This is a genomic window from Janthinobacterium sp. Mn2066 (genome assembly GCF_049319705.1).
In the GTDB taxonomy this organism is placed as follows: Bacteria; Pseudomonadota; Gammaproteobacteria; order Burkholderiales; family Burkholderiaceae_D; genus Janthinobacterium.
In genome coordinates this window covers 57,672-745,896 of record NZ_JBMOUF010000001.1, presented here as the reverse complement: position 1 = coordinate 745,896, position 688,225 = coordinate 57,672, and the positions used below count along the sequence as shown (strand labels likewise).

General features: G+C 61.6%; 604 protein-coding genes, 6 tRNA genes, 1 other RNA gene and 6 pseudogenes (1 of these 617 running past the window's edge). 292 read left to right on the top strand and 325 right to left on the bottom strand.

Going from position 1 to position 688,225, the window contains the following annotated elements; translation table 11 throughout:
* The first annotated feature begins 163 nt into the window (after positions 1–163).
* Positions 164–565, top strand: a complete 402-nt coding sequence (locus ACL9RI_RS03295) for a 3'-5' exonuclease (RefSeq protein WP_422725167.1) — start codon at positions 164–166, stop codon at positions 563–565.
* Between the two features lie 44 nt (positions 566–609).
* On the opposite strand, the gene ACL9RI_RS03290 is transcribed toward ACL9RI_RS03295, so the two are convergent.
* Both ACL9RI_RS03290 and ACL9RI_RS03285 read right to left on the bottom strand, forming a co-directional pair.
* Positions 610–1,125 carry a GNAT family N-acetyltransferase gene (locus ACL9RI_RS03290; protein ID WP_422725148.1) on the bottom strand — a complete coding sequence of 172 codons (516 nt, stop codon included), beginning with the start codon at positions 1,123–1,125 and terminating at the stop codon, positions 610–612.
* 434 nt (positions 1,126–1,559) lie between these two features.
* The gene (locus ACL9RI_RS03285; RefSeq protein WP_422725147.1) at positions 1,560–4,697 is read right to left on the bottom strand and encodes an error-prone DNA polymerase; all 3,138 of its coding nucleotides are present in this window, start codon (positions 4,695–4,697) and stop codon (positions 1,560–1,562) included.
* Between the two features lie 108 nt (positions 4,698–4,805).
* Between ACL9RI_RS03285 and ACL9RI_RS03280 the strand changes: the two genes are divergently transcribed.
* Both ACL9RI_RS03280 and ACL9RI_RS03275 read left to right on the top strand, forming a co-directional pair.
* A complete protein-coding gene (locus ACL9RI_RS03280) occupies positions 4,806–5,591 on the top strand; it encodes a PhzF family phenazine biosynthesis protein (protein WP_422725146.1) in 786 nt (261 codons plus the stop codon).
* A 166-nt stretch (positions 5,592–5,757) separates the two neighbouring features.
* Positions 5,758–8,166: a TonB-dependent receptor plug domain-containing protein gene (locus ACL9RI_RS03275; RefSeq protein ID WP_422725145.1), complete on the top strand. Its 2,409-nt coding sequence runs from the start codon at positions 5,758–5,760 to the stop codon at positions 8,164–8,166.
* Positions 8,167–8,331: 165 nt separating this feature from the next.
* Here the strand turns inward: ACL9RI_RS03275 and ACL9RI_RS03270 are convergent, their stop codons facing one another.
* The 3 genes from ACL9RI_RS03270 to ACL9RI_RS03260 form a co-directional block, all read right to left on the bottom strand.
* Positions 8,332–8,508, bottom strand: a complete 177-nt coding sequence (locus tag ACL9RI_RS03270; protein ID WP_422725144.1) for a hypothetical protein — start codon at positions 8,506–8,508, stop codon at positions 8,332–8,334.
* 126 nt (positions 8,509–8,634) lie between these two features.
* Entirely contained in the window at positions 8,635–9,003 is a 369-nt protein-coding gene (locus ACL9RI_RS03265) for a hypothetical protein (protein WP_422725143.1), read from the bottom strand.
* Positions 9,004–9,212: 209 nt separating this feature from the next.
* On the bottom strand, positions 9,213–10,058 hold the full coding sequence (locus tag ACL9RI_RS03260; RefSeq protein ID WP_422725142.1) for an SDR family oxidoreductase: 846 nt from the start codon (positions 10,056–10,058) through the stop codon (positions 9,213–9,215).
* Positions 10,059–10,184: 126 nt separating this feature from the next.
* On the opposite strand from ACL9RI_RS03260, the gene ACL9RI_RS03255 reads away from it, so the two are divergent.
* Together ACL9RI_RS03255 and ACL9RI_RS03250 are read left to right on the top strand one after the other, a co-directional pair.
* Positions 10,185–11,087, top strand: a complete 903-nt coding sequence (locus ACL9RI_RS03255; protein ID WP_422725141.1) for a LysR substrate-binding domain-containing protein — start codon at positions 10,185–10,187, stop codon at positions 11,085–11,087.
* Between the two features lie 20 nt (positions 11,088–11,107).
* Entirely contained in the window at positions 11,108–11,716 is a 609-nt protein-coding gene (locus ACL9RI_RS03250; RefSeq protein WP_422725140.1) for a 2-hydroxychromene-2-carboxylate isomerase, read from the top strand.
* A 96-nt stretch (positions 11,717–11,812) separates the two neighbouring features.
* Here the strand turns inward: ACL9RI_RS03250 and coaD are convergent, their stop codons facing one another.
* The 8 genes from coaD to ACL9RI_RS03210 all read right to left on the bottom strand — a co-directional run bounded on the left by coaD (position 11,813) and on the right by ACL9RI_RS03210 (position 20,185).
* The gene (coaD, locus tag ACL9RI_RS03245) at positions 11,813–12,955 is read right to left on the bottom strand and encodes a pantetheine-phosphate adenylyltransferase (RefSeq protein ID WP_422725139.1); all 1,143 of its coding nucleotides are present in this window, start codon (positions 12,953–12,955) and stop codon (positions 11,813–11,815) included.
* Between the two features lie 119 nt (positions 12,956–13,074).
* On the bottom strand, positions 13,075–14,343 hold the full coding sequence (locus ACL9RI_RS03240; protein WP_422725166.1) for an ATP-binding protein: 1,269 nt from the start codon (positions 14,341–14,343) through the stop codon (positions 13,075–13,077).
* A gap of 68 nt (positions 14,344–14,411) precedes the next feature.
* The gene (locus ACL9RI_RS03235) at positions 14,412–15,071 is read right to left on the bottom strand and encodes a response regulator (RefSeq protein ID WP_422725138.1); all 660 of its coding nucleotides are present in this window, start codon (positions 15,069–15,071) and stop codon (positions 14,412–14,414) included.
* Positions 15,072–15,173: 102 nt separating this feature from the next.
* On the bottom strand, positions 15,174–16,673 hold the full coding sequence (locus ACL9RI_RS03230; protein WP_422725137.1) for a Do family serine endopeptidase: 1,500 nt from the start codon (positions 16,671–16,673) through the stop codon (positions 15,174–15,176).
* A 250-nt stretch (positions 16,674–16,923) separates the two neighbouring features.
* A complete protein-coding gene (locus ACL9RI_RS03225) occupies positions 16,924–17,385 on the bottom strand; it encodes an Hsp20 family protein (protein ID WP_422725136.1) in 462 nt (153 codons plus the stop codon).
* A gap of 141 nt (positions 17,386–17,526) precedes the next feature.
* Complete coding sequence (locus tag ACL9RI_RS03220; RefSeq protein WP_422725135.1) at positions 17,527–18,495, bottom strand: IS1595 family transposase; 969 nt, start codon at positions 18,493–18,495, stop codon at positions 17,527–17,529.
* A gap of 130 nt (positions 18,496–18,625) precedes the next feature.
* Entirely contained in the window at positions 18,626–19,357 is a 732-nt protein-coding gene (locus ACL9RI_RS03215; RefSeq protein WP_422725134.1) for a hypothetical protein, read from the bottom strand.
* 24 nt (positions 19,358–19,381) lie between these two features.
* Positions 19,382–20,185 (bottom strand): hypothetical protein, encoded by an 804-nt coding sequence (locus tag ACL9RI_RS03210; protein ID WP_422725133.1) that lies wholly within the window; start codon positions 20,183–20,185, stop codon positions 19,382–19,384.
* A 184-nt stretch (positions 20,186–20,369) separates the two neighbouring features.
* On the opposite strand from ACL9RI_RS03210, the gene ACL9RI_RS03205 reads away from it, so the two are divergent.
* The 6 genes from ACL9RI_RS03205 (at position 20,370) to ACL9RI_RS03180 (ending at position 28,844) form a co-directional block, all read left to right on the top strand.
* A complete protein-coding gene (locus ACL9RI_RS03205; protein ID WP_422725132.1) occupies positions 20,370–20,987 on the top strand; it encodes an RNA polymerase sigma factor in 618 nt (205 codons plus the stop codon).
* Positions 20,980–21,609 carry an anti-sigma factor family protein gene (locus ACL9RI_RS03200; RefSeq protein ID WP_422725131.1) on the top strand — a complete coding sequence of 210 codons (630 nt, stop codon included), beginning with the start codon at positions 20,980–20,982 and terminating at the stop codon, positions 21,607–21,609. The genes ACL9RI_RS03205 and ACL9RI_RS03200 overlap by 8 nt, the downstream gene beginning before the upstream one ends.
* The gene (locus tag ACL9RI_RS03195; protein WP_422725130.1) at positions 21,606–23,219 is read left to right on the top strand and encodes a caspase family protein; all 1,614 of its coding nucleotides are present in this window, start codon (positions 21,606–21,608) and stop codon (positions 23,217–23,219) included. The genes ACL9RI_RS03200 and ACL9RI_RS03195 overlap by 4 nt, the downstream gene beginning before the upstream one ends.
* Positions 23,216–26,428, top strand: coding sequence for a CHAT domain-containing tetratricopeptide repeat protein (locus ACL9RI_RS03190; RefSeq protein WP_422725129.1), 3,213 nt, complete (start codon positions 23,216–23,218; stop codon positions 26,426–26,428). The genes ACL9RI_RS03195 and ACL9RI_RS03190 overlap by 4 nt, the downstream gene beginning before the upstream one ends.
* 87 nt (positions 26,429–26,515) lie before the next feature.
* A complete protein-coding gene (locus tag ACL9RI_RS03185) occupies positions 26,516–28,429 on the top strand; it encodes a M61 family metallopeptidase (protein ID WP_422725128.1) in 1,914 nt (637 codons plus the stop codon).
* Between the two features lie 70 nt (positions 28,430–28,499).
* Positions 28,500–28,844: a hypothetical protein gene (locus tag ACL9RI_RS03180; RefSeq protein WP_422725127.1), complete on the top strand. Its 345-nt coding sequence runs from the start codon at positions 28,500–28,502 to the stop codon at positions 28,842–28,844.
* Between the two features lie 65 nt (positions 28,845–28,909).
* Here ACL9RI_RS03180 and ACL9RI_RS03175 read toward each other — a convergent pair whose 3' ends face one another.
* The 4 genes from ACL9RI_RS03175 to imuA form a co-directional block, all read right to left on the bottom strand.
* The gene (locus ACL9RI_RS03175; protein ID WP_422725165.1) at positions 28,910–29,749 is read right to left on the bottom strand and encodes an alpha/beta hydrolase family protein; all 840 of its coding nucleotides are present in this window, start codon (positions 29,747–29,749) and stop codon (positions 28,910–28,912) included.
* A gap of 16 nt (positions 29,750–29,765) precedes the next feature.
* Positions 29,766–30,470 carry a glutathione binding-like protein gene (locus tag ACL9RI_RS03170; RefSeq protein WP_422725126.1) on the bottom strand — a complete coding sequence of 235 codons (705 nt, stop codon included), beginning with the start codon at positions 30,468–30,470 and terminating at the stop codon, positions 29,766–29,768.
* Between the two features lie 144 nt (positions 30,471–30,614).
* Positions 30,615–32,096, bottom strand: a complete 1,482-nt coding sequence (locus tag ACL9RI_RS03165) for a Y-family DNA polymerase (protein ID WP_422725125.1) — start codon at positions 32,094–32,096, stop codon at positions 30,615–30,617.
* Positions 32,026–32,736, bottom strand: coding sequence for a translesion DNA synthesis-associated protein ImuA (gene imuA, locus ACL9RI_RS03160; protein ID WP_422725124.1), 711 nt, complete (start codon positions 32,734–32,736; stop codon positions 32,026–32,028). Before imuA ends, ACL9RI_RS03165 begins: the two co-directional genes overlap by 71 nt.
* 206 nt (positions 32,737–32,942) lie before the next feature.
* Here imuA and ACL9RI_RS03155 point away from each other — a divergent pair, with 206 nt between their 5' ends.
* Both ACL9RI_RS03155 and ACL9RI_RS03150 read left to right on the top strand, forming a co-directional pair.
* On the top strand, positions 32,943–34,208 hold the full coding sequence (locus ACL9RI_RS03155; protein ID WP_422725123.1) for a putative Na+/H+ antiporter: 1,266 nt from the start codon (positions 32,943–32,945) through the stop codon (positions 34,206–34,208).
* A gap of 2 nt (positions 34,209–34,210) precedes the next feature.
* Positions 34,211–35,143, top strand: coding sequence for a glycoside hydrolase family 6 protein (locus ACL9RI_RS03150; protein WP_422725122.1), 933 nt, complete (start codon positions 34,211–34,213; stop codon positions 35,141–35,143).
* 1 nt (position 35,144) lies between these two features.
* Here ACL9RI_RS03150 and ACL9RI_RS03145 read toward each other — a convergent pair whose 3' ends face one another.
* A complete protein-coding gene (locus ACL9RI_RS03145; protein WP_422725164.1) occupies positions 35,145–36,287 on the bottom strand; it encodes an alpha/beta hydrolase family esterase in 1,143 nt (380 codons plus the stop codon).
* A 216-nt stretch (positions 36,288–36,503) separates the two neighbouring features.
* Between ACL9RI_RS03145 and ACL9RI_RS03140 the strand changes: the two genes are divergently transcribed.
* The gene (locus tag ACL9RI_RS03140; protein WP_422725121.1) at positions 36,504–37,109 is read left to right on the top strand and encodes a PRC-barrel domain-containing protein; all 606 of its coding nucleotides are present in this window, start codon (positions 36,504–36,506) and stop codon (positions 37,107–37,109) included.
* An 87-nt stretch (positions 37,110–37,196) separates the two neighbouring features.
* On the opposite strand, the gene hrpA is transcribed toward ACL9RI_RS03140, so the two are convergent.
* On the bottom strand, positions 37,197–41,297 hold the full coding sequence (gene hrpA / locus ACL9RI_RS03135) for an ATP-dependent RNA helicase HrpA (protein ID WP_422725120.1): 4,101 nt from the start codon (positions 41,295–41,297) through the stop codon (positions 37,197–37,199).
* Between the two features lie 56 nt (positions 41,298–41,353).
* Between hrpA and argA the strand changes: the two genes are divergently transcribed.
* On the top strand, positions 41,354–42,664 hold the full coding sequence (argA, locus tag ACL9RI_RS03130; protein WP_422725119.1) for an amino-acid N-acetyltransferase: 1,311 nt from the start codon (positions 41,354–41,356) through the stop codon (positions 42,662–42,664).
* A gap of 45 nt (positions 42,665–42,709) precedes the next feature.
* On the opposite strand, the gene kdsA is transcribed toward argA, so the two are convergent.
* Entirely contained in the window at positions 42,710–43,555 is an 846-nt protein-coding gene (kdsA, locus tag ACL9RI_RS03125; protein WP_422725118.1) for a 3-deoxy-8-phosphooctulonate synthase, read from the bottom strand.
* Between the two features lie 220 nt (positions 43,556–43,775).
* Between kdsA and ACL9RI_RS03120 the strand changes: the two genes are divergently transcribed.
* Both ACL9RI_RS03120 and ACL9RI_RS03115 read left to right on the top strand, forming a co-directional pair.
* Complete coding sequence (locus ACL9RI_RS03120; protein WP_034750797.1) at positions 43,776–44,048, top strand: oxidative damage protection protein; 273 nt, start codon at positions 43,776–43,778, stop codon at positions 44,046–44,048.
* A 184-nt stretch (positions 44,049–44,232) separates the two neighbouring features.
* The gene (locus ACL9RI_RS03115; RefSeq protein WP_422725117.1) at positions 44,233–44,772 is read left to right on the top strand and encodes a DUF6622 family protein; all 540 of its coding nucleotides are present in this window, start codon (positions 44,233–44,235) and stop codon (positions 44,770–44,772) included.
* Between the two features lie 53 nt (positions 44,773–44,825).
* Here ACL9RI_RS03115 and ACL9RI_RS03110 read toward each other — a convergent pair whose 3' ends face one another.
* From ACL9RI_RS03110 to ACL9RI_RS03055, 12 genes are all read right to left on the bottom strand, one after another.
* The gene (locus tag ACL9RI_RS03110) at positions 44,826–45,413 is read right to left on the bottom strand and encodes a TetR/AcrR family transcriptional regulator (RefSeq protein ID WP_422725116.1); all 588 of its coding nucleotides are present in this window, start codon (positions 45,411–45,413) and stop codon (positions 44,826–44,828) included.
* Position 45,414: 1 nt separating this feature from the next.
* A complete protein-coding gene (locus tag ACL9RI_RS03105) occupies positions 45,415–46,299 on the bottom strand; it encodes an MBL fold metallo-hydrolase (RefSeq protein WP_422725115.1) in 885 nt (294 codons plus the stop codon).
* Between the two features lie 9 nt (positions 46,300–46,308).
* Positions 46,309–47,064 (bottom strand): SDR family NAD(P)-dependent oxidoreductase, encoded by a 756-nt coding sequence (locus tag ACL9RI_RS03100; protein WP_422725114.1) that lies wholly within the window; start codon positions 47,062–47,064, stop codon positions 46,309–46,311.
* A 12-nt stretch (positions 47,065–47,076) separates the two neighbouring features.
* Entirely contained in the window at positions 47,077–48,162 is a 1,086-nt protein-coding gene (locus ACL9RI_RS03095; protein WP_422725113.1) for a glycerol dehydrogenase, read from the bottom strand.
* 25 nt (positions 48,163–48,187) lie between these two features.
* Entirely contained in the window at positions 48,188–48,964 is a 777-nt protein-coding gene (locus ACL9RI_RS03090; protein ID WP_422725112.1) for an SDR family NAD(P)-dependent oxidoreductase, read from the bottom strand.
* Positions 48,965–48,984: 20 nt separating this feature from the next.
* A complete protein-coding gene (locus ACL9RI_RS03085) occupies positions 48,985–49,641 on the bottom strand; it encodes an HAD family hydrolase (protein ID WP_422725111.1) in 657 nt (218 codons plus the stop codon).
* Positions 49,638–51,140, bottom strand: coding sequence for a xylulokinase (locus tag ACL9RI_RS03080; RefSeq protein WP_422725110.1), 1,503 nt, complete (start codon positions 51,138–51,140; stop codon positions 49,638–49,640). The genes ACL9RI_RS03085 and ACL9RI_RS03080 overlap by 4 nt, the downstream gene beginning before the upstream one ends.
* A gap of 10 nt (positions 51,141–51,150) precedes the next feature.
* Positions 51,151–52,155, bottom strand: a complete 1,005-nt coding sequence (locus ACL9RI_RS03075; protein ID WP_422725109.1) for an ABC transporter permease — start codon at positions 52,153–52,155, stop codon at positions 51,151–51,153.
* 12 nt (positions 52,156–52,167) lie between these two features.
* The gene (locus tag ACL9RI_RS03070) at positions 52,168–53,709 is read right to left on the bottom strand and encodes a sugar ABC transporter ATP-binding protein (RefSeq protein WP_422725108.1); all 1,542 of its coding nucleotides are present in this window, start codon (positions 53,707–53,709) and stop codon (positions 52,168–52,170) included.
* A 75-nt stretch (positions 53,710–53,784) separates the two neighbouring features.
* Complete coding sequence (locus ACL9RI_RS03065) at positions 53,785–54,813, bottom strand: substrate-binding domain-containing protein (protein ID WP_422725107.1); 1,029 nt, start codon at positions 54,811–54,813, stop codon at positions 53,785–53,787.
* Positions 54,814–54,895: 82 nt separating this feature from the next.
* Positions 54,896–55,867 carry a shikimate dehydrogenase family protein gene (locus ACL9RI_RS03060; RefSeq protein ID WP_422725106.1) on the bottom strand — a complete coding sequence of 324 codons (972 nt, stop codon included), beginning with the start codon at positions 55,865–55,867 and terminating at the stop codon, positions 54,896–54,898.
* Complete coding sequence (locus tag ACL9RI_RS03055; protein ID WP_422725105.1) at positions 55,864–56,511, bottom strand: glucose-6-phosphate isomerase; 648 nt, start codon at positions 56,509–56,511, stop codon at positions 55,864–55,866. Before ACL9RI_RS03055 ends, ACL9RI_RS03060 begins: the two co-directional genes overlap by 4 nt.
* 221 nt (positions 56,512–56,732) lie before the next feature.
* Here ACL9RI_RS03055 and ACL9RI_RS03050 point away from each other — a divergent pair, with 221 nt between their 5' ends.
* Positions 56,733–58,154 carry an FAD-binding oxidoreductase gene (locus tag ACL9RI_RS03050; protein ID WP_422725104.1) on the top strand — a complete coding sequence of 474 codons (1,422 nt, stop codon included), beginning with the start codon at positions 56,733–56,735 and terminating at the stop codon, positions 58,152–58,154.
* A gap of 58 nt (positions 58,155–58,212) precedes the next feature.
* Positions 58,213–59,139 (top strand): SIS domain-containing protein, encoded by a 927-nt coding sequence (locus ACL9RI_RS03045; protein ID WP_422725103.1) that lies wholly within the window; start codon positions 58,213–58,215, stop codon positions 59,137–59,139.
* Between the two features lie 13 nt (positions 59,140–59,152).
* Here ACL9RI_RS03045 and rpiA read toward each other — a convergent pair whose 3' ends face one another.
* Positions 59,153–59,830, bottom strand: coding sequence for a ribose-5-phosphate isomerase RpiA (rpiA, locus tag ACL9RI_RS03040; protein WP_422725102.1), 678 nt, complete (start codon positions 59,828–59,830; stop codon positions 59,153–59,155).
* 219 nt (positions 59,831–60,049) lie between these two features.
* On the opposite strand from rpiA, the gene ACL9RI_RS03035 reads away from it, so the two are divergent.
* The 20 genes and pseudogenes from ACL9RI_RS03035 to ACL9RI_RS02940 all read left to right on the top strand — a co-directional run bounded on the left by ACL9RI_RS03035 (position 60,050) and on the right by ACL9RI_RS02940 (position 77,425).
* Complete coding sequence (locus tag ACL9RI_RS03035) at positions 60,050–60,418, top strand: response regulator (RefSeq protein ID WP_422725101.1); 369 nt, start codon at positions 60,050–60,052, stop codon at positions 60,416–60,418.
* A gap of 1 nt (position 60,419) precedes the next feature.
* Positions 60,420–61,043, top strand: a complete 624-nt coding sequence (locus tag ACL9RI_RS03030) for a chemotaxis protein CheC (protein WP_422725100.1) — start codon at positions 60,420–60,422, stop codon at positions 61,041–61,043.
* 14 nt (positions 61,044–61,057) lie between these two features.
* Positions 61,058–62,017 carry a diguanylate cyclase gene (locus tag ACL9RI_RS03025; protein ID WP_422725099.1) on the top strand — a complete coding sequence of 320 codons (960 nt, stop codon included), beginning with the start codon at positions 61,058–61,060 and terminating at the stop codon, positions 62,015–62,017.
* Between the two features lie 179 nt (positions 62,018–62,196).
* Complete coding sequence (locus ACL9RI_RS03020) at positions 62,197–63,864, top strand: sensor histidine kinase (RefSeq protein WP_422725098.1); 1,668 nt, start codon at positions 62,197–62,199, stop codon at positions 63,862–63,864.
* Positions 63,865–63,878: 14 nt separating this feature from the next.
* Entirely contained in the window at positions 63,879–64,562 is a 684-nt protein-coding gene (locus ACL9RI_RS03015; protein ID WP_422725097.1) for a response regulator, read from the top strand.
* A 194-nt stretch (positions 64,563–64,756) separates the two neighbouring features.
* On the top strand, positions 64,757–64,903 hold the full coding sequence (locus ACL9RI_RS03010) for a hypothetical protein (RefSeq protein ID WP_422725096.1): 147 nt from the start codon (positions 64,757–64,759) through the stop codon (positions 64,901–64,903).
* 58 nt (positions 64,904–64,961) lie between these two features.
* A complete protein-coding gene (locus ACL9RI_RS03005; protein WP_422725095.1) occupies positions 64,962–65,135 on the top strand; it encodes a Flp family type IVb pilin in 174 nt (57 codons plus the stop codon).
* Positions 65,136–65,212: 77 nt separating this feature from the next.
* The gene (locus tag ACL9RI_RS03000) at positions 65,213–65,386 is read left to right on the top strand and encodes a Flp family type IVb pilin (protein WP_422725094.1); all 174 of its coding nucleotides are present in this window, start codon (positions 65,213–65,215) and stop codon (positions 65,384–65,386) included.
* Complete coding sequence (locus ACL9RI_RS02995) at positions 65,383–66,444, top strand: phosphatase PAP2 family protein (protein WP_422725093.1); 1,062 nt, start codon at positions 65,383–65,385, stop codon at positions 66,442–66,444. The genes ACL9RI_RS03000 and ACL9RI_RS02995 overlap by 4 nt, the downstream gene beginning before the upstream one ends.
* 4 nt (positions 66,445–66,448) lie before the next feature.
* A complete protein-coding gene (locus ACL9RI_RS02990) occupies positions 66,449–67,036 on the top strand; it encodes an A24 family peptidase (protein ID WP_422725092.1) in 588 nt (195 codons plus the stop codon).
* A gap of 28 nt (positions 67,037–67,064) precedes the next feature.
* Positions 67,065–67,685, top strand: a complete 621-nt coding sequence (locus ACL9RI_RS02985; RefSeq protein ID WP_422725091.1) for a methyltransferase family protein — start codon at positions 67,065–67,067, stop codon at positions 67,683–67,685.
* Between the two features lie 34 nt (positions 67,686–67,719).
* Positions 67,720–69,066: an ATP-binding protein gene (locus tag ACL9RI_RS02980; RefSeq protein WP_422725090.1), complete on the top strand. Its 1,347-nt coding sequence runs from the start codon at positions 67,720–67,722 to the stop codon at positions 69,064–69,066.
* Complete coding sequence (gene cpaB / locus ACL9RI_RS02975; protein ID WP_422725089.1) at positions 69,063–69,890, top strand: Flp pilus assembly protein CpaB; 828 nt, start codon at positions 69,063–69,065, stop codon at positions 69,888–69,890. The genes ACL9RI_RS02980 and cpaB overlap by 4 nt, the downstream gene beginning before the upstream one ends.
* A 31-nt stretch (positions 69,891–69,921) precedes the next feature.
* On the top strand, positions 69,922–71,712 hold the full coding sequence (locus ACL9RI_RS02970) for a type II and III secretion system protein family protein (RefSeq protein ID WP_422725088.1): 1,791 nt from the start codon (positions 69,922–69,924) through the stop codon (positions 71,710–71,712).
* A 10-nt stretch (positions 71,713–71,722) separates the two neighbouring features.
* Positions 71,723–72,013, top strand: coding sequence for a pilus assembly protein (locus tag ACL9RI_RS02965; RefSeq protein ID WP_422725087.1), 291 nt, complete (start codon positions 71,723–71,725; stop codon positions 72,011–72,013).
* Between the two features lie 36 nt (positions 72,014–72,049).
* Positions 72,050–73,240, top strand: a complete 1,191-nt coding sequence (locus ACL9RI_RS02960; protein ID WP_422725086.1) for an AAA family ATPase — start codon at positions 72,050–72,052, stop codon at positions 73,238–73,240.
* A complete protein-coding gene (locus tag ACL9RI_RS02955; RefSeq protein ID WP_422725085.1) occupies positions 73,237–74,631 on the top strand; it encodes a CpaF family protein in 1,395 nt (464 codons plus the stop codon). The genes ACL9RI_RS02960 and ACL9RI_RS02955 overlap by 4 nt, the downstream gene beginning before the upstream one ends.
* An 11-nt stretch (positions 74,632–74,642) precedes the next feature.
* Positions 74,643–75,620, top strand: a complete 978-nt coding sequence (locus ACL9RI_RS02950; RefSeq protein WP_422725084.1) for a type II secretion system F family protein — start codon at positions 74,643–74,645, stop codon at positions 75,618–75,620.
* A gap of 31 nt (positions 75,621–75,651) precedes the next feature.
* Positions 75,652–76,584, top strand: coding sequence for a type II secretion system F family protein (locus tag ACL9RI_RS02945; RefSeq protein ID WP_422725083.1), 933 nt, complete (start codon positions 75,652–75,654; stop codon positions 76,582–76,584).
* A 134-nt stretch (positions 76,585–76,718) separates the two neighbouring features.
* Positions 76,719–77,425 (top strand): annotated as a pseudogene (locus ACL9RI_RS02940) (IS1/IS1595 family N-terminal zinc-binding domain-containing protein).
* A 20-nt stretch (positions 77,426–77,445) separates the two neighbouring features.
* Here the strand turns inward: ACL9RI_RS02940 and ACL9RI_RS02935 are convergent.
* From ACL9RI_RS02935 to edd, 6 genes are all read right to left on the bottom strand, one after another.
* Positions 77,446–78,828 (bottom strand): TadE/TadG family type IV pilus assembly protein, encoded by a 1,383-nt coding sequence (locus ACL9RI_RS02935; protein ID WP_422725082.1) that lies wholly within the window; start codon positions 78,826–78,828, stop codon positions 77,446–77,448.
* A gap of 36 nt (positions 78,829–78,864) precedes the next feature.
* Positions 78,865–79,452: a TadE/TadG family type IV pilus assembly protein gene (locus ACL9RI_RS02930; RefSeq protein WP_422725081.1), complete on the bottom strand. Its 588-nt coding sequence runs from the start codon at positions 79,450–79,452 to the stop codon at positions 78,865–78,867.
* Entirely contained in the window at positions 79,452–80,045 is a 594-nt protein-coding gene (locus ACL9RI_RS02925) for a TadE/TadG family type IV pilus assembly protein (protein WP_422725080.1), read from the bottom strand. Before ACL9RI_RS02925 ends, ACL9RI_RS02930 begins: the two co-directional genes overlap by 1 nt.
* Positions 80,046–80,128: 83 nt before the next feature.
* The gene (locus tag ACL9RI_RS02920) at positions 80,129–80,650 is read right to left on the bottom strand and encodes a Rhs element Vgr protein (protein WP_422725079.1); all 522 of its coding nucleotides are present in this window, start codon (positions 80,648–80,650) and stop codon (positions 80,129–80,131) included.
* Positions 80,651–80,832: 182 nt separating this feature from the next.
* Entirely contained in the window at positions 80,833–81,462 is a 630-nt protein-coding gene (locus ACL9RI_RS02915) for a bifunctional 4-hydroxy-2-oxoglutarate aldolase/2-dehydro-3-deoxy-phosphogluconate aldolase (protein ID WP_422725078.1), read from the bottom strand.
* A 2-nt stretch (positions 81,463–81,464) separates the two neighbouring features.
* Positions 81,465–83,378: a phosphogluconate dehydratase gene (gene edd / locus ACL9RI_RS02910; RefSeq protein WP_422725077.1), complete on the bottom strand. Its 1,914-nt coding sequence runs from the start codon at positions 83,376–83,378 to the stop codon at positions 81,465–81,467.
* Between the two features lie 346 nt (positions 83,379–83,724).
* Between edd and pgi the strand changes: the two genes are divergently transcribed.
* Entirely contained in the window at positions 83,725–85,389 is a 1,665-nt protein-coding gene (gene pgi / locus ACL9RI_RS02905) for a glucose-6-phosphate isomerase (RefSeq protein ID WP_422725076.1), read from the top strand.
* Between the two features lie 25 nt (positions 85,390–85,414).
* Complete coding sequence (locus ACL9RI_RS02900) at positions 85,415–86,311, top strand: SMP-30/gluconolactonase/LRE family protein (RefSeq protein WP_422725075.1); 897 nt, start codon at positions 85,415–85,417, stop codon at positions 86,309–86,311.
* A 113-nt stretch (positions 86,312–86,424) separates the two neighbouring features.
* Here the strand turns inward: ACL9RI_RS02900 and ACL9RI_RS02895 are convergent, their stop codons facing one another.
* Positions 86,425–87,378, bottom strand: coding sequence for a chemotaxis protein (locus ACL9RI_RS02895; RefSeq protein ID WP_422725074.1), 954 nt, complete (start codon positions 87,376–87,378; stop codon positions 86,425–86,427).
* 550 nt (positions 87,379–87,928) lie between these two features.
* Here ACL9RI_RS02895 and zwf point away from each other — a divergent pair.
* From zwf to tal, 3 genes are all read left to right on the top strand, one after another.
* Positions 87,929–89,401, top strand: coding sequence for a glucose-6-phosphate dehydrogenase (gene zwf / locus ACL9RI_RS02890; RefSeq protein WP_183675724.1), 1,473 nt, complete (start codon positions 87,929–87,931; stop codon positions 89,399–89,401).
* An 89-nt stretch (positions 89,402–89,490) separates the two neighbouring features.
* Entirely contained in the window at positions 89,491–90,345 is an 855-nt protein-coding gene (locus ACL9RI_RS02885; RefSeq protein WP_183675723.1) for an SIS domain-containing protein, read from the top strand.
* A 92-nt stretch (positions 90,346–90,437) separates the two neighbouring features.
* The gene (gene tal, locus ACL9RI_RS02880) at positions 90,438–91,373 is read left to right on the top strand and encodes a transaldolase (RefSeq protein ID WP_422725073.1); all 936 of its coding nucleotides are present in this window, start codon (positions 90,438–90,440) and stop codon (positions 91,371–91,373) included.
* Between the two features lie 66 nt (positions 91,374–91,439).
* Here the strand turns inward: tal and ACL9RI_RS02875 are convergent, their stop codons facing one another.
* Entirely contained in the window at positions 91,440–92,276 is an 837-nt protein-coding gene (locus tag ACL9RI_RS02875; protein WP_422725072.1) for a hypothetical protein, read from the bottom strand.
* A gap of 219 nt (positions 92,277–92,495) precedes the next feature.
* Between ACL9RI_RS02875 and ACL9RI_RS02870 the strand changes: the two genes are divergently transcribed.
* A complete protein-coding gene (locus ACL9RI_RS02870; RefSeq protein WP_422725071.1) occupies positions 92,496–93,542 on the top strand; it encodes a D-cysteine desulfhydrase family protein in 1,047 nt (348 codons plus the stop codon).
* A gap of 35 nt (positions 93,543–93,577) precedes the next feature.
* Entirely contained in the window at positions 93,578–94,645 is a 1,068-nt protein-coding gene (locus ACL9RI_RS02865; RefSeq protein ID WP_422725070.1) for a patatin-like phospholipase family protein, read from the top strand.
* Positions 94,646–94,656: 11 nt separating this feature from the next.
* Here ACL9RI_RS02865 and ACL9RI_RS02860 read toward each other — a convergent pair whose 3' ends face one another.
* Positions 94,657–95,424 (bottom strand): polysaccharide lyase family 7 protein, encoded by a 768-nt coding sequence (locus ACL9RI_RS02860; RefSeq protein ID WP_422725069.1) that lies wholly within the window; start codon positions 95,422–95,424, stop codon positions 94,657–94,659.
* A gap of 165 nt (positions 95,425–95,589) precedes the next feature.
* A complete protein-coding gene (locus ACL9RI_RS02855) occupies positions 95,590–96,393 on the bottom strand; it encodes a polysaccharide lyase family 7 protein (protein ID WP_422725068.1) in 804 nt (267 codons plus the stop codon).
* Between the two features lie 207 nt (positions 96,394–96,600).
* Here ACL9RI_RS02855 and ACL9RI_RS02850 point away from each other — a divergent pair, with 207 nt between their 5' ends.
* From ACL9RI_RS02850 to ACL9RI_RS02840, 3 genes are all read left to right on the top strand, one after another.
* Positions 96,601–97,938, top strand: a complete 1,338-nt coding sequence (locus ACL9RI_RS02850) for a glycerophosphodiester phosphodiesterase family protein (RefSeq protein ID WP_422725067.1) — start codon at positions 96,601–96,603, stop codon at positions 97,936–97,938.
* Positions 97,939–98,061: 123 nt separating this feature from the next.
* On the top strand, positions 98,062–99,780 hold the full coding sequence (locus ACL9RI_RS02845) for a methyl-accepting chemotaxis protein (protein WP_422725066.1): 1,719 nt from the start codon (positions 98,062–98,064) through the stop codon (positions 99,778–99,780).
* Positions 99,781–99,901: 121 nt separating this feature from the next.
* Complete coding sequence (locus tag ACL9RI_RS02840) at positions 99,902–101,068, top strand: tetratricopeptide repeat protein (protein WP_422725065.1); 1,167 nt, start codon at positions 99,902–99,904, stop codon at positions 101,066–101,068.
* Here the strand turns inward: ACL9RI_RS02840 and hemW are convergent.
* From hemW to rph, 3 genes are all read right to left on the bottom strand, one after another.
* Positions 101,065–102,339: a radical SAM family heme chaperone HemW gene (gene hemW / locus ACL9RI_RS02835; protein WP_422725064.1), complete on the bottom strand. Its 1,275-nt coding sequence runs from the start codon at positions 102,337–102,339 to the stop codon at positions 101,065–101,067. The two genes, ACL9RI_RS02840 and hemW, sit on opposite strands and share 4 nt — an antisense overlap.
* Positions 102,336–102,920: an RdgB/HAM1 family non-canonical purine NTP pyrophosphatase gene (rdgB, locus tag ACL9RI_RS02830; RefSeq protein WP_422725063.1), complete on the bottom strand. Its 585-nt coding sequence runs from the start codon at positions 102,918–102,920 to the stop codon at positions 102,336–102,338. Before rdgB ends, hemW begins: the two co-directional genes overlap by 4 nt.
* 137 nt (positions 102,921–103,057) lie before the next feature.
* Entirely contained in the window at positions 103,058–103,786 is a 729-nt protein-coding gene (gene rph, locus ACL9RI_RS02825; protein ID WP_422725062.1) for a ribonuclease PH, read from the bottom strand.
* 323 nt (positions 103,787–104,109) lie between these two features.
* Between rph and ACL9RI_RS02820 the strand changes: the two genes are divergently transcribed.
* The 4 genes from ACL9RI_RS02820 (at position 104,110) to ACL9RI_RS02805 (ending at position 108,438) form a co-directional block, all read left to right on the top strand.
* Entirely contained in the window at positions 104,110–105,000 is an 891-nt protein-coding gene (locus ACL9RI_RS02820; RefSeq protein WP_422725061.1) for a YicC/YloC family endoribonuclease, read from the top strand.
* Positions 105,001–105,146: 146 nt separating this feature from the next.
* Positions 105,147–105,785: a guanylate kinase gene (gene gmk / locus ACL9RI_RS02815; protein WP_422725060.1), complete on the top strand. Its 639-nt coding sequence runs from the start codon at positions 105,147–105,149 to the stop codon at positions 105,783–105,785.
* A gap of 82 nt (positions 105,786–105,867) precedes the next feature.
* Positions 105,868–106,071: a DNA-directed RNA polymerase subunit omega gene (gene rpoZ, locus ACL9RI_RS02810; protein WP_010400723.1), complete on the top strand. Its 204-nt coding sequence runs from the start codon at positions 105,868–105,870 to the stop codon at positions 106,069–106,071.
* A gap of 84 nt (positions 106,072–106,155) precedes the next feature.
* Positions 106,156–108,438 (top strand): RelA/SpoT family protein, encoded by a 2,283-nt coding sequence (locus ACL9RI_RS02805; protein ID WP_422725059.1) that lies wholly within the window; start codon positions 106,156–106,158, stop codon positions 108,436–108,438.
* Positions 108,439–108,500: 62 nt separating this feature from the next.
* Here the strand turns inward: ACL9RI_RS02805 and ACL9RI_RS02800 are convergent, their stop codons facing one another.
* Entirely contained in the window at positions 108,501–109,145 is a 645-nt protein-coding gene (locus tag ACL9RI_RS02800; RefSeq protein ID WP_422725058.1) for a transposase, read from the bottom strand.
* A gap of 69 nt (positions 109,146–109,214) precedes the next feature.
* The gene (gene greB, locus ACL9RI_RS02795) at positions 109,215–109,781 is read right to left on the bottom strand and encodes a transcription elongation factor GreB (protein WP_422725057.1); all 567 of its coding nucleotides are present in this window, start codon (positions 109,779–109,781) and stop codon (positions 109,215–109,217) included.
* A gap of 106 nt (positions 109,782–109,887) precedes the next feature.
* Between greB and ACL9RI_RS02790 the strand changes: the two genes are divergently transcribed.
* The 4 genes from ACL9RI_RS02790 to ACL9RI_RS02775 all read left to right on the top strand — a co-directional run bounded on the left by ACL9RI_RS02790 (position 109,888) and on the right by ACL9RI_RS02775 (position 114,446).
* The gene (locus ACL9RI_RS02790) at positions 109,888–110,475 is read left to right on the top strand and encodes a hypothetical protein (RefSeq protein WP_422725056.1); all 588 of its coding nucleotides are present in this window, start codon (positions 109,888–109,890) and stop codon (positions 110,473–110,475) included.
* Positions 110,475–112,004 carry a histidine kinase gene (locus ACL9RI_RS02785; RefSeq protein WP_422725055.1) on the top strand — a complete coding sequence of 510 codons (1,530 nt, stop codon included), beginning with the start codon at positions 110,475–110,477 and terminating at the stop codon, positions 112,002–112,004. The genes ACL9RI_RS02790 and ACL9RI_RS02785 overlap by 1 nt, the downstream gene beginning before the upstream one ends.
* Positions 112,005–112,031: 27 nt before the next feature.
* Positions 112,032–112,679 carry a response regulator gene (locus tag ACL9RI_RS02780; protein WP_422725054.1) on the top strand — a complete coding sequence of 216 codons (648 nt, stop codon included), beginning with the start codon at positions 112,032–112,034 and terminating at the stop codon, positions 112,677–112,679.
* Between the two features lie 201 nt (positions 112,680–112,880).
* The gene (locus tag ACL9RI_RS02775; protein WP_422725053.1) at positions 112,881–114,446 is read left to right on the top strand and encodes a GGDEF domain-containing protein; all 1,566 of its coding nucleotides are present in this window, start codon (positions 112,881–112,883) and stop codon (positions 114,444–114,446) included.
* A 120-nt stretch (positions 114,447–114,566) separates the two neighbouring features.
* On the opposite strand, the gene ACL9RI_RS02770 is transcribed toward ACL9RI_RS02775, so the two are convergent.
* Positions 114,567–115,220, bottom strand: a complete 654-nt coding sequence (locus tag ACL9RI_RS02770; RefSeq protein WP_422725052.1) for a PEP-CTERM sorting domain-containing protein — start codon at positions 115,218–115,220, stop codon at positions 114,567–114,569.
* Positions 115,221–116,132: 912 nt separating this feature from the next.
* Between ACL9RI_RS02770 and ACL9RI_RS02765 the strand changes: the two genes are divergently transcribed.
* The 9 genes from ACL9RI_RS02765 to ACL9RI_RS02725 all read left to right on the top strand — a co-directional run bounded on the left by ACL9RI_RS02765 (position 116,133) and on the right by ACL9RI_RS02725 (position 125,259).
* Positions 116,133–117,020, top strand: a complete 888-nt coding sequence (locus tag ACL9RI_RS02765) for an MBL fold metallo-hydrolase (RefSeq protein WP_422725051.1) — start codon at positions 116,133–116,135, stop codon at positions 117,018–117,020.
* Positions 117,021–117,312: 292 nt separating this feature from the next.
* Entirely contained in the window at positions 117,313–118,797 is a 1,485-nt protein-coding gene (locus ACL9RI_RS02760) for a flagellin (protein ID WP_422725050.1), read from the top strand.
* A gap of 94 nt (positions 118,798–118,891) precedes the next feature.
* Entirely contained in the window at positions 118,892–119,257 is a 366-nt protein-coding gene (locus tag ACL9RI_RS02755; protein WP_422725049.1) for a flagellar protein FlaG, read from the top strand.
* Between the two features lie 224 nt (positions 119,258–119,481).
* Positions 119,482–122,157 carry a flagellar filament capping protein FliD gene (fliD, locus tag ACL9RI_RS02750; protein WP_422725048.1) on the top strand — a complete coding sequence of 892 codons (2,676 nt, stop codon included), beginning with the start codon at positions 119,482–119,484 and terminating at the stop codon, positions 122,155–122,157.
* Positions 122,158–122,178: 21 nt separating this feature from the next.
* Positions 122,179–122,625, top strand: coding sequence for a flagellar export chaperone FliS (gene fliS, locus ACL9RI_RS02745; RefSeq protein WP_183675698.1), 447 nt, complete (start codon positions 122,179–122,181; stop codon positions 122,623–122,625).
* A gap of 3 nt (positions 122,626–122,628) precedes the next feature.
* Positions 122,629–122,955, top strand: coding sequence for a flagellar protein FliT (locus ACL9RI_RS02740; protein WP_422725047.1), 327 nt, complete (start codon positions 122,629–122,631; stop codon positions 122,953–122,955).
* A 17-nt stretch (positions 122,956–122,972) separates the two neighbouring features.
* Positions 122,973–124,151 (top strand): flagellar hook-length control protein FliK, encoded by a 1,179-nt coding sequence (locus ACL9RI_RS02735; RefSeq protein WP_422725046.1) that lies wholly within the window; start codon positions 122,973–122,975, stop codon positions 124,149–124,151.
* Positions 124,141–124,479, top strand: a complete 339-nt coding sequence (locus tag ACL9RI_RS02730) for an EscU/YscU/HrcU family type III secretion system export apparatus switch protein (RefSeq protein ID WP_422725045.1) — start codon at positions 124,141–124,143, stop codon at positions 124,477–124,479. Before ACL9RI_RS02735 ends, ACL9RI_RS02730 begins: the two co-directional genes overlap by 11 nt.
* 18 nt (positions 124,480–124,497) lie before the next feature.
* Positions 124,498–125,259, top strand: coding sequence for a flagellar brake protein (locus tag ACL9RI_RS02725; RefSeq protein ID WP_422725044.1), 762 nt, complete (start codon positions 124,498–124,500; stop codon positions 125,257–125,259).
* Here the strand turns inward: ACL9RI_RS02725 and fliE are convergent, their stop codons facing one another.
* Positions 125,260–125,601 carry a flagellar hook-basal body complex protein FliE gene (fliE, locus tag ACL9RI_RS02720; protein WP_422725043.1) on the bottom strand — a complete coding sequence of 114 codons (342 nt, stop codon included), beginning with the start codon at positions 125,599–125,601 and terminating at the stop codon, positions 125,260–125,262.
* Positions 125,602–125,888: 287 nt separating this feature from the next.
* Here fliE and fliF point away from each other — a divergent pair, with 287 nt between their 5' ends.
* The 13 genes from fliF to fliR all read left to right on the top strand — a co-directional run bounded on the left by fliF (position 125,889) and on the right by fliR (position 137,253).
* Positions 125,889–127,604, top strand: a complete 1,716-nt coding sequence (gene fliF, locus ACL9RI_RS02715; protein WP_422725042.1) for a flagellar basal-body MS-ring/collar protein FliF — start codon at positions 125,889–125,891, stop codon at positions 127,602–127,604.
* Positions 127,597–128,595 carry a flagellar motor switch protein FliG gene (gene fliG, locus ACL9RI_RS02710; RefSeq protein WP_422725041.1) on the top strand — a complete coding sequence of 333 codons (999 nt, stop codon included), beginning with the start codon at positions 127,597–127,599 and terminating at the stop codon, positions 128,593–128,595. The genes fliF and fliG overlap by 8 nt, the downstream gene beginning before the upstream one ends.
* Positions 128,596–128,638: 43 nt before the next feature.
* Positions 128,639–129,337 (top strand): flagellar assembly protein FliH, encoded by a 699-nt coding sequence (locus ACL9RI_RS02705; RefSeq protein ID WP_422725163.1) that lies wholly within the window; start codon positions 128,639–128,641, stop codon positions 129,335–129,337.
* A gap of 92 nt (positions 129,338–129,429) precedes the next feature.
* A complete protein-coding gene (gene fliI, locus ACL9RI_RS02700) occupies positions 129,430–130,746 on the top strand; it encodes a flagellar protein export ATPase FliI (RefSeq protein WP_260173904.1) in 1,317 nt (438 codons plus the stop codon).
* Between the two features lie 32 nt (positions 130,747–130,778).
* Positions 130,779–131,219: a flagellar export protein FliJ gene (gene fliJ / locus ACL9RI_RS02695; protein ID WP_422725040.1), complete on the top strand. Its 441-nt coding sequence runs from the start codon at positions 130,779–130,781 to the stop codon at positions 131,217–131,219.
* A gap of 39 nt (positions 131,220–131,258) precedes the next feature.
* Positions 131,259–132,584, top strand: coding sequence for a flagellar hook-length control protein FliK (locus ACL9RI_RS02690; RefSeq protein ID WP_422725039.1), 1,326 nt, complete (start codon positions 131,259–131,261; stop codon positions 132,582–132,584).
* Between the two features lie 186 nt (positions 132,585–132,770).
* The gene (gene fliL / locus ACL9RI_RS02685) at positions 132,771–133,277 is read left to right on the top strand and encodes a flagellar basal body-associated protein FliL (protein WP_422725038.1); all 507 of its coding nucleotides are present in this window, start codon (positions 132,771–132,773) and stop codon (positions 133,275–133,277) included.
* Between the two features lie 6 nt (positions 133,278–133,283).
* On the top strand, positions 133,284–134,264 hold the full coding sequence (gene fliM, locus ACL9RI_RS02680; protein WP_152248580.1) for a flagellar motor switch protein FliM: 981 nt from the start codon (positions 133,284–133,286) through the stop codon (positions 134,262–134,264).
* 28 nt (positions 134,265–134,292) lie between these two features.
* A complete protein-coding gene (gene fliN, locus ACL9RI_RS02675; protein ID WP_183675686.1) occupies positions 134,293–134,727 on the top strand; it encodes a flagellar motor switch protein FliN in 435 nt (144 codons plus the stop codon).
* Positions 134,724–135,332 (top strand): flagellar biosynthetic protein FliO, encoded by a 609-nt coding sequence (gene fliO, locus ACL9RI_RS02670; protein ID WP_422725037.1) that lies wholly within the window; start codon positions 134,724–134,726, stop codon positions 135,330–135,332. Before fliN ends, fliO begins: the two co-directional genes overlap by 4 nt.
* A gap of 40 nt (positions 135,333–135,372) precedes the next feature.
* Positions 135,373–136,104 carry a flagellar type III secretion system pore protein FliP gene (gene fliP, locus ACL9RI_RS02665; RefSeq protein WP_422725162.1) on the top strand — a complete coding sequence of 244 codons (732 nt, stop codon included), beginning with the start codon at positions 135,373–135,375 and terminating at the stop codon, positions 136,102–136,104.
* Between the two features lie 9 nt (positions 136,105–136,113).
* Positions 136,114–136,383 (top strand): flagellar biosynthesis protein FliQ, encoded by a 270-nt coding sequence (gene fliQ, locus ACL9RI_RS02660; protein WP_422725036.1) that lies wholly within the window; start codon positions 136,114–136,116, stop codon positions 136,381–136,383.
* A gap of 21 nt (positions 136,384–136,404) precedes the next feature.
* Positions 136,405–137,253: a flagellar biosynthetic protein FliR gene (fliR, locus tag ACL9RI_RS02655; protein WP_422725035.1), complete on the top strand. Its 849-nt coding sequence runs from the start codon at positions 136,405–136,407 to the stop codon at positions 137,251–137,253.
* A 2-nt stretch (positions 137,254–137,255) separates the two neighbouring features.
* Here the strand turns inward: fliR and ACL9RI_RS02650 are convergent, their stop codons facing one another.
* Entirely contained in the window at positions 137,256–137,912 is a 657-nt protein-coding gene (locus ACL9RI_RS02650; RefSeq protein ID WP_422725034.1) for a LysE/ArgO family amino acid transporter, read from the bottom strand.
* Between the two features lie 74 nt (positions 137,913–137,986).
* Between ACL9RI_RS02650 and ACL9RI_RS02645 the strand changes: the two genes are divergently transcribed.
* Positions 137,987–138,883: a LysR family transcriptional regulator ArgP gene (locus ACL9RI_RS02645; protein ID WP_422725033.1), complete on the top strand. Its 897-nt coding sequence runs from the start codon at positions 137,987–137,989 to the stop codon at positions 138,881–138,883.
* Here ACL9RI_RS02645 and ACL9RI_RS02640 read toward each other — a convergent pair.
* The 13 genes from ACL9RI_RS02640 to flgB form a co-directional block, all read right to left on the bottom strand.
* Positions 138,869–140,116 carry an MFS transporter gene (locus tag ACL9RI_RS02640; RefSeq protein ID WP_422725032.1) on the bottom strand — a complete coding sequence of 416 codons (1,248 nt, stop codon included), beginning with the start codon at positions 140,114–140,116 and terminating at the stop codon, positions 138,869–138,871. The two genes, ACL9RI_RS02645 and ACL9RI_RS02640, sit on opposite strands and share 15 nt — an antisense overlap.
* Before the next feature lie 43 nt (positions 140,117–140,159).
* A complete protein-coding gene (locus ACL9RI_RS02635) occupies positions 140,160–140,609 on the bottom strand; it encodes a MarR family winged helix-turn-helix transcriptional regulator (RefSeq protein ID WP_422725031.1) in 450 nt (149 codons plus the stop codon).
* Between the two features lie 168 nt (positions 140,610–140,777).
* Complete coding sequence (gene flgL, locus ACL9RI_RS02630; RefSeq protein WP_422725030.1) at positions 140,778–142,019, bottom strand: flagellar hook-associated protein FlgL; 1,242 nt, start codon at positions 142,017–142,019, stop codon at positions 140,778–140,780.
* 47 nt (positions 142,020–142,066) lie between these two features.
* Positions 142,067–144,034 carry a flagellar hook-associated protein FlgK gene (flgK, locus tag ACL9RI_RS02625; RefSeq protein ID WP_422725029.1) on the bottom strand — a complete coding sequence of 656 codons (1,968 nt, stop codon included), beginning with the start codon at positions 144,032–144,034 and terminating at the stop codon, positions 142,067–142,069.
* A 98-nt stretch (positions 144,035–144,132) separates the two neighbouring features.
* Complete coding sequence (flgJ, locus tag ACL9RI_RS02620; protein ID WP_422725028.1) at positions 144,133–145,047, bottom strand: flagellar assembly peptidoglycan hydrolase FlgJ; 915 nt, start codon at positions 145,045–145,047, stop codon at positions 144,133–144,135.
* A 10-nt stretch (positions 145,048–145,057) separates the two neighbouring features.
* Positions 145,058–146,173: a flagellar basal body P-ring protein FlgI gene (locus ACL9RI_RS02615; protein ID WP_422725027.1), complete on the bottom strand. Its 1,116-nt coding sequence runs from the start codon at positions 146,171–146,173 to the stop codon at positions 145,058–145,060.
* Between the two features lie 2 nt (positions 146,174–146,175).
* Positions 146,176–146,826, bottom strand: a complete 651-nt coding sequence (locus ACL9RI_RS02610; RefSeq protein ID WP_422725026.1) for a flagellar basal body L-ring protein FlgH — start codon at positions 146,824–146,826, stop codon at positions 146,176–146,178.
* Positions 146,827–146,876: 50 nt separating this feature from the next.
* On the bottom strand, positions 146,877–147,659 hold the full coding sequence (flgG, locus tag ACL9RI_RS02605) for a flagellar basal-body rod protein FlgG (protein WP_422725025.1): 783 nt from the start codon (positions 147,657–147,659) through the stop codon (positions 146,877–146,879).
* 71 nt (positions 147,660–147,730) lie between these two features.
* Entirely contained in the window at positions 147,731–148,474 is a 744-nt protein-coding gene (locus ACL9RI_RS02600; RefSeq protein WP_422725024.1) for a flagellar basal body rod protein FlgF, read from the bottom strand.
* Between the two features lie 173 nt (positions 148,475–148,647).
* A complete protein-coding gene (locus ACL9RI_RS02595; protein ID WP_422725023.1) occupies positions 148,648–150,195 on the bottom strand; it encodes a flagellar hook protein FlgE in 1,548 nt (515 codons plus the stop codon).
* A gap of 45 nt (positions 150,196–150,240) precedes the next feature.
* The gene (locus ACL9RI_RS02590) at positions 150,241–150,939 is read right to left on the bottom strand and encodes a flagellar hook assembly protein FlgD (RefSeq protein WP_422725022.1); all 699 of its coding nucleotides are present in this window, start codon (positions 150,937–150,939) and stop codon (positions 150,241–150,243) included.
* 14 nt (positions 150,940–150,953) lie between these two features.
* On the bottom strand, positions 150,954–151,355 hold the full coding sequence (gene flgC, locus ACL9RI_RS02585) for a flagellar basal body rod protein FlgC (protein WP_183675666.1): 402 nt from the start codon (positions 151,353–151,355) through the stop codon (positions 150,954–150,956).
* A 2-nt stretch (positions 151,356–151,357) separates the two neighbouring features.
* The gene (gene flgB / locus ACL9RI_RS02580; protein WP_422725021.1) at positions 151,358–151,801 is read right to left on the bottom strand and encodes a flagellar basal body rod protein FlgB; all 444 of its coding nucleotides are present in this window, start codon (positions 151,799–151,801) and stop codon (positions 151,358–151,360) included.
* 191 nt (positions 151,802–151,992) lie between these two features.
* Here flgB and flgA point away from each other — a divergent pair, with 191 nt between their 5' ends.
* From flgA to ACL9RI_RS02565, 3 genes are all read left to right on the top strand, one after another.
* Positions 151,993–152,715: a flagellar basal body P-ring formation chaperone FlgA gene (gene flgA / locus ACL9RI_RS02575; protein WP_422725020.1), complete on the top strand. Its 723-nt coding sequence runs from the start codon at positions 151,993–151,995 to the stop codon at positions 152,713–152,715.
* Between the two features lie 111 nt (positions 152,716–152,826).
* The gene (flgM, locus tag ACL9RI_RS02570) at positions 152,827–153,132 is read left to right on the top strand and encodes a flagellar biosynthesis anti-sigma factor FlgM (RefSeq protein ID WP_183675663.1); all 306 of its coding nucleotides are present in this window, start codon (positions 152,827–152,829) and stop codon (positions 153,130–153,132) included.
* An 8-nt stretch (positions 153,133–153,140) separates the two neighbouring features.
* Positions 153,141–153,608, top strand: a complete 468-nt coding sequence (locus tag ACL9RI_RS02565) for a flagella synthesis protein FlgN (RefSeq protein ID WP_422725019.1) — start codon at positions 153,141–153,143, stop codon at positions 153,606–153,608.
* A gap of 19 nt (positions 153,609–153,627) precedes the next feature.
* On the opposite strand, the gene ACL9RI_RS02560 is transcribed toward ACL9RI_RS02565, so the two are convergent.
* The 11 genes from ACL9RI_RS02560 to ACL9RI_RS02510 form a co-directional block, all read right to left on the bottom strand.
* Positions 153,628–154,431, bottom strand: a complete 804-nt coding sequence (locus ACL9RI_RS02560; protein ID WP_422725018.1) for a hypothetical protein — start codon at positions 154,429–154,431, stop codon at positions 153,628–153,630.
* A gap of 107 nt (positions 154,432–154,538) precedes the next feature.
* Positions 154,539–154,901, bottom strand: coding sequence for a translation initiation factor Sui1 (locus ACL9RI_RS02555; RefSeq protein WP_422725017.1), 363 nt, complete (start codon positions 154,899–154,901; stop codon positions 154,539–154,541).
* Between the two features lie 40 nt (positions 154,902–154,941).
* Positions 154,942–155,733, bottom strand: a complete 792-nt coding sequence (gene motD / locus ACL9RI_RS02550) for a flagellar motor protein MotD (protein ID WP_422725161.1) — start codon at positions 155,731–155,733, stop codon at positions 154,942–154,944.
* Positions 155,734–155,738: 5 nt separating this feature from the next.
* Entirely contained in the window at positions 155,739–156,485 is a 747-nt protein-coding gene (locus tag ACL9RI_RS02545; RefSeq protein ID WP_422725016.1) for a flagellar motor protein, read from the bottom strand.
* Positions 156,467–157,198 (bottom strand): RNA polymerase sigma factor FliA, encoded by a 732-nt coding sequence (locus ACL9RI_RS02540; protein WP_422725015.1) that lies wholly within the window; start codon positions 157,196–157,198, stop codon positions 156,467–156,469. The genes ACL9RI_RS02545 and ACL9RI_RS02540 overlap by 19 nt, the downstream gene beginning before the upstream one ends.
* Before the next feature lie 38 nt (positions 157,199–157,236).
* Positions 157,237–158,100, bottom strand: a complete 864-nt coding sequence (locus ACL9RI_RS02535) for a MinD/ParA family ATP-binding protein (protein ID WP_422725014.1) — start codon at positions 158,098–158,100, stop codon at positions 157,237–157,239.
* On the bottom strand, positions 158,093–159,412 hold the full coding sequence (gene flhF, locus ACL9RI_RS02530) for a flagellar biosynthesis protein FlhF (RefSeq protein WP_422725013.1): 1,320 nt from the start codon (positions 159,410–159,412) through the stop codon (positions 158,093–158,095). The genes ACL9RI_RS02535 and flhF overlap by 8 nt, the downstream gene beginning before the upstream one ends.
* A 202-nt stretch (positions 159,413–159,614) precedes the next feature.
* Entirely contained in the window at positions 159,615–161,711 is a 2,097-nt protein-coding gene (flhA, locus tag ACL9RI_RS02525; protein ID WP_422725012.1) for a flagellar biosynthesis protein FlhA, read from the bottom strand.
* Complete coding sequence (gene flhB, locus ACL9RI_RS02520) at positions 161,708–162,913, bottom strand: flagellar biosynthesis protein FlhB (protein WP_422725011.1); 1,206 nt, start codon at positions 162,911–162,913, stop codon at positions 161,708–161,710. The genes flhA and flhB overlap by 4 nt, the downstream gene beginning before the upstream one ends.
* Positions 162,914–163,169: 256 nt before the next feature.
* Complete coding sequence (locus ACL9RI_RS02515; RefSeq protein ID WP_422725010.1) at positions 163,170–164,168, bottom strand: fumarylacetoacetate hydrolase family protein; 999 nt, start codon at positions 164,166–164,168, stop codon at positions 163,170–163,172.
* An 86-nt stretch (positions 164,169–164,254) separates the two neighbouring features.
* Positions 164,255–164,965, bottom strand: coding sequence for a pseudouridine synthase (locus ACL9RI_RS02510; RefSeq protein ID WP_422725009.1), 711 nt, complete (start codon positions 164,963–164,965; stop codon positions 164,255–164,257).
* A gap of 250 nt (positions 164,966–165,215) precedes the next feature.
* On the opposite strand from ACL9RI_RS02510, the gene ACL9RI_RS02505 reads away from it, so the two are divergent.
* Positions 165,216–165,563 (top strand): hypothetical protein, encoded by a 348-nt coding sequence (locus tag ACL9RI_RS02505; RefSeq protein WP_422725008.1) that lies wholly within the window; start codon positions 165,216–165,218, stop codon positions 165,561–165,563.
* Positions 165,564–165,906: 343 nt separating this feature from the next.
* Here ACL9RI_RS02505 and ACL9RI_RS02500 read toward each other — a convergent pair whose 3' ends face one another.
* The 4 genes from ACL9RI_RS02500 to ACL9RI_RS02485 all read right to left on the bottom strand — a co-directional run bounded on the left by ACL9RI_RS02500 (position 165,907) and on the right by ACL9RI_RS02485 (position 169,096).
* Entirely contained in the window at positions 165,907–166,908 is a 1,002-nt protein-coding gene (locus ACL9RI_RS02500) for a S49 family peptidase (RefSeq protein WP_422725007.1), read from the bottom strand.
* A 47-nt stretch (positions 166,909–166,955) separates the two neighbouring features.
* Positions 166,956–167,333, bottom strand: a complete 378-nt coding sequence (locus ACL9RI_RS02495; RefSeq protein ID WP_422725006.1) for a Rieske (2Fe-2S) protein — start codon at positions 167,331–167,333, stop codon at positions 166,956–166,958.
* A complete protein-coding gene (locus tag ACL9RI_RS02490) occupies positions 167,330–167,989 on the bottom strand; it encodes an HAD-IIIA family hydrolase (protein ID WP_422725005.1) in 660 nt (219 codons plus the stop codon). Before ACL9RI_RS02490 ends, ACL9RI_RS02495 begins: the two co-directional genes overlap by 4 nt.
* 111 nt (positions 167,990–168,100) lie before the next feature.
* Positions 168,101–169,096: an RluA family pseudouridine synthase gene (locus tag ACL9RI_RS02485; protein ID WP_422725004.1), complete on the bottom strand. Its 996-nt coding sequence runs from the start codon at positions 169,094–169,096 to the stop codon at positions 168,101–168,103.
* Between the two features lie 696 nt (positions 169,097–169,792).
* Here ACL9RI_RS02485 and ACL9RI_RS02480 point away from each other — a divergent pair.
* The 5 genes from ACL9RI_RS02480 (at position 169,793) to ACL9RI_RS02460 (ending at position 178,659) form a co-directional block, all read left to right on the top strand.
* Positions 169,793–173,002: an Rne/Rng family ribonuclease gene (locus ACL9RI_RS02480; RefSeq protein WP_422725003.1), complete on the top strand. Its 3,210-nt coding sequence runs from the start codon at positions 169,793–169,795 to the stop codon at positions 173,000–173,002.
* A gap of 88 nt (positions 173,003–173,090) precedes the next feature.
* Positions 173,091–174,425, top strand: a complete 1,335-nt coding sequence (gene chrA, locus ACL9RI_RS02475; protein WP_422725002.1) for a chromate efflux transporter — start codon at positions 173,091–173,093, stop codon at positions 174,423–174,425.
* Positions 174,426–174,455: 30 nt separating this feature from the next.
* Positions 174,456–175,577, top strand: a complete 1,122-nt coding sequence (gene moaA, locus ACL9RI_RS02470; protein WP_422725001.1) for a GTP 3',8-cyclase MoaA — start codon at positions 174,456–174,458, stop codon at positions 175,575–175,577.
* 62 nt (positions 175,578–175,639) lie between these two features.
* Complete coding sequence (glp, locus tag ACL9RI_RS02465; RefSeq protein ID WP_422725000.1) at positions 175,640–177,487, top strand: gephyrin-like molybdotransferase Glp; 1,848 nt, start codon at positions 175,640–175,642, stop codon at positions 177,485–177,487.
* Between the two features lie 218 nt (positions 177,488–177,705).
* On the top strand, positions 177,706–178,659 hold the full coding sequence (locus ACL9RI_RS02460; RefSeq protein ID WP_422724999.1) for an MHFG family PEP-CTERM protein: 954 nt from the start codon (positions 177,706–177,708) through the stop codon (positions 178,657–178,659).
* 8 nt (positions 178,660–178,667) lie between these two features.
* Here the strand turns inward: ACL9RI_RS02460 and rmuC are convergent, their stop codons facing one another.
* Positions 178,668–180,050, bottom strand: a complete 1,383-nt coding sequence (gene rmuC / locus ACL9RI_RS02455; RefSeq protein ID WP_422724998.1) for a DNA recombination protein RmuC — start codon at positions 180,048–180,050, stop codon at positions 178,668–178,670.
* A gap of 27 nt (positions 180,051–180,077) precedes the next feature.
* Complete coding sequence (locus tag ACL9RI_RS02450) at positions 180,078–180,476, bottom strand: group II truncated hemoglobin (RefSeq protein ID WP_300759507.1); 399 nt, start codon at positions 180,474–180,476, stop codon at positions 180,078–180,080.
* 106 nt (positions 180,477–180,582) lie between these two features.
* On the opposite strand from ACL9RI_RS02450, the gene ACL9RI_RS02445 reads away from it, so the two are divergent.
* The 3 genes from ACL9RI_RS02445 to ACL9RI_RS02435 are packed head-to-tail and all read left to right on the top strand — an operon-like array spanning position 180,583 to position 182,721.
* Positions 180,583–181,854 (top strand): MFS transporter, encoded by a 1,272-nt coding sequence (locus tag ACL9RI_RS02445; protein WP_422724997.1) that lies wholly within the window; start codon positions 180,583–180,585, stop codon positions 181,852–181,854.
* Positions 181,855–181,866: 12 nt separating this feature from the next.
* On the top strand, positions 181,867–182,214 hold the full coding sequence (locus tag ACL9RI_RS02440; RefSeq protein ID WP_422724996.1) for a GIY-YIG nuclease family protein: 348 nt from the start codon (positions 181,867–181,869) through the stop codon (positions 182,212–182,214).
* 54 nt (positions 182,215–182,268) lie between these two features.
* The gene (locus ACL9RI_RS02435; RefSeq protein ID WP_422724995.1) at positions 182,269–182,721 is read left to right on the top strand and encodes a MarR family winged helix-turn-helix transcriptional regulator; all 453 of its coding nucleotides are present in this window, start codon (positions 182,269–182,271) and stop codon (positions 182,719–182,721) included.
* 4 nt (positions 182,722–182,725) lie between these two features.
* Here ACL9RI_RS02435 and cqsA read toward each other — a convergent pair whose 3' ends face one another.
* Positions 182,726–183,961, bottom strand: a complete 1,236-nt coding sequence (gene cqsA, locus ACL9RI_RS02430) for an alpha-hydroxyketone-type quorum-sensing autoinducer synthase (protein WP_422724994.1) — start codon at positions 183,959–183,961, stop codon at positions 182,726–182,728.
* A 166-nt stretch (positions 183,962–184,127) separates the two neighbouring features.
* On the opposite strand from cqsA, the gene ACL9RI_RS02425 reads away from it, so the two are divergent.
* Positions 184,128–185,426, top strand: a complete 1,299-nt coding sequence (locus ACL9RI_RS02425) for a sensor histidine kinase (protein WP_422724993.1) — start codon at positions 184,128–184,130, stop codon at positions 185,424–185,426.
* Between the two features lie 3 nt (positions 185,427–185,429).
* A complete protein-coding gene (locus ACL9RI_RS02420; protein WP_422724992.1) occupies positions 185,430–186,443 on the top strand; it encodes a response regulator in 1,014 nt (337 codons plus the stop codon).
* A 1-nt stretch (position 186,444) separates the two neighbouring features.
* Here the strand turns inward: ACL9RI_RS02420 and ACL9RI_RS02415 are convergent, their stop codons facing one another.
* Both ACL9RI_RS02415 and ACL9RI_RS02410 read right to left on the bottom strand, forming a co-directional pair.
* Positions 186,445–188,976 (bottom strand): ABC transporter permease, encoded by a 2,532-nt coding sequence (locus tag ACL9RI_RS02415; RefSeq protein WP_422724991.1) that lies wholly within the window; start codon positions 188,974–188,976, stop codon positions 186,445–186,447.
* Between the two features lie 15 nt (positions 188,977–188,991).
* The gene (locus ACL9RI_RS02410) at positions 188,992–190,023 is read right to left on the bottom strand and encodes an adenosine deaminase (protein ID WP_422724990.1); all 1,032 of its coding nucleotides are present in this window, start codon (positions 190,021–190,023) and stop codon (positions 188,992–188,994) included.
* A gap of 506 nt (positions 190,024–190,529) precedes the next feature.
* Here ACL9RI_RS02410 and ACL9RI_RS02405 point away from each other — a divergent pair.
* The 14 genes from ACL9RI_RS02405 (at position 190,530) to ACL9RI_RS02340 (ending at position 207,505) form a co-directional block, all read left to right on the top strand.
* Positions 190,530–192,452, top strand: a complete 1,923-nt coding sequence (locus ACL9RI_RS02405; RefSeq protein ID WP_183675627.1) for a PrkA family serine protein kinase — start codon at positions 190,530–190,532, stop codon at positions 192,450–192,452.
* Between the two features lie 64 nt (positions 192,453–192,516).
* Positions 192,517–193,788, top strand: coding sequence for a YeaH/YhbH family protein (locus ACL9RI_RS02400; protein WP_422724989.1), 1,272 nt, complete (start codon positions 192,517–192,519; stop codon positions 193,786–193,788).
* A complete protein-coding gene (locus ACL9RI_RS02395; protein WP_422724988.1) occupies positions 193,785–195,389 on the top strand; it encodes a SpoVR family protein in 1,605 nt (534 codons plus the stop codon). The genes ACL9RI_RS02400 and ACL9RI_RS02395 overlap by 4 nt, the downstream gene beginning before the upstream one ends.
* 537 nt (positions 195,390–195,926) lie before the next feature.
* Complete coding sequence (locus ACL9RI_RS02390) at positions 195,927–196,583, top strand: energy transducer TonB (protein WP_422724987.1); 657 nt, start codon at positions 195,927–195,929, stop codon at positions 196,581–196,583.
* An 86-nt stretch (positions 196,584–196,669) separates the two neighbouring features.
* Entirely contained in the window at positions 196,670–197,584 is a 915-nt protein-coding gene (locus ACL9RI_RS02385) for a MotA/TolQ/ExbB proton channel family protein (protein WP_183742745.1), read from the top strand.
* Positions 197,585–197,589: 5 nt separating this feature from the next.
* Positions 197,590–198,015, top strand: coding sequence for an ExbD/TolR family protein (locus ACL9RI_RS02380; protein WP_422724986.1), 426 nt, complete (start codon positions 197,590–197,592; stop codon positions 198,013–198,015).
* 105 nt (positions 198,016–198,120) lie between these two features.
* Complete coding sequence (locus ACL9RI_RS02375; protein WP_183675622.1) at positions 198,121–198,552, top strand: ExbD/TolR family protein; 432 nt, start codon at positions 198,121–198,123, stop codon at positions 198,550–198,552.
* 78 nt (positions 198,553–198,630) lie between these two features.
* Positions 198,631–199,842 carry a tetratricopeptide repeat protein gene (locus tag ACL9RI_RS02370; RefSeq protein WP_422724985.1) on the top strand — a complete coding sequence of 404 codons (1,212 nt, stop codon included), beginning with the start codon at positions 198,631–198,633 and terminating at the stop codon, positions 199,840–199,842.
* A 174-nt stretch (positions 199,843–200,016) separates the two neighbouring features.
* On the top strand, positions 200,017–200,988 hold the full coding sequence (locus tag ACL9RI_RS02365) for a bifunctional riboflavin kinase/FAD synthetase (RefSeq protein WP_422724984.1): 972 nt from the start codon (positions 200,017–200,019) through the stop codon (positions 200,986–200,988).
* A gap of 72 nt (positions 200,989–201,060) precedes the next feature.
* Complete coding sequence (gene ileS / locus ACL9RI_RS02360; protein WP_422724983.1) at positions 201,061–203,961, top strand: isoleucine--tRNA ligase; 2,901 nt, start codon at positions 201,061–201,063, stop codon at positions 203,959–203,961.
* 85 nt (positions 203,962–204,046) lie between these two features.
* A complete protein-coding gene (lspA, locus tag ACL9RI_RS02355) occupies positions 204,047–204,550 on the top strand; it encodes a signal peptidase II (RefSeq protein ID WP_422724982.1) in 504 nt (167 codons plus the stop codon).
* A gap of 16 nt (positions 204,551–204,566) precedes the next feature.
* A complete protein-coding gene (coaBC, locus tag ACL9RI_RS02350) occupies positions 204,567–205,787 on the top strand; it encodes a bifunctional phosphopantothenoylcysteine decarboxylase/phosphopantothenate--cysteine ligase CoaBC (protein WP_422724981.1) in 1,221 nt (406 codons plus the stop codon).
* Between the two features lie 34 nt (positions 205,788–205,821).
* Positions 205,822–206,271 (top strand): dUTP diphosphatase, encoded by a 450-nt coding sequence (dut, locus tag ACL9RI_RS02345; RefSeq protein WP_183675616.1) that lies wholly within the window; start codon positions 205,822–205,824, stop codon positions 206,269–206,271.
* A 136-nt stretch (positions 206,272–206,407) separates the two neighbouring features.
* A complete protein-coding gene (locus ACL9RI_RS02340; protein ID WP_422724980.1) occupies positions 206,408–207,505 on the top strand; it encodes a M48 family metalloprotease in 1,098 nt (365 codons plus the stop codon).
* A 114-nt stretch (positions 207,506–207,619) separates the two neighbouring features.
* On the opposite strand, the gene ACL9RI_RS02335 is transcribed toward ACL9RI_RS02340, so the two are convergent.
* Positions 207,620–207,760 carry a hypothetical protein gene (locus ACL9RI_RS02335; RefSeq protein ID WP_422724979.1) on the bottom strand — a complete coding sequence of 47 codons (141 nt, stop codon included), beginning with the start codon at positions 207,758–207,760 and terminating at the stop codon, positions 207,620–207,622.
* 133 nt (positions 207,761–207,893) lie between these two features.
* Here ACL9RI_RS02335 and ACL9RI_RS02330 point away from each other — a divergent pair, with 133 nt between their 5' ends.
* Genes ACL9RI_RS02330 through ACL9RI_RS02315 form a run of 4 tightly spaced genes read left to right on the top strand, consistent with a single transcriptional unit; the run spans position 207,894 to position 210,566 of the window.
* Complete coding sequence (locus ACL9RI_RS02330) at positions 207,894–208,811, top strand: DNA-3-methyladenine glycosylase family protein (RefSeq protein ID WP_422724978.1); 918 nt, start codon at positions 207,894–207,896, stop codon at positions 208,809–208,811.
* Positions 208,812–208,869: 58 nt separating this feature from the next.
* On the top strand, positions 208,870–209,238 hold the full coding sequence (locus ACL9RI_RS02325) for a hypothetical protein (RefSeq protein ID WP_422724977.1): 369 nt from the start codon (positions 208,870–208,872) through the stop codon (positions 209,236–209,238).
* A gap of 18 nt (positions 209,239–209,256) precedes the next feature.
* Complete coding sequence (locus ACL9RI_RS02320) at positions 209,257–209,772, top strand: RNA polymerase sigma factor (RefSeq protein ID WP_422724976.1); 516 nt, start codon at positions 209,257–209,259, stop codon at positions 209,770–209,772.
* Complete coding sequence (locus ACL9RI_RS02315) at positions 209,769–210,566, top strand: anti-sigma factor family protein (RefSeq protein WP_422724975.1); 798 nt, start codon at positions 209,769–209,771, stop codon at positions 210,564–210,566. The genes ACL9RI_RS02320 and ACL9RI_RS02315 overlap by 4 nt, the downstream gene beginning before the upstream one ends.
* Positions 210,567–210,575: 9 nt before the next feature.
* On the opposite strand, the gene ACL9RI_RS02310 is transcribed toward ACL9RI_RS02315, so the two are convergent.
* Together ACL9RI_RS02310 and ACL9RI_RS02305 are read right to left on the bottom strand one after the other, a co-directional pair.
* Positions 210,576–210,803, bottom strand: a complete 228-nt coding sequence (locus ACL9RI_RS02310; RefSeq protein ID WP_422724974.1) for a DUF2783 domain-containing protein — start codon at positions 210,801–210,803, stop codon at positions 210,576–210,578.
* Entirely contained in the window at positions 210,800–212,044 is a 1,245-nt protein-coding gene (locus tag ACL9RI_RS02305) for an MFS transporter (protein WP_422724973.1), read from the bottom strand. The genes ACL9RI_RS02310 and ACL9RI_RS02305 overlap by 4 nt, the downstream gene beginning before the upstream one ends.
* Positions 212,045–212,182: 138 nt before the next feature.
* Between ACL9RI_RS02305 and ACL9RI_RS02300 the strand changes: the two genes are divergently transcribed.
* Positions 212,183–213,085 (top strand): LysR family transcriptional regulator, encoded by a 903-nt coding sequence (locus tag ACL9RI_RS02300; protein WP_422724972.1) that lies wholly within the window; start codon positions 212,183–212,185, stop codon positions 213,083–213,085.
* On the opposite strand, the gene mug is transcribed toward ACL9RI_RS02300, so the two are convergent.
* Positions 213,082–213,603 carry a G/U mismatch-specific DNA glycosylase gene (gene mug / locus ACL9RI_RS02295; RefSeq protein WP_422724971.1) on the bottom strand — a complete coding sequence of 174 codons (522 nt, stop codon included), beginning with the start codon at positions 213,601–213,603 and terminating at the stop codon, positions 213,082–213,084. The two genes, ACL9RI_RS02300 and mug, sit on opposite strands and share 4 nt — an antisense overlap.
* A 47-nt stretch (positions 213,604–213,650) precedes the next feature.
* Positions 213,651–214,823 (bottom strand): MFS transporter, encoded by a 1,173-nt coding sequence (locus ACL9RI_RS02290; RefSeq protein WP_422724970.1) that lies wholly within the window; start codon positions 214,821–214,823, stop codon positions 213,651–213,653.
* Positions 214,824–214,921: 98 nt separating this feature from the next.
* On the opposite strand from ACL9RI_RS02290, the gene ACL9RI_RS02285 reads away from it, so the two are divergent.
* Positions 214,922–215,713, top strand: a complete 792-nt coding sequence (locus tag ACL9RI_RS02285; RefSeq protein WP_422724969.1) for a helix-turn-helix transcriptional regulator — start codon at positions 214,922–214,924, stop codon at positions 215,711–215,713.
* Positions 215,714–215,770: 57 nt separating this feature from the next.
* Here ACL9RI_RS02285 and ACL9RI_RS02280 read toward each other — a convergent pair.
* Together ACL9RI_RS02280 and ACL9RI_RS02275 are read right to left on the bottom strand one after the other, a co-directional pair.
* Positions 215,771–215,847, bottom strand: a tRNA-Met gene (locus tag ACL9RI_RS02280).
* Between the two features lie 160 nt (positions 215,848–216,007).
* A tRNA-Met gene (locus ACL9RI_RS02275) sits at positions 216,008–216,084 on the bottom strand.
* A 230-nt stretch (positions 216,085–216,314) separates the two neighbouring features.
* Between ACL9RI_RS02275 and ACL9RI_RS02270 the strand changes: the two genes are divergently transcribed.
* From ACL9RI_RS02270 to ACL9RI_RS02260, 3 genes are read left to right on the top strand one after another with little or no spacing between them, the layout of a single operon-like run.
* Complete coding sequence (locus ACL9RI_RS02270) at positions 216,315–216,887, top strand: NUDIX hydrolase (RefSeq protein ID WP_422724968.1); 573 nt, start codon at positions 216,315–216,317, stop codon at positions 216,885–216,887.
* Positions 216,888–216,897: 10 nt separating this feature from the next.
* Positions 216,898–217,614 carry a leucyl/phenylalanyl-tRNA--protein transferase gene (gene aat / locus ACL9RI_RS02265; protein WP_422724967.1) on the top strand — a complete coding sequence of 239 codons (717 nt, stop codon included), beginning with the start codon at positions 216,898–216,900 and terminating at the stop codon, positions 217,612–217,614.
* Between the two features lie 45 nt (positions 217,615–217,659).
* Positions 217,660–218,382 carry an arginyltransferase gene (locus ACL9RI_RS02260; protein WP_422724966.1) on the top strand — a complete coding sequence of 241 codons (723 nt, stop codon included), beginning with the start codon at positions 217,660–217,662 and terminating at the stop codon, positions 218,380–218,382.
* 89 nt (positions 218,383–218,471) lie between these two features.
* On the opposite strand, the gene ACL9RI_RS02255 is transcribed toward ACL9RI_RS02260, so the two are convergent.
* Positions 218,472–221,783, bottom strand: coding sequence for a S41 family peptidase (locus ACL9RI_RS02255; RefSeq protein WP_422724965.1), 3,312 nt, complete (start codon positions 221,781–221,783; stop codon positions 218,472–218,474).
* Positions 221,784–221,965: 182 nt separating this feature from the next.
* Here ACL9RI_RS02255 and ACL9RI_RS02250 point away from each other — a divergent pair, with 182 nt between their 5' ends.
* The 3 genes from ACL9RI_RS02250 (at position 221,966) to ACL9RI_RS02240 (ending at position 226,820) form a co-directional block, all read left to right on the top strand.
* Complete coding sequence (locus ACL9RI_RS02250; RefSeq protein WP_183675603.1) at positions 221,966–223,015, top strand: quinone-dependent dihydroorotate dehydrogenase; 1,050 nt, start codon at positions 221,966–221,968, stop codon at positions 223,013–223,015.
* A 9-nt stretch (positions 223,016–223,024) separates the two neighbouring features.
* Complete coding sequence (locus tag ACL9RI_RS02245) at positions 223,025–224,071, top strand: aldo/keto reductase (protein WP_422724964.1); 1,047 nt, start codon at positions 223,025–223,027, stop codon at positions 224,069–224,071.
* A gap of 307 nt (positions 224,072–224,378) precedes the next feature.
* Positions 224,379–226,820, top strand: coding sequence for a TonB-dependent receptor plug domain-containing protein (locus tag ACL9RI_RS02240; RefSeq protein ID WP_422724963.1), 2,442 nt, complete (start codon positions 224,379–224,381; stop codon positions 226,818–226,820).
* A gap of 65 nt (positions 226,821–226,885) precedes the next feature.
* Here the strand turns inward: ACL9RI_RS02240 and ACL9RI_RS02235 are convergent, their stop codons facing one another.
* The gene (locus ACL9RI_RS02235; protein ID WP_422724962.1) at positions 226,886–228,526 is read right to left on the bottom strand and encodes a methyl-accepting chemotaxis protein; all 1,641 of its coding nucleotides are present in this window, start codon (positions 228,524–228,526) and stop codon (positions 226,886–226,888) included.
* Between the two features lie 371 nt (positions 228,527–228,897).
* On the opposite strand from ACL9RI_RS02235, the gene ACL9RI_RS02230 reads away from it, so the two are divergent.
* Entirely contained in the window at positions 228,898–229,287 is a 390-nt protein-coding gene (locus tag ACL9RI_RS02230) for an acyl-CoA thioesterase (protein ID WP_422724961.1), read from the top strand.
* Positions 229,288–229,437: 150 nt separating this feature from the next.
* Positions 229,438–229,794 (top strand): MmcQ/YjbR family DNA-binding protein, encoded by a 357-nt coding sequence (locus ACL9RI_RS02225; protein ID WP_422724960.1) that lies wholly within the window; start codon positions 229,438–229,440, stop codon positions 229,792–229,794.
* Position 229,795: 1 nt separating this feature from the next.
* Here ACL9RI_RS02225 and ACL9RI_RS02220 read toward each other — a convergent pair whose 3' ends face one another.
* The 8 genes from ACL9RI_RS02220 to ACL9RI_RS02185 all read right to left on the bottom strand — a co-directional run bounded on the left by ACL9RI_RS02220 (position 229,796) and on the right by ACL9RI_RS02185 (position 236,654).
* Positions 229,796–230,728 (bottom strand): CysB family HTH-type transcriptional regulator, encoded by a 933-nt coding sequence (locus tag ACL9RI_RS02220; protein ID WP_422724959.1) that lies wholly within the window; start codon positions 230,726–230,728, stop codon positions 229,796–229,798.
* A gap of 28 nt (positions 230,729–230,756) precedes the next feature.
* Positions 230,757–231,830 carry a sulfate/molybdate ABC transporter ATP-binding protein gene (locus tag ACL9RI_RS02215; RefSeq protein ID WP_422724958.1) on the bottom strand — a complete coding sequence of 358 codons (1,074 nt, stop codon included), beginning with the start codon at positions 231,828–231,830 and terminating at the stop codon, positions 230,757–230,759.
* Between the two features lie 2 nt (positions 231,831–231,832).
* Positions 231,833–232,759: a sulfate ABC transporter permease subunit CysW gene (gene cysW, locus ACL9RI_RS02210; protein WP_422724957.1), complete on the bottom strand. Its 927-nt coding sequence runs from the start codon at positions 232,757–232,759 to the stop codon at positions 231,833–231,835.
* Complete coding sequence (gene cysT, locus ACL9RI_RS02205; protein WP_422724956.1) at positions 232,756–233,610, bottom strand: sulfate ABC transporter permease subunit CysT; 855 nt, start codon at positions 233,608–233,610, stop codon at positions 232,756–232,758. The genes cysW and cysT overlap by 4 nt, the downstream gene beginning before the upstream one ends.
* A gap of 195 nt (positions 233,611–233,805) precedes the next feature.
* Positions 233,806–234,444: a peroxiredoxin gene (locus tag ACL9RI_RS02200; protein ID WP_422724955.1), complete on the bottom strand. Its 639-nt coding sequence runs from the start codon at positions 234,442–234,444 to the stop codon at positions 233,806–233,808.
* 44 nt (positions 234,445–234,488) lie between these two features.
* Entirely contained in the window at positions 234,489–235,055 is a 567-nt protein-coding gene (locus tag ACL9RI_RS02195) for an RBBP9/YdeN family alpha/beta hydrolase (RefSeq protein WP_422724954.1), read from the bottom strand.
* Between the two features lie 64 nt (positions 235,056–235,119).
* Complete coding sequence (locus tag ACL9RI_RS02190; protein WP_422724953.1) at positions 235,120–236,124, bottom strand: sulfate ABC transporter substrate-binding protein; 1,005 nt, start codon at positions 236,122–236,124, stop codon at positions 235,120–235,122.
* A gap of 146 nt (positions 236,125–236,270) precedes the next feature.
* Positions 236,271–236,654, bottom strand: coding sequence for a diacylglycerol kinase (locus ACL9RI_RS02185; RefSeq protein ID WP_422724952.1), 384 nt, complete (start codon positions 236,652–236,654; stop codon positions 236,271–236,273).
* A gap of 153 nt (positions 236,655–236,807) precedes the next feature.
* On the opposite strand from ACL9RI_RS02185, the gene ACL9RI_RS02180 reads away from it, so the two are divergent.
* On the top strand, positions 236,808–237,587 hold the full coding sequence (locus ACL9RI_RS02180; RefSeq protein ID WP_422724951.1) for an IclR family transcriptional regulator: 780 nt from the start codon (positions 236,808–236,810) through the stop codon (positions 237,585–237,587).
* Positions 237,588–237,621: 34 nt separating this feature from the next.
* Here ACL9RI_RS02180 and pbpG read toward each other — a convergent pair whose 3' ends face one another.
* The 3 genes from pbpG to ACL9RI_RS02165 all read right to left on the bottom strand — a co-directional run bounded on the left by pbpG (position 237,622) and on the right by ACL9RI_RS02165 (position 240,544).
* Positions 237,622–238,701 (bottom strand): D-alanyl-D-alanine endopeptidase, encoded by a 1,080-nt coding sequence (gene pbpG, locus ACL9RI_RS02175; RefSeq protein ID WP_422724950.1) that lies wholly within the window; start codon positions 238,699–238,701, stop codon positions 237,622–237,624.
* Positions 238,702–238,886: 185 nt separating this feature from the next.
* Positions 238,887–239,600, bottom strand: a complete 714-nt coding sequence (locus tag ACL9RI_RS02170) for a nitroreductase (RefSeq protein WP_422724949.1) — start codon at positions 239,598–239,600, stop codon at positions 238,887–238,889.
* A 26-nt stretch (positions 239,601–239,626) separates the two neighbouring features.
* Positions 239,627–240,544, bottom strand: a complete 918-nt coding sequence (locus ACL9RI_RS02165; protein ID WP_422724948.1) for a DMT family transporter — start codon at positions 240,542–240,544, stop codon at positions 239,627–239,629.
* Between the two features lie 355 nt (positions 240,545–240,899).
* Between ACL9RI_RS02165 and ACL9RI_RS02160 the strand changes: the two genes are divergently transcribed.
* Positions 240,900–241,466 (top strand): phasin family protein, encoded by a 567-nt coding sequence (locus ACL9RI_RS02160; RefSeq protein ID WP_183675588.1) that lies wholly within the window; start codon positions 240,900–240,902, stop codon positions 241,464–241,466.
* 149 nt (positions 241,467–241,615) lie between these two features.
* Here ACL9RI_RS02160 and ACL9RI_RS02155 read toward each other — a convergent pair whose 3' ends face one another.
* The 6 genes from ACL9RI_RS02155 to ACL9RI_RS02130 all read right to left on the bottom strand — a co-directional run bounded on the left by ACL9RI_RS02155 (position 241,616) and on the right by ACL9RI_RS02130 (position 246,994).
* Complete coding sequence (locus tag ACL9RI_RS02155) at positions 241,616–242,338, bottom strand: ABC transporter ATP-binding protein (protein WP_422724947.1); 723 nt, start codon at positions 242,336–242,338, stop codon at positions 241,616–241,618.
* Complete coding sequence (locus ACL9RI_RS02150) at positions 242,335–243,108, bottom strand: ABC transporter ATP-binding protein (RefSeq protein WP_422724946.1); 774 nt, start codon at positions 243,106–243,108, stop codon at positions 242,335–242,337. The genes ACL9RI_RS02155 and ACL9RI_RS02150 overlap by 4 nt, the downstream gene beginning before the upstream one ends.
* 17 nt (positions 243,109–243,125) lie before the next feature.
* A complete protein-coding gene (locus ACL9RI_RS02145) occupies positions 243,126–244,343 on the bottom strand; it encodes an ABC transporter permease subunit (RefSeq protein WP_422724945.1) in 1,218 nt (405 codons plus the stop codon).
* 20 nt (positions 244,344–244,363) lie between these two features.
* Entirely contained in the window at positions 244,364–245,293 is a 930-nt protein-coding gene (locus ACL9RI_RS02140; protein WP_422724944.1) for a branched-chain amino acid ABC transporter permease, read from the bottom strand.
* A 286-nt stretch (positions 245,294–245,579) separates the two neighbouring features.
* Positions 245,580–246,527 (bottom strand): 4-hydroxy-3-methylbut-2-enyl diphosphate reductase, encoded by a 948-nt coding sequence (gene ispH / locus ACL9RI_RS02135; RefSeq protein ID WP_183675583.1) that lies wholly within the window; start codon positions 246,525–246,527, stop codon positions 245,580–245,582.
* An 11-nt stretch (positions 246,528–246,538) separates the two neighbouring features.
* Positions 246,539–246,994, bottom strand: a complete 456-nt coding sequence (locus tag ACL9RI_RS02130; RefSeq protein ID WP_422724943.1) for an FKBP-type peptidyl-prolyl cis-trans isomerase — start codon at positions 246,992–246,994, stop codon at positions 246,539–246,541.
* A 109-nt stretch (positions 246,995–247,103) separates the two neighbouring features.
* On the opposite strand from ACL9RI_RS02130, the gene radC reads away from it, so the two are divergent.
* The 3 genes from radC (at position 247,104) to rpmG (ending at position 248,452) form a co-directional block, all read left to right on the top strand.
* Positions 247,104–247,778 carry a RadC family protein gene (gene radC / locus ACL9RI_RS02125; protein ID WP_422724942.1) on the top strand — a complete coding sequence of 225 codons (675 nt, stop codon included), beginning with the start codon at positions 247,104–247,106 and terminating at the stop codon, positions 247,776–247,778.
* Between the two features lie 247 nt (positions 247,779–248,025).
* Positions 248,026–248,262, top strand: a complete 237-nt coding sequence (gene rpmB, locus ACL9RI_RS02120) for a 50S ribosomal protein L28 (RefSeq protein WP_008451488.1) — start codon at positions 248,026–248,028, stop codon at positions 248,260–248,262.
* A 22-nt stretch (positions 248,263–248,284) separates the two neighbouring features.
* Positions 248,285–248,452, top strand: coding sequence for a 50S ribosomal protein L33 (rpmG, locus tag ACL9RI_RS02115; protein WP_183675580.1), 168 nt, complete (start codon positions 248,285–248,287; stop codon positions 248,450–248,452).
* Between the two features lie 99 nt (positions 248,453–248,551).
* Here rpmG and ACL9RI_RS02110 read toward each other — a convergent pair whose 3' ends face one another.
* The 6 genes from ACL9RI_RS02110 to ACL9RI_RS02085 form a co-directional block, all read right to left on the bottom strand.
* On the bottom strand, positions 248,552–249,520 hold the full coding sequence (locus tag ACL9RI_RS02110) for an IS1595 family transposase (RefSeq protein WP_422724941.1): 969 nt from the start codon (positions 249,518–249,520) through the stop codon (positions 248,552–248,554).
* Positions 249,521–249,650: 130 nt separating this feature from the next.
* Positions 249,651–250,859 carry a DesA family fatty acid desaturase gene (locus ACL9RI_RS02105; protein WP_422724940.1) on the bottom strand — a complete coding sequence of 403 codons (1,209 nt, stop codon included), beginning with the start codon at positions 250,857–250,859 and terminating at the stop codon, positions 249,651–249,653.
* Positions 250,860–251,114: 255 nt separating this feature from the next.
* Positions 251,115–252,482, bottom strand: a complete 1,368-nt coding sequence (locus ACL9RI_RS02100) for a mechanosensitive ion channel family protein (RefSeq protein WP_422724939.1) — start codon at positions 252,480–252,482, stop codon at positions 251,115–251,117.
* Positions 252,483–252,607: 125 nt separating this feature from the next.
* On the bottom strand, positions 252,608–253,918 hold the full coding sequence (locus ACL9RI_RS02095) for an RsmB/NOP family class I SAM-dependent RNA methyltransferase (protein ID WP_422724938.1): 1,311 nt from the start codon (positions 253,916–253,918) through the stop codon (positions 252,608–252,610).
* 21 nt (positions 253,919–253,939) lie between these two features.
* The gene (gene purN, locus ACL9RI_RS02090; RefSeq protein WP_422724937.1) at positions 253,940–254,548 is read right to left on the bottom strand and encodes a phosphoribosylglycinamide formyltransferase; all 609 of its coding nucleotides are present in this window, start codon (positions 254,546–254,548) and stop codon (positions 253,940–253,942) included.
* A gap of 156 nt (positions 254,549–254,704) precedes the next feature.
* Entirely contained in the window at positions 254,705–255,103 is a 399-nt protein-coding gene (locus ACL9RI_RS02085; RefSeq protein WP_300756248.1) for a barstar family protein, read from the bottom strand.
* Positions 255,104–255,516: 413 nt separating this feature from the next.
* On the opposite strand from ACL9RI_RS02085, the gene ACL9RI_RS02080 reads away from it, so the two are divergent.
* From ACL9RI_RS02080 to ACL9RI_RS02065, 4 genes are all read left to right on the top strand, one after another.
* Positions 255,517–256,029 (top strand): glycine zipper 2TM domain-containing protein, encoded by a 513-nt coding sequence (locus tag ACL9RI_RS02080; protein WP_422724936.1) that lies wholly within the window; start codon positions 255,517–255,519, stop codon positions 256,027–256,029.
* Positions 256,030–256,134: 105 nt separating this feature from the next.
* Entirely contained in the window at positions 256,135–256,926 is a 792-nt protein-coding gene (locus ACL9RI_RS02075; protein WP_422724935.1) for a spermidine synthase, read from the top strand.
* Between the two features lie 42 nt (positions 256,927–256,968).
* On the top strand, positions 256,969–258,720 hold the full coding sequence (locus tag ACL9RI_RS02070) for a GspE/PulE family protein (protein ID WP_422724934.1): 1,752 nt from the start codon (positions 256,969–256,971) through the stop codon (positions 258,718–258,720).
* A gap of 62 nt (positions 258,721–258,782) precedes the next feature.
* Positions 258,783–258,858, top strand: a tRNA-Lys gene (locus ACL9RI_RS02065).
* 102 nt (positions 258,859–258,960) lie between these two features.
* Here the strand turns inward: ACL9RI_RS02065 and ACL9RI_RS02060 are convergent.
* The 3 genes from ACL9RI_RS02060 to ACL9RI_RS02050 all read right to left on the bottom strand — a co-directional run bounded on the left by ACL9RI_RS02060 (position 258,961) and on the right by ACL9RI_RS02050 (position 264,487).
* Positions 258,961–260,946 (bottom strand): c-type cytochrome, encoded by a 1,986-nt coding sequence (locus ACL9RI_RS02060; protein WP_422725160.1) that lies wholly within the window; start codon positions 260,944–260,946, stop codon positions 258,961–258,963.
* 229 nt (positions 260,947–261,175) lie between these two features.
* Entirely contained in the window at positions 261,176–263,335 is a 2,160-nt protein-coding gene (locus ACL9RI_RS02055; RefSeq protein ID WP_422724933.1) for a metallophosphoesterase, read from the bottom strand.
* A gap of 138 nt (positions 263,336–263,473) precedes the next feature.
* Positions 263,474–264,487 carry a lysozyme inhibitor LprI family protein gene (locus ACL9RI_RS02050; protein ID WP_422724932.1) on the bottom strand — a complete coding sequence of 338 codons (1,014 nt, stop codon included), beginning with the start codon at positions 264,485–264,487 and terminating at the stop codon, positions 263,474–263,476.
* Positions 264,488–264,704: 217 nt separating this feature from the next.
* On the opposite strand from ACL9RI_RS02050, the gene ACL9RI_RS02045 reads away from it, so the two are divergent.
* Positions 264,705–266,858, top strand: a complete 2,154-nt coding sequence (locus ACL9RI_RS02045) for a prolyl oligopeptidase family serine peptidase (RefSeq protein WP_422724931.1) — start codon at positions 264,705–264,707, stop codon at positions 266,856–266,858.
* Between the two features lie 55 nt (positions 266,859–266,913).
* On the opposite strand, the gene ACL9RI_RS02040 is transcribed toward ACL9RI_RS02045, so the two are convergent.
* The 8 genes from ACL9RI_RS02040 to ACL9RI_RS02005 form a co-directional block, all read right to left on the bottom strand.
* Positions 266,914–268,197: an MFS transporter gene (locus tag ACL9RI_RS02040; protein WP_422724930.1), complete on the bottom strand. Its 1,284-nt coding sequence runs from the start codon at positions 268,195–268,197 to the stop codon at positions 266,914–266,916.
* Positions 268,198–268,381: 184 nt separating this feature from the next.
* Positions 268,382–269,113 carry a BON domain-containing protein gene (locus ACL9RI_RS02035; protein ID WP_422724929.1) on the bottom strand — a complete coding sequence of 244 codons (732 nt, stop codon included), beginning with the start codon at positions 269,111–269,113 and terminating at the stop codon, positions 268,382–268,384.
* A 104-nt stretch (positions 269,114–269,217) separates the two neighbouring features.
* Entirely contained in the window at positions 269,218–269,850 is a 633-nt protein-coding gene (locus tag ACL9RI_RS02030; RefSeq protein WP_422724928.1) for a hypothetical protein, read from the bottom strand.
* Between the two features lie 207 nt (positions 269,851–270,057).
* Entirely contained in the window at positions 270,058–270,633 is a 576-nt protein-coding gene (locus ACL9RI_RS02025; RefSeq protein ID WP_422724927.1) for a YceI family protein, read from the bottom strand.
* A gap of 109 nt (positions 270,634–270,742) precedes the next feature.
* Complete coding sequence (locus ACL9RI_RS02020; protein ID WP_422724926.1) at positions 270,743–271,630, bottom strand: LysR family transcriptional regulator; 888 nt, start codon at positions 271,628–271,630, stop codon at positions 270,743–270,745.
* A gap of 21 nt (positions 271,631–271,651) precedes the next feature.
* Positions 271,652–273,370 (bottom strand): dipeptidyl-peptidase 3 family protein, encoded by a 1,719-nt coding sequence (locus tag ACL9RI_RS02015; RefSeq protein ID WP_422724925.1) that lies wholly within the window; start codon positions 273,368–273,370, stop codon positions 271,652–271,654.
* Positions 273,371–273,440: 70 nt separating this feature from the next.
* A complete protein-coding gene (locus ACL9RI_RS02010; RefSeq protein ID WP_422724924.1) occupies positions 273,441–275,129 on the bottom strand; it encodes a methyl-accepting chemotaxis protein in 1,689 nt (562 codons plus the stop codon).
* A 118-nt stretch (positions 275,130–275,247) separates the two neighbouring features.
* The gene (locus tag ACL9RI_RS02005; RefSeq protein ID WP_422724923.1) at positions 275,248–275,847 is read right to left on the bottom strand and encodes a short chain dehydrogenase; all 600 of its coding nucleotides are present in this window, start codon (positions 275,845–275,847) and stop codon (positions 275,248–275,250) included.
* 113 nt (positions 275,848–275,960) lie between these two features.
* Here ACL9RI_RS02005 and ACL9RI_RS02000 point away from each other — a divergent pair, with 113 nt between their 5' ends.
* On the top strand, positions 275,961–276,878 hold the full coding sequence (locus tag ACL9RI_RS02000; RefSeq protein ID WP_422724922.1) for a LysR family transcriptional regulator: 918 nt from the start codon (positions 275,961–275,963) through the stop codon (positions 276,876–276,878).
* A gap of 10 nt (positions 276,879–276,888) precedes the next feature.
* Here the strand turns inward: ACL9RI_RS02000 and ACL9RI_RS01995 are convergent, their stop codons facing one another.
* From ACL9RI_RS01995 to ACL9RI_RS01985, 3 genes are read right to left on the bottom strand one after another with little or no spacing between them, the layout of a single operon-like run.
* Positions 276,889–278,352, bottom strand: coding sequence for an efflux transporter outer membrane subunit (locus ACL9RI_RS01995; RefSeq protein WP_422724921.1), 1,464 nt, complete (start codon positions 278,350–278,352; stop codon positions 276,889–276,891).
* A 31-nt stretch (positions 278,353–278,383) separates the two neighbouring features.
* Entirely contained in the window at positions 278,384–279,982 is a 1,599-nt protein-coding gene (locus tag ACL9RI_RS01990; protein ID WP_422724920.1) for a DHA2 family efflux MFS transporter permease subunit, read from the bottom strand.
* 6 nt (positions 279,983–279,988) lie between these two features.
* Positions 279,989–281,185, bottom strand: a complete 1,197-nt coding sequence (locus ACL9RI_RS01985) for an HlyD family secretion protein (RefSeq protein WP_422724919.1) — start codon at positions 281,183–281,185, stop codon at positions 279,989–279,991.
* 212 nt (positions 281,186–281,397) lie between these two features.
* Here ACL9RI_RS01985 and ACL9RI_RS01980 point away from each other — a divergent pair, with 212 nt between their 5' ends.
* Positions 281,398–282,057, top strand: coding sequence for a TetR/AcrR family transcriptional regulator (locus ACL9RI_RS01980; RefSeq protein ID WP_422724918.1), 660 nt, complete (start codon positions 281,398–281,400; stop codon positions 282,055–282,057).
* A 4-nt stretch (positions 282,058–282,061) separates the two neighbouring features.
* Here ACL9RI_RS01980 and ACL9RI_RS01975 read toward each other — a convergent pair whose 3' ends face one another.
* The 8 genes and pseudogenes from ACL9RI_RS01975 to aceE form a co-directional block, all read right to left on the bottom strand.
* The gene (locus tag ACL9RI_RS01975) at positions 282,062–282,604 is read right to left on the bottom strand and encodes a hypothetical protein (RefSeq protein WP_422724917.1); all 543 of its coding nucleotides are present in this window, start codon (positions 282,602–282,604) and stop codon (positions 282,062–282,064) included.
* An 8-nt stretch (positions 282,605–282,612) separates the two neighbouring features.
* Complete coding sequence (locus ACL9RI_RS01970) at positions 282,613–282,816, bottom strand: hypothetical protein (RefSeq protein ID WP_422724916.1); 204 nt, start codon at positions 282,814–282,816, stop codon at positions 282,613–282,615.
* Between the two features lie 80 nt (positions 282,817–282,896).
* Positions 282,897–284,051, bottom strand: coding sequence for a hypothetical protein (locus ACL9RI_RS01965; protein ID WP_422724915.1), 1,155 nt, complete (start codon positions 284,049–284,051; stop codon positions 282,897–282,899).
* Positions 284,052–284,303: 252 nt separating this feature from the next.
* Positions 284,304–284,493: pseudogene (locus ACL9RI_RS01960) on the bottom strand (hypothetical protein); the annotation flags it as partial.
* Between the two features lie 77 nt (positions 284,494–284,570).
* Positions 284,571–284,760, bottom strand: a pseudogene (locus ACL9RI_RS01955) (hypothetical protein); the annotation flags it as partial.
* Between the two features lie 77 nt (positions 284,761–284,837).
* Positions 284,838–286,625 carry a dihydrolipoyl dehydrogenase gene (gene lpdA / locus ACL9RI_RS01950; RefSeq protein ID WP_422724914.1) on the bottom strand — a complete coding sequence of 596 codons (1,788 nt, stop codon included), beginning with the start codon at positions 286,623–286,625 and terminating at the stop codon, positions 284,838–284,840.
* Positions 286,626–286,635: 10 nt separating this feature from the next.
* Entirely contained in the window at positions 286,636–288,306 is a 1,671-nt protein-coding gene (gene aceF, locus ACL9RI_RS01945; protein WP_422724913.1) for a dihydrolipoyllysine-residue acetyltransferase, read from the bottom strand.
* Between the two features lie 94 nt (positions 288,307–288,400).
* Complete coding sequence (gene aceE / locus ACL9RI_RS01940) at positions 288,401–291,097, bottom strand: pyruvate dehydrogenase (acetyl-transferring), homodimeric type (RefSeq protein WP_422724912.1); 2,697 nt, start codon at positions 291,095–291,097, stop codon at positions 288,401–288,403.
* Positions 291,098–291,393: 296 nt separating this feature from the next.
* On the opposite strand from aceE, the gene folD reads away from it, so the two are divergent.
* Genes folD through ACL9RI_RS01920 form a run of 4 tightly spaced genes read left to right on the top strand, consistent with a single transcriptional unit; the run spans position 291,394 to position 295,175 of the window.
* Complete coding sequence (gene folD / locus ACL9RI_RS01935) at positions 291,394–292,239, top strand: bifunctional methylenetetrahydrofolate dehydrogenase/methenyltetrahydrofolate cyclohydrolase FolD (protein WP_183675553.1); 846 nt, start codon at positions 291,394–291,396, stop codon at positions 292,237–292,239.
* A gap of 55 nt (positions 292,240–292,294) precedes the next feature.
* Positions 292,295–294,370, top strand: coding sequence for a M3 family metallopeptidase (locus tag ACL9RI_RS01930; RefSeq protein ID WP_422724911.1), 2,076 nt, complete (start codon positions 292,295–292,297; stop codon positions 294,368–294,370).
* A gap of 5 nt (positions 294,371–294,375) precedes the next feature.
* Entirely contained in the window at positions 294,376–294,801 is a 426-nt protein-coding gene (locus ACL9RI_RS01925) for a DNA polymerase III subunit chi (RefSeq protein WP_422724910.1), read from the top strand.
* On the top strand, positions 294,798–295,175 hold the full coding sequence (locus ACL9RI_RS01920) for a hypothetical protein (RefSeq protein WP_422724909.1): 378 nt from the start codon (positions 294,798–294,800) through the stop codon (positions 295,173–295,175). Before ACL9RI_RS01925 ends, ACL9RI_RS01920 begins: the two co-directional genes overlap by 4 nt.
* A gap of 79 nt (positions 295,176–295,254) precedes the next feature.
* Here the strand turns inward: ACL9RI_RS01920 and ACL9RI_RS01915 are convergent, their stop codons facing one another.
* Positions 295,255–295,458, bottom strand: coding sequence for a hypothetical protein (locus tag ACL9RI_RS01915; RefSeq protein WP_422724908.1), 204 nt, complete (start codon positions 295,456–295,458; stop codon positions 295,255–295,257).
* A 12-nt stretch (positions 295,459–295,470) separates the two neighbouring features.
* On the opposite strand from ACL9RI_RS01915, the gene ACL9RI_RS01910 reads away from it, so the two are divergent.
* On the top strand, positions 295,471–296,613 hold the full coding sequence (locus ACL9RI_RS01910; protein ID WP_422724907.1) for a branched-chain amino acid ABC transporter substrate-binding protein: 1,143 nt from the start codon (positions 295,471–295,473) through the stop codon (positions 296,611–296,613).
* Positions 296,614–296,725: 112 nt separating this feature from the next.
* On the top strand, positions 296,726–297,703 hold the full coding sequence (locus ACL9RI_RS01905; RefSeq protein WP_422724906.1) for an NAD-dependent epimerase/dehydratase family protein: 978 nt from the start codon (positions 296,726–296,728) through the stop codon (positions 297,701–297,703).
* 47 nt (positions 297,704–297,750) lie between these two features.
* Here ACL9RI_RS01905 and ACL9RI_RS01900 read toward each other — a convergent pair whose 3' ends face one another.
* The 3 genes from ACL9RI_RS01900 to ilvD all read right to left on the bottom strand — a co-directional run bounded on the left by ACL9RI_RS01900 (position 297,751) and on the right by ilvD (position 301,558).
* Positions 297,751–299,007: a glycoside hydrolase family 71/99-like protein gene (locus ACL9RI_RS01900; protein ID WP_422724905.1), complete on the bottom strand. Its 1,257-nt coding sequence runs from the start codon at positions 299,005–299,007 to the stop codon at positions 297,751–297,753.
* A 183-nt stretch (positions 299,008–299,190) separates the two neighbouring features.
* On the bottom strand, positions 299,191–299,502 hold the full coding sequence (locus ACL9RI_RS01895) for a c-type cytochrome (RefSeq protein WP_183741000.1): 312 nt from the start codon (positions 299,500–299,502) through the stop codon (positions 299,191–299,193).
* 190 nt (positions 299,503–299,692) lie between these two features.
* A complete protein-coding gene (gene ilvD / locus ACL9RI_RS01890; protein ID WP_422724904.1) occupies positions 299,693–301,558 on the bottom strand; it encodes a dihydroxy-acid dehydratase in 1,866 nt (621 codons plus the stop codon).
* A gap of 172 nt (positions 301,559–301,730) precedes the next feature.
* On the opposite strand from ilvD, the gene ACL9RI_RS01885 reads away from it, so the two are divergent.
* The 5 genes from ACL9RI_RS01885 to ACL9RI_RS01865 all read left to right on the top strand — a co-directional run bounded on the left by ACL9RI_RS01885 (position 301,731) and on the right by ACL9RI_RS01865 (position 306,914).
* A complete protein-coding gene (locus ACL9RI_RS01885; RefSeq protein ID WP_422724903.1) occupies positions 301,731–302,648 on the top strand; it encodes a LysR family transcriptional regulator in 918 nt (305 codons plus the stop codon).
* Between the two features lie 62 nt (positions 302,649–302,710).
* Entirely contained in the window at positions 302,711–303,538 is an 828-nt protein-coding gene (gene lgt, locus ACL9RI_RS01880) for a prolipoprotein diacylglyceryl transferase (RefSeq protein ID WP_422724902.1), read from the top strand.
* Between the two features lie 331 nt (positions 303,539–303,869).
* Positions 303,870–304,646: an SDR family NAD(P)-dependent oxidoreductase gene (locus ACL9RI_RS01875; RefSeq protein ID WP_422724901.1), complete on the top strand. Its 777-nt coding sequence runs from the start codon at positions 303,870–303,872 to the stop codon at positions 304,644–304,646.
* A 91-nt stretch (positions 304,647–304,737) separates the two neighbouring features.
* Positions 304,738–305,949 carry an MFS transporter gene (locus ACL9RI_RS01870; RefSeq protein WP_422724900.1) on the top strand — a complete coding sequence of 404 codons (1,212 nt, stop codon included), beginning with the start codon at positions 304,738–304,740 and terminating at the stop codon, positions 305,947–305,949.
* 83 nt (positions 305,950–306,032) lie between these two features.
* On the top strand, positions 306,033–306,914 hold the full coding sequence (locus ACL9RI_RS01865; RefSeq protein ID WP_422724899.1) for an NAD(P)-dependent oxidoreductase: 882 nt from the start codon (positions 306,033–306,035) through the stop codon (positions 306,912–306,914).
* Here ACL9RI_RS01865 and ACL9RI_RS01860 read toward each other — a convergent pair.
* The 5 genes from ACL9RI_RS01860 to ACL9RI_RS01840 form a co-directional block, all read right to left on the bottom strand.
* The gene (locus ACL9RI_RS01860) at positions 306,911–307,375 is read right to left on the bottom strand and encodes an EVE domain-containing protein (RefSeq protein WP_422724898.1); all 465 of its coding nucleotides are present in this window, start codon (positions 307,373–307,375) and stop codon (positions 306,911–306,913) included. The two genes, ACL9RI_RS01865 and ACL9RI_RS01860, sit on opposite strands and share 4 nt — an antisense overlap.
* Positions 307,376–307,465: 90 nt before the next feature.
* A non-coding RNA gene (gene ssrS / locus ACL9RI_RS01855) (6S RNA) lies at positions 307,466–307,643 on the bottom strand.
* Between the two features lie 64 nt (positions 307,644–307,707).
* Entirely contained in the window at positions 307,708–308,019 is a 312-nt protein-coding gene (locus tag ACL9RI_RS01850; protein ID WP_183741032.1) for a cell division protein ZapA, read from the bottom strand.
* On the bottom strand, positions 308,019–308,309 hold the full coding sequence (locus tag ACL9RI_RS01845; protein ID WP_422724897.1) for a DUF904 domain-containing protein: 291 nt from the start codon (positions 308,307–308,309) through the stop codon (positions 308,019–308,021). The genes ACL9RI_RS01850 and ACL9RI_RS01845 overlap by 1 nt, the downstream gene beginning before the upstream one ends.
* A 147-nt stretch (positions 308,310–308,456) precedes the next feature.
* A complete protein-coding gene (locus ACL9RI_RS01840) occupies positions 308,457–309,218 on the bottom strand; it encodes a hypothetical protein (protein WP_422724896.1) in 762 nt (253 codons plus the stop codon).
* A gap of 517 nt (positions 309,219–309,735) precedes the next feature.
* On the opposite strand from ACL9RI_RS01840, the gene groES reads away from it, so the two are divergent.
* The 3 genes from groES (at position 309,736) to ACL9RI_RS01825 (ending at position 312,406) form a co-directional block, all read left to right on the top strand.
* Positions 309,736–310,026 (top strand): co-chaperone GroES, encoded by a 291-nt coding sequence (groES, locus tag ACL9RI_RS01835; protein ID WP_010400979.1) that lies wholly within the window; start codon positions 309,736–309,738, stop codon positions 310,024–310,026.
* A 50-nt stretch (positions 310,027–310,076) separates the two neighbouring features.
* The gene (gene groL / locus ACL9RI_RS01830) at positions 310,077–311,726 is read left to right on the top strand and encodes a chaperonin GroEL (protein ID WP_422724895.1); all 1,650 of its coding nucleotides are present in this window, start codon (positions 310,077–310,079) and stop codon (positions 311,724–311,726) included.
* Positions 311,727–311,926: 200 nt separating this feature from the next.
* On the top strand, positions 311,927–312,406 hold the full coding sequence (locus tag ACL9RI_RS01825) for a hypothetical protein (RefSeq protein WP_422724894.1): 480 nt from the start codon (positions 311,927–311,929) through the stop codon (positions 312,404–312,406).
* On the opposite strand, the gene ACL9RI_RS01820 is transcribed toward ACL9RI_RS01825, so the two are convergent.
* Positions 312,396–313,628 (bottom strand): MFS transporter, encoded by a 1,233-nt coding sequence (locus ACL9RI_RS01820; protein WP_422724893.1) that lies wholly within the window; start codon positions 313,626–313,628, stop codon positions 312,396–312,398. The two genes, ACL9RI_RS01825 and ACL9RI_RS01820, sit on opposite strands and share 11 nt — an antisense overlap.
* Positions 313,625–314,146: a PadR family transcriptional regulator gene (locus tag ACL9RI_RS01815; protein WP_422724892.1), complete on the bottom strand. Its 522-nt coding sequence runs from the start codon at positions 314,144–314,146 to the stop codon at positions 313,625–313,627. Before ACL9RI_RS01815 ends, ACL9RI_RS01820 begins: the two co-directional genes overlap by 4 nt.
* 74 nt (positions 314,147–314,220) lie before the next feature.
* On the opposite strand from ACL9RI_RS01815, the gene ACL9RI_RS01810 reads away from it, so the two are divergent.
* Both ACL9RI_RS01810 and ACL9RI_RS01805 read left to right on the top strand, forming a co-directional pair.
* Entirely contained in the window at positions 314,221–314,808 is a 588-nt protein-coding gene (locus ACL9RI_RS01810; RefSeq protein WP_422724891.1) for a GNAT family N-acetyltransferase, read from the top strand.
* 80 nt (positions 314,809–314,888) lie between these two features.
* Positions 314,889–316,445, top strand: a complete 1,557-nt coding sequence (locus ACL9RI_RS01805) for an oligopeptide:H+ symporter (RefSeq protein ID WP_422724890.1) — start codon at positions 314,889–314,891, stop codon at positions 316,443–316,445.
* On the opposite strand, the gene ACL9RI_RS01800 is transcribed toward ACL9RI_RS01805, so the two are convergent.
* Entirely contained in the window at positions 316,442–317,452 is a 1,011-nt protein-coding gene (locus tag ACL9RI_RS01800) for a zinc-dependent alcohol dehydrogenase family protein (protein ID WP_422724889.1), read from the bottom strand. The two genes, ACL9RI_RS01805 and ACL9RI_RS01800, sit on opposite strands and share 4 nt — an antisense overlap.
* A 112-nt stretch (positions 317,453–317,564) precedes the next feature.
* Between ACL9RI_RS01800 and ACL9RI_RS01795 the strand changes: the two genes are divergently transcribed.
* Positions 317,565–318,449, top strand: a complete 885-nt coding sequence (locus tag ACL9RI_RS01795) for a LysR family transcriptional regulator (RefSeq protein ID WP_422724888.1) — start codon at positions 317,565–317,567, stop codon at positions 318,447–318,449.
* Here the strand turns inward: ACL9RI_RS01795 and ACL9RI_RS01790 are convergent.
* A complete protein-coding gene (locus tag ACL9RI_RS01790; protein WP_422724887.1) occupies positions 318,446–320,077 on the bottom strand; it encodes an alpha-D-glucose phosphate-specific phosphoglucomutase in 1,632 nt (543 codons plus the stop codon). The two genes, ACL9RI_RS01795 and ACL9RI_RS01790, sit on opposite strands and share 4 nt — an antisense overlap.
* Before the next feature lie 140 nt (positions 320,078–320,217).
* Between ACL9RI_RS01790 and ACL9RI_RS01785 the strand changes: the two genes are divergently transcribed.
* The 10 genes from ACL9RI_RS01785 to ACL9RI_RS01740 all read left to right on the top strand — a co-directional run bounded on the left by ACL9RI_RS01785 (position 320,218) and on the right by ACL9RI_RS01740 (position 331,859).
* Positions 320,218–320,766 (top strand): sigma-70 family RNA polymerase sigma factor, encoded by a 549-nt coding sequence (locus tag ACL9RI_RS01785; RefSeq protein ID WP_422724886.1) that lies wholly within the window; start codon positions 320,218–320,220, stop codon positions 320,764–320,766.
* An 8-nt stretch (positions 320,767–320,774) separates the two neighbouring features.
* Entirely contained in the window at positions 320,775–321,884 is a 1,110-nt protein-coding gene (locus ACL9RI_RS01780; protein WP_422724885.1) for a FecR family protein, read from the top strand.
* A gap of 107 nt (positions 321,885–321,991) precedes the next feature.
* Positions 321,992–324,421 carry a TonB-dependent siderophore receptor gene (locus ACL9RI_RS01775; RefSeq protein ID WP_422724884.1) on the top strand — a complete coding sequence of 810 codons (2,430 nt, stop codon included), beginning with the start codon at positions 321,992–321,994 and terminating at the stop codon, positions 324,419–324,421.
* A gap of 355 nt (positions 324,422–324,776) precedes the next feature.
* A complete protein-coding gene (locus tag ACL9RI_RS01770) occupies positions 324,777–325,523 on the top strand; it encodes a DUF4198 domain-containing protein (RefSeq protein ID WP_422724883.1) in 747 nt (248 codons plus the stop codon).
* Positions 325,524–325,525: 2 nt separating this feature from the next.
* Positions 325,526–325,864, top strand: coding sequence for a DUF3649 domain-containing protein (locus ACL9RI_RS01765; protein ID WP_422724882.1), 339 nt, complete (start codon positions 325,526–325,528; stop codon positions 325,862–325,864).
* Positions 325,861–327,486, top strand: a complete 1,626-nt coding sequence (locus ACL9RI_RS01760) for a PepSY-associated TM helix domain-containing protein (protein ID WP_422724881.1) — start codon at positions 325,861–325,863, stop codon at positions 327,484–327,486. Before ACL9RI_RS01765 ends, ACL9RI_RS01760 begins: the two co-directional genes overlap by 4 nt.
* Entirely contained in the window at positions 327,483–327,839 is a 357-nt protein-coding gene (locus tag ACL9RI_RS01755; protein ID WP_422724880.1) for a DUF3325 domain-containing protein, read from the top strand. Before ACL9RI_RS01760 ends, ACL9RI_RS01755 begins: the two co-directional genes overlap by 4 nt.
* A gap of 9 nt (positions 327,840–327,848) precedes the next feature.
* Entirely contained in the window at positions 327,849–328,376 is a 528-nt protein-coding gene (locus ACL9RI_RS01750; protein WP_422724879.1) for a sigma-70 family RNA polymerase sigma factor, read from the top strand.
* On the top strand, positions 328,373–329,323 hold the full coding sequence (locus ACL9RI_RS01745) for a FecR domain-containing protein (RefSeq protein ID WP_422724878.1): 951 nt from the start codon (positions 328,373–328,375) through the stop codon (positions 329,321–329,323). Before ACL9RI_RS01750 ends, ACL9RI_RS01745 begins: the two co-directional genes overlap by 4 nt.
* A gap of 79 nt (positions 329,324–329,402) precedes the next feature.
* A complete protein-coding gene (locus ACL9RI_RS01740) occupies positions 329,403–331,859 on the top strand; it encodes a TonB-dependent siderophore receptor (RefSeq protein WP_422724877.1) in 2,457 nt (818 codons plus the stop codon).
* A gap of 6 nt (positions 331,860–331,865) precedes the next feature.
* Here ACL9RI_RS01740 and ACL9RI_RS01735 read toward each other — a convergent pair whose 3' ends face one another.
* The 6 genes from ACL9RI_RS01735 to ACL9RI_RS01710 form a co-directional block, all read right to left on the bottom strand.
* Complete coding sequence (locus ACL9RI_RS01735) at positions 331,866–333,677, bottom strand: putative bifunctional diguanylate cyclase/phosphodiesterase (protein WP_422724876.1); 1,812 nt, start codon at positions 333,675–333,677, stop codon at positions 331,866–331,868.
* Between the two features lie 149 nt (positions 333,678–333,826).
* Complete coding sequence (gene xylB / locus ACL9RI_RS01730; RefSeq protein ID WP_422724875.1) at positions 333,827–335,299, bottom strand: xylulokinase; 1,473 nt, start codon at positions 335,297–335,299, stop codon at positions 333,827–333,829.
* A gap of 150 nt (positions 335,300–335,449) precedes the next feature.
* A complete protein-coding gene (locus ACL9RI_RS01725; RefSeq protein ID WP_422724874.1) occupies positions 335,450–335,980 on the bottom strand; it encodes a GNAT family N-acetyltransferase in 531 nt (176 codons plus the stop codon).
* Entirely contained in the window at positions 335,977–336,495 is a 519-nt protein-coding gene (locus tag ACL9RI_RS01720) for a GNAT family N-acetyltransferase (protein ID WP_422724873.1), read from the bottom strand. The genes ACL9RI_RS01725 and ACL9RI_RS01720 overlap by 4 nt, the downstream gene beginning before the upstream one ends.
* Positions 336,496–336,585: 90 nt before the next feature.
* The gene (locus ACL9RI_RS01715) at positions 336,586–337,860 is read right to left on the bottom strand and encodes an amidohydrolase family protein (RefSeq protein WP_422724872.1); all 1,275 of its coding nucleotides are present in this window, start codon (positions 337,858–337,860) and stop codon (positions 336,586–336,588) included.
* A gap of 33 nt (positions 337,861–337,893) precedes the next feature.
* Complete coding sequence (locus ACL9RI_RS01710) at positions 337,894–338,145, bottom strand: DUF2164 domain-containing protein (protein ID WP_422724871.1); 252 nt, start codon at positions 338,143–338,145, stop codon at positions 337,894–337,896.
* Between the two features lie 340 nt (positions 338,146–338,485).
* Between ACL9RI_RS01710 and ACL9RI_RS01705 the strand changes: the two genes are divergently transcribed.
* The 4 genes from ACL9RI_RS01705 to ACL9RI_RS01690 all read left to right on the top strand — a co-directional run bounded on the left by ACL9RI_RS01705 (position 338,486) and on the right by ACL9RI_RS01690 (position 345,286).
* Entirely contained in the window at positions 338,486–339,271 is a 786-nt protein-coding gene (locus tag ACL9RI_RS01705; protein ID WP_422724870.1) for a phasin family protein, read from the top strand.
* Positions 339,272–339,448: 177 nt separating this feature from the next.
* The gene (locus tag ACL9RI_RS01700) at positions 339,449–341,200 is read left to right on the top strand and encodes an ABC transporter transmembrane domain-containing protein (RefSeq protein WP_422724869.1); all 1,752 of its coding nucleotides are present in this window, start codon (positions 339,449–339,451) and stop codon (positions 341,198–341,200) included.
* A gap of 34 nt (positions 341,201–341,234) precedes the next feature.
* Positions 341,235–343,028 carry an ABC transporter ATP-binding protein gene (locus ACL9RI_RS01695; RefSeq protein WP_422724868.1) on the top strand — a complete coding sequence of 598 codons (1,794 nt, stop codon included), beginning with the start codon at positions 341,235–341,237 and terminating at the stop codon, positions 343,026–343,028.
* Positions 343,029–343,165: 137 nt separating this feature from the next.
* On the top strand, positions 343,166–345,286 hold the full coding sequence (locus ACL9RI_RS01690; protein ID WP_422724867.1) for a tetratricopeptide repeat-containing diguanylate cyclase: 2,121 nt from the start codon (positions 343,166–343,168) through the stop codon (positions 345,284–345,286).
* Positions 345,287–345,331: 45 nt separating this feature from the next.
* Here the strand turns inward: ACL9RI_RS01690 and ACL9RI_RS01685 are convergent, their stop codons facing one another.
* From ACL9RI_RS01685 to ACL9RI_RS01670, 4 genes are all read right to left on the bottom strand, one after another.
* A complete protein-coding gene (locus tag ACL9RI_RS01685; RefSeq protein WP_422724866.1) occupies positions 345,332–345,664 on the bottom strand; it encodes a hypothetical protein in 333 nt (110 codons plus the stop codon).
* A gap of 110 nt (positions 345,665–345,774) precedes the next feature.
* Entirely contained in the window at positions 345,775–346,701 is a 927-nt protein-coding gene (locus tag ACL9RI_RS01680; RefSeq protein WP_422724865.1) for a hypothetical protein, read from the bottom strand.
* Positions 346,702–346,785: 84 nt separating this feature from the next.
* Positions 346,786–347,673, bottom strand: coding sequence for a hypothetical protein (locus ACL9RI_RS01675; protein ID WP_422724864.1), 888 nt, complete (start codon positions 347,671–347,673; stop codon positions 346,786–346,788).
* Positions 347,674–347,746: 73 nt separating this feature from the next.
* Entirely contained in the window at positions 347,747–348,280 is a 534-nt protein-coding gene (locus tag ACL9RI_RS01670; RefSeq protein ID WP_422724863.1) for a hypothetical protein, read from the bottom strand.
* 403 nt (positions 348,281–348,683) lie between these two features.
* Here ACL9RI_RS01670 and ACL9RI_RS01665 point away from each other — a divergent pair, with 403 nt between their 5' ends.
* Together ACL9RI_RS01665 and ACL9RI_RS01660 are read left to right on the top strand one after the other, a co-directional pair.
* Positions 348,684–349,538, top strand: a complete 855-nt coding sequence (locus ACL9RI_RS01665; protein WP_422724862.1) for a hypothetical protein — start codon at positions 348,684–348,686, stop codon at positions 349,536–349,538.
* On the top strand, positions 349,535–351,043 hold the full coding sequence (locus tag ACL9RI_RS01660; protein WP_422724861.1) for a hypothetical protein: 1,509 nt from the start codon (positions 349,535–349,537) through the stop codon (positions 351,041–351,043). The genes ACL9RI_RS01665 and ACL9RI_RS01660 overlap by 4 nt, the downstream gene beginning before the upstream one ends.
* Positions 351,044–351,061: 18 nt before the next feature.
* On the opposite strand, the gene ACL9RI_RS01655 is transcribed toward ACL9RI_RS01660, so the two are convergent.
* Complete coding sequence (locus ACL9RI_RS01655; protein ID WP_422724860.1) at positions 351,062–351,481, bottom strand: hypothetical protein; 420 nt, start codon at positions 351,479–351,481, stop codon at positions 351,062–351,064.
* Positions 351,482–351,675: 194 nt separating this feature from the next.
* Here ACL9RI_RS01655 and ACL9RI_RS01650 point away from each other — a divergent pair, with 194 nt between their 5' ends.
* Together ACL9RI_RS01650 and ACL9RI_RS01645 are read left to right on the top strand one after the other, a co-directional pair.
* Positions 351,676–352,764 carry a hypothetical protein gene (locus ACL9RI_RS01650; protein ID WP_422724859.1) on the top strand — a complete coding sequence of 363 codons (1,089 nt, stop codon included), beginning with the start codon at positions 351,676–351,678 and terminating at the stop codon, positions 352,762–352,764.
* A 272-nt stretch (positions 352,765–353,036) separates the two neighbouring features.
* Positions 353,037–354,650 (top strand): methyl-accepting chemotaxis protein, encoded by a 1,614-nt coding sequence (locus ACL9RI_RS01645; protein ID WP_422724858.1) that lies wholly within the window; start codon positions 353,037–353,039, stop codon positions 354,648–354,650.
* A 36-nt stretch (positions 354,651–354,686) separates the two neighbouring features.
* Here ACL9RI_RS01645 and poxB read toward each other — a convergent pair whose 3' ends face one another.
* Together poxB and ACL9RI_RS01635 are read right to left on the bottom strand one after the other, a co-directional pair.
* Positions 354,687–356,417, bottom strand: coding sequence for a ubiquinone-dependent pyruvate dehydrogenase (gene poxB, locus ACL9RI_RS01640; RefSeq protein WP_422724857.1), 1,731 nt, complete (start codon positions 356,415–356,417; stop codon positions 354,687–354,689).
* A gap of 82 nt (positions 356,418–356,499) precedes the next feature.
* Positions 356,500–357,459 (bottom strand): LysR family transcriptional regulator, encoded by a 960-nt coding sequence (locus ACL9RI_RS01635; protein ID WP_422724856.1) that lies wholly within the window; start codon positions 357,457–357,459, stop codon positions 356,500–356,502.
* A 110-nt stretch (positions 357,460–357,569) separates the two neighbouring features.
* Between ACL9RI_RS01635 and ACL9RI_RS01630 the strand changes: the two genes are divergently transcribed.
* From ACL9RI_RS01630 to ACL9RI_RS01570, 13 genes are all read left to right on the top strand, one after another.
* Positions 357,570–358,409, top strand: a complete 840-nt coding sequence (locus ACL9RI_RS01630; protein ID WP_422724855.1) for a phytanoyl-CoA dioxygenase family protein — start codon at positions 357,570–357,572, stop codon at positions 358,407–358,409.
* Entirely contained in the window at positions 358,409–359,224 is an 816-nt protein-coding gene (locus ACL9RI_RS01625; RefSeq protein ID WP_422724854.1) for a sugar phosphate isomerase/epimerase, read from the top strand. Before ACL9RI_RS01630 ends, ACL9RI_RS01625 begins: the two co-directional genes overlap by 1 nt.
* Positions 359,225–359,316: 92 nt before the next feature.
* The gene (locus tag ACL9RI_RS01620; protein WP_422724853.1) at positions 359,317–359,784 is read left to right on the top strand and encodes a MarR family winged helix-turn-helix transcriptional regulator; all 468 of its coding nucleotides are present in this window, start codon (positions 359,317–359,319) and stop codon (positions 359,782–359,784) included.
* A 166-nt stretch (positions 359,785–359,950) separates the two neighbouring features.
* On the top strand, positions 359,951–362,323 hold the full coding sequence (locus ACL9RI_RS01615) for a M1 family metallopeptidase (protein ID WP_422724852.1): 2,373 nt from the start codon (positions 359,951–359,953) through the stop codon (positions 362,321–362,323).
* Entirely contained in the window at positions 362,320–362,808 is a 489-nt protein-coding gene (locus tag ACL9RI_RS01610) for a DUF6702 family protein (RefSeq protein WP_422724851.1), read from the top strand. Before ACL9RI_RS01615 ends, ACL9RI_RS01610 begins: the two co-directional genes overlap by 4 nt.
* 104 nt (positions 362,809–362,912) lie before the next feature.
* A complete protein-coding gene (locus tag ACL9RI_RS01605) occupies positions 362,913–364,958 on the top strand; it encodes a TonB-dependent receptor (protein WP_422724850.1) in 2,046 nt (681 codons plus the stop codon).
* Positions 364,959–365,062: 104 nt separating this feature from the next.
* A complete protein-coding gene (locus ACL9RI_RS01600) occupies positions 365,063–365,800 on the top strand; it encodes a 2OG-Fe dioxygenase family protein (protein WP_422724849.1) in 738 nt (245 codons plus the stop codon).
* 140 nt (positions 365,801–365,940) lie between these two features.
* Complete coding sequence (locus ACL9RI_RS01595) at positions 365,941–367,293, top strand: hybrid sensor histidine kinase/response regulator (protein WP_422724848.1); 1,353 nt, start codon at positions 365,941–365,943, stop codon at positions 367,291–367,293.
* Positions 367,294–367,583: 290 nt separating this feature from the next.
* Entirely contained in the window at positions 367,584–368,309 is a 726-nt protein-coding gene (locus ACL9RI_RS01590; protein WP_422724847.1) for a CerR family C-terminal domain-containing protein, read from the top strand.
* Positions 368,306–369,706: an efflux transporter outer membrane subunit gene (locus tag ACL9RI_RS01585; protein ID WP_422724846.1), complete on the top strand. Its 1,401-nt coding sequence runs from the start codon at positions 368,306–368,308 to the stop codon at positions 369,704–369,706. The genes ACL9RI_RS01590 and ACL9RI_RS01585 overlap by 4 nt, the downstream gene beginning before the upstream one ends.
* A 29-nt stretch (positions 369,707–369,735) precedes the next feature.
* Complete coding sequence (locus tag ACL9RI_RS01580; RefSeq protein ID WP_422724845.1) at positions 369,736–370,869, top strand: efflux RND transporter periplasmic adaptor subunit; 1,134 nt, start codon at positions 369,736–369,738, stop codon at positions 370,867–370,869.
* A gap of 9 nt (positions 370,870–370,878) precedes the next feature.
* Complete coding sequence (locus ACL9RI_RS01575) at positions 370,879–373,989, top strand: efflux RND transporter permease subunit (protein ID WP_422724844.1); 3,111 nt, start codon at positions 370,879–370,881, stop codon at positions 373,987–373,989.
* 99 nt (positions 373,990–374,088) lie between these two features.
* A complete protein-coding gene (locus tag ACL9RI_RS01570; protein WP_422724843.1) occupies positions 374,089–375,069 on the top strand; it encodes a hypothetical protein in 981 nt (326 codons plus the stop codon).
* Between the two features lie 26 nt (positions 375,070–375,095).
* On the opposite strand, the gene ACL9RI_RS01565 is transcribed toward ACL9RI_RS01570, so the two are convergent.
* The 3 genes from ACL9RI_RS01565 to ACL9RI_RS01555 all read right to left on the bottom strand — a co-directional run bounded on the left by ACL9RI_RS01565 (position 375,096) and on the right by ACL9RI_RS01555 (position 392,302).
* Positions 375,096–375,830, bottom strand: a complete 735-nt coding sequence (locus ACL9RI_RS01565; RefSeq protein ID WP_422724842.1) for a hypothetical protein — start codon at positions 375,828–375,830, stop codon at positions 375,096–375,098.
* A gap of 189 nt (positions 375,831–376,019) precedes the next feature.
* The gene (locus ACL9RI_RS01560) at positions 376,020–380,522 is read right to left on the bottom strand and encodes an OmpA family protein (protein WP_422724841.1); all 4,503 of its coding nucleotides are present in this window, start codon (positions 380,520–380,522) and stop codon (positions 376,020–376,022) included.
* 14 nt (positions 380,523–380,536) lie between these two features.
* Positions 380,537–392,302: an SdrD B-like domain-containing protein gene (locus ACL9RI_RS01555; RefSeq protein ID WP_422724840.1), complete on the bottom strand. Its 11,766-nt coding sequence runs from the start codon at positions 392,300–392,302 to the stop codon at positions 380,537–380,539.
* A gap of 16 nt (positions 392,303–392,318) precedes the next feature.
* On the opposite strand from ACL9RI_RS01555, the gene ACL9RI_RS01550 reads away from it, so the two are divergent.
* Complete coding sequence (locus ACL9RI_RS01550; protein ID WP_422724839.1) at positions 392,319–392,609, top strand: hypothetical protein; 291 nt, start codon at positions 392,319–392,321, stop codon at positions 392,607–392,609.
* Positions 392,610–393,039: 430 nt separating this feature from the next.
* Here ACL9RI_RS01550 and ACL9RI_RS01545 read toward each other — a convergent pair whose 3' ends face one another.
* The 9 genes from ACL9RI_RS01545 to pepN form a co-directional block, all read right to left on the bottom strand.
* The gene (locus ACL9RI_RS01545; RefSeq protein ID WP_422724838.1) at positions 393,040–394,008 is read right to left on the bottom strand and encodes an IS1595 family transposase; all 969 of its coding nucleotides are present in this window, start codon (positions 394,006–394,008) and stop codon (positions 393,040–393,042) included.
* Between the two features lie 88 nt (positions 394,009–394,096).
* Positions 394,097–395,506, bottom strand: coding sequence for an efflux transporter outer membrane subunit (locus tag ACL9RI_RS01540; protein ID WP_422724837.1), 1,410 nt, complete (start codon positions 395,504–395,506; stop codon positions 394,097–394,099).
* Positions 395,503–396,705: an HlyD family secretion protein gene (locus ACL9RI_RS01535; RefSeq protein WP_422724836.1), complete on the bottom strand. Its 1,203-nt coding sequence runs from the start codon at positions 396,703–396,705 to the stop codon at positions 395,503–395,505. The genes ACL9RI_RS01540 and ACL9RI_RS01535 overlap by 4 nt, the downstream gene beginning before the upstream one ends.
* Positions 396,692–398,392, bottom strand: coding sequence for an MFS transporter (locus tag ACL9RI_RS01530; RefSeq protein ID WP_422724835.1), 1,701 nt, complete (start codon positions 398,390–398,392; stop codon positions 396,692–396,694). Before ACL9RI_RS01530 ends, ACL9RI_RS01535 begins: the two co-directional genes overlap by 14 nt.
* A 109-nt stretch (positions 398,393–398,501) precedes the next feature.
* Positions 398,502–400,913, bottom strand: a complete 2,412-nt coding sequence (locus ACL9RI_RS01525) for a catalase (RefSeq protein WP_422724834.1) — start codon at positions 400,911–400,913, stop codon at positions 398,502–398,504.
* Between the two features lie 240 nt (positions 400,914–401,153).
* Positions 401,154–401,507 (bottom strand): hypothetical protein, encoded by a 354-nt coding sequence (locus ACL9RI_RS01520; RefSeq protein ID WP_422724833.1) that lies wholly within the window; start codon positions 401,505–401,507, stop codon positions 401,154–401,156.
* A gap of 319 nt (positions 401,508–401,826) precedes the next feature.
* A tRNA-Thr gene (locus tag ACL9RI_RS01515) sits at positions 401,827–401,902 on the bottom strand.
* A gap of 112 nt (positions 401,903–402,014) precedes the next feature.
* Positions 402,015–403,016: a class 1 fructose-bisphosphatase gene (locus ACL9RI_RS01510; protein ID WP_183675450.1), complete on the bottom strand. Its 1,002-nt coding sequence runs from the start codon at positions 403,014–403,016 to the stop codon at positions 402,015–402,017.
* A 62-nt stretch (positions 403,017–403,078) separates the two neighbouring features.
* Positions 403,079–405,733 carry an aminopeptidase N gene (gene pepN, locus ACL9RI_RS01505; protein ID WP_422724832.1) on the bottom strand — a complete coding sequence of 885 codons (2,655 nt, stop codon included), beginning with the start codon at positions 405,731–405,733 and terminating at the stop codon, positions 403,079–403,081.
* Between the two features lie 247 nt (positions 405,734–405,980).
* Between pepN and ACL9RI_RS01500 the strand changes: the two genes are divergently transcribed.
* Positions 405,981–406,583 (top strand): DUF4136 domain-containing protein, encoded by a 603-nt coding sequence (locus ACL9RI_RS01500; protein ID WP_422724831.1) that lies wholly within the window; start codon positions 405,981–405,983, stop codon positions 406,581–406,583.
* A 54-nt stretch (positions 406,584–406,637) separates the two neighbouring features.
* On the opposite strand, the gene ACL9RI_RS01495 is transcribed toward ACL9RI_RS01500, so the two are convergent.
* From ACL9RI_RS01495 to ACL9RI_RS01475, 5 genes are all read right to left on the bottom strand, one after another.
* Positions 406,638–406,763, bottom strand: a complete 126-nt coding sequence (locus tag ACL9RI_RS01495; RefSeq protein ID WP_422724830.1) for a hypothetical protein — start codon at positions 406,761–406,763, stop codon at positions 406,638–406,640.
* The gene (locus ACL9RI_RS01490) at positions 406,760–407,749 is read right to left on the bottom strand and encodes a quinone oxidoreductase family protein (RefSeq protein ID WP_422724829.1); all 990 of its coding nucleotides are present in this window, start codon (positions 407,747–407,749) and stop codon (positions 406,760–406,762) included. Before ACL9RI_RS01490 ends, ACL9RI_RS01495 begins: the two co-directional genes overlap by 4 nt.
* 17 nt (positions 407,750–407,766) lie before the next feature.
* Entirely contained in the window at positions 407,767–408,156 is a 390-nt protein-coding gene (locus ACL9RI_RS01485; RefSeq protein ID WP_422724828.1) for a methylglyoxal synthase, read from the bottom strand.
* Positions 408,157–408,198: 42 nt separating this feature from the next.
* The gene (locus ACL9RI_RS01480; protein ID WP_422724827.1) at positions 408,199–409,119 is read right to left on the bottom strand and encodes a DMT family transporter; all 921 of its coding nucleotides are present in this window, start codon (positions 409,117–409,119) and stop codon (positions 408,199–408,201) included.
* Positions 409,120–409,192: 73 nt separating this feature from the next.
* A complete protein-coding gene (locus ACL9RI_RS01475; RefSeq protein ID WP_422724826.1) occupies positions 409,193–411,676 on the bottom strand; it encodes an alkaline phosphatase D family protein in 2,484 nt (827 codons plus the stop codon).
* Between the two features lie 157 nt (positions 411,677–411,833).
* Between ACL9RI_RS01475 and ACL9RI_RS01470 the strand changes: the two genes are divergently transcribed.
* The 8 genes from ACL9RI_RS01470 (at position 411,834) to rng (ending at position 419,000) form a co-directional block, all read left to right on the top strand.
* Positions 411,834–412,559 carry a YebC/PmpR family DNA-binding transcriptional regulator gene (locus ACL9RI_RS01470; RefSeq protein WP_071322199.1) on the top strand — a complete coding sequence of 242 codons (726 nt, stop codon included), beginning with the start codon at positions 411,834–411,836 and terminating at the stop codon, positions 412,557–412,559.
* A 57-nt stretch (positions 412,560–412,616) separates the two neighbouring features.
* Positions 412,617–413,885 (top strand): phosphoribosylamine--glycine ligase, encoded by a 1,269-nt coding sequence (purD, locus tag ACL9RI_RS01465; protein WP_422724825.1) that lies wholly within the window; start codon positions 412,617–412,619, stop codon positions 413,883–413,885.
* 237 nt (positions 413,886–414,122) lie between these two features.
* Positions 414,123–415,037, top strand: coding sequence for an oxygen-dependent coproporphyrinogen oxidase (gene hemF, locus ACL9RI_RS01460; protein ID WP_422724824.1), 915 nt, complete (start codon positions 414,123–414,125; stop codon positions 415,035–415,037).
* Positions 415,034–415,702 carry a nicotinate (nicotinamide) nucleotide adenylyltransferase gene (nadD, locus tag ACL9RI_RS01455; RefSeq protein ID WP_422724823.1) on the top strand — a complete coding sequence of 223 codons (669 nt, stop codon included), beginning with the start codon at positions 415,034–415,036 and terminating at the stop codon, positions 415,700–415,702. The genes hemF and nadD overlap by 4 nt, the downstream gene beginning before the upstream one ends.
* Positions 415,703–416,389 carry a ribosome silencing factor gene (gene rsfS / locus ACL9RI_RS01450; RefSeq protein ID WP_422724822.1) on the top strand — a complete coding sequence of 229 codons (687 nt, stop codon included), beginning with the start codon at positions 415,703–415,705 and terminating at the stop codon, positions 416,387–416,389.
* 6 nt (positions 416,390–416,395) lie between these two features.
* A complete protein-coding gene (gene rlmH / locus ACL9RI_RS01445) occupies positions 416,396–416,866 on the top strand; it encodes a 23S rRNA (pseudouridine(1915)-N(3))-methyltransferase RlmH (RefSeq protein ID WP_183675424.1) in 471 nt (156 codons plus the stop codon).
* 7 nt (positions 416,867–416,873) lie between these two features.
* Complete coding sequence (locus ACL9RI_RS01440; protein WP_422724821.1) at positions 416,874–417,494, top strand: Maf family protein; 621 nt, start codon at positions 416,874–416,876, stop codon at positions 417,492–417,494.
* A 42-nt stretch (positions 417,495–417,536) separates the two neighbouring features.
* Positions 417,537–419,000, top strand: coding sequence for a ribonuclease G (rng, locus tag ACL9RI_RS01435; RefSeq protein WP_422724820.1), 1,464 nt, complete (start codon positions 417,537–417,539; stop codon positions 418,998–419,000).
* Between the two features lie 43 nt (positions 419,001–419,043).
* Here rng and ACL9RI_RS01430 read toward each other — a convergent pair whose 3' ends face one another.
* Positions 419,044–419,466, bottom strand: coding sequence for a DoxX family protein (locus ACL9RI_RS01430; RefSeq protein ID WP_422724819.1), 423 nt, complete (start codon positions 419,464–419,466; stop codon positions 419,044–419,046).
* A gap of 52 nt (positions 419,467–419,518) precedes the next feature.
* Positions 419,519–420,217, bottom strand: coding sequence for a pirin family protein (locus tag ACL9RI_RS01425; protein ID WP_422724818.1), 699 nt, complete (start codon positions 420,215–420,217; stop codon positions 419,519–419,521).
* 137 nt (positions 420,218–420,354) lie between these two features.
* Here ACL9RI_RS01425 and ACL9RI_RS01420 point away from each other — a divergent pair, with 137 nt between their 5' ends.
* Positions 420,355–421,272 (top strand): LysR substrate-binding domain-containing protein, encoded by a 918-nt coding sequence (locus ACL9RI_RS01420; protein ID WP_422724817.1) that lies wholly within the window; start codon positions 420,355–420,357, stop codon positions 421,270–421,272.
* 10 nt (positions 421,273–421,282) lie between these two features.
* On the opposite strand, the gene ACL9RI_RS01415 is transcribed toward ACL9RI_RS01420, so the two are convergent.
* Positions 421,283–422,185 carry a LysR family transcriptional regulator gene (locus tag ACL9RI_RS01415; RefSeq protein ID WP_422724816.1) on the bottom strand — a complete coding sequence of 301 codons (903 nt, stop codon included), beginning with the start codon at positions 422,183–422,185 and terminating at the stop codon, positions 421,283–421,285.
* Between the two features lie 196 nt (positions 422,186–422,381).
* Between ACL9RI_RS01415 and ACL9RI_RS01410 the strand changes: the two genes are divergently transcribed.
* Both ACL9RI_RS01410 and ACL9RI_RS01405 read left to right on the top strand, forming a co-directional pair.
* A complete protein-coding gene (locus ACL9RI_RS01410; RefSeq protein WP_422724815.1) occupies positions 422,382–423,158 on the top strand; it encodes an SDR family oxidoreductase in 777 nt (258 codons plus the stop codon).
* Positions 423,151–423,549 (top strand): GlcG/HbpS family heme-binding protein, encoded by a 399-nt coding sequence (locus ACL9RI_RS01405; protein WP_422724814.1) that lies wholly within the window; start codon positions 423,151–423,153, stop codon positions 423,547–423,549. Before ACL9RI_RS01410 ends, ACL9RI_RS01405 begins: the two co-directional genes overlap by 8 nt.
* A gap of 7 nt (positions 423,550–423,556) precedes the next feature.
* Here the strand turns inward: ACL9RI_RS01405 and ACL9RI_RS01400 are convergent, their stop codons facing one another.
* The 3 genes from ACL9RI_RS01400 to ACL9RI_RS01390 form a co-directional block, all read right to left on the bottom strand.
* Complete coding sequence (locus ACL9RI_RS01400) at positions 423,557–424,309, bottom strand: lysostaphin resistance A-like protein (RefSeq protein ID WP_422724813.1); 753 nt, start codon at positions 424,307–424,309, stop codon at positions 423,557–423,559.
* Between the two features lie 288 nt (positions 424,310–424,597).
* Positions 424,598–425,137: a hypothetical protein gene (locus ACL9RI_RS01395; RefSeq protein WP_422724812.1), complete on the bottom strand. Its 540-nt coding sequence runs from the start codon at positions 425,135–425,137 to the stop codon at positions 424,598–424,600.
* A 62-nt stretch (positions 425,138–425,199) separates the two neighbouring features.
* Entirely contained in the window at positions 425,200–426,237 is a 1,038-nt protein-coding gene (locus ACL9RI_RS01390) for a LacI family DNA-binding transcriptional regulator (protein WP_422724811.1), read from the bottom strand.
* Positions 426,238–426,445: 208 nt separating this feature from the next.
* Between ACL9RI_RS01390 and ACL9RI_RS01385 the strand changes: the two are divergent.
* The 4 genes and pseudogenes from ACL9RI_RS01385 to ACL9RI_RS01370 all read left to right on the top strand — a co-directional run.
* Positions 426,446–427,678: pseudogene (locus tag ACL9RI_RS01385) on the top strand (malic enzyme-like NAD(P)-binding protein); the annotation flags it as partial.
* A 256-nt stretch (positions 427,679–427,934) separates the two neighbouring features.
* On the top strand, positions 427,935–429,149 hold the full coding sequence (locus ACL9RI_RS01380; RefSeq protein ID WP_422724810.1) for an O-antigen ligase family protein: 1,215 nt from the start codon (positions 427,935–427,937) through the stop codon (positions 429,147–429,149).
* Positions 429,150–429,200: 51 nt separating this feature from the next.
* A complete protein-coding gene (gene msbA, locus ACL9RI_RS01375) occupies positions 429,201–430,934 on the top strand; it encodes a lipid A export permease/ATP-binding protein MsbA (protein WP_422724809.1) in 1,734 nt (577 codons plus the stop codon).
* A 46-nt stretch (positions 430,935–430,980) separates the two neighbouring features.
* A complete protein-coding gene (locus tag ACL9RI_RS01370) occupies positions 430,981–432,081 on the top strand; it encodes a glycosyltransferase family 9 protein (RefSeq protein ID WP_422724808.1) in 1,101 nt (366 codons plus the stop codon).
* A gap of 21 nt (positions 432,082–432,102) precedes the next feature.
* Here ACL9RI_RS01370 and ACL9RI_RS01365 read toward each other — a convergent pair whose 3' ends face one another.
* From ACL9RI_RS01365 to ACL9RI_RS01350, 4 genes are all read right to left on the bottom strand, one after another.
* A complete protein-coding gene (locus tag ACL9RI_RS01365; protein WP_422724807.1) occupies positions 432,103–432,708 on the bottom strand; it encodes a response regulator transcription factor in 606 nt (201 codons plus the stop codon).
* Complete coding sequence (locus ACL9RI_RS01360; RefSeq protein ID WP_422724806.1) at positions 432,698–434,290, bottom strand: ATP-binding protein; 1,593 nt, start codon at positions 434,288–434,290, stop codon at positions 432,698–432,700. The genes ACL9RI_RS01365 and ACL9RI_RS01360 overlap by 11 nt, the downstream gene beginning before the upstream one ends.
* Before the next feature lie 114 nt (positions 434,291–434,404).
* Positions 434,405–435,799: a sensor histidine kinase gene (locus ACL9RI_RS01355; RefSeq protein WP_422724805.1), complete on the bottom strand. Its 1,395-nt coding sequence runs from the start codon at positions 435,797–435,799 to the stop codon at positions 434,405–434,407.
* On the bottom strand, positions 435,796–436,482 hold the full coding sequence (locus tag ACL9RI_RS01350; protein WP_422724804.1) for a response regulator: 687 nt from the start codon (positions 436,480–436,482) through the stop codon (positions 435,796–435,798). Before ACL9RI_RS01350 ends, ACL9RI_RS01355 begins: the two co-directional genes overlap by 4 nt.
* Before the next feature lie 190 nt (positions 436,483–436,672).
* Here ACL9RI_RS01350 and ACL9RI_RS01345 point away from each other — a divergent pair, with 190 nt between their 5' ends.
* The 4 genes from ACL9RI_RS01345 (at position 436,673) to ACL9RI_RS01330 (ending at position 439,523) form a co-directional block, all read left to right on the top strand.
* Complete coding sequence (locus tag ACL9RI_RS01345) at positions 436,673–437,491, top strand: MipA/OmpV family protein (protein ID WP_422724803.1); 819 nt, start codon at positions 436,673–436,675, stop codon at positions 437,489–437,491.
* 102 nt (positions 437,492–437,593) lie between these two features.
* A complete protein-coding gene (locus tag ACL9RI_RS01340; protein WP_422724802.1) occupies positions 437,594–438,121 on the top strand; it encodes a universal stress protein in 528 nt (175 codons plus the stop codon).
* Between the two features lie 53 nt (positions 438,122–438,174).
* Positions 438,175–439,167: a VirK/YbjX family protein gene (locus ACL9RI_RS01335; RefSeq protein WP_422724801.1), complete on the top strand. Its 993-nt coding sequence runs from the start codon at positions 438,175–438,177 to the stop codon at positions 439,165–439,167.
* 125 nt (positions 439,168–439,292) lie between these two features.
* The gene (locus tag ACL9RI_RS01330; RefSeq protein ID WP_422724800.1) at positions 439,293–439,523 is read left to right on the top strand and encodes a DUF6139 family protein; all 231 of its coding nucleotides are present in this window, start codon (positions 439,293–439,295) and stop codon (positions 439,521–439,523) included.
* 63 nt (positions 439,524–439,586) lie between these two features.
* On the opposite strand, the gene dnaE is transcribed toward ACL9RI_RS01330, so the two are convergent.
* Complete coding sequence (gene dnaE, locus ACL9RI_RS01325) at positions 439,587–443,147, bottom strand: DNA polymerase III subunit alpha (protein WP_422724799.1); 3,561 nt, start codon at positions 443,145–443,147, stop codon at positions 439,587–439,589.
* 237 nt (positions 443,148–443,384) lie between these two features.
* On the opposite strand from dnaE, the gene ACL9RI_RS01320 reads away from it, so the two are divergent.
* Positions 443,385–444,260, top strand: a complete 876-nt coding sequence (locus ACL9RI_RS01320) for a sulfurtransferase (protein WP_422724798.1) — start codon at positions 443,385–443,387, stop codon at positions 444,258–444,260.
* A 317-nt stretch (positions 444,261–444,577) separates the two neighbouring features.
* A complete protein-coding gene (locus ACL9RI_RS01315; protein WP_422724797.1) occupies positions 444,578–445,528 on the top strand; it encodes an acyltransferase family protein in 951 nt (316 codons plus the stop codon).
* 15 nt (positions 445,529–445,543) lie between these two features.
* Here the strand turns inward: ACL9RI_RS01315 and ACL9RI_RS01310 are convergent, their stop codons facing one another.
* The 17 genes from ACL9RI_RS01310 to ACL9RI_RS01230 all read right to left on the bottom strand — a co-directional run bounded on the left by ACL9RI_RS01310 (position 445,544) and on the right by ACL9RI_RS01230 (position 465,339).
* Positions 445,544–446,659 carry a glycosyl transferase gene (locus ACL9RI_RS01310; RefSeq protein WP_422724796.1) on the bottom strand — a complete coding sequence of 372 codons (1,116 nt, stop codon included), beginning with the start codon at positions 446,657–446,659 and terminating at the stop codon, positions 445,544–445,546.
* A complete protein-coding gene (wecB, locus tag ACL9RI_RS01305) occupies positions 446,656–447,759 on the bottom strand; it encodes a non-hydrolyzing UDP-N-acetylglucosamine 2-epimerase (RefSeq protein ID WP_422724795.1) in 1,104 nt (367 codons plus the stop codon). The genes ACL9RI_RS01310 and wecB overlap by 4 nt, the downstream gene beginning before the upstream one ends.
* Before the next feature lie 44 nt (positions 447,760–447,803).
* Positions 447,804–448,196 (bottom strand): GtrA family protein, encoded by a 393-nt coding sequence (locus ACL9RI_RS01300; protein ID WP_422724794.1) that lies wholly within the window; start codon positions 448,194–448,196, stop codon positions 447,804–447,806.
* Positions 448,197–448,198: 2 nt separating this feature from the next.
* Positions 448,199–449,143, bottom strand: a complete 945-nt coding sequence (locus ACL9RI_RS01295; RefSeq protein WP_422725159.1) for a WxcM-like domain-containing protein — start codon at positions 449,141–449,143, stop codon at positions 448,199–448,201.
* 22 nt (positions 449,144–449,165) lie between these two features.
* Positions 449,166–450,095 (bottom strand): glycosyltransferase family 2 protein, encoded by a 930-nt coding sequence (locus ACL9RI_RS01290; RefSeq protein WP_422724793.1) that lies wholly within the window; start codon positions 450,093–450,095, stop codon positions 449,166–449,168.
* Positions 450,096–450,106: 11 nt separating this feature from the next.
* Complete coding sequence (locus ACL9RI_RS01285) at positions 450,107–451,198, bottom strand: DegT/DnrJ/EryC1/StrS family aminotransferase (protein WP_422724792.1); 1,092 nt, start codon at positions 451,196–451,198, stop codon at positions 450,107–450,109.
* Between the two features lie 13 nt (positions 451,199–451,211).
* On the bottom strand, positions 451,212–452,276 hold the full coding sequence (locus ACL9RI_RS01280) for an acyltransferase family protein (protein ID WP_422724791.1): 1,065 nt from the start codon (positions 452,274–452,276) through the stop codon (positions 451,212–451,214).
* A complete protein-coding gene (locus tag ACL9RI_RS01275; protein ID WP_422724790.1) occupies positions 452,273–453,760 on the bottom strand; it encodes a hypothetical protein in 1,488 nt (495 codons plus the stop codon). Before ACL9RI_RS01275 ends, ACL9RI_RS01280 begins: the two co-directional genes overlap by 4 nt.
* Positions 453,760–456,846, bottom strand: a complete 3,087-nt coding sequence (locus tag ACL9RI_RS01270) for a glycosyltransferase (protein WP_422724789.1) — start codon at positions 456,844–456,846, stop codon at positions 453,760–453,762. Before ACL9RI_RS01270 ends, ACL9RI_RS01275 begins: the two co-directional genes overlap by 1 nt.
* Positions 456,847–458,151 (bottom strand): ABC transporter ATP-binding protein, encoded by a 1,305-nt coding sequence (locus ACL9RI_RS01265; protein ID WP_422724788.1) that lies wholly within the window; start codon positions 458,149–458,151, stop codon positions 456,847–456,849.
* A complete protein-coding gene (locus tag ACL9RI_RS01260; protein ID WP_422724787.1) occupies positions 458,141–458,959 on the bottom strand; it encodes an ABC transporter permease in 819 nt (272 codons plus the stop codon). The genes ACL9RI_RS01265 and ACL9RI_RS01260 overlap by 11 nt, the downstream gene beginning before the upstream one ends.
* On the bottom strand, positions 458,959–459,504 hold the full coding sequence (rfbC, locus tag ACL9RI_RS01255; RefSeq protein ID WP_422724786.1) for a dTDP-4-dehydrorhamnose 3,5-epimerase: 546 nt from the start codon (positions 459,502–459,504) through the stop codon (positions 458,959–458,961). The genes ACL9RI_RS01260 and rfbC overlap by 1 nt, the downstream gene beginning before the upstream one ends.
* Positions 459,501–460,388 carry a glucose-1-phosphate thymidylyltransferase RfbA gene (gene rfbA, locus ACL9RI_RS01250; protein ID WP_422724785.1) on the bottom strand — a complete coding sequence of 296 codons (888 nt, stop codon included), beginning with the start codon at positions 460,386–460,388 and terminating at the stop codon, positions 459,501–459,503. The genes rfbC and rfbA overlap by 4 nt, the downstream gene beginning before the upstream one ends.
* A gap of 2 nt (positions 460,389–460,390) precedes the next feature.
* Positions 460,391–461,287, bottom strand: a complete 897-nt coding sequence (rfbD, locus tag ACL9RI_RS01245; protein WP_422724784.1) for a dTDP-4-dehydrorhamnose reductase — start codon at positions 461,285–461,287, stop codon at positions 460,391–460,393.
* Positions 461,284–462,354: a dTDP-glucose 4,6-dehydratase gene (gene rfbB / locus ACL9RI_RS01240; protein ID WP_422724783.1), complete on the bottom strand. Its 1,071-nt coding sequence runs from the start codon at positions 462,352–462,354 to the stop codon at positions 461,284–461,286. The genes rfbD and rfbB overlap by 4 nt, the downstream gene beginning before the upstream one ends.
* A gap of 4 nt (positions 462,355–462,358) precedes the next feature.
* Positions 462,359–463,417, bottom strand: a complete 1,059-nt coding sequence (locus tag ACL9RI_RS01235; protein ID WP_422724782.1) for a glycosyltransferase family 2 protein — start codon at positions 463,415–463,417, stop codon at positions 462,359–462,361.
* 395 nt (positions 463,418–463,812) lie between these two features.
* Positions 463,813–465,339, bottom strand: coding sequence for a DEAD/DEAH box helicase (locus ACL9RI_RS01230; RefSeq protein ID WP_422724781.1), 1,527 nt, complete (start codon positions 465,337–465,339; stop codon positions 463,813–463,815).
* A 341-nt stretch (positions 465,340–465,680) separates the two neighbouring features.
* Here ACL9RI_RS01230 and ACL9RI_RS01225 point away from each other — a divergent pair, with 341 nt between their 5' ends.
* Positions 465,681–465,881: an oxidoreductase-like domain-containing protein gene (locus ACL9RI_RS01225; protein WP_422724780.1), complete on the top strand. Its 201-nt coding sequence runs from the start codon at positions 465,681–465,683 to the stop codon at positions 465,879–465,881.
* On the opposite strand, the gene ACL9RI_RS01220 is transcribed toward ACL9RI_RS01225, so the two are convergent.
* On the bottom strand, positions 465,878–467,581 hold the full coding sequence (locus ACL9RI_RS01220) for a methyl-accepting chemotaxis protein (RefSeq protein ID WP_422724779.1): 1,704 nt from the start codon (positions 467,579–467,581) through the stop codon (positions 465,878–465,880). The two genes, ACL9RI_RS01225 and ACL9RI_RS01220, sit on opposite strands and share 4 nt — an antisense overlap.
* A gap of 470 nt (positions 467,582–468,051) precedes the next feature.
* Here ACL9RI_RS01220 and ACL9RI_RS01215 point away from each other — a divergent pair, with 470 nt between their 5' ends.
* Positions 468,052–468,867: a Crp/Fnr family transcriptional regulator gene (locus ACL9RI_RS01215; RefSeq protein ID WP_422724778.1), complete on the top strand. Its 816-nt coding sequence runs from the start codon at positions 468,052–468,054 to the stop codon at positions 468,865–468,867.
* A 66-nt stretch (positions 468,868–468,933) separates the two neighbouring features.
* Here the strand turns inward: ACL9RI_RS01215 and ACL9RI_RS01210 are convergent, their stop codons facing one another.
* Entirely contained in the window at positions 468,934–469,830 is an 897-nt protein-coding gene (locus ACL9RI_RS01210) for a LysR family transcriptional regulator (protein ID WP_422724777.1), read from the bottom strand.
* Between the two features lie 171 nt (positions 469,831–470,001).
* On the opposite strand from ACL9RI_RS01210, the gene hglS reads away from it, so the two are divergent.
* The 4 genes from hglS to ACL9RI_RS01190 all read left to right on the top strand — a co-directional run bounded on the left by hglS (position 470,002) and on the right by ACL9RI_RS01190 (position 476,417).
* Complete coding sequence (hglS, locus tag ACL9RI_RS01205) at positions 470,002–471,417, top strand: 2-oxoadipate dioxygenase/decarboxylase HglS (RefSeq protein ID WP_422724776.1); 1,416 nt, start codon at positions 470,002–470,004, stop codon at positions 471,415–471,417.
* A 3-nt stretch (positions 471,418–471,420) separates the two neighbouring features.
* Positions 471,421–474,414, top strand: a complete 2,994-nt coding sequence (locus ACL9RI_RS01200; protein WP_422724775.1) for an FAD-binding and (Fe-S)-binding domain-containing protein — start codon at positions 471,421–471,423, stop codon at positions 474,412–474,414.
* A 67-nt stretch (positions 474,415–474,481) separates the two neighbouring features.
* Positions 474,482–475,807, top strand: a complete 1,326-nt coding sequence (locus tag ACL9RI_RS01195) for an MFS transporter (protein ID WP_422724774.1) — start codon at positions 474,482–474,484, stop codon at positions 475,805–475,807.
* Between the two features lie 112 nt (positions 475,808–475,919).
* Positions 475,920–476,417 carry a DUF4265 domain-containing protein gene (locus tag ACL9RI_RS01190; protein WP_422724773.1) on the top strand — a complete coding sequence of 166 codons (498 nt, stop codon included), beginning with the start codon at positions 475,920–475,922 and terminating at the stop codon, positions 476,415–476,417.
* Positions 476,418–476,609: 192 nt separating this feature from the next.
* Here the strand turns inward: ACL9RI_RS01190 and ACL9RI_RS01185 are convergent, their stop codons facing one another.
* Complete coding sequence (locus tag ACL9RI_RS01185) at positions 476,610–478,439, bottom strand: glycoside hydrolase family 9 protein (protein WP_422724772.1); 1,830 nt, start codon at positions 478,437–478,439, stop codon at positions 476,610–476,612.
* A gap of 197 nt (positions 478,440–478,636) precedes the next feature.
* Here ACL9RI_RS01185 and ACL9RI_RS01180 point away from each other — a divergent pair, with 197 nt between their 5' ends.
* The 8 genes from ACL9RI_RS01180 to ACL9RI_RS01145 all read left to right on the top strand — a co-directional run bounded on the left by ACL9RI_RS01180 (position 478,637) and on the right by ACL9RI_RS01145 (position 488,576).
* Positions 478,637–479,893: an ROK family transcriptional regulator gene (locus ACL9RI_RS01180; RefSeq protein WP_422724771.1), complete on the top strand. Its 1,257-nt coding sequence runs from the start codon at positions 478,637–478,639 to the stop codon at positions 479,891–479,893.
* A 123-nt stretch (positions 479,894–480,016) separates the two neighbouring features.
* Positions 480,017–480,904: a carbohydrate kinase family protein gene (locus ACL9RI_RS01175; protein ID WP_422724770.1), complete on the top strand. Its 888-nt coding sequence runs from the start codon at positions 480,017–480,019 to the stop codon at positions 480,902–480,904.
* A 35-nt stretch (positions 480,905–480,939) separates the two neighbouring features.
* A complete protein-coding gene (locus ACL9RI_RS01170) occupies positions 480,940–482,178 on the top strand; it encodes an MFS transporter (RefSeq protein WP_422724769.1) in 1,239 nt (412 codons plus the stop codon).
* Positions 482,179–482,287: 109 nt separating this feature from the next.
* Positions 482,288–485,011, top strand: a complete 2,724-nt coding sequence (locus ACL9RI_RS01165) for a TonB-dependent receptor (RefSeq protein WP_422724768.1) — start codon at positions 482,288–482,290, stop codon at positions 485,009–485,011.
* A 233-nt stretch (positions 485,012–485,244) separates the two neighbouring features.
* Positions 485,245–486,120: a chitosanase gene (locus ACL9RI_RS01160; RefSeq protein WP_422724767.1), complete on the top strand. Its 876-nt coding sequence runs from the start codon at positions 485,245–485,247 to the stop codon at positions 486,118–486,120.
* Positions 486,121–486,346: 226 nt separating this feature from the next.
* Positions 486,347–487,810, top strand: a complete 1,464-nt coding sequence (locus ACL9RI_RS01155; RefSeq protein ID WP_422724766.1) for a DUF5010 domain-containing protein — start codon at positions 486,347–486,349, stop codon at positions 487,808–487,810.
* Between the two features lie 152 nt (positions 487,811–487,962).
* Positions 487,963–488,190, top strand: a complete 228-nt coding sequence (locus tag ACL9RI_RS01150; RefSeq protein WP_300755609.1) for a transcriptional regulator — start codon at positions 487,963–487,965, stop codon at positions 488,188–488,190.
* The gene (locus tag ACL9RI_RS01145; RefSeq protein WP_422724765.1) at positions 488,187–488,576 is read left to right on the top strand and encodes a type II toxin-antitoxin system death-on-curing family toxin; all 390 of its coding nucleotides are present in this window, start codon (positions 488,187–488,189) and stop codon (positions 488,574–488,576) included. The genes ACL9RI_RS01150 and ACL9RI_RS01145 overlap by 4 nt, the downstream gene beginning before the upstream one ends.
* A gap of 128 nt (positions 488,577–488,704) precedes the next feature.
* Here ACL9RI_RS01145 and ACL9RI_RS01140 read toward each other — a convergent pair whose 3' ends face one another.
* The 8 genes from ACL9RI_RS01140 to ybiB form a co-directional block, all read right to left on the bottom strand.
* Positions 488,705–489,040 carry an FKBP-type peptidyl-prolyl cis-trans isomerase gene (locus tag ACL9RI_RS01140; protein WP_422724764.1) on the bottom strand — a complete coding sequence of 112 codons (336 nt, stop codon included), beginning with the start codon at positions 489,038–489,040 and terminating at the stop codon, positions 488,705–488,707.
* Between the two features lie 103 nt (positions 489,041–489,143).
* Positions 489,144–489,222 (bottom strand) — tRNA-Ile (locus ACL9RI_RS01135).
* 107 nt (positions 489,223–489,329) lie between these two features.
* Positions 489,330–491,570 (bottom strand): RNA polymerase sigma factor RpoD, encoded by a 2,241-nt coding sequence (gene rpoD, locus ACL9RI_RS01130; protein ID WP_422724763.1) that lies wholly within the window; start codon positions 491,568–491,570, stop codon positions 489,330–489,332.
* A gap of 462 nt (positions 491,571–492,032) precedes the next feature.
* Entirely contained in the window at positions 492,033–493,829 is a 1,797-nt protein-coding gene (dnaG, locus tag ACL9RI_RS01125) for a DNA primase (protein WP_422724762.1), read from the bottom strand.
* A 131-nt stretch (positions 493,830–493,960) separates the two neighbouring features.
* Positions 493,961–494,413 (bottom strand): GatB/YqeY domain-containing protein, encoded by a 453-nt coding sequence (locus ACL9RI_RS01120; RefSeq protein ID WP_300755594.1) that lies wholly within the window; start codon positions 494,411–494,413, stop codon positions 493,961–493,963.
* 186 nt (positions 494,414–494,599) lie between these two features.
* On the bottom strand, positions 494,600–494,812 hold the full coding sequence (gene rpsU / locus ACL9RI_RS01115; protein WP_008451879.1) for a 30S ribosomal protein S21: 213 nt from the start codon (positions 494,810–494,812) through the stop codon (positions 494,600–494,602).
* A gap of 207 nt (positions 494,813–495,019) precedes the next feature.
* Positions 495,020–496,234: an NAD(P)/FAD-dependent oxidoreductase gene (locus tag ACL9RI_RS01110; RefSeq protein ID WP_422724761.1), complete on the bottom strand. Its 1,215-nt coding sequence runs from the start codon at positions 496,232–496,234 to the stop codon at positions 495,020–495,022.
* A gap of 54 nt (positions 496,235–496,288) precedes the next feature.
* Positions 496,289–497,269: a DNA-binding protein YbiB gene (ybiB, locus tag ACL9RI_RS01105; protein WP_422724760.1), complete on the bottom strand. Its 981-nt coding sequence runs from the start codon at positions 497,267–497,269 to the stop codon at positions 496,289–496,291.
* Between the two features lie 160 nt (positions 497,270–497,429).
* Between ybiB and ACL9RI_RS01100 the strand changes: the two genes are divergently transcribed.
* Both ACL9RI_RS01100 and ACL9RI_RS01095 read left to right on the top strand, forming a co-directional pair.
* Positions 497,430–498,107 (top strand): hypothetical protein, encoded by a 678-nt coding sequence (locus tag ACL9RI_RS01100; protein WP_422724759.1) that lies wholly within the window; start codon positions 497,430–497,432, stop codon positions 498,105–498,107.
* Between the two features lie 161 nt (positions 498,108–498,268).
* Positions 498,269–499,330 (top strand): 3-deoxy-7-phosphoheptulonate synthase, encoded by a 1,062-nt coding sequence (locus tag ACL9RI_RS01095; protein WP_183675306.1) that lies wholly within the window; start codon positions 498,269–498,271, stop codon positions 499,328–499,330.
* A 57-nt stretch (positions 499,331–499,387) separates the two neighbouring features.
* Here the strand turns inward: ACL9RI_RS01095 and ACL9RI_RS01090 are convergent, their stop codons facing one another.
* Entirely contained in the window at positions 499,388–499,798 is a 411-nt protein-coding gene (locus ACL9RI_RS01090; RefSeq protein ID WP_183675304.1) for a nitrite reductase (NAD(P)H) small subunit, read from the bottom strand.
* Positions 499,799–500,010: 212 nt separating this feature from the next.
* Here ACL9RI_RS01090 and tsaD point away from each other — a divergent pair, with 212 nt between their 5' ends.
* On the top strand, positions 500,011–501,051 hold the full coding sequence (tsaD, locus tag ACL9RI_RS01085) for a tRNA (adenosine(37)-N6)-threonylcarbamoyltransferase complex transferase subunit TsaD (protein ID WP_183675302.1): 1,041 nt from the start codon (positions 500,011–500,013) through the stop codon (positions 501,049–501,051).
* On the opposite strand, the gene eutC is transcribed toward tsaD, so the two are convergent.
* The 21 genes from eutC to ybaK form a co-directional block, all read right to left on the bottom strand.
* Positions 501,052–501,825: an ethanolamine ammonia-lyase subunit EutC gene (eutC, locus tag ACL9RI_RS01080; protein ID WP_422724758.1), complete on the bottom strand. Its 774-nt coding sequence runs from the start codon at positions 501,823–501,825 to the stop codon at positions 501,052–501,054. It abuts the gene before it with no gap.
* Positions 501,822–503,222 carry an ethanolamine ammonia-lyase subunit EutB gene (locus tag ACL9RI_RS01075; protein ID WP_422724757.1) on the bottom strand — a complete coding sequence of 467 codons (1,401 nt, stop codon included), beginning with the start codon at positions 503,220–503,222 and terminating at the stop codon, positions 501,822–501,824. Before ACL9RI_RS01075 ends, eutC begins: the two co-directional genes overlap by 4 nt.
* Before the next feature lie 32 nt (positions 503,223–503,254).
* A complete protein-coding gene (locus ACL9RI_RS01070; RefSeq protein ID WP_422724756.1) occupies positions 503,255–504,706 on the bottom strand; it encodes a TIGR01777 family oxidoreductase in 1,452 nt (483 codons plus the stop codon).
* Positions 504,703–505,347, bottom strand: coding sequence for a DUF4166 domain-containing protein (locus tag ACL9RI_RS01065; protein WP_422724755.1), 645 nt, complete (start codon positions 505,345–505,347; stop codon positions 504,703–504,705). Before ACL9RI_RS01065 ends, ACL9RI_RS01070 begins: the two co-directional genes overlap by 4 nt.
* Positions 505,344–505,907 carry a GbsR/MarR family transcriptional regulator gene (locus tag ACL9RI_RS01060; protein ID WP_422724754.1) on the bottom strand — a complete coding sequence of 188 codons (564 nt, stop codon included), beginning with the start codon at positions 505,905–505,907 and terminating at the stop codon, positions 505,344–505,346. The genes ACL9RI_RS01065 and ACL9RI_RS01060 overlap by 4 nt, the downstream gene beginning before the upstream one ends.
* Positions 505,908–505,974: 67 nt before the next feature.
* Positions 505,975–507,078, bottom strand: a complete 1,104-nt coding sequence (locus ACL9RI_RS01055) for an acyl-CoA desaturase (protein ID WP_422724753.1) — start codon at positions 507,076–507,078, stop codon at positions 505,975–505,977.
* Entirely contained in the window at positions 507,075–508,187 is a 1,113-nt protein-coding gene (locus ACL9RI_RS01050) for a sterol desaturase family protein (RefSeq protein ID WP_422724752.1), read from the bottom strand. The genes ACL9RI_RS01055 and ACL9RI_RS01050 overlap by 4 nt, the downstream gene beginning before the upstream one ends.
* On the bottom strand, positions 508,184–508,807 hold the full coding sequence (locus ACL9RI_RS01045) for a phosphatase PAP2 family protein (RefSeq protein WP_422724751.1): 624 nt from the start codon (positions 508,805–508,807) through the stop codon (positions 508,184–508,186). Before ACL9RI_RS01045 ends, ACL9RI_RS01050 begins: the two co-directional genes overlap by 4 nt.
* Complete coding sequence (locus ACL9RI_RS01040) at positions 508,804–510,099, bottom strand: F390 synthetase-related protein (RefSeq protein WP_422724750.1); 1,296 nt, start codon at positions 510,097–510,099, stop codon at positions 508,804–508,806. Before ACL9RI_RS01040 ends, ACL9RI_RS01045 begins: the two co-directional genes overlap by 4 nt.
* On the bottom strand, positions 510,096–510,926 hold the full coding sequence (locus tag ACL9RI_RS01035) for an MBL fold metallo-hydrolase (protein WP_422724749.1): 831 nt from the start codon (positions 510,924–510,926) through the stop codon (positions 510,096–510,098). The genes ACL9RI_RS01040 and ACL9RI_RS01035 overlap by 4 nt, the downstream gene beginning before the upstream one ends.
* Entirely contained in the window at positions 510,919–511,956 is a 1,038-nt protein-coding gene (locus ACL9RI_RS01030) for an NAD-dependent epimerase/dehydratase family protein (RefSeq protein ID WP_422724748.1), read from the bottom strand. The genes ACL9RI_RS01035 and ACL9RI_RS01030 overlap by 8 nt, the downstream gene beginning before the upstream one ends.
* Before the next feature lie 10 nt (positions 511,957–511,966).
* The gene (locus ACL9RI_RS01025) at positions 511,967–512,947 is read right to left on the bottom strand and encodes a 3-oxoacyl-[acyl-carrier-protein] synthase III C-terminal domain-containing protein (RefSeq protein WP_422724747.1); all 981 of its coding nucleotides are present in this window, start codon (positions 512,945–512,947) and stop codon (positions 511,967–511,969) included.
* Between the two features lie 37 nt (positions 512,948–512,984).
* Complete coding sequence (locus ACL9RI_RS01020) at positions 512,985–513,887, bottom strand: ion transporter (protein ID WP_422724746.1); 903 nt, start codon at positions 513,885–513,887, stop codon at positions 512,985–512,987.
* A gap of 85 nt (positions 513,888–513,972) precedes the next feature.
* Positions 513,973–515,685 carry a cation:proton antiporter gene (locus ACL9RI_RS01015; RefSeq protein WP_422724745.1) on the bottom strand — a complete coding sequence of 571 codons (1,713 nt, stop codon included), beginning with the start codon at positions 515,683–515,685 and terminating at the stop codon, positions 513,973–513,975.
* A gap of 80 nt (positions 515,686–515,765) precedes the next feature.
* Positions 515,766–516,992 carry a metal-dependent hydrolase gene (locus ACL9RI_RS01010; RefSeq protein ID WP_422724744.1) on the bottom strand — a complete coding sequence of 409 codons (1,227 nt, stop codon included), beginning with the start codon at positions 516,990–516,992 and terminating at the stop codon, positions 515,766–515,768.
* A 33-nt stretch (positions 516,993–517,025) separates the two neighbouring features.
* Entirely contained in the window at positions 517,026–518,678 is a 1,653-nt protein-coding gene (locus tag ACL9RI_RS01005) for a GDYXXLXY domain-containing protein (RefSeq protein WP_422724743.1), read from the bottom strand.
* Positions 518,675–519,634 (bottom strand): DUF2157 domain-containing protein, encoded by a 960-nt coding sequence (locus ACL9RI_RS01000; protein ID WP_422724742.1) that lies wholly within the window; start codon positions 519,632–519,634, stop codon positions 518,675–518,677. The genes ACL9RI_RS01005 and ACL9RI_RS01000 overlap by 4 nt, the downstream gene beginning before the upstream one ends.
* Positions 519,635–519,674: 40 nt before the next feature.
* On the bottom strand, positions 519,675–519,965 hold the full coding sequence (locus ACL9RI_RS00995) for a DUF427 domain-containing protein (protein ID WP_422724741.1): 291 nt from the start codon (positions 519,963–519,965) through the stop codon (positions 519,675–519,677).
* 67 nt (positions 519,966–520,032) lie between these two features.
* On the bottom strand, positions 520,033–520,686 hold the full coding sequence (locus ACL9RI_RS00990; RefSeq protein ID WP_422724740.1) for a DsbA family oxidoreductase: 654 nt from the start codon (positions 520,684–520,686) through the stop codon (positions 520,033–520,035).
* 88 nt (positions 520,687–520,774) lie between these two features.
* Entirely contained in the window at positions 520,775–521,419 is a 645-nt protein-coding gene (gene plsY / locus ACL9RI_RS00985) for a glycerol-3-phosphate 1-O-acyltransferase PlsY (protein ID WP_422724739.1), read from the bottom strand.
* Between the two features lie 75 nt (positions 521,420–521,494).
* Positions 521,495–521,986 (bottom strand): Cys-tRNA(Pro) deacylase, encoded by a 492-nt coding sequence (gene ybaK, locus ACL9RI_RS00980; RefSeq protein ID WP_422724738.1) that lies wholly within the window; start codon positions 521,984–521,986, stop codon positions 521,495–521,497.
* Between the two features lie 37 nt (positions 521,987–522,023).
* Here ybaK and ACL9RI_RS00975 point away from each other — a divergent pair, with 37 nt between their 5' ends.
* A complete protein-coding gene (locus ACL9RI_RS00975) occupies positions 522,024–523,019 on the top strand; it encodes an endonuclease/exonuclease/phosphatase family protein (protein ID WP_422724737.1) in 996 nt (331 codons plus the stop codon).
* On the opposite strand, the gene ACL9RI_RS00970 is transcribed toward ACL9RI_RS00975, so the two are convergent.
* Positions 523,016–525,550: an EAL domain-containing protein gene (locus tag ACL9RI_RS00970; RefSeq protein WP_422724736.1), complete on the bottom strand. Its 2,535-nt coding sequence runs from the start codon at positions 525,548–525,550 to the stop codon at positions 523,016–523,018. The genes ACL9RI_RS00975 and ACL9RI_RS00970 overlap by 4 nt on opposite strands.
* A gap of 383 nt (positions 525,551–525,933) precedes the next feature.
* Between ACL9RI_RS00970 and ACL9RI_RS00965 the strand changes: the two genes are divergently transcribed.
* From ACL9RI_RS00965 to ACL9RI_RS00950, 4 genes are all read left to right on the top strand, one after another.
* Positions 525,934–527,172, top strand: a complete 1,239-nt coding sequence (locus tag ACL9RI_RS00965; protein WP_422724735.1) for an efflux RND transporter periplasmic adaptor subunit — start codon at positions 525,934–525,936, stop codon at positions 527,170–527,172.
* Between the two features lie 3 nt (positions 527,173–527,175).
* Positions 527,176–530,286: an efflux RND transporter permease subunit gene (locus ACL9RI_RS00960; protein WP_422724734.1), complete on the top strand. Its 3,111-nt coding sequence runs from the start codon at positions 527,176–527,178 to the stop codon at positions 530,284–530,286.
* A gap of 359 nt (positions 530,287–530,645) precedes the next feature.
* Positions 530,646–531,368 (top strand): MgtC/SapB family protein, encoded by a 723-nt coding sequence (locus ACL9RI_RS00955; RefSeq protein ID WP_422724733.1) that lies wholly within the window; start codon positions 530,646–530,648, stop codon positions 531,366–531,368.
* Positions 531,368–531,685 (top strand): hypothetical protein, encoded by a 318-nt coding sequence (locus tag ACL9RI_RS00950; RefSeq protein WP_422724732.1) that lies wholly within the window; start codon positions 531,368–531,370, stop codon positions 531,683–531,685. The genes ACL9RI_RS00955 and ACL9RI_RS00950 overlap by 1 nt, the downstream gene beginning before the upstream one ends.
* A gap of 8 nt (positions 531,686–531,693) precedes the next feature.
* Here the strand turns inward: ACL9RI_RS00950 and ACL9RI_RS00945 are convergent, their stop codons facing one another.
* From ACL9RI_RS00945 to ACL9RI_RS00935, 3 genes are all read right to left on the bottom strand, one after another.
* Positions 531,694–532,851 (bottom strand): acyltransferase family protein, encoded by a 1,158-nt coding sequence (locus ACL9RI_RS00945; RefSeq protein WP_422724731.1) that lies wholly within the window; start codon positions 532,849–532,851, stop codon positions 531,694–531,696.
* 108 nt (positions 532,852–532,959) lie between these two features.
* The gene (locus ACL9RI_RS00940) at positions 532,960–534,378 is read right to left on the bottom strand and encodes a HAMP domain-containing sensor histidine kinase (RefSeq protein WP_422724730.1); all 1,419 of its coding nucleotides are present in this window, start codon (positions 534,376–534,378) and stop codon (positions 532,960–532,962) included.
* On the bottom strand, positions 534,371–535,051 hold the full coding sequence (locus ACL9RI_RS00935) for a response regulator transcription factor (RefSeq protein WP_422724729.1): 681 nt from the start codon (positions 535,049–535,051) through the stop codon (positions 534,371–534,373). The genes ACL9RI_RS00940 and ACL9RI_RS00935 overlap by 8 nt, the downstream gene beginning before the upstream one ends.
* Before the next feature lie 437 nt (positions 535,052–535,488).
* Between ACL9RI_RS00935 and ACL9RI_RS00930 the strand changes: the two genes are divergently transcribed.
* From ACL9RI_RS00930 to mgtA, 4 genes are read left to right on the top strand one after another with little or no spacing between them, the layout of a single operon-like run.
* Positions 535,489–536,625: an efflux RND transporter periplasmic adaptor subunit gene (locus tag ACL9RI_RS00930; RefSeq protein WP_422724728.1), complete on the top strand. Its 1,137-nt coding sequence runs from the start codon at positions 535,489–535,491 to the stop codon at positions 536,623–536,625.
* The gene (locus ACL9RI_RS00925) at positions 536,618–539,725 is read left to right on the top strand and encodes an efflux RND transporter permease subunit (protein ID WP_422724727.1); all 3,108 of its coding nucleotides are present in this window, start codon (positions 536,618–536,620) and stop codon (positions 539,723–539,725) included. Before ACL9RI_RS00930 ends, ACL9RI_RS00925 begins: the two co-directional genes overlap by 8 nt.
* Positions 539,709–541,025: a TolC family protein gene (locus ACL9RI_RS00920; RefSeq protein WP_422724726.1), complete on the top strand. Its 1,317-nt coding sequence runs from the start codon at positions 539,709–539,711 to the stop codon at positions 541,023–541,025. Before ACL9RI_RS00925 ends, ACL9RI_RS00920 begins: the two co-directional genes overlap by 17 nt.
* A gap of 12 nt (positions 541,026–541,037) precedes the next feature.
* A complete protein-coding gene (mgtA, locus tag ACL9RI_RS00915; protein ID WP_422724725.1) occupies positions 541,038–543,731 on the top strand; it encodes a magnesium-translocating P-type ATPase in 2,694 nt (897 codons plus the stop codon).
* A gap of 25 nt (positions 543,732–543,756) precedes the next feature.
* Here mgtA and ACL9RI_RS00910 read toward each other — a convergent pair whose 3' ends face one another.
* The 6 genes from ACL9RI_RS00910 to ACL9RI_RS00885 form a co-directional block, all read right to left on the bottom strand.
* The gene (locus tag ACL9RI_RS00910; RefSeq protein WP_422724724.1) at positions 543,757–543,972 is read right to left on the bottom strand and encodes a hypothetical protein; all 216 of its coding nucleotides are present in this window, start codon (positions 543,970–543,972) and stop codon (positions 543,757–543,759) included.
* A gap of 92 nt (positions 543,973–544,064) precedes the next feature.
* Positions 544,065–544,982: a site-specific tyrosine recombinase XerD gene (gene xerD / locus ACL9RI_RS00905; protein WP_422724723.1), complete on the bottom strand. Its 918-nt coding sequence runs from the start codon at positions 544,980–544,982 to the stop codon at positions 544,065–544,067.
* Positions 544,979–545,479: a methylated-DNA--[protein]-cysteine S-methyltransferase gene (locus ACL9RI_RS00900; RefSeq protein WP_422724722.1), complete on the bottom strand. Its 501-nt coding sequence runs from the start codon at positions 545,477–545,479 to the stop codon at positions 544,979–544,981. The genes xerD and ACL9RI_RS00900 overlap by 4 nt, the downstream gene beginning before the upstream one ends.
* Before the next feature lie 436 nt (positions 545,480–545,915).
* The gene (locus ACL9RI_RS00895; RefSeq protein ID WP_422724721.1) at positions 545,916–547,196 is read right to left on the bottom strand and encodes a TRAP transporter large permease; all 1,281 of its coding nucleotides are present in this window, start codon (positions 547,194–547,196) and stop codon (positions 545,916–545,918) included.
* Complete coding sequence (locus tag ACL9RI_RS00890) at positions 547,193–547,765, bottom strand: TRAP transporter small permease (RefSeq protein ID WP_183675223.1); 573 nt, start codon at positions 547,763–547,765, stop codon at positions 547,193–547,195. The genes ACL9RI_RS00895 and ACL9RI_RS00890 overlap by 4 nt, the downstream gene beginning before the upstream one ends.
* A gap of 116 nt (positions 547,766–547,881) precedes the next feature.
* Entirely contained in the window at positions 547,882–548,874 is a 993-nt protein-coding gene (locus tag ACL9RI_RS00885) for a TRAP transporter substrate-binding protein (RefSeq protein WP_422725158.1), read from the bottom strand.
* Positions 548,875–549,015: 141 nt separating this feature from the next.
* Between ACL9RI_RS00885 and ACL9RI_RS00880 the strand changes: the two genes are divergently transcribed.
* Positions 549,016–551,055, top strand: a complete 2,040-nt coding sequence (locus ACL9RI_RS00880; protein WP_422724720.1) for a PAS domain S-box protein — start codon at positions 549,016–549,018, stop codon at positions 551,053–551,055.
* 11 nt (positions 551,056–551,066) lie between these two features.
* The gene (locus ACL9RI_RS00875; RefSeq protein ID WP_183675217.1) at positions 551,067–551,651 is read left to right on the top strand and encodes a response regulator transcription factor; all 585 of its coding nucleotides are present in this window, start codon (positions 551,067–551,069) and stop codon (positions 551,649–551,651) included.
* Positions 551,652–551,745: 94 nt separating this feature from the next.
* On the opposite strand, the gene ACL9RI_RS00870 is transcribed toward ACL9RI_RS00875, so the two are convergent.
* Positions 551,746–552,570: a siderophore-interacting protein gene (locus ACL9RI_RS00870; protein ID WP_422724719.1), complete on the bottom strand. Its 825-nt coding sequence runs from the start codon at positions 552,568–552,570 to the stop codon at positions 551,746–551,748.
* A 28-nt stretch (positions 552,571–552,598) separates the two neighbouring features.
* Positions 552,599–553,237: a helix-turn-helix transcriptional regulator gene (locus ACL9RI_RS00865; protein ID WP_422724718.1), complete on the bottom strand. Its 639-nt coding sequence runs from the start codon at positions 553,235–553,237 to the stop codon at positions 552,599–552,601.
* A 170-nt stretch (positions 553,238–553,407) separates the two neighbouring features.
* On the opposite strand from ACL9RI_RS00865, the gene ACL9RI_RS00860 reads away from it, so the two are divergent.
* Positions 553,408–553,752: a DUF3052 family protein gene (locus ACL9RI_RS00860; protein ID WP_422724717.1), complete on the top strand. Its 345-nt coding sequence runs from the start codon at positions 553,408–553,410 to the stop codon at positions 553,750–553,752.
* A gap of 3 nt (positions 553,753–553,755) precedes the next feature.
* Here the strand turns inward: ACL9RI_RS00860 and queG are convergent, their stop codons facing one another.
* Positions 553,756–554,847: a tRNA epoxyqueuosine(34) reductase QueG gene (gene queG / locus ACL9RI_RS00855; RefSeq protein ID WP_422724716.1), complete on the bottom strand. Its 1,092-nt coding sequence runs from the start codon at positions 554,845–554,847 to the stop codon at positions 553,756–553,758.
* 96 nt (positions 554,848–554,943) lie between these two features.
* On the opposite strand from queG, the gene tsaE reads away from it, so the two are divergent.
* From tsaE to ACL9RI_RS00840, 3 genes are read left to right on the top strand one after another with little or no spacing between them, the layout of a single operon-like run.
* Positions 554,944–555,432 (top strand): tRNA (adenosine(37)-N6)-threonylcarbamoyltransferase complex ATPase subunit type 1 TsaE, encoded by a 489-nt coding sequence (gene tsaE, locus ACL9RI_RS00850; protein ID WP_422724715.1) that lies wholly within the window; start codon positions 554,944–554,946, stop codon positions 555,430–555,432.
* Positions 555,396–556,805 carry an N-acetylmuramoyl-L-alanine amidase gene (locus ACL9RI_RS00845; protein WP_422724714.1) on the top strand — a complete coding sequence of 470 codons (1,410 nt, stop codon included), beginning with the start codon at positions 555,396–555,398 and terminating at the stop codon, positions 556,803–556,805. The genes tsaE and ACL9RI_RS00845 overlap by 37 nt, the downstream gene beginning before the upstream one ends.
* A gap of 14 nt (positions 556,806–556,819) precedes the next feature.
* Positions 556,820–557,659 carry a D-hexose-6-phosphate mutarotase gene (locus ACL9RI_RS00840; RefSeq protein ID WP_422724713.1) on the top strand — a complete coding sequence of 280 codons (840 nt, stop codon included), beginning with the start codon at positions 556,820–556,822 and terminating at the stop codon, positions 557,657–557,659.
* Between the two features lie 53 nt (positions 557,660–557,712).
* On the opposite strand, the gene ACL9RI_RS00835 is transcribed toward ACL9RI_RS00840, so the two are convergent.
* Both ACL9RI_RS00835 and ACL9RI_RS00830 read right to left on the bottom strand, forming a co-directional pair.
* Entirely contained in the window at positions 557,713–558,768 is a 1,056-nt protein-coding gene (locus ACL9RI_RS00835; RefSeq protein WP_422724712.1) for a carbonic anhydrase, read from the bottom strand.
* 179 nt (positions 558,769–558,947) lie between these two features.
* Positions 558,948–559,598, bottom strand: coding sequence for a VTT domain-containing protein (locus tag ACL9RI_RS00830; RefSeq protein WP_183675189.1), 651 nt, complete (start codon positions 559,596–559,598; stop codon positions 558,948–558,950).
* 245 nt (positions 559,599–559,843) lie between these two features.
* Here ACL9RI_RS00830 and ACL9RI_RS00825 point away from each other — a divergent pair, with 245 nt between their 5' ends.
* The 7 genes from ACL9RI_RS00825 (at position 559,844) to ACL9RI_RS00795 (ending at position 568,135) form a co-directional block, all read left to right on the top strand.
* Complete coding sequence (locus tag ACL9RI_RS00825; protein WP_422724711.1) at positions 559,844–560,803, top strand: peptidylprolyl isomerase; 960 nt, start codon at positions 559,844–559,846, stop codon at positions 560,801–560,803.
* Between the two features lie 59 nt (positions 560,804–560,862).
* The gene (gene mutL / locus ACL9RI_RS00820; RefSeq protein ID WP_422724710.1) at positions 560,863–562,773 is read left to right on the top strand and encodes a DNA mismatch repair endonuclease MutL; all 1,911 of its coding nucleotides are present in this window, start codon (positions 560,863–560,865) and stop codon (positions 562,771–562,773) included.
* Between the two features lie 57 nt (positions 562,774–562,830).
* The gene (gene miaA, locus ACL9RI_RS00815) at positions 562,831–563,787 is read left to right on the top strand and encodes a tRNA (adenosine(37)-N6)-dimethylallyltransferase MiaA (protein ID WP_422724709.1); all 957 of its coding nucleotides are present in this window, start codon (positions 562,831–562,833) and stop codon (positions 563,785–563,787) included.
* 75 nt (positions 563,788–563,862) lie between these two features.
* Positions 563,863–563,939 (top strand) — tRNA-Met (locus ACL9RI_RS00810).
* Positions 563,940–564,116: 177 nt separating this feature from the next.
* Positions 564,117–564,644 carry a sigma-70 family RNA polymerase sigma factor gene (locus tag ACL9RI_RS00805; RefSeq protein ID WP_422724708.1) on the top strand — a complete coding sequence of 176 codons (528 nt, stop codon included), beginning with the start codon at positions 564,117–564,119 and terminating at the stop codon, positions 564,642–564,644.
* Positions 564,641–565,624, top strand: coding sequence for a FecR family protein (locus ACL9RI_RS00800; protein WP_422724707.1), 984 nt, complete (start codon positions 564,641–564,643; stop codon positions 565,622–565,624). Before ACL9RI_RS00805 ends, ACL9RI_RS00800 begins: the two co-directional genes overlap by 4 nt.
* Before the next feature lie 72 nt (positions 565,625–565,696).
* On the top strand, positions 565,697–568,135 hold the full coding sequence (locus ACL9RI_RS00795) for a TonB-dependent siderophore receptor (protein ID WP_422724706.1): 2,439 nt from the start codon (positions 565,697–565,699) through the stop codon (positions 568,133–568,135).
* Positions 568,136–568,190: 55 nt separating this feature from the next.
* Here the strand turns inward: ACL9RI_RS00795 and ACL9RI_RS00790 are convergent, their stop codons facing one another.
* The 7 genes from ACL9RI_RS00790 to ACL9RI_RS00760 all read right to left on the bottom strand — a co-directional run bounded on the left by ACL9RI_RS00790 (position 568,191) and on the right by ACL9RI_RS00760 (position 574,989).
* A complete protein-coding gene (locus ACL9RI_RS00790) occupies positions 568,191–569,465 on the bottom strand; it encodes an MFS transporter (protein ID WP_422724705.1) in 1,275 nt (424 codons plus the stop codon).
* Positions 569,466–569,943: 478 nt separating this feature from the next.
* The gene (locus ACL9RI_RS00785; RefSeq protein WP_422724704.1) at positions 569,944–570,273 is read right to left on the bottom strand and encodes a thioredoxin family protein; all 330 of its coding nucleotides are present in this window, start codon (positions 570,271–570,273) and stop codon (positions 569,944–569,946) included.
* Positions 570,274–570,276: 3 nt separating this feature from the next.
* The gene (locus ACL9RI_RS00780) at positions 570,277–570,972 is read right to left on the bottom strand and encodes a fumarylacetoacetate hydrolase family protein (RefSeq protein WP_422724703.1); all 696 of its coding nucleotides are present in this window, start codon (positions 570,970–570,972) and stop codon (positions 570,277–570,279) included.
* Between the two features lie 87 nt (positions 570,973–571,059).
* Positions 571,060–572,349 (bottom strand): MFS family transporter, encoded by a 1,290-nt coding sequence (locus ACL9RI_RS00775; RefSeq protein WP_422724702.1) that lies wholly within the window; start codon positions 572,347–572,349, stop codon positions 571,060–571,062.
* Between the two features lie 52 nt (positions 572,350–572,401).
* Positions 572,402–573,604: a 3-oxoadipyl-CoA thiolase gene (gene pcaF, locus ACL9RI_RS00770; RefSeq protein ID WP_422724701.1), complete on the bottom strand. Its 1,203-nt coding sequence runs from the start codon at positions 573,602–573,604 to the stop codon at positions 572,402–572,404.
* Positions 573,605–573,631: 27 nt separating this feature from the next.
* Positions 573,632–574,276 (bottom strand): 3-oxoacid CoA-transferase subunit B, encoded by a 645-nt coding sequence (locus ACL9RI_RS00765; protein ID WP_422724700.1) that lies wholly within the window; start codon positions 574,274–574,276, stop codon positions 573,632–573,634.
* Positions 574,277–574,287: 11 nt separating this feature from the next.
* Positions 574,288–574,989, bottom strand: a complete 702-nt coding sequence (locus tag ACL9RI_RS00760; RefSeq protein ID WP_422724699.1) for a 3-oxoacid CoA-transferase subunit A — start codon at positions 574,987–574,989, stop codon at positions 574,288–574,290.
* A gap of 164 nt (positions 574,990–575,153) precedes the next feature.
* On the opposite strand from ACL9RI_RS00760, the gene ACL9RI_RS00755 reads away from it, so the two are divergent.
* Positions 575,154–575,975, top strand: a complete 822-nt coding sequence (locus ACL9RI_RS00755; protein WP_422724698.1) for an IclR family transcriptional regulator domain-containing protein — start codon at positions 575,154–575,156, stop codon at positions 575,973–575,975.
* A gap of 3 nt (positions 575,976–575,978) precedes the next feature.
* On the opposite strand, the pseudogene ACL9RI_RS00750 reads toward ACL9RI_RS00755, so the two are convergent.
* The 10 genes and pseudogenes from ACL9RI_RS00750 to ACL9RI_RS00705 all read right to left on the bottom strand — a co-directional run.
* A pseudogene (locus ACL9RI_RS00750) lies at positions 575,979–576,587 on the bottom strand (IS1595 family transposase); the annotation flags it as partial.
* A 98-nt stretch (positions 576,588–576,685) separates the two neighbouring features.
* Positions 576,686–578,914, bottom strand: coding sequence for a CehA/McbA family metallohydrolase (locus ACL9RI_RS00745; protein WP_422724697.1), 2,229 nt, complete (start codon positions 578,912–578,914; stop codon positions 576,686–576,688).
* 77 nt (positions 578,915–578,991) lie between these two features.
* A complete protein-coding gene (locus ACL9RI_RS00740; protein WP_422724696.1) occupies positions 578,992–581,223 on the bottom strand; it encodes a TonB-dependent receptor in 2,232 nt (743 codons plus the stop codon).
* Positions 581,224–581,429: 206 nt separating this feature from the next.
* Positions 581,430–582,272, bottom strand: coding sequence for a ChaN family lipoprotein (locus ACL9RI_RS00735; protein WP_422724695.1), 843 nt, complete (start codon positions 582,270–582,272; stop codon positions 581,430–581,432).
* Positions 582,273–582,326: 54 nt separating this feature from the next.
* Positions 582,327–582,770 carry a DUF6691 family protein gene (locus ACL9RI_RS00730; RefSeq protein WP_422725157.1) on the bottom strand — a complete coding sequence of 148 codons (444 nt, stop codon included), beginning with the start codon at positions 582,768–582,770 and terminating at the stop codon, positions 582,327–582,329.
* Entirely contained in the window at positions 582,770–583,207 is a 438-nt protein-coding gene (locus tag ACL9RI_RS00725; RefSeq protein WP_422724694.1) for a YeeE/YedE family protein, read from the bottom strand. The genes ACL9RI_RS00730 and ACL9RI_RS00725 overlap by 1 nt, the downstream gene beginning before the upstream one ends.
* Positions 583,208–583,216: 9 nt before the next feature.
* The gene (locus ACL9RI_RS00720) at positions 583,217–583,567 is read right to left on the bottom strand and encodes an ArsR/SmtB family transcription factor (protein ID WP_183675135.1); all 351 of its coding nucleotides are present in this window, start codon (positions 583,565–583,567) and stop codon (positions 583,217–583,219) included.
* Between the two features lie 147 nt (positions 583,568–583,714).
* Positions 583,715–583,894 (bottom strand): hypothetical protein, encoded by a 180-nt coding sequence (locus ACL9RI_RS00715; RefSeq protein ID WP_422724693.1) that lies wholly within the window; start codon positions 583,892–583,894, stop codon positions 583,715–583,717.
* A 3-nt stretch (positions 583,895–583,897) separates the two neighbouring features.
* Positions 583,898–584,449, bottom strand: coding sequence for a DUF1697 domain-containing protein (locus tag ACL9RI_RS00710; RefSeq protein ID WP_422724692.1), 552 nt, complete (start codon positions 584,447–584,449; stop codon positions 583,898–583,900).
* A complete protein-coding gene (locus ACL9RI_RS00705) occupies positions 584,430–586,043 on the bottom strand; it encodes a sensor histidine kinase (RefSeq protein WP_422724691.1) in 1,614 nt (537 codons plus the stop codon). The genes ACL9RI_RS00710 and ACL9RI_RS00705 overlap by 20 nt, the downstream gene beginning before the upstream one ends.
* A 209-nt stretch (positions 586,044–586,252) precedes the next feature.
* Here ACL9RI_RS00705 and ACL9RI_RS00700 point away from each other — a divergent pair, with 209 nt between their 5' ends.
* Entirely contained in the window at positions 586,253–586,594 is a 342-nt protein-coding gene (locus tag ACL9RI_RS00700) for a hypothetical protein (RefSeq protein ID WP_422724690.1), read from the top strand.
* Positions 586,591–587,445: an HDOD domain-containing protein gene (locus ACL9RI_RS00695; protein WP_422724689.1), complete on the top strand. Its 855-nt coding sequence runs from the start codon at positions 586,591–586,593 to the stop codon at positions 587,443–587,445. The genes ACL9RI_RS00700 and ACL9RI_RS00695 overlap by 4 nt, the downstream gene beginning before the upstream one ends.
* A 153-nt stretch (positions 587,446–587,598) precedes the next feature.
* On the opposite strand, the gene ACL9RI_RS00690 is transcribed toward ACL9RI_RS00695, so the two are convergent.
* Positions 587,599–587,925 (bottom strand): hypothetical protein, encoded by a 327-nt coding sequence (locus ACL9RI_RS00690; protein ID WP_422724688.1) that lies wholly within the window; start codon positions 587,923–587,925, stop codon positions 587,599–587,601.
* A 636-nt stretch (positions 587,926–588,561) separates the two neighbouring features.
* Here ACL9RI_RS00690 and miaB point away from each other — a divergent pair.
* The 11 genes from miaB to ACL9RI_RS00635 all read left to right on the top strand — a co-directional run bounded on the left by miaB (position 588,562) and on the right by ACL9RI_RS00635 (position 599,968).
* Positions 588,562–589,929 carry a tRNA (N6-isopentenyl adenosine(37)-C2)-methylthiotransferase MiaB gene (gene miaB / locus ACL9RI_RS00685; RefSeq protein WP_422725156.1) on the top strand — a complete coding sequence of 456 codons (1,368 nt, stop codon included), beginning with the start codon at positions 588,562–588,564 and terminating at the stop codon, positions 589,927–589,929.
* Positions 589,926–590,990, top strand: coding sequence for a PhoH family protein (locus tag ACL9RI_RS00680; RefSeq protein WP_422724687.1), 1,065 nt, complete (start codon positions 589,926–589,928; stop codon positions 590,988–590,990). Before miaB ends, ACL9RI_RS00680 begins: the two co-directional genes overlap by 4 nt.
* Positions 590,974–591,441, top strand: coding sequence for an rRNA maturation RNase YbeY (gene ybeY, locus ACL9RI_RS00675; RefSeq protein WP_422724686.1), 468 nt, complete (start codon positions 590,974–590,976; stop codon positions 591,439–591,441). Before ACL9RI_RS00680 ends, ybeY begins: the two co-directional genes overlap by 17 nt.
* Before the next feature lie 13 nt (positions 591,442–591,454).
* Positions 591,455–591,892 (top strand): DUF4259 domain-containing protein, encoded by a 438-nt coding sequence (locus tag ACL9RI_RS00670; RefSeq protein ID WP_422724685.1) that lies wholly within the window; start codon positions 591,455–591,457, stop codon positions 591,890–591,892.
* Positions 591,893–591,985: 93 nt separating this feature from the next.
* Positions 591,986–592,864, top strand: a complete 879-nt coding sequence (locus tag ACL9RI_RS00665) for an HlyC/CorC family transporter (RefSeq protein ID WP_183675106.1) — start codon at positions 591,986–591,988, stop codon at positions 592,862–592,864.
* Between the two features lie 16 nt (positions 592,865–592,880).
* Complete coding sequence (lnt, locus tag ACL9RI_RS00660; RefSeq protein ID WP_422724684.1) at positions 592,881–594,437, top strand: apolipoprotein N-acyltransferase; 1,557 nt, start codon at positions 592,881–592,883, stop codon at positions 594,435–594,437.
* A 175-nt stretch (positions 594,438–594,612) separates the two neighbouring features.
* Complete coding sequence (glyQ, locus tag ACL9RI_RS00655; RefSeq protein WP_422724683.1) at positions 594,613–595,530, top strand: glycine--tRNA ligase subunit alpha; 918 nt, start codon at positions 594,613–594,615, stop codon at positions 595,528–595,530.
* 35 nt (positions 595,531–595,565) lie between these two features.
* Positions 595,566–597,668: a glycine--tRNA ligase subunit beta gene (glyS, locus tag ACL9RI_RS00650; RefSeq protein WP_422724682.1), complete on the top strand. Its 2,103-nt coding sequence runs from the start codon at positions 595,566–595,568 to the stop codon at positions 597,666–597,668.
* A 14-nt stretch (positions 597,669–597,682) separates the two neighbouring features.
* The gene (gene gmhB / locus ACL9RI_RS00645) at positions 597,683–598,255 is read left to right on the top strand and encodes a D-glycero-beta-D-manno-heptose 1,7-bisphosphate 7-phosphatase (protein WP_422724681.1); all 573 of its coding nucleotides are present in this window, start codon (positions 597,683–597,685) and stop codon (positions 598,253–598,255) included.
* 16 nt (positions 598,256–598,271) lie between these two features.
* Entirely contained in the window at positions 598,272–599,012 is a 741-nt protein-coding gene (locus ACL9RI_RS00640) for a lysophospholipid acyltransferase family protein (RefSeq protein WP_183675056.1), read from the top strand.
* Positions 599,013–599,065: 53 nt separating this feature from the next.
* Positions 599,066–599,968, top strand: a complete 903-nt coding sequence (locus ACL9RI_RS00635; RefSeq protein ID WP_422725155.1) for a M48 family metallopeptidase — start codon at positions 599,066–599,068, stop codon at positions 599,966–599,968.
* A 36-nt stretch (positions 599,969–600,004) separates the two neighbouring features.
* Here the strand turns inward: ACL9RI_RS00635 and waaA are convergent, their stop codons facing one another.
* The 6 genes from waaA to ACL9RI_RS00605 all read right to left on the bottom strand — a co-directional run bounded on the left by waaA (position 600,005) and on the right by ACL9RI_RS00605 (position 607,620).
* Positions 600,005–601,282, bottom strand: a complete 1,278-nt coding sequence (gene waaA / locus ACL9RI_RS00630) for a lipid IV(A) 3-deoxy-D-manno-octulosonic acid transferase (RefSeq protein ID WP_422724680.1) — start codon at positions 601,280–601,282, stop codon at positions 600,005–600,007.
* Positions 601,283–601,304: 22 nt separating this feature from the next.
* The gene (gene waaC / locus ACL9RI_RS00625) at positions 601,305–602,327 is read right to left on the bottom strand and encodes a lipopolysaccharide heptosyltransferase I (RefSeq protein ID WP_422724679.1); all 1,023 of its coding nucleotides are present in this window, start codon (positions 602,325–602,327) and stop codon (positions 601,305–601,307) included.
* A gap of 4 nt (positions 602,328–602,331) precedes the next feature.
* Positions 602,332–603,714: a phosphomannomutase/phosphoglucomutase gene (locus ACL9RI_RS00620; protein WP_422724678.1), complete on the bottom strand. Its 1,383-nt coding sequence runs from the start codon at positions 603,712–603,714 to the stop codon at positions 602,332–602,334.
* A gap of 103 nt (positions 603,715–603,817) precedes the next feature.
* Positions 603,818–604,126 (bottom strand): H-NS family nucleoid-associated regulatory protein, encoded by a 309-nt coding sequence (locus ACL9RI_RS00615; RefSeq protein ID WP_422724677.1) that lies wholly within the window; start codon positions 604,124–604,126, stop codon positions 603,818–603,820.
* Positions 604,127–604,271: 145 nt separating this feature from the next.
* On the bottom strand, positions 604,272–605,366 hold the full coding sequence (locus ACL9RI_RS00610; RefSeq protein ID WP_422724676.1) for an MraY family glycosyltransferase: 1,095 nt from the start codon (positions 605,364–605,366) through the stop codon (positions 604,272–604,274).
* Positions 605,367–606,426: 1,060 nt separating this feature from the next.
* Positions 606,427–607,620: an aminotransferase class I/II-fold pyridoxal phosphate-dependent enzyme gene (locus ACL9RI_RS00605; RefSeq protein ID WP_422724675.1), complete on the bottom strand. Its 1,194-nt coding sequence runs from the start codon at positions 607,618–607,620 to the stop codon at positions 606,427–606,429.
* A gap of 521 nt (positions 607,621–608,141) precedes the next feature.
* Here ACL9RI_RS00605 and ACL9RI_RS00600 point away from each other — a divergent pair.
* The 7 genes from ACL9RI_RS00600 to ACL9RI_RS00570 all read left to right on the top strand — a co-directional run bounded on the left by ACL9RI_RS00600 (position 608,142) and on the right by ACL9RI_RS00570 (position 614,677).
* Positions 608,142–609,005 (top strand): symmetrical bis(5'-nucleosyl)-tetraphosphatase, encoded by an 864-nt coding sequence (locus tag ACL9RI_RS00600; RefSeq protein ID WP_422724674.1) that lies wholly within the window; start codon positions 608,142–608,144, stop codon positions 609,003–609,005.
* A gap of 71 nt (positions 609,006–609,076) precedes the next feature.
* Positions 609,077–609,997, top strand: coding sequence for an AraC family transcriptional regulator (locus ACL9RI_RS00595; RefSeq protein WP_422724673.1), 921 nt, complete (start codon positions 609,077–609,079; stop codon positions 609,995–609,997).
* A 237-nt stretch (positions 609,998–610,234) separates the two neighbouring features.
* Positions 610,235–610,789: a carboxymuconolactone decarboxylase family protein gene (locus ACL9RI_RS00590; RefSeq protein WP_422724672.1), complete on the top strand. Its 555-nt coding sequence runs from the start codon at positions 610,235–610,237 to the stop codon at positions 610,787–610,789.
* A 1-nt stretch (position 610,790) separates the two neighbouring features.
* On the top strand, positions 610,791–611,861 hold the full coding sequence (locus ACL9RI_RS00585) for an acyl-CoA dehydrogenase family protein (protein WP_422724671.1): 1,071 nt from the start codon (positions 610,791–610,793) through the stop codon (positions 611,859–611,861).
* Positions 611,858–612,649 carry an ABC transporter ATP-binding protein gene (locus ACL9RI_RS00580; protein WP_422724670.1) on the top strand — a complete coding sequence of 264 codons (792 nt, stop codon included), beginning with the start codon at positions 611,858–611,860 and terminating at the stop codon, positions 612,647–612,649. Before ACL9RI_RS00585 ends, ACL9RI_RS00580 begins: the two co-directional genes overlap by 4 nt.
* Positions 612,650–612,665: 16 nt before the next feature.
* Positions 612,666–613,910: an ABC transporter substrate-binding protein gene (locus ACL9RI_RS00575; protein ID WP_422724669.1), complete on the top strand. Its 1,245-nt coding sequence runs from the start codon at positions 612,666–612,668 to the stop codon at positions 613,908–613,910.
* 14 nt (positions 613,911–613,924) lie between these two features.
* Positions 613,925–614,677 (top strand): ABC transporter permease, encoded by a 753-nt coding sequence (locus ACL9RI_RS00570; protein ID WP_300751465.1) that lies wholly within the window; start codon positions 613,925–613,927, stop codon positions 614,675–614,677.
* Here ACL9RI_RS00570 and ACL9RI_RS00565 read toward each other — a convergent pair.
* From ACL9RI_RS00565 to ACL9RI_RS00540, 6 genes are all read right to left on the bottom strand, one after another.
* A complete protein-coding gene (locus ACL9RI_RS00565) occupies positions 614,674–615,417 on the bottom strand; it encodes a lysophospholipid acyltransferase family protein (protein ID WP_422724668.1) in 744 nt (247 codons plus the stop codon). The genes ACL9RI_RS00570 and ACL9RI_RS00565 overlap by 4 nt on opposite strands.
* Before the next feature lie 99 nt (positions 615,418–615,516).
* The gene (locus ACL9RI_RS00560; protein ID WP_422724667.1) at positions 615,517–616,818 is read right to left on the bottom strand and encodes a dihydroorotase; all 1,302 of its coding nucleotides are present in this window, start codon (positions 616,816–616,818) and stop codon (positions 615,517–615,519) included.
* Positions 616,819–616,842: 24 nt separating this feature from the next.
* Positions 616,843–617,808: an aspartate carbamoyltransferase catalytic subunit gene (locus ACL9RI_RS00555; protein WP_300751459.1), complete on the bottom strand. Its 966-nt coding sequence runs from the start codon at positions 617,806–617,808 to the stop codon at positions 616,843–616,845.
* Entirely contained in the window at positions 617,801–618,325 is a 525-nt protein-coding gene (pyrR, locus tag ACL9RI_RS00550; RefSeq protein WP_183675008.1) for a bifunctional pyr operon transcriptional regulator/uracil phosphoribosyltransferase PyrR, read from the bottom strand. Before pyrR ends, ACL9RI_RS00555 begins: the two co-directional genes overlap by 8 nt.
* Before the next feature lie 38 nt (positions 618,326–618,363).
* Complete coding sequence (ruvX, locus tag ACL9RI_RS00545; protein WP_422725154.1) at positions 618,364–618,747, bottom strand: Holliday junction resolvase RuvX; 384 nt, start codon at positions 618,745–618,747, stop codon at positions 618,364–618,366.
* 162 nt (positions 618,748–618,909) lie between these two features.
* Entirely contained in the window at positions 618,910–619,512 is a 603-nt protein-coding gene (locus tag ACL9RI_RS00540) for a YqgE/AlgH family protein (protein WP_422724666.1), read from the bottom strand.
* Positions 619,513–619,890: 378 nt separating this feature from the next.
* Between ACL9RI_RS00540 and ACL9RI_RS00535 the strand changes: the two genes are divergently transcribed.
* Positions 619,891–621,351: a cryptochrome/photolyase family protein gene (locus ACL9RI_RS00535; RefSeq protein WP_422724665.1), complete on the top strand. Its 1,461-nt coding sequence runs from the start codon at positions 619,891–619,893 to the stop codon at positions 621,349–621,351.
* Positions 621,352–621,402: 51 nt separating this feature from the next.
* Here the strand turns inward: ACL9RI_RS00535 and ACL9RI_RS00530 are convergent, their stop codons facing one another.
* The 6 genes from ACL9RI_RS00530 to ACL9RI_RS00505 all read right to left on the bottom strand — a co-directional run bounded on the left by ACL9RI_RS00530 (position 621,403) and on the right by ACL9RI_RS00505 (position 630,633).
* The gene (locus tag ACL9RI_RS00530; protein WP_422724664.1) at positions 621,403–626,625 is read right to left on the bottom strand and encodes an Hpt domain-containing protein; all 5,223 of its coding nucleotides are present in this window, start codon (positions 626,623–626,625) and stop codon (positions 621,403–621,405) included.
* Positions 626,626–626,691: 66 nt separating this feature from the next.
* Entirely contained in the window at positions 626,692–628,920 is a 2,229-nt protein-coding gene (locus ACL9RI_RS00525; protein ID WP_422724663.1) for a methyl-accepting chemotaxis protein, read from the bottom strand.
* Positions 628,920–629,549, bottom strand: a complete 630-nt coding sequence (locus ACL9RI_RS00520; protein WP_422724662.1) for a chemotaxis protein CheW — start codon at positions 629,547–629,549, stop codon at positions 628,920–628,922. Before ACL9RI_RS00520 ends, ACL9RI_RS00525 begins: the two co-directional genes overlap by 1 nt.
* Positions 629,550–629,552: 3 nt before the next feature.
* Entirely contained in the window at positions 629,553–629,918 is a 366-nt protein-coding gene (locus ACL9RI_RS00515; RefSeq protein WP_183674991.1) for a response regulator transcription factor, read from the bottom strand.
* Positions 629,919–629,971: 53 nt separating this feature from the next.
* Entirely contained in the window at positions 629,972–630,382 is a 411-nt protein-coding gene (locus tag ACL9RI_RS00510; RefSeq protein WP_422724661.1) for a response regulator, read from the bottom strand.
* Between the two features lie 98 nt (positions 630,383–630,480).
* Complete coding sequence (locus tag ACL9RI_RS00505) at positions 630,481–630,633, bottom strand: rubredoxin (protein ID WP_131373729.1); 153 nt, start codon at positions 630,631–630,633, stop codon at positions 630,481–630,483.
* Between the two features lie 96 nt (positions 630,634–630,729).
* Between ACL9RI_RS00505 and thiD the strand changes: the two genes are divergently transcribed.
* Together thiD and hemL are read left to right on the top strand one after the other, a co-directional pair.
* Positions 630,730–631,572, top strand: a complete 843-nt coding sequence (gene thiD / locus ACL9RI_RS00500) for a bifunctional hydroxymethylpyrimidine kinase/phosphomethylpyrimidine kinase (protein WP_422724660.1) — start codon at positions 630,730–630,732, stop codon at positions 631,570–631,572.
* A 49-nt stretch (positions 631,573–631,621) separates the two neighbouring features.
* Positions 631,622–632,911: a glutamate-1-semialdehyde 2,1-aminomutase gene (gene hemL / locus ACL9RI_RS00495; RefSeq protein ID WP_422724659.1), complete on the top strand. Its 1,290-nt coding sequence runs from the start codon at positions 631,622–631,624 to the stop codon at positions 632,909–632,911.
* A gap of 4 nt (positions 632,912–632,915) precedes the next feature.
* Here hemL and ACL9RI_RS00490 read toward each other — a convergent pair whose 3' ends face one another.
* A complete protein-coding gene (locus ACL9RI_RS00490; RefSeq protein WP_422724658.1) occupies positions 632,916–633,632 on the bottom strand; it encodes an HAD-IA family hydrolase in 717 nt (238 codons plus the stop codon).
* A gap of 187 nt (positions 633,633–633,819) precedes the next feature.
* On the opposite strand from ACL9RI_RS00490, the gene ACL9RI_RS00485 reads away from it, so the two are divergent.
* Positions 633,820–634,305: a nuclear transport factor 2 family protein gene (locus ACL9RI_RS00485; RefSeq protein ID WP_422724657.1), complete on the top strand. Its 486-nt coding sequence runs from the start codon at positions 633,820–633,822 to the stop codon at positions 634,303–634,305.
* A 42-nt stretch (positions 634,306–634,347) separates the two neighbouring features.
* Here ACL9RI_RS00485 and corA read toward each other — a convergent pair whose 3' ends face one another.
* The 8 genes from corA to mpl form a co-directional block, all read right to left on the bottom strand.
* On the bottom strand, positions 634,348–635,313 hold the full coding sequence (corA, locus tag ACL9RI_RS00480; protein WP_183674976.1) for a magnesium/cobalt transporter CorA: 966 nt from the start codon (positions 635,311–635,313) through the stop codon (positions 634,348–634,350).
* A gap of 214 nt (positions 635,314–635,527) precedes the next feature.
* The gene (mtgA, locus tag ACL9RI_RS00475; protein WP_422724656.1) at positions 635,528–636,253 is read right to left on the bottom strand and encodes a monofunctional biosynthetic peptidoglycan transglycosylase; all 726 of its coding nucleotides are present in this window, start codon (positions 636,251–636,253) and stop codon (positions 635,528–635,530) included.
* The gene (gene aroE / locus ACL9RI_RS00470) at positions 636,250–637,095 is read right to left on the bottom strand and encodes a shikimate dehydrogenase (RefSeq protein ID WP_422724655.1); all 846 of its coding nucleotides are present in this window, start codon (positions 637,093–637,095) and stop codon (positions 636,250–636,252) included. The genes mtgA and aroE overlap by 4 nt, the downstream gene beginning before the upstream one ends.
* Before the next feature lie 11 nt (positions 637,096–637,106).
* Positions 637,107–637,991, bottom strand: coding sequence for an energy transducer TonB family protein (locus tag ACL9RI_RS00465; protein WP_422724654.1), 885 nt, complete (start codon positions 637,989–637,991; stop codon positions 637,107–637,109).
* A gap of 97 nt (positions 637,992–638,088) precedes the next feature.
* Complete coding sequence (locus tag ACL9RI_RS00460) at positions 638,089–640,140, bottom strand: ribonuclease catalytic domain-containing protein (RefSeq protein ID WP_422724653.1); 2,052 nt, start codon at positions 640,138–640,140, stop codon at positions 638,089–638,091.
* A 2-nt stretch (positions 640,141–640,142) separates the two neighbouring features.
* The gene (locus ACL9RI_RS00455) at positions 640,143–640,748 is read right to left on the bottom strand and encodes a chorismate--pyruvate lyase family protein (RefSeq protein ID WP_422724652.1); all 606 of its coding nucleotides are present in this window, start codon (positions 640,746–640,748) and stop codon (positions 640,143–640,145) included.
* The gene (locus ACL9RI_RS00450; RefSeq protein ID WP_422724651.1) at positions 640,745–641,338 is read right to left on the bottom strand and encodes a YqiA/YcfP family alpha/beta fold hydrolase; all 594 of its coding nucleotides are present in this window, start codon (positions 641,336–641,338) and stop codon (positions 640,745–640,747) included. The genes ACL9RI_RS00455 and ACL9RI_RS00450 overlap by 4 nt, the downstream gene beginning before the upstream one ends.
* Positions 641,335–642,711: a UDP-N-acetylmuramate:L-alanyl-gamma-D-glutamyl-meso-diaminopimelate ligase gene (gene mpl, locus ACL9RI_RS00445; RefSeq protein WP_422724650.1), complete on the bottom strand. Its 1,377-nt coding sequence runs from the start codon at positions 642,709–642,711 to the stop codon at positions 641,335–641,337. Before mpl ends, ACL9RI_RS00450 begins: the two co-directional genes overlap by 4 nt.
* Positions 642,712–642,827: 116 nt before the next feature.
* On the opposite strand from mpl, the gene ACL9RI_RS00440 reads away from it, so the two are divergent.
* From ACL9RI_RS00440 to ACL9RI_RS00405, 8 genes are all read left to right on the top strand, one after another.
* Positions 642,828–643,454: a hypothetical protein gene (locus ACL9RI_RS00440; protein WP_422724649.1), complete on the top strand. Its 627-nt coding sequence runs from the start codon at positions 642,828–642,830 to the stop codon at positions 643,452–643,454.
* A gap of 23 nt (positions 643,455–643,477) precedes the next feature.
* Complete coding sequence (locus tag ACL9RI_RS00435) at positions 643,478–644,041, top strand: TlpA family protein disulfide reductase (RefSeq protein ID WP_422724648.1); 564 nt, start codon at positions 643,478–643,480, stop codon at positions 644,039–644,041.
* Positions 644,042–644,123: 82 nt separating this feature from the next.
* Positions 644,124–644,561: a type II 3-dehydroquinate dehydratase gene (gene aroQ / locus ACL9RI_RS00430; RefSeq protein ID WP_183674949.1), complete on the top strand. Its 438-nt coding sequence runs from the start codon at positions 644,124–644,126 to the stop codon at positions 644,559–644,561.
* A 90-nt stretch (positions 644,562–644,651) separates the two neighbouring features.
* Positions 644,652–645,116, top strand: a complete 465-nt coding sequence (gene accB, locus ACL9RI_RS00425) for an acetyl-CoA carboxylase biotin carboxyl carrier protein (protein ID WP_300752730.1) — start codon at positions 644,652–644,654, stop codon at positions 645,114–645,116.
* Between the two features lie 104 nt (positions 645,117–645,220).
* Positions 645,221–646,636, top strand: coding sequence for an acetyl-CoA carboxylase biotin carboxylase subunit (gene accC, locus ACL9RI_RS00420; protein ID WP_183674943.1), 1,416 nt, complete (start codon positions 645,221–645,223; stop codon positions 646,634–646,636).
* Positions 646,633–647,574, top strand: coding sequence for a 50S ribosomal protein L11 methyltransferase (gene prmA / locus ACL9RI_RS00415; protein WP_422724647.1), 942 nt, complete (start codon positions 646,633–646,635; stop codon positions 647,572–647,574). The genes accC and prmA overlap by 4 nt, the downstream gene beginning before the upstream one ends.
* A gap of 17 nt (positions 647,575–647,591) precedes the next feature.
* A complete protein-coding gene (locus ACL9RI_RS00410) occupies positions 647,592–648,809 on the top strand; it encodes a DUF3426 domain-containing protein (protein ID WP_422724646.1) in 1,218 nt (405 codons plus the stop codon).
* Between the two features lie 11 nt (positions 648,810–648,820).
* On the top strand, positions 648,821–649,759 hold the full coding sequence (locus tag ACL9RI_RS00405) for a carbohydrate kinase family protein (RefSeq protein ID WP_422724645.1): 939 nt from the start codon (positions 648,821–648,823) through the stop codon (positions 649,757–649,759).
* A gap of 69 nt (positions 649,760–649,828) precedes the next feature.
* Here the strand turns inward: ACL9RI_RS00405 and ACL9RI_RS00400 are convergent, their stop codons facing one another.
* The gene (locus ACL9RI_RS00400; protein WP_422725153.1) at positions 649,829–650,341 is read right to left on the bottom strand and encodes a YggT family protein; all 513 of its coding nucleotides are present in this window, start codon (positions 650,339–650,341) and stop codon (positions 649,829–649,831) included.
* A gap of 101 nt (positions 650,342–650,442) precedes the next feature.
* Positions 650,443–651,534: a transcriptional regulator gene (locus ACL9RI_RS00395; protein ID WP_422724644.1), complete on the bottom strand. Its 1,092-nt coding sequence runs from the start codon at positions 651,532–651,534 to the stop codon at positions 650,443–650,445.
* On the opposite strand from ACL9RI_RS00395, the gene ACL9RI_RS00390 reads away from it, so the two are divergent.
* Positions 651,515–651,718: a hypothetical protein gene (locus ACL9RI_RS00390; RefSeq protein WP_422724643.1), complete on the top strand. Its 204-nt coding sequence runs from the start codon at positions 651,515–651,517 to the stop codon at positions 651,716–651,718. The genes ACL9RI_RS00395 and ACL9RI_RS00390 overlap by 20 nt on opposite strands.
* Before the next feature lie 967 nt (positions 651,719–652,685).
* Here ACL9RI_RS00390 and ACL9RI_RS00385 read toward each other — a convergent pair.
* Complete coding sequence (locus tag ACL9RI_RS00385) at positions 652,686–653,606, bottom strand: LysR family transcriptional regulator (RefSeq protein ID WP_422724642.1); 921 nt, start codon at positions 653,604–653,606, stop codon at positions 652,686–652,688.
* 217 nt (positions 653,607–653,823) lie between these two features.
* Between ACL9RI_RS00385 and ACL9RI_RS00380 the strand changes: the two genes are divergently transcribed.
* Positions 653,824–654,600, top strand: coding sequence for an SDR family oxidoreductase (locus tag ACL9RI_RS00380; RefSeq protein ID WP_422724641.1), 777 nt, complete (start codon positions 653,824–653,826; stop codon positions 654,598–654,600).
* Between the two features lie 98 nt (positions 654,601–654,698).
* Here ACL9RI_RS00380 and ACL9RI_RS00375 read toward each other — a convergent pair whose 3' ends face one another.
* From ACL9RI_RS00375 to ACL9RI_RS00350, 6 genes are all read right to left on the bottom strand, one after another.
* Positions 654,699–655,850, bottom strand: a complete 1,152-nt coding sequence (locus ACL9RI_RS00375; protein ID WP_422724640.1) for a ribonucleotide-diphosphate reductase subunit beta — start codon at positions 655,848–655,850, stop codon at positions 654,699–654,701.
* Between the two features lie 100 nt (positions 655,851–655,950).
* Positions 655,951–658,908, bottom strand: coding sequence for a ribonucleoside-diphosphate reductase subunit alpha (locus ACL9RI_RS00370; protein ID WP_422724639.1), 2,958 nt, complete (start codon positions 658,906–658,908; stop codon positions 655,951–655,953).
* A gap of 394 nt (positions 658,909–659,302) precedes the next feature.
* Positions 659,303–659,914 (bottom strand): 1,6-anhydro-N-acetylmuramyl-L-alanine amidase AmpD, encoded by a 612-nt coding sequence (ampD, locus tag ACL9RI_RS00365; protein ID WP_422725152.1) that lies wholly within the window; start codon positions 659,912–659,914, stop codon positions 659,303–659,305.
* Positions 659,915–659,919: 5 nt separating this feature from the next.
* Positions 659,920–660,945: a sigma-54 interaction domain-containing protein gene (locus ACL9RI_RS00360; RefSeq protein ID WP_422724638.1), complete on the bottom strand. Its 1,026-nt coding sequence runs from the start codon at positions 660,943–660,945 to the stop codon at positions 659,920–659,922.
* Between the two features lie 116 nt (positions 660,946–661,061).
* The gene (locus tag ACL9RI_RS00355) at positions 661,062–661,331 is read right to left on the bottom strand and encodes a PP0621 family protein (protein WP_422724637.1); all 270 of its coding nucleotides are present in this window, start codon (positions 661,329–661,331) and stop codon (positions 661,062–661,064) included.
* Positions 661,328–662,131 carry a cytochrome C assembly family protein gene (locus tag ACL9RI_RS00350; protein ID WP_422724636.1) on the bottom strand — a complete coding sequence of 268 codons (804 nt, stop codon included), beginning with the start codon at positions 662,129–662,131 and terminating at the stop codon, positions 661,328–661,330. The genes ACL9RI_RS00355 and ACL9RI_RS00350 overlap by 4 nt, the downstream gene beginning before the upstream one ends.
* Before the next feature lie 257 nt (positions 662,132–662,388).
* Here ACL9RI_RS00350 and ACL9RI_RS00345 point away from each other — a divergent pair, with 257 nt between their 5' ends.
* Both ACL9RI_RS00345 and ACL9RI_RS00340 read left to right on the top strand, forming a co-directional pair.
* Positions 662,389–662,844, top strand: a complete 456-nt coding sequence (locus tag ACL9RI_RS00345) for a MarR family winged helix-turn-helix transcriptional regulator (protein ID WP_422724635.1) — start codon at positions 662,389–662,391, stop codon at positions 662,842–662,844.
* Between the two features lie 301 nt (positions 662,845–663,145).
* Positions 663,146–663,922, top strand: coding sequence for an alpha/beta fold hydrolase (locus tag ACL9RI_RS00340; RefSeq protein WP_422724634.1), 777 nt, complete (start codon positions 663,146–663,148; stop codon positions 663,920–663,922).
* A 67-nt stretch (positions 663,923–663,989) separates the two neighbouring features.
* Here the strand turns inward: ACL9RI_RS00340 and ACL9RI_RS00335 are convergent, their stop codons facing one another.
* From ACL9RI_RS00335 to ACL9RI_RS00295, 9 genes are all read right to left on the bottom strand, one after another.
* Complete coding sequence (locus ACL9RI_RS00335; protein WP_422725151.1) at positions 663,990–664,961, bottom strand: ABC transporter substrate-binding protein; 972 nt, start codon at positions 664,959–664,961, stop codon at positions 663,990–663,992.
* A gap of 143 nt (positions 664,962–665,104) precedes the next feature.
* A complete protein-coding gene (locus tag ACL9RI_RS00330) occupies positions 665,105–667,081 on the bottom strand; it encodes a MacB family efflux pump subunit (protein WP_422724633.1) in 1,977 nt (658 codons plus the stop codon).
* Complete coding sequence (locus ACL9RI_RS00325; RefSeq protein WP_422724632.1) at positions 667,078–668,265, bottom strand: efflux RND transporter periplasmic adaptor subunit; 1,188 nt, start codon at positions 668,263–668,265, stop codon at positions 667,078–667,080. Before ACL9RI_RS00325 ends, ACL9RI_RS00330 begins: the two co-directional genes overlap by 4 nt.
* Positions 668,266–668,350: 85 nt before the next feature.
* Positions 668,351–668,689, bottom strand: a complete 339-nt coding sequence (locus tag ACL9RI_RS00320; protein WP_422724631.1) for a DUF3325 domain-containing protein — start codon at positions 668,687–668,689, stop codon at positions 668,351–668,353.
* 3 nt (positions 668,690–668,692) lie between these two features.
* Positions 668,693–670,387 carry a PepSY-associated TM helix domain-containing protein gene (locus ACL9RI_RS00315; protein ID WP_422724630.1) on the bottom strand — a complete coding sequence of 565 codons (1,695 nt, stop codon included), beginning with the start codon at positions 670,385–670,387 and terminating at the stop codon, positions 668,693–668,695.
* Complete coding sequence (locus tag ACL9RI_RS00310; RefSeq protein ID WP_422724629.1) at positions 670,384–670,662, bottom strand: hypothetical protein; 279 nt, start codon at positions 670,660–670,662, stop codon at positions 670,384–670,386. The genes ACL9RI_RS00315 and ACL9RI_RS00310 overlap by 4 nt, the downstream gene beginning before the upstream one ends.
* Positions 670,663–670,830: 168 nt before the next feature.
* Positions 670,831–671,814, bottom strand: coding sequence for a FecR domain-containing protein (locus tag ACL9RI_RS00305; protein WP_422724628.1), 984 nt, complete (start codon positions 671,812–671,814; stop codon positions 670,831–670,833).
* 2 nt (positions 671,815–671,816) lie between these two features.
* Positions 671,817–672,326, bottom strand: a complete 510-nt coding sequence (locus ACL9RI_RS00300) for a sigma-70 family RNA polymerase sigma factor (protein ID WP_422724627.1) — start codon at positions 672,324–672,326, stop codon at positions 671,817–671,819.
* An 84-nt stretch (positions 672,327–672,410) separates the two neighbouring features.
* A complete protein-coding gene (locus ACL9RI_RS00295; protein ID WP_422724626.1) occupies positions 672,411–672,572 on the bottom strand; it encodes a hypothetical protein in 162 nt (53 codons plus the stop codon).
* Here ACL9RI_RS00295 and ffh point away from each other — a divergent pair.
* Both ffh and ACL9RI_RS00285 read left to right on the top strand, forming a co-directional pair.
* Positions 672,571–673,938, top strand: a complete 1,368-nt coding sequence (ffh, locus tag ACL9RI_RS00290; protein WP_422724625.1) for a signal recognition particle protein — start codon at positions 672,571–672,573, stop codon at positions 673,936–673,938. The genes ACL9RI_RS00295 and ffh overlap by 2 nt on opposite strands.
* A gap of 444 nt (positions 673,939–674,382) precedes the next feature.
* Positions 674,383–674,778 carry an SWIB/MDM2 domain-containing protein gene (locus ACL9RI_RS00285; protein WP_183674888.1) on the top strand — a complete coding sequence of 132 codons (396 nt, stop codon included), beginning with the start codon at positions 674,383–674,385 and terminating at the stop codon, positions 674,776–674,778.
* 74 nt (positions 674,779–674,852) lie between these two features.
* On the opposite strand, the gene ACL9RI_RS00280 is transcribed toward ACL9RI_RS00285, so the two are convergent.
* The gene (locus ACL9RI_RS00280; protein ID WP_422724624.1) at positions 674,853–675,497 is read right to left on the bottom strand and encodes a lytic transglycosylase domain-containing protein; all 645 of its coding nucleotides are present in this window, start codon (positions 675,495–675,497) and stop codon (positions 674,853–674,855) included.
* Between the two features lie 5 nt (positions 675,498–675,502).
* Positions 675,503–677,239 carry a proline--tRNA ligase gene (locus ACL9RI_RS00275; RefSeq protein ID WP_422724623.1) on the bottom strand — a complete coding sequence of 579 codons (1,737 nt, stop codon included), beginning with the start codon at positions 677,237–677,239 and terminating at the stop codon, positions 675,503–675,505.
* A gap of 204 nt (positions 677,240–677,443) precedes the next feature.
* Between ACL9RI_RS00275 and ACL9RI_RS00270 the strand changes: the two genes are divergently transcribed.
* Positions 677,444–678,055 (top strand): RNA pyrophosphohydrolase, encoded by a 612-nt coding sequence (locus ACL9RI_RS00270; RefSeq protein WP_422724622.1) that lies wholly within the window; start codon positions 677,444–677,446, stop codon positions 678,053–678,055.
* A gap of 133 nt (positions 678,056–678,188) precedes the next feature.
* On the opposite strand, the gene mqo is transcribed toward ACL9RI_RS00270, so the two are convergent.
* The gene (gene mqo, locus ACL9RI_RS00265) at positions 678,189–679,829 is read right to left on the bottom strand and encodes a malate dehydrogenase (quinone) (RefSeq protein WP_422724621.1); all 1,641 of its coding nucleotides are present in this window, start codon (positions 679,827–679,829) and stop codon (positions 678,189–678,191) included.
* 486 nt (positions 679,830–680,315) lie between these two features.
* On the opposite strand from mqo, the gene ACL9RI_RS00260 reads away from it, so the two are divergent.
* Entirely contained in the window at positions 680,316–680,738 is a 423-nt protein-coding gene (locus tag ACL9RI_RS00260) for a DUF1841 family protein (protein WP_422724620.1), read from the top strand.
* Positions 680,739–680,817: 79 nt separating this feature from the next.
* On the opposite strand, the gene ACL9RI_RS00255 is transcribed toward ACL9RI_RS00260, so the two are convergent.
* Positions 680,818–681,159: a c-type cytochrome gene (locus ACL9RI_RS00255; RefSeq protein ID WP_422724619.1), complete on the bottom strand. Its 342-nt coding sequence runs from the start codon at positions 681,157–681,159 to the stop codon at positions 680,818–680,820.
* Positions 681,160–681,170: 11 nt separating this feature from the next.
* Entirely contained in the window at positions 681,171–681,500 is a 330-nt protein-coding gene (locus ACL9RI_RS00250; protein ID WP_422724618.1) for a c-type cytochrome, read from the bottom strand.
* A 220-nt stretch (positions 681,501–681,720) separates the two neighbouring features.
* Here ACL9RI_RS00250 and ACL9RI_RS00245 point away from each other — a divergent pair, with 220 nt between their 5' ends.
* The 7 genes and pseudogenes from ACL9RI_RS00245 to ACL9RI_RS00215 form a co-directional block, all read left to right on the top strand.
* Positions 681,721–682,590, top strand: a complete 870-nt coding sequence (locus ACL9RI_RS00245) for an AAA family ATPase (RefSeq protein WP_422724617.1) — start codon at positions 681,721–681,723, stop codon at positions 682,588–682,590.
* A gap of 9 nt (positions 682,591–682,599) precedes the next feature.
* On the top strand, positions 682,600–683,226 hold the full coding sequence (locus ACL9RI_RS00240; protein ID WP_422724616.1) for a GNAT family N-acetyltransferase: 627 nt from the start codon (positions 682,600–682,602) through the stop codon (positions 683,224–683,226).
* Positions 683,220–684,389 carry a vWA domain-containing protein gene (locus ACL9RI_RS00235; RefSeq protein WP_422724615.1) on the top strand — a complete coding sequence of 390 codons (1,170 nt, stop codon included), beginning with the start codon at positions 683,220–683,222 and terminating at the stop codon, positions 684,387–684,389. Before ACL9RI_RS00240 ends, ACL9RI_RS00235 begins: the two co-directional genes overlap by 7 nt.
* 258 nt (positions 684,390–684,647) lie before the next feature.
* Positions 684,648–685,835 (top strand): cation:proton antiporter, encoded by a 1,188-nt coding sequence (locus ACL9RI_RS00230; RefSeq protein WP_422724614.1) that lies wholly within the window; start codon positions 684,648–684,650, stop codon positions 685,833–685,835.
* Entirely contained in the window at positions 685,836–686,966 is a 1,131-nt protein-coding gene (locus ACL9RI_RS00225; RefSeq protein WP_422724613.1) for a YbdK family carboxylate-amine ligase, read from the top strand.
* Positions 686,967–687,238: 272 nt separating this feature from the next.
* A pseudogene (locus ACL9RI_RS00220) lies at positions 687,239–687,730 on the top strand (sigma-70 family RNA polymerase sigma factor); the annotation flags it as partial.
* Positions 687,731–687,790: 60 nt separating this feature from the next.
* Positions 687,791–688,225 carry the 5' portion of a FecR family protein gene (locus tag ACL9RI_RS00215; RefSeq protein WP_422725150.1) on the top strand. It continues 345 nt past the right edge of the window, so 435 of the gene's 780 nt are visible here — the first part of the coding sequence; it begins with the start codon at positions 687,791–687,793; the stop codon falls past the right edge of the window.

Sequence of the window (688,225 nt, the reverse complement as noted above, 5' to 3'; positions counted from 1 at the left end):
ACGGTGTCACGCTATCGATTTCGGCCAGGAAGCGGTCGCGCCGCGTCAGTTTTTTCTTGGCGGCGTATTCGAGGTCGAGAAGCTCTTTTGCATGATGGGGCGCGGACGGTGAACGTAGCGTGATTGTCTCAGGTCGCGGCACCGACGGGAACGGGGCGGCTGAATTAATCAGCGCTTCCTTAAGTCATACGAAAAACTGAGCGACAAAAAACTCACTAAAACCACTTTCCATCAAAGCAAGGGACTGGAGACTGACTTTGTTATTCTTGTTAGTGCGCCAAAGTTCTTCGGTTCGAATAATCTTAAGAACAATCTTTACCGACTCGCCCGACTCCCACAAACATTTGATCAGGCCCAGCAAAATGAGGCATTCCGCGTGGCTTACGTAGCGGCAACCCGCGCCAAAAAGTTGTGCATCTGGTTTGCGGAACCGGGAAACGGCAGTGTGATGAGCAAGGTGATAGCGGATGGAAAGTACCGTCAATCGATGGAAGCGCAGGCTGTGGTGCATTATATTAAAGAGTGCTTTAATAAGCCGCGGGCTGACAATCTGATTGAAAGCTAAGCATTGTCACCTTGCCTGACATTCCTACCGATGCCGCAAGCCTACTACAGCGCCATACGCATCGGCACGAACGCAATCCCATCCATCTCCACCTTCGGCCCTGTGGCGATAAAGCCCAGGCTTTGATACAGCGGCAAGGCATACACCGATGAGTTCACGGTAAAGCCGGTTGTATTGCCACCAGCCAGCGAGGTATCGCGGGCGGCTTGCCACAAACGGCGCGCCATGCCGCGCCGGTGCAGCGCGCGCGGCACGAACAGATGGAACAGATGCGTGTTGTCGCGCAGGGCCACCACGCCCGCCAGCTCGCCATCGATATGGGCCAGTTGGTAATCATATCTGGCTTGCGACAGATAATTTTCAATCGCCGCCAGCTTGCAGTTCTCGATAAACTTTTCCGCCCCCTCCCCGTTCGGGTGCAGGGTCAGGAAAGGCATCAAATCATCGATCAGGGCGGCGATGGCGGGGGCGTCGGCGATGGTGGCGGGACGGATAAGGCAAGAGGAAATAAGCTGGTTCATCTGGCAAGTTTGCCATAGCAGCGGCCAGGTAGAGAGCATTTAAAGTTGCGAGATTTCGGATATTTTTGGGTGAGGAAGATGTTACGCTCCATGATCACCAGCCGAGTTCGGCCAATGGCGTACGTTGGATAGTCCAGCCGACTTATAGCGCTCCAATACTCTAATGCCGTTCAGTTAGCGTCATTTTTACCCCAAAAGCAAACCCTGGGGTCGGACCCTGCAGGGTCCGACCCCGGCACTTTCGACGTTGGGGTAAGTAAAAAGTGTGCAGGACTAGCTAACTGAACAGCATTACTCCAATGCTGCCCGGTTGTCATTTCCAACAACAGAGACCAGGCTTGCTGCGCCTGCGGCTTGGCGGCCGGAGCGACAGTCAAGTTACCAGCACAATTTTTCGCCACATCTTCCACATTGCTGAAATCGGGTGCGGCCCCCAGCCAAGCACGCGCTGATAATTATCCATCATCAATGCCTCAGCAAAAATCGCGGCTACTGGTCCGTAAGCGTCCCAGCAAATGCGACATGTCGACCAGGCGCTTGGCGATCAGGTTGCGCACGATGCCTTCCCGTTGCCATACGCCGTACACGCCCAGCAAGGGCGCGCTCAATACTTCGCGGCGCTGTTCTTCCACCAGATTGGGCCAGACGATCACGTTGACGGTGCCCGTTTCGTCTTCCAGTGTCATGAAGATGACGCCCTTGGCCGTGCCCGGACGCTGGCGCACGGTGACGATGCCGCAGGCGCGCGCCAGTTGGCCATCCGTATAGGTCATCAAGGTAGCGGCCGGCATAAAGCGCTGATCCAGCAATTTCGCGCGCAGCAGCGCCAGCGGATGGCGGCCCAAGGTCAGGCCTTGCGCGCGGTAATCGCCGACGATGGTTTCGCCTTCGGTGGGCGCGGCCAGCACGGGCAAGTCTTCCTGCACGCTGGTGGGGCGCAGCAAATCGCGCTCCGGCACGGCGCCCACCGCCTGCCACATCGCGTCCCTGCGATTGCCGGCCAGCGCCTGCAAGGTATTTCCTGCCGCCAGGATCTGCAAGTCGTGGCGGTCCAGGCTGGCGCGTCGCGCCAGGTCGGCCACATCAAGAAAGGGAGACATGGCGCGCGCGTCTTCGATACGCAAAGCCGCTTCCATCCGCATGCCATATAACATGCTTAACCCCAGGCGCACCATGGGCGCAGCCATATCGCCTTCCAGGCTTGATTCCCAACCGCTAAGCATCACATTGACCGGCAACACCTGCACGCCATGGCGGCGCGCATCTTGCACCAATTGCGAGGGGCTATAAAAGCCCATGGGCTGGCTATTGAGCAAGGCACATAAAAAGGCGGCCGGCTCGTGACATTTCAGCCAAGAACTGGCGTAAGTGAGCAGCGCGAAACTGGCCGCATGCGATTCCGGGAATCCGTATTCGCCAAAGCCTTCGATCTGGCTGAAGATATCTTCCGCAAACTGCCGCTCATAACCATTGTTGACCATCTGCTCGACGATACGTTCATGGTAATTATTCAGCCCACCTTTGCGTTTCCAGGCGGCCATGGCGCGCCGCAATTCGTCCGCCTCGCCGGCGCTGAAACCGGCCGCGATCATGGCCACCTGCATCACTTGCTCCTGAAAAATCGGGATGCCCAGGGTGCGGCCCAGCGCCTTTTCCAGCCCTTTCGGGTACACCACCGCCTCCTTTTTCTGGCGCCGCTGCAAATACGGGTGGACCATGCCGCCCTGGATGGGGCCGGGGCGCACCAGCGCCACTTCGATCACCAGATCGTAAAACTCGCGGGGCCGCAAACGCGGCAGCATGCTCATCTGCGCGCGCGATTCGATCTGGAACACGCCGATGGTATCGGCCAAACACATCATGTCGTAAGTAGCAGGGTCTTCAGATGGAATATCCTGCAAACGGACGACCTCACCACGCCGCAGGCTAACCAGCTCCAAAGCGCGGCGCAAGGCCGACAACATGCCCAGCGCCAGCACATCGACCTTCATCAAGCCCAGTTCTTCCAGGTCATCCTTGTCCCACTCGATCACGCTGCGCCCTGCCATGGTGGCGTTTTCGATAGGCACCAGGCGCGACAGCTTGCCTTGCGCAATCACAAAGCCTCCCGGATGCTGGGACAGATGACGGGGGAAACCCAGCAACTGCTGCGCCAGGCTGGCCCATTGCTGCGACAGCGCCGCTTCCGGGTCCAGACCGCATTCAGCCAGGCGGTTCAACAAATCGCGCTTGCCATCGAACCAGTGATGCGCCTTGGCCACTTTTTCCACGATGGCCAGGTCGATCCCCAGCGCCCGGCCGCTATCGCGCAAGGCGCTTTTCGGCCGGTAGCTGATCACCACGGCCGCCAGCGCGGCACGCCCTCGGCCATATTTGGTATAAATATATTGAATCACTTCCTCGCGCCGCTGGTGTTCGAAATCGACGTCGATATCGGGCGGCTCATTGCGCTCGCGCGACATGAAACGCCCGACCAGGGAATTGCCGCGCGCCGGATCCACTTCCGTGATGTGCAGGCAATAACAGACGGCCGAGTTGGCGGCCGATCCCCGCCCCTGGCACAAGATGTCTTGCGAGCGGGCAAAGCGCACGATGTCGTACACCGTCAAAAAATACGCTTCGTAGCCAAGGTCGGCGATCAGTTCCAGTTCCTGCTCGATCTGCTCCTGCACCAGCGCTGGTATGCCCAAGGGAAAGCGGCCGCGCGCACCCGCATACGTTTCTTGACGCAAATAACTGGCTGGCGTGTGGCCGGCAGGCACCAGTTCATCGGGATATTCATACTTCAGGCTATCGAGCGAAAAGCTACATAGCCTGGCGATGCGCAAGGTTTCCGCCAGCGCCTGCGGCGGGTAGAGATTGGCCAGGCGCACGCGCGCACGCAAATGCTGCTCGGCATTTTGCGCCAGCGCATAACCGCACTCGCCCACCGGCTTGCCCACCCGGATCGCGCACAAGGTGTCGAGCAAAGGCTTGCGCGAGCGCACATGCATGCATACATGGCCGACAGCGACCACCGGCAAACCCAGCGCCTGACCAGCATCGAGCACGCTCATGCGGTGCGCATCGTCCTGTGCCCGCTGCAACAGATTCAAGCCTATCCAGCAACGCCCTGGGCCAAAGGTGGCAGCCATCCACGCTGCCTGTGCAGACACGGTTTCCGGCTGTGCCGGATAGCTGGGCAGCAAGATCATCAAACAGCCAGGCAAACCTTGCAAATGAGAAAACCCGGGCGACGGCGCGGCAAAATCGTCAGCCGTCAGCAGATAACGTCCCTTGGCCGCGCGCGTGCGCGCCATGGTGATCAGCTCGGATAAATTGCCATAGCCCTCGCGGTCTTGCACCAGCGCCAGCAAGGACAGACCCGGGCTGCCGTCAGCCTGCGTCAAATGAAAGTGCGCACCGATAATCAAAGGCAAGCCGGCCCGCTTGGCCGTTGCATGGGCCCGTACCACGCCGGCCAAGGAGCATTCGTCTGTAATGGCCAGCGCCTGGTAGCCCAGTTGCACGGCACGCGCCACCAGCTCATGCGCATGCGAAGCCCCATGCAGGAAGCTGAAATTGGTCAAGCAGAATAACTCAGCATAATCCGGTAAGCCTGCGCCCGACATGATGCACCTCAATACTGTATATAAACACAGTATATTATACGCATCCGAAAAGCGACTTTTCGTTTATGCTGAGACCCTACCCCTTAACGCCACCGACCATCATCCACCATGACTGTCCATCTCCTGAAATGTTTCGGCGCCGAAGCTGGCGGCGGCAATCCTGCGCTGGTGGTTGAAAACGACCACAGCAATGAAACGGCGCGCCAGGCCTATGCACTCGAACGCAATGTCAGCGCCTGCGTCTACATCGACCGCCAGCCCGACGGCGCCATCGTGCTCGATTATTTTTATCCGCACACGCGCAGCCCCTTGTGCCTGCATGCGACCCTGGCGGCCACGCATATCTTGCTGGGTGCAGCGGACGCGCCAGAGACCATGACGGTGACGACGGCCATGCGCGGCCAGGCGCTGCGGCTGGTACGCAGCGCCGACGGCTATCTGATCGGCCTGGCGCCGCAGCAGTCGCCCACCGTGAATCTGGAGCGGCATATCCCGTCGGAACTGATGGGCCAGCATATGCACCTGGTGTCGCCGCCCGCCATCGTCTCGGTGGGCAGTCCCAAGCTGCTGCTGGAAGTGGCCGACCGCACCACCCTGCGCGCACTGCGGCCGAACCTGGAATTGATTGCCGACTGGGGAGGCTTAAACAAGGTCAGCGGCTGCTATGTGTATTGCCATATTGGCGATAATCAATACGAAGGGCGCAACTTCAACCATCTCGATCCCGCGCTGGAAGACAGCGCTACCGGCGTGGCGGCGGGCGCACTGGCACTGCATCTGCAACAGTCGCTGAGCCTGTCGCAAGGCCATGTGACGCAGCAACCCTGTTTGATCCAGGCACAATACAAGCCCGGCGAAATCTGGGTAGGCGGCATGGTGCAAACAAGCACTTAAATAGTGATTAAGTCGCAATAACGCACCACGCTGATGCAGATAAAAAAACGGGGCAACAAAGAAACAACAGTCGCACTTAATTTGTGACAACAAAACAAATTATTGCTGGTGAGACATGAAATATTGGCACTAGAATCAAGTGGCCTATACCACTTGGAGATACTGCGTGCCGACTCTCACCACCTTGCGTAAAGCCGTCCTTATCAGCCTGTATGGCAGCGCCGCCCTGGCCCTGTCCAGTCCCGCCGCGCAGGCACAGAACCAGGGCGGCGAAGCCGCCGCCACGCAAAGCGAGCTGCAAACGGTCAGCGTGGTCGGTTCGCGCCGCGTGGCCAGCTCCGCCACCGATACCATGGTGCCGGTCGATATCATTCCCATCTCCAAGGTGTCTGAACAAGGCGGCCAGTTTGACCTGGCGCAAACGCTGCAATACATCTCGCCCTCCTTCAATTCCACGCGCCAGACGGGCGCGGATGGGGCCGACCTGATCGACTCGGCAGCCCTGCGCGGACTCGGTTCCGACCAGACTTTGGTGCTGGTGAATGGCAAGCGGCGCCACACGACGGCGCTGGTCAATCTGTTCGGCGCGCGCAACCGCGGCAACACGGGCACCGACATGAATGCGATTCCCTTGCTGGCGATTAAAAACGTGCAAGTGCTGCGCGACGGCGCCGCCGCCCAGTATGGTTCGGATGCGATTGCCGGCGTGATCGATATCGAACTGAAAAAAAGCCTGGGTTGCGAAGCGGTGGCCGGCTACAGCCAGTATGGCGTGGGCGACGGCAAGAATTACCTGACCTCCGCCTATTGCGGCATCGCATTGGGCGACAAAGGCACGCTCGCCATCACGGGCGAATACCTGGACCGTGGCCGCTCGAACCGGGCCGACGCAGACAGCCTGCGCATCATCGGCGATACTAAAACGCAAAACCAGACGCTGTACCTGAATGGCGATTACGCCACCAGCGGCACGGGCAAGCTGTACTTCACGGCCGGCGCCCAGACGCGCGATGCATCGAGCGCCGCCTTTGGCCGGGGCGGCATCGGCAGCGACGACATTCCATCACGCAACTCGGCCGCCATGTACCCCGATGGTTTCGTGCCTTTTATTAACGGCAAGATCGACGACCGCTACGCCATCCTGGGTCACCGTAGCCAGATCGGCGACTGGCATGCCGATTTTTCGCAAACCTATGGCTACAACCGGATGCGCTACGACATCAGCCATACCCTGAATGCCTCGATTGCCAACCTCGACCTGTTAAAAGGCGGCAAGGGAGTCAGCGCCAGCAACTTCGACGCGGGCGGCTTTTCGTTCCAGCAACTGACCAGCAATGCCGATTTCAGCCGTTATTACGACGACATCCTCAAAGGCTTGAACCTCGCTTTCGGCGCCGAATACCGCAGCGAGGAATACCGCATCATGGCCGGCGAACCCAATTCCTACATCGATGCCGACGGCGTGGGCGTGGGCGGCAATGCGGGCAGCCAGGGCTTTCCCGGCTTCCAGCCCAGCGACGCCACCAAGGCCAAACGCCACAGCATCGCCGCTTATGTTGATGTGGAACTGGATCTGACGGAGCGCCTGAAAACGCAGGCAGCCGTGCGCTATGAAAAGTTCAGCGATTTCGGCTCGACCGTGACAGGCAAGCTGGCCGGCAGCTACAAGCTCACACCCGACGTGCTGCTGCGCGGCTCGGCCAGCACGGGTTTCCGCGCGCCATCGTTGCAGCAAGTGTATTTCTCCTCGACCTTTACCGACTTTATCGGCGGCGTCCCCACCGACGTGGTGCTGGCGCCCAACGGCGGCGCCGTCGCCAACGCGGCCGGCATCCCGAAACTGAAAGAAGAAAAATCCACCAGCTTTACCCTGGGTGCCACCTGGACACCCACGCAAGCGATTTCCGTGACGGCCGACCTGTACAACATCAAGATCAAGGACCGCATCGTATTGTCGGGCCGCTTCAATGCGGACAATTACCCGGACCTGGCGGCGCGCCTGGCCTTGCTGGGCGTGGGCGAAGCACAATTCTTCGTCAACTCGATCGACACGCGCACGCGCGGGCTGGACCTGACAGCCTCGCACAAGGGCGAATTCATCGGCAACAAACTGACCACCTTCCTGGCCCTGAACCTGAGCCAGACGGAAGTGACGAAAGTCAAGACCCCGCCGTCGCTGGCAGGCTACGCCGACGTGCTGCTATCCGAACGCGAACGCCTGTTCATCGAACAGGGCGGCCCGCGCGCCAAGTCCACGCTGGGCTTCGACTACGTCACCGGCAAGCTGGAGTCCGACCTGCGCCTGATTTATTTCGGCCCGCAAACCCTGGGCACCTTCAGCGGCACGGCCGCCGGCGTGCCCAACGCCCACTATTCGGCCAAGGCCTCGGCCGACCTCAGCTTCACCTACAGCATCAACACAAACACCAAGCTGACCTTTGGCGGCAACAACATCTTCAACGTCAAGCCCAGCACGCAAAATCCGGACGAAACCGATAACGGCTTCAAATCCGACAGCGTGCAATTCGGCCTGAACGGCGCCTCGTATTTTGGACGGTTGTGGGTGAAGTTCTGAGCCTGCAGTGCATATGACAACAGCGGCTGCGCCGGCATGGGCAGCCGCTGTTGTTCAAGGCGGGATCAACAGGATTGGATCGCCAGCTCAGGCGTCTATCTCGGCTGCAAGCGACTCAAGCCCACTGCATCATATTCATCAATCGAACCAATTGATCGCACGAAGTCAGACTCGCGCCAATTTCTGTGGTTTTGCAGCCAGCACCAAAGGAATGGCAAATGGCCCCAGCAATACGGCCGACATGGTCCTGAGCGTGGTATTTTTTACGCCACGGCGCTTGGCAATCATGAGGCAAGCCATGTGGGAAAGCAGCCAAATAAACGCTGGCATATAAGCAGACATCATTACCTCCGGGTACTGTTTATGGCAGAAAAATCATGGTGACACGGAAAAGTTGCCCGCGCAATATCAAAGTATCCATACCCCGCACAGCCCGCTGCAGGCGCCAGGCATCCAACGCGTGACACTTCAATCATTGGCCGCAGGACCGGCTGCTTCTGCCGGCTTGGCGCCGTTGCACTTCGATTCTATTTCATCTTTTGTCGGCCGCAGCACATAGGCCAGCGCACCCACGGCGCACCCCGTCAACAAGCCTCCGAGCGTGATTCTCATCGGCGCGCTATCGAAAAAGATCAGGAACCCGACCAGACCTCCGACGGCGCACGCGCTCCATAAGCGCAGAACATTAAATCTCAACAACAAAAAATACATGGGAAAGCCAACAATGGCGATGCCGAAAAATGCAGCGGGAACGCCCATCAGCAGACCAAATAAAAGCCCCATGAAAACGTCACTGAGCATGCCTGCGTCCGAGGTCCCCAGTCCGGAGAGTGTCATGACAGGGATGCTCACAAAGGGTGCAAGCAGCAAGGAGCGCCATGGCATTGCATATCTTTTAAAGCTCCTGAGCATCCATTATCTCCTGTCTCGCAGCGTCCGCGTTTAGCGGCACGCGGCTCCACGCACAGGATACTATATTGCCTAAATGAAAAGCGCAGAGATTTGCATAGCAAGCAAGTTGCAGCGCAGCAGTGCCGATGCTGCAGTTATGCCTGGGCCGGCGCAAAATAACCGCGCATGTAATCGATATACGCCTCCTCGCTCAAGGTACGCCGCGCCTTGACGAAGCCGCGCGCATCGTCGCCGATCAGGTAGCGCAGCCGGTCGCTGCCATCGGTCAGCGCCGAGTGGATCAACTGGGCCACATCCTGCGCCGACATGGAACTGGCGGCGGCCATCTTCGCGTACGCCGCTTGCGTATCGGCGATAAACGCATCGTAGCTTGCCAGTTCCGGCGTGGGCAGCGCCGTGGCCTGCGCCGAGGTGGCGTTAAAGGCGGTGCCCGTCACGCCGCCATGGGGCGTCACCAGCTTGACGACGATATGCTGCGACGCCAGTTCATACGACAACGCCTCCGTAAAACCTTCCAGCGCGAACTTGCTGGCGCAATACAGGGAAGCGAGCGGCAAGGTAAACATGCCCGCACCCGAACTGACGTTGAGCACGGCGCCGCCACCCTGCGCGCGGAAATGCGGCAGGATGGCGCGGATGGTATCCATCACGCCAAACACGTTCACGTCGAACTGGCGCTGCACGGTGTCGGCGGGCACCGGCTCGAACAGGCCGATCTGGCCATAACCGGCATTATTGACCAGCGCGTCGATGCGGCCGAAACGCGCGATACCGGCCTCGATGGCAGCGGCGATGCTGGCCTTGTCTTCCACGTCGAGGCGCGTTACCAGCACGCCGGGCAAGGCAGCCAGCGCCTGGCCTGCGGCACTGCCGGGTGTGCGCATGGTGGCCACCACATTCCAGCCTTGGGCGGCAAAAAGTTGAGCAGTTGCCTGGCCGATGCCTTGCGAAGCGCCCGTGATCAAGATGGTCTTGTGCATGATGTTCTTTCAATGAAGGGGGAAGTGTGTGGAACACAGACAAGATAGCCCTCTTGCATTGAACTAACAATCCGCATAATCTTGCATGAGTTGCTGCATAAAACAGGATAATCAGAAGGTCTCAAAATGAAGCGGACAGGTTTGATCGAACTCAATGCCGTCGTCGCGGTGGCAAGCCAGCGCAGCTTCCGCAAGGCGGCGGCAGAACTGGGCATGTCATCCTCGGCGCTGAGCCACGCGATTGCCAGCCTGGAAGCGCGGCTGGGCGTGCGCCTGTTTCACCGCACCACGCGCAGCGTGGCCCTGTCCGAGGCGGGCCAGCAATTCCTGGCCCGCGTGCAGCCGGCGCTGGGGCAGATCGCCGAAGCCATGGATGGCGTGAATGCCTTTCGCGACACGCCGTCCGGCACCTTGCGCATCAATACCTCGGAAGGCGCTGCGAAGATGATCCTGGCGCCGCTGGTGCTGGCCTTTCTGGCGCGCTATCCCGACATGCAGGTCGATATCGTCACCGAAGGCCGGCTGGTCGATATCGTTGCCGAAGGCTTCGACGCCGGCATCCGCGCGATGGAAAACGTGCCACTCGATATGATCGCCGTCCCCTGCACGCCACCGCTGCGTTTTGCCGTGGTGGGCTCGCCCGCCTATTTTGCGCGCCACGCGCCACCGCTTGCGCCCGACGACCTGCGCCAGCACCGCTGCGTGCGCAGCCGCCTGCCGGGTGGCGCACTGTACAAGTGGGAATTCGAACGGGGCGGCGAACGCTTCGAAATCGATCCGCAAGGCCCATTGACCCTGGACAACCATCACCTGATGATTGCTGCCGCGCTGCATGGCGAAGACTTGATCTGGACCAATGAATGGGCCGTGGCCAGCCTGCTGGAAGAAGGCCGGCTGGTGCGCGTACTGGAAGACTGGTCGCCACCGCTGCCGGGTCTGCGCCTGTATTATCCAGGTCATCGGCACGTATCGGCCGGCATGAAGGCTTTCCTGTCCATGCTGCGCGAGACCTGGACTGAATCTGCCTGACTTTACAGAAAGAAGCACACGTGAATACGACAAGCACACTCGAATTCTGGTTTGATTTCGGCAGCAACTACAGCTACCTGAGCGCCATGCGCATCGAAGCGCTGGCGCGTGAAAAGAAGGTCGAAATCGTCTGGAAACCCTTCCTGCTCGGCGTGGTCTTCCAGTCGCTGGGCTGGCCAACTTCACCGTTCGTGCTGCAAAAGCTCAAGGGTGACTATGCCTGGCGCGACATGGCCCGCCTGTGCGAAAAGTATGGCTTACCATGGCAGCAGCCGACCAGCTTTCCCCGCACCGCCCTGCTGCCGATGCGCGTGGCGCTGATCGCTGCCGACCAGGGCTGGATCGCAGCATTTGTCCGCCGCATGATGACCATGAATTTTGCCGAAGACCGCGATATTGACAATGTGGCAGCGGTCACAGAGGCACTGACGGAATTGGGCCTCGATGCGCCGGCCATCCTGGCGCTGGCCTTGAGCGACGAGAACAAACTGCGCCTGCGCCGCCAGACGGAACAGGCGCAAACACGGGGCCTGTTCGGCGCACCCAATTTCATCAGTGGCGAAGAACTATTTTGGGGGAATGATCGGCTGGAAGATGCGCTGGCGTGGGCTGCAGATTCCAGCCACTAAGCTAAAACTGGGGTCAGACCCGCCGGGTCTGACCCCGGCTCTTTGCCGCTGGGCTTAATCAATCTGCCTACATTCATCAGTCGCCAAAAACGAAATTTACGCTCCCGACAAACCAGCTATCTCGCGCTGCATATTCTCCACCGCCCGCTGGTTGTACTGCCCCGAGAAATAGTCATCGCCAAACAGCTGGCCCGCCTGTGCCTTGGCGCACAGGTGCTGCAAGGCCAGGCTGCGCTGCTCCTTGAAGCGTGCGGGGTCCACGTGGCCGTATTCGCGCGCGATGGCGGCCGTGTAGGCATCGTAGACATCGTCGTCCTGGCCCAGGATGGTGAGATCGGCGCCCAGGATGGCGTCTTTCAGCGGATGTTGAATCGCCGGTCCCTGGAAGTGGTCGGTGGCCCGTATCAGCTGCGCCACATCCAGATTGTCACCCGCATCGAGGCCGCTGCCCAGCCACAGCTGGGCACTGGCCTCTTCGCTGGAAAACAGCGCGTCGTCATCGTGGCCGTAGACGGCATCGTGGAACCAGAAGGCTTTCCTGGCAATCGCGCTGTCGCGTTTCGAGGCGCCCGTATTGTCGGCCCACACGCGCAGCTCGGACAAGCCGTGCACCAGGTGGTCGAGGTTGTGATAATGGCGCCCGGCGCCGCCGTACGCCTGCGGCCCCGTCAGGCGGGTGAACCAGTCTGCGGCCAGCGCCAGTTCGGCTTCGCCGGAGCCGGTCCACAGGGTGTCCCACTCCTTGTGCAGCCAGTCGAGTATCCAGGCCTGGTAGGCGGCGGCAGGCACGAATTTCTTCATGGTCCAGTTCCAGCCGACCGGGCCTTCCAGCGCTTTCACGAAGCTGGAACTGACGGAACCGAGGTCGCGCGGCGGCATCACGAAGATGGTTTTTGCCCCCGCAAGCACGTCCACATTGGTTTGCTGGATCAGGTTTTCATAGTCGAAATCGGCGGTGGTGCGGATGCCGCGTATCAGGTAGTCGCAACCGTATTTTTTCGCTGCGCGGGCCGTGTAGTCGCCCTTGACGATCACCACCTGCACATTGTCCCAGCCGCAGGCGCGCGCGCTTTGCTCGATGATGCGCTTGCGGTCTTCGGCGGGAAACTGCGGTTTCTTGGCCGGGTTCTGCGACAGGAAAACGATCACCTCGTCGGCCAGCGAACGCGCCTCGCCGATCACCCACATATGGCCGTTGGTGATGGGGTCCAGGGTTCCTGAAAATCCGATCTTCTTCATGCTGCTTGCTCCCTACACTGGCTGCTCTTATTGCGCAGACAATATAGGGATGGCGTTGCCGCGTCAATGCGCGCAGGCAAAGATCACGCAAGATCAGCCCGTTTCAACCCAAAAACGCCTTATTTCTTGGGCGGCGCAGGAAACTCCAGCCGTACGCACAAGCCGCCCAGGCGTTCGGATTTGTCCAGCACCAGGCGCGCGCCGTGGCGCTCGGCGATGGCCTTGATGATGGCCAGGCCCAGGCCGCTGCCATTCGCATCCGTGCCGGGCACGCGGTAAAAGCGGCTGAAGACGCGCTCGCGCTCTTCGGGCGGGATGCCGGGGCCGCTGTCTTCCACCGACAAGGTCACGCCAGCCGGCGTGGAACGCAGGTCGATGTCGACCGTGCCGCCCTGCGGCGTGTACTTGATGGCGTTGTCGACCAGGTTGCGCAGCAGGATATTCAAGGCATCGGCCTGGCCGGCAGCCGTGGCCGGATCCATATGGTGCAGGCCCAGGTCGATCTTGCGCGCCTGCGCCACGCCGGCCATGTCGCCCAGCGCGCGCTTGACGACATCGTTCAGGTCCACCTGCTGCAGCTGGTCGCCGCTGGCCGCGCTGGCTTCCTGGCGGGCCAGCACCAGCAACTGCTCGACCAGGCGCGTGGCCCGCTCGATGCCGCCGCTGACCCGCGAAATGGCCAGGCTGCGTTTTTCTTCGGATTCGGCGCGCTCCAGGCTCAATACCTGCAGCTTCAGGGCCGCCAGCGGCGTGCGCAATTCATGCGCGGCATCGGCCACGAAATGCTGCTGCGCGTCGAACGCCGTTTTCACGCGCCCGAACAGCAGGTTCAATTCATGCACCAGCGGGCGCACTTCGTCAGGCAAGCCCGCTTCCGAGACGGGCGACAAGTCATCTGCCTGGCGCGCCGCCACCTGCTTGCGCACGCGCGACACGGGCGCCAGCGAACCGCTGACCACCCACCACACCACCAGCATCAGGATCGGCGCCATCAGCGCAATCGGTCCCACCGTGCGCAGCGCCAGGCTGCCCGCCATGCGCTTGCGCACGGCCATGTCCTGCGCAATCTGCACGGTCTGGGAACTGGTTTGCACGGAAAAGATGCGGTAGGTCGTGCCGTTGGCCTTCACATTGGAAAAGCCCAGCACGGCGCGCTGCGGCAGTTCGGCGCGCGTGATCGAACGGAACACCTGCACGCCGTCCGGCGTCCACACCTGCACCACCATGTCGTTGTTGACAGGGTCGGCCGGCAAGGCTTCGGCGTGATTGGCCAGCGGCGCGCCGGAGCGCAGCGACAGCGCCATCTGCTGCATGTGGTAGTCGAAAATCTGGTCGGCGTCGTACAGCGCGCTGCGGTAGGCGATCGAGGCTTGCGCCAGGGCCGCCATGATGATGGCCGCCAGCAGGAACCACAGCAGGCGGCCGCGCAGCGAGTGGGTGACCTTCACCGTAACCTTCACGCCTTCGGTACCATATAGCCGAGGCCGCGCACGTTCTGTATCAATTCGCTGCCCAGTTTCTTGCGCAAGCCGTGGATATACACTTCGACCGCGTTGCTGTTGACTTCATCCTTCCAGCTGTACAGCTTTTCTTCCAGCTGGGCGCGCGACAGCACGATGCCCGGGCGCGCAATCAAGGCTTCCAGCACCGCCCATTCGCGGGCCGACAGGTTGACCGGATGGCCGTCGGCGATCACTTCGCGCGTCAAGGGATTGATGGAGACGCCCTGATGTTCGAATACGGGCTCCGGACGGCCGGAGGCGCGCCGCAGCAGCGCGCGGATGCGCGCCAGCAGCTCGTCGAGATCATACGGCTTGAGCACATAATCGTCGGCGCCCGCGTCCAGCCCGGCGATGCGCTGTTCGACGGCGTCGCGCGCCGTGGCGACCAGCACTGGCGTATCGAGCTTGCGCAAGCGCATCGAGCGCAGCACGTCGAGGCCATCCTTGCGCGGCAAGCCCAGGTCCAGCAGCACCAGGTCATAGGTCTGCGTCTGCAGGGCCGTATCGGCCATGTCGCCATCCTTGACCCAGTCCACCGCGTAGTGCTCGGCCCGCAGCAGATCGAGCACCACCTCGCCGATCATCGTGTCATCTTCTACCAGCAATAAGCGCATGTGTGCCTCTCGTGTTGTTATTTACTTTTTCTGCATTCACCTCAAAGGCGAAAGGCTGGAGTCAGACGGGGACGCCGAGTCCCGACGGGTCTGACCCCGGTATCAACCCAGCCGTACCGGAATAAATATCTTATCCGGGCCGCGCTGTATCAGCAAGGCCACCGACTTGGCGGACTTGTCGACGACGTCGCGCACCTGCTCGACCGTATTGACAGGGTGACCATTGACCGACAGTAACACGTCGCCTGGCTGCACCCCCGCATTTGCCGCCGCGCCGCCGGCGTCTTCCACCAGCAAGCCGGCGCTGATACCCGCCTCGCGCTTTTCATCCGCCTGCAGGGGCCGCAGGGCCAGGCCCAGGCGTACCTTGCCGGCAATGCCATTGTTTTGCGCCACGTCGGCCACCTTGTCGGCGGCATTGCCCAAGGTCGCGGACAAGGTGACGATCTTGCCGTCGCGCCAGACATCGAGGTTGATTTTATCGCCAGGCAGGGCGACACCCACCATGGCCGGCAAGTCGCCCGAGGCGATGATGCGCTGGCCATTCATCTTGCGGATCACGTCGCCCGATTTCAAGCCGGCCTTGTCGGCCGGGCTGCCCCGCTCCACATTGGCCACCAGCGCGCCTTCCGGCGTGGCCAGCTTGAACGAGTCGGCAAAGCCCTGGTTCACTTCCTGCACCGTCACGCCCAGTTTCGCGTGGCTGGCCTTGCCGGTAGCGACGATCTGGTCCTTGATGCGGCCGGCCAGGTCGATCGGGATGGCAAACGAGAGCCCCTGGAAGCCGCCCGTCTGGCTGTAGATTTGCGAATTGATGCCGACCACCTCGCCACGCGTATTGAACAGCGGGCCGCCCGAGTTGCCGGGATTGACGGCCACATCGGTCTGGATGAAGGGCACGTTACTATCATCTGGCAAGGAACGGCCCTTGGCGCTGACCACGCCAGCCGTCACCGTGCTGTCGAAGCCGTAGGGCGAGCCGATGGCCAGCACCCATTCACCCACTTTCAAGTCGTTCGAGTGGCCCAGCGGCACCACGGGCAAGTTGCTGGCGTCGATTTTCAGCACGGCAATATCGGTTTTCAAGTCAGTACCGAGCACCTTGGCACGGAATTCGCGGCGGTCGTTCAGCTTGACGGTCACTTCACGCGCATCGCGCACCACGTGGGCGTTGGTCATGATGACGCCGTCCGGGCTGACGATAAAGCCGGAACCGAGGCCATGCGTCGGCACGTCGCGGCTGCGCTGTCCGCCTTGCGGCCCCTGGAAGCGGCGGAAAAATTCAAAGAAAGGATCGGTACCATAATCGTCGGTGCCGGCCTGGCTGTTGTCGGCGCTGACCTTGGTGCTGCCCGTGACGCTGATATTGACCACCGCAGGGCTGTTGCGGGCGGCAATTTCGCTAAAATCGGGCAGGGTCATTTGCGGCGCTGCGGTAGCCGGGACCGGGGCGACGGCAGCAGGAATGACCGGCGCACTGTTGGCGCCAGCGTAATTTTGATGCACGATCATCGCGCCTCCTGCGCCCAGCACACCCATCGCGACCAGCGCGGCTGCAGTGCGTTTGATGCTGAGAGATGGCGTCGTTGACTGATTGTCCATGAATTGCTCCTCATTTAATGAGACTTTGATGTGTGCAATATTGGGCCAGCAGACTTAGACCGTGCTTAACATTTTGTGTGCGCTTTTGTGTGCGCATCACGGCGGCTTTTGCCTTTAAGCATGGTCTAATATTGCCAACATCAGAGATAAAATGTGGGGCCGAATGTAAAACTGGCCGGATAAACCGGCCAGTATTCTACTGCACGCCCATGTCGCGTTGATGACAGGGCCTAGCTGCTACAGGGAATGATTACGCTGCCTGGCGCTGTTCCAGCACGCTGACATGGGCGTCGGCGCCGTCGGCGATCTCGATCTTGCGCGGTTTCAGCGCTTCCGGCACTTCGCGCACCAGGTCGATGGTCAGCATGCCGTTTTCAAACGTGGCGCCCGTGACCTTCACGTGGTTGGCCAGCTGGAAGCGTTGTTCGAAATCGCGGGCAGCGATGCCACGGTGCAAGAAAGTGCGTTCCACGCCATCTTTCTGCTTGCGGCCCGTGACGTGCAGGGAATCGCGTTCGGTGATGATATCGATCTCCGCGCGGCTGAAACCTGCCAGCGCCATCACGATACGGTATTTATCTTCCGACACCAGTTCGATGTTGTATGGTGGGTAGCTCGGTTGCGCATCGGCGCGTTGTTCGTTGAGCAGTTGTGCCAGGCGATCAAAGCCGATGGCGGAACGATACAGGGGAGCAAGGTCAAAAGTACGCATGGTCAATATCCTTTAAAAAGTAAGCGATAAGTATCGCGGACCTCACCGTGAGCATCCGCGTGTTACCAATCTAAGGACGATGGCCATGCGTTCAAGGCCTTGAAAAATGCGATTTTTGCCCCAGTGGCGAAAATATTTAGGCTATGTCACCGTCAGATGTGGGAATTCTCCCAAGGTTGCTTTCAATAATGTTTCAGCCGACAGGATGCGCCTGGCATCGAGTATCCAGCGCCAGCCCAGGTAGTTGGACAGATAGCGTGTCGCCACGCCGTGAAAGATGCTGAGCCATCCGCGCAAGCGGCTGTGATATGCGTTGACGTTCTGCACGTGGACTGCGCCGCGTACGCGGATGCCGGCACGCAAGTTGACGGCTTGATGGCTGATGCCCGTTTCCCGGGCAAACGCGGCATACGCCGCATGACCATCGGTCACCAGCAAAATATCCTTGTCGATCACGGGCGGCAAGCAATGCAGGAGTTGCTGCTTCGTGATGGGCCCCTTGCCAGTGACGAAGTCGATGGTTTGCCCGGTGCGGTCGCGCGCTACCAGGATGCAGACCTGTTCGCTGGAAATCCCGCGTTGGCGGGCATGGCCACCACGCCGGCGTGCCGGACGCCGCAAATGCCGCGCCCCTTTTTCCGATTCCAGCAGATACAGCGCATCGGCCTCGGTGATGCCATGCAGGCAGCGCGGGCGGTCGGTTTTTGCCAATGCTAAAAAACGGTGGCGCCAGCGAAAGCTGGTATTGCGGTGAATGCCCAGTTGCTGCGCAGCCTTGCGCACAGAATCCGAGTTCAACAGGCAATCGGCATACTGCAGCCACAAGGCTTTGTGACGCAGATGCGCCAGGGGCGTGCCCGTCAGCGCATTGAATGTTTTGCCGCAAGGCACACAACGATAACGCTGCAGATCGTTGGCGCGGCCGTGCCGGTGCAGATGCCGCGAGTGGCACGCCGGGCAACATAGCCGCGCCTGGGCCGTGCGTTCGATCAGCGCGACAGCCGCTCGCTCGGGCGGCGTGCCGCTCAGCATTTCTACGCTGCCCAGGCGCTGGCGCCGAGACAATGCCACGAACTGCGCGATGAATGCCTGCCACTGCGCTTGCAACATGATGGCCTCCCTGTTTGGCTGGTCTGATCAGTCAGACCTCAGCTTTGCAGGCAGGTTCCCCTATTTAATGAGGACAGAGCCAATATTTTTTGCCTCCTCCGCCAGACCCATCCGGCAGGGGCTGCCATGCTTACTGGCTGGCCAGGACATTGCCCTTTTTATCCACCAGCTCGACCTTGACGATTTCGGCGCGCACCAGGTTCTGGCTGATATCGGCATCTTGCGCAAACGCATACACCACCAGCTGCAAAGCCTGGTATTTGCTGCGCAAGCCTTCGATGGTCCGCGCCGTCTCTTCGGCCGGCACGTTCAGGTAGCGGAAACCATCGCCATTGCTGAAGCTGAGCTTGTAGGTGGAATTATCAAAGAAGTAGCGCGTCGCGCCCGATTCCCACAGCGAACTATCGAGCGGAAAGCCTTTCTGCTCGAAGTCATATTTATTGACCGGGTTATCGATCTTCAGGCGCACATAGCGCTGCGCGCCGGCCTGCGCCACGGCAGCGTCGATCTTCGGCTGCAGCGCCTTCAACAGATCGTTCTTGTGGAATTCATCGCTGGAGCGCGCATAGTCGGACGACACCACCCCGGCGATTCTGGCATAGTCGATGGGCATGGCTGCCAGCGACAGGTAGGAATACATCAGTTGGTTGCCGCTGGTCAACTCCTGGTAGCTGGCGGCGGGGGTGGACTTGTCCGCCTTCGGCAAGGCGGCGCGCACCACTTCCTGCTTGATGGCGGCGACGGTTTTCGGCGCCGTCGCATCGGCCAGGGTCGGCGCTGGCGTAGCGGCCTTGTCGCCGCAGGCGGCCAGGCTGGCCATCAGCAAGGCCAGCAATAATGGTTTCTTGTATGCGTTCAACATGATTTCTTTCAATAAAAGTGAAGATCAAACGGCCTTGGCGGCCAGGAATGTGATGCAGCCCCGGGCTGCAAGGTAGAGGCTGACGGCCAGCGACAGGTAGGCGCCCGGGCCGATGCTGATGGCGCGCAGTGCTTCGCGCGCCATGCTCGAACTCATCTCGGCCATCATGCGCGCCGCCTCGGCGCCACCGAACTGGCTGGCCGCGCCTTGCGCTTCGCTGATGCCGTTGCTGATGCCGCTATACATCAAGCCGGCGACCAGCAGCATGAACAGCAGCGGCAACAGGCCGCCCAGGTGTGCGCGCTTATCCTTCCAGGCATGGGGCAGCAAGGGTCCGGCCAGGCACACGATGGCCAGGAAACCATATATGCCGCTGCTGCCCGAGGTATTGCCGAACGATTGCAGCAAGCCCGACGGCGCATTGAGCAAGGCCAGCAGTTTCCAGAAACTCAGGCCCGGATTGAAATTGGAAGACACCCGTACCGAGATGGTATTGAGGAAAAACCAGGCGATCACCAGCAGGCCCAGCGACACCAGCATGGGCACGCCCAGGCGCGCCACCACACCGCTGGCCACTTCCGCGCCCTTGGCCCTGGCGGCGGACATGGCCAGTTCAGCTTGCTCCTTGGCCAGCTGGGTGTCGGCCACCGGGTAAATCGCGCTGACCGCCTGCGATGCATCCAGTTCCACTTCGACCACCATATTCACCCTGGGCGCCGTGTCCGATTTCCACATGCCTTCCAGCTGAAATGGGTATTGCTCCAGGCCAATGGCAAGCAGGCCGGGGCCGATGCTGGTATCGCGTAAAATCTTGCCGCGCTGTTTCATCTGAACATCCTTTCTTGTGAGGGAAGATGAGCCGCTGGCATGCGGCCCTTTGCCCTCTTATTCGCAAGAAAGTTCAATCCGGTTCAATCTTTTATGAAGAAAAGTTAATGCCCCTGATGACGGCTGCAACTATTTCCACAATGCTATAATCGGCGCTTTCCGCGACCCGCCACCCACCCGCAAGATGAGCGCATTGCCTGTCAATCCTGCCGAACTGCTGGCTGCCATGGCATCGGGCGACCAGCGCGCACTCGATGCCCTGTACCGGACGTGGTCGCCGCGTGTGCGCGTCTTCGCGCGGCTCCAGCTCAGCGGTTGCGGGCTTGACACACACGCCATTGCCGACGAAGTGACGATCGACGTCTTCCACGATATATGGCGCGCGCCCATGCGCTACGATGGCCGCGTGGCCTTCGGCACCTGGCTGCTGACCCTGGCACGCAACAAGGCCATCGACCAGATCCGCCGCCATGGCAAACGCGTGGCGCGCGAGGAATCGATCGACAGCGATGGCTACGACCAGTCCCGGCTGGAACTGGCGGAACACGATCCGGGGCCGCAAGCGGCAAGGGAAAGCCTGCAGCGGCGCCACGCCGTACTCGATTGCCTGCGGCGCCTGCGCAATCCCCTGCAGCGCGAAAGCCTGACCTTGTGGGCCATCGATGATTTGTCGGTGGCCGATATCGCCCACATCCAGCAGGCGCCGGAAGGCACTGTCAAGACGCGTTTGTTTCATGGCCGTCTCAACCTACGCCAGTGCATCGAGCGCTGGTTTGTCCAGGAGGGCGGCCGCCATGACTGATCCCGTCGATACAGAGAAAAAGCTGCATGAAGCGTTGCCCGACTATCTGAACGGCCACGCCTCTGCCGATGAGGCCAGCCGCATTGCCGCCAGGCTGGAACACGATCCCGATTGGGTAGCCGACGCGGCCTGGCTGCGCGAGATTCGCGCCGCCATCGAACAGGAAGCGGCCAGCCTGGACGCCAGCGCCGGCCTGGCGGAACTGCACCACAGGCTGGCACAGGAAAAGCCTGCCCGGTGGCGCCGCCTGCTGGCGCGCTTTCCCCTGCCATCGCTACCACGCATGGCGCCTATTGCGATCACGGCGCTGGCCAGCATCTGCATCATCCAGGCCTGGCTGCTGTGGCAAGTGCAAGGCACGGCTAACGAACAAGTGCAATGGCGCAGCGTGCCTGGCACGGAAGCGCCGGTGGCGAACCTGCGCGTGCAATTCAAGCCTGATGCATCGATCAGCCAGATGGAAACTGCGCTGGAACAGGCGCATGCGGGCATCGTCACCGGTCCCCTGCCCGGCCACATTTATCTGCTCGATGGACTCGATGCAGCTGCTGCGCTGCAAAGCCTGAAAAACAGCAGCGTGGTCGATGAAGCGGCCCTCATCGAGGCGCCAGAGGCGCAATGACCTTGCGGTGGCTGCGCGGCTGGTGGCTGGCGTGCCTGCTCGGCGGCACGGCGCTGGCGGGCGAGCGCCACGCGCTGCTGGTCGGCGTGGCGGAATTGCCCGCCATGCCGCGCAGTACCTGGCTGGCCGGCCCCACCAGCGACGTGGCCGCGATGCGCGCGGCCCTGCTGCGCCACGGTTTTGCGGCGGACCATATCGACAGTTTTTCCGATGCTGGCGGCGCTGTCCCTACGCGCGCGGCCATCCTGGCCCGCCTGGCCCAACTGGAAAACACACTGGGCAAGGACGACGTGCTGCTGTTGTACTGGTCCGGCCACAGCGTGCTGCTGCCTACCCATCCTGGACTAGCGCCTGCGCCTGCCGGACGGCACACCATGCTGCTGACACGCGACAGCAAGGTCCAGGGCCGGCGGCTGGATGGCGGCATCGGCAGCAGCGAACTGGGGCGCGCAATCGACGCCCTCTCCGCACGCCAGGCGCGCGTGGTCGCCATCTTCGACACCTGCCATGCAGCGGCCGGCACGCGTGGCGGCGACGGCCTGGTGTGGCGCGGCTTGTCAACGACCGACATCGGCTGGCGCGCGCCGGCCAGCGCAGCAGATGCTGGCCCGCGCGCGCGTCCCCACTTCATCGGCTTCTTTGCCGCCGAAGCGCAGCAGCGGACCCCGGAATCGGCTGTGCAGGCCACCGGCCAGGCAGCCGGCCTGTTTACCCGCGCCGTGATCAGCGGCCTTGATGCACAGCCGCGCACCTATGCCATCTGGGCCGACAACGCCACGCAGCAATACAGGGCGGCGCTGGACAGTTACCACCTGCCCCGTTCCGCCTGGCCCTCGCCCGTTTATACCGGCACGCTCGACACCCCGCTGTGGGCAGGCGGCAGCGCAAGCGCGTCGCCACGGTGGCCGGTACGGCGCGATGGTCAGGGCTGGTATCTGCCGTTCGGGCTGCTCGATGGCCTGCGCGATGGCGACGTATTCCAGAACGATGGCGCCCGCTGGCGCGCCGTCGCTACCGGCTGGGGCGAGAGCCGGCTGTCGCTGATCGCCGGCAGCGACGCCACCACGCCGGGCTGGGCCAGCCGCACGGCGCAATCACCAGCGCGCCTGGCGCAATTGCTGGCCCTGCCCGCCACGCCCGGCACGCCGCTGCTCGATGCGCGCATCGAACTGAGCCTGCCGGGCCAGCCGCCGCGCCAGCTACCCTTCGCCGATGCCGACCTGGGCCTGCTGCCGGCCGGCACGCGCATCCGCTTGAGCGTGGAAAACCGCAGCACCGCTTCCGTCGACCTGGCGCTGGCGCATTTACCGCTGGATGGCCCCGCCATGCGCATCTATCCGGCGCTGGAAGGCGACAGCAACCGCATGCCACCCGCCATCGGCAATGGCATCAGCCGCTTCGAACGCAGCTTTGTCGTCAGCGGCCCCCGCTTTGGCAAGGAATGGCTGGCCCTGATAGCGGCGCCGGCCGGCAATGGCACGCTGCCGCGCCGTTTCTTTTTGCTCGATACGCCAGCGCCGGCCACGCGCGGCGCACGGACTGACCTGGACGACGCACACAATCCCGACCAGGCGCAGGTCGCCCGTCTTTCCTGGACCTCAACGAAATGAAACGCCTTGCACTCTGCTTTGCGCGTTTTTTACTGCTGGCAGGACCCGCCTTGCTGAACACGGCGGCGGCCGCCACCTGCCTGCCCGCCGTCACGCCCTGGCTCGATGAAGCCAACGACGCCATCAAGGATGAGCAGCCGGCGCGCGCCCTGCCCCTGTTCGAGCGCAGCGTGCAGGCCTGCCGTGCAGCGAACGACCCGGCCGGCATCGCCAGCGGCTTGCTGGGCCTGGGCCAGAGCCTGCAGCTGCTGGACCGCTACCCGGAAAGCGAACAGGCCTTGCTGGAAGGCTGGGCCATCCGCCAGGCCTTGCACGATGGCGACCCTGGCCGCGAAAACATGTACTACCCGGCCGAGTTGATGTATCTGTACCGCCAGTGGAGCCGCTTCGAACTGGCGTGGCACTGGGGCGATATTGCGCTGGCAGCGAAGGCAAACATCGTCGGCAAGGATACGGTCTCGTATGGCACCAGCCTGTCGAACCTGTCCGGCGTGGCGCTGCAAACCAAGGAATACGCACGCGGCCTGCCGTATGCGCGGTTGGCGATGGAGACCTGGGCCCGCACCTCGGGCGAAAACAGCACCGACCACGCCTGGGGCATGCGCGACGTGGGCGTGCTGCTGCTGCGCATGGGGCGCATGGAAGAAGCCTACGGCTACCTGGAACACGCCTACCGCATCCGCCTGGCGGCCTTCGGCGAAAACCGCACCGAGACGCAAACGAGCATCGCGGACATGGCTACCTGGTACACCCTGAGCGGCAACGACCGGCAGGCGCTGTCGTTTGCGCAGCGTTTATTGGCGATGGCCGTGCAGCGCTCGGGCGCCGATTCGATGCAGGCCAGCATAGCCCTGAACCGCCTGAGCGGCATCCATGCGCGCCTGGGCGAAAGCGGCAAGGCCTGGCAGGAAGCCGAACAGGGCTTGCGCATCCGCCAGACCCTGTTCGGCGACCAGCACGCCAATACGGTGAGCGCCTGGCAAGACGTGGCGCTCACCGCGCTGGCCGACAATCAGCTGGGCCGCGCAGAAGAGGCGGCCGGCGCCGCGCTGCGCCACTGCCGCGAGGTGTATGGCGATACGTCCCCCGCCTGCTCCACCCACCAATACGCGCATGGCAGCACCTTGATGGCGCTGGGGCAGTACCAGCAAGCGCTGGACGCTGCCCAGGCGGCGGCGCAACTGGCCGTCTCCGGCGGCCAGCCGTTACCGGACGATGAAATCAACGCGCTGCTGCTGGCGGCCCAGGCGCAGGCGGCGCTGGGCCAGCAGGCGCAGGCAGAGACGGCCCTGGCCAGCCTGGTGGCGCGCCTGGAACACATGGCTTCTGCACCGGCCGGCTTGCTCGACACCGTGCGCCAGGCCCGCTTGCAGGTGCGGGCGGGGCGGCCCGGCATTACAGATGCCGATCTGCGCGCACTGGCGCAGGAAGCGGCCACGCTGGCGCAGCAACTGGCGGCCGCGCGCGGCGTATCGCACCCCGCCTACGGCCTGGCCTTGCTGAATGCCGCCGAACTGCAGGCACGCACCGGCGACACCATCCGCGCACGCACGCAGGCGGCGCGCGCGCTGGCCATTGCGATGGCCAATCAACAGGCCTTGCTCGAAGCGCGGGCGGCGGCGCAACTGGGTGCGCTGGAACCTGACGCAACCGCCATCTTCCTGGGCAAGCAGGCGGTCAATGCGCTGCAGGCGACGCGCGCCGGCACGGCCAGCTTGCCCGTGCCGCTGCGGCAAGGTTTTATTCGCCAGAAGCGCGCCGCCTATGGCCAGCTGGCGGACCGCTTGCTCGACCAGCGCCGCATCCAGGAGGCGGAAACCGTGCTGGCCATGGTGCGCGAAGACGACTTTCATGACCTGGTGCGCAGCGGCCCCGATCCGCGCACCACGCGCCTGGTCTACACGGGAGCGGAAAGTGCCTGGCAGCGGCAGTTCGATACGCGCGCGTCGGCACTGCGCGCCGGCGCCCAGGCCTTGGCCCTGGCGCGCGAACACCAGGCGCAAGGTGCGGCACAGGCCGAGGCAGAATGGCAGCGCGCAAATGCCGCCATGACGGCGCTCGTCGATGAGACCACCGTGGCGCTGGTCACGCTGCCGGCAAGCCCCGTCGCCCAACCATCGCCAGCCATCAGCAGGGCCACGCCGCTCAAGCCAGGCGTGCTGCACCTGACGTATCTGGTGACGGACAAGCGCCTGCGCATCGTCGCACAAACCGGCGGAAAACCCGGCAGCAGCATCCATGACGTGGCCATCGATGAACGCACGCTGGCGCAGCGCATCGCCAGCCTGCGCCGCAGCGCGCAAGATCCGGGCATGGATGCGCGCGCCGATGCGCAAGCGCTGTATGCGCTATTGATCGCGCCCGTCAGCACGCAGCTCAAGGGCGCCAGGTCGCTATCGCTGTCGCTCGATGGCGTCTTGCGCTACCTGCCCTTCGCCATGCTGCATGACGGCCGCCATTGGCTGGTCGAACGGCTGCCGATTGCGCTCGATGCGCGTGGCGCCGAGGGCAAGACCGCAGACCCGGCACGCGCGCCGTCGATGGCCTTGCTGGGGCAGACCAGTGCCAGCGGCGAGCTGCCGGCGCTACCCTTCGTGCAGTCGGAATTGCGCGCCGTCGCCAACATCGAACAGGCGGCGCATGTGCCCAGCCAGGTGTATCTCGATGCCGACTTCACGGCAGCCGCGCTGCAGCAGGCACTGCCCGCCAACCGCAGCGTGCATATCGCCAGCCACTTCGTGCTGCGTTCGGGCATGGGCAAGGATTCCTATCTGCTGCTGGGCGATGGACAAAAACTCAGCCTGGCCGAACTGGCGCAAGAACGCTACCGCTTTGCCGGCCTGGACTTGCTGACACTATCGGCTTGCGAAACGGCCGTGCCGGCCGGCACCGACGATACGGGCCGCGAACTGGAAGGCCTGGCCTGGCTGGCCCGCCAGCGCGGTGCGCGCAATGTGCTGGCCAGCCTGTGGCGCGTCTCGGATCAATCGACCGCCACCCTGATGAGCGATTTTTACAATGCGCTGGCCCACGGCAAGAGCAAGCCGCAAGCCTTGCGCCAGGCGCAATTGCAGCAAATCCGCGCCGGCCGCACGGGCAGCAGCAAGGTCGCGGCCACGCGCGGCCTGACCATGCTGGACGCCGCCAGCACCGGCAACCCGCACAGCCACCCGTTTTTCTGGGCCGGCTTTATCCTGCTCGGCTCCTGAGGATGTCCATGGCTGTGCTACAGTTACCGTTGCTGCCAGACCATAGTTGCCGACAATACCACTTTCCACCCATCAATCTTTTCATTCATGTCCCTTAAAACATTTTCACGCCCGCTGCTCGCCGTCCTGTTGAGCGCAGCCTTCGGCGCGCACGCCGCCGCTCCTGTTACTTCTACTGCTGCTGAAACAGCATCCGCGCCCATCGTGCTGCATGTGGACGCCAGCAATGTGGCCCAGCAGATTTTCAATATCCGCGAGATTATCCCCGCCACGCCGGGCAAGATGACCTTGCTGTATCCGCAATGGGTGCCTGGCAACCACGGCCCCAGCGGCCCCTTGAACCAGCTGGCCGGCCTGCGCCTGTTTGCCAATGGCAAGCCGCTGGAATGGCAGCGCGATCCCGTCAACATGTTCGCCTTCCATATCGAGGTGCCGGCTGGCGCAACGGCGGTGGAAGCGCAATACCAGTTCCTCTCGCCCGTCGAAGGCAACCAGGGACGCATCACCATGACGGCCGACATTCTCGGCGTGCAATGGCATGCCATGACCTTGTACCCGGAAGGCCGTCCTGCACGCGAGATCCAGGTGCAGCCCAGCCTGACCCTGCCGGCCGGCTGGCAGTTCGGCAGCGCGCTGGAAGTGCGCGCCGAATCGTCCACGCCGGCCGGCAAGCAGGTGGACTTCCAGACCATCGATCTCGATAACCTGGTCGATTCGCCCCTGTTCGCGGGCCGCTATTTCAAGCGCTTCGACCTCGATCCGGGCGCCAAGGTGCCGGTGCACCTGAACGTGGTGGCCGACAGCCCGGACAGCCTGGAAGCGACGCCGGAACAAATCGAAAAACACCGCGTGCTGATGCAGCAAGTCTATAAACTGTTCGGCTCGCGCCATTTCAAGCACTATGATTTCCTGCTGGCCCTGAGCGATGATTTTGGCGGCATCGGCCGCGAGCACATGCAGTCGAGCGAGAACGGCGTCAAGCCCGGCTACTTCAGCGAATGGGACAAGACCGAAGCGGGCCGCGCGCTGCTGCCGCATGAATTGACGCACTCGTGGAATGGCAAGTTCCGCCGCCCGGCCGGCCAGGCCACGCCCGACTTCAACACGCCGCTGCAAAACAGCCTGCTGTGGGTCTACGAAGGCCAGACCCAATACTGGGGCAATGTGCTGGCCTCGCGTTCCGGCCTGATCACGCCAGCGAACATGCGCGACCTGTTCGCTTCCACGGCTGCCTATTACGATGCGGTACCGGGCCGCAGCTGGCGCGCCATGCAGGATACGACCAACGACCCGATCATCAATGGCCGCCGCCCGATCGGCTGGAGCAGCTGGCAGCGTAGCGAAGATTATTATTCGGAAGGCTCGCTGATCTGGCTCGATGTCGACACCACCATCCGCGAACTGTCCGGTGAGCGCCGCTCGCTCGACGACTTTGCGCGCGCCTTCTTTGGCGTGCAGGATGGCAGCACCACGCCGCTGCCCTACACCTTCGAGGATGTGGTGGCGGGCCTGAACGCCGTGCAACCATACAACTGGGCCACCTTCCTGCGCAGCCGCCTCGATGGCCACGGCCCGGGCGCGCCGCTGGACGGCCTGGCCCGCGCCGGCTGGAAACTGGTCTACCGCGACAAGCAGACGCCGTTCATGCAGGCAACGGAAGAGCGCAGCAAGAGCACCGACCTCAGTTACTCGCTGGGCTTGACCGTCGACAAGGACGGCAAGCTGGGCAAGCTGCTGTGGGACGGTCCCGCCTTCAAGGCTGGCTTGTCGGGCAACACGACCTTGCTGGCCGTGAATGGCATGGCGTACACGCCCAAGCTGCTGAAAAAAGCCATCCAGGCAGCCAAGGACAGCACGCAGCCGATCAACTTGCTGGTGAAAAAAGGCAAGCAGTACCAGACCGTGGCGCTGGATTACCACGGCGGCCTGAAGTATCCGCAACTGGAACGCATCGCCGGCACGCGCGACCGCCTGACAACCATCCTGCAAGCGCTGAAATAAGCAAGTGCAGGGGCTGCTGAATCGGGGCGGCCCCTCTCTCCCCAGCCACGTTTTGGTGTATGCTGACAATATGAACAATGACACCGACATCCAGCTCAGCGGCCCATTCAAGGCCACCGACGGCTCCGGCCGTGCCCACGACATCAAGGCGATCCGTATCTTCGACGAAGGTTACGGCATCATCGACGTGTATGTGGATTTTTCCGCCCCGCTCGAAAGCGGCCTGTACAAAGATAAAACCCTGGTCGGCCAGATTCTCACGCGCTTGCGCAGCCTCGGCTACGTAGGCCCCGACTTCGGCCATGGCGACCTCGGTTTGCAAGACAAAAAACTGATCGTGCTGGAAGCGCCGGAAGAATTCTCGGTTTTTGCCGCCAGCAAGGGCTGGAAGGATTTGTCGGCCGAGTTTGACTGATCCCAGGCTGCCTCCGACGACGCCGTACCCGCTCATGCCGGTACGGCTTTTTTTATGGCTATCGTTCAAGTATTCAGATAGCGCGCGCTCCAGGCAGCAATCACATTGGCCACATACGCCGCATCGTCGCGGCCCGTCAATAAATGATCGGCGTCGTCGAGCGAGACGAAACTTTTCGGGTGCTTGGCGGTCGTCAGGATTTCCATCGCGTTCGACACATCGACCGTGGTGTCGTTAGGCGCATGCATCACCAGCAGGGCGCGGCGCAGGCCGGCGATCTGCTCCTTCAGGCTGGGGCGGCTGGCGACATCATCGACAAATTGCTGGCGGATACGGAATGGCCGCCCTTCCAGCTGCACCAGCGCTTCGCCTTCGCTGGCGATCTGTGCCAGGTGGTCGCTGAACATGCGCGTCACGTAGGCGGGCGAACTGGGCGCGGCCAGGGTCACCACGGCGGTGGCTTCCGGCACTTGTCCGGCGGCGGCCAGCACGGCCGCGCCGCCCAGGCTATGGCCGATCAGCAATTGCGGCGCAGCATGTTTGGCGCGCAGGAAATCGGCGGCGGCGATCAGGTCGGCCACGTTCGATGAAAAATTGGTGGCGGCAAACTCGCCCTCGCTGGCGCCCAGGCCCGTAAAATCGAAACGCAATACAGCGATCCCATGTTCCGTCAAGCCTTGCGCGATGCGCCGTGCCGCCAGCACATCCTTGCCGCAGGTAAAACAATGGGCGAACAGCGCATAGGCGCGGATAGCGCCATCGGGCGCATCGAGACGGGCCGCCAGCACGTGGCCGTGGGCGCCGGGAAAGTCTTGCCGGGTTGATTTCATACGATGGACAGTCAAGCTGCCGCGCAGCGCGGCCGAGGGCGCATTGTAGCGCCGCGCGGCCATCGCTGCAGGCAGTTGCGTTATTGCGTTATTAATTACGTTTGGGGATGTCTACGCCTTTGACGACGGCGGGACGCGCTTCGAACGCTTTCAATGCGCGCGCGACATTGGGGAAGTTGTCAAAACCAACCAGCTCGCTGGCGCCATAGAAGCCGACCAGGCAGCGTACCCATGGGAAAATGGCAATATCAGCAATCGTATAGTGCTCGCCCATGATCCAGTCACGGCCTTGCAGGCGCTGTTCCAGCACGCCCAGCAAACGCTTGGTTTCGCCCACATAACGTTCGAGCGGACGCTTGTCTTCGAATTCCTTGCCAGCAAACTTATGGAAAAAGCCCAGCTGGCCAAACATGGGACCCACGCCGCCCATCTGGAACATTACCCACTGGATGGTTTCATAGCGCAGGGCCGCATCCTGCGGGATGAACTTGCCGGTTTTCTCGGCCAGGTAAATCAGGATGGCGCCCGATTCAAACAGCGCCAGCGGTTTGCCGCCCGGGCCATGCGGATCGAGGATGGCGGGAATCTTGTTGTTCGGATTGAGGGACAGGAATTCCGGCGCCATCTGGTCGTTGCGCTCGAAGCTGACCAGATGCGGCTCGTACTCCAGGCCGATTTCTTCCAGCAAGATCGACACCTTGATGCCGTTCGGCGTCGGCAGCGAATACAACTGCAGGCGCTCAGGATGCTGGGCAGGCCATTTCTGGGTGATGGGGAAGTTCGATAGCTGAGACATGGGTATCCTTTAGAGATAGTTCAAGGCGTGAAGCGACACAGGCAGCATGGATATAAGGCCATGCCGGCTGACAGGTGGACCAGTATAGCCAAGCCTTGAAATTTCAGCAGAGCAGCGCCCGATTTGGCCCTGGCCAGTCAGCCTTCAGGCAAACAGCCCATGCAAAAACCAGCGCGGCGCGGCCTCTTCGCCGCTGCCGGCGATGCGTTCGCGGTAGACCCAGTAATGGGCGTGGTCGCGTCCTTCGGCAATAAAATAATCGCGCGCCTGCGACTGGCCCCACCAGCCCGCCTCGATGCGCTCGGCCACCGACACCATTTTCAGGGGCGAGCCATAAAACGGCCGGTGCTCGCGCATCAGCAAGGCGATAGGTTGCGCCAGCAGCCAGCCGGGACGGGGCATGCCTGGCAGGCCGGGCGGCAAAGCGGCCGCGCCGCCCCTGGCCGCCAATGTGTCACTCACCGGCAGCCAGCGGTTCGCCGCTTCGGGCCGGTAATCGGCCAGGGGCGCCGCCTGCAAGACATTGCTGCTGCCCAGCCGCGCCACCAGCAATTCCATCAGGCGCTGGCGGTCTGCGGGGCTGCCGCCCGGCTCGGGAAACAGGGTCTCGCTGGGCGGCGCCATCGGCAAGACCTGCAGCGCTTCCAGGTGCAAGCCGATCACGGGCGCTTCCAGCACCAGCTGCGCCAGCCGTTCCTTTAATAAACGCAGCAAGTGTTCGTCGCGCCACACGGCTTCGCCCAGGGCCAGTTCCACCACCGTGGGGGCACGCGCCTGCCGGCCCCGCTCATGCGTGAGCAGCAAGGCGATGCGTTCGACCGCCAGTTGCCGCGCGCACAGCCAGCCCGTCATTTGCTGCAGCAAACGGCGCGCGCCAAACAGCAGCGCCTCGGCGTTTTCCACCCGGTCGAACAATTCCAGGCTGGCGCGAAACGTGGGCGGCGCGACGATCCATACATGCAGTTCCGTGCCATGGCCACAAGCATCGTCCAGCATGGCCAGCAAGGCCGCGCCACAGCGGCGCTGCAGGCCGGGCCGGGGCAAACGGCGCAGTTGCCCCAGGGTACGGCAACCGATGCCCTCGAACCAGTCCAGGTACGGCCGCGCAGGCGGCAGCAAGCCGACCGGCAGCCGGTCGAGCCGGCGCGCCAGGCTCGCCATGCCCAGCACCCGGCCAGCGTCCGCGTTCGCCAGTAGCCAGGCGCCCCTTGCCGTCGGCGCGCACGACAGCGTCGCCGTGTAGCCCAACGCGTGCAGGCTGGCCGCGATCTGCCGGCACAAGGCGCGCACGCCGCCGAACAGACGCAGGCTGGCCCCCGCATCGACCAATAAGGTGGCCTCTTCGCCGTGTGCCACCAGCGGCGAAAACTGCAGCAGCGCCAGCGCCACTTCCTGCAAGGCCTGCGCCTCCAGCGCGGGCGAACGCTCGAACAAACGTGCCTGCGGCGCCAGCATCAGCACGCCGCCGCGCCGCATGCCAGGCTTGATCCCCGCCTGGCGGGCCTGCGGCGACAGGGCCATGACTTGCTCCTGCTCCAACACCACGCCGAGCGTGTCAGCCGACCAGTTCGGGCAAAAGACTTCGAGCGGGAGCCGGGGCAGGCAAAGGCCGATCCAGAGACGCATGGCGCTGCAGTAAAGAAGGAGGTTGCAAAGGCAGGAACAGCGGCGCATCGCGCTGCGGTCCCCGGCGTTTGATAAAGCCAATCTCGATGCCGCCGGCTGCCGGGCGCAGCGACAGGCGCAGCGGCGCCGGCGAGGCATCCTGGGCGCCATGCAGTGGGCGCAACATGCAGAACAGGGTATTGCCGCCCTGCGCCGCCAGGTGCAAGCGGCGCAAGCTGTCGCTGCGCACATGTTGCTGCCAGAACAGCAAAGCGCCACAACTGCCGCTGCGCAAGATATTTTCCGCCGCCCACAAGGCATCCTTGCTGCCGCTACTGCGCAGCCACAGCAGTTGCGATGGCGCCAGCCCCAGCGCCGCCAGGGCCAGCGCCTGCGGCGGATGGGGTGGCTGCAACAGTACAATCGGCAAACCATGCAGCTGGGCCAGCGCCGGCGCCAGCAGGCGCAGCTCGCCACACCCCGCTTGCTGCAGCAGCAAGTCGATCAGGCAGCCACCGGGCCAGCCGCCGCCAGGCAGTTGCGCGGACAGCGCGGCAAAGCCCGTGTCCAGGCAGCGCGTGGCCGCGTGGCCCAGTTGCGAGGCACGCCACAGCGATGGGTGCAAGGCTTCCGGCGCGGCCATCAAGGCGGAATGTTGCATAAAAGAATCCAAACAAAATACTGTATGCATATACAGTACTATCCAGTTCCGCTTTTGGCAAGGCTTATCTGCAATCGTACTCGCGCCAGCCCACCCCATAGCGCCGAAAAACGCCGTTTTATGTGGCGTTTGCTGTAACATGGGTGTTCTCCTTACCGCCTGGAAATGCACCGGACGGCTCCCATTTTTCCATAAGGAAAACGCATTTGACTACCATACAATTGATCAGCGCCATCATCTTCGGCCTGGCCCTGCTGCACACCTTCGCCGCCAAATCGTTTGAAGTGCTGGCCCACCGCCACCCCCGCCATGCGGGCTTGCTGCATTTGCTGGGCGAGGTGGAAGTGGTGTTCGGCTTCTGGGCGTTTATCCTGATCATCGTGATGGCCTTCGTGTCGGGCGGCGCGGCCGCCGTCGACTATGCCGAATCGCGCCACTACACGGAACCGCTGTTCGTCTTCGTGGTGATGGTGGTGGCGGCCTCGCGCCCCGTGCTGGACGCCGTGCAGCGCTTGCTCAAGGGCGTGGCGCGCGTGATGCCGCTGCGCACGGAACTGGCCCTGGTCTGGCTGGGCCTGGCGCTGGTGCCGCTGACCGGTTCCCTGATCACGGAACCAGCCGCCATGACCCTGGCAGCGCTGATGCTGGCGCCGCAAATCTTTCGCCCCGGCATCCCTGAATGGCTGAAATACGGCGCCTTGGGCGTGCTGTTCGTCAACGTGTCCATCGGCGGCACGCTCACCTCCTATGCCGCGCCGCCCGTGCTGATGGTGGCCACCACCTGGAACTGGGACAGCGCCTACATGGCGGCCCACTTCGGCTGGAAGGCGGCCGTCGCCGTGCTGGTCAACGCGACCGGCGTGAGCTTGTTGCTGCGCAAATATCTGCACAGCAATACCTCCGACATCAAGCCGAAGGCGGGCGATGTCGAACTGCCGAAAGTGCCGCTGATCATCAGCGTCGTGCACCTGGCCGTGCTGGCTGCCGTGGTGGCGCTGGCCCACCACCCGGTGCTGTTCATCGGCCTGTTCCTGTTCTTCCTCGGCTTCGTGCAAGCGTATGAACGCTATCAAAGCCCGCTGATCCTCAAGGAAGGCTTGCTGGTCGGCTTTTTCCTGGGCGGCCTGGTGGTGCTGGGCGGCATGCAGCAATGGTGGTTGCAACCGATCGTGTCCAGTCTGAAACCGCTGGCCCTGTTTTTCGGCGCGCTGGGCTTGACGGCGATTACCGACAATGCCGCCCTGACCTATCTCGGTTCCCTGATCGCCGGCATGACGGACGAGTCCAAATACATGCTGGTGGCAGGCGCCGTGGCCGGTGGTGGCTTGACCGTGATCGCCAATGCGCCCAATCCGGCTGGCGTGGCGCTGCTGCGCCGCGGCTTCAAGGATGAATCGATCGGCGCCATCGGCTTGCTGGCGGGAGCACTGCTGCCGACTGCCGTGGCGGCTGCCGCCTTCCTGGCGCTGTAGCCATGCCAGGGAAGCTGCTGGCCCTGCTGCTATTAGCCTTGCCTGGCGCGGCTGGCGCCGTGACTCCGCTGGCGCCGACCAGCTTGTATGTCGATCCGCAATCGACGGCAGCCATCTGGGTCAACCAGCACCCTGACGATCCTCGGGTCGATCTCATCCGCAGCAAGCTGGCCGAACAGGCGCAAGCCAGGTGGTTCGGCAACTGGAGCGGCGAGATAGGCAAAGCCGTCGGTGACTATGTCGATGCGGCAGCTGCACTCAAGCAGACGCCGATCCTGGTGGCCTACAATATTCCCGGCCGCGATTGCGGCCAGTACAGCGCGGGCGGCGCCAATTCCCTCTCTGGCTACCAGCAGTGGATTGCCAGCTTTGCCGCAGCCGTTGGCCAGCACAAGGCGGTGGTCATCCTGGAACCCGATGCGCTAGGGCAATTGACCTGTTTATCCGCCGCCGGCCAGCAAGGCCGGCTCGAAACCTTGCGTTATGCGGTGGCCCAATTCCACCAGGCGGCGCCGCAAGCCTATGTCTATCTCGATGCGGGCAATAGCGCCTGGATGCCGGCCGAAGTGGCCGCCAGCCGGCTGGTCCAGGCCGGCATCGCCGATGCGCGCGGCTTTGCGCTGAATGTGTCCAATTACAAGACGGATGCATCGAGCAAGGCGTATGGCGACGCCGTCAACGCGGCGCTGCAAAAACAGCAGGGCTATACCCGCGCCTACGTGGTCGATACCAGCCGCAATGGCAACGGTCCGCTGGGAGCAGCATGGTGCGACCCGCCGGGGCGCAAGACCGGCGTGCCGTCGGTGGTCCACCTGGGCGGCGTACAGCCCGAAATGCAGTTGTGGATCAAGGCGCCCGGCAATGCCGATGGCTGCCGCGGCAAGGCCGGCATCTTTATACCGGAACTGGCCACGCAGCTGATCGAGGGCAAATAAGCTAGCGCCGCTGGCCCGCAAAAAAGTCCAGCAGCAGCTTGCTGGCGTCGGGCCTGGCCTTGTCATTGAAAGGCAGGCTGGGGTCGCCGCCGCTCCAGGCATGGCCCAGATGTTCGATCTGCGCCACCCGCAACAATAACGCTTTGCCTACCTGATAATCCTGCACGGCATACGCATGCGCCGGCGTACGGCTGCCCGCTGCGCTGGCCGGCACGCCTTGCACCGTGACCCGCGTGTCAGCTGGCATGCGGTTCAGACGCAAGGCCTGACGCACCAGCTGGTCCTGGTTCACGGGCCGCACCACCTGGTCCGCCTGGCCTTGCAGCAGCATCATGGGCAGGCGGGGAAAGCCAGGCTGGCGGCCCAGCACTTCATCGATGGCCGCATCGGCCCTGGTGGCCGCGCCGTGCTGCATCACATTAAGCGCGCCGATCAGGTTATGGCCGCCGCCAAACATGGGACCAGAATGCAGGCCCACGGCGGCAAACAGCTGCGGATGGTTCAGGGCCACGATATGCGCCATGCCGGCACCGGCGGAAATGCCGCAGATATAAATGCGCGCGCGGTCGATCGCATAGCGCGCCGCCACCTGTTCGATGGCGCCGATAATCAGGCGCACGTCGCCGCCGCCTTCCTGCGTCAGCTTGTCGTACCATTTCCAGCAGCGCCGCGCCTGCGCCCGCAGCGACTGCTGCGGGTACAGCACCGCATAACCCTTGCGCTCGGCCAGCTTGTTCATGCGCGTGCCCTCGGCGAACTGCGTGGCGCTTTGTTCGCAGCCATGCAGCATCACCAGCAGCGGACGCCCCCGGGCCAGCATGGCGGCGCTTGGCTCCCGCTGGGGGATATACAGAAAATACGGCAGGCGCCGGCCCGGCAAGGTCCCCAGTTCCGGCAAGGGCATATAGTGGGACGCGAGCCACTTGCCCGGCGCGGGTGGTGCTTTCCTGCGTGCGCGTGGCGCGGACGTGCTGCGCGACTTGAGTGTGGATTGGGTGGCTGTGGTCGATGCTGGCTTGCGCTTGGTCTTGGGCTGGGCTGGCACGGGTGCAAACAGCACCTTGGCCAGTTTCCTGGCCGTGCGCTGCTGCGCCTTGCCAGCGCGCAACAAGCCGCGCAACCAGGTGGTAGCGGGCTTCACCATGGCCCCTCCATCAAACTGCATCCTTGCGTCATCAGCGACAGTATCAGCATAAGCAGCGGCCTCCTGTTGGAAACCATAGAGTACCGCATTGCCCGTGCGCACCATAGGTTTGCACGCCAGAAAAGTGCCCCGGACACAATTGAGACACATCAAGCCTACGAATATGCCAGTGCTTATCTTGAACATTCACGACAGACCACCAACGGAGGAGACACCATGAGCTATCTGGACCGCGACATCCTGGGCATGTACCGCAATAACGACACGGGCCCTGGGCCAGCATTGATGGGGGCCGACACCTTGCTGGGCGACGATGTCTACAACCACAGCGACGAGCAGCTGGGCGACATCAAGGAAATCATGCTCGACATGCGCAGCGGCCAGATCGCCTATGCGGTGCTGTCCTTTGGCGGCATGCTGGGCATGGGTGAAAAACTGTTCGCCGTCCCCTGGGAACGCCTGAGCCTGGACACCATCAACAAGCGCTTCGTGCTCGACGTCGACAAGGAGCAACTAAAAAATGCGCCCGGCTTCGACAAGAACAACTGGCCCGACATGGCCAGCGACGCCTGGAACCAGCAGCTGGAAGACTTTTATGGCAACGGCGCACGCTACGGCAGCGGTGCAGGGGCGCGGCGCATGCAGCAAGGCGGCGACCTGCGCAGCGGCGGCAGCCTGCAATCGGGCAGCGGCGGCAGTCGCTCGGGTAGTGAGTCAGCCACCTCGATGAGCGGCAGCCGGGCAGGTACGAGCACAGGCGCGGGCAACTTGCAGGGGCATTCATCGCTCAGCGATGAGGATGACCTGGATAAGCGCAGTTGATGAGGCATGCAACCCCACGGCAAAACACTGGGGTCGGACCTGAAGGTCCGACCCCAGTCTTCGCTTGGGGTAGCGATGACGAAAATACTACCTTAACATCGACTCCCAGACCTTCTGAAGTCGCTTCGCCGACACCGGCATCGGCGTGCGCAATTCCTGCGCAAACAGCGATACGCGCAGCTCTTCCAGCATCCAGCGGAAATCGACCAGTTTCGGGTCGGTATTCTTGCCCGCCTGGCGATCTTTCGCCTGGCGCTGGTAAGGGGCGGCGGCCGATTGCCACTCGGCCATCAACCTGGTGTCGCGGGCTGGATCGGCGCGCAGTTTTTCCAGCCGCACATTGATCGCCTTTAAATAACGGGGGAAATGCGACAGTTGCGTGTACTCGTTTTCCGTCAGGAAGCGTTTATGCACGAGACCCTGCAACTGCGCCTGGATATCGCTGGACGCAGCTGCCGGGATGTTTTGCAGGCGCTTGGGCAAGCCGTGGAATTCCGTCAGCACTTGCGACAGCAGCCGGGCGATTTCATTGACCAGCAAGACCAGCCTCGACTTGCCTTCCGCCTGGCGCTTGGCGAACGAGGCCGCGTCCAGCGGCAGCGGATCTTGCAGGCAAGCGATGTCGATCGCCTTGTTGATGATTTGCTCGCGCAACTCCTCCTGCGATCCCAGCGCCATGAATTGCATGCCCATCTGCTGCAAACCGGGGATGCTTTTCTCGACGTACTTGATCTGCTCCTTCATTTGCAGCGCAAACAGACGGCGCAAGCCCACCTTGTGCGTACGGGCCGCTACCGTCGGATCATCGAACACTTCCAGGTCGCAGTGCGTGCCCTTGTCGACCAGGGCCGGGAAACCGATCAAGGTCAGCTTGCCCTGCACGATTTCCAGCAATTCCGGCAGCTCGCCGAAGGTCCAGTTGGTCAGTCCCATATGCTGGGAGACGGTATTGTTCGAGGCCGGAGCCGCTGCCTTGGCGGGTGCCGCACCTTTGACATTCGAGGCGGCACTGTGCGCCTGCAGCCGCGAGGCCACTTGCGCACCAGCCACCTTGGCACCTGGCGTGCCGGTGCCGGACACGCCCGACACTTCGGCCAGTTTCTGGAAACTCTGGCGCGCCTGGCCGCCGAATTCCGCCTGCAGGGTGGCCAGGTTGCGGCCCATGTCGAGCTGGCGGCCATGCTCGTCGATCACCTTGAAATTCATGAAGTGATGGGCAGGCAGGGTTTCCGGCTTGAAGTCCGTGGTCAGCACATTGATGGTGATTTGCGTGCGGATGTCCGCAATGATGGCGTCGACCAGATCGCCGCGGCCAAACATGCCGGCCGCGTGCACGCGCTCGCAGAATTTGGCCGCGTAGTCAGGCAGCGGCACGCAGTGGCGGCGCAGCTTTTGCGGCAGGGATTTGAGCAGCAGATGGACTTTTTCCTTCAGCATGCCCGGCACCAGCCATTCGCAGCGCTCGCGCGGCAACTGGTTCAGCGCATACAAGGGCACGGCCAGGGTCACGCCATCGCGCACGCTGCCCGGCTCGAAGTGATAGGTCAGCGCCATTTCCAGGCCCGTCACCGACATGGTTTTCGGGAACAGGTCGGTCGTCACGCCGGCCGCTTCATGGCGCATCAATTCATCGCGGTTCAGGTACAGCAGCTTGCTGTTGTCGCGCGTGGCTTCCTTGTGCCATTTTTCGAAACCGGCGCCATTGCAGACATCGGCCGGCAGCAGCTTGTCATAAAACGCGGCGATCAGTTCATCGTCCACCAGCACATCCAGGCGGCGTGACTTGTGTTCCAGGTTTTCGATTTCCCTGATCAGCTTATGGTTGTGCGCAAAGAAGGGCGCGCGCGTATCGAACTCGCCGCCCACCAGCGCATCGCGGATGAAAATCTCGCGCGCTTCCGGCAAATTGAAATTGCCGTAGTTGATGCGGCGCTGGCTGTACACCACCAGGCCATACAAAGTCGCCCGCTCGGAGGCCGTCACCTGCGCCGAGCGTTTTTCCCAGCGCGGCTCGCCCCACGATTTTTTCAGCAAATGGCCGCCGACTTTTTCCAGCCACTCGGGCTGGATCTGCGCCACGCAGCGCGCATACAAACGCGTGGTGTCGACCAGTTCGGCCGCCATGATCCATTTGCCCGGCTTTTTCAGCAGCGAGGAACCGGGCCAGATATGGAACTTGATGCCGCGCGCGCCCAGGTAGCCCGCGCCCGGCTCGTCTTCGCCCTTGAAGCCGATATTGCCCAGCAAGCCAGTCAGCAAAGCCATATGCAGGTTGTCGTAGGTGGCTGGTGCTTCATTCAAACGCCAGCCCTGTTCCTTGACGATGGTCAGCAGCTGCGAATGCACGTCGCGCCATTCGCGCAGGCGCATCTGCGACAGGAAGTTGGTGCGGCAATTGTCCTGCAGCTGGCGGTTGGTTTTCTTGTGCTCGATGGCGGACTCGAACCAGCGCCAGATTTTCAGGTAGCTGATAAATTCCGACTTTTCATCGGCAAATTTCTTGTGCGCCTCGTCGGCTGCCTGCTGGTGCTCCATCGGCCGGTCGCGCGGGTCTTGCACCGACAGGGCGGCGGCCACGATCAGCACTTCCGTCAAACTGGCGTTATCCAGCGCGGCCAGGATCATGCGGCCCACGCGCGGGTCTAGCGGCAGCTTGGCCAGCTTGTTGCCGAGCGGCGTGAGCTTGTTGAATTCATCGACGGCGCCCAGTTCCTGCAGCAGCTGGTAGCCGTCCGCGATCGCGCGCGCCAGCGGCGGCTCGATAAACGGAAAGGTTTCCACGTCCGTCAGGTGCAGGGACTTCATGCGCAGGATGACGGCCGCCAGTGACGAGCGCAGGATTTCCGGCTCCGTGAATTTCGGACGCAGCAAATAATCCTGCTCTTCGTACAGGCGGATACACACGCCATCGGCCACGCGGCCGCAACGGCCCGCGCGCTGATTGGCCGCCGACTGCGCAATCGGCTCGACCTGCAGCTGCTCCACTTTATTGCGGTAGCTATAGCGCTTGACACGCGCCAGGCCCGCATCGACCACGTAGCGGATGCCGGGCACCGTCAGCGAAGTTTCCGCCACGTTGGTGGCCAGCACGATGCGGCGCGCATTGCTGGTTTTAAAAACGCGTTCCTGCTCTTCGGCCGACAGGCGGGCGAACAGGGGCAATATCTCGACATGCGGCGGATGGTGCTTGCGCAGCGCCTCGGCGCAATCGCGGATTTCGCGTTCGCCCGGCAAAAATACCAGCACGTCGCCCGAACCGATGCGGCACAGCTCTTCCACGCCGTCGACCACGGCGTCCATCAGGTCGCGCTTTTCACGGGCGGCGGCCGTGCGCTGGCCCGGTTTGTCTGCGCCGTTGCTACCTGTGCCGGCGCCCGGCATGGCGACCTGCTCGCGCTCCACGGGGCGGTAGCGCACTTCCACCTGGTACAAACGGCCCGATACTTCGATCACGGGCGCCGGTTTTTCCGGCGTGCCGAAATGGCGCGCAAAGCGCTCGGCATCGATGGTGGCCGAAGTGATAATGATTTTCAGATCCGGCCGGCGCGGCAGCAGCTGTTTCAGATAGCCGAGCAGGAAATCGATATTCAGGCTGCGTTCGTGCGCTTCATCGATGATGATGGTGTCGTAGTTTTTCAGCAACGGATCGGTCTGCGTTTCGGCCAGCAAAATCCCGTCCGTCATCAGCTTGACCGAAGCGCCCTTCGTCAAGGTGTCGGCAAAGCGGACTTTAAAACCCACCGTCTCGCCCAGTGGCGTGCCCAGTTCCTGCGCAATGCGCTTGGCCGTCGACGAGGCTGCGATACGGCGCGGCTGCGTGTGGCCGATCAGGCCCTTCTGTCCCCGTCCCAGTTCCAGACAGATCTTCGGCAACTGGGTGGTCTTGCCGGAGCCGGTCTCGCCCGAGACGATGATGACCTGGTTTTCCGTCAAGGCCCTGGCGATTTCCTCGCGGCGGCCCGAGACGGGCAAGTCTTCCGGATAGCTAATCGGCGGCAGCGGATTGCGGAAGGCCTTTTCGGCTTCGCGCGCGGCACGGGCAGCATCGCGTGATTCACGGGCTGCACGCGCTTCGGGGCTCTCCTGCCCTGCCCGTGGTTTCGGTGATTCAGGGCGCGAACGGTCGCCGCGTTTAGGCACATTCGCAACGTTAGACGGGGAAGAAGACTTATTACTGGCTGAAGACATTATTTTTTACAGGTATTTTAAGCGCGCACATCGCGCAGCGAATTATAATGCGCTTAATGGAAAACCCTACCCAATTCGTCCAATGGCTGCGCTCAGTCGCGCCTTATATACACGCCTTTCGCGGCAAGACCTTCGTGGTCGCCTTTCCCGGTGAGCTGGTCAGCGCCGGTGCACTGCAAGTGCTGGCCCACGATCTGTCGCTGCTGCATGCGCTCGATATCAATGTCACCGTGGTCTATGGCTCACGACCGCAGGTGGCCGAACAACTGGCCTTGCGTAACGTCGAAGGCCGCTTCCACAATGGCGTGCGCATCACCGACATCGCCGCCATGGAATGCGCCAAGGAAGCTGCCGGTGAATTGCGTCTCGATATCGAGGCTGCCTTCAGCCAGGGCTTGCCGAACACGCCGATGTCGCATGCGGCGATCCGTATCATTTCTGGCAACTTCATCACGGCGCGCCCGCTGGGCGTGATCGATGGCGTGGACCTGGAACTGACGGGCATTACGCGCAAGGTCGACGCCGAAACCATCCATTCCATCCTCGGTTCGGACGGCCTGGTGCTGCTGTCGCCGCTGGGCTTTTCGCCGACCGGCGAAGCGTTCAACCTGACCATGGAAGACGTGGCCTGCAGCGCCGCCATCGCCCTGCATGCCGATAAATTGATCTTCATTACGGAAACGCCGATGATGGTTGACGCCACCGGCGTGGAAATCCGCGAACTGTCGTCGCACCAGGCCGAAGCCGTGCTGATGGCCGGCTTCCTGCCGGACGCCACCTCGTTCTACCTGCGCCACTGCATCAAGGCTTGCCACAATGGCGTGGACCGTTCGCACATCGTGCCATTCTCGATGGATGGCTCTGCCCTGCTGGAATTGTTTACCCACGATGGCGTGGGCACCATGATCAGCCACGAAAACCTGGAAAGCCTGCGCCAGGCCACCATCGAAGACGTGGGCGGCATCATCAAGCTGATCGAGCCGCTGGAAGCGGACGGCACCCTGGTCAAGCGGGGCCGCGAGCTGATCGAACGCGAAATCGATTATTTCTCTGTCATCGAGCATGACGGCGTGATCTTCGGCTGCGCCGCCTTGTACCCGTTCCCGGCGCAAAAAATGGCCGAAATGGCATGCTTGACCGTCAACCCGGAAGCGCAAGCCCAAGGCGATGGCGAACGCATCCTGAAACACATGGAAAACCGCGCCCGCGCCGCCGGCCTGCACAAGCTGTTCGTGCTGACCACCCGCACCTCGCACTGGTTCAAGAAACGCGGCTTCGTGCCGGCCACGGTGGATGACCTGCCGAAAGACCGCCAGCATATGTACAACTGGCAGCGTAAATCGCAGGTACTCATTAAAACCCTGTAACACTGAAAAAGCCCGGCATGCCGGGCTTTTTTTTCGTAAAGATAATTATTTGATATTCAATGGCGCAAACGACTTGACCAGGTCATCGAGCGCCTTCAGCTGCGTCAGGAACGGCTCCAGCTGGTCCAAAGGCAAGGCGCTCGGGCCGTCGCAGCGGGCGTTGTCCGGGTCAGGGTGGGCTTCCAGGAACAGGCCGGCGATGCCGACGGCCAGGCCGGCGCGGGCCAGGTCGGCCACTTGCTGGCGACGGCCGCCCGAAGCGGCGCCGCCCGGGTCGCGCTGCTGCAGGGCGTGCGTGACGTCGAAAATGATCGGCAAGTTGTCGCAGGTTTGCTTCATCACGCCAAAGCCCAGCATGTCGACCACCAGGTTGTCGTAACCGAGGCAAGTGCCGCGGTCGCACAGGATCAGCTGGTCATTGCCCGCCTCCTTGAACTTTTCGACAATATTGGCCATCTGGCCAGGGCTGAGGAATTGCGGCTTCTTGATATTGATCACTTTACCGGTCTTGGCCAGGGCCACTACCAGGTCCGTCTGGCGCGCCAGAAAGGCCGGCAGTTGTAGTACGTCAACAACTTCCGCCACCTGGGCTGCCTGCCACGGCTCATGCACGTCGGTGATGATGGGCACGCCGAAGGCTGCCTTCACATCCTGGAAGATCCGCAAGCCTTCTTCCAGGCCAGGGCCACGGTAGGAATGGATGGAGGAGCGGTTGGCCTTGTCGAAACTGGCCTTGAAGACATACGGAATGCCCAGTTTTTGCGTCACGCGCACATATTCTTCGCAGCTGCGCAGGGCGAGATCGCGCGATTCAAGCACGTTGATGCCGCCAAACAGCGCAAAACTGCCTTCATTGCTGACATTGATGCCATTGACTTTGACTGAGGCCATAGGGGATTCCATATTGGTTAATTACGACGGTTGACTGTGCAGAGAGGGAGGAAGCTGCCTGCGTGATAAGGCATCTTACTAGCTAGCACAGCGCAGATCAAATTTGATCCTGCGCAAGAGCTTACTCGAAGGCCGCCGGCCATCTGCTGCCGCCCCCGCAGGTCGACACGCAAAGTGCCTTATAATCACGTTTTATCTCTACACCGATTCAGGAGCACAGATGGCCCGCACGATCCATTGCATCAAACTCAACAAGGAAGCCGAAGGACTGGACTTCCCGCCGTACCCAGGCGAACTGGGCAAGAAAATCTATGAATCGGTGTCGAAAGAAGCCTGGGCGGCCTGGCTCAAGCACCAAACCATGCTGGTCAATGAAAACCGTTTGAACCTGGCCGATGCGCGCGCCCGCAAATACCTGGCCACGCAAATGGAAAAACATTTCTTCGGCGATGGCGCCGACGCCGCCATGGGCTATGTGCCACCGACGGAATAAGTTTTTTGCTTTCCCGCCCGTGGCCGCCGCGTCACGGGTGATTTTCTCCTAGCTTCCTCCCCGTTTCACGCCGCCCTTCGCTGTTTCACGGCACCGCTTCCCCGTTTCGTCGCAGCCGGCTCGCACCGATAGCCGCTTGCAGGCACAGTACGTCCATCGACAACCACATCACACGGCGGACACCATGTTGCAGCAAATCTTCAGCCACACTCCCCTCTACGTCTGGGCCATCCTGGGCTTTCTTGTCTACCGTGGCGTGCTGGCCAGCCGCACGCGCGAAGTCACCTTGCGCAAGCTGTCCATCGTTCCGCTGGTGATGCTGGCCCTGTCCCTGAGCGGCGTGATCGGCAGTTTCGGCTTGAACGGCGCCGCACCGGTCGCCTGGCTGGTGGGCGCCGTCGCTGGCGGCTCACTGGCCTGGTCGCTGACCGATACCCGCAAGCTGATCGCCTGCACTGAACGGAGCAGCGTGCAGCGTCCCGGCAGCTGGCTGCCCTTGATCTTGATGATGGCGATTTTTTGCATGAAATACGCGGTGGCCGTCAGCCTGGCCATCGTTCCTGCCTACACCCATGCGAGCAGCTTCGTGCTGCCCGTCTGCGCCGCATACGGCCTGTTCAGCGGCATCTTCATCGGCGGCCTGCTGCGCACCGTGGCCTTTTATCGCCAGGCGCAGGGGCAAGGCATGCTGCAAGCCAATCCAATAAAAGTATCGAACACCTGACAAAAGCGTCGCCAGCGGCAGTGATTTGTGGCCAAGAAGCACGGCAGGTTCTGTCAGGTGTGGCGCTGCAAAATGTGTTCAAACGCCTGCTGCGCCTGCGCCGCGCTGCCGCTGCGCTCCAGCAGGCGCGTGTCGTGCTGCACCGCCAGTAGTAAAGCGTAGATTTCAAATACCATCTGTTCCGTATTCGCGCTGGCCGCCAGCTGACCCAGTTCCACCGCCTGCCGCACGCTTTGCTCGAACAGCGCGCGCCAGGCCAGCACGCCGCTGGTCAGCTCATGGCGCAGTGGACCGGGCCTGTCGTCGTATTCGGCGGCGCAGCTGAAATAAAAGCAGCCCGCCAGTTGCGGCGAACCGATATGCTCCAGGCTGGACGCAAACAAGGCCCGCAAGCGGGGCAGCCCCTGGCGCGCGGCCAGCGCCGGCTGCAGCACGCGCCGCTGGAACTGGCCATGGTAGGTTTTCAGCACCGCCATCTGCAGGGTGCTGCGCGAACCGAAACGCGTGAAGACGCCGCTTTTGCTCATCTTCATGGCGTCGGCCAGCGGCCCCAGCGACAACGCTTCCAGCCCCTCCTGGCTGGCCAACGCCAGCGCCCGTTCGACGATGGCGGCGCGCGTAGTGTCCGATTTTCTTTCCATATCAGGCCGTCAAACGCATCGCCCAGGCTTGCTGCGCGCGGTGCAGGGTAAATTGGCCGGTGGCGTCCAGCGCCGCCCGCGCATCGATCACATGCGGTTCGACCGTGTTGAAGTCGAACATGCCATAGTGATGCGCCACCATCACGGGCACCTGCGCTTCGCGGCACAGGGCGATGGCTTCGTCCAGCGTGAAATTGCCGGGCACGCCATTGCCGCTGCGGCCGATATCGCGCCCGTTCACCGGCAGCAGCGCCACCTGCGGCGCCACGCCAGCCAGGGTGCCCGCCAGCTCCGGATACGGAATACAGTCGCCCGAGTGGTACAGGCGCACGCCCGCAAACTCGATCACATATCCCAGCCACTCATGCTGGTCCAGCGCATTGATGGTCAGGGTTTCATGCGCCGATGGCAGCGGCCGCACCCGCAAACCGGGCAAGGGCTCGACACCGTCGCCCGCGTTGACGGGGATCAATCGCCAGTCCGGCACGCCGCAGCGCTTGCGCGCCTCGTCGATCGAAGCGGCCGGCACCACGAAGGGGATGCGCGGAAAACGCACCGCCAGCGCCTGCAGGGTGTCCGGATCCATATGGTCCGTGTGCCGATGCGTGCACATGACCAGATCGAGCCGCAGCAACTGCTCGGGCAGCACGGGCGCGGCCATCATGCGCCGGTGCGGGAACGCCGTGCCCGCGTACTTGCGCGCCAGCGAATCGGACAAATACGGGTCGAGCAGCACCCGGTAGCCGGGCAGGTCGATGATGAAACCGGCCTGTCCCAGCCAGTACAGCACCACTTCGCCCGGCCTGGGCGCCGCCGCCGGGTTTTCCAGCCGCTCGGCCAGCGGTTCGCTATAGCGCTCGATCTCAATATGCGGTCGACGTGTCATGGCCGCTCCTTAGCCGCTGTGATAGCCGCCGTCGACGGGCAAGGTCACGCCCGTGATGAAGGCCGCCGCCGGCGAGCACAGGAAAATCACGGCGCCGACGATATCGTCCGTCGTGCCCCAGCGCTTGAGCGCCGAGCGCTCGGCGATGCGCGCCTCGGCCACCGGATCTTCCCACAATTCGCGCGTCATGTCGGTGCGGTGGTAGCCGGGCGCCACCGCGTTGATGCGCACGCCCGAGGCGCCATAGCGGTGCGCCAGCGCGCGCGTCAGGCCGACGATGCCCGTCTTGCTGGCCGTGTACGACGGCACGGCGGCATCGGCCAGATAGCTCAGCATCGACGCCACGTTGACCACGGCGCCCTGCGCCGCCACCAGTTGCGGCATGGCGGCCATGGCCAGGCGGAACGGGCTGTTCAGGTTCACATCCATCACGTCGAGGAAAGTCTCTTCTTCCCATTCGGCGCCGGGACGGGCCACGCCCTGCGCGTTGACCAGCACGTCGATGGCGGGCAGCGCCGCCATGAAGGCCTTGCCAGCCTCGTTGTCGCGGCTGTCCAATAGCGCGAAGCGGATGCCCGCATTGGCCGGATCGTCCTGCGCCGCCGCGTTCTTGGCGGCCGACGTGCCGGTGCCGATCACGTTGGCGCCCAGTTGCGCAAAGCCACGCGCCATCGCCATGCCCAGGCCGCCGGACGCGCCGACGACGATCACGGTCTTGCCTGCGAACAGGTGCTTGTCGAAACTGGTGTTGATTTCCTTGATCATGGTTTTTCCTTTTCAGACAGGGAGCGCGCGCAGGGCGTCGACCAGCATGGCGCTGGTGACCGCGAGCGGTTCGTTATGGGTGATTTCGCCGGGACGGCAGGCGCGTTCGGCAACGATGCGCAGTTTTTCCGGCGTCACCTCGGTGATGCCGATATCGGCCAGGCGCGTCGGCAGGCGCACCGACTGGCAAAAGGCCAGCACGCGCTGGAATTCGTCTTCCTTGCCGCGCAGCTTCAGGCCGGCCAGCACGCCGATCGCCACTTTTTCACCATGCAGGTGATGGTGCACGTCGGGCAGTTCGCACAGGCCGTGATGGATGCCGTGGGCCGAAGCCACGCCGCCCGATTCAAAGCCGATGCCGGACAACAGGATATTGGCTTCGACCACGCGTTCGAGCGCGGGGCCGGCCGTCTTTGCATCGCATTCGGCCACGGCGGCCGCACCGAATGCAAAGATCGTGTCGCGGCAGGCGCGGGCAATCGCGTGCGCCACTTCCAGGCCCGGCATGCCCAGGCAGTTGAAGGCGCCGCTGTCGCGGCAGGAATCTGCTTCGTAATAGGTGGCCAGCGCATCGCCGATGCCGGCGATCAGGAAGCGCGATGGCGCCTGGCTGATGATCGCGGTGTCGACCAGCACCAGGTCCGGGTTACGGGGCAGGAATTTGTCGTAGGCGACGCCGCCATCTTCGTTGTAGACCACCGCCAGCGCGCTGCAGGGTGCATCGGACGACGCGATGGTGGGCACGATGATGGCGGGCACGCCCAGGCCGTGGGCTGCCGCCTTGGCCGTGTCGAGCGCCTTGCCGCCGCCGATGCCGACGATGGCGCCGGCGCCGGCAGCGCGGCCCAGTCCGACGATGCGGGCGATTTCAGCGTCCGAGCATTCGCCGCCATGGCGCACCAGTTCCGCCTTCACCTTGCCATCGAGCGCAGCGGCGATCGCGCCCTGCAAAATAGCGAATACGCCGCCGTCCAGCACTACCACGGCGCGCGCCGCAAAGGCGGCCACTTCGGTCCCCAGTCGTGCCATCACGCCCTGGCCCTGGATATAACGGCCAGGGAAGCGTGCGCCGCGTACAGAAATTGTTTTTTCATTCATGATGGTTCCTTGGATATGAGCAGACTTACCAGCATGCGTAGCCGCCATCGGCCAGCACGATGGACCCCGTCATCAGGCTGGCCGCTTCGCTGGCCAGGAACAGGATCACGGACGCGACTTCATCGACCTTGCCCATGCGGTTCATCGGCGTGCCGCCCACCCAGTGGCGGTACATTTCCGCATCGTCGTAGACGTAGGCATTCATTTCAGTCTCGATATAGGTCGGCGCCACGGCATTGACGCGCACCCCGCGCGCGCCCCATTCGGCCGCCAGCGAGCGGGTCAGGTGGTGCACGGCCGCTTTCGAGGCGTTGTAGTTGGCCTGCTCCTGCGGGCGGTTGACGATGAAGCCCGACATCGAGCCCACGTTGACGATGGCGCCAGCGCCGCGCTCCAGCATGCCCTTGCCGAACGTGCGGCAGCACCAGAACAGGCCATTCAGGTTGACGTCGATGACCTTGTTCCACACCTCGTCGACCATGGTTTCGGCCGGGTGGTTGGAAATGGCGATGCCGGCGTTATTGACCAGCACGTCGACCCGGCCATGGCGTTCGACGATGGCGTCGTGCACGCGCTGCACGGCCTTCGCATCGGTCACGTCGAGCAGTTCGCCTTCGACCCGGTAGCCTTTCGCCGTCATCGCACCCACGGCGCCGCGCAGCAGGTCGGCGTTCATGTCGGTGATGACGACGATGGCGGCGCCCGCTTCGGCCAGCGCTTCGACGGTGGCCAGGCCGATGCCGCGCGCGGCGCCCGTGACGACGGCGACCTTGCCCGTCAGTTTGAATTTATCCAGGTACATCTGTGTCTCCAAAGGTTTATTTATGAATGATGATGCCGGACCAGCTGCCGCAGGAAACCGGCCAGCTCGGCCGTCTCCAGGCGCTGTACGCCAGCGGGAAAAACAAGATCGTGGCGGTGCGGCTCGGGCCAGCCGACCACCGCCATGCCGGCAGCCAGGCCCGCTTGCGCGCCTGGTGCGCTGTCTTCGACGACGATGCATTCCTGCGGCGCCAGATCCAGCAGCCAGGCGGCGCGCAGGTACGGTTCCGGGTCCGGCTTGCCCTTGCGTACGTCATTGCGGGTGACGGTCACCATGTCGGGCCGGGCGATGCCGGCCACGCTTAGGCTGGCGTCGACCAGCATGCGGTCCGAGTTGGACACCACCGCCACCTGCAAGCCCAGTGCGCGCGCCGCCTCGATGGCTTGCTGCGCGCCGGGGCGCATGGCGATCTCGCCGGCGCGGCGCAGGAAAGCGGCATACTTGGCCGCCACCAGTTCCGCATAGGGCATCTGCAGCATGGTCGTGGCCCGCAGCAGCGCGTACACGTCCGGCATCGCCATGCCGGTGGTATCCTGGTCAAAGCTGGCGGGCAGGGTCACGCCCACCTGGTCCAGCACTTCCAGCATGGCGCGGTGATGCAGCGGTTCGCTGTCGACCAGGGTGCCGTCCATATCAAACAGGATGGCGCGCATCATGGCGCCAGCCCGTCAAGGTCGTCATACATGGCTTGCGAATGGGCGTACAGCTTTTCAAACACCGGCTGCATGCGGGCGTAGGTTTGCGCCCAGTGCGGATCGGGCAGCACTTCCTTTTCATAGCTGACCAGCGCTGCGGCTGCGGCCTGCAAGCTGGCATGACGGCCCGTCGCCACGGCCGCCATCACGGCGCAGCCGATGATGCCGCACTCGGCCTCCTTGGGCACCAGGATGGGGATGCCATACACGCTGGCCTTGATGCGCAGCCACAGTTCGGTGCGCGCGCCGCCGCCGGAAGCGACCAGGCGTTCGAGCTTGCGCCCGGCGATGCCTTCCATGATATTGATGTGGCGCTTGACGCCGAAGGCCACGCCTTCGAGCACGGCGCGGTGCAAGTGCTCCAGGCCGTGCGCGGCGCCGATGCCGAAGAACTGGGCGCGTGCATTGCGGTGGCGGCCAAAGCGTTCGCCCGACAGATAAGGCATGAAGAACAGGCGGTCAGAGCCTGCCGGCGCCAGTGCCGCCTTGGCCACGATGTCTTCATACGACAGGGATTTTTCATGCAAGGCGCGGCGCGCCCAGCGCATCGCGTCGCCGCCCGTTTCCAGCAGCATGAAGGCACCCCAGCCTCCTTCGACCGTGCCCACGTTGGAAATCGCCGGGTCCAGCAATGGCTGCCCGGTAACGACTGTGACGATGCACGAGGTGCCCAGCATTTCCGATCCCATGCCGGGGCTGCACACACCCGAACCGAGCAGGCCGACCGGATAATCTCCGGCGCCGACCAGCACCGGCGTGCCGGCCCGCAAACCGGTCTGCAGCGCGGCCTGTTCGGTGACGTGGCCGACGATGGCCAGCGGATCGCGGATGGTGGCCAGCTTGGCAATGTCCAGCCCCAGTTCGTCGCAGGTCTGCGGCGACCAGTCGCCAGTGCGCGGGTCCATCAGGAAGCTGCAGGCCGCCTCGGTGCGGTCCATGCCCGTGACGCCCGTCAGGCGCAGGTTCAGATAATCCTTGGGCATCAGCACGGCCCGCGCGCGGCGGTAGGCGTCCGGATCGTTATCGCGCAGCCATTGCAGCTTGAACGCGGGCCAGGCCGGCGTGGGCGGATTGCCCGTGCGGGCCAGGTAATCGCTGCCGGGATGGGCCGCCTCGTAGGCGGTCACCAGCGGCACGGTGCGCTTGTCGTTCCACAGCGGCGCCGTATCGCGCGTCAATGCGCCGTCTGCATCGACCAGCACGGTGGCGTGCATCTGGCCGCAGGCGGCCACCATGGCGATGCGTTCGCGCGCACCGGGCACCGCTTGCAGCACCGTCTGCACGGCCGCGACCATGCCGCTCCACCAATCCTGCGGACGCTGCTCGGACCAGCCGAAGGCCGGCACGATCTGGTCATGTTCGCGCGCCGCGATGGCCAGCACGCTGCCCTTGGCATCGACCAGCGCGGCACGCACGCTGCCCGTGCCCACATCGATCGCCAGTGTCAATTCCTGATGCATGTCATGGTCCTTATTTGCTGCGCAGGGCGCCGGTGCCCCGCTGTGCCAGGATGGCGACGATGATGATAATCCCCATCACCACCTGCTGGTGATAACCGGGCACGCTGGCCAGGTTCATGATATTGCCGATCACGCCCAGCGTAATCACGCCGACCAGGGTATTCAAGACGGTGCCGCGTCCGCCGGCCAGGCTGGCGCCGCCGATCACCACGGCGGCGATCACGGTCAGTTCGTCGCCAGTGCCGATGGTCGGCGCGCCGACGCCGGCGCGGGCCGTCGAGATGATGCCGGCGGTGGCCGCCAGCAGGCCGGACACCACATAGGCCAGCATCACATGGCGGCCGACGGGCACGCCCGACAGGCGCACCGCTTCTTCATTCGAGCCGATGGCGCGCACGATGCGCCCGGCACGCGTCAGCGCCAGGAACAGGCCGCCGGCAGCGAAAATAAGCAGCATCAGCACGGTCGGCTGCGGGAAGATCCACCAGGTATCGCGGCCGAAATCGAGCAGCGCCTGGCCCGCATCATCGACCATCGCCGGCGCGCCCTTGGAGACGATCAGCGCCATGCCGCGCGCCACCGTCATCATCGCCAAGGTCACCACGAAGGAGCTCAGGCGGTACTTGGAAATCAGGGTGCCGCAGATGGCGCCGCAGACCACGCCCGTCAGCAGGCCGCAGGCAATCGCGCCGCTCAAGCCGTACTCGGGGATCAGCAGCGCCGTGGTGACGCTGGCCAGCGCGGCGACGGAACCGACCGACAGGTCGATGCCGCCGGTCAGCACCACCAGCAGCATGCCCATCGACATGATGCCGACGCTGACGATCTGGCGCGCCACGTTGGACATGTTCGGGCCCGTCATGAAGTCGGGCGAGACGAAGGAGGCGGCAACCAGCAGCACCACCAGGATCAATACGGTGTTATAGCGTACGGCTGCGCTCCAGACAGTCTTGCCTGGCGAGGATGCGGCGGGCGTCTGCTGGCCGGCCAGGGGAGGAACGATAGTTTTGCTCATGATATGGATTCTTTAAATGGTGGACGGCAGCGGGTGATTGGCGGCGGCATGATGGGCTGGCGCCGCCTGCCCGATACCCAGGCCCAGCGACATGGAGACGATGTTTTCTTCGCTGAAGTCGGCGCCCTGCAGCTCGCCGCGCAAATGGCCGGAACCCATCACCAGGATACGGTCGCACAGGCCGATCAGTTCATTGTGGTCCGACGACACCACCAGCACGGCCATGCCCTGCGCGGCCAGGTCGTTGATCAGGGTGTAGATTTCCACCTTGGCGCCCACGTCCACGCCGCGCGTCGGTTCGTCGAGGATGATGACCTTGCCCTGCGCGTGGAACCACTTGGCCAGCACCACTTTCTGCTGGTTGCCGCCCGAGAGGGTGGAAACGTCGGCATGCATGTCGCGCGCCTTGATGCGCAGCCGCGCCATCAGGTCGGCCACCGTGCGTTTTTCATGCGCCAGGCGCAGGCCGCCAAACCAGTGCGACACGTCGGACAGGCGCGCCATGGTCGAATTGATGCGGATCGACATGGACAAGACGGCGCCCTGCCCCTTGCGGTCTTCCGGCACCAGGCCGATGCCGGCGCGCACGGCTTGCCCGCTGTTTTTCGGCGTGACGTTCTTGCCGTCGATGCGCACCTTGCCCGTGTCGGCGCGGTCGGCGCCAAAGATCAGCCGTACCAGTTCGCTGCGTCCGGAGCCGATCAAGCCGCCCAGGCCCACCACTTCGCCGGCCTTCACCTGCAAGCTGGCGCCATGCACGGCGCCGCGCCGGCCCAGGCCTTCCACGTCGAGCACCACCGGGCCGATGGCCACGTTTTCGCGGCGCGGGAACAGGGCGTCGAGCGGACGGCCCACCATCAGGCGTATCAGGCCATCCATGCTGATGGCATCGGGAGTGACGGTATCGACCACGGAGCCGTCCTTCAGCACGGTGATGCGGTCGGCGATATTGAACACTTCATCGAGGCGGTGCGAAATATAGACGATGCCCACGCCGCGTTCGCGCAGCGCCCGCACGATGCCCAGCAGGCGCTCGGCGTCGCTGGGCGCGAGCGACGCCGTCGGCTCGTCGAGCACCAGCAGTTTCACGTCCAGGCTCAGGGCCTTGGCGATTTCCACCACCTGGCGCTGCGCGGCCGACAAGCTCGACACCAGCGCCGTCGGATCGATCTCGAAGCCCAGGCTCTGGATCAGGCCACGCGCGCGCTCGAACATGCCGGCCCAGCGTATCAGTCCCGGCAACTGGCACAGCATGACGTTTTCGGCCACCGTCAGGTCCGGCACCAGCGCCGTCTCCTGGTGGATCAGGGCGACACCCTGGCCCAGCGCCTCGCGCGGGCTGCGAAAGCGCACCACCTCGCCGTTCTGGCGCAGCCTGCCTGCATCCGGCTGGTGGTTGCCGGCGATGATTTTCATCAAGGTGGACTTGCCTGCGCCATTTTCCCCGACCAGCGCATGTACTTCGCCGGCGCGCACCTCGAAATTGACGGCATGCAGGGCATACACGCCGCCGAAATGCTTGCCGACGCCTTCCAGCGATAAGAATGCTGTCAAGGTTGCCTCCATTTATAATGATTGGAACTGCACGCCGCAGCCTCGCGGCGCGCAGGTACTGCCAACAACGCGAACTCAGAACACCGATTTCGGGTTGTAGAACTTGTCGACGTTTTCCTTGGTGATCGCAGCCGGCGCCGTATAGGTATTCTTCGGCACATCCTTCACTTCGCCGCGCACTACCTTGATACCCAGGTCGACCGCCGTTTTCGCCACCAGCGCAGGATCATTCAAGCCCGTGACGCCATACTTGCCCGCCTTGATCAAAGCCAGCGCTTCCTTCTGGCCATCGGCCGCAGCGACCAGCAGGATGCCCTGGCGTTTCGCGCTTTCGATGGCGCGGCGCGCACCGAGCAGCATGCTGTCATTTTCGGACAGGACGACATTAAAATCCTTGTTCGCCACCAGCAGGTCTTCCATCGCCTTCAGGCCGCCCTCATCGTTCCAGTTACCCCAGCCCTGGCCCACCACGGTGACATCGGCCTTGCCGAACTTGCGCAGCTGCGCTTCGAGCATGCCGGCCATCACGCCCATGCGGCGGTCCTGGCCGACCGGATTGCCCTTTTCGCCCGAGATCAGCGCGATCTTCAATGGCTTGTTGCCGGTCTGGTCGATCACCCAGTTGCCGACCAGCGCGCCGTTGGCGCTGTTCGACGACGTCACCTGCGTGACGTAATTGGCTTTCGGGCTCAGCGCGCTGTCGATCACGATCACCTTCACGCCGCGCGCGGTAGCGTTGTTGACGGCGTTGACCATGCCTTCCGGATCGGCCGGATTGATGATCAGCAGCTTGACGCCGCGCGTGACCAGGTCTTCCACGTCGGAGATCTGCTTTTGCAGCTTGCCCTGGCCATCGGTGCTGATGACTTCATAACCGAGTTCCTTGCCGCGCGCCTTGACCGCTTCCATCTGCGCCGCGAAATACGGCGCCGAGATGGTCTTCATCGACACGCCGATCTTGAATTTGGCCGGTGCGTCGGCCAGCGCCGAGCCGGACGTGACGAGGACGACCGCCGTGGCGGCCATGCCGAGCCAGCGGCGGGCGCCGGCGGCGGCAACGGTGGTGAGCGCGATGCGGCCCAGGGTGCGTTTTTGGTGGTTCATGCGTAGTCTCCGTTATTTGTTATAAAAGTCGTTGGGGGAATTAGCTACTCTCTCTGCTCACTGCTCACTGCTTGCTTCATTTTCAGGCGGGCTTGCCCGCCTCTGCCGCGATCCGGCAGATGGTGTCGAATGCCGGCCCGCCGGTCGGGATGCCGATATCAAACACTTCGGCAATCACGCGCGTCCAGCCGTAGATGAAATACGTCCAGCCGTCCTCGACCTGCATGGCGCGCTCCTGCTGCTGGCGGCGCGCCTGGTCCAGGAACACCAGCTTGCCGCGATAGTTCAAGTCCCAGGCGATGGCTTGCGGCGGGAAGATGGCCGCATCGCTGAGCGGCGAGCCCGGCGCATCCTTGCCCAGGCCCGTGGCGTTGATCACCAGTGCGCCCGGCGACAGGCGCCGCAAGACGGCGTCATTCTGTTCCGGCGTTTCCGTGACCACGTATTCGCAATCGATGCCCAGGTCCAGCTCGCGGTGGATACGTTCGATTTCATCGAGGCGGTGCTGCGAGCGGTTCGAGACGATCACTTTCGATGGGCGGTTATTACCGCGTTCGCGCTGCATCAGGTGCAGGGTCAGCGCAATGGTCGAACCGCCCGCGCCCATGGAAAATACTTCGGCGCCGGTGGTGGCGAAATGCTGCGGCGGCAAGAAGCCATCGAGCGCCAGGCCCGACGTAATCTGGTCCTTGGCGTGGCAAATGAATTTGCCGCCGCGCTTGGACAGGCAGCTGGTCTCGCCCATCAGCAGGGCAAAGTCGTCGATCTCGTCGAACAGGTCGCGGCAGGCCGCATACAGGTCGATCTTGTGGGTGGTGACCAGCGCGCCGACCGACAGCGGATCGTGCTTCAGGAAGTGCACCGTCTCGCGGTAGGCTGCGGCCGGCGCATGCGGAGGAAAATCGATGCCCTTGATATCCACGTCGCCCAGGCCCAGGTGCCTGGCCCATTGCGGGAAGACCTTCATGATCGAGCTTTGCGCGGTGGTCACGCCGATAAAGTAAAACGTGGGGCGCAGGGCCGGCGTCAGCGTGCTGTTGGCAAACGTCGTCATGCCGCCACCTCGCTGCCAATGCCGCCGCGCGCCAGCAGCGCCAGCACGTCCGCTTCGGAGCGGCCCGTATAAGCAGGGTTTTCCACGCTGCGCCAGCCGCCGGCGCCGTCGTCGACGATGCGCAGCTTCATGCCTTGCGAACGCTCGATGATGCCGTAGTCCTGGCCCGAATCGGCTGGATAGCAAAACAGCATGACGAAGTCTTCATCGCCCACGTTGACCGAGCGGTGTATCCAGTGCGGCGCCACGTAGCAAGCCGTGTTGGGGCCAATTTCAATGATGCGCGTTTCGCCGTCGGGCGACTCCATCAGCATCAGGCCCTTGCCCTTCAGGCCGTAATACAGTTCCGGGCGGTCGATGATGGCGTGCACATGGCCGCGCGTCAGGTAGAACTCGTCGCCGATCTTGCCCGGGCTCATGCGGGTAACGCCCGTGATCAGGTCGCCCGGCGAACTGCTGGGACGGAAATCCGTGACGTCGTACACCACCTCCTGGCCCTGGCTGGCCAGCCGCGCGTCAAAGGCCGCGCCATCGGCGTACAGGCCATGCAGGTCTTGCAGGCGTTTCTGGTAGCGCGTGCCGCTGCCTTGCATCAGGCCGGCATCGACGTCGACCTCGAAACGGCGAGGTTCAGACCACATCATCATTATTCATTCTCCCCGTAAGTGTTGAACATTGCCTCAAACAACGTTAGCGAGACTAATGTTATGACTCAAATAAACCACTGTCAAGCAAGTTTTCGGATTTAATTCTTATTGCGATGCACAATAAAGATAGCTGGACTAACGTTGTTGTATGTACTAATCTGGCGCTATTCCGCCCCTGCCCGCCAGGCATTCCGGCGCAACACATCCAAGGAATCCCGATGACGACACACACTGTTTCCCCCGCTCCTGTTGGCGATGGCGCCGCCGTAACTGCCCTGCGCGCCGCGCTGGGCCCCGAGGTGATCCTGCTGCCGCAGGAATTTTCCGGCCGCAAGCACGCCGACTGGAGCCGCATGCCGTGCGCCGAACCGCTGGCGCTGGCGCGTCCGCGCACTACCGAACAGGTGGCGCAGATCATGCGCATCTGCCACGAACATCGCCAGCCGGTGGTGACGCAAGGCGGCTTGACGGGCTTGACGGGCGGCGCCTGCCTGCACGGCGGCGAAATCGCCCTGAGCCTGGAACTGATGCAGGGCATCGAGTCCATCGATACCATCTCCGGCACCATGACGGTGCTGGCCGGCACGCCGCTGCAAACCGTGCAGACGGCGGCCGACGACGCGGGTTTCCTGTTCCCGCTCGACCTGGGCGCGCGCGGCAGTTGCACCATCGGCGGCAACCTGGCGACGAATGCGGGCGGCAACCGCGTCATCAAATACGGCATGATGCGCGAGCAGGTACTCGACATCGAGGCCGTGCTGGCCGACGGCAGCGTGATCGGCGGCCAGCACCGCATGATCAAGAACAATACCGGCTACGACTTGCGCAACCTGCTGATCGGCAGCGAAGGCACGCTGGGCGTCATCACGCGCGCGGTGCTGCGCCTGCGCCCGAAACCGCAAGCCGTGTCCACCGCCTTTTGCGGCTTGCCCAGCTACCAGGCCGTGACCACCCTGCTGTCGCGCGCGCAGGCCAGCCTGCCGGCCGGCGTGTCCGCCTTCGAGGTGATGTGGCCCGGCTATCACGACTTCGTCACCTCGCGCATGCCGGAACTGCGCGCGCCGCTGGCCGGCCGCCACGCCTATTACGTGCTGCTGGAAAGCAGCGGCGCCGATCCCGTGCGCCAGGCCGAAGCGTTCGAGGCTTTTCTTGGCCAGCAGCTGGAAGACGGCATCCTCGACGACGCCGCGCTGGCCGCCACGGAGTCCGACGCACTGGCGTTCTGGGCCATCCGCGACGCGCCCGGCGAATATCCGCGCTTCATCCCCGGACGCGTCTCGTTCGATGTCAGCTTTGCCATCGCCGACGTGGGCCTGGCGGCCGAACGCTGCGAGGCGGCCTTGCGCGCCAGGTGGCCGCATGCGACCATCCTGATTTACGGCCATCTGGGCGATGGCAACCTGCATATCGTCGTGCATGAACCGGACTGGCCGGCCAGTGCCGCGCGCGAAGTACAGGATGTGGTGTATGGGATTACGGGAGAAATGGACGGTTCCGTGTCGGCCGAACACGGCATCGGCAGCAAGAAGCTGCGCGTGCTGGGCCTGACGCGCTCGCCGGCCGACCTGGCGACCATGCGGGCCATCAAACTGGCGCTCGATCCCTTATGGCTGCTCAACCCGGGCAAGCTGCTGGTTTAATTCGACTGCCAGCACTTACAATAGCAGTTCAACAATACTCAGTACTGGAAAGATCCCGATGTCCACAGCAGACGCCGACAGCGGCCGCACGCCAGCGGAAACGGCGCCACACAAAGGCGCTGCGACCGACGCTACCCGCAACATCCTTGACGTCATTACGCGGGCCTTGCCCAACCTGCGCCGGGGCAGCCGCCAGCTGGCCGAATTCATCCTGGCCCAGCCGCGCTTCGTGGTCGACGCCAACCTGGCCGACCTGGCGCGCCAGGCCGAACTGAGCGAACCGACCGTGCTGCGTTTTTGCACCACGGTCGGCTGCAGCGGTTTTCGCGACCTGAAGATCCGCCTGGCGCAAAGCCTGGTGCTGGGCATGCCGGCCACGCACGCGGCGCTGTCGTTCGACGACACGCCGCGCAGCATCACGGGAAAGCTGTTTGATTTTACGGTGACGAGCCTGGACCGCACCCGCAACAGCCTCGATCCCGACGCCATCGACAGGGCCGTGGGATTGCTGGCGACGGCGGCGCGCATCGAGTTCTTCGGCTTTGGCGCCTCGGGCATCGTGGCGCTCGACGCGCAGCAGAAGTTTCCCCTGTTTGGCGTGCCCTGCGGGGCCAGCCAGGATTCGCACCAGCAGTTGATCACCGCTTCGATGCTGCGCGCGGGCGATGTGATGTTCGCCATCTCGAACACGGGCACCACTGCCTCGCTGATCGAGATGACGCGCATTGCCAAAGAGAGGGGTGCGAAGGTGATCGTGCTGACAGGCTCGCTCAGCCCGATCTGCCAGCATGCCGACGTGGCGCTGATTGCCGAGTCGCTCGACAACACGGATTTATATACGCCGACGATTTCACGCCTGTCGGCGCTGGTGGTGATCGATATTTTATCGGTCAGCGTGGCGCTGCGCCGCGGCGATGGGCACGCGCGCGACATCAGCGAGATGAAAAAACAGCTGGCCGATATCCGCTCGCACGCAGCGCTGTGATGCTGACCTGATGTTAGTAAGCCAGCGTGCGCACGCCTTCTGCGGTGCCCAGCAGGCACACATTGGCGCCGCGCACGGCGAACAGGCCGACGGCGATCACGCCGACGATCTGGTTGATCTGCTGCTCCAGCGCCACCGGGTCGGCAATTTTAAGGCCCAGCACATCGATGATCTCGCCGCCATTGTCGGTAATAAATGCTTGATCGCTGCCTGGCTTCAGGCGCAGGCGCGGCGTGCCGCCCAGCGTGGCCAGCTGGCGCGACACGGCGGCGCGCGCCATCGGCACCACTTCGACCGGTAGCGGGAAGGCGCCCAAAGTATCGACCAGCTTGGAGCCGTCGGCGATGCAAACGAACTGTTTCGATACGGACGCGACGATTTTTTCACGCGTCAATGCCGCGCCGCCGCCCTTGATCATGGCGCCGCTGGCCGTGATTTCGTCGGCGCCATCGATGTAGACGGCGATCGAGGCCACATCGTTCAGGTCGAACACGGGAATGCCGTGGCCGGCCAGGCGGGCAGCGGTCGCTTCGGACGAGGCGACGGCGCCCTTGATGGTGTGCTTGATACGGGCCAGTTCATCGATGAAAAAATTGGCGGTGGAACCGGTGCCGACACCGATAATTTCATCGGCCACTACATACTGGATGGCGGCGCGGGCTACGGCTTGCTTCAATTCGTCTTGGGTCATGGCATAAAAGGCTGAGGTGGGAATGCCGCTATTTTAAAGCATGGGCGTACTGCAAACCGTCCTTGCGCCGCCCATGCCGTCCGCCACGTTCATTTTGTAACAACAAGGAAATTTAAAATAATTTGCTTTGAAGCAATTTATTGGCCAATTCCTCTGGATGTACGTCAAAATATGCGAAAATGCCACTATTCACAGCATATGACGCTTCAGGAACACCACATGGATCACAGTAAACAGGTACTTGTTGTCGATGACAGCCGGGTTTCACGTTTGATGGCACACCAGTTCATTCTCAGCAAACATGCCGACTGGCAGGTCACTGAAGCAGCAACGGGGGAAGAGGCACTGGAAAAGGCCAAGGCGATCAGCCCTTACCTGATTTTGCTCGACGTTAACATGCCCGGCATCGGCGGCGTGGCGACGGCGGAACAATTGCGCGCGCTGTATCCGCACACGCATATCTTCCTCGTCACTGCCAATGTGCAAAACGCCATCCGCAACCGCGCCAGCGAGCTGAAAGTCGGCTTCATGGAAAAACCGATCACCGAAACCCGCATCCATCAGCTGATCGACTCGCTGGGCGCCTAGCATGGTCAACCTGTCCGAACTCGAGAATGATGCGCTGGTAGAGATCTTCAATATCGGGGTCGGCCATGCTGCGGCCGCGATGAGCGAAATCGTCAATGAAGAAGTCACGATGTCGGTGCCTTCCATCACTTTCCTGAATCGCGCCGATGCGGCCGCCCTGCTGGGCAGCAAGAAGGATGGCGAGCGCATCTGCGGCGTCAGCCAGCATTACGATGGCGCCTTCGCCACCGAAGCCATCCTGATGTTCCCGGAAGATAAAAGCCTGGAAATCGTGCGCCTGATGGTGGGCGACAGCGTGCCGCTGCAGGAGCTGACGGAGATGGAACAGGAGGCGATGAGCGAAATCGGCAACATCATCCTCAATTCCTGCGTGGGCACGCTGGCCAACCTGTTCGACAGCGAACTGCATGGCTCGCTGCCGCTGTACCACGTGGGCACCAGCGCACAGATCATGTCCTCGTTCGGCGGCCAGAACGACGCCGTGGTGCTGATGCTGCATATCGATTTCGTGCTGGCCAAACACCAGATCCACGGTTATGTCGCTTTTGTGCTCGACCTGTCCGCCCTGCATGACCTGAAAGAACAGGTCAGCCGCTATCTGGCCAAGGCCCTGGGACAGGCGTGACAGGTGTGAACATCATGCCGGACGCCGCACATCGATTGAGTTTGCTTGAAAGCATCATCGGCGCCGTCAACCTGGGCGCCATCGTGCTCGACGAGACGGGCCGCATCGTGCTGTGGAACCACTGGATGGCGCGCCATTCCGAATGGTCGGCAGAGACCGTGCTGGGCCGCGACTTTTTCGAGGTCTTTCCCGAGCTCCAGCACAAGCGCATCGCCTCGGCCATCCGCCAGGCCCTGCGCGACAATTTCCAGTCGCTGCTGTCGCAAACCCTGCACAAGGCGCCGTTCGCCCTGTACCCGCACGGGTCGCAGGAACGCATGCAGCAGGCGATCGCCGTCACGCCCATCAACCTGCCCGGCTCGCCACGTCATTGTTTGATCCAGATCAACGACGTCACCATCGCCGTGGGCCGTGAAAAATTGCTGCGCGAACAGACGATGGTGCTGCGCTCGCAAACCTTCTCGGACGGCCTGACGGGCATCGCCAACCGCCGCCATTTCGACGTGGCCATCGAGCGGGAAATGCGGCGCGCCATGCGCAACAGCAGCCCGCTGTCGCTGCTGATGATCGATATCGACCATTTCAAGGACTATAACGACCATTACGGCCACCAGCAGGGTGACGGCTGCCTGATCCAGGTCGCCGCCGAGCTGGCCGCCATGCTGCAGCGCCCGACCGACCTGCTGGCCCGCTATGGCGGCGAAGAGTTTGCCGCCATCCTGCCCGACACCGATGCCGCGCAGGCGCTGCAAATGGCCGAAGCGATACGCCAGCGGGCAGCCGAGCTGCGCATCCCGCATGAAAAGACGGGCAACGATGTCAAGCACATCACGGTCAGCATCGGCATCGCCACCCAGCATACGCATCTGCCACACCAGCCGCTGGACATCGCCGCCCTGATCGGCGCCGCCGACCGCGCGCTGTACCTGGCAAAACGCTCGGGCCGCAACCGGGTGACGGTGCAAGCCGCCTGACCTGTCCCGGCCTTTGCCCAGCAGGGTCCCTGGCCAGCAACATCCACGCGCAATTCCAGTAGACATACTGGCGGCAGGTGCGTAGACTTCATCTATTGGAATAAGAACAACAAGAATTTATCTGCGGTATCCATTCATGCGCCGGTTCCATGCCGGCGCGGACGCCGCCAGGAGTGCTTGTGAACCTCGATCCTCCTCTCAAGTCCGGCTTGCCGGGCGCCGGCATGGATACGGCCATGGTCAATGGCATGCGCTTGCTGCTGTCCGGCGCAACCTTGCTGACACTGTTCGTCGATCCGGAAAGCGTTGGCAACCTGAGCAAGGTTACCTGGCTCATCTTTTCTGCCTACACCCTGCACAGCCTGCTGCTGTACATTCTTGCCTTGCTGGGCGTCACCCTGCCGCAAGACATGCTGCTGTACTGGCTTGATGTGGGGTGGTACGCGCTGATCGTCTTTTCCACTACCCGGCACAGCAATCTGTTCTTCCTGTTTTTCTTCTTTGCCATTCTGACCTCGTCGTTCCAGCGCGGCTTCGAGGAAGGCGCCCGCATCACGCTGGCGTCGGCCGGCCTGTTCGCCGCCACGGCACTGCTGGGCGAGACGGAAGTAGAACTGTCGCGCCTGCTGCTGCGCACCACTTTCTTGCTGGCGCTCGGTTACATGATCGCCTACTGGGGCGGCTCCGCCATCACCCAGCGCAGCCACCTGGCCCTGCTGCGCGACGTCAGCCTGTTATCGAATCCCCGCTTTGGCGTCGAACAGACTATCAATTCGGTACTGGAAAAAACACGCAGCTATTTCAACGGCCGCAGTTGCCTGCTGGTGATGCAGGACAAGGATCAAGCGAACTGGTCGCTACGGAGCACCTTGTGTACAGGAAAGGAAGTCGTCAACACGCAGGCTATCCTGAACAACGAGGCGGCCAGTCCCCTGCTGGGGTTTCCGCCAGACAAAATCGTGCTCTACAACCAGCCACCGTTCCCATGGTTGCCCTGGTTGGGCGGTGCCCGCATGCTGGAGACGGACAGCGGACGCTGGCTGCGGTATGACGCGGCAGCTGGGGCCGGCCTGGCAGAACTGCTGGAAGCCCATTCCTTCATCAGCGCTCCTTTGCCATTGCGCAACGGAAAAGGCCGTCTGTACCTGGTTTCTTCTACCAGCCTGAGCAAGACCGACGCCCTTTTCCTCAGCCACATCGGGGCGCAGGCCTTTCCCGTGATTGAAAATATCGACCTGCTCGACAGGCTGGCGTCACAGGCGGCCTCGCGCGAACGCGAAAAAATCGCCCGCGACCTGCATGACACGGCCATCCAGCCGTATATCGGCCTGCGCCATGGCCTGGCCGCCCTGCGCAACGAGGCCGGTCCGGGCAACCCGCTGTTGCCGGCGCTGGAAAAACTGATCGACATGTCGGGCCAGGTGATCGCCGACTTGCGCAGCTATGCACGGACTTTCAAGAATGGCCTGGTGCAAAGCGAACCGGAATTACTGCTCGCCCTGCGGCGCCAGGCAAGCCAGATCCGCGAATTCTATGGCATCGACATTGTGCTGAAGGTAGAAGGCGAATTGCATATCAACGATCGCCTGGCAGCAGAGGTCTTTCAGATCGTCAACGAAGGCATGAGCAATATCCGCAAGCATACCAGTGCGCGCCACGGCGTCATCACGCTGGCCTGCATCCACGGAGCGTTGCATATCAGCATAGACAATGAATGCGCGGCCACCCATGTGCCCGACTTCCTGCCCGACTCGCTGGCTGAACGGGCTGCCGCGCTGGGGGGCGGAGCGCGCGTCACCCATAACATCCTGGGCCACACTTCCGTGCAGATCGAGATCCCGATATGAATCCAGCGCATGCCATGACTTCCGCCCGCCCAGCTATCAAGGTGATGCTGGTGGACGACCACCGGACCATGCTGTGGGGACTGGAGCGGCTGATCGGCGGCGAACAGACCGGCATGCAAGTGGTCGCCATGGCCTCGGACAGCGCCGAAGCGCTGGCACTGGCGGCGACGTTCTCGCCCGACGTCATCGTGCTCGATCTCGACCTGGGCGGCGTCAGTTCGCTGGCCATCCTGCCACTGCTGGCCCAGCGCAGCAACGCACGCATCCTGGTGCTGACGGCCAGCCATGACCAGGCCATCCTGGACGAGGCCGTCTTAAAAGGCGCGCGCGGCGTGATCAGCAAGGATGCACCAGCCGACATGGTGCTCAAGGCCATCGAAAAGGTGTATCACGGCGAGTTATGGATGGAGCAAGCCATGCTGGGGCGCATGCTGACCCAGCTGACCCAGCCGGGTGGCGGCGCGGCGCAAGCGAGCGCGATCGGCACGCTGACCTCGAAGGAAAGAAAAGTCATCGCCGCCCTGGTCTACGGTAGCGGCACGCCAACCCGCCAGCTGGCCGAGCAGCTGTTCATTTCCGAGCATACCCTGCGCAACCACCTGACCGCGATCTACCGCAAACTGGGCCTCTACAACCGCCTGGAACTGTACGCCTACGCCACCAAGCACAAGCTGGGCGAGATACCGCCCACGGCCTGAGCCGCCGCTCGTCTGCGCTTTCCCGCCCTGCCGCCCCTCCTGCTCGGCCCATGACAATTGTCATGGAAAAAACCAACGAATCCTCCTTGTCAAAAGAGGAGGTTCATCTGATGTAGATCAAGACGCCGAACTCTATAGTGGAACTACCGAAGTGCAGATTACGCGCCACGGTCCACCACGATACGGAGCACGGCATGCGCCCTGACAAGTTTCTTCCTGCATCACTGTCCGCTTATCTGCAGAGCAAGAAAAGGGCCACGTTCTACCGCTATGCCCTGGTCGCGGCACTGGTCGCGGTGGTTTGCATCATCGGGCTGCTGGCACTGGGAGAAAGTCCTTAACCATGACAGCAATGCCGTTATACCCACCGCTGCACCTCAACTACCTCTAGGAGCTGTCATGAACCTCATCAAGAAATTTATCCGTGAAGAAGATGGCGTTACCGCCATTGAATACGGCCTGATCGCCGCCCTGATCGCCGTCGTGATCATTGCTTCCGTGAAAATTGTCGGTACGCAGTTGAACACCACCTTCAGCAAGATCGGTGCCGCCCTGACCACGGCTAATGGCTAAGGCCTGACGTCCCGGACGCCGGGCTGGCCACTGCCGGCCCGGCTGCCACTACCGCCCCCTGCTGACTGGAATCCACCATGAAATCCCTGCTCGCCTGCCTGCATGAAGACAACGCCGTGACAGCGATCGAATATGCGCTGCTGGCCGGCCTGCTGGCGATCGTACTGGTGGCCAGCATTAGCCTGCTCGGGGTACAGGTCGGGCAGCTTTTTCTTTACGTCAAGGACCAGATGGTCCTGGCACTGTCATGAACACCATGGCCGCCCCGCTGCGCGCGCACCGCGCCCTGCTGCTGATCGTGCTGCCCTACGCAGGCATCGCCGCAGCACTGGCGGGCCGCCTGCCGACGCCATTTGAAATCTTCAATGTCCTCGCCGGCTTCATCGCCGCCCTGCTGCTCGGCCCCGTGCTGCTGCTGTGCAGCTACGTGATCTATGTCATGGCCATGCTGCGCCCGGCGCGCCTGTGCCAGTTCCTATACCGGCAACTGTGCCGCTACCTGGGCCAGGGCCGCCTGCTGCGCGCCCTGCCGGTGCTGCTGCTCACGCCCTTGTTTACGGCCAGCTTCACCATCGTCAAAGCCGCCATTCCCCGCCTGCATCCCTACACCTGGGACAGCCGCCTTTCTGGCTGGGATATCGCCCTGCACGGCGGCCAGGCGCCCTGGCTATGGCTGCAGCCACTGCTGGGCCATCCCTGGGTCACGTGCCTGCTCAATTTCACGTATCACCTGTGGTTCCTGTTGCTGTACAGCGTGTTGTACTGGCAGTTCCTCGATATCCGCCGGCCCCAGCTGCGCATGCAATTCCTGCTGAGCTTTGTACTGAGCTGCATCGTGCTGGGCAGCGTCGTGGCCGTGCTGTTCTCTTCCGTCGGTCCGTGCTACTACGGCCACTTCTACAGCGCAAATCCGTATGCCCCCCTGATGGCGTATCTGCACACGGCCAGTCAGCAAGTCCCCGTCTGGGCGCTGCCGGTGCAGGACATGCTGTGGCAAGGCTATCTAAGCCAGGGCGCACGGGGCGAACTGGGCATCTCGGCCATGCCCAGCATCCATGTCGCCACGGCCATGCTGATGGCGCTGCTGGGCTGGCGCGTCAACCGCGCCGCCGGCATCGCCCTCTCCCTGTTTGCCGTGCTGATCATGCTCGGCTCCATCCACCTGGGCTGGCACTATGCGCTGGACGGCTATGTGGGTGCGGCCGGTGCGGCGCTGATCTGGCAACTGGTCGGCAGGGCCTTGCAGCTGCGTAGCGGTGCAGCGGCCATACCGCTGAACATGGCCCCTGGCCTGGCAAGGGAGGGCTGACATCATGCCGCTCCCGCTGCCCATGCTGCTGTGCCTGGCCCTACTGGCCGCCCTGCTGGGCGCGGCCCTGTGGCATGACTTGCGCACGCGCCGCATCCCGAATGGCCTGGTGCTGCTGGGAACCCTGGCTGGCATCGCACTGCATGCCAGCCTTTCCCCTGGCGCCGGACTGTTCGAAGAACCGTTTGGCGGCCTGGGCCTGTTGCCATCGCTGGCCGGCGGCGCCATCGGACTGGCCTTGCTGCTGCCCATGTACCTGCTGCGCGCCCTGGGCGCTGGCGATGTCAAGCTGATGGCCATGTGCGGCGCCTTCCTGGGACCGCAAGCCACGCTGGAAGCCGTCCTGCTGACCTTGCTGAGCGGCGGCGTGCTGGCCCTTGCCGCCGCCCTGGCCGGACGCCGTTTGCGGCTGGTCTTGAAAAACACGTATGCCATGCTGCTGTCCGCCCTGCTGACCAGCATGGCCGGCGGCCCCGCCAGCATCGCCGAACCACCGGCCAGTACCGGCAGGCTGGCCTACGCCTTCGCCATCGCCAGCGGCACCAGCCTGCAGCTGTTTTTCAATTACCACCACCTGTGGCTCTGGCGCTGACACGCGCCCCTCACTCACGGACACGATCATGGAAACCTTCGCCAATCTGCTCGCCTCGCGGCGCACCAGCGTCCTTACCGGCCTCGCCATGGCCTGCCTGTGGGGCATCTTCGCCAGCGCCCACGTGCTCGCCTTCCTGCGTGGCGGCGACTGGAGCTACCTGCTGTTCTGCAGCGCTGAAACCCTGGCCGCCCTGTTCTTCATCGTCCGCTCGGCCCCCGTCAGCGTCTCGGCCGATAGCCGCGACTGGCTACTGGCCATCGCCGCCACCTTCGCGCCGTTTTTCTTTTCGCCCTCCGACATGGCGATCTGGCCAGGGGCGCGCTACCTGCTGGCCATCGGCAGCCTGCTGCAGATCGCCGGCCTGCTGTCGCTGAACCGCAGCTTCGGCCTGGTGGCGGCGCAGCGCGCCATCAAGACGGGCGGCATGTACCGCCTGGTACGCCATCCCGTGTATGCCAGCTATATGGTCTCGTCGAGCGCCTACCTGCTGACCAACGCCTCGCCGGGCAATGGCGTGGTGTACACGCTGGCCATGCTGATGCTGGTGGCGCGGCTACTGCGCGAAGAGCGCTTCCTGGCGGCCGACGTGCGCTACCGCGTGTATATGCGGCAAGTGAAATACCGCTTGCTGCCCCTGGTTTTCTAACTCCACACCAGCCCGGGAACAAGGAGCAACCATCATGCCCGACAATTATCCAGAAGCGCCAGCGGACGGCAGCGTCATGCCCGCCGCCATGCGCGCACCGCGCAACGTGGCCGACACCGGCCTGCCCTTCCTGTTTCTCGTGGAATTGCTGATGAAGGTCATCTTCCAGCGCGGCCAGATCGGCCTGCCCGCACTGTCGGCCCATGTCAAGCTGGGGGCCGGCGTGCTCGAACCGCTGCTGGCCTTCATGCGCGCCGAAAAACTGTGCGAAGTCCAGCGCAACGGCAACAGCGGCACCGACGCCGACCTGTATTACCACCTGGTCGACCAGGGCAGGCTGCGCGCTGCCGACTACCTGCGACGCAATGCCTACTGCGGCCCGGCGCCCGTCACCCTGGCCGACTACAGCGCCCAGGTCCAGGCGCAAAGCGTGGCGCGCATGCAGGTCACGCGCGACATCGTGCAACTGCAGTTCGGCGAAGTGGTTGTCAGTCCCCAGATACTGGACCAGCTGGGCTGTGCCATGAATTCAGGCCGCGCGCTATTCCTGCATGGTCCGGCCGGCAGCGGCAAGACCTACCTGGCCGAACGCCTGCATGGCTTGCTCAGCGGCGCCATCGCCCTGCCGTATGCGGTGATGGTCGATGGCGAAGTGCTGCCCTTTCTCGATCCCATGCTGCACACCCTGGCCAGCGAGGCGCCCGTGCCGCCCGACCCGCGCTGGGTGCGCGCGCTGCGCCCCACCGTGCTGACGGGCGGCGAACTGACGCTCGACATGCTGGACCTGCAATTCGATCCCGGCTCGCGCCTGTACCAGGCGCCGCCGCACTTAAAAGCCAACAACGGCATCTTCATCATCGATGACCTGGGCCGCCAGCGCTGTTCGCCGGTGGAACTGATGAACCGCTGGATCGTGCCGATGGCGCGCCGCGTCGATTACCTGTCGCTGCATACCGGTTACAAGTTCCCCGTGCCCTTCGACGTGATCGTGGTGTTTTCCTCGAACATGGCGCCGCAGCACCTGGCCGATGACTCTTTCTTGCGCAGGATAGGCTACAAGATCCATGTCGGCGCCTTGAACGGCCAGCAGTACGAAACCGTGTTCCGCCATGTCTGCCAGCAGTTCGGCATGGAATTCAACCATGCCGCCTACGACTCCCTGCTGCAGCTGCACGGCCAGCATGGACGGCCGCTGCTGGCCTGCTACCCACGCGACATCCTGGCCCAGCTTTGCGATGTGGCGCGCTATGACAGCCGTCCGCCACGGCTGGAGATCAAGACCCTGCGCTGGGCGTGGGATAACTATTTCGGCACCGCCGATGGCAGCGACGGCATCCAGAACGGACCGGCTGTGGTCCAGCATGAAGGAGTATCAAAATGAGAAACACACGCGCTATAACGATGATGGCCTTCGCGGTCATCCTGGCGTTCGTGGCTGTCATCGTGGCCGCGCGCTGGATCAACGCCCAGGCCTCGGGCAATACCAACAAGGTGGCAGTCGCACTGGTCGATATCAGCCTGGGCGCGCGCATCTCGCCCGAGATGGTGCGCATGGTGGACTGGCCCGCCAACGCCTTGCCGCCCGGCGCCATCAACGACGCCAAGCTGCTCGATGCGCGCGTCACGCGCACCAGCATCCAGCATGGCGAAGCCATCCTCGACAGCAAGCTGGCGCCGCCGGGCACGCAAGGCGGCTTGTCGGCCGTCGTCGGCGAAGGCAAGCGGGCCATGACGGTGCGCGTCAATGACGTGGTGGGGGTGGCCGGCTTCGCCCTGCCCGGCAATTACGTCGACATCCTGGTCAACACCCAGGACGACATGGCCAAGAACGGCAGCGGCCGCGATCCCAGCATCTCGAAGATCGTGCTCGAACGCATACTGGTACTGGCCATCGCCCAGGAATCGAACCGCGACGACACCAAGCCCAAGGTGGTCAACGCCGTCACGCTGGAGCTGACGCCCGAGCAGGCTGAAAAACTGGACCTGGCGCGCAGCGTGGGCACCTTGTCGCTGGTGCTGCGCAACCAGATCGAGGACAAGCCCGTCAACACGGATGGCGCCACCAAGGTCAGCCTGCTCGACGCCAAGCTGGTCGCCCCGGCCCCGGTGGCCCGTCCTGTGGTGCGCCGCCGCGTGGCGCAAGCGCCAGCCGGACCGCAAGTCGACGTCATCAAGGGACTGGACCGCAGTTCCCAACAATTCTGAATAACCCGATCCGTACTACGAGGAGCATGCCATGAGTACCATGAGCAATCAGAGCACAGCAAACGCGAGCCGCATCCTGCGCATGGCCCTCGCCATCGCCGCCATCGGCGTACTGGTCCCGGCAGCCCATGCCGACACGGCCGCGCCGGCCGCTTCGCCCGGCCTGTCGCCGACACCACCGGGGGCGGCAGCGGCGGCAGCACCGGCCGCCACGCCGCCCAAGATGGTGCGCCGCACGCCGCGCATGAAAGCCATGCCGCAGCAAGCCATGCTGGACAACGCCGGCGGCCATGCCGACATGGCCAGGAACATGGCCCTGGCCGAGGGCAAGTCGACCCTGATGCACCTGCCGTTTCCCGTGGCGCGCGTCTCGGTGGGCGATCCGCGCATCGCCGACGTGATCCTGCTCAATACCACCGATGTGTATTTACTGGGCAAATCCGTGGGCACGACCAATCTGATCGTCTGGAATCGCAGCAATGAAGCAACCATCATCGACCTGGCCGTCAGCATCGATTGCAGCCTGCTGCAGGCGCGCCTGGCCGAACTGCTGCCGACTGAAAAAGACTTGCACGTGACAGTGGCGGGCGACACCCTGATCCTGACAGGCATGGTCAGCGACGTCGTCAAGGCCGACCAGGCCGTGTCGCTGGCGAATGCCTATGCACAGCGTGGTTCGCGTCCGGCCGCTGGCGCCACCGCGGGCGCGCCGCCTGCCGCCGTCACGGCCAGCGCCGCTCCCGATCCTTCCGGCGGGCCATCGGCCTCGCCGCGCGTGATCAATCTGCTCTCGATCGCCGCACCGCAGCAGGTGATGCTGGAAGTCAAAGTGGCGGAAGTATCAAAAACCCTGGTCGACCAGCTGGGCGCCAACCTGGGCCTGAGCAAGACCATCGGCGGCTGGACTTATTCGATCCTCTCCAATCTGCTGAGCAACAACCCCAGCAGCATAGGCGCCAGCAACAGCCGCAACGGCAACTTCCTGGGCCTCGATGCCCAGAAGCACGATGGCTTGATCAAGGTGCTGGCCGAACCCAACATCATGGCCATCAGCGGGCAGGAAGCCAGTTTCCTGGCCGGTGGCAAGATTTTCATCCCCGTCAGCCAGACCAACAATGGCGGCATCCCCACCATTACGCTGGAAGAAAAAGAATTCGGCATCGCCGTGAAATTCACGCCGACCGTGCTCGATGGCGGACGCATCAACCTGAAGGTGGCGCCGGAAGTATCCGACCTGAACAAGGAAGGCATCGGCATCACCACCACCGGCAGCACGGCCACCGCCATCCTGCCCTCGTTTACCACGCGGCGCGCCACCACCACGGTGCAACTGCTCGATGGCCAGAGCTTCGCCATCGGCGGCTTGATCAAGAACAATGTGACCAGCAATATCAAGGCCTTGCCGGGCTTGGGCGAAGTGCCCGTGCTGGGTGCGCTGTTCCGCAGCACGGACTTCCAGACGGACCGCACGGAGCTGGTCTTCATCATCACGCCGCACCTGGTCAAACCGCTGCCGCCCGACTACAAATTGCCCACCGATCCGTATGTGGAACCCACGCGCGGCGACATGATGCTGGGAGGAAAAATGGAAGGCAAGGCAGTGGCCACCGCACCGGCACCGGTAGCAGCGCCAGCGCCGGCACCGATGCCCATGCCGGCGCCAGTTCCGGTCTCGCTGGCGCCTGCCACCGCACCCGCCATCCCCGTGCCAATGCCAGCACCTGCACCCGCAGTGATGGCCGACAGCGTGCCGCAATACCGCGCCGTTCCCAAAGCCGATATGGCCACGCCACCGGTCAACGTTGCCGACGATCTCAAATAGGAGCATCACCATGAAAACCCCGCTCATCCCCGTTGCCCGCTGCTTGCTGGGCGCCTGTTCCATCGCCGTGCTCGCTGGCTGTGCCGCCACCACCACGCCGGTGCTCGACAGCCATTTCGGCGAAACCGTCGCGCTGCTGCGGCAACAGCAAATCCTGTATCCGAACGCCGCCTACAACCCCAACCCAGTGCTCGGTCTCGATGGCAAGGCCGCCATCAGCGGCTACAAGCTGTATCAGAAATCGTACACCGCGCCCGAGCCTTTGCCTGACGTGCTGACGATAGGCGTGAGCAAAAACTGAACGCTCGCCGTCCCCCATCCACAGCCGGAGCCTGCCGTGAAAATCTTTATTATCTCCAGTAACGAAAAAGAACTGTCCGGCATCGCGGCGCTGCTGCACGCGCGCCACGCCGCCGACGATATCGACAGCGCCATCGGCAGCCTGGAACGGCTGGCCGGTACGGCGGAAATGGCGGCGCCCGACGTGCTGCTGCTGGCCCAGCCCGAGATCAGCGAGGCCGACCTGGCGCGCATCGAACGCCTTGCCAGCCGCCTGCCCGGCATGGCCATCATCGTGCAATGCCAGCAGCAGGGCGCCGATTTCCTGCGGCTGGCCATGCGGGCCGGCGTGCGTGAAGTACTGCCATCCAATCACCCTGGCGCGGCGCTCGATGCGGTGCTGCAGCGCATGCTGGACAAGAGCGCGCAGCGGACGCAAAGCACGGGCCAGGTGATCGCCCTGGCGTCATGCAAGGGTGGCAGCGGCGCCACGTTCATCGCTGCCAACCTGGCCTATGCGCTGGCGCAGGAAAACCAGCGCGTGGCGCTGTTCGACCTGAACCTGCAATTCGGCGACGCCGCGCTATTTGTCTCGGACCAAAAACCGGCAGCCACCCTGTCGCATGTGGCGCAGCAGATACACCGGCTCGATATTTCCTTCCTGGCCGCCAGCATGCTGCAGGTGACGCCCAACTTCAGCATCCTGGCCGCGCCGGAAGACCCGGCCCATGCCAGCGACGTGAAGCCGGAACATATCGACCAGCTGCTGCATCTGGCACGCAAGCACTATGACTTCATCTTGCTCGACCTGGGCCGCGGCCTCGATGCGATCAGCGTGCGCGCACTGGACCAGGCCGACATCATCTGCCCGGTGGTGCAGGCGACCCTGCCCTACATCCGCGACGGCAAGCGCCTGCTGCACGCCTTCGCGTCGCTGGAATATCCGGCCAGCAAGATCCGCCTGATCCTGAACCGCTATGCGGGCGCCGATGAAATCCGCGGGCGCGACCTGGAAGAGGCGTACGGGCAGCATATTTTCCACACCATGCCGAACCACTATGCAGCGGCGGCGGCCTCGGTGAACCAGGGCGTGCCCGTGCTGAAACTGGCGCCAGGCAGTCCGTTATCCAAATCACTGCAAGCCTGTGCGCGCACCTTGAGCGGTACGCGCGCCACCAGCGCACCGGGACTGCTGACGCGTTTATTCCAGCGCAAACAGTCCGTACAACTTCGAGGGGAAACAGCATGAACACCGACCTCAATCACGGCAACGGCAGCCCCAGCCTGCGCGAACGGCTGGGCAGCGCCAGCCTGCCGAACGGGCACCTGCCTTCCGTCGGCGCCACGCAGGCCGGCGCCGGCGACAACCCTGCCTACCAGGAACTCAAGCAGCATGTGCACCAGGCCCTGCTCGACCGGATCGACCTGGAAGGCATGCAGCGGCTGTCGCAGGAACAGATACGCGAAGACTTGAAGGTCCTCGTCGGCCGCCTGCTGGAAGAAGACAATGTGGTGATCAACGACCTGGAACGGCGCACGCTGGTGCGCGACATCCAGGATGAGGTGCTGGGCCTGGGACCGCTGGAGCCGCTGCTGAACGATGCCAGCGTGTCCGATATCCTCGTCAACAGCTACCGCCAGGTGTATGTCGAACGCAATGGCCAGCTGGAGCTGAGCGGCATCCGCTTTACCGACGATGCGCATCTGATGAAGATCATCGACAAGATCGTCTCGCGCGTGGGCCGGCGCATCGACGAGTCCAGCCCCATGGTCGATGCGCGCCTGCCCGACGGTTCGCGCGTCAACGCCATCATCCCGCCACTGGCCATCGATGGCCCGGTGATGTCGATACGGCGCTTCTCGGCCCAGCCGCTGCGCCTGGCCGACCTGGTCGAACTGCATAGCCTGACGGCCGAAATGGCGCAGATCCTGCAAGGCCTGGGCAAGGCCAAGATCAATATCCTGATCTCGGGCGGCACCGGCAGCGGCAAGACCACCATGCTCAACGCGATTTCCGGCTTCGTCAGCGCCAGCGAGCGCATCGTCACCATCGAAGATGCGGCCGAGCTGCAGATGCAGCAGCCGCACGTGGTCCGGCTCGAGACGCGGCCCGCCAACATCGAGGGCAAGGGTGAAGTCACGCAGCGCGCGCTGGTGCGCAATGCGCTGCGCATGCGGCCGGACCGCATCATCCTGGGCGAAGTGCGCGGCGCCGAAGCGCTCGACATGCTGCAGGCGATGAATACCGGCCACGAAGGCTCGATGGCCACCATCCACGCCAATACCGCGCGCGACGCCCTGACGCGCCTGGAAAACATGATCAGCATGGCGGCGGCCATGCTGCCAGGCAAGGCCATGCGCCAGCAGATCAGCGCCGCCATCAGCGTGGTGATCCAGGTGGCGCGGCTGACGGACGGCAAGCGCAAGGTGGTGGCCATCCAGGAAATCACCGGCATGGAGGGCGAGATGATCACCATGCAGGAAATCTTCACCTTCCAGCAAACGGGCATCGCCCAGGATGGCACGGTCAACGGGCACTTCCAGGCCAGCGGCGTGCGGCCGCACTTCCTTGAACGCCTGCGCGCGTTTGGCGTCAGCGTGCCGGAAAGCCTGTTCGATCCCAGCCGCCAATACCATTGAAGGGAAGCGCCATGGACTACCTTTATTATGTGTTCGGCGCACTGATTTTCATCGCCGTGATGCTGCTCCTGACGGGCCTCTATCAAAGCTGGAACACGGCGCGCGGCCCGGAATCGGAAAGGGTGGCGCGCCGCCTGCGCATGATGTCGGCAGGTTCCCATTCCGGCGAACAAAGCACCACCATGATCAAGCAGCGGCTGCTGAGCGATACGCCAGCAATACAACGCATGCTGCTGGAAATGCCGCGCGTCCACGCACTCGACCGCCTGCTGGAACAGTCGGGACTGGCGTGGAGCGTGGCGCAGTGGCTGATGCTGGTGCTGCTGACGTTTCTGGTGGCCCTGGTTGCCAGCAGCTTTTTCGACATGCCGTGGTGGTTGCGCCTGCTGGCTGCCGCCCTGTGCACCACCTTGCCCCTCTACTACATCGAACGGTCCAGGACACGCCGCCTGGAGCGCATCGGCCTGCAGTTGCCCGATGCGCTGGACCTGATGAGCCGGGCGCTGCGGGCCGGCCATGCCTTTCCCACCTCCCTGAAAATGGTCGGCGATGAAATGAATGCGCCGCTGGCCGACGAGTTCCGCATCGCTTTCGATGAAGTCAATTTCGGCATTGCCATGCCCGACGCGCTGATGAACCTGGCCACCCGCGTGCCCAGCACGGACGTGCGCTACTTCGTGATTGCCGTACTGATCCAGCGTGAAACAGGGGGCAATCTGTCCGAGCTGCTCGACAGCATCGCCAGGATCATCCGCGAACGCATGAAGCTGCTGGGCCAGGTACGCGTGCTGTCGGCGGAGGCGCGCCTGTCGGCCTGGATATTGTCGCTGCTGCCGTTTGCGGCGGCGGCGGTGATACAGCTGACCAATCCCACCTTCCTCGATCTGCTGTACCACGATCCCAGTGGCCAGAAAATGCTGGCCGGCGCACTGGTGCTGATGCTGATCGGCATAGGAATCATGCGCAAGATTATCCACATCCATGTCTGATGCCTGGCATCCGGGCAGAAGGAGAATCACCATGACCACGCTGCAAATCAGTTTTCTGGGCCTGCTCTTCATTGCCGTGTTTGGCGGCGCCATGCTGGTGCTGCTGATCGCCATGCCAGATCCGCTACGCCAGCGCCTCGATAGCGTCGGCATGGGCGCAACGGGCGGCGCGCGTGCATGGCGGGCGCATTTCGTCAAGCTGAGCAGACCGCTGGCGCGCCTGTCGCTGCCGGAAGAAGGCTGGGAAAAATCGGCCACGCGCCTGCGCTTCATGCGTGCGGGCTTGCGCCATCCCTCGGCCCCCCTGCTGTATTTCGGCGCCAAGACCGCGCTCGCCGTCGGTTTGCCCGTGCTGCTGTTTCTCGGCTTGAGCGTGGCCGGCGGCTACAACGACGTGACCTTGCTGCTGCTGTCGCTCTTGCTGACGGCAGGCCTGGGGTATTACCTGCCCAACGGCTGGCTGAACCGCCGCATCCGCCTGCGCCAGCGCGATATCTTTGAAAGTTTCCCCGACGCACTGGACCTGATGACCGTCTGTGTCGAAGCCGGCCTGGCCATGGATGCGGCACTGGCCAAGGTGGCATCGGAAATCACCTTGAAAAGCCGCGTGCTGGCCGAGGAATTGCATCTGCTGACGCTGGAACTGCGGGCTGGCAATTCCAAAGAGCGTGCCTTGCGCAACCTGGCGCTGCGCACCGGCGTGGACGATGTCGATGCCCTGGTCGCCATGCTGATCCAGGCCGAACGTTTCGGCACCAGCATCGCCGCCTCGCTGCGCGTGCAATCGGACCAGCTGCGCACCAAGCGGCGCCAGCTGGCAGAAGAACAGGCCGCGAAGATTTCCCTCAAGCTGCTGTTCCCGCTGATCTTCTTCATCTTCCCTTCGCTGCTGGTGGTATTGATGGGCCCAGCCTTTTTGCAAATCTACCGCGTGCTGCTGCCGGGCATGGCGGGTGGCAATTAACCTGGCTGCTACATATAGGACAAGGGCCGGACAGTGCGTCCGGCCTTTTTTTAGGCTCTGTTCTCGATAAATAGGGGAATCTTCCTGCAAGCCCGCGGTCTGACTGATCAGACCAGCCAAACAGGGAGACCGCCATGCAGCAGGTTCAATGGCAACTATTCATAACGCAGTTCGCCAGCCTGTCCCGGCGGCAGCGCCTGGAAAGCATGGCCTTGCTGCGTGGAACGCCGCCCGCACAGGCGGCGACGGCGCTGATCGAACGCACGACACAAGCCCGGCTTTGTTGTCCCGCCTGTCACTCACTGCATTTTCACCGGCATGGCCAGGCGAATGGCTTGCAGCGTTAGCGCTGCGTGCCGTGTGGCAAAACATTCAATGCGCTGACGGGCACGCCCCTGGCCCATCTGCGCCACAAAGCCCTGTGGCTGGAATATGCCGATTGCCTGCTGAACTCGGATTCCGTGCGCAAGGCCGCGCAGCAGCTGGGCATCCACCGCAATACCAGTTTTCGCTGGCGCCACCGTTTCCTCGCGCTGGCGAAAACCGACCGGCCGCGCTGCCTGCATGGCATCACCGAGGCCGATGAACTGTATCTGCTGGAATCGAAAAAAGGGTCAACTTGCGCGCCGGCATCCGCGCGCGCGGCGCGGTCCACGTGGAGAACGTGAACGCGTATCACAGCCGGTTGCGGGCATGGCTGTGCATTTTTCATGGCGTGGCGACACGGTATCTGCCCAACTACCTGGGCTGGCGCTGGATACTCGACGCCAGCCGTATCGTGTCGCCTGAAACATTATTGAAGGCAACCTTGGGAGAGTTCCCACACATGACGGTGACATAGCCTTTTTTGACTTCCATCATTTACATGCTGATCCGCAAAATCGCCGACGCCAGTTTCGCAAAACACGGTTTCAACTCATCGGCAGTGGCAGCGTGGCAATAGATGCCGACCGGCTGCCCGGCGCCCGCCGTCACGCAGCGCGACAGGGCGTCCGGCGTATTGGCCATGCATTTGAGGATGTCTTCTCCCTTGTCGCTGGGCGGCGGGCCATTGGCCGCCGTCAGTTCGCTGCCCAGGCCCAGGGTGAAGACATACATGCCTTCCGCGCGCGACTTGGCCGCCATGGCTTCGAGCAGGTTACGCGAGGCACGGTTGACATTGATCCAGGTAGCGGCATTGCTGCTGGTATCGTTGGTGACGGAGCGGGGCGTCGCGGTAATCACGGGAAACTCTTGCAAGGCGGGCAGATTCGTCGGGTTATGGGCGTTATACCATTGCGGCAAGGCGGCCGGATCGAGGTTCTTGACGATATTCGTGTTCTGATTGCACTTGCCGGCCGCCGTCGTGCCCTGTTTGTTGATCAGCCACAAGCCCGCCGGCGTGCCGGTGGCCGTGCCATCGCCCGTCACCAGCGCACCGGGCGTGGTACAGTCGGCTGGCGTCTTGAACTTGAACACGGAGGAGATGGTATTTGGCGAGCCATCGGAGAAAAACACGATCACGCGCAAGCTGGAACGGTTGGCCAGCGCTATGCTGTTCAACTGGTCGCGCGCATTCCATACGCCTTCGGAGGAATTCGTCAAACCGCTAAAACTGTACTTGCCGATGGCCGTACTCATTGCTGCCTGGTTAAAGCCCCGCGCCACCGTATTGATTGGCGTGTCGACCTCGGCGCCATACGAAAAATGGATCAGCGCCATGCGGTCCTGCGACGGATTAAATTGGGTCAGGAATAATTGGGCGCTGCTGATCACGGTCGGCCCGACAGAAGACATCGAACCCGAGGTATCCATCACGAACGCCAGATCGAGATCCTTGCGGATGGTTTGCGCCGAAGCGCTGACGGTCAGCACATTAAAGCCCAGCACGCGCATCAGGGTTACCGGCACCGATGCGGTGGCCGCCGCATCGACGGTGACCTTGCCGCCGTCAAAGGTGATGGTGGGATTGTTGAATGTGGGCGTGGCGCCCAGGTAGCCGGTGGGGAAATTGACAGCAAAAAACTTCTGCGCCGCCGCCTGCGCACTGGCCCGCTGCGCATCCTGGCCGATGCCCTGCGTCACGGCGCGCGCAGCGGCGATGCTGGCCGAGTCGACCGCCGCATTGAGCTTGGCGCGCACGATAAAGCCCAGCCCCGAATCGACGGCCAGCCCCACGGCGCCGATCAGCACCACCAGCGACAAGGCCACGACAATCAACACCTGTCCCCTGGCCTGGCGTGCAGGCCTAGTCTGTTTTTTCATGATCTTCTCCAGGTACCGGACAAGACTGCCCGGGGGTCAAAATATGGTCTTGGCGTACAGGTCTCCGCTCAGCGTTGGTGTATGCGCCCCAAAACCCAGGTTGATGCCGGAAAACAGTATCGTCGAGTGATACATGCTTTCCACGACATAAATGACTTCACCATTGGCCAGCTGGTTGCTCATGGCGTCATTGATGGGCGAACCTGCGCTGGGTATGCTGCTGCAGGCGCCCGTGCCATCGCTGGCCCAGCTGCTGCAGCTCCATACCTTGCTGGGCTGATGCAAGCCCTGGGTCCAGCGGTATTGCGCCAGGATGACATCTTGCTTGCCAGGACCATTGCCCATGATCTTGTTGATGTAGATGCTGCCATTGCTGGGCATGTCCAGCGGCGGCGTGGTCATGGCCAGCGCTGTCATGATGGTTTGCGGGTCTTGCGATGAGCGCGATGCCAGATTGGCGCCTTCACGGCTCAGATTGGTCAATATCATGTCGCCTTGCACGACGCGCGCCAGGTCGAAGATCGGAATGGCCAGCATCAGCATGATGGGCAAGACCAGGGCAAATTCCACGGCCGCCAGGCCTTGCTGGCGGCGTGCGCCGGAAGGGAACGTGGATGGCGTCATCAGAAGGCCTCATTGCGCATGGTGGCAGCGACACTGAAGGTGTACTGGCCGGTAATGTGATTTTGCTTGCTGGGGTTGAGCAGAGCCATCAAACGCCAGGCCGGGGTAATGATGGGCCAGCTACAATTGACCTGCAGCACGACGATATCGCCGGCGGCGCCAAACATATTGTTGTTGTAGGAAGCTTGCGCCTGAGAAACGCCATTGACCACGATCACCGGACTGACCATGGCATACAGGCCAGCCGAGCTATCGTTGATTTTTTGCAGCACCGCCTCGTAACGCTGCTTGTTCGCGGCCGCGGGATCAAGGTTGTTTTGTCCCGTGATGGAGTAGCGCGCCCCCTCGCGCACCGCATACTGCATCGTCAGGTTGACCCAGAACATGACGCCCAACTCCATGATCATGGCCATGAGGAAAAAAAGGATGGGGGCGATCAGGGCAAACTCCAGCAATGCCGCACCGCGTGAACGCCGTTTCAGACGTAGCTCTCCCCTACAGTCATTACTTTTCTGCATGATGTACTCACTTGGACAGGTCGCCTCCGGTCGCACGCCGGAGTTGCATGAAAGACAAATTAATTGTGCTTTCAATAATTTAATTTAGGTAATGCGGAGCGAGAAGTCAAGGTCTGAATGCGGAGATTCACAGCGTGCGGCTGGAGTGGAGGTACCGCTTAGCCAGGCAGCAGGGCAGGGTCGGACGGGTTCAGCAAAAATCCTTGCAAGATCTCTTGCAGCTGCGGCAGCTGCGCCACGCAGGCAGGGATGCCCAATTGGCGCGCGCCGAAATAGTGGGCGATGATGTCGCCCTGCTGCTCCATGTTGAAATCGGACAAGACCCCGCCCGCGCTGGCCGCGTAGCGGTAGGCGCGCTGGCCAATATAGCCGCCGCGCAAGGCCAGCAAGGCGCCATGCAGCAAGACGCAGTAACCAAGCTGGTACTGCCAGACATGCACCATTTCATGGATAAACAACAGCTTGCCGCCATGGCCCTCGCGCGAGAAATCGTCGCGGTACTGGGCCGGCATGAAATGCAGGCTGCCGCGCGGCGTCATGGCCGTGTTCTGGTCTTGCAAGCCGAAGGGAAGAAAAGAGCCGCGCACCACGCGCACGCGTGGATAATCGATGGCGCCCTGAAAGACGCTGCGGGCCATGGCGATTTCGCCGATGGTCAGGGGACGGCGCAATGTCTGCATGGCCCCTCAAAAGAAAGTTGGCACGGCAAGCTGTAAAGCTTGCCGTGCCATTACAACTTCAAGTGCCTGACAGAAGCGTAGCGAGCGGAAGGGAGAGGTGGCTAAGAAGCGCAACCGTACTAAAGTACGGTGAGCATCGCAGGCCGCCTATACCGACGCGCAGTAGCTTGTGTCAGGTACGCTTAGGCAGAACGTAGGCCGCTGGCAGCCTTTGCGATTTCCGTGATGCGGTCCCAGTTGCCGGCCGCAATCGCGTCTTTTGGCGTCAGCCAGGAACCGCCCACGCAGGCGACGTTTTTCAAGGCCAGGAATTGCGACGCCGTGTCTTGCGAAATGCCGCCGGTCGGGCAGAAAGTCACGTCAGGCAAGGGGCCGTAGATGGCGTTCAGCATGCCGATGCCGCCAGCTGGCACGGCCGGGAACAATTTGAGTTGCTGGAAGCCGTTTTCACGCGCCGCCATCACTTCGCCTGGCGTCATCACGCCTGGCAACAGTGGCAAGCCGCTGCTTTTCGCTGCCGCCACCAGCGCTGCCGTCAAGCCTGGCGAGACGCCAAACACGGCGCCTGCGTCACGCGCCTGGGCAAATTCCTCGGGACGGGTCAGGGTGCCCACGCCGACGATGGCGCCCGGCACTTCGGACATGGCGCGGATCGCTTCCAGGCCGTGTTTGGTGCGCAGGGTGACTTCCAGCACGCGGATGCCGCCCGCCACCAGCGCGCGCGCCAGCGGTACGGCATGGTCAGGGTCGTCGATCGCGATCACGGGGATCACGCTCGAGGTGCGCATAATTTCCAGTAGGGTCATGGTCATCTTTATTTCCTTGCCAAAAAGTCTTCATCGGAACCTGGCACAGTATCGCCGACATTGTCGGCTTCGTGCAAGGCAACCGTGGTGGGAATCGGCGACGGCAGGCTGAAGGTGGTGGCACCCTCTTCCGCCGCGCTGACGGTGGAACGGAACATGGAGAACAGCTCGCGGCCCATGCCGATGTGGTTCGGCGACAGGTCGGCCTGCACCAGGGTGCGCGCATGCCAGACATCGGCCGGCACCAGCGCTTCGAGCACGCCGGTAAAGGCGTCCAGGCGGATGATATCGCCATCGCGCACCAGGCCCAGCGGGCCGCCGGCCAGGATTTCAGGCGACACATGGATCGCCGCCGGCACCTTGCCCGATGCGCCCGACATGCGGCCATCGGTGACCAGCGCCACGTGACGGCCGGCATCCTGCAAATTGGCCAGCGCCGGCGTCAGCGCATGCAATTCCGGCATGCCGTTGGCGCGCGGGCCCTGGAAGCGCAGCACGGCGACGAAATCGCGGTCCAGCTTGCCAGCCTTGTAGGCGGCCATGAAATCTTCCTGCGAATTGAAGACGATGGCAGGCGCTTCCACCGTGCGGTGCTCCGGCTTGACGGCCGAGACCTTCATCACGGCGCGGCCCAGGTTACCCGCGACCAATACCATGCCGCCGTCCGGCGCGAACGGATTCGATGCCGGGCGCAGCACGCTTTCATCGGCGCTGGCCGCTGGTGCATCCTTCCAGAACACCTTGCCGTCTTCGGCCAGGAACGGTTCCATGCAGTGCGCGCGCAAGCCGTGGCCCAGGATCGTGTTGACATCGTCGTGCAGCAAGCCGGCGTCCAGCAATTCGCGGATCAGGAAACCGGTGCCGCCAGCGGCGTGGAAATGGTTCACGTCGGCGTCGCCGTTCGGGTAGATGCGCGTCAACATCGGCACGATGGCCGACAATTCATTGAAATCGTTCCAGTCGATCACGATGCCGGCCGCCTTGGCGATCGCCACCAGGTGCAGGGTGTGGTTGGTGGAACCGCCCGTGGCCAGCAAGCCCACGACGGCGTTGACGATACATTTTTCATCGACGATATGGCCGACCGGCAAATAGCTGCTGCTTTGCGCCGTGATGCTGGCGGCGCGCTGGGCGGCGGCCGTGGTCAAGGCATCGCGCAGCGGCGTGTTCGGCGTAATGAAGGCGGCGCCCGGCAAGTGCAGGCCCATCACTTCCATCAGCATCTGGTTGCTGTTCGCCGTACCGTAAAAGGTACAGGTGCCGGCGCCGTGGTAAGCCTTGGCCTCGCCTTCCAGCAAGTCTTCCCGCGTGGCCTTGCCTTGCGCATACAGTTGGCGCACATGGGCTTTTTCCTTGTTCGACAGGCCCGACGTCATCGGACCGGCCGGCACGAACACGGCCGGCAGGTGGCCGAAGTGCAAGGCGCCAATCAGCAGGCCTGGCACGATCTTGTCGCATACGCCCAGGTACAGGGCCGAGTCGAACATGTTGTGCGACAGCGCCACGGCGGTCGACATGGCGATGGTGTCACGCGAAAACAGCGACAATTCCATGCCCGGCTGGCCTTGCGTCACGCCATCGCACATGGCAGGCACACCGCCGGCGAACTGGGCCACGGCGCCCACTTCGCGCACGGCCTGCTTGATAATCTGCGGAAAACGCTCGAACGGCTGGTGCGCCGACAGCATGTCGTTATACGAGGAAACGATGGCCACCGACGGCTTCTTGTACTCTTTCAGCGACAGCTTGTCGTTGGCGGGGAAGGCGGCAAAGCCGTGGGCCAGGTTGGTGCACGACAGCGCGCCGCGCTGCACGCCCTGGATGCGGGCCGCGTCCAGGTGCGCCAGATAGGCGCCGCGCGATGGCCGGCTGCGCGCGATGATGCGCGCTGTTACGGATTCGACTACTGGATGCAGCGCCATGATGGATTTCCTTAAAAAAGTATTTTGTGAAATTTTACTACAAAATGGTTGAGCAGAAGCACTCTTGCTGGGGCCAACACTAGAAATAATCCATTTTTCCACTGTTTTACTGGACAAAAATGCAAAACATTGTCTCGGTGCATTTCTTCCTTATCGACAGCACAACGCTGGGAATCTGCAAGGAAAAACACGGTGGAGCAGATCATACAGAACAATCTGTAGTGAAATTACCTTTTTCTGATGTATTATTCTCGCAGCCGTGCCGTCATAGCCGTTCGCCGCAACGCGCTGACCGCGCCCCATTCAACCGAGACTAGCACTTACTCAAGCACCCAAGCCGACCGCCATGCGCCAGCCCGCCCCTACTCCCGCCATCACCGCCACCGCCAGCTTTCAATCCTTGCAAACGCATAGCGCCAGCCTGCGCGACGTGCATTTGCGCCAGCTGTTTGCGGCAGACCCGCAACGTTTTTCCAGCATGACGGTCGATGCGGCCGGCCTGCTGCTCGATTACTCGAAGAACCGGGTCGACGCCACCGCGCTGTCGCTGCTGATGGACCTGGCGCGCGAACGCGGCGTGGAAGCGCAGCGCGAAGCCATGTTCACCGGCGAAAAAATCAATCTTACCGAACATCGGGCCGTTCTGCATACTGCCTTGCGCGCCCCGCGCGGCACAAAACTGGTGGTCGATGGCCAGGATATCGATGCGGACGTGCAGGATGTGTTGCAACGCGTCAAGGTCTTCACGGACAAGGTACGCAATGGCAGCTGGCTCGGCTACACGGGCAAACCGATTTGCGACATCGTCAATATCGGCATCGGCGGCTCGGACCTGGGCCCGAAAATGGCCTGCCTGGCGCTGCGCTCCTATGCCAATCCCGGCCTGGAAATGCATTTTGTGTCCAACGTCGATGGCCACGACATGGAAGCGACTTTATCCAAGGTCGATCCGGAAACCACCTTGTTCATCGTGGCGTCAAAAACCTTCGTCACGGCTGAAACCATGCTCAACGCCAATACGGCGCGTGCCTGGTTCCTGCTCGAAGGCGAAGAGGCAGATTTGGCCAAGCACTTTGTGGCCGTCTCGACCAATCAGGCCGCCATCGTGGAATTTGGCATCGCACCGGAAAACATGTTCCCGTTCTGGGACTGGGTGGGCGGGCGCTATTCCGTCTGGTCATCGATCGGCCTGGCCGTGGCGCTGTCGGTCGGCTTTGAGTACTTCAGCGATTTCCTCGCTGGCGCGCATGCGATGGACCAGCATTTCCGCACGGCGCCACTGGAACAGAACATGCCGGTGGTACTGGCCATGGTGGGTTTCTGGAACCGCCAGTTCCTCGATTGCGGTTCCGTCTCGATCGCCCCTTACCACCAGGACTTGAGCCGCTTTGCTGCTTACCTGCAACAGCTGGACATGGAAAGCAATGGAAAGCGCGTCACCAAGGATGGCCAGCCGGTCGATGTGCCGACCGGCCCCGTGATCTGGGGCGATTGCGGCACCAATGCCCAGCACGCCTACTTCCAGCTGCTGCACCAGGGCACCGACATCACGCCGATCGATTTTATTGCCGCGCTGCGCGCCACGCACGATTTGCCGGGCCACCACGACGCCTTGCTGGCCAACTGCTTTGCCCAGTCCGAAGCCTTCATGACCGGCAAGACGGGCGACGAAGTACGGGCCGACCTGCAAGCACAAGGCTTGCCGGAAAGCGAAATCGAAGCGCTGGTGCCGCACAAGACTTTCCCCGGCAACCGTCCCAGCAACACCATCCTGATGGACCAATTGACGCCGTTGACCCTGGGCGCCCTGATCGCCCTGTACGAACACAAAACCTTCGTGCAAGGCGTATTGTGGAACGTCAACAGCTTCGACCAGTGGGGCGTGGAACTGGGCAAGGTGCTGGCCAAGAAAATCCAGGCTGAACTGACGGGCTCGGCCCAGCCAGAACAGCACGACAGCTCGACCAATGGCTTGATCGCACTGGCACGGGCGGCAAAAGCAGCATATTAAGCAACAAGTTGAGAAAGCGAGGCCTATGAATATTTACGAGATTAAAGTCGTCAGCGAGCAAGCCATGCAAGTGGGCGAATGCCCGCTGTGGCACGCCAGGGAAGCGGCCCTGTACTGGGTCGATATCGATGGGCGCGCCGTGCACCGCTTGCATCCGGCCACGGGCCAGCAGCAGCGCTGGGAGATGCCGACCGAACCGTCGGCGCTGGCCATCAACGCGGGCGGCGGCCTGATCGTGGCCTTGCGCAGCGGCTTCGCGCACCTCGACACCAAGACGGGCAGCCTGGCGGAAATCGCCCCGGCGCCGTTCGACATGGCGACCACCCGCTTCAACGATGGCAAGGTCGATCCGGCCGGCCGCTTCTGGGTCGGCACGATTTTTGAACCGCGCAGCTCGGCGTCGGCAGAAATGTTCGTGCTGGAAAAAGGCAATGTGCGCAAAGTGTGGTCGGGCGGCATGACGGTCTCGAATGGCCTGGGCTTCAGCCCGGACCAGCACACCATGTACCACGCCGATACCACCACCCATCGCATCGACCGCTTTGATTACGATGTGGCCACCGGCGCCATTTCCGAGCCGCACGCCTTCCAGCGCTTTTCCACCGATAAAAAAGCGGCGGACTATGGCGGACGCCCCGATGGCGCGGCCGTCGATAGCGAAGGCAATTACTGGTCAGCCATGTTTGAAGGCGGCAAGATCCTGCGCTTCGCGCCCGATGGCGAATTGCTCGACGAAATCACCCTGCCCGTACGCTGCCCGACCATGGTCACCTTCGGCGGCCCGGACTTGCGCACCTTGTATATCACCAGCGCCAGCCACAACCGTTCGGCAGACGAGATCGCCGAATACCCCTTGACGGGCCAAGTGCTGTCGGTGCGCGTGGATGTGGCGGGACAGCTGGAAACGGCTTACCAGGCATAAAACTACGCCGTTTTTCTCGATTTCACCCCAACGGTGAAATACCGGGGTCAGACCCGCCGGGTCTGACCCCAGCTCTTGCTTTAGGGGCTACAAAATTCAGCAAAAGCGCAATCTCAACGCGCCAGCACCTTGCGTATCGTCTCGGCCAATTCCGCCGCCACGAACTTCGCCACATAGCCATCGGCGCCCACGCCCTTGACATGGTCTTCGTTGGTCGAGCCTGTCAGCGAGGAATGGATCACCACCGGAATCGAGGCGAAGCGACCGTCGTTCTTGATATTGCGGGTCAGGGTAAAACCATCCATTTCCGGCATTTCCAGGTCGGTCAGCACCAGCGCCACCTTGTCGGCAGCCGTCTTGCCTTCCTGGGCCGCCTGGGTCGAGATCGCCTGTAACCTGTCCCACGCTTCCTTGCCCGTCTTGGTCATGATGAAGGGCACGCCCATCGCTTCCAGGCCTTTTTCGATCAGGGAGCGGGCCAGCAGGGAATCGTCGGCGGCCAGGATCACGGCGCCGGCCGGCAAGCGCACTTGCGGGCCGATGCTGTGCTGGTCCACGTCCGGCTCGCCAGACGGCAATACATTGCGCAGGATTTGTTCCACGTCCAGCACTTGCGCCAGCCGCGTCTTGTCCGTGTCGCCATCGAGGCGCGCAATGCTGGTGATCAGGCCGCCACCCACCGTCGATTCGGCCGACAGCACCTGGTTCCATTCCAGGCGCACGATTTCATCGACTTCTTCCACCGCAAAGGCCTGCGTCGAGCGGGCAAACTCCGTCACCATCAAGATTTTCAAGCCATTGCTCTTGCAACCGACCGCCATCGGCAAGTCGATCACGGGCACGATCTGGCCACGGATATTGACCACGCCCAGCATATGCGGATGCGAGCCGGCGACGGCCGTGATGACGGGCATTTCCATGATTTCGCGCACCTTGAAGACATTGATGCCGAACAACTCGCGGCTGGTGGAATGCTCGCTGGTGCCCAGTTTGAACAGGAAGAGTTCGAATTTATTATTGCCGGTCAGGCTGGTGCGTTCATCGACATCTTGCTGCATTGAATTCATGGTATCCCCTTGAGTGGAGCCGGCGCCCGATGACATGGTATGTTTTTTGATTATACGGATTTTCACTTTCTGAAAAGACACTTTACGCGTGGACTTTGTCCCGCGTCTGCATTTCTTGACCTGCTTGTTGCTACAGCGCAAATCGTTGCATTGCGTACCCGAAAAATTCCCGAGCAAGCATGGCTTTCCTCGAAAAACGGTCTGTTGGCGCGCCAGACGCGCAGGCCTGGCGAAGCGCATATAATGACTGTGCGGCGCGCTTCCACAGAGTGGCCATAATGTAGTAAAATTTCTTGCAATTGCCACTTCTACGTAGTAAATTTACACTACTGAATTTATCACGAACTTACAACACCGAACAAAACCGTAGCGAGCGGATGAGAGTTGTGGCTGAGAAGCGGAGCTGTGCGCATGCACAGTGAGCATCGGTGGCCGCAAATCGCGACGCGCAGCAGGTTTTGATAGGCGTTCTTAGTAGCAGCAACAGACTGGCACTTCCGGTCGGCCCCTCCCCGCTCCGGCTCTCTTACTTTTGCGACGATACTCACTTATGGCTCTTACCGATTTTGACCTGGTCCTGTTTGGCGGCAGCGGCGATTTAGCAATGCGTAAATTACTGCCTGCCATGTATGCACGCGACGTTGCCAACGATTTGCCACCGACGGCGCGCATCATCTGCGTGGGCCGCCAGGACAGCGGCCAGGACGCTTTCCTGAAAATGGTGGAAACCAATTCCCGCCCGCACATCAAGGCCAGCACCCTGAATGCGGCCACCTGGAGCCGCTTTTGCGCGCGCATCGTCTACGTGTCGCTCAACGCCAGCGACGCCAAGACCTATGCCCCGCTGATCGAAGCGCTGCGCGACGGCAGCGACCTGACCCGCGTCTACTACCTGGCCACGCCGCCGCATTTGTTTGCGCTGATTTGCGACAACCTGGAAGAAAACGGCCTGGTGACGCCGAACTCGCGCGTGGTACTGGAAAAACCGCTGGGCCGCGACCTGGCCAGCGCCAAGCAGATCAATGCCGAAGTGGGCAAGGTGTTCCAGGAATCGCAGATCTACCGTATCGACCATTACCTGGGCAAGGAAACCGTCCAGAACTTGCTGGCTTTGCGCTTCGGCAATATCCTGTTCGAGCCGCTGTGGCGCCGTGAATGGATTTCCGACGTGCAAATCACCATCGCCGAAAAACTCGGCGTGGGCAACCGCATGGGGTATTACGACACGTCCGGCGCGCTGCGCGACATGTTGCAAAACCACTTGCTGCAACTGCTGTGCATCGTCGCCATGGAACCGCCGACCTCGATCGCACCGGACGCCGTGCGCGATGAAAAACTGCAAGTGCTGCGTTCGCTGAAAAAATTCACGCCAACCACCTTGTCGCAAAACATCGTGCGCGGCCAGTACCGCGCCGGCCACGTCGATGGCGCGGCCGTGCCGAGCTACCGCGACGAACCCGATGCACCGGCCCAGTCGCGCACCGAAACCTTTGTCGCGATGAAGGCGGAGATCGATACCTGGCGCTGGGCCGGCGTGCCGTTCTACCTGCGCACCGGTAAACGCATGGCCGACAGCCTGGCCGAAATCGTCGTGCGCTTCAAGCAGATTCCGCACTCGATCTTCAACCAGCCAACCTCGAGCTTCCAGCCGAACTGCCTGGTGATCCGCTTGCAACCGGACGAAGGCCTGAGCCTGAACCTGATGGCCAAGACGCCGGGCGACGCCATGCGCTTGAAGCCGGCGGAACTGGAACTCGATTTCCGCGAATCGTTCAAGAGCCCGCGCATGGACGCCTACGAGCGCCTGCTGCTGGACGTCCTGCGCGGCCAGCTGACCCTGTTCATGCGCGGCGACGAACTGGAAGCGGCCTGGGAATGGGTCGAGCCTATCCTGGAAAACTGGGAACAGAACGAGAGCGCCCCGCTGCCATACACCTCGGGCACCTGGGGGCCGGCAGCAGCCAGCGCCCTGATCGGCCGCGATGGGCTGCAGTGGCGTGAAGAAGCTTTGCCGGAAGACTAACCAGCAAGGCAAGAAGCCTGTCCATTCACGGACAGGCTGTTACTCGAATTGACGTCTCCCAAAAAAAACCAACTCAAAAGACTAACCTGATGCTGCTTGACTCCATCCGCACCCAGCTCGATTCGCTCTCCAAGTCGGAGAAAAAAGTCGCGCTGGCCGTGCTAGACCAGCCTAACCAGACGGTCAGCCAGAACATCACGGCGCTGGCGAAAAGCGCGCAGGTGTCGGAACCGACGGTGGTGCGCTTTTGCCGCACGCTCGGTTATGACGGCTGGCACGAATTCAAGCTGAAGCTGGCGCAGGGCCTGGCCCTGGCCATGCCCGGCGCGAACGAGCAGCCGGCGCAGGACGACCTGGCGGCGGACCTGGTCAACAAGATCTGCAGCCGCTCGATCAATACCCTGCTCGACCTGCGCAACAACCTGAACCCGGAAGCGATCCAGCGGGCGCTCGACATCCTGTCGCGCGCCAGCAAGATCGAATTTTATGGCCAGGGCACGTCGGGCATCGTGGCGGCCGACGCGCAGCACAAGTTTTTCCGCTCGGGCGTGCCAACGGTGGCCTACAGCGATCCGAATATCCACAGCATCGCCGCAGCCCTGCTGCGCAGCGGCGACGCGCTGGTGGCCATCTCGCAGCGCGGCAACAGCCCGGCCCTGGTGCGCTCCGTGAAACTGGCGCGCCGCGGCGGCGCCGACATCATCGTGCTGGCCCCCTCGGGCACGCCGCTGGCCGACCTGGCCACCGTGCTGATCCCGATCGACCTGATCTTCAATACCGACCCCTACACTCCCATCTCGGCCCGCCTGGCCTACCTGGTGGTGATCGACGTGCTGGCTGTGGGCCTGGCGCTGCAGCGGGGACCGGAATTCCGCAAGAAGATGCAGAATGCGCAGAAAGCGCTGCAGGAATTCGACATGCAATTTGATTCATTTATTGGCTGAGCGGTTATAGTTCGTGAAGTAGCAACAGAAATCTGGGGTCAGACCCGACGGGTCTGACCCCGGCCTTAACCACTTTCAGTATAATTTCCGGCATGAATCAATTAGAACAGCTCAAACAATTCACTACCGTAGTGGCCGACACCGGCGACTTCCAGTCGATCCAGGCGTACACGCCGCGCGATGCGACGACGAATCCTTCGCTGATCCTGAAAGCGGTGCAAAAGGATGAGTACAAGCCGCTGCTGGAAAAGGCCGTGCGCGACCGTCCTGACGCTTCCACCGGCGACATCATCGATCATTTGCTGATCGCTTTCGGCGTGGAAATCCTGAAAACCATCCCTGGCCGCGTCTCGACCGAAGTCGATGCCCGCCTGTCGTTCGACACGGCAGGCACGGTGGCCAAGGGCCGCCAGCTGATCGCCCTGTATGAACAGGCCGGCGTGGCGCGCGAGCGCGTGCTGATCAAGATCGCCGCCACCTGGGAAGGCATCCGCGCGGCCGAAATCCTGGAAAAGGACGGCATCCACTGCAATATGACCCTGCTGTTCTCGCTGGCGCAAGCGATTGCCTGCGCCGAAGCGGGCGCCAAGCTGATTTCGCCTTTCGTCGGCCGCATCTATGACTGGTACAAGAAATCGACCGGCATCGATTACGAGGGCGCCGAAGATCCGGGCGTGCAGTCCGTCAAGCGCATCTACAACTACTACCGCAAGTTCGGCTACGACACCGAAGTGATGGGCGCGAGCTTCCGCAACACCTCGCAAATCCTGGAACTGGCCGGCTGCGACCTGCTGACCATCAGCCCCGACCTGCTGCAAAAACTGGCCGACAGCGATGCGCACGTGGCGCGCAAGCTGAGCGCCGATACGGCGCCAGGCGCCAACATCGTCAAGATTTCGCTCGATGAAAAAGACTTCCGCTTCATGCTCAATGAAGACGCGATGGCGACCGAAAAACTGGCCGAAGGCATCCGCGCCTTCTGCGTCGATTCGGGCAAGCTGAAACAGATGATTGCCGCGCTGCGTTAATCCCTGATCGCAAAAAAAGCGGCGTCCGTGCACTGCACGGCGCCGCTTTTTTCATGCCTGCAAAACTCAGGAACAACGGAAGGTGGCGATGCCCTGGTAGTTGGCGCCATTGGCCAGCACCAGCTTGTAGCCGCCCGTGAGCAGGTAGCGGCCCGCACCACCGTCGCCCAGCGCCAGCAAGGTGCCCGAATCGCCGCCCAGGAAACCGCCGCCGATCAGGCTCATGTCTGGCCGGCTCATGGTGCCGGTGCCGCTGATACGGCCCGTGCTGCCGCCGGCAGTGGCGTCGACCGTCATGCTCAGCACCGCGCCCGAAGGGCCAAAGACCACGCTGGCGCTGCCGCTGGCCGTGCCGAAATAGGCGGCCGGCTGCACGCTGGCGCCGCCCGTGTAGCTGGGCGCCGTGTAGCTGCCCCCGTCGCATTGCAGGCTGCCGCTGGTGGGCAAGGCTGCCACGGCGTTGTACACGCTGTAGTGGGCGCTGGCGTTATTGCCGCTCAGGACAGTCGCGCCGGAGGCATTCGTGATGGTGCCGCTGAACCAGCGGCCTTGCGCAAAGCTGGCGTCGCCGCTGATCTCGCGCGTGATGGCGGGCGTGCCGCTGAAGCTGCTATCCGCAATCACGCTGAGGGCGCCGCTGCTGCCCTGCGTGACGCGCGTCAGGATGCCGGTACTTTGACTGGCGACATTCAGCAGCATGTAGCGTGGACTGGCGCCCTGCACGTAGGCGGCGCTGACGCTGCCCGTATCACCGGTAGCCGCAGGAGGCGTTACCGGCGGGGGCGGATTGACGACAGCCGTTGTATCGGAGGAAGAGGAAGAACCACCGCCGCAAGCGCTCAGGGCGCAGGCCAGCAGCAAAATGGCAGGGGAAAAACGCAATGCTCGATAGGATGTGCTCATGTATCTCTAGTCTGTATCAATAAAAAGCCGGCAAGATCGGTACGGCACGCATGCCGTCCAGGCCGGCCGTCCAGTGTAATGAATTGGCGTGCCTGGCGTCGCACGCATGCCATCCTTGCCATCGATATTTTCTGGTTAAACAAGAAACAGTTTCAAGGGCTGGCCACTGTTTACCCCTGCGCCCGCCCGCTAGACTGGACGATTTCGCCAGGAGTCCCCATGACGCCATGCCCACTTGCCAGCCTGAACTTGGCCGGCCATCCCCGTTTCCCCCTGTTGCACGACACCACGCCGATCGAGCGGCTGGCGCGGCTTGAACAGCAGCTGGGGCCGGCCCTGAACGGGGTGCAGTTGTATGTGAAACGCGACGACCATATGCGCCTGGGCGGCGGCGGCAACAAACTGCGCAAGCTGGAATTTTTACTGGGCCAGGCGCTGGCCGACGGCGCCGATACGGTGATCACGGTAGGCGGCCTGCAATCGAACCATGCGCGCCTGACGGCGGCCGCCGCCGCGCTGGCCGGCTTGCAGTGCGAGCTGGTGCTGACGCGCCAGGTGCCGCGCAGCGATGCCGACTATGAACACAGCGGCAATGTGCTGCTGGACGGCCTGTTCGGCGCAAGCGTGCACGCCCTGCCCGGCAGCGTGAATGGCTTATCCTGGGCGAACGAACGGGCCGACGCCTTGCGCGCCCGGGGCCGCAAGGTGGCCGTCCTGCCGACCGGCGGTTCGACGCCGCTGGGCAGCCTTGGCTACGCCGTCTGTGCGCAGGAAATCGCGCAGCAGTCGCAGCAGATGGGATTGGCTTTCCAGCAGGTCATCGTCCCCAACGGCAGCGCGGGCACGCATGCGGGCTTGTCGGCCGGCTTTGCCGCGCTGGGCCTGTCCGCCAGCCTGGTGCGCTCGCATGCGGTGCTGGCCGAGGCGTCCGTGAGCCGGCAGCGCACCTGGGAACTGGCGCAGCAGGCGCTGGCCCTGCTCGGCAGCGAAGCCAGCGTCGCGCTGGAAGAGATCGACGTCGATGGCGCGCAGCGGGGCGCCGGCTACGGCCTGCCGACAGCGGCCATGCTGGACGCCGTGCGCCTGCTGGCGCGCACCCAGGGCTTGCTGCTCGATCCTGTCTATTCGGGCAAGGCCTTCGCCGGCATGCTGGCCGATATCGCGGCCGGCCGCTACGCGCCAGGCCAGGCCATCCTGTTCGTGATGACGGGCGGCGCGCCGGGGCTGTATGCTTATCGTGAAGCGTTCTCTACCGCTACCCTCTAGAATAGGCGCTTGTCGTTCATTTTGCAGGAAGCCGCATGCCGTCCCCCATCACCATCCGCCTGGGCCGCCGGGCCCGCGCCCGCATCGCACAAGAAGGCTTGCGCGCGCAAGACATCGCCATCGTGCCGGCCGCCGCTGGCGGGCCGAAAGGCTTGATCCTGCACCAGCTCGATTGCTGGCTGTTCGGCGACTTCCTGGCCGGCGCACCGCGCCCGCGCCAGTTTGTCGGCGCCTCGATCGGCGCGTGGCGCATGGCGGCGGCCGCCTTTGCCGACCCGGTGGCGGCGCAGCGCCGGCTGGTACGCGAATATGTGGGACAGCGTTATCCGGACAAGCCCGATGCGGCGCACGTCAGCCGCACCTGCCGCGCCCTGCTCGACGCCGTGCTCGATGGCCAGGAAACGCAACTGCTGCAGCACCCGCGGCACAGCGTGTCGGTGCTGGCTGCGCGCGGCATCGGCGCACTGGCGCAGCCGGGCCGCGAGCGGCGCGGCTTTTTGCTGGCCGCCGCCAGCAATATGCTGGGACGCGCGCACCTGGCCCATTCGCTGGAGCGCGTGGTATTCCATGCGGGGCCGGACAACGCCGGCTGGCTGCGCCCCCGTTTCGACGCTTTTAACGCCCACTTCGTGCCGCTGGCGCAAAACAATCTGCGCGACGCGCTGCTGGCCTCGGGTTCGATTCCACTGGTGCTCGATGCAGTCAGCGGCATCGCGGGCGCACCATCGGGGCGGCTGTGGGATGGCGGCTTGATCGACTACCATTTGCACCTGCCCTACCAGCGCGAGCCGGACCTGGTGCTGTATCCGCATTTCACCGACCATATCGTGCCGGGCTGGCTGGACAAGGCCATGCCGTGGCGCCGCGCGCGGGCCAACGATCCGGCGCTGGAAAACATGATCCTGGTCTCGCCCTCGGCCGATTTCGTAGCCAGCCTGCCCAACCGCAAACTGCCGGACCGGGCCGACTTTCCCCGCTACGGGCAAGACCACGCGGCCCGCATCCGCGACTGGCGCCTGGCGATCGCCGAAAGCGAACGTTTGGCGGCCGCTTTCGCCCGCTGGGCGGAGCAGCCGGACCTGCGCCAGACCTTGCCGCTATAAGCCTGCCGGCTTTACTGGTGCGTCAGCGCCAGGGCATAGAACTTGACGATGGTGCCGGGTGTCGTCAACGGCGGGCCGGAAACGGCGCTTTGATCGTAGTTGCCGGCCTTGAAGTAAAAACTGGCGCCATTAAAACTGGAGTCCATCGTAAAAGCCTTGACCGTGCCATTGACCGTGACGGTAATGGTGGAGCCAGTCAGGCTCAGCTCATAATTGAAGCGGGTTCCCAGTGGCACGCTGGTGATCGTATAAGTCTTGCCGCTGCCGCCCTGGTTGGTATCTTCCAGGAACAGCTTGACGGCGCCGCCAGAGCTGACTTGCAATTCGCACAGCGGCTTGCTGGGCCCGGTGCCCTGGAATATCTGCGCGATCGCCGTATTGCTGGGCACCTTGGTCACCGCCACCGTCGCATTGAGCTTGTTGATGCCACTGGTGGTCCAGATGGCGTTTTCACGCAATTCCGTGCGCGGATGCTTGGAGCCGGAAGTGGTCCAGCCCTGCACCGGGTCCATCATCACCATCGCCCCATCGCTGCTGTCGGTATAAAAATAATAGGGGTTGGTAAAACCGGCGGCCAGACCGGCGCCGCTGACGGTATCGACCTTGCCAGATGCACCGGTCGGCAACTGCAAGGTAAATGGCGCCAGGTTGAAATTCGCTCCCGGCGCCTTGGCGGGACTCAAGGCTTGCGTCACCGCCTCGACACTCGCCAGTAGCTGCGTGTCTGGATTGGCACTACCGCCGCATGCCGCAAGCGTGCCGGTCAATACTGTCGCCATCAAAGTCTTTATCAATGCCGTAGCCATTTTTACCCCTGTTTTTTACGATAGGCATTTGACATTACTCTTGAATGCTACTTTTAACAACATTTTACTGACAAGAAAAAGCCCCGATGATTCCTCATCAGGGCTGAATGGCATCCGGCAGCGCTGGGGAATCGGCAGTTATTGGTGCGTCAGCGCCAAGGCATAGAATTTGACGATGGTGCCAGGCGTCGTCAACGGCGTGCCGGAGACGGCGCTTTGATCGTAGTTGCCGGCCTTGAAGTAAAAACTTTCTCCATTAAAGCTGGCATCCATCGTAAACGTCTTGACCGTGCCATTGACCGTGACGGTAATGGTGGAGCCGGTCAGGCTCAACTCGTAATTGAAGCGGCTGCCCACGGACACGCTGCCAATCGGATACGTCTGCGCACTGCCGCCCTGATTGGTGTTCTCCAGTAAAAGATTCACCGCACCGCCAGCCGTGACCTGCAATTCGCACAGTGGCTTGCTCGGCCCGCTACCCTGGAAAATCTGGCCGACCGTGGTTTTGCTCGGCACCTGGGCTACCGCCACGGTCGCATCGAGCTTGTTGACGCCATGCGTGTGCCAGGTCGCATTTTCCCGCATTTCCGTGCGCGGATGCTGCGAGCCGGAGGTGGTCCAGCCCTGCGTCGGGTCGACCATGACCAGCGCACCGTCCGAACTGTCGGTATAAAAATAAGAGGGATTGACATAGCCGGCAGCAAGGCTGGCGCCGCTGACGGTATCGACATTGCCGGACGAACCGCTCGGCAGCTGCAAGGTAAACGGCGCCAGGTTGAAATTCGAGCCGGGCGCGCGGCCGGGATTCAAGGTTTGCCCGGTCGAGGCTCCGCTGCTCAGCACTTGCGCATTTGCATCAGCGCCAACACCGCCACCACCACATGCCGTCAGCATGCCGATAAGCAAGGTACTAAGCAGACCTGCAATTATTCTGTTTTGCATTTTTTTCCTGTTGTTGGTTGGATAGCCAGCGGTTTTGAAAAGTTGCCTAAAGGAACTTTACAGGACTATGGAAACCTTTTTTTCGGCACATGCTATTTGTAATGCACTTGTAATGAAGTGTCTGTCATCAGCGGGTCATGGCAGGCCGGTATATTGATGGCGCGCCGCCCATCTGCCGGGGGCTCCATCCATCTGAAGAAAGTTGTCATGACGACTGTTGCGCTGAAAATTGGTATCGCTTTAAGCCTGGCCGCCGGTGTCGGCGCCGCGACTGCACAGAGCAGTTTCCCGACCCTCGACGGCAAGGCGCCGCTGGTGATCGGCCATCGCGGCTTTCCCGGCCTGTATCCGGAAAGTACCCGCCCGTCCTACGAGGCAGCCGCCGATGCGGACGCCGACGTGCTGGAAATGGACGTGCACATGAGCCGCGACTGCGTGCTGGTGGTGCGCCACAATCCCTGGCTCAGCGATAACACCAATATCGCCCAGGTGGCCGAACACAACCCCGCTGTCGCCGCGCGCAAGCGCACGGTGCCCGGCGTGCAGGTGAAAGTCGCGTATGACAGCACGGCCATCGGCGGCCCCGCCAGCTATCTGAGCGACCGCACGAACCCGGCGGACCCCAGATCCGTGCTCAAGTCGCTGGTGGTCGACGGCGAAGACCATACGGGCGACTGGGCCATCAGCGACTTTACGGTCGCGGAACTGAAGCAATGGCTGGGCGGCACCACCTACGATGCGCGCGAACTGCGCCCGACGGAGATGAATGGCAAGTTCCCCATCCTGACGATGCAGGAAGTATTCGACATCGCGCGCGCCAAGAGCGCGGCGCTGGGCCGCAACATCGCCGTCTATCCGGAATCGAAAAATCCGTACTGGAACAATGCCCAGGCGATCGCCAACGGCTGCGGCAGCGGCGCCCATCCGTTCGAGGACGCCTTCGTCAAGCTGGTCGAGGACAATGGCATGAATAACAGACAGTCGCCGCTGTTCGTGCAAAGCTTCGATCCGGCCAGCCTGAAATACATGCGTTCCATCGGCTTGAAAAGCAAGGTGGTGCAGTTGATCGATGGCAATGCGATCGACTTCCGCACGGGCGAAGTGGTCTACGCCACGCCGGACGCCAGCAACTTCGTCAGCGCCCGCCCCTACAGCTGGACCCTGGCCGGCGACGGCCGCTTTTTCGGCGCCATGCTGACCCCGGCCGGGCTGGCCGAGATCAAGACTTATGCCGACGGCATCGGCCCGTGGAAGCCGCAGCTGATGTCCTGGACCATTGCGCCTTTCCAGGGCGAAGGCCATGGCGCGCTGGCCGATGTCAATACGGCCACGCCGACTGCCGTCATCGCCGACGCCCACCGTGCCGGCCTGTTCGTGCACAGCTTTACCTTCCGCAATGAAGGCAAATACCTGGCAGGCATGTATCACGGCGCGCCAGAGGCCGAGCTGCAAGATTTTTTCCGGGCCGGTATCGATGGCGTATTCACTGACTTTGCGCCGACAGCCGTGCAGGCCCTGAAAAAGTACCGCCTGCAGTCCCAATAAAAAGCCGCGGCAAGCCAGCAACAGATGCCCACGAAGTGCGCCGTTTAGTTACCTATTGGTTAGCAAACGGCGCATACTATGGCACACAGGCAATTTATTTCTTCCCGCGACAGGAGTCCGACCATGCACGCTCTCTCCCATCTTCGCATCGGCAGCCGCCTGGCCGCCGGCTTTGCACTGGTGCTGCTGCTATCCGTCATTTCAACCGCCTACGCCCTGTTCAGCGCCCATGCGAATGCTGAAGCAACCCGGCAGATGATGCAAAAACCGCTGGCCAAGGAACGTCTGGTATCGGACTGGTATGTGCTGATCTATTCCGCCATCGCGCGCACCTCGATGATCACCAGGAGCACGGACGAGACCCTGGCGACCGTGTTTGCCGAACCGATTGCCGAGAGCACCCGCCAGGGCGGCGAACTGCTGAAGAAGATCGAGGAACTGCTCGACAGCGACGAAGAAAAAGCCATTTTCAAGGCATCGATAGCTGAGCGCGTGAAATACCAGGACGCCAAGACCCTGGTCATGAATGCGCGCAAGGCCGGCGATCCGGCCAAGGCGGAAGCCATCTACCGCGACAGTTTCGCGCCGGCCGCCACCAGCTACCAGGCGAATGTGAAGGCGCTGCTGGCGCAGCAGCGCAAGGCCATCGACGCCACCGCCAAGTCGATCGAAGCGGCGAATGGGCGCAGCTTCACCCTCTTGTTGCTGCTGTGTGCGCTGGCCGTGGCGCTGGGCAGCCTGTGCGCCTGGCTGATCACGCACTCGATCACCAAGCCCCTTAAAACAGCCGTGAAAGTGGCTGAAACGGTGGCCCAGGGCGATTTGCGCACCAACTTTGAACCACCCGCGCGCGATGAAATCGGCGACCTGATGCGCGCCCTGCATGGCATGAACGAGGCGCTGCGCAAGGTGGTGTCGGAAGTGCAGGCGGGCACGGGCGCCATCGCCACGGCGTCCGGTCAAATCGCCGCCGGCAATACCGACCTGTCGGCCCGCACGGAACAGCAGGCCAGTTCGCTGGAAGAAACAGCCTCATCGATGGAAGAACTGACCTCGACCGTCAAGCAGAACGCCGACAATGCGCGCCAGGCCAACCAGATGGCCGTCACGGCCTCGGGCGTGGCCGAACGGGGCGGCAGCATCGTCAGCCAGGTGGTCGACACCATGGGCGCCATCGATGCGGCCTCGACAAAAATCGTCGACATCATCGGCGTCATCGACGGCATCGCCTTCCAGACCAATATCCTGGCACTGAATGCGGCCGTGGAAGCGGCCAGGGCTGGTGAACAGGGGCGCGGCTTTGCCGTGGTCGCCACCGAAGTGCGCAACCTGGCGCAACGCTCGGCCGCCGCCGCGCGTGAAATCAAGGCCCTGATCGGCGACTCGGTGGAGCAGGTCAACAATGGCACGCGGCTGGTGCAGCAGGCCGGCACCACCATGGGCGACGTGGTCGACAGCGTGCGCCGCGTGACCGATATCATGGCCGAGATCACGGCCGCCAGCGCCGAGCAAAGCGCGGGCATCGACCAGGTCAACCAGGCCATCGCGCAGATGGACCAGGTGACGCAGCAAAACGCGGCGCTGGTGGAAGAAGCGGCGGCGGCGGCCGAAAGCCTGCAGGACCAGGCGACGCGGCTGGCCCAGGTGGCCGCCGGCTTCCAGCTCGAACACACGACCATGGCGGCGCCCGTGCGCGCGGCCGTCACGCGGCTGGCGCCGCAACGCAAAGCGCAAGCCACAAGCCGGCCAGTCGCCAAGCCGCCGATGGCCAGCGCAGGCGCCAGCAGCCTCCGCAAGACGCCGGCGCATATTGCCAAGGATCAAGACTGGGAAGAATTCTAAGCCATCCTGGTACGGCCTGTTTGACAGCGCCCCTGCGGGCGCCGATACTGGATAAACGGTTCCGGCGGGACAGGCGCGCCACCGGAAAACCTCGTCAGCCGGCGCCTTCCAGGGGAAAAACATGCATCCCTATCGCACCAGCGCCCGCCGCCTTGCCATGCTTTTGCTATGCGCCACCCTGTCGGCCTGTGCCATGGCGCCGCCCGCCAGCGTGCCGCCCATCTTCAACGATAGCGCTTTCGCGCCCGCCATCGCCATCGATGCAGCACAGGTATTCGCCGTCAGCGAGCGCATGCGGCAGTATCTGCAAACCGACGTCAACCGTGCAGCGCGCACGGGCAATCCCCGCGTTGCCCTGTACAACGCCCTGTACGACAAGCGCCAGCTGAAACTCGAGTACGACGCCAGCATGACCCGCAATGCCAGCCAGACGTTCGACGCGCGCAGCGGCAATTGCCTGTCGCTGGTGATCATGACGGCGGCGCTGGCGCATGCAATGAACCTGCATGTGCGCTACCAGGAAGTGCTGAGCGAAGAAAACTGGAGCCGCAGCGGCGACATGTATTTCGTCGCCGGCCACGTCAATATCGTGCTGGGCCCGCGCATGGATGACAGCCCCTACAATTACGACGCCAGGGGCACGCTGGTGATCGATTTCCTGCCATCGAGCGACGTGGCAGGCTACCGCACGCGTGAAATCAGCGAGGCAACCATCCTCGCCATGTACATGAATAACCGCGCCGCCGAAACCATGAGTGCGGGCCAGCTGGATCAGGCTTACTGGTGGGCAAGAAACGCCATCCTGCAAGACCCCTCGTTCAGTGGCGCCTACAACACTCTGGGCGTGATCCAGTTCCGTCATGGCGACCGGGCGGAAGCGCGCCAGACATTGCGCTATGCGCTGGCGCGCGCGCCGGACAGTACGGTGCTGCTGGCCAACCTGGCACAGCTGCTGGAGGCAACGGGCTTGCCGGAACAGGCGCAGCCGCTGCGCCAGCGCCTGCTGGCCTTGCAGCCGGAGCCGCCCTTCCACTACTTTAACCTGGGCCGCGCCGCCATGGAACGGGGCGATTATGCGGCAGCGGCGCGGCTGTTTGGCAAGGAAATCGCGCGCGACCCGTACTACCACGAGTTCCACTTCTGGCTGGCGCAAGCCTATGCCCGCCTGGGCCAGCTGCCGCAGGCCGGGCAGCAGCTGGAACTGGCGATGGATAACAGCCTCACGCACAAGGACTATGGCTTGTATGCCGCCAAGCTGCAGCGGCTGCATGCCTTATTCCCTCCTTAATCCTCCAAAAACATTTGCTGCAAATCGTTCAGGAAATGCTGGCCCAGCTGCGTCGGGCGGATGATCTGGTGATCGCGGTACAGCAAGCCCTTCGCTTCTGCCGCGTTCAGCGCCTTGTCGATGGCGTTGATCGCCAGGCCCGTGCGTTCGGCAAACAGGTTGGGCGCAAAGCCGCCCGTCAGGCGCAGGGTATTGAGCATGAATTCAAAGCCCATTTCCTCGCGCGCCAGTTCGCGTTCTTCCTGCACCGGCGCGCCCGCCAGCACCGCCTCCATGTAGGCCTTGGGTTGCTTGTAGCGGGCCTGGCGCAGCACGCGGTGCGGGAACGAGATCTTGCTATGGGCGCCCGCGCCGATGCCGATATAGTCGCCAAACTCCCAGTAATTGAGGTTGTGGCGCGCGCGCCGTCCCGGCTGGGCGTAGGCCGACACTTCATAGCGGCCGTAACCGGCTTGCGCCGAGCGCTCGGCCACCATGTCGGCAATATCGGCGCTCGCGTCATCGTCGGGCAAGACCGGCGGATACTTGGCGAACAGGGTGTTCGGCTCCAGGGTCAGGTGGTACAGCGACAGGTGCGGCGGGGCGAAGGCCAGCGCCGTTTCCAGGTCTTGCCGGGCCTCGTCCAGCGTTTGCGAGGGCAGCGCATACATCAGGTCGAGGTTGAAATTATCGAAGTGCGTGTGGGCGATTTCCACCGCGCGGCGCGCTTCCTGGTCGTCATGGATGCGGCCCAGCGCCTGCAGATGGCGGCCATTGAAACTCTGGATGCCGATCGACAGGCGGTTGACGCCACTGGCCCGGTAGGACTTGAATTTCTCCATCTCGAAAGTACCGGGATTGGCTTCCATGGTAATTTCGCAATCGGGCTCCAGCGGCAGCAAGGTGCGCACGTCCGACATCAAGCGGTCCAGCCCCGCCGCCGACATCAGGCTGGGCGTGCCGCCGCCGATGAATATCGTGTGGATCTTGCGGCCCCAGATCAATGGCAGCGCCATTTCCAGGTCCAGCCGCAGGGCCGCCAGGTATTCCTCTTCCGGAAAACTGCCCCGTACTTCATGCGAATTGAAATCGCAGTACGGACATTTTTTCACGCACCAGGGAAAGTGGATGTACAGCGACAGCGGCGGCAGGGCCGTCAGGCTCAGGGCGCCCGGCTGCAGGTATTTCAGGGCCGCGCCGGCCGCGCCGGAAATGCCGTCCTGCGGCGCCGGAGCAGCGCCCGGCTTGCCCGCCGATTTGCCGGCGGCGCCGACCAGTTTGATCGGGATCATCGCAGTTTCTCGACCAGTGCGCGCAGGGCCTGGCCACGGTGCGACAGCGCATTCTTTTCATCGGACGTCAGTTCGGCCGCGCACTTGCCCAGCGCCGCAATATAAAAATGCGGGTCGTAGCCAAAGCCGCCATTGCCGCGCGGCGCGTCTATCATTTCGCCATGCCAGCGGCCGTCGGCGATCACCGGCTGCGGGTCGTCGGCGTGGCGCACGTACACCAGCACGCAGTAGTAATACGCGGATTTGTCCGCATGCGGCGCCAGGTCGGCGATCAATTTGGCGCTGTTGGCGGCGTCCGATTTCGGCTCGCCGGCATAGCGTGCCGAGTACACGCCAGGCGCGCCGCCCAGCGCATTGACGCACACGCCGGAATCGTCGGCCAGCGCCGGCAGCCCCGTCAAACGCGCCGCATGGCGCGCCTTGTGCAGGGCGTTTTCAACAAAAGTATGGAACGGCTCGTCCGCTTCCGGGACGTCGTACTCGCCCTGGGCGTGCACGGAAAAACCGATGGTCGACAGCAGCTCGTTGAATTCCTTGAGCTTGCCGGCGTTATTGGATGCGAGGATCAGGCGTTGGGTCATGTGACAATATCCGGGTTAGGCTGGCCCCGTTGGGGGCCATCTTCAATGCCGACATTGTAAACCTTTTAGTCCTGCTTCATGCCCGCAGCGGCGATGCGGGCCGCCACGGGGTAAAAACCTGTCAAGATCAAACGCGATCAGATACCCAGCGCCTGCTTTTGCAGCTTGATCAGGTCCGCGATACCGCCCTGCGCCAGATCGAGCAAACGGTTCATGCTGGTCCGGTCGAATGCGGCGCCTTCGGCCGTGCCCTGCACTTCGATGAAGTGGCCCGCTTCGGTCATCACCACGTTCATGTCGGTGTCGCAGCCCGAGTCTTCCACGTAATCGAGGTCCAGCACGGGTTCGCCCTGGTAGACCCCGACCGAGATGGCGGCGACAAAACTTTTTACGGGAATCGCAGCGATCGCGCCGCGCGCCTGCAATTGCGTGAATGCGTCGTACGCGGCCACCATGGCGCCCGTGATCGAGGCCGTGCGGGTGCCGCCATCGGCCTGGATCACGTCGCAATCGAGGTGCAGGGTGCGTTCGCCGAACGCCTGGAGATCGAAGGCGGCGCGCAGCGAGCGACCGATCAGGCGCTGGATTTCCTGGGTGCGGCCAGACTGCTTGCCGCGCGCCGCTTCGCGGTCCATGCGCGTGTGGGTCGAGCGGGGCAGCATGCCGTACTCGGCCGTCAACCAGCCCTGGCCCTTGCCTTTCAAGAAGCCCGGCACCTTGTCTTCGATGCTGGCGGTGCAGATGACCTTGGTGTCGCCGCACTCGATCAGCACCGAGCCTTCGGCATGCCTGGTGTACTGGCGGGTAATGCGGATGGCGCGCAGCGCATCGACGGCGCGGCCGCTGGGGCGGGATACAAATGTCATGGAGTGTCCTGTGTTCTTGTGTGGGGGATGCGGTGGAATTTACAGCCGCGATTTTAACACCGAGTACGCCCCTCATTTGCAGCCATGCAACACCTGCAAGCCAGCATGCATGCCGCATCCACACATGATCCCGACAATCCTGACCCGCCGTACACAATTTTCTTTACAATGCCGTAAAACGCACACTATTCAGCAATTTCCAGGCCATCTTGCAATCCGGCCCTGTTTGATGGCGATGGGCGGGTCTTGCCTGCGCCAGCTGATTAAGTGTATAAGTGATTGTATACAAGACCAAATCGGGGAATCCTTTGAGCATTTCAAGCATGACAGGCTACGCGGTTGCCACCAGCGAAGGTGCTGCAGGCACACTGACAATTGAAATCAAGAGCGTCAACTCACGCTTTCTCGACCTGCAATTTCGTATCAACGACGATTTGCGCACGCTTGAGCCTGACTTGCGCGCCGCTGTCATGTCCGCCATCACGCGCGGCAAGGTGGAAGTCCGCCTGAGCTTTGGCCGCAAGGCCGCCACCACCGGCAGCCAGGCGCTGAACTTGCCGCTGCTGGCCGAACTGGCGCGCCTGCAATCGGAAGTGGGCCAGCATTTTGTGTCGGCCCCGGTAATGACGGTGGCCGAACTGCTGCGCTGGCCCGGCGTGATCGAAGAAGCGCAAATCGGCCAGGAATCCCTGCAAGCGGACGTCGGCGCGCTGACCAAGCGCACGATTGCCGCGTTCGTCGATAGCCGCAAGCGCGAAGGCGCCGCGCTCGAAGCCGTGCTGATCTCGCGCATCGAGGCGATGGAAGCCATCGTCAAGCGCATCACCCCCTTGATCCCGCAAGTGGTGGCAGCCTTCCAGCAAAAAGCCGTCGAGCGCATGCAGGACGCACTGGGCCTGGCCAGCCAGGGTTCGAATTCCGCCATGTCGCGCCAGGACGCGATGGAACGCATCCGCCAGGAAGTGATTCTGTACGGCATTCGCATCGACGTCTCGGAAGAGCTGGCGCGCCTGTCCGCCCACCTGGGCGAAACGCGCCATATCCTGACCAAGGGCGGCCAGGTCGGCAAGCGCCTGGACTTCATGATGCAGGAACTCAACCGCGAAGCCAACACCCTGGGCGCCAAGGCGTCCGTCAAGGAACTGGCCGACGCCTCGATGGACCTGAAGTTATTGATTGAACAAATGCGCGAACAGGTGCAGAACCTCGAGTAAGCGCCACATATTGAACGAATCCTGCCCCATAGCGTGGATTTCCAGCTTCAAGTGATGACTGGCAAGCCTTGCTCTTGGTAAAATACGTCTTTGGGCGATATTTGCCTGGGCAAAACGCCAACACTACAGAATATGGAAATCACCGCATGAGTCACTCTACCGCCTTCTCCGGCAGCCTGTTCGTGGTTGCTGCGCCTTCCGGCGCCGGCAAGTCGACCCTGGTCAATGCGCTGCTGGCGCAGGAACCCGGCATCAAACTGTCGATCTCGACCACCACGCGCGCGCCGCGTCCGGGCGAGGAGCATGGCCGCGAGTATTACTTCACCAGCGCGGAAGACTTTGTCGCCCGCGCCGACAAGGGCGAATTCCTCGAGTGGGCGGAAGTGCACGGCAATTACTACGGCACTTCGCGCATCATGGTCGAGCAGCAAATGCTGGCCGGCACCGATATCTTGCTGGAAATCGACTGGCAGGGCGCGCGCCAGGTGCGCAAGCAATTCCCCCGCGCAGCCGGCATTTTCATCTTGCCGCCATCGATCGATGCGCTGGAAGAGCGCCTGAACAAGCGCGGCCAGGATGCGCCGCACGTGATCACGCGCCGCCTGCTGGCCGCTGGCGGTGAAATCGCACACGCTCCCGAGTTCGAATATGTTATTATCAATGAAGAGTTTACGGTCGCTTTGTCCGAACTGAGCGCGATCGTGAGAGCGGCCCGCAGCCGGTTTGCGCAACAAGCGGCCCGCAACGCCTCGCTTTTCGCCCAACTGGGCCTGCACGCGGAATAAGCCGAACAAGTCTTTAGCCGCCAGCCGCCACGCACGTCAGTTCGTTCACACAGCACCACGCACCACTATTAGGAGTTACCACATGGCCCGTATCACCATCGAAGATTGCCTGAAACAGATCCCTAACCGTTTTCAGCTGACCCTGGCAGCGACCTATCGCGCACGTCAGTTGTTGCAAGGCCATACGCCGAAAGTTGAAGCCAAGGACAAGCCTACCGTCGTTGCACTGCGCGAAATCGCTGCCGGCAAAGTCGGCATCGAGATGTTGAAAAAGGTCCCGATGTAATTGGGAGCCCGCGTGCCGGAACAGTGCTGATCCCTGGTTCTACCGTACCCTTTATCTTCACACTGCGACGGAACGCAACGTTTTATGAGTCTGACCCCAGCCGACACGACTTCTGCAGCACTGCCGCCCCTGGCCCCGCGCCAGGCGGCAAAATCCCAGGGCGCCAGCGCGTCCGGTACAGCCACGCCTGCCGCCGGGCAAGCATCTGCACCGCCCGCGCCCGCGCTGGGGGTTGCCTCCGTCAGCCACCTGGCCGACAAACTCGCCGAATACCTCTCGCCCGCCGACCTGAAAAAGGTCAAGGAAGCCTATCGTTTCTCTGACGAAATGCACCTGGGCCAGATGCGCCGTTCCGGTGAACCGTATATCTCGCACCCGATCGCCGTCGCCGAAATCTGTGCCGACTGGAAACTCGACGCGCAAGCCATCATGGCAGCCCTGCTGCATGACGTGATGGAAGACCAGGACGTCAAGAAAGACGAGCTGATCGAGCGTTTCGGTTCGCCCGTCGCGCAACTGGTCGATGGCCTGTCGAAGCTGGAAAAGATCGAATTCCAGAGCCAGATCGAAGCGCAGGCGGAAAATTTCCGCAAGATGCTGCTGGCCATGGCGTCCGATGTGCGCGTGATCCTGATCAAGCTGGCCGACCGCCTGCACAATATGCGCACGCTGGACTTCATGACGGCCGCCAAAAAACGCCGCATCGCCAGCGAGACCATGGAAGTGTACGTCCCGATCGCGCACCGCCTGGGCCTGAACAATATTTACCACGAGCTGCAAGACCTGTCGTTCTCGCACCTGTATCCCATGCGCTACCGCACCCTGGCGAAAGCCGTCAAGGCGGCGCGCGGCAACCGGCGCGAAGTGGTCAACAAGATCATGGAAGCGGTCAAAAGCACGTTTTCCATGGCGGAAATCGATGCGGAAGTGACGGGGCGCGAAAAAACCCTGTTCGACATCTATAAAAAGATGCGCAGCAAGCATTTGTCGTTTTCACAAGTCCTGGACGTGTACGGTTTCCGTGTGGTGGTCGACAGTTTCTCGGACTGCTATGTCTCGCTGGGCACCCTGCACAGCCTGTACAAGCCGATGCCGGGCAAGTTCAAGGATTACATCGCGATCCGCAAGCTGAACGGCTACCAGTCGCTGCACACCACGGTGATTGGCCCCTACGGCACGCCGGTCGAATTCCAGATCCGCACGCAGGAAATGCATCGCACGGCCGAGTCCGGCGTGGCGGCGCACTGGCTGTACAAGAGCGGCGAGAGCAATCCGTCCGACTTGCAGCAGCGCACGCACGCCTGGCTGCAATCGCTGCTCGACATCCAGCAGCAGACGGGCGACTCGGCCGAGTTCCTCGAACACGTCAAGGTCGACCTGTTCCCCGATTCCGTGTATGTGTTTACGCCGAAATCGAAGATCATCGCCCTGCCGCGCGGCGCCACCGCCATCGATTTCGCCTATTCGATCCACACGGGCATCGGCGACCAGACCGTGGCCGTGAAAATCAATAACGAAACGTCCCCCTTGCGCACCGAGCTGCACAATGGCGACATCGTGGAAATCATCACCGATTCCTCGTCGCGGCCCAGCCCGACCTGGCTGTCGTTCGTGCGCACCGGCAAGGCCCGTTCGGCCATCCGCCACCATTTGCGCACGATCAACCTGCCCGAATCGATCGCCCTGGGCCAGCAATTGCTGTCGCAGGCGCTGCAAACGTTGAATATCGGCGCTGAACTGCCGCAGCCGCTGGTCGAACGCCTGCTCAATGAATCGAGCGCCAATTCCATGGACGAGCTGTATGCCGACATCGGCATCGGCAAGCGCATGGCCACCCTGGTGGCGCGCCACATCTTTGGCCTGATCGGCGGCGAAGCGGCCAGCATGCCGGTGGAACACAATAGCGGCAGCGAGCTGGACCCGGTCACCATCTGCGGCACCGAAGGCGTGTCGGTGCAACTGGCGCCCTGTTGCCTGCCGATTCCTGGCGACCAGATCATCGGCCAGCTGCGCCGCGACCAGGGCTTGCTGGTCCACACCAGCGACTGCTCGCAAGCCAAGCGCCAGCGCGCCAAGGAACCGGACCGCTGGATCGCCGTCCGCTGGGGCACCGAACTGAACCGCCGCTTCGACTGCCGCATCAAGGTCCTGATCAACAGCGAACGGGGCATCCTGGCCCGGGTCGCCGCCGAAATCGGCGAATCGGACGCCAACATCATCTACGTCGGCATGGACGAAGACAAGGACAACGTCCTCGACCAGCTGCGCTTCACCGTGCAAGTCAAGGACAGGGTCCACCTGGCCGCGCTGCTGCGCAATGTGCGTCGCGTGGCCGGTGTCAACCGCATCCTGCGCGAACGCAATTAAACCCCAAAGCAGAAGAACTGGGGTCAGACCCGCCGGGTCTGACCCCGGATTGCCGCTGCGGGCTAACGGCGGATTTCGGCAATGCGGCGCAAAAAGTCCTGATCCCCGACTGCAAATTCCGCATTCAAGGCTGCACGCAATTGCGTCACGGCATGCAATGGCAAGTCGTCCTGAAACAAGGATTGATAGGCTTGCTGCCGTTCAATTACATTTTGCCCCAGCCGCAAATACACTGGATGTGGTGTAAGTAACTCATCACTCATCCTCTGTGCATTCGCCCGATAGCTGGACCAGCGATACTGCCCAGGCATAGCAACCATGCCAGCCCTGACGGGGTTCAGTTCAATATAGCGCTGGCAGATCAAGAGATAACGCTCGCCTTGCACCAGGCAAGACTTGTAACGGCCTTCCCACACGCTCCCGCTACGTCCATAACGCCAATTGAAATATTGCGTATATCGCTGATTCAGCGCTTTCATCAATGCGGATGGATATGCAACATCCTGAGCGGAGAGCAACAGGTGCACATGGTTGCCCATCACAACATAAGCATGGAGTTCGCATGGCGCAATAGCCAGGCAACTATGCAGATAGCCGAGATAGCGCTGGCAATCTTGAGCATCAAGGAAACACATTTGGCGATTGCTTCCGCGCTGTATCACATGCAGCGGAACACCTGGCAAGACAATGCGCAAACGGCGAGCCATGACAACTCCCCCATCCAGCAAAACCCCAGCCTGCCAGAGCCATCAAAACACGCCCTGCCGCAACGCAAACTACGCTGTATCCGGCGCCGGGTACGTCACTTCCAGCAATTCCAGTTCCTGCGGGCCTTGCGGGGTGTTCAGGGTGACGAGATCGCCTACACGGGCCTTGGTGATGGTGCGCGCCATGGGGGAAATCCAGCTGATCTTGCCGTTCAGGGGGTCGAATTCGTCGATGCCGACGATGGTGATGGTGTGGCTTTCGCCGTCGCTGGTCAGGTAGGTGACGGTGGCGCCGAAGAAGACCTGGTCGTTGCCGTAGTGCACGCTGGGGTCGACGATGGCGGCCAGGTCCATGCGTTTGGTCAGGAAGCGGATGCGGCGGTCGATTTCGCGCAAGCGCCGCTTGCCATAGATATAGTCGCCATTTTCCGAGCGGTCGCCATTCGAGGCCGCCCAGTGGACGATACGCACCACTTCCGGACGGTCCACGTCGATCAGTTGCAGCAGCTCATCCTTGATGCGCTGGTAGCCGGCGGGCGTGATGTAATTCTTGGCGCCGGCAGGAATGGCCAGCGCCAGCGCGGCCGCTTCCTCGTCGTCGTCGTGGTCCGATTCTTTTACAAAGGCTTTGTTCATCTGCCTATTGTAGCCCGTCTGGCCAGCGTGTCACGCCTGCAAAGGGCTGCCTGCAGGCTTTTTTGACGTATCATCGTGGCAAAGACAATCCCCGCCCCGGAGACGGATGAAAAAATTCTACAGATTCAGGCGCTGGCTGTTCGCGCCGCTGGTCTACCTGGCCGCCATTTTCCTGCTGCTCGAGGAATGGCTGTGGGCGACCGGCGCGCGCATCATGCAGGTGGTGGCGCAGTTTCCGCCCTTGCACGCACTGGAAGCGTGGATCAAGCGTTTGCCGCCCTACTGGGCGCTGGCCGTGTTCGTGTTGCCGGCCATCTTGTTGTTCCCCGTCAAGCTGCTGGCCTTGCTGGCGATCGCGCGCGGCCATGCCTTTTCCGGCATCGGCGTGATCGTCGCCGCCAAGCTCGGCGGTGCAGCCGCCGTGGCGCGCCTGTACAGCCTGACCCGCCCCACCCTGCTCAGCCTGCCATGGTTTGCGCGCTGGCACGGCCTGTTCATGGAAACCAAGGACCGCTGGATCGCCCGCTTGCGCGCCACGCGCCCATGGCGCCGGGTCAGCCGCTTTTCGGCCGCCCTGGGCCGCGTACGGCGCGCCTGGTGGGCGCGCCTGCGGGCAAAAGTGCCTAGCCGCCACGATTTGCGTCCTGCGCGCGTGCTGCGCCGCTTCACGGCCTTTTGGCGGGCGCGGCGCTGATGGAAAAATACCTTGCCTCCCCACCACAGCTTGCCCCGGCCATGCAGGCCTCGCCCGCAGAAATCTATCTGTACGACGCCATGACCCTGCAGTTGCTCGATGCCAGCCAGGGCGCCCGCGACAATCTGGGCTACAGCCCGGCAGAACTGGCCACGCAGACTGCCTTGACGCTGGCGCCGCAGTTGCCAGCAGCACAGCTGGCGACACATATCGCCGCCTTGGGCGAGGCCATCGGCGCGCAAGCCGTGCTGCAGGTGCAGCAGCGGCGCCGCGACGCCAGCCTGTATTCCCTGAGCTTGCGCCTGTCGCGCGCCGACCGCCATGGCCGCGCACTGCTGCTGGCAGTAGCCGATGAGCCAGCCTCACCGCAAACGGCAGCCACCACCCTGGCCCAGGTGCAGTCGCGCTTCAACGCCATCGTCTCCAATACGCCGGGCCTGGTGTACCAGTTCTGCCTGCAGGTCGATGGACAGACCGCCTTCCCCTATCTCAGCGATGGCTGCCAGGCGCTGCTGGGATTGAACCCGGCGCAGCTGCATGCCCAGCCTGAACTGTTCTTGCAGCTGATCCTGGCCGACGACCGCGCCTCTTATCTGGAGGCGATGCAGATCTCGAAACGCACCTTGTGGAACTGGAACTGGGAAGGCCGCATCTGGGTGGATGCCTGGAAAGACGTGAAATGGATCAACCTGCGTGCCACGCCACGCGCCCTGCCGGACGGCACGGTGCAGTGGGAAGGCATCATGAGCAACATCACGGAAAGCCGGCTCGAGCAGATCGAGGTGCGCCAGTCGCGGGCCCGCCTGGCCGAACTGACGGCGCATATCGACAAGGTCAAGGAGCACGAGCGCACGCGCATCGCACGCGAATTGCATGACGACCTGGGCGGCAACTTGACAGCCATCAAGATGGCCATGGCCATGCTGGCGCGTCGCTTGCCATCCGACAATCCCTTGCTGCAGGAAAAAGCCGAGTATGTCGATGCGCTGGTGGACCGCACCATCGACGCCGTGCACCGCATTTCGCTGGACTTGCGCCCCTCCATGCTTGACCTGGGCCTGGTCGCCGCGCTCGACTGGCAAGTGCAGGAATTTGCGCGCCAGGCCGGTATTACCTGCCAGTTCACGGCCAGCCACCAGGATATCGCGCTGGAACTGGACCAGGCGACCAGCCTGTTCCGCATCGCCCAGGAAGCGCTGACGAATATCGCCAAGCATGCGCAAGCGAGCAAGGTCAGCGTGCGCCTGGCCGTGCAGCGCCAGCAGCTGAGCCTGAGGATCAGCGACAATGGCGTCGGACTGCGTGCCAGCGACCGCGCCAAGCCGCTCTCGTTCGGCATCCGTGGCATGGCCGAGCGCGCCAATGCACTCGGCGGCAGCCTGACACTGATGGATGCACCGGGCGGCGGCACTATCCTGAGCATAAAAGTCAGGCTATCGGCGCCGCGAGAGGCGATAATAGCGGCTGCAGACCATGCCCCCAGGCATGCCGGCCTGCAGCAAGACCAGGACGGACAAGGCCTGGCCTAGGCTAACTTGAAAAGAAACAATGCAGTTATGAAAGAAAAAGCCACCATCCGGGTATTTATTGCCGACGATCATGCGATCGTGCGCGAAGGATTGAAACAAATCCTGGCCGATACCAAAGACATCATCGTGGCTGGCGAAGCGGAAAGCGCGCACGACGCCGTCAAGCTGTTCCGTGGCTCGAAATGCCAGGTGATGCTGCTCGACATCTCCTTGCCCGACCGCAGCGGCATCGATGTGCTCAAGCAAATCAAGAAGGAAAAGCCGGAACTGGCCGTGCTGATGCTGTCCATGCACCGCGAAGACCAGTATGCCATCCGCTCGCTCAAGGCAGGCGCGGCCGGTTACCTGACCAAGCAAAGCGCGCCGCGCGAACTGGTCACCGCTATCCGCCAGGTAGCCGGCGGCTTGAAATACATCAGCGCCTCGCTGGCCCAGGCCCTGGCCAACACGGTGGGCGAAGACCATGACATGGCGCCGCACGAAACCTTGTCGGACCGCGAATACCAGACCTTGATCATGATTGCTACCGGCAAGACAGTGGGCGCGATTGCCGAGGAATTGAAATTGTCCGTGAAAACCGTCAGCGAATACCGCGCGCGGCTGCTGGTCAAGATGAAGCTGAAAAATAGTGCCGAGCTAACCCATTATGCCATCCGTAACCAGCTGGTGGACTAGCTATTGAAACAGTATCGGGCGAATTGAATGGACTTCTCAGCGCTGCTCACACAATAAATTCTTTGCCAACTAGCATATCATGGGGATAATTAGCAAATACCCAAAAAAGGCTGTGCCTACATGTCCAGTAAATTGCCTTCCCCGCCAGCAAACGCTCCCGCTGGCGCCACACCAACGCATTCAGCCGCAGGCGCAACTGCCATGAATCCGGTCGATATCGCGCGTGAAGCCTTTCGCCGCCTGGCGACGCGCCGCATCGCGCCCACGCCCAGCGCCTACCGCGACATCTACAATGAAATCGCCGGCATCAGCGAAGCGGCCGAGACCGCTCCTGCCGCCGTGCTGGCAGCCAGCGCCCCCAGCGAAATCGGTGCTGAACATGTGTTGACGCAATTTGCGGCCAAACTGAGCGAATCGGCAGGCGAGCTGGGCGACTTCGGCAAGCGCTTCCAGCGCGCGCTGAAGGCCCGCGACTGGGATAGTTATGCACGCGCCCTGGCGCAACTGGCTGAAAAACACACCAGGAAAGGCGGCGGCATCGAGTTGCCGCCCCTGCCCGATGGCGAACAGACGCGCACCCTGCGCGAATTGCTGAGCCGCACCCTGAGCTTTGCCGTCGCCACCTTGCTGACAGGCACGCCCGCCCTGGTGGACGAAGCCGAATCGCTGGGCACGGCCATCAAGCAGGCCCATACGGAAGATGCGCTGAACGAAGCAGCCGTGCGCCTGAAGCAGCTGTGCTACCAGATCGAATTGAAAAGCGGCGACACGGCGGAACAGCAGGAACTGCTGCTGCGCCTGTTCAAGTTGTTGCTGGATAATGTCAGCCAATTGCTGGACGACGACAGCTGGCTGCGCGGCCAGGTCGATGCCGTGCAAAACCTGATCGCCGGACCGCTGGACCAGCGCGCGCTGGAAGACGCCACGCGCAGCCTGAAGGAAGTCATCTACAAGCAAGGCCAGCTCAAGCATAGCTTGTCGGACGTCAAGCTGACGGTCAAGAACATGATGATGACCTTTATCGACCGCCTGGGCCAGGTGGCGGCCAGCACGGGCGATTTCCATGAAAAGATCGGCGGTTATTCGGACCGTATCAGCCAGGCGGAAAATATCAGCGACCTGAACCTGGTGCTGGACGAAGTGCTGCGCGAAACGCGGCTGGTGCAGAACGAGGCGCTGCTGGCGCGCGACAAGATGGTGCTGGCGCGCCAGGAAGTGCAGGACGCGGAACAACGCATCCACACGCTGGAAGCGAAACTCCAGCATATGAGCGAACTGGTGCGTGAAGACCAGCTGACGGGCAGCCTGAACCGGCGTGGCCTGGAAGACGTGTTCGAGCGCGAAACGGCCCGCTCGGACCGGCGCGGCACGCCGCTGTGCATCGCCATCCTCGACCTCGACGATTTCAAGCGCCTCAACGATACTTACGGCCACCTGGCCGGCGATGCCGCGCTGAAACACCTGGTGAAAATCGTCAAGGAAACCCTGCGTTCGATGGATGTCATCGCCCGTTTCGGCGGCGAGGAATTCCTGATCCTGCTGCCGGAAACGACGGTCGAAGCCGCTTCCTCGACCATGACCCGGCTGCAACGCGAACTGACGCGCCACTTCTTCCTGCATGAAAACGAAAAGGTCCTGATCACCTTTTCCGCCGGCGTGGCCCTGCGCCACCCGAATGAAGATCAAAATGAACTGGTCAAACGCGCCGACCGCGCCATGTACCAGGCCAAGCAATCGGGCAAGAACCGGGTGGTGGTGGCGGACTGAAGATTAGTATGAGAGTTGCTTACTAAGGTTATTCATCAGCCTAAGCAAAACGTATCTGGCCTTGCATGGTAACCAGATACGGAAAGGCACGGGGCATCCAAAGACATGGCGCCCCGGCTTTTAACGACGTTTTCTACGCGCAATAAAACCAATCAAGCCAAGCCCCATCAACAGCATGGCATAATTTTCCGGTTCCGGGACCGGGGAAGTAAAAGTCAGGCTTAGGGTCTGGCCAGGCCGAAATTCAGCCACATCGGTCCAGTTTGAAAATTCTACCGGGGATTGAAAGACAAAACCGGCAAAACTTCCGGTTTTGTAAGCGTTGTTGATATAGTCAGTAACATCAATTTGACCATCTTTCCATACTGCGGCACTTGCAGGAATTACCCCCAGTACGCCAGTCGTTGTTTCTGGCTGATGATACCAGTCAAACGTAGTCCATCCCCCCTTAGTGCCGAAGAGTTGCAAAGCCCCATATGAAGTCGTATTTTTATATGAGAAATTCAAGGTGGCAGAACTTAAGGTATAGCCTGGACTGTATTCCGGAAGTGCGAAACTTTCGTACAAACGCGCAAAAGCGGAGTAGCCATTAATATCGGAGTTACCAGCGGCTGGCACGGTGACTACACCCTCACGGAAGTATCGCACACTGTAAAGAACAGCTTTTTCACGCGCATTTTTAATAGTGATTTCTTGAACCTCTGCGATTGCATCGCTTTGTGGAAGCAGGGTGGCAAGAAAAAAAACAAAGCCACTTAATTTAACAAAATTCATTACGGACTACCCTTCCCTTTATGATATTAAATTTATTTTTACATATTTCCTTTAAATTTTGTAATTACTTTAAAAATAAATAATTACATATCAGGAATTTCAGTTTCCATGTGGTAATTTTATTTCAATAATTTAAATTATTTCCATTGAATTTATTCCCTGAACACTGACATCTAATGAAAGAATATTGCGCTATAGATGGAAAATATAATATTTACCAGTTCACCATAAATAGAATTTTCATTGACGGTTTTAATGCGCGAACCAAGCATCAACCTGCTTGGCAATGCTTGATGGCATATCCAATTTAGTAAAAACGCCTGAAAGCGCTGAAATGTTGCATGCCAAACATCTTATCAAGAGCGTGCCGCACGATATGCACATTGCTTTGGTCGTATTTCTTATCGGCTACAATTCTGCGCACTTCCACCAAGAACGGCATTGCGTACCACTTTTTTGTCCTGCCAGATCGAATAGCTATCGGGAAGTGATTGAAAGGAAATAAAGGGACAACGACTTCCAGTGCGCATGCATATGTCGCCGAGCATCCACATAAATGATTCTGAATTCAAGCACACCATGCTTGCCACATGCTCAACCGGTGAAAGCCGGACCACAAGCTTTAACGCTATTCACATTCGATAAAAGTCGGCTCGGATAGCTTGCTTTTATCACTGGGATACCGTCTCGCTGCCAGGCCGGGCGGTATTTTTTATTTCACCTTATGATGGACACACCGGCATGCGTTCAGGCCCGGTGGCGGCCAGCATGTCATCGACCAGCCTGATACATCTTATAACGATAGTCAATTTCATAAATGCATCATGGGCGCATAGACTTGACGCGAACCATGCGGGTGTTCGCAAGAGGCCTTATCGGCCATCCAACCATTAATCCAAAGGAAATAAAACCATGAAAAAAGCCCTGGCATTCGCTGTCTGGCTGGCGGTCAGCACCGCTGCCATTGCCGCCAGCACCACACCCGCCGCCGTGCCGGACGGCCCTGTTGCGCGCACCTTCCATGTCGGCGCGCTGGAAGTGATTGCACTGCGCGACAAGGTGCGCACCATCCCCAACGATGCCAAGGTCTTCGGCGCCGAGACCGGCACGGCTGCCGTGGCCGCCGTGCTGGCAGAAGCGGGGGCGCCCACCGACCACATCGGCCTGAGCGTCGACGCGCTGCTGGTCAAGGACGGCGCGCAGACCATCCTGCTCGACACGGGACTGGGCCCCGCCGCGCAGGGCTTGCTGCTAGCTAGCCTGAAGCAGACCAGCTACACGCCGGAACAGATCACCGACGTGCTGATTACCCATGTCCACGGCGACCATGTCGGCGGCCTGGTCACGTCTGGCGGCACGCAGGCTTTCGCCAAGGCCATCGTGCATATCTCGGCGCCCGACTGGGCCTGGCTGCAGGGGCAAGCGAACATGGCGGCGCTGGTGAAAATCATCTCGCCACAGGTGGTGACGTTCGCGCCCGGCGACCAGTTAACGCCATCCATCCGCTCGCTGCCACTGAAGGGACACACGCCCGGCCATGTCGGTTACCAGATCGTCTCGGGCAAGGCGCGGCTGCTCGACGTGGGCGACCTGGTCCATAACCCGATCCTGTCGCTTGCCAAACCGGACTGGGCCATCGCCTTCGACAAGGACCGTACGGAAGGCGCCACCACCCGCCGCGCCGAACTGGCCAAACTGGCGGCCGACCACGAAACCATCTTCGCGCCGCATTTCCCCTTCCCGGGCATCGGCACGATCAAGGCCGTGGGCGACCATTTCGTCTGGCAGCCGGCCAACTGATGAAAAGTATAATTTTGATACTTATTTGATGATTTTTACCGCGGAGACGATGGATAAACAGGGTGAAAAATAAATTATTTTCACCCTCAAGATTTCGAAAATCGTGTCGTTTAGCGCACACTCCGGCACAAACTGAAGGGTAAAAAATGAAAATTTAGCGCTCTTTTCACCATAAATTTTCCCACACAGCAACCGTTACCCTAAACAACAGCGGCTTGATTGTCCCGGAACAGCGGGGCAGGCCAAAGTGACTAGCACATAGCGCAATGTAGTACCTGTCTGGAGAATTAACATGGCTGCAGTAATTAATACCAATATCGCCTCGCTGAATGCACAACGCAATCTGTCGACTTCGCAATCGTCCCTGAACACTTCGCTGCAACGCCTGTCCTCCGGCCTGCGTATTAACAGCGCCAAGGATGATGCTGCCGGTCTGGCGATTTCCGACCGTATGACGTCGCAAATCCGCGGCATGACCCAAGCCACCCGCAATGCAAACGACGGCGTCTCGCTGGCCCAGACGGCCGAGGGCGCACTGTCGAGCTCGGGCGACATCCTGCAACGTATCCGCGAACTGGCCGTGCAATCGTCGAACGCCACCAACTCGTCGAGCGACCGCCAGGCGCTGCAAACCGAGGTAGGTCAACTGAGCTCGGAATTGAACCGTATCGCCCAAACCACCTCGTTCAACGGCCAGGCGCTGCTGGACGGCACCATGGGTACGGCCAACTTCCAAGTCGGCGCCGATGCCAACCAATTGATTTCGGCCAATGGCGCGAACTTCCTGACCAATACTTACGGCAACAACCGCGTTCAAAACGATGCGACCGCAGCCAAGGCTGGTACCGCCGCAGCACCAGCGACCAACGTTGTCGCAGGCCAGGCTGTCACGATTAACGGTAAATTGGGTTCGTCCACTTACACCACCACGGCAACTGACACGGCAAAATCGATTGCAGCAGCAGTCAATCAGAAAACCGGCTCTACCGGTGTGACGGCAACCGCCAAGACAGAAGCCAATCTGTCCCTGACCGCAAGCGGCGCATACTCGTTCCAAATCGCGTCTGACAACAACGCAACCACCAATCCGGTCAACGTATCGTTCTCGGTTGGTGCTGGCGGCAATTCCGCGACTGATTTCGCAGCGGGTATCAATGCCATTAATGCACAATCGGCCAAGACCGGCGTAACTGCACAGTACGATACTGTGAATGGCGGTATCAAGCTGAGCAACACGAACGGTTCCGACATCGTCATCACCGACAACGTCACGACCACACCAGCAGCGCTCAACGTCAGTACGTATGACGTGAAAGGTATCAAAAATGCCGCAGTCAATGCAGCTGGTGTCTCCGCTACCGCCAACGGTACCGTCACGTTTGATTCGGATAGCAGCTTCTCCGTAACGGACGCCGGTTCCGGCCTGGGCCTGGCAAAATCGGGCGCGGCATCCAAGCTCGCCGCCGTATCGGACATCGATGTCACCAGCTTCGACGGCGCCCAGTTGGCACTGAAGATTGCCGATGCAGCCCTGTCGACGGTGAACAGCCAACGCGCTCAGTACGGTGCTCTGCAATCGCGCTTCTCGTCGGCAATTTCCAACCTGCAATCGACCACGGAAAACCTGTCCTCGTCGCGCAGCCGCATCGTCGATACCGACTTTGCTTCGGAAACAGCCAACCTGACCCGCGGCCAGATCCTGCAACAAGCTGGTACCGCCATGCTGGCACAAGCAAACTCGCTGCCTAACGGCGTGTTGAGCCTGCTGCGTGGTTAATCAGGCTTGATGACGGGAGTCATCCCGTCATAGCGCTGGACTCAGTTCCCCTGCCGGATTTATTCGACAGGGGAATTTTCAATAGGAGAGCACCATGACTATCGATATGATAGCGGCCGCTACCACGGCCAGGGTAGACAAGAATTACGCTGCAGACACCCCTGCGGCAAGACCAGCTGCCAGGGCGACGACAGCGACCGATGCTGTTACGCAACAGCAGAAAAGTGGCGAACCCAGCCGTGATCAACTGAACCAGGCGGTGTCGGAACTGAATCAATCGCCGCGCATCAAGTCGCAGAACCTGCAATTTTCCATCGATGAAGACAGCAAGCGCACGGTGGTCAAGGTGATCGACCAGGAAACCAAGGAAGTACTGCGGCAAATTCCCACCAAGGAAGCGCTGGAAATTGCCAAGTCCTTTGAAATGGCCAAAGGCCAGTTGATCGACCAGAGTGCGTAATTGATGATGTTTGCTACGGTATGGGCACCCCAGCACTGCCAGCAAGATCAGTCCAGATAGCCAGGTAACACGATTACCTGGCTTCTTTTATATTTTCAGCAATTTCTCTGCAGTAATTTCCTGAATTCTTCGCCGAACTGAAAACAGCGCGGTAAATCCCCCTCTCAAGTCCTGATTGATTCTGCCGATAACAGCTTATATTAGCGTTTTCCTAGGAGCATTCTGTGGCCATCACTCCAACCTTGTCATCCCCCGGTATCGGCGCCAGTGGTCTGGACGTCAATGCCATCATCGATAAGTTGATGGCGGCGGAATCGCAGCCACTCAATACCTACGACAAAAAAACCGCTTCCTACCAGGCGACCCTGAGCGCCATGGGCACCCTGGGCGGCGCGGTCGGCACCTTCCAGAACTCGCTGTCGGCACTGGCGAATGCGAATAATTTCCGCGCCGTCAGCGCCACCCCTGCCGATCCGCTGGTATTGAGCGCCACGGCCGGCGCCAAGGCTGTGCCCAGCAACTACAATATCAATGTGACCCAGCTGGCGCAATCGCAGACCCTGACCTCGGGTGGCATGGCCAGCAAGCTGTCGACCATCGGCCTGGGCGCCAAGACCACCATTTCCTTCCAGCTCGGTTCACTTTCCGGCGGCACCTTTGGCCTGGCTGGCACTGCCCTTAGCAATACCACTGCACTGACGGGTGTCAGCAATGGTTCCCTGACCATCAACGGCACGGCCATTCCAACTGACGCCAGCACCAAGAGCGCGCGCGCGCTGGCCGACGCCATCAATGCCAAGAGCAGCACCACCGGCGTCACCGCCACCGCCCAGCCAACGGCCAGCAGCGCCACCATGTTCAATGGTTTCGGCAATGTCTCTACCGGTGCGGACGGCACGTATTCCCTGTCCGTCGGCGGCATCGAAATCGTTAGCCAGGGCAATGGCGTCGCGGCCGGTAACGGCATCACGGCGGCCTCGCTCGATACCACGCTGGAAGGCCCGAACGCCGTCTCGAATGCGCTGGCCGCCGCCAATATCACGGTGACGGGCAAGGCGGCCGATGGCACCTTGCAATTTACGCGCGCCGATGGCTCCAACATCAATATCGAAGAAGTCGTGACGGGCGGCGTGACGGGCGGCATCGGCCACAGTGCCACCTCGACCAACGATGGTTCGAACGTCACCATTACCAGCACCATCAGCCTGGCGTCGGGCAATGCCAGCCCGATCACCATCGGCGGTAGCAACCCAGCCGCGGCCGGCTTGACGGCCGGTTCCGGTGGCGCCTACATGAATACCAGCTTTACCCAGGACGGCACGCAAGCGACGGGCACGGTGGTGATCGATTCGACCAATAACACCTTGCAAGGCATACGCGACGCCATCAATAACGCGGGCCTGGGCGTGACCGCCAGCATCGTCTCGGACGGCAGCGACAAACCGTTTCACCTGGTGCTGGCCTCTGCGAAAACCGGCGCCAGCTCGGCCATGAAGATTTCCCTCAGCGGCAGCGATGGCCAGCCGGCCGACAGCGCGCTGAACGACTTGCTATCCTACGATGTGGCAGGTGCACAAAACCTGAAACAGAACAGCGCGGCGCAAAACACGGCCTTCAGCGTGAATGGCATCCCCATCACGAACAGTTCGAACAGCGTCGACACGGCGATCGAAGGCGTGACCCTGAACATTACCAAGATCGGCAGCACCAGCCTGTCGGTAGCGAAAGACACCTCGACCGTCAAGACCAACATCAATGCCTTCGTCAAGGCTTATAACGATCTCAATACGGCGATCGGCAAGATGACCTCGTACGACCCGGACACCAAGAAAGGCGGCGTGCTGCTCGGCGACTCGACCGTGCAATCGATACAGAGCCAGTTGCGCAAGCAGCTGGGCGCGCCAATCACGGGCTTGAACAGCAACTTGAGCACCCTGAGCCAGGTGGGTATTTCTTTCCAGAAGGATGGCAGCCTGACGCTCGACGGCACCAAGCTCGACGCAGCTATCAGCGCCAACTTTACCGATATCGGCGGATTGTTTTCAGCCTTGGGCAAGGCCAGCGACAGCAACGTCGCCTTCACCAGTTCCACCGCCGCCACCAAGCCAGGCAGCTATGACCTGACCATCACCACCATGGCCAGCCAGGGGTCGCTCACGTCGACCGGCGTGCTGCCGGCCACCACCACCATCGCCAGCGATACCACCTGGAACGTGACCCTCAACGATACGGTGCCCAGCGTGGCCAAGAATACGGCCAATGTCACCATTCCAGCAGGCACTTACACGCCGGCACAGATGGCTTCGCTGATCCAGTCCTCGATCAATGGCGTGAAGGCGTTTTCCGACAACGGCTCCACCGTCTCGGCCTCGATCGATGGCAGCGGCCACCTGGTGCTGGCCTCTGCACGCTACGGTTCGGTCTCCAACATCGCCCTGTCCAGCGGCACCGGTACCGGCTTCGATACCCTGTTCGGCACGGCCACGCCTGTCAAGGGCGCCGACGTAGCCGGCACCCTCGGTGGCCAGCCGGTGGTCGGCTCGGGCCAGACCCTGACCGGCGCACCAGGTTCCGCAGCCGATGGCTTGAAGATCGAAGTCACGGGCGGCACCACGGGCCCGCGCGGCACGGTCAGTTTTTCGCAAGGTTACGCCTACCAATTGAACAACCTGGCGACATCCTTCCTGGGCACGGACGGCATGATCACCAACCGCAGCAAGAGCATCAATGACAGCATCAAGAACGTGGCGGACCAGCGCGACAAGTTCAGCGCCAAGCTGACCGATATCGAAGCGCGCTACCGCGCCCAGTTCACGCGCCTGGACGTGACCTTGAGCAGCCTGCAGTCGACACAAACCTATCTGACCCAGCAGTTGGCATCGATTGCCGCCAACCGCTAAGAATGCCCTCAGGAGAAACACATGTTTGGAACCCAACAACGTGGCGTGAATGCCTACGCCAAGGTCGGCCTGGAGACGGGCATCGTCTCGGCCTCGCCGCACAAGTTGATCGTGATGCTGTATGACGGTGCGCTGGTGGCCGTGCTCAGCGCGCAGATGCACCTGAAGTCGGGCAATGTGCCGGAAAAAGGCAAGTCCATCTCGAAAGCCATCCAGATCATCGACAACGGCTTGCGCGCCAGCCTGGACAAGAAAGCGGGCGGCCAGATCGCCGAAGGCCTGGACTCGCTGTACGAATACATGAGCGCGCGCCTGCTGACGGCCAATCTGAATAACGACCTGGGCATGCTGGAAGAAGTACAGCGCCTGTTGTCCGACCTGCGTGAAACGTGGAACGCCATCGGCGCCACCCCAGCCGCCGCCCCCGGCGCCGATTTGAAACGTATGCCTAGCCTAGCGAGCGCCTGATCCATGATGACGAATCAAGAAGTATTGAACACCTACGAAGCCATGCAAGCCCTGACGGGCCAGATGGTCGCCGCCGCCGGCAACGCCGACTGGGACCAGCTGGAAGTGCTGGAACAGCGCGTCACCGCCCACGTGGCGGCGCTGAAGGCGAATGAAGAGCAGGTGGTGCTGGAAAGCACGGGCCGCCAGCGCAAGGTGGCCATGATCAAGCAGATGCTGGAAGACGACCGCAAGATCCGCGACCTGACCATGCCCTGGATGGCGCAGTTGTCCAAGCTGATCAACAACACCGGCACTGAACGACGCCTGGCCAACGCCTACGGCGTTTAAAACGAACGGAGGGCGGCATGTTGCCGAAGATGGACGCCATCGGCATGACGCCCTTGACCCCGGTCAAGGCCACGCGGCCTGCCGATATAGCGGCCGATCCGCGCCAGGCGGATTTCCAGCGCTCGCTGCAGGGGCTGGTCGGCAAATCGATGCAGGGCCAGGTGCTGGCGCGCCTGACCGACGGCAGCTTTCTGGTACGCGTGGCCGGCACGCCGGCCCGCATGCAATTGCCGGCCGGCGCCCAGCTGGGCACGGAAATTCCCCTCACCTTGATCGGCATCAATCCCCGCCCCTCATTTCAAATCGGCGCCGGGCGCGACAACCCGGCTGGCCCCATGCTTACCTATGCAGAGGCAGAGGCCGAGCCCGAGGCAGCAGGCGCGGCGGGCGCCCAGGCCGGTGCACGCACGGCCAGCACGGCCGCCACCCTGCTCAGCCGCGCCCCGCTCACACCAGCCAACCTGCTGCCCACCCTGGGCGGCGACACGCCTGCCCCCGAACTGAGCACCACGGCGCGCGCCATCACCAGCGTGCTGCAGCAGGCCGAAAGCGCACCGGACACGCCGTTGGCACTGCTGGGCAAGACACCGCTGATGAGCGGCCAGGGCGCGCCCAACCCCGCGCAACTGGCGCAAAACCTGCGCGACACCGTGGCCAGCAGCGGCCTGTTCTATGAATCGCATGTGGCCGAATGGGCCGAAGGCAAGCGCCCGCTGGCCTCGCTGCTGCTGGAACCGCAAATGCAAAAGGCCTTGCAGGGCGAGGTGGCCAGGAGCGGCACCGACCTGGCGTCGGCGCAATTGATCAATTTGCAGCTGCATACGCACGAACAGGCCAGGGTACAGTGGCAGGGCGAAGCGTGGCCAGGCCAGCCCATGCAGTGGGATGTCACCAAGGATGCCCCCGAAGGCGGCGCGCACGGTAGCGGCGACGATGAGGAAGCCGCCACCTGGCGCAGCGGCGTGCGTTTCCAGTTTCCCTTGCTGGGCGACATCAGCGCGCAAGTCGTATTGCATGGCGGTAAGGTCCACATCCAGATGCAGACCGGCAGCGCCGATAGCGCCGCCACCTTGCGCCAGCATGCGGCGCAGCTGGAAGCGTCGCTCGATGCGGCTGGCTGGCCCCTGTCTGCGCTGAGTATCGCCCCCACCGCGGAAGACGGCGGCGCCATGGCTGGAGATGGCGATGCTGGATGACGGCAAGCGCAAGGTGCCGCAAACGGCGGTCGCCCTGGCTTACCAGAGCGGCATGCCGGCGCCCAAGGTAGTGGCCAAGGGCAGCGGGCTGATCGCCGATAAGATCATCAGCACGGCGCGCGAGCATGGCGTGTTCGTGCACGAATCGAAGGAACTGGTGGCCTTGTTGATGGACGTCGACCTGGACCGCCAGATCCCGCCTGGACTGTATCGGGCGATTGCGGAACTGCTGGCCTGGTTATATCATATCGAATCGGCAAATGGCGGGCCCAAGGGCGAGCCGCTTCCGCCGGCACCGGACACCAGTCACCTTACCACCGATACATAGACCGATAGACAGGCATCAATGCAAGCTCATATTATGGATTCCGGCCTCGAAAACTGGCATGATTTTGAAGTGGAATCGCGGCGGGAAATCGTCGCCCTGCTGCGCAGCATCGGCGAAAAGAACCAGCTGATCCGCATGCTGATCCATGGCGAATCCGATGTGTGCGTCACGTCCATCCTGGAAGTCGATGCAGAGCGCAATACCGTCATCCTCGACCGTTCCGTGAATGCCGACCAGAACCGTCGCATGGTGGCCGCCACCGGCATTTCGTTTGAAACCACGCTCGACAAGATCCGCATCCTGTTTTCCAGCGAACTGGTGGAAGAATGCCTGTACGAGGGAACAAAGGCATTGAAAATCGCCGTGCCGGAAACCCTGATCCGCTTGCAGCGGCGCGAGTATTACCGCATGAACACGCCTGTCAGCAATCCCGTGCGCGTCTCGATTCCCCTGCCGGCTGAGCTGGGCGGCTTGGACACCCTGTTTCCGCTGGCCGACATCAGCTGCGGCGGCATCGCCATGATGGACAATAAATTGATGCTGGGCGAGACCATCGGCAAGAATTACCCGGGTTGCCGCATCGACTTGCCCGACGTCGGCATCGTCACGGCCACCCTGCAGATCCGCAATTCGCTGGACATGACCCTGCTCAACAACAAGCTGAACCGCCGCCTGGGCTGCCAGTTCGTCGACTTGCCGCGCGGCATGCTGGCGTACGTGCAGCGCTACATCACGCGCCTGGAGCGCGAGCGCAACGCACGCCTGGCAGGACTCGGTTAATCACACCTGCATATTCATGATGTCGTGATAAGCAGACACCAGCTTATTACGCACCTGCACCGACGCCTGGAATTCGATGCTGGACTTTTGCGTCGCCACCATCACGTCGGACAGGCTGACGCTGTCGTCGCCCATGGTAAAGCGCTTGCCCAGCTCGGCCGACGCCGTTTGCGAGGCGCTCACGGAATCGAGCGCGCCCTTCAGGGCGTCCGCAAAATTGACCTTGGCCGCCGGCATGTCCGTCTGGATCATCGGCACTTTGGCGTCCGGCCGCGTGGCCGCCGACTTCAGTTGCGCGATCATCGCCTCGATTCTGCTGCTATCGATACCGCCTGTTTTCACTTTGCCTCCCGCTTGCTTTCCAATGGTACCTGATTGTACGTGTTGCTTCCAGAGAACAAAACTCTGGCCAGCAAGGCAACGCCGGGTACAATGACTACTACCAAGTGTTGCCAGGGTTCCACAATACCAGCGTCAAGGCCAGCCGCTCGGCCGAGCAGGCGGCGAAAGCGCCTTCTATTTGGGCGATTGAAGCGCGTGACGGTGGCGGATAATCCTGACTATCGCCCCCTCCTTCATTCGAGGCGGCAACCCACCCACCAGCAAAAACCAGCGCCCGGAAACCCATCATGGCTGTAGCGGAAGACATCGAACTGAACCAACCACCACCGGCGCCGGCGCCCGCCCGCACACCCGTGGAGTCCGTGCAAGCCTTCGCCAAGACGCCGATGGGCAAGAATTTCCTGCGCGGCCTGGGCGTGGCGGCCCTGATCGCCATCGGCGTGGCCCTGTATATGTGGAACCAGCCGCCTGAATACAAAGTGCTGTTTTCCAATTTTACGGACCGCGACGGCGGCGCCATCACCGCCTCGCTGGACCAGCTGGGCATCAAGCACAAGTTTTCCGAAGGCGGCGGCGCCATCCTGGTGCCCTCGGCCCAGGTCCACGATGCGCGCCTGAAACTGGCCGCGCAAGGCTTGCCCAAGGGCGGCAACGTGGGTTTTGAACTGATGGAAAACCAGAAACTGGGCGTGTCGCAGTTCCTGGAACAAGTCAATTTCCAGCGCGCACTGGAAGGCGAGCTGGCCAAGACCATCGAAGCCGTCTCGGCCGTCGATACGGCGCGGGTCCACCTGGCCCTGCCCAAGCCGCAGGTGTTCGTGCGCGACCAGCAAAAACCCACGGCGTCCGTGTTCCTCAACCTGCACCCCGGCCGTGGCCTGGACCAGCTGCAAGTGAGCGCCATCGTGCACCTGGTGGCCTCCAGCGTGCCGGAATTGCTTCCAGTCAATGTGACTGTGGTGGACCAGGCCGGCAATCTGCTGTCGAACCAGGACAAGGACCGCGACCGCGCCAACGGCGTCAAGAACCTGGACCCGAACCAGCTGAAATACGTACAACAGTTGCAACAAAGCGTGATCAAGCAAGTCGAATCGATCCTGCTGCCCATCGTCGGCGAAGGCAATGTGCGCGCCGAAGCGACGGCCGACGTGGATTTCTCGCAAACGGAACAGGCAGCAGAAACCTACAAGCCGAACTCGCCGCCGGAAGCATCGGCCATCCGCAGCCAGCAAACCAGCGAATCGACGGGCGCCGGCAATGCCAATCCATCGGGCGTGCCCGGCGCGCTGTCGAACCAGCCGCCTGGCGTTGCCACGGCGCCATTGACGACCGAAGCGCCCGGCGCAGCGCCGGCCACGCCAGCGGCGCCCACGCAAAAGGAATCGACCACCAATTATGAAGTCGACAAGACCGTGCGCTATGAACAGAAATCGATGGGCGGCTTGCGCCGGCTGTCGGTGGCCGTGGTGGTCAACTACCGCCGCAGCTTCGACAAGGATGGCAAGGTCACGGTGACGCCGATTTCGCCAGCCGAAATGGTGCAGATCAATAACCTCGTCAAAGAGGCCATGGGGTACAACAAGGAACGCGGCGACAGCTTCAGCGTGGCCAATTCGCCATTCGACGGCATCGAGCGTCCGCCCGAAGGCAAGCTGGAGTGGTGGCGCGACCCGGCCAACTTGCCGCTGGCCAAGGAATTGGCGAAATTCCTGATCACCGCCCTGATCTTGCTGTATCTGTTCATCAAGATCGTGCGGCCGATGCTGCGCCCCGTGATGCGCAAGATCGACGATTTTGGCGCCCCGCCACCGGTGGTCGAACCGGCGCTGGTCAAGCCCGGCGAAGAAAACGAGGTCTTGCTCAGCGAAGAAGAGCTGGACGAACTGGAAGAAGATACGGCCCGCGGCTACCGCGAAAACCTGGCAATGGCCAAAAAACTGGCGCAGGAAGATCCCCGCGTCGTGGCCAACGTGATCAAAGCATGGGTAGGTAATAATGACTGAATCGACGGGACTGCAAAAAGCGGCCATCCTGATGCTGGCCCTGGGCGAGAGCGAAGCGGCCGAGGTAATGAAATTCCTGGGCCCGCGCGAAGTGCTCAAGCTGGGCGCGGCCATGGCCACCATGAAGGGCATCGCCCACGAACAGGTGGTCGAAGTGCTCGACGACTTCCGTTCGCAGACGGAACTCAATTCCACCGTCGGCCTCGATTCGGACGAATACATCCGCCAGGTGCTGACCAAGGCGCTGGGCGACGACAAGGCCTCCGTGCTGCTGTCGCGCATCCTGGGCGGCAAGGATGCGTCCGGCATCGAATCGCTGAAATGGATGGATTCGCAATCCGTATCCGAGCTGATCCGCAACGAACACCCGCAAATCATCGCCACCATCCTGGTGCATCTGGAACGCGACCAGGCCTGCGAAATCCTCGGCCACTTCACGGACCGCTTGCGCAATGACGTGGTGCTGCGCATCGCCACCCTGGACGGGGTGCAGCCGGCGGCCTTGCGCGAACTGAATGACGTGTTGACGAAATTGCTGTCGGGCAATGAAAACATCAAGAAATCGTCGCTGGGCGGCGTGCGCGCAGCAGCCGAGATCCTGAACTTCATGAGCGGCGAGCAAGAAGGTTCGGTGATGGACAACATCAAGAACTACGACAACGACATGGCGCAGAAGATCATGGACGAAATGTTCGTGTTCGACAACCTGATCGATATCGACGACCGCGGCATCCAGCTGCTGCTGCGCGAAGTGCAATCGGAAATGCTGATCATCGCCCTGAAAGGCGCGTCGCAAGAGCTGCGCGACAAGATCTTCAAGAATATGTCGCAGCGCGCCGGCGAAATGATGCGAGAAGACCTGGAATCGAAAGGCCCCGTGCGCCTGTCGGAAGTGGAATCGCAGCAGAAACAGATCCTGCAAATCGTGCGCCGCCTGGCGGACGAAGGGCAGATAGTACTGGGTGGAAAAGGCGAGGATTCGTTTGTCTAACTTTATTCCCAAAGAGCAACAAACAGCGTACCAGCGCTGGGAAATGACGTCGTTCGGCGACGACCGTCCCAGCGTGGTGGCGGCGCGCAAGCTGCTCGAGCCGGACCCGGTAGAAATCGACGCCTACGCCGAGCTGCAAGCGGAAGAGCAGGCAGAACCGCTGGTCGCCCCCACCCAGGCAGAAATCGACGCCATCCGCGAACAGGCGCGGACCAGCGCCTTCGAGGAAGGCCGCGCCGCCGGTTATGCCGAAGGCCATGCGGCCGGGCATGCCGATGGCCATGCGCAGGCATATGCCGAAGGCAAGCAAGCCTCGGCGGTGGAATTGGCGCACCTGCAAACCATCGCCGTCGAGTTTGGCAATGCGGTCGGCCATGCCGACGAATTGATCGCCAACGACGTGATGGAACTGGCCCTGCAACTGGCCAAGGGCATGCTGAAAACCGCCCTGCCCGTGCGTCCCGAACTGATGTTGCCGCTGGTGCGCGAAGCCATCGAATATTTACCCGTTTTACAACAGCCAGCCCTGCTGATGCTCCATCCTGAGGATGCGCAAGTCGTGCGCGACGGCATCGGCGATGAAATCGACAAGGGCGGCTGGCGCATCATCGAAGACCCGACGGTTGAACGGGGCGGCTGCAAGATCGATACGGCCAGCAACCAGATCGATGCGCAGACGTCCACCCGCTGGCAGCGCCTGACGCACGCGCTGGGCAAAGACCTGGACTGGCTGGCGCCGTGAGCAAGCAAACGCCCACCTCCGCCAGCAGGCATGCGGCGCACTGGCGCGCGTATCTGCACGACTGCTCGGCCGTGGTCGGCTTCGTGGAACCCATGCAAGTGTCGGGCCGGGTCACGCGGGTGGCAGGCCTGGTGATGGAAGCGGTGGGCTTGCGCCTGGCCGTGGGCGCCGCCTGCACCGTGCCGCTGCCCAATGGCGGCCGGGTCGAGGCGGAAGTGGTGGGCTTTGAAGGCGACCGCCTGTTCTTGATGCCGCAAAGCGACGTCGAGGGCATCGTGCCCGGCACCCGCGTCTTTTCCGTCGAACCGGCAATTCCCCGCCCGGGCAGCGTAGCGCACCCGCGCCGCCGCCCCAGCGACCGTGCGCGCCACTTGCCGGTCGGCCCGCAACTGCTGGGCCGCGTGCTCGATGGCGCCGGCCGTCCGCTCGATCAACTGGGCCCGCTGCATACGGTCGATAGCGCCCCCATCAACGTGCGCCCTGCCAATCCGCTGGGCCGCGCCCCGATCGTCGATACCCTGGACGTGGGCGTGCGCTCGATCAACGCCATGCTGACGGTGGGACGGGGCCAGCGCATGGGCCTGTTCGCCGGTTCCGGCGTCGGTAAAAGCGTGCTGCTGGGCATGATGGCCCGCTACACGGAAGCCGATGTGATCGTGGTGGGCCTGATCGGCGAGCGGGGCCGTGAGGTGAAGGAATTCATCGAGCAAATCCTGGGCGCCGAGGGCCTGGCCCGCTCGGTGGTGGTGGCCGCGCCGGCCGACACCCCGCCGCTGATGCGCCTGCAAGGGGCCGCGTACGCGACGGCAATTGCCGAATATTTCCGCGACCAGGGCCAAAACGTGCTGCTGATCATGGATTCCCTGACCCGCTACGCCATGGCCCAGCGTGAAATCGCGCTGGCCATCGGCGAGCCGCCCGCCACCAAGGGGTATCCCCCATCCGTGTTTGCCAAGCTGCCGGTGCTGGTGGAGCGGGCCGGCAATGGCGAAGAAGGCGGCGGCTCGATCACCGCCTTTTATACCGTGCTGACCGAGGGCGACGACCAGCAAGATCCGATCGCCGACTCGGCGCGGGCAATCTTGGACGGCCATATCGTGCTCAACCGCCGCCTGGCCGAGGCGGGCCACTACCCGGCGATTGATATCGAACAATCGATTTCGCGCGCAGCCCACTCGATCACCACGCATGAGCACCAGCAGCGGGCGCGGCGCTTGAAACAGTTGTATTCGCGCTACGAGCGCAGCCGCGACCTGATCAGCGTGGGCGCCTACAGCGCCGGCACCGACCCCGTGCTGGACCAGGCCATCGCCCTGCATGAAAAAATCGAAGCTTTTTTGCAACAGCAAATTACCGAACGTGTCAGCATGGACGAGAGCTTGGGGCAACTTACCGCTCTGTTCGAGTGATCGAGCGAGGCATGCCGGGAATATAATTCATCATGGCCTCTCCCTCCCAACTAGCAACCCTGATCGACCTTGCCCAGCGCGAGACGGACGATTGCGCCAAGCGCCTGGGCGCCGCCCTGAAAGCGCTCGACGATTGCAAGGAAAAGCTGGACATGCTGTCCGGCTACCGTGACGACTATGCGAAACGGTTCGAGGCCAGCATGGCGAGCGGCATCACGCCCATGGCCTACCGCAACTTCCAGGCCTTCATGCATAAGCTCGACAGCGCCATCCTGGGGCAGCAGCAAGTCGTCAACCACGCGCAGGCGCGCAGCGAGGCGGAAAAAGTCCGCTGGCAAGACGCCGAGCGCAAGCGCATGTCCTATACCACGCTCGACAAGCGGGCCCAGGAACAGGCGCTTAAGCTGGAAAACAAGCGCGACCAGAAGGCAATGGATGAGCACGCCGCCAGACAAGCCTACTATAAACGCTAACAACAGACGCTCATCATCGCTCAAGCATAAGGCAAGATCATGCAAACCCAGCCTACTCCGATTTCCCAGATAGTATCGCCGAACGCCACGCCAGGGCCTGCCAACCGCAGCTTGCCGCCGGCCGCCGACGGCGATTTCCAGCGCGCCCTCGATCGCCAGATCGAACAGCGCCAGTTGAGCAGCAAGGCGGCGCAGGCACAGACGCAGGCTCCAGCGCCAGCGCAGCCCCAGCAGCAGGCGCAAGCGGCGCCGCAAACGCCAGCGGCGCAGCCGGCAACGCAACAGCCGGCGAACAAAACACAGGCCAGCGAGGCAGCGCCAGCGGATCAGCAGGCGCCAGCCGACGCTGCGCAGACAGCGGTCAGCAGCCCCAAGGACAGTAGCGGGACTGAGGATGCTCCCCCCGCCGCCTATGCGGCGCAGCAACAGACGCAGGCGCCGGAAGATCCCGCTGCCGCCATGCTGGCCCTGGTGGGCAACATCAAGCTGGCCATGCAGCAACCGGCAGAAACCGGCAAGACCGCAGCGCCAGCAAGCGCCTTGACGGCAAAAAGCGATGGCAACGGCGTGACTGCCGCGCAATTGCTGGCCAGCGGCAAGGTGTTGGCCGACACGGGCAAGGGCGTCAGCACGGCGGCGAGCAAGGGCGCGGCCCCGGCCGCCGACTTTGCAGACAGCCTGGAACAGGCACAGGGCAAGGCCGCCGCGCCACTGCAAGCTGGAGCGCAGGCAGGCAAAGCCGATGCCGGCAAGCTGGCTATCGATCTGCAAGTGGCGGCGGCAGGCAAAAACGCCACGCCCGTGGCCGACGCGCTATTGAAGGAAGCGCCCACCGATATCGGCAAGCTGGCGGCGCAGTTGCAGCCGGCCGCGCTGCAACAGGCCGCCGCGGCGGCAGCCGTGCCGGCCGACAAGCTGGCAGGACGGGTCGGCACGCCGGCCTGGGACCAGCAGCTGGGACAAAAAGTGGTGTGGATGGCGGCGGGCGGCGACCAGAGCGCGACCTTGACCTTGAATCCACCGGACCTGGGTCCCTTGAAAGTGGTGCTGACCGTCACCAATGACCAGGCCAACGCCGCCTTCATGTCGGCCCAGCCCGAAGTACGCCAGGCGCTGGAGGCGGCCATGCCGCGCCTGCGCGAGATGATGGGCGAAGCGGGGATTGCGTTTGGCAACGCCACCGTCTCGGCCGGCACGCAGGAACAGCAGAACCAGGGCAACCGTGACATGGCGTCCGATGGCCGCCGTGGCGGTCATGGAAATGGCAGCGCAGACAGCAAGGTCACTGGCGGCGAAATCGCGATTGCCGCAGCAACTGGCAGCCGGGGCCGCGCCTCCCTGAGCGCCGTCGATACCTTTGCCTGAGCTAAACCGGCCAGCGGCTGGCCGCTGGTCGACCCTGGTTTCGAATTTTTCATGCAGAAACATCGAGTTGAGCGCGCTTAGGCCCTCTTTTCAACGCATCCTTCTGCGCAGAATTTGCCGATAATGACATAATGGCGTCGTGATCCACTTCCATGCACTCGAGTACCATTGAAAGCAAATCCAAAAATGAAAGCAGATCCGAAAGCAGATGCAGGCCTGGCACCGGCTGGCGCGTCAAAAAAGAAGCTTCTGATCATCGTGCTGGCCTCGGTGCTGCTGGCTGGCGGCGTGGGCGGCGGTGCTGCCTGGTATTTCCTGCATGGCAAAGCGGACAAGGAAGATAGCGCGCCAGCCAAGAAAAAAGTCTCCAAGGCCGGCCCGCCTGTTTTCGTGCCGATCGATTCATTTACCGTCAACTTGCAGCCGGAAAATGGCGAGCAATACCTGCAGATCGCGTTTACCTTGCAAGTGCCCAATCCCGAAGAGATGGATAACATCAAGCTGAACATGCCCAAGGTGCGCAGCCGCTTGCTGCTGCTGCTGTCGGGCAAAAAGGCGTCGGAACTCAATACCGTGGAAGGCAAGCAGCAGCTGGCGGCAGAAATCATTGCCCAAGTGAACCAGCCTTTCGTGGACAAAGGACCAGAGCAAGACGTGACAGACGTATTATTCACCGCATTTATCATTCAATAAGCAGCCATGGCCGATAATTTCCTCTCCCAGGAAGAAGTCGACGCCCTACTCAAGGGCGTCAACGGAGACCAGGACGACGCGCAGGCGCCGGAAGACGTCACGGGAGTTCGTACCTACAACCTGGCAACCCAGGAGCGCATCGTGCGCGGCCGGATGCCAACGTTGGAGATTATCAACGAGCGTTTCGCGCGCCTGCTGCGCGTGGGCCTGTTCAACTTCCTGCGCCGCAGCGCCGAAGTGTCGGTCGGTTCCGTGCGGGTATCCAAATACAGCGAATTCATCCGTAACCTGGTAGTGCCCACCAATTTGAACCTGGTGCACATGAAGCCGCTGCGCGGCACGGCCTTGATGGTGTTCGATCCGGGCCTGGTGTTCTTGCTGGTCGACAATCTGTTCGGCGGCGATGGCCGTTTCCACACGCGCGTCGAAGGCCGTGACTTTACGCAGACCGAGCAGCGCATCATCTTGCGCATCCTCGATATCGTGTTTGAAGCCTATACCAAGTCGTGGGAGCCGGTCTTCCCCGTCGAATTCGAATATATTCGTTCGGAAATGAACACGCAGTTCGCCAACATCGCCACGCCGAACGAGGTGGTGGTGGCGTCGACTTTCACGGTGGAACTGGGTTCGGTATCGGGCCAGATCCACTTCTGCATGCCGTATTCGATGATCGAACCGATTCGCGATTCGCTCACCTCGAGCCTGCAGGGCGAAGCGCTGGAAGTCGATAAACGCTGGATACGCCTGATGACGCAGCAGATCCAGATCGCCGAAGTGGAACTGGTGGCGTCCCTGGGCACGGCGCGCGTCTCGTTTGACGAAATCCTGAACATGAAGGTGGGCGACATCATCCCGCTCAATATCCCCGAACTGATCGCCGCCACCGTCGACGGCGTGCCCGTGATGGATTGCACTTACGGGGTATTGAACGGACAATATGCATTGAAGGTCGAGAAATTGCTCGCCAATGCCGATAACATCAAATAAGTAGCAGCAGTAAAAATAGGAGAGTGACATGTCCGACAACCAAGACGATCAAAGCCTGGACGACGACTGGGGCGCGGCCATTGCCGAGCAAGCCAAGGCGGAAGCCGAAGCCTTGCAAAACCAGGCCGCCAATACGGCCAGCGCGGCCAGCGCCGCCGTGTTCAAGGACTTTTCCAAGCAAGCGTCGAAGTCCGAGACGCATAACGATATCGATTTCATCCTCGATATCCCGGTGCAGCTGACCGTGGAACTGGGTCGCACCAAGATCGCCATCAAGAACTTGCTGCAGCTGGCGCAAGGCTCCGTGGTGGAGCTCGATGGCCTGGCCGGAGAACCGATGGACGTGCTGGTCAATGGCTGTCTGATCGCCCAGGGCGAAGTGGTGGTGGTGAACGACAAGTTCGGCATCCGCCTGACCGACATCATCACGCCGTCCGAACGCATCCGAAAACTGAATAAATGAAGCCTGGCCTGTTGATTTCTACCGTGCTGCTGCCGCTGGCGGCCGCATGCAGTATCGCGCATGCTGCACCTGCGCCTGCGGCAAATCCGGCGCCCGAGGCCGCCGCCTCGATCAGCGCCAGCGCGCCGGAAGCAGCGGCAACAGTGGCCACCGCTGCCGCGCCCGCCGCATCCGCGCCCGAAGCCGGCACGCCAGCCGCCGCCCCGCTGCCCGCCATGCCCGCCGGCCCGCCGATGACGATGGCGACGCCCACCAGCTCGGCCGGCAGCTTGCTGCAAACCATCTTTGCCCTGATCTTCGTGCTGGCCCTGTTGATGGGCCTGGCCTGGTTCATGAAACGCTACGGCGCCAAGGCCATGGGCAGCAATGCCCGGATGCGCGTCATCAGTTCGCTCAGCCTGGGCGGCCGCGAGCGCGTGGTGCTGATCGAAGTGGCGGACCAGTGGATCGTCGTCGGCGCCTCGCCGGGCCGTGTCAATGCGCTGGCCACCCTGCCGCGCCAGGAAGGCGACCTGCCCCAGCTGGCGGCCGCACAAAATGGTCCGGCCGCCGCCAGTTTTTCCGAATGGCTGAAACAGACCATCGAAAAGCGCAATGGAAAATAAGCAGACGATGGTCTCGAATACCATACAAAAACGCCATTGGATGACCTGGCTGCTGGCCGCAGCCGCCCTGGCCTTGCCGCTGTGGGCGCTGGCCGAACCGGGTATTCCCGCCTTCAGCAGCACGCCGGCGCCGGGCGGCGGCCAGAATTACTCCTTGCCGGTGCAGACGCTCATCCTGATGACGTCGCTCACCTTCTTGCCGGCGGCCCTGCTGATGATGACCTGCTTTACACGCATCATCATCGTGCTTTCCTTGTTGCGCCAGGCCATCGGCACGCAATCGGCGCCGCCGAACCAGGTGATGGTGGGCCTGGCCCTGTTCCTGACCCTGTTCGTGATGGGCCCCGTGTTCGACAAGATCTATACGGATGCCTATTTGCCCTACCAGGAAAACAAGATCACCATGCAGGTCGCGCTGGACAAGGGCGTCGAACCGCTGAAAACCTTCATGCTCAAGCAGACGCGCCAGGCGGACCTGGCCCTGTTCGCCAAGATGTCGCGCTCGCCCGCCCTGCAAGGCCCGGAAGACGTGCCGCTGCGCATCCTCGTACCCGCGTTTGTGACCAGTGAACTGAAAACGGCGTTCCAGATCGGCTTTGCCATTTTCATTCCCTTTTTGATTATCGACATGGTGGTTGCCAGCGTGCTGATGTCGATGGGCATGATGATGATGTCGCCGGCCACCATTTCGCTGCCGTTCAAGCTGATGCTGTTCGTGCTGGTCGATGGCTGGCAGTTGCTGCTCGGTTCCCTGTCGCAAAGTTTTTACTAGGGACGCGCAATGACACCCGAAAGCGTCATGACGATGGGCCGGCAAGCCATGGAAATCACCCTGATGGTGGCGGCGCCCATGCTGCTGGTGGCCCTGATCATCGGTTTGCTGGTCAGTATTTTCCAGGCGGCCACGCAGATCAACGAAGCCACCCTGTCCTTCATTCCCAAGCTGGTCGGCATCTTCATCGCCATGGTCGTGGCGGGCCCGTGGATACTGTCCGTGCTGGTCGACTACATGCGCCAGGTACTGTCCGGCATTCCCAACCTGGTAGGCTGAGTTGCCGCAACAGCCGCCAGCATGTTGACCCTCTCCAGCATCGAACTCAATACCTGGATCGCAGCATTGCTGTGGCCGCTTAGCCGCATCCTCGGCTTGCTGGCGGCCGCACCGCTGTTCGGCAACGCGGCAGTGCCCATCAGCGTGAAAGTCTCGCTGGGCGCGCTGCTGGCCATGATCATCGCCCCCACCGTGCCCGCCCTGCCCGCCGCCGACCCGATGTCGCTGGCCGGTTTGCTGATACTCACGCAGGAAATGCTGGTAGGCCTGGCGATGGGCTTTACCGTCCGCATCGTGTTTTCCTCCATCGAAATGGCGGGCGAGATCAGCAGCCTGACGATGGGCCTGGGTTTTGCATCTTTTTTTGATCCGCAAACCAAGGGCCGCTCGTCGGCCATCAGCCAGTTCCTGGTGATGCTGGCCACCTTGATGTTTTTGACCATCAATGGCCACCTGGTCTTGCTGGCGGCGCTGGCCGAAAGTTTCGTCAGCCTGCCGATTTCCGCCTCGCCCATCAGCGGCGGCGGCTTCCAGCAATTGGCCGCCTGGGGCGGTGAAATCTTCCGCACCGGCTTGCAGATCGCCTTGCCCGTGGTCGCCGCCTTGCTGCTGACCAACGTGGCGCTGGGCATCCTGACGCGTGCTGCGCCCCAGCTCAATATCTTCGGTATCGGCTTTCCCGTTACCCTGGGAGTGGGCCTGCTGGTGATCGGCATGGTATTGCCTTACCTGTCCACGCCGTTCCAGAACATGTTTATGCGTGGCATAGAAACCGTCCGGCTGTTGCCGCGCAGCTTCGCCACGCGCGAGCGTCCACCACCGCCTTTGCCACCCAATCCACTGCGGCCAGCACCAGTTACCGCGCCCTGAACTTAAGCGTACAAACCGCTCAGTGCATGACGCAGCAGCAACGCCGACAAGACAAACATGGTCACGCCGATCAAGCCATCGAGCACCCGCCAGGCGGCAGGCCGGGCAAACATTGGCGCCAGCCAGCGTGAACCGAAGCCCAGCAAGCTGAACCAGAACAGGCTGGCAGCGCTGGCACCGAGAATAAAGCAGCCGCGCAGCATGGCAGGTTGTTGAGCGCCAATACTACCGACCAGCAATACCGTATCGAGATACACATGGGGATTGAGCAAAGTAAAGGCAGCTGCCTGGGCCAGCACGGCGGTCAGGCTGAGTCCGTCCCCACCTTCGGCCGCCCGTAACTGCTGCGGCTGGCGCGCGCGCTGCAAGGCTTGCCAGCCATACACAGCGAGAAAAACCGCGCCGCCCAGCGCCAGCAGGCTGGCCAGCAGCGGACGCTGGCCCAGCGCCTGGGCCATGCCCAGCACGCCGGCCGCGATCAGTACGGCGTCAGCCAGGGCGCAAAACAGCACCACGGGCGCCACATGTTCGCGCCGCAAGCCTTGCCGCAAGACAAAGGCGTTTTGCGAACCGATGGCAACGATGAGACCCAGGCCCAAGGCCAGGCCCTGGGAAAAGATGGAAAAAGCCAGTGGCATAGAAGTCGTTGAAATAGTCATGCGGCGCATCTTGCCTGTGCGCTCGAATGAAGGCAAACTATCTTTTCTTCACCAAATTAAGTTTTACTTACTTTATGCTCGATTATGCCGCGCTGACAGCATTGGCCACCGTGATACGTGTCGGCAGTTTCGAGCGTGCGGCGCGCGCACTGCACGTCACGCCATCGGCCATTTCACAGCGCATCCGCCTGCTCGAAGAGCGCGTCGGCTGTGCACTGGTGATCCGCGACCAGCCTTGCCGCGCCACCGAAACGGGGCGGCGCCTGTGCCAGCATGTGGATCAGGTGCAACTGCTGGAACAAGATTTGCACGGCAGCGTGCCAACGCTGGCCACGCAGGATGCACCGCGCGCCACCCTGCCCGTTGCCGTGAATGCCGACAGCCTGGCCACCTGGCTGGCGCCGGCCATCGCTGCGTTTGCCGCCGAGCACCCGGTGTTGATGGAAGTGGCCGTCGATGACCAGGACCACACGGCCGAGTGGCTGCGCAATGGCACCGTGCTGGCTGCCGTCACTTCCACGGCGCGGCCCGCTTCCGGCTGCCATAGCCGCCCGCTGGGCGCCATGCGCTACATCGCGGCCGCCAGCCCCGCCTTCATGCAGCGCTATTTCCCTGACGGCGTGGGCGCGGGCAGCCTGGCGCTGGCGCCCAGCCTGGTGTTCAATCTCAAGGATACCTTGCAGGAACGCTGGGTGCGCCGCCTGTGCCACCGGCATGTGGACCTGCCCCGGCATACCCTGCCTTCTTCGCAGGCCTTTGCCACGGCCGCGCTGGCCGGCATGGGCTGGGGCTTGCATCCGCAAGCGCTGATCGCATCCCATCTGGCGGCAGGCGCGCTGGTCGAATTGCTGCCCGGCAGTGCGCTCGACGTGCCGCTGTACTGGCACACGGCGCGCGCCAGCTCGGGCTTGCTGGAGCAATTGAGCCAGGCCATCGAGGCCGCGGCCCATGCAGCCTTACTGGCGGCCTGAGTACCAGCGCCGCACATCCAGATGCAGCTGCAGCTGCTGGTATTTCACCAGGTAGCGCAGCCCCACCAGCGCGGCCGCCAGGCCAGACACGGCGGCGATGCCCAGCGCCCAGCGGGGACCGAAGCTATCGGCCACCCAGCCCACGATGGGCGCGCCCAGCGGCGTGCCGCCGGCCAGAATCGCCAGCAGGATCGCCATCACCCGGCCCCGCATGGCGGGCGTGGTGGACAATTGCACGCTGCTGTTGACGCTGGTAGTGAACGTTTGCGCGGCGATGCCGACCGGCACCAGCAGCAAGCCGAACAGCCAGTAATTGGGCATCACGGCGGCCAGCGCGCAGCCGACGCCGAACAGCGCGGCGGCGCCCAGCAGCAAGGGCATGCGCGGCTGCGCGCGGCCGGCCGCCATCAGCGCACCGGCTACCGAGCCGCAGGCCATGATGGAACTGAGCAAGCCATACTGGCCCGGCCCTGCATGGAAGGCGGTGACCGACATGGTCGACAGGAAGATGGGGAAATTCAGGCCGAAGGTGCCGATCAGGAACAGCATCAGCAGCAGCGCCATCAGGTCGGGCCGCTGGCGCACATAGCGGAAACCTTCGCCAAGGCTGGCCCGTGTGGCGGCAATGCGGGGCGCGCGGCGCAGCAATTGCACGCGCAGCAGCAACAGCGAAGCGATCACGGCGGCGAACGAGGCTGCATTGATGATGAAGACCCAGCCGCTGCCCACGCTGCTGATCAGCAAACCGGCCACGGCCGGGCCCAGCATGCGCGCCGCATTGAACGAAGTGGAATTGAGTGCCACCGCATTCGCCAGATCTTCTTCTCCGACAATTTCAGACACAAAGGTCTGGCGCACGGGCGAATCGAAGGCCGTCACGCAGCCCAGCAGGAAAGCAAATACATACACTTGCCACAGTTGCACCGTACCGCTGATGCACAGCAAACCCAGTCCCAGCGCCAGCAAGCCCATGGCCGCCTGCGTGCACAGCAGCAGCTTGCGCCGGTCCAGCAAGTCGGCCGCCATGCCGGTCAAGGGCAGCAGCAATAGTTGCGGGCCGAACTGCAAGGCCATGACGATGCCGACGGCGCTGGCGTTGTGGTGCATCAATTCGCTCAGCACCAGCCAATCCTGCGCCGTGCGCTGCATCCAGGTGCCGACATTCGACACCAGGGCGCCGCCGGCCCAGATACGGTAATTGGGATTGCGTAACGAACGGAAAGTATTGTGCATCTGCGTGGGGGGACTCCTTGCCGGGGTGAAAGTGAATGGCGCCTTATTGCGCCAGACGTTTTAGTAATGCGACTGCGCGGTTCAGTTCGCTGATCTCGTCCGCCGTCAGCCGGCTTTCGATGTTGTGCGCCAGCCAGTCTTCGCGCGCGGCGCGGCTTTCCCGTATCCAGGCCCGGCAGGTATCGGTCAGCGACCAGATGGTTTGCCGGCCATCCTGCGGATCGGGCGCGCCTGTCACCATCTGCGCCTCGCTCAGGGCCAGCACGATGGCGCTCATCGACTGGGGCCGCATGCCTTCGACGCGCGCCAGGCTGCTGACGGTGGCGGGGCCATCGCGCTCCAGCCAGCCCAATACCGATGCCTGCGACATGCTGATGTCGCCCATATGTCCTTCTTCGCGCAGGCGGCGGCGCAGCTTGCCAACCAGGATGCGCAATTCGCCGGCCAGGTGCAGCACCTGCTCGTGTTGATGTTCGTTGTTGGTGGAGTTCATGGAGGAGCCGGATGATTCGATAGGCCCTACTGTAACATATATACAGGTAGACTGCACAGTTTGCCTGTATAGATTATCTTAAAATCAAGATCGCAAACGCAAAAAAGCCGGGGCCGGAGATCGTCTCCGTGCCCCGGCTTGCCGGCAGCAGCCCAGTGCCTGACGGCGCTAGCTGATGTAGTTAAACAACGACAATCCCGACATGGCCGAGAACGATTTTTGCGCCGCCTGCAAGGTCGTTTGCTGCTGGCTGAACTGGGAAATGGCTTTCACCACGTCCAGGTCCTGCAGCCCCATCAAGGTGGTCGAATACTGAATGTCCAGATCGTCGCCTGCACTGTCGAGCGTATCGAGTTCTTTCAGGCGCGAACCCACTTCGGCGCGCACCGACAAGACATTGTCGTACGCGGTATCGAGGTTGTTATGGGCGGCATTCAAGGCGCCCGTCAGGCGCGCCTGGCCCGCATCGCCGCCCGCTGGCTGGTTCAGCGCACTGATCAGATTGGTGATGGTGGTAAAGATCGATTCCTTGCCGCTGGGCGCCAGGGTGAACTTGTCCTGGTCGGCAGGCTTGCCCGAGATCGACACTTGCTGGCCGTCAAAGCTGATCGCGTCGCCCGCCTTGTAGGGCACTGGTACGGCCGGGTTCGGTATGGTCTGGCCCAGGGTGGTGTCGGTCACGGTATAGGTGGTGACGGCGTCAGTGCCCGTGCCCGTGACCTGGAAATCGATGGAATACTTGTGGCCGGTCAGCTTGGTGGGATCGGTCACGGTGCCGCCGGAAATGATGCCGGCCCCGCCCCGCGTAAAGTTGCCCGGGTCGGCCGCCGTGGTGAACTTGCCATTGCCGGTCAGGTTGTTTTCAAACACGGCCGCGCCGGAATCGCTGGTGGCCAGGTAGCGCGAAGAGCCGACCTGCAATTGACGCTGGCCCTGGTCGCCCACATAGGTCGCGCCGGTGGAAGTCTGGCTGAATGGCTGGCTGCTCGACTTGTAGCCGCCAAACAGATAACCACCGGCATTGTCGGAGGTATTGGCAATGCCCATCAGATCGGTCAGCCGGCCTTGCAGTTCCGTCGCCAGGCTTTGGCGGTCCACGTCCTTGAGCGCAGGATTGCCGGCCTTGACCACCAGTTCCTGCACGTCGGCGATCAGGGACGTGGTGCTGGCCAGCGCCAGGTCTTCCTGCGACAGGAAATTCTTGGCATTCGAGCGGTTGGTGACGAACTGGGTATTGATCGATTGCGACTGCGTCACTTCCAGCGCGCGCGCCGAAGCGATCGGATCGTCGGCCGGCGTCAGGTTGCGGCGGTTGGCCGACAGCTGCATCTGCGTGCGGTTGAGCGCGCCTTGCAAGGTATTGAGCTGTGAAGTGCCCGCATCATAAATCATCCTGGTACTGATACGCATGCTGTCCCTCCTGGTGGCGGCAGCCGCCTTGGCTGCCGCGCAAATAATTAACGTGCGATACCGATCACAACATCGAACAGGGTGCTGGCGATTTGCATCACCTTGCCGCACGCCTGGTACGCTTGCTGATAACGCAACAAGTTAGCCGCCTCTTCATCGAGGTTGACGCCCGATACGGATTGCATCTGGCTGGTATTTTGTTGCAACAAGGCAATGCTGGCCAGGCCGCTGACCTGCACTTCGCGCGTCTTGTTGCCCACGTAGCTGACGGTTTGCGCGTAAGAGCCCTGGAAGGTAGCCTTGCCGCCATCGAGAATATTCTTGGTTTGCAAGCTGGCCAGTGCGGCCGCGTTGCGGTTGTCGCCCACGCCACCCGAGTTCGGTCCCACGGTAAACGTATCGCCCTGGGCCGGCGCGCCCGTCATGGTGATATTGACGCCGCCAAAGTTAAAGCTGTCGCCATCCGTGTAGGGAATATTGGCCGTACCGGCAGGATACGTGGTGCTGTTGCCATTGGCGCCCTTGACTGTCACCGCCTGGCCGGCCGGGAAACCCGACAGCGAACCGGTGGTCTTGTCATACGTCAAGGTCACGGTACTGGTCAGTGCATTGCCTGGATTCAAATAAGCGCTATCCACGCTGCTGGAGGTGAACTTGGCATTACCCGTGTTGGCCACCGGCACGCCGGTGACGATCGGCGAACCCGCGGCCAGCTTGTTGACGTCGGTAGTGAGCACGGACAGGCCGGCGGCGCCGTTGGCGGTTGGCTTGATCACATAGTTATCGCCCGCAGCCGCCGTGCCCGAGATCGAGAAATCCACGCCATCGATGGTTTGCGGCTTGGTTTGCGGATACGGGTTGATGATGGTGCGCGTACCGTCGCTCTGGCGCGTCACCACATAATTGCTGCCGTCATACTTGAGGCTGTAATCGCTGGACGTCAGCTGGGTCGGATCGCTGACCTTGGCCGTCAGCACCGTGGTATTCGACGAGCTGTTGCGGATATCGGCGCCAATGACGGGGTCCGGAATCTTGAAAAAATCCGTGCCCATGGCGCCATTCAAGTCCTGGCCCAGCTTGTGCTGGTCATTGAACGTGCTGGCCAAGGCGATCGCTACTTTCCCCAGGGAATTCTGCACGGTGTCCAGTGTTTCAGTACGGAAATCAAGCAAGCCGCCCAGGGAGCCGCCCGTGAGCGAATTTTTCGGCAAGATCGACACGGTACTGCCCGTGACATAACCCACCTCGATACGGTTGGGGTCGGTCAACGACGGGGTGGCTGCCAGTTCATAATTATGGTCGCCCACCACCAGCGGCTGGCCCGAGCCGATGGACACGGTAATCGTATTGTTGGCGCCGGGCTGGGAAGTGGTTTTGACGTATTTATTCAGTTCGGCAACCAATTGATCGCGCTGGTCCAGCAAATCGTTGGGCTGGTTGCTGGCATTGCTCGTCAATTGCCCGATCGACTTGTTGAGTTCCGCAATCTGCTTGGCATACGAGTTAATCACCGTCACGTTCGAGGCGATCTGCGAATTGACGCCATCGCCGATTTCCGTCAGGCGTCCGCTGAGACTCTGGAAACGCGAGGCCAGCGAATTAGCGCTCGACAACAACGCCTGGCGCGACGCCACGGAAGTGGGGTTGGAACTGAAATCCTGCACCCCCTTGAAAAAATCCTGCAAGGCGGGCGACAGGCCGGCCGTGGTATCGGCCATCAGGTTGTCGATCTGGCTGATCTGCGTGTAATACGCATCGAGCGAACTGGTGGTGGCCTGCGCATTATTGACCTGGCTCGCCATGAAACTGTCGTACTGGCGCTTGACCTCCGATATCTCGGTACCCGTGCCGACAAAACCATACCCGGCATTATTGGCCTGCGATGTCTGTTGCAGCACGACCTGGCGGTTGTAGCCGTCGACGTTGGCATTGGTAATGTTATGCCCAGTCGTGGCCAAGCCCACCTGCGCTGCAAGCAAACCACTTTTGCCGATACTGAGAAGATTGGAGGTCATGATGTCTTATAAGTTCCTGTCCAGATTATTTACGGCACATATCACGAAAACTTGAAAAATCAGCCGTGCCTCGGCAAGCATGCGCTACACGCAGGGGCTTACCCCACCAGCGAATGCTTGATGATTTTTGTCAGTTTGGCAGCATAATTGGGGTCGGTGGCATAACCGGCTTTTTGCAGGCCTTGCGCGAAGCTGGCGGCGTCGCCGGCGCTGGCCAGCACTTTTTCATAGCGCTTGTTGCCAGTAATCAACTGTGCATAATCCTTGAAGCTGTCGGCATAGCTGTCATAGGCGCGGAAATTTTCCACCCGCGTCTGCGGCTTGCCATTTACATATTCGGTGGTGACGGCTTGCGTGACCTTGCCCTTCCAGTCAGGGGTCGCCTTGATGCCGAACAGATTGTGGCTGCTGCTGCCGTCGCGGCCGATGATCTCGCGCTTGCCCCAGCCTGTTTCCAGCGCTGCCTGGCCCAGCATGAACTTGGCCGGAATGCCGGTGGCGCGGCTGGCTTCTTCCGCATGGGCACCCAGCTTTTCCTGGAAGGCGCGCACATGCGGTGCTTGCGTAGTGCCCGCCTTGGCATTGGGATTGGCCGCAGCGCCATCGCTGACGGCATTCTGCTGCTGGCGGAAGGCGGCCAGCGCCTGCGCCATGCTCGACGATCGGGGCGACGGCACTTCCGTGGCATCGGTGGCCAGCGGCTGGCTGGCCGACAGCTGGCGCAGCAGCGCCTCGGCCAGGCCGGTGCCCCGCTTGGCCAGGCTCTGGCTGGTCTGCTGGTCCAGCATCGAGGTGTACATCTTGCTTTGCTGGCTATCCATGATGCCGTCCTGCGGCGTGGCGTCGCGCATGCTTTTCATCATCATGTTGATGAACATGGCTTCAAACTGCGTGGCCGCTTCTTTCAACGCACCGGGATCTTTCGCCTTGGCCGACTGGCGCAAGCCATCCATGCCCTTGACGTCATAGGCGGCCTGATTGTTAAGGTTGTTGAGGTCGGTTTGGCTGATCATGGCGCCCCCATCAAATGATTTCAAGTTCGGCGCGCAGCGAACCTGCCGCCTTCATCGCCTGCAAGATGGCCAGCAAGTCCTGCGGCGTCGCGCCGATCGCATTGAGCGCCTTGACCACGTCGGACAGCGAAGCGCCGCCCTTGACCATGATGACCTTGCCCGGATCGGACTTGATATCGATCTGGGAAGTCTGCGTGACGACCGTGCGCCCGCCCGACAGCGGTGGCGGCTGGCTGACCTGCGGCTCGGTGTTGATGGTGACGGACAAGTTGCCGTGCGAAATGGCGCAAGTGTCGAGGGTCACCGACTGGTTCATTACCACCGAACCGGTGCGCGCATTCAGGATGACCTTGGCAGCCAGCCGGGCCGGATTGACTTCGATACTTTCCAGCTGGCCCAAAAAGGCCACGCGCTGGTCGCTATTGCCGGGCGAGCGCACCTGGATCACCCTGCCGTCGAGCGCGGCGGCCGTGCCGGGGCCATAACGGCTGTTGATGGCGTCGACCACCCGGCTGGCGGTGGAAAAGTCGGTGGCGTTCAGTTCCAGGCGCACCATGTCGTTGGCGCCCAGCACCGAAGGCACGCTACGCTCGACGGTGGCGCCGCCCGAGATGCGCCCGACGCTCAAGTGGTTCACCACTACCGAACTGCCGGGCGCCTGGGCGCCCACGCCGCCCACCAGCACGTTGCCCTGCGCCATGCCATACACCTGGCCATCGGCGCCCTTGAGCGGCGTCATCAGCAAAGTGCCGCCACGCAGGCTCTTGGCGTTACCCATCGACGAGACCGTCACATCGAGCAGCTGGCCCGGCTGGGCAAACGCGGGCAAGGCCGTCGTCACCATCACGGCGGCGACGTTTTTCAATTGCAAACTGGTGCCTTGCGGCATGTTGATGCCCTGCTGCTGCAGCATGGCGGCGATACTCTGGATGGTAAACGGCGTTTGCGTGGTCTGGTCGCCGCTGCCGTCGAGGCCGACGACCAGGCCATAGCCCATCAATTGGTTTTGCCGCACGCCGGCGATACTGGCCAGGTCTTTCAGGCGCTCGGCGTGGGCCAGCGGCGCCAGCATGGCGACAGCTAAGCCGCAGGCGGCCAGCAAACGGGGAAAGGTCAGGGTCGCCATGATCAGAATGGCATCAGGCTGAGGAAGAAGCGCGAAAACATCGACGACAGTTCGGCCCGGTCGATCTGGCTATTGGTGCGGTATTCCACGCGCGCGTCGGCCACCTGGGTCGACGGCACGACGTTGCCGATGCCGATGGTATCCGGATTGACCATGCCCGAGAAGCGGATGAATTCGGTGCCCTTGTTCATGGCGATCTGTTTTTCGCCGGCCACGATCAAGTTACCATTAGGCAATTCTTCGATGACGGTCACGCCGATGGTGCCTGAAAACGTATTGCTGGCCGACTGGTTGTCGCCATCGGCAAACTTGGTCGCGCCATTCGCCGAGACGGTGCCGCCAAAGCGGCCCTGGGCAAACCCCGGCGTGCTGAAACCCACGCTGCCGCTCTTGTTGCCCGAGCTGGCGCCCGCCTTGACGGCATTCGTGCGTTCGGTGATAGCGATCGTCATGGTGTCGCCCACGTGGCGCGCGCGGCGGTCTTCGAAGGCCGGGCGATAGGTCGATGGCTGGTAGATGGAGCCATTGTTGGCCGCTACCGGTTCGGGCATCGGTGCGCGGGTGGTGGTGGGATACTGCACGATCGAGGTGGGGGTGACGGCGCAGCCCGACAGCAGGGCGGCGGCGCACAGGGCGAACAGGGAATATTGCATGACTTACCTCCGCTGCCATCCGGCACCGGACGGCATGACGACTAAAAAAATTAAAGCTGAGACAGTTTCTGCAGCATCTGGTCGGACGTGGTGATGGCCTTGCTGTTGATCTCGTAGGCGCGCTGCGTCTGGATCATGTTGACCATTTCCTCGGCCACGTTGACGTTCGAGGTTTCGATATAGCCCTGCATCAAAAAGCCGGCGCCATTAGTGCCCGGCGTATTGGTCTGGGCCACGCCGGACGCGCCCGTTTCCATGTACAGGTTTTCGCCTTTCGATTCCAGGCCGGCCGGGTTGACAAAGGTGACCAGCTGCAAGGAACCGATCTGCGCCGGTGCGGTGGTGTCGGGCAAGGTAACGGAAACGGTGCCGTCGCGCGCCACGGTAATGCTCAGCGCATTGGTCGGCACGGTGATGGCCGGCTGGATCACGAAACCTTCGGAAGTGACCAGCTGGCCGTTGCTGTCGGTCTGGAACGAGCCGTCGCGGGTGTAGGCAGTGGCGCCGTCCGGCATCAGTACCTGGAAAAAGCCCGTGCCGTTGACCATCACGTCGCGCGAATTGCCGGTGGCCTGCGGGTTGCCCTGGGTATGGATGCGTTCGGTAGCCACGGTGCGCACGCCGGTGCCGATCTGCAAGCCCGATGGCAGCTGGGTCTGCTGCGACGATTGCGCGCCGGGCTGGCGCACGTTTTGGTACAACAAGTCTTCGAACACGGCGCGCGATTTCTTGAAACCGGTGGTGCTGACGTTGGCCAGGTTATTGGCAATCACGTCCATCTGCGTCTGCTGCGCTTCCAGCCCCGTCTTCGCGATCCAAAGTGAACGTATCATGTTTTTTCTCCAGTAACAGCGCCGGCAGGCCTGTGAACAATTTCTATGTGACCATTATGCGGTGATCCCTATCAATTCAAAGCGAGGATCTGGGTTGCTTTCGCGGCGTTATTCTCGGCATTCTTCAACAGGCTCATTTGCGTTTCGAACTGGCGCGCCAGCGAAATCATGCTGACCATGGCATCGACCGGGCTGACATTGCTGCCTTCCAGCGCTTCGGTGGTCAGCTTGACGCCTTGGTCGGCCTGCGCCGTGGTGCCGTCTTTCAGGCGGAACAGGCCATCATCGCCGCGCACCAGCTGCTGCTCGGGCGGATTGACCAGCTTGATGCGTCCCAGCACGGTCGATGGGCCGGGCGGGATATCGGTGGAAATCGTGCCCACCGTGCCATCGCTGGCAATCGACACCGTCACGCCGGGCGGGATCGCCAGCGGGCCCGTATCGCCCTGCACCATCAGCCCGGACTGGGTTTGCAGCATGCCGTTTTCATTGATCTTCAGGCTGCCATTGCGCGTGTAGGCCTCGGAACCATCGGCCGACTGCACCGCGATCCAGCCGGCGTTTTCCACCGCCACGTCGAGCGGACGCCCCGTGTGCTGCATCGGGCCTTGTGAAAAATCCGAGCCGACCGTGGAATCGACCACGAAGGCGCGCGTCGGCATCAAGCCGTCGGCCACCACCGGCACGGCGCGGAAAGAGTCCAGCTGGGCGCGAAAACCCGTGCTGGTCGCGTTCGCCAGGTTGTTGGCAGTCGTCGACTGCTTCTCCATGATGTGCTTGGCGCCGGAGCTGGCGGTGTAGATAAGACGGTCCATGTGTTTCTCCTGCCGGTAACGCAACTAAACGGGATTACTACAATATCAAGGGTGCCTCGACAAGTGTAGCGAGCGGTTCAATACCGGGTTGAGTAGCGCAGCTGTACGGAGGTACAGCGAGCAACGCCGACCCGGTAGTGAGACGCGCAGTAGCTTGGCGAAGCACCCATCAATTAGCGCAGGTTGACGATGGTTTGCAATACCGAATCCTGCGTCTTGATGGTCTGCGCATTCGCCTGGTAAGCGCGCTGGGCAGTGATCATGTTGACCAGCTCGGCCGTCAAGTCGACGTTCGACACCTCCACCGCCTGCGCACGCAGGTTGCCCAGGTTGCCGGTCTTCGGTTCGCCCGTGATGGGGGCGCCCGAGGCCGAGCTTTCGGCCCAGGCATTGTTACCCAGCGGCACCAGACCGTTCGGATTGGAGAAGTTACTCAGAATCACCTGGCCCAGGCTGCGCGTCTGGCCATTGCTGTACTGCCCCTGGATGATGCCGTCATCGCCCACCACGAAGCGGCTCAGCTGGCCGGCCGGATAGCCATCGGCGATGGTTTTCTTTTCGCTGGTGGCAATGCCGAGCTGGGTCGAGTTGGTGAAATCGACCTTCACCGCCAGGTTGGCATTGGCGCCCGTGGCAGGGAAGATAGGCAGGTTGACGGTCACCGGCAACGATTGCGGCGGCGTCAGGTTCAGCATGGCGACCTTGTCCAGGCTGCCGCCGGTGTTAAACACCAGCGAACCCGTCTTCACGGCAGGCACTACCGTCACGGCAGCGATGGCGGCGTCAATCTGGTCCGGGGTGCGGCTGGAGTTCAGGCCGTTAGGCACCGCGCTGCCATAGGTGGCGGCAATCGCCGCCAGCTGGGCTGGCGAAGCGCCGGCAGCCGTCGCGGCGGCGGTCACGGCGGCGCCAGCGGCATTGCCGTAGGCAACAGCGGCGGCGGCCACATTGGCGGCGTTCAGCGGTACGGCGGTCACTGCCGTTTGATAGGCGGCGCGCGCAGCCAGGGCAGCCGGGTCCGTTTGCAGGGCAGCGGCCGCCTTCATGCTGGTCACTTCCATATTGTCATTGGCCGTGTACACGTCCCAGGTATTGGTACCCGTCTTGACGTAGAACATGGACATGGTGTGGGCGTTGCCCAGCGAATCGTAGACGGCGACCGGGATCTGCTTGTTGTAGGAGGTCGGGTCGCTCATGCTGAACGGCACCGTGGTCGGCATATCCGAATTGGAATTGAGGTTGACCTGGGTATCGACCTTGGTGGTGGCTTGCGGCTTCATGTCGGACGGATCGATTTGCAGCGGCACGGCAGCGCCGGCCAGGATCTTGCCGTTGACATCGGCCGGATAACCGGTCAGCTGGGCCAGCTGGGCATTGACGATAAAGCCTTGCTTGTCTATCTGGAACTGGCCATTGCGCGAATACTGGATGGCGCCATTCACGCTGGTACGGAAGAAGCCGCTACCATTGATGGCGATATCGAGTGGATTGGTGGAGTTTTCGATGTTACCCTGCGTAAATTGCTGGGCAATTTGCGACACCGATACACCGATACCCGCCTGGTTGCCCGCCACGCCATACAGCGAGTTGGCATAAATGTCGGCGAACTGTGCCTGCGACTGCTTGAAACCCACGGTGGACGAGTTGGCGATATTGTTGCCGATGACATCCAGCGATTTGGCGGCGCCGTTCAAGCCGCTCAGGCCTTGTTGGAAAGACATTGTATTCTCCTGGTAGGAATAAGGTAGTAAGGCCGGGGAACCGGCTTACAGAATCTGCTTCACGTCTGCCATCGTGATACTGCCCACGCCCGGCACATTCAATTTCACGCCACTGGCGCCCGTCGACACACTGGCCACCGAACCGAACATCAGCGCGGTAGCGTCTTTCAACTCGACGCCGCCGCGCGTGGCCACCACCTTGAAGGTGTAGGCGCCATCGGGCAGCACCACCGGCTTGCCATCCTTGTCGAGATCGCCGGTGGTGCCGTTCCAGCCCAGCGGCAGGGTGCCCGGATCCTGCGCCCCCAGGTCGATGGAATGGACGAGCTTGCCGGACTTGTCGTAAATGTCCACCTGCACCTTGTCGGCCGCCGTCGCCAGGTCCACGCCCAGCAGGGCGGCGCTCTTGCTCAGGTTGATATCCTTACCCGCCGTCAACACGCCGTGACCGATGATGTTGGCTGCCTGCATCGATTCGGCTTGCTGGTAACTCGATTTCAGGCTGTCGAGGGTCGTGTTGAGGTTGTTGATGCCCGTCACCGTCGACAGCTGGGCCAGCTGGCTGGTCAGCTGTGCATTGTCGAGCGGGTTCATCGGATCCTGGTTTTGCAGCTGGGTCACCAGCAAGGTCAGGAACTTGTTGGTCTGCGCCTCGACGCTATTCGGATCGGCCGTGCTCTTCTTCGGATTCATCGTCGCCATCAAGTCATTCGAGATGGAGGTATTGGTATCTACGGTAGCCATGGTTTTGATGAGCCTTATTGGCCTAAAGTGAGGGTTTTCAGGAGCAGCGACTTGGCCGCGTTCATGGTTTCCACGTTCGTCTGGTACGAGCGCGAAGCCGACAGCATGTTGACCATTTCATCGACGGTATTCACGTTGGGCATGGTGACATAGCCCTTGTCGTCGGCCAGCGGGTTTTTCGGGTCATACACCAGCTTCATCGGCGACGGATCGTCGATCACCTTTTGCACCTTGACGGCAGTGGCGCCATTGGCCATCGGCACGGCTTCGAACACCACCTGCTTGGCGCGGTAGGCTTCGCCACTGGCGCTGGTGGCGCTGTCGGCATTGGCCAGGTTGCTGGCCACCGTGTTGAGCCGCTGCGCCTGGGCGCTCATGGCCGAACCGGAAACATTAAAAATATTAAATAGCGACATGATTATTGTCCTCCCTGGATCGCCGTCAGCATGCCCTTGATCTGGCCATTGAGCAGGGTGATGGCGGTTTCATAACGGATGGCGTTGTCGGCAAAGGCGTTACGCTCCAGGTCCATATCGACCGTATTGCCATCGACGGCGCCCTGCGCCGGCGTGCGGTACAGCAGCGGCGTGCCATCGGGCAAGCTGCCGGCCGCCTTGCTGCCGGCGGCGCCCTCGACGCCCTTGCCCGCCATATGCTGGGGCGAGGTGGCCTTCAGTGCGGGCGCCGCGCCGCCGGCCTTGGCCAGCGCGCCTTTCAGGGCACTGGCGAAATCGACATCGCGCGCCTTGTAGTTGGGCGTATCGGCATTGGCGATATTCGAAGCGAGCACTTCCTGGCGCGTCGAACGCAAGCTCAGCGCCGTCTCATTGAAGCGCATGTAATCGTCGAGTTTACCTATCATTTCAGGCTCCGGAAAAAGTCGCCACTGGCGCCCGGTTTGGCGGATGAATGGCGTTTTAGTGATGACAGGAAAGATAGTACGGCGGCGGCCTTGCCAGCCATCGCCGGATCAGACCGCACTTTTACCCCTTAATCCTCGCTTCGACCGGGCGCGCGCGGTCTATCATGGCACCATTCCAGAGGCCTATCACCATGAAAAAACCGCTCTCCTCCGCTCGCTCCCTCTTGCTGCCGCTGGCTTGGCTGGCATTGCTGGCGCCACTGGCACAGGCGCAGAACGCGGCTGCCGGACGCCAGTCGCCGGAAACGCTGCGGCAAAGCGTGGAACAGTTCCTGCTGGTGCAAAGCAATGGCTTGCCAGGCAAGGTCAGCGTCACCGTCGGCGCCGTCGATCCGCGCCTGAACCTGGCGCCCTGCCCTGCGCCGCAAGCGTTCATGGCGCCCGGCGCGCGCGCCTGGGGCAAGACCACGGTGGGCGTGCGCTGCACCCAGCCCGCCAACTGGACTATTTATGTGCAAGCCAATGTGGCGGTGGTCGGCGACTACATCGCCAGCGCCGCGCCACTGGCGCAAGGACAAACCATCGACGCTACCCAGCTGGTGACCATGCAGGGCGACCTGGCCGCGTTGCCAGCGGGCATAGCCACCGACATGGCGCAGGTGGTCGGCGCCAGCGCCAATGTCTCCTTGCCACCCGGCACGCCGATGCGCCTGGACACCTTGCGCCGCAAACCGGTGGTCATCCAGGGCCAGCTGGTGCGGGTGGTGTCGAGCGGCAATGGTTTCCAAGTGGCATCAGAAGGGCGCGCCATCGGCAATGCCGGCGACGGCCAGGTGGTGCAGGTACGCACCCAAAGCGGCCAGCAAATCAGCGGCGTGGCGCGCGCGGGCGGCATGGTGGAGGTGGCCTTTTAAAGCGGGCTGGACAGCGATATTGTCGTCTGGGGCACTAAAGTTTCAAGAGACGGTGCCGATAAAGAGACATATCCCGGAGTTTTTTGACTTCGACCAGACGAGGATCATGTTGTGAAAATCACCGAAACCATCAAGAGCAATCCCGCTTTGCCGGTCGCGCCGACCAATACCTCGGGCGCCCGCAATGCCGAGAAAGCACAAGCAACACCGACGACGTCGGATAATGTACGCCTGTCCTCGCAAGGACAGGCATTAGCGGCCAGTGCAACTGCCGGCAGCGGCGGCGTGTTCGACACGAAAAAAGTGGAACGCATCAAGCTCGCCATCGCCGACGGCCAGTTCCAGGTCAATTCTGAAAAAGTGGCAGACGGTCTCCTGGATACAGTCAAGGACTTGCTGCACTCACGAAATAGATAGGTTTCCCCATGCAATCAGTGACTCCGTTTTCCAGTCTGCGCGACGAACAAGAGCGTATGACCGCATTGCTGGCATTGATGAAACAAGAACAGCTGCATCTGGTTGCAGCTGAAATCGATGCCATCACGGAGATCACGACCCGCAAGACGGTGCTGGTCGGGCAATTGAGCCAGCTGGCGGCGCAGCGCCACCAGGCGCTGGCGGCAGCCGGCTTTGCCGCCGCCGAAGAAGGCATGGATGGCTGGCTGGCCCAGGCCGGCAACCCGGAAGCGGCAGCATTATGGACAGAATTGCTGAGCACCACGCGGGCAGCCAAGGAACAAAATCGCTTGAACAGCCTGCTGGTCAACAAGCACATGCTGCACACCCAGGGCGCGCTGAACGCCGTACGCCCACCCGCCCAAAGCGGCAACTTCTACGGCCCCAGCGGCCAGGCTACCAGCAATACCGTCAGCCGCCGGGTCGTTATCGGCTAAAGCCGGGACCCAGCACAGCTCAGCTGTGCGCAGCACGCCCCGTGTGCTGGCGGAATTTCGCGGCAATACCATTTCCCTTGGCCAACGCCGCTGCCTGCTGTTCCGGCGTCAGCGCATCGCGCAAGGACTGCCAATACTGATCCGCATAAGGATTGACGCCGCCTGGCCCCAGGATATCGTCATGCACCAGGCGCAGGGCCGACACATAACCATAGGCCAATAGCGGATCTTTCGGCACGATATCACCACCGCGCAGATATTCCTTCATCAAGGTAGTCGCGCCGATAATCTCGCCATCGTCGGCCCGTTCCGTCAGTTGCGCGATGGCCTGGCGTTTCCACTCAAGCACCAGTGGGTCATTGGGGCGGTCACGCAAGGCATTGGGGTCGCCAAACGGCCCCGCCTCAAGAAAACTGCTGGTGGCGCCGTACGCACCTCCCTTGACGGCGGCGGCCAGGAAGTCGAGGCGGGAATTTTTCTGGCTCTGTGTCATGCCACCGCACAACTTTGCTTCGGCCGCCGTTTCCCCTGCCGTCAATTCGCTGCCCCGCGCAAATTCCACTGAAGGCAAGTGCCCCTCTGCATTGAAGTAAATGCAATCATCGAGCAGATGGTAGGCCGCATCCGCATCGTCGGGATTGCCGCTGGCGGCCAGGCGTTCCAGCTGCGCGCCCAGGCTCGGGGCGGCAGGCGCCACGGCCGATGCGGAAGCGGCATCGGCGCCCGGATTGAAATAGGAAGACAGGCTGCGTCGGACTTTCGATACCTGCAGCGCCGCCGGTGCGCCATCGCCTGGTCCAGGAGCATAGGTGTAGACCAACATCAATACTGCAGCAGAGACAACAAGGACAACGGTGGTTTTGGCTGGCATGACAAAGTGGCTAAATGATGACAACCACAAGTTAGCACAGCCGCATGCCAAAAAGATACTTAGCCGCCCGCTTTTTTCGCTTTGTGTCCTGCAAGTAACAGCGCCGCCATGATGGCATCCACATGGTCGCCCTGCACTTCGATCACGCCCTCCTTGACCGTGCCGCCCGAACCGCACTGGCTGCGCAATTGCTTGCCCAGCAAGGCCAGCGCGACGGCGTCCAGCGCCAGGCCTTTTACCACGGTGACGCTCTTGCCGCCACGACCCTTGGTCTGGCGCGACACGCGCACCTGGCCATCGCCGGCAGGCGCAGCCTTGGCGTTGGCCTTGCATATACATTGCCCCACCGGCTGGCGGCAGGCTGGGCACATGCGGCCCGTTTCGGTGGAATACACAAGACCGCCCAGGGAACTGCTTTTCATGATGAAGATAAAGTAAAAGAAAGGCCGCGATTGTAGCAAGCTAGCGGGGCGCCGGTGCAGGTACAGGCGCAGCCGGCGGCGTCGGCACTTCCGTCACGGTTTCGGGAATGCCGGACAAGATCGTCACGGCAACCCGGCGGTTGCGGGCGCGCCCTTCCGGCGTGTCGTTCGGCGCCACGGGGATATTGTCGGCGTGGCCGACGGCCGTCAGGCGCGACGCCTGCACGCCGCTGGCGATAAACAGCCGCACCACGGCGCTCGAGCGCGCGGCCGACAATTCCCAGTTCGAGGCGAAATTCGAATTGCTGATCGGCTGGATATCGGTGTGGCCCTCCACCTGCACGTCGTGACTATCGTCCTTCAGCAGCACGGCCACGGCGCGCAGGGCCTGGTCGGACTCCGGCGTCAGCGCGGCGGCGCCCGGGTCGAACAGCACGCTGGCATTGATTTCCACGCTGACGCCGCGGCTGGTCTGCGTCACGCGCACCTTGCCTTCCTTGACCAGCGGCGCCAGGGTCGAGGTCAGGTCCTGCGCCAGGCGCGTCATGTGCTCGCGTTCGCGGCGGATCGCTTCGGCGCGGCGTTTCAGGGCCGGGTTGGGCAAGGCGACCGCTTGCGGCGCTTCCATGATCAGCGGCGGCGCGCCTTTATTCAGCCCGAAGGCCTCGCCGATGGCGTCTGAAAACACGCGGTATTTGCCCTCGTTGACCAAGGAGAGCGCGTACATGACGACAAAGAAGGCGAACAGCAGGGTAATGAAGTCGGCATAGGAAATCAGCCAGCGGTCCTGGTTGTCCGGCTCTTCGTCATACTTCCTGCGCGCGCGCCGCATCATGGTCAGTGCTCGTGCAGCAGGCTCGATACGCGCTCTTCGATGATGCGCGTATGGTCGCCGGTGGCGATGTCGTAGAACACGGCGGCCGTCACTTCATACTGGGTCACGCGGCGCGTGACGATGGCCTTCAGTTTATTAGCGACCGGCAGGAACAGCAGATTGGCCAGGCCCACGCCATAAATGGTGGACACAAACGCCACCGCGATGCCGCCGCCGAGCTTGCTCGGGTCGGTCAGGTTTTCCATCACGTGGATCAGGCCCAGCACGGCGCCCAGGATGCCGATGGTGGGCGAATAGCCGGCCGCCGATTCCCACACCTTGACGGCCTGGCGCTCGGCCAGTTCATAGGCGGTGATTTCCACGTCGAGCAGCTGGCGCAGCTTGTCGGGCGCGATGCCGTCGACGATCATGCGCAAGCCCTTGGCGTTAAAACGGTCGGCCGTGTTTTCCATCAGGCGCTCCAGCGCCAGCGGACCGTCGCGGCGCGCCGTCAGGCTCCACAGGCCGATGTCGCGCGACAGCGCGGCGCGCGTGTCGGCCGGCGGCTTGAACACCCAGCGCAGCATTTCCAGGCCACGCACGAAGGTGCGCAGCCGCGTCTGCAGCAGCACGGCGCCGAAGGTGCCGATCACCACGATGGCAAACGCGGCCGGCTGCAGCAGCGAGGCCATCTTGCCGCCTTCGAGCGCCTGGCCGACCAGGAGGCCGGCGACGGCCAGCAGCAGCCCGATTACGCTGGACCAGTCCACGCCTGCTCCCGTAAGGTTGCGCGCAGGCGCGCGACGGCCTGGGTATGCAGCTGCGAGACGCGCGATTCCGATACGCCCATCACCGCGCCGATCTCCTTCAGGTTCAGCTCTTCTTCGTAGTACAGGCCCATGAGTATTTTCTCGCGTGGCGGCAGCGCGTCGATGGCGTCGATCACGGACTGCCGGAAATCGGTATCGAGCAGGGAGCGCAAGGGGTCGCTGTCCTCGTCCACGCAATGGCGGTCGAGGAAGCTGTCATTGCCGTCCGGGTCATGAAAGTCTTCGTAGTACACCAGTTGGTGGCCGCCGCCCTCGCCCAGCATTTCCTGGTAATCGGCCAGGGGCATTTTCAACAGCTTGGCCACTTCCGACTCGGTCGGCGGATGGCCCAGGCGCTGCTGCAGGATGCTCATCGCCTCTTCGATCTTGCGCATGTTCTGGCGCATGCTGCGCGGCAGCCAGTCGCTGGTGCGCAGCTCGTCGAGCATGGCGCCGCGGATGCGCAGCACGGCATAGGTCTCGAACTGCGCGCCATGGGTTTCTTCGTAGCGGGTGATCGCATCGAGCAAGCCGATCATGCCCGCCTGGATCAGGTCGTCGACCTCGACCGATGGAGGCAGCTTGGCCTTCATATGGTGCGCCAGACGCTTCACCAGCGGAATATGTTCCGTTAGCAGATAGTCTTTGTTCGATTTCCCTTTGACCGTGTACATAGGCTGCTTATTGTTCTATATATGTGCTGCTAATCGATTCAGGCGCTGAAATGGTGTGCACTCCCCGTCTGATACAAAGTGGAGCCCAGCACCGGCGCCGCCGAACGGGCCAGCCGTTCCGCCAGGGCGCGAAACGCCACCGACGCGCCAGCCAGCGGAAATGCATCGATCACGCTGCGGCCCAGGCGCGCCGCGCGATGCAGGTATTCATCGGCTGGCACCGAGCCCATCGATGTCAGTTTCACGGCCAGGTAGCGGTTCGCCGCCTGCGCCATATTATCGTATACCACCTTTGCCTCGGGTTCGGAAGCACCCGTCACCAGGATGCCGAAGGGACGGCGTCCCAGTTCCTGGCTCAAACGCTTGATCAGGCTGTACGCTGCCGTGATCGAGGCGGCGCTGCCCGACACCTGCACCACGATGTCGGAAGTGGCCATCAGCGGCACGGGAAAGCAGGCGCCGCTCTCGCCGACCACGCCATCGACCAGCACGATGCCGGTCTGGCGCGCCATCACTTCGAAGGTCTTGGCCAGCCGGCGCGATTCGTCATTGGTGGCAAAGTCGGGGCTATCCATCTGATAGTTGCGCGCCCCCAGGGTGGCCACGCCAAAACCCTGCGGTACAGCATGGATCACCTGGTTCAGGCCGCACTGCTGGCGCGCCACGTCGAGCAGGCTGGCGCCATGCGCCAGGCCCAGCCGCGCCGCCACGCCTTCGCTGCTGCCGCTGGCGTCCAGCAGCAGCACTTCATTGCCCGTATAAGCGAGCGACGCGCCCAGGTTGATCAGCATGGCGCCCTTGTCATCCTGCGGCGTGGCCGACAACACCGTCAGCACGCGCGGCTGCGGGCCGCCCAGCATGCGGCGCAAGCCTTCGGCCTGGTCGAAATCAAAATTAGCCAAGGTGTCCCCCGCGCGCCTCATGGTTGCGGGCCACCGCCTGCGCCATCAGCAGCGGCAGTTCGGCGTCGGAAAACTGGGTGGCCGCCGCATCGCGCTTGAGTTTAAACGCGCGGTCGACCAGGTAGCCACGGTCGCCCAGGTGCAGGTCTTCCGGCACCCGCTGGCCATTCGAGACATAAAACAGGTTGAGTTTCTGGCGGATCACCACGTCGAGCACGTTACCGATCGAGGCGGCTTCATCGAGCTTGGTCATGATGCAGCCGGCCAGGCCGCTGCCTTGATAGGCGCGCACCACTTCGTTCAGGGTTTCCTGGGTGGCGGTGGCGTTCAGGCACAGCAGGCGCTTGACGTCGGCGCCGGCGCCCGACAGCATGGCCACCTGTTCGGTCACCATCTGGTCGCGCTGGCTCACGCCCACCGTATCGATCAGCACCGTATGCTTGTTCTTCAATTCTTTCAGGGCGATGCGCAAGTCGGCTTCATCTTTCACCGAATGCACCATCACGCCGAGGATCTTGCCGTAGATGCGCAATTGCTCATGGGCGCCGATACGATAGGCGTCGGTGGTGATCAGGGCCAGCTTTTCAGGGCCGTGGCGCATCACGCAGCGGGCCGCCAGTTTGGCCGTGCTGGTGGTCTTGCCGACACCGGTCGGGCCGACCAGGGCAAACACGCCGCCCTGCTCCAGCATGGCGTCTTCATTGGCCATGGTGTTCAGGTTGCGGTTCAATACCGTCTTGATCCAGCGCATGCTTTGCGCGCCATCGAGGCCGGCCGGCAGTTTGTCGATCAGGTAGCGCGCCAGGCTGGCCGAAAAACCGGCCGCCAGCATTTCGCGCAGCACCACGGCCTTTTGCGGCTGGCGCTGCTGCGTGGAACCCCAGGAGATTTCTGCCAGCTGGGTTTCCATCATGCCGCGCATGGCGCGGATTTCATTCATCATGCCGCTCATCTCGGCGGCGGCGTTTTCCTTGACGTGCGCCAAAGCGCTGGCCATCATCTGCTGCATGCGGGCCATGTCCATCGTCTCGCTGGCCGGTGCGTGGCGCGGCGCATGATGGCTTGGGCTGGCACTGGCAGCCGGACGCTGCGGTGCAGGAAACTGGGTATGCAACTGGGGACGCGGCTGGGCCATTTCCGAGGCGGCCGGCGGCGAGGCCAGCGAAGCGGCGTCGTCATTGGCCAGCGCGAGAATTTCCACCACGCCATCGCCCTGGCGGTTCGACAGGATCACGGCATCCGGGCCCAGCGCTTCGCGCACGCGGCGCAAGGCATCGCGCGAGGTCGCGGCGGTAAATTTTTTCACATTCATGGCCGGCCTCCCATCATCTGGGTTACACGCGCTGAACTGGACTGTATGGCCATCATCGACTCCTGTTGCTTGAGTGCAGTCTTCAATATGAGACACGGATCACTCGGACAGTATCGATTATTGTCGATCTCAGGGGAAGATGATCGAAGGAAAAGGATGGGAAAGTGCCCGTTATTCAGTTGCCGAAGGGGAAATTGAACAATTATTGGGCACCCACCAGGTTGGTGACGCGAATCGTCTTGGTTTCCGGTACTTCGGCATGCGACAGCACTTTCAGTTGCGGCAGGGCGCGGCGCAGGAAGCGCGACAGCAGGGCGCGCAGGGGCGCCGGCACCAGCAATACGGGCGTCAGTCCCATCGCTTCCTGCTGCTGGGCTGCCAGCCCAGCTTGTTGCGCGATGGTGTCGGCCAGGCCGGGCTCGATGCCCGTCCCATCGCCGCCATTGCCCATGGCTTGCATCAGCAGGCGCTCCAGGCGATTGTCCAGGGTCATCACGGACAACTCGGCCGCGCCAGGGAACAATTGCTGCACGATCGCGCGGCCCAGCGCCACCCGCACCAGCGCCGTCAAGTCGTTCGGGTCTTGCGTATGCACGGTGTGCTCGGCCAGGGATTCGATGATGGTGCGCATGTCGCGGATATGCACGCCTTCCATCAGCAGGTTCTGCAGCACTTTTTGCAGGGTCGACAGCGACAGCATCTTCGGCACCAGGTCTTCCACCAGGCGCGGCGACTCCTTGCCCAGGTGATCGAGCAGGGACTGCACTTCCGCGCGGCCCAGCAATTCGGAGGCATGCGAGGTGATCAGGTGATTCAGGTGCGTGGCGACCACCGTGCCCGCATCGACCACCGTATAGCCCATCGATTGCGCCTGGTCGCGCAAACCCGCTTCGATCCAGGTAGCCGGCAAGCCGAAGGCCGGGTCGTTGGTGGCAATGCCGGGCAAGGTGCCGCTGGCCATGCCGGGGTTGATCGCCAGGAACTGGCCGTTATAGGCTTCGCCGACGCCCACTTCCACGCCCTTGAGCGTGATGCGGTAAGCCGATGGCTTCAATTCCAGGTTGTCGCGGATATGCACGGGCGGCGCCAGGAAACCCACTTCCTGGGCGAATTTCTTGCGGATGCCCTTGATGCGCTTGAGCAATTCACCGCCTTGCGTTTTATCCACCAGCGGGATCAAACGGTAGCCCACTTCCAGGCCCAGCGTATCGACAGGCATGATGTCTTGCCAGCTGGCTTCTTCCTGCTCGGGCGCCACGGTGGCTTGCGGCACCTCGGCCGGTTTTTCGGCATCGGATTTTTTCTTCGCCGCCGCCTTGGTAATCAGGTAGGCGGAACCGCCCAGCAAGCCCGCCAGCAACAGAAAGACCAGGTTGGGCATGCCGGGTATCAAGCCCATGCCGCCGATAATGCCGGCCGTGATGTACAGCACTTGCGGCTTGGCAAACAATTGACCTACCAGCTGGGCGCCAATATCTTGCTCACTGGCTACGCGCGAGACGACGATACCAGCCGCCGTGGAGATGATCAGCGAAGGAATCTGCGCCACCAGGCCGTCACCGATGGCCAGCAGGGTGTAGTTCTTCAATGCATCGGCAAAGCCCATGTCGTGCTGCACCAGGCCGACGATCAGGCCGCCGACGATGTTGATCACGGTAATCATGATGCCGGCGATGGCATCGCCGCGCACATATTTACTGGCGCCGTCCATGGCGCCATAGAATTCGGCTTCCTGCGCCACTTCCGTGCGGCGGCGGCGCGCCTCGTCTTCACCGATCAGGCCGGCATTCAGGTCGGCGTCGATCGCCATCTGCTTACCGGGCATGGCATCCAGCGCGAAGCGGGCGCCCACCTCGGCGATACGGCCTGCACCCTTGGTGACCACGGTAAAGTTGATGATGGTCAAGATAATAAACACGACGATACCGACCGTGTAGTTACCGCCGATCAAGAAGTGACCGAAAGCCTCGATCACCTTGCCGGCCGCATCGGCGCCCGTATGGCCCTCCGTCAGCACCACGCGGGTGGAAGCCACGTTCAGCGACAGCCGCAGCATGGTCGACACCAGCAAAATCGTCGGGAAAGCCATGAAATCGAGCGGCTTGACGGTGTACAGCGCCGTCAGCAGCACGATGATGGACAGGGCAATATTAAAGCTGAAGAAAATGTCGAGGATAAAGGCCGGCAGCGGCAGCACCATCATCGCCAGCAGCATGATGATGATGACAGGCGCGGCGATGCCCTTGCTGGCACTGCCCTTCAATCCGCTCAGCCAGGCTGGCATGGTGACGCCGTTCATGGTGTACTTCCTTTATTCTTGTCGTCCGCGCCGGGCGCAGGGGGTGTCTGTGGTGCTACTTGCGATGCCGGGTTCAAGGGATCGAGCTCGGGCGGCACATCGAGCTGCTTCGGCTTGTCGGGGCGCTGGCCGTGGCCATTGCCATACGAGCGCAGCTGGAACACATACGCCAGCACCTCGGCCACGGCCGCGTACAGCGCTTCCGGTATTTCGTCGCCAATATCCGTATGTTTATACAATGCACGGGCCAGGGCCGGCGCTTCCAGGATGGCAACTTTGTTCTCGCCAGCCACTTCGCGGATCTTGGCCGCCACTTCATCGACGCCCTTGGCCACTACCTGCGGCGCGCCACGCGAATTGGCGCCATACTTGAGCGCTACCGCGTAATGGGTCGGGTTGGTCACCACCACGTCGGCAGTGGGCACGTCGGCCATCATGCGGCGGCGCGAGGCTTCACGCTGCAACTGGCGGATCTTCGCCTTGATCTGCGGATTGCCGTCCGATTCCTTCGACTCCTGCTTGACTTCCTGCAAGGTCATTTTCATTTTATTGGCGTAGTGCCACATCTGGTACGGACCATCGATGGCGGCGATCAGGCCCAGCGCGCCGACGATGATCAGGAAAGCGCTGATCAGCAGGCTGACCAGGTGGGCCGTGCCGACGCGCAAGGATTCCACCGTCAGCCCCAGCACCGCTTCCTTGTGATGCTGCATCACCAGCCAGGCGACGATGCCGACCACGATGGTCTTGGCGATCGCCTTGAGCAACTCCACCAGCGCATTCTTGGAAAACATATTGCCCAGGCCCTTGATCGGGTTGAGCTTGCCGAAATTCGGCGTAAACGCTTTCGAGCTGAACAGCCAGCCGCCCACCAGCAGCGGCGACGCCAGCGCCACGATCATGATCACCACCGCATACGGCAGGCAGGTGAGCAGCACCGCGCCCACGTCGTAGGCGATGCGCAAGATCATCGCATTGGGATTCAAGATCTGTTCCCGGTCCATCGACAGCCCGGACACCATCACGGCCGACAGCCGCCGCACGATGGAATCGCCGGCAAACCACAGGCAGCAGCCGGACGCCATCAGCACCGTAAACGTGGCCACTTCACGCGATCGCGGAACATCGCCTTCCTCACGCGCCTGCTCGAGGCGCTTCGGTGACGCGGCTTCGGTCTTTTCTGCGTCGCTGTCTTCCGACATCAATCAACTCCGGTGAAGTCCTGCAGCCTGGCTAGGCGCATGAGGGACTGGGCATGAGACATTATCGAGCCTGCAAGGCGCATGCCATCAGCGGAACAGGGCAGTAAATGCCCTGCTTTTCAATTATCTTAAAGGTGCCGCAGGCACCCACTTTAAAGGGGGCCGAAAAATGGTCAGCGCAAGGCGCCGCCCCGAAGACAGTACGATGAGTACGGCGAGGGGCGGCAACGCAGCCATGGCCATTTTCTCGGAGCCCCTACCGACTTTTACGCGCTTCTGCCTGCTCCACCTTCTGCTCAATCGCGCCAAACAGCGACTTGCCATCGTCGCCCAGCATTTCGATGCGGATCGTGTCGCCAAACAGCATGAATGGCGTAGTGGCCACACCATCGGCGATGATCTCCTGGTTACGTCGCTCAACAATGCTGGAAAAGCCCTTCTTCATCTCCTTATTGGCCACCCCGCCCGCGCTGACCACGCTGCCGGCGCCTGCCGAACGGGTCTGGCACAGGTGGGCCAATAACTGCGGATAATTGAAGCTCATGTCGGCGCCGGCGGCGGGCTGGCCTGTCAGCTTGCCATTCAGGCTGGAGCGCAACGGCAGGCACACCTTGCCGCCGCGCCAGGCGTCGCCCAGCTCATCGGGCGTAATCGCTACCGGCGAGCACGCCATCGACGGCTTGGCTTGCAGATAACCATGGCCGCTGGCCAGCTCATCAGGAGCCAGGTTGCGCAGCGTCACGTCATTGACCAGCATCAGCAGCTTGATGCCCATATGCGCCTGGTCGGCCGTGGAGCCCATGGCCACGTCGTCCGTGATGGCGGCAATCCCTGCTTCATAATCGATGCCCCACTGCTCGTAGGCCAGCACGATGGGATCCTGGGCGCCCAGGAAATGGTCGCTGGCGCCCTGGTACATCAGCGGCGTGTCGCGCAAATTGGCCGGCACTTCGCGGCCCGCCGCCTTGCAGGCCCGCTCCACCTGCTGCAAATACGACACGCCAGCCACGCGCAAGCTGCTGCGCGGCAGCGGCGCCATGCAGTTGGCAGGATCGAACTCGAAGGCGCGATGGCCGCGTCCGCTATTGATGGTCTGGTACAGCAAATCCAGCTGCGGCGCGATAAAGGTCCAGTCGTCGAGCGCCCGCTGCAGAGTGGAGGCGATGCCGTCGGCCAGATGGGCGGTTTTCAGGTCGCGCGAGACGACGGCCAGCTGGCCATCGCGCGTGCCGTCATTCAAGGTGGCTAATTTCATGGGCGGAATTTGTCAGATGCAGGCTATTGGCGTCAATCAGACGCCAAAAAGCCGGGAATTCCCGGCTTTTATTATCAGGAAGGAAATCAGGCCAGCTGCGCCAGTTGCGCTGGTGTCAGATAACACCACTCGCCTTCGGCAATCCCCAGCGATTCCAGGGTCAGGCTGCCAATCGCGGAACGGTGCAAGGCGCTGCAATGGTTGCCGGCGGCGGCCAGCATGCGCTTGACCTGGTGGTATTTGCCCTGCTCCAGCACGATTTCCAGCTGGTGCTCGCCGCGCTTGATGCAAGTGACGGCGGCCAGCGGCGCCGGCTCGTCGTGCAATTGCACGCCAGCCAGCAGCAGCGCCACCAGTTCATCGGTCACGGGCTCTTGCGTGGTGGCCTGGTAAATTTTCGGCACATGACGCTTCGGCGACGATTGTGCATGGATAAAGGGCCCATCGTCGGACATCAGCAGCATACCGGTCGTATCGTGGTCGAGACGGCCGACCGGCTGCACTTCGCGCCAGCTGAACTGTTCCGGCAGCAAGGTCAGCACGCCAGGGTGATGGCTGGGCTTGCGCGAGCATTCGAAATTCGCGGGTTTGTTGAGCGCGAGATACAGGTGTTCGTGGTACACCCACTCTTCCTCGAAGACGTGCAGCACCAGGCCTTCCGTCTCGACGGTGGTGCGATAGTTGGTCTGGGTCACGCCGTCGATGACGACATCGCCATCGTCGATGAGGGAGCGGCAATACTTGCGGGTGCCAAAGCCCTGCGATTGCAGGATGCGGTCTAGGGATAATTTACTCATGGGCGTGACTTTAACAGATGGCGCCTGCAGCGTGAAGACGGCGCACATCTGCACCAGGAAGCAAGACCTTGGCGCCAAGCAAGCTGGCAAAGCAAACAACAGACAAAATTCAAGCACTCTTTTTTAGCCAGGCGGCCAGTTCTTTTGAGATATATCAAGCGCTCGGAATATTGCATGGATAAACTGGAATCTCGTTAGGAATCCGCCTAACGGCCTTTAGGAATAACGGTAGAACCAAGAAGAGCTGCGTATGCATGACATAGACCATATTGCCCTGGAAGGCAGCATCCACGAGATGCGACTGCGTCTCGCCAAGGAACAGAGCGCGATGCACAAAGTGCGGCTAGCCGTGGCGCGCTGGCGCGGCACGCCACCGACGCAAGCCATGCAAACGCAGCAGGAAGGCACACCCTGCAAGGCGAGTTGCACGCCCCTTCCCTGCCAGTCGCGCTGGCAGGCACAGACGCAATGTGATTTCATGTGCTGGCTGGAAGCGGGCGGCTTTGCCCAGGCAGAAGCGCCGGAGAACGCCACTGTCGCCAACACCCCGGCGGACGAGAGCAGTCCGGACAGTACCTGCCTGCACTGCCCAACTTGACCCGAGCTGAGCTGAGCTGCGGCCCGCGGCAGCCAGCTTGCCGCACAAAAGGTAACGGCGGCATTGCGCCGCCGTTACCAAGCCCCATCGGGACTTTAGTGAGGAATGTAAATTCACTCAAAACCGCATCGTCGATGCGGCAAGTAGTTCCAAGACCAACTCATTCAAGTTAGTGCTGACTAGCTTCGCCAGCCTTCCGACAACATAGTAGACTTATATCGCCCCTCCCTTGACATGAACTACAGTGTCAATATAGACCACAGCCTGTCATTTTCAAGGCAATTTACCCGCTTTTAGCAAGGGCATGCTGGCTGACGCTATCAGAATGACAGCGTCATTTCCCTCATCGCAACATCGGCTTGACGTCCTGCATGGCCGCCTTCATGGCGCCGGCGCCCAGCGAAGCGCCGAACTTTTTCAGCACGCGCTCAGGCAAGCCTTCGCGTTGCGTGTAGTCGACGATGTCTTCCGCCTTGACGACATCGCGCGCCACGCTGTCGACCGTGCCGAAGTCATCGGCCAGGCCCATTTCAACGGCCTTGGCGCCGGTCCAGAACAGGCCCGAAAACATCTCTGGCGTTTCTTTCAGGCGCTTGCCGCGCCCGGCGCGCACCACGTCGATGAATTGCTGGTGGATTTCATTAAGCATGCCCTGGGCATAGGCCTTGTGTTTTTCACTCAGCGGGCTGAACGGATCCATGAAACCCTTGTTCTCGCCGGCCGTCAGTAAACGGCGTTCAATGCCCACCTTTTCCATGGCGCCCGTAAAACCGAAGCCATCCATCAGCACGCCGATGGAACCGACCACGCTGGCCTTGTTGACGAAAATCTTGTCGGCCGCGGCGGCGATGTAATAGCCACCGGAGGCGCACATTTCATCGACCACCACATACAGCGGCTTGTCGGGATAGCCCTTGCGCAGGCGCTGCATTTCATCGACGATCATGCCTGCCTGCACGGGGCTGCCGCCCGGACTATTAATATGCAGCACCACCGCGACCGAGCCGGAATCCGAGAACGCCTTGTCCAGCGCAGGGATCACCACGCCGGCAGAACCGCTGCCATCGGCATCGATGGTGCCCGTGATATCGATCAGGGCCGTGTGCCGGCCCAGGGTTTCGCTATCGTCCGTATTGTTGTAGTCATAAAACACCCACAAGGCGAACAGCACCACCAGCAAACTCGTCACCTTGAAAAACACGCTCCAGCGCCGGTGTGCGCGCTGTTCCTGCAAGGTGGCAAACACCAGCTTTTCCAGCACCTCGCGTTCCCAGTTGCCGTTGGCGCCAGCACCGGCGCCCCCAAAAGCAGCAGAGACCGGCGTGTCATTCGTGTTATCGCTCATAATTCACTTTGCTTAAATAAAGACCAGCTAAAGACCAGCACCGGGCATCATGCCTGGCGTGGCCTGACATAATCGTCGGGCTGCCAGTACAACTGGCCGTCGCGCTCGGCCACGGGGATCGGGCGCAAACGGCCGCCCTTGCACGGTCCGCCCGCGCACACGCCGCTATCGGGTACGTAGACGGCGCCGTGCGTGGAACACATCAGGTACAAGCCGCTCGATTCGAAAAACTCGCCTTCGGCCCAGTCCAGCTCGATCGGCACGTGGGCGCAACGGTTCAGATAGCCATACGCCCTGCCTTCATAGCGCACCACGAAACCGGTGGTCGCCTCGCCGCCGGCGGAGACGGGAAACCGCACGCCCTTGCCCCCCTCCTGCACGGCATCGGCGGCGCAGATCAACATATCGACAACATCGCTCATCATGCGTTCTCGCTCAGCCATTGATGCAGGTCCGCCACGCTGGCGGCGGAATACAAGGGCTTGCATGCTTGCAACTGCTCCACCGGATGGGCGCCGTATTCCACGGCGATCCCTGCCGCGCCCGCATTGTTGGCCATCTGCAGATCGTGGCTAGTATCGCCGATCATCACGGTACGGCGGATATCCTGCCCCAGTTCACGCGTCAATTCCTGCAACATGGCAGGATGCGGCTTGGAAAACGTTTCATCGGCACAACGCGTGGCGTCAAACAGGGACAACAATTTGACCGCGTTCAGTGAACGGTTCAGGCCCACGCGGCTCTTGCCGGTGGCGACCGCCAGGAAATAGGCATGCTGCGACAGATCTTCCAGCATCTCATGTACGCCGGGGAACAAGCTCAGCTGATGGTCGCTCGACAGATAGTGATAGCGGTAGCGTTCCGCCATGCGCGCATGGTATTTCGGCTCGACACCAGGCATCACCAGTTGCATGGCTTCCTGCAGCCCCAGGCCGATCACGTGGGAAGCGAGCAAATCAGTGGGAACAGGCAAGCCCAGGTCTTTGGCTGCGGCCTGGATACATTGCACGATGGTGGAGGTACTATCCATCAAAGTACCGTCCCAATCGAAGACGATCAGATCAAATTGCTTTCTTGCCATGTTTCCCGACGCTACGAACGCCGGCTCCTTGAGTGGTGAAGGATGGCATGGCTACCTGATGAGTAGTCGCGCCATCGCAGTGTTTCGCAGTGTTGCGCAAAGTTGAAGGCGCTAACGGGCAGTAAGGGCCAGCGGTTTGCCCAAGCTTACCAAGAAACGCTCGCATTCGGCAGCCAGCGGCGCCTTCAAGGTCATGCTCTTGCCCGTTTCCGGGTGCGTAAACGTGATTTGATGGGCGTGCAGGAACATCCGCTTTAGGGCGCCACGCGTGCTGTCCGCCTTCAACAAGGCGCGGTTGAGGGCAAAATCGCCATATTTATCGTCGCCAGCGATGGGGAAGCCCGACGAAGACAGGTGCACGCGGATCTGGTGCGTGCGGCCCGTCTTCAATTCGGCTTCCAGCAAGGCGAAGTTGTTATATTTATACAACAGTGAAAATACCGTGTGCGATGGCAATCCATCGGCTTGCACCGCCACCCGGCGCTCGCCTTCGGCCGTCGTATATTTATGCAAAGGCAATTTCACGTGCTGGCGTGCATTCTTCCAGTCGCCGGCCACCAGGACCAGGTAGCGCTTGTCGGTGACGCCGTCGCGCATCTGCTCATGCAGGTTGGTCAGGGCAGAACGTTTCTTTGCCAATAACAACAGGCCGGACGTATCGCGGTCCAGCCGGTGCACCAGTTCCAGGAACTTGGCATCCGGGCGCGACGCGCGCAATTGCTCGATCACCCCGAACGAGACGCCCGAGCCGCCGTGCACGGCCACGCCGGCCGGCTTGTCGATGACCAGCAGCTGCGCATCTTCATAGATGACGGCAAATTCGGCGGCAGGTGCGCCGGTGGCGGCTTTTTCGGCCACGCGCACCGGCGGAATGCGCACCACGTCGCCGGCGGCAAGGCGGTACAACTGATCGATACGGCCTTTATTAACCCGCACTTCTCCCGAACGCAAGATCCGGTAGATGTGACTTTTAGGCACTCCCTTGCACACTCTTAATAAGTAGTTGTCGATGCGCTGGCCAGCTTCTTCTTCAGCGATCGTGACGAATTGGGCTTGCGGCTGAACCGGGGGTGTTGAAGGGGGAACAACATCATTTTGACTCTTCATTTACTATGTCTTCCCAGAAATCTCTCTAAGTCCTTCATTTTGAATATATAATTGTTTTTGCTGCGGCCCTGGCTGCTGCTGGTGTAAGAATAAAAGCACATTTTACACAGGGGCGTCTCCACCGGCCTCGCCAAATTGCAAATTCGGTGGAAAAAAATGTATATGCACCGTCCCTGCGCGAATCAAGGTTGCACCGTAGTTGTAATCGGATAAGGCGTACGGATGCTGAAGAGAGTGTATTGGATTGTAAGGATAAGTACCCGTTAGCGCGACTTATCAAGTCGGGCTCGCGGGTTGATGAAGTTGATAACGCTTGCCGTTTTCGCCAAACCCGTATGCGGCCACCTGGGGTTGTCGATGAATAGGCTGAGGCCAGGCCTCGCCATCGCGATCCCTGTAATGAGCCTGCTGACGATTTGGCTCTGAATTTGCTGTCCGCTTGCATTCTCTGCCCCCGACACACACTCGGGCTGTATCAGATGAGTTGCAAGTGCGCTGTGCACTCGGCATGACGATTGACCTCACCGCGCCTGTTGCGGCCGTAACGTACGTACTGTAGTACGGTAGTACGCGTTATTGCTCCGCACGACTAGGCATTTCCCCCGCCTACACTCCCGTTCTCGCATATATCCCTGTACTTTGGCCGCTTCCCAGGAAGCAGCCTCGAGATGGCCTACGGGCCGCGGAGTTATAAAAATGAAACGCATGTTGTTTAATGCCACGCAGCAAGAAGAACTGCGCGTAGCGATTGTCGACGGACAAAAACTGATCGACATCGATATCGAGACAGCCGGGCGCGAACAGCGCAAATCGAACATCTACAAGGGCATCATCACCCGTATCGAGCCTTCGCTCGAAGCGTGTTTTGTCAGCTATGGCGAAGACCGCCACGGCTTCCTGCCCTTCAAGGAAGTGGCCCGCACCTACTTCCGCGAAGGCGTGGATGTGCGCAATGCCTCCGTCAAGGAAGCGCTGCGCGAAGGCCAGGAAATCATGGTCCAGGTCGAAAAAGAAGAACGCGGCAACAAGGGCGCCGCCCTGACCTCGTTCGTCTCGCTGGCTGGCCGCTACCTGGTGCTGATGCCGAACAACCCCCGTGGCGGCGGTGTTTCGCGCCGCGTGGAAGGCGAAGAGCGCCAGGAATTGCGCGAAACCATGGATAAACTGGACTTGCCGTCGGGCATGTCCGTGATTGCCCGCACCGCCGGCATCGGCCGCAACGTCGATGAACTGCAGTGGGACTTGAATTACCTGATGCAACTGTGGCGCGCCATCGAAGGCGCCGGCAAGGAAGGCAACGGCGCTTTCCTGATCTACCAGGAATCGTCGCTGGTGATCCGCGCGATCCGCGACTACTTCCAGCCGGATATCGGCGAGATCCTGATCGATACCGACGAGATCTACGACCAGGCCCAGCAATTCATGAGCAACGTGATGCCCGACATGGTGCACCGCGTAAAACGCTACAGCGACGATGTGCCGCTGTTTTCGCGTTTCCAGATCGAACACCAGATCGAAACGGCCTACAGCCGCACCGTGCCGCTGCCATCGGGCGGCGCCATCGTGATCGACCACACCGAAGCACTGGTTTCCGTCGACGTCAACTCGGCCCGCGCCACGCGCGGCTCGGACATCGAGACCACCGCCTTCAACACCAACTGCGAAGCGGCCGAAGAAGTGGCCCGCCAGCTGCGCCTGCGCGACCTGGGCGGCCTGATCGTGATCGACTTCATCGACATGGAAGTGGCGAAAAACCAGCGCGAAGTGGAACAGCGCCTGAAAGACGCGCTGCACCATGACCGTGCCCGTGTACAAATGGGCAAGATTTCGCGCTTCGGCCTGATGGAACTGTCGCGCCAGCGCCTGCGCCCTTCGCTGTCCGAAGGCTCGCACGTGACGTGCCCGCGCTGCTCCGGCACCGGCCATATCCGCGATACCGAATCGTCCGCCCTGCAGGTGCTGCGCATCATCCAGGAAGAGGCGATGAAGGAAAACTCGGCCACCATCCACGTGCAAGTGCCCGTCGATGTCGGCGCTTTCCTGCTGAACGAAAAACGCGGCGAAGTGCTCAAGATCGAAAACCGCCACCGCATCGCCGTGATCCTGATCCCGAACAAGCATCTGGAAACGCCGCACTACAAACTGGAACGCATCAAGCACGACGATCCTCGCCTGGAAGACAGCCAGGCCAGCTACAACCTGGCCGAACACGCTGAAACCGACATGGCGTACAGCAAGCGCCAGAAGGAAGAAACCAAGCCGCGCCAGGAAGCCGTCGTCAAGACGATTACCCCTGACCAGCCGGCGCCATTGGTCGAGCGCAAGCCGGTCGAAACGAAAGCTGCGCCGGCTCCCGCCGCTGCACCTAAAGGTTTCCTGGCGAAAATCATCAGCTTCTTCACGGGCGCCCCGGCGCCAGTGGCTGCGCCTGCGCCTGCGACACCGGCCAAACCAGCCGGCAACGGCAATGGCGAGCGTGGCGACCGCGGCGACCGCAACAGCCGTGGTCCACGCAGCCGTGGCCGCAACGGCAAGCCAGGCCGCGAAGAACGCGAGCCAGGCCAGGGCCGTGCTGCCCAGGATGAGGCGACGAAAGACACCGAAACCCAGGAAAAAGCCGCCCGTCCGCCACGCCCGCCGCGTCCACCGCGCGAACCGCGTGAAGTCCGCGAGCAAGGCGATGCCTCAGCACCGGCGCCACGCGAACGCGCAGAACGCGAACCACGCGGCGAGCGTCCCGAGCGCGGCGAACGTCCACCACGCCAGCCACGCGAAGCGCGTGAGCCACGTGCCGACAAAGCCGTCGTGGCCGAAACCAAGGCCGATGAACTGGCAGCAGTCGGCGCGACCGCCAGCGCGATCAACGTGGTCGTGCCATCGCATGGCCCAGCGACCGACGCCGCCGCAACCAGCCTGCTGAAAGCACCGGCCAACGCCGGCCCGGAAGGCGAAGAGACGGAAAACGAAGTCGAAGGCGAAGAGCCACGCCGCCGCCGTCGTCGTGGTGGCCGCAACCGCAACCGCCGCGACCGTGAAACCGGTGAGCTGATCGAATCGGCAAACGGTGAAAACGAAGGCCAGGAAGCGCCGGCACCTGTCATCAGCTTCACGGTGGCCCCGGCCGCCGAAGCCGAGCCAGCGCCTGCCGCCGTGACTGCTGAAGTGGCCGCTGCACCAGTTGTTGCCGAGGTCACGACACCTGTTGCCGCAGCTGTTGCTGCCGCTCCAGCCGTCATCGCTGAGCCAGCCGCTGCGGTGGCAGTGGCCGCTGTCGCCGCCGAAGCTGCGCCAGCCGCTGAAATCATTGAAGTTGCGCCAGCAGTCGTGGCCGAGCCAGTAGCGGAAGTTGCTGAAGCGGCTCCAGCAGCAGTGGTCGCAGCGCCAGCGGAAGTTGCTGCGCCTGCACCTGCAGCGGTGACCGAAACCGTCGCCGCGGCAAGCGAAGCTGCGCCAGCCCCGGCTGAGCAAGCTGCCGCAGTGGCAGTCGAAGCGCCGGTCGCCGTGGAAGCAGCAACGGTGGCGGAAGTTGCCCCGGCAGTTGCTCCAGTCGCCGAGCCCGTCGTCGTCGCTGAAGCCGCTCCAGTTGTTGCAGCGCCAGTTGTTGCAGCGCCAGCAGTGGCAGCCCCTGTCGTGGCAGAAGTTGCCCCGGCAGCTACGCCTGCGCCCGTAGTTGCGCCTGCCCCCGCAGTTGCCCCTGCTCCCGCCGTTGCTGCGGCGCCGGTGGACTTGAACGCCGTACTCGGTTCGGCTGGCCTGACCCTGGCCTCCACCGATCCGGAAAAACTGCGCCTGGCGCGCGAAGCAGCCGCCAAGGCCGTGCCGCCGGTACGCAAGCCACGCGAGCGCAAGCCATTGCCGCCGCAATCGGATGAGCCGTTGATCCAGGTCAACACGCAACGTCCATAAGCGAGCCGGATTCGTCCAGCCGCTCATCACCAAGGGGAAGCTCAGGCTTCCCCTTTTTTCATCCCTACCGCCAGCCATTCCGCCAGCCATGCACCACTCCGACACCCCTCCCGCCCCCGTCAGCCTGGGCACCGCCTTCTGGTATTGGCTCAAACTGGGCTGTGTCAGCTTTGGCGGCCCGGCCGGCCAGATCGCCATGATGCATGCCGAGCTGGTGGAAAAGCGGCGCTGGATTTCCGAACAGCGCTTCCTGCATGCACTCAATTACTGCATGCTGCTGCCCGGCCCCGAAGCCACCCAGCTGGCCATCTACATCGGCTGGCTGATGCACCGCACGCGCGGCGGCATCATGGCTGGCCTGCTATTCCTGCTGCCATCCTTGCTGCTCCTGATCGGCCTGTCATCCATTTACATGGCTTACGGCAATGTACCCGCCATCGCCGGCATCCTGTACGGCGTCAAGCCTGCCGTGGTGGCCATCGTACTGGCCGCCGCCTGGCGACTAGGCCGGCGCACCCTGCGCAGCCCCAGCCTGATCGGCATTGCGCTGGCGTCTTTTATCGCCATCGCCGCCCTTCATCTGCCATTTCCGCTGATCGTGCTCGGCGCCTGCCTGCTGGGTCTGGCGGGTGGCTATTGCTTGCCTGGCCAATTCCACACCGCCAGTACGCCCCATGGCGCAGCCGGCAGCCATCCGCCGGCCCTGATCGACGACACCACGCCGACGCCGCCCCACGCCCGTTTTACCTGGTTACGCCTGCTGTCCTCCAGCCTGGCGGGCATGCTGCTGGTGTTGCTGGCGTGGCTGGTGCTGGCCCTGCTCGGCGGACGCGAGCAGCCGCTGGCGCAAATGGGGCTATTCTTCAGCAAGGCCGCCCTGCTCACCTTTGGCGGCGCGTACGCCGTGTTGCCATACCTATATCAAGGCGCCGTCGATCATTACCATTGGCTAACAAGCGCACAAATGATGGATGGCCTGGCCCTCGGTGAAACCACGCCCGGCCCTCTCATCATGATTGTCGCTTTCATCGGTTTTGTCGGCGGCTGGAGCCACGCCGTCCTGGGCGAACACCTGTGGCTGGCGGGCGTGGCCGGCGCCCTGGTCACGGCCTGGTTCACGTTCCTGCCATCGTTCATCTTCATCCTGGCCGGCGCGCCGGTGGTCGAGGCTACGCGCGGCAATCTGCGCCTGAACGCCCCGTTAACTGCCATTTCGGCCGCCGTGGTCGGGGTGATCGCCAGCCTGGCCATCTTCTTCGGGCGCCATGTCTTCGTGATCGACACGCCCTCGCTGCATGTCGACTGGCTAGCCATCGCCATCGGCGCAGCGGCGGCGGTGGCGTTGATGAAGTTTCAAATAGGCACCATCAAATTGCTGCTCGCCTGTGCCATCTTCGGCCTCGTGCTATCGTATCTGCCTTGAACGCACACTTTTGTACCTGGCATCACCTTCATGAATGACAAGATTATTTATTTCGCCACGGCCCGCAACGGGCGACTGGCGATACCGGAACGGCTGGAAAGCCCCAGCGGCCAGCTTGCCGACCGCCGCGGCCGGCCCCTGCACGACCTGCGCATTTCCATTACCGACCGCTGCAACTTCCGCTGCGTATATTGCATGCCGAAAGAAGTGTTCGACAAGAACCACGTGTATCTGCCGCACACGGATTTGCTATCGTTTGAGGAAATCCTGCGTATCGCCCGCCTGTTCGTGGCGCATGGCGTGGAAAAGATCCGCCTGACGGGTGGCGAGCCACTCTTGCGCAAGAATATCGAAAAGCTGGTGGCCATGCTGGCGGCCCTGCGCACGCCGTCCGGCCAGCCGCTGGACCTGACCCTGACCACCAACGGCTCCTTGCTGGCAAAAAAAGCGCAGGCATTGAAGGATGCGGGCCTGAAGCGCGTTACCGTGTCGCTCGATGCGCTGGACGACGCCACTTTCAAGCGCATGAACGATGTCGATTTTGCCGTGGCCGACGTGCTGCATGGCATAGCCGTGGCGCACCAGGTCGGACTGGGACCCATCAAGGTCAATATGGTGGTCAAGGCCGGCATGAACGAGCAGGAAATCGTGCCGATGGCGCGCCACTTCAAGGGCACGCCGACTATCTTGCGCTTCATCGAATACATGGATGTGGGCGCTTCGAATGGCTGGGACTTGCGCGAAGTGGTGCCCTCGGCTGAGGTCGCGCGCCGCATCAACGCCGTCATGCCCCTGGTCGCCGCCGATCCCAATTACGTAGGGGAAACAGCAACGCGCTGGCGCTACCTGGATGGCGGCGGCGAAATCGGCCTGATTTCCAGCGTCACGCACGCTTTCTGCGGCGATTGCAGCCGCGCCCGCTTGTCGACGGAAGGCAAGCTCTATACCTGCTTGTTCGCCACCGATGGCCACGACTTGCGGGCCCTGCTGCGTGGGGGCCGCAGCGACGAGGAAATGTCGACGGCGCTGGCGCAATTGTGGCGCAGCCGTGGCGACCGCTATTCGGAATTGCGCAGCAGCCAGACGCCACTCGATAGCGCGATGCCCCGGCAGAGCAAAAAGAAAGTGGAAATGTCGTATATCGGCGGCTGAAGCAAGCGGTGCTGCGCCCCGGCGCTGTTACCATGGCGTATGCGTCAACATCACCATTCCACATGATAGCTAAACAAGAAATTACCGGCCTGATCCTGGCTGGCGGCCTGGGCACGCGCATGGGCCAGGTCGACAAGGGCATGCTGCCCCTGCATGGCCAGCCCCTGGTGGCCCACGTGCTGCAACGCCTGGCGCCGCAAGTGGGGCAAGTCGCCCTGAACGTCAACCAGCATGCGCAAAGCTACGCCCAGTTCAGCCTGCCCATCTGGCCCGATGAACACGGCGATTACCGCGGTCCGCTGGCCGGCCTGCAAAGCGGCTTGCGCCGGGCCACCACGCCGTATCTATTAGTAGTGCCCTGCGACTCGCCACTGCTGCCGCCTGACCTGGCGGCGCGGCTGGCGACGGGATTGCAGCAAGCCGATGCCGACCTGGCGATTGCCGTGACGCAAGAACACGATCCGGCAACGGGCGCCACGCAATTGCGCCCCCATCCCGTATTTTGCCTGGTCAAAACATCCGCCCTGCCCCAGCTGGAGAGCTACCTGGCCGAGGGCGGGCGCAAGATGAGCGCCTGGCATGGCCCATTAACCCTGGCGCAAGTGCTGTTCGAGGATCAGACCGCCTTCCGCAATCTCAACACGCCCGAGGAACTGGCGGCCGTGCAGGCGCAGGATCTCAGCGTGCCCATGGCGCAAGCCATCCTGCACAGCGCCGTCACGCCGCTGGCGGACATTGAACAGCTGCCGCTGCCGCAAGCGCTGGAGCGTATCCTGGCGGCCGACATCATTTCGCCCATCAGCGTGCCCGCGCACGACAATTCCGCCATGGATGGCTATGCGCTGCACGGCAGCGACCTGGCCGGCGACACTCCGATTACCTTGTCCGTGGTCGACACCATCCTGGCCGGGCGGCCTGGCACGGTAGAAATCATTCCTGGTACCTGCGCACGCATCATGACGGGCGCCGTGATGCCGGCCGGCTGCGACAGCGTGGTGCCGCAGGAACTGGTGTTGCAAACAAGTGAACGCAGCATTACTGTGGCGCCCAAGGTGATACGGCCAGGCGACAACCGCCGTTTCAAGGGCGAAGACTTGAAGCAAGGCCAGCCGGCGCTGCTGCAAGGCAAGCTGCTGCGACCCGCCGAGCTGGGCTTGCTCGCCTCGCTGGGTATCGCCAGCGTGCCCGTGCGGCGCCGCCTGCGCGTGGCGTTTTTCTCGACCGGCGATGAATTGCGCTCGCTGGGCGAGCCACTGGACGCGGGCTGCATCTATGACAGCAACCGCCACACCTTGCTGGGCATGCTGCAGCGCCTCGGCTGCGACGTGCTGGACCTGGGCATCGTCAAGGACCAGCCCGAAGCGCTGGAAGCGGCCTTGCGCCACGCCTGCGCGCAAGCCGACGTGATCATCACTTCCGGTGGCGTATCGAGCGGCGCGGCCGATTTTACGCGCGAGATTCTGGCGCAGCTCGGTGAAGTGGCCTTCTGGCAAATCAATATGCGTCCGGGCCGCCCCATGGCTTTTGGGCGCATCGCCGTCGATGGCCATTCCGCTTTATTACTGGGACTGCCGGGCAACCCGGTCGCCGTGATGGCCACTTTTTATTTCCTGGCCCGCCCCACCCTGCTGCGCATGATGGGCGCCGATGCGGAAGCGGCCAGCCTGCCCCTGCTGCGCGTGCCGGCGCAAGCGGCTATCCGCAAGCGGCGCGGCCGCACCGAATACCAGCGCGGCATCGTCGAGCGCGACGCCAGCGGCCGGCAACACGTACGCGTGACGGGTGCGCAAGGCTCGGGTATCTTGCGCTCGATGACACAGGCCAACTGCATGATCGTGTTGCCGGCGGAACAAGGCCCGGTCGCTGCTGGCGAGCTGGTCGATATCGTGCTGTTCCAGGGATTGACCTGAAGCTCAGCTCATCGCTCTCCCAGGCGCCGCTCTTGCGGCGCTTTTTTTTCGCTCATCGCTGCCGCCTCCCAGCCACAATGAAATCAAAAAGTCAATAGTATCCCCAATAGATTATTTTAACAAACACAACAACTATTATAATAATTTTATTTATTTGTTGATATTGAAGTTTCTTCGGTGATAACATTCAATCTCACTGAAAATAATTCAATTTTGATATGATTTCCTCAACTGCCCTGGCAGCAAAGCACACCTTCCCAAGCATGGCCGGCTATCTGCTGGGCACTTGGCTCATCTTCGGTGTCCTGTTCCTGGCGTCCCTGCCCGCCATTGCAAAAGGAACGCCGGCACGCGCCGATGTGCTGGAAAACTGCAATTGGAACCGCCCGGGCGTAGACCCGTTCATGGGCGATGTGGTGGCGGCCGTGGACCGCTATACGGATATCGCGCCGCAGATACGCGAAGAACTGAAGCAGCGCATGCGCACGCGCCAGTACGATGAGATCGTCCTCATCAAGCGCGACAGCATCAGCGGCAAGCAAAATTACAATCCGCGCATCAGCGAGATGCATTTTGGTCCGGGCAGGGTGTGCCGCAATGTGACGCGGGCGGGGTGGAGCGACCAGATGCAGGAGCGGGGCCTGGTGTATTGCGTGCAGGGCGAGTGCATCCTGGTGCCGACCGTGTGCCGCAATGTCAGCCGCATCACGCGCGCGCCAGCGGCAGCGCCGGGCGCCGCGCCTGCCGCTGCTGCGGCGCCTGCTGCAGCGGCAGCACCGGAAGCGGGCTTGCCCGCCGCTGCAGCGCCGCCTGGCGGCGCACCGGCCGATGCCTTGCACAGCGGCTCGTTTGCCGAAGCGGCGCTGGTGCCCGCCGGTGGCGGTTTTGCTTTCATCTCGAATAATGCTGTCGGCGGCCCCGGCAATGGCCCGGCCAATTTCGCCGCGCCGCCATCGGCAGGCGCAGGCGGCGGCGCCATCCGTCCCGGTCCGGGCAGCAGCAGCTTTATTGAAATCCATCCGCTGCCGCCGACCACGATCTTGCCAACCTTGCCAACCTTGCCTACGGGACCGTCCGTGCTGCCCGCCGTCCCGGAGCCGCAAACCTGGGCCATGCTGCTGGCCGGCCTGGTGTTGCTGGGCTATTGCGCGCGGCGCCGTAAAGCAATGTAAGGGCGCACTTACTCAGCATCACCCAAGGCAGCGTCATCCGTCGCGCCCAGCAGCAAGGCGGCCGCCTCGCCAGGCAAGGCTTCCACGGATTTCAATTTGCGCGCCATTTGCCGGCTGCGCACTTCCGCGCTTTCGATATTTTTGGCCGCCCGCTCCAAAGTCAGCTTGGTTTGCGACAGCACGTCGCCGAACTTGCCAAATTCCGTTTTCACGGCGCCCAGCACTTGCCACACTTCCGACGAGCGTTTTTCCAGCGCCAGGGTGCGGAAACCCATCTGCAGGCTGTTCAGCAAGGCCGTCAAAGTCGATGGCCCCGCGATGCTGACGCGGTGCAGGCGCTGCAATTCATCGGCCAGGCCAGGGCGGCGCATGACTTCCGCATACAGGCCTTCGGTGGGCAGGAACAGGATGGCGAAATCGGTGGTGTGCGGCGGCGCCAGGTATTTGTCGGCGATGGTTTTGGCCTCGCCCCGCACGGCGCGCTCCAGTTCGCGCCCGGCCAGCAGCACGCCTTCCGCATCGGCCCGCTCGGCCGCTTCCACCAGGCGTTCGTATTGTTCTTTCGGGAATTTCGCATCGATCGGCATCCACACGGGCGACCCGCCATCTGACAGCCCCGGCAACTTGAGGGCAAATTCCACGCGCGCGCCGCTGCCGGCGATGGTTTCCACGTTTTTCGCGTACTGATCGACGGTAAGTACTTGCTCCAGCAGCATTTCCAGCTGTACCTCGCCCCAGGTGCCGCGCGTCTTGACGTTGGTGAGCACCCGCTTCAGGTCGCCCACGCCCAGCGCCAGCTGCTGCATTTCACCGAGTCCCTGATGGACTTTTTCCAGCCGTTCCGACACTTGCTGGAACGAGGCACTCAAGCGCGTTTCCAGGGTGGCGTGCAGTTTTTCATCGACCGTCTTGCGCATTTCTTCCAGCCGCGCACCATTATCGGCCTGCAAGTCGCGGATCTTGCTTTCCAGCGTGGCGCGCACCTCCAGCATGCGCTGCGCATTCGACTCCGTCAGCTTGGCCAGGGTCTGGTTGGTGCTGTCGGCAAAGCGCGCCAGGCTTTGCGCCTGTTCTTCGCGCCCGACTTTCCCCTGTGCCTGCATTTGCGTGCGCAAGCTGTCGAGCTGCTGCAAGGTGGCCGTCTGGAATTGCGCCAGGCCCGCCGCCAGGTCTTGCCGCGTGGCTTGCGCCGACGCCTGCAGCTGCAGCCGCACTTCGCGCTCGACCCGGTCGATGCGTTCCAGGCTTTGCTGCTGATGCTGCTGCACCAGCGCCAGGGTGGTGGCGCCATCGCCACCGCCACCCGCGCGGGGGCGCAGCAAAGTGAGCACTAACAAGACGATGGCGATCGCCATGGCCCCCAGCAAAATATAAAACTCGAATTGGCTCATGGTCTGGGCGATAAGGGATCAGTGCGGTTAGTCGGGCTTGTTGCGCATCCAGTCGGCCGTCTGATAAAACGATTCCATCAGGCGCACGCGCAGGGATTCTTCGATGCCCGTGTCTTCCATGGCCCAGGCCATGGCGCGCAGCCACTGGTCGCGCTCGCTGGTGCCGATCGGATACGGCAAATGGCGCGCGCGCAGGCGCGGGTGGCCGAATTTTTCGATATACAGGTCCGGGCCGCCCATCCATCCCGTCAGGAAGAAGTACAGCTTGTCGCGCGAGCCTTCCGTCTCGGGCGGATGCATGGCGCGGATGCCGGCAAATTCCGGCTCCAGTTCCATCAAGTCATAAAAACGGTCGACCATCTGGCGCAGCACGGGCGCGCCGCCGATGGTTTCATACAAGGTGGTGGGGGAAGTGGTATCAGTCATGGCCGTCATGATAGCGCAAGCGGGACGTGCTGCCACGTGTGGCAATATAATTGACTACTCAAGCATTTATCAACTACTATGCAATCACTTTACAGAAAGGTTCAGCATGACGACCACCGCGACGCCAGTCACTGGCGATACATTAATGCGCAATACCAACTTCCGCTGGCTGCTGTGCGGCGGCCTGGTGTCCATGCTGGGCGACCAGTTCAGCATGCTGGCCCTGCCCTGGCTGGTGCTGGGCCTGACGGACGATAGCCTCAGCCTCGGCATCAGCGTAGCCCTGATGGGCGGCCCGCGCGCCGTGCTCATCATTTTGGGCGGCACCATGGCCGACCGCTACGCACCGGTCCGCGTGATGATGATCAGCAAATTTGCCAACGCGGCCATCCTGCTGGCGCTGGCCACGCTGCTGTTGCTGGGCCAGGCCAGCCTGCCGCTGGTCTATGCCGCCGCGCTGGCGCTGGGCCTGGCGTCGGCCTTCAGCATTCCGGCAGGCACGGCGATCCTGCCGCAAGCGGTGCCGCCCCGCTTCCTGCAACAGGCCAACAGCCTGCAGATGGGCGTGCGCCAGCTGACCTTGCTGGCCGGCCCGCTGCTGGCGGCGCTGGTGCTGTCAAGCAAGGACTCGCACGGACACACCAGCAGCAGCGCACTGGCGCTGGCCTTCGCCATCGATGCGCTGACGTTTCTGCTGTCGGCCTGGACTTTGAGCAAGGTCAGGCTGCTGACGTCCACTGCGCCAGCGGCGGCGCGTGGCATGTGGATGGAAACCAAGGCAGGCCTGGCCCTGGTCTGGCGCGATGTCTCCCTGCGCAGCTGTTATGGGTATTGGGCGGTGGTGGCGTTCTTCGTTTTGGGACCGTTGCAGGTGGCCTTGCCCATGCTGGCCCAGCAGCGGCTGCAAGGCGCGGCAGCGCTGGGACTGCTGCTGGGTGCGCACGGCGCCGGCACTTTACTTGGCATGCTGGCGTCCGGCATCGCCGGTCCATGGCTGAGACACCATTTCGGCGCCGTCCTGCTGCTGGCCGACGCCATGGTGGGGCTGCTGCTGATGGCGCTGGGACAAATCTCGGCCAGCTGGCAGGGGGCGGTATTGCTGCTGCTGGCCGGCGCGCTGGCCGGCTATCTGCAGGTGGCGATCTTTACCTGGATACAGCGGCGCGTGCCAGCGGCCATGCTGGGCCGGGCGATGGCGCTGTTCATGGCCATCTTCCTGGGCCTGGCGCCCCTGTCGGCGGCCGCCACCGGCTGGCTGATGCGCCATGTCAGCGTGGGCGAACTGTTTGGTATCGGCGGCGCGATGCTGCTGGCCGCTGCCGTCGCGGCGGCGCTGTTCACAACAATTCCCGGCATCGCCGGGCCTGAGTCAAGATGAAAGGGATTAACCATGGATAAAACACAGCAAGCCGCCCTGAAAGCGGCTTACCGGCAACAAGCGCCAGCATTGGGCATCCTCACCCTGCAGCATTTGCCCAGCGGCCGCACCTTGCTGGCAGCGAGCCGCAATGCGCCCGGCGCGCTGAACCGGCACCGCTTCGAACTCAAGCTGGGCAGCCACCGCAATCGCGTGCTGCTGGCGGACTGGCGGCGCGATGGCGAGACAGCGTTTCAGTTTGATGTCATCGACACCGTCGAGGTGACGGACGATCCCGCCTTCGATGCGGATGCGGAACTGGCCAGCCTGCTGGAACTGCATCGCAGCCAAATGCAGGAACAGGGGCAGCTATTTTATTGAAGTTACCTTACACTTGCGCACTCAAGCAGTGTGCAACGACATCACCAGGAAAACATGAACGATCTCTCTACCGGCAGCCAGGATGGCGCCCTCGATTTTTGCCTGCGCCTGGCGCGCGCCCAGGCCGTGCTGGTGCGCCGGCTCGACGCCAGCCTGGGCAATCTGCATGGCCTGAGCTTCAGCGATTATCAATTGCTGTACCACTTGCAGCGCGCGCCCGGCGCCCGCCTGCGCCGCGTGGACCTGGCCGAGCGCCTGGCGCTGACGGCGTCCGGCATCACCCGCTCACTGCTGCCGCTGGAAAAAATCGGCCTGGTCGCGCGCCAGGCCGATGCGCGCGACGCCCGGGTCGGTTATGCCGTCATCACGGCAGCCGGCCAGGCGCTGCTGGCCAACGCCCATGTCACGGCGCAAGCCGTCTGCCGCGAATTGCTCAGCGATGCGCCAGCAGACCAGCTCGACGCCCTGTCCAACCTGCTGGGCCAGCTGGCAAGCCGGCCCCTGTAGTCACTCAGACCAGCGCCAGCTTGCGCAAGCGCCGCGTGGAAGGCCAATTGGCCATGCCCACGTCATCGCGGATGGCGGCGCAGGCGGCCAGCAGGCGCTGGCATTCATCGTCACGCAAGCCGGCATTCAAGGTCAGGCGCACCAGCGAACGATTTTTCGGCGTGGCCGGTGCGCAAAACACGGCGCCATAGATGCCGTGGCGTTCCAGCGCCTTGCGCAACTTTAAAGTATCGGGCTCGCTGCCCGCTTCCAGCGCGATAATTTGCTCGCTGCCATCGCTGACGTTGTAGCCGAGCTCGGCCAGGCCCTGGCGCAGCAGCACGCTGTGGCGGCGCAAGGCAGCGCGGCGGCTATCGGCGGCGCGGATGCAATCGAGCGCCGCGTCGAACCAGGCCAGTTCATGTTCCAGCAGGCAAGAACTGAAGATGGCGGGCCGCGAGGCCGACAAAAAATAGCCCTTGAATTGGGCCGAACAGGTGATCAGCCCGGCCCGGCCCGCAAACGCCTTGGCTAATGAGGCCGTACGGAAATGCACGCGTTCGGCCAGTCCCAGTTCCACCACCAGGCCCGCGCCCTGCGGACCGTGCGTGCCCAGCGAGTGCGATTCGTCGACGATCAGCATGCTGCCGCTGCGCTCGGCAATTTCCACCATCTCCAGCAAGGGCGCGACGCTGCCATTCGTACTGTACAAGGCATCGACGACGATGATGCTGGGACCATGCTTGTCCACCTGGCGCTGCAGATGGGCGCCATCATTATGCAAAAACGCATGCGCCACGGCTTGCGCCGACTGCACCCCTTCCCACAGCGACGCATGGGCCTGCATGTCGAGGTAGACGGGAATGCCGGGACCGGCCAGGCTTTGCAGCAAGCCCACGTTGGCGGCCCAGCCCGATTGCGCCAGCACGCATGCTTCGCTGCCGAGGAAGGTCGCCAGCTTGTGCTCGAGCCGGTGCTGGCGGCTGCCCTCCTGCAGGAAGACGGACGACATCAGCATCGCGCCGCCGCCCTGCAAGACTTGCGCCTGCGCCGCCAGCAAGGCGGGTTCGGCAGCGATGTTCAGATAATCATTGCCAGCGAGCATCACCGCGCCAGTCGGCACGGTTTGCCACTGGTGCAAGTGCTCGCCGCCCAGCAGCTTGGCGATGCGCTCGACATAGTGCTCGTCCATGCGCTGGCGGACAAAGGCAGGCAATTGCAGTTCGGCACGGATAGCCGGGGAGGAAATAGCGGTCAACATGAGGGACTCCTGAAGTGGTTGCGGGGGGAATTACCGCGTCCAACATGCGCGAGCCGCATGGCCAGTGATTGATACAGCTCAACGAACAGAGCAATAGCGCTGTTTTCAAAAGGAAATGCGCCGATCATGTTGTACTGATACACATCAATGAGTACCGTCCCCCACCATGACGCAAGCGCAGTCCCCTGCTGGAAAACAATGGCCAGGCAAGCTGCTCCAGCCTTTCCTGCATTTCCACGACGCCCTCGAACACCTGCCACTACGGCGTAAACAGGTGCGCGCGCTGGCCGTCATCGGCGCCGTCGGCATGCCCTTGTATTACATGCTGTGGCACACTTTTTTTCCGCAGGAATACGAATCACTGGCCCTGCGCGCGCTGGCCGGGCTGCTGTTCCTGCCTGCGCTGTGGCCGGCCCGCTTCAGCAACCGCTGCTTCAGCATGTATCTGTTCCTCGGCTTGAGCTTCGAGCTGCCCTTCTTTTTCACCTTCATGTTCCTGATGAACCACGCCTCGACGCTGTGGGTGCATTCCCTGCTGGTGGCGCTGATCGTGCTGTTCCACTTCGATACCCGCATCGCCTTGCTCGCTTACCTGGGCGGCACCGTGCTGGCCTGCCTGGCTTTTGCCGTGCTGGGCGATCCTGCCTTCCTGCTGCAACGCGCGGTGCTGCAGCAACTGCCAGTGCACTGGTTCACGATCGCCGTGCTGTGCGTGGTCAAGGTGGGCCGCCATGTGGGGGCGCAGGAAAAGCTGGCGGGCCTGGCCGCTGGCCTGGGCAGCGTGGCGCATGAATTGCGCACGCCGCTGGTCAGCGTCGAAGCCAATGTACGGGGCCTGCAGCGATGGCTGCAGCAGCGTGCAACGATGGAGTCGGATGCCGCGAGCCTGGAAGCGCTGGCCCGCATCCAGTTCGAAGTGCGCCATATGCACCATATGGTCGATCTGTTCCTGCTCAGCGCCAGCGCCGTCAGCCGCAAGCTCGAAGCGAGCGAGTCGGTTTCCATGCACGACAGCGTGACGGCCGTGCTGCGCCGCTACCCGTTCACCAGCAGCGCGCAGCGCGACATCGTCAAGGTCGAGCTGCGGGCCGATTTCCGGTTTGCCGGCCAGTCGGAACTGTGCGTGGTGATCCTGCTGAACCTGCTGCGCAATGCGCTGAAAAGCATACAGCGCGCCGGCAAGGGCCGTGTGCGCATCGTCATCGATGGTGCGCGCGCCGTGCCGCGCCTGCTGTTCATCGACACGGGCTGCGGCATCGCGCGCAACCGCCTGCCGCTGATCTTCGACCGCTTTTATTCGTATCCGGCGCACAACGGCAGCGGCATCGGCCTGGCGCTGTGCCGGCAAATCATGCACGCCTGGCATGCGCGCATCGACTGCATCGCGCGTGAAGGCGCGTACGCCATCTTCCGGCTGGAATTTCCCCAGCACTATCGTTTCTCCCCCTCCCACCGCCCAAGGTGACCTATGCAACTGCCCGTCTACACCCATCCGACCCTGACCGTGCTGATCGACGACAGCGATTCCTTCCTGAAAAGCCTGGCCTTCCAGCTAGCCCCGTCGCTGGCGCGCAAGACCTTTCACGATACGACAGCAGCGCTGCACTGGTTGCGGCACAGCACGCAGCAGGGCGAGTTGCCGCTGCAAGTCAATTTCGACACGCAAAACCTGCCGCCCGACCAGTGCAATGTGGCGCTCGACATCGAACGCATCTGGCGCATCAGCGGCCAGGCGCAGCGCTTTACCGTGCCGTCCGTGCTGGTGGTCGATTATTCGATGCCGCAAATGAACGGCATCGAATTTTGCCAGGCCGTCCGCGACTTGCCGTGCAAGAAGATTTTATTTACGGGCGCGGCCGATGAAAAAGTGGCCGTGACAGCGTTCAACCGGGGCTTGATCGACCGCTACATCAAGAAGAGCGATGACGACGCGCTCGATATCCTGGAACAGGAAATTGTTGCCTTGCAATCAGAGTTTTTCCTGCAGCAATCGGACACCGTGCGCGATTTATTGTTGCTGCACGATTACAATTTCCTGCAGGATGAAGCCCTGGCGGGCGTGGTGCAGGACTTGTGCCGGCAACATGGCTTTGTCGAATTCTATATTTTCCCGACTCCCTGCGGCATCCTGTTTTTTACGCGCGAGGGCCAGGCCAGGCTGATGCTCATCACCACGCAACGGGGGCTGCACACGCAGTACGAAATGGCGCGCGACAGCGACGCGCCCGCCTCCCTGCTGTCGGCGCTGCTGGAAATGCGCGTGATACCGTATTTTTCGGACGCAGGCAGCGATGGCATGTATTCCAGCCGGATAGGCGAAAACTGGTTCCGCTACTGCGCCGCGCCCACCATCTGCCTGGGCCGCGAAACGTATTACTGGGCCCTGTTCGACGTACCCGCCCATCAACTGATGCAGCTGGGGCAGCCGGTGCTGTCCTACGCCCAATTCCTGCAGGCGCAAAACAGCAGCGTGGCCGCCTAGCCTACGATTCGCGCAAGGTTTGCAGCGGCGGGTGCTTCAGCACATTGCGCAAGCCCAGCCAGCCGCCGGCAATCGCGCACAGGGCGCCGGCCAGCAAACCGAAGACCCATACGCCTGGCGCAAAACTCCAGGCAAACTTGAACTGGTAGGTGGCCAGCGCCCAGCCCATGGCCGCCGCGCCGGTGGCGGCCAGTAAGCCGGCCAGCGCGCCCACCAGCGAAAATTCGATCAATTGCGCCTGCGCCAGCTGGCGCCGCGTGGCGCCCAGGGCCCGCAGCAGGCCCGCTTCGCGCGTGCGCTCGTCTTGCGAACCCATCAGCGCCGCGTACAGCACCAGCAAGCCCGACGCCAAGGTAAAGGCAAACAGGAATTCGACGGCGGTGACCACCTGGTCCAGCACGGCCTGGATCTGTTTCAGTATGCCGCCCACGTCGACCACCGTCAGGTTGGGGAAGTCGCGCGCCAGGGCATTGCCCAGGTTGGCATGTTCGAGCGGCAAGTGGAAAGCCGTGATCCAGGTTTGCGGCGTATCGGCCATCGCGGCCGGGTTGATGATGACAAAGAAATTGACGCGCATCGACCCCCATTCGAGCTTGCGCAAACTGGTAATGGTCGCCTCGACCGGCTGGCCCGCGATATCGAAGCGCAGCTTGTCGCCCAGTTTCAATTTCAGGGTCTTGGCGATACCTTCTTCCACCGACGCTTCCGCCGCTGCACCCGGCTGGCTGCCGAACCACTCGCCGGCGACGATCTTGTTTTCAGCCTGCATGGTCGCCATCGTCGACAGATTGAACTCGCGGTCGGCCAGGCCCTTGGCGCGGTCATCCTGATACGTGTCTTCGGTAATCGTCTTGTCGTTCACGGCCACCAGCCGGCCCCGTATCATCGGATACAAGGGCGCGTTGACCACGCCCGCCTGGGCCAGGCGCGCCGCGATCTGGTCTTTCTGTTCCGGCAAAATATTGATGATGAAACGGTTTGGTGCATCGGGCGGCGTGGCGTTGCGCCAGGACGCCATCAAGTCGCCGCGCACGACAGTCAGCAGCAGCAAGGCCATCAGCCCCAGCGCCAGCGACACCACCTGGATCACGGTGGCGCCCGGACGGCGCTGCAAGGACGTGACGGCAAAGCGCCAGCCTTGATGGTTGAATGCGCCGCGCAGGCTGCGCAAGGACTTGATGCCCAGCCAACCCGCCAGGCCGAACAGGCCAAAACCGCCGAGGAAACCGGCTGCCGTCAGCAAGGCCAGTTTCACGTCGCCCGCCTGCCACAGCAGCAGCACCACAAAGGCGGCAATGCCCAGGCCATAGGTGGCCAGCGCCAGCGGCTGCGGCGCTTCCTGTTCGCGGCGGATCACGCGGTTATGCGGTACATTGCGCAACTGCAAAATCGGCGGCAAGGCAAAACCCAAGAGCAACAGCATGCCGGTCGCCACGCCCTGCACGGCGGGCCAGATGGAGACGGGCGGCAAGTCGTTCTGCACCAGCTTGCCCAGCAATTCCAGCAACACCATATGGCCGGCGTAACCGACTGCTACTCCCACCAGGCTGCCCGCCAGTCCCACCAGCACAAATTCGATCACATACATGGCCGTGACCTGGTTTTGCGTCAGGCCCAGGCAGCGCAGCATGGCGCAGGCGTCCAGGTGGCGCAGCATGAAGCGGCGCGCCGCCATGGCGACGGCCACCGCCGCCAGCATGGCCGACAGCAAGCCGACCAAGGACAGGAAGCGGTCGGCCCGGTCCAGCGTCGATTGCATCTGCGGACTACCGGACTCCAGCGACTCGATCCGCACGCCCTTGATGGCTTGCTGCTTGATTTGTGTTTCCAGCCAGCTTTGATACGCCGCAATCTCGGCCGCCTTGCTTTGCGGCGCCGACAGCAGCAGCCGGTATGACACGCGCGAACCGTCCTGCACCAGCGCGGTGGCGGCCAGGTCGCTTAGCGGCAACATCACGCGTGGCGCAAAGTTCAGGAACGAGGCGCCACGGTCCGGTTCGGCCGCGATCAGTTGCGTGACGGTAAACTCCTTGTCGCCCAGTTTCAGGGTGTCGCCCAGCCTGGCGTTCAGGCTCGACAGGATGCCGGCGTCGACCCATACCGTACCCGGCGCTGGCGCACGGTTAGCTGCTTGGCCCACGGCGTCTGCCGCCTGCGCCATATCGGTAGTGATTTTCAGCTGGCCGCGCAAGGGGTAGCCGGGCGAGACCGCCTTGATCGACGCCAGTTGCGACTGCGACTGCTCGCCCTCGCCTGCCTGCGCCATGCTGGGGAAGGTCACCGTATCGGCCAGCGTAAAACCGCGCTGTTGCGCTTCGGCGCGCCAGGCGGCGTTCACCGGCTGGTCGGCGCTGATGACCAGGTCTGCTCCCAGCAACTGGTGCGCGTCGCGGTTCAGGCCCGCACGCAGGCGGTCGACAAAGAAGCCGACGGCCGACAGGGCCGCCACGGCCACGATCAGCGCAACGAGCAAAAAGCGCAGCTGGCCGGCGCGCCAGTCGCGCGCCGTCATGTTGAGGGAGAGACGGAACATGGGCAGAGTCTTTAATTAGTGGGAGGAGCCGCTGGCGGCGGCATGCCGGGCGAAATACGCATCGACGGTGGCCAGGAAGGCGTCTTTCTGTGCCTGCGGCAAGAAGGCGGCCATGAAACCATTGCGCGCCAAACGCTGGGCATGCGCCAGGCCCAGCGGCAAGGCGTCGAACACGGCCTCGAAATTGTCGTTCATATAGCCGCCGAAGTAGGCCGGGTCATCCGAATTGACGGTGGCCAGCAAGCCCGCTTCCAGCAACTCGGCCAGGTTGTGGTCATGCATCTGGTCGAACACGCGCAGCTTGGTGTTAGACAGCGGACACACCGTCAGCGCGATCTGTTCGCGGGCCAGGCGGGCCGTCAGTTCGGCGTCTTCCAGGCAGCGCACGCCATGGTCGATGCGTTCTACCTGTAAATCGTCGAGCGCCGTGCGGATGTACGCGGGCGGGCCTTCTTCGCCCGCGTGCGCCACCAGGTGCAAGCCCAGTTCGCGGCAACGGGCAAACACGCGCGAGAATTTTTCGGGCGGATTGCCCACTTCCGACGAATCGAGGCCCACGCCGATGAACTTGTCGCGGTGCGGCAGCGCGTCCTGCAGGGTCTCGAACGCTTCTTCCTCGCTCAGGTGGCGCAGGAAACACAGGATCAGGGTCGCGCTGACGGGGCTGTCCTGGCAGGCGCGGTGGATGCCGTTGATCACGTCGGCGATCGGCACGCCGCGCGCCGTATGGGTTTGCGGGTCGAAGAAAATTTCCGTATGCAAGACATTGTCCGCTACCGCGCGCAGCAGGTAGGCATGCGTCATGTCATAGAAATCCTGCTCCTTCAAGAGCACGCTTGCGCCTGCATAATAAATGTCGAGAAAGGACTGCAAATCCGTAAAGGCATAGGCGCTGCGCAAATGTTCAACCGATTCATAACCGAGCGGTACGCCATTGCGTTCGGCCAGTGCGAAAATCAATTCGGGCTCCAGCGAACCTTCGATATGGATATGCAGTTCGGCTTTCGGCATGCCGCGTACGATCGCGCGCAATTGCGGATTCATCATGGGGGGTATTCCTTAATATGGTGCGAAGAAAAGAGATGGTGGCAGTGTAGCGCAAGATGCGTTCCTCCATCGCCGGGGGCCGCGTCGGCACACACGAGTGAATTGTCGTATGATGATTACAGAAACAGTAAAAAGTTCATTAAAAATGCTGGAAAATTTTTAGATTTATCCAATTAAATCAAGAATTTACACACAAGTATTAAGGATATTACGACATATCTTTTGACTTCCTGATCCTTTAGAGCAATAATTAATTTCATGGGGTAAAGGCAGGTGCAACAAGCGCTCTTGACACATGACAAAAAGAACCGGCTGGCCACGTCAGCATCGGTATCAAGCGCCAGTTTTTTGGTCCGGGCAATCCGGGCTTGCAAAGACAGCCGGGCTTGGAAAAACAATAAAAATCAATTACAGGGGTAAACAAACACAGGCGGCGAGGCCAGGCGATTGCCAGGCGGGCTGACATGGTGACTGGCAGGTTGACATATTCATTAAAGGACAGTGACATGACCATTTTTGACAACTACGCAGCACGTTACGAGCGCACCCGGGAAGAGGAAATGTCGCTCACCGAATATCTGGCCTTATGCAAGAAGGACAAGCTGACCTATGCCAGCGCCCCCGAACGCATGCTGGCCGCCATCGGTGAACCCCAGCTGGTCGACACGCGCAACGATACGCGCCTGTCGCGCATCTTCGCCAACAAGGTGATCAAGATCTACCCCGCCTTCCGCGAGTTTTACGGCACCGAGGAAGTGATCGAACAGGTGGTCTCGTATTTCCGCCATGCCGCGCAGGGACTGGAAGAGCGCAAGCAAATCCTGTATCTGCTGGGGCCGGTGGGCGGCGGCAAATCGTCGATTGCGGAAAAGCTCAAGTCGCTGATGGAGCACGTGCCCTTCTATTGCCTGAAAGGCTCGCCCGTCAATGAGTCGCCGCTGGGCCTGTTCAACGAGGAAGAAGACGGCACCATCCTGGAAGAAGACTATGGCATCCCGCGCCGCTACCTGCGCAATATCCCCAGCCCGTGGGCCGTGAAACGCCTGCATGAATTCAATGGCGACATCAACCAGTTCCGCGTGGTCAAGCGCTACCCGTCCGTGCTGAAACAGATCGCCATTTCGAAAACCGAGCCGGGCGATGAAAACAACCAGGATATTTCCTCGCTGGTCGGCAAGGTCGATATCCGCAAGCTGGAAGATTATGCCCAGGACGATCCGGACGCCTACAGCTATTCGGGCGGCCTGTGCCTGGCCAACCAGGGCTTGATGGAATTCGTGGAAATGTTCAAGGCGCCGATCAAGGTCTTGCATCCGCTGCTGACGGCCACCCAGGAAGGCAACTACAAGGGCACCGAAGGTTTCGGCGCAATCCCGTTCGACGGCATCATCCTGGCCCACTCGAATGAGTCGGAATGGAAAACCTTTAAAAACAACCGCAACAATGAAGCTTTCCTCGACCGCATATATATAGTCAAGGTGCCGTACTGCCTGCGCGTGTCCGATGAAATCAAGATCTACGACAAGCTGGTGGCCAATTCCTCGCTGTTCAAGGCACCGTGCGCGCCCGGCACCCTGCGCATGATGGCCCAGTTCGCCATCCTGTCGCGCCTGAAAGACCCGGAGAACTCCAGCATCTTTTCCAAGATGCTGGTCTACGATGGTGAAAACCTGAAGGACACGGACCCGAAAGCCAAGTCCATGCATGAATACGTGGATTACGCGGGCGTGGATGAAGGCATGAATGGCTTGTCGACCCGCTTTGCCTTCAAGATCCTGTCCAAGGTCTTCAACTTCGACAACACGGAAGTGGCCGCCAATCCGGTGCACCTCTTATATGTACTGGAGCAGCAGGTCGAGCGCGAACAATTCCCGCCGGAACTGGAGCAACGCTACTTCTCGTATATTAAAGAGCACCTGGCGCAGCGCTACGTGGAATTCATCGGCAAGGAAATCCAGACGGCTTACCTGGAAAGCTATTCCGAATACGGGCAAAACATTTTCGACCGCTATGTGACGTTTGCCGACTTCTGGATCCAGGACCAGGAATACCGCGATCCGGACACGGGCGAAAGCTTCGACCGCGAATCGCTGAACAACGAGCTGGAAAAGATCGAGAAGCCGGCCGGCATTTCGAATCCGAAAGACTTCCGCAATGAAATCGTCAACTTCGGTTTGCGTGCGCGGGCGTCCAACGGCGGCAAGAATCCGGCCTGGACCAGTTATGAAAAGTTCCGCACCGTGATCGAGAAAAAGATGTTCTCGAATACGGAGGAATTGCTGCCCGTGATTTCCTTCAATGCCAAGGCCAGCGCCGACGATGCCAACAAGCACGCCGACTTCGTGGCCCGCATGGTGGAAAAAGGCTATACGGCCAAGCAGGTACGCCTGTTATGCGAATGGTATTTGCGGGTACGCAAGTCGTCATAAGCCAGGCAGCGGGCGCGGCCCTGCATGGCGGGGCCGCGCAAGACCAGAGCTAAGGAGGCACCCTTTGACTTACCTCATCGACAGGCGCTTGCAGAGCAAGAACAAGTCCGCCGTCAACCGCGAGCGCTTCTTGCGGCGTTACAAGGGCCAGATCAAGGATGCCGTGGGGCGCGCCATCAAGGGGCGCTCGATCACGGACGTTGAAAATGGCGAAAAGGTCAGCATCCCCGTCAAGGACGTGGGCGAACCCTCATTTGGCCACGCGCATGGCGGCGTGTGGGAAATCGTCAACCCAGGCAACAAGGAATACCTGAAGGGCGACCAGATCGCGCGCCCCAAAGGCGGCGGTGGCGGCGGCGGCCGGGGCAAGGCGGGCAATAGCGAAGAAACCACGGAAGACGATTTCATCTTCGAGCTGTCGCGCGAAGAATTCATGAATTACTTCTTTGAAGACCTGGAATTGCCGCATATGGTGAAAACCCAGCTGACGGCCACCACCGAATTCAAGAACCAGCGCGCCGGCTACAATATGTCGGGCACGCCATCGAATATCCACGTGCTGCGTTCCCTGCGCGGCGCGCTGGGCCGGCGCATCGCCGTCGGCGGCGGCGCCCGCAAGCAGTTGGCGCAAGCCGAAGAGGATTTGGCCACCCTGTTGCACGAAGGCGCGCCGGAAAACGACCCGCTGGTGGCCGAACTGCGCCGCCAGATCCACCATCTGCACACGCGCTTGCTGGCGATCCCGTTCATCGACCCGTTCGACTTGCGCTACAGCAACCGCATCAAGGTGCCCAAACCGATGACGCAGGCGGTGATGTTTTGCATCATGGACGTCTCCGGTTCGATGGACGAATCGCGCAAGGATACGGCCAAGCGCTTTTTCATCCTGCTGTACCTGTTTCTCAAGCGTGCCTACGACAAGATCGAGGTGGTTTTCATCCGCCACCATACAGCCGCCTCGGAAGTCAACGAACACGAGTTCTTCAATTCGCGCGAATCGGGCGGCACGGTGGTGTCGTCGGCGCTCAATTTGCTCAACACTATAATAGATGAACGTTATGGCGCCGGGCAATGGAACAGCTATGTGGCGCAAGCGTCGGACGGCGACAACTGGGACAACGATTCCGTGTTGTGCCGGCAATTGCTGATCAACACCATCATGCCCAAGGTGCAGTATTACACCTATGTCGAGATCACCGACGGCCCGCAGCAAAACCTGTGGGAACAATACGCGGGCGTGCTCGAGCATCACGCCCATTTCGCCATGCAAAAGATCGTCACGCCGGCCGATATCTACCCGGTCTTCCGCGAACTGTTCAAAAAACAGGTGAAATGATGAGTGCAGCCTTTGACCGCGCCAGCAACACCCCGGGCGAGCCCTTCGTGCGCCTGCGCCATGCCAATGCCTTGCCCGAGCAATCGGAATGGACGTTCGAGCTGATCGAACAAATCCACGAAGAAATCCGCCGGGTCGCCCAGCAGTTCGGCCTGGATACCTATCCGAACCAGCTGGAAATCATTACGGCCGAGCAAATGATGGATGCCTACACCTCGGTCGGCATGCCCGTCTCGTACAACCATTGGTCTTTCGGCAAGCATTTTTTGTCCACCGAGAAAAGCTACAAGCGGGGACAGATGGGCCTGGCTTACGAGATCGTCATCAACTCGAACCCGTGCATCGCCTATTTAATGGAAGAAAACAGCCTGACCATGCAGTCGCTGGTGATCGCGCATGCGGCGTATGGGCATAATTCTTTCTTCAAAGGCAACTATCTGTTCCGCGCCTGGACCGATGCGGACGCCATCATCGATTACATGGTGTTTGCCAAGAACTATATTAGTGAATGCGAACAGCGCCACGGCGTGGAAGCGGTGGAATTGCTGCTCGACTCGTGCCATGCGATCCAGAACTATGGCGTGGACCGCTACAAGCGGCCGGCCAAGCTGTCGATGGCCAAGGAATATGCGCGCCAGAAAGAGCGCGAGCAATACGTGCAATCGCAGATCAACCAGCTGTGGCGTACCCTGCCGCGCCGCGAAGAAGACGATGACGACGGCGACCAGCGCAAGGCCGTACCCCGCTTCCCCCCCGAACCCGAAGAAAACCTGCTGTACTTCATTGAAAAATACGCGCCGCTGCTGGAACCGTGGGAACGCGAAATGGTCCGCATCGTGCGCAAGATTTCCCAGTATTTTTATCCGCAGCGGCAAACCCAGGTCATGAATGAAGGCTGGGCCACCTTCTGGCACTACACGATATTGAACCAGCTGTACGATGAAGGCGTGGTCGGCGATGGCTTCATGATGGAATTCCTCAAAAGCCACACCAACGTGGTGTACCAGCCGCCGATCGACAGTCCTTATTACAACGGCATCAATCCGTATGCGCTGGGGTTTGCCATGATGAGCGATATCCGCCGTATCTGCGAACATCCCACCGACGAAGACCGCGCCTGGTTTCCCGAGCTGGCCGGCAGCGACTGGCGCAAGAGCCTGGACTTTGCCATGCGCAATTTCAAGGATGAAAGCTTTATCGCCCAATACCTGTCGCCCCGACTGATACGCGAATTTCACTTCTTTGCCGTGCTCGATGATGACAAGAATGAAAAACTGGCCATTTCGGCCATCCACGACGATGCCGGCTACCGTTATGTGCGCCAGCAACTGGCTGAGCAATACAACCTGGGCAACCGCGAACCTAATATACAAGTGTGGTCCGTCAACACGCGCGATGACCGGGCATTAACTTTGCGCCATACCCAGTTCCAGCGCCGCCCCCTGAATCAGCAGGCCAATGAAGTGCTCAAGCACGTGGCCCGCCTGTGGGGCTTCGATGTGCACCTCGATACGGTCGATCCGCAGGGGACGGTCACGGGCACCTTGAACTGCCGGCGCGAGAAACGCAACCGGCGCGACGACCCTGCGATACGTGTCTGATGATGGCGCAAACCATTTTGTTTTCTTATATGCATGCCTATTGAATAAGTACATAAGAAATAAATATGGCTGGGCGGCTGCGCGGACCTGCGCCCAGCCGCCTTTTTTTTGCCTGCCGGGCCCGCTAATCGCACCCATTTGGTGCAGTGCAAACCGTAAGTGGTCTGGTTCCGTAGAAAAATGTTATCAAAAAGAAAGAATTCTATCCAAATTTAACAGTTTCCATATTGGATATGGCGAAATATAATTCCGCAATATCGACGCATCGGAGAACTTCTCAGTGTTAGTCCACAGAGGCTGTAAAAAACCGATAAGACCGCCTTTTTTTATGTCCGAAAGCGTGCAAAGATGGCATAAGCAAGTACGTTTTCAGGGCACAAAAGCGTCAAAAATTTAACCGGTTTTAGGCGTTAAAAATCTGTGTAAAATAAAGAATTCGTATGTATAATTCGGCGACGTCCCGGATACGGCTGGAGCTTTGTGTCGTCATTTTGGGGTTCAGTTGCAAGACAGAGATGGTATTTGGAGAAAGCAGGCATGAATTTTTCGAACGAGAAAAGTCCCAAGAACTACACAGGCATCACTATCGTTGTCCTGCTGCACGTTCTCGCGGCTTACGGGATCGCGACGGGGTTGGGCAAGCGGTTAGTCACCAAAATGATGGAACCGGTTGAAACCAAGATTATCGAGGAAGTCAAACCGCCTCCTCCGCAGGATCTTCCACCGCCACCACCGCCGCCAGAGATGAAGGCGCCACCGCCGCCATTCATCCCGCCAGTCGAGGTGAACGTGCAGCAGCCGCCGCCGCAACAGAACGTGATTGCGAACACTACTGCTGTGAAGCCAGCCACCAATGTATTGGCACCGCCAGCACCGCCTGCACCGCCAGCGCCAACTCCTGGACCAGCCAAATCGGTACGTACACCGGCCGTGGTTGACTTCAGCGTCTGCGAAAAACCGCAGTATCCGAAGTCGTCGCAGCGCAATGAGGAAACCGGTGTGGTGACACTGTCGTTCCTGATCGGTGTGGATGGCAAAGTGGCAGATTCTAAGGTCGTGAAATCGAGCGGCTTCAGAGATTTGGATCGTGCAGCAGTACAAGGTATCAGCCGCTGCACATTCAAGCCGGCAACAGTCGACGGCAAGCCGGAACAAGGCTGGCAGCAAATGCAATACGTTTGGTCGCTGGATTAAAACCCGAGGCAGTTATCCCCTGTCTCACACTGTGATTTCGTTGTCATTACGTTCAGCGATCTGTTATTTTTAATTTTGGAGGAAGCATGTTTAAGAATACCCGTTTGTCCGCATTTTTTGCCGCGGTTCTGTTGTCCGTCACCGCTACGACCGCTCTGGTAGCAGCACCAGCATTCGCTGACGCGCCAGCATCGGCAGCAGCTTCGGCTCCAGCGGCAGATGCTGCAGCAGCACCAGCAGCACCAGCGGCTGACGCAGCAGCACCAGCAGCCGACGCAGCAGCTCCAGCCAAAACCGAAGAAGTGCACAACCCGTTCGGCCTGTCGGCAGTCTGGGACGGCGGCTTCGTTCCACGCGCTACCCTGATCATCCTGGCCATCATGTCGATCGGCAGCTGGTACATCATCATCACCAAACTGCTGGATCAAATGAAGATCTTCAAGCAAGCGAAAGAAACCGCTGCCAAATTCTGGAAAGCACCTTCGATCGCTGCTGGTTCGGCAACCCTGGCAGAAGGCTCGCCATTCCGCTTCATCGCTGAATCGGGCACCAAGGCAACGGCTCACCATGACGGCGCCCTGCTGGAACAAATCGACCTGTCGACCTGGGTGACGATGTCGATCCAGCGCGCTTCGGACAAAGTTCAATCGCGTCTGCAAGATGGCCTGTCGTTCCTGGCAACCGTTGGTTCGACCGCACCGTTTATTGGTCTGTTCGGTACCGTTTGGGGTATTTACGGCGCGCTGACCAACATCGGCATGACCGGTAACGCTTCGATCGATAAAGTTGCAGGTCCAGTTGGTGAAGCACTGATCATGACCGCTTTCGGTCTGCTGGTCGCTGTTCCTGCCGTTCTGGGTTACAACTGGCTGGTTCGTCGTAACAAAACCGCAATGGAAGATGTACGCTCGTTCAGCGCCGACGTTCACTCGGTACTGATCTCCGGCGCAATGTCGACCAGCGAAGCTGGCCGCGCAGCCGGCGCTAAAAAGATCGGGTAAGAATCATGTCGATGTCCGTCGGCTCCGATAGCGGAGAAGATCACGTGATGTCAGAAATCAACACGACGCCGCTCGTCGACATCATGTTGGTTTTGCTGATCATCTTCCTGATCACCAGTCCGGTTGTCCTCAAATTGCAGAAAATCGATCTGCCGATCGAGGCCAACCAAGCCTTACAAAGCAAGCCTGAGAATGTCAACATCGTTATCAACAAAGATGGTGAGATTTACCTGGGCCAGAAAAGACTGAAAGATACGAACGAACTGTTCGATTATCTTAAAGTTGAAGCAGTGAAAATACCGCAGCCGGAAGTACATGTTCGTGGCGACCAGGAAGCACGCTACGAATCGATCGGCCGGGTTATTTTCACGACCCAACGTGCCGGTATCCAGAAGGTCGGCTTCATCACCGAACCACCTGACAAAGGCTGATAGCGACTGAGCATGGCATCCTGGCAATATCGGGGTGCCAGTGCCGGGAGCTTGCCGGGCGGTTGTATCGCCCGGCACTTCGTTGGACTTCTTAAAGGAAATACTATGAGTATGAATGTCGGTTCGGGTAGTTCGCCTAACGCGGATCCGGAACCAATGATGGAACTGAATATGACGCCCCTCATCGACGTGATGCTGGTGCTGATTATCATGTTGATCATCACAATTCCTAAACAAAACCACTCGGTGAACTTGAACATGCCGGTCGGCAATCCTCCGCCACCGACAGCGCCGCCAGTGGTCGTCACGATCGATGTCGATTTTGACGGCACGGTCTTGTGGGACAATCAGGTCGTTCCTGATCGTGCCTCGCTGGAAGCCAAACTGAGCAACGTTGCCGCGCAAGCGGACCAGCCGGAAGTGCATCTGCGTCCGAACAAGCTGGCTGAATACAAGGTCGTCGCTGGTGTGATGGCTTCGGCACAGCGTCTGGGCGTGACCAAAATCGGTCTGGTCGGCAACGAGCAATTCCAGTAAGCTGCAGCAATCAGGTTCTATTAACATCCGAATAGGCAGGACTTCCTGCCTATTCGCTTTTTACTGAAAGACTTTCTCATGTCCAAGTTTCGTCTCGCTCATCTCGGCCTCGTCATGGCCGCTATCGGTTTTACCGCAGCAACTCCCGTAATCGGCCTGGGCTCGCTGGCATACGCCGCGGACACCGTGCGTGCCGAAGTGGGCAAACCACTGCAAGAAGCACAAAAACTTGCTAGTAGCGGAAAAAACAAGGAAGCGCTGGCCAAACTGCGCGAAGCAGACAGCGTCGGCGGCAAAACCGCCTTTGAAAGCTACCAGATCGAACGCGTGCGCGCTTCGGCCGCTGCGGCTGCCGGCGATAACCCTACGGCTATCAAGGCGTTCGAAGCCGTCATCAATTCCGGCCGCCTGAGCGCCGCCGAAGCCCCAAAATTCACACAAGCCCTGGCCGGCATGTACTACCGCGCCAAGGACTGGCCTAACGCCATTACCTGGATCAACCGTTCCTTGAAAGACAAGGAAGATCCACAAATGCGCGAACTGCTGATCCAGACTTACTACGTCAGCGGCAACTACCCGGCAGCGGCGAAAGAACTACAAGCACGCGGTGGCAACTCGGAAAGCAGCCTGCAAATGCTGGCCAATATCCAGTTGAAGCAAAACGACAAGGCTGGCTACGTGGCAACCCTGGAAAAACTGGCTGCCAGCTATCCAAAACCTAGCTACTGGGCTGACCTGCTGAACCGCGTTTCCGGCAAGCCTGGCTTCTCGCAACGCCTGGGCCTGGACGTACAGCGTCTGCGCCTGGCCAACGGCCTGTTCACCAAGGCTTCCGAATACATGGAACTGAGCCAGCTGGCCCTGCAAGCAGGCAATCCTGGCGAAGCCCTGAAAATCATCGACCAAGGCTACAAAAAAGGCATCCTGGGCACCGGCGCCGATGCGCCACGCCACCAGCGCCTGAAAGACCTGGCAGTGAAAACCGAAGCGGACCTGAAAGCCAACGGCGCCAAGTCGGAAGCGGACTTCATCAAGCTGAAAGATGCCGACAGCCTGAGCAAACTGGGCTTTGCACTGGTGTATGAAGGCCAGGCCGACAAGGGCCTGGACCTGATGAACCAGGCCGTGAAGATGGGTACCGCCAAGTACCAGGATGAAGCGCAATTGCACCTGGGCATCGCTTACGGCGTTGCTGGCAAGAAAGCCAACGCTTTGACCGCCCTGAAAGCCGTCAAAGGCACGGACGGCAATGCCGACCTGGCCCGCTACTGGTCTTTAATGCTCAAGTAATCAGCACTACGCCTATCGTGGCGTAAAAGTCTGAAAGCGTTGCCGGCCCTCGTGCTGGCAACGCTTTTTTACCATTTCAGGGGTGAAATAAGTGCTCTGCCAGCCTTGGCGGCTGTGCATCCCTGAAACAGTCCGTATAATCCCCCATTTGGCACAGTTTTTCATCAGATTCCTATGAAGGTATTCCGCGGACTTCCCAATGCCCAGGCACGCGCGCCTTGCGCGCTGACCATCGGCAATTTTGACGGTGTCCATATCGGTCATCAAGCCTTGCTGGCGCGCGTGCGCACGGCGGCGACCGAACTCGGCCTGGAAGCGGCCGTGATGACGTTCGAACCCCACCCGCGCGAGTTCTTTGCGCAGCGCGCTGGCGACCTGTCGAAAGCCCCACAACGCATCGCCAACCTGCGCGACAAGCTGCAATCCCTGGACGATGCCGGTATCGACCGTGTCATCGTCGAGCATTTCAGCAGCCAGTTCGCCGCGTTGACGCCGCAGGAATTCACGGAAAAAGTGCTGGTCGACGGCTTGCACGTGAAATGGCTGATGGTCGGCGACGACTTTTGCTATGGCGCCCGGCGCGCCGGCGATGTTGCCATGTTGCAAGAAGCCGGCCGCAAATATGGTTTCCACGTCGAAACCCTGCCAACCGTGATGAATGGCAGCACGCGCATCTCCTCGTCGGCCGTGCGCCTGGCGCTGGCCGAGGGCGACTTTACCCTGGCGCAACAGCTGCTGGGCCATCCCTACGCGATTTCCGGCCATGTGATCCATGGCCAGAAGCTGGGACGCACCCTGGGTTTTCCCACCCTGAACCTGCGCGTGGCGCACCGCCCTGCCCTGTCCGGCATTTTTATCGTGCAAGTGCATGGCCTGGGGCCACAGCCACTGCCGGCCGTCGCCAGCCTGGGCGTGCGCCCCACTGTCGATGACAGCGGCCGCGTCTTGCTGGAAGTGCATCTGTTTGACTTCGCCCAGTCCTGCTACGGCAAGCTGGTGCGCGTGGAATTCCTGGAAAAACTGCGCGACGAAGAGAAATACCACGACTTGCCCACCCTGACGGCCGCCATCCAGCGCGACTCGAATCAGGCACGCGCCTATTTTGAGCAGCGCAGCGGCGCCATTACCGCCACCGACCGAATTTGATCCCGGCCCACTTCGCATTCGCCGCATGGCGGCTCACGCCGCCGCAAACCATCAATACAAATAAAGAAGATTATGTCCGACCAAAACAAGCCAGCCACGCCCAAGCAAAACAAGAAGCCTGAAAGCAAGTACCCAGTCAATATGACGGAAACCCCGTTTCCGATGCGCGGCGACATGGCCAAGCGCGAGCCATTGTGGGTACAGCAATGGCAAGACAAGAAAATTTATGAGCGCGTGCGCAAGGCTGCAGCCGGCCGTCCAAAATTCATCCTGCATGACGGTCCGCCGTATGCCAACGGCGACATCCACCTGGGCCACGCCGTCAACAAGATCCTGAAGGACATGGTCGTCAAGTCGCGCTCGCTGGCCGGTTTCGATGCACCGTATGTGCCGGGCTGGGATTGCCACGGCATGCCGATCGAGATCCAGATCGAAAAACTGCACGGCAAGAACCTGCCGACGGCCGAAGTGCTGGAAAAAGCCCGCGCCTACGCCAATGTGCAGGTCGAGCGCCAAAAGAAAGATTTTATCCGCCTGGGCGTGCTGGGCGAGTGGGACAACCCTTATCTGACCATGGCGCACGGCAATGAAGCGGACGAATTGCGCGCGCTGGGCAAGCTGCTGGAAAAAGGCTATGTCTACCGCGGCCTGAAACCGGTCAACTGGTGCTTCGACTGCCAGTCGGCCTTGGCCGAGGCGGAAGTGGAATACGCGGAAAAACGCGATCCGGCGATCGACGTCGGCTTCAAGTTCGCCGAGCCTGAAAAACTGGCGGCCGCCTTTGGCCTGCCATCGCTGCCGACGGATAACGGTTTCATCGTCATCTGGACCACCACCCCGTGGACCATCCCGTCGAACCAGGCGCTGAACGTGCACCCTGAAATCAAGTACGCACTGGTGAAAGCCGAGCGCGATGGCCAGCCTTTGCTGCTGATCCTGGCGCAAGACCTGGTGGTGGCCAGCCTGGCGCGCTTCAAGCTCGAAGGCACGACCATCGCCACTTGCGACGGCGCCGCCCTGGCCGGCATCAACTTCCGACACCCGCTGCATGCCAGCGACGCTTTCTATGACCGCCTGTCGCCGCTGTACCTGGCTGAATACGTGACCACCGAAGCCGGTACCGGCGTAGTCCACTCGGCGCCAGCCTACGGCCTGGACGACTTCTTGTCGTGCAAGGCGCATGGCATGAAGGATGACGATTTCATCAAGCCGGTGATGGGCGATGGCAAATTCGCCTCGACCCTGCCGCTGTTCGGCGGCATGAGCATCTGGGAAGCCTCGAAACCGATCTGCAACGCCTTGAAAGAGGCGGGCGCGCTGTTCGAAGTGAAGATGTTCGACCACAGCTATATGCACTGCTGGCGCCATAAAACGCCGATCATCTACCGCGCCACGTCGCAGTGGTTTGCCGGCATGGACGTGACGCCCAAAGATGGCGGCGCGACCCTGCGCGAAACGGCCCTGCAAGGCATCGCCGACACCCAGTTCTTCCCGGACTGGGGCCAGGCGCGCCTGCACGGCATGATCGCCAACCGTCCCGACTGGACGTTGTCGCGCCAGCGCCAGTGGGGCGTGCCGATGGCCTTCATCGTGCACAAGGAAACCGGCGACCTGCATCCGCGCACGCCGGAACTGCTGGAACAAGTGGCCAAGCTGATCGAAAAAGACGGCATCGAAGCGTGGCAAACGCTGGACCTGGCTGACCTGATCGGCGACGAGGCGGCCATCTACGCCAAGAACAAGGACACGCTGGACGTGTGGTTCGATTCCGGCGCCACGCACCAGACCGTGCTGGGCGGCCCGCAAGCCAAGGGTTCGCACGCGACGCAACTGCAATTCCCGGCCGACCTGTACCTGGAAGGCTCGGACCAGCATCGCGGCTGGTTCCATTCGTCCCTGCTGGTATCGTCGATGCTGAACGGCCATCCGCCGTACAAGGCGCTGCTGACGCACGGCTTCACGGTCGATGGCGAAGGCAAGAAAATGTCCAAGTCGCTCGGCAACACCCTGGCGCCGCAAAAAATCTCCGATACCCTGGGCGCCGACATCCTGCGCCTGTGGATCGCCTCGACCGACTACACGGGCGAGCTGTCGATCTCCGACGAAATCCTGAAACGCGTGACGGAATCGTATCGCCGCATCCGCAATACCCTGCGCTTCCTGCTGGCCAATACCTCGGACTTCAATCCAGCCACCGACGCCGTGCCGGTGGCCGAGCTGTTCGAGATCGACCGCTATGCGATCGCCAACATGGCTACACTACAGGAGCAGATCGAGAAGAACTACACGAACTACGAGTTCCACCCGGTCGTGTCGAAACTGCAGACCTACTGCTCGGAAGACCTGGGCGGCTTTTACCTGGACATCCTGAAAGACCGCCTGTACACCACGGGACTGACGTCCAGCGCCCGCCGCTCCGCGCAAACGGCCCTGTGGCACATCACGCAAAGCCTGCTGCGCCTGATGGCCCCTGCCCTGTCGTTTACGGCAGAAGAAGCATGGGCCGTGTTTGCCGGCGCCGAAGCGTATGCCGCCAGCGATGAAACCATCTTCACGCAAACCTGGTGGCAGTTGCCGGCCGTGGCCGACGCCGACGCGCTGCTGGAAAAATACACGGCCCTGCGCGCCGTGCGCACGGACGTGACGAAGCAGCTGGAAGACTTGCGTACCTCGGGCGCCATCGGTTCGTCCTTGCAGGCAGAACTGACGATCAAGGCCGCGCCGATGAAGTACAAGCTGCTCACGACCCTGGGCGACGACCTGAAATTCGTCTTCATCACCTCGCAGGCGACGGTCGCTGAAGTAGCCGACGAAGCCGCCGAAGAAGTGGTCGTGGCCGCGTCGACGGCGCCGAAATGCGAGCGCTGCTGGCACTACCGCAGCGACGTGGGCACGGATGCCGCCCATCCGACCCTGTGCGGCCGCTGCGTCAGCAACCTGTTTGGCGCCGGTGAAAAACGCCGCTACGCTTAAAACGGCGCGGGTTTGACGCCCGTACCGCTACCACCCGCCGCTGCCACCACCCCGGCAGCGGCGGCTTCACCTTCCCTGGAAAAATATGGCCACCAAAAACCGTTTTTCATCGAAACCAAAATCGTCCCTGATCCCCTGGCTGGGCATCGCCGCCATCGTCATCCTGTTCGACCAGATCACCAAGATCACGATACAGCGCACCTTCAGCTATGCGCAGGAAATGGTCATCACCTCGTATTTCAACCTGGTGCTGGCCTATAACAAGGGCGCCGCCTTCAGTTTCCTGTCCGACCAGGGCGGCTGGCAACGCTACTTCTTCACCGCCATCGCCCTGGCGGCGGCCGGCTACATCATCTACCTGCTGAAAAAGCACGCCGGCCAGCGCATGTTTTGCTGGGCCCTGTCGCTGATCCTCGGCGGCGCACTGGGCAACGCCATCGACCGCCTGTTCTACGGCCACGTGGTCGATTTCCTCGATTTTCACTGGAAAAGCTGGGGCCATTTCCCGGCTTTCAATATCGCCGACAGCGCCATCTGCATCGGCGCGGCCCTGTTCATCATCGATGAACTGCGCCGGGTAAACAAGTAATCAGCGGGAGAACAGCATGGAATTGTCCGGCAAAAAAATCGTCCTGGGACTCTCGGGCGGCGTCGCCTGCTACAAGGCGGCCGAACTGTGCCGCGCGCTGACCCGCGCCGGCGCTTCGGTGCAAGTGGTGATGACGGATGCGGCCAGCCACTTCATCACGGCCGTGACGATGCAGGCGCTGTCCGGCCACCCCGTGCATACCAGCCAGTGGGATGCGCGCATCGATAACAACATGGCGCATATCGACCTGACGCGCCATGCGGACGCCATCCTGATCGCGCCATGTTCGGCCGATTTCATGCGCAAGCTGGCGCATGGCGTGTGCGACGACCTGCTGTCGACCCTGTGCCTGGCCCGCCCTGCCCACTTGCCGCTGCTGGTGGCGCCCGCCATGAACGTGGAAATGTGGCAAAACCCGGCCACGCAGCGCAATGTGCAGCAGCTGCGCGACGACGGCATCCAGTTGTTTGGCCCGGCAGCCGGCGAACAGGCCTGCGGCGAAGTGGGCCTGGGCCGCATGCTGGAACCGGAGCAGCTGCTGGCCGAGCTGATCGCCGCCTTCCAGCCCAAACTACTGGCCGGCAAGCGCGTGCTGGTCACGGCCGGCCCCACGTTTGAAGCGATCGACCCGGTGCGCGGCATCACCAATCTGTCGTCGGGCAAGATGGGCTATGCAGTGGCGCGCGCGGCGCGCGAGGCAGGCGCCGAAGTGCTGCTCATTTCCGGCCCCACGGCTTTGGATGCGCCATTCGGCGTGCGCCGCATCGATGTGCAAAGCGCGCAGCAGATGCACGACGCCGTGCTGTCCCACGTCGATGGCCAGCATGTATTCATCGCCGTGGCGGCCGTGGCCGACTGGCGCGTGCTCAATGCCAGCGACCAGAAAATGAAAAAACAGGCCGACGGCTCCGTGCCCGAACTGAAGTTCGCGCAAAACCCCGACATCCTGGCCACGGTGGCGGCGCGCACCAACCTGTCCGGTTATCCGTACTGCGTGGGCTTTGCCGCCGAATCGGAAAACCTGGTCGAATTCGGTTCGACCAAGCGCGAGAAAAAAGGCATTCCGTTGCTGGTCGGCAATATCGGCCAAAACACCTTCGGCCAGGACGACAACACCATCATCCTGTTCGATGAAGATGGCCACACGGTGCTGCCGCGCGCCTCGAAACTGGAACTGGCGCGCCAGCTGATTTCGGAAATTTCCAAGCGCATCGCCAGGATCTCGCTACTTAAATAACGCTGTTCAAATAATCCTTATCTGCTTTACATCAATGAAAAATATCGACATCAAGATTCTCGACGCCCGCATGAAAGACCAGTTGCCGGCCTACGCCACGCCAGGCAGCGCCGGGCTGGACCTGCGCGCCTGCATCGATGCGCCGCTGACCATCGAAGCGGGCCAGACCGTGCTGATTCCGACCGGCCTGGCGATCCATATCGGCGACCCGGCCTACGCCGCCATGATCCTGCCGCGCAGCGGCATGGGTCACAAGAACGGCATCGTGCTGGGGAATCTGGTAGGCTTGATCGACTCCGATTACCAGGGCCAGCTGATGATCTCGACCTGGAACCGGGGCCAGAGCGCTTTTACGCTCAATCCCATGGAACGCCTGGCACAGCTGATTATCGTGCCGGTGCTGCAAGTGGGCTTTAACGTCGTCGAGGAATTCGGCGACAGCGAACGCGGTGTTGGCGGATTCGGCAGCACCGGCAAACATTAACAACGCCTGATAAAACCGTAGCGAGCGGATGGGAGTTGTGGCCGAGACGCGGAGCTGTGCGCATGCACAGTGAGCATCGCAGGCCGCAAATCACGACGCGCAGTAGGTTTTGACAGGCGTACTAAGGATTCTGTTTATGCCAGGCTTACGCCATCTGATCCCAGCCCAACCTTTGCTGCGTCAATTAGCCCTTCCGTTGACCGCAGCCGTTTTCCTCGCCGGTTGCAGCACACCGGGGCCGCAAGTGAACGGCCCGTTCAACGTGGTGCCGGCGCCCGATGCGCCAGCGTACACGGCAGAGCAAAAGGCGGCGCAGCAGGAACTGGTGAAGATGGTGGCCTTGCAAGACCGCTTGTCGAAAGTCTCGGCGCCCCTGCTGATCAACAATGCAGACCTGTGCAAGACCTACGCCCGCAACCTGCTGGGCTTCACGGCCCAGAATAAATACTCCTACCCTGGCGTATATGCCGACGCGGCGCAGGCGGCGCTCGGTTATGGCGAACAAATGCAGGTGTCGGGCGTGCTGCCCGGCAGTGGCGCGGCCCGCGCCGGCTTGCGCAAGGGCGACGCCCTGATCGCGGCCGAAGGCAAACCGCTGCCCACGGGCCCCAAAGCGGAAGGCCCGTTCGGCGCCATCGTGGGGCCGCTGGCGTCCAAAAGCGCCAGCCTGAACATGACTATCGCCCGCCAGGGCGAACAGCAGCAACTGGCCATTCCCGTCACCCGCGCCTGCGCCTTCCGCGTCGCGCTGGGCAATGCCGACAACGTCAATGCGTATTCGGACGGCGCGCGCATCCTGCTCACGCGCGGCATGATCACCGCCGCCCAGAATGATGAAAACATCGGCTTCGTGATCGCCCGTGAAATGGCCCACAATATCCTCGACCATGCGCGCGCGCAGCGCTCCGCGGGCACGGCTGGCAGCATCATCGACAGCCTGGGCGCGGTACAGCCCGACACCTCGATGCTGACGGGCGCCGCCGGCATCAAGGCCATGCCGCCCGACCTCGACGCGCAGGCCGACACCCTGGCCATCTATCTGCTGGCGCGCGCCGGCTACAACATCGACAACGCCGCCAGCTTCTGGCAACGCCTGTCCACGCAAACGCCGGCCAGCGTGGCCAACGGCTACACGGCCCTGCACCCCGCCACCAGCGCGCGCCTGGCCGCCATCAACAAGGCGGTGGCCGATGTCAAGGCCAAGCAGGCGGCGAAGAAACCCTTGAAGCCTTAAGACAGTGCCTGAAAAAACCGTCGCGAGCGGAAGGAAGAGGTGGCCGAGAAGCGGAACTGTACTTTAGTACAGTGAGCATCGTAGGCTACCTCTTCCAACGCGCAGTAGGTTTGGTCAGGCACTGGGGAAATCTGGGAAGTAGGTGCCCATAATCCAGGTCAGGGCGCCGCAAAAGACCACGGCCAGGAACAGGACGATCAGCAGCTTGCCAAACTTGGGGATGCCATCGGTTTGCGTGTTTTGTTCGTCGGACATGGGGCCTCCGCAGCTGGTGGAATGGCCAGTATAACGATAATATCTTGCAGCGCCAGCAAGCAGGCATAAATAACAAGAAACGAGATGCACTCGCATCGCTGGCCCTGCTACCCTTCCTGATTTTTTGCCCACCATGACACTGCTGCACTGGACCATCCCCCTGCCCGCCGGCTACCGCCGCGAGGATGTACTCGCCTTCCACGCCCGCGATACCCAAGCCGTGGCTGAACAGATCACGCCCACGGGACTGCGCAAGGGCATCGTGCAGGGTGGCCCGGCCGTGCTGCTCGAGGTGGCATTTGACGATACGCAAGCCATCTGCCGCGCCGAGATCGATGGCGATGAAGCGCCCGGCCTGCGCGAGCAGCTGCACGGCGCCCTGCTCAATATGCTGGGCCTGCGCATCGATCCCGCGCCGTTCGCCCGGCTGGCAGCCAGCGATGTCTTGCTGGCGCCTTTGGTGCTGCGTAACCCTGGCCTGCGCATCGTGCAGTCGGCCAGCCCCTTCGAAGCGCTGACCTGGGCCATCATCGGCCAGCAAATCAATCTGTCCTTCGCCATCGCCTTGCGCCGCACTTTTATCGAACAAGGCGGGCGTCGCCACAGCAGCGGCCTGTGGTGCTACCCCGAGGCGGCCGACGTGGCGCAGCTGCACATCGACGATCTGACCAGCCGCAAATTTTCGCGCGCCAAGGCCGAAACCGTGCTGCGCCTGGCGCAGCTGGTCGATGGCGGCCAGCTATCGCTGGAACTGCCTGCCTCCGGCGAGGTGGACGCCATCTCGCAGGCGCTGCTGGCCGTCAAGGGCATCGGCCCGTGGACCGTCAATTACGCCCTCTTGCGCGGTTATGGTTATGCCGACTGTTCGCTGCATGGCGACGTGGCCATCCGCGCCGCGCTGCAAAAGCTGCTGGGCGAAGAGGTCAAGCCGGACATGGTCCGCACCGAGCAGTGGCTGCGCCAGTACCGCCCCCATCGCACCATGCTGGCGGCCCACCTGTGGGCCAGCCTGCACGCGGCTGAAAAAAATAGTCCGCCGCAGCGGGAATAAACCGGCCGCACCGCGCGTCTATCCCTTGCAAGCCCCATCAACCTTGAAGGAGACCACCATGCGCTTTACCATTTTCGCCACCACCCTCGCTGCCGTCCTGTCGGCCCCGCTGGCCTTTGCCGCCGACGTGATGCCCGCCAACGGCATGCTGGTCAACGCCAGCGGCATGACCGTGTATGTGTTCGACAAGGATGTCGCCGGCAGCGGCAAGAGTGCCTGCAGCGGCGGCTGCCTGACGCTCTGGCCCGCCGTCATCGCCACCGAAGAGATGCCTGCCGCACCGTATGGCACCATCCAGCGCGAAGACAACGGCGCCAAGCAGCTGACGTACAAGGGCAAACCGCTGTACCTGTACAAGGAAGACAAGAAGCCGGGCGACGCGGCGGGCGACAATTTCAAGAACGTCTGGCACGCCGTCAAACCATAAGCACCGGCTGCTGCCGCGATGAGCGCGTTCGACGACAGCCGCCAGCTGCAAGCCTGCCTGCCGGGCCTGCGCCGCTATGCGCGAGCGCTGGTGGGCAGCCTGCATGCGGACGACCTGGTGCAGGATACCGTGGAGCGGGCCTGGCGCAAGCTGGAACAATGGCAGCGCGACGGCGCCATGCGGCCGTGGCTGTTTTCCATCATGCATAACCTGCATGTGGACCAGCTGCGCCGGCCCGGACTGGCGCTGCAGGAACTCGACGATGACGCGCTCCTGCCGGCCGAGGAGCGCGCGCCGGGCCAGTCCATCGCCATCGGCGAAATGGATGCGGCGCTGGCCCGTTTGCCGCTGGGCCAGCGCGAAGTGATCCTGCTCGTGGCGCTGGAGCAGATGCCGTACGAGCAGGTCGCGGCCACCCTGGGCATCCCGGTCGGCACCGTCATGTCGCGCCTGTCGCGCGGACGGGACAAGCTGCGCGCGCTGCTCGATGGCCGTCCCGCCAGCGGCGCCCCCACCCTGAAAGTCGTGAAATGAATCCGCAAGCCATCAGCGAAGCACACTTGCACGCCCTGGCCGATGGCCTGCTGCCCGAAGCGCAGCGCGCCGCACTCGAAGCCCACCTGCGCGACCATCCCGAGGATGCCGCCAGGGTGGCAGCCTGGCGCGAGCAAAACCGGCAATTGCGGGCGCTGTACGCCCCCGTGCACGATGAACCTGTCCCAGCGGCGCTGCTGCAGGCTAGCGCCCCGTCCACGCCAGCGGCCAACCGCGGCTGGCATCGGCACGCCATGCAGGCCGCAGCCGCCGTGCTGCTGGTGCTGGCCGGCGGCGCCGGTGGCTGGCTGCTGCGCGATAGTGGCGACAACCGCGCGCAGAGCGGCGCCAGCCCGATCGCCCTGGCGCGCAGCGCAGCCATCGCCCACGCCGTCTACACGCCCGAAGTGCGGCACCCGGTGGAAGTGGGCGCGGAACAGGAGGCGCACCTGGTGCAATGGCTGTCGAAACGCCTGGGCACCAGGCTGCAGCCGCCTACCCTGTTGCCGCTCGGCTACCAGCTGATCGGCGGGCGCCTGCTGCCCGGCGACGGCGACGGCCCGGTGGCCCAGTTCATGTACCAGGACGGCAGCGGCAAGCGCCTGACCCTGTATGTGGCAAAAGAGCGGGCCGGCAGGCAGGAAACGGCCTTCCGCTACACCCAGGAGCAGCAGCTCAGCGTGTTTTACTGGATCGACGGGCAGCTCGGCTACGCCCTCTCGGCCAGCCTGCCGAAACAGGAGCTGGGCAAGATCGCCGACGCCGTGTATGCCCAGCTGGAAGCGCCGCGCTGATCCCGCCATTCAGCCTGGCAGCGCCCTTTCGACATTGACGCGCGCCAGCGCAAACGCCTGCCGCAACACGGCCAGGTCGCCGATATGGTTCGCCAGCAGCAGCACCAGCTCGGCGTTCAGCATCTTGCCCTGGCGCTCATCGAGGCCGTGGTGCGAGTCGTCCAGCATCGCATAATAATCCTCGAAATTATCGAGGTTCTGCTTGAGGTTCAATTGCGTGCTCAATTGCGTATTCATGTGCGCTCCTGATTGTTCATCGTCACAGGGCTGCCCAGGCAGTGAATCAGACCAGCCGCCAGTCCCAATACTAGACCAAAGACGGCCACGCCGCTCCAGCCATAGCGCGCCATCAGCCAGCCGCTGGCCGCCACGCCCACCGCGCCGCCGAGAAAGGTGGCCGTCATGTACAGGCTGTTGATGCGGCCCTGCGCTGCCGGATCGACGGCAAACGCGCGGGTCTGGTTCGAGACCAGCCCGGACTGCACGCCAATATCGAGCACGATCACGCCAATAACCAGCAGGACCAGCGAAGACCCGGCGCCGGCCAGCAGCAGATAGGACAAGCTCACGATGCCGATACTGGCGCCGATGACCTTGCGCGATCCGCTCTTGTCGGCCGCCCTGCCCCCCAGGGTGGCGGCCAGTGCGCCGGCTGCGCCGATAATGCCGAAACCACCGGCCCAGGCGCTGCCCAGGTGCCAGGCGCCATGCGCCAGCAAGGCGGCCAGGTTGACCCAGAAGGCATTGAAACAGGCCCAGAGCAAGGATTGCACCATCATCGATTCGCGCAGCGGCTGGTGGTCGCGGGCCAGTGGCCACAAGGATGCCAGCAGGCGGCCATAGGACAGCGTCGTGGTAGGCTTTCCCTTCGGCAACAAAGCCGCCGCCGCGATCCAGACAGGGATCATGAAGGCCGCTTCCATGCCATACACGGCGCGCCAGCCAAACGCCTCGCCCACCACGCCAGCCACCGTGCGGCCCAATAAAATGCCGACCATGATGCCGCTGACTACGGTGCCGACGGAACGCCCGCGCTCGCCGGGCGGCGACATCAGGGCCGCGAACGGCACCATCTGCTGCGGCACGCAGCTGACGATACCGAGGCCGAACGAGGCCGCAATCAGCGCCCAGATGCCCGGCGCCATGCAGGCCGCCAGCGCAAACACACAGGCCAGCGCAATTTGTCCCAGCACCAGCTTGCGCCGGTCGTAGCGGTCGCCCAGCGGCAGCAGCAAGGCCAGACCGGTGGCAAATCCCAGCAAGGCGGCGCCGGCGACCAGGTCGACGGCCGCCAGGTCCACGCCCAGGCCGGACTGTATCAAGGGCAAAATGGGCTGGGTGCAATAAATATTGGTGATGACGGCGCCAGCGATGACGGCCATCATCAGGATCTTGCCGCGCGGCGCGGACGAAGAATTGCTGGGATCAAGCTGGGGATCAAGCTGAAGAGTAGGCTGAAGAACGGGTTCGGCGCGCATGGCGCTCTCCTTTCAGGGTGACTGGTTTCACACGGCGGCAGCATGCCGCAGCGAAGAAACACCAGCTTACGTACTTGCACCCATAAAGAGAATCCCATAATATCGGGAATCATTCTTCCATAATATGAGAGGAAATACATGGACAGGCTGGAAGCCATGGCTATTTTGCTGGCAGTGGTCGACGCGGGCAGCCTGTCAGCGGCGGCCCGCCAGCTCGACATGCCGCTGGCCACCGTCAGCCGCAAGGTGGCGGCGCTGGAAACCCATTTGAAAACACGGCTGCTGCACCGGACCACGCGCAAGCTGGTGCTGACGGAAGCGGGCAGTTCCTATGTCGCCACCTGCCGGCGCATCCTCGCAGACATCAGCGAGGCCGAGCGCACGGCGACCGGCGAATATGCCACGCCCAAGGGCGAACTGACGGTGACGGCGCCGGTCGTTTTCGGCCGGCTGCACATCGTGCCCGTAGTGGCCGAGTTTCTTGCACAATATCCGGAAATCGAGCTCAAGCTGGTGTTGACGGACCGGGTCATGCATCTGATGGAGGAACCCATCGACGTGGCGGTACGCATCGGCGAGCTGCCTGACAGCAGCTTCATGGCCACGCGCGTGGGCGCGGTGCGGCGCGTGATTTGCGCCAGTCCCGCCTATCTGGCAAAGCATGGCACACCCGTCACGCCAGCCGATTTGGCGAGACACGACTGCATCAGTTTCGAGGTGCTGGAATCGCGGCGCGCATGGGTGTTCGACACGGCCAAATCACCGCTGTCCGTGCCCGTGCATGCACGGCTGTCCGTCAACACGGTCGATGCGGCGATTGCCGCCGCGACGCTGGGCGTGGGATTGATACGGGTGCTGTCCTATCAGGTGATGAACAGCCTGCGCGACGGCACGCTGCAGGTCGTACTGGAAGACTACGAATCCGAGCCCTTGCCCGTCAGCCTGATGCACAAGGGGCAGGCGCCGCTGCCCTTGAAATTGCGGGCTTTTCTCGATTTCGCCACGCCGCGCCTGCGTGCGCGTCAGCTGAATGTACGTTAGCCGAGTGCGCGCCTCAGTTCCGCATAGGCGTCCACCAGTTGCTCCTTGCTGTAGCCGCGATTGAGGCCGCTGGGATTCGGCAAGATCCACACGCGCGCGCCGCCGAAGCGTTCAGGCTGTTCACCCCACGCCAGCTGGCGCTTGCCCGTCATCGCGGCATAAGCAGCCTTGCCCAGAAAAGCGATCCATTGCGGCTGATACTGCGCCAGTTTTTGCAGCAAAGCGTCTGCCGCCTGCGTAAATTCATCCTTCGCCACCTGATCGGCCCGCGTAGTCGGACGCCCTACCGCCGCCGTCAAACCCAGGCCAAAATCGAGCACCGTATGGTCGTCTTGCGGCGCCAGTTGATGCGGCGTAAAGCCGGCCAGGTGCAGCACCGGCCAAAAGCGGTTGCCCCGCCCCAGGAAATGATGGCCAGCGGCGGCCGCATCGGCACCCGGATTCAAGCCGCAAAAAACGACATGCAAGCCAGGGCCCAGGATGTCGGGCAATCCTGCTGGTTCTGTAATGTGCGGCATAGCTGGGTTCCCAATACAAAAAGCTCAGTATGTGGGCCGCCCCAAAACTAATCAAGCTGCCGTGTCAGCTGCAATACGGCCGCCAAAGCCGCCACTACGGCGGCACCGACGGCCAGGGTCCAGGCGGGCCAGTCCAGCAGCAACAGTACACCACCGGCCGCGGCCGCGATGGCGCTACCCAGGTACAGCGCCGATTCATTGAGGGCAACGGCCAGGTTGCCATCGCCCTGCGCAGTCCGCGCCTGCAGCAATTGCTGGTTCTGCGGCACTTGCAAGGCCCAGCCCACCGCCCCCCACAGCAGAATCGGCAGCACGGCCCACCACGCGCCCCAGTACGCAGCCAGCGGCAGGGCCAGCAGCGCCAGCGACAGCAAAAGCAAGATGAGCAAGGTCAGCAAAGGTCCACGGATTTTATCGGCCAGCGGCCCCACCAGGAAACTGCCCAGCACACCGCCTATGCCCCAGGCCCACAGGAAAGGCGCGATGGGACGGCCAGCCAGCAACGGCGCGAGAAAGGTGTACATGCCCAGGCTGGCAATCGCCGCCAGCAGCGAGACCAGCAAAATGACGAGTACCCGTCTATCGCGCAACAAGGCCAGCTTGCGGCGCAGCGACACCTCTTGCGCCGCCGGCAAGGCGGGCAAGCGGTAAGCCAGCCCGATCAAGGTCGCCAGCCCCAGGGCGGCGACCAGCCACAAAGCAGCGGACCAGCCCAGCCGTTCTGCCAGCAACAAGCTCAAAGGCACGCCCAATACCGTGCCGCTGGCCATGCCGCCCATGATGACGGCGATGCTCTTGCCCTGCTGCCCCGACCCGCATACGGCAGCTGCCGCGGCGATGCCCGTTGCCAGATACACGCCCGCGCCGATGCCGGCCACAGCACGCCAGACCAGCAGCCAGCTGAAATCGCTGGCCAGGGCACTGGCCCCATTCGCGACGGTAAATAGCATCAGCGCCCCCAGCAAGCCCCAACGCTGGCGCCGCGCCGGCAGCACGGCCACCAGCACGGGCGAGCCGAGCCCATACGCCAGCGTAAACGCCGTGACCAGTTGCGCGGCGCCCGCCACCGATACATGGAAGGCCGGGGCGATCAGCGGCAACAGGCCGGCCGTCACATACGAGGCCATGCCCAGGGCAAACGCACCGAGAGCAATCAGGTAGACGGCCGCAGGCAAGCGGGAAGCCTGGGACGCGGTGGGCGCAAGCGTATTGGGTGACATGACAGCTTTCGAAGAGGAAAGCAGCCATTTTGGAATACAATCTACACCATTACAATTTAACACTTTATGCTATTACTGATAGCAACAGGATAAGACTGATGCGCACCCTGGAACGCACGCGCCACGAACTGGCCGCCTATCTGCAATCGCGGCGCGCCCGCCTGTCGCCCGAAGAAGCCGGCTTGCCCAGCGGCGGACGGCGCCGCACGCCAGGCTTGCGGCGCGAAGAAGTGGCCGCCCTGGCCGGGGTCGGCCTGACCTGGTACACCTGGCTGGAACAAGGGCGCGATATCGGCGTCTCCAGCGCCTTTCTCGATAATCTATCCCGCGTGCTGCGGCTCGATGCGGGCGAGCGCCGCCACCTGTTCCTGCTGGCCCACGCGCGCCCACCGGCCGAAACGGGCAAGACCTTTTGCGTGGTGCCGCCGCTGGTGCGCCGGCTGATGCACGACCTGGTACCCCACGCCGCCTATGTGCTGAACCTGCGCTGGGATGTGCTGGTTTTTAATGACGCCGCCGATACCCTGTTCGGCTTTGGCAGCCATGCGCCAGAGCGGCGCAACCTGCTGTGGCTGTTATTTACCGATCCGCAGCTACGCGAGCGCTATGCGGACTGGGAAAAGCAGGCGCCACGCATGCTGTCGAGCTTCCGGCGCGACTATGCGCGCGCCACGCAAGAAGCCGATATCCACGCGCTGGTGGAAGAACTGGAAAAAGTCTCGCCCGAATTCAAGCGCTGGTGGCGCCAGCACGAAGTGCACGCGCCCTGCAGCGGCTTGCGCCAGCTGTCGCTCGACGGTGCCGCCGTGACATTCGAGCACACCTCGCTGACCATCGATGCCGACCGCCACTTGCGGCTGGTGGTGTATGCGCGGCAGCTGGAAGAATAGAAACGACGCACAAGAAAAAACCGCTGACCCTCTTGCGAGAAATCAGCGGTTTCGAATTGGTTGCGGGGACAGGATTTGAACCTGTGACCTTCGGGTTATGAGCCCGACGAGCTGCCAGACTGCTCCACCCCGCAGGCGAATTATAGCCTAGTTTCTTACATCATGTAATGGCTAAGTGTGCGTGGGGGCATGATTGTGACTCTGCCGTAAAAAAAGGCAGGACAAAGCTGACAGGTTTTCTGGAGAATAGAAAAAGCCGCTGATCTTTTGCAAGTATCAGCGGCTTTCGAATTCTGGTTGCGGGGACAGGATTTGAACCTGTGACCTTCGGGTTATGAGCCCGACGAGCTGCCAGACTGCTCCACCCCGCGTCTGTATGCCGCTATTATAGGTGCGAACTGGTGGATTAGGCAATGGCTATCTCAAAATCAGCTGTAATAGACCAATCCAATAGACAATCTAATCAATGATCTGCAGCAGAACCTGCCGACAATTGCCTCCGCGCATCACGCCACGCTGTGGGCAATCGGTGTACAGTAGGCGTTACACTATCGCCGTACTTAATGCCATCCTTAATGCCATCCTTACGACCAGCCTGCCCATGAAATTCTGTTCCGAATGCGCCCATCCCGTCAGCCTTGCCATTCCGGAAGGCGATAACCGGCAGCGCCATGTGTGCGTCAATTGCGGCGCCATCCATTACCAGAACCCGAAAATGGTGGTCGGTTCGATTCCCGTGTGGGAGCACGATGGCCAGTTGCAGGTACTGCTGTGCAAGCGGGCCATCGAGCCGCGCTATGGCTACTGGACCCTGCCGGCCGGCTTCATGGAAAACGACGAGACCACGTCCGACGCGGCACAGCGCGAAACGGTGGAAGAAGCGGGCGCCAATATCGAACTGGGTAAACTGTTTTCACTGCTGAACGTGCAGCGCGTGCATCAGGTACATTTGTTTTACCTGGCGCGCCTGCGCGACCTCGATTTCGCGCCCGGCATCGAAAGCCTGGAAGTGCAGCTATTCACCGAAGCGCAGATCCCGTGGGACGAGCTGGCCTTCCCCACCATCCGCGCCACCCTGGAACTGTTCTTTGCCGATCGCGCCAAGATCCGCGAAGGCGGCAGCTACGGCTTCCACACGGGCGATATCAACCGGCCCATGGCGCATCCAGAGTGAAGCGGGCGCAATGATCCCCTGGCTCGATACCCATACGCCGTTTCCCGATGTCTCGCGCGCGCTGACCGGTGAAGCGCCCGGCTTGCTGGCGGCCGGCGCCGACCTGTCGCCCGCGCGCCTGCTCGACGCCTACCGGCACGGCATCTTCCCCTGGTTTTCCGAAGGCCAGCCCATACTGTGGTGGAGCACCGATCCGCGCATGGTGCTGATGACGGAAAACTTCAAAGTCTCCGACAGCCTGCGCAAGACCCTCCGCAAGGTCGAGCGCAGCGCCGCCACCGACGGGCGCTGGCAACTGCGTTTCGACGGCGATTTCGAGGCCGTGATGCGCGCCTGCGCGGCGCCGCGCAAGGATGGCCCCGGCACCTGGATTTCCGACGACATCATCGCCGGCTACACGGGCTTGCACCGGCAGGGCTACGCGCATTCCTCGGAACTGTGGCTGGACGGCGAACTGGTGGGCGGCGCCTATGGCGTCTCGATCGGCCGCATGTTTTATGGCGAATCGATGTTCGCCCGCGTGACGGACGGTTCGAAGATCGCGCTGGCCCACCTGGTGGCATTTTTAAAGGCGCGCGGCGTGGCCATGATCGACTGCCAGCAGGAGACGCGGCACCTGGCCTCGCTGGGCGCGGCGCCGATTTCACGCACCCGCTTCCTGGCGCATGTGCGCACGGCCATTGAAGAAGCGCAAATCACCGACTGGCTCGCAGCAACGCCGGCGTAGCTATGCTATCGTTGTACCAACATCGATGCTTCATATGGGATCGACATGACGCACCTGAACGAACTACCGTTTGCCACCCTGCAGTTCTACACGACGGCGCCCTACCCCTGCAGCTACCTGGACGACCGCCAGGCGCGCTCGCAGGTGGCCACGCCCTCGCACCTGATCAACAGCGATGTGTATTCGGAACTGGTGCGCAACGGCTTTCGCCGCAGCGGCATTTTTACCTATCGCCCGTATTGCGACGGCTGCCAGGCCTGCATCCCGGTGCGCGTGGTCAATGCCGATTTCACCCCCAACCGCAACCAGCGCCGCGCCTGGCAGCGGCACGCCAGCCTGCAGGCGGGCGTGACCACTTTGTCCTTCCTCGACGAGCACTACGAACTGTATTTGCGCTACCAGAGCACGCGCCACGCAGGCGGGGGCATGGACCAGGACAGCCGCGACCAGTATGCGCAATTCCTGCTGCAAAGCCGGGTCAACACGCGCCTGGTGGAGTTTCGCGACCCCGACGGCACCCTGCGCATGGTCAGCATCATCGACGTGCTGGCCGATGGCCTGTCATCCGTCTACACCTTCTTCGACCCGGACGTAGCCGGCGCCTCGTACGGCACCTACAACGTGCTGTGGCAAATCGCCCAGGCGCAGGAACTGGGCCTGCCGTATATCTACCTGGGCTACTGGATAGAACAAAGCCCGAAGATGGCCTATAAAATCAACTTCAAGCCGCTCGAAGCGCGTATCAAGGGGGAGTGGGTGGTGCTGTAAAAACTGGGGTCAGACCCCCACGAGCGTTAGCGCCAAGCTCTGAGCTAACAATCGCGAGGGTCTGACCCCGGCATTATGCCGAATACCTCCTACTTGCTCTTGTCCGGATACGCCGGACGCACCGGCCGCACCGGGGGATTTTTCGCCAGCTCGGCCTGGATCACCTCAATCGCCTTTTCCAGCTGCGGATCGCGGCCCGCAATCACGTCGGCCGGCGTTTGCTCGACTTCGATATCGGGCGGCACGCCTTCGTTTTCCACGCCCCAGCCGCCATCGCGGGTCCAGAAGGCCAGGTTCGGCGCCGTAATAAAGCCGCCATCCATCAGCACGGGGAAGCCCAGCACGCCGACCAGGCCGCCCCAGGTCGCCTTGCCGATCAGCGGACCCATTTTGTTTTGACGGAACATCCACGGCAGCAGGTCGCCGCCCGAACCGGCCGTCTCGTCGATCAGCATGGCGCGCGGGCCCTGGATCGAGGCTGACGGCGTCTTCATGTCAGCCCCATAACGCATGGCCCACCAGGCGATTTCCTTCTTCTGCAGGATCTCGATATAGTAATCGGCCACGCTGCCGCCGCCGTTGAAGCGCTCGTCGATGATGATGGCCTGCTTGTCCGCCTGCGGGAAGAAATAGCGCTTGAAGTAGGTGTGGCCCAGGCCCGTGGTGTTCGGCACATACACATACGCCACCTTGCCGCCCGTGGCCGCATTCACCTTGCGCATATTGCCCTCGATCCAGTCGCGGTTGCGCAAGGCATCCTCGGCCGGCACGGGCACCACGGTGATGGTGCGCGCGCCCTTGCCGTCGGCGTTGGGCCCGACGGTAATGTCGATCGCCTTGCCGGCCGTGTTTTCAAACGCGCTGTACAGGTTGGTCGGCGGCGTCAACGGACGGCTGTCGACGGCCAGCAGGTATTCGCCCGCCTTCACGTTCAGGCCAGGCTCCGTCAGCGGCGCGCGCAAGGTGGGGTTCCAGTTCAAGCCGCCATACACTTTCTTGAAGCGGTAGTGGCCCTCGCTGACTTCATAGTCGGCGCCCAGCAAGCCGCCCGGCACTTTCTTGGTCTCGACAAAATCATCGCCACCGCCACCGCGGTGATGGCCGACCGCCAGTTCGCTGCACATCCACTGGATCAGGCGGTTCAGGTCGGCGCGGCTGGACAGTTCGGGCAAGAAGGCCGCGTACTTGTCGCGCATGGCTTTCCAGTCCACGCCATGCATGCCCGGATCATAGAAATAATCGCGGTTGATGCGCCACACTTCATTGAAGATCTGCGTCCATTCGGCGCGCGGATCGACCTTGACTTCGATGGCGTCCACCTTGATCTTGCCTTCTCCGGGCGCCAGCAGCTTGCCGGTGCTTGACCCCATGGCCCAGTTTTCCTTCTGGCGGTACAACAGCTTCTTGCCGTCGGCCGACACCTCAAAATTGTCGGCTTCGGCCACCACCGTTTCGGCCTTGCGTTCCTTCAGGTCGAAACGCTGGATCGCCTTCTTGCCATCGTTCTCGCGCATGAAGAATATCTGCCCGGCGGCGCCTGCCTCCAGGCTGGAAAACTGCGCGGCCGGCATCGGCAAGTCGATGATGCGGGTGGCGATGCCATCGAAATCGATGCTGATCGGCGCTACCGGGGCGACCGTGACTTTCGGGTCGTCGCGGCCCGTCTTCGGATCGATTTTCGGCTCATTCTTCGCTTCCGTGTCCGCTTTCGCCACGTCCTTTTTCGGCTCGGCGCTGGCGGCTTTTTCCTCGTCGCTTTCCTTGATCAAGGGAGACGGCAAGTCGCGCCGCAGCACGGCCATCCAGACAGTGCGCGTGACGAGGTTATCGGCGTTTTGCAGCGAAAACCAGTTATTGCTGGGGCCTGCATTGGTCGATGCGAAGAAGTACAGGTATTTGCCGCTCTTGTCGAACACCGGTTCGGCCACGTCGGACAAGCCATCGGTCACTTGTACGGATTTATTCTGCTCGACCGAATAGATATAGGCGCTGCGCGTATAGGTAGGCGAGTTGAGCGTGTAGGCCAGCCAGCGCGAATCGGGCGCCCACGCGGCGCGCATGCTCTTGTCGACGCCGTACATCGGTTCCGTGGCGATCTTCTGCAGCTTGCCCGTGCCGATATCGATCACATACATGCTCCAGCCATTGTCGGCAAACGCGATTTTTTTACTGTCGGGCGACCAGACGGCGTTGTCATAAAAACCGCTGCCATTGAGCTTGAACTTCTTCACCGCGCCCTTGCCATCCTGGGAACGCACATGCAGCTCGTATTCGCCCGACTCGTCCGAGAAATAGGCCACCGAGCGGCCGTCGGGCGACCAGATCGGCGTGCGCTCATTGGCCGCCACCGTCTGCGTCAGGTTGCGCACGTCGCCCTTGTCGGCGGGGATGGTGACGATCTCGCCACGGAACTCAAACGCGACCCTGGCGCCCGAAGGCGAGATCGACGCGTCGCGAATATATTTGGCGCCCTTTACCCAGCGCGGACGGGTTAAACCCAGGTCGCTGGCCACGGCTATGGTCAGCTTGTGCGACTGGCCGCTGGCGATATCGAGCGAGTGCAGATAACCGGCCTGCTCGTAGATGATCTTGCCGTTGGCGGCCGAGGCGTTCAGCACGGGGAAGTCCGTGTGCTGGGTCAACTGGCGCACCGCCTTGGTTTTTACGTCGTAGGCGAACAGGTTGAATTCGCCATTGCGGTCGGAGCGGAAGTACACGCTGTCGCCTTGCCACATCGGGTCGACATCGTTCGAGCGCGTGCCTGGCTGCGGGATTTTTTCGATCGACTTGTCGCTCGATGAAAACAGCCACAGCCAGGAATTGGTGCCGCCGCGGTAGCGTTTCCACTGCTTGAAGGCGGGCGCCAGCGGGTTGTAGGCGATGTGCTTGCCGTCGGGCGAATAGGTGGCGCGCGAGGCGTTGGGAATCTCCAGCTGCGTTTCCACGCCGCCGGCCACGGGCACCGTGAACAGCTTCTGGAAACGGTTATTGAAAGCGGCGCGCGGCGAGGTAAACATCACCGACTTGCCATCGGGCGTGAAGGCTTGCACCAGGTCGGCGCCCGGGTGATACGTGAGTCGGCGCGGCACGCCGCCGGCGGCGGCAATCACGTACACATCGACATTGCCGTCGATATTGGCACTATAGGCGATCAGGCTGCCGTCCGGCGAAAACACGGGGTTCGATTTTTCGCCCAGGTCCGAGGTCAGGCGCTGCGCGCCGCCGCCATCGAGATTGGACAGCCACAGGTCGCCCGCATAGATAAAGGCGATATGGCGGCTGGAGACGGCCGGCTCGCTCAGCATGCGGGTATCGCTGGTGTTGGGCAGGGCCAAGGCAGGGTGGCTGAGCAGCAAGGCGCTGGCAGCGGCGATGGCAGTGAGGATGTGCTTCTTTTTCAAGCTATGTCTCGCTTTCTAGTTGGGTAAACCACGGAAACGACAAAGACCTTTTTCCCTCAAATTGCATAGAGGAAACGACAACTATACAGGGAAGCGCCTGTTTAACACGGTAAAATACCGGGAATTACACCGCGCGCCGCCCGTTCCGCCAGGCGGCCTGCGCACCACTCTAAAAGCGCCCCATGTCTGAAAAATTCCTCTATTCCCTCGCCCGCCCGCTGCTGTTTTCCATGGATGCCGAAGCGGCCCACCATTTCACCCTGCCCGCGTTGAAACGCGCCGCCGCGCTGGGCCTGACCAGGCTGGCCAGCAAACCGGCGGCCGACCCGCGCACGGTGATGGGCATTACCTTCCCCAATCCCGTGGGCCTGGCCGCCGGCCTGGACAAGGATGGCGCTTATATCGATGCGCTGGCCGACCTGGGTTTCGGTTCGATCGAAGTGGGCACCGTCACGCCGCGTGGACAAGCGGGCAATCCGAAGCCGCGCATGTTCCGCCTGCCAGAGGCACAGGGCATCATCAACCGCATGGGTTTTAACAATGGCGGCGTGGACGCTTTTGTGGCCAATGTGCAGGCCTCGAAGTTTTACCAGAACCGCGCCGGCGTGCTGGGTCTGAATATCGGCAAGAACGCCGATACGCCGATTGAAAAAGCGGCCGACGATTATCTGCTGTGCCTGGAAAAAGTCTACCCTTACGCCAGCTATGTGACGGTCAATATCTCGTCGCCGAACACCAAAAATCTGCGCCAGCTGCAAGGCGCGTCCGAACTCGACTCGCTGCTCTCGCAATTGAAACAGGCGCAGGCGCGCCTGGCCGACAAGCACAAGCGCTACGTGCCGCTGGCCCTGAAAATCGCGCCGGACATGGATGGAGAACAAGTAAAAAGCATTGCCGACTCGCTCACGCGCCACGGTATCGATGGCGTGATCGCCACCAACACCACCTTGTCGCGCAGCGCCGTGGAAGGTTTGCAGCACGGCGCGGAAGCGGGCGGCTTGTCGGGCGCACCCGTGTTTGAACTGTCGAATGCCGTGATCCGTTTGCTGAAGGCGGAACTGGGAAACAGTTTGCCCATCATCGGCGTGGGCGGCATCATGCAGGGCAGCGATGCCGCAGCCAAGTTCGAGGCAGGCGCCCAGCTGGTGCAGCTGTATAGCGGCCTGATTTACGCCGGCCCGGCCCTGATCGGCGATTGCGCGCGCGCCCTGCGCGGCAAGCAGGCAAAATAAGGAACACATATGCAGAAAATCAAACTTGGCTCCAGCAGCCTGGAAGTGAGCAAAATATGCCTGGGCACGATGACCTTCGGCGAACAGAATAGCGAAGCCGAAGCGCACAGCCAGCTCGATTACGCACTGGAGCGCGGCGTCAATTTCATCGATACGGCGGAAATGTATCCGGTGATGGCCAGCGCGGCCACGCAAGGCAACACCGAGCGCTATATCGGCAGCTGGCTCAAGCAAAGCGGCAAGCGCGGCCAGGTGGTGTTGGCCAGCAAGATCGCCGGCCCCAACTCGCGCATGCACTGGATACGCGACGGCAAGAGCAACCACGATGCCTTGAATATCCGCGCCGCCGTCGAAGGCAGCCTGCGCCGTTTGCAGACGGAGCATATCGACCTGTACCAGCTGCATTGGCCCAGCCGTAACCTGCCCATCTTCGGCAACAATAGCTACGATCCACAGCAGGAACGCGAGGCCGTCGCCATCGAAGACACGCTGGCAGTGCTGGGCAAGCTGATCGACGAAGGCAAGATCGGCCATATCGGCGTATCGAATGAATCGTCGTGGGGCGTGTCGGAATATATCAAGCAGGCCGAGATGAAAGGCTTGCCGCGCATCGTGTCGATCCAGAACCTGTACAACCTGACGGCGCGCCATTTCGAAACCAGCCTGCTCGACGAAACCTGCCACCGCGACAAGGTGGGCTTGCTGGCCTACAGCCCGCTGGCGTTCGGCCAATTGACGGCGAAATATATCGATGATCCGCAGGCACGCGGACGCCTGACGATCTTCCCGCCCGGCTGGAGCCCCCGCTACATCCGCCCGGCAACCATCGAAGCGGCGCGGCAGTACGCCGTGCTGGCGCGGGCCCACGGCTTGACGCCGACGCAACTGGCGCTGGCCTGGTGCTACTCGCGCTGGTTCGTGGCCTCGACCATCATCGGCGCCACCAGCCTGGCGCAGCTGCAGCACAATATCGACGCCCACGACATCGCGCTGTCGCCGGAACTGGTGGCAGCCGTCGACGCTATCCACGCCAGCATCACCAATCCCGGCCAGTAGCAACGCCTCCCTCCGAATCCGGCGGCGCCTGCCGCCGGATTACCAAGTCTCACCCTCCACAGTCGTATTTATACAACAGCAAGCAATTTACTGCATCGCAGCATTGCAGCTTTGCCATGCGCAGTCGTATGCTTGAAGCAAGGCCATATGCGGTACACGCGCATGTGGCCCACGCATTATCCATTTATCGCATAACGATACGCGGAACCATTCGTAAGCATTGCACAGCCCCCACTGATAACCTCATTTCATCAACGAGCCGCCATGGTTCGCGTAGCTTGATTCACTAACCGAAGAGATACTGTCGATGAGTACACGTCCTGCCAGCCCCCGCCTTACCGTCAATCGCACGCCCGTCAAAACCGTCCTTGCCGCCAGCCTGATCGCCTGCTTCGCCCTGCCCGCGCATGCGCAGCAGGAAGTGCCAGCCGAAGGCGAACTGCAGTCCGTGGTCGTCACCGGTACCTTCGCGAAAAACCGCCGCACCATCGATTCCGAGTCGCCAATCGACATCCTGACTTCGCGCGACCTGCAAAGCACGGGTTCGGGTGAACTGGCCACCGTGCTGGCACGTTTGCTGCCATCGCTGAACTTTGCCCGCGCCACCGGCGCCGACGCCAGCGACGCCGTGCGTCCGGCCCAGTTGCGCGGCCTGTCGCCCGACCAGACCCTGGTGCTGGTGAACGGCAAACGCCGCTACACCTCAGCCGTCGTCAACGTCAATGGTTCGCTGGGCCGCGGCTCGGCGCCGGTCGACCTGAACGCCATTCCACTGGCCGCGATTGACCATATCGAAGTGCTGCGCGATGGCGCTGCGGCCCAATACGGTTCCGACGCCATCGCCGGCGTGATCAACATCATCCTGAAAAAAGGCGCAGCGGGCGGCGACGTGGAAGTGGGCTATGGCCAGACCCAGGAACATGACGGCAAGCAAAAATCCATCAAGGGTTCGGGCGGCTTCAAGCTGGGTGACGACGGCTGGGTGCGCATCTCGGCCGAAGTGGCCGACCGCGATCCGACCAACCGCGCCGGCCCGGACTTCCGCAATCCGCTGGAACCGCGCTATGGCCAGGTCAACCAGCGCTATGGCGACCCGGAGAGCAAACCGGCCACCGTTTTCTTCAACAGCGAATACCATATCAACGATAACGTCGACTGGTACGCCTTCGGCAACTATGGCAAGCGCGACACCTCGTCTGCCGCCACCTGGCGCACGGCGCTGATTCCGGATCCAGCAAAACCGAACACCTTTATCCAGCGCACGTCGCTGTTCCCGGAAGGTTTCCTGCCTCTGCAAAACAGCACCTTGACCGACCAGTCCATCGTTACCGGCTTGCGCGGTGAAGCGGCCGGCTGGCGCTGGGATGCCAGCCTGAACTACGGCAGCAACAAGTTCGAGCTGGACCTGGACAACACCGTCAACCAGTCGCTGGGCGCAGCCAGCCCTACGCATTTCTATGCCGGCTCGCTGAAAAACGAACAAACGGTATTCAACCTGGACGCCGCACGCGAATTTCCTGTCGCCGCTTTCTCCGGCCCGTTGACGGTGGCCGTGGGTGCAGAAGCACGCCGTGAAAAATACAGCATCGGCGCCGGCGAGGAAGCGTCTTATATTACCGGCACCCAGAGTTCGGCTGGCGGCGCACAAGGTTTTTCCGGTTTCCGCCCAGCTAATGCAGGCAGCCATTCGCGCCACAACGAATCGCTGTACGTGAACCTGGAAGCGGAAGTGACCAAAAAGCTGTCCGGCGGCGTGGCCTTGCGCCATGAGAAATATAGCGACTTTGGCAGCACCACCTCGGCCAAGGCTTCGGCGCGCTATGCCTTTACCGATGCTTTCTCGCTGCGCGGCACGGTGTCGAGCGGCTTCCGCGCGCCATCGCTGGCGCAGCAGTACTACACCATCACCACCACCAACTTCCAGGTGATCAATGGCACCAATACGGCGATCGAGACGGGCACTTTTGCCGTCAATACGCCACAGGCACGCGCACTCGGTGCGCAAGACCTGAAGCCGGAAAAAGCCCGCAACTACAGCCTGGGCGCGCAGTTCCAGCCGAACCGCAACTTCACGACGTCGGTCGACGCCTACCGCATCGACATCGACAACCGCATCCTGTTCTCGGCCAACCTGGCGCTCAACGCTGACCTGCAAAAGCAATTGGCGGCGCAAGGCACGCCGGTGGGCGCGGCGCGCTACTTCACCAATGCCGCCAACACCCGTACGGAAGGCGTCGATATCGTCAGCACCTACCGCATCGACCTGCAGGATAAAGACCGCCTGGACTTTACCTTTGGCTATAACCACAACAAGAGCACGGTGGAAGGGATCGCCCCTAATCCAGCCGTCCTGACGGCCAATAACCTGCTGCTGATCGACCGCCAGTCCATCAACCGCATCACGGTCGCTTCGCCGAAGGACAAGTTCAGCCTGGCGACCGATTACAGCTTCGGCATCTGGAACGCGCATGGCGTAGTGACGCGCTACGGCAGCTTCACGGTGCCGCAAAATAATGTGGCGCTGGACCAGACCTACGATCCGCAATGGGTGCTGGACCTGTCCGGCTCCGTCAAACTGGGCAAGAACTGGCGCCTGGTGGCCGGTATCGACAACGTGACCAACCGCTACCCTGCGCAAGTGACCAGCGCCGGCAACCTGAACGTCAACGGCACCCAGCCTTACAGCATCTTCGCGCCGAACGGCTTCAACGGCCGCTACTACTATGCCAAGGCTGGCTATAGCTGGTAAGCGTTGTTAATGTAAAAAAAGCCCGGACCGCAAATCGCGTTTCCGGGCTTTTTTATGTCTTGCGATTAGCCGGCTGCCAGCAGCTTGCGCTGCGCGCCAGGACGAACGGCAGCGGCTGCTTTTGGGGGCGGCCGGTCTTGCCCTGGCCCCTGCTCCAGCTTGAAGACACGCACCGCCTGCGCCAGCAGGTCAGCCTGCTCACGCAGGCTTTGCGTGGCCGCCGCCGCCTGCTCGACCAGCGCCGCGTTTTGCTGCGTGACCGCGTCCATTTGCGTAATCGCCTGGTTCACTTGCGCAATGCCGGTGCTTTGCTCGGTACTGGCGGCGGCGATTTCGCCCATGATGGCGGCCACCTGCCCCACGGCGCCGACAATGCCGTCCATGGTTTGCCCCGCCTCATCGACCAGCTTGCCACCGGCTTCGACGGTATCGACCGAACGGCCGATCAATTCCTTGATTTCGCGTGCCGCCGTGGCCGAGCGCTGCGCCAGGTTGCGCACTTCCGTGGCCACCACCGCGAAACCGCGGCCCTGCTCGCCTGCGCGGGCCGCCTCCACCGCCGCATTCAAGGCCAGGATATTGGTCTGGAAGGCGATGCCGTCGATCACGCCGATGATGTCGGCGATCTTGCCCGAGCTTTCACGTATCGAACTCATGGTGCCGACCACCTGGCTGACCACTTGCCCCCCTTTCAGCGCGAAATCGGACGCCGCCGCCACCAGCTGGTTCGCCTGCCGCGCATGCTCGGCATTCTGTTGCACGGCGGACGTCAACTGCTCCATCGACGAAGCCGTTTCTTCCAGGCTAGCCGCCTGCTGTTCCGTGCGGCTGGACAAATCCAGGTTGCCCGAGGCAATCTCGGCCGAAGCGGTGGCGATCGTCTCGGTACCGGAGCGCACCTGGCCCACGGTATGCACCAGGCTATCATTCATTTGCATCAGCGCGCGCAGCAACTGGCCCGTTTCATCGCGCGTACTGCAATCGATCTTGCTGGTCAGATCGCCATCGGCCACCGCCTGCGCCAGCCTGACGGCAGTGCGCATCGGCGTGGTAATGCTGAGCGTGATGCGCCAGACAAACAAGGCCACCGTCAGGCCGGCGACCGCCGTCAGCAGCAAGGTCATGATCAAGGTATCGCGGTAAGAGATACTGGCTTCCTGGTTGGCCCGGTCCACGGCGGCGCCCTGGTATTTGACCAGGTCGATCAATGTTTGCCGATAAACGGCTTGCTGCTTGTGCACATTGTTGAACAGATAGGCCAGCGCTTCTTCGCGGCGGCCCGGTTCGGCCGATATAGCCAGGAAGCCGCTTTGCACGACCTGATAATTGGCGCGCGCCGCGATCATCGCCTGATACAGCGCCTTGCTTTTCAAGTCCGTATCGTCGGCAATCAGTTTTTCCAGCGTCTGCAGGCGCGCGCTGACCGCCTCCCGCGTTTCTTTGATCACGGCCAGTTCGCGCTGCAGGGAAGCGGCATCGGTGGCCAGCATGGCGTTGCGCATCGCCAGGGCGACATCATTGACGCCGCCGATGATTTCATAGGCCTGTATGACCTTGGGCACCTTGTCGGTCGCCAGGTCGTCCGTATCCTCATTGAGTTTGCCGAGGTTATGCATCGCGAAGCCAGAAATCAAGATCATGAACAGCAGTCCCAGCCCCAATCCGGCACTGAGCCGGGTACCAATTTTCAAGTTCCCTATCCGCATCTGCCGCCCTCCGGTATAAAAGTGTGTATGACTGACCGGTCTACGATACGGTCGCGTCGTGCAGCGGTACCCGCAAATTGCCGCTGTCGAGGCAGCGCCTGGCAGGTACCGGATGACCATCTTTTATTCTAGGGGGCTGGCAATCGGACAGCTTGATCTGTTCGACCTTCTGCCTATTTTCTTTCTTTTTAGAAATCAGCACGTTACAACTGATTACATTGCTTACATAGCTGCAAGACTGAAAGAATTTCGCTAGCCTGTCGGGTCCAGTAACATGCTTGGCGGAAAGAGTTCAACGCTGCCATCCGCGCGGCTCCGTCCACGTTTCCAGCGCCAGCCTTGCCCGGACAATCACCTATCAGGATACCTACATGTTTTCAAAGAATTATGATGTCGAGCCCAGCCATATCGATTTCCAGGGTGTCGTCGATGGTCTTTATTACCCGTTTTATATGGAATGGACACGGCATGCGTTCATGAAAGAAGCATTGGGCATCGATATGGAGGCAGCGTTCAAGCAGGGCGAAGTCTATATGCTGCTTGAATACGCGCTGCGCTTCCGCAAGAGCCTGAAGCAAGGCGATCGCCTGGAGGTGACGTGCCAGCTGCAAAAGAATGAAAAACGCAACCGCGTCAATTTCGTGCAAGAAATTAAAGTCGATGGCGTGACGTACGCAGAAGCCACCTTTGTCGCCACCTGCATCGTCAATGGCCGCCCCTCGGTGCCGGAAGCCGTGGCGCAAGCGCTGCTGGCGTTGTAAGGATATCCATAGAACCATCGATGCATCTCGTGCGGGCGCATGATCGGCTACCATGGCAGCCTGCCTATCTGAAAACAGGATGCCTATGCCTGCCTGCCACTTGCTTGCCCGCCACTTTCCCGCTACTGCCGCACCGGTGGGTATCACGCCATGACAGTAGAGGAATTGAAGGATGCTTGCGCCGCCCTGCCTGGCGCGCAAGCCGTACCATATGGCCCGCCGTCGAATATCCTGGTTTATGAGGTAGCTGGCAAGAAGTTCGCCTACTTCAAGACCAGTACGCCCGAACAGTGGCGCTTCAGCCTGCGCGTCGATGCGCAGCGTTTCATTGAATTGACCGATATGCCCGGCGTGAAACCGGCCCGCTACATGGGCCGCTTCCACTGGGTGACGATTGTCGAGGTGGCCCGCTTCCCGGCCAGTTACCTGGCCGAGCTGGTGCAGGACTCCTACGCGCGCGCCGTGGCGCAGCTGACCCGCGCGCAACGGGCCGGCATCGCAGGATAACCTACAGCGCTTCTTCGCCGCTCATGGCGCGGTCGATGTCTTCGCGCGTCAGGTCGGGCGCCAGTTGCAAGATGAACTCGTAGGCATACGAGCGCAGGTACGCGCCGCGGCGCACGGCCAGGCGGGTGGTGTTGGTGGCGAACAGGTGCGACGCTTCCACCGCCCGCAAGCCCTTGTCGCGGCCATGGTCGAACGCCATCGAAGCGACGATGCCCACGCCCAGTCCCAGGGTCACGTATTGCTTGATGACATCGGAATCCATGGCCGTCAAAATAATGTCGGTGGCCACGCCCGCCTTGGCGAACGCGTCATCGATATGGCCGCGTCCCGTAAACCCCTTGTCGTAGGTGATCAGCGGATATTTCGCCAGGTCTTCCAGGCGGATCGGCGAGTGGTCCAGCAGCGGATGGCCGTCCGGCACCACGATCAGATGGCTCCAGCGGTAGCAAGGGAAGGACACCAGGTCGGGGAACTGGCTCAGGCCTTCGGTGGCGATGCCGATGTCCGTCTTGCCCGACAAGACCCATTCGGCGATATGCTCGGGCGCGCTTTGCTGCAGCGCGATGCGCACATCGGGAAAGGCGGCGCGGAAAGCCTGCACCACTTTCGGCAAGGCGTAACGGGCCTGCGTGTGGGTGGCTGCCACCGACAGGGTGCCGCTGGTCTGGCCGCTGTATTCCAGGCTGGCCTGCTGCAGGTTTTCCGCCTCGATCAGGAGGCGGTCGACGATCTTCAGGATGCCCTTGCCCGGTTCCGTCAACCCCGTCAGGCGTTTGCCATTGCGCTCGAAAATAACGACGCCCAGCTCATCTTCGAGTTCGCGGATCTGCCGGCTCACGCCAGGCTGCGACGTAAACAGCGCGTTGGCCACCTCCGTCAGATTGTAGCCGCGGCGCGCTGCCTCGCGTATCGAGCGCAATTGTTGAAAATTCATGATATTCCAGTCTGTGTTCTTCGGTAATTCAAATTTTTGCGGTCGGTTCCACGAACACGCGCAGGCGTTTCGGGCGCACCACCAGGGTCTCGCCCTCTTTCAGTTGCAGATGGCTGTAGCGCTCGTTCGACATCACCGCTTCGATCAGTTCGCTGTTATCGACACGCTGCAAGTCCAGCTGGGCCAGCGGGCCGATGGCATGGGCACGGCTCAGCTTGACCACGATGCCTTCCGCGCCCTGCGTGTAGCGGTCGATTTCCAGGTCGTGCGGACGCACATAGGCAATACCCTTGCCATCGCTCACGTTGGCGTGGTCGGGCACTTCGAAGCTGGCGTCGCCGGTGGCCAGCACGCCATCGTGCACGCGGCCGTGGAACAGGTTGACGTTGCCCAGGAAGCCATACACAAACGGCGAAGCCGGGTGGTTGTAGACTTGCTCCGGTGAACCCAGCTGTTCGACGGTGCCCTTGTTCATCAGCACCACCTGGTCGGCCACTTCCAGCGCCTCTTCCTGGTCATGCGTGACGAAAATACTGGTCACATGCAAGTCATCGTGCAGCCGGCGCAGCCAGCGGCGCAATTCCTTGCGCACCTTGGCGTCGAGCGCGCCAAACGGTTCGTCCAGCAGCAGCACGCGCGGCTCGACGGCCAGGGCGCGGGCCAGCGCGATACGCTGGCGTTGCCCGCCCGACAATTGCGGCGGATAGCGGTCGGCCAGCCAGTCGAGCTGCACCAGTTCCAGCAAATCCTTGACCTTGCGGCGGATCTGGTCTTCCGGCGGACGCTCGCTGCGCGATTTCACGCGCAAGCCAAACGCCACGTTTTCAAACACGGTCATGTGCTTGAACAAGGCATAGTGTTGAAACACGAACCCCACCTGGCGCTCGCGCACGTGGCGCGCCGACGCATCTTCGGCGTCCAGCAGCACCTGGCCGCTGTCCGGGTGTTCCAGTCCAGCAATGATGCGCAGCAAGGTGGTCTTGCCGCAACCGGATGGGCCCAGCAGGGCTGTCAATTCGCCATTCGGGAAATCGAGCGAGATATTGTCGAGAGCGACGAAATCGCCGAAACGCTTGTTGATGTTTTTAACTGCTATCGTCATGATCAGTGCTCCGTAGAACGTAAGGCGGAATCGTCGGCGTGGTTCTCGTTCAAACGCCACTCAATAAAGGCTTTCAGGGCCAGCGTCACCAGGGCCAGCAAGGCCAGCAGCGACGCGACGGCAAACGCAGCCGAGAAGTTGTACTCGTTGTACAGAATCTCTACCTGCAGCGGCATGGTGTTGGTCTCGCCACGGATATGGCCCGACACCACCGACACGGCGCCGAATTCGCCCATGGCGCGCGCATTGCACAGGATCACGCCATACAGCAGGCCCCACTTGATATTTGGCAAGGTAACTCTGCGGAAAGTATTCCAGCCCGACGCGCCCAGCACGATGGCGGCCTCTTCCTCTTCGCTGCCCTGCGACTGCATCAGCGGGATCAGTTCACGCGCCACGAACGGGAACGTAATGAAGATCGTCGCCAGCACGATGCCGGGCACGGCAAACAGGATCTTGATGTCATGCGCCTGCAGCCACGGGCCGAACCAGCCCTGGGCGCCAAACATCAGCACATAGATCAGGCCGGAAATCACGGGCGAGACGGAAAACGGCAGGTCGATCAGGGTCAGCAGAATACTTTTGCCGCGGAACTCGAACTTGGCGATGCACCACGACGCAGCCACGCCAAACACCAGGTTCAACGGTACGGCAATCGCCGCCGTGATCAGGGTCAGCTTGATGGCGGAAATCGCGTCCGGATCGATGATGGCGGCGATATACGCTTCCCAGCCCTTCTTGAACGCTTCGGCAAACACGGCCACCAGCGGCACGAACAGGAACACGGTCAGGAACAGCAAGGCGATGCTGATCAGGACCGTGCGCACCCACAGCGGCTCCAATACCACCGGGCCCGCCTTGGGCGCGATGCGGCGGGTTTTCGGCAGCGCGTCTTCCACGCTGGACACAGCAGAGACAGTGGTACTCATGTTTTCTTGGCCTTTCCGCGCGTCCACGCTTGCAGCAGGTTAATCGTCAGCAGCAGCAGGAAGGACACCACCAGCATCACCACGGCAATCGCGGTAGCGCCGGCGTAATCGTATTGCTCCAGCTTGGTAATAATGAACAGCGGCGTGATTTCCGACACCATCGGCATGTTGCCGGCGATAAAGATCACGGAACCGTACTCGCCCGTGGCGCGCGCAAACGCCAGCGCAAAGCCCGTCAGCAAGGATGGCAGGATGGTCGGGAAAATCACGCGGACAAAGGTTTGCAGCGAATTGGCGCCCAGGCTGGCGGCCGCTTCTTCCAGTTCTTTCTCGGCATCTTCCAGCACTGGCTGCACGGTGCGCACGACGAAGGGCAAGCCGATGAAGGTCAGGGCCACCACCACGCCCAGCGGCGTGAACGCCACCTTGATGCCCAGCACGCCTTCGATGAATTGACCAAACCAGCCATTCGAGGAATACAGGGCCGTCAGGGTGATACCGGCCACGGCCGTCGGCAAGGCAAACGGCAAATCGACCAGCGCATCGATGATGCGCTTGCCAGGAAACTTGTAACGCACCAGCACCCAGGCCAGGATGCCGCCAAAGATGACATTGAGAAAGGCGGCGATCAGCGAAGCGCCGAAGGTCAAGCGGTAGGAGGCCATCACGCGGTCGGAAGTGACGGCGGAAACAAAACCATCCCAGGTCATCGTGAATGTTTTCAGGAACGCTGCCGAGAGCGGGATCAGGACGATCAGCGCCAGGTAAAAGATGGTAAAGCCAAGCGACAGCTTAAAACCCGGCATGACCCGAAATGGCGCGCCTCGCGCCTTGATCGGTGCTGCAGACATAAAATCCTCTCCTGGTTGGGTCTTGTTATTACATTTTCGAGTAACAGGGCGCCATATTCACATGCAATCGTTATAAAAAGAACTAACTATTTCTCATTTGCTTAGATTCGAAATGCATAGTCAACGGCATATACAGTCCGGGGACGAAAAAAAACGCACCGGTGAAGGTGCGTTTTGGCTGGGGCGATACCGGTATTATTTATTCGGCTGCGGCGTCAGACGCAAGTACGGCTTGGCGGCCGTAAAGCCTTTCGGATATTTCTGCTTGATCACGTCCGGATCTTGCACGGTCAGCGGGATGATGACGTCGTCGCCATCTTTCCAGTTGCCCGGCGTGGCCACAGTGTAGCCGTCCGTCAATTGCAGCGCATCGATCACGCGCAGGATTTCATTGAAGTTACGGCCAGTACTGAGTGGATACGTGAGGATCAGGCGTACTTTCTTGTTCGGGTCGACGATGAACACGGAGCGCACGGTGGCGGTCACCGATTGTTCCGGGTGGATCATGTCGTACAGCACCGAGACTTTCTTGTCGACGTCGGCGATGATGGGGAAACCCACCACCGTGTTTTGCGTCTCTTCGATATCCTTGATCCACTGCTGGTGCGATTCGGCGGCATCGACGGACAAGGCGATGGCTTTCACATTGCGCTTGTCGAATTCCGGTTTCAGCTTGGCCGTCAAGCCCAGTTCCGTGGTGCAGACGGGGGTGAAGTCAGCCGGGTGGGAAAACAGCACCACCCAGGAATTGCCCGCCCACTCATGAAATTTGATTTTACCAATCGAGCTGTCTTGTTCAAAATCGGGGGCGACATCGCCCAGGCGTAAAGTCATCGTGATCTCCTTGAGGTTCTAACTATTCATGGTGTGCCAGGCATTCAGGCTGCCTGACGGTGACGGCGGTCTATCTGTGCCAGATCAAACAAAGTTTGCAATTGCGCCTGGCCATATACCCAGTCGCCAAGTTTGGATTCGGCATTGATATGGCCCAGGGCGCCGCCATCAATATACTTGCAATTCCAGCGCCGTGCCCATAAGGCCGCGTGTTCGGCTGTCATCCACGGGTCCGTCTGGCTGGCGATCAATATGCCGGGACAAGGCAGGCGCTTGTGCGGCAAGGCTTTCACCACGCCAAACTTCTCGGGATCGGCCGGCCCCACCAGCAGCACGCCGGCCACGCCCTGCGCATCGCGCGCCAGGCTGTGGGCGGTGGTCAGGCAACCGAAACTGTGCGCCACGATCAGGGTCGGACGGCTGTCTTGCCGCCGCACCTGGTCCAGCCGCGCCGACCAGGTAGCCAGGTCCGGCGTTTCCCAGTCATCTTGCTCGACCCGCTCGAATTGCGGATACAGGCGCTGCCAGCGGCTTTGCCAATGCTCGGGCCCGCTGTTATGCAGGCCCGGCACGATCAAGACCCGGTAATCCGAAAAACTGCGCAGCGCCATGGTGGTTTCCTTCAATCAGTATGTTCTGGCAAGCGTTGCCGCCTGCCATCAATATGACCCCGTCTTATTTCGGTTGGTAAATCTGGTCGAAGATGCCGCCGTCCGAGAAGTGCGCTTTTTGCGCGGCAGTCCAGCCGCCCGCCACTTGCTCGATGGTGAACAGGTTGACCTTGGCAAACTGGTTCGCATATTTCTTGGCCGCTTTTTCAGTGGCAGGACGGTAGTAATTCTTGGCGATGATGTCTTGCGCTTCATCCGTGTACAGGTAGTTCAGGTAAGCTTCGGCCACCTTGCGCGTACCGTGCTTGTCGGCAAACTTGTCGACCACGGCCACCGGCGGTTCCGCCAGGATGCTGACGGATGGCGTGATGATGTCGAACTTGGTCGGGCCCAGTTCCTTGACGGCCAGGTAAGCTTCGTTTTCCCAGGCGATCAGCACGTCGCCAATGCCGCGCTCCACGAAGGTGGTGGTGGCGCCACGCGCGCCGGAATCGAGCACGGGCACGTTTTTATACAGTTTGCCGAGGAATTCCTTGGCCTTGGCTTCATTGCCGCCCGGTTGGCGCAGGGCGTAGCCCCAGGCTGCCAAATGGTTCCAGCGGGCGCCGCCCGAGGTTTTCGGATTCGGCGTGATGACGGACACGCCAGGCTTGATCAGGTCGTTCCAGTCCTTGATGCCTTTCGGATTGCCCTTGCGTACCAGGAACACGATGGTCGAGGTGTAAGGCGAGCTGTTGTGCGCCAATTTCTTTTGCCAGTCCGGGGCCAGCAGCTTGTGGTCGGCCAGCGCATCGATGTCGTAGGCCAGCGCCAGGGTGACGACATCCGCTTCCAGGCCGTCGATCACGGCGCGCGCCTGCTTGCCCGAACCGCCATGCGATTGTTTGATCTTGACGTTGTCGCCCGTCTTGGCTTTCCATTCCTTGGCAAACGCCGTGTTCACATCCTGGTACAGTTCGCGCGTTGGATCGTACGAAACATTGAGCAGGGTGATATCGGCAGCTTGTGCGGTTTGCAGGAGCGCAAACGCGCTGATGGCAGCAGCAATGATGATTTTTTTCGACAGCATCTAAGATCCCCGTGTGGTTGAACTTTCAGAAGCACCAGATTACGGTGCATTGCTAAGAAAGAGAACGAAGTGTTTCGGCATTTTATATGCGATTTTCGCATATGGCCGCCACATAAAGGGAAACTCGGGTCTTATCGAAAATAAATTTAATAGTAGCGGTTGAACAAGACGACAGCCCAGGTAGCAAACGCCAGCAAACACGTCAGCAGCACGGCTGCGCTACCGAAGTCCTTGGCATTCTTCGACAGCGGATGGCGTTCCAGCGAAATGCGGTCCACCACCGCTTCCAGCGCGGAATTGATCAGTTCCACGATCAGCACCAGCAGCAGCACGCCGATCAGCACCAGTTTTTCAAAGGCGGAAATCCCCAGCAGCAGCGCGATCACCGCACCCACGACAAACAGCCCCAGTTCCTGGCGGAACGCGTGTTCATGGCGCCAGGCCGACTTCAAGCCGTCCAGCGAATAAAAGAAGGCGGAAAAGATCCGTTTCACACCACTTTTACTCTTGAATTCATTGACTGGTTGCATGGTATTCGTCTTTCTCCCTGTTTCTGTGTGCCAGACATTATGCATGGCGAGCATCGACTGTGGCAGTTTTTGCTTACACATCTCGCAAGGTTGCATTATTTTTTCACATTGTGGTATAAATATGCATGAATACTGCATTGCACCAAATCCATCATGAAAATTGAACCCGTCGCACCCCAGAAGACGACGATCCAGGTTATCGAACGCATGGTTGCCCTGCTCGACGCCCTGGCAAAATATTCAGACCCGGTCAGCTTGAAGGAATTGTCCAAGGTATCGGGCCTGCACCCGTCGACGGCGCACCGCATCCTCAACGATATGGTGCTGACGCGTTTTGTCGACCGCATCGAACCGGGCACCTACCGGCTCGGCATGCGGCTGCTGGAATTGGGCAATGTGGTAAAAAGCCGCCTCAGCGTGCGCGAAGCGGCGCTCGATTTCATGCGCCAGCTACACAAGAAGACTCAGCAGACGATCAACCTGTCGGTGCGCCAGGGCGATGAAATCGTGTATATCGACCGGGCCTTTTCCGAGCGCTCGGGCATGCAGGTGGTGCGCGCCATCGGCGGGCGCGGTCCCTTGCACCTGACTTCGACCGGCAAGCTGTTCCTGTCCGTCGATGAACCGAAAGCCATCCGCGCCTACGCCACGCGCACGGGCCTGGCTGGACACAACAAGAATTCCATCACGGATTTGCACAAGCTGGAGCGCGAACTGAGTTCGGTGCGCGAAAACGGCTATGCGCGCGATAATGAAGAGCTGGAACTGGGCGTGCGCTGCATGGCGGCCGGCATCCGCGACGACTCGGGCAAGCTGATCGCGGGCCTGTCGATTTCCGCCCCGGCCGACCGGCTGCAGGATGAGTGGCTGGAAGACCTGGTGCAAACTGCGCACCAGATTTCAGTGACGTTGGGTTTTATTCCGCACGACTAAAAATGTTCAGGGCAAGGCCGCCCTGGACCTTTTCTTAACCGCCTGACATGCTGATATTGGCGGGTTTCAGGGCTTCCAGCCACTTGCGCATGCGGCCCGCATCGGCCGTGCGCGACTGTTTCCCCTTGGAATCGAGGAAAACCATGATCACGGAGCGGCCTTCGATGACGGCCTGCATCAGCAGGCAACGCCCTGCTTCATTAATAAAACCCGTTTTCTGCAAGCCGATTTCCCAGCCGGGATTGGCCACCAGGTGATTCGTATTGCCAAACTGCATAGGGTGGCCGCTGGCTTCGACGATGGCTTTCGGATCGGTGGAATACTGGCGCAGCAGCGGTTGCTGGAAGGCCGCCATGGCCAGCTTGGCCAGGTCATGCGCGCTGGCCACATTCATTTTCGACAAGCCGCTGGAATCGACGTAATGCGTATCCATCATGCCCAGCTGGCGCGCCTTGGCGTTCATGGCGTCGACAAAGGCGGGCAAGCCGCCCGGATAATTGCGGCCCAGCGCCGAAGCAGCGCGGTTTTCCGAACTCATCAGGGCGATATGCAGCATATTGGCGCGGGTCAGCTGCGAGCCCACTTTCAGGCGTGAACTGCTGAACTTGGCGCGGTCGACATCGTCGTCCGTGATCGTCAGCACTTCATCCATGTCCTGATGGGCTTCGACCACCACCAGGCCCGTCATCATCTTGGTGATCGAGGCAATCGGCAGGGCCACATTGGAATTCTTTTCAAACAGCACTTCCGCATTGGCCTGGTCCAGCACCAGCGCCACGCTGGACTTCAAATCGAGCGGATCACGGGTCAGGTTCAAGCCCGCCAGGTCGCCCATGGTGGGTACGGGCGCGGCCATGGCGACAGCGGCGCTGCTGACTTTTTGATACACGACCTTGCGCTTGCCATGCACGGTGATGACGCGGCGCACGGTTTTTTCACGCGGCGCGGCGGCCGTGGCGTGTGCGCCCTTGCGCAGCACGACCTTGACTTTCTTGGGTTGTTTCTTGGAAGCTGAGGATTTGCTGTTCGCGTCCTTGGCGTACACGACCGCAGCCGGCGCCAGCGCAAACAGCAGGGAAGCCAATACTCCCAGAGCAAGTTTAAACTTAGCCATTCAATAATTCCCCATGAAGCTGTTGCATTATTGCAGTGTAGCGAAATGTAGAGTAATCGCAAGCCAATTTAACAGTTGAGACAGTATTAATTGCGTTAATGGAATAAAAATCGTTGGTGACGAGCAAACAGGCTCATCCTTAAACAGCGGTTTTCCTGTGCAAACCGCTGGATTTTCTTCTTTTTTTATTCTTCGAAGAATTTAACAAAACCGGGCAAAGGCTCGCGTTCCGTGGTCAGGCGGTTCTCCACCTTGTCCGGATCGGCATAACCGAGGGCCATGCCGCACACCACCATTTCGCTGGCCGGTATGCCCAGTTCATCGCTGATGATGTCGTGGTAATGTATGAAGGCCGCTTGCGGACAGGTATCGAGGCCACGGGCGCGGGCGGCCAGCATGATGTTTTGCAAGAACATGCCGTAATCGAGCCAGGAACCCTGCTCCAGTACCCGTTCAATGGTGAAGATCAAGCCGACGGGCGCGTCGAAAAACTGGAAGTTGCGCCCGTGCTGGGCCGCCATGCCCTCCGTGTCGCCCCGCTCCAGTCCCAGCAGTTGATACAGGTCCAGGCCGATCTTGCGGCGGCGTTCGATAAACGGCGCCGTCCACTGGCGCGGGTAATACGTATACGAGGCCGTGCGGGCCGGTGCTTCCGGCAGTTTCGGCGCGGTGTAGGCAGCCAGGATGCGTTCCGACAGGCGCCGGCGCGCGACACCGGAGACCACATACACTTTCCACGGCTGCATATTGGCGCCCGATGGCGCGCGCGCCGCTACTTCGAGGATGCGCTCCAGGTCGGCGCGCGGCACCGCATCCGGTAAAAAGGCGCGGATGGAGCGGCGCGACAATATCGCTGTATCGACAGCACGCTGCTGTTCTGCTGTTTGCTTGTTTTCCAACTGACTCTCCTGCTATGTGCTGTTTATTACTTCTTGACCACAAAAATCACGCCAACCACGGCCACCAGCATGCCGGTTATGCCCAGCATATTAAACGCTTCGCCAAACATCAGCCAAGCCATCACGGCCGTCGTCGGCGGCGTCAGGTACAGCAGGCCGGTGACCTTGGTGGCGTCGCTGCGGCGTATCAGCGCAAACAGCAGGAAGATGGCGCCGATCGACAGCACCAGTATCGACCACAGCAAGGCGCCGATAAAGTTGGCCGTCCATTGCACCTGGCTGAACTGCCAGTCCAGCCCTTCGACATACCAGGCGAACGGCAATACCACCACGATCGAGGCGGTAAATTGCACCACGGTGCCGGTGCGCAAATCAAACTGCGGACAATGGCGCTTCTGATACAGGGTGCCGGCCGTCATCGACAGCAAGGCAAAGACGCACAGCAGCACGCTTCCCGGTGTCAAGCCGACCAGATTGATCTTGGCATACACCACCAGGGCGACACCGAGCAAGCCAAAAGCCAGGCCCAGCCATTGACGGGGACGCACCGATTCGCCGATCAAGGGGGCGGCGCACGCCGTCAATACCGGTTGCATGCCCACGATCAAGGCGCTCAAGCCGGCCGGCATGCCCAGCTTGATGGCGCACCACACGCCAGCCAGATAGCCCGCCTGCATCAATACGCCGGCCACGGCGATCTGCCGGAATCTTCCAACCGGCCATGGCGCGCGCAAGAGCAGCACCAGCGGCAGCAAAATCACCAGCACGCCCAGGAAGCGCAACAACAAGAACGTCAATGGCGGCGCGTACGGCAAGCCGAACTTGGCCACGATAAAGCCTGTGCTCCATAACAACACAAAGAAGGCGGGCAAGGCCATCGGTGTCAGGGTGGCAAGTAAAGAGGATTGATTGCGGTCGCCGGCGGCGGCGGGAGGAATGGACATGGCGACAATTCAGGTAAGGTGCGCTGCACCAGCGCGGTGCACCGGTGGGGGAGCCAAAGTCTAGCATGCGGGGCGGAGCGGGCCCTCAAATCCAGCCTTCGAGGATAGTTTTCCAGTAAATAATTTATAACATGCAATCAAATATAATTCTTTAGAAACAAGGGTTTTGATGCAAATCTATTCAATTGTTGCATCGCACAAAATTCGCTTGACTTAACTTTTTTAAACCGTAGAATAGGGTTTGTTGCGTTGCACAATTCTTGTTCAGCTTGAAATTCAGAAGCCTCTGCTTTCCAACCGGTCCCCGGTCTACGCAGCATCTAATTAACCAGATTTTAATATTTTGGAGATTTACATGTTTTCAATCCCTGAGCAGTTTTCGTCCGCTACCAAAGCCAACCTGGAAGCCCAATTCAACCTGTTCTCGTCGCTGACGGGCAAGGCCTTCGAAGGCATCGAAAAAATCGTTGAACTGAACCTGACGGCAGCCAAGGCTACCCTGGAAGAAACGACATCGGCCGCCAAGCAACTGCTGGCCGCCAAAGATCCACAAGAATTTTTCTCGCTGAGCGCCGCCCAAGCCCAGCCTAACGCTGAAAAAGCCATTGCCTACGGCCGTCACCTGGCAGCGATCACGTCCGGCACCCAAGCTGAATTCAGCAAGGCTGCTGAATCGCAAATCGCCGAAACCAACCGCAAAGTTATCTCGCTGGTCGAAGAAGTCAGCAAAAACGCGCCAGCCGGCTCGGAAAACGCTGTCGCCATCTTCAAGACCGCGATCGGCAATGCCAACGCAGGCTACGAGCAATTCTCGAAAACCAGCAAGCAAGCCGTTGAAGCGATCGAAGCCAACCTGGCATCGGCCGTGAACCAGTTCACGCAAGCGGCTGAAAAAGTCGTGCCGCGCGCCGCCAGCAAGTAATTGCTTAGCTTAGTTAGCTTACTGAGTTAATTGTTGCACCGGACCGTCCCTGACGGTCCCGCAAGCCTCCTCCTGGCATCCCTCCGTACTCCCCCACGGATGCCGTTATGCCCCGGTCCCGCCGGGGCATTTTTTATGCTGCGTCTGGTTTACTCGCCGAGATACGCTGCCTTGACGCGCGGATCCTCCAGCATGTCGGCCGCATTGCCTGTCATGCTGATCAAGCCCGTATCCATCACATAAGCACGGTGCGCCGCCTGCAGGGCCAAACGGGCGTTCTGTTCGACCAGCAAGATGGTGATGCCTTCGCTGGATACCTTGCGTATCACGTCGAAGATTTTCTCGACCATGATGGGCGACAGGCCCATCGACGGTTCGTCGAGCAGCAGCAAGGTCGGGTGGCACATCAGGGCGCGCGCCATGGCCAGCATCTGCTGTTCGCCGCCGGACAGGGTGCCGGCCATCTGCGCCGCCCGTTCTTTCAGGCGTGGAAACACGGCGAACCACTTGTCGATATCGGCCTCGATGCCCACCTTGTCGGTGCGCGTATAGGCGCCCATCATCAGGTTTTCCCGGATCGACATGCGCGTAAACACGCCCCGCCCTTCCGGCACCATGGCCAGTCTTCTTTCCACCAGCTGGAAAGACTGGCTGCCCTTGAGCGACTGTCCCAGATACGTGATCGTGCCGTCCACCTTGCATGCGGGCAAAGTACCCGTGATGGCTTTCAGGGTGGTCGTCTTGCCGGCGCCGTTCGCGCCGATCAGGGCGATCAGTTCGCCCTGGTTCACTTCCAGGTCGACGCCCTTGACGGCCTGGATGCCGCCATAGGCGACCGTCAGGCCGGCGACCTTGAGTACCGTGTTGCTCATGCGTGCGATCCCCCCAGGTAAGCCTCGATCACGGCCTGGTTTTGTTGTATTTCGGCCGGCAAGCCTTCGGCGATGCGCTTGCCATATTCCAGCACGGTAATGCGGTCGCACAAGCCCATCATCAGTTTCACGTCATGCTCGATCAGCAGCACGGTCTTGCCTTCCGCCTTGATTTTTACCAGCAACTCGCGCAAGGCCAGTTTTTCCGTGGCATTCATGCCGGCCGCCGGCTCGTCCAGGGCCAGCAGGACGGGATCGGTGGCCAGCGCGCGGGCGATTTCCAGGCGCCGCTGGTCGCCATACGACAGAAAGCGGGCCGTGCGGCTGGCAAAACGGGCGATGCCGACGAAATCGAGCAATTCCATCGCGCGCCGGCGTATGGCCGCCTCTTCCTGACGCGCCGCCTTATGCCGGAAGATGGCGCCGAACACGCCCTGGTGCGAACGCACGTGGCACCCCACCATCACGTTTTCCAGCGCCGTCATGTCGCCGAACAGGCGGATATTCTGGAAGGTGCGGGCAATGCCCGCCTTGGCCACCTTGTGCGGCGCCGAGGGAGAATATGGCTTGCCGGCCAGCTCGAACGTGCCCGTATCAGGTTGATACAAACCCGTGATGACGTTGAAGAAAGTCGTCTTGCCGGCGCCGTTCGGGCCGATCAAGCCATAGATTTGCCCTTGCCGGATGGTAATACCCACGTCCGTCAGCGCCTGCAGGCCGCCGAAACGCTTGTTGACGCCGGCAATATTAAGGATGATTTGTTCGTTCACAGTCTGCTCCATGGCCATCACGTCGCTACCACGCCAGTCGATTGATTGGGCTGGTCGACATCGTGGTCGGGCCTATCCTCGCTCTTCGGCGACGGCCACAAGCCGGCCGGGCGCGTGAGCATGATGACCACCATCGCCAGGCCGTACAGCAACTGGCGCAACACTTCCGCATCGATGATGACCTGGCCGAACAGCGCTTGCTGGGCCGGCTCGACCACGTGGCGCAGCACTTCCGGTATCGAGGCCAGGATCACGCCGCCCAGGATCACGCCCGGGATATGGCCGATGCCGCCCAGCACCACCATCGCCAGCACGGCAATCGATTCCGTCAGACTGAACGATTCCGGTGCGACAAACCCCTGGAACGAGGCAAACATGGCGCCCGCCACGCCGCCAAACGAGGCGCCCATGGAAAACGCCAGCAATTTTACGTTGCGCGTATTGATGCCCATCGCCTTGGCGGCGATTTCATCTTCGCGGATGGCCACCCAGGCACGGCCCAGGCGCGAATGCTGCAAGCGGCTGGTGACGAACACGATGGCGATGCACAGCAACAGGAACAGAAAGTAATAGGCATTCACGGACGGCATGGAAAAACCACCGAGCATCACGGTGCTGTTGCTGCCCGCCTCGCCCGCCAGGTTGACGCCGAAGATGCGGATCGGGTCGATCATATTGATGCCCTGCGCCCCATTCGTGAAGTTGATGGGCTCATTCAGATTGCCCATGAAGATACGGATGATCTCGCCAAAGCCCAGGGTCACGATGGCCAGGTAATCGCCGCGCAGCTTCAGGGTGGGCGCGCCCAGCAAAGCGCCGAACAGGCCGGCCAGCGCGGCGGCCAGCGGCACGATGGCCCAGACCGACAGGTGGATGCCGTTTTCGCGGATTTCCGGCCCCAGCACATGCACCAGGAAATCGCCCAATACCGGGTACTCGTTGACCACCGATTCGAGCAGGATGGCAAACTGGGGCGAGGCAAGCAAGCCCGTCAGGTAGGCGCCCACCGCGTAAAAGGCGATGTAGCCAAGGTCGAGCAAGCCGGCAAAGCCCACCACGATGTTCAGGCCCAGGGCCAGCATGATGTACAGCAATGCCATGTCGACGATACGCACCCAGGAATTGCCGAACTGGGCGGCAAAGAAGGGGAATACCATCAGCAAGGCGGCCAGGCCCAGCATGTCCAGATACGCCTTGGCCGGATTCTTTTTGACGTTGAAATCGAGTAATGCCATGGTGCTCTCCTCGGATGGCGTCAGGCGCGGTCGGCCACGCGTTCGCCCATGATGCCGGACGGACGCAGGGTCAACACGATGATCAATACGATGAAGGCGAAGATATCCTGGTAATTGCTACCAAGGAATCCACCGGTGGCATACGCGATATAGCCGGCGCCCAGGCTTTCGATCAGTCCCAGCAAGATACCGCCCAGCATGGCGCCATAGATATTGCCGATGCCGCCCAGCACCGCCGCGCAAAACGCTTTCAAGCCGGGCAACGCCCCCATGGAAAATTTAACTGAAGCATAGTTGGCGCCCCACATCACGCCGGCTACGGCGGCCAGCGCGGCGCCGATGGCAAACGTGGCGACGATGACTTTATTGGAATCGACGCCCATCAAGCCGGCCACGCGGGGATTTTCCGCCGTGGCCCGCATGGCGCGGCCCATCTTGGTTTTCTCTACCAGCAAGACCAGCGCGCCCATGGAAATGGCGGCCAGGGCCAGCAGCAAGACTTGTGTCTGCGAAATGACCGCGCCGCCGATATGCAGCGGGTCGGTCGACAGCAGTTGCGGGAAGGGCAGCGGATTGCGGGTCCAGATCATCATGGCAAAGGTTTGCAGCAGGATCGAGACGCCGATGGCGGTAATCAAGGGCGCCAGGCGCGGCGCATTGCGCAGGCGGCGGTAGGCGACCCGCTCGATCAGGATATTGACGAGGATACAGACGGGAATCGCGCCGAGGATGGCGGTGGCCAGCTTCAGGTAGCCGGGCCAGTCGGGCACATAGATGCCCAGCAGCTTCAGGATGCTCAAGCCCACCATGGCGCCGATCATCAAGACATCGCCGTGGGCGAAATTAATCAAGTTCAACACGCCATACACCATCGTGTAACCGAGGGCGATCAGGGCATACATGCTGCCCAGCACCAAGCCGTTGATGATTTGCTGGATAAAGATATCCATGGTCTGATTGCCCTATCAAATATACATTTTTCGGGAACAACATCTAAGCAAAGCGCATCGCAGATACAAAAACGGCACTGGAGGAAAGCTTCCTTCAGTGCCGATTTCAATCATTCTCACCAGGACGGTGCAATGCACCAGAAATGGGCGTTTGCAGCGTTAGTCAGAACAGCAATGAACTCAAGCGTTGGCAATCATAACGGTCTTTTTGAAAAACTAAACTTGGAATAATTTGGCTATTTTCAAATTAAATTTGGTTTTCAAGCGAATTTTTATGCTCGACAAATCAGGCGACTTCGCGTTTGATACCATCCAGTCCCTTGGGCATGGGGAAGGTCACCGCCTCCTGCACACCGTCCAGTGGACGCACGCTCTTCACGCCACATTCCTTCAAGCGGTCGATCACGGCTTGCACCAGCACCTCGGGCGCCGAGGCGCCAGCCGTCACGCCCACCCGTATTTTGCCTTCCAGCCAGGCCGGATCGATCTGCGAAGCGTTATCCACCATATAGGCTGGCGTGCCCATTTTTTCCGCCACTTCGCGCAGCCGATTCGAGTTCGAACTGTTTGGACTGCCGACCACGACCACCAGTTCCACCTGCGGCGCCATGAATTTCACGGCTTCCTGGCGGTTGGTGGTGGCGTAGCAAATATCGCCCTTTTTCGGCTCGGTGATATTCGGATATTTCTCTTTGAGGGCAGCAATAATGTCGCGGGTGTCGTCAACTGACAACGTTGTCTGCGAAACATAGGCCAGGCTGTCGGGATTGCCCACTTGCAGCTTTGCCACATCGTCCAGCGTTTCCACCAGATGCATGCCCATGTCCGCCTGGCCCATCGTGCCTTCCACTTCAGGATGGCCGTCGTGGCCGATCATGATGATCTCGCGGCCTTCGCGGCGCATCTTCGCCACTTCCATATGCACCTTGGTGACCAGCGGGCAAGTCGCATCAAAAATGCTCAGGCCGCGCGATTCCGCTTCAGCCCGCACGGCTTTCGACACGCCATGCGCGGAAAATACGAGGGTATTGCCCGCAGGCACATCATCGAGTTCATCGATAAAGATCGCGCCCTTGCTGCGCAGATCGGCCACCACATAGGCGTTGTGCACGATTTCGTGGCGCACATAGATGGGCGCGCCAAATTGGGTCAGGGCCCGCTCGACGATTTCAATCGCCCGGTCGACACCGGCACAAAAGCCACGCGGCTGGGCCAATAACAGTTCTTTATCCATCGTTCTGCTCCTTACAGCACGGAAATCAGTTTCACTTCGAAACGCAGCGGCTGGCCAGCCAGCGGGTGATTGAAGTCGAACAGGGCCGAATCGTCGCGCATCTCGCGCAATACGCCGGCAAAACGGCCGCCGCCCGGTGCGGCGAAGTCCACCAGGTCGCCGATCTTGTAATCGGCGCCCGGCACCGAGTTTTCATCGAGGGTGGCGCGCGAGACCGATTGCACCAGTTCGGGATTGCGGTCGCCGAAGCCTTCGCCGGCAGCCAGTTCAAAGGTCTTGTGCGTGCCTTCAGGCAAGCCCAGCAAACGCTGCTCCAGGAACGGCGCCAACTGGCCCTGCCCCAGCATCAAGGTGGCAGGATTTCCGTTAAAGGTCGTGACAATATCAGTACCGTCCACCGTGGCAAGACGATAATGCAGGGTGAGGTAAGCCGCTTCGGTGACGACTGCTGGTTGCGCGTTGGACATAGTGTGTTTTCAGGTAACTGGTGCAAAACGATATTGTAAGCCACACTGGCCGCGCCTGCCCCATGGCATCGTCAAACAAGTCCGCGCACGTGCAAAACAGGAGAACAACATGGCTATCAAGGATTGGCCAGCCGGCGAGCGGCCGCGCGAGCGCCTGATACAGGATGGGGCGCAAGCGCTGTCGGACGCGGAATTGCTGGCCGTCTTCCTGCGCACCGGCGTGCGCGGCAAGAGCGCGGTGGAACTGGCGCGCGATACAGTCGAACATTTCGGCTCGCTGCGGGGCCTGTTTGGCGCCAGCTTGGTGAGTTTTTCTGCCGTGCATGGCATGGGCAGCGCCAAGTTTGCCCAGTTGCAAGCGGTGCTGGAACTGGCGCGGCGCGCCATCGTGGAAGATTTGCAAGCGGGCCAGGCCTTGAATACGCCGGGCGCCGTCAAGGATTATCTGCGCCTGCTCTTGAGCGGCCTGCAGCATGAATCGTTTGTCGTGTTGTTTCTGGACGTCAAGAACCGCTTGATCACGACGCAGGAAATGTTTCGAGGCACCCTCACCCATACCAGCGTCTACCCACGCGAAGTCGTCAAGCAAGCCCTGCTGCATAACGCTGCCAGCATCATGCTGGCGCACAACCACCCGTCCGGCGTGTCCGAACCGAGCGAGTCGGACTTGCTGCTGACGCGCATGCTGACCCAGGCGCTGTCACTGGTGGAGGTGCGCATCCTCGACCATTTCATTGTCGCTGGACAAAAGGTGCACTCCTTCTCCGAGCATGGACAACTCTAGGCATGTTGCGGCTGTGCGTCAGTTAACCATGTGTAAACAAGGACATAGGTGCACAAGCTGAGGCGTCGCCATAGCAGTAAACCAGGAAGTTTACAAGCTTTCCCCCTCCAAAACCTCTGGATTTAAAGATTGTTAAATTAATTCAAAACAACAAGACACAATTGTTTTTCGCAAGTCATTGATAAAGCTGCTTTTTTTGGATATACTCTCGTTTTTCCAATTGTGGAATGTCTTTAAGGAGTGCGCCATGGCACGTGTTTGCCAAGTCACTGGGAAGAAGCCGATGGTCGGCAACAATGTTTCCCATGCAAACAACAAAACCAAACGTCGTTTTTTGCCTAACTTGCAAAATCGTCGCATTTTTGTTGAATCTGAAAACCGCTGGGTCTCCCTGCGTTTGTCCAACGCCGGTCTGCGCGTCATCGACAAAGTCGGCATCGACGCCGTATTGGCCGATATGCGCGCTCGTGGCGAAAAAGTCTAATTAGCAGAATAAGGGAGCTATCATGGCAAAATCAGGCCGCGACAAAATCAAGTTAGAATCGACCGCCGGTACGGGTCACTTCTACACCACCACCAAAAACAAGCGTACGACGCCTGCGAAAATCGAGATCATGAAATTCGATCCTAAAGCACGCAAGCACGTAACGTACAAAGAAACCAAGATCAAGTAATTGATATTGTGTTCTCTGATGAAAGAGCCGCTCTGATGAGCGGTTTTTTTTCGCCCCGGCCTTTTAATCCAGCACTAAAAGCTGGCAGGCAAAAAAAAGCTATGTCACCGTCAGATGTGGAAACTCTCCCAAGGTTGCCTTCAATAATGTTTCAGCGGACAGGATGCGCCTGGCGTCGAGTATCCAGCGCCAGCCCAGATAATTGGGCAGATAACGTGTCGCCACGCCATGAAAAATGCTCAGCCATCCGCGCAAGCGGCTGTGATACGCGTTGACGTTCTGCACGTGGACCGCGCCGCGCACGCGGATGCCGGCACGCAAGTTGACGGCTTGATGGCTGATGCCCGTTTCCCGGGCAAATGCGGCATACGCCGCATGGCTATCGGTTACCAGCAGGATGTCGCGGTCGATCACGGGCGGCAAGCAATGCAGGAGTTGCTTCTTCGTCAGTTGGCCCTTGCCGGTGACGAAGTCGATGGTTTGCCCGGTGCGGTCGCGCGCTACCAGGATGCACACCTGTTCGCTGGAAATGCCGCGCTGCCGGGCATGACCACCACGCCGGCGTGCCGGACGCAACAAATGCCGCGCCCCTTTCTCCGATTCCAGCAGATACAGCTCATCAGCCTCGGTGATGCCATGCAGGCAGCGCGGACGGTCGGTTTTTGCCAATGCTAAAAAACAGTGGCGCCAGCGAAAACTGGTATTGCGATGGATGCCCAGTTGCTGGGCAGCCTTGCGTACCGAGTCCGAGTTCAGCAAGCAATTCGCGTAGTCCAGCCATAGGACTTTATGCCGGAGATGCGCCAGGGGCGTGCCCGTCAGCGCATTGAATGTTTTGCCGCAAGGAACGCAGCGATAACGCTGCAGATCGTTGGCGCGGCCGTGCCGGTGCACATGCCGAGAGTGGCAAGCCGGACAACATAGGCGTGCCTGGGCCGTGCGTTCGATCAGCGCGACAGCCGCTTGTTCGGGCGGCGTACCGCTCAACATTACTACGCTGTCCAGGCGCTGGCGCCGGGACAGCATGGCGAACTGCATGATGAACGCCTGCCATTGAACCTGTTGCATGGCCATCTCCCTGTTTGGCTGGTCTGATCAGTCAGACCTCAGCTTTGCAGGCAGGTTCCCCTATTTAATGAGGACAGAGCCAAAAAAATGGCCCCGCAAGCGGAGCCATTCATGTCACCTTAGTTTGTTATCAGGCATAACTACGCAGGCGCAGCGAGAAATCTTGCAGCGACTTGATGCCGGACGCTTCGGCGCGCATGCACCAGTCTTGCAGCTTGTGCAGCAATTGTTCACGCGTAAAGTGCGAGCGCTCCCAGATGGCGCCCAGTTCCACGCGCATATGGTGCATGGTTTCCAGCGCCTTGCTGTGCTGGAACAATTCCGACAATTGCTCATGGTGCGCATCGGCCAGCTTGGCCGGTTCGCGCTGCATCAGCTTGCGCGATGACTTCAGGAAACGTTTTTCCAGCTGCGCCTTGTCTTTCAAGTGGTCCAGTTCTTCTTTCCAGGCATGCTTGATCGATTTCGCATATTTGGCCATCACGTCATAGCGGTTGGCAATCACGGATTGCAAGGTCTCGAAATCCGCTTCGCTCTTGCCGTGAGAAAACTTCGGCTCGGGCGCCAACTTCTTCACCTTGGCCAGGCCCAACATTTCCAGGATACGGATATAGCCCCAGCCAATATCGAACTCATACCATTTTGACGACAGTTTGGCCGACGTTGCATACGTATGGTGGTTGTTATGGAGTTCTTCACCACCGATCAGGATGCCGAAGGGGATGATGTTGGTGGCCGCATCGGCGCAATCATAGTTGCGATACCCCCAATAGTGACCGATGCCATTGATGATGCCGGCCGCCGTCACGGGAATCCACATCATTTGCACGGCCCACACGGAAATACCGATCACGCCAAACAGGATGAAGTTGACCACGAACAGGATCACCACGCCCAGCCAGCTATACTTGGTGTACAGATTGCGCTCAAGCCAGTCGGTTGGCGTGCCATGGCCGTATTTGGCCATGGTTTCCATGTTTTTGGACTCGGCACGGTACAGCTCGGCGCCTTCCCAGAAGACTTTCTTGATACCGCGCGTGACCGGGCTATGCGGATCCTCTTCCGTATCGCACTTGGCGTGATGCTTGCGGTGGATGGCTGCCCATTGCTTGGTCACCTGGCCGGTCGTCAACCACAGCCAGAAACGGAAGAAATGGCTGGGAATGGCATGCAATTCCAGTGCGCGGTGCGCCTGGTGGCGGTGCAGGTAAATCGTCACGCTGGCGATGGTGATATGGGTGACCACCATGGTGTACAGAAAAACTTGCCATGCGGACAGATCGGTAATACCAGTTGCCATGAATTGCAATACTGCGTGTAAAACGGAACTCAATGTCATTACTACTCCAAGTGGATGGGGCGTGTGCACGGTCGCTCCAGTCTGGCTGGAGGTCCGGTAGTGTGATTTTAGGCGTAATTGTACGCGCTAATAGGGACGATCAGGCGAAATTGCGCCTTAGACCGCCTATCAAAACCTACTGCGCGTCGCGATTTGCGGCCTGCGATGCTCACTGTGCATCCGCACAGCTCCGCTTCTCAGGCCAACGGGGGCGCCGAGCCTCACTGCCGCTCGCTACGGTTTTGTCAGGCGTTCTTAAGCCTGCTGATCATCAGGTCCTGCAGCAGGCGCGGCAGCTTCCGCCAGCGCGACGGCCGGCATGCCGATAATGCGCAATTCGCGCTGCGGGAACGGCACGGAGACCTTATGTTCCTGCAAGGTACGCCAAATGGCGCGATTGACGTTCGACTTCACCCCGCCCGTGCCATTTTCAGGGTCGGCGATCCAGAAACCGATCTGCAGGTCGAGTCCATCGGCGCCGAAACGCACCAGGGTCGCCGAGGGCGGTTTGGTTTGCGATACGCGCGGCACGCTGGCCGCCGCCGCTTCCAACAGGGGGAAGATGGTATCGATATCGGTGTCGTAGCCCACCGATACGGTGGTGGCCAGCCACACCATACTGTTCGACAAGGACATATTCTGTACCCCGCCGGAAATCAGCATTTCATTGGGCACGATCGATTCGACGCCATCTCCGCCCAACAGCACGGTATAGCGCGTATTAATCTGCGTAACCTTGCCATTGAACTGGCCAACGGTGATGACGTCGCCGATAGTCAGGCTGCGGTCGAGCAAAATGATGAAGCCGGAAACAAAATTGGCGGCAATCTTTTGCAGGCCAAAACCCAGCGCCACGCCGAAGGCGCCGCCAAACACCGACAGCACGGTCAGGTCGATGCCCACCAGCGACAGGCTGACCAGCACGGACACGAGGATCAGCACGGCGCGCCCCATGCGCGACATGACCACGCGCAAGGAGGAATGCAAGCCTTGCATTTTCATCAAGCGATCATCGAGCGCGGTCGCCGCCCACATGGCCAGCACCATCAACACGGCGACAGAAATGGCTGCCTGCAAAATGGCGGCCACCGACACCTTGTTGCGGCCCAGCGGCACCACGATACCTTCCAGGAAAGCGTGCAGGTCTGGCCACAGGCCCGTGATATACAGGGCCATGCCCAGCCATACAACGATGGTGAATACTTTTTCCAGCAACAACATGGTCGGGCTGATTTCGCCGTGGCGGGCAAAAATGCGCCGCAGCACATAAAACCCGAAGCGCACCAGCGCCATCGAGGTGCACAGGGGAATGGCAATGCTGAGCAGGTGGACGGTCTGGAAGCGGGACAGGACGTGCTGCGTCACGCCCAGCAACAACGCCGCCAGCACGGGCGTCAGGATACGGATAAAACTGTGCGTGCGCCGCAGGGCTTCGGCGCTGACGGGCGCGGAGGTACTCGCCGCACTTTCGGCGCGCTGGTTCAGGAACACGCGCAACTGGCGCACCAGCACCCAGCTCAGGGCCAGGCAGGAGGCGATGGCCAGCACCTGCCACAGAATGGCCGGCTGGCGAAAATCGTCAACAAAATCAGTGATCAGGTTCAGCAGTGGCGTATCGTTCATGGCTGGGGCACTCAGGGTAGTGGAACGGCATGGGCCGCTGGCCCCTGCCATGCGCCAGGCGGCGCTGGCTGGTGGTACTGGTCTTGATGGCGGCCCCTGCCGTTGGCATGGGCCGCTTGCAGCGCTTACTCGTCTTGCTCGCCGCCAGCCGGTTTTTCATCGGCAAACACTTTTTTCGGCATCACTTTGCGCTCGAACACGGCAGCGAAGAAGCCATCGGTCTGATGCTGGTGGGGCAACAGTTTCAGATAATCGCCCATTTCCAGCTCGATCTTTTGCTCGGCCAGCACCTTGCTCATCGGCACCAGGAAGAAATCGGGATGGGCAGCCAGGAATTGCTCGGCGATCACGTCGTTTTCTTCATTGAGGAAGCTGCAGGTGGCGTACACCAGGCGGCCGCCGCCCTTGACCAGGCGCGCCGCGCCCGACAGGATGGCTGCCTGCTTGACTTGCAGTTCGCCGATGGCATTCGGTTGCTGGCGCCATTTCACGTCCGGATTGCGGCGCAGGGTGCCCAGGCCGCTGCAAGGTGCATCGACCAGCACGCGGTCGATCTTGCCAGCCAGGCGCTTGATCTTGGCGTCGCGTTCATGCGCGATCTGCACCGGATGCACGTTCGACAGGCCGCTGCGGGCCAGGCGCGGTTTCAGCTTGGCCAGGCGTTTTTCCGACACGTCGAAGGCGTACAGCCGGCCCGTGTTGCGCATCAGTGCGCCCAGCGCCAGGGTCTTGCCACCGGCGCCGGCACAGAAATCGACCACCATCTCGCCGCGCTTGGCGCCGACGATCTGCGACAGGATCTGGCTGCCTTCGTCCTGCACTTCGATCGCGCCGCTCTGGAACAAGGGCATGTTTTGCAAGGATGGCTTCTTGACAACGCGCAAGCCCAGCGGCGCGTACGGCGTCGGCGTGCTCAGGATCGGCGCTTCGGCCAGGGCCAGCATCACGTCTTCGCGCGTGGACTTGAGCGAGTTGACGCGCAAGTCCAGCGAGGCCGGTGCATTCAGGGCATCGGCCAGCAGCATGGTGTCCGTTTCGCCGAACTGGGCGATCAGCTTGTCAAACAGCCATTTCGGCATATTGGCGCGCATGGTGGCCGGCATCAGGTTGCGGTCGATCTGCTTGATGCGGTCCAGCCATTCCACTTCTTCTTCCGTCAGGCCGCCCAGCGAATCGGCGCCCATCGCTTCGGCCAGGCCGAGGATGGTCAGACGGCGCATGGTCGGGCCATTGCCCGCTTCGGCGAAGTCGGTAAAGAACGATTTATTGCGCAGCACGGCATAGATGCCTTCGGCGATGGCGCCGCGCTCGCGCGAGCCGAGGCGTGGATGGTCGCGGAAATAGCGCGACAAGGTGGTATCGGCCGGCGCCGTAAAACGTAAAATTTCGCGCAATACTTCTTCAGCATTCGCAAGTATTGCTGGTGGCAATCTCATTGTTATTCTTCCTGTAATATTTTATTGAGGGTCCACGCGGACCTGGCCATGCTCGACGGACAGTTTATCGTCGATGAACAGGCGGATGGCGCGCGGGTAAAGCAGATGTTCCTGTACCAGCACGCGCGCCGATAAGCTTTCTTCTGTGTCGCCTGGCAAGACAGGCACCACCGCGCTGGCCACGGCCGGACCATGATCGAGTTCGGCCGTGACGAAATGCACGGTCGCGCCGTGTTCGGTCACGCCCGCCTCGATGGCCTGACGATGGGTTGCCATGCCCGGAAACAATGGCAGCAGCGATGGGTGGATATTGAGCATGCGCCCCGCGTAATGTTCCACGAAGGGGGCAGTCAGGATGCGCATGAAACCGGCCAGCACCACCAGATCGGGGCTAAAACCATCGATCACGGTTTGTAAGACCGCTTCAAACTCGCTGCGGTTGGCATAATCCTTGTTGGCAACGACTGCGGTCGCTATCCCGTGTTCCGCGGCAAACACCAGTCCCTGGGCATCGGCCCGGTTACTGATGACGGCGGCAATACGGGCAGGCCACTGCTCGGCTTGCGCCGCGCGCACGACCGCTTCCATGTTGCTGCCGCGTCCGGAAATGAGGATAACGATATTTTTCATAGCGCGCATTGTACCCGCTATGACGGTGCGAATCTAGAAAGGCCGGCATTATTGTTGCGGCGCAGCATACACCAGATGGCGCTGGCGCGTTGCGCCGTGCCAGATTTCCCCCTCCAGTAGCGCCCTGTTTCAGCGCTGCGTGACAAGAGTGGGCATTTACTCGAACGAGTAGAAGACGCGGAACGGGACTTTTTTCTCGGCCCAGTAGTCGGCCGCGTCGCGAAACACGTCGAGCAGGGTCTCGCGCGCTTCCTTGTCAAATTTTTGCGTATTCGGCAATTGCTCGAGCACCACCAGGAAGCCCGTCTGCGTGCCTGCCTTATGCATGGTGTCCGTCAGGCAGACGCGCAGGGCATCGAAATTCTTGGCCAGGCTTTTCGGAAACAGGAATGCTTCTGCGATAATACCGATGACTTGTTGCTTGGTCAGGCCAGCGTGGCAGTGCGCATATAAAAAGTGCTGCCCGAGACGAATCGCCTCGTCTTGCAATTCGGTCACGCGAAAGGCACGGATAGACTGGACAAGGTTGGGCGGCACGGTTAGTAACAAACTCATTTTTCCCTCAAATCGACCTGTTATGTATGGATCTCTTCAAACTGCTGCGGTTCTTATTACATCCCGCACGCGGGTCAATGCGCACGCGGTGATTCGATCTGTATCAATTAAGGTATATATCAATTAAGCGATTCAGTACGATTTTATAAGCCATACGCGTATTAGGGTAACGTGTTGTTCTGCATGAATCAACCCGAATATGATGTCGAACGCAAGATTTGTTACAAAGCGCCCTGTTCAGCGAATCCAACATCGTGTATCGAATGAAAGTGCATGTTACAGACTGTGGGGAGAACGGGCTTTGCTGTTACATTTTGTTGCCATGTACATCACTACGTCACGACCAGCCGGACTACTATAGCTTCAGGTTAAAAAAAATGCCCTGAAAGATACTCTACATAACGAGGTAAGAAATGAACTTGCAAGCCAAATTATTGATGTCAGCCCTTTGTATCGGTGCTTTGCCACTCGCCCAGGCCGCCGACTTTGAGGATTTCGGCCGCGTCACGCGCGTCGTGCCACAAGTGGAACAGATCAACCGTCCACGCCAGGAATGCCGCACAGAGTACGTGCAGGTTCAGACTCCGCCACAACAGCGCAGCGCTGGCGGCTCGATCGTCGGCGGTATCGCCGGCGCCCTGCTCGGCAGCCAGGTGGGCGGCGGTAATGGCCGCACGGCCGCCGCAGCGGCAGGCGCGATCGCTGGCGCCGTGGTCGGTGACCGCGTCGACAACCAGAATAACTACCAGGGTGGCGTGCAGCAACAAGCTGTACAGCAATGCCGCCAGGTCGACCACTGGGAATCGCGCAACAACGGCTACCAGGTCTCGTATAACTACGGCGGCCGTAACTACACGAGCATCATGTCTTACGATCCAGGCGAAAAAGTACGTCTGCGTGTATCGATCGAGCCTTCGCAGCAGTAAGCTGCACAGTCTCCGTAATAGCCAACAAAATGCCAGCCCATGAGGCTGGCATTTTTTATGGCGGCTTGGGGCGGGCTATAATGCGGCACACTTTCAGGCCGTCTTATGCTTATCAAACGAAAATCCATCGAACAAGTCGAATCTTCACGCCCCGCCACGCGCAAGCCGCGCTACGCTCCCGTTACCCTGTCGGAAATGGATGGCGTGCGCTATCTGCATTTCGGCACCGAATGGGTGCAGGGCGCCATGCGCATCCGCAAGCCGGACTGGCCGGAACTGGAATACGCGCAACAGATGATGGCGTGGATGTTGTGGATCAAGCAGCCGCAGCGCCTGGCCCAGCTGGGCCTGGGCACGGCCGCGCTGACCAAGTTCTGCTACCGCCAGTTTCCCGAGGCACAGATCGACGCGATCGAACTGAACCCGTCCGTGATCGCCATCTGCGCTTCGATGTTCAAGCTGCCGCCCAATGACGAACACCTGCACGTGCGCGAAATGGATGCGCTGGACTACGTCAACGATAGCGCCAACCATGGCACGCTCGACGCGCTGCAAGTGGACTTGTACGACGCCACGGCGCGCGGCCCCGTGCTCGACAGCGCCGACTTTTACAGCGCCTGCTGCGCTTGCCTGGCGCCGCACGGCATCATGACGGTGAACCTGTTCGGCGACCACCCCAGCTACGCAAAAAACATCAAGGCGATGAAATTTGCGTTCGAACAGGTGATCTGCCTGCCTGAAGTCCATGATGGGAACGTGGTGGCCATCGCTTTCAAGACCAAAGTCGCGCTCGATGCCGACGCGCAGGCAGCGCTGCTCGAACGGGCAAAACAGATCGTCGCCGACACCAAGCTGCCCGCCAAATCCTGGCTCAAGGGCATCCAAAGCACACTGTAAGCCGGTCTTAGCCCAGGCCGGCGCCCTGAAAGGTAACCGGCCATGTCTTCTTCCCCGCCCCTGGCGCTACCGCAGTTGCTTGCCTGGTTGCAGGAAGATGGACTGCTGGATATCAAACAGGCGGCGCAAGTGCACGCGCAGGCTGCTGCCCGGCAAGCTGCGCCGCGCCACCCGCTGTGCAGCGTGGCCGATTGCGGCCTCCCCTCGCTGACGCTCGATACCCTGTGCGCCTGGCTGGCGCGGCGCGCGCAATTGCCCTATCTGCGTATCGATCCGCTCAGCATCGATTTCAGCCAGGTAGCGAACGTGATGACGGCCAGCTATGCGGCCCGCTTTAATATCCTGCCGGTGGAAAGCACGGCGGAGCGCATCGTGATCGCCACCGCCCAGCCGTATGCACTCGATTGGCAAGCGGGCCTGGGCTCTTTGGCGCCACGCAAGCTGAGCCTGGTGATTGCCAATCCAGTCCACATCGCCGACTATATCGCGCAGTTTTTCAGCCTGGCCGGCTCCGTCAAGGTGGCGCGGCAAGCCTCCGCGCAAGACGTCGCGCTGCGCCATAATTTCGAACAGCTGGTGGAACTGGGGCGGCATAAAAGCAGCCTCGACGCGAACGACCAGCATGTGGTGCGCATCGTCGACTGGCTATGGCAATACGCGTTTGCCCAGCGCGCGTCCGATATCCACCTGGAACCGAAACGCGATGCGGGCTATGTGCGCCTGCGCATCGACGGTGTGCTGCACCAGGCCTACCAGGTGCCGCCCGTGGTGATGCTGGCGATGACGGCGCGCATCAAGTTGCTGGGACGCATGGACGTGGTGGAAAAACGCCGCCCCCAGGATGGCCGCATCAAGACACGTAATGCCCAGGGGCAAGAAATCGAGTTGCGCTTATCCACCCTGCCCACCGCCTTTGGCGAAAAACTGGTGATGCGCATCTTCGATCCCGAAATCGCCATCAAAAGCCTGGCCGAACTGGGCTTTCCACCGCTGGACGCCGAACGCTGGCGGCAATTGACGGCGCATACGCACGGCATCGTGCTGGTGACGGGCCCTACCGGGTCGGGCAAGACGACGACCCTGTACAGCACGCTCAAGGCGCTGGCCAGCAGCGAAGTCAATGTGTGCACGGTGGAAGACCCCATCGAAATGGTCGAACCCGCCTTCAACCAGATGCAGGTGCAGACACAGGCAGGCATGGAACTGTCGTTTGCCGATGGCGTGCGGGCGCTGATGCGGCAAGATCCCGATATCATCATGGTAGGAGAAATCCGCGACCTGGCCACGGCCGAGATGGCAATCCAGGCCGCATTGACGGGCCACCTGGTGCTGTCGACCCTGCACACCAACGATGCGCCCTCGGCCGTGATGCGCCTGCTGGAACTGGGTCTGCCCGCCTATTTGCTGGAAGCGTGCCTGATCGGCGTGCTGGCGCAGCGCTTGCTGCGCTGCCTGTGTCCCGACTGCAAACAAGCTGAAACGGCGCCCGGAGAAGCGCAATGGCAACAGCTGGCGGGCGGCCAGCTGGCGCGGCCAGGCACCATCTTCATCCCCGCCGGCTGCCCCGCATGCCGGCAAAGCGGCTACCGGGGCCGTGCCGGCATCTATGAATTGCTGGTCGTGACAGAACGCTTCAGCCAGCTGATCAAGGCCGGCGCCGACCTGCACGCGCTGAGGCGCCAAAGCATACTGGACGGCATGACGCCGCTGCGCATCGCCGGCGCGCGCAAGATCATCGACGGCACGACCAGCATTGCCGAAGTATTGAAAATCACGGCGGCGCTGGAAGATTAAATGCAGTTTATGCGAGAAGGCTTTGCATTCATGCGCAAACCATATATAATGCGGCCTCTTTCGGGTCGTTAGCTCAGCTGGTAGAGCAGCGGACTTTTAATCCGTTGGTCGCAGGTTCGAATCCCGCACGGCCTACCACGAATGCGCAGCACTAAAAAGCCAATCCTCAGGATTGGCTTTTTTCATTTCTATTGCCTGCAAACTCCCCTTCAGGGAAGCTTGCACGTATTTCAGCCGGAATTAATACCGCGCATCCTTCGGCTTGCCGCCTTTTGGCCAATCATTGATCTTTTCCGGGAAATCGGGACGCGGCATGTGGGTAAAATACGCGGCCACGTCGACCGCGTCCTGGTCCGACAAATTGCCCTGCCCCAGCGGAAATTTCTGGCCGTGGCCCATCACCATATTGGCCTTGACGAAACCGGCCGCCGTGTAAGTCCTGGCCATGCCCGCACCGATATTGAAGGAGCGCTCGCCCCACAGCGGCGGGAAGGCCACCAGGCCATCGGCACCCCGGATGCCTTCGCCATTGGCGCCATGACACACGGCACATTGCTGGGCAAAGATTTTCTTGCCGTTGACCACGTTGGGCACCAGGCTGCGGTCGATCCTGGCGATGCCGCGCCCCGGCACATTATCGCCCGCCTGGGTGGCGCCCTTCATCCAGGCTATATAGGCCACCATTGCCTGCAGGTCGGGCGTGCCCGCCGGCAACGGTGCGCCGTTCATCGAACGCTTGAAGCAGCCATTGATGCGCTCAGCCAGGCTGATCACCCTGCCCGCGCGCGGTGCTTCCGAGGGGAAAAACGCGGAAATGCCGAGGAAGGGCGAGCCCTTGGCCACGGTGCCGCCATTCAGGTGGCAGCTGCTGCAATTGAGGTCATTGCCCACGTTTTTCGGCAAACGGGCCCTGGTTTCCGTCATCAGCTGCATGCCGCGTATCAATTGCCCGGCGTTGGCGTCACCCATCAGGGCGGCAAAGCGGGGCGTAGAAAAATCCGAAGGCGTCGGCGTGAGTTTCAACTCCTTGCGCACCTTCGCAACTTGCGAGGCCGTGACGGCGACACCCTTATTACCCCAGCTGCCGCGCACAAAGGTCAAAATTTCCGCCAGTTCCCCATTCGACAGGCTGTCATAGGCCGGCATGCCGAACGAGCGCGGCGAGTGCTGCGTAACGGCCGATTGCCAGCCCGTCAGCGCGATATGGATCAGCGAAGTGGGATCTGTCGATTGCACGGAATGGTTTTGCGCCAGCGGCGGGAAGATATTGTCCACGCCACGGCCATCGCGCCGGTGGCAAGTGGCGCAAAACTGCGTATAGCCCAGACCGCCACGGGTGGTGTACAGCGCAGCCTCGGTGGCTTGCGCCACGGCCATCGGTTTCTTTGGCGCAGGTCCGCCAGATTGATTGGGCGGCAAGCCATGCAGGTATTCGGCCAGCGCCGCCAGATCGGCATCCGTAAAATATTGCGTGCTGTGCGTGATGACTTCCGTCATGCTGCCAGCCGCCGTGCCGAAACTGTTGCGCCCCGTCTTGAGCAATTGCACGATGTCGTCGGGCGTCCACAGATCGCGCAAATTCACCGCATGCCAGGCATCGAAGGTAAAACCCGCCAGGTATTGATTGCCCTTGGGACCATCTTGCCCCATGGTTTTTTCCTGGAAGGCCACGCCGCGCGGCGTGTGGCAGGAACCGCAATGGCCTAGCCCTTGGGCAAGATAGCTGCCCCGGTTCCAGGTGGCCGATTTGCTGGCGTCCGGCTTGAATGGCTCATCCTTGAGAAATAGTGCATTCCAGAAATACAGGCCCCAGCGCATGCTGAACGGCCATTTCATGTCATTCTCGCGGTTCTGTTGCACCACGGGCGCCACGCCATGCAGCAAATAGGCGTACAGCGCCTGCATGTCGTCGGGCGTGATCTTCGCATAGGACGGATACGGCATGGCCGGGTACAGATGGTGGCCATCGGCCGCCACGCCCTTGCGCATGACGCGATTAAATTGCTCGAAGGAATACTTGCCGATGCCCGTGACGGGGTCGGGCGTGATATTGGTGCTGTAGATGATGCCGAATGGCGTCTTCAATTCCAGGCCGCCGGCCATGGCCGCGCCTTGTGCGCTGGTATGGCAGGCAACACAATCGCCGAGGCGGGCCACATAGGCGCCCCGCTTGATTTGCGCCGCATCGGGCGCAGCAGACCAGGCGGGCCCGGCAAAGCCCAGCATGCCAAACAAGCACAATGCGTAGAGAACAGTAAAAACAGTAAATAATGCTGGTGCAGCAGCTGACTTGGCGTTCATCTTGACCCTTTTATTAGCAGGGATAAGTTTACGCATCCAGCGCCAGCATCGAAATAAGGTGTTTCATGTGGGCATCTAAGGCATTTCACCTAGACGCACCCAAAAAAAATGCGGCCAGTCTGGCTGGCCGCATTTTCAGTACCGCATTACATCATCAGTTGAAACTTAAACCCGTTGCATTCGCATTGCTCAATTTCTTGGCCTTGAAATCGATCACGAAATGATCGCTAGGCTTGGCCGAACCGAGGCCCTTGAAAATCGCAAACACTTGCTTGAACTGATTCTGGAACAGTACGTTCACCGCGTTCTGGTCCGACGGCTTGTCGCCGATCTTGACGATCGCCGCCGGATTGGCCGGGAAGGCGCCCATCAGCACCTTGTATGCACTGACGCGTGTCGCGCCCATGTCGCGCAAGGCCAGTTCGCCTGCATACACGGTACGGTGGAAATCGCCGTAGAACTCATACGCAGAAATTGCCGCAAAGTCGTCCAGCTTCAAGCCGGCCGCCGTGGCCAGTGCCGTCGCCTTGACGGTCGCTGCCGCCCAGTCCGCCGTCAGCTGGCTGGCCGGCACGACCGTGCCGCTGGCCACGCCCTTGGCGGCGCAACTGGCCGTCAATGGCAGCACGCCTGGCACTTGCGCCAGTTGCGCCAGGGTTACCTGGGTTTGCAATTGCGACAGGATCAGCATCTGCTTCACATCCAGCACCATGGCCGCTTCCTTCATTTCACATGGCCAGTACTCATCCATGAAACGCAGGCGCGACAGTTCGCCGAAATAGAAGCGCGTGAAGGCGCCATACGAGGTGGTGTCGAGCACGGCGCGGTTCCAGCGTTTCTTGATATCGTCCGCGTTCGTGCTGCCTTGCAGGTAATCGTATTCCACCTGGTAGTGCGGGAACAGTTCGTTAAAGCGCGGCACCGAATTCAGGGCCACGGTTTGCACGTCGACCGTATCGGCATCCTTGTAATTGACGATCTTGTAGGATGCGCCATACACGGCCAGCGATGGCGACTGCACGTTCACCAGGTAATTGCCAGCGGCATCCTGGTAATCGTTGGTGCCGTTGAAATGCATGTGGCCGCCGATATGCAGGCGCAGGCCCGTGGCCGCCAATGCTGCCGTGGTGGCCGACTCAGGCACGCGCGCCGTCTGGAAGGCGCCCGGCTTGAAGACATCTTTCATCGCGCCGGTCTGGTTCGCATAGAAATCCATGGTCGGATAATGCGAGAAGGCCATCAGCTGCTTGCCCTGCGCCTTGGCGCGGTCCACCACCGACTTGATCCATTCCATCTGGTGTTTCTTATGCGTCAGCACCTTGTTCCAGCCCGCATTGCCGGCGCCATCGAAGCCCTTGAACGATTTTGGATTGGCAGGATCAAAATTGCCGTTCGGAATGTACACATTGGCGTCGATCGACAACAGCCACAAGCCTTTCACCGGCTCCACCAGATAGCTGGCGTCGATGATGCTGCTGCACTTGGTGTATGCCTTGCCGAGCGCTTTTTCGCCGGCCGCCTTGTAGCTGCCGCCTTCGCCTTCGGCGCACATTTCAAACTGGCGGTTCTTCAGGTCGCCCTTGACCACCGCCGCTTCATACGTGTATTTGTTGTCGGCGTACTGGCCGAACGGGGTTTCCCAATACAGGTCGTTCTTGTTCGGCATGAAGCCGAAATCGCCCAGCTTGCCGATCAGGCTTTCATAGCCCTGCTCTTTCAACTGGTCGGTACAGACCACGGTAGGATCTTTCGATTTGCAGGCCGCATTGCCGGTCGCATAGACCTTCTGTTCCTTGCCATCCTTGGTCAGGAAATCGCTCTTGCCCGCTTCATCGTCGTCGTACGGCTCGTTAGGGTCGTGGTTGCCCGGCGCGATAAAGAAGCGCATGCCCTTGGCCTGGTACTCGCGCAGGATGTCGTTGATGCCATCGATGTTGATCGGCTGGGCATCATCGGAATAATCGCCAGGCAAGGCTACCATGCGGATACCTTTACCGTAGGCATCGTCGAGCGCCGAGCGGAAGGCGAAATAGTTTTCGTTGAACAGACGGGTCGACGTCAGCTGCGCATACATGGTGCGGATAGTGGCGTTTTTGCCATCCTTGGTCGGGATGCCGGCAAACTGCGCGCTCTTGAAATCGCCATACACGTTTTCAAAGTGCACATCGGTCATGAACGCGACGCTGGGATTGGCAGGTGCCACCGGAGGCGGCGGCGCCTCGTCATTGTGGTGGCTGCTGCCGCAGCCAGCCAGCAGCGCGGCGAACACCAGCGCGCCCGCCGATACCGGGCGCAAGGGGAACTTCTCTATCATGCATTCTCTCCAGAAAACCTGGCATGCTGGGCAAGCATGCCGGTCTGTTAATTTATAGGAGGTGCAATAATGCCAATAGGAAATTACCTGTTGATGACATAACCATCATTTACAGAAGAAAAAACCGTTAAATACAAATTAGGGCTGCAATAATTCTTCCAATTGCGCATTGCGCCGTGCCGTCAGCAGCGCCAGCCAGGTATCGGCAGGCACGGATGGGTAACGCGCGGCGCCATAACGCAGCCACGCATCGCGATATGCCAGCCACAGGCGCTGGGTGGCGCGCACGCCTTCCTTGCTCACGGCGCCGGGGTAGTCCGCCTGCGGCTGCTTCATCACCTTGCCGTACAGCACGTTAAGCTGCTTGTCGAGCGTCGCCGCATCGACCTTGCCCGCCTGCGGCAATTGCCCTTGCTCATACTGGCGCAGATCATGGGCCAGCAATTCCATCTCGCCGGTCCGGGTGTCGATGGCCATGGATGAACCTGCCGTACCGCTCATGTCCGTTTCCTTGGCGCCACGCGCCGTGGCAAACTTGTCCGTCGCCTGCTGCAACGCTTGCAGGGCAGCCTGGGCGGCGGCAGGCAATGTTTGATTGAGCTTGCTGTTCGCCGCGGTACGGGCACGCTGTTTTTGGCGCGCATCAATGCCACTGCAAACGCCCATCATGTAGCCGCTGGTGATGTCGTCGCACAAATCGATATCGCCATGGGCGCCGCTGGCATCGAGCTTTTGCAGATGCGCGACGCGGCCTTCCATCTCGGCCGGCGCGGCGTCGATACCGCAGGCGGACTTCAGCGCCAGCGCCGGGTTGCGGACTACGCCCAGGCCATTCTGGTACAACATCATCAGCACCGCATTATTCTTCTGGACTAAAGCACATTGCCGTACCGGCTGCCAGTCGGCGGGCTTGGGCGCGGACATACTCTTGGTATCGTAATACATGTTGATCGGCTCGCAGCGTTGCAAACCCGCCACGGCCGATGGCGGCGGCAAGTCGGCGGCAGGCGGCGCGGCGTTGGCCACCTTCATGCAGGCGCCATACCAGGCTGTCGTTTCCGCGTGGCCCACGCCCATGGCGCTGGTATTCGGATAGGAAGACTGCGCAGTAGCTGACTGGGCGGCCAGCAAGGCAAACAGGCCCAACAACAAAGACTTATTCGAAAATACATGGAATCGCATAACGCGCCTGGGGCAGTAAAACTGAAAGGCCGAGTGTAACGCATCAAACAGCCGCCAGCCCGTCCGCATGGCGGCTCGAACCTGCGGTAAATAACGGTTACGGGCGGCCATGGCAGCTTGGCATGCAGTGGACCGATGGGCAATAATGTTGCTCGCCATAACTTTTTCAATTCTTTGGACCACGCTCATGACCTCTCCCCGTCTTCGCCGTTCCATCGGCTCGCTGCTGATTGCTTCAGCTTGCGCCTCGCTCGCTTTTGCCGCACACGCTGCCGATGCCACGGCTGCCGCGCCAGCCGCCGCTACCCAACAAGCCAGACACGCCATTACACATGAAGACGTGTGGCTGATGAAGCGCGTCGGTGCGCCCGTTGCCAGCCCGGACGGCAAGTGGGCCGTGTTTTCCGTGGTCGACAGTGCCTACGATAGCAAGGACCAATGGTCGGACCTGTGGATCAAATCGCTGACGGACGAGAGCGCGCCGCGCCGCCTGACATTCAGCAAGGGCGGCGAAAGCGCCGTCGCCTGGTCGCCGGACAGCCGCCAGCTGGTTTTCGTTGCCAAGCGCGAAGGCGATGAGGCTGGCCAGATCTACCGCCTCGACGTGGCGGCCGGCGGCGAAGCCCAGCGCCTGACCTCGCTGACCCTCGGTGCACGGTCGCCGAAATGGAGCCCGGACGGCAAGCAATTGCTGTTCATCAGCGACATCTATCCAGGCAACAAGACGGAAGCGGACGTCAAGCAAAGCGCGAAAGAGCGCAAGGACCGCAAATACAGCGCGCGCTCGTATGAAACGACGGCGCCCCGCTACTTCGACAAGTGGCTGACGGACAAGCAGGTGCGCCTGTTTATCGTTGACGCGCAGGCCGATGCAACGCCGCGCGATATCCTGTCGGGCTCGCAACTGGCAGCCTTGCCGGGCTTCGGCGGCGGCCAGGGCGATGAAGGACAAACGCTGGACGCCATCTGGACGCCGGACGGCAAGGGCGTCGTCTTCAATGCGGCCACCAACCGCGATGCAGCCCAGCGTGAAGCGATCCATTCGCAACTGTACCTGGTGGCGGCAACGGGCGGCGAGCCACAGCGTTTGACACAAGACCAGCGCAGCTATAACAACCTGAAATTTGCCGCCGATGGCAAGACGCTGTTTACCCTGTCCGATGCCGATACGCCCGGCAAGGTTTACGACGTGAACCGCCTGGCCAGCTTCGCCTGGCCGCTGGTCACCCCGGAACCCACCATCCTGACGGCAAAGCTGGACCGCTCGATCTCGCGCTATGTGCTGCCGGAAGGCGGCAAGCGCATCCTCTTCAGCTACGAACACGCGGGCCTGGAAAAGCTGTACTCGATCGACGTCAAGGGCGGCGAGGTACGCGATGAGCCATCGTTGCCAACCGGCAGCATCAGCTCCTTGAGCAGCGGCGGCAAGTCGCTGGTAGGCGTGTGGGAGTCCAGCATCAATCCGCCGGAAATCTTTGCCTTCAACGGCAAGCAGCCGAAACGTTTGACCTCGTTCAATACGGAAAAAGCCGGCAAGATCGACTGGCAAGCGCCCGAACACTTCTGGTTCAAGACGGCCGATGGCCGCCAGATCCACAATATGATCGTCAAGCCGGCCAACTTCGACCCGAACAAGAAGTACCCGCTGTTTACCGTCATCCACGGCGGCGCGGCCAGCATGTGGCGCGACCAGTTCGTGCTGCGCTGGAATTACCACTTGCTGGCCAAGCCAGGCTATGTCGTGCTGCTGACCGACTACAAGGGTTCGACCGGCTACGGCGAAGAATTTGCCCGCTCTATCCAGTTCGATCCATTGAAAGGCCCGGGCGATGAGCTCAACCAGGGCGTGGATGAAGCGATCAAGAAATATCCATTTATCGATGGCACCAAACTGGCTGCCGGCGGCGCCAGCTATGGCGGCCACCTGGCCAACTGGCTGCAAGCGACCACCACGCGCTACAAGGCCATCGTGTCGCATGCCGGTGAAATGGACTTGATCATGCAGTGGGGCACCAGCGATGGCGGCTTTGGCCGTGAAACCAATGCCGGCGGCCCCGTCTGGTCCAACCTGCCCGTATGGCGCGATCAAAGCCCGGTCATGCAAGCAGGCAATCACGAAAAAGGCACGGGTTTCAAGACACCTATCCTGATTACCGTGGGCGAACTGGACTACCGCGTGCCGGCCAACAATGCGCTGATGAACTTTGCCGTGCAACAGCGCCTGAACGTGCCGGCGAAACTGATCGTCTTCCCGGACGAGAATCACTGGATCCTGAAAGGCGAGAATAGCCGCTTCTTCTACAATCAAGTAGAAGAGTGGCTGGCAAAATACGTAAAGTAATCGCCTTATTTGCTTCTTGAAAAGCCAGGCTCCGCTGACGCGGGCCTGGCTTTTTTCACGCCGTTGGCAAGGCGGCTTTCTGGCGCCGGATGGCCAAGACCAGCAAGGCAGCCAGCAGGCAGGCAGCGCCAGCGGCAAACAGGGCTGGATTGTAAGTCAGCATCAGGGTACGGATGCGGCCTGCGCCATAGGCAGCCACGGCGGCGCCCAGTTGATGGCCGGCAAAGATCCAGCCAAACACCATGCCCGCCCTTTCCTTGCCAAAGGTGGCGCCCACCAGTTTCACGGTCGGCGGCACGGTGGCGATCCAGTCCAGGCCATAAAACATGGCGAACAAGGACAAACCGTACAGGGTGAACTCGGAATACGGCAGCCAGAACAGCGACAGGCCGCGCAAGCCGTAATACCAGAACAGCAGCTTGCGGTTGTCATAGCGGTCCGACAGCCAACCCGACATGATGGTGCCGAACAGGTCGAACGCGCCCATCATGGCCAGCACGGAAGCGGCTGGCACGGCAGACAGGCCGGAGTCACCGCACAGGGAAATGAAGTGCGTCTGGATCAAGCCATTGGTGCTCAAGCCGCAAATGAAGAAGGTGCCGAACAGGATCCAGAAGGTGCGGTTCGTCGCCACGCTGCGCAAGATCAAAAATGGCGTGGCAAAAGTAATGCCCGGTCCGGGCGGTGTGGCCAAGGGCGACATGGGGTCGGCGCCATAGGCGCGCAAGCCCACGTCTTGCGGACGGTTGCGCATGCAAAAGAAGGCCAGTACGGCGACGATGGCGCAGCTGGCAAACACAGGCAACACGGCCAGGCGCCAGCCATAGTGCTCGATCAGCCAGGCGCCCACGGGCAGGAACAGCAGCTGACCCGTAGCCGAGCTGGCCGTCAGCACGCCGATCACCAGGCCCCGATGCGTCTCGAACCAGCGGTTGGCGACCACGGCGCTCAATACCAGCGCCGTCATGCCGGACCCCACGCCCAGCAAGATGCCCCACAGCACCACCAGTTGCCAGAACTGCGTCATGCGGGTGGCCAGCAACATGCCGGCGGCGATCAGCGACAAGGCCACGCAGATGACGTTGCGCAAGCCAAAGCGCTCCATCAGGATGGCCGCAAATGGCCCCATCAAGCCAAACAGCACGAAGCGCACGGCCAGCGCCGACGAGATCTGCTCGGCATCCCAGCCGAACTCGCGGCTCAGCGGCTGCATCAGGGCGCCGGGCAAGCCCAGCGCTGCCGACGAGGTCAGGGCAGTTAAAAAGGTGATGATGACGATGACCCAGGCGAAGTGAATCCCGCGCCGGTCCAGCCATTGTGCTACAGGAAGGGAAAGCATGACGACCTCACAATAAGAAGAAGACCGCCTGTTGGCGGTTTTTTCTCATGATATATGATGATCGTAATTTATACAATCGCAGCATGTTGCATGAAAGGCAATCATGACAAGGAAAAATGAACAAGGCCGTTGACGGATCTCACTGATCCATCAACGGCCTTGCCTGGCGTTCTATCAAGAAAAGTTATTTGACCTTCAAGCCATTCTTCACATCCGTCACGCCTTCCACGCCGCGGGCCAGGTCGGCGGCTTTCTGCACTTGCGCCTGGGAAGGCACGAAGCCGCTCAGCATGACGACGCCGTTGACGGTTTCCACGTGCACGTCGAGCGCTTTCAAGTCATTATCCTTGACCAGGTCGGCCTTGATCTTGGTGGTGATCACCGAATCGGCCACGGCCACCTTGGTGCTGCTGGCGGCGTTGCGCGTCACGCAGGCAGCCTTGGCCGTTGCATCCATGCCATCGCAGTTTTCCTTGACCACTGCCGGCGGATTTTGTGCCACATTGGTGCCATCGCGTGCGCCCGTGTTCGCGTCGGCCAGGGCGGCCGTCTTGGCGGCCTTGGCGTCATTCATGCAGGTGGTTTTGTTGGCGCCGGAACTGTCGCCGCACCTGGCCTTGGCCAGGTCATATTCGGCATTGGCGACCTCCTTGCGGGCCTTGGCTAGTTCGCGTGGCGTATTGCGGTATTGGGCAACGGCGTCCGAATCGGCCTTGGTGCGTGCCACCTTGGCTTCTTCCACGCAGACTTTTTTCGCGTTGCCCGTCTGGCTATCGCAGGCGGCCTTGGCCAGTTTGTAGTCGGCCGTGGCCTTGTCGGTCATGCTCTTGTAGGTGGCATCCTGTGCATAGGCGGGAGCGGCAGCCAACAAGGCGCTGGCACTGGCGGCCAGCATGAGCGCAATCATTTTATTCATGATGGAGTCTCCATGGGTGAGGTTGATGCCATGATTAGACGCCTGCCGCACCCAAAGCTCTGTGCGACAACACACCTTGCCCCGCCATCCATCGCGTCCAGCCATCATCGTTTGTCGCCGCTCAAGCCCTGTCGCCACAATACTTGCGCCTGCTCAAACAATGAAACAGGCGCATCAAAGGCATGCTTGCCGCCTGCCAGGACCAGCCACGCCTGCGTCGCGTGCGAACCGCCCGCCCCGCCTTCCTGCAGGGGCACCTCGCGCACCTGCCTCATCCACGCCAGCACGGCAGCGTAGTCGGCCAGGTGGCGGCTGTGCATCCACGCCAGCGCCACCAGGTCCGCATAGGCTTCTTCACGCCGTGTTTCACGCAACGCTGCCCCATCCATGGACTGGGCGGCAGTATCGACAAACCCGGCTGGCAAGGCATGCCAGTTGCCCTGCGCATAACGCTGGCAATGGCCGATCTCATGCGCCGTCATGGCTTCGATCATCAAGCCTTGTTGTTCGGCTGGCACACCCTGCAAGACCGCTTCGGCCCGGGCATTGCCGCGCATCGACAGCACCAGCTTGCAGCGTCCGCCATCGAAGCCCAGCGCCAGCGGCACGGCATTCGGTGCATCTTGCGGCTGAACAACGATATCGATAGGCAAACCTTGTTCGCGCGCATAAGTAATCACGGGTGCACCCGCGTGCAGCCAGCGGGTTTCCAGCGGATTCAAACCGGACGCTGCCATCGCAGGCAGGCTGCTGAGCCAACCAATACAAAAGGCGGCAACAGAAGAAGATTTTGTCAAAAAATGCATCGCAACCACACCAGGAACAAAGAAAAGGCTGAGCTAGAAACTGCAGGGTAGTGGGCAAAATTATTTCCACAAGGAAAATTTAATAACACTCGCCACAATATTTCAGCCGATCCCGCCAGCGCCCCTGGCGTATTGCTATCAAGGCACTTTGTTCATTTCCAGCTGGAATATCAATTCCACATCATCGGCTACCACCGGCAGGTAGCCCAGCATGCCGAAGGCGCTGCGGCTGACATGGGCGCTGCCGGAAAAACCCACCGACGGCACTTTCAGGAAAGGATTCATGACGGGTCCCGTCATGATGGTGTTGAATGTCACCGGCAGAGTCTTGCCGCGTACCGTCAAGTTGCCGGCCACTGCGTAATGCGTGGCGTCGACACGCTGCACGCCGGTCGAGACAAAGGTTATCTTTGGATAAGCTTGCGCATTGAACCAGTCGGCGCTGCGCAAGGCGGCGTCGCGCTGGGCGTTCGCCGTATCGATCGAAGCGGTGTCCATGCTCAGGCTGACGCTGGACGCAGCAACATTGTTTTCATCAAAATTGACTGTGCCGCTGATGCTGCGGAACATGCCCGGCGTGTGCGTCAAGCCCATGTGCCCGACGGCGAAACTGACATTCGTGTGGGTGGGTTCGATTTGCCACGCCGCCATGCTGGCGCGTGGCAGGATGGCGATGGCGGCGAACGCGATGGAGGTGAAAATTTTGGCTTGCATGATCAGTATTCCCGTGAAATGAACATGCAGACAGCATAGCCACGGATCACGCACCACGAAATAGCGATTGATGGCAATCCGGTTTCGATAAATCGCTAGCCGCAGCAGCTTACTGCGTCAGCAAAGCATGCTGCCGGCGCACTGCCTGCGCCATATGCTCGAAAAACAGCTTGATGCGCGGCGCATGGCGCAAATCGGCATGCGTCAGCAGCCACAGGTCACAATGGCAGGCGTCGGCCGCCATGCCGATACGGTGCAGCGGCGACTCCGGCGCCACCAGCATCACCGGCAGCGGCGCCACGCCCAGGCCCGCTTCGGCCAGCTGGCGGAGGGCGATGAAGGAATTGGCGCGGAAGACCGCTGGCTGGTTCGGCATGATCTGGCGCAGCCACTGCGACACCGCAGCATTGGCCAAGGCGCCATCGGGCAAGATCCACTGCAGCTGCTCCAGCGGGGTATCGCCCGCCTGCTCAAGATAGGCCACCGTGGCATACAGGCCGAAGGCCAGCGTGCCGATGCGCTTGCCGACCAGGTTTTCGGGCGGCGCCAGCGAAGGGCGCAGCGCGATATCGGCCGCGTGCTTTTCCAGGTCCAGCTGCTCGTTGCTGATCACCAGTTCCACCGTGATGGCGGGATAGCGGGCGCAAAAGTCGGCCAGTATCGGCGACACCAGCCGGTCCATCAGCGCATCGGTGGTCGTGAAGCGGATCTTGCCTTCCACCTCCGTGCGCTGGCCGGACAGGCGGCGGCGCGTTTCATTGATGGCAGCTTCGATGTTTTCGGCGGTGGCAATCACGTCCTTGCCGCCTTCGGCCACCACATAGCCGGCCGGCAGGCGGTCAAAGATGCGCACGCCCAGCGTCTCTTCGGCCTTCTGCAGCCGCCGCAGCACCGTGCCGTGCGTCACCTTCAAACTGCGCGCCGCAGCAGCAACCGAGCCATGGCGGGCCACCGCCAGGACAAAGCGCAAATCATCCCAGTCAAATGGCGCCATCATGTCCCTTGAGGCCAGCGCAGCTTACTGCTTCGCCGCCTGGTCCAGCGCGCGCGCCGTGACGAATTCAGGGCGGATATCGTTCGGCACGGCCTTCATCTTGTCGAGCGCCACCTGCACTTCCGGACGGATCACCACGTACTTGGCCATCAGCGCCTTGGCGCGCGCATAGTCGCCGGTCGCTTCGATGGTCAGGAATTCGCGGTCCAGGTCCACCACGGCTTGCTTGATCTTACTGAAATCGACGCCGAACCTGCCGCCGCCCAGCGACACGAAACCGCCCTTGTCGAGGATGTAGTTCAGCTGGATCGCCATGCCGCGCGCATGCGAATCGGTCAGGCCGAAATGCAGGGTGCGAAAGCCCGAGGCCAGGAAGGTGTTGTACAGCTTGCGCTCGGCCACCTCGCCCTGCCCCAGGGTGTCGTTCAACTGGCCCTTGTCCATCATGTAGCGCAGCGCGTACAGGCCGGTGATGTCGGCCTTGGCTTCTTCGATGGTGGAATAGGTTTCCTTCAGATCCTGGCGCGGCGTCGATGGCTTGCCATCGACCTGCGTGGCGTGCGGACCCAGGCCATGCATGATTTCATGCGCGAGGATATGCGTGAAGAAGGAATTGAAGTCCACGTCCTGCTGCGCTTCCGGCGTCAGCACCAATTTGGAGATCGGCGTCAGGGTGGCCTTGAACTTGGCTTCCTGTACGTTCTTCAGCATCACGCGCTTGGAGCCGCGCGCGCTGATGATGCGCTCGTCGTTGGGCAGGTTGTAGGCCGCCGTCTGCACCGCCATATTGCCGTCGCCGGCGCCATACACCTGGTTCACCACCAACATCGGCGCCAGCGCGCCCACTTTCGGATTGCGGTATTGCGCATCCAGCGGCAGGTTGTCTTCCAGCTCCTGCATATGCTTGGCAAAGAAATTCAGCTTCTGCGTCTCGGCCTGGTCGCGGATATTCACGTACGCTTCAAACGCCGCCTTGTAGCCGAACAGTTCATCGTTATACGTTTCGTACGGGCCGATGGTGATGTCGACCGGCGCATCGAGGTCCATCCAGGCGAAATCGGACGGCAGGTAATCGTTGTCGAGGAAAGCCTGGGCGCGCAGGCTGAGGAATTTCTTCAGCGAGGCGTTGTCGGTGGCAGCCGCCGCTTCATTGAGCAATTTGGCCAGCTGCGTCAATTCCTTTTTATATTCGTCCGAGTATTTGACGGTGCGGTATTGGCCGTCCTTGCCGGCGCGGATGGTGGTGAAAAACCATTGCGCCTGCTGTTTATCGACTTCCGGCAAACGGTTCATCCAGCTTTCCAGGCTGGCCTTGCTGGCGCCTTGCGGATAAAAATTGCCCGCTTCCGGTTTTTTCGCGGGGATGGCGATGCCGGCATAGGTGGCGGGCATGAACGACTCGTGGCCATCGAGTACCGACCAGGGTCCCTTGTTGATCCAGAAGTAGTTCAGGCGCGCCTTGCCCAGCGCCGACTTGTCTTTTTTCAGCGCGGCCCACAGCGCTTCATTGCCGGACCAGCGCTGGCGCAGCTGCAGCACGTCGACCAGCTTGGCAGCTTCAACCAGTTTGGCGATGGCCTTGCGGTCGCCCGCCGACAGCTGCGACGTATCGGCGCTCAGTTCAACGGGCGCATAACGGGCGCTCATGGCGTGCAATTGTTCGACGGTGGCTGGCGCACCGGGGGCGGCGCAGGCGCTGCCGACGGCGGCCGCCATCAGCAGGGGAAGCAGGATTTTTTTCATGGTGTCTCGGTTGTTACCGGTCTCAGGACGGTATTGTATGAACAGGCTCGCATTGTAATCCACGCCTGGCTTAAAACGCTTCCCAGGCTTCCTCGGCCGGCTTTGCCGGCGCCGCCCTGGCGACCAGCTTGCGGGCCGGCGCCACGGCGTGCAAACGCGCCTGCACCCTGCCTTGCTCCCTGCCCTGTACGCCATCGAGCTTGAAGATGCTGACCACCTGCGCCAGGCTGCTGGCCTGCGCTTCGAGCGAAGCGGCGGCCGATGCCGACTCTTCCACCAGTGCCGCGTTCTTCTGCACCACCTGGTCCATCGCGCCGATGGTGTGGTTCACCTGCTCGATGCCCGACGTCTGTTCGCGGGTGGCCGTGCTGATTTCGCCCATGATGTCGGTCACGCGCCTGACGCTGTCGACGATGTCCTGCATCGTCGCGCCAGCTTCATCGACCAGGCGCGCGCCTGTATCGACGCGCTCGACGGAGTCGTCGATCAGGCCCTTGATTTCTTTCGCGGCAGCGGCGGAGCGTTGCGCCAGGTTGCGCACTTCCGTGGCGACCACTGCAAAGCCGCGCCCCTGCTCCCCTGCGCGCGCCGCTTCCACGGCGGCGTTGAGCGCCAGGATATTGGTCTGGAAGGCGATGCTGTCGATCACGCCGATGATATCGACGATTTTCTTCGACGAGGCATTGATCGAGGCCATCGTGTCGACCACTTGCGCCACCACCGCGCCGCCCTTGACGGCCACGCCAGAAGCCGACAGCGCCAGGGTATTGGCCTGGTGCGCATGGTCTGCATTCTGCTTGACGGTGCTGGTCAATTGCTCCATCGACGACGCCGTTTCCTCGATCGAGGCGGCCTGCTGCTCCGTACGCTGCGACAAGTCCAGGTTGCCGGCCGCGATCTCGCGCGAGTTGGTGGCGATGGTGTGGGTGCCGGCACGCACTTCGCTGACGATGGCCACCAGGCTGTCGCGCATGCCGCGCATGGCAAACAGCAGGCTGGAACGGTCGCCGGGCTGGGTTTCGATCTGCACGGCCAGGTTGCCCGCCGCGATATCGCCGGCGATGGCGGCCGCATATTCCGGTTCGCCGCCCAGCTGGCGCAGCAAGCCATGGCTGATGCGCCAGGCCGCCAGGGTGCCGATCACGATGGCGCCCACGCACAGCACCACCATGAAGAAGAAAAAGCTGCGCGCCACGCTGGCGGCACTATCGGCCTGTGCCCGGCTCATCTTTTCTTCCAGGTCGATCAGCCGGTTGACCGACGCCAGCCATTCGACGAAGGCGCCCGCGCCCTGCTGATGCAGCACGGTGGTTGCCTGCGGCACATCGTCGGCCAGGCGCAGCGCGATCACCCTGGCGATCAGCGGCATTGCCTTCGCCTCGCTGGCCTTGATCGCGGCCAGCGCCGTGCGCTCTTCCGGCGTCACCTGCTGGCCGCTGCCGATGATCTGCTCCAGCGGCGTGGCCGACTGCGCATAATTGTCGGCCAGGGTTTGAATGCGCGTGATTTCCGGTTGCGCCATGGCCGCATCGCCAGCCAGCACCACGTCGCGCAAGGCGATCGCGCGGTCATGCACGCTGCCGCGCAAATTGATGGCGTGGCGCTGCCTGACGTTGTTGACGTCGCTGATACTGGTCAGTATGGAATCAATCTTTTGCACCCGGTTGATGCCGAGTGCGGTAACGATCATCAACAGCAGCAAGACCAGGCCAAATCCCGTGTACAGCCGCGTGCTGATTTTAGTGCTTTGCAATTCCATCCCTGTCATCCTCAAAGTGTCCCAGTCCTATTGTTGAACTGTGGAAATAGAGGAAAATTTAACACGGATGGCACATTCCTGCCGGCGGCGGGCCCGAACCCGCCGCCAGGCCGCAGTTTTACCAAACCTTATAGACCTGGCCCGTCTGCACGCCTTCCACGCTGCGGCTGTACGCCAGCGCCACGCGGCTGGCCGGTGCCGGTTCGAAGCCGTGGAAAAAGCCGCCATAGGCATCGAGCGATTCAGTCAATACGGTGGGACTGACCACGTTGATGCGCAAGCCGCGCGCCAGTTCAACGGCGGCGCCCCGCACAAACCCTTCCACCGCCGAGTTGGTCATGCTGGCAGCCGTACCGAAGCGGATCGGCTGGTCCGCCACGATGCCGCTGGTGAGCGTGATCGAGCCGCCGTCGTTCAGGTACTCCTGGGCAACCAGCGCCACGTTGACCTGGCCCATCAGCTTGCTGTTCAGCCCTACCTGGAATTGTTCCGGCGTAAATTCAGCCAGCGGGCCGAAATGCAGGTTGCCGGCCGTGACGATCACGGCGTCGACCTTGCCGATGCGCTGGAACAAGGCGCGTACCTGGGCGATGTCGCTCATGTCGGCCTGGTGGGCGCCGCTACGGCTGCCCACTTCGACGATCTCGTGGCGCTGTGCCAGTTCCGTATTGACTGCCTTGCCGATGGTGCCACTGGCGCCGATGATGACGATTTTCATGATGTTTTCCTGTCTGTGGTTGAACAATGACGCCAGTATGCGCTGCTTCCCAAAAGGAATAAATACGCTAGAATTTACAAGATTACTAATCTACAGTTTGGAATCGAACTCACATGGACAAATTGCGCAGCATGGAGATTTTTGTCGCCGTGGTCGACCAGGGCAGCTTCACGGCGGCCGCCGACAGCTTCCGCATTTCGCCCGTGATGGTGGGCAAGCACGTGAAATACCTGGAACAGCGCCTGGGCACGCGCCTGCTGACACGCACCACGCGCCGGCAAAACCTGACGGAAATCGGCCGGCAGTATGTGGAGCAATGCCGCCAGATCCTGGCGCAGATCGCGGCGGCGGAAACGGGGGCTGAAGCGATGCGGGCCACGCCGCGCGGCAAGCTGAAGATTTCGGCGCCCGTCTCGTTCGGCAGCGAACGCATCGCGCCGCTGATGGCCGACTATCTGACGGCCTATCCGGACGTGAGCCTGGAACTCAATCTGAATGACCGGATGGTCGATCTGGTGGAAGAAGGATACGATGCGGCCATCCGCATCGGCGTGCTGGAAGATTCCGGCATGGTGGCGCGGCCCTTGCGGCACTACGCGATGGTCATTTGCGCCTCGCCCGATTACCTGGCCAGGCATGGCACGCCGCGTACGCCGGAGGAACTGCTTCAGCATGAATGCGTGGATTTCATGCAGTGGTCGCGCCATATGCGCTGGCGCCTGTCCGGCAAGGAAGCGCGCCACGATGGCGCCCCTGCCGAGAGCCGCTTCCGTTCAAACAATGGCCAGGCGCTGCGCATGGCGGCACTGCACGGCTTCGGCATCGTGATGCAGGCGGAGATCCTGCTGGCCGACGATATCGCCGCAGGCACGCTGGTACCGATATTGCAGGACTATGTGCCGGCGCCGCGCCTGATGCACCTGCTGTATCCGCGCGACCGCCAGCCCACGCCCAAGCTGACCACCTTCATCGACTTCATGCTGGAACGCTACGGGCCGGTGATGGCACCACCACCGGCCACGCTCACGTAACTGGGGCTCTTTAGTTCGCCTTGGCCAGCTTGGCCAGTTCGCCTTCCGGCTGCCAGCCGGCGCCCAGCGAGCGGGCCACGGCCACGGTCGCCAGCAGGCGCTGGGTCTTGATCTGCACGGCGGCGCGGTCGGCCGCCAGCGCGCTGCGCTGGGCGTCGGTCACGTCGAGGTAGTTCGAGATACCGCGCTCGTAGCGGGTGCGCGCCACCAGGTAGGCGCGCGCCGCCGCTTGCTGCGACACGGCTTGCGCATCGCCCTGCAACTGGCGCTGCTCCACGTCCGACAAGGCGTCTTCCACTTCCCGCAAGGCCGTCAGCAGCTTGCTTTCATGGTTGGCCACCGCTTCGGCATAACGGGCTTTCGACAGGTCCAGGTTGGCCTGGTTGCGGCCGCCATCGAAGATCGGCAGCGACAATGCCAGCGGACCAATGCTGAACTGGCGCGCACCGCCTTGCGCCAGGTCGCGCAGTTTTTCCGAGGCATAGCCAAAACTGCCCGTCAATTGCAGCGACGGGTAAAACGCACCTTCGGCCACGCCCACCTGGGCATTGGCGGCGCGCACGCCAGCCACGCTGGAAATGAGGTCAGGACGATGGCCCAGCAGGCTGGCCGGCAAGCCGACCGGAATGGCGGGCGGCAGCGGCAGCGCGGCCGGATCGGTTTGCACCGGCAATTGCATGGCGGCCGGCGACTTGCCGGTCAGGGTAGCCAGGCTGTTTTCCAGCAGGTTGCGCTGGCGCTTGACATCGTGCAGGTCGGCTTGCGCATTGGCCAGTTCGACCTTGGCGCGCGCCAGGTCCAGCTCATTGGTCAAGCCGCCGTTAAAGCGCGCCTCGACCAGTTGCAGGGACTCGCGGCGTGTATCGAGCGCGCCGTTCAGGATCGCCATTTCTGCATCCAGGCCGCGCAGCTGCCAGTAGGTATTGGCCACTTGCGACGACAGGATCAGCAGCACGCCGTCGAGGTCAGCCTGCGCCCCCAGCGCCTGCGCATCGGATGCTTCGACCAGGCGCTTGACGCGGCCCATCAGGTCGACTTCATACGACATCGATACGCCCACTTCCACGTCGTTGCCGCTGATCGACTGGCCGCCAAAGGCCATGCCCTCGGCAGTCTTGGCCGAGCTGTGCGAATTCGAGATCGAAGTGCTGGCGTCGAAGCGTGGCCGTTCGCTGGCGCGCGCCGTATTCGTCTGCGCCAGCGCCTGCAGCAGGCGCTCGCCGGCGGCCTTCACGCTGGGGTTGTCGCGCAAGGCGCTTTGTTCCAGGCGGTTCAGGGTCTCATCGTGGTAGATGCTCCACCAGTCAGTGGGCAGCTGCGCCTGGCTGGCGGCGCCCGCCGCATGGCGGAAACCCGTATCGGCGACATTCGCCGGCGCCTTGAAATCCTGGCCAACGGTAGTGCAGGCGCTGAGCGCCAGGGCCAGCGAGACGGCCAGCGCAATTTTCGTCATGTTCGTGTATGCAGTTTGCATGGTATTTACCTCTTGTTTTTTTCAGGGACGATCAATGACCGCCACCACCGCCACCGGGGGCCTTGAGTTTGTCGGCCAGCCACAGGGGCACGATGCAGCCCAGCAGAATGGCGCCGACGATCAGGAAGCCATCGTTGTAGGCCATCACATAGGCTTCGCGGCGCACGATGCCGTCGATCGCCTGCAAGGCCTGGTTGCCAGCCGTGACCGCATCGGCGCCCTTGTCCATGAAGGACGCCGTCAACTGGTCGATACGCAATTGCGTCGCGCTGGAGAACGAGTTGATCGCCTCGCCCAGGCGCTGCGAGTGGAAGTGTTCACGCGTGCTCAGGGCCGTCGCCAGCAGGGCGATACCGATCGAACCGCCAAGGTTGCGCGTCATGTTGAACAGGCTCGACGCCGATGGCATGTCTTTCGGCGCCACGCCCTTCATGGCGAAGTTCGACAGGGTCAGCATCACGAAAGGCTGGCCCAGCGCGCGCACCACTTGCGACCACAGCAACTGGTCATAGCCGGTCGACGCATCCATGTAGGCGTTCATCAGGCAGGAGCCGCCAAACAGCAGCAGGCCGAACGAACACAAAATTCGGTTGTCCACCGTCGACGACAGCTTGGCGACAAACGGCATGATGAATAGCTGCGGCAAGCCCACCCACATGATGACTTCACCGATCTGCATCGGCGAGTAGCCGGCGATCTGCCCCAGGAACAGCGGCAGCAAAAAGGCCGAGCCGTACAAGCCCATGCCCATCACGGCCGACAGCACGGTCGCCACCAGGAAGTTGCGCTGGCCGTACAGGGCCAGGTTGACGAACGGTTCGGCGCGCGTGGCGCTGGTCACTACCCAGCCCAGGATACCGGCCAGCGCCATCGCGGCAAAGGTGATGATGAAGGCCGAATCGAACCAGTCCTTCGAGTTCCCCTCTTCCAGGAAGATGGTCAGGCTACCGAGGCCCACGGCCATGCAGAAGATGCCCAGCCAGTCGGCTTTCCACAAGGCCTTCAGGTTCATCGGCTCGCGGTCCAGGCCATAGATCATGCCGAGGATCAGCAGTACGCCGGGCACCCAGTTGATGTAGAAGATCGATGGCCAGCCATACAGTTCGCTCAGGTAGCCGCCCAGGGTCGGCCCCATGGCCGGCGCCAGGGTGGCGGTCAGGCCGAAGATGGCCATGCCGGTGGAACGCTTCGACGGCGGCAGCTTGAGCATCACCAGGGTGAACGCCATCGGGATCAGCGCACCGCCCGTAAAGCCTTGCAGCATGCGGAAAACGATCATGCTTTCCAGGTTCCAGGCCGTGCCGCACAGGGTGGAAAACAGCAGGAACAAGGTGGTCGTGCCGATCATGTAGGCGCGCAGGCTGAACACGCGCACCATCAGCGCGGTGAGGGGGATGACGATAATCTCGGCCACCAGGTAGGCCGTGGAAATCCACGAGCCCTCTTCCTGGGTGGCCGACAGCGAGCCAAGGATATCCTTGAGCGAAGAGTTGGTGATCTGGATGTCGAGCACCGCCATGAAGGCGCCCAGCATGCCGGCGGCGACCGCCAGCCAGGTGCGCCCGGAGACTTTCTCGCTGATCACGGGAAACGCCGGCGGTTTCGCCAGTGTGTTGGAAGAGCTGCTCATGGCACGTTAGCGGGCGGCGGTCTGGGCTGGCGCAGCCTGGCCGGCAGTCTTGTCGATACCAGGCTGGTTGATTTCCACTTCGGCGATCACCGACATGCCGGGCACCAGGCGGCCGTTGAGGGCCTTGATATCTTCCGGCTTGAAGACGATCTTGACGGGCACGCGCTGCACGATCTTGGTGAAGTTACCGGTCGCGTTATCGGCTGGCAGCAGGGCAAATTGCGCGCCCGATGCCGGTGCGAAGCTGTCGACGGTACCGATCAGTTTTTTGCCTGGCATGGCGTCGACGCTCACGTGTACGCTCTGGCCACGGTGCAGGTCGGCCAATTGCGTTTCCTTGAAGTTGGCGGTGACCCAGACATTGTCTTGCACGATGGCCGTCAATTGCTGGCCAGGCTGCACGCGCATGCCCGTTTCCACGTTACGCTTGCCGATACGGCCCGAGACAGGCGCCAGGATGCGGTTGTATTGCAGCTGCTGTTCCGCGTCTTTCAATTGCACGCGCAGCACGGCCACTTGTGCCTTGGCCACGTCGCGCGCAGCCAGGGCGGCGCCGATCTGCGCCTTGGCGGCGACAGCGCTGTCGCGGCGGGCGGCCAGGTCGGCCACGGCGCTGGAGCGGGCTGCATTGGCGGCGTCCACTTCCGCTTTCGAGACGGCTTTCATCTGGCTGGTGTACAACTGGCCATAACGGTCGGCATCCTGTTTCGCGCGCAGCAATTGCGCATCGGCCTGGGCGATCTGGGCCTGGGCGCCGCTCGCTTGCGCCTGCGCTTGCGCGATCTGCGCATCGGCCTGCATCACTTGCTGTTCCGCGCTGGCGATCTGCGCAGTGATTTGTTCCGTCTTCACGCGCTGGTCGAATGGATCGAGTTCAGCGATCACGTCGCCCTCTTTCACCAGTTGATTATCGTCAATCAATACCTTGGTCACGACGCCGGAAATACGCGCCGAGACAGGATGCACGTGGCCGGAAACGTAGGCATTTTCCGTTTCCACAAAGTAATGACTGCGATACCACATGCGCGCGCCGGCACCCAGCGCAACCAGCACGATCAAGCCGGCGATGATTTTCACGCGGTTATTCGGTGCGGGGCTGGCGGCAGCGGCGGGCGTGGACGGTGCGGCGGGGGCCGCGGTAGGGGCCGTTGGAGGAACGGCGCTAAGCGCCTTTTGTTCTGCTTGGCCAGGCTGGTTGGACATACTGCGCTCCGAAAATGAAATGATATAGGTTCATTATTGGTCAAAGGAAAGCGCTTGTCAAGAAATGAAACGATTGCATTTCATTTTAATTTGCACTACAGTGTTAGTCATCACTCACCAACCAAGAGACCCCGAACATGCCTGATCCCGGCCTCAGCGACACCTTGCCCGTCCAAACTGATCAAACTGATACTGAGCACGATAACGCCGCCATGGAGATATTTTTCTGCGGCAAGTCTGCCGGCCGTCCGCGCGAGGCCGACAAGGAAGCGCGCGCCGAAAACCTGCTGTACACGGCCGGCTGCCTGTTCCTGGAAAAGGGTTATGGCAAGGTGAGCCTGGAAATGATCGCGCGCCAGGCCCATGTGGCGGTACGCACGATTTATGTGAAGTTTGGCGGCAAGTCGGGCCTGTTCAACGCCGTGGTGGAACAGCGCCGCGCCGCCTACTTTGCCACCATGCCCGCGCTGGAAACAGATATGCGCCCCCTGCCCGCCATTCTGGGCGAGTTCGGCATGCTGTTCCTGCAATTAATCACCATGCCGGCAGCCATCCGGCTGAACCGCATGGTGGTGGCTGAAGCGGCCAGCCACCCTGAGCTGGCAGAGACGTTTCACAAGGTGGGACCGGGACGCACGCGCGACATGCTGACGCGCTTCTTCAACCGTCCCGACATCGCCATTCAGTTCCGCGCGGAATTGACGGCAGAACAAATTGCCATACATTTGCTGAACTGCCTGATAGATGACCAGATGTCGCGCCTGCTGTTCCCGCCGCTGACGCAACCCGACACGGCGCAACTGCGCAAGCTGCTTGACCACCGCCTCGACCTGTTCTTGCGGGCGACCTTGCGCGCGCCGCTGGCGGCTTGAAAACCTAATGAGCTGGCTTGGGAGCCAGAGGAAGCGCCTGGCTCAGCTTGCCATCCACGGCGGCATTGACGGCATTCAGTTTTCCATAGCCATAGGCAATCAGGGCAACCAGGATAATCGTCAGGAAGTTGGTGATCAGGGCGGCGCCGACTTCGGCCATCCAGCCATAGATGCCGCGCTTGGCGGCCAGTTCCCTACGGTAAGAGATGAGCTCGGTGCTAACTGCCTGGTGGGTGGCGTCAAATTTGGCCGCCAGCGCCGATTGGACGGTATCGGCGCTTAATTGATCCAGGCGCTCCTTTGTTGCGACACCGAGGAAAGTCACGGTCAGCGCTGTGGCCCTATCCTTATAGCCCTGCAACTGTGCCGGAAGGACGTTAAAGTCATGAAACATCTGGATTTCAAAGGCAGTCGGCTCCACACCACCGTTTGCTGCCTTGAGATGGACGATCCACTCTACTTTCGTTTGCTTGTATAGTGAATAGGCCAAGGCCCCTATAAAGTCATTGGGGCCCGTTACCAGCTGATCATAAACGTGCAATGCCACGCATGAACTCAGGCAGCCAACAGTTCGCGGGCCTTGGCCATGGCGGCATTGATTTCCTTGGCCGAGAAGGGGATATTTGCGCTGGAAGTGTTTTTGGTGAGCGGCTCAGGATCTGGCCCACCATCACTGGCAATCTCCAGAGGAGTCTTTTGCGCCATCAATTTTTTGTTAATGCGCAACGCGTCAGCTACGCTAAAGAAATGTCGCATCATGCCCCCTTTAAGCTGCTCCTACCGATCTAACCAGCATAGCACGTAAAACCAGACAGACATTGAGCTATTACAAAGGCCGCTTATTGCGGCACGCCAGACGCCTGCGGCGCAGCCGCTTCGCTACGCTCGCCACTCAAGCCCAGCGCCCGCAAGAAAGGCCGGGCTGCCGAGGCTCCCTCGACGCCGAAGACCGCCTCGCTGCCATCGCGGCGTTCGGGGCCGTAGCGCATCAGGTCGAATGAGGTTTCAAAGCGCTGCGCCAGGAAGTAGGTGCGGAAGTAATCGAAGGCAAACACCACCTGGCCATCGGTGCGCGCCAACAAGCCTTGCGCATACAGCGGCGACAACCATTGCTCTGCGGATATATCCCAGCCCTTGACGGCGCAATAATCGCCGGCAAAGCAATCGAGCTCCTCTTGCAGCAGGAACAAGGTCTTGGCTTCGAACAGCACGAAGGCCAGCTCGATCAGGAATTCACGCGCATCCGCCGCCGCACTGATGTCCTTGCGCTTGCCCATCAAACCATCGAAGTAGTCGCCCTCAGCGGCCAGTTGCGGCAGCAAGGTGGCAAACACATATTCGGCATCGCGCTGGCCCGCGTCGCGGCCATCGGGCGTGTACAGCACGGACAGGGCAAAAGCCTTGCTGACTTCATCAAACTCGCGCAAGGCTACCGTCCACGGCGTGAGCGGCGCCTCGTCACCAGCGCTTCCCACACCGAATTCCAGCACGGCATAGGCAGCCATCTGACCATGCGGGCCGTAGAGGCTGCCCGGATTGCTCTTGAACAAAATGCCCAGCGCCTTCATCAGTGAACTGGCTTCGCCCGTGTGCTGGTGCCCATGAAAGACCGCGTGGATATTCTTGTACAGCGCGCGCTGCTCGGCGCCAGCATGCTCGTCAGCGGAAAAGAAACTGAAACCCGCATTGCCCAGCATGCCAGCCGGCGTACCCTGGACCCGGTTTCCCGGCACCAGATAAAAGCGCGCGCCAGGCAGGCTGGCCGCCTGCAGCAGGGGACGCAGGAAATATTCGTAGACGTAGGTAGGCGTGGTGCTGCTGTCCGCATCGGCCGCCAGCAGCTGGCCCGTGAAGAAAATCGCATCGATCTGCTTGCCGGCATCGCGAAAAGCGGCCACATCCTGGAACAGCGAATGCAGCATGAGCGCCTGCTCTTGCTCATCGGCGTGGCGCAGACGCACGTCGGAAATATGGAGGGCGGTAAATTTTTTCATTGTTGCAATACTTTCTCAGCACAGCCAAACCTGACCGAACAATAGCAACTTCATGGGAAAAAGCACACGCCCCAGGTCAAGCATAAGCGAAACATAGTTACAGACCCATATTGTCCCACTTTTTCCACAGGGAAATACTCACCAATATTCACACTGCGGCGTATAAGTGACACCCGCTGCGGCTCGAGACGAACCAAGAATAAAAAAACCGGGAACATGTCCCGGTTTTTTGTACTGAAAGTCAATCTTGCATCAGCGCTTGCGTGGTGGCGGCAAGTCCGTGCACGTCCCTTCGTAGACTTCCGCCGCCATGCCGATCGATTCACCCAGGGTTGGATGCGGATGGATGGTCTTGCCGATGTCAGTGCCGTCGCAGCCCATTTCGATCGCCAGGGCGATTTCACCGCGCATCGTTCATCCTGTCGCCGGCGTGCGTGCCGACGCTGGTCCAGCACATCAAAGGTGTAAAAAAACCCGTAATCACTTGCGGGCTTTTCAATACTAAAACAACATTTTGCATCAGCGCTTGCGTGGTGGCGGCAAGTCCGTGCACGTCCCTTCATAGACTTCCGTCGCCATGCCGATCGATTCACCCAGGGTTGGATGCGGATGGATGGTCTTGCCGATGTCAGTGCCGTCGCAGCCCATTTCGATCGCCAGGGCGATTTCACCGCGCATCGTTCATCCTGTCGCCGGCGTGCGTGCCGACGCTGGTCCAGCACATCAAAGGTGTAAAAAAACCCGCAATCACTTGCGGGCTTTTCAATACTAAAACAACATTTTGCATCAGCGCTTGCGTGGTGGCGGCAAGTCCGTGCACGTCCCTTCATAGACTTCCGCCGCCATGCCGATCGATTCACCCAGGGTTGGATGCGGATGGATGGTCTTGCCGATGTCAGTGCCGTCGCAGCCCATTTCGATCGCCAGGGCGATTTCACCGATCATGTCGCCAGCGTGCGTGCCGACGATGGTGCCTCCGATGATGCGGTGCGTTTCCGCATCGAACAGCAGCTTGGTGAAGCCTTCGGCGCGGCCATTGGCCACGGCGCGGCCCGACGCGGCCCACGGGAAGTGGCCCTTCTCGACCTTGATGCCCTTGGCTTTCGCTTCGTCTTCGGTGATGCCGGCCCATGCCACTTCCGGATCCGTGTAGGCAACCGATGGAATCACCTTGACGTCGAAGTGCGACTTCTGGCCTGCCGCCGCTTCGGCAGCCACGTGGGCTTCATGCACGGCCTTGTGCGCCAGCATCGGCTGGCCCACCAGGTCGCCGATGGCGAAGATATTCGGCACGTTGGTGCGCATCTGGCTGTCGACGTTGATGAAGCCGCGGTCGGTCACTTGCACGCCGGCCTTGTCGGCAGCGATCTTCTTGCCGTTCGGGCTACGGCCGACGGCCACCAGCACCAGGTCGTAGAGCTGCGGTGCAGGTGCAGTCGCACCGGCTTCGGCGGCTTCGAACGTGACCTTGATACCTTCCGGCAGCGCCTCGACGGCCACCGTCTTGGTCTTGGTCATGATGTTGTCGAAGCGTTTTTCGTTGTACTTCTGCCAGACCTTGACCGCATCGCGGTCCGCGCCCTGCATCAGGCCATCCATCATTTCCACCACGTCGATGCGCGCACCGAAGGTCGAATACACGGTCGCCATTTCCAGGCCGATAATGCCGCCGCCGATGACCAGCATGCGCTTCGGAATCTGGCGCAGTTCCAGTGCACCGGTCGAATCGACGATGCGTGGATCTTCCGGCACAAATGGCAATTTGACTACCGACGAACCGGCAGCGATGATCGCCTGCTTGAACTGCACGACCTTTTTGCTGCCGTCAGCAGCCGTCACTTCGATATGGTTCGCCGAGAGGAACTGGCCCACGCCGGTGACAACTTGCGTCTTGCGCGCCTTGGCCATGCCGGCCAGGCCGCCGGTCATGTTCTTGATCACGCCTTCCTTGTACTTGCGTACCTGGTGGATATCGATGGTCGGCTTGGCGAAAGTGACGCCCGTGTTGGACATATGCGCAGTTTCATCGATCACGGACGCCACGTGCAGCAGCGCCTTCGACGGGATGCAGCCGACGTTCAGGCACACGCCGCCCAGGGTTTCATAACGCTCGACAATCACCGTGTTCAAGCCCAGGTCGGAGGCGCGGAACGCCGCCGAGTAACCGCCAGGACCGCCACCCAGTACCATCATGTCGACATCGATATCGACCTGGCCGCTGTAATTGCCGGCCGGGACGATTGCGGCAACTGGTGCTGCAGGTGCGGCGGCAGCCGGTGCCGGCGCCGCTGCTGGTGCGGCAGGGGCAGCCGCTGGCGCGGCAGCCGCCGCGCCTTCCGTTGCTTCCACCACCAGCAGCACGCTGCCTTCAGCGATCTTGTCGCCGATCTTGACTTTCAATTCCTTGACCACGCCGGCGTGGGTCGAAGGAATTTCCATGCTGGCCTTGTCCGATTCCACGGTGACCAGCGACTGGTCCAGCTTGATGGTATCGCCAACCTTGATCATCAGCTCGATGACTTCGACTTCCTTGAAGTCGCCGATATTCGGTACTTTTACCTCTACTGTGCTCATCAATCGCTCCTTACAGCAGAATTTTGCGCATGTCGGCCAGGACTTCGCCGAGGTACACGGAGAATCGTGCGCCCATCGCGCCATCGACCACGCGGTGGTCGTACGACAGCGAAGTGCCCATCATCAGACGTGGCTGGAAGGCCTTGCCATCCCATACCGGCTTGATCGAGGCTTTCGACAAGCCCAGGATGGCTACTTCCGGTGCATTCACGATAGGCGTGAAGTGCGTGCCACCGATGCCGCCCAGGGACGAAATTGTGAAGCTGGCGCCCTGCATGTCGGCCGGTTTCAGCTTGCCTTCGCGCGCTTGCAGGGACAATTCGGTCATCTCTTTGGCGATTTGCGTGACGCTCTTCTGGTCCGCGTTTTTGATCACGGGAACCACCAGGCCGTTCGGCGTATCGGCCGCGAAGCCGATGTTGTAGTACTGCTTGAGGATCAGGTTTTCGCCCTTGGCGTCCAGCGATGCATTAAATGCCGGGAATTTCTTCAGCGCGGCGACCGACGCCTTGATGACGAAGGCCAGCATGGTCAGCTTGGCGGCATCCTTGTTCTTTGCGTTGGCCGCATTGGTCTCGACGCGGAAGGCTTCCAGGTCCGTCACGTCCGCTTCGTCAAATTGCGTGACGTGCGGGATCATGACCCAGTTGCGGTGCAGGTTAGGACCCGAGATTTTCTTGATGCGCGACAGCGGCAGCAATTCGGTCGCGCCGAATTTGCTGAAGTCCAGCGATGGCCATGGCAGCAAGTCCAGGCCCACGCCCGAACCAGCCTTGGCGACCGGTGCCGCATTGGCAGCACCTGGCGCAGCGACCGCACCCGACATCACGCCCTTGACGAAATTCTGCACGTCTTCCTGGGTGATGCGGCCTTTCGGACCGGAGCCGCCCACGCGGGACAGTTCCACGCCCAGTTCGCGCGCAAACTTGCGGATCGATGGCGACGCATGCGCCAGCTTGCCATTCACGGCAGGCGCGGCAGCTGCGACAGGGGCAGGAGCGGCAGTAACTGGCGCCGAGGCGACAGCGGCGGCTGGTGCGGCAGCAGCTTGTGCCGGCGCAGCGGCAGGTGCTGGAGCGGCGGCTGGAGCAGCACCGGTCGTTTCGACGATCAGCACCAGCGAATCCTTGGCCACCTTGTCGCCGACCTTGACTTTCAATTCCTTGACGATACCGGCGTGGCTCGATGGGATTTCCATGCTGGCCTTGTCCGATTCGACCGTCAGCAGCGACTGGTCGACCTTGATCGCATCGCCGACCTTGACCATCAGTTCGATGACTTCGACTTCCTTGAAGTCGCCGATATCGGGCACGGTCACTTCGACCAGCGCAGGCGCGCCGGAGGCGGCCGCCGGCGCAGGGGCTGCTGCAACTGGTGCTGGCGCAGGGGCTGCAGCAGCAGGTGCGGGAGCTGCGGCTGGCGCAGGGGCGGCAGCAGCGCCGTCGGCCACTTCCAGCAGCAGGACCAGCGAACCTTCGGCGATCTTGTCGCCCACGTTGACTTTCAATTCCTTGACGACACCGGCGTGGCTCGATGGGATTTCCATGCTGGCCTTGTCCGATTCGACCGTGATCAGCGACTGGTCGACCTTGACCGTATCGCCAGGCTTGACCATCAGTTCAATGATCTCGACTTCCTTGAAATCGCCGATATCCGGGACTTTGACTTCCACAATGCTCATAGCTTGCTCCGTTATTTTATTTGTCAGATGGACTCGCAAACGCGCCAAGGACGTACTTGCGTACGGCCTTGGCGCGATCGAATCCGCACAACGATTACTGGGTCACCGGATTTGGTTTGTTCGCGTCGATGCCATACTTGGCAATCGCCTGCTCTACCACCGACACGTCGATCTTGCCCTCGTCAGCCAGCGATTTCAGCGCGGCCACGGTCACATAATAACGGTTCACTTCGAAGAACTCGCGCAGTTTGGCGCGGCTGTCCGAGCGGCCAAAGCCATCGGTGCCCAGCACTTTGTAGGTGCGGCCCTTCGGCATGAAGGCGCGGATCTGTTCTGCGAATGCGCGCATGTAGTCGGTGGTGGCGACGATCGGGCCGTCGGTGTCCTGCAGCAGCGACGTCACGTACGGCACGCGCTGTTCTTTCGACGGGTTGACCATGTTCCAGCGTTCTGCGTCCTGGCCATCGCGGGCCACCAGGGTCAGCGATGGCGCCGACCAGACGTCTGCCGCCACGCCCCAGTCGTTTTGCAACAGCTCGGCGGCGAAGATCGATTCGCGCAGGATGGTGCCGCAACCGATCAGCTGCACGCGCAGCTTGGCGTCCGCCTGGCCTTCCTGCAGCTTGTACATGCCTTTCAGGATGCCTTCTTCCTGGCCGGGCTTGATGCCTGGCTGGGCGTAGTTCTCGTTCATGATCGTGATGTAGTAGAACACATCTTCCTGGTTGGCGATCATGCGGCGCAGGCCGTCCTGCACGATGACGGCGACTTCATGGCTGAAGGTCGGGTCGTATGGCATACAGGTCGGGATGGTCGCGGCGAAGATATGGCTGTGGCCATCTTCGTGCTGCAAGCCTTCGCCGTTCAGGGTGGTACGGCCAGCGGTGCCGCCCATCAGGAAGCCGCGCGCGCGCATGTCGCTCGCTGCCCATACCTGGTCGCCGATGCGCTGGAAGCCGAACATCGAGTAGAAGGTGTAGAACGGGATCATGATGCGGTCGTTGGTCGAGTACGACGTCGCCGCAGCGATCCACGAGCTCATGCCGCCTGCTTCGTTGATGCCTTCCTGCAGGATCTGGCCGGCCTTGTCTTCACGGTAGTACATGACCTGGTCTTTATCGACTGGCTCGTACAGCTGGCCTTTCGGATTGTAGATACCGATCTGGCGGAACAGGCCTTCCATGCCGAAGGTACGCGATTCATCGACCAGGATAGGCACCACACGCTGACCCAGGTTAGGGTCTTTCAGCAGGGTCGTGATGACGCGCACGAAAGCTTGCGTGGTCGAGATTTCACGGCCTTCCGGGGTCGCTTCCAGCACGTTCTTGAACGCGTCCAGCGCAGGCACTGGCAGGGTTTCTTCGGCTTTTTGACGGCGCTGCGGCAGGTAGCCGCCGAGGGCCTTGCGGCGCTCGTGCAGGTAGACCATTTCCGGCGCATCGTCGGCAGGCTTGAAGAAAGGAATATCGGCCAGCTTGTCGTCAGGAATCGGCAGCGAGAAGCGGTCGCGCATTTCGCGCACGGCTTCGTCGTTTAGTTTCTTGGTCTGGTGCGCGGTGTTGCGCGCTTCGCCGGACTTGCCCATGCCGTAGCCCTTGATGGTTTTCACCAGCAGCACGGTAGGCTGGCCCTTGTGTTCCTGGGCGACCTTGAAGGCAGCGTAAATCTTGTGTGGATCGTGGCCGCCACGGGTCAGACGCCAGATGTCGTCGTCGCTCATGTTGGCAACCATTTCCAGCAGCTTCGGATGCTTGCCGAAGAAGTGCTTGCGCACGTAGGCGCCATCCTTGGCCTTGAAGTTCTGGTACTCGCCATCGACGGTATCCATCATCACTTGCTGCAGGATGCCATCCTTGTCTTGTGCCAGCAGGGCGTCCCAGCCCGGGCCCCAGATGACCTTGACGACGTTCCAGCCGGCGCCACGGAATTCGCCTTCCAGTTCCTGGATGATCTTGGTGTTGCCGCGTACCGGGCCGTCCAGGCGCTGCAGGTTGCAGTTGACCACGATGACCAGGTTATCGAGCATGTCGCGTGCGGCCAGGCCGATTGCGCCCAGCGATTCCGGCTCGTCCATCTCGCCGTCGCCGCAGAATGCCCATACCTTGCGGTTGTCGGTCTTGGCGATGCCGCGTGCGTGCAGGTACTTCAGGAAGCGAGCCTGGTAGATCGCCATGTGCGGGCCCAGGCCCATCGACACGGTCGGGAACTGCCAGAAGTCAGGCATCAGTTTTGGATGCGGGTACGACGACAAGCCCTTGCCATCGACTTCCTTGCGGAAGTTCAGCAGCTGCTCTTCCGACAGACGGCCTTCGAGGAAGGCGCGCGCGTAGACGCCAGGCGAGGAGTGGCCCTGGATGTACAGCAGGTCGCCGCCGTGGTCGGCGGTTGGCGCGTGCCAGAAGTGGTTGAAGCCGATGCCGAGCATGTTCGCCAGCGAGGCAAACGAGGACAGGTGGCCGCCGAGGTCGCCGTCGGCGCGGTTGGCCTTGACCACCATGGCCATGGCGTTCCAGCGCATCCACGAACGCAGGCGCTCTTCGTATTCCAGGTTGCCCGGGCAGTGTGCTTCTTGTTTGGTGGGGATGGTGTTGACGTAGGCGGTGGTGCTGGAGAACGGGATTTGCGAGCCATTGCGGCGGGCCAGGTCGACCAGGCGTTCCATCAAATATTGTGCGCGTTCCGGACCTTCATTTTCCAGCACGGCTTCGAGTGCGTCCAGCCACTCTTTGGTTTCCTGCAAATCCGGGTCGGTGCCGATCTGCGTCGTTACCTGATTCAGTTGAGCTGACATCTGTTGAGTCTCCTGTTGTGATCGCCCCACCCCGATTTTCCGGATCGCTGTCGGACGGTATTTCGCTGATTATTTACTATTAAGATCAATTAGTGGGGCGATTCTAACAGCGTATTTAGTATTTTTCAAATGGCGATACATGATTTCACATCGTGAAACACCCCTATGAAATTTATGCTGCACTGCCGCAAATTCTAGATGGAAATTAATACTGAAAGAGCGTCAATAGCGCCGGTTTCATGCCCACGGCTTTATAATCTGGTTTTCCCTCCCACCAGCCTCTCAGCTCTCATACCATGCCAGCACAACTGATCGACGGAATTGCCCTCTCCCAAAAACTGCGCGCCGAAATCGCCACCCGCGCCGCCGCCCTGACCGCCAAGGGCACCCAGCCCGGCCTGGCAGTGATCCTGGTCGGCGAAGACCCGGCCAGCCAGGTCTATGTGCGCAACAAGGTCAAGGCTTGCGGCGACGTGGGTTTCCACTCGGTGCTGGAAAAGTACGAAGCGGACCTGTCCGAAGCGGACTTGCTCGCCCGCATCGCCAGCCTGAACGCCGATCCGGCCATCCACGGCATCCTGGTGCAAATGCCTTTGCCTAAACACATCAATCCACACAAGGTCATCGAAGCGATCGCCACTACCAAGGACGTCGATGGCTACTCGGTGCTGAGCGCCGGCGAACTGATGACGGGCTTGCCAGGTTTCCGCCCTTGTACCCCGTACGGCTGCATGAAACTGATCGAAAGCACGGGCGTGGACTTGCGCGGCAAGCACGCCGTCGTCATCGGCCGCAGCAACACGGTGGGCAAACCGATGGCGCTCCTGCTCTTGCAAGCGAACGCTACCGTCACCATCTGCCATAGTGCGACACCGGACCTGGGCCTGTACACGCGCCAGGCCGACGTGGTGGTGGCTGCCGTCGGTCGCCGCAACACCTTGACGGCCGACATGGTCAAGCCGGGCGCCATCGTGATCGACGTGGGCATGAACCGCGACGACAACGGCAAGCTGTGCGGCGACGTGGATTTTGACGGCATCAAGGAAGTCGCTTCGCACATTACCCCGGTGCCGGGCGGCGTGGGTCCGATGACCATCACGATGCTGCTGATGAATACGGTAGAAGCAGCAGAACGCATTTGATTGACCGTGGGCGGCTGGTCCGCCCATGACATATATATAGGAACAGGATTAGCTGATGACAACTGACAACCCACTGCTGGACTTCTCCGGACTCCCCCGCTTCGATGCCATTGCCGCCGAGCACGTTACGCCGGCCATCGACACCTTGCTGGCCCAGGCACGGGCCACCGTGGCCAAGCTGACGGCGCCGGAAACAGCGGTCAGCTGGGACAGTTTTGTTGCACCGCAAGATGACATCAGCGAAACCCTGGGCCGCGCCTGGGGCATCGTCAGCCACCTCAGCAATGTGGTCGATACGCCCGAACTGCGCGCCGCTTTCAATGCCAATCAACCCAAAGTCACGGAGTTCTGGACCGAACTGGGCCAGAATGAAGTGCTGTTCGACAAATTCAAGCAATTGCAAGCCAGCGCCGAGTACGCCACCCTGTCGCCGGCGCGCAAGACCATCGTCGAACACGCGATCCGCGGTTTCCGCCTGGGCGGCGCAGAGTTGCCTGAAGATAAAAAAGAACGCTTCGGCGCCATCCAGGAAGAACACGCGGCCGTGTCCACGCGCTTTTCCGAAAACGTGCTCGACGCCACCAATGACTACAAGCTGCTGGTGGACACCGAAGCGGAACTGGCCGGCCTGCCCGACGACGTCAAGCAGGCGGCCCGCGCCGCCGCTGAAAAAGACGGCAAGAACGGCTACCAGTTTTCGCTGCACTTCCCTTCGTATTACCCGATCCTGCAATTTGCCGACCAGCGCGCGCTGCGTGAAACCATCTACCGCGCCAACGCCACCAAGGCGTCCGAACAGGGCGATGCCTTCAGCAAGAAAGACGACTGGGACAATGGCCCGAACATCGTCACCCTGCTGAAACTGCGCGATGAAGAAGCCAAGATGCTGGGCTACAAGAATTTCGCCGAAGTGTCCCTGGTGCCTAAGATGGCGCAAAGCCCGGAACAGGTGATTTCCTTCCTGGAAGACCTGGCCCGCCGCGCCCGCCCGTATGCGGAACAGGACCTGGCCGAACTGCGCGCTTTCGCCAAGGACGAACTGGGCCTGGACGAGCTGCAAGCCTGGGACGTGCCTTACGCGTCCGAAAAGCTGCAGGAACGCCGCTATGCGTTCTCGGCGCAGGAAGTGAAACAGTATTTCCCTGAACACAAAGTCATCGACGGCTTGTTCCGCCTCGTACAAACCTTGTTCTCGGTCAATATCGTGCTGGACATGGCCAGTGCCTGGCATCCGTCCGTGCGTTTCTACCGCATCGAACGCGACGGCCAGCTGGTAGGCCAGTTCTACCTGGACCTGTATGCCCGCGCCGGCAAGGGCGGCGGCGCCTGGATGGACGATGCGCGCGGCCGCCGCGTACACAATGGCAAGCTGCAAACACCGGTTGCCTACCTGACCTGCAACTTCACGGAACCGGCCCTGGTCGATGGCGTGCTGCAGCCTTCGCTGTTCACGCACGATGAAGTGATCACCCTGTTCCATGAATTCGGCCATGGCTTGCACCATATGCTGACGCAGGTCGATGAAATCAGCGTGTCGGGTATTTCCGGCGTGGAATGGGATGCCGTGGAACTGCCTTCGCAATTCATGGAAAATTTCTGCTGGGAATGGGACGTGCTGCAACACATGACGGCCCACGTGACGACGGGTGCACCGTTGCCGCGCGCACTGTACGACAAGATGCTGGCAGCAAAGAATTTCCAGTCCGGCTTGCAAACCCTGCGGCAGTCGGAATTCTCGCTGCTCGATATGCATTTGCACTATGACTACAATCCCTTCGGCACGCAAAGCGTGCAGGAATTGATCGATAGCGTGCGCCGCCAGTTCGCCGTGGTAATACCGCCCGCCTACAACCGCTTCCAGAACTCGTTTGGCCATATCTTTTCCGGCGGTTACTCGGCGGGTTATTACAGCTATAAATGGGCAGAAGTGTTGTCTGCCGACGCCTATAGCGCGTTTGAAGAAGCGGCTGCACTGACGGGTGGCGTAGTCTCGGCGGAAACGGGCAAACGCTTCCAGGCGGAAATCCTGGCCGTGGGCGGTTCGCGCCCGGCGCTGGAATCGTTCAAGGCCTTCCGTGGCCGCGAACCAAGCATCGACGCCCTGCTGCGCCACAGCGGCATGGCCGCCTGAGCGCCATGACCCGCGTCGATTTTCACAGCAACGTACCCGACAAGCTGGCCTATGCCAGCCGTCTGGTGCGCAAGGCCTATATGGCGGGCAACAAGGTGGTCGTGCTGACAGCCGATGGCGAACAGCTGGCCGCCCTGAACGCGACCATGTGGACCATTTCGCCGACCGACTTCCTGCCGCACGTAGCAGCCGGCGATCCATTGGCGGTCCACACGCCCATCGTGCTGACCGACAATATGGATGTCGAGTTGCCGCACCACGATATCCTCGTCAACCTGTCGCAGCTGCCACCGGCCAACTACGAGCAATTCCAGCGCGTGTTTGAAATCGTCGCGATGGATGAACACGATGCCCAGGCCGGCCGCCAGCGCTTCCTGCACTACCGCAAGTCGGGTGTGGCGCCGACCCACTTTGTCGCGGGAAAAACATGAGCGAGCAGACATTCGATCCGGGCATCCCCCTGTTGACGGAAGTGCTGTCGGGACCGGAAGCGCTGCAGCAAGCGCCGGAACCGGAACCGGAACCGGAACCGGCCCCCATCGCGGCGCCGGTGGCCGCCGTCGCAGAACAGCCGGACTGGGACGCCATCGAACAGCGGCTGACGCAGCGCATCCTGCATCAGGTGCAGGGCAAGATCGACCACCTGCTGGAAGAGCGCATCGCCCACGTCTTGCAGACCGCCCTGCAAAACGCCCTGATCGGCATGCGGGGCGCCTTGCGGGCAGACTTGCAGCAATCGCTGGAACAGATCGTGGCGCATGCTGTGAGCCATGAATTAGGTCATTTGCATCCGCCACAGCATTAATTTGGGCTCAGTCACTTCGTGATCGGAATATCCCCCATTGGGGGACATTCCCCCGGCGGGTCTGCCCCCAGTATTTTAGCTACACCATTCCCCCTCCCAGCGCCATTCTTTGGTGCATCCAAGCCGCTAATCCCGGTGCATCGCGCCTCGTTTTGGTGATTGTCGCGACAAACAACACAAAGGCCGAAATCCGGCTTTTCTCGGCCTGTTTTTTGTTGTACCTTTCTCCACCAGTACCGCCTTTCGAAGCGGTTTCACGAGACGCCGCCGTATCTTTATCCATTGGAGAATGTTTATGCAGCTCAAGACCAAAGTCCTTCCGCTCGTCATCGCCCTGGCCTTCACCGCGCATGCAGGCGCCCAGGAAATCATCAAGATAGGCCATGTCGCCCCGGTCTCTGGCGCCAGCTCCCACCTGGGCAAGGATAATGAAAACGCGGCCAAGATGGCGATCGAGGACTTGAACGCCAAGGGTTTCAAGATCGACGGCAAGCCCGTGAAATTCGTGCTGGTGGCGGAAGACGATGCAGGCGACCCGAAACAGGGCACGGCGGTGGCGCAAAAGCTGGTTGACGCCAAGGTCAACGGCGTGATCGGTCACTTGAATTCCGGCACCACCATCCCTGCTTCACGCATTTATTTCAATGCCGGCATTCCGCAGATTTCACCGGCCGCCACCAACCCTACCTACACGCAGCAAAAGTTCAACACGGCTTTCCGCGTGGTGGCCAATGACAACAAGCTGGGCGGCACCCTGGGCGCGTATGCCGTCGGCAAGCTGCAGGCGAAAAAGATTGCCGTCATCGATGACCGTACGGCCTACGGCCAGGGCGTGGCCGAGCAATTCGTCAAGGGCGCCAAGAAGGCCTTGCCGGGCGTGCAAATCGTCGGCAAGGAATTTACCAATGCCAATGCGACCGACTTCAACGCGATTTTGACCAGCATCAAATCCAAGAATCCTGACCTGGTCTTCTTTGGCGGCATGGATTCCGTGGCTGGTCCCATGTTGCGCCAGATGAAGGCGCTGGGCATCAAGGTCAAATTCATGGGTGGCGACGGCATGTGCACGGAGCCGCTGGGCCAGCTGGCCGGCGATGCGGTCGGCGAAAACATGATCACCTGCGCCGAAGCGGGCGGCGTGACGGGTGCGGAACAAAAAGCCATGGACGATTTCCGCGCCCGCTACAAGCAGAAATACAATATGGAAGTGCAGCTGTACGCGCCCTATGTGTACGACGCCGTGATGACCATGGCTACCGCCATGCAGGACGCCAAGTCGGCCAAACCGTCCGTCTACCTGCCCTTCCTGGCCAAGGTGCATTACCAGGGCGTGACGGGTCCGATCGCCTTCGATGCGAATGGCGACATCAAGGATGGCTCGCTGACCCTGTTCACCTATCGCGGCGGCAAGAAGACCAAGATGGAAGTCGTGAAGTAATCAGCTAGAAGACAGAGCCATACAAAAATGTATGGCTACTGTACGATGTCCATCAATTCCCAAATGATGCGGCGGGGCCGATACTGGCTCCATCAATCATGAGGAGGGCAAGATGGACATCCATACCAATCAACACAAGACGGCACTGGTGCTGGGCGCCACGGGCGGTATCGGCGGCGAGCTGATGCGCCAGTTGCTGGCGGCCGGCTGGCAGGTACGCGCCCTGAAACGCGGTGAACTGCCATCGATATCCCCGGATGGGCTGACCTGGCTGCGCGGCGATGCGCTGTCGCGCAGCGATGTGATGGCGGCCGCCAGGGGTTGCGAGGTGATCGTGCACGCCGTCAATCCGCCCGGCTACCGCAACTGGGGCCAGCTGGTGCTGCCCATGCTGGACAACACCATCGCCGCGGCCATCGCCGGACAGGCCACCATCGTGCTGCCCGGCACTGTCTACAACTATGGCCCCGATGCCTTTCCCGTCGTGGACGAAGAGGCGCCGCAACACCCGCAAACGCGCAAGGGCGCCATCCGCGTGGAACTGGAAGCGCGCCTGGAGCTGGCCAGCAGACAAGGCGCGAAGGTGATCATCGTGCGCGCCGGCGACTTCTTCGGTCCCCGGTCAGGCAATACCTGGTTTGCGCAAGGCCTGGTAAAACCGGGCCAGCCGGTGCGCACGGTGCAATACCCAGGCGCAGAAGGAGTGGGCCACCAATGGTCTTACCTGCCCGACGTGGCGCGCACCATGTTGCAATTGCTGGAGGTGCGCCACAGTTTACCCACGTTTGCCCGCTTTCATATGGCCGGGCACTGGGACCACGATGGCCGGCAGATGACATCGGCCATCAGCCGCGCCGTGCTGCAGTCAGGCAAGGCGGCACCGGCCATCCGGCGGTTTCCATGGTGGCTGATGACCCTGGCCTCGCCATTCGTGGAAACCCTGCGCGAACTGCGCGAGATGCGATATTTGTGGCAAACGCCGCTGCAGATGGAGAATCGCAAACTGCTCGCCGTGCTGGGCAAGGAACCGCATACGCCGCTTGATGAAGCGGTCAGGGCGACCTTGCAGGGGATGGGCAACCTGGCTTAGGCCGCAAAAAAAGCGCAGGCGCGCTTTTTTTACGGCGCGATCCGGGCCTACATGGCGTTGATGATGGCGGCGGCCTGCGCTACCTGATGCGCGGCCAGATAGTTGGCTGCGTTGTTCAGGTTTTGCTGTTGCGCCGCATTGCCTGCGTACTGGACTCGCTTCTGGTACAAGCTATAGATTAATTGCAACTCACTTTGATTCGAACTCACCCCGAGCGCTTGCTGCATCGTCGTTAAATAGCTGTAGCCAAACTCCCGCGTCGGCTCGATCATGGTGCCTTCGCCATAATCATTCCAGGTTGCCAGCTGGATATTGTCGACACCAGGAGCAGCCAGTGCCTTGTTGAGCGTCGTCGCAAATGTCGAACCGTATGGCAAGGTCCAGGTCGGGCCTTGCCAGTTCCCCGCCGCATAGAAGGTATTAAATCCAGGATACGCGATGCCAAACTTGAGATTCAAGGGGTGGTTATTGTAAAAATTATCCAGGCCCGCCATGCCGTCGGAATAAATCCATGCGAATTCCCCTTTGCCGCTGGAACCAGCCTGGCCGATCTGGTACCACAGCGTCAGGAACGTGGGCGGCTTGGGGAAGGTCGAAAAGATCGTGTTCCAGTCGCTGCCGTTGACGAAGGTTTGCGGCCCGAAATCCAAAATCAGCGGCGCGCCATTGACTTGAATATAGTTGCTTTGCGTCGTGTAATTAGACTTCAGGTAAGCGATGTCTTGCTGGGCCGCCGCCATCTTGTTGGGGATCAGCCCGGCGTCATACGCCATGCCGATATTGTGATCCTCGTACACCATCGCAAAGCTCAAGCCCAGCTTGGCCGTTTGCGCCACGATAGCCTCGGCATTTTGCCGATTCTTGGCATAATCCCATACGTTCTGGCTGCCTGGCCAGTCGATCAAGACGCCATCGACACCGGCATACTTCATCAGCAGCAATTGATATTCGATGACATAAGGATCGCCGGAAGCGTATGGCCCCGTCTGCGGATAATAGTACGAGGCAATCTGGCGTTTTCCGCTTGCATCGACGATGTCCGGATTTTGATTCGCCATGGTCCAATGCAGGCCCCACGCGCCATTGCCCGAGGAAGCCTTGGTTTCAAACCACGGCATCATGTGCATATAGATTTTCTTCGTCGCGCTCTTGGGCACAGCAACGGGGGCGGGGGCGACTTCCGCTTGCACCGATTGCGATTTCAGGACCGTATTGCCGCCATCTTCGACCGTCCCGCTGCCGCAGCCGGTGAGTACGCCACCGGCCAAGGTCATGCACAGCATGCTGCTGATTATTCTTTGCATTTTTTCTCCGTAAAGTGACACCGTCCATCAGGACGGCTTTTTAGTTTCCAAGTAATCTATTTCTATCACTGCAACTACTTGCTAACTTAACTCGAACGGAGCACCCTGCGCAAGATGGTGACGACAAAAAAAAAGCGCAGACCAAGGTCTGCGCGCTGCTTAACCAGTGAAGGTCATCTCAGTTCATTTTTGCGACAACACCCATTTGACCAGGGTGTGCGCTTCCGCTTCGCTCACTTGCGGATTGGCGGGCATCGGAATCGCGCCCCAGGTACCGGAACCGCCCTTCATGACTTTCGCCACCAGCTTGCCTTCCGCGTCTTTCTGGCCCGCGTATTTGGCGGCCACATCCTTGAATGCAGGACCGACCAATTTCGTGCTGACTGCGTGGCAAGCCATGCAATTCTTTGCTTTCGCCAGGTCAGGATTGGCCATCGCCATTTGCGAGGTCAACGCCGACACTGCCACTACAGCCACCAACATGGAACGATTCATTGTCTTTTCTCCAAAGTTACTTCCTGCGGCATTTTACCGTGTTTCCGCAGGCTCACTACGAGCCCAGATCAAGCGTTTCATCATCGTCAACGGTTGGGCACCTGTATTGTGCCCCGATTCATGCCGCTATTCCCACTTTGTTTGTAAGGCCTTGTAACGTGGTCACACGTCGCTAGGCCGCCGGGGCCGCCTAGCGTTTCTTTAATTGCGACAGATCGCGCACGGCGCCACGGTCTGCCGACGTGGTCAGCGCTGCATACGCCTGCAAGGCTTGCGAGACGTAGCGGTCGCGGTTGACGGGCAGCCAGGCGGCGTCGCCCTTCGCTTCCATGGCGGCGCGGCGCTCGGCCAGTGCGGCGTCCGTGATGCGCAGGTTGATGCGGCGCGCAGGAATATCGATATCGATGAAGTCGCCCTCTTCCACCAAGCCGATGGCGCCCCCTTCGGCCGCTTCCGGCGAAGCGTGGCCGATCACCAGGCCCGAGGAACCGCCCGAGAAGCGCCCGTCCGTGAACAAGGCGCACGCCTTGCCCAGGCCCTTGGATTTGATGTACGAGGTCGGGTACAGCATTTCCTGCATGCCGGGGCCGCCTTTCGGGCCTTCGTAGCGGATGATGACCACGTCGCCTTCATGCACGGTATCGGCCAGGATCGCTTCGACGGCGGCATCCTGGCTTTCAAATACGCGCGCCTTGCCCGAGAACACCAAAATGCTTTCATCGACGCCAGCCGTCTTGACGATGCAGCCCTTCTCGGCCAGGTTGCCGTATAACACGGCCAGGCCGCCATCCTGCGAATACGCATGCGCCTTGTCGCGGATGCAGCCCGTGCTGCGGTCCGTATCGACGCTGGCGAAACGCTCCGATTGCGAAAACGCCGTCTGGGTCGGCACGCCGCCCGGTGCAGCGCGGAACAGCTGATGCACGGCCGGGTCATCGGTGCATTTGATATCGTTGTGCGCGATGGCGTCAGCCAGGGTAGGGGCGTGAATGGTCGGCAAGCTGGTGTCGAGCAGGCCGGCGCGCGCCAGTTCGCCCAGGATGCCCACGATGCCGCCGGCGCGGTGCACATCTTCGATATGGTATTTGTCCGTCATCGGCGCCACCTTGCACAGGCAGGGCACCTTGCGCGAAATGCGGTCGATATCGGCCATCGTGAACGGTACTTCGGCTTCGTGCGCGGCCGCCAGCAAGTGCAGCACGGTATTGGTCGAGCCGCCCATCGAGACGTCGAGCGCCATGGCGTTTTCAAACGCGGCCTTGGTGGCGATCGAGCGCGGCAGCACCGAGTAATCGTCCTGCTCGTAATGGCGCTTGGCCAGTTCCACGATCAGGCGCCCGGCGCGCAGGAACAGCTGTTCGCGGTCTGCGTGCGTGGCCAGGATAGTGCCGTTGCCGGGCAGGGCCAGGCCCAGCGCCTCGGTCAGGCAGTTCATCGAATTGGCCGTAAACATGCCGGAGCACGAACCGCAGGTCGGGCAGGCCGAACGCTCGATTTCCGCCACGTCGGCGTCGGACACGGTGCTGTCGCCCGCCTTGATCATGGCGTCGACCAGGTCCAGCTTGATGATCTTCTGGCTGCCGTTGACCACCTTGATCACCTTGCCCGCTTCCATCGGGCCGCCGGAAATGAAGACCACGGGAATATTGATGCGCATGGCGGCCATCAGCATGCCCGGCGTGATCTTGTCGCAATTCGAGATGCACACCATGGCGTCGGCGCAATGGGCGTTGACCATGTATTCGACGGAGTCGGCAATCAGGTCGCGCGATGGCAAGGAATACAGCATGCCGCCGTGACCCATGGCGATGCCGTCATCGACGGCGATGGTATTGAATTCCTTGGCCACGCCGCCCGCTTTTTCAATCTCGCGCGCCACCAGCTGGCCCAGGTCCTTCAAATGCACGTGGCCGGGCACGAACTGGGTAAACGAGTTGACGACGGCGATGATCGGCTTGTCGAAGTCGCCATCCTTCATGCCGGTGGCGCGCCACAGGGCGCGTGCGCCAGCCATGTTGCGGCCGTGGGTGGTGGTGCGGGAGCGGTATTGCGGCATGATCGACCTTCCTGAAGTATTGAGTGCCTGACTGCCGGGCCATGTTGACAAAACCCTGTCTGCAGTGGGGGTACGCCAGATTGCCTTGCGCAGCTGCCACTGTCAAATATATGATGCACTGGTCTGTGAGTCGTTTTAGATATCACAGAACTATATCCGCATGGAATCGCATATGAACCTGGAATTACGGCAACTGCGCTACTTTATTACCGTGGCCGAGGAATTGCACTTCGGCCGTGCCGCCCTGCGGCTGCACATGACGCAGCCGCCCCTGTCGCAAACCATCATGGCCCTGGAAGAATTGCTGGGCGCGCCACTATTCGTGCGCACCCGGCGCGAAGTGCAGCTGACGCCGGCCGGCGCCGCCCTGCTGCCCGAGGCGCGCCGTTTGCTGGCCCAGGCGCAAGCACTGCCAGCCCTGGTGCAACGCGCGGCGCAAGGCGAAGCAGGCCGGCTGAGCCTGGCGTTTGTCTCGTCGGCCGACTACAGCGTGCTGCCGCCGCTGCTGCGCGCCTATCAAACGGCCTATCCGCAAGTCGCCATACAGTTGCAGGAAGCTACCTCAGACTTGCAGCTCGATGAGTTGCTGCAGGGCCGTATCGATGCCGGCTTGCTGATCCCGCCGCTGCCCGACAAGGCCAAAGCGGCGCTCGACTATCTGCCCGTGCTGGCCGAGCCGCTGGTGCTGGCCGCCCCGTCCGGACTGGATGCGCTGCAAACGCCGGGTCCCGTACGGCTGCAGGATTTACCGCCCTTGCCGCTGATCATTTTTCCACGGACCATCTCGCCTGGCCTGCACGACGCCATTCTCGGCGTCTTCCGCGCAGCCGGCATCACGCCGCAGATCGGCCAGGAAGCGATCCAGATGCAAACCATCGTCAGTCTCGTCTCGGCCGGCATGGGTATCGCGCTGGTGCCGCAATCGGTATCGAATCTGATGCGGCCCGGCGTAGAATACAGGCCATTGCACGATGCAACGCCGCTGGTGGAAACGGGCCTGGCCTGGCGCCGCGACAATCCATCGTCCGTGCTGCAGGGCTTTTTGGCACTGCTGCGCAAGCAAATCGATAGTGCATTAAGAGCCGGCTAAGCCGCCCGGGCGCCAGCTCATGCATACTACGCAACAATGATTTAACTTAAGAAAGAATACCGATGCTGATACACCCGATGCCCGACCCGATCGCCATACAAATCGGCCCGCTCGCCGTGCACTGGTACGGCCTGATGTATGTACTGGCCTTTGCCCTCTTCATCATCCTCGGCCGGGTGCGCATCAAGCAGCCGCACATCGCCATCCTCGGCTGGAAGAAGGAGGACCTCGACGATATGCTCTTCTATGGGATGCTGGGGGTCGTGATCGGCGGGCGCCTCGGCGAAGTGCTGTTCTACCGCCCCGAATACTTTGCCCAGAATCCGCTGGAAATCTTCATGGTCTGGCATGGCGGCATGTCCTTCCACGGCGGTTTCCTCGGCGTGATCCTGGCCATGTACCTGTGGAGCCGCAAGGCCGGCCGCAACCTGTTCGACGTGCTCGACTTCATCGCGCCGCTGGTGCCGCTCGGTTACGCGGCTGGCCGCCTGGGCAACTTCATCAATGCCGAACTGCCAGGCCGGATCGCGCCGGAAAGCTTGCCATGGGCCATGCAATGGCCAGGCATCCCCTACCCGGTCCACCCATCGCCGATCTACCAGATGCTGGTCGACGGCATCCTCGTCTTCATCATCCTGTGGCTGTTCTCGCGCAAGCAGCATCCGCGCATCGCCGTGGGCGCCATGTACACCTTGCTGTATGGCTGCGCGCGCTTCTTCACGGAATACTTCCGCACGCCGGACTGGCAAGTCGTGTGGTTCGGCGTGCCGATCACCTCGGGCCAGATGCTGTCGCTGCCGATGATCGTCGGTGGCATCGCCCTGCTGGTATGGTCGTACAAGAAGCGCATCATGGCGACGCCACCGACCAAGGGCCGCGCGGCAAGCTGACGCCCGCAAGACGCACGGGCGGAAACGGTTTCCCGTCTCCGCCCCTGACACTACCTCCGTTCCCCGCACACCCCCTCCCATCCAGGCCGCATTTCCCAGCGAGATGCGACCCGCTGTGCCTGCGCGCGCCAGTCATCCCTGACAGATAGCGGCAGGCCCCAGAGCAAACACGCGCACTCATGACTGGCAAGCATAAATCTTATGCTGTTCATGCTATCGCATTCATGCGCCCATTGCCTCAGACTTCTCCCATCGCGATGTACTTCCGCCTCATGAGACCAGTACAACACATCACACATGCAGCCGTGGCTGCAACGAAAGGAGCCGTAAAATGGCACGTATCATCATCACAGGATCATCCGACGGCCTGGGCCAGATGGCAGCCCGGCTGCTTGTGGCAGATGGCCACAAGGTTGTACTACACGCACGCAATGAAGAACGGGCGGCACACGCCATCAGGCAAGTTCCCGGAGCCGAAACGGTACTTGCCGCCGATTTGTCGAGCATGGCGGAAACCATGGACCTGGCCAACGATATCAATGCGCTGGGCAGCTTCGATGCCATTATTCACAACGCAGCGGTCGGCTTTCAGGAAAAACAGCGGATCAGCACGGTGGACGGCTTGCCCCATGTTCTTGCAGTCAATACCCTCGCGCCGTACATCCTGACCGCCCTGGTCAAGCGGCCGAAGCGATTGATCTACATCAGCTCCAGACTGCATATGAACGGCGATGCCTCACTGTCGGACCTGACTTGGCAGACGCGGCAATGGAATGGCGGACAGGCGTATGCAGACTCGAAACTGCACATGGTCCTGCTAGCTTTTGCAGTAGCGCGGCACTGGCCGGAAGTGCTGTCCAACTGCGTCGAACCCGGCTGGGTTGCCACCAAAATGGGCGGAGCGGGTGCGACTGGCGATCTCAGCCTTGCTCCTCGCACCCAAGCCTGGCTGGCAGCAGGCACTGCGCTCCCGACACGCGTCACGGGTGATTATTTTTATCACCAGCAATCTGCGCAAGCCCTCGGTGCCGCCTTTGATACCGCGCTGCAGGAACGCTTTCTGGCGGCCTGCAACGAGCTCTCGGGCATCCAGCTGCCCGAGAGCTGACTGTGCATAGTCAATTGCAACAGCAATACCTGTGCTGACAAATCGTCGTCACCTCATGTCTTAGCTTATCTACACTTAACAGGATAAAACCATGCAATCAGGAACTACATCTTCCGGACACGCCTCCAGCGGCGCTCACTCCGTCACAATTTCCAAAGGACGCAGTGTCGCAGCCGTGCTTGCCCTCAGCCTGGGCTGCTTTTCCTTCGTCAGCACCGAACTCATGCCCGTCGGCGTGCTGCCATCGATGGCTGCCGGGCTCAACGTCTCGCTAGGCGTCGCAGGCTATCTGGTCACCATCTTTGCCTTCATGGTTGCCATCACGGCCGCCCCGCTGACCAGCCTGCTGGGCTCCATCAACCGCAAGGCACTGATGGCAGGTTTGCTTGCCGCCTGCTTTGCGGGCAACCTGATCACTTACCTGGCTGCCGACTATTTCGTCGTTTTCATCGGCCGGATACTGGTCGCCGGCGCCATCGGCGTATTCTGGTCCACGGCAGTGGTCACCGCCGTGCACCTGGTGGCATCCCGTAACGCGGTGCGCGCCACCTCCGTCGTATTCGGTGGCGTATCGCTGGCCACCGTACTGGGTGTTCCTGCAGGAACGATCCTGGGAGAAATGTACACCTGGCGCGCCGTGTTCGCCGCCTTGTGCTTCCTCAGCCTGGCGGTGTTTACCCTAATCGTCTGGTCGGTGCCGGCCGTGCGCATCTCGAAAGCAGCCAAGAGCGGTGCCATGCGCTCGGTGCTCCGGAATCGCAATTTGCTGGCAGTCTTCGGCATTACTGCACTGGTCGTCACCGGCAACTTCCTTGCCTACACCTACATCACGCCATATCTGGAACAGATCGCCGGGCAAAGCGCAAGCCAGATCAGCATGCTCTTGCTGGTCTACGGCGCAGCCGGCGTGATCACCAATTTCGCTGTCGGCCCGTTCGCCGCGAAGTCGCCCCGCACCAGCCTGGGCGTGGTTGCCGCCCTGTTTGCCATCAGCCTGGCGTCTGTCAACCTCGCCGTGGGTAGCCATGCTGCCGTGTTCATAGCGATCGCCGCCTGGGGTGCCGCCTACGGCGCACTGCCGGTCTTGCTGCAAACCCTGGTCTTCAAGGAAGCCTCGAAGATTCATGGTGGCGCGGATGCAGCCACTGCCATCAATGTATCGGTGTTCAATGCCGCGATAGGCCTGGGCTCCCTGCTTGGCGGCCTGATGATCAACATGGCCGGCGCAAAACCGATTCCCTATGTTGCAGCAGGCTTCGCCCTGGCCGGACTGCTGGCCGTGATGGCCAGCCGCGAAAAATAGACCCGGTGGCGTCAGGCTGCATTCGAAGAGCGTGGCGCCGATTAATTTAGCTTGACTTGAATTAACACATCAGACAGGAAAAAATGAACAAGATAACCGTATTGGGCCTGGGCGCGATGGGATCGCGCATGGCCAAACAATTGATCAACGCTGGACACTGCCTGACGGTCTGGAACCGCACGCCTGAGGCCGCGCAGCAATTACGCAGTCTGGGAGCCAGGCAAGCATTGTCACCGCGCGAGGCCGCCGTTGGCGCCGAGTTCGTCATCGCCATGCTGCGCGACGACGATGTATCGCGGCAGGTATGGCTGGATGAAGAAACGGGGGCACTGGCCGGCATGGCGGCCGGCGCCGTGGCAATAGAAAGTTCCACGCTGACACCCGAATGGGTACGCCAGCTGGGCGCCCATGCGCAACAGCGTGGCGTCGACCTGCTGGAAGCGCCCGTATCGGGCTCGCGCGCACAAGCCGATGCCGGCCAGCTTGCCTATCTGGCCGCAGGCGATGCCGCAGTGCTGGAACGCAGCCAGCCACTGTTGCAAGTCATGGGTTCGAGCGTGCATCATATTGGCCAATGGGGCGATGGCGCGTTGGCCAAGCTGGCGACCAACGCCATGCTGGGCATCCAGGTGACGGCGCTGGCCGAAATTATCGGCCTGCTCTCGCGCAGCGGCATCGACGTTGCCCAGGTGATGGCGGCCATGGCCAGCACGTCCGTCTGGGCGCCAGTGGCGTCCTATTTATCCAATACTATGCTGACAGCCAACTTTGCCCCGCAGTTTCCCGTGCATCTGATCGAAAAAGACTTTGGCTATATCTTGCGAGAAGCAGGTTCTACCGAGCAAGCACCCACCATCGCCGCGGCGCATGCAGTGTTCCTGGCCGCCATCGCCAATGGCAGCGGGCAGGAAAACATGACCAGCGTGGCCAAGTTGTTCATGCAGCCGCAGCAGGCAGACAGCTAAACTTTCAATGTCTCCGTAATCACCTTCCATTGCGCCGGCGTCACCGGCGTGATGGACAGACGGCTGCCCTTCTTCAGTAGCAGCATATCTTCCAGCGCCGTCATCTGGCGCATCTCGGCCAGTGGCAGCAGCACCGTCTTTTTCACGCCCCGCACATCGACGCTGATCCAGCGCGGCTGTTCCTGCGTGGCTTTCGGGTCGAAATACTTGCCGCCCTCTTCAAACTGGCTGTGATCGGGGTAAGCCGTGCTGGCTACTTCGGCGATACCGGCCACACCGGGCTGCGGGCAGCTGGAGTGGTAGAACAGCACGCCATCGCCTAATTTCATGCCGTCGCGCATGAAGTTGCGGGCCTGGTAGTTGCGCACGCCAAACCACGGCAAGGTATGTTTGGGCGCCGCTATCAAATCATCGATGCTGACCTCGTCCGGTTCCGATTTCATCAACCAGTATTGTTTCATGCGTGCTCCCGTATCAAAGCAACAGACGTAAAAAAACGGCTGCGCATCCATGCTGCAACCGTTTTCAGTTGTATTTCAAGGTTATTTCAATTCGGCCCCGCCTGTGCCGCTGTGCCGGCATCCCGAACCAAACGGTTCAAGGTGGTCACGTTAGTTCAATTTCGGGTTCGTCGAACGAGCGACGCTCACTCCCATCAAACAAAATTCGCAACCGATGCGCATAAATGGTTCAAGGAATATATGGCAATCGCGAACACCGCAGGGTAGGACGAAGTTTACTCCTTTGATCGCGCATCGCAAAGACAATTCGTAGCAATTCGTACGCGGCTGGCTTAAAAAAGATTTTCCTGGGGCGTCAGCGCGGTATCGAGCACCGTATGCATGGCGGCGATCTTTTGCTTGACTTCCAGTATAGACAACTCCGACAACGGACCTTGCGGTGACTTGACGGACAGGAATTCAGCGGCCACGCCCAGGGCGGCCAGCACGGCGATGCGGTCATTGCCCTTGACCTTGCCCGCGTCGCGGATGGCCTTCATCTTGCTGTCGAGGTAAATCGCCGCTTCACGCAGCGCGCGCTCTTCGCCGTCGGCGCACAGCATGCTGTAGGCCTGGCCCATGATATTGACATCGACACGCGGCATTACGCTTCCTTCCCGTTCTCGGCAATATGGTTTTCCGCTTCCGAGGCGGCTTGCTCCAGGCCGGCCTGCACCAGTTCAGGGATTTTTTCCAGCAAGGCTTCCACCCGCTCCTGCGCCTCGCGCATGCGCTGCACATACATGGCGTTGTCAGCGGACAAGGCAATATTGTCCTTGCGCAGTTGCGCGTTTTCACGACGCAGCGCATGGGTCATTTCGGCCAGCAAGCCGATTTTGTCGGATAATTCGTTGAATTCGGAAATCATCCCGCCACTATAGGGCGGACGCTCCATGGGCGTCAATCGAATCACACCGCTGTCACACATATTTACATCAATACAGTGCTGTTGTCGTGAAAGAACGGTTTTCCAGACCCCGCAGCGGCAGCCCGGCAGCCACCACGGGTAAGCCACTGCTTACTTCTTATGGTTCACGCGGCATCACTTTTCATGTCCTGGCACGATGTCAAAAGTGTGCGTGCGATTCTCGCAGGAGCGGCGCTGCAAGGTTTGCGTACCACCCTTGCCATCCAATATCATCGTCAGGTCGCGGCAGGTGTGGTAACTCCCCGGCTTGGCGCCCGTGTTCGATGGCGCCAGGCTCACTTTCAGGGGCACGGGATTGCCCAGGCCCTGGTTGCTCCAGCTACTGGCCACACCTTCCTCATTGTCGCGCAAGACGGTTTCGGCCGCCTCGAGCAGCGCCTGTTTCTCCTTCTCGTTCAGCTTGGCCACCGTGATATCGGACAAAAACGGTGGATAAGCCACGGGCGCCGCATCCTTGCCCTGCACATCCCAGCGTCCGCTATCTTGCGAACAGGTACGGCGGCTCAGGTCCTGCGTCTTGCCAGCGGCCGTGACGATGAATTTCAGGTCGCGGCAGGCGTGCGCCTGCAGGCTATGTTCGGTCAAGCCGGAGTTGCCGAAGTTATACGTCACCGTCACCAGATGGGCCTTGTCGCTGCCGCCGCCGTTACTCCAAACATGGGCTTCTTGATCGTCATCGTCCTTGTTCAAGTCGTTGAATAAATCGTTGAGCAACATTTCCTTTTCCAGCGGCGTCAGGCTGGCGATCGTCAGCTCGTCGAGGATGGTCGCCGTTTGCGCACTGGCCGTGCCCATGCAGGCCAGGCCGATCACGGCGCCGCCCAGCAAGCGCGAGATTACGGGAGAAAAGATCGCTGTTGTTGGTTTCTTTTTCATAATAATTTTGATGTTTGATATGCAATCGCAATCATCTTAGCAAATTTAATAGCCAAAATACTGCAAGCCATCCGTACAGGAACGGGCCCCGGCCATCGCCCATGCTACAGTCGCGTTTGCTGCTGACGCCCGGGAAAGAGGCTTGCGTCAGCGCAAACCCCGTGCAAATGCAGGCTGCACGTAGCGTTTAAGCATATACCCATTCGGAATAAGCTCTTGAATAAGACCCCTACCGTCCCTATAATTGGCACTCGTTAGTAGAGAGTGCTAACAAACTCTTTCCTAGTAATCCTCAAGCAATGCTGGTGTTTGCTCAGCGAACGGCAAGCTACGCGACTGGTGGGCGACGCCATGACGCGAGACCGCAAGACGCCAGGCAACATCAATATGGCATGAGGCTTACTGAACGGTTGCAGCTGTTGTTTCAATGGCAGTCAACTGAAAGCAGGCCTGGCTTCGTGCCGGGCTGGTTTTACCACTAAGCAATACTTATCCATTGAACTTTAAGGAGTTTTGTATGAATCTGCGCCCATTGAACGATCGCGTTATCGTCAAACGCCTCGACCAGGAAACCAAGACTGCGTCCGGCCTCATCATCCCTGATGCAGCTGCTGAAAAACCGGATCAAGGCGAAGTCCTTGCCGTAGGCAATGGCAAGATTCTCGACGACGGCAAAGTCCGTCCTCTGGATGTCAAAGTAGGCGACCGCGTCCTGTTCGGCAAATACGCTGGCCAAACCGTCAAAGTTGACGGCGATGAGCTGCTGGTTATGCGCGAAGAAGACATCATGGCGATCGTCGTCAAGTAATTGTTTCCACGTTGTAGACATCTACATCCTGAAATTTCTGGAGAATTAACATGGCAGCTAAAGAAGTAGTTTTCGGCGACGCAGCGCGCGCCAAAATGGTTGAAGGCGTCAACATCCTCGCCAACGCAGTCAAAGTTACCCTGGGCCCTAAAGGCCGTAACGTGGTACTGGAGCGCTCGTTCGGCGCCCCTACCGTGACCAAGGATGGCGTGTCGGTTGCGAAAGAAGTCGAACTGAAAGACAAGCTCATGAACATGGGCGCGCAAATGGTCAAGGAAGTAGCTTCCCGCACCAGCGACAATGCCGGCGACGGCACCACCACCGCCACCGTGCTGGCACAAGCCATCGTGCGCGAAGGCATGAAGTTCGTTGCCGCCGGCATGAACCCGATGGACCTGAAACGCGGCATCGACAAGGCAGTTGCTGCCACCGTGGAAGAACTGGCGAAAATCGCCCGTCCTTGCACCACCACCAAAGAAATCGCCCAAGTCGGTTCGATTTCGGCCAACTCGGATGCATCGATCGGCGAGCGTATCGCTGAAGCGATGGAAAAAGTCGGCAAAGAAGGCGTGATCACCGTGGAAGACGGCAAATCGCTGAACGACGAACTCGATATCGTTGAAGGTATGCAATTCGACCGTGGCTACCTGTCGCCATACTTCATCAACAACCAAGAGAAACAAGTTGCCGTCCTGGACAGCCCATTCGTGCTGCTGTGCGACAAGAAAATCTCGAACATCCGTGACCTGCTGCCGGTACTGGAACAAGTCGCCAAAGCTGGCCGTCCACTGCTGATCATCGCAGAAGACATCGAAGGCGAAGCGCTGGCTACCCTGGTTGTGAACAACATCCGCGGCATCCTGAAAACCTGCGCAGTGAAAGCACCAGGCTTCGGCGACCGCCGCAAAGCCATGCTGGAAGACATCGCTGTCCTGACCGGCGGCCAGGTGATCGCTGAAGAAGTCGGCCTGACCCTGGAAAAAGTAACCCTGGCCGAACTGGGCCAGGCGAAACGCATCGAAGTGGGCAAGGAAAACACCATCGTCATCGATGGTGCCGGCGAAGCTGCCTCGATCGAAGCACGCGTGAAACAAGTACGCGTACAGATCGAAGAAGCGACCTCGGACTACGACCGTGAAAAACTGCAAGAGCGCGTCGCCAAACTGGCTGGCGGCGTTGCCGTGATCAAGGTTGGCGCAGCCACCGAAGTCGAAATGAAAGAGAAAAAAGCCCGCGTTGAAGATGCACTGCACGCTACCCGCGCTGCCGTGGAAGAAGGCATCGTGCCAGGCGGCGGCGTAGCCCTGCTGCGCGCACGCGCCAACATCTCGATCAAAGGCGACAACGCCGACCAGGACGCCGGTATCAAGATCGTCCTGCGCGCAATGGAAGAGCCACTGCGCATGATCGTGCAAAACGCCGGCGAAGAAGCTTCGGTGGTCGTGGCAGCTGTGTTGGCTGGCTCGGGCAACTACGGCTACAACGCAGCCAACGGCACCTATGGCGACATGGTGGAAATGGGCGTGCTGGACCCAGCCAAAGTAACCCGTTCGGCGCTGCAAAACGCTGCTTCGATCGCTTCGCTGATGCTGACGACCGACTGCATGGTCTGCGAAATCGCTGACGACAAGGCAGCTGGCGGCATGGGCGGCGGCATGGGTGGCATGGGCGGCATGGGTGGCATGGACGGCATGATGTAATGTCCTGCAGCCCTGCGCGCAGGCGACGGCGCGCAGGGCTGCCTACGCCGGCACAGCGCCAGCGGGCCAAAAACTGCTGGCGCGACATCGGCGGCCCCACAGCCACCTTCTTCGGAAGGTGGCTTTTTTTTCGTCTTTTTTTGCCCGTTGGTACTTTTTGCTTTAGCATGGCCGCCATCATCCACCTCATGCAAACCGCCATGCCGTCACGCGCCTCCTCCTCCAAAACCGCCATCATTGCCGGCACCCTGGCTGGCCTGCTGGCTGCCGCACTGGCGGCCTTCTATGTGTACCAGCATGCGCCATCGGCGCCGCAGGAACGCCAGGAAGCAGCCACAGCAGGAAAAGCGGCAGCGCGGCCGGAAGAACAGGCCGTCACGGCCCTGATGGCGCTGCCGGAATTGAAGGCCTGGGCCGCGCATATCGAAAAAGTGTCCGACGGACGCGCGCATGGCGCCGTGATGCTGACGGCCCCCGAACAGCGCCTGGTCGAGGGCCAGTCCTATTACCAGCTGAGTTTTTTTGAAAACACGCCGGAAGCGGCCCACCACTGGGAAAGCTTCCTCGTCACGCCCGACGGCAAGCATATCCTGGTGGACGACACGGCCAGCGATGAAGTGCTGAGCCTGGAGCGCTGGCGCCAGGAAAGCGCGCCCATGGACCGCGTAGCTACCCAGTAACAGCCGCAGGCGTAACAACAGCAGCACTTTTCACCCGCGATACCCACCACACCGTCAACAGCGACAACGCTGCCGCCACCCAGCCATTGACGCCGTAGCCGCTGATATGGCCGGCCGCATCGGTCGACAGGGTCAGGCCGCCCAGCAAGGCGCCCAGGCCGCTGCCCAGCTGCTGCAGCGCAGAATTCACACTGAGGAAAGCGCCCCGCTTCTGCGGCTGCGGGATGGTCGTCAGCAAGGCTTGCAACGGGATGGTGCGGCCCGAGACCAGGGTCATGAAGAACGGAAACACCACCAGCAGCGCCAGCAAGGGCAGTTGCGGCAAATGCGTGATCAACAGCATGGGCAGGATAGACAGCAGGGCGATCCAGCGGTACACCTGCTGCTTGCCCGCTTTATCTGCCCAGCGCCCGATCAGGCGCGCCGTAAACAAGGTGGCGCAACCGCCGGCCAGGTAGACCCAGGTGACATCGGCCGGGGCGATACCGAGATTGCCCACCAGCACCGGTGAAATAAACGGGATCACCAGCATCGACGCCGTCATGTTGACGATGGACAAGGCAAACGCATCGAGGTGGCGGCGTTCGCGGAACAGCGCCAGCAAGTTCGGCAACACTTGCGTCAACGGCGTTTTCGGCCCTGCCAGATGCGCATTCAGGGAAGGCAGCACACGCGAAGCGGCCAGCCAGATCAGCAATGACAGGATGACCAGCAAATAGAATGGCGAAGCCCAGCCGAAGTGGGCGGCCAGCACCACGCCGATCGGCACGCCCGCCACGGCCGCCATCGCAAACGAGGTCATGACGATGCCGGTGGCCGCACCGCGCCGCTCGGCCGGGATCACGTCGCCGATGATGGCCATGATGATGGCGCCCAGGACCCCGCCGGTGAGTCCCGCAAACGCGCGCGACCAGATCAGCACATGGAAGTTGGGCGCCACGGCACACGCCAGGTTGGACACGGTAAACAGGCAAAACATGGCCAGCAGCAGCTTTTTACGGTCGAAGCGGTCGATATACGTAGCCGCCAGCAAGCCGGACAAGCCCGCGCACCAGGCATAGGCCGAGACGGCGCCCGACACGGTGGCCGGGCCGATATCGAATGCGTGCATCAGCTGGGGCGCCAGCGGCATCATCACCATGAAATCCATGATGACGGTAAATTGCGTCAGGGCCAACAGCCACAGCAGCCAGCGTTCGCGGGCAGGGGTCAAGGTTGTCATCCCAGCTCCTCGATATCTTTCCTGGCCTGGCGCAGGATGGCGCAGATGGCGTCGAGACGGGTAGCACCGGGCGCGTCATGACGCCCGCGTGCGATCACGGCGGCCTTGAGTTCATGCATCAGCTGGCGCAGATCATCTTCCGCTGGCGCCGCGACCCTGGCAGCAATCGCATCCACGTAGGCGCGGTTGACTGCCAAAAAGGCCAGGCCTTCCTGCGTGATGCTGTGCAGCTTCTTGTTGCCGTCCAGGCTGACGGCCACATACCCCTGCCCCACCAGGCCATGCATCAACGGATAAATGGCGCCGGGACTGGGCGCATAGCCGCCACCGGCACGCTCGGCGATGGCCTTGATGATGTCGTAGCCATGGCGTGGTTTGTCGGCAATCAATTGCAGCACCAGGTAGCGCAAGGTGCCCGCATCAAACATCTTGGGGCCGCGCCCCGGCGCACCATGGCCGTGACCATGGCTGTGTTGCAACGCCTGCAGCCGGTGGCCGCCGCGCAGGAAGTGAAGCATGAGAATCCTTAAGATATATCGCAATAAGATATATCTTAATTTGATGCACACAACAGTGCAAGGTTTACTTTTCCGTGACCAGCTTCGATACTGGCGGCATGCCTTCCTTCCACGTGCGTCCCCTCACCACCGACGATACGCCCGCCTACCGCGCGCTGCGCCTGGCCGGCATCGGCGAATTGCCCGCCACTTTCTGCACCACCTACGCGCTGGAAAGCAGCTTGCCGCTGGCGCACATCAGCCAGCGCCTGCAGGCGAACCGCTACCAGATCATCTTTGGCGCCTTCGACGGCGATCATCTGGTCGCCATCGCCGGCCTGCGCCGCGAACCGATTGCCGTGGTACATGACAAGGCCAGCGTCTGGGGCGTGTATGTAGCGCCCGTTGCACGCGGCAAGGGAGCGGGATGGCAGTTGCTGCAGGCAACCATCGAGCATGCCTGCGCCATTCCCGAACTGGCGAAGCTGCGCCTGGCGGTGGCGCAAGACAACCACGCGGCACTATCGCTGTACCTGCGCTGCGGTTTTACGCTGGACGAGGGCGCGCTACCGCTGGGCATGCTGCAAATGCAATTGCTGCTGCCCCGGCCTGCCATCGCGGAAACCATGTCAGAAAGTGATGTCTTTATGAAAATCAATGGCTTACGGAAAGTGGAAAAATAGCGGATAGACCATTTTTCCTGTTGCCATCAAGCTCTTCAGGCCTTAGCATCGCGGCTTATAAAAATACTTAGGAAGAGACCATGTCAAAGGCCGAGACCGCCAACGGGCAGATGCCCCGCCAGATACCGTACATCATCGCCAACGAAGGCTGCGAGCGCTTCAGCTTTTATGGCATGCGCAACATCCTCACCCCATTCCTGATCAGCACCTTGCTGCTGATGATCCCCATCGACCAGCGCACGGGCGAAGCCAAGCACGTCTTCCACACCTTCGTGATCGGCGTGTATTTCTTCCCGCTGCTGGGCGGCTGGCTGGCCGACCGTTTCTTTGGCAAATACAACACCATCTTCTGGCTTAGCCTCGTGTATTGCGCGGGCCATGCCTGCCTGGCGATTTTTGAAGATAACGTCAACGGCTTCTATTTCGGCCTGTTCCTGATTGCGTTCGGCTCGGGCGGCATCAAGCCGCTGGTGGCGTCTTTCGTGGGCGACCAGTTTGACCAGACCAACAAGCACAAGGCCAAGCTGGTGTTCGACCTGTTTTACTGGATCATCAACTTCGGCTCCTTCTTCGCTTCGCTGCTGATGCCGATGTTCCTGCGCGACTACGGTCCGTCGATCGCCTTCGGCATCCCCGGATTGATGATGCTGGCCGCCACCATCGTTTTCTGGATGGGTTCCAAAAAATACGTACACGTGCCGCCTGCGCCACCTAATCCAGACTCGTTTACCCGCGTGGCCCGCACCGCCCTGCTGGCGCAAGTCGATGGCGGTTCGCGCCCTGGCCTGTACGTGGCTTACCTGGGCGTGGCCGGCGCCCTGTTCTCGTTCTACATGATTCCCGACTGGGGCTTCGTCATCTCGGCCTGCTCCGCGCTGGTGCTGCTGCTGGCCTTCGGCAGCATCGGCACGGCCATGCAGCTGGAGCGCGCGCGCGGCATCCACCCTGACGAAGCGGTCGAAGGCGTGCGGGCAGTGTTGCGCATCCTGGTCATCTTCGCCCTGGTCACGCCGTTCTTCTCGCTGTTCGACCAGAAGGCCTCGACCTGGATCGTGCAGGCCAACACCATGGAAAAACCAAGCTGGTTCCTGCCGGCGCAGATGCAGGCGTTGAACCCGATGCTGGTGATGCTGCTGATCCCGTTCAACAACCTGGTGCTGTACCCGATGCTGAACCGCTTCGGCCTGGAAGCAACTGCCCTGCGCCGCATGACGGCCGGTATCGGCTTTTCCTCGCTGGCCTGGATCGTCATCGGCCTGCTGCAGCTGGCGCTCGACAGCGGCAGCGCGGTCTCCATCATGTGGCAAATCCTGCCGTACGCGCTGCTGACCTTCGGCGAAGTGCTGGTCTCGGCCACCGGCCTGGAGTTTGCCTACAGCCAGGCGCCCGTGTCGATGAAAGGCGCCATCATGAGCTTCTGGAACCTGTCGACCACGGTCGGCAACCTGTGGGTACTGATCGTCAACAAGAGCGTGATGAACGAAGGCGTGATCGGCAAGATTGCGGAAAGCGGCATCAGCGTGACCGCCTTCCAGATGTTCTTCTTCGCCGCCTTCGCCGCCGTCGCCATGCTGGCCTTCGGCCTGTATGCGAAGCGCTACAAGATGGTCGACAACTACCGCAAGGTCGCCGCTTAATTCAGGCGTAGAACGACCTTGCCGAACGGGCTGGCGCCCAAGCGCGCCAGCCCCACATCCACCTGATCGACGCCGAATACACTTTCGATCACCGGCACGATGCGGTGCAGCTCGATAAACGCATTCATCCGCTCGAACATGCTGCGCGAACCGGTTTCCACGCCGCGCACATTGATATTCTTGTTCATCACCGTGAAGATATCGAAGGGATTGGTTTCTTCCTGCACCACGCCGATAATCGCCACCGTCCCCTCGAATGCAGCGGCGCGCGTGGCGCGGCGCAGCGAGTCGGTCAAGCCCATGTCCAGCACCAGCCGCGCCCCCTTGCCGTTCGTGAGCGCCTGCACCTGCTGATCCCATTCCGGCGTCACGGAAGAATTGATGGCGTCGTCGGCGCCTGCCGCCAGCGCCAGCTTCAGCTTCTCTTCGGTGCGCGACACCACGATCACGCGCGCCCCCAGCGCCTTGGCGAACTGGATCGCAAACACGGCCACGCCGCCCGTGGTTTGCACCACCACCGTATCGCCAGGACTCAGTACCTTCAATTCTGCCACCGCATGCCAGGCGGTCAGCGCCGCCACCGGCAAGGTTGCCGCTTGCGCATACGATAGAAAATCAGGGCTGGCCACCAGCTCCTCTTCATGCAGCTGGATTTTTTCGGCCAGCACGCCATCGCGGCCACGGCTGCCCAGCGAACCGCGCAAGCCTTCTGCCGTCAGGGGGCCATCGATCCAGTTCGGCAGCACGGTGGTACTGACCCGGTCCCCCACCTTGAACCGACTGACCGCCGGGCCGATGGCTTCCACCACGCCCGCCGCATCGCTGAACGGAATGCGCCCTTCGACGGGCGGGCGGAAACGGTTGCCCTTGACGAAATACACATCCCTGAAATTGAGGGAAATCGCCCGCACGGCCACCAGCACATCGTGCGGGCCCAGTGGCAGCGGCGCTTGCTGATGGCGCACCAGCTGGCCCTGGCCATCGGTACGGTAAATTGCGTAAGTCATAGCGGCTCCGGAAGAATTTGCAGGTAACCAGTATCGACTTAAGCACGTGGATTAACAATTGGCTTAAAATACAAAGGTTTATTGCGCTAGCGGCAAAGACGGAGGGACGCAAATGGAAATGCTCAATGAAATGGCAGTCTTCGCCCAGGTGGTCGACAGCGGCGGCTTTTCCGCGGCGGCGCGCCATCTGGGCGTGGCCACGTCCGCCGTCAGCCGCCACGTGACGCGCCTGGAAGCGCACCTGGGCGGACGGCTGCTGCAGCGGACCACGCGTTCGCTGTCGCTGACGGAACTGGGCGAGCAAGTGCATGCAGCGTGTGTGCGCATGCTCAGCACGGCGCGTGAAGTCCATGTGCTGGCCGGCAGCTACCGCGCCCGGCCCAATGGCGTGCTGCGGGTCAGCGCGCCGATCGTGTTTGGCCAGGTCTGGCTGGCGCCCCGGCTGCCCGGCTTTCTGGACCTGCATCCGGACGTCGATGTGCGTGTGACCTTGACCGACCGCACCATCGACCTGGTGGAAGACGGCATCGACCTGGCGATCCGCATCGCGCGCGAACTGGCGCCAGGGCTGGCCGCGCGGCCGCTGTGCCAGATGCAGTATGTGCTGGTGGCGTCCCCAGGCTACCTGGCGGTGCATGGCGCGCCGGAACAGCCGGAAGATTTGCTGCAGCACCGCTGCTGCTACCTCGGTTATGGCCCCTTCAATGGCCCCTGGCCCATGCGCAGTGCTGAACGCAGCGTCGATATCACCATCCCCACCCGCATCACCATCAACAACAGCGGCGCCATCATGGCGCTGGTGGAAGCCGATGGCGGCATCGGCATGGTGCCCGATTTTGCCGCCCACGCGGCACTGGCCGCCGGACGGGTGGTGCAGCTGCTGCCGGCATGGGCATTAGGCGCGCCGTACGCTGGCGCCGTGCACGCCGTCTATACGCCGGGCCGGCACCTGGCCCTGAAGGTGCGGGCCCTGATCGATTACCTCACGATGACTTAGGTCGTCACCGTCGGCGCAGCCAGGCCCGTGCGTTCGCGGATCTGCGCCACCTGCTCCGCCACCGCGATCAGGCCGGCCAGCGCCTCTTGCGTGGGGATGTCGTGCTGCGCGGGATCGGCTTCGTAGCGCTCCAGGTACAGCCGCAAGGTTGCGCCTTGCGTGCCCGTGCCGGACAGGCGCAGCACGATGCGCGCACCGTCCATCATGATGATGCGCACGCCCTGCCTGGTCGCCACCGAACCATCGACCGGGTCGGTGTAGCTGAAGTCGTCGGCCAGCGCCACCGTGTAGGCGCCCAGGGTCTGTCCTGGCAGCGCAGGCAACTGTCCCCGTAAAAACTCCATCAGCTGCGCGGCGACATTGCTGTCGATATCTTCGTAGTCGTGGCGCGAGTAGTAGTTGCGGCCAAAGCGGGCCCAGTGCGCGCGCACGATGGCTTCTACCGGCTTGCCCGTGGCCGCCAGCAGGTTGAGCCAGAACAGCACGGCCCATACGCCATCTTTTTCACGCACGTGATTGGAACCCGTGCCATAGCTTTCTTCTCCGCACAGGGTGGCCATGTCCGCGTCCAGCAGGTTGCCAAAGAATTTCCAGCCGGTCGGCGTCTCGAAGCAGGGAATGCCCAGCGCGGCGGCGACCCGGTCGGCCGCGCCCGAGGTGGGCATGGAGCGGGCGATCCCCTTCAAGCCTGCGCGGTAGCCGGGCGCCACATGGGCGTTGGCGGCCAAAATAGCCAGGCTGTCCGAAGGCGTGACATCGAAACGGCGGCCGACGATCATGTTGCGGTCGCCATCGCCATCGGAGGCGGCGCCGAAGTCGGGCGCATCGCTTGCCGCCATGCGCTTGATCAATTCATGCGCATTGACAGGGTTCGGATCGGGATGGCCGCCGCCAAAGTCTTCCAGCGGCAAGCCGTTGATGACGCTGCCCTTGGGCGCGCCCAGCAAGCCTTCCAGGATGCGCGTGGCATAGGGGCCGGACACCGCATGCATGCCGTCAAAGCAGATGCGCAGTCCGCCCGCGAACAGCTTGCGGATGGCGTCGAAGTCGAACAGGCGCTGCATCAGTTCCGCGTAATCGGCCACCGGGTCGATGACTTCGACGGCCATCTGTCCGATATGTACCGTGCCCAGGGTATCGAGGTCGATATCGGGCGTGTCGGCGATGCGGTACTCGCGCAGCTGCTGCGTGCGCGCATACACGGCTTCAGTGACTTTTTCAGGCGCCGGGCCGCCATTGGCGATGTTGTACTTGATGCCGAAATCGCCATCGGGGCCGCCGGGATTATGGCTGGCCGACAGGATGATGCCGCCGCTGGCGTCATGCTTGCGGATCACGCAGCTGACGGCTGGCGTCGACAAAATGCCGCCCTGCCCCAGCATCACCCGCGCATAGCCATGCGCGGCCGCCATGCGCAGCACCGTCTGGATCGCGCTGCGGTTGTAAAAGCGGCCGTCGCCGCCCAGCACCAGCGTTTTACCGGCGCAATCGCCCAAGCTATCGAACACGCTTTGCACGAAATTTTCCAGGTAGTGCGGTGCGCGGAAGACGCCGACCTTCTTGCGCAGCCCCGACGTGCCCGGCTGCTGGCCGGCGATGGGAACCGTCTGGATGAGTTGAATTGCCATGTTGCCTCCTTATTAACTCCATATGGTAGCGCATGGCAGGCGGCCCGCAAAGCGTTGTACGCGTGCCACGGTGCGCCAGGCCGCTTAGCCAGCGCACAAAAATCACCATCTATACCTTATAATGAGAATCATTCTCATATGTGGCACGTCAGGTTGCCTATACTCAACATCCGGACGCCGTGCTTGCCCACTATTACCAAGAACTGTTGAACTTCTGCTGGCGCAGCTTGCGCAACCGCGAAGCCGCCGCCGACCTGGTGCAGGAGAGCTATCTGCGCGTGCTGGGCGTGCAGGACAATTCAGAACTGGGCGAGCAAGCCGTGCGCGAGCCGCGCGCCCTGCTGTACCACACGGCGCGCAACCTGATGATCGACAAGCACCGCCGGGCCGCGCTGCGCCAGCACGATGCGCTCGACGCCTTGCCGGAGGCCGCGCATCCGGCCGCGCCACAACATCTGCAACCGGAACAGGTTTTGGAGGGCAGCCAGGACTGGCGTGCCTGCGTGGACGCCATCGACGCGCTGCCGCCGCGTTGCCGCGACGCCTTCGTGCTGCACATCTTCGAGGAATTGCCGCATGCACAGATCGCCGCGCGCATGGGCATTTCCGTGAGCATGGTGGAAAAACATATCGCGCGCGGCATGCTCAGTTGCCAGAAGCAATTGCAATCGCTGCGGGAGTCGGCATAATGCGGCCCATGCAGCAACCACCCTCACGTCACGATTTCGGCCCGTCCGCGCAGGACGAAGCGGACTTGCGCGCGCACGCCGAGGATGCCACGCAAGATCCGGTCGCGCTGGCGGCCGCCACCTGGTTCAGCCGCCGCCATCAGCTGGACGCCGGCCAGCAAGCCGCTTTTGAAACCTGGCTGGCGCAGGACGTAGCCCATGGCCGCGCCTACGCGGCCATGCAGGACACGCACCGGCAAGTACGCCAGATTCCGCCCGAGATCGCCGCCCGCTGGAAAGTGGCGCCCGCCGCGCCCACAACCCCGGCCGTGCAGCCGCGCCGCCACTGGCTGCGCGGCTGGCCGTACGCGGCGGCGGCCATGCTGGCCCTCAGCGTGGCCGCAGGCGGTTATGAATGGTCGCAGCAGCAAGCGACCTTTACCCAATCCTACGCCACGCAGCGGGGCCAGCGCCTGGCCGTCAACCTGCCCGACGGCAGCACCTTGACGCTCGATACGGCCACCCGCCTGAACGTCAGCCTGTATCCCCGCCGGCGCGAAGTGCAGTTGCTGCAGGGCGAAGCCATGTTCCAGGTGCAAGCAAAACAGGGACTGCCTTTCGACGTGCTCAGCGGCCCGCTGAACGTCACGGTGGTGGGCACGCAATTTTCCGTCCGCAATACCCTGCCCTACGATGGCAACCTGCGCGTGGCCGTGCAGCAAGGCCATGTGCGCGTGACGGCTAATGGCCAGAGCCAGGTCGACCTGCTGGCCGGCCAGGGCGTGCAAGCCGATGCGGCGGGACAGTTGTCCAGCATTTCGCACTTGCCGCCCGATAGCGTGGCGCCATGGCGCAACGGCCGCGTCATCGTCGACAACCTGCCGCTGGGCCAGGTGCTGGCCGAATTCGAGCGTTATGGCGACACGGGCCTGGTGGTGCGCGACCCGGCCGTGGCCCGCCTGCGCATCGGCGGCAGCTTCAGCCTCACGCAGCTGGACGGCTTTGCCGCCGCCCTGCCCCATCTGCTGCCCGTGCAGGTGGTGCGGAGCAATGGCCGCAGCGAAATCCGCCTGGCGCCCAGACTGCAGGACCAGCGCCCCTCGGCTCAGCTGCCGGCCCCCCTTGCTGCGCCACGATAAATTTTTTTTGCAAATAAATCTCATTCGCAGGTGAGGATGAGGCCGCCTTGTGCGTCTACCTGGTTAATCAAGACGTTTTAAAAATGAGCTAACCTGGAGAATGCATCATGTGGCAACCCCGTTTCAAACCTGCACCGATCGCCCTGGCCGCCATGCTGGCGCTGGGAACGATCAGCCTGGCGCAGGCGCAATCCCCCTCCTTCGCGGCAGTCAAATTGAGCATCGCCGCCCAGCCGCTGGGCCAGGCCTTGAATGAACTGGCGCGCCAGGCTGGCGTGCAACTGCTGTTTTCACCCGAACTGGTGGCCGGCAAAACCGCGCCGGCCGTCAATGGCAGCCTAAGCCTGCACGACGGCCTGGACCGCCTGCTGGCCGGCAGCGGCCTGCAAGCCGTGGTCGAAGGCGGCACCGTCACCATCAAGGCAGCGCCGAAAGTCTCGCATGAGACCGCCACCCTGTCGGAAATCACCGTCACCGCCAATGGCGAGCGCACGGCCACCAGCGATGGCACGGGCAATTACGCGACGCGCGCCGTGACCCTGGCAGGCGCCGAACGCTCGCTGCGCGAAACGCCGCAATCGGTGTCGGTCGTCACGCGCCAGCAAATGGATGACAAGAATTTGTTCACCCTGGACCAGGTGCTGGAACAAAGCACGGGCCTGACGCGCATGAACCGCAGCTTCGGCTCGCACGAATTCCTCTCGCGCGGCAATGCGCTGTCCTACCTGGTCGACGGCATGCCGGGCGTGGCCGACAACGCCACCGGCTGGCTGATCCCCGACATGGCCGTCTACGACCGCGTGGAGATCCTGCGCGGCTCGGCCGGCCTGATCGTCGGCGCCGGCACGCCGGGCGGCGTGGCCAACCTGGTGCGCAAGCGCCCGCGCGCCGAAGCCCATGCGGACGTCACCGTCACGGCCGGCAGCTGGAACCAGCGCCGCGTGGAAGTCGATGCAGGCACGCCCCTCAATGAGGCCGGCACGGTGCGCGGCCGCGCGCTGGTCGCCTATGAAGACCGCGGTTATTTTTATGACGCCGCCCACAGCCGCATGCCGCTGTTCTACGGCATTATCGAAGCGGACCTCGATGCATCGACCACCTTGCGCGCCGGCGCGCGCCACCAGCACACGGTGACCGACGGCTACTGGCTGTTCGGCCTGCCCCGCTACAGCGATGGCGGGACCTTGCCGATCCGCCGCTCGACTTCGCTGGCGCAGGACTGGAACCGCCATGATGCGACGATCGCCGAATTGTTCGCCGACCTGGAACACCGCTTTGCCGGCGACTGGAAAGCCAAGGTCGCCATCAACCGCACCCTGGGCGACTTCGACCAGCAGGCGGCCATCGTGCGCGGCAGCATCGACCCTGCCACGCAAGCAGGCGCCAGGCTGTACACGGTCAATTACCGCAACCAGGACATCGTCACCACCGGCCTGGACGCCAACGTGGGCGGCAGTTTCCAGGCCTGGGGCGGCAAGCATGAACTCCTGTTCGGCCTGAATGCCTCGCGCGCCCTCACCAACGACCACGCTGCCTCGACATCGCCCGGCCTGCCGTTTGACGTGTTTAACCCGAACAATGCGCTGATCCCGCAGCCTCCCCATCCAGCCTGGACCTCGCTGCCGCATATCAACGAACAGCATTACGGCGCCTACGCCAGCACCCGCTGGGAATTGAATCCGAACCTGCACCTGCTGCTGGGCGGGCGCCTGAGCTGGTTCGACAAGAACACCACCGGCAAGCTCGATACCGACCCGGTCAGCCGCTACAAGGAAAGCGCCGAGTTCACGCCGTATGCGGGCGCAGTCTATGACCTCGACCGGCGCTGGTCCGTGTACGGCAGCTATGCCAGCATCTTCCAGCCGCAAAGCCTGTACTTCACCATGGGCGGGCAAGCGCTGAAACCGGTGGTGGGCGACACCTATGAAGCGGGCGTCAAGGGCGAGCTGTATGACGGCCGCCTGAACGTGGCGCTGGCCGCCTTCCGCATCAACAAGCGCGACATGGCCGTGTACGACCAGGCATCCGATGACAGCTGCCTGAAGTGGGATATCTCGGGCAGCTGCTATGTAAATGGCCGTCCGATCCGCAGCACCGGCATCGATGCAGATGTCAGCGGCGAAATCCTGCCGGGCTGGCAGCTGTCGTCGGGCTACACCTATAACGTGACGCGCGCCGAAGGCGATGAAACGCCGCCGTCCGTCACGCCCAAGCACATGCTGCGCGTGTCGACCAGCTACCGCCTGCCCGGCGCCTGGAACCACTGGACCATCGGCGGCGGCGTCTCGGCGCAGACTGGCTACCTGTACCAGGCGGACGACAATCCCGACGTCGGCTTTCGCAATGGCGGACGCACCGTATGGGATGCGCGCGCCTCCTATGTGTTCAACAAGAACTGGACGGCGAACCTGAGCATCGCCAACCTGACCGATAAAACCTATTGGGCCGCTACCGGGGAACTGCGCCGTGGTAACTACTTCGGCGAACCGCGCAACATCATCCTCAGCCTGCGCTATACGCCCACCCTGGGCCACTAACAGCGCCTGACCAGCCCTCTGCCACCGTCCCTGCCCATGCCTGGGGACGGTGGCTTGCCTTCCTTCCTGTCCATCTCCGACGAATAGCCTGGTGCACCGGGAGCGGGCGGTGCTTGCCCTTTTCACATTGATAAAATATAATAAGAATCGTTCTCATTCGCAATGAATGCCTGACGAGCCTGCGCGCCACCTCCACGCCTGCAGGCATGACTGGTGCGCCAGCGCAGTGAAACACAGTGCGCCAGCCAGGCCTACGCGCCCAGCAAGCTTCCCACGCTACGCCGCAAGACGCCAGGCCGCCCGCCTCCGGGAGCGGCGGCCATTCTTTGATCATCATGACAAGACAGGACCTACCATGCAACTGACTTCCATCGCCCGCCTCGGCGCCCTCGCCACCGCCCTGCTGGCTGGCGCCATCGTTTCCGGCACGGCCAGCGCCCACCAGATCTGGCTGGAACAGCATGGCAAGGCCGCCAGCGTCTATTTCGGCGAATTCGGTGATAACCTGCGCGAAGCCTCGCCGGGTTTGCTCGACAAGTTCACGCTGCAAAGCGCCGCCCTGGTCACGGCGAAGGGCACGCAGCCCCTGCAATCGAACAAGCAGGCCAACGCCTTTGCCCTGAACGGCAAGGTGGCCGCCGGCGAGAGCATCATCGTCCAGGAAAACAGCTATCCATCGTGGGAAGAAAAAAAGGATGACAAGGTCACGCGCGCCATCTGGATCCCGGCTGCGCGCCTGGTGGCCGGCCATCAGGCGCAAACGGCGGCGCTGACCCTGGACCTGGTGCCGACCGGCAAACCCGGCCAGTTCCAGGTCAGCTATCAAGGCAAGCCGCTGCCCCAGGCCAAGGTCAACGCCGTGGTGCAATCGGGCTGGAGCAAGGAAGCGTACAGCGATGAACAGGGCCTAGTCAGCTTCCCGCTGCCATGGAAAGGCACGTATGTGCTGGAAGTGCATCACACGGACAACACTGCAGGCAAGCGCAACGGCGAGGACTATGCCAAGGCCATGTACGTCACCACCCTGAGCCTGGTGCAGCCGCAAGGCGTGGCACCGTTGCCCGCGCCGCCAGCGGCCGCCCCCAGCAAGGACCACGGCTGATCATGCAAGCGCCCGCCATCACTGAAAGAATGCCGCGCCTGCGGCTGTCCGCCGGGGCGCTGTACCGCCTCGGCGTGGCCTCGCGCAGCATCGCGGCCATCGCCGGCGGCTACGTGCTGGCGGCGCTGGTCACCATCCTGCTGTCGGTTTGCCTGCCCATGGCGCGCGCCGAAGCCGTCATGACGGCCACCCTGCTGTCGTTTGCCATCTACACCTGCGCCGTACTCTGGGTCTTCGCCACCGGCAGCGCCCTGCGTGCCTGGCTGGGCCTGCTGATACCGGGCGCCGTCATCGCCGTCATCCTGCAGTCGATGGGCGCGCTATCCTGGAGTCTCGCATGAAAGAAGGTTTCCGCCAGTCGATGGCATGGCTGCACACCTGGTCCGGCCTGCTAGTGTGCTGGATCCTGCTGCTGGTGTTTTGCGCGGGAACGGCCAGCTACTACCGCAATGAAGTCACCCTCTGGATGCAGCCCGAACTGCACGGTGCAGCCGCCAGCAAGGTCAGCACTGAAGCTGCGGCCACGGCGGCGCAACACGCCATGCAGGAGCGGGCGGACGGCGCGCCGCGCTGGTTCATCAGCCTGCCCGGCGAGCGCACGCCCGCCACGCAGCTGGGCTGGAGCAAGCCGTCGAAGCCCGGTGAAAAAAAGCGCGGACGGCGCGGCAACTTCCACACTGAAATGGCCGACCCGGCCACCGGCGAGGTCTTGTCCAAGCCGCGCGACACACGCGGCGGCGAATTCCTGTACCGCCTGCATTTCGACCTGCACTATATGCCGGCCATCTGGGCCCGCTGGATCGTCGGCTTTTGCGCCATGTTCATGCTGGTCTCCATCATCAGCGGCATCATCACGCACAAGCGCATCTTCAAGGACTTGTTTACCTTCCGGCCGAAAAAAGGCCAGCGCTCGTGGCTGGACGCGCACAATGTGACGGCCGTGCTGGCCCTGCCCTACCACCTGATGATCACCTACACGGGGCTGGTCACATTGATGTTCCTGTACATGCCGTCGGGCGCCACGGCCGCCTACAAGGGCGACCAGGATGCCTTCTTTACCGAAGCCTTCCCCGGCGGCGCCAATGACCGCAAGGTCGCCGGCGTGGCGGCGCCACTGACGCCGTTCGCGCCGCTGGTGCGCCAGGCCGAACAGCACTGGGGCGGCAAGGTCGAGCGCATCTCCGTCAATCATCCCGGTGACGCCAACGCCGTCATCACCTTGTCGCGCGCGGCCGGGCGCGACATGTCGTCCAAGCAGCCGTCGATGGACTTCGATGGCGTCAGCGGCAAGCTGCTGTCGACCAATGGCGACGCGCTGCCCGGCGCCTCGGCCACGCATGGCGTCATGTATGGCCTGCACATCGCCCACTTCGGCGGACCGCTGCTGCGCGCGCTGTTCTTTTTGTCCGGCCTGGCCGGCTGCGCCATGGTCGCCACCGGCGCCTTGCTGTGGGCCGTCAAGACGCGCCAGAAACAGGCCAAGGCGCTGGCCGCCGGCCAGCGCCCCAGCTTCGGACTGCGGCTGGTGGAAGCGCTCAATATCGGCGCCATCGCCGGCATTCCGATCGCGTTTGGCGCCTACTTCTGGGCCAACCGCTTGCTGACGGTGGGCATGGAAAACCGTCCTCAGGAGGAAATCGCCTGCTTCTTCGGCGCCTGGGCGCTGGCAGCCATCGTGGCCCAGCTGCGGCCATCGCGCACCATGTGGCGCATCCAGCTGGCGGCCGGTGCCTTCCTGTTCTGCGCCCTGCCCGTGCTGAACGTGTTGACCACCGAGTCGCACCTGGGCGTGAGCTTGTTCCTGGGCCGCGGCCCCGCCTCCGTGGCGGCGTTCGACCTGGTGGTGCTGGTGCTGGGCCTGGGCCTGGCCTATGCGGCCTGGAAACTGAAACCCTTGCCGGCCAAGGCTGGCAAGGCGGCGCCGGCCGCCAAGCCTGTCACACCAGCCATGGAGGCGGCATGATCACGTCCTTGCAAAACTTCCTGGTTTTTGCGCTGTGCTACGCGGGCCTGTCCTGCCTGTGCCTGGCGATGGACCGGCATTACGCCGACCTGCACGGACGCGGCGCCGAACCGCCGCCGCAGCTGCGCCGCCGCCTGCAGTGGGGCGGCTCGCTGGCCTTGATGATCGGCCTGGCCTGGGCCATGCACCTGGCCGGTTTCGGCTACGGCCTGGTGTCGTGGGTGGGCAGCCTGACCGGTTGCGGCTTGCTGCTGATCTGGCTGCTGCCCTATGCGCCGCAACAGGCGATGCGCCTGGCCCGTTTCATCGGCGGCGCGGCCGTACTGGCCGCCGTGCTGCTGGCCGTGTTGTAAGGATCCACCATGCCTGGCAGCCCGTTCGCGCTTCCCCCTTTGCCGCCGACGCAACTGGACAGCCTTTACAGCGCGCATCGCGGCTGGCTGGCCCACTGGCTGCAGCGGCGGCTGGGCAATGCCTCCGAGGCAGCCGACCTGGCGCAGGACACCTTTGCCCGCCTGCTGGCGGGAGGCTCAGCCCAACCGGCAACACCGGCCCTGCGCTCGCCCAAGGCTTACCTGGCCACCGTCGCCAAGCACTTGTTGATCAACCATTTGCGGCGCCACTCGCTGGAACAGGCCTGGCTGGCGACGCTGGCCGAGGTGCCCGAACAACACGCGCCATCGGCCGAGCAGCAAGTCGAAATCCTGCAGGCGCTGCAGGCGGTCGACGCCATGCTCGACGGCCTGAAACCCAAAGTGCGTGCCGTCTTCATCATGGCGCAGATCGAGGGGTATCCCTATGCAGAAATCGCCGCCCGGCTGGGCATCGGCGAACGCTCCGTCAAGCGCTACATGGCCGAGGCATTGACCGAATGCGTGCTGCTGGCATGAGTAGCGTCGCAGCCGCGCCCCTCTCGCGCAAGGTGGCGCGTGAAGCCGTCGAATGGTATTTGCTCGAGCAATCGGGCCAGGCCACGCCGGACGACCTGGCCGCATCGGCGCACTGGCGCACCCGCGATCCCGAACATGCACGCGCCTGGGCCAAGGTGCAGCAAGTGGGCAAAACCGCCTGCATGCTGCCACCGGAACTGGCGGCGCCAGTGCTGCGCCGTCCGCAACGGCGCGTAGCCATGCAAGCGCTGCTGGCCTTGATGCTGGCGCCCGGCGCCTGGATGCTGGTGCGCAGCGACCTGTTGACGAATACCTTGGCCGACTACCACAGCGGCGTCGGTGAACGGCGTACTATCCGCCTGCCCGATGGCGGCCGCCTGATGCTCAACACGGACAGCGCCGTTGACATCGCCTACACGCAACACGAAAGGCTGCTGACCTTGCGCCGCGGCGAATTGCTGATCGAGACGCAGGCCGACCGGCGTCCCTTCGTGGTCGCCACGCGCCATGGCCGCATTCGCGCACTGGGCACGCGCTTTATCGTGCGCCTCGATCATGAAGGCAGCCATGTGACGGTGCTGGAACACGCGGTGGAAATCACCCCGCGCGCGCCATCGGCCACCATCCGCCGGCTGCAGGCGGGCCAGCAAAGCTGTTTCAATGATGACCATGCCGACTTGCCCATGCCGGCGCCGCAGCAGGCAGACGCCTGGTCGCGCGGCATGCTGGCGGCGAACAATATGCGCCTGGACGACTTCGCGGCCGAACTGGCGCGCTACCGTCCTGGCCTGCTGCGGGTGGAGGTGCCGGCAGCCAGCCTGCGCCTGTCGGGCGCCTTCCAGCTCGACGACACCGACGCCGTGCTGGAAAACCTCACGCGCATCCTGCCCGTCGAGGTGCTGTACCGCACGCCGTACTGGGTCACTATCACTGCCTGCAAAAAATAAATTTAAAAAATTGGCCCTTTTTTCGATCACCGCCTGTCCTGTACATATCCGCAACGACATCGACTGGAAAGGCAAGACCATGCACCAATCCCAAGCTACCCTGACACCCCTCGCACGCGCCATCGGCAGCGCCTTCCTGCTCCTCTCGCTGGCGCATACTCCAGCGATGGCTGCCGAAACGGCCGCCACGCCAGCCACCGCGCAAGCGACTTACAAGGTGGCCGCCGGCGAGCTATCCACCGCCATCGCCAGCTTTGCCGTCGACGCCAGGGTCAGCGTGGGCGCCGCCGCCGAACTACTGCAAGGCTTGCGCACGCCGGGCTTGAACGGCAGCTACACGGTGCCGCAGGCGCTGGCCCAGCTGCTGGCCGGCACGGGACTGGAGGCCGTACCCAGCGGAGAACGCAGCTATGTGCTGCGCAAGACTGGCGCGTCATCCAGCGCTGCGCCGATCGCCGCCACCCTGGGCGAAGTGGCCGTCAGTTCCAGCGCCCTGCGCGACGGCACCACGGAAGGCAAGCGCAGCTACGCCGGCCTGACCAGCGCCACGCGCCTGAACCTGTCGCTGCGCGAAACGCCGCAGGCGGTCAGCATCATCACGCGCCAGCAAATCGAAGACCAGGGTTTGAGCACCCTGCAAGACGTGCTGGTGCAGGCGCCTGGCGTGACGGTCGACCATTCATCGAGCACGCGCGAATACGACCAGGTGTTTTCGCGCGGCTTCGAGGTAAGCTCGTATATGTTCGATGGCATCCCGACCAGCAAGAATCTGGAAGCGCGCACCTATGACATGGCGATTTACGACCGGGTCGAGATCATCCGCGGCGCCACGGGCCTGATCAGCGGCACGGGCAGCCCGTCGGCCGCCATCAACCTGGTGCGCAAGCGCCCCGGCCGCACCTTCGCCGCCACGGCCGGGGCGCAGCTAGGATCCTGGGACCGCTACCGCATCGATGGCGACCTCTCGACGCCGCTCAATGCCGATGCTTCGGTACGCGCGCGCATCGTCGCCGCGCACGAAGACCAGCGCTCCTTCGTCGACCGCTACCAGCAAAAGAAGGATGTGCTGTACGCCATCGTCGAAGCGGACCTGACGCCGTCCACCGTGGTCAGCGCCGGCATCCACTACCAGAAGGAAAAGCTGAAAGGCGCGGGCCGCGAATTCCCCGTTTTCTACAGCGACGGCTCGCAAACGCACTTCCCGCGCTCGATGAACGGCACGGCCGCGTGGAGCTACTATGACCGCGAACAAAGCCTGCTGTTCGCCACGCTCGACCATTATTTCGACAATGACTGGATCGCCAAGCTGGCGCTCAGCCGCAGCGCCAACCAGTACGATGCCTTGCAGGGTTTTGCAGGCAACGGCTATGCGGACCGGATCACCGGCGGCGGCTTGAAACTGTGGCTGGCCAACTGGCACAGCAAGCCGCAACAGACTTCACTGGACGCCTACGTGAGCGGCCCGTTCGAAGCGTTCGGCCGCAAGCATGAACTGGTGTTTGGCCTGAGTAGCTCAGAGCTCAGGACGGATGGCCCGATCTATCCCAGTTGGCGCCTGGACGGCTACGACTACACGATACCGGATGTGAATCACTGGAATGGCGGCATGCCGGTGCCCGACTACAGCGGCACGCGCCTGGGCACGTCCTACGACAAGGAACGGGAAAGCGGCCTGTATTCCACCCTGCGCCTGCGCCCGACTGACGCGCTGTCGGTGATCCTGGGGGCGCGCCTGTCGTACTGGAAGCGCGATATCCGCAGCGATTACTACAATGACGTGCCGCTGTACGACGCCATGCGCGAAAACGGCAAGATCACGCCGTATGCGGGCATCGTGTATGACCTCGACAAACACTGGTCGGCCTACGCCAGCTACACCAGCATCTTCACGCCGCAAAGCCAGCGCGACGTCAACAGCCGCTTCCTGCCGCCGCTGGAAGGCAAGAATTACGAGGTGGGCGCCAAGGGTGAATTCTTCGGCGGAAAACTCAATACCAGCGCCGCCATCTTCCAGCTGCAGCAGGACAACCTGGCCGAACCCGATCCGGGCAATATCTGGATCATCGGCACGGGTGGCGGCTCCTACGCCTACCACACGGTGAAGGGCGCCACCACGCGCGGCTTCGAGGCGGAAGTGTCGGGCCAGCTGCGCCCCGACTGGCAGCTGACGGCCAGCTATGCGTATAGCCGCATCCGCAACGCGGAAGGCCAGCGCATCCAGACCAGCCAGCCGCAAAACATGGCCAAGCTGTGGAGCACCTGGCGCCTGTCGCAAGGCGTACCGGGACTGACCCTGGGCGGCGGCGTGAACTGGCAGACCAATATCTACATGGATGAGCGGGGACCGAACGGCGAGCGCTTCACGCAACAGGCTTACGCGGTGGCGGGCTTGATGGCGCAATACCAGCTCAGCCCGCAACTGGTGGCTACCCTGAACCTCAACAACGTCTTCGACAAGCGCTACTACTCGACCGGCATGGGCGGCTATTATGGCGACCCGCGCAACGCCATGCTGACACTGCGCTACAAGTTTTAAGCAGTGTCATGCCGGGGCGCCGCTCCTGAGCAGCGCCTCGATGCCGTCCGGCGCCATGGCGCGGCCCAGGAAGTAACCGAACGCTTCATCGCAGCCCATGGCGGCCAGCAGTTCGAGCTGTTCGCTATTTTCCACGCCGCTGGCGATGGTGCGCAGTTTCAGCGTATGCGCCATCGCCACGATGGCGCGCACCATCGCCCCCGCCTCGGCATGGCCCTGGCCTTCCGCCCGCCCCAGATCGTCGACGAAGCATTTTTCGATCTTCACGGCGTCGGCGGGGAAGCGCTTCAGGTAATTGAGCGAGGTGTCGCCAGTGCCGAAATCGCTGATGGAAATGCGCATGCCCAGCTGGCGGAACTGGCGCAGGATCAGCTCGCAATTCTGGTTGCGGTCGATCAGGATGGCGGCCGCGATTTCCAGTTCGATGCAATGGCCGGGCACACCGGCCGCCTCCAGCGCAGCAGCGAAGTGGCGCGCGATGTCGCGCTGGTAGAACTGGCGCGCCGACAGGCTGACGGACACGATCAAAGGCTGGCCCTGCGCGATCCAGCTGCGCGCCTGCTCCACGGCCGTGGCCAGCACCCAGGCGCCGACGGGCAGGATCAGCGCGCTTTCCTCCAGCACCGGTAAAAAGTCGAGCGGCATCATCAGCCCCAGTTCCGGGTGCTTCCAGCGCAGCAGCGCCTTGACGCCCGTGATCGCGCGCGTGTCGAGATTCATCCTGGGCTGGTAATACAGCACGAACTCATTGCGTTCGAGCGCATGGCGCAGCGCCGTCTCGATGATGGTGCGCGAATACGACTGCGTCTGCATGCACGAGGAATAGCGCAAACAGGTGCCGGGCGCGCGCCGCTTGGCCGCATACATGGCCAGGTCGGCCTTTTCGATGAGCGCATTGACATCGTCGTCGTCATCCGGATACAGGGCCACGCCCACGCTGGCGGCCACCGTCAGGCTGTATTCACCGATGACGAAGGGCGCGGCGACGGCGTTGATGATTTTTTCGGCTACCCGCTCGGCGTCCTGCGCCGCATGCAGCTCGGTCAGCAGGATGATGAATTCGTCGCCGCCCTGGCGCGCCACCGTATCGACCTTGCGCACGCATTGCTGCACCCGGCGCGCAAACTCCGTCAGCACCTGGTCGCCCACGTCGTGGCCCAGGCTGTCATTGATAGCCTTGAAGCGGTCGATATCGACAAACAGCACGGCCAGCAAGCCCTGGTGGCGGCGCGCATAGGCGATGCCGTGCTCGAAGCGGATCTGGAAGTGCAGCCGGTTCGGCAGCCCCGTCAGGACATCATGGTGGGCGATGAATTCCAGCTGCGCCTCGGCGCGGCGGCGCGCCGACACGTCATGCAGCAGCAGCACCGCGCCGCCGTGCGCCAGCGGCGCGCAGCTGTATTGCACGTCGATCCGCTTGCCGTCGAGATGGCGCAGCAGCACGGCGCCGCGCGCCACTTCCAGCACCTCCTGCTGGAGCAGGCAGTCGCGCACCTGGCGCGCCGTATCGACAGCGACACCGTCATGTAGCAAGGGCAGCAACTGGCTCACGGAAGCACCCAGGCCATCGCCGGGCGAGCGGCCACTGAGCGCAGCGGCACGCGCATTGAGGTAGTGCACCACGCCGTCCTGGTCGGTGCCGATCACGGCCGCCGGCAGCGCATGCAGCAGCGCCAAAGTGTGCGCCTGCGCCGCATGCAGCACCTGGCCAGCCGCATGGCGCGCGCGCCACACGCGCAGCGCATGCCATTGCCAGGCCAGCAGTACACTGAGCAGGATGGCAAGGGCAAAACATGAGGCCAGCAGCAGCGCCGTCATGCATCACCTTGCAGGCGGAAGATCGGGAACATGGTTTTCCTTTGCTACACGCACCTGCGCCAGGCGCAGAAACATGCGGAAAGGAAATGATAAAAGAATTGGGCGGGCCTACCGGACAGAATAGGCCACACTTGACTGGTGTCAATCCATCAAGAGCCTGGTGCAGCCATTGCCATCTCTGCACGCAACAAAGGGTAGAGCCGGCGGTAGCGCGCCAGCCGCTCCTGCAGCACGCCGGGCGCTTGCGGCGCCACGGTTTCCTGCACCGGCGGACGCGTGCACACCTGCGATGGCGGCAAGCCCGTCACGGCCATCTGCGCCAGGCGGGCCGCGCCCATGGTGCCGCCGGCCACGCCGTGGTCGTGGCGCAGCACTTCCAGCCCGGAGGCGTTGGCGCACAGCTGCGCCCAGAAGCGGCTGCGCGAACCGCCGCCCACGAAGGAAGCTTGCCGCAAATGGGTGCCGGCGCTGCGCAAGGCTTCATTGCCATCGGCCATGGCAAACGCCACGCCTTCCATCACGCTGTACGCCAGCTCGGCGCGGCCATGCCCGGTCGACAGGCCGAAGAATACGCCACGTGCATTCGCATCGTTGTGCGGCGTGCGCTCGCCGCTCAAATACGGTAAAAAGATCGGCGCCGTACGCGCTTCGACGTTTTCGGCCAGGCTGGCCAGTTCGCCCACATCGTTTGATTGCGTCAGCTTCGCCACCCAGCTGAGGCTGGACGCGGCGCTGAGGATCACGCTCATCTGGTGCCAGCGCTCAGGCAGACAATGGCAAAACGCGTGCACGCCCTGGCCCGGATTCGGCGCAAAGCCGTCGCTGCCCGCAAACAGCACGCCCGAGGTGCCCAGCGACAGCAAGCCGGCGCCCGGCTCCACCACGCCCAGGCCCACGGCCGCCGCCGCATTGTCGCCCGCGCCGCCGGCCAGCACCACCGGGTGCGAGATACCCCATTGCTGGCACAAGGATGGACGTATGCGGGCGGCCGCATGGCTGCCTTCCACCAGGCGCGGCATGTGCTCGCGGCCCAGGCCAGTCGCGGCCAGCATGCGCTCGGACCAGTCGCGCCTGGCCACGTCCAGCCACAGGGTGCCGGACGCGTCGGACATGTCGGACACATAATCACCGGTCAGGCGCAGTGCCACATAATCCTTGGGCAGCAAGACTTTACGGATGGCGCGAAACAGTTCCGGCTCATGCTTTTTCAGCCACAGCAGCTTGGGCGCCGTGAAGCCGGGCATGGCCTGGTTGCCCGTGATGGCGCGCGATTCGGGCACCAGCGCTTCGAGTTCCACGCATTCGGCAAACGCGCGCGTGTCATTCCACAGGATGGCCGGACGCAGCACCCGGTCCTGGCCATCGAGCACGGTGGCGCCATGCATCTGGCCCGACAGCGCAATGCCGCGCAAGCCCGAAAACGCCACCGGCTGGGCGCTGCGGATGGCGGCGATCACGTCCAGGGTGGATTGCCACCAGTGTTCCGGGTCTTGCTCCGACCAGCCCGGATGGGGGCTGGACACGCGCAGGCTCACGCCGCTGCTGGCCAAGATGGTTTGTGCGTCATCCGTCAGGATGGCCTTGATTTCGGAAGTGCCGATATCGATACCGAGATAAGTCACGATGATTCCACAAAAAGTAAATGGGCAGGCGCCCGTGCATTACATTCATCAATCTGCGCAATGGTAATCGGGGCGGCAGGAAAAAAAGCGGTATTTCCAGATACTTTTCCCCATTTTGACGATACGCATCCGCCAGCCTATGCGACGCCGTCAGCCGTGCCGGCGAAAATCGCGGCGATAGATATTGGTATCCTTGCCATCCGGCGGCAGGCGCGAGAACCGCTCATAGCGCAGCCCCAGTTTATTGAGCAGATTGATCGAGGCCTGGTTGTGCGGCGCCGTAATGCCGTACACGGTGGCGATGCCCAGCGCATGTTCGGCGTGGCCCATCACGGCGGCAGCCGCCTCGCCGGCATAACCCTGGCCCCAGTAAGGCGGCCGCAGCGCGTAGCCGATATCGGGACCGGGCAGGCTGGCCCGGCGCACCAGGCCGCCCATGCCGATGGTGGCGCCGTCGCTGCGGCGCTCTATCATGTAGAGCGAATAGCCATGCTCGCGGAACTGGGCGATGGCCCCCGTTTCCAGCGCCGCGCGCGCCGCTTCCACCGTGTACAGCTTGCGGTCGCCGATATTGGCCACCCACGACGGGTCGTTGACCAGTTCCAGGTAAAACGCCGCATCATCGACGGTCACGCTGCGCAGGCGCAGACGGGGCGTTTCCAGGACGATAACAAAGCTCATGCCGGCCACTGCATCGGGTCGCTCAGCAACTGGTACATCACATACGCGTCGACATAGCCGAGGTTGGCGTGGCGGTAGGCCAGCGGCAAGGTGCCGATGACGGAAAAGCCCAGCTTTTTCCACAAGGTGACGGCGCCCAGGTTGGTGCTGACGACAAAGTTGAACTGCATCGCCAGGAAACCGGCGCGGCGCGCCTCCTCCATGCAATGCACGCCCAGCATGCGCCCCACGCCCACGCCCTGCGCGGCCGGATCGACCATGAAGGAAGCATTGGCCACATGGTCGCCCAGGCCAACCTGATTGGCGACCAGTTTATACATGCCCAGCAGGCGCTCATCGCCCATGGTGGCCACGAAGCTGCGCACGCCGGGGCCGAACCAGTAGGCATGGCATTGTTCGCGCGTGGTCTCGGCCGTGAACGGATAGGTTTCACCGGTGGCGACCAGCACGCGGAAAATCTGCCACATGTCCTCGAAGTCCGATTCCACGGCAGGACGAATATCAATTTCTTTCAAGGCAGCTCCAGCAAAGATCAACAAGTGATGACGATTGTCGGGGATTTGTCCAGGGGCGTCCAGTGCCGCACGGACGCCCGCCGGGGAGAATCAGCGCCCCAGGCGGAAGTTCACGCTCTCGGGCCGCCCCGGCAGCGACAGACGGGCATGGGCAGGCGGCGCCTCGCTGACCACCTTGCCGCGCCGCAGCACCAGCTTGCGCGCAGCCCGCAGGCGCAGCGCTTCGACGGTGGAGCCGCAATCGAGGATCACCAGGTCTGCGTGGCAGCCGGGCGCAATGCCGTAACCATCCAGGCCCAGGATACGGGCTGGTGTTTCCGTCACGGCCAGGAAGCAGTCGTGCATGGCTTGCTGGCCCGTCATCTGCGCCACGTGCAAGCCCATGTGCGCCACTTCCAGCATGTCGGCCGAGCCCAGGCTGTACCACGGGTCCATCACGCAGTCGTGGCCAAACGCGACGGGAATGCCGGCCGCCAGCATCTCGGGCACGCGCGTCATGCCGCGCCGTTTCGGATAACTGTCGTGGCGGCCCTGCAGGGTGATGTTGATCAGCGGGTTGGCGATCGCCGCCACACCCGCCTCGCGGATCAGCGGCAGCAGCTTGCTGACATAATAATTGTCCATCGAATGCATCGACGTCAGGTGCGAGCCCGTCACCCGGCCCTGCATGCCCAGACGCTGGCTATGGTAGGCCAGGGTTTCGATATGTCGCGACAGCGGATCGTCCGATTCATCGCAATGCATGTCCACCATCAAGCCGCGCTCGCAGGCGAATTCGCACAGCAGGCGCACCGATTCGGCGCCGTCGGCCATGCTGCGCTCGAAATGGGGGATGCCGCCGACCACGTCGACGCCCATGGCAATCGCCCGCTGCAGATTATCGAAGGCGCCGGGGCTGCGCAGGATGCCATCCTGCGGGAAGGCCACCAGCTGCAGGTCGAGATACGGCGCGACCTGGCGCTTCACATCGAGCAGCGCTTCGACGGCCAGCAAACGCGGATCGCAAATGTCCACATGCGAGCGGATCGCCAGCAGTCCGCGCGCCACGGCCCAGTCGCAATACTGCAAGGCCCGCGCCACCAGCGCATCCTGCGTCAGTTGCGGCTTCAATTCTCCCCACAGCGCGATGCCTTCCAGCAAGGTGCCGGAGGCGTTCACCCGCGGCAAGCCATAACTGAGCGTGGCGTCCATATGGAAGTGGGCGTCGACGAAGGGCGGCGTGACGAGGTCGCCCGCCGCATCGATTTCATGCGCGCCCTTCACCGGCAAGGCAGGACCGACGGCGGCGATGCGGCCCCCCTCGATGGCGATGTCGGCATGCTGGCGCCCATCGGGCAGGCTGGCGTTGCGGATGACCAAATCCATGATGACTCCTGATAGCTGGCGATGCGCTGGGGCTTACTTTTTCTTCCAGTAGGCGAATTCGGTTTCGTAGCAGACCGTCTCGATTTCAGCGATCTTGTCCTGCATGGCCGACTGGGCGTCGAGAATGGCCTGGTTGTAGACGGACGGACCGATTTCGCGCACGCAGAAATCGAGCAGCAGCCTGGCCTTCAATTCGCCCACGTCTTCATCGAGATTCTCGGCGCAGTAACGCTGGATCGAGACCAGCAAACGTTGTTCTACTTCCTGCTGCAATTTAATCGCCATCTTTTATCTTCTTTATCATTTTATCGCCGATGCTGCATCGCATCAAACTACCGGCTATCATAGCCATAGCCACAGAATTCGTACTGACGTATTGCGTTCGCGCAAACTTGCCTTACTTTCCAACAAGCTGGAAAATTGCCGGATACGCAGGACAACAGCACGATTAGAAATAACTTTCAACCAACTCGAATCACCGTTAGAATATTCATATTGCGTTGCATCATAAACAGCGTCCAATCAAATCGAAGTACGCCAGACACTTTACAAAACGCGGCCGGCTCTGGTTTTCGGGATGTGCAGAGCGTTTTGCCAGCATTTTAATCCGTACAAAGGAGTAAATATGTTTTCGCTTCCAGAACAATTTTCACTAGCCGCGAAATCGCAACTGGAAAACCAGCTGCAGATCTTCAGCACCCTGACCAGCAAAGTCTTCGAGAGCGCTGAAAAAATCATCGCCCTGAACATCAATACCGGCAAGGCGGCCATTTCCCACACGGCGGAAACCGCGCAGCACCTGCTGGAAACGCAGGACCCGCGCGAATTCTTCAGCTATAGCACCAGCCAGGCGCAGCCGCAGATCGAAAGCGTGCTGGCCTATAGCCGCCAATTGTTCGGCATCGCGTCCAGCACCCAGGCCGACTTGCTGGCCTCGGCCAAGGCCAGGCTCGACCAGGCAGCTGCGGCTCCTGCACCGGCACCGGCGCCAGCCCCGGTGGCGGCCAGGCCGGCTCCTGCGCCAGTGCCGGCAGCCGCGCCAGCGGCGGCGCCGGAAGTCAAGCCAGCACCGGCAGCCAGGCCAGCGCCCGTGGAAGCGGCCAAGCCTGCCGCCAAGATCGTGCCCGCGCCTGCGGCTGCCCCCGCGCCGGCATCCAAACCCGCCGTTGCCAAACCCGCCATCAAGCCGGTAGTCAAAGCCGCCGCGCCAGCAGCCAAACCGGCTGCCGCACCAGCCCCGGCACCCGCCAAGGCAGCCGCGCCAGCGCCAGCAGCCGTCAAGCCGGCCGTCAAGCCCGTCGCCAAGGCCAGCGCAACACCCGCCGCCAAAGCGGCCGCCAAGCCTGCCGTCAAGGCTGCGTCACCGAAGCAGCTCGATATGCTGAGCGGCAAGGGCAGCCCACGCAAATAAGTCCCGCGCAGCAGGTTGGGAGCAGCAAAATAACGGGCTACGGCCCGTTTTTTGCGTGACGCTTATCGTCCTGCCCTCAGCGGGTTTGCCAGCCTTGTTGTATCCTACGCGTACTTTCCGTGCGCGTGCCCCTCCTTCCGCCCCGCGACACCCCATCATCAAATTAAAAGGTAATACATGAGTTTATCGAGGCTTATCGCCGGCTTCGTGCGCCAGCATTGGCCGTCGTACGCCGCCGCCGCCGTCATGCTGACGGGCGTGGCCGCACTGACCGTCTGGGTGCCGCGCCGCGTCGGCGCCATCATCGACGCGCTGGCCGGCCACCGCCTGGCCCCCAGCGACCTGTGGCTGGAGCTGGTAACCCTGCTCGCCGCCGGCGTCTGCATTTACTTCCTGCGCGTCGGCTGGCGCATCACCCTGTTCAAGGCTGCCTACCAGCTGGGCGTGATGCTGCGCACGCGTTTTTATACGCGCATGTCGCAGCAGGGCGCCGCCTTTTACCAGGGCCAGCGCACGGGCGACCTGATGGCGCTGGCCACCAATGATATCGACGCCATCGAGATGGCGGCTGGCGAAGCGATGCTGGCCGGCTTCGACGGCACATTGACCTTGCTGATGGTGCTGGGCATCATGCTGCTGGGCGTGGACTGGCGCCTGGCCTGCATCGCCCTGCTGCCGTTTCCCCTGATGGGACTGGCCTTCTGGCGCATTTCCAGCCATATCCACACGGCCTCCACCGATTCGCTGAAACGCTTCGCTGCCTTGAACGACCATGTACAGGAATCGCTGTCGGGCGTGCGCACCCTGCGCGCGCTGGGCCTGGAACAGCGCAGCAGCAAGCAGTTTTCCACACTGGCCGGCCACGCCGCCCACGCCAGCCTGACGGCGCAGCGCTGGGAAGCCGCGTACGAGCCGGCCGTCGGCCTGACCCTGACGGCCGCCACCGCGCTGACCCTGGGCCTGGGCGGCTACCTGGTGTGGCAAAACCAGCTGACCATCGGTTCGCTGACCAGCTTTTCCATGTACCTGGGCCAGCTGATCTGGCCCATGTTCGCCGCCGGCTGGGTGCTGTCGCTGATCGAGCGCGGCCGCGCCGCCTGGCAGCGCTTGCACCCGATGCTGGACGCGCCGCTGGCCATCGACGATCACGGCACCATCGCCAGCCTGACGCCCGGTCCCCTGCAGCTGGCCGATATCGGCTTTTCGTACGCTGGCCAGACACAGCCCGCGCTGTCGCACATCTCCTTGCAGCTGCAGCCTGGCCAGACCCTGGGCCTGGTCGGCCCGACCGGCAGCGGCAAGTCCACCCTGCTGCGCGTGCTGCTGCGCCAGGTCACGCCGCAAACGGGCGCCGCCACCTGGAATGGCCAGCCACTGGACGCCTACACCCTGCACGCGCTGCGCGCGGCGATCAGCTGGGTGCCGCAGGAGTCGTTCCTGTTCTCGGCCACCATCGCCGACAACATCGCGCTGGCCCGTCCCGAGGCGACGCAGCAGGAAATCGAACGGGCGGCGCAGCTGGCCGACATCCATGGCGATATTTTGCAATTCCCCGATGGCTACCTGACCCATGTGGGCGAAAAAGGCATCACCCTGTCCGGCGGCCAGCGCCAGCGCGTGGCCATCGCGCGCGCCCTGCTGGCCGATAACGGCTTGCTGCTGCTGGACGATGCCTTGTCGGCGGTCGATACGGGCACCGAAACGCGCATCCTGCAGCACCTGGAAGAACTGCGTTTGCGCCGTCCCGAGCGCAGCGCCATCATCGCCAGCCACCGCCTGAGCGCCGTCGTCAATGCCGACCTGATCCTGGTGCTGCGCGATGGCCACATCACTGAAACCGGCAGCCACGACAGCCTCCTGCAGCAGGATGGCTGGTATGCCAGCCAGTGGCGCTACCAACAACTGGAGGCCAGCCTCGATGCCATCTGAAAAGTCAGCACCCAACAGCGCCGCACCAACAACCATGCAAGCCGATACTGAAAAACAGCCGGTGCACCGCCAGGCCCTGCAGGCGATCGGCCTGCTGCGCCGCGCCGCCGCACCCGACCTGGGCCACCTGAAATGGGCCACCTTCTGGCTGATCATCGCCGCCGGCCTGGAAGTCACGGGCCCGATTCTTGGCAAGGCGCTGATCGACCAGCACCTGCTGCCGCGCCACCTGGACTGGACCCGCATGTCGCTGCTGCTGGCCGGCTGCCTGCTGACGGGCTGGGCCGCCAGCGGCCTGCGCTACCTGCAGCTGGTGCGCCTGTCCGGCCTGGCCATGCGTTCCGTGCAGCGGCTGCGCGAAACGGTGTACCAGCACGTGCTGCGCCTGCCGATGGCCTTCTTTGACCGCGCCATCACGGGCCAGCTGGTCAGCCGCGTCACCAACGATACGGAAGCGGTGAAATCGCTGTACGTGCAGGTGCTGTTCGTCATCCTCGACAGTTCCATCGTCCTGATCGGCACCATGGCCGCCATGGCCTGGATGGACTGGCGCCTGATGCTGATCGTGCTGGCCCTGCTGCCGGCCGTGCTGGTGATCGTCTTCCTGTACCAGCGCTGGAGCGCACCAGCCGTGACGCGCACGCGCGCGCTGCGCAGCGAAATCAATGGCCAGATCGCCGAATCGATCGGCGGCATGAGCGTGCTGCAGGCGAACAATGCGGAACGCCGCTTCGGCGCCCGTTTTACGGGCATCAACCAGGACCATTACACGGCGCGCCTGCAGGAATTGCGCGCCAACGCCTGGCTGCTGCGCCCCGCGCTCGACATGCTCAATATCGTGCTGCTGGCGGTGGTGATCTTCAGTTTCGGCCGGCGCGACATCGGCGCGGTGGAAGTGGGCGTGCTGTACGCCTTCATCAGCTACATCGCGCGCGTGATCGAGCCGCTGATCCAGATCACCATGCAATTTAGCCAGCTGCAGCAATCGGTGGTCGCCACCGCCCGCGTCTCGGCCCTGCTCGACGAAGCGCAGGCGCTGGAACATGCGCAGGGCAAGCCGGCGCCGGCCGCGCGCCATGGCGCCAACGACGGCAAGTCGCCGGCGGTCGCCATTTCGCACCTGACGTTTGCGTATATCGACAACCAGCCGGTGCTGCACGACCTGTCGCTGGAGATACCGCAAGGCGCGTTCTTCGGCATCGTCGGCCACACGGGCAGCGGCAAGTCGACCCTGCTCTCCTTGCTGCTGCGCTTTTATCCTGTCACGCAGGGCAGCATCGCCGTCAACGGGATTGCCCTCGACAGTATCGCCAACGAGCATTTCCGCGCCGACGTGGGCCTGGTGCCGCAAGACCCCTTCCTGCTGGCCGCCTCGGCGCGCGAAAACATCGACATGGGGCGCGGCTACACGCAGGCGCAGATCGAAGCGGCCGCGCGCGCCGCGCATGCGCACGACTTCATCGCGGCGCTGGAGCACGGCTACGACACGCCGCTGGGCGAAGGCGGCTCACGCCTGTCGTCGGGACAAAAACAGCTGATCGCGATTGCCCGCGCACTGGCCGGCCAGCCGCGCATCCTGCTGCTGGATGAAGCGACCTCGCGCATCGATAGCCAGACCGAGCAGATCGTGCAGACGGCGCTCGATGAATTGCGCGGCAAGGTCACCATCATCGCCATCGCCCACCGCTTGTCGACCATCCGCGACGCCGACCGCATCATCGTGCTGAACCATGGCCGCATCACGGAAGCGGGACCGCATGAAGAATTGATGCAGATCGACGGCGGCCTGTACCAGCGCTTGTACCTGTTACAACAGCTGGCCCAGTAAAACTGTCCCTGTCAACACCCCCAGTGTGTATTTTTGCAAAAAACTGCACACGGTATGATATTTCTTGATTGCAACGGAATATAATCTTTGCAGACTAGGGTGCTCAATGGGACGGTACGTTGGCTGGTAAATACAAGATGGCGTTGCAACAGGGAGGGCCGTGGCTGCTGGCCTTGGCCTGTCTGTGGCCAGTGCATGCCGGCGCCCAGGAAGACCTGGAACAGCGCCTGCTGGACGTGCGCGAAGATGGACGCTTCGTGCCGGACCGCGCCCTGCAGCATCTGCAGGAGATGGAAGTGCAGGCGCGCAGCGCGCCGTTGCCCGTGCGCGCCGAATTCCTCACTCAACTCAGCAATGCCCGCATGCGCCTGGGGCAAAACGACATCGCCATGCAACTGGCCGAGGAATTGATCGCCTACGCCAAAACCAACCATGACGACGTGGCGCTGGCCAAGGGCTTGCTCAACAAGGCCTATATCAAGTTCGCCATGAACGAGCGCCATGTTTCGCACCAATTGGCCTTCGAAGCGGAAAAAATCGCCAACCAGACCAGCAACCTGTCCGTGCGCGTGCAGGCGATGATCGGTGCGGGCCAGTCCTGGGCCGAGGAAGGCAATTTCCCGCTGGCCCTGGCCAAGCTGCAGGCTGCCGTCGACCTGGCGCGCCAGAGCGACTCGCCGTGGGACCTGGCCGCATCGCTCAATGCGCTGGCGGTGCTGTACCGGCAAATGCGCGAATACGACAAGGGTTTCCAGGCGCTCGATGAATTGCTGGTCCTCACCGGCAGGCTGGGATCGCCGGGACGCATGGCGCAGGCAAAAAATACCGAATATGGCCTGGCGCTGGACGCGAAGCAGCCGGTGCGGGGCCAGCGCGCGCTGCTCGATGCGCTGGCGCTGGAACGCAAGCTCGACGCCAAGGGCATGCTGGCGCCCACCCTGGTCAACCTGTCGGACAGCTATTTGAAACAGGGCGATTACCAGCAGGCCCAGCGCTACGGCAACGAAGCCATCAAGGCGGCACAACTGGTCAACAATGGCCTGATCGAGGCGGCGGCGCACGTCAACATCGGCCAGGCGCAAATCGGCCTGGGACGCCTGGCCGAGGGCAAGCGCAGCGTGGAAGCGGGGCTGGCGTACTATGAACGCACGGCCAACCAGCCCGACATGCAGGAAATCCTGCTGGAATACGGCCAGACCCTCGAGAGGGCTGGCGACATGCGCGGCGCCGTGGCAGCCTATCACCGCGAGCGCAGCATCTCGAACCAGCTGTTTGAAAAGCAGCGGCAAAAAGCCGTGTATGAACTACAAGAAAAATACGAAGCGGAAAAGAAACAGCGGAAAATCGAGTTACTGAGCCGCGAAAACCAGGTGAAAAGCGCAGAAATCGACAACCGCCGCCTGCAGCAGCGCATCTGGTGGCTGCTGGCGCTGGTGCTGGCGATGGCGTCCGTCATCGTCGGCATGCTGTACCGCAAGGTGCGCCATGCGAACGTGCAGCTGAACGTCAAGAACCAGGAACTCAAGCGCCAAAGCTCGCGCGATCCGCTGACGGCCCTGTACAACCGCCGCCACTTCCAGGAATTCATGCGCCAGCACGGCAGCCATGCGGGCAAGCTGGCGCCGCGCCAGGCCATGACCGATACGGACGCCGAAATCGTGGGCGCCCTGTTCCTGCTCGACGTCGACCATTTCAAGCAGATCAACGATCACTATGGCCATGCGGCGGGCGACCTGGTGCTGACCACCATCGCCGAAACGCTGCATGACGTGCTGCGCGAAACGGACATGATCGTGCGCTGGGGCGGCGAAGAGTTCCTGGCCTTCTTGCCGGCCGTGACGCGCGGCGGACTCGATGACATCGCGCTGCGCATCCTCAACGGCGTAGCCGCGCAAACCGTGCACTATCAGGGGCAGGCGATCAGCGTGCACGTCTCGGTGGGCTTTGCGCCATATCCGCTGGCGCCGCTGGGGCAAGCCCTGTCGTGGGAGCGCAGCGTCAACCTGGTCGACATGGCGCTGTACCTGGCCAAGGCGCATGGCCGCAACCGCGCCTATGGCTTGCGCCATTTCCAGCGCATGGAAGGCACCACCATGGAAGTGGTCGAACAAGACCTGGAACGCGCATGGCGCGACGGTTATGTCGACTTGAACGTGGTGCTGGGCGGGCAGGATGAAACGCAGGCAGTCAAGACAGTGGCGGCAGCGACCGCAGCGCTGGATGGCAATACCGCGCCAGATACCGCGGCGGCAACATAAAAAGGCCGGACTGGCCGGCCTTGATCACATTGCCTGCTGGCGTGCTTACTTGTGGGCGGCGTCCTGGATTTTTTCGCCCGCTTTTTCCACTTTCTGGCCGACGGCGTCGGCTGCCTCGTTCATTTTCTTGTTCGCATCGGCAGTGACCTGATCGATCTTGGCGCCCGTCTCCGAGGCGGCCTGGCTCACGGCGGCGTCCGCCTTGGCGGCGGCATCCTTGATATCGCTGTTGGCCTGGGCGGCGGCGGCATCGATTTTCTGGCCAGCCTGTTCAGCCGGGCCCGGAGCGGACACGTCTTCCTTTTTCTGGCAGGCCGCCAGCGCCACCACCATCATGCCGGCAGCGCAGAGTGCCATCAGGTTTTTGCTTGCTTTCATGATATTCCCTTTCAGTGTTATCAAAACGAACAGATCAGTCTTCAATATACACTGGGAAATTCTTTTCAAGCGTACGCTAACGCACATAAGCACACGGTTTGCGGCAGCTTTTAATGGGTGGCTGCCGCCGGCGGCGCATCGAACAGCGAATGCTCGAGCAATTGGGACAGCGCCGTGCGCAGCGCCCGGATGCGCGTCGCCAGTTCCGGCCGCTTGTAGCGCTCCGCCGCGATCAGATTGCTTTCCAGGCAGACCCGGTCCGACTTCGCCAGGCAGGCGTCGGCCGCATCGAGCTTGCGGCTGGCCTGCGCCACCTTGATTTTCGCATCGAGCTCCAGGGTATCGGCATCGTCGCCATGGCGCTTGGCATAGGCGGCCAGGCGCGAAGCCGCCACCTCCAGGTTGCCCGCGTCGAGCGCCTGATTGACGGCCGCCAGCGCCGTGCTCCCCTCCTGTTCGCGCCGCTGTTTCTTGTCGCAGGCAGCGCTGGCACTGTTGATACTGGACTGCAACTGCTTGATCTGCGCGGCTGGCGCCTTGGCATTTTTCAGCCTAGCCAGTGCGCTGCGCGCCCCGTCCAGGTCGCACTGCGCCGCCAGCGCCGTGGCCGCCTCTACCTGCTGGGCCACGCTGGCCGGCTGGTCGGATGGCTTGTTATAGAGCCAGATGCCCAGCAGCGCCAGCGCCGCCATGATCCAGGTACGCAGCCGGATGGGCGGACGCGGCGGCGGCACGGAACGGGCGGCCTTGACGGGTTTCGCCGCTGCCGGGGGCGGCTTGGCTGCTTGTGGAGCAGGAATGGACGGCGGCACCGGCTTCGGCGCCGGGTCGGGTGTCGGCGCCGGGACCGGGACCGGGACCGGGACCGGGGCCACCGTCACAGGCGGCGGTTTCATACTCTGTACCGGCGCAGGCTCGGCCCTGGTTTCGGCCAAGGCGGCTTGCCGCGTGCCGCAAAACGGGCAATACGCCACGCGCAGCGGCAATGCCTGGCCACAAGCGGCCTGGATACAACGTTCATTTACTTGTTCAAACACATTCCAACCCTGGTGACTACCTGTATGCCCATGCCATCATGGCATGCGCGCTGTCTGCCCCCGCTGGTGCAGACAGCGCGTATCTTAACGCTCTGCCTTCACCAACCCTAGTGCCCGTTCCTTTTCCAATATTACCTCACGATCACGGTTCAGCAGTTTTGCGCGCGCCAGCCACTTGGCGGCCGCCCCGAGATCATTCGACGCGGCGCTTTTTTCCGCCAGCTTGATGTAGTGATCGACAATCTTGCTTGCCAGCCCCTTGACCTCTTCGCCACGGTATTGGCCGTCCGGGTCGATCTGCCGAATCTGGTCGAGCGATGCCTTGGCCGAACTCTCTGGCGGGTCCGTGTATTGCGCTTTTTCCACATACAGCGCAGCCCGGCGCAACTGGTCATCGATCTCGGCGCGGTCGTTCTCATTGAGCCTGACCGCCTTGGTATCGGCCGCCCGCGCTTCCTTGGCCTGCACCGGGACAGCCACACTTTCTTCCTTTGCGACCGATGGACGCGTCGCAAAAAAGATGCCAGCGCCAGCCACGGCGACCGCGACCAGCACCAGTCCCATTTGTGAACTGAGCCATTTCTTGGTGTCGGTGGAACGCGATGCGCCGTTGGCCTTGCAAAAACTAGCCACATACTCTTCCGCAACACGCGGATCGAGGCCCACCTTCTTGCCTGACGCCGGCGTCACCACTTTATTGAGCGCAAGGCGCTCCTCTTTCTGATCGAGTTTCTTGTCGTTGTCGGTGAACTGATGCAGCAGCCGATCCAGTTCCTCCACCAGCGCGCGCTCGGAGACAGCCGAATATTCATCGAGCTGTTCACGGATAATCAACTCGATCTCGCGGCTCACAATACCGCGGCTAGCGCCTTCTTCCTTGATGCGCCGCTCTTCATCACGGTCCAGATAAAAATCGTCGTCCACGGCAACCGCCACGCGATTTTTCAGCCATTCTTGATCAGCTTGATTCATTTCTTCCTCAGTTAAAAAGATAAAAATTGATCGGCCCAGGCCAGATCGGAATTGCGTACTTTTATCTACGCGGTTACAGGACTTTCCAGCCCCACAGTCCGGCGCGTTCCCTTACCGAATTTCTCCTGCAAAAATCCGTAATAAACCTCTCCGCAATCGTGGGATCCATGCCTTTTTTCGTCCCTGGCCGCACTTTACAGACACTCTGTAAAGCATCGATGCGATTCTTTTTATCGAGTTTCTTTTCCGCATCGGTAAAAACATGGAGCAAAGCGTTTAATTCATCAAGCAAAGCCTGCTCATTGACCGCATGCAAACGCTCCAATGCCATCGATAAAATCGCATGCACCCGCCGTGCATCCAGGCCCAGCATGTTCTGGCCCTGGCGCAGCAACTTGGCAAAGGTCGCGCTATTGCAATATGCGTCGGAAATGCTATCGGCGATATCACGATGAAAATTACTCAAGCTATCGTCGGAAACAGGCTCCGCTACGGGCACAGGAAGCTTTTTCAAGGCACGCTCCGGACGCCGGGTATCAAGGATATAGGGCTTTAAGGGTGGCTCATCCTTCGGCAATACAGGAGGAACCGTGATTTTCAAGGTCATCGTTGTTTGTCTCGCGCCGCAAAAGGGACAAAACTTGACGACCCATGGCAATACCGACAGGCATTCGGATTCCTGGCACTGATATTCAATTTCCCGATTCACAAAAACACCTTGAGGTACGCATGCATGCCAACTTCCAGAAAACAATGGGGTACAAGTCCAATATTGCGAGCAAACACTTTAAATTATCATTCAAATAATAACCCATCTATGCTTGAGCAGTAATTTTTATCTTGAGTCTGGAAAATCCACTGCTTTTAAGTATCTCTTTAATCGATGAATTATCCAGGCAAATTGCAAAGCACCGGTAACACTGCATTTGATATCGATCAAACGCCCCAAGACAACGCATCCTAAGCTGAATCACCGCAGCACACGCGACGGCGCAGACGAGGAGGATGCCATGTCAGCCCACCTGATCATCGAAGACGGCCAGCCCTGGTGGTGGGATAGCGCCGATATCTGGGTCGTGCCCGGCAACGATCCGAATGGTCCGCCCGGCGCGCCGGTGGCCGGCAGCAGCAATTACCTGTGGGGCCGCGTGCATAACACGGGTAATAGCGCGTCCAATGGCGTGCGCGTGGATTTTTACTGGGCCGATCCCTCGGGACTGATTGCCGTCGGCGCCGCCACCGCGATCGGCTCGGCGTTTGCCGACCTGGCGCCCGGCGCCACCCAGGAAGTGCTGTGCCTGGTGCCCTGGTTCCCCGTCATCGTCAACGGCGGCCACGAATGTTTGATCGCCGTGGCCCATGGTCCGGGCGATATCAATCCCTTGCCCGATCCGCTGCCGAACGGCTTTCTGTTCCAACCCCAGCAGCACGAACAGATCGCCCAGCGCAATGTGCAGGTGGTGCTGGCGGCGCGGCGCGCGCAGATGCTGGCCATTTCCGTTGCGGCCCTGGCCCGCCAGGCCAGGAAAGTGGAATTGCAGCTGGAACAAGGCGGTGAATCAAGCGCACGTTTGCTGGCCTCCCTGGGACTGGAAAAATGGCGGCCGGCGAAAGACGTGTTACTGACCGCCGGACTGGCTTTGACGCCACACTGCAATGACGACACTCCGGGAGAACAGAAACTGGTGCTCGACGTACCGCGCGGCCAGGCCGTGGCCGTCTACCTGAGCCTGCGTGCCGACAAGCTGCCGTCCTATCAGTATGCACTGCTGCGCGTGCTGGAAAGACAGGATGGCAAGGTGATGGGCGGCAATACTTACCTGATCGTCGGCAGCGAAGACGGTCGTGAGGAGCAAACATCATGAGCGACACGCCCATGCAAGTCTTGACGCGGCCGTTCGCAATCGAGCCCGTCACCAATATCATGCTGCCCGATGGCGTGTTCGACAACGCCATCTACGGCTTGCGCATCGCCGCCCACGTGACGAACCGGTCGGGCAACGCACTGAACAACGTTACCGTCTACCTGGAAAGCGTGGGCGACCCCGGCATCGTCCCCGTGGCGCGCACCTTCTTCTTTGCCAGCGTGCCGGCCGGCGCCGCCATGCTGGTCATGTGGAACGCCGACTTCCAGCACGCCGCACCGGGCAAGCGCCTGGTCAGCTTTGTCGCCAAGGCCGATGGCTACACGCCACGCCGCTCGATCCAGCAAATCTTCGTCTCGCAGACGCGGTTTGACAGCGCCACCAATACCTACACTTGCACGGTCGAGGAAGGCACCCTGGAACTGTCCAAGCCGCAAGGCCACCTGCCCGGCAAGCGCTGGGGCAGCACGGGCGCTGGCGGCGACGGCAAAGATTGCCGCTGTCCGCCGCAATGGGGGCCGATCGTACCCACCGGCATGACGCTGGTCTGGACACCGAATCCCGCCTACGCGGGCACGCACGGGGAATTGCCGTTTTCCGATCCCTGGTGGAAAATCCTGGCCATCATCATCGCCCTGATCGCCGCCCTGGTGGCCATCATCGCCGCGGCCCTGGGTTCCGGCAAGGCCAGTTTCAGCGTGGGCGGCACGTTCGAAGAAACCGATCCCAGCGTGCATTGCTGCACGCCCAAGGGCGCCGCCTCGGGCAAGCCCGAATTCACGGTAGCGGGCGTGGCGTCGGCGATCGCCTCGGGCGCCATCGTGGCAGCCTGTTCCGACCTGGCCGACCCATTCTGGCGCGGCCAGGAAGCCACGCCGCCCGCCGCCGGTGAACTGACCCTGGGCGAACGGGTGGTGGCGCAATGGGTGTTGCCCGAGGCGCCGAATGCGGGCCAGCCGTACACGGCCGACATCCGCTGGCAATACGACCGTTTCACGACCGGCGCCAGCTACCACCATACCGTGAGCGAAACGCAGGTCAACGTGCATGTGGCCGGCCCGGTGGAAACGGATACGCCCGACGTGGTGCAGGCGTTCGAACCGTTGTGGGTACGGGCCAGCTTCCGGCGCGACAATGGCGATTTATTCCGTGGCAACGAGCTGTATGCCTTCGTGCTGTTCCAGGCGCCGCAAGGCCTGTATTTCGTGGAAACACTCTCCGATGACGGGCTGGGCTACGATCCCGGCGCCAATGACGGCGTGTATGCGGCCAGCCTGAATCTGAAACTGGCGTATCGGCAGTTGCTGCAATACGGGCAAGACGTATATGGCAGCTGGCGCGTGTTCGTGTTCGCGCAAGACGTCAACCTGACCAAGCCGGGCACGCCGCCGGAAATCGCCGCCCAGCATATCGGCGGCATGTTCATCGCCAGCGCCATCGAGATCACTTTCGATGACAGCCTGCCCTGCCCGCTCAAGGCGCAGGCAAGTATTGTGGTGGTGTAAGCGGGAAAGGAGGAAAAACTAGACTTTAACGCTGTCGACTTTCGGCATCACCGTGCGCGGCACGATCTCGTTTTCCGGGCAAGAGTCGAGCGCGTCGGAATAACTGAGCCAGCGCTTCAGGCTATCCATGCGGCGGATGGTGATGCCCTTGCCATTGATGTAGCCGATCTGTTCGAAGTGAACCGGGCTGGTGGTCAGCTTGGAAACGGTGGGGGCATTGCCGATCAGGCGGTCATAGGCCTTGCGCGCCTTGTGTTCCCATTTGGCCAGCACCGGGTCGTCGAAGCGGTTGCTTTCAAAGTACACGGTGATGGTGCGGTCGTGATTGGCGAAGCCGACGATGGCTGCGCCCTTGCGTATGGCCAGCAAGATATCTTCCTTGACGCCCGTGACAGGCACGAACACGGCTGCGCGTCCATCCGCATCGGGACGTTCCATGGGGATATCTTGTCCAATTATGCTCATTGCGTCACACTCGCATCACACTCGGTTAGGCTTTGTTATTGATGTCTCAATAGATGCACCAATAATACATTGCTCAAAAGCACTATACAAGACCATCCAGCATCTGCTGACCAATTGGCATCTGCACTTATAATGCGCGTTGACTATTTGCAGACGACAGCCATCCCATGACGCACCCAAGCAACGATACCAGCGGCGACAACAGCAGCGACAGTAGCACCGACACCAGCCGCCTCGACGCCATCAGCGCCGCCGCTACCGAAGTGGCGGCACACAACGTGGCCGACACCCTGGCGATGGCCATTTGCCACCGGCCCGATGAGCCGGCGCTGATTGTCTGCGACAAGCGCAGCTGGCTCAATGTGGTGCTGACCGAGGCGTATCGCCTGGCCTTGCCCCACGCCACCTTCATCGATTTCGACGAAGTCACGCCGGACGCCGTGCTGGCCGCGTTTGCCGCCCTGCCGGCCGGCAGCCTGGTGGTCTTGATCCAGTCGACCAGCTTCCGCCTGGAGGCCTTCCGCATCCGCATCGAACTGTTCAAGCGGGGCCTGAAGGTGATCGAACACGTGCACCTGTCGCGCATGCCCGGCGTGCAAGGCTTGCACTACATCGCCTCGCTGGCGTATGACCCGGCCTATTACCGGGGCGTGGGCCATGCCTTGAAAGCACGCATCGACCGCGCCCGCCACGGCATGGTCGACAGCGGCGGCGAGCAACTGATCTTCGCCTCGCCGTTTGAAAGCGCCAAGCTCAATATCGGCGACTATAGCGGCATGAACAATATCGGCGGCCAGTTCCCGCTGGGCGAAGTGTTTACGGAGGCGCAAGACCTGGAAGCGGTCAATGGCCGCGTGCGCATCTTTGTGTTCGGCGATACCAAATTCATGGTCAACCGCCCGGACACGCCGATCACCCTGATCATCGAAAAAGGCCGGGTCACGGGCACCGAACACGCCACCGCGGAATTCCTGGAAATGCTGGACATCATCCGCGCCCACGAAGGCGAAGTATGGGTGCGCGAACTGGGCTTCGGCATGAACCGCGCATTCTCGCGCGAGCAGATGGTCAACGATATCGGCACTTATGAACGCATGTGCGGCATCCATCTGTCGCTGGGCGCCAAGCACGGCGTGTACGCCAAGCCCCAGTTCAAGCGCAAGGATGCGCGCTACCACGTCGACATCTTCGCCGTCACCGAAGCCGTCTACCTCGACGACGAGCGGGTCTATCAGGACGGCAGCTGGCAGGTGTAACTCCCTGTTACCACGCATACCGCCTGTCACTCTCCCGCTTGCCGCCCGGCCAACGATGTCGCACCTCCACTGACATACAAACAACATCCGGGCGGCCAAATTCCTTCCTCTGTTGATTCCTCTGCTTATTAAAGTTTCCACAAGGAATTATTTAATATATATTCAAGCGCACTGCCGCATTGCCGCCATCACCCGGTGGGACAAAGCGCATACCAAGTATCAAATTCACTGTATCAAACGCAGCACCACACGATAACCGGAGAGAAATTGTCATGCCCAGCTTGATCAACAATATGAATATCGGTAAACGCCTGTTACTGGGCTTTGCCGTAGTGCTGCTCTGTTCGCTATTGGCGATCGGCATCGGCATCGCCCGTTTGAGCGCGGTAGCCGACTCCACCAAACAATTGATGGCCGAGCCGCTGGCCAGCGAACGCTACATCAGCGACTGGTATCTGAATGTGTATTCCGGCATCCGCCGCAGCCTGGCCATTGCCAAGAGCAGCGATAGCTCGCTGGGCGACTTCTTTGCCGCCGAAGTGGCCGAATCGACCACCGGCTCGGCCAAGCTGCAAAAACTGATCGAACCGGCCATCGATACGCCCGAAGAAAAAAAGATCTGGGGCGAGCTGATGGACTTGCGCAAGCAGTACCTGTCGTCGCGCGACGAAGTGCTGGCGCTGAAAAAACAGGGGGACTCCGAACGCGCTTCGGCCCTGGTGGACAGCAAATATGCGCCGGTGGCCAAGGCCTATGCCAACAAGATCAAGGAATTGCTGTTGTATGAGCGCGCAGACATCAACTTGCGCGCGGAAGAAATCCAGAAGATCTATGAAAAAAGCCGCAACCTGATGCTGATATTGACGGTGCTGATGGTGCTCTTCGTGTTTGTTTGCGCCTGGCTGCTGGCCAAGTCGATTACGGTGCCGCTGGCAACGGCCGTGCAACTGGCGCGCCAGGTGGCCGACGGCGACCTCACCTCCACAGTGACCAGCAGCACGCTCGACGAATCGGGCCAGTTGCTGCGCGCCCTGGGCGAGATGAATGGCAAGCTGGCCGAAATGGTCAGCGAAGTACGCCATTCGAGCGACACCATCAACGTGGCCTCGCAGGAAATCGCCGCCGGCAATGCCGACCTGTCGAACCGCACGGAATCGCAGGCCAGTTCGCTGGAAGAAACCGCCAGCTCGATGGAAGAACTGACCAGCACCGTGCGGCAAAATGCCGACAATGCGCGCCAGGCCAATCAGCTGGTGATCACGGCCAGCGGCGTGGCCGGGCGCGGCGGCAGCGTGGTCGAACAGGTGGTGGGCACCATGAACGGCATCAAGGACAGTTCGCGCAAGATCGCCGACATCATCGGCGTGATCGACGGCATCGCCTTCCAGACCAATATCCTGGCCCTCAACGCGGCCGTGGAAGCGGCGCGTGCCGGCGAACAGGGACGCGGTTTCGCGGTCGTCGCCACCGAAGTGCGCAACCTGGCCCAGCGCAGCGCGGGCGCGGCCAAGGAAATCAAGACCCTGATCGTCGATTCCGTCAACCAGATCGAACAGGGCGGCAAGCTGGTCGACGAGGCGGGCAAGACCATGGGCGAGATCGTCAGCAGCGTGCAGCAGGTGGCCGACATCATGGCGGAAATCACGGCGGCCAGCGCCGAGCAGAGCGCCGGCATCGAGCAAGTCAATATGGCCATCACCCAGATGGACCAGATGACGCAGCAAAACGCGGCGCTGGTCGAACAGTCGGCAGCCGCCGCCGAAAGCATGCAGCAGCAGGCGGGCGCACTGGCGCAGGCGATGGGCGTGTTCAAGACGGGCGCGGCATCAGGCGCACCGCGCCTGTCTGCCGCCCGCACGAAAACAGAGCGCCTTAGTCTGGCTTAAGCAAGTCCTGCCATGACCGCGGCAATGACACTGCGGTCAGTCGGCGATGCGCAAATTGGTGCGCGCCAGTTCCAGCACTTCGTCGCCCCGGCCGCTCATGATCGCGCGCAGCGCGAACAGGCTGAAACCCTTGGCTTGCGCCAGCTCGATCGACGGCGGCAGCGCCAGCTCATGCTGTGACGTGACCACGTCCACCAGCGCCGGGCCAGGGTGGCTGAAGGCTTCCTTCAGGGCCCCCGCCACATCTTCCGATTCCTCCACCCGCACGCCATAAATGCCCGCCGCCCTGGCGATGGCGGCAAAGTCGGTCTTGGCAAGGTCGACATTGGTGTCCAGGTAACCGGCCGCCTTCAATTCCATCGACACGAAACCGAGCAGGCTGTTGTTGAACACCACGATCTTGATCGGCAAATCGAGCTGGCGCGCCGTCAGCAAATCGCCCAGCAGCATCGACAGGCCGCCGTCGCCAGACAGCGACACCACCTGCCGTCCTGGAAACGCGCCCTGCGCACCCAGCGCCTGCGGCATGGCGTTGGCCATCGAGCCATGGTTGAACGAACCATGCAACTGGCGCCGGCCGTTCATCGTCAGGTAGCGCGCGGCCCACACCGTTGGCGTGCCCACGTCGGCCGTGAAGATCGCATCGTCGCTGGCGATTTCGTCGATCAGCCTGGCCAGGTATTGCGGATGGATCGGCCGCCCTTTCCCCGCCGGCGTGGCCAGCTCATCGAGTCCCTTGCGCGCCGAGACATAGTGCTTGCGCGCGTTGTTGATGAAACTGCGGTCGCCCTTGCGCTGCAGCCTGGGCAAGGTGGCGGCCACGGTTTCCTTCACCGTACCGACCAGGCCCAGCGCCAGCGGTGCGCGGTGGCCCAGCTGCGAGCCCTTCCAGTCGATCTGGATGATCTTCGCGTCGGCGGGATAAAACGGGCGATACGGAAAATCGCAGCCCAGCAGCAGCAAGGTATCGCAGGACATCATCGCGTGATAACCGGAACTGAAGCCGATCAGGCCCGTCATGCCCACGTCATACGGATTGTCGTATTCGATGAACTGCTTGCCGCGCAAGGCATGCACGATCGGTGCGCCCAGCACGTCGGCCAGGGCCACCACTTCATCGTGCGCGCCCTGCGTGCCGCTGCCGCACAGGATGGTCACGGCTTCCGAGTCGTTCAGCATGGCGGCCAGCCGGTCGAGATCCACTTCGGCGGGCACGATGCGCGACGGTGCGCTATGCACCCAGGCCGGCGCTTCCCCGGGGCCGGCGCTGAGGGCCACGTCGCCCGGCAGCACGATCACGGCCACGCCCCGCTCTTCGATCGCGGTGCGCATGGCGCGCGCCAGCACGCGGGGAAACTGCTCGGCCGACGACACCACTTCCACGTAATGGCTGCACTCCTTGAACAATTCCTGTGGATGCGTTTCCTGGAAATAGCCGAGGCCAATTTCGCTCGACGGGATATGCGCGGCGATCGCCAGCACCGGCTGGTGATTGCGGTGGCAATCGAACAGTCCATTGATCAGGTGCAGATTGCCCGGCCCGCAACTGCCTGCGCACACGGCCAGGCGGCCTGTCGACGCCGCATCGGCGCCGGCCGCAAAGGCGGCCGCTTCCTCGTGGCGGGTATGCATCCAGCGTATCGCCTTGTCTTCGGCCAGGCTGTAGGCCAGCCCGTTCAGGCTATCGCCCGTCACGCCCCAGATCCGTTCCACGCCCGCCGCAGCCAGCGTCTGCGCGAGATATCCAGCAATGGTGTTTTTGGCCATGCATGACTCCTGTCGTCGGAAGAGAAACAGCCATTGTGATCCTATCCTGGAAAACAGCGCGTTTCATTTCAACAAAGACAAGCTACTCCAGCGGCAGCATGCCGGCCGCCGCCAGTTCGCGATCCCATGGCGGCACGGGCTGGTATTCGGCCACCAGGAAGTCGATCAGCGCGCGCACCTTGGGCGACAGCTGGCGGCTGGCCGGGTACAGGGCGCTCAGGTGATTGAGCGGCAGCGACCAGCCGGGCAGCACGGGCAGCAAGCTGCCATCGAGCAGATTACGCCACGCAAGGAAGGTGGTGCTGTAGACGATGCCCAGGCCGCGCTGCGCCGCCTGGTGCAGCACCAGGCCGTTGTTGGCCGTAAAACCGGCCTGCACGCGCACGCTCACTTCCTCGTTTTGCCCCTCATGCACACGCCGGAAATGCCAGTTGGTGCCATCGGTCAGGTGGCTGAAATGCAGGCACTGATGGCGCAGCAAATCTTGCGGCACTTGCGGCACACCCCATTGCGCCAGGTAGGCGGGGCTGGCGCACAGCACGCCCCGGCATGGCGCCAGCGGGCGCATGGCCAGCGCGCTGCTGTCCGGGATGCCGCCGACCCGGATCGTCAAGTCGAAGCCATGGCGTATCGGGTCGAGCAGCGCATCGTCGACAAACAGTTCGGCCTGCACCTGCGGGTGCAGCAAACTGAAACGGGCGACGGCGTCAGCCAGCCAGGCGCTGCCAAAACTCGATGGCGCCTGGATGCGCAGCGGGCCGGCCAGTTCGGCGCCCGCCTGCGCCACGTGCGCCACCATGCGCGCCGCTTCCTGCGCCTGGCTGACGGTGGCCATGCACGGCGCCAGGTAGGCGCGGCCCGCGTCCGTCAAACTCACTTCGCGTGTGGAGCGGTGCAGCAGGCGCGCATTGAGGCGCTCTTCGAGCTGCATGATGGTCTTGCTGACCATGGCGCGCGTCAGTCCCAGGCGCTGGCCAGCAGCCGTAAAGCTGCGCTGGCGGGCCACTTCGACAAACACTTCCATCGCGCGTAATTGATCCATATCAAAGATTGTCTTCGTTTCGGCGACAATCTGTCAACCGCCGCATGATTGTTTGAGCCAGCGCAGCATCCTACAATGGCGTCTTCTATTTATCCTTTGGGGCCGTGATCATGCTGACAACTGCACAACAAGAACAATATCAACGCGATGGCTACATCATCCTGCCCGGCTTCAAGGGCGCCGACGAGATCGCCGCCCTGCGCGCGCGCGCCGAACAGATTGTCAACGAATTCGATCCCAGCCTGAGCCAGTCGATCTTCACCACGCGCGACCAGGCGAAAAACACCAACGATTATTTCCTCTCGTCCGACAACACCATCCGCTGCTTTTTTGAAGAAGAAGCGTTCGGCCCGGACGGCCAGCTGAAACAGGCCAAGTCCCTGTCGATCAACAAGATCGGCCACGCCATGCATGATTTGGACCCCGTCTTCCGCAGCTTTTCCAGCGACCCGAAACTGGCGGAAGTGGCGCGCGACCTGGGCCTGGCCGAGGCACAAGTGTGGCAATCGATGTACATCTTCAAGCAGCCGGGCATCGGCGGCGAAGTACGCTGGCACCAGGACGCCACCTATTTTGAAACCACGCCGATCAGCGTGACCACCTTCTGGTTCGCGCTGGAAGACGCGACCCTGGAAAACGGCTGCCTGTGGGCCGAACCGGGCGGCCACCGCGGCCCGCTGCGCGAGCGTTTTATCCGCAATGGCGACCAGGTGCGCGTGGAAAAACTCGACGCCACGCCATGGCCCGACGACAGCACCGCCGTGCCGCTGGAAGTCAAGGCCGGCGCGCTGGTCTGCTTCCACGGTTTGCTGCCCCACTACAGCGCGCCGAACCGCTCGCCGATCTCGCGCCACGCCTACACCCTGCACGCCACCGATGGCCAGACCGAATACGCCAAACACAACTGGATACAGCGCGACGCGTCGTTCCCGGTGCGGGGCTTCGTCTGATGCGCATCCAGGTATTTGCCGCCCACTGGGGCAATAACGAGCTGGCGCCGCAAGTGTTCATCGACAAGGTGCTGGCGGCCGGTTTCGACGGCATCGAAATGTCGCTGCCGCTGGACGTGGCATTGCGCGAGGAATGGACTACGCGCATCGCCGACGCCGGCCTGGCACTGATCGCCGCACAGTGGGAAACCGTGTTCCACCGCGATTTTGATGCGCACCGCAGCGCCCTGGCCGAACTGCTGGACAACGCCTGCCAGGCCCGCCCCGTGCTGGTCAACACGCACACGGGCAAGGATTTTTATACGCAGGCGCAAAACGCCGAACTGATCGCCCTGGCCGCCGCCATCTCGGCCAGACACGGCGTGCCCATCGTGCATGAAATCCACCGCAGCCGTTTCAGCGGCCATCCGATGCTGTTGCTGCCCTACCTGGCGCAGTATCCCGAGCTGCCGCTGACGGCCGACCTGTCGCACTGGTGCTGCGCCTGCGAATCCCTGCTGGAAGACCAGCCGCACACCTTGGCGCAAGTGCTGCCGCTGGTGCGCCATATCCACGCACGGGTAGGCCACCCGCAAGGGCCGCAAGTGGCCGACTTCCGCGCGCCGGAAGCCAAGCCTGCACTGGACGCCCACCTGGCCTGGTGGGATGCCGTGGTGGCGTTGCGCCGCGCGGCTGGCGCCGAACGCATGACGTTCACGCCGGAATTCGGCCCGGCGCCGTATCTGCAAACCCTGCCTTACACGCAGCAGCCGGTGGCCGACGCCTGGCAACAGAACGTGGCCATGCTGCAGCTGCTGCGCGCACGCTACGCATAATCGCGGCAACGCACCGGGCCGCCAGGTCCGGTGCGGTTCGTATCATCGGCAAGATATTTGCTATTAAGTAGTGCGCTATATATACTGTGCACATGGATACCACCACTGCCCCCAATCCCTCGCCACTCAATCAGGTGCCACGCCTGGACAACCAGCTGTGCTTTGCCCTGTACTCGACTTCGCTGGCCATGAGCAAGCTCTACCGTAAACTCTTGCGCAAGCTGGGCCTGACGTATTCGCAATACCTGGTGATGATGGTGCTGTGGGAGCAGGATGGCTTGACCGTGTCCCAGGTCGGCGAGCGTTTGTTCCTCGATTCCGCTACGCTGACGCCCCTGCTCAAGCGCATGGAGCAGGCGGGCCTGTTGCGCCGCGTGCGCGCTGCCAGCGACGAACGCCAGGTCATCATTTCACTGACGGAACACGGCGATCAGCTGCGTCAGCAGGCTGCAACCTTGCCGGAAGCCATCTTGAACGCCAGCCACTGCAAGGTGGAGCAAGTTGTAGAAATGAAACAGCAACTCGACCTGCTGCGTGGCAATCTGATGAAAAGTGAGTAAAACGGTACTTTATCCAAGCAAAATCCGGCAGATTGGCACCCCTGCCATCGCTGTCGGAAGTTGGATAGAAAAACACCTTTCTTTATTACAAATTGATAGTACAAGCGTATCACCCTGCGTTTAGAATAGTTGCCACTATTTCTTTATAACAACAATCAGGGTGAGTATGCGTATCTCTTTCGGCTCTGTCGCCTGCCTGGCGCTTTGCTTCACCGTTTCCGCTTTTGCCGCCGAACCGTTCGACGACAAGTTCCGCCAGCTCGAAGAACTGCTGCCCACTCCGAACACCTACCGCACCGCCTCCGGCGCGCCCGGCCACGCCTATTGGCAGCAGCGCGCCGACTACGTCATCCGCGCCAGCCTCGATGAAGCCAGGCGCGAAATCCATGGCAGCGGCACCGTTACCTATCACAACCAGTCACCCGACACCCTCGGCTATCTGTGGGTGCAGCTGGACCAGAATATCTACAAACCCGATTCCGACGCGCGCCGCATGCTCACGGCGCCATCGCGCCAGGCCTGGGCCAGGACGGGTGAAGACAGCATGAAATTCGAAGGCTTGCGCGGCATCCTGGCCGGACGCGAATTCCAGGGCGGCTTCAATATCCGCGCGCTGAAAGGCGCCGATGGCCAGCCTTTGAAATACGTTATCAACCGCACCATGATGCGCATCGATTTGCCGCAGCCCTTGAAACCGGGCCAGGACTTCGTGTTCCAGGTCGACTGGGATTACCGCATCAACGAACAGAAAGTGCTGGGCGGGCGCTCCGGTTATGAATTCTTCGAGGAAGACAAGAACGCCCTGTTTGAAATCGCCCAATGGTTCCCGCGCATGGCGGCCTACTATGACGTGACCGGCTGGCAGCACAAGCAGTTTCTTGGCTCGGGCGAATTCACCCTGGAGTTTGGTGACTACGACGTGCAGCTGACGGTGCCGGCCGACCATATCGTCGCCGCCACGGGCGAGCTGCAAAATCCGCAGGACGTACTGACTGCCGCGCAGCGCGAACGCCTGGAAAAAGCCCGCACCAGCGACAAGCCCGTGATCATCGTCACGCAGAAGGAAGCGGAAGCGGCCGAAAAATCGGTCAGCCGGACACAAAAAACCTGGCACTTCAAGGCCAGCAATGTGCGTGATTTTGCGTGGGCGTCCAGCCGCAAGTTCATCTGGGATGCCCAGGGCTACAACAAGGGCGACAGCAAGCTGATGGCCATGTCCTACTATCCGAAGGAAGGCAATCCGCTGTGGGAAAAATACAGCACGCAAGCCATCGTGCACACCATCGAACAGTACAACAAGTACAGCATCGCCTACCCTTATCCGACCGCCATTTCCGTCAACGGCCCGGTGGGCGGCATGGAATACCCGATGATCTCGTTCAACGGTCCACGCCCCGTCAAGGATAAAAAAACAGGCGCCGTGACGTATTCCAAGCGCACCAAATATGGCCTGATCGGCGTCATCATCCACGAGGTAGGCCATAACTACTACCCGATGATCATCAATTCGGACGAGCGCCAGTGGACCTGGATGGATGAAGGCTTGAATACCTTCGTGCAATACCTGGCACAGCAGGCCTGGGAAGAAAACTATCCGGCCTCGCGCGGCGAGCCGCGTGAAATCGTCGACTACATGCGTAGCCGCGACCAGGTGCCCATCATGACCAATTCCGAATCGCTCTTGCAATTTGGCAACAACGCCTATGCCAAGCCGGCGGCGGGCCTGAACATCCTGCGCGAAACCATTCTGGGCCGCGAACTGTTCGACTACGCCTTCAAGGAATATGCGCAGCGCTGGAAATTCAAGCGCCCCACGCCGGCCGACTTCTTCCGCACCATGGAAGATGCGTCCGGCACGGACCTGGACTGGTTCTGGCGCGGCTGGTTCTACACCACCGACCCGGTCGATATCAGCATCGATGGCATCACCGAGTATGGCGTGAGCAGCAAGAACCCGGAAGTGGAAAAAGCCTGGAAGAAGGCACAGAAAGAGGGCGAGCCGATCTCGGTCACGGACCGCAACAACAAGGGCATGCCGCGCCGCGTCGATAGCCATCCTGAACTGAAGGATTTCTATAACGAGCATGACGATTTCACCGTCACCAACAAGGACCGCAACAGCTACGCCGAAACGGCGGCCGGGCTGGAGCAGTGGGAAAAAGACTTGCTGAAACAGGGCAAGCATTTGTACCTGGTGGACTTTTCCAACCTGGGCGGCATGGTGATGCCCTTGATCCTGGAAATCGAACTGAAAAGCGGCAAGAAATACATCGAGCGCGTGCCGGCCGAAGTATGGCGCTACACGCCGAAGAAAATCACCAAGATCATCGTCACCGATGAAGCGATGGTGGGACTGGTGCAAGACCCCTACTGGGAAACGGCCGATATCGATACCAGCAATAACGCCTGGCCGCGCAAGATCACGCCATCGCGCCTGGAACTGTTCAAGAGCGAGAAGTCGCCCAAGGATAACCTGATGCGCGATTACCAGACGCCACTGAAGGGTAAAAATAGCGCCGCCAAGAGCGACGAGGCGTGAGAGGCTGGCGCAGGCTGGCGGCAACTGTGCTGGCCGCCGCCAGCACGGTTGCCAGCGCCCATAACTACCATATGGGCATCGCCGATATCAGCTACAACGCCGTCACGGGCAGCACGGAAGTGGTCCACACCTACACGGGCCACGACGTGGAAGCGCTGCTGGCGAATTTATATCAGCGCCAGTTCGACCTGGGCCAGGAAGACAGCGAAGCGGCCCTGCGCCGCTACGTGGACAAGCAGTTCTACATCACGGCGCCCGACGGCAGGCGTTTGCGCCTGAACTGGGTCGGCATCAAGGTCGATGCGGATAACGTGGTGATCTTCCAGGAGATCGAACACACGCGCCTGGCGCCGGATACGCGCATCCACAACCAGCTGCTGATCGATTTTTTGCCCAGCCAGAAAAACACCCTCAACGTGCAAGACAGCGGCGCCATCCAGACCCTGTTCTTCGACCATCAACATACTGAACTGCCGATCAAGTAATACTGGGGTCAGACCCGCCGGGGGAATGCGCCGAATCGGATGCATTCCGATTCCGAAGGAACTGACCCCAAAATTTGTCCGTTGGCCTACATACCATCAAAGAAATGACCTTACGCCACCTCCCTCTGCTACTCGCCACTCTATTTGCCCACACCATCTCCCATGCCGACGATATCTTCCAGCGCGTGCTGGTCGATGGCTCGCGCATGAACCAGCTGGGCGTGGCCGATTCGGCCAATGCCGGCAGCATCACGCAGCAGCAGCTGGAAGCGCGCACCAGTTACCGCCCTGGCGAACTGCTGGAAGCCGTGCCGGGCCTGATCGTCAGCCAGCATAGCGGCGAAGGCAAGGCCAACCAGTTCTATCTGCGCGGGTTCAACCTCGATCACGGCACCGACTTGCGCACCACCGTCGATGAGATGCCCGTCAACCAACGCAGCCATGCGCATGGCCAGGGCTGGACCGACCTGAACTTTTTGATTCCCGAACTGGCGATGCGCCTCGATTACAAGAAGGGGCCATATTCAGCCAGCGAAGGCGATTTCGCCTCGGCCGGCACCGCCTCCGTCGTGTACGCCAACCGCCTGACGCAGGGCCTCGCCAGCGTGGGCCTGGGCCAGAACGGTTTTCGCCGTGCGCTGCTGGCCGACTCGCTCGACGCGGGCCGGGGCAGCTTGCTGTATGCGCTGGAGACCCAGCACAACGATGGACCGTTCACGCACCCGGACCGATACCACAAGATGAATGGCGTGCTGCGCTACAGCGAAGGTTATGCCAACAACGGTTTTAATGTCACGGCCATGGCCTATGACGCCAGCTGGAATGCCACCGACCAGATCCCGCTGCGGGCCGTGCAGGATGGCGCGCTGGGACGTTTTGATGCGATCGACCCGACCGATGGCGGCAAGGCGCAGCGCTTTAGCCTGTCCGGCGCCTGGCGCCGCACGGGCGACGATATGTCGAGCAAGGTCAGCGCCTATGTGATCGCCAACCGCCTGAGCCTGTTTTCCAATTTTACCTATGTGCTCGATGATCCCCTCCATGGCGACCAGTTCGCCCAGCCCGACCGGCGCGTCACGTCCGGCCTGAACGCCAGCCACACCTGGCACCGCCATACGGAAACGGGCAGCAGCGACACCACCATCGGCCTGCAGCTGCAAAACGATAATATCCACAATGGCTTGTACAGCACGCAGGCGCGGCAAATCCTGTCGACCACGCGGCAAGACCATATCGTCGAATCCAGCCTGGGCCTGTATCTGGAAAACAGCACGCGCTGGTCGCCCTGGCTGCGCACGGTGGCAGGCGTGCGCACCGACGCCTACCGTTTCGACGTGCGCAGCGACCGGCTGGAAAATTCGGGCAAGGCCAACGATCATTTGTTCAGCCCCAGCCTGAGCATCATCGCCGGGCCGTGGCAAGACACCGAAGTGTATGCCAACCTCGGCAACGGCTTTCACAGCAACGACGCGCGCGGCACCACCATCACAGTCGATCCGAAGACGGGCGAGCCGGCCGACAAGGTTACGCCGCTGGTGCGTTCGCAAGGACTGGAACTGGGGGTGCGCAGCGCCGTTATTCCCGGTTTGCAAACGAGCTTTTCGCTCTACCGCCTGGACTTCGATTCGGAACTGCTGTTTGTCGGCGATGCGGGCGCCACCGAAGCAGGTCGCCCCAGCCGCCGCTATGGCGTGGAATTCTCCAGCTACTACAAGGCCGCCAAGTGGTTGTCGCTGGACCTGGACCTGGCCTATGCGCGCGCCCGTTCGCGTGGTCAGCGCGGTGAGGATGCCATCGGCGACTTTATCCCCGGCGCCATCGAAGGCGTGGCCCAGTTGGCCATGACGGTCACGCCGCAGGGGCCGTGGTCAGGCTCGCTGCGCCTGCGCTATTTCGGCCCGCGCCCGCTGGTCGAAGACAATAGCGTGCGCTCGGCGGCCAGCGTGGGTTTGAATGGGCGTCTCGCTTACCAGATCGACAAGACCATGCGGGTAGAGCTGGAAGGCTTCAACCTGACCAACCGGCGCGACTCGGCCATCGACTATTATTATGCTTCGCGCCTGCCCGGCGAAGCGCAGCCGGTCGACGATATCCACTTCCACCCCGTGGAATCGCGCTCCCTGCGCCTGACCCTGGTCAAGAATTTTTAAGCCAACAAGAATAATTCTTATCGGCGCCGCACAGGAAACGCCAGCAAGTCGTAGAATGCCAGGCTGGACCAACTTGATAGCGGCCGCCTTCGGCCGGCACCGACATGAGCACTTCCGCCCCGATCTTTACCGACCCGTCCCGCCTGAAGGACGCCTTGCGCGATGACGGTTATGCCGTGCTGCGCCCGCAGGACGTGGCGGCGCTGGCCGGCTGCCCGCTCGAGGCGCTGCGCGCGCTCGAACCGAGCTGGGATACGCTGGCACTCGACAATTACCTGAAGGATGGCGGCCGTTATCGCCGCCGCCGTCACTCGTGCTTCGTGCAGGATGGCGACAAGCTGACGCAGACGGCGCACCGCCCGCACTGGCAGCCGGTGGAATACAACGCCCTGCACGGCGGCATGCACCGCTTGTTCGAACCGGTCGAACCCGCCATCGCGGCGCAAACCGCCTGGCAGCAGCTGATCCGCGCACTGGGCAATACCTGTTCCGAAGTGCGCGGCAGCCAGCCCTGGTTCATCGAGGCGCACCAGTTCCGCATCGATACCACGGACGGCATCGGCCGCCCGACGCCGGAAGGCGCGCACCGCGACGGCGTCGATTTTGTCGCCGTGCTGCTGGTCAAACGCGCACAGATCAAGGGCGGCGAAACGCGCATCTTCGAAGCCGATGGCCCGAACGGCAAGCGTTTTACCCTGACCGAACCGTGGTCGCTGCTGCTGCTCGACGACGCCACCGTGATCCACGAATCGACGCCGATCCAGCCGATCGGCCCGGAGGGACACCGCGATACCCTGGTGATTACTTACCGGGCGGGACAGTTCCAGGGCGAGAATCAGTAAGATCATCCGCACATGCAAGCCCTGCAAAAAAGTTACATGGATGTTACTTTTACAGACTTAAATCCGATATAGTCTTACGATGACGATATTGCGCGCAAGCCGCGTGCCAGCATCATTACCCTGCATTCTAGGAGAGGTCTGTGGACTCCAACAACCAAATCAAGCCTGATGAAATCGAGATCCTGATCGTCGAGGATAGTCCGACCCAGGCGGAGCGTTTGCGCCGCCTGATCCAGTCCCTGCACTACAACGCCCGCGTGGCGGCCAATGGCCAGCTGGCCCTGGCCGCCATTCGCGAGCGCAAGCCGCACCTGGTGCTGTCCGATATTGTCATGCCGGAAATGAACGGCTATGAGCTGTGCCGCGCCATCAAGTCCGATCCTACCCTGCGCGATATTCCCGTGATCCTGGTCACCTCGCTCAACGACCCGAAAGACATCATCCGCGGCATCGAGTGCGGCGCCGACAATTTCATCCGCAAGCCGTACGCGGAAGATTATCTGCTCAACCGCATCAGCCACATGCTGATGAACCAGAAGCTGCGCAAGAACCAGAATGTGGAAATCGGCATTGCCTTGTACCTGGGCGACCAGAAGCACTTCATCAATGCGGAGCGCCAGCAAATCCTCGACCTGCTGATCTCCACCTATGAGCAGGCGGTGCAGGTCAATGGCGAATTGCAGGCACGCGAGCGGCAAGTCATCGAACTCAATATGCGCCTGGCGCACCACGCGGCCGAACTGGAAACCACCAACCGCGAAATCGCCCTGAAAAACCTGGAACTGGCCGAGGCCAGCCGCATGAAATCGGCCTTTATCGCCAATATGTCGCACGAGCTGCGCACGCCGCTGAACGCCATCATCGGCTTCACGGGCGCGCTGCTGATGAAGCTGCCGGGGCCATTGACCTCGGACCAGGACAAGCAGCTCAACACCATCCGCGCCAGCGCGCGCCATCTGCTCTCGCTGATCAACGACATCCTCGACGTGGCCAAGATCGAGGCCGGCAAGCTGACCCTGTCGATCGAAGCCGTCACCTGCCAGGAATTGATCACCGAAGTGGCGGAAACCTTGCGTCCGCTGGCCCAGCAAAAAGGCCTGGCGCTGGAAGTGGACGTGGGCGAACAGCCCATCGTGATCGACACGGACCGCCGCGCGCTGACGCAAATCCTGATCAACCTGCTCAATAACGCCATCAAATTTACGGAACAGGGCAGCGTGCGCATCAGCCTGGCCCAGCGCGAGGAAGACGGCGGACACGTCACGGAAATGAGCATCGCCGACAGCGGCGCCGGCATCAAGGAAGAAGACCAGGCCAAGCTGTTCCAGGCCTTCTCGCAGCTGGACTCCACCTCCACCCGCCATGTGGAAGGCGCGGGACTGGGCCTGTACCTGTGCCAGAACCTGGCCAGCGCCATCGGCGGCACCCTGCAGTTCCATAGCGACTACGGCTCCGGCAGCACGTTTACGTTGGCCCTGCCCGGCAAGCCGTGAGATGACCCGGGCAACAAGGTAATTTTCTGACATTTTAGTCAAATCGTCACCGTAGTTTTACCGTATTGCACTGCACCATTTTTGGGGATATAGTGTCACTGTCTCCTCCAATTCGTTCCTCGAACATTGGATTCAGCCCGCGCCGCAAGGCCTGCGGGCTTTTTTTTGTCTGTTGCTGCAGCGCAGTCGCCCAGGGCCTCCAACATCCCTCCTCCCCTTCACCGTTTAAATAACTAAAACGCGCGATTTAGTTATATCAATCGTTTGAGATATATGCTTAAATCTCGGCCATGATTGAAAAAAATATTTCCCACACACTGCACGCAGACGATGGGCGCAAGCCCCGCTCCGATGGCGAGCAGTCGCGCGAGCGTTTGCTGCATAGCGCCATCCGCCTGTTTGCCGAACAGGGTTACGCCAATACCTCCACGCGCGAACTGGCGCAGGCGGCCGGCACCAACGTGGCTGCCATCAGCTACTACTTTGGCGACAAGGCAGGCTTGTATCGCGCTGTGTTCGCCCAGTATGCGGTTGATCCGCAAGTCAAGATCGCCCGCTACGACCAGCCCCACTTCACCTTGCGCCAAAGCCTGGAAGGCTATTATGCGCAGCTGCTGGTACCCATGCTGCAGAGCGGCCTGGTGCGCGACTGCCTGCGCCTGTGGTTCCGCGAAGTGCTGGAGCCGACCGGCTTGTGGGCGCGTGAGCTCGAGCGCAATATCCGCCCCGAACACGAGGCGCTGACCCGCGTGCTGGCGCGCCACCTGGGCGCGCCCGACGATAGCGACGATATGCACCGGCTGGCCTTTGCTGTCGCCGCGATGGCGCTGCAGCAGATGGTCGCCGGCGACATGCTGCGCGCGCTGCAGCCGCAATTGCTGGCAACGCCGCAGGCGACCCAGGTCTGGCTGGCGCGCATGGTCGACTATGCGCTGGCGATGGCCGAAGTGGAACGGCAACGCCTGCATGCCCCATCTGCAGTCAATACCAGCGATACCCCAAAAGGATCAGCATGAACAGTATCAAAGTCGCACTGGCCGCAAGCGTGCTGCTGGCATTGGGCGGCTGCGCCCTGCAGGGGCCGCCAGCCGTGGTGATGGCCGCCACGCCGCCGCAATGGCATACGCCGCTGCCGCACAACGGCAATCTGGCCGACCTGGCCAGCTGGTGGCAGCGCCAGGGCGACAGCCTGCTGGTGGAACTGATCACCGATGCGCAGCAAGCCAGCCCCGACATCGCCACCGCCCGCACCCGCATCGTGCAGTCGCATGCCGACCGTGTCGCCAGCGGCGCCGCGCTGGCGCCCACGCTGGACGCCAACGGCAGCGTGGTGCGCACCGGCCAGCAATCGCTGCAGCCGGGCGGCACTACCTCGCAACTGGCCTTGCAGGCTAGCTGGGAAATCGACGTCTTCGGCGCCAACCGGGCGGCGCGCGACGCGGCCCAGGCCCGCTACGAAGGCGCGCAGGCACTATGGCACGATGCGCGCGTCTCGGTCGCCGCCGAAGTGGCCAAGCAGTATTACGCGCTGCGCGCCTGCCAGCAACTGCAAGCCGTCGCCGAACAGGACGCCGCCTCGCGCGCGGACTCGGCGCGCCTGACAGAGCTGAGCGCCAGGGCAGGTTTCGAAGCGCCGGCCAACGCGGCGCTGGCCCGCGCCAGTGCGGCCGAAGGCGCCAGCCGCGCCATCGACCAGCGCACCAGCTGCGATGTCGCCATCCAGGCCCTGGTGGCCCTGTCGGCCATGCCGGAAGACACGCTGCGCCAGAAGCTGGCAGCGGCGCCGCTGGTGGCGCCCGCCGCCGTTCCGATGACTGCCCTGCCCGCGCAAACCTTGCGCCAGCGGCCCGATATTTTCAACGCCGAACGCAGCGTGGCCGCCGCCAGCTTTGAAGTGGGTGGCGCCAGGGCCCAGCGCTACCCGCAACTGAGCCTGACAGGTTCCATCGGCACCGGCAATTTCCGCGGCGGCGGCGCCAGCATCACGGCCAGCACCTGGAGCATCGGCCCGCTGGCCGTCAGCCTGCCCATCTTCGACGGCGGACGCCGCCAGGCCCAGGTCGATGCAGCCGCCGCGCGCTACGACGAAGCGGTGCTGACCTACCGCGCCGATGTGCGCCAGGCCGTGCGCGAAGTGGAGGAAGCGCTGCTCAACCTGCGCAGCACGGAGGAACGCAGCAGCCATGCCCAAACGGCACTCGAAGGGTATCGCTTGTCGTTCGTGGCGACCGAAGACCGCTACAAGAACGGCCTGGCCAGCCTGATCGAACTGGAAGATGCGCGCCGCACGCGCCTGGCCGCTGAAAACACCGTCGTTACCCTCGAGCGCGACCGCAGCACCGCCTGGGTCGCCCTGTACCGGGCTGCCGGCGGCGGCTGGAACAACACCTTAGCGACTCCCCCCACGCCCTGAGCGGCCGCCAAAAACCTGACGCAACCACCATGAAAAAACTGACATTGAAACCGATCGCCATCGTCCTCGCCGCCCTTGTCGTGGCGGCCGGCGCAGGCATTACGCTCTACACGCCAACGTCCAAAGCGGGCGACAGCAAGGATAGCGTGCAAAAACCGGCGCTGACCGTCACCTCGGCCAAACCGCAGAAAGCCAGCCTGCCCATCAAACTGAGCGCCAACGGCAACGTGGCCGCCTGGCAGGAAGCCATCATCGGCAGCGAATCGAATGGCTTGCGCCTGACGGAGGTAAGAGTCAACGTCGGCGACGTGGTGCGCGCCGGCCAGGTGCTGGCCGTGTTCTCGAACGACACGGTGAACGCCGACCTGGCGCAAGCCAAGGCGGCCGTGCTGGAAGCGCAGGCGAATGCCGCTGAAGCAGCCGCCAATGCGCAGCGCGCCCGCTCGCTGCAAAGCACGGGCGCCATCAGCGCGCAGCAGATCACGCAATACCTGACGGCCGAGCAGACGGCCAATGCGCGCATTGCATCAAGCAAGGCACAACTGGCGACGCAAGAGCTGCGCCTGAAATACACGCAGGTGCTGGCGCCCGACAGCGGTGTCATTTCATCGCGTTCGGCCACCGTCGGCTCGGTGGTGGGCGCCGGCACGGAACTGTTCCGCATGATCCGCCAGGGCCGCCTGGAATGGCGCGCCGAAGTCACGGCGACCGAACTTCTGAAGCTAACACCCGGCACGCTGGCCGAAGTGACGGCCGCCAATGGCAGCGTCCTGACGGGTAAGGTGCGCATGATCGCCCCCACCGTCGATCCGCAAACCCGCTCCGCACTCGTCTACGTCGACCTGCCCGCCGCCACCGGCGGCAACGCGCCCTTCAAGGCCGGCATGTACGCCAGCGGCGCGTTTGCGCTGGGTGCATCGAACGCACTGACGGTGCCACAGCAAGCGATCGCCATACGCGACGGTTTCAGCTATGTGTTTCGCCTGAACCCTGACCAGCGCGTCAGCCAGATCAAGGTCGAACCGGGCCGGCGCCTGGCCGACAGCATCGAGGTCCTGTCCGGCATCACGGCCAACACCACCATCGTCGTCAACGGCGCCGGTTTCCTCAACGACGGCGACCTGGTACACAACGTCACGGCCGCAGCTGGCACAAAAAAATAAGGAGAGGTCATGAATTTTTCCTCCCTGTCGATCAAGAACCCGATACCGGCCATCATGCTGTTCGCACTACTGAGCCTGGCAGGCATGCTGGCCTACAAGGCCAATCCGGTGCAGGATTTCCCCGATATCGAACTGCCCATCGTTACCGTCAATGCGTCGCTGCCCGGCGCCGCGCCGGCCCAGCTGGAAACGGAAGTGGCGCGCAAGATCGAGGACTCCGTCGCCACCCTGCAAGGCGTGAAGAACATCTATACCAAGGTGCTCGACGGCACGGTCACGGTGACCGTCGAATTCATCCTGGAAAAGCAGATCCCCGAAGCCGTCAATGACGTGCGCGATGCGGTCGCCAGGGTCAAGGCGGACATGCCGGCCGAACTGCGCGACCCGACCGTCACCAAGGCCACCACCGCAGGGCGCGTAGTGCTGACGTTTATCGCCAGGGCCAGGGACGGCGCCAGCAATCCGCTCGACGCCACCGATCTGTCCTGGTTCGTCGACAATACCGTCTCCAAGCGCCTGCTGGCGGTGCCCGGCGTGGGCGCCGTCAACCGCGTGGGCGGCGTCTACCGCGAGATCCGGATAGAACTCGATGAAGAACGCATGGCGGCATTGAAAGTGTCGGCGCTGGACGTGTCGCGCCAGCTGCGGCTGGTGCAGCGCGAAGCGCCGGGCGGACGCGGCGATGTCAGCGGCGCCGAACAGTCGGTGCGCACCATCGCCACCGTGCAGACGGCCGATGAACTGGCGCGCATCGACCTGCCGCTGCCGGACGGCCGCCATGTGCGCCTCGACCAGGTGGCCACGGTGCGCGACACGATTGCCGAACCGCGCGCGCTGGCCGAACTGAACGGCAAGAGCGTAGTCGCCTTTGAAGTGTTCCGCACCAAGGGCGCCAGCGAAGTCACCGTGGCCAAGGGCGCGCGCGCCGCCATCGCCCAGCTGCAAAAGGAAAACCAGAACATCGTGCTGGAACAGGCGATCGACAATGCCGTGCCGGTCGAAGAAAATTTCGATGGTTCGATGGAGCTGCTGTATGAAGGCGCGCTGCTGGCCGTGCTGGTGGTGTGGTGGTTCCTGCGCGACTGGCGCGCCACCCTGGTGGCCGCCGCCGCCCTGCCGCTGTCCGTGATGCCGGCCTTCTTGGGTATCTACTGGTTCGGCTATACGCTCAACACCGTCACCTTGCTGTCGCTGGCGCTGGTGGTGGGCGTGCTGGTCGACGACGCCATCGTGGAAATCGAGAATATCTCGCGCCATCTGCGCATGGGCAAGACCCCGATGGAAGCCGCCATGGAAGCGGCCGATGAAATCGGCATGGCGGTGATCGCCACCACCTTTGCGCTGGTGGCCGTATTCCTGCCGACCGCCTTCATGAGCGGCATCCCCGGCCTGTTCTTCAAGCAGTTCGGCTGGACCGCCGTGCTGGCCGTACTGGCCTCCTTGCTGGTGGCGCGCCTGCTCACGCCGATGATGGCGGCCTACATCCTGAAGCCCTCGGCGCACAAGGAAGAACAGGATGGCTGGCTGATGACGCGCTACCTGGCTGTCATGCAATGGTGTTTGCGCAACCGGGGCATCACGGCCATCGCCTCGGCCCTGTTCTTTGCCGCCTCGATTGCGCTCGTGCCGCTGCTGCCGACCGGTTTCGTGCCGGCTGCCGACCGTGCGCAAACGCAGATCAACCTGGAACTGCCACCCGGCTCCACCCTGGCCGAAACCGAAGCAGTGGCAGTGCAGGCGCGTGTAGCCGCCATGCAGGTGCATGGCATCACGGGCGTATTCAGCTCTGTCGGCGGCGGCTCCAGCGGCAACGCCTTTGCTCCCGGCGCCTCTGCCGAAGCACGCCGCGCCGTGCTGACCTTGACCACCGTGCACCGCAGCAAGCGCAAGGAAACGATGGCGCAGCTGGAAGCGCAGCTGCGCCGCAAGCTCGACAATATTCCCGGCGCCCGCTTCACCGTGGGCCCGCCCGACACGGGCGTCAAGATGCAGCTGGTGCTGCGTTCGGAAGACCCGGTCGCACTGCTGGCGGCGGCGCAAAAGGTCGAACGGGAACTGCACGGCCTGAAAGGCATCGGCAACGTCAATTCCAGCGCCTCGCTGGTGCGTCCGGAAATCATCGTGCGTCCCGATTTCGCCAGGGCTGCCGACCTGGGCGTGACGGCGGCGTCCATCGGCGAGACGGTGCGCGTAGCCACCGCCGGCGACTACGATACGGACATGACGAAGATGAACCTGCCGGAACGCCAGGTGCCTATCCGCGTCAAACTGCCCAATAGCGTGCGGGCCGACCTGGCCGCCATCGAGCGGCTGACCGTGCCGGGCAAGAATGGCCCGGTACGCCTGGCCAACGTGGCCAGCGTGAGCATGGAAAGCGGCCCGGCCCAGATCGACCGCCTGAACCGCAGCCGCAATGTGACCCTGAACGTGGAACTCGGTACACGCACCCTCGGTGAATTGAACAAGGAAGCGCGGGCGCTGCCATCGATGAAGAACTTGCCGCCGTCCGTGAAGATCGCGGAACTGGGCGACGCGCAGGAAATGGCCTCGCTGTTTGCCAGCTTCGGCATGGCCATGCTGATCGGCGTGTTGTGCATCTATTGCGTGCTGGTGCTGCTGTTCAAGGATTTCATGCAGCCGATGACCATCCTGGCGGCGCTGCCGCTGTCGATCGGCGGCGCCTTCGTGGCGCTGCTGCTCACGCGCAGCGCGCTGTCGATGCCATCGATGATCGGCCTGATCATGCTGATGGGGATCGTCACCAAGAACTCGATCCTGCTGGTCGACTACGCGATCCTGGCGCGCGAAGCGGGCATGGACCGTTTCGAGGCGCTGGTCGACGCCTGCCACAAGCGCAGCCGTCCCATTTTGATGACCACCATCGCCATGGGCGCCGGCATGATGCCACTGGCGCTGGGCTGGGGCGCCGATCCCAGCTTCCGTTCGCCGATGGCGATCACCGTCATCGGCGGCCTGATCACCTCGACCTTGCTGAGCCTGTTGGTGGTGCCAGCCGTATTCACCTATGTCGACGACCTGGAGCACTGGCTGCAGCGTCTGGCTGCAAGGCTGCGCCGCCACAAGGCACCGGTGCTGCCGCAGAAGCAGGAACAAGTCTGATTTTTCAGAAAAAGCCCTCCCAGGGCAAGCCGGCGATATGGCGGATCATCCAGCATGCCACATCGCCGGCTGCTATCTGGCATACTGCGCGCATTCTTAATGAACGCACCTGCCCTGCCTATGAATTACCGCACCCCGCTCACCGTGCTGATGGCCTGCGCCATGCTGGTCGCCTGCTCGGATAAAACCGCCGCCACGGCGACTTCCGCTGCCGCCGATATCGCCGCCGATGCGCCTGCATCCGCGCCACTAGCCGAGACTGGAACGGCAACAGCGCCGGTCACCACCGATGATAAAAACGAGGCCATGAAATCCGACATCGACCGCGCGCGCGAAGCGGAACTGATGCGCGCCGTGTTCGGCAAGGACTACCGCGCCGACAGCGACGATGCACTGACCGAGCTGAGCGACCCTGACCAGCATATCGACAAACTGAGCTATGTGGTCAGCGCCGTCGCCTCGAAATTGCTGGGCAATGGCCGCGCCGTGCTGGTGGCGAATGCGGAAACGGCCAATACGGAAGGTACGGCCGAATCGGCGCATGTCACGCAAGGCTTGTTGAATGTGTTTTTCCTCACGCAGACCGGTGCAGGAAAATGGAAGGTCACGAAACGCGCGGAAAACATCGCCGCGCTGGGCTCATCGGGCCAGCTGGGCGACGTGCAATGGACGCGCCTGGGGCAGGATAAACTGGGACTGGCGATCCGCCACGGCTATACGGGCCAGGGCTATACCATCAGCCAGCTGGCCCTGTTCGAGGTGGGCGATGGTGCAGTGACCTTGCTGAGCCAGGGGATCGATCTGCACTCCGATAATATGGGCGCCTGCACGGAAGAGATGGATGAGTGCTGGGACGTCAGCGGCAACTGGCGCTTTGCCACCGCACAAGGTGGGGGCAAGTTCGATGACTTGCTGATCGACTTCAGCGGTTTCAAGGAAAAAATCAAGGCCGGCGTCAAGCTCAAGCCGGACCAGGATCCGCCGCGCGCTTCCACCGCCATCACCGGCCATGCACGCTACGTTTTCGACGGCAAGACCTACAAGCTGGCCGAAGGTAGTAACCCCGTCCCCGGCGTGTAAGTATCAGCGCTGGCGCCAGACCGGTTTCAGGCCGAACCCAGGCGGCGCAGCAGGGGCTGGTACATCTCGCGCGTGTGGCGGCTCCAGCGCTGCATGGCCTGCTCCAGCTCCACGCGCAATTGCGCCGCCAGCTCGCGTTCGCCATTGCCGGCCGCCCAGATCGCATATTCGGCACGGCATTCAAAACTGCCGAAACGCGTCAGCGCCTCATCGAATGCGGCCTTGGCCTCGCTGTTGCGGCCCGTGCCGGCCAGCGCGCGCGCCGTCAGGATCGCCACTTGCTCGGGACGGAAATGCAAGTCCTTGTTGCGGATGAATTCCAGGTGCGGCAACGCCTTGGCGCCATTGCCGCATTCCAGCCACGCGCGCGCGGCGCTGTAGCGGATTTCCAGGTCCGACGAAAACACCCCTTGCAGGCAGGTTTCATAGATGCCGGCCGCTTCTTCGGCGGAACCGGTTTCCAGCAAGGCACTGGCCAGGCGCATCTGGTTTTGCGCCGTCGGCGTGTAGTCGAAAGCGGCGCGCGCATCGCGCAATTCGCGCCCCGGATCCAGCGTCTTCGCGGCCACCGACACGGCCTTGCGCGCGCCGCGCTGCAAGCCCGATGAAGGCAGATAAATCGCCACAAAATACACCACGCTGCCCAGCAGCGGGAACATGAACAGGATAAGCAGCCAATACAGCTGCTGCCCGTTGCGCACCACATGGACCGCAAAAAATATCGCGATCAAAATATGGATGCCTATGCCAAAAATCGTCATGCTACAGCCTCATTCATTATTCAGTTAATCTTCAATCAATATTTTCAGTGGCAGGCACGATGCCTCCACTGCGCATGACAGAATATTACACCGGCCCCGGCCGCGCATCTGTAGGGCAGGCTTAAAGCGGGCATAAAAAAGCAGGACAACCCTGGGGCTGTCCTGCTTTTACTTTCCTGGCAATGATGATCAGAAGGTACTGATCGCGTTCAGGAACCAGCCGCGGCTGCGATAGGACAGGTCCGTCAAGTCGTCCGAGAAGGTCGTGAAGTTGTAGCCGATACCGATCTTGGCATGCTTGGCCACATGGCGGTAGACACCGACCAGGGCGCCGGCACGCGCATCGCCCGCTTCGCGCGCCTTCAGGCGGCGTGCCTCGATCAACGCGTCCCACTGCTTGACGATATGCAGGTCGGCACGCAGCACGATCAGGTCGGCGCGGCTGGAAAACCAGTCGCCCTCGGTTTTCGAGGCGCGCAGCTGGCCCACACGCATGCCGTACTTGCCGCCCACCGACAGCCATGGCCTGACGTCATAGGTGGTATCGACGTTGAGCACATGGCTCTTCTGCGTGTAATCGAGCACGCTGCCCGTGATGCCGTCGACCTGGCCCGCCGATGGCAGGTTATAGAAATACGTGTACTTGAACAGCGTATTCCAGCGGTCGTTGTCGACCGGGCGATAGGCGGCGCCCGTCACCACCTCCGTGTAGTCGCCATCGTAGAAGGCGCCGCCCGTGGTGCTACTGCGCGACAGATTGAGCTTGCCCAGCAAACGCCAGTCGCGGTCCAGCTGATAGGTCAGCGCATTACGCGTCAGCCAGACTTTGCGGTGTTCGCTATTCTCTCCCGACGGGCAGCCGCCATCACCAGGCAAGACGGCGCAGCTGCCATCGGGCGTACCCAGCGACCTGGTGCGGTCGGTACGGAATTCCAGTGCACTGGAAAACTTCAGGCGTTCGTAGGCATACGCCGCCGTCAAGCCGATGGCGTCGCGTTTCAAATCGCCCGATAGGGGATTCGACAGGGTGCCCGTCTCGAACTTGATGCCCGTGGTCCAGCGCTCGGTAGGCGCCAGGTCCACGCCAAACGCATGCGTCAATCCCTGCGGGCCCGCGCCATTGGCCCAGCGGCTTTCGGCAAACAGGCCGGCCTTGTCATTCAAACGATAGCGGCTGCCGGCCGTCATGGTGGCCTGGCGTCCGCTGTAGTTCAGGTCTGGCGTTTCGCTCTCCATGCGGTAGTTCAGATACAGGCTGCTGCGTTCATCCACCTGCATATTGCCGAACAGCTGGCCGCCTGCGCCGCCGCTGCCGCCAGACGCTTCCGCGCCCAGCCGCACACGCTCGCTGACCTGGTAGGTGCCGCCCACGCCGCCGCGGTCGTTCTTGGCGCGGTTGCCGCTGCGCGACAGCGTATGCTGGACAAAACCATACATATCCCACGGCGCATACAGCAAGCCCGCCACGCGCGCCGACGCCACGCCGGAAGCGAGCGTGGTGTCGGGGCCATATTGCGGACTGCCGGCCATGCCTGCCTCGCGCCCCCCGGTAATCAGCTGCCCCGTGATGCCGCCATCAAGCGCAGCGCCTGTTACGGGTACTGTCGCCGGACCGGTCGGAGCGGCGGCGGCAAGCGATGCCGGCGTCGCTTCCAACGGACCGGCGCTGGCATCCTGACCAGGCTGCAAAGGGCGGTAATCGATACGCAGCACGGCATCCGTGCGTCCGCCTTGCTGGCTCAGGATGGGGCTGGCGTTCGGTACCGTCGCACCGAGGCCAAGTCCCTGGTCGCGTTTGTCATGACGCATGCCGGCTGACAGCCCCCATTCAGCGTCGAGCTTGTGGCGCAGCGCCCCTTCCACGGCGCGCGCATCCTGGCTGGTCGCCGTCCGTTCATCGGCCTTCAGACTCACTTCCGTGCGCTCGCCCACCGGCAAGGCCGCCGTCACGCCCGTCTGGCGCACCGCCTCACCATTCAGTGTCTGCATGCCTGGCCCCGCATAACCGGCTTCGCGATTTTGCCAGTAGGCGGCGAAACGGCCACGCGCGCCTTCACTGAGGTCGGCCAGGTCCAGCGCCGCGTCGAAACGCCTAGCGCTGGCGGGCCGGCCGCCGGCCGTGGTCTGGTTGAAGTCATAGCCACCGCTGGCTGAACTGAGCACGGTGCTGGCGTCACCGCTGGAACGGGCCGCCTCGGCCTTGACCCAGGTTCCCGGCTTGTAGCGCAAAGTCAGGTCCAGCTCCTTCAAGGTCTGGTCCGAACCCTGTTCGCCCTGGTGATAATTGCTGGCGCCCAGGCGCACATGGTCGTTGAACCAGTGGCTGGCCCGCACGCCCACGGAGGTGCCGGCAATCGCGCTCAAGCCCGGCACATATTCATACGTCGCCACCAGGTAGACCGGATTGCCGCTCAGACTGGCGCTTTGCACCAGCGCCCCGCCATCGGCGACGGATGACAATGGCGAACGCAAGGTCAATCGGCCCTGCAGATAGTTGATTTCATAGTCTTGCGACGGCGCCAGCTGGATACGCTCGATCACCAGGCCGGAATCCTTGTCGCGCACTTCGATCCACAAACGCTCCGAACCCTGGGTCAGGTCCAGGTGGCGCAGATAGTATTGCGAACCGCCCGTGCCGCGGAATTCCTCGCGCGACTGCAAGGTGCCCGGCGAGGCCGCAAAAGCGTTCACCGTACTGGCTTTTTCGCCATGGCTGGTACTGTCCTCGCCATTCCAGACCAGGTTGGCGCCATACAGGCCACGGCTGTACTGCGCCAGTTCCGAGCCGCTCCAGGTGGTCTGGAAATTACCCCACATGACGGAGGAATCGCCTTTTTCCAGGCGCACGTAAAAGCGGCCCTGGGTCGGCGCATCGTCAACGGTGGTGCTGTCATCGCCATACACGGGATAGTATTTGTCCGGGTCGATACGGCGCAGCAGATAGGTCGGGTCCTTGCTCTGGAAATTGTGGAACAGGTCGCGCAAGGGCTGCTCGCGCGTGTCGGCGCTGGCCGTCAGCAGGTAGTCGCCCTTGATCTTGCCCTTCAGGTAGAACGCGCCACGGCCATCGACCCAGGTCTCGTTGCGGTAATGCTGCGTATCGCCCGTCACCAGTTCGGCCGGCCCCTTGGTACGGTCGCGGCCCACGGTGATGTCGGCCAGCGCGACATAAAACCAGTCCTGGTCGGCGATGTTCAGGTTGCGGCGGAAAGTCATGCCGGCGCCGCTGTCGTCCTTGACGGCCACTTCCACCGTGTGCGCGCCGGGGCGCATGATCTGGCGCATGGCGAACTTGCCCTTGGCGTCGACCGGCACCGCCATGCCCAGCGCCGTCACATGCTGGCCGGCCTTGATATTCTCGCCGCTGATGGTCACGCTGCCACCGGAGGCGTCGATATTGCGCAGGATGAGACTGGACTCGCCCCAGCCGGCCAGGGCTTCGCTGCCCGGTTTTTTACCCGGTGCATCGAGTGGCGCCACGTCGAGCAAGCGCAGTGGCTGCAAGCGCGTCTCGTCGAATTTTCCGCTGGCGTCATAGACGCGCAGCAGATAGCCGATCTGCTCGGGGGCATCCGACGGCACTTGCCAGGCGGCCGCCTCGCCGATCGCCACGGGCACGATGGCAAATGGCTGTTCCTGCGTGCTTTGGCCCTTGATGAAGATGCGGATCTCGGCACGCTGCTGGAAGAAGGCGTAGTTGGTGTAGGTGCCGAACGGCACCGGCGCGTGGCGCTGCGCATGCGGCGCCGCCAGCCACACGTTCAGGGCCGGCGACACATTCAAGGGATCATATTTGACCTGGATGTCGGCGCGCTCCAGCGCCACGTCGACGCAGCGCTGGCGGTCCGCTTCCTGCTGCTGCGTGTCAGTGTCCTGCACCACGCCGTCGATGCTGATCGAGAAGGCCGCATCGCGGTTGCTGACCGTACTGGCGACGGCGCAGTCATCGACCTGCACCACCGTTTCGACGGCCCGTGGCGGCGCACTGGCGACACCCGGCACTTCCAGCGTCTCTTCATACCAGGCGCGAATTTGCGTGCGGCGGTTCTGCGCCATGCCTTGCGGCGTGTCGTTCGAGGCCACCGGCTCGCTTTCGCCCTTGCCGCTGGCAGAAAAAGCCGAGGCGGGCAAACCCAGTGCGCGCATCAGATAGGCGGTGACGGCCAGCGCGCGTGCTTCCGACAGATGCTGATTGGTCGGGAAGGTGGGCTTGAGCCAGGCGGCGATACGCTGATTATCCGTGTGGCCGATCACCTGCACGCGCACCTTCTGCTTGCCGCGCAGGCGGTCGGCCAGCGCATCGAGACGCGCCGTGGCCGCCGGTAGCAGCACGTCGCGGCCCGATTCGAAATTGGTCCCCGACAGCAGGTCGTCAAAGGTCACGACCTGCTGCGCCGGCTTGGCAGGCGGCGCCGCCTCCAGGATCGTGCGGCGCTCGGTGCGGCTCAGGCCAGACGGCGCCAGGCCGCTGAAGGCCGGCGATTCCTGTTCCCCGCTGGACGGCTGCTGCGCGCCCATGCTCTGGCTGCGGTCGAGCATCTTGCCGCGCAGCGCCTGGCTTTCCACCTGCTGCGCCTGCGCGCCCAGGCAGACAAAGCCGATGCTGCCGAGCAGGCACACGAGCCGCTTCGGCGCAGGTTTACGGACAAGGTGCGAGGCAGGCTGCGAAGCTGGCTGATTACTAGCGTTCATGGTCATCTTCTGTATCATTTTGTACCCTCGATCTCGATGACGAGGGGATATTCGTCTTGCAACGCCTGCCAGCGCGCCTGCACGTCGCTTGCCAAAGCCTTGCTGCGGCGCTCCACCAGCGCAGCATCAGCCCCGTCCAGATAAGCGATGCGCAAGATCGACGGCTTGCCGCGCAAGGTCGTGATCAAGCCATCGATACGGCTGACCCACTCTGCTTGCAAGGCCGTGCCGCCCGCCACGAAAGCGGCGTCGGTCAGCTCGATGCGCACCACGCGGTGCACGGTGGCGCCGAAGTTCAGCTTGACCACCTTGCCTCGGGTCAGGCGCACATCGCGCGGATTTTCCGTCGTCACGCGATAGCCGCTAGGCAGGGTGCGGTCATCGAGCTTCATCACGAAGTTCGAACCGCGGTCCGCATTCGGAATCGCCGGACAAGGCACGTGGAAGCGGCCTTCCGCATCGGTAGTGACCAGCAAGCCGCGCGCGGTTGCCATGCGCACGCCAGGGATGCCCGGTTCGCCTTCGTCCTGGTAGCCGTTCGCGTTCCTGTCATCGAAGACCTTGCCGATGATGTCCGGGCAATCGAAGGTGGCGTCCGGCACCACCCGCACCGTGGCCGAAGCCAGGTTCGAGATGCGCGAGCCGCCATTGGCCGCCCAGGCCTGGTTGGTGTACTCGCCGTCACCGACGCCGGTGCCGACCATCAGCATCAGCTTGTAGGTTTTTTTCTCGTTGGACGCAAACCCGTTTTCGCGCCAGACCAGGTTGCGGCCATCGACGACAGGCTCGGCCGGCACGCCATCGCGGCTGGCGCTGCCGGTGCGGTACTTGAAGCCGGCCGGTATCAGGTCGCGCACTTGCGTCGCGCCCAGCGCTGCCGATTTCGGATTGCTGGCCGTGATCGTGTACGGCACCAGGTCGCCGCGCGTAACGTTCACCATCGGCGTCGTTTTCGTCACCATGATGCTGTCGCTGCCCAGCGGGTCGAGCGGAATATGGTTGTTCAGGATAGGTGCCGAACCACCATTCGTAATCACAAAGCTCATGTAGTACTGGGTGGTCCTGGCGCCACCGGCGATCAGCCCGGTACAGCTGTTCGGATCAGCTTCCATCCTGACCGACAGGGCAGGCGCAAATTCGCTGGCCTGGATGAAGGCAGGATTGGGCAGCAGTCCCACGTTCAGCGGTCCATGGCAAGCCGGCAGGCTGGTCGATGGCGCCAGCATGTAGTTGGGCGGCGCCACCACGCTCAGCGTGTACACGCCGCTCGGGAAGCCGTTCTGCAGCAGGAACTGATACATGCCATCGGTGCCTACCGTCTGCGTCTGTTCGGCCGTACCGCCCACCAGGTGGGTGGCGCTGTCAAAGCCGGCAGGACCGCTGATCGACACCACCGCGCCAGGAACAGGTTTGCGCGTGACGGAGTCATACACCACGCCGGCCGGATCGAGCGGCAGATTCTGCTCGACCACCGCATCGCCATCGTTCAAGGTGATATTGGCGATACGGCTGCCACCTGGCACGACCACGCCTTCGCCACCCGTCGAGACGGGGACGATCGGCATGTTGTTGCCATCCTTGAGGAAGGTGATGGAATAACCGGAACCGATCGGCAAGCCGCTGTCTTCATAGCCGGGACAATGCAGGTTGTCGAACTGGTAGAACCCCTTCTCATCCGTGTTGGCGCGGCAGATCAATTTGCCATTCTGGTGCAGTTCGGCCGTCCAGCCGGCGACACCGGCGTGGCTGCCATCGAGCGGCCGCACGCGGCTGCCGTCGTGATTCAGCCATACATAGCCGTTGACGATGGGCGGCTTCAACTGCGGCACGCCGATTTCGCCGAACAGGTAGCCACGCATATCGTCGCCGGCGGCGACCTTGATCCCCGTGATCACATCGAGATTGCCGACACCAACCGGTTTCACCGTGGCCGCCGTACCGACAGACCCTGGCAATACCGTGGTCTTGCCATCGCGGTAGCCGGCCGGCTGCGTTTGCGTCAGCGTGTAGCCAGCCGCGTCGCCGGGCGGCACCGAATCGAACAGATAACTGCCGTCGGCGGCACTGGTCACGCTCAGCTTGAGTGGCTTGCCATCGCTGGTATTGCCGCTCAATGTCAGCACCACGCCGGCGATGCCTTTTTCGCCATCATTGCGGACACCGTCGTTATTCAGGTCAAGATACACGCTGCCGCCCACTTTGCCGAGCGCATTGCGTTCACCGAACAGATAGCCGGTGGCGCGCGTGGCGGCCGGCAGCACGATGTCAGCAATGCTGTTCTGCTCCGGCGCATTGCCAAAGCTGCTGTTGTCCACCTTGCCGCCAGCGCTGCCGGCGGTTTCCCGTCCATCGAGATAGCGTGCCGGCTGGCTTTCCACCAGCGTGTAGCTACCGGCCGGCAAACCGTCGAAACGGAAGCTGCCATCGGCGCCGGTGGTCTTCACCATCGTGATGGCGGCGCTGCGCGCAGGCGAGCTGCCCGTCAGCGTCACCTCGACACCGGCGATACCCGTTTCACCCGCATCCATCACGCCGTTGTCATTCAGGTCCAGGTAGACAAAGCCGCTGATCGACGACGCCACATCGCGGAAATCGTAGCCGGTGCCGATACCTTGCGGCGGCAGCACGATGGCCTTGATGACATCCGTATCGGCCACGCCGACCGGCTTGTTATTGATACTGCCTACCTGCGAGCCACTGCCAGCCGGGTAATTTCCCAGGCCCGCAGGCTGGGTTTCCGTCACGCTGTAGCCGCCCGGCCCCGAAGGGCGCAAGCCGGTGAAGACATAACTGCCATCGGCGCCAGTGACCACGGTAACGTTGACCGGATTGCCCCGATCATCGGTGCCCGTCAGGGTCAGGGCCACGCCAGGCAGCGCTTCGCCATCGTCATGGACGCCGTTATCGTTTTGGTCGGCATACACGCGGCCAGCAATGCTGCTGCCCTGCAGTTCGCCAAAATCGAACAGGGTATAGCTCCTGGCCGGATCGAACACGATGCGGGCGATGACGTTGCTGGCGCCGATATCGCAGCCGGCACAGGCCACGCCATTGACCAGGCCCTTGCGGTGACGGCCATCGATATACGCAGCAGGCTGGGTTTCCACGATGGTGTAGCCGGCCGCGTTCGACGCCAGCAAGCCGCTGAAGCTGTAGCTGCCATCGGCCTGCGTGGTGATAGTCTGATGGACAGCGGTGACGCCATCCTGCGCCGTTCCCGTCAAGGTCAGGGTCACGCCAGCGATACCGGTTTCACCGGCATCGCGCACGCCGTTATCGTTGCTGTCGACGTAGACCGAACCGCTGATGGAACCTGATTTTTCGCCGAAATTGTAGCCTTGCACTTCCACGCCGCGTGCCAGCGGAATCGCCGAAATGATATTGGGCACGCTGGCATTGCCGCCGGCCGATCCGGCGCTCTGACCCGCGTCGGCATAATTGGCCGGCTGGGTTTCCGTCACCGTATAGGTGCCGGCTGGCAAGCCGTCGAAACGGTAGTTGCCATGCGCATCCGTGACTACCGTCACCGTCACAGGGCCGCTCAGCGTCACGGTCACGCCGGCCAGCGGCGCATCGCCAGGGCTCAGGACGCCATTGCCGTCCAGGTCCAGGTAGACATTGCCGCTGATGCTGGCGCCCAGTTCGCCAAAGTTGTAGTTGACCGCACTACCGCCGTTTGGCAGCACGATGCCCGAGAACTGGTCGAATTGCGGCGCCGGGCCGCTGATGACGCCAATACTGGCACCACTGCCGCCAGTGACCGTACCCAGGCTTTCCAGGCCATCCGCGTAGGCGGCCGGCTGGGTTTCAGCAATCGTGTAGCCCAGAGGGCCGCTTTGCGGCAAGCCGTCGAAGCGATACGCGCCGTCGGCGCCGGTCAGTACCGAGCAGGCCGACGCACCGATCACGCTGCACACCTCGAAGCCGTCATGCGTCAGGCCCGACAAGGTGATGGCCACGCCGGCGATGCCAGCCTCGCCTGCATCCTTGCGGCCGTTGCGGTTCACATCGACGTACACGAAGCCGGAAACCGACTGCGCCGTACCGCCCGAATTACCGGGCGCCTGGGCAAAGTGATAGTCGGTGCCAGACGATCCTGGCAGTACCACGATGCCGCTGGCCGTTTTCACCGTGCTACCCGTAACGCCCACGCCCGGCGCGCGCACGGCGCCGCTGATGGTGGCGCCAAGGCTGCCCGACTGCGTGCCTACGTTGACCAGATGGGCCGGCGTGGTGACGCTGACGGCATAGCCGCCAGGACCGCTCGGCGGCAGCTTGCCGATACTGTAATTGCCATTTGCATCGGTCACGAAGGTGCAGCTGGCGATGGCCGCGCTTGGGCAGACCGGATTGCCCTGGTAGTCGTTGCCGCTCAGGGTGACCGTCACGCCGGCCACGCCCATGCTTTCCTCGGGCTGGCGCACGGCGTCGCGGTTATGGTCCATATAGACGCTGCCGCTGATGGTCGCTGGCAGCAATTCGCCGAAATCAAAGCCCGTGTAGCTCTTGCCTGCATCGAAAGCAATCCTGGCGATGGTATTGGCCACGCTGATATCGCAGCTGGTGCAGACGGCGCCATCCACCTGGCCCTTGCTCTGGCGGCCATCGAGATACGCCGCCGGCTGGGTTTCCACGACCGTGTAGCCGGCCGCGTTCGCGTTCGGCAAGGCGCCAAAGCTGTAGCTGCCGTCGGCGGCCGTAGTCACCGTGCGGTTGACCGTCGTGACGCCGTCCTGCGCCGTGCCCGTCAAGGTCAGGACCACGCCGCCGATGCCCGCCTCGCCCGCATCGCGCTGGCCATTGTTATTCGTGTCGGCATACACCACACCCGCCAGGCTGCCGGCTTTTTCAGCAAAGTTATACGCCGTCAGTTCCGCACCGCGCGCGACCGGAATCGCGCTGATGATGTTGACCTGCGTGGCATTGCCACCGGCCGAACCGGCTTGCTGGCCGCCTTCGGCATAGTTCACGGGCTGGGTTTCCGTTACGGTATAAGTGCCGGCCGCCAGGCCCTCGAAGCGGTAATTGCCACTCGCATCGGTGGTGGTGGTCGCCGTGGCGGCGCCACCCAGGGTCACCGTGACGCCGGCCAGCGGCGTATCGCCAGCACTCAGGACGCCATTGCCGTCCAGGTCCAGGTAGACATTGCCGCTGATGCTGGCGCCGAATTCGCCAAAGTTGTAGTTGACGGCAATGCCACCGCTTGGCAGCACGATGCCGGAGAACTGGTCGAACTGCGGCGGAGTGCCGCTGATGACGCCATTGGCGCCGCCGGTGACCATGCCCAGGCTTTCCAGGCCATCCGCATAGGCCGCTGGCTGGGTTTCCTTGATGGTATAGCCGGCCGGCCCGCTAGGCGGCAAGCCGTCGAGGCGATATGCGCCATCGGCGCCCGTCTGCACGGTGCAAGCCGACGCACCGATCACGCTGCATACCTCGAAGCCGTCATGCGTCAGGCCCGACAAGGTGATGGCCACGCCAGCGATGCCGGCCTCGCCCGCATCCTTGCGGCCGTTGCGGTTTGCGTCGACATACACGAAGCCGGAAACCGATTGCGCCGCACTGCCCGAATTACCGGGCGCCTGGCCAAAGTGATAGCCGGTGCCGCTTGCGCCCGGCGTGACGATGATACCGCTGCTGGTCTTGATGGTAGCGCCCGTGACGCCCACGCCCGGCGCGCGCACGGCGCCGCCGATGGTGGCGCCAAGGCTGCCCGACTGCGTGCCTACGTTGACCAGATGGGCCGGCGTGGTGACGCTGACGGCATAACCGCCAGGACCGCTAGGCGGCAGTTTGCCGATGCTGTAATTGCCATTTGCATCGGTCACGAAGGTGCAGCTGGCGATGGCCGCGCTTGGGCAGACCGGATTGCCCTGGTAGTCGTTGCCGCTCAGGGTGACCGTCACGCCGGCCACGCCCGTGCTTTCCTCGGGCTGGCGCACGGCGTCGCGGTTATGGTCCATATAGACGCTGCCGCTGATGGTCGCTGGCAGCAATTCGCCGAAATCAAAGCCCGTGTAGCTCTTGCCTGCATCGAAAGCAATCCTGGCGATGGTATTGGCCACGCTGATATCGCAGCTGGTGCAGACGGCGCCATCCACCTGGCCCTTGCTCTGGCGGCCATCGAGATACGCCGCCGGCTGGGTTTCCACGACCGTGTAGCCGGCCGCGTTCGCGTTCGGCAAGGCGCCAAAGCTGTAGCTGCCGTCGGCGGCCGTGGTCACCGTGCGGTTGACTATCGTGACGCCATCCTGCGCCGTGCCCGTCAAGGTCAGTACCACGCCGCCGATGCCCGCCTCGCCCGCATCGCGCTGGCCATTGTTATTCGTGTCGGCATACACCACACCCGCCAGGCTGCCGGCTTTTTCAGCAAAGTTATACGCCGTCAGTTCCGCACCGCGCGCGACCGGAATCGCGCTGATGATGTTGACCTGCGTGGCATTGCCACCGGCCGAACCGGCTTGCTGGCCGCCTTCGGCATAGTTCACGGGCTGGGTTTCCGTTACGGTATAAGTGCCGGCCGCCAGGCCTTCGAAGCGGTAATTGCCACTCGCATCAGTGGTGGTGGTCGCCGTGGCGGCGCCACCCAGGGTCACCGTGACGCCGGCCAGCGGCGTATCGCCAGCACTCAGGACGCCATTGCCGTCCAGGTCCAGGTAGACATTGCCGCTGATGCTGGCGCCAAACTCGCCAAAGTTGTAGTTGGCGCCATTGCTGCCAGTCGGCAGCACGATGCCGGAGAACTGGTCGAACTGCGGCGCCGTGCCGCTGATGGCGCCATTGCTGGCGCCTGTGCCGCCCGTGACCGTACCCAGGCTTTCCAGGCCATCCGCATAGGCAACTGGCTGGGTTTCCTTGATGGTATAGCCGGCCGGCCCGCTAGGCGGCAAGCCGTCGAGGCGATATGCGCCATCGGCGCCCGTCTGCACGGTGCAGGCCGACGCACCGATCACGCTGCATACCTCGAAGCCGTCATGTGTCAGGCCCGACAAGGTGATGGCCACGCCGGCGATACCCGCCTCGTCCGCATCCTTGCGGCCGTTGCGGTTCACGTCGACATACACGAAGCCGGATATCGATTGCGCCGTGCCACCCGAATTGCCGGGCGCCTGGCCAAAGTGATAGCCCGTGCCCTGCGCAGCTGGATTGAGCACGATGCCGGCGCTGGTTTTCAGCGTGGCGCCGACCACGCCGGTACCGGACGTGCGCGGTACGCCATCGATGATGGCGCCAAGGCTACCCGCCTGGGCACCGATATGTATCAGGCTGGCCAGGGTGGTCACCGTAACGTTGTAACCGCTGGCGCCTGATGGCGGCAAACCGGCAAAGCTGTAATTGCCGCTGGCGTCGCTTTGCACGGTGCAACTGGCCACCAATGCGCTCGGGCAAACGGGATTACCCAGGTAGTCGTTGCCGCTCAGGGTCAGCGTGACACCGGCCACACCCGTGGTTTCGCCAGCCTGGCGCACCGCATCGCGGTTGCTGTCCATAAAGACACTGCCGGCGATCGACGCGAGCGGCAACTCGCCGAAATTGCGCTCTATGTAATTTTGGCCCGGCTCGATACTGCCGATCACGATGCTTTCTGGCGCCGCGCGTCCCGCACTGTTCGGTATCACATTGCCCGCACCGGCGCCGTTCTGGTCCTTGCCGTCGGCATAGCCGGCACGCTGCGTCAGTTGCGTCACCGTGTATGACTCGCCCACCTTACTAGGCGGAACGTTTGCGAAGCCGTACTGGCCACTCGCATTGGTAGTGACCGTGCAAGCGCTGCCCAGGTATGCGCACACGTCGGCGCCCCAGAAGGTCAGGCCTGAAATCTTCACCTGCACGCCGGCGATGCCATCTTCACCTGCTTCGCGCAAGCCATTGTTATTCAGGTCCGCATACACATGGCCATTGATGGTCGCGTAGGCGTACTCCTGGAACAGGTAGCCGGTGGCCGCCGTATTCTGCGCCAGCACGATCTGGCTGATGGTGTTATGGGCCGGGCTGGCCGAACAGTTGACGCCACCGTCGCAGGTGGCAGGCGGCGTCACGCCACCGGCCGTGCCTGCGGTTTCAAACAGGTCGGCATAACCGGCCGGCTGGGTTTCGATCAAGGTGTAGCCGGCTGCATCGGAACGGGGCAGGCGGTCGAACAGGAAGTCGCCGGTGCTGGTACTGAGCGTCACTGGCGCACCGGCGGTGCCGATATCGTTGCCCCAGAAGTCCCGACCATACAGCGAGAACGTCACGCTCCTGGTGATTTTTTCGCCCGCATCCATGGTATTGCTGCGGTTCGCATCGTTGTAGACCGAACCGGCGATGCTCGACTTGATGATCTGTATATCGACGCTGCTGCTGTTATTGCCTGGTGTTGAGTCACGCGAAGTACCGGCTGTCGGCGCGATGCTGGCGGTGTTGCGGATATTGCTGCCGAACGGCCCCGCATACGCCGGATACGGCGCCTTGACGGGGATGGTAATCGTCACCAGATTATTGGTATCGGCCGCGCTGGACGCAACCGGCAATACGCCCAGGGTACAGGTGACGGTGACCGGTGTGCCGCTGCTGACGCAATTATTCAAGCTCAGCGGCGCCCCCGAACCCAGCTGCGCCGTTGGCGTACCGGCCAGCACCAGGCCTGCCGGCAGCACATCGGTGACCACCGTGCTGGCCGCCTGGGCAGGCCCCAGGTTACCGGCCACCAGTGTATAGGTGAAGGGCTGGTTGATACTGAACGGCGAAGCCGGCGAGACCGTTTTCGACACCATGATCAAATCGGTCTTTGGCAACACGGTGGTGGTTTCTGCAACCGTATTATTGAGCGGCAGCTTGTCGCCAGCAAATGGCGCGCCCCCCGTTTCCTGCGATTCCACCGTGGCCCTGATGGCATAGGTAAGCGAGCCGAGTGGCGTATTGCTGACCGGGCCCGTATCGAATTTCAGGCCGAACGCGCGGTTGGCGCCATTGGACAGCAGGCTGTCCCCGCTCAGGGTGCAGATCACGTCAGTACCCGCACCACCGGGCTGGTTGCACGAAGCGCCGGCAGGCAGAGTAGAGCCGGTTTTATCCCACAACATGGTGTAGGGAGCGGCCGCACCGTTTTGCGGCGGCGGCACAGGAGTCACGATCAGCTTCATGCCGGTAGCCAGCGACGGGCCATTGTTTTGCACGGTCACCTGATACATGATCCCGTCACCAAACGGCAGTTGTTCGTAACCGGTGTCGGAAGCCGACACGCTCAGGTCCAGCTCCTTGTTGATCACGGTCACAGTCGTGCTGTTGCTGTTATTGGCCGCATTGCTGTCAAACGTGGTGGTGGTGATGGTGGCATTGCTGGTGTAAGCCGCATCGAGCGGGTCCGGATAAGGGAATACCGGTATCGCCGAAAAGATCAGCTGGCGCGCTTCGCCTTCGGCAAGTGCAAAAGTACGGCATTCGATGCCAGCCTGGCCAGCGTATGGCGCGCCACTGAAGGAAGACACCAGCGAGCACTGCGCGGCGCTGCCGCCGATGCTGGCCGAGCCAGCCACATAAGTCATGCGTGCCGGATCGAGCACCTGGCGCAGCACCACATTGGCCGCGTTGCTGGGGCCATTATTCTTGATCGAGGTGGTGTACACCACCGGTACGCCGACCCGCACCGGATCCGGTGCGCTGGCCATCGTCGTGACGGCGACGTCGGCGATCGGCACTACAGTGGCGCTGATGGCAGAACTGTTGTTGGCCATGTTGCTGTCGATCGCATCCGGGCTCGATACGGTGGCCGTATTGAGCAAGGCGCCATCCTTGAGCGGACGGTTGAGCGTGATGGTCACGGTGCGCGATGCGCCGGCGGCCAACTCCTTCACGGTACACGTTACGGTCGAACCGAAGACGCAGCTTTCGCCAGTGCCGGCACCAGCCAGCACGGCACTGCCGGTGGTGGTGCCGCCGCTGCCGTTATACCAGTGTGGCAAGGCATCGACCACACTGACAGTCGGCGCGCGATCGGGACCGGCATTGCTGACGGTGAGCGTATAGCTGAAAGTATTGGAGGTTGCCGGCAAGCTGGCCAGCGAGGCGGTCTTGACGATGGACAGGTCGGCAGTCAAAGGGGTCGACGTGACGGTGGCGTCGGCGCAATTGCCGGTATCGGAATTGTCTGGCGGCTGGTGGGACGAGCCGGCAGCCTTGCCGGTACACGCCCGATTGGTCAGGCTGCCGGTAAAGCCAGCCTGCGCGCGCGTGGTCAGGATCAGGTTGGGCAATTTGGCGCCGCGCGGCAAATCGCCCGGTATCGTGTAGGTGCAAGTAACCAGCTGGCCAACGGCACTGCAAGCCCAGCCAGTGCCGCTGAAGCCGACATAGGCTTCTTGCGGCGGCAGCGTATCGGTCACTGTCACGGTGCCGCTGGCCACGCTGGTCGAGGTGGCCGAGTTGGTGACGCTGATGGTATTGGTGATATCGCCGCCGGCCGCGACCAGCAGTGGCGATTTGCTCTTGGCCAGGGTCAGGTGGGCGAACGGCGCCACGATGCTGTAGGTGTCCGAGGCAGGATTGTTCAAGCCATCCAGTGGCCCGGTGCGCGCTACATTGACCACGTTGGCGCCACCAGTCGCGGTTTCGGCGACGGTCATCGGTATCAGGAATTTGGACGATGTGGCGCCATGCGCCAGCGCGCCCACAGTACAGGTGATGGTTTGTCCCACCCTGGCACAGCCGGTGGGCAGGGTGCCGATAATAAAATCGCTGGAAACGGTGGTCGACACGGTGACGCCGCTGGCGTCCTGGGTGCCGCTGTTGACGGCCCACAGATTCAGGCTGACCGCTTCGCCGGCCGTCAGTGATGTCAGGCCGCTGGCATTCGATGTCAGGGTTTGCTTCGCATCAAGATCCGTACCAGACTTGACGGCAACGATCACCTGGCGGGGGCCGTTATTGCTTTCATCGGGATCACCGGTCTGGAGATCGGTCGAGGCCACGGATGCGCCCGCCGTGATGGTGCCGGCAGTATTCTTGACGATGCGCCCGGTCACATTGATGGGCGGCGCCTGCCCGCCCGCACCGATCGCCGCGCCACTGTAATTGCATGTCAGCGTGGTACCGGACGGTGTACATGCCCAGCCCGTGCCCGTCGCCGCGCCGTACGTTAAATCCGTGCTGGCCGGCAGGTCGAACGTCACCTTGAATTGCGATGCGCTGTCCGGACCCGCGTTGGTCACATCAACACGGTAGCCGACCGTCGCACCCGCCGCCGCCGTACACGCTGCAGGACAGCCGCTCAAGCCGGTGGTGCCGTTGAGTCCGACTCTCAAGTCGGCGCCCTTGATCACGGTCAATGTCTTGATCGATACATTATTGGCGCTATTATTGTCCGTATCGACGTCATCAAAGGACACACTCGCCCGGGTACTCACCGCAGCCGCGTTCAGGCCGATGCCTTTGAACTCAACATTCCAGTTCTGCAACTTGGGTAGTCCGCTACGCACGCAGCTGAGCAGCTTCGGATTGACCAGCAGATTGAAGGTGCAGCCGGCAGGCGCCGCGCTCGATGAAAAATCCACGTTGCCTGGCAGCTCCACCGCCAGACGCACGTTGCCCGTCGCATCGACCAGGTCCTCATTGTTCGTCACCGTCACCGAGAAAGTCGCCTCGCCGCCACGCGGCACGGGACTCGGCGTTTGCAGATAGGCCGACACAGACAGATCGACTACCGCAGCGGCCGCGTTGCCCATGCCACCCAGCATGAGGGCCAGCACCATCAGCCATAGCAGGTGCTGCAGCAAGCCCGTTTGCCGAGTTTTCTTACGCACAAGGCGCGGAATAGGAATGAAAAAATGGGACGAGCTGGTAGGAATAAGCATGGCGGTCATCAGGGGGTTGTGCGATGCACGGTCCGGTCCGGGAGGGTTTGGCAGCCTCTTTTTCTCATCCGGTTTGAAGGAAACCGGAGACCAGGAAGTTTTGGAAAATCAACATTTACACATTGGTAACATTGAAATTTTTTTGACATTCTGCAATATTTCACAATGTCTCACAAGCAATGAAAATACCAAAAAACCAACTACCAAGTCATTGACAATGAGATTGAAAAATGCATCGAAAATACTTGCAACATAGGAAAGTATTATGTTTTTTAGATCACAATATGGAAACTGGTACTAGAAAGAAAACTGATTTTTACACGACGTTAGATATATTTTTTGCGAAGAAAAATTAGTACGTAGGCACTGCTGCAATATTGTTGCCGACGCAACATATGTAAAAAAAATTAATTATTTATCAGTATAATTAACCAAAAATAAACATGCCTGGTATTGCACTGATACCGAGAAGATATTTCACAAAATAACGACGTTTTTAAAAATATCTAAATTGAAATAATTAAACTCACGTTGTGAAAATACAACTCTTATTTACAAAAAAAAAGGGAATTTGAAACGAAAAGACACCCACGGCCAAGGCAGGCAGCCTGCTGGAAGCGCCATCTGGCCAGCAGGGGAAGATTGAACAACGGACTGAAAAGCATCCCTTACAGGGAAAAGCCAGGCTATGTCACCGTCAGGTGTGGGAAGTCTCCCAAAGTTGCCTTCAATAATGTTTCCGCAGACAGGATGCGCCTGGCGTCGAGTATCCAGCGCCAGCCCAGGTAATTCGGTAGATAACGCGTGGCCACGCCATGAAAGATACTGAGCCATCCCCGCAATCGGCTGTGATACGCGTTGACGTTCTGCACATGGACCGCGCCGCGCACGCGGATGACGGCGCGCAAGTTGACGGCCTGATGGCTGATGCCCGTTTCCCGGGCAAAGGCGGCATAGACAGCATGGCCATCGGTCACCAGCAGGATGTCGCGGTCGATCACGGGCGGCAAGCAAGTCAGGAGTTGCTGCTTCGTGATGGGACCCTTGCCGGTGACGAAATCGATGGTTTGCCCGGTGCGGTCGCGCGCTACCAGGATACAGACCTGTTCGCTGGAAATGCCGCGTTGCCGGGCAGATCCACCACGCCGGCGTGCCGGACGCAGCAAATGCCGCGCACCTTTTTCCGATTCCAGCAGATACAGCGCATCGGCCTCGGTGATACCGTGCAGACAGTGCGGGCGGTCGGTTTTCGCCAGCGATAAAAAACGGTGGCGCCAGCGAAAACTGGTATTGCGATGGATGCCCAGTTGCTGGGCAGCCTTGCGTACGGAATCCGAGTTCAGCAGGCAATTCGCGTAGTCCAGCCACAAGGCTTTGTGACGCAGATGCGCCAGGGGCGTGCCCGTCAGCGCATTGAATGTCTTGCCGCAAGGCACACAGCGATAACGCTGCAGGTCGTTGGCGCGGCCGTGCCGGTGCAGATGCCGCGAGTGGCACGCCGGGCAACATAGCCGTGCCTGTGCCGTGCGTTCGATCAGCGCGACAGCCGCTCGCTCGGGCGGCGTACCGCTCAACATTACTACGCTGTCCAGGCGTTGGCGCCGGGACAGTGCCACGAACTGCGCGATGAATGCCTGCCATTGCGCGTGTTGCATGGTGAGCCTCCCTGTTTGACTGGTCTGATCAGTCAGACCTCAGCTTTGCAGGCAGGTTCCCCTATTTAATGAGGACAGAGCCAAAAAACTATGGGGACAGGTGCTCGGTCGCAGTAGCGGCCAGCCAGCCACCTCCCATGGCGCGGTACAGGTCAACGGAGGCGACCAGGATGCGCGTTTTCAATTGCAGCAAGCCCACGTCGGCGCTGTACAAGGTGCGCTGGGCGTCGAGTTCTTCCAGGTAGGAAGCGTAGCCATTGCGGTAGCGGTTGTGCGCGATGCGCAGGGTTTCTGCAGCCGTGGCGCGCCGGGCCGCATTTTCCACCGCCTGCTGCTGCAGGCGATGGATGGCGCCCAGGCTGTTTTCCGTTTCGGCAAACGCATTCCTCACCACGTTTTCATACGCATAGGCCAGCTGGTCGCGCTGGGCACCGGCCGCATCGGTCTGCGCCTGTACCCTGCCCCCATCGAACAGGGGACCGGATACCAGCGCCGTCAAATTCCACAGGGCGATGGGTGCATGCACGAAATCGTGCAAGGTCGTCGTCTGGCCTCCGCCAGCGGCACTCAGCTTGAACGAGGGCAGCAGCTGGTCGCGCGTAGCCGCCAGGCTGGCGTTCGACGCGGCCAGGTTATGTTCGGCGCGCGCGATATCAGGGCGCCGGCGCAGCAGTTCGGACGGCAGCCCGGCCGGTACCGGCGGCGGTGTCAGGCTGGCCAGCTCCCTGCCCCGCACCACCGTCCCGGGATTGCCGCCGACCAGCACCGACAGCGCGTTTTCCTGTTCAAAAATCTGCCGCTGCAACTGCGGCACCTGTTCGGCCGCCGCATGGTATTCCGACTGCGCCTGCAGCCATTCCAGCTGCGAGCTGTAGCCGACCTCATACTGCTTGCGAGCCAGTTCGCGCGACTGCTCGCGCAATTGCAGGGTCGATTCTGTCAGCGCCAGTTGCGCATCGAGGCCGCGCAGGTTCAGGTAGGCCGTGGCCACGCTGGCGGCGATCGACAAGGCGGCCGCATCGAGGCTGGCCTGCTCGGCGCGATAGCTTTCGCCCGCCGCGTCGCGCAGCTTGTCATCCCTGCCCCAGACATCGATTTCATAGCTGGCCTGCAGCTCGGCCTGGAAGACATTCGTCATGTACGGCGCGCCCGTGTAGTCCAGGGTGCGCGTGCGGGTGGCCGAACTATCAAAGCCAACGGCCGGCGCGCGGTTGGCATTGGCTTGCGCCAGGCGCGCGCGAAATTCCTGCACCCTGGCGCGGGCCACGCGCAAATCGCCATTGCGGAGCAGCGCGGTCACCACCAGCTCGCTCAATACCGGGTCGCCAAACGCCTGCCACCACAGCTGCTCGACGTGGGCCGCCCCCGCTGGCGCGGCCCCGGCCTGTGCGCGCCAGCCGGAGGGCAGTTGCAGGCTTGACGCCGGCTGCGGCGGCGCCTTGGCTGCGCAGCCGGCCAGCGCCAGCGTGCCAGCGACGAGCAATTGGCGGCGCTTCATGGCGCAGCCTTCACTGGCGATTTTTTCGGTGGAGGTGGCGGCGGCGCCGGATTGGTCGCCGAATCGTTCAACATGGCCGACGTATCGACGCTGACCACCACCGACATGCCGGGCACCAGCCGGCGCGCATTGGCCTGGCCCGCATCGATGCGGATGCGCACGGGAATGCGCTGGGCGATCTTCAGGTAATTGCCGGTCGCGTTATCGGGCGGCAGCACGGAAAATTCCGAGCCCGTGGCGGGCGAGATACGCTCCACCTGCCCCGTCAGCACGGCGCCGTTCAGGGCGTCGACGTGGAAAGTGGCGCTCTGCCCTTCCTGCACGCCGTTCATCTGCGTTTCCTTGAAATTGGCGATCACCCACATCTGGCGCGGCACCAGCGCCATCAGCTGCGCGCCCGAATTGACAAAGGCGCCCTCGCGCACCGTCACCTGTCCCAGCTGGCCGTCATAGGGCGCCACGATGCGCGTGTTATCGAGATCGATCTTTGCCGCTTTCACGGCGGCCTGCGCGTTGGCGACAGCCGCTTCCAGCGCCTGGCGGTTCACCACCACCGTCTGCACGTTCTGCCGGGCGATATCGAGATTGGCCTTCGCCTGCGCCAGCGACGCCGCCATCTGCGCCTGGGTGGCGCGCGACTGGTCGTGTTCGCGCTGCGACAGCGAGCCGTCGGCCACCAGTTGCTCCACCCGGTTCAGATCAGCGCTGGACTTGCGGGCCTGCGCTTCGGCATTGGCCAGCGCCGCCTGGTTGACGGCGATGCCTGCTTCGGAACTGGCCCGCTGCTGCGCCCAGTTCGACAAGGCAGCCTGCTGCGCCGCCAGCTGGGCCTGCGCCTGTTCATAACGCTGCTGATAGGTGCGGTCATCGATACGCACCAGCAGCTGGCCCGCCTTCACATCCTGGAAGTCCTGCACCAGCACTTCCGTCACATACCCGGACAACTGCGTGCCGATAATCGTCACCTGCCCCCGCACGGTGGCGTTTTCCGTGGTGACGATGGGGCTGGTGAAGGGCGGCAACCGCCAGGCATACAACACGATCAGCACACCCACCAGCGCCACCGCCGCAAAGGCGATGGCCGACAGCCACTGGTGGCGGCGGTCCGGCTGCGGCGGCGTCAAAGGGGCAGCAGCAGGGGCAGCGGCGGCAGGTGCCGCTTGAGAAGGTGCTGGCGTGGTCTGGTTATCTTCTGTCATTGCTCGGTTCCGAATTGGTAATGGGGACGATGGCCATGGCGCTTTGCGCATCATGCACGGGACCCACCAGGCGCCGCGCGCCGATGGTGATGCTGGTCCAGAACTGGCTGACCAGCAGCCATAGCAGCGTCGCGATGGCGACGCCCGCGATCATCAGGAAAACGTCGTTATAGGCCAGCACGTTGGCTTCGCGCGTGGCGGCAGCGCCCAGCCGCGCCACGCCCTGGGCGCTACGCAGGCTGGGGTCGGCCAGCACGCCGCCGTATGCGGCCGCGCCCGACTGCACGCGCACGGCCACTTGCGGATCGAGCATGGTCAGGTGTTCCACCAGGTAGCTGGAATGGTATTTTTCGCGCGCCGTCTGAATGGTGCCGACGATGGCCGACCCCACCAGGCCGCCCATATTCTGCGTCATGGTAAACATCACGGAAAAGCTGACCAGGTTGCGCGGTTCGGCAATCACGGCGCCCATGCCCGCCACCATCGTGGGGCCGATGAAATACGTGCCGCCAAAGGCCAGCAGGAACTGGCTGATGTACATATTGGCGGGCCGCGTCTGGCTGGTGGCGTGCGCGTCAATCAGCGCGCCGATGGCAATCAAAGCCAGCGCAAACATCAACGAACGGTTCAGGGTGGCCGGGTTGATGGTGATGGCGCTCAACAGCAGCCCCGCCACGCTGCCGCACAGGACGACGATGAACAGGTTCTGCATCTGGTCCGTGTTCAGGTTCAACGCCTGCAGGAAACCCACGGCGCCCGTCGATTCGGACAGCACGATGCGAAACAGCAGCACCGACAAGAACAGCTTGGCGATCTTGCCCGTGGTGAGCCAGCGCGTGTTGAGCAGCGGCCGCGCGCGGTTATGCTCGATCGCCAGCGCGGCGGCGATCAGCACGATGGAACACGCCAGGCAAACGCCAACCCAGCGCGCCTCCAGCCACCAGGCCGTACGGCCCTGCGCCAGTACGGCGCACAACAGGGCCACGCCGGGCGCGAACAAAATAAAGGTGAGGAAGTCGAGCGGTTCAAACGATTGCACCCGGTCGCCGGGCGGCAGTTTCAGGGCCAGCACGCAGCCCAGCGCCACCAGCGTCAAACCGAGTTCGAAAAGATATAAACCGTGCCACTCGCCGATCTGCAGCAACTCGGACGTAAACACGCGCGCCAGCGGCAACGCCAGCTGGGCAAAACCCAGGCCCAGCACCACGCCCTTCAGGCGGTGCCGCGCGGGAAACGCCTGCAAGGTGTAATACAGGCCCAGCACGCCCAGCGCACCGCCCACCATGCCATGGGCGGCGCGCACGGCGATGGCCGACGGCAGGCTGTTCGCATACAGGTGGGCAAACGTCACCAGCGCATACAGCACCAGGAAAATTTCGGTAAACAGGCGCAAGCCGAACTGCTGGCGAAACTTCACCAGCAGCAAATTCATGGACACGATGGTCATCACGTAGGCGGCCGGCAGCCATTGCATCTCGGCCGCATACGCGCCCAGCGAGCCTTGCAGGTTCAGTATATTGGCCGTCACCAGGCCATTGCCCAAACCACCCGTCAGCGCGACGATCAGGCCGACGACAAAGTACGCGACGCGTTTCGGCGTCGTGTGTTCGGGCGTCGATGGGGAACCGGGCAAACTGGGGCGCTCTCCGGGCGCCCAGTTCCTGGGAGTGTAGGCATCCTTATCCATACGGCAAGCATATCACTGCAAGCCGTTTGCACTGCTTAAATTAACGAGTGGTTGATAAGTAGTGTGGCAAAAAAACTGGGGTCAGACCCGGCGGGTCTGACCCCGGAATTCACACCCGCGGCGGATCCGTCTCCCGCGCAAAATGCCGATGTGCGGCCAGCGCGTGCTTGAAGGCTGCCACGGCTTTCGCCAGGTCGCCCGATGCCGCGACGATGATGGACGGGTCGGGCTTGCCGTCAGGCAGGGTCACGGGCACGCCAGCGTGGTCCAGCAAGCCCTTGCCCGCAGCTATCACCAGCATGGGCTTGCAGTGGCGATATTGCAGGCGCACGAAGTCGAGTGCGTTGGCGTCGCCGGCCAGTTGCTGCGCGCCCGCGCCGTCGGGTATCACCACGGCGTCGAACAGCACGGACGGCCCCGTCTCCAGTGACACTTCCACGGCCAGCGGCGCGCCGCCGCTGGTATCGACCTTGCCCAAATGGCTGCCAAGCAAACGCGGCACGGCGCCATCGGCCAGCAGGGACGCGTAAATGCTGCGCGCTTGCCCGCCATCGCTGCCCGGCCCCACCAGGATAGCCACGCGCAAGGTATGGATGCCCGTCTTGCCGGGGCGGAAAGTGAGCGACAGTTCCGGCGAGGGTGGATAGCTGGGGATAGGTACCACAGTCGCCGTCGGCAGCGGTGGCGGCAAGGCCAGGCCCAGGCCATCGGCCACCCTTTGCGCCAGGGTTTCATTTACATTGCGCAAGCCGGCCAGCATGCGCAGTCGGATGGCGATCGTCTGCACCTTGCTCAGCTCGAAGCGAAACGCATGCACGATATGGTCTTGCTCGGTGGCCGTCTGGCTGATCCAGAACAGCCGCGCCTGGCCATAGTGCTCGGCGAATTTCTCGGGCTTGCCGCGCACCTTGTCGCCCTCGGTGGGGGCAGGAAAACTGTTGAATCCCTTGCTGCCTGCCTGGAACGGGCAGCCACCGGCCAGCGAATTGGGCTCATACGCCACCCGGCCCCGGTTGATGGCCTGCCGGTGAATACCGTCGCGCTGGTTGTTGTGCAGCGGCGCGAGTGGCGCATTGATGGGAATTTCATGGAAGTTGGCGCCGCCCAGGCGCGTGATCTGCGTATCGACATAGGAATGGATGCGCCCCTGCAGTAGCGGGTCGTTACTAAAATCGATGCCGGGAATGATGTGCGCGGTGCAAAACGCCACCTGCTCCGTTTCAGCAAAGAAGTTGTCGGGATTGCGGTTCAGCACCATCTTGCCGACGGGGATCAGGGGCACCAGCTCTTCCGGTATCAGCTTGGTCGGGTCGAGCACGTCAAACGGAAACGCTTCGGCCTGTTCTTCCGTAAACACCTGGAACGCCAGCTCATACTCGGGATAGGCGCCGCACTCGATGGCTTCCCACAGATCGCGCCGGTGAAAGTCGGAATCGGCGCCGCTGAGCTTGACGGCCTCGTCCCACACCAGCGAATGCGTGCCCGCCATCGGCGACCAATGGAATTTGCAGAACACGGACTGGCCCTTGGCATTAACCAGGCGGAACGTGTGCACGCCGAAACCCTGCATCATGCGAAAACTGCGTGGAATGGCGCGGTCAGACATGACCCACAGCAGCATATGCGTGATTTCGGGCGACAGCGAGGCAAAATCCCAGAAGGTATCGTGGGCGCTGGCCGCCTGCGGGATGCCATTGTTGGGCTCTGGCTTGACGGCGTGGATCAGGTCGGGGAACTTCATCGCGTCCTGGATAAAGAAAACGGGAATGTTGTTGCCGACCAGGTCCCAGTTACCCTCGTCCGTATAAAACTTCACGGCAAAACCGCGCACATCGCGCGCCGTGTCGGTGGAGCCACGCTCGCCAGCCACCGTGGAAAAACGCACGAACACGGGCGTACGCTTGCCTGCCCTGGCAAATGGCGCAGCCCGCGTCAGCTTGCCCTGCTCCTTGTAGCATTCGAAATAGCCGTGGGCAGCAGATCCGCGCGCATGTACGACGCGCTCGGGAATGCGCTCATGGTCGAAATGCGTGAGCTTTTCGCGCAAGATAAAATCTTCCATCAAGGTCGGGCCGCGCAGCCCCGCCTTCAGGGAATTTTGATTATCGCCTACGGGCACGCCCTGGTTGGTGGTCAGCACGCAGCCGCTGTCGTCGGCGCGGGCACGGTCGAGCGCAGCATTTTGCGCATTCTGGCCCAGCGCTGGCTGGCCCTCCCCCACTTTCGGCGAGGCCGTATGTTCACCTGCCGTGCTGGCCGTGGCCAGGGCTTCCCCCACGCTGACATGCACGCCTTCGGCTGGCGTGCGCGCCGCCTCGCCGAACTGGCCGGCCAGGTTGGGGTTATCTGGCATGGCGTCAGACAAGGCCTGGCCGGCGGCCGCCTTGTGCAGCAGGCCGCTGGCGTCGGCGGCCTTGCTGCCCAAGCTGCCTGGCGGCTCGCTGCTGGAAGGGCCGGACTGGGTGCTCAGGACCGAGCCTGCGCCATCGGTGGATGGCGGTTTTTTGCTGTTGCTGGCCATAACATCTCCTGGTGTGTTCTTGCAGAGAGGGCTGCCCGCCCGCACACCAATAGCTCAGGATGATGTCAGCGCACAGCGATCAACATAATGACGAGAAGGGAAAACTATTCCCCGGTAATAACAACAATTGCCATCCTCTTCACCGTGCTTGACGCCATAGTGAGATGGGCGCCGTACCGGTTAGCCATCACAGCAAACCGGTGCGGCGCCCATCAAAGCATCCAACAAATGAGCACAGGCTTATTTGCGCGAACTCAACAGTTTCGATAATCCATAACCTGCAGCGGCGGCGATCAGCAGCGACACGGCCGGACGCTCACGCACATACTCGCGGCCCGACTCCCCGGCGCGCTGGCAGGCCGCACCTAACTCCTTGCCGCGTGTCAACAAACGGGAGGATGCCTTGGAGACGCTATCGCTGGCTTGCTCGATGGCATCACCTACCTGGTCCACACCATCGTGGGCGCGCGTGGCCACCTTGTCGACCAGCGGCTGCGCCTGGTCGGCCACTTTATCGATGGTGCTATGCAAGTCCTTGCGGGCATCCTGGGCCGTACCGTTGAGATCGGAGCTGGCTTTTTCAATCGCATTCATGATGGCATCCTTTTTGTAGTGAATAAAGTTGGCTGACTCTGGTGTTCACAATAGGGCGATTGACGATCACACACCGTGCGCTGCCTCACCTTCACGTGCATGGCCATGAAAAAACCCGCCGGCCTGATGGGGGACGGGCGGGTTTCGAGGGTTTTCAATGCGGCAAGAATACTGGGCCAGGCCGACCGGCGCGCTCAAGAAGCTGTGACTAATGCTGGCGCATAAGCCGGTGGCGAAAAGGGGGTTGGTGATTTAGTACACTAACAGATAACAAAAAACCCGCTAACTTTTGCAAGTTAGCGGGCTTTTTGATGAAACTTGGTGCCGCTTGCCGGAATCGAACTGGCGACCTTTTCATTACGAATGAACTGCTCTACCAACTGAGCTAAAGCGGCGAAGACCCGTATTCTACAAACAATGCACAAAATTTGCTAGAGTCAACGCAAACTTTTTTCGTTTTTCCGGGCGACGCGTGGTTACGCCGCCCAACGTCGCGTAAAAACGCGCTTATTCCGCGTGGTAGGCCGTCACGCGGGCGACTTCGTCTTTCGAGCCCAGGAACACCGGCACGCGCTGGTGCAGCTTGTGCGGGGCGATGTCCATGATGCGCTGCTTGCCGTCGGTGGCGGCGCCGCCCGCTTGCTCGACGATGAAGGCCATCGGGTTTGCTTCGTACATCAGGCGCAGTTTGCCCGGCATGGAAGTATCGCGCAGGTCGGCCGGGTACATGAAGATGCCGCCGCGGTTCAGGATGCGGTGCACGTCGGCCACCATCGAGGCGATCCAGCGCATATTGAAGTTGGTGCCGCGCGGGCCCGTGTCGCCGGCCAGCAGTTCATCGACATAGCGTTTGACAGGCGGATGCCAGTGGCGCGCGTTCGACATGTTGATGGCGAATTCTTTCGTCGTCGGCGGGATCTGCATATTGCTTTGCGTGAGTACCCACGAACCCATTTCGCGGTCCAGGGTGAAGCAGTTCACGCCATTGCCGAAGGTCAGTACCAGCATGGTTTGCGGGCCGTACACGGCGTAGCCGGCGGCCACCTGTTTGGCGCCTGCCTGCATGAAGTCCTGCTCGGTCGGCTCACCCATGCCTTCCGGCGCTTTCAGCACGGAGAAGATGGTGCCGATCGAGACGTTGACGTCGATGTTCGACGAGCCATCCAATGGGTCGAACAGCAGCATGTATTCGCCTTTTGGATAGCGGTTCGGGATCGGGTGGATCGATTCCATTTCTTCCGACGCCATGGCCGCCAGGTGGCCGCCCCATTCGTTCGCTTCCAGCAGGATTTCATTGGAAATGATATCCAGCTTTTTCTGTACTTCGCCTTGCACGTTTTCCGTGTCGGCCGTACCCAGCACTTCGCCCAGGGCGCCCTTGCTGACGGAGTGGCTGATGGTCTTGCAGGCGCGCGCGACGACTTCGATCAGCAGGCGCAGTTCGGCCGGAATGCTGTTGTTCGAGCGCTGCTCTTCAACCAGGTATTGCGTAAGACTGATGCGTTTCATGAAACCCCTTAAATAAGTGTTTAATACGGCTGGGGTCAGACCCGACGGGTCTGACCCCGGAATTAATTTGCCAACGCCTTGCTGACCACTTCCCGCACGTCATTCGACAAGCTGGCCTGGCCGGCGACTTTTTCCAGCGCCGTGCGCATATGCTCTTGCAGGGCAGGCACGTAACGGCGCCAGCGGTCCATCGAGCGGGCCAGGCGGGCCGCCACTTGCGGGTTCAGGGCGTCGAGCGCGATCACCTGCTCGGCCCAGTAGGCGTAGCCGCTGCCGTCCGGTGCGTGGAATTGCGATGGATTGCCATTGGTAAAATTGAAGATCAGGCTGCGCGCGCGGTTTGGATTCTTCAGGTTGAAGGCGCTGTGCGTCATCAGCTTGCGCACCCCGTCCACATCGGTGGTGGGTGCGGCCGCCTGCATGGCGAACCATTTGTCGATCACCAGCGCTTCGTTTTCAAAGTCGGCATAGAAGCTGGCCAGCGCCGCTTGCGCGTGGCTGGTCGAGCCGGAATGGATCAAGGCGCCCAGGGCGGCGGCGCGGTCGGTCATGTTGCCGGCGCTGTCGAACTGCTGCTGCGCCAGGGTCAGCTCGGAGGCTTCCGGCGCGATCAGCAAATAGGACAGTGCCAGGTTTTTCAGCGCGCGCTTGCCGGCCGACAGGGCGTCCGGGCTGTACTCGCCCGGCGTCTGGTTGGCGTGATACTGCGCCAGCAGTTCCGGCTTGAGGGCCGCTGCCAGGGTGCGGCGCATGAATTTGCGGGCCGCGTGGATCGCTTGCGGATCGACTTGCGCCAGGCGCTCGGCGATGATGGTTTCCGACGGCAGAATCAGGGCCAGTTCGCGGAAGGCCGCGTCCAGCGTCTCGTCGGCCAGCAGCGCGCGCTGCGCTTCGATAAAGGTCTCGTCCAGGGCCAGCGTTTCGCCGGCAGCGACAGCCGCCGTCAGTTTCAGCAGGCGCTCCATGGCCAGGCGCTGGCCCGCTTCCCAGCGGTTGACCGGGTCGCTGTCGTGACGGAACAGGTGCAGCAGTTCGGCATCGCTGTAATCGTATTCCAGCACCACGGGGGCGGAGAAATCGCGCAGCAGCGATGGCACGGGCGCTTCTTCCACGCCAGTAAAACGGAAGGTTTGCGACGCTTGCGTCAATTCCAGCACGACGCTGGTGGCGCCATGCGAGGCCAGGCCCTCCACCCGCAGCGGCAGGTCGCGGCCATCCTGGTCCAGCAGGCCGACGGTGACGGGGATATGGAAAGGCAGCTTTTCTGCCTGGCCTGGCGTGGCGGGGCAGCTTTGCGTCAAGGTCAATTCAAACGTCTTGCTGGCGGCGTCGTACTGGGTGGAGGCTTTCAGCACCGGCGTGCCGGCCTGGCTGTACCAGCGTTCGAACTGGCTGAAATCGCGGCCATTCGCGTCTGCCATGGCGGCGCGGAAATCGTCGCACTGCACCGCCTGGCCATCGTGGCGCTCGAAGTACAGGTCCATGCCCTTGCGGAAGCCATCGCGTCCCACCAGGGTCTGGTACATGCGCACCACTTCCGCGCCTTTTTCGTAGATCGTCACCGTATAAAAGTTATTGATCTCGACAAAAGAGTCGGGACGCACGGGATGGGCCATCGGGCCTGCATCTTCGGGGAATTGCGCCTGGCGCAGGGTGCGCACCTGGTCGATGCGCGTGACGGCGCGGCCCGTGTCGGTACCGATCATGTCGGCCGAAAATTCCTGGTCGCGGAACACCGTCAAGCCTTCTTTCAAGGACAGCTGGAACCAGTCGCGGCAAGTGACCCGGTTGCCGGTCCAGTTGTGGAAGTATTCATGACCCACCACCGCTTCGATGCCCGCGTAATCGACGTCGGTCGCCACGCGCGAATTGGCCAGCACATACTTGGTGTTGAAGATGTTCAGGCCCTTGTTTTCCATGGCGCCCATATTGAAGTCGCCCACGGCCACGATCATGAAGCGGTCCAGGTCCAGCTCCAGGCCGAAACGCTCTTCATCCCAGGCGATGCTGTTTTTCAGCGACTGCATGGCGTAATCGGTCTTGTCGAGATTGCCGTCTTCCACCCACACTTGCAGCAGCACTTCGCGGCCCGATTTCAGGGTGTAGCGCTCTTCCTGGCAGACCAGGCGGGCGGCGACCAGCGCGAACAGGTAGGACGGCTTCTTGAACGGATCTTCCCACTTGGCGTAATGGCGGCCGTCACCGAGGTCGCCCTCTTCGATCAGGTTACCGTTCGACAGCAGCACCGGGTATTTATCCTTGTCGGCGCGCAACATGACGGTGTATTTCGCCATCACGTCCGGGCGGTCCGGGAAGAAGGTGATGCGGCGGAAACCTTCCGCTTCGCACTGCGTGAAGAAATTATGGTTCGACACATACAGGCCCGACAGCGAGGTATTGTCTTGCGGCGACAGCAAGGTTTCGATATCCAGCTGTACTTCGTCGGGCGCCTTCGGGATGGTCAGGCTGCTGGCCGTCAATTTGTACTGCGATGGTTTCAACAGCTTGCCGTTCAGGCGCACTTGCACCAGTTCAATATGTTCACCGTGCAATTCGATGCTGCGGCTCTTGCTGGCCGGGTTGTGGCGCATGCTGATCCGGCTCGCCACTATCGTGCGGGCGGGATCAAGATCGAAACCAAGTTCGACACTGTCGACCAGGAAGCTGGGCGGCGTGTAGTCTTTGCGATAAATCGTCTGAGGGCTGTCTGTGCGCATAGGGATTGGAGTGAGAGCGGGGGCGAAGTCCTATTTTACCAATACCAGCCCGCCAGCGCCCGATTCGCAGGCGATTCCAGGGGCAGGCTTGAGATTTACTTACTCCAGTACATACCGGGTAACAATCTGTAATAATGAATGGCAATGGAATGGCGTAGTCTTACACTACAAGGCGATGAATTGCGTCTACTAATGTATTGCATCTTTTTATTTAGGAGATCATGCAATGAGATACCTGGCTATTTTAATGACTGCGCTGACCGTGATGCTGACCGGTTGCGCCACCACCATCAGCAGCGATGTGACGGCCTTCCACGAATGGCCCGCCAACCTGCAGGATAAATCGTATGTGTTCGTCACGCCATCGCCAGAGAACGATACGCTGGAATACCGCAACTACCAGAACCTGGTGCGCGCCGAACTGGCGAAACAGGGTTTTGGCGAAGCGTCCGGTCCTGACAGCGCCAACCTGCGCGTGACGATGGGCTTTTCGACCACCGACTTCCCTGAACGCGTGCTGCAAGCCGATCCCTTCTTTTATGGTCCTGGCTACTGGCCTGGCCGCTATGGCTACCGCTACGGCGCATGGCCAGGCTACGGCCGCTTCGGCTACAGCCCCTTCTTCTACGGCCCGATGGATGTGGAAGAAACCGTGCGCCATAAATACGAACGCGAGCTGCGCGTAACGATCGATGACCGCAGCGGCAAGAAACTGTATGACGTGACGGTGCAGTCGTCCAGCACCAAGCGCGCCACGCCGCAAGTGATGCCAGCAATGGTGGCCAGTGCCTTTGCCGACTTCCCCGGCCGCAGCGGGGTTCCACGCAAGGTCGACGTCAAGGTTGAATAAACTGCGGCGCTCAAGAAAAACCGGCTTGTCAGCCGGTTTTTTTACGTCCACGTCTTACGAGTAATACGCTTCGGCCGACAAGGTGATCACGCCGATCAGCCCTACTGCCAGGATCAGCACGATCAGCAGGCGGCCGAATTTCGGCGAGCCGTCGCTATTATCTTCACCGCTGCCGCTCATGGCAGGATGATGGTGGAACCGCTGGTCTTGCGCGCTTCCAGGTCGGTATGCGCCTGCGCGATATTGGCCAGGCTGTAGCGCTGCTTGACCTCGATCTTCACTTCGCCGCTATTGACCACGCCAAACAGCGAGTTGGCCATCTCTTCCAGATTGGTGCGGTTCGAGGCATAGCTGAACAGGGCCGGGCGCGTGATGAACAGCGAGCCGCGCGAGGCCAGTTCCGTCAGGGCGAATGGCGGCACGGGGCCGGAGGCATTGCCGAAGCTGACCATCATGCCCAGCGGCGCCAGGCAATCGAGCGAACCGATGAAGGTATCCTTGCCGATGGAATCGTAGACCACGGAGACGCCCTTGCCGCCGGTGATCTCGCGCACGCGCTCGACGAAGTTTTCCGTGTTGTAGTTGATGACGTGGGTAGCGCCATGGGCCTTGGCCAGCGCCACTTTTTCATCGGAACCGGCCGTGCCGATCAGGTTGACACCCAGCACTTTCGCCCATTGGCAGGCGATCAGGCCCACCCCGCCAGCGGCTGCGTGGAACAGCACCGTGTCGCCCGCCTTCAGGGCCACCGTGCGGTGGAACAGGTATTGCACCGTCAAGCCTTGCAGCATCATGGCGGCGGCCGTATCGAAGCCTATGCGCTCAGGCAACACCAGCAGCAAGGCGGCCGGCAAGTTGCGCTGCTGCGCGTAAGCGCCATTGATGCGCGCAGCGTAGGCCACGCGGTCGCCTACTTTGACTTCCGTCACGCCCTCGCCCACCGCTTCGACGATGCCCGCGCCTTCCACGCCCAGGCCCGACGGCAGCGGCTGCGGATACAGGCCGGTGCGGAAATACACGTCGATGAAGTTCAGGCCGATGGCTTCGTGTTTGACGCGCGCCTCGCCCGGGCCGGGCGGCGGCAGTTCCACATCGACATACTCCATGACTTCCGGACCGCCCACGCGCTGTATGCGGATGGCCTTGGTGGTAATCGTTGCACTCATGATGCTCTCCTTTAAACTCAGGCCGCTGCCCTGGCCTGCGATTGCAATTGCGACAGCACCAGATGCGCCGTCGACAGATTCGTTGCGCAAGCCACGTTATGCACGTCGCAGGCACGTACCAGGGCGTTGATGTCCGGCTCATGCGGCTGCGGCGTCATCGGGTCGCGCAGGAAGATCACGCAATCGATCAAGCCTTCCACCAGCAGGGAGCCGATCTGCAAGTCGCCGCCGAACGGGCCCGAATGCTTGCGCTCGACCGTCAAGCCCAGTTCGCTGATCAGGCGGCCACCCGTGGTGCCCGTAGCCGACAGTTCGCAGCCTTGCAGGAAGTCCAGGTATTCGCCCGCCAGGGTAATCATGTCATCTTTTTTCTTGTCGTGGGCAATCAAAGCGATGCGTGTTTTCATGATGGGTCCGTGAGGTTGTAAGTGAGTATGTAAGTGAGTAAGTTATTTCTTCTTCGACAGCATGTAAATCCCGGCCAGCACCAGGCTGGTACCGGCCAGTTGCCAATTGGTAATCGGCTCATCAAGGATCATGGCGCCCAGGAACAAGGTCGAGACGGGGCCGATCATGCCCGCCTGCGAAGCGACAGGCGCGCCGATGCGCTCGACGGCGATCATGGTCATGAAAACGGGCATCACCGTGCACAAGATACCATTGACCAGGGACAAGCCGTACACGGCCGTGGGCTGTATCAGCAGCGACACGGGGCGCAGGATAAAGAACTGGGCGATGCAGGCAAAGCTGGCCACGCACATGGCATAACTGACCAGGCGCATGGAACCGATGCGTTTCACCAGTTCGCCGGAACCGAGCAGGTAGACGGCGTAGGCGCAAGCCGAGCCCAGCACCAGGGTCGAACCGAGCACGATATTGCTGGCGCCGCCCTGCAGGTCATGCACGAACACCAGCACGATGCCGCAATACGAGGTCAGCAATGCCAGCCACTGCAGGCGGCTGATGGTCTGCTTGAAATACACGGTGGTAATCAACAGCACAAACGTGGGCGTGAGGAACAAAATCAGCCGCTCCAGGCCCACGGAAATATATTGCAGCCCCAGGAAATCGAGATAGCTGGACAGGTAATAGCCGACTAGGCCCAGGCCGATCAGGCGCAGCCGGTCGCTATTCGATAGCGGCGGTTCGGTACGCATTTGCCAGTAAGCGATCACTGCAAACACGGGTAGCGAAAAAATCATCCTGAAGGCGATCAGGGTGACGGCGTCGATCTGGTAGCGGTACAACAGCTTGGCAACGATGGCCTTGGTGGAAAACAGCACCGCCCCGCCCACCGCGATGGTCAAGCCACCAAGATAGAGGGAACGGGAAACGGATGGGGGGGAAGTAGGCGGGGAACTGGAGCTCATGCCCAGATTGTAAGGCAAAATCCGGGGTCAGACCCGCCGGGTCTGACCCCAGCCCTTGCTTTGCGGCTAAGTTTTAAGAAACCACCACTGCCGCCGCCCCTGCCGTCACCGTGGCCGTCGTCACCCGCGCAATCACCTGGGCCGGCGCATGCCCGGCCACCAGCTTGTTGACTTGCTTGAACTGCGCCACCAGCTTGCCCGGCGTCAGGGTCACCACCGTATAACCCTGCGCATCCGTGTTCAGATGCTTGAGCCAGGGGTTGTTGCCCAGGCCAGACAATTGCTGCGCCAGTCCCAGCAAGCTGGTGTTGAAGTTAGTACTCGCTCTCAAGTCTGGCAGCACGGCGTCTACCGTGGCAGCCAGTTGTGCCTCGGGCACGCCCTTCGCTGCCAACGCCCCCTGCAACTGTACCCGCACCTGTTCCAGCAGGCTGTCCACGGTGGGCGTGGCCTTGCCCATGGTGTAGTCGAGCAGGTTGACATCGACATGCACGCTGCCCACGCCAGGCACGGGAATGTCTAGCGGATAACGGACCATGGCGCTGATCGCGCCCAGCTTGCCGGCGGCCGCGTTGAAATAGCTGAAGAAGGAATCCGAGCTGACACCGGCCGTCACCAGGTCGACGATCACGGGCGTGCCGCCACCCGGCAGGTCGAAATCGTCATTGACGGTGCCGACAAAAAAGGAGTGGATGTCGCCCGTGATGGCCACCACATTCTTGATGGCATGGTTTTTCAGGTGCGCCATCAAGTCCTTGCGCTCGCTGTTATAACCATCCCACTGGTCGCAATTGAGCAGAAAGCGGGTGAAAAATGGCGTCATGCCCGCTTGCTGGCCCGTTTCCACCACGAAGCGCGACGCCGCCTTGTTGGCCAGTACATCGGGCTTGATATAGCCGAAGGCGATCACTTGCGCAGCCGCCACCGGCGTGGCGCAGTTATAGGCCGCCACCGTCATACCCGCCTGGGCAGTGTTCAATCCAACCGCCACGGCAGCTGCATATTGCGCATCTGCATTGCCAGCTGCGGCAGCGATGGCCCTGGCGGCCGTCTGCGCCAGGCTGGCCGATGCGCCCGCCGTCGAGGCCGCCACTATGGCTGAAGCCAGCGGCACGCTATGGCCATCGCTCTGCATCGCGCCGGCGATGGCTTTCGCCAGTTTGGGCATGGCGCCCAGCGCCAGCAAAGTAGCGACCATCTCGCTGCCGTTCAGGCCCATGCGCAGCAACGACACTTCATTGCCCCACAGTTTCCAGGTGGCGGTCGATGCCAACATCTTGCTTTTCCACCACTCGCGCTGGGTGGTGCCCAGCATGCCCACGGCCGCCAGCGGATCGGTGCCCGCCTTGCTGGCGGCAGCCATCTTTTTGGCTTCCAGGCTGTCAAATACGGGCTGCGACACCAGGTAGCGGCTGCCGATGGCACCCAGCGGCTTGCCGGTGGCAGGGTTGATCGTGGCTTCGGGAATGATGTGGTCGGCGCGGTACAGGCGCTCATCCGTCATCACCAGCTGCATCAGTTTGCCAAACTGGAAATCGCGATAGATGCGGATATTCTGGAAACCGCTGGCATCCGCATCGAACAGTATGTCGGCCGGCATGTATTCAAACCAGGCCTGGCTGGCGCTGCGGCGCCGGTTGGGCTGGTGCAAATCGCTGCCATCGGGCGCCGTGATGCCTTCGTAGGTGGACGCATCTTGCCAGGCATCGTCCGTGAACTCATGGTCATCCCAGATGGCGATAAAGGCAAAGCGTTCATGCACGGCTTGCAAGCGCTTGTCGCTGCGGTACTTTTTGTACAGATAGCGGTAATCGGCCACGGTGGTGGCGTACTGGGCGCCCGAGTCACCGTGCATGAACGTGCCATCAGGAAACTTCAACCGGTCATGACGGCTTTCCACGGCACCGCTCTGGAAGGCTTCACCCACGGTTTCATAGATGTAATCGCCGAGGTGAACGATGAAATCGAGCTGTTCATGTTCGGCAATCTGCGCCAGTCCACCCCAGTGATTGACGCTCCAGTCCTGGCAAGTCAGGTAGGCAAATTGCAACTGCGATACGTCCGCCGTAGCAGCAGGCGCCGTCTTGAAGCGGCCCACGTTCGAGCGCACATCGCCGGCAATGAATTGATAAAAATACACTTTAGCCGACAGCAGACCCGTCACCTTGTGGCGCACGGTGTTATCAAACTCGGCCTTCAAAGGCAGGCTGGTATCGACGATGGGTTTGCCCAGCAGGGCCGTATTGCTCCCCAGCGCAGCCGTATTATCTGCTTCCACCACGACCAGGCGCACGGCGACAGCAGCCACACCGGCTGACGCAGGCGCGACAGGGTCAACGCTGGCCGGTACCACGCGCGTCCACAGCATGGCGCTGTCGGCGCGCGGGTCGCCGGACGCCACGCTTTGCGGGAAAGCCCAGTCAGCGCCCGCCGCCAGCGGCACGCCATCATCGCCCTGCAGCAGGCTGGCGCAGCCGGCCAGGCCCGCCGTCGCCACCGACACGGTCAGGAAACCGCTCAATGCACCGCCCAATTTCAGGAATTGCCGCCTATCCATATGACTTGCCATGATCTTCCGTTCCCGATATCCGCCGAAAGCGCGTCACTCTAGCAACAGAATGTGTCGGCTTGATGACCGCCACATGCCGCTTTGGAGGGTGCCGATATGCTAAAATGTCGGCCACAATTGAACACCCGTCTAAGGAAGATTCGACATGGCAGGACATAGCAAATGGGCCAACATCAAGCATAAAAAGGCTGCCACGGATGCCAAGCGCGGCAAAATCTGGACGCGCCTGATCAAGGAAATCACGGTCGCGGCCCGCATGGGCGGCGCCGATATCGCGGCCAATCCGCGTTTGCGCCTGGCAGTGGACAAGGCGGCTGACGCCAACATGCCTAAAGACAACGTCCAGCGCGCGATCAACCGCGGCAGCGGCGGCGTCGATGGCGCCAACTATGAAGAAGTACGCTACGAAGGCTACGGCGTGGGCGGCGCGGCCGTCATCGTCGAATGCATGACGGACAACCGCGTGCGCACAGTGGCCGAGGTACGCAACGCCTTCAACAAGAACGGCGGCAATATGGGCAACGAAGGCTCGGTCGCCTTCATGTTCCAGCACTGCGGCCAGCTGCTGTTCGCGCCAGGCACCGATGAAGACAAGCTGATGGAAGCGGCACTGGAAGCGGGCGCCGAAGACGTCATCGCCGACGAAGAAGGCGGCTTCGAAGTGCTGACCCCCGTGCACGACTTCGCCACAGTCAAGGAAGCGCTGGAAGCGGCCGGCTTCAAGGCGGAAGTCGCCGAAGTGATCATGAAACCGGCAACGGAAACCGTCTACACGGGCGACGACGCGGTCAAGATGCAAAAGCTGATCGATGCGCTGGAACTCCTCGATGACGTGCAGGAAGTCTTCACCAACGCCCTGATCGAGAACTAAGCAATCATTCAAGGGCGGCGCCGCTGCCCTGCCAACCTCACTGAACGAACACTCCCTATGAAAATTCTGGTAGTCGGCTCTGGCGGCCGCGAACACGCCCTGGCCTGGAAACTGGCCCAGTCCGAACGCATACAGATGGTGTATGTCGCTCCGGGCAATGGCGGCACCGCGCGCGATGCGCGCCTGGTCAATCTCGGCATCAGCGACCCGCAACTGCTGGCCGACTTCGTTCAGAAGGAACACATCGGCCTGACCGTGGTCGGCCCGGAAGTGCCGCTGGCAGCCGGCATCGTCAACCTGTTCCGTTCGCGCGGCCTGAAAATCTTTGGCCCGACCAGGGAAGCGGCGCAGCTGGAATCGTCGAAAGACTTCGCCAAGGCCTTCATGCAGCGCCATGGCATCCCGACGGCTGCCTACCAGACGTTTTCCGACGTCGCGCCAGCGCACGCCTACGTCGACGCCATGGGCGCGCCCATCGTCATCAAGGCGGACGGACTGGCTGCCGGCAAGGGCGTAGTGGTCGCCATGACCCTGGAAGAAGCACATCAGGCAGTCGACATGATGTTGTCCGATAACCAGTTCGGCGACGCCGGCGCGCGCATCGTGATCGAAGAATTCCTGGCCGGCGAGGAAGCCAGCTTCATCGTCATGTGCGATGGCAAGAACATCCTGCCGCTGGCTACCAGTCAGGACCACAAGCGCCTGAAAGACCATGACCAGGGCCCGAACACGGGCGGCATGGGCGCCTACTCGCCTGCGCCGATCGTCACGCCGGCCATGCATGCGCGCGTGATGCGCGAAATCATCGTGCCGACCATACAAGGCATGGCCAAGGACGGCATCACGTTCACCGGCTTCCTGTACGCCGGCCTGATGATCGACGACAAGGGCACGCCGAAGACGCTGGAATTCAACTGCCGCATGGGCGACCCGGAAACGCAACCGATCATGGCGCGCCTGAAAACGGACTTGCTGACCGTGATGGAACACGCCGTCAACGGTACGCTGGACGCCGTGGAGCTGGAATGGGACCGCCGCACGGCCGTGGGCGTGGTGATGGCCGCTGCCGGCTACCCGGACGACCCGGTCAAGGGCACGCCGATCGGCGACATTCCGGCCGAAACGCCAGACTCCGTCACCTTCCATGCGGGTACCCGCGTGGTCGACGAGCGCCTGGTCACCAATGGCGGGCGCGTACTGTGCGTAGTCGGCCTGGGCGACAGCATCAAGATGGCGCAGAAGCAGGCGTATGAAACGGTGGAAAAAATCCATTTCGACGGCGCCCAGTATCGCAGAGATATCGGCTGGCGCGGCCTGAAACACTAAAAAACCTATTGCGCGGCGCGCTTTGCGGCCTGCGATGCTCACTGCCTCGGCGGCCCCGTACTAAAATACAGGTCCGCGTCTCGGCCACAAATCGTTGCCGCTCGCTACGGTTTTTCCAGTGTTTCCATTCATCTACCCCCCATTTAGCCACAGCTTCCTGCCCCGGCCTATCACAAAAACCCGCAACAGGGTACAATCCGACCTTACTTTTTTATTTCGGCCTCGTCGGCCCGCGCGATGTCGTCAACTCCCTCCCCTTCGGCCGTCAAAGCCTATTTGCTTGATTTGCAAAGCCGTATCGTGCAGGCGCTCGAAGCGCAGGATGGCAAGCCCTTCCTGACCGATACCTGGCAGCGCCCCGAAGGCGGCGGCGGTATTTCGCGGCTGATTGAAGAAGGCAATGTATTCGAGCGCGGCGGCGTGAATTTTTCGCACGTGACCGGCGCCGCACTGCCGCCATCGGCTGCCGCTTCGCGTCCCGACCTCGGTGGCAAGCCATGGGAAGCGATGGGCGTGTCGCTGGTGCTGCATCCGCGTAATCCGTATGCGCCGACGGTGCACATGAATGTGCGTTTTTTCAGCACCGTGAATGCCAGCGATGAACCGGTATGGTGGTTTGGCGGCGGCATGGACCTGACTCCCTACTATGGCGATACGGACGACGTGAAGCATTTTCACCAGGTCTGCCATGATGCGCTGGCGCCGTTTGGCGACGAGCTGCATCCGAAGTTCAAGCAATGGTGCGATGAGTATTTCTACCTGAAGCACCGGCGCGAAGCGCGCGGCGTGGGCGGGATTTTCTTCGACGACTTCAACGCGGCCGGTTTTGAAGACAGCTTTGCCATGCTGCGCAGCGTGGGCGACGCCTTTGTGCCAGCCTATGTGCCGATCCTGGCGCGCCGCAAGGACACGCCGTATGGCGAGCGCGAACGCGATTTCCAGGCTTACCGACGCGGCCGCTATGTGGAATTTAACCTGGTGTTTGACCGCGGCACGCATTTTGGCCTGCAGTCGGGCGGACGCACGGAAGCGATCCTGATGTCGATGCCGCCCATCGTCAAATGGCGCTATGACTGGCACCCGGGAGCGGGCAGTCCCGAAGCGGCGTTGTATACTGACTTCCTCGTGCATCGCGACTGGCTCAAGGCGTGACCGGAAAAAAGCTGTGTGTGGCGCTGCTGGGCGGCAGCTACGATCCCGTGCATGATGGCCACGTTGCGCTGGGCGCCTATTTTTCCAGCCTGCTGCAAGCCGATCTGCTGCGCGTAATACCGGCCGGCGCACCGTGGCAAAAAGGCAGCCTGGGCGCCAGCGGACAGCAGCGGGCCGAGATGGCCAGCCTGGCGTTTGCCGGCCTGACGGTGCCGGTCACGATAGATTGCCAGGAAATCGAGCGCAGCGAACAGGGCCAGGCGACCTACACCATCGATACCTTGCGCCAGGTACGCACCGAACTGGGGCCGCAGGCTTCCATCGTGTTCCTGATGGGCGCCGACCAGCTGCAGCGGCTCGACACATGGCGCGACTGGCAGCAATTATTTGAATACGCTCATTTTTGCGTCGCGGCCCGCCCCGGCTTCGCGCTGAATGACACAGCAATGCCGCAGGCGGTCGCCGACGAATTTTCGCGCCGCCTGGGCACGCTGGAACGCATCCGCAACACGCCGCACGGTCTGACTTATCTGGCACAGGACTTCGCGGTGGATATCTCCGCCACCGAAATACGTGCGGCATTACACGGTGGGACGCGGGCGAACTCGCTTGTTTCCCCGCTAGTGCTAGACTATATTGAACAACATAATTTATACAAAAGCTAAATGGACATCAAAAAACTGCAAACTCTCGTCGTTGACGCCCTTGAAGACGTCAAAGGCCAGGACATCGCCGTCTTCGAAACCGGTCATCTGACCAGCCTGTTCGACCGCATCGCGATCGTCTCGGGTACCTCGAACCGTCAAACCAAGGCGCTGGCCGCCTCGGTGCGCGACAAGGTCAAGGATGCCGGTGGCGACATCATCGGCATGGAAGGTGAAGACACCGGTGAATGGGTACTGGTCGACCTGGGCGACATGATCGTTCACATCATGCAAGCGCCTATCCGCGCCTACTACCGCCTGGAAGAAATCTGGGGCGACAAGCCAGTCAAGCTGGGCGCCGCCAAGCGCGCACCGAAAAAAGCAGCTGGCGACGAGCCGAAGAAAAGCGGCCACCTGGCAGCCAGCAAGGCCAAGGTCGAAGCATCGCCAGTGATCGAGAAAAAAGCACCAGCCAAGAAAGCTGCCGCCACCACCGCCGCCAAGAAAGCGCCAGCCAAAAAAGCAGCTGCTCCCAAAGCCGTCGGCAAAACCGTAAAAGTCGCGCCGACCAAGACCGAGACGGCTGCCGTCAAAGCCTTGAAAGCGCTGCCAGAGAAAAAAGTACGCGCCCCACGCGCGGCAAAACCGGCAGCGGATGCAGCACCGGCAAAAACCGTGATCAAGCGTATCAAAAAAGTCGAAGCGTAAGCCTCGATGCAGCTCATCATCGCTGCGGTCGGCCATAAAATGCCGGCCTGGATAGAAACGGGCTTCGCGGAATACGCGAAGCGCATGCCGCCGGAACTGCGCATCGTGCTGAAAGAAATCAAGCCGGTGGAGCGTTCCGGCAGCAAGACGGCAGCTACTGCGATGGCGCTCGAACGCGAGCGCATCGAAGCGGTGCTGCCGAAAGGCGTGCGCATCATCGCCCTCGATGAACGCGGCAAGGACCTGACCAGCGTCGGCCTGTCGCAGCAATTGATGGCGTGGCAACAGGATGGCCGTGACACGGCTTTCCTGATCGGCGGCGCCGATGGCCTCGATCCCGAACTGAAAGCCCGTGCCGAAGGCATGCTGCGCATTTCCAGCATGACCCTGCCGCATGGCGTGGTGCGCGTGATCCTGGCCGAGCAGCTGTACCGCGCCTGGTCCATCACGCAAAACCATCCCTATCACCGTGTCTGAATTCCTCATGCAACTGAGCGACAAGAAGATCTATCTCGCCTCGAAAAGCCCGCGCCGGCGCGAACTGCTACAGCAGGTCGGCATCGATTTTGAATTGCTGCTGCTGCGCAGCGACGGCCCGCGCGGCGCCGACGTCACCGAAGAAGTACTGCCTGGCGAAGCGGCGCTCGATTACGTGGCGCGCGTCGCCAATGAAAAAGCCGCTTTTGCATTAAAAGTGCTTGCCATGCGCCGGCTACCGCCACGCCCCGTGCTGGCGGCCGACACCACCGTCAGCATCGATGGCGACATCCTCGGCAAACCTGCCGACCGCGCCGAAGCGGAAGACATGCTGCGCAGGCTGTCGGGCCGCACCCACCAGGTGTTCACTTCGATCGCCGTGCACGCCGAAGGCATGGCGGAACAGCGCACGCAGATTTCGCAGGTGCGTTTTGCCGTGCTCACGCCCGCCTCGATTGCCGCCTATTGCGACACGCCAGAACCGTATGACAAGGCTGGCGCCTACGGCATCCAGGGCAGCGCCGCGCTGTTCGTCGAGCATATCGAAGGCAGCCATTCCGGCATCATGGGCCTGCCCCTGTACGAGACGGCACAATTACTGCGCCAGGCCGGCTTGCCCCTGCCCTGAACCCTGTATGATGTCATTCGTTCCATCTACTTCTGCGCCTACATGAACGAAGACATCCTGATCAATATCACCCCGCAAGAAACCCGCGTCGCCCTGATCCTGCAGGGCGCCGTGCAAGAGCTGCACATCGAGCGCACGCTCACGCGTGGCCTGGCCGGCAATGTGTACTCCGGCAAAGTGGTGCGGGTATTGCCTGGCATGCAATCGGCCTTTATCGATATCGGCCTGGAGCGCGCCGCCTTTCTGCACGTGGCCGATATCTGGGAAGCGCGCGGCCACGACGGCCAGAACGCCACGCCCACGCCAATCGAAAAGATCCTGTTCGACGGCCAGGTGCTGACGGTGCAAGTGATCAAGGACCCCATCGGCACCAAGGGTGCGCGCCTGTCGACGCAGATTTCCATCGCCGGCCGCATGCTGGTGTATCTGCCGCAAGACAAGCATATCGGCATCTCGCAGAAAATCGAAAAGGAAGCCGAGCGCGAACTGCTGCGCACGCGCCTGCAAAGCCTGCTGCCCGCCGATGAAAAAGGCGGCTACATCGTGCGCACCATGGCCGAAGACGCCTCCGACGCCGATTTGAAGGCCGACGTCGATTACCTGCGCAAGACCTGGAGCACCATCGTGCACGGTGCGCGCACGCGCCCGGCCACCAGCCTGCTGCACCAGGACTTGAACCTGGCGCAGCGCGTGCTGCGCGACTTCGTCGGCGATGAAACGGCCACCATCCAGGTCGATTCGCGCGAAAACTATGTGAAACTGCGCGAGTTCGCGGAAATCTACACGCCCAGCGAACTGACGCGCCTGCAGCACTACACGGGCGAACGCCCGCTGTTCGACCTGTATGGCGTGGAAGAAGAGATCTTGCGCGCGCTGGGCCGCCGCGTGGACTTGAAATCGGGCGGCTACCTGATCGTCGACCAGACGGAAGCGATGACCACCATCGACGTCAACACGGGCGGCTTTGTCGGTGGGCGCAATTTCGCCGACACCATCTTCAAGACCAACCTGGAAGCAGCGCACGCCATCGCGCGCCAGCTGCGCCTGCGCAACCTGGGTGGCATCATCATCCTCGACTTCATCGACATGGATAACGCCGAGCACAAGAATGCCGTGCTGGCCGAACTGAAACGCACTTTGTCGCGCGACCGCACCAAGGTCTCGGTCAGCAATTTCTCGCCGCTGGGCCTGGTGGAAATGACGCGCAAGCGCACGCGCGAGTCGCTGGCGCACATCCTGTGCGAACCGTGCCCCGCCTGCGCCGGCAAGGGACAAGTCAAGACTTCGCGCACCATCTGCTATGAAATCCTGCGCGAACTGCTGCGGGAAGCCAAGCAATTCAACCCGCGCGAATTCCGCATCCTCGCTTCGCAGGAAGTGGTCGACCTCTTCCTGGAAGAAGAGTCGCAACACCTCGCCATGCTGGGCGACTTTATCGGCAAGAAGATTTCACTGCAGGTGGAGCGGGCTTACCATCAGGAGCAATACGACGTGATTTTGATGTAGCGCACAGCTCAATCCCACGCCGCATTACAGCCTATCCACGGGCTCAGTTCGTGCGCAGCGCAGGCTTGTGCGCGCTGTCATCCTTGCTGCGGGCGTCCAGGCTCCAGGCGCCGGCGCCAAAGTAGGTGATCTGCAACAGGCCGCCCGCCATCATCACATTTTTCAGGAAATGGATCATCTGGTTCTGGTCGGCGAAATTGTGGTGGAACACCAGCGCCGTCGCCAGGCTGAACAGTGCCATGACCAGCGAGGCAAACCGGGCGCGGTAGCCCGTCAGCAGCAGCAAGCCACCACCCACTTCCACCACCACGGCGGCGATATACGCCAGGCTGGCCGCCGGCAGGCCGGCGGAGGCGATATACGCCACCGTGCCATCATGGGCGGCCAGCTTGCCCAAGCCGCTCATCAGGAATGGCGCGCCTATCAGGATACGGCCCAGTAAAGGCAAGTATTTTTGCTTTTCCATCATCAACTCCTCAAGTGTCAAAATATAAAAATTCAAGTGGATAAAATCAGCCTCAACCGGTTTCCACCATCACCAGTTCCGTATCGTCCAGCGCAAGAATGTCTATCGCGGCCAGCTGCGTGATGACCGCCCCATCGCGCGGGCCCATCAACTCTCCTTCGACTTCGATGTGGCCGGACGCCACCACCAGATACGCCTGCTGTGGCGCCCGCAATGGCTGCTGCACCCGTTCGCCAGCCTTCAAGGTCGCGCACAGCAAGCGGGCGTCGGCCCGGATCGGCATGGCGTCCTTGTCTTGCGCATAGCCACTGGCAAGCACGGCAAAGCGGCCAGACCTGTCAGCAAGGGGAAAAGTCCGTCTATCCCAGGCAGGCAAGCCCCCTGTTTCACGGGGCAAGAACCAGATCTGGTATAAGCTCAGCGGCACGTCACCCTGATTGAATTCCGTGTGGCGAATACCGGTGCCGGCGCTCATGACCTGCACATCGCCGGCATGCAAGGTGCCTTCCGAGCCCAGGGTGTCGCGGTGACCCAGCGTACCCTGGCGTACATAGGTGAGGATTTCCACGTCGCGGTGGCCGTGCAGGGGGAAACCGCCTCCTGGCGCGATTTCATCGTCATTCCAGACGATCAGCGGGCCCAGCGGGAGATGCCCCTGCGGCGCATCGGGACGCACCTGGAAGTGGTAGCGGGCGCGCAGCCAGGGCAGATCGGCTTTGTCCAGTGCGTCCCAAGGTCGGTGAGAAATCATGATGTGTTCCTGCGAGATAAAAGCTTACGATGGAGCACATCTTAGAATCGCAACGATTGCTTGCATATCTCCTGGATAGCAATGCATCGTTGCTCCATATAGAATGATGCAAGCCTATTGAAAGGAAGCAGAAACGGATGGACCAGATTTCAGACCTCAACGATCTGCGCCTGTTTGCGGAAGTCGTGACGCACGGCAGCTTTACGGCGGCGGCGCGCTCACTGGGCTTGCAAACGTCGAAACTGAGCCGCCGCGTGCGGGCGCTGGAAGAGGAACTGGGCGTGCGCTTGCTCAACCGCACCAGCCGCAGCCTGTCGTTGACGGAAACCGGGCGGCAGTTTCATCTGCACTGCCTGGCGCTGGTGGCGGAATCGAAGGCCGCCAGGGAAATCATCGATCAAACCAGGGCCACGCCGCAGGGCACAGTGCGCATCAGTTGTCCGGTCGCCTTGCTGAACTCGGGCGTGGCCGACATCATTTCCCGTTACGCGCTGGACTACCCCGAAGTGCAAGTGCTGGTCGATGCCAGCAACCGCCTGGTCGATGTGGTCGAAGAGGGGCTCGATATTGCGCTGCGCGTCAGGATACCGCCGCTGGAAGACAGCGACCTGGCCGTGCGCAAGCTGGGACTGTCGACCTTTATCCTGGTAGCCAGCCCGGCCTTGATTGCGCGCCATGGCGCCGTGACCTCGCTGGCGTGCTTGCAGGATTGGCCAACCTTGAGCCTGGCCAGCAACCGCGAGCGCTATACCTGGAAACTATTCGATGGCAATGGCCAGGCGTACTCGCTCGAGCATCGTCCGCGCCTGGCCACCGATGATTTGTCGAGCTTGCGGACAGCTGCGATACTGGGCGTGGGTGTGGCCATACTGCCCAGGGAATTGGTCGATGATGCGCTGCGCAGCGGCCAGCTGCAGCCATTGCTGCCTGCGCTGGCATCGAAGGCGGGGCTGGTGCACGCCGTGTTTCCCACCCGGCGCGGCATGGTGCCGGCCGTGCGCCAGCTGCTTGAAGCACTCGCCGATGGCTACGCCCAACTCAGCGCCGGGCGCTGAGCAGAGGGAATCACTGTTTGATCGCATTGATGAGTGCGCGCAAGCCTGCCGAAACGTGGCGATGCCCGGGGTAGTAGAGGCAGACGCCGGGAAATGCGGGGCACCAGTCCTCAAGGACGCGTTCGAGGGCGCCCGTCTCGAGCGCATCGCTCACCAGAAAGTCAGGCACGAACGCGATCCCGATGCCATCGATAGCGGCATCCACCATCAAAATCTGATCGGTCAGGGTGAGCGGCCCTTTGACGTCGATCGTTTCGACGATGCCATGGCGCTCAAACTCCCAGCGATAAATCAAGCCGCTGTCAAAGCGAAAGCAAACGCAATCGTGCCGATGCAAATCCTGGGGAACCTGCGGCCGGCCGCGCGTGGCAAGGTAGCCAGGGGAAGCGACGGCGGCGAAGCTGGCGGTTTCCGTCAGGTGCACCGCGATCATGTCTTGCGGCACCGCGTCCGCCAGGCGTATGCCGGCGTCGAAGCCTTCGGCAACGATGTCGCCAAGTCTGCCATCGGTCACGATATCAAGATGTATCAGCGGATGAGCGCGCAGGAAACGCGCCAGTATCGGCCGCAAGATCATGCGTATCGCCACATCGCTGGCGTTAATCCTGACCGTGCCACGCGGTATCTCCCGCGCGTCCTCGACTTCGTGCATCGCGTCCGCGACAGAAGTAATTGCATGACGCAATTTGGCCGCCAGACGTTCGCCGGCATCCGTCAATGCGATGCTGCGGGTGGTCCGGTTGAACAGGCGTACCCCAAGGCGTTCCTCCAGGTTTTTGATCGAATGGCTGATCGCCGAAGGTGTTACCTCAAACTCGATGGCCGTTGCGCGGAAGCTGCGGCTCTTTGCCGCTGACAGGAATACCGTCATGGCGAAGAGATCGTGCCCCTTCAATTGGTGAAATTCATTCATCGGTTTATAAAATTTAAAGAGATAGTATCAACAATGATCATCTCATAGAATGAAGACCAGTTCAGCGAACACCATCCTGGCTTGCCACGGTGCCCACAGCCACGGCGCCGAAGCCCATGTTCCTTTCTGAATGCCCTGTTATTTTTACATTAAATTCTCTGCACAGTAGTCTGCACACCCACCATAAGGAGTATCCATGTCACAGAAAATCCTGATCACCGGCGCCAGTTCCGGTTTCGGTCGCGGCGCGGCTATCGAACTTGCGCGTCTCGGGCACAAGGTGGTGGCCACGGCCGAAACCTGGCCGCAGGTGCGCAGCCTGCGCGCCGATGCCGCCGAGGCGGGTGTCACCCTTGAGGTCATCAAGCTGAACCTGCTCGACGCTATCGACATTGCCCACGCCGGCTCCTTCGACCCCGACGTGCTGGTGCTCAACGCCGGCGTCATGGAGGGTGGCTCCATGGTCGACATTCCCATGCAGCGGGTACGGGAGTCGTTCGACATCAACGTATTCGGGCACCTGCAGCTGGTCCAGGCTATCGTGCCGAAGATGGTGGCCCGCAAGTCCGGCAAGATAGTGTGGACCTCGTCGATGGGCGGCATCCTGGTGGTCCCGTTCCTCGGCGCCTACTGCGCAAGCAAGCACGCGATCGAGGCTATCGCTGGCTCCATGAAGGCCGAACTGGCACCCTACGGCGTCAAAGTCGCGACCGTCAATCCCGGTATCTTCGGCACCGGCTTCAACGATACTGGCGCCGAAAGTTATGTGCAGTGGTACAAAGCCGACTGCACAGTCGTGCCGATGCCCGACTTCAGCGACAGTCTGGCCGGACAAGCCGACCCGCAGGAAATGATCGACGCCATGGTGGAGATCATCCCCGCCGACAAGCATCTGTACCGCACCATGCGTCCGCTGGCGACGATCGATGCCGCCAAGCAGTGGCAACAGACAGAGTGGACCCAGGATGCATGATCTGACGCTCCACTACGCGCAGCGCATCGTCAGCCAGGGCTGCGCTGCCGCGAAAGCAGCCGGCCTGAACGCGGTCTTTGCGATCCTCGATCGCGGTGCGCATCTGGTCACGTTCGCGCGCATGGACGGTGCATGGCTGGCGTCGAACGAACTGGCCATCGCCAAGGCGCGCACCTCGGTCATGTTTCAGACGCCCAGCGAGGCATTGAATGCGCCCCTGCAGATGGGCCAGCCGGTCCCGCATTTCGATCACATCCATGCTGGCGGGCTGTTGCTGATGGGCGGCGGCCTGCCGCTGTTTGACGGTGAGGGCGTGCTGATAGGCGCGCTAGGCGTGTCTGGCGGCACGCCGGAACAGGACGCAGCACTGGCGCGCGCGGCTGCCGCCTGACCTGGCGTCATGCGGCACGCCGCTCGCGGGCCAGCACGATGAGGACGACCGTCACCGCCATGATGCCCAGCAGCGGCGCCAGCATGCCGCTGTACGGTACGTGCGCGGAGAAGGCCGACAAGTCCCACAAGCCGTGCAGCAGCATGGCCGGCACCAGCGAGCCTGTCGTGCGGCGGGCAAGGTAAAACACGGAACCCATGCCGAAGGCGATAAACACTTGCACCACCGCCAGGGCGCCGATGCCAAAAAAGAGGTTGGGCAAGTGGAATACCGCGAACAGCGCCGTCGACAACAGCCACACCATGCCCTCGCCGTAGCGGCTGCGCAGCGCAACGATCAATGCGCCCCGGTTGATCATTTCTTCGTTGAAACCGACCACCAGGCAGCCGCCGATCAGATAGCCCCACATCGACGGCGTGACCGTGCTGTAGTTACCCAAGATCATGTTGCCGATCGCCACCGCCGCCGTGAGAACGGGAACCACCATGGCCCAGCGCGGCAACTTGCGCTGCTCCACCAGCGCCGGAGACCACCAGCCGCATAAGGACACCAGCACGACTGCCACGACAAAGCCGGCGGCCGTCGGCGGAATCAGCCAGGCCCGCAGGGTATCGGCGCTCGCGCCGATATGCGCATAGTCGATGTCGACCAGAAGGAACACCACGTAAAACACGGCCATGTAAGCGAGGTAGATCAGCACGCCCGGCAATACGGCTGGCCGCACGCGCAGTGCGGAAAAGATGTCAGTCTTATTAGTCATGTCCAAGTTCTTATGCCTTATAGGAAAAATTGTCCCGAAGATCGGGCTGGGGCGAAAACGCCCGGCAGCAGAAGCGCAGTCTGCACGAAATAATACCATTAAGGTTTAATTTAAACCATTATGGTAGAAAATTAAAAATTAAAAGACACGCGGACTGATCTCAGCCAGAAGCGATTGTTCGTATGCGCAATATGGGGACAATGGCGCGCAGCTGGAGCAGCAGCGCGGCACATCGGAGAGGAATGGGTACTACCCCGCTGGCTTGGCGCCAGCGGGAAAACAACTCAATTATTCTGCAGCCGGGTCCAGGTAAAACACGGCATACACTTTCAATGGCGTGGTTTCGGTGGCTTTTTCCGAGCGCACGACGGCGCAGTCGTCGGCGGCCAGGCTGCGCCAGTTTTGCACGCCGGCCCTGGCGAAGATGCCGTGCGCGGGGGCGTTGGCAGCCAGGTCCAGCACCAGGGCTGCGTTGCGCGGGCCGGCGCCATAGTTGACGGAGCGGATTTCGATGCCGAAAGTGCTCATCCACGGTTCCCACAAGCCTTTTTCCTTGCCAGCCACGATACGGTCCAGCATGTCGCCAAAGTTCAAGCCTTTCTTGACGGTGCTGCGCAGGGCGGCCAACGAGGGCGCCAGGCGGGGATCGGGCTGCTTGTTGCCGGCGCGGATTTCAGCGATCGCCTTCAATTCCTTGATGATGGCCGCATCGCGTTCCGTGTAGTCGCGCATGCGCGCATAAAAATCGGCGTCCAGGAAGGGATTGACGGTCAGCTTGGCGACACCCTCTTCGCGGCGTTTGGTGGGAAGCGTGTTGGTTTTAGTCATGGCGATAGAGGGCAAAATACGTTAAGGGGCGCAGTGTACCACCTTGCAGCGGCGCTACCGCCTCAAACGGAGCCTCCTGCACGCGGCGGCGCCGTCGATTCTCGCACCACCAGTTCGGGTTTCAGGCGCACGTCCAGCACGGACGATTCGGGCGATTCGATGGTTTGCAGGATCAAGCGGGCCGCTTCCGTGCCGATGCCATGGTGGCGGATGCGGATGGTGCTCAGCGGCGGGCGGATCAGGTCCATATACGGCATGTCGTTGTGGCCCACCACGGAAATATCTTCGGGGCAACTCAGGCCCAGTTCGCGGATGGCGTCATAGCAGCCGATGGCCACCAGGTCGCTGCCGGCCACCACCGCCGTCGTTTGCGGCGACTGGCGCAGCAATTCCAGCAAGGCCGCCTTGCCGCATTCGCGCGAATAACCGCTGCTTTCAAACACGAACGCCTGCGAGGGATCGAGTTCGCTGGCCTGGATGGCCGCCAGGAAACCGAGCCGGCGCACATGGCCCGTGGACAGGTTTTCAGGGCCGGCGATATGCGCGATATGGCGATGGCCCAGCGCCAGCAAGTGTTCCACGGCCAGGCGCATGCCCACCAGGTCATCGCTGACGACGCAGGAAGCGACGCCCGTTTCGTCGCTGCGGTTGACGGTGACGACCGGCACGTTCTGGTCGATGCACATCTTGATGACAGGGTCGTGGCGGCGCGCGGTGGCCAGGATCAGGCCATCGACTTGCTGCCCCAGCAGGCGGTTAATGACAAACAATTGTTCTTCTTCATCGGCGCCCACGTTGGCGACGATGGCCAGGTAGCCATGCTTGCGCAAGCCTTCCTCGATGCCCAGCAAGATCGGCGGGAACACGGCGTTGGTGATATCGGGCAAGACCACGCCGATGATGCGCGACTTGCGCGTGACCAGGGTCGAGGCAGCCCGGTTCGGGCGGTAACCGAGCCGGCTGGCTTCGGCCAGCACGCGCTTGGCCACTTCCACGCTGACTTTTTGCCGCGTTTCCGGGTTCATCACGCGCGAGACGGTGGAGAAGTGCACGCCACTGGCCCGCGCTACATCGCTTAAGGTGGGGTTCTTGTTTGTCATGGGCTTCCCGGATCGCAATACGCTGATTTTATCGCAAAATAGTGGCTTTTCGTAAAAAACCGAGCAAACGCTTGCATTGACCCAAACCCCTAACCGAAGAGCGCTTTTCATAAGATTGACATAAATAGAGCCTTGACAGCGTGCAAGCGCTTGCATAACATGGACCGGACTTACCACTCGGGCCGCGCAGGCCCATCCCAGAATTCTTATGTCTACCTCGCACAGCAAGCACGCCGACCACGAAACCTTCAACCTGAAAGAAGCCGCCCTCGCCTATCACGCTGAACCGCGCGCCGGCAAGATTTCCGTTACCCCTACCAAACCGCTGGGCGACGCACGCGCCCTGACCCTGGCGTATTCGCCGGGCGTGGCGTTTGCCTGCGAAGCGATCGTCGAAGATCCACGCAGCGCCGGCACCTACACTTCGCGCAGCAACCTGGTGGCCGTGATCACCAACGGCACCGCCGTACTGGGCCTGGGCGATATCGGCCCGCTGGCCAGCAAACCGGTGATGGAGGGCAAGGCTTGCCTGTTCAAGCAATTTGCCGACGTCGATGTGTTCGACATCGAACTGGCTGAAAACGATCCCGACCTGTTCATCGATACCGTGGTGCGCATGGAGCCGACCTTCGGCGGCATCAACCTGGAAGACATCAAGGCGCCAGACTGCTTCTACATCGAACAGCAATTGCGCAAGCGCATGAATATCCCCGTCTTCCACGACGACCAGCATGGCACGGCCATCATCGTCGCGGCCGGCATCCTGAACGGCCTGGAACTGGTGGGCAAGGATATCGACAAGGTCAAGGTCGCCGTGTCCGGCGCCGGCGCCGCCTCGATCGCCTGCCTGGACCTGCTGGTCTCGCTGGGCCTGAACAAATCCTTGCTGAAAGTATGCGACAGCCAGGGCGTGATCTACCCGGGCCGCGACGCCAACATGGAAGAAAACAAGGCGCGCTACGCAAATGACACCAGCGACCGCGACCTGGCAGACGCGATGGTCGGCGCCGACATCTTCATCGGCGTATCGAAAGGCGGCGTGGTCAGCACGCAGATGGTCGAATCGATGGCGGAACGTCCATTGATCTTCGCGCTGGCCAATCCGCACCCGGAAATCGCGCCGGAAAAAGTCCACGCCGTGCGCAGCGACGCCATCGTCGCCACGGGCCGCTCGGATTACCCGAACCAGATCAACAACGTGCTGTGCTTCCCTTACATCTTCCGTGGCGCGCTCGACGTGGGCGCCACCACCATCAATGAAGAAATGAAGCTGGCCTGCGTGCGCGCCATCGCTGCGCTGGCCAAGGAACCATTGCCAGGCCACACCATCAGCGCCTTGACGCCAACGCAACTGATCCCGTCGCCATTCGACGAACGCCTGCGCAGCTGGGTTGCCCCGGCCGTATCGCAAGCCGCGATCGACACCGGCGTGGCAACACGCGCGCCAGCGAAGGCTTGATGCCCCTGGCAAGCATCGTCTTGCCTTGATGAAATTTCAGCAAGTTACCATTGCTTACAAAAAACCATGGATGCGAATCCATGGTTTTTTGCCTTTCTACGCCTGAGTATCCACAAAAAAGTTATCAAAGCAAAAACTTCCCAGGGGCGTTTTTACCGGGATCTTCGATTACAATGGCGCCTACTTTATGTTGCTACTGTTGCCACGCAGGCAATGATATGCGTTACCAAGGATATTCATGCTCGGTTTGACTTCTGTTTGTGTTTTCCTCTTTTCCGCCTTGGCCCTGGCAGTCAGCAGTGGCTACTCGTTCGGCGCAGGAGGTCTGCTACTGGCCAGCATGTATTTGTTGTGGAAACGTCCCCGCCTGGATCTGCAGCGCCGTGAATATCTGCTGATCGCCACCCTGCTGCTGTATTTCGGCGTCTACGCAGCCAATATGCTGTATCACGGCGATCCGCTGCGCGAATTCGACATGCCCGTGCGTGCGCTGCTGGCCGTCCCCGTGCTGCTGTTGCTGATGGCCTATCCGCCGCGTGCGGCTGCCTGGTGGTCTGGCGTATCGATCGGCGCCATCGCCGGCGCAGCACTGGGCTTGTGGCAATTCCTGGCATTGCACATAGAGCGCCCGGAAGGCTCGGCCAGCAATGCAATTCACTATGGCAATGTCAGCATCTTGCTGGGCATGCTTTCCCTGTGCGGCCTGGGCTGGGCGCGCCGGCAACGCTACGCCATGGCCTGGACGATACTGCTGATCGCCGGCGCCGTGGCGGGTATTATCGGCTCCATCATCAGCGGTAGCCGCGGCGGCTGGCTGGTCTTGCCGCTCTGCGTCTGCCTGTTTGCCAGCCAATGTATCAAGGCACGCCGCAAGCATTTGCTGCCCGCCATCCTGGCGGCCTTCATTGCCCTGGCAGCCGTGGTGGCGTATGCCTTGCCCGAATCGCTGGTGCGCGAACGGGTGGAGGTGGCGGTCGATGACGTGCAAAAATTCAATCAAACCGACAATGTCACCACCTCGATCGGGCAAAGGATAGAAATGTGGCGCACGGCATTGATCCTGTCGCGGGAGCATATCTGGATAGGCCTGGGCCGCACCGGCTACCTGGCCGGCAAACAGCGGCTGGCCGATGAAGGCAAGATGGACAAGACCATCCTCGCACACACCAACGCCCACAACGATTACTTCGATGCTCTGGTCAAGCGCGGCCTGACCGGCCTGGCAACCCTGCTGGCCTTCTTCTTCCTGCCCCTGGTGCTGTTTGCACGCGCCCTGTGCCACAGCAACAGCAACACGCGCCCCTATGCCCTGGCAGGCGTGGTGCTGTACAGCTGTTATCCGATTTTCGGCTTGACGACCAGTTCGCTCACCTTGAATATCGGCATAATCATGCTGGTCTTCCCATTGGTGATACTGTGGCCGCTGCTGCGCCAGCATGAGCGTGCCGCTTGACTGTCCGGCAGCTGACCGTGTTGTCTCTTTCTTGCCAGGAACTGTATCGCCATGCTCACGCCTGACCTGAAACGGCTGACCGCACTGCACGCGCCATATACAAAACATCTGGTGCTGGCGTTGCTCGCCATGATCGTCACCGCCGGTACCGAACCCCTGCTGCCATATGCGCTCAAATTGCTGCTCGATAACGGTTTCGGCGGCAAGGTCCATTTCTCGTTCTGGCTGGTGCCGCTGATCGTGATCGGCATCTTTGCCATCCGTGGCGCGTCGACGTTTGCCAGCAGCTACCTGATGAGTTATGTGTCCACGCGCATCCTCAACGAATTGCGGCGCATGATGTTTGCCACCATGCTGAGCCTGCCGATCGACTTTTACAGCACCAATACGGTGGGGAAAGTCATCAATTCCATCATGTTCGAAGTGCAGCAAATCATCGACATGGTGACCAAGGTATTCACTTCCATCGTGCGTTCCTCGCTGACTGTGCTGGGCCTGCTGGCCTGGCTGCTGTACCTGAACTGGGTCTTGACCCTGGTCACCCTGGTACTGCTGCCGCTGCTGACTTTTGTCGTGCGCACCACCGGCAAGCGCCTGAAACAATTGAACCGCGACTCGCTGGCCGTCAATGCCGACCTGACCCAGGTGATCGAAGAAACCACGCGCGCCCAGCAAGTCATCAAGATTTTCGGCGGCCAGGACTATGAAAAATCGCGCTTCGAACAGAGTGCGGAACAATTGCGCCGCTACAGCATGCGCATGACCAGCACGTTTTCGGCCACCGTCCCGATTACCCAGGTCATCACGGCAGCGGCCGTGGCGCTGGTGATCGTGATGGCCCTGTTCCAGTCGGAACACGGACAAATCACGGTCGGCGGTTTCGTTTCCTTCATCACCGCCATGCTGATGCTGCTGACGCCCTTGAAACAGCTGGCCGAAGTCAATGGCCCCCTGCAGCGCGGCATGGCCGCCGCCGAAGAAGTCTTCTTGCTGATAGACAAGACGCCCGAGCGCACGGGCGGCCAGCAGCTGGCGCAACGCAGCCGCGGGCAGATCGATTTCGACCAGGTGCAGTTTTGCTATCCAGGCCACCAGGAAGTGGCCTTGCAGGATATCAACCTGAGTATTGCGCCTGGCCAGACGGTGGCCTTCGTCGGCATGTCCGGCGGCGGCAAATCGACCCTGGTCGGCTTGCTGCCCGGCTTTTATTCCGTCAGCAGTGGCCAGATCCTGCTCGATGGCCAGAATATCGATGAGATCGCACTGACCAGCTTGCGCAGCCAGATCGCCATGGTCAGCCAGCAAGTGGTGTTGTTCGACGACACCCTGGCCGCCAATATCGCCTATGGCGACGCGACGCCGGACCGCCAGCGTATCGAAGCGGCGGCCGCTGCGGCGTTCTTGTCCGATGTGATCGACAGCATGCCGCAAGGCCTGGAAACACGCCTGGGCGACAATGGCTCGCGCCTGTCGGGCGGCCAGCGCCAGCGCGTGGCGATTGCCCGCGCGATTTACAAGGATGCGCCCATTTTGATCCTCGACGAAGCCACCTCGGCGCTGGACACGCAAGCCGAGCGGGCCGTGCAAGCCGCGCTCGAGCATCTGATGCAAGGCAGAACGACTTTAGTTATTGCACACCGCCTCTCCACGATTGAACGTGCTGACCGTATCGTGGTATTGTCACATGGAAAAATAATGGAAACTGGTAGTCACCAACAATTATTGGATGCCAATGGCGCCTATGCCAATTTGCATCGCCTGCAATTTTCCCAGCAAGTGGCCTGACACTGACTCGACACTGACGACTGCCTACCTGAACCCGTACCGATCCATGACACCTTTGATTCCTGCCGAACTTCTTGCGAAGTCGGAAAAAATTCTATTCATCGCCCACCTGGCACTGGGCGATTTCACTTACCTGCAAAATGGTTTTCGCGCCTTTGCCGCCGCCCATCCCCATATCGAGATCCACCTGTGGATCGATGAAGTCAGGCGCACTGCCGACGCCACGCAATGGGAAGGCTTGCGCAAATATTCGCTGTACGACTGGGTCGAGCACTCCGGCCTGTTCGCCAAGGTATACCGCCAAACCTACAGCCCCGCGCTGTATGAGGAATCGGTGCGCGAAGCCCAGGCGGAACACTATCCCATCATCGTTTCCCTGGCACACGTACGGCCACAGCAGTACGCGGAGCTGGCCCGCCGCCTCAATCCCCAGGGCCTGGTGATCGGCACCCGCAAGCGCGTCAAGCTCATCCGTCCATGGCACTATTTCTCTTACCGCAAGCTCGATGCCATCCTGGCGCCCTATGCGGGCCCCGATGTGGGCGAACACCATGTCAGCAGCGTCTATGCAGACTGGTTCCAGCAATTGAGCGGCATCGATATTCCCGTCGCCGATCGTTATCCGTTTGTTCACATTCCCGAAGCCTCGCTGCACCAGGCGCGGGAGCAGCTGGCCAGCTGGGGCTTTGATACGCGCAAGGGTCCGCTGGTGCTGCTCAACCCGTTTGCCAAGTCGCACAAGCGCAGCTGGCCACTGGAGCGCATTGCGGAATTGATTACCCGCATGCAACAGCAAGCCAAATGGGCCGACGCCTGTTTCCTGATCAATGCCATGCCGCAAGAGCTGGCCAAGGTGAACGCCATGGCGCAGGCGCGCGGCTTGCAGCGCACGCACGCGTTCAGCGCCGTCGACAATTTTTTCCAGCTGCCGGCCATGCTGGCCCAGTGCGATCTGATTATTTCAGTGGAGACATCGATCATGCATCTGGCCAACGCCGTGCATGTGCCCGTGATTGCGCTGATGCGCAAGAAGAACCCGGAATGGGCGCCTTTCGATAGCGCCAACAGCACCGTCATCACGGTGGCGCGGCGCAGCGATTGGGTCAAGGCGATTCCAGTCGATCAGGTATTGCACGCCATCGCCTGATACTGCCGGGAAGCTGGGCGCTCAGGCGTCCAGCATGCTGATGCGGACCAGGTCGGCCACGTTATCGACGCCGAGCTTGTCCATCAAGCGCGCCTTGTGCACTTCCACGGTGCGCACGGAAATGCCCAGCAGCGGCGCGATCTCGCGGTTATGCTGCCCCGTCACCACCAGTTGCATCACTTCCCGTTCGCGCGGGGTCAGGCCGTCGAGCAAAGCCAGGCTGTGCGCCTGGCGCTGCAGGCGGCCGCGCGTTTCCGCCTCGCGCGAAAATGCTTCATCGATGGCAGCCATCAGCTTGTCGTGATCGAACGGTTTTTCCAGGAAATCGCTGGCCTGGGCCTTGAAGGCCTGGCGCGCCAGGTTCACGTCGCCATGACCGGTAATGATAATGATAGGCAACAGGCATTCGAGCTCGCCCAGCCGGCGCTGCAAGACCAGGCCATCCATGCCGGACATGCGGATATCGATCAGCAAACAGCCGGACCACTCGCGGCGCCAGCTCTGCAGGAAATCTTCGCCGCTGGCAAACATGGCCGTCCGATAGCCACGCACGCCCAGCAGCAAACCCAGCGCATCGCGCACGGCAGGATCGTCGTCGACGATAAAGACCGTTAAATTACTTTTCACCATATTCCCCCTGGGAGTCGCTCGTCGCCGCCAGCGGCAGGATGAATCTGAACATGCCGTGCGTGCCGACTTCCGCCCACAACTTGCCGCCATGCGCCTCGACAATCGCCCGGCTGAGTACCAGGCCCAGCCCCAGGCCACTGGCCTTGGACGACACAAACGGTTCAAACAGGCGCGCCGCCAGGGTGCTGGAAATGCCGGCGCCGCTATCTTCCACGGACAGGCGCAAGCGCCCGCCCCCCAGCCGTTCCGCCGACAGATCGATGCGGCGCAAGCCGCGCGGCACGCCCAGCACCGAATCCTGCGCATTGGCCAGCAGGTTGCGCAGCACCAGCTCCATCTGCAGGCGGTCCGCATTCACCGCCAGCGGCGGCATCTGGCCCACCACCAGTTCGATGCCGTGCTCATGGAACTGCGGCGTGAACTGGCGGCTGATACCGGAGATCAACACACCGACCTCGATGGTTTCCAGCTGCATGGCGCCGGTACGAAAGAAATCGCGCAGGCGCCGCACCACTTCGGCCGCCCGGCCCGATTCGACGATCATATGGCCGATGGCGCTTTTCAGGATATCGCCGCTTTCGCCCCGCTCCAGCAAGTATTCGCAGGCCTTGCCGTAGGTGGACAGGGCCGTCAGCGGCTGATTCAATTCATGCGCCAGGGCGGCCGCCATTTCACCGGCGGCGGCCAGGCGCATGGTGTGCTTGAGCTCATCGGCCACCTTGCGCAGTTCATCGACGACGATGCCGATAAAAAAGCCCACCAGCGCCAGCACGGCATCGAGCAATTGTAATTCGTAAAACTGCAAATTCACCGCATGCGACCATTTGACCATGGTGATAATGCCAAGTTGCAAGACAAACACCATCAGTGCCGTGCCATACAGCCCCTGGCGCGAGGCAGCCCAGATCAGCGGGAGGAAGAGGAAATAAAAATGCTTGTAGTCGGAGCGCACGATGGAACCGAACACGCACCACAGCACGAACATGGCCAGCGCCAGATAGCCCAGCGTTTCCCAGCGCCACACGGTTTCTTTCAGGCGCATGCGGCCGCGCTCGCTGACCAGCATCCAGATCAGCGGCATCGACACCACCAGCCCCACCATATCGCCGATGCCAAAGCGCAAGGCCGCCGAGCCCCATTCGCCCGGCGGAATCTTGCCCGTCAGCGACAGCAGCGAGATATAGCCGAGCGCATTGAGCATGGTGCCGGCCAGCACGATCACGGCCCAGATCGCCAAACGGCGGCGGTTATCAAAAATATCGCCGCTACTGAACCGGCGGCGCAAGGCCGCGCCGATGGTGCCATACCCCACGATCAGCCAGGCCGAGGACAACAAGGTCAGCGGCCAGCCGGCAGGCAGGCCGCGCACCAGGCATTCGCCCGCCAGCAAGGCGATAAACCAGGGCAAGGCAGCCTTGCGGCCATAGAGCAGCCAAAATACCAGGCCCAGCGCCGGATCCGGGTTCCAGGGGGTAATGTTGAGGCCGTACAACGGGTCGATATACGTCGCCCAGTCGAATAACAGATACAAGCCGACGAAGGCGGGATACGGCAGGTAACGAGACAAGGATGGGCGCATGGAATTGTTTTCTGACTATCCAGCATTATGCATCTCATCCGTGCGACACGCCATGACGCATTGCGCTATAAGCACTCCCGATTTCATTCATACAACAACTCCGTCTCGGCGCTGCTACACGGACGGCGCCAGCGGCAAGCGCACCTCGACCAGCAAGCCCTGGCCGCCACTGGCGCGGTGCAACTGGATCGTGCCGCCATGCTGCTGTACCACCGAAGCGACGATGGCCAGGCCCAGGCCGCTACCCGGCTGCGACTGCTGCTGCGGCGCGCGGAAAAAGCGGTCAAACACCCGCTCGTACAGCGCCGGCGGTATGCCCGGCCCCTGGTCGGCCACGTGCAATACCGCCTGGCCCCGTTCCGCATGCAAGGACACCGTGACACTGCTGCCGCGCGGACTGTATTTGATGGCGTTTTCGACCAGATTGTCGATCAGCGAGACCAGGCTTTCCCGCTGCCCCGCCACGCTCAGGGACACGCTGGCCTGCAGTTCCAGTTCGATCCCCTCCGCTTGCGCCAGGCCGGCCAAGGCGGCCAACCGATCCTGCAACAAGCTGTCGAGCGCTTGCGGCAGGGGCAAACGGCCCGTCTCGGCCTGTACTTCGCTGCGCGTCAATTGCAGCAACTGCCCTACCAGGCGCGCCGCGCGGTTGCCGCTGTTTAAGATGCCGTCCAGCAACTCCTGCTGGTGCGGCGCGTGTGCCTGGCTTTGCAAGGCTTCCACGTTGACGCGCATGGCCGCCAGCGGCGTGCGCAATTCATGGGTGGCGTCGGCAATGAAGCTGCGCTCGCGCGCAGCGCTGGCGTCCACCCGCTGCAGCAGCGCATTGATATTGTCGACCAGCGCCGCCAGCTCGCCATGCGGCGGCTTGAAGGTCAGCGGGCGCAAGTCCTGCGGCCCGCGCGCAGCCACTTCCTGCGCCACCTTGCGCCACGGCCGCATTGCCAGGCGGATCGAGAGCCAGGCCGGCAACAGCAGGAAAGGCAAGCTGATCAGCAGCGGCAACAAGTAGTAGCCGCGTGAATTGATGGTGACGAAAAACTGCCATGGTCCGCCCAGCTCCAGTACTGTCACGCGCGTTCCTCCTTCGACCAGGCTGCGGCTGCGCCAGGGCTGGCCCTTGATGTAGACTATTTCCATCTGCTCGGGACCGGCGCTGCGGATACCGCTGGGCGTATCGGGCGATTTGTAGACCAGCTGGCCATCGCGCCAGACCAGGATACGCGGCGCCAGTTCCTGCACCTGTCCCTTTTCAAACTCATCGCGCAAGGCCTCGTCGATCGCCTGCAGGCTTTGCTGCTGGCGCTGCGGTTGATCGGCCAGGTTGTCGGCGACGCTGATAACGGCACGCAACACGCTGCGCGTCACATTGCTGCCTTCCCCGCTTCCCTCGAACAACACATACGCGACCGCCAGGCTCCACAGCACGGTCAGCATCAGCATTTGCGCCAGCATCAGGCGGCGCACCAGGGTCGGGTGCCACAGCATGTTCCAGCAACGGCGCATCATGCCGGCTTACCCGGCACGCAGGCAGGATCGCCCTGCTGGTCGATGACATAACCGACGCCGCGCACGGTGCGGATGTAGCCTTCGCCTATCTTGCGGCGTAGATTTCCCATGTGTACATCGAGCGTATTGCTGGCATTGGCCAGGCCGCCCGGCAAGATATGCTCTTCCAGCACGCGCCGCGTGATGACGCGGTTGGCCCGCATCAACAAGGTTTTCAGCAAGGCATATTCGCTGGCCGTCAGTTCCACGGCCCGTCCATGCACGCTGACACGGCGCGTCGGCACTTGCAGCAGCAGGCCGCGCAATTCGATCGTATCGCCATCAAACCCGTAACTGCGGCGGGCCAGCGCACGCACGCGCGACAGCAGCTCGGCCAGCACGAAGGGTTTCACCAGGTAATCGTCGGCGCCGCCATCGAGGCCCCGCAAACGTTGCTCCAGCGTATCGCGCGCACTGAGGATCAGCACCGGCAGGCGTGCCGCGCGCAAGCGGGCCAGCAAGTCGAGGCCGTCGCCGTCGGGCAAGCCCAGATCGAGCAGCACCAGTTCGCAGCTGTCCTGGTCCAGGCTGCGCGCCGCATCTTCCAGGCTGCGCACCCAGACCACTTGCATGCCCTGGTCACGCAAGGCGATCCGCACGCCGTTGCCCAGGTCCATATCATCTTCAATCAGCAGTATTTTCATACCGACATTAAACCATCACAAGCTGAAGAATAGTTAAAGGCCGCCGCCAGGGTGCGCAGGGCGGACCGCGCCCCCTGCATCTTCATGCAATCTTCATCAATGGCTCATCTTTCCTTCATGGCAAGCAAGGATACTGTGTCACGTCAATCGAGCCACCCCGGACTCGGTTCTCCACTTGACGGAACCTACCATGCAAGCAACTACTTCCCTGTCTTCTACTCTGGCAATAGCTGGTCTGCTTTTGCTGCCCCTGTCTGCGCTGGCGGCCGATCCGGCGCCCGGCAATGTGCTGACCGTCGGCGCTGGCGCTGCGGTCGTATCGAGCTATTCCGGCTCGGACAAGCTCAGCACCATGCCTGTGGTCGTTCTCGACTACAGCATGGCGAACGGCTTCTTTGCCAGCTCCATGCGCGGCATCGGCTATGGCGGCCAGGCTGGCCCGCTCAGCTATAGCGTCGCGCTCGGCTACCGCGGCGAACGCACCGACCACAAGCGCAAGGGCATCAATGGCTACGGCGGCAGCGATTATCTGAAGGGCATGGGCGACGTCAAAGGCAATGCCAGTGCGCTGCTGGGCATGGCGTATTCGCCGATTCCTGGCGTACAACTGACCATATCGAGCGATATCCCCTTGAATCACCGCGAAAACGGCGCCCGGCTGGAGTTCGGCGCAGGCGGCCAGATCTACAGCAGGAACGATAGCCGGGGCGTGCCGCAAGACACCATCAGCCTGGGTGGGCAGGCAGGCTGGGGCGAGAAAAAATACATGCAAACCATGTATGGCGTCACGGCCACCCAGGCCGCCAATACGGCATTCAAGCAATACGCCCCCAAGGGCGGCTTTTATGAGGCACAGGCCACCGTCAGCTGGGAACACCGCTTCGATGCCAAATGGGGACTCACCGCGATGGCCGGCGTCACGACGCTGATCGGCGACGCCCGCAAGAGCCCCATCGTGCAGCGCAAGACGGCGCCGATGGGCGCCATCTACGCCAGCTATCGCTACTGATAGGCCGATATAAGGGAAACACGTACGGCATTTCGCCAATTTACAGAGGGGGCCACGCTGGCTAAGATGGACCGATACTGATTCTTTTCATTTCGTCATCACATGCAAGCTGCGCCTCCACATCCGCAACGCCAGGACCACGCCGATCACGGCGTGCCGGCGCATGCCGGCGCGGCGCAGCAGACCTTGCTGTTGCTGGTCCCCATCAAACGGATGGAAGACATCATCTTCGGCGCCCGCTACGCCCGCCGCCTGCAGGAATGGGGCATCAGCGTCAAGGTCAACCTGCTGCATGTCACCCCGGTGATGGCGCGTGCCGGCGTGGCCGGTCCCGGCGACAGCAGCAAGAGCGAAGCGGCGGCGGCACAGTTGATGCAGGAAGCCGGTTTGTACCTGAGCCGCTCCCATCTCGAATTTTCCACCTTCATTTCCTCCGGTGACGTCGCTTTTACGATCCTGGATACAGCTGAATTGCTTGGCTGCCATGAAGTCATCTTGCCAGCGCCCAAACCCCGCTCCTGGCCACGCCGTTTCTCGGGCGACCTCGCCCGCAAACTGGCACGCGATAGCCGTAGCGCCATCGTCCTGCAAGCAAACCAGGATGGTGTCGGCGGTCCCGTTCCCGTCTGAGTGGCCATCCGCGGCGCAGACGCCCTACATTCTTGACCATGGAAAAGCGCCAGATGACGCCATCAATTACCCTGTCTTCGGGTTTGACAAAAAACCGCGGCGGATTTGTACGCCGCCTGCGTGAAACGCTAAAGCTGCAACTGCGGGCGCGCTGGCAACACCGGCAGACCCGCGACTGGCTGCACTTATTGAACTCGCACCCCGTCTTTCACGATCTGGTGCAAGCCTGTCCGCACCTGATTCACAAGGTCTACCGCGACTACATGAGCAAAAAACTCAGCTGCCGCCAACGCGTGGACTTGCTGGCTGAACACTATTATTTCATCCTGCAGCAGGGCTGGGGCAATTTGATGGCCCAGGCCGCCCGTGATCCTGTGCGCCTGGGCACGGTGCCCGGCAAGTCCGGCTCGCTGTACCATTTGCAACTGTGTTCAGTGCACCCGATGGAGCGCGAAGGCGAAATCGTCTTGCGGCTGATCCAGGGAGAGGAGGTCCTGTATTCGGTGGCCTTCACCTTCTTTGGTTCAGTGCAACGCGCCAGCATCGGCGTCAGCATTGGCTGCATACAGGGGCCAAACAGCCAGGATAGCTTGCACCGCGTGCGCGAAGCCACGCGCGACCTGCATGGTCTGCGGCCCAAGAATTTGATGGTGCGCCTGGTGCGCCAGCTGGGATATGAGCATGGCTGCCGCCAATTGCTTCTTGTTAGCAATAACAATCACGCCGTGCACTACTCGGCCAAAAAAAAGGGCCGTTTGTTTGCCAACTACGATGAGTTGTGGCGTGAGCTGGGCGCCAAGCCCCGTCGGGATGGCGATTTCGAATTGCCATGCGAAGACTTGCCGCTGCCCGTAATGGAAGAAATCGCCTCGAAAAAACGCTCGGAAATGCGCAAGCGCCATGAGATCACCGTGGCGCTCATCGACTGCCTGCGCAGTGGCCTGGACGCGCATCGCCGCCCAAGTCCGATGCCAACGCCACTGCACGTGGCCGCCAACGATGCACAGCACGTGGACGAGGACGACTACGAGGCCGCAGTGGCGTGATATAGCCTGGGGAACGGCCGGCGCACGCCATAAAAACCGTGCTCCGCGCAATCCTGTTACGCTAGACCCTATCGGCTTGCGCACAGCGCCGGCCGCTTTCCCCAACGCTTACAAGGAGGCAAGTCATGCGCGTAGATATCTACCGCCGGGCCGAGCACGACGGCATTTTTTCCTATCTCGCCGTGCCGGAAGGAAAGCTGATTCCTGAAGAAGTCACCAATACCGACTGGCAACTGGAAGTACGCGCCAGCGAAGTGGCGGACGATGCCGATGCCTTGCCCCACTACCATATTGAACAGCCACACCAGCAAATCGCTGCCAAGGGCTATGCCATCACCGGCCTGAAAGATATGTAAACGACAAAAGCCAAACCCGATCTGCATCCGGTTTGGCTTTTTCTTGTGATACAGGGGGGGGGCCTAGTACTCGACCGCCACCTCTTGCGCCCCCAGCACCTGCTCCAGCGCCGTCTGCAATTCATCCGATGGCGCCACCTTCCACTCTTCGCCAAATTGCAGCACGCAGCTGACGCCTTGCGGACTGACGCGCGCGGCAATCGGCAAGCCCGTCTCGGCGCGGTGCGGCATGATCACGTCGCGGATGCGGCGGGCATCGAGCGTCGCCGGCAAGACCAGGCCCAGCTGGCGGCCATATTGCACGCGCGCCGCGATGATGTCGAAGGCGCTCTCGGCGGTGATGCGCAAGCCGCCCGAGAAACGGTCTTCCGACACCTTGCCCACCACTGCCAGGAATTCATCTTCCCTGAAGATTTTCTTGTTCGCTTCAAACAGCTCGCCATACACCGTCACCTCCACCGTGCCGCTCTTGTCATCGAGCGTGACGATCAGGATCTTGCCCCGCTGCGTCATCTGCGTGCGCAATCCCGTGATGACGCCGGCCATCATGCGCGGTTCGCGCGAAGGCGTCAGTTCCGACAGCTTGGTGCGGGCAAAACGGCGCGCCTCGGGCGCGTAGGAATCGAACAGATGGCCGGACAGATAAAAGCCCAGGGCAATCTTTTCTTCCGTCAACCGTTGCTTGTCGGTCCAGACAGGCACCTTGACGTACTCGGGCGGCGCCACCATGTCGCTGTCGTCGCCGCCGAACAGGCTGACCTGGTTGGCCGCCTTGGCGGCCTGGTCGGCGCACTCCATGGCAAACGCCACGGAAGCGAGCAAAATCGCGCGGTCGACCTTCAGGCAATCGAAAGCGCCGCTGCGGATCAGGGATTCGATGGTGCGGCGGTTGATCTGTTTCTTGTCGACCCGCTTGCAGAAATCAAACAAACTGGTAAACGGCCCGCCCGCCTCGCGCGCGGCGATGATGGCTTCGATGGCGTTCTGGCCGGAACCTTTGACGGCGCCCAGGCCATAGCGGATCTGCGTGACCTTTTTTCCGCTGACGGACGGCGCTTCGCCGCTCGGCGTGAAGCGGTAATCCGATTCGTTGATGTCCGGCGGCAACAAGGTCAGTTTGCAGATTTCCAGCGCGTCTTCCACCAGGATCTTGATCTTGTCCGTGTCATCCATGGCCAGCGACAAGTTGGCTGCCATGAAAGCGGCCGGATGGTGCGCCTTCAGATACGCCGTGTGGTAGGACAGCAGGGCGTAGGCGGCGGCGTGCGATTTGTTAAAACCGTAGCCGGCGAACTTTTCCATCAAGTCGAAGATCTCGTCGGCTTTTTCGGCCGTCAAGCCATCTTTCGCCGCACCGGCGCGGAAGATTTCGCGGTGCTCGGCCATTTCCTCGGCCTTCTTCTTGCCCATCGCACGACGCAACATGTCGGCGCCGCCCAGCGAATAGCCGCCGACGATCTGCGCCATCTGCATCACCTGCTCCTGATACACCATGATGCCGTAGGTTTCGGACAGAATCGATTCCGTGCGCGGATCGGGATAGTCGAAACGTTCGCCATGCTTGCGCTTGCAGAAATCGGGAATCAGGTCCATCGGGCCCGGACGGTACAAGGCCACCAGCGCGATAATGTCTTCGAAGCGGTCGGGACGCGCGTCTTTCAGCATGCCCTGCATGCCGCGCGACTCCAGCTGGAATACGGCCACGGTCTTGGCCTTGGTCAGCAGATCGTAGGATGGCTTGTCGTTCAGCGGCAAGGCTGCCAGGTCAAAGTTCGCCTGCGCCGGATCGAGCTGCTTGATGTAGCGCACGGCGCGGTCGAGAATCGTCAGCGTGGTCAACCCCAGGAAGTCGAACTTCACCAGGCCGACGGCTTCCACGTCATCCTTGTCGTACTGCGACACCACGCCGGAATCGCCGCCCTGCGTGTACAGCGGGCAGAAATCCGTCAATTTCCCAGGAGCAATCAAGACGCCCCCCGCGTGCATGCCGATATTGCGCGTGATGCCTTCGACCTGCTGCGCCAGGTCCAGCAGCTGCTTGACCTCTTCCTCGTTTTCCAGGCGTTCCTTGAGCAGCGGCTCTTCCTCGATGGCGTCGGCGATCGACACCGGCTTGCCGGGCTTGAACGGAATCAGCTTGGAAATACCGTCGCAAAAGTTATAGCCGAAGTCCATCACGCGGCCCACGTCGCGGATCGCGCCCTTGGCCGCCATGGTACCGAAGGTGGCGATCTGCGAGACCGCCTCCTTGCCATACAAATCCTTGACGTGCTGGATGACCCGGTCGCGCCCTTCCTGGCAAAAGTCGATATCGAAGTCGGGCATCGAAACGCGTTCGGGGTTCAGGAAACGTTCGAACAGCAGGTTGTATTGCAGCGGGTCCAGGTCGGTAATCAGCAGCGAATACGCCACCAGCGAACCGGCGCCCGAACCACGGCCTGGCCCCACGGGCACGCCGTTTTCCTTGGCCCACTGGATAAACTCGGCCACGATCAGGAAGTAGCCGGGGAACTTCATGTTGCAAATCGTGTCGGTCTCGAATTTCAGGCGCGACTCGTAGCGCGGACGCTCTTTTTCGCGGCGTTCGGGATCGGGATACAGCTGGATCAGACGTTTTTCCAGGCCGGCCTGCGACTCGGCCACCAGGAACTGGTCGATCGTCATGCCGGGCGGCGTGGGGAAATTCGGCAATTGCGGCTTGCCCAGCACCAAGGTCAGATTGCAGCGCTTGGCGATTTCCACCGAATTGGCCAGCGCGGCCGGCAAATCGGCGAACAGTTCCGCCATATCCGCCTGCGACATGAAGCGCTGGCTGTCATTGAAACGCTTGACGCGCTTGGCATTGGCCAGCATTTCGCCTTCGGCGATACAGGTGCGCGCTTCGTGGGCGATAAATTCTTCAGGGGAAATAAATTGCACCGGATGCGTGGCCACCACCGGCAAGCCCAGCTTGGCTGCCAGCGCCACTGCATGGCGCACCTGCGCCTCCTGGTTGGCCTGGCCGCCGCGCTGGATTTCAATATAAAAGTGACCAGGGAAAATCTCGGCCCAGCGCTGGGCGTTGCGTTCCGCCAGCGCCAGGTTGCCATTTTCAATCGCCACGCCGACGTCGCCAAAATGCGCGCCCGACAAGGCGATCAAGCCATTGGCCGCGCTCTCGCCCGGATACAGCTCATAGGTATTCGTGGCCAGCGCCTGCAGCCATTCGATACGCAGCTCGGCGCGGCCCTTGTACTGGTTGGTCAGCCAGGCGGTCGACAGCAATTCGCACAGTTGCAGATAGCCCATGCGATTCTTGGCCAGCAGCAACAAACGCGACGGTTTTTCACGGTTGTCGTCGTTGGTGATCCACACGTCGACGCCGACGATGGGCTTGATGCCCTTGCCGCGCGCTTCCTTGTAGAACTTGACCATGCCAAACAGGTTGGACAGATCGGTGACGGCCAGCGCCACCTGCTTGTCCTTGGCGGCCGCCTTGACCACGTCGTCGATACGCACCAGGCCATCGACGATCGAGTACTCGGAGTGCACGCGCAAGTGCACGAATCCCGGTCCCTGCGCGGCTTGCTGCGGGGCTTGTTGTAAAGAGTGTGGCACACCCGCCGGGGCGCCGGCGTCCTGCATTACCATTTCCATCCTGTCTACCAATCCTGCAAAATTCAATGGGGTCTATTCTACCGCGTCGCAGCCCCCGCCCGCAGACGCAGACAGGGCCGACACGCAAGAAATTATGCCAGGCCGCCTTGGCCCGGCCGTTTGACCAGCCGGCCCTGCGCGCGTGGCAATACGTCCAAAGGTGGGTATCCCCACCAGACTGTCAGGCTTATAATATCGGCTGTTCAGTCTAACCCGATCGCCATCATGCAAGCCACACCTTCCCTTTCCGCCGCGCCCGCCGACAGTTTTGTCAATATTGCAGCGTATAAATTCATCACGCTGGACGATACGGAAGCCATGCGTCCCTTGTACCAGGAGCAATGCCTGGCGCTGGGCCTGAAAGGCACCATCCTGCTGACGCCAGAGGGCATCAATATGTTCCTCTCCGGCACACGCGAGAACATCGACGCCTTCCTGGCCTGGGTGCGCAGCGACGCCCGCCTGGCCGATCTGGAATGGAAGGAAAGCTTATCCAAAGAGCAATCGCACAAGCGCATGCTGGTCAAGCTGAAAAAAGAAATCATCACCATGCGCATGCCGCTGATCAAGCCGGAACTGGGCCGCGCGCCGTCCGTCGATGCACATACCCTGAAACGCTGGTTAGACGCCGGCGTCGACGATGCCGGCAAACCGGTGGTGATGATGGAAACGCGTAACGCGTTTGAAGTCGACGTGGGCACGTTCAACAACACCCTCGATTACCGCATCGACAAGTTTACCGAATTCCCGGCCGTCGCTGCCGCCCACAAGGATGAGCTGGAAGGCAAGACCGTGGTCACCTTCTGCACCGGCGGCATCCGCTGCGAAAAAGCCGCCATCCACATGAAGGAAATCGGCTACGACAGCGTGTACCAGCTCGACGGCGGCATCCTGAAGTATTTTGAAGAAGTCGGCGGCGACCATTACACGGGCGACTGCTTCGTGTTCGACTACCGTACCGCCCTCAACCCGAAACTGGAACCGACGGAAACCGTGCAATGCTTCGTCTGCCGCGCCGTCGTCACGCCGCGCCAGCAGCTGGCGCCCGAATACGTGTACGAAGTGTCTTGCCCGCATTGCTTTGGCAAAAAAAATGCCTGATAAAAGAAGGCTTGATATAAAAGGCTGCCAACATGCACACTCCTTTATAATGTAGCCATCTTACAACTTTCATTATAGATAATTGGCGCCCGGAAGGGCACCGGCAATACGCACCGTGTGTGTATCCGCGCGCCATGACTCCTATAACAAGACATGACCACTGATGTCATCAAGTACAATTACACGCCTGCAAGCCGGCTCGTTTTCCTCGACTACTTACGCATCTTCTCTTTCATCAGCGTATTAATCGGTCATAAATTCTATGCACAATTAAGCGCCTGGGCCGACAATCCGCAATTTCATGCGCCCCCAGATTATTGCTGCAACTGATATTACCGGCTTTTTGGAACGGCGGTACCGGTGTCGCGGTCTTCTTTATTATCTCCGGTTATATCATTACCCATGTGCTGATCCAGGAATCTACAGGCACGTTTTTATACAAAAGAATTTTCCGCATTTATCCTTTGTACGTGGCTGCCGTCATATGCCAGTTACTGATTGATCATTTTCTGTTTCACCAGCCATTTCCCGGGCTGCGCATCGTCGCGATTCAACTGTCACTATTAGGTGACTGGCTGCAAGCGCCATACGCGCTGGCTGGCGTCGAATGGACCTTGCGCATCGAAATCGTCTTTTACCTGTTGATGGCAGTCCTGAAATCGCTCGGCCTATTAAACCGCTTCCGCCCGCTATTGCCATGGGTCTTGCTGGGCGTCTCATTGGGATTGAGCATGATCAATCCGATCCCGTCTTTCGATGGCGTTTTCATTGCGTACTTCACCATTTACGCCCCGATTCTTTTTATCGGCGTCTTTTATTATATATTCGAGAAAAAAGAAATCCCGCTGCTGTTGCTGCTGTTTTTTACCGCCGCCATCCTGTACCAATATTTCGGGCAGATCGCCTTGTACTGGCCAACCTGGCTAGGTTCACACTTCATCGGCATCGCAGTGGCGATCTTCAGCGCTGCCTGGCTGTACCGGGCTCGCCTGCAAGCCACCCCGGTAGTATTACTGCTGTCGAATTTGACGTTTGCAGTCTATCTGTTCCATAACTGGGCCTGGGAGCCGATCAAGATATTGTTTGTCAAACTATCAATCGACTTGCTTCCGCCCGACATACAGGCATTGGCCGGGCTATTCATACTCAGTTATTTCATGCACAAGACAGTCGAAAAGGGAGGTATCAAACTGGGCCAGCACTTGCTGCAAAGGCTGGCAAACCGGCGCCGCGACAGGGTGGCCGGTCTGTCCAAACATACCGCTTGATGAGGAGGTAGCGGCTTACAGCTGCTGCAATATGTGGGCTGCATCAAAACGCGCATCCCAGGAATGACCAATACGGAATTGTGCGATCTGCGCGATATCGTCACGGTGTGCCAGCGCCAGCGCCACCTGCGCCGTCAGATCGCCGTGCGGCTCGGCCAGGAACACGCCGGGCTCCCCTTCGCGCATCGCCATTTCGCCAAAGCGGGTCGACAGCACCGGCAATCCCAGCGCCCGGTATTCATAATATTTGATCGGATCGACCGAATCGGTCAGGGTGGTGCGCTTGAAAGGAATCAAGCCGACCGAAAAACTTTGCATGTGGCGGATCGCCTGGCGGTGTTCGCAAGCCGGCAATAATGCGATATTGGCTGGCAGTTGCGCCGGCACGGCGCCGAACAAGGGGCCGATCAGGCGCACCGGCAAGTCCGGGTTGGCGCGCGCCAGCGCGGTCACCAGTTCCCAGTCAAACCATTGCGCGATGGTGCCGACATAGCCGAGCACAGGCTGTTCCGGGCGTGGCGGCAGTGCGTCGGGGGCCGGCAAGGTTTCGAAAGCGCACGCATTCAAGGCCAGGTGCAGGCGCGCACCGCAATCGGCAAACCGCCGGGCAAGCAAGCTCGACGACACCGTCACCTGCCCCGCCAACGCCGCCACCGCCCGTTCGCTGCGCTCCATGGCATGCCTGGAGTAACCGCGATAAAAGGCCGGGAAATCATCCATCACATCGAACAGCGATGGCAGTTGCGGATGGCGGCGCAGGATGGCCAGCGCCATCCTGGACGGTTTTCCAATCGCCAGCAGGCACTTGCCGCTGGCAATAAAGCGCTCGATGGCCAGGAAGACCGGCTGCCATAGCAAGCCGTTGAGCCAGGCCGAACCGGGCAGTGGCTCGATGGGCAAGGCGCGCGGCTGCAGCACCGTCAGCCACGCTGGCGTGGGCTTGGCGGCTTGCGGCGCGGCGATGGCGGCCTTGACGCGCCGAAAATCGCCGGGCGCCGGCAAGCGGGTCGGATAAGGGTCGATCCACAGTACCTGGCCACCGGTTCTGGCATGAAACCATTCGACGAATTTATGCGGGCGCTGCGCAAAACTGCTCCACGGCAATGGAGACAGGTAAATCAGACATGTCATGCAAAGTGCCCGCGCAGCACCTCGACGATGCGCTCGGCGCCGTGGCCGTCGCCATACGGCGAAATGCCGCGCGCCATGGCGCGGTAGGCCGACACATCGTCGAGCAGCAGCTGGGCTTGTTCCACGATGCTGTCGTAATGCGGGCCGACCAGCTTGACCACGCCTTGCTCGACGGCTTCCGGGCGTTCGGTTTCATCGCGCAAGACCAGCACCGGCTTGCCGAGCGCCGGCGCTTCTTCCTGCACGCCGCCCGAATCGCTGATGATCAGGTAGGCACGCTTCATTGCGGCGACGAACGGCGCATAGTCCAGCGGCGCGCACAGGTGGATATTGGGGCGGCCGCCCAGCACTTCATGCGCCACGTCCTTGACGTTCGGGTTCGGATGCACCGGATACAGGAATTGCACGTCGGGATTGCGCTCGGCCAGGGTCTGGATGGCGCGGCAGATATCGCGGAACGGCGCGCCGAAATTTTCGCGGCGGTGCGAGGTGATCAAGACCAGGCGCTTGGCCGGGTCGAGTTCGATGCCCAGTTCCAGTTCGCGGTTGGCGGTCATCAGCAAGGCGTCGATGACGGTATTGCCGGTAACGATGATATCGCTGTCGGGCGTGCCTTCGCGCAGCAGGTTCTGGCGCGAACCCTCGGTCGGCGCAAAATGCCAGCGCGCCAGGCGGCCGGCGATGACGCGGTTGGCTTCCTCGGGGAACGGGTTTTGCATATCCCAGGTGCGCAGTCCCGCTTCGACGTGGCCGAACGGGATGCGATGGTAAAAGCAGGCCAGCGCCGCCGTCATCACGGTGGTGGTGTCGCCTTGCGCCAGCAGCACATCCGGCTTCTCGGCCAGCAAGACTTCATCGAGTTCCAGCAACAAGCGCGCCGTCAAGGTGGTCAGCGCCTGGTTCGGGCGCATGATATTCAAGTCGATATCCGGCGTGATGCCGAAGAAGTTCAAGACCTGGTCCAGCAAATCGCGGTGTTGGGCGGTAGCCAGCACGCGCACCTCGGCCCACGGCTGCTGCTTCAGCGCCAGGATCACCGGCGCCATCTTGATCGCTTCCGGACGGGTGCCGACGGCACAGATAATTTTAATTTTCGACATAGAATTCCTATCTACTGCGCGCCCCCATCGGGGGCCCATTAACATCAGACCGCTGATTTGCGGCCTCGCAAGATCCACCGGCTCAGGAAGAACGTCAACGGTATCATTACTACCAGGACCAGCAACGGAGCCAGGTGCGCGGGAATCCGCAAGCGTTCAATCAACACTCCAAGCAATAGCGCTGAAGTGCCATACTGCACAACATACACCAGCGGATAGGTAAACAATCCTTTCCAGCTCAGAGGCGTCTTGAATACGATACTGGCGTTGAACCAGTACGAAAAAACGATGCCGCTAGCATAAGCGAGCGCATACGCAATCTGATAAAAAAATACTTTTTGCAACAAAAAATACAGGCCGTACGTCAGGCCTGTATTCAGCAATCCACCCGCCAGGAAGCGTAGCCAATATTGCATCTTGCTAGAAACGGTGATCATGCTCAGGCCGTTTTCCCGCTTTGCGCCTCGGCAACGAAATCCGAGTAATTACGGATGTAATCTGCAGCATCATAATAGTCGGAGGCAAACACCAGCAAAATTGCATCGGCGGAATAGCGGTACTGGATACCCCATGTCATCGGCGGCAGATACAAACCCATATTGGGTTTATCAAGTAACACTTCTTCGCGCTTGTCACCATCGTCGGCGACCACCCGTACACTGCCTTTGACAGCAATCAGGAATTGGTGACAGTTACGGTGCGCATGTTCACCGCGTGTTTCCGCGGTCGGCACATCATAAACCATGAAATAGCGGCGCGGCACGAACGGAATTTCGCGTTCAAACTCGCCAACCGACAAGCTGCCGCGCATATCCGGCACGGCCCGAAAGGTATGCAAGGTGACTCCCTTGATCTGGGTTGGCACAACACCAGGATGAGCGTTACCAGATGGCAATCTAGAGGTGCTGGAAGCATCCGTGGCGTCAGCATAACCAACAATCTTGGCAGGATTACCTACCACGATGGCATGCGGTGGTACCGAACGGGTGACGACCGCGCCAGCGCCTACCATGGCGTTCTCGCCGATCGTCAAACCGGGGAGAATCGTCGCATTGGCACCGATCGATGCACGCGCAGCAACTGTCGTACGCAAGAACTTTTCAGGAAACTGCTTACTACGCGGAAAGCGATCATTGGTGAACGTGACGTTCGGCCCGATAAACACATCGTCGTGCACTTCCAGACCATCCCACAACTGCACGCCGCATTTGATGGTGACACGATCGCCGACCGTCACATCGTTTTCAATAAAAACCTGGTCGCAGACATTGCAATCCTTCCCCAGCACCGCACCCGGCAAAATATGCGCGAATGCCCATACGCGCGTACCGGCGCCAATATGCTTGCTTTCGCATAAAGCATTTTGATGTACAAAATAATCCATCCTGTCCCTTTTCTTATCGTTTTTATTGGCCGAATTGCTCAATACGCATTGGTATTGCCAACGGCCGGCTCTTCGTATTTTCATAGGCGCGCCAGGCATACGAACCGACGATGCCAAGGCCAAACAGATTGACTGCACCGAGAAACACGATCGCCGTCATGGTCATTGCATACCCTGGCACAGCAATCAGCCCGGACAAGCGTGCCACGCCGACGCCAAGGCCAAACAGGGCCGCCAGCAAGGCGGTCGTGCCGCCAACCCGGATCAGCAAACGAATCGGCAAGTCGGTGAACGCGAACACGCTATCCATCATGTAGTTGACCTTCTTCCTGAAGGTCCAGGCGGACTTGCCGTGCTGGCGCTCCTGGCGTACATAGGTGATATGCTTGCGGCGGAAACCCAGCCAAAACAGTTGTGCAATCAGCGAAGTGTGCTGCTCATCGAGCGTCAGCAGCGTATCGCGGAACACCTTGTTACAGCCAAATACATCGACTCCGCCAACCGGCACCTCCGCCACTACATAGCGGCGGTACAAACCCCAGAATATCTGCGACGGCAAACGCGTCATCAGCGGATCCATGCGGCCCTCGCGCGACCCCAGCACCACGTCGGCCTCATCGGCGCGCAAAACCTGGTCCATTTGCAAAACCAGTTCCGGTGGCTCTTGCAAGTCTGCAGCCATCACCGCAAACCGTTCCCCCTTAGCAAGTTGCAAGCCTGTGCGGATCGCGGCAAAGGAGCCAAAATTGCGAGAAAGCAATATCAACTGCGATGTGAAGCGGTAGCCAGGCAAGGCGTCACGCAACAGTTCATAGCAGCGGTCCGGACTGCCGTCGATCACAAATACGGCTTCGAAATCGCCATCGATCGAGCGGCGCAAGCCATCCACGGCTTGCAGCAAATCAGAAATCGACCCCTCGTTTTTATATACCGGAATAACTAATGAAAGCACGCCAACTCCTCTCAGCGCTGAAAATAAGCACTGACGGCGGCAATCACCTGTCCTACCTGTTCATCGCTCATGCCAGGGAAACACGGCAGGCTGACTACCGTCTGGCTGGCCGCTTCGGTCACCGGCAAGGCGCCGGCGATACGGGCGCCAGGATAGGCAGGCTGGCAATGATCCGGAATCGGATAATGGGCATCGGTGGCCACCCCCTGCTCCTTGAGGAATTCGCGGAAGGCGTCGCGTTCGGCTATCCTGATCACATACAGGTGCGCGACATAATCCTCGCCGATGGCCGGCAACGCCAGTATCGGAAAGGCAGCGAAAGCGGCGTTGTAGCGGCTGGCGATACTGCGCCGCTCGGCGTTCCAGCGATCCAGCAAGGGCAGTTTTTCATTCAGGATAGCCGCCTGCATTTCATCCAGACGGCTGTTACGGCCGCCCTGTACCACGACTTGATATTTGGATGACCAGCCGTACTGGCGCAGCGTGCGCAGGCGCGCATTGAGTGCGTCATTGTTGCACACCACCGCACCGCCATCGCCCAGTGCGCCAAGATTCTTGGTCGGATAAAAACTGAAGCAGGCGGCGTCACCCCAGGCGCCAGCCATGCGGCCATCGCGCCGCGCGCCATGCGACTGGGCGCAATCCTCAATCAAGGCTACGCCGGCCTTGCGGCATAGCGCCTGCAAGGCATCCATGTCGGCCAACTGACCATAAAGATGGGTCACGATGACACACTTTGGCTGCTGCGCCAGCGCCACCTGCAGCGTTTCGGCCGTCATCGTCATGCTGGCCGGATCGACATCGACATACAGTGGCACCGCGCCGATCGCGTGGATCGCCGTACTGCTGTAGAAGCCCGCATTGGCCACCGCCACCACCACATCGTCGCGGCCGACGCCGAGGCCGCGCAGCGCGATTTCCAGGGCATCGCTGCCATTCGCCACAGAAACGCAATACTCCACGCCAACATAAGCGGCGAACGCACTTTCAAAATTTGTCACTTCCTGGCCGAGCACATACCAATGCCGTGTCAGCACACGCTTGAGCGCACCCTCAAAATCGAGCGAGGCATTCGCCGCCACGTCGGAAAACAAGTTAATCATTCAAAAACTCCTATTAAGTGCTTTTCATTGTACGCAATGGAAGCAGGCCCAGCTTGGCTGAAAATCCATCTTTAAGCTTCATCGCCCGTTTTTCAATCAGATGCCAAGATAGAAACCCGCACAACAACGCCAACATACATGAGTAAATGCAATTTTCCATGCCAGATAGACGCGGGAAATAATGGGCCACCAATTGCTGGGATGGCCATCCATACAAATACACGCCGTAGGAATAATCGCCCCAGCGGTCTAGCCACGCAAATTGTGCATAAAAACTGACGACGCAGAAAAAAGTGCTCAGCAGCAAAATGTAGGCGAACGGAAAACGATCCGTGCCCAAGGTAATGCCCGCCAGAAACAGTGCCACCAGCAAATAAAATGGACTGACCGGTACACTATCACGATTGATGTATAAAAAAGCCCCGATACAAAACAATAAGCAGACATGGCGGCTGGTCGAATTATTGAATAAGGACGGCGTCAGCTCGGGCGCAGACCAGAGCGCCACGATACCGACAAAAAACACCACATTGAATAGCGCCCGGTGGCGCAGGACGCCCAGCAGATAAAAACCCAGCAAGAAAATGTACAGCCACACTTCGATCAATACCGACCAGATCGATCCGTTGACGGCATGGTCGCTATGGGTTTCAAATACGCCCGGTAAAAAAAAGCCACCGCGAAAAGTGCCTGCCAACCCCGTGAAATAGGACCAGACATCACGATGCCGCAGATATTCGCCCAGCGGCAGAGTCGTCAATACGGAACCCATGACAAACGTCACCAGCAACAGATTGACCCACAGTGCCGGATAGATACGTAATATCCGCGCGATCAGGTATCGCCTGATCCCCCCCTTCAGGATACTGGCGGTGACCAGGAAACCGCTGATCAGGAAAAACAAGTCGACCGCAACGCCGCCACTGAAGGCGTAATTGGTGGTACGCGTGACCCAGTCGGCTGGTGTACCTGCCACGATGGACGGAGTATGCCCATAGATCACGGTAAGTGCCGCCAGCAGGCGAATCAAGGTGAGATTATTATGTTTTCCAACAAATAGATTGCCCAGCGTCGTCATTTCAGCGCCTCCAGATGGATTGCCACACAGTCCATGGGCATTCCCAGGGAGGTTTCAACGACAATCGTCTTGCCAGCCGAACTCGCCGCGCCAGAAACCAGGCCGGCATATACGGGCGAGGCCGGATCGGCCAGCACATACCATGTTGCATGCAAACCCATCACATGATCGAGGTAGCTGCCGCCATGCATGTACCACGGCGAAAAAGCATCGGCACCGCTGACACATGCCTTGCCAGCGTGATTGATCTGGTCTTTCTGGGAGGCCAGCGCGGCTAACACCTGCCGATTGGAGACGCCAACTTCGTCATACCAGCTGGCGATGCTGTTGCGCCCGCTCAGGTCGAGCAGCGACACCAGGATCGCCAGCACCAAGAAGATGCTGGTCGCAAAAATTTTTGTACTACGGTCGCTGGCAGAAGTAAAAGCCTGCAGCAATTCGGACAGCGCCGCGTAGCAGGCGCCCATCAATAAGGGCAACCAGATCAGCTCGTAATAAGCATTGACATGGTTGGGCAATACGGAATACGGCAGCATGACACTGAGCATTGCGGCCAGCAGATAAGCGGTCTTGGGCACGGACCGTGTACGCAAGACCAGCACCAGGGTGGACACCAGGACGAATACAAACAGGGTGCCGATCGTCCTGCCATGCTGCCCCAGCGCCGGATGCCCCCCGCCCAGCAAGTAACGCCAGATGGTATGTGCAATACCAGTTGGTGTCGCATCAATGAAATAGGGCGCCGCAGTGTCGCTCATGCCAAGAAAACTCGACGCCGCCATGAACTTGGCTCCGGCGATCAGCAGGCCCGATATCACCAGTGCGATCCCGCTCCAGGCGATCAGGCGCTTGCGCTGCCCGCGCGCCTGCAGCACGGCGTACGCCGCCGTTACCGCATACAGCACTACAAAATCTTCCTTCGCCAATACCGACAAAACCAGCAATACAAGCGATAACTGCAATGCGCCACCACCTGGCCGAGTCACTTCGCGCAACAGCGCCCACGCTGCCGCCACGCCAAAGCAGCCCGAAAGCATATGTGTAATCATGCCGGTATAGCGCGCATACTCGGCGATCACTGGTGTCGCGAAACAGAGCACCGCAAATAACAGCAGCGCTATCCAATAGTTTACCGGACGGATCACTTCGCAGAGCAATTTCCAATTCAGCAACACAAAGGCCACGCTGAGCAAACGTATGCTCCAGATCAGCCACTCAGGCCCCATCTGAGCCAAAGCCTGGATCAAGAGCGTGGAAAACGGCCGTATCCACACCCAATTCCATGCATTTCCACCAGACCCATAGTTGGAATAATCATCATGATGTACCGGTACCGAGGAAGGCAGATAATGCGCTCCCAGCCCGTATGCGGACAGGTAAAAAACCACGCCCATCACAAATAGCGCGAGCAGCATCATTGTCCTACCGTTACGCCACTTGCCTGTGATTGCCTCCAGCGAACCGCGATTCTTCAAATCATGCATCAAACTACATCCCGTTTATAGTTATGCGGTACCCATGGACCCCACTTGGCCTCATAAGTCGCTTTATTTTGCTCGAACAGGGCTTGCCGCTCGCTGCTCCTGACCTTGTTGAACGAGGCCGACAGATGATGGTGGATAAACACGTCTTCGGCGCACACGATGCGCAATCCCAATTGTTCGATCCGGCGGCAATAGTCGTCATCCTCGAAGAAGCCGCGGCCGAACACCTCATCGAGATCGCCCACCTGCTGATATACGCTGCGCGGGAACATCACGCAAAAGAACGCCGCCGTCTGCAGCGGGAACAACTGGCCGATATGGGTGCGGGTATAGCGCCCGGTTTCCAGCAGCATCTCTCCCATATTGCTGTAACTGGTCTGGATCTTCGCCTGGTTGCCGATGTTATTGGTCACCGGACCGATCAGGCCGATACCGGGATCGCGCTGCAAATGCTTGAACAGCGTGCGTATCCAGCCCGGCGTGACATAGGTATCGTTGTTCAGCAAGACCAGGTAGTCACCGGAGGCAACCGCCAGGCCCTGATTATTGGCGGCGGCAAAACCGCGGTTATCCTCGTTCAGGATCAGCTTGCGGTTCGATGCGCCGCTGACCCATTCCTTGAGGAAGGCTGGCGAGCCATCCGACGAAGCGTTATCGACCACGATGATTTCCAGCGGCGCATGTCCGGTATGCAGCTCCAGGCTGGCCAGGCAGGCGCGCGTGAAATCGATATTGTTATAGGTGACCACGATCACGCTGACCATCGGATCGCGCGCAGCCGATTCGGCATGGCTGATCAAGTCCCGTGCGCGGTGGTTCCAGGTTTGTTCCTGGGCAAAGTGCTGGCGTTGCACGATCGCGTCCGGTCCACCGTTGTCTTGTAGCACCTCTGCGACGGCCGACAGGAAACTTCCGGTATCCTGGCCCACCCGCACCAGGCCATCGAATTGCCGCATTTCCGGCAGATCGACCGAAACCACCGGCTTGCCGGCGCTCAGGTATTCATACACCTTGACGGGATTGGTCGCCAGTGTCAGCGGGATCACCTTGAACGGCAACAGGCAGACATCGAAAGCGTGCAGGTATGCCGGCAATTGCGCATACGGCATTTCACCGGTCATCACCACGTTCGGCAAATGCGCCAGCTTGCCCTTGGCGCCCACCGTATCGGCGCCGATCAGCAGGATGCAGCAATCGCTGAAACGCCGCGCCAGTGCTTCGACCAGCTCCAGGTCGAACCATTCGGCGATCGCACCGTAATAGCCGATCACCTTGCGGCCCTGCGGCTCGGCGTAAATGGTGCCTGGCCGCTGCGCGAAATGGGCAAACTCGCCGGCATTACGGATCAGTGCACGGTGCGGTGCATGCTGCGCCACCACGTCGTCGAGCCAGGCCGAAGTGGTAATGGTCAGGTCGGCATTGCGCATCAGCGCACGTTCCAGTTCCAGCACCGCTTCGGCCGTATTGCCAAAGCCTTCGTGATGGTCCATGCAGTCGTAGATCACGCGGCTGTTCGGCAATACTGCTGCCACGTCGTACCAGAACGGATGGTCGATCAGCGACACGATGCTGTGCGAATTGGCCCAGTCCAGCACTTCCCCCAGGCTGCCGCGCAATTGCTGCACGATATCGTGGGTCGGCACCGAAGTGTAGATCACCGGCGCACCCGCGGCATACAGGCGGATCTGGAATAGCCGGCCTGCGCTGTCGAGCTGTTCCTGTTCGAAACCGGCGCGCGTATCGTCGACCAGGTTGACCGAGACATAGAACACACGGCGGCCGGACAGGGCCAGCGCCTGTGCCAGCTGTTGCGGACGCTGATGACGGAAATGCCAGTCGATCACGCCCCAGACGATGTAGTCCGGCGCATCGGCTTGCTGCGCGGCCGGCCTCAAAGCTGGCGGATCGAAGGGACGCGACACCAGCACTTGCTTGCGCACCGCCGTGTAGGAACTGACCACGGTTTTGCGATAGGTCCCGAGCAGCCCGCGCTTGACGCTTTCCGGCAATGGCAAGCGGTGATATACCTTGCGCAAACCGCGCAGCAATTTCTGGCGGTCTTCGCTGAGCAGGCCATAACGCCACAGGCGGGCGCCAAAGCGCAGCGGCCCGGTCAGGCGCCAGGAACGCGTGTTGCGCATCTGGTCGAGCACTTTTTGCGCAGCTTGCTGGGCCACTACCGAATGGCTAAGGTTATTGATTTCCGCGGCAGAGTCCGCCACGCTCTGGCGCAGGCTGGTGTTTTCAGTGGCGGACGTTTGCAACTGCTGATGCAGATTGGCGATATCAGCGGCCAGCGCATCGGCCTGCCGCCGCAGTTCCAGTATCCGCGTATCACGTTCGGTCAACAGCTCATGCAGGTGGCGCGACCGCTCTTGCTGCTGGCGCGACTGCGCGCTCTGGTCGTCTTGCTCAATCCGGTAGTCCTGCAGGCACATCCTGCGCTGGTCCAGCCAGGCCGGAGCCGCATAGACCAGGATCACTTGCTCGCCGCCCCACAAGGTATTGGGCAGCGGACGGCAATCGATGACGCGCGACCAGGCCAGGCGGAATCCATTGTCCAGCACCAGCGGCAGGTTTTCCGGGAGGAAAGAGTAAAAGTGCTCGTCGATACGGTCGCGTTCGCGGTAAGGCAGGGCCAGTACGATGGCCTTGCTTGCGCGCTGGCCCAGAATGCGCAACACGTCGTAAGGCTGATGGAAATGTTCCAGCGTATTCGACGAAAACACCACATCGAATTTCCGGTTCCCTGCCGGCGCGGCTGCCAGCCAATCCTCGTTGAGAAACGCGATGGCTGGATAGCGCTGGCTGGCCTGCTCGATGGCTACCGCCGAAAAATCTACTCCGCTCAATTGCTCTGCATCAATATAACTGGCCAGGACATCGGTGCCGTCGCCCTGCGCACAGCCCCAGTCGACCAGGCTGAGACGATCGCGCCGGATTTCATCGAACAACCAGTGCGGCAGGCTTTCTATCGCCAGACGGGCAAAAAAACGCGACTGGCGCGGTCCCTCAAAGGATTCCCAATCGGTCGAAAAGCGGCCATCCCAATAGGTGCCGGTATTGATGGTAGTAACGTCTGTCATTTACTTGAGCAAAATAGAGTGCTGGATGGGAGGCTGAAATTGTCCAAAAAGGCGCGCATCGCATAACGATGAGAAATAATGGGCGCCTTCGACATACTCATAATAGTGAATATCGCTATGCTGCCGGTTTTCCACTGCAGCAACTAATAAGTACTTACCCGTCAATAAATAGTTATTAAGTTGAAACGATACGCTAAAGTATTCGGTATCGGGCAAAACTTTTCCATCAAAGTCATTAGTTGTGGAAACAATAAGGTCGCTGCCCTGTAAATCCTTGATCGAGAAGGCGACACTTAAATGCTCGCGAGAAATAGTTGCCGGGATATGCAAATCGATGCGTACTTCGATCGCGCTATTCCAGTAATGCACATTCTTGCGTTCGCCATCTGCATCGAGCACCGCGGCCGACAGAATGCTGCCCTTGTGCGATCCCCAATGGGTCACCGGACGGGCATCGAGCAGGATGCCGGCCGCTGCGCCGGCCATGGCCGGCAACGCGCTACTCTGCGGCAAGTCTTGCTGCTGGCGTTCGATTTCCGCCTGCAAGGCCTGTTCCTCGCTCTGCTCGTCGCGGAACATGAATTCCATATACCGCCCGGTCACGGGAAACACGTCGCCCTGCTCGACCAGCCGGCCCTTGTCCAGCCAGACTACCCGCTCGCACAGGGTGCGGATCGAGCCGACATCATGGCTGACAAACAGGATAGTGGTGCCGCGCTCCTTGATTTCCTTGATGCGCCGCATGCATTTGGCGACGAAGCGGGCATCGCCCACGGACAAGGCTTCATCGACGATCAGGATGTCCGGATCGACGTGGATGGCGATGGAAAAGGCCAGCCGTGCATACATACCGCTCGAATACGTCTTCACCGGCTGGTCCAGGAAATCGCCGAGTTCGGAAAATTCCAGCACTTGCGCCATGCGTGCCTGCATGTCTTGCGCCGGAAAACCCAGGATGGCGGCGTTCAGCATGACGTTTTCACGCCCGGTGAACTCGACGTTGAAGCCCGCGCCCAGCTCCAGCAGCGCAGCCACGCGGCCGTGCGTGACGACCGTGCCGATACTGGGCGCAACGGTGCCGCATATCATTTGCAGCAAGGTCGACTTGCCGCTGCCGTTACGGCCGATGATGCCCACCGTCTCGCCGCGCTTGACGGAAAACGAGGCGTCGCGCAAGGCCCAGAATTCGCGGAAATATTGTTTTTTGCCACGCCCCAGCATTTGCAGCAGACGGTCGCGCGGCCGGTCATAAATATGGTAGCACTTGCTCAAGCCCTCTACCTGAATCGATATATCAGAGGACATCGGCAAATCCCTTTCGCGTCTTTTGGAACCAGGCAAAACCCAGCCAGGCCACCACCAGGGTCGCCAAGGCGTACAGCGACAGCATGGCGAAGTCGGGCATCTTGCCCCAGAATAAAATATCTCGCGTCATTTCGACGGCCGGCGTCAAAGGATTGAGCAGCAGCAAATGGCGATATTTTTCCGGCAGCGAACTGACCGGATAAAAAATCGGCGTCAGGAACATCAGCACCGTGGTCACCATACCGATAAACTGGCCAACATCGCGCAGGTAGACGCTCAGCGACGCCAGCATCCAGCTCAAGCCCATGATGAACAGCATCAGCGGCACGACGATCAGGGGCAGCAGCAGCACCGTCAGGTGCGGCACGCCGAACAGCAGCGCATACGCGGCCAGCCACACGCCCAGGCTGATGATGAAATGGAAGAAAGCCGAACCGGCACTTACCCATGGCAATATTTCCAGAGGAAACACCACTTTCTTGACGTAATTACTATTCGCCATGATCAGGCCCGGTGCACGGTTGATACATTCTGAAAACAGATTAAAAATGATCAGGCCGGCAAACAGCACCAGCGCGAATTCCGTCTTGGAATCACTGCCGGCATTCCAGCGCGCCTTGAAGACCACGCTGAACACGAAGGTGTAGATGGTCAGCATGAAGACGGGATTAAAAAAGGACCACAGTATGCCGAGCACCGAGCCGCGGTAGCGGCCGATGACTTCACGTTGTATCAATACCAGCAACAGGCCGCGATTACGCCACAGGCTGGCCGCCATTTCCCTGGGAGAACTAGAAAAATGGCGCATCAGTTGAACATTTCCGACTGGCTAAAGGCGGTGCCCTGTCCATCCTTGGCCGACAACACTGCCGGCCCGGCCAACGGCCATTCGATCGCCAGCGTGGGGTCGTTCCAGGCGATGCAGCGTTCATGTTGCGGCGCCCAATAATCGGTGGTCTTGTATAAGAATTCGGCGCTATCGCTCAGCACGGTAAATCCGTGCGCGAAACCTTCGGGTACCCACAGCTGTTTTTTATTTTCAGCACTTAATATCACGCCATACCACTGGCCGAACGTAAGCGAGTGACGACGCAGATCAACAACGACGTCGAAGACTTCACCGGCAATGACACGCACCAGCTTGCCTTGTGGCTGCTGGATCTGATAATGCAAGCCACGCACGACATTCTTTTCCGAACGGGAGTGGTTATCTTGCACAAAAGACACTGGCCTGCCCACGACAGCTTCAAACTGCGCATGGTTATAGCTTTCAAAGAAAAACCCGCGTTCATCACCAAACACCTTGGGTTCGATGATCAACACATCCGCAATCGGACTGGCGATCACATTCATGCTACTTTCCCTTCTTTCAGCAAACGCTGCAAATACTGGCCGTAAGCATTCTTGGCCAGGGGCTGGGCCAGGCGCGCCAGCTGCGCTGCGTCGATAAATCCTTTGCGGTAAGCAATCTCTTCCGGGCAAGCCACTTTCAAGCCCTGGCGATGTTCTATCGTCGCGATAAAGTTGCTGGCCTCGATCAGGCTTTCATGCGTGCCCGTATCGAGCCACGCATAACCACGCCCCATGATCTCGACATTCAATTGCTGGCGCTCCAGATAAATCCGGTTGACGTCCGTAATTTCCAGTTCGCCACGCGCCGATGGCTGCAACCCGGCGGCAATCTCGACCACTTGATGATCGTAAAAATACAAACCGGTCACCGCATAGTTACTCTTCGGCACGAGCGGCTTTTCTTCCAGGCTGGTCGCCTGGCCATTGGCATCGAAATCGACTACGCCATAACGCTCCGGATCCTGTACGTGATACGCAAACACGGTGGCGCCGGACTGGCGCGACGACGCCTGCTCCAGCTGAAGCTGCAAATCATGGCCATAGAAAATATTATCGCCGAGCACGAGTGCGCACGAGCCATCGCCAATAAAATCCTTGCCGATAATAAAAGCTTGCGCCAAGCCATCAGGGCTTTGCTGCACCGCATAGTCGAGCTTCAGGCCCCATGCACTGCCATCACCCAGCAATTGCTGAAAACGTGGCGTATCCTGTGGCGTCGAGATAATCAAAATCTCGCGTATGCCAGCCAGCATCAGGGTGCTGAGCGGATAATAAATCATCGGCTTGTCATAAATCGGCAGCAATTGCTTGGACACTGCCATGGTGACGGGATACAGGCGCGTGCCCGATCCTCCGGCCAGGATGATGCCTTTACGTTCAGTCATGATTATTTTTCCAGAAATTCGGTCAGCATACGGTTCACACCGATACGCCAGTCAGGCAGGGTAATGTCAAATGCCTGTTGTACTTTGTGCAGGTCGAGGCGGGAGTTTTTCGGGCGCGGCGCCGGGCTCGGAAAAGCACTGCTGGCTACCGCGTCAATCGCGCCAGGTCCTACCTTCAAGTCCACGCCGGCCTGGCGCGCCCGCTCAATCACAAAGCTGGCATAGCCGTGCCACGAAGTGTGTCCGGCGGCGGCAAGATGGTAGATGCCGCTCAGTTCGGGATGGCCACGCATGGCGCGGATCGCATGTGCGCTGACGTCGGCCAGCAGGTCGGCGCCGGTCGGCGCACCGATCTGGTCATCCACCACCGACAAGCGCTCGCGTTCGGCCGCCAGGCGCAGCATGGTCTTGGCAAAATTGCCGCCGCGCGCCGCATACACCCAGCTGGTGCGGAAGATCAGGTGGCGGCAACCTGCCGCGACGATGGCCTGTTCGCCTTCCAGCTTGGTCTTGCCATACACGCTCAGCGGCCCGCTCGGATCGCTCTCCGTCCAGGGCTGTTCGCCGCTGCCGTCGAATACATAATCGGTCGAATAGTGCACCAGCAAGGCGCCGCTGCGTGCCGCTTCGCGCGCCAGTACGGCGGGCGCCAGCGCATTGACGGTACGGCAAGAGTCGACATCGCTTTCCGCGCGGTCGACGGCGGTATACGCGGCGGCATTGACGATCACATCCGGCGCCAGTGCACGCACGGTGCCGGCAATACCGTCGAGGTCGCGCAAGTCGCCGCAGGGTTCGAGGCTGTCGCTGCCCAGGGCCGTAAGCTCGCCCAGCGGGGCCAGGCTGCGCTGCAATTCCCAGCCGAGTTGACCGTTTTTACCCAGCAACAGGATCTTCATGCGCTGCGTCCCGTATAGTTCTTATCGAGCCAGTCGCGGTACACGCCCGACTGCACATGCGCCACCCATTCGGGGTGATCCAGATACCATTGCACGGTCTTGCGGATGCCGCTGTCAAACGTTTCGGCCGGCTTCCAGCCCAGTTCACGCGCAATCTTGCTGGCGTCGATCGCATAGCGGCGATCATGGCCGGGGCGGTCCGTGACATAGCTGATCTGCTGCCGATAGCTGGCGCCATCCGCACGCGGGCGCAATTCGTCGAGCAGCGCGCAGACGGTATCGACGATCTCCAGGTTCGGCTTTTCATTCCAGCCACCGATGTTATACACCTCGCCGGTCCGGCCGGCCTCCAGCACGCGCCGAATCGCACTGCAATGATCCTTGACGTACAGCCAGTCGCGAATCTGCTGGCCATCGCCGTACACTGGCAAGGCCTTGCCTGCCAGGGCGTTGACGATCATCAAGGGGATCAGTTTTTCAGGGAAGTGGTAAGGGCCGTAGTTATTCGAACAATTGGTCGTCAATACCGGCAAGCCATAGGTATGGTGGTACGCCCGCACCAGATGGTCGCTGGCCGCCTTGCTGGCCGAGTATGGGCTGTTCGGCTCATAGCGGTGCTGTTCGGTAAACGCCGCCGCTTCTGGCGACAGCGAGCCATACACTTCATCGGTAGAGACGTGCAGCAGGCGGAACGCCGCCTTGCCGCCCGCATCGAGCGTGCCCCAGTAGGCGCGCACGGCTTCGAGCAAATGAAAAGTGCCGACGATATTGGTTTCAATGAAGGCGGCCGGACCATGGATGGAACGGTCGACATGGCTTTCTGCCGCGAAATTGAGCACCGCGCGCGGCTGATGCTGGGCCAGCAAGGAGGCCAACAGGACGCTGTCGCCGATGTCGCCATGCACAAACAAGTGACGTGGGTCATTTTGCAAGCTGGACAAGTTTTCCAGATTGCCTGCATAGGTCAAATTATCCAGATTGATCAGCAACTCATCGGATTGCGCCAGCCAGTCCAATACAAAGTTACTGCCAATAAAACCGGCTCCGCCGCTTACAAGTATGGTCATGCGATTATATTTTATTGAAAATTGCTGCTAAAAAAAGGGCCATGTTTCCTGCGGCGCTTTGACGGTGTACACGCGAACGTTTCATTAACCAAAGCCGGGGCAATAACCAGGTATTTCTGGCAGCCGAGAAATCGTCGAGAATGCGCCGGTTTTCTGGCGTCAAGCGGTGACGCAAACGCTGCAGTGACTCGATATTACGGTCGTTCCAGCTACGGAACCAGCCGTTCCATAACCTTTGCAGGCGCGAAAAACGCGCTGACCAGCTGATATTGGTCCCCACCAGGTTACCGTCGTGCTGGCGATAGCGCAGCGACGGACAGGCGTCGTAAAAAACCCTGCCGCCGCAGCCGCTGACGACCATATAGGCCCAGCAATCATGCGATACCACATCCACATCATGGCCCGCATCGCGTAATAATTTTCGCGCAGCATTATTAAAAACCATGGTATTGCCACCACCAATACTTTGTATTAAAGAATTGGAAAAACTCGGCGGGCGCGTAAATAATGGAGACGTTCCAATTGGGGAATTATCAACATCCACCAATAATGCTCGGGAACAATACAGCGCTGGAATATCCGATGGTACGCTACGCAACCAGTCGACTGCCCGCTGCAATTTATCGGCTTCCCAGATATCGTCCTGGTCCGAATAGGCATAGTAGTCGGCACAGATACCGGCGTCACAACTGAGTGACAAAAAGTTAGCCGCAAAGCCCTGGGCCGGTCCCGCATGGGTGGACAAGCGAGCATGTCCCCACTTTTCCTGATATTGCTCAAGAATCGCATGCGTATCGTCCAGCGAACCGTCGTCGGACGCCCACACTTCCCAATTGGGATAGCTTTGCGCCGCGAAGGAATCGAGCTGATCCGCCAAGAAATGCTGACCATGGTAAGTACACAACAAAATGGCGACTTTTGGTAAGTCGACAGGCTGGCGCAATGGGGCGGCACTTGCTTGTTGCATGGTATCGGCCACATGCAAGGCAGATACGCGGGCAAGCGGCCTCCCCAGCAGGACGCCATTCACTTCACTCGATACCACTCTGTTCAATTGGCTCACGCTTATTCGCCTCCACTTTTACTCATTCCGCCGATGCGCGGGGCACATCCGGCTGGAAGTATCGCAGATGCCAGCGTTTTTTTATAAGCTGGTAACATCATGTAACAATACAAACTGACTCGCTGATTCTAACATCAACAAAAATACCTCCTGTCGCGCACAAACCCTTTACAAAAATAAAACGGCATGCATGCAAAAAAACCATCCAATCGATTGATTGGAAAGTAAGATTGTACGAAGTTAATTATTTGCAAACAATACAAATAAACAATAAACCGGCATGCAGGCCCATTTATTGTCATTCAATGCTGATATGAATCAACAGCGCCCACCTTCACCCTGGCGCTGTGATGTAGCGAGGCGGCGAGGCTGGCGCCCACGCCGCTGGGATGGGATTACTGCTTCGGCACGCCGCCGAGCAAAGCCGCGAGCTTTTGCTTCGGCTTGGCCGGCGGCACATTATTATTCACGACGGGTGCTGCCGTCTTGGAAGGCTCATACGGCTTGAGGAACCAGGGATCGGTTTTTTCACGGCGGGCGCCGGGGCCGAAAGCCGGACGGGCGCCGCGCTCGGCCGGACGCGCCGCTGCATCGCTGCCGTAGCGGCTGTCCGACGAGCGTGCCGGACGCGGCTCGCCGCCTTCGGTACGGCGCGGCGGACGGCGTTCGCTGTCGTTGGCGCGTGCCGGAGCGGGATGAAAGCCGGCCAGCTCACCGCGCTTGATGGTTTGCTTGATCAGCTTTTCGATATCGGCCAGCAGGCGCTCATCCTTGTCGGAATAGATCGAAATGGCATCACCCGAGGCGCCGGCGCGGCCCGTGCGGCCGATGCGGTGCACATAGTCTTCCGCGTTATACGGCAAGTCGAAGTTGATCACGCAAGGCAAATCCGAAATATCGAGGCCGCGGGCCGCCACATCGGTGGCCACCAGCACGTCGATCTCGCCCTTCTTGAACGCTTCCAGCGCAGCCATGCGCTCTTGCTGGCTCTTGTCGCCGTGAATCGCGGTGGCGCGCATGCCCTCCTGCTCCAGCACGCGGGCCAGGCGCGAAGCGCCGATCTTGGTATTCGAGAAAACAATTACTTGCTTCAAGTCGCGCTGGCGCAGCAGATGGGCGACCAATGCATGTTTCTGGTCGTCCGGCACCTTGTAGACCACTTGCGTGACCTTGTCGGCCGTCTGGTTGCTGCGCGCCACTTCGATCGTCAGCGGGCTATTCAGGAAAGTGTTGGCCAGCTTCTTGATTTCCGGCGAGAAGGTTGCCGAAAACATCAGGTTTTGCCGCTGTTTCGGCAACAGGTTAATGATGCGTTGCAAATCAGGCAAGAAACCCATGTCCAGCATGCGGTCCGCTTCATCCATGACCAGCATCTGCACCTGGCCCAGGCTGATATTTTTTTGCTCGATATGGTCGAGCAAGCGGCCTGGCGTGGCGATGACGATTTCCACCCCATTGCGCAGGATCACCGTTTGCGGCTTCATGTCCATGCCGCCGAAAACGACGGTCGAGCGCAGCGGCGTGTGCTTGGCGTAAGCCTGCACGTTTTCCGCCACCTGCACCGCCAGTTCGCGGGTCGGCGTGAGGATCAGTGCGCGCACCGGATGGCGGGCGGGCGACATGCTGCTGCTGGCATGGGCCAGCAGCAACTGGATGATCGGCAGCGAGAAGCCGGCCGTCTTGCCGGTGCCCGTCTGCGCGGCGCCCATCACGTCGCGGCCTTGCAAGACCACCGGAATGGCTTGCGCCTGGATCGGTGTCGGATGGCTGTAACCCTGCTCGGTCAAGGCGCGCAGGATCTCGGGGGCGAGGCCGAAATCGGCAAAACTCACGGTGGGGGCAGCGGGGGCAGGCGCGGGAGCAGCGGCAGGTGCCGCTGCAGAGGCGGCGTCAGGCGTAGGAGTCGATTCGATTTCAGACATAAATTTTCTGGTGTGCCTCCGCACTGCGGAAGCCATGCTTTCTCAATAAACAACATTTCGGAGCGCAGGCAGCTCCGTTTTGCAAGCCATGGATCATCGTTCTTGCGGCACCTCCGTGCCCCGGGACATGCTGTACGGCGAGTGCGGGAGCGTTGAGGAGATGTGCTGCGATGGCGGCGGAGATTGCGCCGGCGGAACATCGCGCGCAGAAGATACAATATCAGTGCTGTAAACGATACCCTAATTCACTGCAACTGTACACGGAAACCGTGATTTTTGAGCAAAAACCGTTCCCGCCGCGCACTGCCTGAAGGCATCCGGCGCCTGCTACACTGCCAGCCATGACGACCACGCCCCACGATCCGCCGCCACAGCCGCCTGCCAGGCCCGGCAATGATGAATGTTGCCATAGCGGTTGCACATTTTGCGTCCTGGAAATGTACCAGGAGGACCTGGCCGTCTATGAAGACGCGCTGCGCGCCTGGCAGCAGCGCCAGGCGGCCGCAGCACCGAGCCCCAGGAAAACCCGCAAGACCCGTTAAAACGATTCCCATTCATCGGCCGGCGTGCCAGCCGGCTTGCGCGGCGCCAGACGGGGCTGGACTACCGCCGTGACCAGCGCTGCCGTCGCCGTCACCACTGGCGCCGCCACCGCTGCAGCACGCGGCGCAGCCTGGCGAACCGCGCGGTGCGCCGCATCGAGCTTGAAGACGCTGACCACCTGCGTCAAGCTGGCCGCCTGCTCCTGCATCGATTCGGCAGCCGCTGCCGCCTCTTCCACCAGGGCCGCGTTTTGCTGGGTCACCTGGTCCATCTGGGCAATCGCCTGGTTAACCTGCTCGATGCCTGCGCTCTGTTCGGTGGTGGCGGCCGTGATCTCGCTCATGATGTCGGTCACGCGCGTGATGCTGGCCACGATATCGTCCATCGTCATCCCCGCCTGGTCCACCAGCGCCGAGCCGGCCTCGACTTTTTCGACCGAATCGCCGATCAGGACCTTGATATCCTTGGCCGCCGCTGCCGAGCGTTGCGCCAGGTTGCGCACTTCCGTGGCGACCACGGCAAAGCCGCGCCCCTGCTCGCCCGCGCGCGCCGCCTCGACGGCCGCGTTCAGCGCCAGGATATTTGTCTGGAAGGCGATGCCGTCGATCACGGCAATGATGTCGACAATCTTGCGCGACGAGGCATTGATCGACGCCATCGTGCCCACTACTTCGCTGACCACCTTGCCGCCCTCGACGGCAATGCTGGCCGAAGTCAGCGCCATGGTGTTGGCCTGACGCGCATTGTCCGCATTCTGGCGCACGGTCGAAGTCAATTCTTCCATCGACGACGCGGTTTCTTCCAGCGAACTGGCTTGCTGTTCCGTGCGCGACGACAAGTCCTGGTTGCCCGCCGCGATCTGGCCGGATGCAATGGCGATGGTGTCCGTGCCGCTCAGCACCTGGCCCACCAGGTCTTGCAGACTGGCATTCATGTCTTTCAGGGCGGCCATCAATTGCCCGGTTTCATCTTGTGACGTCACCACGACGTGCGCCGTCAAATCGCCGGCCGCCACCTGGCGCGCCACGCCGACCGCCGCGTTGAGCGGACGCGACACCGTGCGCGCCACCCACAGCGCCAGCACGAAACCGAGCGCCACGATTCCCAGCAGCAAGCCTATCAGGGTAGTGCGCGACGCGGCATAGGTTTCATCGGCGCTGACGGTCGATTGCGCACCGCCCGTGGTATTAATACCCACCAGTTTGTCGAGCACGCCCGTCATCTCCACCATGACCTTGGCCGAAGGCCCCACTGCCAGCGCATTCGCTTCCTCTTTCTTCATGTCGCGCGACAAGGCCATCATGGTGTCGTGCAAACGCATGAACTCAGTGTTCAAGGCCAGCAACTGTTCAAACAGTTCCGGTTCGCCCGGTTCGGAAATCAGGCTGCGGTAGGTAGCCAGGTCTTCCTTCAACTTGGCGCCGGTAGTGGCCAGGCGCTGCTCATTGGCCGTCATGTCCGATTCCTTGACCGACAGCATATGCGCCAGCTCCCAGCGGCGGAAATCGCCCATGTCGCTGCGCAGGAACAGGGCCGCCTCCACACTGGGCATCCAGTTGCGCGACAGATCGCTGGCGGCGTCATGAATACGCGCCATCGCGAAAATGGCCGAGACACCCAGCGCAGCCGTCAGCAGCAGCACGGCGCCAAACGACAGCAGCAGTTTGTTGGCGATTTTCAGATCAAAAAACCATTTCATGCATTGCTTCCTTCATCAAACTATTTAGGGGGCGTGACCGGCGCAAGCGCCACACAACGTGGCCAGGAGGTGCAAGCATCACGAAAAAGACGGTATCCAACAGGGAGTCCATACTCAAATGCAAGTCGATTTTCTCAATAGCAAGATTTTATCATTGCCTGCCATAGTGGCAAAAAAGTTTACAGATCACTACCGCCCAATAATCGCCTTTTGCTTGCTTCACATCACATTTTCGTCAAACTTCGTCTATTTCTGCACGGAAATTTCCATCGATAACGCCCTTCTTCGCGTAGGAGCCGGATGACACGGGGCAATGTTCCTAGCCTACATAAGCACGTCGGCTCATCCGATGCCAGCCGTTGCGGCCAGCCCTTATAGTAGATACACCATTTGGAACAAGTGCAATGCCAGCAAAGCAGGCAAGCAGCGACAAGCAAGCCATCCAACAAAACCAGAAGATGAGGCCAAACATGTACAAAGCTTATAGCAACCTGACCCCGGCAACCAACAGCACCCCAGTCACCGTGCACGACTGGAAAGCTGCCCCTAACCCATCGCTCTCGCCGGTGATCAGCATCACGGGCGCCCAACAAAACGAATTGCTGCGCGCCTTGTCACGCAGCGACCTGGAACGCCTGTTTTGCCAGCTTGAACTGGTCGCCCTGCCCGTCGGCAAGCACCTGTTTGATTTCGGCGACAAGATCGATTACACCTACTTCCCGACCAATGCCATCGTTTCCCTGCTGTATGTCATGGAAGACGGCGCCACCACCGAGATCGCCGTGGTCGGCCGCGAAGGCGTGGCGGGCGTGGCGCTGTACGAAGCCGAGCGCGCCACCTGCACGGCTGTCGTGCAAAGCGCAGGCTATGGCTACCGCCTGAAAACAGCTTTCCTGCGTGAAGTCTTCAATGAAGGCGGCGCGCTGGCCAAATTGCTGATGCGCTACACCAGCGCCATGTTCGCCCAGATGGCACAAAACGTGGTGGGCGGGCGCCATTGCAGCATCGAACAAAAATTGTGCCGCTGGCTGCTGGACCGCCTCGACCGTTCACTGTCGAACGAATTGAAAGTTACGCAAGACACGATGGCCAATATGCTGGGCGTGCGCCGCGAAAGCATTACCGTCACGGCCCGCAAGCTGCAGGACGAAGGCTTGATCCAGTACCGCCGCGGCACGGTCGAAGTACTGGACCGCGAGGGCCTGGAAGCGGCGGCCGGCAATTGCTACAAGGCGGCGCGCGCCGGCTTCGAGCAATTCCGCAGCGATATCAGTGCAGCCAATTAAACCGTTGAGCGCTTCTGCACCCCACCCGAAAGCACGCTACGGCGTGCTTTTTTCATGCCTGCGCGCCTAGCGCTCCAGCGACGACTCCGCCACCAGCCATTCGCGAAACGCCTTCAAGGGCGGATACAGGGCGCGCTCGACGGGCCAGGCCAGGTAGTAATGCTCGGCGCTGGCCATCGGCAGCGGGAAGACCGGCACCAGCTTACCGCTGTCGAGCTCCTGCTGGATCAAAAAACTGGGCAGCAGCGACACCCCGACACCCACCATGGTCGCTTCGGCGATGGTGGCAAACTGGTCGAACAGCATGCCGTGCGCCGCGCCGCGCGAGCTGCCATGCAGCGAAAACCACTGCTCCCAGGCGTCAGGCCGCGTGCTCAGGTGCAGCAGCACTTGCTGGCGCAAATCGTCGGGATGCCGAAAACCGGCGCGCGCCTTCAATTCCGGGCTGCACACGGGCAGCACTTCCTCCGAGCGCAGCAGCGCCAGCTCCGCATCCGGCCAGTGCGGATGGCCGAAGTGGATCGCCGCGTCGAAACTGGCGGTTCGAAAATCGAAATACGACAGCTGCGTTTTCAAATTCAGCATCACGCCCGGATGCTGCGCGAAAAAGCGCGGCAGACGGGGCGCCAGCCAGCGGCTGCCGAAAGTGGGCAGGATCGCCAGGTTCAGGGTGCCGCCGTCCGGGTTGGAACGGATATTGAGCGAAGCGGCGCGGATGCGCTGCAGTGCGTCGCCGATTTCGCGCGCATACAGTTCGCCGGCCGGCGTAATGCGCAGCGATTGATTTTCTCGCACGAACAGATGCGCCTCGAGCTGCTCTTCCAGCGCCTTGACCTGGCGGCTGACGGCGCTCTGCGTGAAATTGAGTTCTTGCGCCGCAGCCGTGATGCTGCCCAGGCGCGCCACCGCCTCAAACGCGGACAGCAGCGCAACGGAGGGAAGAAAGCTACGGGGGGTTTGCATGGGTCATACCATTTCAGAATGAAGTCTTGAGTAAACAGCGCAACCGCTGCGCCGCAGCATCGGCATAATTGTATTCCGAATATGCCGGTGCGTCGTGCCCAAAAACTCGCGCCAGCCGCCGCAAAAACAATCTCATCCAAACAACAGCCCGTGCCAGCGAAGGAAAGCATCATGCAAGCCCACTACGTTCATCCCGACGACATCCGCAGCCAGTTCTCGCAAGCCATGTCGGCCATGTACCGCGCCGAAGTGCCCCAGTACGGCACCCTGCTCGAACTGGTCGCCGACGGCAACGCCGACGTCCTGGCGCAGAACACCGGCTTGCAGGCGCTGCTCGAACGGCGTGGCGAAACGGGGCGCCTGAATATCGAATACCACGGCGCGATCCGCCTGGGCACGGCCGCCGAACTGTCTGGCATGCGCCGCGTGTTTGCCGTGATGGGCATGCAGCCGGTCGGCTACTACGATCTGTCGGTAGCCGGCGTGCCCGTGCATGCAACCGCCTTCCGCCCTGTCGACGATGCGGCGCTCAAGCGCAATCCCTTCCGCATCTTTACGTCGCTGCTGCGCCTGGAATTGATCGACGATGCGGCGCTGCGGGCCGAGGCCGAGCAAATCCTCGCCGCCCGCCGGATCTTCACGCCGGGCGCGCTGGCACTGCTGGACGCGCACGATCTGCAAGGCGGCCTGACAAAAGAGCAGGCCACGCAGTTCGTCGAACAGGTACTGGAAACCTTCCGCTGGCACCAGCAGGCGACCGTCTCGGACGTGCAATACCAGCACTTGCATGACGCCCACCGCCTGATCGCCGACGTGGTCAGCTTCCGTGGCCCGCACATCAACCATTTGACGCCGCGCACGCTCGACATCGACGCCGTGCAAGCCGGCATGCCGCTGCGCGGCATCGTGCCGAAAGCCGTCATCGAAGGGCCACCGCGCCGCGCGTGCCCGATTCTGCTGCGCCAGACCAGCTTCAAGGCGCTGCAGGAAACCGTACTGTTTACCGGCGCTGATGGCCAGCCTGTGCAAGGACACCACACGGCGCGCTTCGGCGAAGTGGAACAGCGCGGCGCCGCCCTGACGCCCAAGGGTCGCCAGCGCTACGATGCACTGCTGAATACCACGCGCGCCCAGGTGCCGGCGACGCATACGCCAGCCTACATGGCCGCGCTGCAGCAAAACTTCAAGGACTTGCCCGACGACTGGAACACCCTGCGCGAACAGGGCCTGGCCTACTTCCGCTACAGCGCCACCCCGGCCGGACTGGCGGCAAACACCACGCCTGCTGGCTCGATCGACGCATTGCTGGCGCAAGGCTGGCTGCAATTTGATCCCATCCTGTATGAAGATTTCCTGCCCGTCAGCGCGGCCGGCATTTTTCAATCGAACCTGGGTGGCCCTGCCGGCGCAGCCTATGCCACGCGCTCGAACCGCGATCAATTCGCCGAAGCGCTGGGCCAGCAGCCGTTCGACGAACTGGCCCTGTACGCCAGCGCCGAACTGGCTTCGCTGCAGCAAGCATTGATCGATCTTGGCCTGTCGCCCGACGTGGCCGGGACGACTGCTGCCGCACTGCTGCAACGTTAAGCGATGACGACCACCATCCCTGCGCAGCGCCTGGCGGCCTTTCTCTCTGCGCTGGCGGCCAGCGGCTACCGCGGCGATATTGCATCGGATATCGCCACGCGCGCCGTGTTCGCCACCGATAACAGCATTTACCAGCTGACGCCTGCGGCCGTGCTGTACCCGCGCGAAGGCGAAGACCTGAACCGCATCGTGCGCCTGGCCGCCAGCGCCGAATATGGCCCGATCCCGCTCGCGCCGCGCGGCGGCGGCACCGGTACCAATGGCCAATCGCTGTCCAGCGGCGTGGTGGTCGACACGTCGCGCCACATGAACGGCATCGTCTCCTTCGATGCCGAACGGCGCCTGGTGACGGTGCAGCCGGGCGTGGTGCTGGACCAGCTCAATGCCTACCTGAAGCCGCACGGCCTGTTCTTTCCGCCCAGCGTGTCGACCGCCACCCGCGCCACCTTGGGCGGCATGGTCGCCACCGATGCCTCGGGCAAGGGCTCGCGCATCTATGGCAAGACCTCGGACTATATCGAGGCCATGGACATCGTGCTGGCCGATGGCAGCAACTGGTCCGTGGAAGACCTCGACGACGATACCAGCGCCGCCGTCGCCGCGCGCAGCGACATGGCCGGCGCCATCCACCGCGAAGTGCGCCGCGTGGTCACGGAACAAGCCGAGCGCATCACCGCGATCTTCCCGAAAATGAACCGTGGCCTGACCGGCTACAACCTGCAGCATGTGCGCCGCGATGACGGCGCTTTCCGCCTGGCCTACCTGCTGGCCGGTTCGGAAGGCACGCTGGCGCTGACCAAACAGATCACCTTGCGCGTGATTCCCCGTCCCAGCCACCGGGCGCTGGTGGCCGTGCGCTATGCGCATTTCCAGATGGCCCTGGCCGACGTGCAGCGCCTGGTCGCGGCCGAACCGGCGGCGATTGAAATCCTCGACGACAAGGTGCTGGGACTGGCGCAGCAGGACGTGATCTGGAGCGGCATCGAAAACGTGCTGGGCGGAGCCACTCCTCAGCCGGTGCTGGGCCTGAACTTTGTCGAATTCGTCGGCGACAGCGCGGCCGCCGTGGAAAAACAGGTGGCGCGCCTGGACGCGCTGCTGGCCGACGGCTCGGAGCGGGCGATCGACTGGGCGGTGGTCACCGATGCGGCGACCGTGGCGCAGTTATGGACCTTGCGTGAAAAAGCCGTGGGCCTGCTGGGCCGCCTGGGCGGCGCGCGCCAGGGCATGGCCTTCGTCGAAGATACGGCCGTGCCGCCGGAAAAGCTGGCCGATTATGTGGCGGAATTTCGCGCCCTGCTCGATAGCCATGGCCTGGCGTATGGCATGTTCGGCCACGCCGACGTGGGCTGCCTGCACGTGCGTCCCCTGCTCGACATGAAAAACCCGTTTGATGCCGCCCTGATCCGCCCGATCTCCGATGGCGTGGCGGCGCTGACGAAAAAATATGGCGGCCTGCTGTGGGGCGAGCATGGCCGGGGCTTTCGCGGCGAGTATTCGCCGTTTTTCTTCGGCCCGGAACTGTATGCGGAACTGTGCCGCATCAAGGCCGTGTTCGACCCGCAGAATATCTTCAATCCGGGCAAGCTGGCCACGCCAGGCCCGCAAACGGCGCTCCATAAAATCGACCGCATCGACATGGTGCCCTTGCGTGGTCAGGCCGATCAGCAGATCGATGCGATCCGCATGCAGGCAGTCGAACGGGCCGTCGCCTGCAACGGCAACGGCGCCTGTTTTTCCTGGGACGCCAGCGACCCGATGTGCCCTTCGTACAAGGCCACGCGCGACCGCACGCAGTCGCCGAAAGGCCGCGCCACCTTGCTGCGCGAGTGGGCGCGCCTGGACAGCCTGCAGCAAGCGGCGCCATCCGAGGCCGGCGCCACCGCGCTGCAAGCGATGGAAGCCGAAGTCAAAACCTCGCTATCGACCTGTTTGTCCTGCAAGGCGTGCGCCAGCCAGTGTCCGGTGCGGGTCGATATTCCCGCCATGAAGTCGCGCTTTTTGCAGCACTACCACCAGCGCGTGTCCCGCTCGCGGCGCGACCGCCTGGTGGCGCGCATGGAACCCTTGCTGGCGATATTGGGCAAGGCGCCCGCGCTGGCCAACCTGCTGGCGCAAAACCGTGTCAGCGGCGCCATCTTGCGCAGGATATTTGGCCTGTCCGACCTGCCTGCATTGTCGGCCAGCCCAGTTCAAGGCAAAGACGCCAAGCTGCACCCGTCGCAGCCGCTAGCCGTGCAAACATTGAAGGCCTTGCCGGCAGAAGAAAAACCGCGCCACGTGATCCTGCTGGAGGACAGCTTTACCAGCAGCTTCGACACCACCGCCGCGCAAGCCGTGCACGATCTGCTGACCCTGCTGGGCTACCGCGTGCACCTGGCCAGCGCGATTGCCAACGGCAAGTCACTGCATGTGCTGGGCATGCTCGATCAATTCGCGCCCGTCGCCGAAGCAGCCCGCGCCTGGCATGGCCAGCTGGCGGCCACAGGATTGCCTTTGCTCGGCGTGGAAGCGGTGACGATGCTGATGCACGAACATGAATACAAGCTAGACGGCGCCAGCGCAACGCAGGTGCAATCGACCGACCAATTCCTCGCGAACGAACTGGAGGCGGGCAGGTTGCACTGGCCACAGTGCGCATCCGCTACGGCAAACACACCGTTCCGCCTGTTCCTGCACTGCACGGAAAAAACGGCGCGCCCGCGCACCGGCAGCCAGTGGTCGAACATCTTCCGCGCCGCCGGCCTGCAGACCGAGGTGCAGGCCACCGGCTGCTGCGGCATGGCCGGCTTGTTTGGCCATGAACAGGAACATGTGGCCATGTCGGCCCAGCTGTTCGACATGAGCTGGACCCCAAAACTGGCTGGCGCGGCGCCAGAACAGGTGCTGGCCAGCGGCTTTTCCTGCCGCTGCCAGACCGAACGCCAGGCCGGTTTCCGGCCCCGCCATCCGGCCGAAGCACTCTTGGCGCAGTTGCGCGCAGCGGGGTGCAATTAGGCGCATTTATTCCCCCACTATTTTGCCGCACCCGATATGATTAAAATGATAAACACTGGAGACATGCATGAAAATAGACGCAGCACCCCTGGCACCACCGATGACTGAGATAGAAAGCGATCGCCTGTACCGGCGCATCGCCTTGCGCCTGATTCCCTTTCTGTTCCTGGCCTACCTGTTCGCGCTGATCGACCGCACCAACGTCGGTTACGCGAAGCTGCATTTCATGAGCGATCTGCGCCTGACCGAAGCCGATTATGGTTTCGGCGCCGGCCTGTTCTACGCCGGTTACATCCTGCTCGAAGTGCCGAGCAATATGCTGCTTGAGCGCGTAGGCGTGCGCAAGACCCTGTTCCGCATCATGGTTGTCTGGGGCATGGCCACCATGCTGATGGCCTTCGTCACCTCGCCGATGCAATTCTTCGCCATGCGCTTCTTGCTGGGCGTAGCCGAAGGCGGCTTCTATCCTGGCGTGCTGCTGTTTCTGACCTACTGGTTCCCCGCGCAGCGCCGCGGCCGCGCCTTCGCCCTGTTCCAGATGTCCAACCCGATCGCCGGCATCAGCGGCTCCCTGATCGCCGGCTGGACCATGACCTCGATGGACGGCGTGTTCGGCCTGCATGGCTGGCAGATGCTGTTCCTGATGGAAGGCATCCCGCCTATCCTGCTCGGTTTCCTGGCGCTGGTCGTGCTGACCGATAAACCTGAGAAAGCCAAATGGCTGTCGACGCGCGAAAAAGCGCAGATCGTGCACGATATCGGCCCTGCCCCCGCCCCCGACCCGGACGGCAAAAGCAATCTGCAGCGCACCCTGCGCACGCCGATGGCGTATATCCTGGCGATGGTGTATTTCACGCAGCTGTCCGCCGTCACCCTGATTTCGCTGTGGGGCCCCAGCGTGCTGAAAGAACTGGGCATCACCGACGTCAAGTCGATCAGCCTGATCTCGGCCTGCACCTATCTGGCGGGCTTCGCCGGCATGTATCTGATCGGCCGCCATTCGGACCTGAAACTGGAACGCTACTGGCACTACATCTGCTGCGCCTCGGCGATCGGCATCGGCGCCCTGCTGCTGGCCACCTTCCATACCAACCTGACGTTTGCGATTGCCTGCTACAGCCTGATCGTGATCGGCATCTTCGGCAGCTATGCCGTCTTCTTCACGATCCCGGCCACGCTGTTCGACACGCGCATCAAGGCGACCGGCATCGCGCTGATCACCATGCTGGGCAGCTCGAGCGGCTTCTTCATGCCATGGGTAATCGGCCTGATCAAGAACGAAACAGGCAGCATTTTCTACGGCGTCGCCGCCACCGGCGCCCTCAGCCTGGGCGGCGCCCTGCTGGTGCTGTTCTTCGTGCCGAAGAATGTGGAAAAAACCAGCAAGCCATAGATTTTCCTCACTGAGCATCATCAGTGAGCATGATCAAGGCACGCCACTCGGCGTGCTTTTTTCATTGCGGCAAGCGCTACAATAGCCGGACTCCACCGCCATGAAAGCCGTAATGAAAGAGATCAACTGTGACGACCTGCCCCACATCCGCGTGCTGGCCGGCGAAAACGAGAGCGGCCCCGTATTCGAATCGCTACCTGCCCGCCAGATCGACGAACACGTCTACGAGCTGCTGGCCTCGCCCGGCCTGACCCTGAACCTGGCGCGCGGCGACATCATCAACATAGAAAATCCGCTGGCGCCGGCGCAGGTGCTGAAACGCGGCGGCAACTTCTGCATCCACATCTACGCCGACGCAGTGCCGCAAGCGGCCGTCGACCAGCTCGCACGCGAGGTGCAGCAGCAATTGGGCGGCACGCTGGATGGCCAGTACGAAGGCAACCTCACCTTCAGCGTCCCCAGCCGCCATGGCATCCACAGTATCCATATCCCCTTCGACGCCTTCCGCGATGCGACGGGGATCGAATGGTATTTTGCCAATATCTACGTCAACCTGGCGGATGACGATGATGAGACTTTATTGAATTGGTGGCTAGAAGAACAAGCTTGACTGGTACGTCCTCACGTCATGTGGTGGCCGCTCTCCAGAATGCTGACTACCATCGTCCATCCGGGCTTCCCTATTGCCTGCGCGCAAAAAAAACCCCGGCAGCGAGCTAGCGGGGTTTAAAGGAGAAGTACCAAAACCTGGCGCGCAACATTTTTTCATTGCACGCTACATCGACCGTGAAGAGCGGACGTTTTACTGCGCCATCGTCACCGCGTTCAGCAACAGCCACGCCGAGTGCGGCAGCCATTGTTCCACCCAGCGCCATTGATTTTCATCGGGTCCGGGCGCGAAGACGATGCCGCGCGCGGTGCTGCTGTCGGTGGCGCCGGTGATGCCGTTCGAGACGCCGCCCTTGGTCATCGGGCCGGCGCTTTCGGCATCGGGCGGGTTGCGCACGCCGAAGCCGTGCAGCATGCTCATGCCGTAGGGATTGCGGCCCAAGGTCCAGTCGACCTGGTTCTGGGCAAATTCGGCCAGGCCGGGGCTGACGCCAAAGGCACCCTGGGCTTGCGGCGCGGCGATCCGGCCGCCCAGGATTGCGGCGGTGCTGAGCGAGGACAGGCGCGCGCTTTCGCCTTGCCACCAGTAACCCGTCTCATTGTCGTGAGGCATGAAGAAACCTTCGTAGACGTCCTTCGACAGCTGGCCCTTGTCATAGGTACGGAAGGTCTGGCGCGCATAGTTATAGGGATTGACCACCTTGCTGTCGAGGCGCAGTTGCGCGTCGAGCGCGGTGGCAATCGTCTTTTGCGCGCGCGCAATGCGTGCCGCATCGGTTTCGATTTCGCGGTAGTACACCAGGCTCAGGATAGGCAAGCCCGCTTCGACGCCATGGTAATAAGGACGGCTGCCATTGTCGCTGATGAACCAGCCATCGGCCGTCAGCCGGCCAGTCAGGTTGCTGGCCCGGAGGCGCGCCGCCGCCAGGTATTTCCGTTCGTGGGTTGCATGGTACAGCTCGGTCGCGGCCATCAGCGCGGTATAGTCGTCGATGATGTTTTCCTTGCCGTCGTAGCAGTATTCGAGGTTATGCACTTGCAGATGGTCAAACGCGCGTTTCGCGTCGGCCAGATAGCTAGCAGCGCTGAACTCGCCGTGCACGCCGCTGCTCTTGGCCAGGATGGAAGCGCGCGCCAGTGCCGCAATCGCCATGCCGCCGCCGGCGCGGAACGCCGATTTGTAGCTCTTGCTGTATTTGCCGTCGAGTCCTTCGAAGCCGGTGACCATGCGTTCGGCATTGTCGGTGCCCCATTTGTCGAAAACGGTCGTATAAAAGTAGCCTTGCCGATCGAGGATACGGTGCAGGTAATCGGCGCCCCAGAAGGCTTCGTCCCGTACCTTCCCTTCCAGCCCCGCATTGCGGTACAGTTGCGGTGCGGTAGTTGCCGTTTTTGCCAGTACCCAGGTCACCATCGATGCCTGTTGCGGGTTGAAGAAATTAGCATAGGAAAGATGCGACAGGTATTTTCCTTCGTCGCCACCGGCATCATTCCAGCCGCCCCAGACATCGGCGTAACGCTGGCTGTCGTAGATGCGCAGGTGGCGGTCCTTGGGGTTGGTATTGCGGCTGCTGTGGAAATAGGCCAGCAAGCTGCTGGCAGTGGCGTTGAACAAGGCGTTCTCTTGCACGACAACGGGAGCCGATGCAGCTTTTTCTCCGCCCAGTTCGGCTTCGATCACATAGCTGCCAGCTTCGCTGTCCTGTGAGAAGTCGGCGACAAAGTAATGTTTTCCGGCGCCCCATTCGTCAAATCCGGGCAGCGCGACCAACTGGCCCTTGCTGGTTTCCTTGCCATCCCGCATCACGCGATAACTGCCGCCGCTTTGCTGTCCCAGGTATTCGACGATGGCTTTCTTGGGGCCATGCGCTTCCAGCGTGACCTGGTTGACTTGCACCGAGATCAAGGCGGCGGTGGATTCGGCGGCTTGCGCCGGGGCCAAGGCGAACAGGGAACTCAGGAGCAGGGTCAGCAGGGGGACAGACAAAGGATTTTTAAAAGCAGCGGGGGATGGGTATCGCATGTTGAGCCTCATAGTTGATTCATGTCATATTTTTATTCTATTTTTAGAATATCATCAGAAATAAATACAAACAATGATTGTAAGAAATATTTTCATCCGCGCCGGCTGCATGAAAAAGCATTTCGGGCGCAGCGGTCACGCGCCCCGGGTGCGATGGTCGGGTATCATGGTAGTTTTCGAAGAAGATTTTTATTGACATGAAAAGAAACATTAGCCGTGGCGCAACACAACAATCCAGTGCGCCGTACAACCGGCGCGTGGTGTTGGATTTGATACGGCAACAAGGATCAATTTCCCGCAAGGAAATTGTCGATGTGGTGGAGCTCAGTCCGCAAACTGTTGCCAATATAACCAATGACCTGGAAGCGATCGGCCTGATCGTGGCGCGCCGTCAAAAGGTGGAAAATTCGCGCGGCCAGCCGCCGATCGAGTTCACGCTCAATCCGGACGCCGGCGCGTCGATCGGCATCAGCCTGGAGCCAGGCAGTGCCTCGGCAGCGTTGGTCAACCTGGTCGGCGACGTGCTGGCGCGCTGCAAGGTCGAGGTCGACACCCGCGATTCCAACCGCGTGCTGGCGGCGATGGTGTTGTTGGTCGGCAACTTGCGGCGCAGCGCCAGCGGGCGCATCTGGGGCATCGGCGTTGCCATGCCGGGCCCCTTGGTGCCGACCGAGATCAGCTTTGTCGGACCGACGGTGCTCGAAGGCTGGAGCGATATGTCGGTGCTCGACGACTTGCGCGATGCGGTCAACCTGCCAGTTTTCTACAGTGTCGACAGTGTCGCCGGCGCCCTGGGCGAAACCCTGTTCGGCATGGCCAAGTCCATGGACAATTTCTTTTACATGCATTTCGGCATGGGGCTGGGCGGCACCCTGGTAGTGGGCCGGGCCGCCTACCGTGGCGCGAATGGCAATGCGACGGAAATCGGCCATATCCCCGTGGTGCATGGCGGCACTCCTTGTTATTGCGGCAATACCGGATGCCTGGAGCGCTATGTCTCGCTGCATTCGCTGGCCGAAGCACTGGCCATCGATGATCGCGGCGTGCACGAATTGCCGTTCGCCGACTGGATCAGCGATACGCGCCAGACGGCTTTCCATGCCTGGTGCAAGCAAGCGGCCGCGCGGCTGCGCGATGCGATCGGCATCATCGAAAACATGCTGGACCCGCGCACGATCATTATCGGCGGTTCGGCGCCGAAAGTACTGGTGGAGCATCTGGTCAGCCTGGCGCAGCCGCTGCTGAAGTCGGTGCGCGGCGGCTTGAGCGGTGGTGGCGAGCGCATCTTGTTATCGCAAAAACAGGAAGACAGTTCCATCCTGGGCGCTGCAGTGTTGCCCTTATACGACATGCTGGCACCCAATATTGATGTACTGCAACATGACCGCCGTACAGAGGCCGATATGGCGGAATTGCTAGGGCAGCGTGGTGCAGCGCGTGGGGGCAGTCTGTAGAAAAATACTTACATCCATTGGATTTAATTATTGACGAGGTGAGAATGGCAATTTATATTTATTGCCATGGACACTATAAAACCCCACCTCAGTATTATTGGAGATCTCGGCGTTGACCTCGTCATGGGATCGATCGATGGATGGCCGCAGGTCGGCACGGAAGTCATCATGTCGCGCAGCGAGCTGCGCGCCGGCGGTTCCGGGGCCAACGCAGCCCTGGCCATGCGCCATCTCGGGCAACCGGCGCACCTGATCTCGGCCGTCGGCAACGACGACTTCGGCACCTGGCTAGGCACCCAGTTCCACCAGCTGCGCAGCGATTTCCAGGTATGCCCGGTACCATCGACGGTATCGGTCGGCATCATGCATGCCGACGGCGAGCGCAACTTCTTCACCACCCAGGGCCATCTCGAACACCTGTCGCCCGCCTACGCACTGGAACAATTACCGCCGGCCGCCTGCCCCGGTTCCATCGTCCTGTTCACCGGCGTCTTCCTGCTGCCTGCACTGCGCCGCGACTACCCTTACCTGATGCATGCCGTCGCAGCGCTGGGCTACCAGGTGGCGCTCGACACCGGCTGGCCTTCCGACAACTGGAACGCGGAGAACCGCGCCGAATTCGCTGCGTGGCTGCCACTGTGCGACCACTTGCTGATCAACGAGCTCGAAGCACTGAGCATCACCGATACCAGCAACCTCGACAGTGCGATTGCCGCGTTGTCCGCCGGCCTGAAACCGGGCGCCACCCTGGTCGTCAAGACCGGCCCACGCGGCGCCATCGGCCTGCAAAACGGCAAGCTGATCGAGCATGCCTCGGAAACCGCCGCCATCTTCGACACCATCGGCGCGGGCGACTCTTTCAATGCCGGCTACCTGGCCGCCCGCCTGCAAGGCGCTTCCCTGCCACAAGCTTTATCCACCGGCTGCCGCGCGGCAGTCGCCATCCTGACCTGTTTCCCCCGCCACACCATCGTTCCCGGCAAATTTGCGTCGGTGCTTACCCACGGCTAGTTCACACAAGATTAATAAAAGATAAGAGACAAATCATGAAAAATCGCCGCCTGCTAATCCTGTACATCATGTTGATCTGGTTCGTCATTTCCTTTGTGACCAACCTGATCGGCCCCTTGATGCCGATCATTATTAATGACTTCCACCTGAGTTTGGGCATGGCCGGTTTCCTGCCATTCTCGTTTTTCCTGGCCTACGGCTTGATTTCGATTCCAGGCGGCATATTAGTTGAACGCAAGGGCGCCCGCACCACCTTGCTGATCGCCTTCGGCTTGAACTTCCTGGGCAGCCTGGCCATCGCGCTCAAGCCCGAGTACGGCTTCGTCATCGGCGGCCTGTTCGTCATCGGCCTGGGCATGGCGCTGTTGCAGGTGGTGATCAATCCCCTGCTGCGCATCACGGGCGGCGAGTCGCAATTTGCCTTTTTCTCGGTGATGGGACAGCTGGTGTTCGGCCTGGCCTCATTCGTCAGCCCGGTGGTGTTCCAGTGGCTGATGGAGCGCCCAGGCGCAGCCGGTTCGGCGCTGGTGTGGGTCACCTTTTACTGGGCGTTTTCGGGACTGTTCTTCGCCTTGATCGCCATCAATTACAGCTTACCACTGCCAAAAGTGGAATTGAACGAATCGGAAAAAGCTGGCGGCTGGGACGCTTACCGCGAACTGTTGAGCCGTAAAGATGTACGCCTGTTCTTCCTTGGCATCGTCGCCTACGTCGGCACCGAGCAAACGCTGGCGAACTGGATGTCGCAATTCCTGATCACTTACCACAACTTTGCAGCAACCGGTGCGGCCGCGGATGCGGTGGGCCAGTTCTGGGGCCTGATGTCGGTCGGTTGCCTGGTCGGCCTGGTACTGCTGAAACTGCTCGATTCCAAAATCGTGCTGGCCATCTTTTCGGTCATGGCGCTGGCCTGTGTTGCGCTGGCACTGTATGGCACGGCGGCAATGGCCATCCTGGCTTTCCCGGCCGCCGGCTTCTGCCTGTCGGTGATGTTCTCGGTGATCTTCTCGCTGGCGCTCAATTCCGTGCCACGCCACCAGGGCGCGTTTTCCGGGATCTTGTGCACCGGCATCCTGGGCGGCGCCGTAGTGCCGCTGCTGGTAGGCCAGCTGGGCGACCACATCGGCCTGCGCGCCGCGATGAACGTGGTGTTCGTGACCTTGGGCTTTATTTTCGCCATCAGCTTCTGGGCACGGCCGTTGATCAGCAACGAAACGACGGGCTGGTTCAACTCCGGCAAACGCCTGGCCGGGCGCCGGCAGGGCGCTGAATGACACATACAGTAAGGCATTAAACGGCAGCAAAGATTGCCAGACACCCGGGCCCCCTCGCCGGGGGCTGATTTTAAAAATAACTCAACCACAAGAGTAGTCGGAGAAACACATGCATATCGTAACTCGCGCACCTCGCGTACCCCGCACCCCTGCCGCCCTCGCCGTCGCCATGGCACTCAATAGCCTGATCGGTGTCGCCCACGCGCAGCAGGCACACGCGCCGCAAGGCCCCGCCGCCACCGATGCGCCACTGGAACAGATCGTCGTCACCGGCGTGCGCGCCTCGCGCGAAAAATCGCTGGTCAAGAAACGTGATGCCGATTCCGTCATGGATGTAGTGACTGCCGAAGATCTCGGCAAGCTGCCGGACAAGAATATCGCCGATGCGGTACAGCGTTTGCCCGGCGTCAATATCAGTTCCGGTTCCGGTGGGCAGGGCGGCTTTTCCGAGAACGACCGCGTCAGCATCCGCGGTACCAATCCCAGCCTGACACAAACCACGGTCAACGGCCACAGCATCGCCACCGGCGACTGGTATGTCGGCGACCAGAGCGGCACGGTAGGGCGCAGCGTCAGTTTCACCTTGCTGCCGTCGGAAATCGTCAGCTCGGTGGAAGTGCTGAAAAGCGCGCAGGCCGACCTGATCGAAGGCGGCACCACCGGCAGCGTCAACATCGTGACCCGCAAGCCGCTCGATTTCAAGAAAACCCTGACCCTGGAAGCCACCGTGCAAGGCATGTATGCGGATTTGCCGGGCAAGACGGCGCCGCATGCGAATGCCTTGTTGAACTGGCGCAATGAAGACAAGACCCTGGGCTTCATGCTGCAGGCGTTTTCCGAGTCGCGCAACGAGCGCCGCGATGGCCAGGAACTATTCCTGCTGGGACAGGGCACGATCAGCCACCCGGACGTCATCGCCGCGCATCCGGACTTGAACGGCGTGGCCTATCCGGCGCAAATCGGCTCCTCGCTGTTCACCCAGAAAAGCCAGCGCCGCGGCGCCCTGTTCGACGTGCAATTAAAACCCAGCCGCGACCTGACCCTGGAAGCGAATGGCTTTTACTCGCACTTCAGCGGCACCAACCTCGATACCAACTACCTGGCCAATCCGACCGGCCTGCTGGAAAACGGCATCTCGCCGACCAGCTATAAAGTCGTCAACAACACCCTGGTCTCGGCCACTTTCCCGAAAACCAATTTCGATCCATCCGGCGTCAGCCCCGGCGCCGACCAGCCGATCGCCGGCCTGCGCGATTCGATCTACCGGCCGAAAGCAGCCTCGATGGCGTCCTACCTGGACCTGTCGGCCAAATACCGCCCCAACAAGGAATGGCAAATCACCTCCCAGGTGGGCTATACCAAGGGCCTGGGCGAGACGCCGCATGATTACGGCCACGAAGCCTTCCTGATCAATTCGCCGATGTCTTACCAGATGCATGGCAAGGGCACACCGGCCGACGTGTCCTTCCCTGGCGTCGATACGGGCAACTTCAACAACCCGGCCAATGTCACCAATGGCGGCAGCTGGTCCAGCGCTTATCATGTGGCCGACAGCGAAGCCTACGGACAACTCGACGCGCTGGTCGACCTGGACCATGGCTACCTGGAAAGCGCCAAGTTCGGCATCCGCTACGCCTCGCACAAACGCCAGTCGGAAGGCCGCAACTATGGCTGTTCGGCCGACGCCAACGATATCTGCTTCACCAATCCTGGCCAGACCCTGCCTTTGCCAGCCTGGTCGGGCACGGTTTCGCCCGGCAACTTCGGTAGCGGCCTGGGCGGCGGTTCCGGTTTCCTGTCGCGTTTCTGGACCCTGGAACCCAACGCCATTGCCGCCTGGCAAAGCGCCTACAACGGCGTCGACCTGGGACCTAATTACCAGGGCAACTTTACCGTCAAGGAAAAAGTCGCTGCCGCCTACGGCATGGTGAACCTGGCCGGTGAGGGCTGGCGCGGCAACGTCGGCGTGCGGGTGGCCAATACCCGCCAAAGCAGCATGGGCTACAACTTCGACGAAGCCAATCTGCCGGTCGCTTCCACGGTGGAACACCATTACACCGATGTATTGCCTAGCGCAAACTTCAAGTTCGACTTGAACAAGGACCTGGTGGCCCGCCTGGCCGCCTCGAAAACCATGTCGCGCCCCGACTATTCGGCATTGACGCCAGCCGTGACCTTGAACAACATCAACGGCACCGGTTCGGGCGGCAATTCGGACTTGAAACCGATCCGGTCGAATAACTTCGATGCGACCCTGGAATGGTATTACGCGCCCCGCTCGCTGGTATCGGTGGCCGGTTTCTACATGGACATGCCGTCCTACGTCACCTTCGGCTACAACACCCGCCGCTACCTCAATACCTCGACCAACCAGTTCGCCGATTTCGTGATCACCTCGCCATTCAATATCGCGGCCAAGAACAAGGGCGTGGAACTGGCCTGGCAGCAACCGCTGTGGGGCGATTTCGGCGCGCTGGTGAACTACACCTATGCCAACGGCCGCACGTCGGACGGCATGGCCCTGGTCGGTTCCTCGGCGAATACCTTTAACACCGAGCTGTACTACGAGAAGGAAGGCTTCAGCACGCGCCTGGCCTATACCTACCGCTCCTCGTTCCTGGTCGGCCTGGCCAATGTCTCGCCGCAATATGCAGCAGGACTGGGCACCCTGGCGATGTCGCTCAATTACAAGGTCAACGATAACGTGACCATCACTTTCGATGCCTTGAACCTGAATAACCCGGTATTGAAGTATTACGCCAATGCCGAACGGCCCCAGGCGTTTTATTCGAGCGGCCGGCAGTTCTTCCTCGGCGTCCGCTTGTCTAACTAATCGCTAACTGGCGCCCGCTTCGCCAGGACTAGCCCTGGCGAAGCAGAGCACCACCCTGTACTTCATTGCAGCTGAAAAAAATATCCTGTCCCGGGAGGACGGATATCGTCTGATGAGGTGTCATTCAGCGATAACGCGCGCCCAGAACAGGCTTACCCCGAGCATTTTGCTCACTGTCGTTAAACCTGGAGAACCATCTGATGAAGCAACATTTCACAAAATTGGCCATATGTATGGCAAGCGCCGTCCTGCTCACCGCTTGTGGCGGCAGCAACGATCCATCCAGCAACAGCAACCAGCTGGCGGCCAGCGTGGTTGCCGTGGGCGGCCCGATCAACCATGACGCCTTCTTCCCTGCCGCGACGCTGCAATTCCTGAAAGATAAAACAGGCCTGGACGGCGAACAGTGGGACAACATCATGCGCCTGGTCAACAAACCCGAGCAGGATACGGTCGACTGGAACAAGTTCTACGGATATTGTGAAAACATCCAGGACGACCGTGGCTACACCATCGGCATTTTCGGCGCCACCACGGGCGGTTCGAACGACGGCCACCCCGATGGCCCGGCCTTGTTCTCCGCCTTCGACGCCGCCAGCGGCGCGGCCATGCCGACCGTTGCAGGCGGCCTGGAGCGCGCGGGCGTGCATGGCAGCATGAACGGCAACATCCTGAAAATCACCGATAAAGCCAAAGTGTTTTGCAAACAGATCAATAGCCTGCAAAACAATCCAGCCTGGCAAGACGCGATGTGGAAAACCTTCTACAGCGTCTACATCCAGTACGCTGTCCAGCAAGCTGGCCAACGCGGTTTTGCCAGTGCGCTGACCATCGGCTCGTTCATCGATACCGCCTTGAACCAGGGCGCCGATGGCGGCGTCAATACGCTTGAAGGCTTGCTGGCCCGCAGCAGCGGCGCGGACGAAGCATCGTTCCTGACCAATTTCTACGCCCAGCGCACCAAGGTCGTCGATACCAGCCAGTTCAACCAGGCGCCGAACGGCGCCAACCGCGTCAAGCAATGGAGCAACTTGAAAGACCAGGGCTTGTTCACGCTGAAGAACGCGGATGCAGCAGTGGCAAAAGCAACCAGCTGGACCATGAAATAAGCGGTTCTTATCGTTAATCATTAATCACTACCCTTTACCACGGCCAGCGGCCGTGGTATTCCACCCGCCCTACGGTATCCCCGCCCCCTCCGCACGACTGAAGAAAACTTGCTTGGCTACAATTTTCAAGCTACCATCCGAAAATTAGTATCGATGGAAAATATTTATATTAAATTATTTCATCGACAGCGTTTTCACCATCAGGCTATTCACCAAGGGAATATCCATGCTTTCAACAACAGATAGCGTGCTCAAGAAATGCGTGCTGGCGGCCAGCATGCTGTTTGCCTGTGCTCCATATGCCCAAGCGCAATATATCGGCGTCACCTTCGGTTTCAACTACACATCGCAAACCGAAATCCTCGGCCCCGATACGGGCACCTACAACACACCGCTGTATAACCCGGATCCGAAAAATCCCGATGCCACCTGGGATGCCTGGGTGCGCGAGCTGGGTGAGGCCGGCGTGGATTTTGTCGCGCCCAATGTGCGCGGCGCCTACCCTATCGCCAAGTGGAGCCCGGCAGGCATGGCGCCCATCGTCAAGGCCTTGAACCAGACCGGCCTGGCCAGCCAGATCAAGGTCGCGCTCTTCGATGACAACGCCGCCTCGTGGACGGCGCAATGGAACCAGGCCAAGCATAATTCCCTGCCCTTCGACATCGGCAACCCGGCCAACTGGACTTATATTTACGACACCAACTACAAGGTGTTTTTTGAAACCATTCCCGACGCCAACCGCTTCAAGATAGACGGCAGGCCAGTAATCATTATCTGGACGGGCAACCAGGCAACCGTCACCAACGAGCAGGGCAATTACTCGGCCGCCATGCGCTATGTGCGCCAAAAGTGCATGCAGGATTTTGGTTTCAATCCCTACATCATCGTCAACACGGATGCACTGAAAAACGACACCACCCTGGCCGCCGTGGTCGATGCTGCGCAAGCCTGGTCGGGCGGCGGCACCTCGACCCTGACCGACTTCAACCGCACCAGGATCGGCGTGGCCTTCCCCGGCCTGTTTGCCCCGACTTCGCACACCTTCCGGGATCCCAATCATGGCAAGACCTTCGATACGGCATTGAAGAACACGGCCGATGCGGGCGCCCTGCTGACACTGGTCGAAGGCTTCACCGATTTCCTTGAAAACGCCTCAGTGTTCCGTGTCCGCAACCTCGATGAACAAGGCCAGCCGCTGAGCTATCAGCAAACCCTGTACGACTATCCGAACCAGCGCATCAACATCCTGCGCGCCCATAGCCGCAACCCATTTAATGCCGACCTGAAATTCGCAGCGGCCGGCGCCGATTACTTTGGCGGCGCCAATGGCGGCAATGGCAAGACCAACTTCTACCGCAATGGCAACATCGCCATCGAACCGACCCGCGACACAGGCGGCGGCGTCAACGTCGGCTCCATGCAAAACGGCGAATGGCTGGAATGGGAACATGTGCCCGTGAAAGCCAACTCCCACTTCCAGGTGCGCATCGCCACCCCGAGCGTGGGACGCCAGATGCACTTCGTCATCGACGGCATTGCGCAACCATCACAAACGCTACCGAGCACAGGCGGATGGCAAAGCTGGACAACCGTCGACTTCGGCCCCCTGGGGCTGAGCAGCGACTCTTATCACACGGTACGGATTGTTTTTGATAATGGCGGGGTTAATTTCAATTGGTGGAAGTCTTGAAGTAATAGGCAGGCATGGGCGCGCAAGTCCATGCCTGCCATGCAATGAGAATGGTTAGCGCCAGGCCAACCTTTGAACTTGATCTTCTGATCTATCTGATTGACACTCCCATGACTGCGCATATAATAAAACTTATATAGGAGGGAAATATCATGCTCACATTCAAAGTAACTACCGTAGGTGGCTCTGAAGGGCTGATCTTGAACAAGGAAGCAAAGCGTATCCTGAACGTGCAGAAAGGCGATACCCTGTATCTGACCGAGGCGCCGGACGGCGCCATGCGCATCACCCCTTACAATCCTGACTTCGAGCGCCAGATGGCCTTGGCAGAGACTATCATGCACGATGACCGCGAAATCCTGCGGGCGCTGGCTAAATGAACTGGCAATGGGTGCAGCGAGATACCGTTTTTGCAGTCCACGACAAGCAGCTCGCAGTGCACGGTGGATTAGCCGGCATACGCGACCTCAACACCATAGAAGCGGCGCTCAACCGGGCACGAAACCTTGAAGCCTACGGCAATCCCGCCCCCGATGTAGCAGACCTTGCAGCGGCCTACATTTATGCAATCGCCACCAGCCAGGGCTTTAGCGATGGCAACAAGCGTACGGCCTGGGTGATCGGCCGCCTGTTCCTTGCGATCAATGGACAGACACTGGCGTTCCGTCAGAACGACGCCATCCACTTCATGCTGGCAGTCGCCGCCGGCAACATGACAGAGCTGCAGGCAGCGGATTGGATACGGCAGCGCCTGGTCACAACCTAAAGCAAGTAGAAATACCGTATCTGGAAAAATTGTCGCGTGAATCAACAGGGGTAGTTTTTTCCCGAACATACCAGGCAACCCCGGATATACAAAGCACTGAAGACAGCAACAGCGCTGCCCTTCATGCCCTAGTCCCGCGTCAACACTTCCAGCAATTCAATCTCAAACACCAGATTAGCATTCGGCGGTATCAAGCCCACCTGCCGCTCGCCATACGCCAACTGCGCCGGCACCCACAGCTTGCGCTTGCCGCCTACCTGCATGCCTTTCAAGCCGATGATCCAGCCCTGGATGACCTTGTTGTTGCTCAACACGCACTGGAACGCGGCGCCGCGCTGGTGCGAGGAGTCGAACTCGGTGCCGTCTTCCAGCCAACCCCGGTAATGGGCCGTGATCAGCGCGCCACGCTCGGCGGCCTTGCCGGTGCCGACTACGATATCTTCGATTGTCAGTTCTGTCGTCATGGTCTGTGTCTCCCTGTAAAAGTATGCCCGCAGCAATGCGCAGGCGCCATGCAAAAAGCCCCGGCAGTTACCTGGCGGGGCTTTCACTTTACTGCTCAAATTCTGGTGGGCCTCCCGTGAGTCGAACACGGCACCAACGGATTATGAGTCCGCTGCTCTAACCAAGCATGAGCTAGAGGCCCGGGGTAGTGCTGGCGTGAGGTGGTCTTGCCCCCTCTCGCGCTGCCGTTTTGGAAACGGACACGCGAGGATAGGGGTATCAGCGCCGCACGTCAAGCCCTATTGGCTTCTAGTTACCTTCCAAGAAGCTTTTCAGCTTGTCGGAACGCGATGGGTGGCGCAATTTACGCAGCGCTTTTGCCTCGATCTGGCGGATGCGCTCGCGCGTGACGTCGAATTGCTTGCCCACTTCTTCCAGCGTATGGTCGGTGGACATTTCGATGCCGAAACGCATGCGCAGCACCTTGGCTTCGCGGGGCGTCAGGGAATCGAGCACGTCCTTGACCACGCCGCGCATGGACGCGTGCAGGGCGGCGTCGGCGGGCGCCAGGGTGTTGTTATCCTCGATGAAGTCGCCCAGGTGGGAGTCGTCGTCGTCGCCGATCGGTGTTTCCATCGAGATCGGTTCCTTGGCGATTTTCATGATCTTGCGGATCTTGTCCTCGGGCATTTCCATCTTGATCGCCAGGGTGGCCGGATCGGGTTCGGCGCCGGTTTCCTGCAGGATCTGGCGAGAAATCCGGTTCATCTTGTTGATCGTCTCGATCATGTGCACGGGAATGCGGATGGTGCGTGCCTGGTCGGCGATCGAGCGCGTGATGGCCTGGCGTATCCACCAGGTGGCATAGGTGGAAAATTTGTAGCCGCGGCGGTATTCGAACTTGTCGACGGCTTTCATCAGGCCGATATTGCCTTCCTGGATCAGGTCGAGGAATTGCAGCCCACGATTCGTGTATTTCTTGGCGATCGAGATGACCAGGCGCAAGTTGGCCTCGGTCATTTCACGCTTGGCCTTGCGCGCCTTCATTTCACCGGCCGCCATTTGACGGTTGATGTTGCGCAAGTCCGGCAGCGGCAAGACGACGCGCGCCTGCAGGTCGATCAGGCGTTGCTGCAGTTCCTTGACGGTCGGAATGTTGCGGCCCAGGATGGCGCTGTAGGCATGGCCTGCGTTGACTTCGCCATCGACCCAGTCGAGGTTGGTTTCATTGCCGGGGAAGACCTTGATGAAGTGGGCGCGCGGCATGCCGCAGCGGTTCACGGCCACGTCGAGGATCTGTTTCTCGATATGGCGTACTTCATCGACTTGGCCGCGCAGGGTATCGCACAGCTTTTCCACCACCTTGGCCGTGAAGCGGATGCCCAGCAGTTCTTGCGAGATGGCTTCCTGCGCCTTGGCATACGGTTTGGAGTTGTAGCCTTCTTTTTCAAAGGCGCGGCGCATCTTGTCGAATTGCAAGGAAATGACGGAGAATTTTTCCAGCGCCGTGCGTTTCAGGGTTTCCAGCTGCTCGGCGGAAAAACCGGCGGCACCGGAGGCGCTGGCTTCTTCCTCTTCTTCCTCTTCCTCTTCTTCCTCGTCGCTTTCTTCCTCGTCTTCTTCGACGGGGGCGGCGGCAACAGGGGCGGCGACCGGTTCGTTTTCATCGACCAGGCCATCGACGATTTCATCGATCTTGATTTCTTCGTTGGCGATGCGGTCGGCGGCGGCGATGATTTCGGCGATCGTCACGGGGCAGGCGGAAATCGCCTGGATCATGTCTTTCAAGCCATCTTCGATGCGCTTGGCAATCTCGATCTCGCCTTCGCGGGTCAGCAACTCGACCGAGCCCATCTCGCGCATATACATGCGCACGGGGTCGGTGGTGCGGCCGAAATCGGAATCGACGGTGGACAGCGCCGCCTCGGCCGCCGCCTCCGCTTCGTCGTCGCTGGTGACGACGGCGACGTTATCGGACAGCAACAACGTTTCGGCGTCCGGCGCGTGCTCGTAGACGGCGATACCCATGTCGTTGAAGGTGCCGATGATGCCTTCGATGGCTTCCGGATCGACAATGTTTTCGGGCAGGTGATCGTTGATTTCGGCGTAAGTCAGGAATCCGCGTTCCTTGCCGAACTTGATCAGGGTCTTGAGTTTCTGGCGCCGGCGTTCGAGTTCTTCCTCGCTCGCTTCCGTATCGGACGAAAACGCGTCTTTCAGCAGCGCGCGCTCTTTCGCCTTGCGATCCTTGGCCTTGGCCTTGTCGACGGCCTTCAGCTCGGCCCGCTCGACGGCGTTCAGCGCGGCGACTTCGTCATTTTCTGGCTGGAATTCTTTTGGCTTGCGGCCACGGCGGCCCGGCACTTTTACCGACGGCAAGACATAACCAGAGGTATCGATCGCGGCCAGGGTGGCGGCATCGGTGGTCTGGCTGACCGCTGGCGGCGCGCTGGTAACGCGTGCTTCGGGCCGGTCGAGCGCCTTTTCGGCTTTCGTGGTAACTTTAGTGGGCTTTACAGCCGCTTTGGATTCGGGTTTCTTGATTGGCACAGGCGCTTTCGATTACACAACGACTTGCTTTACGGTGGATTAGGATAAAGTTTGCTGCCGGTTCCCTGTCTACCTGCGGGAACCACCATCTTCGAACCTGTCGACGACCCAGGTCCGACACTGTTACGTTACTTACACCTCATCGGCCACGATCTGCGGGAACCGCAGCCATTCCTGTCCACCGGCTGTCACCAGCCGAAGCGGCAGAAACATCTGCATCCGACCATGTAGGGAGCGAGAGCCTGGCGCGGTTTGCCTGCGGTGCGAACCCTGCCGCAACACCGAAAAACGCCAGTTGGCCCTGGCTGCCGACACAATCTACCGCGCCGATCAAGAGCCTAACTTACTGAAAACAAATACTATTTACGAAACAGAACTAGCTTGCCAAAGCACACAATACTTAGCATTTAATTATAGCACGCGAAAAATCTTTTTCCAGTCCGCGCCCAGCCTGGAGCAAGATTAGCGATTCACCAACTCGGCATCGCGCTGGCGTTCCAGCTCACCCTGCTCCTGCATGATTTCGCGGTAGCGTACACCAATTTTATCGGATGGCAAACCCGACGCAAACAATTGTGCCAGCTCGGCCTTCAAGGCGTTCAATTTGATCTCGCGTATCGTGCTCACCAGCCACGACAATTCACTGTCGTAATCGGACTCGCTGCCGGCCGCAATCTCGCCGATAATCTCATCATACTCGCTGCCGAATTCCTTCAATTGCTGGGCCAACGCGGCAAAGCTGCCATGCTCGCCCAAGGCTTGCCCAGCCACCACCAGTTGGCCCAAGCTTTGCGCTGCATCCGGCCCCAGGTGCTGGAAGGCCGCCAGCGCGGCCGCATCGACATACAGGGTCAAGGGCGGGTGCGCCACCAGCATGCGCGTGATCTTCAATTCCAGCCCTACCGGCACCGGGCGGCCCGACTTGGGCGGTGCGCGGTGCGCCACGGAAACAGGTTTCGCCAGTTCAAACAAGCCTTCAATTTCGGCCGGCGTCGATTGCGTCAGCTGCGCCAGTCCGCGCACGATCTGCAGGCGCAGCGACGATGGCGCCATCAGCTGCAGCAGCGGCTTGGCGTCGAACTGCACGCGGGCACGTCCTTCCGGCTCGGACAAATCATGCTCGCCCGACACTTCCTTCAACAGGAATTGCGACAGCGGCATGGCTTCGTGCACTTGCTGTTCAAACCCTTCGGCGCCGAATTCGCGGATGTAACTGTCCGGATCGTGCTCGGAAGGCAAGAACAGGAACTTGATGGTTTTATTGTCCGACACGTGGGCCAGGCTGGCCTCCAGCGCGCGGCGGGCGGCACGGCGACCGGCCTTGTCGCCATCGAAACTGAAGATCACGTTATCGGTCTGGCGCAGCAGTTTTTGCACGTGGGTGGGCGTGCACGCCGTGCCCAGGGTGGCCACTGCCTGCGGGAAACCCATCTGCGCCAGGGCGACCACGTCCATATAACCTTCCGTCACCAGCACGTAGCCGGCATCGCGGATGGCCTGGCGCGCTTCGAACAAGCCATACAGCTCGAACCCCTTGGAAAACAGCGGCGTTTCAGGCGAGTTCAGGTATTTTGGTTCGCCATGGTCGAGCACGCGGCCGCCAAAGGCGATCACTTGCCCCTTGGTATTGCGGATCGGGAACATGATGCGTTCGCGGAAACGGTCGTAGCGCTTGCGGTTATTGCCGTCTTCATCGACCTTGTCGATCACCAGGCCGGCCTCGACCAGGGCCAGCACTTCGTAATCGGGAAACACGGAACGCAGGTTATCCCAGCCGCCGGGCGCGTAACCCATACCGAAACGGGCGGCGATTTCGCCCGTCAAGCCCCGGTTTTTCAGGTAGGCGATGGCGTCGGGCGCGTGGCGCAGCTGGCCGCGGTAATAATCGCAGGCTTGCGTCATGGCATCGGACAAGGCCAGGCTTTGCGCCTGGATTTGCGCGCGCTGGGCCGGCGGGATCTTGTCATCGGCTTCCGGCACCACCATGCCCACGCCTTGCGCCAGGTCCTTGACGGCATCGACAAAGCCCATGCCCGAATACTCGATCAGGAAACCGATCGACGTGCCATGCGCACCGCAGCCGAAGCAATGGTAAAACTGCTTGGTGGGGCTGACGGTAAAGCTGGGCGATTTTTCACTGTGGAACGGGCACAGGCCCATGAAATTCGCGCCACCTTTTTTCAGCTGCACATAACGCCCCACGATGTCGACGATATCGACACGGTTGAGCAAATCGGAAATGAAAGATTGAGGTATCACTGGGCTGGGGCGGTGTTGTTATAGGTCAGACTATACTACCGCACGTGGCCTGAGGTTGAGCCAGGTCAACGTGTGGGCTGTTGAGTGGCCGCCAGCGTGGAAGCTGGCAGCCGACACTACTATTTTGGGGCTTAGGCGGCTGGCGTCAAGGCCTTCTTGATCAAACCGGAAACCACCGACATATCGGCGCGGCCAGCCAGCTTCGGCTTGATGATGGCCATCACCTTGCCCATGTCTTGCGGACCGGCGGCGCCCGAGGCGGCCACGGCGGCAGCCACTTCAGCCGCCACTTCTTCGTCCGACAGGGCGGCAGGCATGTAGACGGCCAGATGCACCAGCTCGGCTTTTTCGATGTCGGCCAGGTCGGCGCGGCCACCGGCTTCGAATTGGGTAATCGAATCCTTGCGCTGCTTGATCATCTTTTCCACGATCGCCTGGGTTTGCTCATCGTTCAGTTCGATGCGCTCATCGACTTCCTTGCGCTTGATTTCAGCCAGCAAGAGGCGAATCGTGCCCAGCTTGCCCGCTTCCTTGGCACGCATGGCGTTCTTCATGTCTTCGGTAATTTGTGCTTTCAAGCTCATGGCATTCCTCGTTGGTAAAAAGTGATGATGGATAGTACTGCACAAGCAGCCCAGAAAAACGAAAACCCGCTGCGGCGAACCGGAGCGGGTATGCGACTCATCTGAAGCAGAAGCTCAGGCGAATCAAAACAGAACCCGTGGCGAACAATGCGCCGTACTACCCGGGTTGGTTCTGACTGAACAGTCTTAGAATAATTTTTTAGGCAGTTGTTGGCTGCGGATGCGTTTGTAGTGACGCTTCACTGCAGCTGCCAGCTTGCGCTTACGCTCAGCCGTTGGTTTTTCGTAGAATTCGCGAGCGCGCAATTCGGTCAGCAGACCAGTTTTTTCGATGGTGCGTTTGAAGCGACGCATTGCGACTTCGAACGGCTCGTTTTCTTTAAGGCGAATAGTGGTCATGTAAAATTCAAACCGTTGAGGTGGTGTATAGGAAGAGATAGATAGTAGCAGCTTTTATTCGAAAAAGGAAGCCCCTGCCCATTTGCGTGCGGCATGCAGCCTGAGAAGCTTGCCAAAATGTGGTGTAAACCACGCATCAAGACGTGCATCAACACTATCGGCAAGAACTGGCGCGCTGCGGCGCCAGCCCCATTCTACACAGGAGGTTTACTGCAGCGCAACTCCTGCCGCCATGCCCGAAGCCCAGGCCCACTGGAAGTTGTAGCCACCCAGCCAACCCGTCACATCGACCGATTCACCGATGAAGTACAGGCCCGGCACTTTATTGGCCATCATGGTCTGCTGCGACAGCTCGCGCGTATCGATGCCGCCGCGCGTGACTTCCGCTTTGCGGTAGCCTTCGGAGCCGTTCGGCACGATGGACCACGCATTGATCGCCTGCCCCAGCTTGCGTAGTTGCGCATCAGGCAAATCGGCAATGCGTGCATCGGCCGCCAGGCCGTTCACAGCCAGCAGGCAGTCGGCCAGGCGCTGCGGCAGCCATAACGCCACCAGGTTGCCCAATTGCTTTTTCAGGGTGCCCTTGCCTTCGATCAAGGTTTGCGCCACATCGACCTCCGGCAACAAATTGATGACGATAGGCGTACCAGGTTGCCAGAAACTGGAAATTTGCAGGATTGCCGGACCCGACAGGCCGCGATGGGTAAACAACAAGTCTTCGCGGAAACGCCCGCCTGTCGCCTTGCGGCCTTTCAGGCTGCCCGTCTCCACATCCACTTCCAGGGCAATGCCCGACAATTCGGCGAATGGCGCCCAGCTGGCCGGGTCAAACGTCAGCGGCACCAGGGCCGGGCGAGGCTCGACCATCTGCAAATCGAATTGTTTGGCGATGCGGTAGGCAAAATCGGTGGCGCCGATCTTCGGAATCGACAGGCCACCCGTGGCGATGACTACGCTGCCTGCTTCGATCTCGCCGCTATCGGTCTGCAGCAGGAAACTGCCATCATCTTGTTTCGCAACATTGTCGATTTTGCACGGCATGCGCCAGTGCACGCCGCCAGCAGCGCACTCGTCCTTGAGCATGTCGATGATCTGCTCGGCCGATTCATTGCAGAATTGCTGGCCCTTGTGCTTTTCGTGATAGCCGATGCGGTGTTTTTTCACCAGCGCCAGGAAGTCTTGCGGCGTGTAGCGCGACAAGGCGCTCTTGCAGAAGTGCGGGTTTTCCGACAAGAAATTTTGCGGTCCCGCCTGGGTATTGGTGAAGTTACAACGACCGCCACCCGAGATGCGGATTTTTTCGGCCAGCTTGGCCGCGTGATCGATCAATACCACGCGCTTGCCCTGCTGGGCGGCCACGGCCGCACACATCATGCCGGCCGCGCCCGCGCCGATCACTGCCACATCAAATTGTTTTGCCATAAGAATTCCGGTCACGCCTGATTACAAAGACGCCATTGTAAACGGACATGCCCTTTATCCACTGACCTTCGCTGCCTGCAGGCATTGCTCCACCTGCTCTGCGATCGATGCCGGCACAGGGATATCACCGCGCAGCACGCTAGATATCCAGTGGGCGGTGGTAGCCGCGTCGCGTTCGGCTGGCAAGTGCGGCAATTGTTCTACCTGCAATTGCTTCTCGACCAACACGGTGCGCTGATGGCCATGAAACCAGTCGATCTGCTGCGCTTTGTTGGCATTGGCCACCGTTTCACCTTCCGTGCCGCGCATCAAAAAGGCCCCGCCCCGCTCGACTGGCGCGGCCGTGGTGAAATACTCGCCCAGCATTTCCAGGTATTCCGGGTGCGTATAGGACACCAGGCGCAGGGCCGGGCCGGCAAACGGCTGCATGATTTTCACCAGGGTATGGGTGGAATTGCGCACTCCCAAGACCCTGCGCAGCGACAGCAGATGCGCCATCTGCGGCGCCAGCGCTTCGATGGGCAGGAAAGCCACCTCACCACGGAGCATGGCCGCTTCCGCCTCGGCGTGACTGGCGCAGGCGGGTACACCGAGTTCAGCCAGCACTTCGGCGGTCGTGACGCGGCCCGGGTCGCTGCTGACGCCATGCACGAGCACGGGCGCACCGGCGCGGGCCAGCAGCAGCGCCAGCAAAGCCGTCAGATTGGCCATCTTGCGCGCACCGTTGTAGCTGGGAATCACGATGGGCAGATAGGCGCCGGCCGGCGCGCCCAAGGGAGCAAACGAGGCCTCGGCCGCATCGAGGAAGCCGGCAATTTCATCGACGGACTCGCCCTTGATGCGCATGGAGAGCAAGATGCCGCCCAGTTCCAGGTCCGATACGCGCCCTTCGAGCATGGCGCGGTACAGGGCGCAGGCGTCATCGCGCGTCATGCTGCGGGCGCCATGCTTGCCGCGGCCTATCTCCTTGATGAAGCGGGCGGCTGGAAATGGCTCGCCAGCCACGTCGTGATGGGGTATGGATACAGTAGTCATGGCGCAAGCTTACACGGATTTTTCACTCGGGCGCCAGGCCCTCCGCCACACCAGGCAAAGATGCAACAGCCTGGCAGAAAAATATTTCCCTGCAGAATTGAATCCGGCTTGAATCCAGCTCAACCGTCCCTGCGTATAAGCCAACAAGGGAGGAATCATCATGGAACACATCGCCAAACAGGAAACCGCCTTCGTCGGCATCGAAACAGGCAAATTGCTGCTCAAGACCGTGCTGCTGTCCGGCGGCCAGGTGTTGTGCAAGGTGGTCGAAAACGACCTGGCCGGCTACCGCTGGCTGCGCAGCTGGCTGCAGCGCAACGATGTGCCCGTGATGGGCTTACGCGTCTGCATGCGTCTCGATGCGCCGTTCAGCGAGGCGCCCGCGCAAAGCCTGGCCGCCATGGGCATGCTGGTGTGCGACGCCCAGGGCGCGCCACTGTTGCAATTCGTGCACAAGTGCGGCCTGGACGAGGAAGCCGGGTACAGGGCGGTCGTACTGGCCCATTATTGCGAAGCAGCCCGCCCCGCACCCTGGACACCTCCCTCGCCCGCCTATCTGGAACTGCGGTTGTGGCTGCGCCGCCTGCAAGCGATACAGCAGGTGCGCAAGCAGGAAGTGGCCCTGCTGGACGAGCATCTGCGCAATGGCCAGCAGGCGCTGCACCAGTTGCTATGCCAGCAAATCACCTGCCTGGACGCGCAGATACAAGCCCATGAAGCCCTGATCATGGAACACGTACGGCGCCACCCGGGCATGCCCAAGCCGCCGGAACTGGCGGGCAGTCGCCGTAATATTGCACGCTACGCCTTCGGCCATGGCGTGAGCAGTGGCCGCTGAAAATCGCCACGATGGCAAGTCCGGTGCAATGCCGGGCATGCCAAAAAAACAACTCAGCCATTCCGTTTTAGCCCGGTTTTAAGCACGCTCCCGCCGCCAGGCCGCATTTCCGCTACACTATTGCCTCTTAAGAACGCAATATCGAAAGCCGAGCCAGAATCATGAATACGCCAGACATCGAAAATATCAACGTCACCTCCTTCGCGCCGATGCCTACGCCGGCCGACCTGCACGCCAAACTGCCGCTGTCGGCCAGCGCGTTCGACACCGTCAACCGCGGCCGCGAAACGCTGCGCAACATCATCGACCGCAAAGACAAGCGTTTGTTCGTGGTCGTGGGCCCTTGCTCCATCCACGACCCGGTCGCCGGCCTCGATTACGCGCGCCGCCTGAAAGCGCTGCAAGAGGAAGTCAAGGACACCATGCTGCTGGTGATGCGCGTGTATTTCGAAAAACCACGCACCACCACGGGCTGGAAAGGCTATATCAACGATCCGTACATGGATGACTCGTTCAAGGTCAACGAAGGCATGGAAAAAGCGCGCCAGTTCCTGCTGGACGTATGCGAACTGGGTTTGCCAACCGCCACCGAAGCGCTGGACCCGATCTCGCCGCAGTACCTGGGCGACCTGATCGCCTGGACCGCCATCGGCGCGCGCACTACCGAATCGCAAACCCACCGCGAAATGTCGTCGGGCCTGTCGACGCCGGTCGGCTTCAAGAACGGCACCGATGGCGACATCAGCATCGCCGTCAACGCCATCCTGTCGTCGGCGCACCCGCACTCCTTCCTGGGCATTAACAGCGAAGGCAATGTGGCCATCGTGCGCACGCGCGGCAACGCGTATGGCCACGTGGTACTGCGCGGCGGCGATGGCCGTCCGAACTACGATTCGGTCTCGGTGGCGATCGCCGAACAGGCGCTGGCCAAGGCCAAGCTGCCAGCCAACTTGGTGGTGGACTGCTCGCACGCGAACAGCTACAAGAAACCGGAACTGCAACCGCTGGTGATGGCCGACGTGATCAACCAGATCCGCCAGGGCAACCGCTCGCTGGTCGGCGTGATGATCGAATCGAACATCGTCGGCGGCAACCAGAAGATCCCGCAAGACCTGTCGCAACTGACCTACGGCTGCTCCGTCACCGACGGCTGCATCGACTGGGATACGACAGAGACGATGCTGCGCGATGCGCACGCTCATTTATTGAACCGCCCGGCTTAAGGCCTGCGGCTCTACCAGGAACGGCGCCTTGTGCGCCGTTTTTTTTGCTTGCCGGCTTTATCCCACCATCTGCACATGCGGCAGCACCGCGTAAGAGCCGGCCAGCGCCTGCTCGGCCTTGCTGGCCGGGGTATTCAATTCATTTAAATCCAGGTAGACGCGGCCATCGAGGATACGCACCTTGTACAGGCGCGCCATGCCGGTCATGGGCGATACCAGGCAGCCGGCATCGAGATCAATGACCCAGCTTTCCTGCGGTCCCACCAGGCTTGTGCCGCGCAGCTCCCCGTGCGCCAGCGGGCCACCCAGGCAAGGCAGCATGTCGAGCAGTGCATACACTGTATCGTCGGCCCCATGAAACACGGCCACGCCCGGCAAATCCTGCCAGGCCAGGCCCCGCTGCACCATGCGCACGCCAGCCTGCGGCAGTTCCTTCAGGCGGCAGATCATTTTCCATTGTTCGGACATCGCAAGCTCCCCAAGAAAGGTATCCCCTTATCCAAGCAAAAGTGGTGCCAGTGGAAAAAATACGGGCTGCAAGAGCGCCACGGCTACATAAAACGGCTTGCTGCCGCACTGCGCAAGTGCACACTGCCGCCGAAATGGTGCGCCGGCCGCACGGTGGGCGGGCCGGCTTTCCTTTACAATGTCGGATTACTCCCCCCTTACCTAGCACCTTCATGATTGTTCTTGGCGTCGAATCCTCCTGTGACGAAACCGGCCTGGCCCTGTACGACACGCAACGCGGCCTGCTGTCGCACGCCCTTTATTCGCAAGTGGCCATGCACGAGCAGTATGGCGGCGTGGTGCCGGAACTGGCGTCGCGCGACCATATCCGCCGCGCCATTCCCCTGCTCGAAGAAGCGCTGGGCAAGGCCGACATCGCCCTGGCCGACATCGACGCCATCGCCTACACGCAAGGCCCCGGCCTGGCTGGCGCGCTGCTGGTCGGCTCGTCCGTCGCCTGCAGCCTGGGCCTGGCCATCAACAAGCCGGTGCTGGGCATCCACCACCTGGAAGGCCATTTGCTGTCGCCTTTGCTGGCGTCCGAACCGCCCGAATTCCCGTTTATCGCGCTGCTGGTCTCGGGCGGCCACACGCAGCTGATGCGCGTCGACGGCGTGGGTCAGTACACCCTGCTGGGAGAAACGCTGGACGACGCGGCCGGCGAAGCGTTCGACAAATCGGCCAAGCTGCTGGGCCTGGGCTATCCGGGCGGCCCCGCCATTTCGCGCCTGGCCGAATTTGGCGATCCGCTGGCCTACAAGCTGCCGCGCCCGATGATGCACTCGAAGGATTTCAACTTCAGCTTTTCCGGCTTGAAGACGGCCGTGCTGACGGTGGTGAAAAACCATGAAGAAAAAGTCATCGCCAATATCTGCGAGCAGGACAAGGCCAATATTGCGCGCGGTTTCGTCGACGCCATCGTTGAGGTGCTGACGGCCAAATGCGTGTCGGCCCTGAAGCACACGGGCTTGAAACGGCTGGTGATTGCCGGCGGCGTGGGCGCCAACGCGCAGCTGCGCGCCTCGCTCAACGCGGCGGCCGCCAAGAAACGCTTCAAGGTGTATTACCCGGAGCTGGAATTCTGTACCGACAACGGCGCCATGATCGCCTTTGCCGGCGCCATGCGTTTGCAGATCAACCCGGATGCGGCCAAGTACGATTACTCGTTCAATGTGCGGCCGCGCTGGCCGCTCGATGACATCCGCGAGATCTGATCACTCCAGCAGAAAATTGCGCGTGCCCGCCAGGGCCGCGCCCTCTGTCACCGTTTCATCCTTCAGCGCCACGCCGGACAACTGCCGGCTGAACGCCTGCGACAGCAGATAATGCAGGCGGTACGCGGCTTGTCCATACGGCAGCCCCTCGGGGCGTACGTTGGAAATGCAGTTGCGGCTATCGTCGCGCAAACCCACTGCCGGCGCCCACGTCAGGTACAGTCCCAGGCTGTCCGGCACACTCAGGCCGGGCCGCTCGCCTATCATCACCAGCACGGCGCGCGCCTTCAGCAAGGCGCCCACTTCATCGCCGACCGCCACCCGCCCCTGCTGCACGATCATCAGCGGAGTCACCGTCCACGTTTCCAGCGCCAGCCTGGCGCGCAGGGCAGCCAGGAAAGGAGCAACATGCCGCTGCACGGCCAGCGCCGACAGGCCATCGGCCGCCACCAGCGCCAGGTCCGCACCGGCCGGCATACTGGCTAACTGCGTGCGCGAAGCCTGATCAAGCCGGCGCCCCAGGTCGGGCCGCTGCAGATATTCGCTGCGGCTGGCCGCCGCGCTATGCAGCAGCAGACCGGTATGGCCATCGCAAGAACAGGCCTGCGCCAGCACTGCACCGTCGAGTGCCAGCTGCACGGCGTCGCGCGCCTGGGCGTGGGCCAGTTGAAACGCCAGGTGCGCGGCAGTGGGCGTGCTCACGCCGCTGCGCCCTTGTCCGATGCGCGCCGGTGTATGGCGGCGCAAGGTTTGCCATGGGTCGTGCCTGTTCATGGTCTGCCCTTGCCATCGAGGCGCAGCAGCGCCGCCTGGAAGGCTGGCGCCAGCGTCCCGCTCAGGCGGCCCTGGATATCCGTAATCGCCATGGTCTGCAGCCAGGCTTCGAATTCGGGCGCGGCGCGCAAGCCCAATACGCGGCGCGCATACAGCGCATCGTGAAAGGAAGTGCTCTGGTAGCCCAGCATGATGTCGTCGGCGCCGGGTACGCCCATGATGAAATTGCAGCCGGCCACGCACAGCATGGTCAGCAAGGCGTCCATATCATCCTGGTCCGCCTCCGCGTGGTTGGTGTAGCAGACGTCGCAGCCCATGGGCAGGCCCAGCAGCTTGGCGCAGAAATGGTCTTCCAGTCCCGCGCGCATGATCTGCTTGCCGTCATACAGATATTCGGGACCGATAAAACCCACTACCGAGTTGACCAGCAGCGGCTGGAAAGCGCGCGCCACTGCATACGCGCGCGCCTCGCAAGTCTGCTGGTCCATGCCCGCATGGGCGCCCGCCGACAGCGCACTGCCCTGGCCAGTCTCGAAATACATGACGTTGCTGCCCACCGTGCCGCGCCCCAGCGACAGGGCCGCCGCCCGCGCCTCGGCCAGCAGCGCCAGGTCGAGGCCGAAACTGCGGTTGGCAGCTTCGGTGCCGGCCACGGACTGGAATACCAGGTCGACCGGTGCGCCGCGCCGTATCGCTTCGAGGGTATTGCTGACATGCGTGAGCACGCAAGCCTGCGTGGGTATCTGGTACTGGCTGATGACGGCGTCGAGCAAATGCAGCAGCGAGACCACTTGCGCCACGTTGTCGGTGGCGGGATTGATACCGATCACGGCGTCGCCACTGCCATACATCAGGCCATCGAGCATGGAAGCGGCGATACCGGTGGCGTCATCGGTGGGGTGATTCGGCTGCAGCCGCGTGGCCAGCCGGTTTTCCAGACCCAGGGTATTGCGGAAGGCCGTGACGACGCGGCACTTCTTCGCCACCAGCACCAGGTCTTGCAGGCGCATCAGCTTGGACACGGCCGCCGCCATTTCTGGCGTGATGCCGGGAGCCACAGCCGCCAGCGTGGGCGTGTCGGCAGCATCGCTGAGCAGCCAATCCCGGAACTCGCCCACGCACAGCGTCGCAATCGGCGCAAAGGCGTTCCGGTCATGCGTGTCGATGATCAAACGCGTGACTTCGTCGCTTTCATAGGGCACCAGCACTTCATTGAGAAATAGCGGCAGCGGCACCTCGGCCAGCGCCATTTGCGCAGCCACCCTTTCCTGCGCGCTGGCTGCCGCCACACCGGCCAGCACATCGCCGGAGCGCAGCGGCGTGGCCCTGGCCAGCAAATCTTTCAAGCTGCCGAACTGGTAAGTGTGGCTGGCGATAGTGTGACTGAATCGGGGCATGGGCGTCTCCAGTAGCCCCATACTACACCAGCTTACAGGCTGCGCAGCGCCCCTTCCAGTTGCGGATACTGGAAGACAAAACCGTCAGCCAGCAGCCGCTGCGGCACCACGCGCTGGCCTTCGACCAGCAAGTCGGCCTGCTCGCCCAGCAAGCCCCGCATGACAAACGCCGGTGTGGGCATGAACGATGGCCGGTGCAGCACCTGGCCTGCCACCTGCGCGAAGCGGCGCTGCCGGACCGCTTCCGGCGCGCAGAAGTTATAGGCCCCATCCACAGCAGTTTGTTCGCTGCGCAGCGCCAGGTGAGCGATGCCCCGCAGCACATCGTGCACATGCACCCAAGACATCCATTGCAGACCGCTGCCCAGCGGGCCGCCCATACCGAGTTTGATCGGCAACAGCATTTGCGGCAGCGAGCCCTGGTGACCAAAGACCAGGCCAAAACGCATGCGGGCCACTTGCACGCCAAATTTTTCGGCCTCGCGCGCAGCCGCTTCCCATTCGGTGCACAGCTGCGACATGAAGATGGACTGCGGTGCGCTGTCTTCGTCCAGTTCCCGGTCGTCACCCTGCGGCTGCACGCCGTAATAACCGATGGCCGAGGCCGACAGCAGCACCCTCGGTTTGTGCTGCGCGCGGGCGATCCACGCCACCAGTTCCTGCGTCAGGGCCACCCGGCTACGGCGCAAGGCCGCCTTGCGCGCTTGCGTCCAGCGCCAGCCGACGATGCGCGCACCGGCCAGGTTGATCACCATATCGATGCGCTGACCATCACCGAGTTCCTGGACCGACTCGATGCAGCGCACCCTGCCATCGAACAGCCAGGCCGATGCTTTCAGCTGGCGCGTCAAGACCGTCACCAGATGGCCATCGGCCAGCAAGGCGGCCACCAGCTGCTGGCCGATGAAACCGGTAGCGCCCGTCACCAGCACCGTTTGTGGTGTACTGCCAAAGCTGAGTACTTCGGCTTTTTGTCGCTCCCGGCTGCGCAACTGCCAGGCAGCGTAGCCATCACGCAGTCCGGACAAGCCCACGCCTATGCCGCACAATGCCAAAAAGACGCTGAGCCATCCCTGTGGTTGCCATACCAGGGCAGTCGGCAAGCTGGCCCAGTCGCCGCTGTTCAGGGCCAGCAAGGCGATGAAGGCGCCGCCGTTCATCGCCAGCACCGTATGCGTGACGCGCTCGGTGGCGGGCAGCAAGCGCGTGCGGTCTTCCACCACGAAGTCCCACAGGGTCAGCACGATTTCCACGCTGAAGATGGTCACCAGCGTCCAGGCCCAACCGCCGTGCCACTGCCAGGCGGACAGACCGATAAACAGCGCGCTGTAGATCAGGGCGCGCACCGCATGGATCGACAGCTCCAGCCGCGCCGAAGTTTTTTGCGGCAGCGCCTCGGTCAGCTCATGGTGGTACAAGGTGTCGAAGGCGCCCAGGCAGCCTTGCGCCGCCATCAGTTGTAGTGCCAGCAAATGCGTATTCATGATTTTTCCTTCTCGTGTGCGGGGGCGGCGATTTCATGGAAGCGGCCCACCTGCAAAAAAGTCATGCCAAACAGGGCGTGGCGTATCTCGATGCGGATATTGAACTGCTCGCGGTTATCGTTGCGGTGGCATAAAAAGGTTTTTCCGGGCGTGAGCAGGCCGGGCAGCGGCATGCGCCAGCCGAAGATATCCCAGAAATAACCATCGCTGGTGAAATGCAGATTGCCGCCATCGACATGCAGCCGCAGCTTCATGCCCAAGCCCATGCCCACATATTCCAGCACTTCGCCGCGCTCGCTCTCGGCCATGTAGGAAGTAAAGCGGATAGGCTGGCGGCCATGCAGGCGGTAAGTGCGCTGCTTGAAGATGTGCGGGCAGCCGGGCTTGGAATAGACTTCGATATCGACGGGGAAGTCCGTATCGTCATACGGAATCAACGCGCCATCGATAAAGGGGCACGTGATAAAACCGAGCAGCTTGCCCAGGCGCGAGCTGCGCAGCTGGCTCAGTTCACCCTGGTAATACAAGGGCTGGCCCGGCGCAGGGTTTTTCTCGAAGCGGCGGCGGATATCAGGATGCAGCTTGCCCCATTCGGCCCCCATCACCTTCCTGAACAGTTCTCCTTCAGAAGGGCCGTTCATGGCTTGCCCGGCTTTTTCGACTTGGCCGTCTTGTCGTCGGGACTGAGGAATTTGGCCACCTTGCCGCCCATGGACAGCATGCGCTGCAGGGTCGCGGGCGGCAGGTTTTTATAGTCGCTATAGGTGGCGCTGAGCATTTCCAGGAAAGCCAGCACCTCGCCCATGCGAACCAGGGTCGCCGGTGGAATCGCGGCATCGTGCTCGCCCTCGATCGCGCATTCGCGCAGCACCGACAGGGTGGGATCAATTTCGCGTCGCTTGCGCTCTTCCATGATGACCCTGAAGATTTCCCACACATCCTGCAGGGCAACGAAATGGTCGCGCCGGTCCCCCATCACATGCGTGATGCGGGCCAGGCCCCAGCTTTGCAATTCCTTCAGGCTGTTGCTGACGTTCGAGCGGGCTACATTCAAGGTCTCGGCGATGTCTTCAGCCGTCAAAGGCTCATTGGCCAGGAATAGCAGCGCGTGGATTTGCGACACCGTGCGGTTGACGCCCCAGCGGGTGCCCATTTCTCCCCAGTGGAGGATATATTTTTGCGTGGTCGGACTCAGTTCCATGATTTTCTCTTATTTCTGTCGTTACAGAAATGTAAGACCTAAAGGAAGCTGAGTCAAGCACGATACCTCAATGGTTTGCGGGAGGCTGGCCCATGGCACGCAAAAAGGCTTGCTGCGAAACGTGCAATTGCCGGTAAGTGAGATTGCGGTAGGCCAGGCCATGCTGTGGTGCCAGTTCGGCGATGATGTGCGCCAGTGCCCGATAGTGGCGGTGGCTCCAGGTCGGGAACAAATGGTGGGTCAAGTGCAGATTGAGCCCGCCCAGCCAGTAGCCGAGATAACGCAAGGCGCGCGGCTGCGGCATCCAGTCGCAGGCCGTGTAAAACGTGTGCTGGCACCAGTCATGCGGCAGGCTGCCGTCCGCTGGCGGCTGGAAAAAGTCTACCTCGGCCCAGTGCGTGCCCAGTATCAGCGCCACCAGCACGCACGAGGCCATCATCTGGCCCAGCAGATATGCGCCCAGCACCACGCCCCAGCCGATATGATCGTGCAGCAGCAAGATCGGCAAGGCCAGCACCAGCGCCACGTGGCCCAGCTTCCAACCGAGGAAAGACAGCCAGCCAGACCAGCCCTGCAGCCGGCTGTTCGCGGCCACCGGCGTCTTGCCGCAACGGTCCAGCCAGTCGCCATACCAGTTCAGGTAAGGCAGCGACAGCGCCGCCACCACGGGCCAGTACAGGTGCTGATAACGGTACTGCGGCGACCAGCGCTGGAACGGTGTCTGGCGCAAAAAAGGATTCGGTTCCGTATCGAGGTCATGCCCTTCCACGTTGGCATACGGGTGGTGAAAATGCACGTGGCGGATGGTCCAGAAATCCGTGTCCACGCCGACCGGCAAGGACACCAGCCGTATCAGCAGCCGGTTCAGCGGCCCATGGCGGAACACGGCGCCGTGGGCCGCATCGTGCAGGGTATTCATGGCCAGCGCCATCGCCGCGACCAGGCAGCCGGCATAGCAAGCCACGAAAGCCCATACGCTGCTGGTACGCAGCGCCAGCACATACAGCAGCGCCGTCAGCACGGCCAGGAAGATGGCCTTGGCATATACACGCCAGTCACCAAAACGATGTGTATGTTTGGCGGCCAGGTAGGCCTCGGCCCGTGCACGCAACTCGCGCCGGAATGCGGAATCGCGCGCCGGGCGGAAGCGCAGCGGAGGCAACTGCCTCATGCCCGCGTGCCGGCAGCGGCGGGCCACCACAATCGGCGCGCGCCATCGAGGCCATGCACCAGCAGCGCCGCCAGGAAGACCATGCCCCAGGCATCGCGCGCGCCATACCAGCCGAAAAACAGCAGCGGCATGGTCAGCGCGATGCCCACCCAGGCGATGGCGCCCCAGCGGCGCGCATCGGACAAGCCGCCCAGCGCCAGGGTGCCGCCAAAGATCAGCGCAAACAATATCGCTTGCTGCGCGCCAGCCAGCGCCGCTTCATGGTTGACGTAATAAATCACCAGGCCGAACAGGATCACGCCGCCGATGCCGATATACAGTTCCGGCACATGGAAAAGACCACGCGACTGCCAGTGCGGGAAGCGGACCCGCAGCCACTTGAACAGCTTGCCATTGCTGGCCAACAGCGGGTTATGCGTGGGCGCCATGCCCTTGACGCCATAACGCATTTCCACGCCCTCGAGTTCGGGCTGGAAGCTGCCGAATACCTTATCCCACAGCAGCAGGGTGCCGCCGAAATTGCGGTTGAGGTAGCGCTTGTCCGTGCCGTGGTGCACGCGGTGGTGTGTAGGCGTGACGAGAAATTTATCGAGAAAGCCTGACTTGTTGACCAGCGCATTGTGGTTATAGAACTGCACCGAATAATGCAGCGACGAGACGACGAGGAATACTTCCAGAGGTACGCCCAGCACGGCCAGGATGGCGATAAAGGGAAAATTCGTCAGCGAGGAATACCAGGAATTGCGCACGCCCAGCGACAGGTTGAAATGCTCGCCCTGGTGGTGCACCACATGCACGGCCCACAACAGTGGAAACTTGTGGTGCAGCCGGTGCATCCAGTAAAAGCACAGGTCCCAGGCAAAAAAAGCGAAGATCCACTGCGCCGCCACCGGCCACTGGTCGACGATGTGCAAATTCGCGTAATGCAGCAGCAGGCCGAAGGCGGCTACTTCCACGCCGCGAAATACCCACATCAGGATATGCCCTGAATTGAGGTTGAAGATCACATCCTTCCATGGCACCGGGGTCTTGCGCAGCCATTTCAGGATCAGCAGTTCGGCCAGCACGAAAGCCAGCATGACGAGAAAGGACAGGGCAAATGGATTCATGATGCAGTCTCCGGAGGTGTGGCCGCAGCGCGGCGGCCGGCCAGTTGCAGGTGCGCCAGCATGCCGCCCGCCAGCCCCACGGCCAGGCCGGCGGCCAGGTCGATACTGAGATGGCGGCGCAGCGCGATAATGGCGTAGCAGATGGCCACACCCAGTAACGCAAGCAGCGTGGAACGCAGCAGGCGCCGCCTGTCGCACAGGGCCCATACGCACAGCAGGGTCAGGGCGCCGTGCAGGGACGGCAAACAGTTTTGCGTGGAGTCCGCCGCCTGCAGCCAGCGCAGCGCCTGCGCACTCCAGCCGCCAGCGTTGCCCGCGGGCGGATACGCCAGCGTGGTCGGGTACAGCAGAAACACCAGCCCGCAGATCGCGGCGCAAGTCGCCATGGCGCGCGCCAGCCAGCGCACGCGCACCGCATCGGCGGCCAGGTAGGCGTACGGAATCAGGATGAAAAAGGATAGGTACAGCCAGATGGCGGCATCGTTATAAGGAATCGCGCGGTCCAGCGCCATTTCGGGCAAGAGCACGCCCTGCCCTTGCAGCAGGTCGCTGGAAAAATACACGAGGCCCACGCTGCCCCAGCCAGCCAGCAGGTACAGCAAACGCAAACGTATCTTCATGGGGCGGCATGGCGCATGATACGGCGCCGTTTTTTGGTGGGGTCAAAGGCAGGCAGTGTGCTCGATAGCGTCCATTCCAGGCGCCCGGCGGCCACGCCCACCCCCCGCAGCACGGCGGCCAGATGGTCGCGCAGCCCGGCCAGTCCGGTCTCGTCCAGGGGCGCGTGCAATTGCAAGGCTGCCTCGCCCTGCTGCACCAGCCGGTAATCGGCGTCCGGCGGCAAGGCTTGCGCCAGGGCGCGGGTCAGCACGTCGGCAAACACGGCGACTTTGTCACCATCACGCGCAGATGGCAGCACCAGCATATCGTCGCAGCGACCTTCGATGCCATCGATGGCGCGCGTGGCACGGCCACACGGACATGGCGTGGCACGCGCGACCAGGATATCGTCCAGGCGGTAGCGCACGATGGGCTGGGTGATGCGCGTAAAGTCGGTAATCACGGGCACGAAGCGGCGCTGTTCCGCATCGAGCCACTGCGGCTCGACCTGCACATACTCTTCGTTCAAATGCAGCACGCCATGTTCGCAGGTGCTGGCCAAAAAGCCTTCGGTGGCCTGGTAAATCTCATGCACGGCGCCAAACGCCTGCACGATCAAGGTCCGGTCTTGCGGCTCCAGCACTTCAGCGACCGAAATGACTTTTTTCGGCGCCAAGGCCAGCCTGCCGGCGATCACGTCCAGCGCCAGCTGGCGCAGCACTTGCGCTGGCGCGACGATCACGGAAGGCTGATAGACCACCAGACCGGCGCACAAGCTATCGAAGGGCTGGAATAAATCAAAAAAGGCAAAGGTCAGCCATGGCGAGCGCACGGCCGTGTACAGATTGCTGTTCGCGCGCAGGAACAGCGCCACGCGCTCACCGGAAAACAAGCCGTCCGGCAGGGCCTTGGCCAGCATCACGCCGGCCCACTGCGCCTTTTCGCGGGGGCTGACGGCAAACACGGCCCGCCGTGCCGACGTGCCCGACGACAGGCCTACCGTGATATGGCCCACGGCGGGCGTAAAGTCGCGGCTGCGCTCGGCCGCCATGGCCGCTTCCATCGCGGGGAGCAAACGCACGCCGGCCGTATTCATGGCGTCAAAGTGTTCGAGCATCAGGGCCTTGTCCATGCCCGGCCACTGCGCCAGCGGCACATCCCGGTATGGCGCAAAGTAGCGGCTGCGCGCGCACAGCGTTTCAATAAAACGGGCCAGTTGCCGCCGCTGGTGGGCTTCGAGCTGCGCGCGGTTCGTAAAACGCAGCCGGCGCGTGCGCCAGTACGACTGCAATAACCAGATAAGACGCATCATGGACGGCCCGCCACGGCCACGTAGTCTGGCGTCTCTTCATGCGTGAGGCGGATCTGCGCATGGCCCGACCGGTGCAGCTGGTGCAGGCGCTGCAAGGTGTCGTAGTACGGCGCGCGCTGGTGCTGGATGAGGAAGGACAGTTCCGACGGCCCGCGCAATTGCTGGAAGCTTTCGGGCACCCAGGCGGCGTCGGACGCCAGCAAGGTCCAGCCTGTGTCTTGCAGCACGAAGGCGCCAATATGGCCGGCGGCATGGCCGGGCAAGTCGACGATGTAGATTTCACCGGTGCCGCTGACGTCGCGCCCTGTCGTAAAAGGATGCAGGGCGGCCGGCAAGGCCGTCTCGGGCACGCTTTCGACAAAGCCCAGGCGGTCGGCGATATCATTCGGCAGCAACTCGGGCACGAAGGCCTGGCGCACGGCGGCAACACCGGACAAGCCGCGCACGGCCTCCCAGCCCACTTGTGAGCACATCAAGCGGGCAGTGGGAAAATCGCGCAGGCCGGCGATATGGTCGGCGTGAAAGTGCGACAGCAGCAAGGTGTGGATATCGCCCGGCGACACGCCATGCGCGCGCAACTGCCCTTGCAAGGACTCGTGCGCGTCGAAGGAAATCGGCGTCACCCAGGCATACAGCCGGTACACGCCCTTGCTGGTGGCGGTGCGGAAGTGTTCGGCGTAGCCGGTGTCCCACAGGTACAGGCCGGCGCGCGTTTCGATCAAGTAGGCGCGCGAGGGAAAACAGCGGCTGGCCAGCCCGCTGCCTTTCAAGACCATGCACGATGGATGGGTGCAGTGGCCGACGCGAAAGGTGGTGATGCTAGCCATTGTGCTCCTTGATCTGCCTGACGGCTGCCGCTTCCTGGCGCATCCATTGCGCCGTGCGGGCGATGCCGTCCTGCAGGCTGACGATGGGCTGGTAGCCCAGTATCTTGCGCGCCTTGGCGTTATCGAGCGTCATGTCGAAACTGAGCGCGCCGATGCTGTAGGGTGTGAGGGACGGTTCGCGGCGCGTAAAACGCGAGGCAAACTGCATCATGCGGGCGGCCAGCGCCAGCAGGCGGTAGGGCACCCTGACGATCTCGAACGGCTGCTGCAAGTGCTCGCAAAACAGGCTGCGCAGGATATCGCACAGGCGCGCCGGTTCGCCATTGGTGATGTTGAAGGCCGCGCCCGACTGCAGGTGTTTATGCGTGGTCGCCAGCCACATCGCATGCACCACATTGTCGACATAGGTGATGTCGAGCGTGACGGCGCCGCCATGGGGCAGCGGCAGCTTGCCGCCGCGCTGGCGCAGCACGCGGGCCAGGCGCGGAATCAGCACCTGGTCATGCGGGCCGAAGATGGCGCGCGGGCGCAGGATCACGCAACACATGGCAGGATGGCACCCGGCCGCATCCTGCACCAGCTTTTCCGCCATCGCCTTGCTGCGCGCATAGGCGTTCACGAAAACATCGGGACGGAAGGTTTCCGGCACTTCGTAACGGTTGCGGTAATCGAAATACATGGCCGGCGTGGAGATATGCACGAAGCGTTCCACGTGCAGGCTGCCGGCCGCGCGCAGCAGCTGGCCGGTGGCCGTGACGTTGGCGGCGATGAAGTCGCGCTCCGCTCCCCACGGTGACGACAGGGCCGCGCAATGCCAGACGGTGTCCATGCCGCGCACCAGCTGGTCGACCTGCTGCGGCGTGGCCAGGGCCAGGTCGAGCGGCACGAACTGCGCACCCAGGCGCTCCAGCTCCAGCCCCACGGCCAGGTTGCGGCCCGTGGCGCGCACGTCGACGCCTTGCGCCAGCAAGGTCTGCACGGCATTGCGCCCCAGCCCGCCCGTCGCTCCCGTGACCAGTATCCCTCTCATCGCGCCTTCCTCATAGATCGACCACCATGCCGCCGATGGTCAGGCCGGCGGCCGTGCCCATCATCAGCAGGCGCTGGCCTGCCACGGCCCGCCCCGTCATCACCGCCTCATGCAAGGCAGTGGGAATCGAGGCGGCAACCTGGTTGCCATGGTGTTCAAAGATCTTGATGATTTTAGCATCGGGCACATCGAGGATGCGCGCCGCATGCGCCAGTCCCAGCGGGCTGGCCTGGTGCGGCACCACCACATCGATGCGCTCCAGGCCCGCGCCCGAGTCGACCATCAACTGTTCCAGGAAGGCGGGCATGACCTTCACGGCCAGGCGGAACACGGCCTTGCCATCCATGCGGAACAGGTAGTCGGCTGGTTCCACGCCATTACGCGGATTGCGCTCGGTGCCGCCGCCCCGAATTTCACAATAGCGCCGCCCCTCCGGATACGTGCCCATTTTATAGGCGCGAATGCCTGCCGCGCCATCACCGCGCTCGACGATGACGGCGGCGGCGCCGTCGCCAAAGATCATCGACGCTTCCGGCTCGCTCCAGTCGACCCCGCGTGACGCCAGGTCAGCGGCGACGATGGCAATGCGCCGGTAGCCGCCGTCGGCCAGCAAGGAGGCTGCCACGCGGAAGGCGGCCATGAAACTGAGGCAACTGGCGTTGATGTCGAAGGTAGGCGTGCCTGGCGGCAAGCCCGCATGCTGGGCGATAAAGCAGGCCGTATTGGGCAAGGCTTGTTCGGGCACGCCGCAGGCGCCGATCAGCAGGTCGATATCGGCCGGCTGCAGGCTGGCGTTTTTCAATGCATCGCGCAGGGCGGCCGCGCCCAGCTGGCTTTGCGATTCGTCGGGTCCGGCCACGAAGCGCGACAGCACGCCGCTCTTGCGCAGGGTGTAGCCGGGCGGATGGCCAAGCTGGCGGTCCAGGCTATCGGAAGTGACACTGTTGGACGGCACGGCCTTGCCCGTCGCTATCAAGCGAACTGGAATCATATTGGCCTTAGGCTAAGTGAATATAAAAGCAGCAGCGTTAATCGCTGGCCATGGGCGGCAGCTTGTCGCCGCAGTTCTTGCAGAACCTGGCGTCGTCGTCGAGTCCTTCTTTCAGGCAGGCGGGGCAGGCCCGCGTGGTGACGAGCTTGACGCTGCGCTGCATCGTCATTTCGGAGCTGATGATGCCGGTTGGCACTGCCAGGATGCCCCAGCCGAGCAGCATCATCAGCGATGAGATGGCGCGCCCGATGTCGGTCTTCGGCGCGATATCGCCAAAACCAACCGTGGTCATGGTACTGATGGCCCAGTATATGGCGGTCGGGATACTGGTAAAACCATTATCTGGCCCTTCCACGACATACATCACGGTCCCCAGCAAAAACACCACCATCATCACGAACGATAAAAAGATCAGAATCTTGCGCTTGCTGGCCAGCAAGGCGCGGCCCAGCACCGTATATTCATGCACGTAGGAAGTCAGCTTGAGGATACGGAACATGCGCAGCAGGCGCAGAATGCGCACATCGATCAGCACATGGGCGCCCGGCAACAGCAAGCCGATGTAGGTGGGGATGATCGCCAGCAAGTCGATCAAGCCGAAAAAACTCTTGGCGTAGCGCACCGGATGCTTCAGGCACATCAAGCGGGCGATATATTCGATGGTAAATAAAATGGTGAAAAACCATTCCAGCGCCATCAGCACCGTGTTGTAGCGGGCCGCCACGGAAGCGATGCTGCTCAGCACGACCACCGTCACGCTCATCAGGATGGCGGCGATCAGCACCAGGTCGAAAGCGCGGCCCGTGCGCGTTTCCGCCTCGAAAATGACGATATACAGTTTTTCGCGCCAGCCCCGTTCGGGCTTGCCGTAACGCTGCTTTGCTTCCTGTGCAGCAAGTTGCTGCGGTGTCAAGGCCGCGTGGGGGGAGTCTGGCTTCATGGGAATCGTTCTTTCATACATTGAATATTGTATAGATCATTTAGAAACGATGGCCACACGCACACGTGCCCTAGGACAGCATGCTCTACGATAATTTCTTCGCCAGCAACACCGCGTTGCGCCGCTCGCGCTCCGTTTGCACCAGCTCGGCCGCACGCGCTTCCGGCAAGCCCACCGTCTGCAGCACGGTAGCCGTCAGTTGCAGCGCCGCTTCCAGCGCCTCGGGCACGACCAGCGTGGCGCCAGCCTGTACCAGCGCCAGCGCATGGGCTTCATCGCGGGCGCGCGCATACACGGGCAAGTGCGGATAATCGCGGCGTATCGATTTTACGGCGTGCAATACGGACGCCGGGTGGTCCATGGTCAGCACCACGGCTGCGGCCCGCTCGGCGTTGACTTTTTGCAACAATTCAGCGCGCGAGGCATCGCCGAAATACACGGGAAAGCCGCGCGGATGCATGCTGGTCACGAGCTTGGCGTCATTTTCGATGGCGACATAAGCGATATCCTGTTCCGTCAGCAGCTTGGCCAGCAACTGCCCCACGCGGCCGAAACCGGCAATGATGACCTGGCTGCCCTGCGGCGGCAGCGCGCCGTCGGCCAGGTCGGCCAATTGATGGCGGTGGCGCCCTTCCCACCAGTTGCCGAAACTGCGGGCGGCGCGCGACAAGGCGGGCGTGGCAAACAGGCTCAGGCCCACCACCAGCATGACGAACTGCGCCACTTGCGGTGCAATCAACTTGGTGCCCAGCGCATACGCGACCACGATAAAGGCAAACTCGCCGCCTTGCCCCAGCAGCACGCCCGTTTCCACCGCGCGGCCCCAGTGAAAACCGCCGAGACGGAAAATCACGCTGATCACCAAGGTCTTCACGGCAAACAGGCTCAGTACGGCCAGCGGAATCAGAATCGGCGACTTGAAGATTTCACGCACGTCGATCTGCATGCCCACCGACATGAAAAACAGGCCCATCAGCAAGCCCTTGAACGGCTCGATGGTCACTTCCACTTCGTGGCGAAATTCCGTTTCCGCCAGCAATAATCCAGCCAGCAAGGCGCCCAGCGCCATCGACAGGCCCGCCAGGTAGGTCAAGCCGGCGATGCCCAGCGTACTGAGCAGTGTCAAGGCCATGAAGACATCGGGCTGGCGTTTCTTGACGAAAAACTGGAACAGGGGCCGGATCACGCGGCGCCCCAGCAGGTAAATCAGCAGGATGGCGCCGGCCGATTTCACGGCGGCAAAACTGAGCAGATAGGCCAGGTCTTCGCTATGGCCGCTGGCAAACACGTCGATCAGGATGAACAACGGCACCACCATCAAATCCTGGAACATCAGGATGGAAAAACCGGCCTGTCCAGCGGGGGTCTGCAGGGAACGCCGGTCAGCCAGCAACTGCATCACCACCGCCGTGGACGACAGCGACAGCACCAGGCCCAGCACGATGGCCGCTTCCAGCGGCAGGCCCAGGTAATACACCACGGCGCCGATCAGGCCGGCACTGGCGACCACCTGCCCCACGCCCGCGCCAAACACCCAGCGGCGCAGCGCCCACAGCCGTTCGGTGGACAATTCCAGGCCGATCATGAACATCAAAAACATCACGCCCAGCTCGGCCAGGCCGCTGACCTGCTCGGCGCGCACGAACGAAAAATACCTGAGCCAGCCAAAGTCGCCCGCCCACAGGCCGAAACCGAATGGCCCGAACAGGGCGCCGACGGCCAGGAAACCCAGTACCTGGTTGACCTTCAGGCGTTGCAACAAGGGGATAAAAATCCCGGCCAGGGCGAGAAACAGCAAGGTTTCTCGCAGATACGGTAAGGCATGCTGCTCTTCCACAATAATCCTGCGTAAAAAATGTGATCGGTGGCGTCGCGCCGCTATTCGCGCAAATCGAGCATGTCTGCGCGCGGATGTCCCCAGCCCGGCACATAGGCGGGGCACGGACGGGCGCGGAATTGTTCCAGCTCGATGGTCGTAAAATTGGGCAACATGTCCGGATTAAAACGCACATCGGTCAAGCCATGGTCCAGCTTGGGCATGCGGCCAAAACGCAGCCAGGCATCCGCATAGCAATTGTGCGATTGCAGCTGGCGCAAGCTGGCCAGGCTACCCGTCGCTTGCGCGGACAAGCCTATGCCGGGCGCCAGTTGCTCGCCCTGCCCCGTTTCCGCCAACCCCGCCGGACAGGCATTGGGCGCCAGCGCCGTTGGCAGCACGCTCATGGTGCCGCGCCGCAAGGTGTAGACATCCGTCTTGCTGTCGAGCGCAACATAGATCCAGCACAGCGGATGGCTGGGAAACGCCGTCATCGCCACGTCCCACACGCGCGTGCCCGGATCGAGCCGTTGCACGGCCGCTTCGACCCGGGCGCGGCCCACGGCGGACGCCACGCCCTGCACACCGATAAAGGTTGCGCCCAGCGCAAACGCCAGCAGCAAGGCGCCCTTGCCGCGCTCGCCGGCACGCCCCTGCAGCACGCTCAGCAAGGTGCCCAGCGCCAGCAGCACGATGCAAGCCACGGGCGTCAAATAGTTTTTATAGGTAAAGAAACACAGGGCCGCCGCCAGCGCCGCCAGCAGCACGCTTTTGACGATGCCGGAACGCAGGGAGACGATCACGGGCACGCCCAGCAAGACCCAGAACATGGGCTCGACGATGAACACCATGTCGCCATATAGCCAGCGGCTGTTGAACGGATAAAACGGATGCACGCCGTAGGAATTGAGGAAATCCATGGCCATATGCAAGCCGAAGCCCAGCACCATGCAAAGCGCCAGCCCCAGGCGGGCCGGGCCGCTGTCTTTCAACAGGCGGCGCGCGGCCGGCCACAGCAGCCACAGCATGGCCAGCAAGAACAGCGCCTGCGGCACGGCCAGCAGCAAGGTATGCGTGTGTCCACGATGATGCAGCAGATAACCGAACGGCGATGGCAGCAGCCTGGTCAGTATCAGATCCAGGTCGGGCGCATTGCTGGCAAACCAGGCGGTAAACAGAAACAGCGCACGACGGGTGCGCTGGGCGGGTTCCTGGGGTTCAGATGGCAGGCTGCGATGCAGTAATTCACCGGCTGCCAGGCCGATGACCGAATGCGTAATATTATCCATTCGGAAATTCTACAGGGTTTCCTGTTGGCAGGACTACAGCACCTCCAGTTGCGGCCCCCGCATGCCCACCAGCAAGGCGCGCCCATCAGGCATCACGCGGAACTCGCCATACCGGGCTTTATCCCAACGCGCCGCTTCGCCTTCCTTGAAAAACCAGGCATCGCTGACCAAGACCCAACTACCATTTTTTGGCGTCAGTTCCATCAGGAATTCACCGGGCAGCAGCGGCTTGCCATCGGACAGGCGCGCTATCTTTGCCACACCACGTCCGTCACGCGTAGCCACCACATGGGGACGACCGGCGGCCTCATGCACGCTGGCCTCGACGGAGAGCATGCCCAGTTGCAGGAAATTGAGGCGCATATAGTCGCCCTGCATCAGGGAACGGGGATCGACGGGCGCCAGTTCCACAAACACAGGCTCACCCTTGGCGATCAATTGCTCTTTTTGCCAGATACCGCCGTTGGCCACGAATAGCACCAGCAGCAAGCCTGCCAGCAAGCAAAATTGCGAGACACGGCCATGCTGCAGCTTGCCCGCCGCCGAACGTTCGGCCAGATACAGCAGCGTGCCCCGCGTGACCAGCCACGCCAGCACGCACAGCACGAGGCCAGCCACGGCCAGCAGCGCCGCCTTGCTGGCCAGCGGCCAGGCCAGCTGGTAATAAAAGCTGCCGATGATCCAGGCAGCTGCCACTGCCGCAGCGGTCGCCACGCGGGTGCGTCCGCTTGCCATGCAGTAAGCCAGGATCAGCAGCACGGGGCCCAGCGCCGGCATACACCCGGCCAGTACAATCAACACCAGCGCCACGCCGATGGCGGGCAGTTGGCGCAGGGAAGGCCAATGCCGGAACAGCCATGCAGCAGCGGCCAGCGCCAGCAGCGCCGATAGGCCAGGCAAGGTCAAACTATACCAGCCGCCACCGTCATACCGGGACAGTTCATGCGTGGCAACACCCGCCATACCATCATCCAGGCTGGCGCCCAGCATGAAGGTCATGCCCGACCAATTGATCAGGCCCAGCAAGATGGCCAGCACCCAGCCGGTGGAGATGGATTCGATACCAGCAGCCACGGGCGCACCACGGCCATCATTAAAAACCTTGCTTTGCAGCCAGTGCACGCCCAGCCAGACGGCCAACGCCAATATCCATGCACCAAACAAAACCAGAGGATCACGGTCATATCGCCAGTCGTGCTCGAAAGCGCCTATGCCCAATGCAAGAGCGCCACAGGCCAGTACACCGAGCAGCACGCGCAGCCAGTCGCGTGGCAAGACGGCAGCGACCAGCAGACACAAGGCACTGAGCAGCAAATACGGGGACGGACCAGACAGGTCGCGGAATAGCGCATAGCCCAGCAAGCCGCCGCCCACCAGCAAACAGGGTACGGCCAGTTGTTCGACAAACAGGGGGGTATCGCGCGCGCGTATCACCGATACGGCACCGACCAGCACGATGAGTCCCACGACATAAGCGCCCTGCCCCTGCCGCATCGTACTTTCCATTCCGAAACCGAGCGCCAGCATCAAGGGGATGGCGGCCAGCCAGGCGCCGAATGCCGTCATCAGTACCAGCGGCCACGGCCGCACGTCCTGCACCGGGCGCACAGTACCATCTGGCAACAGACCGGCATGCATGGCGTCGGCGATCAGGGTATCGAGCGCATCGATTTGAGGCTGGCTCATGCTGCCTCCTGGCGTGTGCGCCATAAGATACCTTGTACGGTGATCGCCAGTGAGAAGGCGGCCAGCAGACCCAGCAGGACCAGGCCGCCGATACCATCACCACTTCCACTGAGTAGCGCGCGTCCCAGGCCGCCCGCCAGCAGGACATTGAGACCGAGCGCGACGGCGCTCAAGCCGAACACATCAAATAGCTGCTGTGTCGCCAGCAAGGCACAGGCGACAGCCAGCAAGCCCAGGCCTGCCCAGTATGGCGTACCCAGCTCGTTGCTGAACAGGGCGCTGATGGCGGTGCCTGTGATCAAAATGGTGGCCAGTACCAGGCCCAGGCGCAAGGTCCAGGAACCGGCCCCCGTCCAGCGTGCCAGCAGCGGCGACACAAAAGCGCAGGCCAGCAGCTGCACCAGCCAGCCGGTGAGGAAAATGCCCAGGTCAGCCGAATCGATGCGCCAGCGGTGGCCCGCCTGCGCCTGCATCCACAGGGCGGCGGCCGAGGCCAGCACCAGCATCCACGGTGTCCACAGCACATCGCTGCGCGCCACCAGGCATAACGGCAAGGCCAGCACGGCCCAGACGGCAAACAATTGCCATGGGTCGGCGCCCGTCTGGTAAGTTTGGCCGAAATACGCAAACAGGCCGCCTATGGACAGCATGGCGACCAGCAACAAGGGTATGCGTGCCTTCGGCACGAAGAAGGCGCCTAGACAGGCGGCAAGAAACACCGCTTGCAGCAAGGCAAAGCGGCCCATGCGGCCCAGCTCTTCCCAATTGGCGGCGACCCAGAAGATCAATCCCAGGCCCAGCAAGGCAGCGCCCAGCACGGCCACGCCGCGCGGCAGCCAGTAGCTGAGCCTTGACGGTTCGCGCTGGAAACCAGCCAGTGCATGCAATTGCGCCGTCTGTTGGGCGTCCAGTGCATTTGTCGAGGCGAGTTGATACACGGCGAGGCGTAAATCCATCGTCTGCTTCCTTCCAGAGAGATTGAGACTACGGGCGGTATCAGCGCTCGACCGTCACGCCGCGCCAGAAGGCTAGGTGGCCGGCAATTTGCTTAGCGGCATCTTTAGGTTCTGGGTAATACCAGGCTGCGTTGGGATTGGTCTGGCCGTCGACGACCAGGTCGTAATAGCTGGCGGTGCCCTTCCACGGACAGACTGTCGTATGGCTGCTGGGGCGCAAGTACTCCTGCTTTACCGCCGAGACAGGAAAATACACATTGTTTTCAACGATCTCTATCTGATCGTCGGTGGCTTGCGCGATGATCGCGCCGTTCCAGCGTGCTGTTGGCATAAGACTATCCTCCTTTGGCGAGTGTAGCGCAAAAGGAGGGGCTTGGCACACGCCATACGCGCTGCAATCAATTGCCGGCGATGATCTGGCGCAAGGCTTGCTCGAATACCTCAGGCGGCTGGCCGCCAGAAATCAGGTGGCGCTCGTTGATGATGATGGCCGGTACGGAATTGATGCCGTTCTGCTGATAAAACTGTTCGCGCTCGCGCACTTCCCTGGTGTAGGCGCCGGAAGTGAGCACTTCGGCTGCCTTGGCCGTATCGAGACCCACTTCGCCCACTACTTTGAGCAGCAGCTCGTGCGAGGAAGGATTTTCGCCCTGCGTGAAATACGCATCGAACAGGGCCATTTTGAGTTCCTTCTGGCGCCCTTCCAGTTCGGCCCAGTGCAGCAAGCGGTGGGCGTCAAAAGTGTTATAGATACGGCCACGTTTATCCATGGCAAACGTAAAACCCAGCGCTGCGCCGCGCGCGCGGATCGCTTCGCGCGATTGCGCCATCTGTTCTTCGGTGGAACCGTATTTCTGGGCGATATGTTCACCGATATCCTGGCCTTCGGGCGCCATGTTGGCATTCAATTCGAAGGGCTGGAAATGGATTTCGGCCTGGGCCGTGTCTTTCAGCTTGTCCAGCGCCTGCTCCAGCGACTTGAGGCCTATCACGCACCAGGGGCAGGAAACATCGGAAACGAAATCGATACGGACGGGAACAGGAGTAGACATGTGGCAACCTTTGCGCGAGTCGGTGGCAGCCGCACGGTGCGGCGCCGCAAGCCCAGCATATGCGTGCGGCGCCACAAAAATCAAGCGTTTACTTTTTCTTGAGCGTCGCCTTGGCTGCCTCTTTCTTGCCGCCGATCTTGCTTTCCTTGCCAGAGAGCAAGTTAGCGATATTCTGGCTATGGCGGTAGGCAAGCAGCACGCTCATGGCGATCACGGCCAGCAAGATGGGGTCGACGCCGAACAGCAGACCGTAATAAAACGGTGCGAACAAGGCCGCCACCAGCGCCGCCAGCGAGGAATAGCGGAAGGCGTAGGCGATGATCAGCCAGGTCGCCAGGGTGGCCAGGCCCAGCCAGACATTGATACCCAGCAACACGCCCAGCGCCGTGGCCACGCCCTTGCCGCCGACGAAGCGGAAGAAGACCGGCCACAGATGGCCAAGGAAGACGGCAATCGCCACCAGCGCTACGGCCGTGTCGCCCACGCCCAGCGCACTGTCGAAGTGCGCGGCCAGGAACACGGCCAGCCAGCCCTTGGCGCCGTCGCCGAGCAGGGTCATGATGGCGGCGCCTTTATTGCCGCTGCGCAGCACGTTGGTCGCGCCCGGATTTTTCGAGCCATAAGTGCGCGGATCGGCAATGCCGAAGACCTTGCTCATCACCACGGCAAACGATATCGAGCCGAGCAAGTAAGCGGCCACTGTCATTGCCAAGGTTGTGATTACTGGATTCATTTGTTCCCTTTGTTAATTATTTCCCTGACATCGAGGCCAGGGCAGCAGAATATACACCAGGTGGTAGCCCGGCCATCAATCTTTCAAGGCGCATTGCACGGGCTTGGCTTGCAATAAATCAAGCAGCACCTGGGGCGCCAGCGAGACCAGGAAACCGCGCCGGCCGCCATTGATGTAGATGCGCGGCAAGGCCAGAATGGTTTCTTCCACGTAGACGGGCATGGCCTTCTTGGTACCGAACGGCGAGGTGCCGCCGATCATGTAGCCGGAATGGCGCTGCGCCACTTCGGGCTTGCACGGTTCGACCGACTTGCAGCCGATAGCGCGCGCCAGGTTCTTGGTCGAAACCTTGCAATCGCCATGCATCAGCACGATAAGCGGGCGCGCCGCCTCGTCCTGCATTACCAGTGTCTTGATCACTTCGTGTTCCGGCACGCCCAATTCACGCGCCGAGACGCTGGTGCCGCCGTGTTCCTCGTAGGGATACGGGTGTTCATTGAAGGAAACTTGATGCTTGCGCAGCATCTGCGTCGCCTGGGTTTCGGAAATATGCTCTTTTTTAGCCATGCGTGATACGCTGATCGTTCAGTGAGGAGTGCTAATTATGCAGGAAGAAATCCGCTTTGCCACATTCAATGTCTGCAATCTTGCTCCTGCCGGAACAAAATTGTATGACAACCTGGAACCGTTGACGCAGGTGCAATACGAGGCCAAGCGCGAATGGACGGCGCGGCAGATCGACTTGCTCGACGCCGATGTGATCGGTTTCCAGGAAGTGTTCTCGCAAGCGGCCCTGCGCGACGTGCTGGCCCACACCCGCCACTACCGCGACGCCACGCAAGCGGGCATCGATGCGGTCGATGGCCATGGGCGCATGCTGCCTTCGGTGGCGCTGGTCTCGCGTTTGCCGCTGGCCGGGCCCGGCATCGCCTATGCCACCTTCCCGGCCGGCATCAGCTTACCAAACGAGGGCCAGGCCAGCGATCCCAGCCTGGCGCGCTACGCGCGCGCGCCCCTGCACGTGCAAGTCGTGTTGCCTGGCGGACACCTGACCGACGTGCTGGTGGTGCATTTAAAGTCGCGCCGGCCCGATTATCGCAATGGCGATGGCAATACCGTGCTCAACTATGCACTGGCCAACCTGCGCTCGCTGCAGCGGCGCGGCGCCGAAGCGGTAGCGCTGCGCGTGCTGGCGAGCGAACTGGGCCACAGCGGCCGTCCGCGCATCGTGCTGGGCGACTTCAACGACATCGCCAATGCCGTCACTACCGCCATCGTGATGGGCGCCGGCGCGCCCGACGAAAAGCCGGAAGAAGCAGGCCTGGCCAACCATATGCGCGAGCGGCTGTACGACAGCAACGCCATCCAGCTGCGCCAGGATTATCTGCGCCATGCGGGCTACACGAATATCCACGACAGCGCCTACATGACGATCGACCATATCCTGGTCTCCGAGCATTTCCACCCCGCCTCGCCACGCGCCATCGGCCTGGTGCTCGACGTGATTTACCTGAACGACCATTTGCTGCAGGCCCTGCCGCACGCATCCGACCATGGCCAGGTGCTGGTCCGCCTCAAGCTTCTGGGCAATATCGGCTAGGCAAGCAAGGTTGCCAGGGCGCTAGCAGCCACTTGCGCGCTGGCATGATATCCCTGGTACTGGTGGCAACCCTGTTGCCGCAGGTAAGCCAGCTGCTGCGGCGTTTCCACCCCTTCCGCGATCACGGTCAGCTGCAAGGTGCGCGCCATGGCGATGATGGTGGCCGCCACCGCCGTATCGGCCGGCTCGCCCTCCGCGCCTGGTAAAAACGAGGGATCGATCTTCAGCCTGTCCACCGGGTAATGGCGCAAGTTCGCCAGCCGCGAATAGCCGGTGCCGAAATCGTCGATGGTCAGGGTAATGCCCAGCGCACGCAATTGCGCCAGCACTTCGGCCAGGCGCACGCCGCCTCTCATCAAGGTCGTTTCCGTCAATTCCAGCGCCAATGAGGTGGCGGGCAAGCCCGATACGCGCAGCGCTTCCTGCACGCTGCCCAGCAAATTATTCTGGATACATTGCACGGAAGACAAATTCACCGACACGCCCAAGGCATGGCCTGCGTCATGCCAGGCCCGCGCGCGCAGGCAGGCGTGGCGCAAGACCCAGTGGCCGATCGGCACCATCAAGCCGCATTCTTCGGCGGCCAGCAGGAAACGTGCCGGCTTGAGCAAGCCCCGTTGCGGATGCTGCCAGCGCAGCAAGGCTTCCGCGCCAACCAGCGCCCCACTGGCAATCTCGATCACAGGCTGGAATTCCAGCACGAATTCGCTGTTACCCAGGGCATCGCGCAAGCCTTGTTCCAGGCTGGCCCGCTCGATGATCTGGGCATTCATTTCCGCATTGACGAACTGGAAATTATTACGCCCCAACTGCTTGGCGTGATACATGGCCGTATCGGCGTTGTGCATCAGGCTATCGATATCGGCCCCGTCGCTGGGAAATATGGCCACGCCGATCGAGGCCGACACCTGCAATTCATAAGCGCCCAGCTGGTACACCTGCGTGACGGCTTGCAGCACGCTGGCCGCCACGTGGGCCGCCTGGTCGACACCGCCCACCTCGGCCAGGATGATGACGAATTCATCGCCGCCATGGCGGCTGACGGTATCGACGCTGCGCACGCAGCGCACCAGGCGCCGGGCCACTTCCTTGAGCAGCAGATCGCCCACATGATGGCCCATGCTGTCGTTGATGTGCTTGAAGTGATCGATATCGAGATACAGGATGGCCAGCATGCTCAACTTGCGCCGCGCCGCCGCCAGCGCCAGCGACAGCCGGTCCAGCAGCAGCACGCGGTTCGGCAAATCGGTCAGGAAGTCGTGCTCGGCCAGGTGGCGCGTCTGCTCTTCGCTGCGTTTGCGCTCACTGATATCGCTGAGGATCGCCATATAGTTGCTGACCTGCCCCTGATCGTCGCGGATGGCCGTCAGCGACAGCCAGGCCGGGTAGCGCGCGCCGCCCTTGCGTTGCGCCACAATTTCCCCTTGCCAATAACCATGCTGGGCCACCCTATCCCACAGGGGCGCATCGAGCGCTTGCTGCTCGGAGTCAAAAGGCTGGCCTTTCAGCTCATCGGCGCCATAGCCGCTGATCTCGCCGTAGGCAGGGTTGATACTCAGCACTTTTTGTTGCTGGTCCATCACGACGATGGCTTCGCGCGCATGCTCGACTACTTGCGCCGCCAGATAGAGCGAACGCTCGGCCAGTTTGCGCTCGGAAATATCGCGTATCACCGCATAAAACAGATAGCTATGGCCCAGGGTAATCGAGGTGAGCAAGACTTCGCTCCAGAACGGCTCGCCCGAACAGCGCAGGTATTGCCACTCATACCGCCAGTTGCCCGCCGCATGCGCCTGGGCCGCCATGTGCGTGCCCAGCACGGCCGATGTCTTGCCGCAGGCCTGCTGCGGCGGCGAGAAATCGCTGAGACGGCGCCCGATCAGGCGCTGCCGGTCTACACAGACAAACAGGGCGATGGCGGCGGGGTTGAGTTCAACGATGACTTCATTGCGTAGCAGCAAAATGGCGTCGGACGATTTTTCAAATAGCTGGCGAAAATTGTCCGCCATCAACAACAGGGCGCTGACCGACATGCCCTGCTGCTGGTTGCCCGTAATATCGACATCGATGCAGAATACCTGCTGCACGCGCCCGGCCTGCAGCACGGGGAACAGGCTGGAGCAGATACAGCGCGGTGCAATCTCATCGGCGCCCAGCTTCCACAGCCGCAAGGACCTGGCCTTGCCTGTTTGCCAGACGCTGGCCAGTTCGTCGGCAAAACCGGCGCCATCGGCTAGGCCTGGCGCCGCATCCGGCACGGCGCCGCCAGACCAGTCGCCAGCGACGCTGCGCCAGTGTTGTCCCATCGCCTGCCCCGTGCTCACCCCATACAGGCGCGCTGCGCCGGCGCTCCAGTAGCGCACGAAACCTTCGCGGTCCAGGCCGCGCACGGCCATGCCGGGCGCCTGCTCGACGGCCTCGATCAGGATGGACAGCAAGTCCAGCGCGCTGGCGGCCGGCCCCATGCCAGGCTCGGCAGGGGCCAGCAAGCGGCCCGGCGATGCGGCGGGTCCGGCAATCCGATCAGACATCAAGTCCCTCCGCGTCACGGCGCTAGCACAAGCAGCGGCCCGCCCGGCCTGTCCGGTAGTGCCGCCATCCCATCCATTCTTGCGCGCCACGGAATCGGCCCATTGACACGGCTCAAGCGTGCCGGCTGGCTTCATCTGCCATTTTTGCATTCCATGCCCGTTTTTGTGCACTCTGTCGCATTTGCATGGCGAGTCCGCCAACAACTTCATAAAGTAGCAACATGCGTATCATCGTGATCGGGCGCAAGCGGCAGGCGTGCCGTCTGCGTCCAGCATGGTGATACGCTACCCGAATTCCCTGGCCAGCCATCGCCGGAGCCGTATTGAGATCACGCGCCGGACCTTTCCGTTCAAGCTTGCGCAGCCTCCATCAAAAGAGCCTTATGAAAAACGAGACCTTGCCCCCACTACCCGCCTCCGCCCACCCTGCCAGCCGCACCCGCCGCTGGCGCGCTCCTGTCCTGATCCTGCTTGTCGTGGGCCTGGCCGGCGGCGGCTGGAGCGTGATGCAATCGAGACAGCAAGCCGCCAAGGTTGCCGAAACGCAAGCGAGCAAGAAGAAGCAAGCCGACAAGACGCCCGTGCATGAGCTGGCGCAGGGCGACGTGGCCGCCATCGATGCGCGCGCGCTGTCCGTCAGCCTGCCTTTATCAGGTTCGCTGGCGCCGTTGACGCAAGCCACCATCAAGGCCAAGGTGTCCGGTGAAATCCACGAAACAACGGTGCGCGAAGGCCAGCAGGTGGCGGCCGGACAAATCCTGGTGCGCCTCGATGCGGCCGACCAGCGCGCCCGTCTGACGCAGCAGCAAGCCATGCTCGATGAAGCGCAGGCGCGCCTGTCGATGGCGAGTAAAAACGAAGCAAATAGCCAGGCGCTGCTCAAGCAAAAATACATTTCGCAAACGGCCTACGACACCACGCAGAACTCGGTGGACCTGGCGCGCGCCAGCGTCAAATCGGCAGCCGCCATGGTCGATATCGCCCGCATCGCGCTGGCCGACACCGTGATCCGCGCGCCGATGGCCGGCATCGTCAGCAAGCGCCACGTACAGGCTGGCGAAAAGGTGGCGCCCGACATGCCGGTGTACACCATCGTCAACCTGGCGCAACTGACCCTGGAAGCGCCCGTGCCCAGCGCGGAAATCCCGCGCATCAAGATCGGCCAGGACGTGCATTTCAAGGTCGATGGCTTTGGCGAGCGCGATTTCGCCGGCAAGGTCACGCGCATCAACCCGACCACCGAAAGCGGCTCGCGCGCCATGCTGGTGTATATCGCCGTCGACAATGGCGATGGCGCGCTGCGCGGCGGCATGTTCGCCAAGGGCAGCATCGTCACCGAACGCTCGGCAGTGGCGCCGCTGGTGCCATTGACTGCCCTGCGCAAGGACAAGAAAGGCACGGTCGTGTATGCGCTGGTGGGCGGCAAGGTGGTCGAGCAAGTCGTCACCCTCGGCTTGCGCAACGAGGATGAAGGTTATGCCGAAGTGACGGCCGGCCTGGTACCTGGCGCCAAGGTGATCGTCGCCAGGCTCGATGGCGTCAAGCCCGGCCACGCCGTGAAATTTGCCGCGCCCGCCGCGACGCCCGAGGCACAAGCGGCCGTCCTGGCGCAGAAGGGCTAAGCCATGTGGATGACCAAAGTCAGCATACAGAACCCCGTGTTCGCCACCATGGTCATGGTGGCGCTGGTGGTGCTGGGGATTTTCTCGTACCGGGGCCTGGGCGTGGAAAGCATGCCCAGCGTGCAGTTTCCCTTCGCCGCCATCGAAGTAAACTATCCGGGCGCTTCGCCCGAGGCGGTGGAAAACGACATCACGCGGCCGATCGAAGACGCCGTCAATACCGTCAGCGGCATCAAGACCATCCGCGCCAACTCCTGGGAAGGACGCGCCGGCGTCTACCTGGAATTCGAGCTGTCGACGAATATGGACAAGGCCATGCAGGACTTGCGCGACAAGGTCGCGCTGGTGCGCCCGCGCTTTCCCAAGGAAGCCAAGGACCCGTTCATCGCGCGCGCCGAAGGCGACAATGAACGCCCGATCGCCACCATCGTGCTGACCTCCACCGGGCATGACCTGCGCGAGCTGTCGACCATGACGGACCAGATCATCAGCAAGCGTTTCCAGGCGGTGGCCGGCGTGGGCCAGGTGAAGCTGCGCGGCTTGCGTTCGCGACAGATCCTGATCAGCTTGAAACCGATCGAACTCAATGCCCAGGGCATCGGCGTCGATGAAGTGATCCGCGCGATCCAGGCCACCAACACCAATTTGCCGGCCGGCTCCATCAGCCATGGCGCGGCCGAACAGCTGGTGCGGGTGGAGGGCAAGGTCAAGGATGCACGCGAATTTGGCAAGATCATCGTGGCGCGGCGCGCCATCGGCCCCGTCTACCTGGACCAGGTGGCCAGCGTGGTCGATGGCGAGCAGGAAGAACTGTCGATCTCGCGCGTGAATGGCAAGCAGGCCGTGACCATGGAAATCACCAAGGTGCAGGACGCCAACGTGGTCGAAGTGGGCACCGGCATCCTGAAGGTGGCGGCCGAAGTGAAAAAGACCCTGCCGCCCGATATCGACCTGCGCGTGCTCGACGACGAATCGGAGCGCGTGCAAAGCCAGCTCAATAACGTCAAGCGCACCATCATCGAAGGCGCCGTGCTGACCATGGTGATCGTGTTCCTGTTCCTGCACTCGTGGCGCAGCACCATCATCACGGGATTGACCCTGCCGATCTCCGTGCTGGCCAGCTTCATCGCCATGAAAGCGTTTGGTTTTACCCTCAACTTCCTGACCCTGATGGCGCTCTCCCTGTGCATCGGCCTGTTGATCGACGACGCCATCGTGGTGCGCGAAAACATCGTGCGCCACCTGGGCATGGGCAAGAACCACTACAAGGCGGCCAACGACGGCACCAATGAAATCGGCCTGGCCGTGATGGCCACCACCTTCGCCATCGTCGCCGTGTTCGTGCCGGTCGCTTTCATGGACGGCATCATCGGCCGCTTCTTCCTGCAGTTCGGCATCACCGTGGCCGTCGCCGTGCTGGTGTCGCTGTTCGTCAGCTTCACGCTCGATCCGATGCTGTCGTCGGTCTGGCGCGACCCCGTCAAGGACCGTTTTAAATATGCGCCGTGGCTGGGCCGTTTCATGGCCTGGATAGAAACCGGCATCGACCGCCTGCACGTCTGGTATGGCAAGGTGCTGGCGATAGCCCTGCGCTGGCGCAAGACCACGCTGGCCACGGCCCTGGCGCTGTTCGTGGGCAGCCTGATGCTGGTACCGATGATCGGCGGCGAGATGTTCCCGGAAACGGACCAGGGCTGGGTCAACCTGCGCTTCAAGACGCCGGTCGGCTCCAGCCTCGAATACACGGATACCAAGGTGCGCCAGATCGAGGCGGCCCTGAAGGAATTCCCGGAAATCGACAGCCTGGTAGCCAACGTGGGCACGCAGGATGGCCGCAACACGGCCGAAGTGAATTTGAAACTGACGGACATCAAGACGCACAAGCGCCGCTCGCAGCAGGAGCTGGAACGGCTGATCCGCGACCGCTTGACGCCGATAGCCGGCATCACCCTGTCGGTCGGCAACCGCCCCATCTTCATCGCCATCCTGGGCACCGATGAAGGCAAGCTCGATGAAGTGGCGCACCGGCTGATGGACAAGATGCGCACCATCAAGGGCATCGCCGATATCGAATACAGCCAGGAAGGCGCCAATCCATCGACCACGGTGAAGATCAATAACGAGCTGGCCAGCGACCTGGGCCTGTCGGTGCAGCAGATCGGCACCGCCCTGCGTCCCTTCGTGGCGGGCGACACGGTCAGCCACTGGCTGGCGTCCGACGGCCAGAACTACGACGTCAATGTGCAATTGCCGAAATCGGGCCGCCAGAAAGTGGCCGACCTGGCCGACCTGTCGCTGGCATCGAGCAAGCTTGACGAGAACGGCAAGCCGATCATGATCCCGCTGCGCCAGGTGGTCGACTTCGTGCCGTCGTCCAGCCCGCAAGTGCTGAAGCGCCAGGCATTGCAGCGCCGCGTCGCCATCTATGCCGGCGTGCAGGGCCGCCCGGCGGGCGATGTCGACGCCGACGTGCAAAAAGCCATCAAGACGATCGACCTGCCGCCTGGCGTGCGCTTCGACGTGGCCGGCAATGCGCAGCAGATGGCCGAAACCATGGGTGGCGCCATGATGGCTTTGGGGATCGCGGTGATCTTCATCTACCTGGTACTGGCTTCGCAATTCGGCAGCTTCTTGCAGCCGATTGCCATCATGGTGTCACTGCCGCTGTCCCTGATCGGCGTGCTGGCCGCGCTGCTGGTCACGGGCAGCACCCTGAACATCTTCTCGGTAATCGGCTTCATCATGCTGATGGGCCTGGTGACCAAGAACGCGATCCTGCTGGTGGACTTCACCAACCAGCGCCAGCGCGAAGGCCTGGGGCAATTCGAGGCACTGATGGAAGCGGGGCAAGTGCGTTTGCGCCCCATCCTGATGACCACCCTGGCGATGGTGTTCGGCATGCTGCCGATGGCGATCGGCATGGGCGACGGCGGCGAATCGCAGGCGCCGATGGGCCGCGCCGTGATCGGCGGCGTGATCACCTCGACCATCCTGACCCTGGTGGTGGTGCCCGTCGCCTACACCTACCTCGATAGCCTGGGCAAGCGCGCCGCGCGCTTCTTTGGCGGCGGCGCCGATGCCGGGCATGAATCCGAGGCTGCGGTCCACCCTTGATCACGCTCATGGTCCCCGCTCCGGCGGGGACGGTGCTTTCCGTTTCCTGAAGAGATGTTCAGTTGACGAAAAATTCATGGCTCGCTACACTGCGCCCGTTATCAATTGATTGGAGTGATTCGTGGGTACTGGTTCCAGTGACGGTAGTCGATCGCGGTTCGACGATTAAGCCTGGCAAGACGCGGATTTCTCTCCCGCCTTGCCACGGCAAGGTGCGGTTATACAACAGCGGTGCATGGCGCCGCTCCCTCCCCTGCATCGTTGTTCCCATCGGCTACTGACCTATAGTGGCATGGCCGGGCACACTGCCCGCGCCAGACAAGACTCGCCTGTCCTTCCTGCTCACACAGGAGAAAAGAATGATCTGGTATGACTTTGTGCTGCGCGTGGCCGCAGCCCTGACCCTGGGCGCCCTGATCGGCGCCGAACGCCAGCTGCGCCAGCGCATGGCCGGCTTGCGCACGAATGCGCTGGTGTCCGTGGGCGCCTCGCTGTTCGTGATGGTGTCGGTACTTGAAGCCAATCCGGACGGCCGTTTGCGCATCGCAGCGCAAGTGGTGTCGGGGATCGGTTTTTTGGGCGCCGGCGTCATCATGCGCGAAGGCATGACGGTGCGCGGCCTGAACACGGCCGCCACCCTGTGGTGCTCGGCTGCCATCGGCATCCTGTGCGGCCTGGGCTACGCCATGGAAGCGGCCATCGGCACCGGCTTCGTGCTGGTGGCCAACCTGGTGCTGCGCCATATTGCCCAGCGCATCAACGCCCATGGCCTGGCCGCCGGCAGCGAGACGGAAAGCATCTACCGCATCACCGCCGTCTGCGAGGCAGACCAGGAAGTGCTGGTGCGCAAACTGATGCTGCGCATGATCAGCGGCATGCCGGCGCTGATGTTGCAATCGCTGCACAGCGAAGATGCGCCGCAGGCAGGACGCATCGAAGTACGCGCCGACCTGCTGACGCCCTTGTCCAGCCTGGGTTTGCTGGAACAGATCGTCAGCCAGGTCAGCCTGGAAGGCAGTGTCTCGGCCGTGCGCTGGGCGCTGGTCAATAACGCAGAATTTGTCGCAGAGCGAGGTGTATGATGAAATTTTTGAAATCGATTTTCCAGGCAAGCGCCGTCCGTAAAACCCCTGCCGTGACCACCTACCGCCTGACCGTCACCTGCCCCACCACGCAAGCGGACCGCGTCGTGTGCCTGTTGCTGGCCGAGCTCAAAAGCGCCGGCCTGGCGCCGTCGCAAATCCTGCGCAGCTGGGACGAAGACAGGAATGTCGTCAAGCTGATCGCCATGGTGCTGTGCCAGCTGGTGCAGCGCGCCGTGCTGGTGCGCTTCATCAACCGCGCAGGCGCCCTGCCGCAAGTGCGCCAGGTGCGCTGGGAAGGCGTGGCGCCGGCCTGACTACCTGGTTAAACCGGGCCTGGCGCGCCGGGCCTGGCGCGCAGCAGCACCTGTTTCGTCACGCGCTGCAAGGCCGGTTCGCCATGCACGGCCACCAGCCAGGCCAGGCACAGCGAGAAAGCCAGCGCGCCGGCCAGCGCCAGCCAGCGCCCGGCCCCGGCCTGCACCAGGCCGCTCATCAGGTGGGCGCCGGCCACCTGGTGCAGCAGATACAGCGGAAACGTCATCATGCCGGCTGTTTTCAGCAGGCGCAAACACCACTGCGGCAGCGCGTGCAGGCGATGGTTGCGGTTCACCGAAAACACTACCCAGGCCAGCGCGCCCAGCCAGCACAGCACCGGTATCCAGGCTGGAAACGCCGTCCCCGTATCCTGGCCCGTCGCCGCCGACGTGAGCGCGATCTGCAGGCAGCCGGCGGCGCAGAAAAGCACGCACCACAGCCGGTTTTCCCGGCCGGGCCGTTTGACCAGTTCCAGCCACAACAGCACTCCGAGCGCAAAGAAGATACCGTGGTGTACCAGCAGCAGTCCCAGTATCCGCGAGCGGCGCAACTGCGCCATCACGGAGGCAAACTGCCCTGCGCCGCCCGCCTCTGCCGCCCAGGCCAGCAGCCAGAAGGTAGTGCTGACGAGGCCGATGGCGATGGCAAGCCGGTTGATGCGGGAAAATTTGCCGCGCAAGACCAGCAGGAAAACGAGAAAGTAAAAGAAAATCTCGATGCCCAGTGTCCAGTAGGCGTAATCGATCCACGGTGCGACGGGAATAAACAGCACGCTATGCAAAAAGCCCGTCAGCATTTTATAGACGCTCCACTCGCCGCCCGCCACCACGGCGGCCAGCGTGATGCAGGCGCAGATCCACACGCCCGGCCCCAGGCGCACCACGCGGCTGACCAGGAAATCATAGCCGCCAGCCCGCTCGCTGGAAAAGGCAATCACAAAACCGGAAATGACAAAGAAGATTTGTACGCCGACCCAGCCGAAATGGGTGGCGGCAAACAGCTCGGGGAAGGAAATCAGGCGCTGCAGATGGGGCGTGGAGACAGGGGCGGGATCGGCCCAGAACCAGAAACCATAGTGGTAGGCCACCACCAGCATGGCGGCCAGAAAGCGCAGCGCATCGAGACCGACCACGTGGCGGGGATGGATGGGGGAATGGAGCGTCATGGTGCCACCGTCTCTGTGTTGAAACATCATACACAGACGGTATCATTTTTATATTTCCCTTTAATTACAAAATGGATAGCTATCCATTTTGTAATCTGCCATGCCGGCTTACAGCTGCCGCTCGCCGCCAGGCAGGCGCATGGTGAACAAGGCGCCGCCACCGGGCCGGTTCAGCGCCTCGATGCGCCCGCCATAGGCATGCACGATGGCTTGCGACAGGGCCAGCCCCAGGCCGAAACCGGGCGCCTCGCCCGCGCGCGCCCTGGCGCCGCGGTAAAAACGTTCGAACAGGTGTGGTAATTCATCAACACTGATACCGGGACCTGCATCGCTCACGCCCAGCAGCGCATCGTCACCATCGCGCGACAGGTGCACCGTGATCAGGCTGTCGGGCGGCGAAAATTTCACGGCATTGTCGAGCAGGTTGGCCAGCACCAGGTCCACCGGCCCGGGCGCCACGCGGGCGCTGATCCCGGCATCGCCCTCATGCGGCTCCTGCAGCACGATGCGGATGCCCCTTGCGGCCGCCACCGTTTCCAGCCGCCGCGCCGCCGCCAGCGCCAGCGGATACAGGGCCACGGTTTCCACGGCACTGCGGTCCTGGCCCACGTCGAGGCGGGTCAGCATCAGCAATTCCTCCACCAGGGTCGTCAAACGCTGCACTTCATCGAGGCAGGACGCCAGCGCCGACACATATTCGGGCGTCTCGCGCGGGCGGCGCAAGGTGATTTCAATTTCGGTGCGCAAACGCGACAGCGGCGAACGCAATTCATGCGAGGCGTCTGCCGTGAAGCGGCGCTGCGCATCGTAGCCTGTTTCCAGCCGTTCCAGCATGGCGTTCAGGGTATCGACCAGGCGGCCGATTTCATCGGGCGTGCCGGGATGGGGCAAGCGCCGCGCCAGGCTCGCCTCGCCGATAAAATGCGCCTGCTGCACCACGTCGTCTATCGCCCCCAGCACGCGCCGCGTCAGCATCTCGCCAGCCAGGCCGACGGCCGCCAGCAGAGCCAGCGCCATCGCCACGAACAGCATGGTGGCCGAGGTCAGCGTGTGATTGACGTCATCGAGCGAACCGGCCACCTGCACCGCCAGGCGCACGCCCCCGTGACGGACGGGAATCGACACCATGCGCACCGGCTCCTCGCCAAAGCGGGGCAAGGTTTCAAACACGGTTTCGCCGGCGGCCAGGCGCGCCAGCAAGGCAGGATCGGCCGGCAGGCGCGCCGCCTCCAGGTTGCGGCTGCGCGCCAGCACATGGCCCTCGCCATCAATAATCTGCACCAGGCGGTCCAGCCGCGTCAGCGAAGGCGGCGCCATGCCTGGCGCCACTTCATGCACCGTGACGCCCTGGCGCGGGGTGGCTGGCAGCATCGCCATTTCCGTCTCGCCCAGCGCCAGCAGGGCCGCATCGAGCTGGCCGTGCACGGCGCGCGACAAGCCCCAGTAGCCTGCCAGCGCGGTGCAGCTGACAATCGCCAGTATCACCGCCAGGTGTACCAGCAGCAGGCTTTTACGCAGGCTAAACACCGTCGTTTTCCGCCAGGCGGAAGCCGCGTCCGCGCACCGTGTGTATCAGCTGCGGCAAGCCGGGTGCATCGACCTTGCCGCGCAAATTGCGCACGTGGACATCGATCAGGTTATCGATGCCGATCAGGTCAGCCTGCCAGATCTGCTCGGCCAGGCGCGCGCGGCTGACCACTTCGCCGGCCTGGCGCAGCAGGATCAGCAAGATCGCATATTCCTTCGGCGTCAGGTCCAGCACCGCGCCGCCACGCGTGACCTTGTGGCTGACCGGATCGAGCGCCAGGTCGGCCAGCGCCAGCACCAGCGGGCGGCTGATATCGGAGCGGCGCAGCAGCGCACGGATGCGCGCCAGCAGCTCTTCGAACTCAAACGGCTTGGTCAGGTAGTCATCGGCTCCTGTGTTGAGACCCGCTACCCGGTCCGCCGTGGCGTCGCGCGCCGTCAGCATCAGGATGGGCGTCTGGATGGCGCGCGCACGCAAATCGCGGCACAGATCGATGCCTTGTTTTCCGGGTAACATCCAGTCGAGGACGATCATGTCGTAATCGACGGCGTAGCTCTCCTCTTCGCCGTCTTCGGCGCTATGCACCACGTCGACGACAAAACCTTCTTCCTGCAAGCCGCGCGCCAGCAGCCGCGCCGCCTTGCGGTCATCTTCTACCAAGAGGATTCTCATGCCTGTCTTTTCCCGTCATGCTGTGTTTTTCCTGATTTCATTTTACCGCGCCGCGCCTGGCCACGCCGCCAATCTGAAGAAGGATTCAGGAATACTTGGGAAGATCTTCAGGCGTGTGCTGCTATGCTTTTCCAGCGCTGAAAAAGCGGCGCACCAGCCCGTATCAATCAATTCACAGGAGAAAGCGTGGACCCAGACTCGCCTGCCAGCATGTGCCGAAAAGGCCGCCGCTCGATTCCAGCCTGACCGCCGCGCCCCGTGCTTCGCCACGGCACGCCACGGGCCCAGTCATGGACCCGCACGGCAACCTTCTTACGCTCTACCCCTCTTCGGCACCACCCACTGACTGCCCGCCAGCGCCCGCGCGCTGCCGGAACTGGACATGCCTGCGCATGTTCCAGCACAACGCTCATCAATCAATAACAAGGAATACCGGGATGAACTCGACCACCCCTATCTCGCTTGGCGCCTGCAGCCTTTGCGCCATCGCCCTCACCCTCGCTTGCAGCATGCTCGCTGGCTGCGCCAAACAAACCGAGGACGCCGCGCCGCCTGCCGCAGCCAACCATATGGACGATGGCACCATCAGCGTGCCGAACACTTCGCCGCTGCGCCAGCGCCTGCAGGTGGCCGCCGTCACCGAACAGGATATCGCCGTGCAAACCAGCGCACCGGGCGCGATCGAGGCGATGCCGGAAAAACTGGTGAAAGTGACGCCACCGCTGTCGGGCCGCATCCTGCGCCTGCAGCGCGCGCTGGGCGACACCGTCAAGGCCGGCGACGCCCTGTTCACGCTGGACTCGGCCGACCTGAGCGCTGCCTATGCGGACGATAGCAAGGCCCGTTCGGCGCTGCTGCAGGCACGCCAGGAACGCGACCGCCAAAAGACCCTGTTTGAAGCGGAAATCGCCGCCCGCAAGGATTATGAAGCGGCCCAGGCAGCGTTCGACCAGGCGCAGAGCGACGCCCACGCCAGCGCCGACAAGCTGGCCCAGTTCGGCGCCCCTATTGGTGGCTCGCGCCGCGACTATGTGCTGCGCTCGCCGATTGCCGGCACCGTGATCGAGATGAATGGCGCCCAGGGTGGCTACTGGAATGATATCAACGCGCCCGTGATGACGGTGGCCGATTTGTCCACCGTGTGGCTGTCCGCCGACGTGGCCGAAAAAGACCTGGCGCAACTGGCCGTCGGCCAGAGCACGCGCATCACGCTCGACGCCATGCCGGGCCAGGAGTTCGAAGGCAAGGTGGCCTATATCGGCGCCGTGCTCGACACCGATACGCGCACGGTCAAGGTGCGCGTCTCCATCGATAACCGCAGCGGCAAGTTCAAGCCCGGCATGTTCGCCCATGCGGGCTTTGCCGGCGCTACCCGCCGCGTGATCGTGGTGCCGGCCGCCGCCCTGCTGCAAAGCGGCTTGTACACCAAGGTGATGGTCGAGCGCAGCCCGATGCGTTTTGAGCCGCGCACCGTGCAAGTGGGCGCCACCCTGCAAGACCAGGTGGAAATCGTCTCCGGCCTGAAGGCGGGCGAGCGCATCGTGGTCAAGGAAGGAGTGCTGCTCAATGATTGATTCCTTCATCACCACCTGCTTCAAGCGGCGCGGCATCGTCTGGCTGGTGCTGCTGTTCGTCACCGTGTACGGCATCTACAGCTGGAAGCAGCTGCCGATCGAAGCCTACCCCGACATCGCCGACGTCACTTCGCAAATCGTCACGCAGGTGCCGGGCCTGGGCGCCGAGGAAATCGAGCAGCAGATCACCATCCCGCTGGAACGCGCCCTGATGGGCACGCCGGGCATGCACGTGCTGCGCACGCGCAGCCTGTTCGCCCTGTCGCTGATCACCGTGGTCTTCGAAGACGGCAGCGACGGCTATTTCACGCGCGAACGGCTGCAGGAGCGGCTGGCCACCGTCAGCCTGCCGTATGACGCCAAGCCTGGCCTCGACCCCTATACCTCGCCCACCGGCGAGATCTACCGCTACACGCTGGAGTCAAAAACGCGCAGCCTGCGCGAGCTGTCCGAACTGCAGTTCTGGACCGTGATCCCGCGCCTGCAAAAAGTGCGCGGCGTGGCCGACGTCAGCAATTTCGGCGGCCTGACCACGCAATTCACGCTGGAGCTGGACCCGGCCAAACTCAATAGCTATGGCCTGTCGCTGTCGCAAGTCAAAGACGCCATCAACGCCAACAACGTCAGCGGCGGCGGCAGCATCATCGACCGTGGCCAGCAATCGTATGTGGTGCGCGGCGTGGGCTTGCTGCATTCGCTCGACGACATGGGCAACGTGGTGGTCACGGCCAAGAATGGCGTGCCGGTGCTGGTCAAGGATCTGGGCAAGCTCGTCTACGGCAACGTGGAGCGGCGCGGCATCCTGGGCAAGGACAACAACCCCGACACCATCGAAGGCATCACCCTGCTGCTGAAGGATTTCAATCCGTCCGAAGCCCTGACCGGCATCCATGCAGCCGTCGATGACCTGAACCGCAACCTGCTGCCGAAAGACGTCAAAGTGGTGCCCTACCTGGACCGCAGCTCGCTGATCGAGGCGACCTTGCATACGGTGGGATTTACCCTCGGTGAAGGCATGCTGTTAGTCGCCCTGGTGCTGCTGCTGTTCCTGGGCAGCCCGCGCGCAGCGGCCATCGTCGCGCTGACGATTCCGCTGGCCCTGCTGATCGCCTTCATCTTCATGCACCACTTTAAAATTCCCGCCAACCTGCTGTCCCTGGGGGCGATCGACTTCGGCATCCTGGTCGACGGTTCCGTGGTGGTGCTGGAAAACATACTGCGCCGCCGCGAACGCGACCAGGAGCGGCCATTGACCCTGCGCGACGGCATCGAGTCGACCTTGCAGGTGGCGCGCCCCATCATGTTCGGCATGGCCGTCATTATCGCCGCCTACCTGCCCCTGTTCGCTTTCCAGCGCATCGAATACAAGCTGTTTTCACCGATGGCCTACGCAGTCGGTTCGGCCCTGGTCGGCGCGCTGGTGGTGGCCCTGATCCTGATTCCCGGCCTGGCCTGGCTGGCCTTCCGCAAGCCGCGCAAGATGTTCCACAACCGCGTGCTCGAAACGCTGGCCGAGCGCTATGGACGCTTCCTGGACAACATGGTCGGCAAGCGCCGCTGGGTAGCCGTCGTCTGCGGCGGAGCACTGGCCGGGCTGGTGATCCTGGGCGGCACCATCGGCCGCGATTTCCTGCCCTATCTCGACGAAGGCTCCCTGTGGCTGCAAGTGCAGATGCCGCCCGGGATCACGCTGGACAAGGCCTCGGAGATGGCCAGCGAACTGCGCCGCGCCACCTTGGAATTCCCGGAAGTATCGACCATCGTCACGCAGACGGGCCGCAACGACGACGGCACCGATTACTGGACGCCGTCGCACATCGAGGCGAGCGTGGGCCTGCATCCGTATAAAACCTGGAAATCGGGCATGACCAAGCAGGAGCTGATCGCAAAAATGAGCGAGCGCTTCAAGCGCATGCCCGGCTACACGGTGGCCTTCATGCAGCCGATGATCGATGGCGTGCAAGACAAGCTGTCGGGCGCCCACAGCGATCTGACGGTCAAAATCTTCGGCAATGACCTCGATGAAGTGCGTGGCATCGCCGGCCAGGTGGCCGACCTGCTGAAAACCGTGCCGGGCGCCTCCGACGTGGCGGTGGACGTGGAACCGCCGCTGCCCAACCTGAAAGTGGAACTGGACCGCGCAGCAGCGGCCCGCTACGGCATCAACGCAGCCGACGTGGCCGACCTGATTTCCACCGGCATCGGCGGCGCGCCCATCGGGCAAGTGTATGTGGGCGAAAAAAGCTATGACATCGCGGTGCGCTTCCCGGCTGAAGTGCGCTCCAGCCCCGACGCGATTTCCAACCTGATGCTGACCACGGCCGACGGCGCCAAGGTGCCGCTGGCGCAGGTGGCGAAAGTGACCACCACCTCGGGCGAAAGCGTGATCGTGCGCGAGATGGGCAAGCGCCACATCATCGTACGCCTGAACGCCCGTGGCCGCGACCTGGCCAGCTTCCTCGACGAAGCGCGGCCACTGCTGGAAAACAAGCTGCATTACGACCACCAGCGCATCAGCCTCGAATGGGGCGGCCAGTTTGAAAACCTGCAGCGCGCGCAAGCCCGCCTGGCCATCATCCTGCCGATGACCCTGGGCGCCATGTTCCTGCTGCTGTTCGGCCAGTTCCGCAACCTGCGCCAGCCGACCCTGGTGCTGCTGGCCGTGCCGCTGGCGATGCTGGGCGGCCTGGCCGCGCTGCACCTGCGCGGCATGACCCTGAATGTCTCGAGCGCGGTCGGCTTCATCGCCCTGTTCGGCGTGGCCGTGCTGAACGCGGTGCTGATGCTGGCGCAAATCAACCGCTTGCGCACGCAGGAAGGCAAGACCTTGCGCGAAGCGGTGCTGGAAGGGACGCGCGACCGCATGCGGCCCGTGCTGATGACCGCCACCGTCGCCGCGCTGGGCCTGACGCCGGCCATGCTGGCCACGGGCCTGGGCAGCGACGTGCAGCGCCCGCTGGCAACCGTGGTGGTGGGCGGCCTGGTGACGGCCACCGCCCTGACCCTGCTGCTCTTGCCTGCCCTGTATTACCTGATCGAGGCGCGCGTTGCCGCGCGTCCGGCCCAGACCGAAGGAGAAACCGATGATGAAACACTTTAATGTCAATCCCCGCCTGGCGGCCCGCCTTGTGCTGGCCACCACTGTGGCCGCCTTTATGGCGCCGGCCGCCGGCGCGGCCACGCCCCTGAACTTTGCCAGCTACCTGGCGGCGGTGGAAGCCCACAGCCTGGAATTGAAAGCCCAGAACGAAACGGTGACCTCGGCCAAGGCCGGGGTGGGCATCGCCGGCATCCGCCCCGACCCCGAGTTTTCGATCGGCGCCTCGCGCGAAACGGTGAAGTCCGTCGCCAACCGGCCCGTCACCTGGACGCCCACCGTCAGCATGGTGATCGAAACGGGCGGCAAGCGCGATGCGCGCCTGAAGGCGGCCCGCAGCAATGTGCTGCTGGCCGAGGAAACCGTGGCCGGCTTCAGGAGCGAGCTGTATGCCACTGCCGCAGCGGCGTTCACGGAAGCCTGCCGCACGCGCGAAGTGGTGGCCCGCAAGGAGCAAACCATGACCGCCCTCTCAAAAGTGGTGGACGCGAATGGCGTGCGGCGCAAGGTGGGCGACGTGGGCGGCATCGAGCTGCTGCAGTCGCGCGTCGAACGCGACCAGTTCCAGGCCGAGCTGATGCAGGCGCGCAGCGACGCCGACAGCGCCATGCTCAATTTGTCGCCAGCGCTGGGCCAGTCGTTCGAAACCCTGTTCCCGGACGTGCAACTGAGCTGCGACTTCACTGCCTTTGACGCCGGCAGCGTCAGGCAGCTGCTGCCGCAGGCGCTGCGCGAACGCAACGACGTGCGCATCGCCCGCGCCGCCCTGGACAATCAGCGCGACAGCGCCTCGCTGGTGCGCGCCAACCGCTCGGTCGATCCTACCGTCTCGCTGGGCCTGTCGGCCGCACGCGGCTACCACGACAGCGTCGACGCCAATGGCGATGCGGTCGATGGCACGCCGCGCTCGCGCGCACTGAGCCTGTCGCTGTCGATTCCGATTCCGCTGTCGCGGCGCGACAAGGGCGACATCGTGCAGGCCGAAGCAGGTGTCACGCAAGCCATGCTGGCCTTGCGCCAGGCCGAGCTGAAGGCGGAAACGGACGTGCGCACGGCCAGCGTGCAACTGGCTTCGGCGCAGCAGCGCCTGGCGCGCTACCACGACGGCGTGCTGGTCGATGCGCAAAAAGTGGTCGATGGCATCCGCCTGTCCTACTTCAGCGGCAATGCCTCGCTGCTGGAATGGCTGGCGGCCCAGCGTTCGGCCGATGACGCCTATCAGGGATATCTGCAGGCGCGCGCCGATGTGGCGATCGCCAGCACGCAGCTGCAACTGGCCATCGGCCAGCGTCCCACCCTGTAACGGGAGCCTGCCATGATCAAACCGGGCCACCGCGCCTTTCCCCGTACCGTCTCGCGCAAGCTGGCCAACGATTTGCTGCGCGCTTCGCGGCTCGACGCGCCTGCCGTGCTGGTGGGCTTGCGCAGCCGCGAAGAAGGCCTCAGCTCCAGCGAAGTGGCGGCCCTGCAGGCCCGCCATGGCAGCAACCAGGTGGCGCATGAACGGCCGCTGCCCTGGTGGCGCCAGCTGTGGTCAAGCTACCGCAATCCGTTCAACCTGCTGTTGTCGGTGCTGGCGGCCGTCTCGCTGCTGACTGGCGACATGCGGGCCGCCGCCGTGATCGGCGCCATGGTGGTGATATCGACCCTGCTGCGCTTTGGCGTCGAGCGCCGCTCGCATGGCGCGGCCCTGCGCCTGCAAGCCATGGTCGGCAACACGGCCACCGTGCTGCGGCGCGACCTGGCCCATGAGGCAGCGGACGATGCGCGCCGCTATTTCGAGGTGCAGTTGCATGGCCGCGATTCGAGCGCGCTGGAAGTGCCCTTCATTGCGCTGGTGCCGGGCGAGATCGTGCTGCTGTCGGCCGGCGACATGATCCCGGCCGATTGCCGCGTGCTGGTCGCCAAGGATTTGTTTGTCAGCCAGGCCGCGCTGACGGGCGAGTTTTTCCCGGTCGAGAAGTTCGTCGACCGCCAGCGCTTTGCCGGCGACAATCCGCTGGAACTGGACAACCTGCTGTTCATGGGCACCACCGTGGTCTCGGGCACGGCCAGGGCGGTGGTGCTGACGACGGGCAGCCGCAGTTATTTCGGCGCCGTTGCCGCCCAGCTCAGCGAACGGGGTCGCGAGCCGACGGCCTTCCAGGCAGGCGTGAACAGCGTCAGCTGGCTGCTGATCCGCTTCGCACTGGTGCTGGCGCCCTTCGTTTTGCTGATCAATGGCGCCGCGCGTGGCGACTGGAGCGAAGCGTGCCTGTTCGCGCTGTCAGTGGCGGTCGGCCTGACGCCGGAAATGCTGCCCGTGATCGTCACGGCGGCCCTGGCCCGTGGCGCGGCCACGCTGGCGCGCCGCAAGGTGATCGTCAAGCACCTGGACGCGATCCAGAACATGGGCGCCATGGATGTGCTGTGCCTGGACAAGACGGGCACGCTGACCCAGGATGCGCTGGTGGTGGCGCAGCACACGGATGCCTTCGGCGCCGACAGCGGCACCGTGCTGCGGCTGGCTTTCTTGAACAGCCATTTCCAGACCGGCCTGAAAAACCTGCTGGACACGGCAGTGCTGGCGCATATGCCGCCCGACACGGCGCAGGAGCTGGCGCAGAGCTACGTCAAGATCGACGAGATTCCGTTTGATTTCCAGCGCCGCCGCATGTCGGTGATCGTCGGCGCAGCAGACAGCGACGGCGAAGAGACACATCGTTTGATTTGCAAGGGTGCGCTGGAAGACGTGCTGTCCGCCTGCACGGCCGTGCGCCAGGGATTGGCCACACTGGCGCTGGACAAGGCCGTGCTGGAACGCTTGCTGCGCGTCACGCGCACCCTGGGCGAGCAAGGCTTGCGCGTGGTGGCGGTGGCCGAACGGGCCGTGCCGCGTGCACAGGCGACGTTTTCAACGGAAGACGAAGAGCAGCTGACCCTGGTCGGCTATCTGGCCTTCCTCGATCCCGTGAAAACCAGCGCGGCGCAGGCACTGGAGGCCCTGACGACGCAGGGCGTGACCCTGAAGATCCTCACCGGCGACAACGAACTGGTCACGGGCAAAGTCTGCCAGGAGCTGGGCCTGGCCATGTGCGGCATGGTGCTGGGGCCGCAGATCGAACGCCTGGACGACGTGCAGCTGGCGGCGCTCGCTGCCCGCAATACGGTGTTTGCCCGCCTGACGCCCTTGCACAAGGAACGCCTGGTGCGCGCCCTGCGCAGCGATGGGCATATCGTCGGCTTTATCGGCGATGGCATCAACGACGCGGCGGCCCTGCGCACGGCCGATATCGGCATTTCGGTCGATACGGCCGTCGACGTGGCGCGCGATGCGGCCGACATCATCCTGCTCGACAAGGATTTGACGGTGCTGGCGGCCGGCGTGCGCGAAGGCCGCAAGACCTTCAGCAATATGCTGAAATACATCCGCATGTCGGCCAGTTCGAACTTCGGCAATGTGTTTTCGGTGCTGGTGGCCAGTGCCTTTTTACCGTTCCTGCCGATGCTGCCGCTGCATCTGCTGGTGCAAAACCTGCTGTACGACGTGTCGCAGGTGGCGATCCCGTTCGACCATGTCGATGAAGAATTGCTGAGCAAGCCGCTGCAATGGAATCCCCAGGGCATCGGCCGCTTCATGCTGTACTTCGGGCCCCTGAGCTCGATCTTTGACTTGCTGACGTTTGCGCTGATGTGGTGGGTATTCCACGCCAATACGCCAGCCAGCCAGGGTCTGTTCCAGTCGGGCTGGTTCGTGGTGGGCTTGCTGACGCAAGTGCTGGTGGTGCACCTGATCCGTACGCCGAAACTGTCCTTCTTCGACAGCGTGGCGTCCTGGCCGGTGCTGGCCATGACGGCGGTGATCATGGGCATCGGTATTTATCTGCCGATGGGTCCCCTGGCAAGCTATTTCCAGCTGGTGGCGCTGCCGCTGGCCTACTTCCCGTGGCTGCTGGGAATACTGCTGTGCTACGTGGTGCTGGTGACGGCCTTGAAACGCTGGTATATCCGCCGCTACGGCTGGCGCTGAAGCGGCAGATGCACAACGTACATCGTTAGTCAGGCTGTGCCGGCGCTGCAACGGCGCCGGCATGGTCTGCCTCTGCTTCAGGTCCGGACTCTGCATCCGATTCAGCGTCATCATCTCCCTCGCCATCGGCGGGCTTGGGATTGTTTTTCGCTTCCAGCTTGCGCCGGGCTTTTTCTTCGGCCTTGCGTTTCTTTTCCAGCTCTTTTTGTCGCTTTTCGTATTGGAAATTGGTCTTGGCCATGAACTACCTCTTGAGTGTTTAAATGTGACAGCTGTACACACCAGGCACATTATGACGCAACTTATGACGCGGCTGCAGCAAACACACCATTTTCAGCCCCGCGGATGATGCTGCGCATGCAGCAGTTTCAAGCGTTCACGCGCCACATGGGTATAAATTTGCGTGGTGGAAATATCTGAATGCCCAAGCAATAGTTGCACGACACGCAAGTCCGCGCCATGGTTCAGCAAATGCGTGGCAAACGCGTGGCGCAAGGTGTGCGGCGAGAGGGGCGCCGTGATGCCCGCCTGCAGCGCATGTTTCTTGATGACAACCCAGAACATTTGCCGCGTCATCGCCCCGCCGCGCCGCGTGACAAACAGGGCGTCATCCATCTGCCCATCGAGGATCACCCCGCGCGCTTCCTTCAGGTACCGCTCTATCCACAGCCGCGCCTGCTCGCCAAACGGCACCAGGCGCGTCTTGCTGCCCTTGCCCGTGATGCGCAGCACGCCATCGTTCAGGCTCAGCTCGACCGATTTCAAGTCGACCAGTTCCGACACGCGCAAGCCGCTCGCATACATCAGTTCGAGCATGGTGCGCTCGCGCAAGCCCAGCGGCGTACTGACGTCGGGTGCGGCCAGCAGTGCCTCGACCTGCGCTTCGCTCAGGGTATGCACGAAACGGGGAGCTTGCTTGGCTGACACCATTTTCAGACAAGGGTCGGCGGCAATATGTTTTTGACGTAGCGCAAGCTGATAAAAACGCTTGAGCACGGACAAGCGCCGGTTCGACGAAGTGGCCTTGCTCTCCTCGTGGCGAGCGGCGAAATACGCTTCGATGTCGCTGGTGGAAACGTCGTACAGGCTGTCGCGCCCCGGCCGCGCCACTTCCAGCCAGCGCGCAAACAGGCGCATGTCGCGCCGGTAAGCGTCCAGCGAGTTCTTTGACAAGCCATCTTCCAGCCACAGGCTGTCGCAGAATTCATCGATCAGGGTCGCGTTGTCAGGCGCCAGCAAGGCATTCATCATCGGTAGGCCTCCACGCCTTCATGCGCCAGCAGCCAGCGCTTCACGCCCAGGTGAAAACCGGTGGCGTCATCCTGGTTGGAGAAACCGCCCAGGCCGCCGGCCGCCGTCACCCGGTGGCAGGGGATCACCAGCGGAAACCAGTTGGCGCCACAGGCCTGGCCCACGGCGCGCGGCGCCGAGCGGATCAGCCGGGCCACGTCGCCATAGGTGCGCACCTGGCCGCACGGAATCGAGGCAATCGCTGCCCACACGCGCTGCTGGTAGGCGCTGCCCAGCGGGGCCAGCGGCAAGTCGAAACGATACGCGGGATCGGCAAAGTAACGGCCCAGCTGTTCGGAGGCGCGCTGTGCGACGGCGTCCTGCGCGTCTTTTTCGTGAAAATGCGGCGGCAGGTAGACCAGTTCGCGCAGCAGCCCTGCCTCGGTACGCACGCCCACGGCGCCGAAAGGCGCGGCGACGATCGCGTTGAACAGTTCGCTACCCTGTTGTTTTTTCATGAACTTTACAAATTGGATTGTGGTAAATAAGCAACTTGAGCTTCAAAATCAAGCCTCAAAAACCTGCTTCAGCCAGATTATGCACGCTCCGTGGCGTTGCCGGCGGGCCGTTGCGCGAGGCGAAAAAAAAGCGCACCAGACGGTGCGCTTCAAGTAATGCTTCACGTTCCCGGTCGTTTGGGTCCGCCGGTGGCAGCGCGTGGCCGCAGACAGCTATGACTCAACAACTTCTGTGAAACGTGTGTCTCCTCAATATATCCCCGGTATCAATACCGTTGTTATAGACCACTCCCCCACCAACTCTGTGACCAATTCTGTACTACCACCTTGCTACCAGTGCGCATATCGATATGCAAGCACCCCGGCAAGGCTGCCCATCATAACGTATTTAACCGACGGAATCGATTTTTTTTGCGCCATGATGGGGCGTAGCGTTTTAACTATAAATGAGATTTGGCAACCACAGGGAGATTTGCGGCACATAAGTCACCAGTCCCAGGAAGGCCAGCATGGTCAGCAGCCACGGCATGACCGCCACCGTCAGCTCGGAAATACCCATCTTGGTGATACCCGAGGCCACATACAGGTTCAAGCCTACCGGCGGATGGCACATGCCCACTTCCATGTTGACCACGATCAAGATACCGAAGTGCACCGGATCGATGCCCAGCTTCATGGCGACCGGGAACAGGATCGGCGCCATGATCAGCACGATCGACGACGGTTCCATGATGTTACCTGCCAACAACAGCAAGACGTTCACGACCAGCAGGAAGCTGATCACGCCCAGGCCCTTGCCCGTGATCCATTCCGCCATTGCTTGCGGGATGTTTTCACTGGTCATCAGGAACGAGAACAGCACGGCGTTGGTGATGATGTACAGCAGCATGGCCGACATCGAGGCAGAATCGAGCAGCACCTTGCCCACTTGCTTGATCTTCAAGTCCTTGTAGACGAAGACGGCGATGAAGAAGGCATACACGGCAGCCATGGCGGCCGCTTCAGTCGGCGTGAAGACACCCGAATAGATACCGCCCATGACGATGACGATCAGCAGCAAGCCCCAGACGCTTTTCTTGAAGGTCACGAAGCGTTCGCTCCAGCTGGCTTTTTTCATGCGCGGATAATTGTGCTTGCGCGCCAGGAACCAGGTGGTCAGGCCCAGCAGGATGGCCAGCATCAGGCCGGGAATCACGCCCGCCATGAACAGCTTGCCCACCGAGGTATTGGTCGAGACCGAATACATCACCATCACGATCGATGGCGGGATCAGGATGCCCAGTGCGCCCGAGGTGGTGATCACGCCGGCGCCGAAAGCGCGCGGATAACCTTGCTTGACCATCGCCGGCAAGATGATGGAGCCGATCGCCACCACGGTAGCAGGGCTGGAACCGGACACGGCTGCAAACAGCGCGCAGGCCATCACGCCAGCCAGTGCCAGGCCGCCATGCCAGTGGCCGACCATCGAACTGGCGAAATTGATCATCCGCCTGGCCACCCCGCCATGCGTGAGGAAGTTACCGGCCAGAATAAAGAACGGGATGGCCATGATCTCGAATTTTTCGATGCCCGTGAAAATCTTCAGGGCCACCGATTCGATCGGCACATGGGTCATGGTAAACAAGAAGGTCAGTACCGTCAGACCCAGCGAAATCGAAATCGGCATGCCGGTCAGCATCAGCGCCAGCAGCAGGACAAAAATAATCAGCGCGTTCATGGCTTGGCTCCTTTTTCTTCCGCCGTCAGTTCTTCATCCAATCCTTCGACGTGCGAATGGTCATGTTTCGGCAAGTCGCCGGTCTTGATGAAGTGCACCATGACTTGCATGAAACGGAAGCACATCAGGTAGGAACCCAGCGGCACGGCCAGGTAGACCAGCCACATGGGAATTTCCATGTCGGCCGAGGTCTGGTCGGTGTGGCCGATGGACCAGACAAAACTGGCGCCCAGGGTACCCACGATGCCCGTAAACAGGGCTCCTGCGCCCAGTCCCAGGATCACGAAACGGTGGCGCCAGCGCGGATTCATGCGGTTGATCAATACGTCAACGCCCACGTGGATGCCGGTGCGCACGCCATACGCGGCGCCGAACTTGGCCATCCAGACGAACATATAGATGCACAGTTCCTGCGCCCAGCTGGTGTTGATCTGGATCAGGTAATCTTGCAGGCCCGGTATCGGCAGGCCCGCCAGGTAGCGGTGCACGACCGCCAGGAAAATAATGAAGGTGGCTGCGCCCATCAGGGACGCAATCAGCCACTCCTCGAGATGATCAAGGAATTTCATGATGAAAACTTTCGAAAAAGAGGGTGAGCACGCGCCGGCCTGCAAAGCAGACGCGCACGGCAAAGCCGGACTGCCTGCCGCCAGGGCAGGTGCAGTCCGCTAGCACCAGGGTGCTGTTACTTCGCGCTTTCCTTGTTGATCGCCGAGATCAGCTCTTTGCCGATACGGCCTTCCATGGCTTTTTGCACCGGTGCCAGGGCTTTGCGCCACTCGGCCTGCTCTTGCACGGTCAGGGTGTAGACCTGGGTCTTGCCGGTTTTCTTGATGGCCTCGAGCGCCTGGTCGTTATCGCGCTGGGCGATGGCTTTTTCAAACGTGGTGGCGTCGCGCATGGCTTGTTCCAGCTGGCCACGGATATCGGGTGGCAAGCCATCCCAGAACTTCTTGTTGACGATCACGGCGTAGCCCAGGTAACCGTGGTTGGAAACGGTCACGTGCTTTTGCACTTCGTTCATCTTTTGCGTGTACATATTCGATGGCGGATTTTCCGTGCCATCGACCACGCCCGTCTGCAGGGCCTGATACACTTCCGAAAACGCCAGCACTTGCGGATTGGCGCCCAGCGCGCGCATTTGCGCGTCGAGTACCTTGGACGACTGGATGCGCATTTTCAGGCCCTTGAAGTCGGCCGGCGTATGCAGCGGCTTGTTGGCCGACATCACCTTGAAACCGTTATCCCAGTAAGCCAGGCCGGTGATGCCCTTCGGCTCCAGCTTTTTCAGCAAGCCCTTGCCGATATCGCCTTCGGTCACGTTGTACAGCGCGGTCTTGGTCGGGAAGATATATGGCAGGTCGAACGCTTCGAATTCCTTCACGCCCAGCGGGCCGAACTTGGCCAGCGATGGCGCCAGCATTTGCACGGCGCCCAGTTGCAAGGCTTCCAGCTCTTCCTTGTCCTTGTACAGCTGGCTGTTCGGATACACTTCGATCTTGACCTTGCCATTCGTGGCTTTCTCGGCCAGCATCTTGAAGCGTTCGGCGGCCTGGCCTTTTGGCGTATCGGTCGCCACGACATGGCTGAACTTGATGACGATGGGCGCCTGGGCATAAGCGTGTACGCCGGCGGTAGCAGTGATAGCCGCGCACAGCGCGACGAGCATGGTTTTCATTTTCATTACTGTCTCCTGATGGTTTTATGGTTATGAAATACTTTATTATTTGTCTACACCGATAGTGTTCTAAAGAAACAGCACAGGCTATTGTGGTTAACCACAATAGCTGCGACCCGAGAAAGCGCTACCCTGCCCGCCATGACGACCCCGCCCACTTTAGCGCGCCGCCTGCAATTGTCCAGCCCCATGCGCTGGCTGGTGCCGGTGATCCTGCTGCTGCTGTTTCTTGCTGTTCTGTTCTGGCTGCCCTGGCAGGCGCGCCAGATGGAAAGCAATGAACGCCAGGAGCAATTGATCGCCGACACCCTGTGGGTCGAGCAGACCATCCGCTTCCAGCTGGCGCGCAACGAGGAAAGCCTGTACAACCTGGGCGGCGATATCGCCACCGGCACCTTGCCGGAAGCGCGCGTGCATGAACGGCTGCAGCAAATGCTGCGCAACGGGCGCGAACTGCAGCGCGTGATCTGGATCGACACGCATGGCAGAGTGCAGGCGTCGAGCGACAACACGATTTCGCAGGAAACGCATTTTTCCGCCCTGTCGCTGACGGCCGGCGACAATGCGCGCCGCCTGCACCGGGGCCAGTACGCGCAGCCATCGCAGCAAAGCGGCTTTCCCGACGCGCCGCCCGGCGCCATGCTGATGGATTACCACCAGCCCCTGTTCCACGGCCAGGAGTATGTCGGCAGCCTGGTGGCCACCTACCAGATCAGCAGCCTGCTCGACGAGATGGTGCCATGGTGGTTCGCCCAGGACAACCAGATTTCCCTGATCGACCGCGATGACAAGGTGCTGGCGCGGCGCGCCGCGGCCGGCCCCGGCCATGGCGTCTACACGCACAAGCGCGCGCTCGACGTGCCCGGCGCCACCCTGATCCTGTTTACCGATAGCGTGAAAAGCCAGCCCAAGCTGCTGCCCAACCTGCTGGTCGGCTCCGTCATCGCCCTCTCGCTGGGCCTGTTATGGAGCTTGCTGGCCCTGTGGCGCCACATTTCTCGCCGGCTGACGGCCGAAGGCGCGCTGCGCCAGCAGATGCTGTTCCGCACGGCGATGGAAAATTCGCTGGTGACGGGCATGCGCGCGCGCGACCTGGAAGGCCGTGTCACCTATGTCAATCCGGCTTTTTGCCAGATGGTCGGTTATCCGCCCGAGGAAGTGCTGGGCCATTTGCCGCCCATGCCTTACTGGCCGCAGGAAGCGATGGAGGAATACCAGCAGCGTTTCGTCAAGGCACTGGCAGACAACACCACGCCGCAATCGGAAACCTATTTTATGCGCGCCGACGGCACGCGCCTGCCGGTGCTGATCTTTGAAGCGCCGCTGGTCGATAAAAATGGCAAGCAGACCGGCTGGATGGGTTCCGTGCTCGATATCTCGGACCGCAAGCAGGTCGAGGAATTGAACCGCCAGCAGCAGGAAAAGCTGCAGACCAGTTCGCGCCTGGCCACCATGGGCGAACTGGCCTCGATGCTGGCGCATGAACTGAACCAGCCGCTGGCGGCCATTTCCAGCTATACGACAGGGGCGCTGAACCTGATACGGCGCGCCATCGATGGCGGCAAACCGGTCGATCCGGTCACCTTGCGCCCGGCGCTGGAACAGGCCAGCGCGCAGGCGCAGCGGGCCGGCCAGATCATCCGCAGCGTGCACGACTTCGTGCGCAAGAGCGAGCCGCAGCGCCAGGAAGTGGCGATCCGCACCCTGCTCGACGGCATCCGCGTGCTGATCGACCTGCAGGCGCGCAAATACTATGTGACGATCCAGGAAGAGATCCCGCACGACCTGCCCCTGCTGTGGGCCGATCCGGTGATGATCGAGCAAGTGCTGCTGAACCTGACGCGCAACGCCATCGAGGCAATGCAGGACGCGGCGCCCGGACGGCGTATCATGCGCCTGCGGGCCAGCTATGACGCGCAGCAGGAAATGGTGACCGTCGACGTGATCGACATGGGCCATGGCATCGCACCCGAAGTGGCGGAGCGGCTGTTTTCGCCGTTTTTCTCGACCAAGGCCGAAGGCATGGGCATGGGATTGAATATCTGCCGCACCGCCATCGAGTTTCACGGCGGCGCGCTGACCTTCAGCGCCAACCCGGCTGGCGGCACCATCTTTACCTTCAGCGTGCCGGCCGTGCCGCGCGCGCCGCAATCAACAACCGTAACAATATCAAGACAGTAACCGGAGAGCCCATGCTGCATATCATCGACGACGAAGAAGTAGTGCGCGATTCCCTGTCCTGGCTGGCCGCCTCGCGCAGCATCGAGGCGCGCAGCTACGCCAGCGCGCAGCAATTCCTCGACAGCCTCGACGGCAGCTTCGACGAAGCGGGCGACTGCGTGCTGCTCGACGTGCGCATGCCAGACATGAACGGCATCGCCCTGTTCGACCAGCTGGTCAAGCGCGACCTGACGGCGCGCCTGCCGGTGATTTTCCTCACCGGCCACGGCGACGTGCCGATGGCCGTCGACAGCCTGAAACGGGGCGCCTTCGACTTCTTTGAAAAGCCGTTCAACGACAACGACCTGATGGACCGGGTGCAGCAAGGCCTGGCCAACTCGCGCCAGGCCGGCGAACTGGCCGCCGTGCACGCGCGCCTGGCTACCCTGTCCACGCGCGAACGCGAAGTGCTGGACCTGATTTTGGCGGGCAAGATGAACAAGGTGGTGGCAGACAAGCTGGGCATCAGCATGCGCACCGTGGAAGTCCACCGCGCGCATATCTTCGACAAGATGCAGGTCAAGACGGCGGTGGAGCTGGCGGGGTTGTTGAAATAGGATTAGCGCAGTAAAAATCTGGGGTCAGTCCCTTCGGGATCGGAATACGCTCCATTGGAGCGCATTCCCCCGCCGGGTCTGACCCCGGCTCTTGCTAATCGTCGTGATTCTGATGGTGTTCCGCTGAACCTTGTTTCCAATAACTGGCCACATGCATATGCTGCTTCGGCAAGCCCGCCTCCAGCAGATAACGGCGCAAATCCTGCACCTGGCCCAGTTCCGTCGCCACCCAGGCGTAACCGTCGCCATCCTGCGGCAAGGCCACCTGGCGCAGGACGTCGAGCAGCAGGGCGCCGCTGCGGCCGTTGCGCGGCACCCAGCGCACCTCGCACTGCGCCTCGCTGTCGAGCGTGATCTGCTCACCATCTTCGGCGATTTCAATCACCGCGATGGCGCGTGCGCCGGCCGGCAACTGCTCCAGGCGGCGGGCGATGGCCGGCAAGGCCGTCTGGTCGCCCACTAATACATACCAGTCGAAATCGAGCGGCACCAGCAGCGAGCCGCGCGGACCGCCCACGCCCAGGGTCTGACCGGGTTTCGCCTGTTCGGCCCAGGTCGATGCAGGCCCGTCGCCATGCAGCACGAAATCGATTTCCAGTTCGTGACGCTCCGCGTCATAGCGGCGCGGCGTGTAATTACGGGCAATCGGGCGTGCCCCTTCCGGATACTCGATCGGGTTGGCGCCATTGCCCAGGATCGGGAATACCGGCGTTTCCTGGCCCGGCGCAGGGAAAAACAGTTTCACATGGTCGTCGTGCGCGGGCGAGACAAAGCCTTCCAGGTCGTCGCCCGCCAGGGTGATGCGGCGCATATGGGCCGTCAGCTGTTCGGTGCGCACGACGGTCAGCACGCGCAGTTTCAAGTCATGCCGCACGCGTTCGATGGCGTGCGGGTGCGATGGGGTAGTGACATTACTCATCTTGGATGATCCTTTTATCAGAATGAATTCAGTGCCCGTCGATGATCTGATTGGCAGCGTGCTCCAGCACGGCCGCCACCCGTTCGGCTTCCGCTTCCGTCCAATTGGCCTTGTTCAGCATCAGCGCGTGTTTCAAGGTATGCATGGCCTCGCGCACGCGTTCCGGTGCTGACTGTTTCGCCTGGATGCGGGCAAACATGTCGAGGCGGGCCAGGATGCCATCGACCTGCACCCGGTTTTCCGCGATGTAGGCCCGTCCCAGCTCGGTGATGGTGTAGAGCTTCTTGCCGCTGGCGCTTTCGGCCGCCGTCACGTAGTCCTGCTCTTCCAGCAAAGTCAATGTCGGGTAGACGGCGCCGGGGCTGGGGGCGTAGGCGCCGCCGCAACGCTCTTCGATGGCCTTGATGATTTCATAACCGTGCCGGGGGCTCAGCTCGATCAGCGCCAGCACGATCAGGGGCAAGTCGCCGCGGCCGAAGACGCGCTCGGGCCGTTCGCCGCGCCCACCGCGGCCACCGGGACCGCCATAGCCGCCCATGCCGTCGCGCTCGTCGAAGCCGCGCGGACCGCGGCCGTGCATGGCATAGTGCTCATGTTCGCCGCGATGGTGGGGATGATGATGACCATGGCCGCAATGGCCGTATTCTGTATGGTGTGAGTTTCTCATGTTGACTCTTTAAAGATATATCGTTAGTAGGTGTCTGTATACTATATCGATATATCGATAAGTCAAGCGAAAATTTGTAGCAGGCATGTTCTGCCTTTGTTATGCTCGGCTTCCCACCATTCACAGCGCGCGCAACCATGCCGGAAAAAACCGTTCTTGAGAAAATGTATGTGAAAAATGCACAGTCCCTGGCTGTACTCAATCAGGGCGGCGAGCAGGCGGCCCTGCTGGCGCAGCTGCCGCAGGAAAGATGGGTGCAGGAGGACGCGCACGCGGACTGGCTGCTGCTGTTTGCGCGCAACCGCCTTGAGCTGGAAGCTTATCTGCCGCAGGCGCAGGCGCGCCTGGCGCCGGGCGGCGCCATCTGGGTGGCGTACCGCAAGGGCGGCATCAAGGCGGGCAGCGATATCCACCGCGACGATATCCGCGAGTATGCGCAAGATGTGGGACTCGACAGCGTGGCGATGATCGCCATCGACGCCGAATGGTCGGCGCTGCGCCTGAAACAGCTATAAAAATCAAGCGGCGCCGTGCAGCGCCAGCGCCCATTCGATATGTTCGCGCACCATCGCCGATGGATGCGCGCGACGCGACAGCAGCGCGGCGACGATGTCGGGCTGACCCGGCGCCTTGGCGGCCGCATTGCCCATGCCGACGGCCAGGTTGCGCAGCCAGCGTTCGTGGCCGATGCGGCGGATCGCGCTGCCTTCCATGCGGCGGCTGAACTCCTCTTCCGTCCAGGCGAACAAGGCCACCATGCCGGCACTGCCCAGGCTATGGCGCTCGTCGAAATCGGGCACCACGGCGCGCTGGGCGAACTTGTTCCACGGGCAGATGGTCTGGCAATCGTCGCAGCCATACACCTTGTTGCCGATCAGCGGGCGCATCTCGACGGGTATGGCGCCCTTCAGTTCGATGGTCAGGTAGGAAATGCAGCGGCGCGCATCGAGCTGGTGCGGCGCCAGGATCGCCTGGGTCGGGCAGACCTGGATGCAGGCGCTGCACTGGCCGCAGTGCGGCGTTTCGGGCGGGTCCACCGGCAGCGGCACGTCGATCAGGATCTCGCCCAGGAAAAAGAAGGAGCCGCCCTGGCGGTTGATCAGCAAGGTATGCTTGCCGCGCCAGCCCAGGCCCGCCTTTTGCGCCAGTTCCACCTCCATCACGGGCGCCGAATCGCTGAACACGCGGTAGCCGAAGTCGCCGATCTCTCCCTTGATGCGTTCGGCCAGTTGCTGCAGCCGCGAGCGCATCACCTTGTGATAGTCGCGGCCCCGCGCATACACGGAAATCACGGCCGCCGACGGATCGTCGTCGCGCGCCTTCTCGCGCGCGCGCCAGTCCTCGCCCATCGCCGCCGGCAGATAGTTCATGCGGGCGCTGATGGCGCGCACCGTGCCCGGTACCAGTTCGGCCGGGCGCGCACGCTTCATGCCATGGCTCGCCATGTACTCCATCTCGCCGTGGTACCCTGCATCGAGCCAGGCTTGCAGCGGCGCTTCCATGTGGGCCAGGTCCACGTCGGCGATGCGCACCTCGGCAAACCCCAGCTCGCGTCCCCATAATTTGATGGAGCGCGCCAGGGCATCGAGATCGGTGACGGTAGCAGGCATGGGGATTTATCGGAACGAATGGGGAGTTAAGCGAAACGGCAGGGACGCAGGCGGTTACAATGACACAAGCCTCTATTTTATGCGATACCGAAGACCATGACCGAACACTTCCAAGCCCACCTCCATGACGAAGCCGGCACGGCCGCGCTGGGCGCCGCCCTGGCACGTGCGCTGGCGCCTGGCCTGGCGATCTATCTGCACGGCGACCTGGGCGCCGGCAAAACGGCCCTCACGCGCGCCCTGCTGCATGCGGCAGGCCACACGGGCCACGTGAAAAGCCCCACCTATACCTTGTCAGAACCATACTCGGTGCAGCTCGATGGCCAGGCCGTGCAAGTGATCCATTTCGACCTGTACCGCATGGGCAGTGCCGAGGAATTCCTCGACGCGGGCTTCCGCGAAGACTTCAATGGCCACAATATCTGCATCGTCGAATGGCCGGAAAAAGCCGAACCTATCCTGCCGCCGGCCGATTTGAATATATATTTGAGCGTTGCCGGGGCGGGACGTGATGTAGAATTGCAGGCGTCTTCTGAATTGGGTCTGTCATGCCTCCACCGTCTCAAATTCGCCCCGAACCTTTGATTACCTCGCCGATCACGCGGCGCACGGTACTCAAGGCTGGCGGCACCCTGCTGTTGTCCGTCTTCGCGCCGCTGCCGGCGATGGCTGCACAGATCCTCGCCGTGCGCGTCTGGCCGGCAGCGGACTATACCCGCGTCACCTTGGAAAACGACAGCATCCTGAAGGCCACCCACTTCATCGTGAAAGATCCGGAGCGCCTTGTGATCGATATCGAGGGCCTGGAACTCAATCCCACGCTGAAAGGCCTGGTGGCCAAGATCCAGTCGAACGACCCGTACATCAAGCAGGTGCGCGTGGGCCAGAACCGCCCCAATGTGGTGCGCCTGGTGTTCGACCTGAAAGAAGAAGTCCGGCCGCAGCTGTTTACCCTGCCGCCGGCCGGCTCCTACAACCATCGTCTGATCTTCGACCTGTATCCGGTGCAGGAACCGGACCTGATCGCGCAAATGATCGAAAAGGGCGACTGGTCCAGCGATCCGGCCAAGCCGCCCATGGCCGATACGCGTACGCCGCCGCCAGCGCTGCCCCTGCCCGACAGCGGCAAGCCGCCGGTGGCCGTGGCGCCGCCAGCCGAAATCCGTCCTGACGTGCGGCCCGAACTGCGCCCAGAGGTTAGACAAGACCCGCGCCCCGAGGCGCGTCCCCAGCCAGGCCAGAAAGTGGTGCGCCTGATTACCATCGCGCTCGATCCTGGTCACGGCGGCGAAGATCCGGGCGCCACGGGCAGCCGCGGCAGCCGTGAAAAAGACATCGTGCTGTCGATTGCCAAGCGCCTCAAGTCCAAGCTGGAAATGCAGCCGAACATGCGCGTCATGCTCACGCGCGACGCCGACTTCTTCGTGCCGCTGGGCATGCGCGTGGAAAAGGCGCGCAAGGTGCAGGCCGACCTGTTCGTCTCGATCCACGCCGACGCCTTCATCCAGCCGAGCGCACGCGGCTCGTCGGTGTTCGTGCTGTCCGAAAAAGGCGCCACCTCGTCGGCAGCGCGCTGGATGGCCAACAAGGAAAACCAGGCCGACCTGATCGGCGGCGTCAACGTCAAGAACCACGACCAGCAACTGGCCAGCGTGCTGCTGGACCTGTCGACGACGGCGCAGATCAACGACAGCATGAAGCTCGGTTCCGCCGTGCTGCGCGAAATCGGCGGCATCAACCGCCTGCACAAGGGTTCCGTCGAACAGGCCGGCTTCGCCGTGCTGAAAGCGCCGGACATCCCGTCGATCCTGATCGAGACGGCCTTCATCTCCAATCCGGAAGAAGAAGCCAAGCTGACCGACAATGCCTACCAGGACCAGCTGGCCGACGCCATCGTCACCGGCATCAAGAATTATTTTGCCAAGAATCCGCCGCTGGCGAAAAGTCGCTCGGCCTGATACGAAAGTCCCGCATGCGCAACACGACTACCTTTGGCCAGCTGCCGGCCGTGACCATCCGTGCCGCCGATGGGGCGGAGGCGACCGTCACCCTGTACGGCGGCCACCTGGTGTCGTGGCGCACGGCCGATGGCCAGCAGCGCCTGTTCTGCAGCCGTGATTCCGCCCTCGATGGCAGCCGCGCCATCCGTGGCGGCGTGCCCGTGATCTTTCCCCAGTTTGGCGCGCGCGGCAACGGCATGCGCCACGGCTTTGCGCGCGTCTCGACCTGGCAGGCGGGTCCGCACGGCGTGGACGATGGCGCTGCGTTTGCCGAATTCAGCCTGCACCACACCGACCTGCCCGAGGCCATCGCCGCCGCCTGGCCCTACGCCTTTACCTTGCGCCTGCGCGTGCGTGTGCACGCACACAAGCTGGAACTGAGTTTGACGGTGCAGAACACCGGCGACCAGGCATTCCCGTTTTCGGCCGCCCTGCACACCTATTACAACATCGATCAATTAAGCACGGCCCGCATCGAGGGCTTGCAGCACGTGCGCTACTCCGACGACACGCCGCAAGACGCGCTGCAGGCCGAAGAGCACCTGCAGTTTGCCGATAAACTGGACCGCATCTATTACCAGTTGCCCGGTCCCTTGAGCCTGCATGCCGGCGGTTCGGTCCTGAAGATGACCCAGCAAGGCTTTACGGACGCCGTCGTCTGGAACCCCGGCGCGCAGGACGCCGCCGCCCTGCCCGACCTGGACGACGACGAATACCCGCACTTCATCTGCATCGAGCCGGCGCTGATCCAGCCGGATTTGCTGGCCGCCGGCGCCGAGTGGAATGGGCGCCAGCAGCTGGAATTTATCTAGTTCGAATGCCGGGGTCACCCGTCGGAACTCGGCGTCCCCGTCTGACCCCGGATTTAGTTGGACTCTTTGATGATACGCCCATTGGTCGGCTGTATAGGCCGCGCATTCAAGGGATACAAACGGCTGAACAGCGCCATCTGCGCCGCCGACGCCTGCACCGGCTGTTTCATCACCAGCCACAAGACGTTTTCGCTGCACGGCGGCTCCGTCATCGAGCCCATGAAGGTGTAGTAGTCGCGTCGCTCGGGCAGCAGGTTGGCCGGGTCGAGCAGGATCGACGGGCTGACGGTATCGAATTTTTCCAGCGGCAGGTTATTCCACACGGTCTGGATGGTCGGCTGCGGCTCGCCCCGTTCCAGCAGCAAGGCCAGGATGGCCAGCCGGCCTTCGGCGTCGCGGTGCACCAGGTGCACCACCATTTCAAAGCCCTTGCCATTGATGCGCTCTTCCGACGGCCGGTGGAAGTGGAACTGCTGCAGCTCGTACATGCGGTTCTGCACCGTGATGTAATTGCCGCTGCCGACGCTCACCTGCACCGTATGGCCATTGTCGACCACATTAAACGAGGAGGGGTGATAGTCAAAGCTGATACGCTCCAGGTCGACCTTCATGCCATCGCGGATATCGATCGGCGACTGGCGGTTGCCGGTGCTGCACTTGGCCCAGTCCACATTGATCTTGCTCCAGTTGGCCGGGCCGCTATCGCCTTCGTACGACCAGTGGGTGCCGCGCGCGACTGGCGGCGCTGGTGGCGCGACTGGCGCCGCCGCTTTCGCCACGGCGGCCCTCCTGGCGCGGGCGGCCGCGCGCGCTGCCTGGGTAGCGCGCATTTCAGCCAGCCGCGCCGCGATGCGTTCGGACAGGTCGACTTCGGACGCTTCTTCCTTGTCGCGCGCCGTGGGCGCCACATTAACGGGCACCTTCGCGGGCGGCTTGCCTTTCACGGATTCGGTCAGGGTTTTCACGGCAGCGGCACGGGCGGACGCCGACACGGGTCCGCTAGCCGGGGCCGATGCGGCAGACGAGTCGGACGCGGGGGCATCTTTGGCGCTTGCCATGGCCGCCATGGCGGCAAGGCTGCAAGCTAACAGGGCGCTCAAGTGTCGCATGGAAATCCAGAAAGTAAGAATACCTACTGGTTTACGGCTGGAAAGCAATAAAACTTGAATCAGCGGGAAGTAAAGCGAGCAGCAAAACGAGGGAGCGGGAGGGAAACCGCTCCAGGGCAGGCTGCAGGCGGCGCTGCGGCGCATGGGCCCTGGATCGGTAAAACGCTGGGGCGTCAGGATTACGCCGCGCGGTTGGTCATTTTCTTGTAGAGTTTCCAGATGCCGCCCAGGGCCACGGGCACCACGGCGGCGCCGACACCGACCAGCACGATGATGGTCAGGTGGTCGCGGATCCACGGGATATTGCCAAAGAAGTAGCCGGCCGTCACCAGGCCCACCACCCACAGCAGGGCGCCCGTGATGTTGTACATCTGGAAGCGCGCATGCGTCATGTCGGAAATGCCGGCCACGAACGGCGCAAACGTGCGCACCACCGGCACGAAACGGGCCAGGATAATCGTCTTGCCGCCGTGTTTTTCAAAGAAGTCATGCGTACGGCGCATGGCGTCCTTGTTGATCCAGCGGTAATCATGGGTAAACACCCGATGCCCGATGGCCTCGCCTATCCAGTAATTCAATGTGTTGCCCGTGATGGCAGCCGTCACCAGCAGCGCGATCAGCAAGCCCAGGTGCATCTGTCCCGTCGCGCAAAAGGCGCCGGCGATAAATAATAAAGTGTCACCAGGAAAGAAAAACAGCACCACCAGGCCTGTTTCGCAAAAAATAATGGCAAAAAGCACGGCATACACGAGCGTGCCATACTGTTCAATCAAGATGCCCAGCGTCTTGTCGACATGGACGATCATGTCAAGAAATTGCACTAAATCCATATGTTTTTTCCCTAAAGGTAGCGGCGGAATCATACACCACCGGACAGGCGCGACGGCAGTCTGCGGGCCGATATTTTGTGATTAATTTTGCAGCGCCCCTGAGCATCCCTTATTTGTCTTGCCATTTTAAGTAAAGGTTAAGGAAACACCAGCATCGCCATGCTGCGGAGCATTTCCGCCGAAACATTGTCATTCCGGTATACACTTTCCACCTGGCGCAAACGGCGCCCACCTGGAGACCCTCTATGCCCTCAAGCATGTATCGACATACCCTGAATAGTTTGCCCCTGGCCCTCGCACTGGCCCTGCCCTGCATCGCAGTCCAGGCTGGCCCCGCGCCGCAGCCACGCATCGCCGCGCCGGCCGAACTGGCACCGGTCACCACCGCCGCCGACGTGATCAAGGCATCCCAACCTTCAGACTGGCGCCCGCTGGACCCGAACAACACCCTGTACCTGGACATCCCGGCTGGCCGGGTGGTGCTGGAATTGGCGCCCGACTTCGCGCCCAGACACGTAGCCAATATCAAGGCGCTGGTCGCCGAGCACTATTACGACGGCCTGGCGATCACGCGCGCGCAGGATAACTGGGTAGTGCAATGGGGCGACCCCGATGAAAAAAATCCGAAAGCCATCCTGCATGCGCAGCGCACCCTGCCCGGCGAATTCACGGTGCCGCTGAAAAACGTGAAAAGCTTTACGCGCCTGCCTGACGCCGATGGCTATGCGCCGCAAGTGGGTTATTCGAACGGCTTTCCTTCCGCGCGCGACCCGCAAAGCGGCACGGCCTGGCTGACGCACTGCTATGGCACCGTGGGCGTGGGCCGCGACAATGGCAGCGATAGCGGCGGCGGCACCGAACTGTACGCCGTCATCGGCCAGTCGCCGCGCCACCTGGACCGCGACATCACGGTGGTTGGCCGTGTCGTTTCCGGCATGCCGTTGCTATCGACCCTGCCGCGTGGCACCGGGGCTATGGGCTTTTATGACAGCCCCGAAAAAAACGTGCCGATCAAATCGATCCGCCTGGCTGCCGACGTGCCGCCCGAACAGCGCAGCCATCTGGAAGTGATGCGCACCGACAGCGCCGCCTACCAGGCCGTGCTGGAAGCCCAGCGCAACCGGGGCGGCCCGTGGAGCAAGGTCAAGGCTGGGCATATCGACGTGTGCAGTGCGCCGATACCGGTGCGGGAAGCGGTGAAATAGACCCACAGGCAAATGCTGGGGTCAGACCCGCCGGGTCTGACCCCGGTATAATCTACCGCATGAACGCGCCCATTCCCCCCCACCGCCCCATCCAGGCCCTGCCTGACCAGCTGATTTCGCAAATCGCCGCCGGCGAGGTGGTGGAGCGGCCGTCTGCCGTGGTCAAGGAATTGCTGGAAAACGCGCTCGATTCGGGCGCCACGCAAATCACGGTGCGGCTGGAAGAAGGGGGCGTCAAGCGCATTGCGATTACCGATAACGGGCGCGGCATCGCCAAGGACCAGCTGCCGCTGGCCCTGGCGCGCCACGCCACGTCCAAGATCGCCTCATTGAGCGACCTGGAAAACGTGGGCACCCTGGGTTTTCGCGGCGAGGCGCTGGCGTCGATCGCCTCGGTGGCCGCCGTCACCCTGACATCGCGCACGGCCGACGCCGCCCATGCCTGGGAAATCGTCGGCTCACACCTGGGCAACGTCGGCCCATCCTCGGGCGCGCCGGGCACCACGGTCGATGTACAAGACCTGTATTTCAATACCCCCGCGCGGCGCAAATTCCTGAAATCGGAACAGACCGAATACGGCCATTGCGCCGAAGTCGTACGCCGCATCGCGCTGGCGCGGCCCGACGTGTCGTTCTCGCTATCGCACAATGGCCGCACCATCGACCAGTGGAATATCAGCGAACTGGCCAAGCGCAGCGCGCATATCCTGGGCAATGAATTTGCCGAAGCGCGCCTGGCGCTCGACGAATCGGCAGGGAACTTGCGTCTGCACGGCTTTGCCGGCTTGCCGACCGCGTCCAAGGCGCGCGCCGATGGTCAGTTCTTTTATGTCAATGGCCGTTTCGTGCGCGACAAGCTGCTGGTGCATGCGGTGCGCATGGCGTATCAGGACGTGCTGCACGGCGACCGCTTCCCGTCGTACGTACTGGCGCTGGACCTGGACCCGGCGCTGGTCGATGTGAACGTCCACCCGTCGAAGATCGAAGTGCGCTTCCGCGACAGCCGCTCGGTGCACCAGTTCGTGTTCCACGCGGTGCAGCGCGCGCTGGCGCAAACCTCGGCCACCGCCTTCGGCAGCGTGCCGGCGCCACTGCCGGCCGCGTCCAGCCTGGGCGACAGCACTAATGGTGCGGGCGGCCCCGGCATCTGGCGCCGCGAACAGACGCAAACGTCGTTCGGCGCCCAATTTACGAATACCTTTGCACCGTCGCCAGGCGGCGCACCGGAACGCCCCTTCTTTGGCGAACTGCCCGGAGTCGCCCAGGACACGGCCGCCTATGGCGCGCTGTTCGGCGGCAGCGGCAGCACAGCCAACTCGCCGATCACCCAGATTGCACCGTATATCGCTACGCCCGAAGCGATGGCGCGCGAAGAGTATCCGCTGGGCTTTGCCCTGGCCCAGCTGCACGGTATTTATATCCTGGCGCAGAACACCAAGGGCCTGGTGCTGGTCGACATGCATGCGGCGCACGAGCGCATCCTGTATGAACAGCTGAAAAACGCGCTGCAGGCGCAAGTGTCGGGACAGGACATGCAAGTGCAGTCGCTGCTGATCCCCGTGACGTTTTACGCGGACGCGATCGAAGTATCGACCGCCAATGAAAACCAGGACACCTTGAAGGCGCTGGGTTTCGACATCGCCGCCCTGTCGCCCACCACCCTGGCCGTGCGCTCCGTGCCCACCCTGCTGAAAAACGCCGATGCGCAAACCCTGGCGCGCGACGTGCTGCGCGACGTGCGCGAATACGGCGGCTCGCGCGTGCTGATCGAGCGCCAGAACGAATTGCTGGGCACCCTCGCCTGCCACACGGCCGTGCGCGCCAACCGCATCCTGTCAGTACAGGAAATGAATGCCCTGCTGCGCCAGATGGAAAGCACCGAACGCGCCGACCAGTGCAACCATGGCCGGCCGACCTGGGTGCAGGTTGAAATTAACGCGCTGGATAAGCTGTTCCTGCGCGGGCAATAACTCCGGGGTCAGACCCGGCGGGTCTGCCCCCAGCTTTTAGCACTTCACAGAATTAATATGACAAGTACCCCACACCTCCCCCTGGCCGTCGCCATCATGGGCCCTACGGCCAGCGGCAAGACGGCCAGTGCGCTGGCGATTGCGCAGCAGATCCCGTCCGAGATCATTTCCGTCGATTCGGCCCTGGTTTACCGGGGCATGGATATCGGCACGGCCAAGCCATCGAAAGAAGAACTGGCCCAGGTTCCCCATCATCTGATCGATATCATCGATCCGCTCGACGCCTATTCGGTGGCGCAATTCCGCAACGACACCCTGCGCCTGGTGGCCGAGATTACGGCACGCGGCAAGCTGCCGCTGCTGGTCGGCGGCACCATGCTGTACTTCAAGGGCCTGGCCGATGGCCTCGATGATTTGCCGGGGGCAGATCCTGCGCTGCGCGTCCGGCTGGAGGCAGATGCGGCGACCATCGGCTGGCCCGCCATGCATGCACGCCTGGCCGAACAGGATCCGGTGACGGCGGCCCGCCTGGCGCCCAACGATGCGCAGCGCATCGGCCGGGCGCTTGAAATCATGATCCTGTCGGGCCAGCCCATGTCGGCCCTGCTGGCCCAACGCGAAAAAACCGAGTTGCCGTTTCAATTGCTGTCGTTCGCGCTGGAACCGTCGGACCGCGCCGTGCTGCATGCCCGCATCGCCACCCGCTTCGACATCATGCTGAAAGACGACGCCCTGCTGGACGAAGTGGAACAATTGCGCCGCCGCGGCGACCTGCATCCGGGCTTGCCATCGATGCGCTGCGTGGGCTACCGCCAGGCCTGGGAATACCTCGATGGCCGTATCGACCGGGCCACCCTGCGCGAAACAGGCATCATCGCCACGCGCCAGTTGGCCAAGCGTCAACTGACGTGGCTGCGCTCCATGCCGGAACGCGTCGTCATCGATTGCCTGGCATCGGACCCGGATCCGGCGAGCGCCATGCTGGCGCACATTGAACAAAAGCTGCAACAGTAGTCGCGAAAAAGGCATAAATTATTTTGCACCGGCATTGACAAGGAAATCGGAAGACTGGATAATGCTCGCCTGTCGGGTGATATAGCTCAGTTGGTTAGAGCACAGCATTCATAATGCTGGGGTCGGTGGTTCAAGTCCACCTATCACCACCAAGAATTAGCAGTAAGTTAGTAGCAATCGAAAAAACCGCCACTGTCCAGTACAGCGGCGGTTTTTTTCATTGCCGAAGATTAAACATGCGGCCTGCACGCCACAGCCGTGCATGCGGGGATTGTGGCAAAACGTCATCGGCGCTTACAATGAGAATAATTCTCATTTATAAAGTCCACATGTCCACCGTCCAGCCCAGCCTGCAGCAGCAAGTGCACGCGCTTTATAGCGAGCATCACGGCTGGCTGTTCGGCTGGCTGCGCAAGAAACTCAGCTGCCCGCAGAGTGCGGCCGACGTGGCGCAAGACACGTTTGTGCGCATCATCGCTTCGCGCGACGCCCTGTTCGGCCTGCGCGAACCGCGTGCTTTTCTCTCCACCACGGCCAAGCGCTTGCTGCTGGACCGGGCACGCCGGCAAGTACTCGAGCGCAGCTACCTGGCCGAACTGGCCCTGCTGGCCGACAGCCTGCCCGGTGCACCATCGCCCGAAGAGACCTTGATGGCGGTACAGGCGCTGGAACAGATCTCCAACGCGCTACAGCACTTGTCCAGCAAGCCGCGCGAGGCCTTCTTGCTGCATTACCTGGAAGAGCTGCCGCAAGCGGTGGTCGCCGCGCAGCTGAAGGTCTCCACGCGCATGGTGCAAAAATACCTGGTGCAAGCCTTGCTGGCTTGCCGCCAGGCCTGCCCGGCCATGACGGCATGAAGACCACCGATGATGTCCTCGCCGAACAGGCGGCGCGCTGGATCGTGCGGCTCAGCGACGACGATGCAGCAGAGCGCGAAACGGCACAAAGCGGTTTCGCTGCGTGGAAGGCGGCCGATCCACGGCATGCGGATGCCGCCGCCAGCATGGAAAACCTGCTGCAGCAATTGAACGCCGTGCGTGGCCAGGCCGGTGGCGATGTCCGGCCAGCCCGCGCCGCGCTGGCTGCCGTCGCCCCGAAACGCCAGCGCACGCGCCGCCTGGCCAGCGCCGGCGCAGCGGCCATGGTGATACTGGCGGCAGGCTACACGGCAAGCGTCGGCCCCTCTTACCTGCTGGCCGACCTGCGTAGCCCCACGGGCCAGTGGCGCACACAGACGCTGGCCGATGGCAGCCGCCTGACCCTGGGCAGCGGCAGCGCCGTCAACGTCCGCTTCAGCGCCGGCGAACGGCACGTGGAGCTGGTGCAGGGCGAAATGCTCGTCGAGGTCGCCAGGGATAAGCATCGGCCGTTTATCGTCGACAGCAACCAGGCGGCCCTGCGAGCACTGGGCACGCGCTTCACCGTGCGCAAGCTCGATGAAACCACGGTGCTCAGCATGCTGGAATCGACCGTCTCGGCACAGGTGCCGCAGCACCCGGCAGTCAAGGTGCAGGCGGGCCAGCGCACGCGCATCACGTCCGACGGCGTCGGTCCGCTGGTATCGTTCGACGCGGCCAGCCTGCAAGAGGCCTGGTCCGCGCACCAGCTGGTGGTCGATGACCAGCCTTTGACCGAGGTACTCGACGAGTTGGCGCGCCACCGCCCCGGCCAGCTGCGCTACGACCGCGCCCAGCTGGCCAACATCCGCGTGGCGGCCGTGCTGCCGCTGGACGACACGGACAAGGCGCTGCAGCTATTGGCCGACAATTTCCCGCAGCTGCGCATCCGCATGCTGACGCGCTACCTGGTACTGGTCGACATGCCCGAAACAAAATAATTGCTGTTCGTGGTTCCACTTTGCGTTTCTCGTGCGTCATGGCAGCTGAGATCATTCACACAAGGCTGTCACATGACCGTACACGTTCGCTCTATTTTTTCCTTGCGCCTGCGCCCCCTGGCGCTGGCCGCCCTGCTGGCTACCGGCACGCAGTTCCCTGCGCAAGCCGCTGCCCCCGCAGCTATCAGCTACACCATACCGGCCGGCCCCCTGGCCGCAGCCCTGAACCGCTATGCCCAGCAATCTGGCGTGTCCATCGTCATCGATGCGGCCAAGGTGCAAGGCTTGACTACTGCTGGCCTGCAAGGCAGCTACGCCATCGATGACGGTTTTGCCGTGCTGCTGCGCGGCAGCGGCTACGCCATCGGCAAGACGGCCACCGGCTATGTGCTGGTGGCTGCGCCAGCATCGGCGCCGGCAGCGTCAGCCGCAGTCGAGCGCAGCATGCCAGCCATTACCGTCGTCGGCCAGGCCGACCAGGGCGCTACCACAGAGGGTAGTGGCTCCTACACGGCGCGCGCCATCACCCTGGGCAAGGGCGAGCAGGCGATGAAGGATATTCCGCAGTCCGTCAGCGTGCTGACGCGCCAGCGCCTCGATGACCAGGGCATTACCGACTTGCGCGAAGCCGTCAATAACGTCACGGGCGTGGTCGGCGTGCATGGCGTGGGACCGGGCGTGGTGATCACGGCGCGCGGTTTCCAGATCGACCAGTGGCAGTACGACGGCGTGCCGATCGACCGCAACACCTACGCACTGGGCAACTGGGGCCAGGAAAACATGACCATCTACGACCGCCTGGAAGTGCTGCGCGGCGCCTCCAGCCTGCTCGAGGGCACGGGCAGTCCGGGCGGCTCCGTCAACCTGGTGCGCAAGCGCCCGCTGGCCACGCGCCAGTTTGCCGTCACGGCGCGCGCCGGATCGTGGGACCACTATGGCGCACAGTTCGATGTCAGCAGCCCCTTGAACGCCGAAGGCACGCTGCGCGGGCGCGCCGTCATCGATGAAGACGATAGCCACTCATTCGTCGACCAGGTATGGAGCAAGAGCCGCACCGTGTATGCGGCGCTCGACTACGATATCGCACCCGCCACCACCATCGGCCTGGCTGTCAGCAGTGTCAATGACCGTGGCCGCCCCATGTTTATCGGCCTGCCCCGTTATGCGGACGGCACGGAGCTGGGCCTGCCCCGCTCTACCTACACGGGCAGCGACTGGAACCGCAGCAAGATGGAACAGACCACCATCTACGCGGACCTGGATCACCGTTTCAATCCGCAGTGGCAGCTGAAGATGTCGGCGCTGGGCATGAATGAAACCACCAGCGCCACCCACCAGCGCATGGCTGGCGCCATCAATGCCGATGGTAGCGGCTCGCGGTATGGCGACTTTGCCACCGACTTCGACAACCGCCGGCGCGGCATCGACGCTTTCGTGCGCGGCAAGTTCGATGGCTTGGGAATCGCGCAGGAAGTGGTAGTGGGCAGCAGCTACGTCAGCTTCACTTCAAATGACCGCTATGCGCGCGCCTGGACGCCGGGCGCGCAGATTTTCCATATCGACCATCACCGTCCCTGGCAGGATTACGACAGCATTGCCGCGCGCGGCGTGACCTCGCTCAGCACCTATGACATCCGCCAGAAAGGTCTGTATGGCAGCTGGAACGGCCAGCTCACGCAACACCTGAAAGCCTTGCTGGGCGGGCGCTTCAGCTGGTATGACTTTGTGTACGCCACGCCAGATGGCTACCGCGACCAGACCAGCGCCTCGGCCAAGTTCACGCCATCGGCAGGTCTGCTCTACGCGCTCACTCCGCAATGGTCGGCCTACGCCAGCTACGCCGATATCTTCACGCCGCAAACCAACCACGATGTGGCAGGCCAGATCCTCAAGCCCATCACGGGCGCCAATTACGAAGCGGGCATCAAGGGGGAACTGCTGGACGGCAAGGTCAATACCTCGCTGGCCGTGTTCCGCTACGAGCACAAGAACCGCGCCGTGACCGATTACGCGGCCGGCTTTGCCTGCGACGGCTGGTACTGCTCGCGCGCGGCCGGCAAGGTGCGCAGCCAGGGCCTGGAAGCGGAAGTGGGCGGCGAAGTGGCGCAAGGACTACAACTGTCGGCCGGCTACGCCTACACGGCCACCACCTACCTCGACGATCCGGATGAGCAAGGCAAGGTATTTTCCACCTGGACGCCAAAACACATGCTGCGCCTGTGGTCCGGCTATACCCTGCCCGGCGATTGGAACAAGTTCAGCCTGGGCGGCGGCGTGAACCTGCAAAGCCACACGGTCGATTACACGCGCAGCTTCGACGTGCCCGGCTTTGCCATCTGGAATGCGCGGCTGGCCTGGCAAGCCACGCCGCAGGTGGCGCTGTCGCTCAACGTCAATAATCTGTTCGACAAGCGTTATGTGATTCCTGCCTATAACGATACGGGCGGCAATAATTATTTTGGCGACCCGCGCAACGTGCAGTTCACCCTGAAGTACACGCCGAAGTGGTAATCATCAGCAGTACATAAGAAAAACGCCAGCAGCGCTGGCGTTTTCTTCACCTGCTTTACTGCGCCGTACGCGGCTTGCCTATCAGCAGCAGCGCGCCCAGGGTCAGCAAGGCTGCCACGGTCAGGTAATAGCCCACGTATTGCAAGCCATAATTGGTCGCCAGCCAGGTGGCGATATACGGCGCCAGCGAGGCGCCCAAAATACCGGCCAGGTTGAAGGTCAGCGAGGCGCCCGTGTAGCGCACTTCGGCCGGGAACAGTTCGGACAGCAAGGTGCCCAGCGGGCCATAGGTCATGCCCATCAGGCCCAGGCCGACGGCCATGAACAGGGTGACTTCCCAGGTCACGCCCGAACCGAACATGGGCGCCAGCACCAGGCCGAAGATGGCAATCGCTGCCGACACCCAGATCATGGTGGCGCGGCGGCCGCGGCGGTCGGCCAGCACGGCCGAAAATGGAATCGTCAGCGCAAAGAACAGCACGGCAAACAGTTGCACGATCAAAAATTCCTTGCGCGTAAAGCCCAGCTTGGTCGTGCCCCAGCTCAGCGCGAACACGGTCATCAGGTAAAACAGCACGAAAGTGGCCAGGGCAACGATGGTGCCCAAAATCAACATACGGCCATGCTGGCGGAACACGGTGGCGACCGGCAATTTCACGCGCTCGTTCTTGTCCAGCACTTTCTGGAAGTCCGGCGTTTCCGTGATCTTCAGGCGCACATACAGGCCCACGATCACCAGCAGCGCGCTGGCCAGGAACGGGATGCGCCAGCCATAGCTGAAGAATTGCTCATCGGTCATGGTTTCGCTGAGCAGCAAGAAGATGCCGCCCGACAGGAAGAAGCCGATCGGTGCGCCCAGTTGCGGAAACATGCCATACCAGGCGCGCTTGCCCGGTGGCGCGTTTTCCGTTGCCAGCAAGACGGCGCCGCCCCACTCGCCCCCCAGGCCCAGGCCCTGGCCGAAGCGGCACAGCGCCAGCAGCAGCGGCGCCAGGGTGCCGATGGCGGCATAGGTCGGCAGCAAACCAATGATGACGGTGGAAATGCCCATCGTCAGCAAGGCGGCCACCAAGGTGGCCTTGCGGCCGATGCGGTCGCCGAAGTGGCCGAACACGGCCGAGCCGATCGGGCGGGCAAAGAAGGCGATGGCAAACGTGGCCAGCGATTGTAGCACGGCGGCCGACGGGTCGCCGGCAGGGAAAAACAGTTTCGGGAACACCAGCACGGCGGCAGTGGCGTAGATATAAAAGTCGAAGAACTCGATGGTGGTGCCGATCAGGCTGGCAAATAATACGGTGCCGGGGGAATTTTTCTTGGGGGGGCTACTCATGTACTGCGCTCCTTCGGGAGGGTGTCTAAAGGCCATTCTCTGGATGTTTGTTCAGGCAGCAGCTCAGCGTTGTCTCGACGCGTCGTGGACATATCATAGCCGCGCGCGGACTTTATGGCTGGTGAATTTGAAAACATATTTCACGCGCAGATGCGCCGTGCTATTGCCGGTCAGAGAAACAACGGTCGTGCGCCATCCGGGTCAAACCGGGGCACGGCAGGAAGGTCGTCAGGGGATGAGAGACGTGGTCCAACCCGGCGTATCGCCAGGCACTCCATGCCAGACCTGCTGGAACATCGCGGCATCGTCACTGTGGTGAGTGCTTGCCTGCAGCCGCTCCGGGTGGAGCGGGCCGCTGATGATCGCGCCGGCATCGTTTGACAGATGCCGTTGATCTTGCTGTAAACACTAATAATACGCGCTGGGGTACTGTGCGGCAAGAAGTACTGGGGTCAGACCCGTCGGGTCTGACCCCAATTTACGTTGTCGTATCGATCAGCGCGAATGCCTGGTCGATCTCCGCACTATCGAGCGGCCTCACCAGGCGCGCCACTTCCTGGCCATCCTTGAGGAAGATCAAGGTCGGCCACAGCTTGACGCGGAACGAACGGCCCAGCGCGCGGCCGGGGCCATCTTCCACGCGCAGATGCGGCACGCCAGGGTGGCTGGCGTAGGCGCTGGCCAACGGTGCATGGCTGGCGCGGCAATGGCCGCACCAGCCGGTGCCGAACTCCAGCAAGGCCGGTCCCGCCAGGGCGTCGATCTGGGCCCGCGTAGGCTGGGCCACGGCATAGAGTTCGCTGATCATGGCTTACACCACTTTCAGGCGCAAGTCGGTCAGGCCGGCAATCGCGCCGACCAGTTCATCGCCGCGCTGCACGGCCGCCACGCCCGCTGGCGTGCCCGTGTAGATCAGGTCGCCTGGCTGCAGGGTGAAATATTTCGACAGGTCGGCGATGGTTTCGGCCACATTCCAGATCAGCAGATCGGTGGTGCTGCCCTGGCGCAAGACGCCATTCACGTGCAGGGTGATGGCAGCCTTGCCGATCTCGCCTGCCTGCGCGGCGGGCGTGATGGGGCCGATCGGCGCCGACTGTTCAAAGGCCTTGCCCGTATCCCATGGACGGCCCAGTTTTTTCGCTTCGCCCTGCAGGTCGCGGCGCGTCATGTCCAGGCCCACGGCGTAACCCCATACGTGTTGCAAGGCATCGGCAGCGGCGATGTCGCTGCCGCCCTTGCCGATGGCCACCACCAGTTCCATCTCGTGCTGGAAGTCGGCAGTGTGCGCCGGATACGGCAATTCACCCGTCACGCCAGCGGCCACGGGCAGCACGGCGTCGGCCGGCTTCATGAAAAAGAAAGGCGCTTCGCGGCCCGTGTGGCCCATTTCCTTGGCATGGTCGACATAGTTGCGGCCTACGCAATAGATGCGGTGGACGGGAAAGGTGTCGGTGCTGCCGACGACAGGAACGCTGGGCTGGACGGGTGCGGTAATAACATACGACATGAAAAGCTCCTGGAGGTGGAACAGAGAGGATATGACACGTGAGCATGGCAGACGGTCGCTGCCATGCCTTATTCTACGACGATTAGGCTATTTCAGCAGGCCCGAGCGACCCGGGTCCGGCATGCGGATAGCAACAATGAAAGAGATTAAACACATGATGGAAACATACCAATAAAAATACGATTCCACATGCCATGCCTTGAATTGCAGCGCCACGTATTCGGCCGAACCGCCGAAGGTGGCATTGGCGATCGCATACGACAGGCCGACGCCCAGCGCGCGCACTTCGACGGGAAACATTTCCGCCTTGATCAAGCCGCTGATCGAGGTATAAAAACTGATCACGGCCAGCGCGATGACGATCAGGCCAAACGCCACATACGGGTTGCTGATGTCTTTCAGCGCATGCATGATGGGCAATACACAGATGGTGGCCAGGCCGCCGAAGAACAGCATCGAGGTGCGGCGGCCGATGCGGTCGGACAGGGCGCCAAAGATCGGCTGCATGATCATATAGGCCAGCAAGGCCCAGGTCATGACGGCGCTGGCCATCTTTTCATTCATGCCGGCCGTGTTGACCAGGTATTTCTGCATATAGGTGGTAAAAGTGTAGAACACCAGCGAGCCGCCGGCCGTAAAGCCCAGCACCGTAATGAAGGCGCGCTTGTGCTTGAGCAAGCCACGCAAGCTGCCCGCATCCTTGCCCTTGCGCTCGTGGGCGGTAGTCGTTTCCGTCAGGGATTTACGCAGGTTCAGCGAGACCAGGGCAACGATGGCGCCGCAGACAAAGGGAATGCGCCAGCCTCCGGCGCGCAACTGTTCCAGGGTCAATAGTTGCTGCAAGATCACCAGCACCAGCAAGGCCAGCAACTGGCCGCCGATCAGGGTCACATAGTGAAACGAGGCATAGAAACCGCGCTTGCCCGATTCCGATACTTCACTCATGTAGGTGGCGCTGGTGCCGTATTCGCCGCCCACGGACAAGCCCTGCAACAGGCGCGCCAGCAGCAGCAAAAACGGCGCGAGCGCGCCGATGGTGGCGTAAGTGGGCGTGATGGCGATCATCAAGGAGCCGCCGCACATCATCAGCACGGAAATCATCATCGACTTGCGGCGGCCGTATTTGTCGGCGATGCGGCCAAACAGCCAGCCGCCCACGGGGCGCATCAGGAAGCCAGCCGCAAAGATGCCGGCCGTTTGCAGCAGTTGCGTGGTCGGATTACCGGAAGGAAAAAAGGCGTGCGAAAAATACAGCGAGCAAAACGAGTAGATATAGAAGTCGAACCATTCGACCAGGTTGCCGGAAGAGGCGCCGATGATGGCCTTGATGCGCTGCCCCGAAGTGAGCTGTGCAAGATCTTGCGTAGTGTCAGTCATATCATTCTTCTTTTCAAATCGAAAAAGCCGGCGATGCCGGCTAGCTGCAGTGTCAAACGCGTTCCAGCACCAGGGCAATACCCTGGCCCACGCCGATGCACATGGTGCACAGGGCGTAGCGGCCACCCGTGCGGTGCAACTGGTTGACGGCCGTTAATGCCAGCCGCGCACCGGAAGCGCCCAGCGGATGGCCGAGCGCCATTGCGCCGCCATTCGGATTGATGCGCGCATCGTCGTCGCGCAAGCCCAGCTGGCGGATCACGGCCAGGCCCTGCGCGGCAAACGCTTCATTGAGTTCGATCACATCGAAGTCCTCCAGGCGCATGCCCGTCATGGCCAGCACTTTCAAGGTGGCCGGCGCGGGGCCGATGCCCATCACGCGGGGCGCCACACCCGTTGTCGCCATGGCCACCACGCGCGCACGCGGGGTCAAGCCGTAGCGAACGGCGCTGGCTTCATCGGCCAGCAGCAAGGCTGCCGCGCCATCGTTGACGCCGGACGCATTGCCCGCCGTCACCGTGCCATCGGCCCGCACCACGGGTTTCAGTTTCGCCAGGGTTTCCAGGGTGGTGGCGCGCGGATGCTCGTCGCGGCTGACGATGATGGCATCGCCTTTCTTTTGCGCGATGGTGACGGGGCAGATTTCGCTGTCGAATACGCCCGCCTGCTGCGCGGCCAGCGCCTTGAGCTGGCTGGACAAGGCCATCCGGTCCTGGTCGGCGCGGCTGATGCCGTGTTCGACCGCCACGTTTTCCGCTGTTTCCGGCATCGAGTCGACACCGTATAACGCCTTCATCACGGGATTGATGAAACGCCAGCCGATGGTCGTGTCTTCCATCTTCATGCTGCGCGAAAACGCGCTGTCAGCCTTGCCCATCACAAATGGTGCGCGGCTCATGCTTTCCACGCCGCCCGCGATCATCAGGCCCGCTTCGCCGCTCTTGATAAAACGCGCCGCGCTGCCGATGGCGTCCAGGCCCGAACCGCACAGGCGGTTCAGGGTCGCGCCCGGCACCGACATCGGCAAACCGGCCAGCAAGGCCACCATGCGGGCCACGTTGCGGTTGTCTTCGCCAGCCTGGTTGGCGCAGCCGTACAGTACGTCGCTGACGGCGTCCCAATCCACGTTCGGGTTGCGCGCCATCAAGGCGCGGATCGGCACGGAGCCCAGGTCGTCGGTCCGCACGCCCGACAGACTGCCGCCGTAACGGCCAAACGGCGTACGCTGGCCGTCACAAATAAAAGCATGGGTCATGTTCTTTCCTCCAAGAAAGGGGTTGTTCTAACAACGTCCGTCCGCCAGCGGCACCGGCGTCAAGGCTTGCAATTGTTCCAGGGTCATCCCCTCCACCAGTTCGACCACCTTGGCGCCATGCGACCCCAGGTCGATCACGGCCAGGTCGCTATAGATGCGGCTGACGCAGCCGATGCCCGTCAGCGGGTACGTGCAGGCCGGCACCAGCTTGCTCTCGCCCGTTTTGGCCAGCAATTCCATCATGACCCAGGTTTTCTTGGCGCCGATGGCCAGGTCCATCGCGCCGCCCACGGCGGGAATCGCGTCGGCGCCGCCCGTGTGCCAGTTGGCCAGGTCGCCCGTGCTTGATACTTGAAACGCGCCCAGCACGCAAATGTCCAGGTGGCCGCCGCGCATCATGGCAAAGCTGTCCGCATGGTGAAAATAACTGCCGCCAGCGAGCAAAGTGACGGGCTGCTTGCCTGCATTGATCAGGTCGTAATCTTCTGCACCGGGTACGGGCGCCGGGCCCATGCCGATCACGCCGTTTTCGCTGTGCAAGATAATTTCTGCACCGGCGGGCAAGTGGTTGGCTACCAGGGTCGGCAAACCGATACCCAGGTTCACTACCGCGCCTTCCTTGATATCGGCCGCCACCTTGGCCGCCATCTGGTCTCGATTCCATTTATTCATGTGATTGTCTTTCAGGCGGCTGCCTTGAAGCCGGCCGGGCCGGTGGCCGTGCGCGGCACTTGCACGATGCGCTGCACGAACAGGCCAGGCGTGATGACGTGTTCCGGGTCGATGCTGCCCAGTTCGGCAACTTCGTGCACGGAAGCAATGCTGACCTTGGCAGCCATGGCCATGATGGGACCGAAGTTGCGCGCCGTCTTGCGGTAAGTCAGGTTGCCCCAGCGGTCGCCCTGCTCGGCCTTGATCAAGGCAAAGTCGGCGTGGATCGGCGATTCCAGCACATACATGCGGCCGTCGATTTCACGCGTTTCCTTGCCAACGGCCAGTTGCGTGCCGTAGCCGGTGGGCGTGAAAAAGCCGCCGATGCCGGCGCCGGCAGCGCGGATGCGCTCGGCCAGATTACCTTGCGGCACCAATTCCAGTTCCAGCTTGCCCGAGCGGTACAAGCCATCGAAGACGTGGGAATCGGCCTGGCGGGGAAACGAGCAAATGATCTTGCGCACTTGCCCGTTTTTCAGCAGCGCGGCCAGGCCCGTGTCGCCATTGCCGGCATTGTTGTTGACGATCACCAGGTCGCGCGCGCCGTGGGCGATCAAGCCGTCGATCAGCTCGGCTGGCTGGCCCGCGCCGCCGAAGCCGCCAATCATGACGGTGGCGCCATCGTGGATAACGGCCAGCGCGTCGGCCACGCTGGCGCGGAGTTTGTCGATCATCGTGCTATCTCCTTTGGGTAAAGCAGTCTCATATGTTCGCAATTCGAACAATTATTCGCATTTAGAACTTATTCGTGAGAATATGCCTGATAGCAGCGCTTGTCAATTTGCGGGCCATCGTGCCCCCATTGCTATAATGACCAGCTTAATCAAGTGGAATTCCTATGAACCAGAGCAGCAGCACAACCATTTCCGAGCAAGAACCCGCCGATGGCGCGCCCCGTCCCGGCGACAGCTACGTGCAATCGTTCGCCCGCGGACTGGCCGTGCTGCGCAGCTTTGGCGCCGATGCGCCCCAGCAAACCCTGAGCGAAGTGGCGGAGCGAACCGAGCTGACGCGGGCCGGCGCGCGGCGCATCCTGCACACCCTGCTGCACCTGGGCTACGTGGAAGCCGACGGGCGCCTGTTCCGCCTGACGCCCAAAGTGCTGGACCTCGGCTACGCCTATCTGTCATCGTTGCCCGTCTGGACCCAGGCCCAGCCGCTGCTGGAAGACCTGACCCTGTCCTTGCGCCAGGCGTGTTCGGCCACGGTGCTCGACGGCAACGACATCGTGTATGTGGTGCGCCTGTCGGCCCATCGCACCATGTCGATCAACCTGGGCATCGGCAGCCGCTTGCCCGCGTATTGCACCTCGATGGGCCGGGTCTTGCTGTCGGGCCTGTCGCCCGATGCGCTGTGCAGCAAGCTGTCCACCATGCCGCTGCTGAAACTGACACCGGCCACCGTGACCGATATCGATGCCTTGATGGCAGAAATTGCCCAGGTGCGGCGCCAGGGCTGGAGCCTGGTGCAGGAAGAACTGGAACAAGGCCTGGTCGCCCTGGCCGCGCCCGTGTTTGACCGCAATGGCAAGATCGTCGCGGCGATTAACGCCAGCGGCCAGACGGCCGGCCCGCCCGTGGCGCACTTGCTGGAACATACCTTGCCGAAACTGCTGGCGACGGCAGACAAGGTCAGCGCGCTGGTGCGGATGCAAAAGTAATGGCTATGTCACCGTCAGATGTGGGAAGTCTCCTAGTGTTGCCTTCAACAAAGTTTCAGCCGACAGGATGCGCCTGGCGTCGAGTATCCAGCGCCAGCCCAGGTCATTGGGTAGATAACGTGTCGCCACGCCATGAAAAATGCGCAGCCATCCACGCAAGCGGCTGCGATACGCGTTGACGTTCTGCGCGTGGACCGCGCCGCGCACGCGGATACCGGCGCGCAAGTTGACGGCTTGATGACTGATGTCTGTCTCCCGGGCGAAAGCAGCATAGGCCGCATGGGCATCTGTCACCAGCAGGATGTCGCGGTCGATCACGGGTAGCAGGCAATGCAGCAGCTGTTTCCTGGTCAGTTGCCCCTTGCCCGTGACGGTAGCGATGGTTTGCCCCGTACGGTCACGCGCCACCAGGATGCAAACCTGCTCGCTGGAAATGCCACGCTGACGGGCATGACCACCACGCCGGCGTGCCGGACGCTGCAAATGACGCGCGCCTTTTTCCGATTCCAGCAGATACATCTCATCAGCCTCGATGATGCCATGCAGGCAGCGCGGACGGTCGGTTTTCGCCAACGCCAGAAAGCGGTGGCGCCAGCGAAAACTGCCATTGCGCTTGTTGCATGCTGATCTCCCTGTTTGACTGGTCTGATGAGTCAGACCTCAGCCTTGCAGCAAGATTCCCCTATTTATCGAGGACAGAGCCAAAGTAATTACTTGCGATCTATCCAGATCGGGTTGCTGTACGCCTTGTGCCCTTCGCGGTCTTCCACGATCAGCGCATACCAGGTGGCGTTGTCATTCGGCATGAAATCGACGCGGCGGCTGCGCGGAAAATCGTCGAAACTCAAACTGGCCGCCACCACGCCGCCGCCGATCAGCTCAACCTTTTTGATGCCGGCCAGCGCCTGCAGATCAAAACCCAGGGTGGCCGGCCGTTTTGCCAGCCGCGTGCCAAATACGGTATCGGGATAAATCAGCGGCCCGGCACTGACATAGCTATGACCCGCCTTGACGGCCGCGCTGTAGCTGGCGGGCGTGAGTTTCCCTTCGACATGGGCAAAGGTACGCACCCGGCCCGACACATCATTCCACACGTCATGCACATCGGTGCCGCCGCTCAAGTAATAAGGCTGGCTAGCATTCCAGTATTGCCACAGCGTTTGCAGCACCTTGACATCATCGCCAGGGGTGGACGCATTGATTTCCACCACATTAAATGCGCCGTTGAAACCGCCGGGCGCGACCTTGGCGTCCAGGCTGGCGAAATAGCCGTAAGGAATAAATGGGTGGTTGACCTGTATCGTCGTCGCCCCCAGCCGGCGCGCTTCGGCAAAGATCTGGTCCACCGTTGCCGTGCTCATGTCAATGACTAGCTTCTGGCCCGCCTTCAAGGGATAGGCATTGAAATGGGCCCACGAAGCGGAGAGTTCCATGGAGCCGATCAACGGCAACTTGCGCCGGCCGGCAAGCGTTTCCAGCATCGGCAAGTTGACCATCGTGTCATGGTCGCTGACAAACAGTAAATCGAGCCCGGCCGCCAGTTGTGCACGGGCCAGGTCGACCGGCGGCGTGACCGCTTCGGCCTGGTCTGCATGATGGTGCAAATCGGCCGCAAACCAGCGGCGCGCCGCGGGATCGGCAAACGGTTTCAGCACCACCTCGGCCCGCAGTTGCGCTCCAGCCTCTACTTGCACATCGAGCGTCGCCGGTTCGCTGAGAAAACCGCCGCCCGACGATAGCGTGAAGACATACGCACCGGGCGCCAGGCTCACATCGGCCTTGCCTTTGCGGTCCAGTTCCGTGAAAAACGTCTTCTTGCCCAGGAACGCCACCACCGGCTGCTGGCCTTTGCTGATCACGATGCGCGCATCGAGCGGCAAGGATTTCATATTCCTGACGTCAAAGTGGATCGTGCCTGGCCCTTGCAACTGGCTGAAATCCTGGATCACCGGCTGGCCGCTGTCCACCGTCAGGGGTTGCGGCGCCGTCTGGCTATACCCCTTGGCCGTGGCATAAATTTGATAATCGCCGAGCGGCAACTGCATGTTGTAGCTGCCGTTCGGCGCCAGTGCCCAGCCATAGGGCTGGCCGGCTTTTTCCAGCACAATCACGGCTTGCTGCACCGGTTTTCCATCGACGCCGCGCACCGTGCCGCGTACTTCGCCGGCCGGCAAGCCATCGCGTGCAATTTCGGAGCGCATCACGGGCGCCAGGTCGCCGCTGGCCCCCACTTGCAGCCAGCCGTCAAACTGGCGGCTTTCGCCGGGCGCCAGGGTATGGCGCTGGTACAAATCTTTCGAGCCATATTCCACGTCATTGAAATACGCGGCGTGCAGGGCCACGCTCCAGTCCGCGTCATACGCCACCATGCGGTGCGCCAGGACATCGGGCGCCGGTCCGTGTTCGGGCCCGCCAGGCACGCCGAACAGGAAACCGCCCTTGGGCCAGTAAGTGAGGCCAGACAACAATCCCGGCAAGGCAGTGTCGCCGTCATTACGCATCGTGGTGGAGACCTCCACGCGGTCGGCGCCGTCTTTCAAGGTGTAGGTGGTGGTGATGACCACCTTGCCCCAGTCGCGCACGGTGCGTATCACGACTTGCTGCGGGCCGCGCTCGACAATATCGATCTTTTGATAAGTATTCGGCCAGGCCGACCAGTTATTCGGAATAAAGTCGGCAAATACGGCGCGGTCGCGGCCGATCTTGCCCTTGCTGACAGCGGCGATATCGACCAGCGCGCCGCGCGGCACGCCATACGGCACCGGCGATTCGACGGCCAGCGCAAACGCCAGCTTTTGATTGATGACCGTGATGTCGCCACGCGCTTTGGCGTCGCCATCGCGGATCGGCGTCGGCCCCGTGACGATGCGCACGGCGGCGCTGGCCAACAGGGGAATACTGCACGCCAGCATGGCGGCCAGCCTGAAATACTTGTTCATGAAAATTCTTTCCAAATAAAAAACGCGGCGGGAATCACTTCCCGCCGCGCCTTGCTACTGATTTACTGCAACATCCATTACAACTTGCCGCTCACCGTCAGGAAAAGCTGGCGTGGGGCGCCGGCCAGCAAGGTGGCCAGGGTGCCGTTCGGGTCCGATGCGGCAAAGCCGTTGGTGCCGATCGTGCTGAAGTATTGCTTGTCGAACAGGTTGCTGACGTTCAACTGTACGGAGACATCCTTGAACGCGCCCACATTCTTGAACTTGTAGCCGGCCGACAGGCTCGAGGTCCAGAACGATGGCACGGACGCATCGTTGGTGTAGGTGTAGTAACGCTTGTCGGTGAACTTGCCACCCAGGCGCGTGAACCAGGCTGCATTTTCATACGACAACTCGGTATTGAACATCACGCGCGGTGCATCGACCACGTCCTTGCCGGCCACGGCCACCACCGTGCCGTTGTCGACGTAGTTCGATTTGTATTTCGAGCTGTTGTAGGTGAAGGAATTGAACCACGACACTTCACGCGACAGTTTCCAGACAGCCAGCGCTTCCAGGCCGCTGGTTTCCACCTTGCCCACGTTGGCGATGACGCTTGGGCAACCGACGATGCCGGCGCAGGTGGCGATGCCCAGCTGGCGGTCCTTGAAGTCGGCGTAATACACGGCGATCGAGCCTTGCACGGCGTCACGCTTGAAGCGCATGCCCAGGTCGATGGTGGTCGAGGTTTCCGGTTTCAGCTGGCTGGCAGTCAGGTCGAACGCTTGCTGGGTTTGCGAAAACGGACCGGTGATGCCCGGTTGATACGCACGCATATTGCGCGAGAACGAGGTGAACAGTTCATCGTCCTTGTTGAGGCGATAGGTAATGCCCGCTTGCGGCAGGAAGGCTTTTTTCGCTTCGATATTGCCGGCGGCGCGCGTGCCCACCAGGTTGACGGATTCGATCGACACTTTCGGGCTCTTGAAGCCGAAATTGAGGCTCAGCTTGTCATTCAGCAAGGACATCGTGTCTTGCAGATAGAACTGGCGCGTGGTGGTGGTGAAATCCTGCTTGAAACCGGTCGCGAACGGGTTCGACAGGAAATGGTCCTGGTAAGTGCCATCCGTGACGGCATAGAAATTACGCGTCAGGGTATGCAGGCTGCGCTCGCCCCAGAAACCGGCATTGATGGTGTGGTTGGCCACTTCCCAGGTCAGGTCGCTGGTCACGCCATCGCGGCCGATCGAGTACTCGGTGGTGCGGATCGAAATCGGCACGGTGGCCGAGGACGGGGTGTACGGCGTGTACCAGTGGCCCTGGCCTTTGTTGTCGTGGTGATAAATCGTGGTTTTCATCACGGCAGCCGGGGTCAGCTGCAAGTCCAGCGACAAGCCGCCCAGGTTATCCTTGCGCAAGCCACGGCCCAGGTAATACGCGTCATCCATGCTGTTGACGCCGCCCGTATAAATGCCCTTGGCGGCATTCACGGCGCGCTGCCAGTCGGGCGCATAGTTATCCCAGTTATAGCCGAGGCGCTTGACCATATCGAGCGACAAGTCCTGGTAATCGACTTCGCTGCGGCTCGAATAATTGTAGAAACCGCTCAACTTGTTGTCGCCAAACGTGTGCACGAACTTGCTGTTGAACTGGTCCTGGTCTTGCGGGCCGTCGCCTTTCCATTTTTCGGAACGCATGCGGGTGCCGCTCAGGTAAAACTTGGTGCCGGTCGACAACAAGCCGCTATCGACGCGCACAAAGGTGCGCGAGGTGCTGTCGCTGCCCAGGGTTTGCGAGGCGGTTGCGCCCATGGTGTCGGAAGGGTCGAGCGTAAAGAACTGTACGGTACCGCCCAGGTTGCTGGTCGAGGCAGTGCTCAGGGCGCCGGCGCCTTGCGAGACGGCCACGCGGCCGATGTTTTCCGACGAAATCGCACGGCTGATGTGCAAGCCGTTGTTATTGCTGTAGCTCATGTCGCCCAGCGGCACGCCATCGAGCGTGAATCCCAGCTGGCTTTGATTGAAACCGCGGATGCTGAAACGCGTCGACCACTCATAGGAACCGAACGGGTCAGCCGATTGGAAACTGACGCCTGGCAATTTTTCCAGGGTCAGCAAGGGGCTGGTGCCTGGAATGGCTTTTTGCAGGTCGGCGCGCGTGATGTTTTGCACCTGGCGCGACTGGCCCTGGCCCGTCACTTCGACAACCTGCATCGGCGCAGCAGCGGCGGCGCCCTCGCCTTCACCTTCGGGAGCGGCAGCGTGCGCGTAGCAAGCCAGTGCCTGTAATACCAGGAAGCAAATCGGTTTCAATGGATAACGCTGTTGCATGGGATTCTCTCATTTGTTTTTTGGGATAAAGAGGAAGCCACGAAGTGAACGGTGCTAGGGTCACGAACTCGGCTGGAGCGAATTCTATTTAGACAATATGACGCACCAATGACATGCAACAACGATGGAATGTGGAAAGTACGTAGTAAAACACCCTCGCCAGACTGGCCGGCAGGGTGTTAATTGAGGGGAAATAAAGGACTGGTTTACTTGGCCTTGAACTTGGCGCAAGGGTCCTTACGCGACTGGGGCGCCATGGTTTGCGTGAGGTCAAATTCACCGGCAATCGCCTGGCTGCCCTGCTCCACATAACCGATGCTGCGCACGTTCAATTGCGGGTCGGCCAGCTTCAACCAGCGGGCCACGCCGATGTCTTTGCGCACGTGATCGTTGCCAGCAAACAACACCACTTCGCGTGGCGCCTGGTCGCGTATCAGCTTGGCCATCCAGATATCGCGCGCCACCTGGGTATGGATCATGCCGTCGATCATCATGTCCGAGACCATATTGCAGTGGCTCTCCTGGATTTGTTTCCTTTGCCCTTGCAGCAAGTCGGCCGGCACGGGCGCCGACAGATACGTTTTCACCATGGCCGGCGACATCGACCATTGCATGCCATCACGCGCGGTGCGCGACGCATCGGTCCGCGACAGATTGCCAGCAATCAAGGTCAACTGATAATTGATCACCAGGTCCAGCACGGGCCGGTATTGATCCCAGTCCCAGCCCGGCTGCTCCATTACGCGGATGATGCAATCGGGATCGGCGCAATCGCGCGTGGCGCGCGTCAGCAGCGGCTGGGTATCGCGGTCGAACTGTTCCATCACGATCACGGGACGCCAGCCAGCAGCGACCCGGCGCTGCAATTCAGCCAGGCGCAGGCGCTGGCCCTGGACATTGTCCACCACTTCGCCCAGCAGCAGCACTTGCGGGTTGGGCACGCTATCGGTGACCGGCGCCGGCGGCGCCCCCTTCTTCAGCAAGCCGCCACAGGCGCTCAGGGCCAGCACGCAGCACAGGACACTTGCCTGTTTGATCAATCGCATCATGGAGTTTCCCGCATCGGTATGTACGCTGTGTACGATGCGGCAGATTGTACCGTTTCAGGACGGCGCCGACGATTGTTTGTCGCGCGCCTGGCGGCGCTCCAGCCAGGCAAACAGGGCCATGCCAGCCAGCATGGCGGCGGCAAAGATCCAGGCTTTCGCCTGCCACGCCAGCAAGGACACCAGCGCCGGGCCGGGGCAAAAACCGGCGATGCCCCAGCCGGCACCAAAGGCCAGGCTACCCAGCAGCAGGCGCCGGTCCAGCTGGCGGTTGCTGGGCAGTTGCATGGCATCGCCAAGGATGGCCCGCTGGCGGCGGCGCGCCAGCCAGAAGGCAGGCATGGCGACGGCAATCGCACCGCCCATCACCAGCGCCAGCGACGGATCCCAGGCGCCGGCCAGGTCAAGAAAGCCCAGCACCTTGGCGGGATTGCTCATGCCGGAGACGATCAGGCCCAGGCCAAACAGCAAGCCACTCACAAGGGAAAAAAGCAGGCGCATCATGTCCAGGCCAGCCCATGGCGCAGCAGATAGACGGTCAGGAATCCTGCCGCCATGAAGCACAGCGTTGCTGCCAGCGAACGGGGAGACAGCCGCGACAGGCCGCACACGCCATGGCCGCTGGTGCAGCCGGCGCCATAGCGCACGCCCAGGCCCACCAGCAGGCCGGCAATTACCAGGGCCGGTGTGCTGGCGTCGATAAATACGTCAGGCAAGACATGGTGCAATTGGTACAACAAGGGAGCGATCAGCAAGCCGGCCAGGAAGGCGAGGCGCCAGCCGGAGTCTCCTTTGCGCGGAGACAACAAGCCACCCACGATGCCGCTGATGCCAGCGATGCGGCCATTGAACAGGATCAAGACGGCAGCGGCCAGGCCGATCAGCAAACCGCCCGCCAGCGATGACCAGGGCGTGAAATGTTGCCAGTCGATGTGCATGGAAATATTTTAGTCGAGGTCGTCGGCGTCGCCGTAGGAGCGCTTGGGTCCGCAAAATTGTGCATACAGCAATTGCAGCACGGCCAGCGCTTCGCGGCTGGCGACGCGGTAATAAATCTGCTTGCCATCGCGCCGCGTAGCCACCAGCATTTCCTCGCGCAGCACCCCGAGTTGCTGCGACAAGGTCGGCTGCACGATGCCGACTTTTTGCTCGAGGTCGCTGACGCAATGCTCGCCTTGCGACAATTGGCACAGCAGCATCAAGCGGTCGGCATTGCCCATGGCTTTGAGCAAGGAACTGGCTTTATAGGCGGACGTGCGCATCACGTCCAGATTGAACTGCGCTGTTACGGTTTCCATCGCGCCCTCCCACAGGCCTGGCTAGCTAATACTAAGAAAACATCGCTTGAACAATATGCTAATCGATATATTGTTTTCTTGCTGACAGCACAAATAAAAAACAACAGCGTTTTTTATCCATGGTCAACATCAGCATGGGGGAGCAAGTTATTTCTCGGTCAGGCGGCACACCCGTTCAATATTTCCCACAGGAATACCCGACTTCAGGGCGCGCGCGATACAGGCCGCCTTGTCGGGGCCGGAAGCAGAAATAAGCACGAAGGCGGTCAGCACCACGCTGATGGCGACCAGCACGATCAATACCCCTTTGACGATATCCCAATTCATTTTTTATGGTTGTTGTAGTAAAACATGTAGTTTATTCATGGTCGCCCAGTTGCGCGAGGTCACGCCATCGCCCAGCAGCAAGCCCAGCGCGGCGATCACCTTGCTGGCCAGCACGCCATCGGGGCACCAGGCATAGGCGGCCCATTTGCCGGCCGCCAGCGCTTCGGGATGCCATTGCTGCTGCAACAAGGGCGCGATGCGCCGGGCGTCTATCGGGTTGTTGATCACCAGCGCCAGCAAGCGCGATGCATCGCTGGTCGGGACCAGGGGGTTTTCAGTCATCAGTTCGTCAAATTGCGCGTGGGACAACACCGTCACCCTGGCCGCCACGCCCAGTTTCAAGACCAGCGCTTCCTCGATTTGCGTCGCGGCCTCCGCCGGCGCCAGGCTGCCCGCGTTGAAGACCACGTTGCCACTGTTGAGCACGGTATTCACTTCCGTCATGCCCAGGTCGCCCAGCAGCTTGCGCAGGTCGGCCATGGCCACGCGCTTGGCGCGGCCCACATTAATGCCGCGCAAGAAGGCCACCTGGCGCTCACCGTGCTGTATTGTCATGTTCGTCTCCCTGGCCGTCCTTACCCTCTGGCAATGGCGTCACCCTAGGCAGGCGCAACAGGAATGTGGCGCCCTGGCCTACGGTGCTGTGTACCGTGATGGTGCCGCCAAATTGCTTGGCAATCAAGTTGAACACGATATTCAATCCCAATCCCGTGCCACCCTGGCCGCGCCGCGTGGTGACAAACGGATCGAAGACGCGGTCGATCAGGTCGGGCGCGATGCCCCGGCCATTGTCGCGCACCTGCATATCGATCCAGTCGGGATCGCAGCGCACGCCGATATGGATGCTGCCCGCCGTGTCGGCGTCAAACGCATGCTCGACGCAGTTCAGCACCAGGTTGGTCAGCACCTGCGCCAGGGCACCGGGATAGCTGTCAAACATGATTTCTGATGGGCAATCAATCGTGATGGCGATGCGCGTCTTTTTCAAGGTTGGCTGCAGGCTGGCCACCACTTCCTGTATATAGTCGGACAACTCGAACAGGCGGCGCGCCTCGCTGACCTGGTCGACGGCGATCTGCTTGAAACTATGGATCAGGTGTGCGGCGCGGTAGGCATTGTTCATGATCAGGCGCGCGCTTTCGCTGGCCGTTTCCAGGTAGCGCACGATGTCGGTCTTCCTGACGGCGCCACCTGCAACGGCCGCGCTGATGTCTTCGGTCGCTTCCTTCAGGACCGAGGCGCTGGTCAGGGCGATGCCGACCGGTGTATTGATTTCATGGGCTACGCCAGCCACCAGGCTGCCCAGTGCGGCCAGGCGTTCCGCCTGCAGCAGCGATTCCTGCGCCAGGCGCAATTCATCCATCGCCTGCGCCGTTTCATGCTGTGACCGGCGCGCCGCATCTTCCGCCTCGCGCGTACGGAAGATGATGGACTTGAGCTTGCGCTGCACAGCATTGAAACCCCGGATCACGTCGCCCAGTTCATCGCGCCGCGTTTCCGGCAACTCTTCCACCTCATCGCTGCCGCGCGTGGCCAGGTCGAACAAGCCATCGCGCAACTGGCGCAGCGGGCGGAAGATGATGCGCAGGCTGAGCGCCAGCGCCGCCACCAGGATGATATCGAGCAGCAATACTTCCACCACCTTGCGCCGCACTTCACTGCGCAAGGCTGCATCGATCTGTTCGCCGCTGAAATTGACGATGACCTTGCCCACGATCACGGGCCTGGCGCCGCTGGAAGCGACGGCGTCGCGAAACACCAGCGGCGCCTCGACGGGCGTGCCGCCGATCGCCAGATCACTGAGCAACGGTTGCAGCACACCGGCCGCATCGCGCATTTCGCCGGCAAACAGGCCGACGGACGCGTCATACACGCGGATGGCGATCAATTCGGGCGGCAGCATTTCGGCTGCCACGATGCTGTCGACCTTGGATTTATCGAGATCCCACAGGGCTGAAGGCAGGCTCGTCTGCAGGCGCGTCAGCACGCCGGTGCGCAGGCGCGCACTACCTGCCTCCAGCTCCTGACTGAGTGTATATTGGGTATAGCTGCCGGAAATGCCGAGCACCAGGGTGACGATGACGACAAACAGCAAGGTCAGCCTGACCTGGGTACGCATCGTCGTCGCCATCATTGCCTTGCTTGCCATCGAACAGCACTCCCGGAGTGTGTACTGCCGCCGGCCCGCGGCGCGCAGACAGGGATGTCGACGGCAGGCCAGCATAGAGGCAATGTACGTGATGAGATGCTTATTGGCAAGATTTACAACAGCCATGCAGGAAAGAAGGACATTGATGCAGGATGAAGACATTGCGCTGCGGCAATGATAATATCCCGCAATCATCAAAAGGAGTCATCATGACCACGCATCAGCTTTTACCCTTGGAGCAAATTCGTCCCGGCATGATCTTATCGGACGTGTTGCTCGATGCGCGGGGGCAAGTGTTACTGCCGCAAGGTGCGGTGTTAACAGAAAACATGCTATCGCTGATGCCGCGGCATGGCATCGAGATGCTGTCCATCCAGGCGCCGCCCCTGTCGCCGGAAGAGCAGGCGGCATTGCAGGAAAGCTATCGCACGCGCCTGGCACATTTGTTCCGCAAGCACGATCCGGCCGATCCGGACGATGCCAGCACGGGATTGCTGCTCAGCTATGTCAGCAACTATCGCCTGGACACAAAAGCAGGAGCGGCAGCATGAGCAGCGCACTGCCTTTGATTACGGCCGAAGACATCGTCGCCGGCCTCGATGACCTGCCGTCGCTGCCGGCCGTGGTGATGGAACTATTAAACAGCATCGACCAGGAAGACGTCGATATTTCCGTGCTGGCAAAAAAAGTGTCCTACGACCAGGCGCTGACGGCCAAGACCTTGCGCCTGGCCAATTCGTCGCAATACGGCCTGCAAGTCAAAGCCACCACCATCCAGCAAGCGATCACCTACCTGGGTTTCCAGACTACCCGCAGCCTGATCACCTCGGCCGCGATAACGGGCGCCTTCCCGGAAGGACGCTGCCCCGGTTTCGACGACAAGGCCTTCTGGCGCCATTCGGTGGCCACGGCCGCCTGCGCAAAAGTGCTGGCGCGGCATATCCGCTTCAACCAGGATTACGCGTTTACGGCAGGCCTGCTGCACAATATCGGCCGGCTGGTGCTGGTCAGCAGTTTCCCCGACCATTATGCACAGGCGCTGGCCTACCGCGCGCAGCACGATTGCAGCATGCTGGAAGCGGAACAGACGATATTGGGCGTAGACCATGTGCAGGCCGGCGTGGCGCTGGCCGAACGCTGGAATTTTTCCGACACCATCCGCCTGGCCATCGCCAATTACGTGCAGCCGGAAGTAGCCGGCGCCGGTTTCCTGGCGGCCTTGATCCATGTTGCCAATGCAGTCGTTTGCGCGCTGGACCTGGCGCAGGCGGCGGACGATATGGTGCCGCGCGTGTCGCCGGTGGCGTGGGCGGCGCTGGGACTGGAAGAAGAAGCGTATCTGCAACTGTTCCGCGAAACGGAATTGCGCTACGGTGAAATCACGGCGGCTTTGCTCAGTTAAATCAGCTTTGCCTGGGGTACAAAGAAAAACGGCCTTCGCGTCAAGCGAAAGCCGTTATTTTTTCCACTACGGTGACGACCGGGTGCTGTCTCAAGGCCAGCGCTGGGCTGACAGTGTTTGCACCGGTAAAACAGTCTTCAAACCACCGCAACATCAATGCGCGTAGTTCGATTCTTGCGCATCGGCACGGTCTTCCGCTTTTGGGCGGCCCTGGGCATCGGACAGACGATACTTGGTGCGGCGGTCGCCCATCAAGTCACGCAGGTCACGGATGCTCATGCCCGTCACTTCGTGCATGCGGATCAGCAGCGAAGCGCCGACTGGCAAACGGTGGTGACGGATCTTGCTGATCACCGGTGGCGCCACTTCCAGCAAGCGCGACAGGGCTGCATCGTTCTTCAGCTGCATCTTGCTCAGCAGAATATCCAGCAGGTGGTTAGGGTTGTAGCTTTCTTGAGATGCTAATGCATGATGTGCCATGATTTTTCCTCGTCTAGTAAAGTCTGGTGAATGTTGATGTTGAAAGAATGCCGATCCGAACTTAAGGCTGGCTTAGAGCTTAAAAAATTTAATGTTTGCCAGCCTTACCCGCTTTTCGCCTGCTTTCTCCTGCCCCTCTCCATCCTGCCGCGCTATCTGTACCGGGACTCGCACAGCCACGTCCAGCAATGTGAACAGCTTGCTTCCAGAGTAGCGATCAGAGGCAAGCGCACACAAATGAATTGCATATAAGGCAATATACTAGTCCAAACCAGCGGCATCCGCGCCTCGCGCAACCTTCCTGATTGTTAAATATCAAGCTAGTTGCGGGTAGGCTTTTTAGCAATGCCATTTCAACACATTAGGATGCCAGCAGGCGCGCACCAGACTTTGTAGCAACTTGTTACAAATCAATAATGCACTGCGGAAATAAACGGCGGTTTCCACAACATGCGCGCCGTGTTTTTTGCCGTCGCCACGACCGCAAGCGCAACATGGCCCGTGGGGGAGATTTACGTTAAACTAACGCCTGACCGGCAGCCTGCGCCACCGTGCAAGACGCTCCGCCAGGCCTGCCTACCGCCTCGTTCCGCGGCATCCCACCAACATCCCATGACCGCTAAAGCGCCTGACTCCATGCAGAAAAAAGTATTCATTAAAACCTTCGGCTGCCAGATGAACGAGTACGACTCGGACAAGATGGCCGACGTGCTGGGCGCCTCCGATGGCCTGGTGCGCACCGAGCGCCCGGAAGAAGCCGATGTCATCCTGCTCAATACCTGCTCCGTGCGCGAAAAGGCGCAGGAAAAAGTGTTTTCCGACCTGGGCCGCTTGCGCGAACTGAAACTGGCCAACCCGAATCTGCTGATCGGCGTGGGCGGCTGCGTGGCCTCGCAGGAAGGCGACGCCATCGTCAAGCGCGCGCCGTATGTCGACATGGTGTTCGGCCCGCAAACCCTGCACCGCCTGCCGCAAATGATCGAGCTGCGCCGCTCCAGCGGCGCGTCGCAAGTGGACATCAGTTTTCCTGAAATCGAAAAGTTCGACCACATGCCACCGGCCAAGGTGGACGGCGCCTCGGCGTTCGTCTCCATCATGGAAGGCTGCAGCAAATACTGCAGCTACTGCGTGGTGCCCTACACGCGCGGCGAAGAAGTCTCGCGCCGCTTCGAAGACGTGCTGACGGAAGTGGCCGGCCTTGCCGCACAGGGCGTGAAGGAAATCACCCTGCTGGGCCAGAACGTGAACGCCTACCGTGGTCTGATGGAAGGCGGAGAAATCGCCGACTTCGCGCTGCTGCTCGAATACGTGGCCGACATTCCCGGCATCGCCCGCATGCGCTTCGTCACCAGCCACCCGAAGGAATTCACGCAGCGCCTGATCGACGCCTACGCCAGGATCCCGCAACTGGTCGACCATCTGTACCTGCCGGCGCAGCATGGCTCCGACAAGATCCTGGGCGCCATGAAGCGCGGCTACACGGGCCTGGAATACAAGTCCATCATCCGCCGCATCCGCGCCGTGCGCCCGAACATGGCGATTTCCTCGGACTTCATCGTCGGTTTCCCCGGCGAGACGCAAGCCGACTTCGACGCCATGATGAAGCTGATTGCGGACGTCGGTTTCGACAATAGCTACAGCTTCATCTTCAGCAAGCGCCCCGGCACGCCCGCCGCCAGCCTGGAAGACGACACGCCGCATGAAACCAAGCTGGCCCGCCTGCAGCAGCTGCAGGCCGCCATCGACGCCAATACGCGCAAGTACAGCCTGGCGATGGTGGGCACCGTGCAAACCATCCTGGTCGATGGCCGCTCGAAAAAAGATACCGATGACAGCGAGCTGCAAGGCCGCACCGAGAACAACCGCGTGGTCAATTTCGACGCCGGTCCCGATGGTTTGCACCTGATCGGCCAGCTGGTCGACGTGCGCATCACCGAAAGCCATTCCTACACCCTGCGCGGCGAGTTGGTCGCCAGCGCCCCCGCATTGAAAAGAGCCAGTTGAAAACCAAAGCCCCGATACAGCCGCATTACTTCATCCCCGAGCCGCTGGACAATACGCGCCTGGCGCACCTGTGCGGCCCTCTCGATGAAAACCTGCGCCAGATTTCCGCCGCGCTCGACGTGACGATTTTCCGCCGTGGCGAGAAATTCATCGTCGGCGGCAGCAATGCCGAGCGCGCCGTGGAAATCCTCGAACAGTTCTACGCCATCGCCAACAAGGTGGTGCTGCTGGAAGAAGTGCAACTGGCGCTGGTGGAGCAGCGCGCCGGCCTGTCGGCGGCGTCCGAGCACCACGCCAGCACGCCTGTCAGTACCTTTGTCGAACCCGACATCGCCAGCCCCGTGCTGAAAACACGGCGCAGCGATCTGCGGGGACGCACGCCGCACCAGATCGCCTACCTGCGCAATATCCTGGAACACGACATCAGCTTTGGCGTGGGCCCGGCCGGCACCGGTAAAACCTATCTGGCCGTGGCCTGTGCCGTCGATGCGCTCGAACGCGACGCCGTCAAGCGCATCATCCTGACGCGCCCCGCCGTGGAAGCGGGCGAGCGCCTGGGCTTCTTGCCAGGCGACCTGGCGCAAAAGGTCGATCCGTATCTGCGCCCCCTGTACGACGCGCTGTACGACTTGCTGGGCTTTGACCGCACGCAAAAACTGTTTGAAAAACAGGTGATCGAGATCGCCCCGCTGGCGTACATGCGCGGGCGCACCCTGAACCATGCGTTCGTGATCCTGGACGAAGCGCAAAACACCACCGTCGAACAGATGAAGATGTTCTTGACCCGTATCGGCTTTGGCAGCAAGGCCGTGGTGACGGGCGACGTGACCCAGGTCGACCTGCACAAGAGCCAGAAAAGCGGCCTGGTCGACGCCGTGCAAGTGCTGAAAGACGTGCGCGGCATCGGTTTTACGCAATTTAATTCCACCGACGTGGTGCGCCATCCGCTGGTGGCGCGCATCGTCGACGCCTATGAGACGGCGCAGGCCGCCGAAGCCGGCGCCGCCCAATTACTTCCCCTGATCAAACCAGCAGCCGCCAAACATGTCCGAAAAAAATAAACTCTCGCTGTCCGTGCAATATCCGGACACCCGCCTGGAAACCCTGATCACCCGTCCGAAAATCCGCCGCTGGGTGCAGGCGGCCCTGTTCGCGCCGGCCGAATTGACGATCCGCTTCGTCGATGCCGAAGAAGGCCGCAGCCTGAACCGCGATTACCGCGAAAAAGACTACGCCACCAATGTTCTGACCTTTGCCTACAACGAGGGCGAGGCAGAGCTGGCCGACGACGAGCCGACGCGCGCCGACATCATCCTGTGCACCGACGTGCTGGAAAAGGAAGCGGCGGAACAAAAAAAGAGCGTGGAAGAGCATACCGCCCACCTGATCGTCCATGGCGTACTGCACGCGCAGGGCTACGACCACATGGATGACGAAGAGGCCACCGAGATGGAAGGCCTGGAAACCGAGATCCTGGCCGGGCTGGGCATCACTGACCCATATAAAGAGTAAAAAAGGAGTAACTATGGGAACCTGGGCCACCGACGCCTTCGGCAACGACTACGCCATGGACTGGGCGCAGGATTTGCAGGAATACAAGACCCTGGAACTGGTCGAAACGACATTGGACAACGTCATCGACAGCATCGAGCCCGAACTGGAAGCGCCATTTGCCGCCGAGGCGCTGGCCGCGCTGGAAGTGATCGCCCGCCTGCTGGGCAAGCCGGGACCGGACGATCCTGCCACGGCCGAGGTCGATGAATGGGTGGAACGTTGCAAGAAAAAGCTCACGCCACCGCTGCTGGACAAGGCGCGCCTGGCGTTCGAGTGCATCACGGCAGAAACCTCGGAACTGCGCCAGCTGTGGCAGGAAAGCGAACATTTTGACGACTGGCTAGCCGATGTGAGCGATTTGCGCCAGCGCGTGCTCGGTGAAATCCAAGCTCAGGCAACGACCCGGTAAACGTATCAAATCTGCATCAAAAGCGGGGAATTCCGGTCAGACCCCACTTTTGGTGTATCCTATATCCCTTCGCAACAACGGCTCACGCCTCCTATGCCCGAGCACCCTAGTGGCGTCAGAACTGACGTCAAGCCCCACCGGTCACTGTTTGAACGCCTGACCGCACTTATTTCCCCCGAGCCAGAGAACCGAGCAGAATTGCTCGAAGTTCTACACGATGCGCATGAACGCAAGCTGATCGACGCCGACGCCCTGTCGATGATCGAGGGCGTGTTCCAGGTATCGGATCTCTGCGCACGCGATATCATGATCCCCCGTTCGCAAATGGATGTCATCGACATCAGCAAGCCGATCGAGGAATGGATGCCGGAAGTCCTGTCCACCGCCCACTCGCGTTTTCCCGCGATCGAGGGCGAACGCGACAAGGTGATCGGCATCCTGCTGGCGAAAGACTTGCTGCGATATTACGCAGAAGAAACTTTCGACGTGCGCGACATGCTGCGGCCGGCCATTTTTATCCCTGAATCGAAACGCCTGAATGTGCTGCTGCGCGATTTCCGCGCCAACCACAATCACATGGCCATCGTCGTCGACGAGTACAGCGGCGTGGCCGGCCTGATCACCATCGAAGACGTGCTGGAGCAGATCGTCGGCGATATCGAGGACGAATACGACTTCGACGAAGCCGAAGACAACGTGCTGTCGCTCAAGGAAGGCCAGTTCGGCCCCCGCTGGCGGGTCAAGGCACTGACCGAAATCGAGCAGTTCAACGAGGAAGTGGGCGCTCACCTGGTGGACGACGATGTCGACACCATCGGCGGCCTGGTCTCGAAACACCTGGGCCGCATGGCGCACAAGGGCGATATCTTCGACCTGGGCGATCTGCGCTTCGAGGTGCTGCGCGCCGACGCGCGCCAGGTGCACGTGCTGCTGGTCGAGCGTCTGCCCGACGTGCCGGAACTGGAACTTTAAGATGCGCGTACTGTAAATGCGTTTCAGACGCGCCGCCCCCTCCGACCCCGCCAAACCGCCCCGCAGCACGCGGACGCGCATGCTGATCGCCGCCGTTGCCGGCGCGGTCGCGGTGCTGGCATTCGCCCCTTTCGGCTACTGGCCGCTGCAAATCCTCAGCCTGGGCGTGCTGTTTTACCAGGTGCTGCGCGCACCGGGCGTGAAATCCGGCGCGCTGATCGGCTGGGCCTACGGCTTCGGCTGGTGTGCGGCCGGCACGCACTGGCTGTATATCTCGATGCACCGCTACGGCGAGATGGCGGCGCCACTGGCCGCTGCCGCCGTGGCCCTGCTGGCGTTATTGATGGCGATCTATGTGGCGCTGGCCATGGGCGTGGCTGCCTGGCTGCGCCAGCGCTGGAAAGTGACGATACCCTCGATGCTGCTGCTGGTGCTGCCCGCCACCTGGACCCTGTTCGAATGGACACGCGGCTGGCTGTTTACGGGTTTCCCGTGGCTGGCCACCGGCTACGCCCACAACACCAGTCCGCTGGCCGGCTTTGCGCCGATTGTCGGCATGTATGGCCTGGGCTGGCTGGCAGCCGTCTCGGCGGGCGGCTTGCTGCTGCTGACGCACCGCACGCGCTGGATCGCCCTGGGCGGCGTGGTCGCCCTGTACGCAGCCGGTTTCGGCTTGCAATATGTGCACTGGACGCACCCGGTGGGCCGGCCGATTTCCGTGCGCCTGTTGCAGGGCAATGTGCCGCAGCAGCAGAAATTCGATCCCGGCTTCGTGCTGGGCGCACTGGAAATGTACCAGCGCGCCATCACGGCTGCGCCGGCCGACCTGATCGCCACGCCGGAAACGGCGCTGACCGTGCTGCCGCACCAGCTGCCGCCCGGCTACATGGACAGCTTGACGCACTATGCGCGCGACACGCACAGCACCCTGCTGGTCGGCATGCCCGTGCTCGACGAACAGCAGCGCTTTTATAATGCGGCGCTGGGCATCACGGGGCAAGGTCCTGCTTACCAGTACCGCAAGCACCACCTGGTGCCGTTCGGCGAATTCGTGCCGCCGGGCCTGCACTGGTTCGTCGCCATGATGGCCATCCCGCTGGGCGACATGGGCCGTGGCGACTATGTGCAGGCGCCCATGCCCGTGCGTGACCAGCTGGTGCTGCCCAATATCTGCTATGAAGACTTGTTTGGCGAGGAAATCGCCGACCAGCTGGCTGCAGCCCACCGCAATGGCAAGCAATCGGCCTCGGTGCTGCTGAACGTATCGAACCTGGCCTGGTTTGGCGACTCGATCGCCATTCCGCAGCATTTGCAGATTTCGCAGATGCGCAGCCTGGAAACGGGCCGCCCCATGCTGCGCGCCACCAACACGGGCGCCACAGCCGTCATCGATGGCAATGGCAAGGTGACAAGCCAGCTGGTGCAGGACACGCAAGGCACCCTGGCCGCAAACGTGCAAGGCATGGGCGGCATGACGCCATACATTCTTTACGGCAACAAATTAGTATTGGCCCTGGCGGCGCTGGCCATCCTGTCCGCCTTTTTGCTGGCGCGGAACAACCGTAATAAATAAGCATGGCGCCAGGCATATTGCCGGAAGACTCACAGCCTGCCTGCAAAAACCGCTAAAATTAGCAAACCCTGGCGTGGCCGCCCGTTTCCTCGCTATACACCAGCGAGGCGACAGGCGGCCACGCTTCAAGCAAACCCTTACAGCGCGCGGCTGTCTCGCGCGGCGAACTCATACGATGCTCACATTTCAACAAATTATCCTGACCTTGCAAACCTATTGGGACAAGCAAGGTTGCGCCCTGCTCCAGCCTTACGACATGGAAGTCGGCGCCGGTACCTTCCACACCGGCACCTTCCTGCGCGCCATCGGTCCGGAACCCTGGCGCGCCGCATATGTGCAGCCATCGCGCCGTCCCAAGGATGGCCGCTACGGCGAGAATCCGAACCGCATGCAGCACTACTATCAGTACCAGGTGGTGCTGAAGCCGGCGCCGGAAAACATCCTCGACCTGTATCTGGGTTCGCTGGCTGCACTGGGCCTGGACTTGAAACAGAATGATGTGCGTTTCGTCGAAGACGACTGGGAAAGCCCGACCCTGGGCGCCTGGGGCCTGGGCTGGGAAGTCTGGCTGAACGGCATGGAAGTGACCCAGTTCACCTACTTCCAGCAAGTGGGCGGCCTCGATTGCAAGCCCGTGCTGGGCGAGATCACCTACGGCATCGAACGCCTGGCGATGTACCTGCAAGGCGTGGAAAACGTCTATGACCTGGTCTGGACCGAGTGGGAAGAAAATGGCGAACTGAAAAAACTGACGTATGGCGACGTGTTCCATCAAAACGAAGTGGAGCAGTCGACCTACAACTTCGAGTACGCCAATACGGAACTGCTGTTCGCCCAGTTCAGCAACTACGAAGCGGAAGCGAAGCGCCTGATCGAGCTGCAACTGACCCTGCCCGCCTACGAAAAAATCATGAAGGCTTCGCACAGCTTCAATATGCTCGACGCGCGCGGCGCCATCTCGGTGACGGAGCGCGCCGCCTACATCGGCCGCGTGCGCACCTTGTCGCGCCTGGTCGCGCAAGCGTATTACGACTCGCGCGAGCGCCTCGGTTTCCCGATGCTGCCTGCCGCAGACAAACCAGCCGCCGCCTGATCCGCTTATTGACGCCGTACCCAGACAAGAACACCATGAACCAAACACTGCTTATTGAACTGCTGACCGAAGAATTGCCGCCGAAAGCGCTGGCCAAGCTGGGCGCCGCCTTTAGCGCCGGGATAGTAAACGGCTTGAAAGCGCGCGACTTCCTGGAAGAAGACAGCGTCGCCACCAGCTACGCCTCGCCGCGCCGCCTGGCCGTCTCCATCACCAATGTACGCGAAGTCTCGCCAGACAAATCGATCCGCGAAAAAGTCTTGCCGGTCTCCGTGGCGCTGGACGCCAACGGCAACGGCACGCCGCCGCTGGCCAAGAAACTGGCCGCGCTGGGCTTCCCCGAGCTGACGGTGGCCGACCTGGAACGCGCCGCCGACGGCAAGGCCGAGAGCTTCTTCTACACCTACACGGCACCGGGCAGCAAGCTGGAAACTGGCGCGCAGGCCGCCCTGAGCGAATCGGCGGCCAAGCTGCCGATCCCCAAGCTGATGAGCTATCAGCGCCCGGACGGCGCGACCGTGCAATTCGTGCGCCCGGCCCACCGCCTGATCGCCCTGCATGGCATCAACGTGCTGCCTTTGACCCTCTTGGGCTTGACGGCTGGCCGCACAACCCTGGGCCACCGCTTCCTGACCGACGGCAAACCGGTCACCATCGCGCACGCGGAAAACTATGCGGCGTCCCTGATCCTGAACGCCAGCGTGATCGCCAGCAACGAGGAGCGCAAGGAGCGCATCCGCGCCCAGCTGCTGGAAAAAGCCGGCGCCGACCTGGTGCTGATGCCCGAAGCGCTGCTGGACGAAGTGACGGCGCTGGTGGAATGGCCGGTCGTCTACGAATGCCATTTCGAGGAAGAGTTCCTGGCCGTGCCGCAGGAATGCCTGATCCTCACCATGCAGACCAACCAGAAGTACTTTGCGCTGACCGATACCGCGGGCAAGCTGCGTTCGCGCTTCCTGATCGTCTCGAACATCGCGACCGACACGCCCGAGCACATCATCGGCGGCAATGAGCGCGTGGTGCGCCCGCGCCTGTCCGACGCCAAGTTCTTCTTCGAGCAAGACAAGAAAAAGACTTTGCACTCGCGCGTCGACTTGCTGAAGAACGTGGTGTATCACAATAAGCTGGGCACGCAGTACGAACGCACCGACCGCATCACCGCGCTGGCTGGCGATATCGCCAATCGCCTGGGTGTGGATGCAACGCGCGCTGAACGCGCTGCCCTGCTGGCCAAGGCCGATTTGCTGACCGATATGGTGGGCGAATTCCCTGAACTGCAAGGCATCATGGGCACCTACTATGCACGCCATGACGGCGAAGCAGCCGACGTGGCGCTGGCAGCCTCCGAACACTACCAGCCGCGCTTTGCAGGCGATGCATTGCCAAGCACCGATGTCGGCACGGTCGTGGCGCTGGCCGACAAGCTCGAAACCCTGGTCGGCATCTGGTCGATCGGCCTCGCGCCGACCGGCGACAAGGACCCGTTCGCGCTGCGCCGCCACGCGCTGGGCGTGCTGCGCATGCTGCTGGAAAAACGCCTGCCACTGGCAATCAGCGACTTGTTGGCTGATGCCGCTTCCACGTTTACCGGCCGTCCGGGCTTCGTTGATCCGAGTGCCGACGTACAGGCTTTCATGCTGGACCGCCTGCGCGGCATCCTGCGCGAACGCGGCTTCTCGCCAAACGAGATCGAAGCGGTGGTGGCGCAAAACCCGGACCGCCTGGACGATATCGTGCAGCGCCTGGAAGCCGTGCAGGCGTTTGCCGCCCTGCCGGAAAGCGCTTCGCTGGCAGCAGCCAACAAGCGCATCACGAATATCCTGAAAAAGAACGAGGAAGCGCTCAAGCTGGTGGCTGCCGGCGGCGTGAACGTGGCGCTGCTGCAGGACGAAGCCGAGAAAAAACTGGCGGCCGCCGTCTCGCGCGTGCAGCCTGAAGTCGACGCGGCCTTCGCCAAGGGCGATTTTGCAGGCACGCTGCAAACCCTGGCCCAGCTGCGCGACGATGTCGATGGCTTCTTCAACGACGTGATGGTGATGGCCGAGGATGTCGCCCTGCGCAACAACCGCCTGGCCCTGCTGTCGTCGCTGCACGGCATGATGAACCGCGTGGCCGACATTTCCAAGCTGGCGGCGTAATGGGAACTCCGGCGATGAAACTGATTATTCTCGACCGCGACGGCGTCATTAACCATGACTCGCCGGACTTCATCAAATCGCCCGCCGAATGGCTGCCGATCCCCGGTTCGCTCGAAGCGATCGCCCGCCTGAACCAGGCTGGCTATCGCGTGGTGATCGCCTCGAACCAGTCGGGCATCGCGCGCGAGTATTTCGACATGACGGTGCTCAATGCGATCCACCAGAAGATGCATACGCTGGCGCAGCAGGTGGGCGCCGATATCGACGCCATCTTCTTTTGCCCGCACGCCGGCGCCGACAATTGCGATTGCCGCAAGCCGAAGCCGGGCATGTTCCATGAAATTTCGCAGCGCTATAACACCAGCCTGAAAGGCGTGCCGACCGTCGGCGATTCGCTGCGCGACCTGCAGGCCGGCTTCATCAGCGGCTGCGTGCCCTACCTGGTCCTGACCGGCAAGGGCGAAAAAACCCACGAAACAGGCGGCCTGCCGCCCGGCACCCAGGTCTTCCCCGACCTGGCGGCCGTGGTGGCCCATTTGCTCAAGGCGCCAGCCGCTTCCTCGCCTACCGTGGCATTCAGTATTTAATCTCCGGAGAACTGCATTGCGTAATTTTTCCCTGTTCCTGCGATCCCTGCTGTTCATGATCATCATGATCGTGGCCACCATCGTCTGGGCCTGCGTGTGCTTTTTTGCCGCGCCATTGAGCTACAACAAGCGCTACTGGGTGACCTCGCGCTGGAACGTGTTTATCCTGTGGTGTGCCAAGGTCATTTGCGGCATACGCTATGAAGTCAAGGGCGCCGAGAATTTCCCGGACGTGCCGGCGGTGGTCCTGTCGAAGCACCAGTCGGCGTGGGAAACCATCTTCCTGCTGCCCAGCCTGCCACGCCCGCTGGTCTACGTGTTCAAGAAAGAGATTTTGTATATCCCGTTTTTCGGCTGGGCGATGGCGCTGCTGCGCATGATCCCGATCGACCGCAAGCAGGGCAAGCATGCTTTCAGGAGCGTGGTGGCGCATGGCAAGCGCCGCCTGGCCGATGGCCAATGGATTATCATGTTCCCGGAAGGCACCCGTATTCCGGTCGGACAAAAAGGCCAGTACAAGAGCGGCGGCACGCGCCTGGCGATTGCTACCGGCGCCGTGGTGGTGCCGATTGCGCATAATTCAGGCGAATGCTGGCCCAAGCAGTCATTTCTCAAACGCCCGGGACTGATTACCGTCTCGATCGGCAAACCGATTTCGCCGGAAGGGCAAACCCCGGACAGCATGATGCAACAGGTGGAAAATTGGATAGAATCAGAAATGCGCGTCATTTCGCCTCACGCCTACAACGCTGGCTAGACGGCATCAGCGCGGTCATCCAGGAGCCGACCCTGCGCCAGCAGTTAAAGACCATCAAGGTCGGCGACCGGCAACTGGATTTGTTCGCGCATGACGTCTCGACCAGCACGCCCCCGGCGGTGCGCCCCACGGCACCGCCAGCGCCGCCCGTGGTGGCGCCCGTCATAGTTCCCGCACTTCCCTCTCCCCCGCCCTTGCCCTCGCCGCCGCGCACCGCCGACGGTCCGCCGCTGCGCCAGCTGCAACTGGGCCCGCACCTGGTCGAATTTGCCCTGCGCCGCTCCACGCGCCGCTCGATCGGCTTCATGATCGACGATAACGGCTTGCGCGTGACAGCCCCCAAGCGCGTCACGCTGGCGGAAATCGACAACGCCATCCGCGCCAAGCAAGGCTGGATCGTGTCAAAGCTGCGCGAACGGGGCGAGCGCAAGGTGGAACGCCAGCAGCGCCCGCCGGTGGCGTGGGTCGATGGCGCCGTGTTGCCCTACCTGGGCGGCGAGATCACCTTGCGCCTGCACCAGGCGCCACGCCACCGCGCCAGCTTCCAGCGCGACACGAATGAACTGCATGTCTGGGTCACGCCCAGCGGCACCGAAGCGCAATTGAAGGAAAAAGTCAAAAGCTGGTACCAGCATGAAGCGCGCCAGCTGTTCGAGGCGCGGCTGGACCTGTACGCGGCCAGGCTGGGCGTGGGCTACGATTCGCTGTCGCTGTCTTCAGCCGGCACGCGCTGGGGCAGCTGCACGGTGGAGCGCAAGATCCGCCTGAACTGGCGCCTGATCCACTTCGCCCTGCCATTGATCGACTACGTGGTGGCGCACGAACTGTCGCACCTGCTGGAAATGAACCACAGCCCCCGCTTCTGGGCCACCGTGGAGTCGATCTACCCCGATTACGACGGCGCCAAGCAGGCCTTAAGAAAACGCTCGCAGGAATTGCCGGTGCTGTTTGCTTAACTGCCGGGGTCAGACCCGGCGGGTCTGACCCCGGATTTAGGTCAACAATAAAGGTTTGATCGCCGCGATGGTGCGCGGCGTCGCGCCACGGTGCTGGTTTGCAAACGCCAGCGCCTTGTCACCCATGGACGCCAGACGCATCGGATCTTGCAGCAGCATGGCTGCCTGCGCCAGCAGCGCATCAGCGTCAAGCACGCGCGCGGCGGCGCCGGCTTCGATGGATTGTTCCGTCACCAGCGCAAAATTGAAGGTGTGCGGGCCGATCAGCACGGGTTTGCCCAGCGCTGCCGGCTCGATCAGGTTCTGGCCGCCCAATGGCAGCAGGCTGCCACCCACAAAAGCGCAATCGCAGGCGGCGTAATAGGCAAACATCTCGCCCATGGAATCGCCCAGCAGCACCTGCGTGGCTGCGTCCACTGTATCGCCTGGCTGCAAGGCGGACCTGCGCTGCACGGCCAGGCCGTGGTCAACGATCAGTTTTTGCACGTCATCGAAACGCTGCGGATGGCGCGGCACGATCAGCAGCAGCACGTCGGCCGGCAGGCTGGCGCGCGCCAGCGCATCGAGGATCAAGGGCTCTTCGCCTTCGCGCGTGCTGGCGCACAGCAGCACGGGACGCGGGCCGATCGCGGCACGCAGCTGCGCGCCTGTCGCCAGGGCCGCCTCGGGCACCACCACGTCGAACTTGATGCTCCCCGTGACCACCACGTTTTGCGCGCCCAGCTCACGCACGCGCTGCGCATCGTCCTGCGTCTGCGCCGCCACCAGGTCGATGCCGCGCGCGGCGTCGGCGATCAGCTTGCCCAGGCGCTGCGCCTTGCCCAGCGAGCGTTGCGACAGGCGTGCATTGGCCAGCACCACCGGCACTTGAAGGCGGTTGCATTGATGGATCAGGTTAGGCCACACTTCCGTCTCCATCAGGATGCAGATGTGCGGCGCAAAATGGCGGATGAAGCGGGCCGGCATGGCGCCCGTGTCATACGGCAGATAGCTTTGCACCAGGCGCTCGCCATGTTTCGCGAACAGGGCCTTGCCGGTGGCGCGGCCCGTCGGCGTCATGTGGGTCAGGATGATGCGGCATGACGGCCACTCGGCCAGCAGCGCGTCGATCAGCGGTTCGGCGGCGCGCGTCTCGCCGACGGAGACGGCGTGCACCCAGATCGACAGGGGAGCGGCAGCGGGCCTGGCGCCGTACAGGCCCAGGCGCTCGCCCCAGTGCTGGCGGTAGCCGGGTTCCTGGCGGCCGCGCAGCCACAGGCGGCCCAGCACCAGTGGCAGGGCCAGCCACCAGGCGAAGGTATAAAGAAGTCGCATTGTGTAAACCGTATAGGGAAGATCAGGCAGGATGATACTCTGCCAGCAGCTGCCTTGCGGCGGCCAGCACTTGCGCCACCTCGGGCGGCGAGCCCTTGTCGCCCAGGTTGATGATCCTCGGCGACCAGTTGCCTTCGGTTTTCCACAGCGGCGAATCGGCGTAGATTTCCACCGTCGGGCGCAGGAAGGCAGCAGCGATATGCGTCAAGCCCGTATCGACGCCGATCACCAGGCTGGCCTGGCGCGCCAGCAAGGTAGCGTCGCTCATGGACAGTTTCGGCAGCACGCGCGCATTCGGCAGGCGGGCCGCCAGCAGTTCGGCTTCCGCTTTCTCTTTCGGCGAGCCCCACGGCAGCAGAATCGGCATGGGCGCCAGCGCCTGGCCCAGCGCGATCCAGTTAGCGGGCGCCCACTTCTTGGCGTCGCGTGCGGTACCGTGGAAGTACACGGCGTAGGGTTCATCTCCCATCCAGTCCGGGCGCGGTGCGCCAGGCGGCAGTTCCGGCAAGCCGAAATCGGCCGGCGTATCGACCGTGTAGCCCAGCGCAGCGGCGGCGACCAGGCGGCCGCGCGCCACCGCGTGCGTACGCGGATTCAAAGGGATGCTCTTGCTGTGAAACAGGCGTGACAGTCCTTCGTAGCCCGAACCTTCGCTGCCATTGGCCAGGCCCACTTTGTGGCCGCCTGGCGCCAGGCGCGCCGCGCCCATGATGATGCCCGTCTTCAGCAAGCCCTGGGTATCGAACACATAGTCGTAGCGCGTCTGGCGCAGATTGCGGAAGAAGGTAGCGATTTCCGCCCGCGTTTCTTGCTTGCCCAGGCTTTTGCGCCAGCGCCGCAGCGCAAATGGAAAGATGGCGCCGACGCGCGGGTTCAGGCGCACCAGGCTGGTGTAGCCTTCCTCGACTACCCAGTCGATGGTGGCGTCGGGAAAATGGCGGGCGATGTCCGCCACCATCGGCAGGTTATGCAGCACGTCGCCCAGCGAGGAAACGCGCACCAGCAGAATTTTCAAGGGCGCTGGCGCGCCGGCAGTACCAGCCATGACGTCAGAACGGCAGGACGGCGTCAGGCTTGGCAGCCAGGATCACGCTCTTGAACTGGCCCTGGATGCGTTCCAGGGCAGCCGGCGTTTCCGCCTCGAAGCGCATCACGATCACCGGCGTGGTGTTCGATGAACGGGCCAGGCCGAATCCGTCCGCATATTCCACGCGCAAGCCGTCGATGGTGATGATCTGCTCGTTGCCAGGGAAAACGGCGTCGCGACGCAGCACGTCCATCAGTGCGACGTTCTCGCCTTCCTTCAGTTCCAGATGCAGTTCCGGCGTGCTGTCGGACTGCGGCAAGGAGTTCAGCAAGGCGGAAGGATCGGTTTCACGCGTGAGGATTTCCAGCAGGCGCGCGCCCGAATACAGGCCATCGTCAAAACCATACCAGCGGTCCTTGAAGAAGATATGGCCGCTCATTTCGCCGCCCAGCGGGGCGCCCGTTTCGCGCAGCTTGGCTTTCACCAGCGAGTGGCCGGTCTTGTACATCAGCGGCACGCCGCCGTGCTTGCTGATATACGGCGCTAGGTGGCGCGTGCATTTCACGTCATACAGGATTTGCGCGCCCGGATGGCGGGTCAGCACGTCGGCCGCAAACAGCATCATCTGGCGGTCAGGATAGATGATCTGGCCATCCTTGGTGACCACGCCCAGGCGGTCGCCGTCGCCGTCAAACGCGATACCGATCTCGGCATCCGTCTCGGCCAGGCAGCGGATCAGGTCTTGCAGGTTTTCCGGGTGCGCCGGGTCGGGATGGTGATTCGGGAAATTGCCGTCCACTTCGCAAAACAGTTCGATCACCTCGCAGCCCATGCCGCGGAACAGGTCGCCCGCGAACGCGCCGGCCACGCCATTGCCGCAATCGACGGCGATCTTGATCGGGCGCGCCAGTTTCACGTCGCCGAGGATGCGTTCGAGGTAAGCCGCGCGGATATCGTGCGTGGCATAGCTGCCAGGCTTGGCGCTGTCGCTGCCGTCGTGGGCGACGATGTCATCATACAGGCCAGTAATCGCTACGCCATGGATCGCTTCGCCGGCCAGCACCATCTTGAAACCGTTGTAGTCGGGCGGATTGTGGCTGCCCGTGACCATGATGCCGGAACGCGTATCGAGCACATTCGTGCCGAAATAGACCATTGGCGTGGCGACCACGCCCAGGTCGATCACATCGACGCCGGCCGACTGCAAGCCTTGCGCCAGCGCTGCCGCCAGTTCCGGTCCAGACAAACGGCCGTCGCGGCCGATGACCACCCGTTGTTCGCCCTTGGCCAGCGCGGCGCGGCCAAAGGCCTGTCCGATCTTGCGCGCCACGCTGGCATCGAGGGTTTTAGCTATGATGCCGCGAATATCGTATGCCTTGAAGATCGTTTTTGACAGTGGGAGCATGGTTGTAATCGGTATGAAAGTAGGACAATAAGTGAGGACAATAAGCCGGAACAGGGAAGGCAGCGTAACAGGAAAAAGCTTGCTACTGCACCAATATACCGAATTATACGCGCAGCAGATCGATAGACTTGCCTGACGCCAGCCAGTTTTTGACCCACAGTGGCTGGCGGCCGCGGCCAGTCCATTGCTCTGCAGCATTATCCGGGTGACGGTAACGCACCGCCACCTTGCCGGCGCGCGGCGGCACGCCTGCGAGCATCAGCTGTTTCAGGGGAATGCCGGCCTGCTGTGCAATCACCCGTATCTGCTCGCGCGCCTTGTTCAAGTCATCGCGCTCGCGGCTGCTTAATTCTTGCCGGACCTTATCTTGCAAATCGCGTAATTGCGTCATTGTCAGTGTTACCAAATCCATGTCTTCCCCTTTTATGATGATCGAAACAGAATGAAATTGCGCATACAAATATAAGAGACATCCCCATTTTATTGAAATAAACTGCTTTACAGTGCATGGGAATGGCGTCGCAATATCGTGATAACGCGCATTTTATCAAATAATCCTATTTCTTTTTATTGATGATCATCCAGCGCGGCGATTTGAATCGAATAATACGGAAATATAACCAGACATACGACGCCATGAATAATATGGAACAGCAAATCAATAACCAGGTATGACGCCAGAGTAAAGTTGCCGGAATAACTGCCGTCAGGGAAAACAGCCATAAATAAGGCGATGTCATGGAATTACGGCGCATCAATGCTTTTGCTTCCTTGCGTCCCACGGTCCACTGCACGATGCGGCGGAAAATCAAACTGTGCAAATGTATACCATCAGGCATCACCGGTGATTTTCCCTGGATAAAAGCACGCCGGTACGCAGAAAATAGCGTCTCGAAGGCAGGATAAATGAGCAATAACACGGCATACCAGGTCGACACTTCGGGATTGCGCATCACCAGCATCAAGGTCAGTTCGCCCAGCATGAAGCCGATAAAATAGGCGCCGCCATCGCCGAGGAAAATCAGCCCAACAGGGTAATTCCAGATCAGGAACCCCGTGATTGCGCCCGCCATCAACAAGGCCGCCACCAGGATAAAGGAATCATTGACTTGCAAGGCAACATAGGCGAGCGACAACAGCATGCAAATGGACACCACGCTGGCCAGGCCATTGAAGCCATCGATAATATTAATGGCATTGGCGATGCCTGCCACGGCCAGGACGGTAATCGGCAAGCTCAGCCAGATGTAGGGAATTTTCCAGCTGGAAAACACCCAGTCGATACGGTCTATATGGGCGTCAATCAGGAAAAACGCCAGCATGGCGCCGGCCATGGTGAGCAGCAAGCGGCCCATGGGACTGACCCTGCCCGTAAAATCTTCGACGATGCCGCCCGCAAAAGCGATTCCGGAACACAAGATCAGGCACAACATCCAGTAAGTCATGGCCGGCAAACGCCAGATCGAGACAAAGGCACTGATCACCACCGCCAGGAAAATCGACAGGCCACCGATACGCGCGACAGAATGCGAATGGACTTTTTGTACCCCATGGAAATCCGAATCGAGTGCGGAACTATGCAATCTCACCTGCTTTATAATTAACAGGGTTAATAATGCGGATGCGACGAAGCTCACGATAAAAGAAAACATTTTATTATCAATAAAAAATCGGGCTCGCCACGTAAAGCCATCGACAGGTAAAAATACAGAAAATTATGCTGCACGGAGTGCTTCAACAATCAGCGATCGGCCCCTGTGCAAGCCCCCATCCACCATCCTGCGGCATGCTCATTATCGCCAGGGACGGAAGTGGCAGGCATCAAGGTGCAAGCAAATGCGATGCTTTCCGCAAACCACGCTGGCCTGTATATCGCCGCAGCCATGTATATTCGAAAATCTCATGACCACAATATTCAAAGATGGCACGCAACCGGGTTCGTATTGCAACTGATCTTGAAATATTCCGGCAATGAATGGCATTGTACCGAAAGGTTCAATAAATCCCCATGCCATGGCGCCAAGCTGCTGATAAAGGGTCAAATGCCTGACAACATATGCGTGTATGCATGGCAAAAATTAATATCTCTTCACCAAAAAGAAACATGTTGAAAAAAACATGCTTATGTAAGAAAAAATATTAACATAAAGACATTTATACTTAAGCATACAATAACGACATTACCCACGCCGCATATGGTGCCAACTGCGTTGCCAACTGTATCGCGCACTGGGCGGCGTCGAGATCGTAACAAGAGTCCGTACAATTGATAACTGCATTTACCATTTGATACACCGAAATAATAATTTGATAATTTCGATATGGTTGGCTGCCGAGGCATGCCATTTTTCGTCGACTACGCCGGCCTGCGCCGGCGCGCGGCGCATCGAGACTTGATTCTATGTGAAAGCCGGGCAGCGCCTGGCGCATTTGCCGCACACCCGGATTATCGGCAAAAAAACAACACTTGTCCCAGCAGTGGAAGCTGGCGCTGCTACACGGCCAACAGCGTTATGGATGCCAGGGAGAGGAAAGCGGCCCGGCCGCCATATTGCATGGCGGCCTACGGCAAGCAGGAAGGGCCGGCAAGATTCGCCTTGCGGCAAGGCCACGCATGCGGATGATGGGGCCTGGATGGATTTCAGTGCAGCGGGGCGCGAGGCCACCAGCAACAGCGCTGGATAGACAGCGCCGTCGCACGTGGCTCCTTCTTTACGCGCCGATACGTCCCATGACTTCGACCACATGGTCGATCTGCGCTTGGGTATGGCCGGCGTTCATCATGAAACGCAGACGGGCCTTGCCTATCGGCGCGGCTGGAAATTGCACGGAGTCGACGTGGATGCCCTCGGCCTTCAGCGCCTTGGCGAAGTTCAGGCAGCGCTCGGCGTCACCGATCAGCACTGGCACGATCGGCGTCTCGGTCGACAGCAGCTCGAAACCGAGTGGGCGCATGCGCTCGACGAAATAGCGCTGGTTATCCCACAGCCGCTGGCGACGCTGCGGTTCCTCGACCAGCAAGTCCAGCGCAGCGATCAATGCTGCGGCCTGGTCTGGCGGCGGCGGGCAGGTAAAACCGTAGGCCGAGCTGGTCAGGCGGATCACGTCGGCGATGTCGCGTTCGACGGCGACAAAACCGCCGATCGCACCGAATGCCTTGCTCAGGGTGCCCATCTGGATGATGTTGGGGCTATAGCAGTTGAAATGTTCGGACGTGCCGCCGCCATGCTCGCCGAGTACGCCGGTCGCATGGGCATCGTCGATGTACAGGATGGCGCCATATTTTTCGGCGATGGCGACCAGGTCAGGAATAGGCGCGATCGTGCCTTCCATGCTGAACACGCCATCGCTGACGATAATCGGCGTGGTGCCCTCGGCTGCCTTGAGCAGCGATTCCAGGTGGCCCATGTCGCAATGGCGGTACTTATGGCTGGGCACACCCGACATATGGATGCCTTCGCGGATGCTGACGTGATTAAATTCGTCCGAATAATAGACATATTTGCGGCGCTTCACGGCGCGGTAGCCGTACAGGCGCGCCATCGTGCCCGCCTTGACCAGCGACGACAGCACGCCAATATTCGTCATATAACCGGTCACGAACAACACGGCATCGGATTTGTGCTTGAGCGCTCCGAGACGACGCTCGAGTTCACGGTAGACATCCAGGTCGCCGCCCAGCAGGCGCGATTCGCAATTGCCCACGCCGTAGCGGTCCAAACCATCCTTCGCAGCACTGACCAGACGCGGGTGGTTGGCCAGCGCCAGATAATTATTGCTGCTAAAAGAAACAAAGGTCTTGCCTTCGGAGACGAAGGTAGGATCGGGCAGGCTGGCGTGTACGCCTGACTCGTGATGGACCGAATTGGTCGTCAGCCAGGAAGCAATATCGCTTAATTCATTCATGATGTTCTCATCTTCAACGGAGCAACTTGCGCCAGGAGCGCAACGGTAGGTGTAAAAGGGGTGTATGCGTAATTCTTGCCAGCGGGTTGTAGGCGCCTGTATGACGACGATGCAGCTGAAACTTTGTGCATCGGGATATAGCGAGGGCACACCGCCAAAATTTTCCAAATACTGCTGCGGCACAGCACAGTGTAATGTTTCGTCTGTACCAGCCAGCGCAGGGAGATTCCGCGCAAGTGTAAACAAGAAAGCAACACACAAATCACGCCGCTGTTGAGCGTAATCAAGAACACCGACAGCAAGTCGTGCATTTTAACAGTATTGTCGGTTTCTCTCATACCCACCTATGGCGACATCGACTTGGCGGAGGGCAGCACCGGGGCTTGGGGTACCATCAGTATTCCAGCAGAAATACATCACACTATGCATCAGTATTCTACGCATCCATATAATCTCGGGCAAAAGCGTCCGGTAGCGGTATCATCGGCTAGTTTCACCACTGTCCCCCCACCGAATAACTGATGAAAACCTACTTTATTGGCGACCTGCAGGGCTGTCAAGAACAAACACTAACATTACTAAAGTGTATACATAGGGCGGCTGATGGCCCCTACCGACTGTTGTTTGCTGGCGACTTGATCAATCGCGGCCCGGCATCGCTGGCCACCTTGCGCCACGTGCACGCGCTGGCGCAGCAAGGCCTGGCCGACACGGTACTGGGCAACCACGACCTGCACTTGCTGGCGGTCGTCAACGGCATCCGGCCCGCGCACGCCTCCGATACACTGGACGAGATCCTGACTGCGCCTGACCGCGACGAACTGGTCGCCTGGCTGCGCAGCCGGCCGCTGGTGCTGCAGCAGGACGGCCATCTGCTGGTGCATGCAGGCTTGCTGCCGCAATGGAGCGCGCCACAGGCGCAAGCCTTGAGCGATGAAGTCTCCAGCATGCTGGCTGGTCCCGGCTGGGTCGACTTCTTGCGTAGCATGTATGGCAACGAACCGGCCGCCTGGGACGACAGCCTGCGCGGCGCCGACCGCTTGCGCTGCATCGTCAACGCCATGACGCGTTTGCGCTTTTGCACGGCAGACGGCGTCATGGATTTCAAGATGAAAGAGAGTGGCACGGCGCCAGCCGGTTCCGGCCTGATGCCCTGGTTCGAGGTGCCCGGACGGCGCAGCACAGACACCACCGTGGTCTTCGGCCACTGGTCGGCACTGGGACTGCGGCTGGAACCGAATCTGATTGCCCTCGACAGCGGCTGCGTCTGGGGCGGCCAATTGTCTGCCGTCTGCCTGGAAGACCGCTCGCTGCTGCAGGTCAGTTGCCCGCAATTCCAGCAGGCTGGCAAAAAAGATAAAAAACAGGCAGGCGCCGGAGCATAAGCTTAAGCGGAATGTGTCGTATGCCTCCGCAAGCGGCCATCGTATGATGGTGACTTTACCCTGACGATGCCATGAATCCCGATACCGACAAGCTGGCGCGCTGGCTGCTGGGCGCCATGCAGCTCGATACGGCCGTGCTGCATGTAGGCCAGTATTGTGGCCGCTGGCGCGCTTCCACGGCCGGCCGCGCGCTGGGCAGCTTTCATCTGGTGCTCGATGGCCATTGCTATCTGCACCTCGATGGCGAAGCGCCGATCGCACTCGGCCCACGCGATGGCGTCTTTTTGCTGCGCGACCTGCCGCACTTCCTCAGTCCCCACAGCGACCGGCAAGCCGCCGTCAGCGCGCAGGCGATGTTGCCGCTGCAAACGGCGACAGATAGCCTGGCCACCGCGCTGGCCTGCGGCTTCTTCCAGTTTCGCGGCCCCTTGTCAGCCCTGATCGTCGATTCCTTCCCGCCGTATTTGCTGATACGCGGCGATGCGCCCGCCTTCAGCGCCGCCGCTGCACTGTTCGACCTGATCCTGGCGGAAGCCGGCGGCGATCCGGAACAACCATCCCCCTTGATTGCGCGCCTGGTCGAACTGCTGTTCTTTTACCTGATCCGCCACGTGGCGCAGGGTGAGCAGATGGCCGCCGGCCTGCTGTCGCTGCTGCACCGCACGGAATTTGCGCCCCTGCTCGAACGCATGCTCGATGCGCCCGCCGAAGACTGGTCGATCGAGAACATGGCCAAGGCCGCGTGCATGTCGCGCGCCAGCTTTTGCAAGCATTTTTCCAGCGCCAGCGGCCATACGCCGGCCCAGTTCCTGCTCCTGCTGCGCATGAAACTGGCGGCCCGCCGCCTGCACGACGGCGCCTCCGTCGAACGCGCCGCCGAACTGGTCGGCTACCGCTCCCACGCCGCCTTCACCCGCGCCTTCAAAAGAGTCACCGGCGAACAGCCCGGCGCCTACCGCCGCGACCAGCGTCTGCGCCAGCTACCAAATTAATAGTAATTAACAGTAAAGCAAGGCCTGTCAAAACCGTAGCGAGCGGCGATGATTTGCGGCCGAGAAGCGCAACCGTACTTTAGTACGGTGAGCATCGCAGGCCACAAAGCGCGCCGCGCAGCCGGTTTGGACAGGTGTTAAGACGAATGAGCACCAAATGCCGACGTGTGCGGCTGTTATGGACAAACCGAGGCCGATATAATGGGACATCACTTACCAAGCTAGCAAGGTGCTACCATGTCCCGTCTGACGCTGCAAACCCTCGATACCGCTCCCGCTGACAGCCGCCCCTTCGTGGAAAAGGCCATCGCCAACAATGGCTACCTGCCCAACCTGATCGGCGTACTGGCCAACGCGCCCGTCGCGCTGGAAACCTATCTGACCGTCTCCGGCATCAACGCCCGGGCCAGCCTGTCGCTGATGGAGCGCGAAGTGGTGCAGATCACGGCGGCGCGCATCCATGGCTGCGACTTTTGCATCGCCGGCCATAGCGCCATCTCCCTGAAAAAAGCGGGCCAGACGCCGGAAGTCGTGCGCGCCCTGCAGCATGGCCAACTGACGGGCGATGCCAAGCTGGACGCCGTCGCCACCTTTGCCACGGCCGTCATCGCCACGCGTGGCGCCGTCACCGACGCCGATTATCAAGCCTTCCTGGGCGCCGGCTACCACCAGCAGCAGGCGCTGGAAGTGGTACTCGGCATCAGCCTGGCCACCCTGTGCAATTTCAGTAACAGCCTGGCCGGCACGCCCGTCAATCCGCAATTGACGCCTTACCTGCCCGGCGCCGTCTGATATGGCACAGCTCAAGGAATGGCTGCACACGCATGCCGACCAGCTCGACCAATCGGCTACGCTGGCTGAAAACGTCTTGCCTGCCCTGGCGGGCGACGACCTGCTGCGCACGGGCGTAGCACAGGAACACGGGGGCCTGGGCGGCGACGTGCGCGACGCCATCCAGGCGATTGCCAGGGTGGCCGAACAATCGGTGACGGCCGCCTTTGTCTTCTGGGGCCAGCGCTGCTTCATCGAATTCATGCTGCAAAGCCCGAACCGCGCGCTGGCAGAGCGGCGTTTGCCCGATCTGTTGACGGGCAGGCAGGCAGGCGCCAGCGGGCTGTCAAATGCGATGAAATTCTTGTCCGGCATCGAGCAGCTGCAAATCACGGCGACGCGCCAGGATGGCGGCTTGCTGCTCGATGGCGGCCTGGCCTGGGTCACGAATCTGCGCAAGGCAGGCTTTGTCGCCGCCGCCGCCGTGGCGCCGAATGACGGCGCAGCGCCGGCCATCGTCGCTTTCGACAGCGGCTGGGCAGGTGTGCAGCGCAGCGATGACCTCGACCTGATCGCCCTGCGCGGCAGTAATACGGCCTCCGTCAAGCTGGTCCAGGTACACGTCCCCGCCACTGACATCATCAGCGACAACGCGACCGCCTGGTTGCCTCAGGTGCGTCCCGCCTTTCTCGGCATGCAGTGCGGCCTGTCGATCGGCCTGGCGCGCGCCAGCCTGGCACAGGCAGCCAGCATCTCGGCCGGTTCGCGCAACCAGCTCACGCCGCGCATCAGCGCCCTGCAGGAAACGCTGGAAGCGGCCGTGGCCACTCTGCTGGCCGGCGTGCACGATGGCCGCTTCAAGACCCAGGCGCCCGCCATGTTCCGCCTGCGCATACAGCTGGCGGAACTGCTGCAGCAAGCCCTGATGCTGGAATTGCAGGCCATGGGCGGACGCGCCTACCTGAACGCCGAGCAGCAGGGCTTTGCCCGCCGCTGGCGCGAATCGTCGTTCATCCCCATCGTCACGCCCAGCCTGACGCAATTGCAGGCGGCGCTGCAGCAGTTCGACAGCCAGCAGGCGGCCAAGGCATGACGGCAAGCGCGGAACTTCAAGACTGGGCCTTGCAGGCGCAGGGTCTGCGTTATGCCTATCCTGGCAGCGAACCGGTTTTCCAGGACGTCAGCATCAGCGTGCGCAAGCGCGAAATCGTCTGCCTGCTGGGCGGCAGCGGCTGCGGCAAATCGAGTTTATTGCGCGTGCTGGCCGGCCTGCAGCCGCCATCGGCAGGCAATATCGAATTCCTCGGCAAGCCGATGCTGGAGCCCGACCCGCGCAGCGCCCTGGTGTTCCAGCAAGCGAGCCTCTTGCCCTGGCTGAACGTCACGGGCAATGCCGGCTTCGGCCTCGATTTCAAACACCAGCCGAAGCTGACGCGCGACGCCCACGCTGCGCGCGTGGCGCAAGCCATCGACGCGGTGGGCCTCAAGGGACGCGAAAAACTGTATCCATCGGCCCTCTCGGGCGGCATGGCGCAGCGCGTGGCGCTGGCGCGCGCCCTGGCGCGTGAACCGGAACTGCTGTTCGCCGACGAACCATTTTCTGCGCTCGACGCCATCACCCGCGCCGAAATGCAGGCGCTGCTGGTCGACGTGGTGCACCGCTGGCACACGGCCGTGCTGCTGGTCACGCACGATATCGATGAAGCCATCCTGGTGGCCGACCGCATCGTGCTGATGGGCGGCAAGCCTGGCAATATCGTGCGCGAATGGACTGTCGATATCGCCCAGCCGAGGATAGGCCACGACAGCGATGTGATCGCCCTCAAGCTCGATATCCTCGACGCCCTGCAGTCGCTGCAAAAATCCACTACCAATAACTGATCACCGGGAGCCCCGCATGACCTTCCAGAACGAGAATAAACCGCTGCATATCTGCGCTTCGTCCGACTGCGATTGCGGCCTGACGCGGCGCGACTTTTTGCGCATGTCGGCCCTGGCCACGGCCAGCGTCGCCTCGCCGCTGCTGTTCGCCGGCGACGCCATGGCGCAGCAAGGCCCCAAGGGCGACGACCAGCCCGTCAAGATCGGCTACCTGCCCATCACCGACGCCACGCCTTTGCTGGTCGCGCACGGACGCAAGCTGTTCGAAGCGGAGGGCTTGCAGGCGGAAGCGCCGCGCCTGTTCCGCAGCTGGGCGCAAATCATCGAAGCGTTCGTGGCCGGCCAGGTCAACGTGATCCACTTGCTGTCGCCGGCTACCTTGTGGGTGCGCTACGGTTCCAAATTCCCTGCCAAGGTCGTCGCCTGGAACCACGTCAACGGTTCCGCGCTGACGGTGGCCAACGAGATCAACAAGGTGGCTGACCTGGGCGGGCGCACGGTCGCCATCCCGTTCTGGTATTCGATCCATAACATCCTGCTGCAGCAAATCCTGGCCGCCAATGGCTTGACGCCCGTCACGCGCGCGCGCAACGCCGCCATCAAGTCGAATGAAGTCAACCTGATCGTGATGGCGCCGGCCGAAATGGTGTCGGCACTGGCCGGCAAATCGATCGCCGGCTACATCGTGGCCGAGCCGTTCAACGCGGCGGCCGAAAACGCCGGCATCGGCAAGATCCTGCGCTTCTCGGGCGACGTGTGGAAAAACCATGCCTGCTGCGTCACCTTTTTATCCGAGCGCGACATCACTACCCGTCCCGAATGGGCGCAAAAGGTGACCAACGCCATCGTCAAGGCGCAGCTGTGGACGCGCTCGAACCAGGTCGAGACGGCCAAGCTGCTGTCGAACACGGATGAACACCGCTACACGCCGCATCCGCTGCAGGTGCTGACCAAGGTACTGGCCACCACCGATTACGCCAGCTATGAAAAACAGGGCCTGATCGTGCACAAGAACTGGCAGCAGCGCCGCATCGACTTCCAGCCTTACCCGTTTGCCTCGTACACGGAAGAGCTGGTGCGCGCCATCGGCCGCACCAAGGTAGAGGGCGACACGCGCTTCCTGGCCAATCTCGATCCCAAGTTCGCCGCGCGCGACCTGGTCGATGACCGCTTCGTGCGCAAGGCGATTAACGCCGTGGGCGGTCCGGCCGCCTTCGGCCTGCCAGCCAATTTGCTGCGCAGCGAGATCGTGGCGGTTTAAGAATGGCAAACAAGATGTTGACGAAGCTGGGCCTGCCCTTGCTGGGACTGGCCTGTGCCTTGCTGTTGTGGTCCTTGGGCGTGACGGCGCTGGAAAAAAGCACGCCGATCGCGGCCGCCTTTTCGCCGCTGCATACGGCCGTGGCCTTCGAAGAACTGCTGCGCGGGAGCGATATCTGGCTGCACGTCTGGCTCAGTTTGCAGCGCGTGGCCGTAGGCCTGGGGCTGGCCATCGTCATCGGCGTGCCGCTGGGCGTGCTGGTGGCCATGTCGAAGAGTTTTTCCGGCGCCAGCATGCCGCTGTTCCAGCTGCTGCGCATGATTTCACCACTATCGTGGATGCCGATCGCCGTGATGGTGCTGGGCGTGGGCGACGCGCCCGTGTATTTCCTGCTGGCGTTTGCGGCCGTCTGGCCTATTTTGCTCAATACGGCGGCCGGTGTGGCGCGGCTCGATCCGAACTGGCTCCTGCTGGCGCGCAGCCTGTCGGCCACGCGCAGCGAAATTGTCTTCAAGGTGATTTTGCCGGGCATCACGGCCGATATCCTGACGGGCGTGCGCCTGGCCATCGGCATCATCTGGATCGTGCTGGTGCCCGCCGAGATGCTGGGCGTGTCGGCCGGCCTGGGCTACTTCATCCTCGATACGCGCGACCGCCTCGCCTATTCGGAACTGATGGCCGCCATCGTCCTGATCGGCATCCTCGGTTTCATCCTCGACTACCTGGCCCGCGCCGCGCATGCGCGCTGGCTGCACGTCAAGAACTAGGCTGTTTCGAGAGGCAATGCAGCCGCCACCAGCGCCTGCGTTGCCGCCGCCAGGTCGCGCCGGTGGGCGCCAACTGTCTCAATCGGCACCAGGCAGGTCAAGCGCGCCGTGATCGGCGGGCTCGATAAAATCGCCAGCATGCTTTGTCCAAAGTTCATGTCGCCGATATAGTCGACGGCATGGTGCAACTGCCCCGCACCATTCACATACGCCACCGCCATCGCCTGCACCGGCACCTGCGCATCGATGGCGGCCTCGAACAGGTTCGCGTGAAACGGCAGGATGCCGCCTTGCGCACCGGTCGTCCCTTCCGGGAAAAACGCTATCCGTTCACCGGCCTGCAATTTATCCACCAGTCCCTGGAAGATCAGCCGCAGATCGCGCTTGCTGCCGCGCGAAATGAAAATGGTGCCCGCCCGCCCCGCCAGCCAGCCCAAAAGGGGCCAGGCGCGGATCTCGGCCTTGGCCACGAAACGGCAGGGATGCACGGCATTGATGACGAAGATGTCGAGCCACGACACGTGGTTCGCCACCACCATGGCACGGTCGAGTGCGGGCACGCTGCCGGCCGGCAGTTCCACCTGCACGCCGCAGATGGCGAGCAGCTGCGTCGACCAGCGGCGGATGCGCTGGTTACGCCCCTCCACATCGAGCCAGGGGAACAGCACGGCACTTTTGGCCATGCCGTAAAAAATGTGAAAGGCGATACGCGCGAAGCGGTAGGTAAGCAGAGGTTTCAAGTCACACCAAGTTTGGAAAAACCCCCTGAGACAAAACCGGGGTCGTACCCTCAGGGAACGACCCCGGCCTTTGCCCTTGGGCTTCATGCAAGAATAAAATTAACGCTGAAATGCCACCTGTCCAGCCACGATCGTCGCCTTGACGATACCACTGAGTTCATAGCCAAGGAAAGGCGTGTGCTTGCCCTGGCTGGCCAGCGACGAAGACGATACCGTCCAGCGGGCGGCCGGATCGAACACGCAGATATCGGCTTCAGCACCGACAGCCAGGCTGCCGGCCGGGATGCCGGCCACGCGGGCCGCGTCGGAAGTGACCTTGGCCACGGCGCGCGCCAACGGACGGGCGCCCGATTTGGGCTGTCCTTCAGCATAGTCATCGGCCCACTTCAAAGCCAGCGACAGCAGCAATTCCAGGCCGGTGGCGCCGGGCGACGCTTCGCCGAACGGCAGCAGTTTTTCATCGTCATCGACCGGCGTGTGGTCCGAACACATGGCGTCCACGGTGCCGTCCAGCAGGGCGGCGCGGATCGCATCGCGGTCGCGCTGGCTGCGGAATGGCGGCGTGACGCGGGCGTTCGGATCGAAGAAGCCGATGTCGGCGTCCGTCAGGTGCACATGGTGCACGCCCACGTCGCAGGTGACGGGCAGACCTTCGGCTTTCGCCGCGCGGATCAGGTCCAGGCCGGCCGCCGAGGAAATGCGGCACAGATGGACTTTGGCGCGGCTGGCACGCATCAGTTCAAAGATCGTGTGCAGGGCGATGGTTTCGGACATCACGGGCACGCCCGACAGGCCAAGGCGCGAGGCCAGCGGGCCGCTGTGAGCAATCCCGCCACGGCCGATATGCGGGTCCTGCGGACGCAGCCAGACGGTGTAGCCGAAGGTGTTCGCATACTGCATCGCGCGCAGCAGCACGGTGGTGTCTTCGATCGGCTCTTCCGCTTGCGCGAAGCCGATGCAGCCCGCTTCCGTCAGTTCCGCCATTTCCGTCAGCGACTGGCCCTTCAAGCCCATGGTCAGCGCACCCAGCGGGTGCACATGCGCCTGGTTCAAGGTCTTGGCGCGGTATTTCAGCATTTCCACCAGGCCCGGCTCGTCGAGCACGGGATCGGTATCGGGCGGGCAGACCAGGCTGGTCACGCCGCCCTGCATCGCCGCCTGCAATTCCGATTCCAGGGTGGCTTTATATTCGTAGCCCGGTTCGCGCAGGCGGGCCGACAGGTCGACCAGGCCGGGCGCGACCACCAGGCCGGCGGCGTCAAAGGTAGTGTCGGCAGTGAAGCCGGCCGGGGCGCTGCCCACGGCAGCCACTTTGCCGTCCACGATAAACAGGTCTTGCAAGCCATCGATGCCGTTGGCGGGATCGATCAGATGGCCGTTCTTGATGTGTAGTGTCGTCATGCTTGCTTACTCGTCCTTGGGCTATCAGCCCTGATTACCAGCCAAAATACTCATCACCGCCATGCGCACGGCAATACCGAAGGTCACCTGCGGCAGGATCACCGCCTGCGGACCGTCAGCCACGGCAGAATCGATTTCCACGCCGCGGTTCATCGGGCCCGGATGCATGACGATGGCGTCCGGCTTTGCCAGCGCCAGGCGCTCGGGCGTCAAGCCGTAGCTCTTGAAGTATTCCTGCGCCGATGGCAGCAGCGCGCCGCTCATGCGCTCGTTTTGCAGGCGCAGCATGATGATCACGTCGACGCCTTTCAAGCCTTCTTCCATGTTGGTGAAGGTGCGCACGCCCAGTTGCTCCAGGCCGCCCGGCAGCAAGGTATGCGGGCCGATGGCGCGCACTTCCGGCACGCCCAGCGTGGTCAGCGCGTGGATGTCGGAACGGGCTACGCGGCTATGCAGGATGTCGCCCACGATGGCCACCGTCAGGTTCGTGAAATCCTTCTTGTAGTGGCGGATCGTGTACATGTCGAGCAGGCCCTGGGTCGGGTGCGCGTGGCGGCCGTCGCCGGCGTTGACCACGTGGACATGCGGCTGTTTGGTGTCGATCAGGTGCTTGGCGATCAGGTAGGGAGCGCCCGACTGCGCATGGCGCACCACGAACATGTCGGCATGCATGGCGGACAGGTTGTCGATGGTGTCGAGCAGGGACTCGCCCTTGCTGGCCGACGAGGCCTGGATGTTCAGGTTGATGACGTCGGCCGACAGGCGCTTCGAGGCGATTTCGAAGGTGGTGCGGGTGCGCGTGGAGTTTTCAAAGAACAGGTTGAAAACGCTTTTGCCGCGCATCAGCGGCACCTTTTTCACATCGCGGTCGGAGATGCCGACGAACGAGGAAGCGGTGTCCAGAATGTGGTTGACGATAGACTTCGGCAAGCCTTCAATCGTCAACAGATGCTGCAGTTCGCCGTGTTTGTTCAGTTGCGGGTTAAGCATGGTGGGTGTCTATGGTGAGCGTGAATTTTCCATCGTCGGCTTGCTTCAGGACCAGGGCCTGGCCCGGCGGCACCGCCGTATGCGCGGCCACGAAATCGGCGGCCACTGGCAACTGGCGCTCGCCCCGGTCAACCAGGGCGGCCAGCATGATCTTGGCCGGACGGCCATAGTCGAACAACTCGTTGATGGCCGCGCGCGTGGTGCGGCCCGTGTACAGCACATCATCGACCAGCAGGATGGTGGCGCCTGCCACATCGAAGGCGATCTGCGTCGGCTTCACGTCGGCATGCAAGCCTTTCTGGGCAAAGTCGTCGCGGTAAAAAGACACATCGAGCACGCCCAGGCGGTCGAGCAGGTTCAGGTCGCGCGCCAGGCGTTCGGCCAGCCAGGCGCCACCCGAATGGATGCCGACGATGGCCACGTTGTTGACGCCCGACAGACCGCTCTGCACCTGCTGCAGCAAGACCGCATACAGGGCCTCGGCGTCGAGTTGGGAAGGATTCGTAGGATACGGCATAGAGTCTTAGTGGGTCAGAAAATCGATGGGAAGGATACTCAATAGTGTGCGTCGAAATACTGCTGCAGGATGACGGCGGCGGCCTTGTCGTCGATGACCTCGCCCCGCCTGGCCGTAATCACGGCCGAGGAATAGCGCTCATCGACCAGTTCCACCGGCAGGTTGAAGCGGCCATGCACCTGGTTGGCAAAGCGCCGGCAGCGCGCGCTCATCTCGTGTTCGGTGCCGTCCGGGTGGCTGGGCAAGCCCACCACGATACGACTGGGGCCCCATTCCTTGAGCAGCGCGGCGATGGCGGCAAACTTCGGTTCGTTCGCCGTGGCCGTGATCACGCTAAGCGGCTTGGCCTGGCAAATCATGGTATTGCCGATGGCCACACCGATACGTTTCAAGCCGAAATCGAAGGCGAGGATGGTGTCAATGGTATTACTCGTCACAGCATTTTTCCATAATAATCAACGCAGGTGGCGCTAGAAACCGTAGCGAGCAAGCCCAATGTCGGGTTGAGTAGCGGAGCTGTACGAAGGTACAGCGAGCAACGGATGCCCGAAAGTGGGCTGCGCAGTAGGTTTATAGTGTCCACTTCATGCGTGTCCGGCCTCGCTTGCCAACATCAAGGGATCGATGCCCAGCAATTTGATGGCCGCCACGTAGCGGTCTTCGATCGGGAAGTCGAACAGGATATCGGCCGAAGCGCCCACCGTCAGCCAGCCATTGCGGCCGATCTCGTCTTCCAGCTGGCCCGGGCTCCAGCCCGAATAGCCGATGGAGACCAGCATGCGCTCGGGGCCATCGCCCTTGGCGACCGCTTCGAGCACGTCGATGGAGGTGGTAAACGCCACGTCCTCGGTCACCGTCAGCGACGAGGAGTAACGCGCGCCCGGCGTGTGCAGCACGAAACCGCGGTCATCCTGCACCGGGCCGCCAAACATGATCGGTTCATTGATGATGGGCGCTTCGCTGCCGCCGGCCAGCTTCAGGTCGATGCGGTCGAACAGCACTTCCATCGTCATGTCGGTGGGCTTGTTGATGACGACGCCCAGCACGCCATTTTCATTGTGTTCGCAAACGTAGACGACGGTGCCGCCGAAAATCGGGTCTTGCATCGCCGGCATCGCGATCAGGAAGTGATTCGCCAGATTCAGGGTCGATGCGCCGGTTGCAGCCGGCTCACTGACTCCCTGCATCAAACGATGTCCTGGTAGAGTGTGGTCGATTTTACTCTTTTTCATACGCGATACTCTCTCTGTGGGCTTGCTGGCAAGTCTCACTTACCCCTGCTGTGTAGGCTGGCGCTGCTGGCCGCGTGGAACTTCCCCCGCTTGCCAGTGTCAGCCCTTATTATGGTTGCTTTATGGTTGCTTGTTTTTGGCTACTGGCGATACATTGTCCATACAATAATAATATGGATTGCAAAACCATTATCGCGCGCAAAACGCCGCGACACTATCTGCTAGTTTACACTGAATTGCCCTCGCAGCGACGCCAAAGGCACGGCGCGAACGGCCATAAAAGACCGTCTGCGGCGAAAATAAACCTTTCTTTGACCCGAAACACGAGAAATAATGACAATCAAGACTGCCCTGGTCTGGTTCCGGCGCGATTTGCGCGCCTTTGATCATGCTGCACTGCACCACGCCCTGCGCCAGGCCCAGGCCGTGCATTGTGTGTTTGTATACGATACCGCCATCCTGAACGGCTTGCCGCGCCGCGACCGGCGGGTCGATTTCATCCACGCCAGCGTGGCCGAACTGGCCGCCGAACTGCGTCAACTGGGCGGCGACCTGATCGTGCTGCATGCCGAGGCGGCGCAAGCGATACCGCGCCTGGCCGCCGAATTGAACGCAGACGCCGTTTTCAGCAACCACGACTATGAACCGCAGGCAATCGCCCGCGACGCAACCGTCGCGGCCCAGCTGGCGGCCGACACGCGACTGTGGTTCAGCTTCAAGGACCAGGTGATCTTTGAAAAAGACGAAGTGCTGACCTTGTCAGGCAAACCGTACACGGTGTACACGCCGTATAAAAACGCCTGGCTGAAAAAAATGCGCGCGGAACCCGATTGCCTGGCCTCCTTCGATATCGAACCGCATGCCGCCCATTTTGCGCCGCCACGCACCGCAGTCCAGGCGCTGCCTGCCCTGGCCGACCTGGGTTTCGAGCCCAGCAACCTGCACGCACTGGCCATCCCCACCGGCATGTCGGGCGCCAGCAAACTGTTCGATGATTTTTTGAACCGCGTGAGCAAATATGACGTGGCGCGCGATTTTCCAGCCCTGAAGGGGCCGTCGTACCTGTCGATGCACCTGCGCTTCGGCACCGTCTCGCTGCGCTACCTGGTGCGCACCATCGTTGACCTGATGGATCGCGGCAGCGGTGGCGATGGCGCGCCCGTGTGGCTGGCTGAACTGATCTGGCGCGATTTCTATGCCATGATTTTGTACCAGAATCCGCACGTGGAAGGCGGCGCGTTCAAGCCCGCCTATGACGCCATTGCGTGGGAAACGGGCGAACTGGCCGATGAAGCGTTTGCCGCCTGGTGTGAGGGGCGCACCGGCTACCCGCTGGTCGACGCGGCGATGGCCCAGCTGAACCAGACCGGCTATATGCACAACCGCCTGCGCATGGTCACCGCCTGCTTTTTGATCAAGGACCTGGGCATCGACTGGCGCCGCGGCGAAGCATATTTTGCGCTGCACCTGAACGACTTCGACCTGGCGTCGAACAACGGCGGCTGGCAGTGGGCATCCTCATCGGGCTGCGACGCCCAGCCCTATTTCCGCATCTTCAACCCGATCACGCAATCGGAAAAATTCGATGCCTCGGGGCGCTTCATCCGCCGCTACCTGCCGCAGCTCAAAGCCCTGGGCGACAAGGAAATCCATGCGCCCTGGCTGGTGCCGCGCATGCTGCTCGAGCAAAAAGATATCGTGCTGGGCCGCGACTACCCGGCACCGATCGTGCAGCATGACGAGGCGCGCAAGGAAACGCTGGAGCGTTATGCGGTGGTGAAGGCGGTGGCGTAGGTCCGATTAGCGGGGCAAAGCCCCGCGTAATCCGACAACATCGCAACCGTATCAATCCACCATCAGCAAACGCCCGACTTCGGCCAGCAGTTCCTGTTCCTGGAAGGGCTTGCCGAAGTAGGCATTCACGCCCAGCTCCAGCGCGTGCTGGCGATGCTTGTCGGCGCTGCGCGAGGTGATCATGATGACCGGGATAGCCTGCGTTTTCGCCTCGCTGCGCACATTGCGCGTCAAGTCAAAACCATCCATGCGCGGCATCTCGATATCGACCAGCAGCAGCGCCGGCAGCGCGGTCGCCGGCAGCTCGTGCAGCTGTTCCAGCGCATCGAGACCGTCTTTCGCCAGCAGCACCTGGTAGCCCTCGCGCTCGAACAGCCGCTGCATCACGCGGCGCACGGTCAGCGAATCATCGACCACCATCACGCAGGCGAGCGGTGCAGCCTGCACGGTCGCTGCAACGCGGTGTTCGCCAGCGGCCAGCGCATATTGCGACAGCAGTTCGGGGTGGTGTTCAAGGTGCTGCGCCAGCGCCACCGGATTCAAAATCAACACGATGTCGCCCGTGCCCAATACCGTGGCGCCGGCAATGCCCGGCATGCGCGCCAGCTGCGGTCCCACGTTTTTCACCACCACTTCGCGGTTGCCCAGCACTTCGTCCACTTCCAGCGCCAGCCTGTCATTGCCATTGCGCAGCAACAGCACCGGCACATAACGCTGTCCTTCGGCGGTCAGCGGCGTCTCGCCCAGCATGGCCGACAAATGGTGCAGGGACAGCGGCTGTTCATGCGAGTCGATGCGGCCGGTGGCCCGCACCTGTTCCAGCTGTTCCCCTTTCAGGTGCAGCACCTGTTCCACCAGCACGGAAGGCAAGGCATAGGTTTGTCCGTTCGCCACCAGCAGCACCACCTGGGTCACGGCCAGGGTCAGGGGCAGGTGTATCGTGAAGCGCAAGCCCTGGCCGGGCGTGGAGAAGGTCTCCACGCGCCCGCCCAGCGCCAGCACTTCGGAACGCACGATGTCCATGCCAAAGCCACGCCCCGCCAGTTCCGTCAGGCTGTCGGCGGTGGAAAAGCCGGGTGCAAAAATCAGGTCGGCCGCCTGCGCATCGGTCAGTGATGCATCAGGCGCCACCAGGCCGGCACTGTGCGCCTTGGTCCGTATGCGTTCCAGGTCCAGGCCCGCGCCGTCGTCGGAAAAAGCAATCGCCACTTCATTGCCCTGCTGGCTGACCTGCAGCAGCAACTCGCCCGTTTCATCCTTGCCTTCCTGCAGACGCGCCTGGCGCGCCTCGATGCCATGCACGATGGCGTTGCGCAGCAAGTGTTCAAATGGCGCGGCCATGCGTTCCAGTACGCTGCGGTCGATCTCGACGCTACCGCCACGGATATCGAGGTTGACCCGCTTGTCGACTTCCTTGGCGCTTTGCCGCGCCACCCGGAACAGGCGTTCGGCGATACTGGCAAACGGCACCATGCGCACTTGCATCAGGTCGCGCTGCAGCTCGCGCGTCAAGCGCGCCTGCAGCACCAGGTCGTCGCCCACCGCATCGACGCCGTGACGCAGATTTTCATGGAAGGACGCCACGTCGTTGACGCTTTCAGCCATCATGCGCGTGAGTTCCTGCAAGCGCGTAAAACGGTCGAATTCCAGCGGATCGAAATCGCGCTCGCTGCCCACCGCCATGCGCGAGGCGATCTGCGATTCAGCCTGCATTTCCACTTCGCGCAACTGGCGCCGCAAGCGCGCCAGGTTGTCGGAAAATTCCGCCATCGACGCACCGAGCAAACCCATTTCATTTTCCATCTTGGAGCGCGTGATCGACACTTCGCCAGCCTGGTTCACCAGGCGGTCGAGGATATCGGCCCGCACGCGCACCAGCGCGGCCTTGGGCTCTGCAACAGGCGTCTCTTCCATGCCCGGCAGCGGCAGCAGCGGCTGCTGCAATTGTTCGAACAGGTGCTGCGCATGATCGTAATGGGCCAGCAACTCCTCGAACGCCTGCGGCGTGGCGGTACCCGCATGCAGCATGTTTTCGATATGCGTCTCGATTTCATGTGCATGCTGGCCCAGGCGCATCGCCCCGGCCATGCGCGCACTGCCCTTGACCGTGTGCAGGGTGCGCAGCAGCATCTGCGCCTGGCCGCTGTCCTGCGGCTGCTGCTGCCAGGTACGCAGCGCCTCGCCGATGCGCGGCAGCAGATCGGCGCCTTCTTCCAGGAAGACCGACAACAGTTCAGGGTCGAGTTCATCGCTGATGCCGGCGCTGGCGGCCAGCAGCGCAGCAGCATCGGCAGACGCGGAGAGGTACACAGGCTCCGGCGTCTCCGAGTCCACGTGCTCCAGCATGGCCGCGTGATCGAAACCGCTGTCGAACAAGTCATCGCTGCCGACGATACTCGCATACGCCGCTTCAAACAGCGCATCGAGTTGCGGCATTTCCACTGCCGACGCCATCGCAGACGGCTCCTGCGCAGGCGCGCCGACGATGCTGGCGTACATATCCGCAAACAAGGTCTCCAGCCTTTGTTCCGCCGTGTCGACTGGCGGCGCAGTCAATTCAGACCACAGCGCATTGAGCGCGTCTATCGTCTCCGGCTGCGCTGGCGCCAGATCACCGAGCGCGAACGCCTGCAGCATCTGCGCTATGACTTGCGTGCTGCGCTCCAGCACATCATGCTGTGCGTCCAGCAAGCCAGTAACGGGCGGCGCCGCCGTCTCGATAGCCACCTCCAGCGCGTGCGCCAGGTCGCGCAAGGCCGTGAAGCCAACCGTGCCCGAGGAGCCTGCCAGGGTATGCACGGCTTGCAGGGCTTCGGCACTGACGGCGCGCCGTTCATGGCGCCATTCGCCAAAATCGCGCGTCAGCACGCGCAGCAGTTCATCCGTCTCGGCCAGGTAAATGTTATACAGCGGCAGGCTGATGCGCAGTTCGCCCACATGCTTCAGATTATCTTCGCTCGCCTGGTGCGGCGCGGGCGCGGTAGCCAGCGGCAAACCGATTACATTGCCATTGCTCACCAGCGGCGCGAGCGGTTTTTCAAGCGGCTTCGAGACGGCCGATTCCACTCGCGGCTTGCGCAATTCAAATGGCCCGCCTTCGCGCACCCGCTCGGCCGCGTCGAGCAGCATACCCGCCTCGCGCTGCTGGCCACTGCCGCCTTCCAGTTCAGCCACCCATTCGCTGAGCTGGTACCAGCCGTAATTCAGGAGTGTAAACAAATCGTCGCTGGCCGGACGCGACTCGGCCAGCCAGCTATTCAAGACCCGTTCGATGGCGCCCGCCGCTTCGGCAAACTGGACCAGGCCGATCATGCGGCTGCTGCCCTTCAAGGTGTGGAACGAGCGGCGCAGCATGGCCAGGTGTTCGCCGCTGGCGGCCTGCTCGCGCGGCAAGGCCAGGGTGGTGTCGATAAAAGCCAGCACTTCACGCGCTTCGGCCAGGAAAATATCGAGCATCTCGGCGTCGAGGCCATCGGGCAGCGCAGGCAAGGCAGACGATGACGGCAAGGCCGCCGGCAATTCCTGGTCCAGCAGCGGCACCGGCACGGCGCCGGCTGCCGCCACTTTCTCGAACGGCAGCGCGCGGAAGGTGGCAGCTTCAGCGTCAAAATGAAAACGCCCCTTGGCGGCGGCGGCATTGCGGCCCAGCATATCGACAAAAAATCCCAGCGCACTGACGTTTTGCGCAATATCGTCCAGGACTGCGGCATCCGTGCCCGGCGCCAGCTGGCCCACCGCCAGCGCCACCTGGCGCACGGCAGCCACGGCGTCATCCTGCGACAGGCCGGCCAGCGTTTCCTGCATCTGCTGCAGCACGGGTTCTACTTCGGCCAGGGCCGGCAGGCGCGCGGCATCGGCGTAGTAATCGTTGAGCTTTTTCTCCACCTGGCGCAGACCGGCCTTCATCGCTTCGGCTTGCCCGGCGATGCTTTGCCCCTGTTCGATCTGGCGCGTCAGTTCACCCGCGACAAAGGACGGCGGCGCTTCGCCAGCCTGCAGCGCCCGCAGGCGCGCAGCGATGGTTTCCGCATTGCCCGCGAAATCGTCGGGCAGGCGGCGCAACTGCTCCAGGCCCGTCCCGGCAAACAGCAGCGCCGTACCGATTTCCTGTTCCAGCGCCTCGCTGCGGCCACTGATGACGGCCAAGCGCGCAACCGACGCACATTGGCGCAGAAGGCTGGCCAGGGCTGGCACCTTCAAAGTCTCGGCATGCTGCGCCGCCTGCTGCAGCGAAGCGTCGAACGCCGTCACCAGGGCAGGATCGAGATCGGCTTGCGCCAATCGGCTCCAGCTGCTGCGCGCCTGGGCCAGCGCCGCGCGCGCACCCGACAAGGCTTCCTGGTCAATCTGGCCATAACGGCGCGCCTCCACGTCGTCTGGCAGCGCACCGTCGAGTGCGAACAGGGCGCGTAACTGCTGCGCCGCCGGGGTGGGTTCATCGGCCTGGGTAATGAAGAACAGGGCTTCGCGCAGCAGCGCCTCGGGCAACGTTCCGGCCCCCTGGGCCAGGCGGCGCAATTGCTGGTTCATCGCGCCAAACAACTGCTTCAGGTACAGGCTGCCCGCGCCCTGCCCGCTGGCCGCCAGCTCGGCGCAGGCCTGCATGGCGAACCAGAAGGTGCGCGCGGGGCCATCCTGCTGCGCATCCGCCACCAGGATCAAGGTCTCATGCAGGTCGGCTGCATGCTGGCGCTGCGCCTGCAGTTCTTGCGCCTTCAGGAACGGTAACAAGGATTTTTCAAAGCGCGTGCGCCAGGCCGGGTAATCGGCGGCGATCACGGGGTCGGCCAGCGCGATGGACAAACCGGGTGGCGGTGCAGGCGGGAAGAACAGGTCGGCCGGGTGGATACGCTCAACCCCCAGCATGGCTTGCAGCGCGCGGTAATACGGGAACAGGCGCGTCGCCTGCGCCGGCGCGCCAGAGAGCAAGTCTTCCAGGTATTCGACGATAGCCTGATACAGCTCGCTCACGACGAGCGCATGATCGACCGTGTATTCCAGGCTGCCGTCGCGAAAACGCGCCAGCGCCTGTTCCGCGCCGGCCGTCAGCATGCTGGCGCCGGCCACGTCGACCATCACCAGCGCGCCATGCGCCTGATGCAAATGCGAGCGGGCATGCTGCAGGGCCGTGGCGCGTTCCTCGCGTTCGCGCCCGCCAGCTTCGAACAACGCCGTTCTGGAACGGCCCAGCGCTTCGCGGATTTCCGCCATCACCCATGACAAGGGCTCGCTATCGAACTGCCTGGATTGTTGCGGACTATCAGCTGTGCTCATGCATGCCTCGGTTAATCAATCGTACGCGAAATCGCAACACCCTATCTTGACGGCGTCTGCCGGAGCTTACGCGGCAACGCGGAAGCGCGACACCGAATTTTTCAGTTCCTGCGCCAGCATCGACAGTTTATGGATAGACTGCGCCGTTTGCTGCGTGCCGTCCTGGGTCTGTTCCGTCACGCTCAGGATGTGCTGGATATTCAGGGCCACGCCGCTGGCCGAACCGGCCTGCGCGCCGGTGGCGAACGAAATGCCCTGGATCAGTTCCGCCAGGTGCTTCGATACCTGGCTGATGTCGCTCAAGGCCGCGCCAGCCGCATCGGACAGGCGCGCCCCCTCGACCACGCCCTGCGTCGATTTTTCCATCGCCCGGGTAGCGTCCTGGGTGTCGGCCTGGATGGTGCGCACCAGCGCGCCGATCTGCTTGGCGGCGGCGGCCGAGCGTTCGGCCAGGCGCTGCACCTCTTCGGCCACCACGGAAAACCCGCGCCCCGCCTCGCCGGCCGATGCAGCCTGGATGGCGGCGTTCAGCGCCAGCACGTTGGTCTGTTCCGTGATGTCGGAAATGAGTTCGGTGATTTCGCCGATTTCCTGCGACGATTCGCCCAGGCGCTTGATGCGCTTGGAAGTATCCTGGATCTGCTCGCGGATTTCATGCATGCCCTTGATGGCGTTTTCCACCGCCGTCGATCCCTGCAGCGCCGCCGCCACCGACTGGCGCGCCACGTCGGCCGATTCGCTGGCCGATTTCGACACGTCGGTAATCGCGTTGGCCATATTGACCACCGTGGCGCTGGCGTCGAGGATTTCACGCGACTGCTGCTGCGAAGCGATCAGCAATTTGCTCGATATGCTTTGCGCCTGCGTCGAGGCGCGGTTCACCTGTTCGGCGGTGGCCGTCACGCGCCCGACCAGGCCGCGCAATTCTTCTACCGTGTAGTTGACGGAATCGGCGATGGCGCCCGTGATGTCTTCGGACACCGTCGCCTGCACGGTCAGGTCGCCGTCGGCCACCTTCTGCAATTCATTCATCAGGCGCAGGATGGCGGCCTGGCTCTGCTCATTCTTGGCCTTGGCCTCTTCCTCTTTTTCCTGCGACAGCAAGCGCTGGATTTCCGCTTCCTGGCGGCGCCGCTCGGCATCATGGGTGCGGTTGACGGAATCTTGCAGCAGCACCCGGCCAATCCCGGCCGCACCGATCAAGGTCACCAGCACGCCGGCCACCATCAGCCAGAATTCAAGGCCCAGGGTTTCCTGGTTCGCGTGGTACATCTGCTGCAGCAGGGTCAGGCGCTGGCGCAAGTCTTCATTTTCATTGAAGATCAGCTGTTCGGCGCCTTTCGCCGCACTGAATTTGTCGAGCCGGTCGAGGATCGACGACACCAGCTTCTGGTAGTTGTCGAAATTGGCTTTCAGCGCTACCAGGCGATCGCGCAATTCCGGGTCGCGCGTGGGCGCCAGCTGCAGCGAGACGCTGCCATTGAGCAGGCCGTCGACGGCCGAACGGAAATAGGTCGTATCGCGGCCCAGTGAGAAAGCCGTTTCCGAACTGATGCTGCCGGAAGCGAGAAACTCGCTGGCGCTGCGGCTCATGCGCTGGGTCAGCATCATCAAGCGGCCGATGACAGCCAGGTCGTGGCCATTGCCGCCCCGTTGCAGTTTGAGTGCGGCGATTTCCTCGGTCTGCGCCAGCAAGGCGGGCGACAGCGCGTTCAACTGCTGCAAGGCCTTGTCGAAATCGCCCAGCTCGGCCTTCAGGCGCAAGATGGTGCTGGCCGCGCGGTCGCTGCTGGCCCATTTTTTACGCGCGTCGGCCACCGCCGCCAGCAGGGTGGAACGCGATTCGCCGATGTCGCGGCCGTGATAGGTGCCGCCGCGCGCCATCAGACGGAAATCCTGGTTCAACTCATTGCGGCTTTCTTCCAGCTGGCGAAACGCATCCTGGTTGCCCTGCACGGCATTCGGCGCCGCCTTGCCGATGCGCTGCGAGTGCATCAGCGCATCGCTGGCCAATTGCGTCTGCGCCGAAGCGATATTGCCGCTGCGCGTATTCAAGCCCACGAACAGCAGGCTGGCCGCCAGGCTCAGGGCCATCACGGTCGACAGGATGCTCAACTGCTTTTGCAGCGGCAGATGGCCGATCAGGGGCAGCTTCAGATCCCTGGCCGGCGCGCTGGCCAGCGACTTGCGCCGTCCCAGCGCGTCGCGCAGGCGTAGCGGCAAATCGCCCGGCAAGACCACGCCCTCGGCATGCTCTGCACTGCCAGCGGCCAGGATAGGGGAATGAGCGGCCATCAGCGATGCTCTCCATACAGGCTGGCGCCGCCAAAGCCGGCGTCCAGAAAACGCGCTTCCTGCGCCAGCAGCGCCAGGTCCAGGCGTAGCCACTGCTGTCCGCCATCGCGCAGAGAATAAGGCCGGGCCCAGGGTGCAGCACCGGATGCGGCGGCGCCGGCAACCATGCCGTGCTGCTGGCGCAACCCCAGCACGCGCTCGACCAGCAGCGCGCAATTGAGTCCCAGGCGGGGAGCAAAGGTGATGATGCGGCTGTCCGCAGTTATCGCACAGGCCGCGCCGCCGCGATAACGGGCCAGGTCGATGATGGCGGTCAGGCGGCCGCGCATGGCGGCCAGGCCCAGATACCAGTCCTGCGCCAGCGGCACGCCCTGGATTTGCATGCCGGCCGGGATGACGATCTCGCCCAGCTGCGTCAGGTCCAGCAGGCAGTGCTGGCCACCGACGATCACGCCCAGTTCCTTGCGGGCCGCCACGGCGCCGGAACGCGCCGCCTGCACGCGCTCGAGCAATTGCATCTGGTACTGGCGCAAGCGTCCCCGCCGTACGCCGGTTTCAGCGGAAGGCAGGCCGGCAGGCATAGGGACAGAGGCGGAGACGGGCGTGGCCTTGCCAGGCATCGTGCTCATTGCTCAGGAAAGCGCTGCGATCTTGGCCAGCAGGTCAGCTTCGACCACGGGCTTGACCAGGTAGTCGCGCGCGCCCTGGCGCAAGCCCCAGATGCGGTCCGTTTCCTGGCTCTTGCTGGAACAGATAATCACCGGCACGTCCTGCAGGTCAGGATCGCGCGCGATGGCGCGGGTGATCTGAAAACCATTCGCCCCCGGCATCACCACGTCCATCAGGATCAGGTCCGGCCTGGCCGTTTTCAGTTGCGCCAGCGCGTCGGCGCCGTCCTGCGCCGTGCTCACGGCGTAACCGGCGCGCACCAGCATTTCGCTCAGGTAGTAGCGCTCTGTCGGCGAGTCATCGACGATCAGAATTGTATGTATGGCCATCTATCTGCTTCCTTGCTGCGTTGGGTCATTCAAAAATACGGTCCATCTATGCGTCAGCGTCCAGATGCTGCCAGGTGTTGCCCTACGGCCGCCAGCAAATCCTCGCGTACCAGAGGCTTGGCCAGGCAATCGCTGGCGCCGGCCAGGGCGCCGCGCGCGCGGTCGAACAAGCCCGCCTTCGCCGACAGCATCAGCACCGGCGTGGCGTGAAACGCGGCGCTGGCCTTGATCAGCGCGCAGGTGCGGTAGCCGTCGAGGCGCGGCATCAAAATGTCGCACACGATCAGCGCCGGGCAGCAATCGCCGATCTTGGCCAGGGCGTCGAAACCATCTTCGGCCACTACCACCCGATAACCGGCCCCGGTCAGCACCTTCTCGACCGAACTGCGGATGGTTGCGCTGTCGTCGATCACCAGGATCGTCGGGCCGGCAGGCGCAGTATCGGACAATAGTGGACTCGTCATTTGATTATTCGGCAAGCTTGTACACCGCTTGTACACCATATCATAGGCCGCCATCAAGCGCGTGAGGGAGAATACGCATGCCGATCGGTTAAAATTGCTTAAATCGCCACCATTTCAAAATCATCCTTGCGCGCGCCGCATTCCGGGCAGGTCCAGTTCATCGGAACATCGGCCCAACGCGTGCCGGGAGCGATGTCTTCATCGGGCAGGCCGGCCTCTTCATCATAAACCCAGCCGCAAATAAGACACATCCACGTTTGGAATTGCTGCGTTGTTTCGTTGCTACTCACGTTCTGCCACCCTTCAATCAAGTAAAATGCTGAATTAGGTATCTTAATCTACCCGCCGTGCAAAACCAAACTTCTCCCCTCATATTAAGCTTCGGCGTGTCCGATCCCGTCGGCGCAATCGGCATCCAGGCCGACCTGCTGACCTTTTCGGCCTTCGATTGCCACGGCCTGTCGGTCACCACCGGCCTCTTGATCAGCGATACGGCGCGCGTGGAAGACATGCAAGCCGTCGATCCCGACTGGGTTTCCGACCAGGCCCGCGTGCTGCTGGAAGACATGACCGTCTCCGCCATCAAGGTGGGCGCGCTGGGCAGCGTGGAAAACGTCACGGCAATTGCCGAAATCGTCTCCGACTATCCCGATGTGCCCCTGATCCTCGACCCGTTCATCTCGGCGCTGCCGGAACAGGGCATGGATGATGAAGATATCCTCACCGCCGTGCGCCAGCTGCTGATCCCGCAAACGACCTTGCTGGTGCTGTCGCCGGTGGAACTGGAGCGACTGGCCGAAACCTGGCGCGACCCGGATCCGGCCGACACCCTGCAAAACGATGTCGACTACCTGGTGGCGCTCGGCTGCGAATACGTGCTGGTCACGGGCATGCCGGCCGATCCGGCCAAGTCGGGCATGGGCGACGGCAAACTGCGCGCCAATACCCTGTTTGGCGAAGACGGCGTGGTGCGCCACGACGAATGGCAGCACCTGCCCGGCATTTTCAACGGCGCCGGCAGCACCCTGTCGGCAGCGGCCACGGCCCTGCTGGCACTGGCGAGCGACGAAGACGACGTGCCGCAAGCGGTCGTGGCGGCGCAGGAATTCACGGCTGGCGCGCTGGCGCATGCGCGGCGCTACGGCATGGGCAAGCTGGTGCCGAACCGTTTGTTCCAGCGCACCCGCTGAACACAGAACTAAACCGCTCATCGACAACGACATCATTCAAGGTACCATCATGACGACGACTTCACAGAACGACATCCTGTTCGCCCGCGCACAAAAAACCACGCCCGGCGGCGTCAATTCGCCCGTGCGCGCCTTCCGCTCGGTAGGCGGCACGCCGCGCTTCATCACGCGCGCAGAAGGCCCGTATTTCTGGGACGCCGACGGCAAGCGCTATATCGACTACATCGGCTCTTGGGGTCCGGCCATCGTCGGCCACGCCCACCCGGAAGTGATCAAGGCGGTGCAGGACGCCGCCGCGCTGGGCCTGTCGTTCGGCGCGCCGACCGAAGGCGAAGTGCTGATGGCCGAGGAAATCACGCGCCTGGTGCCGTCGATCGAGCAGGTGCGCCTGGTTTCGTCGGGCACGGAAGCAACCATGAGCGCCCTGCGCCTGGCGCGCGGCGCCACCGGACGCGACAAGATCGTCAAGTTCGAAGGCTGCTACCACGGCCACGCCGATTCCCTGCTGGTGAAAGCGGGCAGCGGCTTGCTCACCTTCGGCAATCCGACCTCGGCCGGCGTGCCGGAAGACTTCGTCAAGCACACGCTGGTGCTCGACTATAACAACGTGGAACAGCTGAAAGACGCCTTCGACAGCTTCGGCGCGGAAATCGCCTGCGTGATCGTCGAACCGGTGGCTGGCAACATGAACCTGGTGAAAGCCACGCCCGAATTCCTGCAAGCGATGCGCGAGCTGTGCACGCAACACGGCGCGCTCCTGATTTTCGATGAAGTCATGTGCGGCTTCCGCGTGGCCCTGGGCGGCGCGCAAGCACTGTATGGCATCAAGCCCGACCTGACGGCGCTGGGCAAGGTAATCGGCGGCGGCATGCCGGTGGCCGCGTTCGGCGGCAGCGCCGCGCTGATGCATAACATGGCGCCACTAGGCGGCGTGTACCAGGCCGGCACCCTGTCGGGCAACCCGGTCGCCGTGGCCGCCGGCATGGCCACATTGAAACTGATACAGCAGCCCGGTTTTTACGAGCAGCTGGAGGCCTCGGCCAAGCGCCTGGCAGAAGGTTTGACGGCCGCAGCCAAGGAAGCGGGCGTGGTCTTCTGCGCCGACTACATCGGCGGCATGTTCGGCATTTATTTCAGCGCCACCCCGCCGGCCAGCTATGCAGAAATGATGGCCGGCGACCGCAGCAAGTTCAACACCTTTTTCCACGCCATGCTGGACGAAGGCGTGTACTTCGCACCGGCCGCCTTCGAGGCGGGCTTCGTCTCGGCGCAACATGACGACGCCGTGATCGACGCCACCATCGCGGCAGCACGCAAGGTGTTTGCCACCCTGGCGTAAAGCGTCAGACGGTCGCGCCCTGCAGCAAGCCGGCCACCAGCGCCGGCAGTTTGCCCATGTCGTTGAACACGAGGTGTGCACCGGCCGCTTTCAAGCGCGCTTCCTGGCCGGGGGCGATATGGCCGCCGCCGATAAATCCCAGTACCGTCATGCCCGCCGCCGCGGCAGCTGTCACCCCAGTCACACTATCTTCCAGCACCAGGCATTGCGCCGGCGCTACGCCAAACGCGGCCGCCGCTGCCAGGTACAAGCCCGGATGCGGCTTGGCGTGGCCCACCAGGTCGGGCGTAAACACGCGGGCGTCAAACAAGTGCGCCATGCCGGTACGCTGCAGCGCCGACAGCACACGCGTGCTGACACTGTTCGAGGCCACCGCTTTCGGCAAGGGAATCGCCGCCAGCGCCTGCGCCACGCCGGGCACGGCGCGCAGTTGTCCATCGCAGGCCACGTCGACGGCGTGACCGATCGCCTGCACTTCTTCGTCCGGCAACTGCGGCAAGCCCAGCTCGCGATAAATATCATGCATCAGCGGCGTCAGGCGCAAGCCCAGGCGCGGCTCGATCAAGCCTTGTACGGTTGTTCCCTTAGGCAAATTCGGCAAACGGGGCGCCAGCAAGGCCAGCAGTGCTTGCAGGGCCACGGCTTCGCTGTCGATCAGCACGCCATCGCAGTCGCTGATCAGATGGGTAAAACGCGGGTGGGGTGTAGCGGTGTCAGGCATGAATTCTCCAATGGGGGCAGCACCAGCATAAAACAGCGGGGAGCGCTGCGCCACGCCTGGCCGGCCAGGTTTCGATACTTTGTGGTGGCTTGCGATGGTAATAACGAGATTGTTGCTTTTTGATAAATTTCAATGCGATACTATCTTGACCCTGATCGCTAGCATCAGGCCCAACCGGATCGATACCATGACAAGCTACCGTTCTCTGCAAGGCCGATTATCCCTGATTTCCGCGATTGCCGCGCTTGCCTTTACTCTGGCTGCGCCTGCTACCGTGCTGGCGGCAGACGAGGATGCCGCATTAATCAGCCTGGTCCGGCAGCATGTGAAAGCGCAGGCAGATTTTAACGTCCCTGCCCTGACCGCCTTGACGGCAGACAATTATGTAGAAGTCTCGCCACTGGGCGACGTCGATACGCGCGAGAAAGTACTGGCCTTTTATGCCGCCGACAAAAAGACTGCCGCACCTGTCATCACGGTGGAAGAACCGCTGGTGCGCGTGTCAGGCGACACGGCGGTAGCAATCGTCAAACTGTCCATGACGATCACGGCCGGCGGCCAGCAGCGTCCGGTAGCGCTGCGCGCCAGCTATGTGGCAAAAAAAGAGGGGGACGCGTGGAAACTGCTGTCGGCGCATTATTCAGGTATTGCACCGAAGCGACCGGCGCCATAGCCAGTAAACAAAACGGGCCTGCATGGCCCGTTTTTTCTCTCACTATTTCAACCAGCCCCGGTGGCGGAAGTACAGGAACGGCGCGATGGCGCTGCTGATCATCAAGCCCCAGGCCCACGGGTAGCCGAAAGTCCATTCCAGCTCGGGCATCAGCTTGAAGTTCATGCCGTACACGCTGGCGATCAGGGTGGGTGGCAGGAAAGCCACGCTGGCCACCGAAAAGATCTTGATGATCTTGTTCTGGTTGATGTTAATAAAGCCGACAGTGGCGTCCATCAGGAAGTTGATTTTGTCGAACAGGAAAGATGTGTGACCATCCAAGGATTCGATATCGCGCAAAATCTGGCGCGCTTCCTCGAATTGATCGCCATTGAGCAAGCGGCCACGCATCAAAAAACTGACGGCACGGCGCGTATCCATCATGTTGCGGCGGATACGGCCATTCAAATCTTCCTCATGGGCAATTGCATTCAGCGCTTCGGCCGCGTGCGCATCGGTAAATTCCTTTTGCAGCACGCGCGTGCTGACTTCTTCCAGGTTCTGGTAGATGCCTTCAAGCACGTCGGCCGAATATTCGGCATCGGTGGCGTACAGGTCCAGCAGCACATCCATGTAGTCGGCGATCGAACCGGGCCGCGAACGGGCGCGCATGCGCACCAGGCGGAACACGGGCAAGTCGTCCGTATGCATGGAAAACAGGATCTTGCGGGCAAGGATAAAGGCGACCGTGATCACGCGCGACGGGCCGTCGTCTTCTTCGCGCAAGAAATCCGTGCGCAAATGCAAGTCGCCGTTTTCCGCTTCGTAATAACGGGCCGATGCTTCGATATCCTTGACTTCGTCTTCGCCCGGCAAGGTGACGTTGTAGATGGCCTTGACCCAGGCCCGTTCATCATCGCTGGGATCGGTCAGGTCGACCCAGACGGGTTCGGCGTTTTCGAGGTCTGCGCGGCTGTCAATCGGCACCTGGTTGAGCCGGCCATTCTGTAATATAAAGACATTGATCATGCGCGCTCTCAGCCGGATGTTGGGTTATCGATAGATGCTGGCGCTGGCGCCAAAAATCAAAACAGCGCAAGTGTACCCGCAAGCCCTTTTCACGGCCACCCCTGAACGGTGCTTTTTTGGCTAAAAAGTGCACTATCACAGTGCAACAGCCTGGAAGGTGTTGCACCGCAACAATGTCATTTAATAATGCTTAATGATTCAACACCACCAGCGTTCAAGGCAGTTCCGCCGCCCCCATGCGGCGCAGGATCACGCCGGTGCGCCGGGTCAAATAACCGGTATCGCGGTGGCGGTCATAAAAGCGGGGATTGGGCAGCATCACGGCCAGCTTGGCGGCCTGGCTCGCATTCAGGCTGGCGGCGCTGACCCTGTAATAATGCTGGGAGGCCGCTTCGGCGCCAAAGATGCCGGTGCCAAACTCCACCACGTTCAGATAGATTTCAAAGATGCGCTGCTTGTCCAGCAAGCTTTCCAGCATATACGTAATGATCAGTTCCTGGCCCTTGCGCACATAGCTGCGCGAACCGGACAGGAACAGATTCTTGGCCAGTTGCTGGGTGATGGTGGAACCGCCTGCCACCACCTTTTGTTTCTTGCTGTTTTTTTCATACGCCTTTTGCAAGGCATCCCAGTCGACCCCGTCATGCTCGGAAAAATTCGCGTCTTCCGACGCGATGATGGCGCGCTTGAGGTTATTCGAGATGCGGTTATACGGTACCCAGGTTTGCTTGAGCGTCGCGTTCGGGTTCTTTTCCTGCAAACTCGACAATTGCTCGCGCATGAAGGACGTGCTGCCCGGATTGTGATCGATCCACCACCAGATTTGCAGGAAGAAATACAACTGCACCACGATAAACGCCAGTACCGGCACGATCAACAGCCATTTGATCCAGCTTGTGCGGCTGGCCGGGCGGGCCGCTCCCTTGCGTCTGGCGTTCACAGTGCGCCCCGCAACTGGGCCAGCAAGGCTGCCGTCTGCGGACGCACGCCGCGCCACACATAAAACGCTTCGGCCGCCTGTTCCACCAGCATGCCCAGGCCATCGCGCACCTGCGCGCCATGCTGGGCGGCAAAGTCCATGAAGACGGTCGGTGCCGGGCCATACATCATGTCCAGCGCCAGGGTCTGGCTGCCGAAGATGCTCGTTGGCACGGGCGGCAAGTCGCCGGCCAAGCTGGCCGAGGTGGCATTGATGACGATATCGAACACACCATCGGGTTCCGTGAAGCCGCCTGCGCGCAACTGGCCCGGATGCGCCAAGGCATCGGCAAACTGTTGCACCAGCGCTTCGGCTGTGGCCACGGTGCGGTTGGCAATAAAAATTTCCTGCGGACCCTGTTCCAGCAAGGGCAGCACCACGCCACGCGCCGCGCCGCCCGCCCCCAGCAGCAGCAGGCGCTTGCCGGCGATGGACACTCCCGCATTGCGCACGATATCGGCCACCAGGCCGGCGCCATCGGTGTTGTCACCGAGAATGGTTGCGCCATCGAAACGCAGGGTATTGACGGCGCCCGCCGCCTGCGCGCGCGGCGTCAGCTCCGTTGCCAGCGCGCAAGCATCGAGCTTGAACGGCACCGTCACATTCGCACCCCGGCCCCCTTCGGCAGCAAAGGTATGGGCCGCCAAGGCAAAACCGTCGAGCGGCGCCAGCCGGCGTTCATACACGATGGACTCGCCCGTCTGCAGCGCAAAGGCGGCGTGGATCAGTGGCGACTTGCTATGGGCGATGGGATTGCCGAAGACACAATATTGATCGGCTTGCTTAATATTATTTGCGTTCAATTCGTTTGCGTTCAATTGTTGCCGCCAGTCAGATTAGCTTCCATTTTTTCTTCGCGGGTAAATTTGAATCGGGTGATGACGACCCACAGGTCGTCCTTGTCGCTCGACAGCATATTCGGCGGAAAGCGTCCAAACGGGGCCGCGCGGCGCACGATGCTCAAGGCGGCGGCGTCGAGGGCGGGATTACCGGAGCTGCGTTCGACGCGGGCGCCGCCATCTTTCTGGTAAATCGTACCGTCCTGGAAGATCGGGATGTAGACGACCAGTTCGCCATACATCTTGCGGCCATTTTTTTGCGGGAAGTTCAAGGTGCCGATGTCCTCGATACGCTTTTGCAGGGTCTTGTAATACATGGCATAGCCGACTTCCTGCGTGCTGGGCGTAATGAACGTCTTGCGCGGACGCTTGTTCTGCTCTTCCACCGTCTGGCTGATCTCGGCCGCCATGCGGGCGATGGCCTTGCTGCTTTCCAGCAGATCGGAACCGGACGCCAGGGGGTTGAGCTTGTCTTTTTCCGTGATCGGTGGCGCACTGAAGGTGCTTTTATTGGCTTGCGTCAGCAATTCCTTTTGCTGCTGTTCCAGCTCGGCGATGCGCCGCGCGCTCGCTTGCACGCTGTCGCCCTCTTCCACCTTGCGCATGTCGGGCAAGGGAGACTTGCTGCGGCCCTTGTCGGCCTGGCCGCCACCGTCCAGGTTCGCTTGCGCCAATGCCTCGGCTTTCAGGGGCTTGGCTTCATGCTTGGCGTTGACCAGGATCACTTCCAGGCCCGGATCGGCCGCCACCACCGATTGCGGCACGGGAGCGACAAAGCGCATCGCCAGCAAGGCGCCGTGCGCCAGCAGGGATGCCGCCACGGCAATGATCAGGAATCGGTTCTCTCGGAAAGACTTCACGCGCAACCCAGCATTGATTTCATTACATCACAGGAATGGCTGAATTCTACGACAAACCGGGACCGGGATTGCCCTCTGCGCACCCGGCCCCCGGTTTTTATTTCACCTCGGGTTCGCCGGCCACTTCGTCGCCAGCCAGTTCCGCCGTGTCAGACGCTGCTTCAGCAGCGCTATCGCCGGCGTCTGCCTGCTCTTCGGCCTCTTCCTCATACTCAGGTTCGGTCTCGGCAGTCCCCTCCGGCACGGCGGCAATTTCCAGCAGGCGCGCTTCGATCGTCAAGTCCACCTCATCCCAGCGCAGCAAGTCCAGTTTTACCTGGGCGCCACGGGCAACGGAAGGCATGCCCGGCAGCTTGATGACCAGCGGAATATCGACCAGGCGCAGGATTTCGTCCTTGAGCACCACGGCGTCGACCTGGCGCGCCTCTTCCTGGGCCAGCCAGCGCAAGCACCAGTAGCGTTCCATATTCGACTGGAAATCGCCATAGGCGGAATAGGCGGCGTCAAATGCGGAAACGATGGCGAACAGGTTCGCATCGCGCGGCTTGAACGGGGCCACCAGCGGCGCCGTCACGCCATGCTCGGCACAGGCCAGGATTTGCCACTGGTTGACCAGGTCCGTATAACGGCGCAGCGGGGAGGTACTCCACGCATATTGATCCACGCCCAGGCCTTGATGGGGCGCGGCGTGCGTCACCATGCGTACCTGCATCTTTGCCGCCCAGCTATTGCCACTGCCGCCACCCTGGCTGCGGTAGATGCCCGGCACGCCATGGTCGTGCAGCATCTTGCCCCAGGTGCTGTTGGCAAAAATCATCAGTTCGGCAACGATCTTGTCCAGCGGCGCGCCACGCTTGCGGCGCGCCACGGTGACGATATCGTTTTCCACATAGAAATTAAAATCGACCCGGTTATTTTGCTCCGGCTTCAGGCCGAACGCTTCGCGTTTCTTCATGCGGCCCTGTTCCAGCTGCTGCGCCCATTGCCACAGCACCGCAAAATCGGCCTTGTGCGGATACTCGCCCTCGCCGCTGGCCAGGGTTTCCTCGTTGACCAGGTCATCCAGCTGGTTATGACGCAGATTGCTGGCGATCGGCACCAGTTCGGCGCGCGTTTCCGTGCTCACTACCGCCCATTCCGCTTGCGGATCCAAGGTGGCGTACAGCGACAGGGCCGGGCAGGTCGTGCCTTCGGCCAGGGTGAAGGCATTGACGACTTCGTCCGGCAGCATGGTGATCTTGTCGCCCGGCATATAGACGGTGGACATGCGCTGGCGCGCCATCTTGTCGATCACATCGTCCGGACGGATGCCCAGGCCAGGCGCGGCAATGTGGATACCCACTTTGACTTTACCGTCAGGCAAAGGCTGCACCGAGAAGGCGTCGTCGATCTCGGTGGTGGTGACGTCATCGATGGAAAACGCAGCTACTGCGGCCAGCGGCAACTTGTTGGTCACGGCAGGCACAGGCACGGCCGGGAAACCGGCACCCTTGGGAAAGTTCTCGAACAGGAACTTGGACAGATGTAAATCTTTCGGCTTGGCGACACCGCCCACGGCCAGCATCAAACGCGGCGGCGTGGTGTGCAATTCCGTGCAGGCCGCTTCCAGCGCCTTGTATTCCACCGTATTCTTGTCCGGTTTGAACAGCAATTGCAGCACCATAGGCTGCATGGAGGCCGGCAAGCGGTTTTGCTTGAGCTCTTCCACATAGCCTGCCTGCACCAGCGCCTGCTGTTTTTTCTTTTCGATACCGGCCAAAGCGGCCTTCAGCGATGCTTCCGGCGCCGCCTTGTAGCGGCCACGGCCCTTCTTGTAGAAATACACGGGGGCCGAATGCAGGCTCAGCACCAGGCCGGCCGCTTCCGCTGGCAAGGGAGCATGGCCGAAATATTCGGCGCCCAGTTCAGCAAAACCAAACTCTTCTTCGCCGGCCACTTCCCACAGGAAGTCGAGGTCGATATCGGCGGCAATGCTTTTCGCCTGCTCCAGCAACTCGGCAGGCGCCGGTTTTTCATATTGCAGCAGCACATCCTTGGTTTTTACCTTGGTGCGCTTGCCGCTGGCCATCTCCACCTGATACGCCTCGCCCGCTTGCGACAGGACGGTGCCTACCTTGAAATCGCCGGATTCTTCAAAAAATAGATTCATTGTTATGCTTTGTTTATTAATGTTTCGGTTGCAACAGTACGAGTCAGCTCCAGCACTGCCGGCAAAAAAAGTTCCGTGACCAGCAGCAATCCCTGGTGGCGCTGATACAGGCAGCGCCGCGCAAAGATAAAGGCCTGGCCAGCGATGCTGCATCCTTCCTGGGCCAGCGCTGCCTGCACGCGCTGCACCAGCGGGTGGCTGGTACGCAAGCGGGCAAATTCCAGCGGGCCCCGCCGCACCATGCGGTCGCCAAACAGGGTGGTGCCCAGCGAGCGCTCGCCCAGCGCGGAAAACAAGGGCCAATCGGTGGCCGTCGCCTGCATGGGCACGACCGTATGGCCAAATACGGCCGGCCGGCCATCGCAGCGCAACAGCACTTCGCGCTCCCACACGCGCCCCGCGCGGTGCAAGCCGATGCTGGCCGCTTCGTCCGTCAAACAGCGTGACGTTTCCTGATGCAAACACTGCACGCGGAACGTGTTGCTATGCGCTTTCAGCTTGGCCGTCAGGGAACCCGGGCTCAGCAGCCACTGGCGCAAGGCCGGCGGCGCATTGACGGCATTCACATGCCGGTGCCATTGCGCCTGGCGCAGTGAACCGGGCCTCACTGGCGCTTGCTTTCAGCGTCAGGCGCCATGCCGCAAAACGCCAGCACGGGCGCCAGGTAATCGGCAAACTCGCTGATGCCATGGTCGCTGCCGGCGATCACCGTCTGCTGCGCGCCCTGATAATGGGCCAGCATGTCGCGGTAATCGAGCACTTCGTCGCCGGTGGCGGCAATCAGGAAGTAACGTTGCGGCTGAGTAATTTTCGCCACGGCAAAGTCACGCAACTCGTCGATATATTCGCGCTTGAACTCGAACGGCTTATCCGAATGGAACTCGGTCGTCACGCCCACATGCTGTTCCAGGTCGATCAAGGGCACGATGGCAGGGTTCAGCAGTACCGCACGGCAACCCAGCTGTTCCGCCAGCCAGGTAGCATAATAACCGCCCAGCGATGAACCGATGATGGTCAGGTCTTCTGGCGCCACCTTGTTCACCAGTTCAAGCGCCAGTTCAATCGCCAGTTTCGGCGAGGCGGGCAGTTGCGGGCACAGCCATTCGTTGGCGCGTCCCAGGGCCTGCATTTGCGCCGCCAGCAGGCGCGACTTCATCGACAGCGGCGACGAACGAAAACCATGCAGGTACAAAATCATCGGGCCAGGGCCTCCAGCAATTTCTGGTGCACGCCGCCAAAACCGCCATTGCTCATGACGACGATCTGGTCGCCGGGACGGGCGGCGGCGGCCACGGCCGCCACCAGCGCATCGATGTCGTCATAGGCGCTGGCGATATTGCCCAGCGGCGCCAGTGCGTCGCCCAGGCTCCAGCCCAGTGCTTTCTGGCTGCCGAAACCGAAGACCAGGTCGGCGTCTTTCAGGCTGCCAGGCAAGGCATCCTTCATGGCGCCCAGCTTCATGGTGTTCGAGCGCGGTTCCAGCACAGCCAGGATGCGGGCCGTGGTGCTGATCTTTTGGCGCAAGCCGCCCACGGTGGTGGCAATCGCCGTCGGGTGGTGGGCAAAGTCATCGTAGACGGTGATGCCATTGACGGTGCCGCGCACTTCCATGCGGCGCTTGACGCTCTCGAAGCTGGCCAGCGAGGCGCACGCCTGGGAAACCGGCACGCCGACATGGCGCGCGGCGGCAATCGCGGCCAGTGCATTGCTGCGGTTATGCTTGCCTGTGAGCGCCCAGGCCACATGGCCTTCCTTCTTGCCATTGAAATACACATCGAAGCTGCCGTCGGCTTCCTCTTGCATTTGCCAGTTGGCATCCTGGCCGAAACTTTCCTTCTCGCTCCAGCAGCCGCGCGCCAGCACGCGCTGCAAGGACACTTCATCGCCATTGACGATCAGGCGGCCAATGCCCGGCACGGTGCGCACCAGGTGGTGGAATTGCGTTTCGATCGCATGCAGATCGGGGAAGATGTCGGCGTGATCATATTCCAGGTTATTCATGACGGCCGTCTTCGCGTGGTAATGCACGAACTTGCTGCGCTTGTCGAAGAAGGCCGTATCGTATTCATCCGCTTCGATGACGAAGAAGTCCGAATCGGCGCGCTTGCCATCGATCTTGCCGCTGAGGCGGGCGGAAATGCCGAAATTCATCGGCACGCCGCCGATCAGAAAGCCCGGTGCATAACCGGCGTCTTCCAGTATCCACGCCAGCATGGCCGAGGTAGTGGTCTTGCCATGCGTGCCGGCCACGGCCAGCACCCACTTGTTGCGTAATATATGTTCCCCCATCCATTGCGGGCCGGAAACATAGGGCAAGCTGCGGTTCAGGATTTCCTCGACCAGCGGATTGCCGCGCGACACCACGTTACCGATCACATACAGATCCGGATTCAATTTGGTCTGTTCCGGGTCGAAACCCTGGATCAATTCGATGCCCTGCGCTTCCAGCTGGGTGCTCATCGGTGGATAAACGTTGGCATCGCAGCCAGTGACTTTATGGCCGGCTTCCTTGGCCAGGACAGCCAGGCCGCCCATGAAGGTACCGCAAATGCCGAGGATATGAATATGCATGTAATCAGTGCTTGGTTAGCGTGTAATAAGCGCGTCGTTGGCGCAAAGTAAAAGAATGAACTATGGGATTTTACCCGACACCATGACTTTTACCGCTTCAGAGTATGATCTCGTTCATGATGAACGATGCATTTGACGATAGCGCCCAGCTGCGCCTGGAAATCGCCGCCGCTGCCGCGCGCCTGGTGGCGCAGGATGGCGCCGACTACGGCAGCGCCAAGCGCAAGGCGGCGCGGCAAATCCTGGGCGAGCAACAAGGGCGCCCCAATCTGCTGCCCGATGATGAACTGATCGAGGAACAGCTACGGCAATACAATGCCCTGTTCCTGGCCGACAGCCAGCCGGCGCGCCTGTTCCAGCTGCGCACGATTGCCCTGCAAGTGATGGAAGCGCTGGAACAATTCCAGCCCTTGCTCAGCGGCGCGGTGCTCAATGGCACGGCCGGACCGCACGACGAGATCTATTTGCAACTGTTTGCCGAGAGCGCCAAGGATATCCACATCTTCCTGCTCAATAAAAATGTGCTGCTCGACATGTCGGAAAGCCCGCACTTCAAGGGAGCGCGGTATGATGCGGTCGAGACGGCCAGCTTTCTGTGGAAAAATGAAGGCGTGCACGCAGCCCTGTACGAGATCGACGACCGGCGCGGCGCCTTGAAGGCGCGGGCCGACGGCAAGGTTTTGCGCACCGATATCGCCGGCCTGCGCAGCCTGCTGGCCAGCGCCGCAACAGCGACCGAATAAACAAACGTATATATTAAACAATTATGACCAAAAAGAATCTGATCGCCTACACCATCGTGGCCCTGCTGTTTGGCGCCGTGGGCGCTTATGTCGGCGTCAACAAGAGCAAAGAGCACGCCGATCCCGTCACCACCACCGTCGCGCCCGAGGCGGCAGCGGCAAGCGCTGGCCCCGTGAACGAACTGTATGCGCTGTCCTTGCCCGACGCGGCTGGCGCCACGCAAGCGCTGGCGCAGTGGAAAGGCAAGAATTTGCTGGTGAACTTCTGGGCGCCGTGGTGCCCGCCGTGCGTGCAAGAAATGCCGGAATTGTCGGAACTGCAAGGCGAACACGCCGGCAAGAACCTGCAAATCATCGGTATCGGCATCGATTCGGCCAGCAATATCGCCACCTTTGCCAGCAAGTTCAAGATTGCCTACCCAGTGTATGTCTCGGGCATGAGCGGCACCGATTTGTCGCGTCATTTTGGCAACACCACGGGCGGCCTGCCCTTTACGGTGCTGATCGGCGCCGATGGCCAGGTGAAGAAGACCTATCTGGGCCGCTTGAAATTTGATCAGTTGCGTGCTGATCTAGCCAATTTGTAAATTTGGAGCGTGCTTTTTTCTCTTGCCAATGCGTATCTTTGGCGGCAAAATGCGGAACTTTCGCTAAAACGGTCTTCCTTACATGGCAAAAAACCTCCTTCTGCTCAACGGCCCCAACCTGAATTTATTGGGGACGCGGGAGCCTGAGGTCTACGGCGCCAGCACCTTGGCCGATATCGAGCAGGCAGCAATGGCGCAAGCCATGGCGGCCGGCGCCGACCTGGTCTGCTTTCAGAGCAACCATGAAGGCGCGCTGATCGATCGCATCCATGCTGCGCGAGCGGAAGGGATCGACGCCATCGTCATCAATCCGGGTGGATTGACCCATACCAGCGTCGCCTTGCGCGATGCGCTGGCCGGGGTCGCCATCCCGTTTGTGGAAGTCCATATCTCGAATATTTATCAACGCGAAACGTTTCGTCATCACTCTTTTCTCAGCGCGATCGCGCAGGGGACGATCTGCGGCCTGGGTATCGACGGATATCGGTTTGCCATCGACTTTGCGCTTAAAACACGTTAATCTACGCGATCTGCATGCATTTAGCGCGGCGATAGCCTCTCGACATCACCGCATCACTCATAAAACAAACTACATTCCTAGGGGTTTTACATGGATCTACGAAAACTCAAGACCTTGATCGACCTGGTCGCCGAATCGGACATCGCAGAGCTGGAAGTTACCGAAGGCGAAAGCAAGGTACGCATCGTCAAATCGTCGGCCATGCCGCAAAACCAGATGGTCATGATGCAGCCGCAAGGCATGCAAGCCCAATACGCCCCTGCAGCGCCAGCCGCCGCCGCACCGGCCGCCGCTGCCGTGGTCGTTGCCGCCGAGCCGACCGGCCATATCGTCAAGTCGCCGATGGTTGGCACCTTCTACCGTTCCTCCGCTCCTGGCAGCGCTGCGTTCGTTGAAGTTGGCTCCACCGTCAAGGAAGGTGATACCCTGTGCATCATCGAAGCGATGAAGCTGCTCAATGAAATCGACTCGGATAAAGCCGGTGTCGTGACCCAGATCCTGGTTGAAAACGGCCAGCCGGTCGAATTCGGTCAACCCCTGTTTGTGATCGGCTAAAAGCCACTGTCCACACGGCCGGCAACGGCCGTTTGCAGTTTTAGCCCCTCATACTTGTTGTTTCGCCGGCTAGCCCGGCTCTCACAGACATACGCGAACCTACCATGTTTGAAAAAATCCTGATTGCCAACCGTGGTGAAATTGCCCTCCGTATTCAGCGCGCCTGCCGCGAAATGGGCATCAAAACGGTTGTAGTCCACTCCGAAGCCGACAAGGACGCCAAATACGTCAAGCTGGCCGACGAATCCGTTTGTATCGGGCCGGCACCATCGACCCTGAGCTACCTGAACATGCCGGCCATCATCAGCGCCGCTGAAGTGACGGATGCACAAGCGATCCACCCTGGCTATGGTTTCCTGTCGGAAAACGCCGACTTTGCCGAACGCGTCGAGAAATCGGGCTTCGTCTTCATCGGCCCGCGCTCCGAATCGATCCGCTTGATGGGCGATAAAGTATCGGCCAAGCAAACCATGATCAAGGCTGGCGTACCCTGCGTACCCGGCTCGGAAGGCGCTTTGCCGGACGATCCGAAAGCGATCGTGCAAATTGCCCGCAAGATCGGCTACCCGGTCATCATCAAGGCTGCCGGCGGCGGCGGTGGCCGCGGCATGCGCGTGGTGCACACGGAAGCTGCCCTGATCAACGCCGTGGCGATGACCAAGACGGAAGCCGGTACCGCTTTCGGCAACCCGGAAGTGTATATGGAGAAGTACCTGGAAAATCCACGCCACGTGGAAATCCAGATCCTCGCCGACGAACACAAGAACGCCGTCTGGCTGGGCGAACGCGACTGCTCGATGCAGCGCCGCCACCAGAAAGTGATCGAAGAAGCGCCAGCGCCGGGCATCCCGCGCAAGCTGATCGAAAAAATCGGCGACCGTTGCGCCGAAGCTTGCCGCAAGATCGGCTACCGCGGCGCCGGCACGTTTGAATTCCTGTACGAAAACGGCGAGTTCTATTTCATTGAAATGAATACCCGTGTGCAAGTGGAACATCCGGTCACCGAAATGATCACCGGCATCGACATCGTGCAGGAGCAGATCCGCATCGCCGCTGGCGAAAAACTGCGCTACCGTCAACGCGACGTGCTGCTGTCCGGCCACGCCGTCGAGTGCCGCATCAATGCGGAAGATCCGTTCAAATTTACGCCGTCGCCAGGCAAGATCGTGTCGTGGCATACGCCAGGCGGTCCTGGCATCCGCGTCGACTCGCACGCGTACGCCGGCTACTATGTCCCGCCCCACTACGACTCGATGATCGGCAAAGTGATCGCTTACGGCGCCACGCGCGAACAAGCGATCCGCCGCATGCAGATCGCCCTGTCCGAAATGGTGGTCGAAGGCATCAGCACCAATATCGCCCTGCACCGCGAATTGATGATCGACGCCCGCTTCATCGAAGGCGGCACCAATATTCACTATCTGGAACAGAAGCTGGCCGACATGCCGGACCTGGGCAAGAACCTGAACAGTGGCGCGCCGAGCATTGCCAAGAAATCTGAAATCAAGGCTGACGCATGAGCTGGACTGAAATCGTCATCGAAATTGCCCGCGACAACGCCGAGGCCATGTCCGACGCCTTGATGGAAGCGGGCGCCCTGTCGGTGTCGGTGGAAGATGCCGATGAAGGCACGGATGCCGAACAGCCCCTGTTCGGCGAACCGGGCATGGAACCGAAGGAAGCGGCGTGGGAACGCAGCCGCGTGGTGGCCCTGACCGACGTCGACGCCGACCAGGCTGCCATCGTGGCCGCCGCATCGGCCGCCATCGGCCAGGCCGTTGCGCCGGCCTTTACCGTGCGCGCGGTGGAAGAGCAGGACTGGGTGCGCTTGACCCAGTCGCAATTTGCCCCCATCCACATCGGCAAGAATATCTGGGTCGTGCCCAGCTGGCACGAAGCGCCGGATCCTGACGGCCTGATCCTGGAACTGGACCCTGGCCTGGCGTTCGGCACGGGTAGCCACCCGACCACGCGCCTGTGCATGGAATGGCTGGAAGCAAACCCAGCGCCCGGCAAGACCGTGCTCGACTACGGTTGCGGCTCCGGCATCCTGGCCATGGTGGCCAAGAAACTGGGCGCGCAAACGGTGGCTGGCGTCGATATCGACCCGCAAGCCATTGAATCGGCGCGCGACAATGCCGAACGCAACCAGTGCGAGATCGAATATTTCTTGCCAGATACGTTTGCCACCTCGGCCCATGCCGATGCACGCTTCGACATCGTCGTCGCCAACATCCTGTCCAGCCCATTGAAACTGATGGCGCCCATGCTGTCGGGCCGTGTGGCCGAAGGCGGCGCGCTGATCCTGTCGGGCGTGCTGGCACGCCAGGCCGAAGAAGTGGCGGCCGCTTACGCACCATTCATCCAGCTCGGTGTGTGGGCTGAGCAAGACGGCTGGGTAGCCTTGCACGGCCGCCTGGGCGCCGACGCCGCCCCTGCGCCACGCGCATCAGCATAAGGTGAATCAGCACAGCAATGGCCCTCGCCACCAAATGCCCCCACTGCAACACGATATTTCGGGTCGCTGCTGACCAGTTGAAATTACGTGGGGGCATCGTGCGCTGTGGCACATGCAAAGAAGTCTTTGACGGCAATGCCGCGCTGGTCGATCCAGCGGCGGCATTGCCGTTTTTACCTTCTGCGCCAACGTTCCTGGCGCCTGCCGCGCCAGTGGTCCATGAGGAACCCATCTACTCTCTCGATTTCGACACGTCGTTCGACCCGTTCGGCATCTTGCCCGACGCGGCGCAGATCGAGGATGAAGCTGAAAAGATCGAACTCGATCTCGATATCGGCGACGATCTGCCAGTGAGTCAGCCTGCGCCAGTGGCCGAGCTCAAGGCCGAAGCCGCGCCCGAACCCGAGCCCCTGCCCGTGCCGATGGCGCCCTTCAAGCGCCGCCAGGTTGACGAAGCCCCCGCCTTTGCCACGTATTTGCGCAGCAGCCGTCCGCAGGTAGAGGCGGACGAGGCCATAGCGCCCCCAGCGGAGCCGGAACCCGCAATGGAAGCGGAACCGGCCCAAGCGCCTGAAGCAGAAGCAGAAGCAGAACCCATTTTTATTCCCGCCGCCAGTGCGCGCCAGGAGCCTGTCCTGGGCGAGCATGCGCCGCTGCTACAGCAGCCCAAGGAACCGGTATTCGAGACTGTAGCGCCGGCCGACACCACCGCCGACGAGCCCGCTTTTGTCACCCAGGGACGGCGGCGCGAGCAAAGCGGCAAGGCCATGCGCGTGGCCATGGCCGCGGGCAGCGTAGTGCTGTTGCTGTTGCTGCTGCTGCAAGGCATGACTACCTTCCGCAATCCGCTGGCTGCGCAATTCCCCGAGTTCAAGCCGGCGCTGGCCGCCGTGTGCTCGCTGAGCGGCTGCAAGGTTGATTTACCGGCGCAGATCGAAGCGCTGTCCATCGAGCAAGGCGAATTGCAAACCCTGGCGCCGAATACGTTTTCCTATGTGTCCCTGCTGCGCAACCAGAGCCGCAACGTGCAAGCCTGGCCAAGCATCGAGCTGAGCCTCAATGACGGCAATGACAAGCCCGTGGTGCGCCGCGTGATCGCACCGCGCGATTATCTGCCAGCCGGCGCCGATCCGGCCAAGGGCTTTGCAGCGCGTTCCGAACAAAGCATCAAACTGTATTTTTCCTTAGACCAGCTCACGGCGTCTGGCTACCATATCGCCATCTTCTACCCCTAACAGACACTATCATGACTAAAACATCGTTGATCTGCGGCTCCCTCGCCACCGACACCATCATGCAATTCCCAGGCCGCTTCAGCGAATCCCTGCTGGCCGACCAGCTGCACAAAGTCAATGTTTCCTTCCTCGTGCCCACCATGCGCACCGAGTTCGGCGGCTGCTCGGGCAATATCGCCTACAGCCTGAAAATGCTGGGCGGCGACCCGCGCATCGTCGGCGTCATGGGCCAGGACAGCGCCGCCTACCTGGAGCGCCTGCAAAAGCTGGGCATTTCCACCGCCAACATCATGATCAAGGCCGACAGCTACAATGCGCAGTGCTTCGTCACGGCCGATGCAGACAATAACCAGATCAATGCATTCCATCCAGGCGCCATGTCCTTCGCGCATGAAAACCCGATCGCCAATGCCGGTCCCGCCAGGATCGCCATCATCTCGCCAGACGGCGACCAGGGCATGCTCAAGCACGCCGCCGACCTGGCCGAGCTGGGCATTCCCTTCATGTTTGATCCGGGCCAACAATTGCCACGCTTCAATGGCGAGCAATTGATCGACTTCATCAACAAGGCCACCTATGTCTCGGCCAACGATTATGAAATCGAAATGATGATCGAACGCACGGGCTTGAGCCTGGAAGAGATCGCCAGTCGCCTGGAAGCGCTGATCGTCACGCGCGGTGAAAAAGGGTCTGAAATCTATACCGGCGGCAGGCGTATCGACATTCCTGCCGTGCCTGCCAAGGAAGTGCTGGACCCGACCGGCTGCGGCGACGCCTACCGTGCCGGCTTGCTGTTCGGCATCACCAACGACCTGGGCTGGGAAACCAGCGGCCGCCTGGCCAGCCTGGTGGGCGCCATCAAGATCGCCACGCAAGGCGCGCAAAACCATGTCTTTACGCCAGCCAGCATTGCCGACCAGTTTGAAGCGGCGTTTGGCTACCGCTATTAAGTAATGCCGGGGTCAGGCCGGGACGCCAAGTCCTGCGCGCCTGGCCCCACGCAAGCAGACTTACTCGTCTTACCGCCCGCCGAAAATCATCCCCACCAGAATTTGCGCGATCTGCAACAGGATCAGCGCCACCAGCAGCGACAAATCCAGATTCCCCACCAGCGGCACGATACGGCGCAGCGGACGCAGCAGCGGCTCGTTCAGGGCCCGCACAAACGGCGCCAGCGGCGCATGCGGATTCACCCAGCTGAAGATGGCTTCGATGATCAGCAGGGCCATAAAACCATACAAGATCCATTGCAGGAAGCGCTGCAAGGCCTTCAGCAGCACGAATTCGAAGGGGAGGCCGGCGATAAACCAGACCGAAGTGGCCAGCAAGACGATCAAAAAGGCGCCAATCAGGCTAGCCCAGTCATATCCGCCCACGCCAGGCACGATGCGGCGCAAGGGGCGCACCAGCCAGTCGGACAATTGAAACGTGAATTGGGCCACCGACGAGGGTGGCCGCACGCGCACGGCCTGCATCCAGAAGCGCAGCAGTAAAACCCCGCCCAACAGAGTGGCAATGGTATCAACGATCAATGTAAGGATAGTGAGCACGAATAATTCTCCAAAAAAAAACCGCTGTGTGATTACGTCACACAGCGGCGTGTTGCCTCATCCAGGCACCCGAAAGACTCGAATTACGATGGGCGGGTGCTGGTTGGGAATGGCCAGGCGGCAGCCGGAGCCAACACGGTTTTTGCTACAGGTGCGATAGGCGCCGATGGCTTGGCAGCTTCTACCTTTTTAGGCGCGGCTTTTTTAGGCGCGGCCTTCTTGGCGGCAGGCTTGGCCACTGCGGCGGCTGGCGCCGCTGCTGCAGGAGCTGCTACCGGTGCGGCAGCGGCGGCCACTGGGGCAGCTGCTGGCTTGGCTGCTACTTTCGCCGCTGGCTTGGCTGCAGGTTTGGCGGCTGGCTTGGCCACAGGTTTCGCTGCGACTTTTGCTGCTGGCTTGGCTGCCACTTTTGCCGCTGGCTTGGCTGCAGGTTTCGCTGCAGGTTTCGCTGCTGCTTTGACTGCTGGCTTGGCCGCAGGTTTCGCTGCCGCTTTGGCCGCTGGCTTGGCTGCTGCTTTCGCCGCAGGTTTCGCTACCGCTTTTGCTGCTGGCTTGGCGGCTGCTTTCGCTGCAGGCTTGGCGGCTGGCTTGGCGACCGCTTTTTTCGCTGCTGGCTTGGCGGCTACTTTCGCTACCGGCTTGGCGGCTGCTTTCGCTGCTGGCTTGACGGCGGCCTTGGCGGCTGGCTTCGCCACGGCTTTTTTCGCCGCTGGCTTGGCTGCTACCTTGGCTGCTGCTTTCGCTGCCGGCTTGGCGGCGGCCTTGGCGGCTGGTTTGGCGGCGGCTTTTTTCGCTGCTGGCTTGGCGGCGACCTTGGTCGCTGCTTTCGCTGCTGGCTTGGCTGCTGCTTTGGCCGCAGGCTTGGCTGCAGGTTTAGCCGCCGCTTTTTTCACGGCTGGCTTGGCGACAGCTTTTGCTGCAGGTTTGGCTGCGGCTTTCGCTGCTGGTTTGGCGGCAGCCTTGGCGACCGGTTTGGCCGCTGCCTTGGCTGCAGGTTTAGCTGCCGGCTTTGCTACCGCTTTTTTCACGGCGGGTTTGGCAGCAGGTTTCGCTGCAGCCTTGGCCGCTGGCTTGGCGACAGCTTTGACAGCGGCTTTCGCTGCTGGCTTGGCTGCTGCTTTTGCTGCTGGCTTGGCTGCTGCTTTTGCTGCTGGCTTGGCGGCAGGTTTTGCCACGGCTTTGGCAGCTGGCTTAGCGGCCGGTTTTGCTGCTGGTTTTGCTGCGGCTTTGGCAGCTGGTTTAGCGGCAACCGTTTTTGCTGCGGCTGCCGGCTTCTTCGCGGCAGGAGCAGCCTTGGCGGCTGGTTTCTTTACTTCTGATTTCTTAGCGGCTGTTGCCATTTGTCTCTCCTTCATCTGAGATGAGAAATTTAAGCTACAAGATTTAAACCCGTCCAACCCATCGCAGGGATAGGCCAGGCGAATTATTCATCGGCACAAACAGTCGTTTGCGCTAATGAATTCGGCACCAGCTGAACTGCTGCAACTCCTCACGTTTGCAGCACTTCAGCCATCGTCGGTGCCACCCTGCTTGATCTCGCAGCTGGTGGCAAAGTCTGAATTCGGTCATATCGTTTTCGATGCCGTGCGTTTCACGCTCCTCGCATCGCGCTCGCCACAACACCATCCGTCAAATAAAAAACCGCCATGCCTGAAAAAATTCGGGCACGGCGGCAGACGAAAACGGTGTGGTTTTGTGCATATCCGTGTAAATCTGTATCCCTGATTAGCGAGGTTTTATCGTCACCGCGCTGGTTAAAAAACCCCGCATTCTAACGCTCGCATTCGCAATCTCATAAAGTACACGAAAACCTTGTCGCTGCGCAACCGGCACGACATGTTTTCACGGGCTTTTTTGCACGATACGCGCGCTATCGCACGATCGCGCCGCAAATGCCGTCTCCAGCATGCGCGGAAACGATATTTTCGACGCGCGATGCAAGCACTCCTCTCATCGAAAAAATCACGCTGCGGCGCCTGCGATGCGGCGCAAAAAATGTCTGCGCTTTCCAGTTTCAGCGCATGGTTTTTTTCAGCATCGCATCGCTGTTCTTTTCACTATCGGCGACAGTCGCCACAAGGTCAAGCCCGCGTCTCTTTATCACGCACCAGGCTATGCACAGTGTGGAAAAAATCTGCACTCAAACGCAGCATGCGCCATCCTGGTTGACCACGCGGCAGGCATTTACGATACACGCAAGCAGACGAAGAATGATGCCTATCGACGGCGGCGCACGCTGAAAAAATATCCGGCAGACCGATCGCGGTCATCGCCGCCCTCTGTCCACACCGGCCGGTATCGGCTTGTATCATCATGATAGCGGCAGCTAGCGGAAGCTGTCGGAAGGCGCCGGCTGCGAGAGCGCCAATGCAGTGTCGATGAAGGCGCGCAGTTTGGGCTGGCTCTGGGTACGGGCAGGAAAATAGAGGAACAATCCGCTCTTCGATGGCACATAGTTTTCCAGCACACGCAGCAGGCTGCCGCTACTCAGGTCCTGTTCGATTTCCACGTCTGGCAGATAGGCCAGGCCCAGGCCCGAGCGTGCGAAGTCCGCGATCAAGGTAGTATCGTTGACCACCAGCGGTGCCCCGGCATCGAGCAGGAACTCTTCTCCATCGCGCACGAAGCGCCAGTGATGCATGCTGCCGGAAGTGTGAAAGCGGTAGCCCAGCGTTTCATGATGCATCAGGTCCTCCGGTATCGACGGCCGTCCTTTACGGTCGAAGTATGCAGGAGCCCCGACCACCGACCAGCGCAAGTCCCCGGTCAGGCGCACCGCCACCATATCCTGCTGCACCGATTGCCCCAGGCGGATGCCGGCGTCATACCCTTGCGCCACCAGGTCGACCACGCCATCGTCGAGCGACAAGTCGATGGTCACCTCCGGATAACTGCTGCGAAAACGCGGTATCAGGGCGCGCATGACCAGCGCCCCCAGCGCGCGCGGCACCGTCAGCCGCAGATGGCCGACCGGCCGGTCGCGGAACATGCCCAGCGCGGCGAAGGCATCATCTATCTGCCGGGTGGCGCCCGACAAGCTGGCGTACAAACTTTCTCCCGCCTCGGTGAAGCCGACATGGCGTGTATTGCGCTTGAACAGCAGCACGCCATGCTGGCGTTCCATCACTTTGATGGCCTTGCTGGCAGCGGTCGCCGTCACGCCCAGCCTCAGCGCGGCGGCACTGAAACTTTTGAGTTCGGCGACCGCCAGAAAGGTACGGATGCCATCCAGAGAGTGATTTTTCATGCGTCCATCATATACAAATAATGAACTTTAAGTTTAAAGCCCATCTACCACATTGCACTTTTTCTCTTGAATTTAGCACCCTATGATGGGGACTCCCTACTTCTGAAACAAAAGGAAACACCATGTCGTTCACTCTTACGGCGGTCGTTAACGACTACCTCAGGACCACACACCATCACGATAGCGACAAACCTATCCACACCCTGGAGGTCAGCGCATGAATACCGATTTCAAAGACAAGCGCGTGCTCATTACGGGTGGCACCAGGGGCATGGGCGCCGCGACCCTCAAACTGATGCTGGAGCGTGGCGCACGCGTCGCGACCACCGCGCGTGCAGCCGTCAGCGACTTGCCCGCCGGCGTGCATTTCATCGCGGCCGACATCAGCACGCGAGCAGGCACGGACAAGGTCATCGGGGAGGCGCTGGCCGCCCTGGGCGGGATCGATATCCTGATCAATAACGTGGGCGGCTCGACTGCCGGCGCCGGTGGCGCGCTGGCCCTGGACGACGACGCCTGGGACGAAGCGCTCAATCAAAACCTGCTGGCCGCCGTGCGCCTCGACCGCGCCCTGCTGCCGGCCATGGTGGCGCGCCGCCACGGCGTGATCGTTCACATCTCATCGATCCAGCGCAGCCTGCCCTTGTACGATTCCACCCTGGCCTACGCCGCCGCCAAGGCAGCGCTGAGCAATTACAGCAAGGGCTTGTCGAAGGAATTCGGCCCCAAAGGCATCCGCATCAATACCGTCTCGCCAGGCTTTATCGAAACCACGGCAGCCCACGCAATGATACGGCGCTGGGCCGAACACGACGGCATCAGCGACGACGCGGCCCGCGACAAGCTGATGGAAACCCTGGGCGGCATCCCCATCGGCCGCCCCGGCAAGCCGGAAGAAGTGGCCGAACTGGTGGCCTTCCTGGCGTCGGATCGCGCAGCGTCGATCCATGGGGCCGAGTATGTGATCGATGGGGGCACTATTCCGACCGTGTAATTGAGGCCACAATGAGGCCGTAATAAAAAAGGCCCCGCAACTGCGGGGCCTTGCTTTGCCAATCATTAACTCGATTGGCATTGAATATAGCTATCTGCTTATTCCCAGTTCAACGCGCCACCGGTCTGGTACTCGGTCACGCGCGTTTCGAAGAAGTTACGCTCTTTCTTCATGTCGATCATTTCGCTCATCCATGGGAAGGGATTTTCTTCCTGGGCGAACAGCGGCTCGATGCCGATCTGCTGCGCGCGGCGGTTGGCGATGAAGCGCAGGTAGCCCTTGAACATCGGTGCGTTCAGGCCCAGCACGCCGCGTGGCATGGTGTCTTCGGCATACGCGTATTCCAGGTCGACGGCTTTCAGGAACAGCTGCTTGATCTCTTCGCGGAATTCGGCCGTCCACAGCTGTGGATTTTCCATTTTCACGGTGTTGATCAGGTCGATACCGAAATTGCAGTGCATCGATTCGTCGCGCAGGATGTACTGGTACTGTTCTGCCGCGCCCATCATCTTGTTCTGGCGGCCCAGCGCCAGGATCTGGGTGAAGCCGACGTAGAAGAACAACCCCTCCATCAGGCAGGCGAAGACGATCAGGGATTTCAGCAGCTTCTGGTCGTTTTCAATCGTGCCGGTGGTGAATGCCGGGTCGGTCAGGGTGTTGATGAACGGGATCAGGAACTCGTCCTTGTCACGGATCGACTTGACTTCGTTGTAGGCGTTGAAGATTTCCGCTTCGTCCAGGCCCAGCGATTCAACGATGTATTGATACGCGTGCGTGTGGATCGCTTCCTCGAACGCCTGGCGCAGCAGGTACTGGCGGCACTCGGGGGCCGTGATGTGGCGATAGGTGCCCAGCACGATGTTGTTGGCGGCCAGCGAGTCGGCCGTCACGAAAAAGCCCAGGTTGCGCTTGACCAGGCGGCGCTCATCCTCGGTCAGGCCGTTCGGGTTCTTCCACAGCTCGATATCGCGCTGCATGTTCACTTCCTGCGGCATCCAGTGGTTGGCGCAGCCGGCCAGGTATTTATCCCACGCCCATTTGTACTTGAACGGCACCAGCTGGTTAACATCGGTCTTGCCATTGATGATGCGCTTGTCATCTGCGTTGACGCGGCGCGCCACTTGTTCGGCATTCGCTTCGGACGGCTCGCCGCCCGCCGGCAAGTTCAAATCGGTATTTCCCAGTGGCGCTTGCTGCGCCGAACGCGGCACAGCGGCCGGCGTGGCTTCATCATCCCATGACAACGACATAATTATTCTTCCTTTATTTACCGGCAATCCGGTCTTGAAAACATTCTGCCAGCCCGATAGCCGGGCTGGCCACTACTTCAACAGGCTGTTATTAGCAAGCTTATTGGCAAGCTTCGCACTCTTCAAAGCCATCGTCACCCGGGCGCAGGTAGCAGGCTTCGCCATCGGCATCGTCCGCTGCCGCTGCCACGGCAACCACTGGCGCCACCGCTGGTGCAGCTGCCGCCACTGCGGCTGCCGCTGCGCTGTGGGCGCTGGCCGACATGCCGCCGTCAACTGCCACGGCGTTCAGGGCGCCCGTCCTGGAGGTCGATTTCTCCATGTGGGTGGCGGCGATGGTACGCAGGTAGTAGGTGGTTTTCAGGCCGCGCAGCCATGCCAGCTTGTAGGTTTCATCCAGTTTCTTGCCCGAAGCACCAGCCATGTAGATATTCAGCGACTGCGCCTGGTCGATCCACTTCTGGCGGCGCGATGCGGCTTCCACCAGCCAGCTCGGCGACACTTCAAAGGCGGTCGCATAGATATCGCGCAGGTCTTGCGGGATGCGGTCGATCTTGACCAGCGAGCCGTCGAAGTATTTCAGGTCCGAGATCATGACTTCATCCCACAGGTCGCGTGCCTTCAGGTCGCGCACCAGGTAGCTGTTGATTTCGGTGAATTCGCCCGACAGGTTCGATTTCACGTACAGGTTCTGGAACGTCGGCTCGATACAGGCCGATACGCCGATGATGTTCGAGATCGTTGCCGTTGGGGCAATCGCCACGCAGTTCGAGTTACGCATGCCGAATTTGGCGATGCGCTCGCGCACTGGCGTCCAGTCCATGGCCGACGAGTTATCGACTTCCAGGTAGCCGCCGCGCTCTTCAGCCAGCAGTTTGACCGAATCTTGCGGCAGGATGCCACGGTCCCACAGCGAACCGGCGTAGGTTTCATAGCGGCCGCGCTCTTCGGCCAGCTCGGTCGACGCCAGGTAAGCGTAGTAGCACACCGCTTCCATCGAGGTATCGGCAAACGATACGGCTTCGTTCGAGGCGAACGGGACGCGCATCATGTGCAGGCAATCCTGGAAGCCCATGATGCCCATGCCGACCGGACGGTGGCGCATGTTCGAATTGCGCGCCTTGTCGACGGCGTAGTAATTGATGTCGATCACGTTGTCGAGCATGCGCATCGCGGTGCGGATGGTCTTGGCCAGCTTGACGTGATCGAGCTTGCCTTCTTTCATGTGCGCCGGCAGGTTCACGGAACCCAGGTTGCAGACGGCGATTTCGTCGGCGCTGGTATTCAGGGTGATTTCCGTGCACAGGTTCGAGCTGTGGACCACGCCCACGTGCGACTGCGGGCTGCGGATGTTGCAAGGATCCTTGAAGGTGATCCATGGATGGCCGGTTTCAAACAGCATCGACAGCATCTTGCGCCACAGGTCCAGCGCCTGGACTTTTTTGAACGAACGGATTTCACCGGCGGCAGCCTTGGCTTCGTAGCCCAGGTAAGCCGTTTCAAAGGCCTTGCCGACTTTATCGTGCAGGTCTGGCGTTTCGGATGGCGAGAACAGGGTCCACTCGCCTTTTTCCATCACGCGCTTCATGAACATGTCTGGAATCCAGTTGGCCGTGTTCATGTCGTGGGTGCGGCGGCGGTCATCGCCCGTGTTCTTGCGCAGGTCGAGGAATTCCTCGATATCCATGTGCCAGGTTTCCAGGTAGGCGCAGACGGCGCCCTTGCGTTTACCGCCCTGGTTGACGGCCACGGCCGTGTCATTGACGACTTTCAGGAAAGGCACCACGCCTTGCGACTTGCCGTTGGTGCCCTTGATGTGGGCGCCCAGGGCGCGCACTGGCGTCCAGTCGTTGCCCAGGCCGCCAGCGTACTTGGCCAGCAGCGCGTTATCCTTGATCGCGTCGTAGATGCCTTCCAGGTCATCCGAGACGGTGCTCAGGTAGCACGACGACAGTTGCGAGCGCAGGGTGCCCGAGTTGAACAGGGTCGGCGTCGAGCTCATGAAGTCGAACGAGGACAGCAGGCTGTAGAACTCGATGGCGCGCGCTTCACGGTCCGTTTCATTCAATGCCAGGCCCATCGCCACGCGCATATAGAACGCTTGCGGCATTTCGATGCGCACGTCGCTGATGTGCAGGAAGTAGCGGTCGTACAGGGTTTGCAGGCCGATGTAGCCAAATTGCAAGTCGCGGTCGGCCACGATGGCTTTCGCCAGGCGCTCCAGGTCGAAGCTGGCCAGCACCGGGTTCAGCAGCTCGGCGGCGATACCCTTGGCGATGTAGGCAGGGAAATACGTCAGGTATTCGGCAGCGGCAGCCGCTTGCGGCACGTCCTTGCCAAACACTTCCTTGCGCACCGTGTGCAGCAGGATGCGGGCGGTGACCTGGCTGTAGGCCGGGTCTTTTTCCATCAGCGCGCGCGCTGCCAGGATGGCCGACTTGTGCAGTTCTTCGACGGGCACGCCGTCGTACAGGTTTTTCACGGTTTCCGCCAGGATGGCGTCCGCATCGACGTGCTTTTCCAGGCCGGCGCAGGCAGCGTTGATCAGGTCGCGCACTTCCTGCATGTCCAGCAGGCGGCGCACGCCGTTGTCCGTGACGTTCAATTGTGGTGCAGCAACTTGCGCGGAAGCACCTTGCGCTTCCTTTTGCAGGCGGCGCTCTTCCATGTGCTTGGCACGGTACAGCACGTAGGCGCGCGCCACGTCGTGTTCGCCCGAACGCATCAGCGACAGTTCCACCTGGTCTTGCACATCTTCAATATGGAAGGTGCCGCCGCCTGGGTGACGGCGCACCAGCGCGGACACCACGGCAGTGGTCAGTTGCTCGACCAGTTCACGGATGCGCGCCGACGCCGCGCCCTGGCCGCCGTTGACGGCCAGAAACGCCTTGGTCATCGCGATGGCGATCTTCGACGGCTCAAATGCCACCACCGCGCCATTGCGGCGGATGATGCGATAGTCGCCCAGGGCCGCGCCCGTACTCGCAACGCTATGGGCCGCGCTAGGCGCTGGCGATACTGGCGTTGGATGGATGGAAATATCTTGAGGTGATTGCATTGAAGCTCCCGTTGTCAGCTAAAGTCAGCCTGCAGTTTTGCTGCCGCGTGTGTTGTTGAATAGAAGGCCCGAAACTCCGGGTTTCCTCAGGTAATATTATTGCAAAAATGTAAATCTATCATGCACAAGGCCGTACAGGATTGAAACCGCCAACCGCTATAGCCAGGCTGGCGCACAACACGATAAGGGTGATAAACAGCTAGTCCCCGCATGCCAATCCGGCAATCAGGGCAGCTTTGATAATAATTCTGAAAACGTCTGTGATGGCACTACATTTAGTGAGTGAGTCTTGGGTATGCACTAATTGTAGTACCCATCAAAAGCAGGCGCAATACTTTTCCGGTCCAGACCAGGCTATTTTTTTGTGCTTTTCAGCACGATTTCGATTGACTTTTCAGGCGCTGGATGGAAAGCCCAACGCCCGCGTAGTAAGCACTAACGCAGGCTGCCCGCGCAAGGCCTGGCGCCAGCTTTCCTGATACAAAGCCCAGTCAAAAAACGGCCCCGGATCGGTCTTTCTTCCCGGCGCAATATGTTCGTGCCCGCGCACCTGGGCCAGTCCGTAGCGCTGGGCCAGCGCCGCCGTCAGCGCCACCAGGACGCGGTATTGCTCAGGCTGGAAAGGCTGGAAGTCAGAGCCTTCCATTTCGATACCGATGGAATAGGCATTGCACTGCGGGCGTCCCTCGAACGTGGACGTGCCGGCATGCCAGGCGCGTTGATCAGTTGAAACATATTGCACCAGAGCACCATCGCGCCGCACCAAAAAGTGCGCCGACACCTGCAAACCGCGCAGGTCAGCGAAAGAAGGATCGGCATTATAATCCAAGCGGCCGGTAAACAAGTCCGACACATGCGGCCCGCCAAAATGGCCGCCGGGCAAACTGATGTTATGGATCACCAGCAAGTCGATTTCCATGCCCTCGGGGCGCGCGTCGTAATAAGGCGAGTCGTAGCGCACGGCGCCATCGCACCAGCCGCTCTCATCTATCTTCCATGCCTGCATCAAGTTCACGGCTCCTGTAACTGCAATTTTTGCATTTTATAGCGCAGCTGGCGCACGCTGATGCCCAGCTGCTGCGCCGCCCGCGCGCGGTGATAGCGGCTTTGCCGCAACGCCAGCACGATCATCTCGCGTTCCGCCTGGCTTAAATATTGGGCCAGCGGCAAGACCGGCGTCTCCAGCCGGGCTGCCATGCCGGGCAAGCACAGTTGCCGCGCCAAAGCCGCCGGTTTGAAAGGCAGCACGGCGGCCGGCGACGGCAAGCCCAGGCCATCGGGCGTGATCACGCCGCCATCGGCAAAGGCCAGCGCCCGCTCCAGCAGGTTTTCCAGTTCGCGCACATTGCCGGGAAATCCATGGCGGGCCAGCAGCGCCAGCACGCCGGGCGCCAGCAGGACGGCTTGCCGCGGCGCCAGGCGCAGCAGTATCGTACGACATAATACCTCCAGATCGCCCAGCCGTTCGCGCAGCGGCGGCACGGCCAGTTCGATCACATTGAGCCGGTAATACAAGTCCTGGCGAAACGTGCCGGCCGCCACGCCGCGCGCCAGTCCCTGCTGGCTGGCGCACAAGATGCGCACATCGACCGCCTCGTCGGCACTGCCGCCCAGCTTGCAGACGCGGCGTTCCTGCAGGACGCGCAACAGCTTGACCTGCATGGCCAGCGGCAAGTCATCGACTTCATCGAGCAGCAGGCTGCCGCCATGTGCTGCCTGGAACAAGCCCTGGCGCTCATGCAGCGCGCCCGTATAGGCGCCGGCGCGGCAGCCAAAGAATTCCACCTCCATCAGCGCTTCCGGGATCGCGCCGCAATTGACGGCGACAAAGGGCCCGCCGGCGCGCGCGCCCTGTGCATGGATGGCGCGCGCCGCCAATTCCTTGCCGCTGCCCGATTCGCCACGGATGGCCACCGGTGCGACGCAACGGGCGATACGGCTGATTTGCGCGCGCAGCGCCTGCATGGCGGCAGAATCTCCACACAACTGCGGCGGCGCGGCATGCTCGCCGGCGGCCAGGGGATGCGGCTTGGACATGGCTAGCCTTTCTGCTAAGGCGAGTGTGACTCGCTTTTGACAGATGCTACGCCTGCTGCGTGGAAGAGAACGTTACGGTACGGATGAGCAATGGAAAATGGCGCGATGCAGCCAGCCTAGGCGGTGGCGTGCGCGTGGCTACAGTAATCGTGGCCTTTGGCCGGCACGTTTTCGGAAGCCGGATAATAGACGCCGCAGTGGGCGCAGCACAGCATTTGCTCGGCGTCGGGCAATTCCTCGACGCGGCGGCCTGCCTGCGCAAACGGATGGGGCGGCTGTTGCTGCTGCTGTTGCGAGCGCGCGCGCTGCTGCAAGCCGCGGATCTTGCTGCGGATCGCAAACAGCACCAGGAACGCCAGCGCCAGCCAGAATAAAAATCGTGTCATGCAAATCCTCGGTGTAAAACCACTTCCAGTACAAAACGGCTGCCGACATAGGCCAGCAGCAAGGTGGCGAAACCTGCCAGGGTGAAACTCAGCGCTGTCTTGCCGCGCCAGCCACGCAGGCGGCGTCCGGCCAGCAGCGCGGCGAACAGCAGCCACGACATCATGGTAAACACGGACTTGTGATCCCAGCTCAAGACCGTGCCAAATAACTGTTCGGAAAAGACGATGCCCGACAAGACGGTCAGGCTCAGCAAGATAAAACCCAGGCCTATCATGCGAAACAACATTTTTTCCATCGTCAGCAGGGCAGGCAGTTGATCCAGTGCACTGGAAAAGAAACCACGGCGCCCGCTGCGCGTATGCAGGCGCGATTCCTGCAGCGCCATCAGCACGGCGTGAAAGGCGGCGATCGTCAAGGTGCTGTAAGCGAGCACGGCGATGGCGATATGCCAGCCAAACACGGCGGACTTGCCTTCCAGGCTGACCTGGCTGCCAGGAAAGACCCACGCCAGCACCACGGCGACGACAGCGCTCGGCATGACCATGCGGCGCAAGCCATCGAGGCTGAAATTGCGGTTTTCTACCCAGTAGGCCCCCACCGATACCCATAGCGCGGCCGACAGCATGGCGGAGAAACCAAAGCGCAAGGTGCCCGGCGCCATCAAGTCCAACCACAGCGTATAGCCATGCGCCAGCCAGGCAACGCCGGTCAGCGCGGTTATCAGCCGCCCCCGCGACGAAGGAAGCACGGCGCACACCGCATAGAGCACTGCGGCGAGGAGAAAGAAATAAGTCTGCATGTTTTAAGTTTACACCATAGCCGGCAAGCGCGATTCAGGACGGGATAAAGGGCATGGCAGGCCGGGCACGGACAACACCGGCGAGCATGCGCAGATAGCCTGCCATGATATCGCGCCTGAGAGCGGACGGGGTGGCCCGCCCTGAAGAATTCCATAATCTTTCAGGATGACTATATAGATAGGCGGCAAGTGCGCGCATCGACAAATACGCCAATTGCCGTTAGTCTGGCGCCATCCCCGTCTTTGATTGTTTTACCATGGCCACATCGAGCTCCCCCCCACCGTCCAGCCTGGACGATAAACTGTGTTTTCAGCTGTATGCCACCTCTCTGAAAATGACCCAGTTGTACAAGCCGATGCTGAGCGCGCTCAAGCTGACTTATCCGCAATACCTGGTGATGCTGGTGTTGTGGGAACAGGAAGGCCTGGGCATCAAGGACCTGGCCGCGCGCCTGCAGCAGGATTCCGGCTCCATCACGCCGCTGGTCAAGCGTCTGGAAGCGGAAGGCTATCTGCTGCGCAACCGAGACCCGCGCGACGAGCGCAACCGCGTGCTGACCCTGACGCAAGCGGGCCGCGAGCTGCGCAGCGCCTGCGCCAGCATCGATCCCACCATCGCGGCCAATTGCAGCAGCATCGCCGGAGAATTTACGCTCATCATGGAAGGCTTGCGCAAACTGAACGCCCAACTGGGCAGCCAGGTGGACAGCTAAGAACGCCGATCAAAACCTACTGCGCGTCGCGATTTGCGGCCTCCGATGCTCACTGACTCGGCATCCCCGTGCATCCGCACTGCTCCGCTTCTCAACCACAACTCTCATCCGCTCGCGACGGTTTTGTTCGGCGTTGTAAACCTGATCGTGCCGCCCGCATCAGCGGCTTAAAAATATATTGCGCACTAATGATTAGTGCGCTATTCTTATTTGCATGCGCTGCCCATTGCCAGTTTTTTCCATGGCAATTGCTTAGCACGCTAATTAATTACCTCTCCCCCAATCATCCAGGAGTCACACCATGTCGCACACTGCACTCAAATCCGCCCTGCTCGCTTCCGCCCTCCTCTCGACCGTCGCTTTCGCACCAGTCCAGGCCGCCAGCACGGCGCCTGCCGAAGACACTACCGTGGTACTGGTGCACGGCGCGTTTGCCGATGGTTCCAGCTGGGACAAAGTCATTCCTTTGCTGCAAGCCAAAGGCTTGAAAGTGGTGGCCGTGCAAAACCCGCTCACCTCGCTGGCCGACGACGTGGCCGCCGCCCAGCGCGTGATCGACGCCCAGACGGGCCGCGTGATCCTGGTCGGCCACTCCTGGGGCGGCACCGTGATCACGCAAGCGGGCACCAGCGACAAGGTCAAGGCGCTGGTCTACGTGGCGGCGTTCGCGCCGTCCGAAGGCGAAGCATCCGGCGACCTGGGCAAGGATTACCCGACGCCACCGGGCATCGCCACCCTGAAAGCGGACGCCTCCGGTTTCCTGTATTTGCCCGAAGAATCGGTGCGCCTCAATTTCGCCCAGGATTTGCCGGCCACCACCACCCGCTTGATGGCGGTCACGCAAGGCCCGATCCAGGCCAAGGCCTTTGCCGACAAGACGACGGTTGCCGCCTGGAAAAACAAGCCGAACTATTACATCGTTTCCGCCAAGGACCGCATGATCGCGCCAGAACTGGAACAGGCGTTTGCCAAGAAATTGCATGCCGTCACCACCGTCCTGCAAACCAGCCATGTACCGATGCTGTCGCAGCCGAAACAGGTGGCCGAAGTCATCCTGGCAGCCGCGGCCCAACGCTAGGATTGCTGCAGACATAAAAAAACCTCCGCAGCCGGCAGCTTGCGGAGGTTTTTTCTTGCTATTTGATTTACTTCACATTCAGGGTCTTTTTCGCCTGCTCCAGCAAATCGGTTTTCACCCAATCCCTGGCGACCGGCGGCTTGCCCATGCGGCCCACGCCCGTTTTCACCATCACGTCGGTGGTGATCTGGATATGTTCGGGCGTAATGTCATAGGAATACGGTGAGTTGCTGATGGCGTCATCGAAGTCCTGCTTGGTGATCTGGCCACGAAATACCACTTCGCGCACATATTTTTCCGCCGTCGCCTGGTTGTCGATAAAGGTCTTGGTGGCTTCGACGAAACAGCGCATGAATTTCTCGGCCACCGGACGGCGTTCCTTGTAGAACTTTTCCGTCATCACCATGGTGCGTACCGGCTCGCCGATCGGCGTTTCATATGGTTTCAGGATTTCCACGCCGAAACCCTTGTTGATCGCCTGCGACGATTGCGGTTCCGACTGCATCATGGCGTCGATATTCTTGCCCATCAGCGCCTGGTTCAAGTCTGCATAGGCGAGGAACACCAGTTGCACGTCCTGGCCCTTTTTCTCGGAGAACGTCAAGCCATTCTGCGACAGTTCGGCCAGCAGCAGCACCTCCTGGATGCCGCCGCGCGTCACGCCCACGCGCTTGCCCTTCAAGTCTTTCACGCTGGCGATTTTTTGCCCCGCCCCCGCCACCAGGCGCGCACCGCCCTTGGCGAAACCGGCCACCACATAAATCGGTGCACCACCGGCACGGCCGGAAATGGCCGCTTCGGACGCCGTCGCGCCCACGTCCAGTTCGCCCGCGATAATCGCCTGCATCACATCGAGGCCCTTGGCAAACACGTGTTCTTCGACCTTGATGCCGCACTTGGGGGCGATTTCCTTGATATACGACACGGCGCCGTAATGGGCAAATTTCAAATTACCCAGGCGGACAACGTCTTGCGCCTGGGCACTGCCCAGGCTAAAGGTCAGCAACAGTGTAGCGGCGATACCGGTTTTCAAGGACATATTCTGGCGCATCAAGGTCTCCTGTGTGGTGAAGGTGTATCTGCAAGGGCAAAACAACAAAACACTGTTTTTTGTTATGCAGCGATAGTACCGCGTGTTGAGTCAGGAGCAACCTTTTTCTGCCATAAACATGCTTTTAAGCATTACTGCCCTGCCAGCGCCACCACCGGATCCAGTCCCGACGCCTTGCGCGCCGGCATGAAGCCGAACACCAGGCCCGTCACCACCGCGCAGCCAAACGCGCCGCCGATGGCGCTCAGCGAAAAGATCACCGGCACTTCCCACACCAGCAGCAAAGCGGCAAACGTGATGCCGACCACGATGCCGGCCACGCCGCCCACCACCGACACCAGCACCGCTTCGGTCAGGAACTGGCGCAAAATGTCGCGCCGGCGCGCGCCCGTCGCCATGCGGATGCCGATTTCACGCGTGCGCTCGCGCACCGTCATCAGCATCACATTCATCACGCCGATGCCGCCCACCACCAGCGAGACGGCAGCGATCAGGCTGAGCATCATGGTCATATTGTCTTGCGTGCGCGCTTCGGCGGCGATCGAGGCGGCTGCATTGCTGATGCCATAGTCGCGGATGCGGTGGCGCTCGAACATGGTCTCGTCGACGGCTTTCTCGGTTTCGGCGATGCGCTTCACATCGTCGGCCGCCAGCACGATATAGGTCGGCTCGCGCTGGCCGAAGACGCGGATGCCGGCCGTGGAAAACGGCAGCAGCAAGACGTTATCTTCATCCTTGTCGCCCGTCAGCGCGCCTTTCTCGCTCATCACGCCGATCACCTGGAACGGTACATTGCCGATCAAGATGGTTTCACCGACCGGATTCGGGATGTCGGGCATCAGTTTATGCGCCAAACGCCAGCCCAGCACGGCGACGGTGGCCATCTCACGCTCGTCCTGCTCGGTAAAAAAGCCGCCATAGGCTACCGGCCAGGTCTGGATCTGCGGCAGCGCCGCGCCCGTGCCCCGCACATAGGTTTGCACATCGAGGTTGCCATGCCGGATCACCTTGTTGCCGGTGACGTTAGGCAGCACGTGCGCAATGCCCGGCACGTCGGCCAGCGCCTCCAGGTCGGCCAGGGTGATGCTGCGCCCGGGGATGCGCGAGCTTTCGCCGATCGATGACATATATAAGAGGTTGGAGCCAAACGCCCCCAGTTGCGCCATCACTTGCTGGCGCGTGCCCAGGCCGATGGCCAGCATGACGATCACGGACGCCACGCCGATGATGATGCCCAGCAGCGTCAAGCCCGTGCGGAAGCGGTTAATCCACAGCACGCGCCAGGCGGCCCGCGCCGCATCGAGCAATTCCGTGATCAGGGAAGCACCCGTGTCATGCGCCGCGCCCGACATATCGAGCGGCGGCAGCGCGGCGGCCGTCGCTGCTGCGGCAACGGCGCCCGAATCTGCGATGATTTCGCCATCGCGGATCTCGATCACGCGGCGCGCCTGGGCCGCCACCTTGCGGTCGTGGGTAATCAGGATGATGGTGTGGCCTGCGTCCGCCAATTCCCCCAGCAAGGCCATGACTTCGGCGCCGCTGCTGCTGTCCAGGGCCCCCGTCGGTTCATCGGCCAGGATGATGCGCCCGCCATTCATCAGCGCGCGCGCAATCGATACGCGCTGCTGCTGGCCGCCCGACAGCTGGTTCGGACGGTGGTCCAGGCGCTCGCCCAGGCCCAGCCTTTTGAGCAGCGCGGCCGAACGGGCGTGGCGCTCGGCAGCCGGCATGCCCGCGTACAGGGCCGGCACTTCCACGTTTTCGCGCGCCGATTCGGTGGCGATCAGGTGGTAGCCCTGGAACACGAAGCCGAACGCCTCGCGCCGCAGCCACGCCAGTTCATCGGGGTTCAGGCTGGCCACGTCCTGGCCGGCAAAGTGATACGTACCATCGCTGGGCCGGTCCAGGCAGCCCAGTAAATGCATCAAAGTCGACTTGCCGGAACCGGATGCCCCCACGATGGCGACGAATTCGCCGGCGGCGATCGACAGGCTGACGCCGCGCAGCACTTCCACGGCCGGCGCGCCATCGTGGCCGCCGTAGCGCTTGCGTATGCCTTGCAGTTCGATCAGGGGCAGAGGTTTGTCAATTTGATTCACCTCGCTCATAGCTGGAACCTGCTGGCGCCGTTACCGGCCGGCTGCTCTCCCGTGACCAGCAATTCGCCTTCGCGCAAGCCGTCCAGCACTTCTGCGTTCAGGCGGTTGCGCACGCCCACTGTCACCGTGCGCGTATCGACCTTGCCATCCGCCCCCTGCACCCGCGCCGTGAATGCACCGGCCTTCGCCCCCTCCTGGGTCGAGGGTTTCAAGGCTGGCAAGGGCACGGCCAACACATTCCTGGCCGACGCCGTGACGAACACCACTTGCGCCGTCATTTGCGGCATCAATTCGCCGTCCGCATTATCGACGTCGAACAGCACGGTATAGAGAATCACCTTGCTGGTCGATGGCGCCAGCGCCGTGCCGCTGCTGCTGCCGCCCGGCACCGGCGGCGCCGGCAGCACTTGCCGCACCTTGCCGCTCCAGCGCCGCTGGTCGCCGCCCAAAGTGGTGAAATACACGGGCATCCCGGGGCGCACCTTGCGCACGTCCGCCTCCGACACTTCCGTCCACACCGTCATGGCTGACAAATCGGCGATGCGCAGGATGTTTGGCGTCTGATAAGTGGCGTTCAGGGTTTGCCCCTCTTTTGCATCGAGTCCCACCACCTTGCCCGCCATCGGCGCGTAGATGCGCGTATAGCCCAGGCGCGCTTCATCGGCCTTCAGGCTGGCCTGGGTCTGGTCGATCTGCGCCTTCAAATGGTCGATCCTGGCGGCGGCCGAAGCCAAAGTCGCTTCCGCCGTTTCCACGTCGGCCAGCGGGGTGGAATCGAATTTGGCCATTTGCTGCTGGCGCCCGTGCTGCTGGCCTGCCAGGCGATGCTGCGCCTGCTGGTCGGCCAGCTGTGCGCGCAAACCGGCCAGGGCGGCGCGGCCCGCGTCGACCGTGGCTTGCTGCACGCTGGGATCGATCTCGGCCAGCAACTGGCCTTTTTCCACGCTGCTGCCCGGTTGCACGTGCAGGCGCGTGATCTGGCCCGACACTTGCGCGCCTACGTCGACATAGGTTTGCGGCTGCAAAGTGCCGATGGCCGTGACACTGGCCTCGATATTGCCGCGCCTGACTGGCGCCGTGTCGAACACAGTTTTCGGCGTACGCGTGGCCCAGACGGCGCCGGCGCCGAACAGGACCAGCAAAACTGCGCTGCCGATGATGCGCGCGCGGCGCTGTGGCGTGCGGGCGGCCATCAGGAAGTCGCCTTGTGGAAAATCAAAGAGGGTGTCGCCAAACGTGAAAAATGCATCTATCTATCCTTGAAAATAGCCATCAGAATTACTGCATAAAGGTCACCAGCCCTGCCAGCGCGGCGACGGCTGCCAGCAGGGAACTCCGCAACAGCAGCTTGGGCGCATACGGCAGCAGCAAGGCCACCAGCAGTGCACCGGCCGAAATAAACCCCACCCAGGCGACAAAGCCGACGGTGGCGCTCCAGCCAGCCACGCAAGGCCAGATGGCCAGCGCCAGCAAGAGCGTCCCCGCTATTTGCAAGGCGCGCCGCACGTTGATGGCAGCATCGCGGCCCCAGACCTGGCCATGGTGGCGATCCATCGCCAGGCTCAGGCTGGCCATGCCCGCATACGACAGGCCCAGCGCACATAAAATCACGTTCATCCCTCAGCTTCCTTCCATCGTTGTCTGCAGGCAGGCCGGCGCCGCCCGCTCTTTCGCGACCGCTTTCCTGGCCGGCTTTTCCTTGCGTTTATGGACTTTCCAGGCGCCCCAGGCGGCCAGCAAGCCGAAGGCCACGCTGCACAATTCCACGCCGGCGCTTTCCCAGTCGCCGCGCGCGATCTGCGCCAGCAGGTTGTCGCCCGTGCTCAGCACATTCAAGACGGGCAGCAGCAGGCACAGCACGGCCAGCAGCGCCAGCTGCTCGATCCATCCGCGTTTTTCCGGACGCAGGCAGGCGTGCAGCAGCATCAAGAACCACACGCCAAAGAAGGCCCGCACTTCCCAGCCCGCACGCTGTTCGATGCCGACGGGGATCAAGCGATTCGCCCACAGGTAGCCGATGCAGGCCACGGCCAGGCCGGCGATCGCCGCCACGTTCAGGCATTCGATCATGCGGTACACCCTTTCGGTGGCGCTGCCGAACTCACCGCCCGCCTTCTGGCGGCGCTTGACCATGAACAAAATGGCGCCCGTGCCCATCATGGCCGTGCCGGCCAGGCCGCACAAGAAATACAGCCAGCGCATGGGCGTGCCGCCAAAGCCTGCCATATGCAGATTGGACATCACCATGCGCGTGAGGCCTGCAGGCCCCGAGTCGGCGTTGCCCGGCTGGCGCACGGCGATCTGCTCACCGGTGGCCAGCGCATAGCAAGCCATGCCCGTATTGGCGCTGATCCGCTTGAGCGTGTCGCTTTCTTCATTCCAGCCATACATGCAGACGCGCATGGAGGCGTCGTTCGGATTGTCCAGCACCACGGCGCGGATTTCCTGATGGATGGCCTGTTCGGCGCGCAGCGCGTACGGCTCCAGGTCAGGGATCGCCATCGCCGCCCCTGTGCGGGTGGGTTTGCCCACATCATTCCAGTCGCTGAGAAAGGCTTTTTTGCCGTTTTCCATGCCGTATTGGGCCACCACGGGCGCCGGCACGTAGTCATCGCTGAAAAACGCGATGCCCGTATAGGCGATCATGAACTGGAACGGCAAGGTCAATACGGCCACCGCGTTATGCGCATCAAGCCAGGAACGCTGGCCCTTGGCCGGGCGGAAGGTAAAGAAATCCTTGAAGATGCGTTTATGCGTGATCACGCCGCTGACCAGCGCCACCAGCATGATCATGGTGGTGATACCGACGATCCACACGCCGATGCGGCCCGCATGCAGCTCATAGTGAAAATCGACGAAATGGTGGCCGCCGATGGTGTCGCGCTGGTTTGCTTCGCGCGCATGCTCGACCGGCGCACCCGTCAGCGGATTCAGGTCGGCCGAACCATAACCGCCGCTGGGCTGGAACCAGTAGGCGGACAAACCCTGGCCGGGCCGCTGCACGGGCCAGATTTCCCACATATCGGCCTTCGGATGCTCTTTTTCCATAAAATCGAGCGCCAGCGTCAGGCGCTTGGCGCGGTCCGTGACCTTGGGCAGTGGCGCATCGTTTGCGTGCGCCGCCTCTTCCAGTGCGTGTTCCGGCGTCATCCAGTGGCCGATCGGGTCATCGAAGACAGCCAGGGAGCCGGTCAGGAAGATGGCGAACAAGAGCCAGGAGATCCACAGGCCGCACCAGGTATGCAGCCAGGCCATGGCTTGCCGCAAGCCTCCTTGCTGTGGCGTTTTTACTACTTTTTCTACCGTCGTGCTCATGCGCCACCCCGCGACAGCAGCAGGCCCAGGCCGCCACAAACGATGGCTGGCAGCAGCATGCCGATCCAGGCGCGGCGCAAGTCCTGCACGGCAAACACCCAGATCACGGCGCAGGTATACACCACGAAAGCGCTCAGGGTCGCCGTCAGCACGGCTTCGGCGCGCGACATGGGCAGCACGGCAGCGAGCAGTACGGCCACGCCGGAAGTGAGGGCGTAGCCGCCAAAAATGGCGGCCAGCACGCGCGATAACAACAGCATAGGGGCGGATTTCATCACTTCAGCGCCCCTGGCAATGGTTGTTGTGCCCGCTGGCAAGCCTTGTACGTCAGATGCATCACACTGCGTCCTTCCATCAAAATGGTGAAAAATGTGTCTCTCAACTACAGGTGCCGCGAGAATGCAAAACGGGCAGCCGAAATGAAAAATATTTTTTGAAGGAGACTACCGGGCCGCTTCCAGCGTGACCCAGTAGCGGGTCCGGCTGCGCACCTGCACCGGCAGGGAATTGGGCAGCATGTTCAGGATGCGCTGCGTGTCGGCCAGCGGAAAGACGCCCGACAGGCGCAACTGGGCCACTTCGGGCGCGCAATGCAGGACGCCAGGCCGGTAGCGCGACAGTTCGGCAATAAATTCAGCCAGGGTCACGTCATCGACGATCATTTGCCCGCGCGACCAGGCGTCGGCGTAGGCGTCCAGCGCGTGCGGCGGATCGGTCTGCAGGCGCGAAAAGCTCACGCTGCGACCTGCCGCCAGGTGCAATGGCGCGCTGGCGCTGTCGCGTGGGCGGACCTCGACGGCGCTTTCAAACACGTCGACCGTACTTTTCCCCGTATCCTGGCGCACGGAAAAGCGCGTGCCCAGCGCGCGCACCAGGCCTTCGCTGGTAGACACCACCAGCGGCGCGTCGCTGCCGGGACCATGGCCGCTGACAACAAGAATCTCGCCGGCCAGCAGTTCGATCAGGCGGCGCTGGCCATCAAAACGTATATTCATGGCCGAACCGGTATTGAGCGTGACCACGCTGCCGTCGTGCAGTGCCACCTCGCGCCGCTCGCCGGTGGCCGTGCGGTAGTCGGCGCGCAAGCTGCGTGCACCCTGCCAGGCGTCGGTCTGCGCGGCCAGCAAGCCGGTGCCACCCGCTACACCCAGCCACAGCAGCAACTGGCGCCGCTTGCCATTGGCTGGCGCCCCGGCGCTGGACAGCGCCTGCGCGGCCGCGCCACGGTGCAAACCGTTCAAGCGCTGCGTGACGGCTTCGATATGCTGCCAGGCCCGTTCATGTTCCGGGTCTTGCCCGCGCCAGCGTAAGCAGGCGGCCCGCTCCGCCTCGCCCGCCTCGTCCGACATCAGCACGGTCAGCCACTCGGCCGCCTGCTCTTCCACGGCCTCGCTGATGGCGGCCCGCGCGACGGGTTCGCACAGCATGGTCATGCCGGCAAGGCAAAAAAAACGTGGCGGTTGGCGCGCGTCAGGTATTGCTTGACGGAACTGCTGGACACGCCCAGGCGTTCGGCGATTTCGGCATAGCTGAGGCCATCGAGTTGCGCCAGCAAAAACGCCTGGCGCACGGGCGGCGGCAAGCCATCGAGCGCGACATCGATTTCCTGCAGCGCTTCGAGCGCCAGCAAGCGCTCTTCCGGCGCGGGCGCCAGCTCGGGCGGCAAACAGGCCAGGGCCGCCAGATACGCTTCTTCCAGCACTTGCCGGCGATAACGGTGCGCTACCAGGCGGCGCGCGATAGTTGCCAGGAAAGGACGCGCCTCGCGTATCTGCGGCGCAGTTCCCGCCGTCAAGACACTGATAAAAGTATCTTGCGCCAGGTCCGACGCTTCGAAGGCATTGCCCAGCTTATGCCGCAGCCAGCCCTGCAGCCAGCCGAAATGGCTGCTGTAGAGCGCGTGCAGTTCTTGTTGCTGGGTAATTTCGGCGGCCGGCATGGCATCCCTTTCAGCGCAGGCCTGGTTCGCCCGATGCGCCCGATGTAAATAAGAATTATTCTCATTTTAACCTTGTCGTAGCTTTCATGCAATCACAGCATTGCCAACGACACCAGGCTGTGTAAAAAGAGACAGCTTGCGGCCCGGTGCCGGCCAGGGCCGCCACAGCAGCGCGATGGGGTAAAATGGCGGCCATCGTCCGGCTAGCGCCGTCTCATCTTCAGCTTTCCATTGCAGGTTCATCATGCTAGATAATCTTACCCAGCGGCTTGCCAAAGTCGTCAAGACCATGCGCGGCGAGGCGCGCCTGACCGAATCGAACACCGCCGAGATGCTGCGCGAAGTGCGCCTGGCGTTGCTCGAGGCCGACGTCGCCCTGCCTGCCGTGCGCGAATTCATCGCCAAAGTCAAAGAAAAAGCCATGGGCGAGGATGTCATTTCCTCGCTGACCCCAGGCCAGGCCCTGGTTGGCGTGGTGCAGCGCGAGCTGGCCGCCATCATGGGCGCCGACCTGGGTCCGGAAGCGTCGCAGATCAGCTTTGCGCAGCAGCCGCCCGCCATCATCCTGATGGCCGGTCTGCAGGGTGTGGGTAAAACCACCACCGTCGGCAAGCTGGCGAAATACCTGAAAGAAGAAAAGAAAAAGAAAGTGCTGACCGTCTCGGCCGACGTGTATCGTCCGGCCGCTATTGCCCAGCTGCAATCGGTGACGTCCCAGGTGGGCGCCGACTTCTTCCCGTCCACCAGCGCCGACAAGCCGGTCGATATCGCCCTGGCCGCGCTGGACTGGGCCAAAAAGCATTACCACGATGTGCTGATCATCGATACGGCCGGCCGTCTGGGTATCGATGAAGAGATGATGCGTGAAATCGCCGCCGTCCACGGCGCCGTGAAACCGATCGAAACCCTGTTCGTGGTCGACGCCATGCTGGGTCAGGACGCCATCAATACGGCCAAGGCCTTTAATGATGCGCTGCCGCTGACCGGTATCGTGCTGACCAAGCTCGACGGTGATGCGCGCGGCGGTGCGGCCCTGTCGGTACGCCATATCACGGGCAAGCCGATCAAGTTTGCCGGCGTCTCGGAAAAGCTCGATGGCCTGGAAGCATTCGATCCGACCCGCATGGCCAACCGCATCCTGGGCATGGGCGACATCCTGGCGCTGGTGGAAGAAGCGCGCAAGGGCGTCGACAGCAAGGCAGCGGCTGACCTGGCGCAAAAGATCAAGGTCGGCGGCAAGTTCGACATGAACGACTTCAAGGCGCAACTGGGCCAGATGAAGAAAATGGGCGGCATGGCCAATCTGATGGACAAGCTGCCAGCCCAGTTCCAGCAGGCGGCAGGCGGCAAGAACATGGACCAGGCCGACAAACAGGTGCGCCGCATGGTCGGCATCATCGATTCGATGACACCACAGGAACGCGCCAAGCCTGAACTGATCAAGGCCACCCGCAAGCGCCGCATCGCCGCCGGCGCCGGCGTGCAAGTGCAGGAAGTGAACCGCATGCTGACGCAATTCGAGCAAATGCAGACGATGATGAAGAAATTGTCGGGCGGCGGCATGATGAAGATGATGCGCAGCATGAAGGGCATGATGCCTGGTATGAGATAAAGCTTCAAAATCTACTGCGCGGCGCGCTTTGCGGCCGGCGATGCTCAGCAGCTCGGCGCCCCGGCACTCAGTGCGCTTGCGCTTCTCGGCCACAAATCATCCCCGCTCGCTACGATTTTGAAGGCTTTCCATACGCCGCGTATCCAAGTTCTGAAGGTCAAAAACATCGCTCCAAAGTAATGCCGGACTGCACTTTCTTGTGTCCGGCATCACCGCTCCCCCGCTTTTCCCTCCCCCTCCCCGCATAGCCAGCAACCATGCCATTTTTGGGCAAAAACGCCCTTCCGCGGCCTTAAGCGCTGCGCCCGGGAGACAGGCGCGTCTTTTCGTTACTTTTTCCTCGTGAAAACGTGAAAAACACTTGCATACTGTCTAAATCCCCACCAATATTAGCCGTGCGATCAATTGCGCAATTTCCCATGTGTTTGTTAAGGAGGCTCGAAGATGGCAACAGCCAAAAAAACCCCAGTAGCAGCGCCAGCCAAAGCAGCAGCAGCCAAGCCTGCCGCAGCGAAGAAAGCAGCACCCGCAGCCAAAGCAGCAGCTAAACCAGCAGCGGCGAAGAAAGCGGCAGCACCGGCAACACCACGCAAACCAAACGCAGCATTCATGAAAGCCATGACGCCATCGAAAGACCTGGCGGCCGTCGTTGGCGCAGCACCACTTCCGCGCACTGAAGTGACCAAAAAGGTATGGGATTACATTAAAAAACACGATCTGCAAGATCCGGCCAACCGCCGCATGATCAATGCAGACGACAAGCTCAAAGCCGTTTTCAGCGGCAAAGCCCAGGTCTCCATGTTTGAAATGACGAAACTCATCTCCGATCATTTGAAATAATAAGAACGACGCAGGGCTAGCAAGCCATGTGAGTGCCCCGCCACACTACTGTGAGCGGGGCATTTTTTTGCTAGTCAGCCGGGGTCAGACCCGGCGGGTCTGACCCCAGATGGTACAAACTTCCACTGCTGCCAAGCAGCCCGCACCGCATTCGGATACTCGGGCCGGCCACGGCTGCCGTTGTAGCGGCCCAGCGCCAGGTACACATCGCCTTTTTCCATATCCAGGTACATGCGCAGGATGGAACAGCCATAACGCAGATTCGTCTGCATGTGGAACAGCTTGCTGCGGTCGCTGTCACCGATGACGCCCGTCCAGAACGGCATCACCTGCATATAGCCGCGCGCACCGGCCAGCGAAACGGCATACTTGCGGTAGGCGGACTCCACCTGTATCAGGCCCAGTACCAGGGCCGGTTCCAGGCCCGCGCGGCGCGATTCATACCAGACGGTTTCCAGGAATTCCGTGCGCAGCTGGGTATCGGGCAGCTTGCGCTGCAAGCGCTGCGACATTTGCGCCAGCCATTGCTGGTAGCGCTGCAGTTCGATGAGTGAGGTAAATCTGGCTTGCGGCGGACGTTCGTCCAGGATGGCTTGCGACAAGGCCAGCCGTACGGAATCGGCCAGCGCCTCTTCCTTCTGGTTGCCAGCCTGCGCCGGGATGGCGCAGGCCAGGCAGGCGGCCAGCGCGAGGGCGCCGGCCGTTTTACTTACTTGCATGCGCTTCACTGCGCCATTTTGCCCTGGATGAAGGCGACGATCTCGTCCGGCGCCACGCCGGTCGCTTCCGTGTCGCGGCGGCCCTGGTATTCCAGCTTGCCTTCTTTCAGGCCGCGCTCGCCGATGACGACGCGGTGTGGCACGCCGATCAGTTCCCAGTCAGCAAACATGGCGCCAGGACGCAAGCCACGGTCGTCGACGATGACATCGACGCCAGCGCCTTGCAGGGCGGCGTACAGCTTCTCCGTCTCTTCCTTGACCAGTTCGCTACGATCCATGCCCATCGGGCACAGCACCACTTCAAACGGCGCGATCGAGGCAGGCCAGATGATGCCCTTGTCATCGAAGTTCTGTTCGATGGCGGCGCCCAGGATGCGCGTGATGCCGATGCCGTAGCACCCCATCTGCAATGGCGCAGGTTTGCCGTTTTCATCGAGGAAGGTGGCTTTCATGCTTTCCGAGTACGCCGTACCCAGCTGGAACACGTGGCCTACTTCGATGCCGCGCTCGATCGCCAGCACACCCTTGCCGTCTGGCGAAGCATCGCCGGCAACCACATTGCGCAAGTCGGCCACGATGGCAGGCTCGGCCACGTCACGGCCCCAGTTGGCGCCCGTGTAGTGGAAACCGCCTTCATTCGCGCCGCAAACGAAATCATTCATTTGGGCAACTGTACGGTCAGCAACAATCGTCACTGGCGCTTTGGTGCCGATCGGGCCCAGGTAGCCAGGAATGGAACCGTAGACTTCCAGGATTTCTGCTTCCGTCGAGAAACGATGACCGGCCAGGCCGGCTACCTTGCCTACCTTGATCTCGTTCAACTCATGGTCGCCGCGCAACAGCAACATGAAATACTGTTTAGTCACTTTGCCGTCTTGCTCCGTTTCCACCGTCAGGGCGATGGTTTTCACGGTTTGCGCCAGGTCCAGGCCCAGCAAGGCCGCCACGGTCTCGCACTTGACGGTGTCCGGCGTCGCCGTTTTCGTCAATGGCTGGCTGGCGGCAGGACGCTGACCCACTGGCGGCAGCGCTTCGGCCGCTTCCATATTGGCAGCGTAGTCGGACGTCGGGCAATACACAAGCGCGTCTTCGCCCGTATTGGCGATCACGTGGAATTCATGCGAGCCGGAACCGCCGATGGCGCCGTTGTCGGCCGCCACGGCGCGGAATTTCAAGCCGAAGCGCGTGAAGATGCGCGTGTAGGCGTCGAACATGACTTTATATGATGCTTGCAGGCCGGCCAGGTCGCGGTCGAACGAGTAGGCGTCCTTCATGGTGAATTCGCGGCCGCGCATCAGGCCAAAGCGTGGACGGCGCTCGTCGCGGAACTTGGTCTGGATGTGATAAAAGTTCAACGGCAGCTGGCGGTAGGATTTGATTTCCGTGCGCACGACATCGGTGATGACTTCTTCCGAGGTCGGCTGGATCGCGTATTCGCGGCCGTGACGGTCTTTTACGCGCATCAGCTCGTCGCCCATCTTGGTCCAGCGGCCCGTCTCTTGCCACAGTTCAGCAGGTTGTACGAGCGGCATCAGCAGTTCGATACCGGCGGCCTTGTTCATCTCGTCACGCACGATGGCTTCCACCTTGCGGATCACGCGCAAGCCCATCGGCATGTAGGTGTAAATGCCGGAACCGAGGCGTTTGATCATGCCTGCACGCATCATTAATTGGTGGCTGACGATTTCCGCGTCAGAAGGTGCATCTTTAAGTGTGGAAATAAAAAAACGGGAGGCGCGCATAACGGTGAATTCTTTTTAAAAAGAGAGGGTTATAATCAACCTAATTTTAAAGGATTAGCTGGCTGATGCGTCCATACTTTACACAAATGCGCTCAATTGGTGCGATTCCGGCGCTTTTCGCACCCCGAAAAGGCGACCGGCTTGCGGAGTTGTGGGCAATTATGTAAAAAAAGACGCTCTGTCGCAGAAAGTTTGAGGTGCATTATGCTCGACCGTGAAGGGTTTCGGCCCAACGTCGGCATCATCCTGCTAAACGCCCAGAACGAGGTGTGGTGGGGCAAGCGGGTGCGCGAGCACTCATGGCAGTTTCCACAAGGCGGTATCAAATATGGCGAAACACCGGAACAAGCCATGTTTCGCGAACTTGAAGAGGAAATCGGACTCAGACAGGAACACGTCAAAATTGTCGGACGCACCCGCGACTGGCTGCGCTATGAAGTGCCTGATCACTTCATCAAACGCGAAATTCGCGGCCATTACCGTGGCCAGAAGCAGATTTGGTTTCTGCTGAGAATGTGCGCGCGCGATAACGACGTCAATCTGCGCCTGACCGACCATCCCGAGTTCGACGCCTGGCGCTGGCATGAATATTGGGTCCCGCTCGATGTCGTGATTGAATTTAAACGCGATGTATACCAGCGTGCCTTGCAGGAGTTGTCACGCTTCCTGACCTGGCCAGCGCATGGCAATGGACAGCAGCGCCATACACCGCGCTACTTGCGCCAGCCGCATGCACCGCGCACCACAGAACAGGGCTGCGCAGGCGCCAGCGTTGAAGGATGTACGCCGGAACTGATACTGCCAGGCAAGGAGTAACACCAGACCGTCATGCATGCAGCGCACCATGCAAAAGGGGCAGCCTAGACAGGCTGCCCCTTTTTTCATGCCGGCAATGAATCTTGCCGGCTGCGTCAGGACAGGGATGGCAAGCCATCCCCTTCCCTGATGCTTATTTTGCCGCTACAACGGCTGGCGCCGAAGCCGAGGCCGAAGCAGCCGCTGCGGCTGCAGGCGCTGCGCCTGGCACGTCCAGCGTAAAGGCTTTCAAACCCAGCACGCCGCTGCTGTATTGACGGATGCGGTTAGCCAATGCAGGGTCGCTGTTCAGCTTTTGACCATACGATGGGACCATTTCCAGCATCTTCGCTTGCCATTCTGGCGTGGCCAGACGGTCTTTAAACGCTTTTTGCAACACTTTGATCATGATCGGTGGCGCGGTCGAAGCACCTGGCGAGGCGCCCAGCAGTGCCACGATGCTGCCATCGCCTGCACCGACAACTTCCGTACCAAACTGCAGCAAGCCGCCTTTTACCGGATCATCCTTGACGATCTGTACGCGTTGACCGGCGTTTTGCAGGGTCCAGTCTTCCATTTTCGCGTTCGGCAGGTACTCACGCAGCGTCGCCAGACGGTCTTCAGGCGAATTCATCACTTGCTGGACCAGGTATTTGGTCAATGGAATATTGTCGTAGCCCGCTTGCAGCATAGGACGCACATTGCCGGTGCCGATCGAGGCTGGCAAGTCGATCCACGAACCGTTTTTCAGGAACTTGGTCGAGAAAGTCGCAAATGGGCCAAACAGCAGGGCACGCTTGCCATCGATGATACGGGTATCGAGATGCGGCACGGACATCGGTGGCGAGCCAACCGAGGCTTTGCCGTAGACTTTGGCGTAGTGCTGGTTGATCAGCTCAGGATTGGTGGTGACCAGCCATTGACCGCCGACCGGCACGCCGCCGTAGCCTTTGGCTTCAGGAATGCCGGTTTTTTCCAGCAGCGGCAATGCACCGCCGCCAGCGCCAACGAAGACGAACTTGGCGCGCACATTCTGCTCCTTGCCGTCCGCCAGGTTTTTCACTTTCACGTTCCATACGCCATCGGCGCCACGCTTGATGTCTTCCACTTGGTTGCGCAGGTGCAATTCCATACCGTGTTTTTCGGTCAGGTTCTTCACCAGGCTGCGGGTCAGCGCGCCATAGTTGACGTCGGTGCCGATTTCCATGCGGGTAGCGGCCACTTTCTGGTTCTTGTCGCGGCCATTCATGACCAGCGGCGCCCATTGCTGGATCTGCGCGTAGTCTTCGCTGTACAGCATGCCCTTGAACAGGTTTTCTTTTTGCAGGGCAGCGTAGCGCTTGCGCAGGAAGTTGATATTGTCGTCGCCCCACACAAAGCTCATGTGCGGTACGTTGTTGATGAAGCTGCGTGGATCGCCCAGGTTTTTATGCGCCACTTCGTAGGCCCAGAATTGCTTGGAAATCTCGAATTGCTCGTTGATGTCAACAGCTTTCTTGGTTTCCACGTGACCATCGGCCGCTTCTGGCGTGTAGTTCAGTTCCATGAACGCGGAGTGGCCGGTGCCGGCGTTGTTCATCGCGTCCGAGCTTTCGGCAGCCACCGAATCGAGGCGCTCATACATGGCCATGGTCAGCGATGGATCCAGTTCCTTGAGCATGCTACCCAGGGTGGCGCTCATGGTGCCCGCGCCAATCAGCAGCACATCGACCGGTTTTTCCGACGACGCAGGTGGCGTCTTGTCACATGCCGCCAGGATCAGGCACGACATCAAAAGTAAAAGCGATTTACGCATACGTAACTCCGTTATTGAATACAGCAGAAGGTTGTTCTTGCACGCCACCACGACCGCAACATCAGCAGATAAAGCAAACAGGCCGCCATCCAGAGCGCCTAGGCGGCCGGACCAGCGGATGTGCGTAAATAGAGCATGCATGCTGCCATGCTCCCGGATGATTCAAGAGCAAATCTGGTGGCAAGGGTGCGGACAATACAAACCACGGCGCGGTCTCTGCACAGCCCGCCGGGCGGCAAAAACTGGCAACAAAATCGCGGTCAAGTCCATAGCAAATGTCAAGGACAAGAATTTTATCACCGTTAATTGACGTTGCTCGTTCGAAAGGATTGGGGATAATACTTACTGCCTGGTATTAAATTAAATTAACCAAAAGATTAAAAAAGCACCATAAATGCGCTGTGGCGTCGGGAATTTGGGCAACAATCGGTATGTCATTGGCGTACGCGGTACAATGTCGGCTGCTTCCATTTACGTACTAATACGATGTTTAATCCATCCTCCGATGATGTGCGCCGTTTCTTTTGCGACACCCTGCGCAAGCACCGTGCGCATGAAATCCTCAGTCCCATGGAAGCCATTGCGCTCGACTGGATCCTGGAACACCCCGAGTACGAAACCGAGCTGAGCGACGTCGAAGCAGCACTGGCACGCGATTACTCCGTCGAAGGGGGACAAGCCAATCCCTTTTTACACCTGTCCATGCATCTGTCGATCACGGAGCAGGTGCAGGTGGACCAGCCGCGCGGCATCCGCCCGGCCGTGCAGCAACTGACGCAGCGCCTCGATTCCATGCACGCGGCCCAGCATGAAGTGATGGAATGCCTGGGCCAGATGATCTGGGCTTCGCAGCGCTCGGGCTTGCCGCCCGACACGGACGCGTATATCGAGTGCGTGCGCCGGCGCTGATGCGCCGGAATTAAAGTAGCGATGCTGAAAAAAGCAAAAGCCACGCCCAGCGTGGCTTTTGCTTATGCAGTGCCCAAGCTCAGCGGTGGGTCACCAGCGTGGTGGGCAAACTGTGGAAGTAAGCGGCCAGGTCCTTGATATCCTGATTGCTCAGCGGCTTGACCTGCCCCGTCATGATGGCGTTGTTACGGCCATAGCCCTTGTCGCCGCGCTTGTAGGCGGTCAACGCGTGTTCCAGATAATCGCGGTGCTGGCCGGCCAGCTTCGGATAGGAGGGGTCGATAGGGGTGCCGTAATCCTTGCCATGGCAGCTGGCGCAGTCGTATTTTTTCGCCAGGGCCATGCCGGCATTGATATTACCAGCGGCGCTGGCACTGAAGGAAACGGTGGCGCATGCCAGGGCGGCGAGTAGTTTTTTCATCTGGCTAGTCCTCAGTTCGACTTGGCTTGTTGCGAATAGTAGGCGGCGACATCGGCGATGTCCTGGTCCGACAGGCTGCTAGCGATGCCCTTCATGCTGGGATGCTTGCGATCGCCTTTCTTGTACGCTTGCAAGGCGCTCTCGATATATTTCGCCGATTGGCCGCCGATCATCGGCACCTGGAAGACTTCGGGAAAGGTGGCCTTGTAGCCGGGAATACCGTGACAACCGATACACATTTCCACCTTGGCTGTCCCGGCCTTGGCGTTTCCTACAATGTCAGCCGCTGTGACGGCATTTGCTATGCCGGCAAGCACGAGAAGTGCAAATATTTTTTTCATAGTGGCAAAGTGAACAAAGGTAATCGGAGAAACGCCAGAGCTGGTTTTTTTATTCCTAAATGTTGACAAATAAGCTGTTAATTGCCGATTCTAACCAAGATATTCTTGCAAGTCCACCTACAAAAAACACGGTGTGTGCGTGCCGGCACAGACTGCTTGCGTGGCAGCCTGGCACAGTTCTGTTTATACTCAATTTCTTTCATCTTCAGGTAGAACGCTCATGCAAGCACCGCACACCCAGCCAGGCCAGCGCTTCGAAGGCTCCGAACAGTATGTCGCCACGGCCGACCTGAAACTGGCCGTGAATGCGGCGCTGACCCTGCAGCGCCCCTTGCTGATCAAGGGTGAGCCGGGCACTGGCAAGACCATGCTGGCCGAGGAAGTGGCGGCCGCGCTGAACATGCCGCTGATGCAATGGCATATCAAGTCGACCACCAAGGCCCAGCAAGGCCTGTACGAATACGACGCCGTCTCGCGCCTGCGCGATTCGCAGCTGGGCGACGAGCGCGTGCGCGACATCCAGAACTACATCGTCAAGGGCGTGCTGTGGCAAGCCTTTACGGCGCCCGAACCGGTGGTGCTGCTGATCGATGAAATCGACAAGGCCGATATCGAATTCCCGAACGATTTGCTGCGCGAGCTGGACCGCATGGAATTCTATGTCTATGAAACGCGCGAAATGGTCACGGCGCGCCACCGCCCGCTGGTGATCATCACCTCGAACAATGAAAAGGAATTGCCGGACGCCTTCTTGCGCCGCTGCTTCTTCCACTACATCAAATTCCCCGACAAGGACACGATGGAGCAAATCGTCGCCGTCCACTATCCGCACCTGAAACAGGAATTGCTGGCGCAGGCGCTGCAAACCTTTTATGCCGTGCGCGACGTGCCGGGCCTGAAGAAAAAGCCGTCGACCTCGGAGTTTCTCGACTGGCTCAAGCTGCTGCTGGCCGAGGATATCCCGGCCGAAGCGCTGCGCAGCAGCGACAATAAAACCATCGTGCCGCCCCTGCATGGCGCCCTGCTGAAAAATGAACAGGACGTGCACCTGTTCGAACGCCTGATGTTCATGTCGCGCACCAACCGCTAAGGGTTGCCGATGAACGAGATCACGCCCGTCACGCTGGAATTGAACGGCATCCGCCTCGAACCGCTGGCGCCCCACCACGCGGCCGGCCTGCGCGCGGCCGCCATGGATGGCGAACTGTGGAAACTGCGCGTCACTTCCGTGCCCGAACCGGACCAGATCGACCAGTACATCTTCAAGGGCATCGAAATGCGCCCCACGCGCTTCGCCTTCGCCGTCATCGACATCGCCAGCGGCGAAGTGATCGGCACTACCAGCTACCACGATGTGCTGCCCGCCATCGAGCGCCTGGAAATCGGCTACACCTGGTATGCCAAGCGCTGCCAGCGCAGCCACGTCAACACCACCGCCAAGCTGCTGTTGCTGACGCACGCCTTCGAGACCCTGGGCTGCGCGCTGGTGGGGCTGCGCACCGACAATTTCAACCATGCCTCGCAAGCGGCCATCGAGCGCCTGGGGGCGAAAAAAGATGGCGTGCTGCGCCACCATGCGCTGCGCCGCGACGGCACCGTGCGCGACACGGTCATGTACAGCATCGCGCGCGGCGAATGGCCGGAAATCGCCGCCCACCTGCGCTACAAGCTGGCGCAGCGGCCCATCGTCACGCTGCCCCGCGCAGTACAGGAAACGCCATGCTGATCGATTTCTTCTTCACCCTCAAGGATGCGAAGATACCCGTCTCGATCAAGGAATTCCTGACCTTGCTCGAAGCGCTGCAAAAGAACGTCATCGGCGCTTCGATGGATGATTTTTATTATTTATCGCGCCTGACCCTGGTCAAGGATGAAGCCCATTTCGACAAGTTCGACCGCGCCTTCGCCCAGTATTTCAAAGGGGTCAACGCAGCGTTTGAATCGAATGCGGCGATACCGCTGGACTGGCTGCTCAAGCGCATGCAGCGCGAACTGAGCGATGAGCAAAAGGCGCAGCTGGAAAAATTCGGCTACGATAAATTGATGGACCGCCTCAATGAACTGCTGAAGGAACAAAAGGAACGCCACGAAGGCGGCAGCAAGTGGATCGGCACCGGCGGCACTTCACCGTTCGGCAATGGCGGCACGAATCCTGAAGGCATCCGCATCGGCGGCAAGGGCGGCAACCGCACGGCAGTCAAAGTGTGGGAAGCGCGCAGCTACCAGGATTACGACGGTGAACGCGAACTGGGCACGCGCAACCTGAAAGTGGCGCTGCGCCGCCTGCGCAAGTTCGCGCGCGAGGGAGCGGAAGACGAACTGGCGCTGGACGCCACCATCGCCGCCACGGCCAATAACGCCGGTTATCTCGACCTCAGGATGCGGCCCGAACGCAAGAACCGCATCAAGGTGCTGATGCTGTTCGACGTGGGCGGCAGCATGGATGATCATATCGAGCGCACCGAAGAACTGTTTTCGGCGGCGAAGACGGAATTCAAGAACATGGAATTTTTTTACTTCCATAACTGCGTCTACGACACCCTGTGGAAGAACAACCGGCGCCGCAACAGCGAGCGTTTTTCCACCTGGGACGTACTGCGCAAATACCCGCCCGACACCAAGCTGATTTTTGTCGGCGACGCCACCATGAGTCCCTATGAAATCGTGCAGCCGGGCGGCTCGGTCGAGTACAACAACGAGGAAGCGGGCACGGTCTGGCTAGCGCGTTTCACGACAGCCTTTCCGAAATTCATCTGGCTCAATCCCGAGCAGGAAGGCTTGTGGCAGTACCGCCAATCGATAGGCATCATGCGGCAACTGATGAACAACCGCATGTTCCCGCTCTCGGTCAATGGCCTGGAACAGGGCATGCGCCTGCTCAGTAAATAAAAGGACGCAACAAAGAATCCATGGCGGCATGCCGCCGCCATGCCGTACACTGCGGTACTGATTAACTGTGCGGATCTTCTCCGCTACGGGTAGCGCGCCATCGGCATGGTTCGATTGCGTACGCCGTGCGCGGCTTCTGCTCCGGTAGAATCTGCGCATCGCGGCCTGCGCAAAAAATGCACTATCGCTGCACCACGATGTTGCCGCGCCAGCCTGGACGCTGCCGGCCGGTGCCAGCGCCAAATCAAAGGAGTGAGCATGCAAAGTATTCTCTCGATCGCCACCGATCTGTCCTGGCCGTTCGCCATTACCCTGGCCTGGGTCGTCGGTGAATTCGGCCACCGCTGGACTGGCCTGCCGCGCATCAGCTTTTATGGCGTGATCGGCTTCATCCTGGCGCAGAGCCAGGTCGGCGTGCTGCCGCAAACGGACGCCGGCCCCATGCTGGTGCTGGCCGACGTGGCCTTCGGCCTGATCCTGTTCGAAGTCGGTTACCGCATCAACCTGCGCTGGCTGAAAAACAATCCCTGGATCGCCGTCACGGGCGTGGTCGAATCCCTTTTCACCTTTATCGTGGTGTACTTCATCGGCATCGAATTTGGCGTCACCTCGATGACGGCGCTGCTGCTGGCCTCCCTGTCCATGTCGACTTCACCCGCCACCATCATGCGCGTGATTAACGAGGAACGCAGCTCGGGCCAGGTCACGGAACGCATCGTCCACCTGACGGCCCTGAACTGCGTGCTGGCCGTGTTCACCTTCAATATCATCGTCGGTTTCTGGATGTTCCAGAGTTCGACGGACCTGATCGAGGCGACCAGCAGCAGCGCCGCCGTACTGGCCGCGTCGGTGGCCGCCGGCACCGTATTCGGCATCATCGTGCCAGCCATGCTGCGCCGCCTGGGCAATATGGCGCAGGACGCCACCGTCGCTTTTGCGCTGTCGGTGATGCTGCTCGTCGCGCTGACCTACACCACCAGCCTGTCGCCGCTGCTGGCCACCCTCACCTTCGGCCTGGTAGCGCGCCACCGCAGGGTCGCCTTCAGCCAGGCGCAGCGCAATTTCGGCCCGCTCGGCGAATTGCTGACCGTGCTGCTGTTCGTGTATGCCGCCTCCACCCTGGAGTGGAGCAGCGTGACGGCCGGCGCGACGCTGGCCCTGGCCATCATCGGCGGACGCCTGCTGACCAAGGTCATCGGCGTGGCCGCGTTCTCGCATGTCAGCGGTATTTCCTGGCGCAAGGGCATGCTGACGGGTACGGCGCTGACGCCGATTTCCGTGTTCATCATCCTGCTGCTGGAACACGCGCGCCAGCAAGGCGTCAACTTCGGCGATGAATTGAACGCCCTGGCGGCCGTCACCCTGATGCTGGAACTGCTCGGCCCCGTACTGGTGCAGCGCGTGCTGATGCTGGCAAAAGAAACCCACGAAATCAAGGAGCGCTAAATGCCGCTGGAACCCTTTGGCCAATCGGCCGCGCTGACATTCGGCGTCGAACTCGAACTGCAACTGGTGAACCTGTCGGATTACGATTTGACGGCTGCCAGCCCCGACCTGCTGCACCTGCTGAACAAGAAGCCCTTCCCTGGCAACGTCACGCCGGAAATCACCGAAAGCATGATCGAGATTAATTCGAGCGTGCATACCCACCATGCGCCGCTGCTGGCGCAGTTGCAGGAAATCCGCGACACCCTGGTGACGGCCGGCGACAAGCTCAATATCGGCATTTCCGGCGGCGGCACCCACCCGTTCCAGCAATGGTCGTCGCAAAAGATCTTTTCCAAGCCGCGCTTCCAGGAGATTTCTGAACTGTATGGCTACCTGGCCAAGCAGTTCACCATCTTCGGCCAGCACGTGCACATCGGCTGCGCCTCGGGCGATGACGCCATGTTTTTGCTGCATTCGCTGAACCGCTACATCCCCCACTTCATCGCCCTGTCGGCATCCTCGCCATATGTGCAGGGGCGCGACACCCTGTTCGATTCGGCGCGCCTCAATTCCGTGTTCGCCTTCCCGATGAGCGGACGCGCGCCGTTCACCCTGAGCTGGGACCAGTTCTCCAACGAGTATTTCTCGAAGATGGAAAACACCGGCATCATCAAGAGCATGAAGGATTTTTACTGGGATATCCGGCCCAAGCCGGAATTCGGCACCATCGAGCTGCGCGTGTGCGACACGCCGCTGACGGTGGAACGGGCCGCCGCGCTGGCCGCCTACCTGCAGGCGCTATGCCGCTACCTGCTCGAACGCAAGGAGACGCCGCCGGTGGAAGACGATTACCTGGTGTACAACTACAACCGCTTCCAGGCCTGCCGCTTCGGCCTGGACGGCGCCATCACGCATCCGAAAACCTATGAAACCATGTCGCTGCGCGAAGACATCATGACCACCTTGCGCAAGATGGAGCCGCATTGCGAAGCGCTGGGCAGCATGCCGGCACTGAAGCATTTGTCGGACGTGGTCAAGCAGTGGAGCGATGCACAATACCTGCGCAAGCAGCACAGCCTGCAAGGCAGCGCCGAGGGCATGGTCGATTCAGCCATCCGCTGCTTCCGTGGCGAACCGATGAATTACTGAGGACGCCAGACAAAACCTGCCGCGCGTCGGTACAGGCGGCCTGCGATGCTCACCGCCTCGGCGGCCCCGTACTTCGTACGGTTGCGCTTCTCGACCACCTCTACCTTCCGCTCACGACGATTTTGCCTGGCGTCGTGACTTTTACCGCTACAGCTGAAATCTAAAAACCACACCCTATCTTTGCCAGCGTTTACAGCGAGCATGGTGCTTGTTACAATATTGAGAATGATTCTTATTATTGTTTAACACCAGCCAGCCCGGAAGGGCAGGCCATGCAAAGGAACGCGATGCCGCTGGCAGAGCCGCTACGACGCCAGGAAATCGCGACACTGTATGCCGACCATCATGGCTGGCTGCAGGGATGGCTGCGCAAGAAAATGGGTAGCACTGCCTGCGCGGCCGACCTGGCGCAAGATACCTTCGTGCGCCTGCTGGACCGTCAAGAAGCTGTCGCCGCGCGCGAACCACGGGCGTTTCTGGCCACCGTCGCCCAGCGCGTGCTGTGCAATCACTACCGGCGCCAGAAACTCGAACTGGCTTACCTGGACCTGCTGGCGCAACTGCCGGCACAGCATGCGCCCTCGCCCGAAGAGCGGGCATTGCTGCTCTCTACTTTGTTCGAGCTTGATCATATGCTGGACGGCCTGCCCCTGCCCGTCAGGCGCGCCTTCCTGCTGCGCCAGCTGGACGAGCTGCCGCAGGAAGACATCGCACGCCAGCTGGCTATTTCGCTGGCCACCGTCAAGCGTCATCTGCAGCGCGCAGCCTGCGCCACGCAAACATGGCAGCAACTGCAAACACAGCATGGACACCTGCCGCTGGCGATGCGCACTGGCTTGCTGCGCGCCTGCGCCCGCCAGCAGCCGAAGCGCCGCCAGGCCGTCAAATCGCTATGCCTGCTGCTGTTTTCCGGCGCCTCGCTATACGCGCTGGAGCGCCAGACACCGTGGCGCAGCTGGACGGCCGACTACCGCACGGGCATCAACCAGCGCCGCGTGGTGATGCTGGCCGACGGCACCGAGCTCACGCTCAATACGAATAGCGCCGTCAATATCGAATACAGCGGCCAACAACGGCGCATCGCGCTGCTGGCCGGTGAAATCTTCATCGCCACGGGCAAGGATGCGAGGCACAGAGCCTTCTTCGTCACTACGCCCTATGGCAGCCTGCAGGCGCTGGGCACGCGTTTCACCGTGCGCCTGCACGATAGCTACGCCAGCGCCGGCGTGCTGCAGGGCGCCGTCGCCGTGCTCGATGAC

Bases quoted from the DNA above. Each gene is read 5' to 3' on its own strand.
- ACL9RI_RS03290 (WP_422725148.1), bottom strand. From the start codon at position 1,125: ATGCTCTCTACCTGGCCGCTGCTATGGCAAACTTGCCAGATGAACCAG.
- ACL9RI_RS03285 (WP_422725147.1), bottom strand. From the start codon at position 4,697: ATGTCGGGCGCAGGCTTACCGGATTATGCTGAGTTATTCTGCTTGACC.
- ACL9RI_RS03280 (WP_422725146.1), top strand. From the start codon at position 4,806: ATGACTGTCCATCTCCTGAAATGTTTCGGCGCCGAAGCTGGCGGCGGC.
- ACL9RI_RS03270 (WP_422725144.1), bottom strand. From the start codon at position 8,508: ATGTCTGCTTATATGCCAGCGTTTATTTGGCTGCTTTCCCACATGGCT.
- ACL9RI_RS03265 (WP_422725143.1), bottom strand. From the start codon at position 9,003: ATGACACTCTCCGGACTGGGGACCTCGGACGCAGGCATGCTCAGTGAC.
- ACL9RI_RS03260 (WP_422725142.1), bottom strand. From the start codon at position 10,058: ATGCACAAGACCATCTTGATCACGGGCGCTTCGCAAGGCATCGGCCAG.
- ACL9RI_RS03255 (WP_422725141.1), top strand. From the start codon at position 10,185: ATGAAGCGGACAGGTTTGATCGAACTCAATGCCGTCGTCGCGGTGGCA.
- coaD (WP_422725139.1), bottom strand. From the start codon at position 12,955: ATGAAGAAGATCGGATTTTCAGGAACCCTGGACCCCATCACCAACGGC.
- ACL9RI_RS03240 (WP_422725166.1), bottom strand. From the start codon at position 14,343: ATGGCGGCCCTGGCGCAAGCCTCGATCGCCTACCGCAGCGCGCTGTAC.
- ACL9RI_RS03235 (WP_422725138.1), bottom strand. From the start codon at position 15,071: ATGCGCTTATTGCTGGTAGAAGATGACACGATGATCGGCGAGGTGGTG.
- ACL9RI_RS03230 (WP_422725137.1), bottom strand. From the start codon at position 16,673: ATGGACAATCAGTCAACGACGCCATCTCTCAGCATCAAACGCACTGCA.
- ACL9RI_RS03225 (WP_422725136.1), bottom strand. From the start codon at position 17,385: ATGCGTACTTTTGACCTTGCTCCCCTGTATCGTTCCGCCATCGGCTTT.
- ACL9RI_RS03220 (WP_422725135.1), bottom strand. From the start codon at position 18,495: ATGTTGCAAGCGCAGTGGCAGGCATTCATCGCGCAGTTCGTGGCATTG.
- ACL9RI_RS03215 (WP_422725134.1), bottom strand. From the start codon at position 19,357: ATGTTGAACGCATACAAGAAACCATTATTGCTGGCCTTGCTGATGGCC.
- ACL9RI_RS03210 (WP_422725133.1), bottom strand. From the start codon at position 20,185: ATGAAACAGCGCGGCAAGATTTTACGCGATACCAGCATCGGCCCCGGC.
- ACL9RI_RS03205 (WP_422725132.1), top strand. From the start codon at position 20,370: ATGAGCGCATTGCCTGTCAATCCTGCCGAACTGCTGGCTGCCATGGCA.
- ACL9RI_RS03200 (WP_422725131.1), top strand. From the start codon at position 20,980: ATGACTGATCCCGTCGATACAGAGAAAAAGCTGCATGAAGCGTTGCCC.
- ACL9RI_RS03195 (WP_422725130.1), top strand. From the start codon at position 21,606: ATGACCTTGCGGTGGCTGCGCGGCTGGTGGCTGGCGTGCCTGCTCGGC.
- ACL9RI_RS03190 (WP_422725129.1), top strand. From the start codon at position 23,216: ATGAAACGCCTTGCACTCTGCTTTGCGCGTTTTTTACTGCTGGCAGGA.
- ACL9RI_RS03185 (WP_422725128.1), top strand. From the start codon at position 26,516: ATGTCCCTTAAAACATTTTCACGCCCGCTGCTCGCCGTCCTGTTGAGC.
- ACL9RI_RS03180 (WP_422725127.1), top strand. From the start codon at position 28,500: ATGAACAATGACACCGACATCCAGCTCAGCGGCCCATTCAAGGCCACC.
- ACL9RI_RS03170 (WP_422725126.1), bottom strand. From the start codon at position 30,470: ATGTCTCAGCTATCGAACTTCCCCATCACCCAGAAATGGCCTGCCCAG.
- ACL9RI_RS03165 (WP_422725125.1), bottom strand. From the start codon at position 32,096: ATGCGTCTCTGGATCGGCCTTTGCCTGCCCCGGCTCCCGCTCGAAGTC.
- imuA (WP_422725124.1), bottom strand. From the start codon at position 32,736: ATGCAACATTCCGCCTTGATGGCCGCGCCGGAAGCCTTGCACCCATCG.
- ACL9RI_RS03150 (WP_422725122.1), top strand. From the start codon at position 34,211: ATGCCAGGGAAGCTGCTGGCCCTGCTGCTATTAGCCTTGCCTGGCGCG.
- ACL9RI_RS03145 (WP_422725164.1), bottom strand. From the start codon at position 36,287: ATGGTGAAGCCCGCTACCACCTGGTTGCGCGGCTTGTTGCGCGCTGGC.
- ACL9RI_RS03140 (WP_422725121.1), top strand. From the start codon at position 36,504: ATGAGCTATCTGGACCGCGACATCCTGGGCATGTACCGCAATAACGAC.
- hrpA (WP_422725120.1), bottom strand. From the start codon at position 41,297: ATGTCTTCAGCCAGTAATAAGTCTTCTTCCCCGTCTAACGTTGCGAAT.
- argA (WP_422725119.1), top strand. From the start codon at position 41,354: ATGGAAAACCCTACCCAATTCGTCCAATGGCTGCGCTCAGTCGCGCCT.
- kdsA (WP_422725118.1), bottom strand. From the start codon at position 43,555: ATGGCCTCAGTCAAAGTCAATGGCATCAATGTCAGCAATGAAGGCAGT.
- ACL9RI_RS03120 (WP_034750797.1), top strand. From the start codon at position 43,776: ATGGCCCGCACGATCCATTGCATCAAACTCAACAAGGAAGCCGAAGGA.
- ACL9RI_RS03115 (WP_422725117.1), top strand. From the start codon at position 44,233: ATGTTGCAGCAAATCTTCAGCCACACTCCCCTCTACGTCTGGGCCATC.
- ACL9RI_RS03110 (WP_422725116.1), bottom strand. From the start codon at position 45,413: ATGGAAAGAAAATCGGACACTACGCGCGCCGCCATCGTCGAACGGGCG.
- ACL9RI_RS03105 (WP_422725115.1), bottom strand. From the start codon at position 46,299: ATGACACGTCGACCGCATATTGAGATCGAGCGCTATAGCGAACCGCTG.
- ACL9RI_RS03100 (WP_422725114.1), bottom strand. From the start codon at position 47,064: ATGATCAAGGAAATCAACACCAGTTTCGACAAGCACCTGTTCGCAGGC.
- ACL9RI_RS03095 (WP_422725113.1), bottom strand. From the start codon at position 48,162: ATGAATGAAAAAACAATTTCTGTACGCGGCGCACGCTTCCCTGGCCGT.
- ACL9RI_RS03090 (WP_422725112.1), bottom strand. From the start codon at position 48,964: ATGTACCTGGATAAATTCAAACTGACGGGCAAGGTCGCCGTCGTCACG.
- ACL9RI_RS03085 (WP_422725111.1), bottom strand. From the start codon at position 49,641: ATGATGCGCGCCATCCTGTTTGATATGGACGGCACCCTGGTCGACAGC.
- ACL9RI_RS03080 (WP_422725110.1), bottom strand. From the start codon at position 51,140: ATGCATCAGGAATTGACACTGGCGATCGATGTGGGCACGGGCAGCGTG.
- ACL9RI_RS03075 (WP_422725109.1), bottom strand. From the start codon at position 52,155: ATGAGCAAAACTATCGTTCCTCCCCTGGCCGGCCAGCAGACGCCCGCC.
- ACL9RI_RS03065 (WP_422725107.1), bottom strand. From the start codon at position 54,813: ATGAACCACCAAAAACGCACCCTGGGCCGCATCGCGCTCACCACCGTT.
- ACL9RI_RS03060 (WP_422725106.1), bottom strand. From the start codon at position 55,867: ATGACGACGTTTGCCAACAGCACGCTGACGCCGGCCCTGCGCCCCACG.
- ACL9RI_RS03055 (WP_422725105.1), bottom strand. From the start codon at position 56,511: ATGATGTGGTCTGAACCTCGCCGTTTCGAGGTCGACGTCGATGCCGGC.
- ACL9RI_RS03050 (WP_422725104.1), top strand. From the start codon at position 56,733: ATGACGACACACACTGTTTCCCCCGCTCCTGTTGGCGATGGCGCCGCC.
- ACL9RI_RS03045 (WP_422725103.1), top strand. From the start codon at position 58,213: ATGTCCACAGCAGACGCCGACAGCGGCCGCACGCCAGCGGAAACGGCG.
- rpiA (WP_422725102.1), bottom strand. From the start codon at position 59,830: ATGACCCAAGACGAATTGAAGCAAGCCGTAGCCCGCGCCGCCATCCAG.
- ACL9RI_RS03035 (WP_422725101.1), top strand. From the start codon at position 60,050: ATGGATCACAGTAAACAGGTACTTGTTGTCGATGACAGCCGGGTTTCA.
- ACL9RI_RS03030 (WP_422725100.1), top strand. From the start codon at position 60,420: ATGGTCAACCTGTCCGAACTCGAGAATGATGCGCTGGTAGAGATCTTC.
- ACL9RI_RS03025 (WP_422725099.1), top strand. From the start codon at position 61,058: ATGCCGGACGCCGCACATCGATTGAGTTTGCTTGAAAGCATCATCGGC.
- ACL9RI_RS03015 (WP_422725097.1), top strand. From the start codon at position 63,879: ATGACTTCCGCCCGCCCAGCTATCAAGGTGATGCTGGTGGACGACCAC.
- ACL9RI_RS03010 (WP_422725096.1), top strand. From the start codon at position 64,757: ATGCGCCCTGACAAGTTTCTTCCTGCATCACTGTCCGCTTATCTGCAG.
- ACL9RI_RS03005 (WP_422725095.1), top strand. From the start codon at position 64,962: ATGAACCTCATCAAGAAATTTATCCGTGAAGAAGATGGCGTTACCGCC.
- ACL9RI_RS03000 (WP_422725094.1), top strand. From the start codon at position 65,213: ATGAAATCCCTGCTCGCCTGCCTGCATGAAGACAACGCCGTGACAGCG.
- ACL9RI_RS02995 (WP_422725093.1), top strand. From the start codon at position 65,383: ATGAACACCATGGCCGCCCCGCTGCGCGCGCACCGCGCCCTGCTGCTG.
- ACL9RI_RS02990 (WP_422725092.1), top strand. From the start codon at position 66,449: ATGCCGCTCCCGCTGCCCATGCTGCTGTGCCTGGCCCTACTGGCCGCC.
- ACL9RI_RS02985 (WP_422725091.1), top strand. From the start codon at position 67,065: ATGGAAACCTTCGCCAATCTGCTCGCCTCGCGGCGCACCAGCGTCCTT.
- ACL9RI_RS02980 (WP_422725090.1), top strand. From the start codon at position 67,720: ATGCCCGACAATTATCCAGAAGCGCCAGCGGACGGCAGCGTCATGCCC.
- cpaB (WP_422725089.1), top strand. From the start codon at position 69,063: ATGAGAAACACACGCGCTATAACGATGATGGCCTTCGCGGTCATCCTG.
- ACL9RI_RS02970 (WP_422725088.1), top strand. From the start codon at position 69,922: ATGAGTACCATGAGCAATCAGAGCACAGCAAACGCGAGCCGCATCCTG.
- ACL9RI_RS02965 (WP_422725087.1), top strand. From the start codon at position 71,723: ATGAAAACCCCGCTCATCCCCGTTGCCCGCTGCTTGCTGGGCGCCTGT.
- ACL9RI_RS02955 (WP_422725085.1), top strand. From the start codon at position 73,237: ATGAACACCGACCTCAATCACGGCAACGGCAGCCCCAGCCTGCGCGAA.
- ACL9RI_RS02950 (WP_422725084.1), top strand. From the start codon at position 74,643: ATGGACTACCTTTATTATGTGTTCGGCGCACTGATTTTCATCGCCGTG.
- ACL9RI_RS02945 (WP_422725083.1), top strand. From the start codon at position 75,652: ATGACCACGCTGCAAATCAGTTTTCTGGGCCTGCTCTTCATTGCCGTG.
- ACL9RI_RS02935 (WP_422725082.1), bottom strand. From the start codon at position 78,828: ATGAAAAAACAGACTAGGCCTGCACGCCAGGCCAGGGGACAGGTGTTG.
- ACL9RI_RS02930 (WP_422725081.1), bottom strand. From the start codon at position 79,452: ATGACGCCATCCACGTTCCCTTCCGGCGCACGCCGCCAGCAAGGCCTG.
- ACL9RI_RS02920 (WP_422725079.1), bottom strand. From the start codon at position 80,650: ATGCAGACATTGCGCCGTCCCCTGACCATCGGCGAAATCGCCATGGCC.
- ACL9RI_RS02915 (WP_422725078.1), bottom strand. From the start codon at position 81,462: ATGACCATGACCCTACTGGAAATTATGCGCACCTCGAGCGTGATCCCC.
- edd (WP_422725077.1), bottom strand. From the start codon at position 83,378: ATGGCGCTGCATCCAGTAGTCGAATCCGTAACAGCGCGCATCATCGCG.
- pgi (WP_422725076.1), top strand. From the start codon at position 83,725: ATGCGCCAGCCCGCCCCTACTCCCGCCATCACCGCCACCGCCAGCTTT.
- ACL9RI_RS02900 (WP_422725075.1), top strand. From the start codon at position 85,415: ATGAATATTTACGAGATTAAAGTCGTCAGCGAGCAAGCCATGCAAGTG.
- ACL9RI_RS02895 (WP_422725074.1), bottom strand. From the start codon at position 87,378: ATGAATTCAATGCAGCAAGATGTCGATGAACGCACCAGCCTGACCGGC.
- zwf (WP_183675724.1), top strand. From the start codon at position 87,929: ATGGCTCTTACCGATTTTGACCTGGTCCTGTTTGGCGGCAGCGGCGAT.
- ACL9RI_RS02885 (WP_183675723.1), top strand. From the start codon at position 89,491: ATGCTGCTTGACTCCATCCGCACCCAGCTCGATTCGCTCTCCAAGTCG.
- tal (WP_422725073.1), top strand. From the start codon at position 90,438: ATGAATCAATTAGAACAGCTCAAACAATTCACTACCGTAGTGGCCGAC.
- ACL9RI_RS02875 (WP_422725072.1), bottom strand. From the start codon at position 92,276: ATGAGCACATCCTATCGAGCATTGCGTTTTTCCCCTGCCATTTTGCTG.
- ACL9RI_RS02870 (WP_422725071.1), top strand. From the start codon at position 92,496: ATGACGCCATGCCCACTTGCCAGCCTGAACTTGGCCGGCCATCCCCGT.
- ACL9RI_RS02865 (WP_422725070.1), top strand. From the start codon at position 93,578: ATGCCGTCCCCCATCACCATCCGCCTGGGCCGCCGGGCCCGCGCCCGC.
- ACL9RI_RS02860 (WP_422725069.1), bottom strand. From the start codon at position 95,424: ATGGCGACAGTATTGACCGGCACGCTTGCGGCATGCGGCGGTAGTGCC.
- ACL9RI_RS02855 (WP_422725068.1), bottom strand. From the start codon at position 96,393: ATGCAAAACAGAATAATTGCAGGTCTGCTTAGTACCTTGCTTATCGGC.
- ACL9RI_RS02850 (WP_422725067.1), top strand. From the start codon at position 96,601: ATGACGACTGTTGCGCTGAAAATTGGTATCGCTTTAAGCCTGGCCGCC.
- ACL9RI_RS02845 (WP_422725066.1), top strand. From the start codon at position 98,062: ATGCACGCTCTCTCCCATCTTCGCATCGGCAGCCGCCTGGCCGCCGGC.
- ACL9RI_RS02840 (WP_422725065.1), top strand. From the start codon at position 99,902: ATGCATCCCTATCGCACCAGCGCCCGCCGCCTTGCCATGCTTTTGCTA.
- hemW (WP_422725064.1), bottom strand. From the start codon at position 102,339: ATGATCCCGATCAAACTGGTCGGCGCCGCCGGCAAATCGGCGGGCAAG.
- rdgB (WP_422725063.1), bottom strand. From the start codon at position 102,920: ATGACCCAACGCCTGATCCTCGCATCCAATAACGCCGGCAAGCTCAAG.
- rph (WP_422725062.1), bottom strand. From the start codon at position 103,786: ATGACATTTGTATCCCGCCCCAGCGGCCGCGCCGTCGATGCGCTGCGC.
- ACL9RI_RS02820 (WP_422725061.1), top strand. From the start codon at position 104,110: ATGACAGGCTACGCGGTTGCCACCAGCGAAGGTGCTGCAGGCACACTG.
- gmk (WP_422725060.1), top strand. From the start codon at position 105,147: ATGAGTCACTCTACCGCCTTCTCCGGCAGCCTGTTCGTGGTTGCTGCG.
- rpoZ (WP_010400723.1), top strand. From the start codon at position 105,868: ATGGCCCGTATCACCATCGAAGATTGCCTGAAACAGATCCCTAACCGT.
- ACL9RI_RS02805 (WP_422725059.1), top strand. From the start codon at position 106,156: ATGAGTCTGACCCCAGCCGACACGACTTCTGCAGCACTGCCGCCCCTG.
- ACL9RI_RS02800 (WP_422725058.1), bottom strand. From the start codon at position 109,145: ATGGCTCGCCGTTTGCGCATTGTCTTGCCAGGTGTTCCGCTGCATGTG.
- greB (WP_422725057.1), bottom strand. From the start codon at position 109,781: ATGAACAAAGCCTTTGTAAAAGAATCGGACCACGACGACGACGAGGAA.
- ACL9RI_RS02790 (WP_422725056.1), top strand. From the start codon at position 109,888: ATGAAAAAATTCTACAGATTCAGGCGCTGGCTGTTCGCGCCGCTGGTC.
- ACL9RI_RS02785 (WP_422725055.1), top strand. From the start codon at position 110,475: ATGGAAAAATACCTTGCCTCCCCACCACAGCTTGCCCCGGCCATGCAG.
- ACL9RI_RS02780 (WP_422725054.1), top strand. From the start codon at position 112,032: ATGAAAGAAAAAGCCACCATCCGGGTATTTATTGCCGACGATCATGCG.
- ACL9RI_RS02775 (WP_422725053.1), top strand. From the start codon at position 112,881: ATGAATCCGGTCGATATCGCGCGTGAAGCCTTTCGCCGCCTGGCGACG.
- ACL9RI_RS02770 (WP_422725052.1), bottom strand. From the start codon at position 115,220: ATGAATTTTGTTAAATTAAGTGGCTTTGTTTTTTTTCTTGCCACCCTG.
- ACL9RI_RS02765 (WP_422725051.1), top strand. From the start codon at position 116,133: ATGAAAAAAGCCCTGGCATTCGCTGTCTGGCTGGCGGTCAGCACCGCT.
- ACL9RI_RS02760 (WP_422725050.1), top strand. From the start codon at position 117,313: ATGGCTGCAGTAATTAATACCAATATCGCCTCGCTGAATGCACAACGC.
- ACL9RI_RS02755 (WP_422725049.1), top strand. From the start codon at position 118,892: ATGACTATCGATATGATAGCGGCCGCTACCACGGCCAGGGTAGACAAG.
- fliS (WP_183675698.1), top strand. From the start codon at position 122,179: ATGTTTGGAACCCAACAACGTGGCGTGAATGCCTACGCCAAGGTCGGC.
- ACL9RI_RS02740 (WP_422725047.1), top strand. From the start codon at position 122,629: ATGATGACGAATCAAGAAGTATTGAACACCTACGAAGCCATGCAAGCC.
- ACL9RI_RS02735 (WP_422725046.1), top strand. From the start codon at position 122,973: ATGTTGCCGAAGATGGACGCCATCGGCATGACGCCCTTGACCCCGGTC.
- ACL9RI_RS02730 (WP_422725045.1), top strand. From the start codon at position 124,141: ATGCTGGATGACGGCAAGCGCAAGGTGCCGCAAACGGCGGTCGCCCTG.
- ACL9RI_RS02725 (WP_422725044.1), top strand. From the start codon at position 124,498: ATGCAAGCTCATATTATGGATTCCGGCCTCGAAAACTGGCATGATTTT.
- fliF (WP_422725042.1), top strand. From the start codon at position 125,889: ATGGCTGTAGCGGAAGACATCGAACTGAACCAACCACCACCGGCGCCG.
- fliG (WP_422725041.1), top strand. From the start codon at position 127,597: ATGACTGAATCGACGGGACTGCAAAAAGCGGCCATCCTGATGCTGGCC.
- ACL9RI_RS02705 (WP_422725163.1), top strand. From the start codon at position 128,639: ATGACGTCGTTCGGCGACGACCGTCCCAGCGTGGTGGCGGCGCGCAAG.
- fliI (WP_260173904.1), top strand. From the start codon at position 129,430: ATGCAAGTGTCGGGCCGGGTCACGCGGGTGGCAGGCCTGGTGATGGAA.
- fliJ (WP_422725040.1), top strand. From the start codon at position 130,779: ATGGCCTCTCCCTCCCAACTAGCAACCCTGATCGACCTTGCCCAGCGC.
- ACL9RI_RS02690 (WP_422725039.1), top strand. From the start codon at position 131,259: ATGCAAACCCAGCCTACTCCGATTTCCCAGATAGTATCGCCGAACGCC.
- fliL (WP_422725038.1), top strand. From the start codon at position 132,771: ATGAAAGCAGATCCGAAAGCAGATGCAGGCCTGGCACCGGCTGGCGCG.
- fliM (WP_152248580.1), top strand. From the start codon at position 133,284: ATGGCCGATAATTTCCTCTCCCAGGAAGAAGTCGACGCCCTACTCAAG.
- fliN (WP_183675686.1), top strand. From the start codon at position 134,293: ATGTCCGACAACCAAGACGATCAAAGCCTGGACGACGACTGGGGCGCG.
- fliO (WP_422725037.1), top strand. From the start codon at position 134,724: ATGAAGCCTGGCCTGTTGATTTCTACCGTGCTGCTGCCGCTGGCGGCC.
- fliP (WP_422725162.1), top strand. From the start codon at position 135,373: ATGACCTGGCTGCTGGCCGCAGCCGCCCTGGCCTTGCCGCTGTGGGCG.
- fliQ (WP_422725036.1), top strand. From the start codon at position 136,114: ATGACACCCGAAAGCGTCATGACGATGGGCCGGCAAGCCATGGAAATC.
- fliR (WP_422725035.1), top strand. From the start codon at position 136,405: ATGTTGACCCTCTCCAGCATCGAACTCAATACCTGGATCGCAGCATTG.
- ACL9RI_RS02650 (WP_422725034.1), bottom strand. From the start codon at position 137,912: ATGACTATTTCAACGACTTCTATGCCACTGGCTTTTTCCATCTTTTCC.
- ACL9RI_RS02645 (WP_422725033.1), top strand. From the start codon at position 137,987: ATGCTCGATTATGCCGCGCTGACAGCATTGGCCACCGTGATACGTGTC.
- ACL9RI_RS02640 (WP_422725032.1), bottom strand. From the start codon at position 140,116: ATGCACAATACTTTCCGTTCGTTACGCAATCCCAATTACCGTATCTGG.
- ACL9RI_RS02635 (WP_422725031.1), bottom strand. From the start codon at position 140,609: ATGAACTCCACCAACAACGAACATCAACACGAGCAGGTGCTGCACCTG.
- flgL (WP_422725030.1), bottom strand. From the start codon at position 142,019: ATGCGTATCAGTACCAGGATGATTTATGATGCGGGCACTTCACAGCTC.
- flgK (WP_422725029.1), bottom strand. From the start codon at position 144,034: ATGACCTCCAATCTTCTCAGTATCGGCAAAAGTGGTTTGCTTGCAGCG.
- flgJ (WP_422725028.1), bottom strand. From the start codon at position 145,047: ATGATCAGCCAAACCGACCTCAACAACCTTAACAATCAGGCCGCCTAT.
- ACL9RI_RS02615 (WP_422725027.1), bottom strand. From the start codon at position 146,173: ATGGCGACCCTGACCTTTCCCCGTTTGCTGGCCGCCTGCGGCTTAGCT.
- ACL9RI_RS02610 (WP_422725026.1), bottom strand. From the start codon at position 146,826: ATGCAATATTCCCTGTTCGCCCTGTGCGCCGCCGCCCTGCTGTCGGGC.
- flgG (WP_422725025.1), bottom strand. From the start codon at position 147,659: ATGATACGTTCACTTTGGATCGCGAAGACGGGGCTGGAAGCGCAGCAG.
- ACL9RI_RS02600 (WP_422725024.1), bottom strand. From the start codon at position 148,474: ATGGACCGTCTTATCTACACCGCCAGCTCCGGCGCCAAGCACATCATG.
- ACL9RI_RS02595 (WP_422725023.1), bottom strand. From the start codon at position 150,195: ATGTCTTTCCAACAAGGCCTGAGCGGCTTGAACGGCGCCGCCAAATCG.
- ACL9RI_RS02590 (WP_422725022.1), bottom strand. From the start codon at position 150,939: ATGGCTACCGTAGATACCAATACCTCCATCTCGAATGACTTGATGGCG.
- flgC (WP_183675666.1), bottom strand. From the start codon at position 151,355: ATGTCGCTATTTAATATTTTTAATGTTTCCGGTTCGGCCATGAGCGCC.
- flgB (WP_422725021.1), bottom strand. From the start codon at position 151,801: ATGATAGGTAAACTCGACGATTACATGCGCTTCAATGAGACGGCGCTG.
- flgA (WP_422725020.1), top strand. From the start codon at position 151,993: ATGAAAAAACCGCTCTCCTCCGCTCGCTCCCTCTTGCTGCCGCTGGCT.
- ACL9RI_RS02565 (WP_422725019.1), top strand. From the start codon at position 153,141: ATGCAATCAGTGACTCCGTTTTCCAGTCTGCGCGACGAACAAGAGCGT.
- ACL9RI_RS02560 (WP_422725018.1), bottom strand. From the start codon at position 154,431: ATGTTGGTCTACACCTATGCTCCTGGACCAGGCGATGGCGCACCGGCG.
- ACL9RI_RS02555 (WP_422725017.1), bottom strand. From the start codon at position 154,901: ATGAAAAGCAGTTCCCTGGGCGGTCTTGTGTATTCCACCGAAACGGGC.
- motD (WP_422725161.1), bottom strand. From the start codon at position 155,733: ATGCGGCGCGCGCGCAGGAAGTATGACGAAGAGCCGGACAACCAGGAC.
- ACL9RI_RS02540 (WP_422725015.1), bottom strand. From the start codon at position 157,198: ATGTACACGGTCAAAGGGAAATCGAACAAAGACTATCTGCTAACGGAA.
- flhF (WP_422725013.1), bottom strand. From the start codon at position 159,412: ATGAATGTGAAAAAATTTACCGCCGCGACCTCGCGCGATGCCTTGCGC.
- flhA (WP_422725012.1), bottom strand. From the start codon at position 161,711: ATGAACGGCGTCACCATGCCAGCCTGGCTGAGCGGATTGAAGGGCAGT.
- flhB (WP_422725011.1), bottom strand. From the start codon at position 162,913: ATGTCGGAAGACAGCGACGCAGAAAAGACCGAAGCCGCGTCACCGAAG.
- ACL9RI_RS02515 (WP_422725010.1), bottom strand. From the start codon at position 164,168: ATGAAATTAGCCACCTTGAATGACGGCACGCGCGATGGCCAGCTGGCC.
- ACL9RI_RS02510 (WP_422725009.1), bottom strand. From the start codon at position 164,965: ATGAGTAAATTATCCCTAGACCGCATCCTGCAATCGCAGGGCTTTGGC.
- ACL9RI_RS02505 (WP_422725008.1), top strand. From the start codon at position 165,216: ATGCATGACATAGACCATATTGCCCTGGAAGGCAGCATCCACGAGATG.
- ACL9RI_RS02500 (WP_422725007.1), bottom strand. From the start codon at position 166,908: ATGAGCGATAACACGAATGACACGCCGGTCTCTGCTGCTTTTGGGGGC.
- ACL9RI_RS02495 (WP_422725006.1), bottom strand. From the start codon at position 167,333: ATGATGAGCGATGTTGTCGATATGTTGATCTGCGCCGCCGATGCCGTG.
- ACL9RI_RS02490 (WP_422725005.1), bottom strand. From the start codon at position 167,989: ATGGCAAGAAAGCAATTTGATCTGATCGTCTTCGATTGGGACGGTACT.
- ACL9RI_RS02485 (WP_422725004.1), bottom strand. From the start codon at position 169,096: ATGAAGAGTCAAAATGATGTTGTTCCCCCTTCAACACCCCCGGTTCAG.
- ACL9RI_RS02480 (WP_422725003.1), top strand. From the start codon at position 169,793: ATGAAACGCATGTTGTTTAATGCCACGCAGCAAGAAGAACTGCGCGTA.
- chrA (WP_422725002.1), top strand. From the start codon at position 173,091: ATGCACCACTCCGACACCCCTCCCGCCCCCGTCAGCCTGGGCACCGCC.
- moaA (WP_422725001.1), top strand. From the start codon at position 174,456: ATGAATGACAAGATTATTTATTTCGCCACGGCCCGCAACGGGCGACTG.
- glp (WP_422725000.1), top strand. From the start codon at position 175,640: ATGATAGCTAAACAAGAAATTACCGGCCTGATCCTGGCTGGCGGCCTG.
- ACL9RI_RS02460 (WP_422724999.1), top strand. From the start codon at position 177,706: ATGATTTCCTCAACTGCCCTGGCAGCAAAGCACACCTTCCCAAGCATG.
- rmuC (WP_422724998.1), bottom strand. From the start codon at position 180,050: ATGAGCCAATTCGAGTTTTATATTTTGCTGGGGGCCATGGCGATCGCC.
- ACL9RI_RS02450 (WP_300759507.1), bottom strand. From the start codon at position 180,476: ATGACTGATACCACTTCCCCCACCACCTTGTATGAAACCATCGGCGGC.
- ACL9RI_RS02445 (WP_422724997.1), top strand. From the start codon at position 180,583: ATGACGACCACCGCGACGCCAGTCACTGGCGATACATTAATGCGCAAT.
- ACL9RI_RS02440 (WP_422724996.1), top strand. From the start codon at position 181,867: ATGGATAAAACACAGCAAGCCGCCCTGAAAGCGGCTTACCGGCAACAA.
- ACL9RI_RS02435 (WP_422724995.1), top strand. From the start codon at position 182,269: ATGAACGATCTCTCTACCGGCAGCCAGGATGGCGCCCTCGATTTTTGC.
- cqsA (WP_422724994.1), bottom strand. From the start codon at position 183,961: ATGTTGACCGCTATTTCCTCCCCGGCTATCCGTGCCGAACTGCAATTG.
- ACL9RI_RS02425 (WP_422724993.1), top strand. From the start codon at position 184,128: ATGACGCAAGCGCAGTCCCCTGCTGGAAAACAATGGCCAGGCAAGCTG.
- ACL9RI_RS02420 (WP_422724992.1), top strand. From the start codon at position 185,430: ATGCAACTGCCCGTCTACACCCATCCGACCCTGACCGTGCTGATCGAC.
- ACL9RI_RS02415 (WP_422724991.1), bottom strand. From the start codon at position 188,976: ATGTTCCGTCTCTCCCTCAACATGACGGCGCGCGACTGGCGCGCCGGC.
- ACL9RI_RS02410 (WP_422724990.1), bottom strand. From the start codon at position 190,023: ATGATGAATCCGCAATTGCGCGCGATCGTACGCGGCATGCCGAAAGCC.
- ACL9RI_RS02405 (WP_183675627.1), top strand. From the start codon at position 190,530: ATGACCATTTTTGACAACTACGCAGCACGTTACGAGCGCACCCGGGAA.
- ACL9RI_RS02395 (WP_422724988.1), top strand. From the start codon at position 193,785: ATGATGAGTGCAGCCTTTGACCGCGCCAGCAACACCCCGGGCGAGCCC.
- ACL9RI_RS02390 (WP_422724987.1), top strand. From the start codon at position 195,927: ATGAATTTTTCGAACGAGAAAAGTCCCAAGAACTACACAGGCATCACT.
- ACL9RI_RS02385 (WP_183742745.1), top strand. From the start codon at position 196,670: ATGTTTAAGAATACCCGTTTGTCCGCATTTTTTGCCGCGGTTCTGTTG.
- ACL9RI_RS02380 (WP_422724986.1), top strand. From the start codon at position 197,590: ATGTCGATGTCCGTCGGCTCCGATAGCGGAGAAGATCACGTGATGTCA.
- ACL9RI_RS02375 (WP_183675622.1), top strand. From the start codon at position 198,121: ATGAGTATGAATGTCGGTTCGGGTAGTTCGCCTAACGCGGATCCGGAA.
- ACL9RI_RS02370 (WP_422724985.1), top strand. From the start codon at position 198,631: ATGTCCAAGTTTCGTCTCGCTCATCTCGGCCTCGTCATGGCCGCTATC.
- ACL9RI_RS02365 (WP_422724984.1), top strand. From the start codon at position 200,017: ATGAAGGTATTCCGCGGACTTCCCAATGCCCAGGCACGCGCGCCTTGC.
- ileS (WP_422724983.1), top strand. From the start codon at position 201,061: ATGTCCGACCAAAACAAGCCAGCCACGCCCAAGCAAAACAAGAAGCCT.
- lspA (WP_422724982.1), top strand. From the start codon at position 204,047: ATGGCCACCAAAAACCGTTTTTCATCGAAACCAAAATCGTCCCTGATC.
- coaBC (WP_422724981.1), top strand. From the start codon at position 204,567: ATGGAATTGTCCGGCAAAAAAATCGTCCTGGGACTCTCGGGCGGCGTC.
- dut (WP_183675616.1), top strand. From the start codon at position 205,822: ATGAAAAATATCGACATCAAGATTCTCGACGCCCGCATGAAAGACCAG.
- ACL9RI_RS02340 (WP_422724980.1), top strand. From the start codon at position 206,408: ATGCCAGGCTTACGCCATCTGATCCCAGCCCAACCTTTGCTGCGTCAA.
- ACL9RI_RS02335 (WP_422724979.1), bottom strand. From the start codon at position 207,760: ATGTCCGACGAACAAAACACGCAAACCGATGGCATCCCCAAGTTTGGC.
- ACL9RI_RS02330 (WP_422724978.1), top strand. From the start codon at position 207,894: ATGACACTGCTGCACTGGACCATCCCCCTGCCCGCCGGCTACCGCCGC.
- ACL9RI_RS02325 (WP_422724977.1), top strand. From the start codon at position 208,870: ATGCGCTTTACCATTTTCGCCACCACCCTCGCTGCCGTCCTGTCGGCC.
- ACL9RI_RS02320 (WP_422724976.1), top strand. From the start codon at position 209,257: ATGAGCGCGTTCGACGACAGCCGCCAGCTGCAAGCCTGCCTGCCGGGC.
- ACL9RI_RS02315 (WP_422724975.1), top strand. From the start codon at position 209,769: ATGAATCCGCAAGCCATCAGCGAAGCACACTTGCACGCCCTGGCCGAT.
- ACL9RI_RS02310 (WP_422724974.1), bottom strand. From the start codon at position 210,803: ATGAATACGCAATTGAGCACGCAATTGAACCTCAAGCAGAACCTCGAT.
- ACL9RI_RS02305 (WP_422724973.1), bottom strand. From the start codon at position 212,044: ATGCGCGCCGAACCCGTTCTTCAGCCTACTCTTCAGCTTGATCCCCAG.
- ACL9RI_RS02300 (WP_422724972.1), top strand. From the start codon at position 212,183: ATGGACAGGCTGGAAGCCATGGCTATTTTGCTGGCAGTGGTCGACGCG.
- mug (WP_422724971.1), bottom strand. From the start codon at position 213,603: ATGCCGCACATTACAGAACCAGCAGGATTGCCCGACATCCTGGGCCCT.
- ACL9RI_RS02290 (WP_422724970.1), bottom strand. From the start codon at position 214,823: ATGTCACCCAATACGCTTGCGCCCACCGCGTCCCAGGCTTCCCGCTTG.
- ACL9RI_RS02285 (WP_422724969.1), top strand. From the start codon at position 214,922: ATGCGCACCCTGGAACGCACGCGCCACGAACTGGCCGCCTATCTGCAA.
- ACL9RI_RS02270 (WP_422724968.1), top strand. From the start codon at position 216,315: ATGAAATTCTGTTCCGAATGCGCCCATCCCGTCAGCCTTGCCATTCCG.
- aat (WP_422724967.1), top strand. From the start codon at position 216,898: ATGATCCCCTGGCTCGATACCCATACGCCGTTTCCCGATGTCTCGCGC.
- ACL9RI_RS02260 (WP_422724966.1), top strand. From the start codon at position 217,660: ATGACGCACCTGAACGAACTACCGTTTGCCACCCTGCAGTTCTACACG.
- ACL9RI_RS02250 (WP_183675603.1), top strand. From the start codon at position 221,966: ATGTCTGAAAAATTCCTCTATTCCCTCGCCCGCCCGCTGCTGTTTTCC.
- ACL9RI_RS02245 (WP_422724964.1), top strand. From the start codon at position 223,025: ATGCAGAAAATCAAACTTGGCTCCAGCAGCCTGGAAGTGAGCAAAATA.
- ACL9RI_RS02240 (WP_422724963.1), top strand. From the start codon at position 224,379: ATGAGTACACGTCCTGCCAGCCCCCGCCTTACCGTCAATCGCACGCCC.
- ACL9RI_RS02235 (WP_422724962.1), bottom strand. From the start codon at position 228,526: ATGCGGATAGGGAACTTGAAAATTGGTACCCGGCTCAGTGCCGGATTG.
- ACL9RI_RS02230 (WP_422724961.1), top strand. From the start codon at position 228,898: ATGTTTTCAAAGAATTATGATGTCGAGCCCAGCCATATCGATTTCCAG.
- ACL9RI_RS02225 (WP_422724960.1), top strand. From the start codon at position 229,438: ATGACAGTAGAGGAATTGAAGGATGCTTGCGCCGCCCTGCCTGGCGCG.
- ACL9RI_RS02220 (WP_422724959.1), bottom strand. From the start codon at position 230,728: ATGAATTTTCAACAATTGCGCTCGATACGCGAGGCAGCGCGCCGCGGC.
- ACL9RI_RS02215 (WP_422724958.1), bottom strand. From the start codon at position 231,830: ATGACGATAGCAGTTAAAAACATCAACAAGCGTTTCGGCGATTTCGTC.
- cysW (WP_422724957.1), bottom strand. From the start codon at position 232,759: ATGAGTACCACTGTCTCTGCTGTGTCCAGCGTGGAAGACGCGCTGCCG.
- cysT (WP_422724956.1), bottom strand. From the start codon at position 233,610: ATGTCTGCAGCACCGATCAAGGCGCGAGGCGCGCCATTTCGGGTCATG.
- ACL9RI_RS02200 (WP_422724955.1), bottom strand. From the start codon at position 234,444: ATGACTTTACGCCTGGGCGATGTCGCCCCCGATTTTGAACAAGACAGC.
- ACL9RI_RS02195 (WP_422724954.1), bottom strand. From the start codon at position 235,055: ATGGCGCTGCGCAGTTTTTCGGATTACCGGGTCTTGATCGTGCCGGGC.
- ACL9RI_RS02190 (WP_422724953.1), bottom strand. From the start codon at position 236,124: ATGCTGTCGAAAAAAATCATCATTGCTGCTGCCATCAGCGCGTTTGCG.
- ACL9RI_RS02185 (WP_422724952.1), bottom strand. From the start codon at position 236,654: ATGCAACCAGTCAATGAATTCAAGAGTAAAAGTGGTGTGAAACGGATC.
- ACL9RI_RS02180 (WP_422724951.1), top strand. From the start codon at position 236,808: ATGAAAATTGAACCCGTCGCACCCCAGAAGACGACGATCCAGGTTATC.
- pbpG (WP_422724950.1), bottom strand. From the start codon at position 238,701: ATGGCTAAGTTTAAACTTGCTCTGGGAGTATTGGCTTCCCTGCTGTTT.
- ACL9RI_RS02165 (WP_422724948.1), bottom strand. From the start codon at position 240,544: ATGTCCATTCCTCCCGCCGCCGCCGGCGACCGCAATCAATCCTCTTTA.
- ACL9RI_RS02160 (WP_183675588.1), top strand. From the start codon at position 240,900: ATGTTTTCAATCCCTGAGCAGTTTTCGTCCGCTACCAAAGCCAACCTG.
- ACL9RI_RS02155 (WP_422724947.1), bottom strand. From the start codon at position 242,338: ATGAGCAACACGGTACTCAAGGTCGCCGGCCTGACGGTCGCCTATGGC.
- ACL9RI_RS02145 (WP_422724945.1), bottom strand. From the start codon at position 244,343: ATGGCATTACTCGATTTCAACGTCAAAAAGAATCCGGCCAAGGCGTAT.
- ACL9RI_RS02140 (WP_422724944.1), bottom strand. From the start codon at position 245,293: ATGGATATCTTTATCCAGCAAATCATCAACGGCTTGGTGCTGGGCAGC.
- ispH (WP_183675583.1), bottom strand. From the start codon at position 246,527: ATGGATAAAGAACTGTTATTGGCCCAGCCGCGTGGCTTTTGTGCCGGT.
- ACL9RI_RS02130 (WP_422724943.1), bottom strand. From the start codon at position 246,994: ATGTCCAACGCGCAACCAGCAGTCGTCACCGAAGCGGCTTACCTCACC.
- radC (WP_422724942.1), top strand. From the start codon at position 247,104: ATGGCTATCAAGGATTGGCCAGCCGGCGAGCGGCCGCGCGAGCGCCTG.
- rpmB (WP_008451488.1), top strand. From the start codon at position 248,026: ATGGCACGTGTTTGCCAAGTCACTGGGAAGAAGCCGATGGTCGGCAAC.
- rpmG (WP_183675580.1), top strand. From the start codon at position 248,285: ATGGCAAAATCAGGCCGCGACAAAATCAAGTTAGAATCGACCGCCGGT.
- ACL9RI_RS02110 (WP_422724941.1), bottom strand. From the start codon at position 249,520: ATGCAACAGGTTCAATGGCAGGCGTTCATCATGCAGTTCGCCATGCTG.
- ACL9RI_RS02105 (WP_422724940.1), bottom strand. From the start codon at position 250,859: ATGACATTGAGTTCCGTTTTACACGCAGTATTGCAATTCATGGCAACT.
- ACL9RI_RS02100 (WP_422724939.1), bottom strand. From the start codon at position 252,482: ATGAACGATACGCCACTGCTGAACCTGATCACTGATTTTGTTGACGAT.
- ACL9RI_RS02095 (WP_422724938.1), bottom strand. From the start codon at position 253,918: ATGAGATTGCCACCAGCAATACTTGCGAATGCTGAAGAAGTATTGCGC.
- purN (WP_422724937.1), bottom strand. From the start codon at position 254,548: ATGAAAAATATCGTTATCCTCATTTCCGGACGCGGCAGCAACATGGAA.
- ACL9RI_RS02085 (WP_300756248.1), bottom strand. From the start codon at position 255,103: ATGAGTTTGTTACTAACCGTGCCGCCCAACCTTGTCCAGTCTATCCGT.
- ACL9RI_RS02080 (WP_422724936.1), top strand. From the start codon at position 255,517: ATGAACTTGCAAGCCAAATTATTGATGTCAGCCCTTTGTATCGGTGCT.
- ACL9RI_RS02075 (WP_422724935.1), top strand. From the start codon at position 256,135: ATGCTTATCAAACGAAAATCCATCGAACAAGTCGAATCTTCACGCCCC.
- ACL9RI_RS02070 (WP_422724934.1), top strand. From the start codon at position 256,969: ATGTCTTCTTCCCCGCCCCTGGCGCTACCGCAGTTGCTTGCCTGGTTG.
- ACL9RI_RS02060 (WP_422725160.1), bottom strand. From the start codon at position 260,946: ATGCTGGGCTTTGCCGGGCCCGCCTGGTCTGCTGCGCCCGATGCGGCG.
- ACL9RI_RS02055 (WP_422724933.1), bottom strand. From the start codon at position 263,335: ATGATAGAGAAGTTCCCCTTGCGCCCGGTATCGGCGGGCGCGCTGGTG.
- ACL9RI_RS02045 (WP_422724931.1), top strand. From the start codon at position 264,705: ATGACCTCTCCCCGTCTTCGCCGTTCCATCGGCTCGCTGCTGATTGCT.
- ACL9RI_RS02040 (WP_422724930.1), bottom strand. From the start codon at position 268,197: ATGCTTTCCCTTCCTGTAGCACAATGGCTGGACCGGCGCGGGATTCAC.
- ACL9RI_RS02035 (WP_422724929.1), bottom strand. From the start codon at position 269,113: ATGAATAAAATGATTGCGCTCATGCTGGCCGCCAGTGCCAGCGCCTTG.
- ACL9RI_RS02030 (WP_422724928.1), bottom strand. From the start codon at position 269,850: ATGGCAGCGTCCGGTTTGAATCCGCTGGAAACCCGCTGGCTGCACGCG.
- ACL9RI_RS02025 (WP_422724927.1), bottom strand. From the start codon at position 270,633: ATGCAAGCCAAAATTTTCACCTCCATCGCGTTCGCCGCCATCGCCATC.
- ACL9RI_RS02020 (WP_422724926.1), bottom strand. From the start codon at position 271,630: ATGATGGCGCCATTTGACTGGGATGATTTGCGCTTTGTCCTGGCGGTG.
- ACL9RI_RS02015 (WP_422724925.1), bottom strand. From the start codon at position 273,370: ATGAAAAAAATCCTGCTTCCCCTGCTGATGGCGGCCGCCGTCGGCAGC.
- ACL9RI_RS02010 (WP_422724924.1), bottom strand. From the start codon at position 275,129: ATGGAATTGCAAAGCACTAAAATCAGCACGCGGCTGTACACGGGATTT.
- ACL9RI_RS02005 (WP_422724923.1), bottom strand. From the start codon at position 275,847: ATGAAAATCGTCATCATCGGCGCCAGTGGCACCATCGGCAAGGCAGTC.
- ACL9RI_RS02000 (WP_422724922.1), top strand. From the start codon at position 275,961: ATGGACAAATTGCGCAGCATGGAGATTTTTGTCGCCGTGGTCGACCAG.
- ACL9RI_RS01995 (WP_422724921.1), bottom strand. From the start codon at position 278,352: ATGCAAACTGCATACACGAACATGACGAAAATTGCGCTGGCCGTCTCG.
- ACL9RI_RS01990 (WP_422724920.1), bottom strand. From the start codon at position 279,982: ATGAGCAGCTCTTCCAACACACTGGCGAAACCGCCGGCGTTTCCCGTG.
- ACL9RI_RS01985 (WP_422724919.1), bottom strand. From the start codon at position 281,185: ATGTCCAACCAGCCTGGCCAAGCAGAACAAAAGGCGCTTAGCGCCGTT.
- ACL9RI_RS01980 (WP_422724918.1), top strand. From the start codon at position 281,398: ATGGAGATATTTTTCTGCGGCAAGTCTGCCGGCCGTCCGCGCGAGGCC.
- ACL9RI_RS01970 (WP_422724916.1), bottom strand. From the start codon at position 282,816: ATGATGCGACATTTCTTTAGCGTAGCTGACGCGTTGCGCATTAACAAA.
- ACL9RI_RS01965 (WP_422724915.1), bottom strand. From the start codon at position 284,051: ATGAAAAAATTTACCGCCCTCCATATTTCCGACGTGCGTCTGCGCCAC.
- lpdA (WP_422724914.1), bottom strand. From the start codon at position 286,625: ATGAGCACAGTAGAGGTAAAAGTACCGAATATCGGCGACTTCAAGGAA.
- aceF (WP_422724913.1), bottom strand. From the start codon at position 288,306: ATGAGCATTGTGGAAGTCAAAGTCCCGGATATCGGCGATTTCAAGGAA.
- aceE (WP_422724912.1), bottom strand. From the start codon at position 291,097: ATGTCAGCTCAACTGAATCAGGTAACGACGCAGATCGGCACCGACCCG.
- folD (WP_183675553.1), top strand. From the start codon at position 291,394: ATGCCAGCACAACTGATCGACGGAATTGCCCTCTCCCAAAAACTGCGC.
- ACL9RI_RS01930 (WP_422724911.1), top strand. From the start codon at position 292,295: ATGACAACTGACAACCCACTGCTGGACTTCTCCGGACTCCCCCGCTTC.
- ACL9RI_RS01925 (WP_422724910.1), top strand. From the start codon at position 294,376: ATGACCCGCGTCGATTTTCACAGCAACGTACCCGACAAGCTGGCCTAT.
- ACL9RI_RS01920 (WP_422724909.1), top strand. From the start codon at position 294,798: ATGAGCGAGCAGACATTCGATCCGGGCATCCCCCTGTTGACGGAAGTG.
- ACL9RI_RS01915 (WP_422724908.1), bottom strand. From the start codon at position 295,458: ATGGATAAAGATACGGCGGCGTCTCGTGAAACCGCTTCGAAAGGCGGT.
- ACL9RI_RS01910 (WP_422724907.1), top strand. From the start codon at position 295,471: ATGCAGCTCAAGACCAAAGTCCTTCCGCTCGTCATCGCCCTGGCCTTC.
- ACL9RI_RS01905 (WP_422724906.1), top strand. From the start codon at position 296,726: ATGGACATCCATACCAATCAACACAAGACGGCACTGGTGCTGGGCGCC.
- ACL9RI_RS01900 (WP_422724905.1), bottom strand. From the start codon at position 299,007: ATGCAAAGAATAATCAGCAGCATGCTGTGCATGACCTTGGCCGGTGGC.
- ACL9RI_RS01895 (WP_183741000.1), bottom strand. From the start codon at position 299,502: ATGAATCGTTCCATGTTGGTGGCTGTAGTGGCAGTGTCGGCGTTGACC.
- ilvD (WP_422724904.1), bottom strand. From the start codon at position 301,558: ATGCCGCAATACCGCTCCCGCACCACCACCCACGGCCGCAACATGGCT.
- ACL9RI_RS01885 (WP_422724903.1), top strand. From the start codon at position 301,731: ATGAACCTGGAATTACGGCAACTGCGCTACTTTATTACCGTGGCCGAG.
- lgt (WP_422724902.1), top strand. From the start codon at position 302,711: ATGCTGATACACCCGATGCCCGACCCGATCGCCATACAAATCGGCCCG.
- ACL9RI_RS01875 (WP_422724901.1), top strand. From the start codon at position 303,870: ATGGCACGTATCATCATCACAGGATCATCCGACGGCCTGGGCCAGATG.
- ACL9RI_RS01870 (WP_422724900.1), top strand. From the start codon at position 304,738: ATGCAATCAGGAACTACATCTTCCGGACACGCCTCCAGCGGCGCTCAC.
- ACL9RI_RS01865 (WP_422724899.1), top strand. From the start codon at position 306,033: ATGAACAAGATAACCGTATTGGGCCTGGGCGCGATGGGATCGCGCATG.
- ACL9RI_RS01860 (WP_422724898.1), bottom strand. From the start codon at position 307,375: ATGAAACAATACTGGTTGATGAAATCGGAACCGGACGAGGTCAGCATC.
- ACL9RI_RS01850 (WP_183741032.1), bottom strand. From the start codon at position 308,019: ATGCCGCGTGTCGATGTCAATATCATGGGCCAGGCCTACAGCATGCTG.
- ACL9RI_RS01845 (WP_422724897.1), bottom strand. From the start codon at position 308,309: ATGGAGCGTCCGCCCTATAGTGGCGGGATGATTTCCGAATTCAACGAA.
- ACL9RI_RS01840 (WP_422724896.1), bottom strand. From the start codon at position 309,218: ATGAAAAAGAAACCAACAACAGCGATCTTTTCTCCCGTAATCTCGCGC.
- groES (WP_010400979.1), top strand. From the start codon at position 309,736: ATGAATCTGCGCCCATTGAACGATCGCGTTATCGTCAAACGCCTCGAC.
- groL (WP_422724895.1), top strand. From the start codon at position 310,077: ATGGCAGCTAAAGAAGTAGTTTTCGGCGACGCAGCGCGCGCCAAAATG.
- ACL9RI_RS01825 (WP_422724894.1), top strand. From the start codon at position 311,927: ATGCCGTCACGCGCCTCCTCCTCCAAAACCGCCATCATTGCCGGCACC.
- ACL9RI_RS01820 (WP_422724893.1), bottom strand. From the start codon at position 313,628: ATGACAACCTTGACCCCTGCCCGCGAACGCTGGCTGCTGTGGCTGTTG.
- ACL9RI_RS01815 (WP_422724892.1), bottom strand. From the start codon at position 314,146: ATGCTTCACTTCCTGCGCGGCGGCCACCGGCTGCAGGCGTTGCAACAC.
- ACL9RI_RS01805 (WP_422724890.1), top strand. From the start codon at position 314,889: ATGTCAAAGGCCGAGACCGCCAACGGGCAGATGCCCCGCCAGATACCG.
- ACL9RI_RS01800 (WP_422724889.1), bottom strand. From the start codon at position 317,452: ATGACTTACGCAATTTACCGTACCGATGGCCAGGGCCAGCTGGTGCGC.
- ACL9RI_RS01795 (WP_422724888.1), top strand. From the start codon at position 317,565: ATGGAAATGCTCAATGAAATGGCAGTCTTCGCCCAGGTGGTCGACAGC.
- ACL9RI_RS01790 (WP_422724887.1), bottom strand. From the start codon at position 320,077: ATGGCAATTCAACTCATCCAGACGGTTCCCATCGCCGGCCAGCAGCCG.
- ACL9RI_RS01780 (WP_422724885.1), top strand. From the start codon at position 320,775: ATGCAGCAACCACCCTCACGTCACGATTTCGGCCCGTCCGCGCAGGAC.
- ACL9RI_RS01775 (WP_422724884.1), top strand. From the start codon at position 321,992: ATGTGGCAACCCCGTTTCAAACCTGCACCGATCGCCCTGGCCGCCATG.
- ACL9RI_RS01770 (WP_422724883.1), top strand. From the start codon at position 324,777: ATGCAACTGACTTCCATCGCCCGCCTCGGCGCCCTCGCCACCGCCCTG.
- ACL9RI_RS01765 (WP_422724882.1), top strand. From the start codon at position 325,526: ATGCAAGCGCCCGCCATCACTGAAAGAATGCCGCGCCTGCGGCTGTCC.
- ACL9RI_RS01760 (WP_422724881.1), top strand. From the start codon at position 325,861: ATGAAAGAAGGTTTCCGCCAGTCGATGGCATGGCTGCACACCTGGTCC.
- ACL9RI_RS01755 (WP_422724880.1), top strand. From the start codon at position 327,483: ATGATCACGTCCTTGCAAAACTTCCTGGTTTTTGCGCTGTGCTACGCG.
- ACL9RI_RS01750 (WP_422724879.1), top strand. From the start codon at position 327,849: ATGCCTGGCAGCCCGTTCGCGCTTCCCCCTTTGCCGCCGACGCAACTG.
- ACL9RI_RS01745 (WP_422724878.1), top strand. From the start codon at position 328,373: ATGAGTAGCGTCGCAGCCGCGCCCCTCTCGCGCAAGGTGGCGCGTGAA.
- ACL9RI_RS01740 (WP_422724877.1), top strand. From the start codon at position 329,403: ATGCACCAATCCCAAGCTACCCTGACACCCCTCGCACGCGCCATCGGC.
- ACL9RI_RS01735 (WP_422724876.1), bottom strand. From the start codon at position 333,677: ATGACGGCGCTGCTGCTGGCCTCATGTTTTGCCCTTGCCATCCTGCTC.
- ACL9RI_RS01725 (WP_422724874.1), bottom strand. From the start codon at position 335,980: ATGAGCTTTGTTATCGTCCTGGAAACGCCCCGTCTGCGCCTGCGCAGC.
- ACL9RI_RS01715 (WP_422724872.1), bottom strand. From the start codon at position 337,860: ATGGATTTGGTCATCCGCAACGCCAGCCTGCCCGATGGGCGCCAGCAT.
- ACL9RI_RS01710 (WP_422724871.1), bottom strand. From the start codon at position 338,145: ATGGCGATTAAATTGCAGCAGGAAGTAGAACAACGTTTGCTGGTCTCG.
- ACL9RI_RS01705 (WP_422724870.1), top strand. From the start codon at position 338,486: ATGTTTTCGCTTCCAGAACAATTTTCACTAGCCGCGAAATCGCAACTG.
- ACL9RI_RS01700 (WP_422724869.1), top strand. From the start codon at position 339,449: ATGAGTTTATCGAGGCTTATCGCCGGCTTCGTGCGCCAGCATTGGCCG.
- ACL9RI_RS01695 (WP_422724868.1), top strand. From the start codon at position 341,235: ATGCAAGCCGATACTGAAAAACAGCCGGTGCACCGCCAGGCCCTGCAG.
- ACL9RI_RS01690 (WP_422724867.1), top strand. From the start codon at position 343,166: ATGGCGTTGCAACAGGGAGGGCCGTGGCTGCTGGCCTTGGCCTGTCTG.
- ACL9RI_RS01685 (WP_422724866.1), bottom strand. From the start codon at position 345,664: ATGAAAGCAAGCAAAAACCTGATGGCACTCTGCGCTGCCGGCATGATG.
- ACL9RI_RS01675 (WP_422724864.1), bottom strand. From the start codon at position 347,673: ATGAATCAAGCTGATCAAGAATGGCTGAAAAATCGCGTGGCGGTTGCC.
- ACL9RI_RS01670 (WP_422724863.1), bottom strand. From the start codon at position 348,280: ATGACCTTGAAAATCACGGTTCCTCCTGTATTGCCGAAGGATGAGCCA.
- ACL9RI_RS01665 (WP_422724862.1), top strand. From the start codon at position 348,684: ATGTCAGCCCACCTGATCATCGAAGACGGCCAGCCCTGGTGGTGGGAT.
- ACL9RI_RS01660 (WP_422724861.1), top strand. From the start codon at position 349,535: ATGAGCGACACGCCCATGCAAGTCTTGACGCGGCCGTTCGCAATCGAG.
- ACL9RI_RS01655 (WP_422724860.1), bottom strand. From the start codon at position 351,481: ATGGAACGTCCCGATGCGGATGGACGCGCAGCCGTGTTCGTGCCTGTC.
- ACL9RI_RS01650 (WP_422724859.1), top strand. From the start codon at position 351,676: ATGACGCACCCAAGCAACGATACCAGCGGCGACAACAGCAGCGACAGT.
- ACL9RI_RS01645 (WP_422724858.1), top strand. From the start codon at position 353,037: ATGCCCAGCTTGATCAACAATATGAATATCGGTAAACGCCTGTTACTG.
- poxB (WP_422724857.1), bottom strand. From the start codon at position 356,417: ATGGCCAAAAACACCATTGCTGGATATCTCGCGCAGACGCTGGCTGCG.
- ACL9RI_RS01635 (WP_422724856.1), bottom strand. From the start codon at position 357,459: ATGGATCAATTACGCGCGATGGAAGTGTTTGTCGAAGTGGCCCGCCAG.
- ACL9RI_RS01630 (WP_422724855.1), top strand. From the start codon at position 357,570: ATGCTGACAACTGCACAACAAGAACAATATCAACGCGATGGCTACATC.
- ACL9RI_RS01625 (WP_422724854.1), top strand. From the start codon at position 358,409: ATGCGCATCCAGGTATTTGCCGCCCACTGGGGCAATAACGAGCTGGCG.
- ACL9RI_RS01620 (WP_422724853.1), top strand. From the start codon at position 359,317: ATGGATACCACCACTGCCCCCAATCCCTCGCCACTCAATCAGGTGCCA.
- ACL9RI_RS01615 (WP_422724852.1), top strand. From the start codon at position 359,951: ATGCGTATCTCTTTCGGCTCTGTCGCCTGCCTGGCGCTTTGCTTCACC.
- ACL9RI_RS01605 (WP_422724850.1), top strand. From the start codon at position 362,913: ATGACCTTACGCCACCTCCCTCTGCTACTCGCCACTCTATTTGCCCAC.
- ACL9RI_RS01600 (WP_422724849.1), top strand. From the start codon at position 365,063: ATGAGCACTTCCGCCCCGATCTTTACCGACCCGTCCCGCCTGAAGGAC.
- ACL9RI_RS01590 (WP_422724847.1), top strand. From the start codon at position 367,584: ATGATTGAAAAAAATATTTCCCACACACTGCACGCAGACGATGGGCGC.
- ACL9RI_RS01585 (WP_422724846.1), top strand. From the start codon at position 368,306: ATGAACAGTATCAAAGTCGCACTGGCCGCAAGCGTGCTGCTGGCATTG.
- ACL9RI_RS01580 (WP_422724845.1), top strand. From the start codon at position 369,736: ATGAAAAAACTGACATTGAAACCGATCGCCATCGTCCTCGCCGCCCTT.
- ACL9RI_RS01575 (WP_422724844.1), top strand. From the start codon at position 370,879: ATGAATTTTTCCTCCCTGTCGATCAAGAACCCGATACCGGCCATCATG.
- ACL9RI_RS01570 (WP_422724843.1), top strand. From the start codon at position 374,089: ATGAACGCACCTGCCCTGCCTATGAATTACCGCACCCCGCTCACCGTG.
- ACL9RI_RS01565 (WP_422724842.1), bottom strand. From the start codon at position 375,830: ATGACGATTTTTGGCATAGGCATCCATATTTTGATCGCGATATTTTTT.
- ACL9RI_RS01560 (WP_422724841.1), bottom strand. From the start codon at position 380,522: ATGAACGCTAGTAATCAGCCAGCTTCGCAGCCTGCCTCGCACCTTGTC.
- ACL9RI_RS01550 (WP_422724839.1), top strand. From the start codon at position 392,319: ATGAAAAAATGGGACGAGCTGGTAGGAATAAGCATGGCGGTCATCAGG.
- ACL9RI_RS01545 (WP_422724838.1), bottom strand. From the start codon at position 394,008: ATGCAACACGCGCAATGGCAGGCATTCATCGCGCAGTTCGTGGCACTG.
- ACL9RI_RS01540 (WP_422724837.1), bottom strand. From the start codon at position 395,506: ATGAAGCGCCGCCAATTGCTCGTCGCTGGCACGCTGGCGCTGGCCGGC.
- ACL9RI_RS01535 (WP_422724836.1), bottom strand. From the start codon at position 396,705: ATGACAGAAGATAACCAGACCACGCCAGCACCTTCTCAAGCGGCACCT.
- ACL9RI_RS01530 (WP_422724835.1), bottom strand. From the start codon at position 398,392: ATGGATAAGGATGCCTACACTCCCAGGAACTGGGCGCCCGGAGAGCGC.
- ACL9RI_RS01525 (WP_422724834.1), bottom strand. From the start codon at position 400,913: ATGGCCAGCAACAGCAAAAAACCGCCATCCACCGATGGCGCAGGCTCG.
- ACL9RI_RS01520 (WP_422724833.1), bottom strand. From the start codon at position 401,507: ATGAATGCGATTGAAAAAGCCAGCTCCGATCTCAACGGTACGGCCCAG.
- ACL9RI_RS01510 (WP_183675450.1), bottom strand. From the start codon at position 403,016: ATGAAACGCATCAGTCTTACGCAATACCTGGTTGAAGAGCAGCGCTCG.
- pepN (WP_422724832.1), bottom strand. From the start codon at position 405,733: ATGCGCACAGACAGCCCTCAGACGATTTATCGCAAAGACTACACGCCG.
- ACL9RI_RS01500 (WP_422724831.1), top strand. From the start codon at position 405,981: ATGACTGCGCTGACCGTGATGCTGACCGGTTGCGCCACCACCATCAGC.
- ACL9RI_RS01495 (WP_422724830.1), bottom strand. From the start codon at position 406,763: ATGAGCGGCAGCGGTGAAGATAATAGCGACGGCTCGCCGAAATTCGGC.
- ACL9RI_RS01490 (WP_422724829.1), bottom strand. From the start codon at position 407,749: ATGAGTGCAACGATTACCACCAAGGCCATCCGCATACAGCGCGTGGGC.
- ACL9RI_RS01485 (WP_422724828.1), bottom strand. From the start codon at position 408,156: ATGAAAACACGCATCGCTTTGATTGCCCACGACAAGAAAAAAGATGAC.
- ACL9RI_RS01480 (WP_422724827.1), bottom strand. From the start codon at position 409,119: ATGAGCTCCAGTTCCCCGCCTACTTCCCCCCCATCCGTTTCCCGTTCC.
- ACL9RI_RS01475 (WP_422724826.1), bottom strand. From the start codon at position 411,676: ATGGATAGGCGGCAATTCCTGAAATTGGGCGGTGCATTGAGCGGTTTC.
- ACL9RI_RS01470 (WP_071322199.1), top strand. From the start codon at position 411,834: ATGGCAGGACATAGCAAATGGGCCAACATCAAGCATAAAAAGGCTGCC.
- purD (WP_422724825.1), top strand. From the start codon at position 412,617: ATGAAAATTCTGGTAGTCGGCTCTGGCGGCCGCGAACACGCCCTGGCC.
- hemF (WP_422724824.1), top strand. From the start codon at position 414,123: ATGTCGTCAACTCCCTCCCCTTCGGCCGTCAAAGCCTATTTGCTTGAT.
- rsfS (WP_422724822.1), top strand. From the start codon at position 415,703: ATGGACATCAAAAAACTGCAAACTCTCGTCGTTGACGCCCTTGAAGAC.
- rlmH (WP_183675424.1), top strand. From the start codon at position 416,396: ATGCAGCTCATCATCGCTGCGGTCGGCCATAAAATGCCGGCCTGGATA.
- ACL9RI_RS01440 (WP_422724821.1), top strand. From the start codon at position 416,874: ATGCAACTGAGCGACAAGAAGATCTATCTCGCCTCGAAAAGCCCGCGC.
- rng (WP_422724820.1), top strand. From the start codon at position 417,537: ATGAACGAAGACATCCTGATCAATATCACCCCGCAAGAAACCCGCGTC.
- ACL9RI_RS01430 (WP_422724819.1), bottom strand. From the start codon at position 419,466: ATGGAAAAGCAAAAATACTTGCCTTTACTGGGCCGTATCCTGATAGGC.
- ACL9RI_RS01425 (WP_422724818.1), bottom strand. From the start codon at position 420,217: ATGATTTCTCACCGACCTTGGGACGCACTGGACAAAGCCGATCTGCCC.
- ACL9RI_RS01420 (WP_422724817.1), top strand. From the start codon at position 420,355: ATGGACCAGATTTCAGACCTCAACGATCTGCGCCTGTTTGCGGAAGTC.
- ACL9RI_RS01415 (WP_422724816.1), bottom strand. From the start codon at position 422,185: ATGAATGAATTTCACCAATTGAAGGGGCACGATCTCTTCGCCATGACG.
- ACL9RI_RS01410 (WP_422724815.1), top strand. From the start codon at position 422,382: ATGTCACAGAAAATCCTGATCACCGGCGCCAGTTCCGGTTTCGGTCGC.
- ACL9RI_RS01405 (WP_422724814.1), top strand. From the start codon at position 423,151: ATGCATGATCTGACGCTCCACTACGCGCAGCGCATCGTCAGCCAGGGC.
- ACL9RI_RS01400 (WP_422724813.1), bottom strand. From the start codon at position 424,309: ATGACTAATAAGACTGACATCTTTTCCGCACTGCGCGTGCGGCCAGCC.
- ACL9RI_RS01395 (WP_422724812.1), bottom strand. From the start codon at position 425,137: ATGACTAAAACCAACACGCTTCCCACCAAACGCCGCGAAGAGGGTGTC.
- ACL9RI_RS01390 (WP_422724811.1), bottom strand. From the start codon at position 426,237: ATGACAAACAAGAACCCCACCTTAAGCGATGTAGCGCGGGCCAGTGGC.
- ACL9RI_RS01380 (WP_422724810.1), top strand. From the start codon at position 427,935: ATGCTCGGTTTGACTTCTGTTTGTGTTTTCCTCTTTTCCGCCTTGGCC.
- msbA (WP_422724809.1), top strand. From the start codon at position 429,201: ATGCTCACGCCTGACCTGAAACGGCTGACCGCACTGCACGCGCCATAT.
- ACL9RI_RS01370 (WP_422724808.1), top strand. From the start codon at position 430,981: ATGACACCTTTGATTCCTGCCGAACTTCTTGCGAAGTCGGAAAAAATT.
- ACL9RI_RS01360 (WP_422724806.1), bottom strand. From the start codon at position 434,290: ATGCGCCCATCCTTGTCTCGTTACCTGCCGTATCCCGCCTTCGTCGGC.
- ACL9RI_RS01355 (WP_422724805.1), bottom strand. From the start codon at position 435,799: ATGATGCGCCGTTGCTGGAACATGCTGTGGCACCCGACCCTGGTGCGC.
- ACL9RI_RS01350 (WP_422724804.1), bottom strand. From the start codon at position 436,482: ATGAAAATACTGCTGATTGAAGATGATATGGACCTGGGCAACGGCGTG.
- ACL9RI_RS01345 (WP_422724803.1), top strand. From the start codon at position 436,673: ATGCAAGCAACTACTTCCCTGTCTTCTACTCTGGCAATAGCTGGTCTG.
- ACL9RI_RS01340 (WP_422724802.1), top strand. From the start codon at position 437,594: ATGCAAGCTGCGCCTCCACATCCGCAACGCCAGGACCACGCCGATCAC.
- ACL9RI_RS01335 (WP_422724801.1), top strand. From the start codon at position 438,175: ATGACGCCATCAATTACCCTGTCTTCGGGTTTGACAAAAAACCGCGGC.
- ACL9RI_RS01330 (WP_422724800.1), top strand. From the start codon at position 439,293: ATGCGCGTAGATATCTACCGCCGGGCCGAGCACGACGGCATTTTTTCC.
- dnaE (WP_422724799.1), bottom strand. From the start codon at position 443,147: ATGCAGGACGCCGGCGCCCCGGCGGGTGTGCCACACTCTTTACAACAA.
- ACL9RI_RS01320 (WP_422724798.1), top strand. From the start codon at position 443,385: ATGCAAGCCACACCTTCCCTTTCCGCCGCGCCCGCCGACAGTTTTGTC.
- ACL9RI_RS01310 (WP_422724796.1), bottom strand. From the start codon at position 446,659: ATGACATGTCTGATTTACCTGTCTCCATTGCCGTGGAGCAGTTTTGCG.
- wecB (WP_422724795.1), bottom strand. From the start codon at position 447,759: ATGTCGAAAATTAAAATTATCTGTGCCGTCGGCACCCGTCCGGAAGCG.
- ACL9RI_RS01300 (WP_422724794.1), bottom strand. From the start codon at position 448,196: ATGATCACCGTTTCTAGCAAGATGCAATATTGGCTACGCTTCCTGGCG.
- ACL9RI_RS01295 (WP_422725159.1), bottom strand. From the start codon at position 449,143: ATGGATTATTTTGTACATCAAAATGCTTTATGCGAAAGCAAGCATATT.
- ACL9RI_RS01285 (WP_422724792.1), bottom strand. From the start codon at position 451,198: ATGATTAACTTGTTTTCCGACGTGGCGGCGAATGCCTCGCTCGATTTT.
- ACL9RI_RS01280 (WP_422724791.1), bottom strand. From the start codon at position 452,276: ATGACGACGCTGGGCAATCTATTTGTTGGAAAACATAATAATCTCACC.
- ACL9RI_RS01275 (WP_422724790.1), bottom strand. From the start codon at position 453,760: ATGCATGATTTGAAGAATCGCGGTTCGCTGGAGGCAATCACAGGCAAG.
- ACL9RI_RS01270 (WP_422724789.1), bottom strand. From the start codon at position 456,846: ATGACAGACGTTACTACCATCAATACCGGCACCTATTGGGATGGCCGC.
- ACL9RI_RS01265 (WP_422724788.1), bottom strand. From the start codon at position 458,151: ATGTCCTCTGATATATCGATTCAGGTAGAGGGCTTGAGCAAGTGCTAC.
- ACL9RI_RS01260 (WP_422724787.1), bottom strand. From the start codon at position 458,959: ATGCGCCATTTTTCTAGTTCTCCCAGGGAAATGGCGGCCAGCCTGTGG.
- rfbC (WP_422724786.1), bottom strand. From the start codon at position 459,504: ATGAATGTGATCGCCAGTCCGATTGCGGATGTGTTGATCATCGAACCC.
- rfbA (WP_422724785.1), bottom strand. From the start codon at position 460,388: ATGACTGAACGTAAAGGCATCATCCTGGCCGGAGGATCGGGCACGCGC.
- rfbD (WP_422724784.1), bottom strand. From the start codon at position 461,287: ATGAAGATCCTGTTGCTGGGTAAAAACGGTCAACTCGGCTGGGAATTG.
- rfbB (WP_422724783.1), bottom strand. From the start codon at position 462,354: ATGACCATACTTGTAAGCGGCGGAGCCGGTTTTATTGGCAGTAACTTT.
- ACL9RI_RS01230 (WP_422724781.1), bottom strand. From the start codon at position 465,339: ATGTCTGAAATCGAATCGACTCCTACGCCTGACGCCGCCTCTGCAGCG.
- ACL9RI_RS01225 (WP_422724780.1), top strand. From the start codon at position 465,681: ATGACGACCACGCCCCACGATCCGCCGCCACAGCCGCCTGCCAGGCCC.
- ACL9RI_RS01220 (WP_422724779.1), bottom strand. From the start codon at position 467,581: ATGAAATGGTTTTTTGATCTGAAAATCGCCAACAAACTGCTGCTGTCG.
- ACL9RI_RS01215 (WP_422724778.1), top strand. From the start codon at position 468,052: ATGTACAAAGCTTATAGCAACCTGACCCCGGCAACCAACAGCACCCCA.
- ACL9RI_RS01210 (WP_422724777.1), bottom strand. From the start codon at position 469,830: ATGCAAACCCCCCGTAGCTTTCTTCCCTCCGTTGCGCTGCTGTCCGCG.
- hglS (WP_422724776.1), top strand. From the start codon at position 470,002: ATGCAAGCCCACTACGTTCATCCCGACGACATCCGCAGCCAGTTCTCG.
- ACL9RI_RS01200 (WP_422724775.1), top strand. From the start codon at position 471,421: ATGACGACCACCATCCCTGCGCAGCGCCTGGCGGCCTTTCTCTCTGCG.
- ACL9RI_RS01195 (WP_422724774.1), top strand. From the start codon at position 474,482: ATGAAAATAGACGCAGCACCCCTGGCACCACCGATGACTGAGATAGAA.
- ACL9RI_RS01190 (WP_422724773.1), top strand. From the start codon at position 475,920: ATGAAAGAGATCAACTGTGACGACCTGCCCCACATCCGCGTGCTGGCC.
- ACL9RI_RS01185 (WP_422724772.1), bottom strand. From the start codon at position 478,439: ATGCGATACCCATCCCCCGCTGCTTTTAAAAATCCTTTGTCTGTCCCC.
- ACL9RI_RS01180 (WP_422724771.1), top strand. From the start codon at position 478,637: ATGAAAAGAAACATTAGCCGTGGCGCAACACAACAATCCAGTGCGCCG.
- ACL9RI_RS01175 (WP_422724770.1), top strand. From the start codon at position 480,017: ATGGGATCGATCGATGGATGGCCGCAGGTCGGCACGGAAGTCATCATG.
- ACL9RI_RS01170 (WP_422724769.1), top strand. From the start codon at position 480,940: ATGAAAAATCGCCGCCTGCTAATCCTGTACATCATGTTGATCTGGTTC.
- ACL9RI_RS01165 (WP_422724768.1), top strand. From the start codon at position 482,288: ATGCATATCGTAACTCGCGCACCTCGCGTACCCCGCACCCCTGCCGCC.
- ACL9RI_RS01160 (WP_422724767.1), top strand. From the start codon at position 485,245: ATGGCAAGCGCCGTCCTGCTCACCGCTTGTGGCGGCAGCAACGATCCA.
- ACL9RI_RS01155 (WP_422724766.1), top strand. From the start codon at position 486,347: ATGCTTTCAACAACAGATAGCGTGCTCAAGAAATGCGTGCTGGCGGCC.
- ACL9RI_RS01150 (WP_300755609.1), top strand. From the start codon at position 487,963: ATGCTCACATTCAAAGTAACTACCGTAGGTGGCTCTGAAGGGCTGATC.
- ACL9RI_RS01145 (WP_422724765.1), top strand. From the start codon at position 488,187: ATGAACTGGCAATGGGTGCAGCGAGATACCGTTTTTGCAGTCCACGAC.
- ACL9RI_RS01140 (WP_422724764.1), bottom strand. From the start codon at position 489,040: ATGACGACAGAACTGACAATCGAAGATATCGTAGTCGGCACCGGCAAG.
- ACL9RI_RS01120 (WP_300755594.1), bottom strand. From the start codon at position 494,413: ATGAGCTTGAAAGCACAAATTACCGAAGACATGAAGAACGCCATGCGT.
- rpsU (WP_008451879.1), bottom strand. From the start codon at position 494,812: ATGACCACTATTCGCCTTAAAGAAAACGAGCCGTTCGAAGTCGCAATG.
- ACL9RI_RS01110 (WP_422724761.1), bottom strand. From the start codon at position 496,234: ATGGCAAAACAATTTGATGTGGCAGTGATCGGCGCGGGCGCGGCCGGC.
- ybiB (WP_422724760.1), bottom strand. From the start codon at position 497,269: ATGACTACTGTATCCATACCCCATCACGACGTGGCTGGCGAGCCATTT.
- ACL9RI_RS01100 (WP_422724759.1), top strand. From the start codon at position 497,430: ATGGAACACATCGCCAAACAGGAAACCGCCTTCGTCGGCATCGAAACA.
- ACL9RI_RS01095 (WP_183675306.1), top strand. From the start codon at position 498,269: ATGAATACGCCAGACATCGAAAATATCAACGTCACCTCCTTCGCGCCG.
- ACL9RI_RS01090 (WP_183675304.1), bottom strand. From the start codon at position 499,798: ATGTCCGAACAATGGAAAATGATCTGCCGCCTGAAGGAACTGCCGCAG.
- tsaD (WP_183675302.1), top strand. From the start codon at position 500,011: ATGATTGTTCTTGGCGTCGAATCCTCCTGTGACGAAACCGGCCTGGCC.
- eutC (WP_422724758.1), bottom strand. From the start codon at position 501,825: ATGAACAGGCACGACCCATGGCAAACCTTGCGCCGCCATACACCGGCG.
- ACL9RI_RS01075 (WP_422724757.1), bottom strand. From the start codon at position 503,222: ATGCCCCGATTCAGTCACACTATCGCCAGCCACACTTACCAGTTCGGC.
- ACL9RI_RS01070 (WP_422724756.1), bottom strand. From the start codon at position 504,706: ATGAATACGCATTTGCTGGCACTACAACTGATGGCGGCGCAAGGCTGC.
- ACL9RI_RS01065 (WP_422724755.1), bottom strand. From the start codon at position 505,347: ATGAACGGCCCTTCTGAAGGAGAACTGTTCAGGAAGGTGATGGGGGCC.
- ACL9RI_RS01060 (WP_422724754.1), bottom strand. From the start codon at position 505,907: ATGGAACTGAGTCCGACCACGCAAAAATATATCCTCCACTGGGGAGAA.
- ACL9RI_RS01055 (WP_422724753.1), bottom strand. From the start codon at position 507,078: ATGAGGCAGTTGCCTCCGCTGCGCTTCCGCCCGGCGCGCGATTCCGCA.
- ACL9RI_RS01050 (WP_422724752.1), bottom strand. From the start codon at position 508,187: ATGAATCCATTTGCCCTGTCCTTTCTCGTCATGCTGGCTTTCGTGCTG.
- ACL9RI_RS01045 (WP_422724751.1), bottom strand. From the start codon at position 508,807: ATGAAGATACGTTTGCGTTTGCTGTACCTGCTGGCTGGCTGGGGCAGC.
- ACL9RI_RS01040 (WP_422724750.1), bottom strand. From the start codon at position 510,099: ATGATGCGTCTTATCTGGTTATTGCAGTCGTACTGGCGCACGCGCCGG.
- ACL9RI_RS01035 (WP_422724749.1), bottom strand. From the start codon at position 510,926: ATGGCTAGCATCACCACCTTTCGCGTCGGCCACTGCACCCATCCATCG.
- ACL9RI_RS01030 (WP_422724748.1), bottom strand. From the start codon at position 511,956: ATGAGAGGGATACTGGTCACGGGAGCGACGGGCGGGCTGGGGCGCAAT.
- ACL9RI_RS01025 (WP_422724747.1), bottom strand. From the start codon at position 512,947: ATGATTCCAGTTCGCTTGATAGCGACGGGCAAGGCCGTGCCGTCCAAC.
- ACL9RI_RS01020 (WP_422724746.1), bottom strand. From the start codon at position 513,887: ATGAAGCCAGACTCCCCCCACGCGGCCTTGACACCGCAGCAACTTGCT.
- ACL9RI_RS01010 (WP_422724744.1), bottom strand. From the start codon at position 516,992: ATGGATAATATTACGCATTCGGTCATCGGCCTGGCAGCCGGTGAATTA.
- ACL9RI_RS01005 (WP_422724743.1), bottom strand. From the start codon at position 518,678: ATGAGCCAGCCTCAAATCGATGCGCTCGATACCCTGATCGCCGACGCC.
- ACL9RI_RS01000 (WP_422724742.1), bottom strand. From the start codon at position 519,634: ATGGATTTACGCCTCGCCGTGTATCAACTCGCCTCGACAAATGCACTG.
- ACL9RI_RS00995 (WP_422724741.1), bottom strand. From the start codon at position 519,965: ATGCCAACAGCACGCTGGAACGGCGCGATCATCGCGCAAGCCACCGAC.
- ACL9RI_RS00990 (WP_422724740.1), bottom strand. From the start codon at position 520,686: ATGTCTACTCCTGTTCCCGTCCGTATCGATTTCGTTTCCGATGTTTCC.
- plsY (WP_422724739.1), bottom strand. From the start codon at position 521,419: ATGAATCCAGTAATCACAACCTTGGCAATGACAGTGGCCGCTTACTTG.
- ybaK (WP_422724738.1), bottom strand. From the start codon at position 521,986: ATGGCTAAAAAAGAGCATATTTCCGAAACCCAGGCGACGCAGATGCTG.
- ACL9RI_RS00975 (WP_422724737.1), top strand. From the start codon at position 522,024: ATGCAGGAAGAAATCCGCTTTGCCACATTCAATGTCTGCAATCTTGCT.
- ACL9RI_RS00970 (WP_422724736.1), bottom strand. From the start codon at position 525,550: ATGTCTGATCGGATTGCCGGACCCGCCGCATCGCCGGGCCGCTTGCTG.
- ACL9RI_RS00965 (WP_422724735.1), top strand. From the start codon at position 525,934: ATGAAAAACGAGACCTTGCCCCCACTACCCGCCTCCGCCCACCCTGCC.
- ACL9RI_RS00960 (WP_422724734.1), top strand. From the start codon at position 527,176: ATGTGGATGACCAAAGTCAGCATACAGAACCCCGTGTTCGCCACCATG.
- ACL9RI_RS00955 (WP_422724733.1), top strand. From the start codon at position 530,646: ATGATCTGGTATGACTTTGTGCTGCGCGTGGCCGCAGCCCTGACCCTG.
- ACL9RI_RS00950 (WP_422724732.1), top strand. From the start codon at position 531,368: ATGAAATTTTTGAAATCGATTTTCCAGGCAAGCGCCGTCCGTAAAACC.
- ACL9RI_RS00945 (WP_422724731.1), bottom strand. From the start codon at position 532,851: ATGACGCTCCATTCCCCCATCCATCCCCGCCACGTGGTCGGTCTCGAT.
- ACL9RI_RS00935 (WP_422724729.1), bottom strand. From the start codon at position 535,051: ATGAGAATCCTCTTGGTAGAAGATGACCGCAAGGCGGCGCGGCTGCTG.
- ACL9RI_RS00930 (WP_422724728.1), top strand. From the start codon at position 535,489: ATGAACTCGACCACCCCTATCTCGCTTGGCGCCTGCAGCCTTTGCGCC.
- ACL9RI_RS00925 (WP_422724727.1), top strand. From the start codon at position 536,618: ATGATTGATTCCTTCATCACCACCTGCTTCAAGCGGCGCGGCATCGTC.
- ACL9RI_RS00920 (WP_422724726.1), top strand. From the start codon at position 539,709: ATGATGAAACACTTTAATGTCAATCCCCGCCTGGCGGCCCGCCTTGTG.
- mgtA (WP_422724725.1), top strand. From the start codon at position 541,038: ATGATCAAACCGGGCCACCGCGCCTTTCCCCGTACCGTCTCGCGCAAG.
- ACL9RI_RS00910 (WP_422724724.1), bottom strand. From the start codon at position 543,972: ATGGCCAAGACCAATTTCCAATACGAAAAGCGACAAAAAGAGCTGGAA.
- xerD (WP_422724723.1), bottom strand. From the start codon at position 544,982: ATGATGAATGCCTTGCTGGCGCCTGACAACGCGACCCTGATCGATGAA.
- ACL9RI_RS00900 (WP_422724722.1), bottom strand. From the start codon at position 545,479: ATGAAAAAACAACAGGGTAGCGAACTGTTCAACGCGATCGTCGCCGCG.
- ACL9RI_RS00895 (WP_422724721.1), bottom strand. From the start codon at position 547,196: ATGAACGCGCTGATTATTTTTGTCCTGCTGCTGGCGCTGATGCTGACC.
- ACL9RI_RS00890 (WP_183675223.1), bottom strand. From the start codon at position 547,765: ATGAAATTCCTTGATCATCTCGAGGAGTGGCTGATTGCGTCCCTGATG.
- ACL9RI_RS00885 (WP_422725158.1), bottom strand. From the start codon at position 548,874: ATGAAAACCATGCTCGTCGCGCTGTGCGCGGCTATCACTGCTACCGCC.
- ACL9RI_RS00880 (WP_422724720.1), top strand. From the start codon at position 549,016: ATGACGACCCCGCCCACTTTAGCGCGCCGCCTGCAATTGTCCAGCCCC.
- ACL9RI_RS00875 (WP_183675217.1), top strand. From the start codon at position 551,067: ATGCTGCATATCATCGACGACGAAGAAGTAGTGCGCGATTCCCTGTCC.
- ACL9RI_RS00870 (WP_422724719.1), bottom strand. From the start codon at position 552,570: ATGAGTAATGTCACTACCCCATCGCACCCGCACGCCATCGAACGCGTG.
- ACL9RI_RS00865 (WP_422724718.1), bottom strand. From the start codon at position 553,237: ATGAGAAACTCACACCATACAGAATACGGCCATTGCGGCCATGGTCAT.
- queG (WP_422724716.1), bottom strand. From the start codon at position 554,847: ATGCCTGCTACCGTCACCGATCTCGATGCCCTGGCGCGCTCCATCAAA.
- tsaE (WP_422724715.1), top strand. From the start codon at position 554,944: ATGACCGAACACTTCCAAGCCCACCTCCATGACGAAGCCGGCACGGCC.
- ACL9RI_RS00845 (WP_422724714.1), top strand. From the start codon at position 555,396: ATGCCTCCACCGTCTCAAATTCGCCCCGAACCTTTGATTACCTCGCCG.
- ACL9RI_RS00840 (WP_422724713.1), top strand. From the start codon at position 556,820: ATGCGCAACACGACTACCTTTGGCCAGCTGCCGGCCGTGACCATCCGT.
- ACL9RI_RS00835 (WP_422724712.1), bottom strand. From the start codon at position 558,768: ATGCGACACTTGAGCGCCCTGTTAGCTTGCAGCCTTGCCGCCATGGCG.
- ACL9RI_RS00830 (WP_183675189.1), bottom strand. From the start codon at position 559,598: ATGGATTTAGTGCAATTTCTTGACATGATCGTCCATGTCGACAAGACG.
- ACL9RI_RS00825 (WP_422724711.1), top strand. From the start codon at position 559,844: ATGCCCTCAAGCATGTATCGACATACCCTGAATAGTTTGCCCCTGGCC.
- mutL (WP_422724710.1), top strand. From the start codon at position 560,863: ATGAACGCGCCCATTCCCCCCCACCGCCCCATCCAGGCCCTGCCTGAC.
- miaA (WP_422724709.1), top strand. From the start codon at position 562,831: ATGACAAGTACCCCACACCTCCCCCTGGCCGTCGCCATCATGGGCCCT.
- ACL9RI_RS00805 (WP_422724708.1), top strand. From the start codon at position 564,117: ATGTCCACCGTCCAGCCCAGCCTGCAGCAGCAAGTGCACGCGCTTTAT.
- ACL9RI_RS00800 (WP_422724707.1), top strand. From the start codon at position 564,641: ATGAAGACCACCGATGATGTCCTCGCCGAACAGGCGGCGCGCTGGATC.
- ACL9RI_RS00795 (WP_422724706.1), top strand. From the start codon at position 565,697: ATGACCGTACACGTTCGCTCTATTTTTTCCTTGCGCCTGCGCCCCCTG.
- ACL9RI_RS00790 (WP_422724705.1), bottom strand. From the start codon at position 569,465: ATGAGTAGCCCCCCCAAGAAAAATTCCCCCGGCACCGTATTATTTGCC.
- ACL9RI_RS00785 (WP_422724704.1), bottom strand. From the start codon at position 570,273: ATGATCAGCGAACTCTATGCCGTGGCCCAGCCTACGCGGGCCCAGATC.
- ACL9RI_RS00780 (WP_422724703.1), bottom strand. From the start codon at position 570,972: ATGTCGTATGTTATTACCGCACCCGTCCAGCCCAGCGTTCCTGTCGTC.
- ACL9RI_RS00775 (WP_422724702.1), bottom strand. From the start codon at position 572,349: ATGACTGACACTACGCAAGATCTTGCACAGCTCACTTCGGGGCAGCGC.
- pcaF (WP_422724701.1), bottom strand. From the start codon at position 573,604: ATGACCCATGCTTTTATTTGTGACGGCCAGCGTACGCCGTTTGGCCGT.
- ACL9RI_RS00765 (WP_422724700.1), bottom strand. From the start codon at position 574,276: ATGAATAAATGGAATCGAGACCAGATGGCGGCCAAGGTGGCGGCCGAT.
- ACL9RI_RS00760 (WP_422724699.1), bottom strand. From the start codon at position 574,989: ATGATCGACAAACTCCGCGCCAGCGTGGCCGACGCGCTGGCCGTTATC.
- ACL9RI_RS00755 (WP_422724698.1), top strand. From the start codon at position 575,154: ATGAACCAGAGCAGCAGCACAACCATTTCCGAGCAAGAACCCGCCGAT.
- ACL9RI_RS00745 (WP_422724697.1), bottom strand. From the start codon at position 578,914: ATGAACAAGTATTTCAGGCTGGCCGCCATGCTGGCGTGCAGTATTCCC.
- ACL9RI_RS00740 (WP_422724696.1), bottom strand. From the start codon at position 581,223: ATGCAACAGCGTTATCCATTGAAACCGATTTGCTTCCTGGTATTACAG.
- ACL9RI_RS00735 (WP_422724695.1), bottom strand. From the start codon at position 582,272: ATGATGCGATTGATCAAACAGGCAAGTGTCCTGTGCTGCGTGCTGGCC.
- ACL9RI_RS00730 (WP_422725157.1), bottom strand. From the start codon at position 582,770: ATGCGCCTGCTTTTTTCCCTTGTGAGTGGCTTGCTGTTTGGCCTGGGC.
- ACL9RI_RS00725 (WP_422724694.1), bottom strand. From the start codon at position 583,207: ATGCACATCGACTGGCAACATTTCACGCCCTGGTCATCGCTGGCGGGC.
- ACL9RI_RS00720 (WP_183675135.1), bottom strand. From the start codon at position 583,567: ATGGAAACCGTAACAGCGCAGTTCAATCTGGACGTGATGCGCACGTCC.
- ACL9RI_RS00715 (WP_422724693.1), bottom strand. From the start codon at position 583,894: ATGAATTGGGATATCGTCAAAGGGGTATTGATCGTGCTGGTCGCCATC.
- ACL9RI_RS00710 (WP_422724692.1), bottom strand. From the start codon at position 584,449: ATGACAATACAGCACGGTGAGCGCCAGGTGGCCTTCTTGCGCGGCATT.
- ACL9RI_RS00705 (WP_422724691.1), bottom strand. From the start codon at position 586,043: ATGGCAAGCAAGGCAATGATGGCGACGACGATGCGTACCCAGGTCAGG.
- ACL9RI_RS00700 (WP_422724690.1), top strand. From the start codon at position 586,253: ATGACCACGCATCAGCTTTTACCCTTGGAGCAAATTCGTCCCGGCATG.
- ACL9RI_RS00695 (WP_422724689.1), top strand. From the start codon at position 586,591: ATGAGCAGCGCACTGCCTTTGATTACGGCCGAAGACATCGTCGCCGGC.
- ACL9RI_RS00690 (WP_422724688.1), bottom strand. From the start codon at position 587,925: ATGGCACATCATGCATTAGCATCTCAAGAAAGCTACAACCCTAACCAC.
- miaB (WP_422725156.1), top strand. From the start codon at position 588,562: ATGCAGAAAAAAGTATTCATTAAAACCTTCGGCTGCCAGATGAACGAG.
- ybeY (WP_422724686.1), top strand. From the start codon at position 590,974: ATGTCCGAAAAAAATAAACTCTCGCTGTCCGTGCAATATCCGGACACC.
- ACL9RI_RS00670 (WP_422724685.1), top strand. From the start codon at position 591,455: ATGGGAACCTGGGCCACCGACGCCTTCGGCAACGACTACGCCATGGAC.
- ACL9RI_RS00665 (WP_183675106.1), top strand. From the start codon at position 591,986: ATGCCCGAGCACCCTAGTGGCGTCAGAACTGACGTCAAGCCCCACCGG.
- lnt (WP_422724684.1), top strand. From the start codon at position 592,881: ATGCGTTTCAGACGCGCCGCCCCCTCCGACCCCGCCAAACCGCCCCGC.
- glyQ (WP_422724683.1), top strand. From the start codon at position 594,613: ATGCTCACATTTCAACAAATTATCCTGACCTTGCAAACCTATTGGGAC.
- glyS (WP_422724682.1), top strand. From the start codon at position 595,566: ATGAACCAAACACTGCTTATTGAACTGCTGACCGAAGAATTGCCGCCG.
- gmhB (WP_422724681.1), top strand. From the start codon at position 597,683: ATGAAACTGATTATTCTCGACCGCGACGGCGTCATTAACCATGACTCG.
- waaA (WP_422724680.1), bottom strand. From the start codon at position 601,282: ATGCGACTTCTTTATACCTTCGCCTGGTGGCTGGCCCTGCCACTGGTG.
- waaC (WP_422724679.1), bottom strand. From the start codon at position 602,327: ATGGCTGGTACTGCCGGCGCGCCAGCGCCCTTGAAAATTCTGCTGGTG.
- ACL9RI_RS00620 (WP_422724678.1), bottom strand. From the start codon at position 603,714: ATGCTCCCACTGTCAAAAACGATCTTCAAGGCATACGATATTCGCGGC.
- ACL9RI_RS00615 (WP_422724677.1), bottom strand. From the start codon at position 604,126: ATGGATTTGGTAACACTGACAATGACGCAATTACGCGATTTGCAAGAT.
- ACL9RI_RS00610 (WP_422724676.1), bottom strand. From the start codon at position 605,366: ATGTTTTCTTTTATCGTGAGCTTCGTCGCATCCGCATTATTAACCCTG.
- ACL9RI_RS00605 (WP_422724675.1), bottom strand. From the start codon at position 607,620: ATGAATGAATTAAGCGATATTGCTTCCTGGCTGACGACCAATTCGGTC.
- ACL9RI_RS00600 (WP_422724674.1), top strand. From the start codon at position 608,142: ATGAAAACCTACTTTATTGGCGACCTGCAGGGCTGTCAAGAACAAACA.
- ACL9RI_RS00595 (WP_422724673.1), top strand. From the start codon at position 609,077: ATGAATCCCGATACCGACAAGCTGGCGCGCTGGCTGCTGGGCGCCATG.
- ACL9RI_RS00590 (WP_422724672.1), top strand. From the start codon at position 610,235: ATGTCCCGTCTGACGCTGCAAACCCTCGATACCGCTCCCGCTGACAGC.
- ACL9RI_RS00585 (WP_422724671.1), top strand. From the start codon at position 610,791: ATGGCACAGCTCAAGGAATGGCTGCACACGCATGCCGACCAGCTCGAC.
- ACL9RI_RS00580 (WP_422724670.1), top strand. From the start codon at position 611,858: ATGACGGCAAGCGCGGAACTTCAAGACTGGGCCTTGCAGGCGCAGGGT.
- ACL9RI_RS00575 (WP_422724669.1), top strand. From the start codon at position 612,666: ATGACCTTCCAGAACGAGAATAAACCGCTGCATATCTGCGCTTCGTCC.
- ACL9RI_RS00570 (WP_300751465.1), top strand. From the start codon at position 613,925: ATGTTGACGAAGCTGGGCCTGCCCTTGCTGGGACTGGCCTGTGCCTTG.
- ACL9RI_RS00560 (WP_422724667.1), bottom strand. From the start codon at position 616,818: ATGACGACACTACACATCAAGAACGGCCATCTGATCGATCCCGCCAAC.
- ACL9RI_RS00555 (WP_300751459.1), bottom strand. From the start codon at position 617,808: ATGCTTAACCCGCAACTGAACAAACACGGCGAACTGCAGCATCTGTTG.
- pyrR (WP_183675008.1), bottom strand. From the start codon at position 618,325: ATGCCGTATCCTACGAATCCTTCCCAACTCGACGCCGAGGCCCTGTAT.
- ACL9RI_RS00540 (WP_422724666.1), bottom strand. From the start codon at position 619,512: ATGCAGGGAGTCAGTGAGCCGGCTGCAACCGGCGCATCGACCCTGAAT.
- ACL9RI_RS00535 (WP_422724665.1), top strand. From the start codon at position 619,891: ATGACAATCAAGACTGCCCTGGTCTGGTTCCGGCGCGATTTGCGCGCC.
- ACL9RI_RS00530 (WP_422724664.1), bottom strand. From the start codon at position 626,625: ATGAGCACAGCTGATAGTCCGCAACAATCCAGGCAGTTCGATAGCGAG.
- ACL9RI_RS00525 (WP_422724663.1), bottom strand. From the start codon at position 628,920: ATGGCCGCTCATTCCCCTATCCTGGCCGCTGGCAGTGCAGAGCATGCC.
- ACL9RI_RS00520 (WP_422724662.1), bottom strand. From the start codon at position 629,549: ATGAGCACGATGCCTGGCAAGGCCACGCCCGTCTCCGCCTCTGTCCCT.
- ACL9RI_RS00515 (WP_183674991.1), bottom strand. From the start codon at position 629,918: ATGGCCATACATACAATTCTGATCGTCGATGACTCGCCGACAGAGCGC.
- ACL9RI_RS00510 (WP_422724661.1), bottom strand. From the start codon at position 630,382: ATGACGAGTCCACTATTGTCCGATACTGCGCCTGCCGGCCCGACGATC.
- ACL9RI_RS00505 (WP_131373729.1), bottom strand. From the start codon at position 630,633: ATGTGTCTTATTTGCGGCTGGGTTTATGATGAAGAGGCCGGCCTGCCC.
- hemL (WP_422724659.1), top strand. From the start codon at position 631,622: ATGACGACGACTTCACAGAACGACATCCTGTTCGCCCGCGCACAAAAA.
- ACL9RI_RS00490 (WP_422724658.1), bottom strand. From the start codon at position 633,632: ATGCCTGACACCGCTACACCCCACCCGCGTTTTACCCATCTGATCAGC.
- ACL9RI_RS00485 (WP_422724657.1), top strand. From the start codon at position 633,820: ATGACAAGCTACCGTTCTCTGCAAGGCCGATTATCCCTGATTTCCGCG.
- corA (WP_183674976.1), bottom strand. From the start codon at position 635,313: ATGATCAATGTCTTTATATTACAGAATGGCCGGCTCAACCAGGTGCCG.
- ACL9RI_RS00460 (WP_422724653.1), bottom strand. From the start codon at position 640,140: ATGAATCTATTTTTTGAAGAATCCGGCGATTTCAAGGTAGGCACCGTC.
- ACL9RI_RS00450 (WP_422724651.1), bottom strand. From the start codon at position 641,338: ATGATTTTGTACCTGCATGGTTTTCGTTCGTCGCCGCTGTCGATGAAG.
- mpl (WP_422724650.1), bottom strand. From the start codon at position 642,711: ATGCATATTCATATCCTCGGCATTTGCGGTACCTTCATGGGCGGCCTG.
- ACL9RI_RS00440 (WP_422724649.1), top strand. From the start codon at position 642,828: ATGATGAACGATGCATTTGACGATAGCGCCCAGCTGCGCCTGGAAATC.
- ACL9RI_RS00435 (WP_422724648.1), top strand. From the start codon at position 643,478: ATGACCAAAAAGAATCTGATCGCCTACACCATCGTGGCCCTGCTGTTT.
- aroQ (WP_183674949.1), top strand. From the start codon at position 644,124: ATGGCAAAAAACCTCCTTCTGCTCAACGGCCCCAACCTGAATTTATTG.
- accB (WP_300752730.1), top strand. From the start codon at position 644,652: ATGGATCTACGAAAACTCAAGACCTTGATCGACCTGGTCGCCGAATCG.
- accC (WP_183674943.1), top strand. From the start codon at position 645,221: ATGTTTGAAAAAATCCTGATTGCCAACCGTGGTGAAATTGCCCTCCGT.
- prmA (WP_422724647.1), top strand. From the start codon at position 646,633: ATGAGCTGGACTGAAATCGTCATCGAAATTGCCCGCGACAACGCCGAG.
- ACL9RI_RS00410 (WP_422724646.1), top strand. From the start codon at position 647,592: ATGGCCCTCGCCACCAAATGCCCCCACTGCAACACGATATTTCGGGTC.
- ACL9RI_RS00405 (WP_422724645.1), top strand. From the start codon at position 648,821: ATGACTAAAACATCGTTGATCTGCGGCTCCCTCGCCACCGACACCATC.
- ACL9RI_RS00385 (WP_422724642.1), bottom strand. From the start codon at position 653,606: ATGAAAAATCACTCTCTGGATGGCATCCGTACCTTTCTGGCGGTCGCC.
- ACL9RI_RS00380 (WP_422724641.1), top strand. From the start codon at position 653,824: ATGAATACCGATTTCAAAGACAAGCGCGTGCTCATTACGGGTGGCACC.
- ACL9RI_RS00375 (WP_422724640.1), bottom strand. From the start codon at position 655,850: ATGTCGTTGTCATGGGATGATGAAGCCACGCCGGCCGCTGTGCCGCGT.
- ACL9RI_RS00370 (WP_422724639.1), bottom strand. From the start codon at position 658,908: ATGCAATCACCTCAAGATATTTCCATCCATCCAACGCCAGTATCGCCA.
- ampD (WP_422725152.1), bottom strand. From the start codon at position 659,914: ATGCAGGCATGGAAGATAGATGAGAGCGGCTGGTGCGATGGCGCCGTG.
- ACL9RI_RS00360 (WP_422724638.1), bottom strand. From the start codon at position 660,945: ATGTCCAAGCCGCATCCCCTGGCCGCCGGCGAGCATGCCGCGCCGCCG.
- ACL9RI_RS00355 (WP_422724637.1), bottom strand. From the start codon at position 661,331: ATGACACGATTTTTATTCTGGCTGGCGCTGGCGTTCCTGGTGCTGTTT.
- ACL9RI_RS00350 (WP_422724636.1), bottom strand. From the start codon at position 662,131: ATGCAGACTTATTTCTTTCTCCTCGCCGCAGTGCTCTATGCGGTGTGC.
- ACL9RI_RS00345 (WP_422724635.1), top strand. From the start codon at position 662,389: ATGGCCACATCGAGCTCCCCCCCACCGTCCAGCCTGGACGATAAACTG.
- ACL9RI_RS00340 (WP_422724634.1), top strand. From the start codon at position 663,146: ATGTCGCACACTGCACTCAAATCCGCCCTGCTCGCTTCCGCCCTCCTC.
- ACL9RI_RS00335 (WP_422725151.1), bottom strand. From the start codon at position 664,961: ATGTCCTTGAAAACCGGTATCGCCGCTACACTGTTGCTGACCTTTAGC.
- ACL9RI_RS00330 (WP_422724633.1), bottom strand. From the start codon at position 667,081: ATGAGCGAGGTGAATCAAATTGACAAACCTCTGCCCCTGATCGAACTG.
- ACL9RI_RS00325 (WP_422724632.1), bottom strand. From the start codon at position 668,265: ATGGCCGCCCGCACGCCACAGCGCCGCGCGCGCATCATCGGCAGCGCA.
- ACL9RI_RS00320 (WP_422724631.1), bottom strand. From the start codon at position 668,689: ATGAACGTGATTTTATGTGCGCTGGGCCTGTCGTATGCGGGCATGGCC.
- ACL9RI_RS00315 (WP_422724630.1), bottom strand. From the start codon at position 670,387: ATGAGCACGACGGTAGAAAAAGTAGTAAAAACGCCACAGCAAGGAGGC.
- ACL9RI_RS00310 (WP_422724629.1), bottom strand. From the start codon at position 670,662: ATGAAATCCGCCCCTATGCTGTTGTTATCGCGCGTGCTGGCCGCCATT.
- ACL9RI_RS00305 (WP_422724628.1), bottom strand. From the start codon at position 671,814: ATGCTGTGCGAACCCGTCGCGCGGGCCGCCATCAGCGAGGCCGTGGAA.
- ACL9RI_RS00300 (WP_422724627.1), bottom strand. From the start codon at position 672,326: ATGCCGGCCGCCGAAATTACCCAGCAACAAGAACTGCACGCGCTCTAC.
- ffh (WP_422724625.1), top strand. From the start codon at position 672,571: ATGCTAGATAATCTTACCCAGCGGCTTGCCAAAGTCGTCAAGACCATG.
- ACL9RI_RS00295 (WP_422724626.1), bottom strand. From the start codon at position 672,572: ATGATGAACCTGCAATGGAAAGCTGAAGATGAGACGGCGCTAGCCGGA.
- ACL9RI_RS00285 (WP_183674888.1), top strand. From the start codon at position 674,383: ATGGCAACAGCCAAAAAAACCCCAGTAGCAGCGCCAGCCAAAGCAGCA.
- ACL9RI_RS00280 (WP_422724624.1), bottom strand. From the start codon at position 675,497: ATGCAAGTAAGTAAAACGGCCGGCGCCCTCGCGCTGGCCGCCTGCCTG.
- ACL9RI_RS00275 (WP_422724623.1), bottom strand. From the start codon at position 677,239: ATGCGCGCCTCCCGTTTTTTTATTTCCACACTTAAAGATGCACCTTCT.
- ACL9RI_RS00270 (WP_422724622.1), top strand. From the start codon at position 677,444: ATGCTCGACCGTGAAGGGTTTCGGCCCAACGTCGGCATCATCCTGCTA.
- mqo (WP_422724621.1), bottom strand. From the start codon at position 679,829: ATGCGTAAATCGCTTTTACTTTTGATGTCGTGCCTGATCCTGGCGGCA.
- ACL9RI_RS00260 (WP_422724620.1), top strand. From the start codon at position 680,316: ATGTTTAATCCATCCTCCGATGATGTGCGCCGTTTCTTTTGCGACACC.
- ACL9RI_RS00255 (WP_422724619.1), bottom strand. From the start codon at position 681,159: ATGAAAAAACTACTCGCCGCCCTGGCATGCGCCACCGTTTCCTTCAGT.
- ACL9RI_RS00250 (WP_422724618.1), bottom strand. From the start codon at position 681,500: ATGAAAAAAATATTTGCACTTCTCGTGCTTGCCGGCATAGCAAATGCC.
- ACL9RI_RS00245 (WP_422724617.1), top strand. From the start codon at position 681,721: ATGCAAGCACCGCACACCCAGCCAGGCCAGCGCTTCGAAGGCTCCGAA.
- ACL9RI_RS00240 (WP_422724616.1), top strand. From the start codon at position 682,600: ATGAACGAGATCACGCCCGTCACGCTGGAATTGAACGGCATCCGCCTC.
- ACL9RI_RS00235 (WP_422724615.1), top strand. From the start codon at position 683,220: ATGCTGATCGATTTCTTCTTCACCCTCAAGGATGCGAAGATACCCGTC.
- ACL9RI_RS00230 (WP_422724614.1), top strand. From the start codon at position 684,648: ATGCAAAGTATTCTCTCGATCGCCACCGATCTGTCCTGGCCGTTCGCC.
- ACL9RI_RS00225 (WP_422724613.1), top strand. From the start codon at position 685,836: ATGCCGCTGGAACCCTTTGGCCAATCGGCCGCGCTGACATTCGGCGTC.